804 protein-coding genes, 12 pseudogenes and 3 riboswitches (2 of these 819 only partly in view) are annotated in these 922746 nt (G+C 72.6%); of the genes and pseudogenes, 409 read left to right on the forward strand and 407 right to left on the reverse strand.

Annotated elements, in window-relative coordinates; all coding sequences use genetic code 11:
* On the reverse strand, window positions 1–44 hold the start of the coding sequence (locus ACN27G_RS10455; protein WP_421492588.1) for a TetR/AcrR family transcriptional regulator. The gene continues 721 nt to the left of window position 1, outside the view; the window shows 44 of its 765 coding nt (coding positions 1–44); the start codon lies at window positions 42–44; its stop codon lies beyond the left edge, outside the window.
* A 17-nt stretch (window positions 45–61) separates the two neighbouring features.
* On the opposite strand from ACN27G_RS10455, the gene ACN27G_RS10460 reads away from it, so the two are divergent.
* Window positions 62–1057: an aldo/keto reductase gene (locus ACN27G_RS10460; protein ID WP_421492589.1), complete on the forward strand. Its 996-nt coding sequence runs from the start codon at window positions 62–64 to the stop codon at window positions 1055–1057.
* Here the strand turns inward: ACN27G_RS10460 and ACN27G_RS10465 are convergent.
* Window positions 1011–2279, reverse strand: a complete 1269-nt coding sequence (locus tag ACN27G_RS10465; RefSeq protein WP_421492590.1) for an MFS transporter — start codon at window positions 2277–2279, stop codon at window positions 1011–1013. The genes ACN27G_RS10460 and ACN27G_RS10465 overlap by 47 nt on opposite strands.
* 157 nt (window positions 2280–2436) lie before the next feature.
* The gene (locus ACN27G_RS10470) at window positions 2437–3390 is read right to left on the reverse strand and encodes a lysophospholipid acyltransferase family protein (RefSeq protein ID WP_421492591.1); all 954 of its coding nucleotides are present in this window, start codon (window positions 3388–3390) and stop codon (window positions 2437–2439) included.
* A 167-nt stretch (window positions 3391–3557) separates the two neighbouring features.
* Here ACN27G_RS10470 and ACN27G_RS10475 point away from each other — a divergent pair, with 167 nt between their 5' ends.
* Window positions 3558–4268, forward strand: coding sequence for a hypothetical protein (locus ACN27G_RS10475; protein WP_421492592.1), 711 nt, complete (start codon window positions 3558–3560; stop codon window positions 4266–4268).
* 246 nt (window positions 4269–4514) lie between these two features.
* The gene (locus ACN27G_RS10480) at window positions 4515–6230 is read left to right on the forward strand and encodes an IlvD/Edd family dehydratase (RefSeq protein ID WP_421492593.1); all 1716 of its coding nucleotides are present in this window, start codon (window positions 4515–4517) and stop codon (window positions 6228–6230) included.
* Window positions 6231–6414: 184 nt separating this feature from the next.
* Here ACN27G_RS10480 and ACN27G_RS10485 read toward each other — a convergent pair whose 3' ends face one another.
* Entirely contained in the window at window positions 6415–7701 is a 1287-nt protein-coding gene (locus ACN27G_RS10485) for a pectate lyase (RefSeq protein WP_421492594.1), read from the reverse strand.
* A gap of 357 nt (window positions 7702–8058) precedes the next feature.
* On the opposite strand from ACN27G_RS10485, the gene ACN27G_RS10490 reads away from it, so the two are divergent.
* Window positions 8059–10902 carry an immune inhibitor A domain-containing protein gene (locus tag ACN27G_RS10490; RefSeq protein ID WP_421492595.1) on the forward strand — a complete coding sequence of 948 codons (2844 nt, stop codon included), beginning with the start codon at window positions 8059–8061 and terminating at the stop codon, window positions 10900–10902.
* Between the two features lie 175 nt (window positions 10903–11077).
* Window positions 11078–13243, forward strand: coding sequence for a glycogen debranching N-terminal domain-containing protein (locus ACN27G_RS10495; RefSeq protein WP_421492596.1), 2166 nt, complete (start codon window positions 11078–11080; stop codon window positions 13241–13243).
* A 13-nt stretch (window positions 13244–13256) separates the two neighbouring features.
* Here the strand turns inward: ACN27G_RS10495 and ACN27G_RS10500 are convergent, their stop codons facing one another.
* Window positions 13257–14705 (reverse strand): PLP-dependent aminotransferase family protein, encoded by a 1449-nt coding sequence (locus ACN27G_RS10500; RefSeq protein ID WP_421492597.1) that lies wholly within the window; start codon window positions 14703–14705, stop codon window positions 13257–13259.
* Window positions 14706–14752: 47 nt separating this feature from the next.
* On the opposite strand from ACN27G_RS10500, the gene ACN27G_RS10505 reads away from it, so the two are divergent.
* A complete protein-coding gene (locus tag ACN27G_RS10505) occupies window positions 14753–15694 on the forward strand; it encodes an aldo/keto reductase (protein WP_421492598.1) in 942 nt (313 codons plus the stop codon).
* Between the two features lie 236 nt (window positions 15695–15930).
* Here the strand turns inward: ACN27G_RS10505 and ACN27G_RS10510 are convergent, their stop codons facing one another.
* Both ACN27G_RS10510 and ACN27G_RS10515 read right to left on the reverse strand, forming a co-directional pair.
* A complete protein-coding gene (locus tag ACN27G_RS10510; RefSeq protein WP_421492599.1) occupies window positions 15931–17646 on the reverse strand; it encodes a hypothetical protein in 1716 nt (571 codons plus the stop codon).
* 112 nt (window positions 17647–17758) lie between these two features.
* A complete protein-coding gene (locus ACN27G_RS10515; RefSeq protein ID WP_421492600.1) occupies window positions 17759–18409 on the reverse strand; it encodes a M23 family metallopeptidase in 651 nt (216 codons plus the stop codon).
* A gap of 241 nt (window positions 18410–18650) precedes the next feature.
* Between ACN27G_RS10515 and ACN27G_RS10520 the strand changes: the two genes are divergently transcribed.
* From ACN27G_RS10520 to ACN27G_RS10535, 4 genes are all read left to right on the forward strand, one after another.
* Window positions 18651–19442, forward strand: coding sequence for a copper resistance CopC family protein (locus ACN27G_RS10520; RefSeq protein WP_421492601.1), 792 nt, complete (start codon window positions 18651–18653; stop codon window positions 19440–19442).
* Between the two features lie 20 nt (window positions 19443–19462).
* On the forward strand, window positions 19463–19837 hold the full coding sequence (locus ACN27G_RS10525; RefSeq protein ID WP_421492602.1) for a hypothetical protein: 375 nt from the start codon (window positions 19463–19465) through the stop codon (window positions 19835–19837).
* Window positions 19838–19843: 6 nt separating this feature from the next.
* On the forward strand, window positions 19844–21157 hold the full coding sequence (locus tag ACN27G_RS10530; RefSeq protein WP_421492603.1) for a hypothetical protein: 1314 nt from the start codon (window positions 19844–19846) through the stop codon (window positions 21155–21157).
* A 245-nt stretch (window positions 21158–21402) separates the two neighbouring features.
* Window positions 21403–23430, forward strand: coding sequence for a cellulase family glycosylhydrolase (locus ACN27G_RS10535; protein ID WP_421497290.1), 2028 nt, complete (start codon window positions 21403–21405; stop codon window positions 23428–23430).
* A gap of 80 nt (window positions 23431–23510) precedes the next feature.
* On the opposite strand, the gene ACN27G_RS10540 is transcribed toward ACN27G_RS10535, so the two are convergent.
* Window positions 23511–24641, reverse strand: a complete 1131-nt coding sequence (locus tag ACN27G_RS10540; protein WP_421492604.1) for a hypothetical protein — start codon at window positions 24639–24641, stop codon at window positions 23511–23513.
* Window positions 24642–24827: 186 nt separating this feature from the next.
* On the opposite strand from ACN27G_RS10540, the gene ACN27G_RS10545 reads away from it, so the two are divergent.
* On the forward strand, window positions 24828–25541 hold the full coding sequence (locus tag ACN27G_RS10545; RefSeq protein ID WP_421492605.1) for a DJ-1/PfpI family protein: 714 nt from the start codon (window positions 24828–24830) through the stop codon (window positions 25539–25541).
* A gap of 38 nt (window positions 25542–25579) precedes the next feature.
* Here the strand turns inward: ACN27G_RS10545 and ACN27G_RS10550 are convergent, their stop codons facing one another.
* The 7 genes from ACN27G_RS10550 to ACN27G_RS10580 form a co-directional block, all read right to left on the reverse strand.
* Complete coding sequence (locus ACN27G_RS10550) at window positions 25580–27670, reverse strand: cytochrome c oxidase assembly protein (protein WP_421492606.1); 2091 nt, start codon at window positions 27668–27670, stop codon at window positions 25580–25582.
* The gene (locus tag ACN27G_RS10555; RefSeq protein ID WP_421492607.1) at window positions 27667–28260 is read right to left on the reverse strand and encodes a copper resistance CopC family protein; all 594 of its coding nucleotides are present in this window, start codon (window positions 28258–28260) and stop codon (window positions 27667–27669) included. The genes ACN27G_RS10550 and ACN27G_RS10555 overlap by 4 nt, the downstream gene beginning before the upstream one ends.
* A 138-nt stretch (window positions 28261–28398) precedes the next feature.
* A complete protein-coding gene (locus ACN27G_RS10560) occupies window positions 28399–29643 on the reverse strand; it encodes a Dyp-type peroxidase (protein WP_421492608.1) in 1245 nt (414 codons plus the stop codon).
* On the reverse strand, window positions 29640–30221 hold the full coding sequence (locus ACN27G_RS10565; RefSeq protein ID WP_421492609.1) for a copper chaperone PCu(A)C: 582 nt from the start codon (window positions 30219–30221) through the stop codon (window positions 29640–29642). Before ACN27G_RS10565 ends, ACN27G_RS10560 begins: the two co-directional genes overlap by 4 nt.
* 240 nt (window positions 30222–30461) lie before the next feature.
* Window positions 30462–30902, reverse strand: a complete 441-nt coding sequence (locus tag ACN27G_RS10570; protein WP_421492610.1) for a hypothetical protein — start codon at window positions 30900–30902, stop codon at window positions 30462–30464.
* A 76-nt stretch (window positions 30903–30978) separates the two neighbouring features.
* Window positions 30979–31992 carry a helix-turn-helix transcriptional regulator gene (locus ACN27G_RS10575; RefSeq protein WP_421492611.1) on the reverse strand — a complete coding sequence of 338 codons (1014 nt, stop codon included), beginning with the start codon at window positions 31990–31992 and terminating at the stop codon, window positions 30979–30981.
* A gap of 97 nt (window positions 31993–32089) precedes the next feature.
* Entirely contained in the window at window positions 32090–32935 is an 846-nt protein-coding gene (locus ACN27G_RS10580) for a helix-turn-helix transcriptional regulator (protein ID WP_421492612.1), read from the reverse strand.
* A 102-nt stretch (window positions 32936–33037) separates the two neighbouring features.
* Here ACN27G_RS10580 and ACN27G_RS10585 point away from each other — a divergent pair, with 102 nt between their 5' ends.
* From ACN27G_RS10585 to ACN27G_RS10595, 3 genes are all read left to right on the forward strand, one after another.
* Window positions 33038–33796 (forward strand): SDR family oxidoreductase, encoded by a 759-nt coding sequence (locus tag ACN27G_RS10585; protein ID WP_421492613.1) that lies wholly within the window; start codon window positions 33038–33040, stop codon window positions 33794–33796.
* A 92-nt stretch (window positions 33797–33888) separates the two neighbouring features.
* Entirely contained in the window at window positions 33889–34701 is an 813-nt protein-coding gene (locus ACN27G_RS10590; RefSeq protein WP_421492614.1) for a class I SAM-dependent methyltransferase, read from the forward strand.
* Window positions 34702–34804: 103 nt separating this feature from the next.
* Complete coding sequence (locus ACN27G_RS10595) at window positions 34805–35959, forward strand: right-handed parallel beta-helix repeat-containing protein (RefSeq protein WP_421492615.1); 1155 nt, start codon at window positions 34805–34807, stop codon at window positions 35957–35959.
* A gap of 24 nt (window positions 35960–35983) precedes the next feature.
* On the opposite strand, the gene ACN27G_RS10600 is transcribed toward ACN27G_RS10595, so the two are convergent.
* Together ACN27G_RS10600 and ACN27G_RS10605 are read right to left on the reverse strand one after the other, a co-directional pair.
* Window positions 35984–36745: a PIG-L deacetylase family protein gene (locus ACN27G_RS10600; protein ID WP_421492616.1), complete on the reverse strand. Its 762-nt coding sequence runs from the start codon at window positions 36743–36745 to the stop codon at window positions 35984–35986.
* A gap of 46 nt (window positions 36746–36791) precedes the next feature.
* Window positions 36792–39089: an ATP-binding protein gene (locus tag ACN27G_RS10605; protein ID WP_421492617.1), complete on the reverse strand. Its 2298-nt coding sequence runs from the start codon at window positions 39087–39089 to the stop codon at window positions 36792–36794.
* 111 nt (window positions 39090–39200) lie between these two features.
* On the opposite strand from ACN27G_RS10605, the gene ACN27G_RS10610 reads away from it, so the two are divergent.
* Together ACN27G_RS10610 and ACN27G_RS10615 are read left to right on the forward strand one after the other, a co-directional pair.
* Window positions 39201–39443: a hypothetical protein gene (locus ACN27G_RS10610; protein ID WP_421492618.1), complete on the forward strand. Its 243-nt coding sequence runs from the start codon at window positions 39201–39203 to the stop codon at window positions 39441–39443.
* Window positions 39444–39455: 12 nt separating this feature from the next.
* Window positions 39456–39890: a hypothetical protein gene (locus ACN27G_RS10615; RefSeq protein WP_421492619.1), complete on the forward strand. Its 435-nt coding sequence runs from the start codon at window positions 39456–39458 to the stop codon at window positions 39888–39890.
* Between the two features lie 85 nt (window positions 39891–39975).
* Here ACN27G_RS10615 and ACN27G_RS10620 read toward each other — a convergent pair whose 3' ends face one another.
* Entirely contained in the window at window positions 39976–40356 is a 381-nt protein-coding gene (locus ACN27G_RS10620) for a DUF4267 domain-containing protein (RefSeq protein ID WP_421492620.1), read from the reverse strand.
* 100 nt (window positions 40357–40456) lie between these two features.
* Here ACN27G_RS10620 and ACN27G_RS10625 point away from each other — a divergent pair, with 100 nt between their 5' ends.
* The gene (locus tag ACN27G_RS10625; RefSeq protein ID WP_421492621.1) at window positions 40457–41032 is read left to right on the forward strand and encodes a TetR/AcrR family transcriptional regulator; all 576 of its coding nucleotides are present in this window, start codon (window positions 40457–40459) and stop codon (window positions 41030–41032) included.
* A 220-nt stretch (window positions 41033–41252) separates the two neighbouring features.
* On the forward strand, window positions 41253–42089 hold the full coding sequence (locus tag ACN27G_RS10630; protein ID WP_421497274.1) for an IS5 family transposase: 837 nt from the start codon (window positions 41253–41255) through the stop codon (window positions 42087–42089).
* Between the two features lie 476 nt (window positions 42090–42565).
* Here the strand turns inward: ACN27G_RS10630 and ACN27G_RS10635 are convergent, their stop codons facing one another.
* The 4 genes from ACN27G_RS10635 to ACN27G_RS10650 form a co-directional block, all read right to left on the reverse strand.
* Window positions 42566–43075: a DUF5954 family protein gene (locus tag ACN27G_RS10635; protein ID WP_421492622.1), complete on the reverse strand. Its 510-nt coding sequence runs from the start codon at window positions 43073–43075 to the stop codon at window positions 42566–42568.
* A 294-nt stretch (window positions 43076–43369) separates the two neighbouring features.
* Complete coding sequence (locus ACN27G_RS10640) at window positions 43370–43576, reverse strand: DUF397 domain-containing protein (protein ID WP_421492623.1); 207 nt, start codon at window positions 43574–43576, stop codon at window positions 43370–43372.
* A 204-nt stretch (window positions 43577–43780) separates the two neighbouring features.
* Window positions 43781–43987: a DUF397 domain-containing protein gene (locus tag ACN27G_RS10645; protein ID WP_421492624.1), complete on the reverse strand. Its 207-nt coding sequence runs from the start codon at window positions 43985–43987 to the stop codon at window positions 43781–43783.
* A complete protein-coding gene (locus ACN27G_RS10650) occupies window positions 43980–44864 on the reverse strand; it encodes a helix-turn-helix domain-containing protein (RefSeq protein ID WP_421492625.1) in 885 nt (294 codons plus the stop codon). The genes ACN27G_RS10645 and ACN27G_RS10650 overlap by 8 nt, the downstream gene beginning before the upstream one ends.
* A 320-nt stretch (window positions 44865–45184) precedes the next feature.
* Here ACN27G_RS10650 and ACN27G_RS10655 point away from each other — a divergent pair, with 320 nt between their 5' ends.
* The 3 genes from ACN27G_RS10655 to ACN27G_RS10665 all read left to right on the forward strand — a co-directional run bounded on the left by ACN27G_RS10655 (window position 45185) and on the right by ACN27G_RS10665 (window position 50491).
* Window positions 45185–47362: a hypothetical protein gene (locus ACN27G_RS10655; RefSeq protein ID WP_421492626.1), complete on the forward strand. Its 2178-nt coding sequence runs from the start codon at window positions 45185–45187 to the stop codon at window positions 47360–47362.
* A gap of 94 nt (window positions 47363–47456) precedes the next feature.
* Window positions 47457–49796, forward strand: a complete 2340-nt coding sequence (locus ACN27G_RS10660; RefSeq protein WP_421492627.1) for a DUF6351 family protein — start codon at window positions 47457–47459, stop codon at window positions 49794–49796.
* 230 nt (window positions 49797–50026) lie between these two features.
* The gene (locus ACN27G_RS10665) at window positions 50027–50491 is read left to right on the forward strand and encodes a hypothetical protein (protein WP_421492628.1); all 465 of its coding nucleotides are present in this window, start codon (window positions 50027–50029) and stop codon (window positions 50489–50491) included.
* Between the two features lie 10 nt (window positions 50492–50501).
* Here ACN27G_RS10665 and ACN27G_RS10670 read toward each other — a convergent pair whose 3' ends face one another.
* From ACN27G_RS10670 to ACN27G_RS10685, 4 genes are all read right to left on the reverse strand, one after another.
* Window positions 50502–51476 carry an NAD(P)-dependent alcohol dehydrogenase gene (locus ACN27G_RS10670; protein WP_421492629.1) on the reverse strand — a complete coding sequence of 325 codons (975 nt, stop codon included), beginning with the start codon at window positions 51474–51476 and terminating at the stop codon, window positions 50502–50504.
* Window positions 51473–51706, reverse strand: coding sequence for a helix-turn-helix transcriptional regulator (locus ACN27G_RS10675; RefSeq protein ID WP_421492630.1), 234 nt, complete (start codon window positions 51704–51706; stop codon window positions 51473–51475). The genes ACN27G_RS10670 and ACN27G_RS10675 overlap by 4 nt, the downstream gene beginning before the upstream one ends.
* A 3-nt stretch (window positions 51707–51709) precedes the next feature.
* Entirely contained in the window at window positions 51710–52129 is a 420-nt protein-coding gene (locus tag ACN27G_RS10680; protein WP_421492631.1) for a hypothetical protein, read from the reverse strand.
* Window positions 52130–52275: 146 nt separating this feature from the next.
* Window positions 52276–52875 carry a class I SAM-dependent methyltransferase gene (locus tag ACN27G_RS10685; protein WP_421492632.1) on the reverse strand — a complete coding sequence of 200 codons (600 nt, stop codon included), beginning with the start codon at window positions 52873–52875 and terminating at the stop codon, window positions 52276–52278.
* 269 nt (window positions 52876–53144) lie between these two features.
* Here ACN27G_RS10685 and ACN27G_RS10690 point away from each other — a divergent pair, with 269 nt between their 5' ends.
* The 4 genes from ACN27G_RS10690 (at window position 53145) to ACN27G_RS10705 (ending at window position 58258) form a co-directional block, all read left to right on the forward strand.
* Window positions 53145–54119, forward strand: a complete 975-nt coding sequence (locus ACN27G_RS10690) for a sugar phosphate isomerase/epimerase family protein (RefSeq protein WP_421492633.1) — start codon at window positions 53145–53147, stop codon at window positions 54117–54119.
* A gap of 137 nt (window positions 54120–54256) precedes the next feature.
* Window positions 54257–55564, forward strand: coding sequence for a Na+/H+ antiporter NhaA (gene nhaA / locus ACN27G_RS10695; protein ID WP_421497291.1), 1308 nt, complete (start codon window positions 54257–54259; stop codon window positions 55562–55564).
* A gap of 160 nt (window positions 55565–55724) precedes the next feature.
* On the forward strand, window positions 55725–56615 hold the full coding sequence (locus ACN27G_RS10700) for an ATP-binding cassette domain-containing protein (RefSeq protein ID WP_421492634.1): 891 nt from the start codon (window positions 55725–55727) through the stop codon (window positions 56613–56615).
* Entirely contained in the window at window positions 56612–58258 is a 1647-nt protein-coding gene (locus ACN27G_RS10705) for an ABC transporter permease (RefSeq protein WP_421492635.1), read from the forward strand. Before ACN27G_RS10700 ends, ACN27G_RS10705 begins: the two co-directional genes overlap by 4 nt.
* Before the next feature lie 133 nt (window positions 58259–58391).
* Here ACN27G_RS10705 and ACN27G_RS10710 read toward each other — a convergent pair whose 3' ends face one another.
* Both ACN27G_RS10710 and ACN27G_RS10715 read right to left on the reverse strand, forming a co-directional pair.
* Window positions 58392–58781: a DUF4180 domain-containing protein gene (locus ACN27G_RS10710; protein WP_421492636.1), complete on the reverse strand. Its 390-nt coding sequence runs from the start codon at window positions 58779–58781 to the stop codon at window positions 58392–58394.
* The gene (locus ACN27G_RS10715) at window positions 58774–59247 is read right to left on the reverse strand and encodes a helix-turn-helix domain-containing protein (RefSeq protein WP_421492637.1); all 474 of its coding nucleotides are present in this window, start codon (window positions 59245–59247) and stop codon (window positions 58774–58776) included. The genes ACN27G_RS10710 and ACN27G_RS10715 overlap by 8 nt, the downstream gene beginning before the upstream one ends.
* Before the next feature lie 139 nt (window positions 59248–59386).
* Window positions 59387–59504: riboswitch (guanidine-I (ykkC/yxkD leader) on the forward strand.
* Window positions 59505–59553: 49 nt separating this feature from the next.
* On the opposite strand from ACN27G_RS10715, the gene ACN27G_RS10720 reads away from it, so the two are divergent.
* From ACN27G_RS10720 to ACN27G_RS10740, 5 genes are all read left to right on the forward strand, one after another.
* A complete protein-coding gene (locus ACN27G_RS10720; protein ID WP_421492638.1) occupies window positions 59554–60699 on the forward strand; it encodes an agmatinase family protein in 1146 nt (381 codons plus the stop codon).
* Window positions 60696–61703: an ABC transporter substrate-binding protein gene (locus ACN27G_RS10725; protein WP_421492639.1), complete on the forward strand. Its 1008-nt coding sequence runs from the start codon at window positions 60696–60698 to the stop codon at window positions 61701–61703. Before ACN27G_RS10720 ends, ACN27G_RS10725 begins: the two co-directional genes overlap by 4 nt.
* Window positions 61703–62611 (forward strand): ABC transporter permease, encoded by a 909-nt coding sequence (locus ACN27G_RS10730; protein ID WP_421492640.1) that lies wholly within the window; start codon window positions 61703–61705, stop codon window positions 62609–62611. The genes ACN27G_RS10725 and ACN27G_RS10730 overlap by 1 nt, the downstream gene beginning before the upstream one ends.
* The gene (locus ACN27G_RS10735; protein WP_421492641.1) at window positions 62608–63381 is read left to right on the forward strand and encodes an ABC transporter ATP-binding protein; all 774 of its coding nucleotides are present in this window, start codon (window positions 62608–62610) and stop codon (window positions 63379–63381) included. The genes ACN27G_RS10730 and ACN27G_RS10735 overlap by 4 nt, the downstream gene beginning before the upstream one ends.
* Window positions 63382–63458: 77 nt before the next feature.
* Window positions 63459–63866: a VOC family protein gene (locus ACN27G_RS10740; RefSeq protein ID WP_421492642.1), complete on the forward strand. Its 408-nt coding sequence runs from the start codon at window positions 63459–63461 to the stop codon at window positions 63864–63866.
* 18 nt (window positions 63867–63884) lie between these two features.
* Here the strand turns inward: ACN27G_RS10740 and ACN27G_RS10745 are convergent, their stop codons facing one another.
* The 3 genes from ACN27G_RS10745 to ACN27G_RS10755 all read right to left on the reverse strand — a co-directional run bounded on the left by ACN27G_RS10745 (window position 63885) and on the right by ACN27G_RS10755 (window position 67534).
* The gene (locus ACN27G_RS10745; protein WP_421492643.1) at window positions 63885–65258 is read right to left on the reverse strand and encodes a TrpB-like pyridoxal phosphate-dependent enzyme; all 1374 of its coding nucleotides are present in this window, start codon (window positions 65256–65258) and stop codon (window positions 63885–63887) included.
* A gap of 159 nt (window positions 65259–65417) precedes the next feature.
* Window positions 65418–66719, reverse strand: a complete 1302-nt coding sequence (locus tag ACN27G_RS10750) for an asparaginase (RefSeq protein ID WP_421492644.1) — start codon at window positions 66717–66719, stop codon at window positions 65418–65420.
* 308 nt (window positions 66720–67027) lie between these two features.
* Complete coding sequence (locus ACN27G_RS10755; RefSeq protein WP_421492645.1) at window positions 67028–67534, reverse strand: hypothetical protein; 507 nt, start codon at window positions 67532–67534, stop codon at window positions 67028–67030.
* 114 nt (window positions 67535–67648) lie between these two features.
* Between ACN27G_RS10755 and ACN27G_RS10760 the strand changes: the two genes are divergently transcribed.
* A complete protein-coding gene (locus ACN27G_RS10760; protein ID WP_421492646.1) occupies window positions 67649–68212 on the forward strand; it encodes a hypothetical protein in 564 nt (187 codons plus the stop codon).
* A gap of 82 nt (window positions 68213–68294) precedes the next feature.
* On the opposite strand, the gene ACN27G_RS10765 is transcribed toward ACN27G_RS10760, so the two are convergent.
* Window positions 68295–68903: a GNAT family N-acetyltransferase gene (locus ACN27G_RS10765; RefSeq protein WP_421492647.1), complete on the reverse strand. Its 609-nt coding sequence runs from the start codon at window positions 68901–68903 to the stop codon at window positions 68295–68297.
* Window positions 68904–68917: 14 nt separating this feature from the next.
* Window positions 68918–69032: riboswitch (SAM riboswitch) on the reverse strand.
* Here ACN27G_RS10765 and ACN27G_RS10770 point away from each other — a divergent pair.
* The gene (locus tag ACN27G_RS10770; protein ID WP_421492648.1) at window positions 69012–69767 is read left to right on the forward strand and encodes a hypothetical protein; all 756 of its coding nucleotides are present in this window, start codon (window positions 69012–69014) and stop codon (window positions 69765–69767) included. Its footprint overlaps the riboswitch before it by 21 nt.
* Window positions 69768–69788: 21 nt before the next feature.
* Here ACN27G_RS10770 and ACN27G_RS10775 read toward each other — a convergent pair whose 3' ends face one another.
* Together ACN27G_RS10775 and ACN27G_RS10780 are read right to left on the reverse strand one after the other, a co-directional pair.
* Window positions 69789–70328, reverse strand: coding sequence for an NUDIX domain-containing protein (locus ACN27G_RS10775; protein WP_421492649.1), 540 nt, complete (start codon window positions 70326–70328; stop codon window positions 69789–69791).
* The gene (locus ACN27G_RS10780; protein ID WP_421492650.1) at window positions 70325–71428 is read right to left on the reverse strand and encodes a DNA-binding protein; all 1104 of its coding nucleotides are present in this window, start codon (window positions 71426–71428) and stop codon (window positions 70325–70327) included. The genes ACN27G_RS10775 and ACN27G_RS10780 overlap by 4 nt, the downstream gene beginning before the upstream one ends.
* 616 nt (window positions 71429–72044) lie before the next feature.
* Between ACN27G_RS10780 and ACN27G_RS10785 the strand changes: the two genes are divergently transcribed.
* Together ACN27G_RS10785 and ACN27G_RS10790 are read left to right on the forward strand one after the other, a co-directional pair.
* The gene (locus tag ACN27G_RS10785; protein WP_421492651.1) at window positions 72045–72305 is read left to right on the forward strand and encodes a hypothetical protein; all 261 of its coding nucleotides are present in this window, start codon (window positions 72045–72047) and stop codon (window positions 72303–72305) included.
* Window positions 72302–72736, forward strand: coding sequence for an Imm1 family immunity protein (locus tag ACN27G_RS10790; RefSeq protein ID WP_421492652.1), 435 nt, complete (start codon window positions 72302–72304; stop codon window positions 72734–72736). Before ACN27G_RS10785 ends, ACN27G_RS10790 begins: the two co-directional genes overlap by 4 nt.
* A 55-nt stretch (window positions 72737–72791) precedes the next feature.
* Here ACN27G_RS10790 and ACN27G_RS10795 read toward each other — a convergent pair whose 3' ends face one another.
* Window positions 72792–73361, reverse strand: a complete 570-nt coding sequence (locus ACN27G_RS10795; protein WP_421492653.1) for a GNAT family N-acetyltransferase — start codon at window positions 73359–73361, stop codon at window positions 72792–72794.
* Window positions 73362–73442: 81 nt separating this feature from the next.
* Between ACN27G_RS10795 and ACN27G_RS10800 the strand changes: the two genes are divergently transcribed.
* Window positions 73443–73658, forward strand: a complete 216-nt coding sequence (locus tag ACN27G_RS10800; RefSeq protein WP_421492654.1) for a hypothetical protein — start codon at window positions 73443–73445, stop codon at window positions 73656–73658.
* Here ACN27G_RS10800 and ACN27G_RS10805 read toward each other — a convergent pair.
* From ACN27G_RS10805 to ACN27G_RS10820, 4 genes are all read right to left on the reverse strand, one after another.
* Window positions 73646–75199: a pectate lyase family protein gene (locus ACN27G_RS10805; RefSeq protein WP_421492655.1), complete on the reverse strand. Its 1554-nt coding sequence runs from the start codon at window positions 75197–75199 to the stop codon at window positions 73646–73648. The two genes, ACN27G_RS10800 and ACN27G_RS10805, sit on opposite strands and share 13 nt — an antisense overlap.
* A gap of 357 nt (window positions 75200–75556) precedes the next feature.
* Entirely contained in the window at window positions 75557–76450 is an 894-nt protein-coding gene (locus tag ACN27G_RS10810; protein WP_421497292.1) for an alpha/beta fold hydrolase, read from the reverse strand.
* A 96-nt stretch (window positions 76451–76546) separates the two neighbouring features.
* Window positions 76547–77398 (reverse strand): ABC transporter permease, encoded by an 852-nt coding sequence (locus tag ACN27G_RS10815; protein ID WP_421492656.1) that lies wholly within the window; start codon window positions 77396–77398, stop codon window positions 76547–76549.
* Complete coding sequence (locus tag ACN27G_RS10820; protein ID WP_421492657.1) at window positions 77395–78312, reverse strand: ABC transporter ATP-binding protein; 918 nt, start codon at window positions 78310–78312, stop codon at window positions 77395–77397. The genes ACN27G_RS10815 and ACN27G_RS10820 overlap by 4 nt, the downstream gene beginning before the upstream one ends.
* 133 nt (window positions 78313–78445) lie before the next feature.
* Between ACN27G_RS10820 and ACN27G_RS10825 the strand changes: the two genes are divergently transcribed.
* Window positions 78446–79717 (forward strand): sensor histidine kinase, encoded by a 1272-nt coding sequence (locus ACN27G_RS10825; RefSeq protein WP_421492658.1) that lies wholly within the window; start codon window positions 78446–78448, stop codon window positions 79715–79717.
* Window positions 79714–80421, forward strand: coding sequence for a response regulator (locus ACN27G_RS10830; RefSeq protein WP_421492659.1), 708 nt, complete (start codon window positions 79714–79716; stop codon window positions 80419–80421). The genes ACN27G_RS10825 and ACN27G_RS10830 overlap by 4 nt, the downstream gene beginning before the upstream one ends.
* On the opposite strand, the gene ACN27G_RS10835 is transcribed toward ACN27G_RS10830, so the two are convergent.
* Window positions 80418–81386, reverse strand: coding sequence for a GlxA family transcriptional regulator (locus ACN27G_RS10835; RefSeq protein WP_421492660.1), 969 nt, complete (start codon window positions 81384–81386; stop codon window positions 80418–80420). The two genes, ACN27G_RS10830 and ACN27G_RS10835, sit on opposite strands and share 4 nt — an antisense overlap.
* Window positions 81387–81484: 98 nt before the next feature.
* Between ACN27G_RS10835 and ACN27G_RS10840 the strand changes: the two genes are divergently transcribed.
* The gene (locus tag ACN27G_RS10840) at window positions 81485–82141 is read left to right on the forward strand and encodes a DJ-1/PfpI family protein (RefSeq protein WP_421492661.1); all 657 of its coding nucleotides are present in this window, start codon (window positions 81485–81487) and stop codon (window positions 82139–82141) included.
* A 12-nt stretch (window positions 82142–82153) separates the two neighbouring features.
* On the forward strand, window positions 82154–82471 hold the full coding sequence (locus ACN27G_RS10845; protein ID WP_421492662.1) for a hypothetical protein: 318 nt from the start codon (window positions 82154–82156) through the stop codon (window positions 82469–82471).
* 135 nt (window positions 82472–82606) lie between these two features.
* Here the strand turns inward: ACN27G_RS10845 and ACN27G_RS10850 are convergent, their stop codons facing one another.
* Together ACN27G_RS10850 and ACN27G_RS10855 are read right to left on the reverse strand one after the other, a co-directional pair.
* Window positions 82607–83488 (reverse strand): sulfotransferase domain-containing protein, encoded by an 882-nt coding sequence (locus ACN27G_RS10850; RefSeq protein WP_421492663.1) that lies wholly within the window; start codon window positions 83486–83488, stop codon window positions 82607–82609.
* Window positions 83489–83889: 401 nt separating this feature from the next.
* Window positions 83890–85254, reverse strand: a complete 1365-nt coding sequence (locus ACN27G_RS10855; RefSeq protein WP_421492664.1) for a condensation domain-containing protein — start codon at window positions 85252–85254, stop codon at window positions 83890–83892.
* Window positions 85255–85873: 619 nt separating this feature from the next.
* Between ACN27G_RS10855 and ACN27G_RS10860 the strand changes: the two genes are divergently transcribed.
* From ACN27G_RS10860 to ACN27G_RS10890, 7 genes are all read left to right on the forward strand, one after another.
* Entirely contained in the window at window positions 85874–86986 is a 1113-nt protein-coding gene (locus tag ACN27G_RS10860) for a glycerophosphodiester phosphodiesterase (RefSeq protein ID WP_421492665.1), read from the forward strand.
* A gap of 184 nt (window positions 86987–87170) precedes the next feature.
* Window positions 87171–87617 carry a VOC family protein gene (locus ACN27G_RS10865; RefSeq protein WP_421492666.1) on the forward strand — a complete coding sequence of 149 codons (447 nt, stop codon included), beginning with the start codon at window positions 87171–87173 and terminating at the stop codon, window positions 87615–87617.
* An 87-nt stretch (window positions 87618–87704) separates the two neighbouring features.
* Window positions 87705–89132 (forward strand): AMP-binding protein, encoded by a 1428-nt coding sequence (locus ACN27G_RS10870; RefSeq protein ID WP_421492667.1) that lies wholly within the window; start codon window positions 87705–87707, stop codon window positions 89130–89132.
* Between the two features lie 218 nt (window positions 89133–89350).
* Window positions 89351–90655: a radical SAM protein gene (locus ACN27G_RS10875; RefSeq protein WP_421492668.1), complete on the forward strand. Its 1305-nt coding sequence runs from the start codon at window positions 89351–89353 to the stop codon at window positions 90653–90655.
* Between the two features lie 110 nt (window positions 90656–90765).
* The gene (locus ACN27G_RS10880; RefSeq protein WP_421492669.1) at window positions 90766–93054 is read left to right on the forward strand and encodes a BTAD domain-containing putative transcriptional regulator; all 2289 of its coding nucleotides are present in this window, start codon (window positions 90766–90768) and stop codon (window positions 93052–93054) included.
* A 114-nt stretch (window positions 93055–93168) separates the two neighbouring features.
* A complete protein-coding gene (locus tag ACN27G_RS10885) occupies window positions 93169–94725 on the forward strand; it encodes a hypothetical protein (RefSeq protein WP_421492670.1) in 1557 nt (518 codons plus the stop codon).
* A 12-nt stretch (window positions 94726–94737) separates the two neighbouring features.
* Complete coding sequence (locus ACN27G_RS10890; protein WP_421492671.1) at window positions 94738–95280, forward strand: hypothetical protein; 543 nt, start codon at window positions 94738–94740, stop codon at window positions 95278–95280.
* A gap of 106 nt (window positions 95281–95386) precedes the next feature.
* Here ACN27G_RS10890 and ACN27G_RS10895 read toward each other — a convergent pair whose 3' ends face one another.
* The gene (locus ACN27G_RS10895) at window positions 95387–96946 is read right to left on the reverse strand and encodes a serine/threonine-protein kinase (RefSeq protein WP_421492672.1); all 1560 of its coding nucleotides are present in this window, start codon (window positions 96944–96946) and stop codon (window positions 95387–95389) included.
* 572 nt (window positions 96947–97518) lie between these two features.
* On the opposite strand from ACN27G_RS10895, the gene ACN27G_RS10900 reads away from it, so the two are divergent.
* Window positions 97519–98595, forward strand: coding sequence for an LCP family protein (locus tag ACN27G_RS10900; RefSeq protein ID WP_421492673.1), 1077 nt, complete (start codon window positions 97519–97521; stop codon window positions 98593–98595).
* Window positions 98596–98939: 344 nt separating this feature from the next.
* Window positions 98940–100244: a sugar transferase gene (locus tag ACN27G_RS10905; RefSeq protein WP_421497293.1), complete on the forward strand. Its 1305-nt coding sequence runs from the start codon at window positions 98940–98942 to the stop codon at window positions 100242–100244.
* Window positions 100245–100274: 30 nt separating this feature from the next.
* Here the strand turns inward: ACN27G_RS10905 and ACN27G_RS10910 are convergent, their stop codons facing one another.
* Window positions 100275–101522 (reverse strand): DUF1501 domain-containing protein, encoded by a 1248-nt coding sequence (locus ACN27G_RS10910; RefSeq protein WP_421492674.1) that lies wholly within the window; start codon window positions 101520–101522, stop codon window positions 100275–100277.
* A complete protein-coding gene (locus tag ACN27G_RS10915) occupies window positions 101522–102790 on the reverse strand; it encodes a DUF1800 domain-containing protein (RefSeq protein WP_421492675.1) in 1269 nt (422 codons plus the stop codon). The genes ACN27G_RS10910 and ACN27G_RS10915 overlap by 1 nt, the downstream gene beginning before the upstream one ends.
* Before the next feature lie 212 nt (window positions 102791–103002).
* Here ACN27G_RS10915 and ACN27G_RS10920 point away from each other — a divergent pair, with 212 nt between their 5' ends.
* From ACN27G_RS10920 to ACN27G_RS10945, 6 genes are all read left to right on the forward strand, one after another.
* Window positions 103003–104274 (forward strand): glycosyl transferase family 1, encoded by a 1272-nt coding sequence (locus ACN27G_RS10920; protein ID WP_421492676.1) that lies wholly within the window; start codon window positions 103003–103005, stop codon window positions 104272–104274.
* Window positions 104267–105793, forward strand: coding sequence for an O-antigen ligase family protein (locus ACN27G_RS10925; RefSeq protein WP_421492677.1), 1527 nt, complete (start codon window positions 104267–104269; stop codon window positions 105791–105793). Before ACN27G_RS10920 ends, ACN27G_RS10925 begins: the two co-directional genes overlap by 8 nt.
* 10 nt (window positions 105794–105803) lie before the next feature.
* Window positions 105804–106817, forward strand: a complete 1014-nt coding sequence (locus ACN27G_RS10930) for a glycosyltransferase (RefSeq protein WP_421492678.1) — start codon at window positions 105804–105806, stop codon at window positions 106815–106817.
* A complete protein-coding gene (locus tag ACN27G_RS10935) occupies window positions 106814–108028 on the forward strand; it encodes a glycosyltransferase family 4 protein (protein WP_421492679.1) in 1215 nt (404 codons plus the stop codon). Before ACN27G_RS10930 ends, ACN27G_RS10935 begins: the two co-directional genes overlap by 4 nt.
* Entirely contained in the window at window positions 108025–109563 is a 1539-nt protein-coding gene (locus ACN27G_RS10940) for a lipid II flippase MurJ (RefSeq protein ID WP_421492680.1), read from the forward strand. The genes ACN27G_RS10935 and ACN27G_RS10940 overlap by 4 nt, the downstream gene beginning before the upstream one ends.
* 101 nt (window positions 109564–109664) lie before the next feature.
* Complete coding sequence (locus tag ACN27G_RS10945) at window positions 109665–110807, forward strand: glycosyltransferase (RefSeq protein ID WP_421492681.1); 1143 nt, start codon at window positions 109665–109667, stop codon at window positions 110805–110807.
* A gap of 68 nt (window positions 110808–110875) precedes the next feature.
* Here the strand turns inward: ACN27G_RS10945 and ACN27G_RS10950 are convergent, their stop codons facing one another.
* Window positions 110876–112483 carry a hypothetical protein gene (locus ACN27G_RS10950; RefSeq protein WP_421492682.1) on the reverse strand — a complete coding sequence of 536 codons (1608 nt, stop codon included), beginning with the start codon at window positions 112481–112483 and terminating at the stop codon, window positions 110876–110878.
* A gap of 165 nt (window positions 112484–112648) precedes the next feature.
* Window positions 112649–113224 (reverse strand): RBBP9/YdeN family alpha/beta hydrolase, encoded by a 576-nt coding sequence (locus tag ACN27G_RS10955; RefSeq protein ID WP_421492683.1) that lies wholly within the window; start codon window positions 113222–113224, stop codon window positions 112649–112651.
* A gap of 362 nt (window positions 113225–113586) precedes the next feature.
* Between ACN27G_RS10955 and araA the strand changes: the two genes are divergently transcribed.
* The 5 genes from araA to ACN27G_RS10980 all read left to right on the forward strand — a co-directional run bounded on the left by araA (window position 113587) and on the right by ACN27G_RS10980 (window position 121682).
* Window positions 113587–115104, forward strand: a complete 1518-nt coding sequence (araA, locus tag ACN27G_RS10960; protein WP_421492684.1) for an L-arabinose isomerase — start codon at window positions 113587–113589, stop codon at window positions 115102–115104.
* A 120-nt stretch (window positions 115105–115224) separates the two neighbouring features.
* Window positions 115225–116352: a multiple monosaccharide ABC transporter substrate-binding protein gene (gene chvE / locus ACN27G_RS10965; RefSeq protein WP_421492685.1), complete on the forward strand. Its 1128-nt coding sequence runs from the start codon at window positions 115225–115227 to the stop codon at window positions 116350–116352.
* Window positions 116353–116493: 141 nt separating this feature from the next.
* Complete coding sequence (gene mmsA / locus ACN27G_RS10970; RefSeq protein WP_421492686.1) at window positions 116494–118182, forward strand: multiple monosaccharide ABC transporter ATP-binding protein; 1689 nt, start codon at window positions 116494–116496, stop codon at window positions 118180–118182.
* Window positions 118179–119441 (forward strand): multiple monosaccharide ABC transporter permease, encoded by a 1263-nt coding sequence (gene mmsB, locus ACN27G_RS10975; RefSeq protein WP_421492687.1) that lies wholly within the window; start codon window positions 118179–118181, stop codon window positions 119439–119441. Before mmsA (ACN27G_RS10970) ends, mmsB (ACN27G_RS10975) begins: the two co-directional genes overlap by 4 nt.
* Window positions 119442–119732: 291 nt before the next feature.
* A complete protein-coding gene (locus ACN27G_RS10980) occupies window positions 119733–121682 on the forward strand; it encodes an Hsp70 family protein (RefSeq protein ID WP_421492688.1) in 1950 nt (649 codons plus the stop codon).
* Window positions 121683–121966: 284 nt separating this feature from the next.
* Here the strand turns inward: ACN27G_RS10980 and ACN27G_RS10985 are convergent, their stop codons facing one another.
* Window positions 121967–122842, reverse strand: a complete 876-nt coding sequence (locus ACN27G_RS10985) for an NAD(P)H-binding protein (RefSeq protein WP_421492689.1) — start codon at window positions 122840–122842, stop codon at window positions 121967–121969.
* Between the two features lie 113 nt (window positions 122843–122955).
* Between ACN27G_RS10985 and ACN27G_RS10990 the strand changes: the two genes are divergently transcribed.
* Window positions 122956–123252, forward strand: a complete 297-nt coding sequence (locus ACN27G_RS10990; RefSeq protein ID WP_421492690.1) for an ArsR/SmtB family transcription factor — start codon at window positions 122956–122958, stop codon at window positions 123250–123252.
* Between the two features lie 555 nt (window positions 123253–123807).
* Here ACN27G_RS10990 and ACN27G_RS10995 read toward each other — a convergent pair.
* On the reverse strand, window positions 123808–124584 hold the full coding sequence (locus ACN27G_RS10995; protein ID WP_421492691.1) for an alpha/beta fold hydrolase: 777 nt from the start codon (window positions 124582–124584) through the stop codon (window positions 123808–123810).
* Window positions 124585–124800: 216 nt separating this feature from the next.
* Between ACN27G_RS10995 and ACN27G_RS11000 the strand changes: the two genes are divergently transcribed.
* The gene (locus tag ACN27G_RS11000) at window positions 124801–125652 is read left to right on the forward strand and encodes an alpha/beta fold hydrolase (protein ID WP_421492692.1); all 852 of its coding nucleotides are present in this window, start codon (window positions 124801–124803) and stop codon (window positions 125650–125652) included.
* Between the two features lie 72 nt (window positions 125653–125724).
* Here ACN27G_RS11000 and ACN27G_RS11005 read toward each other — a convergent pair whose 3' ends face one another.
* The 8 genes from ACN27G_RS11005 to ACN27G_RS11040 all read right to left on the reverse strand — a co-directional run bounded on the left by ACN27G_RS11005 (window position 125725) and on the right by ACN27G_RS11040 (window position 133281).
* A complete protein-coding gene (locus ACN27G_RS11005; protein ID WP_421492693.1) occupies window positions 125725–125952 on the reverse strand; it encodes a ferredoxin in 228 nt (75 codons plus the stop codon).
* A 163-nt stretch (window positions 125953–126115) separates the two neighbouring features.
* Window positions 126116–126760 (reverse strand): LuxR C-terminal-related transcriptional regulator, encoded by a 645-nt coding sequence (locus ACN27G_RS11010; protein ID WP_421492694.1) that lies wholly within the window; start codon window positions 126758–126760, stop codon window positions 126116–126118.
* Entirely contained in the window at window positions 126712–128022 is a 1311-nt protein-coding gene (locus ACN27G_RS11015) for a sensor histidine kinase (protein WP_421492695.1), read from the reverse strand. The genes ACN27G_RS11010 and ACN27G_RS11015 overlap by 49 nt, the downstream gene beginning before the upstream one ends.
* An 80-nt stretch (window positions 128023–128102) precedes the next feature.
* Window positions 128103–128912, reverse strand: a complete 810-nt coding sequence (locus tag ACN27G_RS11020) for an RNA methyltransferase (RefSeq protein ID WP_421497294.1) — start codon at window positions 128910–128912, stop codon at window positions 128103–128105.
* A gap of 212 nt (window positions 128913–129124) precedes the next feature.
* A complete protein-coding gene (locus tag ACN27G_RS11025; RefSeq protein WP_421492696.1) occupies window positions 129125–130024 on the reverse strand; it encodes a carbohydrate ABC transporter permease in 900 nt (299 codons plus the stop codon).
* Window positions 130021–130986, reverse strand: coding sequence for a carbohydrate ABC transporter permease (locus ACN27G_RS11030; RefSeq protein ID WP_421492697.1), 966 nt, complete (start codon window positions 130984–130986; stop codon window positions 130021–130023). Before ACN27G_RS11030 ends, ACN27G_RS11025 begins: the two co-directional genes overlap by 4 nt.
* 141 nt (window positions 130987–131127) lie before the next feature.
* Window positions 131128–132420 (reverse strand): ABC transporter substrate-binding protein, encoded by a 1293-nt coding sequence (locus ACN27G_RS11035; protein ID WP_421492698.1) that lies wholly within the window; start codon window positions 132418–132420, stop codon window positions 131128–131130.
* A 459-nt stretch (window positions 132421–132879) separates the two neighbouring features.
* Window positions 132880–133281 (reverse strand): DUF1992 domain-containing protein, encoded by a 402-nt coding sequence (locus tag ACN27G_RS11040; RefSeq protein ID WP_421492699.1) that lies wholly within the window; start codon window positions 133279–133281, stop codon window positions 132880–132882.
* A 200-nt stretch (window positions 133282–133481) separates the two neighbouring features.
* Here ACN27G_RS11040 and ACN27G_RS11045 point away from each other — a divergent pair, with 200 nt between their 5' ends.
* The gene (locus tag ACN27G_RS11045; protein WP_421492700.1) at window positions 133482–134552 is read left to right on the forward strand and encodes a metallophosphoesterase; all 1071 of its coding nucleotides are present in this window, start codon (window positions 133482–133484) and stop codon (window positions 134550–134552) included.
* 25 nt (window positions 134553–134577) lie between these two features.
* Here ACN27G_RS11045 and ACN27G_RS11050 read toward each other — a convergent pair whose 3' ends face one another.
* Window positions 134578–134982, reverse strand: coding sequence for a DUF6766 family protein (locus tag ACN27G_RS11050; protein WP_421492701.1), 405 nt, complete (start codon window positions 134980–134982; stop codon window positions 134578–134580).
* Between the two features lie 118 nt (window positions 134983–135100).
* Between ACN27G_RS11050 and ACN27G_RS11055 the strand changes: the two genes are divergently transcribed.
* Window positions 135101–136666 carry a hypothetical protein gene (locus ACN27G_RS11055; protein WP_421492702.1) on the forward strand — a complete coding sequence of 522 codons (1566 nt, stop codon included), beginning with the start codon at window positions 135101–135103 and terminating at the stop codon, window positions 136664–136666.
* 47 nt (window positions 136667–136713) lie between these two features.
* Here the strand turns inward: ACN27G_RS11055 and ACN27G_RS11060 are convergent, their stop codons facing one another.
* Window positions 136714–137421 carry a GntR family transcriptional regulator gene (locus ACN27G_RS11060; protein ID WP_421492703.1) on the reverse strand — a complete coding sequence of 236 codons (708 nt, stop codon included), beginning with the start codon at window positions 137419–137421 and terminating at the stop codon, window positions 136714–136716.
* Window positions 137422–137558: 137 nt separating this feature from the next.
* Between ACN27G_RS11060 and ACN27G_RS11065 the strand changes: the two genes are divergently transcribed.
* The 5 genes from ACN27G_RS11065 to ACN27G_RS11085 all read left to right on the forward strand — a co-directional run bounded on the left by ACN27G_RS11065 (window position 137559) and on the right by ACN27G_RS11085 (window position 141409).
* On the forward strand, window positions 137559–138320 hold the full coding sequence (locus tag ACN27G_RS11065) for a LamB/YcsF family protein (RefSeq protein WP_421492704.1): 762 nt from the start codon (window positions 137559–137561) through the stop codon (window positions 138318–138320).
* Between the two features lie 55 nt (window positions 138321–138375).
* A complete protein-coding gene (gene pxpB / locus ACN27G_RS11070; RefSeq protein ID WP_421492705.1) occupies window positions 138376–139032 on the forward strand; it encodes a 5-oxoprolinase subunit PxpB in 657 nt (218 codons plus the stop codon).
* Entirely contained in the window at window positions 139029–139997 is a 969-nt protein-coding gene (locus ACN27G_RS11075) for a biotin-dependent carboxyltransferase family protein (protein WP_421492706.1), read from the forward strand. The genes pxpB and ACN27G_RS11075 overlap by 4 nt, the downstream gene beginning before the upstream one ends.
* 91 nt (window positions 139998–140088) lie before the next feature.
* Complete coding sequence (locus ACN27G_RS11080) at window positions 140089–140769, forward strand: lytic polysaccharide monooxygenase auxiliary activity family 9 protein (RefSeq protein ID WP_421492707.1); 681 nt, start codon at window positions 140089–140091, stop codon at window positions 140767–140769.
* A gap of 208 nt (window positions 140770–140977) precedes the next feature.
* The gene (locus ACN27G_RS11085) at window positions 140978–141409 is read left to right on the forward strand and encodes a VOC family protein (RefSeq protein WP_421492708.1); all 432 of its coding nucleotides are present in this window, start codon (window positions 140978–140980) and stop codon (window positions 141407–141409) included.
* Window positions 141410–141598: 189 nt separating this feature from the next.
* On the opposite strand, the gene ACN27G_RS11090 is transcribed toward ACN27G_RS11085, so the two are convergent.
* The 7 genes from ACN27G_RS11090 to ACN27G_RS11120 form a co-directional block, all read right to left on the reverse strand.
* Window positions 141599–142150, reverse strand: a complete 552-nt coding sequence (locus tag ACN27G_RS11090; RefSeq protein WP_421492709.1) for a GCN5 family acetyltransferase — start codon at window positions 142148–142150, stop codon at window positions 141599–141601.
* Window positions 142147–142731, reverse strand: a complete 585-nt coding sequence (locus ACN27G_RS11095) for a GntR family transcriptional regulator (RefSeq protein ID WP_421492710.1) — start codon at window positions 142729–142731, stop codon at window positions 142147–142149. The genes ACN27G_RS11090 and ACN27G_RS11095 overlap by 4 nt, the downstream gene beginning before the upstream one ends.
* Before the next feature lie 178 nt (window positions 142732–142909).
* Window positions 142910–143632, reverse strand: a complete 723-nt coding sequence (locus ACN27G_RS11100) for a sulfotransferase family protein (protein ID WP_421492711.1) — start codon at window positions 143630–143632, stop codon at window positions 142910–142912.
* A gap of 129 nt (window positions 143633–143761) precedes the next feature.
* Window positions 143762–144706, reverse strand: a complete 945-nt coding sequence (locus ACN27G_RS11105) for a PmoA family protein (RefSeq protein WP_421492712.1) — start codon at window positions 144704–144706, stop codon at window positions 143762–143764.
* Window positions 144697–145779 carry a Gfo/Idh/MocA family protein gene (locus tag ACN27G_RS11110; RefSeq protein ID WP_421492713.1) on the reverse strand — a complete coding sequence of 361 codons (1083 nt, stop codon included), beginning with the start codon at window positions 145777–145779 and terminating at the stop codon, window positions 144697–144699. Before ACN27G_RS11110 ends, ACN27G_RS11105 begins: the two co-directional genes overlap by 10 nt.
* 31 nt (window positions 145780–145810) lie before the next feature.
* Window positions 145811–146605 (reverse strand): cupin domain-containing protein, encoded by a 795-nt coding sequence (locus ACN27G_RS11115; protein WP_421492714.1) that lies wholly within the window; start codon window positions 146603–146605, stop codon window positions 145811–145813.
* Window positions 146602–147573 (reverse strand): PmoA family protein, encoded by a 972-nt coding sequence (locus ACN27G_RS11120; protein WP_421492715.1) that lies wholly within the window; start codon window positions 147571–147573, stop codon window positions 146602–146604. The genes ACN27G_RS11115 and ACN27G_RS11120 overlap by 4 nt, the downstream gene beginning before the upstream one ends.
* A 295-nt stretch (window positions 147574–147868) precedes the next feature.
* On the opposite strand from ACN27G_RS11120, the gene ACN27G_RS11125 reads away from it, so the two are divergent.
* Complete coding sequence (locus ACN27G_RS11125; protein WP_421492716.1) at window positions 147869–148906, forward strand: LacI family DNA-binding transcriptional regulator; 1038 nt, start codon at window positions 147869–147871, stop codon at window positions 148904–148906.
* Between the two features lie 92 nt (window positions 148907–148998).
* Here the strand turns inward: ACN27G_RS11125 and ACN27G_RS11130 are convergent, their stop codons facing one another.
* From ACN27G_RS11130 to ACN27G_RS11145, 4 genes are all read right to left on the reverse strand, one after another.
* Complete coding sequence (locus tag ACN27G_RS11130) at window positions 148999–149949, reverse strand: bifunctional helix-turn-helix transcriptional regulator/GNAT family N-acetyltransferase (RefSeq protein ID WP_421492717.1); 951 nt, start codon at window positions 149947–149949, stop codon at window positions 148999–149001.
* Window positions 149950–150084: 135 nt separating this feature from the next.
* Entirely contained in the window at window positions 150085–151434 is a 1350-nt protein-coding gene (locus ACN27G_RS11135) for an FAD-dependent oxidoreductase (RefSeq protein WP_421492718.1), read from the reverse strand.
* Window positions 151435–151443: 9 nt separating this feature from the next.
* Entirely contained in the window at window positions 151444–151812 is a 369-nt protein-coding gene (locus ACN27G_RS11140; RefSeq protein ID WP_421492719.1) for a TcmI family type II polyketide cyclase, read from the reverse strand.
* Between the two features lie 308 nt (window positions 151813–152120).
* On the reverse strand, window positions 152121–152912 hold the full coding sequence (locus ACN27G_RS11145; RefSeq protein ID WP_421497295.1) for an AfsR/SARP family transcriptional regulator: 792 nt from the start codon (window positions 152910–152912) through the stop codon (window positions 152121–152123).
* 601 nt (window positions 152913–153513) lie between these two features.
* Here ACN27G_RS11145 and ACN27G_RS11150 point away from each other — a divergent pair.
* The 11 genes and pseudogenes from ACN27G_RS11150 to ACN27G_RS11200 all read left to right on the forward strand — a co-directional run bounded on the left by ACN27G_RS11150 (window position 153514) and on the right by ACN27G_RS11200 (window position 165129).
* On the forward strand, window positions 153514–153858 hold the full coding sequence (locus ACN27G_RS11150; protein WP_421492720.1) for a TcmI family type II polyketide cyclase: 345 nt from the start codon (window positions 153514–153516) through the stop codon (window positions 153856–153858).
* Complete coding sequence (gene accA / locus ACN27G_RS11155) at window positions 153855–155687, forward strand: acetyl-CoA carboxylase carboxyl transferase subunit alpha (protein WP_421492721.1); 1833 nt, start codon at window positions 153855–153857, stop codon at window positions 155685–155687. The genes ACN27G_RS11150 and accA overlap by 4 nt, the downstream gene beginning before the upstream one ends.
* Window positions 155688–155917: 230 nt before the next feature.
* Complete coding sequence (locus tag ACN27G_RS11160; RefSeq protein ID WP_421492722.1) at window positions 155918–156331, forward strand: acetyl-CoA carboxylase biotin carboxyl carrier protein; 414 nt, start codon at window positions 155918–155920, stop codon at window positions 156329–156331.
* Between the two features lie 19 nt (window positions 156332–156350).
* The gene (locus ACN27G_RS11165) at window positions 156351–157895 is read left to right on the forward strand and encodes an acetyl-CoA carboxylase biotin carboxylase subunit (protein ID WP_421492723.1); all 1545 of its coding nucleotides are present in this window, start codon (window positions 156351–156353) and stop codon (window positions 157893–157895) included.
* Entirely contained in the window at window positions 157892–158722 is an 831-nt protein-coding gene (locus ACN27G_RS11170) for an SRPBCC family protein (protein ID WP_421492724.1), read from the forward strand. Before ACN27G_RS11165 ends, ACN27G_RS11170 begins: the two co-directional genes overlap by 4 nt.
* 70 nt (window positions 158723–158792) lie before the next feature.
* Window positions 158793–159191 (forward strand): annotated as a pseudogene (locus ACN27G_RS11175) (cupin domain-containing protein); the annotation flags it as partial.
* A 110-nt stretch (window positions 159192–159301) separates the two neighbouring features.
* Window positions 159302–160573: a beta-ketoacyl-[acyl-carrier-protein] synthase family protein gene (locus ACN27G_RS11180; protein WP_421492725.1), complete on the forward strand. Its 1272-nt coding sequence runs from the start codon at window positions 159302–159304 to the stop codon at window positions 160571–160573.
* A 56-nt stretch (window positions 160574–160629) separates the two neighbouring features.
* Window positions 160630–161862, forward strand: coding sequence for a beta-ketoacyl synthase N-terminal-like domain-containing protein (locus ACN27G_RS11185; RefSeq protein ID WP_421497296.1), 1233 nt, complete (start codon window positions 160630–160632; stop codon window positions 161860–161862).
* A gap of 123 nt (window positions 161863–161985) precedes the next feature.
* Window positions 161986–162303: an antibiotic biosynthesis monooxygenase family protein gene (locus ACN27G_RS11190; RefSeq protein ID WP_421492726.1), complete on the forward strand. Its 318-nt coding sequence runs from the start codon at window positions 161986–161988 to the stop codon at window positions 162301–162303.
* A gap of 116 nt (window positions 162304–162419) precedes the next feature.
* Window positions 162420–163841 carry a BNR repeat-containing protein gene (locus ACN27G_RS11195; protein ID WP_421492727.1) on the forward strand — a complete coding sequence of 474 codons (1422 nt, stop codon included), beginning with the start codon at window positions 162420–162422 and terminating at the stop codon, window positions 163839–163841.
* Between the two features lie 184 nt (window positions 163842–164025).
* Entirely contained in the window at window positions 164026–165129 is a 1104-nt protein-coding gene (locus ACN27G_RS11200; RefSeq protein WP_421492728.1) for a GDSL-type esterase/lipase family protein, read from the forward strand.
* 113 nt (window positions 165130–165242) lie between these two features.
* Here the strand turns inward: ACN27G_RS11200 and ACN27G_RS11205 are convergent, their stop codons facing one another.
* A complete protein-coding gene (locus ACN27G_RS11205) occupies window positions 165243–166580 on the reverse strand; it encodes a DUF2079 domain-containing protein (RefSeq protein WP_421492729.1) in 1338 nt (445 codons plus the stop codon).
* Window positions 166581–166755: 175 nt separating this feature from the next.
* Between ACN27G_RS11205 and ACN27G_RS11210 the strand changes: the two genes are divergently transcribed.
* Complete coding sequence (locus ACN27G_RS11210; protein ID WP_421492730.1) at window positions 166756–166953, forward strand: hypothetical protein; 198 nt, start codon at window positions 166756–166758, stop codon at window positions 166951–166953.
* Window positions 166954–167268: 315 nt separating this feature from the next.
* Here the strand turns inward: ACN27G_RS11210 and ACN27G_RS11215 are convergent, their stop codons facing one another.
* The gene (locus ACN27G_RS11215; RefSeq protein ID WP_421492731.1) at window positions 167269–168690 is read right to left on the reverse strand and encodes a glycosyl hydrolase family 18 protein; all 1422 of its coding nucleotides are present in this window, start codon (window positions 168688–168690) and stop codon (window positions 167269–167271) included.
* Window positions 168691–168994: 304 nt separating this feature from the next.
* Between ACN27G_RS11215 and ACN27G_RS11220 the strand changes: the two genes are divergently transcribed.
* Together ACN27G_RS11220 and ACN27G_RS11225 are read left to right on the forward strand one after the other, a co-directional pair.
* Window positions 168995–169312: a DUF6582 domain-containing protein gene (locus ACN27G_RS11220; RefSeq protein ID WP_421492732.1), complete on the forward strand. Its 318-nt coding sequence runs from the start codon at window positions 168995–168997 to the stop codon at window positions 169310–169312.
* A 110-nt stretch (window positions 169313–169422) separates the two neighbouring features.
* Entirely contained in the window at window positions 169423–170190 is a 768-nt protein-coding gene (locus tag ACN27G_RS11225) for a DUF899 family protein (protein WP_421492733.1), read from the forward strand.
* A gap of 32 nt (window positions 170191–170222) precedes the next feature.
* On the opposite strand, the gene ACN27G_RS11230 is transcribed toward ACN27G_RS11225, so the two are convergent.
* On the reverse strand, window positions 170223–170981 hold the full coding sequence (locus ACN27G_RS11230; protein ID WP_421492734.1) for a zf-HC2 domain-containing protein: 759 nt from the start codon (window positions 170979–170981) through the stop codon (window positions 170223–170225).
* 143 nt (window positions 170982–171124) lie between these two features.
* On the opposite strand from ACN27G_RS11230, the gene ACN27G_RS11235 reads away from it, so the two are divergent.
* On the forward strand, window positions 171125–171706 hold the full coding sequence (locus tag ACN27G_RS11235; protein WP_421492735.1) for a sigma-70 family RNA polymerase sigma factor: 582 nt from the start codon (window positions 171125–171127) through the stop codon (window positions 171704–171706).
* Between the two features lie 158 nt (window positions 171707–171864).
* Here ACN27G_RS11235 and ACN27G_RS11240 read toward each other — a convergent pair whose 3' ends face one another.
* The 3 genes from ACN27G_RS11240 to ACN27G_RS11250 all read right to left on the reverse strand — a co-directional run bounded on the left by ACN27G_RS11240 (window position 171865) and on the right by ACN27G_RS11250 (window position 177344).
* The gene (locus tag ACN27G_RS11240) at window positions 171865–173319 is read right to left on the reverse strand and encodes an ATP-binding protein (RefSeq protein ID WP_421492736.1); all 1455 of its coding nucleotides are present in this window, start codon (window positions 173317–173319) and stop codon (window positions 171865–171867) included.
* Between the two features lie 123 nt (window positions 173320–173442).
* Window positions 173443–175101 carry an FAD-dependent oxidoreductase gene (locus ACN27G_RS11245; RefSeq protein ID WP_421492737.1) on the reverse strand — a complete coding sequence of 553 codons (1659 nt, stop codon included), beginning with the start codon at window positions 175099–175101 and terminating at the stop codon, window positions 173443–173445.
* A 101-nt stretch (window positions 175102–175202) separates the two neighbouring features.
* Complete coding sequence (locus ACN27G_RS11250; protein WP_421492738.1) at window positions 175203–177344, reverse strand: M14 family zinc carboxypeptidase; 2142 nt, start codon at window positions 177342–177344, stop codon at window positions 175203–175205.
* A 591-nt stretch (window positions 177345–177935) separates the two neighbouring features.
* On the opposite strand from ACN27G_RS11250, the gene ACN27G_RS11255 reads away from it, so the two are divergent.
* The 16 genes from ACN27G_RS11255 to ACN27G_RS11330 all read left to right on the forward strand — a co-directional run bounded on the left by ACN27G_RS11255 (window position 177936) and on the right by ACN27G_RS11330 (window position 195653).
* Entirely contained in the window at window positions 177936–179228 is a 1293-nt protein-coding gene (locus ACN27G_RS11255; protein ID WP_421492739.1) for a cytochrome P450, read from the forward strand.
* 585 nt (window positions 179229–179813) lie between these two features.
* On the forward strand, window positions 179814–180461 hold the full coding sequence (locus ACN27G_RS11260; protein WP_421492740.1) for a helix-turn-helix transcriptional regulator: 648 nt from the start codon (window positions 179814–179816) through the stop codon (window positions 180459–180461).
* Between the two features lie 296 nt (window positions 180462–180757).
* Window positions 180758–183307, forward strand: a complete 2550-nt coding sequence (locus ACN27G_RS11265) for a nitrate- and nitrite sensing domain-containing protein (protein ID WP_421492741.1) — start codon at window positions 180758–180760, stop codon at window positions 183305–183307.
* A gap of 20 nt (window positions 183308–183327) precedes the next feature.
* Entirely contained in the window at window positions 183328–183705 is a 378-nt protein-coding gene (locus ACN27G_RS11270) for a roadblock/LC7 domain-containing protein (RefSeq protein WP_318396450.1), read from the forward strand.
* Between the two features lie 98 nt (window positions 183706–183803).
* Window positions 183804–185003 (forward strand): ABC transporter substrate-binding protein, encoded by a 1200-nt coding sequence (locus tag ACN27G_RS11275; protein ID WP_421492742.1) that lies wholly within the window; start codon window positions 183804–183806, stop codon window positions 185001–185003.
* Window positions 185000–185917 carry a branched-chain amino acid ABC transporter permease gene (locus ACN27G_RS11280; protein WP_421492743.1) on the forward strand — a complete coding sequence of 306 codons (918 nt, stop codon included), beginning with the start codon at window positions 185000–185002 and terminating at the stop codon, window positions 185915–185917. Before ACN27G_RS11275 ends, ACN27G_RS11280 begins: the two co-directional genes overlap by 4 nt.
* Window positions 185914–187005, forward strand: a complete 1092-nt coding sequence (locus ACN27G_RS11285; RefSeq protein WP_421492744.1) for a branched-chain amino acid ABC transporter permease — start codon at window positions 185914–185916, stop codon at window positions 187003–187005. The genes ACN27G_RS11280 and ACN27G_RS11285 overlap by 4 nt, the downstream gene beginning before the upstream one ends.
* Window positions 187002–187796, forward strand: a complete 795-nt coding sequence (locus tag ACN27G_RS11290) for an ABC transporter ATP-binding protein (RefSeq protein ID WP_421492745.1) — start codon at window positions 187002–187004, stop codon at window positions 187794–187796. The genes ACN27G_RS11285 and ACN27G_RS11290 overlap by 4 nt, the downstream gene beginning before the upstream one ends.
* Window positions 187796–188689, forward strand: coding sequence for an ABC transporter ATP-binding protein (locus ACN27G_RS11295; RefSeq protein ID WP_421492746.1), 894 nt, complete (start codon window positions 187796–187798; stop codon window positions 188687–188689). Before ACN27G_RS11290 ends, ACN27G_RS11295 begins: the two co-directional genes overlap by 1 nt.
* A 135-nt stretch (window positions 188690–188824) precedes the next feature.
* Window positions 188825–189634 carry a class I SAM-dependent methyltransferase gene (locus ACN27G_RS11300; RefSeq protein ID WP_421492747.1) on the forward strand — a complete coding sequence of 270 codons (810 nt, stop codon included), beginning with the start codon at window positions 188825–188827 and terminating at the stop codon, window positions 189632–189634.
* Window positions 189635–189882: 248 nt separating this feature from the next.
* Window positions 189883–190734, forward strand: a complete 852-nt coding sequence (locus ACN27G_RS11305; RefSeq protein WP_421492748.1) for a hypothetical protein — start codon at window positions 189883–189885, stop codon at window positions 190732–190734.
* 195 nt (window positions 190735–190929) lie between these two features.
* Complete coding sequence (locus tag ACN27G_RS11310) at window positions 190930–191751, forward strand: hypothetical protein (RefSeq protein ID WP_421492749.1); 822 nt, start codon at window positions 190930–190932, stop codon at window positions 191749–191751.
* 45 nt (window positions 191752–191796) lie between these two features.
* Complete coding sequence (locus ACN27G_RS11315) at window positions 191797–192135, forward strand: protease inhibitor I42 family protein (protein ID WP_421492750.1); 339 nt, start codon at window positions 191797–191799, stop codon at window positions 192133–192135.
* A 79-nt stretch (window positions 192136–192214) separates the two neighbouring features.
* Window positions 192215–192664: a DoxX family protein gene (locus ACN27G_RS11320; RefSeq protein WP_421492751.1), complete on the forward strand. Its 450-nt coding sequence runs from the start codon at window positions 192215–192217 to the stop codon at window positions 192662–192664.
* A gap of 130 nt (window positions 192665–192794) precedes the next feature.
* On the forward strand, window positions 192795–193976 hold the full coding sequence (locus ACN27G_RS11325; RefSeq protein ID WP_421492752.1) for a thiolase family protein: 1182 nt from the start codon (window positions 192795–192797) through the stop codon (window positions 193974–193976).
* Window positions 193977–194360: 384 nt separating this feature from the next.
* The gene (locus ACN27G_RS11330; RefSeq protein ID WP_421492753.1) at window positions 194361–195653 is read left to right on the forward strand and encodes an Ig-like domain-containing protein; all 1293 of its coding nucleotides are present in this window, start codon (window positions 194361–194363) and stop codon (window positions 195651–195653) included.
* A 124-nt stretch (window positions 195654–195777) separates the two neighbouring features.
* Here ACN27G_RS11330 and ACN27G_RS11335 read toward each other — a convergent pair whose 3' ends face one another.
* Both ACN27G_RS11335 and ACN27G_RS11340 read right to left on the reverse strand, forming a co-directional pair.
* The gene (locus ACN27G_RS11335; protein WP_421492754.1) at window positions 195778–196125 is read right to left on the reverse strand and encodes a histone-like nucleoid-structuring protein Lsr2; all 348 of its coding nucleotides are present in this window, start codon (window positions 196123–196125) and stop codon (window positions 195778–195780) included.
* 226 nt (window positions 196126–196351) lie between these two features.
* Entirely contained in the window at window positions 196352–197404 is a 1053-nt protein-coding gene (locus ACN27G_RS11340) for a LacI family DNA-binding transcriptional regulator (protein WP_421497297.1), read from the reverse strand.
* A gap of 367 nt (window positions 197405–197771) precedes the next feature.
* On the opposite strand from ACN27G_RS11340, the gene ACN27G_RS11345 reads away from it, so the two are divergent.
* The 7 genes from ACN27G_RS11345 to ACN27G_RS11375 all read left to right on the forward strand — a co-directional run bounded on the left by ACN27G_RS11345 (window position 197772) and on the right by ACN27G_RS11375 (window position 206166).
* Complete coding sequence (locus ACN27G_RS11345) at window positions 197772–198752, forward strand: ABC transporter substrate-binding protein (RefSeq protein WP_421492755.1); 981 nt, start codon at window positions 197772–197774, stop codon at window positions 198750–198752.
* Window positions 198753–198852: 100 nt separating this feature from the next.
* Window positions 198853–200466 carry a sugar ABC transporter ATP-binding protein gene (locus tag ACN27G_RS11350; protein ID WP_421492756.1) on the forward strand — a complete coding sequence of 538 codons (1614 nt, stop codon included), beginning with the start codon at window positions 198853–198855 and terminating at the stop codon, window positions 200464–200466.
* Complete coding sequence (locus tag ACN27G_RS11355; protein WP_421492757.1) at window positions 200466–201518, forward strand: ABC transporter permease; 1053 nt, start codon at window positions 200466–200468, stop codon at window positions 201516–201518. The genes ACN27G_RS11350 and ACN27G_RS11355 overlap by 1 nt, the downstream gene beginning before the upstream one ends.
* A 25-nt stretch (window positions 201519–201543) precedes the next feature.
* The gene (gene yjfF / locus ACN27G_RS11360; protein ID WP_421492758.1) at window positions 201544–202542 is read left to right on the forward strand and encodes a galactofuranose ABC transporter, permease protein YjfF; all 999 of its coding nucleotides are present in this window, start codon (window positions 201544–201546) and stop codon (window positions 202540–202542) included.
* 171 nt (window positions 202543–202713) lie between these two features.
* Window positions 202714–204381 carry a ribulokinase gene (gene araB / locus ACN27G_RS11365; RefSeq protein WP_421492759.1) on the forward strand — a complete coding sequence of 556 codons (1668 nt, stop codon included), beginning with the start codon at window positions 202714–202716 and terminating at the stop codon, window positions 204379–204381.
* The gene (locus tag ACN27G_RS11370) at window positions 204378–205064 is read left to right on the forward strand and encodes an L-ribulose-5-phosphate 4-epimerase (protein ID WP_421492760.1); all 687 of its coding nucleotides are present in this window, start codon (window positions 204378–204380) and stop codon (window positions 205062–205064) included. Before araB ends, ACN27G_RS11370 begins: the two co-directional genes overlap by 4 nt.
* Before the next feature lie 199 nt (window positions 205065–205263).
* Window positions 205264–206166 (forward strand): 4'-phosphopantetheinyl transferase family protein, encoded by a 903-nt coding sequence (locus ACN27G_RS11375; protein WP_421492761.1) that lies wholly within the window; start codon window positions 205264–205266, stop codon window positions 206164–206166.
* A 48-nt stretch (window positions 206167–206214) separates the two neighbouring features.
* Here ACN27G_RS11375 and ACN27G_RS11380 read toward each other — a convergent pair whose 3' ends face one another.
* From ACN27G_RS11380 to ACN27G_RS11390, 3 genes are all read right to left on the reverse strand, one after another.
* A complete protein-coding gene (locus tag ACN27G_RS11380; RefSeq protein WP_421492762.1) occupies window positions 206215–206526 on the reverse strand; it encodes a hypothetical protein in 312 nt (103 codons plus the stop codon).
* A 163-nt stretch (window positions 206527–206689) separates the two neighbouring features.
* Window positions 206690–207151, reverse strand: coding sequence for a hypothetical protein (locus ACN27G_RS11385; protein WP_421492763.1), 462 nt, complete (start codon window positions 207149–207151; stop codon window positions 206690–206692).
* Window positions 207152–207245: 94 nt separating this feature from the next.
* Window positions 207246–208298 (reverse strand): LacI family DNA-binding transcriptional regulator, encoded by a 1053-nt coding sequence (locus ACN27G_RS11390; RefSeq protein ID WP_421492764.1) that lies wholly within the window; start codon window positions 208296–208298, stop codon window positions 207246–207248.
* 429 nt (window positions 208299–208727) lie between these two features.
* Between ACN27G_RS11390 and ACN27G_RS11395 the strand changes: the two genes are divergently transcribed.
* The 5 genes from ACN27G_RS11395 (at window position 208728) to ACN27G_RS11415 (ending at window position 215670) form a co-directional block, all read left to right on the forward strand.
* Window positions 208728–210089, forward strand: a complete 1362-nt coding sequence (locus tag ACN27G_RS11395) for a hypothetical protein (protein WP_421492765.1) — start codon at window positions 208728–208730, stop codon at window positions 210087–210089.
* Window positions 210086–211078: a glutamate ABC transporter substrate-binding protein gene (locus ACN27G_RS11400; RefSeq protein ID WP_421492766.1), complete on the forward strand. Its 993-nt coding sequence runs from the start codon at window positions 210086–210088 to the stop codon at window positions 211076–211078. The genes ACN27G_RS11395 and ACN27G_RS11400 overlap by 4 nt, the downstream gene beginning before the upstream one ends.
* 20 nt (window positions 211079–211098) lie before the next feature.
* The gene (locus tag ACN27G_RS11405; RefSeq protein WP_421492767.1) at window positions 211099–211263 is read left to right on the forward strand and encodes a hypothetical protein; all 165 of its coding nucleotides are present in this window, start codon (window positions 211099–211101) and stop codon (window positions 211261–211263) included.
* Entirely contained in the window at window positions 211260–213566 is a 2307-nt protein-coding gene (locus ACN27G_RS11410) for a tetratricopeptide repeat protein (RefSeq protein WP_421492768.1), read from the forward strand. Before ACN27G_RS11405 ends, ACN27G_RS11410 begins: the two co-directional genes overlap by 4 nt.
* 229 nt (window positions 213567–213795) lie before the next feature.
* Window positions 213796–215670 (forward strand): Xaa-Pro dipeptidyl-peptidase, encoded by a 1875-nt coding sequence (locus ACN27G_RS11415; protein ID WP_421492769.1) that lies wholly within the window; start codon window positions 213796–213798, stop codon window positions 215668–215670.
* 116 nt (window positions 215671–215786) lie between these two features.
* Here the strand turns inward: ACN27G_RS11415 and ACN27G_RS11420 are convergent, their stop codons facing one another.
* Together ACN27G_RS11420 and ACN27G_RS11425 are read right to left on the reverse strand one after the other, a co-directional pair.
* A complete protein-coding gene (locus ACN27G_RS11420; RefSeq protein WP_421492770.1) occupies window positions 215787–216680 on the reverse strand; it encodes an SGNH/GDSL hydrolase family protein in 894 nt (297 codons plus the stop codon).
* Between the two features lie 293 nt (window positions 216681–216973).
* Entirely contained in the window at window positions 216974–217345 is a 372-nt protein-coding gene (locus ACN27G_RS11425) for an FKBP-type peptidyl-prolyl cis-trans isomerase (protein WP_421492771.1), read from the reverse strand.
* 776 nt (window positions 217346–218121) lie between these two features.
* On the opposite strand from ACN27G_RS11425, the gene erm reads away from it, so the two are divergent.
* Complete coding sequence (erm, locus tag ACN27G_RS11430; protein ID WP_421492772.1) at window positions 218122–218877, forward strand: ErmE/ErmH/ErmO/ErmR family 23S rRNA (adenine(2058)-N(6))-methyltransferase; 756 nt, start codon at window positions 218122–218124, stop codon at window positions 218875–218877.
* 129 nt (window positions 218878–219006) lie between these two features.
* Here the strand turns inward: erm and ACN27G_RS11435 are convergent, their stop codons facing one another.
* The 4 genes from ACN27G_RS11435 to ACN27G_RS11450 are packed head-to-tail and all read right to left on the reverse strand — an operon-like array spanning window position 219007 to window position 222626.
* Window positions 219007–219936, reverse strand: coding sequence for a hypothetical protein (locus ACN27G_RS11435; RefSeq protein ID WP_421492773.1), 930 nt, complete (start codon window positions 219934–219936; stop codon window positions 219007–219009).
* Complete coding sequence (gene dgoD, locus ACN27G_RS11440) at window positions 219930–221075, reverse strand: galactonate dehydratase (RefSeq protein WP_421492774.1); 1146 nt, start codon at window positions 221073–221075, stop codon at window positions 219930–219932. The genes ACN27G_RS11435 and dgoD overlap by 7 nt, the downstream gene beginning before the upstream one ends.
* A 22-nt stretch (window positions 221076–221097) precedes the next feature.
* Window positions 221098–221808, reverse strand: a complete 711-nt coding sequence (locus ACN27G_RS11445; protein ID WP_421492775.1) for a FadR/GntR family transcriptional regulator — start codon at window positions 221806–221808, stop codon at window positions 221098–221100.
* Window positions 221809–221864: 56 nt separating this feature from the next.
* Entirely contained in the window at window positions 221865–222626 is a 762-nt protein-coding gene (locus ACN27G_RS11450) for an SDR family NAD(P)-dependent oxidoreductase (RefSeq protein WP_421492776.1), read from the reverse strand.
* A gap of 147 nt (window positions 222627–222773) precedes the next feature.
* Between ACN27G_RS11450 and ACN27G_RS11455 the strand changes: the two genes are divergently transcribed.
* The 6 genes from ACN27G_RS11455 to ACN27G_RS11480 all read left to right on the forward strand — a co-directional run bounded on the left by ACN27G_RS11455 (window position 222774) and on the right by ACN27G_RS11480 (window position 232161).
* Entirely contained in the window at window positions 222774–224066 is a 1293-nt protein-coding gene (locus ACN27G_RS11455; RefSeq protein WP_421492777.1) for an ABC transporter substrate-binding protein, read from the forward strand.
* The gene (locus tag ACN27G_RS11460; RefSeq protein ID WP_421492778.1) at window positions 224066–225004 is read left to right on the forward strand and encodes a carbohydrate ABC transporter permease; all 939 of its coding nucleotides are present in this window, start codon (window positions 224066–224068) and stop codon (window positions 225002–225004) included. Before ACN27G_RS11455 ends, ACN27G_RS11460 begins: the two co-directional genes overlap by 1 nt.
* Window positions 225001–225825, forward strand: coding sequence for a carbohydrate ABC transporter permease (locus ACN27G_RS11465; protein WP_421492779.1), 825 nt, complete (start codon window positions 225001–225003; stop codon window positions 225823–225825). The genes ACN27G_RS11460 and ACN27G_RS11465 overlap by 4 nt, the downstream gene beginning before the upstream one ends.
* A complete protein-coding gene (locus ACN27G_RS11470; protein WP_421492780.1) occupies window positions 225822–227960 on the forward strand; it encodes an alpha-galactosidase in 2139 nt (712 codons plus the stop codon). The genes ACN27G_RS11465 and ACN27G_RS11470 overlap by 4 nt, the downstream gene beginning before the upstream one ends.
* A 40-nt stretch (window positions 227961–228000) precedes the next feature.
* Window positions 228001–230079 carry an NPCBM/NEW2 domain-containing protein gene (locus tag ACN27G_RS11475; protein ID WP_421492781.1) on the forward strand — a complete coding sequence of 693 codons (2079 nt, stop codon included), beginning with the start codon at window positions 228001–228003 and terminating at the stop codon, window positions 230077–230079.
* A 228-nt stretch (window positions 230080–230307) separates the two neighbouring features.
* Window positions 230308–232161, forward strand: coding sequence for a glycoside hydrolase domain-containing protein (locus ACN27G_RS11480; RefSeq protein WP_421492782.1), 1854 nt, complete (start codon window positions 230308–230310; stop codon window positions 232159–232161).
* 64 nt (window positions 232162–232225) lie between these two features.
* Here the strand turns inward: ACN27G_RS11480 and ACN27G_RS11485 are convergent, their stop codons facing one another.
* Window positions 232226–233392 carry an NAD-dependent epimerase/dehydratase family protein gene (locus tag ACN27G_RS11485; protein WP_421492783.1) on the reverse strand — a complete coding sequence of 389 codons (1167 nt, stop codon included), beginning with the start codon at window positions 233390–233392 and terminating at the stop codon, window positions 232226–232228.
* A gap of 451 nt (window positions 233393–233843) precedes the next feature.
* Here ACN27G_RS11485 and ACN27G_RS11490 point away from each other — a divergent pair, with 451 nt between their 5' ends.
* The 3 genes and pseudogenes from ACN27G_RS11490 to ACN27G_RS11500 form a co-directional block, all read left to right on the forward strand.
* Window positions 233844–235523 (forward strand): cellulose-binding domain-containing protein, encoded by a 1680-nt coding sequence (locus tag ACN27G_RS11490; protein ID WP_421492784.1) that lies wholly within the window; start codon window positions 233844–233846, stop codon window positions 235521–235523.
* A 95-nt stretch (window positions 235524–235618) separates the two neighbouring features.
* Window positions 235619–235663, forward strand: a pseudogene (locus ACN27G_RS11495) (hypothetical protein); the annotation flags it as partial.
* Between the two features lie 56 nt (window positions 235664–235719).
* Window positions 235720–236145, forward strand: a pseudogene (locus ACN27G_RS11500) (SAM-dependent methyltransferase); the annotation flags it as partial.
* Window positions 236146–236265: 120 nt separating this feature from the next.
* Here the strand turns inward: ACN27G_RS11500 and ACN27G_RS11505 are convergent.
* The 6 genes from ACN27G_RS11505 to ACN27G_RS11530 all read right to left on the reverse strand — a co-directional run bounded on the left by ACN27G_RS11505 (window position 236266) and on the right by ACN27G_RS11530 (window position 240785).
* Window positions 236266–237798 carry a M28 family peptidase gene (locus ACN27G_RS11505; protein WP_421497298.1) on the reverse strand — a complete coding sequence of 511 codons (1533 nt, stop codon included), beginning with the start codon at window positions 237796–237798 and terminating at the stop codon, window positions 236266–236268.
* A gap of 382 nt (window positions 237799–238180) precedes the next feature.
* Window positions 238181–238783, reverse strand: coding sequence for a hypothetical protein (locus ACN27G_RS11510; RefSeq protein WP_421492785.1), 603 nt, complete (start codon window positions 238781–238783; stop codon window positions 238181–238183).
* A gap of 130 nt (window positions 238784–238913) precedes the next feature.
* Window positions 238914–239465, reverse strand: a complete 552-nt coding sequence (locus ACN27G_RS11515; RefSeq protein ID WP_421492786.1) for a hypothetical protein — start codon at window positions 239463–239465, stop codon at window positions 238914–238916.
* A 2-nt stretch (window positions 239466–239467) separates the two neighbouring features.
* The gene (locus ACN27G_RS11520) at window positions 239468–239764 is read right to left on the reverse strand and encodes a hypothetical protein (RefSeq protein ID WP_421492787.1); all 297 of its coding nucleotides are present in this window, start codon (window positions 239762–239764) and stop codon (window positions 239468–239470) included.
* Window positions 239765–240015: 251 nt separating this feature from the next.
* Window positions 240016–240510: an Asp23/Gls24 family envelope stress response protein gene (locus tag ACN27G_RS11525; protein WP_421492788.1), complete on the reverse strand. Its 495-nt coding sequence runs from the start codon at window positions 240508–240510 to the stop codon at window positions 240016–240018.
* Between the two features lie 86 nt (window positions 240511–240596).
* Window positions 240597–240785: a hypothetical protein gene (locus ACN27G_RS11530; RefSeq protein WP_421492789.1), complete on the reverse strand. Its 189-nt coding sequence runs from the start codon at window positions 240783–240785 to the stop codon at window positions 240597–240599.
* A 149-nt stretch (window positions 240786–240934) separates the two neighbouring features.
* On the opposite strand from ACN27G_RS11530, the gene ACN27G_RS11535 reads away from it, so the two are divergent.
* Entirely contained in the window at window positions 240935–241531 is a 597-nt protein-coding gene (locus ACN27G_RS11535) for an MBL fold metallo-hydrolase (protein ID WP_421492790.1), read from the forward strand.
* A 73-nt stretch (window positions 241532–241604) separates the two neighbouring features.
* On the opposite strand, the gene ACN27G_RS11540 is transcribed toward ACN27G_RS11535, so the two are convergent.
* Together ACN27G_RS11540 and ACN27G_RS11545 are read right to left on the reverse strand one after the other, a co-directional pair.
* On the reverse strand, window positions 241605–243053 hold the full coding sequence (locus ACN27G_RS11540) for an MFS transporter (protein ID WP_421497299.1): 1449 nt from the start codon (window positions 243051–243053) through the stop codon (window positions 241605–241607).
* A 228-nt stretch (window positions 243054–243281) separates the two neighbouring features.
* Complete coding sequence (locus tag ACN27G_RS11545) at window positions 243282–243518, reverse strand: hypothetical protein (RefSeq protein ID WP_421492791.1); 237 nt, start codon at window positions 243516–243518, stop codon at window positions 243282–243284.
* Window positions 243519–243664: 146 nt separating this feature from the next.
* Between ACN27G_RS11545 and ACN27G_RS11550 the strand changes: the two genes are divergently transcribed.
* Window positions 243665–244777, forward strand: coding sequence for a geranylgeranyl reductase family protein (locus tag ACN27G_RS11550; RefSeq protein ID WP_421492792.1), 1113 nt, complete (start codon window positions 243665–243667; stop codon window positions 244775–244777).
* A gap of 453 nt (window positions 244778–245230) precedes the next feature.
* On the forward strand, window positions 245231–245869 hold the full coding sequence (locus ACN27G_RS11555) for a hypothetical protein (RefSeq protein WP_421497300.1): 639 nt from the start codon (window positions 245231–245233) through the stop codon (window positions 245867–245869).
* A gap of 86 nt (window positions 245870–245955) precedes the next feature.
* On the opposite strand, the gene ACN27G_RS11560 is transcribed toward ACN27G_RS11555, so the two are convergent.
* From ACN27G_RS11560 to ACN27G_RS11570, 3 genes and pseudogenes are all read right to left on the reverse strand, one after another.
* Window positions 245956–248250, reverse strand: a complete 2295-nt coding sequence (locus ACN27G_RS11560; RefSeq protein WP_421492793.1) for a heavy metal translocating P-type ATPase — start codon at window positions 248248–248250, stop codon at window positions 245956–245958.
* Window positions 248251–248274: 24 nt separating this feature from the next.
* Window positions 248275–248496 (reverse strand): annotated as a pseudogene (locus ACN27G_RS11565) (hypothetical protein); the annotation flags it as partial.
* Between the two features lie 69 nt (window positions 248497–248565).
* Window positions 248566–248775 (reverse strand): heavy-metal-associated domain-containing protein, encoded by a 210-nt coding sequence (locus tag ACN27G_RS11570; protein ID WP_421492794.1) that lies wholly within the window; start codon window positions 248773–248775, stop codon window positions 248566–248568.
* 127 nt (window positions 248776–248902) lie between these two features.
* Here ACN27G_RS11570 and ACN27G_RS11575 point away from each other — a divergent pair, with 127 nt between their 5' ends.
* Window positions 248903–249205, forward strand: coding sequence for a metal-sensitive transcriptional regulator (locus tag ACN27G_RS11575; RefSeq protein ID WP_421492795.1), 303 nt, complete (start codon window positions 248903–248905; stop codon window positions 249203–249205).
* Between the two features lie 22 nt (window positions 249206–249227).
* Here ACN27G_RS11575 and ACN27G_RS11580 read toward each other — a convergent pair whose 3' ends face one another.
* The 6 genes from ACN27G_RS11580 to ACN27G_RS11605 form a co-directional block, all read right to left on the reverse strand.
* Window positions 249228–249800, reverse strand: a complete 573-nt coding sequence (locus ACN27G_RS11580) for a hypothetical protein (RefSeq protein WP_421492796.1) — start codon at window positions 249798–249800, stop codon at window positions 249228–249230.
* Window positions 249715–250260 (reverse strand): hypothetical protein, encoded by a 546-nt coding sequence (locus ACN27G_RS11585; protein ID WP_421492797.1) that lies wholly within the window; start codon window positions 250258–250260, stop codon window positions 249715–249717. The genes ACN27G_RS11580 and ACN27G_RS11585 overlap by 86 nt, the downstream gene beginning before the upstream one ends.
* A complete protein-coding gene (locus ACN27G_RS11590) occupies window positions 250257–251384 on the reverse strand; it encodes a molybdopterin-dependent oxidoreductase (RefSeq protein ID WP_421492798.1) in 1128 nt (375 codons plus the stop codon). The genes ACN27G_RS11585 and ACN27G_RS11590 overlap by 4 nt, the downstream gene beginning before the upstream one ends.
* Window positions 251381–252013 (reverse strand): class I SAM-dependent methyltransferase, encoded by a 633-nt coding sequence (locus tag ACN27G_RS11595; protein WP_421492799.1) that lies wholly within the window; start codon window positions 252011–252013, stop codon window positions 251381–251383. Before ACN27G_RS11595 ends, ACN27G_RS11590 begins: the two co-directional genes overlap by 4 nt.
* A 161-nt stretch (window positions 252014–252174) precedes the next feature.
* Window positions 252175–252855 carry a TIGR04282 family arsenosugar biosynthesis glycosyltransferase gene (locus ACN27G_RS11600; RefSeq protein ID WP_421492800.1) on the reverse strand — a complete coding sequence of 227 codons (681 nt, stop codon included), beginning with the start codon at window positions 252853–252855 and terminating at the stop codon, window positions 252175–252177.
* On the reverse strand, window positions 252852–253529 hold the full coding sequence (locus ACN27G_RS11605) for a glycosyltransferase family 2 protein (protein WP_421492801.1): 678 nt from the start codon (window positions 253527–253529) through the stop codon (window positions 252852–252854). Before ACN27G_RS11605 ends, ACN27G_RS11600 begins: the two co-directional genes overlap by 4 nt.
* A 149-nt stretch (window positions 253530–253678) precedes the next feature.
* On the opposite strand from ACN27G_RS11605, the gene ACN27G_RS11610 reads away from it, so the two are divergent.
* Window positions 253679–255049, forward strand: a complete 1371-nt coding sequence (locus tag ACN27G_RS11610) for a hypothetical protein (RefSeq protein ID WP_421492802.1) — start codon at window positions 253679–253681, stop codon at window positions 255047–255049.
* Here ACN27G_RS11610 and ACN27G_RS11615 read toward each other — a convergent pair.
* The gene (locus tag ACN27G_RS11615) at window positions 255021–256100 is read right to left on the reverse strand and encodes an NAD-dependent epimerase/dehydratase family protein (protein WP_421492803.1); all 1080 of its coding nucleotides are present in this window, start codon (window positions 256098–256100) and stop codon (window positions 255021–255023) included. The genes ACN27G_RS11610 and ACN27G_RS11615 overlap by 29 nt on opposite strands.
* Window positions 256101–256237: 137 nt before the next feature.
* Here ACN27G_RS11615 and ACN27G_RS11620 point away from each other — a divergent pair, with 137 nt between their 5' ends.
* The 12 genes from ACN27G_RS11620 to ACN27G_RS11675 all read left to right on the forward strand — a co-directional run bounded on the left by ACN27G_RS11620 (window position 256238) and on the right by ACN27G_RS11675 (window position 267797).
* Entirely contained in the window at window positions 256238–256948 is a 711-nt protein-coding gene (locus tag ACN27G_RS11620; RefSeq protein WP_421492804.1) for a response regulator transcription factor, read from the forward strand.
* Window positions 256941–257972 carry a sensor histidine kinase gene (locus tag ACN27G_RS11625; protein ID WP_421492805.1) on the forward strand — a complete coding sequence of 344 codons (1032 nt, stop codon included), beginning with the start codon at window positions 256941–256943 and terminating at the stop codon, window positions 257970–257972. Before ACN27G_RS11620 ends, ACN27G_RS11625 begins: the two co-directional genes overlap by 8 nt.
* Before the next feature lie 412 nt (window positions 257973–258384).
* Entirely contained in the window at window positions 258385–259023 is a 639-nt protein-coding gene (locus ACN27G_RS11630) for a hypothetical protein (RefSeq protein ID WP_421497301.1), read from the forward strand.
* 151 nt (window positions 259024–259174) lie between these two features.
* Window positions 259175–259924: a GntR family transcriptional regulator gene (locus ACN27G_RS11635; RefSeq protein WP_421492806.1), complete on the forward strand. Its 750-nt coding sequence runs from the start codon at window positions 259175–259177 to the stop codon at window positions 259922–259924.
* 101 nt (window positions 259925–260025) lie between these two features.
* A complete protein-coding gene (gene atzF / locus ACN27G_RS11640) occupies window positions 260026–261891 on the forward strand; it encodes an allophanate hydrolase (protein ID WP_421492807.1) in 1866 nt (621 codons plus the stop codon).
* Window positions 261892–261918: 27 nt separating this feature from the next.
* Window positions 261919–262611 carry a cysteine hydrolase family protein gene (locus tag ACN27G_RS11645; RefSeq protein ID WP_421492808.1) on the forward strand — a complete coding sequence of 231 codons (693 nt, stop codon included), beginning with the start codon at window positions 261919–261921 and terminating at the stop codon, window positions 262609–262611.
* A gap of 23 nt (window positions 262612–262634) precedes the next feature.
* Window positions 262635–263330: a cysteine hydrolase family protein gene (locus ACN27G_RS11650; protein ID WP_421492809.1), complete on the forward strand. Its 696-nt coding sequence runs from the start codon at window positions 262635–262637 to the stop codon at window positions 263328–263330.
* A gap of 16 nt (window positions 263331–263346) precedes the next feature.
* Complete coding sequence (locus ACN27G_RS11655) at window positions 263347–264981, forward strand: regulator (protein WP_421492810.1); 1635 nt, start codon at window positions 263347–263349, stop codon at window positions 264979–264981.
* Entirely contained in the window at window positions 264971–265363 is a 393-nt protein-coding gene (locus ACN27G_RS11660) for an AtzH-like domain-containing protein (RefSeq protein ID WP_421492811.1), read from the forward strand. Before ACN27G_RS11655 ends, ACN27G_RS11660 begins: the two co-directional genes overlap by 11 nt.
* 82 nt (window positions 265364–265445) lie before the next feature.
* Window positions 265446–266042: a DUF2975 domain-containing protein gene (locus tag ACN27G_RS11665; RefSeq protein WP_421492812.1), complete on the forward strand. Its 597-nt coding sequence runs from the start codon at window positions 265446–265448 to the stop codon at window positions 266040–266042.
* A complete protein-coding gene (locus tag ACN27G_RS11670; RefSeq protein ID WP_421492813.1) occupies window positions 266042–266272 on the forward strand; it encodes a helix-turn-helix domain-containing protein in 231 nt (76 codons plus the stop codon). The genes ACN27G_RS11665 and ACN27G_RS11670 overlap by 1 nt, the downstream gene beginning before the upstream one ends.
* Before the next feature lie 175 nt (window positions 266273–266447).
* Complete coding sequence (locus ACN27G_RS11675) at window positions 266448–267797, forward strand: cellulase family glycosylhydrolase (RefSeq protein WP_421492814.1); 1350 nt, start codon at window positions 266448–266450, stop codon at window positions 267795–267797.
* Between the two features lie 84 nt (window positions 267798–267881).
* Here ACN27G_RS11675 and ACN27G_RS11680 read toward each other — a convergent pair whose 3' ends face one another.
* Window positions 267882–268760, reverse strand: a complete 879-nt coding sequence (locus tag ACN27G_RS11680) for an alpha/beta fold hydrolase (RefSeq protein ID WP_421492815.1) — start codon at window positions 268758–268760, stop codon at window positions 267882–267884.
* 148 nt (window positions 268761–268908) lie between these two features.
* Between ACN27G_RS11680 and ACN27G_RS11685 the strand changes: the two genes are divergently transcribed.
* Window positions 268909–270945 carry a BTAD domain-containing putative transcriptional regulator gene (locus tag ACN27G_RS11685; RefSeq protein WP_421492816.1) on the forward strand — a complete coding sequence of 679 codons (2037 nt, stop codon included), beginning with the start codon at window positions 268909–268911 and terminating at the stop codon, window positions 270943–270945.
* Here ACN27G_RS11685 and ACN27G_RS11690 read toward each other — a convergent pair.
* A complete protein-coding gene (locus ACN27G_RS11690) occupies window positions 270887–271921 on the reverse strand; it encodes an NlpC/P60 family protein (RefSeq protein ID WP_421492817.1) in 1035 nt (344 codons plus the stop codon). The two genes, ACN27G_RS11685 and ACN27G_RS11690, sit on opposite strands and share 59 nt — an antisense overlap.
* A gap of 112 nt (window positions 271922–272033) precedes the next feature.
* Between ACN27G_RS11690 and ACN27G_RS11695 the strand changes: the two genes are divergently transcribed.
* From ACN27G_RS11695 to ACN27G_RS11725, 7 genes are all read left to right on the forward strand, one after another.
* Window positions 272034–272486 (forward strand): hypothetical protein, encoded by a 453-nt coding sequence (locus ACN27G_RS11695; RefSeq protein WP_421492818.1) that lies wholly within the window; start codon window positions 272034–272036, stop codon window positions 272484–272486.
* A 288-nt stretch (window positions 272487–272774) separates the two neighbouring features.
* Window positions 272775–273959, forward strand: coding sequence for a M20 metallopeptidase family protein (locus ACN27G_RS11700; RefSeq protein WP_421492819.1), 1185 nt, complete (start codon window positions 272775–272777; stop codon window positions 273957–273959).
* A gap of 167 nt (window positions 273960–274126) precedes the next feature.
* On the forward strand, window positions 274127–275971 hold the full coding sequence (gene ggt / locus ACN27G_RS11705) for a gamma-glutamyltransferase (protein WP_421492820.1): 1845 nt from the start codon (window positions 274127–274129) through the stop codon (window positions 275969–275971).
* Between the two features lie 287 nt (window positions 275972–276258).
* On the forward strand, window positions 276259–276921 hold the full coding sequence (locus ACN27G_RS11710) for an SRPBCC domain-containing protein (protein ID WP_421492821.1): 663 nt from the start codon (window positions 276259–276261) through the stop codon (window positions 276919–276921).
* Complete coding sequence (locus ACN27G_RS11715; protein ID WP_421492822.1) at window positions 276914–277666, forward strand: DUF998 domain-containing protein; 753 nt, start codon at window positions 276914–276916, stop codon at window positions 277664–277666. Before ACN27G_RS11710 ends, ACN27G_RS11715 begins: the two co-directional genes overlap by 8 nt.
* 511 nt (window positions 277667–278177) lie before the next feature.
* Window positions 278178–278816, forward strand: coding sequence for a hypothetical protein (locus ACN27G_RS11720; protein ID WP_421497302.1), 639 nt, complete (start codon window positions 278178–278180; stop codon window positions 278814–278816).
* A 100-nt stretch (window positions 278817–278916) separates the two neighbouring features.
* Window positions 278917–279144: a hypothetical protein gene (locus ACN27G_RS11725; protein WP_421492823.1), complete on the forward strand. Its 228-nt coding sequence runs from the start codon at window positions 278917–278919 to the stop codon at window positions 279142–279144.
* 13 nt (window positions 279145–279157) lie between these two features.
* Here the strand turns inward: ACN27G_RS11725 and ACN27G_RS11730 are convergent, their stop codons facing one another.
* A complete protein-coding gene (locus tag ACN27G_RS11730) occupies window positions 279158–279817 on the reverse strand; it encodes a nucleotidyl transferase AbiEii/AbiGii toxin family protein (RefSeq protein WP_421492824.1) in 660 nt (219 codons plus the stop codon).
* Window positions 279814–280170, reverse strand: coding sequence for a hypothetical protein (locus ACN27G_RS11735; protein ID WP_421492825.1), 357 nt, complete (start codon window positions 280168–280170; stop codon window positions 279814–279816). Before ACN27G_RS11735 ends, ACN27G_RS11730 begins: the two co-directional genes overlap by 4 nt.
* 261 nt (window positions 280171–280431) lie before the next feature.
* Here ACN27G_RS11735 and ACN27G_RS11740 point away from each other — a divergent pair, with 261 nt between their 5' ends.
* Entirely contained in the window at window positions 280432–281217 is a 786-nt protein-coding gene (locus ACN27G_RS11740) for a hypothetical protein (RefSeq protein ID WP_421492826.1), read from the forward strand.
* 75 nt (window positions 281218–281292) lie between these two features.
* Here the strand turns inward: ACN27G_RS11740 and ACN27G_RS11745 are convergent, their stop codons facing one another.
* Window positions 281293–282303, reverse strand: a complete 1011-nt coding sequence (locus tag ACN27G_RS11745) for a magnesium transporter CorA family protein (RefSeq protein ID WP_421492827.1) — start codon at window positions 282301–282303, stop codon at window positions 281293–281295.
* A 24-nt stretch (window positions 282304–282327) separates the two neighbouring features.
* Window positions 282328–282519, reverse strand: coding sequence for a hypothetical protein (locus tag ACN27G_RS11750; protein WP_421492828.1), 192 nt, complete (start codon window positions 282517–282519; stop codon window positions 282328–282330).
* A 286-nt stretch (window positions 282520–282805) separates the two neighbouring features.
* Here ACN27G_RS11750 and mmsA (ACN27G_RS11755) point away from each other — a divergent pair, with 286 nt between their 5' ends.
* From mmsA (ACN27G_RS11755) to ACN27G_RS11770, 4 genes are all read left to right on the forward strand, one after another.
* Entirely contained in the window at window positions 282806–284353 is a 1548-nt protein-coding gene (gene mmsA, locus ACN27G_RS11755; RefSeq protein ID WP_421492829.1) for a multiple monosaccharide ABC transporter ATP-binding protein, read from the forward strand.
* Window positions 284350–285651, forward strand: a complete 1302-nt coding sequence (mmsB, locus tag ACN27G_RS11760; RefSeq protein WP_421492830.1) for a multiple monosaccharide ABC transporter permease — start codon at window positions 284350–284352, stop codon at window positions 285649–285651. Before mmsA (ACN27G_RS11755) ends, mmsB (ACN27G_RS11760) begins: the two co-directional genes overlap by 4 nt.
* Before the next feature lie 73 nt (window positions 285652–285724).
* Window positions 285725–286831, forward strand: a complete 1107-nt coding sequence (locus tag ACN27G_RS11765) for a substrate-binding domain-containing protein (RefSeq protein ID WP_421492831.1) — start codon at window positions 285725–285727, stop codon at window positions 286829–286831.
* 238 nt (window positions 286832–287069) lie between these two features.
* Window positions 287070–287498, forward strand: a complete 429-nt coding sequence (locus tag ACN27G_RS11770; RefSeq protein WP_421492832.1) for an HIT family protein — start codon at window positions 287070–287072, stop codon at window positions 287496–287498.
* Between the two features lie 196 nt (window positions 287499–287694).
* Here ACN27G_RS11770 and ACN27G_RS11775 read toward each other — a convergent pair whose 3' ends face one another.
* Window positions 287695–287868, reverse strand: coding sequence for a hypothetical protein (locus tag ACN27G_RS11775; RefSeq protein ID WP_421492833.1), 174 nt, complete (start codon window positions 287866–287868; stop codon window positions 287695–287697).
* 294 nt (window positions 287869–288162) lie between these two features.
* Between ACN27G_RS11775 and ACN27G_RS11780 the strand changes: the two genes are divergently transcribed.
* Window positions 288163–295098, forward strand: coding sequence for a glycoside hydrolase domain-containing protein (locus ACN27G_RS11780; protein ID WP_421492834.1), 6936 nt, complete (start codon window positions 288163–288165; stop codon window positions 295096–295098).
* A gap of 111 nt (window positions 295099–295209) precedes the next feature.
* Here the strand turns inward: ACN27G_RS11780 and ACN27G_RS11785 are convergent, their stop codons facing one another.
* The 3 genes from ACN27G_RS11785 to ACN27G_RS11795 form a co-directional block, all read right to left on the reverse strand.
* Window positions 295210–296397 (reverse strand): hypothetical protein, encoded by a 1188-nt coding sequence (locus ACN27G_RS11785; RefSeq protein WP_421492835.1) that lies wholly within the window; start codon window positions 296395–296397, stop codon window positions 295210–295212.
* Between the two features lie 255 nt (window positions 296398–296652).
* A complete protein-coding gene (locus ACN27G_RS11790) occupies window positions 296653–298200 on the reverse strand; it encodes a class I adenylate-forming enzyme family protein (RefSeq protein WP_421492836.1) in 1548 nt (515 codons plus the stop codon).
* Window positions 298184–299767, reverse strand: coding sequence for an NAD(P)-binding domain-containing protein (locus tag ACN27G_RS11795; protein WP_421492837.1), 1584 nt, complete (start codon window positions 299765–299767; stop codon window positions 298184–298186). Before ACN27G_RS11795 ends, ACN27G_RS11790 begins: the two co-directional genes overlap by 17 nt.
* 73 nt (window positions 299768–299840) lie before the next feature.
* Between ACN27G_RS11795 and ACN27G_RS11800 the strand changes: the two genes are divergently transcribed.
* The 11 genes from ACN27G_RS11800 (at window position 299841) to ACN27G_RS11850 (ending at window position 312979) form a co-directional block, all read left to right on the forward strand.
* A complete protein-coding gene (locus ACN27G_RS11800; RefSeq protein ID WP_421492838.1) occupies window positions 299841–301346 on the forward strand; it encodes an aromatic amino acid ammonia-lyase in 1506 nt (501 codons plus the stop codon).
* 125 nt (window positions 301347–301471) lie between these two features.
* A complete protein-coding gene (locus tag ACN27G_RS11805; protein WP_421492839.1) occupies window positions 301472–303040 on the forward strand; it encodes a TrkH family potassium uptake protein in 1569 nt (522 codons plus the stop codon).
* Window positions 303033–303695 carry a potassium channel family protein gene (locus ACN27G_RS11810; protein WP_421492840.1) on the forward strand — a complete coding sequence of 221 codons (663 nt, stop codon included), beginning with the start codon at window positions 303033–303035 and terminating at the stop codon, window positions 303693–303695. The genes ACN27G_RS11805 and ACN27G_RS11810 overlap by 8 nt, the downstream gene beginning before the upstream one ends.
* Before the next feature lie 54 nt (window positions 303696–303749).
* Entirely contained in the window at window positions 303750–305375 is a 1626-nt protein-coding gene (locus ACN27G_RS11815) for an NAD(P)-binding domain-containing protein (protein ID WP_421492841.1), read from the forward strand.
* A gap of 13 nt (window positions 305376–305388) precedes the next feature.
* Window positions 305389–306519, forward strand: coding sequence for an alpha-hydroxy acid oxidase (locus tag ACN27G_RS11820; protein ID WP_421492842.1), 1131 nt, complete (start codon window positions 305389–305391; stop codon window positions 306517–306519).
* The gene (locus tag ACN27G_RS11825) at window positions 306516–307889 is read left to right on the forward strand and encodes a cytochrome P450 (protein ID WP_421492843.1); all 1374 of its coding nucleotides are present in this window, start codon (window positions 306516–306518) and stop codon (window positions 307887–307889) included. Before ACN27G_RS11820 ends, ACN27G_RS11825 begins: the two co-directional genes overlap by 4 nt.
* Window positions 307890–307908: 19 nt before the next feature.
* Window positions 307909–309195, forward strand: coding sequence for a cation:proton antiporter (locus ACN27G_RS11830; protein WP_421492844.1), 1287 nt, complete (start codon window positions 307909–307911; stop codon window positions 309193–309195).
* Between the two features lie 80 nt (window positions 309196–309275).
* Window positions 309276–309932 carry a response regulator transcription factor gene (locus ACN27G_RS11835; protein WP_421492845.1) on the forward strand — a complete coding sequence of 219 codons (657 nt, stop codon included), beginning with the start codon at window positions 309276–309278 and terminating at the stop codon, window positions 309930–309932.
* A 41-nt stretch (window positions 309933–309973) separates the two neighbouring features.
* Window positions 309974–311242: a sensor histidine kinase gene (locus ACN27G_RS11840; RefSeq protein ID WP_421492846.1), complete on the forward strand. Its 1269-nt coding sequence runs from the start codon at window positions 309974–309976 to the stop codon at window positions 311240–311242.
* A 99-nt stretch (window positions 311243–311341) separates the two neighbouring features.
* Window positions 311342–311545 carry a hypothetical protein gene (locus ACN27G_RS11845; protein ID WP_421492847.1) on the forward strand — a complete coding sequence of 68 codons (204 nt, stop codon included), beginning with the start codon at window positions 311342–311344 and terminating at the stop codon, window positions 311543–311545.
* Between the two features lie 102 nt (window positions 311546–311647).
* Window positions 311648–312979 carry an exo-beta-N-acetylmuramidase NamZ family protein gene (locus tag ACN27G_RS11850; protein ID WP_421492848.1) on the forward strand — a complete coding sequence of 444 codons (1332 nt, stop codon included), beginning with the start codon at window positions 311648–311650 and terminating at the stop codon, window positions 312977–312979.
* A gap of 50 nt (window positions 312980–313029) precedes the next feature.
* Here ACN27G_RS11850 and ACN27G_RS11855 read toward each other — a convergent pair whose 3' ends face one another.
* The gene (locus ACN27G_RS11855) at window positions 313030–314127 is read right to left on the reverse strand and encodes an SRPBCC domain-containing protein (protein ID WP_421492849.1); all 1098 of its coding nucleotides are present in this window, start codon (window positions 314125–314127) and stop codon (window positions 313030–313032) included.
* Between the two features lie 133 nt (window positions 314128–314260).
* On the opposite strand from ACN27G_RS11855, the gene ACN27G_RS11860 reads away from it, so the two are divergent.
* Window positions 314261–314440 (forward strand): hypothetical protein, encoded by a 180-nt coding sequence (locus ACN27G_RS11860; protein WP_421492850.1) that lies wholly within the window; start codon window positions 314261–314263, stop codon window positions 314438–314440.
* A gap of 3 nt (window positions 314441–314443) precedes the next feature.
* On the opposite strand, the gene ACN27G_RS11865 is transcribed toward ACN27G_RS11860, so the two are convergent.
* Entirely contained in the window at window positions 314444–315097 is a 654-nt protein-coding gene (locus tag ACN27G_RS11865) for a hypothetical protein (RefSeq protein WP_421492851.1), read from the reverse strand.
* Window positions 315098–315294: 197 nt separating this feature from the next.
* Here ACN27G_RS11865 and ACN27G_RS11870 point away from each other — a divergent pair, with 197 nt between their 5' ends.
* On the forward strand, window positions 315295–315516 hold the full coding sequence (locus tag ACN27G_RS11870; protein WP_421492852.1) for a hypothetical protein: 222 nt from the start codon (window positions 315295–315297) through the stop codon (window positions 315514–315516).
* A 92-nt stretch (window positions 315517–315608) separates the two neighbouring features.
* Here ACN27G_RS11870 and ACN27G_RS11875 read toward each other — a convergent pair whose 3' ends face one another.
* Both ACN27G_RS11875 and ACN27G_RS11880 read right to left on the reverse strand, forming a co-directional pair.
* Entirely contained in the window at window positions 315609–316136 is a 528-nt protein-coding gene (locus tag ACN27G_RS11875; protein ID WP_421492853.1) for a hypothetical protein, read from the reverse strand.
* Window positions 316133–316345, reverse strand: a complete 213-nt coding sequence (locus ACN27G_RS11880) for a phosphatidylethanolamine-binding protein (protein WP_421492854.1) — start codon at window positions 316343–316345, stop codon at window positions 316133–316135. Before ACN27G_RS11880 ends, ACN27G_RS11875 begins: the two co-directional genes overlap by 4 nt.
* Window positions 316346–316661: 316 nt before the next feature.
* Here ACN27G_RS11880 and ACN27G_RS11885 point away from each other — a divergent pair, with 316 nt between their 5' ends.
* The 15 genes from ACN27G_RS11885 (at window position 316662) to ACN27G_RS11955 (ending at window position 329027) form a co-directional block, all read left to right on the forward strand.
* Complete coding sequence (locus ACN27G_RS11885; protein ID WP_421492855.1) at window positions 316662–317834, forward strand: XdhC family protein; 1173 nt, start codon at window positions 316662–316664, stop codon at window positions 317832–317834.
* A 91-nt stretch (window positions 317835–317925) separates the two neighbouring features.
* On the forward strand, window positions 317926–319038 hold the full coding sequence (locus ACN27G_RS11890; RefSeq protein WP_421492856.1) for an N-acetylmuramoyl-L-alanine amidase: 1113 nt from the start codon (window positions 317926–317928) through the stop codon (window positions 319036–319038).
* 84 nt (window positions 319039–319122) lie between these two features.
* A complete protein-coding gene (locus ACN27G_RS11895) occupies window positions 319123–319515 on the forward strand; it encodes a DUF2267 domain-containing protein (RefSeq protein ID WP_421492857.1) in 393 nt (130 codons plus the stop codon).
* A 357-nt stretch (window positions 319516–319872) separates the two neighbouring features.
* Window positions 319873–320520 carry a CDP-alcohol phosphatidyltransferase family protein gene (locus tag ACN27G_RS11900; protein WP_421492858.1) on the forward strand — a complete coding sequence of 216 codons (648 nt, stop codon included), beginning with the start codon at window positions 319873–319875 and terminating at the stop codon, window positions 320518–320520.
* Window positions 320517–321422 (forward strand): DUF881 domain-containing protein, encoded by a 906-nt coding sequence (locus ACN27G_RS11905; RefSeq protein ID WP_421492859.1) that lies wholly within the window; start codon window positions 320517–320519, stop codon window positions 321420–321422. The genes ACN27G_RS11900 and ACN27G_RS11905 overlap by 4 nt, the downstream gene beginning before the upstream one ends.
* Window positions 321419–321751 (forward strand): small basic family protein, encoded by a 333-nt coding sequence (locus tag ACN27G_RS11910; protein ID WP_421492860.1) that lies wholly within the window; start codon window positions 321419–321421, stop codon window positions 321749–321751. Before ACN27G_RS11905 ends, ACN27G_RS11910 begins: the two co-directional genes overlap by 4 nt.
* 10 nt (window positions 321752–321761) lie before the next feature.
* Window positions 321762–322793 carry a DUF881 domain-containing protein gene (locus tag ACN27G_RS11915; RefSeq protein WP_421492861.1) on the forward strand — a complete coding sequence of 344 codons (1032 nt, stop codon included), beginning with the start codon at window positions 321762–321764 and terminating at the stop codon, window positions 322791–322793.
* Window positions 322794–322863: 70 nt separating this feature from the next.
* Entirely contained in the window at window positions 322864–323244 is a 381-nt protein-coding gene (gene gcvH, locus ACN27G_RS11920) for a glycine cleavage system protein GcvH (protein WP_421492862.1), read from the forward strand.
* Window positions 323245–323458: 214 nt separating this feature from the next.
* Window positions 323459–323911 (forward strand): oxoglutarate dehydrogenase inhibitor Odhl, encoded by a 453-nt coding sequence (gene odhI / locus ACN27G_RS11925; protein WP_421492863.1) that lies wholly within the window; start codon window positions 323459–323461, stop codon window positions 323909–323911.
* Window positions 323908–324678: a MerR family transcriptional regulator gene (locus ACN27G_RS11930; RefSeq protein ID WP_421492864.1), complete on the forward strand. Its 771-nt coding sequence runs from the start codon at window positions 323908–323910 to the stop codon at window positions 324676–324678. Before odhI ends, ACN27G_RS11930 begins: the two co-directional genes overlap by 4 nt.
* 312 nt (window positions 324679–324990) lie before the next feature.
* Window positions 324991–325455: a bifunctional nuclease family protein gene (locus ACN27G_RS11935; RefSeq protein ID WP_421492865.1), complete on the forward strand. Its 465-nt coding sequence runs from the start codon at window positions 324991–324993 to the stop codon at window positions 325453–325455.
* A gap of 174 nt (window positions 325456–325629) precedes the next feature.
* Window positions 325630–326226, forward strand: coding sequence for a MerR family transcriptional regulator (locus ACN27G_RS11940; RefSeq protein ID WP_421492866.1), 597 nt, complete (start codon window positions 325630–325632; stop codon window positions 326224–326226).
* Between the two features lie 454 nt (window positions 326227–326680).
* Window positions 326681–327130 carry a group I truncated hemoglobin gene (locus ACN27G_RS11945; RefSeq protein WP_421492867.1) on the forward strand — a complete coding sequence of 150 codons (450 nt, stop codon included), beginning with the start codon at window positions 326681–326683 and terminating at the stop codon, window positions 327128–327130.
* Between the two features lie 2 nt (window positions 327131–327132).
* Window positions 327133–328311, forward strand: coding sequence for a globin domain-containing protein (locus ACN27G_RS11950; protein WP_421492868.1), 1179 nt, complete (start codon window positions 327133–327135; stop codon window positions 328309–328311).
* The gene (locus tag ACN27G_RS11955) at window positions 328308–329027 is read left to right on the forward strand and encodes a DivIVA domain-containing protein (protein ID WP_421492869.1); all 720 of its coding nucleotides are present in this window, start codon (window positions 328308–328310) and stop codon (window positions 329025–329027) included. The genes ACN27G_RS11950 and ACN27G_RS11955 overlap by 4 nt, the downstream gene beginning before the upstream one ends.
* Before the next feature lie 79 nt (window positions 329028–329106).
* Here the strand turns inward: ACN27G_RS11955 and mgrA are convergent, their stop codons facing one another.
* Entirely contained in the window at window positions 329107–330102 is a 996-nt protein-coding gene (mgrA, locus tag ACN27G_RS11960; RefSeq protein WP_421492870.1) for an L-glyceraldehyde 3-phosphate reductase, read from the reverse strand.
* Window positions 330103–330352: 250 nt separating this feature from the next.
* Between mgrA and ACN27G_RS11965 the strand changes: the two genes are divergently transcribed.
* Together ACN27G_RS11965 and gcvP are read left to right on the forward strand one after the other, a co-directional pair.
* On the forward strand, window positions 330353–331003 hold the full coding sequence (locus ACN27G_RS11965) for a carbonic anhydrase (protein WP_421492871.1): 651 nt from the start codon (window positions 330353–330355) through the stop codon (window positions 331001–331003).
* Between the two features lie 64 nt (window positions 331004–331067).
* A riboswitch (glycine riboswitch) is annotated at window positions 331068–331165 on the forward strand.
* An 80-nt stretch (window positions 331166–331245) separates the two neighbouring features.
* Entirely contained in the window at window positions 331246–334107 is a 2862-nt protein-coding gene (gcvP, locus tag ACN27G_RS11970; RefSeq protein ID WP_421492872.1) for an aminomethyl-transferring glycine dehydrogenase, read from the forward strand.
* Between the two features lie 89 nt (window positions 334108–334196).
* On the opposite strand, the gene ACN27G_RS11975 is transcribed toward gcvP, so the two are convergent.
* Window positions 334197–334397, reverse strand: a complete 201-nt coding sequence (locus ACN27G_RS11975) for a DUF5999 family protein (RefSeq protein WP_421492873.1) — start codon at window positions 334395–334397, stop codon at window positions 334197–334199.
* A 123-nt stretch (window positions 334398–334520) separates the two neighbouring features.
* Between ACN27G_RS11975 and ACN27G_RS11980 the strand changes: the two genes are divergently transcribed.
* From ACN27G_RS11980 to ACN27G_RS11990, 3 genes are all read left to right on the forward strand, one after another.
* Complete coding sequence (locus tag ACN27G_RS11980) at window positions 334521–335741, forward strand: chorismate-binding protein (RefSeq protein WP_421492874.1); 1221 nt, start codon at window positions 334521–334523, stop codon at window positions 335739–335741.
* A 94-nt stretch (window positions 335742–335835) separates the two neighbouring features.
* Window positions 335836–336339 carry a peptide deformylase gene (gene def / locus ACN27G_RS11985; RefSeq protein WP_421492875.1) on the forward strand — a complete coding sequence of 168 codons (504 nt, stop codon included), beginning with the start codon at window positions 335836–335838 and terminating at the stop codon, window positions 336337–336339.
* Window positions 336340–336500: 161 nt separating this feature from the next.
* Window positions 336501–337280 carry an endonuclease/exonuclease/phosphatase family protein gene (locus ACN27G_RS11990; protein WP_421492876.1) on the forward strand — a complete coding sequence of 260 codons (780 nt, stop codon included), beginning with the start codon at window positions 336501–336503 and terminating at the stop codon, window positions 337278–337280.
* Between the two features lie 30 nt (window positions 337281–337310).
* On the opposite strand, the gene ACN27G_RS11995 is transcribed toward ACN27G_RS11990, so the two are convergent.
* Entirely contained in the window at window positions 337311–338339 is a 1029-nt protein-coding gene (locus ACN27G_RS11995) for a tyrosine-type recombinase/integrase (protein ID WP_421492877.1), read from the reverse strand.
* A gap of 711 nt (window positions 338340–339050) precedes the next feature.
* Here ACN27G_RS11995 and ACN27G_RS12000 point away from each other — a divergent pair.
* Genes ACN27G_RS12000 through ACN27G_RS12010 form a run of 3 tightly spaced genes read left to right on the forward strand, consistent with a single transcriptional unit; the run spans window position 339051 to window position 340337 of the window.
* A complete protein-coding gene (locus ACN27G_RS12000) occupies window positions 339051–339518 on the forward strand; it encodes an SRPBCC domain-containing protein (RefSeq protein WP_421492878.1) in 468 nt (155 codons plus the stop codon).
* Entirely contained in the window at window positions 339515–339871 is a 357-nt protein-coding gene (locus ACN27G_RS12005; RefSeq protein ID WP_421492879.1) for an ArsR/SmtB family transcription factor, read from the forward strand. Before ACN27G_RS12000 ends, ACN27G_RS12005 begins: the two co-directional genes overlap by 4 nt.
* A 22-nt stretch (window positions 339872–339893) precedes the next feature.
* The gene (locus tag ACN27G_RS12010; RefSeq protein WP_421497303.1) at window positions 339894–340337 is read left to right on the forward strand and encodes an SRPBCC family protein; all 444 of its coding nucleotides are present in this window, start codon (window positions 339894–339896) and stop codon (window positions 340335–340337) included.
* A gap of 133 nt (window positions 340338–340470) precedes the next feature.
* On the opposite strand, the gene ACN27G_RS12015 is transcribed toward ACN27G_RS12010, so the two are convergent.
* The 5 genes from ACN27G_RS12015 to ACN27G_RS12035 form a co-directional block, all read right to left on the reverse strand.
* Window positions 340471–342864: an ATP-binding cassette domain-containing protein gene (locus ACN27G_RS12015; RefSeq protein ID WP_421492880.1), complete on the reverse strand. Its 2394-nt coding sequence runs from the start codon at window positions 342862–342864 to the stop codon at window positions 340471–340473.
* A gap of 44 nt (window positions 342865–342908) precedes the next feature.
* Window positions 342909–343319 carry a VOC family protein gene (locus ACN27G_RS12020; protein ID WP_421492881.1) on the reverse strand — a complete coding sequence of 137 codons (411 nt, stop codon included), beginning with the start codon at window positions 343317–343319 and terminating at the stop codon, window positions 342909–342911.
* A gap of 10 nt (window positions 343320–343329) precedes the next feature.
* Window positions 343330–343773, reverse strand: a complete 444-nt coding sequence (locus tag ACN27G_RS12025; RefSeq protein ID WP_421492882.1) for a helix-turn-helix transcriptional regulator — start codon at window positions 343771–343773, stop codon at window positions 343330–343332.
* A gap of 70 nt (window positions 343774–343843) precedes the next feature.
* Complete coding sequence (locus tag ACN27G_RS12030) at window positions 343844–345808, reverse strand: carboxypeptidase regulatory-like domain-containing protein (protein WP_421492883.1); 1965 nt, start codon at window positions 345806–345808, stop codon at window positions 343844–343846.
* Window positions 345809–346030: 222 nt separating this feature from the next.
* On the reverse strand, window positions 346031–346759 hold the full coding sequence (locus ACN27G_RS12035) for an SDR family oxidoreductase (RefSeq protein WP_421492884.1): 729 nt from the start codon (window positions 346757–346759) through the stop codon (window positions 346031–346033).
* 209 nt (window positions 346760–346968) lie between these two features.
* Here ACN27G_RS12035 and ACN27G_RS12040 point away from each other — a divergent pair, with 209 nt between their 5' ends.
* Both ACN27G_RS12040 and ACN27G_RS12045 read left to right on the forward strand, forming a co-directional pair.
* Window positions 346969–347691: a hypothetical protein gene (locus ACN27G_RS12040; RefSeq protein WP_421492885.1), complete on the forward strand. Its 723-nt coding sequence runs from the start codon at window positions 346969–346971 to the stop codon at window positions 347689–347691.
* 171 nt (window positions 347692–347862) lie between these two features.
* Entirely contained in the window at window positions 347863–348870 is a 1008-nt protein-coding gene (locus ACN27G_RS12045) for a 1-aminocyclopropane-1-carboxylate deaminase (RefSeq protein ID WP_421492886.1), read from the forward strand.
* Window positions 348871–348889: 19 nt separating this feature from the next.
* On the opposite strand, the gene ACN27G_RS12050 is transcribed toward ACN27G_RS12045, so the two are convergent.
* From ACN27G_RS12050 to ACN27G_RS12060, 3 genes are all read right to left on the reverse strand, one after another.
* Complete coding sequence (locus tag ACN27G_RS12050; RefSeq protein WP_421492887.1) at window positions 348890–349759, reverse strand: siderophore-interacting protein; 870 nt, start codon at window positions 349757–349759, stop codon at window positions 348890–348892.
* Window positions 349760–349930: 171 nt separating this feature from the next.
* Complete coding sequence (gene cydB, locus ACN27G_RS12055) at window positions 349931–350926, reverse strand: cytochrome d ubiquinol oxidase subunit II (RefSeq protein ID WP_421492888.1); 996 nt, start codon at window positions 350924–350926, stop codon at window positions 349931–349933.
* 30 nt (window positions 350927–350956) lie between these two features.
* Window positions 350957–352465: a cytochrome ubiquinol oxidase subunit I gene (locus tag ACN27G_RS12060; protein ID WP_421492889.1), complete on the reverse strand. Its 1509-nt coding sequence runs from the start codon at window positions 352463–352465 to the stop codon at window positions 350957–350959.
* A gap of 120 nt (window positions 352466–352585) precedes the next feature.
* Between ACN27G_RS12060 and ACN27G_RS12065 the strand changes: the two genes are divergently transcribed.
* The 5 genes from ACN27G_RS12065 (at window position 352586) to ACN27G_RS12085 (ending at window position 358360) form a co-directional block, all read left to right on the forward strand.
* A complete protein-coding gene (locus ACN27G_RS12065) occupies window positions 352586–353377 on the forward strand; it encodes a lysophospholipid acyltransferase family protein (RefSeq protein ID WP_421492890.1) in 792 nt (263 codons plus the stop codon).
* A gap of 108 nt (window positions 353378–353485) precedes the next feature.
* On the forward strand, window positions 353486–354367 hold the full coding sequence (locus ACN27G_RS12070; RefSeq protein ID WP_421492891.1) for an ABC transporter ATP-binding protein: 882 nt from the start codon (window positions 353486–353488) through the stop codon (window positions 354365–354367).
* Window positions 354364–355350 carry an ABC transporter substrate-binding protein gene (locus tag ACN27G_RS12075; RefSeq protein ID WP_421492892.1) on the forward strand — a complete coding sequence of 329 codons (987 nt, stop codon included), beginning with the start codon at window positions 354364–354366 and terminating at the stop codon, window positions 355348–355350. The genes ACN27G_RS12070 and ACN27G_RS12075 overlap by 4 nt, the downstream gene beginning before the upstream one ends.
* The gene (locus ACN27G_RS12080) at window positions 355347–357452 is read left to right on the forward strand and encodes an iron ABC transporter permease (RefSeq protein ID WP_421492893.1); all 2106 of its coding nucleotides are present in this window, start codon (window positions 355347–355349) and stop codon (window positions 357450–357452) included. Before ACN27G_RS12075 ends, ACN27G_RS12080 begins: the two co-directional genes overlap by 4 nt.
* Entirely contained in the window at window positions 357449–358360 is a 912-nt protein-coding gene (locus ACN27G_RS12085) for a siderophore-interacting protein (RefSeq protein ID WP_421492894.1), read from the forward strand. The genes ACN27G_RS12080 and ACN27G_RS12085 overlap by 4 nt, the downstream gene beginning before the upstream one ends.
* Window positions 358361–358445: 85 nt before the next feature.
* Here ACN27G_RS12085 and ACN27G_RS12090 read toward each other — a convergent pair whose 3' ends face one another.
* Window positions 358446–358994 carry a LuxR family transcriptional regulator gene (locus ACN27G_RS12090; RefSeq protein WP_421492895.1) on the reverse strand — a complete coding sequence of 183 codons (549 nt, stop codon included), beginning with the start codon at window positions 358992–358994 and terminating at the stop codon, window positions 358446–358448.
* Between the two features lie 19 nt (window positions 358995–359013).
* Window positions 359014–361722, reverse strand: coding sequence for a LuxR C-terminal-related transcriptional regulator (locus tag ACN27G_RS12095; protein WP_421492896.1), 2709 nt, complete (start codon window positions 361720–361722; stop codon window positions 359014–359016).
* A gap of 213 nt (window positions 361723–361935) precedes the next feature.
* Between ACN27G_RS12095 and ACN27G_RS12100 the strand changes: the two genes are divergently transcribed.
* The 4 genes from ACN27G_RS12100 to gndA all read left to right on the forward strand — a co-directional run bounded on the left by ACN27G_RS12100 (window position 361936) and on the right by gndA (window position 367650).
* Window positions 361936–363447 carry a dynamin family protein gene (locus ACN27G_RS12100; protein ID WP_421492897.1) on the forward strand — a complete coding sequence of 504 codons (1512 nt, stop codon included), beginning with the start codon at window positions 361936–361938 and terminating at the stop codon, window positions 363445–363447.
* A complete protein-coding gene (locus ACN27G_RS12105) occupies window positions 363444–365381 on the forward strand; it encodes a dynamin family protein (RefSeq protein WP_421492898.1) in 1938 nt (645 codons plus the stop codon). Before ACN27G_RS12100 ends, ACN27G_RS12105 begins: the two co-directional genes overlap by 4 nt.
* A complete protein-coding gene (locus ACN27G_RS12110; protein WP_421492899.1) occupies window positions 365374–366072 on the forward strand; it encodes a hypothetical protein in 699 nt (232 codons plus the stop codon). The genes ACN27G_RS12105 and ACN27G_RS12110 overlap by 8 nt, the downstream gene beginning before the upstream one ends.
* 114 nt (window positions 366073–366186) lie before the next feature.
* Entirely contained in the window at window positions 366187–367650 is a 1464-nt protein-coding gene (gndA, locus tag ACN27G_RS12115; protein ID WP_421492900.1) for an NADP-dependent phosphogluconate dehydrogenase, read from the forward strand.
* A gap of 86 nt (window positions 367651–367736) precedes the next feature.
* Here the strand turns inward: gndA and ACN27G_RS12120 are convergent, their stop codons facing one another.
* Window positions 367737–369110, reverse strand: coding sequence for an Hsp70 family protein (locus ACN27G_RS12120; RefSeq protein WP_421492901.1), 1374 nt, complete (start codon window positions 369108–369110; stop codon window positions 367737–367739).
* Between the two features lie 96 nt (window positions 369111–369206).
* Between ACN27G_RS12120 and ACN27G_RS12125 the strand changes: the two genes are divergently transcribed.
* The 5 genes from ACN27G_RS12125 to ACN27G_RS12145 all read left to right on the forward strand — a co-directional run bounded on the left by ACN27G_RS12125 (window position 369207) and on the right by ACN27G_RS12145 (window position 373571).
* Window positions 369207–369980 (forward strand): glycerophosphodiester phosphodiesterase, encoded by a 774-nt coding sequence (locus ACN27G_RS12125; RefSeq protein WP_421492902.1) that lies wholly within the window; start codon window positions 369207–369209, stop codon window positions 369978–369980.
* A gap of 44 nt (window positions 369981–370024) precedes the next feature.
* On the forward strand, window positions 370025–371401 hold the full coding sequence (locus tag ACN27G_RS12130; RefSeq protein WP_421492903.1) for an MFS transporter: 1377 nt from the start codon (window positions 370025–370027) through the stop codon (window positions 371399–371401).
* 180 nt (window positions 371402–371581) lie between these two features.
* The gene (locus ACN27G_RS12135) at window positions 371582–371965 is read left to right on the forward strand and encodes a hypothetical protein (protein WP_421492904.1); all 384 of its coding nucleotides are present in this window, start codon (window positions 371582–371584) and stop codon (window positions 371963–371965) included.
* A 204-nt stretch (window positions 371966–372169) separates the two neighbouring features.
* Window positions 372170–372703, forward strand: coding sequence for a GNAT family N-acetyltransferase (locus tag ACN27G_RS12140; RefSeq protein WP_421492905.1), 534 nt, complete (start codon window positions 372170–372172; stop codon window positions 372701–372703).
* Window positions 372704–372899: 196 nt separating this feature from the next.
* The gene (locus ACN27G_RS12145; protein WP_421497304.1) at window positions 372900–373571 is read left to right on the forward strand and encodes a thymidine kinase; all 672 of its coding nucleotides are present in this window, start codon (window positions 372900–372902) and stop codon (window positions 373569–373571) included.
* 41 nt (window positions 373572–373612) lie between these two features.
* On the opposite strand, the gene ACN27G_RS12150 is transcribed toward ACN27G_RS12145, so the two are convergent.
* On the reverse strand, window positions 373613–374071 hold the full coding sequence (locus ACN27G_RS12150) for a hypothetical protein (RefSeq protein ID WP_421492906.1): 459 nt from the start codon (window positions 374069–374071) through the stop codon (window positions 373613–373615).
* 177 nt (window positions 374072–374248) lie between these two features.
* Here ACN27G_RS12150 and ACN27G_RS12155 point away from each other — a divergent pair, with 177 nt between their 5' ends.
* Window positions 374249–375958 (forward strand): acyl-CoA dehydrogenase family protein, encoded by a 1710-nt coding sequence (locus ACN27G_RS12155; protein WP_421492907.1) that lies wholly within the window; start codon window positions 374249–374251, stop codon window positions 375956–375958.
* 25 nt (window positions 375959–375983) lie between these two features.
* Here ACN27G_RS12155 and ACN27G_RS12160 read toward each other — a convergent pair whose 3' ends face one another.
* From ACN27G_RS12160 to ACN27G_RS12175, 4 genes are all read right to left on the reverse strand, one after another.
* On the reverse strand, window positions 375984–376976 hold the full coding sequence (locus ACN27G_RS12160) for a tyrosine-type recombinase/integrase (RefSeq protein WP_421492908.1): 993 nt from the start codon (window positions 376974–376976) through the stop codon (window positions 375984–375986).
* A 145-nt stretch (window positions 376977–377121) separates the two neighbouring features.
* Entirely contained in the window at window positions 377122–377547 is a 426-nt protein-coding gene (locus ACN27G_RS12165) for an Hsp20/alpha crystallin family protein (protein WP_421492909.1), read from the reverse strand.
* Between the two features lie 54 nt (window positions 377548–377601).
* Entirely contained in the window at window positions 377602–377898 is a 297-nt protein-coding gene (locus ACN27G_RS12170) for a GNAT family N-acetyltransferase (protein WP_421492910.1), read from the reverse strand.
* Window positions 377895–379163 carry an MFS transporter gene (locus ACN27G_RS12175; RefSeq protein WP_421492911.1) on the reverse strand — a complete coding sequence of 423 codons (1269 nt, stop codon included), beginning with the start codon at window positions 379161–379163 and terminating at the stop codon, window positions 377895–377897. The genes ACN27G_RS12170 and ACN27G_RS12175 overlap by 4 nt, the downstream gene beginning before the upstream one ends.
* Before the next feature lie 68 nt (window positions 379164–379231).
* On the opposite strand from ACN27G_RS12175, the gene ACN27G_RS12180 reads away from it, so the two are divergent.
* Window positions 379232–379753: a MarR family winged helix-turn-helix transcriptional regulator gene (locus ACN27G_RS12180; protein WP_421492912.1), complete on the forward strand. Its 522-nt coding sequence runs from the start codon at window positions 379232–379234 to the stop codon at window positions 379751–379753.
* Between the two features lie 43 nt (window positions 379754–379796).
* Here ACN27G_RS12180 and ACN27G_RS12185 read toward each other — a convergent pair whose 3' ends face one another.
* Both ACN27G_RS12185 and ACN27G_RS12190 read right to left on the reverse strand, forming a co-directional pair.
* Window positions 379797–380114: a type II toxin-antitoxin system PemK/MazF family toxin gene (locus ACN27G_RS12185; protein ID WP_421492913.1), complete on the reverse strand. Its 318-nt coding sequence runs from the start codon at window positions 380112–380114 to the stop codon at window positions 379797–379799.
* Window positions 380111–380362, reverse strand: a complete 252-nt coding sequence (locus ACN27G_RS12190) for a hypothetical protein (RefSeq protein ID WP_421492914.1) — start codon at window positions 380360–380362, stop codon at window positions 380111–380113. The genes ACN27G_RS12185 and ACN27G_RS12190 overlap by 4 nt, the downstream gene beginning before the upstream one ends.
* A gap of 219 nt (window positions 380363–380581) precedes the next feature.
* Between ACN27G_RS12190 and ACN27G_RS12195 the strand changes: the two genes are divergently transcribed.
* The 8 genes from ACN27G_RS12195 to ACN27G_RS12230 all read left to right on the forward strand — a co-directional run bounded on the left by ACN27G_RS12195 (window position 380582) and on the right by ACN27G_RS12230 (window position 397668).
* Window positions 380582–381052: a dCMP deaminase gene (locus ACN27G_RS12195; RefSeq protein WP_421497305.1), complete on the forward strand. Its 471-nt coding sequence runs from the start codon at window positions 380582–380584 to the stop codon at window positions 381050–381052.
* Between the two features lie 259 nt (window positions 381053–381311).
* Window positions 381312–388250, forward strand: coding sequence for an SDR family oxidoreductase (locus ACN27G_RS12200; RefSeq protein WP_421492915.1), 6939 nt, complete (start codon window positions 381312–381314; stop codon window positions 388248–388250).
* 38 nt (window positions 388251–388288) lie between these two features.
* Window positions 388289–392926: a beta-ketoacyl synthase N-terminal-like domain-containing protein gene (locus tag ACN27G_RS12205; RefSeq protein ID WP_421492916.1), complete on the forward strand. Its 4638-nt coding sequence runs from the start codon at window positions 388289–388291 to the stop codon at window positions 392924–392926.
* A 40-nt stretch (window positions 392927–392966) separates the two neighbouring features.
* Window positions 392967–393269 carry an acyl carrier protein gene (locus tag ACN27G_RS12210; RefSeq protein WP_421492917.1) on the forward strand — a complete coding sequence of 101 codons (303 nt, stop codon included), beginning with the start codon at window positions 392967–392969 and terminating at the stop codon, window positions 393267–393269.
* Complete coding sequence (locus ACN27G_RS12215; RefSeq protein ID WP_421492918.1) at window positions 393266–394015, forward strand: alpha/beta fold hydrolase; 750 nt, start codon at window positions 393266–393268, stop codon at window positions 394013–394015. Before ACN27G_RS12210 ends, ACN27G_RS12215 begins: the two co-directional genes overlap by 4 nt.
* Window positions 394012–394953, forward strand: coding sequence for a hypothetical protein (locus ACN27G_RS12220; RefSeq protein ID WP_421492919.1), 942 nt, complete (start codon window positions 394012–394014; stop codon window positions 394951–394953). The genes ACN27G_RS12215 and ACN27G_RS12220 overlap by 4 nt, the downstream gene beginning before the upstream one ends.
* A gap of 85 nt (window positions 394954–395038) precedes the next feature.
* On the forward strand, window positions 395039–396724 hold the full coding sequence (locus tag ACN27G_RS12225) for a hypothetical protein (protein ID WP_421492920.1): 1686 nt from the start codon (window positions 395039–395041) through the stop codon (window positions 396722–396724).
* On the forward strand, window positions 396721–397668 hold the full coding sequence (locus ACN27G_RS12230) for an alpha/beta hydrolase family esterase (protein ID WP_421492921.1): 948 nt from the start codon (window positions 396721–396723) through the stop codon (window positions 397666–397668). Before ACN27G_RS12225 ends, ACN27G_RS12230 begins: the two co-directional genes overlap by 4 nt.
* 15 nt (window positions 397669–397683) lie before the next feature.
* On the opposite strand, the gene ACN27G_RS12235 is transcribed toward ACN27G_RS12230, so the two are convergent.
* On the reverse strand, window positions 397684–398427 hold the full coding sequence (locus ACN27G_RS12235) for a class I SAM-dependent DNA methyltransferase (protein WP_421492922.1): 744 nt from the start codon (window positions 398425–398427) through the stop codon (window positions 397684–397686).
* A gap of 152 nt (window positions 398428–398579) precedes the next feature.
* Here ACN27G_RS12235 and ACN27G_RS12240 point away from each other — a divergent pair, with 152 nt between their 5' ends.
* Window positions 398580–399152, forward strand: a complete 573-nt coding sequence (locus tag ACN27G_RS12240; RefSeq protein ID WP_421492923.1) for a hypothetical protein — start codon at window positions 398580–398582, stop codon at window positions 399150–399152.
* Here ACN27G_RS12240 and ACN27G_RS12245 read toward each other — a convergent pair.
* Together ACN27G_RS12245 and ACN27G_RS12250 are read right to left on the reverse strand one after the other, a co-directional pair.
* Window positions 399078–400178, reverse strand: a complete 1101-nt coding sequence (locus ACN27G_RS12245; RefSeq protein WP_421492924.1) for a GlxA family transcriptional regulator — start codon at window positions 400176–400178, stop codon at window positions 399078–399080. The two genes, ACN27G_RS12240 and ACN27G_RS12245, sit on opposite strands and share 75 nt — an antisense overlap.
* An 88-nt stretch (window positions 400179–400266) precedes the next feature.
* Window positions 400267–401022, reverse strand: coding sequence for a TioE family transcriptional regulator (locus ACN27G_RS12250; protein WP_421492925.1), 756 nt, complete (start codon window positions 401020–401022; stop codon window positions 400267–400269).
* 90 nt (window positions 401023–401112) lie between these two features.
* Between ACN27G_RS12250 and ACN27G_RS12255 the strand changes: the two genes are divergently transcribed.
* Window positions 401113–402288: an erythromycin esterase family protein gene (locus tag ACN27G_RS12255; RefSeq protein WP_421492926.1), complete on the forward strand. Its 1176-nt coding sequence runs from the start codon at window positions 401113–401115 to the stop codon at window positions 402286–402288.
* An 87-nt stretch (window positions 402289–402375) separates the two neighbouring features.
* Here the strand turns inward: ACN27G_RS12255 and ACN27G_RS12260 are convergent, their stop codons facing one another.
* On the reverse strand, window positions 402376–403371 hold the full coding sequence (locus ACN27G_RS12260) for a tyrosine-type recombinase/integrase (RefSeq protein ID WP_421492927.1): 996 nt from the start codon (window positions 403369–403371) through the stop codon (window positions 402376–402378).
* 74 nt (window positions 403372–403445) lie between these two features.
* Between ACN27G_RS12260 and ACN27G_RS12265 the strand changes: the two genes are divergently transcribed.
* The 4 genes from ACN27G_RS12265 to ACN27G_RS12280 all read left to right on the forward strand — a co-directional run bounded on the left by ACN27G_RS12265 (window position 403446) and on the right by ACN27G_RS12280 (window position 405041).
* On the forward strand, window positions 403446–403913 hold the full coding sequence (locus tag ACN27G_RS12265; RefSeq protein ID WP_421492928.1) for an HNH endonuclease: 468 nt from the start codon (window positions 403446–403448) through the stop codon (window positions 403911–403913).
* Between the two features lie 120 nt (window positions 403914–404033).
* Entirely contained in the window at window positions 404034–404360 is a 327-nt protein-coding gene (locus ACN27G_RS12270; RefSeq protein WP_421492929.1) for a PadR family transcriptional regulator, read from the forward strand.
* Entirely contained in the window at window positions 404357–404713 is a 357-nt protein-coding gene (locus ACN27G_RS12275; RefSeq protein ID WP_421492930.1) for a DUF1048 domain-containing protein, read from the forward strand. The genes ACN27G_RS12270 and ACN27G_RS12275 overlap by 4 nt, the downstream gene beginning before the upstream one ends.
* Before the next feature lies 1 nt (window position 404714).
* The gene (locus ACN27G_RS12280) at window positions 404715–405041 is read left to right on the forward strand and encodes a DUF1048 domain-containing protein (protein ID WP_421492931.1); all 327 of its coding nucleotides are present in this window, start codon (window positions 404715–404717) and stop codon (window positions 405039–405041) included.
* Window positions 405042–405691: 650 nt separating this feature from the next.
* Here the strand turns inward: ACN27G_RS12280 and ACN27G_RS12285 are convergent.
* The gene (locus ACN27G_RS12285) at window positions 405692–406663 is read right to left on the reverse strand and encodes an aldo/keto reductase (RefSeq protein ID WP_421492932.1); all 972 of its coding nucleotides are present in this window, start codon (window positions 406661–406663) and stop codon (window positions 405692–405694) included.
* Window positions 406664–406779: 116 nt separating this feature from the next.
* Here ACN27G_RS12285 and ACN27G_RS12290 point away from each other — a divergent pair, with 116 nt between their 5' ends.
* The 4 genes from ACN27G_RS12290 (at window position 406780) to ACN27G_RS12305 (ending at window position 410341) form a co-directional block, all read left to right on the forward strand.
* The gene (locus ACN27G_RS12290) at window positions 406780–407385 is read left to right on the forward strand and encodes a TetR/AcrR family transcriptional regulator (protein WP_421492933.1); all 606 of its coding nucleotides are present in this window, start codon (window positions 406780–406782) and stop codon (window positions 407383–407385) included.
* A gap of 139 nt (window positions 407386–407524) precedes the next feature.
* A complete protein-coding gene (locus ACN27G_RS12295; protein WP_421492934.1) occupies window positions 407525–408655 on the forward strand; it encodes a Gfo/Idh/MocA family protein in 1131 nt (376 codons plus the stop codon).
* A 94-nt stretch (window positions 408656–408749) separates the two neighbouring features.
* Window positions 408750–409142 (forward strand): ester cyclase, encoded by a 393-nt coding sequence (locus ACN27G_RS12300; RefSeq protein ID WP_421492935.1) that lies wholly within the window; start codon window positions 408750–408752, stop codon window positions 409140–409142.
* A gap of 458 nt (window positions 409143–409600) precedes the next feature.
* Entirely contained in the window at window positions 409601–410341 is a 741-nt protein-coding gene (locus ACN27G_RS12305) for a VOC family protein (protein ID WP_421492936.1), read from the forward strand.
* A gap of 34 nt (window positions 410342–410375) precedes the next feature.
* Here ACN27G_RS12305 and ACN27G_RS12310 read toward each other — a convergent pair whose 3' ends face one another.
* A complete protein-coding gene (locus ACN27G_RS12310) occupies window positions 410376–412799 on the reverse strand; it encodes a PEP/pyruvate-binding domain-containing protein (protein WP_421492937.1) in 2424 nt (807 codons plus the stop codon).
* A 116-nt stretch (window positions 412800–412915) separates the two neighbouring features.
* Here ACN27G_RS12310 and ACN27G_RS12315 point away from each other — a divergent pair, with 116 nt between their 5' ends.
* Window positions 412916–413527, forward strand: a complete 612-nt coding sequence (locus tag ACN27G_RS12315) for a TetR/AcrR family transcriptional regulator (protein WP_421492938.1) — start codon at window positions 412916–412918, stop codon at window positions 413525–413527.
* A gap of 54 nt (window positions 413528–413581) precedes the next feature.
* Here the strand turns inward: ACN27G_RS12315 and ACN27G_RS12320 are convergent, their stop codons facing one another.
* Window positions 413582–414292: a class I SAM-dependent methyltransferase gene (locus ACN27G_RS12320; RefSeq protein ID WP_421492939.1), complete on the reverse strand. Its 711-nt coding sequence runs from the start codon at window positions 414290–414292 to the stop codon at window positions 413582–413584.
* A 134-nt stretch (window positions 414293–414426) separates the two neighbouring features.
* Here ACN27G_RS12320 and ACN27G_RS12325 point away from each other — a divergent pair, with 134 nt between their 5' ends.
* Window positions 414427–415632, forward strand: coding sequence for a hypothetical protein (locus tag ACN27G_RS12325; RefSeq protein WP_421492940.1), 1206 nt, complete (start codon window positions 414427–414429; stop codon window positions 415630–415632).
* A 203-nt stretch (window positions 415633–415835) separates the two neighbouring features.
* On the forward strand, window positions 415836–416177 hold the full coding sequence (locus ACN27G_RS12330) for an RNA polymerase-binding protein RbpA (protein ID WP_421492941.1): 342 nt from the start codon (window positions 415836–415838) through the stop codon (window positions 416175–416177).
* Window positions 416178–416283: 106 nt separating this feature from the next.
* Here ACN27G_RS12330 and ACN27G_RS12335 read toward each other — a convergent pair whose 3' ends face one another.
* The 11 genes and pseudogenes from ACN27G_RS12335 to ACN27G_RS12385 all read right to left on the reverse strand — a co-directional run bounded on the left by ACN27G_RS12335 (window position 416284) and on the right by ACN27G_RS12385 (window position 428764).
* The gene (locus tag ACN27G_RS12335) at window positions 416284–416838 is read right to left on the reverse strand and encodes an FxsA family protein (protein WP_421492942.1); all 555 of its coding nucleotides are present in this window, start codon (window positions 416836–416838) and stop codon (window positions 416284–416286) included.
* Window positions 416839–416898: 60 nt separating this feature from the next.
* Window positions 416899–417732 carry a polyprenol monophosphomannose synthase gene (locus ACN27G_RS12340; protein ID WP_421492943.1) on the reverse strand — a complete coding sequence of 278 codons (834 nt, stop codon included), beginning with the start codon at window positions 417730–417732 and terminating at the stop codon, window positions 416899–416901.
* Window positions 417729–419387, reverse strand: a complete 1659-nt coding sequence (lnt, locus tag ACN27G_RS12345) for an apolipoprotein N-acyltransferase (RefSeq protein WP_421492944.1) — start codon at window positions 419385–419387, stop codon at window positions 417729–417731. Before lnt ends, ACN27G_RS12340 begins: the two co-directional genes overlap by 4 nt.
* A 556-nt stretch (window positions 419388–419943) precedes the next feature.
* Window positions 419944–421287 carry a glutamate mutase L gene (locus ACN27G_RS12350; protein ID WP_421492945.1) on the reverse strand — a complete coding sequence of 448 codons (1344 nt, stop codon included), beginning with the start codon at window positions 421285–421287 and terminating at the stop codon, window positions 419944–419946.
* Window positions 421288–421358: 71 nt separating this feature from the next.
* Window positions 421359–421757, reverse strand: a pseudogene (locus ACN27G_RS12355) (hotdog fold domain-containing protein); the annotation flags it as partial.
* Window positions 421758–421771: 14 nt separating this feature from the next.
* A complete protein-coding gene (locus ACN27G_RS12360) occupies window positions 421772–422569 on the reverse strand; it encodes an OAM dimerization domain-containing protein (protein ID WP_421492946.1) in 798 nt (265 codons plus the stop codon).
* Complete coding sequence (locus ACN27G_RS12365; protein WP_421492947.1) at window positions 422566–422976, reverse strand: RloB family protein; 411 nt, start codon at window positions 422974–422976, stop codon at window positions 422566–422568. Before ACN27G_RS12365 ends, ACN27G_RS12360 begins: the two co-directional genes overlap by 4 nt.
* Window positions 422973–424334, reverse strand: coding sequence for an AAA family ATPase (locus ACN27G_RS12370; RefSeq protein ID WP_421492948.1), 1362 nt, complete (start codon window positions 424332–424334; stop codon window positions 422973–422975). Before ACN27G_RS12370 ends, ACN27G_RS12365 begins: the two co-directional genes overlap by 4 nt.
* A 69-nt stretch (window positions 424335–424403) precedes the next feature.
* Window positions 424404–426074: a lysine 5,6-aminomutase subunit alpha gene (locus ACN27G_RS12375; RefSeq protein WP_421492949.1), complete on the reverse strand. Its 1671-nt coding sequence runs from the start codon at window positions 426072–426074 to the stop codon at window positions 424404–424406.
* 21 nt (window positions 426075–426095) lie between these two features.
* Window positions 426096–427727 carry an amidohydrolase gene (locus tag ACN27G_RS12380; RefSeq protein ID WP_421492950.1) on the reverse strand — a complete coding sequence of 544 codons (1632 nt, stop codon included), beginning with the start codon at window positions 427725–427727 and terminating at the stop codon, window positions 426096–426098.
* A 5-nt stretch (window positions 427728–427732) separates the two neighbouring features.
* Entirely contained in the window at window positions 427733–428764 is a 1032-nt protein-coding gene (locus ACN27G_RS12385; protein WP_421497306.1) for a zinc-binding alcohol dehydrogenase, read from the reverse strand.
* A gap of 208 nt (window positions 428765–428972) precedes the next feature.
* Here ACN27G_RS12385 and ACN27G_RS12390 point away from each other — a divergent pair, with 208 nt between their 5' ends.
* On the forward strand, window positions 428973–430418 hold the full coding sequence (locus tag ACN27G_RS12390; RefSeq protein ID WP_421492951.1) for a KamA family radical SAM protein: 1446 nt from the start codon (window positions 428973–428975) through the stop codon (window positions 430416–430418).
* A gap of 54 nt (window positions 430419–430472) precedes the next feature.
* Here the strand turns inward: ACN27G_RS12390 and ACN27G_RS12395 are convergent, their stop codons facing one another.
* Window positions 430473–430667: a CsbD family protein gene (locus ACN27G_RS12395; RefSeq protein WP_421492952.1), complete on the reverse strand. Its 195-nt coding sequence runs from the start codon at window positions 430665–430667 to the stop codon at window positions 430473–430475.
* 252 nt (window positions 430668–430919) lie between these two features.
* Here ACN27G_RS12395 and ACN27G_RS12400 point away from each other — a divergent pair, with 252 nt between their 5' ends.
* Window positions 430920–431531, forward strand: coding sequence for a histidine phosphatase family protein (locus ACN27G_RS12400; RefSeq protein WP_421492953.1), 612 nt, complete (start codon window positions 430920–430922; stop codon window positions 431529–431531).
* On the opposite strand, the gene ACN27G_RS12405 is transcribed toward ACN27G_RS12400, so the two are convergent.
* From ACN27G_RS12405 to ACN27G_RS12415, 3 genes are all read right to left on the reverse strand, one after another.
* On the reverse strand, window positions 431461–431985 hold the full coding sequence (locus ACN27G_RS12405) for an Lrp/AsnC family transcriptional regulator (RefSeq protein ID WP_421492954.1): 525 nt from the start codon (window positions 431983–431985) through the stop codon (window positions 431461–431463). The genes ACN27G_RS12400 and ACN27G_RS12405 overlap by 71 nt on opposite strands.
* 162 nt (window positions 431986–432147) lie before the next feature.
* The gene (locus tag ACN27G_RS12410; protein ID WP_421492955.1) at window positions 432148–433287 is read right to left on the reverse strand and encodes an acyl-CoA dehydrogenase family protein; all 1140 of its coding nucleotides are present in this window, start codon (window positions 433285–433287) and stop codon (window positions 432148–432150) included.
* Window positions 433284–434396: a M24 family metallopeptidase gene (locus ACN27G_RS12415; RefSeq protein WP_421492956.1), complete on the reverse strand. Its 1113-nt coding sequence runs from the start codon at window positions 434394–434396 to the stop codon at window positions 433284–433286. Before ACN27G_RS12415 ends, ACN27G_RS12410 begins: the two co-directional genes overlap by 4 nt.
* A gap of 83 nt (window positions 434397–434479) precedes the next feature.
* On the opposite strand from ACN27G_RS12415, the gene ACN27G_RS12420 reads away from it, so the two are divergent.
* Window positions 434480–435409, forward strand: coding sequence for a 5'-3' exonuclease (locus tag ACN27G_RS12420; RefSeq protein ID WP_421492957.1), 930 nt, complete (start codon window positions 434480–434482; stop codon window positions 435407–435409).
* Between the two features lie 35 nt (window positions 435410–435444).
* Here the strand turns inward: ACN27G_RS12420 and ACN27G_RS12425 are convergent, their stop codons facing one another.
* Window positions 435445–436323 (reverse strand): MHYT domain-containing protein, encoded by an 879-nt coding sequence (locus ACN27G_RS12425; RefSeq protein WP_421492958.1) that lies wholly within the window; start codon window positions 436321–436323, stop codon window positions 435445–435447.
* Between the two features lie 188 nt (window positions 436324–436511).
* Window positions 436512–439292: a DEAD/DEAH box helicase gene (locus ACN27G_RS12430; RefSeq protein WP_421492959.1), complete on the reverse strand. Its 2781-nt coding sequence runs from the start codon at window positions 439290–439292 to the stop codon at window positions 436512–436514.
* 131 nt (window positions 439293–439423) lie between these two features.
* Between ACN27G_RS12430 and ACN27G_RS12435 the strand changes: the two genes are divergently transcribed.
* Entirely contained in the window at window positions 439424–440155 is a 732-nt protein-coding gene (locus ACN27G_RS12435; RefSeq protein WP_421497307.1) for an HAD family hydrolase, read from the forward strand.
* A gap of 694 nt (window positions 440156–440849) precedes the next feature.
* Here ACN27G_RS12435 and ACN27G_RS12440 read toward each other — a convergent pair.
* The 6 genes from ACN27G_RS12440 to ACN27G_RS12465 form a co-directional block, all read right to left on the reverse strand.
* Window positions 440850–441794 (reverse strand): diacylglycerol kinase family protein, encoded by a 945-nt coding sequence (locus ACN27G_RS12440; RefSeq protein ID WP_421492960.1) that lies wholly within the window; start codon window positions 441792–441794, stop codon window positions 440850–440852.
* Between the two features lie 43 nt (window positions 441795–441837).
* Window positions 441838–442785: a twin-arginine translocase subunit TatC gene (gene tatC / locus ACN27G_RS12445; RefSeq protein WP_421492961.1), complete on the reverse strand. Its 948-nt coding sequence runs from the start codon at window positions 442783–442785 to the stop codon at window positions 441838–441840.
* 15 nt (window positions 442786–442800) lie between these two features.
* Entirely contained in the window at window positions 442801–443100 is a 300-nt protein-coding gene (tatA, locus tag ACN27G_RS12450; protein WP_421492962.1) for a Sec-independent protein translocase subunit TatA, read from the reverse strand.
* A 143-nt stretch (window positions 443101–443243) separates the two neighbouring features.
* Window positions 443244–443498 carry a hypothetical protein gene (locus ACN27G_RS12455; protein ID WP_421492963.1) on the reverse strand — a complete coding sequence of 85 codons (255 nt, stop codon included), beginning with the start codon at window positions 443496–443498 and terminating at the stop codon, window positions 443244–443246.
* A gap of 10 nt (window positions 443499–443508) precedes the next feature.
* A complete protein-coding gene (locus ACN27G_RS12460) occupies window positions 443509–444627 on the reverse strand; it encodes a helix-turn-helix transcriptional regulator (RefSeq protein WP_421492964.1) in 1119 nt (372 codons plus the stop codon).
* A gap of 54 nt (window positions 444628–444681) precedes the next feature.
* Window positions 444682–445683, reverse strand: a complete 1002-nt coding sequence (locus ACN27G_RS12465; RefSeq protein WP_421492965.1) for a helix-turn-helix transcriptional regulator — start codon at window positions 445681–445683, stop codon at window positions 444682–444684.
* A 103-nt stretch (window positions 445684–445786) separates the two neighbouring features.
* Here ACN27G_RS12465 and ACN27G_RS12470 point away from each other — a divergent pair, with 103 nt between their 5' ends.
* Both ACN27G_RS12470 and ACN27G_RS12475 read left to right on the forward strand, forming a co-directional pair.
* A complete protein-coding gene (locus tag ACN27G_RS12470) occupies window positions 445787–446719 on the forward strand; it encodes a cation diffusion facilitator family transporter (protein ID WP_421492966.1) in 933 nt (310 codons plus the stop codon).
* A gap of 18 nt (window positions 446720–446737) precedes the next feature.
* Complete coding sequence (locus ACN27G_RS12475; protein WP_421492967.1) at window positions 446738–447820, forward strand: DUF3866 family protein; 1083 nt, start codon at window positions 446738–446740, stop codon at window positions 447818–447820.
* A gap of 27 nt (window positions 447821–447847) precedes the next feature.
* Here ACN27G_RS12475 and ACN27G_RS12480 read toward each other — a convergent pair whose 3' ends face one another.
* From ACN27G_RS12480 to rfbA, 3 genes are all read right to left on the reverse strand, one after another.
* Complete coding sequence (locus tag ACN27G_RS12480; protein ID WP_421492968.1) at window positions 447848–448054, reverse strand: hypothetical protein; 207 nt, start codon at window positions 448052–448054, stop codon at window positions 447848–447850.
* A 58-nt stretch (window positions 448055–448112) separates the two neighbouring features.
* Entirely contained in the window at window positions 448113–449471 is a 1359-nt protein-coding gene (gene pafA / locus ACN27G_RS12485) for a Pup--protein ligase (RefSeq protein ID WP_421492969.1), read from the reverse strand.
* Between the two features lie 89 nt (window positions 449472–449560).
* Complete coding sequence (gene rfbA / locus ACN27G_RS12490; RefSeq protein WP_421492970.1) at window positions 449561–450433, reverse strand: glucose-1-phosphate thymidylyltransferase RfbA; 873 nt, start codon at window positions 450431–450433, stop codon at window positions 449561–449563.
* 97 nt (window positions 450434–450530) lie between these two features.
* Here rfbA and rfbB point away from each other — a divergent pair, with 97 nt between their 5' ends.
* A complete protein-coding gene (gene rfbB / locus ACN27G_RS12495; protein ID WP_421492971.1) occupies window positions 450531–451547 on the forward strand; it encodes a dTDP-glucose 4,6-dehydratase in 1017 nt (338 codons plus the stop codon).
* Between the two features lie 35 nt (window positions 451548–451582).
* Window positions 451583–452479 (forward strand): dTDP-4-dehydrorhamnose reductase, encoded by an 897-nt coding sequence (rfbD, locus tag ACN27G_RS12500; RefSeq protein ID WP_421497308.1) that lies wholly within the window; start codon window positions 451583–451585, stop codon window positions 452477–452479.
* A gap of 27 nt (window positions 452480–452506) precedes the next feature.
* On the opposite strand, the gene prcA is transcribed toward rfbD, so the two are convergent.
* The 8 genes from prcA to ACN27G_RS12540 all read right to left on the reverse strand — a co-directional run bounded on the left by prcA (window position 452507) and on the right by ACN27G_RS12540 (window position 461359).
* Entirely contained in the window at window positions 452507–453367 is an 861-nt protein-coding gene (gene prcA, locus ACN27G_RS12505) for a proteasome subunit alpha (protein WP_421492972.1), read from the reverse strand.
* 61 nt (window positions 453368–453428) lie between these two features.
* Complete coding sequence (gene prcB / locus ACN27G_RS12510; protein WP_421492973.1) at window positions 453429–454268, reverse strand: proteasome subunit beta; 840 nt, start codon at window positions 454266–454268, stop codon at window positions 453429–453431.
* Between the two features lie 218 nt (window positions 454269–454486).
* Window positions 454487–454702 (reverse strand): ubiquitin-like protein Pup, encoded by a 216-nt coding sequence (locus tag ACN27G_RS12515; RefSeq protein ID WP_421492974.1) that lies wholly within the window; start codon window positions 454700–454702, stop codon window positions 454487–454489.
* A 107-nt stretch (window positions 454703–454809) separates the two neighbouring features.
* Window positions 454810–456327, reverse strand: coding sequence for a depupylase/deamidase Dop (gene dop, locus ACN27G_RS12520; RefSeq protein ID WP_421492975.1), 1518 nt, complete (start codon window positions 456325–456327; stop codon window positions 454810–454812).
* A 223-nt stretch (window positions 456328–456550) separates the two neighbouring features.
* On the reverse strand, window positions 456551–458332 hold the full coding sequence (gene arc / locus ACN27G_RS12525) for a proteasome ATPase (protein ID WP_421492976.1): 1782 nt from the start codon (window positions 458330–458332) through the stop codon (window positions 456551–456553).
* 399 nt (window positions 458333–458731) lie between these two features.
* Window positions 458732–459304, reverse strand: coding sequence for a hypothetical protein (locus ACN27G_RS12530; protein WP_421492977.1), 573 nt, complete (start codon window positions 459302–459304; stop codon window positions 458732–458734).
* A 58-nt stretch (window positions 459305–459362) separates the two neighbouring features.
* The gene (locus tag ACN27G_RS12535) at window positions 459363–460304 is read right to left on the reverse strand and encodes a tRNA (adenine-N1)-methyltransferase (RefSeq protein WP_421492978.1); all 942 of its coding nucleotides are present in this window, start codon (window positions 460302–460304) and stop codon (window positions 459363–459365) included.
* Window positions 460301–461359: a M50 family metallopeptidase gene (locus tag ACN27G_RS12540; protein ID WP_421497309.1), complete on the reverse strand. Its 1059-nt coding sequence runs from the start codon at window positions 461357–461359 to the stop codon at window positions 460301–460303. Before ACN27G_RS12540 ends, ACN27G_RS12535 begins: the two co-directional genes overlap by 4 nt.
* Before the next feature lie 228 nt (window positions 461360–461587).
* Here ACN27G_RS12540 and ACN27G_RS12545 point away from each other — a divergent pair, with 228 nt between their 5' ends.
* The 5 genes from ACN27G_RS12545 (at window position 461588) to ACN27G_RS12565 (ending at window position 468317) form a co-directional block, all read left to right on the forward strand.
* Window positions 461588–462553, forward strand: coding sequence for a RecB family exonuclease (locus tag ACN27G_RS12545; RefSeq protein ID WP_421492979.1), 966 nt, complete (start codon window positions 461588–461590; stop codon window positions 462551–462553).
* A 65-nt stretch (window positions 462554–462618) separates the two neighbouring features.
* Window positions 462619–463881 (forward strand): sensor histidine kinase, encoded by a 1263-nt coding sequence (locus tag ACN27G_RS12550; protein ID WP_421492980.1) that lies wholly within the window; start codon window positions 462619–462621, stop codon window positions 463879–463881.
* Window positions 463882–463897: 16 nt separating this feature from the next.
* Window positions 463898–464602, forward strand: a complete 705-nt coding sequence (locus ACN27G_RS12555; protein WP_421492981.1) for a response regulator — start codon at window positions 463898–463900, stop codon at window positions 464600–464602.
* Between the two features lie 398 nt (window positions 464603–465000).
* Complete coding sequence (locus tag ACN27G_RS12560) at window positions 465001–465768, forward strand: ABC transporter ATP-binding protein (RefSeq protein ID WP_421492982.1); 768 nt, start codon at window positions 465001–465003, stop codon at window positions 465766–465768.
* Entirely contained in the window at window positions 465768–468317 is a 2550-nt protein-coding gene (locus ACN27G_RS12565) for an ABC transporter permease (RefSeq protein WP_421492983.1), read from the forward strand. The genes ACN27G_RS12560 and ACN27G_RS12565 overlap by 1 nt, the downstream gene beginning before the upstream one ends.
* Before the next feature lie 136 nt (window positions 468318–468453).
* On the opposite strand, the gene ACN27G_RS12570 is transcribed toward ACN27G_RS12565, so the two are convergent.
* The gene (locus tag ACN27G_RS12570; RefSeq protein ID WP_421497310.1) at window positions 468454–469095 is read right to left on the reverse strand and encodes an HAD family hydrolase; all 642 of its coding nucleotides are present in this window, start codon (window positions 469093–469095) and stop codon (window positions 468454–468456) included.
* Between the two features lie 188 nt (window positions 469096–469283).
* On the reverse strand, window positions 469284–470006 hold the full coding sequence (locus ACN27G_RS12575; RefSeq protein ID WP_421492984.1) for a neutral zinc metallopeptidase: 723 nt from the start codon (window positions 470004–470006) through the stop codon (window positions 469284–469286).
* Between the two features lie 779 nt (window positions 470007–470785).
* Between ACN27G_RS12575 and ACN27G_RS12580 the strand changes: the two genes are divergently transcribed.
* Window positions 470786–471655, forward strand: a complete 870-nt coding sequence (locus ACN27G_RS12580) for a PAC2 family protein (RefSeq protein ID WP_421492985.1) — start codon at window positions 470786–470788, stop codon at window positions 471653–471655.
* Between the two features lie 215 nt (window positions 471656–471870).
* On the forward strand, window positions 471871–472662 hold the full coding sequence (locus ACN27G_RS12585) for a GntR family transcriptional regulator (RefSeq protein WP_421497311.1): 792 nt from the start codon (window positions 471871–471873) through the stop codon (window positions 472660–472662).
* Window positions 472663–472728: 66 nt separating this feature from the next.
* Here ACN27G_RS12585 and mshC read toward each other — a convergent pair whose 3' ends face one another.
* From mshC to ACN27G_RS12615, 6 genes and pseudogenes are all read right to left on the reverse strand, one after another.
* On the reverse strand, window positions 472729–473967 hold the full coding sequence (gene mshC / locus ACN27G_RS12590; RefSeq protein ID WP_421492986.1) for a cysteine--1-D-myo-inosityl 2-amino-2-deoxy-alpha-D-glucopyranoside ligase: 1239 nt from the start codon (window positions 473965–473967) through the stop codon (window positions 472729–472731).
* Window positions 473968–474097: 130 nt separating this feature from the next.
* Entirely contained in the window at window positions 474098–474916 is an 819-nt protein-coding gene (locus ACN27G_RS12595; RefSeq protein WP_421492987.1) for an SCO1664 family protein, read from the reverse strand.
* A gap of 31 nt (window positions 474917–474947) precedes the next feature.
* Complete coding sequence (locus ACN27G_RS12600) at window positions 474948–475523, reverse strand: DUF3090 domain-containing protein (protein WP_421492988.1); 576 nt, start codon at window positions 475521–475523, stop codon at window positions 474948–474950.
* Between the two features lie 223 nt (window positions 475524–475746).
* Window positions 475747–476439, reverse strand: a pseudogene (locus tag ACN27G_RS12605) (MSMEG_4193 family putative phosphomutase); the annotation flags it as partial.
* Between the two features lie 50 nt (window positions 476440–476489).
* Complete coding sequence (locus tag ACN27G_RS12610; protein WP_421497312.1) at window positions 476490–477323, reverse strand: undecaprenyl-diphosphate phosphatase; 834 nt, start codon at window positions 477321–477323, stop codon at window positions 476490–476492.
* Window positions 477324–477352: 29 nt separating this feature from the next.
* Window positions 477353–478405 (reverse strand): LLM class F420-dependent oxidoreductase, encoded by a 1053-nt coding sequence (locus tag ACN27G_RS12615; protein ID WP_421492989.1) that lies wholly within the window; start codon window positions 478403–478405, stop codon window positions 477353–477355.
* A 181-nt stretch (window positions 478406–478586) separates the two neighbouring features.
* On the opposite strand from ACN27G_RS12615, the gene ACN27G_RS12620 reads away from it, so the two are divergent.
* Together ACN27G_RS12620 and ACN27G_RS12625 are read left to right on the forward strand one after the other, a co-directional pair.
* Complete coding sequence (locus ACN27G_RS12620) at window positions 478587–479558, forward strand: aldo/keto reductase (RefSeq protein ID WP_421492990.1); 972 nt, start codon at window positions 478587–478589, stop codon at window positions 479556–479558.
* 137 nt (window positions 479559–479695) lie between these two features.
* Window positions 479696–479887, forward strand: a complete 192-nt coding sequence (locus ACN27G_RS12625; protein ID WP_196203124.1) for a DUF5703 family protein — start codon at window positions 479696–479698, stop codon at window positions 479885–479887.
* 31 nt (window positions 479888–479918) lie between these two features.
* Here ACN27G_RS12625 and ACN27G_RS12630 read toward each other — a convergent pair whose 3' ends face one another.
* Complete coding sequence (locus ACN27G_RS12630; RefSeq protein WP_421492991.1) at window positions 479919–480587, reverse strand: hypothetical protein; 669 nt, start codon at window positions 480585–480587, stop codon at window positions 479919–479921.
* Between the two features lie 165 nt (window positions 480588–480752).
* Window positions 480753–482081, reverse strand: a complete 1329-nt coding sequence (locus ACN27G_RS12635; RefSeq protein WP_421492992.1) for a M20/M25/M40 family metallo-hydrolase — start codon at window positions 482079–482081, stop codon at window positions 480753–480755.
* A gap of 158 nt (window positions 482082–482239) precedes the next feature.
* On the opposite strand from ACN27G_RS12635, the gene ACN27G_RS12640 reads away from it, so the two are divergent.
* The 5 genes from ACN27G_RS12640 (at window position 482240) to ACN27G_RS12660 (ending at window position 487065) form a co-directional block, all read left to right on the forward strand.
* Window positions 482240–482878, forward strand: coding sequence for a hemerythrin domain-containing protein (locus tag ACN27G_RS12640; RefSeq protein ID WP_421492993.1), 639 nt, complete (start codon window positions 482240–482242; stop codon window positions 482876–482878).
* 112 nt (window positions 482879–482990) lie between these two features.
* Window positions 482991–483674: a ThuA domain-containing protein gene (locus ACN27G_RS12645; protein WP_421492994.1), complete on the forward strand. Its 684-nt coding sequence runs from the start codon at window positions 482991–482993 to the stop codon at window positions 483672–483674.
* Window positions 483675–483768: 94 nt separating this feature from the next.
* Window positions 483769–484740 (forward strand): LysR family transcriptional regulator, encoded by a 972-nt coding sequence (locus ACN27G_RS12650; RefSeq protein WP_421492995.1) that lies wholly within the window; start codon window positions 483769–483771, stop codon window positions 484738–484740.
* Window positions 484741–485221: 481 nt separating this feature from the next.
* On the forward strand, window positions 485222–486724 hold the full coding sequence (locus ACN27G_RS12655) for a S1 family peptidase (protein ID WP_421492996.1): 1503 nt from the start codon (window positions 485222–485224) through the stop codon (window positions 486722–486724).
* A 104-nt stretch (window positions 486725–486828) separates the two neighbouring features.
* Complete coding sequence (locus ACN27G_RS12660) at window positions 486829–487065, forward strand: hypothetical protein (protein WP_421492997.1); 237 nt, start codon at window positions 486829–486831, stop codon at window positions 487063–487065.
* A gap of 162 nt (window positions 487066–487227) precedes the next feature.
* Here ACN27G_RS12660 and ACN27G_RS12665 read toward each other — a convergent pair whose 3' ends face one another.
* From ACN27G_RS12665 to ACN27G_RS12675, 3 genes are read right to left on the reverse strand one after another with little or no spacing between them, the layout of a single operon-like run.
* Window positions 487228–487578 carry a DUF3140 domain-containing protein gene (locus ACN27G_RS12665; protein ID WP_421492998.1) on the reverse strand — a complete coding sequence of 117 codons (351 nt, stop codon included), beginning with the start codon at window positions 487576–487578 and terminating at the stop codon, window positions 487228–487230.
* Window positions 487578–487757, reverse strand: coding sequence for a hypothetical protein (locus tag ACN27G_RS12670; protein ID WP_421492999.1), 180 nt, complete (start codon window positions 487755–487757; stop codon window positions 487578–487580). Before ACN27G_RS12670 ends, ACN27G_RS12665 begins: the two co-directional genes overlap by 1 nt.
* 28 nt (window positions 487758–487785) lie before the next feature.
* Window positions 487786–490359, reverse strand: a complete 2574-nt coding sequence (locus ACN27G_RS12675) for an ATP-dependent Clp protease ATP-binding subunit (protein WP_421493000.1) — start codon at window positions 490357–490359, stop codon at window positions 487786–487788.
* A gap of 215 nt (window positions 490360–490574) precedes the next feature.
* Between ACN27G_RS12675 and ACN27G_RS12680 the strand changes: the two genes are divergently transcribed.
* The 6 genes and pseudogenes from ACN27G_RS12680 to ACN27G_RS12705 all read left to right on the forward strand — a co-directional run bounded on the left by ACN27G_RS12680 (window position 490575) and on the right by ACN27G_RS12705 (window position 495891).
* Window positions 490575–490979, forward strand: coding sequence for a hypothetical protein (locus ACN27G_RS12680; protein WP_421497313.1), 405 nt, complete (start codon window positions 490575–490577; stop codon window positions 490977–490979).
* Between the two features lie 239 nt (window positions 490980–491218).
* A complete protein-coding gene (locus tag ACN27G_RS12685) occupies window positions 491219–491479 on the forward strand; it encodes a hypothetical protein (RefSeq protein WP_421493001.1) in 261 nt (86 codons plus the stop codon).
* Window positions 491480–491487: 8 nt separating this feature from the next.
* Complete coding sequence (locus ACN27G_RS12690) at window positions 491488–492354, forward strand: hypothetical protein (protein WP_421493002.1); 867 nt, start codon at window positions 491488–491490, stop codon at window positions 492352–492354.
* Window positions 492347–494308 (forward strand): annotated as a pseudogene (locus ACN27G_RS12695) (FtsK/SpoIIIE domain-containing protein); the annotation flags it as partial. The gene ACN27G_RS12690 and the pseudogene ACN27G_RS12695, both read left to right, overlap by 8 nt.
* 213 nt (window positions 494309–494521) lie before the next feature.
* Window positions 494522–495229 (forward strand): annotated as a pseudogene (locus tag ACN27G_RS12700) (cell division protein FtsK); the annotation flags it as partial.
* Window positions 495226–495891, forward strand: a complete 666-nt coding sequence (locus ACN27G_RS12705) for a hypothetical protein (RefSeq protein ID WP_421493003.1) — start codon at window positions 495226–495228, stop codon at window positions 495889–495891. The pseudogene ACN27G_RS12700 and the gene ACN27G_RS12705, both read left to right, overlap by 4 nt.
* A gap of 55 nt (window positions 495892–495946) precedes the next feature.
* On the opposite strand, the gene ACN27G_RS12710 is transcribed toward ACN27G_RS12705, so the two are convergent.
* The 3 genes from ACN27G_RS12710 to ACN27G_RS12720 form a co-directional block, all read right to left on the reverse strand.
* Window positions 495947–497506: a cupin domain-containing protein gene (locus tag ACN27G_RS12710; RefSeq protein ID WP_421493004.1), complete on the reverse strand. Its 1560-nt coding sequence runs from the start codon at window positions 497504–497506 to the stop codon at window positions 495947–495949.
* Between the two features lie 10 nt (window positions 497507–497516).
* On the reverse strand, window positions 497517–497819 hold the full coding sequence (locus ACN27G_RS12715; protein ID WP_421493005.1) for a hypothetical protein: 303 nt from the start codon (window positions 497817–497819) through the stop codon (window positions 497517–497519).
* Between the two features lie 451 nt (window positions 497820–498270).
* Entirely contained in the window at window positions 498271–499293 is a 1023-nt protein-coding gene (locus tag ACN27G_RS12720) for a LacI family DNA-binding transcriptional regulator (RefSeq protein ID WP_421493006.1), read from the reverse strand.
* 187 nt (window positions 499294–499480) lie between these two features.
* Here ACN27G_RS12720 and ACN27G_RS12725 point away from each other — a divergent pair, with 187 nt between their 5' ends.
* Window positions 499481–501055 carry a glycoside hydrolase family 43 protein gene (locus tag ACN27G_RS12725; RefSeq protein WP_421493007.1) on the forward strand — a complete coding sequence of 525 codons (1575 nt, stop codon included), beginning with the start codon at window positions 499481–499483 and terminating at the stop codon, window positions 501053–501055.
* Window positions 501056–501092: 37 nt separating this feature from the next.
* Here the strand turns inward: ACN27G_RS12725 and ACN27G_RS12730 are convergent, their stop codons facing one another.
* The 5 genes from ACN27G_RS12730 to ACN27G_RS12750 all read right to left on the reverse strand — a co-directional run bounded on the left by ACN27G_RS12730 (window position 501093) and on the right by ACN27G_RS12750 (window position 504789).
* Window positions 501093–502064, reverse strand: a complete 972-nt coding sequence (locus tag ACN27G_RS12730; protein WP_421493008.1) for a GNAT family N-acetyltransferase — start codon at window positions 502062–502064, stop codon at window positions 501093–501095.
* A 52-nt stretch (window positions 502065–502116) separates the two neighbouring features.
* Window positions 502117–502554 (reverse strand): YbhB/YbcL family Raf kinase inhibitor-like protein, encoded by a 438-nt coding sequence (locus tag ACN27G_RS12735; protein ID WP_421493009.1) that lies wholly within the window; start codon window positions 502552–502554, stop codon window positions 502117–502119.
* Between the two features lie 69 nt (window positions 502555–502623).
* Window positions 502624–503094 carry a hypothetical protein gene (locus ACN27G_RS12740; RefSeq protein ID WP_421493010.1) on the reverse strand — a complete coding sequence of 157 codons (471 nt, stop codon included), beginning with the start codon at window positions 503092–503094 and terminating at the stop codon, window positions 502624–502626.
* Window positions 503095–503398: 304 nt separating this feature from the next.
* The gene (locus ACN27G_RS12745) at window positions 503399–503725 is read right to left on the reverse strand and encodes a dihydrofolate reductase family protein (protein ID WP_421493011.1); all 327 of its coding nucleotides are present in this window, start codon (window positions 503723–503725) and stop codon (window positions 503399–503401) included.
* A gap of 35 nt (window positions 503726–503760) precedes the next feature.
* On the reverse strand, window positions 503761–504789 hold the full coding sequence (locus ACN27G_RS12750) for an Acg family FMN-binding oxidoreductase (protein ID WP_421493012.1): 1029 nt from the start codon (window positions 504787–504789) through the stop codon (window positions 503761–503763).
* A gap of 190 nt (window positions 504790–504979) precedes the next feature.
* Between ACN27G_RS12750 and ACN27G_RS12755 the strand changes: the two genes are divergently transcribed.
* Window positions 504980–505618 carry a response regulator gene (locus ACN27G_RS12755; protein ID WP_421493013.1) on the forward strand — a complete coding sequence of 213 codons (639 nt, stop codon included), beginning with the start codon at window positions 504980–504982 and terminating at the stop codon, window positions 505616–505618.
* A 69-nt stretch (window positions 505619–505687) separates the two neighbouring features.
* On the opposite strand, the gene ACN27G_RS12760 is transcribed toward ACN27G_RS12755, so the two are convergent.
* From ACN27G_RS12760 to ACN27G_RS12770, 3 genes are all read right to left on the reverse strand, one after another.
* On the reverse strand, window positions 505688–507358 hold the full coding sequence (locus ACN27G_RS12760; RefSeq protein WP_421497314.1) for a GAF domain-containing protein: 1671 nt from the start codon (window positions 507356–507358) through the stop codon (window positions 505688–505690).
* A 66-nt stretch (window positions 507359–507424) separates the two neighbouring features.
* Complete coding sequence (locus ACN27G_RS12765) at window positions 507425–508018, reverse strand: universal stress protein (RefSeq protein WP_421493014.1); 594 nt, start codon at window positions 508016–508018, stop codon at window positions 507425–507427.
* 168 nt (window positions 508019–508186) lie between these two features.
* Window positions 508187–510895, reverse strand: coding sequence for a GNAT family N-acetyltransferase (locus ACN27G_RS12770; protein WP_421493015.1), 2709 nt, complete (start codon window positions 510893–510895; stop codon window positions 508187–508189).
* Between the two features lie 246 nt (window positions 510896–511141).
* Between ACN27G_RS12770 and ACN27G_RS12775 the strand changes: the two genes are divergently transcribed.
* On the forward strand, window positions 511142–511822 hold the full coding sequence (locus ACN27G_RS12775) for a CBS domain-containing protein (protein ID WP_421493016.1): 681 nt from the start codon (window positions 511142–511144) through the stop codon (window positions 511820–511822).
* 2 nt (window positions 511823–511824) lie between these two features.
* A complete protein-coding gene (locus tag ACN27G_RS12780) occupies window positions 511825–512970 on the forward strand; it encodes an acetate/propionate family kinase (RefSeq protein WP_421493017.1) in 1146 nt (381 codons plus the stop codon).
* Window positions 512971–513022: 52 nt separating this feature from the next.
* Here ACN27G_RS12780 and ACN27G_RS12785 read toward each other — a convergent pair whose 3' ends face one another.
* Window positions 513023–515407 (reverse strand): phosphoketolase family protein, encoded by a 2385-nt coding sequence (locus ACN27G_RS12785; RefSeq protein WP_421497315.1) that lies wholly within the window; start codon window positions 515405–515407, stop codon window positions 513023–513025.
* A 567-nt stretch (window positions 515408–515974) separates the two neighbouring features.
* On the opposite strand from ACN27G_RS12785, the gene ACN27G_RS12790 reads away from it, so the two are divergent.
* The 5 genes from ACN27G_RS12790 to ACN27G_RS12810 all read left to right on the forward strand — a co-directional run bounded on the left by ACN27G_RS12790 (window position 515975) and on the right by ACN27G_RS12810 (window position 522083).
* Window positions 515975–517480 carry an OFA family MFS transporter gene (locus ACN27G_RS12790; RefSeq protein WP_421497316.1) on the forward strand — a complete coding sequence of 502 codons (1506 nt, stop codon included), beginning with the start codon at window positions 515975–515977 and terminating at the stop codon, window positions 517478–517480.
* Entirely contained in the window at window positions 517477–517602 is a 126-nt protein-coding gene (locus ACN27G_RS12795; protein ID WP_421493018.1) for an MFS transporter small subunit, read from the forward strand. The genes ACN27G_RS12790 and ACN27G_RS12795 overlap by 4 nt, the downstream gene beginning before the upstream one ends.
* Window positions 517603–517783: 181 nt before the next feature.
* A complete protein-coding gene (locus ACN27G_RS12800) occupies window positions 517784–519655 on the forward strand; it encodes a hypothetical protein (RefSeq protein WP_421493019.1) in 1872 nt (623 codons plus the stop codon).
* Window positions 519652–521121: an NADH-ubiquinone oxidoreductase-F iron-sulfur binding region domain-containing protein gene (locus ACN27G_RS12805; RefSeq protein WP_421493020.1), complete on the forward strand. Its 1470-nt coding sequence runs from the start codon at window positions 519652–519654 to the stop codon at window positions 521119–521121. Before ACN27G_RS12800 ends, ACN27G_RS12805 begins: the two co-directional genes overlap by 4 nt.
* Window positions 521122–521261: 140 nt before the next feature.
* The gene (locus tag ACN27G_RS12810; protein ID WP_421493021.1) at window positions 521262–522083 is read left to right on the forward strand and encodes an inositol monophosphatase family protein; all 822 of its coding nucleotides are present in this window, start codon (window positions 521262–521264) and stop codon (window positions 522081–522083) included.
* A gap of 107 nt (window positions 522084–522190) precedes the next feature.
* On the opposite strand, the gene ACN27G_RS12815 is transcribed toward ACN27G_RS12810, so the two are convergent.
* From ACN27G_RS12815 to ACN27G_RS12825, 3 genes are all read right to left on the reverse strand, one after another.
* Window positions 522191–523891 (reverse strand): cholesterol oxidase substrate-binding domain-containing protein, encoded by a 1701-nt coding sequence (locus tag ACN27G_RS12815; protein WP_421493022.1) that lies wholly within the window; start codon window positions 523889–523891, stop codon window positions 522191–522193.
* Between the two features lie 216 nt (window positions 523892–524107).
* Entirely contained in the window at window positions 524108–525403 is a 1296-nt protein-coding gene (locus ACN27G_RS12820; protein WP_421497317.1) for an MFS transporter, read from the reverse strand.
* A 5-nt stretch (window positions 525404–525408) separates the two neighbouring features.
* Window positions 525409–526692 (reverse strand): GH1 family beta-glucosidase, encoded by a 1284-nt coding sequence (locus ACN27G_RS12825; protein WP_421493023.1) that lies wholly within the window; start codon window positions 526690–526692, stop codon window positions 525409–525411.
* Between the two features lie 121 nt (window positions 526693–526813).
* Here ACN27G_RS12825 and rnhA point away from each other — a divergent pair, with 121 nt between their 5' ends.
* The 3 genes from rnhA (at window position 526814) to ACN27G_RS12840 (ending at window position 529431) form a co-directional block, all read left to right on the forward strand.
* Window positions 526814–527287: a ribonuclease HI gene (rnhA, locus tag ACN27G_RS12830; RefSeq protein WP_421493024.1), complete on the forward strand. Its 474-nt coding sequence runs from the start codon at window positions 526814–526816 to the stop codon at window positions 527285–527287.
* A 123-nt stretch (window positions 527288–527410) separates the two neighbouring features.
* A complete protein-coding gene (locus ACN27G_RS12835; protein ID WP_421493025.1) occupies window positions 527411–528193 on the forward strand; it encodes a Clp protease N-terminal domain-containing protein in 783 nt (260 codons plus the stop codon).
* Window positions 528190–529431, forward strand: a complete 1242-nt coding sequence (locus ACN27G_RS12840) for an MFS transporter (RefSeq protein ID WP_421493026.1) — start codon at window positions 528190–528192, stop codon at window positions 529429–529431. The genes ACN27G_RS12835 and ACN27G_RS12840 overlap by 4 nt, the downstream gene beginning before the upstream one ends.
* A 56-nt stretch (window positions 529432–529487) precedes the next feature.
* Here ACN27G_RS12840 and ACN27G_RS12845 read toward each other — a convergent pair whose 3' ends face one another.
* Entirely contained in the window at window positions 529488–530990 is a 1503-nt protein-coding gene (locus ACN27G_RS12845) for a PQQ-dependent sugar dehydrogenase (protein ID WP_421493027.1), read from the reverse strand.
* A 622-nt stretch (window positions 530991–531612) separates the two neighbouring features.
* Here ACN27G_RS12845 and ACN27G_RS12850 point away from each other — a divergent pair.
* Both ACN27G_RS12850 and ACN27G_RS12855 read left to right on the forward strand, forming a co-directional pair.
* Complete coding sequence (locus ACN27G_RS12850) at window positions 531613–534141, forward strand: glycoside hydrolase family 3 N-terminal domain-containing protein (RefSeq protein ID WP_421493028.1); 2529 nt, start codon at window positions 531613–531615, stop codon at window positions 534139–534141.
* A 122-nt stretch (window positions 534142–534263) separates the two neighbouring features.
* Window positions 534264–535013 (forward strand): DUF72 domain-containing protein, encoded by a 750-nt coding sequence (locus ACN27G_RS12855; RefSeq protein WP_421493029.1) that lies wholly within the window; start codon window positions 534264–534266, stop codon window positions 535011–535013.
* 10 nt (window positions 535014–535023) lie between these two features.
* On the opposite strand, the gene ACN27G_RS12860 is transcribed toward ACN27G_RS12855, so the two are convergent.
* A complete protein-coding gene (locus ACN27G_RS12860; RefSeq protein WP_421497318.1) occupies window positions 535024–535416 on the reverse strand; it encodes a DUF2267 domain-containing protein in 393 nt (130 codons plus the stop codon).
* Between the two features lie 339 nt (window positions 535417–535755).
* Here ACN27G_RS12860 and ACN27G_RS12865 point away from each other — a divergent pair, with 339 nt between their 5' ends.
* From ACN27G_RS12865 to ACN27G_RS12875, 3 genes are all read left to right on the forward strand, one after another.
* A complete protein-coding gene (locus tag ACN27G_RS12865; protein WP_421493030.1) occupies window positions 535756–536952 on the forward strand; it encodes a helix-turn-helix domain-containing protein in 1197 nt (398 codons plus the stop codon).
* A 208-nt stretch (window positions 536953–537160) separates the two neighbouring features.
* Window positions 537161–537334, forward strand: a complete 174-nt coding sequence (locus ACN27G_RS12870) for a hypothetical protein (protein WP_421493031.1) — start codon at window positions 537161–537163, stop codon at window positions 537332–537334.
* Window positions 537331–537882 (forward strand): hypothetical protein, encoded by a 552-nt coding sequence (locus tag ACN27G_RS12875; RefSeq protein ID WP_421493032.1) that lies wholly within the window; start codon window positions 537331–537333, stop codon window positions 537880–537882. The genes ACN27G_RS12870 and ACN27G_RS12875 overlap by 4 nt, the downstream gene beginning before the upstream one ends.
* An 81-nt stretch (window positions 537883–537963) precedes the next feature.
* Here ACN27G_RS12875 and ACN27G_RS12880 read toward each other — a convergent pair whose 3' ends face one another.
* The 4 genes from ACN27G_RS12880 to ACN27G_RS12895 all read right to left on the reverse strand — a co-directional run bounded on the left by ACN27G_RS12880 (window position 537964) and on the right by ACN27G_RS12895 (window position 540860).
* On the reverse strand, window positions 537964–538845 hold the full coding sequence (locus ACN27G_RS12880; protein ID WP_421493033.1) for a DUF72 domain-containing protein: 882 nt from the start codon (window positions 538843–538845) through the stop codon (window positions 537964–537966).
* Between the two features lie 73 nt (window positions 538846–538918).
* Entirely contained in the window at window positions 538919–539317 is a 399-nt protein-coding gene (locus tag ACN27G_RS12885; RefSeq protein ID WP_421493034.1) for a TraR/DksA family transcriptional regulator, read from the reverse strand.
* A 175-nt stretch (window positions 539318–539492) separates the two neighbouring features.
* Complete coding sequence (locus tag ACN27G_RS12890) at window positions 539493–540134, reverse strand: uridine kinase (RefSeq protein ID WP_421493035.1); 642 nt, start codon at window positions 540132–540134, stop codon at window positions 539493–539495.
* Between the two features lie 108 nt (window positions 540135–540242).
* Window positions 540243–540860, reverse strand: a complete 618-nt coding sequence (locus ACN27G_RS12895) for a winged helix-turn-helix domain-containing protein (RefSeq protein WP_421493036.1) — start codon at window positions 540858–540860, stop codon at window positions 540243–540245.
* A 194-nt stretch (window positions 540861–541054) separates the two neighbouring features.
* Between ACN27G_RS12895 and ACN27G_RS12900 the strand changes: the two genes are divergently transcribed.
* A complete protein-coding gene (locus ACN27G_RS12900; RefSeq protein ID WP_421493037.1) occupies window positions 541055–541978 on the forward strand; it encodes an AEC family transporter in 924 nt (307 codons plus the stop codon).
* 53 nt (window positions 541979–542031) lie between these two features.
* Here ACN27G_RS12900 and ACN27G_RS12905 read toward each other — a convergent pair whose 3' ends face one another.
* Window positions 542032–542271: a GntR family transcriptional regulator gene (locus ACN27G_RS12905; protein ID WP_421493038.1), complete on the reverse strand. Its 240-nt coding sequence runs from the start codon at window positions 542269–542271 to the stop codon at window positions 542032–542034.
* 121 nt (window positions 542272–542392) lie between these two features.
* On the opposite strand from ACN27G_RS12905, the gene ACN27G_RS12910 reads away from it, so the two are divergent.
* Window positions 542393–542599 carry a hypothetical protein gene (locus tag ACN27G_RS12910; RefSeq protein ID WP_421493039.1) on the forward strand — a complete coding sequence of 69 codons (207 nt, stop codon included), beginning with the start codon at window positions 542393–542395 and terminating at the stop codon, window positions 542597–542599.
* 94 nt (window positions 542600–542693) lie between these two features.
* On the opposite strand, the gene ACN27G_RS12915 is transcribed toward ACN27G_RS12910, so the two are convergent.
* From ACN27G_RS12915 to ACN27G_RS12950, 8 genes are all read right to left on the reverse strand, one after another.
* Window positions 542694–543836 carry an ABC transporter substrate-binding protein gene (locus tag ACN27G_RS12915; RefSeq protein ID WP_421493040.1) on the reverse strand — a complete coding sequence of 381 codons (1143 nt, stop codon included), beginning with the start codon at window positions 543834–543836 and terminating at the stop codon, window positions 542694–542696.
* Between the two features lie 85 nt (window positions 543837–543921).
* Window positions 543922–544791: an ABC transporter permease gene (locus ACN27G_RS12920; protein WP_421493041.1), complete on the reverse strand. Its 870-nt coding sequence runs from the start codon at window positions 544789–544791 to the stop codon at window positions 543922–543924.
* Complete coding sequence (locus ACN27G_RS12925; RefSeq protein ID WP_421493042.1) at window positions 544788–545627, reverse strand: ABC transporter ATP-binding protein; 840 nt, start codon at window positions 545625–545627, stop codon at window positions 544788–544790. Before ACN27G_RS12925 ends, ACN27G_RS12920 begins: the two co-directional genes overlap by 4 nt.
* A complete protein-coding gene (locus ACN27G_RS12930) occupies window positions 545624–546508 on the reverse strand; it encodes an ABC transporter permease (protein ID WP_421493043.1) in 885 nt (294 codons plus the stop codon). The genes ACN27G_RS12925 and ACN27G_RS12930 overlap by 4 nt, the downstream gene beginning before the upstream one ends.
* 7 nt (window positions 546509–546515) lie before the next feature.
* Entirely contained in the window at window positions 546516–547634 is a 1119-nt protein-coding gene (locus tag ACN27G_RS12935) for a TIGR03842 family LLM class F420-dependent oxidoreductase (protein WP_421493044.1), read from the reverse strand.
* Window positions 547635–547641: 7 nt separating this feature from the next.
* A complete protein-coding gene (locus ACN27G_RS12940; RefSeq protein ID WP_421493045.1) occupies window positions 547642–549123 on the reverse strand; it encodes a CoA-acylating methylmalonate-semialdehyde dehydrogenase in 1482 nt (493 codons plus the stop codon).
* 13 nt (window positions 549124–549136) lie between these two features.
* Entirely contained in the window at window positions 549137–550540 is a 1404-nt protein-coding gene (gene hydA / locus ACN27G_RS12945) for a dihydropyrimidinase (protein ID WP_421493046.1), read from the reverse strand.
* Window positions 550541–550568: 28 nt separating this feature from the next.
* Window positions 550569–551408: a nitrilase-related carbon-nitrogen hydrolase gene (locus ACN27G_RS12950; protein WP_421493047.1), complete on the reverse strand. Its 840-nt coding sequence runs from the start codon at window positions 551406–551408 to the stop codon at window positions 550569–550571.
* Between the two features lie 170 nt (window positions 551409–551578).
* Here ACN27G_RS12950 and ACN27G_RS12955 point away from each other — a divergent pair, with 170 nt between their 5' ends.
* The 3 genes from ACN27G_RS12955 to ACN27G_RS12965 all read left to right on the forward strand — a co-directional run bounded on the left by ACN27G_RS12955 (window position 551579) and on the right by ACN27G_RS12965 (window position 554649).
* Window positions 551579–552961, forward strand: coding sequence for an aminotransferase class I/II-fold pyridoxal phosphate-dependent enzyme (locus ACN27G_RS12955; RefSeq protein WP_421493048.1), 1383 nt, complete (start codon window positions 551579–551581; stop codon window positions 552959–552961).
* Between the two features lie 65 nt (window positions 552962–553026).
* Window positions 553027–553977, forward strand: coding sequence for a hypothetical protein (locus tag ACN27G_RS12960; protein WP_421493049.1), 951 nt, complete (start codon window positions 553027–553029; stop codon window positions 553975–553977).
* A 129-nt stretch (window positions 553978–554106) separates the two neighbouring features.
* Entirely contained in the window at window positions 554107–554649 is a 543-nt protein-coding gene (locus ACN27G_RS12965; RefSeq protein ID WP_421493050.1) for an MOSC domain-containing protein, read from the forward strand.
* A 45-nt stretch (window positions 554650–554694) separates the two neighbouring features.
* Here the strand turns inward: ACN27G_RS12965 and ACN27G_RS12970 are convergent, their stop codons facing one another.
* The 3 genes from ACN27G_RS12970 to ACN27G_RS12980 form a co-directional block, all read right to left on the reverse strand.
* On the reverse strand, window positions 554695–555420 hold the full coding sequence (locus ACN27G_RS12970) for an SDR family oxidoreductase (RefSeq protein WP_421493051.1): 726 nt from the start codon (window positions 555418–555420) through the stop codon (window positions 554695–554697).
* Between the two features lie 11 nt (window positions 555421–555431).
* Window positions 555432–556259: a helix-turn-helix domain-containing protein gene (locus ACN27G_RS12975; protein WP_421493052.1), complete on the reverse strand. Its 828-nt coding sequence runs from the start codon at window positions 556257–556259 to the stop codon at window positions 555432–555434.
* A gap of 188 nt (window positions 556260–556447) precedes the next feature.
* Window positions 556448–557164: an MBL fold metallo-hydrolase gene (locus ACN27G_RS12980; RefSeq protein WP_421493053.1), complete on the reverse strand. Its 717-nt coding sequence runs from the start codon at window positions 557162–557164 to the stop codon at window positions 556448–556450.
* Window positions 557165–557292: 128 nt separating this feature from the next.
* Between ACN27G_RS12980 and ACN27G_RS12985 the strand changes: the two genes are divergently transcribed.
* Window positions 557293–558477: a cellulose binding domain-containing protein gene (locus ACN27G_RS12985; RefSeq protein ID WP_421493054.1), complete on the forward strand. Its 1185-nt coding sequence runs from the start codon at window positions 557293–557295 to the stop codon at window positions 558475–558477.
* Window positions 558478–558570: 93 nt separating this feature from the next.
* On the opposite strand, the gene ACN27G_RS12990 is transcribed toward ACN27G_RS12985, so the two are convergent.
* Window positions 558571–560034 carry an LVIVD repeat-containing protein gene (locus ACN27G_RS12990; protein WP_421493055.1) on the reverse strand — a complete coding sequence of 488 codons (1464 nt, stop codon included), beginning with the start codon at window positions 560032–560034 and terminating at the stop codon, window positions 558571–558573.
* Between the two features lie 218 nt (window positions 560035–560252).
* Between ACN27G_RS12990 and ACN27G_RS12995 the strand changes: the two genes are divergently transcribed.
* The gene (locus ACN27G_RS12995; protein ID WP_421493056.1) at window positions 560253–561212 is read left to right on the forward strand and encodes a DUF3500 domain-containing protein; all 960 of its coding nucleotides are present in this window, start codon (window positions 560253–560255) and stop codon (window positions 561210–561212) included.
* A 29-nt stretch (window positions 561213–561241) separates the two neighbouring features.
* Here ACN27G_RS12995 and ACN27G_RS13000 read toward each other — a convergent pair whose 3' ends face one another.
* The 3 genes from ACN27G_RS13000 to secA2 all read right to left on the reverse strand — a co-directional run bounded on the left by ACN27G_RS13000 (window position 561242) and on the right by secA2 (window position 565187).
* The gene (locus tag ACN27G_RS13000; RefSeq protein ID WP_421493057.1) at window positions 561242–561748 is read right to left on the reverse strand and encodes a DUF2231 domain-containing protein; all 507 of its coding nucleotides are present in this window, start codon (window positions 561746–561748) and stop codon (window positions 561242–561244) included.
* A 163-nt stretch (window positions 561749–561911) separates the two neighbouring features.
* The gene (locus ACN27G_RS13005) at window positions 561912–562649 is read right to left on the reverse strand and encodes a GAF and ANTAR domain-containing protein (protein ID WP_421497319.1); all 738 of its coding nucleotides are present in this window, start codon (window positions 562647–562649) and stop codon (window positions 561912–561914) included.
* A 243-nt stretch (window positions 562650–562892) separates the two neighbouring features.
* On the reverse strand, window positions 562893–565187 hold the full coding sequence (gene secA2, locus ACN27G_RS13010; RefSeq protein WP_421493058.1) for an accessory Sec system translocase SecA2: 2295 nt from the start codon (window positions 565185–565187) through the stop codon (window positions 562893–562895).
* A gap of 275 nt (window positions 565188–565462) precedes the next feature.
* Between secA2 and ACN27G_RS13015 the strand changes: the two genes are divergently transcribed.
* The 3 genes from ACN27G_RS13015 (at window position 565463) to ctaD (ending at window position 569953) form a co-directional block, all read left to right on the forward strand.
* Entirely contained in the window at window positions 565463–566467 is a 1005-nt protein-coding gene (locus ACN27G_RS13015; protein ID WP_421493059.1) for a glucosyl-3-phosphoglycerate synthase, read from the forward strand.
* Between the two features lie 34 nt (window positions 566468–566501).
* The gene (locus tag ACN27G_RS13020; RefSeq protein WP_421493060.1) at window positions 566502–567695 is read left to right on the forward strand and encodes a glycosyltransferase; all 1194 of its coding nucleotides are present in this window, start codon (window positions 566502–566504) and stop codon (window positions 567693–567695) included.
* 239 nt (window positions 567696–567934) lie between these two features.
* A complete protein-coding gene (gene ctaD / locus ACN27G_RS13025; protein ID WP_421493061.1) occupies window positions 567935–569953 on the forward strand; it encodes a cytochrome c oxidase subunit I in 2019 nt (672 codons plus the stop codon).
* A gap of 120 nt (window positions 569954–570073) precedes the next feature.
* On the opposite strand, the gene ACN27G_RS13030 is transcribed toward ctaD, so the two are convergent.
* The 4 genes from ACN27G_RS13030 to ACN27G_RS13045 form a co-directional block, all read right to left on the reverse strand.
* The gene (locus tag ACN27G_RS13030) at window positions 570074–571213 is read right to left on the reverse strand and encodes a SigB/SigF/SigG family RNA polymerase sigma factor (RefSeq protein ID WP_421493062.1); all 1140 of its coding nucleotides are present in this window, start codon (window positions 571211–571213) and stop codon (window positions 570074–570076) included.
* A 238-nt stretch (window positions 571214–571451) separates the two neighbouring features.
* Window positions 571452–572855 (reverse strand): hypothetical protein, encoded by a 1404-nt coding sequence (locus ACN27G_RS13035; protein ID WP_421497320.1) that lies wholly within the window; start codon window positions 572853–572855, stop codon window positions 571452–571454.
* Window positions 572856–572929: 74 nt separating this feature from the next.
* On the reverse strand, window positions 572930–574726 hold the full coding sequence (locus ACN27G_RS13040; protein WP_421493063.1) for a thiamine pyrophosphate-binding protein: 1797 nt from the start codon (window positions 574724–574726) through the stop codon (window positions 572930–572932).
* 16 nt (window positions 574727–574742) lie between these two features.
* Entirely contained in the window at window positions 574743–575867 is a 1125-nt protein-coding gene (locus ACN27G_RS13045; RefSeq protein ID WP_421493064.1) for a Vms1/Ankzf1 family peptidyl-tRNA hydrolase, read from the reverse strand.
* A gap of 218 nt (window positions 575868–576085) precedes the next feature.
* On the opposite strand from ACN27G_RS13045, the gene ACN27G_RS13050 reads away from it, so the two are divergent.
* Complete coding sequence (locus ACN27G_RS13050) at window positions 576086–576631, forward strand: hypothetical protein (protein WP_421493065.1); 546 nt, start codon at window positions 576086–576088, stop codon at window positions 576629–576631.
* A gap of 212 nt (window positions 576632–576843) precedes the next feature.
* A pseudogene (locus ACN27G_RS13055) lies at window positions 576844–577665 on the forward strand (DMT family transporter); the annotation flags it as partial.
* Window positions 577666–577738: 73 nt separating this feature from the next.
* Here ACN27G_RS13055 and ACN27G_RS13060 read toward each other — a convergent pair.
* The 8 genes from ACN27G_RS13060 to ACN27G_RS13095 form a co-directional block, all read right to left on the reverse strand.
* A complete protein-coding gene (locus ACN27G_RS13060) occupies window positions 577739–578698 on the reverse strand; it encodes a PrsW family intramembrane metalloprotease (RefSeq protein ID WP_421493066.1) in 960 nt (319 codons plus the stop codon).
* A gap of 34 nt (window positions 578699–578732) precedes the next feature.
* A complete protein-coding gene (locus ACN27G_RS13065; protein ID WP_421493067.1) occupies window positions 578733–579905 on the reverse strand; it encodes a zinc-dependent alcohol dehydrogenase in 1173 nt (390 codons plus the stop codon).
* Window positions 579906–579909: 4 nt separating this feature from the next.
* Window positions 579910–580887 carry an SRPBCC family protein gene (locus ACN27G_RS13070; RefSeq protein ID WP_421493068.1) on the reverse strand — a complete coding sequence of 326 codons (978 nt, stop codon included), beginning with the start codon at window positions 580885–580887 and terminating at the stop codon, window positions 579910–579912.
* A gap of 73 nt (window positions 580888–580960) precedes the next feature.
* Window positions 580961–581689, reverse strand: a complete 729-nt coding sequence (locus ACN27G_RS13075) for an acetate uptake transporter family protein (RefSeq protein WP_421493069.1) — start codon at window positions 581687–581689, stop codon at window positions 580961–580963.
* Between the two features lie 276 nt (window positions 581690–581965).
* The gene (locus ACN27G_RS13080) at window positions 581966–583249 is read right to left on the reverse strand and encodes a citrate synthase (protein WP_421493070.1); all 1284 of its coding nucleotides are present in this window, start codon (window positions 583247–583249) and stop codon (window positions 581966–581968) included.
* 216 nt (window positions 583250–583465) lie between these two features.
* On the reverse strand, window positions 583466–585652 hold the full coding sequence (locus ACN27G_RS13085; protein WP_421493071.1) for a sulfatase-like hydrolase/transferase: 2187 nt from the start codon (window positions 585650–585652) through the stop codon (window positions 583466–583468).
* Window positions 585645–587117 (reverse strand): class I SAM-dependent methyltransferase, encoded by a 1473-nt coding sequence (locus ACN27G_RS13090; protein ID WP_421493072.1) that lies wholly within the window; start codon window positions 587115–587117, stop codon window positions 585645–585647. Before ACN27G_RS13090 ends, ACN27G_RS13085 begins: the two co-directional genes overlap by 8 nt.
* A 16-nt stretch (window positions 587118–587133) precedes the next feature.
* On the reverse strand, window positions 587134–587298 hold the full coding sequence (locus ACN27G_RS13095; RefSeq protein WP_421497620.1) for a hypothetical protein: 165 nt from the start codon (window positions 587296–587298) through the stop codon (window positions 587134–587136).
* 269 nt (window positions 587299–587567) lie between these two features.
* Here ACN27G_RS13095 and ACN27G_RS13100 point away from each other — a divergent pair, with 269 nt between their 5' ends.
* Window positions 587568–587993 carry a VOC family protein gene (locus ACN27G_RS13100; protein WP_421493073.1) on the forward strand — a complete coding sequence of 142 codons (426 nt, stop codon included), beginning with the start codon at window positions 587568–587570 and terminating at the stop codon, window positions 587991–587993.
* A gap of 19 nt (window positions 587994–588012) precedes the next feature.
* Here the strand turns inward: ACN27G_RS13100 and ACN27G_RS13105 are convergent, their stop codons facing one another.
* Window positions 588013–588699: a helix-turn-helix domain-containing protein gene (locus ACN27G_RS13105; RefSeq protein ID WP_421493074.1), complete on the reverse strand. Its 687-nt coding sequence runs from the start codon at window positions 588697–588699 to the stop codon at window positions 588013–588015.
* A 200-nt stretch (window positions 588700–588899) separates the two neighbouring features.
* Here ACN27G_RS13105 and ACN27G_RS13110 point away from each other — a divergent pair, with 200 nt between their 5' ends.
* On the forward strand, window positions 588900–589331 hold the full coding sequence (locus ACN27G_RS13110) for a phospholipase D-like domain-containing protein (RefSeq protein ID WP_421493075.1): 432 nt from the start codon (window positions 588900–588902) through the stop codon (window positions 589329–589331).
* Window positions 589332–589427: 96 nt separating this feature from the next.
* On the opposite strand, the gene ACN27G_RS13115 is transcribed toward ACN27G_RS13110, so the two are convergent.
* Together ACN27G_RS13115 and ACN27G_RS13120 are read right to left on the reverse strand one after the other, a co-directional pair.
* A complete protein-coding gene (locus tag ACN27G_RS13115) occupies window positions 589428–590627 on the reverse strand; it encodes a serine hydrolase domain-containing protein (protein ID WP_421493076.1) in 1200 nt (399 codons plus the stop codon).
* Window positions 590628–590893: 266 nt separating this feature from the next.
* A complete protein-coding gene (locus tag ACN27G_RS13120; protein ID WP_421493077.1) occupies window positions 590894–591379 on the reverse strand; it encodes a PaaI family thioesterase in 486 nt (161 codons plus the stop codon).
* Between the two features lie 62 nt (window positions 591380–591441).
* Here ACN27G_RS13120 and ACN27G_RS13125 point away from each other — a divergent pair, with 62 nt between their 5' ends.
* Entirely contained in the window at window positions 591442–592770 is a 1329-nt protein-coding gene (locus ACN27G_RS13125) for a PLP-dependent aminotransferase family protein (protein ID WP_421493078.1), read from the forward strand.
* 91 nt (window positions 592771–592861) lie between these two features.
* Here ACN27G_RS13125 and ACN27G_RS13130 read toward each other — a convergent pair whose 3' ends face one another.
* Both ACN27G_RS13130 and ACN27G_RS13135 read right to left on the reverse strand, forming a co-directional pair.
* Window positions 592862–593704 (reverse strand): MOSC domain-containing protein, encoded by an 843-nt coding sequence (locus tag ACN27G_RS13130; RefSeq protein WP_421493079.1) that lies wholly within the window; start codon window positions 593702–593704, stop codon window positions 592862–592864.
* 88 nt (window positions 593705–593792) lie between these two features.
* Window positions 593793–594659, reverse strand: a complete 867-nt coding sequence (locus ACN27G_RS13135) for an aldo/keto reductase family oxidoreductase (protein ID WP_421493080.1) — start codon at window positions 594657–594659, stop codon at window positions 593793–593795.
* A 137-nt stretch (window positions 594660–594796) separates the two neighbouring features.
* Between ACN27G_RS13135 and ACN27G_RS13140 the strand changes: the two genes are divergently transcribed.
* Window positions 594797–595222: a winged helix-turn-helix transcriptional regulator gene (locus tag ACN27G_RS13140; protein WP_421493081.1), complete on the forward strand. Its 426-nt coding sequence runs from the start codon at window positions 594797–594799 to the stop codon at window positions 595220–595222.
* 28 nt (window positions 595223–595250) lie between these two features.
* Here ACN27G_RS13140 and ACN27G_RS13145 read toward each other — a convergent pair whose 3' ends face one another.
* From ACN27G_RS13145 to ACN27G_RS13170, 6 genes are all read right to left on the reverse strand, one after another.
* A complete protein-coding gene (locus tag ACN27G_RS13145) occupies window positions 595251–595652 on the reverse strand; it encodes a DUF805 domain-containing protein (RefSeq protein ID WP_421493082.1) in 402 nt (133 codons plus the stop codon).
* Between the two features lie 161 nt (window positions 595653–595813).
* Entirely contained in the window at window positions 595814–596422 is a 609-nt protein-coding gene (locus tag ACN27G_RS13150; protein WP_421493083.1) for a hypothetical protein, read from the reverse strand.
* Entirely contained in the window at window positions 596419–597411 is a 993-nt protein-coding gene (locus tag ACN27G_RS13155) for a LuxR C-terminal-related transcriptional regulator (protein ID WP_421493084.1), read from the reverse strand. Before ACN27G_RS13155 ends, ACN27G_RS13150 begins: the two co-directional genes overlap by 4 nt.
* Window positions 597412–597589: 178 nt before the next feature.
* Window positions 597590–598432, reverse strand: coding sequence for a hypothetical protein (locus ACN27G_RS13160; RefSeq protein ID WP_421493085.1), 843 nt, complete (start codon window positions 598430–598432; stop codon window positions 597590–597592).
* Window positions 598433–598456: 24 nt separating this feature from the next.
* Window positions 598457–599239: a hypothetical protein gene (locus tag ACN27G_RS13165; RefSeq protein ID WP_421493086.1), complete on the reverse strand. Its 783-nt coding sequence runs from the start codon at window positions 599237–599239 to the stop codon at window positions 598457–598459.
* 131 nt (window positions 599240–599370) lie between these two features.
* Complete coding sequence (locus tag ACN27G_RS13170; protein WP_421493087.1) at window positions 599371–600549, reverse strand: hypothetical protein; 1179 nt, start codon at window positions 600547–600549, stop codon at window positions 599371–599373.
* Window positions 600550–600919: 370 nt separating this feature from the next.
* Between ACN27G_RS13170 and ACN27G_RS13175 the strand changes: the two genes are divergently transcribed.
* Both ACN27G_RS13175 and ACN27G_RS13180 read left to right on the forward strand, forming a co-directional pair.
* Window positions 600920–601564, forward strand: coding sequence for an alpha/beta fold hydrolase (locus ACN27G_RS13175; RefSeq protein ID WP_421493088.1), 645 nt, complete (start codon window positions 600920–600922; stop codon window positions 601562–601564).
* Between the two features lie 137 nt (window positions 601565–601701).
* Window positions 601702–601929 (forward strand): hypothetical protein, encoded by a 228-nt coding sequence (locus ACN27G_RS13180; RefSeq protein ID WP_421493089.1) that lies wholly within the window; start codon window positions 601702–601704, stop codon window positions 601927–601929.
* Here the strand turns inward: ACN27G_RS13180 and ACN27G_RS13185 are convergent.
* Complete coding sequence (locus tag ACN27G_RS13185) at window positions 601926–602195, reverse strand: hypothetical protein (RefSeq protein ID WP_421493090.1); 270 nt, start codon at window positions 602193–602195, stop codon at window positions 601926–601928. The two genes, ACN27G_RS13180 and ACN27G_RS13185, sit on opposite strands and share 4 nt — an antisense overlap.
* 233 nt (window positions 602196–602428) lie before the next feature.
* Complete coding sequence (locus ACN27G_RS13190) at window positions 602429–603277, reverse strand: DUF429 domain-containing protein (RefSeq protein WP_421493091.1); 849 nt, start codon at window positions 603275–603277, stop codon at window positions 602429–602431.
* A gap of 197 nt (window positions 603278–603474) precedes the next feature.
* On the opposite strand from ACN27G_RS13190, the gene ACN27G_RS13195 reads away from it, so the two are divergent.
* Complete coding sequence (locus ACN27G_RS13195) at window positions 603475–604215, forward strand: phosphotransferase (protein WP_421493092.1); 741 nt, start codon at window positions 603475–603477, stop codon at window positions 604213–604215.
* Here ACN27G_RS13195 and ACN27G_RS13200 read toward each other — a convergent pair.
* The 3 genes from ACN27G_RS13200 to ACN27G_RS13210 form a co-directional block, all read right to left on the reverse strand.
* Window positions 604117–605145 (reverse strand): hypothetical protein, encoded by a 1029-nt coding sequence (locus ACN27G_RS13200; protein ID WP_421493093.1) that lies wholly within the window; start codon window positions 605143–605145, stop codon window positions 604117–604119. The genes ACN27G_RS13195 and ACN27G_RS13200 overlap by 99 nt on opposite strands.
* Window positions 605146–605225: 80 nt before the next feature.
* Window positions 605226–606188 (reverse strand): threonine ammonia-lyase, encoded by a 963-nt coding sequence (locus ACN27G_RS13205; protein WP_421493094.1) that lies wholly within the window; start codon window positions 606186–606188, stop codon window positions 605226–605228.
* 42 nt (window positions 606189–606230) lie between these two features.
* The gene (locus tag ACN27G_RS13210) at window positions 606231–606554 is read right to left on the reverse strand and encodes a hypothetical protein (RefSeq protein WP_421493095.1); all 324 of its coding nucleotides are present in this window, start codon (window positions 606552–606554) and stop codon (window positions 606231–606233) included.
* A gap of 78 nt (window positions 606555–606632) precedes the next feature.
* Between ACN27G_RS13210 and ACN27G_RS13215 the strand changes: the two are divergent.
* Window positions 606633–607867 (forward strand): annotated as a pseudogene (locus ACN27G_RS13215) (IS3 family transposase).
* Here the strand turns inward: ACN27G_RS13215 and ACN27G_RS13220 are convergent.
* Window positions 607820–608266, reverse strand: a complete 447-nt coding sequence (locus ACN27G_RS13220; protein ID WP_421493096.1) for a hypothetical protein — start codon at window positions 608264–608266, stop codon at window positions 607820–607822. The pseudogene ACN27G_RS13215 and the gene ACN27G_RS13220 overlap by 48 nt on opposite strands.
* 189 nt (window positions 608267–608455) lie before the next feature.
* Here ACN27G_RS13220 and ACN27G_RS13225 point away from each other — a divergent pair, with 189 nt between their 5' ends.
* Both ACN27G_RS13225 and ACN27G_RS13230 read left to right on the forward strand, forming a co-directional pair.
* Window positions 608456–609574, forward strand: a complete 1119-nt coding sequence (locus ACN27G_RS13225) for a helix-turn-helix domain-containing protein (RefSeq protein ID WP_421493097.1) — start codon at window positions 608456–608458, stop codon at window positions 609572–609574.
* Window positions 609575–609589: 15 nt separating this feature from the next.
* Window positions 609590–610147 (forward strand): HD domain-containing protein, encoded by a 558-nt coding sequence (locus ACN27G_RS13230; RefSeq protein ID WP_421493098.1) that lies wholly within the window; start codon window positions 609590–609592, stop codon window positions 610145–610147.
* Between the two features lie 31 nt (window positions 610148–610178).
* On the opposite strand, the gene ACN27G_RS13235 is transcribed toward ACN27G_RS13230, so the two are convergent.
* The 6 genes from ACN27G_RS13235 to kdpF are packed head-to-tail and all read right to left on the reverse strand — an operon-like array spanning window position 610179 to window position 618439.
* Window positions 610179–610859: a response regulator gene (locus tag ACN27G_RS13235; RefSeq protein ID WP_421493099.1), complete on the reverse strand. Its 681-nt coding sequence runs from the start codon at window positions 610857–610859 to the stop codon at window positions 610179–610181.
* On the reverse strand, window positions 610856–613396 hold the full coding sequence (locus ACN27G_RS13240) for a DUF4118 domain-containing protein (protein WP_421493100.1): 2541 nt from the start codon (window positions 613394–613396) through the stop codon (window positions 610856–610858). The genes ACN27G_RS13235 and ACN27G_RS13240 overlap by 4 nt, the downstream gene beginning before the upstream one ends.
* A 42-nt stretch (window positions 613397–613438) precedes the next feature.
* Window positions 613439–614374, reverse strand: a complete 936-nt coding sequence (locus tag ACN27G_RS13245; RefSeq protein ID WP_421493101.1) for a potassium-transporting ATPase subunit C — start codon at window positions 614372–614374, stop codon at window positions 613439–613441.
* The gene (gene kdpB / locus ACN27G_RS13250; RefSeq protein WP_421493102.1) at window positions 614374–616632 is read right to left on the reverse strand and encodes a potassium-transporting ATPase subunit KdpB; all 2259 of its coding nucleotides are present in this window, start codon (window positions 616630–616632) and stop codon (window positions 614374–614376) included. Before kdpB ends, ACN27G_RS13245 begins: the two co-directional genes overlap by 1 nt.
* Window positions 616633–616673: 41 nt before the next feature.
* Window positions 616674–618329: a potassium-transporting ATPase subunit KdpA gene (gene kdpA, locus ACN27G_RS13255; protein ID WP_421493103.1), complete on the reverse strand. Its 1656-nt coding sequence runs from the start codon at window positions 618327–618329 to the stop codon at window positions 616674–616676.
* A 20-nt stretch (window positions 618330–618349) separates the two neighbouring features.
* Window positions 618350–618439 (reverse strand): K(+)-transporting ATPase subunit F, encoded by a 90-nt coding sequence (gene kdpF / locus ACN27G_RS13260; protein WP_421493104.1) that lies wholly within the window; start codon window positions 618437–618439, stop codon window positions 618350–618352.
* A 289-nt stretch (window positions 618440–618728) separates the two neighbouring features.
* Here kdpF and ACN27G_RS13265 point away from each other — a divergent pair, with 289 nt between their 5' ends.
* Window positions 618729–619151 (forward strand): OsmC family protein, encoded by a 423-nt coding sequence (locus ACN27G_RS13265; RefSeq protein ID WP_421493105.1) that lies wholly within the window; start codon window positions 618729–618731, stop codon window positions 619149–619151.
* Window positions 619152–619234: 83 nt separating this feature from the next.
* On the opposite strand, the gene ACN27G_RS13270 is transcribed toward ACN27G_RS13265, so the two are convergent.
* Window positions 619235–620182, reverse strand: a complete 948-nt coding sequence (locus ACN27G_RS13270) for an endonuclease/exonuclease/phosphatase family protein (RefSeq protein WP_421493106.1) — start codon at window positions 620180–620182, stop codon at window positions 619235–619237.
* A gap of 403 nt (window positions 620183–620585) precedes the next feature.
* Between ACN27G_RS13270 and ACN27G_RS13275 the strand changes: the two genes are divergently transcribed.
* Window positions 620586–621458 carry a hypothetical protein gene (locus ACN27G_RS13275; RefSeq protein ID WP_421493107.1) on the forward strand — a complete coding sequence of 291 codons (873 nt, stop codon included), beginning with the start codon at window positions 620586–620588 and terminating at the stop codon, window positions 621456–621458.
* 64 nt (window positions 621459–621522) lie between these two features.
* On the opposite strand, the gene ACN27G_RS13280 is transcribed toward ACN27G_RS13275, so the two are convergent.
* Window positions 621523–621969 (reverse strand): response regulator, encoded by a 447-nt coding sequence (locus ACN27G_RS13280; protein WP_421493108.1) that lies wholly within the window; start codon window positions 621967–621969, stop codon window positions 621523–621525.
* Window positions 621970–622080: 111 nt separating this feature from the next.
* Window positions 622081–622425: an STAS domain-containing protein gene (locus tag ACN27G_RS13285; protein WP_421493109.1), complete on the reverse strand. Its 345-nt coding sequence runs from the start codon at window positions 622423–622425 to the stop codon at window positions 622081–622083.
* A gap of 241 nt (window positions 622426–622666) precedes the next feature.
* Between ACN27G_RS13285 and ACN27G_RS13290 the strand changes: the two genes are divergently transcribed.
* Window positions 622667–623515, forward strand: coding sequence for an aldo/keto reductase (locus ACN27G_RS13290; RefSeq protein ID WP_421493110.1), 849 nt, complete (start codon window positions 622667–622669; stop codon window positions 623513–623515).
* 21 nt (window positions 623516–623536) lie between these two features.
* On the opposite strand, the gene ACN27G_RS13295 is transcribed toward ACN27G_RS13290, so the two are convergent.
* Entirely contained in the window at window positions 623537–623992 is a 456-nt protein-coding gene (locus ACN27G_RS13295; protein WP_421493111.1) for a pyridoxamine 5'-phosphate oxidase family protein, read from the reverse strand.
* Between the two features lie 103 nt (window positions 623993–624095).
* Window positions 624096–624407, reverse strand: coding sequence for a hypothetical protein (locus ACN27G_RS13300; RefSeq protein ID WP_421493112.1), 312 nt, complete (start codon window positions 624405–624407; stop codon window positions 624096–624098).
* 293 nt (window positions 624408–624700) lie between these two features.
* Between ACN27G_RS13300 and ACN27G_RS13305 the strand changes: the two genes are divergently transcribed.
* Window positions 624701–625696, forward strand: a complete 996-nt coding sequence (locus ACN27G_RS13305) for a DUF2267 domain-containing protein (protein ID WP_421493113.1) — start codon at window positions 624701–624703, stop codon at window positions 625694–625696.
* Window positions 625697–625748: 52 nt separating this feature from the next.
* On the opposite strand, the gene ACN27G_RS13310 is transcribed toward ACN27G_RS13305, so the two are convergent.
* Window positions 625749–627047: an NAD(P)/FAD-dependent oxidoreductase gene (locus ACN27G_RS13310; RefSeq protein ID WP_421493114.1), complete on the reverse strand. Its 1299-nt coding sequence runs from the start codon at window positions 627045–627047 to the stop codon at window positions 625749–625751.
* Window positions 627048–627247: 200 nt separating this feature from the next.
* On the opposite strand from ACN27G_RS13310, the gene ACN27G_RS13315 reads away from it, so the two are divergent.
* Both ACN27G_RS13315 and ACN27G_RS13320 read left to right on the forward strand, forming a co-directional pair.
* On the forward strand, window positions 627248–628720 hold the full coding sequence (locus ACN27G_RS13315) for a M20/M25/M40 family metallo-hydrolase (RefSeq protein ID WP_421493115.1): 1473 nt from the start codon (window positions 627248–627250) through the stop codon (window positions 628718–628720).
* 122 nt (window positions 628721–628842) lie between these two features.
* Window positions 628843–629235, forward strand: coding sequence for a hypothetical protein (locus tag ACN27G_RS13320; RefSeq protein WP_421493116.1), 393 nt, complete (start codon window positions 628843–628845; stop codon window positions 629233–629235).
* Window positions 629236–629257: 22 nt separating this feature from the next.
* Here ACN27G_RS13320 and ACN27G_RS13325 read toward each other — a convergent pair whose 3' ends face one another.
* Window positions 629258–629737: a hypothetical protein gene (locus ACN27G_RS13325; protein ID WP_421493117.1), complete on the reverse strand. Its 480-nt coding sequence runs from the start codon at window positions 629735–629737 to the stop codon at window positions 629258–629260.
* 107 nt (window positions 629738–629844) lie between these two features.
* Window positions 629845–630306: a VOC family protein gene (locus ACN27G_RS13330; protein ID WP_421493118.1), complete on the reverse strand. Its 462-nt coding sequence runs from the start codon at window positions 630304–630306 to the stop codon at window positions 629845–629847.
* 254 nt (window positions 630307–630560) lie between these two features.
* On the opposite strand from ACN27G_RS13330, the gene ACN27G_RS13335 reads away from it, so the two are divergent.
* Window positions 630561–631661: a hypothetical protein gene (locus ACN27G_RS13335; RefSeq protein WP_421493119.1), complete on the forward strand. Its 1101-nt coding sequence runs from the start codon at window positions 630561–630563 to the stop codon at window positions 631659–631661.
* Window positions 631662–631786: 125 nt separating this feature from the next.
* On the opposite strand, the gene ACN27G_RS13340 is transcribed toward ACN27G_RS13335, so the two are convergent.
* From ACN27G_RS13340 to ACN27G_RS13360, 5 genes are all read right to left on the reverse strand, one after another.
* On the reverse strand, window positions 631787–632305 hold the full coding sequence (locus tag ACN27G_RS13340) for a TrmH family RNA methyltransferase (protein WP_421493120.1): 519 nt from the start codon (window positions 632303–632305) through the stop codon (window positions 631787–631789).
* 238 nt (window positions 632306–632543) lie between these two features.
* Entirely contained in the window at window positions 632544–632870 is a 327-nt protein-coding gene (locus ACN27G_RS13345; RefSeq protein WP_421493121.1) for a DUF6510 family protein, read from the reverse strand.
* 21 nt (window positions 632871–632891) lie between these two features.
* Window positions 632892–633626 (reverse strand): ferredoxin reductase, encoded by a 735-nt coding sequence (locus tag ACN27G_RS13350; protein ID WP_421493122.1) that lies wholly within the window; start codon window positions 633624–633626, stop codon window positions 632892–632894.
* Entirely contained in the window at window positions 633626–634225 is a 600-nt protein-coding gene (locus ACN27G_RS13355) for a molybdopterin-dependent oxidoreductase (protein WP_421493123.1), read from the reverse strand. The genes ACN27G_RS13350 and ACN27G_RS13355 overlap by 1 nt, the downstream gene beginning before the upstream one ends.
* A 36-nt stretch (window positions 634226–634261) precedes the next feature.
* Complete coding sequence (locus ACN27G_RS13360) at window positions 634262–636130, reverse strand: glycosyltransferase (protein ID WP_421493124.1); 1869 nt, start codon at window positions 636128–636130, stop codon at window positions 634262–634264.
* 73 nt (window positions 636131–636203) lie between these two features.
* On the opposite strand from ACN27G_RS13360, the gene ACN27G_RS13365 reads away from it, so the two are divergent.
* Window positions 636204–637385 (forward strand): CaiB/BaiF CoA transferase family protein, encoded by a 1182-nt coding sequence (locus tag ACN27G_RS13365; RefSeq protein ID WP_421493125.1) that lies wholly within the window; start codon window positions 636204–636206, stop codon window positions 637383–637385.
* Window positions 637386–637404: 19 nt separating this feature from the next.
* Here the strand turns inward: ACN27G_RS13365 and ACN27G_RS13370 are convergent, their stop codons facing one another.
* Window positions 637405–638307 carry a sulfotransferase domain-containing protein gene (locus tag ACN27G_RS13370; RefSeq protein WP_421493126.1) on the reverse strand — a complete coding sequence of 301 codons (903 nt, stop codon included), beginning with the start codon at window positions 638305–638307 and terminating at the stop codon, window positions 637405–637407.
* A 124-nt stretch (window positions 638308–638431) separates the two neighbouring features.
* On the opposite strand from ACN27G_RS13370, the gene ACN27G_RS13375 reads away from it, so the two are divergent.
* Complete coding sequence (locus tag ACN27G_RS13375) at window positions 638432–638704, forward strand: DUF2795 domain-containing protein (protein ID WP_421493127.1); 273 nt, start codon at window positions 638432–638434, stop codon at window positions 638702–638704.
* A 14-nt stretch (window positions 638705–638718) separates the two neighbouring features.
* Entirely contained in the window at window positions 638719–639369 is a 651-nt protein-coding gene (locus ACN27G_RS13380) for a DUF1345 domain-containing protein (protein WP_421493128.1), read from the forward strand.
* A gap of 364 nt (window positions 639370–639733) precedes the next feature.
* Here ACN27G_RS13380 and ACN27G_RS13385 read toward each other — a convergent pair whose 3' ends face one another.
* The gene (locus ACN27G_RS13385) at window positions 639734–640711 is read right to left on the reverse strand and encodes a pirin family protein (protein WP_421493129.1); all 978 of its coding nucleotides are present in this window, start codon (window positions 640709–640711) and stop codon (window positions 639734–639736) included.
* An 83-nt stretch (window positions 640712–640794) separates the two neighbouring features.
* On the opposite strand from ACN27G_RS13385, the gene ACN27G_RS13390 reads away from it, so the two are divergent.
* Together ACN27G_RS13390 and ACN27G_RS13395 are read left to right on the forward strand one after the other, a co-directional pair.
* A complete protein-coding gene (locus tag ACN27G_RS13390) occupies window positions 640795–641670 on the forward strand; it encodes an LLM class flavin-dependent oxidoreductase (RefSeq protein ID WP_421493130.1) in 876 nt (291 codons plus the stop codon).
* A 31-nt stretch (window positions 641671–641701) separates the two neighbouring features.
* Window positions 641702–642703: a zinc-binding dehydrogenase gene (locus ACN27G_RS13395; RefSeq protein ID WP_421493131.1), complete on the forward strand. Its 1002-nt coding sequence runs from the start codon at window positions 641702–641704 to the stop codon at window positions 642701–642703.
* Window positions 642704–642796: 93 nt separating this feature from the next.
* On the opposite strand, the gene ACN27G_RS13400 is transcribed toward ACN27G_RS13395, so the two are convergent.
* The 10 genes from ACN27G_RS13400 to egtA form a co-directional block, all read right to left on the reverse strand.
* Window positions 642797–643435 carry a hypothetical protein gene (locus tag ACN27G_RS13400; protein ID WP_421493132.1) on the reverse strand — a complete coding sequence of 213 codons (639 nt, stop codon included), beginning with the start codon at window positions 643433–643435 and terminating at the stop codon, window positions 642797–642799.
* A gap of 67 nt (window positions 643436–643502) precedes the next feature.
* Window positions 643503–645293 carry a DUF4012 domain-containing protein gene (locus ACN27G_RS13405; RefSeq protein WP_421493133.1) on the reverse strand — a complete coding sequence of 597 codons (1791 nt, stop codon included), beginning with the start codon at window positions 645291–645293 and terminating at the stop codon, window positions 643503–643505.
* Window positions 645294–645477: 184 nt separating this feature from the next.
* Window positions 645478–646716: a glycosyltransferase family 4 protein gene (locus tag ACN27G_RS13410; RefSeq protein WP_421493134.1), complete on the reverse strand. Its 1239-nt coding sequence runs from the start codon at window positions 646714–646716 to the stop codon at window positions 645478–645480.
* A 41-nt stretch (window positions 646717–646757) separates the two neighbouring features.
* Window positions 646758–648236, reverse strand: a complete 1479-nt coding sequence (locus tag ACN27G_RS13415; protein WP_421493135.1) for a polysaccharide biosynthesis tyrosine autokinase — start codon at window positions 648234–648236, stop codon at window positions 646758–646760.
* Window positions 648237–648514: 278 nt separating this feature from the next.
* Window positions 648515–648730 carry a hypothetical protein gene (locus tag ACN27G_RS13420; protein WP_421493136.1) on the reverse strand — a complete coding sequence of 72 codons (216 nt, stop codon included), beginning with the start codon at window positions 648728–648730 and terminating at the stop codon, window positions 648515–648517.
* Between the two features lie 96 nt (window positions 648731–648826).
* Window positions 648827–649414 (reverse strand): TMEM165/GDT1 family protein, encoded by a 588-nt coding sequence (locus tag ACN27G_RS13425; protein WP_421493137.1) that lies wholly within the window; start codon window positions 649412–649414, stop codon window positions 648827–648829.
* A gap of 240 nt (window positions 649415–649654) precedes the next feature.
* The gene (egtD, locus tag ACN27G_RS13430) at window positions 649655–650620 is read right to left on the reverse strand and encodes an L-histidine N(alpha)-methyltransferase (RefSeq protein WP_421493138.1); all 966 of its coding nucleotides are present in this window, start codon (window positions 650618–650620) and stop codon (window positions 649655–649657) included.
* Window positions 650621–650681: 61 nt separating this feature from the next.
* Window positions 650682–651428, reverse strand: a complete 747-nt coding sequence (egtC, locus tag ACN27G_RS13435) for an ergothioneine biosynthesis protein EgtC (protein WP_421493139.1) — start codon at window positions 651426–651428, stop codon at window positions 650682–650684.
* Window positions 651429–651471: 43 nt separating this feature from the next.
* Window positions 651472–652854 carry an ergothioneine biosynthesis protein EgtB gene (gene egtB / locus ACN27G_RS13440; protein WP_421493140.1) on the reverse strand — a complete coding sequence of 461 codons (1383 nt, stop codon included), beginning with the start codon at window positions 652852–652854 and terminating at the stop codon, window positions 651472–651474.
* A complete protein-coding gene (gene egtA, locus ACN27G_RS13445) occupies window positions 652851–654080 on the reverse strand; it encodes an ergothioneine biosynthesis glutamate--cysteine ligase EgtA (RefSeq protein ID WP_421493141.1) in 1230 nt (409 codons plus the stop codon). The genes egtB and egtA overlap by 4 nt, the downstream gene beginning before the upstream one ends.
* A 136-nt stretch (window positions 654081–654216) precedes the next feature.
* Between egtA and ACN27G_RS13450 the strand changes: the two genes are divergently transcribed.
* From ACN27G_RS13450 to ACN27G_RS13485, 8 genes are all read left to right on the forward strand, one after another.
* Window positions 654217–654636, forward strand: coding sequence for an ArsR/SmtB family transcription factor (locus ACN27G_RS13450; RefSeq protein ID WP_421493142.1), 420 nt, complete (start codon window positions 654217–654219; stop codon window positions 654634–654636).
* A 276-nt stretch (window positions 654637–654912) separates the two neighbouring features.
* Window positions 654913–655074: a hypothetical protein gene (locus ACN27G_RS13455; protein WP_421493143.1), complete on the forward strand. Its 162-nt coding sequence runs from the start codon at window positions 654913–654915 to the stop codon at window positions 655072–655074.
* 166 nt (window positions 655075–655240) lie between these two features.
* Window positions 655241–656593: an ABC transporter substrate-binding protein gene (locus tag ACN27G_RS13460; RefSeq protein ID WP_421493144.1), complete on the forward strand. Its 1353-nt coding sequence runs from the start codon at window positions 655241–655243 to the stop codon at window positions 656591–656593.
* Window positions 656590–657516, forward strand: a complete 927-nt coding sequence (locus ACN27G_RS13465) for a carbohydrate ABC transporter permease (protein ID WP_421493145.1) — start codon at window positions 656590–656592, stop codon at window positions 657514–657516. The genes ACN27G_RS13460 and ACN27G_RS13465 overlap by 4 nt, the downstream gene beginning before the upstream one ends.
* Entirely contained in the window at window positions 657513–658334 is an 822-nt protein-coding gene (locus tag ACN27G_RS13470; protein ID WP_421493146.1) for a carbohydrate ABC transporter permease, read from the forward strand. The genes ACN27G_RS13465 and ACN27G_RS13470 overlap by 4 nt, the downstream gene beginning before the upstream one ends.
* 11 nt (window positions 658335–658345) lie before the next feature.
* Complete coding sequence (locus tag ACN27G_RS13475) at window positions 658346–659437, forward strand: ABC transporter ATP-binding protein (protein WP_421493147.1); 1092 nt, start codon at window positions 658346–658348, stop codon at window positions 659435–659437.
* A 128-nt stretch (window positions 659438–659565) separates the two neighbouring features.
* Window positions 659566–661032: a serine/threonine-protein kinase gene (locus ACN27G_RS13480; RefSeq protein ID WP_421493148.1), complete on the forward strand. Its 1467-nt coding sequence runs from the start codon at window positions 659566–659568 to the stop codon at window positions 661030–661032.
* A 114-nt stretch (window positions 661033–661146) separates the two neighbouring features.
* Window positions 661147–662409, forward strand: a complete 1263-nt coding sequence (locus ACN27G_RS13485) for a nucleotide sugar dehydrogenase (RefSeq protein ID WP_421493149.1) — start codon at window positions 661147–661149, stop codon at window positions 662407–662409.
* A gap of 79 nt (window positions 662410–662488) precedes the next feature.
* Here ACN27G_RS13485 and ACN27G_RS13490 read toward each other — a convergent pair whose 3' ends face one another.
* The 4 genes from ACN27G_RS13490 to ACN27G_RS13505 all read right to left on the reverse strand — a co-directional run bounded on the left by ACN27G_RS13490 (window position 662489) and on the right by ACN27G_RS13505 (window position 666927).
* Window positions 662489–663718 (reverse strand): glycosyltransferase, encoded by a 1230-nt coding sequence (locus ACN27G_RS13490; RefSeq protein WP_421493150.1) that lies wholly within the window; start codon window positions 663716–663718, stop codon window positions 662489–662491.
* 333 nt (window positions 663719–664051) lie between these two features.
* Window positions 664052–664981 (reverse strand): universal stress protein, encoded by a 930-nt coding sequence (locus tag ACN27G_RS13495; RefSeq protein ID WP_421493151.1) that lies wholly within the window; start codon window positions 664979–664981, stop codon window positions 664052–664054.
* Window positions 664982–665216: 235 nt separating this feature from the next.
* Window positions 665217–665990, reverse strand: a complete 774-nt coding sequence (locus ACN27G_RS13500) for a potassium channel family protein (protein ID WP_421493152.1) — start codon at window positions 665988–665990, stop codon at window positions 665217–665219.
* A 49-nt stretch (window positions 665991–666039) separates the two neighbouring features.
* Window positions 666040–666927 (reverse strand): NAD(P)H-binding protein, encoded by an 888-nt coding sequence (locus tag ACN27G_RS13505; RefSeq protein WP_421493153.1) that lies wholly within the window; start codon window positions 666925–666927, stop codon window positions 666040–666042.
* 267 nt (window positions 666928–667194) lie between these two features.
* On the opposite strand from ACN27G_RS13505, the gene ACN27G_RS13510 reads away from it, so the two are divergent.
* From ACN27G_RS13510 to ACN27G_RS13540, 7 genes are all read left to right on the forward strand, one after another.
* Window positions 667195–667401: a hypothetical protein gene (locus tag ACN27G_RS13510; RefSeq protein WP_421493154.1), complete on the forward strand. Its 207-nt coding sequence runs from the start codon at window positions 667195–667197 to the stop codon at window positions 667399–667401.
* 184 nt (window positions 667402–667585) lie between these two features.
* Window positions 667586–668248 carry a histone deacetylase gene (locus ACN27G_RS13515; protein WP_421493155.1) on the forward strand — a complete coding sequence of 221 codons (663 nt, stop codon included), beginning with the start codon at window positions 667586–667588 and terminating at the stop codon, window positions 668246–668248.
* A gap of 188 nt (window positions 668249–668436) precedes the next feature.
* Entirely contained in the window at window positions 668437–671241 is a 2805-nt protein-coding gene (lanKC, locus tag ACN27G_RS13520) for a class III lanthionine synthetase LanKC (protein WP_421493156.1), read from the forward strand.
* A 44-nt stretch (window positions 671242–671285) separates the two neighbouring features.
* A complete protein-coding gene (locus tag ACN27G_RS13525) occupies window positions 671286–671414 on the forward strand; it encodes a SapB/AmfS family lanthipeptide (RefSeq protein WP_421493157.1) in 129 nt (42 codons plus the stop codon).
* Between the two features lie 76 nt (window positions 671415–671490).
* Entirely contained in the window at window positions 671491–673317 is a 1827-nt protein-coding gene (locus ACN27G_RS13530; RefSeq protein WP_421493158.1) for an ABC transporter ATP-binding protein, read from the forward strand.
* Window positions 673314–675098 (forward strand): ATP-binding cassette domain-containing protein, encoded by a 1785-nt coding sequence (locus ACN27G_RS13535; RefSeq protein ID WP_421493159.1) that lies wholly within the window; start codon window positions 673314–673316, stop codon window positions 675096–675098. Before ACN27G_RS13530 ends, ACN27G_RS13535 begins: the two co-directional genes overlap by 4 nt.
* Before the next feature lie 72 nt (window positions 675099–675170).
* Window positions 675171–676649, forward strand: a complete 1479-nt coding sequence (locus tag ACN27G_RS13540; RefSeq protein ID WP_421493160.1) for a carbamoyltransferase C-terminal domain-containing protein — start codon at window positions 675171–675173, stop codon at window positions 676647–676649.
* Window positions 676650–676732: 83 nt separating this feature from the next.
* On the opposite strand, the gene ACN27G_RS13545 is transcribed toward ACN27G_RS13540, so the two are convergent.
* From ACN27G_RS13545 to ACN27G_RS13555, 3 genes are all read right to left on the reverse strand, one after another.
* On the reverse strand, window positions 676733–677332 hold the full coding sequence (locus ACN27G_RS13545; protein WP_421493161.1) for a response regulator transcription factor: 600 nt from the start codon (window positions 677330–677332) through the stop codon (window positions 676733–676735).
* A gap of 180 nt (window positions 677333–677512) precedes the next feature.
* Window positions 677513–678142 (reverse strand): LuxR C-terminal-related transcriptional regulator, encoded by a 630-nt coding sequence (locus tag ACN27G_RS13550; protein ID WP_421493162.1) that lies wholly within the window; start codon window positions 678140–678142, stop codon window positions 677513–677515.
* A 210-nt stretch (window positions 678143–678352) separates the two neighbouring features.
* The gene (locus ACN27G_RS13555) at window positions 678353–678946 is read right to left on the reverse strand and encodes a hypothetical protein (RefSeq protein WP_421493163.1); all 594 of its coding nucleotides are present in this window, start codon (window positions 678944–678946) and stop codon (window positions 678353–678355) included.
* Between the two features lie 908 nt (window positions 678947–679854).
* Between ACN27G_RS13555 and ACN27G_RS13560 the strand changes: the two genes are divergently transcribed.
* Entirely contained in the window at window positions 679855–681072 is a 1218-nt protein-coding gene (locus tag ACN27G_RS13560; protein WP_421493164.1) for a PLP-dependent aminotransferase family protein, read from the forward strand.
* Between the two features lie 211 nt (window positions 681073–681283).
* On the opposite strand, the gene ACN27G_RS13565 is transcribed toward ACN27G_RS13560, so the two are convergent.
* Complete coding sequence (locus ACN27G_RS13565) at window positions 681284–682864, reverse strand: asparagine synthetase B family protein (RefSeq protein WP_421493165.1); 1581 nt, start codon at window positions 682862–682864, stop codon at window positions 681284–681286.
* 506 nt (window positions 682865–683370) lie between these two features.
* Here ACN27G_RS13565 and ACN27G_RS13570 point away from each other — a divergent pair.
* From ACN27G_RS13570 to ACN27G_RS13585, 4 genes are all read left to right on the forward strand, one after another.
* Window positions 683371–684630, forward strand: a complete 1260-nt coding sequence (locus tag ACN27G_RS13570; RefSeq protein WP_421493166.1) for an ABC transporter substrate-binding protein — start codon at window positions 683371–683373, stop codon at window positions 684628–684630.
* Window positions 684631–684673: 43 nt separating this feature from the next.
* A complete protein-coding gene (locus ACN27G_RS13575; protein WP_421493167.1) occupies window positions 684674–685651 on the forward strand; it encodes a carbohydrate ABC transporter permease in 978 nt (325 codons plus the stop codon).
* Window positions 685648–686559: a carbohydrate ABC transporter permease gene (locus ACN27G_RS13580; protein ID WP_421493168.1), complete on the forward strand. Its 912-nt coding sequence runs from the start codon at window positions 685648–685650 to the stop codon at window positions 686557–686559. The genes ACN27G_RS13575 and ACN27G_RS13580 overlap by 4 nt, the downstream gene beginning before the upstream one ends.
* 118 nt (window positions 686560–686677) lie before the next feature.
* Window positions 686678–687082 (forward strand): hypothetical protein, encoded by a 405-nt coding sequence (locus ACN27G_RS13585; RefSeq protein ID WP_421493169.1) that lies wholly within the window; start codon window positions 686678–686680, stop codon window positions 687080–687082.
* A 53-nt stretch (window positions 687083–687135) separates the two neighbouring features.
* On the opposite strand, the gene ACN27G_RS13590 is transcribed toward ACN27G_RS13585, so the two are convergent.
* Window positions 687136–687405, reverse strand: a complete 270-nt coding sequence (locus tag ACN27G_RS13590; RefSeq protein WP_421493170.1) for a hypothetical protein — start codon at window positions 687403–687405, stop codon at window positions 687136–687138.
* A 193-nt stretch (window positions 687406–687598) separates the two neighbouring features.
* Window positions 687599–688186: pseudogene (locus tag ACN27G_RS13595) on the reverse strand (GGDEF domain-containing protein); the annotation flags it as partial.
* Window positions 688187–688656: 470 nt separating this feature from the next.
* Between ACN27G_RS13595 and ACN27G_RS13600 the strand changes: the two are divergent.
* The 3 genes from ACN27G_RS13600 (at window position 688657) to ACN27G_RS13610 (ending at window position 691190) form a co-directional block, all read left to right on the forward strand.
* Window positions 688657–688896: a DUF397 domain-containing protein gene (locus ACN27G_RS13600; RefSeq protein ID WP_421493171.1), complete on the forward strand. Its 240-nt coding sequence runs from the start codon at window positions 688657–688659 to the stop codon at window positions 688894–688896.
* Between the two features lie 447 nt (window positions 688897–689343).
* Window positions 689344–690198 carry a helix-turn-helix domain-containing protein gene (locus tag ACN27G_RS13605; RefSeq protein WP_421497321.1) on the forward strand — a complete coding sequence of 285 codons (855 nt, stop codon included), beginning with the start codon at window positions 689344–689346 and terminating at the stop codon, window positions 690196–690198.
* Between the two features lie 230 nt (window positions 690199–690428).
* Window positions 690429–691190, forward strand: a complete 762-nt coding sequence (locus ACN27G_RS13610; RefSeq protein WP_421493172.1) for an SDR family NAD(P)-dependent oxidoreductase — start codon at window positions 690429–690431, stop codon at window positions 691188–691190.
* A 64-nt stretch (window positions 691191–691254) separates the two neighbouring features.
* Here the strand turns inward: ACN27G_RS13610 and hpnH are convergent, their stop codons facing one another.
* The 9 genes from hpnH to ACN27G_RS13655 form a co-directional block, all read right to left on the reverse strand.
* Window positions 691255–692253: an adenosyl-hopene transferase HpnH gene (gene hpnH, locus ACN27G_RS13615; protein ID WP_421493173.1), complete on the reverse strand. Its 999-nt coding sequence runs from the start codon at window positions 692251–692253 to the stop codon at window positions 691255–691257.
* A gap of 82 nt (window positions 692254–692335) precedes the next feature.
* A complete protein-coding gene (ispH, locus tag ACN27G_RS13620) occupies window positions 692336–693850 on the reverse strand; it encodes a 4-hydroxy-3-methylbut-2-enyl diphosphate reductase (protein WP_421493174.1) in 1515 nt (504 codons plus the stop codon).
* Window positions 693847–695952, reverse strand: coding sequence for a squalene--hopene cyclase (gene shc, locus ACN27G_RS13625; RefSeq protein ID WP_421493175.1), 2106 nt, complete (start codon window positions 695950–695952; stop codon window positions 693847–693849). The genes ispH and shc overlap by 4 nt, the downstream gene beginning before the upstream one ends.
* A complete protein-coding gene (locus tag ACN27G_RS13630) occupies window positions 695952–696986 on the reverse strand; it encodes a polyprenyl synthetase family protein (protein ID WP_421493176.1) in 1035 nt (344 codons plus the stop codon). Before ACN27G_RS13630 ends, shc begins: the two co-directional genes overlap by 1 nt.
* Window positions 696983–698410: a hydroxysqualene dehydroxylase HpnE gene (hpnE, locus tag ACN27G_RS13635; protein ID WP_421493177.1), complete on the reverse strand. Its 1428-nt coding sequence runs from the start codon at window positions 698408–698410 to the stop codon at window positions 696983–696985. Before hpnE ends, ACN27G_RS13630 begins: the two co-directional genes overlap by 4 nt.
* Window positions 698407–699285: a phytoene/squalene synthase family protein gene (locus ACN27G_RS13640; protein WP_421493178.1), complete on the reverse strand. Its 879-nt coding sequence runs from the start codon at window positions 699283–699285 to the stop codon at window positions 698407–698409. The genes hpnE and ACN27G_RS13640 overlap by 4 nt, the downstream gene beginning before the upstream one ends.
* Complete coding sequence (gene hpnC, locus ACN27G_RS13645) at window positions 699282–700211, reverse strand: squalene synthase HpnC (protein WP_421493179.1); 930 nt, start codon at window positions 700209–700211, stop codon at window positions 699282–699284. Before hpnC ends, ACN27G_RS13640 begins: the two co-directional genes overlap by 4 nt.
* 232 nt (window positions 700212–700443) lie before the next feature.
* Complete coding sequence (locus ACN27G_RS13650) at window positions 700444–701286, reverse strand: DMT family transporter (protein WP_421493180.1); 843 nt, start codon at window positions 701284–701286, stop codon at window positions 700444–700446.
* A 102-nt stretch (window positions 701287–701388) separates the two neighbouring features.
* A complete protein-coding gene (locus tag ACN27G_RS13655) occupies window positions 701389–702813 on the reverse strand; it encodes a glycosyltransferase (RefSeq protein ID WP_421493181.1) in 1425 nt (474 codons plus the stop codon).
* Between the two features lie 272 nt (window positions 702814–703085).
* Here ACN27G_RS13655 and ACN27G_RS13660 point away from each other — a divergent pair, with 272 nt between their 5' ends.
* Window positions 703086–704411 carry a glycosyltransferase gene (locus ACN27G_RS13660; RefSeq protein WP_421493182.1) on the forward strand — a complete coding sequence of 442 codons (1326 nt, stop codon included), beginning with the start codon at window positions 703086–703088 and terminating at the stop codon, window positions 704409–704411.
* Between the two features lie 241 nt (window positions 704412–704652).
* Here ACN27G_RS13660 and ACN27G_RS13665 read toward each other — a convergent pair whose 3' ends face one another.
* From ACN27G_RS13665 to ACN27G_RS13690, 6 genes are all read right to left on the reverse strand, one after another.
* Window positions 704653–705048: a hypothetical protein gene (locus tag ACN27G_RS13665; protein WP_421493183.1), complete on the reverse strand. Its 396-nt coding sequence runs from the start codon at window positions 705046–705048 to the stop codon at window positions 704653–704655.
* Window positions 705049–705196: 148 nt separating this feature from the next.
* A complete protein-coding gene (gene sthA / locus ACN27G_RS13670; protein WP_421493184.1) occupies window positions 705197–706600 on the reverse strand; it encodes a Si-specific NAD(P)(+) transhydrogenase in 1404 nt (467 codons plus the stop codon).
* Between the two features lie 72 nt (window positions 706601–706672).
* Window positions 706673–707512 (reverse strand): hypothetical protein, encoded by an 840-nt coding sequence (locus ACN27G_RS13675; protein WP_421493185.1) that lies wholly within the window; start codon window positions 707510–707512, stop codon window positions 706673–706675.
* 40 nt (window positions 707513–707552) lie between these two features.
* Entirely contained in the window at window positions 707553–708059 is a 507-nt protein-coding gene (locus ACN27G_RS13680; protein ID WP_421493186.1) for a metallophosphoesterase family protein, read from the reverse strand.
* Between the two features lie 297 nt (window positions 708060–708356).
* A complete protein-coding gene (locus tag ACN27G_RS13685) occupies window positions 708357–708671 on the reverse strand; it encodes a hypothetical protein (RefSeq protein ID WP_421493187.1) in 315 nt (104 codons plus the stop codon).
* Between the two features lie 131 nt (window positions 708672–708802).
* Window positions 708803–709261: an Hsp20/alpha crystallin family protein gene (locus ACN27G_RS13690; RefSeq protein WP_421493188.1), complete on the reverse strand. Its 459-nt coding sequence runs from the start codon at window positions 709259–709261 to the stop codon at window positions 708803–708805.
* Between the two features lie 162 nt (window positions 709262–709423).
* Between ACN27G_RS13690 and ACN27G_RS13695 the strand changes: the two genes are divergently transcribed.
* On the forward strand, window positions 709424–710113 hold the full coding sequence (locus ACN27G_RS13695; RefSeq protein WP_421493189.1) for a hypothetical protein: 690 nt from the start codon (window positions 709424–709426) through the stop codon (window positions 710111–710113).
* 178 nt (window positions 710114–710291) lie between these two features.
* A complete protein-coding gene (locus ACN27G_RS13700; RefSeq protein WP_421493190.1) occupies window positions 710292–711434 on the forward strand; it encodes a lytic polysaccharide monooxygenase auxiliary activity family 9 protein in 1143 nt (380 codons plus the stop codon).
* Between the two features lie 61 nt (window positions 711435–711495).
* Here the strand turns inward: ACN27G_RS13700 and ACN27G_RS13705 are convergent, their stop codons facing one another.
* Window positions 711496–712410, reverse strand: coding sequence for a DUF2726 domain-containing protein (locus ACN27G_RS13705; protein ID WP_421493191.1), 915 nt, complete (start codon window positions 712408–712410; stop codon window positions 711496–711498).
* Window positions 712411–712610: 200 nt separating this feature from the next.
* Between ACN27G_RS13705 and ACN27G_RS13710 the strand changes: the two genes are divergently transcribed.
* Entirely contained in the window at window positions 712611–714350 is a 1740-nt protein-coding gene (locus ACN27G_RS13710; protein WP_421493192.1) for an alpha/beta hydrolase, read from the forward strand.
* 83 nt (window positions 714351–714433) lie between these two features.
* Here ACN27G_RS13710 and ACN27G_RS13715 read toward each other — a convergent pair whose 3' ends face one another.
* Window positions 714434–715789: a ferric reductase-like transmembrane domain-containing protein gene (locus ACN27G_RS13715; protein WP_421493193.1), complete on the reverse strand. Its 1356-nt coding sequence runs from the start codon at window positions 715787–715789 to the stop codon at window positions 714434–714436.
* A gap of 292 nt (window positions 715790–716081) precedes the next feature.
* Between ACN27G_RS13715 and ACN27G_RS13720 the strand changes: the two genes are divergently transcribed.
* A complete protein-coding gene (locus ACN27G_RS13720; RefSeq protein ID WP_421493194.1) occupies window positions 716082–717968 on the forward strand; it encodes a LamG-like jellyroll fold domain-containing protein in 1887 nt (628 codons plus the stop codon).
* Between the two features lie 41 nt (window positions 717969–718009).
* Here the strand turns inward: ACN27G_RS13720 and ACN27G_RS13725 are convergent, their stop codons facing one another.
* Window positions 718010–718597, reverse strand: a complete 588-nt coding sequence (locus tag ACN27G_RS13725; protein WP_421493195.1) for a TetR family transcriptional regulator — start codon at window positions 718595–718597, stop codon at window positions 718010–718012.
* Window positions 718598–718659: 62 nt separating this feature from the next.
* Between ACN27G_RS13725 and ACN27G_RS13730 the strand changes: the two genes are divergently transcribed.
* Entirely contained in the window at window positions 718660–719490 is an 831-nt protein-coding gene (locus tag ACN27G_RS13730) for an SDR family NAD(P)-dependent oxidoreductase (protein ID WP_421493196.1), read from the forward strand.
* A 61-nt stretch (window positions 719491–719551) separates the two neighbouring features.
* Here the strand turns inward: ACN27G_RS13730 and ACN27G_RS13735 are convergent, their stop codons facing one another.
* Both ACN27G_RS13735 and ACN27G_RS13740 read right to left on the reverse strand, forming a co-directional pair.
* Window positions 719552–720685 carry an NAD(P)/FAD-dependent oxidoreductase gene (locus ACN27G_RS13735; RefSeq protein WP_421493197.1) on the reverse strand — a complete coding sequence of 378 codons (1134 nt, stop codon included), beginning with the start codon at window positions 720683–720685 and terminating at the stop codon, window positions 719552–719554.
* 142 nt (window positions 720686–720827) lie between these two features.
* Window positions 720828–721931: a branched-chain amino acid aminotransferase gene (locus ACN27G_RS13740; protein WP_421493198.1), complete on the reverse strand. Its 1104-nt coding sequence runs from the start codon at window positions 721929–721931 to the stop codon at window positions 720828–720830.
* Window positions 721932–722520: 589 nt separating this feature from the next.
* On the opposite strand from ACN27G_RS13740, the gene ACN27G_RS13745 reads away from it, so the two are divergent.
* From ACN27G_RS13745 to ACN27G_RS13755, 3 genes are read left to right on the forward strand one after another with little or no spacing between them, the layout of a single operon-like run.
* Window positions 722521–725388, forward strand: coding sequence for an AfsR/SARP family transcriptional regulator (locus tag ACN27G_RS13745; RefSeq protein ID WP_421493199.1), 2868 nt, complete (start codon window positions 722521–722523; stop codon window positions 725386–725388).
* A gap of 31 nt (window positions 725389–725419) precedes the next feature.
* Window positions 725420–725734, forward strand: coding sequence for a hypothetical protein (locus ACN27G_RS13750; protein ID WP_421493200.1), 315 nt, complete (start codon window positions 725420–725422; stop codon window positions 725732–725734).
* A 6-nt stretch (window positions 725735–725740) separates the two neighbouring features.
* Window positions 725741–727660 (forward strand): RiPP maturation radical SAM C-methyltransferase, encoded by a 1920-nt coding sequence (locus ACN27G_RS13755; protein WP_421493201.1) that lies wholly within the window; start codon window positions 725741–725743, stop codon window positions 727658–727660.
* On the opposite strand, the gene ACN27G_RS13760 is transcribed toward ACN27G_RS13755, so the two are convergent.
* Window positions 727637–728326: a response regulator gene (locus ACN27G_RS13760; protein WP_421493202.1), complete on the reverse strand. Its 690-nt coding sequence runs from the start codon at window positions 728324–728326 to the stop codon at window positions 727637–727639. The genes ACN27G_RS13755 and ACN27G_RS13760 overlap by 24 nt on opposite strands.
* A 424-nt stretch (window positions 728327–728750) precedes the next feature.
* Between ACN27G_RS13760 and ACN27G_RS13765 the strand changes: the two genes are divergently transcribed.
* Window positions 728751–729287: a GNAT family N-acetyltransferase gene (locus tag ACN27G_RS13765; RefSeq protein ID WP_421493203.1), complete on the forward strand. Its 537-nt coding sequence runs from the start codon at window positions 728751–728753 to the stop codon at window positions 729285–729287.
* Window positions 729288–729315: 28 nt separating this feature from the next.
* Window positions 729316–729930, forward strand: coding sequence for a response regulator transcription factor (locus ACN27G_RS13770; protein ID WP_421493204.1), 615 nt, complete (start codon window positions 729316–729318; stop codon window positions 729928–729930).
* Between the two features lie 42 nt (window positions 729931–729972).
* Here the strand turns inward: ACN27G_RS13770 and ACN27G_RS13775 are convergent, their stop codons facing one another.
* From ACN27G_RS13775 to ACN27G_RS13880, 22 genes are all read right to left on the reverse strand, one after another.
* Window positions 729973–730662, reverse strand: coding sequence for an FMN-binding negative transcriptional regulator (locus ACN27G_RS13775; protein WP_421493205.1), 690 nt, complete (start codon window positions 730660–730662; stop codon window positions 729973–729975).
* A 25-nt stretch (window positions 730663–730687) separates the two neighbouring features.
* Window positions 730688–732490 carry a gamma-glutamyltransferase family protein gene (locus tag ACN27G_RS13780; RefSeq protein WP_421493206.1) on the reverse strand — a complete coding sequence of 601 codons (1803 nt, stop codon included), beginning with the start codon at window positions 732488–732490 and terminating at the stop codon, window positions 730688–730690.
* Window positions 732491–732538: 48 nt separating this feature from the next.
* Window positions 732539–732949 (reverse strand): cupin domain-containing protein, encoded by a 411-nt coding sequence (locus ACN27G_RS13785; RefSeq protein WP_421493207.1) that lies wholly within the window; start codon window positions 732947–732949, stop codon window positions 732539–732541.
* A gap of 44 nt (window positions 732950–732993) precedes the next feature.
* On the reverse strand, window positions 732994–733998 hold the full coding sequence (locus ACN27G_RS13790; protein WP_421493208.1) for a class I SAM-dependent methyltransferase: 1005 nt from the start codon (window positions 733996–733998) through the stop codon (window positions 732994–732996).
* A complete protein-coding gene (locus tag ACN27G_RS13795) occupies window positions 733995–734990 on the reverse strand; it encodes a hypothetical protein (RefSeq protein WP_421493209.1) in 996 nt (331 codons plus the stop codon). Before ACN27G_RS13795 ends, ACN27G_RS13790 begins: the two co-directional genes overlap by 4 nt.
* Window positions 734977–735522, reverse strand: coding sequence for a VOC family protein (locus ACN27G_RS13800; protein WP_421493210.1), 546 nt, complete (start codon window positions 735520–735522; stop codon window positions 734977–734979). The genes ACN27G_RS13795 and ACN27G_RS13800 overlap by 14 nt, the downstream gene beginning before the upstream one ends.
* Before the next feature lie 93 nt (window positions 735523–735615).
* Window positions 735616–736464: an aspartyl/asparaginyl beta-hydroxylase domain-containing protein gene (locus tag ACN27G_RS13805; RefSeq protein ID WP_421493211.1), complete on the reverse strand. Its 849-nt coding sequence runs from the start codon at window positions 736462–736464 to the stop codon at window positions 735616–735618.
* 89 nt (window positions 736465–736553) lie between these two features.
* Complete coding sequence (locus tag ACN27G_RS13810; RefSeq protein WP_421493212.1) at window positions 736554–737465, reverse strand: LLM class flavin-dependent oxidoreductase; 912 nt, start codon at window positions 737463–737465, stop codon at window positions 736554–736556.
* Window positions 737441–738847: an FAD-binding oxidoreductase gene (locus ACN27G_RS13815; protein WP_421493213.1), complete on the reverse strand. Its 1407-nt coding sequence runs from the start codon at window positions 738845–738847 to the stop codon at window positions 737441–737443. Before ACN27G_RS13815 ends, ACN27G_RS13810 begins: the two co-directional genes overlap by 25 nt.
* Window positions 738807–741203 (reverse strand): non-ribosomal peptide synthetase, encoded by a 2397-nt coding sequence (locus ACN27G_RS13820; protein ID WP_421493214.1) that lies wholly within the window; start codon window positions 741201–741203, stop codon window positions 738807–738809. The genes ACN27G_RS13815 and ACN27G_RS13820 overlap by 41 nt, the downstream gene beginning before the upstream one ends.
* The gene (locus tag ACN27G_RS13825; protein ID WP_421493215.1) at window positions 741200–742132 is read right to left on the reverse strand and encodes a hypothetical protein; all 933 of its coding nucleotides are present in this window, start codon (window positions 742130–742132) and stop codon (window positions 741200–741202) included. Before ACN27G_RS13825 ends, ACN27G_RS13820 begins: the two co-directional genes overlap by 4 nt.
* 56 nt (window positions 742133–742188) lie before the next feature.
* Entirely contained in the window at window positions 742189–742470 is a 282-nt protein-coding gene (locus ACN27G_RS13830) for a hypothetical protein (protein ID WP_421493216.1), read from the reverse strand.
* Window positions 742460–743386, reverse strand: coding sequence for a phytanoyl-CoA dioxygenase family protein (locus tag ACN27G_RS13835; RefSeq protein WP_421493217.1), 927 nt, complete (start codon window positions 743384–743386; stop codon window positions 742460–742462). Before ACN27G_RS13835 ends, ACN27G_RS13830 begins: the two co-directional genes overlap by 11 nt.
* Window positions 743387–743536: 150 nt before the next feature.
* Window positions 743537–747334 carry a non-ribosomal peptide synthetase gene (locus ACN27G_RS13840; protein ID WP_421493218.1) on the reverse strand — a complete coding sequence of 1266 codons (3798 nt, stop codon included), beginning with the start codon at window positions 747332–747334 and terminating at the stop codon, window positions 743537–743539.
* Complete coding sequence (locus ACN27G_RS13845; RefSeq protein ID WP_421493219.1) at window positions 747331–752277, reverse strand: amino acid adenylation domain-containing protein; 4947 nt, start codon at window positions 752275–752277, stop codon at window positions 747331–747333. The genes ACN27G_RS13840 and ACN27G_RS13845 overlap by 4 nt, the downstream gene beginning before the upstream one ends.
* Window positions 752278–752337: 60 nt before the next feature.
* On the reverse strand, window positions 752338–754131 hold the full coding sequence (locus ACN27G_RS13850; protein WP_421493220.1) for an ABC transporter ATP-binding protein: 1794 nt from the start codon (window positions 754129–754131) through the stop codon (window positions 752338–752340).
* Window positions 754128–755954, reverse strand: coding sequence for an ABC transporter ATP-binding protein (locus ACN27G_RS13855; RefSeq protein WP_421493221.1), 1827 nt, complete (start codon window positions 755952–755954; stop codon window positions 754128–754130). The genes ACN27G_RS13850 and ACN27G_RS13855 overlap by 4 nt, the downstream gene beginning before the upstream one ends.
* An 82-nt stretch (window positions 755955–756036) precedes the next feature.
* Entirely contained in the window at window positions 756037–757119 is a 1083-nt protein-coding gene (locus tag ACN27G_RS13860) for an amidinotransferase (RefSeq protein WP_421493222.1), read from the reverse strand.
* 20 nt (window positions 757120–757139) lie between these two features.
* Window positions 757140–757343: an MbtH family protein gene (locus ACN27G_RS13865; RefSeq protein ID WP_421493223.1), complete on the reverse strand. Its 204-nt coding sequence runs from the start codon at window positions 757341–757343 to the stop codon at window positions 757140–757142.
* Window positions 757340–759100: a SidA/IucD/PvdA family monooxygenase gene (locus ACN27G_RS13870; protein WP_421493224.1), complete on the reverse strand. Its 1761-nt coding sequence runs from the start codon at window positions 759098–759100 to the stop codon at window positions 757340–757342. The genes ACN27G_RS13865 and ACN27G_RS13870 overlap by 4 nt, the downstream gene beginning before the upstream one ends.
* A 31-nt stretch (window positions 759101–759131) precedes the next feature.
* Window positions 759132–760097, reverse strand: coding sequence for a fatty acid desaturase family protein (locus ACN27G_RS13875; RefSeq protein ID WP_421493225.1), 966 nt, complete (start codon window positions 760095–760097; stop codon window positions 759132–759134).
* A gap of 262 nt (window positions 760098–760359) precedes the next feature.
* On the reverse strand, window positions 760360–760851 hold the full coding sequence (locus tag ACN27G_RS13880) for a GNAT family N-acetyltransferase (RefSeq protein WP_421493226.1): 492 nt from the start codon (window positions 760849–760851) through the stop codon (window positions 760360–760362).
* A 240-nt stretch (window positions 760852–761091) separates the two neighbouring features.
* On the opposite strand from ACN27G_RS13880, the gene ACN27G_RS13885 reads away from it, so the two are divergent.
* From ACN27G_RS13885 to ACN27G_RS13900, 4 genes are all read left to right on the forward strand, one after another.
* Window positions 761092–762147: an Inducer of phenazine A gene (locus ACN27G_RS13885; protein WP_421493227.1), complete on the forward strand. Its 1056-nt coding sequence runs from the start codon at window positions 761092–761094 to the stop codon at window positions 762145–762147.
* Window positions 762148–762250: 103 nt separating this feature from the next.
* Window positions 762251–764404, forward strand: coding sequence for an iron-containing redox enzyme family protein (locus tag ACN27G_RS13890; RefSeq protein ID WP_421493228.1), 2154 nt, complete (start codon window positions 762251–762253; stop codon window positions 764402–764404).
* Entirely contained in the window at window positions 764397–766232 is a 1836-nt protein-coding gene (locus ACN27G_RS13895; protein ID WP_421493229.1) for a carbamoyltransferase, read from the forward strand. The genes ACN27G_RS13890 and ACN27G_RS13895 overlap by 8 nt, the downstream gene beginning before the upstream one ends.
* A gap of 33 nt (window positions 766233–766265) precedes the next feature.
* A complete protein-coding gene (locus ACN27G_RS13900) occupies window positions 766266–766403 on the forward strand; it encodes a hypothetical protein (RefSeq protein ID WP_421493230.1) in 138 nt (45 codons plus the stop codon).
* 10 nt (window positions 766404–766413) lie between these two features.
* Here the strand turns inward: ACN27G_RS13900 and ACN27G_RS13905 are convergent, their stop codons facing one another.
* The 3 genes from ACN27G_RS13905 to ACN27G_RS13915 are packed head-to-tail and all read right to left on the reverse strand — an operon-like array spanning window position 766414 to window position 768607.
* Entirely contained in the window at window positions 766414–767646 is a 1233-nt protein-coding gene (locus tag ACN27G_RS13905) for an ATP-grasp domain-containing protein (protein WP_421493231.1), read from the reverse strand.
* The gene (locus ACN27G_RS13910; RefSeq protein ID WP_421493232.1) at window positions 767643–767798 is read right to left on the reverse strand and encodes a hypothetical protein; all 156 of its coding nucleotides are present in this window, start codon (window positions 767796–767798) and stop codon (window positions 767643–767645) included. The genes ACN27G_RS13905 and ACN27G_RS13910 overlap by 4 nt, the downstream gene beginning before the upstream one ends.
* A 44-nt stretch (window positions 767799–767842) precedes the next feature.
* Window positions 767843–768607, reverse strand: coding sequence for a thioesterase II family protein (locus ACN27G_RS13915; protein ID WP_421493233.1), 765 nt, complete (start codon window positions 768605–768607; stop codon window positions 767843–767845).
* A 43-nt stretch (window positions 768608–768650) separates the two neighbouring features.
* Here ACN27G_RS13915 and ACN27G_RS13920 point away from each other — a divergent pair, with 43 nt between their 5' ends.
* Together ACN27G_RS13920 and ACN27G_RS13925 are read left to right on the forward strand one after the other, a co-directional pair.
* Entirely contained in the window at window positions 768651–769445 is a 795-nt protein-coding gene (locus tag ACN27G_RS13920; RefSeq protein ID WP_421493234.1) for a leucyl/phenylalanyl-tRNA--protein transferase, read from the forward strand.
* A 122-nt stretch (window positions 769446–769567) separates the two neighbouring features.
* Window positions 769568–770536 carry a ParB/RepB/Spo0J family partition protein gene (locus ACN27G_RS13925; RefSeq protein ID WP_421493235.1) on the forward strand — a complete coding sequence of 323 codons (969 nt, stop codon included), beginning with the start codon at window positions 769568–769570 and terminating at the stop codon, window positions 770534–770536.
* Window positions 770537–770603: 67 nt separating this feature from the next.
* On the opposite strand, the gene ACN27G_RS13930 is transcribed toward ACN27G_RS13925, so the two are convergent.
* Genes ACN27G_RS13930 through ACN27G_RS13945 form a run of 4 tightly spaced genes read right to left on the reverse strand, consistent with a single transcriptional unit; the run spans window position 770604 to window position 775650 of the window.
* Window positions 770604–770780, reverse strand: coding sequence for a hypothetical protein (locus ACN27G_RS13930; protein ID WP_421493236.1), 177 nt, complete (start codon window positions 770778–770780; stop codon window positions 770604–770606).
* A complete protein-coding gene (locus ACN27G_RS13935) occupies window positions 770777–774100 on the reverse strand; it encodes an amino acid adenylation domain-containing protein (RefSeq protein WP_421493237.1) in 3324 nt (1107 codons plus the stop codon). Before ACN27G_RS13935 ends, ACN27G_RS13930 begins: the two co-directional genes overlap by 4 nt.
* A 48-nt stretch (window positions 774101–774148) precedes the next feature.
* Complete coding sequence (locus tag ACN27G_RS13940) at window positions 774149–774340, reverse strand: MbtH family protein (RefSeq protein ID WP_421493238.1); 192 nt, start codon at window positions 774338–774340, stop codon at window positions 774149–774151.
* Window positions 774337–775650, reverse strand: a complete 1314-nt coding sequence (locus tag ACN27G_RS13945; protein WP_421493239.1) for a cation:proton antiporter — start codon at window positions 775648–775650, stop codon at window positions 774337–774339. The genes ACN27G_RS13940 and ACN27G_RS13945 overlap by 4 nt, the downstream gene beginning before the upstream one ends.
* A gap of 244 nt (window positions 775651–775894) precedes the next feature.
* Here ACN27G_RS13945 and ACN27G_RS13950 point away from each other — a divergent pair, with 244 nt between their 5' ends.
* The 3 genes from ACN27G_RS13950 to ACN27G_RS13960 are packed head-to-tail and all read left to right on the forward strand — an operon-like array spanning window position 775895 to window position 778772.
* The gene (locus ACN27G_RS13950) at window positions 775895–776509 is read left to right on the forward strand and encodes a response regulator transcription factor (RefSeq protein WP_421493240.1); all 615 of its coding nucleotides are present in this window, start codon (window positions 775895–775897) and stop codon (window positions 776507–776509) included.
* 16 nt (window positions 776510–776525) lie between these two features.
* The gene (locus ACN27G_RS13955) at window positions 776526–776933 is read left to right on the forward strand and encodes a nuclear transport factor 2 family protein (RefSeq protein WP_421493241.1); all 408 of its coding nucleotides are present in this window, start codon (window positions 776526–776528) and stop codon (window positions 776931–776933) included.
* A 33-nt stretch (window positions 776934–776966) separates the two neighbouring features.
* A complete protein-coding gene (locus ACN27G_RS13960) occupies window positions 776967–778772 on the forward strand; it encodes a hypothetical protein (protein ID WP_421493242.1) in 1806 nt (601 codons plus the stop codon).
* Here the strand turns inward: ACN27G_RS13960 and ACN27G_RS13965 are convergent.
* From ACN27G_RS13965 to ACN27G_RS14000, 8 genes are all read right to left on the reverse strand, one after another.
* On the reverse strand, window positions 778754–780070 hold the full coding sequence (locus tag ACN27G_RS13965) for an MFS transporter (RefSeq protein WP_421493243.1): 1317 nt from the start codon (window positions 780068–780070) through the stop codon (window positions 778754–778756). The two genes, ACN27G_RS13960 and ACN27G_RS13965, sit on opposite strands and share 19 nt — an antisense overlap.
* Window positions 780067–781269, reverse strand: a complete 1203-nt coding sequence (locus ACN27G_RS13970) for a cytochrome P450 (protein WP_421493244.1) — start codon at window positions 781267–781269, stop codon at window positions 780067–780069. Before ACN27G_RS13970 ends, ACN27G_RS13965 begins: the two co-directional genes overlap by 4 nt.
* A 148-nt stretch (window positions 781270–781417) precedes the next feature.
* Window positions 781418–782494 carry a hypothetical protein gene (locus ACN27G_RS13975; RefSeq protein ID WP_421493245.1) on the reverse strand — a complete coding sequence of 359 codons (1077 nt, stop codon included), beginning with the start codon at window positions 782492–782494 and terminating at the stop codon, window positions 781418–781420.
* Window positions 782491–782853 carry a VOC family protein gene (locus ACN27G_RS13980; RefSeq protein ID WP_421493246.1) on the reverse strand — a complete coding sequence of 121 codons (363 nt, stop codon included), beginning with the start codon at window positions 782851–782853 and terminating at the stop codon, window positions 782491–782493. The genes ACN27G_RS13975 and ACN27G_RS13980 overlap by 4 nt, the downstream gene beginning before the upstream one ends.
* 278 nt (window positions 782854–783131) lie before the next feature.
* Complete coding sequence (locus ACN27G_RS13985; RefSeq protein WP_421493247.1) at window positions 783132–784022, reverse strand: SDR family oxidoreductase; 891 nt, start codon at window positions 784020–784022, stop codon at window positions 783132–783134.
* A complete protein-coding gene (locus tag ACN27G_RS13990) occupies window positions 784019–784756 on the reverse strand; it encodes an SDR family oxidoreductase (protein WP_421493248.1) in 738 nt (245 codons plus the stop codon). The genes ACN27G_RS13985 and ACN27G_RS13990 overlap by 4 nt, the downstream gene beginning before the upstream one ends.
* A 183-nt stretch (window positions 784757–784939) precedes the next feature.
* On the reverse strand, window positions 784940–785806 hold the full coding sequence (locus tag ACN27G_RS13995; protein WP_421493249.1) for a helix-turn-helix domain-containing protein: 867 nt from the start codon (window positions 785804–785806) through the stop codon (window positions 784940–784942).
* Between the two features lie 72 nt (window positions 785807–785878).
* Entirely contained in the window at window positions 785879–787084 is a 1206-nt protein-coding gene (locus ACN27G_RS14000) for a monooxygenase (protein WP_421493250.1), read from the reverse strand.
* A gap of 138 nt (window positions 787085–787222) precedes the next feature.
* Between ACN27G_RS14000 and ACN27G_RS14005 the strand changes: the two genes are divergently transcribed.
* Window positions 787223–788152 (forward strand): YcnI family protein, encoded by a 930-nt coding sequence (locus tag ACN27G_RS14005; protein ID WP_421493251.1) that lies wholly within the window; start codon window positions 787223–787225, stop codon window positions 788150–788152.
* A 46-nt stretch (window positions 788153–788198) separates the two neighbouring features.
* On the opposite strand, the gene ACN27G_RS14010 is transcribed toward ACN27G_RS14005, so the two are convergent.
* Window positions 788199–788708, reverse strand: a complete 510-nt coding sequence (locus tag ACN27G_RS14010) for a hypothetical protein (protein ID WP_421493252.1) — start codon at window positions 788706–788708, stop codon at window positions 788199–788201.
* 277 nt (window positions 788709–788985) lie between these two features.
* On the opposite strand from ACN27G_RS14010, the gene ACN27G_RS14015 reads away from it, so the two are divergent.
* A complete protein-coding gene (locus ACN27G_RS14015; RefSeq protein ID WP_421493253.1) occupies window positions 788986–790563 on the forward strand; it encodes a restriction endonuclease in 1578 nt (525 codons plus the stop codon).
* Window positions 790564–790609: 46 nt separating this feature from the next.
* Here ACN27G_RS14015 and ACN27G_RS14020 read toward each other — a convergent pair whose 3' ends face one another.
* The gene (locus ACN27G_RS14020) at window positions 790610–791098 is read right to left on the reverse strand and encodes a winged helix-turn-helix transcriptional regulator (protein ID WP_421493254.1); all 489 of its coding nucleotides are present in this window, start codon (window positions 791096–791098) and stop codon (window positions 790610–790612) included.
* A gap of 153 nt (window positions 791099–791251) precedes the next feature.
* On the opposite strand from ACN27G_RS14020, the gene ACN27G_RS14025 reads away from it, so the two are divergent.
* Window positions 791252–792379 (forward strand): acetate kinase, encoded by a 1128-nt coding sequence (locus ACN27G_RS14025; protein WP_421493255.1) that lies wholly within the window; start codon window positions 791252–791254, stop codon window positions 792377–792379.
* 26 nt (window positions 792380–792405) lie between these two features.
* Here ACN27G_RS14025 and ACN27G_RS14030 read toward each other — a convergent pair whose 3' ends face one another.
* Genes ACN27G_RS14030 through ACN27G_RS14045 form a run of 4 tightly spaced genes read right to left on the reverse strand, consistent with a single transcriptional unit; the run spans window position 792406 to window position 796573 of the window.
* Window positions 792406–793305: an NAD-dependent epimerase/dehydratase family protein gene (locus ACN27G_RS14030; RefSeq protein WP_421493256.1), complete on the reverse strand. Its 900-nt coding sequence runs from the start codon at window positions 793303–793305 to the stop codon at window positions 792406–792408.
* Between the two features lie 21 nt (window positions 793306–793326).
* Window positions 793327–794229 carry a carbohydrate ABC transporter permease gene (locus ACN27G_RS14035; protein WP_421493257.1) on the reverse strand — a complete coding sequence of 301 codons (903 nt, stop codon included), beginning with the start codon at window positions 794227–794229 and terminating at the stop codon, window positions 793327–793329.
* The gene (locus tag ACN27G_RS14040) at window positions 794229–795200 is read right to left on the reverse strand and encodes a carbohydrate ABC transporter permease (RefSeq protein WP_421493258.1); all 972 of its coding nucleotides are present in this window, start codon (window positions 795198–795200) and stop codon (window positions 794229–794231) included. The genes ACN27G_RS14035 and ACN27G_RS14040 overlap by 1 nt, the downstream gene beginning before the upstream one ends.
* Window positions 795197–796573 carry an ABC transporter substrate-binding protein gene (locus tag ACN27G_RS14045; RefSeq protein ID WP_421493259.1) on the reverse strand — a complete coding sequence of 459 codons (1377 nt, stop codon included), beginning with the start codon at window positions 796571–796573 and terminating at the stop codon, window positions 795197–795199. Before ACN27G_RS14045 ends, ACN27G_RS14040 begins: the two co-directional genes overlap by 4 nt.
* 129 nt (window positions 796574–796702) lie before the next feature.
* On the opposite strand from ACN27G_RS14045, the gene ACN27G_RS14050 reads away from it, so the two are divergent.
* Complete coding sequence (locus ACN27G_RS14050) at window positions 796703–798079, forward strand: enolase C-terminal domain-like protein (protein WP_421493260.1); 1377 nt, start codon at window positions 796703–796705, stop codon at window positions 798077–798079.
* Between the two features lie 152 nt (window positions 798080–798231).
* On the opposite strand, the gene ACN27G_RS14055 is transcribed toward ACN27G_RS14050, so the two are convergent.
* Window positions 798232–799428: an ROK family transcriptional regulator gene (locus ACN27G_RS14055; protein WP_421493261.1), complete on the reverse strand. Its 1197-nt coding sequence runs from the start codon at window positions 799426–799428 to the stop codon at window positions 798232–798234.
* A gap of 139 nt (window positions 799429–799567) precedes the next feature.
* Window positions 799568–799735, reverse strand: a complete 168-nt coding sequence (locus ACN27G_RS14060; RefSeq protein WP_318393919.1) for a hypothetical protein — start codon at window positions 799733–799735, stop codon at window positions 799568–799570.
* A 298-nt stretch (window positions 799736–800033) separates the two neighbouring features.
* On the opposite strand from ACN27G_RS14060, the gene ACN27G_RS14065 reads away from it, so the two are divergent.
* Window positions 800034–801209 (forward strand): low temperature requirement protein A, encoded by a 1176-nt coding sequence (locus tag ACN27G_RS14065; protein WP_421493262.1) that lies wholly within the window; start codon window positions 800034–800036, stop codon window positions 801207–801209.
* A gap of 222 nt (window positions 801210–801431) precedes the next feature.
* Complete coding sequence (locus ACN27G_RS14070) at window positions 801432–802850, forward strand: endo-1,4-beta-xylanase (protein WP_421493263.1); 1419 nt, start codon at window positions 801432–801434, stop codon at window positions 802848–802850.
* A gap of 101 nt (window positions 802851–802951) precedes the next feature.
* Here the strand turns inward: ACN27G_RS14070 and ACN27G_RS14075 are convergent, their stop codons facing one another.
* On the reverse strand, window positions 802952–803995 hold the full coding sequence (locus ACN27G_RS14075) for a LacI family DNA-binding transcriptional regulator (protein ID WP_421493264.1): 1044 nt from the start codon (window positions 803993–803995) through the stop codon (window positions 802952–802954).
* Between the two features lie 194 nt (window positions 803996–804189).
* On the opposite strand from ACN27G_RS14075, the gene ACN27G_RS14080 reads away from it, so the two are divergent.
* The 9 genes from ACN27G_RS14080 (at window position 804190) to ACN27G_RS14120 (ending at window position 816134) form a co-directional block, all read left to right on the forward strand.
* Complete coding sequence (locus ACN27G_RS14080; RefSeq protein WP_421493265.1) at window positions 804190–805173, forward strand: LLM class flavin-dependent oxidoreductase; 984 nt, start codon at window positions 804190–804192, stop codon at window positions 805171–805173.
* Between the two features lie 95 nt (window positions 805174–805268).
* Window positions 805269–805589: a hypothetical protein gene (locus ACN27G_RS14085; protein ID WP_421493266.1), complete on the forward strand. Its 321-nt coding sequence runs from the start codon at window positions 805269–805271 to the stop codon at window positions 805587–805589.
* Window positions 805590–805880: 291 nt separating this feature from the next.
* Entirely contained in the window at window positions 805881–807263 is a 1383-nt protein-coding gene (locus tag ACN27G_RS14090; protein WP_421493267.1) for a M28 family peptidase, read from the forward strand.
* A gap of 92 nt (window positions 807264–807355) precedes the next feature.
* Window positions 807356–809050, forward strand: a complete 1695-nt coding sequence (locus ACN27G_RS14095) for an ABC transporter ATP-binding protein (RefSeq protein WP_421493268.1) — start codon at window positions 807356–807358, stop codon at window positions 809048–809050.
* Window positions 809051–809279: 229 nt separating this feature from the next.
* On the forward strand, window positions 809280–811082 hold the full coding sequence (locus ACN27G_RS14100) for an ABC transporter ATP-binding protein (RefSeq protein WP_421493269.1): 1803 nt from the start codon (window positions 809280–809282) through the stop codon (window positions 811080–811082).
* A 193-nt stretch (window positions 811083–811275) separates the two neighbouring features.
* Window positions 811276–812703, forward strand: a complete 1428-nt coding sequence (locus ACN27G_RS14105; protein WP_421493270.1) for an extracellular solute-binding protein — start codon at window positions 811276–811278, stop codon at window positions 812701–812703.
* A 26-nt stretch (window positions 812704–812729) separates the two neighbouring features.
* Entirely contained in the window at window positions 812730–813674 is a 945-nt protein-coding gene (locus tag ACN27G_RS14110; protein WP_421493271.1) for a carbohydrate ABC transporter permease, read from the forward strand.
* 4 nt (window positions 813675–813678) lie between these two features.
* Window positions 813679–814581: a carbohydrate ABC transporter permease gene (locus ACN27G_RS14115; RefSeq protein WP_421493272.1), complete on the forward strand. Its 903-nt coding sequence runs from the start codon at window positions 813679–813681 to the stop codon at window positions 814579–814581.
* 32 nt (window positions 814582–814613) lie between these two features.
* On the forward strand, window positions 814614–816134 hold the full coding sequence (locus tag ACN27G_RS14120) for an alpha-N-arabinofuranosidase (RefSeq protein ID WP_421493273.1): 1521 nt from the start codon (window positions 814614–814616) through the stop codon (window positions 816132–816134).
* Window positions 816135–816255: 121 nt separating this feature from the next.
* On the opposite strand, the gene ACN27G_RS14125 is transcribed toward ACN27G_RS14120, so the two are convergent.
* The 3 genes from ACN27G_RS14125 to ACN27G_RS14135 all read right to left on the reverse strand — a co-directional run bounded on the left by ACN27G_RS14125 (window position 816256) and on the right by ACN27G_RS14135 (window position 835523).
* Window positions 816256–816501: an MbtH family protein gene (locus tag ACN27G_RS14125; protein WP_421493274.1), complete on the reverse strand. Its 246-nt coding sequence runs from the start codon at window positions 816499–816501 to the stop codon at window positions 816256–816258.
* Window positions 816498–834422, reverse strand: a complete 17925-nt coding sequence (locus ACN27G_RS14130) for an amino acid adenylation domain-containing protein (RefSeq protein ID WP_421493275.1) — start codon at window positions 834420–834422, stop codon at window positions 816498–816500. The genes ACN27G_RS14125 and ACN27G_RS14130 overlap by 4 nt, the downstream gene beginning before the upstream one ends.
* 75 nt (window positions 834423–834497) lie before the next feature.
* Complete coding sequence (locus ACN27G_RS14135) at window positions 834498–835523, reverse strand: iron-siderophore ABC transporter substrate-binding protein (RefSeq protein WP_421493276.1); 1026 nt, start codon at window positions 835521–835523, stop codon at window positions 834498–834500.
* A gap of 374 nt (window positions 835524–835897) precedes the next feature.
* Between ACN27G_RS14135 and ACN27G_RS14140 the strand changes: the two genes are divergently transcribed.
* The 3 genes from ACN27G_RS14140 to ACN27G_RS14150 are packed head-to-tail and all read left to right on the forward strand — an operon-like array spanning window position 835898 to window position 838930.
* The gene (locus ACN27G_RS14140) at window positions 835898–836962 is read left to right on the forward strand and encodes a FecCD family ABC transporter permease (protein WP_421493277.1); all 1065 of its coding nucleotides are present in this window, start codon (window positions 835898–835900) and stop codon (window positions 836960–836962) included.
* Between the two features lie 5 nt (window positions 836963–836967).
* Window positions 836968–838035, forward strand: a complete 1068-nt coding sequence (locus tag ACN27G_RS14145) for a FecCD family ABC transporter permease (RefSeq protein WP_421493278.1) — start codon at window positions 836968–836970, stop codon at window positions 838033–838035.
* 1 nt (window position 838036) lies between these two features.
* Window positions 838037–838930 (forward strand): ABC transporter ATP-binding protein, encoded by an 894-nt coding sequence (locus ACN27G_RS14150; protein ID WP_421493279.1) that lies wholly within the window; start codon window positions 838037–838039, stop codon window positions 838928–838930.
* A 9-nt stretch (window positions 838931–838939) separates the two neighbouring features.
* Here ACN27G_RS14150 and ACN27G_RS14155 read toward each other — a convergent pair whose 3' ends face one another.
* The 4 genes from ACN27G_RS14155 to ACN27G_RS14170 are packed head-to-tail and all read right to left on the reverse strand — an operon-like array spanning window position 838940 to window position 844305.
* Window positions 838940–841171, reverse strand: a complete 2232-nt coding sequence (locus ACN27G_RS14155) for a hypothetical protein (protein ID WP_421493280.1) — start codon at window positions 841169–841171, stop codon at window positions 838940–838942.
* Complete coding sequence (locus ACN27G_RS14160; protein ID WP_421493281.1) at window positions 841168–842487, reverse strand: ABC transporter substrate-binding protein; 1320 nt, start codon at window positions 842485–842487, stop codon at window positions 841168–841170. Before ACN27G_RS14160 ends, ACN27G_RS14155 begins: the two co-directional genes overlap by 4 nt.
* Window positions 842488–842522: 35 nt before the next feature.
* Window positions 842523–843404 carry a carbohydrate ABC transporter permease gene (locus tag ACN27G_RS14165; protein WP_421493282.1) on the reverse strand — a complete coding sequence of 294 codons (882 nt, stop codon included), beginning with the start codon at window positions 843402–843404 and terminating at the stop codon, window positions 842523–842525.
* Window positions 843397–844305: a carbohydrate ABC transporter permease gene (locus ACN27G_RS14170; protein WP_421493283.1), complete on the reverse strand. Its 909-nt coding sequence runs from the start codon at window positions 844303–844305 to the stop codon at window positions 843397–843399. The genes ACN27G_RS14165 and ACN27G_RS14170 overlap by 8 nt, the downstream gene beginning before the upstream one ends.
* Window positions 844306–844600: 295 nt before the next feature.
* Here ACN27G_RS14170 and ACN27G_RS14175 point away from each other — a divergent pair, with 295 nt between their 5' ends.
* A complete protein-coding gene (locus ACN27G_RS14175) occupies window positions 844601–845749 on the forward strand; it encodes a LacI family DNA-binding transcriptional regulator (protein WP_421493284.1) in 1149 nt (382 codons plus the stop codon).
* Window positions 845750–845801: 52 nt separating this feature from the next.
* Window positions 845802–847196: a glycoside hydrolase family 5 protein gene (locus ACN27G_RS14180; RefSeq protein ID WP_421493285.1), complete on the forward strand. Its 1395-nt coding sequence runs from the start codon at window positions 845802–845804 to the stop codon at window positions 847194–847196.
* 9 nt (window positions 847197–847205) lie between these two features.
* Here ACN27G_RS14180 and ACN27G_RS14185 read toward each other — a convergent pair whose 3' ends face one another.
* The 5 genes and pseudogenes from ACN27G_RS14185 to cpt all read right to left on the reverse strand — a co-directional run bounded on the left by ACN27G_RS14185 (window position 847206) and on the right by cpt (window position 849142).
* Window positions 847206–847556 carry a nuclear transport factor 2 family protein gene (locus tag ACN27G_RS14185; protein ID WP_421493286.1) on the reverse strand — a complete coding sequence of 117 codons (351 nt, stop codon included), beginning with the start codon at window positions 847554–847556 and terminating at the stop codon, window positions 847206–847208.
* Window positions 847553–848020: an SRPBCC family protein gene (locus ACN27G_RS14190; protein ID WP_421493287.1), complete on the reverse strand. Its 468-nt coding sequence runs from the start codon at window positions 848018–848020 to the stop codon at window positions 847553–847555. The genes ACN27G_RS14185 and ACN27G_RS14190 overlap by 4 nt, the downstream gene beginning before the upstream one ends.
* Window positions 848017–848361 (reverse strand): ArsR/SmtB family transcription factor, encoded by a 345-nt coding sequence (locus tag ACN27G_RS14195; protein WP_421493288.1) that lies wholly within the window; start codon window positions 848359–848361, stop codon window positions 848017–848019. Before ACN27G_RS14195 ends, ACN27G_RS14190 begins: the two co-directional genes overlap by 4 nt.
* Before the next feature lie 107 nt (window positions 848362–848468).
* A pseudogene (locus tag ACN27G_RS14200) lies at window positions 848469–848594 on the reverse strand (GntR family transcriptional regulator); the annotation flags it as partial.
* Between the two features lie 11 nt (window positions 848595–848605).
* The gene (gene cpt, locus ACN27G_RS14205; protein WP_421493289.1) at window positions 848606–849142 is read right to left on the reverse strand and encodes a chloramphenicol phosphotransferase CPT; all 537 of its coding nucleotides are present in this window, start codon (window positions 849140–849142) and stop codon (window positions 848606–848608) included.
* Window positions 849143–849337: 195 nt separating this feature from the next.
* Here cpt and ACN27G_RS14210 point away from each other — a divergent pair, with 195 nt between their 5' ends.
* Entirely contained in the window at window positions 849338–849757 is a 420-nt protein-coding gene (locus ACN27G_RS14210; protein ID WP_421493290.1) for a CU044_2847 family protein, read from the forward strand.
* Between the two features lie 5 nt (window positions 849758–849762).
* Here the strand turns inward: ACN27G_RS14210 and ACN27G_RS14215 are convergent, their stop codons facing one another.
* Window positions 849763–850449 (reverse strand): CPBP family intramembrane glutamic endopeptidase, encoded by a 687-nt coding sequence (locus ACN27G_RS14215; protein ID WP_421493291.1) that lies wholly within the window; start codon window positions 850447–850449, stop codon window positions 849763–849765.
* A gap of 22 nt (window positions 850450–850471) precedes the next feature.
* Here ACN27G_RS14215 and ACN27G_RS14220 point away from each other — a divergent pair, with 22 nt between their 5' ends.
* Window positions 850472–850648, forward strand: a complete 177-nt coding sequence (locus ACN27G_RS14220; RefSeq protein ID WP_421493292.1) for a hypothetical protein — start codon at window positions 850472–850474, stop codon at window positions 850646–850648.
* A 15-nt stretch (window positions 850649–850663) separates the two neighbouring features.
* Here the strand turns inward: ACN27G_RS14220 and mptB are convergent, their stop codons facing one another.
* Window positions 850664–852229, reverse strand: a complete 1566-nt coding sequence (gene mptB / locus ACN27G_RS14225) for a polyprenol phosphomannose-dependent alpha 1,6 mannosyltransferase MptB (RefSeq protein WP_421493293.1) — start codon at window positions 852227–852229, stop codon at window positions 850664–850666.
* 225 nt (window positions 852230–852454) lie between these two features.
* On the opposite strand from mptB, the gene ACN27G_RS14230 reads away from it, so the two are divergent.
* Window positions 852455–853693, forward strand: a complete 1239-nt coding sequence (locus ACN27G_RS14230; RefSeq protein ID WP_421493294.1) for a hypothetical protein — start codon at window positions 852455–852457, stop codon at window positions 853691–853693.
* Between the two features lie 21 nt (window positions 853694–853714).
* Here the strand turns inward: ACN27G_RS14230 and ACN27G_RS14235 are convergent, their stop codons facing one another.
* The gene (locus ACN27G_RS14235; RefSeq protein ID WP_421493295.1) at window positions 853715–855076 is read right to left on the reverse strand and encodes a lysine N(6)-hydroxylase/L-ornithine N(5)-oxygenase family protein; all 1362 of its coding nucleotides are present in this window, start codon (window positions 855074–855076) and stop codon (window positions 853715–853717) included.
* 192 nt (window positions 855077–855268) lie between these two features.
* On the opposite strand from ACN27G_RS14235, the gene ACN27G_RS14240 reads away from it, so the two are divergent.
* Complete coding sequence (locus ACN27G_RS14240) at window positions 855269–856228, forward strand: methionyl-tRNA formyltransferase (RefSeq protein WP_421493296.1); 960 nt, start codon at window positions 855269–855271, stop codon at window positions 856226–856228.
* A 130-nt stretch (window positions 856229–856358) separates the two neighbouring features.
* On the opposite strand, the gene ACN27G_RS14245 is transcribed toward ACN27G_RS14240, so the two are convergent.
* Window positions 856359–856802: a PPC domain-containing DNA-binding protein gene (locus tag ACN27G_RS14245; RefSeq protein ID WP_421493297.1), complete on the reverse strand. Its 444-nt coding sequence runs from the start codon at window positions 856800–856802 to the stop codon at window positions 856359–856361.
* Window positions 856803–857100: 298 nt separating this feature from the next.
* Between ACN27G_RS14245 and ACN27G_RS14250 the strand changes: the two genes are divergently transcribed.
* Window positions 857101–859272, forward strand: coding sequence for a glycogen debranching N-terminal domain-containing protein (locus ACN27G_RS14250; protein WP_421493298.1), 2172 nt, complete (start codon window positions 857101–857103; stop codon window positions 859270–859272).
* 76 nt (window positions 859273–859348) lie between these two features.
* Window positions 859349–860137 (forward strand): SDR family NAD(P)-dependent oxidoreductase, encoded by a 789-nt coding sequence (locus ACN27G_RS14255; RefSeq protein ID WP_421493299.1) that lies wholly within the window; start codon window positions 859349–859351, stop codon window positions 860135–860137.
* A gap of 26 nt (window positions 860138–860163) precedes the next feature.
* Here ACN27G_RS14255 and ACN27G_RS14260 read toward each other — a convergent pair whose 3' ends face one another.
* Entirely contained in the window at window positions 860164–860643 is a 480-nt protein-coding gene (locus ACN27G_RS14260) for a hypothetical protein (RefSeq protein WP_421493300.1), read from the reverse strand.
* 414 nt (window positions 860644–861057) lie between these two features.
* On the opposite strand from ACN27G_RS14260, the gene ACN27G_RS14265 reads away from it, so the two are divergent.
* The 4 genes from ACN27G_RS14265 (at window position 861058) to ACN27G_RS14280 (ending at window position 864868) form a co-directional block, all read left to right on the forward strand.
* On the forward strand, window positions 861058–862716 hold the full coding sequence (locus tag ACN27G_RS14265; protein WP_421493301.1) for a fibronectin type III domain-containing protein: 1659 nt from the start codon (window positions 861058–861060) through the stop codon (window positions 862714–862716).
* Window positions 862717–862793: 77 nt separating this feature from the next.
* Entirely contained in the window at window positions 862794–863498 is a 705-nt protein-coding gene (locus ACN27G_RS14270; protein ID WP_421493302.1) for a hypothetical protein, read from the forward strand.
* A complete protein-coding gene (locus ACN27G_RS14275; RefSeq protein ID WP_421493303.1) occupies window positions 863495–864406 on the forward strand; it encodes a nickel/cobalt transporter in 912 nt (303 codons plus the stop codon). The genes ACN27G_RS14270 and ACN27G_RS14275 overlap by 4 nt, the downstream gene beginning before the upstream one ends.
* Before the next feature lie 177 nt (window positions 864407–864583).
* Window positions 864584–864868: a hypothetical protein gene (locus tag ACN27G_RS14280; RefSeq protein WP_421493304.1), complete on the forward strand. Its 285-nt coding sequence runs from the start codon at window positions 864584–864586 to the stop codon at window positions 864866–864868.
* On the opposite strand, the gene ACN27G_RS14285 is transcribed toward ACN27G_RS14280, so the two are convergent.
* Both ACN27G_RS14285 and ACN27G_RS14290 read right to left on the reverse strand, forming a co-directional pair.
* Window positions 864869–865525, reverse strand: a complete 657-nt coding sequence (locus ACN27G_RS14285) for a response regulator transcription factor (protein WP_421493305.1) — start codon at window positions 865523–865525, stop codon at window positions 864869–864871.
* Entirely contained in the window at window positions 865522–866625 is a 1104-nt protein-coding gene (locus ACN27G_RS14290) for a sensor histidine kinase (RefSeq protein ID WP_421493306.1), read from the reverse strand. Before ACN27G_RS14290 ends, ACN27G_RS14285 begins: the two co-directional genes overlap by 4 nt.
* Window positions 866626–866757: 132 nt before the next feature.
* Here ACN27G_RS14290 and ACN27G_RS14295 point away from each other — a divergent pair, with 132 nt between their 5' ends.
* From ACN27G_RS14295 to ACN27G_RS14325, 7 genes are all read left to right on the forward strand, one after another.
* Entirely contained in the window at window positions 866758–868287 is a 1530-nt protein-coding gene (locus ACN27G_RS14295) for a hypothetical protein (RefSeq protein ID WP_421493307.1), read from the forward strand.
* Window positions 868288–868707: 420 nt separating this feature from the next.
* Window positions 868708–870369 (forward strand): extracellular solute-binding protein, encoded by a 1662-nt coding sequence (locus ACN27G_RS14300; RefSeq protein ID WP_421493308.1) that lies wholly within the window; start codon window positions 868708–868710, stop codon window positions 870367–870369.
* Window positions 870370–870609: 240 nt separating this feature from the next.
* The gene (locus ACN27G_RS14305; RefSeq protein WP_421493309.1) at window positions 870610–873768 is read left to right on the forward strand and encodes a glycosyl hydrolase 115 family protein; all 3159 of its coding nucleotides are present in this window, start codon (window positions 870610–870612) and stop codon (window positions 873766–873768) included.
* Between the two features lie 231 nt (window positions 873769–873999).
* On the forward strand, window positions 874000–875214 hold the full coding sequence (locus tag ACN27G_RS14310) for an extracellular solute-binding protein (RefSeq protein ID WP_421493310.1): 1215 nt from the start codon (window positions 874000–874002) through the stop codon (window positions 875212–875214).
* 179 nt (window positions 875215–875393) lie between these two features.
* Complete coding sequence (locus ACN27G_RS14315) at window positions 875394–876524, forward strand: ABC transporter ATP-binding protein (RefSeq protein WP_421493311.1); 1131 nt, start codon at window positions 875394–875396, stop codon at window positions 876522–876524.
* Window positions 876521–877477 carry an ABC transporter permease gene (locus ACN27G_RS14320; RefSeq protein ID WP_421493312.1) on the forward strand — a complete coding sequence of 319 codons (957 nt, stop codon included), beginning with the start codon at window positions 876521–876523 and terminating at the stop codon, window positions 877475–877477. Before ACN27G_RS14315 ends, ACN27G_RS14320 begins: the two co-directional genes overlap by 4 nt.
* A complete protein-coding gene (locus ACN27G_RS14325; RefSeq protein ID WP_421493313.1) occupies window positions 877477–878340 on the forward strand; it encodes an ABC transporter permease in 864 nt (287 codons plus the stop codon). Before ACN27G_RS14320 ends, ACN27G_RS14325 begins: the two co-directional genes overlap by 1 nt.
* A 12-nt stretch (window positions 878341–878352) precedes the next feature.
* On the opposite strand, the gene ACN27G_RS14330 is transcribed toward ACN27G_RS14325, so the two are convergent.
* The 5 genes from ACN27G_RS14330 to ACN27G_RS14350 form a co-directional block, all read right to left on the reverse strand.
* A complete protein-coding gene (locus ACN27G_RS14330; protein WP_421493314.1) occupies window positions 878353–880632 on the reverse strand; it encodes an AMP-binding protein in 2280 nt (759 codons plus the stop codon).
* Window positions 880554–881762: a beta-ketoacyl synthase N-terminal-like domain-containing protein gene (locus tag ACN27G_RS14335; protein WP_421493315.1), complete on the reverse strand. Its 1209-nt coding sequence runs from the start codon at window positions 881760–881762 to the stop codon at window positions 880554–880556. Before ACN27G_RS14335 ends, ACN27G_RS14330 begins: the two co-directional genes overlap by 79 nt.
* Window positions 881746–882942 carry a beta-ketoacyl synthase N-terminal-like domain-containing protein gene (locus ACN27G_RS14340; protein WP_421493316.1) on the reverse strand — a complete coding sequence of 399 codons (1197 nt, stop codon included), beginning with the start codon at window positions 882940–882942 and terminating at the stop codon, window positions 881746–881748. Before ACN27G_RS14340 ends, ACN27G_RS14335 begins: the two co-directional genes overlap by 17 nt.
* 154 nt (window positions 882943–883096) lie before the next feature.
* Window positions 883097–883357, reverse strand: coding sequence for an acyl carrier protein (locus tag ACN27G_RS14345; RefSeq protein WP_421493317.1), 261 nt, complete (start codon window positions 883355–883357; stop codon window positions 883097–883099).
* Window positions 883358–883670: 313 nt separating this feature from the next.
* The gene (locus tag ACN27G_RS14350; protein WP_421493318.1) at window positions 883671–884777 is read right to left on the reverse strand and encodes an L-dopachrome tautomerase-related protein; all 1107 of its coding nucleotides are present in this window, start codon (window positions 884775–884777) and stop codon (window positions 883671–883673) included.
* A gap of 252 nt (window positions 884778–885029) precedes the next feature.
* Between ACN27G_RS14350 and ACN27G_RS14355 the strand changes: the two genes are divergently transcribed.
* Window positions 885030–885971: a peptidoglycan DD-metalloendopeptidase family protein gene (locus ACN27G_RS14355; protein ID WP_421493319.1), complete on the forward strand. Its 942-nt coding sequence runs from the start codon at window positions 885030–885032 to the stop codon at window positions 885969–885971.
* A 62-nt stretch (window positions 885972–886033) separates the two neighbouring features.
* Here ACN27G_RS14355 and ACN27G_RS14360 read toward each other — a convergent pair whose 3' ends face one another.
* Window positions 886034–887068, reverse strand: a complete 1035-nt coding sequence (locus ACN27G_RS14360) for a TRM11 family SAM-dependent methyltransferase (protein WP_421493320.1) — start codon at window positions 887066–887068, stop codon at window positions 886034–886036.
* Between the two features lie 156 nt (window positions 887069–887224).
* On the opposite strand from ACN27G_RS14360, the gene ACN27G_RS14365 reads away from it, so the two are divergent.
* Window positions 887225–889654 carry a M64 family metallopeptidase gene (locus ACN27G_RS14365; protein WP_421493321.1) on the forward strand — a complete coding sequence of 810 codons (2430 nt, stop codon included), beginning with the start codon at window positions 887225–887227 and terminating at the stop codon, window positions 889652–889654.
* Window positions 889655–889705: 51 nt separating this feature from the next.
* Here ACN27G_RS14365 and ACN27G_RS14370 read toward each other — a convergent pair whose 3' ends face one another.
* Together ACN27G_RS14370 and ACN27G_RS14375 are read right to left on the reverse strand one after the other, a co-directional pair.
* The gene (locus tag ACN27G_RS14370; protein WP_421493322.1) at window positions 889706–890557 is read right to left on the reverse strand and encodes an SAM-dependent methyltransferase; all 852 of its coding nucleotides are present in this window, start codon (window positions 890555–890557) and stop codon (window positions 889706–889708) included.
* Between the two features lie 208 nt (window positions 890558–890765).
* A complete protein-coding gene (locus ACN27G_RS14375) occupies window positions 890766–891575 on the reverse strand; it encodes a hypothetical protein (protein WP_421493323.1) in 810 nt (269 codons plus the stop codon).
* A 428-nt stretch (window positions 891576–892003) separates the two neighbouring features.
* Between ACN27G_RS14375 and ACN27G_RS14380 the strand changes: the two genes are divergently transcribed.
* From ACN27G_RS14380 to ACN27G_RS14390, 3 genes are read left to right on the forward strand one after another with little or no spacing between them, the layout of a single operon-like run.
* Window positions 892004–892465: a (2Fe-2S)-binding protein gene (locus ACN27G_RS14380; RefSeq protein WP_421497322.1), complete on the forward strand. Its 462-nt coding sequence runs from the start codon at window positions 892004–892006 to the stop codon at window positions 892463–892465.
* Entirely contained in the window at window positions 892462–893433 is a 972-nt protein-coding gene (locus tag ACN27G_RS14385; RefSeq protein WP_421493324.1) for an FAD binding domain-containing protein, read from the forward strand. The genes ACN27G_RS14380 and ACN27G_RS14385 overlap by 4 nt, the downstream gene beginning before the upstream one ends.
* A 1-nt stretch (window position 893434) precedes the next feature.
* A complete protein-coding gene (locus tag ACN27G_RS14390; protein ID WP_421493325.1) occupies window positions 893435–895714 on the forward strand; it encodes a xanthine dehydrogenase family protein molybdopterin-binding subunit in 2280 nt (759 codons plus the stop codon).
* Here ACN27G_RS14390 and ACN27G_RS14395 read toward each other — a convergent pair.
* The 4 genes from ACN27G_RS14395 to fabG form a co-directional block, all read right to left on the reverse strand.
* Entirely contained in the window at window positions 895682–897016 is a 1335-nt protein-coding gene (locus ACN27G_RS14395; RefSeq protein WP_421493326.1) for a hypothetical protein, read from the reverse strand. The two genes, ACN27G_RS14390 and ACN27G_RS14395, sit on opposite strands and share 33 nt — an antisense overlap.
* 95 nt (window positions 897017–897111) lie before the next feature.
* The gene (locus tag ACN27G_RS14400) at window positions 897112–898314 is read right to left on the reverse strand and encodes a low temperature requirement protein A (protein WP_421493327.1); all 1203 of its coding nucleotides are present in this window, start codon (window positions 898312–898314) and stop codon (window positions 897112–897114) included.
* 49 nt (window positions 898315–898363) lie between these two features.
* On the reverse strand, window positions 898364–898825 hold the full coding sequence (locus tag ACN27G_RS14405) for a MaoC family dehydratase (protein ID WP_421493328.1): 462 nt from the start codon (window positions 898823–898825) through the stop codon (window positions 898364–898366).
* A gap of 50 nt (window positions 898826–898875) precedes the next feature.
* The gene (fabG, locus tag ACN27G_RS14410) at window positions 898876–899634 is read right to left on the reverse strand and encodes a 3-oxoacyl-ACP reductase FabG (RefSeq protein WP_421493329.1); all 759 of its coding nucleotides are present in this window, start codon (window positions 899632–899634) and stop codon (window positions 898876–898878) included.
* Between the two features lie 460 nt (window positions 899635–900094).
* Here fabG and ACN27G_RS14415 point away from each other — a divergent pair, with 460 nt between their 5' ends.
* Window positions 900095–900748: a TetR/AcrR family transcriptional regulator C-terminal domain-containing protein gene (locus ACN27G_RS14415; RefSeq protein WP_421493330.1), complete on the forward strand. Its 654-nt coding sequence runs from the start codon at window positions 900095–900097 to the stop codon at window positions 900746–900748.
* Between the two features lie 434 nt (window positions 900749–901182).
* Here ACN27G_RS14415 and ACN27G_RS14420 read toward each other — a convergent pair whose 3' ends face one another.
* The gene (locus ACN27G_RS14420) at window positions 901183–901944 is read right to left on the reverse strand and encodes a GH25 family lysozyme (protein ID WP_421493331.1); all 762 of its coding nucleotides are present in this window, start codon (window positions 901942–901944) and stop codon (window positions 901183–901185) included.
* Between the two features lie 93 nt (window positions 901945–902037).
* Window positions 902038–902412, reverse strand: coding sequence for a hypothetical protein (locus ACN27G_RS14425; RefSeq protein WP_421493332.1), 375 nt, complete (start codon window positions 902410–902412; stop codon window positions 902038–902040).
* Between the two features lie 358 nt (window positions 902413–902770).
* On the opposite strand from ACN27G_RS14425, the gene ACN27G_RS14430 reads away from it, so the two are divergent.
* From ACN27G_RS14430 to ACN27G_RS14440, 3 genes are all read left to right on the forward strand, one after another.
* Entirely contained in the window at window positions 902771–903637 is an 867-nt protein-coding gene (locus ACN27G_RS14430; protein ID WP_421493333.1) for a helix-turn-helix domain-containing protein, read from the forward strand.
* The gene (locus ACN27G_RS14435; RefSeq protein WP_421493334.1) at window positions 903637–903861 is read left to right on the forward strand and encodes a DUF397 domain-containing protein; all 225 of its coding nucleotides are present in this window, start codon (window positions 903637–903639) and stop codon (window positions 903859–903861) included. Before ACN27G_RS14430 ends, ACN27G_RS14435 begins: the two co-directional genes overlap by 1 nt.
* 133 nt (window positions 903862–903994) lie before the next feature.
* A complete protein-coding gene (locus ACN27G_RS14440) occupies window positions 903995–905575 on the forward strand; it encodes a PstS family phosphate ABC transporter substrate-binding protein (protein WP_421493335.1) in 1581 nt (526 codons plus the stop codon).
* A 177-nt stretch (window positions 905576–905752) separates the two neighbouring features.
* Here ACN27G_RS14440 and ACN27G_RS14445 read toward each other — a convergent pair whose 3' ends face one another.
* From ACN27G_RS14445 to shbA, 4 genes are all read right to left on the reverse strand, one after another.
* Window positions 905753–906418 (reverse strand): DsbA family oxidoreductase, encoded by a 666-nt coding sequence (locus tag ACN27G_RS14445; protein WP_421493336.1) that lies wholly within the window; start codon window positions 906416–906418, stop codon window positions 905753–905755.
* A gap of 16 nt (window positions 906419–906434) precedes the next feature.
* Window positions 906435–906617: a hypothetical protein gene (locus tag ACN27G_RS14450; RefSeq protein WP_421493337.1), complete on the reverse strand. Its 183-nt coding sequence runs from the start codon at window positions 906615–906617 to the stop codon at window positions 906435–906437.
* A gap of 189 nt (window positions 906618–906806) precedes the next feature.
* Complete coding sequence (locus tag ACN27G_RS14455; protein ID WP_421493338.1) at window positions 906807–907886, reverse strand: hypothetical protein; 1080 nt, start codon at window positions 907884–907886, stop codon at window positions 906807–906809.
* Entirely contained in the window at window positions 907883–908461 is a 579-nt protein-coding gene (gene shbA, locus ACN27G_RS14460) for an RNA polymerase sigma factor ShbA (RefSeq protein ID WP_421493339.1), read from the reverse strand. The genes ACN27G_RS14455 and shbA overlap by 4 nt, the downstream gene beginning before the upstream one ends.
* A 274-nt stretch (window positions 908462–908735) precedes the next feature.
* On the opposite strand from shbA, the gene ACN27G_RS14465 reads away from it, so the two are divergent.
* From ACN27G_RS14465 to ACN27G_RS14520, 12 genes are all read left to right on the forward strand, one after another.
* Entirely contained in the window at window positions 908736–909716 is a 981-nt protein-coding gene (locus ACN27G_RS14465) for an ABC transporter ATP-binding protein (protein ID WP_421493340.1), read from the forward strand.
* The gene (locus ACN27G_RS14470; protein WP_421493341.1) at window positions 909713–910507 is read left to right on the forward strand and encodes an MlaE family ABC transporter permease; all 795 of its coding nucleotides are present in this window, start codon (window positions 909713–909715) and stop codon (window positions 910505–910507) included. The genes ACN27G_RS14465 and ACN27G_RS14470 overlap by 4 nt, the downstream gene beginning before the upstream one ends.
* Window position 910508: 1 nt before the next feature.
* Entirely contained in the window at window positions 910509–911312 is an 804-nt protein-coding gene (locus ACN27G_RS14475; RefSeq protein ID WP_421493342.1) for an MlaE family ABC transporter permease, read from the forward strand.
* 4 nt (window positions 911313–911316) lie between these two features.
* On the forward strand, window positions 911317–912663 hold the full coding sequence (locus ACN27G_RS14480) for an MCE family protein (protein WP_421493343.1): 1347 nt from the start codon (window positions 911317–911319) through the stop codon (window positions 912661–912663).
* Window positions 912660–913724 carry an MCE family protein gene (locus ACN27G_RS14485; RefSeq protein WP_421493344.1) on the forward strand — a complete coding sequence of 355 codons (1065 nt, stop codon included), beginning with the start codon at window positions 912660–912662 and terminating at the stop codon, window positions 913722–913724. Before ACN27G_RS14480 ends, ACN27G_RS14485 begins: the two co-directional genes overlap by 4 nt.
* A gap of 46 nt (window positions 913725–913770) precedes the next feature.
* Window positions 913771–914754 (forward strand): MCE family protein, encoded by a 984-nt coding sequence (locus ACN27G_RS14490; protein ID WP_421493345.1) that lies wholly within the window; start codon window positions 913771–913773, stop codon window positions 914752–914754.
* Window positions 914754–916007: an MCE family protein gene (locus ACN27G_RS14495; RefSeq protein WP_421493346.1), complete on the forward strand. Its 1254-nt coding sequence runs from the start codon at window positions 914754–914756 to the stop codon at window positions 916005–916007. Before ACN27G_RS14490 ends, ACN27G_RS14495 begins: the two co-directional genes overlap by 1 nt.
* Window positions 916004–917464, forward strand: a complete 1461-nt coding sequence (locus ACN27G_RS14500) for an MCE family protein (RefSeq protein ID WP_421493347.1) — start codon at window positions 916004–916006, stop codon at window positions 917462–917464. The genes ACN27G_RS14495 and ACN27G_RS14500 overlap by 4 nt, the downstream gene beginning before the upstream one ends.
* The gene (locus tag ACN27G_RS14505; RefSeq protein ID WP_421493348.1) at window positions 917461–918756 is read left to right on the forward strand and encodes an MCE family protein; all 1296 of its coding nucleotides are present in this window, start codon (window positions 917461–917463) and stop codon (window positions 918754–918756) included. The genes ACN27G_RS14500 and ACN27G_RS14505 overlap by 4 nt, the downstream gene beginning before the upstream one ends.
* Window positions 918757–918835: 79 nt before the next feature.
* Window positions 918836–919690, forward strand: coding sequence for a hypothetical protein (locus tag ACN27G_RS14510; protein ID WP_421493349.1), 855 nt, complete (start codon window positions 918836–918838; stop codon window positions 919688–919690).
* A gap of 47 nt (window positions 919691–919737) precedes the next feature.
* Complete coding sequence (locus tag ACN27G_RS14515) at window positions 919738–920352, forward strand: hypothetical protein (protein WP_421493350.1); 615 nt, start codon at window positions 919738–919740, stop codon at window positions 920350–920352.
* A gap of 32 nt (window positions 920353–920384) precedes the next feature.
* On the forward strand, window positions 920385–922064 hold the full coding sequence (locus ACN27G_RS14520; protein ID WP_421493351.1) for a metallophosphoesterase family protein: 1680 nt from the start codon (window positions 920385–920387) through the stop codon (window positions 922062–922064).
* A 98-nt stretch (window positions 922065–922162) separates the two neighbouring features.
* Here ACN27G_RS14520 and ACN27G_RS14525 read toward each other — a convergent pair whose 3' ends face one another.
* Entirely contained in the window at window positions 922163–922510 is a 348-nt protein-coding gene (locus tag ACN27G_RS14525; protein ID WP_421493352.1) for a hypothetical protein, read from the reverse strand.
* Between the two features lie 53 nt (window positions 922511–922563).
* On the opposite strand from ACN27G_RS14525, the gene ACN27G_RS14530 reads away from it, so the two are divergent.
* On the forward strand, window positions 922564–922746 hold the beginning of the coding sequence (locus ACN27G_RS14530; protein ID WP_421493353.1) for a phosphotransferase. Its footprint extends 855 nt past the window's final position; the window shows 183 of its 1038 coding nt (coding positions 1–183); its start codon is at window positions 922564–922566; the stop codon falls past the right edge of the window.

The raw sequence follows: 922746 nt of genomic DNA on the forward strand, positions 1-922746 counted from the left end.
TAGGAGACACGGCGCTGGTCGTCGCGGACGAGCTGGCCGAGCACGTGACGGCGATGCTTACATGAGATACACGACCTTCGGGCGGACCGGTCTGCGGGTGTCCGAGCTGATGCTCGGCGCGATGACGTTCGGTGAACAGGGCAATGTCGGCGCACCCATCGACGAATGCCGCCGGATGCTCGACGTCTACGCCGAGGCCGGCGGAAACGTCGTCGACACCGCCATCAACTACCGCGGCGGTGCCAGCGAGGAGTTCCTTGGTGAACTGCTCGCCGGGCGGCGCGACCGGTTCGTCGTGGCCACGAAGTACACGGTGACCCGTGATCCGGCCGACCCGAACGGCGGCGGCAACCATCGCAAGAACCTCAGGCTGTCGCTGGAGACCAGCCTGCGCCGGCTGCGCACCGACCACGTCGACATCTACTGGGTTCATATCTGGGACCGGCGCACGCCGATCGAGGAGACCATGCGGGCGCTTGACGATGCGGTCACCGCCGGCAGGGTGCTCTACGTCGGCGTGTCGGACACACCGGCCTGGGTGGTCTCCCGTGCGAACACGTTGGCCGAATGGCGCGGCTGGACCCCGTTCGCCGGCCTCCAGGTGCCGTACAGCCTGATCAACCGCGACGCCGAGCGGGAACTGTTGCCGCTGGCCGAGGCGTACGGCCTGACCGTGACGGCCTGGAGCCCGCTCGGCGGCGGTGTGCTGTCCGGCAAGTACGGCGACGGCTCACCTGACAGGGTGACGCGACTGAGCCGGGAGGCGATCAGTGACCACGACCTCGGTGTGGTCCGCGTCGTGCAGGAGGTCGCCAACGAGCTGAGCGTCACCCCGGCCCAGGTGGCCCTCGCCTGGACCCGCCAACGTGACGGGGTAGTGCCGATCATCGGTGCGCGCACCGTCGACCAGCTCCGGGACAACCTCGGCTGCACCGCAGTCACACTGCCACCACAACTGGTGACGCGGCTCGAAATGGCGACCGGGTTCAGCCGCGGCTTCCCCGCCGACTTCATAGCCCAGACCAGGCCGTGGGTGCTCGGTGCCGCCGCGCTCTGACCCGCGACGGCGCCGCTCGTGTGTCGCCGACCGCACGACGGTGACCGGGCGTCACGGCCAGTAGGAGCGCCGACGTGGCGGCGAAGGTGGCCGCACCGACGAAGATCAGGCCCGGTGATCCGTACGCCAGCGACCACCCGAAGACCGCACCGGCCGCGACCGGTACCAGGGTCTCCGCGACGGACCCGATTCCGGTCACCGCCCCGTGCACGGTGCCCTGCTCGTCGGCCCGGACGGTGCGGGAGATCCACGACAGCACGGCCGCACCGCCGATCGAGCCGATCACGCCCACCGCCTGCAGGGTGTAGAGCATCCATGGCGCGGACACGAATGCGGTACCTCCGAGCGAGGCGACGCCGAGCAGGCTGCCGGCCACCGCGGCACGCTTGTCGCCGAGCAGGCGGACGACCGGGCCGACGGCCCGGGCCTGGAAGACGGCGCTGGCGAGCGCGCCCGTCGCCATCACCACGCCGATCTGCGCGGTACTCCAGGCGAACTGGGCCGTGAGAAAGAATGTCCAGACCGACTGGTGGGTCGTGCGGGCGATGTCGGAACAGAGACGGGCGCAGGCGAGCCGCCCGAGCACCGGCCGGCGCAGAAGGGCGGCGAGGGAGCCGACCGGGTTCGCCGCCCGCAGGGTCAGCGGGGTCATCCGGTCCCCGGGCCGTGACTCCGGCAGGACGAACCAGCCGTACGCGACGTTGGCGAGGGACAACACGGCTGCGGCGAAGAACGGTAGGCGTACGTCGACGGTGCCGAGCAGGCCGCCGACGGTCGGGCCGGCGACGAAGCCGAGCCCGAACGCCGCGCCGACCAGCCCGTACGCGTGAGCCCGCGACTCGGGTTCCGTGACGTCGGCGATGTACGCGTTGACCACGGTGTACGTGCCCGCGCCCGCGCCGGCGAGGGCATGGAACAGCAGGAGCGTCCACGGGCCGGGTGAGAGCGCGTGGGCCAGCCAGTCGACGCCGAGACAGCTCAGTGACACGAGCAGGACCGGACGTCGGCCGTACCGGTCGGAGAGCCGTCCGAGCAGCGGCGAGACGACGAACTGAAGCAGGCCGTAGATCGAGCCGAGCAGACCGGACCAGCGGACAGCAGCGGTGGCGTCCTCGGTGACGGCCGCCATCAGAGCCGGCATGATCGGCACGATCAGGCCGAGCCCGAGCATGTCGAGGAAGACGGTGACGAGGAGGAAGGAGAGGGCGGGCGCCCGTCGCATCGCGGCTCCTGAGTGTGGAGAGGGCAGGGCCCCCTCGGCACTCACGGTCTGCCGCAGGTACGGAGGATCAGACTATCGTCGCCGTCAAATCGTTTTCACGATCGCGCCACGGGCACGTCACGCCCTCGACCTGCCGGTCAACACCGTGCCGCGCATCTCAGGCGGCCACCGCACCGGTGACCGTCGCTTCGGGCGCCGGTGCGTCCGCTGCCGCCGCTCCCAGCGCCTCCCCGGCGGCGGGCCAGAACCGACGGAACATGAACCACTGGGTCGGACACTGCCGGATGACCTCTTCCTGGCAGGCGAACATGTACTGCGTCAGGCGCTGGATCTCCTGCGTCTTCTCGGCGCTGTTGCTGACCGGGCGCGGGAAGATCGGCGGGAACGCCCGGATGTAGTAGCCGTTGTGGGGCGCGTACCAGACGTAGCCCGGCATCACCGCCGCGCCCGACTTCACGGCGAGCGCGGCCGAGCCGACGGGCACGTAGGTCCGGTGGCCGAAGAACGTCACCTCGACGCCCCGTTCCCGGGTCACCGGCCGGTCTATGACGATCGCCACCGCTCTGCTCGCCATCAGTTCCTGCAGCACGCGGCGTACGGCGTGCGACACCGGGATGATGTCGACGCTCTTGTCCCGCCGATGCCCCTGGAGGAGGCTGTTCAGCCGAGGATCCTTGAAGGTGTCCGCGATGGCCGAGAGCGGTACGTACCGTGCCGCGATCGCGCCGGCAAGGTCCCAACTGCCGAAGTGTCCGGTGGTGATGATCGCACCCTTGCCGGGCGCCATCGCCTGCCGGACGCACTCCTGCCAGCTCATCCCCTGGGTCAGGTCCTCGGTGCGGGCGTCGACGTCCATCATGTCCACATAGGGCAGGCAGATCAACGAGGCCGCCGTCCGCCCGTAGTTGCTCCACGAACTCAGCGCGGCCCGCTTGACGCGGAGGTCGGAGACGGGCAGACCCAGCACCTTCGCCATGTTCTCCTGGGTGACGACGCGCTTGGAGCGCCACCCCAGATAGCTGGCCGAGGTGACCGTCGAGGCGAGCCCGTTCCGCACCCGGCGCGGCGTCCTGCCCGCCACGGCAATGCCGGAGCGTGCGAGCCAGTACACCGACGACACCCTGCGGTCTCCCTACCTCCGGGGAATTCCATCATCGAAGGCGGATACCGCAGCGGACAGTGCCGATTCCTGAAATCTGTGTTACCCGATGGTTAACCACGGTCGTAGTTGGCGCCGTCCGGGCCGCGGGCAGGGTGTGGTGGGCGGATGATGGGCCGATGGACGGGCGGGCATACCTGGAGAAGTACATCGCCGACCGGCTGCCGGACGGGCAGGGCCGGCCGCCGGTGGGCGGTCGGCCCGGCTTCGACGTGGCCGAGATCCGAGGGGTGGCGGTGGGACTGGTCGCGGCCGGTGCCCTCGGCCAGGAGGAGATGGACCGGATCGTCGCCGACCTGGAGCAGCGGCTGGAACGGCGCGGTCTGCTGACCCGGATTCAGGTCAGCGCCTCCGCCGACGTCTCGACGGTGTCGCCACCGCCGGTGGCGGTACGGCAGCAGATGGCGTTGCGACAGCACATGGCGGCGCGCAGCGCGGGGGAGCGCCCGCCGGGGCACGATCCGGCCGCCGGCCCTCCGACGCTGCGCGGCGTCATCCCCCTGGCCGGTCAAGTGATCCGCGTCGGTGGAGCCGCGGCCATGCCGCTGAGCCTGGAACGCTGGTCGACGATGTTCGTGCTCCGGCTGGCGTGGGCCGACCCCGGCCAGGGGTTGTTCCGCGACGGTCCGGGCACGGAGCGGGCGGGGTGGCGCGGCTGGGACGACGTGGGGACGCGGTACCGGCGCTGCGCCGGCACCGCCTCGGCCGGCGACGGGCTCTACGTCGAGGAGCTGCGCTTCGCACCCGGCGCTCCGGACGAGGCCCGGCTGCTGACCCTCTCCTCGGGTGACGACCGGGAGACGGGGCGGCTGACGATCGCACTCGGCTGACGCGGGCTGCGGATCTCCACCGCGTACAGCTCGATGGTGCCGGCGAGCCCGCCGCGTCCACCACCACCTCGCCCGGTCGGCGACCGGCGGCGGGACCTCGCGGACCTCGGCGACGCCCGGTCCGGTCGGCGCGAAGGCGCGCACGGTCAGCTCACCGCCCCGATGGTTGCGCGACGCTCCGGTTACGGCGGGTGGCGGAGGAGGTGGCGGAGGCCGTACCCGGCGTTGTTCTTGATAATGGAGGGTATGCCTGCACTCCGGAGCGATCAGTGGTACGCCGGCTCGGACCGCAACGCCTACCTGCACCGCGCGTGGATGCGGCGCGGGGCGCCGGACTCGGCGTTCGAGGGACGCCCGCAGATCGCGATCGCCAACACCGCCTCCGACCTCACCCCCTGCAACCGGCATCTGGACGAGGTCGCGGCGAGCGTCGCCAACGGTGTCTGGGAGGCCGGCGGGGTGCCGCTGAACCTGCCGGTCGTCTCGCTGGGGGAGACCCAGGTCAGGCCGACCGCGATGCTCTGGCGGAACATGGCGGCGATGGCGATCGAGGAGATGATCCGGGCCAACCCGGTCGACGGGGTGGTGCTGCTCGGCGGCTGTGACAAGACCATCCCGGCGCTGCTGATGGGTGCCGCCTCGGTCGACCTGCCGGCGGTGGTGGTGCCCGGTGGCCCGATGCTGACCGGCACCTTCCGGGGTGCGCCGCTCGGCTGCGGCACCGACGTGTGGCGGCTCTCCGAGGAGGTACGCGCCGGCACGCTCTCCCCGGAGGGCTTCCTCGACTCCGAGTCGTCGATGATCCGCAGCCGGGGCCACTGCAACACCATGGGTACCGCCTCGACGATGGGCCTGCTCGCCGAGGTGCTCGGGATGACCCTGCCGGGCACGGCCGGCCTGCCCGCCCCGGACAGCCGGCTACTGGCCCGCTCGCACGCCACCGGCAGGCTCATCGTGGAGATGGTGGCGGAGCAGCGCCGGCCGAGCCAGGTGCTGACCGGGGGGTCCTTCCGGAACGCCGTCGTAGCCCTGGCCGCGCTCGGCGGCTCGACGAACGCGGTCGTGCACCTGCTGGCGATCGCCGGCCGGGTCGGCGTGCCGATCACCCTGGACGACGTGGACCGGCTCGGCAGCGGCGTACCGCTCCTGGTCGACCTGCAACCGGCCGGCCGCTTCCTGATGGAGGACTTCCACCGGGCCGGTGGGCTGCCGGCCGTGCTCAACCAGGTCGCCGACCTGCTCGACGCGGCGGCGCCGACGGTGACCGGCCGGCCGATCGGCGACTACCTCGCCGGCCACGAGATCACCGATCCGGAGGTGATCCGGAGCCGGGCCGCGCCGCTGATGCCGGAGGCCGGCATCGCGGTGCTGCGTGGCAGCCTCGCTCCGGCCGGCGCCATCATCAAACCCGCCGCGGCCTCGCCGCGGTTGCTGCGTCACCGGGGTCGGGCGGTCGTCTTCGACTCGGTGGAGGACCTGCACGCCCGACTCGACGACCCTGAGCTGGACGTCGACGCCGACTCGGTGCTGGTGCTGCGCGGCTGCGGGCCGAAGGGCTATCCGGGGATGCCGGAGGTGGCGAACCTGCCGCTGCCGGAGAAGCTGCTCCGCCAGGGCGTACGCGACATGGTGCGGATCTGCGACGGACGGATGAGCGGCACCGCGTACGGGACGGTGGTGCTGCACGTGGCGCCGGAGGCGGCCGCCGGTGGTCCGCTCGGCCGGGTACGCACCGGCGACCCGATCGTGCTCGACGTGCCGGCGCGCCGGCTCGACGTGGACGTTCCCGCCGACGAGTTCGCGGCCCGCCCGCCCGGCGAGGCGATGGCGGGCGCGTTCGCCCAGCCGGCGCGGGGCTGGGAGCGGCTCTACGTCGACACGGTGCTCGGCGCCGACACCGGGGCGGACCTGGACTTCCTGGTCGGCGCCAGCGGTGACCAGGTGGCCCGCGAGTCGCACTGACCGGTCGCAACCGCGGCCGGCCCGTGATCGACTCCATCGGCCCGGCGGAGGAATCCGCCGGGCCGATGGGCCGCCCCGGTCGCGGCGGCCGGGCGCCGAACTGGGGATAGCTGCGCGGGCGCAGGACGTCCGTTCGCGTCCCGGGGCCCGGTCAGCGGGGCGGGCCCTCGCTGGGGTCCTGCTGCTAGCGGTAGGTGATGTCGGAGCTGGAGTAGATGCAGTTGGTGCCGTCGGCGCCGGTGCCGACCTGGGTCGGCTCGTCCCCGTCGTCGTTGCCGTTGTACTTGCGGCAGATCACCATCGACCGGCCGGAGTCGTTCACGACGGTGACGCCGGTGAACCGGGCGGTGTCGCCGTAGTTCACGTTGATCCCGGCGACGGTGTTGCCGGGGCGGGTCAGCGTGACGTTGCGGATGACGACGTTGCGCCGGTGCTGGGTCGAGCAGTTGCCGCAGGAGCGGTAGAAGGTGCCGAAGTTGCTGGCCTGGAAGTTCTGGATGGTCAGCGTGCCGGGTCCGTTGTGCTGGAAGACCTTGTCGCTGGCGCTGCGCGCGCCGCCGCCGTCGACCAGGAAGCTCGGCGAGCCGCTGCCCCGGAAGGTGGCGGCGTCCTCGCCGACGTCCTCCCACCAGACGTTGCGCAGGGTGCAGGGCCCGTCGCAGTGCACGCCGTCGCCGGCCGGCGCGCCGATGATGACGTTCTGCAGCGTGGCGCCGGAGGCCAGCCGGAACATCGGGTCCTGGCTCTCCTCCTGGCTGCCGTCGCCGATGCAGCAGTACCGACGCATCCCGCCGTCCAGGGTGCCGGAGACCGAGATGGTGCCGTTGACCCCGACCTGCCCGGTCGGGGTCGGCCAGGAGCCGCTGGGTGGCGGGTTCGTCGGTGGCGTACCGCCGCCGCCGACCGCGACGAGTCGCCACTGCTGGTTGTAGCCGTCCAGGTCCGCGAACTGGGCGATCCGTGCGCCGTCGGCGGTCGACCACTCCCAGACGTCCAGGGCCTTGCCGCTGTGCCGGTTGATGAACCGGACGTGCCCGCCCTCGGAGTCGGCAAGCCGGAAGTGCTGCCGGGTGTTGTTGTTGTCGGTCATCTGGACCAGCGCGGTGCCGTCGTTGGCGTTCGGCAGCTCCAGCACCTTGCCGCTGTGCACCGACCGGATCCGGTAGTAGCCGCTGCCGGCGTCGACGAACCGCCACTGCTGCACGGCGAGGTCGTTGCGGGCGAACTGGACGATCGGGGCACCGTCGTTGGTGGCCCACTCGTAGACGTCGAGCGCCTTGCCGCTGTGCCGCGAGACGATCACGTAGTTGGTGTTGGTGTCGACGGTCGCGGCCGAGGCGGTGTCGACGTCGACCACGCCGATCGTTGCCACGGTGGCGAGCGCGGTCGCACCGGCCAGGACCGTTGCCCGCCAGCGCCGGGCGGCGGGGCGGCGGGCGACGCCTGTCGCCGCCGCTGCGGAGCGTGTCATGGAAGAACCTCCGGGGAGCGTGGGGTGGTGGTGGGTGCTGGGAATGCGCTTTCCTGCTGCCGGACTGTAGTGGACGCATCGACGATCGTCCAGATAACGGAAATTGCCGTGGGCTTCGTCCCCCGGGCCGGGGCGGGGCGGCGTCGCCGGGAAGGTACCTGATGGACGGAGAAACGCGATCTGAGCAGTTGGAGCGGTCTGTGCTGCGGATTGGACAGTGGCGGTTGTCCCGTGGCGGTGCCGTCGCATAGCGTCCCTGTCGATGCCCGGGTCTCCGCGCGGATGCGCCGGGTGACGACATCGCGGTGGACGTGCGGAAGGGGAGGGGCCGTGCAAGGTCGAGCAGGCAACGGGGGGATGGGACGGGCAGGCGGGAGGCGGCGCGCGCTGGCGGCGTCGGTTCCGGTGCTGCTCGTCGCGGCAGCCGGGATGGCGGTGGTCGGCGGTGCCGAACCGGCGACCGCCGACAGGTCGGCCCGGTTCACGCCGAGCGAGCGGGACTACTACATCAACTACGTCGAGCCCAAGGCCGAGCGGCAGAGCGACGGCCGGGAGGTGACGGTCGACGGCGGCAAGCGCAAGGTCAAGCAGGCGACGCCGGACCCGGTCGCCGCGTACGGCCGCAAGTTCTCCGAGGGCAATCCGATGGCGGCCCGGGGCCTGGCCAGGACCGAGGCAGAGGCGATCCGGACCGGAAAGAACCCCCGGCACATCCGCTACAAGAAGGCGGACGAGACGCAGGTCGCCAAGCTGCTGACCATCCTGGTCGAGTTCAACCCCGACGCGGACGACGACTTCACCGGCGTGATGGTGCCGCAGGCGACCTTCGACGACGCCACCACGCCGGAGAACGAGCGCGAGTGCGTCCCCGGCAGCGTCCAGAACGGCCCGCTGCACAACAACATCCCGAACCCGGCCAGGGCCTCGCACCCGGACAACAACTCGATGTGGGTGCCGGACTTCTCCACCGATTTCTACAACAAGATGCTCTACAGCAAGCAGGGCATCACCGAGCGGGTGCGCACCGACCTGCGTGGGCCGGACGGCCGGCGCGGCATCGACCTTCGTGGCTACACGATGCGCAACATGTACCTGGAGATGTCGAAGGGCGCCTACACGGTGGACGGCCAGGCGACCCCGTGGGTCACCGTGCCGCACTCCGAGGCGTGGTACGGCGCCGACACCTGCACCCTGGTCGACGGCGTCTGGGTGGCCGGGGCCAGCCAGGACATGAACGGGCACCCCGACAACCCCACCGGCCCGAGTGCGCTCGGCGTCGACGCGGTCGACGTGCTGGCGGCGCAGGATCCGGACTTCCCCTGGGCCGACTACGACATCGAGGACGTCGCGGACTCCGACGGCGACGGCAACTTCAACGAGCCGGACGGGGTCGTCGACCACCTGGTGCTGGTGCACGCCGGTGAGGACAAGTCCGGTGGTGGCGGCGCCGAGGGGCCGTACGCGATCTGGGCGCACTCCTCGGCCATCGTGCCCGGGTACACCATCCCCGGCACCGACAAGATGATCAGCAACTACATCGTGCAGCCGGAGGACTCCGGCGTCGGGGTCTTCGCGCACGAGTACGGCCACGACCTCGGCCTGCCGGACCTCTACGACATCGCCTCCGGCGGCGACTCGGACGTCGACTTCTGGGACCTGATGTCCTCCGGCTCGCACACCGGTCCGATCTTCCAGGGCATCCCCACCCACATGGGTCTCTGGGACAAGTTCGTGCTCGGCTGGGCCGACCCGGCGATCCTCAACCCCGGCGACGACCCGGCCAGGCTGAGGGTCGGGCAGACCTCCCGTACGCCGGTCGGCACCGAGGACGGCGTGCGGGTGAACCTGCCGACCAAGCAGATCACCCTCTCCACCCCGCACAGCGGCGAGGGTCAGTGGTGGACCAACAACGACCAGTCCTGGGCCGACGTCCGGCTGAGCCTCACCCTCGACGTGCCGGCCGGCGGCGACGTGCGGTTCTGGCTGTGGAACAACTACTCCATCGAGGAGGACTGGGACTTCGGCTTCGTCGAGGTCTCCACCGACGGCGGCGCGAGCTGGGCGGAGCAGAAAATCTTCGACTCCGCCGGCAACCTCGTCTCCACCGACGACGGTTACCCGGACCCGAACGGCCGGATGCACGACTACGGCGACAAGAAATACGGGCTGACCGGCAGCACCGGCGGGCAGTGGCGGCACGACTACGTCGACCTGACCGGCTTCGCCGGCCAGACCGTCCAGGTGCGGCTGCGCTACGCCACCGACGCCGGCTTCGAGGACACCGGCTGGTTCACCGACGACTTCTCGGTGACCGCCGACGGCGCCACCGTCTGGTCCGACGACGTGGAGAGCGGCGCCAACGGCTGGACGGCCACCGTCGGCAGCTTCACCAACACCACCGGCACGGGCTGGTCCATCTCGCCGGGCGAGTTCAGCTACGCGCACTACTACCTCGCCGAGTGGCGCAACCACGACGGCTTCGACGAGGGCCTGAAGTACGCGTACCAGACCAACTACCTGCGTGACGGCGCGTGGAAGGTGACCCGGGTGCCGTACAACGCCCCGGGAATGCTGGTCTGGTACCGGGACACCAGTTACGGCAACCTCAACCTGGTCCTCAACAACCTCTTCGACCCACCGAGTATCGGCAGCAAGGGCGGTCTGCTGATCGTGGACTCGCACTTCGACCCGTACCGCCGGCAGGGCAGGGCGGCGGCCAAGGATCCGTCGGCGCTGGACAACCTGCCGTCGCGTCCGCAGTCGTCGAACGCGGCGTTCGGCTTCGGCCGGACCTATCCGTTCACCGAGTGCTACGAGGCGCCGAACGAGCCGTTCAGCGCCTACTGCACGAAGTTCGGGTCGCAGTCGGGGGTCAGGTCCTTCACCGACCGCAAGGGCTGGTACCCGGGCATCGAGTACCGGCCGGATCTCGACCCGGAGAGCCCGCTCTTCTTCCGCGACCCCGACGCCTCCGTCGTGGTGCCGTCGGAGGGGAACGCGCCGTACTCGGTCCGGATCGTCGACAAGAACGGCCGGCCGGCGCGGAGCCAGTACGGCATCGACCTGGGGGGCGGGGTCGTGACCGGCACCGGCAACCCGGGCGACGCCGGGGTGGCCTTCGGCGTCCGCTTCGACCTGCTCCAGCCCGGCCCCCGCAACCAGTGGGCGGTCGTGCAGGTGGTGCCGCCCGCGGCACCGTAGCCGACACCGGGCAGGTCGGGAGCACCGACTCGGGGCCGTCGCCAGCACCCGCTGGCGGCGGCCCCGCACCTTTCCGGCTGGAGGGGCATCCGCGTTCGTGCGATTGATCTTGATGTCGACAGCTAGCATTACGGGATAATTGCACGCAATCCGCTTCCCCTCCTCGGAGGTGCGCGTGACCACGACCGGCCGACGGCGCCCGACACCGGCGGACCCGAGCCCGGAGCCGCTGCCGGCCGCCCAGACCCCGAACGGGACGTACCGGGATCTGCCACCCGACCTCGGGCCGGACGCGGTCGGCGTGCTCGACGGGTTGTCGTTCATGCTCTCCGACGCGAACGGGGATGTGCCGCCCGGCTCGATCGGCGGGCTGGTCCACGAGGACACCCGCTTCCTGAGCCGCTGGCAGCTCTTCGTCAACGACACCCGGCCGCTGCTGCTCGGCTCCAGCGTGGTCGACCCCTACTCGGCGGCCTTCTTCCTGGCCAACGCGGACCAGCCCGACCTGCCCGCCAACCGGATCGGTATCCGCCGGCAGCGGTTCGTCGGCGAGGGCCTCTACGAGCGGATCGAGGTGCAGTCCTTTGCCAACGACCCGGTCCCGATCGAGCTGAGGCTGGCGGTCGGCGTCGACTTCGCCGACCTTTTCGAGATCAAGGAGAAGCTCAAGGACCGTTCCGGACAGATCGCCCGGAGGCACGCTCCCGATGGATCCCGGCTCGGCTTCGCCTACCGGAACGGGACCTTCACGGCCGGTGCGGAGGTCCGGGCGACACCGGCGGCGAGCCGGATCGACGGCGACGACCTGGTCTGGGAGCTCGTCCTCGGCCGGGGGGAGAGCTGGACGGTGGAGCTGCACGTGCCGCTGCGCTACAGGAAAATGCACGTGGTGCCGACCCGTCGGGACTTCGGCGAGGTGTTCCAGCCCGACGGCGGCACCGACGCGACGAGCCGGTGGCGGGCCGGCAAGCCCGACATACACGCCGACTCGGACGTCATCTGCGACGTCTACCACCAGTCCGTCGACGACCTGGTGTCGATGCGGGTGGAAAAGGAGATCGCGGGGCAGCGGATCGTCGTCACCGCCGCCGGGCTGCCCTGGTTTCTCACCCTCTTCGGGCGGGACGCGCTGGTCACCGCCTACCAGGTGCTTATTGTTGGTACGGAACTCGCCCGGGGCACGCTACTTGCCCTCGCCGCACACCAGGCGACCGATCTGGACGACTTCACCGACCGGGAACCGGGCAAGATGCTGCACGAATACCGTAGCGGCGAGTTGACCCGGCTCGGCATCAAGCCGCACCAGCCATACTATGGCGCCGCCGACACCACGCAGCTCTGGCTGGTGCTGCTCTCCGAGTACTGGCGCTGGACCGGTGACGACCAGCTTCTGCACGACGTGCGGGACAACGCGTACGCCGCGCTGCGCTGGATCGACGAGTACGGCGACCTCGACGGCGACGGCTACGTCGAGTACGCCACCCGCTCCAGCCAGGGGCTGGGCAACCAGTGCTGGCGGGACTCCTGGAACGGGGTGCAGTCCGCCGACGGGACGATCCCGGTGCTGCCGATCGCGACCTGCGAGATCCAGGGCTACACGTACGACGCGAAGTTGCGGCTGGCCGAACTGGCCGACGGCCCGTACGCGGACCCGGGTCTGGCCCGGCGGCTGCGCGCGGAGGCCGCCGCCCTCGCCGAACGGTTCGACCGGGACTTCTGGATCGAGGAGCGGGGCGGCTACTACGCCCTCGGGCTGGACGGCGACAAGCGGCCCATCGACTCGATCACCTCCAACATGGGGCATCTGCTCTGGAGCGGGATCGTGCCGGCGGAGCGGGCCGGTGCGGTGGCCCGGCAGCTCATGTCCGACCAGCTCTTCTCCGGCTGGGGCGTGCGCACCCTCTCCACAGGGGACCGTGGCTACAATCCGATCGGCTACCACCTGGGCACCGTCTGGCCGCACGACAACTCGCTTGTCGCGCACGGGCTGGCCCGGTACGGCTTCCGGGCCGAGGCGAACCGGATCATCGAGGCGATGCTGGAGGCGGCCCGGCACTCGGTCAACCGGCTGCCGGAGGCGTTCTCCGGATACGACCGCTCGTTCGGCCGCAAGCCGGTGCCGTACCCGACCGCCTGCAACCCGCAGGCCTGGGCCAGCGCCGCGCCGCTGCTCTTCCTGCGGACGATGTTCGGCCTGGAGGCCGGCGAGGGGCGGTTCGCACTGGACCCGGACGTTCCCGAGCGGTTGGGGCGGATCCAGCTCAGCCGGGTGCAGGGCTTCGGCCAGCGCTGGGAGATCGAGGTGAACGGCCGGCAGGGACACCTGCGACCGGTTCCCTGACCGGCACCTCCGCCTACCCGCCGCGACGGTGGTGCGGGTGGGGCGGTGCCGGGTCCCGGTCCAGCGCGGCGCGCAGCAGCGCGACCGCCGGCGGGATCTCGGCGTCGGCGATGTTGCCGTACCCGAGAACCAGGGCGGGCGCACCCTCCCGCCGTGCCCGGTAGGCGTCCAGTTCCGTCAGCCGGAGGCCGACCGCCGCCGCGGCGGTCACCACCGCGGCGGTGTCGGTGCCGACCGGCAGGTGCAGCAGGATGTGCAGGCCGGCGGCGGTGCCCGCCACCCGGCCCTCCGGCACCCGGGCGGCCAGCTCCCGGACGAGCAGGTCACGGCGGGCCCGGAAGCGCCGCCGGGCGGTGCGCAGGTGCGTGTCGTACCAGCCGCGCTCGATGAAGGTGGCCAGGGCGAGCTGGTCCAGCACCGGCGGCGGCGCCGCGACGGCGTTCGCCGAGCGGAGCACCGGGAGCAGGACGGGCGGCGCCACCATCCAGCCCAGACCCAGGGCGGGCGAGAGTGTCTTGCTGACCGAGCCGACGAGGAAGACCCGGCGCGGATCCAGACCCTGCATGGCCGCGATCGGCCGGCGGTCGTAGCGGAACTCGGAGTCGTAGTCGTCCTCGACGACGTACCCGTCGGCCGCCCGCGCCCAGTGCACCAGCTCCGCGCGCCGCTGTGCGGAGAGCATCGCCCCGGTCGGGAACTGGTGCGCCGCACCGACCACCACCGCCCGGACCGGGTCCCGGCGCCGCAGGTCGTCCGGGCGTACGCCGTCGGCGTCCACCCGGACCGGGTGGACCCGCAGGCCGGCACCGGTCACCGCCTCCCGCAACCGTCCCCACCCCGGATCCTCCACCGCCACGTCGGTGATCCCCTCGGCGCGCAGCGCCCGGCAGATCCGGAACAGCCCGTCGGTGATGCCGGCGCAGACCGCCACCGACCCGGGCTGCGTCTCGGCGCCGCGGGACCGGCGCAGGTACTCCGCGATCGTCCGGCGCAGCCCCGGGTGGCCGGCCGGATCGGGCAGGCCGAGGTCGTAGCGGGCCGCCGAACCGGTGACCGAGTGCACCGCCTCGGCCCAGCGGCGGCGGGGAAAGGCCCGCAGGTCCGGCAGGCCGGGAGCGAGGTCGTACCGGACCGGGGGTTGGGCCGTTGCCGCACCACCGGGCCGGCGCGGCGGCGGGCTCTGCGGCGACCACGAGACCCGGGTGGCCGAGCCGACCCGGGCGGCGAGGTAGCCCTCGGCGACCAGTTGCGCGTACGCCTCGGTCACCACCCACCGGGAGCAGCCCAGCTCCTCGGCGAGCGCCCGGCTCGGCGGCACGGCGGCACCGGCCGCGAGCCGGCCGTCCCGGATCGCGGCGCGCAGTGCCCGGGTCAGCCGGCCGTGCAGCGGACCCCGGCCCGGCGCGCCGGGATCGACCTCCAGCAGCGTCGCCCAGGCAGAATTGGTCTGGAAATCTGCCATGGAATTGGAGCGTACCGCCCATCCGATCGCGCCGTAACGTCGCGGTCATGACCCACGACATCGCGCTCGGCGCCATGAACTTCGGCACGGTCCAGGACGAGCGGCGCTCCTTCGAGATCCTGGACCACTTCGTCGACGCCGGCGGCACCTGGATCGACACGGCCAACTGCTACGCCTTCTGGGAGCATCCGAGCGGCTTCGGCGGGCAGAGCGAGGCGCTGCTCGGACGCTGGCTGGCCCGGCGGCCGGGCGTACGCGACCGGATCAGGATCAGCACCAAGGTGGGCTGCGAGCCGACCGTGGCCGGCCGGTTCCCGGAGAGTGCGGAGGGGCTCTCGGCGGCGGTGATCAAGAGCGGGATCGAGGGGAGCCTCCGCCGGCTCGGCACCGACCACGTCGAGCTCTACTGGGCACACAAGGAGGACCGCCGTACGCCGCTGGAGGAGACCGTCGGCGCCTTCGACGAACTCGTCTCGGCGGGCCTGGTGGGGGCACTCGGCTGCTCGAACTTCGCCGTCTGGCAGGTCGAGCGGGCCCGGCAGCTCGCCCACGCGGCCGGGCGGACCGGGTTCACGGCGGTGCAGCAGCACCTGACCTACCTGCGACCCCGCCCCGGCACCCGGCCGAGTGTCGTGCACCGGTTCGGCGCGGTCAGCGACGAGGTCGTCGACTACCTGGAGTGCCATCCCGAGATGAGGCTCTGGGCCTACACACCACTGCTGGCCGGCCGGTACACCCGGTCGGACAGGCCCCTGCCGGCGGAGTACGACCACCCCGGCACGCGGCGGCGGCTCGCGGTCCTGGACGAGATCGCCGCGGAGACCGGCACGACGCGCAACCACGTGGTCCTCGCCTGGCTTACCGGCGGGCATCCCGCCGCCACCCCGATCGTCGGGGTGAGCACGGTCGAGCAACTGGGGGAGGCGATGGCCGGGGCGGCGCTGGTGCTCACCGCCGAGCAGCGCGAGCGGCTCGACGCGGCGGCATGACCGGCCCGGCCATCGCCTCCGCCTCCGCTTCTGCCGCCCGCCGCCGGCCGGCCCGATGTCGTGGCCGAGGACCGCCGCACCCGCCCGCGCGGGGCCGCGCGGGGCCGCGCGGGGCCGCGCGGGGTGGACGTTGTTAGGAAGGGCCCCCGCTACAACAGAAAACGATATGCGGGGGCCCTTCCTTGCACTTCGCATGTCAGGCGTTGGCGTCGGGGTGTCGGTCGCGGGGGTGTGAGTCAGCCGAGCGACAGCACGGTGTAGTGGTCGAGCCGGTCGACCGTCGCCGACAGCCGGCCGTGCCGGCAGGAGGACGGCGGCGTCCGCGTACCCGGGAAGTCGGGGGAGACCATCGCGATCCGTCGGGGGCAGGAGGGCAGGTCGACGCCGACAGTGACGCCGGTCTGCGGGATGATGCCCCGGTCGTAGTTGTGGTTGACCAGGTGCAGTGTCCGCGCGCCGCTGCCGCGTTGCACGAGCAGGCTCGCCGAGACGTTCCCCGTGCCGACCCGTACGGCCGGTGATCCGAGGTCGTTGTCGCGGTAGAGCCGCTGGTGCTGCTTGTAGAACCCGGTGTAGGTCCGGAAGAAGTCGAGCAGCCCCAGCTCCTCGGCGGTCGGGCTGCCGACCGTGTCCCTGAGGTGGAACGCCGGGAAGATGCCGTTGGCGTACGCCTCGGCGCCGAAGATCTGCCAGTAGTCCTTCTGCTCGGCCAGCGGCAGGTTCAGGTAGTCGGTCATCATGTCGGTCGGCCAGTCGATGAAGACCGCCACCGGCACGTCACCGGCGATCGCCCGGCTCTGCTCCTTGAGATACCGGTAGTTGGCCTGCAACGACCTGGCGCCGTCGAGGTGGCCGTCGACCACCGGCACGTAGTCGGCGCCCCGGTGGTCCGGCGTCTGCTCGTCGGGGTTCCAGGGGTACATCCCCACGCTGTTGAAGTCCACGTACGGAAACAGCCCGTTGGAGCTGATCAGCAGGTGTCGGCCCGTGGTCCGCCGGGCGTACGCCCGCAGCTCGTCCACCATCTCCTTCCAGTACCGCCGCAGGTAGCTGACGGTGAAGGAGTGGTCGTCGGCGTACATCCGGTTGGCGGTCACCCGCCCCCACTCGCCGGCCAGCGGGTTGGCCGGGGTGAGCGGGTCGAGGTTCCACCCGTTGGCCCGCAGGTAGTGCCGGTAGTTGAAGTTGCGGCTCAGGTCGTCGGCGGGGACGTCGGACCGGACGAGGTTGTCGTCGGTCATGCCGAACCGGGACGTCCAGTCGGCCGTGGTGAAGCCCGGATACTTCGCCAGGAGGTAGCGGTTGAAGTCGGCCACGGCGTAGTCGTCGAAGCCCTCGTTGCCGTTGAAGCCGTACTTCTGCCCGCCACTGAACCCGGCGTTCACCTCGTCGAGGTTGATCCCGTCCACGCCGCCGTCGATCTGGATTCTGGCCCAGTCGAGCAGGTACGTCCGGTACGCCGGGTTGAAGATGTTGCCCCGGCGTGCCGGAATGGGAAACCCCAACTCGTCGTGCGGCACCGGGTTGTTGTCGGCGTCGCGCGTCGACATGTCGTCGAAGATCTCGGTGCTGGCGAAGTCGTGCGGAAAGATGACGCTCGCCGTCCCGCTGCCCATGAACGTGATGCCCCTGGCGTGGTAGCGCCGGATCTGGGCGAAGTTGTAGTCGGTCGCCTCGTCGCCGTTGGTGGACCACTTGCCGATGGCCCGGATGGTCACGTCCGGGGCCACCTCGTAGACCTGCGGATCCTCCTGGTCGACGTTGGACTGGCTGAACCCGTAGACCGTGAAGTCCGCCGGCCGTGCCCGGCCGGCGCTCTGCCCGGCGGGCGGGTCGAGCGGCACGTCGCGGGACCAGGGCGCGGCGGAGGCCGGTGCGGGCTGCACGGCCAGCGCGAGCGCCAGCACGACGGCGCCGGATGACCGGCGCGCCCATGTCGATCGTCGTGACATGTCGCTCCCTTGTGGGCCGGCCCGGCCGTCGGACCGGCAGGCAAGCACCGTGAGCATATGCCCGAGACATCGATACACAAAGATGTCGGGTGCCGGTGGGAGGTGATGTCGACTACGACCCGGCCGGGCAGTTCTGGCTCGTCCGGGCGACGGTGTATTCGGCGTCGTCGTGGGTGATGCCGGAGGGCGCGCCGTCGAAGTAGGTCTCGACCTTCTGCCAGCCCCGGCGCTGCTCGTAGTGCAGGTGCGGCGCGCCGGAGTTGCCGGTGCTGCCGACCCGCCCGATCTGCTGGCCCTGGGCCACCCGCTGACCGACCCGCACCAACGGCTCCTCCAGCAGGTGCAGGTACTGCGTCTCCCACCGGCCGCCGTGGTCGATCTTCACCCAGTAACCGCCGCCGCGTCCGCGCGGACCGTCCGGATTCTCCGGGGTGCGCCCGCCCAGCGACCCGTTGATCCCCGCCACCGTGACCCGGCCGGCGTAGGAGGCCAGCACCGGCCGCCCCCACGCCTCGCCCTCGGTCGGGAACAGGTCGACGTCGTAGTCGTCGTGACCGGGATAGGTGCCGAGTTGCCAGGTCTCGCCGCAGGCCACCGGCAGTTGGAAGAGCGGGCGCGGGCCCGGCGGCCGCAGTGCCAGGGCGACGACCACCGCCACGGCGAGGAGGACGACCGACGTGGTGACCGCGAGCAGGATCCAGAGGGGGCGGCGGCGCCGGGAACGGTGGCGGGTGCGGCTGCTGTACGGATGGCCGGTCGTCACCGTTCCGATCATGGCAGACGGCGGCAACACCGCGCCGACGAGATCGGCGAGACGGAGGTGCCGGTCGAGGAGATGCCCCGGCTGATGACGGCGAGGGTGTCAAGAGGGCCGATTTGACTCCACCGGCGTCGACTAGCCTGCATGTGACCACAAAGTTTCGTCGGAACAATCGAAAGTCTGTTCAGATTGAGCAGAAGCGGCTAGCCTCGCGGAAAGCCTCCACCGAGAGCCGAGGTACGCGATGGTCCGACGCACCGCACCGCGCCTGCTCGCCGCCGCCGTCCTGGCCCTCGTCACCGCTCTTCCCGGTCTCCTCGCCCCGCAGCCGGCGTATGCACACGGACAGCTCGCCGTCGCCACGCCGGCCGACGGCGGCACGCTTGCCGAACCCGTCGACGCGGTCTCGCTGGCCTTCACCGAGCAGCCGGTGCCGTTCGCCTACTTCACCGTGACGGCGCCGAGCGGAGCGCGGGTCGACCGGCGCTGGTCGACCGCTGGTTCGTTCCGGCTCGAGGAGCCGGTGCGCGAGTACCACCGGGTGGACGGCGTCTGGGAGCCCCGGCTCTACCACGTCGGTTACCCGGTGAAGGTTCCGGTGGCGTACTGGCCGGAGCGGGGACGGTACGTGGTGCGGTACCGGACCGTCGCCTCCGACGGTGAGGAGGTACGCGGCCAGGTCCGGTTCACCTACACCGGCACCGCCACGCCCGCGCCGGCCGGCTGGCAGGTCCCCACCGACCAGCCCAGCCCGGAACTGCTCGCCGCTGCCGCGCAGGAGCGGCCCGCCGTCGAGCCGTCGGCTCCGGCATCGGGGACGGCGACCACCGGGAGCGCTGCGGCGCCGCCGGACGAGGGAATCGACACCTCCGTGTGGCTGGTGCCGCTGCTGCTGATCGCCGCGGCGGCCGTGCTGATTCTCCGCGTCGCCCGCCGCCCGGCCCCGGCCCCCGCCGCGAAGCCCGCCCGCCGCCCGACCCCCGCCGCGAAGTCGGCCCGCCGCCCGGCCACTGCCAACCGCCGCAGGCAACGCTGAGCAAACCCGGAGACCCCACCATGATGCTGCTCCGTCCCGGTCGGCGCCGGTCGGCGTACGCCGTCGTCGCGCTGCTCGCCCTGCTCCTGATCGGACCGACGGCGTGCGGAAGCGATGCGCCGGCCGCGACCGGCACCCGGGAGATCGTCGTCTCCATCGCGGGCGGCACCGTCTCCCCGGCACCGGCCCGGATCGAGGTCTCCCGTGGCCAGAACGTCCGCATCACCACCACCAGCGACGTCGCCGACATGGTGCACGTGCACGGCTACGACCTGGCGGTGACCCTGCGGCCCGGGGTCGCGGGCACGATCGACTTCGTCGCCGACCGCGACGGGCTCTTCGAGGTCGAGACGCACGGCCAGGAACTGCAACTGTTCCAACTGGTCGTCCGGTAGCCGGCGTTGTGGCTCGCGCACGGCGTCGGCGGGCGCCAGGATCTGCCCATCCCGCTGGGTCTGGCGCTGGCCGGCGCCCTGGCCGCCCTCGCGGTGTCCTTCGTGGCGCTGGGGGCGCTCTGGCGCGCGCCACGGCTCGGCACGGATCTCCGCGGGGCCAGGGCGCTGCCGGCGCCGGTCCAGCGGCTGGTGACCGCGCGGGCGTGGCCCTGGACGTGGCGGCTGGTCGGGCTCGCCGCGACCGCCTACTTCGGGCTCGGCTTCGCCGGTCCGGACACGGCCGAGAATCCCACGGCCGGGGTGGTCTACGTGCTGTTCTGGGTCGGCCTGCTGGCGCTGTCGCTGCTGTTCGGCCCGGTCTGGCGGGGCCTCAACCCGCTGCGCACCCTGCACCTGTTGGGCTGCCTGGCGCTGCGCCGGGATCCACGGCGCGGGGTGCGTGACCTCCCGGCCGGGCTCGGCTACTGGCCGGCGGCGGGCGGGCTCTTCGCGTTCGTCTGGCTCGAACTGGTGGCGCCGCACCGGGTGAGCCTGCCGGTGATCGGCGGCTGGCTCGGGGCGTACGCCGCGGTCATGCTCGCCGGAGCGGCCGTCCACGGGTCCCGGTGGTTCGACCGCGCGGACGCGTTCGAGGTCTACAGCGCGGTCGCCGGCCGGCTGGCCGTGCTGGCGCGGCGCCGCGACGGCCTACTGGTCTGGCGCCACCCCTTCGACGGGATCGCCGGGCTGCGACCGGCACCGGGGCTGGTCGCGTTCGTGGTGGTGCTGCTCGGCTCCACCATGTACGACAGCCTCTCCAACGCCCCGCTCTGGGTGCGCCTGCTCCAGACCGGCTGGGCACCGGGGCCGCTGCTCGGCACGGCCGGGCTGGCACTGGTGATCGGTGTGGTGCTCGCCGCCTACCTGGGCGCGACCGGCCTGGCGGCCCGACTCGGCGGCCGGTCACCGGGCGACTGTGCCGGCGAGCTGGCCCATGCGGTGGTGCCGGTCGCCGTCGGCTATCTGGTCGCGCACTACCTCACGCTCTTCGTGCTGGAGGGGCAGCGCACCCTGGCGCTGCTCTCCGATCCGCTCGGGACCGGAGCGGACTGGCTGGGCACCGGCTCGTGGCAGGTCCGCGCGCTCGGGACCTCACCGGCCGGGACGGCGCTGCTCCAGGTGACGGTGATCGTGATCGGTCACGTTGTCGGCACGCTCCTCGCCCACGACCGGGCGCTGCGGCTCTTCGATCGCCGGAGTGCGGTTGTCGGCCAGCTCCCGCTGCTGGCGTTGATGCTCGCCTACACCTGCGCCGGGCTGCTGCTGCTCTTCGCCGCGTAGCCGGCCGTCCCGCCATCGCCACACATAGCCCTGCGCCGATTGACAAAGTTGTGGCTCCAAACTTAGTGTCGGCTTCCCGGGGGCGGTGTGCGCACGCCCGCGCCCGCCCTCCGCACCCCGCCGCCGTCCGGGCGGCCGAGACCCAGCCGAGGAGAGCCGTTGTGAGTGTGCAGAGCGCGTTGCGTAGGGCCCGGTGGCGGGTCGGCCTGGTGGCGGGCGCCGCGGCCGCCCTACTGGTCAGCGGGATGACCGTGGCGATGAGCGCGCAGGCCGCCGCCGGCTGCCGGGTGGCGTACGCGACGTCGGCGCAGTGGCCGGGCGGCTTCACCGCAAACGTCCAGGTCACCAACCTCGGCGACCCGATCAGCGGCTGGAGCCTGGTCTGGACCTTCCCCTCCGGGCAGCGGGTGACCCAGGCGTGGAACGCCGAGGTCACCTCCTCGGGCGGCCGGGTGACCGCGACCAACGTCAGCTACAACGGCGCGCTCGGCACCAACGCGACCGTGTCGTTCGGCTTCAACGGCTCCTGGACCGGCACCAACACCGCACCCACCTCGTTCGCGCTCAACGGTGTCACCTGCACCGGCAGCGTCGGCGGCCCGACGAGCGGCCCGCCGACCACACGTCCGCCGACGACCCCGCCGCCGACCACCCGGCCGCCGACCACGCCGCCCCCGGCCGGCAACGCGATGGCCGCGGTGGCCGCGATGCAGCCGGGCTGGAACCTGGGCAACTCGTTCGACGCGGTCGGCGCCGACGAGACCGCCTGGGGCAACCCCCGGGTGACCGAGGCGCTGCTGAACAACGTCCGGGCACAGGGCTTCAACAGCATCCGGATCCCGGTCACCTGGAGCAACCACCACGGCGCGGCGCCCAACTACACGATCGACGCCGCCTGGCTCAACCGGATCCGCGAGGTCGTCAACTGGGCGCTCGACGACGGCTTCTACGTGATGATCAACCTGCATCACGACTCGTGGCAGTGGATCAACACCATGCCGACCGACCGGGGAGGCGTGCTCAACCGCTACAACGCGCTCTGGACGCAGCTCGCCGCCGCGTTCCGCGACGCCCCGCCCCGGCTGACCTTCGAGAGCGTCAACGAGCCGCAGTTCACCGGCAGCTCCGGTGACGCCCAGAACGCGGAGCTGCTGCACGAGCTCAACACGTCGTTCCACCGGATCGTGCGCGGCTCCGGCGGCGGCAACGCCACCCGGCTGCTCGTACTCCCGACCCTGCACACCTCGGCCGACCAGGCCCGGGTCGACGAGCTGGTCAGCACCTTCAACGCCCTGAACGACCCCAACCTGATCGCCACCGTCCACTTCTACGGGTACTGGCCGTTCAGCGCGAACGTCGCCGGTGGCACCCGCTTCGACGCCACCGTCCAGCAGGACCTGGTCGACTCGTTCGACCGCGTGCACAACGCCTTCGTCGCGCGCGACATCCCGGTCATCATCGGCGAGTACGGGCTGCTCGGCTTCGATCGGCACACCGGCACCATCCAGCAGGGCGAGAAGCTGAAGTTCTTCGAGTACCTCGGCTACTACGCCCGGCAGCGGCGGATCACCACCCAGCTCTGGGACAACGGGCAACACTTCGGGCGCACGTCGTTCCAGTGGAGCGATCCGGAGCTCTTCGCCCAGATCAGGTCGAGCTGGACCACCCGCTCCGGCACCGCGTCGAGCGACCAGGTCTACGTGCCCCGGACCGGCGCGATCACCAGCAAGAGCCTGACGCTCAACCTGAACGGCACCACCTTCAGCGGGCTGCGCCAGGGCAGCACCGACCTCGCCAGGGGCACCGACTACACGGTCTCCGGCAACACCCTCACGCTCACCGCCGCCGCCGTGACCCGGCTGGTCGGCTCCCGGGCGTACGGGGTCAACGCCACCATCCAGGCCCGCTTCTCCCAGGGCGTGCCGTGGCGGATCAGCATCATCAGCCATGACCCGCCCGTGCTGTCGAACGCGACCGGGCAGACGGGTTCGTTCGGCGTACCGACGCAGTTCCGGGGCGACCAGCTCGCCACCATGGAGGCAAAGTACGCCGACGGCAGCAACGCCGGCCCGCACAACTGGACATCGTTCAAGGAGTTCGACGTCGCGTTCGCCCCGGACTACGACGGTAACTCGATCACCCTCAAGCCGGAGTTCTTCGCCGAGGTGAACGACGGGCAGCGGGTCACCCTCACCTTCCACTTCTGGAGCGGCACGACCGTCACCTACCAGGTCACCAGGTCGGGCAGCACCGTCACCGGCACGACGGCCTGAGAACCGGGCCGCCGGTGCCGTGGTCCGGCCCACGGCACCGGCGGTCGCACCGGCCCGTCGCGACGACCTCACCGCCGTTGTCAGGCCCCTTTGGCGCCACCGGCGATCGCGGCCCGCAGATCGGCACAGGACTGCTCCGTGATCCGGCCGAGACGTTCGACGGCGTCGACGGGCAGGCCGCGCTCGACGGCGGTCCAGGAGATCCACGCGCCGGCGACCTCCGGCAGCAGCCGGGCCACCTCGGGATCGGCGGCGGCATCGGTGGCCAGCGCCGGCAGGCCGAGGATGGCCTGAACGCGGCGCGGGCCGAGCTGGAGCGGGTGGCAGGCGGCCTGCTCGACGAATTGTGTGACCAGCAGGTCGAGCGCCCGGTCCGTCGCGTCGTCGCCGGGAAGCGCGGACGCGGCACCGGAGGCGAGGAAGCTCCGCTTCAGCAGTTCCAGCTCCACCGTGCCGGGAAAGGACTCCGCCGGCACCGGGGCGTCGGCCAGGGCGCGGGCCCGGGCCAGGGTCAGGGCCCGCATCTTCCGGTACGCCCTCGGCACCGGCCGGGGCTGGTACTCCCGATTCTCGATCAACTCGTCGGAGGTGGCGACGGCGTCCTCGAAGAGCCGGCGGGCGTACGCCGGGTCGAGCGGCTCGCCGACGAATCCCTCACTGACCGGGGTGAGCACGGTCTCCAGCCATTCGGCCGGGCGCGTGCCGAGGGTCAGCTCCCGGAAGAGTCCCCCGCCGAGGGTGCGATCGATCATGGCGAGGATGCCGTGCTCGTCGGCACCGTCGTAGGAGAACGCGCAGAGCACGATCGCGGTCTCGTCGAACGGGTCGTGCGCCCACCAGCAGCCGTCGACGCGTACCCGGCCGATCTGATCAACCCAGGGCGGCTCCGGCAGCCCTTCGGCGACGAGTTTGTCGGCGTAGGTGCGGGCGAGTTCGCGTTGGGTGTCGACCGTACTCATCGCGGCGAAGGCGCGCAGGGCCGCCACGGCGGTCGGCTTCCGCCGCCGGCCCAGCTCGTGGATGACCTCGCCGTCGCGCTGCATCGCGGTGGCCAGCGGCAGGGTGAACCCCTCCGCGTTCTCGTACGCGAGCAGTTGGGTCATTGCCTCTTCTATCGACCACGGCGTGCCGTTGGCCTGGATCGTGAAATTCCATTCCAGGAAGTCTGCGCTCGAGGAGGTACCACCGATGTTCTGGAAGGCGTCGCCCATTGCCGAATTGTCGCAGCCGACCGCTTGTCACGCACCGCCGAAACGCCCGGTCCGGCCGTCGGCATCCGTGAATCCGGGCCGGCGCTCCGGGCCGGAACTTTTCCGCATCGGCGGACGACTATCTCTGCGGGCCGGTGTGCGGTAGCCGCCGGCGCGTCGTAGCCACCACCGTCGAGGGAGCAGCTGATGGATCGTCGAGACGTCCTCCGCGCCACGGTCGTCGCCGGGGCGGCCGCGGGTGGAGCCGCGGCGCTGTCTTCGGGCGCCGCCGCGTCCCCGGCCGTCACCCCCGACCGGCCGCTGCGGGTCCAGGTCGTGATGTACGACGGTGTCGAGGAGATGGACGCCATCGGCCCGATCGAGGTCCTGGGCCTGGCGAAGGGGATGGGCGGGGCCATCACCACCAGCATGGTCACCGTCGACGGTGACCTGCCGATCACCGGCTTTCACGGCACCGAGCTGGGGCCGGTGGGGCGGTGGGCGCCGCGCGGGGCGGACGTGTTGCTGGTGCCGGGAGGCGGTTACCGGCGCGTGGACGCGCCGGGGGTGGCGTACGAGATCCAGCGGGGTGTCGTGCCCGCCGCGATCGCCGCCGCCCGGCGGCGCGGGTTGACCCTCGCCGCCGTCTGCACCGGGACCATGCTGCTCTCCGCGGCCGGGCTGACCGCCGGCCGGCCGTGCATCACCCACCACGGTGCCGTCGAGGACCTGCGTGCCCAGGGCGGTGTCATCACCGAGGCCCGGGTGGTCGACGACGGTGACCTGGTCACCGCCGGTGGCATCACCTCGGGGCTGGATCTCGGCCTCTGGCTCGTCGAGCGTTTCCTCGATGCCGATCTTGCAGTCCGCATCGAGAAGGTTCTGGAGTACCAGCGGCGCGGCACCGTGTGGCACCGCTGACCTGATCGCCGACGTTGCGGGGTAGGGCGCGATCCCGCTCACGTCGGTGACGCCGCTTCCCCGGTCCGGCCCGCCGGGGAAGCGGCGTCGTCCTGGGCCGCGGCGCGCAGGAACGCGTTGTAGCGGGCGAGGTCGTCCTCCTCTCCGGTGGCGTCGGCCCGGTCGGCGGCACGGTCGAGCCGGGCCTGTTCGCGCTGGTCGGCGCGGATCCACTGGCGGAGCAGGACCATCATCACGACGGCGGCGGGAATCTCGCCGAAGGCCCAGGCGATACCGGCGCCGAGGCGCTGGTCGTCCAGAAGGGACGACGCCCAGTCGGGATGGACGGCGGTGTACCAGTCGGGGGCGATGACGGTGGTGGACTGGAGCAGGATCAGGCCGAAGAAGCCGTGCGCCATCATGGCCGCGAAGTGGATGATCACCAGGAGTGGCGGTGCCGGTCGCGGTCGGCCGGGATCGACGCCGATGAGCACCCAGAAGAGCAGGTAACCGGCGACCACGAAGTGGGTGAGCATCGCCAGGTGGCCGAGGTGGTAGCGCATCAGGGTGCCGAGCAGGTCGCTGAAGTACAACCCGTACAGGCTGACCGTGTAGACGCCGAGGGCGACCAGCGGGTGGGTCAGCAGCCGGAGCGGACGGCTGTGGATCAGCAGCAGGAGCCACTCCCGGGCGCCGCGCACCTGCGGGTCGGTGGGTCGGCGTAGCGCGCGCAGCGCGAGGGTGACCGGGGCGCCGCCCACGAGCAGGATCGGCACCGCCATCGAGAGCACCATGTGCTGGATCATGTGCGCGCTGAACAGCACGTAGGCGTACCGGGCGATGCCGAGGTCGGTGATCGCGGCGAGCAGGACCATCCCGGCCAGCCAACTCGCCGTGCGGGACGGCGGCCAGCGGTGACCGGCGCGGCGCAGCCGCCACACACCGGTGAGGTAGCCGGCCACCCCGAGCAGACAGACGGTGAGGAAGAACATGTCCGGCAGCGGGTCGCCGAACAGCCGGGCCGGGGTGGGCGGGGCCGGTGGGGTGAAACCGAGCAGCTCGACCAGCGGGTCCGCCTCGACCGGATCGGTCGGGACCGGGGTGGGGCTGCGGGACAGCGCCACCGCCAGGCCGACGGTGCCGGCGAAGAGCACCAACTCGCCGGCGGCGAGCCGGGCGAAGACACCGGGCCGGCCGGCGCGCAGCGCGGGCAGCGTACGGCGGCGGTGCACGGCACCGAGTCCGCCGAGCAGCAGCAGCGCGCCGGCCTTGCCGAGGACCAGCCAGCCGTAGCGGGACTGCCAGAGCTGGTCCCACCCGCCGAGCCGCACCCAGGCGTTGGCCGCTCCGCTGACCGCCACCCCGACGCAGCAGGCCAGCGCCAGCCGGCTGTACCGGGCGGCGGCCTCGGCGAGCATGGCCGAACGGCGCAGCATCAGCAGCGCGGCCAGTCCACCGACCCAGACGGTGGCGGCGAGCACGTGCAGCGCCAGGCTGGTCACCGCGATCTGGTGGTTGCCGGCCCCGGCGGCGTGCCCGGTGAACGCCGGAGGCAGCACCGCGACCATGGCCAGCCCGGCGGTGGCCGCCGCGGCCGACCGGGACACCCCGACCCAGGAGAGCACCGCCACCGCCGCGGCCAGTCCGGCCTGGAGCAGCAGCGACTGCCCCTGGGAGATCGAGGTGGCGAAGCTGACCACGGCGGCGACGCCGAGTTGGGACGGTGCAGCGCCGAGCAGGTCCGAGACGGTCAACACGATCAGGACCAGGGCGGTTGCCGCCCAGCCGGCGGACAGCCCGGTGACCCGGCGCAGCAGCAGGTAACCCGGCGCGGAGACGCTGGGCCCGTCGCCGGGCAGCAGGAACGCCGCCGTCACCGCCAGCCCGATGGTGAGGGTGGCCAGCGCGTCGAGCAGGAGGCGGACCAGGGGCAGGCCGTACCTGGTGAGTGGTCCCGGGTCCGGCAGGCCGGTGATCGTGGTGGCGTTCAGCCCGTTTCCGACGAGGAGCGCGAGCAGCAGCACGCCGAGCCCGGCCAGCACGCCGAGTCCGATCAGCGTCCTGCCCCGGGGCAGCCACCGGAGCCGCTCCGCTCGGCGGAGAGCCGGCGAAGCGGGACGGGGCGGAGCCGGCCGGGGTGCCGTGCTCACCGGGCCGGGGTCCGGCGCCGGCGGCGTACGACGATCAACCCGGCCGCGACGAGCACGGCGCCGAGCCCGGCGGCACCAGCCCACCACAGTCCGGTTCCGGAGCCGGCGTTCTCGTCCGCTACCGCGACGGAGGTCGACTCCGCGGGGTCGGCGACGGGCGGCGACGTGCGGGCGGTTCCCGGAGCGGTGGTGGATTCCTCGGCCGGGGGGAGCGCGACGGTGAACCGGAACTGTCCCTGCACGGGATGGCCGTCGGCGGAGACCACCCGGTACGCGACGCGGTAGCCACCGGAGCGCAGCGGGGAGACGGGCAGGTGGACCTGTTTGTCTGCCGCTCGCGGCTCGCCGGCCTCGTGCCGGGAGCCGTCCGGGCCGGTCACCACGACGGTGCTGAAGTCGCCCCGGACCAGCTCGCTGAAGGTGAGAGTGATCTCGGTGAGCTGGGTGGTGACCGTCGAGTCGGCCCGGGGGTCACTGCTCAGCAGCTGGGCGTGCGCCGCCGCCGGGCGGGCGACCAGCAGCCCACCGGCCATGGCCGCGACGCCGAGCGCCGCCACTGCCACCGTCCTCGCGATGTGTCGACCGATCACGGCTGCCCTCTCTAGGTGCTCTACTTCCCATCCCCGCTGGTAGAGGTCGCGTGGCAGCGCCGGATGGTTCCCGTTCCCCGTGCCCGGATCGTGCCCGACCGGTCCGGACACGGGGAGGGGTGGTACGGATCACGTCGGTCACGCCAGTAGCCGCTCTCCGATCCAGCCGTCGGGCTCGCAGCCGGGTGGGATGGCGAAGACGGCGGAGCCGATCGGGGTGATCCAGTCGTTGAGCAGGTCGCGTTCGGCGAGCCGGCGCTGGATCGGCAGGTACTGCCGGTCGATGTCGGCCTGGTAGGCGGCGAAGATCAGTCCGCTGTCGGCCTCTCCGGCGGCGTCCGGCGGCAGGTCGTAGTTGTACGGCCGGCGCAGGATCTTGAGCCGGTCGTCGCTGACCCGGGCCCGGGTCACGTGCGCGAAGTCCGGCATGACCGGCAGCCCGGCCTCGTTGAGCGCCGAGAAGTCCGGCTCGTCGTGCTCCTGTTGCCCACTCAGCGGCGCGCCGGTGTCGAGCCGGCGGCCGACGGCGAGTTCCTTGTCGGTGCGGCCGAGCTTGTCCCAGGTTTCCAGCTCGGCCCGGATCCGCCGCAGCACCAGGGTGCTGCCGTCGCGTAGCCAGGCCGGGCCGTCGTTGATCCAGACGGACTGCTCGAAGGCGGCCGTGCCCGGCAGGGGGTTGGCGGTGCCGTCGAGCTGGCCCATGACGTTGCGTTGGGTGTGCCCGGGGGCCTGCGCTCCGCGGCTGCGCCGGAACCCGGTCTGTACCCACCGGACGGAGGCGAAGGGCCGGGAGTCCTTGACCAGCATCCGTTGGGCGTGGGTGACGGTGAGCGGGTCGTCGGCGCAGATCTGGATCAGCAGGTCGCCGCCGGACCAGGCCGGTTGCAGTTTGTCGATCGCGAACTTCGGTAGCGCGGCGACGGACGGCGGGCGCCGGTCGTCCCGGCCGGCCGCCGCGTAGAGCCCGGGACCGAAGCCGAAGGTGATGGTGAGTCGGGCGGGCAGCACGGCGAGTTCGGGCTCGGTGTCGGCCAGCGGCGCCCGGCCCTGGGTCAGCCGGACCGCGTCGTCGGTGAGCAGCCGCATCAGCCGGCCGAGGGCGGCCCGGTCGACTCCCTGGCGCAGGGTGAAGGCGACGAACGCGGCGTGCGCCTGCGGTTCGGTGGCGATTCCGGCCTGGTGGCGGCCGTGGAACGACTCCACGTCGGTGCCGGTGGCGGTGCTGGCGGTCGGAGCGGGAGCCGGCGGCGGTGCCGGTTGCCGGCCGGCGGCGGTCGCGGCTATGCCGCCGGCGGCCCCGGCGACGGCGCCACCGACCGTCAGGGCGCCGCCGGTGAGCAGGCGGCGCCTGCTCACCGCGCGGGTTTCGGAGCGTCCGGTCACGGTGCCGGGCTCATGGTCATACCCGGTGCAGGGCTCATCGGCATGCCCGAGTCGGGGTCGTAGCTCTCCTCGGCGCCGGTGAACGGCTTGGCCACCGCGGTGAACTCGGCGGTCTTCCCGTCGGCGAAGGTGAGCGTGAAGGTGAGCTCGTCGCCGGCCCGGACCGGCTTGCTCAGCTCCATCATCATCAGGTGGTCGCCGCCGGGCTCCAGCACGTGGGTGCCGCCGGCCTTGACGATGAGCCCGCCGGTCTTGGGCTGCATCACCATCTTGCCGTCCTTCATGGCCATCTCGTGGATCTCCATCGGCGAGACGGAGGTGCTGACGCTCACGATGGTGAGGTCGGAGTCGCCGCTGTTGACGAGGGTGCCGAACGCGGCGGTCATGCCCTTGTCGGCCGCCTTCACCCACGGATCGCGCACGGTGAACGGATTCGCGTCGGCGGTCGCCGACGGGCTCGGCGCGGCCTCCGGGGTCTCGCCGGATCCGCCGCATCCCGCGACGGCGAGCGCCGCCAGCAGGGCGACTGCCAGCATTGTTGCCCGGCGTCGCGCGCCGGAGGTTGCCGAATTCAGCATGTGCGTGTCCTTCGTCTTGTGGCTCCGTCTCTACTACTGGTCGTCGTGCGCGGGCGGACGGTTCCACGCGGTTCGGGACCGCGGTGACGGCGTCCCCGGCGCACCCCCGCAGAGCAGGGATGCGTCGGGGGACAGTCAACGGGAAAGGCGGCGCGGTCCTGCTGGCCGGGTGTCCCGGTCCGGCGGCCTCCCGCACCGAGCGGGGCCGCCGGCCCGCTGACCTCCGGCGCCCCGCGTCGATCAGCGCTCGTCGAGTTGGCCGCCGAACGGGTCGTGGCCGAGCAGTTCGAGGAACGCCTCCCGGATGTCGACCCGGATCGGCCCGCCGTGCGCGAGCTGCTCCCGCACGTGCTGGAAGAGCGGCATCAACCGGCGGATCTCCTCGGCACCGACGACCACCACCAGCGGGGCGAGGGCGCTGCCCCGGTCGATCTCGATCCCGGCGATCCCGGTCGCCGGGATCGCCGAGAACCGGAACGGGCCGAGTCGGTCCACCACGACCGCGGGCGTCCCGTGACCCGCATCCTGCCGCGCCGCGCGCAGCGCGGCGATTCGTTCGAGCTGGTACTGCGCCAGTTCCCGCAACGTCGTCGACTTCTCCGGATCGTCCCGGATCGCCCGCAGCCGGCGCGTGACGTCGTCGAGGTCGGCCGAGCCGTCATCTTCCCGGAAGCCTCGCATCACCGAACCCTATCGATCCGCCCGGCGCCTCCGTCGCACAGGTGGTGCGAAGGGACCGGTCGGGAAAGGGCTTGCCTCAGCAGTCGCCCACACCGGTGCCCACCTCGGTGGCCGTACCGGTGGCGGTGCCGGTGGCGGTGCCGCGGTGGAACCGGTCGGCCCAGTCCCGGAGGTGCCCCACGAGTTCGGGCGGGGAGACCACCTCGAACTCGGCGCCGAGCGTGCCGAGCGCCATCGCCGGCCAGTCCAGGCTGTCGGTGGCCATCACGAACCGGCAGCGGTGCTCGTCGACGTGCTCGACCGTGCCCCACCGGGCCAACCGCTTCTCGACGGCGGCCCGCGGCGCCTGCACCAGCACCTCCACCCGGTACGGTGCCGGCAGGTTCTCGATGCGGCTCCGGACGAAGGCGGCGGCGTCCTCGGCGGGCAGGTGCCGGGGATGGAACCGGGCACCGGTGCCGCGCGGGTCGGCCAGCCGGTCCAGCCGGAAGCTGCGCCAGTCGTGCCGGGACAGGTCGTAGCCGACCAGATACCACCGTCGACCGAGGGAGACCAGCCGATGCGGCTCGACGTGCCGCTGCGTCCGCTGCCCGTCCCGGGCGGTGTAGTCGAAGCGCAGCCGTTCGGTGTCCCGACAGACCTGGGCGACCGTGGTCAGGACCGCCGCCGCCACGGTCGGCCCGCCGCCGTCGCCCCAGAACGCCGGCACGGTCATCGCACGCAGCGCGTCGACCCGGCGCCGCAGCCGGGCCGGCATCACCTGTACGACCTTGGTGAACGCCCGGATCGACGACTCCTGGATGCCGGCGACCGCGCCGTACGCGGCAGCCTGCAACCCGACCGCGAGCGCGACCGCCTCCTCGTCGTCGACCACCAGCGGCGGCAGCGCGGCACCCGGGGCCAGCTGGTAGCCGCCGTCCACGCCACGGTGCGCCTCGACCGGATAGCCCAGCTCGCGCAGCCGGTCGACGTCGCGGCGGAGGGTGCGTACCGAGACGCCGAGCCGGTCGGCGAGTTCGGCGCCGGGCCAGTAGCGGTGGGTCTGCAACAGGGAGAGCAACCGGAGGGTACGCGAGCTGGTGTTCGCCATGCCGGAAAGTCTGCCCCAGATTGAGGACAGAAACTGGCCGCTAGCCGGGCGGCGCCTGGTCTGCCACGTCGAGGGCCGGCAGCCGACGGGACCGCGCTCACCGGCTGGCGGGGAAGCCCTGGTGGCCCAGGACCGCCAGCAGGCGGATCTTGTTCTCGGCCTCGCTTCCGGGCCTGGGGGTGAGAACCAGCAACGCCTGCGACTGGTCCTCGGTGAACAGCGCCTGGCAGTCGACCTCGATGTGGCCCACCTCGGGATGTACCAGTGTCTTGCGGTCCTCGAAGCGGCGGGTGACCTCGTGCCGCTCCCAGATGCCGCGGAACTCCGCCGACTCGGCGAGCAGCATCGCCAGCAGCTCACCGGCGCGTGAGCGCGGGCCCGAGGCGCCGTACGCCGCGCGCAGCGTGGCGACCAGGCTCCGCGCCTGCCATTCATGATCCTCCGGCGGGTAGACACCGCGCGCCGCCGGATCGGTGAACCACCGGTACACGTCGCTGCGCGCCCAACCCGTGAGTCGCGAGCGGTCACCGAAGATCACCGTGGCCAACCGGTTGGCAACCAGTACCTCCCCGAGCGGGGAGAGGATCAGCGCCGGGCTGTCCGCCAGGCGGTCCAGCACGCGCAGGAGTGCCGGCGCCACGTGCGCGTCCTGCGGCGTGCGCCGCGGCACGTTGTGCCCCGCGAGCCGGTAGAGGTGGTCGCGTTCGTCGGCGCCGAGCCGCAGGGCCCGGGCGAGCGCGGTGAGCATCTGCTCCGACGGCTGCGGGCCGCGCTGCTGCTCCAGGCGTATGTAGTAGTCCACCGACATCCCGGTCAACGCCGCCACCTCCTCGCGCCGCAGCCCGGGGGTCCGCCGGCGCGCCCCGGGCACCAGACCGACGTCGGAGGGGCGCAGCCCCTCCCGGCGACGGCGCAGGAAGTCGGCAAGAGCGGCACGGTCCATGTATCCCATGATGTGTCCCCGGCACCGGCCCAGCCAGGGATCGCCAGTCCTCCGATCCACAGGTCTCTGCCGCCCCCGCCGCCGGGCGGAGACCGTGAGGGCATGAACATCACCGGCAACACGATCTTTGTCCCCGGTGCCACCTCCGGGATCGGCCTCGCCCTCGCCCTGCGGCTACAGGATCGGGGCAACACCGTCGTCGTCGGCGGACGGCGCACCGAACTGCTGGAGAAGCTGGCCGCCGAACACGGACTCGGCACGGTCCAGATCGACACCGCCGACGCGCGGTCGGTCACCTCCGCCGTGCGGAACGTCCTGGACCGCTGTCCCGACCTGAACGTGCTCGTCGCCATGGCCGGCATCATGCGTGCCGAGGACTGGCGCACGGCGAGCTTCCTGGCCGACGCGGAGGAGGTCGTCACCACCAACCTGCTCGGTCCGATCCGGCTGGTCGCCGCGCTCACCGAACACCTGCAGACGCGGCCCGCCGCCACGATCGTCACGGTCTCGTCCGGCCTGGCACACGCCCCGCTGCGCATCACCCCCTCCTACAACGCCACCAAGGCCGCGATCCACATGCTCAGCGAGACGCTGCGGCTGCAACTGGCGGAGACCAGCGTCCGGGTGGTCGAACTGGTCCCGCCGTCGGTCCGCACGGCGCTCCTTCCGGGCCAGGAGGAGTCGGACACCGCCATGCCGCTGGACGAGTTCGCCGACGAGGTCATGGCGCTCCTGGAGGCCGACCCCGAGGCGCACGAGATCCTCGTCGAACGCGTGAAGTTCCTCAGGTTCGGCCAGGCGCGCGGCGACTACGAGCAGGTCGTCGCCGCGCTCAACGCACCCGACCCGCACACCCGCTGAGCACCCTGTGCCATCATCGTCGGCAACCAGCGACGAGAGTTGTCGCGGACGTCGTCGCTCCACTGGCCGCGCTACCGGACCTGGACGGTGTGATGCGAGCTCCGGACCCTCGTGAGCTGGGTCGGGTCTTCAACGAGGTGCCGGAGCTCTACGACCGGGTCCGGCCGGGATATCCCGACGAGCTCTTCTCGGACCTCGTCGCCGTCACCGGCGTGGCCGAGACGTCGTCGGTGCTCGAGGTGGGCTGCGGCACCGGCCAGGCGACCCGCGCGCTGGCGGCGCTCGGGTGCGCGGTGACCGCCGTCGAACCGGGCGCGGAGCTGGCCGCACTCGCTCGCCGACGACTCGCCGACCGGCCGAACGTGACGGTCGAGACGTCGAGCTTCGAGGACTGGGCCGACCGCGGCAGGCGCTTCGACCTTATCGTGGCCGCGTCGGCCTGGCACTGGGTGGACCCGTCGATCGGCTGGCGGCGGGCGTACGAGATCGTCAAACCCGGCGGCTGGACGGCGCTGCTCGGCCACGTCGTCGTCCGCCGGCCGGGAGAACCCGAGGTGTACGCCGAGACCGCCGACCTGCACCAACGCTTCTCACCCGGAAATCCCGGCTGGTGCCATCCGCCGTTGGAGTCCGAGGTGCCGGCCACGGACGGGGGCTGGGGGTCGGTGGACGACCCGGGCGACTTCTTCGGTCCGCCGGTCGTGCGCTGGTATCCCACCGTCCAGTGGTTCGACGGGAAGGGCTTTGCCGATCTGCTCCGCTCGACGTCGCTCTACCGGAGACTCGATCGCGCCGTCCGCGAGCCGCTGCTCGACGCCGTCGCCGAACGCGTCCGTACCCGGATGGGTGACCGGGCACCGCGCCGCTACCTGAGCGTCCTCCGCCTCGGACAGCGCACCGGGTGAGCCGTGAGGTGCCGGTGCGTGTGGCATCATGACAGCGCGACGAAGATCGACGTCTGTCGTCGGCCAGACGATCGACGCCGTCCGCCACGGGGAGGAATGTCCGATGAGGAGTCTCAGGCCGCTGCTCGCGGCGGTGCTGATCGGGCTGTCGGCGGTCGTGGTGGTCGCCCCGCCCGCCGCCGCCGAGGGCGTCCAGACGATCTACATGAACGCGGCCGGTGACGACACGCGCGACGGTGCGACGCCAGGCACCGCGGTCCGCAGCCTCGTACGGGTGCAGCAACTCGTCGCCGCCGGCCCGCTCGACATGGACGTCGAGGTACGCATCCACGCCGGCACCTACGTAGCCCAGGGCATCGTCTGGCAGACCTACCGGCCCGGCCACACGATCACGTTCATGCCTGACGACTACGAGTACGGCGAGGGCATCGGAGGGATCGCGGCGCTGCCGGTGTTCCAGAACAGGCGCGCCAGCGGGTCGGGACGATACATCACCGGAGCGTGGATCCACGCCTGTCCCGGCAACCCCGGCCGGCCACTCGCCGACGGCGGCGCGTCCGGGCTGCGCTTCTACTACCTGCGGGTCGAGTACTACGCCAGCGCGGCCCTTTCGCTGGACGGCTCGGCGGGCTCGTGCGGCGGCGGCTACCAGCGGTCCTCGGCGCCGGGGCTGCCCTCGGCCCGGGGCCTCGACGGCAACACCGTCTTCGGGATGCGGTTCACGAAGATCGGCAACACCTACACCGGCGGCTCCTGCGACAACCCCGACTTTCCGCGGTGCGGCTACGGCGGGATCGTGCTCACCGAGTCGTCGGACAACCGTATCGAGAACAACCACTTCGTGGACCTTCGCAACTCCGAGAACAGCTACATCCACGCCATCTACGTGACGCACAAGAGTTCGCGCAACCGGTTCGTGCACAACCAGGTGACCGGCGTGAGCAGCGAACCGGTCAAGGTACGCGACGGCAGCAACTTCAACAGTTTCGAGCAGAACGTCTTCGGCGCCAACGGATTCGTGCGGTCCTCGCCGTCGATGGTCCACTACCGGGAGGAGGTGAACGAGGCGGCGGAGGAGTGCTCGTCGTACCACAACCGGTTCGCCGGCAACGACCTCGGCACCTACCTGATCGGCAGCGGTGCCAACCTGCCGGTCTGGGTGATCACGCCGGCCGGCGCGACGTACAAGGGCGCCCCGGTCTGTCCCGCCCTGCCGGCCGGCGAGGTGCGCCTGATCACGGCGAACAACACCTACTGACCGGGCCTCCGCACCGCCTCGGAGTCAGAGCAGACCGAGGCGGAAAACCTCGAAGCCGGCCGCGTGTCTGACCCCCAGGCGGCTGCCGGTCTGCCGGGAGATGCCCTCGAGGAACTCCTCGGGGTCGAAGTCACCGGCGCCGAGGCCCCGCAGATAGGCGGCGTGCGCCTCGAGTGACCGGACGCCCAGGTCGAACGTTGCGGTGGTGTCGGCCGCGTGCTTCGACAGCGGCGAGCCGGCCGCCCACACCTCCCGGACCCCGTTCCACCGCTCCAGCCCTTCCGCGACCTGCTCCCGGAAGACCCAGCGGTTGGCCGCGTCACGTGCGGCGTCGAGGACGGCCCGACCGGTGACGATGTGGTCGGACATGTTCAGCGCGTCGCCCTCCGCGTCCCAGCTGTCGCGGAAGTTGTTCGTGATCACGATCTCCGGCCGGTACGTCCGGATCACCCGACTGAGGTCACGCCGCAACGCGACGCCGTACTCCAGGACGCCGTCGGGCAGTCCGAGGAAGTCGACCTGGGAGACACCGACGATTGCCGCGGAGGCGCGCTGTTCCTCTTCGCGGGTCGGTCCGGCCACGGCCGGCTCCATCCCGTCGATCCCGGCCTCGCCGCTGGTGAGCAGCACGTAGGTGATCTCTTTGCCCTGCCGCGTCCAGCGGGCGACGGCCGCGGCCGCGCCGAACTCCAGGTCGTCGGGATGGGCGACGACGGCGAGCCCGCGCTGCCAGCTCTCGTCGACAGGTTGGAGTGGGTTGGAAACGGCGGGTGCGTCAGCGGTCATGTAACCATCTTCCTCGACTGCCCGCTCCTCGTCGCCGGGGCTCGGATCAGCGGTCCCGCGCCGCCATCCAACCGGCGACCTGGGCTCGTGAGGTGAAGCCCAGCTTGGTCAGGATGTTGCGGACGTGACTTTCCACCGTGCGCTCGGAGATGAACAGCCGCGTCCCGATCTCCCGGTTGCCCAGACCGTCGGTGACGAGCCGCGCGACATCGGTTTCACGCCGGCTGAGGATGCCCTGGCCCGGTTCGACGCCGGGGTCCGGTCCGGGGGCCGGCTCGGCTGCGGCGAGCTCGCGCAGGGCGAGCCGTACGGCGGCGTCGCGACCCAGTTGCCGGCCGGCGTCGTGGGCCGCGGCGAACCTCGCGGCACCGAGCGCGGCGGTGGCGGTCCGGGTGGCCTGGGCCAGCGGTGTGGCCATGCTCGGGTGGACACTGGCGCCGATCTCGGTCCGGAGCTGCTCCATCGCGCCGAGGAGCTCCGCCGCCAGCCGCGGCTGCCGGTCGGCCGCCGCGCCGCAGCCGAGCGCGCCGACGAGGTAGCACTGCGCCACGCGGTCGTCGATCTGGTAGGCGATCCGCAGGCCCTCGGTGAGCCACCCGTCGGCATCGTGCAGGGCTCCCGAGCGCAGCGCGGCATAGCCCTGGTTCATCAACATCATGCCGAGGCTGTAGAGGTCGCCCGCCTCGCGGCTGACCCGGGCGCCCTCGGCGGCCGCCCGCGCGGCCGCGTCGAGGTCGCCGTCGGCGAGGCCGTTGAGCGCCTGCGCCTGATGGGTCATGAGCGTGGCGCCCAGGTCGTTCAGCCCTCCGGCGATGGCGCGGGCCTCGTCGAGCAGTCGTTGCGCGGAGGCCCGGTCGTCTCTCATGGCCGCCGCGATCGAGGCCATGGCAAGCGTCTGTGCCAGGGCCTCCGGCGGTCCGACCGCGCGGGCCAGGCCCACCCCACGATCGAGGGTGCGGGTGGCCGCCTCCGGATCGTTCTGCAGTACGGCCAGGAAGCCGCGCGCGAAGTAGGTCCAGGGGCTGGCGACGGGCCCGGCCAGGAGTTCGTCGAGCCAGCGCACGCCCTCGGCGGTGGCGCGGGTGACCCAGTACCAGATGAGTGCCGTTGCCATGCCGACCGCCCGCGGGCGGTCGCCGCGCGCGACGCACGCCCGCAGGACGCCCCGAATGTTGTCGATCTCCAGGTCCAGCCACGCCAACGACGGCACCAGCTGGTAGCGGCCGGTCGCGGCGAACTGTAGGCACCGGGACAGGTAGTAGTCGGCGCAGCGTAGCTGCACGGTCTCCGCGTCACCGGATTCGTGCAGCTTGAGCCGAGCGTACTCCCGCATCGTCTCGGGCAATCGGTAGCAGGTGACGCCGGCCACGTCCTCCCGGCCCAGCAACGACTTGTCGAGCAACGACGACAGCAGGTCCAGCGCCCGGGCCGGCGGCAGGTCGTCGGAGCAGCAGACGGCTTCGACGTCGTCGAGGGTGTACCGGCCGGCGAAGGCGGAGAGCCGGGTCAACATCGTCCGTTCGGCCGGCGTCAGAAGGTCGTAGCTCCACTCGATCGCGGTACGCAGCGTCTGGTGGCGCGGCAGCGCGGCCCGGCTGCCGCCGGTGAGCAGATCGAACCGGTCGCTAAGCCGGTCGCGGATCTGGTCCACGCTCAGTGTCCGGGTCCGGACCGCGGCCAGCTCGATCGCCAGCGGCAACCCGTCCAGCCGGCGGCACACGTCGACCACGACCGCCCGGTTCGCCTCGGTCAGCTGGAAGCTGCCCGACGCCGCCACGGCCCGTTCGACGAAGAGCCGGACCGCGTCGTTCCGGCTGGTGTCGGCGAGCGGCTCGGTGCGGTGTGGCGGCAACTCCAGCGGCGGTACGGGAAGGACATGCTCGCCCGCCACGGAGAGCGGCTCCCGGCTGGTCGCGAGCACGCGGACCCCGGACGCGGCTCGCAGCACGTCGTCGACCAGCCGCGCGGTCGCGTCGAGCAGGTGCTCGCAGTTGTCGAGCACCAGCAGGAGCTCGCGGTCGCGCAGGTAGGAGCGCAGCAGCGTCGCCGGCCCGGTCGCGGCCTGGTCCCGCAGGTCGAGTGCGGCCATCACTGCGTTGCCGACCAGTGCCGGGTCGTGCACGTCGGCGAGTTCCACCAGCCACGCGCCGTCGGTGAAGGCGCGCCTGCCCGCGGTGGCGATGCGGAGCGCCAGCCGGGTCTTGCCGACACCGCCCGGTCCGACCAGGCTGACCAGGCGCGCGGCGGCGAGCTTCGTCCTGGCCTCGGCCAGCTCGGACCGACGGCCCACGAAGCTTGTCGCCTCGGCAGGCAGGTTGTCAGATCGCTGGGCGGGCTTGGCCACGGCCCGAAGGTACTACGGTCGCCCGCCAGACAATCCCGCCGGGACCGACTCAGTACCGGCTCGGTGCTGCCACGGATGGCCCCGCCCGGCGCCGCGCCTACGGTGGCCGGCATGGCAGCCCAGTTCCCGGTCCATCGGGTCGAGATCAGCTTCGTCGGCGCACCACCGGTGGCGCGGATCGAGCGGGCGTCCGGCGTCAGCGCCGTCGAGCGGGAGGGTCCGATCGTGCGCTGCCTCGTCGCGGGCAGCTTCCAGTCGTTCATCGAGGCGATACGCGGTCACGAGGTCCTCACCCTGCGGGCGACGCCGACTGTCACCGAATCCTCACCACCACCCGACATCCCCACGACCTGACGGAGACAGACGATGAACACCACAACGGAACCAGACATCTCGCTCCGCACCGAGCTGCCGCTGTGGCGCCTGTACGCACTGCGGCTCGGCTACCTGATCCTCGGCGGCGGCCTGGTGGTGTACAAGTGGCCGCTGCTCATCGCGCACGACGACCCATGGCCGCTGCTGGACAGTGTGGTCGTCTGCATCCTGGTCGCGATGTCGGTCCTCGCCCTGCTCGGGCTGCGGTATCCGGTGCAGCTACTGCCGATCCTGCTCTTCGAGGTGGCCTGGAAGCTGACCTGGCTCGCCGCCGTCGCACTGCCGCGGTGGCTCGACCACGATATGGACCCGGAGACCCGCAGCACGACGGGCGAAATCCTCTGGGTCGTCGTCATCCTCGCCGTCATCCCATGGCGGTACGTCTATTCGCACTATCTGCTCCGCCGAGGCGACCGCTGGCGCTAGCCCAATGCTGGGTAGTCACGCGCGGGACTCCGGTAGGCAGGCACGTCCGCCAGGACATGCCTGCCGCCGGGGGTGATCCCGACGGTCACCCGATGAGCAGGAGCACGCTGATCACCAGCATCACCACGGCGGTGGCGCCGTGGATGCCGTATGCGGCTGCCTTGGGTCCGTTGCTGCGCAACACGATCAGTGCGTCGCCGACGGGTATGCCGGTGGCGGCCAGCATGAACCAACCCAACAGGTCGGGGGTCGCTCCAGCCAACAGGATGAAGATGAAGAGCCCCGAGGCTATGTCGCGTACGGCCTTGATGGAGAGCCATACCCGGAGGTTTGGCTCCCCGGTCGGCGTACCGGGGATGCCAAAGCTCGCTGCGGCGGCCTGCGGCGCCCAGAGCGCACGCACGCCGATGACGATGATGCCTGCGCCGATCAGTGCGGCGAGCACGTCGGCGACATTGACGATCATGGGTGTCCTTTCGGTGGCGACACGGGGCTAGCGATGCTAGAACCCGTAGCAACGATAGCCTATCAGCGAAAGTATGTCTAGCGCTGCTAGGATCCGAGTCATGTCCGCCATCCGTGAGCGCCGCGAACGTGAACGCGCCCACCGTCATCAGATGATCATCACGGCCGCACGTGAACTCGCGGAGGCCGAAGGCTGGGAGGCCGTGACGACACGACGACTCGCCGAACGGGTCGAGTACAGCCAGCCGGTGCTGTACAGCCATTTCAACGGCAGGGACGCCATCGTCGGCGCCGTCGCCCTGGACGGATTCGGCGAGCTCGCGCTGCATCTGCGCCGCGCGCGGCAGGCAGTTGCCAGACCCGGAGAGGCCCTGCGGGCTGTCTGCGGCGCCTACCTGGAGTTCGCGACCGAGCGACCTGCCCTCTACCAGGCCATGTTCATCCTGCCCACCGACCTGACATTCGCCGGCGCGGAGACGCCGGTTCCGCTGCGGGCTTGTTTCGACGAGTTCGTCAGCTGCTTCCGGCCGGACAACGAACGACGCGAACTGCTCGCCGAAGTCATCTGGAGCGCCCTGCACGGCATCGTCGTCCTGTCGGACGGCGGCCGCATCCCCCCTGCCGGACAGGAGGAACGAATTGACTGTCTCGTGACCCAGTTCGCGAACACCCCGTAACTGGACGTTTGTTTCGCGTTCGCGTCAGTAGTGCCCGATTCGCATCTCGGCCTCGGTGACACAAATGCCGGACCTGACCTGGAATGAACGCATCCGATCCAGCTCTGCTCTGGCCGGAATCGACGCGTTTCACCCTGCGATCCTGTCTGATTCGCTTACGCCCGCAATCAGCGGACATAACGTCCGCCGAGCCGGCCTCCAGACAGCGTACGACCGCACCATGACCGCACGGCGAGCCTACCCATCCGACCTGTCCGACGCCCGCTGGGCCCTGATCGCACCCCGCCTCACCGCCTGGCGCCAGGCCCGCACCGACGCCGGCATCGGCGGCCGCACGCCCACCCACGACCTACGCGAGATCTTCAACGCCATCCTGTACGTCAACCGCACCGGCATCGCCTGGCGCTACCTGCCCCACGACTTCCCGCCCCACGCCACCGTCTACGGCTACTTCGCCGCCTGGAGCAAGGAAGGCATCCTCACCGAACTGAACTACAACCTCACCGGCCTCGTACGCGACCACCACGGCCGCACCATCCACCCCACCGCATCCATCATGGACAGCCAGAGCGTAAAGACCTCCACCAACGTCCCACTGTCCACACAGGGCACCGACGCCGGAAAGAAGATCGTAGGCCGCAAACGCGGCATCATCACCGACACCCTCGGTCTCCTACTGGCGGTGGTCGTCACCGCCGCCAGCGCCAGCGACAACACCATCGGCATCGACCTACTCGACCAGGCCACCACCGCCTACCCCACCCTGACCAAGACCTGGGTCGACGCCGGCTTCAAGAACCGCGTCGTCGAACACGGCGCCCAACTCGGCATCGACGTCGAGACCGTCACCAAGGACCCACAGGCCAAAGGATTCAGCGTCGTCAAACGGCGTTGGGTCGTCGAACGCACCCTGGGATGGCTCATGCACCACCGCCGGCTCGCACGCGACTACGAAGCACGACCCGACAACTCCGCCAGCATGATCACCCTCGCCATGATCGACAACCTCGCCAAACGCCTCACCGCCGAAACCACCCCAACCTGGCGATACGGCTAAACCCACATAACCGACGAAGTACGTGAATCAGACGTCCTCTAAGACCGACCCCGCACCATGGATCTGCCCGCCGGCCCCGCGCCGCACTCGACACCACGCGACACCACGCGACAGTGGCATGGCGCGACATGCTGTCGGGGGCGGATCCGCGCACCCGATCATGACCTACCTGGTTGTAGAGATCACTGCCCGTCGTGCGGCTGCGGCCCACTGGTAGAAGGCCCGGACGGCAACGACGTTGGTCCAGGATGGCCGGACGGCGGCACGCCCCGGCCGTCTGGTTGCCGGTTCTGGGCACGGGTGGCCGGGGGAGCGCCCCGGCCACCCGTGGTACGTCCTTTGCCCTCCAGGTCCTGTCGTGCCGGCGATGATCGTCGCGTCGGGACTCGGCCGGGGATGGTCTTCGCCTGGTGGCTACGGCGTCGCGATCGCCAGTGAGTGGCCATGGCCGGCGGCGATTGCGGTGGTCTTGCCGGTCAGGGACGCCGGTACGGTCGCCTGTCCACTTTCGTTGTCGTGTCCCGCTCCGCCTGGCCCGGCGGATACGGGTCCGGATCGGTGGGCCGGGGCGGCTCAGGTCCGTCCGGGCCCATCCGGATGAACGGTTGGGCCCGGATGATCCGGTAGCGGCGGCCGTAAACGGTGAGTTCGTCGACCGGCTCCCAGTCGAGTAGCTCGTACACCGTTTCGTACTCGGTCCGCTCGGCCGTGTGTTCGGCGGTGTCCGGCGTATCGCTGAACAGTTTCCGGAAGTGGGACGCGAGACTGTCCCGGGCGTGTTGCGGCGCGTCGGCGTTGAGCCGGAGGATCCGCCACCGGCCGTCCACCTCCTCGGCGGAGCCGAAGATCGGGGCGCCCCACATGAGCGTCGGATAGGCGACCGAACGGCGCCGGGCGTCGTCCTCGGAGACCGCCGACACGGGGTCGTCCCGCTGCTCGATCTTGATCAGCAGGTGCTCCGGCACCCGCTTACCGTCATTGGCCATGTGCGCATTGTGTTCACTTGGCTGCCGAAACGGGGTCCCGCCACCACCACAGTTCGGCACAGATATCGGCGGCTCACCCACAAAGCGCCACCATCCGGGCATCGACCACCTGCCGCGACGGGTCCGATCCCGGTCGGACCGAGCGCTCTCTCCAGCGGCAGGCCGGAGTGGTCACCGCGGCGGGTCGGTACACCGTGGGACAGGTGTGGCCGGTCCGGCGCCGGTCGAACACCAGCGAAGATCATGTCGAGTAGGTTCGTCGACCCCGCCGTCACTCTTCCCGGTAACGACCCCTCAGGGGGTGGGGGGAGGCGAGCTCTTGACTCCTGCAAGGAAGGCGGACCAGGCGTACGGGGGGAAGGTCAGGACCGGTCCGGCGGGATCTCTGCTGTCGCGTACGGCGACGATGCCGACCAGGTGGTCGGCGACCTCGATGCACTCGCCTCCGTTGTCGCCGCTGCGCGTGCTCTTGCGCCACGTGGCGCCGGTCAGGTCAGCCATGATGGACCTCCGCAGCAGTCTTTTCGATCATGTACATCGATTGTCCCTCATCGAGAGCAAGAGCGGTCAGCCCGTGACTCGCAACAGATGGCGGGCGGTACACCGTGGGACAGGTGTGGCCGGTCCGGCGCCGGTCGAACACCAGCGAAGATCATGTCGAGTAGGTTCGTCGACCCCGCCGTCACTCTTCCCGGTAACGACCCCTCAGGGGGTGGGGGGAGGCGAGCTCTTGACTCCTGCAACGAAGGCGGACCAGGCGTACGGGGGGAAGGTCAGGACCGGTCCGGCGGGATCTCTGCTGTCGCGTACGGCGACGATGCCGACCAGGTGGTCGGCGACCTCGATGCACTCGCCTCCGTTGCCCCCGCTGCGGGTGCTCTTGCGCCAGCGCGCGCCGCGCAGCTCAGTCATGCTGCATCTCCCCGAGGATCTTATTGATCATGCTTCTCGATTGTCCCTCATCGAGGGCGAGCGCGTCCAGGCTCGCCCATACCTTCTCGTAGGCGGCGTATTCGACGGGCCGATCGAGATATAGCGCCCCGGTTAGCGACTCGCAGTAGACGATCGGCGGCTCGGGAGTGTTCCGGTTGCCGGGCGGAAAGTCGAGGATGATGAACGATCCGGCCAGGGAGCCCCGGTGATGTCCGGCTGCCAGTGGCAGGACCCGGATGACGACGTTGGGCAACTCGGCGAGGGTGAGCAGGTGTGCGAGCTGTCCCGCCATGACCTGACGGTCGGAGACGGGTCGTAGCAGGGCGGCCTCGGACAGCACGAGTTCGACGCTCGGTGCCGGGGGCAGGCGGCGGGTCAGCAGGCTTTGTCGTTGCAGGCGTGCCTCGACGGCCCGCGCCCGACCATCCTCGCTCATCTCCGGCTGGTCGGTGCGGTACATCCCGAGCGCATAGTCACGTGTCTGCACGATGCCGGGAAGCAGCGCATCTTTGAAATAGCGGAGGCGGGAGGCGGCGGATTCGAGGCCGACGTAGAGTTCGAACCACTCGGGGATGGCGTCGCCGTACGCGTGCCACCACCCCTTGGCCCTGGTCTGGCTGGCCAGCCCGACCAGCGCGGTGACCAGATCCGTCCGGACGTCGTAGAGCCCGCACATCGCCCTGACGTCCACCGCGCGGACGACCGCGAGTCCACTCTCGATCCGCCAGATCTTCTGCCGGCTGCACTCCAGGGCGTCGGCGGTCGCGTCCAGGGTCACCCCGGCCTCGGCGCGCAGTTGCTTGAGGGTGCGCCCGAGTTGGCGGCGGGGCACGGTCGAGCCCATGTCCTCGGTCATCTGATCACTCCTCACGATTGATTTTGCAACATCCTGCCGCCTCCGCTGAAACGTCTATCTGTTTCCCATAAATAAGTCAATGACTGGCGTCTGTTTCTCGCGGGAATTGGTTGCCAGCCCGCCGGTACAGGCTACAAGATGGCGTGCGGAAGGCGACCGTCCAAACGGTCTCGTGTCGGGCCTCCGGGTCGATCGTCAAATCATCGGCGAAAGGATGCTGCTGCCGTGTGCGCAATTGTCAGCCACTTCCACTCCGCCCGCCGCCACCGCGCCGATCGTCATCGCCGCGCGGACCACCGGCGGGCTCGGGGCGTACGACGATGACCCGGCCGAGGACCGACGGCCGTGCCCCGGTCACCACCTGCCCGAGCTGCGACGGCCTGGGCCTCACCCTCGCCGCCTGCACCTGCGTCGAGCACGGCGACCGGCGTCTGGTCACCGACGAGCCGGCGCCCCGACGGCCGTACCGGGACTGCCGGGTCTGTCGGGGCCTCGGTCGCGTCGGCGGCCCTTGCCAGCAGTGCGGCCAGCGGGGAGAGCGGCGGGCGCAGCTCGTGCTGACGGTGGCCAACCTGGACACCGGTGAGGTCTCCTCGGCGAGCGTCGTCCCGGGCGCGCTCACACCCCGACCGGCGTCCGACGGCGGCTGGCAACTGCCGCTGTCCCCCGTGGTCGACGAACTGGCCGAAGCCGTCGGCGCGGCGACCTGGACGAGCTGTTCCGCGCCGCCGGCCAGGGCCACGGCGGTGCGGCTGCCGGACGAGTGGAGCCCCGAGCTTTCCGACGGGCAGCGGTTGACGCTGGAGAGTCGCGCCATCGCCGGCCACCCCGGCGAAAGCTGGCAGGTGTTCCTCGGTCGCGGCGCCGCACCGCCACCGCTCACGCCGCAGCGGCGACTCGACCAGCTCTGCGCCCTCGCCGACCTGCTCTGTCTCGACATGGTCCTGGAGGCGCGCCGGCTGCGCCACGACGACCTGCTCTGGGATGTCCGGTTCGACCTGCCCGGGGCGGCGGTGCCGGGGAGGCTGCGCGGTACCGCCACCTGCCCGGCCGACGCGCTCGGCATCGTCACCGTGCCGTACGCGATCTCGGGGCTTGCCGCACGTGGCCTGGCCGCGCCCGCCCGCTATCTCGTCCCGACGGCCGACGCGGGGTCGGACCGGGCGCGGCCGGTCCGCGACCTGGCCCAGATCACACGCCGGGTCGTCGCCGACTGCACCGATCTGCGCACCGGCGAGCCGCTGCCCGGTGCCTGCGCCATCTGGCGGGACGGCCACTGGTGGCACAGCAGCCTGCGGGTCGCCGGGCATGCCGACCGGCTGGTCGAGCGGGAGACCGGGCAGCTCGTGCACCACCGCACGGAGCTGCTGCGGCGCGGCTGGGAGCCACCGGATCCGGCCTGGCTGGGCGACGCGATCCCGTCCACCCCGTGCCCGGACTGCGATCCGGCCGAGAGCCAGCGGCTCTGTCCCTGCGCCCTGGCCAACCCCGCCACCGACCCGGGCTGCGCCGGATGCGGTGGCACCGGGTTGAGCACCAGGGTGTCGAGCTGCCACACCTGCCGGGGGAGCCGCCGGAGCTATCAGGCACTCGTCGTCACCCTCACCGACCTGGCGGGCCGGGTCGTCCACCTGACCTGGCGGGCCGGGGACGCCGCGCCCGTGTCGCCGGTCGGGCTCGATGCCGACGGCACCCCGGTGGTCCAGCTTCCCGAGCGGTTCCGGCTGGGCGGCCACGCCGCCCCGTTCGGCGTACGGCCGGAGGAGCTCACCGAGGCCGACGGCGGCTGGCCGGTCGACCCCGACCTGCGCGACGGGTACGTCTCCGGCCGGGTGGAGGGGGTCGAGCCGTTGACCCGGTATCTTGCCGAGGCGGGCCGGGGCAGACCCGGCGGTCGGCTGATCGTGCTGGCCGCCCCGGCCGAGGCGCCGTCGCTACCGGAGCTGGTCCGGCTCGCACACGCCCTCGGCCTGGCGGTCGAGGTCTCGCTACGCGACGACTCGCTACGCGACGACTCGGCACGCGACAACTCGGCTCGCGACGACCCATCGCCCGCCCGGTCCCGACCGGCCGAGGCAGACCAGAGCCGGTGCCTCTCCTGGCGGGTCGAGGTCACCGTCGCCGATCCGGTGTGGACGGCAGCGGGGACGGAGTACGACTTCCCGGGCCGGCCGACCCTGGCCGGGGCGATCGCCTGTGCCCTCGACTACCTGCCGAGCGTGCTCGCCGAGGCGGTACCGGACGAACCGGCCCGACCGGTCCCGGCGCCGTGCTCCGGGATGTCGGAGCCGATCGCCGCCCCGGAACCGATGCTTCGCCGGCTCGGTGCGGACCATCCCGGGCAGTGGGTCACCGTCCGCTTCGCTCCGCCCGGCTCCCGGACCGGGGAGTCCCGGACCGGGGAGTCCCGGACCGGGGAGTCCCGGACCGGGGAGTCCCGGACCGGGGAGTCCCGGACCGGGGAGTCCCGGACCGGGGAGTGCCGGCCCGGGGAGTGAACGTGGCGCGGCCCGGCCTCGACAAGCGAACGATCGTCGTGACATCGTCGATGTCCGCCACCATCCGGGGCTCCGGGAGGAGACCGAGTTACCGATGTCCGTGCTCAGGTTCCTCGCTCACCGCCGGCATACGGCTTCCGGCACCGTCCACACCGTACGCACGAACCGGCCGAGCCGGCGGAGACACCGCGCCCACCGGAGCCTCACCGGCGGGCTCGGAGTCGCCCTGACCGCCGTGCTCACCCTCGGCGCGGCGACCCCGGCCGCCGCCTGGACCGGCCCTGCCGGGCAGCGGCTCGACATCGAGATCCTCTCCAGCCGGCCGGACCAGGTCAGCGGCGGCGACGCGCTGGTCCGGGTGACGCTCGCCGGCCGGATCGACCCGCGCGCCGTCCGGATCAGCCGGAACGGCACCGACGTGACCCGCGCGTTCCGGGTCGACGGGCGGTCGCTGCGTGGCGTGGTCGGCGGGCTACGTGACGGCACCAACCTGCTCCGGGCGAGCGCCCGGCAGGCCCGCGCCGCAACCCTCGTCCTCCGCAACCACCCCGTCTCGGGTCCGATCTTCTCCGGACCCCGGCAGTATCCGTTCCTCTGCCGCACCGAGCAGAACGGGCTCGGGCAGCCGCTGGTGGACAACCAGGAGGGGCAGGGGATGCGGGTCCTCGGGCCGGACGGCTCGGTGGTCGGCTGGAGCCGGGACTGTGCCGCCGCCACGATCACCGACCGGCTCTACCGGGCCGCCGACGGCAGCTTCAGGCCGATGCCGCCGGACGGCTCCCGACCCGCCGACCTGACCACCACCCGCACCCTGGACGGCCGGACGGTCGACTACGTCGTACGCCGGGAGCGCGGCACCATCAACCGCTTCGTCTACTCCATCGCGATGCTGGAGGGGAACTGGAACCGGCGGGCCGTCTACCGCTTCGACGGCGGGGTGGCGATCGGGCACGACCAGGGGCGGCTTCCCGGCGCCCACCTCTACCACGAGGGGCTCTCGCTCGGCTACGCCGTCCTCTACTCGACCGGCACCCGCACCGCCACCCACTACAACCTGGTGCTCGGTGGCGAGACCGCGCTGATGCTGAAGGAACACTTCGTCGAGGAGTACGGCGTCCCGCTCTACACCGTCGGGGTGGGCGGCTCCGGCGGCGGCATCCAGCAGTACATCTACGGCCAGAACCACGGCGACCGGGTGATCGACGCGGCCATCCCGCAGTACTCGTACCCGGACATGGCGACCCAGACGATCCACGTCGGCGACTGCGAGTTGCTCGAGTACTACATGGACGTCACCGACGCCGCCAACCCGAAGTGGCATGACTGGGAGAACCGGACCTGGCTGATCGGCATGAACGCCAGCGCCACCGTGCCGAACCCGTACCGTGGCGGCGCGCCCGGCTCGACCGAGTGCGTCGAGGGCTGGCGCGGCCTGACCCCGCTCGCGCTCAACCCGCGCTGGTTTCCGGGCGACCCGCTCTGGTCCCGGATGGACCCGCCCGGCGTGGAGCGCACGGTGCAGTGGTCGCACTGGGCCGACCTGGTGAACGTCTACGGCACCGACCCGGCCGGGTACGCCCGCTCCACCTGGGACAACGTCGGCGTCCAGTACGGCCTGTCGGCGCTGGCCTCGGGCCGGATCACCCCGGCCGAGTTCCTCGACCTGAACGCCCGGGTCGGCTCGTGGAAGCCGGCGTCGGAGATGGTGCAGGAGGGTTGCCCGTACACCCCGGAGGCGTGTGCCGATCCGGCCCAGTTCGACCCGTGGTCGTCCCGGAACATGCGGCTCTCCCCGGACGGCGGGCGGACGCCGGCACCGCGTACCACGGGGGACCGGGCGGCGATCCGGGCCGCCTACTCCTCGGGGGTCGTCTTCACCGGCGACATCGACATCCCGATCGTCGACTGGCGGCACTACCTCGAAGAGCAGTTGGACATGCACGACGTCCACCAGTCGTTCGCGTCCCGGCAGCGGATGCGCGAGCACGACGGGCACGCCGGCAACCAGGTCATCTGGTTCACCGACGCCCGGCCGGCCGAGGTCTTCGACCAGACCCCGGAGGCGCTGGCGGTGATCGACGAGTGGATGGCGAACATCCGGGCGCATCCGTGGCGGGGGGTGGCCGGCAACCGGCCGGCGCTCGCCGTCGACCGCTGCTTCACCACCACCGGTACGGAGATCGCCCGGGGCGAGCACGTCTGGGACGGCATTCTCGACAACCGCCCCGACGGCCCCTGCACGCGGCTCTTCCCGCTCTACGGCACCTCCCGGACCGTCGCCGGTGGCCCGATCGAGGGCGGCGTCTACGCCTGTGACCGGCAGCCCGTCCGGGTGGCGATCGCCCGCGGGCTCTATGGCTCGTGGCGCCCGACCGACGCCGACCGGCGGCGCCTGGAAGCGATCTTCCCGACCGGAGTCTGTGACTACCGCTGAGCGTCTGCGACTACCGCTGAAAGTCTGTAGCTACTGCTGACAGGCTGCGACCACCGCTGACAGCACGGGCACGACCCGGCGGCGGTTGCCGGTGGTGCCGGCGGCGAAGATTCCTCCCCGGTCGCCGGCATGTCTGGCCGCGTCCCGGGAACGGCACACCCGGGGCGGACAGGCGTGCCGGGCGCCGACCGGGGCCCGGCAGGGGCGACTCGTCAGCGGGGGGTGGTGGAATGGGCGCCAGGAAGCGGGCGGTGGACCAGGAGGCGGGCGACCAGCTCGGGCGGGGCGACGCCGGCGGCGGGTCGGCGGCTCCGAACGGCCGGGACCGGGGCCCGCAGTCGGTCGGGCCGTGGGGGACCACCGGGGGCACCGAGGACCGGGACGCGCCGTGGGGTGCGGCCGAGGACTCGCCGCTGGACGAGGGGAGCGAGGAGGCCGGCCTGCCGCCCGCGCGGCGCGGCGAGCGGCGCGCGGACGAGGAACAGGACCTGCCGTGGGCGCAGGGCGCCGGCAGGCACGGCTTCGGTCCGGTGGAGCCGACCCGCGCCCCGGAGGCGGGCCCGGGCGGTGCGCCGGCGGATCCCGGCCCGGGTCGCAGGCTCTTTCCCGACGACACCGCCCTCGACGACCTCCGCAACAATCCGCTGGAGGAGCAGACCGGCATGCACTCGGAAGGCGTCAGCCGGCACGAATAGCGGCTGTGCATCAGCCCTGCTCCGGCATGACGAGGATGACGTTGCCGTGCTTGCCGCCCTCGACGTGGCGATGCGCGTCGACGATGCGGTCCAGCGGATAGCGGGCCGCGATGACCGGGCGGAGCGCGCCCGCCTCCGCCAGTTCCTTCACGAAGAGCAGGTCCCGGGTCTTCTCCGCCGCCTTCCGCAACCCGGTGAAGGCGAGCACCGCCCTGCGCCGGCCGAACGCCGCCGTCCAGGGCATCTGGACCAGCAGCCCGGGTGACGGCACCGGGCTGAGGTAGCGCCCGGCCGGGCCGAGCACCCGGCGGCAGCGGCCGAACGAACTCGTGCCGGCCACGTCGAAGACGACGTCGTAGGTCTGCCCGCTGCGGGTGAAGTCCTCCCTGGTGTAGTCGAGGACGGCGTCGGCACCGAGCTCGCGCACGAGATCGAGGTGCGCCGTGCTGCACACCCCGGTGACCGTGGCGCCGTAGTGCTTGGCGAGCTGCACCGCCATGCTGCCGACGCTGCCGGAGGCGCCGTTGACCAGGATCGTCTGGCCGGCGCCGAGCCGGGCCCGGTCCCGCAGGAAGGCCAGCGCGGTCGTGTCGGCCAGGGCGACGGCCCCGGCGAAGTCGAGGTTCGCCGGCTTGGCGGCGAGGGCGCCGTCCTGGCGGACCCGGACGTACTCGGCATGCGCCCCGAAATCCGGCCCGGTGACGCCGACGACCTCGTCACCGACCCGCACCCGGTGCACCGCCGGCCCCACCGCCTCGACCACACCGGCGAACTCGGAGCCCAGCACCGTCCACTTCGGCCGGCGCAGCCCGAAGAAGAGCCGGGAGTAGCCCGGGGAGCCCCGCCGGGCGGTGCCGTCGGTCACGCTTACCGTCGCGGCGTGCACCCGGACGAGCACCTCCTCCCCGGCGGGCGTCGGCGTCGGCACCTCTTCGACCCGGACGGCGTCCGGGGGACCGTAGCTGCGGTACACGGCGGCTCTCATGGCTGCTCCCCTTCGGGGTCGGGATACTGGAACACCTCGTCGAGCGGGACCGCGAAGACGCGGGCGATCTGGAATGCCATCTCCAGCGAGGGGGAGTACCGCCCCTGCTCGATGGCGATGACGGTCTGCCGGGTCACCCCGATCCGCTCGGCGAGCTGCGCCTGCGTCATCTCGCCGGCGGCGAACCGCAGGGCGCGGATCGAGTTGGTGACCCGGGTCGGCTTGACCATCGCTCACATGCCCCTGCGGTAGGCGACGAGCTTGACGACGGAGCCGGTCACCGACGAGGCGACGAATCCGAGGTAGAGCGCGTTCGCGATCCAGAAGTGGTCGACGTCGAGCAGTGCCAGGCCGAGCGCCACCAGGGCGGCGGCGATCAGTGGTCCCTGCCCGACACGCTCGCCGTGCCGGTGGATCTCACGGTCCCGGACGTCGCTGGCGTGGCTGTCACTGGGGCGGGCGATCTCCACCGCGATGCGGGCGACGATGGAGACGACGATCGAGACGCCGATGGTGAGCAGCAGCGTCGACACGTACGGCACCTCGGTGGCCGGGGTGCCGGCGAGTCTGTTCAGGACGATCCCGAGATAGACCGCGTAGACCGCCACCGCGACCACCAGGCTGACCCAGGTGCCCTTCTCTTCGTACGACATCGCCGGACTCCCGAGAGGTAAAGAATTCTTGACACCCGAAGAGTAAAGAGCCATAGACATGGTGTCAAGTTTTCTAGACATGACGGAGCGACGTGTGGCGAGTCAGGTCGGATGACGGCGGCTGCCGTGGAGCCCGGGGACCCAGCTCAGCGCGACGGCGGGCGGTAGGCCCGGACCAGGGTGTCGATCGCCTCGCGTTCGGCGTCGGGGACGGGGCGGCGTACCCGCTCGGCCCGCTCCACCCGCAGACCCGGCAGCCGGGCCGCGATGCCCTCCGGGGTGTGCAGCACGGCCGGGTCCTGCGGCCCGCCGACGCCGTGCCGCAGGTTCTCCGCGTCGTGCCCGACCACCAGCAGCACCCCACCCGGAACGAGCGCCCGGGCGGCCCGGTCCAGCACGGTGTCGAGTTCGCCGGCCGGCAGGTGCAGGTACGCCACCAGCACCAGGTCGAACCCGCCCGGCTCCGGCTCGTACTCGAGCAGGTCCGCGACGACCCAGTCCAGCGCGACGCCGACCGCCTCGGCGAGCCGCCGTCCCTTCTCGACGGCGACGGCGGAGAAGTCGACGGCGGTGACCTCCCAGCCCTGTCCCGCCAGCCAGATCGCGTTGCGACCCTCTCCGGCGGCGAGGTCCACGGCCCGGCCCGGTGGCAGGTCGGCCAACTCGGCCTCGACGAACCGGTTGGGCACGGCGCTCCAGAGCAGCTCCGTCGAGGCGTAGCGGTCATCCCAGGTCGATGCGTCCACGATCCCGCAGCCTACCGTCCGGCTCCGGCGCAGGCAGATGACATTCATCTCGGTGAGCCGCGACATTTGGCGTTCCAGACGCGAAGAAGGTTTACACCCTCGAAAAGCTTCGATAGCTTTGGCCTAACTTTCGGTTCGGCGGCCAAAAGCTGACGAGCAACCGGCTCCGGGCCGCCACCACGATCGCCGACCGTCGCCGCACCGCGACGGCGATCCGGCTTGCGCCCCGCCGTCCGGCCCGCGCCTGCTGTTGAGAGGGGATCGAAACAATGGGTAAGCACAGCATCGACCGCCGCGCGTTCCTGCGCGGGCTCGCCGGGACCACGGTCGCGGTCGGGGCCGCGACGCTGGCCGAGACGCCGGCCCTGGCCAGCGGGGGCGGCCGGGGCAGGGGTGGACGGCTCATCCCGAAGGAACGGACCGGCATCCAGCTCTACAGCGTGCGGGACAAGGTCGCCGAGTACGGCTTCGCCCGGGTCTTCGAGGAGCTGTCCCGGATCGGCTACCGGGAGGTCGAGTTCGCCGGCTACACCCAGGGCAGCCTCGGCGCCATCACCCCGAAGCAGATCCGGCGCCTGCTGGACTGCAACGGCCTGCGCGCTTCCGGCAGCCACCGCGGGCTCGCCGACTTCCGGAACAACCTCGACGAGGAACTCGACATCGCCCGCACCCTCGGGATGCGCTACCTCGGCACCGCCCAGGCGCCGACGGAGGACCGGACCGTTGACGGCTACAAGGCGGCTGCGGCGGAGTTCAACGCCTGGGGCCAGCGGGCCGCCCGCCGGGGCATCACGATCTACCAGCACAACCACACGATCGAGTTCAGCTTCGCCGTCGACCAGCCGGCCGTGCGCCTCTACGACGTCTTCCTGGAGCACACCGATCCCCGGGTGGTGGCGCTGGAGATGGACATTCTCTGGGCGTACGGCGGGGCGCGGAAGTACCCCGGCTTCCGGCCGGTCGACTACGTCAACGCGCACCCGCACCGCTATCCGCTCTTCCACGTCAAGGACGGGGTGCCGCTGCCCGACCCGCAGCAGGGCAACTCCTACGCGGATGTGGAGTTCGGGCTCGGCGAGATCCCGTTCGACGAGTTCTTCGGCGCGCTGCGCGGCAACCCGTACCGCTACGGCTACCTCTGGGAGCAGGACACCGCGCCGAGCGCGCAGCCGAACCCGCCCGGCTCGCTCGGTGCGGCGGAACGCAGCTACCGGCGGATGCGGGCGCTACGCGGACACCGCTGAGGCGGTGGTGACCGGCGGAGGCGGCGGCCGGCTTCCACTCCTGGCTGGGCCGATGATCGTGGTTCGGATAGGGTAGATACCGGTGTGCCGGGAAGTCTGGTCGGCGATTGGATCGTCGACCCACCGGAGGCACCCAGATGGTCACCCCCGGCAGCCGCAAGCCGCGTCTGTTCGCCCGTGGTAGCTGGTCCGAGGTTCGCCGTGTCGGCGACATCCTCCGGACCGAGACCGTGGGCGGGGTGCTGCTGCTCATCGCCGCCGTGCTGGCCCTCGCCTGGGCGAACTCGCCGTGGTCCGAGTCCTACCGGACGCTCGGCGCCTTCGAGATCGGCCCCGCCGCCCTGCACCTGGACCTCAGCCTGGCGACCTGGGCGGCCGACGGACTGCTGGCGATCTTCTTCTTCGTCGCCGGGCTGGAGCTCAAGCGTGAGTTCGTCGCCGGTGACCTGCGCGAGCCGCGCCGGGCGATGCTGCCGGTCGCCGCCGCGGTCGGCGGCATGGCGGTGCCGGCCCTGATCTACACGGCCTTCAACGCGGGCGCCGGAGACGGTGCGCTGGCCGGCTGGGCGATCCCGACCGCCACCGACATCGCGTTCGCGCTCGCCGTGCTCGGGGTGATCAACACGCACCTGCCGGCGGCGATGCGCACCTTCCTGCTCACCCTCGCGGTCGTCGACGACCTCCTGGCGATCGTGATCATCGCCATCTTCTACACCGGCTCGCTGAGCTTCGGGCCGCTGCTGCTGGCGCTGATCCCACTGGCCCTCTTCGGCCTGCTGGTGCAGCGCCGGGTGCGCTCCTGGTGGCTGCTGCTGCCGCTGGCCGCGGTGACCTGGGTGCTGGTGCACGAGTCAGGCGTGCACGCCACGGTCGCCGGAGTGGCGCTCGCGTTCACCGTGCCGGTGCTGCGGCGCAAACCCGGCCCCGGGCCCGGGCTCGCGGAGCACTTCGAGCACCGCTTCCGACCCGTCTCCGCCGGGTTCGCGGTGCCGGTCTTCGCCTTCTTCGCCGCCGGGGTGTCGGTGGCCGGTGCCGGCGGCCTCGGCGCCTCCCTGACCGACTCGGTCGCGCTCGGCGTGGTGGTCGGGTTGGTCGCCGGCAAGGCCGCCGGGGTGCTCGGCGCGACCTGGCTGGTGCAGCGGCTCACCCGGGCCCGGCTCGCCGAGGGGCTCGGCTGGTGGGACGTGTTCGGGCTGGCGCTGCTGGCCGGGATCGGCTTCACCGTCTCCCTGCTGATCGGCGAGCTGGCGTTCGGCGCCGGCACCGAACGGGACGACCACACCAAGATCGGCGTACTGCTCGGGTCGCTGCTCTCGGCGGCGCTGGCCACCGTCGTCCTGCGGATGCGCAACCGGCACTACCAGCGCATCTGCTCGCTCGAGGAGCGCGACACCGACGCCGACGGCGTGCCGGACGTCTACCAGGAGCAGAGCCCCCGAACCTGAGCGGGCGAGGGGTGGCCCGACCGGATTGTGCGCCCAGCGCCGATCCGGACCGCCGCCCCGCCGGTCTCCTTCCGCCCGTCGATGCCGGCGGGTAGGCTCCGCCGTGGTGTGCCGGGAAGTCTGGTCGGCTGTCGTGTCCGTCGCCGACCGGGGAGAGCCCGTGACCGCTGCCGCCATCCGCACCACCGGGTTGACCAAACACTACGGCCCCGTCCGCGCCCTGGCGGCGTTGGACCTCACCGTGCCGGCCGGCCAGGTCTTCGGCTTCCTCGGGCCGAACGGCGCGGGCAAGTCCACCACGATCCGGCTGCTGCTCGGGCTCGCCCGCCCGACCGCCGGACGCGCCTGGGTCTTCGACACCGACGCCGCGGACGTGGCGGCGGCGCACCGCTTCATCGCGTACGTTCCGGCCGACGTCGCGCTCTGGCCCGACCTGACCGGCGCCGAGATCCTGGAGCTGCTCGGCCGGATCGGGCCGGGAGTCGACCCGGCCTACCGGGACGAGCTGGTGCGCCGGTTCGCCCTCGACCTCGGTACGCCCGGACGGGCGTACTCGACCGGTAACCGGCAGAAGGTGGCTCTGGTGGCCGCCTTCGCGACCCGGGCTCCGCTGCTGGTCCTCGACGAGCCGACCAGCGGGCTCGACCCGTTGATGGAGCGGGAGTTCCGCACCGCCGTCGCCGAGGCCCGCGAGCGCGGCCGGACGGTCTTCCTCAGCTCGCACCAGCTCGCCGAGGTCGAGGCGGTCTGCGACCAGGTGGCGATCCTGCGCGCCGGCCACCTGGTCGAGGTCGCCGGTGTGGCGGAGCTGCGCCGGCTGCACCGCAGCCGGGTCGAGGCCACCTTCACCGGACCGGTGCCGGAGCTGACCGGCCTGCCCGGGGTCGAGGGGATGCGGGAGACCGGCCCCGGGCGGCTGCGGTTCACCCTGACCGGCCCGCCCGGACCGGCCTTGCGGGCGCTCTCGGACGCCGGGGTGAGCGCGGTGCAGATCTCCGAGCCGACCCTGGAGGAGATCTTCCTCGACTACTACTCGCAGGCGTCCCGGTGACCGCCGTCGACCTCCGCGCCGCGCGCGACGACGGCGCCTTCGGACGGGATGTGGCAGGCTCCGCCGGGCGTGCGGTGATCGGGCTGGCCCTGCGTCAGGTCCGGCGCGGCGCGGCGATCGTGGTCGTGCTGGTCGCCGGGATGTCCGCCCTGGTCGCCGCCACCTACACCGGCACGGTCGGCGACGCGCTCGACGCCGCCGCGCTCGCCGCGCTGGCCGGGAATCCGGCGATCCGTACCCTTTTCGGCACCCCGGTGGCCCTGGACCAGGCGGGCGGGTTCACGGTCTGGCGCACCGGCACCGTGCTCGGCGTACTGCTCGGGATCTGGGGCCTGCTCGCCGCCACCCGGACGATGCGGGGCGAGGAGGACGCCGGCCGCTGGGACCTGCTGGCCGCCGGGCGGCTGCCGGTCGCCGCGATCGTGATCCGGCACGTCGCCGTGCTGGCCGCCGTGCCGCTCGTCGCGGGAGTCGCGGCCGCCGGTGCGCTCACCGCCGCCGGCACCCCGCCGCACGGGGCGCTGCTGCACGGGGCCGGCCTGGCCCTGCTCGGGGTCCACTTCGTCGCCGCGGGCGCCCTCGCCGCACAGCTCTTCCCGACCCGGGGCGCGGCAAGTGGTGCGGCGATGGCCCTGCTCGGCGCCGGGTTGCTGGCCCGGATGCTGGGCGACGGCGTCGACGCGCTCGGCTGGCTGCGCTGGCTGTCACCGTTCGGGCTGGTCGCGCTCGTCCAGCCGTACGCGGCGAACCGCCTGTTGCCGCTGGCCGTGCTGGCCGCTGTCGCCGCCGGCCTGCTCGGCGCGGCGCTGGTGGCGACCCGGCACCGCGACCTGCGCGGCGGTTGGTTCGCCGCCCCGGCCGGCCGGACGCCCCGGCTCTGGCTGCTCGGCTCGCTGTCCGGGTTCGCCGCCCGCCGGCTGGCCGGCCCGCTGCTCGGCTGGGCCGTCGGCATAGCCGGGTACGCGCTGCTCATCGGCGTGGTCGCGGTGTCGATCACCAGCTTTCTCGCCGACAACACCCGCTTCGCCGACCTCGCCGCCGGGGCCGGATTCGGCGGCCTCGGCTCGGTCGAGGGCTACGTGGCCACCATGTACGCGCTGCTGGCGATCCCGATCGGCGCCTTCGTCGCCGTCCGGATCGGTGCGCTCGCCGCCGACGAGACCGGCCGCCGGCTCGCGCTGCTCTACGCGCAGCCCGTCACCCGGAACCGGCTGCTCACCGCCGAGCTGGCCGTCACCGTGGCCGGTGCGGTGTTGCTCGCCCTCGTCGCCGGGCTGGCCTCCTGGGGCGGCGCGGCCCGGGTCGGCGCGCCGCTCGGCCTCGGCGCCGCTCTCGCCGGCACCGTCAACGTGCTGCCGGTGGCGCTGCTGAGCCTCGGCGCGGCCGTGCTGGCGCTCGGCTGGCTGCCCCGGGTGGTCACCCTCGTCGGTGCGCTGCCCACGGCCGGCGGGTTCCTCTGGCAGGTCCTCGCGGACAGCACCGGCGCGCCCGGCTGGGTCGGCCGGCTCTCCCCGTTCGCGCATCTCGCCCCGGTCCCCGCCCAGCCGCCGGACGGCGGCGCGGCCACGGCCATGCTGGCCGTGGCCACCGCACTCACCCTGCTGGGAGCACTCGGCTACCGCAGGCGCGACCTGCGGGGGTGACGGGTGACGGCGCGGTGACGGCGCCGGCCCGCGCTTCCGGGCGGCATGGTCACGGCGCCGGGCGGCGCGGTGACGGCGTCGGCCCGGGCCCCGGGCGGCGCGTCGCGCGGGCCGGTGCCGGTGCCGGGGCCGGTCAGGCGGGGCGGGTCGTCGGGTCGGCCGTGGCGCGCAGCCGGACCTCCAGCGCGTCGAGGTCGGCGACGAACCAGACGTGACCGGCCCGGTTCGACTCGTGGACGAGAGCGCGCAGCGCCGCACTGGCGGCGAGGTGCCGGGAGATGTCGCCGACGACGACCAGCCGCAGCCGGTAGTTGACGAACTTCTGCATGACCTCGCCGGCGAAGCGGCTGCCGAGGGAGAAGAAGTGCTCGACCAGCCGGTTTGCCGGCACCGCCACCACCTCGGCACCGAGGAAGGCCGCGCCGATCAGGTCCAGCGCGTCCTGCTCGGTGGCGACCGGCGGGCCGGCCGGGTCGCAGACCAGCACCGGGACGCCGGCCAGGTGCCGAAGTTCGTCAGGCATCCGCCACCTCCCCGCCGACCGCCCCGGTGCCCCCGCCGACCAGCCCGTTCCCGCCGTCGAGTACGCCCTCGACCAGCCGCAGCAGCTCGGCGGTGGCACCGGGGTCACCGATTATCACGATCTTCATTCGGGCCCGCTCCTCGTCGTGGATGGTCTGCACCCGCAGCGGCCGCGCGGGGTCGTGGTGGGTGTTCGCCCCGGCCAGCAGGAGGGTGCCCAGTCGATCGGCGCCGGACCGGTCGATGCCGTCGACCTGCACGATGCTCGACACCTCGACCGCCGCCGGGCCGTGCCGGACCGGCTCGGAGCGGCCGGTCAGCGCGTCGAGGTCGGCCCGGGCGATCCGGTACTGCTTGCCGATCCGCACCGCCCGGAGCCGGCCGCTGCGGATGTAGCCCCGGACCGTCCGCACGTGCAGGCCGAGCCGGGCGGCGACCTGCTCCACCGAGTACATCTCGTTACCCATCGCTCCCTAAACTAGCTTACTCAAGGGAGGAAACGGCAGTTTATCGCGTACGCGTGGCGGGCGTGGCCGATACCTTCCCGCAACCGGCGGGCAAAGCGAGGGAAACGCGCCGCCCTTACGTTTCGAGGCGACTCAGCTATTGAGGCGCGCCTAGGGTTCCGCCGCCCCACCGTGCGGGCGGGACTGGTCCGAGAGGCGCAGGCGGGGCCGGCGGCGCGGTCGGCGCCGCTCCACGGCGGGACAAAAGCCCGGGAGACAGCCACCACCCGGCTGTTCCCCGGCCGGGCGACCTTCCCGGAGGTGCCCATGGGTTTCGCACACGATCATCCCGGTCCGCCGGACCCGCTGCCGCACGACAACCACGGACCCGAGGCCCGCTACGCGGTGCGCCGGGAGGCGGAACTGCCGACCGCCGCCTGGGAGGCGGAGGTCGAGCGCGGCCTGCGGCTCGGGCTGCCCGGCGCGGACTCCATCGTGGACCGCCGCATCCCGACCTTCTCCCGTGGCGAGCTGCCGCACTTCGCCGGCATCAACACCTTTCTCAAGGCGCCGTACGTCGAGGACGTCACCACCTGCGGCGCGTACGACGTGGCGGTGCTCGGCGCACCCTTCGACGGCGGTACGACGTACCGGCCGGGGACCCGGTTCGGGCCGCAGGGCATCCGGAAGATCTCCGCACTGTACGGGCCGTACAGCTTCGAACTCGGCGTCGACCTGCGGGAGTCGATCACGATCGCCGACCTCGGTGACGTCTTCACCATCCCCGGCAACATCGAGAAGACCTTCGACCAGATCACCAGGGCGGTCAGCCACGTCTACGGCTCGGGCGCGTTTCCGGTGGTGCTCGGCGGCGACCACTCGATCGGCTACCCGACCGTACGCGGCGTCGCCGAGCACCTCGACGGCAACCTCGGCATCATCCACTTCGACCGGCACGTCGACACCCAGGAGACGGATCTCGACGAGCGGATGCACACCACCCCGTGGTTCCACGCCACCGACATCCCGAACGTGCCGCCGAAGAACCTCGTGCAGATCGGCATCGGCGGCTGGCAGGCTCCCCGGCCCGGTGTGAAGGTCGGCCGGGAGCGGGGTACCACGATCATGACCGTCACCGACTGCGTCGAGATGGGCATCGAGACCGCCGCCGAAAAGGCCCTGGAGGTGGCCTGGGACGGCGCCGAGGCGGTCTGGCTCTCCTTCGACGTCGACTGCCTCGACGCCGCCTTCGTCCCCGGCACCGGCTGGCCCGAACCGGGCGGCTTCCTGCCGCGCGAGGTGCTCAAGTTCATCCAACTGATCGCCGAACGGCCACTCGCCGGCATCGAGGTGGTCGAGTGCTCCCCGCCGTACGACAACGCGGAGATCACCTCGCTGATCGCCACCCGGGTCATCTGCGACACCCTGGGCTGCCTGGTGCGCGCCGGTCATCTTCCTGGGAGAAGCCAATGAGAAGACGCCCGTTCATCCGACTGCTCGCGGCGGCGGCCTGCGCCGCCCTGCTCGGCACCACGGCGGCCTGCGGCGACGGGACGGATTCCGGTGCGGAGGGCTCCGCCACGGTACGGCTCGGCTTCAGCGCCTGGCCCGGCTGGTTTCCCTGGCAGGTCGCGCAGGAGAAGGGACTCTTCGAGGCCAACGGTGTCGACGTCGAGCTGACCTGGTTCGACAGCTACACCGACAGCCTCCAGGCGCTGAGTACTGGCAACCTGGACGCCAACAGCCAGACCCTCAACGACACCCTCACCTCGGTCAGCGGCGGCGCGGAGCAGACCATCGTGCTGGTCAACGACAACTCGACCGGCAACGACCAGATCATCGCCGCCCCGGACGTCGCCGACGTCGCCGGGCTGCGCGGCAGGAAGGTCGCGGTGGAGCAGGGCACCGTCGACCACTACCTGCTGCTGCTCGCCCTCGAACGCGCCGGCCTCTCCGAAGAGGACGTCACGCTGACCCCGCTGCTGACCGACGCCGCGGCGGCCGCGTTCGTGGCCGGGCAGGTCGACGCGGTCGGCGCCTTCGCGCCCTTCACCACCACGGCGCTGGAGCGGCCCGGCAGCCGGGCCATCGCCACCTCGAAGGACTTCCCCGGGGCGATCCCGGACCACCTCGCCTTCGACGGCGCGTACGTGCGCGAGCATCCGGAGCAGGTGCAGCAGGTGGTGCAGACCTGGTTCGACACGCTGGAGTGGATCGCCGCCAACGAGGCGGAGGCAGTGGCGATCATGGCCCGTCGGGGTGGCGTGAGCGAGGCCGACTACCGGACCTACAACGCCGGCACGACGATCTTCACCCGGGAACAGAACCTCGCGGCGTTCTCCCCGGGCGGTGACGCCACCCACCTGGACTTCCAGGCCGACAGGATCGCCGAGTTCCTGGTCCGCACCGAACTGGCGCCGAGCAAGCCCTCGCTCGACGGCCTCTTCGACCCGACGTTCGTGCAAGCGGTGACCTGATGGAACGCCTGGCCAGCTCGGACGCGCCCGGTGCGCCCGACGCGCCCGAGCCGGCGCCGGTGCGGCGCCCGCCGACCGCCCGGCAGCTCTTCGGCCCGTTGCCCCGGCGCCGCCCGAACCGGCCACCGGGCCGGGTGCTGGCGCTGCGTACGCCGCTGCCCGGCCGGGCCCGCGCCGCCCTGGTGCTCACCTCGGTCGCCCTACCGCTGCTGGCCTGGCTGCTGCTCGGCGCGACCGGGGCGGTCGAACCCCGGTTCCTGCCGGCGCCGGGCGCGGTCTGGGCGGCCGGGCTGGAGATGGCCCGCAGCGGAGAGCTCCTCACCGACGCCTGGGCCACCGTCCGGCGGATCATCTACGGGTACGGGATCGGCGTGGCCGTGGCCGTCCCGCTCGGCGTGGCGATGGGCAGTTTCGCGGCGGCCCGCTCGGCACTGGAGCCGGCCAGCGGGCTGCTGCGCTACCTGCCGGCGGCCGCCTTCACCCCGCTGCTGCTGATCTGGCTCGGCATCGGCGAGGCGCCGAAGATCGCCCTGATCGTCATCGGCACGGTCTTCTTCAACATGCTGATGACCGCCGACGTGGTCCGGCAGGTGCCGATCGACCTGGTGAACGTCTCCTACACCCTCGGCGCCCGGCGCGGCGAGGTGCTGCGCAAGGTGATCCTGCCGTACGCACTGCCCGGCATCGTCGACACGGTACGGGTGAACTTCGCCGCCGCATGGGGACTGGTGGTCGTCGCCGAGCTGGTGAACAGCCAGGAGGGGCTCGGCAAGCGGATCCTGCTCGCCCAGCGTTTCACCCAGACCGACAAGATCTTCGCGATCCTGGTGGTGATCGGGCTGATCGGGGTGACCGCCGACGTCGTACTCCGGATCCTGCGGGACCGGCTCGGGCGGTGGGTGCCGTGACCACCGGGCTGCTCGAGCTCGTCGGTGTGCGGCGGGTGTTCCGCCGGCACGGCCGCGACGTGCCGGCGCTTGTCGACGTCGACCTGCGGATCGCCCGTAAATCCTTCGTCTGCGTCGTCGGAGCCAGCGGCTCCGGCAAGTCGACGCTGCTCTCCCTGGTCGCCGGCCTCGACCGCCCCTCCGGCGGGGAGATCCTGCTCGACGGCAACCCGGTGCTCGGGCCGGGCCCGGACCGGGGGCTGGTGTTGCAGAGCGGCGCGGTCTACCCGTGGCGGACGGTCGAGCGCAACGTCGGCTTCGGCCTGGAGCTGCTCCGCATCGACCGGGCGGAGCGGGCCCGCCGGGTCGCCTGGTATCTGGAGGAGACCGGGCTGACCGCGCTCCGGTCGGCGCTGCCGAAACAGCTCTCGGGTGGGCAGCGGCAGCGGGTGGCGATCGCCAGGGCGCTCGCCTGCGAGCCGGACGTCCTGCTGCTCGACGAGCCGTTCGGCGCGCTGGACGTGCAGACCAAGGAGGACATGCAGCTCTTCCTCCGCCGGGTGTGGCGGGACACCGGCACCACCGTCCTGATGGTCACCCACGACGTGGAGGAGGCGGTCTTCCTCGGGCAGCGGGTGGTGGTGCTGGCCAGCAACCCCGGGCGGGTCGCCGCCGATCTCACGCTGGAGCTGCCGGACGAGCGGGACCTCGACCTGAAGCGGGCGCCGGAGTTCCTGGCGGCGCGGGCCCGGGTCGAGGACCTGGTCCGGACCTTCCACCACGCCGGATAGCCGCAGCCGGATCGGTCGTACCCCGGCGCTATGGTCGGCCGGCGCACCGATGTCGAGAAGCAGGGAGGCGGTCACCCGTGCACTGGACCCTGGAGGTGGTGGTGGTCCCGGTCTCCGACGTGGACCGGGCCAAGACCTTCTACGCCGACCAGCTCGGCTTCGACGTCGACCACGACACCCGGATCGGCGACGGCATCCGGATCGTCCAGCTCACCCCGCCCGGCTCGGGCTGCTCGATCGTGATCGGCACCGGAGCCGTGCCGGAGATGCCGCCCGGCTCGCTGCGCGGGTTGCAGCTCGTCGTCAACGACCTGACCAGGGCGCGTGCCCAGCTCGTGGAGCGGGGTGTCGAGGTCAGCGAGATCCAGGTCCTCGGCGAGAATCCGAGGCCCGTCGCGGATCCGCTGGACAACGTGGGGTTCGTCTTCTTCAGCGACCCGGACGGCAACGGCTGGGCCGTGCAGCAGATCTCCTCCCGGGGATAGCGCCCGTCCCGGTCCGGGCTACGCCGAACCTGCCGGTACCGTCGGCAGCCCGGCGGTGGCGGCGCGCAACTGCGACTCGGAGAGTTCGTGGTCGGCGAGGTCGCCCGCGAGAAAGGCACCGTACGCGGCGAGGTCCAGATGCCCGTGCCCGCAGAGCGCGGTCAGGATGACCTTCTCCTCGCCGGTCTCCCGGCAGCGCAACGCCTCCTCGACGCAGGCGGCGAGCGCATGGGTGGGCTCGGGAGCCGGCACGATCCCCTCGGTACGGGCGAACCGCACCCCCGCCTCGAAGCACTCCCGCTGACCCTTCGCCGCCGCCTCGATCAGGCCCAGCTCGTAGATGTGCGAGATCAGCGGCGATATGCCGTGGTAGCGGAGCCCACCGGCGTGGATCGGGTCGGGGATGAAGTCGTGCCCGAGGGTGTGCATCTTCATCAGCGGGGTCATCCCGGCGGTGTCGCCGAAGTCGTACGCGTAGACGCCTCTGGTCAGCGACGGGCAGGAGGCCGGTTCGACGGCCCGGATCGTCACGTCCAGCGTGCCGGCCAGCTTCTCCCGGAGGAACGGGAACGCCAGCCCGCCGAAGTTGGAGCCGCCGCCGGTGCAGCCGACGATCAGGTCCGGGGTCAGCCCGACCTTGCCGAACTGCAGGAGCGCCTCCTCGCCGATCACCGTCTGGTGCAGGAGTACGTGGTTGAGCACGCTGCCCAGCGCATAGTTCGTGTCCGGGCTGCCGGCCGCCACCTCGACCGCCTCGGAGATGGCGATGCCCAGCGAGCCGGGCGAATCGGGGTGATCCGCCAGCACCGCCCGACCGGCCGAGGTGAGTTCGGACGGTGACGGGTGGACAACCCCGCCGAACGTCTCGATCATGATCTTCCGGTACGGCTTCTGGTCGTACGAGGCGCGCACCTGCCACACCTCGCAGTCCAGGCCGTACTGCGCGCAGGCGAAGGCGAGTGCGGTGCCCCACTGGCCGGCCCCGGTCTCGGTGGTCAGCCGGCGGATTCCGGCCGCCGCGTTGTAGTACGCCTGCGGCACCGCCGTGTTCGGCTTGTGCGATCCCGCCGGCGAGACGCCCTCGTACTTGTAGAAGATCTTGGCTGGGGTGTCGAGCGCCCGCTCCAGCCGGTGCGCCCGGTACAGCGGGGACGGTCGCCACAGCCGGTAGACGTCCCGCACCTCCTCCGGGATCTCCACGTAGCGTTCGGTGGTGACCTCCTGCCGGATGAGCTCCGCCGGAAAGAGCGGTGCCAGGTCGTCCGGGCCGACCGGCGCCAGCGTGCCCGGATGCAGCACCGGCGGCGGCGCGGCGGGCAGGTCGGCCAGGATGTTGTACCAGCGGCGCGGCAGCTCCGACTCGTCCAGCAGAATCTTGCTCGGCTCACCCATGGCCACGAATTGAACCCGCCGGACGCCCCGCTGTCCATGGCCCCGCTGTCCTTGGCCGTGCTGTCCATGGCCGTGCTGTCCCTACCCGGTCGGCGGCGGCCGACGGAGTGATCCGCCGGCCGCTCCCCGTCCACTCGGGCCGAGGCGCCGGTGCGCCGGTCAGTCCTTCGGCCTGCCCTTGGGCGCGGTGTCCCACTCCGGGTTGCCCAGCGTGCCCACCCAGGTCCGCACCTGGTCCACGTCGGCCGGCGCGAAGGCGAGGCTGAGCAGGAGCAGCAGCCGGGCCTTCTGCGGCAGCAGGTCGTCGCCGGCGATGATCGGCGAGGTGGTGCTGCCGCTGTAGCTCGCGCCGGAGCCGGTCCGGGTGGTGCTGACGAAGATGACTCCCTTCGCGGCGGCGGCGCTCCGGGCGCTGCTCTGCGCCGAGGAGATGCCACCGGCGCCGGTGCCGGCGGTGACGATGCCCTTGACCCCGGCGTCCGCGAAGGCGGTGATCGCCTCGCCGCCGGCCTGCTGGTAGCCGTAGACCACCTCGACCCGGGGCAGGTCGGTCGGGGCGACCCTGGACAGGTCGAACGGGGTCAGCCAGCGCTGCTTCGCGTCGCACTTCTCGACCCGGGCCGGCGCCCGGCCGACCTTGATGTTCGGCCCGTCGATCCAGCCCAGGACGCCGAACTCCCGGCTCTGGAAGGTGTCCATCCGGTATGAGCTGGTCTTGGTGACGTCCCGGGCGGCGTGGAACTCGTCGCCGAGCATCAGTACGGTGCCGTAGCAGTAGGTCGCCTGGCTGGCCGCCAGCACGATCGAGTTGTAGAGGTTGGCCGGTCCGTCGGCGCCGATCACCTGCGGCCCGTCCGGGGTCACCGCCGCCCAGGGCCGCATCGCCCCGGTCATCACCACAGGCTTGCGGCTCCGCACGGTCAGGTCCAGCCAGTACGCGAACTCCTCCATCGTGTCGGTGCCGCTGGTCACCACGACCGCGTCCGACTTCTTCAGCGCCGACTCGACGGCCAGGGTGAGCGCGTGGAACTCGGCGATGGTGTAGCCGCCGGAGCCCTTGTTGCCGAACTGCACCGTCGAGACGTCGGCGACCTGGCCGATCTCCGGCTGGAGCCGGGCCACCAGGTCACCGATGGCGATCTGGCCGGACCGGTATTCGGTGAAACTGCTGCGGGAGGTGGCGACGCCGGAGATGGTGCCGCCGGTGCCGATCACGGTGACCTTGGGCTTCTTCGCCTTCGCCGCGTTGACGGCCTGGGCGTACGCGACGCTGCGGATCTCGGTCGGTCCGGTGACCCCGGCGACGGTGCCGGTGACCGGTGGCAGCGCCATCGCCGCCGGTTCGGGGGAGCGGTCGATGACGGAGACGACGGTGGCGGTGAGTGCTGCGGTGAGGACGGGGACCAGGACGGCGGTCAGGCGCCGGGGTGTCGGCCGGAGCCGATCCGGAATGCTGGACAATGCGACCTCCAGTCGGATGGGGGTAAGGAGCATCGTCCGAGCTGCTGCTTTCTTCGGCGTTACAAGATCATTTCCGCTTCCTGCCTTCTGGAACGCGCCCGATCCATCGCCGGTATTCGATCTCTGGATGTGGGCGGTCAGGTGCCGGTTCGAGCGACTGCCGGCCGGCAGGCTTCGTGGTGGACGAGCCGACCGCCGGGCTCGACCCCGAGGAGCGGTACGCTTCCGCACCCGCCGGTGGTCGCCGAGGGCCGGCGCGCGCTCGGGCTCGGCCGGACACAGGTCGTGGCGGCAGGCGTGGGGGACGTTCACGCGGCGCCCTGTGCACGGAGCCGATGCTGCAGTGCCGTCTCGAGGTCGTCCGGAAGGCGAAACCATCCATTGACGGTGAAGAGCCGGTGTTTCGGGTTGTGCTGGTAGGACCCTGACACCGGCTTTCCGGCATTGACCTGGACGGCGCCGATGATGTCCTCCGAAGAAACCCGGCCTGCCGGGTCAGGTGTGCGGGCGTCCAGCAGATACACGTAGCCGCTGCCCTGGACATCGGCCTCCCGGCAGATGTCGCCGTTGTTCGTGACGTTTTCGAAGATCACCCTCGACAGCAGCCGAAGGAACGGACCGCTTTCCCGCACGTCGGCCGGCGTCAACTCGCCGCGGTCGGCGCCGCCGCCGACAACTGCCAGGACCGCCTCGGGGTGTAGCCCGTGTTGATATACCCAGTCAGGCTCCAGTAAGGACACGACATCCCGCTCGCCGCCGCCGAAGTCCATGAGGTACCGGAACACGAGGCGATCATGTGGCAGCACGCCGAACACCGTATCGGCAGGTTCGGACGCAGGTCAGCCGGGGCGGTCGGCGCGGCGGGCGTACCCGGGCCACCGCGCCGATCGCGGCAGTCGGGTGTGGTGGCGAGGTGGCAGGATGCCTGAATGGAGATTCGGTTCGACGTCGGTGACGAGCATGGTCGGGTGTTGGTGGAGGTCGTGCCGAACGTCGACCCGATGGCCGTCGGCAAGAGCGAGCGGGACCGGGGCATGCCGGTCTGTACCGCGTCTGTCGAGTTCAGCGCTCGTGGCTACCGGTCGCTGTTGGGCTGGGTGCAGTTGGTCCGCGATCCCGGCGCGGCAGCGGGGTTCGAGATCGACCCCTTCGATCTGTTTGCCGACTCCAGCGCGCCCTTCGCCTGGTACGGGTTTCGACCGACGCTCTTCGACGCTCCTTCCCGTTGGCGTTCCGGAGTGGTGCAGTGGCAGGCGCACAGCTTCCTGACCATCGGTCCGTGGGACGGTGACCGGCGGCTCGTCGTCCCTCTGGTCGGCTTCGCGTGGGGCTACAAACAGGACGCGGAGGACCGGACCGGACCGGACCGGTTGCGCGTGTCGCCGGTGCGGTTGCTCGGGCCGGCCGACTGGGACGGCCATCGCGGTTACCTGACGGAGCGGTATCCGACCTGGAGGTTCGGCGACGGAGGCCCTCTCGCCGCGCAGTCCTGACGCCCGCCCTTGCCGAGGACGCGGTTCGCCGAGCGGCGGCAATACGCCCGACACGAAGACCGGGACACCCCGGTGCGGCAGATCAGCGCGTTGCCGCTCCGCCGGATTCGGTTACGTCGGGCCACGCCAATCGGAAGCAGCGGGGAGCGTCGTTGAGCCGGGTCGGGTCACCGCCCGGCGGTGGCACCGTCGCCGCCGCCACGCAGGTGGCTCCGCGTGACCGGTAGAACTGCTGGGCGGCGGTGTTCTGCTGCAACACCCACAGATGCATCGCGTTGCCGGTCGCCCGCTCGGCGACGGCTCGGGCGGCACGGCCCAGAAGCTGGGTACCGATGCCGGTCCGGCGCTGGTCGTGGACGACGTGCAGGTTGTCCACGAGGCTGCCCCACGTCGGGTCGTCGTCGAACACGACGTGGACGAAGCCCACCAGCCGGCCGTCGTGCTCGGCGATGATGGTCTCGCTGTTGGTCGGTGCGGCCAGGCGCGCCGACCACACCGAGCGGCGGTCGGCCACGACGTCGCCGTCGAGGAACGAGTCGGCGTAGGCGCCCCGGTAGTGCCGGCGCCAGCTCTCCGCGTGCAGCACCGCGATCTGCTCGGCGTCGCTCGCATCAGCGGGTCGGAGTCGTACCGGGCCGAACCGTGCGGTCTGTCCATTGGGCACTGTGATGTCGCCGGAGGACGGGATCATCGGCAGGCAGCTCCTCTCGCGGCTTGCCCGGCACCGGTGTGCCGAGCCCGGTCCTCACCCGGGGCACCCCGCCCGCGAACGGAGGGTAGCCGGCCAGCGAGCCGGGGCTTGGCGCTGGCGCTCATGACCTCTGTCGGCGACCGTAGCACCATCGGTCCCGCCAGCGGAACGTCCTTCGGCGGGGGCGTGGCGGTCGTGGCGGGAGCCGGAGGGCCTCGCGGGGCCGGCGCCTTGATCGTGCGCCTTGGCGTGACAGGGTGGCAGGCCCTCCTCAACCGGGCGCGGCTGTTCGCCCTCTCCCACGAGGCACGCAGCCGGCTCAACACGGCGCTGGCGACCGGCAACTTCGTCGGTGCCGCCATCGGCTCCGCTGCCGCGACCACGCTCTGGTCGGCAGGTGGCTGGACCGCGGTCACGAGCACGGGAACGGCGCTCTGCTGCTTCGTGCTCGGCTGGGACGTCGCGGTCCGCTCGTGGTCAACCCCGCCGCGACGGAGGACGCTGCGCCGGACACTGGTCGAAGCCTTCGACCTGTGGACCGGCCGCTATATCGGCTCCATGGCGGCGGAGGTCGCGGTGCTCATCGAGACCAACCCGGCCCTGCTGGGGTCCAGCGTCACGGCCTATCCTCAGCGCTTCGTCGAGATGGTCGCGAACGCTCTGGCGGAGGTCCTTCCCGCCGGGTGCGAGGGAACGGCCGGGGACATGGCCCGAACGCTGCGGTCCACCGCCGCCGGCATAAAGTACGAGGTGGCCACCCGGTCGGAATTCGTCACACGGATGACGATCGCCATCGACCTTTTCCTGCCGGCGCTCAGCGGCTGTGCACGGGATATCGACGCGAGCGGCAGTCGAGAGAGCTGACGTCCACGTGAGCCACGGCACTCACAAATCACCGTCTGCGAGCACCGAAGTATGAAGATAACGCGCTGCGCCGTCGGTGGCGGCCGCCACTGCCCGGTCCAGCCGTCGCCACACGTACGGCCTGAGTACCGTTGTCGCATCTGCCAGGGAGAAGAACTGGAAGGCCTCGATCTCCGGGTCTGTCGGGCGTAGCGACGTGATGCGTCGGTCGTCGAGGACGCCGCCGTCGAAGACGAACATGAGGCTGTCGTCCCAGGGCCCATGGGGGGCCACCCAGTCGACCACCAGCATGATCCCGAGCGACAGTTCGAGGCCAAGCTCTTCGCGTAGCTCACGCTCGGCGGCCTGGCGCGGTGGTTCGTGGTGTTCGGCCATGCCGCCTGGAAGGTCCCAGTCGGGCTTGTAGCTCGGATCCACCAGCAGGATTTCGCCCCGATGGTTCCGGATGAGCGCATCCGCACCGACGCGCTTGCGCGCCTGCCTGGCGTTGCCTTCGGCGAGGTACGCGTCCCAGGCGTCGCCGTCGCGTTCGTAGAGTGGTCGCTGTTCCCGAGGTGTCATAGCGGCGGGTGTCCTGCTGGTGGCTCGTGCAGGGCGCCGCTGGTACCGATCCATGCCCGTTCAAGCAGAGCCTGTCGAAGTTGCTCGATCACCTCGGAAGCCTCGCCACATCGCTTCGAGTGGGATCGGAGTAGCAGCGCTACATGCGTGAGACGGGCGACGAGCACGGCGGAGCCGAGGTTCACGGTGGAGGCGAGTACCTCGCGGATCAGCGGGCACGCCTCTTCCGCCTGTCCCTGGCCGAGTAGCGCGGTTGCAAGCGCGACCTGGGCGAAGGCCCGGCTACGCACCTGGCCACCTTGACGGCCGGCGAGTGCCTGGTGCAACTGCCTGGCCGCCTCGGTGAAGTCGCCGACTCGGAGGAAACACCAGGCTGCCTCCGAGGCGAGCGATGCATCGTCGAACGGGCTCAACCACTGCGAGGAGGAGCTGCACTCGCGCTGATATGCCGTGTCGGCGGCGGTGATCGCCGCCACAGCCTCGACCGGCCGTCCGCTCGCGGCCAACCCGCATGCGCGCATCGCGTGCAACCGGGCCTCAAGTGGACCGTGCGAAGGACCTTTGCGAAGGTGCGCGAATCCGGCATCGGCGTGCGAGACAGCAGCGTGCGCGTCGCCGTCCTGGCGGGCGCAATGGCTGAGGCTTGCGTGGATCTGAGCAGCTAGTTGAGTATCGCCGCTTGCGGCGGCAGCCGCGCTGGCGCGCAACAGATGCCGAGAGGCCATTGCCTTCGCGCCACTTTCCAATGCCATCCAGCCGGCCATCTCGGCAAGGGACGCTATTGGTGCCCAGGCGGGGAGGGTTCGTAGGTTCGGGCCGGTCGATGGCGGCGCAGACGAGTACTGGGCGAGGCGAGTTGCGACCGTCGCATACAGATGGGCGCCGCCGACCTGTCGATCGGCCGCACGGAGCGCGTGCACGAAGGGGAGCGTGACGCGGTGCGATCCGGGTGGTTGCTGCGGAGACCCGCTGCTGGGTAGCGCGAACCAGAGCATTTCGGCGGGCATGCCGAGTAGGAGCGCCCAACCGACCAGCCGATCGAGGTTGCGTAGCCCTGGCCCGTTCTCCAGGCGGCTGAGCTGAGCCTGCGTCTGGTTCATCCACCCGGCAACGAGATCTTGGGACAGCGGTCGTGGCCCATGGTGGGGATGATGCCGGTACGCCCGGATGACGTGGCCGATGTGGCGCTCGGCGAAGGCCTCCCGTAGCTCTACGGCCCGCCAGAATTCGGACGGCAGTGGTGGTGGCGCGAAAAGGTAGCCGCTGGTCCGGCTGGCGCACCGCCGACAGGCTTTCGTGTGGTTGTCTCTCGCCAATGGCGTGCCGCACCGGCGGCAGGCAGGCGGGGATGCGCTGGACATGTCGGGACCCCCACGAGAATCGCCGGTCGGGCAGCCGATCGGATGCCCGACGAGGTTATCGAATCAATGAGCTTTGCGTATACGTCCCACCAACGTTGCGTCATTCTGGCACGGCGCGTTCCCGGACACGATCAACCTACGGCCCGGGGCGGGTGCTGCGGCCAACGGTTTCGCGTTGTACGACGTGCCGACCGACCCCGCCCGCCTCGGTGCCGATCCGGTCGACAGGGTCGTATGACGTCGGGAGGGCACAGGTGTCCTGGTCAGCGGTAGCCGCCCGGAGGGCGGAGTGGGGTGGTGTTGCGGGTGGAGGGCTGGTGGGCGTACCCGGATGGACCGCTGGTGGTGGTCGGCGGTGACGGGCCGACCGGCCTGGCGGCCGTCCGCGGCCGTCGAGGTCTCCGACGAGATGGCGGAGCACTTCCGGGACACGATGCGCGCCCATGCCAACGATCCCGAGACCGGGGCCTGTGTGCGGTGTGGACGGAGTCGGTGTGACGAGTGGCGGTGGGCGTACGAGCGGCTGGTCCTGGCAGGCCGTTTCGACGCCCTGCCGGGCCCCTCCCGGCGGGGTGACGGTGTCGGGTCTGCGGAGGATGCCGGAGCCGACGGGTGACCGTGGCGGTGGTGTGGGGGCAGGGCAGGTGGCGGGCGGTTGACGGGGTCGTCGAGCTGGATGGATTGCTCGCCGGGCTGGCGGTGAGCCCGGTCGGGCCGCAGGTGGTGGGATTGTATCCGCCGGCGTTCCTGGAACCGGGGTTCCGACCGTGCGGGGCGGCACCGCCGCCGCCGTCGTTGCAGCTCGGGCTCGGGCATCCGGTGCGGGGGTTCCTCTACTGGACGGGGCCGGCCGGCGGTCTCGGTTTCGAACCGGAGGTGCCGCCGTGGCCGACCGGCGTTCATGAGATCGAGTTCGATTACGGTGGCGATCCGATCGCCTGTGGTCCCGAGCTGGCCAGTGTGGGCCCGGACGCGGTCCGGGACGCCGCACTGGAGTACGCCGTCACCGGTGCCCGCCCACGCCGGGTGCTGTGGCGCGACTGTTAGCCCGGGGGACCTCTCCGCTCTCCTGGCCATCGAAGCCGAACGGCACGCGGGCGCCTCAGGAGGCGTGCCGGCCCGTCGCGCCGGACCGCCACTCCGGCGCGAGGATCGACCAGATCTCCATGTCGTGCCGCTTCCCGCGGTAGGAATAGCGCTGCCGTAGTACGCCGTCCCGGGTCATGCCGAGGCGTCGGGCCACCGCGATGCTGGGCTGGTTCTCCGCCGAGACCACCCACTCGACGCGGTGGATGCCCCGCTCCTCGAACGCCCAGTCGATGATCACGCGGGCCGCCCGGGTCACCAGCCCGCTGCCGACCGCCGACGGCTCCAGCCAGCAGCCGGCCTCGGCAACGCCCTGCTGGACGTCCATCGTCCGGAACAGGACACCGCCGACCAGCGTGCCGCCGAGCCAGATGCCGTGGATCCGTCCGGTGTCGGCGGCGGCCTTCTCCGCGTAGCTCCGGAGGAAGGCGCGGCTCGACTCCAGGTCGGTGACGGCGTCCGGGAGCGCGATGTGTTGCCCGATGAACTCCCGGCCGCGTTCGATGTGGGTCAGGAACTCCTCGGCCTGCCACGGTTCGAGCGGGCGGAGCAACGCGCCGTCGTCGCCGAGGGATACCGCGTACATCCTCGTCCGTCCTCCCCGGGTCGCCGGAGGATCATGCTACGGCGTCGGCCTGCCGGACGGAGTCGCCAGGCTGGCACCGCCGTGCGTGGGGATCCCCGGTGCGGGTGCGCGCTCGGCAGCGGAGCCGGGCACCCGGCGAGCCGTAGCGGGCTCGCCACCGCCGTCGAGGACCTGCTCGTCGCCATGGCCGGAAAGCTGACGGAGGCGGGGCCGTCGCGTCTGACGGCCCCGCCTCCGTTCCACGAAGACCGGTGGAAGATCGCCGGTACGTTCCAGCCCGGCTGCTATCCGGCGTAGGTCTCGAACTCGGCGACCCTCGGGGTGCCGCTCGATCCGGTGATCTCAAAGGTGACCTTGCGTAGCGAGGTCGCGGCGAAGGAGATCACGCCGGCCCCGCTGCCGGAGGCCAGGACGGCGCCGTTGTCGTGGTTGAGAACGCGCCAGGAACCGATGGCGCCGACCGCACCCGATGCCTCGCGGATGTTGATCCTGGAGACAGTGGTGGCGGAACCCCACTTGATCGAGATGGATCCGGTCGAGCCGGCCGGTGACCAGTAGGTGCTCATGTCGCCGTCCCGCACGTTGCCGTAGCTCGTCCCGCTGGCCTTGCTGGAGCCGTCCGAGCCCGCCCCGATGCTGAGGTTGGTCCCGCCCGGCTGGCCCGGAGTGGTCGTCGGGGTCGGGTTGCTCGGGGTCGGGGTCGGGTTGCTCGGCGTCGGCGCCGGGGTCTGCGGGGAGCACCGGCCGTCCGAGACCCGGATGCCCTTGTTGGCCCCGGCCGTCTGGCGGACGACGTCCGGTACGCAGCTCGCCCCGTCCATGCTGTACGAGTACGGGATGCTGACGCTGGTGTTCGACCGCGGGTTGGGGCCGGCGGGGTTGGTGTCGCCGCCCGGGCTGGACCAGGTCACGTTGTCGAAGATGTTGCCGTTGACCTGCCAGTAGCCGGCCTCGTCGGTGTAGAACGTGCCCAGGACGTCCTTGGAGTCCTCGAAGTAGTTGTTCTCCACCTTCGCCTGCCCACCGGCCCGGGAGTTGATCCCGGACTCGTGGAGGCTCAGGTAGTGGTTGTTGTAGATGTGCGCGATGCCGCCGCGGAGCAGGGGCGTGCGGGAGTCGATGTTCTGGTAGAGGTTGTGGTGGAACGTGACGTAGCCGTTCGACCTGTCGCTCTCGCTGGACCCGATCAGGCCACCCCGGCCGGAGTTGCGCAGGGTGCTGTAGGAGAGGGTCACGTACTGGGTGTTGTTCTTCATGTCGAAGAGGCCGTCGAAGCCCTCCGACTCGCCGCCCGACGCCTCCAGCGTCACGTGGTCGACCCAGACGTTGCGGACGTTGCTCTCCATGCCGATGGCGTCGCCACCGTTGGAGGTGGGAGAGCCGGACTTCTTGACGTTCCGGACCGTCACGTTCTGGATGATGATGTTGCTGGCCTCGCGGACGTGGATGCCGATCTGGTCGAAGACGGCTCCACCGCCGACACCGATGATCGTGATGTTGCTGATCTGCTTGAGCTCGATCACGTCGTCGGCGGTGTTGCAGCTGCCGCCGGACACCTTGCTGGTGTTGCCGTGGTTGATGGTTCCCTGGACCTCGATGACGATCGGGGTGCTGCTGCTGGCCCGGTTGCACAGGGCCGTGTGGATCGCGGTTCCCGTGCTGGCCCGCACCGTCTGCCCGCCCGCGCCGCCGGTGGTCCCGCCGTTGCGGGTCGCGTAGCCGGTGGCGCTGCCGACCGCCGCCGATGCCTGGGGGACCGGCAGGGCAACGGCGACCGCGGCGCCGAGGGCCGCCGTGGCGAGTGCCGCCTGGAGTCGCACTGCGACTGGTCGTCTCATCTCGTCTCACCTTCGTCTTCGAATGCGGTACGCCCGTCGTCGAATGCAGCACGCCGCTGGCCTGCCGTCGCTGCCACCGGCCCACCGGCGCAGCGCGGTGCCCCGGCTGGTTCCGGATGGAGTTGGCGGCGACCGGCGTCACCCGCACCGCGACGGCCGGGCAGGGGAGCAGTCGGCTGCCGGTGCGCTCTGCTCCACGAGCGGCGTCGCTGTCGAACCGCGATGGCTTTCCCATCGCGAAACATCTATGAAACGATCATAGGAAAGCGGTTTCCGGAAAAGCAAGAGCCGGCGTTTGCAGGTTTGTTGCAGGCCGGGCAGGCGCTGGTGGCGTACGGCGGGTCGCGACGGTTCGCCCTACCGGTCCTGGCGGGAGTCGACCGCCGTGGCCGGGGCGAGGAAGCGGTGCAGGGCCGCCGCCAGCCCCTCCGGGTTCTCCTCGGCCACGTGGTGGCCGGACTCGATCGGGGCGCCGCGCAGGTCCTCCGCCCACGGTCGCCAGACCGCGAGCGGATCACCGTACAGGTCGGCCATGTCGTCCCGGGTCGACCAGAGGAACAGGGTCGGGCACCGGACGGTACGCCCGGCGCGCCGGTCGGCCTCCTCGTGCACACGGTCGATGCCGAGGCCGGCCCGGTAGTCCTCCAGCATGGCCCGGACCGTCTCCGGGTCGTGGATCGCCTCCCGGAACTCCCGGTGGTTCTCCGCACCCATCGCCTCGGGTCGGGCCGCGTCGTACCAGGCGTCCGGGTCCGCCATGATGGCGCGCTCCGGCTTCTCCGGTTGGGCGAAGAAGAACCAGTGGTACCAGTCGTGCGCGAACCTGGCGTCGCACCTGGCCAGCGCCTCGCTGATCGGTACGCCGTCCAGCACCACCAGCCGGTCGACCGCGTCCGGATGGTCAAGCGCCAACCGCAACGCCACGTAACAGCCACGGTCGTGCCCCACGGCCGCGAACCTGGGAGAGCCCAGTGCGCGCATCAGCCGTACCATGTCCCGGGCCACCGCCCGCTTGGACTGCTGCGCGTGGTCCGGGACGATTCCGGCCTTGCCCGACCGCCCGTAGCCGCGCATGTCCGGACAGACGACCCGGTATCCCCCCTCCACCAGCCTCGGGGCGACCCGGTGCCAGGTCGCCCCGGTGCGCGGATGGCCGTGGATGAGCAGCACCGGGGGTCCCTCGCCCGCATGGCGGACGCGGAGGTCCACCTCACCCACGTCGATCCGCTCGTCCCGGAAACCCTCGAGCATGGTCAGCACATACCCGACCGTACCGAGGTCAATTCCTCGCCCCTACCGGGCGCTCGGGACGGCTGCCGGAGGGCGGGTCGGGTCACGACGCTCGAGTCAGGAGGCGTCGCGGCGGCGGAAGCTGCACGCGCCGGCGCCGAGCCCGACGACCACGTACCCGACCAGCACGGCGGCGGCGCCGGTCGGCGACAGCAGCCACGGGTGGTCACTGCCGGCGAGCTGTGGTGTCAGGTTCGGCAGCAGGATCGAGCCGAACCGCAACTGCCACGCCGTCGGCAGGAAGTGCGCGAAGATCGGCGACACCAGGACGAGTCCGCCCAGGCTCACCAGCGTCGACGCGGTCGAGCGCAGGACGGCGCCCAGACCGAGGCCCAGCACGCCGGTGACCAGCACGACGAGCGCCGCGCAGACCACCGTCGGGATCACGTCCGTCCAGGTCTGCCAGGGATTGAGCGGCGCCGGACGGTCGCCCAGCAACAGGATCGCGCCGACGTCGGCCAGCAGCGCGAAGAGCAACCCGCCGAGCAGCCCCACGGCGGCGGCCGTGACGGCCTTGGCGCCCAGCAGCACCAGACGCTGCGGCACGGCCAGCAGGCCGGGCCCGATGGAGCCGGTGGTGAACTCGCTCGCGATCGACATCGCGCCGATCGACCCGAGGAAGAAGGCCACCACCGGCATCACCACCACCGTCGGGTCGGCCGTCTCGAAGTTCGCCTGTTCGGCCGAGGTCGACCGGTCGTAGGCCCGGATCAGGAAGTAGAGGACGAGCATCCCGAACAGGGTTGCCGTCACGCAGCCGGCGAGGAACGCGTACGTCGAGCGGAGCGTTCCGAGCTTGCACCACTCGGCGGCCACCGCGTCCCGGAACACGCGTACGCCGGACACGGCGGCCGGGGCGGCATCCCTGCCGGGCCCTGCGGTGCCCGAATGGACCCGTTCCGCGGTCATGGCCGTGCCGTCCCTTCGGCGGCCCGGTACTCGACCGCCTCGCCGGTCAGGTCCAGGTAGACGTCCTCCAGGGTGGCGCTGCGCGCCGTCAGACCGTGCAGCGGAACCACCGCCGCCGCGGCGGCATCACCGATGGTGGGCGCGTCCAGGCCGGTCACGACGAGGCTGCCGTCCTCGCCGGCGGTGACCGACGCGCCGAGACCGGTCAGGACGGTGGCGAGCTCGGTCGCACGCGGCGACCGTACGAGCACGTCGCGGGCGAAGCGTTCCCGCATCCGGGGCACCGAGGTCTCGTCGAGCAGCCGGCCCCGGCCGACGATCAGCACGTGGTCGACGGTGAGCGCCATCTCGCTCATCAGGTGGCTGGAGAGCAGCACCGTGCGGCCCTCCGCGGCCAGGGAACGCAGGGTGGAGCGGATCCACCGGATGCCGGCCGCGTCGAGCCCGTTGACCGGCTCGTCGAGCACGATCACCGCCGGATCTCCGAGCAGGGCACCGGCGATCCCGAGCCGCTGGCGCATGCCGAGGGAGTACCCGCCCACCCGCCTGCGTGCCACGCTCGCCAGGCCGACCTGCTCCAGCACCGCCGTGACCCGGGACGATCCGATGCCGTTGCTGCGGGCCAGGCAGGCGAGATGCTGCTGGGCGGTGCGGCCGGGGTGGGCGGCATCGGCGTCGAGCACGGCGCCCACCTCGTGCAGCGGGCGGCGGATCCGGTCGTACCGGCGGTTGCCGATCAGCGCCTCGCCGGAGGTCGGTCGGTGCAGGCCGAGAATGATGCGCAGCGTCGTGGACTTGCCCGCGCCGTTCGGGCCGAGAAATCCGGTCACCACGCCCGGACGGACCGCGAACGACAGCCGGTCGACCGCTCTCGTCGGCCCGTACCGCTTGGTCAGCTCCCTTACCTCGATCATGCGGAAATGGTGTCAATGCGGGCGGTCACGCGCGTCCGACCACGGTCCGGAGTCCGACTGCCACCACGGTCGCAGCGCCACGTCCGACCACGGTCCCACGCGCCGCCCACGGCTGCCGCTATAGCGTTGGCGCATGCGTTCCGGGCAGGACCGGGGCCGGGCAGGTCCCGGCGTACGCGGTCACGTGCTGGACGCCGCGACCGCCGTCGGCCTGGCCTGGCTGGCAGCGTACGCGACGCTGGACCCGCCGGGTCCGGTCCTCACCGGCCCGGCCTGGGTGGCCTGGCTGGCCGGCGCGGCGGTAGGGCTGCCACTGGCGGTCCGCCGTCGCTGGCCGCTGCCGGTCCTGGGCATCGTGGCGGCGTCCGCCGCGACGGCCACCGCGCTCGGCGCCGTGGGGACCGGGGTCATCTGGGTGACGTACCTGCCCGTCGCGGTGGCGCTCTACTCGGCGGCGGCGGCCACCGGCCCCGTCGCCGCGGTGGCCGTCCTGGCCGGCGGCCTGGCCGGGCCGGCAGCCACGATCCCGTGGCTCTACCACAGGTTCGGAATCGATCCGGCGGACGCACCGGGCAGCGAGGCGCCGTTGTGGTGGCAGGTCGAGCTCGGCGTGGTCGCCGTGGCGGTCGCCGCGGCCTGGGCCGTCGGCCGCGTGGTCCGGTGGCGCCGGACGGTCCAGGCCGACCTCGCCGGCCAGTTCGCCCGGGACGCCGTCTCCGCCGAACGGCTGCGGATCGCCCGGGAGCTGCACGACATCGTCGGGCACAGCATGAGCCTGATCGCCGTCAAGGCCACCGTCGCCAACCACATCGCCGACGAGCGGCCGGCCGAGACCCGGGCCGCCCTGCTGACCATCGAGCAGACCAGCCGGGCCGCCCTGACCGAGATCCGGCGGCTGCTCGACGTACTGCGCTCGGACACCGATCCGGCCGCCGATCCGGCCGCCGACCTCAGCCCTTCACCCGGAACCGCCGACCTGCCCGACCTCGCCGAGCGGCTCCGCTCCGCCGGGCTGCGGGTGGAGTTGCGCATGGAGGGCACCGACAGCCTGCCACAGGCGGTCGACCTCACCGTGTTCCGGATCGTGCAGGAGTCCCTGACGAACGTGGTGCGGCACGCCGGGGTCAGCCGCTGCCAGGTGACGGTGCGGGCCGGGGACGGCGGGGTGCGGATCGAGGTCCTGGACGACGGTCGCGCGCCCCGGCCGTCGGCATCCGTCCGGCGACGGGCCGGGCAGGGCCTGATCGGCATGCGTGAGCGGGTGGCGACATACGGCGGCGCCCTGACGGTGGGTCCGAGGCCGGAGGGCGGCTTCCAGGTGGTCGCCGACATCCCCTACGCCGCGGCCGGCAGTCCGCACGCCACGGCCGGCGATCCGTGCGTCGGGATGGAGGGGACGGCGTGACGGCCGCGGCGTCCTCCTCGGACCGATCGTCCTCCCCGGATATCCGGGTGCTCCTCGTCGACGACCACGCGCTGCTGCGGGAGAGCTTCCGGGCCCTGCTCGAGGTGTCGCCGGGCTACACCGCGGTGGGCGAGGCCGCCACCGGCGCCGAGGCGGTGCGGTTGGCCCGGCAGCACCTGCCCGACGTGGTGCTGATGGACGTCCGGATGCCGGAGATGGACGGCATCGAGGCGGCGCGGCGGATCTGCGCCGATCCGGCGACCGCTCCGGTGCGGGTGCTCATCCTCACCACGTTCGATCTGGACGAGTACGTCTACGCCGCGTTGCAGGCCGGTGCCAGCGGCTTTCTCGTCAAGGACGTCACCGCCGCCGACCTGCTGGCCGGCATCAGGGTGGTCGCCGGCGGTGAGGGTCTGCTGGCACCCGGGATCACCCGGCGACTGATCGCGACCTTCGCCCGCCAGGCCCGCCCGGTCGCCGGGGCGCAGCCGCGCCTGGAGAGCCTCACCGAGCGCGAACGGGAGGTGCTGACGCTGATCGCCGGCGGGCTCTCCAACACCGAGATCGCGCAGCACCTGCACGTGACGCTCGGCACCGTGAAGACCCACATCGGACGCGTACTCAGCAAGCTCGGCGCCCGGGACCGGGCCCAGCTCGTCATCGCGGCGTACGAGAGCGGGCTCGTGACGCCGGGGCTGCGCTAACCGACGGCGCTCGCCGCGGGCCTCGGCCGGGCCCGGAAGGTGCTGCGGTAAGCCTGTGGCGCGACTCCGCTGAGCCGTTTGAACTGGACCCGGAAGTGCGCCGGCGAGGCGAAGCCGACGAGATGGGCGATCCGGTCGACGCCGTGGTCGGTGCTCTCCAGCAGCTCCTGCGCCCGGCGGACGCGCACGGCGGTGACCCACTGCATCGGGGTGCGCCCGGTCTCCTCGTGGAAACGGCGGTTGAGCGTACGCGCGCTGAGCCCGGCCCGGGCGGCCACGTCGGCCAGGGTCAGTCTCTCGGAGGCGTTGACCTGCAGCCACTGCAGGAGCGCGCCGAGGCCGATCCCGGCGGCGCCCGGGCCGGGACGGACGATGAACTGCGCCTGCCCACCCTCGCGGTGCAGCGGTGCCACGGCCTGCCGCGACGCGTCGGCGGCGATCGCGGCGCCGTGGTCGCGGCGCACCAGGTGCAGGCACATGTCCACGCCGGCGGTCGCCCCCGCCGAGGTGATGATCTGCCCGGTGTCGACGTACAGCACCTCGGCGTCCACCCGCACGGTCGGGAACGCCGTCCGCAACTGCTCGGCGGCGGCCCAGTGCGTGGTGGCCCGCCGGCCGTCGAGCAGCCCGGCGGCGGCGAGGGTGAAGGTGCCGACGCAGATCGACGCGATCCGGGTGCCGGCGGCCGCGGCGGCCCGCAGCGCCGCCAGCGCCTCGGTGGGCACGGGTGCGGCCGGGTCGTACCGGCCGGGAACGATGACGGTGTCGGCCTCCGCGAGCGCGTCGAGGCCGTGGTCGACGGCGAGACGCAGCGGGCCGGCGGTGACCGTCGGTGCGCTGCCGCAGACCACCACCCGGTAGCCGGCCCGCCCGCCCGGCAGCCGCACCCGGCCGAGCACCTCGATCGGCGTGGCCAGGTCGAACGCGATCGTGTCCGGCAGGGCCAGGACGGCGACGGTGTGCACCGCGACGCTCCCTGTGTCGAGATGGATGGCAAGAATAGGTCGGACGATGACAATCTTGCCACTCGTCGCGCCGCTCGCCGAGGCCGATGATCGGTGGCGTGCTGGTACAGATCGTGTTGTACGAGGGGTTCGACCCGCTCGATGTCATCGCGCCCTTCGAGGTGCTCGCGGCCGGCAGCGACGCGGCCGGCGGCGCCCTGGCGGTGGAACTCGTCTCCGCCGACGGCCCGCGGGAGGTGGTGGGCGGCACCCGGGGCCTGACGTTGCGGGCGACGGCGAGGCTCGACCCGGACCGACCGGGCTACGTCGTGGTACCCGGGGTCAGCGGGCCCACCGTCGGCGACCCCGACCAGGGCGTGGTGACCATCCCCGTGCTGCTGGCCAGGTTCGCCGAGTCGGCGGCGGCGCCGCTGGTGGCCGCCGCCCTACGCAACCCGGAGGTGACGGTCGCGGCCGTCTGCGGCGGATCCCTCGCCCTGGCAATGGCCGGCCTGATCGAGGGCCGTCACGCGGTGACGCACGTGCTCGGCATGGACGTGCTCGACGCGACGGGCGTCCACGCGGTGCCGGCCCGGGTGGTCGACGACGGCGACCTCGTCAGCGCGGGGGGCGTCACGTCCGGCCTGGACCTCGGGCTGCACATCCTGGAACGCGAGTTCGGCCCGAGGGTCGCGCACGCCGTCGAGACCCTGTTCGAGTACGAGCGGCGCGGCATCGTCTGGCGCGACGCCGGCCGTACTCCCGTCGTCGTCTGAAGGGACGTCACCGTGCACACCATCCTCGGCACCTGGGACGTCCGCCTGAAGACCCCGATCGGCACACTGGGTGCCGTCTACGTCTTCACCGACACCGGCGGCGTGCTCTCCGGGACCGCGTCGACGGCGGCGGAGACCGTGCCGCTGGCCGCGCTCGCCTGTGACGGTCCCCGGGTGACCTGGCGGCAGTCGGTGACCCGTCCGCTGCGCCTCAACCTCGACTTCGAGGTGGTCGTGGACGGTGCGACCCTCACCGGCTACTCCCGGGCGGGGCGCCTGCCGCGTACCACCGTCACCGGCACCCGCCGGGAGGACGACGCGTCGGCGTAGCCGGCGCGGGCGCCCGGTTCGTGCTGCGCCGCTGCCAGAACACCCGCGTCCAGTCCGGGAGGGGTGGGCGGCGGTCGGTCGGACCGCTGCCGGTCGGACCGCTGCCGGTCGGGCCGCTGCCGGTCGGGCCAGCGGTCAGGCGTCCTGGGCCCGCCCCGTGCGCGGAGACTCCTCGTATCCGAGGAGTTGGACGAGGTCACCCGTTGCCTTGAGGAATGCCTCCTGGACGTCGTCGTCGAAGTGGTTGCGCCAATCGCCGCCCTTTCCCTTCCGGTAGTGCGAGACCGTCCCGACGGCGTTGCCGCGCTGCATGTTGGAGAAGCTGTAACGGGAGAGCAGAGCCGCCAGCTCGGCGGGCGGGATGGGGATCCCGCAGTGCCGCATGAGTCGCTCCATCTCCTCCGCCTGACGCTCCCCGGTCAGGTCCTCATAGCGGAACAGCCGGATCGCGTCGGTGTCCGGAGCGGTCGCCCAGCCCCGGAGCGACTTGAAGGTGCCTCGTTTTGCGAGGTGGTCGATGATGTAGAGCAGGCCCTCCTTGAACGGCTTGTCGAGCAGGGCCTTCCGTACCTCGGAAACGTCGCCCATCTCCGTGTGTGAATTCCGGTTGGAGAAATAGCTCGAGACGACCGTGTCGCGCGGATCCCGGTAGATGAAGAACACCCGGTAGTTGTCGGGCTTGGGGACGCGCGTGAAGCCGTTGTAGGAGAGGAAGAGGGACGAGACGATGCGCTCGGTGGGAAAGGCGTCCGGGTAACGCCACTTGTAGGGGCGCGGATCGTAGGGCAGCAGTCCGGAGTAGCGGTAGATGATGGGATCGTTGAAGATCGCCTTGATCCATTGACTGGCCGTCTTGCGAATCGTGATGTGGAAGATGTTCTCGTAGTCACTGCGTGAATCCACCGGCACGGCGAGTCGCAGCCTGGCGTTGTGGGCATCGCACATCACTCGTCGCGCCACCACACGCACGGAATTGGGCGTGTGGTGCTTGGTGAACGTAACGGCGCGATTCATCATCGGGCTGGACTCTCTCCGCGTCTGTGTGCCGGGGGAAACACGTCAGGACAGTCGAGACGAGCATTCCGGGCCAGCTCGTCTCTCAGCCCCAGAAGGTTACCGCTGATGGCGCCACGTCCGACAGACCGACCGGATGTCGACCCGTTACACGCCACGGATGGTGATGGAGCACGCCGGACTCCGTCACGAGGCCCGCGCGGCAGGCGGAAGGCCGTCCCGGCCGCCGGTCGGAGGATCGGCCGTTCCGGCGGGTCGGTCATTGGGCGAGGGTACCCGCCCCGCACCCGCCGACGGAGGCGACCCGGCCTATCGGGAAGGACCCGACAGGCCGGGTCGAGAACCGGGTCGAGAAGAGGAAGCGCCGCCGCGATCGCGATGGCCGCCCCGCCGGCCGGTGGCGGCTAGTCGACCGGTGCCGGTTCGTCGTCCGGAGGGCGGAGTGCCGAGACCGGGCGGTCCGGATCCGTGGCAACCAGGCTCAGCAGGACCGCGAGGTCGGCGAGGAGGGCTTCGACCGTCTCCGGCGCGAGCCGGCGGAGGTCGTACCGGGCGTGCAGCCCGATCCGCTCGCCCGGCACCACGAGCAGGGTGAGCGGACGGTACGACGCGGACCAGCGGCCGTCGAAGCGCACGGAGAGGGTCGACGAGTCCGGCGTACCGCTGAACAGGTCGTTGTCCATCGGGTAGGTCTCGAAGTCGAGCGCCGTCTCGAAGATCGGCCCGTCGGCGGGTGGTCCTGCCCAGGACCGGATCAATGCCGGCGGCACGTGCTCGTACGGCCGGGCCAGCACCCGACGCGCCTGCAACCCCCGCAACCACACCCCGACCGGCTGGTCGGGGCGGATCCGGACCCGGACCGGCACGGTGCTGCCCAGCGGGCCGACCACGGACTCCGCCGCCGGCCAGCCCGCCCGCCCGGTGACCGTCGAGCCGATGACGATGTCGTCGACCCCGGCGCGGGCGGCGAGCAGCCGGGCCCAGCAGCCCTGGATCGCGGTGTTCAGGGTGATCCGCTGCTCTCCGACGGTCTCGCCCAGCAGGTGGGTGTCCTCGTTGGTCAGTTCGAGGGAGTATTCGTCGAACGCGTCCGCCGGGTCGCCCTGCCAGCCCGGCGTCCCGCTCTGCAACGGCCCGGGCACCGGACGCCCGGAGAGCTCGGAGCGCCAGAACTCCTCCGCCTCGGCGAGGTCGGCGGAGGTCGACCGGTCCAGGTGCTCCCGGAGCGGTGCCGGAGCCGGCAGCGTGGCGTCCCGGCCCTCGATCGCCGCCCGGTATTCGGCCAGCACCTCGCCCAGCAGGATCGGCAGGCTCCAGCCGTCGACGACCAGGTGGTGGGCGGTCCAGACCAGCAGGTGCTCGGTCTCGGAGACGCGGAGCAGGGCGAACCGCAACAGCGGCGGGGCGTCGAGGGCGAATCGCCGGCGCCGGTCGGTGGCGAGGAACTCGGCGAGGCCGCGACGGCGCTGGCAGGCGCGGATGGTCCGCAGGTCGTCGACGTGCCATTCGGGCGCCGGCACCTCCGCCGGCACGACCTGGGCGGCCTCCCCGCCGCCGGGCCTGTCGAATCCGGTGCGCAGCACCTCGTGCCGACCGATCACCCGGTGCCAGGCCTGCTGGAACTCCGGGACCCGAAGCCGGCCACGGATGACGAGTCGCACCTGTTCGAGATCGGTGGCCGGATCCACCTCGTCGGGATCCCGGTGGAGGATGCCACGTTGGACCGGTGAGAGCGGGTAGCGGACCCGTACGTCGACCGGACTGGTCATCCCGTCACCTCCGAAGGCCGGATCGCCGCGCCCGGCGCGCCGGGAATGGCCACCGGACGGCCCGGTGCGCTGCGCACCCGCGACGCGAGAAGAACTGAAAGGCTCATCTGAGCAGCGACAACTCCCTGTCTGGGCAACCATCGGTCGCACGACGGCGCCGGACGAAACATGGAGATCCTTAACTGGACGCCGAGTGTCGCCGACGTTACCAGGGGTGGTGTGCCGCTGTCTCCCCGCCACGCCTCCGGCTCGATCCCGTTCTCTTCGCCGGGATTCTGGTGGATCGCCGTTCTGCTCGGCGGAACGGTGGATGCGGCACGCCGGGTCGGCCGGACCGCGCGGCTGCGGTGCGCCGCATAACCTGTCCGGGCGGCGGTGCGGCGGGCGGCGGGCTGCGGCAGGCAGAACGGCACGGGCGGGCGAGGACGAGGTGCGGAGATGACGAGCTCACGGCGGGAGTCGGGATCGGCTGCCGGGTGCCGGAACCCCGGAGGTTCACCGGCCGGAAAGCCACCGCCCCACTTCCGGTCGCCCGGAGGGGGTTGGATTCCAGGTCGATCCGACGGCGGTGCCGCGTGCCCTGGCGGCACCGTCCCGCTCCGACCGACGGGAGACGACCTTGCCACGTACCCTTTCCGTGCTCGGCCTCGCCGGCGCGTTGCTGGCCACCGCGGTGGCGGTGCCGGCCAGCCAGGCCGCCGCGCACGACGACCGGTCACGCCCGGTGGCCGGTGACCGGCCGCTGGTGATCGCGCACCGCGGCGCCAGCGGATACCGCCCGGAGCACACCCTGGAGGCCTACCGGCTGGCGATCCGGATGGGTGCCGACTTCATCGAGCCCGACCTGGTATCCACCAGGGACGGCGTGCTGGTGGCCCGGCACGAGAACGAGATCTCCGGCACCACCGACGTCGCGGCCCGTCCCGAGTTCGCCGCCCGGCGGACCACCAGGACCATCGACGGGGTCACGGTGACCGGCTGGTTCACCGAGGACTTCACCCTCGCCGAGCTGAAGACGCTGCGGGCGAAGGAGCGGCTTCCGCAGGTGCGGGTGACCAACACCGTGTTCGACGGTCGGTTCCCGGTGCCGACCCTCCAGGAGGTCATCGACCTGGCCCGCAGCGAGAGCCGGCGGCTCGGCCGGACCATCGGCATCTATCCGGAGACCAAGCACCCGACGTACTTCCAGTCGATCGGGCTGGCGCTGGAGGAGCCGCTGGTGCGGGTGCTGGGGCGCAACGGTCTCACCGGCAAGCGGGACGGGGTGATCATCCAGTCCTTCGAGACCGCCAACCTGCGGAAGCTCAACAGGCTGACCGACGTCCGGCTGGTCCAGTTGCTGGACGCCGCCGGGCGGCCGTACGACTTCACGGTCTCCGGTGACCCGCGCAGCTACGTCGACCTGACCAGGCCGGAGAACCTGCGGTGGATCGACGGCTACGCCGACGGCATCGGAGTGAACAAGAACCTCGTGGTGCCCCGGGACCCGACCGGCAGGCTGCTCACGCCGACCACCGTGGTCCGGGACGCGCACCGGACCGGGCTGGTCGTGCACGCCTGGACCTTCCGGGCGGAGAACCAGTTCCTGCCGGCCGACTTCCGGATCGGGGCCGACCCGAACGCCCGGGGCGACATCATCGCCGAGTACGAGCTCTTCTACGGCCTCGGCCTGGACGGCGTCTTCAGCGACCACCCGGACACCGCCGTGGCGGCCCGGGCCGGGATGGCCTGACCGCTGTCCGCCACCTCCGGCGCCCGGTGGGCGACCGTCCGGGCCCCGGACGTGTCGCCCACCGGTCGGCACAGCCGGCGTTCCCGCCCTCCCGGGGCCACCGGCCGTGGTAGAAACCCGAGGTGAAGAACCATTCGGGGCAGGTCGGACCGCGCCTGGTGATGGTCCTCGTCAGGAGGAGCCGATGACCGGCGAGGCGCCCGACTACTTCCGGCCCGAGAACGGCGCGGTGCTCACCACCCTGCTGATCGTCCGGGACGTCGACAGGTCCCGGGAGTACTACCAGCGGGTGCTCGGTGCCAGCTGCGTCCGGGAACGCGAGCCCTGCATCCTGCGGTTCCACAACAGCTACCTGGTGCTCAACACCCAGGGCGGGCCGACGGACGACAAGCCGGCGGTCCAGGCCCGGGCCCCGGCCGACTCGGCGACCCTCGGCTGCGCGATGAACATCCGCGTGACGGACGTACGCCGGGTGCACGCCGAGTGGTCGGCCCGGGGCGGCGAGTTCCTCACCGAGCCGAAGGACCACGGCGTCGAGATCCGCTGTTACCTGCGTGACCCGGACGGCTACCTGATCGAGGTCGGTCAGGCCACCGGCATCCTGGCCGATCCGCTCCCCGGTAGCGGGTGAGCCGGCGCTGCCGCCCCGGGTGAGCCCGGTCCGGGCGGCCGGTCGGCTGCTGGCAGGATCGTCGGCAGCCGACGGACGGAGGAACCGATGCTGCTGCCGGCCCTCGACGGGATGCTGCCCGACCGTCCGGACGCGGTCCGGATCGACGGCGGGACCGCCTCCTGGGAGCAGCTCCGGGCGGCGGCCGCCGCGGTCGCCGCCCGGGTGGCCGGGGCACCGGCCGTCGCGGTCCACGCCACGGCCTCGCTTCCCGGGGTGGTCGGCCTGCTCGGCGGGCTGCTGGCCGGCGTACCGGTGGTGCCGGTGCCGGCCGACGCCGGCCCGGTGGAGCTGGCGCACATCCTCACCGACTCCGGTGCCGCGCTGCTGCTGGCGGAGACCCCTCCCGAGCACCCGGTGCCGGTGCCGGTCGAGCCGCTCCGCGGCTCCGTGTCCCCGTTCCCGCCGGGCGGCACCGCCCGCCCCGGCCCGACCGGGTCGCTCGCCGAGCCGCCCGGTACGGCCACCGCACTGGTCCTCTACACCAGCGGCACCACCGGGTCGCCCAAGGGTGTCCTGCTCACCCGGGACGCGATCGCGCACGACCTGGACGCCCTGGCCGAGGCGTGGGCGTGGACCCCGGACGACATCCTGGTGCACGGGCTGCCCCTCTACCACGTGCACGGGCTGGTCCTCGGCGTACTGGGTGCGCTGCGGGTCGGCTCCCGGCTGGTGCACACCGGTCGGCCCCACCCCGACCGGTACGCGGCGGCCGGCGGGACACTGCTCTTCGGCGTACCGACGGTCTGGTCGAGGGTCGCGGACGATCCCGCGTCGGCCCGGGCGCTGGCCGCGGCCCGCCTGCTGGTCTCCGGCAGCGCGGCGCTGCCGGAGCCGGTCTTCGGGCGGCTCGCCGAGCTGACCGGGCACCGGCCGGTCGAGCGGTACGGGATGACCGAGACCCTGATCACCGTCAGCACCCGCGCCGACGGCGAGCGCCGGCCCGGCCACGTCGGGCTGCCGCTGCGCGGCGTGCAGACCCGGCTGGTCGACGAGGCCGGTGCGGCCGTGCCGGCCGACGGGGAGAGCATCGGCGAGCTGCAGGTGCGGGGCGCGACCCTCTTCGCCGGCTACCTGGGGATGCCGGAGACGACCGCCGCCGCGTACGCCCCGGACGGGTGGTTCCGCACCGGGGACGTGGCGACGGTGGGGCCGGACGGGCAGCACCGGATCGTCGGCCGGGCCAGCACCGACCTGATCAAGAGCGGGGGATACCGGATCGGGGCCGGTGAGGTGGAGAACATGCTGCTCGCCCATCCGGGTGTCCGGGAGGCGGCGGTGGTGGGCGTCCCGCATCCCGACCTCGGCCAGGAGGTGGTGGCGTACGTCGTGGGTGACGGCGTGACCGGCGAGGCGCTGATCGACTTCGTCGCCACCGGGCTCTCCCGGCACAAGCGGCCCCGCCGGGTGCACCTGCTCGACGCGCTGCCCCGCAACGCCATGGGCAAGGTGCAGAAGCGGCAGCTGCCGGGCTGACCGTACGCCGGGACGTGCTCCCGCCCCGTCGCCTCGCCCTCCCGCCCCGTCGGCTCGCCGAGGCTTGATCCGTTCGGTTGGCCCGGAGAGGGCGCGGGTAGCGTGGTCGGGGGCACACCGCGCAGGAGGCGGTCGCCGGGCGGCCGGCCCGGGGTGCCATGGTGACGGCAGGCTCGCCGGGGAATCCGGCGGCGTCGTGGCGGAGGAGGAGAGCGCGCGTGCAGACCCGCACTGATCTCGTCGAGGACCTGATGGGGCGCTTTCCGCATATTCCTCGCGAGGCGGTCATCAAGGAGGACCTGCTGCGCGGCGGCATGGCCTTCGACGACTCCGCGCTTACCGACAACGAGGACGGCGAGGTCAAGCCGAAGTCCTACTTCATCTTCTCCTTCGACCACCGGACCCTGCCCGAGCTGGGCTCGGCGGCGCTGCGCCGGCCGCCGGAGGAGATCGTCCTGACCGGCGGCCCGTACGAACTGCGCCGCACCGTCGTCTCGGTGCGGGTCAACCCGGACTCGCCGTACCGGGTCAGGGACGGCGGTGACGGGATGCTCCGGCTCTACCTGGACGACCGGCCGATCGCCGACGTCGGCCTGCCGCCGATGCCGGAGTACTACCGGCACACCCTCGCGGGCGGCAAGTCGGTGATGGAGGTCGCCCCGACGATTCAGTGGGGCTACCTGATCTATCTGACCGTCTTCCGGGTCTGCCAGTACTTCGGCGCCAAGGAGGAGTGCCAGTACTGCGACATCAACCACAACTGGCGCCAGCACAAGGCGGCCGGCCGGCCGTACACCGGGGTGAAGCCGGTGGAGGAGGTGCTGGAGGCGATGGAGATCATCGACCGGCACGACACCCTCGGTGCGTCCAAGGCATACACCCTGACCGGCGGGAGCGTCACCTCCAAGGTCGACGGGCTGGCCGAGGCCGACTTCTACGGCCGGTACGCCAAAGCGATCGAGGAGCGCTTCCCGGGGCGGTGGATCGGCAAGGTCGTCGCGCAGGCCCTGCCAAAGGCGGACGTGCAGCGCTTCCACGACTACGGGATCCGGATCTACCACCCGAACTACGAGGTGTGGGACAAGCGGCTCTTCGAGCTCTACTGCCCGGGTAAGGAGCGGTACGTCGGCCGGGAGGAGTGGCACCGCCGGATCCTCGACTCCGCCGAGATCTTCGGGCCCCGCAACGTCATCCCGAACTTCGTCGCCGGGATCGAGATGGCGGAGCCGTTCGGCTTCGGCACCGTCGACGAGGCGATCGAGTCGACCACCGAGGGGTTGCAGTTCTTCATGTCCCGGGGCATCACCCCCCGGTTCACCACCTGGTGCCCGGAGCCGACCACGCCGCTCGGCCGGACCAACCCGCAGGGCGCGCCGCTGGAGTACCACATCCGGCTGCTGGAGGCGTACCGGGCGACGATGGAGGCGAACGGGCTGACCAGCCCGCCCGGCTACGGCCCGCCCGGCGCCGGCAACGCGGTCTTCTCGGTCAGCTCGTTCATGGACACCCTGCCGGCGGAGTAGCCTCCCCGGTCCGCCCGGTCGTCGCGGAACGGCACCGGCGCGGCGATTCCCGCGCTTGCCGGGTTGTTGGATCATGGCACCGGGCGGCTCCGGGGGAGTGAGGGAATCGCATGGCGCGACCGGAGGGTCGGGCGGACCTGGTGCGGGCCGAGTCGGCGGCCCGGGACGGGCGGTACGACGAGGCGCTGCGGCTCGTGGCCGCCGTGCCGGCCGGTACGCCGCTGCCGGCGGCGCTGGCCTGGCGGCTCGCCGCGCTCCTGCACCGGCGTGGCGAGTTCGACGAGGCGGAGGCGCTGCTGGACCGGGTGCCGGACACCGGCGCGCCACCCGCGCAGCCGTCCGACCCGGGCGAGCCGAAGGAGCCGTCCGGCCCGACCGGGCCGGGGCGGCCGTCCGGCCCGACCGACCCGGCCGAGGTGCTGGCGGACCCGGCCGAGGTGCTGGCGGACCGGGCCCAGGTGCTGGCCGACCGGGCCCAGGTGCTGGCGGGCCGGGCCGCGGTCCGGTGGGCCCGGGGCGATCGGGAACGGACCCGCGACCTCGCCGACGAGGCGGTCCGGACGGCCGAGGAGAGCCGGGACGACGCGGCGATCGCGGCGGCGTACGTCGCCCGGGCGCTCGCCGCGTTCAGCGAGGGGGACCGGGCCGGCAACGAGCACGCGTACGCCCGGGCGCTCGCCGCCGCCGCCCGGGCCGGTGACCTGATCCAGCAGCTGCGGATCCACTGCAACATCGGAAGTCGGCTCGTGGAGGAGGGGCGCTACCGGGCGGCGGCCGAGGAACTCGGCGCGGCGATCCGGCTCGGTGAGCAGACCGGGCAGCGGCTGCTGCTGGCGCTGGCCCTGCACAACCGGGCCGAGGCATGGCTGGGCCTCGGCGAGTTGGGCCGGGCCCGGGGCGACGCCGACGCGGCGCTCAGCCTCTGGCAGCGGGACGGCTCGCCGCTGGCCGCCTTCGGGCTGCTGCTCACCGCCCGGGTGCACCGGGTCTGCGGCTCGACCAGCCGGGCGGTGGCGGCGTACGAGGCGGCGTCGGCGATGGCGGAACCGGACGGCAACGCGCAGGTGCTGATGGAGGCGTGCGCCGGGCTGGCCCGGGCCCGGTACGCCGACGACCCGGCGGTCGCGGCCGGGTACGCCGAACGCGCACTGGCGATGCCGAGCGCGAACGGCCCCACCGTGGCCGAACTCGCGGCCGGCTGGGTCGCGCTCTGCGGCGGCGACAGCGGCACCGCCCGGCGGCACGCGGAGCGGGCGCGGACGGAGGCGGGGCGTCGGCGCGATCCGGCCGGGCTCGCCGAGGCGATCGAACTCGCGGCGCTCGCCGCCGCGCTGGCCGAGCCGGCCGACCGGGCGGCGGTGCGCCCGACCGTCGGGCTGGTCGAGGCGGCACAGATCTGGGCCGATGCCGGCAACGAGGTCTCGCTCGCCACGAACGCGCTGCTCCGGGCCCGGCTCGCGGCGGACCGCCCGGCCGAGGACGTCGCGTACGGGCGGCTGCACCGGCTCGGCGTACGCGAGGGTGCCTGGCACGTCGCCGGACCGCTGGCGGCGATCGGACCCGCGCCGGTCCCCGAGGTCGCGGTGCAGACTCTCGGACACTTCGTGGTCCGGCTGGCCGGTGTGCCGGTACCGGCGGCCGCCTGGCAGTCCCGCAAGGCGCGGGAACTGGTCAAGGTGCTGGCGGGCCAGCTCGGCCGGCCGCTGGCCCGGGAGAACCTGGCCGCCCTGCTCTGGCCGCAGACACCGCCGGAGGTGGCGCTGCGCCGGCTGTCGGTGCTGGTCTCCACCGTCCGGGCGGTGCTCGACCCGGACCGGCGGCACCCGGCGGACCGGTACCTGGGCACCGACCCGGCGACCGTGCGGATCAACCCGGCCCGGGTGTGGGTGGACGCGGTGCGTTTCCACGACGCGGCCAGGGCGGCGATCGCGGCGGACGGGGCCAGCCCGCCACGGGGGCGTCCGGGGCCGGAGGGCGGCACCGCACCGAGTGGGGAGCGGGCGGGTGACGTCGAGGTGCTGGGCCGGCTGGAGGCGGTCGCCGCGATGTACACCGGGGACTTCTGCGACGACGGCGAGGTGACCGGGGAGTGGGTGAACCGTCCGCGTACCGCCCTGGCGGAGCTGCACCGCGAACTCGTCCGCCGGCTGGCCCTGCGCTGCCTGCGTACCGGCCGGCCGGAGGCGGCGGTCGGCTGGTACCTGCGGCTGACCGTCGAGGACGGCTACGACGAGTCGGCGCACCTGGGCCTGGTCAGCGCGCTCTCGGCGGCCGGCCGGCACGGCGAGGCGGCCCGGCGCTATCGGGACTACCTCGGGCGGATGCGGGAGATCGAGGTGGAACCGGCGACCTTTCCGGTGGGTCGTGCGGAGCCTCCGGCGGGTCGTGCGGAGCCCTGAAGGATTCCTGAACCGCGTCTGAACATGGCCGGCCATCATGGCCTCCGGGCGGCAGGGTGCCGGGTCGCCGGCGGCTCGCGCCCCGACCCCGGCCGGGCGTGGCGGGAGCGGCGGATGTCGAGGTGGCGGCGGTACGGCTCGCTGGTGGTGGCGGCCGTCCTGGTGGTCGGCGTCGGGTCGTGCGGGATCCGGCCCGGCGGCGACTCCGGCCGGGGAGCCGGCGGCACGAGCGAGGCGGGACGCAGCTACGGGTACGGCCCGCCGCGGGACGGTTCCGTCCGCTACCAGCCGGACGTGGTCCTCGTCGAGGGTGGACCGGGGGCGATCCGGTCGGCCAGCGCGGACGGCACGACCTGGGTGCTGGCCGCCGGGACGCCGGGCGCCGGGGACCTGGAACCGGGTCGGATCATGTACGCCACCAGCCGGGCGGTCGGCCGGGTGGTGCAGGTACGGCGGGACGGGGGCGATCTGGCGGTCACGCTGGCCCCGGTGACGCTCACCGAGGTCTTCCGGGACGCCCACTTCCGTTCCGACCGTCGGCTCGACGACGCGGCCCTGGCGTACCAGGAGGTGCCGGAGTTGCCCGGGGCGGTCAGCGTGCCGGCCGGCACGCGATCCCCCGAGGACGCCGCCACCCCGATCGGCCGCACCACCGGTGCCGCCGCGATCCCGGTGCCGCGCGCCGTCGACGACCCCGCCATTCCGGTCTCCGCCTCCACCGTGGAAGCCGGCACACCGCTTCAGCACGCTGGCGGTGACGGCGCGACCACCCTCGTCGCGGTCCGTCCGGTCCGGCTCGCCCCGGCCGGCGGGGGACGGCTGCCACCGGCGCGGGAACGGAACTTCGCGGTCAGCGTCGGCGACTGGGAGGCACAGCCCTACCGGACGCAGGGCAAGCTCGGCCTGAAGATCGGGTACGCGGCAAACGAGAACCTCAAGGTCTACATCGACTTCGCGATGAACGTGGCGGACCTACGGGTGCGGACCGACGTGCCGATCAGCAACGGGCGGATCGGCAGCGCGGCCACCTTCGCCATCGACGGCATCCGCAGCATCTCGGTGGACGTCTCGGCCGGCGCCGCGAACGGCGCGGACGACAACCGGAAGGTACGGGTCGAGGTCCCGGTCGAGATCAACATACCGATTCCCGGTGAGCCGCTGGTCTACAGCAACACCTGGAAATTCATCGTCACCACGGGGCTGAGTGGCCGGAACACCACGGTCAAGGCGGCCGGGGAGTGGGCGGTCAACGGCACGGTCGGCATGATCGACGGCACCCTGCAGAAGCCGACCCTCTCGGTGGTCCGCAGCATCATGGACTCGATCACCGGCATCTCCATCGGCCCCAGCGGGCTCGCCTTCGCCGTGGAGACGAAGATCCAGTTCGGCATCGGCATGCCGGCCGCCTTCGCCGGCCCGTACGCCAAACTCGTGGTCGACCTCGGCGTCACCAACGGCTCGGCGCTGGGCGCCCCGCTGGCCCGATGCGTGTCGGCGAGCCTGAACGCCAAGGTCGGCGGCGGGTTCGGGGTGACCGCCTCGTCCGTGGCGATCGAGGAACTCCAGAAACTGCTGCCGACGAAGCTGAAGTTCGAACTCGAGAGCGAGAAGCTGTGGCCGATCCACCGGGCGGCCCAGACCCTGCCGAACGTGCCGCTCTGTGTGGGCTGAGAGGAACTCGTGATGATCGTCCGTACCCGCCGCCCGGTGCTGGTGACCCTGGCGGCGCTCGCGCTCGCCCTCTCCACCGGCTGCGGCCGATCCGACGGTGGTGATCCGCCGAGCCTCGCCGGCGGCGACCCGCCGGCCGTGGCCGGGACCGGGCCGGCGACCGGGTCGACGGCGGCGGCACCGCCGGCCGCGCCACCGGACGCCTGTGCCCTGGTCACCGAGGCGGATGCCGAGAAGCTGGCCGGCACCCCGCTCGACGACGCGGTGCCGATCAGGGAGACGTGCACCTACACCGGGCCGGTGACCGGTCCCACCGCCCAGGTGGAGATCTACGTCGGGGACGGGGCGAAGAAGTTTCTCGACATCGAGCGGGAACTCGGGCACGAGATCTGGCCGCTGCCGGGAGTCGGCGACGAGGCGTACGCCGAGGACGGGGCCTTCTTCGTCCAGAAGGGCGGCCAGTGGGTCGCGGTCAAGCTGGTGCTGTTGAACGATCCGAAGGAGAGCCGGAAGCCGCTGGAGGAACTGGCCGGCGTCGTGGCCGGCCGGATGTAGCGGTGCCCGGCGGCTCCAGCGTGCCCGGCCGCCTCCAGCGTGCCCCGGCCGGAGGTGGCGTGCCCGGCCGGAGGCGGGGCGGCGTGCCAGGTGCCGCGACCGGTCATCAGGTGGTGTTCGTGGTCGAGGGGACCCCGTCGATGCAGGTGATGGTCATCCGCACGTTGCGGTTGCCGTGCCGGAACCTGACCATCGTGGCCGGTGCCGGGCCCGGCTCGACCTCCTCGGTCCGGTAGGGCCGGTTCGGTTCCCAGGAGAGCAGCCGCGCCTCGTCACGGTCGCAGGAGGCCCGGACCGATCCGCCGTCCGACGACAGGGTCCGCTGCTCGGCGGGCGGCGTCGGGGTGGGCGGCGACTCCGGGGCCGACGGCGCCGGCTCGCCCGGCGTGTCCGGCTCTCCGCTGCCTGGTTCCCCGCTGCCCGGCCCGCCACTGCCGGGGATCCCGCCGGGCTGGCCGCCCGGTGGGAATCCGGTCACCGGGCCCGGCACCGAGTCGCCCGGCAGCATCCCCGGCCTGCCGATCAGCGGCGTCAGCGGCCCCGGTCGCGTCGACGGCGGACCGGACCCGTCGCCGGTCCCCTCCGACGGCCCGGGGCCCACGGCCGGCCGGCCGCTCGGACCCGGCGCCGCCACCCCGCCGCGCCGGTGCGACCCCGGGCCGAGGGGGTCGGCAAGCCAGAGCAGCAGCGCGGTGACCGCGACCGCCGCGCAGGTGGCCAGGACACCGGCGCGGCGCCGACCGCCCCGGCCGCCGGCGGCGGCGGGGGGCAGCAGCACCGTGGACGGCTCGCCGTCGACGGCGACCGGGGCCAACGAGTGGACCAGTCCGTCGTCCACGACCCGCACCCCGGCCGCCCGGGCGAGCACGGCGGCGACCTCCCGGGCCGCCGGGCGCCGTTCCGGTTCCTTTTCCAGGCAGCGCTGACACAGCTCGGCGACCGTCGCCGGTACGCCCGGCAGCGGTGGTAGCGGGGCCGGTTCGACGTAGACGTGGGCCCGCAACATCTGGGTCGCGGTCTCCGCGCTCCACGGTGCCCGCCCGGCCAGCAGGCGGTAGAGGAGAACCCCGACGCCGTACACGTCGGAGGCGGGCACCACGGCGCCGCCGCTGATCCGTTCCGGAGCGAGGTAGCCGGGGGTGCCGAGCAGTTCGTCGCCCCACTCGTCCGCGTCGTCCCGCCCCACCGCCGCGGCGATGCCGAAGTCGACGACCTTCGCCCCGGCGGGCGTCACCATCACGTTGCCGGGCTTGATGTCGCGGTGCACCAGGCCACGGTCGTGCGCGGCGGCCAGCGCGGCGGCCACCTCGGCACAGATCCGGAAGGAGACCTTCGGCGGCAGCGGGCCGGCGGTGATGCGCTGCTCGAGGGTGCCACCCTCGACGAGTTCCATCACCACGTACGGGACGCAGGACAGGCCCGTCACCGACTCGCCGAAGTCGTACACCTGGGCGATGTTGGGGTGGGAGAGCGCGGCGGCGGCCCGCGCCTCGTGGCGGATCCGGTGCCGCGAGACCGGGTCCCGGGCGTGCGGGCCGGCCAGCAGTTTGACCGCGACCGGTCGGCCGAGCACCTCGTCGTGGGCTCGCCACACCACCGCCATGCCACCCCGGCCGAGCTGGTCGGTCAGCCGGTAGCGGCCGCCGAGCACCTGCTGTTCCTCCACCGGCACAGTCTGTCGTGCCCGGCATCGCGCCCGGGGATCCACACGCCGTCGGCGTACCGGCAGTGTCGTCGATCGTGCAGCACCTCGGCCGAACGGTCGGGCGGCCGGACCGGGCGGCGGTTGACGGCCCTGCCCGGCCCTGCTCGGCTGCGTTCGGCCCTGCCCAGTTGTGCTCCGGCCTGCTCGGGCCTACGTGGAGGTGGACGGGCACGAACCGGCCCGCGACTGTCGCTGGCCACCCGGTCGGAGCCGGCGCCGTGCGGACAGCCGCGGACGGGCTGCCGGTACGACGCGCCGACCGTGATCATCAGTACCACCGGTGCGACGCGGATCGGCCGGGAGAGACCCGGCGCGCCGCTGCCGGCCAGCACCAGCAGCGCGAGCATCGCCTCCGACCCGTGGATCGGGTCGCGGTCAGCTGCCCGTGCCGCGCGGTCCGGAACATCGCTCAACCCGGCGCGCCCGACGTTCGGCGAGGTGCTGACCTGTGGGTCAGTGCGATTGACCACATTGGTGGAAACGGGCCGGAATCGGGGGACAGAAATAGTTGCGGACATCAGTAGCATCAAGCCATGCCACACCATCCCCAACTCGCGGAGTCCGACTCCACCGAGGTCATCACGGTGACTCCGGACGGGAGTTCCGGCAAGGCTCCGGCTCCCAAACGACGGCGACGCGGCCGGCGCATCGTTCTCATCACGCTGCTGGTGTTGGCATTGCTCGGCGGCGGTGGTGCGGTCGCGGCCGGCATCTACGTCAAGTCGCTCGAGTCGGGCATCGAGCGGGTCGAGGCGTTCGACGAGGTGCCCGAGGAGTCGCGTCCGGCCAAGGTGGCGAAGGATGCCAAGAACATCCTGATCCTGGGCAGCGACACCCGGGATCCGTCCAACACCGGTGGTTCGCGAAGCGACACCATCATCCTCGCCCACCTGCCGGCGGACCGGTCGAGCGCCCAGCTGGTCTCGATCCCCCGGGACACCTGGGTCAACGTGCCGAAGTCCAAGGACGGCCGGCACGGCGGCCGGGACGCGAAAATCAACGCCGCCTACGCCTGGGGCGGGATTCCGCTGATGGTGCAGACGGTGGAGAAGTTCACCGGGGTCCGCGTCGACCACGTCGCGATCGTCGACTTCGCCGGCTTCAAGGAGATCGTGGACGCGCTCGGCGGCGTGCAGCTCACCGTCGAGGAGAGCTTCACCTCCACGCACTCGCTGCTGCCGACCGGGCGCCGCGAGTTCAAGAAGGGGCCGCAGACGATGGACGGGGCGCAGGCGCTGGACTACGCCCGGGAGCGCTACGCCTTCAAGGACGGGGACTTCGCCCGCATCCAGCACCAGCAACAGGTGATCCGGGCCATCCTCGACAAGGCCGCCTCCGGTGGGACGCTGGCCAACCCGGCCAAGCTGAATTCCTTCGTCAGGGCCTCCGCGGACGCGGTCTCGGTGGACAAGACCCTCTCCCTTTTCGACATGGGAATGGAGCTGCGGCACCTGCGCAGCGGCAACCTGACCTTCATCACCAGCCCCACCAGGGGGACCGGCCGGGTCGGTGAGGAAAGCGTCGTGTTCGCCAAGACCGACGAGGCCAGGACCTTCTACGACGCGGTGCGCCGGGACGCCGTACCCGAAATCCTGAGTGGAGCGCAGTGACCGGTCGCATCTGACTGCGGGATGCGGCTGCGGCCGCATCCCGCAGCCGGCATCCCGACGGGAGGTCGTCGTCACGGGGGAGGTAGCAGATGTCGACGTGGCCGTTGGCACAGCACGACCCGGCGGTCGGGCTGCCCGACGCCGGCCCGCCGGAGCGGTCCGCGACCGCGCCCTCCACCGATGCTGTCGGGCTCGTCGACCCGGGGACGGAACTGCCGGCGGTGCCCCTTCCCCCCGCCGGGCTGCACCGGCCGCCGCCGCGCCGGGCGGGCAGCGACACGACGACGGTGCTGCCGTACGCCGGTTCCCGGGTCTCGGTGCGGACCCGCCGGCTGCGGGCCTGGATGCTGACCGCGCCGGTCGACCTCGCCGCGCTGCTCGCACCGCTGCTGATCAGCGACCGCTACTGGCGGGGGACCGTCTTCACCGCAGGGCTCACCGTCACCATCTTCGCCGCCGGCGGCCTCTACCGGGGACGCCGGCACATGAGCATCCTCGACGAGCTGCCGAGCCTCTGCGGGCGGCTGCTCGCCTCGTCGGCGATCGTGGCGATCATCGCGGCGATGCGGCACGGCTCGGTCGACTACATGACCGGGTTCATGCGCGGGGTGGCACTCTCCGCCGGGCTGGTCGTCGTCGGGCGTGCGATCACCAGGCAGGCGGTGCTGGTCGCCCGGAAGCGCCGATGGGTGGAGCACAACGCGATCATCGTGGGAAGTGGCGCGATCGCCACCGAACTCGCCCGGCTGCTCCGCCGCTACCCGCAGTACGGCCTGCGCTTCGCGGGATTCGTCGACGTCGAGGCAGAGCGGGCGCCGACGTCGCCACCGCTGCTCGGGACGCTGGACCGGCTCCCCGGCCTGCTCCGGCTGGTCGAGTGCGACGTGCTGGTCGTCGCCGAACCGGACCATCCGGAGCCGCGCCTGATGGAGCTACTGGCCCGACCGGAATACGCGAGCTGTGACATCTGGATCGTGCCCCGGCTCTGGGGCTCGCGGTCGCCGGGGGGACTGCCCGACCACATCGGCGCGATCCCGGTCGTGCAGATCCGGCACACCAGCCTCTCCGGCCTGCGGTGGATGGTCAAACGCACCTCCGACCTGCTCTTCGCCTCCGTCGCGCTGGTGGCGTCCAGCCCGATCCTGCTGCTCTGCGCGCTCGCGACCTGGCTGGAGGGCGGGCGCGGAATCTTCTTCCACCAGGAGCGGATCGGCCGGTACGGAAAGCCCTTCGAGGTCATCAAGTTCCGGACCATGCAGCCGGCCGACGAGATCGAGTCCCGGACCCACTGGTCGATCGCCGGCGACCGGCGGGTCGGCCCGGTCGGCCGCTTCATGCGGCGGACGTCGCTGGACGAGTTGCCCCAGCTCTGGAACATCCTGCGCGGCGACATGACCGTGGTCGGGCCCCGCCCCGAGCGGCCGTACTTCGTGGAGAAGTTCTCCGCCGAGCACCCGGACTACGCGATGCGGCACCGGGTGCCGGTCGGGCTGACCGGGCTCGCCCAGGTGAGCGGCTTGCGCGGCGACACGCCGATCTCCGACCGGGCCCGGTTCGACAACTACTACATCGAGAACTGGTCGCTCTGGCTGGACGTCAAGGTGCTGCTGCGTACGGTCGTGGAGGTGTTCCGGGGCGGCGGCCGGTGACCAGCGCCGACCGGCCGGCGCGACGGTGGGCTAGCCGGTGGGCAGAAACGGCAGCGGGGTCACCTGGTAACCCTCCAGATAGCGGGCCGGGTCGGCGCCGAGCACCGCACCGAGCACGGTGCCGAAGACCTGCCTGAAGTCGACAGTCGCCCTGAGATCGCCGTCGTCCAGGTCGGTCAGGCTGGGCTGCTCGCCGTAGAAGCCGCCGGACACCTGCCCACCGAGCACGAAGACCGGCCCGGCGGTGCCGTGGTCGGTGCCGTCGGACCCGTTCGCCCGGACCCGCCGGCCGAACTCGCTGTAGACCACGACCGTCACCTTGCGGCCCGCCGGCGTCCTGGCCATCCGCGCCACGAAGGCCGTGAGTGCGCCGTCCAACTGGCGGAGCAGCGCCTCGTGTCCGGGCCGCTCCTTGGCGTGCGTGTCGAACCCGCCCAGGCTCACCGAATAGACGCGGGTCGGCACCCCGGCCTCGATGCACTGGGCCACCAGCGACATCTGCGAGGCCAGCGCCCCGGAGCCGCCGGTGCCGGTCGCCTGGCCGGCCGGCCGCCTGCTGGCGTCGGCCCCGGCGGCGTCCTTCGACTCCCGGACGAGCCGCTCCACCCGGAGCAGGTCGGCGTAGGAAGCCGCTGCCCTGGCCAGCAGCGGGGGTTCGCCGACGACCGGCCTCCCCAGCCCGGCGATCGCCGCGGTGTCGATCCCGGACGGCAGCCGGAGCCCGCGGAGATTGACCCGCGCCCCGGCCCCGGACGCCCCGACCAGCAGCGGGGGCAGCACCGGTTCGAAGCTCACCGCGGCCTCCGCGGTGGCGTTCGTGCCGTCCAGCCAGCGGCCGACCCAACCGGTGTAGAGCGGGACGCCCGGTGACGCGGTCTGCCAGATGTCCATCGAACGGAAGTGGCTGCGATCCGGCTTCGGGTAACCGACGCCGAGGACCACGGCGAGGCGTTTGGCGTCCCAGAGTCGCTTCAGCCCGGCGAGGTTCGGGTTCAGGCCGAGCGTGTCGTCGAGGCGCAGGACCTGCTCGTCGGTGTACGCCAGCTCCGGGCGGGCCGAGTGGTACCTGCCGTCGGCGTACGGCACGACGGTGTTGAGCCCGTCGTTGCCGCCGTAGAGCGTGACCAGGACCAGTGTCTGTTCCGGGTCGACCACGGTGGCCCGTGAGGAGCGGCCGAGCAGCTCGGCGAGGCCGAGTGTCGTGGCACCGGCCGCCAGCCCTCCGGCTCCGACCACGCCGGAGGCCACCAGGAACCGGCGTCGGGTGAGCGCGTCCATCAGGTCACCAGATATTCCGGGCTGGCCAGGCCGAGAGTCAGCAACTGGCGCGGGTTCTTCGCGTCCCGCAGCACCGCATAGGTCCGGTCGCTCCACCCGTCGACGCAGAGCAGCCGGGCCACCTCCTCCGGGGTCAACCGGGTGGGCGCGACGAACCCCACGAGCTTGTCGGCAAGGCTCATCCGCACCTCGGCGGCGGCGGACGTCAGCCAGGCGGTGCCGGCCGGCCAGCCGCCGACGCTCGGCGGCGCGAACGGCAGCTGCCCGAGCGCCCGTACGTCGTGGAGGATCTCGGTGGCGGCTTCGGCCGGTAGTGACGCCATCCGTACGCCCAGTTGCCGCATTGCGCCGACCAGCCACTCCACGGGCTGCTTCGGCAGCGTGTGCGCGGTGTCGGGGAAGGCGGCGTCGGAGAACATCGCCCGCAGCATTCGACCCGGTACGGGAAACTCGGCGACCATCCGCTCTCTGGTCTCCTCCGGCAGTGGCTGGGTCGCCGAGGCGTACCGGAACCAGAGCCGCTTTGCGATGAAGCGCGGACACTGTGGCCGGTCCAGCAGCAGGTCGACCAGGCCGGCGGCGTCGAATCTCGCCGTCGTGCCGAGGATGGTCTTCCGACCACTGTCGTGGTGCGGCGGATCGTGCACCGGTGTCCGCCGGCTGAGCACCACCCGCCAGCCGGTCAGGGCCCGGGCGGCCTCCTGCACGTCCCGCTCGGTGTAGTTGCCGATGCCGAGCATGAAGAGTTCGAACAACTCCCGGGCCAGGTTCTCGTTGGGTGCGTCCTTCTTGTTGTAGTGCCCGTCCAGCCAGTAGATCAGCGCCTGGTCCACCACCATGCGGTGCGCCTGCTCCGCGAAGTCGCGTGCCTCCCGCAGCGTACGGTGCTGGGCCAGCATGAGCTGGGCACTCCGGACGTGGTCGGCCGAGGTGGCCCAGTGGCCGTGCCAGAAGAAGATCAGCTTCTCGGTCGCCTGGTGGCTCGCCGCGATCATCCGGTCCAGCCACCACCGCTGGATCAGCTCGACCTGCTCCTTGCGAGCGGCGTCGGCGTTGGCGTGCTGCTCCGGGGTGGGGTTCGGCAGGTAGGCGTGCGGGTCCGGACCGAGCTCCGGGATCGGCGCCCTGGTCGCGCCGACATCCGGACCGCGCGGCTCCAGCAGGTTGGAGAGTGTCGCAGGGTATCCCGACCGCTGGGCCGCGGCCAGCTCCTCGGTTGTCGGGCCGAAACCGGCGCGACGCAGGAGCAGCGCGACATGGTCGGACATGCCAGCACGATATGCGATGAGTCTGCGATATGCGATGGCGCGATGGGACGGCAATGCGACGTACCGCCAAGAACATAGGCCGAAGTGGATTTCAGAGCGCGTCGCCGGGCGACGACCCCGAGCGCGGCGAACCGGTCCCGGATGGACAGGTAGTCTGCTCCAGTCGTCGGGCGAGCCCGGCGCGCCATCCCGCACGGCGAAAGAGGCGGTACATGCTGCCCCACGAGGTCGGACGAGACGTGACGACGACCGGACCAGCCGACGAGGCCCGTCGGTCCGTCGGGACCCGCCACCCCGCCGTACTGGTGCTCGGCACCGCCGAGTGGAACGCGCAGATCGCGACGAACCAGCACTATGTGGTGCGAGAGTTCGCCCGGGCACATCCGACCTACTTCGTCGAGTCCCTGGGCCTGCGGCGGGTCCGCCCCGAGGCCCGGGACCTGCGCCGGATCGCCGCCCGGCTGCGCAACTCCGTCCGTCGACGCGGTCGGATCGGATACCGCCCGGTGCCGGAAGGGGCGAGCGTGATCTCACCGCTGGTGGTGCCGTACCACCGCCGACCCACCCGGCTGGTCAACGGGCTGCTGCTCGAGCGGGCGGTGGCCCGGTGGCGGCGGGCCCCGGACCCGCGGGTGCTCTGGACCTTCACTCCGGTGACGTACGGGCTGGAGCGGCATGCCGATCTCACCGTCTACCACTGCGTCGACCTGCTGAGCGCCTTCCCCGGCGTCGACGCGGTGGCCGTCGCGGCTGGGGAACGGGCCCTCGCCGACCGGGCCCGGCTCGCGATCGCCACAAGTCGCCTGGTCGCCGACCACCTCCGGACGGTGGGATTTCCCGAGGTGAGAACGCTGCCGAACGTCGCCGACATCGACGTCTTCGCGGCGCGCCGCCAGCCCGCCGCGCGGCGGCGCCCGGCCGCACTCTTCGCCGGCAACCTCTCCCCGCACAAGCTGGACGTCGCGCTGCTCCGGGCGCTGGCCCGGGGTCTGCGGGGCCGTGGCGAGCTGCTGCTGGCCGGACCGCTGGCCGCCGGCGGCGGCGGGTTCGGTCGCGAACTCGCCGAGTTGGAGCGGCTCGGCGCGACGTACCTCGGCGTGCTCACGGTCGACCGACTGGCCGAGGTCGCCGGCACCTGCACTGTGGGATTGATCCCGTACGCCCTCAACGACTACACGCTCGGGGTCAGCCCGTTGAAGTGCTACGAATACCTCTCCGCGGGGCTCCGGGTGGTCAGCACGCCGCTCCCGGACATGCTCCGGGCCGCCGCCGGCAGCGACGCCGTCGACGTCCGCGACTCGGTTCCCGGGTTCGTCGCGCGCGTCGTCGAGATGATCGGCCCGAGCAGCGACGCCGAGTTGGCGAGCAGAGGTCGGCAGGCCGAGGGCTTCGGTTGGCGGTCCAGGGGCGAGGTGCTCCGGGGCATCCTCGCCGGAAGCGTCGACCAGTACCCCTCGTTCGGGGCGGGGCGGTCCCGTGGCTGAGCTCAAGGTGGTCGGGCCGGTGCGCACCGGGGCGGCGGGCGGGGGAGGCCGGGCACGGTTCCGCAGCCTGGCCCGGCAGCTCATCGGCCCCCGCAACCTGCCGGTCAAGGTCGGCGTGCTGCTCGTCCTCGCCGTGCCGCAGCTCTACCTTCTTCCCGAGGGGCTGATCGACGTCCCGCTCAGCACCTTCTGGACGCTTTTCCTGGCGCCGGGGGTGCTGCTCTGCGTTCTCCGCGCACCGGACCGGGCACTGCTGCGGGACCGCCTGGTCCAGGTGGTCCTCGCCCTGCTCGGGATCCGGGTCGCGGCGCTGCTCTGGTCGCCGGAGCCCCGGGCCGGACTTCAGTCGATCATCGTATTGGGACAGTTCCTACTCAGCATCGCCCTCTTCGTGCGGTTGGCCCGCCTGGGCGCCGAGCCGCTGCGCCGGATCCAACGCTGGTACTGGCCGTGGGTGCTCGCCGAGGTCGCTCTCGTGCTCCTCTTCCGGTTCCAGCCCGGGATCGAGGACGCGTTCCTCCGGTCGGTCGGCGGCTTCTTCGCCGGCCAGAACACCGTTGCCGCGCTCTACGCCGACCGGCCGAACAACGTCTTCGACGACGCCAAGTCCGGCGGCGTCTTCGTCAACGCGAACGTCGCCGCGATGTTCCTCGGGGTCAACGGCCTGGCCGGGCTGGCCCTGGCGTCGATGACCGGGTCCCGCTGGGCACGGCTGGTCGGGGTCGCCGCGTTGGTGGCGGTGCCGTTCACCGGGTCGAAGTCTGCCACCGTGCTGGTCGTGGTACTGCCCGCGCTCGCCTTCGCGGCATACCGGTTGCGGCGCGGGGTGACCCCGGCGGTCCGGCGCACCCTGCTGGGAGCGGTAGCCGGGCTGGTCGCGCTCGGGATCGCCGTGTTGGCCGTCAACCGGAGCTTCCTCGACGCGCTCGTGGAGGCATTCGTCGTCCGTGCGGAGATCTGGCAGTACGGAGCGGAGGCGTTCGGTCGGACTCCCCTGCTCGGCCTCGGCTACGGCGGCTGGGACATCGGCTTCGGTCGGTACGCGCTCGAACACGACATCTACCGCGTCTTCCCGCCGCACAATCTGCTGCTTGCCGCCTGGGCGGTGACCGGGATCGTGGGACTCGCGCTGACCCTCGGGTACGTCGGGTTCGTCGCCCGGGCCGTCGTCCGGGGTGGCCGCCTCGGTGTGCACGACCGGTTCGTCGCCTTCGGGGGGGCGGCGCTGGCCTGGACCCTGATCCAGGGCATGGGGGAGAACACCGACATCTTCGGCGACATCCACTTCGTACCGATCGTCGCCCTACTGATCGCATACCTCATCCGGCCCGGGCTTCCGGACCGGCCCGACGGCGAGGAGTCGAGCGGAGATGATCCACCAGCCGACCGTGGGGATCCTGAGGCACCAGCAGTTCCAGCCGTCGGAGACCTTCATCGCGAACCAGGCCCGGGCGCTGCGGACCTTCCGGCCGCTGCTGGTGGCGAGGGATCCGGTACCCGGCAGCACGCCCCGGGGTGACGGTTCCGGCGTGCCGACGGGTCAGGGTTCCGACGCGCTCCGGGACGGCGCGGTCAGCGTCGCGGGATTCGGCCGGACCGGGCTGCTGTCGTACACCCTGACCCGCCGGTCGGCGCGGTTGCGGCGGCTCCTCGCCGAGCGGCACGTCGCGCTCCTGCACGCCCACTTCGGCGTCGAGGGGGCGTACGCGGCCCCGCTGGCGCGCGGACTGCGGATCCCGCTCGTCACCACGCTGCACGGTTTCGACGTCACGCTGAGCCGGGCCCGCCTGTTCCGCTCCGGCAGGATCTCCTGGGTGAACTACGCGATCTGGCGTGACGACCTCCTGGAGACCGGGGCCACCTTCGTCTGCGTCTCCGAGTACGTCCGGCGCTGCGCGCTGGAGTGGGGCTATCCGGACGACCGCCTCGTGGTGTTGCCGATCGGGGTGGACGTCGACCTGATCCGGCCCGCCCCGGTCGTCGAGCGGCCCCGGATCCTGCACGTGGCGCGGCTGGTGGAGGTGAAGGGGACGGCGGATCTGCTCCGGGCCTTCGCCGTGGTGCGCCGGGCGGTGCCCGATGCCGAACTGGTGCTGATCGGTACCGGGCCGCTCCGGGAGCGGCTCGGCTCCCTCGCCGCCGAGCTCGGCCTCGGCGACTCGGTCCGGTTTCTCGGCGCGCTGCCGTACGCCGAGACGCTGGACTGGATGGCTCGGTCCCGGCTGCTCTGCCTGCCCAGCGTGACCGCGGCCACGGGCGCCCGGGAAGGGCTCGGGATGGTGCTGCTGGAGGCGGCGGCGCTGGGCCGGCCCGTGGTGGGGACGGAGCACGGCGGGATCCCGGAGGCGGTGACCGACGGGGTCAACGGCTTCCTCGTCGCCGAGCACGATGTCGGTGGGCTGGCCGAGCGGCTGCTCGGATTGCTGCGCGACCAGGATCTCTCCGCGCGCCTCGGCCGGGCCGGGCGGGAGATGGTCGTCGAGCGCTTCGACCTGCGCCGGCAGACCGCGAAGCTGGAGGCGCTGTACCGGAGCCTGTTGTGATCGACTCGATCCTGGTCTTCTCCCGCTCGACCCCCCACCACGTCATCGGCGGGATGGAGACGCTGGCCTGGAACCTCGCCGTGCAGTTGGCCGGGCACGTCCGGCAGGTCCGGCTCGTCACCACGGCCCTACCCGGGACCGACGCTCCGTTCGGAGCGGAGGGCGTCGAGGTGGTGCCGCTGCCCGGCACCGCGCCGGGACGGTACTCGGCCGCGTGGTGGGCCGAGTCGCGCCGGTACTGGGACGCGCTGCCCGCACCGCCGGACGCGGTCCTGTCGGTGAGCGCAGGGGCGTACTCGGTGGCACGGACGAGGCGGCCGGCGCCGGGACGGGCACGGTCGGGGCGGCCCGGTACGCCCTTCGTGTTGCAGGCCCACGGCACCTCGGCGATGGAGTTCGGGTCGAAGCTGCGGGCCGGCAGCCTCCGGTCGCTGGCCACCTCGCCGAAGAACCTTCTCGCGCTGCCCCGGGACCTTGCCCGCTATCGGGACTTCGACCGGATCGTGGCGGTCGGGGAGCGGGTGGTGGAGTCGCTGACCGGCCGGCCGTTGCGCTGGTCGACGCCGCCGGAGCGGGTCAGCCTGATCCCGAACGGAGTGCGGCCGGCCGACTTCGGCTTCGACGCGGCGGCCCGGGCGGAGGTACGGGCCCGGTTCGGGATCGGCGATGAGGTGATCGCGGTCGGGTGCGTCGGTCGGCTGCACGTACAGAAGCGGCTGGACCGGGCGATCCGGGTAGCGGCGGCGCTGCGGGACGGGGGTCTCGGCGATCGGTTCCGGTTCCTGCTCGTCGGTGGCGGCCCGGACGGGCCCCGGCTCCGGCGGCTGGCCGGGCGACTCGGCGTGCGGGACATGGTCACCTTCGTCGGTCCGGTCGACCCGACGGAGGTGCGGAGATACCACTCCGGTGCCGACGTCGCTCTGCTCACCACGGCCCGGCTCGAAGGGCTGCCGATGACGGTCCTGGAATCCCTGGCCTGCGGGCTGCCCTGCGTGGTGCCGACGCGAGCGATCGGCGGTGCGCCGCTCGGACCGGTGCTGCACCAGGTGGACCCGGACGACCCGGAGGCGGTCGCGGAGGCGCTTCGGGCTGCCGTCCGGACGCCCGGCGGCCGGGCCAGCCTGCTGCCGGCCGAACTCACCCTCGACCACTGTGCCCGGAGCTACCTGGACCTCTTCGAGGAACTTCGAGGTCGGTCCGGGCCACCATGACCAGCATCTTCCTTCGGCTGGTCTTCGGCGGCCTGATCGGCAAGATCCTGGGCCTGGCCCGGGAGGTGCTGCTGGCGGCTCTCTTCGGAGCCGGCCGTGCGGTCGCCGCCAACCGGGTCGCGATGACGGCAACCCTGATACCGATCAACTTTTTCACCGCCGACGCGCTGACCGCGGGCTTCCTGCCGCTCTACGTCCGGTACCGGCGGGAACACCCGGCACTGGCCCTCGCGCTCTACCGGACGGTGCGGGCCCTGCTCGGGGCCTTCTCGCTGATCCTGGTGGCGGCACTGGTGCTCGGCCGTCGGCACTGGGTGGAGCTGCTGGCGCCCGGACTCGATGCGGCGACGGCGGAACTCGCCGCCACGATGTTGGGCATTGCGGCGCTCTCCGTACCCTGCTACGTGCAGTACAACCTGTACACGCTTGTCGGTCTGGCGCACGACGACGTACGGCTGATCAACCTGCGCCCCTCGGTGCAGAGTCTCGGTCTGATCGGCGCCACGGTCGCCGCGTACCTCTCCGGAGAGGTCGTCCTGCTGGCCTGGGGCTTCACGGTGCCGTATCTGCTGTTGAGCGGCTGGGGCGCGTTCTGGGTCCGGCGTCGAGGCTACCTGGCGCCGGCTTCCGCCGGAGCCTCGCCGGGCGCCCCGGACGGTACGGCGGCACCGCCGCCCCGGATCGCCTACCGGGTGGCGGTGGGCGAGTTCTGGCGCAGGCTGCGGCCGCTGCTGCTGATCCCGGTGATCCTGCAGGGGTCGATCGGTGTCGAGCGGGCGGTCGGCTCGCTGCTCGGCGTCGAGGTGGTGGCGGCGACCGAGTACGCCCGGTTCGTCGTCGACTCCGCCATGGCGCTGCTCGCCGCCCCGCTCGGCCTCGCCGGACTGGCGTCGTTCGCCAGGTTGGAGCCGGAGGAGGTGACCGGGGCACTGCGCCGGCTGCTGCCGCCGGTGCTCTTCGTGGCCGTGCCGCTCTCCCTGGTCCTCTGCCTGAACAGTCGGGGCATCGTCACCCTGCTCTATGCCCGCGGCGCCTTCGACGAGCGGGCGGTCGACGTCTCCGCCACGCTGCTCCTCGGCTTCGCGCTCGGGGTCTGGGCCCAGGTGATCGGCTACACCCTGGTCAAGGTGCTCAACGCCCGAGGGGCCAACCGCCAGGTCGCGCTCGTGATGGCGGTCTCCTGCGCGGCGGCGATCGTGACGAATCTGCTGCTGTTCCGGCACTGGGGTGCGATCACGCTGGGCGTCGCGGCATCGGTCGGCGGTCTGTTGACGTTCGTGCTGTCGGCCCGGCTGCTCGGGGTACTCGGCGACTGCCTGCGGTTGATCGTGGTGCTGTTGCCCGGCGCGGCCGGTGCCGCCGGGCTGGGCTACCTGCTGGCCGGGCCCGGCCTGCCCCGGCTGATCGCCTCGACGGCGGCGATCCTGCTGGTCTGGATCGGATACCCGGTGCTGGTTCCCGGGCTCCGGCGAACATTACTGTCGGCCTTCTGGAGCCGGGCACGGCAACTCGTCGCGGGGCGGAATCGCACCTGACACCCTGCGGTAGGGTCCGGGCGTTGGCGCGGGCACCGTCCCGCGTCCCGACCGCCGAATGTGGAATCGGCGTGGTTCGCCCGGACCGATGGAGCGACGGCATGCAACGACGACCATCCGCACCGCGGGACGGGGCCGCCGCTCCGTCGCCGGCCGGCACGCTCGCCGGCCGCCCCGTGGCGCTGGTACACGAGTGGTTCGGTGCCACCGGTGGCTCGGAGAACGTCTTCCGGCAGATCGCGGCGCAGGTGCCGCACGCCGAGCGGTTCGTGCTCTGGCAGGACCGGGACTCCGACGAGCCGGGTCTGCGCGAGTCGTGGCTGGCCCGCACCTGGCTGCGGCGTTCCAAGGCGGCGGCGTTGCCGGTGATGCCGCTGGTCTGGCGGACCCTCACCCGGCAGCACTTCGACGTGGTGATCTCATCCAGCCACGCCTTCGCGCACACGGTGCGGCTGGTTGGGGCGGGGCCGACCCGATATCTGAGCTACGTCCACTCACCGGCCCGGTACCTCTGGAGTCCGGCCTTCGACGGCAGGGGCAGCAACCCGCTGCTGGGGCTGCCCCGGAAGGCCCTGCGGACCGCCGACGTACGGCTCAGCCGGCACGTGCACAGCTATGCCGCCAACTCGCGGGAGGTCCGGGCGCGGATCCAGCGCTACTGGCGGCGCGACGCGACGGTCGTCAATCCACCGGTGGACGTGGAATTCTTCTCCGGTGCTCCCGCCGCCGACCGGGCCCAGTCCCGGGACTATCTGCTCGGAGTGGGACGGTGGATTCCGTACAAGAACTTCGATCTGGTCATCGCGATCGCCGAGGCCGCCGGGATGCCGCTGGTCATCGCCGGTTCGGGGCCGGAGGAGCAGAATCTGCGCCGCGCTGCGGCCCGGGCCGGGGTGCCGGTCGGGCTCGAGGTCCGGCCCGACCGGGAGCGGCTTCGCCGGCTCTACTGGGGAGCCCGGGCGCTGCTCTTCCCGGTACACGAGGACTTCGGCATCATTCCGGTGGAGGCCCAGGCATGCCGGACGCCGGTACTCGGACTCCGCCGGGGCGGTCTGCTCGAAACGGTGGTCGACGGAGAGTCCGGCTTCCTCGTGGATGCGCTTGCACCGCGTGACTACGTCCCGCTGCTCGGCCGCCTTGACGAGTTGGAGCCGACGCGGATCGCGGCCCAGGCCGCCAGGTTCTCCGAGCGCGAGTTCGCGACCCGGCTGGCCGACTGGATCGCGGAGAGCGTCCCCGGGTAGCCGAGCCGGGTCGTGATCGGCAGGGTCGTGAACGGCAGGTAGGAGCACCGGTCAAGCGGGGATTCCGATCAGAAGATCAGCGTCTCGCGCAGATAGGTGGCGACCCGACGTAGGTCGTTCGCCCCGCTCGTCGGCGCAGTCAACCGAAGCACGAGCTGACGGTCGATCACGCCATCGCTGCCGCCCCGGAAGTACGCGACCACGATCAGGCCGTGTCGTTCCGCGCCGTCCTGGACGAACGTGGCCTCCGCGTACGTGGCGAACTGGCTGCTGCGGGTCCAGCGCTTGCCCCATGCCTCCTCGGCCTGCCGCATGGCGATCTGCTGCGAATCGTCGCAGGGCTGCGGGCAGTCCCGGACGATCAGCTCACCACCGGCCTGCGGGGTCTGCCCTGCGGGCACACCACAGTTGTATTTGACGTACCCCTGGGCCCGGCCGCCGAGGGTGCACTCCCAGTCGATCGGCACCTTGACCTGGAACCCCACACCCTCCAGGCCGGAGAGGGTGCGGACGTTGTCCCGTTCGGTGAAGGTCGGCCACTGTGCCGGCCAGGAGCCGCCGGCAGGCGGCTCCAGCCCCGGTTGCAGCGGCGGGCTCGTGGCCGGCGGTAGCTCCGGGAGGGCGCTGGCGGTCGGGGTGGCGTCCGGCGGGGTGGGATCATCGCCGGAGGAGACGACAGCGTAGACGGTGCCGACACCGGCCAACAGGACCACCACGGCCACCCCGACCAGCAGCCAGAGCCGGCCGCGCCTCGGCGTGGGCTCCGAGGGCACGATGTGCCGGACCGGCGAGTAGAGCGGATCGTACGAGGAAGCATCCGTCGACGGCCCGGCCGAGTACGGCCGCGGCATCTCGGGCAGCGGCTGCGGCGACCCGGAGATCGGGCCCGGCGGCCCCGAGGTCTGGTACGGAGGCCCGGAGGTCTGGTACGGCGGTGCCGAGTTCTGGTACGGCGGTGCGGAACTCTGGTACGGCGGAGCCGAGTTCTGGTCCGGCGGCACGGAGACCTGGTAAGGCGGGGCGGAGCTGTGGTGCGGGGACGTCGCCCCCTGGTCCGGCGGGGCCGAGGTCTGGTGCGGCGGGGCGGAGCTCTGGTGCGGCGGGGCCGAGGTCTGATGTGTCGGTGTCGGTGTCGGTGTCGGTGTCGGTGTCGGTGTCGGTGTCGGTGTCGCGTTCGTCGACGGCGTTGGCTGCGGTGGCCCGGCCTGCCACGGGTTCGGTGGCGCCACGTCCTGGCCCAGTCGCGTGGTGGGAGTGGCCAGCCCTTCGTCGTCCGGTACCGGAGAGCCGTTGGCCGCCGCCTCGACCGGCGGGGTGACGGCGGTCTTCGTGGTCGGCGGTTCGCCGTCGCCGAGCCCGTCCTGGGCGGGGCGGCACTCCATGCCGAGCGCCGCGAAGAGCCGCTCCCCACCGCCGCTGTCGCCGGCGGAGTAGGCGACCCAGGGCGCGGCGGCGGCGAATTCGGCGTGTACGTACCGGGGCCCGCCCGAGCCAGGCTGGGCCAGCGCGTGCGCGGTGCCCACGAACGCGTCCCGCCAGCGCTGGTCACCCGCGACAGCGGCGTCGAGCACGGCCACCGTGTAGGAGTTGCCCTGTCCGTCGATGGCGGACCAGACGCTGCCGACCTGGCAGAGGCTGACCGCCTCGATGAACCGGTACGGACCCACTGGCTGCATCCCAACCCACTTCCGCTTCGCTCTGTGCGGATCCTAGCGAGGCGTGACCAGTGCACCCGAGGCCCCTGGCGGAGCCCGGTGGTCGTGTATTGCCCGCAGTCGTCCGGTGATAGTACCTGAGTACTGACACAGGGTGCCGGGCCCGACCGGGCGTCCCGTGCCTGGTCAGCCGGATCCCTTGTGGAGGCTGGCGAGCAACCGTTCACCGGCTGGCCATGGGCCGTAGCCGCTCGCGGTCTCGACGTGCCCGGCGTCGCCCGCGTCGAACAGCTCGGCCCCCCAGTCGGCGGCGTAGCGCTCGAACTGTGCGAACGTGGTGTACGGGTCGGTGCGGCTGGCCACCAGGATCGACCGGAACGGCAGCGGGGTGCGGGGTACCGGGGTGTGGACACCGTCGTCCGGCGGGCCGTCCGGCTCGGACGTCCACTTCGGGTCGACGTGCGGCGGGGTGACGAGCAGGGCCGCCCGGACCAGGGCGGTCGCTCCTGTCTGTTCGGCCGCCCAGGCCGCGACGCTGAGGCAACCCGCGCTGTGTGCCACCAGGACGGCGGGCTCGGTCACCGGCACCTCCCTGCCACCGGTCACGGCATGGTGCAGTGCGGCGACCCGCTCCGCCAGCGTGAAGGGAGGGCCGGGTGGGTAGGGCGCCCACCGGTAGTGCGGGTGGGCGTCGGCCCAGCGTCGCAACCAGTGTTCCGGTCTCGGACGGCCGCGCCCCGGCACGAGCAGGATCCGGCTCACCGGCCCAGCGTAGTGCCGCCCCGCAGCCGGACGGCAGCCGTCCCGGCGGGTCGACGAAACGGGCGGCCGGCGCCTCGACGGGGCGCCGAACGGGCGGCCCCCGCCTCGACGGGGCGCCGAACGGGTGACCGCCGCCTCGGCGGAGCGACCTCCGGGCGGTCGCCGCCGACCGCTCGACGTCCCAGGGCGACCGCTCGACGCCTGGGCCGGACCTGCGGATTTCCCGCTCTCCCGTTACTGAAGCGTTACGGTGTACGGTTTGACTGCCTTAATGTTAGCGGTAACACTCTGCTCGCGACCTGAGCACGCGAGCTACGGCATCGGGGCTGGCGGAAGCCGAGCCCGAAGTAGGAGAGGTGGACATGCCGCCGGCCAAACACCCACAGATCTGGTTCCTCACCGGGAGCCAGCACCTGTACGGTCCGGAGACCCTCGACCAGGTCGCGACGCAGTCGCAGCAGATCATGCGTACGCTCACCGGCTCCGGCCGGATCGTCGCGGACATCGTCTGGAAGCCCGTACTCACCGAGGCGTCGGCGATCCGCGCGGTCATGCTCGATGCCAACGCCGACCCCGACTGTCTCGGCGTGATCGCGTGGATGCACACCTTCTCACCCGCCAAGATGTGGATCAGCGGCCTGGACTCGCTCCGCAAACCGCTGCTGCACCTGCACACCCAGCTCAACGAGGCGCTGCCCTGGGAGTCCATCGACATGGACTTCATGAACCTCAACCAGGCCGCGCACGGCGACCGGGAGTTCGGCTTCATCCAGACCCGGCTCGGGCTGGCCCGCAAGACGATCGCCGGGCACGCCTCCGATCCCGCCGTGGTGGCCCGGATCGACGAGTGGGCCCGGGCCGCGCTCGGCTTCGACCACCTGCGCAACCTCCGGCTGGCCCGGTTCGGCGACAACATGCGCGACGTCGCGGTCACCGAGGGCGACAAGGTCGAGGCCGAGCTGCGGTTCGGTGTCTCGGTCAACACGTACGGGGTCAACGACCTGGTCGAGGTGGTCGACCGGGTCACCGAGGACGTGATCGACCGGCTGGTCGGCGAGTACGCCGACACGTACCAGCTCGCGCCCGCACTGGCCAAGGACGGTGACCGGCACGACTCGCTGCGGTACGCGGCCCGGATCGAGGCCGGCCTGCGGCAGTTCCTCACCGAGGGCGGGTTCGGGGCCTTCACCACGAACTTCCAGGATCTCGGCGGGCTGCGCCAGCTTCCCGGCCTGGCGGTGCAGCGGCTGATGGCCGACGGCTACGGCTTCGGCGGCGAGGGCGACTGGAAGACGTCGACGCTGCTCGCCGCCGTCAAGGCGATGGGCGCCGGCCTGCCCCGGGGCACCTCCTTCATGGAGGACTACACCTACCACTTCGGGCCGGGCGAGCCGAAGATCCTCGGCGCGCACATGCTGGAGGTCTGCCCGAGCATCGCCGGCGGACGCCCCTCCTGCGAGATCCATCCGCTCGGCATCGGCGACCGGGAGGACCCGGTCCGGCTGGTCTTCGACGCGACGACCGGGCCGGGCGTGGTGATCGGCATGGCCGACCTCGGCGACCGGTTCCGCCTCGTCGCCAACGAGATCGAGGTGGTGCCGCCGGACCAGCCGATGCCGAAGTTGCCGGTGGCGCGCGCGGTCTGGAAGCCGGCCCCGTCCCTGAGCACCTCCGCCGAGGCGTGGCTCACCGCCGGGGGGCCGCACCACACCGTACTCACCCAGGCGGTCGGGTCGGCGACGCTGCGCGACTTCGCCGACATGCTGCACACCGAGCTCGTCCTCATCGACGAGCGGACCACGCCGGCAGACTTCCGCGACCGGCTGCGCTGGAACCAGGCGTACTACCGACTCGCCCAGGGGCTGCCCGGCCGGGCCTGACCGCGCTTCCACTCCTACCCGCACCACCCACCCACCAGAGGTGTGTTAGGAAGGGGCCCTTCTTCTACAGAAAGCGATAAGTGGGGGCCCTTCCTTGCATCTCTACGAATGGAGGAAGGTATGAAACACGCCCGGCTCGCGGCGGCGGCCAGCGCGGCCGTGCTCGCCGTCGCGCTCACCGCGTGCGGATCGAGCACCAAGACCGTGGACCAGGAGGCCGGTTCCGGCGACAACGCCGGGGCGCTCGTCGGGGTCACCATGCCGACGAAGTCCTCCGAACGATGGATCCACGACGGCGACAACGTCAAGGCGGGCCTGGAGAAGCTCGGCTACACCGTCGACCTCCAGTACGCCGAGAACGACATCCCCGCCCAGGTGAACCAGATCGAGAACCAGATCACCAAGGGCGCCAAGGTGCTGATCATCGCCTCGATCGACGGCACCGCCATCACCACGCAGCTGCAGAACGCCGCGGACAACAAGATCCCGGTCATCGCGTACGACCGGCTGATCCGTAACAGCCCGAACGTCGACTACTACGCCACCTTCGACAACTTCAAGGTCGGGGTGCAGCAGGCGACCTCGCTGCTGGTCGGGTTGAAGGTGAAGAACCAGGACGGCACGGACGGCACCGCCAAGGGGCCGTTCAACATCGAGCTCTTCGCCGGCTCGCCGGACGACAACAACGCCACCTTCTTCTTCAACGGCGCGATGTCGGTGCTCCAGCCGTACATCGACAACGGCACGCTTGTGGTGAAGAGCGGGCAGACCGACTTCAAGACCGTCGCGATCCTGCGCTGGGATCCCGGCACGGCACAGCGCCGGATGGAGGACCTGCTCACCAAGACGTACGGCGGCGGCGCGAAGGTGAACGGGGTGCTCTCGCCGTACGACGGGCTCTCGATCGGCATCCTGTCGGCGCTGAAGAGCAACGGCTACGGCAGCGGCGGGCAGCCGTACCCGGTCGTGACCGGGCAGGACGCCGAGGTGGCGTCGGTGAAGTCCATCATCGCCGGCGAGCAGTACTCGACCATCTACAAGGACACCCGGCAGCTCGCCGAGGTGGCGGTCAGGATGGCCGACGCGGTGCTCAAGGGGGACAAGCCCGAGGTCAACAACGAGACGGACTACAACAACGGCAACAAGGTCGTACCCTCCTTCCTGCTCGACCCGGTGATCGTCAACAAGGAGAACTACCAGGCGGCGCTGATCGACACCGGCTACTACAAGCCGGAACAGCTCCAGTAGCACAGTGGTCGCCAACCAGTAGTCGTACCGTCGCGGCGGTCTCCCGGGGGCACGCACCGCGTACCCCGGGCGGCCGCCGCGGCACGCCGGCACGCCCGGCGAGACCAGCCCACCCACCAACGCTGGAGGCGATCCGTTGGCATGACCGACGACATTCTGCGGATGCGGGACATCACCAAGACCTTTCCCGGGGTACGCGCCCTCGAGCAGGTCGACCTCTCGGTACGCCGGGGCGAGATCCACGCGATCTGCGGCGAGAACGGCGCCGGAAAGTCGACGCTGATGAAGGTGCTCTCCGGGGTCTACCCGCACGGCTCCTACTCCGGGGAGATCTCCTTCGAGGGGCAGCGCTGCGCGTTCTCCGACATCCGGGACAGCGAGCGGCGCGGGATCGTCATCATCCACCAGGAGTTGGCGCTCTGCCCGCAGCTCTCCATCGCCGAGAACATCTTCCTCGGCAACGAGCGGGCCAGCCGGGGCCTGATCGACTGGAACCGGACCAACCACGAGGCCGCGGCGCTGCTCGCCCGGGTCGGCCTGCGCGAGAACCCGCTGACGCTGATCAGCGACATCGGCGTCGGCAAGCAGCAGCTCGTCGAGATCGCCAAGGCGCTGGCCAAGCGGGTCCGGCTGCTCATCCTCGACGAGCCGACCGCCGCCCTCAACGACCAGGACTCGGCGCACCTGCTCGGCCTGCTGCGCGGGCTGCGCGACGAGGGGATAACCTGCGTCATCATCTCGCACAAGCTGAACGAGGTCGCGGAGATCGCCGACCGGATCACGATCCTGCGGGACGGCCGGACCATCGAGACCCTGGACCTCGTCACCGACGAGGTGACCGAGGACCGGATCATCTCCGGGATGGTCGGCCGGGACCTCGACCACCGGTTTCCGCCGCGCGAGCCCCGGATCGGCTCGGAGGTGCTGCGGATCGAGGACTGGACGGTGCACAGCCCGACCCAGCACGGCCGGGTGGTGGTCTCGGGCGCCAACCTGACGCTGCGGCGCGGCGAGGTCGTCGGGCTGGCCGGGCTGATGGGCGCCGGCCGGACCGAGCTGGCGATGAGCGTCTTCGGACGCTCGTACGGGGCGAACATCTCCGGCCGGCTGGTCAAGGACGGCAGGGAGATCAGCGTACGGTCGGTGCGGGACGCGATCCGGCACGGCATCGCGTACGCGACCGAGGACCGCAAGCGGTACGGCCTGAACCTGATCGAGGACATCAAGCGGAACGTCTCCGCCGCCGGTCTGGGCAGGCTGGCCCGGCGCGGCTGGGTCGACGACAACCGGGAATACCAGGTCGCCGACGAGTTCCGGGCCAGCCTGGGCATCAAGGCGCCGAGCGTGCTGAGCGTGACCGGCAAGCTCAGCGGCGGCAACCAGCAGAAGGTCGTGCTGTCAAAGTGGATCTTCACCAACCCTGACGTGCTGATCCTGGACGAGCCGACCCGGGGCATCGACGTCGGTGCCAAGTACGAGATCTATTCGATCATCAACCGGCTCGCCGACGAGGGAAAGGCGATCCTGGTCATCTCCTCCGAGCTGCCCGAGCTGCTCGGCCTCTGCGACCGCATCTACACCCTCTCCGCCGGCCGGATCACCGCCGAGGTGCCGCGGGCCGAGGCGACCCAGGAGCACCTGATGCGGTTCATGACCAAGGGCCAGGCCGACCACGGTGACGCCCGCAACGGCGGTGACGCCCGCAACGGCGGTGACGCCCGCAACGGCGGTGACGCCCGCAACGGCGGTGACGCCCGCAACGGCGGTGACAAACCGGGTCGCACCGAGGACCGGAACGACCCGACGAACGGACAGGAGCAGCTTCGATGAGCACCACCGCACCCACCAACGCCGACATCGCGGTGAGTGGCCCCGGTCTCGCCGAACCGTCGCCCCCGAGCGGCGGGCCCGGCCGTCGGTTGTCGATGAACCTGCGGCAGAGCGGCATCTACGTCGCCTTCGCGCTGATCGTGCTGCTCTTCTCGGTGCTGACCGACGGGGCGTTGCTGCAACCGCAGAACATCTCGAACATCGTCGTGCAGAACTCGTACGTGCTTATCCTGGCGATCGGGATGATCCTGATCATCATCGCCGGGCACATCGACCTCTCCGTCGGCTCGGTGGTGGCGGTGACCGGGGCGGTGGCCGCAGTGCTGATGGTCGAACACGACGTGCCCTGGCCGCTGGCGCTGGTTGTCACCCTCGTCGTGGGCGGGCTGATCGGCGCCTGGCAGGGCTTCTGGGTCGCGTACTTCGGGATCCCGGCCTTCATCGTGACCCTGGCCGGCATGCTGCTGTTCCGGGCGCTCACCCTGACCGTGCTCGGCAACCAGGGCATCGGCCCGTTCCCGGACCCGGTCCGCACCCTGGCCAACGGCTTCACCGAGGGCTACCTCGGCAACGTCGGGCTCGGGGTGCTCGGCGGGGCCGACCTGTTCAGCCTGCTGGTCGGGATCGCGGCGGTGGTCGGCTTCGCGGTGGTGCAGTGGCGCGGCCGGATGGCGCGGCTCGCGTACCAGCAGGGGGTCGAGCCGTTCCCGCTCTTCGTATTCAAGATCGCCGCGGTGGCCGTGGTCGTGATGACCGTGGTGGTGCAGTTGGCCCGGTTCAGGAACCTGCCGTGGGTGCTGGTGCTGCTCGCCGGGCTGGTGCTGGCGTACACGCTGCTGACCAACCGGGCCGTCTTCGGCCGGCAGATCTACGCGGTCGGTGGCAACCTCCAGGCCGCGACCCTGAGCGGGGTCAAGGTCAGGTCCGTCGTCTTCTGGATCTTCGTCAACATGGGTGTGCTGGCCGCGCTCGCCGGGATCATCTTCGCCGGCCGGCTCAACCAGGCCGGACCGACCGCCGGCAACGCCTTCGAACTCGACGCCATCGCCGCCGCGTTCATCGGCGGGGCGGCGGTGCAGGGCGGCGTCGGGAGGGTGGTAGGGGCGATCACCGGCGGCCTGATCATGGGTGTCATCAACAACGGCATGTCCCTGATCGGTGCCCCGAGCGAGCGGGTCATGCTGGTCAAGGGCGCCGTACTGCTCGCGGCGGTGGCCTTCGACGTCTGGACCAAGCGTCGCGCCGGCGCGGCCCGGTAACGCCACACGGTCGGCGGCGGTACGGGCGCGCACCGTCGCCGGCCACGGGTCCGGCCGGGTCGGCGGGATGTCGGCCCGGGACGGTCGTCAACGTATCCGGGTGTAGGTCAGTGCGAAGTCGACGTGCCAGGGTCCCCGCGCATCCGGTGTCTCCGGACGTACCGCACGTCGGTGCCGCGACCGGGGTGGTGGTCGCCGAGATCGGCCGCGACCGGCGCCGTCTCCGGCTTGCCTCGACGCGCTCGGCGGCGTGGGCGCCAGATCCTGACGCCCATTGATACCGTCCGTTGCGTGATCGCCACGCCTGCCGCCCTCGGCGTCGACTTCGGCACCTCGCACACCGTGGCCGCGCTACGGATGCCGAGCGGCCGGATCGAGTCGCTGCTCTTCGACGCGTCGCCGCTGCTGCCGTCGGCGGTGTTCGCGCAGCCGGACGGTCGACTGCTGATCGGTCACGACGCGCTGCGCGGCGCCCGGGTCGATCCGGGCCGCCTGGAGCCGCATCCCAAGCGTCGCATCGACGACGGCACGTTGCTGCTGGGCCACGTCGAGATCGCGGTGGCGGAGGCGATCCGGGCGGTGCTCGCCCGGGTGGCCCAGACCGCCGCGCGGGCACTCGGCGCCGCGCCCCGGCCGGCGGTGCTGACCCACCCGGCGACGTGGGGTGCCCGGCGCCGTGCGGTACTGGCCGAAGCCGCGTCCGGGGCCGGGCTGGGCGAGGTCCGGCTGGTGGCCGAGCCGGTCGCCGCCGCGCTGTACTTCACGGAGGTGCTCGGTCACCGCGTGGAGGAAGGTAGCACGCTCGTGGTGTACGACCTCGGCGGCGGCACGTTCGACATCAGCGCGGTGCGGCGGGGGGTCGATGGTGGCTGGGAGGTGCTGGCCACCGCAGGGCTGGACGACGTGGGCGGGGTGGACATCGACGCCGCGATCGTCGACTGGATGGTTGCCCAGGTCGGCACCGAGCTCGTCGGGCGAGGCACCGGGCTTGCCGAGATGCGACGGCAGCACGTCGTGCAGGAGGAGGCGCGGGCCGCCAAGGAGCAGCTCAGCCGGGGCACGGCGGCACCGATCGTCCTGCCGGGACCGGATCGCGACCTCCACCTCACCCGCGACGAGTTCGAGCAGGTGGCCCGGCCCTTCCTGGACCGGACGGTGGCCCTGACCACCTCGACCCTCTTCGCCAACGGCGTCGCCGCGGACCGGCTGGCCGGGGTGTTCCTGGTCGGCGGGTCGAGCCGGATCCCGCTGGTTGCGACCATGCTGCACCGGGCGCTCGGAGTGGCGCCGACGGTCATCGACCAGCCGGAACTGGTCGTCGCGTATGGCAGCCTCCGTAGCCTGTCCGCTCCGGAGGGCGCCGCGACCGGCGCGCTGCCTCCGACGGAGGTCCGGCCGGCAACGGCCGGACGGGCAGTGGGCGTGTCACCGGCGGCAGCGGTGGTCTCTGGAGCGCCGGTGGTGATTCCTGCGGAGGCGGTGGTGCCACCCAGGTCGGCGGTGGCACCGCCCGGCATGGATGCGGCGCCACCCGGTACGGCTGGTGCGTCATCCGGTACGGCTGCCGTGGCGCATGCAGGGGCGGGTGCAGGGGCGGGTGCGCCGGCCGCCGGGCGGCGGACCGTAGCCGAGCCGGCATCCACGCCGCGTCGGCCGCTGCTCGCCCTCGCCGCCGTGCTGCTGCTCGGTACCCTGGTGGGCGCGGCCATGACCGCCTATCCGCTCGTCGCCGACTACGACGGTCCGATGCCGTACTGGACCGACCGCTACGCCTGGCAACTCCTGCCCCTGGCGGGACTGCTGGCCGGGCTCTGGACCCGTCGGCGCGGAACAGCGCTCGTCGCACAGGTGGTCTCCGGCGTCGTCGCCGGATTCGTCGGCCTCGCGGTGGTGCGGGCCGGTCAGAACATCTTCGACCTGCCCTGGGGCACCCCGGTCCACTTCTACTACTGGGAGCACAACCCCGACGTATGGTTCGTGGCGCTTGTCGGCGGCTGCCTCGTCGCCGGTTTGGCCGTCGAAGTGGCACTCGCCGCGACCGCGCGGCTGGGCAGTCGCGGCGCGGCGCTCGCCATCGTCGTCGCGGCCGGCGTTCTGCCGAGCCCGCTGCTGCTCTGGATCTTCGACTGGTACGCCCATCCGCCGCTGATCCGGGTGGCGGTCGACGCCCTCTTCGCGTATCCGTTTCTGCTGCTGCTGGCCTGGCCGGCGGCCCGGCTCGGCCGGCGGCCGTCGCGGTGACGCGGTACGTAGCGCGGTAGCGCGGTGGACCGAGCCGGAGGGGGCCATGCTCTGTCGCGCGTTGTCGGTGCCAACAGGACCAGCGCCAACGACTGATCAGACCGGATGATCGGTTGCGCAGGCCAGCTCCAACTTTCTCTTGCCCTCACCAGCCGCAGGCGTCTCGAACTGTCGTGATTCTCAAGACGTGGAGACTACCGGCCGAGCTGCGCCGCAGCCCGTTCCGGACGACCATTCTCCATCCGCATCGCTGCCGCGACGCAGTCGCTGCACACGGACGGAGGCTAGCCGGTCCGGCGGTGCCTGCCCTCGTCGTCGCGGTCGAGCCATGCGGCTCGGTTCCGCCGTGCGAAATCGTCGAAGGTGCGGGGAGGCCGGCCGGTGAGGTCGAGCACCGAGGTAGTGAGCCGGGCATCGGCGCCGGCTCTTGTGCCGCTCTCGATGGCGGCCAGGCTCGTGGCGAACGGCGCAGGCAGGCCCGCCGCTCGGTAGCCGGCCGCCACCTCGGCGACGTCGACGTGATAAACGCGGACCGGCCGGCCTGAAACGTCAGTGATGATCGAGGCCGCTTCGCGATAGCTCAGCGCCTGCGGGCCGGTGAGGTGGTAGTCATCGAAAGGGGAAAGATCCACAGTGCTCAGCAGCGCCGCCGCCACCTCGGCCACGTCATGTACGTCGATCCAGCCCACGCGGCCGTCACCGGCCGCCGTACGGATCTCGCCGCGCGACCAGATGCCCTGGCCGAGGAGGTGCGGGCGCAGAAAGTTCTGCATGAAGCCGGACGGGCGAATGACGACCCACCCTGGTTCCCGCCTGACCCGGACGGCGAGCTCGCGCCGGCCGGGCGCACCGGGGAAATCGATCCCGGAGCCGAGCAGGATCAGCCGCCGCACGCCGGCCCGCCGCGCCTCGGCCAGGAAGGGCTCGACCACGGTCAGCGGGCTTACCGTCGAGGGCGGTGGGACCAGATAGACCCGATCGATTCCGCGCAGCGCCGCCGCGTGGCTCGCGGGGTCGTTCCAGTCGAACCGGACCGCGTCGGGGTCCTCCGCAGCGGCGTTCCGGCTGCCGGCGCGGACCGGCACGCCACGCGAGCGCAGTACTTCCACCAGCGCGGTCCCGGTCTTTCCGGTGGCTGCGGTGACGAGCACGCCGCTCATCGGGTCACTCCGGGAAGGCCGGAGACGCACGAGTAGAATCGTTGGACGAACGTCATACCATTCACTGTACATAAGGTTTGACCATCATCCAACTATGAGATGGGAGGTCAGCGATGAAGGCAGCCGCACCCCCAGTGCAGGAGCTCGTCCGCGTCCTCCAGGCGATGAGCGACCCGCACCGGCTCAAGATGCTGAAGCTCCTCGCCGACGGTGAATGGCATCCGTGCGGGCCGGAGGTGTGGGCGACCGGCCTGCACAAATCGACGATCTCGCACCACATGCGGATCCTGCGGGAAGCCGGGCTGGTCGAAAACCAGCAGCACGGCCGCAGCAAGCACGCCAAACTCCGCCGGGATGCGATCGAGGAGCGGTTCCCGGGCCTTCTCGGCGGCATTCTACCCAACCTGTGAGCCGGGCCCGGGCAACCGCGACGCGGGCCGGCCTACCGGACATGGCCGTCTGTAGAGGTCGTCGGCGGTCACGGCGAGCAGACCGATCGCCTCCCGGACGTAGCGCCAGGGCGGGATCGCGGCAGGGTAGGACAGCGACGAGCCGGATCGGCAGGACCCCGCGGAGCGGTCGATCAGCGTACGGCGATGTCGCGGACGAAGCGGCGCCACGCGTCGCGGTCATACGCCGAAAAGGACGGGCGGGGGCGCGGGGGGATCGATGCGGGCTGCGCTGGCGGTGCCCGTATTCGGTGCCGCCACCGCCGCCCGGGGCCGGATGTCCCGTGACGGTCGCGTACCCGATCCGCCCCCGCTTCCGGCGGCGCCCGGTCCCGTGACGCGAACCGGCGGCAGGTCCGGACCGGGGCACACCAACGACCGCGCAACGATCGGATCCAGCCCATCGGCGGTCGCGCCGCGAATCCGGTCGGCGGTCGCGCTGCGGTTCCGGTCGGCGGTCGCGCCGACCAGCCGGACGCCGCGCCGCTCGCCGTGGCCACCCGGTTCCTGGGGTGGCTACCCGGCGCTCGCGAAACCTGACGGCCTGCGGAGAAAGTCGACGAGCAGCGCGGTGACCTCGGCGGGGCGTTCCAGGCTGGGCAGGTGACCGGCCCACGGCAGCTCGACGTGCCGGGCCGTCGGCAGCAGCTCGGGCAGCCGCGCGGCGATCTGTCGGAAATCCGGCAGGTCGTGGCGGCCGGAGACGGCGAGGCAGGGTGCGGTGATCTGTCCGAGGTCGGGCTCGCCGAGATCGAGCTGTGGCACGTCCTCGGCGGCGGCGAGCTGCACCTCGAAGGCGTGCCGCTGCATGTCGTGCACCCGGTCGCGGGTCGCGTCGTCGGCCTCCGGCCCCAGCCAGGTAGCCACGTTCAGCGCGACGGCGGCGGCGAGGTCGCCGGCCTCGATCAGCTCGTCCTCACGCCGGGCGAAGGCCCGCAGCTCCGGGCCGGGGCGATGGCCGGGCATGCCCGGACAGAGCAGCGCCATCGCGCTCACCCGGGCCGGCCACCGGGCCGCGACCTCCAGCGCGACCCTGCCGCCGTGTGAGGCGGCGACCACCGCGACCTGCTGGACACCGAGGTCGTCCAGCAGGTCGCGCACGTCCCGGGCCTCGGAGTACGGTCGATCCGGCATCGGCGTCTCGCCGAAGCCCCGGAAGTCGCAGCGGATCACCTGGTATCCGGCGTCGCGCAGGGTGAGCCACTGCGGATCCCACATCCGGCGGTCGCAGACGGAGGAGTGCAGCAGCAGGACGGCCGGGCCGGCACCGTCGACGTCGTGGAAAAGCGTCATCGCGGCACACCGTAGGCCGATCCGCATCCGGCACACCAGCGATTATCGCGATCCCACCGGTCCGGTCCGGACCGGCTCGCTACGCTGACCCGGGACGGCAGATCCGACAATGCACGCCAATCGCCGGCGAGGGTTCGCATGCCCTCGCCCGCTCGCGTGCCGGGTCGACGCGACCCGCCGTCGGCGGGGGCGAACACGGGGGAAGGGAAGAGACGGGTGCCCTATCTGACTGTCGGCGTGGAGAACTCCGCGCCCATCGACCTGCACTACGAGGACCATGGCGCCGGGCAGCCGGTGGTGCTCATCCACGGCTTTCCGCTCAGCGGATCGGCCTGGGAGAAGCAGATCAACCCGCTGCTCAACGCCGGTTACCGGACCATCACCTACGACCGGCGCGGGTACGGTTCGTCGAGCCAGCCGGCCGTGGGCTACGACTACGACACCTTCGCCGCCGATCTCAGCATCCTGATGAACGAGCTGGACCTCACCGACACGATCCTGGTCGGCCACTCGATGGGCACCGGCGAGGTGACCAGATACATCTCCAACTACGGCTCGGCCCGGGTGAACCGGGCGGTCTTCATCTCGCCGATCCCGCCGTTCCTGCTCAAGACCGACGACAACCCGGAGGGCATCGACCAGAGCCTATTCGACGGTTTCATGCAGAGCGTGATCACGGACCGGGCCAAGTACCAGACGTCGTTCCTGCACGACTTCTACAACCTGGACGAGAACCTCGGCAGCCGGGTCAGTGAAGAGGTCGTCCGGATGAGCTGGGACGTCGCGGTGAGCGCCTCGCCGATCGGCACCCTCGCCTCCATTCCCGCCTGGCTCACCGACTTCCGCCAGGATCTGCCCCGGATCGACGTACCGGCGCTGATCATCCAGGGTGACCAGGACCGGGTGCTGCCGTACGCGGTGTGCGGGCAGCGGATGCACGCGGCGATGGCCAACAGCCAGCTCATCACCCTCAAGGGCGCGCCGCACGGCATCCCGTGGACCCACGCCGACGAGGTCAACCAGGCGCTGCTCGACTTCATCCGGACCCCGGTAGACGCGCTCGTCTGACCCGGCGGCACGGCGGCACGGCAGAGGCACGGCGGCACGGCAGAACGGCGGCACGGCAGAACTTGGCACGCCTCAGGACCCGGGCGCGATGAGTCTCTGGTCGGTCGCGTCCCGGACCAGGATCGCCTCCACCGGGCAGGACTCGGCGGCCTCCACGACCAGGTCGGCCGGGGCGACCTGGTCGGCCAGCGGGGTGGAGAGGTCGTCGACGAGTTGGAAGTGCTCCGGCGCCATGCCGGCGCAGATCCCCGAGCCGATGCAGCGGTGCGGATCGACGCTGACCCGCCAGGCGGCACTCACCACGCCACCGGCAGGGCCAGCGGTCCGGGCACGGTCAGCGGCCGGTTCTCCGTCATCTCGGGTCCCTCCGTCGGGCGGGTGCGGTCGACGCCGGGTGGGTCACTGATGACGAATGGTAGTGAACGGTGTCGACGAGCTCCATTTCCCAGATTGCTGATCGCGGTCAGGCGTCCAGATATGCCAGTACCGCCAGCACCCGGCGGTTGTCGTCCTCCGAGGGTGGCATGCCGAGCTTGCTGAAGATGCTGTTGATGTGCTTGCTGACCGCCTTCTCGGTGACGAAGAGCCGGCCCGCGATCGCCGCGTTGGACCGGCCCTCCGCCATCAGGCCGAGCACCTCCCGCTCCCGGGCGGTAAGCGCGTCCAGCGGCTCGGCACCGGTACGGTTGGCCAGCAGTTCGGCGATGACCTCGGGGTCCATCACCGTGCCACCGTCAGCCACCCGCCGCACCGCGTCGAGGAACTGGCCGACGTGGGAGACCCGGTCCTTGAGCAGGTATCCGATCGCGCCACGGCGGTCGGCCAGCAACTCGCCGGCGTAGAGCCGCTCGACGTGCTGGGAGAGGACCAGGACCGGCAGGCCGGGGATCCGGCTCCGGGCCTCGATGGCGGCCTGGAGCCCCTCGTCGGTGAAGGTCGGTGGCAGCCGTACGTCGACCACGGCCACGTCGGGACGCTGGTCGAGCAGCGCCGGCAGCAGGGCCGGCCCGTTGTCGACCGCCGCGACGACGTCGAAGTCGAACGCCTGGAGCAGCCGGGTCAGCCCGTCCCGGAGGAGGGCGAGGTCCTCGGCGATGACAACTCGCACGGCAGCTCCATGGTCACACTGGTCGGCCCGCCGGCCGGGCTGGCCACGAACATCGTGCCATCAAAGGCGGCGACCCGTCGTTCGATCCCCCGCAGTCCGGTGCCGCCCGCCGGATCCGCCCCGCCGGCACCGTCGTCGCCGACCAGCAGCACCAGCCGGCCGTCGGCGTACCGGAGCCGTACCCAGGCATGCCGGGCCGAACTGTGCCGGGCGACGTTGGTCAGCAGTTCCGCCGCCGCGAAGTACGCCGCCGACTCGACCGGGGCCGGAGGCCGGCCCGGCAGCTCGGCCTCCACCTCGACCGGCAGCGGCAGCTTCAGTGCCAGCGCCCGGATCGCCCCGCCGAGACCGCGCTCGGCGAGCACCGGGGGATGGATCCCCCGGACCAGGTCCCGCAGCTCGGCGAGGGCCTGCACGCTCGCCTCCCGGGCCTCGGCCATCAACCGCCGCGCCGCGTCGGGATCCCGCTTCATCAGCTCCTCGGCGAGCCCGATGCTCATGCTCAGCGACACCAGCCGGGCCTGCGCCCCGTCGTGCAGGTCCCGTTCGATCCGGCGCAGCTCGGCGGCCTGCGCGTCCACGGCCTGGGACCGCGTCTCGGCGAGATGCCGGACCCGCTGCTGCAGCGCCGCCGACGCCGTCGGTGCCAGCAGCGCCCGGACGAAGCCGGCGTGTATCCGGCGGATCGACTCGCCGGCGACGGCGCCGAGCAGGATGATCAGAAGACCCTGCGGCGGCACCAGCAGAGCCCTGCCGAGGCTGTCGACCGGCCAGAGCGTGCCGTAGTTGTTCGGAGTGCCGAGCGCCCAGAGCAGCACCGGCAGCCCGAGCAGCCCCTCCAGCCCGTAGATCAGCAGGCCGACCGGGAGCACCCCGAGGACCAGGCCGACCGGTATCGACAGCAGTAGCCAGAGCAGGTCCCGCCAGGTGGCCGGGTCGGTGATCATCCAGCGGTAGCGTCGCCAGACCGTCATCTCGGCCGGCGGCGGCCGGTAGGGGACCGGAATCTCCCGGCCGCTCCACCGCCCGGCGACCTGCCGGTTGAGGGTGGCGAGATCGCGTACGGTGGCGGTCACCGCCGGAAAGACGAACAGGCCCGCACCCAGCACGCTGAGGACCAGGGCCAGCACCGAGAGCACCAGCAGGACGATGTTGGCGCTCACCGAGAGGACCGCCAGCAGCAGCCCCTGGCCGGTCTGGACCAGGCTGTGCCGGAGCCACTGTGCCGGCGGGCTCGTGAGCGGCTGGTGCGGGTGGTCCATCCGCCCATTCTTGCCGGCCGCCCGGCCCCGATCGGTGGTGCTACGACCACCGGCGTCCCGGGGCGTGCCACCCCGGCGGTTCAGGGCGTACGCCGCTGGCGGGCCGCCTCGTAGAGGGCGACCGTGCCGGCGGTCGCCGCGTTGAGCGAGCTCGCCGCACCGGCGATCGGGATGCGGAGCATCCGGTCGCAGGACTGCCGCCAGGCGGTGCTGAGTCCGGCGGTCTCGTTGCCGACCAGCAGCACCGTCGGGCCGGTGAGATCGTGCTCGGCGATCTCGACCTCGCCGGCCTCGTCGGTGCCGACGACCTGCACCGGCAGCCCGCCGTCCCGCAGTGTCGTCACCCAGTCGAGCACGTCACGGTGCGAACCGACCCGGACCACCGGGAGCGCGAAGAGCGAACCGGTGCTGGCCCGGACCGCCCTCGGGTCGTAAGGGTCGGCGGCGTGCCCGACCACGACGAGCCCGGCGGCGCCGAAGGCGTCGGCGGAGCGGACCAGCGTGCCGATGTTGCCCGGTGCCGTCGGCCGGTCGAAGACCACCACCAGCGCGTCCGGCCCGGTCGGGATCCGGTCCAGCCGGTCCGCCGGCAGCTCCAGCACGGCCAGGAGTTCGGGCAGGTCGTCGTCCTTGCCGCCGAGTTCGTGCAGCAGCTCCGGGGCGACCGCGTACCGGGTGCCGCCGCTGCCGTCGAGCAGGTCCCGGGCCCACCCGGAGAGCGGTACGCCGTCCGGGTGCAGCAGGGCGCGCACCGGCCAGCCCCGCTGCACCGCCACGGTGATGGGCCGGACGCCCTGCACGAGGAACTCGCCGGCCCGCTGCCGCTTCGACCGGTTGGTCAGCAGGGCCGACCACTGCTGGAAGCTGGCGTTGCGGCTGGTGACCCGCAGCGTCCTCGCGGGTGGTGTCCGACCACGCCGGTCGGGGGAGTCGGTCCGGGTGGAGGTTCCGGCGGAGGTCCGGGCGGGACCGCTCCGGCTCCGCCCGATGCCGTCTGGATGCACCGGCCGACGATACCGCCGACCGTCGCTTCCGTCGGCGATACCGCCGACCGTCGCTTCCGTCGGCGATACCGGCTTCCGCCGTGGCTACCGGCGTGGGCTCACTTCGTGGCGCCGCTGGTGAAGCCGTTGTAGATGAAGCGCTGGAGCAACAGGAAGATGATCAACGTCGGGATGATGACCAGGATGACCCCGGCCGAGATCACCTCCCACTGTGCCCCGAACGGCCCCTTGAAGCGGAACAGGGACGTGGAGATGACCCCGAGGTCCCGGTCCGGCATGTAGAGGAAGGGGATGTAGAACTCGTTGTAGATGGTGATCCCCTTGATGATCACGACGGTCGCGATGGCCGGCTTCAACAGGGGCAGGATGATCCGGAAATAGATGGTCAGGTGGTTGGCGCCCTCCAGGGCGGCAGACTCGTCCAGTTCCCGGGGTATCCCCCGGAGGAACTGCTGGAAGATGTAGATCGAGATGATGTCGGTGCCGAGGAAGAGCAGGATCGCCGACCACCGGGTGTTGAAGAGCCCGAGATTGTCCACCACCTGGAACGTGGCGACCTGGGTGGTCACCCCCGGCACCAGGGTGGCCAGCAGGAACGCCATGATGATCGTCCTGCGGAACCGGAACTCGAAGCGGTCCAGCGCGTACGCCGCCATCGAGCCGATCAGCACGGTGCCGGCGAGCGAGACGGCCAGGATGATCGAGGTGTTCACGAAGGCGCGCAGCATGCCGCCCCGGGTGAACGCGGTGACGTAGTTGTCGAGGTTGGCCCAGTCTCCGGGCGGGTCGAAGGGGGCACCGTTGATGAACTCGTCGTTGGTCTTGAACGAGGCCATCAGCAGGACCAGCAGCGGTAGCAGCACCACCAGGGAGGCGACCACCAGGGAGGCGTACTTGAGGGTCACGGCGGTCCGGGCGCCGAGGGTGCCGAGCGGGGTGGCGCCCCGGGCCCGTCGCCGGGGCGGCGCGCCGGGGGAGCGGAGGGCGGTCGGGCTCACGACAGGTTCACCTTCTCGTCGGGTACGACCCGGCGCTGGATCCAGGTAAGCAACAGGATGATCAGGAGCAGGACGACGGCCATCGCCGAGGCGAGCCCGACCTTGTAGTACTTGAACGCCATGTCGACGGTCTGGATCACGAAGGTCTCGCTGCCGTTGGCGCCGCCGGTCATGATGTAGGGGATCTCGAAGACCGACAGCGATCCGGAGATCGCCAGGATGAACGAGAGCCCGACGATCGGCCGGATGCCGGGCAGGATGAGGAAGCGGAACTGGTGCCACCGGTTGGCGCCGTCGATCTCGGCCGCCTCGTAGAGCTGGGCCGGGATCGATTGGATGGCGCCGAGGAAGAGCACGAAGTTGAGCCCCATGTAGCGCCAGATCGACGTACCGGCCAGGGAATAGTTGATCACCTCCGGGTCGCCGAGCCACTGCTGGGCGACGCCGCCGAGCCCGACGAGCCGCAGGGCGGAGTCGAGGGTGCCGCCGGGCTGGAAGAAGTAGAGGAAGACCATGGCGATGGCGACGCCGTTGATCAGGTACGGGAAGAAGATGATCCCCTTGAAGAGGTTGCGGAACCTCACGTTGAAGCTGAGCACGGTGGCGAAGTAGAGAGCCAGCGCGATCTGCACGACCGACGCGCCGATGTAGTAGAGGCTGACCCGGAGCACCCCGAAGAGCTCCGGGCGGGTCGCGATCTCGACGTAGTTGCCGGCGCCGATGAACTCCTTGCTCGGGCTCAGGCCGTTCCACGAGGTGACGCTGTAGCCGAACATGTTGGCTACCGGGACGTAGGTGAAGACCGCCAGCAGCGCGACGGGGACGAGCAGGAAGAGGTACGGGGTCGGGCTCCTCCGCCGTCGGGTCGCCGGCCGGCGCCGGCCGGCGGGTCCGAGGCGCTGCCGCAGGGCCGTCCCGGTCAGCCGGGGGAGCCGGGCCGCGGTGTTCGTCGGAGCTGCCATCTGGGAAACCCACACCTTCCGGGTCGGGCCGGGGCGCGCGTCGTCGTGCCGGCGGCCACCGGGGCGGCCGGGCGGCGACCGCCACCCACCCGCCCCGGTGAGCTGGTGACCGTTGCTGGCCCGGTGACCGAGGTCAGCCCGTCACCGGAGCTTGGACCCGGTCTCCGCCCACTTCCTGTTGAGGTCGGCGAAGATCTGGTCCCTGGTCTCGTCCGTCGCGCCGCGTGCCGCGTCCACGATCCGTTGCCGGTAGGTGCCGTCGTAGAGGGCGATCTCGGCGGCGTTGCCGATCTTCTCGGCCAGCCCCTCCTCGCCCTTCGGCGCCGGGTTGAACTCGATGAACTCGGTGCCCGCGGCGGTCAGGTCGGCCAGGGTGCTCGGCATCCCCTGGTCGATCACCGGTGAGATGCCGCCCTGGTCGACCGCGTAGTTCGACTCGTCGGCGAACCAGTCGACCCAGGCCCGTGCGGTCGCCTTGTTCTTCGAGTGGATGTTGACGGCGTTCTTGTAGTCGCCGCTGACGACGCTGTGGAAGGTGCCGCCGCTCTGGGTCGGGAAGGGCAGGTAGCCGATGTCCGCCCTGTCGGCGGCGGCGTCCTGCATCTGCACGATGGACCAGGAGCCGAGCATCATGGTGGCGATCTTGCCGCTTCCGAGCATCCCCTTGGACTGCTCCCAGTTGGTCGTCGTCGGGTCCGGCTCGGTCAGCCCGCGCTGTACGGCGTCGAAGAGCAGCGAGTCCATGATGTGGTGCTCCTTGCCGGCCGCCCACGGGGCGTCGTCCCGGCCCAGCTTGATCGCCGCGTCCGGGTCACCGCTGATCCCGCCCCGGTTGCCCTCCCACTGGCCGAGCGGCCACTTGTCCTTGTAGTTGGTGTAGAGCGGGATCGCCCCGGTCTTCTCCTTGATCGCGGCGAGGGCGCCGAGGAACTCCTCCGGCGTCTTCGGCGGTGCGGTGACGCCCGCCTGCTGCCACACCTTCTTGTTGTAGACGAAGCCCTGCGCGTTGCCGGTGATGGCGAGGCCGTAGACCCTGTCCTCGAAGCGCTGCTCGGTGCGGACGAAGCGGTACTTCTTCTCCAGCTCCGTCACGGTGCCGAGCGGTTCGAAGAAGGTCGGCAGGAGGTCGGCGGTGACCGAGTTGGGGATGAGGAGCACGTCGCCGTACTCGTCGGTGTTCATCCGGATCCGGACCTCGCCCTCGTAGTCCGTGATCGCCTCGAACTTCACCGTGGTGCCGGGATATTTCGCCTCGAACGTCTTCTTGTAGTCCTGGAAGACGGTGTCGACGATGTCGGTGCGCTGGGTCAGCACGGTGATCTCGCCGGTGACGGCACCGTCGGTGCCACCCTCGTCGTCGCCTCCGCCGCAGCCCGCCAGGGCCAGCGCGAGCGCGACTGCGAGTGCGCTGCCGGCGATCGCGTACCTTCTCATATGCGCGTCCCACCTTTCGGTGTCCACATTGGAATTGCACGATGCGTCGAGGCGCGCCTCGGGGAGGGTGGGATAGGCGTCGCGACTTGGAGGGAAGGTACACGCGGGTTACAGCCGTGTCAACGACGTGACAACGGCTTGCGGGAACTGAACTGTTAAGTCGGAAAACCGGTTCAGGCATGCCGTCCCACGTGGACCTCACGACCCGGGCGTCCGCCCCGAACTCCCGCCGGACGCGGGACGCGACCGACCTCATGAACCGGTTTAGGTCCCGGCCGGCCGGTCCCGGCCGCGACCGGCCGGAAGAGGTACGCGCGGATACCCGAAGCCAGCGACGACCGACACTATGTCTTTGCCTGTCGGGGGAAGGACGAGAAGCCGGCCCGCCGGGTAGGTAATGGTTGCCGTGGGCAGGCTTCGACACCCCGGCGGAAGTGGCGCCGAATAGTCGCTGAATCGTCAGGCGGTGCCCGGGTGGCGGGCACGCCGCTCGCGCCAGGCGGCGACGACCCGCTCGACGTCGAAGGTGGCCAGCACCACCGGCGGGCCGTCGACCAGCCCGCGTCGGGCCAGCACGATCCGTTCGTTGAGTGCGGTGACGAGGGCCCGGACCGCCGGCTCCGACGACTCCCGGGCCAGCCGCTCGGGCAACTCCTCGGCCTCCTTGCGGATCTTGAGCGAGGTCGGCCCGATGTCGGTCAGGTTCTCCCGGCGCACCCAGTCGCGGATCCACCAGTTCTCGTCGTACGTGCCGCCGTGCCCCGGCAGCGGCCGGCCGGCGCCCGGAAGATTGTCGAACTCGCCCCGCTCCTGAGCCTCGCGGATCTGGCGTTCGACCCGCGATTCGTGCCTGCTCGGCATCGGTCGTCCTCCTCGTCCTGCCCGTCTGGCCAGCGGATGGGTTCCGGTGTCGATTCTAGGCCGGCGCCGCTGGTGAGCGGCCCTGCCTGTGACCGGGCTGAGCGACGTGGTCGATCCACCGCGACGCGTGTCATGCTGCACGAACGCCGGCGGCGTATCCGGCGCGGCGACGGGAGAGCCGACCGGGCGGAGGAGCCTCTGTGTCAGCCAGCGAAGCGGCACCGGCCGTACCGGTCGCGCCCGCCCGGCGGTTCCTACGATCCTTGCTCTTCGGGCTCACCCTGACCGGCGTTCTGGCCCTGCTCTTCGGCGTGCCCTGGTGGACGCTGGTCGGCGCCGGGACGCACTGGCCCACCCCCGTCTTCGCCGCCGGCACCGCCCTGTTCATCCTGGCTCTCGCCGCGCTACCGGTGCTGATGTATGTCGGGCACGGCCGCCAGCGGGACTGGGCGGCCCGGACCGGCGACACCCTGCTCGGTGTGGTCTGGGTGCTCTTCGCCTGGGCGGCGCTCGGCAACGTGCTCCGGGCCGGGCTCGCCGTCGGGGGCGTCGCGGACCCGGCGCGGTCCCGGATCGCCGCCACGGCGGTCGCGGCGGTCTCGGTGGTGCTGCTCGCCTGGGGGTACGTCGAGGCGATGCGGCTGCCGAGGGTGAGGCGGCTCGACGTGCCGATCGGCCGGCTCGGGGCGGGCCTGGACGGGGTGCGGATAGTCCTGCTCACCGACACCCACTACGGGCCGATCGACCGGGCCGGCTGGTCGGCCCGGGTCGTCGCGGCCGTCAACGACCTCGACGCCGACATCGTCTGCCACACCGGCGACATCGCCGACGGCAGCGTCACGCAGCGCCGCGGCCAGACCGCTCCGCTCGGCGGGGTGCGCGCCCGACTCGCCCGGGCCTACGTGACGGGAAACCACGAGTACTTCGGCGAGGCGCAGGGCTGGCTCGACCACATGCGGGACCTCGGCTGGGAACCGCTGCACAACGGCACCTCGTGCTCGAACGGAACGGCTCCCGGCTCGTGCTGGCCGGTGTCGACGACGCCACGGCCGGTTCCTCGGGGCGCCCCGGGCACCGGCCCGACCATGCCGCGGCCCTCGCCGGCGCCGACCCCGAGCTGCCGGTCGTGCTCCTCGCCCATCAGCCGAAGCAGGTCGCCGGTGCCGTGGCGCACCGTGTCGACCTGCAACTCTCCGGGCACACCCACGGCGGGCAGATCTGGCCGTTCCACCTCCTGGTCCGGCTGGACCAGCCGACGGTGCGGGGGCTGACCCGGCACGGTGACCGGACCCAGCTCTACACCAGTCGCGGCACCGGGTTCTGGGGGCCACCGCTGCGGATCTTCGCGCCGAGCGAGATCACCCTGCTGACCCTGCGCCCGGCCTGACGGCCGCTCTCCAGCGCCTGCTTCTCGTTGTATTCGGCGGTGCCGCCGAGCAGGTGCAGCACGAAGGAGATCCCGAAGAGCAGCGGCAGTGCGATGGCGAGACTGTTGCGATAGAGCGCCAGGACGAGCCCGCCGACCCTGACCGGCCACGGTGAGCTCGGTGTGGTGTGGTCGGCATGGTCCGCCGGCGGGTCGGTCTCCGGTTCGGGCTTGGACTCGGACGACCCGCGCTGCACCAGGTACGCGGTGAGCAGCACGTACGCGCCCATCTGGAGGAACTCCGACTCCCAGTTCTCGAAGCCGCGGCGTGTCACCGCAGGTGAGCGTCCGGTTGCTGACCTGCGTCACCGGAACCCCGATTAATCGACGCTGGTATATTTCTGGCGGTTGATCCGCCCGAATGCGGGCGGAGCCGACGAAGGGAGCGCGCGCATGGGGACATCCGCCTCGTCCACCCTGCGACGAGGGCTGGGCGTGCTCGTGCTGGCGGCGCTCGGCGGCTGGGTACTCACACCGGGCGGGGCGGCCGCCGAGCCCTCGCGTTCCGGCCCGGCACGCTCCGCCGGCACCGGCGGCGTACTGCACGCGACGCTGCTGCCGGCCGCCGGAGGCGTCGACACCCCGCAGCTCGCGGTCAGCTGGCCGGGAGCGGCCGGGGTCGCGCTGGACGTCTCCCTGCCGGCGGCGCACCGGTCGACCGCCCTGACGGCCGACCGGGAGACTGCCCTGGTGGCCGATCGGCCGCTCGACGACGGCGTGAACCTCGTCCCGCTGCCGCTCCTGTCCGACGCGGCGGGAGACCTGCGGCTGCGGGTCCGGGACGCCGCCGGGCGGACCCTGCACGCCTCGACCCATGACCTTGGTGAGCTGCGGCGCGCGTCCGCGTTCGGCTGGAGGGCGGGCTCCCGCCCGACGGCCCGATCCGGATCGACGGTGGTCGCGCCCTCCGGGGCCGGCCCGGCGGCCGCCCCCGGGCTCTACGCGGGCGGCACCTTCACCCGGGCCGGCGGAGTCGGCGTCGACCACCTCGCCAGCTGGAACGGCACGACCTGGTCGAGGGTGGGCGGCGCCTCGACCGCGGGCCCGGACGGTTCGGTCACCGCGCTGGCCGTCTACCACGGTGACCTGATCGCCGGGGGCAGCTTCCGTACCGCGGGCGGGGTCAGGGTCAACGGCATAGCCCGCTGGGACGGGCTCGCCTGGCAGCCGTTGACCGGCTCCTCCGGCACCGGAGTGATGACGAACCCGCTCGACTTCGTCGACGCCCTGGCCGTCTACGACGGTGACCTGATCGTCGGCGGGCAGTTCCTCCGGGCCGGCGACGTGCCGGTCAACCACGTCGCCCGCTGGGACGGCGCCGAGTGGCGGCCGTTGGGCGGGCCGGGTGGCGCCGGGGTGGACGTACCGTCGGTCTGGGACCTGGCCGTGCACGACGGGGCGCTGATCGTCGGCGGCGGTTTCAGCCAGGCCGGCGGCACGGCGGCCAACCGGATCGCCCGGTGGGACGGCAACGCCTGGTCGACCCTGGGCACCGGCTTCAACGGTGACGTACTGGCGCTTACCGTCTTCGACGGCGCGCTGGTGGCGACCGGTGGCTTCACCCAGGCCGGCGGGACGGCTGCCGGCCATGTCGCCGAGTGGATCGGTGAGGCGTGGCGGCCCCTGGGCGGCGGGCTCGACGCCGAGGGCCGGGCCCTCGCCGTGCTCGGTGCGGCGCTGGTGGTCGGCGGCACGTTCACCGAGGCGGGTGGGGCGGCGGCGAACTACGTGGCCCGGTGGGACGGGACCCGGTGGTCCGCGCTGGGCGGTGGGACCGAGGACATCGTGCTGGCGCTCGCCGTCCGGAACGGGCAGCTCGTCGCCGGGGGATTCTTCACCCGGGCCGGCGGCGTGGCGGTGAACCACGTCGCCGCCTGGGACGGCGGCACCTGGTCCGCCCTGGGCGGCCCGGCCGGGACCGGCACCGACGCCGGGGTGTACGCACTGCACGCGGTCTGACGAGCGGAGATCCGGAATGCGCCGCGACCGTCGGCGTGCCCCGACCGTCAGCGCGCCGTGGCCGCACCCGCCGGCACCCGCTCGGCGTAGGCGTCGACGAGTTGCCGTTGCGCGGTCCGCAGGTAGTCGTCGAGCACCGCCTGCGCCCGCTCGAGATCACCGCCCAGGATCAGCTCCAGCAGCTCGCGGTGCCGGTCGAGGTAGGGCTGGTGGAAGGTCTGCGGCACCGCCATGACGTGGAACGCGAGGCGGATCTCGGCAAGCGCCTGGCGCATGATCTCCTCAATGCGAGGGCTGCCGGCCAGGCCCGCGATGGCCAGGTGGAACTGCAGGTCGGCGGTGCCCACGTCGGACCAGCGGCCCTCCGCCGCGGCCCGTTCGCCCGCGACCAGCGCGGCGTCGAGCGCCACCATCGCCTCGGCCGGGCTGTCCGGGGCATTGCGGACGGCGGCGCCCTCCAGCACCCGGCGGAGCCGGTAGATGTCGACGACGTCCTGCACGTCGAGCATGCGGACGAAGACGCCGCGGTTGAGTTCGTGCACGACCAGCCGTTCGTGCGTCAGCAGCCGGAACGCCTCCCGGAGGGTGTTACGGGAGACGCCGAGCGCCGCGCCGATCATCTCCTCGGAGAGCCGGGTCCCCGGCAGCAGGGCGCCCTCGGTGATCCGTGCCCGCAGTATCTCCGCGACCCTTTGCGCGGTGCTCGCCCGGCTGAGCAGCGATCGGTCGTCCTGGAGCTTCGCCAGCCACGTCACGCGGTCATTGTCCTGCATCCCGTCCGGCCCACAATCGAGAGAATGTCCAGTGCGGGGACACGTCAACACGACCATTGACGGATTGTTCAACAGTCTGCCAACCTCGACGGCGTACGCGGCGGCCCGCGGGAGGTGCGATGCCGGTCATCCTCGATCTGAACAGTGACCTCGGGGAGGGCTTCGGGGCCTGGGAGCTCGGCGACGACTCCGCCCTGCTCTCCGTCGTGACCAGTGCCAACGTCGCCTGCGGGTTCCATGCCGGCGATCCGACGATCATGCGCCGGGTCTGTGCCGAGGCGGTCGGCCGGGACGTGTCGATCGGTGCGCAGGTCGGCTACCGGGACCTGGCCGGCTTCGGGCGCCGGGCCATCGAGATGGAGCCGGAGCGGCTCGCCGACGACGTCCTCTACCAGATCGCCGCGCTGGACGGGATCGCCCGCAGCGAGGGCGGCCGGGTCCGCTACGTCAAGCCGCACGGCGCGCTCTACCACCGGACCGTGACCGACCGGGAGCAGGCCGCCGCGGTGGTGGCGGCGGTCTCCGCGTACGACCCGAGCCTGCCGATCCTCGGTCTGCCCAATTCCCACCTGTTGCGGCACGCCGCCGAGAAAGGGCTGACGGCCGTGCCGGAGGCGTTCGCCGACCGGGGCTACCTGAGCGACGGCACGTTGGCGAAGCGGGGCGGCACCGGGGCGCTGGTCACCGACCCGGAGGTGGTGGCCCGGCGCTGTGTCGCGCTGGCCCGCACCGGGCAGGTGACGGCCGTCGACGGCACGGCGGTCACGGTCCGGGCCCGCTCGCTCTGCCTGCACGGCGACACCCCGGGGGCGGTCGCGCTGGCCCGCCGGGTGCGCGCGGCGTTGTTGGATGCCGGCGTGCGACTCGCGCCGTTCGCCTGACCGGCCGGCAAACCGGCACCGGCGGGTGGCTCGGCTCCGTGGGGAGGGGTGCGACGTGCAGAACCCGACAGGCGGTGCGGGGGGCCGCACCGGGCCGCGCATCCTGCCGGTGGGGCTGCGTGCGCTGCTGGTCGAGTTGGCGGAGCCGGCGCACGTCGCCGCGCTGGTGGCGGAGCTGCACCGGTGGCGGGACCGGGGCGAGCTGCCGGGCGCCGAGGAGGTCGTACCCGGGGATGTCACCGTGCTGGTCGACGGGCTGGAGCGCCCGGCGGAGCTGGCCCGGCGGCTGGCCGGCTGGCGGCCGGAGACCGCCCGGTCGCCGGAGGGTCCGCTGGTCGAGGTACCGGTCCGGTACGACGGCGCCGACCTGGCCGAGGTCGCCCGGCACTGGCAGGTCACCGAGGAGGAGGTCGGGCGGGTCCACAGTGCCTGGGAATTCCGGGTGGCGTTCTGCGGCTTCGCGCCCGGCTTCGGCTACCTGACCGGTCTGCCGGAGCGCTACCACCTACCCCGGCGGGCGGAGCCCCGGACCCGGGTACCGGCCGGCTCGGTGGCGCTGGCCGGCGGCTACGCCGGGATCTATCCCCGGTCCTCGCCCGGCGGCTGGCAACTGATCGGCCGCACCGACCTGGTCCTCTTCGACCCGGACCGCGATCCGGTCGCCCTGCTCACCCCGGGCACCCGGGTCCGGTTCCGGGAGGTCGGCCGATGAATCCTGGGCAGTTCGGGCGGGGGGTCCGGACCGAGGCTCTCGTCGAGGTGCTCCGGCCCGGCGCGCTCAGCACCGTGCAGGATCTCGGCCGTCCCGGGCACGCCCATCTCGGGGTGCCCCGGTCGGGCGCGCTCGACCGGCCGGCGCACCTGCTGGCGAACCGGCTGGTCGGCAACCCGCCCTTCGCGGCGACGATCGAGACGACCGTCACCGGGATCTCGGTGCGGGTCGCCCGGGCCGGCACTGTCGCGGTCACCGGAGCCTGGGCGCCGGTGACCGTGGACGGTCGGCCGGCGGGCTGGTCCGCCCCGGTGGCGGTGCCGGCCGGAGCCCGGGTCGAGGTGGCCACCGCCCGGCGTGGGCTGCGCAGCTACCTCGCATTCTCCGGCGGGATCGCGGTGCCGACCGTGCTCGGCAGTCGCGCGACCGATCTGCTCTCCGGGCTCGGCCCGGCGCCACTCGCCGCCGGTGACCGGCTGCCGCTCGGCGAGGTGGTCGGTCCGCCCGCGCCGGTCGACGTCGCGCCGACCGCCGCGCTCGCCGAGGAGGTGACGCTGCGCCTGCTGCTCGGCCCCCGGGCCGACTGGTTCACCGACGACGCGGTCCGGTTGCTGGCGGCGGAGTGCTACCAGGTGTCGACCTCGAGCAACCGGATCGGCGTACGCCTGGAGGGACCGGCGCTGCCGAGGCGGATCGGCCGCGAACTGCGCAGCGAGGGCCTGGTGCTCGGCGCGGTGCAGGTGCCGACGGCCGGCCTGCCGGTGATCTTCCTGGCCGACCATCCGACCATGGGCGGCTATCCGGTGGTCGGCGTGCTGCACCCCGACGACCTGCCGCTGGTCGCCCAGGCCGCTCCGGGGCATCGGATACGGTTCCGGATGGTCGGCCCGCCCGGCGTCGATGCTCCGGCGAACGGCCGAGCCGATGGTGGTGACTCGGGCCAACTCGGGCCACACCAGCATTAATAGATCATTGTTGATATTTAAGTCTGTAGATGTAATACTGCTGGAAGCGCTCCCATTCCGACCTTCCGCGCCCAAGAACGGAGGATGTGCTATGCATTTCCGCAAGCCCGAGCAATCCGGCACGCGAGCCCGGTCAGCAGCCCGCCAGCCCCTGCGAGCGCTCACCGTGGTGCTCGCCATGGTGGTCGGCCTGCTGCCCTGGGTCGGTGCGGCCCAGGCACACGGCACCATCATCAACCCGGCGTCCCGGGCCTACCAGTGCTGGAAGGACTGGGGCAACAACCACACGAACCCGGCCATGCAGCAGCAGGACCCCATGTGCTACCGGGCGTTCCAGGCGAACCCCGACACCATGTGGAACTGGATGAGCGCGCTGCGGGACGGTCTCGGTGGGCAGTTCCAGGCGCGTACGCCCGACGGGCAGCTCTGCAGCAACGCCCTGTCCCGGAACAACACCCTGAACGAGCCTGGTCAGTGGAAGATGACCAACGTCGGCAGCAGCTTCACCGTCCAGCTGTACGACCAGGCCAGCCATGGTGCTGACTACTTCCGGGTCTACGTCAGCAAGAACGGGTTCAACCCCGCCAGCCAGCGCCTCGGTTGGGGGAACCTCGACTTCATCACGCAGACCGGGCGCTACGCCCCGGCACAGAACATCTCGTTCAACGTCTCGACCTCCGGTTACCGGGGGCACCACATCCTCTTCGTCATCTGGCAGGCGTCGCACCTCGACCAGGCCTACATGTGGTGTAGCGACGTGAACTTCGGCTGACCGGCGCGACCGACAGCCACCGCACCACTCCGGCCCAGGACCTCACCGTCCTGGGCCGGAGCGCGTGTCGGTGGAACGCCGTCCGGTGAGTCCGACGACGGCCCGGCCGGACGCCCCGCTTCCCACCCGGCCGGCGGCGGCCCGGAACGCAAGAACGTGCTTGGCTGGGGGAGTGGCCGGGGGATGCCCGGCCGGGGAGGAGCAGACCATGACCGCGGCCACCCGTCCCGCCTTCCACCTGGCGATTCCGGTCGACGACCTGGTGCAGGCCCGCGCCTTCTACGGCGGGGTGCTCGGGCTCGCCGAGGGACGGTCGGCGGAGAGCTGGGTCGACTGGGATCTCCACGGCCACCAGGTGGTGACGCACGTCGTGCCGGTGGCCCGGCAGGCCGACGCGGGGCGCAACCCGGTGGACGGGCACGACGTACCGGTGCCGCACTTCGGGCTCATCCTTCCCGTCGACGACTTCCACGCCCTCGCCGAGCGGATCCGCGCCGCCGGTGCCGAGTTCGTGATCGAGCCGTACCTGCGGTTCGCGGGCGAGCCGGGCGAGCAGTGGACCATGTTCCTCCGCGACCCGGCCGGCAACGCCCTGGAGTTCAAGGCGTTCCGGGACGAGTCGCAGATCTTCGCCAGCTGAGCCGGAAAACGGCGGACGGTCAGCGGCACCGTGTCCTCCGGATAGACCTCGACCGGCTCCCGCCGGTCCGGAATCGTGGCGAGCGCGATCAGGAAAGCGAGCAGAGGGAGTGTCGAGTGTAGTTTGTACAGTCCCGTCGCGAGGGCCGACGATCTTTAGGGGACATGTGGGGAGATCGACTACGGGTGCTCACCTGATCTCGGTCTTGAGCCGGCCGACGTACGGTTGAGCAGGCCGCTCGAAGCACGCCCCGGAGACCCGGGAGTCGATGGTGCGCACGTGCCGGAATCCCTGGCCAACATGGTAGGCGTGCAGGCGCGGGTTCGTCGTCCAGGCGTCCAGCCGTAGCCAGGTCAGTCCCGCGTCGTAGGCCCGGCCGCCGGCCCAGTCGAGCATTTCCCCACCGAGCCCGGCGCCGGAGTGCCGCAGCGGGATCATCATCTTGGCGGCGTAGAGGGCATCGGCTGGGTCGTCGTCGGCGTACCACAGCGCTTCCGGGTCGCGGTCCGGCTTCCACAGGCTGTCGACGTCCACGTAGGCGGTCAGGGTGACTGTCGCCAGCGGATCCGCGTCCTCCCACACCATCCACGTCTGCCCCGCCTGCACGGTGGCGGCGACCGCCGACCGGGGTAGCGGGATCGACCACTGGTCCTCGCCGCGGTCGTGGAGCCAGGCCACGCGTTCCCGCCGCCAGGCCATGATGACGTCGACGTCCGCGAGCGTCGCCGGGGTGATGATCACTGGTCTTCGGTGGCCCGGAACTTGGCGATCACGTCCCCGTTGCCGAGCGTGTACATGATCCGGTTCCGGTCGGCAGCGAACGTCGACACCGACACCCGCACCGCCCGCTCCGAGGTGAACCCGGTCCGAATGTAGGTCAGCACCGGCGTGCCGGCGGGTAACTCGAGAATCGCCGCTTCGGCCGGACCGGGCATCGCGGCCACCACCTCATCCTCGTAGGCGACCTGTACGTGACCGTGCTCGGCGAGGTGGCGGGTGGTGCCCTGCGGGATGTCGTGCGGCGACAGCAGTTCGGGTACCTCCTGGCACAGGTCCATCGGGTAGTAGGTGTCCTGTACCGAGGAGGCGTTGCCGTTGACCGACCGGATGCAGCGGCGGACCGCGGCCGGTGAGTCCGCCTCGACTCCGAGTCGCTGGGCGAGTTCGGCCGGCAGGGCCTCGATCCGCAGCTCGAACGTCTGCGACGGCTCGTAGCCCTGTTCCCGCACCTCGGAGAACCAGGCGTCGGATTCGGAGTACGGTCCGGGCATCTCGGCGCGGCCGGCGTGGAAGGTGAGCGTGACCCGCTGGCGGACGACCATGCCGCCGGCCCGGCCGGGTACGCTGGGACCGCTACGCCGCCGCGCAGTGGGACAACATTCGCCGCTGGCTCGACGAGAACCCCGACGAGATGTACGCGCAGCTCGCGCCGAGCTCGACACGGCCGTGGTGCGGCATGCCAGGCACCGACGGGAATATCTGGGCCGGGACGTCTTCGTCCTAACGGGCCGCTGAACCGTCCCGGCCCGTGCCCCGGTGCTCCGGCCCCGGGGCCGCCCCGGCCTGCAGAGCGGCCGGATCGGTGAGCCGCTCCCGGAACGACGCCGCGGTGTTGAGCAGCGGGAAGGGCTCGGCCGGCACGTCGACGCCGAGAAACTCGCAGAGCGGCCCCCAGCCCTGCGCCACGTCGAACTCGAGCAGCCGGCCGGCGGGCACCGTCGCGCGGACCTCGGCGACGTGGTCCCGATAGACCCGCAGCGCGTGCTCCCGGTCGTCGAACCGGTCGTCGAAGGTGCCCTGCCAGATCAGCGCCGCCGTCAGCCTCGGCTGGTCCAGCAGCTCCGGACGGGCTTCCAGGGCCTGCCGCAGCCCTTCGGGCGCGTTGGCCGGGTCGATGGTCCGGGACCGGTAGATGGTGCCGTGCACGCTGTCGTACCACTGCTGCGGGTCGCGCACGGTCAACAGCACCCTGGCGTCCGGATAGACCTCGACCAGCTCGCGCCAGAAGTAGACGCTCGGCCAGTCCACCGCGCTCCGGTAACCGCCGAGCAGCCCCGACCAGTCCACCGGCCCGCCCGCCGCGGCCCGCAGCCAGCCGCCGATCGTCTCCGGCTGCGTGAAGAGCTCGGCCATGTGGTGGCACGGGCCGAAGCCGAGCAGTTCCAACGCCTCCTTCGTCGACCTGGTGCCGGTACGCCCGAAGCCCACCCCGATGACGCGCAACCCGCCGCCTCCCTCCACAGCGTCGGCCCGTCCGGTCGAGAGTCGGCCCGTCCGATCGGGACGAGTCCGGACAGGGTCCAGTCCGGACAAGTCCACTCCATCGGCTGCCGGATGTCGAGTACCCGCGGCTCAGCCGTCCCCGGTCGCCTCGGCCAGCAGGTCGGTCGCGCCGGCCCGCTCGGCCAACCCGGCACAGCCGGCCGGATCACGCTCGCCGTCGGCGATCACGACGTCGTAACGGAGCCGCAGCTCGGCGCCGGGGACGAAGGCGTACTCCCGGTCGAAGAACGGGGCCGGCCCGAGACAGCCGTACGGTTCGGTGCGGACGAACCATCGGGTCGGTGCACCGGGGTTCGCCGGATGGTCCCGGAAGACCAGGGTCGACGCGAGGCTCTCCGGCGGGCCGAAGCCGTCGTGCCGGCCGGTGAAGCCGAGCCACGGGCCGCGCCAGCCCATCAGCTCGTCGGCGCCGGTCCCGGTCGCGGTGACCACCCGGCCGCCCCGGAACGAGCGGGGACCCTGCCAGAAGAGACCGCCGTAGCCGGCGTTCTCCCGGCCCTGGGTGGTGGGGCTGCCGATCGTGATCTCCGTGTCGCCGTCGTTGCGCAGCACCGTCTCGAACGCCAACCGCCACGCCCGCTGGTCGACCCAGACCGCCACACCCAGCCGGCGCCGCTCGGAGACCACCGGATCACCGCCGCGCCGGACCCAGCGCAGCCGCTCGACCACGCCGACGGCCCCGGCCCCGCAGCGCAGCACCGGAAAGTCGAGGTGCTCGATGATCCCGATGTTGTCGAGCGTGCGGTAGCCCTCGCCGCGCCGATAGCTGCCGCCGCCCCAGAAGTTGTCCGGGCCGAAGTTGGAGATGCCGAAGCAGAGGCCCTTGTGCCAGAGGTGGTCGTGCGGCCGGTAGAGGCTGACCACGGCCCCGGCCAGGGTTCGCAGCGGGTGGAGGTAGGGCCGGGGTGCCTCCGACCGGGGCTCGGCCGGAGCGTAGACGTAGTGGAAGAGATCGCCGCCGCGCCAGCCGACCCGCACCGCCCGGCCGACGTCGTGGCCGACGGTCAGCTCCATCGCGGCCCGTCCCCCTGCATCCGGCGGTGGAACGGCGACGCCTCGGTGAGGTCGGCCGGCCCGACGGGCCGGCGGGTGAAGGCGGAGGCGTAGACCCCGGCGACCAGTCGCATCGTCCGGCGGGCCTCGACGGAGCTGACCGGCGGCGGGGTGCCGGCGCGCAGGCTCCGGACCACCTCGGCGAACTGCGCCTGGTGGCTGCTGCGTACCCCGGCCGCGCCGGCCCGCCAGGCGGCCAGCACCTCGTCGGTGTACTCCGGTGCCGGCGTGATCCGCCAGTCGTCGTCGCCGTAGCCGTACAGGTGGGTCAGCTCGACCGTGGCGCGCTCGAAGTCGAAGCGGAGGTAGCTCTCCTCCCGGGTCGAGAGCAGGCTGTTCACCACGCTCGCCACGGCGCCGTTGGCGAAGCTGACGTGCGCCATGCTGAGGTCCTCGGTCTCCGAGCGCCGGGCCTGCTGCCGGGCCAGCGCGGAGACCTCGGTCCAGTCGCCGAGGATCGCGCAGAGCAGGTCCATCTGGTGGATGCCGTGCCCCATCGTCGGCCCACCGCCCTCGGTGTCCCAGCGCCCCCGCCACTCGACGTCGAAGTAGTCCTGGGTGCGCAGCCAGGTGGTGTGGCAGACCGCCACCAGCGGCCGGCCCAGCACACCCGCGTCGAGCATGGCGCGCAGCCGCAGCGCGCCGGTGCCGAACCGGTGCTGGAAGACGGTGGCCAGCGCCGCACCGTACCGCCGCTCGGCCGCGACCAGCTCCTCCAGCTCGGCGAGGTTCAGCGTCGGCGGCTTCTCGACCAGCACGTTGCTGCCGGCCCGCAGGCAGGCGAGGGCCAGCTCGTGGTGCGACCCGGGCGGGGTGCAGATGTGCACCAGCTCCGGCTGTTCCTTCTCCAGCAGGCCGGCCAGGTCGGGATGCCGGGCCGGCACGTCGTACCGGTCGCAGAACGCCGACAGCCGGGCACCGTCGACGTCGACGGCACCGACGAGCCGCACCTCGTCGCCGAGCCGCCCGAGAGCCTCGGCGTGCAGGCGGGCGATGTTGCCGGTACCGACCACGGCGACACGGACGGGTTCCACAGCTGCTCCTTCGGGGGTTTCCGGGCTGTGCTCAGTCGGTGCCGGGCCGCTCGGTCGTGCCCGGCACGGTGGGGGTCGCGGGGGAGGGGTGGCGGGGGTCGTACGGGGAGAGGAAGCCGCACATGCCCAACGTCGTCTGCTCCGGTTGGCTGATCCGGCTGACGCCCGCATCGAGGAGGTGGCGGTGGTCGCCGCGGCGCAGGGCGTCGAGCTGTGCCCCGGTCTGCCGGCTCACCGCCGCCGGCCCCTGCTCCCACCGGGCCCGCCAGGCGTCGAGCTGCGGGCGTACCAGGGCGGCGGCCGCCGTGTAGAAGTCGTCGAGCGCGCGGGTGTCGCCGGTCGCGCACCGGCGGCGGAGCTCGGTGAAGCCCTCGATGGCGAGGTCCCGGCGGGCCCGGGCCCGCTCGGCGGTCGGCGGGCCGGCGCCGTCCGGGCCGGTCAGCGCGACCGCCCGCCGGTACGTCGCCGGGTCGGCGAGCTGTTCCGGGGGCAGCGTGAGCACGGCGTCCCCGGCCTCCGGAAGACCGCTGTTCTGCATCACGACGACGACCTGGAGCGCGCCGTCGTCGTTCACCGCCCGGTGGATGGTGCCGGGGGTGAACCAGAGCACGTCGCCCGGGCCGAGCGGCGATTCCGCGAAGCCGCGCGCGGTCAGGGTCTGCAACCGTCCCCGGCCACCGACCACGATGTAGCACTCGGTGCAGCAGAGGTGCACGTGCGGCGTACCGCCGTGCAGCCCGTCGTCGGTCTGCCAGGGATAGACCCGCAGGTTGGTGATGCCGACGGCCCCGGGAAAGGGCGGCGGCCCGGCGGCGTCGGCGGTCACGGCGCGTGCTCCGCGGCGAAGGTCTCGATCTCCGCCCGCTCCCAGGCCCGGTCGGCGAAGACCACCCGGTGGGCGAGCTGGAGGGTCTTGTCGGGGGCGAGCACCACCTCCTCGTCGAAGGCGGGCGACGGGTTGACGGCGGGGAACGGGGTGTTGCGGACGAACCACTTCAGCGGGACCGGCGCGCTGGAGGTGCCGGCGAAGACCAGCACGGTGCCGCCGCCGTCCACCTCGTCGTGCTCGGCGGTGTACGCCAGCCAGGGCGACTGCCGGCCCATGCTCTCCGGGCCGCCGCCGCCGTCGGCGGTGACGATCTCGCCGCCGGTCCAGCCGCGCGGCCCCCGCCAGAAGAAGCCGGTGTAGCCGGCGTTCGGTCGGCCGTGCGTGGTCGGGCTGCCGACCCGCAGCTCCGCGCCCCTGACGTTGCGCAGCTCGGTGCGGAAGTCGAGCATCCAGGTGCCGCGCGCCGTGTCCACCCCGTGGAACCGCAGCTCCCGCCGCTCGGCGACCCAGTGCTCGCCGGTCGAGGTGATCCAGGTCAGCGACTCGGACAGGGTCAGCTCGGTCGGGGCGACGTCGACGAGCTCGAAGGCGTCGTGCCGCATCCGGCCGACGGTGTCGAGTCTGGTGTAGCCCCGGTCGCGCACGTACGAGTTGCCACCCCAGAAGTTCTGCCCCGACAGGTGCGAGATGGTCATTTGAAGCCCCTTGTGCCACCGGTGGTCGTTCGGCCGGTACGCCGAGACCAGGGCTCCGTCGAGCGTACGCAGCGGGTGCAGGTAGGGCTTGGGTGACTCGAAGGCCGGCGTGGCGGAGTCGTACACATAGGTGGCGATCTCCACCCCGCCGGTGCGTACGACGACGTGCCGGCCGTGCTCGTGGGTGACGGTGAGCGTACCGGCGGTCCCGTGCGGGGAGGTCGTGCTGCTGCTGTCCGCCGAGGTCGCGGTGCTGTTCGGGGAGGTCATGGGAGCGATGGTGCCTTTCGAGGGGCGTGAGCGGGCATGACGGGCCCGGACCGGTAACCGCTTTCCCGAGCTAACCGCCTCCACCTGGCCCCCGTCAAGATCCGGCAGCTCCCGAAAGGTTTTCGGCCCGGCCCGGCCCGGCCCGGCCCGGCCCGGCCCGGCCCGGCCCGGCCCGTCGCGCCGGGCCCGCCGTCGCGCCGGCCGGACGGGCGCGGGACGACCCGGCGGTAGGGTGCGGATGCCGGCAGGGTCGCCGGCCCGCACACCACCTCGACCAGTTTCCGGGGCCGCCGCCATGACCAAGCGCTCGTCCGGGACCATCACGCTGATGGACGTGGCCCACCGGGCCGGCGTCTCGGTGGCGACCGCGTCACGGGTGCTCAACGGCAGCGGTACCCGCCGGGTCCGGCCGGATCTGACCGACCGGGTGCTGGCCGCCGCGACCGCGCTCAACTACTCCGCCCACGCGCCGGCCCAGGCGATGGCCCGGGGGCGTAGCAATGTGGTCGGGCTGCTGGTGCACGACATCGCCGACCCGTTCTTGTCGTCCATCGCGGCCGGCGTGATGCGCGCCGCCGAGCACCACGGCAGCATCGTCACGATGTACAGCACGATGGGGCGGGCCGAGCGGGAACTCGACTACCTGGTGACCCTGCGCGGCCAGCGGCCCCGCGCCGTCATCCTGGCCGGCAGCCGGAGCACCGACCGGGCGCTGCGGGACCGGCTCGGCGACGAGCTGCGGGTCATCGAGGAGGCCGGCGCCCGGGTCGCGCTGATCAGCCAGCACGTCCTGCCGGTCGACACGGTGCTGCTGGAGAACCGGGAGGGGGCGCGGCTGCTTGCCCGGCGGCTGGTGGAGCTGGGACACCGCCGGTTCGCCGTACTCGCCGGGCCCCGGCACCTGCTCACCGCCCGGGACCGGCTCGCCGGGTTCCGGGCCGGGCTCGCCGACGCCGGGGTGGCGCTGTCGAGGACGCGGGTGGTGCACGGCGAATTCACCCGGGACGGCGGCTACGCCACGATGCGGGACCTGCTCGACGCCGGTCTGCGGGCCGGTTGTGTCTTCGCCGTCAACGACGTGATGGCGGTCGGGGCGATCTCCGCACTGCGCGACCACGGGGTACCGCTGCCGCACGGGGTGGCGGTGGCCGGCTTCGACGACATCGTCACGCTCCGGGACGTCACACCGTCGCTCACCACGGTGCGACTGCCGCTGGAGGAGGTCGGGGCCGCCGCGCTGGAACTCGTCATGCAGCCCCGGGCCGACCGCCCCCGGCTACGCCGGATCCGCGCCGAGGTGGTCGTCCGGGACAGCACACCCGCGCCGAGGTGACCCGCGTGCGCCGAGGCGATCCGCGTGCGCTGAGGTGACCCGCGTGCGCTGAGGTGACCCGCGTGCGTTGAGGCGATCCGCGCGTTCCGGTGTCAGAGCCGCCGCCACCAGGTCTGCTCCACCAGGTCGTGGCCGAAGCTGCGGTGCGGCGCCTGGTCGCGACGTTCGAAGCCGGCCTTCTCGTAGATCCGCCGGGCGTCGGTGAGCACGTCGTTGGTCCAGAGCATGATCTCGCGGTAGCCGGTCCGGCGGGCGAACCGCAGGCACTCGTCGACCAGGCGGCTGCCGATGCCCATGCCCCGGGCCTCCGGCTCCACCAGCAGCAGCCGGAGCTGGGCCACGTCGTCGTCGCGTCGGACGCAGAAGACGCAGCCGACCGGAGCGCCGTCGACCTCGGCGATCCAGCCCTCCTCGCGGCGGGGGTCGCGGTGCTCGGCGTACTCGGCGACGATCCGGGCGACCAGGGCCTCGAAGGTGACGTCCCAGCCGTACTCCTCGGCGTAGCGGACGCCGTGCCGGTGCACCACCCAGCCGAGGTCACCGGCCCGCAGCGGTCGCAACAGGTACGCCCGGGGCGGTGCCGCCCCGCCCAGCACCTGGCGGATCGTGTGCATCGCCTCGACCAGCCGTGCCCGGTCGGCTCCGGACACCCGGCCCAGCAGTGCCTCGATCCCGGCCTGGGTGCGCTCGTCCAGCAGGCGGTACGCGGCCAGCCCGGCCCCGGTCAGCGTGACCACCTGGCGGCGCCCGTCGTCCGGTGACTGGCTCCGCTCGACGAGGCCGTCGGCGGCGAACCGGGAGAGGATCCGGCTCAGGTAACCGGGGTCCAGCGCCAGTTCGCGGCGGAGCGTCGGCACCTCGGTGGCGGGACGCTGGGCCAGCTCGTAGATCACCCTGGCGTCGGTGAGCGAGAAGGGAGTCCGGACCAGCCCTTCGTCGAGCGCACCGATGATCCGGGTGTAGAAGCGGTTGAAGTCGCGTACGGCGGCGGCGTGCGGGGCCAGCGGCGCCTCGGGCGCCTCGGGCGCGATGGGAGAACTCATTTGACTATTTCAGCAAATCGATTGCCCATGTCAATGATTATTTCGCCCGTCCGCCTCGCCAACCTGTCCCCGTCCGTCCGTCCGTCCGCCCGTCCGTCCGGCTTCGGCTCAGGTCTTCGCACCCCGGTGGTCGGCTCAGGTCTCGGCACCCCGGTAGTCGTACAGCTGGTCGACGAAGCGACGGCGCAGCGGCGGGAGCCGGCTGGTCACGCTGAAATAGCCCCGCGCGCCCAGCATGGCGAGCCGGCCGATGACCGGCTTGTAGATCGGATCGTCGCCGTTGGTGCCGTTGGTCCGCAGCGAGTCGGCAACCCGGGCGAAGCCGTACCGGATCATCTCCGTCTCGTAGTCCGCCACCCCGGCCGGCAGCGGCTTGGCGCCGGCCGCGACCGCGACCAGTTGCCGGTGCAGCAGCGCGGCGTCCCGCAGCGCGGTGTTGGCGCCCACCCCGCGCCCCGGCGTCATGGTGTGGATCGCGTCGCCGAGCAGCGTCACGTTGCTGCTCGGCCAGGGCTCGACCGGGACCGACGTGGCGACCTTGATCGGAATGACGCTGCCCGGGTCGGCGTGCCGTAGCAGCTCGCGCAGGTGCGGATGCCAGTTCCGGGTCAACGCGCGGGCAACCTCGGCGAGGCGCTCGCCGCGCAACTGCAGCACGTCCGGCGGGAAGCGGTCGGCGGCGCTCCAGACGATCAGGTTGATGCAGTCCCGGGTGTTGTCGAAGAGCAGCCCCGGCCACTGCCCGATCAGCCGGGCCTCGGTGACCCCGACGCCGGGTTTGACCGAGCCGCGCTGGTCCCACTTGAACTCCATCACGTGCAGGACGCCCATCACCCCGCCCGCTCCGAAGATCAGCGAGATGCCCCGGTGCATCTCGTCGGTGAGCAGGCTCCGGGTCTGCTCGGTCAACGGGATCTTGCTGGCGATGTTGATGCTGCCGGCGTCCCGCACCTCGGCGTGCGGCAGGTACTGCCGGCGTACGGCGGAGTGCGTGCCGTCGGCGGCGATCAGCAGGTCCCCGGTGGCCGAGCTGCCGTCGGCGAAGTGTGCGGTGACCCGGCCGTCGTCGCAGGGCTCGTAGTGCGTGAAGGTCTTGCCGAAGTGCACCACGTCGTCCATCCCGGTCAGCAGGACCTGGCGCAGCGTCATCCGGGAGACCGACTGGTCGATGCTGGTCGGGTCGGCCTCGGGGCGCAACGCGAAGGACGCCGTCCGGTGCAACTGCCCGGTGAACACGTTGAAGTACCGGGGCGGCCGGGCGCAGGTGGCGAGAAACGTGGTGAACAACTCGGGGGGCAGGCACTCGCGCAGTGCCCGGCAGCCGGTCGGGTTGATCCCGACCCGGTAGCCGAGCAGACCGTCGCTGCGGTGGCGGTGCCGCTCGTAGACGGCGACGCCGATGCCGGCCCGCCGCAGGCCGTGCGCCAGGCACATGCCGCCGGTTCCGGCGCCGATGACGAGTACGTGGATCGGTCTGACGGGCATCGGCGGGGATCAGCTCGCAGTGCCGGCCGGGCTGGCCGGCGGCGTCGTGGCCGTCGTCTCCGGGCCGTCCCACCGGTAGAAGCAGCGCGCCATCGCGTCGCGCGGCGAGCGCCAGGTCGGCGAGTACGGCGAGATGAACTCGCCCAGCCGCTGGGTGACGCTGAGGAAGAGCGGATGCCGGTTCGCCTGCTCCAGCCGGGCCGGCCCGGAGTCGTCCGTCTCCATCAGGTGCAGGCAGAGATCGTCGAGGTGGTAGAGCGAGCGGTGCCGCACACCGGTGATGGTGTGCAGATCGGTCCCGTCGGCCTCGGCGAGAATCTTCGCGATCTCCTCCTCGGTTCCCGGGACGATCCTGCCCACGATCAGGACGCGATTCATCTGGACTCCCACTGCTGCTGCTAGGGCTCGGCCCACCGACCCCGGTGCGGCCGGACAACCTGCCGGCCGTCCGTCGAGCACCATCGCGCCCGTGACGTCAACCGGGCGTCACCGGGACCGGTCGTCGCCACCGTCCTGCGGTGACGCCGGGGTGACGCCGCCAAGGGCACGATGGGAACGCGGCTTCGTCCGACACGCGGCTTCGTCCGGCGCCGGGCGGGTGGTGCGGCGCGCGGGCGGGTGATGTGGCTGCGCGGGCGGGTGACGTGGCGGTGGCGGTACCGGCGGCTGGGCGCCGGCACCCGAGTTCAGGGCCGTCCCGGCACTGCCGGCAGAGCCGGCCGGTCGCGGTACGTCCCGGTGTGCGCGGGCGACGGCCTCGTGCCGGACGGGCGGGCGCCGGGAGGCCGGGAGATGGGCGCGAGCAGGTCGCTGAGCAGGGCGCACATCGTCTCGGACGGTTCCAGTTGGAGCTCGCGGAGCAGCAGGTCGCGGTAGACGTAGAAGGCCTGGAGCGCCTCGTAGGCGTTGCCCTCGTCGAGGTGGATCTCGACGACCAGGCGGTGCGGCGTCTCCCGCAGCGGCTCCGCGCGGACCGCCTCGAGGGCGGCCTGCAGCGCATCGCCGTGCTGGCCGGCGCGCAGATGGCTGCGTGCGATCTCCTCCAGCATGTGCAGCCGCAGCTGGCGCAGCCGTTCCCGCTCCAGCAGGACCCACTCGTCGTACCAGCCGGGGAGCAGGTCGTGCCGCCCCGCTCCACGGATCTTCGTCGCCCAGCGCGGGTCGCCGTCGTCGCGTACCCGGTCGGCGGCCCGGACCAGGTCGTCGATGTCCAGCCGCACCTGCGGGTCGAGCCGCACCGTGTCGCCGGCGGTCAGCACCGGGCAACTGCCCTCCTGTCGCAGCCGCCACAGGGCCGTACGCAGCGACGACATGGCGCGCTCCTCCGGGGTGTCCGGCCAGAGCAGGCCGGCCAGGTGCGCGCGGGTCGCTCCCGGCCGCAACCCGACCAGGGCGATGATCCGCTGCAGCCCTCGGGGTACGACCACCGGCACCCCGTCGTGCAGCAGGTTGAACCCGTCGAGCAGGAGAAGGTGGATCGTCCCGCCCGTCGGCGCCGGGGAGGGAGGAGGGTGTGCATGGTGACCTGCGCCGCTCGACGCGCTCTCCTCAGTCGTCACCGCCCACCCTCCCGCACCCTGACGTCGGGTCCCCCGGTCGCCCTGCCCGGGACCGGCCCGACCAGCATCTCCGGACATGCCAATGACGTTCCGGACGGCACGCCCGCGTTGCCGATCGTTGCCGAGTTGCCGACTTTAACCACGAAGCGTGACGAAGATTATCAATCGCCGTTACGCTCGGTCAATCGGCTGGTCGACAATCCGACCTACCCGTTCGGTCTCCGCTCATAGGGCCTGAGCTGCGAATAAGCCGTGATGTTCCGGTCGGGCCGACGCCTGTCCCGCCGCGTTCTCCCGGGCCGCGATCGGCATTGTGGCGGTCCGGCGTCACCGGAGCGTCACCGCCTCGGAGGGCGCTGGTAGGCGATCGAGTGACACTCCGTTGACACCCGATCGGCAGGGTGGTCATCAGTCGTGGGAACGAGGTCGCTGTCGGGGGACAGGTGGGGAGAGGTCCTTGTCGCGGCCCGGCACCGGTGCCATCCGTCCGGCACGCGGGAGACGCACAGGAGGCTGCGCCATGGATCGCTCACTGATCGTCGCGAAGGTCGTGCCGGCGGCCGAGGGGCAGGTCGCGCAGATCTTCGCCGACTCGGACCGTTCCGAGCTGCCCCGGCTGGTGGGCGTACGGCACCGCTCGCTGTACCGGCTGCACGACCTGTACGTCCACCTGATCGAGACCGAGAGTCCGGGCCCGGCCGCCGTGGAGAACGCGCGCCGTCACCCCGAGTTCGCCAGGGTCAGCGAGCGGCTCGCCCCGCACGTCACGCCCTACCTGGCGACCTGGCGGGCACCGGCCGACGCCATGGCCCGGTGCTTCTACCGATGGGACGCGCCGGCCGGAGCCGCCGGGGTGGCGCGATGACCGGCGCGGTGCCGACCGTCGCGCACCGCACCGGGCACGCCGGCCACGACCGGCAGCCGTGGATCCGCTGCCGCTCCTGCGCGACGCTGCTCTACCGCAAGCGGCTGCGCCGCAACCTCGACGTCTGTCCCGAGTGCGGGGACCACCGCCGGCTGGACGCGCCGGAGCGGATCGCCCAGCTCGTCGACACCGGCACGTTCCGGCAGTTGCCCGACCCGGCGATCCAGGTCGATCCGATCGGGTTCGTCGACTCGATGCCGTACCCGCAGCGGCTCGCCGTCGCCCGCGCCGAGACCGGGCTGGCCGAGGCGGTGCTCTGCGGCGCGGCCACCATCGGCGGGCACGGCCTGGTGCTCGCCGTGATGGACTTCCGGTTCCTCGGCGGCAGCCTGGGATCGGTCACCGGCGAGCTGATCACGCGGGCCGCCGAGCACGCCCTGGCCGAGCGCCGCCCGCTGCTCCTGGTCACCGCCTCCGGCGGCGCCCGGATGCAGGAGGGCGTGCTGGCGCTGATGCAGATGGCCACCATCAGCCAGGCGATCGCCGCGCTCCGCGAGGCGGGGCTGCTGACGGTCAGCCTGATCACCGATCCCACCTACGGCGGGGTGGCCGCCTCGTTCGCGACCTGCACCGACATCGTGCTGGCCGAGAGCGGCTCGCGGTTGGGTTTTGCCGGCCCCCGGGTGATCCGGGAGACCATCCGCCAGGCGCTGCCGGACGACTTCCAGACCACCGACTTCCTGCTCCGGCACGGCCAGGTCGACATGGTCGTGCAGCGGCGCGCGCTCCGCGCCCGGCTGCGGTGGCTGCTCGCCGCCGGATCGGCACCGGACGGTCCGGCCCGGTCGACGCCGCCACCGGCGGGTGGTCCGGCGGCGGAGTGGCCCGCTCCCGGGGGCAACACGGTGGCCGGTGGAACGCGGAGATCCGGCGGGGACGCGGCTCCGGCCCGGCGGAGTCCGGCCGGAGAGGTGGATCCGGGCGTGGCTCCGGACCCGGCCGGCGGGATCGGTGCCTGGCGGACGGTACGTTCCGCCCGGCACGCCGGGCGGCCGACCACGTTGGACTACCTGGCCACCGCCTTCGACGGGTTCGTGGAGCTGCACGGCGACCGGCTCGGCGTCGACTGTGCGGCGGTGGTCGCGGGACTGGCCCGGCTCGACGACCGTTACGTCGCGGTGGTCGGACACCAGAAGGGACATCATCCGCGAGAACTGCGGGCCCGCAACTTCGGGATGGCCGGCCCGGCCGGCTACCGCAAGGCGCTGCGGGTGATGCGGCTCGCCGCCGGGCTGGGGCTGCCGGTGGTCACCCTGGTCGACACGCCGGGGGCGTACCCGGGGGTGGAGGCCGAGCAGCAGGGGCAGGCGTCGGCGATCGCCGAGAGCATCCTCGGCATGACCGGCCTACCGACCCCGGTCGTAGCGGTGATCATCGGCGAGGGGGGCAGCGGCGGCGCACTGGCCCTGGCCGTGGCCGACCGGGTACTGATGCTGCGTAACGCGGTCTACTCGGTGATCAGTCCGGAGGGCTGCGCCGCGATCCTGTGGCAGGATCGGGCCGCCGTGGCGCGCGCCGCCGACGCTCTCCGGCTCACCGCACCGGACCTGCTCCGGCTCGGGGTCGCGGACGAGATCGTCGCCGAGCCGCCCGGGGGCGCACACCGGGATCCGCTCGGCGCGGCCGGGCTGCTCCGCCGGGCGGTGCGGGAGAACCTGGCGCCGCTGCTCGACGTACCCGCCGCAGAGCTGGTCCGGCGCCGGCGGTGGCGCTTCCGCCGGTACGGCGCGGCGGCCAGCGTACTGCCCACGGGAACGGGACCGGCGTGACCGCCGCGTCGATTCCCGGACCGCCGAGTCCGAACGGGCCGGCACAGCCGCCGTCACCGGGAGAGCAGCCCGCCGGGGCCGACGCCGGACCTGCCCCGCGGGTCCGGCCTTCCGGCTCGACGGCCGCCGGGCCGACTCCGGACGCGGCACCGGCGGGCAGTGTCGGCACCGGCGGCCGGGGAACCGGACCGACCGACCTTGTTGAGCTGTGCCGCGAGGCGGGCCGGCTGGTGGCCGAGACCGCCGGGCCGCTGCGCCGGGTCCACCTGCGCAGCGGCGACACGATGTTGGAGATCGAGTGGCACGGCGGGACCGGCTCGCCCGAACCGGTGGGTGCACCGGGCGGCCGTCCGGCGGCCACCGCCGTCCGTACCGTGCCGTCCACCGGCAGCGCTGCCGGGGGCGGGAGAGTCGTCGTCGCTCCGATGGTCGGCACGTACTACCGGGCCGGCGAGCCCGGCGGCACCCCGTACGTCGAGGTCGGCGACAAGGTGGAGCCGGGGCAGGTGGTCGGCATCGTCGAGGCGATGAAGCTGATGAACGAGGTCGTCGCCGCCGAGAGCGGCCGGGTCGCCGAGCTGCTCGTCCGGGACGGCGAGCCGGTCGAGTTCGGGCAACCCCTGATGGCGCTGATGCCGGCGTGAACCCCAGGACGGTGCGACGGTGTTCGAGAAGATCCTGATCGCCAACCGCGGCGAGATCGCGCTCCGGGTGGCCCGGGCCTGTCGTGAGCTGGGCGTGCGCACCGTCGCCGTCTACTCCGTCGCGGACCGGGACTCCGCCGTCGTCCGGCTGGCCGACGAGGCCGTCTGCATCGGGCCGCCCGAGGGCCGGCAGAGCTACCGCAACGCCGCCGCGATCGTGGAGGCGGCCCGCAGGACCGGCGCCGAGGCGGTGCACCCCGGTTACGGGTTCCTCTCCGAGGATGCCGACTTCGCCGAGATCTGCGCCGAGAACGGGCTGGTCTTCATCGGACCGCGGCCGGAGGTGATGCTGGCGCTCGGCGACAAGGCGCGGGCCCGGGCGCTGATGCGCGATGCCGACCTGCCGCTGCCACCGGGCAGCCTCGCGACGGTCGGCACGGCGGCGCGGGCCCGGGCGGTAGCCGACGAGATCGGCTATCCGGTGATCATCAAGTGTGCCGCCGGTGGCGGCGGGCGCGGCATGACCGTGGTCTGGCGGGCCGAGGAGTTCGGCCCGGCGTACGACCGGACCAGGAGCGCCGCCCAGGCCGTCTTCGGTGACGACCGGGTCTACGTCGAGCGCTATCTCGCGCACGCCCGGCACGTCGAGGTGCAGGTGCTCTGCGACGGCCACGGCCACGGCGTACACCTTGGCACCCGGGACTGCTCCGTGCAGCGACGGCACCAGAAGCTGATCGAGGAGGGGCCGGCGCCCGGGCTTTCCACCGGCACCCTCGACGCACTCGCCGGGGCCGCGCTGCGGGGCGCGCTGCACGCCGGCTACACCGGGGTCGGGACCTTCGAGTTCCTGGTCGACGAGGCCGAGGGCTTCTCCTTCATCGAGGTGAACTGCCGGATCCAGGTCGAGCATCCGGTCACCGAGATGATCACGGGGATCGACCTGGTCCACGAGCAGTTGCACATCGCCGCCGGCGTTCCGTTGCGGCTGCGCCAGGAGGATGTGCGGATCTCCGGTGTCGCGGTGGAGTGCCGGGTCAACGCCGAGGACCCGGACCGGGGTTTCGCGCCGGCGCCCGGCCGGCTGGCCAGGTTCGCGCCGCCGGGCGGCCCGTTCACCCGGGTCGACACGCACGGCTACCCCGGTTACCTGGTCGGGCCCTACTACGACTCGCTGCTCGCCAAGGTGGTGGTCTGGGCGCCGGACCGGGATCTGGCGCTCGGTCGGATGCGGCGGGCACTGCACGAGTTCGACGTTGACGGGCCCGGCGTGCGTACCACGATTCCGTTCCTGCGGCGGGTGCTCGACGACGCGGGTTTCCGCAGGGGCCGGTATTCCACCGGCCTGGTCGACCGGATGCTCGCCGTCGCCGATCCGCCGGCCGAACCGAGCCGTCGCCCCTCCGCCGTCCGGCCGGCGGCACCGGTTGCCGGGAAGGGCGTGCCCGCCGCCCCCCGCCAGGGCGGCCCCGCCGCCCGTCGGGGCGGGCCGGTGGTCGAGGGCGTCGCCGCCGTCCGCCGGGGGGTCCCGCCCGGCACCGCCAACCATCCGAGGAGGACGAGATGACCGTCAGGCACCAGGACCCGGCGTTGGCCGGGCAGACCCAGGAGCCGGCCGTGTCGCCGGTGACGGCGGCGGAGATCACCGCGATCCTGGTCCGGCACTGTGGACTGGACGCGACCGCCACGGCCACCACGCCGGACGCCTCCCTCGAGGAACTCGGCATGGATTCGCTGGCGCTGCTCGAACTGCAGGCGGTGGTGGCCGACCGCTACCGGGTGCAGCTGCCGGAGGAGGCCGGCCGGCTCAGTATCACGGCGGTTGCCGAGCTGGTGACCCGGCAGTGCGGCCCCGGGGTCGGGCCGCCCGCCGGACGGCCCGGTCACACCGAGAACAGTGTGCTGATCGCGGCCCTCCCGCACCTGGTCTGGGAGCTGACCAACGACGTCGCGGGATGGACCGGACTTTTCACCGAATACCAGTCGGTGGAGATCATCGAGCGGCGCGGCGACACCGTACGGTTCCGGTTGACCATGTATCCCGACGAGAACGGGGTCACCTGGAGCTGGGTCAGCGAGCGCACCGCCGATCCGGAGCGTCGGGAGGTGCACGCGCACCGGGTGGAGACCGGCCCTTTCGAGTTCATGCGCATCCACTGGCGTTACGCCGAGGTGCCGGGCGGCACCCGGATGACCTGGATCCAGGACTTCGAGATGCGTCCGGCGGCGCCGCTGACCACCGCCCAGATGACCGACCGGATCAACGCCAACAGCCGGATCCAGTTGGACACCATCCGGGACCGGATCGAGCGGATCGCCGCCGAACTGGAGTCCACCGCGCCGACATCGGCCGCCACCACCGCCGGAGCGACCGCCGGAGCCGGCGATGAGTGAGCCGGCGATGAGTGAGCCGGTGATGAGTGAGCCGGCGGTGACCGGGCCGGCGGTCGGGACCGGCCCGGTGGTGGCCGGGCCGGTGCGACGGCTGGTGGCCGCCCGGGATGTCGCACCGGATCGCCGGCGCGGCGGCGAGATCCGGGTGTTGCTCGGCCCGCGCACGGTGGGCAGTGGCTCCGGCTTCCTGGGCGTGGCGAACCTCGCGCCGGGCGAGCGGATCGCCGAGCACTACCACCCGTACAGCGAGGAGTTCCTCTACGTGGCCCGGGGGGCGATCGTCGTCGACCTCGACGACGAGCCGGTCCCGGTCGGCACCGGGGAGGCGTTGTACGTGGCGGTCAACGTGCGGCACCGGCTGCGCAACGTGGCCGCCGAGCCCGCCGAGGTGATCTTCCAGCTCGGACCGCTGGCGCCGCGCCCCGAACTCGGGCACGTTGACACCGAACCGGCCACTGCGCCGGGCGGAGGTCCGCCCGGCCGTACGGAGCACGGCGTGCCGGCCGGGCGTAGCGCGGCCGGTGGTCCGGCCGGTGGCGCGGCGGCCGGTGGTCCGGCCGGGTCGGCGGAGGCCGGACCGTGAACCGGCGCCGAAGCGTGGTGACCGGGATCGGCGTGGTCGCGCCCGGCGGGGCGACCCGGGACGAGTTCTGGGCGACGATCACCGCCGGCCGCACCGCGACCCGCCGGATCACATTCTTCGACCCGTCGCCGTTCCGGTCACAGGTGGCTGCCGAGTGCGACTTCGATCCGGTCCGCGCCGGGCTCGGCGTACCGGAGCGGCAGCGCGCCGACCGGTACGTCCAGTTCGCCCTGGCCGCCTCGATCGAGGCGGTGGCCGACAGCGGGCTGGAACCGTCCGACGCCATGCGGGAGTGCACCGGAGTGGTGCTCGGCTCGGCGGTGGGCGGCACCATGCTGCTGGAACGGGAATATCTCCAGGTCAGCGACTCGGGTGCCGACTGGCTGGTCGATCCGGACCGGGCCGGCCCGTTCCTCTACCAGGCACTCGTGCCGAGCAGCCTCGCCGCCGACGTCGCCTGCCGGCACGGGCTGCACGGTCCGGCCCAGGTCGTCTCCACCGGCTGCACCTCCGGCATCGACGCGATCGGGTACGCCCAGCAGCTCATCGCCGACGGCGAGGCGGACGTGATGCTGGCCGGCGCGTCGGACAGTCCGATCTCTCCGGTCACCGTCGCCTCGTTCGACGCGATCCGGGCGACCACCCCGGACAACGACGACCCGGCGCACGCCTCGCGGCCGTTCGACCGGGACCGGCACGGGTTCGTGCTGGCCGAGGGTGCCGCCGTGCTCGTGCTGGAGGAGGCGGAGCACGCCCGGCGGCGCGGGGCGCGGATCTATTGCGAGGCCGCCGGCTACGCCAACCGGAGCAACGGCTACCACATGACCGGCCTCCGTCCGGACGGTGTCGAGATGGCTCTCGCCATCGAGGACGCGATGCGGCAGGCGCGCTGCGATCCGGCGGACGTCTCCTACGTCAGCGCGCACGGCTCGGGGACCCGGCAGAACGACCGGCACGAGACGGCCGCCTTCAAGCGGGCGCTGGGTGCGGCGGCGTACCGGGTGCCGATCAGTTCGATCAAGTCGATGGTCGGGCACTCGCTCGGGGCGATCGGCGCGATCGAGATGGCGGCCTGCGCGCTCGCCATCGAGCACGGCGTGGTGCCGCCGACCGCCAACTGGGCCAACCGGGACGCCGAGTGCGACCTGGACTACACCCCGAACACCGCCCGGGAACTGCCGGTGCGGGTGGCGCTCTCGGTCGGCAGCGGCTTCGGCGGTTTCCAGTCGGCGATGGTCTTCACCCGCTTCGCCGGAGCCGACCGGTGACCGGGCGGGCGGGCGACGCCGGTCCGGTGGCCGGCCGGAGGGGCGACTCCGGTCCGTTGAGCGGCCGCGCCGTGATCACCGGTATCGGGGTGGTCGCGCCGAGCGGGATCGGCAGCGAGGCGCACTGGAAGTGCGTACTGGCCGGGCAGAACCGGATCGGCCGGATCACCCTCTTCGACCCGGAGCGCTACCCGAGCCGGCTGGCCGGCGAGGTGGCCGACTTCGACGCGCTGCACTACGCCGACAACCGGCAACTGGTGCAGACCGACCGGTGGACCCACCTCGGCTTCGCGGCGGCCCGGCTCGCACTCGCCGATGCCGGGCTGCCGGAGGTGGCCGGCGATCCCTACGGGTACGCGGTCACCCTGGCGAGTTCCTCCGGCGGCAACCTCTTCGGCCAGCGCGAGCTGCAACGGCTCTGGCGCGGGCCGGCCCGGACGGTCGGGGCGTACCAGTCGATCGCCTGGTTCTACGCGGCCAGCGTCGGGCAGCTCTCCATCCGCCACCAGTTCAAGGGGCCGTGCGGGGTGCTGGCCGCCGAGTCCGCCGGTGGGCTGGACAGCCTGGCGCACGCGGTACGGATGATCCGGCGCGGCACACCGGTGGTGCTGGCCGGTGGCACCGAGTGCCCGCTGAGCCCGTACGCGCTGACCTGCCAGATCCGCGGCGGCCTGGTGAGCAGCTGCCCGGAGCCGGGGCTGGCGTACCGGCCGTTCGACGTGGCGGCCAGCGGCTACGTGCCGGGCGAGGGTGGGGCGGTCTTCGTGGTGGAGGACCTCGAACATGCCCGGGCCCGAGGGGTGCGGACCGGCTATGCCGAGGTGGCCGGCTGGGGCGCCAGCCACGACGCCCGGCACACCGACCGGCGCGCGGCCGGGGACCCGGCGCAGTACGCCCGGGCGATGCGGCTGGCGCTGGACCGGGCCGGGGTGGACCCGGCCGAGGTCGACGTGGTCTTCCCGGACGCGCTGGGCGTGCCCCGCTACGACCGCAGCGAGGCCGAGGCGCTGCGGGCGGTCTTCGGGACGCGGCCGCCGCCGGTCACCACGCAGAAGCCGCTGGTCGGGCGGGCACACCAGGGCGGGTCGGCGCTGGACGTGGCGACCGCGCTGCTGAGCATCTGGCACGGCGTGCTGCCGCCGACGGCCGGGCTGGACCGGCCGGCGCCCGGTTGTGAGCTGGACTTCGTCCGGGGGTCCGGACCCCGTCGGGTGGACGTGGCACTCGTCGGCGCCCGCGGTTTCGACGGTTTCAACAGCGCCGTGCTGCTCCGGCGCGGCCCGGGGTAGCGGCGACCGTGCAGGCGGCGTCCTGCCCGGGAGAGCCCTCCGGCGTGGTGCCGGGGGAGCCCTCGGTGTGGTGCCGGGGGAGCCCTCCGGTGTGGCGCCGGGAGAGTGGAGAGGACGACCGGTATGCCCAAGGCCAGGGTGCTGTTTCTGATCAGGGTGCCGCACGAGCGCACCGAGGACTTCCTGAAGGCGTACGAGCAGATCCGTTACGAGGTCGCCGGGGGAGTGCCGGGGCACCTGGTGGACCAGGTCTGCCAGGCGTCGAGCGACGCCGAACAGTGGTTGATCACCAGTGAGTGGGCGTCGCTGGCCCACTTCGAGGCGTGGGAGCGCAGCCCGGAGCACCGCGAACTCGCCGCACCGCTGCGCGCCTGCATCATCGAGGCCAGGTCGGTACGGTTCGTGGTCCGGGAGGAGACCTCGGCCCGCCGCCCCTCCTGACGTCGGTCATTCCCGCGCTCCAACCGGGCCGGCCGCTTCCCGATCGATGTATATGGATGTAGGTTGAATCCATTCATCGACGAGCGCCAGATGGGCGCCGGTCCGAGGGAGCCGCCATGCCCGCTCCGTCCTCCCGTCGAGCCGCTCTGGCGGCGTCGGTCGTGCTCGGTATCCTCGTCGGGGTGGTGGCCCAGCCTGGTCCGGCCGCGGCGGCCCCGGGGGTGGCCCGGCTCGGCGACACCGAACTCGACCCCGCCGCGCTCTACTTCGTCTCCTACGACGGGCTGGTCAACAACGCCTCGTACGCCGACGGCATCGTCAGCCACGCCGGCTACCAGTACGCGGCCTGGTACACCGCCTCCCGGGCGGCGGTGGTGGCCCGCCGGCAACTGCCCTCCGGGGCGTGGCAGAGCGTCGCGCTGCCGCACCGGCTGAGCACGAACGACTCGCACAACTCGATCTCGCTCGGCATCTCGCCCGGCGACGGGCGGCTGCACGTGGCGATGGACACCCACGACAGCGAGGTCTACTACGTGAAGTCCGAGGCCGGACTCGTCTCCGCACCGGCCTCGCGCAGCTGGGAGGCCGGCCGGTTCGGGGCGGTGCAGCGCAGCCTGGACGGGGTCGGGCTCGGCGCGATCACCTATCCGCAGTTCCGGCTCGCACCCGGCAACCGGCTCCAGCTCAGCTACCGGACCGGGCGCTCCGGCAACGGCACCAACGAACTCGCCGAGTACGACGGCTCCGCCTGGCGCCGGCTCGGCCGATGGCAGTCCGCCACCGGGTCGTACGGCGCGAACGGCGCCACCAGCACCACCCGGAACATGTACCTGCACGGGCTGACCTACGGGCCGGGCGGCCGGCTGCACGCCGCGTTCACCTGGCGGGAGGGGAACTCGGCGGTCACCTGCAACAGCGGCGGGCTGACCAACCACGACACCGGCTACGTCTACAGCGACGACCAGGGCCGCACCTGGCGCAACAACGCCGGGAGCCTCGTCGGCACCACCAATTCGGGCAACCTGGTGTCGATCTCCAGTCCCGGTCTCGTGGTCGATCCGCTGCCGCCGAACCACGGGCTGATCAACCAGGAGAGCCAGGACGTCGACTCGGCCGGCAACCCGCACGTGGTGGTCAGTTACGTACCGGGCCGGTTCACCTCGTGCGTCACCTCGTACGCCTCGGCGCGCCGCGCCAACGGCCGGGCCTTCCACCTCTTCCGCAACTCGTCCGGGGTCTGGCGCAAGACGGAGATCCCGGTGCCGTTGAACGCGACGGGCCGCTCCCCACTCGTCCTCGACGCCGCCGACAACGCCTACGTCGTGCTGCCGTACGGCCGGATCGTCACCGCCAGCCGGGCCAGCGGCTACACCGACTGGACCGTACGCTTCGACGGCGCCCGGCTGAACGCCTTCGGCGAGGTGGTGGTGGACCGGACCCGGGTGGAGAGCGAGGGCGTCCTGTCGATCCTCTACCAGCGTGCCTCCGGGGGCGGTACGCCCTCCCCGATCCGGGTCGTGGACTTCCGGCTCGGCTGACGATCGGGGTCGGCCGTCACCCCGCCGGGGCTCGACCATCCCTCGCCGCAGCGACGGACGCACCGTCCGGCGCACCCGATGGTGCGTTCGTCGCTGCGGCGAGCTGCTGATCGCCGTTCCGCGGCGTCGGGGATTTCAATGGACTCAATCGAAGACCATGGATGCATTGGAAGGTGGAGAGCCTATGACCACGACCATTCGCCGGTGCGCGGGCGCACTGCTGGCGGTCGTGCTGGTGACGGTGGCGATCCTGCTGCAGGGCGGGCACCGGGTGGAGGCGGCCGCCGGTGTCCGGGTGCTGCCGCTCGGCGACTCGATCACCGACGGCTTCAACGTGCCCGGTGGGTACCGGATCGACCTCTGGCAGAAGGTGGTGGCCGGCGGCTACACAGTCGACTTCGTCGGCTCCCAGGCCAACGGGCCGGCGAGCCTCGGCGACCGGGACCACGAGGGGCATTCCGGCTGGCGGATCGACCAGATCGACGCCAACATCGTCAGCTGGCTCACCACCCACCAGCCGCAGACCATCCTGCTGCACATCGGCACCAACGACATCTTCCAGAACCGCGACCTGCCGAACGCGCCGAACCGGCTGGCCGCACTGATCGACCGGATCACCACCACGGCCCCGAACGCGAAGCTCTTCGTGGCGACGATCGTGCCGGCCGGCTCCGCGGGCACGGACGCGCAGGTACGCAGCTTCAATGCCGCCATACCGCAGATCGTGCAGACCCGGGCCAACGCCGGTCGCCAGGTCTACCTGGTCAACATGTACGCCGCGCTCACCACCGCCGACCTGGCCGATGGAATCCACCCGAACGCCACCGGCTACAGCAAGATGGCCACGACCTGGTACAACGCCCTGCTGGCCGTGCCGGGCAGCCTGACCGACGGCGGCACCACGCCGACCCCGACCCCGACCGCGAGCCCGACCCCCACCACCCCGCCGACCGGTGGTCCCACGAATCCGCCGACGAATCCGCCGACAACCCCGCCGGCCGGCTGCGCCGCCTCGGTCTCGCTCAACTCCTGGAACGGCGGTTTCGTCGCGACGGTACGCGTCACCGCCGGCTCGTCCGGCACCACCGGCTGGACCGTCGGCCTCACCCTGCCCGGCGGCGTGACCGTCACGAACGCCTGGAACGCCCAACGCAGCGGCAACAGCGGCGCCGTCGACTTCACGAACGTGAGCTACAACGGCCGGATCGCGCCCGGCCAGTCGACCGAGTTCGGTTTCCAGGGCACCGGCAGCGCGGCCGGGCTCACACCGAGCTGCGCGGCCCGCTGACCACCCGCACCGTCCCGCGCGACCCACCTGCCCGGAGAGCAGCGGATCCCGGGCAGGTGGGTCGCGGCCCTGCCGTCGGCGGGCGCTGGCGACGGGGGAGGAAGTGCCGGGGCCTACCGCGTCAGCCGGTAGAGACTCACCTGCTCTCTTCGGTCTGTCAGTTCGTAGCCGAGCGCTGGCAGTTGTCGTATCGCGGCCAGTTGCTGGTCGGCGGGTGCGAGTCCCCGCACGGGGGGATCAACGACTGCCACCCAGTCGGGGCGGAGCCGCTGGGTGGGATATTCGGGAAAGAGGTAGACCGTCGTACGGTTGGTGAGCTGTGGGGCCAGGGAGTTTTCGGCGGCGACCGTCGCTTGGTCCGGAATGGTCGCCAGCGTTCCCCGTTCCGTCGACGACAGTACGGGTCGCCAGGCCGCCGCACGGAAGAGTTCGCCGATGGGGGAGTGTGCGGACAGCAGGACGACGAACGTGACGCACCAGGCGCCGATCGCCAGATGGAACTGCCCGGAGTATCGCGGCAGCGCCGTCCGCAGCGTGGCGTGGACGCGCGGCACGGCTGTTGCGGCGGCGGCGAAGACGACCGGCATCAGCACGGCACTGTAGTGGAGGTCTGTTCCCCAGTAGGCCGGGTTGGTGGCCCAGAACCGCCAGGCGAGCGTGGGGAGCGCGATGATCAGTATCGGGGAGCGTAGGGCCAGAAAGGCAGTCGGGGCGAGCAGCATCAGGACGGTCTCGAGTTTCTGGACGGGCATGATGAGCCGGACCAGGGGGTTTCCGACGGTGCCGGAGGCGTGACCCAGGTAGGTGTTCTGGCCGTACACGTTGAGGTGTGGGATCAGGACCAGCATCGTCAGGCAGCAGGCGGCCACTCCCACGAGCGCGAGTAGCGCGCCCAGCTTCTTCGGCCCGCGTAGCACGATGTACATGCCGATCGCAGCCACGGTGAGTCCGAGGTCTTCCTTGACGAGGAGCAGGGGAAGGGCATAGGCGAATGCCGCCCACCACTCCTGCCGGTACAGCCGTTCCACGCAGAAGGCCACGAAGACCACTGCCAGGCAGGTCTCGTGGAAGTCGAAGACCACCGCGCTCTGTATCCCCCAGGACAGCGCGTAGGCCGCGCCAAGGATGCCGCCGAGGCGGGTGCCGCAGGTGCCGATGGCCAGCCGGGTGACCGGTACGACGGAGAGGGCGAATGCCGCGGCCTGGACCGTGAGCAGCGTGATCGGGCCTGGGAAGAGGAGATAGACCGGGCCCAGAGCCGCGAGGATCGGGCTGAAGTGGTCGCCCAGGATGTTGACGCCCGGTCCCTTGAGCTCGCTGACCGGGGTGTTGAGGTGTGCGTAGTTCCGGACCACCTGCTCGAAGATCCCAAGATCGAACCCGGTTGTACGTCCGGTGATATGGCGTACGACCGACAGCAGTTCGTAGAGGACGAACGCGATTCCCGCCAACAGGTACGGCAGAGCACGAGGGCCCGCCGACCGTGGCCTGCCAGGATCAGGCGGTTCCGGTGGGGTGGCGGGGCCGGGCTCTTCCGGCCTACCGGGTTCGTGCTGAGTCGGAGTGCTGCTGGGTGAATCCACTTCCTCGCGCCGCATCAATACATGTTGACTGGCGACGATCCGGGTGGCCGCGGGCCCCTGCGCGGTCGCCGTCTTCGCCGGCACCGGTGCCGCCGTCGTCCCCCGCGGGCAGGGCGGCGGCCCCTACACGGTCGGCACCGAGCCGGTCGGCAGGTGGCAGCGGATGGTGGCCTGGGGCAACGGCTGGTGGACTCGCCGCCCCGGGGTGCCGTCGGCCAGGACGCCGGGTTCGTCGCCGTGACGACGGCACTCACCGACGAGCAGGCCGCGGCGGCCGTCGCCGGCGCCCGCGGCACGGCGGACGGGGAGTGGGCACGCCGGGATCTCGGTATGGCGGTCGAGATCTTGGAAAGCCGCGTCGCCGCCCTGCCGAGCCTTGTCTGGGCCGGTCGCGTCCAGGGCAGTCCGTCCGGCCGACCCGGCCGATCCCCGGTCGCTGGTTGCCGTGCGGCTCGACGGAACCAGCACCCTGCTTCACGGTCAACGCCTGGGACCGGGAGTGAACAGCCGTCCGGCCCGGCCGCTCGTGGCGGCCGGGCCGGACGTGGTGCCGGGATCAGGCCGGCAGTCGCCAGACCTGGTTGGCGCCGCCGAAGCAGTCCCAGATCTGCAGCCGGGTGCCGTCGGCCGAACTGTTGTCGGTGGCGTCCAGACACTTGTTGGAGGCCGGGTTGCGGAGCGTGCCGTTGCTCTGCGCCTGCCACACCTGCGCGCCGGTGCCGTTGCAGTCGTAGAGCTGCACCTTGGCGCCGTTGGTGGTCGCGGCGGCGGTGATGTCGGCGCACTTGCCGAGCGCCCGCAGGGTGCCGTCGGTGCCGACCGTCCACTGCTGCGCGTTGGTGCCGTTGCAGGTGTAGAGCTGGATCGCCGCACCGTTCGCGCTGGACGCGGCGGCGACGTCGACGCACTTGCCGCCGATGCCGGTGATCTGGCCGGTCCGGCCGCCGGGCGGGGGAGTGCCGCCGCCCATCACCGTGTCGTAGATGGCGCTGACCAGTGAGGTGGAGTTGTTGGTGTCCTGGGACAGCTCCCAGTTCATCATCCCACCGGCGTTGGCCAGCGCCCACTGGGTCTTGCGCCTGACCGTCGGGATGCCGTTGTAGCACTGCTGGGCGCCGCCGGCCGTGGTGCAGTCCCGGTTGGCGTTGGCCGGGTCCATCGCGACCAGCGCCGAGTAGGTGTAGTAGCCGGGCCGGCTGTAGAAGGGTACGCCGAGCACCGCCTTGCCGGCCGGCAGGCCGCGCGCCTTCCAGCCGTTGACCGCGTTGATCGACCAGTCGTAGTTGGCGTGCGGGCTGCCGCCGTCGTACGCCATGATGTTGAGCCAGTCGACGTAGCCGAAGACGGCCGGTTGCACGCCGTTGACGGTGCCGCCCTCGGAGACCACGGCGGCGGTGAGCAGCTTGCCCCGGCTGCGGAGCTGGCTGCTGAGCTGCTGCATGAGGGCGGTGAAGTTGTTCGCCGAGCTGCCCGGGTCGGGATACTCCCAGTCCATGTCGACGCCGTCCAGGTTGTACTGGTTGACGAAGCTGATCACGCTGTTCACGAACGTGGTCCGGCTGCCGGAGTTGGCGGCCAGCGCCTCGAAGGCGGAGTCGTCGCCGTTGTTCCAGCCGCCGATCGCGATCGAGACCTTGACGTTGCTGCTGTGTGCCCGTGACACCAGCGAGGAGAGCTTGCTGGGGTTCTCCACCGCCCGCAGCGTGCCGTTCGCGTTCGGCAGCACGAACGCGTAGTTGATGTGGGTCAGCTTGTTGTACTGGATCGCGTTGATGTCGCCGGCCCAGCTCGGCATGTAGCCGACGCTCTTGAAGTTGTTGGGCAGCACGACGGCCTCGGCAGGGGAGAGCGGGGCGAGCGCGACCGCCGTTCCGGTCGCCGCGGTGGCGAGCGCGAGCACTCCGGTGAAGAACCTGGACCGGACGCGGGGGCGGCGTCCCGGCGGGTCCACCCGCTCGGCGCTCCTGGTAGGTGACATCGGCGTTCCCTTCTGTCGCAGGCGCCTCAGCGACTCGACCCGATCCGGTGTGGGGGGTACGCGCGGCTGCCGGGACGACGGCAGCGGGGGGTGCGGCGCCGTACCGGGCGGGTCGGGATCGGGATCGACGTGGCTGAGTTGCTGAAACATTAGGAAAGTTAACTAATAATGTCAATGCATCGCTGACGGGTAATACCTGCCGCCCCGGCGGCCGGTGAGGTCGGGGGTCGACCGGTTATCGGCGCTGCCCCTCGGGAAGGAGAAGGCGGTAGCCACCCGGTGGTGGACCGACCAGGAGGAAACCATGAAGATCACCTGGAAGCCCGTCGACCAGCACGGGGCGATCAGCAGCAAGCAGTCCCGGGAACTGCCGGACAGCGCGTTCGCGTTTCCCGGCAAGCGCAAGGAGCCGCTGACCGACGCGTCCCACGTCCGCAACGCCCTCGCCCGGTTCGACCAGACGCACGACGTCAGCGACGCCGAACGGGACCAGGCGTTCGCCAACATCATGGCGGCGGCCAGGCACTACGACATCGAGGTCGCCGAGTCCGACTGGCGGCAACTGGGCAAGCGCCCGCACACTCCGAACCCGGCCCAGGGCGGGCGCGGTTCGCGCTCCTGAGCCTCGGGCGGTCCGGCAGGACGGACCTGCGGGCACGTCGGTGTAGGTGTCCGATCATGATCGGTCGAAGGGCGTTGTCCCGTGCTCTCCGCTGGGATAGACAGGTTCGCATGACCGAGACGCCAGCGATGGAACGCCCTCTTCCGCAGATCGTCGACCGGCAGACCTGGCAGGCCGAGATCGACGTACTCCGGGTCAAGGAGAAGGCCCATACCAGGGCCGGGGACGCACTGGCCGCCGAACGCCGACGGCTGCCGATGGTCGAAGTCGATCCGCGGACCCCGCTGATCGGGGCCGACGGTCCGGTGCCGCTGATCGACATCTTCGACGGCCGGTCCCAACTGGTCGCCTACTTCCAGATGTGGCACACCGGCAGGCCCGCGGCGCAGCAGTGTGAGGGCTGCACCTTCTCCACGACCCACATCAACGAGCTGTCCTACCTGCACTCGCGGGACGTCAGCTACGCAACCCTCTGCCAGGGGCCGTACGACGAGAGCTCGCGCTACCGCGACTTCATGGGCTGGACGGTTCCCTGGTACTCCGTGCCGGAGGAAGCCGTGGACCGCTTGGTCGCGGATCGGCACTTCGGCATCCTGGTCAGCTATCTCCGCGACGATGACAGGGTCTACGAGACCTACTGGACCACCGGCCGCGGCAACGAGGTGATGGCACCGTCGTACGGACTGCTGGATCTGACCGTCCACGGCCGGCAGGAGTTCTGGGAGGACTCGCCGGGGGGATGGCCGCAACGTTGGGATGCCAGAGGCGGTCAGTTCCGGCTGGACGGCCGTCCGACCGCCCAGTGGTCACGGATCAGGGCCGGACGCGACGACGACCTCGGCGTCTCACCTGATCATGGCGCGCCGCACCGCCACTGACGACCGAACGGGCCCGAAGCGGTGACGCAGGGTCAGGCGGCCCGGTGATGGGTGCGGGCGTGCGCGGTGCCCGGTCGGCCACGCACCAGCCGCAGGCGCGGCGGCGCGGCCGGCGGCTCCTCCTCGAACCTGGCCCGCCACCCCGGCCCGGTCCGCTGCCCGTGCCGGGTCGGCGGATCGCCGGGCTCGAGTGCCGGGCGGGAGAGACCGAGAATGATCACGTAGCCGGCCAGGATCAGCCCGTGGCTGAAGATCCGGGCCGGGTCGACCCGGCCCGCGATCACGTCGTTGACGGAGAGCAGGGTCAGCACCGCGACGAACGCGGTCAGCGTGGGGACCAGTCCCAACGGCCGGGTCCGGCGCAGCGCGATCCAGGTGAAGCCGGCTCCGAGCGCGACGTTCCAGGCGGCGGATTCGTGCCAGAGATGGTCGGGGCCGCCGCCCAGCACGACCTCGAGACCGTGTACGTGGGTCGCGGAGCCGATCCCGGCGATCTGCGCCGCACCAAGCAGGAACTGGGCGACGCCGACCACACCGAGCGCGATCCGCAGCGTACCGGCCAGCCGGGCCCGGCCCGGCCCGGGAGCGGCGGCGAGGATCCGCTCGTCGATCTCCATCGGTGGCGTCACCAGGCTGGTCCGGGCCAGCCGGTTCAGCGCCGTCGCACTTTCCAACCAGCTCCGGCAGTCGGCGCATCCGGCGAGATGGCGGTCGACGCCGGCCCGCTCGGTCGGATGCTCCGCTCCGTCCAGCCGAGCCGACAGCGCTTCTCGAAACTGTTCGCACCCCACACTGTCATAGTCGGACCCCGGGTGATCCTGGTTCCCGCCGGGGGTCCATTTCCCCGATCGGACGTCGATCCGGCAAGGTGTACCACGATTGGATGCCCACCGGGGGTATTCGAGGTAGGTGCTGGTACGGGTAGCTTTGGGGCATGCCTCCCCCCGGCGTCGAGAACGACGACATCACCAAGCTGGCGCTGGCCGCCAAGGCCGGCGACCGTGCTGCGGCGGTGGCCTTCATCCAGGCGACCCAGCATGACGTGCACCGCTTCGTCGCCCACCTGGTCGGCGCCGGTGAGGCGGAGGACCTGGCCCAGGAGACCTATCTGCGGGCGATGCGGGCACTGCCCCGCTTCGCGGCCAGGTCGGCCGCGAAGACCTGGCTTCTCGCGATCGCCAGGCGGGCCTGCGTGGACCACATCCGCACGGCGATGCGACGGCCCCGGGTCGCCTCGCTGCCGGACTGGCAACTCGCCGCCGACACCGAGCTCGCCCGGGCGAGCACCGGCTTCGAGGGTGAGGTGGAGCTGGCCCGACTCCTGGCGGACCTGCCGGTGGATCGCCGGGAGGCCTTCGTCGCCACCCAGGTGGCCGGGCTGAGCTACAGCGAGGCCGCCGAGGTCTGCGGCTGTCCGGTCGGCACCATCCGGTCCCGGGTGGCGCGGGCCCGCGAGGACCTTGTCCAGGCGATGCGGGCCGACGGCTCCGAGCGGCGGCTCCGCTCGACCAGCTGACGCAGGCCCGGCTGACGCAGGTCCCCGAGGGCCACGCCGGGCCCCGCACCGGCGTCCGAGATCGATCGCCGCGCCCCGTGATCGACCGCGAGGTCCTGCGACCGACCACGAGGTCCGGTGGTCGACCACCGACGCCGGAGATCGACCGTCGGGCGGGATCAGGCGCCGTCCTCCTGCTCCGGCGCGGCATCCGGGCCGGAGATCGGCAGGCAGACGCGGATGACGGTGTGTCCCGGCTCGGATTCGACGCGGATGTCCCCGTGGTGCTTGTTCACCACGATCCGGTATGAGATGTCCAGACCCAACCCCGTGCCGTCGCCGATCGGCTTGGTGGTGAAGAAGGGTTCGAAGATCCGGGACCGCACCTCTGCCGGGATGCCGGGCCCGGTGTCCACGATATCGATCGTGATCGAGTCGGCGTCGCGCCCGGTGCGTACGGTCAACACACCCTCCTCGCCGATCGCATAGAGCGCGTTGTCGATCAGGTTGGTCCAGACCTGGTTGAGTTCGGCGGCGTAGACCGGGATCGGCGGCAGGCCCCGGTCGTACTCCCTCACCACCCGTACGCCGGACTTGATCTTGGTGTTGAACATCGCCAGCGTGGCGTCGAGCAGGTCGTGTACGTCGACCGTCCGGTGCGGCGCCCGATCCAGTTGCGAGTACTGCTTCGCCGCCCCGACCAGCCCGGTGATCCGGCCCAGCGCGTCGTCGATCTCGCCGAGCAGCAGCTCGGTCTCGACGGTGTAGGTCAGCCACCGGATCGCCGGCTCCAGGTCCTCCGGCCGTACCGCCGGGGTGACCTGCTCGAGCCAGCCGACGTCGATCCCGCCGGCCGTCAGCGTCGGGGCGAGGTCCCAACCGGCGGTGATGTCGTGCTCGTCCAGCCAGTCCGCCAGGGCGTCCTCGGCGTCGCTGGTCTCCAGCGGTGAGAGGGCCGGTGCCGACGCCGCCTGCTTGACGGCGGCCTCCTGGAGCTCGACCAGGCGCTGCAGTTTGGCCCCGTCCAGCCGGCCGTCGGCGATCATGGCCAGCTTGTGCCGCATCCCGGCGACCCGGTCGCGGAGCACCGAGGTGGCCCGGACGGCGGCGGCGGCCGGATTGTTCAGCTCGTGGGTCAGCCCGGCCGACAGCGAGCCGAGGGCGAGCAGCCGCTCCCGCTCGCCGACCACCGTCTGCGTGGTGCGCATGCCGAGGAAGAGCCCGTCGAGCAGGTGCATCGCCATCGGGAACCAGCGGCGCATCGCGGTGCTGATCACCTCGGCCGGCAGCACCAGGAGCGTGACGTCGGTGATCGCCCGCATCCCGTTCAGGTACGTCTGCACCCGCTGCTCGTTCAGGTACGACTGGGTCGCGCCGCCGTACGCGCCCCGCTGTGCCGTGCGGCTGATCTCGACCCGGTCGCCCTGCACCAGCCGGGTCAGCGACACGGTGCCGTCGAGGAGCACGTAGAAGCAGTTCGCCTCCTCGCCCTCGACGAAGATGTCGGCTCCGGCCGGCAGCCGCTGCACCCGGCCGTGCTCGTGGATGTAACCGAGCTTCTCGTCGTCCAGCGACTCGAAGAGGAAGAGCGTCCGCAGCTCCTCGATCGCCAGCCGCTCGCCCGAAACGGTCATCTCGTCACCCGACCCGTGTCGCTACGGTTCCCACATCTGCATAACGCCTGCCGAGCACTTTTATTGCCAGGACCGTTGCCTGCGGGGACCGGTCACTGCGCCGCGAGGTACCTGCGGGGACGGTCACTGCGCCGCGAGGTACTGGTGGGCCAGGGAGACCACCATCGCACCCTCGCCGACGGCCGAGGCGACCCGCTTGATCGAGTCGGCCCGGACGTCCCCGGCCGCGAAGACCCCCGGCAGGCTCGACTCCAGCGGATACGGGTCGCGCGGCAGCGACCAGCCCGCCGGCCGCCGCCCGTCGCTGGCCAGGTCCAGGCCGGTCAGCACGTAGCCGCGGGCGTCCCGGGCCACCACGCCGCCGAGCCAGTCCGTACGCGGCTCGGCGCCGATGAAGACGAAGAGCCAGGACGCCTTCACCGTGCGCCGCTGGCCGGCCCGGTTGTCGCAGATGGTGAGCTGCTCGAGGTGGTCCGTCCCCTCCCCGCCCACCACCTCGGAGTGCGGATGCACCTCGATGGTGTCGATCCGCTCGATCTGCTCGATCAGGTATTGCGACATCGACTGGCGCAGGTCGGCGCCGCGTACCAGCAGGTGCACCCGGCGGGCGTGCCGGGCGAAGTACACCGCCGCCTGCCCCGCCGAGTTGGCGCCGCCGACGATGTAGACGTCCTGTCCCGCGCAGTTCGGTGCCTCCGTCGCCGCCGAACCGTAGAAGACGCCCCGGCCGGCCAGCTCCGCCAGGCCGGGCGCGCCGAGCTGCCGGTACGAGACCCCGGTGGCCAGCACCACCGTGTGGGCGGCGATGGAGGTGCCGTCGCTGAACCGGAGCAGCCGGGTCGCGCCGGCCGCCTCCAGACCGACCACGTCCCGGGCGGTCAGCAGCTCGGCGCCGAACTTCAGGGCCTGCCGGCGCGCCCGGTCGGCGAGCTGTGCCCCCGAGACGCCGTCCGGGAAGCCGAGGTAGTTCTCGATCCGGCTGCTCTGCCCCGCCTGGCCGCCGGTCGCCTGCCGCTCGACCAGCACCGTGCGCAGCCCTTCCGAGGCGCCGTAGACGGCCGCGCCGAGGCCGGCCGGACCGGCACCGACCACCACCAGGTCGTAGAAGTCGGCGGCCGGCATGGTGGCGAGCCCGACCCGGGTCGCCAACTCGGCCTCGGAGGGACGCACCAGCGCGGTGCCGTCCGGGGTGATCACCACCGGCACGTCGGCCGGGTCGGCTCCGGCGGCGGCCAGCAGCCGCTTGCCCTCGGGCTCGTCGGCGAGCAGCCAGCGGTACGGCACGAGGTTGCGGGCGAGGAAGTCGCGGCAGGCGAAGGAGGGCGCCGACCACCGGTGCCCGACCACCCGGACCTCGTTCTCCGGTGTTTCCGGGGTCGCCGTCCACGCCTCCAGCAGGGTGTCGAGCACCGGATAGAGCTTCTCCTCCGGCGGGTGCCAGGGTTTGAGCAGGTAGTGGTCGAGGTCGACGACGTTGATCGCGTCGATCGCCGCGTTGGTGTCCGCGTAGGCGGTGAGCAGCACCCGCCGGGCCGTCGGGAAGATGTCCATCGCCGCTTCGAGGAACTCGATGCCGTTCATCTGCGGCATCCGGTAGTCGGCCAGCAGCACCGCGACCCGGTCGCCGCGAAGCTTGATCTCGCGCAGCGCGTCGAGCGCCTCCGCCCCGGACGTCGCGCGGACCACCCGGTACCGGTCGCCGTAGCGCCGCCGCACGTCCCGGGCCACCGCACGCGACACCGCCGGGTCGTCGTCGACCGTCAAGATCACCGGGTTCGCCATGGCACCAATGAAAGCATCCGGAGCCTGCCTTGACGAACCGAGCTGTTAGGAAGGGCCCCCGCTACAACAGAAAGCGATAAGTGGGGGCCCTTCCTTGCACGTTAGGCGGCGGCGTGGTCGCGGGCTACGCGGAGGAGTTCGACGAGGCCGGCGGCGTACTCCTGGGACTCGGCGTGGGCCTCGGCGAACGGCGGCTGGAAGCCGACGCCCTCCCACCGACCGGTCGTCTCGTTCCAGATGTCGTTGCCGACCTCGAAGTCCCAGGCGAAGATGCCCAGCTCGTAGTAGAGCTGGTCGGCGGAGTTGCCGGCGGCGGAGTAGAGCACGTCGGCGACCGGGCCGGTCTGGGACGGCCAGGTCACGGTGCCCCGCTCGCCGGCGATCGCCGAGACGATCCGCCGCGCGCTGTCCAGGAACATCTTCGACTCGTCGATCGACGGGCGCGGCAGCAGGATCCGCCCCTCCGCCTGGTACGCCCCGGGCGGCCACATGAAGTACCCGCCGTAGCTGTGCACGTTCATCGCGAACCTGATGTTCGGGTGCGCCTTCGCCAGGTCGACCACGTTGCGGCTCTCCGCCTCCGACAGCTCACCCGTGCCGGCGTAGGCGCCGGAGAGGCAGTTGGTGCTGGCTCCGGCGTAGCCGTCGAAGAGCGAACCGACCGTGTAGTTCCGGTTGACGTCGACGCCCCAGGAGTTGCGGTTGGCCGGGTCGCGCTGGGCGCCGGTGCAGTGGTTGACCAGGTTCTTGCGCTGGAAGCTGGCGTCGTGGAACGAGTAGTTCGCCCCGTCCGGGTTGACCGTCGGGATCACGAAGACGTCGACGGCCTCCAGCAGCTCCCGGGTGGCCGGGTCGGTGTTGGCGTTGGCCAGCAGCCGCTCGGCGAACTCCAGGGTGACCAGCGGGGTCGCCCACTCCCGGGCGTGCTCCTGCGAGTACGCCAGCACCCCGATCCGGGAACCGTCCCGGTGTACGCCGATCCGCAGCGCCTGCACGGTCCACGGCTTCGTCGGCACCTCGGCGCCGGACAGGCCGTCGTCGAGGCGTACCGGCCCGGCGACCGGCATCGGCAGCCCGGAGGAGCCGTTCTCCACGAACGCCGAGAACCGCTGCGGATAGCGGGCGGAGACGAACGCCGCCACCTGGTCGGTGGTGCTGATCGTCCGGCCGGTGCCGTCGGTGGCGAGCGAGATGGTCAGCACCCGGTCGCGGTAGGTCGCCGAGAGCGGCCGGTCGGCCCGGCCGGGGTCGACGGTGCGGACCTGCACCCCGTTCATCTTCTGGTCACCGAACTTCACCGACTCGACCACCACGGCGGCGGTGGCCGGGTCGCCGAGGTAGCCGGCGGCGGTGCGCCGGTAGCCCTGTGTCCGGTGTGGCAGGTCGATGACGTCGACCAGGTCGTCGTACTGGCGGGCCAGGCGCTTGATCCGGGCCCGGATGTCGACGGGTGTGACGTACGCGTCGATGAAGTCCTTCTGGTAGCCCTCCGGCAGTGGTGGCGGGGTGGCGTTCGGCCAGGGTGCCGGGGTGGTGGGCCGGGCGGTCCCGCCGAGGCTGGAGGTGGCGGTGACCTGCACCGGACGGGCCGGCAGCCGTTGCGGCACCGAGTAGTGGTACTGGTATTCGCCGGCGTCGGAGAAGCGGGAGAGCGCGATGGTGCCGGTCGTGCCGTCGGCGGTGCGCCAGGTGACGGTGATCTCGACGTCCGGGTCGTCGGCGGCGGTGGTCGCGACCTGGGTCTGCAGGAAGGTCCGGCCCGCGCTGGTCCACCAGTACGCCTGGAGGAAGTGCAGCGTGTCGACGGCGGCGACCGTGGCGCCCCGCTGCCGGTCCGGGGTGTCGCGCCCGCCGGCGTCGCGGGACTGTGCCGCGGCGCGCACGCTGTCGGCGTACCGGCGGGCGGCGTCGCTCTCGCGCTGGACGACCTGACGGGCCACCGCGCCCCGGGCGGTGAGCGCGGCGAGTTGCCGGCCGGTCAGCACCAGGTCGGCGAGGAGTTCTCCGTCCCGCTGTCGTGGCCGGTTGGCGATGTCGGTGCCCTCGGCGAGCAGCTGCCGGAACTGGGCCTCGTCGCGGAGCTGGACGCGCACCAGGGCGGTCTCGTCGGCGGCGAGGGTGACCGGGACGGTGCTGCCGGTGCCCCCGGCATCGGGCGCGGCCGTGCCCGGCTGCGGGTTACCGAGCACGGTGGCGGTCAGGACCAGGGTGACGGCGGTGGCCGTCCACCATTGTCTGGTCAACGTGGACCTCCTGACGGGTCGTCGAGGTGAGTGGGTTACACATCAGTCCGTTGATCGACATCTGTCAAGGGCCGGAGACGGCTCGACCGTGCCGGGCGGTCGGGTGGACGCGGGGTGACCACACTGGAACGTACGCGTTTCCTCCGAACGTCGAACACGCACCTCCGATGGCGTTTAATATTGGCGCTGATCTACCCAAACCATCGCTCAGGTGGGCCAATGTCGCCGCAATCCTCCGCTGCTTCCCGGAGTGCTGTCGCCGGCCCCGGACCAAGATGTCGCGGAACGTGGTCGGCGGGGCGGGCGGAATCCGGCGTGGCGAGGTGAGTTGATCTCGGGCCGCCGGCCCAGGCAGGGGCAACTGCAGGTCGCAACTTGCACCCGTGGTCGGCTGGTCCGTCTGCGGAGGTCGACGGGCCCGGGGCGGCACCGCAATACAATGGCACAAACCAATACCTTGACTTAGCCGTCCGTCACAGCGCATCGTGAGATTCCCAGTTGTCGTTGGAAGTTGCGGGGCGACTCATTCGCGGTGTGGCGGAGTATTGCCCCGGACCCGACGACAGCGCGCGAGTGGGCCAGGAGGCGGCCATGGAACTCAGCCCGTTCACTGGTACGTATCTCATCGACCCGGCCAGGGTGTGGCGGGAACTTCTCGCCCGTCCCGACGACGTGCACCACGCCGAGGATCTCGGCATGTGGCTGATCAGCCGGCACGAGCACGTGCGGCAGGCGTTCGGGGACGCGGACAGTTTCGGCAACGCGCTGACGCTGGCCCCGGTCTACGAGATGTGCCCGGAGGCGCTCGCCATCGTGATGCGGCTCGACGTGCCGGCGACGACGGCCGCCGCCGACTCCCCGGTGCACACCCGCACCCGGCGGGCGCTGCGGGCCACCTTCGCCAACACCGGCCCCCGGGTCGCCGCCCAGTACGGGCCGATCGTGCGGCGCCGGGTCGACGGGCTGGTCGAGGCCCTCGTCGCCCGTCGGGGCGAGGTGGTCGACCTGATCCCGGAGTTCACCGCCCTGCTGCCGCTGCTCGTGGTGCTGGACATCCTCGGCGTGCCGGAGCGGGACGTGGCCCGGATCCGGCAGTGGGCCGACGGTCAGATCGCGCTGGTCTGGGGTCGGCCGGAGCCGGCCGAGCAGGTCAGGCTGGCCCAGGGGCTGCTCGACTTCTGGCACTACTGCCAGGACCTGGTCGCCCGGCGGGCCGAGGGTGATCTCGACGGCGACGACTTCATCTCCCGGACCCTGCGCTACCGGGACGGCGACGACGAGGTGCTCACCGTCGCCGAGGTGGCCAGCATGGCGTTCAACCTGCTGGTCGCCGGGCACGAGACCACCGCCGGGCTGCTCGCGCACGGCCTCGAACAGGCGCTGTCGGTGCCGGGGCGGTGGCGGCGCGTCGCCGAGGACCCGGCGACCGTGCCGGCGTTCCTGGAGGAGGCGCTGCGGTTCGGCCCGGCCATCGACGGCTGGCTGCGGGTGACACTGCGGCCGGTGACGATCGGTGACGTCACCATCCCGGCCGGGCAGCGGTGCCTGCTGCTGATCGGCGCCGCCAACCGCGACCCGGCCGCGTTCTCCGCTCCGGACCGGTTCGATCCGGAGCGTGACGACGCCAAGGACCACCTCTCCTTCGGTTACGGCCCACATTTCTGTATCGGGGCGGCACTCGCCCGGCTCGAGGCCCAGATCGCGCTCCAGCGCCTGGCCGAGGCAATTCCCGGGCTCCGTCTGGCGCCGGGTCATGTAAGCGTCTACAAGCCCAATGTCGCGTTCCGGGCGCACCAGGCGTTGCCCGCGCTCATCGATATCACGGGCGCGCCGAGGGAACGGTACGAAGATCCACCCGAAGGGCTTAGCGGACGCGCCGCATAGTCGAGGATTCGCCGCCACCGACCAATCCGCCCGCGGTGGTTACGCGCCGCCGTGGTCGGCGCCGGCTGGAAACGGAGCGGCATCGATCCGGTGCGTCGCAGCCGGGCCGATCCGGTACTGCCGGTCCGGCCGATCCGGTACGCCGGCACCGGTCTATGCGGTACGCCGGCCCCGGTCCAACGCGGTGGACCGGCCTGGAGTCGCCCGGCGGCCGGGCGCCAATCGCGGACCACGCATCGATGCACGCCGTCATATGGACGGTGGGGCGGATCGCCCGCGGGGGGCCCGGCCGCCGGTCGGTGATTCCGGAGTGTCGCCATTCGCCGTTCACGGCGGAAGGGGTGAATCCGGGCAACCGGTGGCGTCGAGGTGCCTCGTAGATCATTTTCGTACCGTCAAGTAGGTCGGCCTGGTTTGTTTTTCACCTACCGACAACGACGGGTGGCGCGTACGTCTTCACACAGTGGAGCCGGAGGGTAAGAATTGGCCCCGGCAAATGCCGGGTCATGATCTTTTCCTGACCCGTGCTCTGCTGCGAGTGATCGCATCGCCGACCAACGATCGCTGACCAACGAAGGTGAGCAAATGGACGCTGCCTCGTCAGGCACCGCAGACTCGATGGCCACCCGGGAGTTCCAGCGCGAACTGCGCCGCTGGCGCACCCGCAGAGGGCTGACCCAGCGCGCCCTCGCCGACCGGGTGCGGTTCAGCCGGGAGACGGTGGCGGCGGTGGAGGCGGGGCGCCGGTACGGCAGCCAGGAGCTCGCCGTGCGCTGCGACGACGTGCTCGGCACCGGAGGTCTGTTGACCGAGCTCTGGCCGAAGGTGGCCGTCGAGCAGATCGCCGCCGACGGGCGGCGTGGGCCCCGGGGCTCCGACGCCGGGCCGTCGGAGCGGGTCGATCGGGATCCGGAGCGGGCGGTGGGTGAGCGGCAGTCCGTCGTGGACGCGATCGACGAACTGCGCGGCCTCATCGACCAGATGTTGCGGGTGCATTTCCCGGGCGAGTCCGAGGTGCGGCCCGAGGAGGCGCAGCGGCTCACCGAGGAGGCCGACCGCCTCGCGGTGGAGGTGCAGCGACGCGGCGGCCACCGTCCACCGGACGGCCCACAGCCGGCGGACGGACCCCTGGACCCGGCGGCCGAGTCGCACCTGCCGGCCGGCGAGTCCCGCCGACCGTTCGCGGAGGCGCACCGGCGGGGTCGGGTCGGCGCGCTGCGTCGCCGGCACTGAGTCGCGAAACAGGAGTACGAGCCCGGATGCGCGCCGCAGATCCGGCCGCACAGGCATCGCCACCTGCGAAAGTAACTGCCTGTTCAACTCTGGGTACAGATGGTGGTACGAGCTGTTTGTACCACGGTTAACCCTGTTGTCAGTCCCTCCCGTCCGGCGCAATGGGACTTGCCAACTGCAAGATGCATTTCCTCGATGACGAGCCGTGGGAGTCAGTTTTGGCCTCGACCACCCGATCCCACGCGGCCCGGCCCCAGCAGCCGGTACGGCGACGCGGTTGGAAGATCGCCTCTCGGATGCGCATCATCGTGGCCGCACCCCTGGTGGCGGTCGTCGGGTTCGCGGGGCTGGCACTGGCCGACAGTGCGCAGCAGGCAGAGCAGGCCAGCGACCTCGGTGCGCTGGCGCAACTGGGCGCCGAGGCCGGCCGCCTGGCCTACCAGCTCCAGCGGGAGCGGGCGGCCGCCGCCGACCTGCTGACCGCCGCCACGCCCAGACAGCAGGACACCTACGTCCGGCAGGCCGCCGAGACCGACGAGATCGTCGCCCGCTACCAGCGGCAGCGCTCGCTCGCTCCCGAGCCGGCCAGCGGGCCGGGCGCGGTGCTGGCCCGGATCGACAGCGCGCTGGCCGGCCTCGCACCGCTGCGCACCCAGGTCCGCACCGCCGCGCACGCGGCCGTCTCGGCCACCACGTTCAGCTACCGGATCATCATCGCCGACCTGCTGGCATACCGGGAGGCGATCTCCCAGGGGGTCGTCTCCGCCGACGTCGCGGACGGGATCCGGGCCGCCGCCGCGCTCTCCAAGACCGCGGAGGCGCTCGGCCAGCAACAGGTCGCGGTGCTCCGGTCGATCGCCACCGGCGAACTCACCCCGGCGATGCAGCAGGACATCACCGCCGCCCGCACCGGCTTCACCGAAGCCAGCCTGGCCTTCCTCGGTCTCGCCCCGTCCCAGTGGCAGGTGTGGTGGGAGCAGGCGGGCAGCGGCAAGGAGGCGCTCGCCCTGCAACGCCTCCAGGACCAGGTCTCCCGGGCCGACATCGGCGCTCCGCTGGAGGTCGACACCAACGCCTGGATCGGGGCCACCCAGGGCTGGGCCGCCCGGCTCTTCGAGGTGCAGCAGCGGGTCGACACGGCCGTCCTGGCCGAGGTGGACGCGGCCCGGGTCGAGCAGCGCTGGCGGGCGATTGCCGAGGGCGCGGCGATGGCGGTCGCGCTGCTGCTCACCGTGCTGGTGACCTGGGCGGTCGCCCGGCAGATCACCCGGCGGCTGCGGCGGCTGCGGGACGCGGCGCACTCCGTCGCCTTCACCGAACTGCCGGCGATGGTCGCCGAGTTGCGCAACCTCGACAGCGCCGGCATCCATCCGGAGGCCCTCGCCCGGGCCTCCGCCTCCACGCTGGAGGCGTCCGCCGGTGACGAGATCGGCGAGGTGGGTCAGGCGTTCAGCGCGGTACACCAGGCGGCCGTGCGCACCGCCGCCGAGCAGGCCGTGATGCGGGCCAACACCGCCGACATCTTCGTCCACCTCAGCCGGCGCGAGCAGCGGCTGGTGGACGCGGTACTGGCCCAGGTGGACAAGGTCGAGCAGGACGAGACCGACCCGGAGCGGCTGCAACAGCTCTACACCCTGGACAGCCTGGCGACCCGGATGGGACGGATCAACGCCAGCCTCCTCGTGCTCGGCGGTGTGGGCGTCGGGCGGGTACGCCACGAGGACGTGCCGATGCAGAAGGTCGTCCAGGCGGCACTGTCGCAGATCGAGCACTACACCCGGGTCCGGATCGGCGTCGTCGACCCGGACGTGGCGGTCGCCGCCGACAAGGTCGACGAGGTGGTGCACCTGCTCGCCGAGCTGATGGACAACGCGACCGCGTACTCGCCGCCGGAGACCGAGGCGTGGGTGACCGCGCGCAGCCTCGGCGACCGGGTGATCGTGCAGGTCAGCGACGAGGGGGTCGGCCTGTCGCTGCAACGGCTCGCCCAGCTCAACGACCTGCTGGCCCGGCCACCGGCCACCGACGTCGCGGCGGTCCGGGCGATGGGTCTGGTCGTGGTCGGCCAGCTCGCCGGCCGGCTCGGCGTGGCGGTAGAGCTGCGTCCCGGGCCCAAGCTCGGCACGATCGCGGAGGTGTCGCTGCCGGCCCCGCTGATCCGGGCCGTACCGCCGGAGACCCAGCTGCTGGCACCCGGGCGGCTGGCGGCGATGCCGGAGGGCCGGGCGCGCGGCACCGCCACGCTGGCCGGTGCGACCGCCGTCCCGAACGGCCCGGCCCGCCGCCTTGCGACGGAGCGGGCCCTGCCCGCCGGCTCGGTCTTCCGGCCACCGGCCCAGCGGACGGACCGGGGCGACGACCCGACCCAGGAACTGGTCATCTTCGAGCAGGTCAACAACTGGTTCCGCACCGACCGGGTCGGTGCCCGGGTCGCGGCGCCGACGGGCAACGGCGGCGGAGGTGCACCGGCGACGGTCGCACCGGCCCCGACCGTGCCGTCCGCCCGGACCGGCGGCTCCAGCGGCTCCAGCGGTGCCGGCGACTCCGGCGGTTACCCGGCCACGGGCTGGCAGACCCGGGGCGACGAGGGTTGGCGGGCCGCCACCGGGCTGGTCAACCCGGACATCGTCGGCACCACGACCTCCGGGCTTCCGATCCGCCAGCCGCAGCGGCACCTGGTGCCCGGCGGCGTCACCCCGGCACCGGAACAGCAGCCGGTCTCGGAGCACCGCGACCCGGCCGAGGTGGCCAACGCGATGGCCGCCTACGCCCGCGGCGTGGCTGCCCGCCGTCCCAAGCTCGTGAACGTCTCGGCGACAAGCGACGCGACAGGGAGTGCTACGTGAACCAACGAGATCTCGGCTGGATGTTGGACAGCTTCGTCGAGCGGGCCCCGGAGGTCAGCCACGCGATCGCCATCTCCAGCGACGGCCTGATGGTGGCCTCCACCCGGAACCTGCCACCGGACCGGGCCGACCAACTCGCGGCCACCGGCAGCGGCCTGGTCAGCCTGCTCCGGGGCGCGGCGGGATTCTTCGAGGCGGGTGCGGTGATCTCCAACGTCACCCAGCTCGAGGGCGGGTTCATGTTCTCGATGGCGTTCAACGACGGTGCCTCGCTGCTGGTGCTCGCCGCTCCCACCTGCGACGTCGGCAAGGTCTCCTACGAGATGACGGAACTGGCGAACCGGATTGGAGACGTACTGACGCCGGCGGCCCGCGCCGCGGTGGCGCAGGGCCGCTGACGGTCGCGGCACCCGGCGCCGCGTCCGGCCCGTCGTGCCGTCACACACCTTCCGCACATCTTCCCCACAACCTTCCTCACCCTTCGACTGGAGAAGTCATGCCTTTTCCCACCGGTACGAGCCGGCGTCGCGCCCTGCTCGGCGCAGTGCTGGCCCTCGGGCTGACCGCGTCCGGCAGCGCCTGCAACAGCGGCGACGGCGCGGGCGGCACACCGGGCACGATAAAGATCGGCCTGCTCGCCTCGCTCTCCGGGACGTACGAGGCGGTCGGCACCGAAATGCGCGACGGTTTCGAGCTCTACCTGCGGATGCACGACGGCAAGCTCGGCGGGCACAAGGTCGACCTGGTCGTCGCCGACGAGGGCAACGGGGCGCAGACCGCCGTACCGGCGGCGACCAAACTGATCAAACAGGACCGGGTGCAGGTGCTCACCGGCATCGTCGGCGGCGGCTCGGTGGCGGGGGTCGCGCCGGTGCTCGCCGAGGCGAAGATCCCGTTCGTCGGTTCCAACGGCAACCCCGGCCTGAAGGACATCTCCCGGTCCTGGTTCACCTCCTACCTCTCCGACGAGACCGGCGCGGCGATCGCCGAGTACGTCCGGGACAACGTCAAGGGCGAGGTCTTCGCGATCGGCCCGGACTACCAGGGCGGCCACGACCAGTTGCGTGGCTTCACCGACACCTTCACCAAGATCGGCGGCAAGCTCGCCAACGCGGACGGCAAGACGCTCTGGACGCCGTTCCCGGCGACCACCAACTTCCTGCCGTACTTCGCGCAGATCGAGGCCTCCGGCGCCGCGGCGGTCTACACCTTCTACGCCGGCAACGCCGCCGTCGACTTCGTCAAGCAGTACGCCCAGTCGGAGATCAAGGACCTGCCGCTCTACGCGGCCGGCTTCCTCACCGAGGGCGGCGTGCTCAACGCCCAGGGCGAGGCGGCCCGGAACATCTACTCCGTCCTCAACTACTCGCCCGACCTCGACAACGCCGAGAACCGCTCCTTCGTGGCGGCCTGGAAGGAGGACCACGACGGTTCCCCGACCACCTACGCGATGGCCTCCTACGACGCGGCGGCGGTACTGGACAAGGCGATCGGCGCGGCCGGCGACAACCCCACGCCGGAAGCGATCAACAACGCGCTCGCCGGGCTCGGCCAGATCGACAGCCCGCGCGGCACCTGGCAGTTCTCCAAGGAGACCCACTCGCCCGTGCAGAAGTGGTATCTGCGGCAGGTCCGGCAGGACGGGCGCGCCCTCTCCAACACCGTCGTCGGTGACCTGGCGACCGTGGGCGGATGATGGTCTCTGCGGCATCGGTCCTCGGCCCGGTCGACCCGTACGTGATCCCGGCTCTGGACGGAGTCGCCTACGGGTTGCTGCTCTTCGTCGCGGCCTCCGGGTTGGTGCTCTGCTTCGGGGTGGCCAACATCCTCAACCTGGCGCACGGGCTGCTGTACGCGATCGGCGCGTACCTGGCCGCCGCGCTGATGGACGGTGGCTGGGGCAGCCTGCTGCTCGCCCTCGGCGTGGGGACGCTGGCGGCGGCCGGTGCGGGAGGTCTGCTCGCGGGCCTGCTCGCCCCGGTCGCCCGGCGGGACCACCTGACCCAGGCGCTGCTCACCTTCGGGGTCGCGCTTGCCGGCGGGGCCCTGCTGGTGACCGCGTTCGGGCCGGACAGTCTTCCGGTGCGGATTCCGGCCGCGCTGGACCGTCCGGTGGAGGTGGCCGGCTACCGCTACGCGGCGTACCGGCTGGTCTTCATCGGGCTGGCGGCGCTGGTCGCGGTGCTGCTCTGGCTGGTGGTGGCCCGGACCCGGGCCGGCATGCTGGTCCGGGCGGCGGTCGACGACGCCGAGATGGTGGCGTGCCTCGGGGTGAACCCGGCCCGGATCCGGCTCGGGGTGCTCGGCGCGGCCGGCGCCCTGGCCGGTGCCGCCGGGGTGCTCGGCGCGCCGATCATCGGTCCGGCGCCGACCACCGGCGACACCGTGCTGCTGCTCTCGCTGGTCGTGGTGGTGCTGGGCGGTCTCGGCTCGGTCCAGGGGACCCTGCTGGCCGCACTCGCGGTCGGTGAGATCCAGAGCCTCGGCGTCGCGCTGGCGCCGACGGCCGCGCCGTTCCTGCTCTTCGCGGCGATGGCCGTGGTGCTCGCCGTCCGGGCCCGAGGGCTGCCCGGCCGGTGGGTCCGGCTCCGACCCGGGAGTACGGCGTGACGCCCGCCGCCCGGCGCTGGCTGCTCCGGGCCGGTGGTGCCGGGCTGCTCGCCGTGGCGGTCGCGGTGCCCTGGTCTACGGACCCCTACACCACCTCACTGCTCGCCCGCACCCTGGTGCTGGGGCTGGTCGGGGTGAGCGTGGCGCTGCTGACCGGGCTGGCCGGGCTGCCGACGCTCGGCCAGACCGGGCCGTACGCCGCCGGCGCCTACGCCGGTGCCCTGGTCGCGATGCACGTCTCGCCGGTCGGCGTGGTGCAGGTGCTCGCCGGTGCACTGGCCGGGGCCGTCTTCGCGCTGCTCACCGTGCCGCTGGTGGTGTACGCCCGGGCGGTGGTCGTCCTGATGATTACCCTGGCCATCGGTGAACTGACGGTGACCGCCGCCAGTCGGTGGAGTTCTGTCACCGGAGGGACCGACGGGCTCGCCGGAATCCCGGCGATCCGGCCCGTCTGGGGCATGGCCCCGCTGGCCAGCGACCGGGCACGCTATCTGTACACGCTGGTCGTGGTCGGGGTGGTGATAGCGGCCATGGTGATGGTGCTGCGTACGCCGGCGGGGCTGCTGCTCCGGGGGAGCCGGGACGACGAGGCGCGGATGCGGGCCTCCGGGCACCGCGTCACCGGCTACCTCGCGGTGACGTTCGTCGCCGCCGGGGCGGTGGCGGGGGTGGCCGGCGCGCTGCTGATCACCGCACAGCAGTACGTCTCACCTGCCGACTTCGGCTTCGACGTCTCCGCCCTGCTGCTGCTCGGCGTGGTGATCGGCGGTGCCACCTCGATCGGCGGCGCGATCGTCGGCACCGCCCTGGTGATCGCGGTGCGGGACTGGCTCTCCGGCCTGCTGCCCGGGTACGCGCCACTGCTGCTCGGTGGCCTCTTCGTGCTGACCGCCTATCTCTTCCCCCGGGGCGTGGCCGGTTTCTCGACCGAGCTCGCCAACCTGGTCAGGACCCGCTCGCGGGGCCGGGCCGGGCCGGGGGATCGCCCCGGGACGGGAATCCAGGGCCGCCCGTCCCGGGGCGACCCGCTCGACCCGGTGCCGGCAGGTGCCCCGGGCCGCGCGCCGACCGGCGAGGAGGCGCCATGACGGCGGGATCTCCGGCACGCCGGCCGGACGAGCCCTTGCTGACCGCCGAGCCGTTGCTGACCGCCGAGGCGGTGGTCCGCTGCTACGGCTCACTGGTCGCGGTGAACAGGGTGGACCTGCGGATCGCCGACGGCGAGCGGCACGCCCTGATCGGCCCGAACGGCGCCGGCAAGACCACCCTGCTCGACCTGATCGGCGGGGCGATCCGGGCCGACGGCGGGCGGATCGTCTTCGCCGGTCGGGACATCACCCGGCTCGGCCCGGCCAGCCGGGCCCGGATCGGGATCGGCCGGATCCACCAGCGGCCGGCCGTGTGGCCGTCGCTGACCGCACTGGAGAACGTGGTGGTCGCGGGCTGGCGGCAGGCCGGCGGCTTCCGTGGTGTCGGGACCCGGGGACGGTTCCGGCGCCGGCTGCGGGAGCCGGCGGCGGCGCTGCTCGACCGGGTCGGCCTGGCCGGCGTGGCGTCGACCACGGCCGCGCACCTGTCGCACGGTGAGCGGCGGCAGTTGGAGATCGCGATGGCGCTCGCCGGGCGCCCCCGGCTGCTGTTGCTCGACGAGCCGGCGGCCGGGCTCTCCGGTGTGGAGGTGCACCGGCTGGCCGAGCTGCTGGCGGAGCTGCCCCGGGAGGTGTCGGTGCTGCTGGTGGAGCATCGGTTGGATCTGGTGTATTCGCTGGCCGACACGGTCACGGTGCTGCACGACGGCCGGCTCGTCGCCAGCGGCGGGCCGGACGAGATCCGCAACGCCCCCGCCGTCCGTCGGGCGTACGCCGAGGCGGTGCGCTGATGCTGCGGATCCGCGACCTCTTCGCCGGGTACGACGGCGGCACGGTGCTGCACGGCATCGACCTCGACGTGCCGGCCGGTACGGTGCAGGCGCTCGTCGGCCGCAACGGCGCCGGCAAGAGCACCCTGGTGCACACCGTCGCCGGGCTGATGCGGCCGCACCGGGGCGCCGTCTCGGTGGACGGGGTCGACCTGACCGGCCGGCCGGCGCACCGGGTGGCCCGGGCCGGCGTCGGACTGGTGCCACAGGGGCGCCGGGTGTTTCCCCGGCTCACCGTCGCCGAGCACCTCGCGCTGGCCGCCGCCGTCCGCCGCCGGGGCGCGGCGCGATCGGGTCCGACCTGGACGGTCGACGGGGTGCTGGAGCTGCTGCCCCGGCTGACCGTGCGGTTGGACCATCGGGGTGACCAGCTCTCCGGCGGCGAGCAGCAGATGCTGGCGATCGCCCGGGCGCTGCTCACCCAGCCCCGGGTGCTCCTTCTCGACGAGCCGGGCGAAGGGCTCGCCCCGGACCTCGCGGCCCGGGTCCGTGAGCTCGTGCGCCGGCTCGCCGGGGCCGGGTTGTGCATCCTCCTCGTCGAACAGCAGCTTCAGCACGCGATCGAGGTCGCCGACCGGATCGCGGTGCTGGACTACGGCCGTCTGGTCTTCGCGGACTCGACGGCTGCCGTGCGCGCCGACCCCGCCCCGGTGGAGGCGGTACTCAGTGTGGCGGGCGCGGCCATCCCGGACCGGACCGGACCGGTCCCGTCCGGGCAGGAGTCGACGGCCCCGACCGGGCCCGACTCCGCCCGCTCCGGGCCAACGGGAGGCCCGGGCGGCGTGATCCGTACCGATTCCGACTCCTCGGCAGAGAGCACCTCGGCCGCGACCGCATCCCCTTCCGCACCCTGACGCCCGTCGGATCCCGACGTCCGTCGCACCGCTGACTCCGTGTCCGCACCGGTACCCCCGCCTTTTCCCGGTGCCGACGCGCGATGACGCGTGGCCGGATCGTCGTCACTGATCACTACAAGGAGGTAACCGATCGTGACTGCCACCCCTGTCAAGAGCAGCTACGCGTTCGACAACCGTTCCCCGGAGGCCGAGGCGCAGATGCGGGCGCTGGAGGCGTTCCTCGACCCGATAACGGCGGACCGGCTCGCCCCGGTCCTGTCACCCGGTGCGACGTGTTGGGAGCTGGGTGCCGGCGGCGGATCGATCGCCCGGCACATGGCCCGGGTCGTCGGACCCACCGGTCTGGTCATCGCGACCGACATCGAGCCCTCCCGGCTGGACCCGGCGGAGAATCTCGTCGTACGCCAGCACGACGTCCGGACCGGCGCCCCGGAGGGTGGTCCGTTCGACGTCATCCACGCCCGGTTGGTCCTGCTGCACCTGCCGGAGCGGCGGCGGGTGCTGGCGGAGTTGATCGGTGCGCTCGCCCCGGGCGGCTGGCTGGTGGTCGAGGAGTTCGACTGCACCGCCGGGCTGCGGGTGCTGGCGGCGCCGACCGACGATGCGGCGAAGCTCTTCCAGGAGGTGATGGAGGCGACCCTCGGTATCCTCCAGGACCGCGGTGCCGACCTGGCCTGGGCGCAGGACGTGCACACCGAGATGGTGCTGGCCGGACTGACCGACGTGGACACCATCACCCACTCGCAGAGCTGGTCGGGCGGGTCGACCGGGGCCTCGCTGCACGAGACGAACTCGCGCCAGCTGGAGCCCCGGCTGCTCGCGACCGGACTCTCCCCGGACCAGCTGCAGGGGTTCCGGGAGCTCGCCAAGGACCCCGCCTTCGCCTCGCTGTCGTACCAGTTCGTCTCGACCAGGGGTCAGCGGCCGGCCGGGACGCAGTGAACTGAACCATTCCCGCACCGGCCGGTACGCGGGCCGGGGCCGACGGCGGCCGCTTCCCTCCCCGGCGGCCGCCGCCGGGCCCGCCACCGGCCGGTCCGTCCGGCGGTCGACCGGAGCGCTCCGGTCGACCGCCGGAACCGGTGGCCCGCCCGTTGCCGCCCCGCTCCGCCGCGACGGACCCGGAACCGATCGAGGTGCCGGCCCGTCTGATTGGCATGAAAACGTGGCGAGGTGTCCGGATAACCTGTGTGGGTGCGCTGCTCCTGCTGGCCGCGGCATGTGCCCGGGAGGGCGAGGGCCCGGCCGGCGACGGCCCGGGCGGATCGGGCGGCGATCCGCTTCCCGCCGACCCCGACCGCGTGGTGCTCCGGGTCGAGCACGTCGGCGGGTTCGTGGCGCCGGCCGCCCGGCTGGTCCGGGTGCCGGTGGTGACGGTCTACGCGGACGGGCGGGTCATCACGGAGGGCCCGCAGATCGAGATCTATCCGCCACCGGCGCTGCCCAACCTCCAGCAGCAGGAGATTCCGGTCGAGGCGGTCGACGGGCTGCTCGAGCGGGCCATGGCCGCCGGTGTCGGCTCCGCCGCCGATCTCGGCCGGCCGAACGTCGCGGACCTTCCGTCCACCCGCTTCACCGTCTCCACCGCAGGCGGCACCGAGGTGCTGGAGGTGTACGCGCTGGCCGAGGAGGGGACCGGGCTGACGGAGGCGCAGCGGGCGGCCCGGGCGGAGCTGCGGGACCTGCTCGGGGCGCTCACCGACCTCTCCGGGACGCTGGGCGCGGAGGAGGTCGGCGACGCGCGGCCGTACCAGCCGGCGGCGGTGGCGGGGGTCGCCATGCCCTGGCGTCCGGACGAGAGCGGGGTGGCCGCCCCTCCCGAGATCACCTGGCCCGGTCCGGCGCTGCCCGGACAGCCGCCGTCGGCCGGCTTCGACGTGGGCTGCGTGGAGGTCCGTGGGGCCGACGCGACCGAGCTGCTCGCCCTGGCGAGCAAGGCGAACGCGCTGACCCCGTGGAAGTCCGGCGAGCAGCGGTGGAACGTCAGCCTCCGGCCGCTCCTGCCGGACGAGTCCGGCTGCGCCGACCTGGCCGGCGACTGACGGCCGACCGCCGTCCCGATGCCCGACCGCCGTCCCGATGCCCGGGCGCGCCGTTCCGCCGATCGGAACCACAGCATTGTCAGCGGGGCGCACAATGGGTGCCGCGGTGGCTACGGTCGGATCCTGCGGCAGCGAGTCGGACGGGGGCGCCGCCGGTGCACACCCGCCCGCCAGGGCCCGGCCGGAGGCGAGTCGATGGAGCAGGAGCGACGTTACGCGGTGGATCCGCCGGAGACGAGCGCGGGCAGCGTTCCCGGCCCCCAGCTGCTCGGCCGGGTCTACCGGCCGGATCCGCGGGACTGGGACATCCCCCGGCTGCTGGAGATCGCCGAGCCGGCCGAGTCGATCCGGCAGATGACGGTGGAGCAGGTGCTGACCGAGACTCCCTACTTCTCGGACTGGCGGGCGTACCTGGTCTTCTGGCGGTGGCTGCGCACCCAGCGGGAGCCCGTCGCGGTCCGCGACAAGGCGCCGGCCTGGGAGTTGACCATCCAGCTCGACCAGGGCCAGACCGGCCACTGCGTCGGCTTCGGGTGGGCGGGCTGGGTGGATGCGATGCCGGTCGCGGGCACGTACCAGAACACCGACGCCCACGCCCTCTACTACGAGGCGAAGGTGATCGACGGCGAGCCGCGCAAGGAGAACGGCTCCACCGTCCGCTCGGGGGCGCTCGCCGTCCGGGAGCGCGGTCGGCTCGCCGCCTTCGCGTTCGCGCGTACGACGGCGGAGATCGACGAGTGGATCGACAGTCAGGGGTCGATCGTGGTGGGTACCGCGTGGACCGCGGACATGTTCAACCCCGACGAGAAGGGCTTCGTCACGCCGACCGGTGCGGCATCCGGCGGACACTGCTATCTGCTGCTCGACCGCATCGAGTCCGAGGACGCCTATCTGTTCCAGAATGCCTGGGGGCCGGCCTGGGGATGGGGCGGCAGGTTCAAGATGAAGCGTGGCGACTTCGACGGACTGCTCCAGGATCAGGGGGAAGCGTGTTGCGCGGTGGAGCTGCCGCACTGACCGGTCGGCGCGCCCGGTCCGGTGGCGCGGAGCGCGGGGGCCGGCGTGCCACGACGTGACCTGACCGAGGCCGACGCCGGCCGGTCGTACCCGGTCGTTCTGGGAGATCTCGTGGTCGTCGAGCTGGACGAGACGCCCAGCTCAGGGTACAGGTGGCAGCTCGACGAGGTGGACGCCCACGTGCTCGCGCCGGCCGGCGACTCGTTCCGGCCGGCGCGGGCCGGGTTGGGTGGCACCGGCACCAGGCAGCTCCGGTTCACGGTCGTGGGGGCCGGCCGGACGTCGGTGCGGCTGGCACTGCGGCGTGACTGGGAGACACCCGGACAGCCGGTGCGGCGGTTCGAGGTGACGATCCAGGCCGGCGGCGAGCAGGAAACATATTGACAACTATCGATGCCAATGGTTAACGTGGCGATGCCGTGGGACCCCAGAGTTGTCACTGCCAGTCTGCAAGGAGTGTCCCATGCCCAATGCCCGGATCGTCGATGTCACGACCACCCTGTTCCGAGTCGTGCTCGGACTGCTCTTCACCCTGCACGGTGCGGCCTCCCTCTTCGGGATCTTCGGCGGCAACCGCGGTAGTGGCGAGGCGATCGCGGTCGGCACCTGGCCCGGCTGGTATGCCGCGCTCATCCAGTTCGTGGGTGGGGTCCTGGTGCTGGTCGGCCTGAGCACCCGGGTCGCCGCCGTCATCTGTTCCGGCTCGATGGCGTACGCGTACTTCATGGTGCACCAGCCCGAGGCGCTGCTGCCCCTCAACAACGGCGGCGAGCTCGCCGCGCTCTTCTGCTGGTCCTTCCTGCTGGTCGCCGCGCTCGGCGGCGGGCGCTGGTCGCTGGACGCCGGTCTCGCCCGGCGCCGGGGCCGGGGCCTGGCGGAGGAACCCGCCACGGTGGCCGCCACGGCGCGGTAGCCGCACCATACCGGTCAGACCTCGCCGGAGACCGACGTCGTTCTCCGCGGGTCTGGTCGCGTGGACCGGCCGCATCCCTGCTTCCCGACAGCGGTACCGTCGTGCCGACCGCCGGAAGTGGGGAGAGAGCGTGGCCAGCGACGTGTACGTCCTCGACGCCGTCCGGACCCCGATCGGGCGGTACGGCGGCGGCCTGGCCGGGGTCCGTCCCGACGATCTCGCCGCGCACGTGCTGCGGGAGGTGATCCGGCGCAGCCCGGACCTCGACCCGGCCCGGATCGACGACGTACACCTCGGCAACGCCAACGGTGCCGGCGAGGAGAACCGGGATGTGGCGCGGATGGCGGTGCTGCTCGCCGGTCTACCGCCGACCGTGCCCGGTGCGACGGTGAACCGGCTCTGTGGCTCCGGTCTGGAGGCGGTGATCGGGGCCTCCCGGGCGATCGCCGTCGGTGACGCCTCGATCTGCCTGGCGGGCGGCGTCGAGTCGATGACCCGGGCGCCGTGGGTGCTGTCCAAGCCGGAGGCGGGCCACCCGCGCGGGCACGAGACCCTGCACTCCACCACCCTCGGCTGGCGCATGGTCAACCCGGCGATGCCGGACGGGTGGACCGCCTCGCTCGGCGAGTGCACGGAGATCCTGGCCGAGCGGTACGGCATCTCCCGCGACGAGCAGGACACCTTCGCCGTACGCAGCCAGCGGCTGGCCGCCCGGGCCTGGGCCGACGGAGCGTACGCCGACGAGGTCAGCCCGGTCCCCGGCACCGAACTGGAACGTGACGAGAGCATGCGGCCGGAGACCACGGTCGAGGCGCTCGCCAGGTTGAAACCGGTGTTCCGGCCGGACGGCAGCGTGACCGCCGGCAACTCCTCGCCGCTCAACGACGGGGCGAGCGCCCTGCTGCTGGCCGACCGGGCCGGGGCCGAGGCGGCCGGTCGGACTCCGCTGGCCCGGATCGTCTCCCGGGCGGTCGCCGGCATCGAGCCGCAACTGTTCGGCATCGGCCCGGTGCACGCCGCCGAGGAGGCGTTGCGGCGGGCCGGCATCGGCTGGTCGGACCTGGCGGTGGTGGAGCTCAACGAGGCGTTCGCGGCCCAGTCGCTGGCCTGCCTCGGACTATGGAGGGACCTGGACCCGGCGATCGTCAATCCGCAGGGTGGGGCGATCGCCCTCGGCCACCCGCTCGGCTCGTCCGGATCGCGCATCCTCGGCTCGCTCGCCTGGCAGCTGCACCGTCGCGGTGGTGGGCTGGGCCTTGCCGCCATCTGCGTCGGCGTCGGCCAGGGGCTGGCCGTCGTCCTGGAAGCGTGACCGGCATTCCGCTCGCCGACGGTCCAGGTCCGCGCCGGCCGGGCGGTCTCGCGCCCGGGACCGGCGTGCAGGAGCAGACATCCGGCGTCGTAGGTGGCGGCGAAGCCGACCCTGACCCGGGCCGAGGACCGGACGTGGCCGTCGGGGGCGGTGCCGAGCAGCCGGGGAGCGGAGAGCATCGGCTCGCCACCGGCGGGGTCCGCGAAGAGATCGACCGGGCCCGGGCGCCGGTCGCCGTGTGCCGGAAGTGGCCGGCCCGGGGTTTACCCCTCGGCTGAGTGGCGATTCCCCGGTAATGCGGATCTCGCCGCAACGTGCGGCGGCTCGACCGTGGAGCGGGGAAAGCCTTTCTGACCAGGATCGGGGGAATGGGGTGGAGGGGGCATGGTACTGAGGCGTCGAGCGCTGTTGTTGGTGGTGCTGGTGATGGCCGCTATACCGCTGGTCCTGGCGGGTTGCACGGGCAATCCGCTCCGACGGGCCGAGCGGCCGGCACCGCCACCTCCCAAGCTGGCGATTACCCCGGCGTCCGATGGCAGGGATCTGCCGACCAGTGTCGAGATCGGTACGGCGGTGACGGACGGGAAGGTCACCGAGGTCGTCGTGACCGATGCCGGTGGCGCCCGCGTCGACGGCGCGATGCGTGCCGACGGTACGAGCTGGATGCCGAGCAGGGCGTTGGCGAACAAGCAGACCTATACCGCCCGGGTAACCGCGAAGAATGACGCCGGGAAGGCGATCACCCAGCAGACGACCTTCAGCACCATGGACAAACCGGCCAAGCGGACGGTGACCAACCTTAATCTGCAGAGTGACCAGACGTACGGCGTGGCAATGCCGATAACCGTCTCTTTCGACTCCGACATCCCGAAGGATGCCCGGGCGGGTATCCAGCGCCGGCTCCTGGTCACCACCGACCCGCAGCAGCCGGGCGCCTGGTCGTGGGACGAGAACGGCCGTCAGGTCTCCTACCGGGCGCCCGACTTCTGGCGACCGGGTACGACGATCGGCGTCCGGGCCGCGCTGGACGGTGTGCCGATGGGTGAGGGGAGCTTCGGCGACACCGATCGCGCCGGCACCGCGAAGATCGGGAACCGGGTCTTCCTGGAGATCGACAACGCGACCAAGCAGATGTCGGTGTTCAAGGACGACGTCCTGGCCAGGAGGATTCCGGTAAGCCTCGGGAAGAGCAGCACCCCGACGTCGAGCGGCAAGATGGTGATCATGGAGAAGCACGAGTCCACGGTCTTCGACACCACGGGTTCGCCGGACCCCTACGTGGTCACCGTCTCCAACGCGCAGCGGCTCACCTGGGGCGGCGAGTTCATCCACGCGGCGCCGTGGTCCGTCGGCGACCAGGGCGAGCGGAACGTCTCGCACGGCTGCACCAACGTGTCGGACGAGAACTCGGAGTGGTTGATGGAGACCACCAGGATCGGCGACCTGGTGACGATCACGGGCACCGAGGTCACCCTCGACCAGGGGAACGGCTGGACCGCCTGGAACGTGAGCTGGGACGAGTTCGCCAAGGGCAGCGCGCTGCCGGTGCCGGCCGACCTCAAGCCGGCTCCGCCGGCCCCGGCCGGCCCGGCGGCCGGCGGACCGGCGAGTGGCGGCCCGCCGGCCGCCGACAAGCCGGCGGCGCCGACACCGTCGCCGTCGGGTGCCGGTCGGTAGGTCTTCCCGAGCGCGTCAGCTCCACCGGCGACCGGTCGCCGGTGGAGCTGACGCGCCGGCTCGTGGCCGGTGCGCGGGTGTGCGGGCGGAAAATCGGGAACGGACATCGCCCGCACCCATCCGATCACCGGCTGTTGTACGCCTGCACCACGGACGACGGAATGCGACCCCGCTCCGAAACCTCGTAGCCGTTCTGCACGGCCCATTCCCGGATCGCGCGGTTCAGGTCGCGGTCACTTCGGGTCGGGCTCGTGGCGGTGCCGCGCCGACCCGGCCGACGGCTATCGACCGCGCCGCGTCCTACCCGGCTGCCCGCGTGGATGTAAACGTCGAGCGCCTTGCGGAGCTTGCCGGCGTTCTTATCCGAGAGGTCAATCGTGTAGTTGACGCCGTCCAGGCCGAACTCGACAGTGCGGTCGGCCTCGCCGCCGTCGAGGTCGTCGGTCAGAAGTGTGATTACCTGCTTCGCCATGGTCGATTACTCCTCGTGAACATTTATTGCTAGGAGTCGAGTTTGACTGATCGGATGCCAATTCTGCAAGCCATTGGACATTTCCGGTGCGTCGCGGAGGTCTCGGCGAGTTTCTCCGGCGCCGGTGCCGGCGCTATGCGGCCATAACGTGGCCCGCGCGGTATGCCGGTGGTGGTACCCGACAGCGGTCGCGTGGCGGTGATTGCCGACCGGCATGCTATCCCGGTTAATCCGGCGGGACGCATTCGGGTGGCGAACCGCCGGTCGCGCGGCTCGGGGCGACCGCGGTCGGCGAACTGCCCGGCGCCGGCCCGGAACTCGCCCGGGCGACGAAGCGTGGGGTCAACGAGATCCGGTGGTTGGTCCGGACACCGCTGTCGAGTTGTTCGATCAGCAGATCCAGACTGCGCCGGCCGAGTTCGACGAAGTCCTGGCGGACCGTGGTGAGCGGCGGCAGGAAGTAGCCGGATTCCGGTACGTCGTCGAAGCCCACCACGCTGACCTCGTCGGGCACCCGGCGGCCCGCCTCGTGCAGTGCCCGCAGGGCGCCGAGCGCGATCTGGTCGTTGCCGCAGAACACCGCGGTGACCGTGGGGTCGGCGGCGAGCAGCCGGCCCTGCTCGTAGCCGGACCTCGCGCTCCAGTTTCCCGGCCGGGGTGGCGGCACCGGGGCACCGGCGGCGTGCAGCGCCGCGCGCCAGCCGTCGACCCGGTCGCGTGCCTCGGGCCAGTCGGGCGGGCCGGCGATGTGCTGCACGGTGGTGTGGCCGAGGTCGAGCAGGTGCCGGGTGGCCAGCTCGGCGCCGGTGGCGTTGTCGATGCAGACCGTGGGCACGTGCTCGCCGCCGCCGCCCACCCCGACCACGGCCAGTCCGGCCGGTGCCTGGGTCAGCGCGGCACCCACGCTGCTCTGCGGTGCGATCGCCACGATGCCCTCGACCGACTGCTCGCAGAGCCGGTCGACCGCGTCCAACACCGACTCCCGGTCCAGCGTCCGGACGCTCGCCACGCTGACGAAGTAGCCGGCGGCACGGGCTGCCTGCTCCAGGCCGTACAGGGTGGAGGCGGGACCGAAGAGGGTGGTCTCGAAGGCGATCAGCCCCAGGGTCCGGGACCTCCGGGTGACCAGGGTGCGGGCCGCCGAGTTGCGCCGGTAGTTGAGCGCCCGCATCGCCGCGAGTACCCGTTCGCGGGTCTCCGGCCGTACGTTCGGATGGTTGTTGAGCACCCGGGAGACGGTCTGGTGGGAGACCCCGGCCAGCCGGGCGACGTCCCGCATCACCGAGCTGCGGCTGCGTGGCGGAGGGCCACTCGGCTGGTCACCGGCGTCGATACGGTCAGCTGTCAACGGCCGCTCCTTCGTCTCGGCCGGTCGTCTGGCGACGAGGTCCGACGAGATCCAGCATCACGGATCCATACCGTCGCCGGAAGTACCCCTTGACGGCCGGCATGAGAACGTTAACACTCACGAAACAGGAAGCCCTGCGGGTCGTCCGCCGTGTCCGGAGCGCCGGCGACCCAAGTGGGGGACTAGGCCGAATCCAGGAATCACGGATCGCGGGCCGGCTACGCCGGTGGATGCTGCTCGGTCCTGCTTGTGAACGGTAACTACGACAGACGACGATGTTCCAGGCGAGGAGGTAACGGTGCTGAAAAGAATCTCCGCCGTTGTACTCGGCGGACTGCTGGCAACCGCGTTGGCCGGCTGCGGAGGCGACGGCGGCGGGGCCGGCTCGGGTGACGACGACGGCACGATCACGCTGGGCTTCGCGCAGGTGGGCGCGGAGAGCGGCTGGCGTACCGCCAACACCAAGTCCATCCAGGACTCGGCCAAGGAGGCCGGCATCGAGCTGCAGTTCTCGGACGCGCAGCAGAAGCAGGAGAACCAGATCAGGGCGATCCGGTCGTACATCACCCAGAAGGTCGACGTGATCGCCTTCTCGCCGGTGGTGGAGTCCGGCTGGGACACGGTGCTGCGCGAGGCGAAGGACGCCAACATCCCCGTCATCCTGACCGACCGGGCGATCGACTCGCCGGACCAGACGCTGTACAAGACCTTCATCGGGTCGGACTTCGTGCTGGAGGGGAAGAAGGCCGGTGAGTGGCTGGTCGCCGAGTACCAGGGCACGACCGAGCCGGTGAACATCGTGGAGTTGCAGGGCACCACGGGATCGGCGCCGGCCAACGACCGCCGGGACGGCTTCGCCGAGGTCATCAAGGCCGATCCGAAGTTCAAGGTCATCGCCTCGCAGACCGGCGAGTTCACCCGGGCCAAGGGCAAGGAGGTGATGGACGCCTTCCTCAAGGCCCACAAGGACATCGACGTGCTGTACGCGCACAACGACGACATGGGCCTCGGTGCCATCGAGGCGATCGAGGGCGCCGGCCTCAAGCCCGGGGTGGACATCAAGATCATCACGGTCGACGCGGTGAAGGACGGGATGCAGGCGCTCGCCGACGGCAAGATCAACTTTATTGTCGAGTGCAGCCCGCTGCTCGGCCCACAGCTCATGGAGTTGGTGAAGAAGGTCGACGCGGGTGAGTCGGTCCCGGAGCGGGTGATCACCGAGGAGACCACGTTCACCCAGGAACAGGCCAAGGAGGCCCTGCCGAACCGGCAGTACTGACCGACCCGACGGAACGACACTGACCCCGACGGAACGACACTGACCGAGACGACGGAACGACGCGCCGACCCTGCCGGCACGGCTGAACGGAGGAGAGCGGATGGAGACGTCGGGGGAGCCCCGGGCGATCCTGACCATGGCCGGTATCGGCAAACGGTTCCCCGGCGTACGGGCACTCGACGGGGTCGACTTCCGGCTCTTTCCCGGCGAGGTCCATGCCCTGATGGGCGAGAACGGTGCCGGCAAGTCGACGCTGATCAAGGTGCTGACCGGGGTGTACGACGTGGACGAGGGCGAGATCGTGCTCGACGGCACCCCGGTCCGCTTCGCCGGCCCGCCACAGGCGCAGCAGGCCGGCGTGAGCACCGTCTACCAGGAGGTCAACCTCTGCGCCAACCTCTCCGTCGCGGAGAACATCCACATCGGCCGGGAGCCGCGCCGCTTCGGCGCCATCCACTGGAGCGAACTGCGGCGCCGCTCCCGGCACCTCCTGCACGGGCTGGGGCTGGAGGTCGACGTCTCGGCCCCGCTCGGCAGCCTCTCCCTCGCGGTGCAGCAGATGGTCGCGATCGCCCGGGCCATCGACATCTCCGCCAAGGTGCTCGTCCTGGACGAGCCGACCTCCAGCCTGGACGCCGGTGAGGTGGCCCAGCTCTTCCGGGTCATGCGCCAGCTCAAGGGGGAGGGGATGGCGATCCTCTTCGTCAGCCACTTCCTCGACCAGGTCTACGAGATCTCCGACCGGATGACCGTGCTCCGCAACGGCCGCCGGGTCGGTGAGTACGCCACCCGGGAACTGAGCCAACTCGACCTGGTCAGCGCGATGATCGGCAAGGATCTCGCCGCGCTGGAGGAGTTGGAGGAACAGCCCCGGCGCTCGCTGGCCACCCTGGAACGGGACCGTCCGGTGGTCGAGGCGACCGGGCTGGGTCGGAACGGGGCGGTGGCTCCGTTCAGCCTGACCATCCACCGGGGCGAGGTGGTCGGGCTGGCCGGTCTGCTCGGCTCCGGGCGTACCGAGGTGGCCCGGTTGCTCTTCGGCGCGGACCGGGCCGACCGCGGCCGGCTCGCGGTGGACGGCGCGCCGGTGACCATGCGTGGCCCACGCACCGCGATGGGACACGACATCGCCTTCTGCTCCGAGAACCGCCGCACCGAGGGGCTGGTCGCGGAGTTGACCGTCCGGGAGAACATCATCCTGGCGCTACAGGCCGCCCGGGGCTGGTCCCGGCCGCTGGCAAGGCGCCGGCAGGACGAACTCGTCGACAGGTACGTCAAGGCGCTGCGGATCGTGCCGGCCAACCCGGAGGCGCTGGTCGGCCAGCTCAGCGGCGGCAACCAGCAGAAGGTGCTGCTGGCCCGCTGGCTGATCACCGAACCGCGGCTGCTGATCCTGGACGAGCCGACCCGGGGCATCGACGTCGGCGCCAAGGCCGAGATCCAGCGCCTGGTGGTCACGCTCTCCGACGGCGGCATGGCGGTGCTCTTCATCTCCGCCGAGCTGGAGGAGGTGCTCCGGCTCAGCCACAAGATCGCCGTACTGCGGGACCGGCGGATGGTCGACGAGCTGGCCAACGACGACGCGGTGACCGCCGAGCGGATCATGGCGATCATCGCCAGCGGCAACGGTTCGGCGGTGGCGGCACCGCCACCGCCACCGGCCGACGGGGCGCCGCACGATCCGGGCGTGACCGTCGTCCGGGAGGAGGGATGATGACCGATCTCCTGCGGCACCGGTTCTTCTGGCCCCTGGTGGTCCTGGCGATCCTGCTGCTCAGCAACCTGTTCTTCACCCCGGACTTCTTCGCGATCGACGTACGCCAGGGGCACCTCTACGGCAGCCTTGTCGACATCGTGCGGTTCGGGGCGCCTCTGATCCTGGTCTCGCTCGGCATGACCCTGGTGATCGCCACCGGCGGCATCGACCTCTCGGTCGGCTCGGTCGTGGCCATCTCCGGCGCGCTGGCCTGCCTGCGGATCAGCGAGCTCGGCGACCAGAACAGCGTTCCCGGGGTGCTGATGGCGGTCGGGCTCGCTCTCGGGCTGGCCCTGCTGCTCGGCGCCTGGAACGGGCTGCTGGTCGCCCAGGTCGGCATCCAGCCGATCATCGCCACCCTGATCCTGATGGTCGCCGGCCGAGGACTGGCCCAGCTCATCACCGACGGGCAGATCATCACGATCAACAGCTCCCCGTACAAGCTGATCGGCGGCGGCTACTGGTTGACGGTGCCGTTCTCGATCCTGATCGCCCTGCTGGTCCTCGTCCTCGCCCTGCTGCTCACCCGGCGTACCGCGCTGGGCCTGCTGATCGAGTCGGTGGGCGGCAACGCCGAGGCGAGCCGGCTGGCCGGCATCCACGCCCGCCGGATCATCTTCACCGGGTACGTCTTCGCGGCCCTCTGCGCCGGGGTGGCCGGGCTGATGATCAGCTCGAACGTCTCCAGCGCGGACGGCAACAACGCCGGCCTCTGGATCGAGCTGGACGCCATCCTCGCGGTCGTGATCGGCGGTACGTCGCTGGCCGGTGGCCGCTTCTCGCTCGGCGGGACGGTGCTGGGCGCACTGATCATCCAGACCCTGACCACCACCATCTACACCATCGGCATCCCACCGGAGACCACGCTGCTGTTCAAGGCGCTGGTCGTCACGGTGGTCTGCCTGCTGCAGTCGCCGGCCTTCCGGGCCAAGGTGTTCCGCCGGCGCCGCAAACCGCCGCCGCTGCCGCAGTCCGACCGGGAGCGGCCGAAGGTGGAGGTGCCGGCATGAACGGCGAGCGAATCGAGGAGGAAGCATGACCGCGGCTGCGGGTCCGATGACCAACGGGCGGTCGCGGGTGCTGCGGCCCCAGCAGAAGTACCTTCCGCTGCTCGCCACCCTCGCCCTGCTGGTGCTGATGTACAGCGCCGGGGTGCTGCGCTACGACGGGTTCTCCGACACCCAGGTCGTGTTGAACGTCTTCGTCGACAACGCGTTTCTGCTGGTGGTCGCGGTCGGCATGACGTTCGTGATCCTGACCGGCGGCATCGACCTCTCGGTCGGCTCGGTGGTGGCACTGACCACCATGCTCTCCGCCTCGCTGCTGGAGGAGCGGGGCTGGTCACCGTACCTGGTGCTGCCGTTGGTGCTGCTTATCGGCGCCCTGCTCGGGTTCGGGATGGGCTGCATCATCCACTACTTCGAGATCCAGCCCTTCATCGTCACGCTGGCCGGGATGTTCCTGGCCCGGGGGCTCTGCTACACGATCGGCACCTCCTCGATCACGATCGACGATCCCTTCTGGACCTCGGTGGCGCAGCAGCGGATCCGGTTCGGTGGCTTCTTCATCTCGGTAAGCGTGGTCATCGCGCTGGTGGTGGTGGCGATCGGGATCTACGTGCTGGGCTACACGAGGCTCGGCCGCAACACGTACGCGATCGGTGGCAACCCGCAGTCGGCGCTGCTGATGGGCCTGCCGGTGGCGCGTACCCGGATCGGGGTCTACACGATCAGCGGGTTCTGCTCGGCGCTCGGCGGGGTGCTGCTCAGCTTCTACATGCTCTCCGGCAACAGCACGCACGCGATCGGCCTGGAACTCGACGCGATCGCCGCCGTGGTGATCGGTGGCACACTGCTGACCGGCGGCTCAGGTTATCTGCTCGGCACGGTCTTCGGTGTGCTGGTGCTCGGCCTCATCCAGACGATCATCACGTTCCAGGGCAACCTCAGCTCGTGGTGGACCAGGATCGTGATCGGAGTGCTGCTCTTCGCCTTCATCGTGCTGCAACGCACCGTCACCCGGCGGCAGAGCTGAGTGCGCGCCGACGGACGGTGGCGCTGCCCGGGCCCGACGCGGGCAGTGGTGGTAGCGCTAACACCGTGATTGGCTGAGGATAGCGGTGGCGCCGGTGGCGCCGGCCGCGCGCCGTCCGTCACATCCCGTGCGGGCGGCGAGCCGGAAAGGGAAGGGCCAGGAGGGACGCGAGTGAGCGCTGACGGTGCGGACCGGTACGTGGTGGGTGTCGACTTCGGCACGCTCTCCGGCCGGGCGGTGGTGGTCCGGGTCTCGGACGGCGCCGAACTCGGCTCGGGGGTGCACGAGTACCGGCACGGGGTGATCGACGACCGGCTGCCGGCCACCGGTGCCGCGCTGCCCGGCGGGTGGGCGCTGCAGATGCCGGAGGACTGGCGTTCGGTGCTGCGCGAGGCGGTGCCGAAGGCGCTCTCGGCGGCCTCGGTCGCTCCCGAGGCGGTGATCGGGATCGGTACGGACTTCACCGCCTGCACGGTGCTGCCGACCCTCGCCGACGGTACGCCGCTGAACGAGGTGCCCGGGCTCGCCGACCGGCCGCACGCCTATCCGAAGCTCTGGAAACACCATGCCGCACAGCGGCACGCCGACCGGATCAACGAGCTGGCCGAGGAGCGCGGGGAGTCCTGGCTGCCCCGGTACGGTGGGCGGATCTCGGCCGAGTGGCAGTTCGCCAAGGCGCTCCAGGTGCTGACCGAGGATCCGGAGGTCTACGCCCGGACCGAGCGGTGGATCGAGGCGGCCGACTGGATCATCTGGCAGCTCTGCGGCGAGGAGACCCGCAACGTCTGCACCGCCGGCTACAAGGGCATCCACCAGGACGGGCACTATCCGACCCGGGACTACCTGGCCGCGCTGCACCCCGACTTCGCCGACTTCGTCGAGACCCGGCTCGCCCACCCGCTCGCCCCGCTCGGCGGCCTGGCCGGGCGGCTGACCCCGGAGGCCGCGGCCCTGACCGGGCTGCCGGCCGGGATCGCCGTCGCGGTCGGCAACGTCGACGCGCACGTCACCGCCGCCGCCGCGAAGGCCGTCGAGCCCGGCCAGATGCTGGCCATCATGGGCACCTCGACCTGCCACGTGATGGTCGCCGACACCCTGGCCGAGGTGCCGGGGATGTGCGGGGTGGTCCGGGACGGCATCGTCCCCGGCCGGCTCGGCTACGAGGCCGGACAGAGCGGCGTCGGTGACATCTTCGGCTGGTTCGTCGAGCACTGCGTGCCGGCCTCCTACGCCGAGGAGGCCGCCCGGCGGGGCGTCGGCGTGCACGACCACCTGACCGAGCTGGCCGCCGCGCAGCGCCCCGGCCAGCACGGGCTGGTCGCCCTGGACTGGCACAACGGCAACCGGTCGGTGCTTGTCGACCACGACCTCTCCGGTGTGATCGTCGGGCAGACCCTGGCCACCCGCCCGGAGGACCAGTACCGGGCACTGATCGAGGCGACCGCCTTCGGCACCCGGACCATCGTCGCGGCCTTCGACGCCGCCGGGGTGCCGGTGACCGAGTTCATCGTGGCCGGCGGCCTGCTCAGGAACGCCTTCCTGATGCAGGTCTACGCCGACGTGCTGCGCCGGCCGCTCTCGGTGATCGACTCCGACCAGGGCCCGGCGCTCGGCTCGGCGATCCACGCGGCGGTGGCGGCCGGGGCGTACCAGGACATCACCGGCGCCGCCGCGGCGATGGGCAAGGTCCGCCGGGGGGTCTACCGGCCGGACCCGGCCGCCGCCGACGTCTACGACCGGCTCTACGCCGAGTACGAGCGGCTGCACGACTACTTCGGCCGGGGCGGCAACGACGTGCTGCACCGGTTGCACGCGCTACGCGAGGAGGTGCGCCGATGACCAGCGGTGCGATCACGGACAGCCTCAGCGACACCGTCGCCCGGGTCCGCGAGGAGGTGTGCCGGCTGCACGAACAGCTCACCCGCTGGGAGCTGGTCACCTGGACCAGCGGCAACGTCAGCGCCCGGGTGCCGGGGGCCGAGCTGATGGTGATCAAGCCCAGCGGCGTCTCGTACGACGATCTGACCCCCGAGTCGATGGTGGTGACCACCCTCGACGGGGACGTCGTCGACGGCACCCGGTCGCCGTCCAGCGACACCGACGCGCACGCGTACGTCTACCGGCACATGCCGCAGGTGAACGGGGTGGTGCACACGCACAGCCCGTACGCCACCGCCTGGGCGGCCCGGGACGAGGCGATCCCGTGCGTACTCACCGCGATGGCCGACGAGTTCGGCGGGGAGATCCCGGTCGGCCCGTTCGCGCTGATCGGCGGGGACGACATCGGCAGGGGCATCGTGGCCACCCTGGCGGGGCACCGTTCCCCGGCGGTGCTGATGCGCAACCACGGGGTCTTCACCGTGGGCGCCAGCGCCAGGGCGGCGGTCAAGGCGGCGGTGATGTGCGAGGACGTCGCCCGTACCGTGCACATCGCCCGCACCGGCGGACCGCTGGTGCCGATCGAGCAGCGGCACGTCGACGCCCTCTACGAGCGCTACCAGAACGCCTACGGCCAGCGCTGAGGGTCGCGGCCGGCGCCGAGGGTGGGGGCCGGCGTACCGGCTCGCGGCCGGCGTACCAGCGTGCGGTCGGCACACCCGGACGGTCGGCGTGCCGGGGTGTGCCGGGCTGGTGCGCCGGCCACGCGGCTGGCATGCTCGCGGCAGAGCCTGCCCCGGCCCTCCCCGGCCGCCGTCCACCCGCGACCTCTGGTGGTGTCCGTTGACCGCATCCCTCCGCCCGCCCGACGACCTGCCCGGCGATCCGGCCGGGGACCCGGCGGAGCCGATCGGGACGACCGTTACCACGACCGGGACCACCGGGAGCGAGGGCACCGGCACCTGGCGCGGAGTGGCCACTCCGGTGCCGCCGGTGCCGGGCGAGTGTCAGGTGTGGCGGCTGCCGGTCGGCCCGGAGCAGTGGGCCGGGCACGACGTGCTCGACGACGAGGAGCGGCGGCGGCACGGGCGGTTCCGGCTGGCCGCCGACCGTGACCGCTACCAGGCCGGTCACGTCGGGGTGCGGTTGCTGCTCGGGCACTATCTCGGCGTGCCGGCCGGCGCGCTCACCTTCTCCCGGCACTGCCGGCACTGCGGCGCCGGGCACGGCAAGCCCGTCATCGACCGCCCCGACACCAGGCTCGACTTCTCGCTCACCCACTCGGGAGACTGGGTCGCCTTCGCGGTGGCCGCCGACCCGGTCGGCCTGGACGTCCAGGAGTTGACCGACCGCACCGACGTGGCGGCGCTGAGCGGCGCCGTGCTCTCCGCCGCCGAGCTGCGCTGGTGGCAGGGCCAGCCGCCGGACTCCGCCCAGCGGGCCTTCTTCGGCTACTGGGCCCGGAAGGAGGCCCTGCTGAAGGCGACCGGGCACGGACTGGCCGTACCGATGAACAAGATCACGCTGACGCCGCCGGACCAGCCGGCCCGGCTGGTGGAGTGGGCCGCCGACCGCCCCCTCGACGGACCGGTGCAGCTACACGACCTCGACGTGGGTCCCGGCTACACCGGCGCCGTCGCGGTGCTCGCCAGCCAGCCGGTCAGGGTCGGCCGGGGAGACTTCCCGGCGTCGCTGCGCGCCCCCCGCCCGCCGACCCGCCGCGCCGACGCGCCCGGATCCGCCTGACGCTCGCCCCGTCGGCCGTGGCGGCCCCAGCCCCGGCAGCCGCGGGGATCAGAGCCCGAAGACGTCCTCCTCGGCGCCCTGCCGCGCACCGTCGACGAAGCCCCGGAACGCCGGGTCGTCCCGGTCGGCGGTCACGCTGGTCACCTGTTCCCCGGTCGCCTCGGCCACCGCGTCGACCAGCGGGGGATAGCCGAGGTCGACGTCGGCGAGTTCGTCCTCGTCGGCCTCGGCGAGATTGAGCACGTCCTGGAGCTGCTCGGCGTCGGTCTCCGGGTCACCGGCCCAGGCCGTGCCGAGGTCGTAGCACTCGTCGTAGAGCGCGCGCTGCTCCTCGGTCCAGTCGTCGTCGTAGTCCTTCACGCCGTGGTACCCCCTTCGCCGCCCATCACCTGAGCATGCCCGGAAGGGGCGCGGCAGGGTCGCCGGTTGCCGTTTTTGGCCGCTGGCCGCCGCGGCGGTGGAAGGTCGGCCTGGTGAAAAGGCCGGCCCGGCGGAGACGGACGGTTGCGCGGGCACGGGCGGTTCAGGAGGCGGCGGCCGCCGTAGCGGCCTGCTGGTCCCACATCGTGATCACCACGCCGAGTACGAAGATCTGCGCCGGCAGCGGCAGCCCGGGCAGGTCGGCGACGACGTCGCCGCGCCAGAGGCCGGTCCGCCGGATCGAGCCGACCCGCCCGCCGTCGGCGTGCAGCTCCTGCGCGTTGCCGAAGAACGAGGCGCGCTGGAAGTGGTAGGTCTGCCCACCGGCCTCGACCGTCCAGCGCTTGCGGCCGACCCGGTCCGCGGCTGCCACGCGCTGGCCCGCGGCGTCGGTCATGCCGTAGCGGTTGCCCCAGGCGTTGCCGCGTACCTGGTAGTGCTGGCCGTCCAGCGCGAATTCGCCGCCGCTGCGCCAGAAGGCGTCATCCCAGGTCGCCACCACCCGACCGCCGACGGTTATCTCGTAGCGGCTGCGCCAGAAGCTGGTCCTGTGGGCCTTCAACACACCGCCAGGCTAGTCGGTACGGGCAGACCGGCCGTCACGGAGGGGCGTGGTGGAGTCGAGGTCGACGCGGCGTCCGGTCAGCTCCGGTGCCCGGTCAGCCCCGGCCGGCCGGCGGTGCGGCGGTGCTCTGCCGGACCACCAGGGTCGGCTGGATCGGCGTGGTGCTGGGCAGCGCGACGGCAGGCTGGCCGTCCCGGCCGCCCGCGTCGAGCAGTTGCAGCAGGGTGGCCATGCCGCGCCTGCCCACCTCGTCGAAGTCCTGCCGCACGGTGGTGAGTGGCGGCAGCATGAACTCCGCCTCCGGTATGTCGTCGAAGGCCACCACGCTGATGTCCGCGGGCACCCGGACACCCCGTTCGTGCAGGGCGCGCAGCAGGCCGAGCGCCATCTGGTCGTTGGCGACGAAGACTGCGGTGACGTCCGGGTTGCCGGCCAGGGCGGTGCCGGCCGCGTACCCGGAACGGGCGCTCCAGTCCCCGGCGATGATCGGCGGTACGGCGGCGCCGGCCTCCTCCAGGGTCTGGCGCCAGCCGATGATCCGGTCACCGGCCTCCAGCCAGTCGCTGGGTCCGGAGACGTGCCAGACGGTGCGGTGCCCGAGCTCGAGCAGGTGCGCGACGGCGAGCCGGGCACCTGTCACCTGGTCCACCGCGACGGAGGGCAGCCCGCTGTCCTGGCCGGCCTCGACCGCGACCGCCGTCATGCCCCGGGGCAGGCTGTGCAGGGCGGCGGCGGCCGCCATCTGCGGTGCGATGATGATGACCCCGTCCACGCCCTGACCCTCCAGCGCCTCGACGGCGCTGAGCACCCCCCGGCGGTCGACCTTCTCCAGGGTGACGATGCTGACCCCGTAACCGGCGGCCCGGGCGGCGCGCTCGATGCCGAGCAGCGTCGAGGCCGGCCCGAACAGGATGGTGTCGAAGCTGACCACGCCGAGCACCCGGGAGCGGCGACTGGCCAGTGCCCGCGCCATCGCGTTCGGCCGGTAGCTCAGCTCCGCCATCGCCCGGACCACCCGGTCCCGGGTTTCCGGACGGACTCGCGGATGACCGTTGATCACCCGGGAGACCGTCTGGTGCGACACGCCGGCAAGCCGGGCAACGTCGGTCATCACCGCCGGCCGCCCGGTCCGCGAGGGCGTCGTCACGTGTTCTCCCCGCGACAGCACAATCCGCCTACCGCCTTCCACCCCGCCGGCGATGCCGGACGTCCGATCCAGGTTAGCCTCATCACCCTGGTCGACGGTCACGACCGCCCGTGTTCGGCCAGGTTACGTTTTCGGTCCGGTGCCGTCCTTCCCGCCCGCCCGCCCGCCCGTCCGTCCGTCCGGCCTGCCGGCCGGCCGGTTGCCTGGCGGCAGCGCCGCGCCGGACGTCGACGGCCGCCCGGCCGGGGCGAGAGTGGACGGTGGCGCGTGGCGGTGCCGCTGCCGACGCCCGTGGGGCGTCCGGTCGGCCGGTGCGGCGCCCCCCACCGGTTGAGCCGATTGGTTACCTTGAAGCCGGTCGTCCAGGATCTGACCGCCTTGGCCACCTCCGGCCGGCGGGTTCCCGACGCCGGGTTGGGGGAGATGCGGGTGGGTTCGCACGGGTCGGCGGTGGCTGTCCCGCCAGGCCGGTCGGCCGCCTCGCCCCGACCCCGCCCACCGGACCGGTGGCGTCGGCTGAGCACGTTTCTGCGCCGCACACCCGGCCGGCTCACCGCGATGCTGTCCGGGGTGGTCGTGCTGGGCCTGCTCGCCGGGGCGGTCGCGCTCGCCGGCGTCCGGCAGCGCGCGGAGCTGGTCCGGGACGTCACCGCACGCAGCGGCGAACTCGCGGTGGCGGCGCAGCGACTCTACCGGGCGCTCTCCGACGCCGACGCCACCGCCGCGAGCGCCTTCCTCTCCAACGGGCTCGAACCACCGGCGCTGCGTGAGCGCTACCAGCGCGACCTGGCCGACGCGGCCTCGGCGCTGACGGTCGTCTCGTCCGCCGTACCCGACGACAGCCGGGGTGCCGCGGCGGTCGGCCGGATCACGGCGCGGCTGCCGGTCTACGCCGGTCTGGTGGAGACCGCCCGCACCTACAACCGGCAGGGGCTGCCGCTCGGCGTCGCCTACCTGCAGGAAGCCTCCGGCCTGATGCGCGACGAGCTGCTGCCCGCGGCCCAGGAGCTCTATGCGGGGGCGTCGACCGAGCTCGACGAGGCGCGGGACCGGGCGGCCGGCTTTCCCTGGGTCGCCGTGCTGCTCGCGCTTCTCACCCTCGCCGGTGTGGTGTTGACGCAGATCCACCTGACCCGGCGCACCAACCGGCTGCTCAACGTGGGGCTGCTGGTCGCCACCGGCGGGGCGCTGCTGCTGGTCGGCTGGCTCACCGGGTCGGCGCTGGTGGCCGCCGGCAACCTCCGGGACAGCCGGGACTCCGGTTCCGCCCAGGTGAACCTGCTCGCCGAGGCGCGGATCGCCGGGTTGCAGGCCCGGGCCGACGAGGCGTTGACCCTGGTCGCCCGGGGCAACGGGGTGGCGTTCGAGGAGAACCACGCCGCCATGATGGAGCGGCTCACCGGCGCCGACGGCTCGGGCGGGCTGTTGGCCCGCGCCCGGCTGGCGGCCCCGGACGACACCACGCGGCAGGCGGTCGAGACCGCCATCGCCCGGAGCAGGGAGTGGTCGGCAGCGCACCGCACCGTACGGACCCTCGACGAGAGCGGCGAGTACGCCGAGGCGGTTGCCGCCACCGTCGGCACCGGCGAGCAGACCACGGCCGCGATCTTCAACCAGTTCGACGAGGCGCTCGCCTTCGCCATCGACCACAACGGGAAGCGCTTCGAACGTGAGGCGACCGGCGCCGGGCGGGCCCTCACCGGCGTCGACATCGGTATCGTCGGCCTCACCCTCGTCCTGCTGGTCGGTGCCGCTGTGGGCATGCAGCAGCGGATAGCGGAGTATCGATGACGCACCGGCGGATCGCCGTGCGGCTGCTCGCCGGCGTTGTCGCGGCCGTCGCCGCGGCGGGCCTCGCCGCGTGCGGCACCGCCGAGGAGGCGCTGCCCGACAACCAGGTGGTGGCGGAGCCGCCCCGGCCGATCGGCATGCAGGACCCGGCGATCGTGCCGACCGGGCCGGCGGCGTCGTCCGGCTCGTGCGACCCCCGGGCCAGCCTGCGGCCGTCCGGCTCGTTGCCCCGTCCCCGTCAGATGCCGGCCGGCACGGCGATGGCCACGATCGTCCAGCGTGGACGGCTGATCGTCGGCGTCGACCAGAACAACTACCAGTTCGGGTTCCGTGACCCGCTGACCGGCCAGCTCACCGGATTCGACGTCGACATCGCCCGGGAGATCGCCCGAGGGCTCTTCGGCGACCCGGGCCGGATCCAGTTCCGGGCGATCAGCTCCGCCGACCGGATCACGGCGGTCCAGGAGGGCACCGTCGACCTGGTGGTGCGGACCATGACGATGAACTGCGAACGCTGGCAGCAGGTCAGCTTCTCCACCGAGTACTTCACCGCCGGGCAGCGCGTCCTGGTCAACCGGGGCTCCGGGGTGCGGAGGATCGAGGATCTGCGCGACCGGAAGGTGTGCGCGGCGGCGGGCAGCACCTCCATCCGGAACATCGCCGCGAAGGGCACCCGGCCGGTCTCGGTGGTCAACTGGACCGACTGCCTCGTGCTGCTCCAGCAGAACCAGGTCGTCGCGGTCTCCACCGACGACAGCATCCTGGTCGGGCTCGCCGCCCAGGACCCGAACACCGAGGTGGTCGGTCCGCGGTTCAGTGACGAACCGTACGGGGTGGCGATCTCCCGGGAGTCGCCGGAACTCGTCCGGTTCGTCAACGGCGTCCTCGCCAGGATCCGATCCGACGGGACCTGGACCCAGCTCTACCGCCGATGGCTGACGTCGTTGGGCCCGGCGCCGGCTCCACCGGTCGCGCGTTACCGGGACTAGTGACCGTGCCGCCGCCGCAGATGAGCCGCGCCGCTCTCGATGCCGACGGGACCGTGCTGGACGACGCCGCCGGTGCCGGTGCGCAGCGGCTCGGGGTGGCCGAGTTCGCCCGCCGGGTCGAGGCTGGGGCGGTCAACGACATCGCCGAGCGTCGGGCGCCCGGCACGAAGGGAGCCGTACCATGAGCACCCGCTGCCTGCGGCCCGGCTGTCCAGGCTCCTACCTGCCCGACGGCCACTGCGACGAGTGCGGCCGGCGGGCGACGGCCGCACCGGCGGCCCTGCCCCACACCGCTGTTCCGTCGGGTGCCGGCGCGGTGGCGACATCGACCGGGGGCGGCACGGTGCCGAGCCGGGGCAGCTGGGGTTCCGGCTCGCGGGGCTCCGCCCGGTCCCGGAGCGCGGCCCGGGGTGGACTCGGCGCCGGTCTGGTGGAGATCGCCCGGGTGCCGCTGCGCGACCCGGCGGCGGCGGTGATGGCCGAGCCCAGGGTCGCGGAGTCGCGACGGTTCTGCGTGAGCTGCGAGAATCCGGTGGGCCGGGGACGGGACGACCGGCCCGGCTGGGCCGAGGGCTTCTGTCCGCACTGCGGCACGCCGTTTTCGTTCCTGCCCCGGCTCGGCGCCGGTGATGTGATCGACGGGCGGTACGAGATTCTCGGTGCGCTCGCCTACGGCGGGCTGGGCTGGATCTATCTCGCCCGGGACCGCAACGTCAGCGACACGGTCAGCGACCGCTGGGTGGTCCTCAAGGGACTGATCAACACCTCGGACACGGACGCCATGGCCTCCGCGGTCGCCGAGCGCCGCTTCCTGGTCGAGCTGGACCACCCCAACATCGTCAAGATCCACGACTTCGTCGAGCACCCCGATCCGCGTACCGGCACACCGGTCGGCTACATCGTCATGGAGTACGTCGGCGGCCACTCCCTGCGGGACATGCTGCTGACCCGACGGCGGGACACCGGCCAGCGGGCCCTACCGCTGCCGGAGGTGATCGCCTACGGTGTGGAGATCCTGCCGGCCCTCGACTACCTGCACGACCGCAACCTGCTCTTCTGCGACTTCAAGCCGGACAACGTCATCCACGCCGAGGAGCAGCTCAAGCTCATCGACCTCGGCGCCGTACGCCACGTCGACGACATGGCCAGCGCCATCTTCGGCACCCCCGGCTACCAGGCGCCGGAGGTCGGCACGCGCGGCCCCTCCGTCGCCTCCGACATCTACACCGTCGGCCGGGCACTGGCCGTGTTGAGCCTCGACTTCCGTGGCTTCACGACCACCTACGCCAACCGCCTGCCCGACCCGGCCGACGCACCACTGCTCGCCGCCGAGATGTCGTACCACCGGCTGCTGCGCCGGGCCACCCATCCCGATCCGGACCGGCGGTTCGCCAGCGCTGCCGAGATGAGCGAGCAGCTGCTCGGCGTACTGCGCGAGGTGCTCTCGGCCGCGGACGGCGTTCCCCGGCCGGTGGTGTCCCGCCAGTTCACGCCCGAACGACGCGCCTTCGGCACCGAGGCCGGCGAGGTCGCCCTGGCGGTGGCGGGCCAGCTCCGGAGCACCGGCGGGATCCGGCCCGGCGCGCTGGCCCCGGAACCGCCGGTGGTCGCCGCCGCGTTGCCGCTGCCGCAGGTCGACATCCTCGACCCGGGTGCGGGGTTCCTCGCCTCGCTCGGCACGACCGATCCGACGGAGCTGGTCCGGCAGCTCACCGCCGCACCGGTCCGGAGCGTGGAGGTGGCGCTCCGGCTGGCCCGTTCCCGGATCGAGGCGGGCGACCTGGCCGGGGCCGGCGCGGACCTGGACCGGCTGGCCGCCGCCGACCCGTTCGACTGGCGGGTGGACTGGTATCGGGGGCTGGCGGCGCTGACCGGGAACCGGCCGGCCGAGGCCCGGGTCGCCTTCGACACGGTGTACGACGCGCTGCCGGGCGAGCCGGCGGCCAGGTTGGCACTGGCGGTGAGCGCCGAGTGCACCGGTGACCGGGAACTGGCAACCCGGTTGTACGACCGGGTGTGGCGCGTCGACCACGGCTACCTGAGCGCGGCCTTCGGACTGGCCCGGATCCGCTTCCTGGTCGGCGACCGGGTCGGCGCGCTCGCCGTGCTGGACCAGGTGCCGGAGAGTTCGAGCCAACACGTGGCGGCACAGGTCGCCGCCGTCCGGGCGAGTCTGCCCGGACTGAGGGCGACCGGGGCGGCGGACGATCTGTTGCGGGCCTCCGCCCGGCTCGAACGACTCGGACTCGACGTCGAGCGGCAGACCCGGCTCACCATCGAGGTGTTGGAGGTGGCGCTCGCCTGGGTACGGAGCCGGCCGGGTGCCACCGGCGGGGGTCTGGTGCTGGGACACGAGCTCTCCGAGCGCGGCCTGCGCTTCGGGCTGGAGCGGGCCTACCGCACGCTGGCCCAGCTCTGCCGGGATCCGGAGCTGCGGATCGCGCTGGTCGACCACGCGAACGCCGTCCGGCCGAGGACGCTGGTATGACCGCCGCCGAAGCCGGCAGCCAACCGGCTCTTCGCCAGCCGCTCCACCGAGGGCCCGACGACACGGCAACCGACACGGCAACCGACACGGCAACCGACACGGCAATCGACGTTTCCAGATGGCCTATCTAGGATGAGCCGTCGAGATCCCGACCGTCGGTGATCCCGTTCCGTCGATGCCCGCCGTTCTCGCCGCCGGCCCACGAGGACTGGTCGAGAGGAGCAACCACATGCCATCAGCAGGTCCCGGAAGGATTCTCGGGGCGTACGTCGCCGGCCTGGCCCTGGTCGCGGCGCCGCTGCCCGCCCAGGCGTCCCCGGGAGCACCGCCGCCCGGCATCGTCGTGCGGGACGGGATGACCCAGCCCGTCTTCTCGCTGGCCGATGCGGTCGAGGAACGGGTGTGGGTGGAGACTCCGCTCGACACCGACCACGACGGCCGGCGTGACCGGGTCGTGGCGGACATCTCCCGGCCCCGTGAGACCGAGACCGCGGGGCTGCGGGTGCCGGTGATCCTGGAGCACTCGCCGTACCGGAAGGACACCTGGAGCGACGTGCCCTATCCCAGCGTGCTCGTCGACGAACTGCCGCAGGGCTCCTCCTCCGGGCACTCGTCCGCCCGGCGGGCCGACGGACCGGGGATCCTGCGGGCAAAGGCCAACCTGCCCGGCCAGCTCGACGACTACTACGTGCCCCGCGGCTACGCGGTGGTGCTGGGGCAGAGCGTCGGCACCGGCGACTCCGACGGCTGCCCGACCACCGGCGACTCCGCCGAGACGCTGGGCACCAGGGCGATCATCGACTGGCTGGGTGGCCGGGCCCGGGCCTACGACGCCAGCGGCACGCCGGTGCGAGCCGGCTGGACCACCGGAGCGGTCGGGATGACCGGCGTCTCCTACAACGGGACCCTGCCGAACATGGTGGCGACCACCGGGGTACCCGGGCTCCGGACCATCGTCCCGGTCTCGGCGATCAGCAACTGGTACGACTACTACCGCGCCAACGGTCTGGTGGTGGCGCCCGGCGGCTTCCAGGGCGAGGACGCCGACATCCTGACGATGTACACCGCCGGCCGTGGCCGCTCGACGGAGGACTGTGCCGACGAGATCGCCGAGATCGCCGAGGAGCAGGAGCGGGGCACCGGCGACTACACCGGGTTCTGGCGGGAGCGGGACTACCTGCCCGGGGTGCGGAAGGTCCGGGCCAGCGTCTTCGTCGTGCACGGGCTCAACGACTGGAACGTCAAGACCGGTCAGTTCGCCGACTGGTGGGACCAGCTCGACCGGTACGGCGTACCGTGCAAGCTCTGGCTGCACCAGGGGGGCCACGGCGGTCCGGGCAGCGCCGCCACGGTGACCCTGCCGGACGGGCGGAGCTGGACCTACAAGCAGACCGAGAACCGCTGGTTCGACTACTGGCTCTGGGGCGTCGACAACGACGTCATGGCCGAGCCGAGGGTGGTGCTGCAGCGGGAGGACCGTGCCTACACCACCTACCGGGACTGGCCGGATCCGGCCGCCCGGAAGGTGTCGCTGGGACTCTCCGCAACCGATCCGGCGGCACCGGGTGCCCTGGTCGGCTCCGGGTGGCGCGGCCGGGCGACCCAGAGCCTGGTCGACGCGGGTCGGGACTACACCCCCAACCAGCTCGTGGGCGAGCCGGAGACCGCCAGCCCGCACCGGCTGGTCTACACCTCCCCGACGTTGCGCCGGGACGTACGGATCTCGGGTCGGCCGGAGCTGCGGGTGCGACTCTCGATCGACAACCGGACGGCCGCGAACCTGACCGGCTACCTCGTCGACTATGGCCCGGCGGGTGCCACCGACGCCCCGGTCGTGGTGACCCGGGGGTGGCTGGACCCGCAGAACCGGACCAGCGAGGCGCACGGCCGGCCGGTCCGGCCGGGACGGATGTACGACTACCGCTGGAGCATGGAGCCGAAGGACTACATCTTCCGTGCCGGGCACCGGCTCGGCCTGGTGATCTTCTCCAGTGACCAGGACTACACCCTGCTGCCGCTGCCCGGCACCCGGCTGAGCGTGGCACCGGCGTCGAGCGCCCTGATCCTGCCCGTGGTGGGCGGCCGGACCGCGTTGGGCTTCTGACCCGGACCGCCCCGCCTCCTGGGCCGCGTTTTCGGAGCCGGGGCGGGCGGGCGCGGCTCGACGCGTCCTGCCCGCCCCGCCCCGGGGCCGGGACCCCGGTGTCGTACCGGTGCGGATCAGCCGTTCAGCCTGGCCAGCAGGGCGTTGGCCATGCCCTGCTCACCGGCGGCGTTCGGGTGGAACGGCGCGGCGGCGTTCTGCGGGACCAGCCCCTCGACCCACCGGGTGCTCCTGCTCTTGCAGGCGTCGCGACCGATCGACGGGGTGTAGACGTCGGCGTAGCTGGCGTTGTTGGCGGTCGCGACACCGGCGAGCATCGCGTTCAGCGACTTCTGGACGCCGCGCAGGTACGGCACGTCCTGGTACGCGATCGGGACCACCGGCCAGCAGCCGTTGCCGGTGTCGGGCAGGATCGCCGGGTACCCGAGCACCACGACCCGCGCGTTCGGGGCGGCCGCCCGGACCGCCTGCAGTACGGCGGTCACCTTCGGCGCGGTGGCGTCGATCCTCGCCCGCAGTTGGTCGCTGCCCCCGGCGGTGTACCTGTTCTTGCACGGTGAGCCGAGCGGGCTGCTCAGGCTGTCCTCCGCGCAGGTGGTCATGATGCCGGAGAAACCGATGTCGTTGCCACCGATCTGGACCGTGACCAGGGCGGTACCCGAGGTGACCGCGTTGAGCTGCGGTGGCACCGTGATGCCGAGCTGCCCGCTGCCGCTGTGGAGGATGTCGGTGGTGGTGGCACCGGAGCAGCTCACGTCGGCGAAGGACGAGGAGTTCGCGGAGCCGGCGACGAGGGACGGGTAGTTGCGGTTGGAGCGCAGGCAGTTCAGGTCGACCTGCGAGGGGATCAGCGGACCGGCGGTGTACGAGTCGCCCAGCGCGACGTAGCGCCCGGTGGGCACGGCGGCGCTGGCGGGTGGGGTGGTGGCGAGCAGCATGCCGGTGGCGGCCGTGAGGGTTGCGGCCACCCGGGTGGCTACCCGGAGGAACGGCAGGCGGGGACGGGTCATGGCGCCTCCCAGAGGGGATCATGGTGCCGCGATTCTGTCCGCGCCGAACCAGCTCCGTCAATATCTACGGCCATCTTTCAATGCTGGTGGTGATCTTTCGGTTCCGTTGGGTGATGGTTTTCGGTGCCGCGGCCGATGATCGAGGGCGTGCCGGGCGCACGAGTGCGGGTGTGGGCGGGCCGGATCGCCGATGGGCCCGGCCGCCTGTGGCGGCCGGGCCCATGGCTGGCACGGCGTCGGCCGGGCCGGGGAGTCAGAACGTGACGTCGGAAACCAGAGGTCGACGTCGGAGATCAGAACTTGACGTCCACCAGGTCCACGACGAAGACGAGTGTCGCGCCGGGCTTGATCACGTTGCCGGCGCCCTGGTTGCCGTAGCCGAGCTGCGGAGGGATCACGAGCTTGCGCCGGCCGCCGATCCGCATCCCGAGTACGCCGCGGTCCCAACCCTCGATGACCTTGCCGCCGCCGACGGGGAAGCTGAACGGTGAGCCGCGGTTCCACGACGAGTCGAACTCGTCGCCGGTGTCGAACGAGACTCCGACGTAGTGCACCACGGCCCATTGGCCCGGTTGGACCTCCTGGCCCGTCCCGATGGTTATGTCCTCGATGGCAAGGTCGGTCGGCGGCGGACCGTCGACCGGACCCACGGTGGGCTTTTCCATCCGGGTACCCTAACGCCGGCAGGGGATCGTGATCACTTGACCCTGGCGGAGTGTCGCGGCAGGTCGGCGGCCGGACGGTCGTCGGGGCGGCGGCCGCCGAGGGACCGGGGCCGGTTACGGCGGTGGCGCGTCTCGATGTCCGCGGGTACGCCAACGCTGCTCCGGTAGGTACGCTGTCGACTCTGGAAACCGCCTGGACCGGCGTCCGGCGGCCTCTGCTGCACCGGATGGTGGCAGGGCAGGGCCGAAAACCGGTTGATCCGGTCCCCACACACTGAGCTACAGTGGCCGGGTGTCCGGCACCTTCCACGCCCTGATCCGCGGGTCCCTGACCGGGACGTGCACCGCCGACTGGGCGATCCAGCTCCTGCTCCGCCACCGGACCGGGCATTCCGCCCTGGCCGGCTGAGCACGGGAGCCTTCACCGTTCGACCGCCGGCGCCCGCTGACGCGGTGCGCTGCCGAACGCCCGTCTCCTTCCGGCGGCGCCCCGCGCCGTGACCTCCACCCTGCCCGCACGACGCGTGCGTCGCGTCGTGCCCGCTGGTGGTGGTCGTCGGGTCCGTGTCGGCGCCGTCGCCCTCCCCGCACGCCCAGGGTCATCCGAGTCCTGACCGATCCGGGACAGGCCGTGCCCGACGCTGCCGCCTGTCCCCACCAACCGGCCCGGAGATCCCGGGCGGGAGGACACGGCCGTGCCACATCACCATTCGAGTCGAGAGAACCGTCCGCATGCCCGCACGGGGCCACGTACCGGGCAGGACCGGTCGCGCCGGGTGCTCGGGCAGAACTTCCTCCGCGACGAGCGGACGATCGCGCAGATCGTCACGTCCGCCCGCCCGGATCCGGCCGGGCTGCTCCTGGAGGTCGGGGCCGGTCAGGGAGCGCTGACCAGGGAGCTGGCCCGGCGCTGCCGGCGGGTCGTCGCGTACGAGATCGATCCGGAACTGGCCGCCCGGCTCGGCGAGGAGTTCCGGGCGGAGCCGGGCGTCCGGGTCGTGCAGGGCGACTTCGTCGCGTCCCGGCCCCCGGCCGAGCCGTTCGCGGTGATCGGCAACATCCCGTACGCCTCGACCAGCCGGATCGTGAACTGGTGCCTGGACGCGCCGCGAATCAGCACCGCGACCCTGGTCACCCAGCTCGAGTACGCCCGCAAGCGCTGCGGTGACTACGGCCGCTGGACGCTGCGGACGGTGCAGACCTGGCCGTGGCTGCACTGGCGCCTGGCCGGCCGGATCCCCCGGGAGCGGTTCCGCCCGGTGCCGCGGGTCGACTCCGGCATCCTGCGGCTGGAACGCCGGCAGGTGCCCCTGTTGCCGGCGTCGCAGCTCACCGCCTACCAGCGGTTCGTGGCGCTCGGCTTCGGCGGGGTCGGCGGGTCGCTGTGCGCCTCGTTGCAGCGCGGGTATCCGGCCCGCCGGGTCGATGCCGCGCTGCGGGCGAACCGGGTGCCGGCCGACACGACGGTCGGGTACGTCTGGCCGGAGCAGTGGATCGCGTTGTTCCGGGCGATCCACACGACCCGGTGGTGACCCAGGCTCTGATCATCGTCCGCGCTCCAGTTCACAAGATCGGCAGGTCGTTACCGATCCTGTTCAGGTCCGCCCGCCGGCAGCGCGGAACGTTCGTTCGGAGGCGGTAGCGCCGAGCTGGCCGACGGCTCAGCGGGCGCGCTCGGCGGTGATGGCGAGCTGCCACTCGACCTCGCCGCCGGCCGGCACCGTCGCCGCGCCATCGTCCCCGACACCGGTACCCTCCGCCTCGGCCAGGTCGAAGACCGCGCCGAGCATCGGTTCGACCCCGATGCTGCGATATGGTGCCGTCTCCGGCCAGCCACCCAGGTTGCGCCAGAGGGCGGTGGAGCGCGGCTGGCCCGGCGACTCCAGGCGCAGCCGCAGCACGTCGGGCCCGTCGACCACCCGGACGTCCGCACAGCCGACCAGGACGGCGCCGAGCGCGGTGCCGTCGTCCGGGCCGAGTCGGTGCAGTGCCAGTCCGGCCGGCTCGGGCCAGTCGGCCGTGTGCCACCGCGCACCCGGCGGCCAGGTGCCGGCGGGCAGCAGGGCGGCGGCCTCCGGGTAGAGCCGGGTGGGCGTGCCGGCCGGCGCGACCAGCCGGGCGGCGGGGGAGAGGTCGAGCAGCGCGTGCGCCGCCCAGACGAACCGGTGGCCCGGATCGGCCCGTAGCCGGTACCGGGCCACGACCGCACCGGCCTCCTCGGCGATCCGCCGTTCGAGACTGAAGTCGGGGCAGTCGACCACGGCGATTCGCTGCCGGAGCCCTCCGCAGGCCGTCGCGCTCGCCGGGCCGGTCGGTCGCCACGGGCGGGACCAGGCGTCGCCGTGGTCGGGTGTGCCCCGGACGGTGGGCACGCACTCCTCCAGGCCACCCGCGTCGACGAAGGCGTCACCCGGGCTCACGCGGTCGCGCCCGTCGGCGGTGCCGCGCCAGAGCCACTCCCGCCCACCGCCGCTGATGCTGGTCCACCGCCCGCCGTGCCGGTGGTCGACGGCCACCCGCAACGGCACCCCGACGGCCGTCCCGTCGACCGCCGGCTTCCCGGCACCCGGTTCGCCCGCCCCGCTCACCATTCGGCGAAGGAGCCGTCGGCGTGCTGCCAGACCGGGTTGCGCCAGGCGTGTCCGGTCCGGGCCGCCGCGCGTACGGCCGGCTCGTCGACGGTGATGCCGAGCCCGGGTGCCTCGGGACGGCGCAGGTGCCCGTCCACGAAACGGAACGGCTCCCGGTCCAGCACGTAGTCGAGCAGCTCGGAGCCGGAGTGGTAGTGGATGCCGATGCTCTGCTCCTGGATCAGGAAGTTGGGGGTGGCGAAGGCGACCTGGAGACTCGCGGCGAGCGAGATCGGCCCGAGCGGGCAGTGCGGGGCCAGCACCGCGCCGTACGTCTCGGCCTGGGCGGCGATCCGGCGTACCTCGGAGATGCCTCCGGCGTGCGACAGGTCGGGCTGCACCACCGCCACGCCCGCACGCAGCGGCGCCAGGAACTCGTGCCGGGCGAAGAGCCGCTCGCCGGTGGCGATCGGCACCGGCGAGGCGGCGACGATGCCGGCGAGCTGCTGCTGGTGCTCGGGCAGCACCGGCTCCTCGACGAAGAGCGGCCGCAGCGGGGCGAGCTCCGGCAGGATCCGGCGGGCCGCCGCCGCGCTCGCCCGGCCGTGGAAGTCGACCGCGACGTCCCGCTCGTCGCCGAGCACCTGCCGGACCGAGCCGACCCGGCGGACGACGGCGGACACCTCGGCGGCGCTCGGGATCGGGCCGAGCAGGCCGGAAGCGTTCATCTTGACCGCCGTCATCCCCGCCTCGACCTGTGCGGCGGCGGCGTCGGCGAGTTCGCCGGGTTCGTCGCCGCCGATCCAGGAGTAGACGCGCACCCGGTCCCGGACCGGGCCGCCGAGCAGGGCGTGCACCGGTGCGCCGTACGCCTGCCCGGCGATGTCCCAGAGCGCCTGGTCGATGCCGGCGACGGCGCTGGAGAGCACCGGGCCGCCCCGGTAGAAGCCGCCCTTGGAGAGCACCTGCCAGTGCTGCTCGATCCGGAGGGGATCCTCGCCGAGCAGGTATTCCGAGAGCACCTCGACGGCGGCGCGTACCACCTCGGCCCGGCCCTCCACGACCGGCTCGCCCCAGCCGACCAGCCCTTCGTCGGTCTCCACCCGGCAGAAGAGCCATCGGGGTGGGACGAGGAACGTCTCGATCCGGTCGATCTTCACTGGCCGCCTCTCTCCGTGCCGTTCACCGTTCGACGCCCGGCCGCTGCCGGCGTACCTTCTGGACGTCCCGGACGGCCTTCTCCAGCAGTTGCCGCATGGCGTGCTCCGCGCCCTCGGCGTCGCCCCGGCGGATCGCCTCCACCACCGCGCGGTGGCTCGGCACCGGATCGTCCTGGCCGGCACCGTGCACCAGGCGGTCCCGCTCGGCCAACCCGGTCTCCATCACCACCTCCATCCGCTCCAGCAGCTCGTTGTGGGTGGCGGCGAGCAGCGCGCGGTGGAACGCCAGGTCGGCCCGGACCGCCGTGACCGGATCGCTGGCCGCGGCCATCCCGGCCAGCGCCCGGTCGAGGTCGGCCAGGTCGGTCTCGGTGGCCCGCGCGGCGGCGAACCGGGCGGCGGCGGGCTCGACGATGGTCCGGACCTCGTGCAGCTGGTCGAGCAGGTGCTGCCCGGCGCCGCCGGCGAACTGCCAGCGGATCACGTCGCCGTCGAGCAGGTGCCAGTCCGTCCGGGGCCGGACGAAGGTGCCCCGCTTCTGCCGGGCGTCGACGATCCCCTTGGCGGTGAGGACCTTGAGCGCCTCGCGCAGCGCGGTGAGGCTGACGTCGAGCTCCTCCTGGAGCGCGGCCAGGTTCAGGGTGGCACCCTCGGCGATCTCGCCGGCGAGGATGCGCCGGGCGATGACCTCGACGGTCTGGCCGTGAACGCCGCGGCGTGCGTACTGTCCCAATGCTCTCCGTGCTTTCTTCGCTCGATGTCGATGGGTCGGGCCGAGGGTCCGCCCGGTCAGGCCGAGGCTTTCACCGCGGTCCAGCCGCCGTCCACCACCAGGGTGGTGCCGGTGACGTAGCTGGCGTCCGGCGAGGCGAGGAAGGCGATCGCCGCCGCCACCTCGTCCGGGGCGCCGAAGCGCCCGGCGACAGTCTCGGCGACGCTGCGCCGCCGGTCCACTTCGGAGACCCGGTCCCAGGCGGCGGTGCGGATCGGGCCCGGCAGGACGGTGTTGACCCGGACCTCGGGACCGTACTCGACGGCGAGCTGGCGGCCCAGCGCGACCAGGCCGCCCTTGGCCGCCGCGTAGGCCGGGTGCCCGGGGAGCCCGACCAGCGCGTGCACCGAGGAGACCAGCACGACCGCGCCGCCACCGGCCCGCAGGTCCGGCAGGCAGGCCCGGAGCCCGAGGAAGCCGCCGGTGAGGCTGACCGCGAGCTGCCGGTCCCAGGAGTGCCGGCTGGTCTCGTGTGCCGGGGCCACCTCGCTGAAGTAGGCGTTGCTGACCAGGATCTGCACCGGGCCGAAGCGCTCGCGCAGGGTCCGGGCCGCCCGCGCCCAGTCGGCCTCGTCGGAGACGTCGGCGACGATCGGGTACGCCCGCCCGCCGGCCGCCCGGATCTCCTCGGCGACCGCGTCCGGTGAGCGGACGTCGAGCAGCCCCACCGCCGCGCCCTCGGCGGCGAGCCGCCGGGCGGTGGCCGCGCCGATCCCGCCGAATGCCCCGGTGACCAGGGCGACCCTGCCGTCCAGTCGCCGTGCCTGCTGATCAGCCATCCGCCGGACTCCCGAGATCAAAACATTAATTACGAAGAAATCTTGACAGCCGCGACCCTCGGATGCAACCTTCTGGATCACAGCGTTAACCGGATTGACACACCGCGACCCGACCAGCGCCGGGTCGATCAGGAAGGGATAGACCGCGTGAGCGACTTCGACCCGGGGCGTCGCAGATTCCTCGGCCAGCTCGGGCTCGCCGGCCTCGGCGCGCTCGGCGTGAGCGGCCTGGTCGGCTGCGCCAGTTCCGCCGGCACCTCCGGCGGTGGCGGCAGCGACGGCCCGATCACCCTGCAGTCCAACCTCTCCTCGCCGCAGGCCAAGGCCGCGATGGAGAAGGTGATCGAGAGCTTCAACAAGCAGGGCAGGGGCACCGCGACGCTGAACACCATCGCCTCGGAGACCTACCGCACCCAGCTGCCGACCTACCTGACCTCGGCGAACCCGCCGGACCTCTACACCTGGTACGCCGGCTCGGTCGCCAACGACTACGCCAGCAAGGGCCTGCTGCTCGACGTCTCCGACGTCTGGTCGGGCCTGAGCGACTATCCCGAGGCGCTGCGCACAATCTCCACCGACCCCTCCGGCAAGCAGGTCTTCGTGCCGATGACCAACTACTGGTGGGGCTTCTTCTACCGCAAGTCCAACTTCGCCAAGTGGGGCGTGTCGGAGCCGAAGAATTGGACCGACTTCGTCGCGCTCTGCCGGACCCTGCAGGGCAGGGGCATCCCGCCGATCGGCATCGGGCTCGGCGACACCCCGTGGGTGGCGTCGGCCTGGTTCGACTACCTCAACATCCGGATCAACGGTGCCCCGTTCCACCGGGAACTCCTCGCCGGCAGACAGCGTTTCGACGACCCGAAGGTGAAGGCGGTCTTCGACCGGTGGCGCGAGGTGCTGCCGTACTTCGACCCGAAGGGCAAGGCGTACCCGTTCCAGGAGGCGACCACCGCGCTGCTCGGCGGCAAGACCGGCATGTTCCTGATCGGCACCTTCTTCGCCGACGCGGCGCCCAAGGACGCCCTCGGTGACCTCGACTTCTTCCAGTTCCCGATCATCGATCCGGCGGTGCCGGTGGCCGAGGAGGGCCCGACCGACGGCTTCTTCGCCAGCGCCAGGACGCGGAACCCGACCGCCACCAGGGCGCTGCTGGGCTACCTGGCCTCGGTCGAGGCGCAGGAGGCGTACATCGCGAGCAGCTCCGGCATCGTGCTGCCGGCCAACCCCGGAGCCAAGGCCGCCGACTCGCCGCTGGTCGCCAAGGGCAAGGCGATGCTGGAGAGCGCGGCGGAGCTGACCCAGTTCTTCAACCGCGACTCCAGCGACGCGCTCCAGCCGACCGCCGACACCGCGCTTACCAAGTTCATGGACAAACCCGACCAGGTCGACGCGATCCTGCGCGAGTGGCAGGCGAACGCCGAGAAGGTCTTCAGGTCCTGATGACCGCGATCGCACCGGCCGGGAGCCGCCAGCGGCGGCCACCGGTCCAGACCCGCCCGCGGCGGCGACCGGCCCGACGCCTGTCGCCGCTGCTGGCGGCCTTCGTCCTCGTGCCCTTCGCGATAGAGAGCATCTGGGTCTTCTGGCCGGCCCTACAGGGCTTCTACTTCTCGCTGACCCGCTGGGACGGGCTCGAACCACCCCGGTTCGTCGGTTTCGCCAACTACGCCGAGCTGGCCGGCGACTCGGTCTTCCGGGGAGCCCTGCTCAACACCGTGATCTGGCTGGTGCTCTTCGGCGGGCTCTCGGTGCTCGGCGGCTTCGGCATGGCGCTGCTGCTGCAGAAGGAGCGCCGGGGGATCGGCTTCTACCGCGCCGCCCTCTTCACCCCGGTGGTCTTCTCGCTTGTCGTCACCGGCCTGGTCTGGCGGGTCTTCTACCAGCCCGACGGCCTCGCCGACCAGCTCCTCCGGGCGGTCGGGCTGGGCGAGCTGGTCCGGCCCTGGCTGGCCGACCCGGAGACCGCGCTCTACGCGGTCATCCTCCCCGCCCTGTGGCGGCAGATCGGGTACGTCATGGTGCTCTACCTCGCCGGCCTCAAGGCGATCGACCCGGCGCTGCACGAGGCGGCCCGGACGGACGGCGCCAACGGCTGGCAGCGGCTGTGGCACGTGACGATCCCACAGCTGCGCGGGGTCAACGCGGTGGTGCTCTCGGTGATCGTGATCGACTCGCTGCGCTCGTTCGACATCGTCTGGGCCCTCACCCGGGGCGGGCCGTACCACTCCTCCGAACTGCTCAGCACCTACATGTACTCGACCGCGTTCCAGAGCCTCCGGCTGGGCTACGGCTCCGCGATCGCCGTCGTGATCTTCGTGCTGGCGCTGGCGGTCATCCTCGGCTATCTCGTCCGGGCCTTCCGCGAGGAGGAGACATGATCCGCAGACTCCGCACCGGCGGCTTCCACCTCGGGATGAGCCTGGTGGCACTCCTCTGGCTCGGCCCGATCGTCTGGGTCGTCAGCATGTCGCTACGCAGCTTCGACGACATCGCCGCCAACGGGGTGGGCAGCCTGCCCCGCTCGTTCACCCTGGAGACCTACCGGCAGGCGTGGACCGACGGCGGTGAGCTGCGGGCGTTGGTCAACAGCATGCTGGTCACCGTCCCGTCGGTGCTGTTCAGCCTGGCACTCGCCGCGGTGGCGGCCTTCGCGCTCGCCCGGTTCCGGATCCCCGGCCGGCGCACCATCCTGCTGCTGATGCTCGCCGGCAACCTGCTGCCGCCGCAGATCCTGCTCATCCCGGTGAGCAAGTTCAGCGAGCTGACCGGCCTCTACGACACCCTCTGGGCGCTCATCGCCGTCCAGGTCGGCTTCGGGCTCGGCTTCTACACCTTCGTGCTGCACGGGTTCATGCGGGACCTGCCGGGCGAGATCCAGGAGGCGGCGGTGATCGACGGCGCCGGGCCGGGGCAGATCTTCGCCCGGGTCATCCTGCCGCTGACCCGGCCGGCGCTCGCCGCGCTCGGGGCGCTCTCCTTCACCTGGATCTTCAACGACCTGCTCTGGGCGATCACGGTGCTCCGCACCGACGACCGGATGCCGGTCACCCCGGCGCTGCTCGCCCTGCAGGGCCAGTTCGTCTCCTCCTGGAACGTGATCGCCGCCGGCACGGTCATCGCGGCGGTGCCGACCGTGCTGGTCTTCCTCCGCTTCCAGCGACACTTCGTGTCCGGCCTCGCGATCGGAGCCGTCAAGTGACCGACCCGACCTCCGGCCCGACCGTTGGCGCGCCGCCGGACCCGGCCGCCGGGCCACGCCGCTGGACGTTGCGTGGTGCCCGGACCGAGTACGTGGTGGCCGTCCCCGCGCACGGCCGCTGGCTCGAACTCGTCGCCTGGGGACCGCACGGGGTCGGCGACGGCCCCTCCCCGGTCGAGTACGCCGGCCCGGTCCCGTTCCTCACCGCCGGTGACGCCGCGCCGGTCGAGTACGCCACCGACGCCGCCCGGCCCTTCACCGGCGCCGACCTGGTGGTGGAGACCGCCGGGGGAGACCGCCGGATCGGCCTCGAGTTCGCCGGGGCGGAGGCCGGACCGTCCCGGCTGGTGGTGACCTTCGCCGACCGGGTGACCGGGCTGCGCGCCGACATCGGCTACGAGATCCCGGCCGGCACCGACGTGGTGCGGCGGTGGGTCGAGCTGACCAACGCCGGGGCGGAGCCGCTGCGCCTGCACCGGGCCGGTTCCGCCGGATTCTGCGTACCGACGCCGCACGGGGCGACGGTCAGCTACCAGTGGGGCCAGTGGGCGCAGGAGTTCCAGCTCGACTCCGTCGACCTCGGGCACGGTGAGTTCACCGTCGGCAGCAGCCAGGGGGTGCCGGGGCACGCGTACCTGCCGTGGCTGGCGGTGCGGGACCGGGCCGAGCCGGCCGGTTCGACCTGGGGGATGGCGCTGGACTGGACCGGCTCCTGGGAGATCTCCGCCACCCGGGACACCGGCGGGCTGACCCGGGTACGCGCCGGACGGCGACTCGCCGACGGCCCCCTCGACCTGCCGCCCGGTGACCGGATCGCGCTGCCGGCGGTGACCGGTGCCTACAGCCCGGACGGGCTCGGCGGGCTGGCCCGGGTCTGGCACGACCACCAGCGCCGGCTCGCCGGGGAGCGGCTGGTGCCCCGCCCGGTGCTCTACAACTCCTGGGAGGCGACCTACTTCGCCGTCGACGCGGAGAACCAGCTCGCGCTGGCCAGGATCGCGGCGGAACTCGGCGTCGAGACGTTCGTCGTCGACGACGGCTGGTTCGTCGGCCGCGACGACGACACCGGCGGCCTCGGCGACTGGACCCCGGACCCGGCGAAGTTCCCGGCCGGCTTCGACACCTTCGTCCGGCAGGTACGCGAGCTCGGGCTGACCTTCGGGCTCTGGGTCGAGCCGGAGTGTGTCAACCCGCGCTCGGCGCTCTACGCCGCGCACCCGGACTGGGTCTACCAGGTGCGGGGGCGGCCGCTGACCCCGGTCCGCAACCAGTACCTGCTGGACCTCGGGCGGCCCGAGGTGGCCGAGTTCGTCCACTCCACGGTCGACGGGCTGCTGCGCCGCTACGACATCGGCTATCTGAAGTGGGACTTCAACCGGCCGCGTACCGAGGCGGGCCGGGACTGGCCGGCGGCGACCGGTGCGGCCGGCCGGGCCGACCTGGACGGCGCGCACGTGGCGAACCTGCACCGGGTCTACGAGACGCTGCGCCGTGACCATCCGCACGTGCTGATCGAGGCGTGTGCCGGTGGCGGGGCGCGGACCGACCTCGGCATGGCCGCTCGGGCCGACGTCTTCTGGCCCAGCGACAACACCGGCCCGCTGGACCGGCTCGCCATCCAGTACGGCTTCCTGCACGCCAACGCCCCGCACCTGCTCAGTTCCTGGGTGACCGACTCGCCGGGGTTCTTCGACCCGCGTCCCCGGTCGCTGGCGTTCCGGTTCGTCCTGGCCATGGCCGGCGTGCTCGGCATCGGGGCCGACATCCGGCACTGGACGCCGGAGCAGCGCGCCGAGGCGGCCGGCTGGGTCGCCAGGTACAAGGAGATCCGGGACGTCGTCACGCACGGCACCGTGCACCTGGTCGGCGGGCCGGACCGGTCCCGCTGCGCGGTCCAGTACACGGCGCCCGACGGCGACACCGTCGTGGTGCTCGCCTGGCACACCGGCCGGCTCGACGGACCCGGCGTGCTGCCGTCCCGCCCGGTCCGGCTCCCGCTGGCCGGCCTCGATCCGGCGGCCGGCTATCGACACGACACCCGGCGCTACTCCGGCAGCCACCTCACGACGGTCGGCCTGCCGGTCCGGTGGACCGCCGACCACGACGCGGAACTCGTCGTCCTCCGGCGCGCCTGATCCACCCGTCACCCCACCCCCGCACAGCGAAGGAAACGACGTGAGACGACACGCGTTCGTCGGCCTGTTCGCCCTCACCGCCGCCCTGCTGGCCGCACCGGCACCCGCCGCTGCCGCTGCCGCCGGCGAGCCGGTCAGCGCCACCGCCGCCGGGCAGCCGCTCGGCGCAACCCCCTACCAGGGTTGGAACACCTACTACGGGCTCGGCGGAGAGTTCTCCGAGGAGTCGGTGAAGCAGGTGGCCGACTCCCTGGTCGCGCGCGGCCTGGCCGAGGCGGGATACGACATCGTCTGGCTCGACGGCGGCTGGCAGGACCCGGAGCCGCGTACCGCCGCCGGTGACCTGCAGCCCGACCGGACCCGGTTCCCCAACGGGTTGACGCCGCTGGTGGACTACATCCACGGCAAGGGCCTGCGGGCCGGCATCTACACCGACGCCGGGCCGTACATCCCGGGCAGGTGCGGGCTGGGCAGCCACGGCTACTACCAGCGGGACGCCGACCAGTTCGCCGCCTGGAAGTTCGACGCGGTCAAGGTGGACTTCCTCTGCGGCATCGCCGCCGACCTGGACCCGAGGACCGTCTACACCGAGTTCGCCCGGGCGCTGCGGCAGAACGCGAGCGGGCGGCCGATGATTTTCAACCTCTGCAACCCGGTCACCTCCCCGGATTGGGGAAACTATCCGGAGGAGCAGCAGTCGACGTACTCCTGGAGCTACGCCCCGGCGATCGCGCAGTCCTGGCGGACCTACACCGACGTGGGCTTCGTCGGTGAGATCAAGTTCAAGGACGTGCTGCGGAACTACGACGCCAACGCCCGGCATCCCGAGGTCGCCGGGCCGGGGCACTTCAACGACCCGGACTATCTCGGCCCGGAGCTCGGGATGACCGACGAGGAGTTCCGCACCCAGATGACCCTCTGGTCGGTCGCGGCCGCGCCGCTGGTGATCGCCAGCGACGTCCGCAAGCTCCGCCAGTCCTCGGTCGACATCCTCACCGACCCCGAGGTGCTGGCGATCAACCAGGACCCGGCCGGGATCCAGGCCGTCCGGGTCGGTCCGGCCGGCGCGACCGAGACCTGGGTGAAGCGGCTGGCCGACGGCGACCGGGCGGTCATGCTGCTCAACCGGGGCGAGTCCGGGCGGATCCTGAGCACCACGGCCTCGTCGCTCGGCCTCTCCGGCCGCAGGTTCACGCTCGAGAACGCCTGGACCGACCGGGTCACCGAGAGCACCGGCACGATCAGCGCGGCGGTGCCCGCGCACGGGGCCGCGCTCTTCCGGGTCGGCCCGGCTCGTGGGCTGCCCGGGGCGCCGCACGTGACCGCCGGGCTTCCGGAGCTGACCGCCGTCGGCGGCACAGCGGTCCCGGACGGGTTCGCGCCGGTGGTGGCCGGCGGTGACGAGGCCCGGGTCGAGGTGGCCGTCCGCAACGACGGGCTGCTGCCGGTGCTGGCGCCCCGGGTCCGACTGGCCGCTCCCGCCGGCTGGCGGGTCCGGGCGCTGGACCGCTCGCCGCTGCTGCTCGCCGGGGGCCGGTCGGCCACCCTCGCCTTCACGGTGACGCTGCCGGCCGGAGCCGTCCCGGGCGGCGCGACGCTGACCGCCACCACCAGCTATGAGGCGCCCGGACACGGGCGGCAGCGGCTGGTGACCGCCTCGACGGTGACGGTCGCTCCGGCGCCACCCGAGGGCGAGGTGGTCCTCTCGCACCACGACTGGATCAGCGCCACCAGCGGCTGGATGAGCCCGACCGTCGACCTCAGCGTCGGCGGCGGATCGCCGATCAGCCTGCTCGGCCAGGTCTATCCGACGGGGATCGGTGTCGCCTCGCCGTCGGTGATCCGCTACTACGTCGGTGGTGGCTGCACCCGGCTGACCGGGGTCGTCGGGCTGGACGACGCGGTCCGCAACGTCGGGCCCGAGGGGGCGACGGCGACCTTCCAGGTGATCGGCGACGGCCAGCTCCGGTACGACAGCGGAGTGCTGACCCGCGACGACACCGGCCGGATCGACCTCGACCTGACCGGGGTACGGGTGCTCGATCTGGTGGTCGGGGACGCGGGCGACGGCGGCTACAACGACCGTGCCGACTGGGCCGCGCTGACCGTGACCTGCTGATCCACGCCGCGCGGCGTGCCGACGGCCGCCGAGCGCGTCCCGACGACGGTCCGGGGTCCGGTGCTCTGTCACCTGGCCCCGGACCCCTTCGGGCTCCTTGCCCCCGGCATCCGACCACGTCTGCCTTCACCGGTGCTCGTTCTACCGGTAGATGTCGATATCTGGTAGAAATCTTCCAGCGAAAGTCGTTGGCTGTAAATATTTCTCCACGAGGCAGCGGAGGCTGGGATGAGAAGGATCGTGGCGGGCCTGACCGGACTGGCGGCCGTGCTGGCCGGGACCGGCATGGCGGTCGCGCCCGCCGGTCCGGCCCGGGCCGCCACCGTGGCCACCGCGCCCACCGAAGCTGCCGTGGCCACCGTGCCGGACCCGACCGCGGTCGCGGGCGACATCGCGGAAACCACCCGTACGGTCGGCTACCGGGGCTACCAGGTGCGGGTTCCGGTGAGCTGGCGGGTCGTCGACCTGGCCGCCAGGCCGCATGCCTGCCTCCGGTTCGACCGGCCCACGGTTTACCTCGGACACCCCGGCGACCAGGCCGAATGCCCGGCCAGGCTGGTCGGGCGCACCGCGGGCCTGCTGGTCGAGCCCTTCGACGGCGCCTCGGCGTCCCGGCACACGCCGCCGGCCGCCGGCACGGCGACGGTCTCCGCTCCGGTCTCGCGCGACGACGCCATCCAGGTCGCGGTCCGGGACGCGGGCGTGCGTGTCACGGCGGTGCACACGCCGCTGACGGAGCCGCTCGTCCGGCGCATCCTCGACACCGCCACCCTCGGCCCGGACGCGTCGCCGGCGCCGTCGGACCTGCCGGCGGGACCCGGGGCCGCAGCCGGGACACCGTCGTCATCGGCCCTGTCCGAGGCCGCGGTCGGAGCACCGCCGCCAGCCCCGGCCGGGCCCGCACCGGGCGTACAGGGTCCTGCGGCGCCGCTGGCGGCGGCCGGCCCGCAGCCCGGCACGTACCTCGGCCGGGGCTTCGACACCTGCACCGCACCGTCCCAGTCGGCGATGGACGCCTGGCGGGCCAGCTCGCCGTACCGGGCGGTCGGGATCTACATCAGCGGTGCCAACCGATCGTGCGCCCAGCCCAACCTGACCGCCAGCTGGGTCGGCAACCAGACGGCGAACGGCTGGCGGCTGATCCCCATCGAGCTCGGCCGCCAGGCGCCCTGCTCCACCCGCTACACCCTGCTGATCTCCAGCGACCAGGCCACGGCGCGGGCCCAGGGCGCGACCGCCGCGACGAATGCGGTGGGTTCGGCGCAGGCGCTCGGCATCCCCGCCGGCAGCGCCATCTACAACGACATCGAGCACTATCCGTCGAACCCCACGTGCAGGGCGGCCGTGCTCTCGTTCCTCTCCGGCTGGACGGAGCGGCTGCACGCGCTCGGCTATCTCTCCGGCATGTACTCCAGCGGGTCGTCCGGAATCGCCGATGTCGCCAGCGCCTACCACGATCCCGCGTACACCCGGGTGGACCACCTCTGGTTCGCCTGGTGGAACGGGGCGGCGGACACCGACGCCGGGCCGTACGCCCCGGCCGGGTACTGGGCCGACCACCAGCGGCTGCACCAGTACGCCGGCGACGTCTACGAGACCTGGGGAGGCGTACAGATCCGGATCGACCGCAACTACCTCGACGTCGCCGCCGGAAGTGCCGGGCCGCCGCCGGTCTGGAGCAGCGTCGTGGACAACGACACCGCCGGCCGGTTCACCGCCAGCGCGAACTGGGGGACGTCGGCCTACTCGGCCCAGCGGCACGGTGCCGACTACCGCTTCGCGGATCCGGTCCTGGCCAGCGACGTCGCCTGGTGGCGGGTGAACATCCCGCAGACCGCCAGCTACGAGGTCTCGGTCTGGTACGCGGCCAACCCGGACTACAACGACTCCACCCCGTTCATCGTCGTCACCACCACCGGCAACCGGACCGTACGGGTGAACCAGCGCGCGGGCGGCGGCCGGTGGGTGTCACTGGGCGTCTTCACCCTGCCCGCCGGGGACGGCGACCGGATCGGAGTGAGCCGGTGGACCAGCGGCACCGGCTACGTCATCGCCGACGCGGTGCGGGTCACCCGGGTCTGACCGAGATGCCGACGACCGGGGCGCTCGCCGACGCGGTGCTCAGGGACGCTCGCCGACGCCGTGCTCAGGCGCGCTCGCCGACGCCGGTGCCGGCCTCGGCGAGCCGGCCACCGCTGAGCCGGGGTGTCAGGGGTGCGGTCGGCATCCCGCCGGTCATGCGCAGGCCCCGGAGGAAGTCCTCGATCGCCTTCCGGGCGCTGTGCCGGGGCGTCCAGCCCAGCTCGGCCCTGGCCCGGGTGGTATCCATGATCGGGAGCCGGAGCACCGCGTCGAAGAGCTGCGGCGAGGCCGGGACCAGGTGCAGGTGCCAGGCTGCGGCGAGCGCGGCCCGTACCGGGGCGGCGGGTAGCCGTACGGGGCGGGCCCGCAGGATGTCGGCGAGCAACCGGCCGTCGACGACCGGCTCGGCGGCCACGTTGAACGCGCCGCGCACGTCGCGGAGCACCGCCAGCCGGTACGCCTCGGCCGCGTCGGCGGAGTGCAGGGCCTGGAACCGCAGTCCCGGCAGGTCGGGCAGCACCGGCACGACCCCGGGCCGGACGAGGCGACCCGGCAGCAGTGGTCCGGTGAAGAGCCGCCGCTGCTGACTGGCCGACTCCTGCTTGAAGATGAAGCCGGGGCGCAGCCGCACCACCCGGGTCGTCGGATGCCGCCGCTCGAAGGCGTCGAGGGCCCGTTCCAGGTATGCCTTCTCCCGGGTGTACCCGGCGGTCGGCCAGCCGTCCGTCGGCCAGCTCTCGTCGACCGGGCGGTCCTTCGGCCCGGGCGAGTACGCCCCGACCGACGAGGCGTAGACCAGGGCCGGCACGCCGGCCCGGGCGGCGGCGGCGAAGACCCGCCGGCCGCCCACGGCGTTGACCCGCCAGGTGGTCAGCGGTCGGTGCGTGGGCTGGAAGAGCCAGGCGAGGTGCACCACGACGTCGGCGCCGTCGAAGATCTCGACGAGGTCCGAGGCGACGATGTCCGCCTCGACCCAGTCGGTCTTCGGAGGTCGCCACCGGGGTGGCCGCCGCGCCACACCGACGATCGTGCCGACCGCCGGTTCACGGCCCAGCGACTCGACGAGACTCGTGCCGACGTTGCCGGTCGCGCCGACCACCACCACCCGGAGCCCTGAGCCCGTGCCACCACGTGGAGTCACCGGTCCGCCGGTCGCCTGCGCGTCTCCGCCGGCCGCCTGCGGGCTTCCGCCGGTCGCCTGCGGGCTTCCGCCGGTGCCCTGAGCGTCCATGGCGGTCGACCTTCCCCGCGGTCGTCCGGGTAAACCCGTGCACCGCGGTGAACAGGAGCGCCACGGCGGCCCGGAGGCGGGCGACGGTCCGGAGTCCGGGTGGTCCGGACGCCGGAACTACTCTCCGAGGCCGGGAAGCACATCTGTACCTATCAATTTAATTGGGGCGAGAACAGGCGTTATGCGTTGACAGAATTGACGCCGGACGTAACATAGATGTAAATCGATCGATGGCGATCCGTCGCCACCACCGGACGTTCCGTCCGGCCGCTCCGGCGTCCGGTGCGGCACGCGCTCGAAACCTAGCAGAGACAGTCACGGTCCCGCTGTCCAGCCCGGGTCGACGGTCGGGGGCGGGTTCGACGTCGATTACCCACCATCGTTCGGAGGACCAGCAATGCACCTACATCGCCCCCGATCCCGGCTGTGGTCGGCCGTGACCGTGGCGGCCGTGGTAGCCGCCGGCGGGGCGGCCATCATCGCCGCCACACCCGCGGTGGCTGCTCCCGGTTGTGGCGTCACGTACACGGTCGGTTCCCAGTGGCAGGGTGGCTTCACCGCCACTGTCACCCTCACCAACGTCGGTGACCCGATCAGCTCCTGGACGATGACCTGGAGCTATGCGGGTGGCCAGCGGGTCACCCAGGCGTGGAACGCCACGGTTTCCCAGAGCGGCAGTGAGGTCAGCGCCCGCAACGCCAGTTACAACGGCAGCGTCGCCACCGGAGCCAGCGTGTCGTTCGGCTTCAACGGCTCCTGGAACGGCAGCAACCCGGCACCGACCAGCTTTACCGTGAACGGAACCGCCTGCACCGGGCAACCCGGCGGTCCCACCACCCCGCCCACCACCGGACCGACGACGCCACCGACCGGGTCGCCGACGACGCCGCCTCCGGGCAACCCCACCTGGGGTACGGCGCTGCCGCCGTCCGGCGCGCAGCTGAGCCGGGCGTACCAGCTGATCGCCACCGCCAACGAGAAGGGATACCTGCCGAGGTCGGGCGAGTGCTCCGTCGAGATCCACGCCCGTTACTGGACGTACGGCCCCGACGGCAAGGTCTATCCCACCTGGCACCCGACCCGGGACTCCAGCGGCTGCAACTTCGGCCACGAGCACGGTGACGACCCGCGCAACTCGGACCTGTACAGCACCGCCGGCTGGCCCGCCTTCGGCTACACCAGCGAGGTGATGCTGGACAGCATGCCCGAGAACAGCCACCGACACGAGGACCACGTCGGGCACAAGGTGCTCTCGGTCAACAACACCAACGTGATCCAGGGTGACAACGGGAGCAGCTTCTTCCCGCCGCAGGGCACCACGATCGCCGTCTGCGACACCCTGCTCAAGTTCCACCAGGGCACCCACTCGCCGGACGCGTTCAGCAACAACGTCCACGAGTTGCTCTTCAACCAGCGTTGCACCGCGAGCAACGGCGGCCAGGTCACCGAGGCCCGCTACAACGCGATGATCCCGCTCGGCCGGGCCGGTGGCTTCAGCCCCAGCGAATGCCCGGGCTTCGGCGGCGCGTTCATCAACGTCAAGCCCGCGGTGCCGGCGGACTCGCCGTCCGACACCCGGTCGCTGGGCCGGCTGATCACGGAGCCGGGCTGCGTACAGGCGATCCGTGAGGGTCGTACGCACTACGACCCGCTCTACCCGAACCCGGTGCCGTTCACCGTCTCCGACATGGACGACTTCTGGTTCTCCGACTTCTCGGTGACGGGCAGCGGGCTGAACTTCCGGCTCGGGCCCCTGTTCTACGTGGTCAACCCGTCGCGCTACTACGACCCGAGCAAGCCGGACAACATGGGCCGGATCGTCGACCTGTGCTACACGAATCTCGCGGGTGGTGACTACTGCAACCAGGCCCGCCAGGCCGGGCAGAACATCCAGTGGGACGACCCCCGCTCGCCGTTCAAGGGCACCCTGCGGGAGTTCCGGCCGGGCACGATCCAGGTGCAGAACAGCGGCCCGACCACGGTCTACACCGACGTGTACGGCCGCAACGTCTCGAGCACGCCGTTCAACGGCTCCATCAAGCAGTACTTCTCCGGTAACCAGTCGTCGACCATGTACGTCCGTGGCGCGACGAGGGACTGGAACGCCACCGGGGTGCACGCGCCGAACTGACGGCACACCCTTCCGGGCCCGCGGCGGAACCCATCCGCCGCGGGCCCGGCCCGTGCCCACCCACGCCCGGCGCCTTCCTTGCGCGGATTGTCGTCATGACCCGGCAGTCCCGGCGCTTCCTCATCCGCGCCGTGCGCCTCCTGGCCGCCGAGGCGGGCATCCGGCAGTTCCTCGACGTCGGCACCGGCCTGCCCCCATGCAGAACACTCACGCGGTCGCCCAAGAGGTCGCGCCGGAGTCCCGGATCGTCTACGTCGACACCGACCCGGTGGTGCTGGTGCACGCCAGCGCCCTGCTCGCCGGCACCTCGGCGGAGGGACTTACGACCTACGTGCACGCCGACCACCATGAGCCGGAGAAGATCCTCGACAAGGCCGCCGATGCGCTGGACTTCTCGAAGCCGGTGGCGGTCATGTTCATGGGCGTGCTGGGCTACGAGCCCGACCTCGATGCCGTACGCTCCATCGTCGGCCGGATGATGGCGCCCGCAGCCTCCGGCAGCCACCTGGTCCTCTGGGACGGCACCGACACCAGCCCGGCGGTGGTCGACGGCGCCGACAGGCTGGTGCAGAGCGGTGGGCTTCCCTACGTCCTGCGCAGCCCCGACCAACTCGCCGGCTGCTTCGCCGGCCTGACGATGATCGCACCGGGTCTGATGCCGACACGAAGTGGCGCCCCGACGATCCCGACGCCGAGCACATCGACGCCTACGGCGCCGTGGCCCGGAAGCCCTGACCGGTCGTCAGCTCCGGGTGATCCGTACGTCGTCCACGGCCGCCTCGACCAGGCTGGCGCCGCCGGCGTCGGCCGCCTCGACCAGGATCCGGACGCTCTGCCCCGCGTACGCCGAGATGTCGGCGCTCGCCGTCTGCCATGCCGCGGCCCGGTTGCTGGCGGCACCGACGACCTCGTGCACCGTGCCGGTGCTGGTGCTGACGACCCGGACCCGCAGGTAGTCGGCGCTGCTGGCGTTGCTGAGATGGGCAAGGTACCAGGCGAAGGAGAGCGTCAGGGTGCCGCCGGCCGGGAGGCTGATCGACGGTGACCGGATGCTGGTCACGCCACCGTCCACGTCGTGGTCGCCGGCACCGCTGCCGGCGAGCGGTCCGGTCACCAGGTCGAAGCTGCCACTGACGGTGCTGCCGAGCTGGGTGGCCACCCCTGAGCTGGTGGCCGCCGGATCGGCCCGCGCCCATAGCCCGGCGGTTGCCGTGTCGGTGCCGGCCGGGTCGACCGTCCACCCGGTCGCTGTCTCGAAGGTGTCGCTGTAGACCGTCTCGCCCGGCGGCGCCGGGGTGGCGGCCAACGCCCAGACGCTGTACGCGATCGCGTCGGCGTTCCGGCCCAGCGCGGTGTCGTCGATGTTCGCGGTGGTGTCGCAGGCACGGTGGTAGCAGGGGTCGAAGGCGCTGCCGGCCGTGCCGCCCCAGAGCGCGGCCTGGCTGCTCGACTTGACGCCCTCGGCGCCGGTGAAGGTGCCGCCGGCCGGGATGCCGACCCGGATGAACGGCCCGTAGTCGCTTCGGCCGTCGAAGTCGGTGCCCCGGGTCGGCACCCCGATCGAGCTGAAGTACGCCTGGATCGTCTGCTCGATCTGAGCGGAACCGGCGGGCCCGGGGCCGGACCCCACGCCGTCGGAGTTGTCCCCGTCGTAGACGAAGTAGCCGGCGTTCGGCGAACCCACCATGTCGAAGTTCAGGTATCCGCCGATCCTGGCCTGCTCGGCGGTCGAGAGGTTGTTGACGTAGTACTGCGAGCCGCGCAGCCCCAGCTCCTCCGCGCCCCACCAGGCGAACCGCAGGTGCTTCCCGGGTGCCAGGCCGGACCGGGCGACCGCCAGCGCCACTTCCAGGATGGCCGCGGAGCCGGAGCCGTTGTCGTTGATGCCGGGCCCGGCGGTCACGCTGTCCAGGTGCGCACCGATCATCAGCACGTCGTCGGGGTCGCCGCCGGGCCAGTCGGCGACCAGGTTGTAGCCGGTGGCGCCGCCGTAGCTGAACGACTGGACGGAGGTGGTGTAGCCGGCGCCGTCCAGTTGCGCCCTGACGTAGTTGACGGAGGCGAGGTAGCCGGGGCGGCCGTGTGCCCGGTTGCCGCCGTTGGCGGTGGCGATGGACTGGAACTGCGTCAGGTGCGCCTTCACGTTGGCCAGCGGCACGTCGGGGGCCGCGAGCGGCATGTCCGGGGCGGCGAGCGACCCGATCGCCACGGCGGCCGAGCGGGGTACGGCGGCGCTGGTCGGCGTGGCGGGAGCGAGTCCCACGGCGGCCGCCAGCACCAGGCCGGTGAGGCAGCGGAGCAGGCGTCGGTTCACGTGTCCTCCCGGGGTGGGGGATCCGGTCACCCGGTCGCCGCCGATCGGCCGACGCCGGGCGCGGCGTCGCCGTCGCCGTCCCGGTCGGGTCGGCCGTCGCATCGACGACTGTCATCCGCGATGAGCAGCGTGACGATCCGGTGGCGGGACGGCAACACTCGCGGGTGTGAATCACCACCTGATCCGAATTGGTGCGACTCGCCCAACCTGCCCACCGGCGCGTTCTACGGGTCGCGCTTCGGTGACGGAGTGTCGAACCCGCCCGGGGACGGTGGTACCCCGAGCTACCGCCGAAGGGACCGTGGAGGTGGCATCATGCCCCAGCCACCTGCGCGGCTGACGGTCAGTGCACGCGGGCCGGGCCGGCGGCGTCGATCCGCGCGGTCACCTCCAGCCGGCGCGGTGCCATCCCGGAGGTGGCCCGGAACCGCTCGACAGCCGCCGAGACGTGGTCCCGGACGACGGTCAGCGCGGCCCGGGAGTTGAGCTGCAACTCGATCCAGAGTTCCGGCTGGGGGGCCGTGCCGGCCAGCCGGACCGAGGCCCGCCGGACCTGCGGGTCCCGGGCGAGGTCCCGTTCCAGGCCACGGGCCAGCCGGGTGCCACGGACATGGGTGACGCCGGCCGGCGCCGGGCCGGGATCGGCGGTCCGCCGGGTGATGGACCGCAGGTCGAGGTCGCCGAGCACCGGATATCGGCGGACCCGGACCACCCAGCCGAGCATGCTCCACCCGAGCCAGGCGACGAGCAGCCCGAGCACGCCGAGGATCACCAGGCCCCACGGGTCGACGGCGCGCCAGGTGCGGAGCAGGCCCGACCAGAGCAGGGGTGCGCTGTTGTCGGTCCCGGCCAGGTGACCCAGGCTGGCGATCAGCCCCACCACGCCGATGGCGGTGAGCACGATGCCGACCACCGTCCAGAACACCCGGATAGCGCCGTTCGTCATGCCGCTCCTCCCCACCACCCCGTCACACGCCACAGCGTCACGTGCGACAGCGTCACGTGCGACAGAGTCGCGTGCGACCTGGCGCGTCGTCGTCCTGGATCGAGCCGTCCGGCCGTCGTATGCCGGCCCATCACGTCTCCACCCGCGGCACACCGGCCCGCGACGACCTCGACGGGCGCACGATCTGCACCCCCACGTCGTCGTCCGGCGAGGCGCCGAGACGTTCCAGTTCGCGCCGGATCGTGGACTCCACCTCCGGCCCGACCGGGGCCTCGCTCACCGCCCGGATCCGGGTCCGCCAGCCGTCGCCGTCGCGACGGACCCGGGCGCTGGCGCTCTCGACACCGGCGACACCGGTCGCCGCCGTCGCCAGTTGCCGTTCGACGGAGCGGCGTTGCAGGTGCCAGCCGTCGGCCAGCCGGGTGGACAACCGCTGCGGCTTCCAGCGGGTCAACTGGGCGACGAGGATCAGCAGGCCGAGCACGCCGACCGCGATGAAGCCGGTGCGTACCCAGGCGTCGCCCAGCCGGGTGCCGGTCAGCGTGCGGTACCAGCCCGTGTGGTCGGCGACCAGCCCTTCGCGGTTCAACGCCACGGCGAAGACCTCGGCGATCAGCAGCAGGCCGCCGCCGAGCAGTGCGACACCGAGCAGCAGGGTGGCGAAGCGGTTGACCAGGCGCATGCTCAGTCTCCGGCCGCCGTGTCGACCGGCGTCGGCAGGGCGATGTCTTCGACGATCACTTCCACCGACGCCTCCCGACCGAAGCTCTCCAGTACACCCCGGACCGCCGCCTGGATCTGCTCGGCCACCGGGACGATCGGCACCGGCCCCACCTCGACGTGCACCTCCACCGGGTCACCGAGGCGGACTCCGACGATCTTTCCGCCGGGGAACTGGGTGGCCGCCTCGATGCCGCTGCCGGCGGTCAACCCGGTCACGCCGGGCACCAGGAGCACGGCGTCCCTGATCCTGGTGGCCACCGCGGCCGGATCGGCACTCCGCGCGGGCCCGGCGCCGGCCGGTCCGCGGTCCGGTCTCGTGCCGGCACCGGCCCGTCCACCGTCCGGCCCCCCGCGTGCGGCCTCCGGTCCGGCCTCCGGCGTCCCTCCCGACCCGCTCCGGTCGATCTCCGGCCTCTCCGAGGCGGTCGTGCCGGTCCCCGTGCCGCTGCCCGGACCGGTGCTTTCGCCGCGGTCGATCCGGCTCGGCACGCTCTTCGTCGCCCGGCTGCTCATCGCGGCTGCTGCCTGCCGTCGTCGCCGTCCTGGTCACCCTGGACGTGGACGTCGTCGACGTTGATGTTCACCTCGACGACCTTGAGGCCGGTCATCGCCTGCACCCGGTCGATCACGTTGCGGCGTACGGCCTCGGAGACGTCGACGATGCTCTGGCCGTAGAAGGTGACGATGTCGACGTCGACAGTCGTCTCGCGCTCGCCGACCTGGACCGAGACGCCCTGCCCGGCCATCTCGCCGCCGCCCGGGACGAGGCTGCGCAGCTGTCCCATCCGCCGGGCGAGTCCGGCACCCATCGAGTGCACGCCCGGAATCTCGCGGGTCGCGAACCCGGCGATCTTGGCGATCACCCCGTCCGCGATGCGGGTCTGCCCGGTCTCGGTGGTCACCCGGGCCCGGGCCGGCCCGCCGCCGTCCGGCCGGATCGTGCGGCCCGGCGAGTCCGCCTTCGCCCGGTTGTCGTTCCTGGTGGCGGTGGTGCTGTCAGCCATGTCCTGTCCCATCTCCTACCGGTGGGTCTCTGCCGGAGATCAGGGCCCCGGTCGCTCCGCTGGGTCCGTCGGGGTGTCGGCGTCGGTCAGCGCCGGCGGGATGCGGCGGCCCGGTCGGCCAGACCGGCGACGTTCAGGTCGCCGTCGATCACCCGTACGGCGAGCCACCCGACCAGGCCGGCGAGGACCGCACCGGCCGCCGCTCCGAAGCCGACGATGGCCCAGGCTGCCGCGATGAGGAAGCCGATGATGAAACCGAACTGTTGACGGGACATTGGTTCCTCCCCATCCTGCGGCGGTAGGTCGGAGGTGGCTTACACCGTGGCGACGAAGTCGAACCCCGGTGGGTCGACAAGCTGTGTGATCTGCATCACTTCGGACTCTCTGGATCTTGGTCGGACGGCGGTTCGCTAGCGTGCCGGGGGTGCGAATCGTCAAATACACCCACGCCTGCGTACGTCTCGAGCACGCCGGCGCCGTCCTGGTCGTCGATCCGGGCAGCTGGAGCGAGCCGGCGGCACTGCGCGGCGCCGACGCCGTCCTGGTCACGCACGAGCACACCGACCACGTCGACGTGCTGCGGCTGGCCGGTCTCGGTGTCCCGGTCTACGCCCCGGCCGGGGCAGATATCCCCGATCTCGAGGTGCAACCGGTCGCAGCCGGGCAGGAGTTCACCGCCGCCGGCCTTCGGGTACGCGCCTTCGGGGGCCGGCACGCCACCATCTACGGCGGCCTGCCGGACTGCCCCAACCTGGGCTACCTCGTCGAGGGGCGGGTCTATCACCCCGGCGACTCGGTGCACCGGCCGGAGGTGCCGGTCGAGACGCTGCTGGTGCCGGTGCACGGGTCGTGGCTGAAGACCGACGAGGCGATCGACTTCGTCCGCGCGGTCGCGCCCGAGCGGGCGTACGGCATCCACGACGCGCAGCTCAACGACCGAGGGCTGCAGAGCGCGCACGGCTGGCTCACCGAGGAGGCCGGTGGCCGCTACCGCTGGCTCACCCCGGGTGAGGCAGCCTGAACGCCTCCGCGACCGTCACCCGGCCGCCGGTCCGGGCTGAGCGTCACCCGGCGCCGCCGGTCCGGGCTGACCGTCACCCGGCGCCGCCTGCCCTGGCCGGACTTCCCGGCCGCTCGGTCCAGCTGTCCACGATCGCCGCGACCAGCGCGATCACCACGAACCCCGTGGTGGCGAGCAGCGCGTCCCGGAACGCGCGCGACCAGCCGTTGCCGGTGGCGGCCAAGGTGCTGAAGAAAATCATTCCGACCCCGGCGATCCCGGTGGCGGCGCCGATCCGCTGGGCGGTCTGCAGCATCCCGGCCGCGCTGCCCGCCTGGGCGACCGGCACCTCGGAAAGCGTGAGGTTCTGGTTGGGGGTGATCACCAATCCGCTGCCGAGCCCGGCGACCAGCAGCGGCAGGGCGGTGACCAGCGGTGCACCCCGTCCGGGCACGAAGTGCAGCGCCACGATCACACCGACGAGCCCGATCGCGACGGTGGCCAGGCCGATCGCGACCAGTGGCCGGCCGAACCGGTAGATGATCCGACCGCCGAGCGCCGCCGTCACGGCGGAGCCGGCCGCGAAGGGCGTGACCGCCAGCCCGGCCTGCAGGGCGGTGTAGCGCAGGCCGGCCTGTAGGTAGAGGGTGAAGAGGAAGAAGATCGCCACGAAGCCGCCGAAGTAGAGCAACCCGATCAGGATGCCGAGGGAGTAGGAGCGGAGCCGGAACAGGGCCAGGTCGAACAGCGGCACCCGGTGGCGCCGGTAGCGTAGCTCCCAGCCGACGAAGCCGAGCAGCACCAGGAGTCCGGCCGGGATCAGCAGCCACTTGAGCGGCCCCTGCCACTGCCGCTGTTGCACAAGTGGCAGCAGCAGGAAGACGACGCCGACTCCGAGTAGCAGTACGCCGACCGGGTCGAGGTTGCGCCCGTCCGCGGCCCGCCGCCCGGGACCGGCCGGCAGCAGTCGCCAGGCGAGGAGGATCGTGACGATGCCGACCGGGACGTTGACGAAGAAGACCAGCCGCCAGCCGAGCTGCTGACCACCGAGTTCGATCAACCCGCCGCCGAGGAGTGGGCCGACGCCGGTGGAGACGCCGATGGTGGCGCCGAGCAGGCCGAACGGCCGGCCGCGCTCGGCGCCGTGGTAGAGCTGCTGGATCAGCCCGATCACCTGCGGATTGACCAGTCCGGCGGCGGCACCCTGCAACAGCCGGGCGATGATCAGCCAGGTCGGTGACCCGGCGATCCCGGCCGCCGCGCTGGTCAGTGTGAAGAGTCCGAGGCCGACGACGAAGACGGTACGCCGCCCGCGAGCGTCGCCGAACCGGCCGGCCGGCACCAGCAGCAGGCCGAAGGTCAGTGCGTAGCCGGAGACGATCCACTGCAGATCGCTCGGGTCGGCACCGATGGCCCGGTCGATCGAGGGGAGCGCGACGTTCACGATGCTGACGTCGAGCAGCGTCATGAACGCGGCGACCAGGCCGACCGCGAGTGCCTGGCTGCGCCGCCGGGCGGCGGTGCGCGGGTCGAGACCAGCCAGTGGGTCCGGCTCGGCCGCACCCGGGCCGTTGCCCGATCGTGGCTCGCCGCCCTGGCCACCCGGGGAGGTGCCTTCTGCCGCGCTCAATCGGGCCTCGCTGACTGTGCCGCGTCCGGATCGCGGGCCGCTAATCGGGATCGACGGGGTCAGAATACCCCAAACCCTCTCCGGCTCGGGTCAGCGACATGTCGACCCCTTCGGCCGGCAGCCCGCCCGCGGCGGCGATGTTCAGGCGAGCTGTTGCGAACACCATCGCGGACCGAAGTCCAGGCCCTCCAGCGGGGAGTCCTCGCGGTGCAGGAGGTTCTTCTCGCCGAGCACGTGCAGCGGCGTCACCAACTGCTCCGGCGGCAGCCCGACCTCCTCGGCGATGGCCTCCGGAAAGGGCACCTGTCCGCGGGCCTCGAGCGTGGTGACCGCCTGATACACCCGTTGTTCGATGTCGGTGAGATGTAGCTGTTGCATGGTGACCTCCTCGCCCGCGCACCCGCGCCAGGCAGTTCGCGAGGCCGCGATTACCCGCCGGCGAAGCGTTGATGCGCAGCCGGTGACATCTCCTGCCGACGAGTCCCGCCCGGGAACCGACCGGTGCGTCGCCTAGGCTGCTAGCCGTGATCTGGGACGTGGCCGTGATCGGGGCCGGACCCGCCGGACTCTCCGCCGCGTTCGCCGCCGCGCGGGCCGGCGCGCGCACCGTCGTACTCGAGAAGTCCGCGCATCCGAGGTACAAGACCTGCGGCGGCGGTCTGATCGGCACGTCGTTGGCGGTGGCCGCCGCGCGGATCGACGTGCCCGCCGACGACCGGGTCGAACGGGTCACCTTCACCCACGACGGGCGGCGGGAGTTCACCCGCCGCTACCGCCCGGGGCAGTTGGTCACGATGGTGCGGCGGGAGGAGTTCGACGACCGCCTCCGGGCCGCCGCGGTCGGCGCGGGCGCCGAGATCCGGCAACGGGTCGCGGTCCGCGGGCTCGAACAGGACCCCGACGGCGTACGCGTCAGGCTCGCCGACGGATCGGAACTGCGCGCCCGGTCGGCGGTCGGCGCCGACGGCTCGGCCGGGGTGACGGCACGTCGGGTGGGGGTGCGGTACGCGCAGGTCGACCTGGGGCTGGAGTTGGAGCTCCCGATCCCGCCCCCACTCCAGGACCACTGGCGGGGCCGGTTGCTGCTGGACTGGGGGCCGTTGCCCGGGTCGTACGCCTGGGTCTTCCCGAAGGGCGACCGGCTCACGGTCGGGGTGATCGCCGGTCGGGGCGAGGGGGAGCGGACCCGGCGGTACCTGCGGCAGTTCGTCGAGCGGCTGGGCCTGGCCGGCCTGGAGCCGGTGCACGACTCCGGACACCTGACCCGGTGCCGCAGCGCCGACTCGCCGCTGCGCCACGGCCGGGTGCTGGTCGCCGGCGACGCGGCCGGCCTGCTCGAACCCTGGACCAGGGAGGGGATCAGCTTCGCGTTGCGCTCGGGCACGCTCGCCGGCACGGCCGCGGCTGACGGCGACCTCGACGGCTACGTCCGCGCCGTGCATGAGCACCTCGTCCCGCCGATGCGGGCCGGCTTCCGGATCCTCGCCGCCTTCACCCGGCATCCCGGCGTCTTCCACGCCGCCGTGGCCACACCGCCCGGCTGGCGCGCCTTCACCGCCTTCTGTCGGGGCGAGACCAGCTTCGATCGCACCCTGGAGCGCCGCTCCGTGCGCGCGGCACTGGCCCTGCTCGGCTGAGCATCAGGAACCGCATCCGCCGTTCCGTCCCTCGCCGGGTCAGCCGGGCGATCCGGAGGAAGTGCCGGGCGATCGGGTCGAGTTGCCGGTTGCGTGTGATGTCCGGTTCGGTTTGGTGGTCGGCGTGCCGGTGGGGAATGCTGGGTGGGGGCCGGTCGTTACATCATGCGTACGGCCGAGTAGCACCCCTGGTCGGCCGGGGGCTTGCGGGTGGGTGGCGGGGAATGATCCCCACCCACCGGTCGTTACATGTGGTGTTCGCCCGAGTACGAGCCGTCCCCCCCGGCAGTATCCCGTGCTCGGGTGTTCTTGCTTCTGTCGTCTCTGGAGACCGCCGGTGTGCTGGTTTCGGGACGTGATGTTTCCTCCATTGACACCCCGGTCGGGTGTTCATCCCCGAATGGAAGGTGGACCGTCATGAACACGATGTTGTTCGGTCGGTGGCTTCCGGCCATGTCGCAGACTTCGTTCGTGCGTAGGTCCGTGTTGGGTGTGGCTGGTCTGGCGTTCGTCGGTGGTGCGGTCGCGGGCCCGTCGGTGGCGGCGCAGGCCGGCCCGGAGCATGCCGGTAGCCTGGTGGCCGCTTCGGTCATGGTCGACAATGGCGACCACAAGGGTGACAAGGGCGACAAGGGTGGTGGGCCGTCGCGGGACCGGTTGGTGCCGCACGGTGTGCAGGGTGTGCAGTCGCGGATCGACATCTCGCCGGAGCGGGCGGCGAGTGTGGAGGCGATCGTGGCGGCGACGAAGAAGGCGGGTCTGGACGAGCGGGCTGCGGTGATCGCGGTCGGCACGTCGCTGCAGGAGTCGAAGTTGGAGAACCTGGGTCATCTGGGTGACCGTAACGACCATGACTCGCAGGGGTTGTTCCAGCAGCGGCCGTCGTCGGGTTGGGGCACGGTGGAGCAGATCACCGACCCCGAGTACGCCACGACGGCGTTCCTGAAGGGTCTGCGGCAGGTCGACGGCTGGCATGAGCTGCCGCTGACCGTGGCCGCGCAGAAGGTGCAGGTGTCGGCGTACCCGGACGCGTACGCCAAGTGGGAGGACCAGGCCGCCGACCTCGTCGCCGACGCCTGGACCACCAGCTGACACACCAGCACAACAGAACAGAACAGACCAACCCCGTTGGCCGGGTCCCCACCCCAGGGGACCCGGCCAACGGCGTATCCGGACGGCTACGCCTCCGCCGCCGCGTCGACCGGGCCGGTCCGATGCGACGTGAAGCGGCGTAGCCGCAGCGAGTTGCCGACGACGAAGACCGACGAGAAGGCCATCGCGGCACCGGCGATCATCGGGTTGAGCATGCCGAGCGCGGCCAGCGGCAGGGCGGCGACGTTGTAGGCGAACGCCCAGAACAGGTTGCCGCGGATCACCCGCAGCGTGGCCCTGGAGAGGCGGATCGCATCGACGGCGGCGGTCAGATCACCGCGTACCAGGGTCAGGTCGGCGGCTTCGATGGCGACATCCGTACCGGTTCCCATGGCCAGCCCGAGATCGGCCTGGGCGAGCGCGGCGGCGTCGTTGACGCCGTCGCCGATCATCGCGACCACCCGGCCGTCGGCCTGGAGCCGCCGGACCACGTCGAGCTTCTCCGCCGGCAGCACCTCGGCGATCACCTCGGCTATGCCGACCTCGGTGGCGACCGTCCGGGCGGCGGCGTGGTTGTCGCCGGTGAGCAGGATCGGGGTGAGGCCGAGCCGGCGCAGTCCGGTGATCGCCTCGCGGCTGGTCGGTTTGATCGTGTCGGCCACCACCAGCACTCCGCGGACCTGGCCGTCCCAGCCGGCCAGCACCACCGTCCGGCCGGCCGCCTCGGCGGCGCTGACCGCGGGCCCGAGCTCGGCGGGCAGCTCGAGACCCCGTTCGGTCATCAGCCGAGCCCGGCCGACGGTGACGCTCCGGCCCTCGACGGTCCCGGTCACGCCGAGCCCTTCCACGTTGGCGAAGGCGTCGACCCTGGGAAGCGGTCCGGGCCGCTCCGCCGTGGCGGCGGCGACCGCGCGGGCGATCGGATGCTCGGAGGCGCCCTCCAGGGCGCCGGCCAGCCGGAGCAGTTCCGCGTCGTCCTGCCCCTCGGCGGGCACGATCTCGACCAGGCTCATCCGGCCGGTGGTGACGGTGCCGGTCTTGTCCAGCACGACCGTCTCCACCCGCCGGGTGGACTCCAGTATCTCCGGCCCCTTGATCAGAATGCCGAGCTGCGCACCCCGGCCCGTGCCCACGAGCAGCGCCGTCGGAGTGGCCAGCCCGAGGGCGCAGGGGCAGGCGATGATGAGCACCGCGACGGCGGCGGTGAATGCCGCCGTCACGCCGTCCCCCGAGCCGAGCCAGAAACCGAGGGTGCCGACCGCGAGAGCGATCACGACCGGGACGAAGACGCCGGAGATCCGGTCCGCCAGGCGTTGCACCTGCGCCTTGCCGCTCTGGGCCCGTTCGACCAGGGTCGCCATCTGCGCGAGTTGGGTTTCGCCGCCGACCCGGGCGGCGCGGACGACGAGCCGGCCCCCGGCGTTGACCGTCGCACCCACCACCTCGTCGCCGGGGCCGACCTCCACCGGCACCGACTCGCCGGTGAGCATGCTCGCGTCGACGGCGGACGAGCCCTCCTCGACGAGCCCGTCCGTGGCGATCTTCTCGCCGGGACGGACCACGAAACGGTCCCCGACGGCGAGTTGGTCGGCCGGGACCCGCGTCTCGACGCCGCCGCGCAGCAGCGTCACCTCCTTGGCCCCGAGCTCGAGCAGCGCCCGCAGCGCGGCACCGGCCCGGCGCTTGGCGCGGAGCTCGAAGTAGCGACCGGCGAGGATGAAGAGGGTGACCCCGGCCGCCGTCTCCAGGTAGATGTTGCCGGCCCCGTCGCCCCGGCCGATGTCGAGGCTGAACGAATGGGTCATGCCCGGCATGCCGGCGGTGCCGAGGAAGAGCGCCCACACCGACCAGCCGAACGCGGCGAGCGTGCCGAGCGAGATCAGCGTGTCCATGGTGGCGGCGCCGTGCCGCAGGTTGATCCAGGCGGCCCGGTGGAACGGCAGCCCGCCGTACGCGACGACCGGCGCGGCGAGGGTGAGCGAGAGCCACTGCCAGTGGTCGAACTGCCAGGCCGGCACCATTGCCAGGACGATCACCGGCACGGTCAGCACCAGCGACACCAGCAGCCGGGTCCGGAGCGTACGCAGCGCGTCGTCGGGCGCGGCGGCCCTTGCCTCCGGCGCGTCGGCGGGACGGGGTGGCGGGGGTAGCACCGCCGTGTAGCCGGTCTGCTCGACCGTGGCGATGAGGTCGGCCGGGGTACGGGTGTCGTCGTAGCTGACGCTGGCCTTCTCGGTGGCGTAGTTGACCGTCGCGGTCACCCCGTCGAGCCGGTTGAGCTTCTTCTCGATCCGGCTGGCGCAGGAGGCGCAGGTCATCCCGCCGATTGTCAGTTCGATCCGGTGCGGCGCCATCGGTGGGCGCCCGGCGGCCGTTGCCATTCCCGTCTCCCCTCGCTAGTCGTGTCCGTGGCCGGGCCCGCCGTCGGGATGCACGTGCAGGTACGCCAGGTCACCTTCCCGGAGCGCGACCAGGTGACCGTACGCACCGAGGTAGGGCTGCAGGTCGGGTGACCGGTTGTCCGGCGCCATCTCCGGGTGAACGTGGCGGAAGCCGGAGAGGTCCCGCCGGGCGACGATCAGGTGCATCCGCCTGTCGTGCGCCACCTCGTAGTCGGTCACCGGTTTGTCGCGGTGTGCATCGTGCTGCCTGGTTTCTTCTGGATCGAGCGCCTGCCCTGCGGTGGGCGCGGTGGGTCAGGGACCGACGAGCTCGTAGCCGGCCTCGTCGACGGCGGCGCGCAGCCGCTCGGGGTCCACCGCGGCGTCGCTGGTGACGGTGACCGAGCCGGAGGAGAGGTCGACGCTCACGTCCGTCACGCCCGGGATCGCGCCGACCTCTTTGCTGACCGCGTTGGCGCAGTGATTGCAGGTCATTCCCTTGACCTGGTAGTTCTCGATGATCATCCAAGCGCTCCCTTCCCCTGTCACATCCTATACCCGTGGGGGGTATTGGCTGCCCGCACTTACCCCTCGGGGGTATCGCTTCCCGAGTACCGTAGCATACCCCCAGGGGGTTAGATATGCTTAGGGTATGACGACACCTGCGGAGACCCCGACGCGCGGCTACACCGCCAGCAAGGATCAGTTGCTCGCGCGACTGCGCCGGGTCGAGGGGCAGGTCCGGGGGATCGAGCGGATGGTCGAGGACGACCGCTACTGCATCGACATCCTGACCCAGATCTCCGCCATCCAGGCGGCGCTGGACAAGGTGGCGCTCGGCCTGCTCGACGGGCACGCCAGGCACTGCATGCACGAGGGCGCGATGGCGGGGCGGGCCGACGAGATGGCCACCGAGATGATGGCCGCTGTCGGGCGCCTGATGAAGCGCGGCTGACGCCCCGCCTCCGCTCCAGCCGTCAGTCCCGCTCCAGGCTGTCAGTCCCGGACCGGCCGGTCCCCTCCGGGGTGGGAAACAGGTCGACCTGGTCGCCGAGATCCACGTCCCGGAGCAGGTGTGCCGGTGCCGGGCGGTCGCTTGCCGGCCGCCGCGAGTAACGCCGTCCGGCTTCACCGGGATCCGGCCGGGAGGTGACCCGGAACGGCACCATCGCGATGGGTGCCGGCGGAGGCTCGAACCTGCGTTCGCCCCAGCGGAGCCAGATGGCGATCCGCCCTGCCTCGGACTCCAGCCGGAGCTTGTCGACGGAGCGTCGCCGACCGGAGTGGTCGACCTCGATCACGACCGGCGCACCGTCCGCCCGGGCGCACCCGACATCCACTATGGAGTGCTGATGCTCGTAGGGTGGCGGCAGCGGCATCACGCTGGCGGCACGCCGGTAGGCCCGCCAGCCCTCTGCCCTCGCCCAGGCGACGACGGTGTCGATCAGCAGGGCGGTGACCTCGTCACTCGTCTGGTCGTGGAACGTCAGCCGGCCGAGCCAACCGGCCAGCGCGGCGCCGATCCGGGCGCCCTCCTCGGCCTGGTCCACGGTCCGACCGTACCGTCTGCGGCGTCGTCGTGGCCGGTCGCCACAGCCGGTACCCGGCGGCCAGCCCGGCCCAGAGGAGCACCGTCCAGACACCGATCTGGATCAGGTAGTCGCGGTCCTGTAGTCCCGGGTTGGTCGGTGCGGCCGACGGCCGCCAGATCAGCGGCACCGCGATCAGCAGCAGCGTCGCGGGCACCGCGAGCCCGGCGGTGATCCAGCTCCGGGCCGCCCGGTCCGGCACCAGCCGGCCGAGAAGCAGGCCCGCGAGCCCGACCAGCGGGGCGACCAGCACGTCGTGCAGCAGCGGGCCGGCCAGCAACCAGGGGAGCACGGTGTCGAGCGGAGGCAGCAGGACGATGCCGTACGCCGCCATCGCGACGCCCGACCCGACCAGGATGACCCTCGTCGCCCGCCCACCCGCCGCCCTCGGCACCCGGCGCCGTCCCGCCCCACCACTCATCCCGCGACCTCGAGCCGGGTCACCCACTTGGTCTGCAACACGCCGGGGCGGCTCGGCGCGATGATCCTGCACGGATAGCCGTGGTCCGGGTGCAGCACCTCCCCGTTGACCCGCAACGCGAGCAGCGTCAGCGGGTCGGTGACGTGCCACGCCGGCAGCACGCTGCGCGCATAGAGCCCCGCCTCCTCCAGCGACCCGACCCGGACCGGCCGGTCGGTGGGCGCGCCGGCGGCGGCGAGCAGGTCGGCCACCGGCACCCCGGTCCAGTCCGCCGTCGCGCTCCAGCCCTCCACGCAGGCGATCGGCAGTCGCCCGGTCCGCTGCGGCAGGGCCGCGAGTTCGGCAAGGCCGAAGCCGCGCCGGCCACCGGCCCAGACGACCTCCAGGCGCCAGTCGGCCGGTACGGCGATGCCGGCGGCGCTCGCGGTCCGGTTCACCGGCACCCCCTGCGGCCCGGTCGCCGACCGCCAGGCCAGCGCCGAGACGTGCCGCAACCACGGCACGGTCACCCCGGCGGCGGCCAGCACGGCGACCCCGGTGCTGCCGGCGGCGGTCCGCAGGAAGGCACGCCGTCCCGGCACCGGAGCCTGGCCGATCCGGGTGGCCAGTGCCGTCCGGATCAGCGGCAGCTTCACCCCGACGTGCACCAGCAGCGCACCGGCCGCCAGCCAGCCCACCGCGTGGTGTGCGGCGGGGAAGAAGAACCGCCAGGGGTACGCCTGCGCCACGTTGAAGACCCCGGTCACCAGCTCGAAGAAGGCCGCGCAGACCAGTACCAGGATCGAGACGCGTTCGAGTCCGTGCCCGACGAGCCGGCCGGGCCGGCGCAGCGGCGGCCGGGCGAAGAGCCGGGGATAGACGCTCCAGAGCTTCGCCAGCAGGAGCGGGATCGCCGCGATCCCGGAGAGCACGTGCACGCCCTGGGTGATCCGGTAGAGGTTCACCGGCCGGCTCGGCCAGCCGAACCAGCCGGGCGGATGCTGGATGGCGTGGCTGATCAGCCCGGTGAGGAAGCAGAGTCCGAACGCGACGCCGAGCCAGAGGCCGAGCCGGGCCGCCACCGGCGCCGAGTGCGCGGGCCCGGTGAAATCCTCGGGGCGCGGGATCGGCGGGCGGCGGATCATCGGCGTACCAACTCGGCGAACCAGCGGTCACCGGAGCAGAGCAGCGCGGTCACCCGCAGCCCGGCGTCGGCGGCGACGCGCCCCACCGCCTCCACCCCGACCCGGGCCCAGCGGAACACCGCGCTCCGTCCCGGTCCGCGACCCGGCCCGACCGGGTCGACGTGGGCCAGCCCCTGCCACAGCCCGGTCCCGGGCGGCTCCAGTTCGGTCAGGACGGTGCCGTCCGGGGCGAGCAGGGCGGCGCAGCGGCGCAGCAGCGCCACGGGGTCGCCGCCGATGCCGATGTTCCCGTCGATCAGCAGGGCGTGCGCCCACCGTCCCTCACCGGGCAGTGGGGCGAAGATGTCGCGCCGCAGCGCGGCGGCGCCACGGGCCCGGGTCAGGCGTACCGCGTGCGCCGAGATGTCCACACCGAGCGTGGCCAGGCCGCGCCGGGCCAGCGCGGCGGTCAACCGGCCCGGCCCGCAGCCGAGGTCGATGGTCGGGCCGAGGCAGCGGGCCACGACCGGTGCGACGGCCGGTTCCGGCGGGCCGTGCCAGCGGCGCACCGGCAGCGGGTACGCTGCCCCGCCGGCACGCAGCAGCCAGTGCTCGGTGCGGGCGTGCTCGGCGCGGACGGGCTCCGGCATGCCGTGGCGACCGCGCGGGCGCCGGGGCGCGGCCGACTCCGGGCCGCCCCCGGCACGCGATGCGAGCGGCCCGTCGAAGCCACCGGGACGGTCCGCCCTGCTCGTCGGGCCGCCGGCCGGCGCGGCGCGATTCGGCGGGCGGCCCGACGATCTGCCCGGCATCACCGTCGTGCCCCCTCGGTCACGACGGTCCCGGTCTCGTGGACCGCCCTCGCGAACCGGCTGCCCGGCAGATCGTCCGCGACCGCCCGGGCGGCGTCCCAGTCGTCCACGTCGCGCAGCACCGGCAGGACGGCCACCCGCAGCCCCCGGGCCCGCAGCGCGGCGAGGGTCTGCCGTCCGGTCTGCGGCGTGGACATCGGCACCGGCCGGAGTGCGGACGCCTGCCCGGGGTCGCGCAGGCCGAGGGCCCACCAGCCGCCGTCGACGGCCGGCCCGAGTACCGCGTCGGCGCCGGTGAGCCGGTCGAACGCGGCGGAGAGTGTGTCGGGGGACACCTGCGGGGTGTCCATCCCGACCTGTAGCACGGGCCGGCCGGGGAAGGCCGCGCCCGCCTCGGCGTGCGCGTGCGCGAGCCGGTCGGCGAAGGTGTCGCCGTGCTGCGGCAGCAGATGCCAGCCGGCCAGCGCCGCCGCCAGCTCGTCGGCGTACTCCGCGTCGGAGAACCGGCCGGTGTGCGCGAGTACCGGGATGGTGGCGGCGGTGGCGCGTACCGCCGCGAGCGTCGCCAGCAGGGCCGCCGCCGCGATCCGGGCCGCCTGCTCGGGGCTGGCCGGCGGGCAGAGCCGGGTCTTGGCCAGGCCGGGCACCGGCGCCTTGGCGACCACCAGCAGAATGTTCATCGGCCCGCCCCGGCACCGGAACGGAGCACCCCGGCGAAGTCCCGGGTGGCCCGGAGGGTGCCCCGCACCGAGCCGGAGACCTTCGACCTGGTGCCGGCGGCCCGTGGCGCGTACGCCGTCTCCAGCTCGACGATCCGCCACCCGGCCGCCGCCGCGCGCAGCAGCAGCTCCAGCGGATAGCCGAAGGCCCGGTCCGCGACGCCGAGCCGCAGCAGCGCCGCCCGGCGGGCCACCCGGATCGGGCTGATGTCGCGCACCGGTACGCCCCGGCGGCGCAGCAGCGCGGCGACCACCGCGTTGCCGGCCCGGGCGTGCCAGGGCCAGGCGGCCGCCGAGACCGGCCGGCGGCGCCCCACCGCGAGGTCCGCCCGGTCGGCGAGCACGGGCGCGGCGAGCCGGGGCAGCTCGCCGGGTTCGAACGACCCGTCGGCGTCGAGCACGCAGACCAGGTCCGTTCCGGCGGCGAGCAGGCCGGTGTGCACCGCCGCGCCGTACCCGCGCCGTGGCTCGGCGACCACCCGCGCCCCGTGCGCGGCAGCGACCTCCGCCGACCCGTCGGTGGAGCCGTTGTCCACCACGAGGGCCCGGTAGCCGGGTGGCAGCGCGGCGAGTACGGCGGGCAGGGCGGCGGCCTCGTTCAGGCACGGCAGCACCACGTCGATGGTTGTGCTCATGTCCGCCGACGCTAGGCGGGGTGGCCGCTGCCCGGGATGTTCCGGGTGCTTACGGATCGCTTACGCCGCACCGATTTCTTACGAGTTCCTGACGTGCGGCCCGACCCGCTTTCGGACCGCCCGGCGGGCTCGTATCGTCGGCGGTCGCCATGACCCTGCCGAACCTGTCGGCACCTCGCCGGCACGCCGACGCGGTCGTCGTCGCGGTCGAGGCGGCGCTGCTCGCCGCCGCGATCGGCGTCGGCGCACTGCTCAACGCCCGTGGCGGCGGGCTGCACGCCGACGCCGCCCCGCTCTACGCCACCTGGCGGCCGCACGCCGGCCCCGGTACGCCGGTGGCGCTGCTGCTCGCCGCCCTGGTCGTCGGGTACGGCGTGCGCTGGGCGCGGAGCGCGCCGTGGCACCGGCTGCTCGCCGCCGGCTACCTCGGTGCGCTGGCCTGGACGCTGTCGCTCGCGCTTGTCGACGGCTGGTCCGCCGGGCTGGCCGGCCGGCTGACGGTGCAGGCCGAATACCTGCACGAGGTGCCCCGGGTGACCGACGTCGGCGCGATGCTGGCCGGCTTCACCGGCCGGATCCTCGACTTCCAGCCCGACTCCTGGTCGACGCACACCGCCGGCCACCCGCCGGGGGCGTTGCTGGTCTTCGTCTGGCTGGACCGGATCGGCCTCGGCGGCGGTGCCGCCGCCGGCCTCGCCTGCGTGATCGTCGGGGCGACGGTGGCGGTCTCGGTCCCGGTGACGCTGCGGGCGCTCGGCGCCGAGGAGGCGGCCCGGGCGGTATGGCCGTTCCTCGTGCTCTTTCCCGGGGCGGTCTGGGTGGGCGCCTCGGCGGACGGGATCTTCGCCGGGGTGGTCGCCGCCGGGCTGGCCCTGCTGGCGGTGCGCGGCCGGTGGGCAGCGCTCCCCGGCGGGCTGCTGCTCGGCTTCGCCCTCCACCTGTCCTACGGCTTCGCGCTCGTCGGGCTGCTCGCGCTGACCGTTGTGGCGCTGCGCGCCCGGGACCGGCTCGGCGTGCTCGTCGTCGCGGCGGTCGCGGTGGCGGCCGTCGTCGCCGGGTTCACCGTCGCCGGCTTCTGGTGGTGGGACGGCTACGAGCTGGTGGTGCGCCGCTACTACCAGGGTTGGGCGGCGGAGCGCCCGTACGGCTACTGGGTCTGGGCGAACCTGGCCGCACTGCTGCTCTCCGCCGGCCCGGTGGTCGGACCGGCGCTGCGCCGCGCGGTCGCCGCCGCCGCGAGCGCGGTACGCCCGCTCCTGCGCCGACGCCGGGGCGCGGAGCGGTGCCCCCGGCCGGCCGGGGGCGCGACGGTGTGGCTGCCGGTCGCCGCCGCCGTGGTGGTGCTGCTCGCGGACCTCTCCGGGCTGAGCAAGGCCGAGGTGGAGCGGATCTGGCTACCGTTCGCGGTCTGGCTGCTGGTCGCCACCGCGCACCTGCCGGCACGGCAGCGGACCGGCTGGCTCGCCGTCCAGGCGGGCACCGCGCTGGCGATCAACCACCTACTGTGGACGGTGTCCTGACCGTTGCCGGGTCGCGCAGCGGTGCGGCGGCGAACTCGGCGACGCCCTCGGCGAACGTGGTCCGGGCGGTGAAGCCGAGCAGTCGCGCCGCCCGGGCGGGATCGGCGACCACGTGCCGGACGTCGGCCGCCCGGCCGCCGCCGACCACCACCGGCTCCGGGCCGCCGGTCGCGGCGGCCAGCTCCCGCGCCAGCTCCCCGACCGTGTGCGGCTCGCCGGAGCAGACGTTCACCGCCACGATCGGCTCCGGCGCCGGCGTGGTCAGTGCCAGCAGGTTGGCCCGGGCCACGTCGGCGACGGCGACGAAGTCGCGCCGCTGCCGGCCGTCCTCCAGCACCCGGGGTGGCCGGCCGGCGGCCAGCGCCGACCGGAAGATCGACGCCACCCCCGCGTACGGGGTCTCCCGGGGCATCCGGGGGCCGTAGACGTTGTGGTAGCGCAGCGCCCAGACCTCGCCGCCGGTCTGCCTCGCCCACGCTCCGGCCAGGTGTTCCTGGGCCAGCTTGGTCGCGGCGTACGTGCTGCGCGGCTCCAGGGGCGCCTCCTCGGGCACCAGACCCGGGACCAGGGGCACGCCGCAGCGGGGACAGCCCGGCTCGTAACGGCCGGCCGCCAGGTCGGCGGGGTGCCGCCCGGCCGGGCGCACCACCGCGTGCTCCGGGCAGTGGTAGCGCCCCTCGCCGTAGACCACCATCGAACTCGCCAGCACCAGCCGGCGTACGCCCGCGTCGTGCATCGCCGCCAGCAGGGTCGCGGTGCCGAGGTCGTTGTGGCTGGCGTACCGGGGGGCGTCGGAGGGGTCGAGTCCGTGCCCGACCATGGCCGCCTGATGGCAGACGGCGTCGACGCCGCGCAGCAGGCCGGCGAGCAGGTCGGGGTCGCGCACGTCGCCGACCACGGGCCGGTGCCGGTGCGTCCAGGGCGGCGCCGCCGGCCCGTGCGCCTCCGGCAGCAGGGCGTCCACGGCCACCACCTCGTGGCCGTGCGCCACGAGCAGGTCGGCGACGTGCGAACCGATGAATCCGGCCGCTCCGGTGACGAGTATCCGCATTCCGGTCACCATATGCGCCGGTCAGGGCGGCGGCGTGGGTGTCGGCGCAGCCGTAAGAATCCCGCAAGGTCTGGGGTTGCCCGGCCCGGTGCGGCGCGTGGCTACGCTGGCCGGATGGGATCAGCGGGAGGCCGGCGGTGACCCAGCGGGTGCTGGTGGTGGAGGACGACAAGACCATCGGCGACGTGGTCTGCCGCTATCTGCGGCACGCCGGCTATCAGGTCAGCCACGTCGGCGACGGTGCCGCCGCACTGGCCGCCGTCGCGCACCAGGCGCCGCATCTGGTCGTACTCGATCTGATGCTGCCGACGCTCAGCGGCCTGCAGGTCTGCCGCGAGCTGCGCAGCCGGCCGGACGGCATCCCGATCGTGATGCTGACCGCGCTCGGCGACGAGGCCGACCGGGTCCTCGGGCTGGAGCTGGGTGCCGACGACTACCTGACCAAGCCCTTCTCCCCACGCGAGCTGGTGTTGCGGGTCCGTTCGGTGCTCCGCCGCTCCGGTGGCGACGCGGTGGCGGCCGACCGGCCGGACCCGCTTCCGGAGCTGCTCGTCGACGGCGACCTGGAGGTGCGTACCGGCCCCCGGGTGGCCCTGCTGCGCGGGGCCGAACTCGCCCTGACCCTGCGGGAGTTCGACCTGCTCGTGCACCTGATGCGCCATCCCTCCCGGGCCTTCGGCCGGGCGGAACTGCTGGAACAGGTCTGGGGCTGGACCTTCGGCGACCACTCCACGGTGACCGTGCACGTACGCCGGCTGCGGGAGAAGATCGAGACCGATCCGGCCGCCCCACGGCGGATCGTGACGGTCTGGGGCGTGGGCTACCGGTACGAGCGGTCCCATGCGTGACCTGCTACTGATCTTCGCACTGGCGCTCGGCGCGGCGCTGGTCGTCGGGGCCGCCGGCGCGCTGCTGCTGCGGCGACTGCGTCGCGCCTCGATCACCGTGCACCTCTACGTGCTGCTCGCCACCACCGTGCTGGCCGTCGTCGGCGGCGTGGTCGTGGTCGCCGAGGAGATGTTCCTCTCGCGGCACGACCTGGAGGTGGTCCTGATCACCGTCGCGGCGGCGGCCGCGGTCAGCGTCGCGATCGGCGGGCACTCCGGACGGCGACTGGCGGCGGCGGCGGTCTGGGCCGACCAGGCCAGGCAGCGGGAGCGGCAGCTCGAAAAGGGCCGCCGCGACCTCGTCGCCTGGGTCTCCCACGACCTGCGTACGCCGCTGGCCGGGCTGCGGGCGATGGCGGAGGCGCTGGAGGACGGGGTGGTGCACGACCCGGAGACCGTGGGCGACTATCACCGGCGGATCCGGGTCGAGACCGATCGGATGACCCGGCTCGTCGACGACCTGTTCGAGTTGTCCCGGATCAACGCGGGGGCGCTGCGACTGTCGCTGACCGCCGTGCCCCTCGGCGAGGTGGTCTCGGACGCGCTGGCGAGTACGGCGCCGCTGGCGGCGGCCCGAGGCATCCGCCTGGTCGCGGCCGAGTCGGGCTGGCCCACGGTCGTCGCCAGTGAGCCGGAACTCGCCCGGGTGGTCGGCAACCTGCTGCTCAACGCCGTCCGCTACACCCCCGAGGACGGCACCGTACGCATCGAGGCGGGCCGGGAGCGGGACGCCGCCTGGCTGGCGGTGACGGACACCTGCGGCGGGATCCCCACCGCGGATCTGCCCAGGCTCTTCGACGTGGCCTTCCGGGGCGAGCCGGCGCGCACCCCCGGCCAGGCGGGTGGCGGCGGCAGCGCCTCCGGCGGGCTCGGCCTCGCCATCGTGCACGGGCTGGTCGAGGCGCACGGTGGGCGGGTCGACGTGGCCAACATCGGCGGGGGTTGCCGATTCGTGGTCCGGTTGACCGCCGCCGCACCGGCCTGACGGGATCGGGTGCGCCGCGATCACTGCGTCGGATGTCCGGTTCGGTTTGGTGGTCGGCGTGCCGGTGGGGAATGCTGGGTGGGGGCCGGTCGTTACATCATGCGTACGGCCGAGTAGCACCCCTGGTCGGCCGGGGGCTTGCGGGTGGGTGGCGGGGAATGATCCCCACCCACCGGTCGTTACATGTGGTGTTCGCCCGAGTACGAGCCGTCCCCCCCGGCAGTATCCCGTGCTCGGGTGTTCTTGCTTCTGTCGTCTCTGGAGACCGCCGGTGTGCTGGTTTCGGGACGTGATGTTCTCTTCCTACTTCCTGTGGCATCCCGGTCGTTTCCCCTGCGGCGGTGGGTGTTCATCCCCGATTGGAAGGTGGACCGTCATGAACACGATGTTGTTCGGTCGGTGGCTTCCGGCCATGTCGCAGACTTCGTTCGTGCGTAGGTCCGTGTTGGGTGTGGCTGGTCTGGCGTTCGTCGGTGGTGCGGTCGCGGGCCCGTCGGTGGCGGCGCAGGCCGGCCCGGAGCATGCCGGTAGCCTGGTGGCCGTCTCGGTCACCGCCGACAACGGCGACCACAAGGGTGACAAGGGCGACAAGGGTGGTGGGCCGTCGCGGGACCGGTTGGTGCCGCACGGTGTGCAGGGTGTGCAGTCGCGGATCGACATCTCGCCGGAGCGGGCGGCGAGTGTGAAGGCGATCGTGGCGGCGACGAAGAAGGCGGGTCTGGACGAGCGGGCTGCGGTGATCGCGGTCGGCACGTCGCTGCAGGAGTCGAAGTTGGAGAACCTGGGTCATCTGGGTGACCGTAACGACCATGACTCGCAGGGCCTGTTCCAGCAGCGGCCGTCGTCGGGTTGGGGCACGGTGGAGCAGATCACCGACCCCGAGTACGCCACGACGGCGTTCCTGAAGGGTCTGCGGCAGGTCGACGGCTGGCATGAGCTGCCGCTGACCGTGGCCGCGCAGAAGGTGCAGGTGTCGGCGTACCCGGACGCGTACGCCAAGTGGGAGGACCAGGCCGCCGACCTCGTCGCCGACGCCTGGACCACCAGCTGACACACCAGCACAACAGAACAGAACAGAACAACCCCGTTGGCCGGGTCCCCACACCAGGGGACCCGGCCAACGGCGTATCCGGGGCCGGCTTTCACCGCCCGGGGCCCCGCCCGGGACGGGACCGGTCGGGGCGGGTGGCAGACTCTTCGGCGTGACCGAGCCAACCGAGCGGACCGTCAGCCTCAGCGATGATGCCGCTCGTGGCCCGGCGGTCCGGGGTGGCCCGGCTTCGTCGTACCGGAGTGCTGCCGGACCGGGCGGAGACGGCGAGCTGGAGAGCGCGAGCCTCGTCGAGCTGGCCGTGCTCCGGCTGCGGCGCGAGATCCTGAGCGGTAAGACGCAGCCGGGGGAACGGTTGGTCGAGGAACAGCTCACCCGGCGGCTCGGGATCAGCCGTGCCCCGTTGCGGGAGGCGCTACGGCTCCTCGCCCAGCAGGGGCTGGTCGAGCATGTGCCACGGCGCGGCGCCCGGGTGGCGACGCTCTCGGACCGGGACGTCCAGGAGTTGTACGCGGTGCGGGACGTCCTGGAGCGGCACGCCGTGCGGGCTGCCCTGCCGGTGCGGTCGGCTGCCGAACTCGCCGGCCTCGAGGCGACGCTGAGCGGGATGCGCGAGGCGATCCAGGCCGGCGACCGGCTCGGGGTCGCCGAGGCGCACCGGGCCTTTCATGTCGAGTTGGTGGCCCTCGCCGGCAACCGGCAACTCTCCGCCGTCTACGAGGCCATCCTGCTGAAGCTCCAGCTCTACATGGCACTCAACCTGCGCCGGGAGGCGGAGCTGGCACAGCCCGGCGACGGGTTGGACCGGCACGAGCGGCTGCTCGCCGCCGTCGCGGACGGCGATCCGGAGGCGGTGATCGCCGTGCTGGCCTCGCACGGTGCCCGCTCCTACCTCGACTGACGGCGACCCGCCCGACAGGAACGGCCCTCTTCCGGGCCCACGACACATCGTCGTTACGTCGGCGGTGACGTGTCGAAACACGACGGTCGACAATCGTTTGTATGCCAGAGGCGATCGGGACGGTGACGGCGCTCCGGTCCGCGTACTCGGCCGGCGAGCTGAGCACGGTGGAGGTCGCGGACCAGGTTCTCGCCGCGCTCGCGGAGCGGGCCGGGGAGGCGGTCTGGATCAGCACCGTCCCGGCCGAGCAACTCCGGGCCAGGGCGGCCGAGCTGCACCGACGCCGGGGCGAGCTGGCCACGTTGCCGCTGTACGGGGTGCCGTTCGCGGTCAAGGACAACATCGATGCCGCCGGGCTGCCGACCACGGCAGGCTGCCCGGAGTTCGCCTACCGCCCGGAGCGCAGCGCCTCGGTGCTGGCTCGGCTCCTCGACGCCGGGGCGATGCTGGTCGGCAAGACCAATCTCGACCAGTTCGCCACCGGGCTCACCGGCGCCCGCTCGCCCTACGGCGCCTGCGAGAGCGTCTTCGGTGGCGGTCTGATCGCCGGCGGCTCCAGCTCGGGATCGGCGGTCGCGGTCGCCGCCGGTCTGGTGTCGTTCGCCCTGGGGACCGACACCGCCGGTTCCGGCCGGGTCCCGGCGGCCTGCAACGGCATCGTCGGCACGAAGCCGACCAGGGGACTCCTCAGCGTCGCCGGGGTGGTGCCGGCCTGCCGGTCGCTCGACTGCGTCTCGATCTTCGCCCGGACCGTCGACGACGCCACGGACGTGTTCCGGGTCGCCCGCGGCGTCGACCCGGAGGATCCGTGGAGCCGGGCGCTGCCGCCCGAGCTGGCCGAGGGGCGCGAGCCGTCGACACTACGCCTCGGCGTACCCCGGGCGGAGGACCTCGACTTCTTCGGCGACCTCGGCCAGCGCGACCGGTTCGCCGCCGGGCAGGAGCGGGTCGGCGCGTTGGTCCGCGAATCCGAACCGCTCGGACTCGGGCCGCTCCTCGAGGCCGGCGACCTGCTCTACCAGGGGCCGTGGGTGGCGGAGCGCCTCGCCGATCTGGACGACTTCCTCCGCCGTCGGCCGGACGCCGTACTGCCGGTGACCCGCAGCGTGCTGGAGAGCGGACGCCGGTACGCCGGAACCGACGTCTTCCGGGCCCGCCACCGGCTCCAGGAGTTGCGCGCCTGGGCGGAGCGGCTGTGGCGGCGCGTCGACGTGTTGGTGCTGCCGACCGTCGGCACCACCTTCACCCTGGCGGAGATCGACGAAGACCCGATCGGCCGCAACACCATGCTGGGCCGTTACACCCAGTTCGCCAACCTGCTCGACCTGGCGGCGGTGACCGTACCCAACGGGTTCACCGGGGCCGGGCGCCCGGCCAGTCTGACCCTGGTCGGGCCGGCGTTCAGCGACGCGACCCTGGCTCGGCTCGGCGCGGCACTGGAGGGTGCGGCACTGTGCACTGCCGCCCCTGACGAGACGGCACCGGACGACCCGGCGGTGGGTGCCGGCGGGCGCTCGGCGGCCTCCGGCACCTCCGGACCGGCCGAGCATGGCGACGGGCGGGTGCTGCTCGCGGTCGTCGGCCGCCATCTGCGCGGCGAGTCCCGCAACGCCGAACTCGTCGACCGGGGCGCGACGCTGGCCGGCGTCGCCCGGACCGCGCCGCTCTACCGGCTCTACCGGCTCCCCTCCGACGACGGCGTCGGGCTGCCGAGCCTGGTCCGGGTCGGCCCGGGGCAGGGCGCGGCGATCGAGATCGAGTTGTGGCGGCTGCCGGTCGGCACGATCGGCAGCCTGCTCACCGGAATACCCGCACCACTCACGCTCGGCCGGCTGCGCCTGCACGACGGCCGGGAGGTGCTCGGGTTCCTCACCGAGGCGTACGCGGCCGGTGCCGCCACGGCCGAGGACATCACCGCCGCCGGTGGCTGGCGCGCCTACCGGCAGGCCGCCGCGCGTACCGGTTGACCGTTCCGCCCGAAGGGAGCAGCCCTGATGCCCCGCATAGGCCCCGTCAAAGCCGACCCCTACCTCTGGCCGTACGACGGTTCGGCGCCCGCCGAACGCACCGCACTGCTCTGCATCGACTGGCAGACCGACTTCTGCGGCCCCGGCGGCTATGTCGACAGCATGGGCTACGACATCGGGCTGACCCGGGCCGGCCTGCCGGCCACCGCCCGGCTGCTGGCCCGGGCCCGGGAGATCGGCCTGCTGGTGGTGCACACCCGGGAGGGCCACGACCCCGACCTGACCGACCTGCCGGCCAACAAGCGCTGGCGGTCGGCCCGGATCGGTGCCGAGATCGGCGGCGCCGGCCCGTGCGGCCGGATCCTGGTCCGGGGCGAGCCCGGCTGGGAGATCGTGCCCGAGGTCGCCCCGGTGGCCGGCGAGGTGATCGTGGACAAGCCCGGCAAGGGCGCCTTCTACGCCACCAACCTGGACCTGGTCCTCCGGACCCGGGGCGTCACCCACCTGATCCTCACCGGCATCACCACCGACGTCTGCGTACACACCACGATGCGGGAGGCGAACGACCGGGGCTACGAGTGCCTCATCCTCTCCGACTGCACCGGCGCGACCGATCCGGACAACCACACCGCGGCCCTGCACATGGTGACCATGCAGGGCGGCGTCTTCGGCTGCGTCGCCACCTCCGACGACGTGCTCGCCGCGATCGGCGACGACTGACCCCGACACCCTGAGGACGACCCATGCCAACCGTCGACGCGCGTCCCCATCCGTACACCTTCGAGATCTCCCGCACGGCGCTGCTGGTCATCGACATGCAGCGCGACTTCCTCGAACCCGGCGGCTTCGGCGAGAGCCTCGGCAACGACGTCGCCGAACTGCGCCGGACCATCGCGCCGCTGGCGGCGCTGCTCGCCGCCGCCCGGGAGGCCGGGCTGCCGGTCGTGCACACCCGGGAGGGACACCTGCCGGACCTCTCCGACTGTCCGCCGGCCAAGCGGGACCGGGGTGCTCCCCGCAAGCGGATCGGCGATCCCGGCCCCAACGGCCGGATCCTGATCCGGGGGGAGTACGGCCACGACATCGTGGACGAACTGGCACCGGTCGTCGGCGAGCCGGTGGTCGACAAGCCCGGCAAGGGCGCCTTCTACGCCACCGGGCTCGACACCCTGCTCGCCGATCGCGGCGTCACCAGCCTGCTGGTCACCGGCGTGACCACCGAGGTGTGCGTGCACACCACGGTCCGGGAGGCGAACGACCGGGGCTACGAGTGTCTGGTACCGGCCGACTGCGTCGGCTCCTACTTCCCCGAGTTCCAGCGGGTCGGCCTCGACATGATCGCCGCCCAGGGCGGCATCTTCGGCTGGGTCGCCGACTCGGCCGCCCTGATCGCCGCGCTGCGCGGCGCGGCGGCCCCGTCCGTCCTGCAATCCTCCTGATCACGAGGTGCCAGTCATGGTGAAGACCACCGAGCGCGCCAGCGCGGGCCTGCCGCTGTGGGTGCGCGGCGACACCAACGCCTTCTTCGGCTTCGGCGTCAACGTCCTGGTCAACGTGTTGACCCTGACCGCTCTCTGCATCGGCGTCGTCCAGCTCTCCGCGGGCGACGTCTTCGGCACCATCCTCCCGGCGCTGGGCATCGCCCTGGTCGCCGGCAACATCTACTACACCGTGCTGGCCCGCCGGCTGGCCCGCCGGGAGAACCGGACCGACGTCACCGCGCTGCCGTACGGGCCGAGCGTGCCGCACATGTTCATCGTGATCTTCGTGATCATGCTGCCGATCTACCTGCGTACCCAGGACGCCCGGCAGGCCTGGCAGGCGGGGGTGGCCTGGGCGTTCATCATCGGCGTCATCGTGCTGATCGGGGCCTTCGTCGGCCCGTGGATCCGGCGGTACGCGCCCCGGGCGGCACTGCTCGGCACTCTCGCCGGGATCTCCATCACCTTCATCTCGATGAACCCGGCCGGGCAGATGTGGCGGGCGGCCTGGATCGCCCTGCCGGTCTTCGCGCTGCTGCTGATCGGGCTGCTCACCGACGTACGCCTCCCCGGTAACCTGCCGATCGGCCTGGCCGCCCTGCTGCTCGGCACGGCGATCGGCTGGCTCGGCGGCGCGATGTCGGTGCCGGACGTCTCGGCGGCGGCCGGGGAGATCGCGCTCGGGCTGCCGTCGTTCCAGTTCGGGCTCCTCTCCGACGGCCTCGCCGAGATGGCACCGCTGCTCGCCACCGCGATCCCGCTCGGCGTCTACAACTTCACCGAGGGCATGACCAACGTGGAGAGCGCGGCGACCGCCGGGGACAGCTACAACCTGCGCAGCGTCCTGCTGGCCGACGGGGCCGGCGCGGTGATCGGCGCGGCGCTCGGCTCGCCGTTCCCGCCGGCCGTCTACGTCGGGCATCCGGGTTGGAAGGCGGCCGGGGGCCGGAGCGGCTACTCGATGGCGACCGGCGTGGTCATCGCCGTCCTCTGCTTCCTCGGCATGTTCGGGCTGCTCGCCACGATCTTCCCGACCGCCGCGATCGTGCCGATCCTGCTCTACATCGGGCTGCTGATCGGCGCGCAGGCGTTCCAGGCCACGCCCCGGATCCACGGTGCGGCCGTGGTGGCCGCGCTGGTGCCGAACATCGCCGCCTGGGCGACCGGGCAGATGGACAACGCGCTCGCCGCCGCCGGCACCACGGCGGCCGAGGTCGGCGACTCGGCGTTGGCCGGCGCCGGTGTCGTCTACGACGGGCTGCTGGTGCTGGGCCAGGGGGCGATCCTGGCCGGCCTGGTGCTCGGCGCGGTGGTGGTCTTCATCATCGACAAGCGGTTCCTCCGGGCGGCCGTCTTCGCCGGTGTCGGTGCGGTGCTCTCCTTCGTCGGGCTCATCCACGGCGAGCGGATCGAGTGGAACGCCAACGGTCAGGTCGCGCTCGGCTACCTCTTCGTGGCGGTGGTCTGCGGGCTCTTCGCGCTGGCGAAGATCCCACCCCGGGTGCCGGACGCGGAGGAGTGGGAGCTGGACCGGCAGCACGGGGGCGGGGCGGAGTCCCCGGCGGTCGCGACCGCGCCCGGGGCGGAGGCACCCACCGGTGGACGTTGACCGGCCCGAGGTGGTCGCCGAGGTCGCGGCCGAGTTCGCCGGCTACGAGACGGCGCTGGTGGCCGGGAACGTGGACGCGGTCATCGGATACTTCTGGGCCTCGGCCCGGACGGTCCGGTTCGGCGTCGCCGACCACCAGATCGGGATCGAGGAGCAGCGGCGGTGGCGCTCGGCGCAGCCGCCGCTGCCACCCGGCCGGCGCCTGTACGGCACGCTGATCAGCACCTTCGGTGCCGACACGGCGGTCGTGAACACGTTCTTCGACTATCCCGGCGGCACTGCCACCGGCCGGCAGACCCAGACCTGGGTACGCCTGCCCGTCGGCTGGCGGATCGTCGGCGCGCACGTCTCGGAGTGCGCCAGGGTGCCGAGCCGGTCCTGACCGGGATCGCCTCGGGGGTTGACAGCCGCCTCCGTCTTATCGATTATCGAGATATCGGTAATCGATAAGACGGAGGTGTGGCGTGGGACTGCGCAAGCCGGACTGGCTCGCCGAACTACAGGGACTCGTGGCGCTCCTCCTGGTGGTGATGGCCGGGATCGTGGCGTTCCAATCCGTCGCCCTCCTCCGCGGCGGGCCGATGGTCGCCCGGGTGCCGGCGGAGGCGCTGCCGGGGGTCGCCGGTGCCACCGAGGGGCTGCGCTCCGGTGCGGTCGTCGACGGCGACGTCGAGGTACGGGTCGCCGACCCCACGCCCGGTGACCTGGTGGCGTACCACCTGACGGTGCTGCCGGCGTTCGCCGTCGGCGCGGCGGTGCTGGCGCTGCTCTGGTCCGCGCTGCGCCGGGCCCGCCGCGAGGATCCGTTCTCCGCCGGTACGGTCCGGCGGCTGAGGTCGATCGGCTGGACCGCGCTCGGCGGCGGCCTCCTGGCGCAACTCGTCCAGACGATCGCGTCGTTCGTGCTCAGCGGGCGGATCACCGCGGACGGCACGTTCGCCACCACGGTGGATCTGGCACAGACCGGGCTGTTCCTGCTGGTGGGATTCGGGTTCTTCGCGGTGGCCGAGATCGTGCGGCGTGGCGTCACGATGCGGACGGACTTGGAGACGGTCATCTGATGCCACCCGAGGACGAGCACCGGATCGAGGTCCACCTGGACAAGCTGCTGGCCGAACGGGGCCTGACCCTGACCGAGCTGGCCGACCGGGTGGGCCTGAGTCTCGCCAACCTCTCCGTGCTGAAGAACGGGCGGGCCCGGGCGATCCGGTTCAGCACCCTGACCGCGCTCTGCCGCGAGTTGACGTGCCAGCCCGGGGACCTGCTCACCGTCCGGCATCGAGATTCCTGAATTGCGTCGGGCGGTGGCGGGGCGTACGGTGCGGGACGAGCCGGACTTGCACTCGTCACGAGCCAACGGACTGCGCCCACCCCACCCCCCGAGAGCCGGGCAGCGATCGTCGGGGGCCATGCCCGTGGCCGGTCCGTCCTGCCCCGATCCCGGGGCACTCATTCCGAGGTAGGTCATGAGAAGACGACTCGCTGCCTGTGTCGCCGTCCTGCTCGCGGTCGCCGGTTCGGTGCTGATGTTCGTACGGCCGGCGGACGCCGCCGTGGGGCTGCACGTCAGCGGCCGGAACATCGTCGAGGCCAACGGCCAGACGTTCGTGATGCGCGGGGTGAACCATCCGCACGTCTGGTTCACCAACCAGACCCGTGCCTTCGCCGACATCAAGGCGCTCGGCGCCAACACCGTCCGGGTGGTGCTCGGCAGCGGAAAGCGCTGGGGCCCGTCCACCGACGTCGGCAACGTGATCTCGCTGTGCAAACAGCACCGGCTGATCTGCGTACTGGAGGTGCACGACACCACCGGCTACGGGGAGGAGGGAGCGGCGGCCAGCCTCGACGAGGCGGTCGACTACTGGATCAGCCAGCGGAGCGCCCTGGTCGGCGAGGAGAACCACGTCGTCATCAACATCGGCAACGAGCCGATCGGCAACACCGACGCCGGCCAGTGGACGGCGGCGACCACCGCGGCCATCGCGAGGATGCGCGCCAACGGCTTCCAGCACCTGCTGATGGTCGACGCGCCGAACTGGGGCCAGGACTGGCAGTACGTCATGCGGGACAACGCCCAGACGGTCCTGGACGCGGACAGCCGGCACAACACCGTGCTCTCCATCCACATGTACGGCGTCTTCAACACCGCCGCGAGCATCGTCGACTACCTCGACCGGTTCCGGTCCAACGGCTGGCCGCTGGTGATCGGCGAGTTCGGCTGGCGGACCAACGCCAACGACGTGGACCACGAGACGGTGCTCTCCGAGGCGGTGTCCCGGGGGCTCGGTTACCTCGCCTGGTCGTGGAGCGGCAACACCGATCCGATCCTGGACATGACCGTCGACTTCGACCCCGGCCGGCTCACCTCCTGGGGCGAGCGGATCTTCAACGGGCCGAACGGGATCCGGGCCACCGCCCGGGAGGCCACCGTCTTCGCCGGCGGCACGCCGACCACCCCGCCGGCCACGCCCACCACCGGGCCACCGGCGACCCCGACGACGCCGCCCGGCGGCACCCGGGCCTGCACCGCCACGTACGCGGTGGTCGGCCAGTGGTCCGGGGGCTTCCAGGCCGACGTACGGGTCACCGCCGGCGCCTCGGCGATCAGCGGGTGGGCGGTGAGCTGGACCTTCCCCCACGGCCAGCGCGTCTCGCAGTCCTGGAACGCGACCGTCTCCAGCAGCGGGTCGAGCGTGACCGCCCGTAACGTCAGCTACAACGGCACCCTCGCCGCCGGGGCGAGCACGACCTTCGGCTTCCTCGGGTCGTGGAACGGCACCAACGGCACCCCGGCGCTCACCTGCACCGCCAGCTGAACCGGTCGACCGGTAGGGCCGGGGCCGCCGCGTGGCCCGGCCCTACCGCGATCCGGCCGTACCCGCCGGCACGCCCGCGCAGGCTCACCTGGCGAGCAGCGACCGCAGCGCCGTGACGATCTCGTCGGGTGCCTCCTCGGCCATGAAGTGGCCGGCCGTCGTGGTGCGGTGCTCCAGGTCCGGAGCCCAGGCCCGCCACAGCGCGGCGGCGTCGTAGCCGAGCGCCGCTCCCCAGTCCTGCTGAACGACCGAGACCGGCATCTCCAGCCTGCGCCCGGCGGCCCGATCCGCCCGGTCGTGTTCGACGTCGACGCCGGCCGAGGCCCGATAGTCGGCGACGATGGAGGGGACCGCCTCCCGCGAGGCCCGCAGGTACTCCGCCCGCACCTCGGCCGGGATGGCGTGCGGATCCCGGCCCCACCCGTCCAGGAAGTAGCCGAAGAAGGCGTCCGGGCTGGCGCCGATCATCTGCTCCGGCAGCCCGGGTGGCTGGGCCATCAGGTAGAGGTGGAAGGCGACCCTGGCGTCGACGCCGTGCAGGATCTCCCACATGTCCAGCGTCGGCAGGACGTCGAGCGCGGCGAGGTGCGAGACGGCCTCCGGATGGTCCAGGCCGGCACGGACGGCCACCAGCGCACCCCGGTCGTGTCCGGCGAGCGCGAAGCGCCGATGGCCGAGCTCGCGGGCCAGGGTGACGATGTCGGCGGCCATGGTCCGCTTGGCGTACGTCCCGGCGTCGCGGGCGGCAGGCTTGTCGCTCGCGCCGTAGCCGCGTAGGTCGGGGCAGATCACGGTGTGTTCGGCGGCCAGGGTGGTGGCGACGTGCCGCCACATGAGGTGGGTCTGTGGGAAGCCGTGCAGCAGCACGACCGGACTGCCCGAACCTGCCACCGCCACGGTCAGCGTCACCTCCTCGTCGACCTGTACACGCCGGTAGTCGAAACCGGGAATAGCAGTAACCACGGTCCTGTCCTCTCCTGGTCGATCCCGATCAGGAGTTGTGTCGATCCTGATCAGGCGGGCCCGTCCAGCGTGCCGACAGCCGATGAGCAACCGATGAGCGCGCTACCGTGACCTCCGGGCGCGGTGCGGAGATACGGGGGACGCGGTGGTGCGGGTCAGGTTCGGCGTACTCGGTCCGGTCGGGGTCTGGGACGGCACCGGCGCACCGATCGACGTGAAAGGGCCGAAACACCGCGCGGTGCTGGCCCGGCTCGTCGCCGCCCGGGGCCGGGTCGTGCCGGTCGACCGCCTCGTCGACGATATCTGGACGGAGCCTCCGGCGGGCGCGGTCAGCGCACTCCGCACCTTCGTCGCGGCGCTGCGGCGCGCCCTTGAACCGGACCGGGCACCCCGCGAGCCGGCCCGGTTGCTGGTCACCGACGGCCCCGGCTATGCCCTCCGGACGGCCCCGGACACGGTCGACGCCTGGCGGTTCGAGCAGAGCGTCACGGCCGCCGCCACCATGCCGGCCCGGTCGGCCCTGGACAGCCTGGACCAGGCGCTCGGCTGGTGGCGGGGACCCGCCTACGCCGGCTTCGACGAGGAGCCGTGGGCCCGCCCGGAGCGCTCCCGGCTCGAACAGCTGCGGCTCCAGGCGATCGAGGCGCGGGCCGAGGCGCGGCTGGCGCTCGGGCGGGCCGGCGAAGCCGTGCCGGAACTCGACGCCCACGTCGCCGAGCACCCCTGGCGGGAGGAGGCGTGGCGGCTGCTGGCCCTGGCCCTGTACCGCACGGATCGCCAGGGGGAGGCGCTGACCGTCCTGGCCCGGGCCCGAGGGCTCCTCCTCGACCAGCTCGGCATCGATCCGGGCCCCCGGCTGCGCCGCCTGGAGGTCGACATCCTCCGGCAGACCGAGCAGGAGGAGACCGGCGGCCCCGCCACCCGGACGGCGGAGCGGGTCTGGGCGGACGCCACGGCCGCCTACGACCGGGCGGTGAGCTCCGGCACCCGGGCGCGCCTCGAGTCGACCGTCGGGCTGCTGCGGACCCTTGCCGTCACCGGCGCGGGCGGGCTGGAGGCCGCCCGCGAGCAGCGCTTCGCGACCATCGCCGCCGCCGAGCAGCTCGGTGACCCGGAACTCACCGCGCGGGTGATCGGCGGGTACGACGTACCCTCGATCTGGACCCGTTCGGACGATCCGGAGCAGGCGACCCGGATCGTGGCCGCGGCCGAACGCGCGCTGACCGCGCTGCGCCCCGGCTCGTCCGACGCGATCCGGGCCCGGCTACTGGCCACCATCGGCCTGGAGTCCCGGGGGACGGCCGGCACGCGCGCGCCCGACGCGGCCCGGGAGGCGGAGCGGATCGCCCGTCGGCTCGGCGACCCCACCCTGCTCGCCTTCGCCCTCAACGGCGTGTTCATGCAGACCTTCCACCGCACGGGACTCGCCCCGGAGCGCGACGAGATCGGTGCCGAACTCGTCACCCTCGCCACCGGGCACGGGCTGGCGACCTACGAACTCCTCGGCCACCTCGTCCGACTCCAGGCCCGGTGCGCGCTCGGGGACTTCGCCGGAGCCGACGGGCACGCCGCCGCCGTGGACCGGATCGCGCGGCGGCACGAACGGCCGCTGGCCGGCGTCTTCACCGCCTGGTACCGGGCACTGCGCCTGGCGGCGACCGGGGCCTCGCCGGAGGTCGCCGAGGAGGCGTACGGCGACGCGGCATCCCGGCTCGCCGGTGCCGGGATGCCCGGCGTCGAGCGAGGGCTCCTGCCGCTCGCCCTGCTCTGCCTGCGGGTCTGGCAGGGCCGGCCGGCCCGTTTCGCCGACCGCACGGACTGGGGCCCGTACGCGCCCTGGGCCCGGCCGCTCCTGCTGCTGGCTCGGGACCGGCGTGCGGAGGCGGTCGCGGCGCTGCACCGGGTCCCGGATCCGCCGCGCGACCTGCTCGCCGAGGCGCTCTGGTGCCTGACCGGCCAGGCCGCCATCATGCTGGACGAGCCGGCGGTGATGGCGCGCGCCGCCGCCGCACTCGCACCGGCGGCGGACGAGCTGGCCGGGGCCGGCAGCGGGATGCTCACCGCCGGGCCGGTCAGGGAGCACCTCGACCGGCTCGACACCGTCCTCGGCCGGGCGGGAGGGACCGCTACAGATACCGGCGCGCCCCGGCGTACTCGTGGGCGTACCGGTGCCCGTCGAGCGTGACGTACTCGACACCGCTCTCCTCGGTGTCGGTGTTGGTCGGCGCGTCGATCACGTAGCCGTTCCCGGCGTACATGCCGACGTGGTGCACCCGCCCGGTGCCGTTCTCCCGGGCGTAGAAGACGAGGTCGCCGGGGGCGAGCTGGTCACGGGCGACCGGTGTGCCGGCGTTCGCCTGGTCCTGCGCGTCCCGGGGGATGACGATGCCGTGCGCGGCGTAGACCGAATGGGTGAGGCCGGAACAGTCGTAGCCGAAGCCGGCGGTGCCGGCCCAGAGGTACGGCAGGCCGAGGAACATCATGCCGGTGCGTACCAGGTCGGCACCGGTCGGTCGGGGGATCTGCGCCGAGGAGGCGTACACCGAGACGTCGGAGGCGGCCAGCCACTTCGGGCCGTCGCTCGGGGTGGCGACCAGCACGGACCGGCCGAGCCGGGCCAGCACCGGCAGCCGGGTGTTGAAGCTCAGCTCCATCGCCGGGCGGGTGCGGCGCGGGTCGTCGTACAGCCAGGTGGTGGCCGTCTCGACCAGGGCGAACGGCCGCCCGGTGAGGTGGGCGTAGCGTCTTCCGTCGGTCAACTGCGCCCTGGGCAGCCACCCGGGGTAGCCCAGCTCGTGTCGTGGGGTCGGCTGGCCGGGCACGACCACCTGCGCCCAGTCGCCGGACTCCGCCAGCACGATCACCCGCTGGCCGTAGGTGGCCTGGGTCTCCAGGTCGCCGATCAACCACCGGCGCTCGGCCAGCGTCATCCCGCCGGTCCAGGCGCGCAGGTCGACGGGGTTGGTCGTGGACGGCAGGTCGACGGGGCGGTCGCGGCCGGGCCCCACCCAGAGGGTGGCGACCGCCACGTCGACGTACGCGGTGCGTGGCAGCTCGCCGGGATCGGCCGCGGCGGTGGCGCCGACGGCCGGGGACGCGGTGAGCAGCGAGCCGAGGACGAGCAGGGCGGCCGGGAGCGTTCTGCGCGACAGGCGGGTCACGGCGATATCTTCCGCCATGAGATGGCGGTGTGACAAGAACCTACATCGAGGTCAGTTCACGGCGCCGCCCGGTCACGGCTGGCCGGCGCGGACGCGACCCACCCGGGCGGGTGTGCGTGTCGCCGCACTCCTGCGGGCGCTCTTCGCCGTGGTGCTCCGCTTCCTCGCGGTGGTCTTCGGCGCCGCCGTGCTCTTCTTCGCCACGGTGCTCCTGCGCACCGCCGTGCTCTTCCGCGCCGCGGTGGTCTTCGGTGGCGTCGTGCTCTTCCGCGCCGCGGTGGTCTTCGGCGCCGCGGTGGTCTTCTTCGCGGGTGTCCGCTCCGACGGCGCCGTCCGTTTGGCCGGAGGGGACTTCTTCGCGGCCCTCGCCGCCGTGCCGACCCGCTTCCCCGCGCCCTTTGCCGCGGTCGCCCCGGTGGCCCGCCTCGTGGCGGTGGCCACCTTCTTCGCCGCCGCGGTCCGTGACCCGGGAGCCTTCTTGGCGCCGGTCGCCTTGCGCGCGGCGGCCGGTCTCGTCGCGGTACGCGTACGGCCGCCCCTGCCCTTCGCCTGCCGGCTCGGTTGACTGACCGTGGATCGGATCGGGCCTGCCCGTCGTGCGTCGGCCACGTCGGCTCCTCCTTCGTCCGGTTGTCCCCTCGACCGGGTTCGCTGTCTCCCCTCGACGCGGTCCGCCAAACGTTCGCGACCGTGCGGCCCGCCCACTGCCCTGTCGGCGACTGTTGACCGTCCGGGCCGGCTCCGTAGGATCGCGGATATCCCGGGGCCGGAAGCGTGCGCCAACTCCGGTGAGTTGGCCGGCCGGGACCTCGGTGGCAGCGGGGACGCCGGTACCACCAGACGGGGGCGACGGATGAGATTGCGTGAGGACGCGGCGGAGATCCGTGGCGAGTTGGTCGGCCTGCGCCGTGACCTGCACCGGATCCCGGAGGAGGGCCTGCACCTGCCACGCACCCAGGAACGCGTGTTGGCCGCCCTCGAACCGCTGCCGCTGGAGATCGACACGGGCTCGGCGCTCTCCTCGATCACCGCCGTGCTGCGCGGCGGCGCTCCGGGGCCGGCGGTGCTGCTCCGGGGCGACATGGACGCCCTTCCCATCACCGAGCGCAGCGGTGTCGACTACGGCTCGCGGCACGACGGGGTGATGCACGCCTGCGGGCACGACCTGCACACGGCCGGCCTGGTCGGGGCCGCCCGGCTGCTGGCCGCCCACCGGAACGAACTCGCCGGCGACGTCGTCTTCATGTTCCAGCCCGGGGAAGAGGGCTACGACGGCGCCGGCCAGATGATCGACGAGGGCGTGCTGACCGCCGCCGGCCGGCCGGTCGAGGCCGCGTACGGGCTGCACGTGCTCTCGTCCATCCTCGACCGTGGGGTCTTCGCCTCCCGTCCCGGCCCGCTGATGGCCGGCTCCGCCGGGCTCTTCGTCACCGTCGTCGGGGCGGGCGGGCACGGCTCCCGACCGCACGTGACCCTCGACCCGGTGCCGGTCGCCTGCGAGATGGTCACCGCACTGCAGACGATGGTCACCCGGCGGTTCGACGCGTTCGAGCCGGTGGTGCTCACCGTCGGCACCTTCCACGCCGGCACCCGACGCAACGTCATCCCGGACGAGGCGACCTTCGAGGCGACGGTACGTGCCTTCGACGCCTCAATCCATGCGGAGCTGGGCCGGCACGCGGTACGCCTGTGCGAGCAGATCGCGGCAGCACACGGCCTGCGCGCCGAGGTCCGGTACGAACCGGAGTACCCGGTCACGGTCAACGATCCCGCCGAGCACGACTACGCCGCCAGCACCGTCCGGGAGATCTTCGGCCCGGAACGGTTCGTCGAGATGCGCCATCCGTTGACCGGCTCGGAAGACTTCTCCCGGGTGCTGGGGCGGGTGCCCGGCGCCTTCGTCTTCCTCGGCGCCTGCGCCACAGGTGACCCGGACACGGCGCCCGGCAACCACTCGCCCCGGGCGGTGTACGACGACAGCGTGCTCGCCGACGGTGCCGCGCTCCTCGCCGAGCTGGCCGCCCGCCGGCTCCGCTGACGGAAGCTTCCGCGCGGAGGAAACCGCCCCGAACCAGCGGCAGCGCAACAACCTATTGTCCTAGGACGCCTTACGGATGGTGCGGCGGTCCACACTGCACACGCGCCCGGTTGCCTCGCCGGCCGCGAAGGCATATCAAGGACACAACCGACCGTGGAGGAGCGCTGATGCTTCCGGACAGGGCAAGGTTCCCGATGGTGCTCGTCGTCGCCGCCCTGGTCGCCGCCTCGGCGCCGGCCGCCGCCGTGCAGGGCGCGGCCGGCGACCACACCGCCGCCGGCCATCCCGGCGCACCGGCGAGGACGCCCACCGCCTACGGACACGGCGGGGCCGTCTCCACAGTCGACCCGACCGCGACGGCGGTCGGCCTCGACGTGCTGCGACGGGGCGGCAACGCGGTCGACGCGGCGGTTGCCGCAGCCGCCACGCTGGGCGTGACCGAGCCCTTCTCGGCCGGCATCGGGGGTGGCGGGTTCTTCGTCTACTACGACGCGCGCACCCGACTGGTGCAGACCATCGACGGCCGGGAGTCGGCACCCGCCGCGATGCGCGAGGACTCGTTCGTCGACCCGGCGACTGGCAGCCCGTACCCGTTCCAGGCGGCCCGGGTCAGCGGGCTCTCGGTCGGCGTACCCGGAACCCTGCTGACCTGGCACGAGGCGCTGCGCAGGTGGGGGAGCCGGCCACTGTCGGCGGTGCTCGCGCCTGCGGCGGAGGTGGCCGAGCGCGGGTTCGCGGTCGACGCGACGTTCCGGCAGCAGGTCGCGGACAATGCGGCGGCGTTCGCCCAGTTCGACGCGACCCGGGCGCTCTACCTGCCGGGCGGGGAGCCGCCGCTGGTCGGGTCGACGCAGCGCAACCGGGACCTGGCGGCGACCTACCGGCAGATCGCCCGGCACGGCGTGGACACCCTCTACGCCGGGCCGATCGGTGCCGACCTCGTCGCGGCAGTGCGCCGCCCGCCCGTCGCCGACGATCCGGCCGTGCCGTGGCAGTATCCGATCCGGCCCGGCGGGATGACCCGGGCCGACCTCGCCCGCTACGAGCTGCGGTTTCCCGCACCGACCCGGTCCGACTACCGTGGCTTCGAGGTGTACGGCATGTCGACCCCGTCCAGCGGCGGTGTCGCGGTCGGCGAGGCGCTCAACATCCTGGAGCGGTTCGACCTGTCGACGCTGACGGTCACCGAGGCGCTGCACCACTATCTGGAGGCGAGCGCCCTCGCCTACGCCGACCGGAACCGGTACGTCGCCGACGGCACCTCGCGGCGGGTCCTCGGCGAACTGCTCGGCGACCGGTACGCGGCCGAGCGGGCCTGCCGGCTGGATCCGACCCGGGCCGCGCCGAAGCCGGTGCCACCCGGCGACCCCGACGGCCGGTACGGCGGCTGCGCGACCGCCGCGTCCGGTGCCGAGGGCCACCCCGGGCAGAGCACCACGAATCTGACCGTGGCCGACCGGTGGGGCAACGTCGTGGAATACACGCTGACCATCGAGCAGACCGGCGGCAACGCGATGGTGGTGCCCGGGCGCGGATTCCTGCTCAACAACGAGCTGACCGACTTCAGCTTCGCCCAGACGCCCGGGGCGGCGCCGGACCCGAATCTGCCGGCTCCGGGCAAGCGCCCCCGCAGCTCGATGTCGCCGACGATCGTGCTCGACGACGGCCGGCCGTTCCTGGCGCTCGGCAGCCCCGGCGGGGCGACCATCATCACCACGGTGCTGCAGATGCTGGTCAACCGGATCGATCTGGGCATGTCGCTGCCGGAGGCGGTGGCGGCGCCCCGGGCGTCCCAGCGGAACAGCGCGACGCCGCAGGCGGAGCCGGCCTTCGCCGACCGGTACGGCGCCGAGCTCGCCGCCTTCGGCCATCCGCCGTTCGCCAATGCCGCCGAGCTGGGCGCGGCCACCGCGATCGAGTTCACCGGTCGGCGCGGCGTGGTGGCGGCGGCCGAACCGGTGCGGCGTGGTGGCGGGGCTGCTGCGGTCCTTCGGCCGGTCCGCCGGCTCTGAGTCGTCCGGCTGCCGGGTGGGGAGCGCCCGCGCCAAAATTATAGTTGACTTATATAAGGATCAGGTGACATTCTTCCTGTCGTGCAGGCGTTCGACGTGCCATCGACTCGGCCACTTCGGGAGGTCGACATCTGGCTCGAGCGCTTCCGCCGGTTCTGGGGCCGGCGCCTGGACGCGTTGGAGACAGAAGTTGCCCGCAGCAGGCGCGAGCGCCGCCCCCAGCGCCACAGCCCGGCCCGCGCTCTGCCGGCGGACCCGCAACCCCAGACCAGGAGCGAGGAAGAAACGTGATCGATATCGTCAACCAGATCAACGCGACCCACCGGGAGATCGGCGATCTGCCGGTCGCCACCGGGGCGGGCCGGTCGCTGCTGCTGCGCCGCAGCTACGACGCTCCGGTCGAGGAGGTCTGGAGCGCCTGCACCGAGCTCGACCGGATCAGCCGGTGGCTGGGCCCGATCGAGGGTGACCTGCGCCCCGGCGGCAAGTTCCAGCTCAGGGACAATGCCGGCGGGGAGATCCTGCGCTGCGAGAAGCACCGCCTGATCACGGTGACCTGGGTTCTCGGCGAGGGGATGGCCACCGAGGTCGAGGTTCGTCTGGCGCCCGGCGACGGCGCCGGCAGCACCGTACTGGAGCTGGAGCACAGCTCGCCGGCCGAGATCGTCGACGAGTTGGTGCGTACCTACGGTCCCGGCGGCACGATCGGGCTCGGCGGCGGTTGGGACCTCACCCTGCTCGGCCTCGACCTGCATCTGCGGGGCACGGAACTCGACCCCGAGACCTGGGAGGAGAGGCCGGAGGTCAGGGAGTTCGCCACCCGTAGCTGCCACGCCTGGGGGCCGGCGATCCAGGCCGCCTGGGGGACCAGCGACGAGGATCTCGCGGCGGCGATCGCGTTCGGCGTACAGCACTTCGCTTCCGACGCCGGTGGTGACGGCAATGGCTGACCGCCGGACGGCGGCGGCGCCCGCTCGGGTGCCGACCGAGCCGACCGGAGCCGCACCCCGGGCCGCCGACGCGGTGGTGGGCCGGCCGCACGGCGCCGCCACCGGGCCGACCCGCACCCTACTCGCCTGCGGCCTCGTCGCCGGCCCGCTCTACATCGTCGTGGTCGTCGCGCAGATGCTCGGCAGGGACGGGTTCGACATCAGCCGGCATCCGGCCAGCCTGCTGAGCAACGGCGACCGGGGCTGGATCCAGATCGCGAACTTCGCGGTCAGCGGTCTGCTGTTCGTGGCGTACGCGATCGGCCTGCGCCGGCTGCTGACGGCGGAGGGCGGCCGGGGTCGTGGCTGGGGGCCCCTGCTGGTCGGGGTCTTCGGCGCCGGGATGGTCGGCGCGGCAGTCTTCTCGGCGGATCCGGTCGACGGCTTTCCGCCCGGTACGCCGGGCGGCCCGCCGACGACGGTCAGTGTGTCCGGAATGCTGCACTTCCTCGTTGCCGGGCTCGCGTTCCTCGCCCTGGTCGCGGCATGCTTCGTCTTCGCCCGGCGGTTCGGCGAGGCCCGCCGCCGCGCCTGGGCGGCGTTCAGTACGACGACCGGCGCGCTCTTTCTCACGGGCTGGATGTCCATCTTTGCGTTTCCGGGCGCGCGGCCGGCCAATGTCGCCTTCGCCGTGGCGATCGGGCTGGTGCTGGTCTGGACATCGCTGCTCGCCGTGCGCCTGCTGAGTCCGCCCGGCCCGGGGTGACAGCCGGCCGGGGCGGAGCGGCCACCGCCGACCAGACCGGGTGATCCCGGACAACGGGGGATTCGGCGGTGGCCGCCGCTCCGGCCCGGGGAGCGGGTCGACCCCGGCCGGATCCCGGTGCCGGCCAATGTCCCGGTTGCGTGTGATGTCCGGTTCGGTTTGGTGGTCGGCGTGCCGGTGGGGAATGCTGGGTGGGGGCCGGTCGTTACATCATGCGTACGGCCGAGTAGCACCCCTGGTCGGCCGGGGGCTTGCGGGTGGGTGGCGGGGAATGATCCCCACCCACCGGTCGTTACATGTGGTGTTCGCCCGAGTACGAGCCGTCCCCCCCGGCAGCATCCCGTGCTCGGGTGTTCTTGCTTCTGTCGTCTCTGGAGACCGCCGGTGTGCTGGTTTCGGGACGTGATGTTTCCTCCATTGACACCCCGGTCGCTGTGGCGGTGGGTGTTCATCCCCGAATGGAAGGTGGACCGTCATGAACACGATGTTGTTCGGTCGGTGGCTTCCGGCCATGTCGCAGACTTCGTTCGTGCGTAGGTCCGTGTTGGGTGTGGCTGGTCTGGCGTTCGTCGGTGGTGCGGTCGCGGGCCCGTCGGTGGCCGCGCAGGCCGGCCCGGAGCATGCCGGTAGCCTGGTGGCCGCTTCGGTCATGGTCGACAACGGCGACCACAAGGGTGACAAGGGCGACAAGGGTGGTGGGCCGTCGCGGGACCGGTTGGTGCCGCACGGTGTGCAGGGTGTGCAGTCGCGGATCGACATCTCGCCGGAGCGGGCGGCGAGTGTGAAGGCGATCGTGGCGGCGACGAAGAAGGCGGGTCTGGACGAGCGGGCCGCGGTGATCGCGGTCGGCACGTCGCTGCAGGAGTCGAAGTTGGAGAACCTGGGTCATCTGGGTGACCGTAACGACCATGACTCGCAGGGCCTGTTCCAGCAGCGGCCGTCGTCGGGTTGGGGCACGGTGGAGCAGATCACCGACCCCGAGTACGCCACGACCGCGTTCCTGAAGGGTCTGCGGCAGGTCGACGGCTGGCATGAGCTGCCGCTGACCGTGGCCGCGCAGAAGGTACAGGTGTCGGCGTACCCGGACGCGTACGCCAAGTGGGAGGACCAGGCCGCCGACCTCGTCGCCGACGCCTGGACCACCAGCTGACACACCAGCACAACAGAACAGAACAGACCAACCCCGCTGGCCGGGTCCCCACCCCAGGGGACCCGGCCATGTCGTGGACGGGACCTGGCACACTACCGGCGTGGCTGAGGATCCCAACTTTTTGATCGTGCTGCGCGGCTACGACCGGGACGAGGTACGTGAGCTGACCCGGCGGGGAAACCAGGCGCTCGCCTCCGGCGATCCGGCGGAGCGTGCCGCCGTCGCGGAGCAGCTCCGCCGGCCGCAGCTGACGGTGCGGTTGCGCGGCTACGACCGGCAGCAGGTGGCGGAGCACTTCGGTCAGCTCGCCGCCCGGTTGGCGAGCTGACCGGAGTCCCTTCTCACCGGGGCCAGTCAGCCAGCCTGGCCCGGATCGCGCGGACCGCGTCGGCGTCGCGACCGTACCTGGCGAACCGCTGGTCGGGGAGCCGGTCCAGGTAGCGGCCGGCGGCGGCGATGTCGTCCGGCTCGATCGCCGGGTCGTACTCGGTGGCGAGCCGGATCAGGTCGGCCACGGCGTACCGGTCGAGGGCCGCCGCGACGTCGATGTAGTCCCGGACCTCACGGCGGGTGACCAGGGCGGCTGTCTTGCTGGCCACCAGGTCCTGGACGTGCATCACCGGCCCGAGGTCCATCACCACCGGGCTGCGGTGCCGGTCCAGCCGACCGAGGCTGAGCCGCAGACTGCGGCCGCCCCGGTCGACCAGGAAGTCCTTCATGTCCAGCGCGAACCCGCTGAAGAGTCCGGCCAGGTCACCCGAGGGATCCTCGTCCGCGACCGTGAAACCGGCCGCTTCCAGTGCCGCCCGCACCTCCGCCCCGGCGCTGGCCGCCGCACCGTCGGTGTCGGCGAAGAGGTCGATGTCCTCGGTCGGCCGGAAGACCAGGCCGTGTGCGGCCCAGGCCACCCCGCCGCCGAGGACGAAGCCGTGCTTGTCGGCCACGGAGAGGGCGACCCGGGCGACCTGGCGGTAGAAGTCGTCGAGGTGCGTGGTGGTCATGCCGCCCGGCGGCCGGCGGTGGCCAGCGACGGGTGCCGCCGTTCCCAGGCAGCCCGTACCCCGCGGGGCAGGTTCAGTGCCGACCAGATCCGGCGGAGGGTCCGGCCGTCGAGTAACCGGCGCAGGTCGTCGGAGCGGGTCGCCTCGCGCAGGACGTTCTCGTACATCCAGAGCAACTGGTCCGGATCGTCCAGGTCGAAGCTGCGGTCCGGCCCCCACATCAGGCGCAGCGGCAGGACCACCGTCCCGTGGGTGGGCCCGGTCAGCTCCGACACGGTCCGGGTCACCACGGCGGGCCGGCCCGGACGGGCCAGGTAGGCCACGCCGGCTCCGGTCGCGTCGGCGTACTGCATGGGCTCAGGGTAGCCCGACGCTGGCCGATCCGGTTCATCCGTACCCGATTTCGCTGGTCTGTCCGGGCTCCGTTGTCGCTACAAATCCGGAATGCCGGACCGGTCCCGCCGGTTGTATCTCCCGGTACGCCCGCGAGCTCAGCCCCCTGGATCGCGGGCGTACCTCTTCTGTTCCGTGCCGGGGCTCCTTCCGGCATGTCGGTAGCAGCACCTCGAGTACCTCGTACCTACCGGAATCAAGATCGAAAGGGCATCCATCACATGAATCCGATCTTCGGACGATGGTTCCCCGCCATCACGGAGACCGCTCGTACCCGGTGGCTTCCGGCCATCGCCGCACATCCGGCGGCGCGCCGGCTTCCCGCCGTCGCGGAAACGCCGCTCGCCCGCCGGTCCGCGCTCGCCGTGGCTGGTCTGACCTGCGCGGCCGCCTGCTCGGCGGTGGCCGGCCCGGCGGCTGTGGTCGCCGCCTCCGGCGACCCGGGCACCCGGCAGGCGGCCTACACCCAGTCGCTGCGGGCCGACGACCCCGACCTGGCGGACCGGTCCCGGCCGGCCGACGACGGGAACTCGGACGACGACGGGAACTCGGACGACAACACGTCCCGGGACAAGCTTGTCCCGCACGGCGTGCAGGGCGACCAGGCGCGGATCGCCCTCGACGACGACCAGCGGGACAACGCCCGCGAGATCGTCCGGGTGGCCCGGAAGCTCGACATGGGCCAGCGGGGTGCGGTGATCGGCGTGGCCACCTCGTTGCAGGAGTCGAAGCTGCGCAACCTCGGCCACCTGGGCCAGTGGAACGACCACGACTCGCTGGGGCTGTTCCAGCAGCGGCCGTCGTCGGGCTGGGGTTCGCCGGACCAGATCAGGGACCGGGAGTACTCGTCCGCCGCGTTCTTCAACGGGCTCAAGCGGGTCGACCGGTGGTGGGACCGGCCGCTGACCGACGCCGCCCAGGCGGTACAGGTGTCGGCGTACCCGTTCGCGTACGCCCAGTGGGAGGACCAGGCGGCCGACATCGTCGCGGACGTCTGGTCCCGGTAACCGGCAGGACGAACGGGAACGGACGGGTACCGGGACGGGACGGGGAGGTCGGCCGACGCCGGCCTCCCCGAGCCCTCAGATCCAGTTCTTCCTGTGGAACGCCACGTAGAGGGCGATCGCCAGCCCGAAGGTCACCACGAGGGAGACGACGAACTCCACCGAGGTGTGTCGCCACGGAAAGTCGATGTTCTGCCCGAAGAACCCCGTCACCGCCGCCGGTACGGCGATCACGGCCGCCCACGCCGTCACCTGCTTGACGATCAGGTTGAGCTGGTTGTTCTGCAACATCAGGTTCGTCTCGAGCATCGTGGTGTTGAGGTCGCGCAGCGAGTCGCTCCACTCGATGACCCGCAGCACGTGGTCGTAGAGGTCCTGGTAGTACGGCAGCATCTCCTCGTCGATGGTGTGCATGGTCGGGCGCATCAGGGCGTTCACCACCTCCCGCATCGGAAGGGTGACCTGACGCAGCCGGACCAGGTCGCGTCGGGCGACGAAGATCCGCTTCTGCACCTCGTTGCGGTTCAGGCCGTCGCCGGCGCCGGTGTCGCGCTCCGCCGCCCCGCCGCCGGCGGCGAACATGGCACCCTGCACCCGTTCGAGCGTCGCGTCGAGTTGCTGTACGACCGAGAAGTGACCGTCGATCAGGGTGTCCAGCAGCCCGTAGAGCAGGTACGCGACGCCGTGCCGGGCCAGGTCGACGGTCTCGTCCCAACGGGCCAGCACCTCCCGGATGTCGAACTGGTCGCCGTAGCGGACCGTGACCAGGGCCCGCGGTTTGACGAACGCCGAGACCTCGTTGTCGAGGAGTCCGCCGGCCGCGCCCACCCGTACCATGTAGGTGTTCAGGAACAGGTGGGTGTCGTACCGGTCGAGCTTCGCCCGCTGGTCCTGCTGGACGATGTCCTCCAGCGCCAGTGCGTGCATGCCGAGTTCCTCGGCGAGCAGTTTCAGGTCGTCCTCGGTCGGCAGGCAGAGGTCCAGCCAGATCACCACCCGGTCGTCGGCGGCGAGCCGGTCACCGATCTCGGTGGCCGGGAAGCCCTGGTCGACGAGGGCGCCGTCGCGGTACATCCGGGTGTTGCTCACCGGCCCGCCGTTTCGTCCCGCACGTCACCGACGGTAGGCGGGCGGTGGCGCGCGGCGGGCCGGTTCCTCGAAGGTGACCGGCGGCACGTCGGGGGGCGGGGTACGGGTCGCCGGATCGCCGGGGCGTATGGTGGTCCGGCTCAGCTGCCAGACCATGACGCTCCGGTCGAACCGGTCGTTGTCGTGCACCTGGTGCGTCGCGGGCGATCGATGCACAGGAGGGTCCGGGGCGTCGGCGAGTGAGCCGTAGCCATGTGAGTTTGTCAAGACCAGGTCACGAAATCTTGCGAAACTTCCTCGTCTTCGAATAAGTTCCTCCAGGCAACAAAAGTGTGTCAGTCGATCCTGACGACTGCCCGGAGGCAACAATGATGTTGGTGACGCGGCACGGCCATCGGCCGCCGGACGCGCGTGCTCTCCTCTGGCGCCCCGATGACGGGCGGCCGGTCCCGGCCGCCTCCCACCGGTCCGCCGTGCCGGTCCGACCCGGGGAGGGCCGGCGATGAGCGACGCTCCCGTCCTGCTGGAGATGCGCGGGATCACCAAGGAGTTCCCCGGGGTCAAGGCGCTCTCCGACGTCAACCTGGTCGTCCGGGCCGGCGAGATCCACGCGATCGCGGGGGAGAACGGCGCCGGCAAGTCCACCCTGATGAAGGTGCTCAGCGGGGTCTACCCGTACGGCAGCTACTCGGGCGAGATCCGCTACCGGGGAGCCGAGAGCCGCTTCTCCGACATCCGCGCCAGCGAGCATGCCGGCATCGTGATCATCCACCAGGAACTCGCCCTGGTGCCCGGAATGTCCATCACCGAGAACATCTTCCTCGGCAACGAGCCCGGGCGCGGTGGCGTGATCGACTGGAAGGTCGCCAACCGGCGCGCCCTGGAGCTGATGGCCCGGGTGGGGCTGCGGGAGGACCCGGACACGCTGGTCAAGGACATCGGCGTGGGCAAGCAGCAGCTCGTCGAGATCGCCAAGGCCTTCGCCAAGGACGTCAAGCTGCTCATCCTGGACGAGCCGACCGCCGCGCTCAACGAGGCCGACTCCCAGCACCTGCTCGACCTGCTGCGCGGCTTCAAGCAGCGCGGCATCACCTCGATCATCATCTCGCACAAGCTCAACGAGATCGCCGAGGTCGCCGACTCGATCACCATCCTGCGGGACGGCCGGACCATCGAAACCCTGGACGTCAGGGCGGACGGGGTGGACGAGGACCGGATCGTCCGGGGCATGGTCGGCCGGGAACTGCAGAGCCGCTTCCCCGACCACACGCCCACGATCGGCGAGGTCTTCTTCGAGGTGCGGGACTGGACCGTCCGGCATCCCGTCTCCGCCGACCGGATGGTGGCGAAGGGGTCCAGCTTCACCGTCCGGCGCGGCGAGATCGTCGGGTTCGCCGGGCTGATGGGCGCCGGCCGCACCGAACTGGCGATGAGCGTCTTCGGCCGGTCCTACGGCGTCTACCAGAGCGGGCAGATCTTCAAGGACGGCCGGGAGATCGTGCTGAGGTCGGTGGCGGACGCCATCGCGCACGGACTGGCGTACGTCAGCGAGGACCGCAAGTCGCTCGGCCTGAACCTGCTCGACGACATCAAGACCTCGGTGGTCTCCGCCAAGCTGTCCAAGATCGCCAAACTCGGCGTGGTCGACGCGGTACGCGAGTACGGGGCCGCCGAGAGCTATCGCAAGAGCCTGCGGGTCAAGGCCCCCTCGGTCGACGAGGGCGTCACCAAGCTCTCCGGCGGCAACCAGCAGAAGGTGGTGCTGGCCAAGTGGATGTTCACCGACCCGGACCTGCTCATCCTCGACGAGCCGACCCGGGGTATCGACGTCGGCGCCAAGTACGAGATCTACGGGATCATCCAGCAGCTCGCCGACCAGGGTAAGGGCGTCATCGTCATCTCCTCGGAGCTGCCAGAGCTGATCGGCCTCTGCGACCGCATCTACACGGTCTTCGAGGGCACGATCACCGGCGACATCGCCCGGGCCGACGCCGATCCCGAACTCCTCATGAAGCAGATGACCTCAGCGAAGAAGGCGCAGACGCGGTGAGCCGTTTAAAGGACCTCCAGAAGTCTCTGTTCGCGGGGACGACATCCAACACCCGGCAGTTCGGGATGATCTTCACGCTGGTGGCGATCGTCCTGCTCTTCCAGATCCTGACCGACGGGCTGACGCTGAACTCCGGCAACATGATCTCGCTGGTCAGCCAGTACTCGTACATCCTGATCCTGGCGATCGGGATGCTGATGGTGATCGTCGCCGGTCACATCGACCTGTCGGTCGGCTCGATCGCCGCCTTCGTCGGCATCGTGGTGGCCCGGGCCATGCAGGACTGGTCGCTGCCCTGGCCGGCGGCGATCCTCTTCGGCCTGGTCGTCGGCGCCGTGATCGGTGCCTGGCAGGGCTTCTGGGTCGCCTACATCGGGGTGCCGGCGTTCATCGTCACCCTGGCCGGCATGATGCTGTTCCGGGGCGGCAACCAGTTCATCGGCAGCGCCGACACCATCCCGGTGCCGGAGGGCTTCCGGCAGATCGGCGCCGGCTTCCTGCCGGAGGTCGGCCCGAACACCGGCTACAACAACCTCACGCTGCTGCTCGGGCTGCTCGTCGCGGCGGCCATCGTGCTGCGGGAGTGGAGGCTGCGACGCACCCGGCGCGAGATGGACGCCGACGTCGCGCCGATGTGGATCTCGTTCATCCGGGTCGCGCTCCCGGTCGCCGTCGTGATCTACGCGGCGTTCCGGTTCGCCGGTGGCCGGGTCGGCACCAGCTTCCCGATCTCCGGCATCATCCTCGGCGTCCTGGTGGTGATCTACTCCTTCGTCACCCGGAACACCGCCGGCGGCCGGCACATCTACGCGGTCGGCGGCAACTCGCGGGCCGCGGAGCTCTCCGGGGTCAAGCTCAAGCGGGTCAACTTCCTGGTCATGATGAACATGTCGGTCCTGGCCGCGCTGGCCGGCATGATCTTCGTCGCCCGTTCCGCCGCCTCCGGGCCGCAGGACGGAATCGGCTGGGAACTGGACGCCATCGCCGCGGTCTTCATCGGTGGCGCCGCCGTCTCCGGCGGCCTCGGCACCATCAGCGGCTCCATCGTCGGCGGTCTGGTGATGGCCGTGCTCAACAACGGCCTTCAGCTGATGGGCGTCGGCTCGGACCGGGTCCAGATCATCAAGGGTCTGGTCCTGCTGCTCGCCGTCGCCCTCGACGTATACAACAAGAACCGAGGGCGCTTCTCGATCATCGGATCGGTGACCCGCCCGTTCCGCCGGGAGGCGCCCCCCGGGCCGCCGCCCTCGACCGTCGAGGCGGGTCAGGAGCCCGCCAAGACTCCGGTGGCCGGCTGACGGCCACCACCGGCGGGGGCGGAAGACCTCCGTCCCCGCCTCCCCACCACCTTGCGAAGAAGGGCAACCTGCAATGCGAAAATTCCTAGCCAGGGGTGTCGCCGCCGGCGCCATCGCCCTGCTGGCCCTGACGGCCTGCTCCGAGCGGTCCGGCAGCGGCGGCGAGGAGGCCGGGGCCGAGAAGGGCTTCGCCGCCGACTCGCTGATCGGCGTGGCCCTGCCGGCGAAGACCTCCGAGAACTGGGTGCTCGCCGGTGACCTGTTCACCAACGGCCTCAAGGAGGCCGGGTTCCAGTCCGACGTGCAGTACGCCGGTGCCACCAGCACCGTCGCCGACCAGCAGGCACAGATCTCCGCCATGGTCACCAAGGGCGCCAAGGTGATCGTGATCGGCGCGACCGACGCCGCGCAGCTCACCACCCAGGTCAACGCCGCCAAGGCGGCCGGCGCGACCGTGATCGCCTACGACCGGCTGATCAAGAACACCGAGAACGTCGACTACTACGTGGCGTACGACAACTTCAAGGTCGGCCAGCTCCAGGGCCAGGCGCTGCTGGAGGGCATGAAGGCGAAGAAGCCGAACGGCCCGTACACCATCGAGCTCTTCTCCGGCTCGCCGGACGACAACAACTCGGGCGTCTTCTTCAACGGCGCGATGGACGTGCTGCAGAAGGAGATCGACGCCGGCAACGTGGTGGTCGGCTCGGGGCAGACCGACATCAAGCAGACCGCCACCGACGGCTGGAAGGCCGAGAACGCCCAGCGGCGGATGGACTCGCTGCTCACCTCCACCTACACCGGCAAGACGCTGGACGGCGTCCTCTCCCCGAACGACACCCTGGCCCGGGCCATCCTGACCTCGGTCAAGGGCGCCGGCAAGCCGCTGCCGGTGGTCACCGGGCAGGACTCCGAGGTGGAGTCGGTCAAGTCGATCGTGGCCGGCGAGCAGTACTCGACCATCAACAAGGACACCCGGGCCCTGGTCAAGGAGACCATCGAGATGGTCAAGGCCCTGCAGGCCGGTGACGACCCGAAGGTCAACGACACCGAGTCCTACGACAACGGCGTGAAGGTCGTTCCGGCCAACCTGCTGGAGCCGCTGATCGTCACCAAGAAGAACGTGGTCGAGGCGTACGCCAACGACCCGAAGCTGGCCCCGCTCACCACCGGCGCGCAGTAACGCCGACCGGCGGGTAGGACCATCCGGGTCCCCGGGATCGACGAGATCCCGGGGACCCGTTCCAGCTCTGCGTCACCCGGTCACCAGCAGGGCGGTCCGGCCGCCGTCGCGGGCCGACAGCAGCTCCTTGGGTGTCACGTCCGGTAGGAGCGAGCTGCCGGTAGAAAGCTGATGGTGTCTGTTCACGCCGCGACGCAGGGGCCGTCTTTGTTCGTCCGTCTCAGCAGAGGAGAGAACGATGCCGAGTGTCTTTTCCCGAATCATCGCCGGCGAGTTGCCGGGCCGCTTCGTCTGGAAGGACGACGAGGTGGTCTGTTTCCTGAGCATCGCACCGCTGCGGCCGGGGCACACCCTGGTCGTGCCTCGCCAGGAGATCGACAACTGGACGGATCTACCCGTTGATCTGCTGGGCAGAGTGATGAACGTGGCTCAGGTGATCGGGCGGGGAGTCGAGCGGGGATGGGACGCGCCGCGCTCAGGACTGGCCATCGCGGGTTTCGAGGTCCCGCACTGCCACGTGCACGTCAGCCCCATCTGGGACATGGACGATCTCGACTTCAAGAACATCAAGCCGGAGACCGACGAGGCGGCGCTCGACGAGGCCGCGAAGAGGCTACGGGGCGCTCTGCGGGAGCTGAACCACGGACAGTTCGTGCCGACCACCTGACCTCGATCGCTTCAGGGGGCTGGTTTGTGGCACGACCGGCACGCGCACCAGCTCGTGGAACTGGTCACGGGACGAGCGGGCCAGGATGACGGTGTACGCGGCGCCGATGCCCAGGATCCCCCGCCGAGCAGCGCGAGCCCGCCCGCCGTTGCCGAGGTGAGCGTTCGGCGGATGCACCTTGTCGCGCCGGTCGCGGTCAGCGTGCGCAGGTCGCCCGCCGCCCCGGCCCGCTCGCCGCCGTCCTACTCGCCACCGGAATCAGGTCGCAGATCGAGGACTTCCCGAGCCTGGCCCCCGCGTCCAGAGTGGTGAGCCGGTCCAGGTGAAACTGCGGGCCGGTCGGCCGGCCGTCCTCTACGTCAGTGTTCACGTGCGGCTGTGTGCCTGTTCGGCAGCGCGATACCTTCGGCGACCAAGATCGTGCCGTCAACCATGGCGTCACCCTGACGGCCAGCGGGCCTACCACCTACGGCACCGTGGCGCGGACGGAGACTGCCGGCCGCGTCGCTACGCGGGACGTCGCACTCGGCGGGCACGCCGAGCATTGGGGAGTTGTTCAGTGACATCGAGTTCATCGCGCCTTCGGGGCAGGATCTCAACCGTGCTGGCGTGGGGACGTGCAGCCGACCGCGGGCGCGACCGGTGGCGGACCACCGTGGTGACCGTGGTCGCCGCAGTGGTAGCTGCGGCGTCCACCGGAGTTGTCGGTACGCCCGCTACCGCCAAGCCGACCGAGGACAAGACCAAACCGGTTGACTACACATCATTCGTCAATCCGTTCGTCTCGACGGCGGGTGACGACGGCAACGACCTGCCCGGCGCCCAGGCACCGAACGGCATCGTGAAGGTCAATCCCCTCACCATGCCAGGTCGTAACCACACGGGCTACGACTACAACCAGACCCGTATCGCCGGATTCACGCAGACGAACCTTGACGGAGTCGGCGGCTCTGGCGGCGGCGGCGACATCCTCGTGGTGCCGACGGAGGTCGAGTACGGGGCCCGGCCGTCGACCGGTTCGTACTCGCATCCGTTCACGCACGACGACGAGACCGCGACCCCCGGGTACTACCAGGTGCGTCTGGGCGAGATCTCGGGCCATGACACTGCCGTGCGCAACGGCCCGGGCACGATCAACGCCGAGGTGACCGCGACAACCCGTACCGCACTGCACCGCTACGCCTTCCCCGACGGCGCCAGGCCCGAACTCGTCGTCGACCTGCACCACAACTTCACGAGCCGTACCGGCTCGTCGGTCGACGTCGAGCGTCTCGGTGACGGCCGGGTCGCGCTGTCGGGTGACATCAGCGGGAGCTTCAACGGAGCGTCCTACGCACTGCACTACTACGCCGAGACCGAGCAGCCGGTCGTGTCGTTCACGACGTGGGGATCGGGCGAGTTCGGCGGCGCGGCATCCCGGCGCGGCACCGACACCGGTGCCATTCTCACCTTCGCGCCGGAGGACGCGGGTGAGATCGGCCTGCGGATCACGGTCTCGCCGATCAGTGCGGACCAGGCGCGCATCGACCAGGGCGCCGAGGTGGGAGACCTCTCCTTCGACGACGTACGGGCGGGAACGAAGGCCGTCTGGAACAAGCGGCTCGGCCGCGTCGATGTCTCGGCCTCGGCAAAGGCCGACTCCGACGGTAGCCTGCGCCGCCTGTTCTACACCCACCTGTACCGAATGTTCGCGCTCCCGATGAACGCGACGAGCACGTCCGGTACGTACCGCGGTGTCGACGGCGTGGTGCACAAGGTCGACGCCTTCACCTACTACGACGCATGGTCGTCGTGGGACGACTTCCGCAAGTACTCCGTGTTCGCATACGTCGACCCCGAGATGTACCGCGACATGATCCAGTCGCTCATCTACCTCTTCGCCGACGTGCAGAGCACCGGCAAGGGCATCGGCGGGCTCACCCACTCCGTGCCCACCGTACGGTGGGAGCGCTCGGCGGTCATCGTTGCCGATGCGCTCTCCAAGGGCTTCACCGGCTTCGACCGCCTCGACCAGGCGTATCCCGCGCTGAAGAGCTACGTCGGCTTCTACAACGGCAACCAGCTCCGCCAGGGATACATCGAGAACCGCCCCGGCGACTCGGTGCAGCGTGGATACGACCAGTGGGCGCTGGCGATCGTCGCCGACGCGCTCGGCCGGGCCGACGACGCGAGGCAGTTGCGGGCGCAGGCCGCGCTGCCGATCGCGAACCTGTACAAGCCGGGCGCGTGGACGGCGGCCGACGGCACCAGGGTCGGGCTGCTCACCCCGCGCGACGCGGCCGGCAACTGGGGCGATGTCGATCACGCGCGCTTCGAGGCGGCAAACCTCTACCAGGGCACGCTCTGGCAGTACAACTGGTATCCGGCCTACGACATGGACGGCGTCGTCGCGGCGATGGGCGGCCCGGAGGCGGCGCGCCGTGCGGTCGTGCACTTCATGGGCGAGGACGATCCCGACAACGGCCTCGGCATGCTGCACTCGAACGCGAACGAGATCGACCTGCAGGCGCCCTACCTGTTCAACTACGTGGGGCTTCCGAGCCTGACCCAGAAATGGGTGCGCACGATCTACACGAAGGAGAGCTGGAACCGCTACATCGCCACGGGCAGCACCGACGAGTACCCGAGTGGTGGCGGCGAATTCCGCCCACCGGTCAAGACCAAGGTCTACCAGCTCGACCCGCGCGGCTTCTTGCCGACCATGGACAACGATGCCGGCACGATGTCGACGATGTTCGTCGCCGCGGCCATCGGCCTGTTCCCGGTGACCGCCGGCTCGGCGCAGTACCAGATCGGCTCGCCGTTCTTCGACCGCGCGACGATCTCGTACGCCGACGGGCGCACGTTCACCGTCTCGGCCGGCGGCGTCTCCGACGACTCGTACTACATCCAGTCGGCCTCGCTGAACGGTGCGGCATTCGGCAACACCTGGCTCGACTACCGCACGCTCGTCAACGGCGGCTCGCTGGACGTGCGGATGGGCGCCAGGCCGTCCGGCTGGGGTGCGCACAGCAAGCCGGCGTACTCGATGAGCACCGCGGGGCACGGCAACGGTGGCGGCACCCCGAGCGGCTACACCGTGCACGCCTCGCCCATGACGATCTCCGCTCGGGCCGATGGTCGCGTCAACGGCGCGATCGAACTCTCGTTGGGCGGCGGCGCCAGGTTCCGCGGCGCTCGCGGCAAGAGCTACATCGGGAGAGGCGCGGCCGCGATCCACGGCCTGCCGGCCGGCGTGTCGGGGGATGTCGTGGGCGTCAACGCGACGACGGTCCGCGTCGTGCTCTCGGGTTCGGCCACCACGGGCGCGCGCTTCCACGTCACCTTCGCCGACTCCGCGTTCGCCGGTCGCGTCCCGGCCTCGCGGGTGACCGGCGACGGCCTGTCGTCGCGGCGTGCGCTGTCGATCTCGGTCGCCGCGGCGGAGCGGGCGAAGCTGCAGAAGCTCGTCGACGAGGGCGTACTCGTGCGCCAGGGGAACTACTCCTTCGCCTCCTACCACGCGTTCCGCGGAGCGCTCGCGCGTGCCCAGACAGCGCTCGCCGACGACTCGTCGACCACGTCGACCCTGCGCAACGCGGCGGAGTCGTTGAACGGCGTGATCGCCGCGCTCACCCTCGACCAGGGCGGCTACCGCGTGCTGGAGGCCGAGCAGTCCGACGAGTGGTCGGGCGGCGACCTGAAGAACGAGGCGTACTCCTCGAACGGCAACCTCGGGGGAGTGCGTGACGGATCGTGGATCCGGTACAGGAACCTCGACTTCGCCGGTGTCGCGCCGAAGACGCTGACGATCCGGTACTCCAGCACGTATCCGCCCAGCGGCGCACCGAGCGCCGTCGAGGTGCACGCCGGGACGCAGGACGGTCCGATCGTCGGCAGGGCGGCGCTGCCCGGTACCGGCAACTGGGGCAACTACGTCACCGCCCAGGCGGAGATCACCGATCCTCAGGCGCTCCTGCGGGCCCGCGACGTGACGCTCGTCTTCCACGCCCCGGCAGAGCAGGACTGGGTGTCGAACTTCGACTGGTTCCAGTTCCTCTCGACCGCGCCCGGCGAGGAGCCCGAGAACCCGGGTGGCACGCTCACGCCGCTCACCGCGACGAACACCGCCCAGACGGGTAACGGCCGGCTGCCGCTCAACCTGTCGCGCGGGTTGTTCGAGAACGTGACCGAGGGTGCGTGGGCGCGGTGGAGCGACGTCGACCTCGGCGGGGACGGCGTGGCGAGCATCACCGTGTCGTACGACAAGCCGCGCTCCCGCGCGGCGTCGGACTCGCACATCGAACTGCACCTCGGCGCGGCCGAGGACGAGCGCATGATCGACATCCAGCTCCCCTACACCGGTGACGGCTGGGGCACCGAGGGCACGGTCACGGTGGGGGTCCCCGCGTCGGTGTTCGCGGGCGTGCAGGACGTCGTCGCGGTGTTCCGCTCCACCGACCACAGCGACGCGCAGCCGTACGTCGCGAACGTGACGTCGCTGACGTTCACGACGGCCGCACCCGCGCCGAGCAGCGTGGTGGTCGAGGCCGAGAACTGGGCCGGCAACAGCGGCAACGGTCTCAAGAGTGAGCAGAACACCTGGGACGACGGGACGCACGTCACGAACCTGGGCGCCACCTACAACGGTGCGTGGCTCGACTACGACACGATCGACTTCGGGCCCAGGGCGCTCGAGCGGGTTTCTGTGCACTACGTGAACAACTCCTCGCGGTGCGGCCAGAACTCGGCGATCGACGTCTACCTCGACCACTTCGATCCGGCCTCGCCCGGTGACCCGTACGTCAGCGTCCCGCTTCCGGTGACGGGCTCGGCGTGGCAGAACGCGGGGACCACGACGGTCTCGCTGCCTGCTGGCCTGACCGGATCACACCGGGTCTTCCTGCGGCTGCGGACCACCCCCGACGGCAACCATCCGTATGTGGCGAACATCGACAATCTGACGTTCGCGACGGCTCCGGTGGGCGAGGATCCGCCGGGCGGCGACGGGCCGGTGGACAAGTCGGCGATCAACGGCGCGATCACCGAGGCGGCGACGTACGTCGGTGACAGGCCGCGCTACGGAAGCATCGATTTCGGGGTGTTCGAGCGTGAGCTCGACAAGGCCCGCGCGGTCGCCGGATCCGGGACCGCGACACAGCCCGAGGTCGACGCCCAGGCGCGGGCCCTGCGACTGGCGTTCGGTCAGCTGATCCCGCGGGCACGGCTGTCGCTCGAGAACGCCGTCGAGCGGGCCGACTCGGTCACGATGCGTCGGTACACCGACGCGTCGTGGGCGGCGCTGGCCGGCGCGCGTACCGCGGCCAAGGCCAGGCTCGCGGATGCCGGGGCGAGTGATGCGGCGTTGAGCGACGCGGAGGCGGCGCTCACCAGGGCACTCTCCGGCCTGAAGGTCAAGTCGGACGAGGTCCCGGCGGCCCCGGCGGCCGTCTCGATCGAGAGTGACGCGAGCAGCGTCACGGTGCGCTGGTCGGCCCCTGAGGACGACGGCGGCTCGCCCGTGAAGGGGTTCGTGGTCGCGCTCAGGGACGGGCACGAACTCGTCGTCGACGATGCCGGGCAGACGTCGGCCGTCTTCACCTGGCTCAAGCGCGGCACCGTGGCACGTGCCCGGGTCCGCGCCGTGAATGCGGTCGGGGCATCCGCATGGTCGTCGTTCACCGAGCCCGTCAACGTCGGCGCGGGTGCGCCGTGCGCACCGACGGTCGCCGCCGTGACGGCCGTTGGCAAGGATGTCCGCGTCTCGTGGACGCCGGACGGTGATGGTGGCGCCAGGATCCTGGCCTACCGCGTGACCCTCGACCAGAAGCGCACGCAGATCGTCGCGGGCAGTGCCCGCGAGGTCGCGTTCCCCGGAGCTGGCGGCGGTTCCCACACGGCGCGGGTGGTGGCGATCAACGCCGTGGGTACCTCGGCCATGCCCGCTTCCGTGGCTGCCGCGGCGGAGACGTCGGGCGGCGCGTCGACGGCGGTGGCACCCGGACCGTTCCCGTCGGAGGTGTTGTCGGCGCGCTACGACTCGGACTCGTGGCCGGCCACGCCGGACGGCAGTCCGTACTTCATCCACCTGCTGCGCGGCTTCACGCAGCTCGGCGCCGACGTGCGTGGCGCGAACGAGAAGGTCGCGGACCTCGACACGGTGTCGGCGTACAACGACACCAGGGCACTGGAGATCAACCGTTCGGCATCGGGCGATCAGGTCAAGCGTGCCGAGAACGACGCGGACCACGGCGCGGACCTGACCATGGCGGACGGGCTCGGCTCGCGTCTGGGCGACCTGTACCTGCAGGCTCGCAGCGACGGCAAGCTGCCGAAGACCGACGCGATGTTCGGCCGGATCACGTCGGGGCTCGACGGTACCGGAGCGGCGAAGACCACCTACGGCTACAAGCGTCCGTACGTGCGCATGGGGCTCGTCGGCGAGGGCGGTCTGGTCCGCGACTCGAGCAACGGCTCCTACGGCGGGCTCATTGGCGACGGGTCGTTCCCGAGCGGCCACACCTACGGCGGCTACACCACAGGGACCTTCCTTGCCACGCTCCTGCCGGAACTCGCGCCGCAGATCCTCGCGCGGACCTCGGAGTACGGTGACAACCGGATCGTGCTCGGGTTCCACTACCCGCTCGACGTGATGGGCTCCCGGATGACCGGGCAGGCCACGGTCGCGCACCGCTGGGCGGACCCCGCGTTCAAGGACCTGCTGACGCAGACGCACCACGAGATCGAGTCCGTGTTGCTCGGGGCGTGCCGCGAGGAGGGCTTCGACTCCCTGCTCGCCTGCGCCGGGGAGCCGTACCGGGGGCTCGACGCCGACCGGGCAGAGTCGCTGTACACGGCGCGGCTGTCATACGGGTTCCCGCGGGTGGGGCAGCCGAGCGTTCCGGTGACCATCCCCGACGAGGCCGGCGCGCTGCTGACGACCGCGTTCCCCGACCTGACGAACGCGCAGCGGGTGCAGGTCCTGGAGCAGACGGCGCTCGACTCCGGCTATCCGCTCGACCTGACCGCTGCGGGCGACCCCGGTTGGCAGCGCATCAACCTCGCGAGGGCGATGACCGCGCGGGTCGAGGTGAACGACGACCGCACGGTCACCGTCACGAACCACCCCGACGACACGAAGGCGAGCGTGGCGACCGCCTCGTCGCTGATGGTCGACGGAATCGCCGTGGACGGGTTCGACGCAGGCACGCGGACGTATTCGGTCGACTGGCCCAAGAACCGGCGCCTGCCCACCGTTGTCGCGCGGCCGACCGAGCACGGTGCGACGGTGTCGGCTTCGACTGCGAGGGACGGGACGCGTGTGCTGATGGTGACCTCGCCGAACGGCCAGATCAGTCGCAGGTACACGGTGGCCTTCTTCCGCACGGCGGACGACCACCGGCCGGGCGCGGGCCATCCCGGCCACCCCGGCCATCCCGGCCATCCCGGCCATCCCGGCCACCCCGGCCATCCGGGGAAGCCCGGACCGTGGGCGGTGACGTCGTACCCGGGCGTTCTCGGAGCGCCGCTCCGGTGGCAGGTCGCACTGCTCCTGGCCGCGTTCGGAATTGCCGCGGGCACGACCAGGTGGCTGCGACGGCGCGCCGCGTCGAAGCGCTGAGTCTCAGGCCGACAGCAGCTCGCCGATCACCGGGTGGCCGGGCAGCGACCGACCCGGCCCCGAGGCGATGGAACCTCGGGGTCGGGTCGGCGTCCGGTGTCGTGGATCGGGCTAGTTCAGGGTGCCGCGGTAGCCGACGGGGCCTTCGCCGGGGAACTGGGCGGTGCCGGTGAAGCTGTCGGCGGTGTCGAAGACGATGTCGCCGTTGCCGTTCGGGCCGGTCCAGGTCACCGCGGTGCCCTCGGCCGCGCCGTCGAAGCCGGCCACCGAACGCCGGTTGTCGATCACCAGGCTCAGGACGGCGTCACCGTGCCACGCGCCGCCCCACCTGGCCTCGGTGGTGTAGCCGGCGTCTGCGCAGATGATGGCCTCGGAGCGCTCGAAGGTACCGCGGTAGCCGACGGGGCCCTCGCCGGGGAACTGGGCGGTGCCGGTGAAGCTGTCGGTGGTGTCGAAGACGATGTCGCCGTTGCCGTTCGGGCCGGTCCAGGCGACCGCAGTGCCCGTGGCGACACCGTCGGCGCCGACGACGGTGCGCCGGTTGTCGATCATCAGGCTCAGGACGGCGTCACCGTGCCACGCGCCGCCCCACCTGGCCTCGGTGCGGTAGTTGGCCACGGCGCAGACCTCCATCCCCGCGCCGCGGTAGCCGACGGGGCCTTCGCCGGGGAACCGGGCGGTGCCGGTGAAGCTGCCGGCGGTGTCGAAGACGATGTCACCGCTGCCGTTCGGGCCGGTCCAGGTCACCGCCGTGTCGGCCGCGACGGCGTCCGGGCCGACGACGGTGCGCCGGTTGTCGATCAGCATCGTCGTCCGGGCGTCGTTGTGCCACGTGCCGCCCCACTCCACATCGGAGTCGAAGACGGCGACCTCGTCGCAGCTCATCGGGTCGCTGGAGACCAGCGTGCCGCGGTAGCCGACGGGGCCTTCGCCGGGGAACTGGGCGGTGCCGGTGAAGCTGTCGGCGGTGTCGAAGACGATGTCGCCGTTGCCGTTCGGGCCGGTCCAGGTCACCTCGGTGCCCGCGGCCGCGCCGCCCTGGCCGGTCACGGTGTGCCGGTTGTCGATCTCCAGCCGCAGATTGGCGTCACGGTGCCACGTGCCGCCCCAGTTGGCCTCGGTGGTGAAGGTAGCGGTGACGCCACACTCGCCCGGCCCGATGCCGGCGTGCGCGGTGCCCGCGGTGGCGACACCGATCACCGTAGTGGCGAAGGCCGCGGCGATCAGGGCCGCCAGGCCCCGTCGGCGGGAGCGGTGTTCGGTCCCTGCGGCGCGGGGTCCGGATGTTGCTGTCTGCATGAGATCTCCTTGAAGATGGAAGCGGTCAGGCTCGTGGCCGACGTCCACCCGGTCGGTGGATGCCCCCTTGTGGGGCCCTCCGCTCGCGAATGCAAATCCATCGTCAAGGATCGAATCTATTGACACTTGGGGAAGACATGAGGAACTGCTGAGGGGTCGGTAATTGTTTCTGAGCCGAATCTGAGGATTTCGAGAAGGCGCGATAAATAGCATTCATCTCGGCGAATTGTTGTCGGCTACCCGGCACTTCTGATGTCAGTTGGCATACGTCGGTAGATCAGCGCACAGGCGTCGCTTGTCGGGCTTGCCGGCGGCCGAGACCGGCACCTCGGCGATGAAGGTGATCTCCCGGGGGGTGCCGGACCCGCCCAGCCGCTCCCGGACCAGCTTCCGCAGCACCTCCGGGTCCGGCTGTCTCCCCGGGGCGGGGACGACGAAGGCGTGCACCGCCTCGCCGGTCTCCTCGTCGGGCGCGGCCACCACGTACGCCTCGGCGACGTCGTCGGAGCTGGCCAGGACGCGTTCGATCGGGCCGGCGTACTGGAGGTCGGCGTTGACGATGACGACGTCCCGGGCCCGCCCCAGCAGGTGCAGGTAGCCGTCGGCGTCGAGCCGGCCGAGGTCGCGGGTGCGTACCCAGCCGTCGGTGAAGACCTCGGCGGTCTCGGTCGGGTCGGCCCAGTAGCCGCTCGCCTGGGCCGGCGTGCGGACGAAGAGTTCCCCCTCGACCCCGGCCGGCACCGGCCGGCCGTCGGCGTCACGGACCTGCACCTCGACCTGGGCCGGCGGGCGGCCCACCGAGCCGAGCCGGGCCGGTGCGGCGGCCATCTCCGCCGGGGTGAGCATGGAGATCATGCCGGTCTCGGTCTGGCCGTAGCCGTGGTAGACGACCGGCCCGAGCACGGCGAGCGCCTCGGCGAGCCGGGCCGGGTGCAGCGGTGAGCCGGAGACCAGCAGGGCGCGCAGCGCGCCGAGGTCGACCGGTGCGGCGCGCTGGGCGGCGACCAGCTTCGCCAGCCGGGGCACGGTGATCACGCTGGCGGTGGCGCGGTGCCGGACCAGCGCGCCGGGGAAGAACGGCGCACCGTCCCGGGGCGGCTCGGCGACCACCATGGTGCCGCCGGCGGCCAGGGTGAGGATGCCGTACTCCAGCATCACCTGGCTGCTCAGCGAGCCGAAGACCAGGTAGCGGTCGAGGTTCGCGGCGAGGTCGCGCACCGCCGGTGGCCACCGGTCCGGGTACGCGGCCCAGGCGGCGCCGAGTGCCGCGTACGTCTGGAGGCAGCCCTTCGGGTTGCCGGTGCTGCCGCTGGTGTAGATGACCCGGGCGACGTCGTCCGGCCGACCGGCGGGGACCGGCGGCAGCTCCCCGACCCGTGCGGCGGTCAGGTCGGGTGCCCCGTCGACCGGGCCGATCCCGAGCAGCGGAAGGCCGGCGGCGGCGGACCGCAGCTGCGGGGTGGCGGTCGACGGGTCGACAAGTACCGCCGTGATCCGGTGCCCGAGCAGGTGCCGGAGCTGGTCGGGGGTGAGTCCGGGGCGGACTCCGGCGACCCGGGCGCCGACCACCTGCGCCGCGACGATCGCGGCGAACGCCTCCGGCGACACCCCGAGCACCACCGCCAGCCCGGCACCGGGCCCGATCCCCGCCGCCCGGAGGCCGGTGGCGATCCGGGCGATCAGCTCGGAGAGCTCGTCGGCGCCGACGACGCGCGCACCGTGCTCGAAGACCGGGCGGTCGCGACCGCTGCCGAGCAGGTCGAGGACGGCCTGCGGATAGCCCGGGTCAGCTCCCGTCGTCACCGGCACGCCCCTGCGCGGCGTCGCCCTCGGCGAGGCACTCCTTGACGAAGACGGCCAGCGGCTGCTGGTGGACGGTGGGCAGGTTCCACTCGTTCTCCAGGTTCTCCGCCATGTGGTGCACGGCCACCACCTGCCCGTCCCGGTAGTGCCGGACGACCGGGTGCAGGTACGTGGCCCGGTGCGCGGCGTGCGCGTCGTTCTCCGCCACCCGGGGCACCGAGACGTCGAACGGGTCGACGGCGTCGTGGTCCGCCCCGTACTCGAGGGTGACGGCCAGTGCGGAGCCGCCGCCGAGCCCACCCTCGGCGAGGTACGCCACCGGAACCTCCTCGTGGTGGTACGCGGTGCCGCCGCGCACCGCCAGCACGTCGCCGAGCACCCCGAACTGCTGCCAGAGCGCCGAGGAGCGGTTGATCCGGGTGACGATCGCGTCGGTGATCGCCTCGGGGGTCGCCTCCAGTTCGGTGGCCGGCCAGCCGGCGCCGTGGTAGCGGGAGTTGAGGATGCGGTGCAGCGCCCGTACCCCGTACCGGAAGCCGTGGATGAAGCCGCTCGTCGACTTCTTGAAGTCGCGCTGCTGGGTGAGGGTGCCGGCGAAGTAGAGGTCGGGGACCGAGGTCGACTCGTAGGCCGGACTCTGCTCGGGGAAGCGGTCGTTGATCACCAGCCGTGGCCGGCAGCTCTCGTCGAAGATGCTGGCGTCGAAGCGGAATCCGGTGCAGGCGATCACCCGGTCGTACCGGATCTCCCGGATCGCCTCGACGGTGCGGGCGTAGCGGAAGCGGACCAGGTAGCCGCCCTCCGGCCGGCGCTTGATGCTCTCCACCGTGCCGTCGAGCACGGCGTTCTGCGACTTCAACTGGTAGGTGTCGAGGAAGTTGTTGTTCACCGCCCGCAGGTGGCCGACGTAGTGCGACTGCCAGGCGAACCGGACCGAGCGGGGACCGGCCACGTGCACCACGGCGGCGGTCTCCATCAGCGCGTCGGCGGTCTCGAAGCCGGAGTTGCCCTTTCCAATGATCATGACGCGTTGGTTGACGAAGTCGGCCGGGTCGACGCTGACCGTGTCGTAGCGTTCGGCGGTCTCGATCCCGTCGATCGCCGGCACGTACATCTGGGAGACGCCGGTCGCCACGACCAGCCGGCGCCCCCGCCAGGTGCGGCCGTCGGCGTCGAGGGCGTGGAAGCCGTCGCCGTCGCGGCCGATCCGGACCACCCGGGTCCGGTAGTGCACCCGCACCCCGGTCGCGGTGGCGAAGTCGGCGAGGTAGCGCAGCAGGTCGTCGGCGGCCGGGAAGTACCGCTGGCTGTACCGGCCGAAGAGCAGCCCCGGATCGTCGCTGAGCAGCGAGTTCCAGTCCATCCGCAGGTTGAACTCCGGATCCTCCGAGCCGGTGTAGACCTTGTTGATGGAGATCAGTTGGCGATGTCGCGGGTAGCTGCCGAAGAAGGTGCCGGGCGCCGTACCGGCCTCCAGGACGACGTAGTCATGACCGTCGCGTTCGAGCAGGGCGCCGAGTTGCAGTCCCGCCGGCCCGGCGCCGATGATCAGGTAGTCGTGCGTCATGCGCCGGACGGTAGCGCCCGGTAATCAGAGATAACTCAGACCGTTTTGAGAATCCGTGGCTACGGTCGGGGCGATGACGACCCAGACCGCGCCCCCCGCGGCCGCTCCCATCGACCTGGCCGCGCCGCTGCGGGTGCCGGACCTGCGCCGGGCCGCGGCCGAGGTCTCCATCGACATCACCGCCCCGGTACGCGACCGGGTGCAACGCTCCCGCGACCACCTGCGGACGGTCCTCGGCGACGACCGGCAGGTCTACGGCGCCACCACCGGGTTCGGTGCGCTCGTCGGGTTCGCCGGCCGGGACGACGACGCCGACCAGTGCGACAACACCCTCGCCCATCTCGGCGCCGGCCAGGGCCCGGACATCGATCCGGAGGTGATCCGGGCGGCGATGCTGGTCCGGGTCTGGTCGCTGGCCCAGGGCGCCTCCGGCGTCTCGGTCCGGGTCGTCGAGGGGCTCGCCGCGATGCTCGGCACGACGTTCGTGCCGGCGATGCCGCGCCTCGGCTCGGTCGGGGCCAGCGGCGACCTCATCCCGCTCGCCTACGCCACCCAGGCGCTGCGCGGCCGGGGCTGGGCCTACCTCGACGGCGCCCGGATGCCCGCCGCCGAGGCGCTGGCCACGGCCGGCCTGGCACCGCTGGTCCTCGACGGCCGGGACGCGCTGGCCCTGGTGAACGGCACCTCGCTGACCACCGCCGCCACCGCGCTCGCTTTGGACGGCATCCGCCGCGCGCACCGGGCCGCCCAACTGCTGAGCTGCCTCCTCGTCGACGTGCTCGGCTGCGACCCCGGCCAGTTCCTGCACCCCCGCCTGCTCGCCGCGTACGGGCACCCCGGCGCGGTCGACGTCGCCGCCCGGATGCGGGAGCACCTCGCCGGTGCGGTGCCCTCCGGGGGGCGCCCGCTCCAGGAGGCGTACAGCATCCGCTGCACCCCGCAGCTGCTCGGCGCGGCCGAGGACGCCCTGCGGTACGTCGACGGTGTGGTGGAGTCGGACCTGCGCAGCGTCAGCGACAACCCGCTCTTCATCCCCGACGACGATCTGGTGCTGCACGGCGGCAACTTCTTCGGCCAGCCGGCGGCCTTCGCCGCCGACGTGCTGGCGACGGTCGCCGCCCAGCTCGGCAATCTCGTCGAGCGCCAGCTCGACCTGCTGGTCGACCCGGTGCGCAACGGCGGGCTGCCGCCGATGCTGGCGGCCGGGCCGGGACGGCAGCACGGGCTGCAGGGCGCGCAGCTCGCCTCGACCGCGATCGTCGCGGAGATCCGCCGGCAGGCCACCCCGGCCGGCATGCAGAGCCTGCCGACGAACCTGCACAACCAGGATGTCGTCCCGTTCGGCACCCAGGCCGCGCTGCGCGCCGTGGACCAGGCCCGGCTGCTGCGGCTGCTCTGCGGCACGCTCGCGGTCGGGCTGCGCCAGGCGGTACACGTCGGTGCGCGTACCCCGACCGCGCCGGCCTGCGCCGACGTGCTGGAGCGGCTCGCGGAGATCGTCCCGGCGATCGACCCGGACCGGCCGCTCGACGCCGACGTCCGCCAGGCCGCCGACCTGCTCGACCTGCTGACCGGTTAGCCCCGCCGGTTGGCCCCGCCGGGCGAGAGAGTCGCCGTGGTGGGTCTCCCGCTGTCGGGTGACCGCTCGGGACGGTGCGGGACCCGGTCCCGACCTGTGCGGAGGTGGCCGGGAATGATGGGCCGGTGGATTCGACCTGGACGCAGCTCGTGCTGGGGCTGCTGCTGGTGGGCGGGTTCTTCCTGACCATCGTCCTGGGTGTGGCGGTGCTGGCCTGGACACCGATGCGGGGCCAGCCGCCTCGGTCGCGGCGGGCGGACGGGCGTGCCGGGTGGGTCCGGTCAAGGTGGCGGTGGCTGACCGAGGGGTTCCGGGTCGGGGTGCGGCGGGCGGCGCGTTCGTCGCGTCCGGTCGTCGGTCGGGCGGTGGCGGCCGTCCGGCATCCGGCCCGGTTGGTGGTGCTGGGCTTCGCGGGCGCGGTGCTGGTCGGCACGCTGTTGCTGCTGCTTCCGCCGGCGACCCGGAGCGGCGAGGGTGCCGGCGTGGTGACGGCGCTGTTCACCGCGACGTCGGCGGTCTGTGTCACCGGCCTCGTGCTGGTCGACACGGGTACCTACTGGTCGGGGTTCGGGCAGACGGTGATCCTGGTCCTGATCCAGGTGGGCGGGTTCGGGATCATGACTCTGGCGTCGTTGCTCGGTCTGCTGGTGGCTCGCCGGCTGCGGATCCGGCTCCAACTCGGCGCCCAGGCCGAGACGAGGAGTCTCGGTGTGGGAGACGTCCGTCAGGTCGTCTTCGGAGTGCTGCGGATCACCGTGCTCTTCGAGGTCGCGGTGGCGGTGCTGTTGACGTGGCGCTTCGCGGCGGGATACCAGCAACCGTGGGGGCAGGCGGTCTATCAGGGGTTCTTCCATGCCGTGTCGGCGTTCAACAACGCCGGGTTCAGCCTCTACCCGGACAGTCTGGTGCGCTTCGTCGACGATCCGTTGGTCTGCGGGCCGATCGCGCTCGCCGTCATCGTCGGCGGACTGGGCTTCCCGGTGCTGTTCGAGCTGCGTCGGCATCTCTGGGCCCCGCGGCGATGGTCCCTGCACACCAAGATCACAGTCGGCACCAGCCTGGTCCTGCTGGGAGCCGGCTGGCTGCTGATCACGGTGGCCGAGTGGACCAACTCCGGCACGCTGGGCCGGTTGGGGGTCAGCGGGAAGCTGTTCGCCGGCTTCTTCCACGCGGTGATGCCGCGCACCGCCGGGTTCAACAGCCTCGACGTGGCGCAGATGCGCGACCTCACGTTGCTGGTCAACGACGTGCTGATGTTCATCGGGGGCGGCAGCGCCGGCACCGCCGGAGGGATCAAGGTCACCACCTTCGCTCTGCTCGGCTTCGTGATCCTCGCGGAGGTCCGGGGCGAGCCGAGCGTGCACGCGCTGGGCCGGCGGCTACCGGCCGGCATCCACCGCCAGGCGCTGACCATCGTGCTGCTCAGCGTCGCCGCCGTCGGGTCCGGCACGCTGTTGCTGCTGGCACTGACCCCGTTCACCCTGGACCAGGTGCTGTTCGAGGTAACCTCGGCGTTCGCGACGGTCGGCCTCTCGACCGGGATCACCGCACAGGTCGGCACGGCGGGCCAGGTCATCCTCGTGCTGTTGATGTTCGTCGGCCGTCTCGGCCCGATCACCGCGGCCACCGCGCTGGCGCTGCGGGAACGGAGCCGCCGCTACGAGCTACCGGAGGAGCGACCCATCGTTGGCTAGGAAAATCGACAACCGCATCGTCGTGCTCGGCCTGGGCCGCTTCGGCGGCTCACTGGCGATGGAACTGATGCGCCAGGGCTGGGAGGTGCTCGGGGTCGACGCCACCCCCCGGGTGGTGCAGAGCTTCGCGGACAAGCTCACCCACGCGGTGGTGGCCGACACCACCGACGAGGAGGCGCTCCGGCAGCTCGGGGTGCCCGAGATGGTCCACGCCGTCGTCGGAATCGGCACCGAACGTGAGGCCAGCATCCTGACCGCCGCACTCCTCTCCGACTTCGGCATCCCGAACATCTGGGCCAAGGCCGTGAGCCGGCAACACGGCACGATCCTGCGGCGCGTCGGCGTCCACCACGTCGTGTTGCCCGAGCACGAGATGGGCGAACGCGTCGCGCACCTGGTGACCGGCCGGATCCTCAACTTCATCGAGTTCGAGGACGACTACGCGCTCGTCAAGACCCTCGCCCCGCAGCCGGTCGTCGACCAGAGCCTCGCCGACTCCGCCCTGCGCAGCCGCTACCACGTCACGGTGGTGTCGATCAAACGTCCGGGCGAGGACTTCACCTACGCCACCCCGGGCACCACCGTCTATCCCGGTGACGTCCTCATCGTGGCCGGCAGGACCCGGGACGTCGAACGCTTCGCCAACCTCACCTGATATCGCGGTGCAGAGCTGATTTTTCTCTGAGTTTGCCTTCGTACGTTCCTCCTCGTGACCGGAGAGATGCTCGATTATCTGATCATCGGGGCGGGACCGGCCGGGCTCCAGCTCGCGGCGCTCCTCGAACGCGACGGCCGGCGGGACTACCTCGTACTCGAGTCCGCCGACGCCCCCGGCGCCTTCTTCGCCCGGTTCCCCCGGCACCGCCAGCTCATCTCCATCAACAAGCCGCACACCGGATCCGACGACCCGGAGCTCAACCTGCGGCTGGACTGGAACTCGCTGCTCGACGACGACCCGGCGCTGCGTTTCACCCGCTACACCGAGCGCTACTTCCCGGACGCGGACGTGATGCTCCGCTACCTGGCCGACTTCGCGGCGGCCACCGGGGTCCGGGTCCGGTACGGCAGCCGGGTGGTCCGGGTCGCCCGGACCGGCGACGGCAGCGGGGGCGGCGACATCGGCGGCGACGGCGGGAACGGGGGCGACGGCTTCGAGGTCACCGACGCGGCGGGTACGACCCACCGGGCGCGCCGGGTCGTCGTGGCGACCGGGGTATCCCGGCCGTACGTCGCGCCGATCCCCGGCATCGAGCTGGCGGAGCGGTACGACGAGATGCCGGTCGACCCCCGCGACTTCCTCGACCAGCGGGTGTTGGTGATCGGGAAGGGCAACTCCGCCTTCGAGACGGCGGACAACCTGATGGAGACCACCACGCTGGTGCACCTGGCCGGGCCGGGTTCGGTCCGGATGGCGTGGCGGACCCACTACGTCGGGCACCTGCGGGCGGTGAACAACAACTTCCTCGACACCTACCAGCTCAAGTCGGCGAACGCGATCCTGGACGGGCACGTCCGCGGCATCGAGCGGGACGGCGACGGCTACCGGGTCACCTTCAGCTTCTCCCGGGCCAACGAGGTCACCAAGGAGCTGCGCTACGACCGCGTACTGGCCTGCACCGGCTTCCGCTTCGACCCGTCGATCTTCGCCGAGGGGTGCCGCCCGGCGCTGGTGATCAACGACCGTTTCCCGGCCCAGACCCCGGCGTTCGAGTCGGTGAACGTCCCGGGCCTCTACTTCGCCGGCACGCTGACCCAGGAGCGGGACTTCAAGAAGTCGACGAACGGGTTCATCCACGGCTTCCGGTATGCGGTCCGGGCGCTGCACCGCATCCTGGAACGCCGCCACCACGACAACCCCTGGCCGGCCGAGAAGCTCGACGCCACCGCCGGGTCGACGGCCGACGCGATCATCGAGCGGGTCAACCGATCCTCCGGGCTCTGGCAGCAGTTCGGGGTGCTCGCCGACGTGCTCACCGTGGCCGGGTCGGACGCCCGCTACCACGAGGAGGTGCCGGTCGACTACTTCGGGCAGGTCGGGCTCGCCACCGCCGACCATCCGGTCGAGCACGCCTTCGTCGTCACCCTCGAGTACGGGCCCGACCACGACCAGGTCGACCCCTTCGACATCTCGGTGAGCCGGATCGCCCAGGACACGGCCGGCCAGGCGCACGACGCGGCGTACCTGCACCCGGTGGTGCGCCATCACCGCGGTGGCCGGGTGGTGGCGGTCCACCACCTGGCGGAGAACCTGGAGAACCAGTGGGACAAGCCGGACGTGCACCGGGCGCCGCTGGTCGCCTTCCTGGACCGCTGCCTGACGACCACCGTGGGCTGACACCATGCCCTCGGTGACGGACCAGGTGGGCCCGCGCCGCACACCCACGGCCGGCGCGGGCCCCCTGCACCACCCGGATCCCCTGTTCAGCCCCGGCGATCTGGAGGCGGAGGCGGGACGCCGGCTCGATCCGGTGCACCGGGACTTCTTCGCCGGTGGTGCCGGGGACGAGCGGACGCTGCGGGCGAACGAGGCGGCCTTCGACGCGTACCGGGTCCTGCCCCGGGTGCTGCGCGGCGGCGGCGAGCGCGACCTGCGGACCGAGCTGCTCGGCGAGACGCTGCCGATGCCGGTGCTGGTCTCCCCGACCGCCTTCCACCGGCTGGCGCACCCGGAGGGGGAGGCGGCGACGGCTCGGGCGGTCGGGGCGGCCGGCACCGTGCTGGTGGTGAGCATGGCGGCCACCACGCCGATCGAGGCGGTGGCCGGGGCGACCGGCACCTCCGGCCGGCCGGCGCGGCTGTGGTTCCAGCTCTATCCCCAGCCGGATCTCGGCTTCACCACCTCGCTGATCAGGCGGGTGGAGGCGGCCGGCTGCCGCGCCCTGGTGGTCACGGTCGACTCGCCGGTCTTCGGTCGCCGCGAGCGTGACCTGCGCAACGGCTTCCTCGACCTGCCGCCGGGGCTCTGCTGCGAGAACATGCGGGATCCGGAGACCGGGCGGGTCCGGAAGATCGTCATGGACGCCACCCTCGACTGGGCCCGGATCGGCTGGCTGCGCGAGAGCACCCGGCTGCCGATCGTGCTGAAGGGGATCCTGCATCCCGCCGACGCCCGGCTCGCGGTCGCGCACGGCGTCGACGCCGTACTGGTCTCCAACCACGGCGGGCGGCAGCTCGACGGCGTACCGGCGAGCATCGACGCGCTGCCGGCGGTGGTCGAGGCGGTCGGGGGCCGGATCCCGGTGCTGCTCGACGGCGGGATCCGCCGGGGGACCGACATCCTCACCGCGCTGGCGCTCGGCGCGGTCGCGGTCGGGATCGGCCGGCCGGTCGTCTGGGGGCTGGCGGCCCGGGGCGAATCCGGCGTACGGCAGCTTCTCGACCTGCTCCGTGCCGACCTGGTCCGGGCGATGACGCTCGCCGGTGCGGTCCGCCCGGCCGACCTCACCCCCGACATGATCGTGACGCGGGTGCCCGGGTGACCGGCCCGCTCGTCCTGCTCTGCTGCGCAGCCGGCGTGGTGGCCGTGACGTGGCTGCTGCCGCGCCTGCTGCCACCGGCGGTGGTCCGGCTCCGGGAGTGGATCTTCCGGCAGGTGAACGGCGCCGAGGGGATCCCGGTGCCCGGCCCCCTGGTCGGGCCCGAACACTTCACCCGGGTCTACGCGCACCCGGCGGCCAGCGGGCGCAGCCGCGGCGCCGGCCTCTCCGACCTCTTCTGGTACTGGCTGGCGCCCGGCCCGCAGATGCACCAGGAGCATCTGGAGCCGGGGGAGCGCTACCGCGCCGTCGCCCGGACGACCCGGCGGGTGGTCGCGGTGTCGCACCGGCGCTCGACCGAGCTGGCCGGTGCGGCGACCCGCCGGGTCCTCGACGAGCTGCCGGCCGACCGGACGAGTCGGGTCCGGCTCCGGGACCTGACGATGCCGATCTGGGCCGAGGTCTACTACGAACTCGTCTTCGGCACGGCCTGCCCGCCGGACGTCCGCGCCATGATCGTGGCGAACGCCGACGACGTGGTCACCGCGCTCAAGTGCTGCGGGCTGCGGCACCTGGACCGGCGGGACCGGCTCACCCGCTATCTGCGGGCCCGGATCGAGGCCGGTACGGCACCGGTGACCCTGCCGGAGCCCTTCACCGCCGAGGAGACGGCCTGGTATCTCCAGGGCGCCTTCTTCAACACCGCCGTCGTGCAGATGTCGGAGGCGATGGCGCACCTGCTGCTCGCCGTCGCGCAGCACCCGGCGGTCCAACGCGACCTGCTCGCCACCCTCGACGACCCCGACGGCGAGGGGGACCGCGCCCTGGACCGGGTGATCGACGAGACGTTGCGGGTGCATCCGCTCTTCGGGGTGGCGCACCGGATCACGTCCGGCCCGATCGAGGTCGACGCGTCGGTCACCATCCCGGCCGGCTCGGTGCTGCTCTTCAACTACCTCGCCTACCAGCGGACCGGGCCTGCGGCCGACGACACCTTCGAGCCGGCCCGCTGGCTGACCCTGGAGCGCGGTGACGCGCACTTCGTGCCCTTCGGCGTCACCGCCAACCGGGCCTGTCCGGCGCGCGGCGTCGCCCCGGTGATGATGCGCGCGGTGACCCGGGAGGTGCTGCGCCGGTACACCCTGGTCTCCACCGTGCGGCACACCCGGTCGCTGCCGAACCGTGGACCCTGCTTCCTCGTCCCGGCCGGCGCCCGACCGCCCGCACGGGTCCGGCTCTCGGTGATGCGGTGGGGCGACCGCTGGGCCGACGTGTGGCGCAGCCTCGTCCAGCTCGTGTTCGGCACCTGGATGGTGCTCGACGCCCGGCGCCAGCGCCTCTGCGCGAGCTACTTCGACGAGGTTCGGCAGTGAGTACGAAAGGTGGGGCGGGATGAGCCCGGTCGACCTGGCGCCACGGTTCTTCATCGCCGTCGCGGTGATCCTGCTCTGCTGCCGTGCGGTGGCGTGGTTGCTCGGCATGGTCGGCCAGCCCCCGGTGGTGAGCGAGATGGTGGCCGGGGTCCTGCTCGGACCGTCGCTGCTCGGGCTGCTGGCCCCGGGCGTCCAGGAGGCGCTCTTTCCGCAGCAGCTCTATCCGGTGCTCTACGTGGTGGGCCAGGTCGGTCTGGTCATCTTCATGTTCCAGGCCGGGTACGCCTTCACCTCGCATCCGCTGACCGGGCTCGCCGGCACCGCCGGTGCGGTGTCGCTGGCCGGGGTCGTCGCGCCGCTGGCCCTCGGCACGCTGCTGGTGCTCCTCACGGCCGGGCGCGTGCCCGTGCTCGCCGATGGCGCGTCCCCGACCATCTCCGCCGCCTTCGTCGGGGTCGCCCTCGCCATCACCGCTTTTCCGATGCTGGCCCGGATCATCACCGAACGGGGGCAGGCCGGCACCCGGCACGGTTCGCTCGCCCTGGCCAGCGGCGCACTCGACGACGTGGTCGCCTGGATCCTGCTCGCCGTCGTCCTCGCCACCGCCTCGGGCCGCTCCGGGCCGGCGATCGTGACCGTCGGCGGGGCGCTCCTGTTCGGACTGCTGCTCTGGGCGGTCGGCCGGCCCCTGGTGGCCGCGCTGGTCGGCAGCGACCGGCTCGGCGACCAGTCCCGGCTGCTCGGCGTGGTCGCACTCCTCTTCGCGGTGGCCTGGTACACCGACGAGATCGGCCTGTACGCCGTCTTCGGTGCCTTCTCGGTCGGTGCCGTCATGCCGCACGTCGACCGTACCGACCGGATGGTGGCCACCGTCACTCCGGTCTGCCAGGTGGTCTTCCTGCCGCTCTTCTTCACCTATTCGGGCCTGCACACCCAGTTCGGGCTGCTCGGCCAGCCGTCGGTGCTGCTCTTCGCGCTCGGCTGCGTGGCGGTCGCCGTGGTCGGCAAGTTCGGTGCCTGCTGGGCGGCGGCCCGGCTGCGGGGTGAATCGCAGGGCGTCGCGGTGCGGGTCGGCGCGCTGATGAATGCCCGCGGCCTGATGCAGTTGATCGCGATCAACGTCGGCATGGCGGCGGGCATCGTCAACGCCACCCTCTTCACCGCCCTGGTGCTGGTCGCGCTCGTCACCACGTTGATGACCACCCCTCTGCTGACCTGGATCGAGTGGCGCGAGGCGAAGAGCCCCGCTCTGCTTCGCACGAAGGATCCGGTGGTGCCGGTTCAAACCTCGGCCGACACCGCATAGAGATATCGGTCACAGTCGATGTCGCTGGATTGGTGTGGGATTCTCGACGTGTGCTACAGGCAATCGAAGCGTCACCGGTCGTGCACCGTCTGCTCCTGGTCGAGGACGATGCGGAACTCGCGGACATGCTCACCGAGGTACTGGCCGACGAGGGATACCAGGTCGACGTGGCCCGGGACGGGCAGCGGGGCCTGCATCTCGGGCTCACCCGGACCTACGACGTGATGGTGATCGACCGGCTGCTGCCGGCGCTCGACGGGCTGAACCTGCTGACCCGGTTGCGCTCCCGCGCCATCGGTGCCCGCGCGTTGCTGCTCACCGCGCTCGGCACCGTCGACGACCGGGTCGCCGGCCTGGACGCGGGCGCCGACGACTACCTGATCAAGCCCTTCGACCTGGACGAGCTGAGTGCCAGGATCAGAGCCCTCTGCAGGCGTACCTCGGACGGCGCCGAGGCGCTGCCGATCGGTGCCGGCCGGCTCGACCTCGGCCTGCGTGACGTGGTGCTCCCGGACGGCTCCCGGGTGGCACTCTCCGCCCGGGAGTTCGAGCTGCTCCGCGTGCTCGCCGTACGCCCGCGGGCGGTGCACTCCCGGGCCGAGCTGCGCCGCCGGGTCTTCGACGCGGCCGCCGCCGCCTCCATCGTGGACACCTACGTGTACTACCTGCGCCGCAAGCTCGGCCGGGCGGCGGTCCGCACCGTGCACGGCCTCGGCTACCGGCTCGGTGAACTGTGAGGCCGTGGCGCACGGTGCCGACACCGGCGGGAGTCTCCTGGATGGCCGCCGAGCGGGTCGTGGTCGCCCGGGCCCGCCGCCGGGTCGGCCTGCTGGTCGGGCTCGCGGTGACCGTCCTGGTCTCGGTGGTCGGCGGCCTCTCCTACGGCATGCTGATACGCGGCCAGGAAAGCCAGATCACCCGGGAACTCGCCTACACGGCCGGCCGTGGCGACCCCTCCGGTCCGCCCGGCTGCACCTGGCTCTTCCTGCTCCACGAGGGCCAGATCACCGGCGGTGCCGTGCCGGCGCCGGCCGGATTCCCGCTGGCGGGGGCGATGACCGCGACGGCCGCCACCGGCCTCCCGGCGGAGACCACCATCGAGCGCGACGGCACAACCTACTTCGTCCTCACGCAGACCCGGGGCGAGGACGTGGTGCAGGCCATCTTCGACGCCCGCTACCAGCTCGCCGACCGCCGCCACCTGCTGCTCGCCCTCGCCGTCGCGGAACTGCTCGGGCTGATCGCCGCCGTCGCCAGTGGATCGGTGGTGGGCCGGCTCGCCGTCGCGCCGCTGGCCGAATCGCTCGCCCGGCAGCGCCGGTTCATCGCCGACGTCAGCCACGAACTGCGTACGCCGATCGCGCAGGTGCACACCCGGGCACAGGTGTTGGCCCGCCGAGCCGGTGCCGCCGGGTTACCCGCCGACTACCAGTCCGAGCTGAACCGCCTGATCGGCACCACCCGGCGGCTCGGCGAGGTCGTCAACGACCTGCTGCTCTCCGCCCGGCTGGCCGCCACCCCCGGTGACCGGCCGACCGCCCCGGTGGATCTGGCCGCGCTCGCCGAGGCCGCCGTGGTCGCCGAGACCGACCGCGCCGGTGAACAGGGCGTGACGCTCACCCTGAGCCGCCCGGACGTGCCGGTCCCGGTCTCCGGGGTGGAGTCGGCACTACGTCGCGTGATCAGTGAACTGCTGACCAACGCCCTGACGCACACGCCGGGCGGCGGGCGGATCGACGTGACCGTGCGCCGGCCCGCCACCGGTGTCGCCGAGCTGATCGTCGCCGACACCGGCAACGGGTTCGACCCGGCCGATCGCATCTTCGACCGGTTCTACAGCGGCGCCGGCCCGGAGAAGCGGCACACCGGGCTCGGCCTGGCGCTGCTGCGCGAGGTGGTGACCGGGCACGGTGGCACCATCGACGCCCGCAGCCATCCCGGCCGGGGCGCCCGGTTCGCCGTCCGGCTGCCGGTCGGCACGAGCCCGGGACCCACCCTGCCGCCGCTCGCCACGCCGACGACCGCCCCGGTCTCCGGCGACCCGTGACCGGCGGGCGTGGTGGATCGGCGGTCGCGCTCCCGGCGGCGTGCACCGGCCACGGCGGAATCCCGGGAGGGGACGCGGTGGGCACACTACCGTGGGGGCATGGACCCATCCGCCATCTGGCGGGACAAGAACCAGCGGTGGCGGATCGAGGCGATCCACGCTCCCGACCTGCGCTTCGCCATCTACGCGACCAACGGCACCACCGAGTCGGCCCCGCTGTGGCTCTACGGCATGCCCGCGCTGGCCCGGTGGCTGATGATCCAGAATCTCGAACTCGGCGACCTGGTGGCGGAGGATCTCTGACCCTGCCCTCCGGCCGCCTGTAGTTTTCCTTCTTGACCAACCATTGTGGCGTAGGTAACTTCCGAGAGAGCTTCCGCCCGCCCCGCCCCCCGGGAGGCCGCCATGCACCGCAGAACGTTCCTCGCCAGCACCGCCGCCGCCAGCGCCGTGGGCGCCACGGCCGGCACCCTCGGCGCGGCTCCCGCCTCCGCCGCCCCGGACGACGGCGCCGCCACCGGACACGGGTGGGCCGGGCCCGGCCGGCGGGTGCGTACCGGACTCGACGTGCTGGTCGACTCCAGGTTCGCCGCCCTCGCCGGGCAGCGGGTCGGGGTGTTGTCCAACCCGACCGGGGTGGACGCGCGCTACCGGCACCTGGTCGACCTGATGCACGGCTCCGGCCGGGTCCGGCTCACCGCGGCGTTCGGGCCGGAGCACGGCTTCCGGGGTTCCGCACAGGCCGGCGGCAGCGAGGGGACCGGGATCGACGCCCGCACCGGGATCACCGTCTACGACGCCTACGGCGCCTCGCAGGCGACGTGGGGCGAACTGATCACCGAGGCCGGCGTCGACACCGTCGTCTTCGACATCCAGGACGTCGGCGCCCGCTTCTACACCTACATCTGGACCCTCTACGACTCCATGGTCGCGGCCGCCCGGCTCGGGCGCCGGTACGTCGTCCTCGACCGGCCCAACCCGATCGGCGGGCGGGCGTACGGGCCGATGATGACCACCCCGTTCACCTCGGGCGTCGGCAAGAAGGAGATCGTGCAGCAGCACGGCATGACCGTCGGCGAACTGGCCCGGTTCTACAACGGGGAGTTCCTGCCGGCCGAGGCGGGCCGCCCGGTGGAGCTGGAGGTGATCCGGTGCCGGGGCTGGCGGCGCGGCGACTTCGCCGCCGACACCGGGGTGCCGTGGGTGCTGCCCAGCCCCAACATGCCGACCCCGGACACCGCGCTGGTCTATCCGGGCACCTGCATGTTCGAGGGGGTGGCCTCGATGACCGAGGGGCGCGGCACCACCCGGCCGTTCGAGCTGGTCGGCGGCCTGGCCACCGACTTCGACCACCACCTGGTGGACCGGCTCGCCGCCCGGGGACTGCCCGGGGTCGAGTTCCGGGAGGCGTACTTCTCACCGACCGCGGCGGGTCAGAAGCCGGACCTGCTCAACAAGCTCTGCGCCGGGGTGGAGGTGAAGGTCGTCGACCCGCCCCGGTTCGATCCGGTGCGCACCGGGGTGGCGATGCTGGTCGAGGCCCGGAGATATCCGGCGTTCGCCTGGCGGGCCGACAGCTGGGACGCGGCCCGGCCGTACTGGATCGACAAGCTCACCGGTTCCACCCGGCTGCGGACGATGATCGACGCCGGCGCCGAGGTGTCCGACGTGGTCGGGGCCTGGTCGGCCGAGCTGGCCGGGTTCGACCGCCGCCGGCGGCCGTATCTGCTCTACTGACGGTCGTCCACCCGCCGGGGCGGCCTGCTGGCGTCGCCGGCCGCACATCCTCACAGGCCGGCACAGGGCTCGGGGCCCACGACGCAGCTGGTCGGCCGCTTCTGGGTGAGGGTGGTGTCGCGCTCCACGTCGAACCGGATGGTCGCGGACCGGTCGGCCGCGAGCGGGGCGCCGGTGAAGGTGACCTGCTGCCCCTCCTGCCGGTAGCCCTCCGCGCCGCTGGCGGCGGCGACCTGGGCGCTGCCGGAGAGCGTGACCACCACCGTCCATCCCGTCGCGGCCGCGGTGCCCTCGTTGGTCACCACCACCTCGCCCTGATAGCCGAGGAGCCGGCTGCTGACGGTGCTGTACCGGGCGGTGAGCCTCGGCTGGCCGGTCTTCGGCGGGTTGGCCGCGGCGGCGGTGGTGGTGGTGGACGTGCTCCGGGCGGGCGTGCTGGGCCGGGTCTGCCGGCCCGGTGGGGTGGGGGTGGGCCCGGCGTCCGGGGCCGGGCCGGTCGGCGTGGCCGTGCCCGGCGGCGTGCCCGGCGCGGTGCTGGCGACCGGGGCCGGCGCGCCGGAGGGCGCGTCGCCGCTGCGGCCGCCGGCCAGGCCGGCGCCCACGACTCCGGCACCGAGGGCCAGGGCCAGCACGGCCAGCGCGGCGACGAGCCGGCGCCGGGAGCGCCGGCCCGATCCCGGGCGGCCGGCCGCAACGGCGCCGAGAACCGCGGTCTCCGCGGGCAGGTCCACCTCCTGGAACGCCAGCCAGTCGAGTACGGCGGGCAGCCGGCTCTCCAGCAGCCGCCGGTGGCACTCGGCCCGCCCGTCCGGGTCGTCCGGCAGCCAGGGCTCGGCGTCGCCGGCCTGCACCACGGTCAGCCGGCACCCCTCCGCGGTGGGCGCCAGCTCACACTCCAGCCGGGTCGACCGGCCCTCCTCCGGCCACCGGAGCACCATCCGATGTGGCGGGTCGAGCTCGACCAGCTCGATGACGATCAGCTCGGGCAGTTCTGCCAGGTCCACCGGACGCAGCTCGAACCGGCTGATCGACGAGGGGCGCGGTTCGACCGAGGCGAACCACTTCGGCAGCAGCTCACGGTCGGTCAGGGCCCGCCAGACCCGCTCCGGGGGGTGACGCAGCTCGACGGCGGTCCGGATTTCGGTCACGGCGGAACTGTACGACCATCCGCCGCAGCGCACGCTACGGCCCCGGCGCGAAGCAGCAGGCCAGGAACGTCCGGAGTGAGCTTGTCGGCCAAATCCCTGAATCGGAGCTTATATACGGATTAGCCTGTTGAACGTGAAGAACAAGGGACTACGGACCCTGCTCTCGGTCGGCGCCGCACTCGCCGTGATCTACTTCGGCAGCACCGGGCAGGAGGGAGACGGGGTCACCAACACCGTCCTGCTGCTGGCGGTCGCCGCGGGCCTGACCGTCTGGTACCTGACCAGACCCACCTCGGGCAAGCCGGTGAGCTGACCTTCACCGGGTTGCGGCGGCCCGGTTGAGCTCGGCGATCGACTGCTGCCCGAGCGAGACCCGGACCAGCGCGGAGACCAGGCGTGGAAAATCGGCCGCACCGGCCAGGCCGGCCAGCCTCTCCGGTGTGGACGGCAGGTCGAGTCGTCTGGCGGCGTCGGTCACCTTGCGGTCGGCGTAGGGGCGCAGCTCCGGCCAGGCCACCTGCACCTCCCGGAGGAAGATGTCCGCGCCGGTGGGTCCGACACCGGGGAAGCGGGTCAGTTCCCGGCGCAGCGCCGAAGGGTCGTTGCCGGCCTCCCGGTGCAACCGGCGCAGGTCGCCGTTCCAGCGTTCCAGGCAGAGTCGCGCCGCGTTACCCAACATCGTCGCGGTCCGTTCGTCGTAGCGCCGGTAGTGTCCCCGCCCCAGCGCGTCGACCAGGTCCTGCCAGCTCCGCGACGCCGTGCCCTGGGGAGTACGGCAGCCGGCGGCGAAGAGTTCCCGGGCGGCGGCCACCGCCACCCCGGCCCGGATCCGCGCGCTGAGCAGGGTGCTGAGGACCAGCAACTGGTAGAGCGGTCCGGGCCTGTCGGCCAGCCGGATGCCCGCCTCGTCGGCATACGTCCGGCCCTGCCGGTCCAGCAGCACCCGGGCCAGTGCGCGGTCACGCTCCATCTCCCCGCCTTACCCGGTCGCCCGGCCAGGTATCCGGGCTCGGGCGGAATGGCGCCACCCGCACGGGGTATGCCGATGGGGTGCCCGGGCGTGTGTGGCGCGTCCGGCGAACCGGACGGTCGCGGACCCCCGGGGCACGCGGCGGAGCACCGCCGGCCGGCGCCCATATCGCCCACGACGAACGGAAGGGAACGGTCATGCCCAACGTGCAGCAGCCGGAGATGCGCCGCAACGAGAACAACCCGCTGGTGCAGGACGCCAAGGGCCCTCGCCCGGGCGACCCGACCGGAAACCGGGGCGGCGGCGGCCGGCCGGTCCCGCCCGACCAGGTCTCCCCGTACGGCCCGTCGGCCCGCCCGGTCGCCGAGGATCCCGACGCTGGGGAAGCCGGCCGGAGCGAGGCGCGCCCGGTGGAGTGAGCGAGCGGTTCCGGCTCGCCCGCTGGCCCGGTCGCGTCGCCGCCTGGTCCCGGTGGGCCCGCGGCCCGGTGCGAGCCGGTGGGCCCGGCCGCTCAACGGCGGCGCCGGACCCGTTGCAGGTGTCCGAGCGTCTCCACCGCGGCCAGCCCGTAGGCGAGGTGCGGCACGACATCGGAGAGCCAGTCCTTCGGGCTCCACCGGCGCGGGTCGGTGACACCCAGCGCGGTCATCGCCCCATCGGAGGCGAGCATCGCGCCGGCGCCGAAGAGCCCGGCCGCCACCGGCTTCGGAAGGTGGCGTAGCCCGACGACGGTGAGCGCGGCACCGGAGAGTACGCCTGTCGCGTAGCCGAGCAGGGGCCCGAGGCCCGAGCGGCGGTTCGCCGCGCGGTCCTCGGGCCCCAGACCGATGTGCAGCTTCTCCACAAGCGCCTGGGCGCTCCGTTCCGGGCTACTGCTGGCCGGCCTGGCCCGCAGCGTGATGTCCAGGTAGGTGACCACGTTCAGCGCGACGCTGCCGACCGCGCCGGCGATCAGCCCGTCGACCGCCCTGCCGAGCTGGCCGCCGCGTCGTACCCCGCCGCTCCGTGACCCGTCGAGCAGGCCGGCGATCCCGGTCATTTCGGCTCTCCGGGGCCGCGTTCCCCCTTCGGGCCGAGCCCTCGTTCGCCCCGGACGAAGCCCGGTCGGCCGCGCTCCTCCCGCAGGTACCGGTTGGCGGCGTCGCCGGCCTTGTCGTCGTTGCCGCGGCGGCCCGAGTTGTCGATGCGTTTGCGCAGCCGCGCGCGTTCCACGTCGTACGCGTTGCTGCCCGGCCGTGGTCCTGGCATGGCGCTGTCTCCCGTCGTGTCGGCACCCGTCCCCGCCGGTCTACCCGCCCGGGTCCGAGCCATTCGCGGGCGTGACGACCCGGACCACCCCCGGCGTCGGCGTAATCTCGCAGTGCGAGCGGTGAGCGCGCCCCCACGAGTTCGGGCGCCCCGGGGTCTCGAACGGAGGGCGCCGGTGAGGTCGGCCGGTACAAGTGATCGGACATATGGGACGATCGACGGATGACGCCGGGCCGCCGGCAACGGGCCGCCGATCACCTCGAACGGGTCGTTGCCGGCTGACGGGGCAGGCGGGACGGATACGGGTGAAGCGGTCATGCGTGACGTGCTGGACGAGCTGGACCGGTGGTGGCGGGCCGGAGAACCGGTCGGGATGGCGACCGTGGTCGCGACCTGGCGTTCCGCTCCCCGGCAGGCCGGGGCCACCATGCTGGTCGGCCCGGACGGTGCGGCGGTGGGCAGCGTCTCGGGCGGGTGCGTCGAGGGCGCGGTCTACGACCTGGCCCGGCAGGTCACCGCGAGCGGGGAGCCGGCACTGCAGCGGTACGGCGTCTCCGACGACGACGCGTTCGCGATCGGTCTGACCTGCGGCGGTGTTCTCGACGTCTACGTCGAGCGGGTCGACCCGGCGGGCTTCGGCGAGTTCGCCGAGGTGGCGGCCTCGATCCGGGCCGGTGCGCCGGTGGCGGTGGTGACCTGCGTGTCTGCCGGGGAGCCGGACCCGGCCGGCCGGACCGGTCGCCGGCTGGTCGTCTGGCCGGACCGCACGGCCGGCAGCCTCGGATGCGCCCGGCTGGACGCCGCGGCCGCCGACGACGGCCGGGGCCTGCTCGCCGCCGGCCGCACCGGCACGCTCCGGTACGGCTACGACGGCCAGCGCCGCGGTGACGACCTGCTGCTCTTCGTCGCCACGTACGCCGCGCCGCCCCGCATGATCGTCTTCGGGGCGATCGACTTCGCCGCCGCGCTGGCCCGGGTCGGCGCCTTCCTCGGCTACCGCGTGACGGTCTGCGACGCCCGGCCGGTCTTCGCCACCCCGCGCCGGTTGCCGGACGCGCACGAGGTGGTGGTGGACTGGCCGCACCGCTATCTGCGGGCCGAGGCGGAGGCGGGACGCGTGGACGGGCGGACCGTGGTCTGTGTCCTGACCCACGATCCCAAGTTCGACGTGCCGGTCCTGGAGGTGGCGCTGCGGCTGCCGCTCGGCTACGTCGGTGCGATGGGCTCGCGGCGTACCACCGAGGACCGGTTCACGCGGCTGCGGGCGGCCGGCCTCACCGACGGGGAACTGGGCCGGCTCGCCGCCCCGCTCGGGCTCGACCTGGGGGCGCGGACCCCGGAGGAGACCGCGTTGAGCATCGGCGCGGAGATCGTCGCGGGCCGCTGGGGCGGCAGCGGCGTCCCGCTCGCGGCGGCGGCCGGCCGGATCCACCACGACATCCACCACGATGCCGTGGAGTTCGGCGGGGCGGCGAAGAACGGGATCTAGCGGTGGACGTCGATCCTCTGGTAAGAATTTCTTCAATCCGGATCGCCGTCATCAAAGAAACCTTCAACCCCCGCTTCCCTGGAGGTCCACCGTGACCGGCACCCCCCTCTCCCGCCGCGACGTGGTACGCGGCGCGGTCTTCCTCGGCGTCGGCGCCGCGACCGGCGGCCTGTCGATCGCCGGCTCACCGCCGGCCCTGGCCGCGCCGGACGACGCCGCGTTCGCCGTGCCCGTCCCCACCATCGCCAGCTGCGCCACCTGGGGAGCGCGATCCCCGGGCTCGCTCAGCGTGATCTCCTCCTCGCCCGACAAGATCGTGATCCACCACACCGCCGGTGCGAACAGCACGAACTACACCCAGGCGCACGCCTTCGCGATGGCCCGCAGCATCCAGAACTTCCACATGGACGGAAACGGCTGGTCCGACTCGGGCCAGCACTTCACCATCAGCCGGGGCGGCTACGTCATGGAGGGCCGGCACAACAGCCTGTCCCGGCTGCGCGCCGGCAGCGGCATGGTGGTCGGCGCGCACTGTCCCGGCCAGAACGACAAGGGCATCGGGATCGAGAACGAGGGCACCTACACCAGTGCCACCCCGCCGGCCGCGCTCTGGGACAGCCTGGTGCAGTTCTGCGCGTACGTCTGCGACCAGTACGGCATCGCCGCCTCCCGGATCTACGGGCACCGGGACTACGTCGCCACCGCCTGCCCGGGCAACGTGCTCTACGGCATGCTTCCGCAACTGCGCGCCGACGTGGCCGACGCGCTCACCGGTGGCGGCACCCCGCCACCGGCCTTCAGCGCCGTCGTCGACAACACCACCAGCGGTCGCTTCACCGCCAGCGCCAACTGGCTCACCTCGTCGTACGCGACGGAGCGGTACGGCGCCGACTACCGGTACGCCAACCCGGCCGCGATCAGCGACGTGGCCTACTACAAGGTGGCCATCCCGGCGGAGGGGAGTTACCGGATAGACGCCTGGTATCCGGGCATCGCCGGCTACAACACCGCCACCCCGTACATCGTGGTGGCCAAGGGCGGCAACCAGACCGTGGTGGTGGACCAGAGCAGCGGCGGGGGCGCGTGGCGCTCGCTGGGCACCTTCACGCTGACCGCCGGCGACAAGAACGTCGTCGGGGTGAGCCGGTGGAGTGGGGCCAGCGGATACGTGATCGCCGACGCGATCCGGGTCACCCGGGTCTGACCGGACCGCCGTTACCCGCGGGCACGCATCATCGCGGTGCCGGCGGGTAACGGCGGTCCGGAGTCTGTCGCGGGGGGTGGGGGAGTGCGGTACGACGAGTTCGTCGCCAGGGTGCGGGAGCGCGGCGAGTACGCCGATCCGGCGGAGGCGGAGCGGGTGACCCACCTGGTGCTCGGCATCCTGGCGCAGCGGCTGCATCCGGACGAGGCCGAGGACCTCGCCGCCCAGTTGCCGGGCCCGCTGGCCGCGACGCTGATCTCGGCCGGGCAGGGCGTCGCGGGCTCCTTCGGGGCACGGGAGTTCCTCGGTCGGGTCGCCACCGGGGCGGGGGCGACGGCGCGTACCGCCGAGTGGGACGCCAGCGCGGTGCTCTGCACCGTGGCCGAGGCGGTCTCCGGCGGTGAGCTCAACGACGTGCTGACCCAGTTGCCCTCCGGCTACGCCACACTGTTCGGCCGGGCCGGCCTGAGCGGCTGAGCCGCGCGGGGCACCACATCGACGCCTGCCGTTGAGCGGCACCACTCTCGGACCGGGCACCATCTTCGGACTAGCGTCCTAGGACGCAGTACGCGGAGTGGCCATCGCCACACATGCGCGAGAAGATCCCACCGACGCGCGCCACGACGAGCCACACGAAAAGCGAGCCCGATATAGTGGCACGGCAATTGAGCAGCCACGGGGGGCCAAACGCCGGGACCGGGGCTGGGGCAGTCGCCGGCTGCCGTCCGGAACGCCAACCGTCTCCGGGGGAGGAGCCGGCCCGAGCGCGCATCGGTTCCTGGACCGTCCCGCGCCGTCGTGCGGGCGCCGGGCCGTGGCGCGGAGGGAGGTTCGGTGTCGCGTCGGCCGGCGCGGGCGAGTGATGCCCAGCCAACCGGTGACGCCGCCGCCGAGCCCGTCGGCTCGCCGGGGCGGATCCTCACCGTCCCGAACCTGATCAGTTTCGTCCGGCTGCTCGGTGTGCCGCTGTTCCTCTATCTCCTCCTGGTCGCCGAGCAGGAGGTCACGGCGGTGGTCGTCCTGGCCGTGGGGAGCCTGAGTGACTGGGTGGACGGTTTCGTGGCCCGCCGGTTGGGTCAGGTCAGTCGGTTGGGCGAGCTGCTCGACCCGGTCGCGGACCGGCTCTACATCCTGGCCACGCTGGTCGCGCTGACCGTACGTGACGTGGTGCCGTGGCAGTTCACCGTCGCGTTGCTGGCCAGGGATGTCCTGATGACCGCGAACCTCGCGGTGCTGCGGCGCTACGGGTACCGTCCGCCGCCGGTGCACTATCTGGGCAAGACGGCGACGTTCGTGCTGCTGGCCGCGTTTCCGGTGCTGTTGCTGGCGGCCGCGGTGCCCGGGGCGGCGGCCGTGGCCGGGGCGGTCGGCTGGGGGCTGGCCCTGTGGGGCCTGGGACTCTACTGGCTGGCCGGCGGGCTCTACCTGATCCAGACGGCTCGGCTGGTCCGGGCCCGGTTCGCACGGGCGGAGGTGGGATGACCGAGCAGGGCAGGCGGACGTACACGCCGGATTTCCTCACCGAACTGTTCCGGAATCCGCTCGACGCCGGATATGTCGACGCTGCGGCGCGCCGGGCGGACAGCAGTCCGGCGACCGGCTGGCGGCGTTCGGTGCCGCGGGCGGTGAGCCTGTTGACCCTGGTCGTGCTCGGCCTGCTGCTGTCGGTGGCCTATCGCCAGACGATGGCGGCGGAGCCGAGTCGCAGCAATGCGCGGGCCGGCCTGGTGGAGCAGATCAAGCAGCGGGAGGCGGAGAACGCGGCGCTGACCGCCCGGGCGGACGGGTTGCGCGCGGAGGTGGCCCGGCAGCGCGACGCCGCGCTCTCCGGGAGCGCCGCGGCGAATCTGCGGAACCTGGAGGCGGCCACCGGGTTGGGTCGGGTACGCGGTGACGGGCTGGTGGTGCGGATCGCCGACGCGCCGGTCACGTCGGACGCGGTCACGGGTGCCGGTGGGACGAACCTGGGGCGGGTGCTCGACCGGGATCTGCAGGACATCGCGAACGCGCTGTGGAGTGCCGGGGCGGAGGCGATCGCCATCAACGGGCAGCGGTTGACCGCCATGTCGACGATCCGGGCGGCGGGTGGGGCGATCCTGGTCGACTTCAAGCCGGTGATCGGCCCGTACGAGGTCTCCGCGATCGGTCCGGGCCAGTTGGAGCGGCGGTTCCGGGACAGCGCGGCGGCCCGGTTGATGGGGAGCGTCTCCGAGGAGTACGGAACGTCGTTCGAGTTCCGTGGTGTCGACGACCTGACCCTGCCGGCCGCGACCGAGCCGCGGCTGCGCTATGCCACCCCCTCGCCCAGGCCCACCGCTCCGGCGTCGTCCGGGTCGTCGGCCGGTACCGGGGGATCCCCGAGTCCGCATGGAGGCGGCCGATGATCGCTGTGCTCGCGTTGCTCGCCGGGGTGCTGCTCGGCGTCTGGTTGGATCCGACGGTTCCGTCGGCGCTCCTGCCGTATCTGCCGATCGCCGTGGTGGCGGCGCTGGATGCGGTGTTCGGCGGGGTGCGGGCGAAGCTGGACGGCATCTTCGACGACAAGCAGTTCGTGATCTCGTTCATCTCGAACGTGCTGGTCGCCGGGATCATCGTCTATCTCGGTGACCAACTCGGCGTCGGTGGGCAGTTGTCCACCGGTGTGGTGGTGGTGCTCGGCGTGCGGATCTTCGGCAATGTGGCGGCTATTCGCCGGCACCTGTTCCGGGCGTAGGTTCGTAGCGATGGCGGACGCGGACGAGGAGAAGGCGCGGGGTGGGGCGGCCGGTGGCGCGCCGGTGGAGCCTGACCCGGTGGCGGGTGCTGCGACGGAGGGTGCGGACCGCGCCGGTGCCGGTGCGGCGGGTCCGGATGGGCCCGGCGGGGCGGAGGCACCGCCCGTGGAGCCGCCGCCGGTGACGGACGGGCCCGCGGTGCCGCTGACGGCCGACGACGGGCCGGAGGCGGTGGACGAGGGGCCGACCGTACGGCTGCCGGCCGGTGGGGCGGCGGTGGACGACCCGGCGGTGGACGGGGCGGCGGTGCCGGACGGCCGGCGGGTGTCGCCGTTCCGGCGGGCGCTGTCCCGGGTGACGGCGGCGAACGCGATGATCGCGGTGCTGTTGGCGCTGCTCGGCTTCACGCTTGTGGTGCAGGTGCGGACGAATTCCACGGACGCGTCGCTGGCGTCGGCGCGGCAGGAGGATCTGGTGCGGATCCTGTCGGACCTGGAGGCGCAGGAGGAGCGGGTCCGGCAGGACATCGCGGTGCTGGAGGAGAGTCAGCGGCAGTTGAACTCCGGTGCGGAGGGGCGGCAGGCGGCCCTGGAGGAGGCGGCCCGCCGGGCCGACGAGTTGGGGATCCTGGCGGGGACGTTGCCGGCCCGGGGGCCGGGGTTGGCGGTGACGTTCTCGGGTGCGACCAAGCCGGTGGCGGCGTCGCGGGTGCTGGACGCGGTGCAGGAGCTGCGCGGCGCGGGTGCGGAGGCGATGCAGATTTCCGGTGGCGACGGTGCGACGGTGCGGATCATCGCGTCGACGTACTTCCTCGACGCGGACGGCGGCATCTCGGTCGGTGGACGGCGGCTCACCGGGCCGTACCGGATCTCGGTGATCGGTGATCCGAAGACCATGCAAACCGCGCTGAACATCCCGGGCGGGGTGGTGGCATCGGTCAGTGGGGACGGCGGTAACGTGGCGATCGAGGAGCGGGAGGTGGTCGACGTGACGGCCCTCAGCCCGCCGAAGGAGCTGCAACATGCGCGTCCGGTCTCGTGACCGGGGGTGCGGTCGGGGTGGCGATCGGGCGTCCCGGCTTTGGCTGGTGTGACGGAGAAGGACGCGTCTGGTGATTCCTGAGGACCTGCGGTATACCGCCGAGCACGAGTGGGTGGCTGGCGACGGCAGCGGACCGGTGCGGGTGGGCATCACCCACTTCGCCCAGGACGCGCTTGGTGACATCGTGTATGTGCAGCTTCCCGACGAGGGTGCGACGGTGCGGGCCGGCGAGTCGTTCGGCGAGGTCGAGTCGACCAAGAGTGTCTCGGAGATCTACGCGCCGCTGTCCGGCACGGTGGTGGCGCGCAACGAGCAGCTCGTGGACACTCCCGAGGTGATCAACAACGACCCGTACGGTGCGGGGTGGCTGGTGGAGATCACGCCCGGTGACGCGTCGGCGGTGGCGGGCCTGCTCTCCGCGGACGCGTATCGGGAGCTGACCGAGAGCTGATTGTGGTGACGTCGGCGCGTGGTTGTGTCCGCGCGTCTGGTTGCCCTGTATTTCGGCGCTGGCTAGGCTCGCCCAGTCGACCGAGAACCAATAGTTGCGCGTTGCGGAAATGCCTTCCCGGGCACGGGGGAGCCAGCCGCTGGGCCTTGTGGGTGCCCGGCGGCCAGACCCGTAACACCCGACGCCGACCGAACAGATCCGTGAGGTGGTCCCAATGACGCGCCCAGACGACGAGTTTCCCCCGCTCGACGTCACTTCGACGCTGAACCTCGGTTCTCTCGACGAGATGTTGGAGGGGCCCGAGACCGATGTCGTGCCGAGCCGGATGTCAGGTTCGCTGCCTCCGGGGATGGCGTTGCTGGTGGTTCGGCGTGGTCCGAACGCCGGTGCCCGGTTCCTGTTGGATCACGACGTGACGACGAGCGGTCGGCATCCCGACAGTGACATTTTCCTCGACGACGTGACGGTCTCCCGTCGGCACGCCGAGTTCCACCGGGACAGTGGCACGTTCACGGTGCGGGACGTGGGAAGCCTGAACGGGACGTACGTGAACCGGGAGCGGGTCGAGGCGGCGACGCTGAGCAACGGTGACGAGGTCCAGGTCGGCAAGTTCCGGCTGGTCTTCATCGCCGGTCCGCGTGCGGAGGAGGGGGCCGGCCGGGGGTGAGTGAGCGTGCGGCGGCGGCTGTTCCCGGCCCGGGGGCGGTCGCTCGGGGCCAGCCACTGATGAGTATCGGTGAGGTGCTGGCGCAGCTACGGGTGGAGTTTCCCGACACGACAATTTCCAAGCTGCGCTTTCTTGAGTCCGAGGGTCTGGTCGAGCCGCAACGCACGCCGGCGGGTTACCGCAAGTACAGCTGGGACGATGTGGCGCGGTTGCGGTTCGTGTTGACCGCGCAGCGGGACCAGTATCTGCCGTTGCGGGTGATCCGGGAGCAGCTCGCGGCCGCGGACCGGGACGGGCTGACGGGGCTGGAGCGGTCGCGGCCGTCGCTGGTGGCGGTGGGGCCGGACGGCGCGGTGCCGGGGCGGGACGGTGCCGGCCCGGTGGGCGAGTCGTCGGATCTGCGGCTGGGGCGGGCGGAGCTGCTGTCCCGCAGCGGTCTCGGTGACTCGTTGTTGGCGGAGTTGGAGCGGATGGGGCTGGTGGTGCCCCAGCCGTCGGGCTGGTACGACGCGGACGCGCTGCTGGTCGCGGAGGCGGTGGCGGGGTTGGCGGCGTACGGGCTGGAGCCGCGGCATCTGCGTGGTTACCGGACGGCGGCGGATCGCGAGGTGGGGTTGTTCGCCCAGTTGCTGGCGCCGCTGGTGCGGCAGAGCGATCCGGCGGCCCGGGCGCGGGCGGCGGAGGCGGCGCGGGAGTTGGTGGGGCTGTCGCAGCGGCTGCACGCGGCGCTGGTCCGGGTGGGGCTGCGCGGGACGGTGGGGCGGTGACCGCCGTGTCGCCGGTGGTGCGGTGCGGGTTTCCGGTCCGGTGGGTGGCGGTTGGGGTTGGTGTGGTCGGGTGTGCCCGTCTGGCGGTGTGGCCTGGTGCACCGGTCCGGCGGGAAAGATCTGCGGCGCTGGGCGTGGCGTAGTCTTCCGGGGGTAACCCGTGCGGTGCGGGCGGGTGCGGGCGGCGCGCGTGGGGCGGTGGGATCCGGGCCCGTGTACCGTGCAGGGAAGGGGCATCCCGGCCCTGGCGGCGGGTAGCATCGGCCGCCGCAGGACGGTGGTGGGGACGACGACAACGACACGGAGGCGGCGGTGCGCGAGCTGAGCGTGGTCGGGGTTCGGGTGGAGCTACCCACCAACCAGCCGATCGTCCTGCTCAGAGAGGTCGAGGGCGACCGTTATCTGCCGATCTGGATCGGTGCGGTGGAGGCTACCGCGATCGCCTACGAGCAGCAGGGGGTGAAGCCGGCGCGGCCGCTCACCCACGACCTGCTCCGGGACGTCCTGGCCGCGTTGCAGGCCCCGCTGCGGGCGGTGGAGATCGTGGAGTTGAAGGAGAACGTCTTCTACGCCGATCTGCTGATCGGCGACGGTCTGCGGGTGTCGGCCCGGCCGTCGGATTCGATCGCGTTGGCGTTGCGGGTGGGTGCGCCGATCCGCTGTGCGGAGCAGGTCCTGACCGAGGCCGGGATCATCATTCCGGACGAGCAGGAGGACGAGGTGGAGAAGTTCCGGGAGTTCCTGGAGCAGGTCCGCCCGGAGGACTTCGCCGGCTGACCGCTACGGGTAACGATCGGCCCGGCCGCCGGGTAACCCTGCGGTGATCCCTGAGTGCGGCGTGTCGCGGCAGATGCTGCCGGGTAACCCTCCAGCCGGGCTATAGGGTTGGGCCTGTCGAGGGGTGCACGTCCCGGAAACGACGTGTCACCGCACGGGCGGGGAGGTTGTCCGATGCATGAGCCACGGGATCCTGATCCTGGTACGCCGCTTCCCCCCGTGGAGGAGGAGCAGCCTGGGGCGTCGGTGCAGGACGGTGCGGTCGGCTACCGGGGTGTGACGGCGTGCCACGCGGTCGGGATCAGCTACCGGCAGTTGGACTACTGGGCGCGTACCGGGCTGGTGGTGCCGAGCGTGCGGGACGCGTCGGGATCGGGAACGCAGCGGCTCTACTCGTTCCGTGACCTGGTGGTGCTGAAGGTGGTCAAGCGCCTGCTGGATGCGGGGGTTTCGCTGCAGAACATCCGGCGGGCGATCGAGACGCTGCGCTCCCGTGGGGTGGCGGATCTGGCCGGTATCACGCTGATCTCGGACGGGACGTCGGTCTACGAGTGCCGGTCGCCGGAGGAGGTCGTCGACCTGTTGCAGGGCGGGCAGGGCGTCTTCGGCATCGCCATCGGTGGGGCCTTCAAGGAGGTCCAGGGCTCGCTGTCGCATCTGCCGGCGGAGCCGGCCGGTGAGCCGTCGCCGGCCGGTGAGGCGGGGGAGGCGGTCGTGGTGGACGCGGGTGACGAGTTGGCGGCCCGCCGTGCCCGGCGGCGCGCGGGCTGAACCTCCGCTCGTCCGCGGGCCCGGATCGCTGCCGCCCGCCGTCACGATTCCTCATCCCGCCCGGGTGTGCGGGTCGTCGGGGTGGGTCGGGCCATTGTGGTCATCCGGAGTGTCCACATCGACCGGGCGGTGCCGGCGGGTCGGTTCGGTCCGGCGGAGCCGGGACGCGCTCCGGGGCTGAGGTGTCGCTCACGGTGACCGGGGTGGCCGGGACGGGTTCGGATGGGGATGATGGTCCGGTTCGGAATCGACGACCGCTGACATCGGCAATCGCTGAACCGGTCGGGTCGGTCCGGATGACACCGATTCGGGATGGATGACACGGTACGGCTGGGCGCGGTAGTGTCCCCACCCAGTGCCGCCCGTCGGCCGTCCGCCTGCCCACCGGGACGGCACCGTCGTTCCCACGCCCCAGAATGCCGCGCGAATCTCCCCTCGCGCCGGAAGGAAGACCGTGACGGATCCAGAAGACAGCGCCCTGTCGTCCTCCTCGGACGGTGTCGGCACCATCGGTGACGGTGCGTCGGCACCGCCCTCACACTACGAGCGGATCGGTGGTGCGGAGTCGGTCAAGGCGGCCGTGCGGCTGTTCTACGACCGGGTGCTCGCCGACCCCGAGCTGGCCGGCTACTTCACCGGGCTGAACATGGAGGAGCAGCGGCGGCACATGGTGCTGATGCTCACCGTGGTGCTCGGCGGGCCGAACAACTACGCCGGCCGTGGCCTGGCGGAGGCGCACCAGCCGCTGGAGATCCCGGCCGAGCACTACGTCCGGGTCGGTGCGCACCTGGTCGACACGCTGACCGGGCTCGGCGTGCCCGGCGACATCGTCGACGACGTGCGGGCGACGTTGGTCTCGGTGCGCGACCAGGTGGTGTCGAGCGGCACCTCGGCTGGCGTTTGACCGTGGACGTCGCTCGTCTCAAGCAGAGTTGGCACCTGGTCGCCGGGCACGGCGACCAGGTGCCGCTCTACTTCTACTCGACTCTCTTCCTCGCCCATCCCGAGGTCCGGCAGATGTTTCCGACGAACATGGCCGGCCAGCGGGATCGGCTGGTCACCGCGCTGGGCCACATCGTGTCCCATGTGGATCAGGCGGATCAGCTCGTCGGGTTCCTGCAGTCACTCGGCGCCGACCACCGCAAGTTCGCGGTCCGGGCGGAGCACTATCCGGCGGTCGGGGAGGCGCTGTTGGCGACCCTGGCGCACTTTCTCGGCGAGCACTGGACCGAGGAGCTGGCGCAGGACTGGACCGCGGCGTACGGGCTGGTCGCGAAGGTGATGGTCGACGGTGCGTCGGCGGCGGAGAACGTCAGCCCGCCGTGGTGGGTCGGCGAGGTCGTCGCGCACGAGCCGCGGACGTTCGACATCGCGGTGCTGACGCTGCGCCCGCAGTACCTGCTGCCGTTCGAGGCGGGCCAGTCGGTCGGGGTGTCGAGCCCGGCGACGCGGGCGTGGCGCTACTACTCGCCGGCGAACGCGGCCCGCACCGACGGCACGCTGGAGTTGCACGTGCGGGCGGCGCCGGGCGGTGCGGTGAGTTCCCGGCTGGTGTATGGCACGAGCGTCGGTGACCAGTTGCATCTGGCGGCTCCGGTGGGGGAGCGGTTGACGTTGCGCCGGGCCGGCGGCGGTGGCGATCTGCTGCTGTTGGCGGGCGGGACCGGCTGGGCGCCGTTGAAGGCGCTGGTGGAGCAGGTGGCGGCGTCCGGTGGGGGGCGGCGGGTCGACGTGTACGTCGGCGCCCGGTCCCGTACGGAGTTCTACGACGTCGAGGCGACCGAGAAGCTGGTGGCGTCGTATCCATGGCTGCGGGTGACGTACGTGGTCAACGGTGACCCGGCGCGGCCCGGAGAGTTCGTCCAGGTGGTGGATCGCGCCCTCGCCGACGGCGACTGGCGCAACCGGCACGTCTTCGTCTGCGGGTCCGACCCGATGGTGTCGGGCGCCGTCACCGGGTTGACGCAGGCGGGTTATCACGCCGGGCAGCTGCACTACGAGGCGTTGGGTGGGCAGTGGTATTCGCCCGGCCGGCGGACCGGTGAGGTGCAGGAGCAGAGGCCGGCAGACGGAGGTACGCAGTGAGCGCCAGCCCGATCAGCGAGTACGACCGCACCGCGGCGGTGTCCGGTCCGAGTCCGCGGGTCCGGATCACCGCGGACCGGGTCCGGCGGTGGGAGTTCGGTTCGTCGTCGTTCACCCGGCGTGGTTACGACGACCGGGACGTGGACCGGTTCCGGCACCAGGTCGCCGACGAGCTGGACCTGTTGGCGACCCAGCTGGCGGATCTGCGGGCGGAGAACGAGCGGCTGCACGACCATGTGGAGCTGCACCGGCACGGGGTGTTGCCGAGTGCCGGGGGCCGGCCGCAGTTGCCGGGGGCGAAGGAGGTGAACCTGCTGTCGGCGGCGCAGCGGGAGGCGGAGCAGATCATCGCCCAGGCGCACGACTACGCCCGCCGGGTCGCCGAGTACGCCCGGGTGCAGTACGAGAACTATCTGCGGGCGGCGGCCGAGGACGCCCGCAACGAGGCGGAGCGGGCGGTGCAGGACTACCGGGCGTCGGCCGGGTCGAGTTTCGACGACACGGTCGCGACCCGGGAGGCGTTGCGGATCTTCGGCGAGATGATGATCTCGCACATGCAGGCGGCGGCGCGGCATCTGGACGACGGCAGCGAGCATCTGGCCCGGACGATGGACCGGATCGCCCGGGAGGCGGGTGCGGGGGTCACCGCCGCGGCTGCGGGCGGCCCCGTCCGGCCGGCCCTGCCGCCGCATCCGGAGCATCAGCGCCACAGGTGAGCCGCTGGGCCGGCCCGTCGGTGTGACCGGCGGCTGATCACCATCCGGGGGGTGGTGGCCGGCCGCCGGCGGTCAACGGTCAGCGGCCGGCCAGGTGGCCGTCGATCTCGGCGAGTTCGGTGTCGGTGAGGACGAGGTTGTCCAGCGCGGCCACGTTCGCCTCCAGTTGGGCGACGCTGCTCGCGCCGATGATCAGGCTGGTCATCCGGGTGTCCCGCAGCGCCCAGGCGAGGGCGAGCTGGGCGAGGGACTGGCCGCGCCGTCCGGCGAGGGCGTGCAGCGCCCGTACGGTGGCCATGGTCGACCCGGTCAGGGCGCTCTCGTCGAGGAAGACGCTGGTGCGGACCCGGGAGTCGGCGGGGATGCCGTCGAGGTAGCGGTCGGTGAGCAGGCCCTGGGCGAGCGGGCTGTAGGCGATGCAGCCGGCGCCGACCTGTTCCAGGGTGTCGAGCAGCCCGTCCGGCTCGATCCAGCGGTTGAACATCGAGTACGACGGCTGGGAGATCAGCATCGGGGTGCCGAGCCGTTCCAGGATCGCCGCCGCCTGCCGGGTCTGCTCCGAGGTGTAGTTCGACAGCCCGACGTAGAGGGCCTTGCCGGCCCGGACGACCGCGTCCAGCGCCGCCATCGTCTCCTCCAGCGGGGTGTCCGGGTCGGGCCGGTGGTGGTAGAAGACGTCGACGTAGTCGAGGCCCAGCCGGCGCAGTGACTGGTCGAGGGAGGAGACCAGGTACTTCCGGGAGCCCCATTCGCCGTACGGGCCGGGCCACATGTAGTAGCCGGCCTTGGTGGAGATGACGAGCTCGTCGCGGTACGGGGCGAGGTCGGTGGCGAGGATCCGGCCGACGTTCGCCTCGGCGGAGCCGGGCGGCGGCCCGTAGTTGTTGGCCAGGTCGAAGTGGGTCACCCCGAGGTCGAACGCCCGCCGGCAGATGTCCCGCTGCGGCTGCCACGGCCGCCCGTCGCCGAAGTTCTGCCACAGGCCGAGCGAGATGGCGGGCAGCCGCAGGCCGCTGCGGCCGGCGCGCCGGTAGGTCATGGTGTCGTAGCGGTTCTCCGCGGCACGGTAGGTCACGTTGCCACCCTATTGATCGTGGCAGGGCCGTGTGGCACCGATCCGGCACGGTCCCGGCCGTAGCCCGCGCGGCAGGTCCGCGAGCGTGCGCGGTGCCCGCGGGCCACGTCCGGTGTTTCTTCGCTCACCCGCGGCCGGTCGGGCTGGGGATGGCGGCGGGTTTCGTGGTATCTGATCGGGTAGCGGGTCGCCGAAGGCGCCGACCGACCTCGCCCGCCACCGCACCGGTGGCGCCGTCGAAAGGGACGTCATGGCATACCTGGACCACCGGCCGGTGACCCCGGCCGAGGCGCTCGACGAGCTGCTCGCCGGCAACGAGCGGTTCGTCGCCGGCACCCGGATCCATCCGCACCAGGACGCCGAGCACCGGGCGGTGGTGGCCGCCGCGCAGCGGCCCTTCGCGGTGGTCTTCGGCTGTTCCGACTCCCGACTCGCCGCCGAGATCATCTTCGATCGAGGGCTCGGTGACCTGTTCGTGGTCCGCACCGCCGGGCACATCGTCGGCGCGGAGGTGACCGCCAGCATCGAGTACGGGGTGGTGGTGCTCGGCGCGCCGCTGGTCGTCGTCCTCGGCCACGACTCCTGCGGCGCGATCCAGGCGACCCGGGCGGTCCGGGACGGGGGCCGGCTGCCCGGCCGGGACCTGGGCGCGATCGTGCAGCGGGTCACCCCGAGCATCGAGGCGGCGGAGGCCCGCCGGATCAGCGGGGACGCCGAGGTCGCCGGGGTACATATCGGGCGTACGGTGGATCTGGTGACCCGGCCCGGGACGGCGCTCGCCGACGCGGTCACCGGCGGCCGCTGCGACGTCGTCGGCATGTTCTACCGACTCGCGGACGGCAAGGTCACCGTCACCGCGACCGCCACCACGGGCGGCGGAGATCACCGGCCGGGGGAGTGACCGGCCGGCCCACCGGCCGAAACGTGCGGGAAACCCGATCACTGGTACCGTTGCCAACGCCGACATCACCCGCGAGCGAGAGACCGCCCGGCACCCGCCGGTCGGCGCCGAAGGGGCAAATCCTCCCCGGAACCTCTCAGGCAAAAGGAGCTTGCGGGCAGGCGACTGTGGAGCGCCCGCGACGCCGCGGTGTGTGACAGAGGGGGAGGTTGCAGCGTCGACCTCGCCCGGGAGTTGTCCCCATGACCACAGCCCACCACCCCGCCCGTGACGTCGGGCGCTTCGCCGACCGGCACATCGGCCCGGACGCCGACGCCGAACGCCGGATGCTGGAGACCGTCGGCTACGCCTCGGTCGACGACCTGCTCGACGCGGCGATCCCGGAGGCGATCCGCTGGTCCGGCGGGCTCGACCTGCCGCCGGCCGGCACCGAGCCGGAGGTGATCGCCGAGCTGCGGGCGCTGGCCGCCCGGAACACCGTCGCCGTCTCCATGATCGGCCTCGGCTACTCCGGCACACACACCCCGGCGGTGATCCGCCGCAACGTGCTGGAGAACCCGGCCTGGTACACCGCCTACACCCCGTACCAGCCGGAGATCAGCCAGGGCCGCCTGGAGGCGCTGCTGAACTTCCAGACCATGGTCACCGACCTGACCGGGCTGGCCACCGCCAACGCCTCCCTGCTCGACGAGGGCACCGCCGCGGCCGAGGCGATGACCCTGGCCCGCCGCGCCGGGCGGAGCAGCAGCGGCGTGTACGTCGTCGACGCCGACACCCTGCCGCAGACCGTCGCCGTGCTCGCCACCCGGGCCGAGCCGCTCGGCATCGAGGTGCGGGTGCTCGACCTGGACGCCGAGCCGCTGCCGGCGGAGTTCTTCGGACTGCACCTGCAGTACCCGGGCGCCTCCGGCGCGGTCCGCGACCACGCCCCGCTGGTCGAGGCCGCGCACGCCGCCGGTGCCCTGGTCACCGTCGCCGCCGACCTGCTCGCGCTGACCCTGCTGCGCCCGCCCGGCGGAATCGGCGCCGACATCGCCGCCGGCACCACCCAGCGGTTCGGCGTACCGATGGGCTTCGGCGGCCCACACGCCGGCTACCTCGCCGTCCGGGCCGGCCTGGAGCGGATGCTGCCCGGCCGGCTCGTCGGGGTCTCCCGGGACGCGGCCGGCGACCCCGCCTACCGGCTGGCGCTGCAGACCCGGGAGCAGCACATCCGCCGGGAGAAGGCGACAAGCAACATCTGCACCGCCCAGGTGCTGCTCGCCGTGATGGCCGGCATGTACGCCGTCTACCACGGCCCGGCCGGGCTGCGGGCGATCGCCGAACGGACCGCCGGACACGCCGCCACCCTCGCCGCCGGGCTGCGCACCGTCGACGGGGTCGAGATCGTCCACGACGCGTTCTTCGACACCGTCCTCGCCCGGGTCCCCGGCCGGGCCGCCGAGCTGGTCGCCGAGGCGGAGCGGCGCGGCGTCAACCTGCGCCCCGTCGACGCCGACCAGGTCGGGATCGCCTGCGACGAGACCACCACCGAGGCGCACCTGCGCACCGTCTGGGACGCCGTCGCCGCCGTCACCGGCCGGCCGGTCACCGCGCCGACGACGCCGGCCGCACCGGCGCTGCCGGCGGCGCTGGACCGGACCGGCGACTACCTGACCCACCCGGTCTTCTCCGCGCACCACTCCGAGACGGCGATGCTGCGCTACCTGCGCCGGCTCGCCGACGCCGACTACGCCCTCGACCGGGGCATGATCCCGCTCGGGTCGTGCACGATGAAGCTGAACGCGACCACCGAGATGGAGCCGGTCAGCTGGCCGGAGTTCGCCGACGTGCACCCGTTCGCCCCGGCCGGCCAGACCGCCGGCTACCGCGACCTCGTCACCACCCTCGAAGGCTGGCTCGCCGAGGTCACCGGCTACGACGCCGTCAGCGTCCAGCCGAACGCCGGCTCGCAGGGCGAACTCGCCGGCCTGCTGGCGATCCGCGGCTACCACCGCGACCGGGGCGAGGCGCACCGCGACGTCTGCCTCATCCCGTCGTCGGCGCACGGCACCAACGCCGCCAGCGCGGTGATGGCCGGGATGCGGGTGGTGGTGGTCGGCTGCGACGCCGACGGCGACGTCGACCTCGCCGACCTCGACCGCAAGCTCGACACCCACCGGGACACCCTCGCCGCGATCATGGTCACCTACCCGTCCACGCACGGGGTGTACGAGGGCGGCATCGCCGCGCTCTGCGCCAAGGTGCACGACGCCGGCGGCCAGGTCTACGTCGACGGCGCCAACCTCAACGCGCTGCTCGGCTACGCCAAGCCGGGCCGGTTCGGCGCCGACGTGTCACACCTGAACCTGCACAAGACGTTCTGCATCCCGCACGGCGGCGGCGGGCCCGGGGTCGGGCCGGTCGCGGTCCGGGCACACCTGGCGGCGTACCTGCCCGGCGACCCGCTGGCGGCCGGGGGGCGGCCGGCGATCTCCGCCGCCCGGTACGGCTCGGCCGGGATCCTGCCGATCCCGTGGGCGTACCTGCGGCTGATGGGGCCGGACGGGCTGCGCCGGGCGACCGGGACGGCGGTGCTGGCCGCCAACTACGTCGCCGCCCGGCTGCGCGGCCACTACCCGGTGCTCTACGCCGGCAACAAGGGCCTGGTCGCCCACGAGTGCATCCTCGACCTGCGGCCGCTGACCAAGGCGACCGGGGTCAGCGTCGACGACGTGGCGAAGCGGCTGGTCGACTACGGGTTCCACGCCCCGACGATGTCGTTCCCGGTCGCCGGCACCCTGATGGTGGAGCCGACCGAGAGCGAGGACCTCGCCGAACTCGACCGGTTCTGCGCGGCGATGATCGCGATCCGGGCCGAGATCGACCGGGTCGGGTCCGGGGAGTGGCCGAAGGAGGACAACCCGCTGGCGAACGCCCCGCACACCGCGACGATGGTCAGCGGGGACGAGTGGAGCCACCCCTACCCGAGGTCGGTGGCGGCGTACCCGGCCGGGGTGGACCGGCGGGCGAAGTACTGGCCGCCGGTGCGCCGCATCGACGGCGCGTACGGGGACCGGAACCTGGTCTGCGCCTGCCCGCCCCCGGAGTCGTACGAGAACTGAGTGATCGTGCGGATCCGGTCCGGCGACGACGACGGACCGGAGTGGGACCGGCCGGGCGCCGACGCCGGCCGGTCACGCTCCGTGAGGAGTCAGCCGACCAGGGCGTGCCGGGCCGGGCCACGGTGCGGCGCTATGGTGCTGCCGTCGGGCAGCAGCTCGCCGGTGTCCTCGAAGAGGATGACGCCATTGCAGAGCAGGCTCCATCCCTGCTCCCGAAAGCAGGCGACGACGCGGGCCGCTTCCCGGTCGGTCGCTTCCGCGGAGGGGCAGATCGGTTCGTGCTGGCACATCGGGTTCTCCGGACTATGGGGGCGCTGTGGCATGGTTCACATGACCGATGACGGACGGTACTCCCTCACGCCCAGTGATGACGAGCGGGTATCCGTCTCTGACCGAGGAAATCCACTTTTCGGATGAGGCAGATCGAGCCGTACGTATTGGAAGCGCTCCCAAGCGCGCCGCCGGGAGCGCCCCCGAACTGCGTACCCCGACTCGTCGAGCACGACCGGCTGCAGTGGTGGGCCGACGCCGCCGACGACCCCGCCACCCTGCTGGAAGACTTCCTCACCCGACACGACCTCCCGGTACGCGACCTCACCCGCCCCGGCGCCCACCCCGCCCACCCGGCACCCGGCACCGTCTGCGGCGCCGCCGTCTTCGTCTCCGCCGCCGCCGGAGCCCGGATGGCCGGCGCACCCATCGGCCCCGCCAGCCCGGCACCCGCCGTCCCCGACCTGGTCGCCGTCGTCTACCGCCACCACGACCACCCCACCCGCCCCACCCCACCCGGCCGGCCCCACCCGTCCACCCCCGGATGGCAGCTCGGCCCCTGGACCGAAAGCTGGACGCCGCGCCAACACGCCGACGCCGTACGCCAGGCCCGGCACGCCATCGCCGCCGGCGACATCTACCAGGTCAACCTCGTCGGACACGGCAGCGCCGCATACACCGGAAACCCGCTGCCGGCACTGCGCCGGCTCACCCGGCTACCCGGCGCCCGGTACGGCGGCATCCTCACCGGCACCGACTGGGCCATCGGCTGCGCCTCCCCGGAAACCCTGATCGAGGTGACCGGCGGCGCCATCCACACCCGGCCGATCAAGGGCACCCGGCCCGCGACCGGCCCCGGCCGCCGCGAACTCCTCGAATCCGCCAAGGAACGCGCCGAACACATCATGATCGTCGACCTGGAACGCAACGACCTCGCCCGGATCGCCCACACCGGCACCGTACGCGTCGACCAGCTCTACACCATCCGCCGCTGGTCCGACCTCTGGCAGGCCGAGTCCACCATCTCCGCCACCCCCGCCGCCGGCCACGGCCTCGCCGACCTGCTCCGCGCCGTCTGCCCCGGCGGCTCCGTCACCGGCGCACCCAAACTCGCCGCCCTGACCCGCATCGCCGCCCTCGAACCCGTCGGACGCGGCGCCAGCATGGGCGGCCTCGGCTGGATCGGCCCCGACCGGCTCGACCTCGGCCTCACCATCCGGACCGCCGCCGCCGACCCCGACCGGATCCACGTCTGGGCCGGCGGCGGGATCACCTGGGGCAGCGACCCGGCCGCCGAAGTCGCCGAGGCGGCCGCCAAGACCCGTCCCGTGCGCGCCGCCCTCGCCGGCCAGCCGCGCCGCTGACACGTTGCCCGCACCGCCGGCCACCGGTGCCGACGCACCGCGACGCCGACGCACCGCCGCCACCGGAAGGTAACGAACCGGTAGGGTTCCGGTCATGACGATGCGGCCCATCCGGATCATCGGAGACCCGGTGCTCCGCACCTCCTGCGAGCCGGTCACCAGCTTCGACACCGAACTACGCGACCTGGTCACCGACCTGATGGACACCCTCCTCGGCGCACCCGGCCGAGCCGGAGTCGCCGCACCCCAGATCGGCATCAGCGCCCAGGTCTTCGTCTACGACGCCGACGGCCACCGCGGTCACCTGATCAACCCCACCCTCGAACTCTCCACCGAACAACAGGACGACGACGAGGGCTGCCTCTCCATCCCGGGCCTCCACTTCCCGACCCCCCGCGCCCGGCACGCCACCGCCCACGGCTTCGACCAGCACGGCGAACCCCTCACCATCACCGGCAGCGACTTCCTCGCCCGCGCCCTCCAGCACGAGACCGACCACCTCGCCGGACGGCTCTACGTCGACACCCTCCGCGGCGAGACCCGCCGCCGCGCCCTACGCGACATCCGCGCCGGCCGCCTCGCCACCCCCGACCGGTAACCCGGCCGCGGCACCCGCCGCACCGCCGACGGACTCAACGACCCCGCCGACGCCGCAACCACACACCCGCCGCACCCAACGCCACGAACAGCAACGCGGAACAACACAGCGCTTTGAAGATCACGCCAAAACTGTCGCACATCCCGCCGTAAGGTGTGCACGTGCGCCTGGCAACCTTCAACCTCCTGCACGGCCGATCCCCGCACGACGGCCTCGTCGACGAGACCCGGCTCGCCACCGCGGTCGCCACCCTCGACGCCGACATCCTCGCCCTGCAGGAAGTCGACCGGGACCAGTCCCGCAGCAACCACCTCGACCTCACCGCCATCGCCGCCCAGGCGATGAAGGCACCCGAACACCGCTTCGCCGCCGCCGTCGTCGGCACCCCCGGCGAACACTTCCGGCCCCTCACCCACGACGACGACGGACACGGCGAACCCCTCTACGGCATCGGCCTGGTCAGCCGCTACCCCGTCCGCTCCTGGCAGGTCACCCGCCTCGCCCCGGTACCGGTACGCTCCCCGGTCCTCGACCCCGGCCCCGGCGGCGGCATCATCCTGCTCCGCGACGAACCCCGGGTCGTCCTCGCCGCCATCCTCGACACCCCGTACGGACAGCTCACCGCCGCCGCCACCCACCTCTCCTTCGTCCCCGGCTGGAACATCCGGCAACTCCGCCAGGTCATCCGCGCCCTGCGCACCCTGCCCCCACCCCGGATCCTCCTCGGCGACCTCAACCTCCCCGCCGGGCTCGCCACCCTCGTCTCCGGCTGGCGCACCCTGGCCCGCCGCCCCACCTATCCGGCCAGACAACCCCGGGTCCAACTCGACCACATCCTCGCCGACCCCCGCGACGGACACCCGCTGCCCGCCGTCACCGCCACCGACGCCCCGATCGCCACCATCTCCGACCACCGGCCACTCGTCGTCGACCTCGCCTGATCCCGGAGCCTCCGACGAGCCCCGGGAACCTCACCAGCCACGCCCCTCGGACCCCTCCACCGACGGGCGCTGCGCCAGCAGCCGGCCCAACGAACGGTTCGTACGGTTCGCCCGCACCGCCGCCCGCTCCTGCGCCGCGGTCACCTCGATATAGCTCTGGCTCGTCGCCAGGCTCGCGTGTCCCAGCAACCGCATGATCTCCGGCGCACTCGCACCGTCCTCGGCCAACCGGGTCGCGAAGGTGTGCCGCAGCGCGTGCAACCGCGCCCCCGCCGGCACCCGATCGGTGATCCCCGCCCGGCGATAGCAGGACTCCACCAGATACTGCAGGCCACCCCGGCGCAACGGCGCACCCCGCCGGTCGACAAGCAGCGCCGAGTCCGGCCCGACCGTGCGGGACCCGAAACGCCGGCGCCGGCTCTCCAGATAGTCCCCGAGCACCCGGTCGAGCTCCGGCTCCACCGGAATCAACCGGGACCGGCTGCCCTTGCCGGTCACCTCGACCCGGCGCTCGCCTTCCCGGCCGACCAGCGACCCCGTACGCAGCGCCAGCAGCTCGGCCAGACGCAGACCGGCACAGAGCGCCAGGGCCAGCACGGCCAGGTCACGCTCCGGCCACGGATCCCGCTGCCGCTCGTCGGCCCGGGCGACCCCGGTCAGCAGCCGCTCCGGCGTCTCCTCACCCCGCAGCGGCTTCGGCGGTGCGGGCGGCACCCTGGGCTTGTCGACGGCGGGCATCGGATTGCCGGACACCACCCGCTCGGCGACGAGGAAGTCGAAGAAGCCGTTCCAGGTGGACCAGGCCCGGTAGATGGAGGCGGCGGCCCGGGGAGCGGCGTACCGGGCGAAGGCCGCGCGCAGCGACCGGGCGGTCAGGGCACGGATCGGCAGCCCGGCCAGGAGGAGGGGAGTGGCGGGATCGGCGGCGACCAGCCCGGCGATCGCCAGCAGGTCGCGCCGGTATGCCGCCAGGGTGTGCGGGGAGGGCTTGCGGGTGGCCCGGGCGGTCAGGAACTGCTCGATGAGGGGGAGTAGCAGAAAGTCCTCTTTGTCCTGCATAACGAGTATTATGCATGATTCCTGACGAATCAGCCAGTTCGGATGATCTTCGCCAGGGTCGGGGAGCGGCCCGGACCGCGATCGGCGACGGAGGCCGCAGCAGGATCCGAGCGGGGGTGGGACACCGCGATCAGGCCGTACGGTGGTTCTGTCACACCGGGGACGTGGCCGGATCTCACGAGTCGCGGCTCGAACTCCCGGCGCCGGTCGCTCCGGCGCTCGTGCGGCCGCACCGCGGCGCCGGGCATCGCCATCAGGCCGAGTCCGGCCGGACGTACCGGTGGGCGGGGAGAACGTCGGCGGCAAATCACCGGTATGTAGTTCTCGCCGACGGCGAAGGGCCGCCCGAGGACAACTAGTTGACATAATGTATCTTATCGACCTGACATTGCCGCTGCCGAGCGAGGCTCTTCGACCGCTCGGCGGGCAGCCACGGTCGCTTCGGATCACGCCCTCCGGCAGGCCGCCGAGCTGCCCGGTCGGCGATCCGCGTCGGTTCGCCCGCGTGAACCCCTCGGGGCTCGGTGGCCTCGTGCGGCCGGGCATCGCACCGTGGGCCCCGATCTGCACGACCTGTGCCGTCGAACGGGCGTACTCCCCCCTGTGGTCGGCGCACGCTTCCTGGCGCTCGTGATGCAACCTGCGGTTGCGCGTTGTCGGGGTGTCGGCTAGCGTTATACGCAACCAAACGTTGCGGAAAAGGTGGCAGGCATGGAGTTCGGAACGATCGAGCGGGAGATCCACATCGACGCCGCACCCGAGGTCGTCTTCGACGTGGTCAGCAGTCCCGAGCACCTGCGCGGGTGGTGGCCGGACGAGGCGGAGTATCCGGCGGTGCCCGGCGGTGCGGGCCGGATCGGCTTCGGGGATTTCTCGCCGGAGGGCACCTGGGTGCAGTTCGCGGTCGTCGACGCCGTACCTCCACGGCTCTTCTCCTTCCGGTGGACGCACGAGGAGGGGCAGCGTGCCGTACCGGGCAATTCGCTGCTGGTCGTCTTCGAGCTGGAGCCGGCGGGCGGCGGCACGCTGCTGCGGATGACCGAGAGCGGCTTCCGGGAGCGCGGCTGGGACGAGGCGAAGGCCGCCGCCGAGTACGCCGAACACGTCACCGGCTGGGACTTCTACCTGCCGCGACTGCCGGCGTACGCGGCGCGGGTCGGTGCGGGCGCACGACGGTGAGGGTCGACGACGACCTCTGGTCGGCGGTCGGCGACCCGATCCGGCGCCGGATGCTCGACCTGCTGCTCCACGAGGGCGGCGGGACGGCGACCAGCCTGAGTGAGCGGTTGCCGGTGACCCGGCAGGCGGTGGCGAAGCATCTGGTCGTGCTCGACCGGGTTGGTCTGGTGCGGGCCAGCACCGTCGGCCGGGAGCGGCGGTTCCGGGTCGACCAGGCGCAGCTCGCCCGGGCTGTCGCCCAGCTCGCCGAGGTGGGAGCGGCCTGGGATGCCCGGCTGCGGCGGATCAGGCGCATCGCGGAGGCGGTCCAGCGCGACCGGGACGCGGACGGGAAGGGAACGGCACAGCGGTGACGAGCGGAGAGGTATGCGACAGATGGTAGACATCCTGCACCGGGTCGGTGTGCGGCGGTCCTCGCCTGAGCGGGTGTACGACGCGTTGACGACCCTGGACGGCCTGGCCGGCTGGTGGACGGAGAAGACCTCGGGGAAGACCGGGGTCGGCGGCGTGCTGGAGTTCCGCTTCGGGCCGGGTGGCTTCGACATGTTGGTGGTCGAGCTCGATCCGGGTCGGCTGGTCCGCTGGGAGGTGGTGGAGGGGCCGCAGGAGTGGATCGGTACGACCGTGCGCTGGGAGCTGCGGCAGGACGGTGACTACACGATCGTGCTGTTCAGGCACGAGGGTTGGCGTGAGCCGGTCGAGTTCATGCACCACTGCAGCACGAAGTGGGCCACCTACCTGTTGAGTCTCAAGCGGCTGGTGGAGACCGGTGAGGGTGCCCCTGATCCGCGCGACGTGCAGATCAGCGACTGGCACTGATCCGCCGGTCCGCCGGCCCGGCCGGTCGCGGTTTCCCGTGTAGCCGGGCGACCGGGACCGGCCGGGCGACGGGGGCCGTCCGGGCACCGCGACAGGCGGTGCCCGGACGGGGGACGCGTGGAGTCGGTGCCGGTCAGCGGCCGACGTAGGCGGCCAGGTGCTGGCCGGTGAGGGTGGTGCGGGTGGCGACGAGGTCGGCGGGGGTGCCCTCGAAGACGATCCGGCCGCCGTCGTGGCCGGCGCCGGGGCCGAGGTCGATGATCCAGTCGGCGTGTGCCATGACCGCCTGGTGGTGCTCGATGACGATGACCGACCTGCCGGTGTCGACGAGCCGGTCGAGCAGGCCGAGCAGTTGTTCGACGTCGGCGAGGTGCAGGCCGGTGGTCGGCTCGTCGAGGATGTAGATGCCGCCGCTGGCGCCCATCTGGGTGGCGAGTTTGAGCCGTTGCCGCTCGCCGCCGGAGAGGGTGGTGAGCGGCTGGCCGAGGCTGAGGTAGCCGAGCCCCACGTCGGCGAGCCGGTCGAGGATGGTGTGTGCGGCCGGGGTTTTCGTCTCGCCGGAGCCGAAGAACTCTTCGGCTTCGGTCACCGACATGGCGAGCACCTCGGCGATGGTGCGGCCGCCGAGGGTGTATTCCAGCACCGCGGCCTGGAACCGTCGGCCTTCGCACTCCTCGCAGGTGGATTCGACGGTGGCCATGACGCCCAGGTCGGTGTAGATCACGCCGGCGCCGTTGCAGGTGGGGCAGGCGCCCTCGGAGTTGGCGCTGAACAGCGCCGGCTTGACGCCGTTGGCCTTGGCGAACGCCTTGCGGATCGGGTCGAGCAGTCCGGTGTAGGTGGCCGGGTTGCTGCGTCGTGAGCCGCGGATCCCGCCCTGGTCGATCGGGACGACGCCGTCGCGGCCGGCGACCGATCCGTGGATCAGCGAGCTCTTGCCGGAGCCGGCGACGCCGGTGACCACGCAGAGCACTCCGAGTGGGATGTCGACGTCGACGTTGCGGAGGTTGTGTGTCGCCGCGTCGCGGATCGGTAGGGTGCCGGCCGGTGGGCGTACCGTTTTCTTGAGGGTGGCGCGGTCGTCGAGGTGGCGGCCGGTGATGGTGTCGCTGGTGCGTAGTCCGGGTACGGTGCCCGCGAAGCAGACGGTGCCGCCGTTGGTGCCGGCGCCGGGGCCGAGGTCGATGACGTGGTCGGCGATCGCGATCGTCTCGGGCTTGTGCTCCACGACGAGTACGGTGTTGCCCTTGTCCCGCAGGCGCAGTAGTAGGTCGTTCATCCGTTGGATGTCGTGGGGGTGTAGTCCGATCGTCGGTTCGTCGAAGACGTAGGTGACGTCGGTGAGGGCGGAGCCGAGGTGGCGGATCATCTTCGTCCGCTGCGCCTCTCCCCCGGAGAGGGTGCCGGAGGGCCGGTCGAGGGAGAGATAGCCCAGCCCGATTTCGGCGAACGAGTCGAGGAGGTGCTGCAGGCCGGTGAGGAGCGGGGCGACCGACGGTTCGTCGAGGTCGCGGATCCAGTCGGCCAGGTCGCTGATCTGCATGGTGCAGAGGTCGGCGATGTTCTTTCCCTTGATCTTCGATGACCGGGCTCCTGCGCTGAGGCGGGTGCCGGCGCATTCGGGGCAGGTCGTGAAGGTGACCGCCCGTTCGACGAAGGCGCGGATGTGTGGTTGCAGCGCGTCGACGTCCTTGGACAGGAAGGACTTCTGGATCTTGGGGATCAGTCCCTCGTAGGTCAGGTTGATCCCGTCGACCTTGATCTTGGTGGGTTCCTTGTGGAGCAGGTCGTACAGTTCCTTCTTCGTGTACCTGCGGATCGGCTTGTCCGGGTCGAAGAAGCCGCAGCCGCGGTAGATGCGGCCGTACCAGCCGTCCATGCTGTAGCCGGGGATGGTGAGGGCACCCTCGTTGAGCGAGAGGCTGTCGTCGTAGAGGGCGGTCAGGTCGAAGTCGGTGACCGAGCCCATGCCCTCGCAGCGTGGGCACATGCCGCCGAGGCGGGTGAAGGTCGCCTTCTCGGTCTTCGTCCTGCCGGCGCCGCGTTCGACGGTGATCGCACCGCTGGCCCTCACCGAGGGGACGTTGAACGAGTACGCGTTGGGTGAGCCGATGTGCGGTTCGCCGAGCCGGCTGAAGAGGATCCGCAGCATGGCGTTGGCGTCGGTGGCGGTGCCGACGGTGGAGCGCGGGTTGGCGCCCATCCGCTCCTGGTCGACGATGATCGCGGTGGTCAGGCCGTCGAGCATGTCGACCTCGGGTCGGGACAGCGTCGGCATGAAACCCTGCACGAAGGCGCTGTAGGTTTCGTTGATCATCCGCTGGGATTCGGCCGCGATGGTGGCGAACACCAGTGAGCTCTTGCCCGAGCCGGAGACGCCGGTGAACACTGTCAGCCGGCGTTTCGGGATCTCGACGCTGACGTCCTTGAGGTTGTTCTCCCGGGCGCCCTGCACTCGGATCAGGTCGTGGCTGTCGGCGGGATGCGACGTGGGTGACCCGGTGTCCGTCCTCGTGGCCGTGCTCATCGTCTCTCCGTCCGTGTCGTCTGTGGGGTGAAGCGGGTGGTGGCTCAGCGCAGTTCCTGGATGCGGATCATGTTGCCGGCCGGGTCGCGGACGGCGCAGTCACGGACCCCGTACGGCTGCTCGGTCGGCTCCTGGACGACCTCGGCGCCGCTGGCCTCCAGCTTCGCGAAGGTGCCGTCGAGGTCGGCGGTGGCCAGGTTGACACCGAAGTAGCTGCCCTTGGCGATCAGTTCGAGGATGGTGCGGCGCTCGTCGTCGGTGAGTCCGGGGGTGGCGGTCGGCGGGTGCAGCACGATGGAGGTGTCGGGCTGGTCGGCGGGGCCGACCGTGAGCCAGCGCATCCCCTGGTAGCCGACGTCGTTGCGGATCTCGAAGCCGAGGGTGTCGCGGTAGAAGCTCAGGGCGGCCTCGGGGTCGGTGTGTGGCAGGAAGCTGGCGTGAATGGTGATGTCCATGTCAGTCACGCTAGGTGGGGTTGGCGGTGTGGGCTTCTCGATTCCTGATCGGTCTGGTCACCTGTTTCGCCACGCACGGCGGCATGCCGGCCGTCGCGCGCGTCGCCTGGTGCCGGTAGACGCTGGGCGGCACGCCGACCAACTCGGTGAAGCGGGTGCTGAAGGTGCCCAGCGAGGAGCAGCCGACGGTGAAACAGACGTCGGTGACGGTGAGGTCGCCTCGACGCAGCAGGGCCATCGCGCGTTCGACGCGGCGGGTCATCAGGTAGGCGTAGGGCGACTCTCCGTAGGCGTGCCGGAACTGCCGGCTGAGGTGTCCGGCGGACATGTTGACGCCGCGGGCGAGCGCCTCGACGTCGAGCGGCTGGGCGTACTCCCGGTCGATCCGGTCGCGGACGCGGCGCAGCCGCGCGAGGTCGCGCAGGTGTTGCGCCGTGGCGGGAGTGCTGGTCACGTGGGCGATCGTGCCACGGCGGTGCGGGGTTGCCCAAGCCGGAGACGTCTGTGGGCCGGTCGGGGTGGCGCTACGGGCGGTCGGGGCGGTGTGTCACCTGGATTCCGCTGACGACCGGTTTGGCGAAGCCGTATCGTTCCACGAACCTGAGGTTCAGCTGTCCGTCGGTGACGCGCACGTGGAAGACGCGTTGGTCGGCGGCGAGGTTGCCGACGGCCGCCACGATGTCGTACGCGGGGATCAGGAAGGCGTCCTCGGCGATCAGGTCGACCAGGCGGGTGTTGGGCGGCCGTCTGGTCATCTCGACGAAGCGCAGGTCGACCTCGTAGACGCCGTCCGGTAGGCCGTCGAACCGGTACTCGACCGGGTTGTACCGCAGGGTCTGGTAGAGCGGATCCTCGGTGGTCCTGTCGATGGGTCGGTCCGTCTGGCTGGTGGCGGAGCGCGGGTTGGTGTAGCCCCAGCTTCCCGGCGCGTACTGTCGGTCGGCCGACCAGAGATCATCCAGCGGATCGGTGTATTCGGGACCACCGGCGTTCACCGCCCGGTGGTAGTCGGTCACCACCACGCGGACGGGGATTTCCAGCCGTCGCCGACGAGCACCGTTCGTGTCGATGGTGATCGTCGTGTCGTGTACTCCGACCGGCAGGCCCGTGGCGTTCACCCTTATCTCGACGGCTTGGGTGGCGGTGGGTACGACGGCCCCGCCGGTCGGGGTTGCGGACAGCCACGGTACGGGGTCGGACGCGGTCCAGGCGAGGCCACTGCTGCCGGTGTTACTCACCTTGAGGGGCCTGGTCCGGGTCTGTCCGTACGGCACGACGAGATCGAGGGCGGTTGGTGTGGCCTCGGCCCGGGCAGTACGCAGGGAGAGGTCCCGGGTGACGATCTGGTCCTCTTCATCAAGCACGAATGGCATGGAGGTTTCGGTGCTGTAGCGGCTACGGTTCGGACCGTAGGGTGCCGGGAACGCCTGGATGGCGTAGGTGCCGAAGCCCAGGTGGAGGCGGTAGAAGCCGCCAGGGCCGACGGTCGCCGTGCGGACCGCCCGTCCGTCACGCAGGGCGCGCACCGCAGCGCCCGACACGCCGAGCCCGTCGTTGCGGTCGGTGATCCTGCCCTGGATGAATCCGCCGGGCGGCGGCCGGAAGAGCAGCGCGAATGTCGGGTCGTCGATCAACGCGTTGTTGTACGAGTACTGCAGTCCGCGAAATCCGTTCCAGTCCTCGATGCCGATCGTTGCCGAGCCGCCCTTCTCCAGTGCGCTGTCGGCGATGTCGCGGTACTGGAATTCAATCCGGCCGTTCTCGTGAAGCACAGCCTCGAAGTCCACTCGTCGTGACCGATCGCGTTGCATGGCGAGTGCGCGCCATTCTATTACAAACTTCCGGTATGGTGCCGAGCCGACCATTTTGGTGCGGATGCTGGCGGCGTCATCGACGCTGAGGTCGTCCCAGAAGGGATAGATGGCGTCGTTGGGTTCTATGGGGCTCGGAATCGGCATGTTCTGCGGTAACAGGCCCGCGCCCGTTAGTAACAGGTAGCCGTTGATGTCGACGGTGATCCTGTGGTAGGTCCGGTCATAGAAGGTGAACGGGAAAGGCAGCGCGATATTGGCCGTGAACTCGTCCCCCGTCAGTGGCAGGACGGTGTCGGTTTCGATGTAGTTCGGGGTGGCCACCTCGCAGGAATATCCGTAGCCGTCGGTAACCTGCGGAAGGACGAAGTCGAGTATCTCGTCCGAATCCACGACGAGGTTGAGCTGCTGCTGATCGTAGCAGCCGCCCGCGTCGGCCCGGATGTCGTACTCGCCCTCCGGGACCGCCTCGATGCGGTAGGCGCCATCGACGTCCGCCCTTGCGGCGGGGATCGGTGTGCCGAGTACGGTCACGGTGGCGTAGGGAACCGGGGCGCCCTCGCTATTGTGGATGTGTCCTGTCACGATGTGTGGTGATGCGATATCCCGGATCGTGGTCGCGGACGCGGCGGTGGCGCTGCTGCCGACGACCATGACGGCGACGAGGAAGAGCGCCATCAAGCTGCTTCCACAGCGTCGTTCATGCCGGGATCCGGACTCCGGTCGTCGTGACGTACGCATGTTCCACCTCTCTGGCGCGGCGACACCGGCTCGTGGCGGGTCTGCTCCGCTATCGGGGAGTCAGCGGGAGCACGGCCCTCGCGGGCTGTCCAACCTTGGCGGGGTTCACCGCGTGTCGGGTGGCAGGCGGGATTTGTGTCAGGTGCGGATTCCGGCTGGTCAGCGACCACCGGCGACGCGCAGCACGGTGCCGGTGGTGTAGCTGGCGCCGGGGCCGAGCAGCCAGGTGATGGCGGCGGCGACCTCGTCGGGTTCGCCGGGGCGGCCCAGCGGGATGGCGGCGGCGGCCCGGTCGGGTCGGTCCGGTTGGCCCGCGCTGGCGTGGATCTCGGTGCGGATGATGCCGGGGGCGACGGCGTTGACCCGGATGCCGCGGGGGCCGAGTTCCTTGGCCAGGCCGATGGTGAGGGTGTCGGTGGCGGCCTTGACGGCGGCGTAGTGCACGTACTCGCCGGGGCTGCCGAGGGTGGCGGCGCCCGAGGAGACGTTGACGATGGCGCCGCCGGGCGGCATGCGGCGGGCGGCCTGTTGGGCGCAGAGGACGTACCCGATGAGGTTGACGTCGACGACGTGGCGCAGGTCGGCGACGGTGAGGTCGGTGAACGGGCCGATCGGGCTGGTGACACCGGCGTTGTTGACCAGACCGGTCGGTCCGCCGAGTTCGCCGGCCGCGTCGAAGAGGCGTTCCACCTGGTCGGGGTTGGTGGTGTCGGCGCGGACGGCCAGGCATCGGCGTCCGGTGGCGGTGACGTCGCGGACCACCGTGTCGGCGGCGGCGGTGTCGCTGCGGTAGCAGAAGAGCACGTCGTGTCCAGCGGCGGCGAGCTGCCGTACGGTGGCGGCACCGATTCCCCGGCTGCCGCCGGTCACCACTGTCACGGGAGTCATGGTCTCGCCCCTCTCGGTTGTCGTCTTCCCCGGCGCGGATCCGGTAGCTCGCGATCCTGTCATCTGGCGTGGGCGTGGCGGCGGTGGCCCGGTACGGTCGTCGGCCGGGACCCGGTTTGTTGATCTCGCCTCGGTGTGTCCGTCTCGACGTTGTCGGGCCGGCCTGGTAGTAAGTCAGGAATCAGACAGGTGTACGGAAGAGGGGTTCGATGGCTGCCGCGCGTACCGCCGAGCAGGGCTTGTCCACCGAGGAGTTGCAGCAGATCCGGGACGCGTTGGCGGCTGGTCGCAAGCCGAGGGTGATGTTCACCGAGTCGGCGGGGCAGGTCGCCGGCCAGCTCGGCCAGGTGGTGGAGTTGACCGATCCGGAGGTCTCCGAGGAGTGGGTGGTGGTCCGGTTCGGCCGGGACGAGCTGCCGTTCTCCCCCACCGACCTGGTGATCGCGCCGAAGGGCGCGACGGGGCGGCGGGCCGCGGGTCGGGCGGAGCCGGAGGCCGAGCCGGTCGCCGCGCCAGAGTTCAAGATCGTCAGGGAGCCGGTTCCGGCGCCCCGCAAGGAGGCAGCAGTGACCGCAGTGGAGACTCCCCCGGCCGGCCCGGCGGACGGCGAGGGCGAGGCGAGGCCGGCCCGGCGGGCGACCAGGGCGACGAAGCCGAAGGGGCCGGCGGGGTTGACGGTCACCCTGACGTACGCCGACGGCGAGTGGATGCTGTCGGCGGCGCAGGGGGCGAAGTCGCTGGCGAAGCCGTATGTGGTCAAGCCGGCCGAGGCGTTGAAGATGGTCGCGTTGATCGACGTGCCGGGGGTGCACGAGGCGGTGGAGCAGATCATGGCGGCGGAGCGGCGGGAGGCCGAGCAGCAGGCGGAGAAGTTGCGGGCGGAGCTGGCGGAGATCGAGGCGCGGTTGGCGGAGTTGCGCGACGCGGGCTGACGCGGCGGCCGGCGGAGTCGCGCGACGCTGCTCCTACCGGCGCTGTGCCGGACCATCCGCTGGTGGAGCTGGGGTGAGGTTGCGGGTGTGATCGCTTGACAGCGGCCACGATGCGATGTGCAATATTTCGCACGTCGCCATTCGGGCTGACGGCGAAGGAGGACTCCCCTCGTGCCCCTCGACGCGTTCGCCCGCTTCCCGCTGCTCTTCGGGCCCAGCCCGATCCATCCGCTGGAGCGGCTCAGCCGCCACCTCGGCGGCGCCCGGATCTGGGCCAAGCGGGAGGACTGCAACAGCGGTCTGGCCTTCGGCGGGAACAAGACCCGCAAGCTGGAGTACCTGCTCCCCGACGCCCTCGCCCAGGGCGCGGACACCCTGGTCAGCATCGGCGGGGTGCAGTCCAACCACACCCGGCAGGTGGCGGCGGTCGCCGCCCGCGCCGGGCTGAAGGCCGTGCTGGTGCAGGAGAGCTGGGTGGACTGGCCCGACCCGGTCAACGACCGGGTCGGCAACATCCTGCTCTCCCGGATCATGGGCGCCGAGGTGCGGCTGGTGCCTGCGGAGTTCGGCATCGGCTTCAAGGAGAGCTGGCGGCAGGCCCTGGCGGACGTACGGGCGGCCGGCGGGGTGCCGTACCCGATACCCGCCGGCGCCTCCGACCACCCGCTGGGCGGTCTGGGCTTCGCCGCCTGGGCCCACGAGGTCCAGCAGCAGGAACGCGAACTCGGGGTCTTCTTCGACACCATCGTCGTCTGCAGTGTCACCGGTAGCACCCAGGCGGGGATGATCGCCGGGTTCGCCGGCCAGGAGCGGCCCCGCCGGGTGCTCGGCATCGACGCCTCCGCGACGATCGACCAGACGCGCGCCCAGGTGGAGAAGATCGCCCGCAACACCGCCGGACTCGTCGACCTCGGACGCGAGTTGCGCGACGACGAGATCACCGTCCTGCCGGGGTGGGCCGGCGAGCGGTACGGCATCCCGGTGCGGTCCACCCTGGACGCCATCCGGCTCGCCGGCAGCCTGGAGGGAATGATCGTCGACCCGGTGTACGAGGGCAAGTCGATGGCGGCGCTGATCGACCTCGTCCGCGACGGCGACATCCCCCGGGACTCGACGGTCCTCTACGCCCACCTGGGCGGCCAACCCGCGCTGAACGCCTACAGCGCCCTCTTCCGCTGAGCCGGGTGCCGGGTCGCGTTCAGCCGGCCCCGGCGCTGGACGCGGCGGCGGAGAGTCGTTCCCCGGCGTCGGCGAGGTCCTCCTCGGTCGGGGCGTCGTCCTGGCTGAGCCGGTGTCGCCAGTAGCCGGTGAAGTCGATCGACCGCTTCGGCAGGCCGCGCTCGTCGACGAGGTGGCGGCGCAGCGCGCGTACGGTGTTGGCCTCGCCGGCCAGCCAGGCGAAGCCGGCACCGGCGGGCAGCGCGGTGCCGCGGACGGCGTCGAGGAGTTGTCCGCCGGCTCCGGCCGGGGTGCTGCCGCGGTGCAGCCAGCGCAGGGTGAGGTCGGCGCGGGTGGCGAGCTGCTGCTCTTCGGCCCGGTCGCGGATCTCGACGAGGGCGAGGGCGCGGCTGCCGGGCGGCAGGGCCTCGACGATGGTGCCGAGGGCGGGCAGGGCGGACTCGTCACCGGCGAGCAGGAGCCAGTCGGTGGCGCCGATCGGCAGTGGGCGGGCGAAGGCCGGCGACGGGCCGAACATCGCGAGCGTGTCGCCGGGGGTGGCGGCCCGGGCCCATCGGGTGGCGGGGCCGGCGTGGTCGTGCAGGGCGAAGTCGACGTCGATCAGGTTGCCGTGCGGGTGGTGGGCCCGGATGGTGTAGCTGCGGGTCCAGGGGCGTTCGGCTTCGGTGATGGCCGCGAAGCCGGCGTGCCAGCGCCAGAGGTCGGGGTCGGGTGCCGGGAGTCGGGGCCGGTCCTGGCCGGGCTTCGGGAAGTAGAGCTTCACCTGCTGGTCGGGGCCGGCGAGGTGCAGGTCGGCGAGGTCGTCGCCGGTGAAGCTGACCCGGGCCATGCGCGGGGTGATCCGGGTGACGTCGGCGACCCGGATGGACCGGATCGGAAGCTCTGCCACGGGTGCCTCCGGAGGAGTGTGGACGGTCGATGCCCCGTACGGGCCGTTCGCCTCAATTGTTTCATTGACGTCCCCGTGGAGGCTTATGGTGCGAGGTGGCCTGGCGGGGAGGGCTGCGGCGGTCCGGAAGTCTCCACCGGTGGGTGAATCCGTGGGTTGGCCTGCGGCGGGTCAGTCCGGGATGTTGGCGACCCCGATCCGCCTGCGGAACACCCAGTAGGTCCAGCCCTGGTAGGCGAGGACGATCGGGGCGAAGACGACGGCCACCCAGGTCATCACCGTCAGGGTGTAAGGGCTGGAGGCGGCGTTGTCGACGGTGAGGGTGCCGGCCGGGTCGGCGGTGGAGGGCAGCACGGTCGGGAAGAGCGCGGCGAAAACGGTGGCGACGGTCAGCCCGATCGCGGCGGCGGTGCCGGCGAAGGCCCAGCCCTCCCGGCGTACCCGGGTGGCGGCCAGCGTGCCGGCGAGGGCGACGGCGGCACCGGCGGCGAGTCCGACGGCGGCCGGGGTGTTCCGGACGGCCAGGCCGGCGGCGAGGAAGGCGCCGGTGACGGCGGCGGTGGCCAGCGCGGTGCGGGCGGCGAGCCGGCCGGCCCGGACCCGGATCTCGCCGCTGGTCCTGAGGGCGAGGAAGACGGCGCCGTGGGTGACGAAGAGCGCCGTCGTGGTCACGCCGCCGAGCAGCGCGTACGGGTTGAGCAGGTCGAGCAGGCCGCCGGTGTAGTCGTGTGCGGCGTTCAGCGGTACGCCGCGCAGCAGGTTGCCGAGGACGATCCCCCACACGGCGGCCGGGAGCAGGGAGCCGAGGACGATGGCGGTGTCCCAGCGCGCCTTCCAGCCTGCCTCCGGACGCTTGTGCCGGTATTCGAAGGCGACGCCCCGGAAGATCAGTGCGACCAGGACGAGCAGCATCGGCAGGTAGAGGCCGGAGAAGAGGCTGGCATACCAGCCGGGGAAGGCGGCGAAGAGAGCGCCGGCGGCGGTGATCAGCCAGACCTCGTTGCCGTCCCAGACCGGGCCGATGGTGTTGATCAGGACCCGGCGTTCCCGGTCGTCGCGGCCGAGGAGGGGCAGCAGGATGCCGACGCCGAAGTCGAAGCCCTCCAGGATGAAGTAGCCGGTGAAGAGGACGGCGATGAGCAGGAACCAGAGGGTGGGCAGCTCCACGGCGGACTCCGGTCGGTCGGTGGGCGAGGGTCAGTAGGCGAAGGCGAGCGGGCGGTTCTCGTCGTCGGTGCCGGGCTCCGGCTCGGGCGGCGGGGTGGTGTCGGGCAGGCCGGCGCGGGCGTAGCGCAGCAGCAGCCGGACCTCGACGACGGCGAGGGTGGCGTAGACCAGGGTGAAGGCGGTGAACGAGGTGAGGACCTCGGCCAGCGAGACGCTGCGGGAGACGCCGTCGCGGGTGAGCATCTCGCCGAAGACGACCCACGGCTGCCGGCCCATCTCGGTGAAGATCCAGCCGAAGCAGTTGGCGGCGAGCGGCAGCAGCGGCATGACCAGGCCGGCGCGGATCAGCCAGCGGGAGCGTGGGGTACGGCCGCGCCGCTGCGTCCAGAGCACGAGCGCGGCGATGGCGGCGGCGGCCAACCCGAAGCCGATCATGAAGCGGAAGCTCCAGTAGGTGACCGGGATGACCGGGGTGTAGCTGCCGGGGCCGTACTCGGCGACGTACTGGGCCTGGAGGTCGTCGATGCCCCGCACCTCGCCGTTCGGGTCGCCGGTGCCGAGCACCGAGAGCAGGTACGGGATCTTGATGGCGAAGAGCTCCCGGCTGCCGTCCAGGCTGCCGACGGTGAGCACGGAGAACGAGGCGGGCTGTTCGGTGGTGTAGAGCGCCTCGGCGGCGGCCATCTTCATCGGCTGCACCTGCGTCATGATCTTGCCCTGGAGGTCGCCGGTCAGGACGACGGCGACGGCGGCGGCGAGGGTGACCCAGGCGCCGAACCGGGCCGCGAACCGGTAGGCGGAGCGGTTCTCCTCGGCGGTGCGCCGCTGCTCCGGGGTGGTCTCCTCCCCCGCGCCGGCACTCTCCTGCGCCGCCCCGGCGGCCGGCGGCGTTCCGGTGGCCGGCGGCGTCGCCGGGCGGCGCAGGTGCCAGAGGGCGACCGCGACCATCAGCGAGCCGGCGACCAGGAAGCAGCCGGCGAGGGTGTGCGGGAAGGTGACCAGGGTGACCTTGTTGGTGAGTACGGCGACGATGTCGGTGAGTTCGGCCCGGCCGGTGTCGGGGTTGATCCGGTAGCCGACCGGGTTCTGCATCCAGGAGTTCGCGGCCAGGATGAAGTACGCGCTCAGCGTGGAGCCGATCGCGGCGGCCCAGATGGTGGCGAGGTGGACGCGGCGGGGCAGCCGGTCCCAGCCGAAGATCCACAGGCCGAGGAAGGTGGACTCGAGGAAGAAGGCGAGCAGCGCCTCGATGGCCAGCGGGGCGCCGAAGACGTCGCCGACGAAGCGGGAGTAGTCGCTCCAGTTCATCCCGAACTGAAACTCCTGGACGATGCCGGTGACCACGCCCATGGCGAAGTTGATCAGGAATAGTTTGCCGTAGAACCTGGTCAGCCGCAGGTAGCGGGGGTCCCCCGTGCGGTGCCAGCGGGTCTGCAGGATCGCGACGAGCACGGAGAGCCCGATGGTCAGCGGCACGAAGAGGAAGTGGTAGACGGTGGTGACACCGAACTGCCACCGGGCGACGTCGAGCGCGTCCACGCGTACCCCCCAGGTATTTACTACTGGACGTAGTAAATACTACCTGCCGTCGTAGACGGTCGGGGTGGGAGGTCGGTCACCTCCGGCGGTGTCGGCGGGGCGTGCGACGATCGACCGCTGATGGAGACCACCACCCGACCCTGGCGGGCCCCCCGCTTCTGGCTCTTCCTCCAGGTGCTCGCCCGGGGCGTCGTCGGGACGCTCGCCCGGCTGCGGGTCACCGGGGACGTGCCCGAGGCGCTGCGGCACGGCCCGCTGATCCTGGCCGCCAACCACATCAACCCGTTCGACCCGATCGCGCTGACCGCCGCCTGCCGGGTGCGCCGGATCGCACCCCGGATCATGGCCACCGGCGGGGTGTTCCGGGCGCCGGTGGTCGGCGCCGCCATGCGGGCCAGCGGACACATCCGGGTCGACCGGCGTACCCCGGGCGTCGGGCTCGCCCTCGACCACGCCGCGGCCGCCGTCGCCGACGGCTCGGTGGTGCTGGTCTATCCGGAGGGCCGGATGGGGCTCGACCCCGGGATGTGGCCCGAGCGGGGCAAGACCGGCACCGCCCGGCTCGCCTTCGCCAGCGGCGCCACCGTGGTGCCGGTCGCCCAGTGGGGCGCGCACGAGGTGCTGCCCTACGCCGCACCGCGCGGGCTGCTTCCGGCGCTCGCCCGGGCCGCCGTGCGGCGGCCGGTGGTGCGGGTCCACTTCGGGCCGCCGGTGGACCTGACCGGGATCGACCCGGCCAGCCCCGGCGCGGCCGCCCGGGCCACCGAGGCCATCATCGACGCGCTCACCGACGCCCTCGTGCCGCTGCGCCCCGACGAACCGGAGCGACCCCGGCACGTCGACCCGACCCGGCCGACCGAGGACCGCCGGCGGCACCGGCGCACCCGGCCGGACGGACCAGCCCGCGGCTGACCGGAGATCCGTGGCCGGGCGCCATCCCTGTGACTGACCGGCCATCACGCGGCTGACCTGCGCGATGCCCCTTGATCAGGGATAGGGAGGGTAGGCTAACCTAACCGCGTGTCAGGTACCGCTACCCCTCCCGCCGGGCTTCAGGGCACCGGGCTGATCCTGGGCTACCACGGAACCGACGTCGTACGCGACGCGTCGATCACGCTGACCGCGGGTGCGGTCACCGTCCTCGCCGGGCCCAACGGCAGCGGCAAGTCCACGCTGCTGCGCGCCCTCGCCCGGCTGCACAGGCCGGTGGCCGGCGACATCGTGCTCGCCGACGGCGCGGCCGCGCCGGCGCTCCCGTCGAAGGAGTTCGCGCGGCGGGTGACGCTGCTGGCCCAGCACCGCCCCACGCCGAGCGGCGTCACCGTACGCGACGTCGTCGGCTACGGGCGCCACCCGTACCGGGGTGGCTGGCGCGGCGACGATCCGGACGGCCCGCGCGCGATCGGCTGGGCGATGTCGGTGACCGGCGTCGCGCCGATGGCGGCCCGGCCGGTCGACGAGCTCTCCGGCGGCGAACTGCAGCGGGTCTGGCTGGCCACCTGCCTGGCCCAGGACACCCGCGTGCTGATGCTGGACGAGCCGACGACCTTCCTCGACCTGCGGTACCAGGTGGAGATCCTGGACCTGGTGCGCGACCTGGCCGACGAGTACGGCGTCGCGGTCGGCGTCGTCCTGCACGACCTCAACCAGGCCGCCGCCGTCGCCGACCACGTGGTGCTGCTGCACGGCGGGACGGTCGTCGCCAGCGGCGCCCCGCTGGAGGTCTTCACGCCCGAACGGCTCACCGCCGTGTACGGCATCCCGGTCGAGGTGGTGGTCGAGCCGGAGAACGGCGTGGTCACCATCCGCCCGGTCGGACGGCACACCCGCCGTCCACGTCCCCGCACCATCACATCGAACGGACAACCAGCCATGACACGTCGAACGGACAACCAGCCATGAAGAGAATCACCGGCGCCCTCGCCGCCGCCACGGTGGCCGCGGCACTGCTGACCGGCTGCGGCACGACCGAGGAACCGTCCGGCGGCACCGCCAGCGGCGCGCCCGCCACCGGCGGTCCGGTGACGTACACCGACGCGCGCGGCAAGGCCGTCACCCTCGACACGCCCGCCACCCGGGTCGTCGGCCTGGAGTGGGGTGAGGTCGAGATGCTCGTGACGCTCGGCGTCCAGCCCGTCGGCGTCGCCGACATCAAGGGGTACGACACCTGGAACACCGCGGCGAAGCTCGACGGAACCGCCAGGGACGTCGGCACCCGTGGCGAGCCGAGCATCGACTCGATCGCCGCGCTCAAGCCCGACCTGGTGGTGATGGGCTCGGATCTGGCCGGCACGGCCGCGGCGCAGTTGGAGAAGTTCGCGCCGGTGCTGGTGACCAGGGGCAGCGACGCCAGCCGCAACCTCGACCGGATGAGGGACGACTTCAACCTCATCGCGACCGCGGTCGGCAGGACCGACACCGCCAAGCAGGTCCTCGCCGACTTCGACGCGGCCGTCGCCGCAGGCAGGCAGAAGATCGCCGACGCGGGTGCGGCCGGGAAGTACTTCGCCATCGCCGACGGCTGGATGGAGGGCAGCGCGGTCAACATCCGGATGTTCGGCGGCGGTGCGCTCGTCTCCCAGGTCGGCATCGCGCTCGGCCTGCAGAACGCCTGGACCGGCGAGGTCGACCCGGCGTGGGGCCTCGGCCAGACCGACGTCGAGGGCCTCAAGGTGCTCCAGGACAGGGACCTGCGCTTCTTCTACAACGCCTCCGACGGCACCGACGTCTTCGCGACCGGACTCAAGGACAACGCCATCTGGAAGTCGCTGCCCTTCGTGCGGCAGAACCGGCTGCACCGGATGCCCGACGGCATCTGGACCTTCGGCGGGCCGCTGTCGTGCCGGCAGTACCTCGACGAACTGGTGAAGGTCTACACCTTGTGAGCCACGTCGTCACGGCGGCGCCACCGATCCCCGGACCGGTGGCGCCCCCGCCGCCGCCACCGGTCCGGCCGGTCCGGCTGGCGCTGCTCGCCGCCGTCTCGCTCGCCGGCCTGGTCGTGCTCGCCGCGGTGCACCTGACCCAGGGCACCAGCGAGATCGGCGCCCTGCACCTGCTGGGGTTGCGCGCCGACGAGGACACCTGGCGGGTGCTGGTCGCCTCCCGGCTCCCCCGGTTGCTGGCCGGGGTGGCGGTCGGGGTGGCGCTCGGCGTCGCGGGTGCGGTCCTGCAGTCGCTGGCCCGCAACCCGCTCGCCTCACCGGACACGCTCGCGGTCAACGCCGGCGCGCACCTCGCGGTCGTCGCGGCGGCCGCGACCGGCCTGGCGCTGCCGATCGTCCCGTCCGGCGGGCTGGCGTTCCTCGGCGGGTTGGGCGCCGCCGCGTTCGTGCTGATGCTGTCGGCCGGCGGCACCGCCGGCCCGACCCGGCTGATCCTCGCCGGCACCGCCACCGCGTTCGCGCTGCACGCCTGCACCGTCCTGCTCATGCTGCTGTTCCAGCGTGAGACGGTCGGCTACTACTCGTGGGGCAACGGCACCCTCGTGCAGGGCGACCTCAGGGCGGTCACCCAGATGGCCCCGGTCATCGCGGTCGGCATCGTCGGCTGCCTCGCCCTCGGCCGCCGCCTCGACGTGCTGGCCCTCGGCGACGACACCGCGACCGTGCTCGGCCTGCACGTGCGCCGCACCCGGCTGACCGGCACGGTCCTGGCCGTGCTGCTCTCCACCGCCGCCGTCGTGATCGCCGGGCCGGTCGGCTTCGTCGGCCTCTGCGCCCCGGTCCTGGTGCGGCTGGTCGCACCGGCCGTACCCGGGCTCTACCGGCACGGGCTGCTCATGCCCTTCTCCGCCGTCGCCGGTGTCGTCGTGGTGCTCGGCTCGGACGTCCTGCTGCGGCTGGTCATGGGCGCCCAGGCCGGCGTCGACGTGCCGACCGGCGTGGTCACCTCCATCTTCGGCGCGGTCCTGCTGGTCTGGCTGGCCCGCCGCCACCGCGACGCCGGCCCGGCCCGCGGCGCGGGCAGCACCGCACTGGCCCGGGTGCGGGCGGCCGGGTTCGTCCGCGTCGTGGTGGCCGCCAGCGGCGTGCTGGTGGTCGCCGCCGCCGTGCTCGGCCTGCTCGCCGGGGACGCCTGGCTGCTCACCGGCGACGTGGCCAACTGGCTCGCCGGCCGGTCCGGCCCGGCCGTCACGTACGTGCTCGACCAGCGGTACCCGCGGGTCCTGGCCGCGCTGCTGGCCGGTGCCGCGCTCGCCGTCGCCGGCACGGCCGTGCAGGCGACCTGCCGCAACCCGCTCGCCGAGCCCGGCATCCTCGGGGTCACCGCCGGTGCCGGCGTCGGCGCCGTCACCCTGATCACGATGTTCCCCGCGACCGGGCTGGTGGCCATGTCGGCCGTTGCCGGCGGCGGCGCGCTACTGGCATTCGCCATCGTGTACGGCCTCGCCTGGCGCGGCGGGCTCGCCTCCGACCGGCTGATCCTGATCGGTCTCGGCGTCTTCACCGCCGGCACCGCCGTGATCACGTTCATCATCATCGCCACCGACCCGTGGAACACCGGCAAGGCGCTCACCTGGTTGTCCGGCTCCACCTACGGGCGCACCGCCGCCCAGGTCGTCCCGGTCGCCATCGCACTGCTCGTGCTCACACCGCTGGTGGCCGGGCAGACCCGCCGGCTCGACCTGCTCGCCCTCGACGACGACACCCCCCGGGTGCTCGGCGTGCGGCTGGAACGCACCCGCCTCGTCATCCTCGTCGCGGCGGCGCTGCTGACCTCCACGGCGGTCTCCGCCGTCGGCGTCATCGGCTTCGTCGGCCTGGTCGCCCCGCACGCCGCCCGCGCGCTCGTCGGCGGCCGGCACGCCAGGGTGCTGCCGGTGGCGGCGCTGCTCGGCGCGCTGCTGGTCAGCCTCGCCGACACCCTCGGCCGCACCGTGATCGCACCGGCGCAGATCCCCGCCGGCCTGGTGACGGCGATGGTCGGCGCCCCGTACTTCGTCTGGCTCCTGTGGCGCACCCGCGTCCGGACGAACGGTAGATGACACGATTGGCGGACGAGATGGAACACCCCTACCGGCACTTCGCGGTCGCCGTACGCGCCCTGACCCGGCTCAGCCCGTCGTTCCTGCGGGTCACGTTCACCGGCGACGACCTCGACGCCTTCGCCGACGGCGGCCGCGACCAACGCATCAAGCTGGTCCTGCCCGCCGCCGACGGCGGCCTCGACCACCTGCCGACCGGCCCGGACTGGTACGCCCGCTGGCGCGAGCTGCCCGAGCGGCAGCAGCCGCCGATCCGCACCTACACGGTCCGTGCCGTGCGGCAGCACCGCCGCGAGGTCGACGTCGACATGGTGCGGCACGGCGACGGCGGCCCCGCCACCCGCTGGGCCAACCGCGCCGCCGTCGGCGACCGGATCGCGCTCATCGGTCCGAACGCCCGCTACGCCGGTGACACCGGGGGCGTCGAGTTCCACCCGCACCACGGCGACGCGCCGCTGCTGCTGGCCGGCGACGAGACCGCGGTGCCCGCCGTCGCGTCGATCCTCGGTGGCCTGCCGGCCGGCGCCCGGGGCACCGCGCTGCTCGAGGTCCCGCAGGTCGAGGACGTCCTCGACCTGCCCGCGCCGCCCGGCGTGACGGTGACCTGGCTGGCCCGGGACGGCGGCGCCCCCGGCACCCGTCTCGTGCCCGCCGTGGTCGCCGCCGCCGGCGAGCTGGCCCCCACCGGGCGGCCGGCACCGCAGGCGCTGGAGGACGTCGACGTGGACGCCGCCATCCTCTGGGAGGTGCCGGACCCGTCGACGACGGCGACCGGCCCCTACGCCTGGCTCGCTGGCGAAGCCGGCGTCGTCAGGACCCTCCGCCGGCACCTCGTCGCCGACCGGGGCTGGGACCGCCACCTGGTCGCCTTCATGGGGTACTGGCGCATCGGCCGCGCCGAGACCTGAGCCCCTGGCACCGGTGCCAGGGGACGCGGCGGCGGGACGGCACGGACGCTACCGCGCCGTCCGCAGCCCGACCCCCGACCGGGGGTCAATGGTCGGGGTCCCCCCGTCCGGGACGGCGCTGGCGCACGTAGGCGAGGACCGCCTCCCGGGTGGTCCGCACCCCGAGCGCCTCCCGGGCCTGCGCGATCCGCCGGTTCGCGGTGCGCAGCGACAGGAACTCCGCCGCCGCCGCGGCGGCGATCGTCTCGCCGTCGGCGAGCCGTTCCAGCAGTGCCCGCTGCTCCGGGACGAGCCGGCTCACCGCCGACTCGGGCGCGGACTCCGGCATCTCGTCCGGGTCCCGGTGCACCGGCCCGAGCCGGCTCAGGTCGTCGACGAGGGCCCGGCCGAGGTCGCCGGCAGGGTCCACGATGGCCACCACCCCGGCGCCCCGGGCGGCGGCGAGCACCGCCAACCGGACCGTCTCGATGTCCGGCACCCGGCCGAAGAGCACCAGCCGGGTCGGGGTGAGGTCCCAGCCGGGTTCGGCGACCGCGAACCCCTCCCGGGTCGACCAGCCCTCCCTGGCGAGCCGGCGCAGCACCGTGGTCGCCTCCGTCGCCGACGGTACGACGTAGCGCGGCGGATCGGTCACGCTGCACCTCCAGCACCAGTCACAGCACCTCCAGGGCGAGGGCCGCGGCCTCGGTACGGGTGCGGGCGCCGAGCCTGCGCATCCCGGACCGGACGTGGGTCTCCACCGTCTCGGCTGATATACCCAGTTGGCCGGCGATGCGTCGGGTCGGTTCACCGGCCGCGACCAGCCGCAGCACCTCACGTTCCCGGTCGGTGAGGTCACCGCCGGCGCGGGCGCCCCGGATGTCGCGGCGCACCGCGTGCCGGCGCAGCCCCCGGCGGATCCGGCCGAGCAGCACGACCAGCCCGGCCCGTTCGGCGCGTTCCTCGGCGGCGAGCAGTGCCGCGACGCTACGGGCCGGGTCGGGCTCGTGCAGGCCGGCGGCGAGCAGGCAGCGGACCTCCTCGCGGGCCGCCAGGTCGTGCCAGCCCTCGGCAGCCCGGGTGAAGCCGGCCGGGTCGCCGCCGGGGCTGTCCCAGGCGGCGAGCGTCTGCCGCCAGACCGGCGCCGGGCCGGCCGGTGCGCCGGGCAGCGCAGGACCGGCAGGCGGCGCAGGGTCGGTGGGCGGCGCGGCGGGCGGTGGGGCCGCGGTGCTGTCGTGGGCCGCCCAGCGGGCGGTGATCTGCCGCAGCCCGTCGACCAGCGACGCGGCGCCGGAGTCCGGTCCGCCGGCGTGGTCGGGCTGGCCGTCGAGCCAGGCCGCCTCCCGGCTGACCCAGTCGAGCAGCGGGCCGGCGGCGGTGGAGGCGCCCGTGGCGGCGGCGAGCCGGTCCCGGGCCGGGCCGAGCAGGCCGCCGTCGGCCTCGACCAGGCTGGCGGCGGCCACCGCGTAGTGGCGGGCGAGCCGCGGCAGGGTCCGGTCGGTCAGGTCGGCCGCGCGGCGCAGCGCCTCGTCGGGGTCGAGGGTCCCGTCGGCGCCGGGTGCGGGCGGCCCGCCGCGCAGCGCCGCACACCACAGCCGGGCCGCCAGGAAGCGGGTCTGCCAGCTGTAGGCGAGATCGGCGGCGCAGGCCCGCTCGGCCGCCTCGGCCGCCCGCCCCGCCTCGGCCAGCCGGCCGTCGGCGAGCAACGTCTCGACCAGCAGCCAGGCGCTCCACCGGGCGGAGAGCGCGTCGCCGGCCGTACCCGCCACCGAGGCGGCCGAGGCCAGCGCCGCCTCCCAGCCCGGGGTGCGGTGCGCGGCGCGTACCGCCGCCAGTGCGGCCCGCAGCCCAGGGTGCGCCGGTTCCGGGCCGTGCCGGGCGGTGATCCGCGCCGCCGTGCGGGCCGCCTCGGCCGGGTCGGCACCGAGTCGGGCGAGGAGCACGATCCGGTCCCGGACGGCGAGCTGCTCCGGGGTGGCCGAGCCCGGTATCCGGGCCACCGCCGCCCGGGCCGCCGGCAGGTCGCCGAGCTGGAGCAGTGCCTCCGCCCGCAGCAGGTCCGGGTCGACGCCGAGCGGCGCGGTCGTGGTCAGCACCCGGACCGCCGCCCGGGGTCGGCCGCAGGCGAGCGCGGCCCGGGCGGCGTCGACCCGGACGGCCGGCTCCGGCTCGACACCGGGCAGCGCGCAGGCGAGCAGCAGCAGGTCGGCCCGGCCGCCGGTCGTGCCGGCGGCGGCCGCCACCTCCCGCGCCCGCCGGTACGCGACCGCGCCGTCACCGGCCTCGGCCAGGTGCCGGACCGCCTCCGCCGGCGGTACGAGGTCGGCGAGACGCCGGTGCAGCGCCCGCCGGCCGGCCTCGTCGAGCAGTCCGGCGGCGACCTCGGCGACGTACGGCGAGACCGGGGCGACCGGCCCGTCTCCGCCGGCCGCCGATCCGACCGGGCCGGCGGCGAGGTCGTCGACTCCGGCGGGCGCGGGCGTGACCAGGCCGGCGGCGACGAGTTCGTCGACCCCGGCACCGAGCACCCGCGCCGGGGCGGGGCGGCCCAGCAGCCCGAGCGCGGCCATCGTGGTGCGGGCCGGCCGGGTCAGGTCGGCCAGGGCCGCCGCCACCGCGTACCCGACCTGGTCGGCGTCGAAATTGACGGGCGGCGGCTCCGGGCGCCGGCCGACGGTGTCGGGGCGGGACGCGGCCGGCGGCCGGTGCTGCGCGCTCCGGCGGGCCAGGGCCACCACCGCCAGCGGCACCCCGCCGGAGCGGCGGGCCAGGTCGGCGACGGTCGCCGGGCCCAGGCCGGGAGCGATCCGCCCGGCGAGGGCGGCCACCGCCTCGGCGGTCAGCGGCGGCACCGCCAGCCAGCCCGCCGCCACCGACCGCAGCGCCGCGACCGCCGACGGCGGCAGCCGGTGCGGGGTACGCAGCGCCACCGCGACCCGGCAGTGCGCGGCGAGCGGCACCAGGGCGGCGAGGGTGGCCGGATCGACCCACTGGAGATCGTCCAGGAGCAGTAGGCCGGTGCGTACCCGGGACCGGACCGCCTCGGCGAGCAGCGCCGGATCGTGGCCGGGCAGCCGGACCCGGACCGCGCGGGCCAGCGCGAACGCCGGCTCGGCGGGCAGGCTCGCCAGGCCGCCGCCGGTGAAGACCGGCCCCCGGAAGGCGGCGCCGAGCCGGGCGAGCGCGGTGCTGCGGCCGCCGCCCGGTCCGCTGTGCAGCACCACCAGGCCGGGCGTGGCCAGCAGGGCGGAGCCGACCGCGACGACGTCCACCGGCGCGGCGCCGTGCGTGTCGGCCGGCGCGGTCTGCGGCGCCGGGCCGCCGGCCGGCGGGTCCGCGGGCCGGAACTGGTCGGGCAGATCGCCGACCGACGCGTGCCGCACTCGTCCTCCCCGCCCGGGTCGACGCCTCACCACCGTGGCAGACGGTGGCACGAACATGGGATCCTGCGCCGGCAGGATATTCGTAGTGTGGTGTCCGGCAGGGGTAAGCCCGCCCCCGCCGTCGTGCCGGAAGGACAGCGGACGAGATGAGCGTGCTCCACCACCACCGGGTTGCTCCCATTGTCACCGACCGCACCACCCGCTGACGAGCCCATGGGAGCAGGTCCGCTCAGCGCCCGGGTCGCCGGCCTCTGCGACGAGGTCGGCCCGCGACTCGGTGCCGCGACCGGAAACCAGGTGCTGGGGATCCGCCGCCGGCTCGACGAGCCGCTGCGGGTGGCGATCGCCGGCCGCCTCAAAGCCGGAAAGTCGACACTGGTCAACGCGCTGATCGGCCGGCGGGTGGCGCCGACCGAGGTGGGCGAGTGCACCCGGATCGTGACCCAGTTCCGCTACGGCACCGCCGACCGGGTCGACGTGGTACGCCGGGACGGCAGCCGGCTCAGCCTGCCGCTCGACGACGCCGGCATGATCCCGCAGCGGCTCGGCGTGCCCCGCGCCGAGGTCTCCTTCGTCGACGTCACCCTGACCAGCGACCACCTGCGCGACCTGACCGTGCTGGACACCCCCGGCCTGGCGTCGACGAACAGCGTGGTCAGCACGGGTGCCCGCCGGTTCCTCTTCGAGGCCGCGACCGCCCCGTTCGACGACAACATCGACGACGACTCGGCCGGCGCGGTCGCCGGGGCGGAGGCGATCGTCTACGTCTTCACCCAGTCGGTGCGCGACGACGACGTGGCGGCGCTGGAGGCGTTCCGGTCGGTCTCGGCCCGGCTGGCCAGCAATCCGATCAACTCGCTGGGCCTGTTCAACAAGGTCGACAAGCTGGTCGGCGGTGCGGCGGACCCGTGGCCGGTGGCGGGTCCGCTCGCCGCCGACCAGACCGCGGTGCTGCGCCGGGTGGTCTCCGAGGTGGTGCCGGTGGTCGGGCTGCTGGCCGAGACGACCGAGGCCGGCCGGCTCACCGCCGCCGACTGCGAGGCGCTGCGCACGATGGCCCGGCTGCCGGCCGGCGAGCGGGCGCTGCTGCTCGCCTCGGTCGACCTGTTCGCCTCCCGGGACTGCCCGGTGCCCCGGGAGCAGCGGGAGCGGCTGCTGCGGCTGCTCGACCTCTACGGCATCGGCTTCGCCATCGCCCAGTTCGCCGCGGAGCCGCAGTTGGCCAGCGGTGACCTGGTCCGGCTGCTCTTCGCCGCCTCCGGCTTTCCCCGGCTGCGCAACACCCTCGACCAGGCGTTCCGGTGGCGCACGGACGCGATCAAGGCGGGGTGGGCGCTCTCCAGCCTGGAGAAGCTCGCCAGCCACGCGGGCGGACCCGAGGAACGGGAACTGCTCCGGGACGCGATCGAGCAGGTGCTGCAACAGCCGGAGTACCACCGGCTGCGACTGCTGGAGGTGGTCCAGCTGGTCAGCTCCGGGTCGGTGGAGCTGCCGGAGCCGATGGAGCAGGAGCTGACCCGGCTGGCGCTCTCCACCGACCCGCGGTGGATCCTGAGCCTGCCGGCCGCCGCGCCGGAGCAGCTGGTCCGGGCCGCACTGGACGCCGCCACCCGGTGGCGGGTCTACGCGGTCGCCGGGGCGAGCCCGGCGCAGTCCCGGGTGGCGCAGGTCGCGCACCGCGGCTTCTTCCTGCTCTCCCAGCGGGTACGCGGGAGCCTGCGGTGACCGCCGGCAGGACGGCCACCGGCGCCGGTGCGGCGGCACCGGCCGCGCGTGGCGGCGCGAGCGATCCGGGACGGCAGGAGGCGGCGCTCGGTGCGGCGTTGACCGGTGCCGTCGACGGTGGGCTCGCGTTCCTGCGCACGGTCGCCCCCGACGCGGCGGCCGAGGTCGACACGCTGCGCCGGCAGGTGGTGACCCGCCCGTCGGTGGTGGTGGTCGGCGAAACGAAGCGGGGGAAGAGTTCGCTGGTCAACGCGCTGGTCGGGGTTCCCGGCCTGTCGCCGGTCGACGTCGCGGTCGCCACCGCCTGCTATCTGGAGCTGGTGCCCGGCGCTGAGGCCGCGGCCCGGGCCTGGGTGCCGGGCCGGGCCGACCCGCTGCCGCTGCGCCTGTCCGAGCTGCGGGACTGGGCCACCCCGCTGGGCCGGCTGCCGGACGACCAGCGGCCGCCGCGGCGGATCGAGGTGACCCATCCGGCGCCGTTGTTGCAGTACCTGAGCCTGGTCGACACGCCGGGCACCGGCGGACTCGACCCGACACACGCCCGGATCGCCCTGGACGCGGCGGCCCGGGCCACCGCCCTGCTCTTCGTGGTCGACGCCGCCGCCCCGTTCGCCCAACCGGAGCTCGACTTCCTGATCGAGGCGAGCAAACGGGTCAACCTGGTGGTCTTCGCGCTGACCAAGACGGACGCGTACCCGGGATGGCGGACGATCCTCGCCGACAACCGGGCACAGGTGCAGGCCCACGCCCCCCGGTTCGGATCCGCGCCGTGGTTCCCGGTCTCGGCCCGGCTGGCCGAGCTGGCCCGGACGATGCCGGCCGAGGCGGCCGGCGAGCTGGTCCGGCTGTCCCGGATCGCCGATCTGCAGCACGCCCTGGTCGGCCTGGCCGGCCGGGGACATCTGCTGCGGCAGGCGAACCTGCTGCGTACGGTCCGCAGCGAACTCGTCCGCCACGACCTGCACCTCCACGACCGGCTGCGGGCCACCGACCCCGACCCGGCCGACCTGGCCCGGATCAAGCAGGACCGGGCGGCGCTGGCGGCGCGCAAGCGGACCGAGTCGCGGCAGTGGTCGCTGGCGCTGAGCACCGAGACGCAGCGGGCCCGGGTCGAGGCGACCGGGCTGCTGCGGGGCTACGTCGGCGGGCTCCAGGAGGAGTTCCTCAACCGCATCGACCGGGCCCACGGCGACGACCTCAAGGGGCTGCCGCAGCAGGTCGACGAGGCGCTGCACGCCCTGTCGGTGCGGCTGTCGGACGATCTGGAGGCCCGGTTCCGGCAGGTCGGCGAGCGGGTGCTCGCCGAGGTGTTCCAGCCGACCGAGCTGCGGTTCGTGCTCGGCCGGCTCAACGCGACCCTGCGGCACGCGCTGGCCAGCAAGCCGCGCCGCGACGGCGGCGGGCCGGACAACATGATGATCGCGATGTCGGCCGGGTCGATGGCGTTCCTGGCCGGCCGCAGCGCGATGGCCGGCGCCTCCGCGCTCGGCGCGGGCGCGCTGGTCGGCGGCGGCCTGCTGATCCCGTTCGCCGGGCTCGGCCTCGGGCTGGCCGCCGGTGGCTTCATCCTGTACCGGCGGCGGGTGCAGACCGACCGGCAGCAGGCCCGGATCTGGCTGCGGGAGGTGGTCGCCGACGCCCGGGCCGCCCTCTCCGACGAGATCACCAACCGGTTCACCGACCTGCAGTACGCGCTGACCCTCGCCCTCGACGACGCGATCGAGCGCCGGCTGCGGCAGCTCGACGAGCAGATCGCCGAGATCGACGCGGCGGCGGCCGAGGACACCGCCGTGCGGGCCCGCCGCCGCGCCGCGACCCAGCAGGAACGGGAAACGGTCCGGGCCCGGGTCAAGCAGGTCGACGAGGTGCTGACCCGGGCCCGGGTGCTGGCGCCGGCACCGCCGACGGAGGCATCGAGGCGGGAAGATGACTGACTACTGGGGCGGCTGGTCCGCCGACGAGCCGGAATTCGGCGGCCCGGAGGACGAGGCCGAGCAGTCAGGTGAGCTCGCCGACCTCGGCGGCGACCCGGCCGGCGACGATGGTTACCCGGTCGAGGGGTCCGACGGCGGCTACCCCGTCGAGGGATTCGGCGCCGCCGACCCGGTCGAGGGATTCGGCAGCGCCGACCCGGACGGGCTTCCCGGGGGCCCGCCGATGCCGCTCGGCTACGACGACCTGCCGGCCGAGGAGACCCCGGACCCGTACCCGCACGCCGGACCGGAGGCGTCGGAAGGGCTGGGGTTCGGGGCGGACACCTATCCGGAGGTGCCCGCCGAGGTCGGCTTCGGCGCGGCGGACCCGCCCGTCGGCGCCGACCCGGACCTCGACCCGTACGCCGACACCGGGCCGGCCTGGACCGACCCGCCCGAGCTGCCGGAGCTCGGCGCGCCCCCGGAGCCGGTCGACGGCTTCCCGTGGACCGACCCGGCCCTGCTCGGCACCCCGGTCGACGCGTCGGCGGCGACGCTGCCCGGGCCGGACGGCACGGTCGGGCCGGAGGAACTGGCCGGGTACGCCGGCACCGAGCTGCCGACCGGCGGTGACCCGTGGGCGGCGCTGGCCGCCTCCGACGACCCGGCGACGAGTACGCTTGCCCGGTTCTGGTCACCTGAGGAGCGCTGACGAACGCCGGGCCGTCCGCCCTGCCCTGCTGCGGGGTTCCGAGGCGTTCTCCGGGTGTCGGGATGCGAACACTGGCAACCGGCCCACCTCCGGCCCGACGAGAGGAAGCAGCAGATGGCGGAGCAGACCGACCCCACCGGCGCCACGGCGCAGATCGGCGTGACCGGGCTGGCGGTGATGGGCCGCAACCTGGCCCGTAACCTGGCCCGGCACGGTCACCGGGTGGCGGTGCACAACCGGTCGCCGGAGCGGACCCGGAGCCTGGTCGCCGAGCACGGTGACGAGGGGACGTTCGTGCCGAGCGAGTCGCTGGCCGACTTCGTCGCCTCGCTGGAGCGCCCGCGCGCGGTGATCGTCATGGTCAAGGCGGGTAAGCCGACCGACGACGTCATCGACGAGCTGGTGCCGCTGCTCGAACCCGACGACATCGTCATCGACTGCGGCAACGCGCACTTCGCCGACACCCGGCGCCGGGAGGAGGCGCTGCGCGAGCACGGGCTGCACTTCGTCGGCACCGGTGTCTCCGGCGGTGAGGAGGGTGCGCTGCTCGGGCCGAGCATCATGCCCGGCGGCTCGGTCGAGGCGTACCGGAAGCTCGGGCCGATCTTCGAGTCGATCGCCGCCCAGGTCGACGGGGCGGCGTGCTGCGCGCACATCGGGCCGGACGGCGCCGGGCACTTCGTCAAGATGGTGCACAACGGCATCGAGTACGCCGACATGCAGCTCATCGCCGAGGCGTACGACCTGCTCCGGGAGCGGCTGGACACCACCCCGGCCGAGATCGGCAAGATCTTCGCCGGCTGGAACGAGGGCGACCTGGAGTCGTTCCTGATCGAGATCACCGCCGACGTGCTCGGGCACGTCGACGCCGGCACCGGGAAGGCGTTCGTCGACATCGTCCAGGACCGGGCCGAGCAGAAGGGCACCGGCCGGTGGACGGTGCAGAGCGCCCTCGACCTGGGCGTGCCGATCACCGGGATCGCCGAGGCGACGTTCGCCCGGTCGCTCTCCGGGCACGCCGACCAGCGGGGCGCCGCCGCGCGGGCGTACGCGGGCGCGGGCGGCGAGGCGCCGACCGGTGACGTGGACCGGGACGCCTTCGTCGAGGACGTCCGCAAGGCGCTCTACGCCTCCAAGATCGTCGCCTACGCGCAGGGCTTCGACCAGATCCGGGCCGGCAGCGACGAGTACGGCTGGGACATCGACCCGGCGGCGCTGGCCACCATCTGGCGCGGCGGCTGCATCATCCGGGCCCGGTTCCTCAACCGGATCCGGGAGGCGTACGACGCCGACCCGCAGCTGCCGACGCTGCTGGTGGCGCCGTACTTCGTGCAGGGTGTCGCCGACAGCGTCGCGAGCTGGCGCCGGGTCGTCGGCTACGCGGCGCGGTCCGGGGTGCCGGCCCCCGCCTTCGCCTCCTCGCTGGCCTACTTCGACGGGCTGCGCCGGGACCGGCTGCCGGCCGCGCTGATCCAGGGGCTGCGGGACAACTTCGGCGCGCACACCTACCAGCGGGTGGACGCCGAGGGCAGCTTCCACACCCAGTGGGCGGGCGACCGTACCGAGTCACCGGCCTGACCGGACCGCTGCCGGAGCGGCACATCCGGCCGGGCCCGACTCCCGGTGCCGGGCCCGGCCGGTCAGCCGGGCCCGGCGTTGACGACTCAGCCGGGCCCGGCGTTGACGACCGCGATCAGGACGGCGAACGCGACGAGTACCAGCAGGGCCAGCGTCCCGGTCCAGACCAGCCCGGCCGTGCCGGTCCAGAACCGGTCGGCCGGGACGGCGGCCCTCGTCGGCGCCGGGACACCTCGGCCGGCCGGGGACGGCGCGTCACCTCGACCAGCGGGACGTGGCGCCGGTCGCGGTGACGCCACCGACCGGCCCGGCGCGGATACGGCGGGCGGCGCGGAGCCGGGCCGATCGCCCCGGAAGCCGGCGCCGCCGTCGCCGGAGCCGGCACCGCTGCCGGCCGGGCCGCCGGGGTCGAGCCGGACGGCTCCCTCGGCGACCACCGTCTCGGGCTGTTCCAGGGTGGTCGGGGCGACACCGAGTTCGGTGTGGATCAGCCGGGCGGCCAGCGGGATCCGGCTGGAGCCGCCGACCAGGAAGATCCCGGCCAGGTCGGCCGGGTCCAGCCGGGCGGCGGCGATCGTCGCGGCCAGGCAGCTGACCGTCTGCAGCAGCGGCCGACGGATCAGCGCCTCCAACTCCTCCCGGGTCAGGTGTGCCCGCAGCTCCAGACCCGGCAGGTGCAGATCGGCGCTGGCGGCCCGGGAGAGCAGCTCCTTGGCCGCCCGGACGTCGTCGTAGAGGAGTTCCCGCGCCCGGCGCTGCCCCGGCCCGGCCGGGCTCAGCAGGACCTGCCAGGCACCGGTCCGGCCCGGGGCGTAGCCCTGGCCGAGGTGGTCGACCAGGGCCTGGTCGAAGTCGAGTCCGCCGAGGTCGGTCAGGCCCGACTCGGCCAGCACGTCGAAGCCGGCGGCGGTGCGGCGTACCACGGCGGCGTCGAAGGTGCCGCCGCCGAGGTCGTAGACGGCCAGCGCCCGGCCGGGCGGCAGGGCCGCGCCGAGCAGCGCCGGATAGTACGCCGCCGCCGCGACCGGCTCGGCGACCAGCCCGGGTCCGGGCAGCCCGGCGGCGCGGGCGGCGGCGACCAGCACCGCCCGGCGGCGCTCACCCCAGCGGGCCGGATGGGTCAGCCGGAGCTCGTCCACCCCGCCGAGCTGCCGGCCCGCCTCCGCCGCGACCCGTCGCAGCACCGCGCCGACCAGTTCGGTCACCGGCAGCTCCCGGTCACCGAGCAGCACCGTCCCGTCGTCGATGCGCCGCTTCGGATGCGGCTCGAACCGGGCCGGGTCGAGCCGGGCGGCCCGCTGCGCGTCCCGGCCCACCAGCGGCACGCCGTCCGGACCGAGGAAGACCGCCGACGGCAGCAGCGGCGTGCCGTCGAAGAGCAGCGGCCGGGCCCGGCCGTCGGCGCCGCGCGCCACGGCCACGGTGTGCGAGGTGCCGAAGTCGATGGCGAGCAGCCGCATGGCCAGCACCCTACTGTCGGCGGAGATCTCCCGTCCGACGGCAGGGCGCCGCCCACCGGTCACCGGGAGGTCAACCGGGGCGGGCATACTCGCGGCGTGCTCCGGGACTTCGCCTACCTCGACGCCCCGACCCCGCTGGCGTTCGCGCACCGGGGCGGCGCCGCCCGCGGTGACGAGAACACCGCCGAGGCGTTCGCCCGGGCGGTCCGGCTCGGCTACCGGTACGTCGAGACCGACGTGCACGCCACCGCCGACGCGGTACCGGTGATCTTCCACGACGCAACGCTGCACCGGATGACCGGAGAACACGGCCGGATCGCCGGGCTGCGCTGGGCGGACCTGCGGGCGATCCGGGTCGGCGGCGCGGCGGCGGTACCCCGGCTCGACGAGGTGCTCGGCGCCTGGCCGCAGGTGCGGTTCAACGTCGACGTGAAGGCCGACGGCGCGGTCGCCGCCACCGTCCGGACCGTCGACCGGTCCGGTGCCGGCGACCGGGTGCTGCTCGCCTCCTTCAGCGACGCCCGGCTGGCCCGGCTGCGGGTCCTGGCCGGCCCGCGGATCGCCACCTCGCTCGGGCTGCGCGGGGTGGCCCGGCTGCGGCTGGCGTCCCTGGCCAACCGCCGGCTGGTGCTGCCGCCGTCGGTGGTCGCCGCCCAGGTGCCGGTCCGCTACCGGGGGGTCCGGGTGGTCGACCGGCGGTTCGTCGACTACGTGCACCGGCTCGGCCTGCAGGTGCACGTCTGGACCATCGACGATGTCACCGAGATGAACGAGTTACTTGACCTCGGGGTGGATGGCATCATGACCGATCACGTCGACGTGCTGCGCGAGGCGTACCAGAGCCGCGGCCACTGGCCGTCCGACCGGTAGGTCGGCCGGAACCAGTCCGCCCGACCCCCGACCGAAGGACCGCCATGGCCGAGACCATTCCCGCGACGGCGCCGCCGGTGCCACCCAGTACCCGGCAGGAGCGGGTCGGCTGGTACTTCTACGACTGGGCGAACTCGGCCTTCCCGACCACCGTCATCACGGTCTTCCTCGGCCCGTACCTGACGTCGATCGCGAAGGCGGCCGCCGGCTGCGCCTCCGACGACCCGTGCCGGGGGCAGCGGATCAGCCTGCTCGGCCTCGACATCGCACCCGGCTCGCTCTTTCCGTACATGGTGTCGCTCTCGGTCTTCCTGACCGTCTTCGTGCTGCCGCTGGTCGGCGCCGTCGCCGACCGGTCGGCGCGGAAGAAGGAGATGCTGGCGCTCTACGCCTACGTCGGGTCGGCGGCCACCGTCGGGATGCTCTTCCTCACCGGAGACCGCTACCTGCTCGGTGCCGGGCTCTTCCTGGTCGCGAACATCTCCTACGGGGCCAGCATCGTCGTCTACCACTCCTTCCTGCCGCAGATCGCCGGCCCGGACCAGCGGGACAGCGTCTCCAGCATCGGCTGGGCGATCGGCTACATCGGCGGCGGCTCGCTGCTGGCGATCAACGTGGCGGCGGTGCTCTTCAAGGACTCGCTCGGGCTGGACACCGGCGACGTCGCCCGCTACAGCCTCGTCTCGGCGGGCGTCTGGTGGGCGGCGTTCACCACCATTCCGCTGGTGCGGCTGCGCAACCGGCCGCCGGTCGCCGGCCCGGCGCAGGGGCCGCTGCTGCTCGACGGGTTCCGGCAGCTCTGGCACACGCTGCGCAGCCTCAAGGCGTACCCGTTGACGCTCTTCTTCCTCGTCGCCTACCTGGTCTACAACGACGGCATCCAGACGGTGATCTCGCTGTCGGCGGTCTACGGCACCGAGGAGCTGAACCTCTCCGACGACGTGCTGGTGCCGACGATCCTGATGGTGCAGTTCCTCGCCTTCGCCGGGGCGCTCGGCATGGGTGCGCTGGCGAAGCGGATCGGCGCCTGGAAGACGGTGCTGATCAGCCTGGTCCTCTGGACGGTGGTGCTGGCGGTCGCGTTCCGGCTGCCGGCCAACCAGGCGCTGCCGTTCGTGCTGCTCGGCGGCGGGATCGGCATCGTGCTCGGCGGCAGCCAGGCGCTGAGCCGGTCGCTGTTCAGCCAGCTCATCCCGAAGGGCAGGGAGGCGGAGTACTTCGGCCTCTACGAGATCTCCGACAAGGGTACGAGCTGGCTCGGTCCGCTGCTCTTCGGCCTCGCGTACGGGATGACCGAGAGCTACCGGGTGGCGATCATCTCCCTGCTGGCGTTCTTCGTGCTCGGGTTCGTGCTGCTGGCCGCCGTGCCGATGCGCCGGGCGATCGTCGCCGCCGGGAACACCCCGCCGGAACGGCTCTGACGGGACGGCCGGCGGCGGCGATCTCGGGCCGGACGGTGCCGGCGGACCGGGCCGCCGCCGGCTGGGCTGGACGGTCGGCACTGGCTCGATGAGCGAAGCGAGCCCTGACCTCCCCGCAGCTCCGGTTGACTGTCTAGGGTGGGCCGGAGGCGCAGAGGATCTGGGCAGGAGGCGCGTGGGATGGCGGAGCCGATCGAGGCGGTGGCCGGTACGGCGCTGGTCGGTGCGATGGCCGGGCAGGGCTGGCCGGCGGCCCGGGCCGAGCTGGTCGCGTTCTGGCGGCGGGTCCGGCCGGCGGAGGCGGACGACGTGGCGACCGAGCTGGCCGAGGTGCGCGCCGAGGTGCTCGCCGCCCGCCAGGCCGACGACCCGGCCCTGGAGCGCACCCTGGCCGACACCTGGCGGCTGCGGCTGCGGGAGTTGACTGGCGACGCCCCGACCCTTACCGCCGAACTGCGCGACCTCGTCGACCGGCATCTTGTGCCGGCCCTCTCCACCGACGAGCGGGCGCGGGTGACGGGCCGGCTGCCGGCACCCGACCGGGACGGCGGCTCGGCGAGCTGAGAAGCCAGCCCTCCACGGCACGGCGGCTCGAACCCGGCCGTTGCCGCGACCGGTTGCACCCGACTTGCTGCCGCACTGCGGATCCGATCTGATGGTTCCGCACCACCCGCCGCGCATCGATCCCCGAGACCGAGCGGCGTCGGGTGGAGGCCGAGGATCTGCGGGACCGGTTGGTGGCCCTGCCGGGTCGGTAGGCTGCCGCGCATGCCCGACGTGGTGTACGACCTGCTCGACGCCGACCAGGCCCGCCCTGTCTCGACGGAGCTGGAGCGGCTCTACGCGGAGGTGTACGCGGAACCGCCGTACGAGGAGGGCCCGGAGCACGTGGCGCAGTTCCGGCGCTGGTTCCGTGATCACCGTCGGCAACCCGGGTTCAGCCTGGCCAGAGCGGTGGACGGTGGCCGGCTGGTCGGCGCCGTGTATGGATACACGATGCCGGCCGGTGAGTGGATGGAGCCGCGGGCCGGCGAACCGCCGGAGCACCTGCTCGGCGTGCCGAAGCTGACGATCCCGGAGTGGCTGGTCTGGCGGCCGTACCGGGGGCAGGGTGTCGGCCGGCGGCTGCTGGCGATGCTGCTGGACGGCCGGTCCGAGCCGTACGCGATCCTGGCGAGCAACCCGGCGGCGCCGGCACGCCGGCTCTACGACCGGCTGGGCTGGCAGCAGCACGGCACGATCCGGCCGAAGCTGATCCCGCCGATGGACGTGCTCGTGCTGCCGCTGCCGGAACGGCGGTGAGCAGGGCGCGCCGGGCAGGTCCGGACGCCTGGGCGCGGATGGTTGATCATCCGGCGTGGCACCCCTGTGCGCGTCGGGTTGACGACTGGTCAGGCTGGTGTCACGGCACGCGGAGGTTCTGAGCAGGATCTCCATGCTCGCGCCCGGTGGCCTAGGCTCCCCCACCGTGACCGACGAGAACCACCACAGCAGCCTCCTGTCCACCGGCGACGAGTCCGCCCTCGCCCAGGCGTGTTTCGCCGCCGGCGACGGGCGGCTCCGGCACGGTGCGGCCCTCAAGTTCTTCTGGGGACCGATGGACTGTGGCAAGTCGACGATGGCGCTGCAGATGAACTACAACCACGCCCGGCAGGGGCGGCGCGGGCTGGTGCTGACCCGGATCGACCGCTCGCTCGGCCCGCAGATCACCACCCGGATCGGCCTGGCGCACGAGGCCGTCGAGGTCACCGACGACCTCGACCTCTGTGCACTCGTCCGGTCCCGCTGGGCCGAGGGTGACCGGCTCGACTATCTGATCTGCGACGAGGCCTGCTTCTACACCGTGCGGCACGTCGAGCAGATGGCCGAACTGGTCGACTGCTACGACGTGGACGTCTTCGCGTTCGGCCTGGCCAGCGACTTCCGGTCGTGCCTCTTCCCGGCCGCCCAGCGGCTGTTCGAACTCGCCGACGAGGTGTGCCGGATCCAGGTCGAGGTGCTCTGCTGGTGCGGGCGGCCGGGGCAGTTGAACGCCCGGGTGGTCGGCGGTGCGGTCGCCCGGGAGGGTGAGCAGGTGGTCATCGGGGACACCGTCGAGGCGGCCGAGGTGCGCTACCAGGTGCTCTGCCGGCGGCACTTCCGCTCCGGCGACCTGGGCGACAACCGCTGACGACGCAGGGCGGGTCAGGTGGGCCGACGGTGCCGGGCGGGTCAGAACGGGTCGCCGCAGACCCGCCACTGGTCGCCGTCCCTGACCATCGGCATCTCCCGGCGGTCCGTCGCCCCGGAGCGGCGGGTCAGCGTCGCGGTGACGGTGCCCCGGAGCTGCCCTCGGTCGCTGGCGACCTCGACGTCGTCGACGGCGTACCGGCTGATCGTCGGCGGCACGGCCAACCGCCGTTCGAACTCCTCCCGGCTCCACCGCTCGCGGGTGTCCACGCAGAGGCGGTCGTAGGCGCCGGCCGCGTCGCCGCTCGTCACGTCGTGCAGGAACGCCTCCGCCGCCTCCCGGGCCGCACCGGAGGACTGCCGGACGTGCTGGTAGTTCCAGGCACCGAGCCCGGTCGCGCCGACGCAGCAGACGAAGAGGCCGGCCGCGACCACCGACAGCACGCCCCGGAACCGGCGCGGCGGCCGTCCGGTGCGCCGGCCGGGCAGCTCGTACCCCATGGCACCGACGGTAGATAACCGGCGGTGACCGGCGGCGCCGAACGGAGGTTCCGGCCGGCCGACGCGCACCGACGCCGGCCGTGGACGACACGTCGCCGGGCGTCGTCTACCGTCGGGATCATCCCCGTCCGCTCCGCCGACCCACCGGCCGGCCCCCGACCCCCCGAGGACCAGAGCATGCAGCGCTACGTCCAGGCGGTGCCCGTACCCGCCGACCCGTACTTCGGCGACCGGCTGCTGCGGTCGTGGCTGGACCGCCAGCTCGGCCGGGACGGGCACGGCGCGGCGGCGGAGCGGCTGGCCGCGCTCGCCACCGACGTCACCGGGCCGCTGCGGGCCGCGCACGTCGACGCCGAGGCGCATCCGCCGGCCCTGGTCCGGTACGGGCCGTGGGGAGCCAGGATCGACCGGATCGAGACCTCGGCCGGGTGGCGGGTCCAGCGGGCGGCGGCGGCCCGGCACGCCGTGGTCGCACTCCCCTACCTGCCGCAGGCCCGCGGCACCTGGGGGGCGGCGGCCCGGGTCGTCCAGCACGCCCTGCTGCACCTGTACGGCCCGGAGTCGGCCACCTTCTCCTGCCCGGTGGCGATGAGCGACGGCGCCGCCGCGCTGCTCGCCCGCCCGGAGGTCGATCCGGCGGTCCGGGACGCCTGGCTGCCCCGGCTCACCGCCACCGACCCGGCGGAGGTGGTCAACAGCGGGCAGTGGATGACGGAGTCGCAGGGCGGCTCCGACCTGGCCCGCTCGACCACCACCGCACGACCGGCCGGCGACGGGACGTGGCGGCTCACCGGGGAGAAGTGGTTCTGCTCGGCCGCCGACGCGGAGCTGGCGGTCGCGCTGGCCCGCCCGGAGGGTGCCGGGCCGGGCAGCCGGGTCCTGGTGCCGTTCCTCGTGCCCCGCTACGCCGCCGACTCGCCGCTGGCCGCGCCGGGTGCCGACCCGGCGGCCCCGGCTCCCGGGGTCACCGTGCACCGGCTCAAGGACAAGCTTGGCACCCGGGCGCTGCCGACCGCCGAGATCGGGCTGCGCGACGCGTACGGCTGGCCGCTGGGCGATCCGGCCGGGCCGGGGCTGAGCCGGGCGATGACCCTGGTCGTGGTGACCCGGTTGCACAACGCGGCGGCGGCCGCCGCCGGCATGCGCCGAGGGCTCGGGTACGCGCGGGCGTACGCCGACGCCCGGCAGGTGGCCGGCGGACGGCTGATCGCCGCGCCGCTGCACCGGGCCACCCTCGGCACCCTGGCGGTGGACGCGGCCGGCGCGTTCGTGCTCGCCGGGCACGCCTTCGCGCTGCTCGGCCGGGTCGAGGTCGGGGCGGATCCGGTCGCCGCCGCCGAGCTGCGGATCGTGGCGCCGCTGGCCAAGCTCGCCACCGGGCGGCTGGCGGTCTCGTCGGCCAGCGAGTACGTCGAGGCGTTCGGCGGAGCCGGGTACGTCGAGGACACCGGCGTGCCCCGGCTGCTGCGCGACGCCCAGGTGCTGCCGATCTGGGAGGGCACCACGAACGTGCTGGCCCTGGACGTGCTCCGGGCCGTGCTGCGGGAGGACGCCGCCGCGCCGCTGCTGGACCGGCTCGACGCGGCCACCGACACCGCCCGGCGCCTGCACCCGGCGCTGGCCGACGCGCTCGGCGCCGCGACGGCGCAGTTGCGTGACTCGCTCGCCGAGGTGGCCGCCGGACCGGAGTCGGACGCGGTGCTGGCCGGGGCGCGCGGGCTGGCACTGCGGATGGCGTACGCGCTGGCCACCGCCCTGCTGGTCGAGCAGGCGGCCGGCGGCGGCGACGAGACGGCGGAGGTGGCTGCCAGGCTCTGGGCGCGACGCTGGCTGCGTGGCGCCGACATCGCGGCGGATGCCCATCACGAGCTGGACGTGCTCTGCTGACCGGTGCCCCGAGGAGCCGTGGGAGTCAGCCGCGCCGACGGGTCCGGGCCGCCCAGATGGCGTACGCCGGGTCCCGGTCCAGGTTGTGCCGGTCCCGGTCGTAGCGCCGGGTGGTGCGCGGGTCGGCGTGCCCCATCGCGTCCTGCACGTCCTCCAGCGGCACTCCCTCGGCGCGGGCCGAGGTGGCGAAGGCGTGCCGCAGCGAGTGCGGGGAGAGCCGTTCCCAGGCCGGGATGCCGGCCGCCCGGGCCAGCCGCCGCACCAGCCGGAAGACCGCGTGCCGGTCGAGCCGGTTGCCGGTGGCGGTCACCAGCAGCGCGCCGGTCAACTGCGCCACCGGCCGCCCCGTCGCGGTCGCCCGGGCGGCGAGGTAGGCGTCCACCGCGTACGCCGAACCGGGGGTCAGTGCCCGGCGGCGGGCCCGGCCGCCCTTGCCGACGAAGCGCAGGCTGCGGTGCCCCCGCTCGTTGCCGAGGTCGGTCAGGTCCAGCGAGACGAGTTCGCCGACCCGCAGTCCCAGGTCGGCGAGGAGGGCCAGCACGACCCGGTTGCGCAGTGCGTTCGGTCCGGCGTCCGCCTCGGCGGCGACGAGCAGCGCGTCGACCTCTTCGGGGGTGAGGCCGACGGTGGCGGAGTGGTCGCGGTCGACCCGGGGCCGGTCCGCCCCGGAGACCGGGTTGGCGGACACCGCCCCGAGCCGGCCGAGAAAGGTGTACCAACTCGACAGCGCGGAGAGCCTCCGGGCCACCGTGGCCGGGGTCAGCGGGCGGCCGCTGCGTGGGTCGACGCTGGACTCCAGATCCCGGGCGTACGCGTTGACGTGCAGAAACGTGGCGTCGAACGGGTCGATCTCCCCGTCGGAGCACCAGGCCAGCCAGCCGGCGACGTCCCGCCGGTACGCGGCCCGGGTGTGCTCGGAGAGCCGGCGGTTACGCAGCCAGGCCTCGGTGAAGTCGGCCGGGGTGTGCGGCGGCACCGGTCGGGTCGCCGCCCGGCGAGCCAGGATGGATCGGGACACGCGAAAAAGGCTCTCAGACCGGACGCCCCAGATCGTGAAGACGCGCCCGGCGCCGGCCGAACGACGACACGTCGGCTGAACGACGGACGTGCCGGGGCGCGCTGGCGCCCCGGCACGGCGTGGTGTGACGGCGGGTTGTCGAGAGTCAGGACCTGATCTGGCGGGGGCCGCCGCCGGAGACGGTCACCTCGACCCGGCGCGGCTTGGCCCGCTCGGCGACCGGGATGCGCAGGGTCAGCACCCCGGCCTCGTAGCCGGCTTCGAGCTTGTCGGTGTCGAGGGTGTCGCCGAGGAACAGCTGCCGGGTGAAGACTCCCATCGGCCGCTCGGCGGCGACGAGTTCGATCTGGTCACCGGTGGGGCGGCGGCGCTCGGCGCGCACGGTGAGCACGTTGCGCTCCACGGTGCACTCGATGCTGTCCGGGTCGACGCCGGGCAGGTCGAAGGCGGCGTAGAAGTAGTCGCCGTCCCGGTAGGCGTCCAGGTGCATGACCGCCGGCCGGCTGGTGGTGCCGAAGAACTGCTCGGCGATCCGGTCAATCTCACGGAACGGGTCGGTGCGCATCAACATCGTCGATCCTCCTCGGTTCTCCTGGGCCGAAGACTCAAGTTGAGTCTGGGCGACTCAAGTCCTCCTCCTTATTACCCCCTGTCCGGCTCCGCCGTCAAGTCCGCCGAGGCGCTTCTCGAACCAGTGCTCGGCGTACGGGTCCACCGAGTAGGCGGGGACCTCCCGGTAGCCCTGTCGGGCGTAGAGCGCCCGCGCTTCCACCAGGTCGTGCCGGGTGTCCAGTCGCATGGTCGACATCCCGTACGCCGCCGCGGCCTCCTCGACCGCGCCCAGCAGCCGGACGCCGCCCCCGCGCCGCCGGCCGGGCGCGGTGAAGTCCCCCGGCGGAGACGGCGACGACCGCCGCCTCACCGGGTCACCGCGAGCGGCCCGGTGGCCGCCGTCGGGTCCGGAGGGTCTCCGGCGTCTCGGCCGGTAACGCCCGGGGGAACGGTGCCGATCCGACGTACACCGGGGACCGCCGCGGTGCCCAGGCAGGTGAGGGCGACCGCGACGGCGGAGACGGCCAGCGGCACCGCCGGTGACCAGGCGTCGGCGGCGAGTGGGGCGAGGGCGTACCCGACCGGCATCGCGGCGAGCGAGAGCAGCCAGTCGTAGGAACTGACCCGGGCCAACACGTGCGGCGGGACCTCCGTCTGCACCACGGTCTCCCAGACCGGGTTGAGGAAGCCGAGGGCGGCCAGCGCGACGCCGTACCCGAGCACCACGCTCCACCAGGGCGCGGCCACGGCGAAGAGGGTGAGCGGCAGCGCGTACGTGGCCAGGCCGAGGTTCGCCACCAGGATCGGCCAGCGGAGCCGGACCCGGCCGGCCAGCAGGGAGCCGACCAGCAGGCCGACGGCGCCGGCCTGGAGGACGAGCACCCAGACGTCCTCGCCGCCGAGCCGGTCGACCGCCACCACCGGGCCGAGGGTGGCCAGCACCGCCGCCACCCCGTTCCAGACCGCGTGCGCCACCAGACTCGTCCAGTACCAGTCGCGGGAGCGGACCTCGGTCCAGCCCTGCCGCAGGTCGGCCAGGAACGGACGTCGTCGCACCGGGACCCGGTGGATCCGGAGTGCGGCCAGCAGAGCGGCGCTGACCGCGAAGCTCGCGCCGTCGAGCACGAACGCCCAGCCGGGACCGGCGGCGAAGATCAACGCGCCGGCCAGGGCCGGGCCGGCCAGGTGGGTCGTGCTGCTGGCGGCCCCCAGCGCCGCGTTGGCCCGCTGTCGGCCGGCGCCGTCGACGACCCCGGCGACCAGTGGCGAGGCGGTGGGCATCGCGAAGGCCGACGCGACCCCACCGACCGCCGAGGCGGCGGCGATCGGCAGCAGTGTCGGGTCGCCGCCGAGCAGCTCGATGCCGACGACGAGCTGCGTCACGCAACGGACCAGGTCGGCACCGAGCGCGACGATCCGGGGGTCGAACCGGTCCGCCACCACCCCGCCGAGCGGCAACAGCAGCAGCCTCGGCACCATCGCGCAGCCGAGCACCAGGGCGAGCGCGGAACTGGATCCGGTGGCCCGCAGCACGGCGAGGGCGAGTGCCGCCGGCACGACTGCGTCGCCGAGCGCGGAGAGCGTACGGCCGAGGAAGAGCAGTTGGAAGGCACGGGTCCGGAGCGGGTGCGGCATGCCGGAAGATTATTTCGATGTCGAATCATTCGTCAACGAATTATTCCCTGTCGACGTAGGATCGTCGCGTGGAACAGCGCGAGCGGCCCGAGGGCGGACAGGACTGGACCGACGGTCACGTCGCGCGCTGGCTGCCCGTGCTGCCGAGCCTCGACCCCGACGTCGAGGGCGCGGTGACCCGGGCGAAGCTGCTGGCCAACCACCTACGCCGGGTACGGGAGAAGTCACTTGTCGACTTCGACCTGCAACGACCCGAGTTCGACACCCTGCACGCGCTCGCCGGGCGGCACGGCCGGGCGGTGCCGTCACAGCTCGCCGAAGACCTCAACCTGGCGCCCCCCTCGGTGACCGCCCGGATCGACGCCCTGGTCGCCCGCGGTTTCGTCCGGCGCACCCCCTCGACGGAGGACCGGCGACGGGTCGACATCGAGTTGACCGAGCAGGGCCGCGCCGCCTGGCTCGGCGCGATGGACGTCCTCGGTCACGAGGAATACCGGCTGCTCGGCGTGCTCAGCGTCGACGAGCGGCGCACCCTCGCCGACCTGCTGCGCCGGGTCATGATCGCCGCCGAGCGGCCGTCCACGCCCTGACACCACGTCCCGCGCCCGCAGGGCACCGGGGCCAGGCCGGCCGTCAGAGCTCGAAGAGGTCCGCCAGGGCGGCGCCGATCCGGGCCATGCTCGCCCCGGTCGCCATCCCGACCCGCTCCACCGCGACCGCCGCCGGCACCCGGCGCAGCCGGTTGACCACCACGACCCCGGTCACCGGATCGGTCTCGGCCAGCGGCACCACGAACGGCGGCAGTTCGGTGCTGCCGCGTTGCCGGACGATCGGCGCGCAGTACGGGGAGGCGGAGGGCCGATCGTTGTGCGCGTCGCCGGAGAGCACGACGACCCGGTGCCGGGCCTGCTGGGCGGGGTCGCCGACGGTCCAGATCTCGCCCCGGTTCACGCGGCGCCGGCCAGGTCCGACCAGTCCGCGTCGACCTGGTCGGCATAGCGGTCGAAGGCGTCGAGCTCGTCCCGGACCTCCGGGTTGGCGGCGAGCCACGCCTCGTGCTGGTGCGCCGCCGCGCGGAGGGCCTCCTTGCGGGCCGCCCGGTCGATCCAGGCGGAGAGGGAGAGACCGTCCTGCTTCGCCGCGGCCCGGGCCCGGGCGAGCGTGTCCGGGTTCAGGCTGAGGGTCACCTTGTCGGCCATAACCGCGATGGTACGCCCGGTGGTATGGACAGAGGTATCCGCAGCGCCGGCTCGCAGCGCCGCACCGGTCACCCGTCCAGCGGGGCGGCGACCGGCTGCGGCCGCAGGGGGTGCGGTCCCGGCCGGGTCCGTGGGCCGGCCCGCCGGGAGTACGGTCGTGGTGTGCCGTCGTCCCCGCTCCGGGTTGCCACACCGGCCGCCTGCCCGGCAGATCCGTCCGTGCACGACGGGACCGGTGAGGATCGGCGCTGGCTCAGGGCGGCCATCGAAGTGTCCCGGCTCTCACCGCCCTCGCCGAGCCACTACGCCGTCGGAGCGGTCGTCGTGGACCGGCACGGTGTGCCGCTGGCGACCGGCTACACGGGCGAGACCGACCCCTCCTACCACGCGGAGGAGGCCGCGCTGGCGAAGCTCGCCACCCGGGAGGATCTGGATCTGGTCGGGGCCACCCTCTACACGTCGATGGAACCCTGCACCGCCCGCAGGTCGCGGCCGGACCCGTGCACCGGCCTGCTGCTCGCGGCCGGTCTCACCCGGGTGGTGCTGGCCCTGCGCGAGCCGCTGCTCTTCGCCGACTGCGACGGCGTGGCGACCCTCCGGCAGGGCGGGGTCGACGTCGTCGAGATCGGCGACCTTGGGGATCTCGTCGTCGAGATCAACGCTCACCTCCTGAGCCGCTGCCGTAGCTGAGCCGTGGCGGCGGTGGACCCACCCTCGCGCCGACATCCCGGGTGGGTCATAGCGCCCGGACGCATTCGGCGGTGAACTGCGGAAACGTCCACTGCAGCATTCTTCGCCCCACTTATGTTCTTCGGTTCAAAAAGAGCACTTAACTGGCGGGTAACACCACGAACCTAGCGTGCCACTGGACGTGAAATCGACTCACGTAAGTCCGATCTGGACATCTCTTGGACCGCACGTCAGAGCCCCCACTACCCACGAGGTTCCGATGCCTGCTGCCCGGGTTCCGTTCGACCTTGTCATCGCAATCACCCCCTGTGGTGGCACCGAACCTAGTCCCCACCTCGTCACCGCAGCCCGTGCCGGCGGCGGTCGGGGAGTACTCGACCTGGCCGGCGGCGGCGACCGCGCGCTGGCGGCCCTCTCCGTAGCGGCGACCGGGCCGCTGGGGATCCGCGTCCCCGCCGGCTGCACGGCCACGCCGTCCGATATCGAGCATGCCGGCGCCGGCCGGGTCGACCTCGTCGTGCTTCCGGTGGACAGCCCGTGGACGGTGGCCGAAACCGCCGGGCGGTTCCGGGTACTCGTCGAGGTGACCAGCCACGACGAGGCACGCGCCGCCGCGGCCGCCGGAGCGCACGGCCTGATCGCCCGTGGCGCCGAGTCGGGCGGGCGGGTCGGCGAGCTGAGCGCCTTCGTGCTGACCCAGCAGTTGCTCGCCGACGAGACGCTGGGCCTGCCGGTCTGGGTCGCCGGCGGCATCGGCCCACAGAGCGCGGCGGCGTGCGTGGTCGGCGGCGCGGCCGGCGTCGTGCTGGACAGCCAGCTCGCCCTGATGCCCGAGTCCGAACTGCCCGACGAGGCACTCGCGGCGATCCGCCGGATGGACGGCTCGGAAACCGTCCTCGACGGCCGGCAGCGTGGCCTGCGAGTCGACGACATCCTGCTACCGGTGGGTCCCGACGGCTGGCTCGCCACCGCGTTCGCGCAACGGTGGCGGGACACCCGCGCCGCCGTACGCGGCGTCCGCGCGGCGATCCTCGCGGTGCTCGACGACGAGGCGGCCCCCCGCACGCTCGCCCCGGACGCGCCGCTGGCGCGGGCGCTCGGCCTCCGGATCCCGGTGGCCCAGGGGCCGATGACCCGGGTGAGCGACGAGGCGGCGTTCGCCGCGGCGGTCGCGGCGGACGGCGCCCTGCCGTTCGTCGCGCTGGCCCTGGCCGACGCCGCGCAGTCCCGCCGCATGCTCACCGAGACGGCCCGGGCGCTGGGCGACACCCCGTGGGGCGTGGGCGTGCTCGGCTTCGCCCCGGAGGAGTTGCGCGCCGCACAGGTCGAGGTGATCCGCGAGGTGCGGCCACACTGCGTCATCATCGCCGGCGGCCGACCGGCCCAGGCCAAGGCCCTGGAGGCCGAGGGCATCGCCGCGTTCCTGCACGTGCCGTCGCCCGTCCTGCTCAGGCAGTTCCTGCGGGCCGGCACGCGCCGGTTCGTCTTCGAGGGCGCCGAGTGCGGCGGGCACGTCGGGCCGCGTACCAGCTTTCCCCTCTGGGAGGCGCAGTCGGCGGTCCTGGCGGAGTTCCTCGACGAGCAGCCGGCCGAGGCCGCCGCCGAGGTGCAGGTCTTCTTCGCCGGAGGCATCCACGACGCGCGGTCGGCGGCGATGGTCGCCGCGCTGGCCGCGCCGCTGACCCGGCGCGGGGTGCGGGTCGGCGTGCTGATGGGCACGGCGTACCTCTTCACCCGGGAGGCGGTCGAGCACGGCGCGGTGCAGCCGCTGTTCCAGCGCGCGGCGCGGGACGCCACCCGCACCGCGCTGCTGGAGACCGCACCCGGGCACGCGACCCGCTGCCTGCCCAGCCCGTTCGTCGACGACTTCCACCAGCTGCGCACCGACCTGGAGGCGGCGGGCGTGGAGAGCCGGCAGATCTGGGAGCAGCTGGAGGTGCTCAACGTCGGCCGGCTCCGCATCGCCAGCAAGGGGCTGCGACGCGAGGGCGACCGGATCGTGGCCGTGGACGAGGCGGTGCAGCAGACCGAGGGCCTCTTCATGGCCGGCCAGGTGGCGGTGCTCCGCTCGGACCGGACCACCGTCGCCGACCTGCACCACGGCGTGACGACGGCGGCCACGGAGTTCCACGAGGCCAGGATGGCGTCCCTGCGCGACGAGCTGGCACCGGCAGGACCGGCCGCCGAGGCGCCGTCGCCGCTGGACGTCGCCATCGTCGGCATGTCCTGCGTCTTTCCCGGCTCGCCGGACCTGGCCGCGTTCTGGCGGACCGTCCTCGACGGCCGGGACGCGATCACCGAGGTGCCCGCCGACCGGTGGGACGTCGACCACTACTATGCGCCCGAGGTCGGCCCGGGACAGGCCGGCCGGATCAGCGTCTCCAAGTGGGGCGGCTTCCTCGACCCGGTGCCCTTCGACGCGATCCGGTACGGCATCCCACCCGCCGCACTGGCCAGCATCGACCCGACCCAACTGCTCGCCCTGGAGTTGTCGCACCGGGCGCTGGTCGACGCCGGCTACCCGTACGACGCGGCGGGCGCCGACCACTCGCGCACCGGGGTGATATTCGGCGCCGAGGCGGGCAGCGACATGGCGAACGCGCAGACGCTGCGGACGATGCTGCCCGCGTACGTCGGCGAGGTGCCGGCCGGGCTGGAGGAGCAACTGCCGAGGGTCACCGAGGACTCGTTCCCCGGCATCCTCGCCAACGTCATCGCCGGCCGGGTCGCCAACCGGCTCGATCTCGGCGGGCCCAACTTCACCGTCGACGCCGCCTGCGCCTCGTCACTGGCAGCCCTCGACGCGGCCTGCAAGGAGCTGGTCGCAGGCGGCAGCGACCTGATGATCTGCGGCGGTGCCGACCTGCACAACGGCATCAACGACTATCTGATGTTCACCTCGGCGCACGCGCTGTCGCCGACCGGGCGCTGCCGCACCTTCGACAGCACCGGCGACGGGATCGCGCTCGGCGAGGGCGTCGCCTGCCTCGTCCTCAAGCGGCTCGCCGACGCCGAGCGCGACGGCGACCGGATCTACGCGGTCGTCAAGGGCATCGGCGCCTCCAGCGACGGGCGCGCGCTCGGGCTGACCGCGCCGCGCCCCGCCGGGCAGCGCCGGGCGCTGGACCGGGCGTACCAGCGCAGCGGCGTCTCGCCCAGGGACGTGGAGCTGGTGGAGGCGCACGGCACCGGCACGGTGGTCGGCGACCGCACCGAGCTGGAGACCCTCACCACGAAGTTCACCGAGGCCGGGGCCGACCCCGGCGGCTGCGTGCTCGGGTCGGTGAAGTCGCAGATCGGGCACACCAAGTGTGCCGCCGGACTGGCCGGCGTCATCAAGGCGGTGCTGGCGCTGCAGACCGGAGTCAAGCCGCCCACCGGCAACCTGAGCCGCCCCAACCCGGCGTGGGATCCGGACCGGAGCCCCTTCGTCTTCCACACCGAACCCCGGCCCTGGCTCACCCCGCACGCCCGCCGGTATGCCGGGGTGAGCGCGTTCGGCTTCGGCGGCACGAACTACCACGTGGTGCTGGCCGCCCATCCGGGTGAGCCGGAGCCGCGCCACGCCCGCGACGAGTGGCCGGCCGAGCTCTTCTGCTTCCGCGGCGCCGACCGGGACGCGGCGCACCGCGCGGTCGAGCGGCTCGTCCAGCAGGCCGAGGGCCGGTCCCGGCGGCTGCGTGACCTGGCCGCGGCGCTCGCCCTGGAGTCGGACCGGCGCAGCGGGCCGGTGCGGGTGGCGGTCGTCGCCCGGGATGTCGACGAGTTGCTCCGGCTGCTGCGCCGGGCCCTGGCCGGCGAGCACGCGCCCGCGGACGGGCTGGTGCAGCCGGACGCGCCGACGGACGGCAAGGTGGCGTTCCTCTTTCCCGGGCAGGGCAGCCAGCGGCCGGGCGCGCTCGCCGAACTCTTCGTGGCCTTCCCCGAGCTGCGCCGCTACCTCCACCTCGGCGACCAGTGGGCCGGCGCGCTCTTCCCGCCCTCCGCGTTCGACCCGGAGGTGGCCCGCGCCCAGGACGACCGGGTACGCGACACCCGGGTCGCCCAGCCGGTGCTGGGCATCGGCGGCCTCGCCGTCGACCACCTGCTGGGCCGGCTCGGCGTCCGGCCGGACATGGCCGGCGGGCACAGCTACGGCGAGCTGGTGGCGCTCGCCGTAGCCGGGGCGTTCGACCCGGCGACCCTGCTCACGCTCAGCCGGGAGCGGGCCGCCTCGATCCTCGCCGCCGCCGGTGACGACCCGGGCACGATGGCCGCCGTCGCTGCCACGCCGGCCCAGGTGGCGGAGGTGCTCGCCGCCGCCGGGCTCGCCGACGAGGTGGTCCTGGCCAACCACAACGGGCCGGCGCAGGTGGTGATCTCCGGCCCCACTCCGGCGGTGCGGGCGGCGACCGCCGCGCTGAAGGCGGCCGGGCTGGCCGCCCGGCCGATCCCGGTCGCCTGCGCGTTCCACAGCCCGGTCGTGGCCGCCGGTGGGGAACGCTTCGCCGCCGCACTCGCCGGCCAGCCGGTGAACCCGCCCGGGATCCCGGTCTGGGCCAACCGGACCGCCGCACCGTACGCGCCGGACGCCGCCGCGGTCCGCGCCGGTCTGGCGGCCCAGATCGGGGCGCCGGTCCGCTTCGTCGACCAGATCGAGGCCATGTACGCCGACGGCGCGCGGGTCTTCGTCGAGGCGGGTCCGGGCACGGTGCTGACCAGGCTGGTCCGCGCGGTGCTCGGCGAGCGCCCGCACCTCGCGGTGGCCTGCGACGGGACGCCGCGCGAGCCCGGCCGGCAGGGGCCCGGTGAAGGGCTGCGCGCCTTCCTCACCGCCATCGCCGAGCTGGCCTGCGCCGGGGTGCCGGTGCGGCCCGGCTGGCTCTTCCACGGCCGCGACGCGGCGGCCGGCACGATCGCCGATCCGGTCGGGCGGCCGACGTGGACGGTCGACGGCCAGCTGGTCCGGGACAGCAACGGGGCGAGCCTGCGCGGTGGCATGGCACCCCCTCGACGCATCAAGGAGTTGCCGGTGAACGGGTCCGACAGAGTCGATGCATTCAACGGCGGCCGGGACAGCCGGGACGAGCTGCTCAGCGAGTTCCTGCGGACCAGCCGCGAGATGATCGCGTCCCAGCGCGACGTCCTGCTCGCGTACTTCGGTGCCGGGCAGGTCACCTGGCAACCCGCGCCGGCTCCGGCGCCGCCCGCGATCTCCATGGCGGTCACGACCGTGGCGGAGGAGCCGTCCGCACCACCCGTACCGGTCGCACCGCTGGCGGCGGCCGTCGCGGCGCCCGCACCGGCGTCGCCACCGCTGCCGGCGGTGGCGGCTGCCGGGATCGACTTCCAGGGATCCGTGCTGGCGGTGATCAGCGAACGGACCGGCTACCCGGTCGACCTGATCGACCTTGACCTCGACCTGGAGGCCGACCTGAGCGTCGACTCCATCAAGCGCGCCGAGGTGGCCGGCGAGGTCGCGTCCCGGCTCGGGCTCTCCGCCGACGGCGACGAGGCCGAACTGGAGGATCTGGTCCGGGCCCGCACGGTGCGGGCCATGGTGGCCTGGCTCACCGCGAAGGTGGACGGGGTCGGCGGTGCGGGCGTCGCGGCGTTATCGGCGGGGCCGGACTCGACCGGCCCGCCGTCCGGGTCCACCGGGGTCGCGCCCGAGCGCATGGTCAGCACGCTGGTCCCGCTCGACGAGACCCCGGCCCGGCCGGCGGCCCCGCTCGCCGGTGCGACGTTCGCCGTGGCCGGCGACCCGGCGGCGGTACGACGGATGGCCGAGCTGCTCGACGGGCACGGCGCCACGGTGCGGGAGGCCGGCGACGAGGCGTCCGCCGCCACCGCCGACGGCCTGATCCTGCTCGGCGAGGCGGCGGCGCTCCCGGGGGCGTTTCCGCTCGTCAGGAGCGCCCTCGCCGGTGGCGCCCGCTGGCTCGTCGCGGCCGTCGACACGGCAGCCGGCGCCACTGCCGCCGACGAGACCGCGCCCGCCGACGCGGTGTCGGATGACGCGGTGCCGGGTGACGCGGTGGCGGGTGACCCGGTGGCGGGTGACCCGGTGGTCGCCGGGATGACGGCCGGCGACGGCCTGCGCGGCTTCTTCCGCACGGCCGCCCGGGAGTACCCGGACCGCACGGTGCGGCTCGTGCTGACCGACGGCGCGGCGCCCGACGACGAACCCGCCGGCGCCGGGCTGGCGACCGCGGTCGTGGCCGAGCTGTGCGGCGGCGGGGACGCGCCGGTCGTCGTCCGGGCGGACGGCCGCCGGTACGCCTACGACCTGGTGCCGGAGGCGCTCGGCACGCTGGCGGTCGGTGGCGCCGGACCGGCCGGTGACGGCGTGGCGGAGGCACGGGCGATCGGGCTCGACCGGGACTCGGTCCTGGTCCTGGTCGGCGGCGCCCGGGGCATCACCCCGTGGTGCGCCCGCGCGCTCGCCGCCGCCACCGGCTGCCGCATCGAACTGGTCGGCCGCACCCCGCTGCCGGCCGGGGCGGAAAGTCCGGAGCTGGCGGGTCTGGACGGCGCCGAGCTGCGCGCCGCGCTGGCCCGTCGGGGCGTCGGCTCCCCGGCCGAGATCGAGCGGGCCGCGCGGGCCGTCCTGGCCGGCCGCGAGGTCGAGGCGACACTGCGCGAGCTTCGCGAGCTCGGCAGCGACGTGCGGTACCACGCGCTGGACGTCCGCGACGGGGCGGCGGTGGGCCGCCTGCTCGCCCGGGTGCACGGCGACCGTGGCCGGATCGACGGGCTCGTCTATGCCGCCGGTGTCATCGAGGACAAGCTGATCGCCGACAAGACCCCGGAGTCGTTCGCCCGGGTCTTCGGCACCAAGGTCGACGGCGCGCGGGCGGTGCTCGGCGCTCTCGCCGGCCTCTCCCCCGCCCCGCGGTTCGTCGCGCTCTTCGGCAGCATCGCGGCGGCGTACGGCAACCGAGGTCAGGGCGACTACGCCGCCGCCAACGACGCGCTCGACGCCCTCGGCGGGCGCTGGGCGACGGAGACCGGGAACCGGTGCCTCACCCTCCACTGGGGACCGTGGGCGCCCGGTGCCGGGCACGGCGGGATGGTCACCGCCGAGCTCGGCAAGGAGTACGCCCGGCGCGGCATCAAGCTCATCGACCCCGAGGAGGGCGCGCTCTGCCTGCTGCGGGAGCTGGCCTGGGGCGACCCGGCGACCACGTCGGTCGTCTACACGGCATCCGGCTGGTGAGTTCTGTTGACCGGGGCGAGGTTGTCGGAGGCGGGACTGTGACCGGACACCAGATCGCCATCGTGGGGATGGCGGCGCTGATGCCCTCGGCGGGCACGCTGGAGGCGTACTGGCGCAACCTCGTCGACGGCGTCGACGCGATCACCGACGTGCCGCCGCAGCGCTGGGATCCGTCGTTCTACGACCCGGACGAGGCACACCGGCCGGACCGGCTCTACTGCCGGCGCGGCGGCTTCGTCGACGAGCTGGCCACCTTCGACCCGCTCCGGTTCGGCATCATGCCGGCGTCGGTCGGCGACATCGAGCCGGATCAGCTCATCGCGCTGCGGGTCGCCGCCGCGGCCATCGACGACGCGGGCGGCCCGGACCGGATGCCGTCCGGCGACCGGGTGGGCGTCATCCTCGGCCGGGGCGGCACGCTCAGCCCGGCCCAGGCCCGGTACGCCACCCGGGTGCGGGTGCCCACCCAGCTCGTCCAGGTCCTCCGCGAGGTCCTGCCCGACGTCGAGCCGGACCGCATCGACCTGGTGCGGCGCCGGTTCGAGGAGCGGCTCGGCCGGCACCAGCCGGAGGGGACGATCGGCATCGTGCCGAACCTGGCCGCCTCCCGGGTCGCGAACCGGCTCAACCTGCGCGGCCCGGCCTACACCGTCGACGCCGCCTGCGCCTCGTCGCTGCTCGCCGTCGACCAGGCGATCGGCGAGCTGAACGGCGGGCGGCTGGACGCGGTCCTCGCCGGCGGCGTGCACCACACGCACGACATCAGCTTCTGGTCGGTCTTCAGCCAGCTCGGCGCGCTCTCCCGGCGCGGCCAGATCAGGCCCTTCGACGCCTCGGCCGACGGGCTGCTGATCGGCGAGGGGACCGGGATCGTCGTCCTCAAGCGGCTGGCGGACGCGGTGCGCGACGGCGACCGGATCTACGCGGTGGTGCGTGGCAGCGGCACCTCCAGCGACGGGCGCGCGGCGAGCATGTTCAACCCGGCCTCGGCCGGCCAGGTGCTGGCGATCCGACGGGCCTGGGCCGCGGCGGGCCTGGACCCGGCCGCGCCCGACGCGCTCGGGCTGCTGGAGGCGCACGGCACCGCGACACCCACCGGGGACGCCGCCGAGCTCGCCACCGTCGCCGAGGTCTTCGGACCCCACCGGGGCGGGCCCCGGCCGGTGATCGGCTCGGTCAAGTCGATGATCGGGCACGCCATGCCGGCCGCCGGCATCGCCGGGCTGATCAAGGCGGCGCTCGCGGTCCACCACGGCGTGCTGCTCCCGACCCTGCACTGTGCGGCGCCGCGCCCGGAGCTGGCACAGACCCGGTTCGCCCCGATCGCCGCCGCGCAGCCGTGGGAGTCTGCGGGTCCCCGGCGGGCCGGCGTCAACGCGTTCGGCTTCGGCGGGATCAACGCGCACGTCGTCCTCGAACAGGCACCGGAGGGCGCGAACGGCCGGGGCTCCGGGGCGGGCGTACCCGCCGGAGGGGTCGCCGTCGACGAGCCGGACCAGGTGCTCTGGCTGGCCGCGCCCGATCCGGCGGCGCTCGGCCGGCTGCTGGACGCCGACGACGCCGCGGTCCGCGCGGCCGGCCTGAGCCCGGGGGCGGCGGTCGCCGCCGGCGGGCGGTGCCGGCTCGGTGTGGTCGGGCCGGACGGACGACGGCTCGCCGTCGCCCGCCGCGCGGCGGCCACGGGCAGCGCGTGGCGGGGCGCCCGGGACGTCTGGTTCAGCCCGGAATCGCTGCTCGGCGGTTCCGGGCCGGGCCGGCTGGCGTTCGTCTTTCCCGGCCTGGAGGCCGAATTCGCGCCCCGGACCCGCGACGTCGCCGCCCACTTCGGGCTCGCCGACCGCGACTGGTCGGCACTGGACCTGGGCCGGCACGGCGCCGGCGTCATCGAGGTGGGCAGGTTCTTCGACCAGGCGCTCGGCCGCATCGGCGTACGGCCGGACACGGTCGCCGGCTACAGCATCGGCGAGTGGGCGGCGGCGGCCACCACCGGGCAGGTCAGCGCGTCGTCTATGGACGAGTTTCTGGCGCTCTTCGACGCGGCGTCGGTGGAGGTCTCCGGCTACGCGTTCGCGGTGGCCGGCGCACCGGCGGAACGGGTCGGGCCGCTGCTCGACCGGCATTCCGAGCTGGTGCTCTCGCACGACAACACGCCGTCGCAGTGCATCGTGAACGGCCCCGAGCCCGAGGTGGACCGCCTCGTGCAGGCGCTGCGCGCGGAGAACGTGCTCTGCCAGAAGCTGCCGTTCCGCTCGGCCTTCCACACCCCGAGGTTCGCCACCGGCCTGCGGGCGATCGGCGACGCGCTGCGCCGCAGCGACGTGCACCGGCCCCGGGTACCGGTCTGGTCGGCGACCGTCGCGGCGCCGTTCCCGCCCGAGCCGGAGCAGGTCCAGGAGATCTTCGTGCGGCACATGCTCGAACCGGTGCGGTTCCGCGCACTGGTCGCCGCCATGTACGACGCGGGCGTGCGGGTGTTCCTCCAGGTCGGCACCGGCCAGTTGGCCTCGCTGATCGCCGACAACCTGCGCGGGCGCGACCATCTCGCGATGCCGGTCAACGTGCCGCACCGCAGCGGCCTCAACCAGCTACGCCGGGTCGCGACCGCGCTCTGGGTCGAGGGCGCCGCCCCGGACCTGGCCGCCCTCGGCCCGGCACCGGCACCGACATCGGCACCGGCGCGTCCGGCGCGGACGGGTCCGGTGCTCAAGCTCGACCTCGGCGGCTCGCTGGTCAGCCTCGGCGAGGGTGCCGGCGGGCTGCTCGGCAGCGGTGCGCCGCCCGCGTCTCCCACCGGGCCGGCACCGGTGCCCACCGGCGTACCGGTGCCCGCGCGTTCCCCCGAGCCGGTCGCGGACGGGGCGCTCTCCACACTGGACCGGCTCGCCGGCCGGTCGAGTGCCGCCGCCGAGCTGGCCGCCCTGCTGCGCGACACGGCCGGCAGCGCCGTCACCGTACTGGAGGCCGCGGTGCGCCCTCCGGCCGTGCCGGTGCGCCCTCCGGCCCCGCCCGCGCCAGCGCCCGTGCCGACCCGGCGCGCACCCGCGCCGGAGACGGCACCGGCGGCACCGGCGGCACCGGCGGCACCGGCGGCACCGGCGGCACCGGCGGCACCGGCCCAGCCGTACCGCACCGTGCTGCGGGCCAGTGTGGAGACGATGCCGTACCTGCGGGACCACTGCTTCTTCGTGCAGCCCGACGACTGGCCGGATCTGGAGGACCGGTGGCCGGTGGTGCCCGCGACCACCGTCGTACAGCACATGATGGACGCCGCCGAGGCGGCCGCACCCGGTCAGCGGGCGGTCGCCGTGCGGGACGCCCGGTTCAACCGCTGGATCATCGCCGCGCCGCCGCAGGACATCACGATCACCGTGACGCCGACCGGACCGGGACGGATGTCGGTACAGCTCGGCCAGTACGCGCGCGCCACGGTCGAGGTCGCCCCCGACCACCCGGCCGTCCCACCCGAGGTCTGGGAGCACGACCCGGCCACCGAGCGGCCGACCCCGGTCAGCGCCGCCGAGATGTACGCCGACCGCCTCATGTTCCACGGTCCGCTCTTCCAGGCCGTCACCGCCGTGCACGCGCTCGGCGACCGGCACGTCCGCGGCCTGCTCACCACGCCCACACCGCCGGGGGCCCTGCTCGACAACGCCCTCCAGATGATCGGCAACTGGCTCGTCGCCACCCAGCACTCCCGCACGGTCGCACTGCCGGTCGGCCTCGGCCACGTACGCTTCTTCGGGCCGGCACCGGCGGCCGGCACCCCCGTCGAGTGCGTGGCGCGGATCGGGTCCATCGACGACGCCCAGATCGTCGCCGCCGCGCAGCTGATCGTCGGTGGACGGGTGTGGGCCCAGATCGACGGCATCCTCGACCGGCGGTTCGACAGCCACCACACCGCCAAGCCGGCCGAACGCTTCCCCGAGCGCTACCCCATGTCGCTGCGGCAGCCGGAGGGCTGGGCGATGGCGTTCGACTGCTGGACCGACCTGGTCACCCGGGGCATGGCGGCCCGTGCCGTCCTCGGCAACGCCCGGTACGCCGACTACGAGCGGCAGCCGCCCGGCGAGCGCAAGGGGTGGCTGCTGGGCCGGATCGCCGCCAAGGACGCGGTGCGGTTCCGGCTCTGGGAGGACGGCCACCGCACCGTCTATCCGATCGAGCTGACCGTGACCGACGAGCCGGACGGCCGGCCCCGGATGCGGACGTCGCCGATGCGTGACTACCGGGAATGCGACATCTCCCTGGCGTACACCGGCGAGATCGGGGTGGCGATCGCCAGGGCGCGCGAGCCCGGCACGCCGCCCGGGGCGCCGGGAGTGGGGATCGACGTCGCCGAGATCACCGAGCATCCCGCCGGTGCCGTCGACACCGCGCTCGCCGCGCTCTCCGCGCAGGAGAGGTCGTTGCTGGCCTCACTCGGCGGCGACGCGGCGGAGTGGTTCGCCCGGTTCCGGGCGGCCACCCGGGCCGCGGCCAGGGCCGAAGGCATCGCACCCGCCGGAGACCCGCCCCGGCCGCGGGTCGTGGCGGCGACGCCGCAGGCACTCACCGTCGAGGTGGCCGGACACACCTACCAGGTCGGACATCGCATCGTGCACAACCCCGACGACCTGCCGCCCCGGCGGTACGCCGTCGGGTGGACATGGGGACCCCTCCCCACCGGTCGCGGGTAGCAGACCCACCGGTCGCGAGTAGCAGAAGGGACGAGTGCAGATGGGCGCGGAGCAGGCCAGCATCCTCGCGGAGGTCGCCGACATGCTGCGAGCGGTCCTCGGCGACGCCGCCGAGGACGACATCACCATGGAGACCACCTTCCGGTACGACCTGGAGATGGAGAGCATCGACATCGTCGCACTCGCCGGACGTCTCCAGGCCCGCTACGGCAACGCCGTCAACCTCGCGCAGTTCGTCGCCGCCCTCGACATCGAGTCGGTACGCGACCTGCGGGTCGGTCAGCTCGTCGACGTCATCGCCGAGGCGCTGTCGGAAGCCGACCCGGACCGGGTGCCGGCATGAACTCCGTGCGCGTCAACGGGATCGACGTACACGTCGCGCAGCTTCCGCCGGCCGGCGACCGGCCCGCCCCTGCCACGGCCGTGATGATCCACGGAATGGCCGGCGACACGCTGGCGAGCTGGTACTTCACACTGGCCAAGCCGGTCGCCGACGCGGGGCTGCGGGTCGTGACATACGACCTGCGCGGGCACGGGCGCACCCAGCGGCCCCGCACCGGCTACACCCTGGACGACTTCGTCGACGACCTGGACGCGCTGCTGGTGGCGCTCGACGTCACCGGCCCGGTCCACCTGCTCGGCAACTCCTTCGGCGGCACGATCGCGTTCGGCTACGCGATCCGCCGGCCCGAGGCGGTCGCCACGATCACCACCATCGAGTCCGCACCGCCGACGCCGGCCTGGTTCCTCCGCATCGCGTACCGGCTGAGCCAGGCCGCCCAGCCCGGCCGCCGGCTGGCGGCCGCCCGCGACTTCGTCGGGACCACGAGCGTGGCCCGGGAGCTGCCGGCGAGCCGGCTGCCCGGCGACGCGCGGATCGCCGCGATCGACTGTCCGGTGCTCTGCGTCTACGGCGGTCACTCCCGGGTCGGCGAGCTGGCGCCGGACGTGCGGCGGCTGCTGCCGCACGCCGAGGTGGTGGTCGTACCCGGTGAACGGCACTCGCTCCTCGTCGACCGGCCGGAGACGGTACGCGAGGTGGTGCTGCCCTGGCTGCTCCGGCACAGCCCGCAGGAGGTTGTGCGATGACCACGGCGCCGGACCGCGCGATCATCATCAGCACCGGCCGGTGCGGGTCGACGCTCCTCTCCGACCTGCTGCACACCGATCAGGGCACGCTGTCGGTGCAGGAGTTCTTCATGACGGCCGCGCTGCTGGCGCCGGACGACGAGGAGGTCTCCGGCGCCGACTACTGGGCGCTGCTGAGCTGCGCCAAGCCCGACCTTGCCGCCCTGTTCCGGATCGGCATGCCGCCGAAGGAGGTGCACTACCCGAGCGGCGGCCGGTGGGGCGCCGACCTGACCCGGCTGCCGTGGATCCTCGCGATCACCCTCTCGAAGCTCACCCCCGATCCGGACGACCTCTTCGACACGCTCGCCGAGCGGGTGCCGGCGTTTCCCCGGCAACGGGTCTCGCGGCACCACCAGGCGTTCCTGGACCTGCTCAGCACGCTCGGCGGCCGGCGCCGGTGGGTGGAGCGCTCCGGCGGGTCCAGCTACGTGGCGCCGTACCTGCTCCGCAGCTACCCGAGCGCGAAGGTCGTCCACCTGACCCGGAACTGGGAGGAGACGGCCCGGTCGATGAGCCGGCACCCGTCGTTCCAGCTCATCCAGCTGCGCGTGGAGTCACTCGGCCGGTACGGGCTGGACCCGTTCCGGATCGCACCGGAGACCGCCGTGCCGGCGGCGCTGGAGCGCTACCTGCCCGAACGGCTGACCGCCGACGCACTGCGCGAGCGGGGCCGCGACGTGCGCCGCTACCTCGGCCTCTGCGCCTTCATGACCGCCCAGGCCGAGCAGGCGATCGGCGACGCCCGGCCGGAGCACCTGCTGACGATGCGCTACGAGGACCTCGTCGAGGCGCCCGTGGCCGAGCTGACCCGCCTGGGCCGGTTCCTGGATCTCGACGACCCCGACGGGTGGGCCGCGCAGGTGGCCGGCCGTGTCGGTGTCCCGGTACGCGCCTGACTCCGCGACCCACCCGATTCCGCGACCGTGCCCGGTGCTGCGACCGTGCCCGGTTCCGCGACATTGCCTGAGGAGAGGACACTCGTTGAAGAAACTGTTTGCCGCGGTTGTGACCGTGCTGGTGGTCACGCCGCTCGGCGCCACGCCGGTCGCCGCCGGCCGGCCGCCCGAGTTCCGCTACGAGCTGCTCGCGAAGGCCCAGCCGGACGAGTGTTTCGACGGCGTCGGCCAACCCTACCCGGCCGGGCCGCCCTGCGCCGAGGGCCAGCCGAAGGTGAACCAGGCGTACGTCTGGGGCATCACGCTGACCGGCAACCACCTGTGGTTCGGCACCGGGGCGAACCTGCACTGCCTGACCAGCGGACGGACCCTCGACGCCAAGAACCCCTCCCTCAACGACGACTGGGTCTGCGAGTACGGCGAGAGCCAGATCGCCAAGCGCAACCCGAACCTGCCGCCCTACCTCGGTGACCACCGCATGCCCCGGTTGTACCAGTACGACCTGCGCCACCGGAGGCTGACCGAGAAGACGTCGGCGGTGACCGCGTCCCCGACCGGCCTGCAACTCCTGCAGGGCACCGCCGGGATCCGGGCGGCCGGCAGCCACCGGGGCGTCGTCTTCTTCGCCGGCCCGGGGATCAACGCCACGATGAACATGTTCGCCTTCGACGCCGACACCGGCGCCTTCCTCGGGGCGAAGAACTTCCCCGAGTACGGCAACATCCGGCACTTCCTGGTCACCGGCGGCACGCTGTACGCCGGTGTCGGTGTCGGCGGCAACGGCGGCGAGGGTGGGCACGTGCTCCGGTGGACCGGCGGCAAGTCCGACCCGTTCGCGTTCGTCTCCGTGGCCGACCTTCCCGCACAGCCCGCCGACCTGGCCTTCCACGACGGTCGGGTCTTCGTCAGCACCTGGCCGGGCCCGGCCGCGTCCGGCGCCGCCGCCGACGACCCGGCGCCGAGCAGGCTCGCGAGCGTGTGGATGAGCCCGCCGCTCTCCGCCGGCCAGCCCGGCCTCAACCCGGCGGACGCCGACGGGTGGACGCAGGTATGGTCGGTGGCCGAGTACGAGCCCGACATCGTCACGGCGCACACCTACGCGCTGGGCGGGCTCGCCTCCTACGGCGGCTACCTCTACTGGGGCACCATGCACGTGCCGCTGAAGGCGACCACCACGCACCTGACCCTCTACCCCCCGAAGGACGAGGCGGGCACCCGCGCCGCCATCGAGAACACCCAGCGGGCGATCTCCATCTTCCGCGGCCGGGACCTCGGCGGCCGCAGGGAGAAGGTCGACCTGCTCTACGGCGCCGCGCAACTGCCCGCGTACGACGCGGCGGCCGCCGACGGCGCGGGCGCGTGGGCGGCCGCCCCGACCGGATACACCCCGACGTACGGACCGTCCGGCTTCGGCGAGCGGTTCCTCAACTACACCTGGAAGATGGTGGTGGCGCAGGGGAAGCTCTTCGTCGCCACGATGGACTGGAGCTACCTGGCCAAGGAGATGAACGAGGGCACCGGCGGCGGGGACGCGCCACCGCCCACCTACGGCGGTGACCTCTACGTCTTCGACTCGCCGCACCGGCCGGCCCGGGCCGTCGACAAGGCAGGGTTGGGCAACTATCTCAACTACGGCATCCGTAACATGGTGGCCTCCGGCTCCACGCTCTATCTCGGGATGGCCAACCCGATGAACCTGCGCACCGATCCGGACGACGACGTGCCGGAGGGCGGCTGGGAGCTGCTGAAGCTGACCATGGACTGTAGATGACCCGTCTCCGTCGGATGGTGGCGGCGGCCGCCGTGGTCCTGCTCGGCCCGGGGTGCGACCCCGGGCGGCCGGACCCCGCACCGCCGCCGCCCCTGCCGGAGGGCTCGTCGGCGCACACGATCACGGTGGACGGGCGGGAGCGGACGTTCCGGGTGTACCGGCCCGGCTCCCTGCCCTCCTCCGGAGCGGTCCCGCTCGTCGTGATGCTGCACGGTGCGCTCGGCGGTGGCAGGCAGGCGGAGTCCTCGTACGGCTGGAACGAGGTCGCCGACCGGGACGGTGTCGTGCTGGCCTACCCGGACGGCCTCAACCACGCGTGGGCGGTCAGCGACGGCTGTTGCGGCCCACCGGCCCGCGACGGCATCGACGACGTGGCGTTCGTCGCGCGGGTGGTCGACACCGTCTCGGCTCGGCTGCCGGTCGACCCCGCCCGCGTCTACGCGGCCGGCATCTCCAACGGCGGCATGCTCGCCTACCGGCTGGCCTGCGACACGAAGGCGTTCGCGGCGATCGGGGTGGTGTCGGCGACGATGCCCGGCCCCTGCGACGATCCGGCACCCACGTCCGTGATCCACGTCCACGGCACCGCGGACCGCACCTTCCCGTACGGCGGCGGCCCGGGCCGGCGCGACAACGACGGCACCGGCCCGAACCCGGCCCGGATCGACGGCCCACCGATCCCGGCCATGGTCGACACCTGGCGCCGCGTCGACGGGTGCACCGCACCGCAGCGCAGCACGTCCGGGCCGGTCACCCGCACGGCGTCGACCTGCCCGGACGGGCGGGCCGTGGAACTGGTCACCATCGCCGGGGCCGGGCACCAGTGGCCCGGTGCGCGGCCGCCGGGTCCGGTGGCCCGCCGGCTCGGCCTGGACGAGCCGTCCACCGCGCTGGACGCGACGGAGACGATCTGGCGCTTCCTGCACGCGCATCCCCGGCCGTAGCCGGTGGGCCTCCATTCAGGGCGCGGGTGGCCGGCGGTAGACGGAGACGTGGGACCGCGACTCGGCGGTGAACTCGGCGCCGCGCCAGTCGGCGTGCCTGCTCTCCAGTTCGAGCCCCGCCAGCTCGGCCATGAGGTCCAGTTCGGCCGGCCAGATGTAGCGGTGCGGGCTGCGGAACATTTGCGCCTGCCGGCTGTCGTCGAACCGGAAGTGGTGCGACACCACCTGCTGGCGCAGCGGGTCGTAGGTGTCCAGGCCGACGTAGCCGGGCTGGGCTGCGAAGACCACCGCCGACTGGCCGGGCGGAAGCTTGCGCAGCTCGGGCACCCAGAGCTCGACGACGAACCGGCCGCCGGGGAGCAGGTGACGGGCGGCGTTGCGGAAGCACGCGACCTGCTCGGCCTGGGTGAGCAGGTTGGAGATCGTGTTGTAGACCAGGTAGACGAGCGGGTACGCCCCCGGGGCGGTGGCGGTCGCCATGTCGCCGACGATCACGGGGATCGTCGACTCGTCGGCCTTCCTCCGCAGCTGCTCGACCATCGGCCGGGACAGTTCGATGCCGGTGACCGGCACGCCGCGTGCGGCGAGCGGGACGGCGACCCGGCCGGTCCCGATGGCGAACTCCAGTGCCGGCCCGCTGTCAGCGAGGCCGGCGAGGCGCTCCACCGCCGGCCCCAGCACCTCGGGGGCGAACATGCCGGTGCCCGGGGTGTCGTAGCGCTCGGCGGCCTCGGCGTCCCAGATCTCCTCCTGTCGCATGCCGCCCACGATCGCGAACCCAGGCCGGGGCGTCCAACGAATATCGGCGGGAACCACCACCTGACGCGCAACCGGACCGGCACCCCAGGATTCCGGACCAGCCGGGCGCCAGGCCCTCGACGCCGCCGGTCCGGCCGGGGACCGTCAGGCGCATGCATTCCTCGACATCCCCCGCTGCCCGCAGTGGCACGTCACACCGGTCGGTCATCCCGCACCGCTGGCCGGGCGCGCTCGGGCTGGCCGCCGCCGTCATCGTCCTCGCCACCGGGCCGGATCGGCAGACCGTGGCGATCACCGTCGGCGCGGCGACCCTCTGCTATCTCGGCGCCGCCGCGCTGGCCCGGCCCTGGGTCGCCTGGGCCGCCGTCCCCGGCTTCAGCGTGGTGATGGTCGCCAGCGCACTGTTCGAGCTGCCCTGGTGGGTCGTCACCGGAGTCGCCGCCGCCATCCTGGTGGTCGTGGGTCTGGCCGGCCGGGTGTCGTACCCGGTCCTCGGTGCGCAGACCGCGGCGGTGGCCGCCTACGGTGGGCTCGCGGTGACCGGTCTCCTCCTCGCCCCGCGCGTCGGTGCGGTGCTGGTCGGCCTGGTGCTCGCGGCGCACGCGATCTGGGACGCCGTCCACTACCGGCGGAACGCCGTGGTCCCCCGGTCACTGGCGGAGGCGTGCATGCTGCTGGACGTGCCGCTCGGCCTCGGCTTCCTGGCCCTCGCGGCGCTCGGATGACCGACGGCGGTCGGCGCGCCGTTCGCCCGTCCGGCTCGGGGATCGCCGCCGGTCGGGGCCGGTCGCGAAACTCGCCCGGTAGCGCGACGGGGTGACACCGTACCGGTCGGCGAAGGCCTGCCGGAGCGCCTCGGCCGAGGTGAAGCCGCAGCGGGCGGCGACCCGGGCGAGCGGCAGCCGGCTCGACACCAGCAACTGGGCCGCCGCTTCGAGGCGCACCGTCCGGACGTACCGGGCCGGGGTCTGCCCGAGGTGCGCGACGAAGAGCCGGGTGAGGTGCCGTTCGCTCACCGCCGCCCGGGCGGCCAGCGCGGCAAGGCCGAGGTCGGCGTCGGGCGCCCCGCGGATCAGCGCGACGAGGTCGCGGAGCAGATCGTCGTCGGGTGCCGGCGCCGCGAGGAACATGCTCATCTGGGCCTGGTTGCCCGGCCGTTGCAGGTACGTCACCAGCCCGCGCGCCACGTGCCGGGCCACCTCGCCGCCGAGGTCCTCCTCGACGAAGGCCAACGCCAGGTCGAGGGCGCTGGTGACCCCGGCGGCGGTGGAGACGTCTCCCTCGCGCAGGTAGATCGGCGCCGGATCGACCTCGACGGCGGGATACCGGGCGGCGAACAGGTCGGCGAACATCCAGTGCGTGGTGGCCCGGCGACCGTCCAGCAGTCCGGTCGCGGCGAGTATCCAGGCGCCGGTGCAGACCGAGGCGACCCGCCGGGTCTCCCGGGCCAGCCGTCGTACGTGCGCGACCAGCCGGTCGTCCTCGGCGGCGTCCACCGCTCCCTCACCACCGGCGACGACCATGGTGTCGATCGGGCCGCGCAGCCGCTCGATCGGCGCCTGCGCGTTCAGGACCAGCCCGGACTGGCAGGACATCGGCTGCCCGCCGGGCGACACGACCAGGATCCGGTAGTGCCGGCCGGCCCGGTTCGCGTAGTCGAAGGTGGTGGTCAGGCAGGCGATGTCGAGCAGTTCGGCGCCGGGATAGCCGACGACCACGATGGTCCTCGGCGTATCCGCCGGCAGGCTCACGACCGCCCCCGGTGGGCCGCCCGTCTGCGCCGGACGACTGTCGCCATCGACCGCTGCCGTACCTTCTCGCGTTTCCGGGCGTTCACGGTCACCAGCTTGCCGCATCGCCGCCCTCCGGAACATAGCCGGCGTGGCCGTCATCGACGGCCCGGCAGCGGAGGTAGGTGTCCAGCGCGGCGGCGCCGGTGAGCATGGCGCGGCCGCGGGCCGAGAGGCGGGCGTGCCAGTCGTGCAGCATCGACTCCAGGGGTGCGACGCCTCCGGCGGCGCGGACCTGGTCGATCAGCGGGGCGATCTGCTCCAGCAGGTAGCCGCCCCGCCTGAGCTGGTGGGCCAGCCGGACGTCCCGTACGTCGGCCGCGTCGTAGACCCGGTAGCCCGTCTGCGGATCGCGGCGCGGTCGGACCAGACCGGCGTTCTCCCACTTGCGCAGGGTGGCGGGGCGGATGCCGAGCCGTCGGGCCAGCGGGCCGATGAACGTGTCGCCGCCAGCGCGGGCCTGCTCGCCGCGTGCCTCGGGCACGCGCGCCAGGTCGCGGAGCGCGGCGTCGACGGCCTGGAGGGTGCTGCGGTCGTCGAGGAGCTGGCCGTGGCTGGCGTCGATGAGCCGCAGCGCCTCCTCGGTGGCGCCCCGGTTGACCGCCTGCATGATCGACGTGGCCGTCCGGTGCCCGTGTCCGGGCACGAGCGCCAGGAACGCGCGCAGCGCCTGCGCGTGCAGCGGCGTGTAGGTGCGGTAACCGTGGCGGGTGCGTGCGGCGGCGGGCAGGATGCCGGCGTCCTCGTAGTTCCTGACCGCCTGGGTGGAGAGACCGTGCTCGCGTGCCAGGTCCACCGGCCTCATGGATTCAACACCGTTTGAAGGTCCATCGCGCTCGCAGTAGGCATTGTCCGGAAAAGTTTACATCGATAGTTCAGCGATAGCGTTGAGGGCATGGATATCAAGGACACGGCCCGGCCGCTCGACGGCGCGGGCGTCTCGGCATTCCTGGAGTCGCTTCCCGCCCGCCCCCTGCTGCTCGGCCTGGGCGAGGCCCGGCACTTCGTCGGGGAACTGGGCGAGGTGCGCAACGAGACCTTCCGGCATCTGGTCGCGCACGAGGGCTTCCGGTCGTTCGCCATCGAGAGCGACTGCCTGCGGGGCCTCGTGGTGGACGACTACCTCACGACCGGCGCGGGCACGCTCGACGACGTCATGGACCGCGGCTTCAGCCACGGCTTCGGCACCGCACCGGCCAACCGTGAGCTCGTGCGCTGGATGCGGGCGTACAACGAGGACCATGACGAGAAGCTACGGTTCTTCGGGTTCGACGGCCCGCTGGAGTACTGGGCGGCGAGCCCGCGCCAGGCGCTCACCGGCCTCCACGCCCTCCTCGACGGCCCGCTCCCCCGGACCGTGGTGACCAGCGAGACCCTCGACGCGCTGCTGGGCCCGGACGACCGGTGGTCGCACGAGGCCACGGCGACGGATCCGTCCCGGTCGATCGGCCGCTCCGCCGACGCCCAGCGACTGCGACTCGTCGCCGACGATCTGGTGGCGCTGCTCGACACACAGGCGCCCCAGCTGAGCCCGGCCGACCGGGAGCGGGCGGCGCTGTACGGCCGCACCGCCACCGGCCTGCTCCGCTACCACTACTGGATGACCGACGCGTCCCCGGCGCGCTGGACCCGACTGTCGGCGCTGCGGGACGCGATGATGGCCGCCAACCTGTGTGCCGTCGCCGCGCACGGCCCGGCCCTGGTCTACGCCGCCAACCTGCACCTGCAACGGCACAGGAGCGTGATGTCCTTCGGCGCGCAGCGGCTGGAGTGGTGGAGCGCGGGAGCGATCGCCGCGACGCAGCTGGGCGACCGCTACGCCTTCCTGGCCTCCGCCCTCGGCACGACCGGCGACGACATCCCGTCCCCCGACACGGTCGAGGGCATCCTCTGCACGCTTCCGTGGGACCGTTCTCTCGTCGACGCCCGCCGCCTGGCCCGGGCCGTCACCACACCCGCCCTGCGCGTCTCCGACGACTTCGCCTATTTCCCCCTGGACCCGGCCCAGCTCGACATGATCGACGGCGTCGTCTTCCTCAAACAGGTCGACAGGCTGGGGCGACCGGGCTGACATCCGGGCGCGACGCCGAGGCGGGGCCGGCGGTCCGCCGGCAGGAGCGGAACGACTCCAGCCCGCGCAGGCGCCGATCCCGTGCCGTCAGCCGCGCCGCCGGGCCCGGGCCGACCAGATGACGTACGCGGGGTCGCGGTCGAGGTTGTGCCGGTCCCGGTCGTAGCGGCGGGTCGTGCGCGGGTCCGCGTGTCCCATCGCATCCTGGACGTCCTCCAGGGACACCCCTTCGGCGCGGGCGGTGGTGGCGAAGGCGTGCCGTAGCGAGTGCGGCGACAGCATCGCCCACGCCTGGATGCCGGCTGCCCGGGCGAGCCGGCGGACCAGCCGGAACACGGCGTTGCGGTCCAGTCGGGCACCGGTCGTGGTGACCAGCAGCGGACCGGTCAACTCCGGCACGCTCAGCCCCTGGGCGGCGGCCCGGGCGGCCAGATAGGCGTCCAGGGCGTACCCGGTGCCGGGGGTGAGGGCGCGGCGACGGACCTTGCCGCCCTTGCCGACGAAGCGGATGCTGCGATGCCCACGCTCGGTACCCAGGTCGGTCAGGTCGAGTGAGATCAGCTCGCCGACCCGCAGCCCCAGATCGGCCAGCAGGGTGATGGTGGCCCGGTGCCGGAGGGCGGTCGGACCGGTGTCGGCCTCGGCCGCGGCCACCAGCGCGTCGACCTCGTCGGCGGTCAACCCGATCGTGGCGGAGTGGTCGCGGTCGACCCGCGGGCGGTCGGCGGCGGCCACCGGATTGGCGTCGACGGCGCGCAGCCTGACCAGGAACTCGTACCAGCTGGACAGCGCGGAGAGCCGGCGGGCGACGGTGGTTGGGGTGAGTGGGCGGCCGCTGCGGGCTCCCAGCGTCGCCTCCAACTGCCGGGCGTACGCGTTGACGTCGACGAACGTGGCCCGCAGCGGATCGAGGTCCCGGCTCCCGCACCAGTTCAGCCAGCCGGCGACGTCCCGCCGGTAGGCGTCGCGGGTGTGTGCGGAGAGCCGCCGGTTGCCCAGCCAGGCTTCGGTGAAGTCGAGGAACCCGGCGGCCGCCAGCGCGGGGCTGCTCGAGTGGCGGGGCACGACCTCGGGAGACGGCATGCGAGAAAGGCTCTCAGTCGGTGTGCGGATTCGTGCCGAGGCGCGCCCGGGCAGGTGCCGGCTATCCTCCCGACGTGCTCTTCCAGATCAGAGGCTTGTCCCGCCATTTCACCGAGGAGACGCTCCGGGCATACCTGCTGGACCGCTCGACACGCAGGGCGGACGGCTGTCTCGTCGTACGCGGCTACGGTAGCCGGCGCGGCGTGCCGCAGAAGGTCGCGGGCCGGGCGTGGGCACACATCGCCGCCTATGTCGTCTTTGTCGGCAACTACGACCCCGAGCTGGACGTCGACCGCGCCTGCGGTGTGCCGGACTGCATCGAGCCGACCCACCTCCGTCAGGTCGGTCATGCCGAGAACCGCCGTGGCCGTAGGCAGCAACCTCGGTGCCGCAACGGACACGACCGGGAGATCGACGCCCGCACCGGTCGCTACCGCCGGGTCTGCCGGCGCTGCAACGCCGACGCACAGAAGCGGTGGCGCGAACGGCAGGCACGCCAGGTTGCCGAGGGCCGCGCCAGCTACGGCCGCGCAACGGATTGACGCCGACCGCCGATCCGGCGGGTCGGGTGGCAGGTGGGCTGTTCTCCACGCACTACTCGGTGATACCGTATAGCGGTACTCGGTGCTACGAGGTACCGGGTGGGTCGACGAGGAGCCGCGATGGAGGGCCTGACGGAAATGCTGAAGGGGACACTCGAGGGCTGCGTGCTCGAGATCATCGGCGGCGAGGAGACCTACGGGTACGCCATCACCCGCCGCCTGAACGAGCTCGGCTTCGCCGATGTCGTCGAGGGGACGGTCTACACCATCCTGCTGCGGCTGGAGAAGAACGGACTCGTCCAGGTGACGAAACGACCATCCGAGGTGGGCCCGCCGCGCAAGTTCTACGCGCTCAACGACGCGGGACGCGAGGAGCTCGGGACATTCTGGGCGAAATGGCAGTACGTTTCAGCACGCATCGACAGCCTCAGGGAGGGCAGGCGATGAACTTCTGGGAGCGGATCACGGGCAGTGATCTCACCAGGGAATGGAAGGCGTTCGAAGCCCGGGCGGCGGCACTGCCGGCCGACTACCAGGCGGCATGGGGGCAGATCGTCAGCCACCTCTTCCCGTACGGAGACTTCACCGGGCGCAGCCTGATGCCGATCCTCGACGCCGCCCTGGGGCTGCTCGAAGAGGCATCGGCGGACGGGCAGAGCATCCACGACGTGTTCGGCGACGACATCCCGGGCTTCTGCGCGGCGCTGGCCGGCGGAAAGGAGGCCCGGACCTACCGCGACCGGTGGCGCGAGCAGTTGAACCGGAACGTCGCAAGAAAACTGGGCCGGCTGGGAGGCTGACGTGGGTATCCAGGACATCATCGAGGGCAAGAAGCAGTGGCGGGCGCACGTGGCCCGGGTCAAGGCTCTTCCGCCGGACTACCAGATCGTCTACAAGGAGATGCAGAGGTACCTGTTCAAGGTCGGACCGGTCGACCTGGTTGACGGCGGCCTGCTCCCCGGGATCGTCGACTTCTTCGAGGAGGGCGTCGCGGCCGGCAAGGGAGTTCTGCAACTCGTCGGCACCGACGTCGCCGCCTTCTGCGACGACCTGGTCAAGGACTCGCGCACCTACGCGGACGTCTACCAGGAGTCCATCAGCGGAAGCTCCGGCACGGACGAGAAGTAGCGCCCGCGGTCACCACGCGAGCGGGCGTAACCGCAGAGATCCGGCAGATTGTCGGCCCTACGGCGGCGGCCCGAGTGGTCAGCCGTACGTGCTCGGCCTGGTGCAGCGCCGAGCGCCCGCGTGGGTCGAGCCGCCGACGGCTCGACCCACGCGGTACGGCAACGAGAATGAGCGGTACTACACCAGCCACAATCCTTACGCCAAAGAACTGTCATTATGATGTACTCCGCGCAAGGGGCTCCTCAGTCCGGCTTCTCCCTGCGTTTTGGCCGATTACCGGAATACCGGTATTAGTAATACGATAATTATTGCGCATGGCACGACGGCGCAGCCACCGGCAGACGCGACAGCGCAACGGCCTGGGGTAACCGATGGGTGATCGCGGCGGTTGTGCTCTCCCTGCCGTTCACCGACCGGCATCCCGAAGACGTCACTGCACCGCTACCTCGCCGATGCCGAGGCCACCGTGGCCGGGCCGCGATGAGCCGCCGCAAATGCTGTGCGGGGCCCACGAACAGGGCGCATCGCAATCACCTGGACCGGGACTGGTACCGACGTCGTTGACGCCATCGAGGTATCGCCGCAGCAGGATGGGACCACGAGTCCGCCGACCGCATCCGCGCGCCGCCTCTCGGGGTGGCGATCGGCACTCAGTGGTCGAGGGCGGCCATGTTGGCTTCGTCGTAGCGGTCGCCGGTGGCCGGCGTCAGGTTGTCCAGTCGGGCGATCTGCCCGTCGCTGAGGCTGAGGCGGTCGGCCGCGGCGTTCTCCTCCAGCCGGTCGATGCGCGTGGTGCCGGGGATGGGGGCGATGTCGTCGCCCTGAGCAAGCAGCCAGGCGAGGGCAACCTGCGCAGGTGTGGCCTCGGCTTCGGCGGCGACGGCGCGGACCTCGTCGACGATGCGCAGGTTGCGTTCGAGGTTGCCGCCGGCGAAACGTGGGTTGGTGCGGCGCCAGTCGTCGGCGTCGAGGTCGTCCAGCGTGCGGATGGTGCCGGTGAGGAACCCGCGGCCCAGCGGTGAATAGGGGACGAGGCCCACGCCCAACTCGCGCAGGACCGGCAGCACCTCGGCCTCGGGGTCGCGGACCCACAGCGAGTACTCGGACTGCACCGCGGCGATCGGATGAACAGCATGTGCCCGCCGGATCGTCGCCGGCCCCGCCTCCGACAGCCCGATGTGGCGGATCTTGCCCTCGGACACGAGCTCCGCCAGCGCCCCAACGGTCTCCTCGATCGGCGTATCCGGGTCGCCCCGATGCTGGTAGAAGAGGTCCAGGTGGTCGGTGCCGAGGCGGCGCAGCGATCCCTCTACTGCGAGCCGGACGTTGGCCGCGGTGCTGTCCGCGCCCGGGCGGCCGGTGTGCGAGACGAGACCGAACTTGGTCGCGAGAACGACCGCGTCCCGGCGTCCCTTGACGGCCTGGCCGACCAGTTCTTCGTTGACGTAGGGGCCGTACGCTTCGGCGGTGTCGATGTGGGTGACGCCGAGGTCCAAGGCCCGCTGGATGGTGCGGATGGACTGGTCGTCGCGCTGGCCGGCGCCGGTGTAGAAGGACGACATGCCCATGGCGCCCAAGCCGATGCGGGAGGTCGCCAACCCGCCGAGCGAGGTGATTCTCATCGTGGTACTCCTCTTCCTGTGGTCTGCGAGCTTTAAGTTCCGGTCGGTACAGAACACTAGCACATCTGGACCGACCGGTAGTAAAGTCTGCCGTAAGGATCGAGGAGGATGCCATCATGAGTGGATCCCCGAGCGCAGGGCTCGGCCGCCCCCGGGAGTTCGACACCGACGAGGCGCTGGAGCGCGCCATGCAGGTGTTCTGGGCACGGGGGTACGACGGCACCAGCCTCACGGACCTGACCGGCGCGATGGGGATCACCAGGTCCAGCATGTATGCCGCCTTCGGCAACAAAGAGCAGATCTTCCGAAAGGCCGTGCAACGCTACGCCGAAGGGCCGGCCTCCTACGCGACACGCGCCCTGCGGGAGCCCACCGCGCGTGCGGTGGCCGAGGCATTCCTGCGGGGAGCCGTCCGGACGACGACGTCGCCCGGACGCCCTGCGGGGTGCCTGTCGGTTCAGGGTGCGCTGGCGCTCAGCGAGCACAGCCGGCCGGCGCACGACACGCTGGCCGGCTGGCGCATCGACGCGGGCGAGCAACTCGAGGGCCGCTTCCGGCGCGCCGTCGAGGAGGGCGACCTCCCGCGTGACACCGACCCTGGACGCCTGGCCCGATACGTCATGACGACGGCGTTCGGCATCGCCGTCCAGGCCGCGAATGGCCTCGGGCCGGACACGCTCGACGAGATCGCCGAGACGGCACTGCTCGCCTGGCCGACGTGACCACCGTGCAACTCGCTCGATGGCTCCGCTCGTGAGCGTTCATCAAACCGTACCTAATTTTGTACCGATCAGACCGCAAATGGTGCATGCGGGCCCTCCATCGGCGCACGGCACGAGCAGGCGAAAGGCAAAACGCGGGATGGAAACACCAGGGAGCTCGACCGAGCGACCATGCGGGAGACGCCTGCTCGGCGTTGGGATCGTGGGGTTGAGCGCGTCGGGCGGATGGGCGGCCGGGGCGCACCTGCCCGCGTTGTCGGCAGTCGACGGCATGGAGCTCACCGCCTTGGCGACGAGTTCCCGCGCGTCGGCCGCCGCTGCCGGCGCCGCGTTCGGAGTGACCGGCTACGCCGCGGTCGAGCAGCTCGTGGAGGACGAGAACGTAGATCTCGTGGTCATCGCGGTCAAGGTCCCCCGGCACCGCGAGCTGGTGTTGCCTGCGCTACGGGTGAGAGTTCCGGTGCTCAGCGAATGGCCCTTCGCCGTCGACCTGGCCGAGGCCGAGGAGATGGAAGGCGCCGCCCGGGACACGCGTACCTTCATCGGGCTTCATGGGCGTTCCTCGCCCACCATCCGCTGGCTGGCCGACCTCGTCTCCGACGGGTACGTCGGGGACGTGCTGTCCGCGACGGTGCTGGCATCATCGATCGAGTGGGGCAACCCGGTCTCCGAGCGCATGCGATACACCCTCGATCACACGCTCGGCGCCACGATGCTCACCATTGCTTTCGGAAACGCCATCGACGTGGTGTCGATGGTCGTCGGCGAGTTGCAGGACGTGATCGCTTCGACGGCGACCCGGCGCCCGATCGTTCCGCTCGGCAGCACCGGACAGACGGTTCCGATGACCGCCGAGGACCAGATCGCCGTCTCCGGCACGCTGTCCAACGGAGCGATCCTCTCCGTCCATCACCGTGGCGCAACGGTGTCCGGGCCTGGATTCTCCCTCCTCATCGACGGTACGGAGGGAACTCTCGAGATAACTTCCGCGAGTGGGTATCCACACCTCGGGCCCGTTACGGTGCGCGGCGCACGAGGTCCCGCCCCTCTGTCTCGGCTGACACTGCCCGACGGCCACGACGGCTACCCTCACTTGGCCGGAACACCGATTCACAACCTGGCGCACACATATGCGGCGATCCGGAATGATCTCATCGACGGCACCGCGACCGTCCCGGATTTCGCCCACGCCGTCAGACGCCATCGGCTCCTCGACGCAATCATCCGATCGGCCGCCGAGGGGCGACGCGTGCATCTCGCGAAACCTTGATGAGGAACCTCCGCAATGCGCTGGACGGCTTCCCTCTCCGGCGCACTCGCGAATACCTCAACAAGCAAACTTCGTACGGAAGGATCAGTGTTTGATGATTGAGAACGGTCTGCGCGACTTATACCTGCGATACATCGCGGCACTCAACGCCCACGAATTCGGCAGCATGGATGAGTTCCTCTCTGAGGAGGTACTGCTCGGCGGCGAGCCAGGCACCCGGGACGCCGTCGTCGAAGTCCTCAAGGGGATCGTCCACGCCGTGCCGGACATCCACTGGGAGATCGAGGAGATGATATTCGACCGCGACGGCATCGCCGTCCGCCTCACCAACACCGGCACGCCGGCCAAGGAATGGCTCGGCGTCCGGCCGTCCGGGGCCTCATTCAAGATTGTCGAGTATGCGATCTACAGGGTCCGTGACGGCAGATTCATCCACATGACCAACCTCCACGACTCGGCCGAGATGCTCCGCCAGCTGACCACTTGACATCTCCGGAAGGCTCGGGCCGGACGGGCGACGACGCCGGCTGGGCGCGGGCCTGGACATCCTCGGCGGGCAGTGGACTGGCGAGGTGGTGGGTGAGGCAGAGCGGCGTGCGGGCCTTACGCCGACAGGCGGCCGCGACGGCCAACTGATCACCACCCGAACAGATCCGTTCCGACGGGGGTGCGCCGGTCCGGAGACCGGCGCACCCCCGTGTCGTCAGCGGGCCCGGGACAGAATCCGCTGGCCGAGCAGGGTCACGTGGATCAGGTCGGCGGCCTCGCAAGGTGTCTACCTGGGGAGCGCCGCCGACAGCAACGAACCGCCCGAGGCAGCCCAGGACCACGAACCGCCCGCAGGCCCTGTTCGGCAGAACGTCACCCAGAGCTTACGGATCTCTGACGGAGCACAGCAATTCGCGCTGATCCCCGCCCACCTCGCCACCGCCTAGGGTTGGCGGCATGGCGCTACGACTTGTTCAGGTGAACGTCAAGGCTCGGGACGACTCGGCCCTGGGCCGGTTCTGGGCGGAGGCGCTCGACTGGAACCTTTCCAGCTCGGGCGCCGGTGCGACAAGCGTTGCGCCGGTGGGCTTCGTCTGGACGGACCCCGACGCCGCCGTCTGCCTCGATGTCATCGCCGTCCCGGACCCCGAAACAGTGCAGACCCGCGTGCACATCGATCTCGCCACCACCTCTGCGGCCCATCAGGCGAATATGGTCGCACGCCTGAAGGAGCTCGGTGCGACACCCGCCGACGTGGGCCAGGGCGATGTCCCGTGGACGGTCCTGGCCGACCCGGAGGGCACCGTGTTCTGCGTGCTGGAGCCTCGGGAGATCTACCGGGACACCGGGCCGATCGCCGCGGTGGTGGTCGACTGCACCGATCCGCAGGCCATGGCCCGGTTCTGGGGCGACGCGCTGGGCTGGACTCCGCACGACGCGACCGACGACTACGCGCGGCTGCGTGCGGCCACGGGTGCCGGTCCCTATCTTGAGTTCCTCCGCACGCCTGACGTGCAGACCGTGCGGAAGCGCGCCCATCTCGACCTGGTGCCGTGCCCCGGTGACGATCAGTCGGCGGAGGTGGCCCGGTTGCGGACCCTCGGCGCGACGCCCGCCGACGTCGGCCAGGGCGACGTCCCGTGGATCGTCCTCGCCGACCCGGAGGGCAACGAGTTCTGCGTCCTCGCCCCGACCTGACGGGATCCTGCACCGAGACCGTCCGGGCCGGCTCCTACTCTCCCCGGTGCACCGTTACCGTCCCGGCGGTGCCGTCGACGGTGACGAGCTGACCGGAACTGATCGTCTCCGTGGCGCCGGGCACGCAGATGACGGCGGGGATGCCGTACTCGCGGGCCACGGTCGGGCCGTGCGCCATCGGCGCGCCGGTCTCGGTCACCAGTCCCGCGGCGGTCAGGAACAGCGGCGTCCAGCCGGGGTCGGTGGTCGGGGCGACCAGGATCTCGCCGGGCTCGACGTGCGCGGTAGCCGGGTCGCGTACGACCCGGGCCGGGCCGGTCGCCGTGCCGGGTGCCGCGCCGACGCCGCGCAGCGCACCGGCCGGCGTGGGCCGGCCCGGCGCGAGCAGGGCCTCGACGTCGGTGCCGTCGCAGAGCAGCGCGACCGGTACGTGCCGGCGGCGCCGCTCCCGCCGGTACTCGGCGCGGCGGGCGGCGACCAGGTCCCGCTGGTCGGTACCGGCCAGCGCGGCGCGCGCCTCGGCGAGGGTGAGGAACATGATGTCGTCGGCCTGCGCCAGCCGGCCGCCGTCGGCGAGTTCGGCCCCGACCAGCAGGAGCTGCCGGCGGCTCTCCCGCAGCGGGTACAGTCCGGCGAACTTGCCGGCCTCGCGCAGCCCGGCCAGCAGCCTCGCCCGGCGGAGCAGGAACCCGGCGATCCGGCCCCGGACGGGCCGCCGCCGGCGTGCCCGCCGGACCAGTTCGTCGAGTTGCGCCTCGGCCTGCGCGGCGGCCCTGGCGAAGCGCCGGTCGGGAGCCTGCTCGGGGTCGGTGACCCGCAGGTAGTTCGCGATGGCGGCGAAGACCGGCGCCGGATCCTCGGCCCAGCGGGGCATCCCGAGGTCGACCTCGGCGGCGGCCCGGTGCCCGTAGGTGTCGAGGAACGCCGCGAGGCCGATGTCCGGCAGGGCGCCGGCCCGGTAGCGTGCGGCGAGGTCGTCCGGGGGTGTGGTCAGCAGCAGGTCCCGGTGTGCGGCGGCCCGCGCGGCGACCCGCCACAGCGCCAGGTCCATCTCGATGGTGACGTTGTGCGGCATGCCGCCCAGCACGGTGTGGATCTCGGACTGGCTGGCGATCCCCCTGAGTAGCCCGGCCGGGAGCGCGGCGGTGAGCATGCCGGCGACGATCGGCCAGACGATCCGGTCGTAGCGGGTGGAGACGTCCTGCGCCTCGACGAAGTCCAGCCGCTGCCCGGCGGTACGCAGCCCGGCCGGCCCGGCGGCGGCCCGCTCCCGGAGCCGGTCGATCTCCTCGAAGAGCCGGATCCGGGCCGTCCCGGGCCGGACCAGCGCGGCCACGATCCCGGCGACCGCGCGCGGCGCGGTGCGCAGTGCGGGGCCGAGCGCGTGGGCGGCGCCGGCCCGGCCGCCGGGTACGGGTGCGAACCGGGGGTCGCTCAGGATGTGCTCCACCACCGCCTGGGCGCGGGGTCCGAAGTCGACCGCCATCAGCTTCACCAGCCGCTTGCGGGTGGTCGGGTGGCGCACCAGGTCGGTGAGGTCGCCGTAGAGCCGGCCGCCGACGTCGACGATCTCGGCCCGGATCCCGAACGAGGCGAGCATGCCGGCGATCATCGCCTTCAGCGTCGACATCCCCATCGGGGTGACCGGCGCGAGCATGCCCTGCACGTGGCCGAACTCCAGGTAGAGCCGCGGCTGCGGCCGGTCGGTCTCCGGCGGCAGCGGGAACAGCGTCGTGATGGGCCGGGACTGCAGCAGCCAGAGGACACCGTCGGCGTCGTACGCCCACTCGATGTCCTGCGGGTGGCCGAAGTGGGTCTGGATCCGGTGGCCGGCGGCGCGCAGCTCGGCCAGTTGGGTCGGGGTGAGGCAGCCCCGGTCGTCGTACCCGGCGCCGTCGAGCAGGTAGTGGTCGGCTGCCACGGTGCCGTCGACCACGGCGGTGCCGGGCCCGGGTGCGGCGTCGACGACCATCTCGGTACGGCAGCCGGTGAGCGGGTTGGCGGTGAACAGCACCCCGGCGACGGTGGCGTCGACCATGCGCTGCACCACCACCGCCATCCGGACGGCCCCCTGGTCGATCTCGTTGGCGTCCCGGTAGGCGACGGCCCGCACGCTGTGCAGCGAGCCCCAGCACTTGGCGACGGCGTCGAGCAGCTCCTCGGTGCCGGTGACGCCGAGGAAGCTCTCCTGCTGGCCGGCGAAGCTCGCCTGCGGCAGGTCCTCCGCCGTCGCGCTGGACCGGACCGCGACCGGCCCCCCACCCAGCGCCCGGTACGCCGCCACGACCTCGGCCTCGGGGACCTCTCCCAGGTCGTAGGCGGCGGTGGTCAGGCAGAAGCCGTCCGGCACCCGCTCGCCGATCCTGATCAGCTCGCCGAGCCCGGTGGCCTTGCCGCCGACGAGTTCCGTCATGCCGACCGATGTCGCGGCCAGCGGGATCACGTTCACCTCGGGCACCTCTCCACCTCGGGACGGCCTGACCGGCCGCCACCACCCAACCTTTTTCCAATACGACTGAAATGTAACTGGCGCGGCACTCCCATGTCAATACGACTGCAATGTAAAGTGGCGGGGTGCCCCGGAGAGCCGACCACCTCGCCCGCCGTCGACAGCTCGCCGACGCCCTGCTGCGGCTCGCCGCCAGCCAGGGCCTGGAGGCCGTCAGCCTCCGGCACGTGGCGGCCGAGGCCGGGGTCTCGACCGGCATGGTGCAGCACTACTTCCGCACCAAGGACGAGATGATGCTCTTCGCCCTCGACGTGGTGATGCGCAACGCCGAGGAGCGGATCGGGGCCGTGATCGCCGCCGCCGGCCGGACCCTGAGCCCCGCCGAGCTGGTCCGTACCCTGATGATCGAGATCCTGCCGCTGGACGAGACCCGGCGCCTGGAGGGCCACGTGATCCTCGCGTTCCTCGCCTACGCCGCCGTGAAGCCGCAGATCGCCGACGGGCTGCACCGCGACGCCGACCAGCTGCGGAGCTTCGTCGGCGACCAGATCCGTGCGGCCCAGGCCACGGCCGGCACCGCACCCCGGATCGATCCCGGGCACGCCGCCACCGCCCTGCTCGCCCTCGTCGACGGGCTCGGCATCCAGTTGCTCGGGCGGCACTTCTCCCCGGACGAGGCGGTGGCCGCCCTCGACGCCCACCTCGACCTGCTCTTCGGCGCACCCACCGGCAGGTGACCGCAGCCGGCCCCGGCCAGCGGGCGACAACGGCCGGCCGGTGACCGCTCCGGGTCAGCTCCGGACGCAGAGATAGCTGGCGTACGTGGCCGGATCCTGGCTCGCGGTCGCCGCCACGATCCGGAAGCCGGCCCTGGCCAGCATCGGTTCGAGCAGCCAGCTGAAGGTGCTGTGTTCCTCGCGGACGTGGGTGGCGAGCTCCGCCCGGGTCCAGCCGTCGGCGGTGGAGGCGGACGCCCCCGACAGCCAGGTCTCGACCTGCTCCCCCAGCTGCGCCGGGTCGAAGCTGTAGATCAGGTCGCGCAGCAGCAGGACCCCGCCGGGCCGCAGCATCCCGGCGACCCGGGTCAGCGCGACCGCCTTCCAGAGATCCGGCAACTGGTGCAGCGCGTGCCGGCTGTGGACGACGTCGGCCGGCGGCCCCTGGTGCGCGTAGCTGAGAAACCCGGCCCGGACGACCTCGACGTTGGCCAGTCCGGCCCGGTCGGCGCCGGCCCGCAGCCGGGCCAGCATCGCCGCCGAGACGTCCACCGCGACGACCCGCCGGCATCGTGGCGCGGCGGCCAGGGCGAACCGGCCGGTCCCGGCACCGAGGTCGACCAGGGTGGCGTCGGCGTCCAGCCCGTGCCGGCGGAGCAGGTCGAGGTCGGGCTGCGGATCGTGCCCGGCCTTGCGGTCGTAGCCGTCGACGTACGCCGGGTCGAGGTGTTCCGGCCCGGCGTGGACGAGTTCGTCGGGCCACCAGTCGGGTTGCTGCGCCGGCATCCGTCCTCCCTGTCTGGTCGCGCCCCGACCGGCCCTGCCTCGCGGCCGTCGTCGGGCGCGCGCCAGTATCACCCGCCCGGCCCGGGACCGGCACCGCATTTACCTCCGCCGGCCCGCACTAGACTTCCCCGGCGATGGACGCGCAGACCCCCACCCCGGCCTCGGAACCCTCGACGGAGAGCCGACCGTGTGCCCACTGTGGACGGCCAGTGCCGCAGCGGGCCGCCGCGGGACGGCCGTTCCGGTACTGCCGCGACAACGACGGCGCCTGCCAGCGGGCCTCCCGCAACCAGCGGATGCGACACCGCAACGCCCCCGGGCTGGCCGGCCAGGTGGCCCGCGCGTGGGAGGTGGTCGACCGGCTCGACCAGGTCACCGACTCGCTCGCCGAGGCGCTGCACGCCGAGCTGTCGCCGGCCGGGGTGGAACGCCGGCTCGCCGAGATCCGCGCCGAGGCCGCCACCCAGATCGCGGCGGCACAGACCGAACGCGACGAGGCGCGTCGGGAGACGGAGGCGGCGGCCGCCACGCTGCACCAGGCACAGCAGGCGGCGACCGCGGCCGTCGCCGACCGGGCCGCCGCCCGGGAGGAGTCCGCCCGGGCCGCCGGCACCGCCGAGCGGGCCCGCGCCGAGACCGCCGCCGCCGTGGCCGCCCGGGACGCGGCACAGCAGGCGGAGAGCGCGGCGGTCGCGCTGCGTACCCAGGCCGAGCAGGACCGCGACGCGGCCCGCACCGAGCTGCGGGCGCTGCGTGCCGAGGCGGACGCCGACCGGCGGCGACTGGCCGAGCTGACCCGGGAACACGCCGAGCTGGTCCGGGACCGGGACGCGGCCCGGACCGAGGCCGCCCGGGCCGCCCGGGCCGCCGCCGAGGCGGTCGGCCAGGCGGACCGGTTCCGCGCCGAGGCGACCCGGTCCCGGTCCGCCGCGGATGCCGCCGCGCAGCAGACCCTCCGGGCCCGCGCCGAGACCGAGCGGGCGACGGCCGACGCCGCCGAGGCCCGCGCCGCGACCGCCGCCGCCACCGCCGAGCTGGAGCGGGCCCGGGTCGAGCTGCGGGCCGCGCGGGACGCCTCGGCCGCCGCCGACGCCCGGCTCACCGAGTCGGCGGTACGCCTGGCCACCGCCGAAGCCGAGCGTGACGCGGCCCGGGAGCGGGCCGGTCAGCTCTCCGCCCAGGTCAGCGACCTCGCCGCCGCGCTGGCCGGCCTCGGCGCCCGGGCCGCCGCCGCGATCCCGCCGCCGCGGCCGAGCAACGCGCCCGGCCACGCCGACGGCGGCGGTCCAGAAGCCGGGCCGGGTGGAGCCGCTCCAGCAGACCGGAGCAACGCGATATAACCGGACGATTCACCGCCACCGCGAGTGACGCCGATCACGGGCGACGAGATCCGGCTACGCTCGGAGCGTTTGACCACTTGTAGGTTTGACCGCTTGTACGTTCGACCGCCTGTACGTTTTCTGCCGGCGGGCGGGAATCGCCCACCCGGCACCTGTCGTTACACCGATAAGAACCAGCATCACGACCGAGGGGAAAGCCGATCATGGGCGAGCGCATGCTGCGCGGGAGCCGTCTGGGAGCAGTCAGCTACGAGTCCGACCGCAACACCGAGCTTGCCCCGCGACAGACCCGGGAGTACCTCTGCGCCAAGGGCCACCAGTTCGAGGTGCCCTTCGCCGTCGATGCCGAAGTGCCGATCACCTGGGAATGCAAGTTCGACGGCAGCGTCGCCCGGCTGGTCGACGGCAGTGAGCCCGAGCAGAAGAAGGCCAAGCCGCCGCGTACCCACTGGGACATGCTGCTGGAGCGGCGCTCGATCGCCGAGCTGGAGAGCATCCTCGCCGAACGGCTCGAAGAGGTGCGGACCCGGCGCGGCCGGGCCTGACCCGACCGACCGGCGCAGCAGCTCAGCAACCCGCCCCCACGGCGTCGCCGTGGGGGCGGAGTCGTCCCGCCCCCACCCGTGCCGGCCCCACCCCGGGAGCCGGGGATCACTGCGATCGCGGCTCCACGATCTCGCCCTCGATCGCCGCCGCCGGTCCGCTGCCGTCGGCCGGCCCGGCGGTCGACCCGGTGGCCGGCGGCGCACCACCGGCCGGGCCGGCGTCGGGACGCGGCTCGCCCCGGCGCACCCGCACCCGGCGCGGACCGAAGAAGTCCCCGGCGACCTGGGCGGAGACCCGGCGCTCGGCCACCCGCTGCACCTGAACCCGGACCAGCCGCCGCACCAGCGGCACCGTCAGCAGCAGCCCGGCCGCCCCGGTGACCAGGCCGGGCACGGCGAGCAGCAGTCCGGCGAGCAGCCCGACCAGCCCGTCACTGACCTCACGGCCCGGCGGGCGGCCGCTCTCCACGGCGGCCCGCAGGCTCCGCCAGGCCCGCATCCCCTCCCGGCGCAGCAACGCCAGCCCCAGCAGCGAGGCCGCCAGCACCAGCAGCACCGTCCAGCCGAACCCGATCGCACGGCCGACCAGCACGAAGAGGGCAATCTCCACGATCCCGGTCAACAGCAGTGCCAGCGGCACGAATCTCAATCCTCGGCCCATGTCACCCCATCCGGACGTCGGGTCCACCAACCCCGCCCATCCAGCATGACACGCCACCGGTCACGGCCACCGGACCCGCTCGTCACCGACCCCGTCGCGCCGCCCCCGACCCGGCGCCACCCGCCGATCCGTCACCGACCAGAGCGTGACCCGCCACAACGCCTCACCGACGATCACCGGGCTCATCTTGCTGGTGCCACGCTCCCGCTCGGCGAACGTGATCGGCACCTCCACCGTCCGCAGCCCGGCCCGGTGCGCCCGCCAGGAGAGCTCCACCTGGAACGAGTACCCCTGCGAGGCGACCGAGTCCAGGTCCAGCCGGGCCAGCGCCGGCACCCGGTACACCCGGAACCCGCCGGTCGCGTCCGACAGCGGCATCCCCAACGCCACCCGGGTGTAGAGGTTGCCGCCCCGGGACAGCAGCTGCCGGTGCCACGGCCAGTTCACCACCTGACCGCCCGACGTCCAGCGGGAACCAATCACCACGTCGGCGTCCCGGGCCGCGTCCAGCAGCCGGGGCAGCTCCTCCGGCGCGTGCGAGCCGTCCGCGTCCATCTCCACCACGGCGTCGTAGCCGTGCTCGGCCGCCCAGCCGAACCCCGCCACGTACGCCGCGCCGAGCCCCTGCTTACCGGCCCGGTGCAGGACGTGCACCCGGGGATCCTCCCCGGCCAGCCGGTCCGCGACCTCGCCCGTGCCGTCCGGGCTGTTGTCGTCGACGACCAGGATCTCCACCGGCGGCACCGCCCGGCGGACCCGATCGGCGATCACCGGCAGGTTGTCGGCCTCGTTGTAGGTGGGCACCACCACCAGGACCCGGCCCACCCCCGGATAGCCGCCCCCGTGCTCCTCCGCTGCTGCGAACCGGTCCTCCGCCGCAGATCCTGCATTCACCGCTCCTCCGCATCCGCCGGGTCGCCGGCCGTCGCCGTACCGACCCCGGGAAGCGGACGCCGCCGGACCAGCGTCGCGGCGGCCAGCGCCGCCACGGCCATCGCCAGCAGCGCCAGCTCCGGCCACACACCGACCCGGGTGGCGACCGTACGGGTCTCCCCGAGGTGCATCTGCCGGGTCACCACCGCCCTGGTGTTGAACCCGGTCGCCCCGGTTACCCGCCCATCGGCCCCGACGAACCCGGAAACGCCGACGGTCGAGGCCATCAACGCCTCCCGGCCGTGCTCGACCGCCCGCAGCCGCACCATCGCCAACTGCTGCTCGGCCTCGGCCACGTCGAAGGTCGCGTTGTTGGTCTGCACCACCAGCACCTGCGCCCCACCGGTCACGGTGTCCCGGACCACCCCGTCGTAGGCGACCTCGAAACAGATCACGTCGCCGAGGGTCACCCCGCCGACCCGCAGCACCCCCGGTTCGGTGCCGGCGACGAAGTCGTTACGGATCCGGTCGACCTCCTTGCTGACCATCCGGGCGATCCCGCGCAGCGGCACGTACTCGGCGAACGGCACCGGATGCCGCTTGACGTACTGCTGCGACCCGTCCAGGCCGGTCCGCGGCAGCCACACCAGCCCCGCGTTGCGCACCTGCCCCTCGCCCGGCCCGAGCAGCACCGCGCCGACCAGGATCGGCGCCCCGATCGCGTCCGCCGCCGCCGAGATCGCCCGCCCCGCCGACGCACTGCGGGTCGGGTCGACGTCGCTGGAGTTCTCCGGCCAGACCACCAGGTCGGGCTGCTCCGCCTCGCCGGCCGCGACCTGGCGGGCCAGCGCGATCGTGGCGTCGACGTGGTTGTCCAGCACCGCCTGCCGCTGGGCGTTGAAGTCCAGCCCCATCCGGGGCACGTTGCCCTGCACGATCGCCACCTGCGCGGTGCCGGCGTCCGGGCCGGCGCCGCCCACCGGCACCAGCAGCCCCAGCAGCGCCAGCGCGACCGCACCGGCGACGAGCCCGACCCCGCGCAGCCGGCCGGCCACCGGCAGCCGCCGCCACGGCCGCCACACCGCCACCACCAGCAGCCCGCCGGCGACCGCCACCGCGAAGGTGACCAGCGGCGCACCCCCGTACGCGGCCAGCCGCAGCATCGGCGAGTCACCCTGGCTGAACGCCAACCGCCCCCACGGGAACCCGCCGAACGGCGTCCGGTCCCGCAGCGCCTCCTGCGCCACCCACAACACCCCGCTGACCAGCGGCCACGACCACCGCCAGCGGTCGACAAGCGGGCTGGTCGACGCCACCCCCAGCCCCAACAGCCCCAGATACGCCGCCTGCAAACCGGACAACAGCAGCCACGGCAGGTTCCCGGTGTAGAGGTTCGTCCAACTCAGCATCGGCAGGAACAGCACCAGCCCGGCGACCGTGCCGAGCCCGAACCCGGCGCGCAGCCGACGCCGGTGCACCGCCACCGCCAGCAGCGCCACCCCGACCGGCGCCAGCCACCACACCCCGTACGGCGGGAACGCCAGCAGCAGCGCCACCCCGGCGGCCGCCGCGGCCGGCAGCGCCAGCCGCAGCGGCACCGCCCGCCCGGCCGGCGCGGCGGGCCGGCCACCACCCTCGACGGCGCCCGTCGTCCCGGCCGTGTCCACCACTGTCACGCGCGCCTCACGTCTCCCTCGATGCCCACCGGCAGCGCCGGCGGCGGGCTGACCCGCCTGCGCCACGAAGGCTACCGGCCCGGGCCGCCGGGCCGGGACGGCCGGGAAACGAAAATCGGGGCGCGGCTTGTCGCCGCGCCCCGATGCTCCCAGGCCCTCCCCGGCCGGTGCGGTAGGGCACCACAGCACGACCTTCGGACCGACCGGACGCGAACTGGCTGTCCCGCGTCGAGCCGTTGTCTACTGGCCGCCTGCACCACCCTGCCCGAGCACCGGTAACCGCAGCCGGTTCGCGCCGCCCCGCCGACCCCCGCCCGCTGGACCTGGCCGTTGCGACGACACCAACACATGTCGCTCGGCCAGCGGACGAAGGGACGAAGCGAACAACAGCCGCTTCCCGTTGTAGGACTCAAAGACGGTACGTGGTACCCCCCGGGCACTGTCAACCGCCCTCCGGCCAGTCGTCCCGTTCGATACGGCGTGTCGGAGCCGGCGCGCCGCGCCACACCCCGTTCGCCTCCGGTTCGCCCACCCGACACCGTCCCAACCGGCCCGGTCAACCGGTGGAGAGGTGCCGGCGCAGCAGGCCGGCCGCCGCCGCCGGATGCGGCTCCGCGAGCAGGCCCGCGGCCGCCAGCACGTACCGGGCGTCGACCACCGGCCGGGCCGCCCGGGGCAGCGGCCAACCACCGGCATGATCGGTCAACACCCCGTCGAGCACCCCGGCCACCGCCGCCGCTCCGGCATGCCGGAGCACCCCGCCGGAGCCGACCAGCAGCCGCACGTCCCGCAGATCCCGGGCCGGCTGCCCGGCCGCACCGCCGCCCCGGGCGTGCCGGCGTACCGCCACCACCGCGGCGAGCGCGGCGATCCGCTGCTCCGCCGAACGCTCCGCGCCGCCGGGCACCAGCCGGCCCGGATCCGCCGCCAGCCCCGCCGCCACCGCCGCCAGCGACTCCCGCTCGCCCGGCGCCAGCAGCCGCTCCGCCGCCGCCGCGTCGACCACCCCCGGCGCGCTCCACCGCATCCCCAGATCACCCTCGACCGTCCGGGCCCGCCACAGCGTCCCGGCGGCCGGCCGCCCCGGACCACCGGCCCGCTCGTCCGGCACCAGCACCGAGTACACGTCGGTGGTGGCGCCGCCGACATCCACCACCAGCAGATCCCCGCCCGCCTCGTCGGCGAGCACCTCGACCCCGGCCAGCACCGCGTCCGGGGTCGCCGCCCGGACCAGCCCGGCGAACCGGGAACCCCGGGACAGCCGCTTGCCGCCGATCACGTGCCGCAGGAACACCTCCCGGATCGCCGCCCGGGCCGGCCGTGCCGCCAGCACGCCGATCCGGGGCAGCACGTTGCCGGCCACCGTCACCGGCACACCCCGCCCGGCCAGCAGCTCCCGCACCGCACCGGCGGCCTCCGCGTTGCCGGCCACCACCACCGGCACCCGCCAGCGGGCCCGGGCCAGCCGGCCAGCGTTGCCGGTCAGCACCTCCGCGTCCCCGCCGTCGGTCCCACCGACCAGCAGCACCACGTCCGGCCGGGCGGCCCGCAGCGCCGCCAGACCCGCCCCGTCCAGCCGGCCGGCGCCGACGTGCACCACCCGCGCCCCGGCCGACAACCCGACCTGGTGGCCGGCCCGGGCCGTGATCAGCTCCTCGTAGCCGAGCACCGCCAGCCGCAGCCCGCCACCGGCGGACGAGCAGACGTACCAGGGCGCCGACGCCGCCCCGGGAAGCCCGGCGGTCGCCGCCGCCACCGCCGCGTCCAGGCCGTGCAGCACGTCGGTGCCGGCGGTGGTCGCCGCGGCCGACGCGCCGAGCAGCGCACCGCCGTCCAGATCCACCACCGCCACCTTCGTCCAGGTGGAGCCGACGTCGGCGCAGACCGCGTACGAGGTCACGCCGGCCCGGCGTCGGAGGCCGGACCGGTGCCGGCCGGTGCCGCAGGGGCGGACCCGCCCGCGTCGGCGGCCGGCACCACGACGGTGCCGACGGCGGTCACCGCCACCAGCGGCGGATCGAGCACCTCCGCCGCCGAGTCGCCCCGATCCGGCCGCCCCCGGCACACCACCCGGCACTCGAACTCGCAGGTGCGGCTGCGGCTGCCGACCCGGACCACCGTCGCCGCCACCTCCAGCACGTCACCGGCACGCACCGGCGCCCGGAACCGCACCTCCGCATAGCCGGCGAACAGCCCCTCGTCACCGTCGGTCCGGATGCACACCTCGGTCGCCACGTCACCGAACAACCCCAGCACGTACGCCCCGTCGACGAGGTTGCCGGCGTAGTGCGCGTGCGAGTACGGCACATAGCGGCGGTGCCGCACCGTCAGCCCCAGCCGCGGATCCGACGCCCCGTCTCCGCCGGTCATCCCGTCCCCTCCGATCATGCCGGCACCTCCGTCGCCTTCCGGGCCGGTGACCGGTCCCGATCACCCCGGCCGGCCGCTGCGGCGCCGACCAGCCGGTGCACCAGATAACTCGCCACCTCGCCCGGCGTGGTCCCCCGACCGAAGATCCGATCCACCCCCAGCTCCCCGGCCATCAACTCGTCGAACCGGGGACCACCGACCACCAGCAGCGGACGCCGGCCCGCCGGCATCGCCTCCCGGAACGCCGCCGACATCTCCCGGACGTTGTGCAGGTGCGCGTCCCGCTGCGTCACCACCTGCGACACCAGCACCGCGTCCGCCCGCTCCGCCCGCGCCGCCGCCACCAGCTCCGGCACACTCACCTGAGCACCCAGGTTCGTCACCCGCAACTCCCGGTAGTACTCCAGGCCCTTCTCCCCGGCGATCCCCTTCACGTTCAGGATCGCGTCGATCCCGACCGTGTGCGCGTCCGTGCCGATGCACGCCCCCACCACCGACAGCTTGCGACGCAGCCGCCGCCGGATCAGCGCGTTGACCTCCTTCGCCGCCAGCAGCGGAAAGTCCCGCTCCACCACCCGCACCGCCGCCAGATCCACCAGATGGCTCACCCGGCCGTAGACGACGAAGAAGGTGAACCCGTCACCCATCTGCCGGGCGTGCACCAGCATCGCCGGATCCAGCCCCATCTTCGCCGCCAACTGCAGCGCCGCCCCCTCCGCCCGCTTGTCGTGCGGCACCGGCAGGGTGAACGACACCTGCACCATCCCGTCCCCGGTCGCGTCCCCGTACGGCCGCACCACCGACCCACTCATGTTCCCTCCATGATCAGCTCCGCCAGCCGCCACATGCCCGTCGACGGGTTCACATGGTGGGCCACACCGGTGGGGTCAAGACGTCGGCCGCGGTCCACCGCGTCACCGACACCGGCGGCGTAGTGTCGAAACTCCAGCCGCGCCTTGTCGTACGTCGGGAGTTGCCGCCTCAGCCGGCGTTCCAGATCCGGGTAACCAGCGCAGTGTGAGCGACATTCGGTGTGATGAAGCAGCAGCCACAGTTCGAAGCACGGATTGGACACCGCGAGCCGCACACCCAGGCGCCGGGCTTCGGAAGGTCGCCCGCAGCCCGTCGAAGTAGTCCGGCTCGGTGCGCGCCCCGCCGCAGAAGACCAGGAGCGTGCGACGAGCCGGCCGCGTTGCTCGCCGTCTTCCGCTGTTCTCACGCCGCATCATCGGTCGTCCGCCTCGAGCTCAGTGCGTCCCGGAACGCCCCTCGGGCAAGCACCGGAACGGCACCGTAGCTACCAGCCAGGTATCGGCCCCGGGTGTTCTCGTTCTTCCGCGGATGGAACTCGGCGAGCGGATAGAGGCGAGTGGCTCCGCTCCCAGCGTCCTTCTCCACGAACCATATTTCGTCGCGAGCCAGCACATCCTCATCGAGCAGGGTGGCATCATGCGTGGTGAACAAGAGCTGCGCGCCGGTCGTCTCGATGGCTGTCGACCGGAACAGGCTGACAAGCTCGGCGGTGAGATATGGATGAAGGCTGGCGTCCACCTCGTCGACGACCAACAGGCCGCCGCTGTCAAGCGTTCGCAGCGCCTGTGACGCCAGGCCCAACCAGCTCCTGGTGCCCGCAGATTGATCCTCGATACCGAGGGCGACCGCCGAGGCACCGTGCCGGAACATCAGACGTGGGCGTGCCCCGGGGTCACGCGATTCGATGAGGTCGCGGACACTGACCTTGAACTCCTCGCTGAGCACCTGGTCCAGGACATCTTTGTCTATGCGCTCGCCAGCGAGGAACCGTCGCTTCCGATGTGTTGTCTGGATGAGACCACGATCTATCAGTTCGTTCAACAGTCCGGCGGTGAGCCTGAGATCGATGTCCGCCTGCCCCACCGTGACGTCCACAATGCCGAGATCGGCGGCGCGGATCAACGCGACGGTCCGGTCCCGATCGTCGGTCCGCAAGCGCTGGATCAGGTCCTCCTCGGCGACCGACGTGGCATCCAGCGGACCGAACCCGACGGCGTTGCGGAACCACCGGTAGAGCGGTTGGACCTCGGCAAGATCGTGTAGCGCCGCGACGGTCAGGAATAGAGCGTTGTCGCGCGTCTGCCGCTGGAGCGACTCAGCGCGGGCGCGATGCTCCGGCACCGTCGAGCCGAGCCGGATGCCGACGTCGTTCCGCTCGAAGATGACCCGGCGGCGGCCATGGGGATAGCTGTAGAGCCATTCGTGCCGTACCCGACGGTCGTCCACCTCCATCCCGTAGCTGTAGCGCAGACCCCCGACCACGACCTCGACGCAGTAGCCGGACGGCGACGTCGCGGACTCGGGGTCGAGGCGGAACGGGCTACGCGACACGCCCGAGCCGGGCTGCCATCCGGCAAAGGAGGTCAACACCGCGTCCCGCATCCAGCTGAGGGCGTCGAGAAGATTGGACTTGCCGGAGGCGTTCGCCCCGAACACCGCCGCGACCGGAAGAACTCCCCCGGACTTGTCGTACACGGGCTCGAACGAAAGCTCCTGTTCATCGCGTATCGACCTGTGGTTCGCGACCCTGAAGCTACGCAGCATGTCTCCCGCCCCGGACAGTTCCAGCGCTCATCTCGCAAGTAAACCGCACGAAACGCCTTCTGTCTGCCGTCACAGGCGCGTTTCCAGCAGCTCCGTCGCCGGGTTGTGGTAGTCGGCGGCGTGCACCGCCACCCCGTCGAGCCCTCGACCCCGGTCCGCCGGCCGCTTCATGATCCCGAAGGTGCCGTCCGCGATCGCCGGCAACAACCCGCCGTCGACGATCCGCTCCAGCAGGACCACCGCCTCGCCGAGCACCGTCGCCGCCCGCCGCTGGATGAACCCGCCCGGCGCCGGCACGAAATCCTCGCGCAGCCCGCCCGCCGCACCCAACACGTACCGGACGTTCTGCAGCGCGATGTCCCGGTCCGACAGCCACGGCGTCACCACCGCCTCCGTCATCATCCCGACCAGCAGGATCCCCTGCCCCGTCATCGCCCCCGCCAGGTTGAAGAACCCGTCGAGCAGATTCCCCCGGAACACGTCCCCGGTCATGTGCCGGGTCGGCGGCATCCACTTCAACGGCGCGTCCGGAAACAACTCCCGGGCCAGCAGCGCGTGCGCCAACTCCAGCCGGAACGACTCCGGCAGATCCGGATCGATCTCGAAGGCGTGCCCCAGCCCCAACTGCGCGTCCGGCAACCCCGCCTCGTGCGCGAAATACTCGTTGAGCAACTGCGACACCGTCACCGTGTGCGCCTCGTCGACCGCGTCCGCCGTCGTCAGGTAGTTGTCCTCACCCGTGTTGATGACGATCCCGGCCCGCGCGTGCACCTGCCGCGAGAACCGCTGGTCCACGAAGGTCCGCACCGGATTGATGTCCCGGAACAGGATCCCGTACATCGAGTCGTTCAACATCATGTCCAGCCGCTCCAGGCCGGCCAGCACCGCCATCTCCGGCATGCACAACCCGGAGGCGTAGTTCGTCAACCGCACGTACCGGCCCAGCTCCCGCGACGAGTCGTCCAACGCCGCCCGCATCAGCCGGAAGTTCTCCTGCGTCGCGTAGGTGCCCGCGAACCCCTCCCGGGTCGCCCCCTCCGGCACGTAGTCCAGCAGCGACTGCCCCGTCGACCGGATCACCGCGATCACGTCCGCCCCGGCCCGCGCCGCCGCCTGCGCCTGCGGAATGTCCTCGTGGATGTCACCGGTCGCCACGATCAGATAGATCCACGGCCGCTGCGCGGGATCGCCGTGCCGGCGTACCATCCGGTCCCGCTCCGCCCGGCGGCGGTCGATCCGGCGCAGACCCGCGCCGACCGCCCGCCGCGCCGCCGCCCGGGCCGACCGCGCCCGCCGGCCCGCCGGCACCTCGAACCGGACCGACCCGGCCGCCGCCTTCTGCGCCAGCAGCGTCACCGCCGCACCGACATCGGCGGCGGCCGGCGCCGCACCCACCTCCCGCAGCAACGCGTCGAAGACCGGCACCGCCACCCCGTGCGACAGCCCCACCTCCGCGACCACCGCGTCGACCAGCCGGTTCACCCACGGAATCCCGTCCGGATCCGCACCCGACACCCCCGCCAGCCGCACCACCGCCCGCTCCACCGACACCGTCGTGTGGCTGCGGGCCAGCTCCACCACCGGCTGCCCGGCCCGGCCCGCCAACTCCCGCGCCCGCCGCACCAGCACCGGATCCAGCGCCAGCTTGCCGGCGGCACCGGCTCCTCCGGCGCTTCCTGCGCCGCCTCCGGCGCCTGTTCCGGACGGCGGACGACCCGACATCCCACTACCCTCCGTCATCGGCGGCCTCCCACTGCCCGGTCACGACGCACCCACCGCGCCGCCCTCGTCGTCGCCGTCCCCGTCCACGTCGTAGATCACCGACCCGCGCACCACCGTCCGCCGGCAGACCGGCAACGGCGTCGGATCGTCCGGCCCCCGCACCTCCGCGACCTCCGACACCAGCACCGGCAGGCCACCGTCGCCCACCCCGGCCGGCGTCGACCAGACCGCGAACGTCGCCGCCGCCCCCGGCACCAGCACCCCCTCCGGAAGCCGCGGATCCCGGCCACCCGCACCCGCCGGCACCGCCCGCCAGCCACCCCGGGTGTGCGCCGCGAACGCCGCCCGCACGCTCAGCCGCTGCGCCGGATTGAAGTGCGCCACCGCCGCCCGCACCGAACCCCACGGATCCAGCGGCGTCACCGGCGAGTCCGACCCGAACGCCAGCGTCACCCCCACCCCGTGCATCGCACCCATCGGATTCGACTCCAGCGACCGCCCGACCCCCAGCCGCGACGCGTACATCTGCCGATCGCCGCCCCACAACCGGTCGAACGCCGGCTGCATGCTCGCCACGATCCCGTACTCGACGAAGCCGGCGATCAACCGCTTCTCCATGATCTCGGCATGCTCGACCCGGTGCCCGGCCGCGCGCAGCCGCTCCACCCCCAGCACCCCCGCCGCACCGGCGAACCCGGCCAGCACCGTGCCGATCGCCGCGTCCCCGATCGCGTGGAACCCGCCCTGCACGTCGTGCGCCGCACAGTCCAGCAGATGGTCCCGGACCTGCTCCGCCGTCAGATAGCCGTGCCCGCAGCCACCCGGCTCACCGTCGGCGTACGGCACCGACAGATGCGCCGTACGCGCACCCAGCGCCCCGTCCGCGAACAGATCCCCACCCGCACCGACCGCACCCAGCTCCCGGGCCCGCCGCGCACCCGTCAACTCGCCCCAGTAGCCGTACACCTCCGGGGCGCCGGCACCGGAGAGCGCGAGCAGAGCGGTGAAATCCTCCTCGCTGGAGATCTCCGGCCCGCCGCACTCGTGCACCGCCGCGATCCCCAGCGACGCCGCCCGGCCCAACGCCACCCGCTGCGCCGCCCGCCGCTGCACCGGCGTCACCGAACCCATCGCCACCGCCCGCACCAGATGATGGGCGTCCCGGCGCAGCCACCCCGACGCGTCGTAGCCCGGCGCCCTGACCACCTCCGGCACCGCCGCCAGCAGCGCCACCGAACAGAGCGCCGAATGGATCGACGCCTGCGACAGATACACCCGCCGGCCCCCGGCCGCCCGGTCCAGCTCCGCCGCCACCGGCACCCGCCGGTCCGGCCACGCCGACTCGTCCCAGCCGTGCCCCAGCACCACCGCGTCGGCCGGCAGCCCCGCCGTGAACCCGGCCACCGCCGCCAGCACGTCGGCCGCCGACCGCGCCCCGGACAGATCCAGCCCGGCCAGCGCCAGACCGGTGTCGGTGACGTGCACGTGCGCGTCCACGAACGCCGGGGTCACCAGCGCGCCGTCCAACTCCACCACCCGGTCGGCGGACGGGGCGTCACCATCGCCGCCGAGCCAGTCGATCCGGCCGTCCCGGACCAGCAGCGCCGTCGCCCGCGGATCGGCCGGACAGAACAACCGGCCGCCACGGTAGAGAATCGAGGGGTTCGTCATGGCCTTCAGTCTGCCGCCAGCCGCTCGGCGAAGAGCGCGCGCACTCCCGGCACCGTACGCAGCAACGACAGCGCGTACGCGGCATGCCCCGGCAGGTAGCCGTTGCCGATCACCATCGTCACGTCCGCGGCCAGACCCTCCGCACCGAGCGCCGCCGCGGCGAAACTCGTCGCCATCGAGAAGAAGACCACCGTCCCGCCGTCGGCGGTGGCCAGGATCGCCCCGTGCTCGCAGCCGGGCACGTCGACGCAGACCACCGTCACGTCCGCCGGCCCGCCCAGCGCCCCGGCAACCGCCGCCGCCAGCCCCACCGGGTCCCGGGCGTCGGCGAGTACCACCTCGGTGGCGAGGCCGGCGGCGAGCAGCCGGTCCCGCTCCGCCGGCACCGGCACCACCCCGACCGTGCGGGCCGCACCCGCCTGCCGGGCGGCGGCCAGGGCCAGCGACCCGCTCTTGCCGGCACCGCCGAGCACCGCCACCGTCGGCGGCTCGGCATACCCGCGCACCGTGCGGGCGGTCAGCGCGGGCGCGCCGCAGACGTCCAGCACCGCCAGGCTCAGCCGGGGATCGAGATCGTCCGGCAGCACCGCCACCACCGACCGGGCGAAGAGGATCGCGTGCCCGGCGCACGGCACCTGCTCGCCGCGACCGTCCCAGCCGGCGAGCCCGTCGGTGACCGCCAGCGGCGTCAGGGTCAGCGAGACCAGCGTCGCCACCCGGTCGCCCGGCTTCACCGGCAGCGGTGACTCCGGGCCGACCTCGGCCACCGTGCCGATCAGCATCCCACCCGAGCCCGTGACCGGATTATGCATCTTGCCCCGGTCCTGGATGATCGACAGCACCTCCGCCCGCACCGCCGCACCGTCGCCGCCGTGCTTCTCCGCCAACTGCCGGAAGCTCGCCGCGTCCAGGTTCAGCCGCTCGACCCGGATCCGGACCTCGTCGGCGGCGATCTCACCCCGGGCGTCCAGCCGGTACGCCGCCTGCGGCAACACCCCGGCCGGCTCGACCACCCGGCGCAGCCCGACCGCCGACACCACCGTCGCACCGCTGGACGACCCCATCCCGCCTCCTCCGGACACCCCATGCACAGCGGCGCGCATTACCGCTCGCATCCGCTCCCGAACAGGAAAACTTACGGCAGGATATTTCCTCTGCGGGAAATCCTCCAGTAGCGTTCAAGGTCCAGAGGTACCACCGGCACCGCTGGCTGCCGCCACGGGCAACCGAACTGGAGGAGGCACCGTGACACAGGTCGACGCCACACAGGTCGGACCGGCCATCGCCGCGCTCGACCCGGCCGCGCCGGCCCACGCCGCCGGCACGCCGGAACAGCCCACGGCCGGGCAGCCCTACGAATACCGCCGCCGCCCCCTCGTCGAACCCGACTGGACCCGCTTCCCGGGCTGGCGGCAGGTGACCCGCGACCAGTGGGAATCGGCACAGTGGCAGCGCGCCAACTGCGTCAAGAACGTCCGGCAACTCCGCGCCGTCCTCGGCGACACCGTCGACGACGACTGCTACGCCGACCTCACCGCCGACCAGACCAACCTGGCCACCATGTCCATGCTCGTCCCGCCCCAGATGCTCAACACGATGGTGCCGGACGCCCCCGTCACCACCGACGCCTTCCGGGCCGACCCGATCCGCCGCTACATGCTGCCGCTCGCCGGCGACCGGCGCACCGACTGGCCCTCCCACCCCTACGCCAGCCGCGACTCGCTGCACGAGCACGACATGTGGGTCGCCGAAGGGCTCACCCACCGCTACCCCACCAAGGTCCTCGCCGAACTGCTCGCCACCTGCCCGCAGTACTGCGGGCACTGCACCCGGATGGACCTCGTCGGCAACTCCACCCCGACCGTCGACAAACTCCGGCTCAGCCTCAAACCCGTCGACCGGTACGACGCACACGTCAACTACCTGCGCGCCCACCCCGGCGTACGGGACGTGGTCGTCTCCGGCGGCGACGTCGCCAACGTGCCCTGGCGGCACCTCGAGTCGTACCTGATGCGACTGCTGGAGATCGAAACGATCCGGGACATCCGGCTCGCCACCAAGGCACTGGCCGGGCTCCCCCAGCACTGGCTACAGCCGGACGTCGTGGAGGGACTCGAACGGGTCGCCCGCACCGCCGCCCGGCGCGGCGTCAACCTCGCCATCCACACCCACGTCAACCACGCCCAGACGCTCACCCCGCTGGTCGCCCGGGCCGCGCAGACCGCGCTCGAGGTCGGCGTCCGCGACGTACGCAACCAGGGCGTGCTGATGCGCGGGGTCAACGCGACCGCCACCGACCTGCTCGACCTCTGTTTCGCGCTCCAGGGCGAGGCCGGCATTTTGCCGTACTACTTCTACATGTGCGACATGATCCCGAACGCCGAGCACTGGCGGGTCCCGGTCTGGCACGCCCAGCGGCTCCAGCATGACCTGATGGGCTACCTGCCCGGCTACGCCACCCCGCGGATCGTCTGTGACGTGCCCTTCGTCGGCAAGCGCTGGGTGCACATGGTCACCGAGTACGACCGCGAGCGCGGCATCTCCTACTGGACCAAGAACTACCGCACGTCGATCGAGTCGGCCGACGAGGCCGCCCTGGACCGGCGGTACGCCTACTACGACCCGATCGACAGCCTGCCGGACGCCGGCCGGGCCTGGTGGGCCCGGCACGGCACCCGGGCCGCCCGCTGAGGACGGAACAGCCGCCCTCCACCTGCGGCCCCCCAAGACGACAGGTTCTCACCGTCAACGGTCGAACGTCTCCCGGACGTTGCGACCCGCCTCCTTGACGTTCGAACCGGCCTGCTTCGCCTTGGCCTGCGTCCGCTCGCTGGCGCCCTCGCCGCGCATCTGCTCGTTGTCGGTGCGGTCGCCCATCCGCTCCTTGGCGGCGCCCTTCAGCTCCTCGGCCTTGTTGCGCATCTTGTCCATGGCACTCATGTCGCACCTCTCCTTCGCGCCCCCGCACGTGGCGGCGGCTGTCGCAGGTAGCTTGCCCGACCTGCCCGGCATGAAACCCGGCTAATCGCCGCGAAAGCACTCGAACAGGAAAAGCCTCCTCCGTGTCCGTCGGGGCTTTCCTCGATGTGCGGTCTGTGGTGGCGGGCACACCGCGTAAAGCATCCTAGGATGCTAGACCACGGCCGGAATGCCGGTTCGGGGTGCCGGAGGTGAGGTGGTTGACTGGGGGTTATGGCCGAGATCGTCCTCGTCCGGCATGGCGAGACCACCTGGAGCGCCAGCCACCGGCACACCTCGTACACCGATCTGGAGCTCACCCCGGAGGGCGAGCGGCAGGCCCGGGACATCACCGGGGAGCTCGGCGGGCGCCGCTTCGCCGCGGTGCTCTCCAGCCCTCGGCGGCGTGCCCTGCGCACCGCCGAACTCGCCGGCCTGGCCGTCACCGCCGTCGACGAGGACCTCGGCGAGTGGAACTACGGCGAGTACGAGGGACTGACCACCGCGCAGATCCGGCAGGAACGCCCGGACTGGCTGCTCTGGACGGACGGCTGCCCCGGCGGCGAGCAACCGGACCAGGTCGGCAGCCGGCTCGACCGGGTGCTGGCCCGGGCGACCGCGTTCCTCGACGACGGCGACGTGGCCCTGGTCGCCCACGGGCACAGCCTGCGGGTGGCCGGAGCGCGCTGGATCGGCCTACCGGCCGGCGTCGGTGGCCGGCTGCGCCTGGACACCGCCACCGTCTCCACGCTCGGTTACGAGCACGGCCGGCCGGTCATCCTGCGCTGGAACTCGCCGGGTCGGGCGGCAGCGCCCGCAGCCGGGCCGCCCCCGGCTCCGTCCTGAGCTTCGACCCGGGACGCAGCTTCGGCGGCCGGTTCTCGTACGGGATCGAGAGCACCACCGTCGTCCTGGTGGTGACGTTCGCGGTGGTACGGATCTCCTGGAGCACCCGCTCCAGGTCCAGCGGGCTGGCCACCCGGACCAGCAGCAGGTAGAAGTCCTCCCCCGCCACCGAGTAGCAGGAGTCGATCTCCGGCAGGTGTGCCAGCCGCTCCGGGGCGTCGTCCGGCTGCGACGGATCCAGCGGGCGGATCGCCACGAACGCGCTCAACGGCAGGTCGAGCGCCTCGAACGAGACCCGCGCGGCGTACCCCCTGATCACACCGCGCTGCTCCAGCCGGCGGACCCGCTGGTGCACCGCGGAGACCGACAGCCCCACCCGCTCGGCCAGATCCGTGTACGACAGCCGCCCGTCGACGGCCAGGGCCGCCACGATGGCCCGATCGGTCTCCTCCACGGCGTGCAACCTACCGGTAGATAGTGGGCGGGACGACGCCGAACCCGTCGCGTCGTCACCGCACGTTATCAGGTCGATAACTGGCGCCGGCCCGGCGACCGCCGGTGGACGCCGATGGCGGTGCCCCGGGCGGCGGGGCCGGTGACGCGGCGGGCGCGCCGGTCAGCGGGCCAGCGAGCGGGAGATCACCAGGCGCTGGATCTGGTTGGTTCCCTCGACGATCTGCAACACCTTCGCCTCCCGCATGTACCGCTCCACCGGGTGGTCCGCCACATATCCGGCGCCGCCGAGCACCTGCACCGCGTCGGTGGTGACCCGCATCGCGGTGTCGGTGGCGAAGAGCTTCGCCTTGGCCGCCTCGGTCGAGTACGGCCGGCCCGCGTCGCGCAGCCGGGCGGCGGCCAGCATCAGCGCCCGGGCCGCCGAGACCTGGGTGGCGAGGTCGGCCAGGAGGAAGCCGAGCCCCTGGAAGTCGATGATCGGCCGGCCGAACTGTTCCCGCTGCCGGGCGTAGTCGGTCGCGTGGTCGAGGGCGGCCTGGGCCAGCCCCACCGCACAGGCGGCGATGCCCAGCCGACCGCTGTCGAGTGCGGACAGCGCGATCCGGAACCCCTCCCCCTCGGCGCCGACCAGCCGGTCGGCCGGCACCCGCGCCTCGTCGAAGGCGATCTGCGCGACCGGTGAGGCGCGCAGCCCCATGGTGCGCTCCGCCGCCTGCGGCACGATCCCGGGCGTGCCGGCGTCGGCGAGCAGGCAGGAGATGCCCCGCGCGCCGGGGCCGCCGGTGCGGCAGAAGATGTTGTAGAAGTCGGCGTTGCCGGCGTGGGTGATCCAGGCCTTGGTGCCGGAGACGACGTAGTCGCCGCCGTCCGGGACCGCCCGGGTGGTCAGCGCGGACGCGTCCGAGCCGCCCTGCGGCTCCGAGAGGCAGTACGCCCCGAGCAGCTCGCCGCCGATCATGTCGGGGAGCAGCTTGCGGACCTGCTCCCCGCCGAAGGTGGCCACCGGGTGGCAGGAGAGGGTGTGCACGCTGACCGCCTCGGCCACCGCGAGCCAGCGGCTGGCGAGGATCTCCAGCACCTGGAGGTAGACCTCGTACGGTTGGGCCGCCCCGCCGTACTCCTCCGGGTAGGGCAGTCCGAGCAGCCCGGCCCGGCCGAGGGTGCGCACCAGCTCGCGGGGGAAGACGCCCCGCTGCTCGAAGTCGGCCGCCCGGGGCGCCAGTTCCCGGTCGGCGAGTTCGGTGACGAGGTCGAGCAGCTCGTACGCCTCGTCGCTGGGCAGGATCCGGTCGACCGTCATAGCAGCACCAGCTCTCGGTGGATGGTGTTGAGCCGCTCCACCCCGTCCGGGGTGCAGACCACGATGTCCTCGATCCGGGCGCCGTGCCGGCCGGCGAGATAGATCCCCGGCTCGATCGAGAAGGCCATCCCCGGCTCCAGCGGCAGCTCGTTGCCGGCGACCAGGTACGGGTCCTCGTGCCCGTCCAGCCCGATGCCGTGCCCGGTGCGGTGCAGGAAGGCGGCGCCGTAGCCGGCCTCACCGATCACCTCGCGGGCGACCCCGTCCACCGCCGCCGCGCTGACCCCGGGCCGGACCGCGCCGACCGCGGCCAGCTGCGCATCGAGGAGCACCTGGTAGTAGTCGGCGAACTCCGGCGGCGGCGTGCCGACCACGTAGCACCGGGTGGAGTCGGAGCGGTAGCCGGAGGGCATCGTCCCGCCGATGTCGACGACGACCGGCTCGCCGGCACCGATCACCCGGTCCGACGTCTCGTGGTGCGGGCTGGCCCCGTTCGGGCCGGCGGCGACGATGGCGAAGTCGGCGGTGGCGTGGCCGGCCTCCAGGATGGCGGCGGAGATGTCCGCGGCCACCTGCGCCTCGGTGCGGCCGGGGCGGAGCCAATCGGCCATCCGGGCGTGCACCGCGTCGATCGCGGCGCCGGCCTCGCGCAGCGCCGCCACCTCCGCCGCCGACTTGCGCAGCCGCAGCGGCCGCAGCACCTCCCCGGCCAGCCGCTGGCTGGCCCCGGGCAGCGCGGCCCGCAGCGCGAGGACCTGCTCGGCCCACATCCGGTCGCCGAGGCCGACCGCACCGACCGGCCCGCCGAGGGCCTGCACCACCAGCGGGTACGGGTCGGTGCCGTCCGGATGGTCGACGATGCGTACCCCCGTGCGCGGCGCCGGCGACGCCTCGGCGGCGGGGCGTTCCAGGGTCGGCACGACCAGGGTCGGTCGACCGGTCGCCGGCAGCACCAGGCAGGTGAGGCGTTCGAGCGCGTGCGCGTGGTAGCCGGTCAGGTAGCGCAGGTCGGAGCCGGGCGGCAGGAGCAGGGCGTCCAGCCCGGCCTCGACGGTGGCCTGCTGGGCCGCCGCCAGCCGCTCCGGGGGATAGAGGTCTTCGTCACCCACGCGAACAGCTTAACGGTCGTTCGGGTGGAATCGACGACGGAGGCCTGTGCCGGAACCGGCGGATGCTGTGCCAGGCTGTCCGGGTGAACGACGCCCGCCCCCTGCTCCTCGTCGACGCGCCGAGCCTCTACTTCCGGGCCTACTTCGGCATCCCGGAGTCGGCCGCCAGGGCGCCGGACGGCAGCCCGGTCAACGCCGTCCGGGGCTTCCTGGACATGCTCGCCACGCTGATCCGCACCCGCCGGCCGGACCGGCTGGTCTGCGCTCTGGACCACGACTGGCGCCCGGCCTGGCGGGTGGCGCTGCTGCCGTCGTACAAGGCGCACCGGGTGGCGCCGGAGGGTGGCGAGGTGGTGCCGGACACCCTCTCCCCGCAGGTGCCGCTGATCCTCGAGGTGCTCGCCGCGATCGGCATCCCGGCGATCGGCGCGGACGGCTACGAGGCCGACGATGTCCTGGGCACCCTGGCCGTGACCGAGCCCGCCCCGGTGGAGGTGGCCTCCGGCGACCGGGACCTGTTCCAGCTCGTCGACGACGCCCGACCGGTGCGGCTGCTCTACTGCGGGCGTGGCGTGGCGAAGCTGGAGGACTGCGACGACGCCGCCGTCCGCGCCAGGTACGGCGTGCCGGCCGCCCGGTACGCCGACTTCGCCGCCCTGCGCGGCGACCCCAGCGACGGCCTGCCCGGGGTGGCCGGCGTGGGCGACAAGACCGCGGCCCGGCTGGTCGAGCGGTACGGCAGCCTGGACGGCATCCTCGCCGCGCTCGACGACCCGGCCTCCGGCTTCGCCCCCGGGCTGCGGAGCAAGCTGGAGGCCGCCCGGGACTACCTGGCCGTGGCGCCGACGGTGGTCCGGGTCGCCCTGGACGTGCCGCTGCCGCCGCTGACCAGCACGCTGCCGGCGGCGCCGGTCGACGCCGACCGACTGCTCGCCCTGGCCGAGCGGTGGAACCTCGCGGGCCCGTGCCGCCGCCTGGTCGACGCCCTCGCCGGCAACACCGTCTCCGCCTGAGCACGCACCTCGGCAGGCTTCCCGCCCGGCCGGTGTCAGAAGGGTTGCCGGCGCTGGAAGCGCCGCCGCGGGCCGGCCGGCGGGGCGGGGCGGTCCGCAGCGGGATCGACCACCCGGTCGGCGGCGGCCCGGTCGGCGGCGAGCCGCTCGGCCGCCCGGTCCGCCAGGTACGCCGAGGCGGCGCGGTCGTCCTCGGTCGGGGTGGCGAGCAGGGCGTAGAAGAGCACGAACGCCACGAAGACGACGATCAACATGATCGGCAGCAGCAGGGTCGCCCCGCTGGCACCGGTCGGCGCCGGAGCCGAGGGCCGGGCCTGCACCGACATCGCGGCCATCCCGGTGTAGTGCATACCGCTGACCGCGAACCCCATCACGAACGCCGCACCGGTCACCGCCCGGGTGCCGCGTACGGTGACAGCCAGCCAGAGCGCGGCGGTCGCGGCGACCACCCCGATCAGTACCGACGCCGCCACCAGCGAACCCTCGTAGTCGATCCTGCCGCGCAGCTGCATCGCCGCCATGCCCATGTAGTGCATGGCGGCCACGCCGAACCCGGCGAAGACCCCGCCGAGCAGGATCCGCGCCCAGCCGGCCTGCCCGAACACCGCGACGACCAGCCCGACGCCGACGGTGAGGACGGCGATCAGGGCGCTCGCCACGGTCATCGGCACGTCGTAGCGGATCTGGCTGCCGGAGACGCTGAACCCGAGCATGGCGGTGAAGTGCATGGTCCAGATCGCCGTGCCGCCGATCGCCCAGGCGGCGAGGACGAGCCACCAGATCCGGCGTCCCAGCGACTGGGCCTCGCGGACCCGTACGGCGCAGAGCAGCCCGAGGAAGGAGCCGAGGACGGAGAGCCCGTAGCTCAGCGCGGGCGTGATCCAGCCGTACTGGAAGTGGTTGATGTGGGCCATGCTGACCGTCTCCTCGGGCCGTCGACACGGCGGGTTCCGCGCCCGGCACGATGATCACTTGAGGCCCGAACAGCCACAACGGTGCGTTCGGGCGCATCTGGCGACCGACGGACCGTGGTCAGGGTGACCGGAAAGATCATCACCGGAGGAGCGGCGGTTGGCCGAACAGCCGAGCCCCGATCGGCCCGTCAGATCGCGCCGTGGTACGCGAGCACGCCCCGGTTGATCGTCGCCATCGCCTGCCGTGCGGTGCCGCGTACCTCCACGGAGGCACCGGCGGAGTCGGCGACCTGCCCGAGCAGGTCCACCACCTGCCGGGCCCAGCGCACGAAGTCGCCGGCCGGCATGTCCCCGTCGAGGTTGTGGCCGCTGGCCAGTACCTTCGCCAGCGCCTCGCCCCGGGCCCACCGGTAGACCGGCCAGACGAAGCCGAGATCGGGCTCCCGGGTCGCCTCCAGCCCGCGCTCCGCCTCGTCGGCCTCCAGCTCGGCCCAGATCTTCAGCGTCTCGCCGACGGCGTCCGAGACCGGGCCCCGGGGCACCGAGGCCCGCTCGTCGGCGTCCCGGCGCGCCTCGTAGACCACCACCGAGACCGCCGCGGCCAGCTCGGCCGGGGAGAGCCCCGCCCAGACCCCCCGGCGCAGGCACTCCGCCACCAGCAGGTCGGCCTCGGTCCAGATCCGGCCCAGCATCCGGCCGGCGTCGGTCACCTCGCCCGCCTCCGTCAGATAGCCGCGGGCGGTGAGGATGCCGCAGACCCGGTCGAAGGTGCGGGTCAGCGATCCGGTACGCCCGGCCACCCGCTGGCGCAGCTCCGCCGTGTCCCGCTCGAGGCGGCGGCGTCGTTCGGCCCAGCGGGCGTGCTCCTCGCGGTCCGGGCAGGCGTCGCAGGGGTGCCGGCGCAGCTCGGCACGGAGCTGGGTGAGCCGCTCGTCCTCACCGCCCCCACCCCGGTTACGGCCGCGCCGCCCGCCGTGCCGGTCCAGCCCGGTGCCGCTGACCGCCGCCGCCAGGTCCCGCCGGGCGGCCGGCGACCGGTGGTTGAAGTGCTTCGGGACCCGGATCCGGGCCAGCACCTCCGCCGGGGTGGTGAAGTCGCCCGGCGTGATCCGGCCGGCCCAGCGGTCCTGGGTCAGCACCAGCGGCCGGGGCTCACCGAAGCCGCCGACACCGGGATCGAGCACCACCGCCAGCCCGGCCCGCCGGCCCGACGGCACCCGGATCACGTCGCCGACCCGCAGCCGCTCCAGCGCGGCCAGCGTCGCCGCCCGCCGCTGGCTCTGCCCCTGCCGGGCCAACGTCTGCTCCCGGTCGGCGATCGCCATCCGCAGCCCGAAGTACTCGTCGAAGTCCCCGAGGTGGCAGCGGATCTCCGCGCCGTACGCCTCGACCGTCTCGACGTTGCGCTGCACCTGCCGGGCCAGCCCGACCACCGACCGGTCCGCCTGGAACTGCGCGAACGACGACTCCAGCAGCTCCCGGGCGGGCGCCGCGCCGACCGACCCGACCAGGTTGACCGCCATGTTGTACGACGGCCGGAAGCTCGACCGCAGCGGATAGGTGCGCGTCGAGGCCAGCCCGGCCACGTGCCGGGGATCGACCTCCGGCGACCAGACCACGACGGCGTGCCCCTCCACGTCGATCCCCCGCCGGCCGGCCCTGCCGGTGAGCTGGGTGTACTCCCCCGGCGTCAGGTCGACGTGCGCCTCGCCGTTGAACTTCACCAGCCGTTCCAGCACCACACAGCGGGCCGGCATGTTGATCCCCAGCGACAGGGTCTCGGTGGCGAAGACCGCCTTCACCAGACCGCGTACGAAGAGCTCCTCGACCACCTCCTTGAACGCCGGCAACATCCCGGCGTGGTGGGCCGCCAGGCCGCGTTCGAGGCCGTCGAGCCACTCCCAGTAGCCGAGCACGGCGAGGTCCTCGGCGGGCACGCTGGTGATCCGGGCCTCCACCACCCGGCGGATCTCGGCCCGCTCCTCCGGACCGGTCAGCCGCAGACCGGCGGCGAGGCACTGCTGGACGGCCGCGTCGCAGCCGGCCCGGCTGAAGATGAAGAGGATCGCCGGCAGCAGCCCCTCCCGGTCCAGCCGCTCCACGATGTCGGCGCGCAGTGGGCCGCGCCAGCGTGGGCCCCGTGGGCCGCTGCGTCCCCAGCCCGGCCCGTGGGTGCGGCCGTCGCCGAGCTCGAGCCGGCGCATCATCTCGCGGGTGTAGCGGAGCAGCTCCGGATGCACGTCGTGCTTACGGGCCGCGTCGGCGTCGTGGAACAGGTCGAACATCCGCCGGTTGACAAGCATGTGCTGCCAGAGCGGCACCGGACGGTGCTCACTGACCACCACCTCGGTCTCGCCGCGCACGGTGACCAGCCAGTCGGCGAACTCCTCGGCGTTGGAGACGGTCGCGGAGAGCGAGACCAGGGTCACCGACTCCGGCAGGTGGATGATCACCTCTTCCCAGACGCCGCCCCGGAAGCGGTCGGCGAGGTAGTGCACCTCGTCCATGACGACGTAGGCGAGGCCGGCCAGGCTCGACGAGCCCGCGTAGAGCATGTTCCGCAGCACCTCGGTGGTCATCACCACCACCGGCGCGTCCCCGTTTATCGCGTTGTCCCCGGTGAGCAGCCCCACCTGCGCCGAGCCGTACCGCTCCACCAGGTCGTGGTACTTCTGGTTGGAGAGCGCCTTGATCGGGGTGGTGTAGAAGCACTTCCGGGTCGCTTCGCCCGGGTCGGCCCCGGTGCGCAGCGCCAGGTGCACGGCGAACTCGCCGACGGCCGTCTTGCCGGCGCCGGTCGGCGCGCAGACCAGGACGCCGCTGCCCCGCTCCAGCGCCTGGCAGGCGTCCCGCTGGAAGTCGTCGAGGTCGAACCCGAGCTGCTGGGCGAACTCGTCGAGTGCGGGGAACATGCTGGCCTGCGCGGCCCGGCGGCGCGCCGCGGCGTACCGCTCGGCGGGGCTCGACATGAATCCAAGGTTAGTGCGTGTCGGGTGGTCACACGGCGGCAGGCCGTAGAGCGGCCCCCCGGAAGCCGGTCGGTAGGGTGCACGACGTGCCGGACCATGCCGAACCGCCGACGCCCGCCACGCCGAGCGGCATCGCCGACTCCGCCCCCGGACAGCCGCGCCGGCGGCCGGTCGACGCGGTGCTCTTCGACTTCCACGGCACCCTCGCCCAGGTGGAGGACCCGGTCGCCTGGGTACTGGCCGCCGCCGAGACCTGCGGGACGCCCCTGGACCGCGTCCGGGCCACCGCGCTGGCCGACCGCCTGGTCATGGCGGGCCGGGCCGGTGGACCGCTGCCGTCCCGGGTCCCGCCGCACCTGGCCGAGGTGTGGGCGGAACGCGACCTCTACGCCCCCGCCCACCGCGCCGCCTACGTCGGGCTGGCCGCCACCGTCGACAGCGGCGTGGAGGGCCTGGCCGAGGCGCTCTACGAACGCCTCCTCGTGCCGGAGGGCTGGCTCCCGTACGCGGACGCGGCCGCGACACTGCACGCGCTGCGCGGGGCGAAGGTGCCGGTCGCGGTGGTGAGCAACGTCGGCTTCGACATCCGGCCGCTCTTCGCCGCCTGGGGTCTCGCCGAGCTGGTCGACGCCTTCGTCCTCTCCTACGAGGTCGGGCGCTGCAAGCCCGATCCGGCGATCTTCTACCGCGCCTGCGGCCTGCTCGCGGTGGACCCGGAGCGGGCCCTGATGGTCGGCGACACCCCCGCCGACGCCGGTGCGGTACGCGCCGGCTGCGCCGCCCTGGTGTTGCCGGCGGCCGAGGCGGGGCAGGCGAACGGCCTCGCCGCCGCCGTGGACCTGGCGACCCCGGACGGCCGCTGAACACACGGCGCCCACCCGCCGGGCACGGCACCGATTCGCGGAGCAGGGCGCCGATTCGCAAAGCACGGCGCCGGTTCGCGGAGCAGGGCGCCCGGCCGCTGAGCACGGGCCGGCATACGCCATCGCGGCACACCGGACTCTCCAGCACGGCGCCTGTCGAGCTGGGCGCACAAGCGGGGCGCGAGCCGCCCAACCAGCAGGGCCGCAGCGCCTCCCGCCGGCGAAGGGACCAGTCCCGGCGCCTGTCGAGCTGGGCGCACAACCGGGGCGGTGACGGTCGACGGCACGGCCACCCGGCCGGCTGCGGTATCCACCCGGTCCCGGCGCCGTTCTCGATCCCGCCGTAGCCGGCTGACGGCACCGACACCCAGGGCCCGCCGCCCCAACGCGCGGATGCACCGGCACACAAGCCCCAGGCACACAAGCCCCAGGCGTACCGCTCGGTGCCCCCAGGCGCACGGGTGGGTGCACACGGATGGACAGAGGTGGGTGCACACGGATGGACAGAGGTGGGTGCACAAGCGGGGCAGCTCGACAGTGTCGCGCTGAGGTATCCCCGCCCAGCGGTGCGCCAGGTCGATCAGGTCGTCGCAGCGCCGCCTCGCCTCGCCGATGTCGACGATTTGGCGGGGGCGCTCGGCGACGGCCGACCGGGGGACCGTTCCCGGGACGTGGCCACGGTGCGGCGAAGGGATCAGCGCAGCAGGCGTACGGCGCCGGGGACGGCGGTCACGGTGACCGGCAGCGGAAGGGCACGCTCGCCGTCGGCGTATCCGACGATGTCCTCGGCGACCAACTCGATCGTGCGCGCCCGCCGGGTGTGCAGCATCGGATGGTCGAGGTGGCTGCCCCGGTACACCCGGGGCTTGATCCGGACCAGCGTCGCCCGGCCGACCGGGCCGGCGTAGACCACGTCGAGCAGTCCGTCGGCCGGGTCGGCGGTCGGGCAGATCCGCATCCCGCCGCCGTAGCTGGGACAGTTGCCCACCGCCACCAGGACCCCGTCGACCTCGACCGGCTCGCCGTCGAGGCGGAGCAGATAGCGACGGGGCCGGAGCCGGGCCAGCTCGACCAGGATGGCGAGGTCGTAGCGGCGCGGACCGCGCGGCCAGGACATCCGGTTGGCCCGCTCGTTGACGAGCGCGTCGAAGCCGGCCGCCAGCACCGCGCCGTACCACCGCACGGTGCCGTCCGCCCCGGTCATCCGGGCCAGGTCCGCGGGCCGGGTCCGGCCGGCGACCAGCGCGGCGGCGATCACGTCGACCGCGCCGAGCGGATCGGCCGGGAAACCGGTGCCGGCCGCGAAGTCGTTGCCGGTGCCGGCCGGCACCGGGCCGAACGCGACCCCGCTGCCGGCGACGGCCTGCAACGCCAGGTGCACGGTGCCGTCGCCGCCGACCGTCACCAGCGCGGCCGCCCCCTCCGCCACGGCGGCGCGGCAGGCCGCGGCGGCCCGCGCGGCGTTCTCCGCGTCGAGCAGCCGCACCGGCCGTCCCGCCGAGCCGAGCCGCTCCAGGACGGCCGGCAGCAGCCCCCGGTAACGCCCCCGCCCGGCGGTGGGGTTGGCCAGCACCGCCACCTGCCCGTCGCGCGGCCGACCAGCGGGGACGGAACCGGAGAGCTGATCGTCGGCGGTCACGGCGAGCACCGTACCGCCGCCGGGCCGGCTCCGACAGGCCGGCTCAGGTCATGTCGTCGTAGCGCCGCTCGATCGGCTGCGGTGCCGCGACCGGTTCCGGGCCGGTGATCGGCTCGCTGGCGTCGACCCGCCCACCCGCGGTCACCGGCTCCGGCTCGGTCTCCAGCGGGGAGACCTCGTCGTCGTCCAGCCCGGCGTAGATCTCCTTGCCGCGTCCCCGCCGCCGGTCGTTGAGCATCGCCACCCCGACCGCCCCGAAGTAGAGCGCGCAGAGGCAGATGGCCAGCGCGGTCATCCCGAACGGGTCGGGCGTGGGCGTGACGATCGCGGCGAAGAGGAAGAAGACGAAGACGGCGATCCGCCACCAGCCGAGCATCTTCCGGCCGCTGACCAGGCCGACGAAGTTGAGCATCAGCACGATCAGCGGGAACTCGAACGCCACCCCGAACATCAGGATCATGTTCGTGACGAAGGAGATGTACCGGGTGATCTCCAGCGTGTTCGCCACGTCCTCGCCGGCGAGGCCCACCAGGAATTCGAGCCCCTTGGAGACCACGAAGAAGGCCAGCACGGCGCCAGCCGCGAAGAGCGGGGCGGCCAGCGCGGTGAAGACGTAGGCGTACTTCCGCTCGTGCCGGTGCAGGCCGGGAGCGATGAACGCCCAGAGCTGGTAGAGCCAGACCGGTGCGGCGATGATGAGCCCGACCCAGAGCGCGATCTTCAGGTCGAGCAGCAGGACGTCCGCCGGGCCGAGCTGGGTGAACTGGCACTTGCCGTCCACCACCGAACCGTCGAGCTGGCAGTACGGCTCCTGGAGCAGGCTGCGGACCGGGCGGGCCAGCCAGATGCCGAGCCCGAAGCCGACCACGATCCCGATGGAGGCCCGGAACAGACGGTCACGCAGCTCCCGGACGTGCTCGATGAGCGTCATCGAGCCGTCGGAGGCTCGCTCGAACTTGCTCGGACCACGCCGACGCAGGGCGAAGGCCACGGCGACCGGCCCCGGTCAGTTGTCGCGGACGCGCTGCACCGGGTCGTTGACCGGCGGCGCGGGCGGCTGGTAGCCGGGCTGGTGCACGCTGGTCGGGTGGACCGTGGAGTCACCCGGCAGCGGCTGCCGTCCCGACTGCGCGTCGGCCTTCTCGGCCAGGTCCTTGTCGTCCTCGGAGAGACTCTTGGTCTCGGCCTTGATGATCCGCAGCGAGCGGCCGAGCGAGCGGGCCGCGTCCGGAAGCCGCTTCGCGCCGAAGAGCAGGATCAGCACAGCCACGAGTACGAAGATGTGCCACGGCTTGAGGGCGCCCATGGAAGCTCCAGTTCGATGTTCGTCCGGCGATGGGGTGTCCTGGCCCATCGTACGTGCGTCGGGAGGGACTGCCACCTGCCGGGCTGGTGTCTTTCCGGCCGGCTGGTGAAGTCTTGACCAACGCCGGGCATCCGTCAACAGGGCTATTGCTCGCCCCCGCGCTTGGCCCGGATCAGCACGAGCCGCTGCTGGAGCACCTCGACCTGCTGCTGCATCGCCTCCGCCCGGTCCTGCACCGACAGGGCGACGCGCTGGAGATCCTCGGCCTGCTCCTGCCGGCGCTGCAACGCCAGGGCGGCCCGACGCAGCCGGGGCATCCGGACCAGCACCCGGCGGACCGCCAACCCGAGCACCACCAGCCCGGCCACCAGGGCCGCGAGCACGATCCACTTCACCACGTCGGCCAGCCTAGTGGCTGCCGGCCGATGCCGCCGGCTCGGCGCCGGGCGGCGCTCCGGCACCGGGGACCAGCTCGACGCCCGGCCCCGGGTCGCGCGCTGCCCCCTCCGGCGGCGGGCTGGCGTACGCGTCGAGGGCGGCGGCGGCCCGGTCGCGTACCTGGTCGGCGAGTTCCGGCGGGGCGACCACGGTGACGTCCGGTCCGAGCCCGAGCACGAAGCGGCGGGCCCAGGCCAGGTCCGTCACGCGGAGCGAGACCAGCCACTCCCGGCCGGCCCGGTCGACATCCCGCGACCCGTCGACGGAGCCGGGATCCGGCTCGACCCGCTCGCACGGGTAGTACTCGGTGATCCAGCGGCTGGCCCGGCCGACCCGCAGCGTCACCAGCGGCAGGTCCTGGTCGGGCCGGAAGATGCCGGCGCTCAGGTCGTGCAGCCTGGCCTGCGGGGGCGGTGCGGCCGGCTCGTCGAGCTCGACGAGCGCGTCGATCCGGTCGGCTCGGAACAGCCGCATCGACTCCGCCCGCCGGCACCACGCCTCCAGGTAGGCGAGGCCGCCGACCATCAGTACCCGGATCGGGTCGACGGTGCGGTCGGTGGTCTCGTCCCGGGTCGCGGCGTAGTAGGTGATCCGCAGCGCCCGGCCCCGCTGCACCGCGCCGCGCAGCGCCGCGACCCGGTCGCTGTCGCCCGGCATCCGCACCGCGACCGGCGCGTCGGCGAGTTCGCCGGCCGCGCTTTCGATCTTGGCGAGGGCCCGTTCGATCGCGTCCCGGTTCGCCATCCCCGGCGTCTCGGCGAGCATCCGCAGCGCCACCACCAGCGCCAGCGCCTCGTCCGGGGTGAGCCGCAGCGGCCGGTCGATCCCGGCGTCGTAGGTGATGGTGACCCGGTCGCCGTCGAAGGCCATGTCGATCAGGTCGCCGGGCCCGTATCCGGGCAGGCCGCAGACCCAGAGCAGCTCCAGGTCCTCGCGGAGCTGCCGCTCGGTCACCCCGAGGTCGGCCGCCGCCTCGGCCAGCTCGATCCCGGGCCGGGCCAGCAGGTACGGCACGAGGTTCAGCAGTCGGGCCAGCCGATCGGCCGAGGTCCGTGCGCCGCCGCCGGACCGTTGCGCCGGACGAGTCACGCCGGCTCCCCCCTCTGGTTCAGTCCCGGGGCGCCCGGCCCCGCTCTCCCCCGCCTACGTCGACGCCCGGGCGGTGGCCAGCTCGTCGTACCGGGCGGTGATCTCCTTGAGTCGCTGGATGACGGCGTCCCTGATCTCCGGTGGTTCGAGCACCCGGAGATCCGGGCCGTAGCCGACGAGCCTACCGGCCAGCGACTCGGCGTCGGCGTACGGCAGCACCAGCCGGTCGCCGTCCGGAGCACTGGTCACCTCCTGGGCCCACCGGCGCAGCCCGGCGGCCCGGCCCGGTCGGACCAGCACGGTGGCCCGGCCGGAGTGCTCCACCGGACCGGACCACTTTGCGACGTGGCTGATCAGGTCGACGCCGACCGGCGGCGCGAACGAGTCGGGGCCGTCGAGCATCCGGACGGCACCGCCGACGATCCGGGAGAGCCGGAAGCAGCGGGGCGCGTCGCGGTCGAGGTCGTGCCCGACCACGTACCACCGGGCGCGCCAGCAGACCACACCCCAGGGTTGCAGCCGGCGGCTGGTCGGGGCGTCGCCGTCGGGGACCCGGTAGTCGAAGCGGACCGTGCGCCGCTCCCGGGCGGCGGCGGTCAGCGGCGCGAACGCCGGGTCGACGGTGACCACCGGCTCCATCCCGAGGGTGGCCTGCGGGTCGACGTCGACGCCGGCGGCGCGGAGCTTGGCCAGCCCGGAGGAGGCCGCCGCGGCCAGCCCGGCGTGCCGCCAGAGCCGGGCGGCGATCCCCACCGCCGCCGCCTCGTCCGGCTCCAGCGGGATCTCCGGCAGCGCGTACTCCCGGTGCGCGATCCGGTAGCCCGGCTCGGCGTCGAAGGCGCTGGCCGTGCCGGTCTCCAGCGGCACGCCCAGCTCCCGCAGCTCGGCCTTGTCCCGCTCGAACTTGCGCTGGAATGCCTCGTGGTCACGTGGATCGTCCGGATCGTGCTCGTAGCCCGGCACGGTCGCGGCGATCTGCGCGGCGGTCAGGAACCGTCGCGTGGAGAGCAGACAGATCACCAGGTTGACCAGGCGTTCGGTACGGGTCCGCGACACGACACAGACGCTAGCAGTGTCGGATCACGAACCGGGTACCCGCGCGGCGGGTGACCGCCGGTCCACCGGCCCACCAGCGGTGCCGGGCTCCTAGGCTGACGCCATGGCCGAACGGAACGGCACCTCGGAGAGCGTCGGCACGGTCGTGGTGGCCGGGCTGGCCAACCTGGCGATCGCGCTGGCCAAGCTGGTCGCCGGGGTGATCTCCGGCTCGGCCGCGATGCTCTCCGAGGGCGCGCACTCGATCGCCGACACCACCACCGAGGTGCTGCTCTTCACCGCGCTGCGCCGGGGTGCCCGCCCCGCCGACCGGATACATCCGTTCGGCTACGGCAAGGAGAGCTACGTCTGGGCGTTCATCGCCGCGGTCTTCACCTTCGTGGTCGGCGCCGGGTTCTCGATCACGCACGGGGTCAACACGATCCGGTTCGGTGAGCACACCGGTGAGTTCCTGGTCGCGTACGTCGTACTGGTGATCTCGTTCCTGATCGAGACGGTGTCGCTGACCCGGGCGGTCCGGCAGATCCGCCGGGCCTCCCGGGAACGCGGGATCAGCGGGGCCCGCTACCTGCGCAACACCGCGGACACCACGGTCAAGGCGGTCTTCCTGGAGGACACCGCCGCGCTGATCGGGATCTCGGTGGCCGCGGCCGGGCTCGCCCTCTCCCAGGCCACCGGGAGCGAGCTCTGGGACGGGGTGGCCTCGATCGTGATCGGCCTGCTGCTGCTGGTGGTCGCCACCATCCTGGCCCGGAGCAACATCTCGCTGCTGGTCGGCCGGGCGGTCCCGCAGGCGATGTACGACCAGATCCACCGCGAGCTGTCGGCGCTGCCGACCGTGCAGCGGGTCGACACCCTGCTCACCATGCACCTGGGCCCGGACGACATCCTGGTCGCGGCAAAGGTCGACTTCCGGGACGAGGCGACCGGCGCCGACATCGAGGCCGGTGCCGAGGAGGCCGAACGGCGGCTGGTCGGGCGCTTCCCGCACATCCGGTACGTCTTCCTCGACCCGACCCGGACCGGCCAGCCGTAGCCGGCTACCCTGCCGGCCATGGTGCGATGGCGGTCCGGCACGGTCACGGCGCTGCGGCGGCGGTGGCGCGGCGCGGTCGAGCTGGAGGTCCGGCAGGCCGACGGCACCGCGGTGCGGGCGCTGGCCTATCCGGAGCTGGTCGGCGACCCGCAGCCCGGCGACCGGGTGCTGATGAACGTCGGCGCGCTGCTGATGGGGCTCGGCACCGGCGGGTACGCCATGGTGGTGGCGCTGCCGGACCGGCTGCCGCCCGACCCGCCCGAGACGGTCGAGACCCGGGACGCCGGGCACCTGGTCAAGGCCCGCTACACCCCGCTGCAACCGATCGTGCTCGGTGTCGACGAGGAGGCGTCCCCGCACCGGGCCGCGCTTGTCGACGCCGACGACCTCGCGGGGCTGCCGGTGGTCACCGCCGACCTGCACTCGGCGCTGCCGGCGATCGTGGCCGGGATCCGGGCCGACGCGCCGGACGCCCGGATCGGTTACCTGATGACCGACGGCGGCGCGCTGCCGGCCTGGTTCTCCCGCACCCTGGACGGGCTGCGCGGGCAGCTCGCCGGCACGGTCAGCGTCGGCCAGGCGTTCGGCGGCGACCTGGAGGCGACCAACCTGCACAGCGGGCTGCTCGCCGCCCGGCACGTGCTCGGGGCCGACGTGGCGATCGTCGCGCAAGGGCCGGGCAACCTGGGCACCGGCACCCGGTGGGGTTTCTCCGGGGTGGCCGTCGGCGAGGCGGTCAACGCGGTCGCCGCGCTCGGTGGCCGGCCGGTCGGCTCGCTGCGGATCTCCGGCGCCGATCCCCGGGAGCGGCATCGCGGGCTCTCGCACCACAGCGCCACCGCGTACGGCCGGGTGGCGCTCGCCGCCGCCGACCTGGTGCTGCCGGCGGAGCTGCCGCCGGAGCTGGCCACGCTGGTCGAGCCGGCCCTGGCCCCGCTCGCCGACCGGCACCGGATCGTCCGGGTGCCGGTGCACGGGCTCGACGAGGCGCTGCGGACGGCACCGGTCACCCTCTCGACGATGGGCCGAGGGCTCGCCGAGGAGCACGCCTATTTTCTGGCCGCGGCCGCCGCCGGCCGGCACGCCGCCAGCCTGCGCTGATCCGCCCGGACAGATCCCGACGGGCGGTCAGCTCAGGAAGACCAGCGCCAGCCAGCCGGCGACGACCAGCACGAGGATGAGCGTCAGCACCCAGGTGGGCACGGTGTACTCGCCCCGCCGGTTGCGCTCGATCTCCTCGCGGATCTTCGCGCGCCGCCGCTCGATCCGGTTCTGCCGGACCAGGTCGGGGCGGCGGTGCTCGTCGTCGTCGTTCGGGCCCGTCGGATGCGTCATGGCGGGGGTCAGCCTAACCAATCGCGCCGGGCACCGGCCGCGCGCCGGCCGAGCCGACTCACATGCTCGCGATCAGCCGCTCGACCCGCTCGTCGTACGCCCGGAACGGGTCCTTGCAGAGCACCGTGCGCTGGGCCTGGTCGTTGAGCTTGAGATGCACCCAGTCGACGGTGAAGTCCCGGCGCTTCTCCTGGGCGTGCCGGATGAACTCGCCGCGCAGCCGGGCCCGGGTGGTCTGCGGCGGGGTCTCCTTCGCCTCGAAGATCTCCGGGTCGGTGGCGATCCGGTCCACCTGCTTGCGCCGCTCCAGCAGCGCGTAGAGGCCGCGCCCCCGGCGCAGGTCGTGGTAGGCGAGGTCCATCTGGGCGATCCGCGGGTGCGAGAGCGGCAGGTCGTTCTTGCGCTGGTAGCGCTCGATGAGCTGGAGCTTGGTGACCCAGTCGATCTCCCGGGCCACCGGGTCCAGGTCGCCGGTCTCGACCGCGCGCAGCACCCGGCCCCAGAGCTCGACGACCCGCTTCGCGGTCTGGTCGCCGCCGCGCCGCTCGACGAACTCGGTCGCCTTGGCGAGGTATTCCTGCTGGATCTCCAGCGCGCTGATCTCCTTGTTGGAGGCGAGCCGGACCTTGCGCCGCCCGGTGATGTCGTGCGAAACCTCCCGGATCGCCCGGATCGGGTTCTCCAGCGACAGGTCCCGCATCACCACCCCGGCCTCGATCATCCGCAGCACGATGTCGGCGCTGCCGACCTTGAGCAGCGTGGTGACCTCGTTCATGTTCGAGTCACCGACGATGACGTGCAGCCGCCGGTAGCGCTCCGCGTCGGCGTGCGGCTCGTCCCGGGTGTTGATGATCGGCCGGCTGCGGGTGGTCGCCGAGGAGACGCCCTCCCAGATGTGCTCGGCGCGCTGCGAGAGGCAGTAGACGGCGCCGCGCGGGGTCTGCAGCACCTTGCCGGCACCGCAGATGAGCTGCCGGGTGACCAGGAACGGGATCAGCACGTCGGCCAGCCGGCCGAACTCGCCGTGCCGGGAGACGAGGTAGTTCTCGTGGCAGCCGTACGAGTTGCCGGCCGAGTCGGTGTTGTTCTTGAACAGGTAGATCTCGCCGGCGATGCCCTCGTCGTGCAGCCGCTTCTCGGCGTCGACAAGCAGGCCCTCCAGGATCCGCTCGCCGGCCCGGTCGTGGGCGACCAGGTCGGCTACCGAGTCGCACTCGGGGGTGGCGTACTCCGGGTGGGAGCCGACGTCGAGGTAGAGCCGGGCGCCGTTGCGCAGGAAGACGTTGCTCGAGCGCCCCCAGGAGACCACCCGGCGGAAGAGGTAACGGGCGACCTCGTCCGGGGACAGCCGCCGTTGGCCGCGGTAGGTGCAGGTGACACCGTACTCGGTTTCAAGGCCGAAGATTCGCCGCTCCATGCTTGGAGATTAGTCGCCCGGAGCCGGAGTTGGTCACTGTCGGGTCGCGGAGTTGCGCGGCAATTGCGCCACCCGCCGCGCCGGGGCGGTCACCGCCCGGGATCGTCGAGGATGCCGAAGAGGTACTCCCCGTAGCCACTGCGGCACAGCGGCCCGGCCAGCTCGCGGAGTTCGTCGTCGGAGATGAGTCCGCTACGCCAGGCCACCTCCTCGATACAACCCACCTTCAGGCCCTGCCGCTCCTCGAGCACCCGGACGAACTCGCCGGCCTGGACCAGCGAGGTGAAGGTGCCGGTGTCCAGCCAGGCGGTGCCCCGGTCCAGGGTGGTGACCTGGAGTCGCCCCGCCGACAGGTACGTCTGGTTCACCGCCGTGATCTCCAGCTCGCCCCGGTCGCTCGGGGTCAGCCCTCTGGCGATCTCCACCACGTCGTTGGCGTAGAAGTAGAGGCCGGGCACGGCATACCGCGACTTGGGCTTCTCCGGCTTCTCCTCGATCGACAGCGCGCGCCCGTCGGAGTCGAACTCGACAATCCCGTAACCCTCACAGTTCGCCACCGGATAGGCGAAGATCCGGCCACCCTCCGGATCGTCGTTGCGGGCCAGGCTCCGGCCCAGACCGGCGCCGTAGAAGATGTTGTCCCCGAGAATCAGCGCGACCGACTCCCCGGCCAGGAACTCCTCGCCGAGAAGAAACGCCTGGGCGATACCGTCCGGGCTCGGCTGGACGGCGTATTCCAGGCGCAGCCCCCACTGGGCTCCGTCCCGCAGCAGGCGCCGGAACTGTGCCTGGTCGTCGGGGGTGGTGATGATGAGTATTTCCCGTATTCCGGCCATCACCAGAGTCGAGAGCGGGTAGTAGACCATGGGTTTGTCGAAAATCGGCATGAGCTGTTTCGATACCGCCTGGGTGATCGGCCAGAGTCGTGATCCGGTGCCGCCCGCCAGCAGGATTCCGCGCATTTGCGCAGGTTACCGGGGACGGGCCCGCCCGAAAGTCAATTCGCCGACAGTGCCGCTACCGTCCTCGCCGACCCGCACCGCGTAGACTTTCCGAATCATGAGGATCCTCGTGACCGGTGGAGCCGGATTCATCGGTTCTGAATACGTACGAATGTTGCTGACCGGGACCGCTCCCCGGCTCGCGCCGGGCGCGGTCACCGTGCTGGACAAGCTCACCTACTCCGGCAACCTGGCCAACCTCGACCCGGTACGCGCCGACCCCCGGCTCCGGGTCGTGGTCGGCGACATCTGCGACCCGGCCCTGGTCGACGAGGTGACGGCCGGCCACGACGTCGTGGTGCACTTCGCGGCCGAGTCCCACGTCGACCGCTCCATCCACCGGGCCGCGCCCTTCGTCACCACCAACGTGCTCGGCACGCAGACCCTGCTGGAGGCCGCGCTGCGGCACCGGGTCGGCCGGTTCGTGCACGTCTCCACCGACGAGGTCTACGGCTCGATCGAGCGGGGCTCCTGGACCGAGACGACGCCACTGGCGCCGAACTCTCCCTACTCGGCGGCGAAGGCCGGCTCCGACCTGCTCGCCCTGGCCTATCACCGCACCTACGGGATGGACGTGGTGCTGACCCGCTGCTCCAACAACTACGGGCCGTACCAGTTCCCCGAGAAGGTCATCCCGCTCTTCGTCACCAACCTGCTCGACGGCGGCACCGTGCCGCTCTACGGCGACGGCGGCAACGTCCGGGACTGGCTGCACGTGCACGACCACTGCGTCGGCATCGCCCTGGTGCAGGACAAGGGGCGCCCCGGCGAGGTGTACCACATCGGCGGCGGCACCGAGCTGACCAACCGCGAGCTGACGGGGCGGTTGCTCGCCGCCTGCGGCGCCGGCGGGGACCGGGTCAGGCCGGTCGCCGACCGGATGGGGCACGACCGCCGCTACTCGCTGGACATCACCAAGATCAGTGAAGAGCTCGGGTACGCGCCCAGCATCGACCTCGACCGCGGCCTCGCCGGGACCGTCGCCTGGTACCGGGAGAACCGGGCCTGGTGGGAGCCGCTCAAGGCACCGCTCACCGGTGCGGAGACCGGCCGCCCCGGGCCGGCCGTGCCGTGACCGGGCGGCGGGGAGCGGAGCCGCCGCGCTGGCTGGTGACTGGTGCGGGCGGGATGCTGGGGCGGGACCTGGTGGCCGTGCTCGCCGACCGGCACGCGGGGCGGGTCACCGCCGCCACCCGGGCCCAGCTCGACGTGACCGACCGGGCCGCGGTCCGGGCCGCCGTCACCGGGCACCAGCTCGTGGTGAACGCGGCCGGCTGGACCGATGTGGACGGCGCGGAGCAGGGTGAGGCGGCCGCCACCGAGGTCAACGGCACCGGCGTCGCCAACCTGGCGGCGGCCTGTGCCGGGGCCGGCGCCCGGCTGCTGCACGTCTCGACCGACTACGTCTTCGCCGGTGACGCCGACCGGCCCTATCCGGAGGACGCCCCGACCGCTCCGGTCAACGCGTACGGGCGCAGCAAACTCGCCGGGGAACTCGCCGTGCGCCGGCTGCTTCCGGAGACCGGCTACCTGGTCCGGACCGCGTGGCTCTACGGGGCGCACGGCCCCAACTTCGTCACCACCATGCTCCGGCTGGCGGCGCGGCGTCAGCACCTCGACGTGGTGGACGACCAGATCGGACAACCGACCTGGTCGTACGCGCTCGCGGAGCGGCTGGCCGACCTCGGCGCGGCCGGTTGGCGGGGCACCGCCCCGGCCGGGACCTACCACGGCACGGCCACCGGCCAGACGAGCTGGTACGGGCTGGCCCGCGAGGTCTTCGCCCGCACCGGGCTCGATCCGGACCGGATCCGGCCAGTCGGCAGTGACCGCTTCCCCCGCCCGGCCCGCCGCCCCGGCTACAGCGTCCTCGGGCACGGCGGCTGGTCCCGGGCGGGCCTACCGCCGCTGGCGGAGTGGCGGTCGATGCTCGCCGAGGCGCTGCACCCCGGCGGCGCGCTCCGCGCCGCCACCCGGCCGGCGGAACCTGTCCCCGGCCACCGATGACCGGGACACGACGGTAGCCGCCAAGCCCTACTTCGGCTTCTCCTCGCCGGTGCCGCCGGGCGGCTTCTGCTTGCCCTTGCCCTTGCCCTCCAGGTCCGCCGAGCCGGCGGACTCGGCCGGCTTGTCCGGGCCGGGAGCCGGCGCCTTCGGCTCGGCCGCCGGCTCCTCGTCGCCGTCGGCCGTGGTCGGTGCGCCGCCGAGCAGCGAGTCCAGTGCGGCGCCGGTGATCCGGCGGAAGGTGCGGCCGACCCGCCGCCGGTCCAGGATCGCCACCTCGAGCTGGCTCGCCGCGATGGTCCGGGGGGCGCCGCCGTCGCCGCCGACGCTGCCCAGCGCCCGAATCGCCAACCGGACCGCCTCGTCGAGCGGCATGTCCGGCCGGTGCTCCTCGCGCAGCGCCCCGGTGACCGCCTCGGCCTGGCCGCCCATCGCCATCCGGCCCGGCTCGTCGTTGACCGAACCGTCGTAGGTGATCCGGTAGAGCTCGTCCGTCTCGGGCGTGCTGCCCACCTGCGCGACGCAGATCTCCACCTCGAAGGGCTTGGACTGCTCGGTGAAGATCGCGCCGAGCGTCTGGGCGTACGCGTTGGCCAGGGCCAGGCCGGTGACGTCCCGCCGGTCGAAGCTCAGCCCGGTGGCGTCGGCCATCCGGACCCCCGCCCGGCGCAGGTTCTCGAACTCGTTGTAGCGGCCGACGGCGGCGAAGGCGACCCGGTCGTAGATCTCGCTGACCTTGTGCAGGGCGCTGGAGAGGTTTTCCGCCACGAAGAGCACGCCGCCGGAGTAGCTGAGCGTCACGGCGCTCCGGCCGCGCGCGATGCCCTTGCGGGCCAGCTCCGAGCGGTCGCGCATGATCTGCTCGGGTGAGGCGTAGAACTGCATGGCCACGGCGGCGGTTCTCCTGTCCGGTTCTGCTGGCGACGGCGGTTTACGGGGGTGTGACGGCGGCTCAGCCGCCCGGGTTCTCCATCCGGGCGGCGACCACCGCTTCGGCGACCTCGGCCGCCTCGGCGTCGGAGAGCCGGTGGGTGCCCTCCGCGGTCGCCGTCATCACCACCGGATAGATGCGGCGGCTCAGGTCGGGGCCGCCGGTGGCGCTGTCGTCGTCGGCGGCGTCGTAGAGGGCCTCGACGGCGATCCGGGTGGCGTCGGCGGTGCTGAGGCCGGGACGGTAGCGCTTCTTCAGCGCCGCCTTGGCGAAGAGCGAGCCGGAGCCGATCCCGTCGTATCCGGTCTCCTCGTACGGCCCGCCGGCCACGTCGAAGCTGAAGATCCGGCCGGCCCTGGCCGGGTCGGTGGCGGCCAGGTCGAAGCCGGCGAAGAGCGGGATCACCGCCAGCCCCTGCATCGCCGCGCCGAGGTTGCCCCGGATCATCGCGGCGAGCCGGTTGGCCTTGCCGTCGAGGGAGAGCATCGCTCCCTCGATCTTCTCGTAGTGCTCCAGCTCCACCTGGAAGAGGCGCACCATCTCCAGGGCGATGCCCGCCGTGCCGGCGAAGCCGACCAGGGAGTATTCGTCGGCCGGGTGCACCTTGCGGATGTCCCGGCTGGAGATCAGGTTGCCCATGGTGCCGCGCCGGTCGCCGGCCATCAGCACGCCCTCGGCGGTGGTCAGCGCGACGATGGTGGTGGCGTGCGGGACGAGGTCGCTGGCGGATCCGGGCGGCAGCGGGCGGCGACCGGGCAGCAGGTCGGGGGCTGCCGCGCTCAGGAACTGGCTGAACGAGGACGTCCCGACGTTGAGGAACGCGTCGGGTAGACGCCCGCTTGGATCAAAAGCCGCTGCCACGTGCTCCCTCTCAACTCTCTCTCGTCACATCGCCCGGAACCCCACGTCGGCGCGGGAACGGGGCGAGGCCACCGTTGCGGTTGAAGCAGAGTATCCCCCGGATCTCCGCGGCGCGATGATCGCCACCATCGTGTTGTGCGAGCGTCGACGGGCCGGCCGAGGCACCCGGCTCGGGGCCGCCCGCCCGGCGCGGTGCGGCCGCACCCACCGGGGGAGGGCTACTCTCCGCCCTTCTGAACGTAGCCCCGGACGAACTCCTCCGCGTTCTCCTCGAGTACCGAGTCGATCTCGTCCAGCAGGTCGTCGACGTCCTCGGTGATCTCCGCGTGCCGCTCGGCGACCTCCGGGTTCGCCTCGGTAGTGGCCTCGTCGACCTCCTGGTCCCGGCGCGCCTTGCCGGACTGCGACTGACCGCCGGTGTCACGGGTAGCCATGCTGCTGCCTCCTCCACGATCGCCTGGGGAAAACTTACCTCGGATGGCCGACGAATCGGCCGGCACCGCCCCGGCGGGCGGCCGGCCGGCACCCCGGCCGGCCCGGCTCAGCCACCGGTGATGGTCTCCAGTAGGTCCTTGGCGCTCGCACACCGGTCGAAGAGCGCCCCGACGTGCTTGCGGGTGCCGCGCTCGGGCTCCATCATCGGCACCCGCACCAGCGACTCCCGGCCGACGTCGAAGATGACCGAGTCCCAGCTCGCCGCCACCACCTCGGAGGCGTACTGGGCCAGGCAGCGGCCCCGGAAGTAGGCCCGGGTGTCCTCCGGCGGCTCGGTCATCGCCGAGCGGGTCAGCTCGTCGGGCAACAGCGTCGCCATCGAGCCCCTGCTGACCAGCCGGTGGTAGAGGCCCTTCTCCGGGCGCACGTCGGAATATTGCAGGTCGACCAGTTGCAGCTTGTGCGAGGCCCAGCCGAGCTTCTCCCGCTCCCGGTAGCCCTCCAGCAGGCGCAGCTTCGCCACCCAGTCCAGCTCGCCGGCGCAGAGCATCGCGTCCCGGCCGAGCCGGTCCAGCACGCTCTCCCAGCGGTCGAGCACGTCCGCGGTGTCGTGGTCGAGGTCGTCGCCGTACCGGTCGTCCACAAAGGAACGGGCCCGCTCGAGGTACGCCCACTGCAGGTCGAGTGCGGTGAGCCGGCGGCCGTCGCGGAGCCGGAGCCGGTGCGACAGCGAGGGGTCGTGGCTGACCGCCTTGAGCTCGCCCACCGGGTCGGCGATCGCCAGGTCGGGGCTGAGCGCCTTCTCCTCGATCATGGTGAGGACCAGGGCGGTGGTGCCGACCTTGAGGTAGGTGGAGATCTCCGACAGGTTGGCGTCGCCGATGATGACGTGCAGCCGGCGGTACTTGTCGGCGTCCGCGTGCGGCTCGTCCCGGGTGTTGATGATCGGCCGCTTCAGCGTCGTCTCCAGGCCGACCTCGACCTCGAAGAAGTCGGCCCGCTGCGAGATCTGGAAGCCGGGCTGCGAACCGTCCTGGCCGATGCCGACCCGGCCGGCGCCGCAGACGATCTGCCGGGTCACGAAGAACGGCGTCAGGTACGCCACGATGTCGGCGAACGGTGTCTGCCGGCGCATCAGGTAGTTCTCGTGCGCGCCGTAGCTGGCGCCCTTGTTGTCGGTGTTGTTCTTGTAGAGGTGGATCGGGTGCGTGCCCGGGATGGTGGCGGCGCGCCGGGACGCCTCGGCCATCACCCGCTCGCCCGCCTTGTCCCAGCGGACCAGGTCGAGCGGGTTGGTCACCTCGGGGGTCGAGTATTCCGGGTGGGCGTGGTCGACGTAGAGCCGGGCGCCGTTGGTCAGTATCACGTTGGCCAGCCCGAGATCCTCGTCGGCCAACGCCTCCGCCGGGTCGTAGGCGGCACCGGAGTAGGTGAAGCCGCGGGCGTCCCGCAGCGGCGACTCCTCCTCGTAGTCCCACCGGGCCCGACCGCCCCGGGCCAGCTCGGGGCGGGCACCGTAGGCGTTCACCACCTGCGAGGAGGTCACCATCGGGTTCGCTCCGGCCTGGCCGGGCACGGAGATGCCGTACTCCACCTCGGTGCCCATGATCCGCCGTACGCTCATGCCGCCGCCTCGCTCCGCTCACCCATGCTGTCGAGCCTAGTCCGCACCGTCGCCGGGTTGTTCGCCCGGTGTGTCGACACGGCCACGGTACGCCCTCAACGCCCCTTTGCCCGTTCCGGTGCCGACATCCTCGGTCCGGTGTCGGGGATCCCGGCACCGGACAGGGGTCCCCGAACAGCACTGTGGGCGCCGCGATCGCGGCGCCCACAGTTGCCGTCGCACGTTACAGGTACTGGCCGGTGTTGCTGGCGGTCTCGATGGACCGGCCGGCCTCCGCGCCCTTGCCGCCGGAGACGAGGGTACGGATGTAGACGATCCGCTCCCCCTTCTTGCCGGAGATCCGGGCCCAGTCGTCCGGGTTGGTGGTGTTGGGCAGGTCCTCGTTCTCCCGGAACTCGTCGACGCAGGCGTCGAGGAGGTGCTGCAACCGCAGCCCCTTGCGGCCGGAGGAGAGGAACTCCTTGATCGCCATCTTCTTGCCCCGGTCGACGATGTTCTGGATCATCGCACCGGAGTTGAAGTCCTTGAAGTAGAGGACTTCCTTGTCGCCGTTGGCGTAGGTGACCTCGAGGAAGCGGTTCTCCTCGGTCTCCGAGTACATCCGCAGCACGACCGCCTCGATCATGGCGGCGACCGTGGACTGCGGGTCGTCGCCGTGCTCGGTCAGGTCGTCCGGGTGCAGCGGCAGCCCGGTGAGGATGTACTTGGAGAAGATGTCCTTCGCCGCCTCGGCGTCCGGCCGCTCGATCTTGATCTTCACGTCGAGCCGGCCGGGGCGGAGGATGGCGGGATCGATCATGTCCTCCCGGTTGGAGGCGCCGATCACGATCACGTTCTCCAGGCCCTCGACACCGTCGATCTCGCTGAGCAGCTGCGGGACGATGGTGTTCTCCACGTCGGAGGAGACGCCGGAGCCCCGGGTCCGGAAGACCGAGTCCATCTCGTCGAAGAAGACGATGACCGGAGTGCCCTCGCCGGCCTTCTCCCGAGCCCGCTGGAAGATCAGCCGGATGTGCCGCTCGGTCTCGCCGACGTACTTGTTGAGCAGCTCGGGGCCCTTGATGTTGAGGAAGAAGCTGGTGTGCTTCTCCTCGCCCCGCCGCTCGGCGATCTTCTTGGCCAGCGAGTTCGCCACCGCCTTGGCGATGAGCGTCTTGCCGCAGCCCGGCGGGCCGTAGAGGAGGATCCCCTTCGGCGGCCGGAGCTGGTGCTCCCGGAACAGGTCGGCGTGCAGGAAGGGCAGCTCGACCGCGTCCCGGATCTGCTCGATCTGGGCCTGCAGGCCGCCGATGTCGCCGTAGTCGACGTCCGGCACCTCCTCCAGGACCAGCTCCTCGACCTCGCTCTTCGGAATCCGCTCGTACGCGTACGCCGACCGGGGCTCGATCATGAGCGAGTCACCGGCCCGCAGCGGCGCACCGATGAGAGTCTCCGCGAGGTGGACGATCCGCTCCTCGTCGGCGTGGGAGATCACCAGCGCCCGGTCGCCGACGCCGCCGGAGGGGCTGTCCAGCACCTCCTTGAGCATGACGACCTCGCCGACCCGCTCGTAGCCGAACGCGTCGACGATGTTGAGTGCGTCGTTGAGCAGGACCTCCTGCCCACGCCGCAACTCCGCCACCTCGAGCGAGGGTGACACCGCCACCCGGAGCTTGCGACCACCCGTGAAGACGTCGACGGTGCCGTCGTCGTGCCGGGCCAGGAAGACACCGTAACCGCTCGGCGGCTGCGCCAGCCGGTCAATCTCTTCTTTGAGAGTGACGATCTGGGCGCGTGCTTCCTTGAGGGTGTTCACGAGCCGCTCGTTGTTCTCCGTGAGTCGAGCCAGCTGCGCCTGTGTCGCCGCCAGCCGTTCCTCAAGCTGCCGGACGTGTCGAGGGCTTTCGGTCAACTTGCGCCGCACCAGAGCGAGTTCCTCTTGAAGAAACGCGACCTGGGTGGAGAGATCGTGGGCCTCCTTCTCCCACCGTGCGGCGCGCGAGTCCGCGTCGTCGCTGCGTGCCACGTCCCACCTCCCCGGGGGCTTGAACGTTCTGCCCTAACACTAACCGCTATGACGCTGATTCGGTTCCACGCAACACCCTCGTCGCCGAAGCTTGATCACCGTGACAAGCTCCGGGCGGACCGGCGGCGGTGGCGTCGCGGCGCTCCCGGGGGTCCGGGACCGGCCCGCGCACGCCGCGCGAGGAGCGTGGCAGCCGCCCGGCGCCACCCCGGGATTCCCTTCCTGACCAGGCATTCCGCCCCGGACGCCCGGACCGCAGGGCGACCGGGGCAGGGTCACGCAACGGTGTCGCCAGGCTACTTTCGGTCGCCTTCGGGTGCCGGATCCGGGCCCGGGAAGCCGGAGCGGCAGGTGAAAACCGTAATGTAGGCCACTTTCCGGGCATCCCGGCACCGAGGGTCAGAGGGTGGGACGGCCGACCACCGAGGCGACCAGCCGGGCGAACTCCTCCAGCCGGGCGATCTGCCCCGCGCCGCCGTCGTCGAGCGTCTTGCCGAACCGCAGCGCGTCGTGCCGGGGCGGCAGCTGCGCCTCGTCGCCGGGCACGCCCTCGTCGAGGGAGCTGAGCAGCAGGTAGACGTCGATGCTGTCGACCCGGATCTGGCCGTTCTGCGTGCGGCTGAGCCGCCGCCGGCAGCCCACCTCGCTCACCGTCGAGACCGGCACCACCCGCAACGACGAGGTCATCGAGCCGGCCGGGCCGTCGTCGGGCGGCACGTCCTCGCCGTGCCAGAGGATCAGCCGGCTGCCGTCGCAGATCGCCACCTCCTGCCAGACCCCGTTCACCTCGTTGACGAAGCGCTCCAGGGTGAAACCGAGCACCGAGGCGCCCTTCAGCACGCCGTTCAGCGCCTCCATCGCGACGTCCGGATCGCGCAGGTACGCCCGGGCGGCCGACTCCAGATCCTGGTAGGGCGACCAGTCCGGGAAGACGGCCGGCAGATCTCCCCCGCCGAACGCCGGCCGGCTCATGCCGGCACCCCGCCGTGCTCGGCACGCCCGCAGATGCGTCGACTCCGGCGGGAAGGGGTCATTCCGCGGCCCGCCCGGAGGTCGCCTCGTCCCGCTGCGCCTGGCGGCGCAGCGCGTACGCCTCGGCGCCCTTGCTGGGCTTGCGCCGGCGCGGCGGCGCGGTTACCCCGGGCGCGAGCCGGCGGCTCGAGACGAGGAAGGCGGTGTGCGCGATCATGCGGTGGTCCGGGCGTACGGCGAGGCCGTCGGCGTGCCAGTCCCGCACCAGCGACTCCCAGGCGCGCGGCTCGGTGAACCCGCCACGCTCCCGCAGCGCCTCGACCAGCTCGGAGAGCTGGGGCGTGGTGGCGACGTAGCCGATGAAGACCCCGCCCGGGACCAGGGCGCGTTCGACCAGGTCGAGTGCCTCCCAGGGGGTGAGGAGGTCAAGGATGATCCGGTCGAAACCGGACTCCCGGCAGCTCGCCACGTCGCCCACCCGGAGTGTCCAGGCTGGATGCGGTCCACCGAAGAAGGATTCCACATTTCTGCGCGCGATCTCGGAGAAGTCCTCGCGCAGTTCGTAAGAATGCACCTCGCCGTCCGGACCGACGGCCCGCAGCAGCGAGCAGGTCAACGCGCCGGAGCCGGCGCCGGCCTCCAGCACCTTCGCGCCGGGGAAGATGTCCCCCATCGTCACGATCTGGGCGGCGTCCTTGGGATAGATCACCTGGGCGCCGCGCGGCATCGACAGGACGTAGTCGGCCAGCAGCGGCCGCAGCGCCAGGTACGCCGTACCGCCGGTCGAGGTGACCACGCTCCCGTCCGGCAACCCGATCAACGCGTCGTGCTCCAGGGCGCCGCGGTGGGTGTGGAACGCGCGCCCGGGCTCCAGCGTGACGGTGTGCATCCGGCCCTTCGGGTCGGTGAGCTGCACCCGGTCGCCGGGGCGGAACGGGCCCCGGCGGGCCGGCACCGGTGCGTGCGGGGCGGCGGGTACGGCGGTGGGCTGTGCGGTCACTGAGTCATCTTCCGTTTCGGCTCCAGGAGCTGCGCCAGGTCGGCGATGTGCAGAACGCCGACCACATCTTCGCCTGACGTCACCAGGTACTGCGCGCCCGGGTGGGCCTGCACGGCGTGCACCACCTGCTCCCCGCCGAGCCCGACGGCGAGACTCGGCACCGCGTCCACGCCCCGGGCGACCGCGTCCACCGCCACCCACGGCCGCCGTTCCACCGGCACGGCGTCGGCGGCGACCCGGTCGACAAGCGCCACCAGCCGGCCGGACGAGTCCGACACACCGAGCGCGGAGCCGCTCCGGCCGGCGTCCGCGCCCCGGCGCTGCGCCTCGGAAAGCGGCGTGCCGGTGGGCACCGAGAAGACCGGCCGGGCCAGCCGGGCCAGGTCGATCAGGGGGAACCGCCGGCTGATCCGGGCCGCCCGGATCGTCTGCCCGGCACCCTGCCAGAGGGTGAAGGCGACCAGCAGCACCAGCCCGAGTCCCAGCCACGGCAGCCCGCCCAGCCAGGTCAGCAGCGTGAAGAGCACCGCGGTGCCGATGGCCACGGCCCGGCCGAACCAGCCCGCCACCTCGGTGGCGAGGTGCCGGTCCCGGGTGAGTGCCCAGACCCCGGCCCGCAGCGCCCGGCCACCGTCCAGCGGCAGGCCGGGCAGGATGTTGAAGACCGCGACCAGCACGTTGCTCGCGGCGAGTTGGAAGGCGACCTGGTTGGCCAGGGTGCCGTCGGGCAGCGCGAGGGTGGCGGCGACACCGACCAGCCCGAGCACCAGCGAGACCGCCGGACCGGCGAGCGAGACGAGGAGGTCCACCCGGGGCGTCGGCGCGTCCCGCTCCATCTCGGTGTAGCCGCCGAGCAGTTCCAGGGTGATGCCCCGGACCCCGATGCCGAACCTGCGGGCGGTCAGCGCGTGCCCCAACTCGTGCAGCAGCACCGAGCCGAGCAGGAAGACCACGAAGCCGAAGCCGACCAGATAGCCGGCGAGCTGGGAGAGCTCGAGTTGCTGCCGGACGAACTCGCCGTACATGACGGTGATCAGGGCCACCAGCAGCAGCATGGAGGGGTTGAGATAGACCGGCACGCCGAAGACCCGGCCGATGGTGAGCCCGGGCCGGCGGGGCGGGTCGGGCCGTGGTCGTGAGTTTTCCTCCACCGGTCCGATGCTACGGAACTTTCCGCCGGACAGGTCCGCCGGTGCGGCCGGTGCGCTGGCCGACCCGGGCCGGTACGCATGGCGGGACGGGCGGGCCCGGTTCGGTCGTACCCGTGACATAGCCTTCCGGACATGGCGGCGGAGACGGTGACATCGCAGACAGCCTCGCACGGCCCGGTGGATCCGCCGGCCGACACTCCGCCCGTCCCGCAGGTCACCGCCTCGCTCTCGCCGTCCCGGGCGGCCGACTTCAAGACCTGCCCCCTGCTCTACCGGCTGCGCAGCATCGACCGGCTGCCGGAGCGGGCCAGCGTCGAGCAGGCCCGGGGCACGCTGGTGCACGCGGTGCTGGAGCGCCTCTTCGACCTGCCCGCCGAGCGGCGGACGCCGGCCGCCGCGGCCGAGCTGGTGGCGCCGCAGTGGGACCGGCTGGTGGCCGAGCAGGCGGAGCTGGCCGAGCTCTTCATTGGCGGTGACCGGGACCCGACCGGCTTCCTGGCCTCGGCCCGCGAGTTGCTCGACGGCTACTTCACCGTGGAGGATCCGCGCCGGCTGGAGCCGGCCGAGCGGGAGAGCCTCGTCTCCACCGTCGTCGACGACCAGCTGCTCATCCGGGGCTACATCGACCGGCTGGACGTCGCCCCCGACGGCGCGCTGCGGGTGGTCGACTACAAGACCGGCGGCGCGCCCCGCGAGGCGTTCGAGGCCCGGGCGCTGTTCCAGCTCAAGTTCTACGCCCTGGTGCTCTGGCGCACCCGGGGCGTGGTGCCCAGGGTGCTGCGGCTGCTCTATCTCAAGGACGCCGAGGTCTGCGACTACACCCCGGACGCCGAGGAGCTCGTCCGGTTCGAGCGCACCGTGCTGGCGCTCTGGCGCGCCATCGAGCAGGCGACCCGGGCCCGCGAGTTCCGGCCCAGGCCGAGCCGGCTCTGCGACTGGTGCAGTCACCAGGCGCACTGCCCCGCCTTCGGCGGGACGCCACCGCCGTTTCCGGAGCCGACCGAGCCGGCCGATCCCTCGGCACCGGCCCCACCGCCCGCCCGGCCCAGAGCCGCTCCGGCAGCAATCCCTGAGCCGGAGGAGGCAACCTCCTCCTGAAGGAGGAGTGCAGGGTCGCCGTCGGCGACGACCTGTCGCGCCGCAGAGCGGCTAGCGTCGCCAGCATGACCCGTACCGATGCACCCGCCCGCCCCACCGGCGGCCGGGACATCGGCGGCCGGCGCCGCTTCCGCCCCACGCCGGAACAGCGCCGGTGGCTGATCCGGGACGGGCTGCTGGCGGTGGCGGCCGTCGCGCTGGAGGTGACGTTCGTCGGCACCGCGCCGGCCGGGCTGGCGCCGCAGGGCTGGCCGGGGCTGCTCGTCTGGAGCGTCCTCTGCGCCGCCCCGATCGCGCTGCGCAGGGCCGCGCCCTGGCCGGCGGTGGGTCTGGCGGTCCCCGCCTTCGTCGCCTCGGTCCTGGTCGGCGCGCAGCCGGTCGCCGCCGGTGCCGCCTTCGTGCTGCTGACCTACAGCACCGCCGCGCTGCTCCCCCTCCGCGAGGCCGCACTCGCCGCCGCGACGATCTGGGCCCCTTCGATCACCGTCGCCCTGCTCGAACCGCCGCCGCCGGACCTCACCGAACCCTCCCCGGCCTACCTGGTCTTCACCCAGGTGCTGCTCGCGCTGGTCTGCTTCTTCGTCGGGCGTACCGTGCACGCGCGGCGGGCCACCATCCGGGCGCTGGAGGAGCGGGCCCGGGTCGCCGAGGAGAACCAGCGGTCCCTGGCCGACCAGGCGGTCGCCGACGAGCGCCGGCGGATCGCCCGGGAGCTGCACGACGTGGTCGCGCACCACGTCAGCGTGATGGGCGTACTGGCCACCGGTGCGCGCCGGGTGCTCTCCCGGGACCCGGCGGCCACCGACGGGGCGCTGGGCAGCATCGAGGAGACCAGCCGGACCACCCTGCGCGAGCTGCGCCGGCTGCTGGACGTGCTGCGCACCGACACCGAACCGGCCGCGGAACTCGCCCCGCAGCCCGGGCTCGCCGGCATCGAGGCCCTGGTCGAGCAGGTCCGGGAGGCGGGACTGCCGGTGACCCTGCGGGTCGACGGCACCCCGGGCCCGCTGGACCCGGGAGTGGCGCTGACCGTCTTCCGGATCGTCCAGGAGGCGCTGACCAACACCCTCAAGCACGCCGGCACGGCAACCGCGCAGGTGCGGCTCAGCTTCGGGATCTACTGGCTGATCGTCGAGATCTCCGACACCGGCCGGGGGCCGGCACCGGAGAGCGGACGGGTCGGGCACGGCCTGGTGGGAATGCGGGAGCGGATGGCCCTCTACGGTGGAACCCTGCGCACCGGCCCCCGCCCCGGCGGTGGCTACCGGGTCTACGCCAAGATGCCGATGGAGCAGCTGGGTGCGCCGATGGACAAGGGGGCGGCATGAGCGACGGCAGGGACACATGAGCGACGGCAGGGAGACCGGTGGCGGCAGGGAGTCGACCCGGCCGGTGCGCGTCCTCCTCGCCGACGACCAGCCGCTGCTGCGTACCGGCTTCCGGATGGTGCTGGGTGCCGAGGACGACCTCGACATCGTCGGCGAGGCCAGCGACGGCGTGGAGGCGGTGGACCTGGCCCGGCGGCTCCTTCCCGACGTGGTGCTGATGGACATCCGGATGCCCCGGATGGACGGCGTCGCCGCCACCCGGGCGATCATCGACGCCCGGCTGCCGGTACGCGTCCTCATCCTGACCACCTTCGACCTCGACGAGTACGTTGTCGGGGCGCTCCGGGCCGGGGCGAGCGGCTTCCTGGCCAAGGACGTGCCGGCGGAGGACCTGGTCACCGCCATCCGTACCGTCGCCGTCGGCGAGGCGGTGGTCGCGCCGCGCATCCTCAAGCGCCTGCTGGACCGGTTCGCGGAGTCGCTGCCGGACCCGGAGGCGGCGCCGCCGAAGGCGATCGGCGTGCTCACCGAGCGGGAGCGGGAGGTGCTGGTCCAGGTGGCCCGGGGGCTCTCCAACGCGGAGATCGCCCGGGTGCTGACGGTGAGCGAGACCACCATCAAGACCCACGTCGGGCACGTGCTGACCAAGCTCGGGCTCCGCGACCGGGTCCAGGCGGTGGTGCTGGCCTACGAGACCGGCCTCGTCCGCCCCGGCGCCTGAACCCGCCGCCGCCCCGCCCCGGCGCGGAGACCGTCCCGCCTACCCCTTCCGACGTACGCCGCAGGGCACCGTACGCCTACGACCGACAGCTCCCCGGGTCGTACCGCCGGAGGAGCGGGCCGGACGGGAGGCGTACCCGAAGACCATCCCGGCGCACGACGGCGCCACCGCTTTCCCGGCCTATCGTTCTCAGTGGTAGCCGGCGATGCAGTTAACGACGCCGACACATATCTGTCAGGGACAACCCTGATCCGTTGTCAGGGCCCACCCGCAGCGGATTGTCCGCGTCGAACTCCATCGCGGGTCGGACGCCGGAACCGCCCGCGTCACGGACCATGGATGCTGCCGGCCGGATCACGGGTCCGGCCGGACCACAATTTGTCTAGGGGGAGATGAAGGTGACCGCGACGGTAGCCCGAGGTGCGCGGATGGCGGCCCGAGCCAGCGACGTGTGGAAGGTGTACGGCAGCGGCGAGGCACAGGTCGTCGCCCTGCGCGGTATCAATGCGGAATTCGAACAGGCCCGGTTCACCGCCATCATGGGCCCATCCGGATCCGGCAAGTCCACCCTGATGCACTGCCTTGCCGGCCTCGACTCGGTAACCAGGGGAAGCATCCATATCGGCGACACCGCCGTCACCGGACTCGGTGACGCGGGTCTCACCAAACTGCGTCGGGACAAAGTCGGTTTCGTCTTTCAGCAGTTCAATCTGCTGCCCACGCTGACCGCACTGGAAAACATCCTGCTTCCGCTCTCGATCGCCGGCCGTAAACCCGATCGGGAATGGCTGGACACCGTCATCGACACCGTCGGGCTGCGGGACCGGCTGGGCCACCGCCCGGCACAGCTCTCCGGCGGGCAGCAGCAGCGGGTCGCCTGCGCCCGGGCGCTCGCCTCCCGCCCCGAGGTGATCTTCGCCGACGAGCCGACCGGGAACCTCGACTCCCGGTCCGGTGCCGAGGTGCTCGGCTTCCTGCGCCGCTCCGTCACCGAGTACGGGCAGACCATCGTCATGGTCACCCACGACCCCGTCGCCGCCTCCTACGCGGGACGGGTCATCTTCCTCGCCGACGGCCAGATCGTCTCCGAACTCGTCGAACCGACCCCGGAGACCGTGCTCGACACGATGAAGAAGCTCGACGGGCTCGCCGAGGCGGGACTCTGATGCTGCGCGCCACCCTGAAGAGCCTGCTCGCCCGCAAGGCCAGGCTGGTCGCCTCCGGCCTGGCCGTCGTGCTCGGCGTGATGTTCGTCTCCGGCGCCTTCGTCCTCACCGACACCCTGGGCCGCTCCTTCGACACCATCTTCAACGACGCGTACGCCGGAACCGACGTCGGCGTCAGCGCCAAGCCGAAGATCGAGGTGGCCGAGATGGAGGGCGAGCAGATCGCCGCCCCGTTCCCGGCCAGCACCCTGGAGCAGGTGCGCGCGGTGCCGGGGGTGGCCGGCGTCACCGGCGTGGCCGCCGCCGACGGCGCCCGGGTGATCGGCAGCAACGGCAAGGCGCTGACCTCGTTCGGTCCGCCCCAGCTCGGCTCGAACTGGACCGGCGAGAGCGACCTGGTGCGGTTGCGCGAGGGGCGCGGGCCGACCGCCGACGACGAGGTGGTGGTCAACGCGGCGGTGGCCACGGCCGGCAGGCTCGCCGTCGGCGACCGGGTCGGGATCCTGACCCGCCAGCCGAGGCGCGACTTCACCGTCGTCGGGATCTTCGGCTACAGCGGTGACCGGGACAGCCTCGGTGGCGCCCAGGAGGTGGCGTTCACCGAGCCGGTCGCCCAGGAACTGATGCTGGGCCAGCCCGGGGTCTACTCCGAGCTGAGCGTCGAGGCGGCCGACGGGGTGGCCCCGGCGACGCTGCGCGACGACATCGCGGCAACCCTCGGCGACGGCTACGTGGTCAAGACCGGCGAGCAGCTCTCCGCGGACGCCTCCGCCGGGCTGAAGGAGGGCCTCGGATTCTTCAACAACATCCTGCTCGGCTTCGCCGGGGTCGCCCTCTTCGTCGGCATCTTCCTGATCCTGAACACCTTCTCGATCATCGTCGCCCAGCGGACCCGGGAACTCGCGCTGCTGCGGGCGATCGGCGCGGGCCGCCGCCAGGTGATCGGTTCGGTGCTGGTCGAGGCCGTCGCGATCGGCCTGCTCGCCTCGGTACTCGGCCTCGGCGCCGGCATCGGGGTGGGCGCGCTGCTGGCGTACGTCTTCGGGCAGACCGCCGGTGGACTGCAACTCGCCGGGCTCGGCGTACCACCGGCCGCGGTGATCAGTGCCTTCGCCGTCGGCCTGATCGTCACGGTCGTCGCCGCGGTGCTCCCGGCGATGCGGGCCTCCCGGATCCCTCCGGTCGCCGCCATGCAGGACGTGGCGACCCCGGACCGGCCGCTGACGAAGATCTCCGCCGCCGGCGCGGTGGTGACCGCGGTCGGCGGCACCCTGATGGCGCTCGGCCTGAGCGGCAACACCGGGGACAACACCCTGCTGACCATCCTCGGCGGCGTCCTGCTCTCGTTCGTCGGGGTGGCGCTGCTGACGCCACTGATCAGCCGCCCGGTGGTCGGGCTGCTCGGCCGGATCTTCTCCTGGTCGGTGCCGGGCAAGCTGGGCCGGCTGAACTCGGGACGCAACCCGCGGCGGACCGCGATCACCGCCGCCGCGCTGATGGTCGGCATCGCCCTCGTCACCGGGGTGACGGTGATCCTCGACTCGGCCAAGAGCAGCATCACCGCGCTGGCCGAGGAGACCATCCAGGCCGAGCTGGTCATCTCCGGCGCGCAGTCCGGTCCCCGGCCGCCGAGCTTCGACCCGGCGGTGCTGGACCAGGCCGCCGCGTTGCCCGGGGTCGGCATGGTCGCCGGCATCTACGGCGACCGGGCGCTGGTCGACGGCGAGCAGTCCTGGATCACCGCGACCAGTGACGTGGCGGCGCTGCGGGAGATCTACCGGGCCACCCCGACCGCCGGCAGCATCGACACGCTCGGCCCGCACCAGATCCTGGTCGACTCCGGGACGGCGCAGGACCGCGGCCTGGCGGTCGGCGACACCGTCCCGGTGCAACTGTCCCGGGGTGACGCGCAGACCTACACGGTGACCGGGATCTACGCCGAGTCCGATCTGTTCGGCGGCTTCCTGCTGCCGGTCGGGGCGGCGAGCGACTTCGCGATGCCGCAGCCGACGCAGGCGTACCTGAAGCTGGCGCCGGGCGCCTCGGTCGACGACGTGCTGCCCAGGGTCGAGGCGCTGCTCGCGGCCAGCCCCGAGGTGTCGGTCGCCGACCGGGCGGACTTCATCGAGCAGCAGACCAGCCAGCTCGACGGGCTGCTGACAATGATCCAGATCCTGCTGGCGCTGGCGATCCTGATCGCCGTGCTCGGCATCGTGAACACGCTGGCCCTGTCGGTGCTGGAGCGGACCCGGGAGCTGGGCCTGTTGCGGGCCATCGGGCTGCGCCGGGCGCAGACCATGCGGATGATCACGGTCGAGGCGGTGGTGATCTCGGTCTTCGGTGCCCTGCTCGGGGTGGCGGTCGGCGCCGGCCTCGGCGCGGCCGTGGTCCGGGCGCTGCGGGACGAGGGGATCAGCGACCTGGTGCTGCCCTGGACCGAGATGGGGCTCTTCCTCGGCCTGGCGGCCGTTGTCGGGGTGGTCGCGGCGGTACTGCCGGCGATCCGGGCCGCCCGGCTGAACGTGCTCGGCGCGATCGCGCACGAGTGAGGCCCGCCCAGGGCCGTGGGGGTGGCCGTGGGCGACGGAGCCGGGGGTGGCGTCGGGACGGGCGCCACCCCCGGCGGTTCACGGGTGGCGGCCGGGGCACCGCCGGAGGGCGGGTCCCGGGCGAGCCGGCAGCCGGTCAGCGCGGCAGGTCGAGCGGGGCCAGCAGGTCCGCGAGCAGCTCCAGGTCCACCCCGGCCAGCGTCTGCAGCAGGCGTACGCCGTCGGCCGGGTCGACCGGCACCGCGTGCGGCACCGCGAGTACGGCGGCACCGGCGGCGAGCGCGCTGGCCACCCCGGCCGGCGAGTCCTCGATCGCCACGCAGCGGGCGATCGGCACGTCCAGCAGCCGGGCCGCGGTCAGGTACGGTTCCGGGTCCGGCTTGGTGGCGGCCACCTCGTCACCGCAGACCACCACCTCGAAGGTGTCCCGGCCGAGCGTCTCCAACGCGATCTCGACGACCGCGCGCCGGGTCGAGGTGACCAGCGCGGCCGGCACCGAAGCGGCGCGTACCGCCGTGACCAGGGCGAGTGCACCGGGCCGCCAGACCAGGTCGGTGAGGAACATCTCGCTGACCCGGCGGTCGAGCCAGGCGGCACTGGCCTCCGGATCCCGCCACGGCTGGGCCAGGTCGCTGTGCAGGATCTCCATCGAGACGCCCATGCTGGTGCCGACCATCGCCAGCCGGGCCTCCTCGGAGAGCGTCCCGCCGTAGTGCGTGGCGAGCTCCTGGAGCCCGACGTCCCACAACCGCTCGCTGTCGACGAGCGTGCCGTCCATGTCGAAGAGCACCGCGGCGGGATGCTGGCTGTTCAGGGGTTCCTCCCGGACTAGGACACGGCCCGACCGTAGCCGATGCGGCCCGGCCGTAGCCGATCATGCCAACGCCGCCCGGCACCGTCGCCGTGCCGGTGGGCGGGTGTGGCGGATGCCTCAGCACCGGCCCCTCCCCCGCCGGCGGTCACGGGTCAGCGGAGGTCGCAGGCGTCCAGCGAGCGCTCGTAGCCACCGAAGAAGGCATCGGTGCGCTGCTCGGCGCTGCCGTGCGCCCCCTCGGCGAACCACGGCTGGTCCGGATCGTCGGCGACCGCCCGCAGGCCGGCGACCAGCTCGTCGAGGTCGCCCTCCTCGATGGTGAGCGCTCCCGAACGCACCGAGTCGCCGAGGTAGGCACCGGCCATGCAGTCGGCCTGTAGCTCCTGCTGGATCGTGAAGTCGTAGCGGATGCCGAGCCGCACCTGCACGCCGTGCGCGTACTCGTGGCCCAGCAGGTAGTAGAGGAACGCGTCGCCGACCTGGCGGAAGGCGGCGACCGCCCAGTTGACGTCGTACGCGATGAAGTCGCCCGCCGAGCAGTAGACGGCGTTGTTGCGGGGAAGCCCCTGCCCGGCGCAGGCGACCTCGCCCTCCCGCTGGTACGCGACGATCCGGCGGATCGGCTGGAACCGCTCCCCCGACGCCTCGAACCGCTGGGTCCAGTACTCCTCGGCGACCTGCACGGCCCCGTCGATGTCGCTGCGGAACTCCTCGACCGTCATGGTGCCGTCGGCCCTGGTCGCGTCGTTCTCGCCGGAGGCACCCGGATCGTCCTGCGGATCCGGCCCGCCGAACGCGCAGGCGGCCGCGACGACCAGCACCGCCGTCAGCGCGATCAGCCGCCAGAGCCGGTCGGTACGGCGCAACGGGCGCATCGGGGGCCTCCCATTCGGTCGACGCAGCAGAACACTTGCCGCCCCGGATCCCGGCTAGACCCCTTTCCGAAGCGACCCGCGACCCCGCCGGCCAGCGATCGGGAGGATGCCTTTCCGATGATCGTGCCGCTGGGACGGATCCGGCGCAACCTCGGAGTTCTCATCCTGCCGACCATCGGTGTCGCGCTGGGGCGACGCACCACTGTGGACGCTGCTGGTGCTGGTCGTGACGTGTCTCGCCATCCCCGCCGCCGTCGGCCTGCACGGCGGGCCCGCGCTGGTCCGGAGGCTGCTGCTCGACGCCACCACGACCGGGGCCCGCCGGACCCGGCCCGACGCCGCCGGGCTCGGTGCCGCCCGGCGGCCCAGGACGGAGAAGTACCGCCGCCGACCGGCCGGGGAAGGATCCACCGCAGCGCGGCGGAGCCGGCCGGCGGCCCGTCCGCCGCCGGCCCGTCTTCGCCCGGAAACACCTCGGCCGGCCACACACTGGTGCCGCCCGCCCGGCGCCTCGCACCGGCGCCCACTTCGCGTTGGCCCGGTCCCCGACGATCGCCCGTTCCGACCGGGTTGTCCGGACCATCGGCGTGGTGGTCGTCCCGGCGGGTTCCGTCCCCGGCGGGCGGAGCCGGCGCGGCCGGCGGGCCGCATCCGGGTCAGGGACGTAGGCTGACGGACGTGAGGGACAACAGGGACGGCAGTACCAGGCAGATCGGGGACACCGCCGCACGGCACCGGGCCGCACGGCCCGGCCGCGGCACGCACGCTGGGGGTAGGGCGTGACCGAGTTCGACGGGCTGCCCATGCTGCGCTCGCCGGTCGCGATCGCGGCCTTCGAGGGATGGAACGACGCGGCGGACGCCTCCACGGCCGCGGTCGAGCACCTCGAACAGGTGTGGCAGGCACGCCAGATCACCGAACTGGACCCGGAGGACTTCTACGACTTCCAGGTGAGCCGACCGACGATCACGATGGCCGACGGCGAGACCCGCCGGGTCGAGTGGCCGACCACGCGGTTCATGCGGGCCAGCCCGGACGGTACCGACCGGGACGTGGTGCTGATCCGGGGCATCGAGCCGAGCATGCGCTGGCGCACCTTCTGCGAACAGGTGCTGGAGCTCTGCCACAGCCTGGAGATCAATCGGATCGTGCTGCTCGGTGCGCTGCTGGCCGACGTGCCGTACACCCGGCCGCTGCCGATCAGCGGCAGCGCCTCGGACAAGGGCGCCGCCGAGCGCTACCAGCTCACCCCGACCCGTTACGACGGCCCGACCGGCATCGTCGGGGTGCTGCACGACGCCGCGAGCCGGGCGGAGCTCGAAGCCGTGTCGTTCTGGGTGCACGTGCCGCACTACGCCAACAACCCGCCCTGCCCCAAGGCCACCCTGGCACTGCTGCACCGGGTCGAGGAGGTCCTCGACCTGCCGGTGCCGATGTCGGAGCTGGCCGAGGAGGCCGCCGAGTGGGAGCAGCGGGTCCGCACCGCCGCCGAGCAGGACGCGGAGCTCGGCGAGTACGTCCGCGAGTTGGAGGAACGGGTCGGCGACGCCGGCATCCAGCCGCTGACCGGCGACGAGATCGCCCAGGAGTTCGAGAAGTACCTCCGCCGTCGCGGCGGCTCGGCCGGTCCGACCGCCGGCTCCTGGTGAGTACCGTCGGCTCCTGGTGAATACCGTCGGCTCCTGGTGAATACCCGTCGGCTCCTGAGCGTCCCGACGTCCTGAGGAGCGGTACCCGGCGCTCGCGCGAGCGCCGGGTACCGCTCCTCAGCTTTTCGTTGTCAGCGGCGTGTCCCGGTTGTGTGGGGCACATCCCGTACAGCATCCTAGGAACCTAGCGCTGTTCCGTGGCTCAGGAGGTGTCGGTGCAGATCAACCCGGGAGCGGCCGAATTCCCCCACCGGCAGATCGCCACGCAGTTACGAGCGCGGATCCGCAACGGCGACTGGGCGGCCGGCGACCGCCTCCCCTCCATCCCGGCCATCGCCGAGATGTTCGGGGTGGCGAAGCAGACCGTCCAGCGCGCCATCGACCAGCTCCGGGTCGAGGGCGTCCTGATCACCAAGCCGGGCTCCGGGACGTACGTCCGGGGCACCCGCCGGCGCCTCAACCGGCTCTCCCGGGGCCGGTACGGCGGGCACCGCGGCTACCACGCCGACCTCGCCGCCCGGTACCGGCAACAGTTGGTGCAGGTCGGCAGGGCACCCGCACCGCCCGAGGTGGCCGACGCCTTCGGCGTGCCGGACGGCACCGAACTGGTCGTCCGCCGGCACCTGGTACGCACCGAGGACGTGCCGGTCGAGGTCGGCGCCTCCTGGTTCCGCACCGCCGACGCCGCCGGCACCAGCCTGGAACGGATGGAGGCGTACGGCCGGCCGCTCTACCAGGAGGCCGAGGAGGCGATCGGCCGGCGCTACGTCTCGGCGACCGACCAGATCAGCGCCCGCCAGCCGAGCCGGGAGGAGGCCGAGATCCTGCAGATCCGGCCGGACACCCCGGTGCTGCACCTGTTGCACGTCGCCTACGACGCCGCCCACCGGCCGGTCGAGGTGGCCCAGGCGACCTGGCCCGGTCCGATGACCACGCTCACCGAGCAGTACCAGGTCCCCGGCCCCGCGCCCGAGACCGACCCGGACCCCGGCCTCGTGCTCGGCTGACAGCCGTCGTGGCGGCGCGCCCCGCCACGGCGCCGTCCGGGGTCCGCCGCCGCTGTCCCCGGCGACTCAGAGCCTGATGCCGAGCAGGGCGTCGACGGTGGCGGCCATCAGGTCCGGCGCCGCCGGATCGCTCCCGGACCGGGCCAGCGTGGCGTCCACCCAGCGGTCCAGCAGGGCCAGCGCGCCCGGCGAGTCGAGGTCGTCGGCGAGCCGTTCGCGTACCCCGGCCAACAGCTCCGGGCCGGCGGGCCCGGCCGGCGCGGCGGCGGCCTCCCGCCAGCGGGCCAGCCGCTGCGTGCCCTCCTTGAGCAGGTCGTCGGTCCACTCGCGGTCGGCCCGGTAGTGGCCGGCGAGCAGCGCCAGCCGCACCGCCATCAGATCCACGTGGTCGGCCCGCAGCCGGGAGACGAAGACGAGGTTTCCCTTCGACTTCGACATCTTCTCGCCGTCCAGGCCGATCATCCCGGCGTGTACGTAGTGCCGGGCGAACGGCTCCGCACCGGTCAGCCGCTCGGCGTGCGCCGCCGAACACTCGTGGTGCGGGAAGAGCAGGTCGTTGCCGCCGCCCTGGACGTCGATGGTCTCCCCGAGCAGCGCCATCGCGATCACCGCACACTCGATGTGCCAGCCCGGCCGCCCGGGACCGAGCGGCCCGCCGTCCCAGGCCGGCTCGCCGTCCCGGGCACCGCGCCAGAGCAGCGCGTCGAGCCGGTCCCGCTTGCCGGCCCGGTCCGGGTCGCCGCCGCGCTCGGCGAAGTATCCGAGCATCTGGTCGCGGGAGAGGTTGGACTCGTAACCGAACCGGGGTGCGGTGGCGACGTCGAAGTAGACGTCCCCGGTGCCGTCGTCGAGCCGGTACGCGGCACCGTCGTCGAGCAGCTCCCGGACCTTCTCCGCGATGGCCGGGATCGACTCGACGGCGCCGACGTAGTGCGCGGGCGGGATCATCCGCAGCGCCTCCATGTCCTCGCGGAACAGCGCCGTCTCCCGCATCGCCAGGACCACCCAGTCCTCGCCGTCCCGCTCGGCCCGCTCCAGCAGGGGGTCGTCGATGTCGGTGACGTTCTGCACGTAGCTGACCGGATGGCCGCCGTCCCGCCAGACCCGCTGCACGAGGTCAAAGGTGATCATCGTGGCCGCGTGCCCCAGATGGGTCGCGTCGTACGGGGTGATGCCGCAGACGTACATCGTCGCCGGCCCGGAGGGCCGGGTCGGGTGCACCGCGCGGCGCGCCGAGTCGTACAGAGCGAGCCGCGGTCCCCTGCCCGGCAGCCGCGGAATCTCGTGACCCACCCAGGTTTCCATGGTCACCACCCTAGCCAGCCGGCGGATCCCCGTTGCCCGGCCAGCGGTCGGGGTGACCGGATCGACAGGTGGTCGAGGTGGTCGCGGGCGACGCCGTCGAGGCGATCGGATCGACCGGCGGCCGAGGTGATCAGATCGGTGGCCAGGGGATGGCCGGCCACTCCTCGGAGGGCTCCGGAAAGCGGGCCGTCCCCAGCAGCCTGTCGACCCGGCGTGCCGTCGCGGCGACCTCGCCGACGGTCAGGTGCTCGGCGAGGTCTTCGCCCAGCGGGCCGGCCAACCCCCGGGCCAGCTCGGCGAGCATCTCCAGCGCGTCCGGCGGCAGATCCCGCCGGGACCAGCCCCAGAGCACCGTCCGCAGCTTGTCCTCCACGTGGAAGGAGACCCCGTGGTCGACGCCGTAGATCCGGTCGTCCGCCCCGACCAGCACGTGTCCGCCCTTGCGGTCCGCGTTGTTGATCACGGCGTCGAGCACGGCGAGCCGGGCCAGCCGGGGGTCGTCGGCGTGCGCGAGAGCGTACGGGGCGCCCTCCTCGTCGCGGGCGGCGGCGACCCGGAACCACCGGGCCGGCAGGCGCCGGGCCGGCACGAAGCCCACCAGCGGCTCCGCCTGCTCCGGTTCGTCGATCCAGAGCTGGCAGGCGCCGGTGCCGAGCGGTCCGTCCCGGAGCACCGTGGGCGGGACCAGGTCCCATCCGGTGGCCCGGGACACCAGGTACGCCGAGACCTCCCGCCCGGCCAGGGTCCCGTCCGGAAAGTCCCAGAGCGGCCGTTCGCCCCGGACCGGCTTGTAGACGCAGCGGGCCGTGACCCCGTCCAGGGTCAGGAACCCGCGCAGGGTCGTGTTGGAGGCGTCCACCAGCCGGCCCTCCAGCTCGAACTCGCCTCCCCGCAGCAGCCTGAGGGCATCGCTCTCGTCCAACGCCGGTCGCAGGTCGGCGGAGGTCACCGGGGCGGTCCCGGACGGCGGACGGCGACGGTCACCGGTGGTAGCCGTTGTGCCGCGGACAGAGGTGGCCGGCGGGGTCGAGCGGCTGGCCGCAGAGCGGGCACGGCGGCCGGCCCGCCGCCACCACCCGCCGGGCCCGCTCGATGAACTCGCGGGCGGCCTGCGGGGTCAACCTGACCCGCAGCCGGTCGAGGTCGTCGTCGGGCTCCTCCTCCTCGTCGACCTCCTCCTCGCCGCCGGCGAGCTCGACCTCCGCCTCGGCTTCACCGGCGGCGATCGCCTCGATCACCACCGTGGCGGTGTCGACGTCGAAGGCCAGGCCGAGGGTGCCGACCCGGAACTCCTCGTCGACCGGCGTGTCCAGCGGCTCGTTGTCGGAGGTGACCGGGGGTGGCTCGGGCAGCTCGACGCCGAACCGCCGGTGCGCCTCGGTCAACAGCTCCTCGAGCTTCTCGGCCAGCAGCGACACCTGGACCTTTTCCAGGGCCACGCTGACCAGTCGGCCTCCGCCCCGCGCCTGGAGGAAGAACGTCCGCTCACCCGGCGGACCCACAGTTCCGGCGACGAACCGCTCGGGCGGCTCGAATGCGTGCACCTGGTGGGTCATACCCACGACCCTATCCGGCCGGATACCACAGCGCGCAGCCCACCGACCCGAATCACCATACGCCCCGATCCGCACGCCGGTCGTCCCTGCCGCCACCGTGCGCCGACCCGCTCCCGGTCGGGACGGACCCGGCCCCGCCGGCACCCGCCCCGACCTGGGCAGGGTCCGATCCGGCCTCGACCGGGTCCGCTTCGCCCCGGGGTGGGTCCGATCCGGCCTCCGCCGCGCCGACCCCACCGCCGACCGGGGCGTCCGAGGAGACCGCGCGGGAGCGGCGGCGCGGGTCCGGGGGCGGCGGGACGAGGCCGGTCAGATCGCCGCCGGTGTCGTTGAGCCGCAGGACGAACGGGCGGACCGGGGTGTAGCGGATCCCGGTCACCGAGCCCGGATCGGCCACGATCCGCTGGAACTGGTCCAGATGTACGCCCATCGCGTCGGCCACGATGGCCTTGATCACATCACCGTGGCTGCACGCCAGCCAGACCGCCTCCGGCCCGTGCTCGGCGGTGATCCGGGCGTCCCATCGGCGTACCGCCGCGACCGCGCGGGCCGCCATCCCGGCCATCGCCTCCCCGTCGGGAAAGATTGCGGCGCTCGGGTGCTGCTGCACCACCTGCCACAGTGGATCCTTGGCCAGCTCCTTCAGCGGCTGGCCCTGCCACGCCCCGTAGTCGCACTCGACGAGGTCCTCCTCGACCACCGGCGCGGCGTCCGGCAGCGCGAGCTCCAGGGTCTGCCGGCACCGGATCAGCGGGCTGGTGACCACCGCCGCCAGCTGCACCGCCCGGAGCCGGCCGCCCACCGCCGTCGCCTGGGCCCGGCCGGTCTCGTCGAGCTCGACGGGTTGCCGGCCGGCCAGGCCGCCGTCGGCGTTCGCCGTGGTCCGGCCGTGCCGGAGGAGCAGAAGGGTCGCCACGACCACACCCTACGGCCCGCCGGCCGGCCCGCTCGGCGGAGCCGCCCGGATCAGGTGGCGCTGATCGTCCCGGTCAGCAGCAGCGCCAGCACCAGGCTGCCCAGCGCCACCCGGTAGAGGACGAAGACGTAGAGGGTGTGATGCGCCACGAAGCGGAGCAGCCAGGCGATGGCGGCGTAGCCGACCCCGAAGGCGATGATCGTCGCCACCACCATCTGGGCCGGGGACGGGATCGAGCCGCCACCGCCGGTGTCGAAGACGTCCGGCAGGCTGAAGACGCCGGACATCACCACCGCCGGGATGGCCAGCAGGAAGGAGTAGCGGGCCGCCGCCTCGCGGGTCAGGTTGAGGAAGAGCCCCGCCGTCAGGGTGCCGCCGGACCGGGACACCCCGGGGATCAGCGCCATCGCCTGGGCGAAGCCCATCACGATGCCGTCCCGGAGGGTGAAGTTCTCCAGCCGGCGGGTCTGCCGGCCCCAGTACTCCGCGAAGGCGAGCACGAAGGCGAAGACGATCAGGGTGGTGGCGACCAGCCAGAGGTTCCGGGCGGCGGTGCGGATCTGGTCCTTGAAGAGGAAGCCGAAGACCCCGATCGGGATCGAGCCGATGATGACGTACCAGCCCATCCGGTAGTCGAGGCTCGACCGGACCGAGCTGTCCCAGATGCCGACGACCCAGACCCGGGTGATCCGCCAGATGTCCTTGGCGAAGTAGAGCAGCACCGCGGCCTCGGTGCCGAGCTGGGTGACGGCGGTGAAGGAGGCCCCGGCGTCGTGCTCGAAGAAGATCGCCGAGGTGATCCGCAGGTGACCGGAGGAGCTGATCGGCAGGAACTCGGTCAGCCCCTGCACCAGGCCGAGCACGATGGCCTCGATCCAGCTCATCGCCACGCTGCCGGCGGGTTCCGCCGGGATCACTCGCCCACCCCGGCGAGCTCCAGCGCCTCGGCGCAGGTGCGCAGGGTCTGGATGCCGCTGTCGGCGTCGGCCGCGAAGAGGGTCACCGAGAGCGTGGTGACGCCGGCCGCCGCGTACTCGCGCATCCGGTCGGCGATCCGCTCCTTCGGCCCGAGCAGGGAGGTCCGGTCGATGAACTCCAGCGGTACGGCCGCCGCGGCCTCACGCGGCCGTCTGGCCAGGTAGAGGTCCTGGACCTCCCGGGCGCCGTCGCCGTAGCCCATCCGGGTGGCGAGCTGGTTGTAGAAGTTCTGCTCCCGGCTGCCCATCCCGCCGACGTAGAGGGCGGCGTACCAGCGGACCAGCTCGGCGCAGCTGGCGACGTCGTCGCCGACCACCAGCGGCACGCTGGGCACCACGTCGAAGCCGGCGAGTTCCCTGCCGGCCCGGGCCCGGCCGGCGCGCACCGTGTCGAGCTGTTCGGCGGCGAAGTCGGGTGCGAAGAAGATCGCCAGCCAGCCGTCGGCGATCTCGCCGGCCAGCTCCAGATTCTTCGGGCCGACCGCGGCCAGGTAGATCGGGATCTCCTCGCGCGGCGGATGGAAGCCGAGCCGGAGCGGCTTGCCGGGGCCGTCCGGCAGGGGCAGGCGGTAGTGGGCGCCGTCGTACTCCACCTGCCTGCGGCCGATGGCGAGCCTGACGATGTCGACGTACTCCCGCGTCCGGGCCAGCGGCTTGGCGAACCGGACCCCGTGCCAGCCCTCGGAGACCTGCGGGCCGGAGACGCCCAGGCCGAGCCGGAAACGGCCGCCGGAGAGGGTGTCGATGGTGGCCGCCGTCATCGCGGTCGCCGCCGGGCTGCGGGCCGGGATCTGCATCACCGCCGAGCCGAGGTCGATCCGCTCGGTCTGGCCGGCCAGCCACGCCAGCATGCTGGGCGAGTCCGAGCCGTACGCCTCCGCGGCCCAGACCACCGAGTAGCCGAGCCGGTCCGCCTCCCGGGCGAGCGCCAAATGGTCCGCGGGGGTGCTCCACGCCGTCTGGTATCCGAGGCTGAGCCCGAGTCGCACTGGTCCCTCTCCCCCATCCGTCCGCAAGTCGCATCAGGGTACGCAATGACCCCTGGAAGCTCGCCGCTGACCCGCCGATGCCGGACCCGTGCCCCGACGTCTGCTTTGTGGCGATAAACCCGGACCGCCATGGCGGGAGCGAGGATATCGGCGGCGCGATGTTCTGAATAGAGTTCAAGCCATGCAGCAGCGACCGCTCGGCCGAAGCGGGCTGGCGGTTTCCCGGCTCGCCCTCGGCACCATGTCCTGGGGTCGGGACACGGACGCCGACGACGCTGCCGCGCAACTGAAGAGTTATCTGGACGCCGGGGGCAACCTGGTCGACACGGCCGACGTCTACGGCGACGGGGACGCCGAGGCGGTGATCGGCTCCCTGCTCGGCACGCTGGTCCCCCGCGACGACGTGCTGATCGCGACCAAGGCGGGGCTGCGACCCGGCACCGGCCGCCGCCGGGACACCTCCCGGGGGCACCTGCTGCGCACCCTCGACGCGTCGCTGCGCCGGCTCGGCACCGACCACGTCGACCTGTGGCAGGTGCACGGATACGACCCGGCGACCCCGATGGAGGAGACGCTCTCCGCGCTGGACCACGCCGTGCAGAGCGGCCGGGTCCGCTATGTCGGGGTCTCCAACTTCTCCGGCTGGCAGACCGCCCAGGCCGCCACCTGGCAGGCCGCGGTCCCCGGCCGGGCGCCGGTGGTCGCCGCCCAGGTGGAGTACTCGCTGCTGGAACGCGGCATCGAACGGGAGGTGCTGCCGGCCTGCGCGGGCCTCGGGCTCGGCGTGCTGCCCTGGTCGCCGCTGGGCCGCGGGGTGCTGACCGGCAAATACCGGCACGGCCGCCCCGCGGACTCCCGGGCGGCCTCGGCACACTTCGAGCCCTTCGTCGCCCGCTACCTGGAGCCGCGCTGCTCCAGCATCGTCGAGGCGGTGGCCACCGCAGCCGGCGGACTCGGCGTGTCACCGCTGGAGGTCGCCCTCGCCTGGGTACGGGACCGGCCCGGCGTGGTCGCCCCGATCCTCGGCGCCCGTACCGTCGGCCAACTGCTCGGCGCCCTCCAGGTGGAGCGGATGACGCTGCCGGAGGAGATCGCCCGGGCCCTCGACGACGTGTCGTCCGTGCCGGTCGGCTACCCGGAACGGGACGGCTGACCCGATCGGGCACGGTCGGCCCCGATCGGCCCGCGGACCGACGGCGGCCGGGTCGGCAGCGGGCCGGGTCCGGAAGCGGGCCGCTCACCGGGCAGAAGGACTGGTGTCGCCCCGGCGAGGTGGGCAGGATAGAGGACATGGACTACGAATACGCGCCATTGCGGTTACCGCCGAATGTCGACCGGACGACCGCAATGGCGCAGCTGGCGATCCAGGCCGAGTTCTCCGGCTGGGAGCTGGCCCGGGTGCGACTGTTCCGCGACGGTACGCGGCAGGTGATGCTGCGTCGCCGCGTGGTCAACCAGTCGCAACCGGGCCTCTCCTACTGAGGATCCGGCTCTCCCCCCGCCCGGCGCTCGGTTACCGGGCCTCCTCGGTCTCCTCGTCACCCTCGGAGAGGAACGGGTGCTCGTCGAGCCGGCCGACGAGCCGGTCGTCGGCACCGGGCGTGAACGGCCCGCTGCTGTCCTCGTCGTCGAAGGACTCGAGGTCGAGCGGGACCGAGACCTCGCTCACCATCACCACGCCGTCGAGCGGCTCCAGTTCCGGGATGTCCAGGGCCCCGAGCGACCCGTCCCCGGTCTGCAGGAGCTCCAGCACCGCCTCGCCGACACCCTCCACGGCCGGCGACTCCTCCTCGGCCGGCACGGCGGCCCGGCGGGCGGCCTGGGCCACCCGGAGCAGCGCGGCGACGCTCGGCACCCGGTAGTCCCGGCGGTGCCGCACGGAGAGGACCAGCGGATGCGGGTCGTCCGGCTCGGCGCCGTCGACGCCACCCAGCCCCACCCCGAAGCGCTCGTCCGCCTCGTCGGGGTCGATCGCCTCCACGTCCCAGGGCGTGACCTCGCCGAAGGCGTCGAGCAGTTGCTCGTCGTACGCGTACGACGCGTTGTTGAGCTCGACGTACGCCTGCCAGACGGCATCGTCGTCGATCCGGCCATCGGCGGCCCGGACCGCGGCGAGATGCGCCCGGGCGGTCTCGATGACCCGCTCCAGGGCGGCGTCCAGCTCGGCGTGCTGGTCGGTCATGGTGTGGCCTGTCCCTTCAGTGCGATTGTTACCAGCCCGCCGGCCGACAGCCGCGCGGGCGGTCTGGTCGACGCCCGCGCGGGCCGGGCTGGATGGACCGGAAGTAGATGGATCAACCGGGGAACCGTAGACGAGTGCCGGCCGGCCTGCCAGGCGGACGGGTGGTCAGCTCTGGCGGAGGAACCGGTCGAGCACCCGCACGCCGAACTGTAGTCCGTCGACCGGCACCCGCTCGTCAATGCCGTGGAAGAGCGCGGAAAAGTTCAGGTCGGCCGGCAGCCGCAGCGGCGCGAAGCCGAAGCAGCGGATGCCGAGCCTGGCGAACGCCTTGGCGTCGGTGCCGCCGGAGAGCATGTACGGCACCGCCCGTGCGCCCGGGTCCTCGGCACGCAGCGCCGCCGCCATCGCGTCCACCAGATCTCCGTCGAAAGTGGTCTCGAGCGCGGGCTGTCGCTGGATGTGCTCGATCTCGATGTCCGGCCCGATCACCTCGCGCAACTGCTCCATCAGCAGCTCGGACTGGCCCGGCAGGCTCCGGCAGTCGACGGTGGCGCTGGCCCGGCTCGGGATCACGTTGTCCTTGTAGCCGGCGGCCAACCGGGTGGGGTTGGCGGTGTTCCGGATCGTCGCGCCGATCAGGTTGGCGATCGGGCCCAGCTTGGCGATGGCCAGCTCCGGGTCGTCCGGGTCCAGCTCGATGCCGAGCGCCTCGGAGACCTGCTCCAGGAAGGCCCGCACGGTCGGGGTGACCACGACCGGGAAGCGGTGCCGGCCGACCCGGGCCACCGCCTCGGCGAGCGCGGTGACGGCGTTGTCGTCGTGCACCATCGAGCCGTGTCCCGGACGGCCCCGGGCGTGCAGCCGCAGCCATTCGAGGCCCTTCTCCGCCGTCTCGATCAGATAGAGCCGGAGATCCTGGCTGACGGTGTAGGAGAAGCCGCCGACCTCGCCGATCGCCTCGGTGCACCCCTCCAGCAGGTCGGGGTGCCGGTCGACCAGGAAGTGCGCGCCGTACCCGCCGCCGGCCTCCTCGTCGGCGGTGAAGGCCAGCACCAGGTCGCGCGGCGGGCGTACCCCGGTGCGCCGCCAGTGCCGGACCACCGCGAGCACCATGGCGTCGAAGTCCTTCATGTCGATGGCGCCCCGACCCCAGAGGTAGCCGTCGGCGATCTCACCGGAGAACGGCGGCACCGACCACTCGCCCGCGTCGGCCGGCACGACGTCCAGGTGCCCGTGCACGAGCAGGGCGCCCCGGCCCGGGTCGGTGCCGGGGATCCGGGCCACCACGCTGGCCCGGCCCGGTGCCGACTCCCGCAGCTGCGCCTCGACACCCACCTCGGCGAGCTTCTCCGCCACGTACTCGGCGGCGACCCGCTCGCCGGCGGTGGTCGCGGGGTCCCCGGTGTTACTGGTGTCGATCCGGAGCAGGTCCCGGCACAGCTCGACGACCTCGTCGGTGGCGCCCGGGAGCGGGGACGCGGACTGGCTACTCATGCGGTTCTTCATACCAGCCCGGCTCCGGGGCCGGCGCCTCCCCCGTCCGGTGGCGGGTTTCGCGATCCGGGCCGGAGGGTACCTGCGGATGTCCGCGAACGGTGCCGGTCGAGGATCCGGCTCCGCGGCGGCGGACCAGCCCAGTGAGGAGGCCAACCGTGAGCGTGCCACTGCCCCCGCTGCCCCCGACCGGTGAGGACGCGGACTACCGGCCCGGCGGGCGCAGCATGGTGGAGCTGCTCGCCGAGGAGCACGACCAGATCGCCGCGCTCTGCGGCGAGCTGGCCGACGGCGCCAGCCCGGAGCGGCGCAGCCAGGTCGCCGAGGTGCTGACCGCGACCGTCGCCCGTCACCTCTCCGGCGAGGAGCAGTACCTCTACCCGACCGTGCGCGACGCGCTCCCCGGCGGCGGCCCGCTGGCCGACCGGGAGATCGCGGCAGACACCGAGCTGCTGCGGACGCTGCGCGAACTCGAGCACGTCACGCCCGACGAGCCCCGCTTCGACCAGCTCGCCGACGAGGTCACCGGCCAACTCCGCCGGCACGCCTCGACGGCGTCGACGGAGATCTTCCCCGCGTTGCGGGCGGCGGCCAGCGACGCCGACCTGATCCGGCTGGGCAACCGGGTGGAGATCGCCGAGGAGGCGGCACCCACCCGGCCACACCCGGACGCGCCCGCCACGCCGCCGTGGAACCGGGTCGTCGAACCGGCGCTCGGCGTCGTCGACAAGGTGCGGGACGCGGTGAGCGGCCGGCGGACGTACGCCGACGACCTGACACCCCCGGCGGCGCCCTGACGCCGCCCCGCTCGCGCTCCGGGCACGTCACGGGCGTCCTCTCCCGCGGTGTGATGATTCTTGCCTGACGCGGGGCTGCCCTGCCCCGGGACACGGCGCTGGTGGACGGAGGATGGCGGTGCGCGACGCGTTGGTGGTCCGGGGTGGCTGGGAGGGCCACGTACCGGTGGCGGCGACCGAGTTGTTCCTGCCGTTCCTCCGGGACGCCGGTTTCCGGGTGGAGGTGCACGAGGACCTGGCGGTCTACGCCGACCCGGACCGGATGGCCGCCGCCGACCTGGTGGTGCAGTGCTGGTCGATGGGGAGCATCAGCGACGGGCAGGCGGCGGGTCTGGTCGCGGCGGTCCGCGCGGGCACCGGATTCGCGGGCTGGCACGGCGGGATCGTCGCCGCCTTCCACCACAACGCGTACGCGCAGCTCACCGGCGGGGTCTTCGTGCACCATCCACCGGGCTTCGTGGACCACGACCTGACGGTCTGCCCGGACCGGGCCGGCCATCCGATCGTCCGGGGCGTCGGGCAGGTACGCCTGCACACCGAGAAGTACTGGGTGTTGACCGATCCGCTCAACGACGTCCTCGCGACGGTGACCTTCGACCCGGGACCGGACGGTGCCGGCGCGGCGGATCCGACGCCGTGGGACCGGTCGGTCACCCTGCCCGCGGTCTGGACCAGAACCTGGGGCAGCGGCCGGGTTTTCGTCTCGACCGTCGGCCACCGGCTGGCGGACCTGACCCTTCCGCCGGTCCGGACGATCACCGAACGAGGGCTGCTCTGGGCTGCCCGTCAGAAATAGGTGTCCGTTCGGTCGCAGTTTGGGTTTCCTTTGGGGGATCTTTCACTGGCCAAAGGTCTTCCCGTGGATCCCTTTCGGGTCCTACCGTCACGCTATGAACCTGGAGCTGCGGCACCTCAAGGTGGTCTGCGCGATCGCGGAGACTGGCAGCGTGACGAAGGCGGCGTCGACCCTGGGCCTGGCACAGCCTGCGCTGACCGCACAGCTCCAGCGCATCGAACGCACGCTCGGCGGCCCGCTCTTCGAGCGGGACCGGCGCGGTGCCCGACCGACCGCGCTGGGCGAGCTGGTGTTGGCCCGGGCCCGCGTGCTGCTGCCCGCGATGAAGGGGCTGCAGGACGAGGCCGCCCGGCTCGCCGGAACGGGCTCGACGATGACCCGGTTCCGGTTCGGCGGGGTGAACAGCCCCATCCTCGGTGGACTGGTGCACCGGCTGGCGGCCGACCAGCCGCACGCGCAGATCAGCACCCACGCCTCCTGGTCGGTCGACGAGCTGGCCCAGATGGTGCTCAGCGGCCGTCTCGACTTCGTCCTCTCCGGAGTCTGCGGCGACGCCGTGCCGTCCGCGGAGTTCGGGCTGACCTGGCGGGCCGTGGCGGTGGACGCCGTCTTCGTGCTGCTGCCGGAGGCCCATCCACTGGCCGCGAACGACGAGGTGCACCTGGCCGCCCTCGCCGCGGAACGGTGGGCGGCGGCCCCGGGCGACGGCTGCTTCGCCGACTGCTTCGTCGCGGCCTGCTCCCGGGCCGGCTTCACTCCGGCGAAGATCTACGAGACCGACATCCGGAGCTGCATCGACCTGGTCGAGGCGGGCGAGGCGATCGCGCTCGCCCAGGCCACCTTCCGGCCGGTCTCCGGGCTGGTCACCCGCCCGCTGGCGAACGCGCCGCTGCGCTGGCGACTGCTGCTCGGCTGGCATCCGGAGGCCCCGGCCGCCGGCATCGCCGACCGGGTGCTCGGGCACGCCATCGCCGCCTACACCGACTCGCTCTCCCGCAACCCGACCTATCTGGCCTGGCTGGCCCGCAATCCCACCTTCGGGCCGCAGGACCTCGCCGCCGCCTGAGGCCGAGCCACGCCGCACCGGCAACGCCCGGCCCGCCAGCGCCCGCCAGTCGGCGGTGGCTGCCCGATCGGGCTGGTGGGCTGCCCGCCGGCCGTGACGCGGTATGAGCTAGGCGGGATATACCTGGGTCGATTATCGCCGGTTACCTTAACCATGCCCTGCCCGATCCAGAACCACCGGTACCGGCGGCGACCGTCGACATCGCCGCGGGCCGGCGGGACTGACCCCCGGTCGGCGGGGCAACGGCCACCGTGTGCCGTCCGGTTCCGGGCCGGGCGGCGCACGGGCCGCCCGGTTCTCCCGTCCCGCCCCCGTCTCCCGAGCCCGCCGAGCCGTCCCACGGTCCGGCCGGCGCGCGCCACGACAGCCGTACGTCCTGCCCCGCCCCCTGGGCAGGAGATCGGCGGCGAGGGCAGGCCGGCGGGCGGTCGCCGGCACTTCCCTACCCCCGTCGAACTCTGTTCCGCGAAGGAGACACCGGATGAAGCGAAGACTCGCCACACTGGCGGCAGTGACCCTGCTGCCGGTGGGGATCCTCGGCGCCGTGGCCCCACCTGCCGCCGCGGCGCCGGACCCCGGAACCCCGGGCGCGGCTCCGGCCACCGCCGACGCCGCATCCCCCGAGATGCTCGCCGCCATGCAGCGCGACCTCGGGCTCACCGCCGCCCAGGCCCGTGCCCGGATCAGCCGGGACGAGAAGGCCAGCCTCGTCGACGCCGGGCTGCGCAAGTCGCTCGGCCGGGCGTACGCCGGCGGCTGGATCTCCCAGGCGGACGGCACGCTGACGGTCGCGGTCACCGACCGGTCACAGGCGGCCCGGGTCACGGCGGCCGGCGCCGAGGCGAAGCTGGTCACCCGCGGCGCCGCCCAGCTCGACGGGGTCAAGTCCGGGCTCGACCGCGCCGCCGCCAAGGCACCGGCCCGGTCGGTTCCCGGCTGGTACGTCGACGTCGCCACCAACACCGTCGTGGTGCTCGCCAACGGCGGTACGGCCGCGGCGACCGCCTTCGTCAGGGCCAGTGGCGTGGACGCCGCCGCGGTACGGATCGTGGCCACCACCGAGGCGCCGCAGCTCTACTACGACGTCCGGGGCGGCGACGCCTACTACATGGGCGGCCGCTGCTCGGTCGGCTTCTCGGTCACCGGCGGCTTCGTCACCGCCGGCCACTGCGGCACGACCGGCACCGCGACGCAGGGCTACAACCAGGTCGCCCAGGGCACCTTCCGGGGCTCGTCCTTCCCGGGCAACGACTACGCCTGGGTGCAGACCAACAGCAACTGGACGCCGCAGCCGTGGGTCAACAACTACGCGGGCGGCAACGTGACGGTGGCCGGCTCCACCGAGTCCGCGGTCGGCGCCGCGATCTGCCGCTCCGGCTCGACCACCGGCTGGCACTGCGGCACCGTGCAGGCGAAGAACCAGACCGTCAACTACTCCCAGGGGTCGGTCAGCGGCCTGACCCGGACCAACGTCTGCGCCGAGCCGGGTGACTCGGGCGGCTCGTGGCTCTCCGGCCAGCAGGCCCAGGGCGTCACCTCCGGCGGCTCGGGCAACTGCTCGTCCGGTGGCACCACCTACTTCCAGCCGGTCAACGAGATCCTCTCGGTGTACGGGCTGACGCTGCGCACCGGCAGCGGCGGCGGTGATCCCGACCCGCCACCGCCGGGCGGTGCCTGCACCGGCTACGCCAGCACCTTCACCGGCTCGCTCTCCTCGGGCGCCGTGCAGTACCAGCCGAACGGCAGCTACTACCAGACGACCCGCTCCGGCACCCACCGTGGCTGCCTCGACGGGCCGTCCGGGGTGGACTTCGACCTCTACCTGCAGCGGTGGAGCGGCAGCAGCTGGGTGACCGTGGCCCAGGGCACCTCTCCGGGCCCGGACGAGACGGTGTCGTACAACGGTTCCGCCGGCTACTACCGGTACGCCGTGCACGCCTACAGCGGATCGGGCAGCTACAGCCTCGGCGCGTCGGCGCCCTGAGAAACCGGTCGACCGACCGCCCCGGGCTCCCCGCGTGCGCCACGCGGGGAGCCCGGTGGCGGTCCGCCGCGATATCCCGGCCGGAAGCGGGTACCGGTACCGGCATGACCGACCTGATCCCACCCGAGAACGACGGCGAGACCGTACGCCGGATCGCCGCCGCGCACACCGCCGCCTCCCGCGACGTGGAGGCGTTCCTGCGCCGGATTCCGGAGGTGCCGACGCCCGCGGACATCACCGAGTACGCGGCGCTGCTGGCCCGGGAGGAGGCGCTGCGCACCGAGCGGACCGACGCCGCCGAGGCGGCCGGCCTCGGCGTGCCGACCATCGGCGGCGCGTAGCCGCGTCCCGGCGGAGCCGCGCGGCCCCGGGCGGCCCTGCCGGAGGCAGGGGCAGCGCGTCCGGCGCCGCCCTGGGCGACCGGCGGCCACCGCTCGATCGGCAGCCCGGTGGCCACCGCTCGATCAGCGGGTCGTGGCTACCGCTCGATCAGCGGGTCGTGGCTACCGCTCGATCAGCGGGTCGTGGCCGAGGTCGAGCAGGGCGCGCCGCCAGTTCTCGTCGGTCGGGCCGCCGTCCGGGCGGGTGTCGATCAGATCCTGGATCTCGTCCACGGTCTCCCGCATGACCTGGATGTCGCCGCCGGTCAGGTCGACCTTGCGCTTGCCCAGGATGGCGAGGATCTGCCGGCCCGGCTCCGGCAGCCCGAGATCCGGGTCGGCGCCGAACGCCCGCTCTCCCGACCCCTGGGTGAGCAGCCAGCTACGGAGCTGCTCCGACGTGACGTTGACCCGGGCGTGGAACTCCTGCCACAACTGCTCCACCTCGGGCTCCACCCGTTGCTGTCGCGCCATCACGCCTCCTCCTCCTCCGCTGCCGACGGCGACGGCGATGCGGGTCGTGCCGGCTCGTCCGCACCGCGGTTCGGGCGCCCCGCGGGTGGCCGGGGCCGTGCCGGGCCGGAGGCGGCCGGTGGCCGCAGTACGGCGTCGGTCTTCGCGCTCTTCTCGCGGTTCTCCTCGGGCTGGCTCACGCCACTCTCCCCTTCTCGTTCCGGTGGTTCACCGGCCGTGGGTGGTGGTGGCCGGGCTGCGGCCGCCCGGCCGGTCTCCCGCCGACACGTCGAAGGTCAGCTCGCCGTCCCGGGCGCCGACCACGACGCGCTGTCCGGGCTGGACGGTCCCGTCGAGCAACATCCGGGAGAGCCGGTTGTCGACCTCCCGCTGGATCGTCCGGCGCAACGGGCGGGCACCGAACTGCGGCTCGTAGCCGTGCTCGGCGATCCAATCCACCCCTTCTGTGGTGAAGTCTACCCCGATGTCCTGAGCGTGCATCCGTCGCCGGGTCTCGCCCAGCAGGAGCTCGGTGATCTGCCGCAGCTGCTCGGTCTCCAGCCGGCGGAAAATGATCACCTCGTCGATCCGGTTCAGGAACTCCGGGCGGAACTGCTCCTGGAGCCGGCGCATCAGCCGGTCCCGCAGCTCGGTGTTCTCGTCGTCGCCGCCGCCGGCACCGCCGCCGAAGCCGACGCTGCGCCGGGCGCCGGTGATCAGCTCGGAGCCGAGGTTGCTGGTCATGATCAGCACGCTGTTCCGGAAGTTCACCGTCCGGCCCTGGCTGTCGGTGAGCCGCCCGTCGTCGAACACCTGCAACAGGATGTTGAAGACGTCCGGGTGCGCCTTCTCGATCTCGTCGAGCAGCACCACCGCGTACGGGCGGCGCCGGACCGCCTCGGTGAGCTGCCCCGCCTCCTCGTACCCGACGTAGCCGGGCGGGGCGCCGACGAGCCGGCTCACCGTGTGCCGCTCCTGGAACTCGCTCATGTCCAGCCGGACCATCCGGTCCTGCTCGCCGAAGAGCGCCTCGGCCAGCGCCCGGGCCAGCTCGGTCTTGCCCACCCCGGTCGGGCCGAGGAAGAGGAAGCTCCCCATCGGCCGGTCCGGGTCGGCCAGCCCGGTACGGGACCGCCGCACCGCCTCGGCGACCGCGCTCACGGCGTCGTCCTGCCCCACCACCCGCTCGTGCAGGTATCCCTCCAGCCGGAGCAGCCGGTCCCGCTCCTCCTCGGTGAGCTGGCTGACCGGGATGCCGGTGGACCGGGAGACCACCTCGGCGATCTCCTGCGTGCCGACCTCCGGCACCGCCGGCTGGTCGCCGTTGCCGTTCGCCGCCGAGAGCCGCTCGCGTACCCCCTGCAGCCGGTCACGCAGCTCCGAGGCGCGCTCGTACTGCTCGTCGGCGACCGCCTGGTCCTTCTCCCGCCGGACCTCCTCCAGCTGCCGTTCCAGCTCCCGCACGTCCCCGGCCGGCGTCCGGGTACGCAGCCGCACCCGGGCACCGGCCTGGTCGAGCACGTCGATCGCCTTGTCCGGCAGGAACCGGTCGGTGACATACCGGTCGGCGAGCTCGGCGGCGGCGACCAGCGCCTCGTCGGTGAAGCGGACCTGGTGGTGCGCCTCGTACCGGTCCCGCAGGCCGTGCAGGATGGCGACGGTGTCGTCCACGGTCGGCTCCGGCACCAGCACCGGCTGGAACCGCCGGGCCAGCGCCGCGTCCTTCTCGATGTTGCGGCGGTACTCGTTGAGCGTCGTCGCGCCGATCACCCGCATGTCGCCCCGGGCCAGCGCGGGCTTGAGCATGTTGCTGGCGTCCATCCCGCCCTCGGCGCCGGCCCCGCCCGCGCCGACCAGGGTGTGCAGTTCGTCCAGAAAGATGATCAGCTCGTCGCCGTGCGCCCGGATCTCGTCGATGACCTTCTTCAACCGCTCCTCGAAGTCACCCCGGTAGCGGGTGCCGGCGACCAGGCCGGCAAGGTCGAGCTGCACCACCCGCTTGCCGACAAGCGTCTGCGGCACGTCCCCGTCGCAGATCCGCTCGGCGAGCCCCTCGACGATCGCGGTCTTGCCCACCCCGGCCTCGCCGATCAGCACCGGGTTGTTCTTGGTCCGGCGGGAGAGGATCTCCACCGCCTGCTCGATCTCGTCCGTCCGGCCGATCACCGGGTCGATCTCGTCGGCCCGGGCCAGGTCGGTGAGGTCCTGGCCGTACTGGTCGAGGGTGGGGGTGCCCCGGTCCGGCCTGCCGGCACCGCCGTTCCCGCCACCGCCGCTGGCGCTGGCGGCCTGCAACGACTGCGGCTGGATCCGGCCCGCCGCCAGCATCCGGCCGGCCGGCGACTCGGGGTTGAGCGGCAGCGCCATCAGGATGTGCTCCGGCCCGATGTACGAGGCGCCCATCGCCCGGGAGAGCTGGTGCGCGTCGAGCAGCGCCCGCTTCGCCGCCGGGGTGAGGGACATGTTCGAGGGGACCTGGCCGTGCGTGGCCGGCCGCTCCACCCGCTGCTCGCCGCCGAGCGCACCGAGCAGCGCCTCCGGGTCGGCTCCGGCCCGGCTGAGCAGGTCCCGCAGCGGCTCCCGCTGCAACGCGGCCCAGAGCAGGTGGTCGGTGTCCAGGTCACTGCTGTTCGCCTGTGCCGCCCGGCGCGCCGCGTCGGCGAGCATCTCCCGGGCGTCCGCGGTCATCAGCCTGGTGATGTCCACCCGCTGCCCCTGCCGGCGGCTCTCCCCCCGGCCGAAGTACCGGGCCAGGAACTCGTCCCACGGGTCGGGGCCGAGGTCGCCGGGTCCCTGCGTCATCTTCTGTCCCCCTCACGGGCGCGGGCACTGGCATCGCCTCGGCTACCCGGCCGCAGCAGCGACAAACCCGGTGTAACCACAGCAGCCACACCCGGCGCGGCCCGCCCGCGCCGATCGCGGCGGAGTCACCCGCGCCGGTTCCGGCGGAGTCACCTACGCCGGTCGTGGCGGAGCCGCGGCCGGCGCGGCCGGGATGGCAGGCTGGGCGGATGCCCATGACCGAGGAACCGCTGCTCGTCGTCGACGCCGCCAACGTGGTGGGGTCCCGACCGGACGGCTGGTGGCGGGACCGGGCCGGCGCCACCGCCCGGCTGCGCGACCGGCTGGCGCCGATCCGCCGGCACGGCCTGCCCGGCCTGGTGCCGCCGGTCGAGGTGGTCCTGGTGGTGGAGGGTGCCGCCCGCCGGGTCGAGGCAGCCGAGGAGGTCCGGGTGGTCGCGGCGGAGGGCTCCGGCGACGACGCGATCGTCGGCCTGGTCCGGGCGGAGCGCGCCGCCGGCCGCACCTGCGTCGTGGTCACCGCCGACCGGGCCCTGCGGGACCGGGTCACCGCGCTGGGTGCGGGGGTACGCGGACCACGGTGGCTCGTCGCCCCGCCCGACCGGACGGCGGAGGGGTGAGAACCACGACTGAAAGTTTCACTCCTGAGCAGGGCTTCCGGGCAGTCGACCAGACAAGTGTCGGAGATCCGACTGAGTAATGTCACGGTGACGCAAAGTAGGAGGAAGGGTGGCCTCCGACCGGCACCGACCGGATCAACTGGGAACGGACAGCCGGGCAGCAAACACCCAGGGCGCTGCGGACCGCCCAACGGGATAAGCTCTAATTAGAGCCCTCCCCGCCCCCAGGAGGTTTCGCCGTGGCGAGTGTCGCCGAGCTGAAAGCGGCCATCGACGCCGCACTGCAGCAGATCGGCGAGAGCCAGGCCGCCGTGCAGGCCGCCGGCGACAAGCTTGCCGAGGCGCAGCAGACCCTGGCCGGCGCGCTGGAGGGGAGTGGACACTCCACGGTGGATGCCGCGCAGGCGTCGCTCTCCCAGGCAGCACAGGAGCTGGAGGAGTGCCTGGCCGCGACACTCGCCGCCGTCGAACACGCCCAGCTCTACGTCTCGACGCTGTAGAGCAGCGGATGTCCATCATCGAGGAGCTGGGGGCCCGGGTCCGGGCGGCCTGTGACGAACTGCCGGTCGAGCTGGTGATCAAGGGACTCGACTCACTCAAGACCGCCTCGGAGCGGCTCCGCTGGGTACGCCAGGAGTCCGCGGACCCGATGGGCGTACCGGAGCTGTCGGCCGCCACCGAGCACCTGGAGACCGCCGGGCACGCCCTGCGGCTGGCCCAGGACCAGTTCGCGGCCTATCTGACGGCGATCGGCCTGGGCCCCGCCGGCCCGCCGGCCGCCGGACCGCAGCGGCCACCCGGCGGGCCCGCCGCCCGGACCGCCGACGAGCCGACCGGGCCGGCCCGGCGGGTCGCGCCGGCGGCGACCGGCGGCTGGTGGTCGGTCCGGGTCGCCGAGCTCTTCGACTCGCGGGACACCCCGGCGCCACCGCCGGACCAGCAGGTCACCGACGCCGAGGAACTGCTCCGCCGGGTGACGACCGGCGTCCGCTCCGGCGACCGGAGCCGGCTGCACACCGAACTGCGCGCGGTGGAGGCGAACGTCGGGCTGGGGCTCGCCTCGGTGGCCCCGCCGATGCTGCGTGACCTGGCGACCAAGCTGCTCGGCCATCCACCCCGGGCGGCGGACCTGCCGAGGCTGCGCCGCGAGGTGACCGGGCAGGTCCGGGACCTGGTGCCCAACCTGCCGGCCGGGGTGCTCGACACGCTGCTCAGCCGGGTCTGCCGGATGCCGCCGCCGAAGGAGCCGGTGGAGCAGCCCCATCCCGCCGATCCGGCGGTCGCCGCAGGAGTCCTCACCGGCCTGCTGATGCGCCGGCTCGGCCTCGACCAGCGTCCCGTCACCGCACGCCGCCCCCGGGAAACCCATGCCTGATCTGAGGACCCAGCTCGTCACCCGGGTCCGCACCATGCTGTCGCACGCCCTGGGCGCCTCCCGGGCCCGGCTCGCGGCCGCCCGGAGCGAGCTCGGCGGCGCCGAGGACCGGCTGCGCCGGATCCGGGACGCGGCCTCCCGGGTGCCGGAGCGGGTCGGCGCGGAACGGGACCGCCGGGTCACCGAGCTGGCCGACCGGTACGGCGCGGAAATCGTCCGGCTCGCCTCCCGGGCCGCCGAGGCGGCCACCCGGGAGGCACCCGGCGCCGCCGGTGCCGGCTGGTCCGGCTGGCGCCCGACCCCGGTCGTCCGCAGCGAGGCACCGGGTCCGCTGCGGATCGGCACGGTACGACTGCCGGGCAGCCCGCCCGTACCGGCCCTGGTGCCGTTGCTCGACGCCGGTCACGTACACCTCTCCGGGACCGACCGGGGCGGCTGCGACGCGGTCGTCGCCGCGCTGCTGCTCCGGGCCGTCGGCCGGGGCGATCCCGGCTCGGTCCGGCTGGTCGGCTACGACCCCGAGCACCTGGGCGGCGGCCTGGCCGGCTTCGCCCCGCTCTCCACCGCCGGGCTGCTGACCTTCGTCGGGCCGGGCGGCCTGGCCCGGCTCCTCGACGACCTCGTCGACCAGATCCGCCGGATCAACGAGTCGGTGCTGGCCGGCGAGTACGCCTCGCTGCGCGAGCTGGCGGCGGCGACCGGCCGGCGCCCGGAGCCGTGGCGGGTGGCGGTGCTGCTCGGCGGCGACGAGCTCTCCCGGCACGAACGGGGCCAGCTCGACCGGGTGGTCCGGACCGGTGCGGCCTGCGGCGTCCACCTGGTGGTACGCGGCATCGAGCTGCCCGACGAGCCGCACGTGCACCGGGTGGTGGTCGACGCCGCCGCGACCCGGCTCTCCAGTTGCCCCGGGCTCGCCGTCGACCCCGACCCGGCGCCGCCGCCCGGACTGGTCACCGAGACCTGCCGGCGGATCGCCACCCTGGTCAACGCGGGCCCGCCGCCGACGCCCTTCACCGACCTGCTGCCGCCGGTCGACGAGATGTGGCGGGAGGACTCCGCCGCCGGCCTGGTGGCGCCGATCGGGGACGGCCCGCAGGGCCGGCCGGTGACGCTGGCCCTCGGCGACTACCCCCCGCACGCGCTGATCGGCGGCCCCTCCGGCACCGGCAAGACCAATCTGATCTTCGCCTGGATCGGCTCCCTCGCCGCCCGCTACTCCCCCAGCGAGCTGGAGTTCTATCTGCTCGACTTCAAGGAGGGGGTGTCGTTCGCCCGGTTCGCGCAGGGACGCCGCGACCCGAGCTGGCTGCCGCACATGCGACTGGTCGGGATCAACGTCAACACCGACCGCGAGTTCGGCCTCGCCCTGCTGCGCTTCCTCGCCGAGGAGTTGCGCCGCCGGGCGGACGCGGCCAAGCGGCACGAGGTGACCAAGCTCGCCGAGCTGCGCGCCGTGGACCCGGGCGGGCGCTGGCCCCGGATCGTCGCCGTGGTCGACGAGTTCCAGATGCTGCTGGCCGGCCGGGACGCGGTCGCCCGGGAGGCCGCCGACCTGCTGGAGGACCTGGCCCGGCGGGGGCGCTCCCAGGGCATCCACCTGGTGCTTGCCTCGCAGGACGTCCGGGGCATCGAGGCACTCTGGGGGCGACCGGCGCTGGTCGCCCAGTTCACCCTGCGTATCGCGCTGCCCAAGGCGTTGCGCATCCTCGCCGAGCGCAACGACGCCGCGCAGGTGCTGCCCCGGCACCACGCGATCGTCAACGCCGAGTCCGGGATGGTCGAGGGCAACCAGGTGGCCCGGATCCCGGCCGCCAGCGACTGGGGCACCTGGAGCGACCTGCAACACCGGCTGTGGCGGATGCGGCCGCCGGACGCGGCGCCGGCCCGGCTCTTCGACGGTGACGCGATCCCCCGGCTGGACGAGGCACCCGACTTCGTCGCGCTGCGCCCGCCGGGCGAGCCGATCCCCGTCGGCGTTTCCGCCGACCGCGCGTCCGGCGTGGCGATCTGGCCCGAGGGGGTCGGCCCGGAGCGGAGCGCCGTGTCGGCCGGCGGTGACCGGCCCGGTGCCGGCGCCGAGCGGACCGGCGGCGGTACGAAGCGGACCGGTGGCGACACCGCCACGGAGCGGACCGGTACCGCCACGGAGCGGACCGGTGCCGGCGCCCGGGGGCCGGTGGCGCTGCTCGGCGAGATCATCGACGTGCAGGCGCGGTCCGCCGGGATGCGGCTGCCCCGGGCACCGGGACGGAACCTGGCGGTGCTCGGCACCGGCGTCGACGAGGCCTGCGCGGTGCTGGACGCGGCGGCCCGGTCGCTGCGCCGCCAGCACCGGCCCGGCACCGCGCGCTTCTCGATCGCCTGTCTCGACCCGGACGCCGACTCCGCCGCCCGCGCCCTCTACGAGGCGCTCGGCCCGGACGCCGCCTGGTACTCCGAGGAGGACATCGGCGAGCTGATGGCCGAGACGGCGACCGGGCTCGGCACCGCCGGTGCTCCCGGCGAACCGCACTACCTCCTGCTGTACGCCGTGGACGCGGCGACCGGCCAGCTCGGCACCGCCATCGCCGGGCGTTCCGGGCTGGATCACCTGCGGCACATCCTGCACAACGGGCCGGAGCGACGTACCCACACCCTGGCCTGGTGGCGGGGGGTGGCCCGGATGCGGGCGGACCTCGGCGGCCCGGCGTCCCGGACCGACCAGATCGGTGCCTGGGTCGCCCTCGACGTGCAGGGCGGCGAGCTCACCTCCGCGCTCTACCCCGGCGCCGGCGGCGGTCCCGACTGGTACCCGCGGCCGTGGCGTGGACTCTTCTTCGACCGCTCGGTACACCGGACCGGTCAGGTGATCATTCCTTATGGACCCTCACGATGAGCGGTGACCTGGAACCCGACCTCACCTACGCCCGCGTCATCCGCCGGCTCGCCGAGCTGAACGGACGGGCGGAGAAGGAACGCGCCGAGGCGGAAGCCTGGTACGCCCGCCAGGTGGCCGCCGCCGACCGGGCGGTACGCGACGCGGAGCAGGGGGTACGCCGGGCCGAGGCGGAGGTGGCGGAGGCCCAGGAGGAGGTCGACCGCACCGAGGCGGAGTCGACCCACCTCTGGAGCATCCTGCGCGGGCAACTCGGCGCGGACCGCCGCATAGGTGAACCGCCGGTACCGCGCAACGGTGAACCGGCCGACGTCGAGGCACTGCTCGACGGGGTACGCGAGCTGCTGGAGCGGGCCCGCAGGCCCGGTGAGCTGGCCCCCGCGACCCGGCCGCTGCTGGCGCTCTTCGGCGTGCTCGGCGCCGCCGCCGCGTACGCCCTCGGGCTCGCCGCCCGCGCCGTCGGCGACCGCTACGGAGGTGACCTGGCGGTCGCCATGCCGGTGCTAGGGCTGCTGGTGACGCTCCTCGGTCCGGTCGTCGGGCTGGCACCGGCGCGGGTACTCGCCGACCGCCGGCACGCCGGCCTGGACGTGCGGGCCGTCCTGGTGGTCGTGGTCGCCGGCCTGGTCACCACCGTGGCCCTCTTCGGCCTACTCCGCTGAGACGTGTGAGGAGGGGGCCCTTCTTATACAAAAACCGATAAGAAGGGCCCCCTCCTCACGCCGGAACCGCGATCGCCTCGCGGAGGAGGCGGCAGGCCAGCACTATCCGGTCGGCGTCGTCGTCCAGGCCGGGCAGCTCGCCGACCCGCCGTACCCCGCCGGAGAGGAACGCCCGCAGCGCCAGGGCGCACTGGCCCGGGAAGGTGACGGTGCGGTCGAAGAGCGCGAGCGCGACCCGGCCGGCGCCGTCGACGCCATCGGCGCCGGGGGCGGGCGGCTCCGCGGTCAACTGCCAGCGCAGCCCGTCCCGTGGTGCGAGCCGGGTGTCGGCGTCCACCGAGGCGATCGCCGCCGCCTGGGCGAGGGGGCGGATCGGCGCGGGTCGGGCCGCCGGCCAGGCCCGGGCGCGCAGCCGGGCGGCGACCGCCGCCGGGTCGGCCCGCAGCAGCCAGTCCCGCAGCGCCTCGACGGTCTCGGTCAGCTCCGGTTCAACCTGGTCGACCTCGGCGACGTCCACCCCGAACGGGAGCGGGGCACGCAGTCGTGGGTCCTCGGCGGCGAGGTCCAGCAGCGCCTCGACCATCGCGTACCGGGTCACTGCCCGGACACCGACGGTCAGGTGCAGGCTGCTCTCGTCCTGCGCCCGGGCGCTGTGCAGCCAACCCCGGGGCAGGTAGAGCGCGTCGCCGGGGCCGAGCAGCACGTCAAGCGCGGCCGGCCCGTCGGCGACCGCGGCGACCTCGTCGGCCCGGCCGCCCCACGGCTGCCGCTCCAACGGGTCGGGCAGCACCGGCTCGTGCACCTGCCAGTGCTTGTGCCCGTCGACCTGGAGCACGAAGACGTCGTGCGTGTCGTAGTGGGTGGCGAAGCCCTGGTTTCCGGGCGGGGTCAGATAGGCGTTCACCTGGAGCGGCTGGCCGAGGAGCAGGCTCAGCTCGCGGGTGAAGTCGATAAGCGGTGGCCAGGTCCGGTGCAGACCCTGGAGCACCAGGGTGGCGCCGTCGGCGTAGAGCGCGAGGACCCGCTCGTCCAGGACCTGATCGGTGATCTCGGCTCCCGCACCGCCGCCGCCGGTGTACTGCCCGGCCGGCAGCACCTGCCCGTTCTGGGCGACCCGCAGGAACGGGGTACGCAGTCCACGCCGGCTCAGCAGTTCGTCGGCGTCCGCCGGGCTGAGCAGGTCGCGGAACCCGTCCGGGTTGCCGAGTTCGGCGGCCCGGGAGAGCAGGGGCGCCCGCCCCCAGTGGGTGGCGGCGAACTTCGCCGGTTCGACGGCGACGCAGCGGGCCAGGGCGGGCCGGTGGGCGGGGCCGGGACGGCTCTCCGACGCTCCGTCGCCGGGACGGCTCTCCGAGGCTCCGTCGCCGGGACGGCTCTCCGAGGCTCCGTCGCCGGGACGGCTCTCCGAGGCTCCGTCGCCGGGACGGGCCGGGCGGCCGGCGCCGCCCGACCCGGTCGTCGGACCCGTTCCCGGATCGGCCGGCACGCCGGGCGGAGCGGGATCGCCGGCCCCGGAATTACCGGTCACCGGGTTATCGGCAGCCGGATCACCGGCCGCCGGATCACCGGTCGTCTGATCCGGCACCGTGCCGGCCGATCCGTCGTACTCGGTCATGAGGCCGGGCTCACCGGGCGGCGCTGTCGGCGCCGCCGTCCTGCTGGCCGGGGGTCGCACCCGCATCGGCCGGACCCTCGGCCGCACCGTCGGCGCCACCGTCGTGCTGCCCCGGCGTCGCGCCGCCGTCGGCCGGACCCTCGGCCGCACCGTCGGCGCCACCGTCGTGCTGCCCCGGCGTCGCCCCGGCGTCGGCCGGACCCTCGGCGGCACCGTCGGCGCCGCCGTCCCGGCCCATCGGATCGGCTCCGCCGTCGGCCAGGCCCTCCCCACCGCCGCCGGTGGTCCGGATATCGTCGTCGTCGAGTCTCATTCGGTGCTCCCTCGGATCCAGCGCCCGAGTCTGGTCGTCTCGGGCGTCGCTACGCGGATGCTGGTACCCCGCGCCCGATCACCTCTAACCCGGCAAACCGGTCCGCTCCCGCCGTGCGGTGATGTGCGACCAGTGAGGTGACTCGGCGACCCGGCACGGTGCACCGGCGAGCCGCGTCCCCGGCGCGGTGGACGCGGGCTGTCGGCGCTGCGGGACGCGATGATGGGAACGCACCGACCCATCCGGCCCGGCCACGGGAACCGGCCACGGGAACCGGCCACGGGAACCGGCCACGGGAACCGGCCGGCGCGGCCGGGAGAAGCGTCTCGGGGGCGGAGACGGGACGGTGCCGGGCAGGGTCGGCGTCGTACCGGAAACCTCCCGGTAATTGGGTCGCCCGCACCGGGTGTCCGACCTGGTGGCGGCCGGGTCGGGTCGGGAAACCCGCAGCTCAGCGGCTGGTGTACGGCGCCGAGCTGTCCCGGACGACCAGGTCGGTGGAGAGCTCGACCCTGGGCGTGTCGACCGGTTCGCCCTGGGCCAGCCGGAGCATCGTCCGGGCGGCCAGCAGCCCCATCTCGGCGAGTGGCTGGCGCACGGTGGTGAGCGGCGGCGACGCCCAGCGCGCCTCCGGCAGGTCGTCGAAACCGACCACGCTGACGTCGTCCGGCACCCGGAGCCCGCGCCGCCGGACCGCCTCGTACGCCCCGAACGCCATCTGGTCACTGGAGGCGAAGATGGCCGTCGGCGGCTCGTCGAGGTCGAGCAGTGCGGCGCCGCCGGAGTATCCGGACTCGTGGTAGAAGTCGCCGGGGACGATCAGCTCGTCGCGCAGCGCGATGCCGGCGGCGTCCAACGCGGCGCGGTAACCGTCGAGGCGGGCCCGGCTGCAGAGCAGTCGCGGCGGACCGGCGATGAAGCCGATCCGGCGGTGCCCGAGCGAGAGCAGGTGCTCGGTGGCGCGCAACCCGCCGGCCCAGTTCGTCGCGCCGATCGTCGGGATGTCGAGGTTGGGCACTCCGGCGGGGTCGACCAGCACCATCGGCACGTTCAGCCGGCGCAGCTCGGCGTGCACCGGTGGGGCGAGGTCGCTGGCGACCAGGATCACCCCGTCGGTCGCCCGGGTGCGCAGGTTCTGCAACCACTGCCGGGTCGAGGTCGACCGGCGGTGGATCGCCGAGACCACGGTGCCGACCCCGGCGGCGTGCGCGACGTCCTCCACGCCGCGGATGATCTCGACGGCCCAGGGGCTGTCCAGGTCGTTGAAGATGAGGTCGATCAGGCTCGCCCCGGCTCGCGGCCGGGTCGCCCGGCGCCGGTAGCCGTGCCGGCGGAGGAGCTCCTCCACCCGCTCCCGGGTCTGCGGCGCCACGTCGTTGCGGCCGTTGAGCACCCGGGAGACCGTCGGCACCGACACGCCGGCCTCCTGGGCGATGGCGGTGATGGTGATCCTGCGTCCTTCGTCGACCGTCACGAGGCAGCTCCTTCGTTGTGGCCCCAGCCTACGACCGAAACACTTTCGAGGCTGTACCGGTGTCCGTCGCGCGCCCTCCCAGTATTTTGCCCCACGCTCGGGGTTGACTGACCGCACGGCGGGTCATAACGTTCCGATCGAGTTACGGAATAATTCCGGAAAGTTTACGCCGGAGAGGATCGTCAATGTGGGTGCCCCGTCCCGCCGCCACGACCCCGGCCTCACCACTCTGATGGAGATCTCCGGCGAACCGGTCATCCCGGGTTTCCATCCGGACCCAAGCGTCTGCCGGGCCGGCGACGACTACTACCTCGCCTGTTCGAGCTTCGAATACTTTCCCGGGGTGCCGATCTTCCACAGCCGCGACCTGGTGAGCTGGACCCAGATCGGCAACGTTCTCGACCGGCCGAGCCAGCTCGCCCTGCCACCCAGTACGCCCTCCTCCGGCGGGGTCTACGCGCCCACCCTCCGCTACCACGCCGGCCGATTCTGGTTGATCACTTCGAACGTTCCCCGCGGGGGCACCCTGCTGGTCACCACCGAGGATCCCGCCGGCTGCTGGTCGGAGCCGGTCCACCTGCCCGACGTGCCCGGCATCGATCCGGACCTCGCCTGGGACGACGACGGGACCTGCTGGTGCACCGTCGCCGGCATCGACCAGATGCGGATCGACCCGCTGCGCGGGACGACGCTGAGCCGGCCGCAACGGATCTGGTCCGGCACCCCGGGCACGCAGGCGCCCGAGGCCCCGCACCTCTACCAGATCGACGGCACGTGGTATCTGCTGATCGCCGAGGGCGGCACCGAGCGCGGTCACGGCATCTCGGTGGCCCGGGCCCCGGCCCCGGACGGGCCGTTCGAGCCCTGTCCGGCCAACCCGATCCTCAGCCACCGCAGCACCGACCACCCCGTGCAGAACACCGGGCACGGCGATCTCGTACAGGCCGCGGACGGTTCGTGGTGGCTGGTCTTCCTCGGGGTACGCACCCGGGGCGGCACGCCCGGCTGGCACGTGCTCGGCCGGGAGACCTTCCTCGCCCCGGTCACCTGGTCGGACGGCTGGCCGGTGATCGGGCCCACCGTCGCGGCGCCGCGTACCTCCACCATGTCCCCCGCGCCGGCAGGTGCCGCGCCGGCGCGGGACGACTTCGACGCCGCCGAACTGCATCCCCGGTGGATCTCCCTGCGGAGCCGCCCGCCGGAGGACGTCTCGCTCGTCGAGCGCCCCGGCTGGCTGACCCTGCGGGCCCGGGGCGGATCGCTCGACGACCCGGCCGTGACCTTCGTGGGGCGCCGCCAGGAGCGCCACGACGTCCGGGTACGCGCCATGGTCGACCCCGGTGCGGGCCGGGGCGGCCTGGCCGTACGCCTCGACGAGGCGCACCACTACGCGGTGGAGCTCGGCGGCGGTGAGGTCTGCGTACGGGCCCGGATCGGGCCGCTGGCCCAACGGCTCGGCAGCCGTCCGGTCACCGGCCCGGTCGTGCTGCGCATCGAGACGTGGTCCTCGGGGCCGGGCATGGACCATCCCCGGCAGGAGCCGGACATGGTGCGGCTCGGCTACGAGACCCCGCACGGCGAGTTCGTCCTGCTCGCCGAACTCGACGGGCGCTATCTCTCCACCGAGGTCGCCGGCGGCTTCACCGGCCGGGTGATCGGCTGCTACGTCACCGCCGACGCGATCGGGGTCGACTGGTACGACTGCCGCTTCCTCGGCTCCCTGGACCGGGCCGAGGTCGTCGACGACCTGGTCGACGCCTGACGGAGCCGGACGCCGCCGCCCCGGCACGCCCGCTGCGCTATCCGTCGGTGGCGGCGGCGATGCTCCGTTCGAGCACGATCGCCTCGTAGATCGGGCTCATCCCGACCGACCGGTAGAGCCGGACCGGCTCGACCGGGTTGCTCAGGTCCACGCCGAGCCCGGCGTACCTCCGGCCCTTTCCGGCGTAGCAGGCGAAGGCCCGGGCCAGCAGCGCCGCGCCCACGCCCCGGCGCCGGTACGCCCGCAGCACCGCGAGCTGTTTCACCCAGCCCTCCTCCTGGTCGAGGGTCTGGTCGGCGGATTGCAGGATGCCGACCGGCTCGCCGTCCACCTCCGCCACGAACCACTCGTCCCAGGCGACGCTCGGCAGCGCGGCCACCTGGGCACGCCACTGCTCGTAGCCGGCCGGCTGGTAGTCCGGGGTGTCCCGGAAGGCGGAGTCCAGGATCCGGTGGAAGGTGCGCAGCTCAGCGTCGTCGGTCGCCACCACCGGCCGGACCAGCACCCCCGGCGGCGGGGGCGGCGGCTCGGCGGGCACCCCGGCCAGCGACCGGCGCATCCGGGCGTAACGCTTGAGGAACGCGAAGCCGGCGTCACGCAGGACGCCGATCCAGCGTTCCTCGCCGGGCAGCGCGAGGGCGCGTACGGTCATCTCGGCGTGGCCGAACTCCGCGGCACGTTCGGCGGAGCGGGCCAGCTGCATCGTCAGCAGTGGCACCTGGGCCGGCAGTCCCCGCTCCGGGTGCACGTACACCTCGACGGTCTCCCGGGGACCCCGGTGGGAATCCTCCAGATAGGACCAGCCGCGCACCTCGCCGTCCGGCCCGAGCGCGAGCCAGCTGTCCCGGTCCGGGTCGAGGTCCGGCGAGGTGAGCGCCTCGCGTACGTCGTCGGCGCTGAAGTCGGGATGGCCGAGGGCGGCGATGTCGCTGGCCTGTACGACGGCGAGGATCGCCGGCACGTCGTCGAGGCAGGGCCGGCGCACCGACCAACCGGGAGGCATCCGCATGCCGAGCATCTAACCCGCCGACGGCGACCTCCGCCTCCGAGTTATTCGCCGGTCAGCGGGCGAAGGTGCCGACCATGTTGCCGCTGGCCAGCTCGAGCCTCCGCAGCGCGGCATGCACGTCGGGCGGCTGCGGGGCGCCGGGCAACTCCAGTGGACGGTTCACCGCGTAGAGCCGGAAGAAGTACCGGTGCGGGTCGTCGTCCGCCGGCGGATGCGGACCGCCCCAGCCCGCCGTGCCGAAGCCGTTCGGCCAGGCCCGGCCGCCGGGCGGGGTCCCGCCCTCGGCGACACCGCCGGAGGTCGCCTCGATACCGGTCACGAGCCAGTGCAGGAACGGCGTCGTCCCCGCATCCCGATCCTCGACGAGCAGGACCAACTCGGTCGCCTCCGCCGGGATGTCCGACCATTCCAGGGGTGGCGAGACGTTGCCGCCGTCCCGGGAGAACCGGGCCGGCAGCCGGTCGTGGTCGTTGAATGCCTGGCTGCGCATCAAAATTCCCGCCATGGCGTCGCCCTTCCTCGAGAGTCGCCGTCCCGTCCCACGCCCGTCGCGGCGCGGTCAGCCGCGGCGCCCGGCGCAGCGCCGCCCGCTCCGCCGCCCCGCCCCGCGGCCCTTGCCGGTCTTCCGCCCGAACAGGTCGTCGAGGAGCAGGGTGAGGCCGGCGCCGACCAGCCAGCTGTCCTTGGCGATCGGCACGCCCTGCTGGGTCGGCCGGACACTGCCGGGCTCGTGCATGCCGGGGGTCGCCCAGTACAACCGGAGCAGGCCACCGCCGAAACCGACCAGCCCGAGGCCGACCAGGGCGGACGGGATGAGCGGCAGCAGCAGGGCACTGCCGAGGGTGACCTCCGTTCCGGCCAGCAACCGGGCGAACTGCCCCGGCCCGACGCGCCGGAGCGGAGGGATCGCGTCGGCGGCCATCCCGTGCATGCCCTCCGCGGCCTCGCCCTCCAGGTTCCACTTCGAGAGCCCGGAATTCAGGACGAACGCGCCGATCGCGGCGCGCAGCGGAAGATGGGACACGTTCATCGGTCGCTCCGCTCTGCCGGTGCCCGCTGTCCCCGCCCGGCTACCCGGATAGTCGCGCCGCACACCGGACCGTCTCCCGCCGGCACCGGCCGCCGGCCGGTGCCGGCCGCGCCGGACCGGCGCGTCCACCGGGACCGGACCACCGACCCCTCGGCGCGCCGGGTCAGCCGGCGAGTTCCCGCTCCAGCGGGGTGCGGAACTGCGGCGTGACCCGGGCGTCACCGAACCGCCCGGCGCGTTCCGCCGCCGCCTCGACCGCGCCGACCGCCTCGGCGCCGACGGCCCGGCCGGTACCGCAGACGGGTCAGCCCTGGCCGAACGAGCCGAGGACGATCTCGCCGGCCGGCTCGTAGGTGCCGATCACCACGCCCTTGCGGGAGACCCGGCTGTCGGCGAGCCTCAGCCCGAGCGGGACGGTGCCGTCCGGGAAGAGGCGCTTGCCCTCGCCGAGGACGAGCGGAAAGACCAGTAGACGATACTGGTCGACGAGATTGTGCCGCAGCAGGGTCCGGATCAGGTTGCCGCTGCCGTGCACCTGCAGCTCCGGACCGTCGGCCCGCTTCAGCGCCGCGACGCCCTCGGCCACGTCCCCCTCGATCAGGACCGACTTCGCCCATTCCAGCCGCGACAAGAAAATCTGTCGGCGGCCGGGTCGATGCCGGCCCGCTAGTCCGCGAACTCGATCACCTCCGTCGCGTCGCGCCGGGGCACCTGTGGCAGCGGCCTCGGGTCGGCGACGAAACCCAGCCGGACCACCACGTACGGTTCACCGATGTCCGCGAGCAGGTTACGCAGCAGCCAGCGCGGCCATTCCAGTTCGATCGGGTCGGTCAGCGGGGCGGTGGCGAGGCCCTCCACGACGGCGTGCAACAGCAGCGCGGAGAGCGCCTCACCGCCGGCGAGCAGCTCACCGGGGCCGTCGCCACGACCGAACAGGATGGCGTAGGTGGCGCCGCGGTCCATGCCGTCGCCCGCCTCCAGCCCGGCCGTACCGTCGAGGGCGTGCTCGCGCAGCGGCACCCGACGCAGCGCCGGGCGCACCGCCGAGGCGGGCGGCACCCCGTCCCGGCTGCCGGGCGGGCGGTTGGTCCAGCGCCGGAGGTCGGCCCGATACGCCGGGTCGTCGAGCTCGGCGGCGGCGGCGTTGGCGGTCGCCACCGACAGCATCGGCATCTGGTCGTCGCGGACCAGGTGCAGGTAGGCCCCCTCGGCCTCGACCACCTCGCGCAGCCGGCGCAGGGTCGCCTCGGGGACGCTGCGCTCGTCGAAGGCGCGTCGGTCGGTGCGCCGCCGCTCCCCCGCACCGTGCTGCCGCCGCTGCTCCGGATCCGGCTCCTGCCGGCCGGTCACCGTGACGACGGCCAGCAGATCCGGGTCGGTGGCGTCCGGAAGGCGGACGACCTCGGTGCGGTATCCGGCCACGGCAAGGGCCAGTCGGGCGTGATGCAGGGCAGCCCCACAACTCACCAGCAGCAGCCGCCGGTCCGGGTCGACGCTCCTGACCTGCCGGGCGCGGTCGGCCCGCAGCGTCAGCACGGCACCGGGCCCGATCCGCCAGCGCCACGGCTGGGTGTTGAACACCGAGGGCGCCAGCAGCGCGTACGCGGCGGCGGCCTCGAACGCGGCGCGGGCCTCGGCAGCGGGCACGACGGACTCGTCGGCGACCGCCGGTACGGCGCTCGGCTTGATGATCATGAGACTCCTCCTCGTCCGCTCCCCTGCATGATCCCGCCCCTCCCCACATGAATACGGTGCACCGCCACCGGGGCACGGCGGCAGGGCCGCACGTCCCGGGGCACCGGGCCGCATTTCCCCTACCGGCGGACACGGCGTTAGGGACCTTCGGCCCTGTCACCGCGGGCCGTCGGCCGGATAGGAAGGAAGGGTGATTCGAGTTTTCCTGCTCGACGACCACGAGGTGGTCCGGCGCGGCCTGGCAGGCCTGCTGCAGAGCGACGGTGATATCGAGGTTGTCGGCGAGTCCAGCTCCGCGCAGGAGGCGGCCCGCCGCATCCCGGCACTCCGCCCGGACGTGGCGATCCTGGACGCCCGGCTACCGGACGGCAACGGCATCGACGTGTGCCGGGACGTGCGGGCGGTCGACTCCACGATCAAGGGACTGATCCTCACCTCGTACGAGGACGACGAGGCGCTCTTCGCGGCGATCATGGCCGGCGCCGCAGGTTACGTCCTCAAGCAGATCCGCGGCACCGACCTGGTCGACGCGGTCCGCCGGGTGGCCGCCGGCCAGTCGCTGCTGGACCCGGCGGTCACCGCACGGGTGCTGGACCGCATCCGCAGCGGTGTCGAGCAGCCCCGCGAGTTCCAGTCGCTGACCGAGCAGGAGCGCCGGATCCTGGAGTACGTGGCGGAAGGGCTCACCAACCGGGAGATCGCCGGCCGGATGTTCCTCGCCGAGAAGACGGTGAAGAACTACGTCTCCAGCCTGCTGGCGAAGCTCGGCCTCGAGCGGCGTACCCAGGCGGCGGTGCTGGCCACCCGGCTGCTCGGCGAACGCCACTGAGCGGCGCCTGCTCGGCGAACGCCACTGAGCGGCGCCCCGGGACGGCGGCACCGACCGCCACACGAGGGGTCAGTCGCGCAGCGGCACCCGCCAGACGAGCGTGGTGCCGGTCGGTTCGGTCCGGCCGATCTCGAACGTGCCGCCGTGCCGCTCCGCGCGTTCCCGCAGGTTGACCAGTCCGCTGCGGGCCTGCGCCGGATCGGTGCCGACGCCGTCGTCGGTCACCCGCACGCAGAGCCCGCCGTCGCGTACCTCGACGACGACCGTCACCCGGCCGGCCCGCGCGTGCCGGACGGCGTTCGACAGCGCCTCGCCCAGCACCGCGAGCAGATCGGGGCGGGTGCCGTCGGGCACCGCGCTGTCCACCGGCCCGGAGATCTCCAGCACCGGCCGGAACCCCAGCGCCCCGGCGGCACCGGCCACCAGGTCCCGGATCTCGGTACGCAGCGCCGCGGCCATCGGCGTACGCAACTCGAAGATCGCCTGCCGGATGTCGCGGATGGTGGAGTCGAGATCGTCGACGGTGGCGTTGAGCCGCTGCCGCACGTCCGGCCGGCCGGCCAGCGGCGCCACCGTCTGCAGCTGGAGCCCCATCGCGAAGAGCCGCTGGATCACCACGTCGTGCAGGTCGCGGGCGATACGCTCGCGGTCCTCCAGGACCACCAGCAGCTCCCGCTCCTCCTGCGCCCGTGCCCGCTCCAGGGCGAGTGCGGCCTGCCCGGCGAACGTGGCGAGCAGGGTGCCCTCGACGTCGGTACCCGCCTGCTGCCCGCTGGGATAGCCGACGACGAGTACGCCGTGCAGGGCGTCCCCCGTGGTCAGCGGGGAGAGCAACCCCGGGCCGGCGCCGACCGTCACCGGCCAGGGCGCCGCCTTGGCCAGGCTCTCCACCACGGCCTGCCGGCGGCGGGTCACCGGTTCGACGAACGCGGTGTCGTCGGCGGCCAGCACCACGCCGACCAGGTCGTCGACGGCGGCGTCGCTGTCGACGACCTCGACCGTGAACTGGCCGGCCTCCTCGTCGTAGAGCAGCACCATGGCGACGTCCGCCTCCGCGACCTCGCGGGCCCGCCGGGCGATCAGCCGCAGCGCGTCGGTGCGACGCACCTCACCGAGCAACACCCCGGTGATCTCGGCGGCGGCGGCGAGCCAGCGCTCACGCCGGTGCGCCACCGCGAAGAGTCGGGCGTTCTCGATGATCACCCCGGCGGCGGCCGCGAGCGCGACGACGATCTCCTCGTCGTCGTCGGTGAACTCCGCCGCACCCTGCTTCTCGGCCAGGTAGAGGTTGCCGAACACCTGGTCACGGATGCGGATGGGCACCCCGAGGAAGCTGTGCATCGGTGGGTGGTTGGGCGGGAATCCGTATGATTGCGGGTGTTTGGTGATGTCCGGCATCCGCACCGGGCGGGGGTCCGCGATGAGCAGGCCGAGGACGCCCCGGCCGTGCGGCAGGTCCCCGATCCGGGCGTGCGTCTCCGGATCGATGCCGTGGGTGATGAACTCGTTCAGTTGGCGGTCGGGCCCGATGACGCCGAGCGCGGCGTACCGGGCGTCGACGAGCCGGCAGGCCGCCGCCACGATCCGGTCCAGCGTGCTGTGCAGGTCCAGGTCGGTGCTGATCCCGACCACCGCCGTGAGGAGCGCACGCAGCCGCTCCCGGCTGGTCACCACCTCGCCGACCCGGTCCAGCACCTCGTGGAGCAGCTCGTCGAGCCGGACCCGGGACAGCGGCGTGATGCCCAGCGAGGGAGCCGCGAAGCCCGGCCCGGCGGATGGCGACTGCGGTTCGGTCACCCGGCGATGTTAACGCCGGGCCGGGGCTGCGCGGCAGGCCCGATCCCCCGCCGGCCGGAGGCCGCCGGTATTCGCCGACCGCCCGGTGGGATCCGGCCTCGACGGGAGCGCCGCGCCATGGTTACCCGGGCGGGCCAACCGGATACCGTCAGTTACCGCCCGCCCCGCGCCGATCACCAGTGACGGGACCGGTGCGCCGCGCGCGCTCCGCCGGGCCAGCCGGGACAGCACCCGGGGTCCGACGAGGTCGTCGTGCCGCCGTCCGCCGGAACCGGGCGCGCCGAGTACCACCAGGTCGGCGGTTGCCGCCGCGTGGCACAGCGCGGTCACCGGGTCGGCGAGCACGAGCATCCGCAGCACCCGCGGCGGGTGCCGCAGGCCGGCGAGGGCCACCGCGATCCGGGCCCGCTGCATCCGGGTCAGGGCGAGCCGCTCCGCCCGCAGGCCGCCGAGGCGCCGGCTGACCGCCCGCGCCGGATCCGGCCAGGCGGTCACCACCAGCACCGTGCCGGCGCGGCGTGCCGCCAGCCGCACCGCCCACTCCAGCGCCGCCCGGGCACCCGGCGAGCCGTCCAGCCCGACGACGATCCGGTACGTCCGCATGTCCGCCTCCGCCCCCTTTCCACCGACGGCCGACCGCTGCCGGCCACCTGCCGCCGGTCCCGCCACGCCCGACCGGCCACGCCCACCCCGGCCACGCCCACCCAGCCACGCCCGACCGGCCACGCCCGACCCCACGCCCGTGCCGGGCCGTGCCGGGCAGGGCGGCGGTCAACTCTCGCCGACCGCCGGCCCCGCGGCCCGCAGCTGCCGCAGGATGCCGTCGGGTTCGGCGCCCACCGGAGCGATCCGCAGCTTGGCGTCGACCACGGCCACGCCGTCCGGGCCGACCATCACCGGGTTGAGATCGAGTTCGGCCACCTCGGGCAGGTCCTCGGCAAGGTGCCCGAGCCGGCAGAGCAGTTCCTCCACGGCGCCGGTGTCGACCGGCGGTGCACCCCGGTATCCGGTCAGCAGCGGAGCCGCCCGCAGCGACCGCCACATCCGCCCGGCGCCCAGGTCGGTCACCGGGGTCAGCCGCAGCGCGCGGTCACCGAGCAGGTCGGTGTGTACGCCGCCGAGGCCCACCATGACCAGCGAGCCGAACTGCGTGTCGTGCACCACCCCGGCCACCAGTTCCAGCTGCCCCCGGCGCATCGGCTGCACCAGCACCGGTCCGCACGGACCGGCCGACGCGGCCACCGCCGGATACGCCCCCCGCACCTGCTCCGGGTCGGTCAGGTTGAGCGCCACACCGCCCACGTCGCTCTTGTGCACCAGGTCCGGGTCGGCGACCTTCAACGCGACCGGGTAGCCGAGCGAGTCGGCGGCGGCGACCGCCCCCTCGACGGTGTCGACCCGGACCGCCGGTACCACGGGTATGCCGTAGGCGCCGAGGATCTCCGCCGTCCGGTCGTACGGCTGCCACCCGGGACCCGCCGCGAGCGCCTCGCGCAGCAGTTCCCGCCCCCGTTCCACGCCCGCCACCCTCGGCGGCGTGCTGCCGACCGGCTGCCGCAGCCAGCCGGCGTACCAGGCCGCGTGACCGATCGACCGCACGGCGCGCTCCGGCAGGTCGAAGACCGGAACGCCACGGTTCCCCACCGTCGCCGGCGGCTCGGCCAGGCCGAGCACGACCACGGTGGCGGTCAGCTCGGGTGTCGCGTCCAGGACCGGGGCGACCGATGCCAGCATCGCCGGCACGTCGTTGGCCCGGGTCGCGGCGACCACCAGGAGCAGGGAGTCGACCTCACCGCTCGCCGCGACCGTGCGGACCGCCTCGGCGAACGCCGCCGGGCTGGCTCCCGCGCCGAGATCGAGCGGGTTGTCGTCCCCGGAGAGCGGCGGGAGCACGACGCGCAGCCGCTCCCGCAGCGCCGGGGTGAGCGGGGCGACCCGCAGGCCGGCCCCGTCCGCCGCGTCGGCGGCCAGCACGTTGACCCCACCGGCGTTGCCGATGACGCCGAGCCGGTCACCGGCCGGAAGCGGCTGGTCCGTGACGAGCCGGGCGGTGTCCATCAGGTCGCCGAGGGTCTCCAGCCGGATCACCCCGGCCTGGGCGAAGAGGGCACTGACGGTGCTGTCCGGGGCCGCCGCGGCGGCGGTGTGCGAGGCGCCCGCCCGCTGGCCGGCGATGGACCGGCCGCTCTTGACCGCCAGCACCGGCTTGCGCCGCGCCAGCCCGCGTACCAACCGGGCGAACCGGCGGGGGTTGCCGAACGACTCGAGATACAGGGCGACCGCGCGGGTCGCCGGGTCGTCGTACCAGTACGCGATCAGGTCGTTACCGCTGACGTCGGCCTTGTTGCCGAGCGAGACGAAGCTGGAGAGTCCGCAGCCGGCCCGCTCGGCGTGCTCCAGCAGCGCGATGCCGACCGCACCGGACTGCGAGGCGACGCCGAGCCCTCCGGCGGGGGGTAGCACGGGTGCGAACGCGGCGGCGAGCCGTACCTCCGGATCGGTGTTCACCACACCGATGCAGTTCGGCCCGACCAGTCGGATCCCGTGCGCCCGCGCGACCTCCACCAGCTCCCGCTGGGCGCTGCGGCCGGCGGCACCACCCTCGCCGAGGCCGGAGGTCAGCACCACGGCCGACCGGGCCCCGGCCGCCGCCGCGTCCCGGACCGTGTCGACCACCGCCGGCGCGGGCACCGCGATCACGGCCAGGTCCACCGGTTCCGGCAACGCCGACAGGCTCGGATGGGCGGGCAGCCCGCAGACCTCCGTGGCGTGCGGGTTGACCGGGTAGACCCGGCCGGTGAAGTTGTACCGGAGCAGGCTGCGCAGTGTCTCGTGACCGATGCCGCCCGGCTTGCGGCCCGCGCCGACCACCGCCACCGACCGGGGCGCGAGCAGCGGGCGCAGCGAGGCACGCTCCGCCACCCGGTCGCGGGCGTCGGCGGCACCGAGTTCGGCCTCGGTGACGTCGGTGGGCAGGCCGACGGCGAGCACCGCGTCCTCGATCCGGGAACCGGCCCGCCCGGTCAGGCCCGCCGCCACCCGGAGCATCGCGGCGTTCGCCGGCAGCACGTCACCGCGCAGTTCGGTCACGCCCGCCGTGCCGGCGACGGCCCGCAGGTGCTCCAGCAGCAGCGTGCCGATCCCCCGGTCGCGGTGCGCGTCCGCGACGAAGACGGCGAACTCGGCCCCGGCACCGCCGTCGCCGACCTCGTAGGAGGCGACCCCGGCGAGCTGGCCGGCGGTCTCCGCGAGCACGGCCCCGTGCTCCGTCGGTGACGGTGGCCGGCAGAGCCGGTCAACCTCGGCGGCGATCGTCTGCTCGCCGGGCACGACGAAGAACCGCATCCGCAGGCTCTCCGGCGAGCTGCTCCGGTAGAGCTCGACCAGCCGATCCCGGTCCTGTGGCATGACCGGGCGGATCCGTACGATTCCGCCGTCGATGGTGAGCGCGTCGGCGCCGGGTATGGCCTGCACGAACACGTCGAATACCCCCAGTCGCTCCGGTCGACCAGCGGGCGGCTGGTCCTTCTCCAGCAGACCCGATCTCCGCCCGCCCGGGCAGGGCCGGAGCGCCCGCCCCGGTGGGCCGGTCGGCCCTGCTCCGACCGGCCCGGGCGGCCTAGCGTGAGGTGTGCACGGGACGTCACCGGAGCCGGGCCGCGCCGTGGCGCCGCGCCACGCCCGGGACGTCACGGGAGCGGCCGAAGCCCTGCGGAGGAGGTTGTCATGAAACAGTGGCTGGTGGAAGACGTCATGACCACGGACGTGGCCACCGTCGGGGTGGAGACGCCGTACCGGGCGATCGTCGGCGTCCTCGCCGGGCGGGGCGTCAGCGGCGTACCGGTGGTGGACGAGTCCGGTCGGGTCGAGGGGGTGGTCTCCGAGTCGGACCTGCTGGCCAAGGTCGAGCTGACCGGCCAGCCCGAGCCCCGGCTCCTGGTGAGCCGCCGGCAGCGGGTGATCCGGGACCACGCGACCGCCTCGGTCGCCGGAGAGCTGATGACCGCGCCGGCGATCACCGTGCTGCGCGGCACGGCGCTGACCACGGCTGCCAAGCTGATGGACGACGAGCACGTGAAGCGACTGCCGGTGGTGGACATCCTCGGCCGGATCGAGGGCATCGTCACCCGCGGTGACGTCCTCAAGGTCTATCTGCGGCCGGACGACGACATCCGGGCGGAGATCTCCGGGGACATGGTGCGGCGGGTGCTCTCGATCGACGAGGGCGTGCTGCGGGTCGCCGTGCACGAGGGCGTGGTCGGCCTCACCGGGCGGGTGGATCGGCGCAGCACCGCGCAGAAGGCGGTCCGGCTCGCGTACGCGGTGCCGGGGGTGGTGCAGGTGACCGACCGGGTGGAGTACGACTACGACGACACCCAGGTCGCCGGGATGAGTATGATCGCGTAACCGTGCACGCACCGACCCCGCCGCCGATCCTGGCCCTCAACGCGGGCTCGTCGTCGTTGAAGTACGCGCTGCTGAGCGGCGGTGCGCGGCTCGCCGCCGGCACCGTGCCGCGCATCGGCGAGCCCGGCGCACCGGTCGCCGACCACGCCGGGGCGGTCGCCCGGGTCCTCGACGAGCTGGCCCGGCACCGCCCGCCGCCCGCCGCGGTCGGCCACCGCGTGGTGCACGGCGGCGCCCGGTTCCACCGCCCCACCCTGATCGACGACGCCGTGCTGGCCGCGATCGAGGAACTCTCCGCGCTGGCGCCGCTGCACAACCCGCCGGGGCTCGCCGTGATCCGGGCCGCCCGCCGGGCGCTTCCGGGCGTCCCCCAGGTGGCCGTCTTCGACACCGCGTTCCACGCCGGCATGCCGGCGGAGGCGAGCGGCTACGCGCTCGACCGGGAGACCGCCGCCCGTTACGGCATCCGCCGGTACGGCTTCCACGGCATCTCGGTCCGGTACGTGGCCGCCGCCACCGCCACGCTGCTGGGTCGCCCGCTGCCCGACCTCAACATGGTCGTGCTGCACCTCGGCAACGGGGCGAGCGCCACGGCGGTGGCCGGCGGGCGCGGCGTCGACACCTCGATGGGGATGACGCCGCTGGAGGGGCTGGTGATGGGCACCCGGACCGGCGACATCGACCCGGCGGTGGTCTTCCACCTGGCCCGGGCCGGCCTGCCGCTGGACCGCATCGAGGAGCTGTACCAGCACGGCAGCGGGCTGCTCGGACTCTGCGGGGAGAACGACATGCGGGATGTGCTCACCCGTGCCGGGCGTGGCGACGAGGCGGCGGAACACGCCGTGGCGAGCTACTGCTACCGGATCCGCAAGTACGTCGGCGCCTACCAGGCGGTGCTCGGCCGACTCGACGCGGTCGTCTTCACGGCCGGTGTCGGGGAGCACAGCCCGACCGTCCGGAGCCGGAGCCTGGCCGGCCTGGCCGCACTGGGCATCGCCGTCGACCCGTCCCGCAACGCCTCCGGCGACCCGGCCCGGGTCATCTCTCCGGACACCGGCCGGGTCGCCGTCTGCGTCGTGCCCACGGACGAGGAACGCGGCATCGCCGAGGAGACCGCCGCGACGATTCCGCGTCCGGGCCGGGGCTGACCGCCGGCTCAGCAACGTTGCGCCGCCGGTTCAGCCCTGTCGGGCCGCCGGTTCAGCCCTGTTGCGCCCAGTCGCCGAGGGACCAGTCGCGGACCTCCGGCATGTCCTCCAGGTGCTCCACCACGTACGCCTCGTGCCGGGCGAGCTGCTGCTCGCACCAGCGGCTCAGCTCCGCCGCGCCCCGGGGCAGCCGCCGGGCGTTGTTGATCGCGTCCATCACCAGGTGGTAACGGGACGCCCGGTTCCGTACGGTCATGTCGAACGGCGTCGTGGTGGTCCCCTGCTCGACGAAGCCGCGCACCCGGAACCGGTCGGCGTCGGGCCGGCCGTGCACGAGCTGGTGGATGGCGCCGGGATAGCCGTGGAAGGCGAAGACCACGTCGACGGTGTCGGTGAAGAGCTCGGTGAAGAGCGTCGGGCTCATCCCGTGCGGGTGGTCCCTCGGCCGGATCAGGGTCATCAGGTCGACGACGTTGACCACCCGGACCTTCAGCCCGGGCAGCCGCTCCCGGAGGATCTGCGCGGCGGCGACGGTCTCCATGGTGACGACGTCACCGGCGCAGGCGAGCACGATGTCCGGGTCGCTGCTGCCGTCGTCGGTGCCGGCCCACTCCCAGATCCCGGCGCCCTGGGCGCAGTGCGCGACCGCGTCGGCCATCGACAGCCACTGCAACTGGGGCTGCTTGTCGATCACGACGAGGTTGATGTAGGAACGCGACCGGAGACAGTGGTCGGCGACCGAGAGCAGGCAGTTGGCGTCCGGCGGCAGGTAGATCCGCGCGATGTCGCCGCGCTGGGTGAGCACCACCTGGATCAGCCCCGGGCCCTGGTGCGAGAAGCCGTTGTGGTCGTTGCGCCACGCCGTCGAGGTGAGCAGGATGTTCATGCTCGGTACCTTCGCCCGCCACGGCAGGTGCGTCGCCTCCTGGAGCCACTTGCCGTGCTGCACCGTCTGGGATGCGCTGACCATCGCGAACGCCTCGTAGGTGGCGAACATGCCGTGCCGGCCGGTCAGCGTGTAACCCTCCAGCCAGCCGTGACAGTTGTGCTCGGAGAGCACCTCCATCACCCGGCCGTCCCGGCCCAGCGCCACGTCGGAGTCGGTGACGCGCTCCATGAAGGCCCGGTCGGAGACCTCGAAGACGGCACCGAGCCGGTTGCTGTTCGTCTCGTCCGGGCAGAAGAGCCGGAAGGTGTCGGTGTTGCGCCGGTAGACGTCCCGGAGCAGCTCGCCGAGCCTGCGGGTCGACTCGGCGCGCAGCTTCGCCGGAGCCGGCACGTCCACCGCGTACTCGCGGAAGTCGGGCAGGTCCAGGTCGCGGGTGAGCAGGCCGCCGTTGGCGTGCGGGGATGCGCTCATCCGCAGGTCTCCGGCGGGCGGCAGCTCGCGGACGGCGGCGACCGGCGTGCCGGCATCGTCGAAGAGTTCCTCCGGCCGGTACGACCGCAGCCAGCGTTCCAGGATCGCCAGATGCTCGGGATTGTCCCGGACTCCGGAGAGCGGCACCTGGTGCGACCGCCAACTCCCGCTGACCTTCACCCCGTCGACCTCGTCCGGGCCGGTCCAGCCCTTGGGCGAGCGCAGGATGATCAGCGGCCACCGCGGCCGGCTGCCGTCCCAGCTTCCCTCCCGGGCGGCCCGCTGGATGGCCCGGATCCGGCTCCAGGCTCCGGCGAGCGCCGCCGCGAAACGGTGGTGCGAGCCGGGCAGGTCCTCGGCCTCGACCTCGATCACCTGGTAGCCGTGCCCCTCGAAGAGCGCCCGGACCTCGGCCGGGTCCTTGCGGGCCAGCACGGTCGGGCCGGCGATCTTCGCGCCGTTGAGGTGCAGGACCGGCAGCACGGCGCCGTCCCGGGCCGGGTTGATGAACGAGACGCCCTTCCAGGACCCCTCCAGGGGCCCGGTCTCCGCCTCGCCGTCACCGACCACCGCGACGGCGAGCAGGTCGGGGTTGTCCATGACGGCGCCGAAGGCGTGCACGAGGACGTAGCCGAGTTCGCCGCCCTCGTGGATCGAGCCGGGGGTCGTCACGGAGACGTGGCTGGGGATCCCGCCGGGGCTGGAGAACTGCCGGAAGAGCCGGAGCATCCCGGCGTCGTCCCGGGAGACGTCCGGGTAGATCTCGCTGTAGGTGCCTTCGAGATAGCCGGCCGCCACCAGCGCCGGCCCGCCGTGCCCCGGCCCGGTGAGATAGATCGCCTGCTGCCCGGTGAGCCGGATCAGCCGGGAGACGTGCGCGTAGATCAGCGACAGGCCCGGACTGGTCCCCCAGTGACCCAGCAGCCGCGGCTTGACGTGCTCGGCGGTGAGCGGCTCGCGCAGCAGCGGGTTGCCACGCAGGTAGATCTGCCCGACGGTCAGGTAGTTGCTCGCCCGCCACCACGCGTCCAGCCGGGCGAGTTCCGTCTCGTCCGGGTGTGCCAGGGCATGCGGGATCGCGACGTCGCCCGCCGTCCCGATCTGCTCTTTCGTCACCGTTGTCACGCTCGGCCCCTCCGCAGGAGTACATGGTCATGATTGCGCCATCGTCGACGGCGACGGGCCGGGGCGACGCCACGCGTCCCGGTCCGGGCGCAGAGCGCCGTCCACGGCGGCACACCGTTGTCCCCGGCCGCCTCCCCACCGTATGACCGCCCGCTCCCTCGTGCGACCGGTCCGAGGTCCATCCACCCCGGGACCTTCGACCCGGAGCAGCCGCCCGGCCCGGTCGCCGGGATCGGTGAGTGTCCGGCTCGCTCCGACGAGCCGGACGCTGCCAGGAACCGGCATGCCGGCACGGTGCCGACCGCGTACGGTATACCGGCGACCGCTCGGCTCAGAGGAGCGACCGCCGGGCGATCCGACGGGACATTGATGATCTACAGGAGCCGCTGCCGGGCGTAGGTTCCCGGCGGAAGTACAAAGCTCCGGCGGCACCCTCGGCGCGGACCGTGCCCGGCACCCTCCTGGTGCGCCTTCCGTGGCCGCGTACCGCCCTGCCCGGATGCGAGGTACGTCGTGCCGCTGCTCTCCGCCCTCGACCACCAGCACACCGTCGCGCCGCCCGGCTACAGTCGCTGGCTGATCCCGCCCGCCGCACTCTCCGTACACCTCTGCATCGGACAGGCGTACGCGACAAGCGTCTACAAGAACTCGCTGATCGCGCACTTCGACGCGAGCCAGACGGCGATCGGGATCATCTTCAGCATCGCGATCGTGATGCTCGGCCTCTCGGCGGCGCTCGGCGGGACCTGGGTCGAGTCGAACGGGCCCCGCAAGGCCATGTTCGTCTCGGCCTGCTTCTGGGCGTCCGGCTTTCTCGTCGGCGCGCTCGGCATCGCGACCGGGCAGCTCTGGCTGGTCTACCTCGGCTACGGCTTCCTCGGCGGCATCGGCCTCGGCATCGGGTACATCTCCCCGGTCTCCACGCTGATCAAGTGGTTCCCGGACCGTCCCGGGCTGGCCACCGGTCTGGCGATCATGGGCTTCGGCGGCGGCGCGATGCTGGCCAGCCCGATCTCGCGGCAGTTGCTCTCGCTCTACGACCCCAACTACGACCCCGGCAACTCCGGCTCGGTCGCCTCCGGCGGGGCACTGGTCGGGCTCTTCGTCACCCTCGGGCTCGGCTACTTCGCCATCATGATGTTCGGCGTGGTCAATGTCCGGGTGCCGGCGCCGGGCTGGCGTCCCGCCGGCTTCGACCCGCGTGCGGTGGCCGCCCGGCCGCTGGTGACCACGGCACACGTCTCGGCGTCGAACGCCATCCGCACCCGCTCGTTCTGGCTGCTCTGGATCGTGCTGTTCTGCAACGTCACCGCCGGGATCGGCATCCTCGAGCAGGCCAGCCCGATGATCCAGGACTTCTTCCGGGACGGCGCGACGTCGAGCGTCACCATCGCCGCGGCCGGTGGTTTCGTCGGACTGCTGTCCCTGTTCAACATGGTCGGCCGGTTCGTCTGGTCGTCCACCTCGGACGTCATCGGACGCAAGCCGATCTACCTGGTCTACCTCGGGGTCGGCATGGTGCTGTACGCGCTGCTCGCACTCGTCGGCTCCGCCGCGACCGCACTCTTCGTGGTGCTGGCCTGCGTCATCCTCTCCTTCTACGGCGGCGGCTTCGCCACCGTGCCGGCGTACCTGCGAGATCTGTTCGGCACCTTCCAGGTCGGTGCGATCCACGGCCGGTTGCTGACCGCCTGGTCAGCGGCGGGCATCGCCGGACCACTGATCATCAACGGCTTCCTGGACGCACAGGGCGAGCCGGGCACCCTGACCGCCTCCGCGTACCAGCCGGCGCTGTTCACCATGGTCGGGGTGCTCGCCATCGGGTTCGTGGCGAACCTGCTCATCCGCCCGGTGCCGGAACGCCTCCACGAGACCGCCGCAGCGGCGGCGGGCGACGCGACTCCGGATGCGACAGCCGGTGACCGGGCCGACACGACCGTCGTGACGAGCACCGGAACGACGCCCCGCACCGAGCCTGCCGACCGACCGGCGGATGCCGATGCCGAGAGGAGCACGTCCCGATGACCGGGCACCAACCGCGCGGCCAGTCCGGCCGCCTCTGGATCTCCTGGCTGCTGGTCGCGGCCCTGCTGGGCTACGGCGTCGTACAGACCGTCATCACCGCGGCACGGCTCTTCACCAATTGAACCCGGATTGCCCACCCCCCGGGGGGAGCCAACTCCACCGATCGTGAAACATAATCGGCACGGGACTCATCCCCCCGGCCTGTTTTCCCGTACCTGATGGGGGTCGGACCGCCGTCGATCGACGGGCGGCGGTATGACTCCGCCCGAGTGGCACGATCAGGACGGGGCACAATAGGCGGCCGTGCTCGTCGCGCGACGAGCACGCAGCGGGGTGTGGTGGTGGGCGCCGAGGCGGAAGATCGAGGAGCAGATGGCCCGGACGAGACAGATTCAGCGTGCCAGCATCCCCAAGAGCTTCACCAGCCGGGGAAGCACACCCAGGCCGAGGGGTGCGGTCGCCCTGCTCGTCATCTCGGCGGTGGCCGTGGTCTGGGCCGCGACGATGTTGAGCCCGATCGGCGGCCTGCTCAACTCCTACATGTTCGTGTTCACGACGTTCTTCGCCGGGCCGGCCACCCTGGTCGCGCTGAGCATCACCGTGATGGTCGGCCTGGTGGCGACCGACCGGATCGTCCTGCTGATCCGGCACCGGGTGCTGCTCCAGTCGGCACACCGGTCACTCGGCATCATCGCGGTCTTCTGCCTGGTCCTGCACGTGCTGACCAAGATTTCCGCCGGGCACGTCAGCCCCGACAAGGCATTCCTTCCGTTCGTCAACGGCGCCAACGTCTACGTCGGGCTCGGCACCGTCGCCGGGGCGATGATGGTGGGCGTGCTCTGGACCGGCCTGGTCCGGGCCCGCTTCGCCGGGGTCGGCAAGCCGTGGCTGTGGCGGACGCTGCACAGCCTCTCGTACGCCGCCTGGCCGATCGCGATCGTGCACGGCCTCCAGGCCGGTCGACCCGCGGCCACCTGGGTCACTCTCAGTTATCTCGGCTGCGTCGCCATCGTGGTGGCGTTGCTGGGTGTCCGGCTGTCGGTCACGCTCGGCCGCAAGCGCGACGAGCAGGGCCCGAGCATCCCCTCGCTCGCCCCGTCCGGCCGGTCGACCAAACCGGGCAGGGTGGGCAAGCCAGGTCGGCCGGGCGCCCCGGGCCGGACCTCCTCCACCGCCCCGGCCAAGCGCCGGACCGCCGACGAGATCCGGGCCAGCCGGGCGAACTCCCCCGGCCGGGAGGGCGGGCGGAGCAGCCGGCGCAGCCGGTGGGAGGAGGACACCTTCGCCGGGCGGCGCGGCAGCCGCCGGGACAGCCGTTGGGAGGACCGGGAAACCCTGGGCGGCCGGCGCGGCGAGTCGGAGACCCGGGCGGGCCGCGACGACCGTGACACCTTCGGCGGCCGCGCCGACGACACCCAGGGCGGTGGAAGGCGCCGCCGGGAGAACCTCAGCGACCTGCGCGGCGGTTCCGAGGCGGCCATCGACGCCTGGGCGCGGGCCGGGGAGCTGGACAGCACGTACGCGCCCCGGAGCCGGTCCGACCGGTTCGCCGTGCCCGAGGTGCCGCCACCCGGCAGCATGTCGGCGAGCGCGGACCGTGACGGCGACGATGCCGAGCTGCCGTGGGACAGCCCACGACGCTGGGCGGCCGAGACGTCGGAGGAGCCGCGGGAGCGTGCCCGGCACGCCTCGGACGACGCGATGTACCGCAGGCCGCGGGCCTGGGACGACGCGTCGGACGACCGCGGGGATACGGAGACCGGCGAGGGCCGGCGTTCCCGCCGGGAGACCGACGGAGCGGGGCGGCGGTCGTGGCGGGAGCCCGACGACGAGCCGACGACCGGCGCGACCCGGGTTGGCCGGCGACGGCGGGCCGACGACGAGGAGCCGTCGACGGAGCGGTCCACCGAACGCTCCGGACGGCACGGCCGTGGCCGCGACGACGCCGAGGAGAGCACCGGCGAGTGGGGCCGGGCCGCCCGCTACGAACCCGGGCTCGTCTCCCGGGCCGACGACGACGATGACGACGACGAGAAACCTGCCCTGATCGACCTCTCCGCCCGCCGGTCCCGCCGGTCCGACGAGTCGTCCAGCCGGTCCTCCCGGCGCAAGGACGCGGACGAGTCGGCCGAGGAGGGCGCGTACTGGACCAGTCTGAAAGGTGAAGTGCGGTGAGTCTGACCGCCGTACCCCCGGTGGCCTGCTTCGGCGAGCCCCGACTCACGGCCGGGTTCGACGAGTTCGGCCGGCTCGACCTGACCGCGCACGAGATGGTGCACGGTGCCGTCAACCCGCTCTCCCCCAAGGGTCTGCTCCGGCTGGTGGAGGGGATCGAGCTCAAGGGCAAGGGCGGCGCGGGCTTCCCGTTCGCGCGGAAGTTCCGGGCCGTGCTCGAGTCGGCCGACCGCCAGGACCTGCCGACGGTGGTGGTGGTGAACGCCACCGAGGGCGAGCCCGGCGCGTGGAAGGACAAGGCGCTGCTCACCCGCGCGCCGCACCTGATCCTCGACGGGGCCGCGATCGCCGCCTACGCGCTGGACGCCGACGAGATCGTCATCGGCGTCGCCGACGACGGCATCGGCGAGGCGTCGCTGACCGCCGCACTCGCCGAGCGCCGGATGCCGGTACGCACCGGCATCGTCACCGTCCCGCACCGGTTCATCTCCGGTGAGGGCGGTGCGCTGGTGCGCGGGATCAACGGCGAGGCGCACATCCCGCCGGGGCGCAAGGTCCGGGCCAGCGACACCGGGGTGGGCGGCCTGCCGACGCTGCTCTCCAACGCCGAGACGTACGCCCAACTCGCGCTGGCGGCCCGGCTCGGCCCGTACGAGTACGGCACCGTCGGCAGCCCCGACGAACCCGGGACGGTGCTGCTCACCGTGACCGGTGCCGCCGGCCGGCCCGCCGTGGTGGAGTGCCCGACCGGCATCCCGCTGCGGGACGTGCTCGAACTCTGCGAGACACCGGAGGGGCCGGGCGTGCTCACCGGCGGCTACCACGGTCAGTGGATCAGCGCGGAGAGCGCCGCCACCGCCGAGGTGTCCCGGGCCGGGTTCGCCAAGGTCGGCGGTTCGCTCGGTGCCGGCATCATCATGCCGCTCAGCGCCGAGGTCTGCCCGCTCGGCGAGGCCGCCCAGGTGGTGACGTACCTCGCGGGTGAGTCGGCCGGGCAGTGCGGGCCGTGCCGGCTCGGCCTGCCGGACCTGGCCCGGTCGCTGGATCTGATCGTCGGCGGCAGCGCCACCGCCGAGGTGGTCCGGGCGGCGGCCGGCGCGGTGAAGGGACGCGGCGCGTGCAGCCACCCCGACGGCACCGCCCGGTTCGCCGTCTCCGCCCTGGAGATCTTCACCGCCGACCTGGAGGTGCACGCCACCAAGGGCACCTGCGGCAGGAAGGTGAAGGGCGTCCTCGGCCTGCCCAGCGACGCCGACGCCCCCACCTCGAAGCTGCTCGTCGACTGGTCCCGGTGCGACGCGCACGGCCTCTGCGCCCACGTGGCGCCGGAGTTCATCCGGCTCGATTCCAACGGCTTCCCGTCGTTCCCCTCGACGCCGGTGCCGACCTGGCTGGAGGCGAGTGCGGGCAAGGCGGTGCGCATGTGCCCGAACCTGGCGCTGCGGATGACACCGGTCAACGGCTGAGCCGGACGGTACCCCCGACCGTTCGGCGTCGCCGGACGGTACGGCGACGCCTCCGGCGTTTGCCGGACGGCAAGCGGTCCTTCCGGTCGTTCTCGCCCCCCGGCGGCTTTCCGGACGGCGGCGCGGGTGAGGATGGAGCCGTGGAAGACGATCTTCATCTTGCCCGCCGCGCCACGCTGGCCGGCGCCGCCGTCGGGCTGCGGTACGCGGCGGACCTCGACCGGCTCGCCCGGGAGCAGAAGTCGGACGGCAGCCTGGTGACCGAGGCGGACCGGGCCGTCGAGGCCGCGATCCGCGAGGTCCTGGCCGGGGCGCGCCCCGACGACGCGATTCTCGGCGAGGAGGTGGGGCAGACCGGCGGCGGCGACCGGCGCTGGATCGTCGACCCGATCGACGGGACGGCGCAGTTCGTCGCCGGAGACGACCGGTGGCTGGTGCTGGTGGCGCTGGAGCAGGCCGGCGAGATCGTCGTCGGGGTCGCGGCGGTGCCGGCGCAGCGCCGGATCTGGTGGGCCCGGCGGGGCGGCGGAGCCTACGAGGCGGAGCTTCCCGCCGGCCCGGAGTTCTCCGACGACGGGGCCCGGCGCCTCCACTGCACCCTCGGACCGGTGCCGCCGCTCTCCGGTGGCCGGCTCGGCGTGGTGCCGCCGGACGAGCACGTCTACCCGGTCGAAGAGGAGATGATCGCCCCGCTGCGGGCGGTCACCACCTCGCTCCCGTGGCGCACCCACGCCGCGCTGCTGGTGGCCCGGGGCGAGCTGGACATCGCCGTGCAGACCCGGGGGCAGGTGTGGGACTTCGCCGCCACCTCGCTGATCGTGACCGAGGCCGGCGGTCGGTACACCGGCCTCGACGGCCGGACCCGGCCGGGGCCCGGACCGGCGCTCTTCGCCCGGACCCCCGCCCTGCACGACGCCGCACTGCGGGTGCTCACCGCCGGCGGGAACCCGGCACCGGACTGACGGCCCGGCACCGGCCAGCCGTGTTCGCGCAGGGCGCAGCGATCGGCCGATGGCCGGGCACGGTGAACCGTCGCCGCGACCCATCCGACCCTGCGCCCGCCGGCTGGTCACCGCCCGGCGGCGACCAGCAGCACGTCGAGGAAGGCGTTGCTGAACACCCGGTGCGGGTCGTGGTCGTCGAGCGTGCCGACGGCCCGGTCCCAGGTCGGGTCGGGCGCGTGCCGGTAGGAGTCCGGGACGGTCCGGGTCAGCATGGTCGGGTCGGCCCAGGCCGCCGAGTCGGTGTAGCCCCAGCCCTTCGACCACTCGACCCGGGTGCCCGCGTACGAGCCGGTGTAGTTGGTGAAGAAAAAGGTTTCCATCTCGCGGTAGAACGCGTGCGCCCGGGGTGCGGTGGGGAAGGTCAGCACGTCGAACCAGACCACCGTGTCCCACTCCGGACGGTCGGCCCGGGGCCGCGCGGCGGAGAGCGCCGGCGGCTCCGCCCCGGGTACGCCGACGTCGCCGGCCCGGTCCAGTCCGGCGACCCGGATCTCCACCTGGCCGGTGACCGGGAACTCGCCCCGGGCCTGGTACGCGGCGAGCTGCCGCTGGTAGAACCGGGAGAACTCGTGCACCACCCGTTGCAGCGAGGAACGGGCGGTGTGCACCGCGTACCCGTTGGCGGTCTCCCGCAGCGTCGTCGGCTTGACGTAGAGCAGCAGGTTCTTCGACGGCCCCCACAGGTCGGTGGCGAGCGTGCCGGTCAGCCCGGCCGCGGCGGTGGTGTACTGCACCCGCCCGAACGTCGGCGCCAGCTCCCAGGCGCCGCCGAGCAGCCGCTCGGCCAGCTCGGAGACCGGCTCCGGGACGTTGTCGGAGAACGGGTAGTTGTAGGGGGTCGTCACCGGTCGGGAGGTCAGCGGCCGGTCGGGGGCGACGCTCCAGACCTTCAGCCAGGGCCGGTCGGTGAAGGCGAACCAGATCGCCTCCACCCGACCCGCCGCCGCCACGTAGCTGGCCAGGGTGCGGCCGGTGCCGCCCGGCGGGGCGAAGAGCTCCGCGGCCGGGATGTCGACCCGGCTGACGCAACGGAGGTGCTGGTTGGCGCCGACCCGCAGCGTCACCTCGGTGACGAAGGCCCGGCCGACGTGCGTGAGCAGCGCCGCGCACTCCGGGTCGGCCCGCTCGACGGTACGCAGCAGGTAGCCGCCGGCCGCCGGGTCCCAGACGACGGCGGTGACGGAGAGGATGAGGTTGCTCAGCGAGCCGTAGGTGTGCCCGGGCTCCCGGGTCTCGCCGTCGGCCGGCACGGAGGTGCCGTGTCCGTTGATCGCCAGCACCCCGCCGACGCTCAGGTCCCCCGGGGCGGGCGTGTTTGTCACGCCGAGCCCGTGCTGCTCCAGGAGGGCGAGGAGGTCCTCCATGGCGGCACCGGTCTGCACGCGTACCGCCGCCGCGCCCGGTGCGGTGGAGAGCACCGACATCGCGGTCAGGTGCCGGGTGGTGTCCACCAGGATGGTCCGCCCGGCGGTGCCGTCGGCCGGGACGGTCAGCGGTGCCCAGGTGTGCCGGTAGCCCCGGGCCCGGACCGAGTAGCCGTGTCGGTACGCCCAGTTGACCACGGTCACCACGTCCTCCGGGGTCCGGGGCGTGCAGGTCCAGATTCCGTCGGCCTGGATCTCGCCGGCCCAGTTGCGGTACGCCTCGCGCGCGACCGGTACGCCTGCCGGGAAGTCCGGCGGCGCCTGCCGGCCACCCGGCGTCCAGAGTGTGCCGGCTGCCGTCACGGCGGACGCTTCCAGGAAGCCGCGTCGGGTGAGAGCCATCTCGATCCCCTCTGCTCGGGAAGAACCTGCTCGGGAAGAACCTGCTCGGCAAGAGACCTCTGCGCGGAACAGCCGCAGACCTCTGCGCGGAGTGACCGCGCCTTACCCCGGAGTCGTGCGACGGAACGCGATCCCGTACCCGATCGGGGTCACTGATCAAACCGACATCACCGGCAGACCGCCGCCAACCCGGCGGGCGGGCGCCGCCGCGTACGGTCAGCGGACCGAGCGGATCCGCACCACGAAGACGCTGCCGAGCAGGGTGACCACGGCGGTGAGGGCGTACAGGGTCGGGTAGCCGCCGAGGTGGACGACGGTCGGGGCGGAGATCGCCGGCCCGAGCACCTGGGGTGCCGAGTTCGCGATGTTGATGACGCCGAGGTCCTTCGCCCGGTCGGTGGCCCGGGGCAGCACCTGCGTGATCAGCGCGGCATCGACGGAGAGGTAGGCGCCGTACCCGGCGCCGAGCAGCACCGCGGCGAGCATGGCCATGGGCCAGAGCGGCCAGATCGCGAGCAGCAGCGCCGCCACGGCCATGATCACGCCGGACCAGATGACGAAGATCTTACGGCGGCCGGACCGGTCGGAGAGCCGGCCGGCGGTGACCGCCGTGGCCATCATGCCGGCCGTGTAGATCAGGATGAGCACGAGCAGGCCGCCCTCGGGGTCGGCGTACCGCACCCCGTCGGCGAGGAAGTAGAGCAGGTAGAGCGTGCCGAGCGCGTTGCCCACCTGGACGAGGAAGCGGGTGCCCCAGGCCCAGGCGAAGTCGGGATGCGCGCGAGGGCTGATCCACATGCTCCGGAGCAGGGCGACGGGCCGGAGCGGCGGCCGGTGCGTACGCGGAAGGACGTCGTCCGGGGTGAGCAGCGCGAACGGGAGCGCCAGCACCAGGACGACCGCCGCCAGCGCCAGGTAGCCGGCCGCGTTGCCGGTGACCACGGCGGTGACCAGGACCGCCCCGACGACGAGGCCGAGCGACTGCGGGATGCCGATCCATCCGGAAACCCGTCCGCGCTGCCCGACCGGCACCCGGTCGGGGACGGCCGCGGTCAGGGTGGCGAGCGCGGCGTTGAGGCAGGTCTGCGCGACCACCCAGCACACCGCGACGCCGGCGATCGTGCGCTGCTGGCCGAGGATCGCCAGCGACGCCGCGCCGAGGATCGCGCTGAGCAGGGTCCAGGCGTGCCGCCGGCCGTACTCCCGGTCGCCGACCCGCAGGCAGGTACGGTCGGAGAGGGCGCCGACCAGCGGGTTCGCCACCACCGCGGCGAGCGCGCCGAGGCCGGTCACGAGGCCGAACATCGTCTCCTTGCGGGCCGGGTCGATCAGCTCGACCTGGGTCGGCAGGAGGATCTGGATGGGCGTGAAGAACGCCATCCAGACTCCGAGGTTCGCGCTGAAGAAGAGGACGATCCAGCCGCGCCGGACGGGTACGGTGGGCTCGGCGAGCGCCGCCGGCAGCGCAGGGCCGACCCTCGTCGTCAGGCTCGGGCCGTCGTCGGGAGGCACGACCGTCACCGGGAGGCTCTGATGAGGTCCCGATACCAGGCGTACGAGGTCTTCGGGGTGCGCAGCTGCGTCTCGAAGTCGACGTGCACCAGGCCGAACCGCTTGGTGAAGCCCTCCGCCCACTCGAAGTTGTCGAGCAGGGACCAGACGAAGTAGCCGCGCACGTCGACGCCCGCCGCCATCGCGGCGCGTACCGCCCGGATGTGACCGTCCAGATAGGCCACCCGCTGCGGGTCGTCGATGCCGTCGTACGCGCAGCCGCTCTCCGTGACGTAGATCGGCGGGAGGGCGTCGCCGTACTCCCCGGCAAGCCCGACGAGCAGCTCCCGGAGCCCGTCCGGGACGACCGGCCAGCCGAAGTCGGTGGTCGGGTAGCCGGTCAGCGGCACGATCTCGAACGGCAGCGGGCTCTCCGGAGACGCCGGCGCGCGTACCCCGGTGGGGTTGTAGTAGTTGACGCCCCACGCGTCCAGCGGCGCGGCGACGAGGTCGAGGTCGCCGTCCCGGACGACGCGCGGGTCGAGCCCGACGTCGGGGTAGCCGCGCCCGAACAGCGGGTCGGTGCAGAAGCGGTTGTGCAGGGCGTCGTACGCCGCCGCGGCGGCCAGGTCCGCCTCGGTCTCCCCCTGCGGCCAGACCGGCGTGTAGTTGTTGGCGATGCCCACCGCCGCCACGCCCCGGTCCCGGAGTGCGGCCACGGCGAGGCCATGGCCCAGCAGTTGGTGGTGGGCGGCCGGCAGCGCGTCGAAGAGGTGCGCGTGACCGGGCGCGTGTTCACCGGTGGCGTGCCCGAGGGTCGTGTGGATGAACGGCTCGTTGAGCGTGATCCAGAGCCGGATCCGGTCGCCCAGCGCATCCGCCACGAGCCCGGCATAGTCGGCGAAGCGGTACGCGGTGTCCCGGACCAGCCACCCGCCGCCGGCCTGCAGGGCCTGCGGCAGGTCCCAGTGGAAGAGCGTCAGGACCGGATCGATGCCCTCTGCCAGCAGCGCGTCCACCAGCCGGTCGTAGAAGGCCAGGCCCGCCGGGTTGGCCGGGCCGGTCCCGTCCGGCTGGACGCGGGGCCAGCCCACCGAGAAGCGGTACGCCGACACGCCCAGTCCGGCCATCAGCGCGACGTCGTCGCCGTACCGGTGCAGGTGGTCACAGGCCACGTCGCCGGTGCTGCCGTCGCGGATCCGGCCGGGCTCGTGGCTGAACGTGTCCCAGATCGACGCCCCGCGACCGTCGGCGGTCACCCCGCCCTCGATCTGGTACGCCGACGTGGAGACGCCCCAGGCGAACGCCATATCCCACACCCCTAGGACATGAAAGTTCCTCGCACTGTAGACCGCCGCGCTTCCGCCGGGAAGCCCCGGACGGGTGCCGGGCGTGTGGCCGCGCCCGGAACCGGCCCGATATCGTGCCGGGGTGACAGACCAGGGAGCCGAGCAGGTCGTGAACATCTACACCGACGGCGCGTGCAGCGGAAACCCCGGCCCGGGTGGCTGGGGCGCGGTGCTGCGGTACGGCGCCCGGGAGAGGGAGCTCTACGGCGGCGAGGCGACCGCGACCACCAACAACCGGATGGAACTGATGGCGGCGATCCGCGCGCTGGAGAGCCTGACCCGGCCGGTGACGGTGGAGATCTACGTCGACAGCACCTACGTCCGCGACGGCATCACCAGGTGGCTGCCGAACTGGAAGCGTAACGGCTGGCAGACCGCCGGCAAGCAGCCGGTCAAGAACGCCGACCTGTGGCGGCGGCTGGAGGCGGCCGCCACCGGTCACCAGGTGCGGTGGCACTGGGTGAAGGGGCACGCCGGGCATCCCGAGAACGAGCGGGCGGACCAGCTCGCGGTCCGGGGGATGCGGGAGGCGTCCTCCGGCGCCGTACCGGCCTGACGCCGCGCACCGATCCCGCGCACCGATCCCCGCACACCGGCCGACCCGCCCCACTTCGCAGCGACGCCCGTCGGGGTCAACCAACGGTTGACGCGAACCCGCTCGTCAACCTACGGTTGACGCATGGAGCGACTTCCGGTACGCCTCGACGACCTCATCCAGTACGTCCACCGTCAGCACCCGGACAGTGACGCCCTGGAGCGGCTCTCGGACGCGGTGCTGGTCGGCGAGTACCTCGGCGACCTCGCCGACCACCTGATCGGGCACTTCGTCGACCAGGCCCGCCGCTCCGGCGCCTCCTGGACGGAGATCGGCCAGAGCATGGGCGTCACCAAGCAGGCCGTGCAGAAACGCTTCGTCACCCGGAGGTCCGAGCAGGACGAGCCGGTTCCGGCCAGCGCCTTCGCCCGGTTCACCGACCGGGCCCGGCACGTGGTGCGGCAGGCCCAGGCGGAGGCCCGGGAGGCCGGCAGCGCCGAGGTGGGCACCGCACACCTGCTCCTCGGCATCCTGCACGAACCCGAGGGTCTGGCCGGTCGGGCGATCACGGCGCTGGGAGTCTCCGCCGCGGCGATCCGGGCCGGGGCCGGCGCCACCGAGGACCGCCCGAGCGCCACCGAGGACCGCCCGAGCACGGCACCCCCCGACCCGCAGCCGGGTGCGGTGCCGGAGCACCTGCCGTTCTCCCCCGGCGCCAAACGGGTCCGGGACCGCACCTTCCAGGAAGCGCTGCGGCTCGGCCACAACTACGTCGGCACCGAGCACATCCTGCTCGGTCTGCTGGCCGCCGAGGACGAGCCGGGTGCCCGGATCCTGGTGGGGCTCGGCGTGACCCGGGACCGGGCCGAGGAGTGGATCGTCGACACGCTGCGGGGCCTGCCCCGCTCGGCCAGTTCCGGACGGTGACCGGCCTCCGGGCGACCCCGAAGGCACTCTGGCGCGACCGCGACTTCCCGCTCTTCTGGTCCGGGCAGGCGCTCTCCGCGCTGGGCGACTCGTTCTCGCTCCTCGCCATGCCGCTGCTGGTGCTGGAGGCCACGGGTTCGGTGGCCCGGATGGGGCTGCTGACCGCGCTGGTGGGCGCGGCCTCGGTCGGTGCCGGCATCGTCGCCGGCTTCCTCGTCGACCGGGTCGACCGGCGACTCCTGTTGATCGGCTGCGACCTGTTCCGGGCGGCGGGCTACGCCACCGTCCCGCTCGTCTGGCTCGGCACGCCGCACCTCTGGCTGCTCTACCTGGTCGCACCGGCCTGCGCCGCCGCCGGAATGGTCTTCCAGGTCGGCTACGTGGCAGCCATGCCGGCGCTGGTCGAGCCGGCCCGGATCACCCGGGCGAACGGCCAGCTCTACGCGACGTACGCGGCGGCCGGGGTCGTCGGCCCGGTGCTCGCCGGGCTGCTCTCCGGCGCGGTCGGGCCGGCCGCCGCGCTGGCGGTCGACGCCGGCACCTTCGCCCTCTCCGCGCTCGGCCTCTCCTTCGTCCGGCTCCGTGCCCCGGCGGGCTCCTCGCCGGCTCCGGTAACCCGGGCGGGACCCGCTCCCCGGTCCGACCTGCTGGTCGGGGTGCGGTTCCTCTGGCGGCACCCGGTGCTGCGGACGCTGACGATCCTGCTGTCGTTCCTAACCTTCCTCACCATCGGGCTGACCGACGTCTTCATCTATCACGTCAAGCACGAGCTGGGCCGTTCCGACAGCGCTGTCGGGCACGTCCTCGCCGCCGCGGCCGGCGGCACCGTCGCGGCGGCCCTGCTGGTCGCGCCGGCCCGCCGCCGGCTGGGTTTCGGCCCGTGCTGGATCGGGGCGTACGCACTCGGCGGGCTGGCCGTCGCCGGCGCGGGACTGACCCGGGACGTACCGGCGCTCGCCCTCCTGGTGGCCGGCTACGCGTTCGGCGCCGGCATGGCGGGGATCTGCTCGTTGTCGCTGCGCCAGCAGGTCACCCCGGCGCCGTTGCTCGGCCGGGTGACCTCGGCATTCTGGACGCTGCACTCCGCGCTCGGGCCGCTCGGTGCCGCCGTGCTCACCGGCGCGGTGGCCCGGTACGGCACCGCACCGGTCTGCCTCGCCGCCGGCCTCGGCTGCGTCGCCGTCGCCGCACGGGCGACCGCCACCCCGGTCCGCTCACCGCAGCCCGAACCCGGGTGAGAGAAGGACCCCCGCATGACCTTCCTGTCGCGGGGGCCCTTCCTGACGGGCGGCGCTCAGGGGCTGGTGCAGGTGAGGTCGGTGGGTGCGGTGTTCGTGCCGTTCCAGGAGCCGTTGAAGCCGAAGGTGGTGGAGCCGTTGGCGCCGATCGACCCGTTCCAGCTCACGTTCCGGACCGTTACCGACGACCCGCTGGTGGTCAGCGTGCCGCTCCAGAGCTGGCTGATCGTCTGCCCGTTGGCGAAGGTCCAGCGCACGGTCCAGCCGTTCAGCGTGGCGGTGCCGTTGTTGCGCACCGTGACCTCGGCCTGGAAGCCGCCCTGCCACTGGTTGACCAGGCGGTAGGTCGCCGTGCAGGCGCCGGTGCCCGGCGGCGGGGTGGTGGTCGGCGGGACCGTCGGCGTGCCTGGTGGCGTGCTGGGCGGTGTGGTCGGCGGCCCGGTGGTCGCGGTGGGGGGCGGGGTCGACCCGGTCGGCGGGAACCGGAGGATCCGGTCGTCGCTGGCGGCCGGTGAGCCCCGCCCGTCCCGGTTGCTCGTGGTGACCCAGAGCGAGCCGTCGGGGGCACGTTCGACGGTACGCAGCCGGCCGTACTGGCCGGTGAGCTGCGCGACCGGGTTGCCGGCCACCCCGCCGCTGCCGTTCAACGGGACCTGCCAGAGCCGGGTGCCGCGCAGGGCGGCGACGAAGAGCATGTTGCCGTCGATCGCGGCGCCGCTCGGCGACGCCTCGGCGGTCGTCCAGGTCACGATCGGGTCCCGGAACCGGGGGTCGTTGCCCCGGCCCTCCACGGTCGGCCACCCGTAGTTGCCGCCGGGCACGATGTAGTTGACCTCGTCCCAGCTGTTCTGGCCGAACTCGCTGGCGTAGAGGCGCCCCTGGGCGTCCCAGGCGAGCCCCTGCACGTTGCGGTGGCCGAGGCTGTAGACCAGCGAGCCGGCGGTCGGGTTGTCCGGCGGGGCGCTGCCGTCCGGTCGCATCCGGAGGATCTTGCCGTTGCGGCTGGACGGGTTCTGCGAGTTGGCGGTCTGGCCGGCGTCTCCGACACCCGCGTAGAGCATGCCGTCGGGGCCGAAGGCGATCCGGCCGCCGTCGTGGAAGTTCGCCCGGGCCAGACCCGTGAGGATCGGCGTCTGGGTCTGTGCCGCGTCGAGCCGGAACCGGACGATCCGGTTGTCGCTCGACGAGGTGAAGTACGCGTACACGTAGCGGTCGGTGGCGTAGGTCGGCGAGACCGCCAGCCCGAGCAGCCCGGCCTCGCCGCCGGGCGAGACGCCGGAGATGGTGGCGACCTGTTGCGGGCTCTGCCCCGGGCGCACCTGCAGGACCCGGGCGCTGTCCCGCTCGGCCACCAGTGCGCTGCCGTCGGGCAGGAAGGCCAGCCCCCAGGGTGTCTGGAGGTTGCTGGCCACGGTCTGCGGGCGACTGAAGTCGAATTCACCGGCGGCGAAGACCCCGACCCCGTCGTCCGGGGCCGATGCCGTGCCGGCCGCGGCGAACCCCGCTCCGCTCAACACGACCGCCAGGGCCGCGCCCGGAACGAGAAGCCGACTCCTCATGCCACACCTCCAGCAGGACAGGCGGGCACCGTCGCCCGCCAAGGCAGAGATCGGCATCAATATATCACCGGTATCGACGGAGGTCCACGAGCCGGGATCGGCTCCCCTCGCCCGGTCGGTGCGGCGGACCGGCGAGCGGGACGGGCGAGCCGGTCCCCGCCCGGCCGGCTCGCCCGCGTCCCCGACGCCCCCCGGCAGTTCATCCCCACCCGCCCGAAGGGGAGATGATCATCACGTCGCCGGGGCCGCCGAGGTGGGATACGGTGCCCGTTGTTGCCGGTCGCCGTATCGGTCTGTCCCCTCCGCACCACCCTCCGCCGGGTACCCGCGCGCCCGTCGGCGAGCGGGATCCCGGCACCGGACGGAATCGGACGGCCCGCAAAAATTTCGGAGCCGGTCCGATAATTCGCCCTGATGTGGCGCACGCTACGACTCGATGAACCGGCGGTCAAGGCCGACGCCGTCCGGAAACCTACGAGCTACTTCGGGCCGGGTACCCTCTCGACGCGGGCCGGACTTTCCGGAAACATGTCGGAAGTACGTACGCCCGCGTCCCAACCCCGCCGCACAGACGCGCGGCGGGCGTGCGAAGAGGCCAGTAACAAGCGACAGGAGGCTGCTCGTGAGCAGCAACCGCAACGCCGCCGACGGTCGTCGGACAACGACGACCGAGCGGCTCGAGGTCACCGGGGTGCGCGACGGGCATCCGTACGATGGCGAGCCCACCGGCGGGCCGGCCGACGGTGCGGCGCCCGGCGACAGCGCCCGGCATGATCCCGCTCCCGGCGACCCACCCCGCTGGCAGGACCCGACGCTCCCGGTCGAGCAGCGGGTCGACGACCTGCTCGGCCGGCTCTCCCTGGAGGAGAAGGCCGCGCAGCTGTACGGCGTCTGGGTCGGTGGCGACTCGACCGGTGACGACCTGGCCCCGCACCAGCACGAGATGACCAGCGAGGCGCCCGAGTGGCGGGGCATGATCAGCGCCGGGCTCGGCCAGCTCACCCGGCCGTTCGGCACCGCACCGATCGACCCCGCCCTCGGCGCACGGGCACTGGCCCGGATGCAGGAGGAGATCGTCGCCGCCAACCGGTTCGGCATCCCGGCCGTCGCCCACGAGGAGTGCCTGACCGGATTCATGACCTGGCAGGCGACCGTCTATCCCACGCCGCTGGCCTGGGGCGCGACCTTCGATCCCGGGCTCGTCGAGCGGATGGCCGCGCAGATCGGCTCGTCGTTGCGGATGGTCGGCGTACACCAGGGGTTGGCTCCGGTGCTCGACGTGATCCGGGACGCGCGCTGGGGACGTACCGAGGAGTCGATCGCCGAGGACCCCTACCTCGTCGCCACCATCGGCACCGCGTACGTCCGGGGCCTGGAGTCCGCCGGGATCGTCGCCACCCTCAAGCACTTCGTCGGATACTCCGCCTCCCGGGCCGGCCGCAACTTCGGCCCGGTCGCGGTCGGCGCGCGGGAACTCGCCGACGTGCTGCTTCCGCCGTTCGAGATGGCGCTGCGCGACGGTGGCGCCGGCTCGCTGATGCACGCCTACACCGAGATCGACGGAGTGCCGCCGGCCGCCGACCCGGACCTCCTCACCCACCTGCTCCGGGACCGCTGGGGCTTCACCGGCACCGTCGTCGCCGACTACTTCGGGATCAGCTTCCTGCAACGGCTGCACAGCGTCGCCGCCGACCTGACCGACGCGGCGGTGCTGGCCCTCACCGCCGGGGTGGACGTCGAGCTTCCGGCGGCGCACTGCTACGGCACCCCGCTGATCGAGGCCGTCCGGGCCGGCACCGTGCCCGAGGCGCTGGTCGACCGGGCCGTCACCCGGGTGCTCCGGCAGAAGTGCCGGCTCGGCCTCCTCGACCCCGACTGGTCGCCGCTGCCGCCCGCGTTCGCCGGCACCGCCGACGGATCCGCCGTCGCCGAGGGCTCCATCGACCTCGACCCGCCGGCCAGCCGGGCCCTCGCCCGGCAGCTCGCCGAGGAGTCGGTGGTGCTGCTGGCGAACACCGGCACGCTGCCGCTGCGCCCGAACGCGCGGATCGCCATGGTCGGGCCGCTGGCCGACAGCGTCGACGGGATGCTCGGCTGCTACACCTTCCCCAGCCACGTCGGCAGCCAGCACCCGGAGCTGCGGGACGGGGTGGAGATCCCCACCCTGCTGGCGGCGCTCCGGGCCGAGCTGCCGGACGCCCCGATCAAGTACGCGGCCGGCTGCACCGTCGACGGCTCCGCCGACCTCGAGGCCGAGACGATCCGCGCGGCGGCCGAGGCCGCCGCCGAGGCCGACCTCTGCGTCGCGGTACTCGGCGACCGGGCCGGACTCTTCGGCAAGGGCACCTCCGGCGAGGGCAGCGACGTCGCCGAGCTACGGCTGCCCGGCGCCCAACCCGCACTCCTGGAGGCGGTGCTGCGCACCGGGACACCGGTGGTGCTGGTGCTGCTCGCCGGCCGGCCGTACCCGCTCGGCGAGTCGATCGACCGGCTGGCGGCGGTGGTCCAGGGCTTCTTCCCCGGCGAGGAGGGCGGGCCCGCCGTGGCCCGGGTGCTCAGCGGCGCGGTCTGCCCCTCCGGTCGGCTGCCGGTGAGCGTCCCCCGCCAGCCGGGCGGCCAGCCGAGCACCTACCTCGCCCCGGCGCTGGGGCACCGCACCGAGGTGAGCAGCGTCGACCCGACCCCGCTCTTCCCGTTCGGCCACGGCCTGTCGTACACCGAGTTCAGCTGGCCCGAGGTGCTGGTGGACGGCGCGGATGTCGGCGGGCGCCCGGTGGAGGTGCCGACCGACGGCGAGGTCACCGTCTCCGTCGCCGTACGCAACGACGGCGATCGGCCGGGCACCGAGGTCGTGCAGCTCTACCTGCACGACCCGGTGGCCCAGGTGACCCGGCCGGTGGTCCGGCTGATCGGGTACGCCCGGGTGCCCCTGGAGCCGGGCCAGAGCCGGCAGGTGCGCTTCCGGGTGCACGCGGACCTCTCGTCGTTCACCGGCCGGCCCGGCCACCGGGTGGTCGAACCGGGCGACCTGGAGCTGCGGATCTCCGCTTCCAGCGCGGCCCACCGGCACACCGTCCCGGTCCGGCTGACCGGTCCGGAGCGCCGGGTCGACCGGCACCGCACGCTCGTCGCCGAGGTGACCCTGCACTGAGTCGCCGGTCCGGCGCCCCGGTCGGCGGGGGCGCCGGGCCGCACTCGCCACACTGAATGCACTCGCCGCGTCCGATGCGCTCGCCGGGCGGACGGGCGGGGTGAGCCGGCATACTGCCGGGGATGATTCTTCTCGGCACGTCCGGGTGGCAGTATCGCGACTGGCGCGACCGGTTCTATCCGGCCGGCCTGCCGCAGCGGCGCTGGCTCGAGCACTACGCCGAGCATTTCGGCACGGTCGAGCTGAACAACGCCTTCTACCGGCTGCCCGAGCGGGACGTCTTCGCCGGTTGGCGGGCCCGCACCCCGGACGACTTCTGCGTCGCCGTCAAGATGAGCCGCTACCTGACGCACATCAAGCGGCTGCGGGACCCCGCCGAACCGGTCGCCCGGTTCCTCGACCGGGCCAGCGCCCTCGGCGACCGGCTCGGCCCGGTGCTGGTGCAACTGCCACCGAACCTCCGGGCCGACCTGCCGGCGCTGTCGGAGGTGCTCGCCCGGTTTCCGTCCGGGGTACGGGTCACGGTCGAGCCGAGGCACCCGTCCTGGTGGACGGAGCAGACCCGGCGGGTGCTGGAGCGGCACGGTGCCGCGCTCTGCTGGGCGGACCGGGGCGGCCGGCCGGTCACCCCGCTGTGGCGCACCGCCGACTTCGGCTACCTCCGGTTGCACGAGGGCCGCGCCGAGCCGCGACCCCGGTACGGTCGGACCGCGCTGCGCTCCTGGCTGGACCGGATCGGCGCGGCCTTCTCCGGCGCCGAGCCGGTCTTCGTCTACTTCAACAACGACCCGGGCGGCGCCGCGCTCGCCGACGCGGCCGCGCTGGCCGGGCTCGCCCGCCACCGCGACGTCCCGATCGGCCGCGCGCCGTGAACCACCCCGCCTACGACATGATCGTGGCGAGGTCCTTCGGCATGCTCGACCTGACGTCGTCCCACTCGCCGTCGGTGACGTGCCGCCGCAGCGCGTTCAGCACCGTGTTCACCACGGTCGCCGGGCCACCCTCGACGTCGAAGGGGAAACCGGCACGCACCTCGTAGAGGAACTCCTCCCGGTTCAGCTTGATCGGGACGACGCTCGGATCCCAGCCCTCGAAGTAGACGCCCCGGACGATCAGCGGCAACTGGGCCGCGAAGTGCGCGCTCTCCTGCACCGGGAGCCGGTCCCGGAGCAGGTGCAGTACGGTCCGCAGGGCCGCGTACGACTGGTTGCGGCGCTCCTTCGGCCACCCGTACGCCTGCTCGATCTCCTTGAGGATGAGGTTGGTCTTGTCCATCGACGACTCGAAGACCGAGTACGAATTGTTCGGCACGACTGATCCCCCGTCCCGTCTCGGCTACTGCCCACCCTTGCCATGCTCGCCCTTGCGGGGGTGAGGCCCGCTCACCCCGACCGGGTGAATCCGGTGCCGGCCGAGCGGGAGCAGGGCGACCCCCGTACCTGCTCCCGCTGTCCGTCGACGGGCTTGTGGTCGGGTCAGCGTGTGCCTGGTCGAACTCGGCGGATCGAGGGCCGTCGCCAGTGATCCGTCGCACGCACGGGTGTACCGTCCAAGGTGGCGGCCTGCCGGGGTAGAGGCCGGGGCCGCCGCCCAGTCCTCTACCTGGGAGCCACGATGACCGAGCCCGCGACCTTCGGTGCCCGACTCCGTGCCCACCGCGAACGCGCCGGCAAGAGCCGAGCCGTTCTCGGCGGACTCGTCGGGCGATCCGCCGACTGGGTGAAGGCGGTAGAGAACGGCCGGCTGCTCACCCCGCGGCTTCCGATGCTGATCCGCCTCGCCGAGGTGCTCGACATCGGCGACCTGGCCGAGCTGACCGGCGAGCAGGCGGTGCCGGTCACTTCCGTGACCCGGGCCGGCCACCCCGCCATCGACAAGGTCGCCACGGCGATGCAGCGGACCACCCTGTCGGCCGGCGCCCCGACCCCGGCCGCTGCCCTGCGCGGCCGAGTGGATCAGGCGTGGAGCCTCTGGCACCGGTCGACCACCGAGCGGAGTGCGGTCGCCGCCGTGCTTCCCGATCTGCTCGACGAAGCACGGGTGTCGGTGCGCCGGCTCGACGGGACCGACCGGCGGGCCGCCCTGGTCGAGCTGGCCCGCGTCTACCACCTGGCGCAGCTCTACATGGCCAACCAGCCATACCCGGAACTGGTCTGGCTCGCCGCCGACCGGGCGATTCAGGCCGCGCAGGATGCCGACGCCCCGGGCGCGGTCGCGGTCGCTGCCTGGTACTACGCCCACGTCTACCGGTCCTCGGCGCAGGTCGACGCCGCCGAGCAGGTGCTGACCAATGCTGCGGCCCTGCTCGACCCGGCCACTGGCGGCGGGACGGCGGCCCGGTGGGGGCAGCTCCAGCTCGGGTTGGCGCTCGGGCACGCGAAGGCCGGACGCGCCGGGCAGGCGTGGCGGGCGTGGGACCTGGCCGACGAGACCGCCGGCCGGCTCGGCGCCGGTTACGCACACCCCTGGCTGATGTTCGGCCCGGCCGCCGTCGACGCGTACGGCGTCACGGTGGAGATCGACCTTGTGCGCCCGGGTGAGGCGGTCCGCCGGGCCGACCAGGTGGACTACTCGGCGCTGCCGTCCCGGACCCGCCGGGCCACGCACCTGGTCGACGCCGCGCGGGCGCACCTGCTCCGGCGGGAGGAGGTCGCCGCCGTTCATCTGCTCGGCCGGGCGCTGCGGGAGAGCGTCGACACCGTGCGGCACCGGCCGGACGCCCGGGTCGCCGTGATCGAGCTGTCCGGTCGTCGGGGCACCGTCGGCGAGGACGCCCGGGAACTCGCGCTGGCGATCGGCGTCGGCGGGTAGGTGTCCCACGGGGACGGTCTGTCCCCGTGGCTCGTGGTGATCTCTCCTACCGTCTCCGTGCAGGGACGCTGGTCGGGAGCCCGTACCGGCGTCCCGGCCGGCCCGGGGTCCCCTTCCCCCGGAGGTCTCCGGGTCGGCCCCCATTTGCCCACCGAGCGGCGTCCCGAGATCAGTGCTCCGGGGCGCCGTGGCGTAAGGAGGCTCCGACGTGGACACCGCCCTGACCCGCGATTCGCTCATCGAACGCCAGCACCGGGCCGGCCACCACTGCCCCGACTGCGCACCCCGAGGCGGCTGTCTCCAGCTCCTCGCCGCCGTCCACCGTCGGCTCGACCGGCTCACCACCACCGCCATCCCGACCGGCCTGCGGCGGCTGGTGTGAACCCCGCCGACGGACCACCCGGACTCGCGATCGACACCGCGCAGCGGATCGTCCTCGGCCACGCCACCGATCCGCCCGCACCCTGCACCCAGTGCCGGGAACGGCGCTGCTGGCTGCTGGAGACCGCCGTCAAGGTCGTCGCGTTCGCCGGTGAGCCGATCGACCCGACCCTGTACGCCGCGATCACCGCCGCCGCGCGGCGGATCGCCGACGTGCACGCACCGGGCGACGACCGGCTCTGCTCCCCGTGCCTGCTGGAGGAGTGCGAGCCGCTGGAGATCGCGACCGCGTGGCCGCACGTCGCCGGAGAGCGGACCGGCGGGCCCCGGACCGTCGTGGACGTCCTCGCGCCGGACCTGGCTGAGGCGCGGCGGGTGGTGCGGCAGCATCAGGGGTACGGCTGCCCACAGTGCACGCCGACCGGATGTCCGGCCGAGGACGCGGCGGTGCCGGTGGTCTTCGATGACGTGGTCGGCCGGTGGCCGGCCGGGCCGAAGGCGCTCGGCGAGGTGGACCGGATCGTCCGCGAGATTCGGGGCGACGAGTGAGCCGGGCCGGAAGCCGGACCACCGCTGGGCGACGTGGGTTGTCGGAATCAGGAGCGCTGCGCTACTCCGGGAGCTGGTCGGTCAGTCGGTATCTCCGCTGTTCAGCATCCCTTCCAGGGTCGATGCGTTCTGTTGGGCGTAGTCCCGGTAGCAGTTGTTGAACAGGACGTGCGTCTCGGTCGCCTGGTCGGCGAGTTCGCGCAGCCTGGGCGCCCAGTCCGCGAGTTCCCGTTGCGAGTAGCGGTAGCCGAACTTCTCGTAGATGTCCCTGCTGGTCCACTTGTCGCTGTGCCCGTGGAACCGCACCACCGCCAGGTCGGCGGTGGCCGCCAGCACCGGCGGCACCGACGAGCGGTGCCCCTGCGGCATGTCGACCGAGACGTACGCCAGCTCGTGCTCGCGGAGGAAGTCCAGGGTCTCGTCGCGGTTGCCCTCGGCGAACCAGGAGGCGTGCCGAAACTCGAAGACGGGCCGGAGCGGCCCGCAGCGCCGCCGCACCTCCAGCAGGTACTGCTTGTTGTCGCGCCGGATGGTGAACCAGGGCGGAAACTGGAACAGCAGCGCGCCCAGTTTCCCCGCCCCGGCCAGCGGTTCCAGCGCGGAGAGGAACCGGGTCCAGACCTCCTCGTACGCCTGCGCGCTCAGGTCACCCGGGTAGACGTTTCTCTTGTCGGTCTCCGGCCGCAGGTCCTTGTAGAGCGCGGAGACCCGGGTCGGGTGCCCGGTGAGCAGGCTGAACGCCTTGACGTTGAAGGTGAAGTCGTCCGGCGTACGCGCCACCCACAGCTCGGCGGTCCGCTCGGCGGGCGGCGAATAGTAGGTGGCGTCGACCTCGACCAGCGGGAACCGCCTCGCGTAGTGCGCCAGCCGGCGCTCCGGAGTGTCCGCGCTCGCCGGATACCAACCCGACTCCAGCAGGGTGCGGTCGGTCCACGACGCGGTGCCGACCCTGATCTCGCCCATGCCTCCAGTTCACCCGCCCCGGCCGGGGCCGGCAAGCCGGACGCGTTCCACCCTCGTCGCCGGTCGCCTGGGCTCAGGCGGCGCGGCGTTCCCGGGACTGCTTGCAGGTGACACAGGTGGTGGCGGAGGGGAAGATCTCCAGCCGCTCCACCGGGATCGAGTCGCCGCAGCCCTCGCACCAGCCGTACGTCCCCTCGTCCAGCCGGCTCAGCGCGTGTTCGAACTGGGCCCGGCGGTCGAGGATCGTCCGCAGCAGTGACTGCGCGGTGTCCCGTTCGGCCGTCTTCGTGCCGCTGTCCGCCTGGTCGTCGCCGGCCGTGTCGCCGACCTCCACCAGTCGGAGCACCTGGCTCTGCGTCAACGCCTCGTCGTACTCGACGGTCAGCTCGTCGTAGCGGGCCTGCAGGGCGCGGCGGATCTGGTCGCTGTCGGCTGCCGAGCGGCGGGTGCCGATTGCCTCGTTGACGAGCATGCGCTGCCTGCCTTTCCGTCGAAGGAACGGATCTGCGGTCCTGGACGGTATTGTCCGGGTCGCTCCGTCATGAGCAGCGCGATTACCCCACCGCCACGGGCGGCAAACCGCCAATTTCTCCGCCCCCGCACCGGCCGGCTCTCAGCAACCGGCACCGTCGGCGGACGCCACCGGGTCAGCGGACGGTTTCCGGCTCGACCAGCGCAGGGTGTCGCGGGTCGTCCAGCCGGATCACCACGTCGGCGAAGCTCGCCGGGACGACCTCGTCGGCGTAGCGGGCGAACGCCGGCAGGGTCCACCGTTCCGGTTCGGGCGTACGCCGGGCCAGCGCACCGGGCGAGAGCACGAGATGGATCGCCAGGTCGAACGGAAGGCCGCCGCCGAGCAGCAGCGGACCGCTCACCAGGACCACCCCGCCGGGCGGCAACCGGAGGTACTCCGCCCGGGTGGCCCGGTCGGTCTCGGCGTTCCAGAGCGACGGCAGGATCCGCCCCGTACCCGCCGGTCCGGCCGGGTCGAGCACCTCCCGGCGCAGCCCCGCCTCGTCGAGCCAGCCGAGGTAGTACGCCTCCGGATTGGTCCGCCCCTGCTCGTAGCGGAGCGACGCCGGCCGGAGGAAGTCGGCCGCGTCGATCCGGACCGCCGGACGGCCCCGCACCCGCAGCGGGTCGACCAGCGCCTCGGCGAGCCGCCCCGGCTCGGCGGCGGGCGGGCCGTCGACCGCCACCCGCAGCCGACCGGCGCCACCCTCCTCGGCGGCGAGCCGGTCGGCCAACTCCTCCACCAGCAGTTCCGGGCTGATCGGGCGGACCCTCATCCGACCATCCTGCCCCGGCCAGGAGCCGCACCGGCCGCCGGGGAGGTGGCAGCCGCGCGGGTCAGGCACTGCCCGGATCGGGCGTTGCCCGGGTCACCGCCGCCCGGGTCAGGCGTTGCGGTCGATGGTGACCACGGCGTCGTCGGCGAGCCGGTAGCCGACCCCGTAGACGGTGGTGATCAGCGGCACGTCGCCGACCTTGCCGCGCAGCCGCCGGATGTGCACGTCGACGGTGCGCACCCCGGTGTGCTCGTAGCCCCAGACCGCGGTCAGCAACTGCAACCGGGTGAAGACCCGCCGGGGGTGTGCGACCAGGTGCGTCAGCAGGTCGTACTCGAGGCGGGTCAGCGGCAGCGGCTCGCCACCGAGCAGCACGGTCCGGGAGGCGGCGAGGATCCGCAGCTCCGGCACGGCGACGGCGGTGCCGGTTGCCGACCGGGCCGGCGGTCGCGGGGCGGCCGGTTCGGCACGGCGGTCGGTCGGACCGAGCAGGCCGCCGGTGATGGTGGCCTCGCCCCGTTCGACCAGCTCGCGTGCCGCTTCGAGCAGGCGGCGGGCCGGCGGGGTCAACATCTCCTCGCTGCCGACCAGCGGGATGGAGAGCGTCACCGTCAATGTCGGCACCGGAGATGCGGCCGGGCGGCGCGACGCCACAGGCGGGCGGCCTGGTCCGGCCGGCTGGGCGCTGTGCCAACCGGTACGCGACGAGGCGGGGCTGACCGACATGCTTCTCCTTGGCTGCTGCTCCGGCGTCCCCTCGGCCAGAACCGCCGCTGGAATCGATGCTTCCGGCCGGCGGGGCGGGGGTCAAGGGGACACGACGATGCATGAATGTGATAAACGACAAACTGATTGGAATCACGTGCTCGCTCTTAGTACCAGATCACGACACCCTCCGCTGACCCGTCAGGATGGTCGGCATGCGGGGTGTGGTGACGGGGTTCGGGGTGATCTGGACCGTCACCCTGGTCGGCTACCTCGTCGGCCGCACCAACCTGCTCGGGCCGCACGGCACCGTGGTGATCGCCCGGCTGGTCTTCCTGATCGCCACCCCGGCGCTGCTGCTCGGCACGCTCGCCCGCTCCACAGTGGCCGATCTGGCCACCCCGGCGCTGGCAGTCTTCGTGCTGAGCACCCTGATCGTGGCGGCGCTCTATCTCCTCGTCGCCCGCCTCGGCTGGCACAGCCCGCCCGGCGAGGCGACCGTCGGCGCCCTCTGCGCCTCGTACGTCAACGCGGCCAACCTCGGGCTGCCGGTCGCGGCGTACGTGCTCGGCGACGTCTCCTTCGTCGTCCCGGTCCTGATCTTCCAGGTGTTGCTGGCCGCACCGCTGGCCCTCGGCGTGCTCGACGCCACCACCGCCGGCCGGGGCCTCTCGGTACGCCGGCTGGCCCTGCTGCCGGCCCGCAACCCGATCATGCTCGGCAGTGCGGCCGGGTTGCTGATCTCGGTCTCCGGCTGGGATCCGCCGGCCGAGTTGCTGCGCCCGTTCGACCTGGTCGGCTCGGCCGCCGTCCCGCTGGCGCTGCTCGCTCTCGGCATGTCACTGCCGGGCGCCCGGCCACTGGCGGGTGGCTCCGGCGCCGTCCAGCGGTTCGTCGTCGTCGGACTGAAGATCGTCGTGCAGCCCGTGCTGGCGTACGCGATCGCGCGGTTCGGGCTGGGCCTGACCGGTCCGGTCCTGCTGGCCGCCGTGGTCACCTCGGCGCTGCCGACCGCACAGAACGTCTTCGTCTTCGCCACCCACTACGGGCAGGCCCAGCCGCTCGCCCGGGACGCCGTGGTGCTCTCCACCGTCGCCGCCGCCGTCTCGCTCGCCGCGATCGCCGCCCTGCTCGGCTAGCGCGTCAACGGCTCCCGGTAGCCACCGACGTTCCGGCAATTGCCATTGGACCCTCAGGTCTCCGATCCGGGCGTGACGAACGTTCCGCGTCCGGTGAAGGTCACGACCCGGCCCTCCTCGCGCAGCAGGTCGAGCGCGGCCCGCACGGTGCCACGCGCCACACCGTAGGTCTGCGAGAGCGTCACCTCGCCGGGAAGCTTGTAGCCGGGTGACCATTCGCCATTGTCGATCTTCGCCCGCAGTGCGTCGGCCACCTGCTCGGCAAATGAGCGCGGTGACCATGGGTCGATCATGCCGTCAGGCTGTCACCTGTCCGTCCGAGTCATCCTGTCTATCCTGTCCTTTCTATGGACAGGATAGACAGGATGGGGCTAACGTCGGCGTACGGCCCGATGCGAGCCGAGGGAGGCCGAGGTGGTCGCGTTCAAGCCGACAGAGGTCATGGTCGTCGGGCCCCGTACGCTGCCGGCGGACGGACCGGTGAAGGTCTGGATCGATCTGGGCTCCGGGCCGGGACGCGAGCTCCTGGTCCGGTCGGAGCACCTTCGGCTCTCCGTCCAGGACTCCGGGGACGGACCCACCGCTCTCTATGACCTGCGGGTCTTCTTCTGCCGTGGATGACTCGACCACCGGCAGGCTCGCCCGGACGAGCCGATTCTGTTTACCCGTCCCGGGTGGCCCCGACTCGAGAGCCACCCGGGAGCAGGGCGTCCGGTCAGGCGCCGCCCTCGTTGAGGGTGACAGTGGTCGGCTGGTATCCGGCGCCGGTGACGTCGAGACCGGCGCCCCGGAGCTGGTCCAGCGCCGCCCGGACGTGGTCGTTGGTGTACGCCGCCGACTCCGGCCGCTTGGTCAGCACCGTCTGGCCGTCCTGGTTGCGGGTGGTCAGCGCCAGGTCGACGGTGGCGTTCCAGGCCGCCTCGTCGATCGTCCCGATGCCGTCCGGCGAGGGCCAGACCAGCTTGTTGACCTCGTTCGCCTGCCAGAGCTGGTGGCTGGCGCCCAGCTTGGAGCCCCGCTTCACCACCAGGTCACGACAGTGCGACACGTTGTCCCGGCAGTAGATCCACCCCTTCAGCGTGCCGGCCAGGAACTTCGTCGCCATCTCCCGGTACGCCTCGTCGTTCGCCAGCCGCTCGCCGTTGGCCCAGACCGCGTCCTGGAGCATCGCCGTGCCGACCGTGTTCCAGTCCAGCACCGTGAACGCCTCCGGCCGGTAGAGCTGCCCGGTGCTCGGATCCTTCGCCTCCAGCAGCTGGGCGTACTCGTTGTAGCTCATCGCCTGGGCGGCGTCGATGTCGCCGCGCAGCAGGGCCTGCATGTCGAACTGCTGCTGCACCAGCGTCACGTCCCGGCCGGGATCGAGCCCGGCCTTGGTCATCGCGGCGAAGAGCTCGAACTCGTTGCCGAAGCCCCAGTTCCCGACCTTCTTCCCCCGGAGGTCGGCCGGCGACCTGATCCCCCTGTCGGCGAAGCTGACCTGATAGGTCCCGGAGCGCTGGAAGATCTGCGCGATCTGGGTGATCGCGGCGCCCTGCTCCCGGGAGGCGAGCGCCTTCGGCACCCAGGCGACCGCGAAGTCCGCCTGGCCCTGCGCCAGCACGGTCTGCGGCACGATGTCGACGCCGCCCTCCAGGATCTGCACGTCCAGGCCCTGCTCGGCGTAGAAGCCCTGGTCGGCGGCTGCGATGAAGCCGGCGAACTGGGCCTGGACGAACCACTGCAACTGCAACCTGACCGGGGTGGTGCCGCCCGAACCCGTGCCCGGGGTGCCGGCGGGGTCCGCCGTCCCGCAGCCGGCCAGCAGGGCGACGCTCAGAATTCCGGCGACGAGGCCGCGACGTGCCGATGTTCGCATCGATCCTCCAGCGGTGAACTCCGTACGGGGCCGGTCGGCCCCGGGGTCGGGCTGCGCCGGGCGGGCGAGTGCCAGGCGGGTCGGCTCAGCCGGGCCGCCGCGCGCGCCAGGGCATCGCGAGGCGTTCCAGGCCGAGGGCGGCGAGATAGAAGACGAGACCGAGTACGCAGGCACCGAGCACGAACGCCCAGGCGCGCGGGTACGCGGTGTAGGAGGCGGCCGAGGTGATCCGGGATCCGAGCCCGTCCTGCCGCCCGCCGAAGTACTCGGCCACCACGGCGGCGATCACCGAGAGCGAGGCGGCCTGCCGTAGCCCGGTGAAGACGAACGGCAGTGCCCCGGGGAGCCGGACCAGCCGGGTGAAGGTCCAGCCGGCGGCCGCGTAGCTGTGCATCAGCTCCCGGTGCACCGGGTCGACCTCGGCCAGCCCGCGCAGGGTGTTGAGGAAGACCGGGAAGAAGACGACGATCGCCACCACCAGTCGGCGCGGGATGCTGCTGGTGGAGGAGAACATGGTGTTGAGGATCGGAGCCAGGGCGATGATCGGCAGCGCGTTCAGCGCCGCCGCGACCGGCAGCGAGACCTCGCCCAGATAGCCGAAGCGGCTGGCCAGCATGGCGGCGGCGAGTGCCACCAGGGTGCCGAGGAGCAGCCCGACCGCGGCGTTGCCGCCGCTGGCCAGCCCGACCTGCCAGATGGTGGCCCGGTTGTCCCAGAACTCCGCGCCGATCCGGGAGGGCGCCGGCAGGATGAACGGCGCCACCCGGCCCAGCGTCACCGCCAGTTCCCAGACCACCAGCCCGGCCAGCCCGACCAGCAACGGCGGCCACGCCGAGCGGAGCAGCGCGCCGGCACCCCGTCTCCGGCGTCGGCGCCGGGCCCCGACCGGGGCGGTCGGATCCACCGCCAGGGTCGGATCGACCCGGGTCGCCGATCCCCCACCCGCCGCCGTCATGTGGAGGCTCCGGGAGCCGTGCCGCGCAGCGCCTGCCGGACCCGGGTGATGCCGGCGAAGAAGGCCGCCGACTGCCGGGTCGCCTCGGTCCGCTCCCCCACCGCCACCTCGACGACCTCGACGATCCGGCCGGGACGGGCGGACATCACCACCACCCGGTCCGACAGGTAGACCGCCTCCGGGATCGAGTGGGTGACGAAGACGGTGCTGGTGCTCCTGCGGGCACAGATCCGCAGCAGCTCGTCCTGCAGACGCTCCCGGGTCATCTCGTCCAGCGCGCCGAACGGCTCGTCCATCAGCAGCAGCGGCGGGTCCACCGCCAGCGCACGGGCGATCGCCACCCGCTGCTGCATCCCGCCGGAGAGCTGGTCCGGATAGTGCCCGGCGAAGTCGGCCAGCCCGACCAGGTCGAGCATCTCGCGCGCCTTGGCGTGCCGGGCCCGCCGGGACAGGCCGCGCAGTTCCAGCGGCAGTTCGACGTTGCGGGCCACCGTCCGCCACTCCAGGAGCCCCGCCTGCTGGAACGCGATGCCGTAGGCCAGGTCGAGACGGGCCTGCCGGGCCGACCGGTCGGCGACCCGGACGGTGCCGGCGGTCGGCGGCACCAGATCGGCCACCAGCCGGAGCAGGGTGGACTTGCCGCATCCGGAGGGGCCGATCAGGCTGACGAACTCGCCCCGGCCGACGGTCAGGTCGACGCCGTCGAGCGCGGTCACCTCGTCCGGGCGGCCGGCGTTGAAGACCTTCGTCACCCCGCGCAGCTCGACCGCCGGCACCACACCGGCACTCGACTGTCCACTCTCGCCGGTCAGCGTGCCCTCCGTCGTACCCGTCACCGTGTCGAGACCCTTCGTCCGGGGGTCAGCAGCAGCTCCGCCAGGCCGACGGCGCCGGCCACGGCGAGCCCGAGCAGCGCCGCGCCGAGCAGCGCGGTGTAGACCTTGGCCGGGTCGGTGGTCGCCTCCCGGGAGTACTCGATGACCAGCCGGCCGATTCCGCCCCGGGTGCCGGTGGAGATCTCCCCGACCACCGCGCCGACCACCGCCGCCGCCGCGGCCAGCCGCAGGGCCGGGAAGAGGTACGGCCGGGCGGCCGGCAGCCGCAGCTTGACCAGGGTGCGCCACCAGCCGGCGGCGTAGCTGCGCATCAGTTCCTCGGCGATCGGGGCCGGAGACTGGAGCCCGCGCAGCAGCCCGACGGCGATCGGAAAGAACGCCAGGTAGCTCGCGATGGTCGCCACCGACATCCACGGCTCCCACGGCCGGGAGCCGATGGAGAGCCGCCCGCCCCAGCCGGCGATCACCGGGGCGAGCGCGATCAGCGGCACGGTCTGGGAGAGGATCACGTAGGGCAGCAGCCCCCGCTCGGCCACCCGGAACCGCTGCATCAGCACGGCCAGCGCCGCGCCCACCAGGACGGCGACGGCGAAGCCGACCGCCACGCCGCGCAGGGTGAACGCGGCGGCCCGGAGCACGACCAGCCCGACCGGCTCGCCGCCGGCCAGCTCCGGATCGGCGAACCGGCCGAGGATCTCGGCCACGTGCGGCATGGCCGCGTCGTCGGCCCGGGGCAGCAGCCGGACCCCGAACAGCATCGTGCCGTCCGGATCGCCGACCGCCTTGTAGCCCTCCCAGAGCAGCGCGCCGAGCAGCACCGCGCCGAGCGCGCCGGCCGACACCCGGACCCGGGCCCGCCAGCCGCGAGGCGAGCTGGGCATACCCGGCTCAGCCCGCCGTCGCCGGCACGTCGACGACCCCGGACCGGGGTGCGGGCGCTTCCGGCGCTCCGGCCGGCGGTGCGGTCCCGCCCAGCGCCGGGATGACCGACTCGCCGTACGCGGCCAGGGTGCCTGCCTTGTCGTCGTGCTGGAGATAGACGGCGAACTGGTCGACGCCGAGCTCGCGCAGCGCGGCGAGCTTCTCCAGGTGTGCCGAGACCGGCCCGAGCAGGCAGAACCGGTCGACGATCTCGTCCGGTACGAAGTCGGTGTGCGTGTTGCCGGCCCGGCCGTGCTCCGCGTAGTCGTAGCCGCGCCGCCCGGCGATGTAGTCGGTCAGCGCCCTCGGCACCGCACCGGAGCCGGCCCCGGAGCCGGCGGCACCCGAGCCGGACCCGGCGCCCGCGGTGCCGTACCGGGCGACGATGTCGGCGACGTGGTTGCCGACCATGCCGCCGAACCAGCGGCACTGGTCGCGCTGGTGGGCCAGGTCGTCGCCGACGTAGGCGGGGGCGGCGACGCAGAACCTGATCGCCGCCGGGTCCCGGCCGGCCCGCTCGGCGGCCCGCCGGACCGCGCCGATCATCCAGGCCGCGATGTCGGGGTCGGCGAGTTGCAGGATGTAGCCGTCGCCGACCTCGCCGGCCAGGGCGAGCGCCCGGGGCCCGTACGCGGCGACCCACATCTCCAGCGCGCCGCCGCTGACCCACGGGAAGCTGACCTCCCGCCCCCGGTAGCTGACGGTGCGCCCGTGCGCCAGCTCCCGAATGACGGTGACGCAGTCCCGCAGCTCCCCGATGGTGGTCGGCGGATAGCCGAGGGTACGCAGCGCCGAGTCCCCCCGGCCGATCCCGCAGACCGTACGGTTGCCGTACATCTCGTTGAGGGTGGCGAAGAGGGAGGCGGTGACGGTCCAGTCCCGGGTGCCGGGGTTGGTGACCATCGGCCCGACCATCACCCGCTCGGTCTCGGCGAGGATCTGCGAGTAGATCACGAACGGCTCCTGCCAGAGCAGGTGCGAGTCGAAGGTCCAGACGTGGCTGAAGCCGGCCGCCTCGGCCCGCTTCGCGAGTGACACCACCTCGCGGGCCGGCGGGTCGCACTGGAAGACCACTCCGATGTCCATCGGCCGCTCACCGCACCTTCGGGAAGCCGAGGTCGACCTCGCTGGTCGCCGGGTCTGGCCAGCGCGAGGTGACCACCTTTGTCCTGGTGTAGAAGGCCAGCCCCTCCGGGCCGTACATGTGCAGGTCGCCGAAGAGCGACGACTTCCAGCCGCCGAAGCTGTAGTAGGCGACCGGCACCGGGATCGGCACGTTGATCCCGACCATGCCGCAGACCACGTCGTACTGGAAGCGCCGGGCCGCGCCGCCGTCCCGGGTGAAGAGGGCGGTGCCGTTGCCGTACTCGTTGGCGTTGACCAGGGCGACGGCCTCGGCGTAGCTGTCGACCCGGACCACCGAGAGCACCGGCCCGAAGATCTCGTCGGTGTAGTAGCCGGAGTCGGTCGAGACGTCGTCGACCAGGGACGGGCCGAGGAAGAACCCGGGCCCGTCGGCGATTGGCAGCGTCCGCCCGTCCATCACCACCTTCCCGCCGGGCCGGTCGAGGTACGCCCGTACCCGGTCCCGGTGCTCGCCGCTGATCAGCGGTCCCATCTCGGCGTCGGGGTCGCTGGCCGGGCCGACCCGGATCCGTGCCATCCGCTCGGCGATCGCCGCGACGAGCGGATCGGCGACCGCGCCGACCGCGACCACCACCGAGACGGCCATGCAGCGCTCCCCCGCCGAGCCGAACCCGGCCGAGACGGCGGCGTCGGCGGCGGCCCCGACGTCGGCGTCCGGCAGCACCACCATGTGGTTCTTGGCCCCGCCGAGCGCCTGCACCCGCTTGCCGGCGGCGGTGCCGGCGGTGTAGATCGACCGGGCCACCGGGGTGGAGCCGACGAAGGAGATCGCGGCGATCCCCGGGTCGGCGAGCAGCGCCTCGACCGCCGACCGGTCGCCCTGGACGACGTTGAACGCGCCGTCCGGCAGCCCGGCCCGGCGCAGCAGCTCGGCCAGGAGCAGTGAGACGCTCGGGTCCTTCTCGCTCGGCTTGAGCACGAAGGTGTTGCCGGCGACGAGCGCGGTGCAGAACATCCACATCGGCACCATCGCCGGGAAGTTGAACGGGGTGATCCCGGCGACCACCCCGAGCGGCTGCCGGATCGAATAGACGTCCACCCCGGTCGCCGCCTGCTCGCTGTAGCCGCCCTTGAGCAGGTGCGGGGCGCCGGCGGCGAACTCGACGTTCTCCAAGCCCCGGGCGACCTCGCCGGCCGCGTCCGCCACCGTCTTGCCGTGCTCGGCGGAGAGCAGGGTGGCGATCTCGGTCCGGTTGGCGTCCACCAGGTCGCGGAACCGGAACATCACCTCGGCGCGCCGGGAGAGTGACGCCGCCCGCCAGCCGGGCTGCGCGGCGGCGGCGGAGCGGACCGCGGCGCGTACCTCGGCGTCGGTGGCGGCGACCAGCTCGGCCTGCCGCTGCCCGGTCGCCGGGTCGTGGACCGGCAGCCGCCGGTCCCCGGTGCCGGGCACCTCAACCCCGTCGATCCAGTGTGGAATCGTCCGCATCAGCTCACCCACCTCAGCTCAGGTACGTCGAGAGTCCGCGCCGCAGGTAGCGCCCGTGCCCCCGCCGCCCGTGGTAGGTGCCGTCGGCGACCAGCACGCTGCCCCGGCTGAGCACGGTGTCGACCCGGCCGGCGATCTCGTAGCCCTCGTACGCCGAGTGGTCCATGTTCATGTGGTGGGTCTGCACACCGATCGTGGTCCGCCCGGCCGGGTCGTAGACGACGATGTCGGCGTCGGAGCCGGGGGCCAGCACGCCCTTGCGGGGATAGAGCCCGAACATCCGGGCCGGGGTGGTGGCGATCGTCTCCACCCAGCGTTCCAGGGTCAGCCTGCCGTCGACCACGCCCTGGTAGAGCAGGTCGACCCGGTGCTCGACCCCGCCGATGCCGTTCGGGATCTTCGAGAAGTCGCCGAGCCCGAGCTCCTTCTGGTCCTTGAAGCAGAACGGGCAGTGGTCGGTGGAGACCACCGCCAGGTCGTTGCTGCGCAGCCCCTGCCAGAGGTCGCGGTGGTGCGACTCGTGCCGGCTGCGCAGCGGTGTGGAGCAGACCCACTTGGCGCCCTCGAAGCCGGGGGCGCCGAGCTGGTCCTCCAGGGTCAGGTAGAGGTACTGCGGGCAGGTCTCGGCGAAGACGTTCCGGCCGGCGTGCCGGGCCGCCGCCACCTGGGCGAGGGCCTGGCTGGCGCTGAGGTGCACGATGTAGAGCGGGCAGTCCTGCGCCACCTCGGCGAGCCGGATCGCCCGGTGCGTCGCCTCGGCCTCCAGGGCCTCCGGCCGGGTCAGGCCGTGGTGGATCGGCTCGGTCTCGCCCCGGGCCAGGGCCTGCTGCACGAGCACGTCGATGGCGATGCCGTTCTCGGCGTGCATCATGATCATGGCGCCGTTCTCCCGGGCCCGCTGCATCGCCCGGAGGATCTGGCCGTCGTCGGAGTAGAAGACTCCCGGGTACGCCATGAAGAGCTTGAAGCTGCTGATCCCCTCGTCGGCGACGAGCATGTCCATCGCCTTGAGCGCGTCGTCGTCGACCCCGCCGAGGATCATGTGGAAGGCGTAGTCGACGTGGCAGTTCCCGTCGGCCTTGGCGTGCCAGGCGGCCAGCCCGTCCTGCACCACCTCGCCGGTGCGCTGCACCGCGAAGTCGACGATGGTGGTGGTGCCGCCGTACGCCGCCGCCCGGGTGCCGGTGTCGAAGGTGTCGGAGGCGTTGGTGCCACCGAACGGCAACTCCATGTGGGTGTGCGCGTCGATCCCGCCCGGGATCACGTATTTCCCGGTGGCGTCGACGACCTGGTGGTCGCCGTCCGGGGCCCGGCCGGGTGCGTAGAGCGCGACGATCGTCTCGCCGTCGACGAGGACGTCGGCCGGGTGCGTCCCGGTCGCCCCGACGACGGTGCCGCCGCTGACCAGCAGTGTCATGAGCTGCCCCTTCCCCTGCCAGCGCCGGTTACGGCCGGACGAGGCTGTCGTAGGCGTCCGGGCGGCGGTCCCGGTAGAAGGCCCACCTGTCGCGTACCTCGGCGAGCAGGCCGAGGTCGAGGTCGCGGACGATCAGCTCCGGTGCGTGGCCGTCGCCGACCTCCCCGACGAACTTCCCCTCGGGGTCGACGAAGTAGGAGGTGCCGTAGAAGTCGTTGTCGCCGAGGTCCTCGACCCCGACCCGGTTGATCGCGCCGACGAAGTATTCGTTGGCCACCGCCGAGGCCGGCTGCTCCAGCTTCCAGAGGTAGGCCGAGAGCCCCCGGCTGGTCGCCGAGGGGTTGAAGACCACTGTCGCGCCGGCCAGCCCGAGCGCCCGCCAGCCCTCCGGGAAGTGCCGGTCGTAGCAGATGTAGACGCCGATCCGGCCGACGGCGGTGTCGAAGACCGGATAGCCGAGGTTGCCGGGACGGAAGTAGAACTTCTCCCAGAAGCCCTTCACCTGCGGGATGTGCGTCTTGCGGTATTTGCCGAGGTAGCTGCCGTCGGCGTCGACCACGGCGGCGGTGTTGTAGAGGACGCCGGGCTGCTCCTGCTCGTACATCGGCAGCACCATCACCATGCCGAGCTCGGCGGCGAGCGCGGCGAACCGCTCGGTGGTCGGTCCGGGGACGGTTTCCGCGTACGCGTAGAAGCCCTTGTCCTGCACCTGGCAGAAGTAGGGGCCGTAGAAGAGTTCCTGAAAACAGATGACTTTGGCACCCTGCGCGGCGGCCTGCCGGGCGTACTCCTCGTGCGCCTTGATCATCGATTCCTTGTCGCCGGTCCAGGTCGTCTGCACCAGGGCCGCGCGGATGATCTCTGCCATGGTCGGACCTCCTCGGCACCTGCCCGGGTGGTGGTGGCGCCCGTCGGGGAATGGAGTCTGCTTGACCTTGTCGTGACCTTTGCTTTTTCGACCGGATGGCGTAGGACTTTAGTGACACAAGTGGAGCCGGACAATGGCCAATTTGTTACTGATTTTTTCGGAGAAGTAACATGCTGCAGCTCATCGCCAGTGCGATCGACGACCGTACGGCCCGGGGCGTCGCCGCAGCGGTGAGCCGACTGGTCCGGACCGGCGAGCTGCCGCCCGGCAGCCGGCTGCCCACCGTCCGCTCCGTCGCCCGCGAACTCGGGATCAGCCCGACCACGGTCAGCGAGGCGTGGCGCTCACTGGCCAGCGCGGGCGCGATCCAGACCCGGGGCCGCTCCGGCACCTTCGTGCTGCCGCCCAACCGACTCCGGCAGAGCCTCCGGTACGCCCGGCTCAGTGCCAACCCGGCCACGCTGCCGCACGACTTCTCCACCGGCGTACCCGACCACGACCTGCTGCCGGACCTGGCGCCCGCGCTGCGCCGGATCGGCGACACCCGGCTCACCACCTCATACCTGGAGGAGCCGGTGCTGCCCCGGCTGGAGGTGGTGCTCCGGGAACGCTGGCCCTTTCCACCGCAGCAGCTCACCGTCGTCGACGGCGCGCTGGACGGGGTGGACCGGGTGGTCGGCGCCGCCGTCCGGCTCGGCGACCGGGTGCTGGTGGAGAACCCCACCTTCCCGCCCCTGCTCGACCTCCTCGACACCGTCGGCGCGGTGCCGGTGCCCGTCACCCTGGACAACTCCGGCATCGAGCCCGCCTCGCTCACCGCCGGCCTGGACCGGGCCCCGGTGGCGCTGCTGCTCCAGCCCCGGGCGCAGAACCCGACCGGGGTGTCGATGACGCCGCAGCGCGCCGCCGAGCTGGCGGCGGTGATCGCCCGGCATCCGCTCGGCCGCACCGTCGCGGTGGTCGAGGACGACCACGCCGGTGAGATCGCCTCCGCCGCGCCCGTCTCGCTCGGCGAATGGCTCCCCGACCAGGTGGTGCACATCCGCAGCTACTCCAAGAGCCACGGCCCGGACCTGCGACTCGCGGCCGTCGGCGGGCCGGCCGCCCTGGTCGCCTCGGTGGCCGACCGGCGCCTGCTCGGTCCCGGCTGGTCCAGCCGGGTGCTCCAGGCCGTCCTGCTCGACCTGCTCACCGACCCGGCGACGGTCCGGTTCGTCTCCGGCGCCCGGCGCGAGTACGCCCGCCGCCGCGGCGTGCTCACCGCCTCCCTCTCCCACCGGGGCGTCGACGCCCCGACCCCGGACGGGATCAACATGTGGATCCCGGTACGCGACCAGCAGCACGCGATGCTCTCGCTCGCCGCGCACGGCATCGCCGTCGCCCCCGGCACCCCGTTCGCGGTCTCGCCGCTCGGCGGCGACCACGTACGGTTGACCGTCGGTCTGGTCCGGGACGGCTTCGACGACCTGGCCGACCTGCTTGCCGACGCCGCCGGAGGGCCGCACCGGGCCAGCGGCCGCCGCCTCCGCACCCTGCGCCGCACCACCCGCTGAGTCACCCCGCCCGGTATTGCCCGGGATCGCTACTCTTCGGACAGTCGAGCGCGGAGGTCGGAGTCATGGCGAGCGAGCCGGAACAGACCCCGCCGGCCCGCCCCGACCGGGAAAGCCCCGCCGACGCCACCTCCCGACCGGAGCCGGAGCCGGAGCGGGGAAGCGGCCGAAGTGTCCGATCGGGGGCGACCGTGGTCGGCTCGGTCCTGATCACCCTGGCGACCCTGCTGGCCTGGTATTTTGACCACCAGTCGGCGAAGTTGGAGCAGGAGGCGGCGGAGCGGAACCGCATCGAGTTCCAGCGGATGTGCAACGACCCCGCGGCGGCCGCCGCAATGGTCGCCAACCTGCCTGCCATGGCCGGCCTCTGCCCCGGCGGGCTACGCCAGTTGCTCTCGATCCCGGCCGACGAGGTCGACGCCGGCCCCGACCTGGTCGACGCCTACCTGGACCGGCTGCGCGCCCTGCTCGCCGCCAAGGTGCCTGGTGACGACGTCTCGGCGTACGTCGGCGCCATCCACCGCGACGACCGTTACGCGGCGGCGTTGAGCACCATGCACCGCAGCGCCCGACACTGCGAAGCGGTCTTCCCGACCGGTGCGCCCGCGCCGACCAGCCGGGGACCGACCGGAACCTTCTGGGACGACTCGCCGCGCGTCGAGGTGGTCCCGCAGTCGTCGACGCTGCGGACGAGCGGCCGCGCCGACGGCGGCACGCTCATCGAGGTGCGGGTCGTCGACGCCGTGCCGAGCTGCCTGACCCGGGGGACGTTCGAGGTGGACCGGCCGCCCCGGTTCGTCGGGACCACCGCCCTCGCCCTGTCGTTCAGCGTCGGCACCGGCCCGACCGGTCAGCCGGTGTGGCTCCTCGACGAGCTGACCGCCTGCCCGGTACGCCCGGACCCACTCGCCGCCGGGCCGATCATCGGAACGTACGCGCTGACGAAGCGCCAGTCGATCCGCGACAGTGTCGCCGATTCCCTCTTCGCCTACGCCGGCAGCACCTGCCCCGGATAGCCGGCCCCGAGGTCGCCTGCTGCGTCGCCGACGGACGGCGTGGGTCCGGACGGGGCGGAGCTACGATCAACGCCTCGGGCCGCGATGTCGGCGGGCCGGCGGAGGCGGCACATCGGCGAGGAGGGTCCGGTGAGCGCGGTGGTGACGGCGGTGGCCCGGGACGAGGGACACCACTTCAGCAAGCCGACCCGGGGCAGCATCCGGCTGCTGGCCGGGCTGGGCGTGGAGGGTGACGCGCACCTCGGCGTCACGGTCAAGCACCGTTCCCGGGTGGCGCAGGATCCGACCCAGCCCAACCTCCGCCAGGTACACCTGATCCACTCGGAGCTGCACGACGCGCTGCGCGAGGCCGGCCACGAGGTGGCGCCCGGCGAGATGGGCGAGAACGTCACCACCCGGGGTGTGGACCTGCTCGGGCTGCCGGTCGGCACCCTGCTCCGGATCGGCGACAGGGCAGTGGTCGAGGTGACCGGGCTGCGCAACCCGTGCACACAGATCGACACCTTCCAGGCCGGCCTGCTCAGGCGGGTCGTTTGGCGCGACGATGCCGGCAACCTGGTCCGGCTGGCCGGCATCATGGGCGTGGTCCGGGAGGGCGGCGAGATCCGACCGGGCGACGGGATCGACGTCGTGCTGCCGTCCGAGCCGCACCGGGCGCTCGACCGCGTCTGACCCCGCCCGCCCGCGGTCGACTCCACCAGCCCACCGACACCGGTTTCAGACGATCGCGCCACCGGTCGCGCGGATGTTCTGCCCGGTGATCCAGTGTGCGTCCGGGCCGGCCAGGAAGGCGACGACGGCGGCGATGTCGGCCGGCTGGCCGAGCCGGCCCAGCGCGGTGAACGCGGGGATCTGCGCCAGCGCCTCGGCAGGGTTGACCGCCCGGAGCAGATCGGTGTCGGTGGCGCCGGGCGAGACGGTGTTGACGGTGATCCCCCGGGGCCCGAGTTCCCGGGCCGCGATCGCGGTGAACTGTTCGAGCGCGGCCTTGCTGGCGCTGTAGAGGGCGGCACCGGGCACCGGCAGCACCGTGTTGAGGGTGGAGATGTTGACGATCCGGCCACCGTCGCGCAGCAGCGTGGCCGCCTCACGCATGGCCAGCAGCGGAAACTTGGCGTTGACCGTCATCACCCGGTCGAACTCCTCGGCGGTGACCCCGGCGATCGGCGTCGGCGTGTTGACGGCGGCGTTGTTGACCAGGATGTCCAGGCCGTCGTCGCGGACCGGTGCGAACATCGGCCCGAGGCTCGCCGGATCCGCCTGGTCGGCGCGGACTGCGCACGTACCGTCGTAGCGGCTGACCAGGTCGTCGGCTGCCGCGCGGTCGCGGCGATAGGTGAAGACCACCCGGGCGCCGGCCTCGGCGAACCGCTCCACGACGGCCCGCCCGATCCCCCGGGAGCCGCCGGTCACCAGGGCCGTCCGGCCGGATAGCTGCGTCATGTCCGGAGACGCTATCCCCGGGCGGGCACGAGGTCTTGAAGGAATGCGCACAGCTCTGTCGGAGTGAGTCCGGACAGTGCCCGCACCTCGCGGGTGAAGTGCGGCTGGTCGGCGTAGCCGGTGTCGGTGGCCGTCCCGGCCAGCGCCCCGCCGCCGGCCAGCAGCCCGACCGCGCGCTGGAAGCGGGCGATCCGGGCCACGGTCCCCGGCGTCAGGCCGATCTGCCGGCGGAACCGGAGTTCGAGGCAGCGCCGGCTGACCCCGACCCGGTCGGCGAGAGCGCCGATCCGGAGACCCGCCGGTGCCCGTTGAAGCTGCCACCAGGCGGAACTGACCGTTCCGTCCGGCTGCGGGGCGGCCCCGGCCGTCGCGCCGCCAAGGATCTCAGCGGTGAGGATCCGGTCGAGCAGTGCGAACCGGGCGGCCCAGTCGGGCGCCGCGACCAGCCGCTCGGCAAGTGCGGTCGCGCGCCGGCCGAGCAGGTCCGGCAGCGGCACCGCCGTCCCGGCCAGCTCCGGCATCGGTACGCCGAGCAGCGCCGCGACCCCCTCGGGAGTGAGCCCGACACTGACGCCGTACGCCCACGTGCTCGGACCCGCCACCGTCGGCGTGCTCCGCGCCCCGGTGACCAGGGCGTACGGGGCGGCGAAGTCGATGACGAGGGTGGCGAGGTTCAACGGCAGGATGCGGTGCGGCAGCGCGGACCGCGCCCCGGCACGGAATCCGGCGTAGCCCAGCACGTGGCGCCGGAGCCGCACGTCCGGCAGCCGCGCGACCGTCTCACACGGCAGCGGCTGCGGTCGCACCGGTATCGAGTGAATCTGCGTCAGCGTGCGCATCACGCACCATCATGGACCGTCGGCACCCCGCGCCTCGCCCCGGACCGTCAAGCGTACGACCGGGGACGCCTGCCAGCAGTCGCTCCAGCACGCGGGGCGCCCCTTCCCGACGAGACGAGAGCGGGCCGGCGCGGCGCGCCGGCCGGAACGACGGGGCGCCCTGACCGCAGACGCCCGGAAGGGACGACCTACCGGGCGCCCGGCGTGGGCTCCCAGACGGCACCGTCGTGCGCGAAGAGCACCCGGGCGGGATCGAGGTCGAGCAGCCGGGGCAGCCACCGGGGCACCGGCGGCAGCGGTTCCGCCACCCCGTCCCGCGCGGCCCGCAGTGCCAACCGCGCCGAGCCGTACTCGAAGGCGAAGTCGTGGGCCTGTCCGGCCAGCACGACCGTGCCGTCGGGTGCCCGGAGCACCAGCGACTGGTGCCCGACGGTGTGCCCCGGGGTCGGGACGACCCAGACGTCCGGCCAGATCTCGGCCTCGCCGTCCAACTCCTCGTACCGGGCGCCGGTGAAGTCGACAAGCTCCGGGATGGTGTGGCCGGGCTCGCGGGCCACGGCCAGCTCCGATCGCTGCACCACGACGGGCCGGCCGGCGAGGGCCGGGTTGCCACCACAGTGGTCGAAGTGCAGGTGGCAGTTGACCACCAGGGAGATCTCGTCGAGGCCGATCCCGGCGGCGGCCAGCGCCGCCTCCACCGGCCGGCGGACCGGGCGGTAGTGCGCCCCGGTCTCCGGGTCGACCTCGCCGATGCCGGTGTCGAAGAGCAGCAGCCCCTCGGGTCGTCGAACCAGATAGCCGTACGCCGGCTCGACCCGGGGATGCGGCTCGCCCGCCTCCGCCGCCGGCCGGACGAAGTAGCCGAGGTCGAGTCGGCGTACCGCCGCCGCGTGGTGTCCGCTCACCGGCTCATCCTCGCGTCACCCGACCGCCGGTCGTCAAGACCGGTTCACCAGGGGCGTAACCGGCGTGCCGGGACCGCCAGCGACGCGCCCGCTTGACCGGTTGAGTCCCGCCGTAGTCACCTGCTTCAATGTCCCGGGAGCACCAGGGCCGGCACGACCACCTCATCGCCGTGACAGGAGATCAGATCATCATGCTCCGCAGGCCCCTGCTCAGCACCGTCTTCGCCATACTCGTCGTCGCGCTCGGCACGGTCGTCCTCGCGCGACCCGCGTTACCGGCGGCGGCACCGGCACCCGTCCGCATCATGCCGCTCGGCGACTCGATCACCGGTTCCCCGGGTTGCTGGCGCGCGATCCTCTGGAACCGCCTGCAGAACACCGGATACACCGACATCGACTTCGTCGGCACCCTCGGCCCGCAGGGCTGCGGGTCGCCGTACGACGGGGAGAACGAGGGTCACGGCGGTGCCCTCGTGACGACCGTGGCCGACCAGAACCAACTGCCACCGTGGCTCGCCGCCACCCGCCCGGACGTCGTCCTGATGCACTTCGGCACCAACGACGTCTGGAGCAACCGGGCCACCTCGACGATCCTGGCTGCGTACTCGAAGCTCGTGGACCAGATGCGGGCCAGCAACCCGACCATGACGATCCTGGTAGCGAAGATCATCCCGATGGCGCCGAGCACCTGCGCCGAGTGCGGCCAGCGGGTGGTGGCCCTCAACGATGCCATCCCGGGCTGGGCGGCGTCGAAGACCACCGGCCGGTCGCCGGTCGTGGTGGTCGACCAGTGGACCGGCTTCAGCACCGGCAGCGACACCTACGACGGCGTGCATCCGAACGCCGCCGGTGACCAGAAGATGTCCGACCGGTGGTACCCGGCACTGACCGCGGTGCTGGACGGGGTGACCCCGACGCCGCCACCGACCCGGACCCCGACGCTGCCACCGACCACCACCACACCACCGCCGCCCACCACCGCACCGCCCACCACCACTCCCCCGCCGGCCGGCGGCTGCGCGGCGACGTACCGGAGCGTCGGGCAGTGGCAGGGCGGCTTCCAGGGTGAGGTCACGGTACGCAACACCGGCACCACGACGAGCCGGTCCTGGACGGCGCGGTTGACGTTCGGCGCCGGTGAACGGATCAACCAGGCATGGAACGCCGAGGTGACCCAGAGCGGCAGCAGCGTCACCGCCCGGAACGTCGGCTGGAACGGCTCCCTCGGCCCCGCCGGCACCGCCACCTTCGGCTTCCTCGGCAGCTCGACCGGCGGCACCCCCGCTCCCTCGGTCACCTGCACGCTCGGCTGAGCCGGGCACGTCCACAGCGGACGGCGGCCCGGTCCCCGCATCGGGGACCGGGCCGCCAGGCTTCGGACGGACCGGACCGGCCCGCGGAGGCGACTACCAGTTGCTGCCCAGGTAGCTGGGCTGGCTCTGCACGTTGAGCTCGTTGAACCTGATCAGGTGCGCGGTCCAGATCCGCCAATCGCGCAGCTCCAGCACGTCGAGGCCCTTCTGGATGTCACTGGAGTAGATGTGGCCGTTGTACCAGTACGCCGACCACGAGCCGCCGATGATCCGGCGTTCCGCCGAGAGCGGGCCCCGCTCCCAGTAGGCGATCTCCACCGGCCGGGCGGAGTTGGTGAAGTCGAAGACCGAGATGCCGCCCTGGTACCACGCCTGGACCATGATGTCCCGCCCCAGCACGGGAATCAGCGAGCCGTTGTGCGCGACGCAGTTCTCCAGGCTGGTGTTCAGCCGGGGGATCTTGTAGTAGCTCTTGAAGCCCAGGCTGCGGCCGTCACCCCGACCGGTGATGTCGTAGATGGCGTTCGCACCCCGGGTCGGTGCCACCGTCTCGACGCAGGTCGCACCGGAACCGCCACCGAGCTCGTCGGTGAAGACCACCTTGTCGCCCGAGTTGTTGAAGGTCGCCGAGTGCCAGAAGGAGAAGTTCACGGTGTCGCGTACCCGGTCGATCACCCGGGGCGCCTCGCGGTCGGCGATGTTCATCAGGATGCCGTCGCCCATGCAGGCACCGGCGGCCAGGTCCTTGCTCGGGTAGACGGTGATGTCGTGGCAACCACTGGTGGTGGAGCTGCCGTTGCCGCCCGGGTTGCCGCCCTCGTCGTCGGCGAAGAGGTCGGGCACCGCCACCACGGCGGCCTGGGTCGGCTTCTTCAGCGGCACCTTGACGATCGAGATCGAGTCGTGCGGCCTGGCGCAGCCGAGGTAGGTGTCCGACGGCCCGTACGACGACACGTAGAGGTAGACCGACTTCTTGTCCTTGGCCGGCACCAGCGTGTGGGTGTGCGAGCCGCAGGCGGTCTGCACCGACTTGATGTACCTCGGGTGTGACTTGTTCCTGATGTCGAAGATCTTGATGCCCTCCCACACCGTCGCGCTGCTCGGCACGCCCGTGCTGGCGCAGGAGTCGTCGCTGCGCGGCGAGTCGGTGGAGAGGAACAGCAGGTCGCCGTAGACCGACAGGTCGTTCTGCGAGCCCGAGCACTGGACCTGGGCCACAATGGACGGTCGGCGCGGGTTCCCGATGTCGTAGACGACGAAGCCCTCGTAGTTGCCGGCGAAGGCGTACCGGCCCTGGAAGGCGAGATCCGAGCCGAGCGCTCCCTCGGGGGCGAAGGTCCCCTGCTTCGGGATGTTGGCGATCTGCCGGAGGTTCGGGCTGCTGGAGATCTCGTCCACGCCCGGCGGGGTGGCAACGTCCGTTGTGGTCGGAGTCGTTGCGGACACTGGATCGGCGTTGCTCGCCGGTGCAACGGCAACGGTCACCACCAGGAAGGAGAGTGCGGCGAGGCCGACGATCCGGAGTCGCCGCGGCCCTTGTGGGGAGAGTCTGAACATCTGGCGGCACCCTTCGAAAGGGGTTCGTGATTGTGCAGACCTTACCTGGCGATGGTGGCCATCGATGTGAGCTCGATCACAATAAGATCGATCAAGGAACCGTCGGCGGCCCCGGAGCGACCTGGCCTTCCGCCGTCGGAAGACCACCGGGGAGACCGTCGGGCCCGGCCCCGGCGACCGGGGCACCGTCCGCACGCGGCAGCCGGTATACAGGGAGGATGCGGAACACCACCCTGGCCGGAGAGATGCGCACCGCGGCCACCGGGCTGCTGGACGCACTACCGGGACCGGCCCGGGCGCTGGCGACCCACCCCTTCTCCGACGAGACCGGGCGACGCTGGATCGAATACCGCCCACGGCCCCGACCGGGCGCCTGCCTCGCCGACCTCGACCGGGTCGCCCGCAAGGCGACGCACCGGCTGCTCGCCACCGCGTTCAGTCCGCACGCCTACGCGCAGGCGGCCACCGTCATGGCCCTGGAGGAGGTCCTCGACCGCCGGGAGGAGTGGCGGCGGGGCCGGCACAGCGACGACTACCGCGTCGTGATCTTCGGTGACCCCGCCCGGGACGACCACTGGTCCTGGCGCTTCGAGGGGCACCACCTGTCGGTGACGATGACGGTCGCCGGTGACGGCGTCGCACCGGCCCCCCTCTTCCTGGGTGCCAACCCGGCGACCGTGAGCTACGCCGGCCGACCGGTGAGCCGGCCGCTCGGCCCCGAGGAGGACCTCGCCCGCGCCCTGCTGGACGCCCTCGGCCCGGACGGGCGCCGCATGGCGATCGTCGCCGACGAGGCACCCGCCGACATCCGCAGCGGCACCCGGTCGCGCTTCGACCGCCGGATCGAGCCTGCCGGCCTCCGCGCCGGAGGACTCGGACCTACCGGCCGGGCACTGCTCGACCAGCTCGTCGCGCTCTACCTCGACCGGCTGCCGCCGGAGCTGGCCCGACAGGAGGCGGCCCGGGTCGGCAGGGGTGACCTCTACTTCGCCTGGGAGGGCCCGACCAGGCCGGGCGGGCGGCACTACTACCGGATCCAGGGCGAGGACCTGTTGATCGAGTACGACAACACCAGCGACGACGGCAACCACGCGCACTCCGTGCTCCGCCGCCCGCACGGCGACTTCGGCGCCGACCTGCTCGCCGAGCACCACGCCAGGGCCCACTCCCACTCCTGAGGAAGCGCGGCTAGGAACCAGCCGCCGGGTCACCCGCCGCGGCGACGGCCGAAACCGCCGGCCACGGAGCTGGCCGGCGGGCCGAAGCCCTCGAAGCTGGTCGGCTCGCCCCGGCCCTGGTCGAACTGGCGGACCAGGCTACTGCCCAGTCGCACGCCGGCGGCACCGAGCAGCAGGCCGAGCAGTTCGACCAGGAGCAGCCCGCCGGTCGCCCCGTGTTCCGGCACCCGGGTCCTGATCAGGCAGGCGAAGACGAACAGCACCGCGACCCCGGCGTTCACCAGGTTGAAGGTGACCGCCGTGCGCCGGGTCGGATCGCCGGGTGCGTCCCAGAGGTCGACCATGCCGGCCACCGCCGCGAGTCCGGCCGCGACCAGCGCGGCGACCGCCGTCCAGTAGCCGACCAGCCCCAGGAACGCCGGACCGCCCAGCACGTCGGTCAGGTCGAAGACCGTGGCGCAGACGAAGAGCCCGAACGGAAACGTGACAAGCATCGGCTGGATCGGATGCCCGTGCACCCGCAGGCGGCTCTGCATCGTGGTGCCTCCCCGGCTCGCTTCTGGACCGACCCCAGCCTGCTCCGCGTGCTACCCCCGGGTGTCCGGGCCGAAACGACGCCGCGGCTCGCGGGCCACCGCGGAGGGTGCCTCGCGGGCCGCCGTGGAGGGCGCGCCGCGTCGCGCGGACCACGGTGGACGGTCAGGTGTCGCGGCGGCGGGCGACCGAGGTGACCAGCCGCTCGGCCACGTCCCGTAACGGGATGGCCAGCGTCGCCGAGGCGGACCGCAACACCCGCATCGCCTCCGTGGCCGGACAGCCACGTTGGGTCATGATAACCCCGACGGCCTGGTCGATGACCTGCCCGGCCGTCCGAACCTCGTCGGGATGATCGGCCGGTGCGGCCAGCCGGGACCGGTCCCGGACCGCGCCGAGCAGCAGCCCGGCGTGCTCGGCGAGCAGCATCGCGGTGAGCTGCTGGCTGGCGGTCAGCACGCCGGGCTCGCGGGCGTAGAGGTTGATCGAGCCGACGACGTGGTCGTCGACGTCCACCGGCACCGCGAGCACGCCGCGTACGCCCAGAGCGAGCGCCCGGTCCGTCCACGGACGCCAGCGGGTCTCGGTGCGCAGGTCCGCCGACCAGACCATCTCCCGGCTGCGGATCGCCACCATCGCCGGCCCGTCCGGGCCGTGCCGGACGTCGTCGAGGTCACCGAGCCGCGACTCGGAGGCGGCGACCGAGGGTGGTGCCCCGGCCCGGAGTACGGTGACGCCGCACCAGGTCACTCCCGGCATGGCGTCCCGGACGGTTCGTACCAGCCGGTCCAGCGCGGCGTCGAAATCGTCGCTCGCGATCAGCCCGGCAGTCACCTCGCGGAGCAGGGCGGCCGTCTCCAGCACGCCCGGGGCCTCGGTCGACGGCTCCGTCGTCGTCCTCAGCCTCAGCACCGCTCCGCAACCCCCACCACCACCGCGGCTGCCGCGGTACGCCCGGTTCGTGCCCTCGCCTGTCTCATGGTCGCCTTCCCCCCGCCTTCCCGATCCCATGCCGGTAGGGACCTGCGCTACTACCCGAGCGCCGGGTGGACAAACCACCCGTTACAGGGGAAGAACGATCCTGCACGTCCCGGGGTTGCCGTCGGTCATCCGACGACAACCCCGGAAATTCCGTTCCGACGGCGGTCAGCGCGGGGCAGAGCCGAGCCGACGGCCGACGGCGGCGATCAGCCGGTCGAGTTCCGAGCCGAACGGGTTGTCGTGCACCAGATAGGTCCAGGTGGCACTCGGTCGGACCAGCTCACCCTCGCCCGGCTGCCAGTCGTCGTCGAACTCGTTCTCCTCGAAGGTCTCCACCGTGCGGGTCTCGATCTCCGGCACAAGCGCGTTGAACGCCGGCACCGCCGAGCGGTGGAACTCGTCGAGCGGGTCGAGCCGGCCGAGCGCCCGCAGGTGCACGCCCTCGCGTACCTCGGATAGCTCGGCGAGGTGCTGCGCCCAGAGCCGGTCCAGATGGTAGAGGGCGATCGACCGACCGACCCGGGAGAGGAGTTCCTCGTCCATCTCCTTGGCCCGCTCCGGGAACCGCTCGGTCAGCATCTCCGCCGCCACCTCGGTGGTGAGCAGCCGCTCCCGGCGCTCGGCCAGCGCCTTGCGCTGCTGCTCGATCACCACGCTGTACCGCCAGGTGTTGCGGTGGATCTCGTGGTTGACGCCCTCCGCGATCCGCTGGGCGTGCTCGACGGCGAAGTCGACCTGCTCGTCGGTGACCAGACCGTCGGCGTTCATCCGGGGCGACGGCGGGATCGCGTCCGGCGCGTGCCGCATGACCAGGTTGTCTTCGAGGCTCACGAAGAAGACCGAGCGGCCGGGGTCACCCTGCCGGCCGGCCCGGCCGCGGAGCTGGTCGTCGACCCGCCGGCTGTCGTGCCGGCCGCTGCCGATCACGAAGAGGCCGCCCAGCTCGGCGACCCGGTCCCGGTCGGACTGGTCGCTGCCGCCCAGCCGGATGTCGACACCCCGGCCGGCCATCTGGGTGGAGACGGTCACCGCGCCGTACGCGCCGGCCTCGGCGATGATCGCCGCCTCCTCGGCGTCGTTCTTGGCGTTCAGCACGGTGCACGGCACCCCGGCCTCGCGCAGCGCCTCGGCGAGCCGCTCGGACTCCTTCACGTCCAGCGTGCCGATCAGCACCGGGCGGCCGGTCTCGTGCTGCTCCCGGATCTCCTCGATCAGCGCCTCTTCCTTCTCGGCACGGGTGGCGTAGATCCGGTCCGGGTCGTCGACCCGGATGCAGGGGGTGTTCGGCGGGATCACCGCGACCTCGAGGGAGAAGAACTCCCGCAGCTGGTCGCCGACGAGCACCGCCGTGGCGGTCATCCCGCAGACGGTCCGGTAGAGCGCGACGTACGCCTGCACGGTGATGGTGCCGAGCACCTCGCCCTCGGCGGTGGCGTCGAGCCCCTCCTTCGCCTCGACCGCCGCCTGGAGCCCGTCCGGCCAGCGCCGGCGCTGGGCGACCCGGCCGCGCATCTCGTCGATCAGCTCGACGCCGTCGTTGCGGACGATGTAGTCGACGTCCCGGTGCAGCAGGGCGTGCGCGTGCAGGGCGACGTTGACCGCGGAGAGCTGCTCGACGTGCTCGTCGTCGTAGAGGTCGACGCCGCCGAGCCGGGACTCGATCTCGGCCAGGCCAGCGTCGGTGAAGGCCACGCTGCGGCCGTCGTCGGCGACCGTGTAGTGCCGCCCGGCACGCAGCCCGCGGACCACCGAGGCGGCCTGGTGCACCGGGTCCTGCTCGCCGGGGACCGCGCCGGCCAGCACCATCGGCACTCGGGCCTCGTCGATCAGGATGGAGTCGGCCTCGTCGACGATCGCGGTGGTCAGCGGCGGCTGCACCCGGTCGTCGATGTCGGTGACGAGCTGGTCGCGGAGGAAGTCGAAGCCGGCCTCACTGACCGAGACGTAGGTGACGTCGCAGGCGTACGCCGCCTGGCGCTCCTCGCGGGTGGACGCCTCGGTGAGCCAGCCGACGCTGAGGCCGAGCAGCCGGTAGACCGGCTCCATCCACTCGGCGTCCCGGCGGGCCAGGTAGTCGTTGACCGTCAGCACGTGCACCGGTCCGTTGCCCCGCCGGACGTGCCCGTAGGCGGCGATGGCCGCCGTCAGCGTCTTGCCCTCACCGGTGGCCATCTCGGCGACCTTGCCGGCCAGCAGCGACATGGCGCCGAGGAGCTGGACGTCGTACGGCCGCTCGTCGAGGCCGCGCCGGGCGGCCTCGCGGCCCACCGCGCAGATCTCGACGAAGTCCTCGGCCCGGCCCGCCGCCTCGGTCAGCTCGGCGTCGTCGAGCTCGGTGAGCTCCTCCTCGCGTGCCTCGATCGTGGGCAGCAGCTTCTCCAGCGGCGCCAGATCAACTGTGGTGCCCGGACGCTGGAGGAAACGCCGGACCCTGGTCTTCAACCGTTGCGACACACCCATGACGGGCAACGGTACGCGAACTCTCCGGCAAAGTGCGGCCCGCCCGGCCGGGTGCGGTGTCCGGTGTCGTCCGGCCGGCGGCGCGATGTCCGTACCGTCCGAATGTGCCCGGGTGCGGCGGTATGCGAAACCGGCCGGCGAACGCCGCCGGACCGCCGTCCCGGGCCTCGGCGACCGGGCGCCGCGACGGTTGATCCGGTAACGGCGGGGAAGGCTGTAGGGCTGCACCGGAGCCCGGCCGGGCTCCGGTCGACGCACCTGGGGAGGTCGGTCCCATGCGGCGCTCGCGTACACCCGTGTCACCGGCGCTGGAGGCGTGGTCCACCCACCGTACCGGTGTGGCCGATCAGTGGACGCCCCGGCAGCTCGCGTACCTGAAGGAGGAGCGCACGGTCAGTGTCGTCATCCCGGCCCGCGACGAGGAGGCGACCGTCGGCGCGATCGTGGCGGCGATCCGGGCCTGCCTGGTCGAGCAGGTCGCACTCGTCGACGAGCTGGTGGTGGTCGACTCCCGGTCCCGGGACGGCACCGCCGCCGTCGCGGCGGCGGCCGGCGCCCGGGTGATCAGCCAGGACGAGATGACCCGGGGACTGCCGAGGCTCGACGGCAAGGGCGACGCGCTCTGGGCCGGGCTGGCCGCGTCAGAGGGCGACCTGGTCGCCTTCGTCGACGCCGACCTGCGGGAGTTCCAGCCGCACTTCGTCACCGGTCTGCTCGGCCCGCTGCTCACCGACCCGTCCGTCGCGTTCGTCAAGGGCTTCTACCACCGTCCGCTGGTCGGCACCAGCGGGGTGGAGGCGGAGGGGGGCGGCCGGGTGACCGAGCTGGTGGCCCGCCCGCTGTTCAACCTCTTCTGGCCGGAACTGGCCGGGTTCGTCCAACCGCTCGCCGGGGAGTACGCCGGCCGGCGGGACGTCCTGGAACGGGTCCCCTTCGTCTCCGGGTACGGCGTCGAGACGGCCATGCTGATCGACCTGCTGGAGATGTGCGGCCTGGACGCGCTCGCCCAGGTCGACCTCGGCGAGCGTCTGCACCGGCACCAGGACACCGAGGCGCTCGGCCGGATGTCCGGGCAGATCCTGCACACGGTCTGGCAGCGGCTCTGCCGGCGGGGCCTGGTCGAGGAGAGCGCGCCGCCGGCGAACCTGCTCGTGCAGTTCCGCCGGGACGGCAGTACCGCTCTGCCCAACCTCGACCGGGAGATCGTGGTCAGCGACATCTCCGTCCGGGAGCGGCCACCACTGGCCGAGCTGCGCCCGTCCCGGGGAGCCGCCGCATGAGCCCGGGGAGCCGCGGTACGAGCGGGGAGGACCGATGAGTCTGACGGTGCTGATGAACGCCGGGCCCTGGCTGCCGGTGCCGCCACCCGGCTACGGCGGGATCGAGAACGTGGTCGCCACGCTCGTGCCGGAGCTGCGCCGGCTCGGCGTGCGGGTGGTGCTCGCCTCGACGGCGGACGCCACGCTGCCGGTCGACGAGCTGCTGTCGGTCTTTCCGGACGGGCAGTTCGGGGCGTTGCAGCGGCCGTACAACCAGGTCTGCGGGATCTCGCACGCGCACCTGTCCGGGGTGGTCCGGGCGCTTCGGGAGCGGGACGACATCGACCTGGTGCACGACCACGTGGAGGCGGTCGGGCTGGCCGTGCTGGCCGCGATGGGGCCGGGCAGCGGGCCGGCGCTGCACACCCTGCACTGGGATCTCGGCAAGCACCCCGATCTCTACGGCTTCCTCGACGGCGGCGACCGGGTCCGGGTGAACGGGGTCTCGGCGGCCCAACTCGCCCGGGCGCCGCGGGCGCTGCGCGAGCACGCGATCGGGCACGTCCATCTGGCCACCCCGCTGGCCGTCGGCGCCGACCGCCGGCCGCCGGTCGAGAAGTCCGGGCACGTGGTCATCCTCGGCCGGGTCACGCCCGGCAAGGGGCAGCACCTCGGGGCGCGCCTGGCCCACCAGGCCGGCTTCGACCTGGTGCTGGCGGGACCGGTCGGGCCGTACCGGCGGCCGGAGGAACTGGCCGCCGCCGGCCCGGAGGCGGGGCAGAATCCGGACGTACGGTACTGGCGTGACCAGGTCGCACCACTGGTCGACGGCGACCGGGTGCGTTGGGTCGGGATGGTCGCCGGGGCCGCCCGGGACGACCTGCTCGCCTCGGCCCGGGCCAGCCTCTTCCCGCTCTGCTGGGAGGAGCCGGGCGGCACGGCGGTGATCGAGTCGCTGGCGCTGGGCACCCCGGTGCTGGCGATCGGCCGGGGCTGCCTGCCGGAGCTGGTCGAGCACGGCCGGACCGGGCTGCTCGCCGACGACGATGACGGCCTCGCCGACCTGGTGCGGCAGGTCGGCGGGCTCGACGAGCGGGAGTGCCGGGACGAGGCCGCCCGCCGGTTCACCCCGGCGATCATGGCCGAACGCTATCTGGAGCTGTACGACCGGGTACGCCGGATGGGCGGCGATCCGGCGGAGCCGGTGATCCCGGTGGACGGGGCGGTCGCGGAGGTCGCGGTACGGTGACATACCTCTGCACCGGGGTGGCCGGGCTGCTGCTGGCCCGGACCGTCGCCGGGGCGCGGACGTTCCTGGTCGGCGCCGCGACGGACGCTTATCCGTCTGCCGCAGGCACGCCCTGAGCTGCCCGGTTTCACCCGTTGGAGGCACGGAGCCCCGAATCTGGACGCCTGCCGGGTTTTGCCGTTGGAATACCGGGTAGCCACCCCTCGTCCCAGCGGCAGATCAGGTACGGGGTGAGCGGAATGCGCAAGCGGGTGGTGACCGATCCCGGCCAGGATCAGGGGCCGTTGATCCTGGCACCGGCCCGGTCCGGCGGCTATCCCGGCCCGGTGCGCCCGGCGCTGCGGGGCAACCACCTGATCCGGCTTCTCGGCACCACCGACGCGAAACAGATCGGCCTGCTCTACCTCACCACCGCGTTCGGCTTCTTCATCATCGGCGGCGTGATGGCGATGCTGATGCGTGCCGAGCTGGGCCGCCCCGGGCTCCAGTTCCTCTCGACCGAGCAGTACAACCAGCTCTTCACCGCGCACGGCACGATCATGCTGCTGCTCTTCGCCACCCCGCTGGCGTTCGCCTTCGGCAACTATGTGGTGCCGTTGCAGATCGGCGCGCCGGACGTGTCGTTTCCCCGGCTCAACGCGCTGGCGTACTGGCTCTACCTGCTCGGCGGCTCGCTGGTGCTGGCCGGCTTCCTCACCCCGAACGGTTCGGCGGACTTCGGCTGGACCGCGTACACGCCGCTGAGCCGGGACCAGCACTCGCCGGGCGTCGGCGCGGACATGTGGGTGATCGGCCTGGTCCTCTCCGGCCTCGGCACCATCCTCGGTGCGGTCAACCTGATCACCACCATCCTCACCCTGCGGGCGCCCGGGATGACCATGTTCCGGATGCCGATCTTCACCTGGAACATGCTCTTCACCGCCGTCCTGGTGATCCTCGTCTTCCCCTTGCTGGCCGCCGCGCTGCTGGCGCTCTACGCGGACCGGCGGCTCGGCGCGCACGTCTACGATCCGAGCAACGGCGGTCCGCTGCTCTGGCAACATCTCTTCTGGTTCTTCGGCCATCCCGAGGTCTATATCGTGGCGCTGCCGTTCTTCGGCATCATCACCGAGGTCATCCCGGTCTTCAGTCGGAAGCCGATCTTCGGGTACAAGGGGCTGGTGGCGGCGACCGTCGCGATCACGATCCTGTCGATGACCGTCTGGGCACACCACATGTTCGGCACCGGCCAGGTGCTGCTGCCCTTCTTCAGCCTGTTGAGCTATCTGATCGCGGTGCCGACCGGGGTGAAGTTCTTCAACTGGATCGGCACGATGTGGAAGGGCCAGATCACCTTCGAGACACCGATGCTCTTCTCGATCGGCTTCCTGGTCACCTTCCTCCTCGGTGGGCTGACCGGGGTGCTGCTGGCCAGCCCGCCGGTGGACTTCCACGTCACCGACACCTACTTCGTGGTCGCGCACTTCCACTACGTGCTCTTCGGCACCATCGTCTTCGCCGCCTTCGCCGGGGTGTACTTCTGGTTTCCGAAGATGACCGGGCGGCTCCTGGACGAGCGGCTGGGACGGGTCCACTTCTGGACGATGTTCCTCGGCTTCCACGGCACCTTCCTGGTGCAGCACTGGCTCGGCGCGGAGGGCTTCCCCCGGCGGTACGCCGACTACCTGCCCACCGACGGCTTCACCGCGCTGAACACCATCTCGACGATCAGCTCCTTCGTGCTCGGTGCCTCCACGCTCTTCTTCCTCTACAACGTCTGGAAGTCCTGGCGCTTCGGGCGCATGGTCGACGTGGACGACCCCTGGGGCTTCGGCAACTCGCTGGAGTGGTCGACGACCTGTCCACCACCGCTGCGCAACTTCGACCGGATTCCCCGGATCCGCTCCGAACGCCCCGCCTTCGACGAGAAGTACGGACCGCTCGTCGCGGACCTCGGCCGGGACCTGCCGCAGCGGTCGACCCGACCGCCACAGCTGATCCGCGACGAGTTGCGCCACGAGCCGCGCCACCCGGAGGCCGAGGTGGCAGCCCGGGAAGGGGCGCACGGCGCCGGGGCGGCGTACCACCCCCGGCCAGGGTCCGGCGCCCGTTCCGTCGAGGTGCCGGAGCCGGACGCCGTCCGCCGGCCCGCCTTCGAGCCGAGCCGACCCGACGAGCAGGTCGACGACGCCTCCCGGGGCGGCCCCGAGAGCCCGCGCTGGCGGACCGGGCGCCGCCGCGACGAGCAGCGGCAGGGCGAGGAGGAGGACGGACGATGATGACCCGACCACGGGCGGCCGGGGAACTGCCGGCGACGACCCGACGACCGGCGACCGGGGAACTGCCGCCGACGACCGGACGACCGGGCGGCGGCGGGGCGCCTGCGATCCGGTGGCCGGTCACTCCGCGGGCAGCGCGACCAGGCCGGCGGCGCTGAGCGAATGCTGGACCACGGGTTGCGCCCGCGCCAACCGCCACCGCACTCCGGCGCGGTGTGCGGCGTCGCGGCCGGCCACCAGGGCGGCCAGGGCCGGCCCGTCGAGCTTTGCCACGTCGGTCAGGTCGATCGCCACCTCGGAGGGCTGCCGGTCGGCGACGGCGTCGACCACCGCCTGGCGCAACTGGTCGGCGGTGTCCCGGTCGATCTCGCCGGTCACCTCGACCACCACCCGCGGTCCCACCTGACGCACCGAGAGCCGCCCCGGCGCACCGGCCGCCTCGACGCCGCCGGACTGCCAGGGTGCCGGCGAGTCGGCGAGCATCGCCTGCCGCAGCCAGGTCAACGCCCGGGAGAGCAGCCGGGACACGTGCATCTGCGAGATGCCGAACCGGGCGGCGATCTCGGCCTGGGTCTGGTTGCCGTAGAAGCGCATCGCGAGGATCCGCCGCTCCCGCCACGGCAGCCGGCCGAGCAGCCCACTCACCGTCACCCGGTCGTCCACCGACTCCAGGTCGGTGTCGGACTCGCCGACGAGGTCGCCGAACTCCGCCGAGCTCTCCCCGCCGACCGGTGCGTTGAGCGAGGCCGGGCTGTAGCCGGCCGCCGACTCCAGCGCCGCCAGGATCTCCTCCTCCGGCGTCTCCAACCGGGCGGCCAGCTCCGCCACGCTCGGCGAGCGGGACAGCTCGCTGGTCAGCGCGGCGGTCGCCTGGCCGACCTCCAGGATCAGGTCCCGCAGCCGCCGGGGCACGTGCACTCCCCAGGTGCGGTCCCGGAAGTGCCGCTTGATCTCCCCGACGATGGTGATCGCGGCGTACGCGGTGAAGGAGCCACGTTCCGGGTCGTACCGGTCGACCGCGTTGACCAGGCCCAGCCGGGCCACCTGTTCCAGGTCCTCCAGCGGCTCACCCCGGCCCCGGTAGCGCCGGGCCAACCGGCCGGCGAAGGGCATGGCGAACCGGACGAGGTCGTCCCGGGCCTCCTGCCGGCGTTCCGGTGGCAGCCCGGCGATCCGTGCCGCATACGCCAGCGCCGCCGCGTCCAGGTCCTCCAGCCCACGCTCGGCCGGTGGTGTGGTGGTGGTGATCTGTCCGAACATCCGCGCCTCCCTCAGGAAGGTCCCCCGCACGGGATGCGAATCCGGTCATCGGTTGCCGCACGTACGCGGACCGCGCCGGAAGCGAAGACGTAGCCGAAACTGCACGAGCGATGCCGTCTGCCGGCAGTGCGATGCCCACCGCCGCGACAGCCGGCGTGGTTCACCGGTAGCAACCAGCGTCGTTCCCGCTCTGTAGGTACTCAATCACGGGACGTGAGGTTTCCGAGGAGTTTTGCGGTCAGCAGACCAGCAGCCCCTGCGGGGTCCCGCTGGCACGCAGCCCGGCCAGCGCGTCACCCACCCGCAGTGGCGCGGGCGGCGGCAGGTCGTACGGCTGACCGCGGAGCACCTCGGTGGCGTGCCGGGTGGCCACGGAGGCCACCGGATAGCCCCGGGCCGCCACGCGGTCCACGGCGCGGCGGCGGCGCCCGAACGAGGCCACCGCGAGCCACTGCGGCAGGCCGGCCAGGGCCGGCGAGCGCACTCCGGGCGGCTCGGGCAGGACGTCCAGCGAGCTGAAGGGGGTGCTTCCGGCGAGCCACCACTCGGCACCTGTCACGCTGCGCTCGGTGGCGTTCTCGCACCAGTACGGGACCAGACCGGCCCGGACCACCTGCCACGGGTCGATCAACCGCCCGCACTCGACCACGCAGCGGTCACCGCTCTTGCCGGCCGCGCGCAGCCAGCCCCGGTACACGTCGGCGGCAGCCGCGCTCAGCGCGTCCGGCCCCGGGAACAGCACCCGGTGCAGCGGGCTGCCGACGGCACGGACCCCGTCCAGCAGGCTCGCCTCGAAGCCCGGCTCGACCCCCTGCTCGGCGTACTCGGCCCGGCCGCCGTCCGGAGCGTCCCAGCTCGCTCCGTCGCCGCCCGCACCGCGCAGTACCTGCCCGAGCAGCTCGCTTCCCGGCCGGAAGTCCGCCGGTTCGAGCCCGCTGCCGGGGGCGCCGAGCTGGAACCCGTGCCCGTCCCCCGAGTCGAGCACCGGCCACGTCCGCACGTCCCGCAGCAGCAGCACCGGTGCGCCCGGGGCCAGCCGGCCGCCCAGGAACTCCCGGTACGCCCCCGGCAGCCGGTGCCAGCGGACCACCAGCGAGACCGTCGAGCCGGCCAGGACTCCCCGGCCCGCCGGATCGTGCACCTGCCGTACCCGTACCCCCGGGTTGGCCCGGAGCAGCCGGTCGGCGATCCGGCGGCCGTGGCCCAGCGCGGCGGCCGGCCGGTCGACCCCGCCGCCCGGCCACTGCACCGCCACGTCGAAGCCGGCCGGCAGCCAGGGCACGCCCATCGCGGTGGCGAGGTGCACCGCCGCACCGTGCGGGGAGCCGAGCACCAGGCCGGGATACCGGCGCGGCGGGTAGTGCCCGACCATCCACCGGGCCACCTGCTCGGCGTCGACCGCACCGGCCTGCTCGGCGGGGAGCGCGGCCCGGATCGCGGCGCGGGCGAGCGCGGAGCGGCGCACCGCCTCCGGTGCGCCCCGGAACCGGGAGAGCAGCGGGTGGTATCCGAGGTCCGCGCAGTCCAGGCCGCGCACCGCCCGGGAGGCGACGGCCAGCAGTACCCGGCCGGGACTCTCCGGCGAGACCACCCGGTCCGGTCCCGGAAGCCCGGAACCGCCCGTGGCCAGCCACTTCTGCATCTCCCGCACCGGGCTCACCTTCCCTCGTCCGCGCTGCCCGGGCGTTCCCGTCCCAATGTGGTTCAAACGGGCGGTCAGGAACCTGCCAGGCGCAATTCCGGCAGGCCGCGCAGGTCCGCGAAGGGTCGCTCCGGCGCGTCCAGCGGGATCGACGGGTCGACGACCGCCTCGATCAGGGTGGGCCGGTCGGCGGCGATCGCCTCCTCCCAGGCCGGCCCGACCTGCTCCGGCCGCTCCACCGTGATGCCGTGCAGCCCGAGCAACCGGGCCCAGCCGGCGTACGGGATGTGCCCGGCCCGTACCGCCTCGGGCGGCGGCAGCCCCGGCGCGGCCGGGCGGTCCAGCTCGGCCCCGGCGGACCGGACGGGGCCGCCGTCCGGTCCCCGTTCCGGGTCGCCGACCCGGCCGGACCGGTCGGAGTTGTTCAGCACCAGCAGCACCAGCCGGGGATCCGGCCACTCCGGCCAGTGCCTGGCCACCGTGACCAGCTCGGCGAGCCCGCCGGACTGCATGGCGCCGTCGCCGAGCAGTGCGAAGACCGGCCGGTCCGGCCGGGCGAGCTTCGCGGCGATCGCGTACGGGACCGCCGAACCGACCGAGGCGAGGGTGCCGCAGAGCTGCGCCCGTACTCCCGGCGGGAGTTGCAGGTGCCGGGCGTACCAGTAGGTCACCGAGCCGACGTCGACCGCGACCGAGGCGTCCACCGGCAGCCGGGGCGAGAGTTCCCGGAGCACCAGCCGGGGGTTCAACCGCCCGGTCGGCTCCTCGGCCCGGGCGTCACACTCGGTCCGGGCCCGGTCCACCGCCGCCTCCACCATGTCGCGCCAGTCCCGGTTGCGCCGCCGCGGCACCCGGGCCAGCAGGGCGCGCAGGGTCTCCCGGGCGTCGCCGACCAGCGGGACGTCGATCGGATAGCGGCTGGCCACCCGGCTGCCGTCGATGTCGATCTGCACCGCCGTGGCCTGACCCGGGACCGGGTAGTAACCGGTCCACGGGTCGTTGGTGCCGATCATCAGCAGGGTGTCGCAGCCGGCCATCAACTGCGCGCCGGCGGCCGTGCCGACCTGGCCCAGCACGCCGGTGTGGTAGGGCAGCCGCTCGTCCAGCACCGGCTTGCCGAGCAGCGAGGTCGCCACCCCGGCGTCGAGCCGGTCGGCCAGCTCCATGATCTCCTCGGCGGCGCCGTCGGCACCCTGGCCGACCAGGATCGCCACCCGCTGCCCGGCGCCGAGCAACTGGGCGGCTGCGGCGAGTTCCTCCTCGTGCGGCAGCACCCGGGCCGGCGGCAGGCCGGGTGCCGCCGCGATGACGCCGCCGCCGTCGGGGTGCGGCATCCCGTCCGGTACGCCGTGGTCGAGCAGATCGTGCGGCACCACCAGGCAGGTCGGCCCCCGGGTCGCCACGGCGGTACGGATCGCCTGGTCGAGCAGGTAGGGCACCTGCTCCGGCAGCACGGCGGTACGCAGGAACCGGGCGCAGACGTCGCCGAAGAGCCGGGGCAGCTCGATCTCCTGGTACGCGCTGCCCAGCGGGCCCGGCCCCTGCTGCCCGACGATCGCCACCATCGGCCTGCCGTCCAGCTTGGCGTCGTAGAGCCCGCCGAGCAGGTGCAGCACCCCCGGTCCCTGGCTGGCCAGGCAGACCCCGACCCCGCCGGTGTACCTGGCGTGCCCGGCTGCCATGAATCCGGCCGCCTCCGGTTGCCGGGAGGGGACGAGGGCGGGGTCGCCGCCGGCCCGGTGCAGCGCCTCGACGACCCGCGCGATCCCCTCCCCCGGTTGCCCGAAGACCCGGGGCACCCGCCATGCGCGCAGCCGCTCGACCAGCAGGTCCGCGACGGTCCGCTCCGGCAGCATCGCACCGGTGCGCACCGCGCCCCGCCCCGGGTCAGCCACGGCCGCCGGCCGGGGTGCTGGCGTCGACGTAGCGGAGCACCGCGCCCACCCCGTCGGCGAGCTCCGGCGCCTGGTCGGAGTCGAGCACGGTGATCCCGGCGTCGGTGCCGACCAGCGCCCGGATCAGGGCGGCGTCGGCGCGTACCCGCTGCGGCTGCGCGACCGACATCGCCCGGAGCTCCTCGGCGCTGGTGGCGATCTCGGTCGGCTCGGGCCCGATCCAGAGCTCGTCGGTCGAGGAGGGATCGTCCACGATCAGCATGGTGTCGACCTGGCCGCGTTGCAGCGCCGTCACCACCGCGTCCAGGCCGGCGCCGACGTCCTGCTGCATGCCGAACCTGTCCAGCGCCACGTCGGTGTGCGCGGCGGCGACCTCCGCGATCGCCTGCACGGTCACGTCGTCGAGCTTGAACTGCTTGGCCCCGTCGGCCGGGAAGCCCGCGTCGGTCTGCACCACCCGGTCCTGCCAGAACTCCGGCAGCTGGGCGGCGAGCATCTGCCGGGCCTGCGTCTCGCCGGCGACCACGATCACCTCGGCGCCGACCCGCTCCGCCAGGGTCGCGGTGGCCGAGGCGGCGTCTCCGGCGTTGCGCCGCCACGACGTCAGCGCGTCGCGCTGGTACTGGGAGTGGTTCCAGCCGCCCTGCTGGACCCGGCGCAGCGGGAACTGGTTGCCGCCGGTGACGTGCGCGTGCCGGGGTACGCCGCCGGCGTCCACCGCGTCCACGTCCGCGCCGGTCCGGCTGGCCAGCACCCGGACCCAGGGCACCTGCTCGCCGCGCTGGGCGACCAGCGGCATGGTGTGCGGGACCGGCGCGTGCGCGGCGATGTCCTTCAGCGGCGGCGCGGAGAGATACTCGGTCAGCAGCACCTCGCCGCCGGTGGCGAACGCGGCGAGCCCGTAGTCGCCGGGCATCGGTTCGTGGCCCCGGACCACGGCGTCGAGGGCGGCGACGGTCTGCGGGTCGGCGCCCTGCTCCGCAAGCCGCTCCTGGAGGGCCCGCCAGCGGAGGTCGAGGGCGGGGTGGGCGTCGTGGGTGTCCCGGGAGGCGTCCAGATAGACCGACGTCCATGGGCCGGGACGGTCACAGATCGGACGCAGGAAGCTGAGCTGCATGGGTCGTCCCCTCTCCAGGCTTTTGTTCGGGGTACCCAGGCCGATCGGCTTGTCACCTGACCGGTCCGCCCGGATGCGTTGTCGCCTGTCCGTAAACGCGCCGGGCAGCCACGAGTGAGCGCGCCGTCACCGAACGGTGAATGGGTTCACTCACTCCCGGTTCATCAGCCATGATCGATACAATTGGTCACGGGGAGCGGACTCTCGGTGGTGAGCGCATGGACGGTGAACTGTTTCCCGAACGGGTCGCCTGGCGACCCGGACCGGTCATCACCGGTCACGTCGTACGGCTGATGGACGGCTACTCGCGCCAGATCCGGGTGCGGCAGCCCGTTCTCGTCGCCGTGCTCGGCACGGCGGGCGTGGTCCGGGTGGTGCTCCTGCTGCTCGCCTCGGTGCTCCGGGCCGGTGCCGCCGGCGGCGCGCGGCGGAAGTGGAAGGAACTGCGCAAGGGGCCGGAGTTCCTGGTGACACCCCTGCGACTGCGGGACGGCAGCGGGATGCTCTGCGAGATGGAGATCCACGGGCACCTGCCGCAGAGCGCCCTGGAACCGGCGGACCACGTCCAGGTGACGGTCCGCTCGCAGAAGGACGCCGGGCTCGCCCCCCGGGTCGAGCGGATCGTCAACCTCACCACGGGGCAGCTGCTCACCCCGCGTACCCCGACGCTCTGGTCGCACCTCGGTCCGACGCTGCTGTTCCAGGCCGGGCTGGGGCTGCTGCTGATCGGCGCCGTCGCCGCCTGGCTCCTCCTCGGCCGCTGACCCCCGCCCGGGGAGCGCCGGGGAAGGCCGTCGGACTGACGACCCCGACCACGGTTCCCGATCCGGCGGGAGCGTCTCCGCCTGGCGGGGGAAGGCGGCACCCCGCTTCTACGCCTCGCGACGTACGGGTGATGCCGACCACGGGGGGACGCCAGAGCGGCCGTTACCGAGGATCATGAGGTCATGACGATTCATGGTCCCGGGGGCCGACCGTGATCGCACTGGGGCTGGCGATCGTCCTGTCGGTGGCCTCGGCGGCGGCGTACGCGGCCGCGGCGGTGCTCCAGGAGCGCCTCGCCGCCCAGGCCGGACCGACGGGGGACGCAGGGCGGAGCTACCTCGGCACCGTCCTGCGCCGGTCCGGCTGGTGGCTCTCGGTGGCGGGCAACGGCGCGGGTGCCGCGCTGCACGTCGCCGCACTGGCCTACGGGCCGCTCTCCGTGGTGCAGCCGCTCGGCGTGCTCACCCTGGTCCTCGCGCTGCCGATCGCGGCGGCCACCATCGGGCGCCGGGCGTCGGGCCGGCAGTGGCGGGGCGCCGCCGTCACCGTGGCCGGCCTGGTGCTGCTGCTCGCCCTGACCCTGCCCGGCGCGGGCACCCACGACCTCCGGACCGGCCAGGGCTGGGCGCTGGCCGGAGTGGCGAGCGCCCTGGTGGCCGTACTGGTGCTGGCCGGCCGGGCGGGCCGGACCGCCCTGCCGCGCAGCCTGCTCACCGCGACCGCCGCCGGGATCGCCTTCGCGGTGGCCTCCGCGCTCACCCAACTCGTCTCCCGGCTCGTCGGTGAGGGTGAGCTGCTCGCCTCCGCCGGCCCGGCGATGGCACTGGCCGGGATGGCCGCGGCCGGGCTGCTCCTCTCCCAGGTGGCCTACCGGGGCGCGGGACTCGGCGCGCCGCTGGCCACCGTCACGCTGGCCAATCCGGTCGCCTCGGTCGTGATCGCCATGGTGCTGCTCGACGAGCGGACCGCAGGCGGATTCTGGGGCGCCGTCGCCGCGCTCGCCGGTGCCGCCCTCGCCTCCTGGGGCGTGCTGCAACTCGCCGCGGCCGAGCAGGGCGCACCGCGCGGCCGGCGCTTCCGCAACGGACGGCGAAGGGCGGCCCGACTCAGGGCCGCGATGCCGCTGGCCTGCCGAAACCGGTCGGCACCCGCCAGCCGGACTCCGGCCGTCCCGGGCCGCGTCGCGCGGACCGCCACAGCGCCGTCAACCAGACCAGCCCGAGCACGGCGACGAGCGCCAGGCCAAGCCCTTCCAGCACCGGCATCAACACCGCCTGCGCCGGGGTCGGGCGGCCCAGGGAACCATCCGGGTTGAGCAGGCCGCGCGACCCGGTGAAGAGCAGGGTCAGATAGAACGCGATGGCGTGCATGGCGTCCCAGAGCGCGTGCAGCACCGAGACGCCGAGATAGGCGTAGATCAGCCGGATACCGATCACGAAGTGGTCCCGCCCGCTCGGTGCGAAGAGCACACCGCCGAGGATGGCGGTCCAGAGCCCGTGCCCGACCGGCGCGACCAGGCCACGGAGAATCTCGGTCTGCACCACCTGCACCACCGAGAGCCCCTGCACGGTGAAGAGGGCGATGAAGGCGTAGCCGGCGGACTCCAGCGCCGAGAAGCCGAAGCCGACGGCGGCGCCGAGGATCATCCCGTCCCGGACGCTCTTGAGCCTCATCCGACGCGTCAGCAACGCCAGCGCGGCGAGCTTGGCGGCCTCCTCGATCAGCCCGACGCTGAGGAAGAGCAGCACCGACGGGCGCAGCAGATACGACTCCAGCACGGCCGAGGCGAGGATCCCGAGTACGCCACCGGCGAGGAAGGTGCCGAACACGCCGCTGACCGTGACCTCGCCGGTGTCCCGCCGCTGGAACGCCCAGGCCACGAAGGTCACCGGCACCAGGAAGCTGCCGAGCAGCACCAGCGTCGGCAGCAGGGTCGGATTTCCGGTGAGGAAGATGACCGCCACCGTGGCGAGCCAGAGTGCCAGGCCGACGACGAAGATCCGCAACCACTGCCGGCGCGGAGTGACCGGAACCGCCACCCTCCACTGCCGGTCGGCGCCGGCCATCACGCCCCCGCACGCCGCGGCGGCAGTCCCGGGCTCACGTCCTGAGCACCACCTTGACGCACTCGTCCTGCTTCTGCCGGAACATCTCGTAGCCGATCGGCGCGTCGTCGAGCCGCAGCCGGTGGGTGATGACGAAACTCGGGTCGATCTCGCCCCGGCGGATCCGGTCCAGCAGCATCCGCGAGTAGCGCTGGACGTGGCACTGCCCGGTACGCAGCGTCAACGACCGGTTCATCAGCGAACCGATCGGGAACTTGTCCACGTATCCGCCGTAGACGCCGATGACCGCGACCGTGCCACCGTTGCGGCAGCTCATGATCGCCTCGCGGAGGGCGTGCGGCCGATCCGTCTCCAGCCGGGCCGACTGCTTCGCCCGGTCGTAGCCGTGCAGCACCGCCGACGAGTGGTGCCCCTCCATGCCGACCGCGTCGATGCAGGCGTCCGGCCCCCGCCCGCCGGTCATCTCGCGCAGCGCCTCGACCACGTCGACGTCGTCGTAGTTCAGCGGCTCCGCGCCGGCCTGCTCCCGGGCCATCCGCAGCCGGTACGGGAACCGGTCGATCGCGATCACCCGCTCGGCGCCGAGCAGGTACGCGCTGCGCATCGCCAGCAGCCCGACCGCGCCCGCGCCCCAGACCGCGACGACCTCGCCACCGGTGAGCCCGCACAACTCGGCACCCATGTAGCCGGTCGGGAAGATGTCGGAGAGGAGCAGCACCTTCTCGTCGGGCAGCTCGTCGGGGACCTTGATCGGTCCCACGTCGGCGAAGGGCACCCTTGCGTACTCGGCCTGGCCGCCGGCGTACCCGCCGAGCATGTGCGAGTAGCCGAAGATGCCGCCGGGCGAGTGCCCGAGCAGCTTCTCGGCCAGCCCCGCGTTCGGGTTGGAGTTCTCGCAGAGCGAATAGAAACCGCTCTGGCAGGCCCGGCAGTTGCCGCAGGCGATCGGGAAGGGCACCACCACCCGGTCACCGATCCGCAGGGTCTCCACCTCCGGCCCGACCTCGACGACCTCGCCCATGAACTCGTGGCCGAGCACGTCGCCGTGCCTCATCGTCGGAATGTAGCCGTGATAGAGGTGCAGGTCGGAGCCGCAGATGGCGGTGCTGGTGATCCGGACGACGGCGTCCCGGGCGTTCATGATCTGCGGGTCCGGCACCTCCTCCACCCGGACGTTCTCCCGGCCCTGCCAGCAGGTCGCCCTCATCCCCCTACCTCCGCTTCCGGCCGTCACCCGATCCGGCGCGCGATCCGGCGCCCTGCGGCCGGGCCGGCCGCTGTAGCACCTGCTGCGGAGTGGCCAGCCCGGCCGGGCTGCCGTCCGACCGCACCACCTCACCGGTCTCGATGACCTGCTTGAACCGGCGCAGGTCGTCCCGGATCTGCTGCCCCGGTTCCGCACCGAGCAGCTTCGCGACGGCCCGGCCGACCGCGCCGCCGGGAGGCGCGTACGCCAGCTCGACCCGGACCTCGGTGCCCCGCCCGCCGGTCGCCCGGGTGAACCGGACCCGGCCGGCGTTCGGCACCCGGGCACCGCGCACCGAACGCCAGCTGATCATCTCGCTCAGGCTCTCCTCCACCAGCTCGGCGTCCCACTCGACCCGGCGGCCGCCGGGCGCCCGGGCGGTCCAGTGCGACCGCCCGTCGCCGTCCGAGCGGACCGACTCCAGGTGGTACATGAACCGGGGCAGGTTCTCGAAGTCCCGCCAGAACCGGTAGACCTCGTCCGCCGGCCGGTTGATGGTGACGGTCGCGCTGGCCCGCAGTGCCCGGCGGCGTACCCCGGCGGTCCGGCCGCTGTGCACGGCGGCCAGCAGGTCGACGGCGGTGATCCCGGCGACGGCGGCGAGAGTCGCCGCGACCCGGCCGCGCCGGACGCCGCGCCGCTGCCGCAGTGCCCGGACGAGCAGGGTCAGGTCCAGCACGTCACCGGCGACCCGGAGCCAGATCCAGCCGGCGGGCCGGCGGGCGGCCAGCGCGCCGGGGGCCGGCAGCAGCTCGCGGGCGCCGATCGCCCGGAGTACGACGGTCCGGGCCAGCACCGAGTCGTCCACGCCGATCAGCCGGCCGACCCGGGACGGCGCCGCGACCGCCGCACCGCCGAGGCCGAGGCTCAGCAGGCCGAGCGCACGCGGCAGGAGCCGACCCCGACCGTTCCCGTCCGGCATCTCCAGCGGTGCTCCCCGCATAGCTCCCCCTCCACGGTGTAAGGAAGGGCCCCCGCATATCGTTTTCTGTAGAAGAAGGGGCCCTTCCCAACAACTACTGGCCGACCTTGATGCCGGGCTCGCCCGCGGTGAACTGGATGACCTGGCGCGGCTCCCGGCCCGGCACGTCCGGGCCGCGCATCTTGCCGATCGGCAGGATCACCCGACGGAAGGTGCCCTCCAGCATCATCGCCGTGGCGGTGTACCAGGCGATCACCGAGGAGGCGATCAGCAGGTAGGCACCGATCGTCGGCCACACCGAGAAACCGCCGATGTTGCCGACGGCCAGGCAGGTGGCGCCGGCCGCCAGGGTCGCCAGCACCAGGGTGAGACCGATGTTCTCGGCCAGCGCCGCGAACGCCCCGGACCAGGTGATCGCGGCGAGTGCGGCGAACCAGAACCCGAGCGCGACGAATGGGGCCGGCTGGACCAGTACCCCGGTCGCGATCAGCAGGTAGAGCAGGCCGTAGGCGAGCCAGAAACTGCCCCAGATCCCGTGCATCGCGGTGGCCAGCCCGTCCCGGGCCCGGTACGCCCACATGCCGGCGAGGAACTGCGCGAGCCCCCCGAGCAGCGCGGCGAACGGGAAGAGGAACGTCGGGGTGCCGGTGGTGCCGTACCATCCGGCGAGGTTCGTGGCGACGACGAAGGTGGCCGCCGCGTAGCCGAAGAGTCCCAGGATCGACGGCGCGGCCACCGGTTGCAGGGAGATCTGCGCGTGGTTGCGCCAGAACTCGAACTCGCCGTCATGACTGGGTGATGCCGATCGTGACATATGTGTCATCACAGGCTCCTTCTACGCAGCGGTTCGCACCGCTTCGACGCGGTCGGGCACGTGTCCACCGCCGACTACCCAGCGCAATGACACTTACACGGAAGGGGATGTTCGTGCCCGGCCGGGCCGCCGGCCGGGCACGGAGTCCGAGTACCACCCATCACCCCGGGGCGCCGCCCCGGATCCGTCCCGCACCCGGCGCGCCGACGACGACGAAACCGGCCGCCGACGCGCGTTACGCGTCGGCGGCCGGTGGACGGCCAGGCCCGGGAGCCCGGAGTTGGCTCAGCGCTTCTCGATCGGGAGGTAGTCCCGCTCGGCCGCCCCGGTGTAGACCTGCCGGGGACGACCGATCTTGGTCTCCGGATCCGAGATCATCTCGCGCCACTGCGCGATCCAGCCGGGCAGCCGGCCGAGCGCGAAGAGCACCGTGAACATCTTGTTCGGGAAGCCCATCGCCTTGTAGATCAGACCGGTGTAGAAGTCGACGTTCGGGTAGAGCCGCCGGGACACGAAGTAGTCGTCGGCGAGGGCGATCTCCTCCAGCTGCAAGGCGAGGTCCAGCAGCGGGTCCGGCTTCTCCATCCGGCCCAGCACCTCCTGGGCCGCCTGCTTCACGATCGCGGCCCGGGGGTCGTAGTTCTTGTAGACCCGGTGCCCGAAGCCCATCAGCTTGACGCCGGGCTCCTTGTCCTTGACCCGCCGGACGAAGGCCGGCACGTCGCCGCCGCCGGCCCGGATCTGGTCCAGCATCTCCAGGACCGCCTGGTTGGCGCCGCCGTGCAGGGGCCCGAAGAGCGCGTTCACCCCGGCCGAGACCGAGGCGAAGAGGTTGGCCTGGCTCGAACCGACCAGCCGGACCGTCGAGGTGGAGCAGTTCTGCTCGTGGTCGGCGTGCAGCACCAGGAGCATGTCCAGCACCCGGGCCACCACCGGGTCGACCTCGTACGGCTCGGCCGGCACCCCGAAGGTCATCCGGAGGAGGTTCTCGACATAGCCGAGCGAGTTGTCCGGATACAGCATCGCCTGGCCGATGGACTTCTTGTACGCGTACGACGCGATCGTCGGCACCTTGGCCATCAGCCGCACGGTGGAGATCTCCACGTGCTCCCGGTCGAACGGGTCGAGGCTGTCCTGGTAGAAGGTGGAGATCGCGCTCACCGCGGAGGAGAGCACGGCCATCGGGTGCGCGTCCCGGGGGAAGCCGTCGAAGAAGCGCCGCATCTCCTCGTGCAGCAGCGAGTGCCGCCTGATCCACTCGTCGAAGTCGCGCAGCTGCTGCTCCGTCGGCAGCTCGCCGTAGATGAGCAGGTACGACACCTCCAGGAAGGAGGACTTGTCGGCCAACTGCTCGATGGGGTAGCCCCGGTAACGCAGGATGCCCGCGTCACCGTCGATGTAGGTGATCTCGGAGGAACAGGAGGCCGTGTTGACGAAACCGGGGTCGTAGGTGACGAACCCCGTCTCCTTCAACAGGTTGCCCGTGGCGATACCGGCTGGGCCGTCGACCGCGGGCTTGACCGGTATCGACAGCTGGCCGCCCGGGTGGTCGAGTTTGACATCCGTCATGTGATCCTCGCTTCGCCGGCAGAATCTACGCTGAATTGCCTTCATTTTTTACGGTAATCGTGCAGCGTAACGGAGAACCTTGCGTGGTCTGCCGGTGAGGGAAGGATCACCCTGGTCACGCGTTTGCCGTCGGGCCGAAACCTGCTAGGCGGGCGTCCGGTCACCGATGGCCGGACAGCTGCCGGCGGGTGCCGCGCGCCGTGCCGGGCGCCGGGATCAGTCGGCCAGCGGCCGCAGGACACCGTCCCCGGCGACCTGGAACGCCTGCACGGTGTTCCGGCCGGGCAGGAAGACCGACTCGTCCGGCAGCAGGGCGGCGAACCGCTGCCCGCCCGGGTCCGGCGACACCACCGTGGCGACCGCACCGACCCGGCCGTTGACCGCCACCGCGAGCAGGGTCCCGTCCGGCACGGAGTCGGGCACCGTGCCGTAGACCAGCGCCGGCAGCCGGCCACCGGCCTGGTCGATATGATCGAACTCGGACCGGTTGCGCACCGTGACCGAGCCGGCCGGCGGCCCGAGTGGAAGCTCGGCGACGGCCCGCCCGATCAGTTCCGGTCGGGGCTGCGCCGGGAGCACCGGCCCGGCCCGCCCGGCGGCCACCTCGGCGAAGGTGCCGGCCGGCACCGTGAGCGGCTGCCCCGGCTTGTCGTAGTAGTGCTTGTCGGCCGGTTCCCGGGTGGTGCGCAGCGCCGAGACCCCGTCGGTGCGCCACGGCACCTCGACCCCGGCCAGCTCGGCGACGGTCGGCAGCAGGTCGACGTGCTCCCAGTTCCGGTCGTCGACCACGCCGGCCCGCTGTCCCGGCCGCTTGACGAAGAGCGGCACCCAGAGCACCTCGCCGGGCGCCTGCCGCACCGCGCCGAGGCCGCGCCCCTGCACGCCCGGGGTGAAGCTGACCCCGTGGTCGGCGGTGAGCACCACCAGCGCGTCGTCGTAGAGGCCGGTGTCGTCCAGCCGGCGCAGCGTCTCGCCGAGCAGCCGGTCGGTGTACTCCAGTTGCAGCAGGTGACGCCGATAGGCCAGCTCGACCCAGCCGTCGCCGTCGTTCGGCATCCCGTCCGGCGAGCCGTAGCGGATCCCGGACGGCAGGTAGTTCCACGGCGAGTGCGGCAGCAACAGGTGCAGGAAGTGCAGCGTCGGGCGGTCGGCCGGCCGGAGGGTGCCGAGGAAGTCGGCGAACCGGGCCGGCTGGTTGTCGTCCAGCGCTCCCCACCGGAACTGCGGATCCGTCGGCGCCGCCGGGCCGGTGCCGTCCCCGGCCTCGCCGCGGGTGATCTCCCGGTAGGAGTCCTCGGGGTCACGCTGCCCGGAGTCCGTGGGCGAGACGATCTGCTCCAGCAGGACCGCGCTCTCCCGCAGCAGGGTCGGCAGCCCGCCCCGGGCCGAGCCGGCGGCCCGGTCCGGGCAGATGCGCGGCGGGCAGAGCTGGGTGATGCTCTCCTGTGCCTCGATCCGGTACGGGCCGGCGAAGGCCGTGAAGAGGTTCTCCGGATAGCGGGAATGGTGCGGTGCCTGCTCCTCGGCCGGGTACCGCCCGGTCAGCATCGCCGGCAGCGCATACGGGGTGTAGCCGCTGACCCCGGTCGCGTTCCGGTACCAGGTCGACTCCCCGGCCAGCCGGGCGAAGTTCGGGTAGCGCCCGGCGTCGATGGCGCCCTTGCCGTCCATCAGGGAGGTCAGCGGGAACTCGTCGAGGATCAGCATCACGACCGGCGGATGGTCCTGTGCGCCGGCGCTGGCCCCCGCCTCCGTCCCGGGCCGCTCCCCCGGCAACACCACCGCCGAGGCGGGTGAGGCGAAGACGAAGAGCAGCACGAAGACCAGCGGCCCGATCGCGGCGACCCGGAGCACCTGCCCGGTGACCTGCCAGCGCCGGTACGCGTACGCCCCGGCGGCGCCGGCCGCCACGGCGAGCACGACCAGCGGGGTGCCGCGTACCGGGGTGAGGTGCTTGCCCACCTGGACGGCGAACGCGGCGAGGAGCAGGCCGAGGGTCGCCGTGTGCAGCACGCTCCGGACCAGCCTGCCCCGGACCGCTCCGGCGAAGCGGCGGACCAGCAGCCCGGGCAGCGCGCCGGCGCCCCAGAGCAGCAGCGGCGGCAGCACCGTGTACGCCGCCACCAGCAGCAGGATGTCGACCGGGCCGGCACCGTGGAAGAGGAAGAAGTCCGGGCTCTTCCCGGTCACGTCCAGCAGTGGCTGCGCGATCACGAGCCCGCAGAGCGCCACGATCTCCGTCAGGTTCCGCAGCTCCGTCCGGCCGTCGGACCGCACCGCCGGACCGGCTCCCGCGCCGCCCGCCGGACCTGCCCCCACCCCGGCCTCCGCACCGTCCCACGCCCCGGCCGCCGCCGCGACCTCCGCGCCGGGCGGTGGCGGCCCGGCGGCGGAGTCAGCCACGCGGTGTCCCGAGGTAGAGGGTGCGGGTGCCGGAGGGCAGTTCCCGCCGCCGCACGATCTCGCAGCGCTGCCCGAGCAGCCGTTCGAACTCCTCCCGCCGGTAGTCCGAAAAGAGCCCGGCCGGCTTGTTGGCGAGCAGCCGGAGCGCCATCGGGTCGTCGGGGTGGACGAACTCGACCACCAGCCGGCCGCCGGCACCCGCCGCCGGCAGGAAGCCGACCAGCCAGTCGACGATCTCCGGCAGCGGCACGTTGCGGCCGATGGCCAGGTGGTGGACGACGGCGAGCGCGAGCACGGCGTCGGCCTCCGCCCGCGCGGCGAACGGGGCGCGTTCCACGCCGCGCCAGCCGCCGCCCGGTGACGGGTCGGCCAGGTCCATCACCAGCGGCAGCACCCGGCGCTCGCCGTCGGCGCGCAGCTTGCGGTAGAGCTGGTCGACCACGGCCGGGTCGCTCTCCACCGCCACCACGTAGTCGGCGTGCCGGGCGGCCAGCCGGGAGTAGGTGCCGTCGTTGGCCCCGAGGTCAAGGACCAGCCGGGACCGGTCCCCCTCGGCCAGCGCCTCGGCGACGAACCGCTCCTTCGCCTCCCGGTCGGCATCCGAGTAGGTGCAGGTCTCCCGGTAGCCGGACCAGTGGCTCGGCGGCGGCTGCCAGTCGAGCCGGCGGACCAGCTTGTCGAGCGCCCGCAGGGTGGCCAGCACGAGTTCCCGGGAGAAGCCGGCCTCCTTCAGCTGGGTCCGGACGGTGCCGGTGCTGGAGCCGGCGGACCGGGACTGGATCGCGTGGTGCAGGTGGACGTGCTTGAGCACGCCGGCCCGGAACCGGCGGGTGCCGCCGAAGAGCCTGCGGAGCTCGCCCGCCTCGATCCCGTCGATCCGGGACCGCAGCCAGGGCTGGAAGTCCAGCCCGAGGTGCGCCTGTAGCAGCAGCGGATAGAGCAGGGTCTGGCAGAACTGCCGGTAGCCGGCCCACGGTTCGCCGTCCCGGGCCGGCTCGAACGAGCCGATGTCGATGAAGGTCGGCTCGGCGCCCCGCCACTGGAGGTTGTACGCCGAGCCGTCCTTGGTGGTGAACCCGGCCGGTACGGCGGCACGGAGGATCTCCAGGTGCAGCAGGGCCGCGTCGCGCAGCATCGCGAACGACCACTCGTACGGGTAGGAGACGAACGGGATGCGCTCGTGGCGCAGCACCGTCGTCCACGGCCCGGCCTGCCCCGCCGGCAACGCCGCCGGGTCGTCGACCGCCTCGGTGCCGCAGACCTTGCCCTCGGCGAGCAGCCGGTCGAAGAACCCGGCCCCGGCGAGCGCCCGCCAGTCCTCGGCGGCCTGCGGGCCGAGCCCGCGCAGGACCTGCCGGCCGGCGTGGAAGACCCGGTTGGCCGGGTCGCGGAAGGAACCGGGATCGCTCCGGGGAGCGGAGTCGGGGGTGGTGGATCGGGTCGGGACGGGATGTCGTGCGACCATCGGCTGTGGACCGCCCTCAGTCCTGCTCTGCGGAGGTGGGCGTGGGCTGCTTGCGGAACCGGCTGGTCAGCCGCCGCCAGTAGAGCTTCGCCGCCACCGCCACCCCGGCGATGCCGCCGACCACGGCCTGCACGATGAGGCTCCCCGATCCCGCGTCCAGGTAGGCCAGATCCACCATCACCCGACTACCTCCCTCTGCTCTCTGCCCCGTACCGAAGATGCGCCGGCCGGCTTTCCCGACGACCGGCACGGACACGACGCGCCCGACGGGCCGTAACCCGGCGGCCAGCCGATGGCCACCTGGCGGACAACGGAGCGTCGGCTGCCGTTAAGCACACCGTACGCCGATGATCGGCCGAACGCATCGGCACCCGGAACCCTCGCCGGCCCGCCGCGCGACGCGTCCGATTCGTTCAAGACACGACCGGAACCCGTTCCTACGCTGGCCGGATGAGACCGACACTGGATCTGATCGGCCTGGCGGTGGCCGACATGGCCCGATCGCTCGCGTTCTACCGGAGGCTGGGGCTGGAGATCCCGGCCGGCGCCGACACCGAGCCGCACGTCGAGGTGACGCTCCCCGGCGGCCTGCGGCTGGCCTGGGACACCGTCGAGGTGGTGCGCTCGTTCGACCCGGGGTGGACGGCACCGGGCGGCTCCCAGATCGGCCTGGCCTTCCGCTGCGCCGACCCGGCCGAGGTCGACTCCTGGTACGTCGAGCTGACCGCCGCCGGCCACCACGGCCATCTCAAGCCATGGGACGCCGTCTGGGGTCAGCGGTACGCCGTCCTGCACGACCCGGACGGCAACACCGTGGACCTCTTCGCCCCACTCGACCCGACCGCCCAGCCGTCAACACCCGCGAGCCGGCCGTGAACACCCGCGGGGCCGGTGCCTAGAGCAGGTGCCCCAGCGGTACCCCGGCCAGGCTTCTGACCTCGCGGGACAGGTGCGCCTGGTCGGCGTACCCGGACCGGGCGGCCGCCTCGGCGGGTGGCGTACCGGCCCGGGCCAGCGCCAGGGCGCGGTGCATCCGCAGGATCCGGGCCAGCGTCTTCGGGCCGTAGCCGAAGAGCGCCAGGCTGCGCCGGTGCAGTTGCCGGGTGCCGAGCCCGAGTGCGCCGGCCGCGTCGGCGACGTCCCGGCCGGCGGCGAGCCCGGCGACCAGCGGCGCGGCCAGCGGGTCCGGGCCGCCCGCGGCGGCGAGCCGGGCGGCGGCGACCGACTCCAGCACCCGGCCGGGGCGGCGGTGCAGGGTCACCCGTTCCGCCACCTCGGCAACGTCTCCCGCCGGCCAGAGCGCGCCGAGCGGCACCCGCAGGTCCCGCAGTTCGTGCGCGGGCAGCCCGAAGACCGCCGGCCCGGCACCCGGCGGCAGGCGCAGCCCGACGTACCGCTCGCCGGCCGGGCCGGTGGTGACCTGCGCGACCGTGTCCGGCCCGGCCACCAGCAGACCTGTCCGGCTCGACCAGATCAGGTCCATGCAGCCGTCCGGCAGGACCCGCCCCGGCCCGGCGTCGGCGGTCCGGGTGACCGTCCAGACGACCGCGCCGGCCAGCCCGGAGCCCCGCTCCCGATACACGGCTCACAGCCTGCCACCCGAACGGGTACACGTGCTCCCGACCCGGGGGAGTTTGTAGCCGAGGCGACACCGGGACCCGACGCCGGGTGCCAGCGTGTCCGGCATGGCGACCTTCGCCGACAGAAAGATCGAGGCGTACGTCGGGCCGCGCGAACTCGGCGCCGCCGACGACCTCGAACAGGTGGTGGTCGACTTCGTCGGTGGCGCCCGGGAGAGCCTCGACATCGCCGTCCAGGAACTCGACTCGGAGCCGATCGCCCAGGCGATCCTGGACGCGCGGTTCCGGGGCGTGGACGTCCGGATGGTGCTGGAGCAGGACTACCTGCGCACGGCGAAACTGCCCCGGGTCGCCGCCCGGCCGGGCGCTCCGCTCGCCGGCCTTCGGCAAGCTGCACCACAAGCTGATGGTGGTAGACGACTCGGTGGTGATCGCCGGCTCGTTCAACTACACGGCCCCGGCCAACCAGTTCAACGACGAGAACATCTTCGTGCTCGGCAGCCCGTACCCGGATCTGCCCCGCCGGGAGGGCGGGCCGGCCGACCTGGACCGGTGCGCCGAACTCGCCGCCTTCTTCCGGGCCGAGATCGACCGGATCGAGGCCGCCGGCGAGCGCTTCATCGGGCGGCGGTAGCCGGGCCGCACCGGCTGGCCGGACCGGCTCCCGGCTGCCACCGCGTGCGCTGATCGCGGCAGGCGCTCCGCGCGCTGCCGCGATCAGCGTCGTGAATCAGCGCTTCGTACCGCAGAGCGCGGCATCGACGTTCTCGGAGACGGCGGCGGTCATCTCCAGGGAGGTGGGCAGCCCCGTGACGGCGACGACGGCGCCGCGCCCGTCCTCGGTGACGAGGTTGCGGGTCTCGAAGCCCTGGATGTCACCGCCGTGCCCCCAGGCGTAACCGCCGCAGGGCAGCGTGTGCCGGGCGATGCCGAGCCCGTACTCCCAGCCCCCACCGGGTTCGAAGTCGGGCGCGGCGACCGTCTTCGTCATGGCGGCCTGCTGCGCGGGCTTGAGCAGCTTCCCGGCGACGAGGGTCTCGAAGAAGCGGCGCAGGTCGTCCGGGCTGGAGACCAGTTGGCCCGCCGCCCAGCCGAGGGAGGGATCCATGCTGGTGACGTCGACCCAGGGTGCGCCGGGTGCCACGGCGACGTAGCCGTGTGGGTGGACGCCCCGGATGTCCTGTTCTCCGACACCGGGCCAGTAGGTGTCCCGCAGGTGCAACGGTTGCAGGATCCGACGGGTGATCTCCTCACCGACCGGGCGCTGGGTGACGCGTTCGACGACGAGCCCGGCCAGGATGTAGTTGGTGTTGCTGTACTCCCACCCGGTGCCGGGCGCGAACGCCGCCGGGCGGGTGAGGGCGGCGTCGAGGAGCCGACGCGGGTCGTAGTAGGCGTGACTGAGGTCGATCAGGTCCTGCGGCTCGGTGAAGAGCACGTCGTCGTAGTCGGGCAGGCCGCTGGTCTGCTGCAGCAGGTGGCGCACGGTGATCCGACGGCCGTCGATGCCGTCGCCGCGGACGATCCCGGGCAGGTAGTGGTCGACCGTTTCGTCGAGGTCGATCCGCCCCTCGCCCACGAGCTGGAGCACGACGACGGCGGTAAAGGTCTTGGTGTTGCTGCCGACGCGCACCTGGGCGTCGCGCGGGATGGTGCCACCTGTGCGCAGGTCCCGTACGCCGGCGGTGTAGTTCCGGACCCGTCCCTCGGCGTCGCGGACGGAGGCCAGTGCGCCGGGGAAGTCGTGGTCGGCCACCAGGCGGTCGAGCCGGTGCGCGACGGCGTCGTCGCGGCCGTGCTGGCGGGCGTCGGCGAGCGCGGACGGCACGGCGAGCGCCGCGGCCAGCACGGCCAGCACGGTGGCCAGCAGGGGGAATGTCCAACGACGGCGGCGCACCGTCGGGCTGGGGCCCGTCGGGGCTGTAGACATGTTTCCTCCACGGGTATTGACGAGCTTTGTCACTTCCCAGCCTCGATCAACTGAGCCGTGCCGGCAATCCGGCCCACTGGCCTTCCGGGGTACAGCAGGCACTACCGGCCGTCCCGCTCGCCGGTGGCGCCGGACGGTCAGCGCGCCGGCGGACGTACCTGTGCGAGCGCCTCCAGCACGGCGGCGATCGCCGGCATCACGCAGTGGCGTACCCAGGGCCTCGCGAACCCGACCCGCCTGGCCGGACCGGCGGTGATGAGCTCGCCTTACCGGCCGTGGGATTGGTCGCCGCGCAGGGTGGTGACGATGCTCGTGACCGTGGCGACGGGTTTGCCGTCGTTGCGGATCACCTCGCAGCTGTAGTGGGTGATGGTGCGGCCGGCGTGGGCGGGCCGGGCGGTGGCGCGCAGCGTGTCCTGCCAGACCGGGCGCAGGAACACCGCCCGCAGGTCGATGCTGGTGAACGTCTCATCCGGGCCGACGACGGTCGAGTGGGCGGTGCCGATGGCGGCGTCGGCGAGCTCGATGATCAGGCCGCCGTGCACGGTGCCCTGCTGGTTGCCGTGGACCGCCGGATCAGCGTCGATCTCCACCGTCGCCGATCCGAGGCCGACATCGACCAGCCGGATGCCGAGGGTAGACGAAATCGCTGTCGGGTAACGGAATCGGCACTGCTCGGTCCCGGTGGCGGTGCCGGCGATCTGCCGGCGCAGAAGTTCCAGAACCGGCAGTTGGCGACCTCTGACAATCATGAGATCACGCTACGGAGCGCAGGTAGGACAATCAAGAAATCGTCCTAGGTACAGTCAGCCGCATGCGGTCCTACCAGGAAGTCGCCAACGCACTCGCGGCACAGATCCGCAACGGGCATCTGGCACCGGGGCAGCGGCTGCCTACCCACCGGCAGCTCGCCGCGCATTGGGGCATCGCGGTGGCGACCGCCACCCGGGCGATGGCGGAACTGAAACGGATCGGTCTGGTCGTCGGTGAACCCGGGCGGGGCACCTTCGTCCGCGACCAGACGGTGAGGCTGGTGCCGGCCGAGTACGGTCCCGGCGCGGACACCGTCTGGGCGGACCTGTCACTGACCCAACCACTGTCGCCGCCTCGGGCGCGACTACTGCGCTCGGCGCTGCGACAGCTCGCCGCGGCCGGCGACCTGGACGCGGTGCTGCGGCAGCAGCCACCCGGCGGGCGGCCCCAAGATCGGGCGGTCACCGCCGCGTTCCTGGCCACCCACCGCATCGACGCCCACCCGGACCGGGTCTTCCTGACCGGCGGCGCCCAGCACGGACTCGACCTCGTCGCCCGCACGATGCTGGCACCCGGGGACGCGGTCGCGGTGGACGCGCTCACCTATCCCGGGTTCAAACTGATCGCCCAGACCCACCGGCTCAACCTGATACCCATCCCCACCGCCGGCCAAGGCCCCGACCTCACCGAACTGGCGCAGCTGTGCCGGCGACGGCGCATCCGCGCCGTCTACGCGATGCCGACACTGCACAACCCGCTCGGCTGGGTGCTCGACCACTCATCCCGCGAGCGGCTGGTCGCTGTCGCCCGCGACCACGACCTGGTTCTGATCGAGGACGCCGCATACGCCTTCCTCGCCCACCCGGCACCACCACCACTGGTCACGCTGGCCCCGGAACGCACCTTCTGGGTCTCCAGCCTGTCCAAGAGCGTGGCCGCCGGCCTGCGCTTCGGCATCCTCGTCACACCCGCCCCAGCCCGGCCCGTAATCGCGCACACGCTACGAGCGAACATGGCCAGCCTGCCCGGCCTCGTCACCACCCTCGCGGTGCGGTGGCTGGGCGACGGCACGGTAACCGCGCTGGAGGCGGCCAGCCGACGCGCTGCCGAACAGCATCAGAGCGTGCTACGCCGCCAGCTCGGTGACCTCCCGGTGACCGCCCACCCCAGGTCGTACTTCGCGTGGCTACCCATCGACCCAGAACAGCGGATGGACCGGGTCGCCGCCGAACTGTCCCGCCGCGGGATCCGCGTCAGCACCGCCGACATGTTCGCCACCACCACCCACGCCCCACACGCAATCCGGATCGCGCTGGGAACACCGACCCCGGAGCAGCTTCCAGCCGCACTCGCCGCCCTCCGCGAGGCACTGAACACCGTACAGATCTGACGCTTGCGACAAAGGGTTAGAGGGGTTCGGGCTGGCACCGGAACGCCGCTCCGGGGCGCCGGCACGGGCCGGGAGCGCGAGGCGCTCGCGGTCAGTCCAGCACCTCCACCGGGTCACCGACGCTGACCGTACGACCGTTGGCAGGTCCGCCCGGTGCTGTCCGCACCGTCAACTGGAGGCCGAAGCGGAGCTTCCGGTCGATGTTCCGCCGGGCGGCGAGCATCCGGAGCGGCTCCCGCCCCCGCTCCCCGGTCTCCTGGTCGATCGTCGCGATCAGACAGCGGCCACACTCGGCGGCGCCCTCGAACACGGCCCCGCCGATCCTGACCCGCCGGCCGATCCACTCCGCCTCGACCCACGGCGCGGCACCCGTGATCACCACGTTGGGCCGGAACTGGATCATCGGCAGCGGCCCCTCGACGCTGCCCGACTCCCGCAGCCAGCCGTTGAACGCGTCCAGCGACGCGGTGTTGGCCAGCAGCAGCGGGGTGCCGTCGGCGAAGCTCAGCTCGGCGCCGACGCCGGCCGGAACCTCCCAGGGAACGAGGTTGCGGGTGGGGTCACCGAGCCAGACCAGCCGGACGGGACGCCCCACCAGCCGCTTGAGCCAGTCGTCCGCCTCGGGGCCGGCGGCGCGTACCGGTGCGGGTGGCCGCCCCCGGTAGACCCGGACCTCGATCGCCTCGCCGCCGGTCGGTTCGGCCAGATCGAGCCGGGGCATCCCCGGCGCGTCCAGGGTCAGCCCTCCGGGCCGGGACACCGCCCGCATCGTCACCAGTTCCCGGTGCTGGCGCTGGGAGAGGCCGAGCCCGTCGTCGTCCACGATCAGCCAGCGCCGGTCACCGTCCAGGCCCCACGGCTCGACCCGCGCGGTGTCGCGGTCCATCCGGCGGCACCCCTTGACCGGGTACGTATAGATCGATGTCACTCGCACCCCGTCAGGATTACACGAAGCGGCGCCATGCCGGTATCCTCCGCTCCGGCCGGCCCTCGACCCATGGGCGGTCCACGACGGACGGCCGCTAGTGGCCGATCTTGTCCAGCTCGACGACGTCGTCGTCGGAGAGCGAGAGCCCCGCACCGGCGACATTTTCGCGCAGATGGGCGGCGGACGAGGTGCCGGGGATCAGCAGGATGTTCGGCGACCGCCGCAACAGCCAGGCCAGGGCGACCGACATCGGTGTCGCCGCCAGCCGGGCGGCCACCGCCGAGAGTGCCGACGACTGCAGCGGGCTGAAGCCGCCGAGCGGGAAGAACGGCACGTAGGCGATGCCCTCGTCGGCGAGCGCGTCGACCAGCTCGTCGTCCCGACGGTACGCGAGGTTGTACATGTTCTGCACGCACACGATCGGCGCGATCGCCCTGGCCTCGGCGACCTGTTCGGCCGTCGCGTTGCTCACTCCGAGGTGCCGGATCAGGCCCTGCCGCTGGAGTTCGACAAGCGTCCCGAACGCCTCGGCGACCGGGCCGGGCCGAGGTCCCTCCGCGTCACCGAGCCGCAGGTTGACCAGGTCCAGCACCTCGAGGCCGAGCGTCTCGAGGTTGTCGTGGACGGCCCGGCGCAGGCTCTCCGGATCGCGGGCCGGCGGCCAGCCGCCCTGCCCGTCGCGGGTCGCGCCGACCTTCGTCGCGATGCGCAGCGATCCCGCGTACGGGTGCAGCGCCTCCCGGATCAACTGGTTGGTGACCCGGGGCCCGTACGCCTCGGCGGTGTCGACATGGGTGATGCCGAGGTCGACGACCTCGCGGAGCACGGCGAGTGCGCCGTCGCGGTCGGCGGGCGGACCCATCACCCGGGGACCGGCGAGCTTCATGGCACCGTAGCCGAACCGGGTGACTCTCAGGTCACCCAACGTCCACGTACCGCCGGGAAGGAAGGTGGAAACCACGCTCGCACCTCTGACTCTCTCGTGTGTCGTGTGGATCTGGGCGTCAACGGATGCGTGATCCACTGTGCGGCGGTAACTTCCTGACGGAAAGTAGGCACCTGAAAGTGCGTAACCCACCCAGGGCAAAGGGGCGCCCGATGGCAACGACGACGGCAGTGCAGAAGCGGGCACAGGCGAAGGCGGAATATGACGCCTTCCTGGCGGTATGTCCCAGTCGCCACCTGCTCGAACGGATCTCCACCAAGTGGGTCACGCTGATCCTGTCCGCCCTCGGCAGCGGACCCGACTGCACCGCCGAGCCCCGGCCGATGCGCTACTCAGAACTGTCCCGCCTGCTCGCCGGGGTGAGCCAGAAGATGCTGACCCAGACGCTGCGCTCGCTGGAACGTGACGGGCTGGTCACCCGCACCGTGGTGCCGACCGTGCCCGTCACGGTCTCCTACGAGCTGACCGATCTCGGCCTATCCCTGCATCAGACGATTCGCCACCTCAAGGGGTGGGCCGAGACGCACATGGACGACGTGCTCGCCAACCGGCGGAGGCACGACTCCGCCGCCGCCTGACAGCAATGCCGAGACCCGGGCATCCTCGTCAGGCGGCCCAGCCGGGTTCGGGGGAGTACTTCGGGCTGGGACCGAAGCGGTTGGGACCGGGCGTCCCGTCCAGCACGAAGAAGACCAGCAGCACGATCGCACCGACGAGCGGGATCAACCCGATCAGGATCCACCAGCCGGAACGATCGGTGTCGTGCAGGCGTCGCACGCCGACCGCGAGCGACGGCAGCACAAGCGCCAGGGTGGCGATCAGGTTGAGGAGGCCACCGGAGCCACTCGCCCCTTCGAAGTCGGTGCCCAGCGCGCTGTCCAGGATCGACGTCACGATGCCGACGAGGAGCGAGAAGAGGAAGAACCACCAGTACTCGGCGCGGCGGGCCCGCCCGCTGAATCCGACGTACTGGGAGAGCACCGAGCGAACGGCGGCGGTGAAGGACATGGCGACTCCAGCGTCTGGGGGGTGAAGCGGTGCGCGGTGTCAGGGTATGCGGTGTCAGGGTATGCGGCGGCGGCAAGGAGCCCGCCATCCTCACATGGCGGCGGTCGCACCCGGGCCAGGTGCCCTGGCTCCTGCCCCACCGGCCCGGCAGCGCCGGTGGGTCATACGCAGTTGCCGCACGCCGGGTTACCGCCCGGGCCGCCCGAATTATCGAGGCGGACCGGCACCGAGGTGATCCGGGAGTCGTCGACCGGAATCGGGGAGAACCTTCGGGAGAAGTAGACATCCTCTGGCAGCTCGACGGCGACGCAGGCTACCGGTGCGTCGACGCTGCGCGCCACGCACAGTGCCCGCAAGAGCGCCCCCGAACTCCACACGAAGTCGAACGTGAACTGCGTCCGCAGGGTGACCGGGTCGTACGGGTAGCGGCGACCTGGCACGGGAACGTGGTACGGTCCGTCACTGGTGAAGAAGTACGGTGCGGCATACGTGGTGTAGTACAGCATGACGCTGAAGCCGGCGGGGCGTTCTGGCTCGACACAGGGCTCGATCCAGCCCTCCAGCGCCAGGTGTCTGTTGCCGGGCTGAAGGCCGCCGGCGGAATAGGTGATCTCGCCAGTCGCGCACGGTGCGGGGACCAGGGTCAGCGGCGGTGTGTCGACACGCTCCGGTGGCCGGGCAGCTACCGCCATCGGTGTCCAGGGGGCCATGGCCATGAGGCCAGCCAGCGCGGCGACCGCGGTTCGGGCGAGGATGAGATGGAAGCTCACTGCTCCTCCGGATTGTCGGTGCCCGTGGCGGAGAGCTCGGCGGCGCGAAGGCCGCCCAGGACCAGTCCCAGTTGGAATCGGTTCTCCACGTCGAACCGATCCATCAGCCTGCGAACGACATATCCGACCGTCCGTAGGCCGAGATGCATCCGCCGAGCGGCGCTTGCGTCGGTATGCCCCTGGGCGAGCAGCGTGATCAGCGTGTGCTCGCGAGGAGTGAGGGCAGCCTGCGGGATCGCCCACTCCCACCGGTCGCGTGCGGACTGCCAGTGCTGTTCGAAGAGGTCGACCAGGGCGGACACCACCGGTGGCTGGGCGATCTCCAGGTAACCGCGCTCCAGGTTGCCGGCATCGACCGGGAAGAAGGCGACCTTGCGGTCGATCACGATCAGCTTCATCGGCATCGACGGTGCGGTCCGGTACTCCGGCACCGGTTCGGCGGGTGGGCCCCGGTAGGCCGCGAGCGGGTCCGGCTCCGTCTGGCCGACGCCAAGGATCCGCATGTGAACTCCGCGGCTGAGTGCCATCCGGTCCATCGGTAGCGCCGAGCGCATCGATTCGGCGTCAAAGGCCGGCTCCGGGTGCATCGCCAGGTGTTCGTGGCTCACGACGGCGTTGAGTTCGGCCAGCCGGGCCCGCGCCTGGGCCCGGCTGGGCAGGTAGCCAACCTCGGTCCCGAGCGGGAGGAGGTGCTTGCGCAGCGGGCTGTCGGCCCGCGATCCCGGAACCGCTGCCTGCCGTTTCCGCTGTAGCGCAGCGACGACCTCCGCGGGTGGCGTGGCCGCCCAGGCCGCGGATCGTGGCGACGAACCGGGTCGCCTGCCGATGGCGTCGATCGAGGCAAGCTCGTCGAGGGCGGCGGCGACCCGACGTACCGGCATGCCCAGTGCGGTGCACAACTCGCCAGCGGTGGCCGGACCGAACGTGACGACGGTGCGGTAGACCAGATCGGCGTCGGGCGTGTATCCCCAGGGCACCAGCGATGGCACCGGCGCTCCCAACGGCACCGCGTCACGCGATCGATGCAACGCAACCTCCAGATGGAAGCTTTCTCCAGGACTCCGGTGGTAGTGGGCAAAGACCTTCCGCCCGTACGTTGGCCACACCATACACGAACAGGTCGGGTAGCCCTTGGCCAAGGGCTACCCGACCTGTTCGTGCGGGCCGCTATGGGCGCGGTTTGTTCAGCTCTTCGAGGGCCTTCTGGGCGAGGGCGTACGAGGTTTCGTGCATCAGAATGTTGTGCACGACCGTCGGGTTTATCGGTCCGGCGATGAATGGTCCGGAATTGACCCGGTAGCCACCTTCACCTGCCCAGAAATCCGCACGAACGGACCTTCCGTCGAACGTGCAGGTGTAGCTCTGGTAGCCGGCGCTGGGCAAGCCACCGTACGTGCACCGCGAGGCCGGGTTCATCTTGGCGACGAGGTTCTCCAGCCCTTGGCGGTACACGGTCAGGTGACTCGCGTCGAACGATCCGGTTCTTTTCGTGGCGACCTCGGCGGCGCTGAAGAGCGTGATCATTGCTCGTCCGGTGGTGTCGAGGGCACTGTCCGAGTCGCTGACCGTGTTCACGTGATTCTTGGCGTGCAACGCTCCCCGGACGACGTTGTCGGTGTACAGGTGCGGATACGGCGGCGGGAGGCTGAGAAAATTGCGGTAGTTGGTGGCGTACTCCACATTGGTTCGCACGTCGTTGAGGAGTTGTGAGTTGAGGCGGGACATCATGTCCGCTTGCGCACCGCTGATGGCGCCGCTCAGCTCCTGCACCAGCTCAACGAGCTCCGACGGGGAGTACGTGCCGTCGCTGCCCTTCGAGAGCAGACTCTTGAGGAGTTCGACATAGGGCCAGAAGTTCACGTTGTCGTCCGGGCCGTCGGGATAGTTGCAGGGATCTTCCGGACGGGAGTTGGGTTCGCAGACCGCGTACGCCGGGTCCGGGCTCGCCGGCACGACAACGGCTACGGCGGCCGCGACGAGCCCCAGACCGACCGCAAACGCCCGCAGCAACCTGCATCTCTTCACTCCGGTCTCCTAGCCCCTCAGCGCGCGCAGTCGCGGCAGCGCGTCGTTGGCAACGGCTCGGCTGGTGTTGCGGGTGGCGTTGTGTTCGACGGCGGCGCGGTCGAGCGGTCCGACGACCATCCGGCCGCGGTAGTAGATCTCATATCCGGTGGCGGTGTCACCGTTGTACGCGGTGCACGTGTACTCGACCGTCACCTGCACCGGACGCCCCTCGATGTCGGGCTCGGTGATCGTCGTGGTGCGGCAGTTGGGTTTGAGCTTGACCACGACGGCCTCGTAGCCGCGGATGAGTTGGCCGAGCAGATCGATGGCGGGTAGGCCGAGCTTGGCGAAGCCGACCATGGCGATGGAGTAGATCTGCCCCATGAGCTTGCCGATGTTGTCCGCCGACGGAAGGTGCTGGACGGCGTCGAAGTACGCGGTGGACAGGGTCGCGCAGTTGACGGCGCCATCGACGAACAGTGCCAGGCTGAACGGATCCATGGCATCGATCTGTGCGACCTGGATGGTTGCGGCTTCGGTGCATGCGCGCACATCGGCGTTGGCGATGTCGTCGATGTGATCGAGAATCTCCTGGCGGGCGGCGTTCACCGCCGCGATGATCTCCTGCTTGGCGCGTTCCAGGTCACTACCGCCACCGCCGCCGCCGAAGAGGCTCTGGGCGACCGCGACGGCCACATTCATCCAGGGAGACGAGGTGTCCGCGGCGCGAACCGGTTGGCCGCTACCCCCGATGGCGATCACCACGGCCGTACTCGTGGCGACGAGGGCGTTGAGCAGTCTGGCTTTCATCTGGTCGACCCTTCTCAGATCTGGTTTGCGAAGCGGTTCGGAGGCCCTGGGCAGGCCCCGGCGGTGCGGCCCGTGGACGCGCCGGCTTCCCGCCCACCGGGCCGCGCGGTCCCTCCCGTGCGTCGCGAAGGTCAGCGGGTGTCGCAGCCGGGGTAGGCGGTGGGGCAGGCCGTGGAGTACACGGCACCGTTGATGGACCTGATGAACGGCAGGATCCCGGTGTGCCAGCGCTGCTCCGGGCCGCTCTGCCAGGTGTTGCGGAACCAGAGTCCGTATCGCGGTTGCACGGCGCGGATGCCGGCTCCCGAGTTGCCGTTCATGGCGTGGTTCCACAACTGTGCCGGCGTCCAGTCGCCCTCGTGACCCCCGAGCGAGGGCGACTGGATCTCGGAGGCGAACGGCAACACACCGCGGTAGTCGGCCCCACCTGTTTCACCGGTGTAGATCCGGTTGGCCTGGATGTCCTCCGACGGGATGGTGTCCGGGCCACCGATGATGCAATACAGGCTCTCGCAGTGGTGGATGAGGTCGGCCATCAAGGCGTCGGATCCGAGCCAGTTGGCGGTGAGCCGGAGCCCGGTGTTGGGCCAGGCGGCGCGGAAGGCCGTGTAGCCACGCCTGTACTGGTCGGCCAGGCTCCGGGTGCTGTAGCCGTCGGTGCCGGACGGCACCGCGATCGAGGTCTCGTCGATCTGCACCGCCTCGACCCACGGGCTGCCGTTGTATGCCTGGCCGTACGCGGTGAGCTGTGCGATGACGCGGTCCATCGTGGCCGGCTGCCACAGCCGTGCGACGATGCCGTTGCTCATCCTGGTCGTGCCGTAGGCCGATCCGGTGACGATGTAGGCGGGAAAGTAGGCCGATGGATTGTTCGGGTCGTAGCCGCCGAACTGCACGTGCAAGAAAGAGATCCACAATCGTTTTCCGATCGCGGAAGTCCAGCGAATGTACTGGTCGACCATCGTTTTCCCGGCGTCGTAGCTGCCCGGTGTCGAGCCCTCGGCCGCCGACCACTGCACGAAGATCTTCACGCCCTTGATTGTGGGTTCGTTGCCGAGCTCGTTGATGTGCCGCCGATGCGACTCCATCAAGGTGTCTCGATTCTCGGCGCGCAGGATGCCGTCGAGGGAAACGTAATGGCCCGGGTGCCACTTCACGGGGCCTGCGGCCGCTGCGGCCGAGGCGACCGCGCCGGCCGGAATCGTCGCAACGGCAACGGCCGCCGCCAGCACCACCGTGACGAGAAGTCTGTTGGGGATCGCACCAGAGACCACGGCCAGGGCTCGGCCCGGTCGGCGCACGGTTTTCATCGTTCCTCCTGTCCGCTGAGAGAGATCCATCTCTTCGGGCAGGTGTGATGCTCCGGACAACGCTGCAATGGGGTCAAGCACGGCAAACGTACGTGGCAGGATTGCGCATCGTTTCGCCCGAACGTTGGCCGGATCACGCAAGGTCGGCGGCGGAGGGGTATCGCGTCGCGGGACCCGACGACCTCGATGCCCGCCACCTCATGGCAGCCTTCGACGGTCCTGCCGAGGCTCGGCCGGCGGCTGACCGCCGCCGGCCGAAGGATGATGATCGCCGCCGGCCGAAGGATGATCAGACCCGTGACGCTGTGTGGGCGGGCATTGGTGCCGGCCGCGTGACCGGCTGTCGTACCCGTGTGTGAGGCTTCGGGGCATGGCGACTTTCGTTCTCATCCACGGCGGCGGGGGCAGCGCCTGGGACTGGCATCTTCTGGTCCCCGAGCTGGCCGGTCGCGGCCACGACATGGTGGTGCCGGAGCTGCCGATCGAGGACAGCTCGGCGGGGTTCGCCGAGTTCTGCGAAACGGTCGTCGACGCGATCGGTGACCGGAGCGACCTCGTGGTCGTCGGGCACTCCTATGGTGCGTTCACCGCGCCGCTGATCGCCGACAAGCTGCCCGTGCGGCTGCTCGTCCTGCTCACGCCGATGGTCCCGGAGCCGGGCGAGAAGCCCGGCGACTGGTGGGACAACACCGGTTACCGGGGCGCGGACGGGCTCAGCGAGGAGCAGCAGTTCTACAACGGCGTGCCGGCCGAGATCGTCGCGGAGGCGGCGGCGCATGGCCGGCGGCAGGTCAGCGCGGAGTGGGACGAGCCGTGGCCGCTGGACGCCTGGCCGGACGTACCGACGAAGGTGCTCGTCGCCCGCGAGGACCGGTTCTTTCCCCCGGACTTCCTGCGCCGGGTGGCCGCCGACCGGCTCGGCACCACCCCGGACGAGGTCGACGGTTGTCACGCCGTGGCGCTCAGCCATCCGAAGCAGCTCGCCGACCGGCTGACCGGGTACCTGCTGCCCTGAAGCCGCCGGGAGCCCGTCCTACCGCGACTGACACCCTCATAGACGTTCTCCGCCATGTCGCGCGCGCAGCCGTCCGCATCTGCAGCGGTGCGGGTTTTCGGATGCGTTCGTGTAGTTCGGATTGCCACACTGTCGCAGTGGAGAGCTTCCGGTGCGCTGCATGCCGGAACGTGCTGAGCATCCCTGTCCGGCTGGTCGACCTGCCCGCTGAGCCGCACTGGTCGCTGCTCGATCACCACCGTGTGAACCCCCCGCTGCGCGACCCCGGCACCTACGCGATCGATGAGGCACCGTACGGCCACGACCACGTCACTGGCACCTTCGTGCTGTCGCCAGGCGACGTTCGCGGCGCACGGTTGGCCTAGTGAGCAGCATTGACGCTCACCTGATGCCTGCGCGGCCAGCGGTTGTTGTGTTCGACGTTGTCGATGTCCCAGAAGTGGATGTGGGCGTACGTGCCGGGCAGGTCTGCCGCGGCGGCGAAGTCGATCTGAAGCTCGCGCGTCCAGTGTCGTTCCTGCCCGCCCGCCAGCACCGGCGTGTTGAACGTCACCATGGTCGTCGGCGGGTCGAGCGTGCCGGTGTAGCGCACCCGCCGCACCGGGCAGGGGAACGTCCAGTGGATGCTCACACTGTCCACGGGGAGCCGGCCTGGGTTGTGGGCGGTGATCCGGAACTGCCAACGTGCCGTACCGTCGGCGTCAGGGTGGTGCGGCGCCGTGATCGGTTGCCAGGACACGGCCACGCCCTCGCGTGCCACCCGGCGTTCGTGCCGGGCGGCCCGGTTCAGCAGCAACAGTTACCAGCCGGCGAACAGCAGACCCACTCCGGCGATCAGTGCCGAGCCGACGGCGGTCCACTCACTCACCGCGGTGCTCCCGTCCGGACGGCTGTGGTGATGCGCTGGCCGGGACGGGTTGGGGCGATGACGGTGGCCGCCGCCGTTGCCGGATCGCCTGCCGCTCCGAGGACCTGGCAACGGGACTGGCCGTGCCGGTACCACAATGCCGCCGTCCAGGCACACAGCACGGCGTCGATGAGATCCTCCCGATGTTTGTACGCGGCATCGTCGATCGGCGCCGGCAGTGCGGCCAACCCGGCGGTGAGCGGGTGCGAGTCCAGGATCATCGGCGGATCAGCGGCGGCCAGCCGGCCCAACCGGCCGATCAGGTCGTCACAAGCCGCGGCCCGCTCGCCGCGCCACTGCGCCACCGGCATCCGGCGTGGCTTGCGTTTGTACCGTGGCCGCTGCACGTCGTAGCCCAACTCCTCGACACCGACCAGAGTGGTGTACGGATAGCACTCGCTGACCAGCCGGCCATCGACCGGGGGACCACCACGGCCGTCGTGGTAGGTCCAGCCGCACTCCTGCAGCCTGGCCAACAGGGTCACTCCGGCGCGTCGTGGCGAGGCCTGATTCGTGGTGTTCGCGCTGACCTTCCATCGGCCGTAGCACTGCCCGACCTGCTGTTCACATACCCGCTGCCCGGTGACGTTCTCCACCACCAGCGGCGCGTCAACGAACAGCAGTGCCGACCGATCGCCAGCCACCTCCTGAACCCAGTCGACTGTCGCGGCCACGCCACGAGTCCACCCCGCTTCCAGCACGATCCCGCGCCGGTCGAGGGCCGCCACACCGGTCTCGTTGGCCGGCGCCGAACCAGCTTCGTCCCGCCAGGCAAGATCGACACCGATGAACCGTTCGATGGACACCGAACCGGTATAGCGCCGCTACCACCGCACCAGAACCGGCCAACCAGACAGTCTTGTATTCGCCTCCGGGCACCACCACGCCAACGGTCCGACGAGCGCGGGTCGGCCAGGAACGCATGCCGTGCCCGATAACGCGCTCCGACGCACACGCGGCAAACCTGCGGCGATGTCGATGATCAACCCGCGACAATGGCGACGTGGAAGATCTCGAGGTCGTCGTCGCCCACAGCGAGCGTGCGACCCTGCGCGTCGGTGACGTGTTCCTGAAGATCGACGTCGACCAGACGCGCACCGATGTCGAGGTCGAGGCGATGGCCATGGCGCCGATCCCGACCCCGCAGGTCCTCTGGCGCAGACCACCCGTACTCGCGCTCGCTGCCCTGCCAGGCACGGCGCTCGGCCGCCTCGGCGAGCCGTCGCCCGCGTCGTCGGCGGCATGGGTCGCGGCGGGCGCGGCCGCACGGGCCCTGCACGACGCACCCCTACCGCCCTGGCCCGGTCGGCGCCTCGACGAACTCGCCGCGCGACTGGACGGCGAATGCGAATGGCTCGTCACCAGCGGTGCCCTCCCCCGCGATTTGGTCACCCGCAACCGCCGGGTTGCCGAGGCCGCCCTACGGCCGTGGAAACCGGTGTTCATCCACGGCGACCTGCAGATCACCCACGTGTTCGTCGACGAGGACAGGATCACCGGCGTGATCGACTGGTCGGAGGCCGCCCCGGGCGATGCCCTCTACGACCTCGCCGTCCTGACACTCGCGCACGAGGAGCACCTCGACGACGTGATCGCCGGATACGGCGCCGATGATGTGGACCTCGACGTCATCCACGGATGGTGGTCATGGCGGAGCCTGGTAGCGGTCCGCTGGCTGGTCGAGCACGGCTTCGACCCGTCCCTGCCGGGCTGCGAGTTCGACGTACTGAGATCCCGGATGTGAGACCGCACGAACCCCGGCGGCCACGACCGGTGACACGGGGCGCGGCCGGGGTGTGTACCACCGACCAACGGCGGATCTGCTGATCAAGGGAGATGAGCCAGGTGACGACCGAGAAGGCCACAGTAGGCGCCGACATCGCCGAGGTTTCCGGCCGATTCTGGGCCGTCGACGCGGCGCACTGGCTACCGGGGAGAGGTACGCCTTGATGCTTGTCGGGAAGCGCCCTACAGCGCCCGCCATGGCGGTCCGCGCCTCGCCGGTCACCGGCACCAGCGTGGTCTCCTTGGGCGGTACGACTATCAGGTCACCGACCGGTACGACCTGATCGGCCTGCTGACGCTGGTCACCCTCGGGCTCGGTCCAGATGATGTAGACCAGCCGGACGCTCATCTGCTCGCTGTCGTCATTGCGCAGGGACACGACGGTGAACCGGCTGTTGCGGTCGAGCACGCGCCCGGATTCGTCGACGGGGGTGACGACGGGATCGACATGGACAACTGGTGCCTCGACCGTCTCCGTGGTGCGCACGGACACGAGCACATCCTCGACCAGTTGGGCTCCCTCGCCTGTGAAGATCAGCACATCGAGGCCCGCACCTGGTGGAACGACGAGCTTGCCCTGGTCGCTGCCGTAGACCGTGCTGACCTCTACCATCGGTAGCGGGCCTCGGCTGGCGTCGAGCGCCGTGAATTCCAGTGTCGGGGCAAGCATTCGAGTGCTGTCGTTGTAGATGGTCAGCGTCTGGTTCATGTACCCCTCTCCGGTGGTGGCGGCGAACTCAAACTGCAGCTCGGCGGAGAAGAACGGGCGGGCGACGAGCCCGCAGCCGGCGACCAGCAGGGTGGTCAGGAAGCCGGCGATCGCCCTGAGGGGTACCGGTGTTGCGCGCAGCTGCCGACGGGCGCCGGTCGCAGTCGAGGTGGGGAGCACCGGAGCAGGATACGGACGGACCCATCGCTCTGTTGACCCGCGATGTGGGTCGACCTCGCCCACCTCGCGGTGCCGCTGGGTCAGGTGCGGATCCAGCGGTGGTACGCCTCCGGGTCGACGTTGCTGCCGCAGATGACGGTGGCCACGTGGCGACCGGCGAAGCGCTCGCGGTCCTCCAGGATGGCCGCGACGCCGAGCGCCGCCGACGGCTCGACGACCAGACCCGCGCGCTCCAGGAGCATCCGCATCCCGGTGACGATGGACGTCTCGTGAACCAGGACGGCGTCGTCGGCCACCGCGAGGAGGTCGTCCAGGACCTCGGGGATGGGGTACCGGCCGGCGACGCCGTCGGCGATGGTGTCGGTGGAGTCGGTGGTGACAACGTGTCGCCGGTGCCAGGAGTGGGTCATCGCGGGGGCGCCGAACGGCTGCACGCAGATCACCTCGGCATCCGGCGAAAGGGTCTTCAGCACATGGCCCACGCCGGTGGCCATCGCGCCGCCGCCCAGCGCGATCAGGACGGCGTCGTAGGATGCCGGTCCGCCCGCCAGTTCCAGGCCGATGGTCGCCGCGCCCTCGCAGGTCTCGATGTCGAGGCTGTCCTCGACCAGCCGGATGCCGCGCTCCCGTGCGATATCCACGGCCCGTTCGCGGGCCATCTCGAAGTCGCCGTCGACCAACTCCAACCGCGCACCCAGCGCCCGGATCCTCTCCAGCTTGGCAGCGGGCGCGCGGCGTGCCGCCACGACGGTCACGTCGAGGCCACGGCGGCGACCCGACCACGCGAGTGCCTGGCCGAGGTTGCCGGCACTGGCGCACACCGCCGCCGTCCGGCCCTGGTCGGTCAACATGCTGGCGACAAGTTCGGTGCCGCGGGCCTTGAAGCTGCGCACCGGGTTCGCCGTCTCCAGCTTGATGCTCACGGTGCAGCCGAGCTCGTTCCCGAGGGCGTCACACTGGTAGAGCGGAGTGTGCAGGAAGACCGGGTCGATGTTCCGGAGGGCCGCGCGAATCCGGGCAAGATCGAGGCGCGTGCTCAGCATGAGCGGGAACGTATCGCAGTACGACGCCGCCAGGCGCGGCAGTTATGGGCCCCGCCGTCCCGCCTGTGACCGCCGCTTGGTGGACGGCTGCCGACGGGTGCGCTCGTTGTGGCGCTCGACAGCGGCGACCGGCGTTCCCGGAGCCGCCAGGCGCAGCCCCGCGACCTGCACGAAGATCTCGCGCTTCCCCGTCGCCTGGCCGCTGGTGGCGTCGAGCACGTACCCGGTGCACCAGCACCACCCGTGGTATGTGGGTTTCCGGCTGACGCTGATGATCCGGAACCAGATGCCACGTCGGCCGGCGAACTGTACGCTCGCCGCGCCGTCCACCCGTACCACCTCGCCGGGTCGGGGTGGCTGCCGCATCAGGGCAGCGGGATCAGGAAGCCCGGTGTCCCGCACCGGGTTTGATGGAGACATCGAAACCTGGGAGGAACTCCAGCGATGCCCGCACCGAAGAAGTACAACGATGAGCTGCGTGAGCGTGCGACCCGGTTGGCGGTCGAGGCCCGTCGGGATCCCGCCAGTGCGGTAGGGGCGATCCGGCGGATCGCCGGCCAGCTCGGGGTGCATCCCGAGGCGTTGCGTGGGTGGGTGAAGAAGGCCGAGACCGACGCCGGTGACCGTCCGGGCGTCACCAGCAGCGACGCGGAACGCCTGGCCGCGTTGGAGCGGGAGAATCGTGAGCTGCGGCGGGCGAACCAGATCCTGCGCTCCGCGGCGTCTTTCTTCGCGGCCGAGTTGGACCGGCCGTCGCGATGAAGGTCGCGTTCGTCGACTCGCAGAAGGTCGAACACGGTGTCCAGCCGGTCCTGCGGGCGCTGCAAGGCACGCCAGCCGAGATCGCACCGTCGACCTACTACGCCGCCAGGACCCGCCCCGCCTCGGCCCGATCGAGGCGCGATGAGGAGTTGACCGCGCTGATCGAGCAGATTCACGCGGTCAACTACGGCGTCTACGGGGCTCGCAAGATCTGGCACGAGCTGCGCCGCCAAGGCGTCGAAGTGGCCCGGTGCACCGTCGAGCGGCTGATGCGCGAATCGGGACTGCGCGGGCTGTTGCGCGACAAGTCACCGCGTACGACCCGGCCCACCGCCGAGACCGGACGCCCTGCTGACCTGGTCAAACGTGACTTCACCGCCGTGCGGCCAAACCAGCTGTGGGTCGCCGACCTGACCTACGTGCGCACCAGCGTGGGCTGGGTGTACGCCGCGTTCGTCCTCGACGTGTACTCGCGCATGATCGTCGGCTGGCAGGTCTCCACCAGCCTCTACACGGATCTGGCGCTCGACGCGTTGAAGATGGCGATCTGGCGCCGCGAACACCAGGGCGCCGACCTGCGCAAACTGGTCCACCACTCGGACCGGGGAGTCCAGTATCGAGCGATTCGCTACAGCCAACGCCTCGCCGAGGCCGGCGCCGTCGCCTCGGTCGGGTCCAAGGGCGACTCCTACGACAACGCGATGGCCGAGGCGTTCAACTCCCTGTACAAGGCCGAACTCGTCCGCAACCGAGGTCCGTGGCGCGGACTCGACGACCTGGAGATGGCCACCGTCGAGTACATCGACTGGTACAACAACCGCCGGCTCCACGGCGAACTCGGACACGCCCCACCCGCCGAACACGAAACGCTACACGCAATGACCCAACCGGTCACCACACCCCTGAAAACCAGCTAACCAACTCTCCACCAAACCCGGGGCTTGACACGGCCCCGCTGGGTCTATCCGCACCCAGCAGCCCGCCAGGTCACCGCAGACGGGACATCTGCCATCGGCACCGGGGCTGTGGTCGTTGGCCAGCCGGTAGCCGTCGACCAGGATGTCGACGGAGGTGAACGGTGCAGGGTCACCGGCGTCGCTCGTCCAGCCGATGAACCGGTTGTGCAGCCAGCCGGCGGGTACGTGGCGCAGATCCTCGGCCGCCTCCATCAACAGGTGCGCCAGATAGAGGATCATGGCGGTGTAGCTGCCGGCAAACTCGTCGATCAGTTCCTTGCGTCGGGTCACGCACGGCCAGTCGGCGCGGCACTGGCGGCATGTCCAGTCAGGAACGGACGGTTCGTGGTCGCTCAGCACAGCTCCTCCCTTTCGTCGAGGCTGTCCCATCGCCGCAATCAGGACTACTGCGAAGCCGTCTCCGGCTTTCGCCTAATCATGGGCGTTCCCATCTGTCGATGACATGAGGCTACGATCGTGTGACGGATCGCGGAACTGACCGCCAGTACGGATAGGCGGTGGAGCAAGCGGGAGAAGCGGAGGGAGTCCATGGCACGCGGACTAACAACCCTGACCGGGAGTCACAGTTCTCGCGCAGTCGGCATCATATCAGGGTACGTACTGAAGATCGCCCGGCAATCTGCGGCGTTGACGCAGGAGAAGCTCGCCGAGAAATTGACGGTCGATGTCTCGACCGTTCAGGGATGGGAATCTGGTCGCCGTCCGCTTTCCGCAATCAACGCTGGCGACTTTCTCCGCTTGTGCGGTCGGTTATCTCGGCTCGGTGCACCGGCATCCACCGGGCGCCATCTGCGCGAGGCAATCGAGGCCGATCAGGTGCTTTCGACCGGCATTACAGCGGGCGCGACTTGGGTCGATCCGGACAGTCATCCATTGGCTACCAGCGTCCATCGTTGGACGACCACGAACCTAATAATATGGCCTATCACCGAAAAGATGCCGCAACACCTCCACGAGTTCAGATCTTATATGCCTCGCCGTGGACCCAATCCGTCGCAGCCCACATTGGACACGGAGGAACGCAGACGCTTCTTTGATCATTTGCTTTTCGTAGCAGAGCATGCCCGAAGGGCCAATGAGGCGCTGTTACACCGACAAGCTGTCTATCTGCTTGGGTTCGACGGCAGGTCGAGGGTGGCCGACTGGCTTCGTGCGGAATGGAACCGCGCCGGCCGCCGGAAGGTCGAACCGGGAGATGTCACCGGCCTCTTGGAGGCACGCTCTTCCTCAGTTGCGCTGGCAGTCGCCGGCGACAGTACCCACCTTTACGAATTCGTCGAACAGGTGGCAGACGGGCCCGGGGAGGTAGCGAATCTCAACTACTGGGCATACTGGATCGGCGAACTCAGCAATGATCAGATCAGCGATGCGTTCATGTTGGATACCGATACGCGCTCCTGGACCGGCGCCCGGTTGCTACACCATCTCATGAACCGCCTCCAACCCGACTCACCCCACCTGCCACTGAACTTGTGTACGCTGCACGCCCTTTTTACTTCCCGACCTTCGCTCCTTCATGGACGTCCTGCCGTCCGCGCGTCACTCAACGACGTACTCGCTAGGCTCGCCTCGACCGATGACCTCGGCCGAGCCGAGCGTGACCGACTTACAGGGCTTCAGTACGCCGTGCGTACAGCCAACTACTAGAAAAGGGGACAAACCGTGCGTGACGCCGAAGCGCTCGCCGCATTCGGGTACGAACTCGGGCTGTTGAAGCGCGTCCGGCGCTCCGGCTGGTGGCACGCGGGCGTACGCGATCCGGAGTCGGTCGCCGAGCACACCATGAGGACCGCCCAGTTGGCCGCACTTATCGCCGCCGAAGAGGGTGCCGACCCCACCCGCGCATCCTTCCTCGCGCTGTGGCACGACAGTCAGGAAACGCGGACCGGCGACCTACCGCACACCGCCACCGCATATCTGACCAAGCCTGACCCGCGCGACATCACCGCCGACCAGACCGACCGGCTACCCGAGCGCAGCCGTGCGGTGGTCCGTGAGGCCGTGGATGAGTACGAGTCGCGGGACAGCCTCGAAGCGGTGTGCGCCAACGACGCCGACAAGCTGGAGATGCTGCTCCAGGCTGTCGAGTACGGCGACATCGGCGTGCGACGCGTTGACGGCTGGATCGACTCAGCTCGTAAGAGCCTGAAGACGGAGACCGCACGGCGCATCGCCGGGGCGGCGGTCAACCTGTCTCCGCTCTCGTGGCGTGAGGGGTGAGGGTGGGCAACAGTGCCTCTGAGCGCTCCGGTCAGGGCTGGAAGCGGTAGCCCATTCCCGGCTCGGTCAGCAGGTGCCGGGGACGGGACGGGTCGTCCTCCAGCTTCCGGCGCAACTGCGCCAGATACTGCCGCAGGTAGTTCGTCTCCGACTGGTACTGCGGACCCCAGACGTCGTGCAGCAGTTGACGCTGGCTGACCAGCCGGCCCGGATTGCGTACCAGGATCTCCAGCAGGTGCCACTCGGTCGGGGTGAGCCGCACCTCGGCGCCGTCGGCGGTGCGGACGGCGCGCGCGGCCAGGTCCACGGTGTGCCGGCCGATCTCCACCGCCGGCACCTCCTCCCCCGCCCCGGCCGCCCGCCGGGTCACCGCCCGGACCCGGGCCAGCAACTCGTCCACCCCGAACGGCTTGGTGACGTAGTCGTCGGCGCCGGCGTCCAGCGCCACCACCTTGTCCTGGCTGCCGGCCCGGCCGGAGAGCACGATGATCGGCACGTTCGTCCAGCCGCGCAGCCCCCGGATCACCTGCACCCCGTCCATGTCCGGCAGGCCCAGGTCGAGCACCACGAGATCGGGCCGGTGACTGGCGGCGAGCCGCAGCGCCGTCGTGCCGTCCCCGGCGACGTCCACGTCGTACCGCCGGGCCCTCAGGTTGATCCGCAGCGCCCGGAGGATCTGCGGCTCGTCGTCCACCACCAGTACCCGGGTCACCCGGCACCCTCCTCCCCCGCCACCGGCAGCCGCAGCACCATGGTCAGCCCGCCGCCGGGGGTCTCCTCCGGCTCCAGGCTGCCACCCATCGCCTCGGCGAGCCCTCGGGACAGCGCCAGCCCGAGGCCGAGCCCGGCGTGGTTGTCCCGGTCCCCCTGCCGCTGGAACGGCAGGAAGGCCCGCTCCCACTGGTCCCGGGGCAGCCCCGGTCCCCGGTCCACCACCCGCAGCTCGACGAAGCCGCCGTGCTCGCTGGCGGTGATCGCCGGTGGCCGGTCCGGCGGGCTGAACCGCAGCGCGTTGGCGACCAGGTTGACCAGGACCCGTTCCAGCAGGCCGGGGTCGGAGCGGACCGCCGGCAGGTGGGCGGGGAGGTTGACCCGGACCCGCCGGGCCGGCTCGCCGAGCTCGTCCAGGGCCGGCGGCACCACCTCCTCCAGGCCGAGCGAGGCGGGCCGCAGGCCCAGCGCTCCGACCTGGAGGCGGCTCATGTCGAGCAGGTTGGCCACCAGCCGGGTCAGCCGGTCCAGCGACTCCTCGGCGGTGGCCAGCAACTCGTCCCGGTCGGCGGGGTCGAACTCGACGTCGGCGCTGCGCAGGCTGGTCACCGCCGCCTTCGCCGAGGCGAGCGGGGTACGCAGGTCGTGGCTGACCGCCGCCAGCAGCGCCGTGCGCAGCCGGTCCGCCTCGGCGATCGGCCGGGCGGCGGCGGCCTGGGCGGCGAGCCGCTCCTGCCGCAGCGCCACGGCGGCCTGGGCGGCGAACGCCTGCACGATGCGCCGGTCGGCGGCCGGCAACACCCGCCCGCGCAGCACCAGCCGCAGGTCGTCGTCGACGCCCACCTCGGCGTCCCCGGCCGCCGGGGTGCCGCAGGGCTCGGCGCCGACGTTCGCGGCCACCCGCCAGGCGCGCGGGTCGCGTTGGGGGTCGGGGCGCTCGGGCGCGTCCGGGGAGCGTTCCAGCAGGGTCACCGAGACGAGTCCGAACGTCTCCCGCAGCCGCTCCAGCAGCGCCGTCAACGGCCGGGCGCCGCGGACGACGCTGCCGGCGACCGCGCCGAGCAACTGGGCCTCCGCGCTGGCCCGGACCGCCTCCCGGGTACGCCGGGCGGCCAGGTCCACCACCCCGCTCACCGCCGCCGCGACGAGCACGAAGACCACCAGGGCGAGCACGTTCTCGGTGTCGGCGACGGTGAGCCCGTACAGCGGCGGGGTGAAGAAGTAGTTGATCAGCAGCGAGCTGAGCAGGGCGGCGAGCAGCGCCGGCCACCAGCCCCCGACCAGGGCGATCCCGACCACGGCGGCGAGGAAGAGCAGCAGGTCGCTGCCGAGCGAGAGCCCGTCGGCGAGGAGCCGGAGCAGGTAGGTCAGCAGCGGGATGCCGAGCACCGTCAGCCCGAACCCGATCAGCCGGCGCCGCCGGGAGAGCGCGGCCGGCGGCGCGGCCGGCCGGCCCCGGCCGGCCTGTTCGTGGGTGACCAGGTGTACGTCGATCGGCCCGGAGAGCGCCGTGGTGGTGGTCCCGACGCCTCGGGAGAGGATCTGGGCGAACCGGCCCCGCCGGCTGGCGCCGAGGACGATCTGGGTGGCGTTGACGCCCCGGGCGAAGTCGAGCAGCGCCGCCGGGACGTCGGCGCCGACCGCCTGGTGGTAGGTGCCGCCGAGCTGTTCCACCAGGATCCGCTGCCGGTCCAGGGCGGCCGGGTCGGCACCGCGCAGCCCGTCGCTGCGGGCCACGTGGATCGCCATCAGCTCGGCGCTCCTGCTCCGGGCCGCGATCCGGGCCGCCCGGCGGATCAGCGTCGCACCCTCCGGCCCTCCGGTGAGCCCGACCACCACCCGTTCCCGGGTCTCCCAGGGCACCGAGATGCCCTGGTCGGCCCGGTACCGGTCGAGCTGGTCCTCCACCTTGTCGGCGAGCCAGAGCAGGGCGAGTTCGCGCAGCGCGGTGAGGTTGCCGACCCGGAAGTAGTTGGCCAGCGCCGCATCGATCTTGTCCGGGTGGTAGATGTTGCCGTGCGCCATCCGCCGGCGCAGCGCCTCCGGGGTCATGTCGACCAGCTCGACCTGTTCGGCGCCGCGTACCACGCCGTCCGGCACGGTCTCCCGCTGTGCGATCCCGGTGATCTGCTCGACGACGTCGTTCAGCGACTCCAGGTGCTGAACGTTGACGGTGGAGAGCACGTCGATGCCGGCGTCGAGCAGCTCCTGGATGTCCTGCCAGCGCTTGCCGTTGCGCGTGCCGGGCACGTTGGTGTGGGCCAGCTCGTCCACCACCGCGACCTCCGGCCGACGGGCCAGCACCGCGTCGACGTCCAGCTCGGTGAAGTCGGTGTCCCGGTAGCGGATCGTCCGGCGGGGCAGCACCGGCAGGTCGCCGAGCATCGCCGCGGTCTGCGGGCGGCCGTGGGTCTCGACGAGACCCACCAGCACGTCCGTGCCGCGCGCCGCCCGGCGGTGCGCCTCCTCCAGCATCGCGTACGTCTTGCCGACGCCCGGGGCGGCCCCGAGATAGATGCGCAGTTGCCCGCGTGCCACCGTGCCGATCCTGCCTTATCTGTCGGGGCCACCCGTGGCCGATCAGCCGCCGACCGGGAAGGCGCGGTCCAGGGCGAGGTTGAGTTCCAGCACGTTGACCCGGGGCTCGCCGAGGAAGCCGAGCCCTCTCCCCTCGGTGTGCGCGGCGACCAGCCGCCGTACGTCGTCGGGGCTGGCCTGCCGCTCCCGGGCGACCCGGTGCACCTGGATCTCCGCGTACGCCGGGCTGATGTGCGGGTCGAGGCCGCTGGCGCTGGCGGTGACCGCGTCGGCCGGCACCGCCGGTGCGGCGGGCGTGTCGGCCGGCACCGCCGGTGCGGCGGGCGTGTCGCCCCGGACCGGGGTGACCACCCCGCCGGAGTAGTCCCCGCCCGGCACGGCGCACTCGACGGAGACCCCGCCGAAGGTGCCGACGAACGGGGTGGCCGGGCAGGCCTGGTTGACACTCACCGCCCGGGTCACCGGCCCGGTCAGGCCGTCGCGGTGGAAGACCCGCAGCACCGCACCGACCCCGTCCGGTGTGCAGTACGGTCGGCTGCCGTCCACCCCGTCCAGCTCACCGACAGCCCGGCTGCGGGCGCAGACCTGGGTGAGCAGGCTCTGCGTACCCTCGTCGGGGTTGCCCCCGGCGTCGACCGCGCCGGGCACCGGCAGGATGTCCTCGACGCTCTCCGGGCCGAGGTTGCTGGCCGAGGTCGAGGTGGGGTCGTAGCCGTCGCCGGCGGCGGAGGGGCGGGACTGGAAGTACCGCGGGACGGGGTTGCCGTCCGCGTCGGTGAAGGACTGGCCGATCAGCCGGCTGCCGACGACGGTGCCGTCGGCGGCGCGGACGAGCGAGCCCCCGGCCCGGTCGTGCAGGCCGGGCAGGTGCCCGACCCCGACCATGACCAGCGGGTAGGCCAGCCCGAGCAGCGCGGTGAGGACGAGTACGGCCCGGAACGCGGCCAGGTGTTGGGCGAGCCAGGTGGGTAGGCGCATCACGAGATCCCTGGAACGAGCGAGATGAGGAGATCGAGAATCTTGATCCCGGCGAAGGGCGCGACGACCCCGCCGAGGCCGTACACCCAGAGGTTGCGGGTGAGCAGCGTGCTGGCGCTGCCGGGCCGGTAGCGCACGCCGCGCAGGGCGAGCGGGATCAGTACCACGATGATGACCGCGTTGAAGACCACCGCGGCGAGGATCGCCGAGGCGGGACTGGAGAGCCGCATGACGTTGAGCGCGTCCAGGCCCGGGTAGATCCCGGCGAAGATCGCCGGGATGATCGCGAAGTACTTGGCGATGTCGTTGGCGATCGAGAAGGTCGTCAACGCACCCCGGGTGATCAGCAACTGCTTGCCGATCTCCACGATCTCGATCAGCTTGGTCGGGTCGGAGTCGAGGTCGACCATGTTGCCGGCCTCCTTGGCGGCGGTGGTGCCGGTGTTCATCGCCACCCCGACGTCCGCCTGGGCCAGTGCCGGCGCGTCGTTGGTGCCGTCGCCGGTCATCGCGACCAGCCGGCCGCCCTCCTGCTCCCGCCTGATCAGCGCGAGCTTCTCCTCCGGGGTGGCCTCGGCGAGGACGTCGTCCACCCCGGCCTCGTCCGCGATCGCCTTCGCGGTACGCGGGTTGTCGCCGGTGATCATCACGGTCCGGATCCCCATCCGGCGCATCTCGTCGAACCGCTCCCGCATGCCGGACTTGACCACGTCCTTGAGGTGGATCACCCCGAGGGCGCGGGCCGGCTCGCCGTCGACCTGCTCGGCGACGACCAGCGGGGTGCCCCCGCCGCCGCTGATCCCGTCGACGACCTCCCCGACCTGCCCGGTCGGGTGCCCGCCGTTGTCCCGTACCCACTTCATGACCGCTGCCGCGGCGCCCTTGCGGAGCCGCCGGGCCGGGCCGGCGGGACCGCCGTCCACGGTGGCCTGCGGGGCCAGGTCGACCCCGGACATCCGGGTCTGTGCGGTGAACGGGACGTGGCGATCCCCGCCGTGCCGGCCGGCGCCGAAGTCGCTGCCGGCCAGACCGGGGCGCTCGCGCAGGCCGTACGCCGTCTTGGCCAGCACCACGACCGAGCGGCCCTCCGGCGTCTCGTCGGCGAGGCTGGCGAGCTGGGCCGCGTCCGCGACCTGCTCGGCGGTGACCCCGGCCACCGGGACGAACTCCGCCGCCTGCCGGTTGCCGAGCGTGATGGTGCCGGTCTTGTCGAGCAGCAGCGTGGTGACGTCGCCGGCCGCCTCGACGGCGCGGCCGCTCATGGCCAGCACGTTGCGCTGCACGAGGCGGTCCATCCCGGCGATGCCGATCGCCGAGAGCAGCGCCCCGATGGTGGTCGGGATCAGGCAGACCAGCAGCGAGACCAGCACGATCCCGGTCACCCCGTCCGCGTCGACCGCCGTGGTGTCCGGCGCCGCGCCCTGGAAGTCCTTGGCGAAGATCGCCAGCGGCTGGAGCGTCACCACCGCGACCAGGAAGATGACGGTCAGCGCGGCGAGCAGGATGTTCAGCGCGATCTCGTTCGGGGTCTTCTGCCGGTTGGCCCCCTCCACCAGTGCGATCATCCGGTCGACGAAGCTCTGACCCGGCTGCTGGGTGACCCGCACGACGATGCGGTCGGAGAGCACCTTCGTGCCGCCGGTGACGGCGCTGCGGTCCCCGCCGGACTCCCGGATCACCGGGGCGGACTCGCCGGTGATGGCCGACTCGTCCACGCTGGCGATCCCCTCGACCACGTCGCCGTCGCCGGGAATGATCTGCCCCGCCTCGACCAGCACGATGTCGCCGTACCGCAGCTCGGTGGCGGCGACCGCCTCCGCCCGGCACCCGGTGGCGGCGACCGCCTCCTCGCGGTGGCCGCCCGGCCCGGCCCCCGGCGACCAGCCGGTGAGCCGGGTCGCGACGGTGTCGCGCTTCGCCTGACGCAGCGTCGCCGCCTGCGCCTTTCCCCGTCCCTCGGCGACCGCCTCGGCCAGGTTGGCGAAGAGGACGGTCAGCCAGAGCCACACGGTGATCGCCCAGGCGAGGCCGGTCGGCTCCGCGACGGCGAGCACGGTGGTGAAGACCGCGCCGACCTCCACGATCAGCATGACCGGGTTGCGCCACAGCGTCGCCGGGTTGAGCTTGCGGGCCGCCTCCGGCAGCGAGCGGAGCAGGTGCCGGGGATCCCACAGCCCGCCGCCGACCGGGCCACCGCGCCCGGGGCCGGCGGAGGGGAACCCGCCGGAGGGGGCGGGCACCGCCGGGCTGACAGTCATCGTGCTCGTCCTCACCATGTCGTAAAGAACTCTCACGGCGCTCACAACCCCTCGGCGAGTGGGCCGAGCGCCAGGGCGGGCAGGAAGGTGAGCGCCACCAGCACCACCGCCACGCCGGTGAGCATCCCGACGAAGAGCGGCCGGTGGGTCGGCAGCGTTCCCGCCGACGCGGGCACCGGATTCTGCCGGGCCAGCGCACCGGCCAGACCGAGCACCAGGATGATCGGCAGGAACCGGCCGAGCAGCATGCAGAGCCCGAGCGCCACGTCCCACCACGGGGTGTTCACGGTGATGCCGGCGAACGCCGACCCGTTGTTGTTGCTGGCCGAGGTGAAGGCGTAGAGCACCTCGGAGAGGGCGTGCGGGCCGACGTTGAGCGCCGTGGCGTTGTTGCCGGTGGCGAAGGCCGCCGCCGTGCCGACCAGGACCAGCAGCGGGGTGGTCAGGAAGTAGAGGGAGGCGAATTTGATCTCCCGTGCGCCGATTTTCTTGCCGACGTACTCCGGGGTCCGGCCGACCATCAGGCCGGCCACGAAGACCGTGATCACCGCGAGGACGAGCATGCCGTACAGGCCGGCGCCGACGCCGCCCGGCGCCACCTCGCCGAGCATCATGTTGACCATCGGCATCATCCCGCCCAGCGCCGTGTAGGAGTCGTGGAACGAGTTCACCGAGCCGGTCGAGGTGAGCGTGGTGATCGCGGCGAAGGAGGCCGACTGGGAGACCCCGAACCGGGTCTCCTTGCCCTCCATCGCCGCGCCGACCGCCTGCGGCACGGTGCCGGCGCCGGTCAACTCGAAGACGTTGGTCAGGGTGATGCCGGCGATCGCCAGGATCGCCATCACGGCGACGATCGCGTAGCCCTGCCGGTTCTGCCCGACCATCCGGCCGAAAACCCGGGGCAGGCTGAACGGGATCAGCAGGATCAGGAAGAGCTCGAACCAGTTGGTCCAGGTCGTCGGGTTCTCGAACGGGTGGGAGCTGTTGACGTTGTAGAAGCCGCCGCCGTTGGTGCCGAGTTCTTTGATCACTTCCTGCGAGGCGACCGGGCCACCGGTGATCGTCTGGGTGCCGCCGGTCACCGTGCCGACGTCGGTGCCGCCGGAGAGGTTCTGCACCACCCCGCCGATCATGAGCACGAGGGCGCCGAGCAGCGCGATCGGCAGCAGCACCCGCAGGATGATCCGGACCAGATCGACGAAGAAGTTGCCGAGCCGGTCGGTACGGCTACGGGCGAAGCCCCGGGCCAGGGCCACCGCGATCGCGATGCCGACCGAGGCGGAGGCGAAGTTCTGTACGGCGAGCCCGGCCATCTGCACCAGATGACCCATGGTCGACTCACCCGGGTACGCCTGCCAGTTCGTGTTCGTCACGAAGCTGACGGCGGTGTTCCAGGCGAGGTGGTCGGGCACCGCCTCGAAGCCCAGCGAGAGCCAGAGCCGGTCCTGCAGGCGCAGGAACGCGTAGAGGAAGAGGATCGAGACGAGGGAGAAGGCCAGTACGCTGCGCGCGTACGTGCCCCAGGACTGTTCGGCGTGCGGGTTCACGCCGACCAGCCGGTAGATGCCCCGCTCCACCCGGGAGTGCCGGGTGCCGGTCACCACCCGGTAGAGGTGGTCCCCGAAGGGCCTGTGCACCGCCACCAGCGCCACGGCGAGCGTGCCGAGCAGGACGATGCCCGCGGTAGTCGTACTCATTCAGAAACGCTCCGGCTCATCTAGAAACGCTCCGGAAAAAGCAGGGCGGCGAGCAGGAAGACGGCGAGCCCGGCCGAGAGCACCAGGCCGACGAGGTTGACCACGCTCACAGTCGCTCCACCGCCCGGGCGACCAGGGCCAGGGCCGCGAAGAGCCCCAGCGTCAGCAGCACCAACACGACGTCGATCACACCAACGTCCTCTCCAGCGCAGATGTCCGGGCGCCCGTTCTCGGCCGCCTGACCTATCGAAGCCCGCGGCGGGCACGGAAGTGGCCGGTTCTGACGGTCCGGCTACGCCCCGGGCCGGCTTCTTGACGTCCTCTTGACGCCTGACCAGCGGGTTTCCCGGCGGCCGTGCCGGGTAGCCCTCGCCGGGAGCCACACGGGGAGGGTGCGGGATGCCGGAATCGGACGCCTGGGTACACGAGGCCACCGCGACCGCCGAGGGGGGCCGGCTGCATACCGACGACGGCGAACTCTCCACCACGCTGGCATCACCGTTGGCGCCGCACTGCACCGGGCTCGCCCCCGAGCAGTTGCTCGCGGCGGCGTTCGCCTCCTGCCTGCACCACGCGGCGGTCGAGGCGGCGACCGGCATCACCGACGAGGCGCACACCGTCCAGGTGCGGGCCGAGGCCCGGCTGGCCCGGGACGCCGACGGGCTCTACCGGGCGGACGTACGGGCCAGCATCGCCTCGGCCGGCCTGAACCGGGACCAGCTCACGGACCTGGCCCGGTATGCCGACCGGCTCTGGCCGTTCTCCAGCGACGGCAGCCGGCACACCCTCACCGTCGGCCCGGCGGAGCCCCGCAGCCACTGACCGGATCCACGTCACCGACCGGAGCCCTGTCACCGAGCGGAGCCCTGCCCACCGGCCCGTCCGGAATCACGGCCGGTACGGAATCAGCGGAAGCCTGCCGTCACGGCCCGGTGGTCGCTGGCCGGGGTGTGCAGGACCCGGGCGTACGCCGCGGTGAGCCCGCGGTAGAGCACATGGTCGGGCCGGGTCACCGGCATCGCGGCGGGCCAGGTGAAGCCGGGGCCCCGCCCCGCGTCGGCCTGTGCGTCGCGCAGCAGCTCGGTCAGGGGCTCGAGCATGCGGTCGGTGGTGGCGGTGTTGAGGTCGCCGAGCACGATCAGCCGCTCGGCCCGGTCCTGCCGGATCTGGTCGGCGAGCGTGGCCACCGTGCGGTCCCGGGTGCCGGTGTCCCCGGCCCGGGCCGAGCCGAGATGGACGACGTAGACGACCACGTCCCCGCCGGGCGCCGCCACCACGGCCCGCAGGGCGCGGGTCCAGGCCAGCCCGGTGTCCACGCCGACGTCCTCCCTGATCGGAAACCTGCTCCAGAGCGCGACCGTGGAGACCGCGGCCCGGTGGGGATAGTGCTCGACCAGCGCCCCCGCGACCGGCTCCCGGGTGTCGCCGGAGATCTCCTGCAGGGCGATCAGGTCGGGCCCGGTCTCGGCCAGGCTGGCCACCGTCGCCGCCGGGTCCGGATTGCCGGCACGCAGGTTCTGGCTCGCCACCCGCAGCCGCACCGACCCGCCGCCGCCGTCGGGCAGCCACGCGGTGCCGAACAGCGCCACCCAGAGCAGGGCCGGCACCAGCACGGCGGCCAGCGCGATCCAGGACCGACGCAGCAGGGCCGCCAGCCCGAGCAGCGGCACGCCGAGGCCGAGGAAGGGTGCCGCGCTGTCCACCAGGCTGCCCAGGCCGCGCACGTTGGGGATCAGCCGGTGGCCGGCGATCAGCGCGGTCAGCAGGGCGACGGCGATCAGGAACGGCCAGCCACGGCGCCACGCCCACCCGGACGACCCGCCATCCGTAGCCTTGATCTTGCTTTCCGCCACCGGAAGAATCGTATCGGAGCGGGTGGCGCCGGGCGCCGACGATCAGCCCGCCAGGGCCCTCGATCATCCGGGGCCAGCTCCCCCGACCATTCGGGCCGGATCCCTCGATCATCCCGGCGCCAGCGCCCCCGACCATTCGGGCCAGGTCCGGATCGGTCCGACCGTCCGGGACGAACTGGACCGAACGACGGAACCGGACGATCTTCGGACCTAGGGCAATTGCCGGAGGCGAACTGTCCCCGCCCGGCACGTCCGGAGGAACAAGACGGACATGCCCGATCGGCCCGGTCCCGGCACGGTCGGCCGGAGCTGCCGGCGCCTGACCGGTTGACCAGGCAAAAGTGTGGCGTAGGCCACCAATCCGACCCGCCCCATTCAGCTCGGCGTTACCTAACCTCGGCGGGTGCATCACAGGGAACAAGCAGATCGCGGCCAGGACACCGGAGCGCAGGCTGACCGTTCGGCGGATACCAGCTCCACCGAGAAGGTAACCGGACGTCACCGGGCCCCCGAGCGACGCCGGCTGGCGCGCACCCGGGCACTGCTCTCCGGCACCCCGTTCCGGATCGGTTCGGTCGCGACGGTGGTCTGCTGCCTCGGCGCGGTGGCCTTCGTCGAGTCCCGGGCCGCGACCACCGCCCCGATCGAACCGACGCCGGCCAGCCTGCTCGCCGAACGCGCCGCCGAGGCCGAACGCCAGCCGGCGTCCCGGGCGACCGCACGGGCACCCGAGCCCACGCCGACCAGCACCCCCACCCCCACGGCCGTACCAGGCACGCCGGCCGCCGAGCCGACAACGGCCCGGACCACGGTCGCCCGGGCCAGCAGGACGCCGGCCCGGCCGACCCCGGTGGCCGGGCTCACCCAGGCGCAGATGGACAACGCCCACACGATCGTCCAGGTCGGGGTGCGGATGGAGATCCCACGCCGAGGGCTGGTGGTCGCCATCGCCACCGCCATGCAGGAGAGCAACCTCTACAACCTGGCCAGCGGCGTGCTGCCCGAGTCGCTCGACCAGCCGAACCAGGGCGTCGGTTACGACCACGACTCCGTCGGGCTCTTCCAGCAGCGCCCGAGTTCCGGCTGGGGCAGCGTCGCCGACCTGATGCGCCCGGCGTACGCGGCCGAGCAGTTCTACTCGGCGCTGCTCGAGATAGCCGGATGGCAGGAGATGGGCGTGACCGCCGCCGCCCAGTCGGTGCAGATCTCCGCCTTCCCCGACGCGTACGCCCAGCACGAGCAGCGGGCGACGACGGTGGTCGGCGCGCTCGTCTGAGCGGATCGGCGACCCGGAACGCGGCGCGGATGGTCGGCGACCGCCGCGGGTGGTCGGCGACCCCTCACCGCCGCTTGGGCAGCACCACGATCTGGCCGAAGAACTCGTCGATCCGCCGGACCACGTCGTTGAAGTCGTCGAGGTCGATGGGCTTCGTGACGTACGCGTTCGCCCGCAGGTTGTAGCTGCCCAGGACGTCGTTGTCGGCGTTGGATGTGGTGAGGACGACGATGGGGATGGTCCGCAGGTCGTCGTCGCTCTTGACCCTGTCGAGCACCTGCCGACCGTCCATCCGGGGCATGTTCAGGTCCAGCAGGATCATGTCCGGCCGGGAAGCCTTGCGGTGCCGCCCCTCGCGGTGGAGGAACTCCATCGCCTCCTCGCCGTCGCCGACCACGTCGATCGACTTGGGTATCCCCGAGCCGACCAGCGCCTCCTCGATCATCAGAACGTCACCCGGGTCGTCGTCGACGACCAGGATCCGTACGGGGTTCGGCTCGGCTGCGTCCACGGCATACCCGCCTCTGGTTGATGGGATGGTACGGAGCGTACCCGCGTCACCAGCGCTCCGAGGTCTCCGGCAGGTTGCCGACCGTCGACGCGGCGCGCGAACTTCAACGGGTCATCGGTCCTTCACGGGGGCGGGGTCGTGCCGCTCCCGGTCGAAGTGGAGCAGTTCGTCGAGGCCGCTGATCCGCAGCACCCGCTCGACCCGCCCCGTCGCACCGGTCAACCGGAGCCAGCCGCCCCGCGAGCCGGCCTGGTCGTCTCCGCGCACGAAGGCGGCCAGACCGCTGGAGTCGCAGAAGCTCAGCTCCGCGAGATCGACGAGCAGCCGCCGGTGCCCGGCGTCGAGCAACTTGTCGATCTCGGCGCTGAGCTCCGGGGCGGTAGTGATGTCGAGCTCACCGCCCAGGTGGAGGCGCACGAGTTCCGCGTGCACCACATGCCTGACGGTGAAGACCACGCCCGCCTCCGTGCGATTTACCAGCCGATACTTGCAGTCAGGCAAGTATACGCAGCGGCTTGATCGACATCGAGAGCCGGTGCGGTGGATCGCGACGGCGGTGGCGCGATCGTCTCGGTCGCCTCCCGGCCCTCCTCGCCGGCCGCGCCGGGATCGGCGACCGTTCGGTTTGCCCGGCACGGCCCGGGGAAGGTGCCCACCGGGGCCGGTCGGCGCGGACCGGTCGGGACGGGAGGCAGGCATGGCGCAGCGGCGGGTTCCCACGGTCACGCTGCCGTCCGGCGAGGCGATCCCCGCGCTCGGCCAGGGCACCTGGGGGATGGCGGAGGACCCCCGGCGGCGGGACGAGGAGATCGCCACGCTCCGCGCCGGGGTCGACGCCGGCCTCACGCTGATCGACACCGCCGAGGTGTACGCCGACGGCGCCGCCGAGGAACTGGTCCGGGATGCGCTCGGCGACCGACGCGAGGAGATCTTCCTGGTCAGCAAGGTCTCCTCGGAGCACGCGACCGTCACCGGGACCGCCGACGCCTGCGCCCGCAGCCTGGAGCGGCTCGGCACCGACCGGATCGACCTGTATCTGCTGCACCAGCGGGGCGACGCACCGCTGCCGGAGACCGTCGAGGCGTTCACCGGCCTGATGACCCAGGGGCTGATCCGGCACTGGGGGGTGAGCAACTTCGACGTACCGGAGGTGGTCGAGCTGGCCGGCATCCCGGGCGGGACCGCCGTCGAGACGGACCAGATCCCCTACAACCTCACCCGCCGGGGCATCGAATGGGACCTGCTCCCCCGCTGCCGCGCGGCCGGCCTGCCGATCATGGCGTACTCGCCGCTCGAGCGGGGCCGGATACTCGACCATCCGGTGCTGCGCCGGGTCGCCGACCGGCACGGCGGCACGCCCGGGCAGGTGGGGCTGGCCTGGCTGCTCTGCCAGGAAGGGGTGTGCGCGGTGACCGGGGCCAGCCGCCCCGACCACGTCAGGGAGAACCGGGCGGCCGTCGAGCTGGCCCTGACCGAGGAGGACCTGGCCGAACTCGACCGGACCTTTCCGGCGCCCAGCGGCCCCCGTCCGCTGGAACTACTCTGACGGCCCGGGCCGGACCGGGCGTCACTCGCGTTCGATCCTCCGCAGCCCGTTTCCGGGCGTCCACCACTCGACCACGAGCAGCGTGGCCTGCTCGTTCAGGTGTGTGTGCACGACCTCGGTGATGTCGGCGTGGAAGCGGTCGCCCTCCGGTCCCTCGGTGATCGGTCCGGCGGCGACCGCCCGACCGGCGACCTTCGCCTCGCCCGGCCATTGCGCCTCGGCCCCCTCGACCGGGTCGACCGTCGCGCTGTGCAGGGCGAACCGTGGATCCCGCCGCAGGTCGGTGCCCTTGCGCGCCTTCGGCATCGAGCCGAAGGCGAGTTCGCCGTCGGAGAAGACCACCTCGATTCCGGAGATCCGCGGCGACCCGTCGGCCCGCAGGGTGGCGATCGTCTTGTGTCTGTGCGCGTCGAAGAGCGCCCGCACCCGCGCGGCGAACTCCGGCACTGCCCGCTCGACGTCCCGCCATGCCGTCATGAGCCCATGATCGCACCGATCCGGCACGGAATGGAGACCCGGACGTGGGAAGGGCGGCTCGGCGGGCCGGACAGTGAAGTGGGCGGCTCGCCGGGCCGGCTCCTCAGACCGCCTTCAGCCGGGCCGGCCGACGGGTCGGCTCGACGTCCCACTCGTCCGGCCGGGCGACATCCTCGGGCGGGCCGCTCTCCGGCGGCTGGAACAGGTAGCGGACAAACTCGCCACTCGCCTCGTTCTCGTCCGATCCGGGCCACTGGCCGACCGCGTCGACCCCGATGACCTCCCGCCCTCCCTCGTCGGTCTCCTCCAGCAGCGCCCAGAGCGACACCGGGTAGCAGCGGGTCGTGTCCGGGGCGAGCCGCCAGCGGGCGTACCAACCGGGCCGGGCGGGGACGATCTCGACGATCCTCTTCATGCTGACCCTCCTCGGGCGGCACGGGACGGGACCTCCTCACCCCGATTCCCGGGGCGGTCACCGCGGTCGACCCGATCATCGACACCGGCGGGGTGAGCGCTCCTCACCCCACCGTGATGAGCTGGCCGTACACCGCGGGCGGACGCCCGGGGCCGGGGCCGGGGCGTTTTGCCGATGCGGGCCGGGGAAGGCAGTTGATCGTGCCGCGGTCGTGCGGCCGCCCCGTGCGGTGGTGGCCGGAGCAGGCACGGTTCGGATCCTCATGACGACGAGCAGCCCAGCGAGGAGACGGCATGAGCGGGAAGCAGATGGATGGCGACAACCAGCGGCGCCGTACCCTGGCCCGGCAGGCCCGCGAGCGGGGCCGGCGCCCGAGCGAGGTGGGCGCGACGCTCGGCGCCGACAAGCAGCTCACGAGCCTGGACCGGGGCCGCCGGGCCGGGCCCGCGCCGACCGGCAGCCACAAGCCGAACGCCGAGCGGGGCGGTCCGACCACCCCGCCGCCGACCCCGGCCGAGCGCCCCGGCCCGACCCCCGACGACCTGACCGGCACCGCCACCGAGGTCGCCGTGATCGGCTATCGGGATCTCGTCGCCGACATCGGGCGCCGGGCCGGCGTCGACTTCGAGCAGGCCCGCGCCGCCGCCGAAGCGACGGTGGCCGCGCTGGCCCGCGCGCTGGAGACCGACGACCGGCAGCGGCTACTCGACGCCGTACCGAACCAGTTGTACGACGACGCCGCGCTGGCCACCGGCAACCGGCGTCGCGACCTGGCCGGTTTCCTCGACGAGGTGGCCCGGCTGACCCACCGCAGCCCGGAGCAGGCGCGCTACCAGGCGCAGGCGACGCTGAGCGCGCTCGCCTCGGCGGACGACGGGCTGATCGGCTCGCTGGAGCTACCGACCGAGCTACGGGATTTGCTCGACCCGCCGCCGGCCGGCGGCGGGCTGGTCGACCCGGCCGGAGCCACTGCGCCGCTGACCGACGACGAACTCCGCGACGCGTTGGCGACGCTTCCCTACTGGTCCGGCGACCGGCAGCGGCTGACCCGCACCATCGAGCTTCCGCCGGAGAACCTCGACCGGGTGCTGGGCCGGCTGGCACGGTTGCGCCCGGAGACCGGCCGGGGCCCGACGATCGGCCGGGAGTCGCCGCGGACGGCGGTGCTGACCGTCCGGACCCGTTCGTTGGACGGGGTGACCGCGCTCGACGTCGGGCTCGCGCACCAGATCGACGACGCCATCGACGAGGTCGGCGCCGGCATGGCCACCCCACCACCCGAACGGTAAGGAAGGGCCCCCGCTTATCGTTTTCTGTTGTAGAAGGGCCCCTTCCTTGCAGCTATCGGTGGGCCGGGAGTTCGGGGGTGGCGCTCTCCAGCGGTACGGTGTGCGCCGGCACCAGCCCGAGGTGTACGGCCTGCCGGGTGAACGCCGCGTCCAGCAGCCAGTCGGCGCCGACCCGGGCCCGGTTCGCCGGCAACGCCAACAGGTGGTAGCCCCGGGTAACCGCCTTGGCCGGCAACCCGGCCAGCGGCACCCGCACCGGGTTCGCGGCCGCGTCGGTGCCGCCGAGGTCGACCACGAATCCGAGGTCGTGGTGGCGGTACGGCCGGCGCTTGCCCTGGCCGTATGAGGCGGCGACGTTGTGCGCGGCGAGTTTTCCCTGCCGCTGGGCGTGCTGCGCGGTCATCGCCGTCACCTGGCCGGGCCGGGTCAGGTCGGGTACGGCGGCCGCGTCGCCGCAGGCGTAGACGTCGGGGAAGCCGGGGACGTTGAGGAACTCGTCGACGACCAGCCGCCCCTTCTCGGTCGGCAGCCCGAGGTCGGCGACGAGCGGGTCGGGGCGGACACCGACGCACCAGATCAGCGACCGGGTCGGCACGTACTCGCCGTCGCTGAGCTTCACGCCGTCGGCCGTCGCCTCGGCGACGGTGGTGCCCATCCGGACGTCCACGCCCCGGGCGTCGAGCACCCGCCGGGCGGTATCCGACATCCGCTGGTCGAGCTCACTCAGCACCCGGTCGGCGAGGTCGAGCAGCATCCAGCGCGGCCGTACGCCGAGCCGGGGGTGCTGGGCGGCGAGTGCGTCGGTGAAGAGCTGGCCGTGCGCGGCCACCTCCGTACCGGTGTAGCCGGCGCCGACCACCACGAACGTGGTACGCGCGTCCCGCTCGGCCTCGTCGTCGGTCGCCTCGGCCTGCTCGATCTGCGAGACGACGTGATCGTGCAGGTAGAGCGCTTCGGGCAGTCCCCGGAACCCGTGCGCGTGCTCGGTGACGCCGGGGATGGGCAGCAGCTTGTTGACGCTGCCGACGGCGATGATCAGCCGGTCGTACCCGAGGTGCCCGGCATCGCCCTCGGCACCGGAGTAGTCGACCCGCTTCGCCCGCAGGTCGATGTGCTGGGCCTCGCCGATGACGACCCGGACCCCGTCCAGCGTGCCGGCGAGGGAGACCGAGACCCGGCTCGGCTCCAGGATTCCGGCCGCCACCTCCGGCAGCAGCGGGAGGTAGAGGAAGAAGTCGGTCGGGTTCAGCAGCGAGATCTCGGCCCGGCCGTTGGCGGTCCGGGAGAGGCTCTTCGCCGCGTGGTAGCCGGCGAAGCCGGCCCCGACGATGACAATGCGCGGTTTCGTCATGAGAACGCCGTTCCCGGACATCGGCCCGGCAAACCCGGGCGGGCGGGCGACCGTACCGGGCGAGACGGGGGAACGGAGGAACGGGGGAACGGGCGAGACGGAGGAACGGGGGAATGGGCGAGACGGAGGAACGGGGGAACGGAGGACGGAATCGATCACGTTCGTTGACAGTCGCAGTTCGCATTGATGACGATGCCTGCATGACATCTCAGGAGTTCCGGGGCGACGGGCCCACGAGGCCGAGCCGCCGCACCTTCCTCTCCGCCGCCACCGTCACCGCCGCCGCCGCGGGCGCCACGGTCGCCGCGCCCCTGGCCACTGCCGCGTCGGGTGCCGCATCCGGTACCGCCGCCGGCAGCGGCGGGCCGGTGGGACCCGGCCGGCCGGTCCGGCCGCAGGCACCCGACCGGGAGCTGCGGAGCCTGCTCCGCGAGATCGACAAGCGCCGGATCGAGGCGACCGTCCGGCGGCTCGCCGCCTTCGGCACCCGGCACACCCTCTCCAGCCAGGACGACCCGGTCCGTGGGATCGGCGCCGCCCGGGACTGGATCTACGGACAGATGCGCGGCTACGCCGCCCGGTCCGGTGGGCGGCTGACGGTGGAACTCCAGTCGTACGTCCAGGAGCCGGCGTCCCGGATCCCGGTGCCAACCGTGATCACCAACGTCGTCGCGACGCTGCGCGGCGAGAGCTCCCCGGAACGGATCTACGTCGTCACCGGCCACTACGACTCGCGGTGCACCGACGTCATGGACGCCACCAGCGACGCGCCGGGCGCCGACGACGACGCCTCCGGGGTGGCGGTCGCGATGGAACTGGCCCGGGTGATGTCCACCCGGGACAGCGGGGCCACCATCGTCTTCGCGGCGGTCGCCGGCGAGGAGCAGGGTCTCTACGGATCGGGATACCTGGCCCGGCAGTTCAGGGCGGCCGGCGCCGACGTGCAGGGGATGTTCAGCGACGACATCGTCGGCAGCAGCACCGCCGACGACGGCACCCGGGATCGGCGTACGCTGCGGCTCTTCGCCGAGGGCGTGCCGACGGCCGAGACGCCGGCCGAGGCGAACACCCGGCGCGCGGTCGGTGGCGAGAACGACTCGCCGAGCCGGCAGCTCGCCCGGTTCGCCAGCGAGGTGGCCGACAACGACAGCACCGGGATGCGGATCCGGGTGATCTACCGCCGGGACCGTTACCTGCGCGGCAGCGACCACATCCCGTTCCTGGAGCAGGGTTACCCGGCCGGCCGGTTCACCGAGCCGCACGAGGACTTCGCGCACCAGCACCAGGACGTCCGGGTCGTCGACGGCAGGCAGTACGGCGACCTGCCCGAATTCTGCGACTACGAGTACATCACCCGGGTGGCCAAGGTGAACGCGGCGGCCCTCTGGTCCCTCGCCCAGGCCCCTGGCACGCCGAAGGACGTCGTCATCGTCACCACGAACCTGACCAACGACACCGAGTTGCGCTGGACCCGGGGCAGCGAGCCGGACCTGGCCGGCTACGAGGTGGTGTGGCGGGAGACCACCGCGCCGGAGTGGACCCACGTGATCCCGGTCGGCGACGTCACGACGACCACCATCGACCTCTCCAAGGACAACGTCTTCTTCGGGGTCCGTGCCGTCGACACCGCCGGCCACCGCAGCCCGGTGGCGTTCCCCCGCCCGGGTAGCTGAACACGGGTCCGGCCGGTCCGTTGTGGGCCGGCCGTACCCTGCGGCTCGGCGGGACCTTCACTATGCTCGCGATCGACGTGCAACGACTTCGCGTCGTGAGAGCGGGTGGAGGACGCCGATTTATGATCATGGCCTTGCTGCTGGACCTCGCCAACATCGTCGGCGGTTTCCTGCTCGCCGTCGCGCTGCTGCGCCGGCTGCCCCGGGTCGGGGACGACCTCGGTCGCTTCGCCGCCCGGGTGGCGCCGTTCGGCTGGCTGGTCGGCATCGTCGCGCTGGTGGCCGGCGGCTACTACCTCCTCGTCCACCTGATCTCCGGGCCCCGGGTGTTCCACTTCGAGGTGGTCGGGATCGGCGTCGGGCTGGCGCTGCTCTGGGACCGGTTGACCGGGCGGCCGGCGCCGAGGCCGGAGGCAGTTCAGGGTGCCGCCACCGGCCTCGGCCTGCTGCTCGCGATCTTCGGCATCATCGCGATCGTCGTCGGCATCCAGGGTCTCTTCACCCCGGACGCCTGATCCTGGTGTCGGCGCCGCGCCATCACCACCAGGCGGTGCACCGTGCGGGTGTGGCGTACGGGAACGACTGGCCGCATGCCTGGAACCGGTAGCTGGCGTTGCTGCTGGTGTTCTTGGCCGCGGAGGTCTTGGTCCAGCCGGTGGCGTCGACCAGGAACGGCCCGCACTGCACGTGGATGCTGGCGCCGCCGTCGATGCTCCAGTTCATCCACACCCGGTCACGGGCGAAGGTGAGTCCGTCGATCATCGCCCAGCCCCGCTGCGCCCCGGCGACGGTGCCGTAGTAGAGCCGGACGACCGGTCCACCCGGCAGCGTCACCGGCGCGACGGCCTGGGTGCCGCGCAGCGTGTCGGGGATGTCGCGGAAACCGTTCGCGCCCCGCTCGCAATCCGCCGCGGTCAGCGGTGCGGGTGGAGCCGCGGCCGCCGACGCATGGGGTGCCGCGCCGATCACCGCGACGAGCGATGCCGCCAGTACAGCAACGATGGCTCGAATCTTCATCGCCGGATCCTCCTGGTCAGTAGGTCCACTGCGCAGAAGGTAGGTCGGGCCGGCTTCACCTCGGTTTCAACCGGTCGGCGTCGGATGGGTGCTGGTCGACGGCTCGGTCAGGAGAGAGTCAGGCAGAACGGCTTGTCGGCCGGGTCGGCGTAGACCCGGAACCTCGGACCACCGGCCGGCAGTCGCCGCGCGCCCAGCGCCAGCACCGCCGGCTCGGCAACGTCGAAGTCGTCGACGACCACGTCCAGATGCACCTGCTGAGGTCGGGTCGGATCCGGCCAGCGCGGCGGCGTGTAGTCGGTCACCTGCTGGAACAGCACCGGCTGCTCGCCGTCGTTGCCGATCATCGCCATGCCGTCGCCGTCGTACGTCACCGGCTTGCCCAGCAGTTCGGCGTAGAAGATGCTCAGCACCTTGGCGTCCGGACAGTCGAGCATCACGCCCATCACCGTCGTGTCGGGGTTGTCCGCCTTCAGGCACAGGTCGAACGGGTGCCCGGCCGGGTCGGCCAGCGTGTGCCAGCTCTCGTTCCTGCGCAGCAGGGTCGCGCCGAGGCCGAGTGCACGCATCCTGCCCGCCGGATCCGACAAGAATCGGCGACCGCGTAACCCGTAGCCCAGGGACCCTCTACCTCGGTGCATGCCCGGGGCAGGCGCTCGTGCCGACGAGCCCGTGCCGCGTTCCGGATACCGCTGCATATTCCGGCTACGCCCCACATGGGTGTTGACGCGGCCGTGCCGCGACTGCCCAGGAGCCGACAGCGGCCGGAGCGGGCGCGTCGCAGACTCCGGTAACACATCGAACCATCCCGATTGGAGGCCAGATGCGACTCCGTCCCCGCATCCTCGCCATCAGCCTGGTCGCCGCGCTGGCGGCCACCGTCGTCGGCCCGCCCGCACCGGGCCGGGCCGCCGCCGCCGACCGGTTCGGCTTCGCGTACGTCGACAACCCGCTGCTGCCGGCCGCCTGGACCGTGCTCGACCCGACCCGGCAGTGGGGCAGCTGGAAGACCGCCTTCCCGGCGCTGCAGGCCGAGGGGATGCGGCTCGCCCCGGGCCGCTACCACGTCAAGTTTCCGCAGGTCGGCGCCGGGTCCCGCGGCAACGTGCACGTCACGCCGGTGAACCGGACCGGGCACTACTGCGAGATCGTCCGCTGGGGGCAATCGGGGGCGGACGAGATCGTCGACGTGCAGTGCCACAAGCCGGGCGGCGACCGGGACGACACCCGGTTCACGGTGCTCTGGACCTACAGCTCCGGGCTGGTGCCGCCGGTCGAGGGCAGTCACGCCTGGCTCCAGTGGGGCGGGGCGGCGGTCGTGCAGTCGTACAACTCGACGGGTGGCGGGGTCAGCGTGCTGGCCGGCGGCGTCGGGATCTACCAGGTCCGGCTCGGCGGGGTCGGGGTGGCCGGGACGCTCGCCGGCAACCTCCAGGTGACGGCGGTGCAGCCGAACGCGGGACCGCGGCGCTGCAAGGTCGCCAGGTGGGGCAGCAGCGGGCTCGACATCATCGCGTACGTCACCTGCTTCGACCCGGCGGGGGCGCCGGTGGCCAGCGAGTTCACCCTCTCCTACCACCGTGAACGGGCCGTCTACGGGTCGTTCGCGCCGCCGAAGTACACCGGTTACTTCTCGTCGGCGCACGCCGGCCAGACCAACTGGAACTATCCGGCCGGTGGGTTCGGGTTCAACTCGTCGGTCCCGCTCGCCCCGGCCGGGCGCTACCTGGTGAGGTATCCGCTGCTGGTCGAACGGGAGACGCACGGCCAGGTCACCGGCTACGGCTCGGGCTCGAACTACTGCCACCTGACGCAGCCGTGGACACTGACCGCCACCACCGCCGAGGTCGACACGATCTGCTTCGACGACACCGGCAGCCCGGCACCGCACGACTTCCTCTCCACCTTCACCTCCCGGGTCTGAGTCGCGGACGCCCGGAGCTGACCGGGTGGCACGACGCCCGGATCACCGGCGCGGCCGCACCTGCGCCACGATCGACACGTCGGTGGTCCGGGCGTCGTCCGCGAGGGACCGCCCTCGGGATGCGGTCATATCAGGCCGGCGAGCTTGTAGAGCACCAGCGAACCGGCCACCGCGACGTTGAGGCTCAACCCGGTGCCGACCATCGGGATCTCCACCACCGCGTCGAGACACTCCACCGCCTCGGGCGGGATGCCGGTCGCCTCGTGCCCGAGCACCATGATGGTGCGGCGCCGGGCCGCCGGCAGGTCGGCCAGCCGGAGCGCCTCGTCCGCCAGCTCGACGCCGAGCACGTACGCACCGGCGGAGCGCTCCGCCGCCAGCCAGCGCGCCGGATCGCCGACTCGGTGTACGCAGCTCGGCCGGCGCAGCGTGTTGCCACGCGCCAGTGCCTCGTCGACCCACCGCCACGGCGGCACCGCCAGACACGCGCCGACCGCGTCGCAGGTGCGCAGCAGTGTGCCGATGTTGGCGTGGTGCAGCGGCCAGAGGGGCGCCGCGACAAGGTGGCCCCAGCAGCGGTGTGCCCGGCGACGGCGGGCGGCGGCCACTTCACGTCGGGGACGGACCCGGATCGCCGGGCTCATCGGGGGACGGCGACTCCGCCGCAGAAGATGTCGATCATTTGGGGTGTGCTTCTCGGCGCACACGGGCCATCGACGGGAACCGTTCGGCCCAGTGTAGCGGTCACCGGTCGGAACGTCGGGGCAGCCTGGCACCGCACCTCTCCGTGCCGTCTGCCCCGTCCATGCGCCCAGCGCGACAGCCTGCGCGCCGGTCGTCCCGGTGGGGCCGGCCGAGCCGGTCAGCGAGCCGGCCGCTCGGCTACATCGCGGTCGGGCCGGGCATCGTGGCCGGCTCGGCCGGCATCGGGATCTGGAGGAAGGTCGCGCCGCGCAGGTCCAGCCAGGCACTGGTCGGGGTCCGGACCAGCCGCAGCACCACCTCCTCGCAGGCCGGGCAGCGGGCCACCATCCCGGGCGCGTTCGAATAGACCCGCAGCGTGGCCATCGGCCCGGTACGGCCGCACGAGGCGCATCGGCCGGTCGCCGTGGTGAGGTCGACCGCGAACACCTCACGCAACGGGCCGGCCAGCACGTTTCCGTCGAGATGGTCCACCGGCGCCGGGTCCGGCCGGAGCTGCTCGGTCATGTCGCCCTCCAGGGTCGGTGCTCAGCCTCCGGTGGGGCCGAACCGTTCGGTCTTTATCCGCCGGGGCTCGTGCCCGAGCGCGACCAGGATGTCGGAGACCGCCTCGACGAAACCGGTCGGCCCGCAGACGAAGTTGACCGGTTCGAGCTGGGGCGGCCAGCCGTGGGTGTTCACGTCGGCGACGGCGACCCGGTGGGCCCGGCCGGGAAGGCCCTCCGGCACCTCCCGGGTGTAGACGTAGGCGACATCGAGCCCCTGGTCGTCCCGGATCCGCCGGCGCAGTTCGTCGGCGAAGTAGACGTCCCGGTCGGAGCGGACCGAGTAGATCAGCCGGAACGGCACCCGGCTGCCGGCCTCCCGCCGGGCCCGGATCATGGCCATCAGGGGTGCGATGCCGGAGCCGCCGCCGACCAGCAACACCGGCGCCGGGTCCGTCGCCCGCCAGACGAAGTAGCCGCCGACCGGTCCGCGTACCTCGATCTGGTCGCCGACCGACAGCCCGTCGAGCAGGTACGGCGACACCTCACCGTCCGGCACCCGCTGGACGGTGACCTCGATCCGGTTCCCGTCGGCCGGTGCGGAGATCGAGTAGCTGCGTGCCGCCTGGTAGCCGTCCTCGGCGGTCAGCCGCAGGTCGACGTGCTGGCCGGGCAGGTGACCGGGCCAGTCCGGCACCTCCAGCACCAGCGTGCCGGCGGTGGCGGTCTCGTCGCGGCGGTCCACCAGCCGGGCCACCCACCAGCCGGTCCGCTTCATCAGTCTCCCTGGTACCGCTGTTCGCGCCATGGGTCACCGTAATCGTGGTAGCCGGCGGTCTCCCAGAAACCGGGCTCGTCGGTCAGGCCGAGGCGGATGCCGCGCACCCACTTGGCGGATTTCCAGAAATACAGGTGCGGCACCAGCAGCCGGGCCGGGCCGCCGTGTTCGGCCGGCAGGTCCGCGCCGTCATACCGGTGTACCACCCAGGCCTGCCCGTCGCGCAGGTCGTCCAGCGGCAGGTTCGTCGTGTAGCCGCCGTACGAGTGCACCAGCGCGTAGTCGGCCGCCGTGTCGACGCCGTCGAGGAGGGTGTCCAGGGAGACCCCCTGCCAGTTGGTGCCGAGCTTGGACCAGTGGGTCACGCAGTGGATGTCGACGGTCGGCGTCTCGCTCGGCAGCGCCCACATCTCGTCCCAGGACCACCGGTGCTCGTCGCCCGTCTCGGTGGTGATCACGAACTCCCACTCCGCCGGCGGCACCCGGGGGGTCGGGCCGGCGGAGAGCACGGGAAAGTCCTCGGTCAGATACTGCCCGGGTGGCAGGTTCGGCCCGGACGGTCGACGCCGCCCCTGGAAGCCCGGTGACACGATGCCCACCCGCTAGTCCTACCACCTGAGGATGCACCGCAGGTTTCAACCCCCGAATCTCCGGCCCGCTCGGGGCCGACCACCGGACACCGGCCGCGGGACCGGCGGATCGGTGCCACTCCGCGCCTCGGCCCCGGTCTCGGCCAGCACCTCGGGAGGCAGGCTGGGCCAGCGGGCCTGGGCGTCGGCGAGAAAGTAGTCCTCGCCCGGGTCCCAGGTGTGCCCGGTGGCCCGCCGGTGGTAGACGTAGCCGAACGGATGGGTCCGGTAGAGGCCGCCGCCGTCCCGGCGTACCCGGTCGAGGAGTCCGAAGTCGACGGATCGCGGCACCGGCCGCCAGCCACCCACCGCTTCGAGGTCACCCCTGGCGATCAGGATCGTGCCGCCGGCCACCACCGTGCAGTCGGACTCGGCACTGCCGGAGGGCCGGCGCAGCGTCACGTCCCGCGCCTGGAGATGCACGAACTCCGAGCCCTTGCCCACCAGGGTCGCCCCGGAGTAGTGCCGGGCCAGCACCAGGTCCCAGAGGTGTTCGGTGGCGTAGCTGTCGTCGTCGTCGAACTTGCTGACCAGGCTGCCCCGGGCGCGCTCGGTCGCCGCGCCCAGCGCCTCGCCGAAGCTGGCGGTGCCGGATACCCGGACGATCTCGTACGGCCGGCCGGACCCGGCCAGCGCGACCCGGACCGTCTCCGGCAGCTCGACGCCGTGCAGGCAGAGCACGATCTCCATCTCCGGGTACGTCTGCGCGAGGAGCATCCGGACCGCCTCGGGTAGCCGTTCGGGGCGCCGGGTGGTCAGCAGCGCGCTCACCGACGGCAGCGGACCGAGCCGCGGGAAGACCGCCGAGGCGAGCCGGGGCAGGGCGAAGCCGGTGGCGTGCCCGCGCAGCGCCGCCCGCCGCTGCCGGACGCTGCGCGCCTCCAGCGCCAGCGTGCCGCGCTCCGGCACCGGGTCGGTGAGCAGGGCGCGCAACTCCGGCGCGACCAGCGCGGCGACCCGCTCCGGCAGCGCCGGGACGGAGAGCACCGCCCCGGTCATCGCGATCTGGACCAGCAGCGCCGCCACCGCCACCGGCTCGGCGTCCGGGACACGCGGGCACTCGACCACGCCGGTCCGGCGCAGCGCGGCGAGCACCGGTGCGGTCAACCCGGGCCCGTCCCACGGGTACGCCCCACCGGGGCGCGACCGGCGGGTGGCCGGGGCGAGGTCGAGGCGTACCCGGGGGGTGTCCGGACCGTAGCAGTCGGGCCGGCGGCCGCGCGGGTTGATCCGGAGGGCGTCGACCAGCACGGCCGGCGCGGCGTCCGACGCCCGGAGTCCGTGCCGGGTGCTGTCCCAGCCGACCGCGTACGGCGGCGTGTCCGGCGCGACGCCACCGCTCCCCGGCGCTTGCAGCAGTATGTCGTGCGCCCGGATCTCCGGACTGCCGACCGGCTCGCCGAGCAGCACGCTCCCGCCCGACGGCAGGTACGCCGGCGGCCTCCCCCGACTCGTCACGCTCGGCCTGGCGGGTGCCGGCAGCGGGCGATCCGGCGCCAGCGCCGTCAGCGCCGCCCGGAGCACCTCGCGGAGTTGCACCGCCCGGGCGAGCCGGACGCCGACGGTGGCGATTCCCCGCCCCCGGCCGGGCAGCGCCACCCGCTGCCGGCAGAGGTGCTCCAGCGGCCCGACCCGCCCCGACCAGCCACGCCGGGGCGCCCGCCAGTACGCCACGACCACTGTCACCCGGGTCGTGGCGGCCAGGGAGGCGGGCAGGAGCATCAGGTCGCGCAGCCGGTCGGTCGAGCCGGCGACGACAAGCGTCCGGCGTATCCCCGGGATGCGCAGCACGCGCAGACCGACCAGGCGACCGAGCCGTTCCGCCCGACCCGGTCGCGGCACGTTCACCAACCGCCAGTATCCGGGCAACTCCACTCCGCGACGATAGCCGCGGAGTGCCGGCTCGGGTCGCAGCGACGTGCCGGACCGGGTGTCCTATGGTGCGGGGATGACCGCACCCCGGCCGGCCGGGTCCGGCCCGCTCACCGGCGTCCGCATCGTCGAGCTGGCCGGCATCGGTCCCGGTCCGTTCGCCGCGATGGTCCTCGCCGACCTCGGCGCCGACGTGGTCCGGATCGACCGGGTTCCGCAGGTGCGGCCGGAGCGTTTCGGCACCCCCCATCCCGACCTGTTGGGCCGGGGCCGGCGGTCGCTGGCCGTCGACCTCAAGTCGCCGGCCGGCCGCCGACTGGTGCTCGACCTGGTCCGCGCCGCCGACGTACTGGTCGAGGGTTTCCGCCCGGGTGTCACCGAGCGGCTCGGGCTCGGGCCCGACGACTGCCTGGCGGTGAATCCCCGACTCGTCTACGGCCGGATGACGGGCTGGGGCCAGCACGGCCCGAACGCCGCGTCCGCCGGCCACGACATCGACTACCTGGCGCTGACCGGCGTACTGCACGGGATCGGCCGGCCCGGCGAGCGGCCGGTGCCGCCGATGAACCTGGTCGCCGACTTCGGCGGCGGCGGGATGCTGCTGGCCCTCGGCGTGGTCTGCGCGCTCTTCGACATCCGGGGCGGCGGGACCGGCCAGGTCGTGGACGCCGCCATGGTGGACGGGGTGTCGCTGCTCTCGACGATGATCCATGGCCTGCGCGGAATGGGCCGGTGGGGCGACGAGCGCGGGGTGAACATCTTCGACGGCGGCGCGCCGTTCTACGACACCTACGAGTGCGCCGACGGGAGGTACGTGGCGGTCGGTGCGGTGGAGCCGCAGTTCTACGCCGAACTGGTCCGGCTGACCGGCTTTCCGCTGCCGCCCGACGAGGGGCTTGCCGGGCTCGACCGGACCGACCCGGCGAACTGGCCGGCGCTGCACCGGGCCTGGGCCCGGCTGTTCCGCACCCGCACCCGGGACGACTGGGCCGCGCTGCTGGAACAGACCGACGCCTGCGTGGTGCCGGTGCTGGACTGGCGGGAGGCGCCCCGGCATCCGCACCTCGCCGCCCGGCAGGTCTTCGTCACGCACGCCGGGTCGGAGCAGCCGGCGCCGGCACCCCGTTTCAGCCGTACGCCGGGAGCGATCCGCCGCCCGCCTCCGCAGCCCGGGGAACACACCGACGAACTGCTGGCCGAACTCGGCCTGGACGCCGAGCGGATCGACCAACTCCGCGCCGACGGCACCGTCGCCTGAGGTACCCGGGGGCCCGTCCTCACCCCTCCCGGTGCAGCCAGCCCAGCAGGTCGGACGGGGCGAGGGTGGCGAGCCGGCGCCGGTAGTGCGCCAGTTCGGCGGCGTCGAGGAGCTCCCGTCCCGCGCCGGAGCTGCCGCGCCGGAAGAACTCCGCCCGGCTCTTCAGCACACCCGCCCGGTCGGGCGCCAGTGCGGAGGCACGCTCCCGCATCCGGCCGAAGGTGGCCGCCTCGACCAGGGCCGGCCAGCGCGGCTCCGGCACGTCGATGTCGAGCCACCGGGCGATCCGGCGCATCTGGCCCGGCAGGTCCGCCGAGAGGTCGGCGTAGTGCACCAGCAGGACGTTGCGGCGGTGCCGCCGGGCCCAGGCGTCGGAGAGGTGCCAGAGCACACCCGGCAGGGAGTCGAGGTCGTCGGCGGGGGCGACGTCCCGGTCGATCCAGGAGAGCAGCCACTCGCGCAGCGGCGGCCGTGCCCGGGGCGGCTCCTGCAGTGCCGGCCGGCCGGTGAGCCGCGCCATCCGGTGCCGGTCGAGGTTGCCGCTCTGGTGGTAGAGCGACACCGCCATGTCCAGCGGGTCCCGGGCGACCACGACATAGCTGGCGCGCGGATCGAGGGGAATCCCGTCCAGCGGGGTGTGGGTCTTGACGAACCGGCGATGCGGCTGGGCGGCGAGCGCCGCGACGACGACGTCCCGGGGCTCACCGAGCCAGTCCAGCCATGGCGAGAGCTCGGCCAGCGGCGCCGGCGGCTCCGGGTCCTGGAAGACCAGCAGCGCGCAGATCATCTGCATCCAGGTGGTGCCGCTCTTGGACCGGGTACTGATCACGATGTCGCCGGGTCGGAACGGAAAGCCCTCCCACCGGGCGCTGTCCTCGTCGCCGGACCGGTAGCGGACGGGAACCTCTGGAGCCTCGGGCATTCGTCCGAGGATAGCGACCGCTCCCGGGATGGTCCCGGCAATGGTCGCCGGCAGGCGTGAGGGTCCGCGCAACGGGTATCCGGCCGGCCGGTGATCCAGACAACCGGGCAAGGAGCGGTATCCCATGGTGACCAACGCGGACGTACTGAGGTACCTGGAGTCGATGGACTTTCCGGCCCCGAAGGAGGACATAGTCCGGGAGGCCGAGCGCGCGGGCGCACCGCGGGAGGTCCTCAGGGCGCTGCGCGGGATGCCGCCGGTGGACTACCAGAACACCGAGGAGGTGGCCCGGTCGGCCGCCACCGACCTGGCGCCGGAGGCCAGTCCGGCGGAGCTGGCCGCGAAGGCCCGCAACCGTACGCACCAACGGGTCGCCCGGCACATGCGGCAGATCTGACGCCCGCCCCGGGAATGCTGGGCAGACGCTGGCGCGACCCGCCCAGGGCCTCGGTGCAGACAGCCGTGATCGCCCTGGTCGGGTTCTGCGTCGGCGTGCCGGCGACGCTGGCGCTGTCGTCGCTGATGGGACCGTTGATCGGCTGGGACGCGGCGGCCGTGACCTATCTGGTCTGGGCGTGGCAGGCGCTGTGGTACCGCGACTCCCGGCAGACCGCCGAGCTCGCCGTACGGGAGGACCCGAGCCGCCCGGTGCGCGACGGCGTGCTGCTGGCGGCCGGACTGGCCAGCCTGCTGGCGATCGGGATCCTGCTCGCCACCGACGAAGAGGCCCACGGCATCGCCCGGGACGTCCACATCGGACTCGGCATCGTCAGCGTGCTGCTCTCCTGGGCGGTGGTGCACAGCGTCTACACCGCCCGCTACGCCCGGCTCTACTACACCGACCGGAAGGGCACGGTGGACTTCCACGAGGGGACGCCGCCCCGCTACACCGACTTCGCGTACCTGTCGTTCACCATCGGGATGACCTTCCAGGTCTCCGACACCGACCTCACCACGAAGGCCATGCGCTCCACGGTGCTCGGTCACGCGCTGTTGTCGTATCTCTTCGGGACGATCATCATTGCCGCGACCATCAACCTGCTGGCCGGGCTGGCCCGCTGACCGTACGTCCGGGCACCGGACGGGGCGCCCGGCCGTGCTCGCACACAGCCCGGGCGCCACGTCCGCCATTGCCCCGGTGAATCGGTCGTCCGAACCGGACCCGTCCACCGGGTCGCGGCGGCCAACCCGAACCGGGCTGGCTGGCACCGCGCACCCATCTTATGGGCCGGGTCGCGTCGTCCGGCCAGCGAACAGCGGAAACTGTGCGGCAGAGCACGTTGTTTGGCCGCTCAACGGGCGATTTCGTGGTAACTGTCCCGTGGACGCCCGCGAGCCGGCGGACGAGCCGACTGCCCCAGGTGCGGGACCTCGACGCGGTGCGCGCCCGGTCAGCCGACCGTACGGCCGTGCCGGTCGCGGCTCTTCAGCCGACCGTACGGCCGTGCCGGTCGCGGCTCTTCAGCCGGGTGCCGGGCATCGGCGGCGCCGGCAACGGATCCGAATCGTCGTCGTGCACCCGACCGAACCGGGGCGCCCCGGCCGCCCAGTCCGCCCGTGCCTCGGCGATCTCCTCGTGCGACCGCCCGACGAAGTTCCACCACATCACCAGCGCCTCGTCGAAGGGCTCGCCGCCGAGCAGCATCAGCCGGGTCGGGCCGGCGGCCTCCACCGCCAGGTCGGCACGGCCGGAGCCGAGGTGGAGCAGCGACCCGGGGGTCAACGCGACGCCGCCGACCTCGGCGGCACCCGACATCACCAGCAGGCCGTGCTCGAAACCGGCGGTCAGCGGCATCCGGGCCGGGCCACCGTCGGGAAGCCAGAGCTGCGCGCCGAGCAGCGGGGTATGCACCACGGCCGGCGACCGGAGCCCGCCGACCTCCCCGACGAGGACGGTGACCGAGAAGCCCTGCTCGCGGAGCACCGGCAGGTCGGCGTGGTGGGCGAACCCGGGAGGGCCGGACCGGGCCGCCTCGGGTAGTGCCACCCAGAGTTGCAGCCCGTGCAGGACCGGCGGATGTTCCGGCGGCGAGTACTCCGAGTGCGCGATGCCGAAGCCGGAGGTCATCACGTTCAACTGGCCGGGCCGGATGAGCTGGTCGTTACCGAGGCTGTCCAGGTGCCGGACCTCGCCGTGCACCAGCCAGGTGACCGTCTGCAACCCGGTGTGCGGATGCGGGCCGATCCCCATGCCGGGCCGGTTGGCCACGTCGTCCGGGCCGAAGTGGTCGACGAAGCACCATGCCCCGACGGTCCGGAGCTGGCGCTGCGGCAGCAGCCGGCGCACGGTGGTGTAGCGCCCCAGCGGCACGTCGTGGCCGGGCAGCAGCACGTTGGTCGGCTCGGCGCCCGGCCCGGTGGCCGGCGGCAGCGTCTCCCCGGGCATCGGCTCGGTGATGCTCACCGCCCGAGCGTACGCCGCCGACCGGGGCGCGCGCCCGGCACTTCGCCGCCGGGCGGGGCGGCGCGGGTGCCAGACTTGCGGGCATGGACCAGCCGGTGAGATTCGGACTCAACGTGGACCCCAACGTCGGTGGCCTGGCCATCGCCGAACGGATCGCCGCGATCGCCGACAGCAGTGGCATCGAGTACGTCGGCGTGCAGGACCACCCCTACAACGACGGCTTCCTCGACACCTTCTCGGTGCTGACCTGGCTTGCCGGGCGTACCAGCCGGGTGCATCTCTTTCCGAACGTGGCGAACCTGCCGCTGCGCCCGCCCGCCATGCTGGCCAAGCAGGCGGCGACCATCGACGTGCTCAGCGGCGGCCGGTTCGAGCTGGGGCTGGGCGCGGGCGGCTTCGTCGACGCGGTCGCCGGGATGGGCGGGCCACGCCGGGCCCCGGGTGCGGCCCGGGCGGCGCTGGCGGAGGCGATCGACGTCATCCGGGCCTCCTGGGCCGGCGAGCCGTACGCCTTCCAGGGCCGGCACTACGCGCTGGAGGGGGTCCGGCCCGGGCCACGACCCCGGCACGATCTCGGCCTGTGGCTGGGCGTGATCGGCCCGAAGGCGGTCCGGCTGGTCGGCGAGAAGGCCGACGGCTGGTCGGTGTCGGCGCCCTACGTCCCGCCCCGGCGGGTGGACGAGCTCAATCCCATCATCGACGAGGCGGCCCGGTCGGCCGGGCGGGATCCGGACCGGCTCGTCCGGCTCTACAACGTGATGGGACTGATCGGCCCCGAGGACCGGGACGACTTCCACGGTCCGGTCGGGCGCTGGGTCGAGACGTTGACCAGGCTCCACACCGAACAGCGGATGAACACCTTCGTCTACTGGCCCGGTGGCGACCGGGAACGGCAGTCCCGGATCTTCGCCGAGGAGGTGGTGCCGGCGGTGCGGGCGGCGCTGGGGCAGCCGGGTTGACCTCGACCGCGGTCGAGGTTGTTGACTGGCCGTGCCGACGGCGGTTCGGGAGGGTGCGGTGCGGGCGGTATGGCTGCGGGAGTTCGGCGGGCCGGACCGGCTCGTTTCGGCGGAGACGCCCGACCCGGTCGCCGGGCCCGGACAGGTGGTGGTCGCCGTCGCGTTCGCCAACATCACCTTCGTGGAGACACAGCTGCGGGCCGGCACCGGCCCGTTTCCGCTGCGGTTGCCGACGATTCCCGGCAACGGGGTCGGCGGGCGGGTCGCCGCCGTGGGTCCGGACGTCGACCCGGCGCTGCTGGGCCGGCGCGTGGTCACCGGCACCGGTGGTTCCGGCGGCTACGCCGAACGCGTAGCAGTGGACGCCGACGGGCTGATCGAGGTGCCGGAAGGGCTGCCGCTGGACGGCGCGGTGGCGCTGCTGGCCGACGGACGGACGGCGTTGCTGCTGGTCACCGCCGCCGGGATAGGTCCCGGTGAGCGGATCCTCGTCGAGGCCGCGGCCGGCGGGGTCGGCAGCCTGCTGGTGCAGCTCGGCCGGGCGGCCGGTGCCACCGTCGTCGCCGTGGCCGGGAGCGACCGCAAGCTCGAACTGGCCGGGAACCTCGGCGCGGAGGTGCTGATCGACTATTCGAGAGCGGATTGGCCGGATCGGGTCAGGGCGGCCGTCGGCGGGGTCGACGTCGTCTTCGACGGGGTGGGCGGCGAGGTCGGCCGGTCCGCGTTCGAGTTGCTCGGCCCGGGCGGCCGGCTGGTCAGTTTCGGTCTGGCCAGCGGTGGGTGGGCGGAGATTCCGGACGAGGTCGCAAAGGAACGGGGGGCGACAGTCGTCCGGGAGGCGCTGACCCGGTCACCGGCCGAGTTGCGGGACTTCAGCCGGCGCGCGCTGGCCGAGGCGGCGGCGGGCCGGCTGCGACCGGTGATCGGGCAGCGGTTTCCGCTCGACCGGGCGGCCGACGCGCACGCGGCCATCCAGTCCCGGCGCACGCTGGGCAAGACGCTGCTGGAGATCGCTCCGGAGACGATGCCGTGAACTAGGGCAAAACGGGCGCCTGCCGGACGAGTGGTCTCGTCCGGCAGGCGCCACTGCGGTGCGGGTTGGTGCCTACCGCCGGGTGGGCGGTGGTCAGCCGACCGGGGTCAGTTCCCGCGAGCGGCCACGGCGGCGGCTCTTGCTCCGCCAGGCGACCGCGACCAGGACCAGGAGCACACCGGCGATCAGCAGCATGGTGCCGAGCGCGATCTGCGGCCCGGTGCTGCTGCCGGTGACCGGCAGAGGTGGCTGGCCCCGGACGATGGTGACCGTGGTGGTCGCCACCCGCCCGGTGGTCAGCCCGGTGGCGGTGATGGTCAGGGTGCCGGGGTGGGTGAACTTGACCCGGACCGAGAACTCACCGGTCACGTTCGCCCGGACCGTGATGGTCCGCGGGTTCTTGTAGACCGTCGGCGCCTGCTTGGCGACCGGCAGCATCGCGCCGACGCCTCCCGAGTTCACCGTCGTCGCCTGGCTGCCCAGAACGCCGGCGGCGAGCGGGGCGAGCGTGAAGTCGAGCCGGACCAGCTCGTTACCGCCGAAGCCCGAGCCGAAGACGGTGAAGATTTGGCCCACCTCGACCGTCGGATCGCTGACCGTCAGCGCCGGCGGCTGTGGTGGGTACGGTGGCTGTGGTAGTGGTTGCGCCGTTGCGGGCGACCCCGCGATGGCGAACGCGCCCACCGTGGCGAGCGTCGCCACGGCCGAGCCGATGATGCGGGATAGCCGCATGATGGATCCTCTCTACTGATCGCATGACGTTCACTACGGATCGCATGACTTCTTCTGACGTGCTGGCCTACTGGCCACACGCGGGTGCGGAACTGACACGGGTGGTCCATGGCGTCGGGCCGGGGGTCAGCCACAACTCGACCTCGCCGCTGGCCTTCGGCGCGGTCAGCAGGTCGACTTCCAGCACGCGGCTGCGGCCGGGGCCGACGTCGACGGCGAGTACGCCGACCCGGCGACCGCGTTCGACGCCCCCGCCCATCGGCTTCGCCCGGCCGTCCAGCCGGGCGGCGACGGGTGAGCCACGCACCGGGCTGAAGACCGAGACCAGCACCCGGGCGGTGTACGGGTCACCGGAGAGCGCGAGTCCGCGAACCGACTCGCTCAGTCCGGAGGCGGGCGCGGTGGAGCGGAGGGTGAGCCGGAGCCGCAGTTCGCGGCTGCCGTCCGCCCGGCAGTCGCCGACGGTCACCTGTGCCGAGCGCTGCAGGTAGTAGCCGAGCTTGGCCCCGCTCCCGTCGTTGAGAAAGACGCCGACGTTGTTGACCGTCTCCCGCTCCGGGAGTACGCCGGCCAACCGGGTCGCGACGAGTTCCCGCTGCTCGGCCGGATGGGCGCTCCAGAAGAGGATCCGGCGTTCGCCGACCGCGGTGCCGAGGGCCTCGGCCACTGCCCGGGGGTTGACCGGGCGCTTCAACAGGGCGTCGAAGACCGCCCGGGCCGACACGGCGAAGTAGTTGTCCTGCTGCACCGGCTGGTCGAGCCGGCGGTAGGTCTCCGACAGGAGGGTGCGGACCACGGTCGGTGCGGTCAGCGTCGGATGTCCCGGCACCGACACCGGCCCGATGGCGCGGAGCAGGTAGGAGAGCGCGACCGGGTCGGTGGCGAGTACCCCGTCGACGGTGCCGCCGACGTTCCGCCGGAACATCTCCCGGTAGAGGGTGGCCGCGGTCGGGAAGTGCGGGGTGAGGTTGACGTCGGCCGGATAGACGCCGAGCAGGTCGGTGTAGAGGGCCCGTTGCTCCTTGCTCAGCGGCAGCACGGGCCGGGGAAAGGAATCCAGCTCGGTGGCGGAGCCCTGCTTGACCAGCTTCACCTCGCCGCCGTCGGCCCGGATGACCGCGTACGCGCCGAAGATCCCGCCGGTCGCCCGGGGCTCGGCGAGGTTCTGGAAGACCGCCAGGTAGGTCCGCGGGCCGTTCCCGCCGAGCAGGGCCGGCAGCAGGGCGCCGCTGCGCCGTACCGCCGAGGTGACGTCGGCCAGCCGGTCCAGCTCGGCGAGGAGCCGCCGCACGGCGTCCCGGACCACGGGGGCGAGCCCGGCCGTCGGTACGGCCGTCATCTGCTCCCGCACCTGGCGTACCGCCGTGTCCGCCTCGCTGATCGACGGCATCGCGCCGCGCAGGCCGGCCAGGTCGAGCCGCCCGGAGGTGGGCAGCAGGGTCTGCGGATTCAACTCGACAAGCGGCGGGAAGGCGCGTCGGGCGAGTTCGTCGACACCGATCGCGATTTCCCGGACCGCCGAGATGCTCCGGCCGCCGTACGGGACGGAGCCGGCCGCACGCCAGCCGAGGTCGCCGGTGCGGGATCGGGCGGCGGCGGTCTGCTGTTGCAGCGCCTCCAGGGTCCGCCGCGCCTGGGCGGTCTCGCCGTCGAGCACCTGCTCGCTCAGTTCCAGGGCCAGGTTGGCGGCGTTCTCCAGGTTGCCCCGGGCCTGCCAGCCGCGCAGCCCGACCCAGCCGGCGGCCAGCGTCAGCAGGCAGCCGACGACGAGTGCGGTGAGCAGGATCCGGCGTAGGTTCCGCCGGACCGCCCGACGGCGCCCTGTGCGCCGCCCCGGGGAGAGGTCCCCCACCGCCATCACCGCTCTCCACCCGCTACTCGGACTAACCAGACACAAAGTGTTTTGTGTCCTATATCTCTATAGCACGGTGAACAGTTCGCTGTCGGTATTTCAAGTGCTCTTACGATTCTTTTAGGGATTACCGTGAGAAAGCCTCATTAATTGGCCTAGACAGCACGGAACCGACGCTCGTACGGCCTGCTCAGCGCCGCCGCCGGGTGGCCGCCGCCTCGGCGAGCAACTGCTCCATCTGGTCGACCCCGGTGCGTAGCGACATCCGGGCCAGATAGCTGTCCCGGGCCCGTTGCGCCATTTCCGCCCGCGCGGTGCCCGGAATGACCGCGGCCAGGGCGAACCGGTCGGCGAGCGATTCCCAGTCCTCCGGCGGGCAGGAGAGTCCGGCCCGGGCCCGCTCGACCAGGTCGGCGGTGTCCCCACCGGCGGAGGCGACCACCGGTGCGCCGGCCGAGAGCGCGGCCTGCAACTTGGCCGGCACCGAGCCACGCAACGCCGGCAGGTCGCGCAGGAGGACGAGCTGGTATTCGGCGGCGGCGTAGAGATCGGCCATCTCGGTCGGTTCGCGCCAGCCGAGGAACCGCACGTTGGTCGCGCCGAGTTCGTCGGCGAGCTGCCGGGCCTGCCGCTCCTCCGGCCCCGACCCCACGAGTACGAGATCGAGGTCGACCTTGCCGTTGACCGCGGCAGCGGCCCGGACCGCCGTGTCGACACGCTGGAACGGGCCGATCGTGCCGGCGTGCATCACCGTGGTCCGCCCCCGGTGCCCGATCGCCCGCCGGGCCGCCGGAGTGGTGCCCATCGGCCGGAAGAGACGCTCGTCGGTCCAGTTGAGCACCACCCGCACCTTCGCCGGATCGGCGCCCCGCTCGACCACCACGTCCCGCATCGACGGTGAGATCACCGCGATCCCCGTCGCCGAGCGGTAGATGGCGCGCATCGCCCGGTCCAGCAGTCCGGAGGACCAGCCACCGGACGCCGCGGCGCCGGCATCCGCCGTCACCCCCTCCGGCCAGATGTCCTGGACGTGCACCACCGCCGGCACCCGGCGCACCATCCGGAGCAGGGCCGCCGCCGCGTACGCGCCGGCCGGAGGGAAGTAGACGTAGAGCGCGTCCACCCCGGCCAGGAAGCCCGGCGCGGCCAGCGTGCTGCTCATCGCGTACGTCAGTTGGCGTACCGCCCGCCGGGCGGCCGTGCCGTCGTGGCTGACGTACGTCGGCACCCGCCGGATGCTCACCCCGCCGTCGACGGTCTGGTGCCGCCACCGCTGCCGGTAGCCCGGATAGACCTGCCCGGTCGGATGGTTCGGAAACCCCGTCAGCACCCGCACCTCGTGCCCACGTTCCACCAGCTCCTCGGCCAGGCAACCCGGTATGAAGGCGGGTTCAGGCGGGAACCAGTACGAGATGACTCCGATCTTCATTTCTCATCCCCCGATCACCCCGCAACCGGGCGTGACCGCGGTCATCGCGGTACCCGGCTGAGCTCCTCCGTGTCGTCCGCGGGTGCGGCGGCCACGGCACCGTTCAGGGGGATGCGCAGCGGACCCGCCGAGGAGGGTTGGTCGCCGCGGGTGCCGGGAGCCTTCTCCGCCGGCGCGCCACGCCGGTACGCCCGGTACTGCTCGACGTCGATCTTGTTTTCCTTCGACATGTTCAGGACGCAGCCGAGCACCCGGGCCGAGACGGAGTGCAGCGCCCTGGCGGCGGCGGCGGTCTGCGCGCTCGGCGTCTTGCCCTGCCGGGCCACCAGCAGCGCGCCGTCCGCCTGCACCGACACCACGACACCGTCGGTGAACGCCAGCAGGGGCGGGGTGTCGATGATGACGATGTCGGTCAGCTCCCGCAGCGAGAGCAGCAGGTCGGCCATTGCCTTCGAACCGAGCAGCTCGCTCGGGTTCGGCGGGACCGAGCCGGCGGGCAGGACGAGCAGGGACTTGTCGCCCCACGGTTGCAGCACGTCCTCGACCGCGACCTCGCCGATCAGCACGTCGGTCAGGCCGGCGCCCGACCCGAGCCCGAGATAGCCCGCCACCCGGGGGTGGCGCAGGTCGGCGTCGACGAGCAGCACCTGCCAGCCCGCCTCGGCGAGCGTGATCGCCAGGTTGCAGGCGAGCGTGGACTTCCCCTCCGCCTGCACCGCACTGGTGACCGCGATCACCCGGGCCGGCTCCTGGGCGTCCACGAACCGCAGGTTCGTCCGGAGCTTACGCATCGCCTCGGCCCGGGCCGTCTGTGCGGCGTCGCCGACGATCAGCGGGCTCGACCGGGCCTGCCCGTCGTACGGGATGCTGCCGAGCAGCGGTGCCGCGGTCGCCTCCTGGAGGGCCTCACCATCCCGGAAGGTGGTGTCGGTCAGTCCGCGCAGCAGGGCGAGCCCGACGCCGACGAAGAGCCCGAAGACCCCGGCCAGGGCGAGGTTGCGGACCGGGCGCGGCGAGACCGGTTCCGCGTTCACCCGCGGGCCGCCGACCACCTCGATCTTGATCGGCGGGTCCTTGGCGCCCGGCGGGGTCTCGATGGAGTGCACGAGTTTCATGAACTGCGCCGCCAGCGCCTCGGTGAGCCGCAGCGCCCTGGTCTGGTCGGAGTCGGTGACCGTCGCGGAGAGCAGGACCGTGTCCGCCTCGACCCGCGCGCTGACCCGGGACCGCACCTCGTCCGCGGTGAGCCCGACCCGCTCCTCCGCCGCGACGGTCTGCGCCAACCGGTCGCTGCTGAGCAGGTCGACGTAGGACTTCACACGCTGCTGGAGGAAGAGGTTGCCCTGGTAGGCGTCGGCCATCCCCTGTCCCGAGGAGGTGACGAAGAAGGTCACCGAGGAGGCGTACTGCGGGGTCGCCCGTACCGTGACGAACCCGGCGACGCCCAGCGCGACCATGACCGTCGCGAGTACCACCCACCAGCGTTGGCGCAGCGCGCGCAGGTAAGCGTGCAGATCCATCAGGCCCGGCCTCCTGTCTCAGCACCCAACAACCGGGACCGGGGCGCTAAAGACCTCTAGTGATCACAAAAAATGCGACAGTATGAAAAGTTCCCACTTGTCGCTTCACGGTTCCTACCGAATGTAGATGATTGAGCGCCCTCGGTAGTCGCACTCCGACCAATACGGCCGACAAGTACCGACGGGCGCCCTCGGCAGGTGCCGACGGGAGGGCGGGCAGGAGGCAGGCAGGAACGGCGCCGGCCCGCAGTGGGCCGGCGCCGTCCACGATCTCGGAGCTACCGGGCCGCGGGACCGGGCCGGCCCTCGTCCTCGTCGTCCTCCTGGTCCGAGTCGGCGAGCGCCTCCCGGAACTCGCGTGACAGGTCCGAGCCCGGCACCGCGGCCTCCTCGGCCTCCTCGGCGACCGCGTCCCGCTTGTGCGGCCGTTCCGGCTCGGGCAGCGTCGCCCCGCCGGCGAACCCGTACTCGTTCGGCTCATCGTGCCTGGTCATGCAGAGATCCTCCGTTCGGGCCACGGCCGGCGCCGGCCGACCCCCTGGCCACCGAAACGCCTACCCGCATCCCGGCCGTCCCACACCCGCGAGCCGTCAGGTCAGGTGCCGTACCGCGTCCAGCAGCAACCAGAGGCCGCAGATCCCGAAGAGCGCGCTGGCGCCGTACCGGATGGCCCGCTCCGGAAGCCGGCGGCCGAGGATCCGGCCGACGCCGATGGCCAGGGCGTCGGCGGCGACCATCCCGACGGTGGAGCCGACCCAGGTGCCGAACCAGCCGTGCTGGGTCGCCAGCGTGATCGTCGCCAGCATCGTCTTGTCCCCGAGCTCGGCGAGGAAGAACGCGACCGAGACCGCGATGATCGCGGAGCGCCGGGTTCGTTCCGCCCTGCTCCGCTCCTCCTCGGTCAGCGAGTCGCCGCGCAGGGTCCAGATCCCGAAGCCGAGAAAGGCCAGCCCGGCGCCGAGCGCGATCCATCCGGTGGGCAGTGCGGCGCCGAGACCGACGCCGAGGGCGACCGAGGCGAGGTGTACGACGGCGGTCGCCACGGTGATCCCGATGATCACCGGCAGCGCCCTGAACCGGGTGGCGAAGGTCAACGCCATCAACTGCGACTTGTCGCCCAATTCGGCGACGAAGATGACGCCGAAACTGATCGCCAGGGCCGTGCTGAAGTCCGCCATGTCACCCTTCCCGGTCGGGGCCGGGCGGGGGCGATGGCGGCCTCGACCCGGCATTGCTGCCAGAGTCGAAGGTCTCGCCCGCCCCATCGGGTGAGGCCGCGTGGCCGGGTGCGTGACACGGACGCACCAGCATGTCGACCACGACGTTGGGAGCTACTCCCCTTCGCTGTCGACGAGCCTACCCGATCGGCCCGACCCCGTCGGTCGCGCCCGTGTCGTCCCGGCCGGCGCCGGATCGGCTCAGCCGGCCTGGGCGAGGGTCACCGCGAAGAGACCGTCCTCGTCGGTCCAGCGGGCCCGCACGGCGAAACCGGCGGCGGAAAGCTCCGCGTCGATGTCCGACGGGCGGAACTTCGCCGAGATCTCCGTCCGCACCTCCTCCCCCTCGGCAAGGGCGAGGTCGAGGTCGAGGACCCGGACCCGCATCGGCCGGCCGGCGCGCAGCCGCATCTCGATCCAGCGCTGCTCCGGATCCCAGAGGGCGACGTGTTCGAACGCGTCCACCTCGAAGTCCGCGCCCAGCTCGCGGTTGAGCACGTGGAGCACGTTGCGGTTGAACTCGGCGGTGACCCCGGCCGCGTCGTCGTACGCCGGCACCAGCACGCCCGGGTCCTTGACCAGGTCGGTGCCGAGCAGCAGCCAGTCGCCCCGCTCCAGTGCCGAGCGGAGCGCGGCCAGGAAGGTGGCGCGCTCGGCCGGCAGCAGGTTGCCGATGGTGCCGCCGAGGAAGGCGACCAGCCGCCGGCCGCCGGTCGGCAGCCGGTCCAGGTGCCGGGTGAAGTCGCCGACGATGCCCCGCACCCGCAGCCCCGGATAGGCGGCGGCGATGTCGGCGGTCGACTGCCGCAGGGCACTGACCGAGACGTCCAGCGGCACGAAGGTGCCGAGGTCACCCCGGGTGGTCAGCGCGTCGAGCAGCAGCCGGGTCTTCTCCGACGAGCCGGAGCCGAGCTCGATCAGGGTCTTCGCGTCGGCGATCCGGGCGATCTCGCCGGCCCTGGCCGCCAGCACGGCCCGCTCGGCCCGGGTCGGGTAGTACTCGGGCAGCCGGGTGATCTCCTCGAAGAGCTCGCTGCCCCGGGCGTCGTAGAACCACTTCGGCGGCAGCCACCGGGGCACCGCCGTGAGGCCGGTACGGACGTCCTCCCGCAGCGCCCGGGCCAGGTCCTGCTCCTCCAGGTGAATCTCCAACGGATCCGCGCTCACCCACACACTCCTCTCGATCGATGACACCGCCTCCGGCGGCGTCCGGGCTGCTGCCCGCCTCTCATGTCAGTCCGACCGGCGCCGTCTCGACCCGGTCGGCGGTGCCGTGGACCAGGTGTCCGTCCGGCACCGGTCGCCAGCCCGGTCCCTCGTCCAGCGGTTCCGAGCTGACCAGCACCGACCCCTCGGCAACCCGTACCGACAACGCGTGCCCGCAGGCGCTGGCCACCACCGCCCGGCCGTCGGTGAGCAGCAGGTTCAGCCGGGAACCGGGAGCCGCCGCGGCCACCTCGCGGACGGTTCCGGCCAGCGCGTCGACCGGTGCGGCGCCGGCCCGGAGCCGGTGCCGCACCAGCGCCCAGAGCAGGGCGGCGTCGGTCGGGGCGTCCAGGGTCAGCAGGTCCCTGGTCGGCAGCCGGCCGGCCAGCGCCGCGACCGAGTCCGGCCAGCCGCGTACCACGCCGTTCAGGCTGAACAGCCACGGACCCTCGGCGAACGGGGCGGCGGCCGTCTCCACCACCGGCATGCCGACGGTGGCCGAGCGCACCGCCGCCAGCACCGCGCCGGAGACCGTGGCGGCGGCGAGCGCCGGCAGGCTGCCGTCGCTCCAGATCGGGCCGGCCCGGCGGTAGCGCACCGGAGACCCGTCGGGCGGGTACCAGCCGACGCCGAAGCCGTCGGCGTTCACCGTGCCGCCTCCGCGCATGTCCCGGGGCGCCCAGGACTGCCGGAGCAGCGAGTGCGGCGGATCGACAAGCAGCGCGGCCAGCGGCAGGGGCGGGCCCAGATAGGCCAGGTGACGGCACATCAGCCTGCCCCGCCCCGCCGGCCGGCCACCCGGACCGGCCCCGTCACGCCACCTCGTCCGGCCGGGCGTCCCGGGCGCAGCGGAATCCGCTGAAGATCTGCCGACGGATCGGCAGGTCCCAGTTGCGGAAGGTGCCCCGGCAGGCCACCGGGTCGGTGCCGAAGGAGCCGCCCCGGAGCACCCGGTGGTCCGGGCCGAAGAAGACCTCGGAATACTCCCGGTAGGGAAAGGCGGCGAAGCCGGGGTAGCCGAGGAAGGGGCTGGAGGTCCACTCCCAGACGTCCCCGATCAACTGGTGGACGCCGAGCGGTGAGGCACCCGCCGGGTACGCCCCGACCGGTGCCGGCGCCAGGTGCCGCTGCCCGAGGTTGGCGTGCTCGGGCGTGGGATCCTCGTCGCCCCACGGATAGCGGCGCGAGCGGCCGCTGGCCGGGTCCCAGCGGGCGGCCTTCTCCCACTCCGCCTCGGTCGGCAGCCGCCTGCCGGCCCAGGCGGCGTACGCCTCCGCCTCGTGGAAGCCGACGTGCACCACCGGCTCGTCCGGCACCAGCGGAGCGAACCGGCCGAAACTCGTGCGGCCCCAGCCGGCGCCGTCGGGCCGCCAGTGCATCGGTGCGGTCAGGCCGGCCGACGACCGGTGCTGCCAGCCCCGCTCGCTCCACCAGCGTGGGTCGGCGTAACCGCCGTCGGCGACGAAGGCCAGGTATTCGGCGTTTGTCACCGGGGCGGCGTCGATGGCGTACGCCGGCAGCTCCACCCGGTGACCGGGGCGCTCGTTGTCCAGCGCCCACGGGTCGGTGGAGGTACCCATGGTGAACGGCCCGGCCGGCACCAGCACCTCGCCCCGGACCGGCGCGGCGGAGGCCGGCGGCGGAGGCGCGGAGAGCACCGGCGGGCCGGCCCGGAGCTGGTGGGTGGCGAGCATCGTCTCGTCGTGCTGCTGCTCGTGCTGGGCGATCATGCCGAACGCGAACCCGTCGGCGACCAGTCGGCTGCCGTCGAACCGGACGCCGTCGAGCAGGTCCAGGACCTTGTCCCGGACGGTCGACACGTACCGTCGGGCCTCGACCGGGCCGAGCAGCGGCAGGGCCGGGCGGTCCCGGCGGGGGTGCTTGAACGCGTCGTAGAGGTCGTCGATGTCCTGCCGCACGGGCTCCCGGCCGCCGACGTCGCGGACCAGCCAGAGCTCCTCCTGGTTGCCGACGTGGGCGAGGTCCCAGACCAGTGGGGACATGATCGGTGAGTGCTGCCGGACGAGGTCGTCGTCGTCGACCGCCTCGGTGAGTCGGACGCTGCGGTCCCGGGCCCGGGTCAGTTCGGCGGCGATGTGGTCGCGCAGCGCCCCGGTGGGCCGGTCACGGAGCGACTCGGCAGGCCGGTCGCGCAGCGCCCCGGTGGGAGGGTCGGCCGGGTGGAGGTCGGTCATCTCGGTCCCTTCCGCGCGGCGGCCAGCCGCCGCGCCACTATCCGGGTGATCTCCTCGCGGGTGGCCGGGGGCAGACCGGTGCGGTCCAGCGCCCGCAGCGCGAGGTCGAGCAGGGTGTCGGCGGCCCGGGCCAGCAGCGGGTCCCGCAGCCCGTGCCGGGCCGCCTCGGCCCAGCGGCCGACGACCGGCTCGCACGCCGACCGGGCCGCGTCGCGGGTCCGGTCGTCGCCGACCAGGGCGGCGAGCACCCCGACCGGGGCGATCCACTCGGCGCCCGGCTGTGCGTCGAGGTAGCGGATCTCCAGGTAGCCACGGGGGCGTACCGGTGGGAAGAGGGTGCTGAGGTGGTAGTCGAGGTCGTCGGTGGTCGGTGGTCCGGGGAGGGCACCGGCCAGCCAGTCGGCAAAGGTGATCCCGGGCGGTACGCTCCAGTCCTCGCCGTCCCGGCGTACGCAGAGCAGCGGCGCGGCGAGTGCGTACCGGACCCAGGACTGCACCGGATCAATCGATTCGGACGCCGGTGACCAGGCCGGACGGGTCCGGGCCGGATCGATGAACTGCCAGGCCGCCATCCGCGCCGACGCCCAGCCGGTGTCCCGGCCGGCGTGCCGGCGGGCGGTGGCGAAGGTGGCGAGCAGCGGCGGACCGACCGCGTGCGCCACCGCCCAGCGGTCGGCGAACTCGGTCCTCTCCCCCGCGTCCAGGCAGACCTGGAGCCCGGCGGTGCTGTACATCATGGTCCGACCGGCCGCGCCGAGCCGGTCGAAGGCGCACCGCATCGCGCGGTAGCGGGGGGTGTCGACCACCGGGGTCGGCGGCCGGTACGGATCGATGCCGGTGTCGCCGAGGACGAGGCCCGCGGCGCCGAGCAGATCGGTGAGATGGGCGAACTCCGAGGTGGTGGTCTCGTGCAGTTCGCCGAGGGAGCGGCGCGGTGCGGTGGAGAGTTCCACCTGACCACCGGGCTCGACGCTGACCGTGCCCGAGTGGGGCAACGGCGCGGCGGGGATGTCGGGGTCGAGGGTGCTCGGGGCGTGCGGCCCCAGTGCGGTGCGGAGCCGGGCCGGGTCGACCGGCCGCTCCGGGACGGCCGCGTCGTGGACCGTCCATTCCAGTTCTACGCCGCTGAGCCGGGGTGGCCCGGTCTTGAAACAGATCTTGGCGACATAACCTGCGGCGTCATCCACCGCGCGCAGGATCGTGCCGCTGTCGAGGTCCGATGGCATCGGCGCGTTCCTCCTCCCTCGGTAAGAATCGATCTCCCTTACCCGGCTCTTCGAAGCCCAATCTCCGCAGATCCGCCCGGGAGCAGCTGGGCATATAACTTGACCGGCATATTACTGAGTTGGTATGTTACCGGTCATGGCCACGCCGTTCGAGGTCCTCGCCGAGCCGATCCGGCGCCAGATCCTGGACCTGCTCCGGGAACACCCACGCTCCGTCGGCGAGCTGACCGAACAGCTCGGGCTGACCCAGCCGGGCACCTCCAAACACCTCCGGGTGCTGCGCGACGCCGGACTGGTCCGGGTGCGCCCGGAGGCGCAGCGTCGCTGGTATGAACTCTGCCCCGAACCCCTCGCCGAGCTCGACGCCTGGCTGGCACCGTACCGATGGATGTGGTCCGGCCGGCTTGATGCTCTTGAACGGCATCTGGACACCATGCCACCGGCGTCCGACATTTCCGCCGACCCGGCCCCTGTCGCAGCCGTCCCCGAACGACGGACCGATCCGACAACGGAGGATCCGACGAGCGCGGATCCGGCAACCGAGGAGCTGCCGTGAACGAGAGCCTGGAGACCGCCGACGGACGACCCGCCCCGGCTGATCGCGTTCTCCTGGGCGGACGAGCTGTTCCGGATCGAGCTGCACCCGGACGGCCCGGGGTGCCGGCTGCTGTTCAGCCATGTCTTCGACGACCGGGCCGGGGCGGCGAGCTTCGCCTCCGGCTGGCGCATCTGCCTGGACGTCCTGGAAGGGCTGCTCGAGTACGCCTGGCCATCCCCCGGGACAGCCGCCGGCCCGGACGGATCGACCGGCGGGCGGATCCGGTGGGAACTCGTGCCGGGCACCGGGCACGGCGCCCGGCTCGTACTGGAGCAGACCGGGCCGGCCGGCGCGACCGCAGAAGCCGAGCAGGCCACGGCACTGACCACCTGGCGGGAGCGCATCGAACCGCTCGCCCGCCGACTCGCCGAGGAGGCGGACCGGCTCGGCACGTGACGGTGCCGTCGGCGACGGATGGATAACGGGACGGACGGTAACGGTGCTGCCGGCTTGACACGAAGCTTGCGAATATGTGCACTTGTGGCACTCCGCTCCCGCCGGCACCGGTGCCCGCTCAGGCAGCCAACCCCGGGCCGGCCCGCCACCGTCACGGGGAGGCACGATGCCACCACACGCAGCCGCGCGCGTCATGGCACACCGGATCGACCGGCGCCGGCTACTCGGCCTGGGGCTCGCCGCCGGGGCCGCTCCGCTCCTCGGCGCGTGCGGCGGGGCCTCGACCACCGGTTCCGACGAGGAGGGTGCGATCACCTTCCTCTCCACCCAGTTCACCCCGGTCGAGGAACGCCAGCGGTTCGAGCAGATCCTCCGGGAGCGGGTCAAGGGCGGTGCGGTCGCCTACAACACCGTGGAGCCGAACGTCTTCTCGTCGACCATCACCTCGCAGGTCGGCGCCGGGCGGGTCGAGGTCAGCCTCGCCGGTGGGCTGCACGGCGACTTCGCCCCGCACGCCGACAAGTTCGAAGACCTCGCCGACCTGGCCGGCAGGCTCGCCGACCGGAAGATCCCGGCCGACCTCGCCGACCTCGGCAGGCTGGCCGGCGGCGCCACCACCTATCTGCCGTGGATGCAGGCGTCGTACGTGCTCGCGGTCAACAAGCGGGCGCTGGAGTGGCTGCCCAGCGGCGCCGACGTGCAGGACCTGAGCTACGACCAGTTGCTGGCCTGGGCCGGCAACGCCCGGCGGGCCAACGGGAACAAGCCGGTCTTCGGCCTGCCCTGCGGGCCGAAGGGCCTCTACCACCGGTTCTTCCAGGGATACCTGCTGCCGAGCTTCACCGGCGGCCAGATCGCCACCTTCCGCAGCCCGGAGGCGGTGCGGGCCTGGCAGTACATGCTCGAGCTGTGGGCGCAGACCGCACCGGCGTCGACCAACTACGACAACATGCAGGAACCGCTGCAACGCGGCGAGGTGCTCTTCGCCTGGGACCACGTCGCCCGACTGGTCAACGCGCCCGCCGACCGGCCGGACGACTGGGTGATGGCGCCGGCGCCACGCGGCCCGAAGGGGCTCGGCTACATGCTCGTCGTCGCCGGGCTGGCGATCCCGAAGGGCGCGCCGGAGCCGGAGCGGGCCCGCCAGGTGATCGAGACGCTGACCACGCCGGACGTCCAGCTCGAGGTGCTGCGCCGCAACGCCTTCTTCCCGGTGGTCGAGGCGCCACTCCCGACCGACCTGCCGCCCGCCGTGGCGCTGGAGGCCGAGGCGGTACGCCGGCAGCAGGAGGCACCGGACGCCGTCCTCGCCCTGCCACCGGTCGGACTCGGCGCCAAGGACGGCGAGGTCTCGCAGATCTTCAAGAACTGTTTCAAGGAGATCTGCCTGGACCGGCGGCCGGTGCAGCAGGTGCTGGACGCCCAGGCCGGGCAGCTCAACGCCATCCTGGACGAGGTGAAGGTGCCGTGCTGGCGCCCTGACCCGGTCGCGGCGGGACAGACGTGCCGGGTGCAGTGAGCACCGCGCCCGATCCGGCGCCGACCGAACCCTCCCCGCCCGTACCGTCCCGCCCGGACCGCCCCCGGCGGCGGCGCTCCCGGGTGCCGACGGCGGCCCTGCTGGTCGCCCCCTCGGTGGTCTTCCTGGCCGCGCTCTTCCTCTGGCCGATCGTGGTCGGCGTCGGGCAGGCGGTCACCGGCACCGACGGGCCCACCCTGGCCCACCTGCGCCGGATGGTCGACGACCCCTACTTCTGGACGGCGGCCCGGAACACCGCGCTGCTGATCGTGGTGCTGATCCCGCTGCAGTTCGCGTTCGCGCTGACCATGGCGCTGTTACTGCGGGAGCGGCCGAGGCTGTCGTCCTTCTACTTCTACGTCTGGTGCGTGCCACTGGCCATCAGCGACCTCGCCGCCGGGCTGGTCTGGTTGTCGATCTTCGCCGACCGGGGCTACCTCAACTCCCTCCTCGCCCACCTCGGGCTCGGCGACGGCAACGCCTGGCTGGCGTACGACAACGAGGTCGGCATGTTCGTCGCGGTGCTCCTGGCCGAGCTGTGGCGGGCCACCTCCCTGGTGCTGGTGATCGTGGTCGCCGGCCTGCAGAACATCCCGCGCGACTACGACGAGGCGGCGGCGGTCTTCGGCGCGACCTACCGGCAGCGGCTGCGCCACGTCATCCTGCCCCAGCTCCGACCGAGCCTGCAGGTGGCGCTGATCCTGCGGACCATCCTCGGGTTGCAGACCTTCGCGGTCGCCCAGGCGCTGACCGGCCGGAGCTTCCCGCTGCTGGTCGGCGAGACCTACCACTGGTACGTGACGCTGCAGAACGAGCGGGTCTCGGCGGCGATCGCCCTGGTGATCCTGCTGATGTCGCTCGGCACCGCCCTGGTCTACCTGCGGGTGCTGCGCGATCCGGCGGCCGTCGGCGACCGCCGGTGAGCCGCATCCGGGCGGCCCGGCGCCGCAGCGTCGCGATCCACGCCGCCTGCGTCGCCGTCACCCTCTTCATGGGACTGCCGATCTATCTGATCGCGCTGGCCGCGCTCTCCAGCCGGGAGTCGCTGAACCACTTCCCGCTCGCCCTGCTCCCCACCGACGTCTCCACCGAGACGATGCGGGTCTTCCTGGACAGCACCGGTGTGGTCGCCGGGTTCCAGAACTCCGTCGAGGTGGGCCTGCTCAGCCTGGCCCTGTCGCTGGCCCTCGGGGTGCCGGCCGGCTACGCCGTGGCCCGGTACGCCTTCCGGGGCCGCGAGCCGTACCAGCTCTTCCTGCTGCTCACCCGGGCGCTGCCGATCGTGGTGCTCTCGGTGCCGCTGGCCCGGGTCTTCCTGGCCACCGGTCTCTACGACACCACGTACGCGGTGGCGCTGCTGCACACCGCGCTGGCCCTGCCCACCACCGTGCTGATCACGTCGGCGATCTTCGTGGCGGTGCCGGTCGAGCACGAGGAGGCGGCGATGGTCTTCGGGGCCAGCGCACCGAGGGCGTTCGTCCGGGTGGTGCTGCCGCAGGCGCTGCCCGGGATCGCCGCCGCCGCCATCTTCACCTTCGTCACCTCCTGGAACGAGGTGCTCGGCGCGGCCGTGCTCACCCTCAACCGGCGTACCCTGCCGGCGCAGGTGCTCTCGACGCTCGCCGACTCGCCGCTGGCGTTCCGGTTCGCCGGCGGGCTGGCGCTCGTCGTGCCGGCGCTGGTCTTCATCGCGTTCATGCGCCGCTACCTGTTGAACATGTGGGGAACCACGATCCGCTGAGGGGGACGACGTTGGCCGAGATCGTGTTGCGGAACCTGGTGAAGACCTATCCGGGGACCCGCAGCCCCGCCACCGACGACATCAGCCTGGAGGTGCGCGACGGCGAGTTCCTGGTGCTGGTCGGACCGAGCGGCTGCGGCAAGACGACCCTGCTGCGCATGATCGCCGGGCTGGAGTCGCCGGACTCGGGCACCGTCCGGATCGGCGGCCGGGACGTGACCGATCTGCCGGCCCGGCAGCGCGGCCTGTCGATGGTCTTCCAGTCGTACGCCATCTGGCCGCACATGCGGGTCCGGCAGAACATCGCCTTCGGGCTGACCATGCGGAAGACGCCGAAGGCGGAGATCGACCGGCGGGTCGGTGAGGCGGCCGAGCTGCTGCACCTGACCGAATACCTCGACCGCTATCCGGCGCAGCTCTCCGGCGGGCAGCGGCAGCGGGTCGCGGTGGCGCGGGCGATCGTCACCGACGCCGACGTCCTGCTGATGGACGAGCCGCTCTCCAACCTGGACGCCCTGCTGCGGATGGAGTTCCGCACCGAGCTGAAGCGGATCGTCGGCAAGCTCGGCACCACGACGGTCTACGTCACGCACGACCAGGCGGAGGCGCTCTCCCTGGGTGACCGGATCGCGGTGCTCCGGGAGGGCCGGGTCGCCCAGGTCGGCCCGCCGCTCGAGGTGTACGACAGCCCCGCCGACGAGTTCGTCGGCGGCTTCCTCGGCGCCCCGCCGATGAACTTCATCCGGGCCCGGGTCGACCGGAGCGGTGACCGGCCCAGGCTGCGCCTCGGTGACCAGTCGACCGCCGCCCCGGCGGCGCTGCGGGACTATCGGGGCGAGGAGGTGACGGTCGGCGTGCGGGCGGAGAGCGTCGAGGTCTTCGACGCCGACGGGCCGGACCGGCTGGCCGCCGGGGTCGAGGTGGTCGAGCCGACCGGGGCGGCTGTCCTGCTCACCGTCGAGCTGGCCGGCCGGCAGGTCAAGGTGCAGGCGCCGCCGACCGTCCGGATCAGCCCCGGCAGCCGGGTCTGGCTCGCCGTCGACCCGGACCGGATGCGCTGTTACGATCCTGCCGACTCGACCGCGATCAGCCTTCCCGGCTGAGCCCGCGACCGACCCTCGGGGCTGCGACCGACCCTCCAGGCTGAGTCCGCGATCAGCCCTCCGGTTGGGGTCGGCCGGGCCGGCGCTGCGATTGCGTACCCGGCCCGCCGGCTGGGTACGGTGTGCACGTGCTGGAATCCGGAGTCCTGCTGAGCGGGCGTTACCGCCTGGACGAGCGCGTCGCCACCGGCGGGATGGGCGACGTGTGGCGCGGCACCGACGTGGTGCTCGGGCGCCGGGTAGCGGTCAAGGTGCTGCTCCCCTCGCTGCTGGCCGACCCGGACTTCATCGCCCGGTTCCGGGCCGAGGCCCGGATGCTGGCCACCCTGCACCACCCGGGGATCGTGCAGGTCTTCGACTACGGCGAGGACGAGCTGCCCACCGGCCGGACCGACTACCTCGTGATGGAGTACGTCGACGGCGAGCCGCTGTCGACGCGGATCCGGGAGACCGGCCGGCTCGGCGTGGTCGACACCATGCACGTGGTGGCCCAGGTCGGCCAGGCGCTGCACGCCGCGCACCAGGGCGGGATCGTGCACCGCGACGTCAAGCCGAGCAACCTGCTGGTGCAGGTCGACGGCGCCGTGCGGCTGCTCGATTTCGGGGTCGCCCGCTCGGTGGACATCACGAGCATCACCAGCTCGAACGCGGTGCCGGGCACCGCGCTCTACATGGCGCCGGAGCAGGCGGCCGGCAAGCCCGTCTCGGCCGCCACCGACATCTACGCGCTGGGCGCCGTGGCGTACCAGTGCGTTTCCGGTGAGCCGCCGTTCACCGCGGAGAATCCGCTGCAGGTCGCGGTGAAGCACCTGCACGAGGAGCCGGGCCCGCTGCCGGCCGAGGTGCCGGGACGGGTCGCCGAGCTGATCCTGCGTACCCTGGCCAAGGATCCGGCCGACCGGTATCCGGACGCGGCGGCGCTGGCGACCGCGGCCCGGGCCGCCGCGAACGACCCGGAGGTCGTGGCGGCGGACGGCGCCGCCGGGGCCGGCGGTGGCGGCATCGCCCCGGCGGAGTCGACGGCGGTCACCGGCCTCGGCCTCCGGACGACCACGGCCGGTGCCGGTGTGGCCGGAGCGGGCGCCGCGGTGGTGGCGGGCGCCGCCGACGCGGCGGGAGCGGCGAAGGGGCCGAGCACCCTCGCCGACAATCCGGTGGTCGATCCCGGCGGGCGGGACCGCGAGCCGGGTCTGGGCATCCTCACCCTTGCCGGGATCGCCGCCGTGATCGGGCTGGGCGCGGCGGTGGTGACCGCGATAATCGCCTTCAACCTCTCCGACGAGGCACCGGCGACGAACGGGCCGGTCTCGCCGACGCCCAGTGGCAGCGTGACGGTCGACCCACTCGTCCCGGAGCAGCCCTCGGCCGGCTCGCCGGGTGACGATGCCGAGGCGCCGTCGCGGCCCCGGGACACCGGCCGGCCGACCCCGTCGGCCTCGCCGACGTCCAGCCCGACAGAGGACCCCGAGCCGACCGGCGAACCGACCGATCCCGCGCCCCCGCCGCCGACCGATCCCGCGCCGACCAATCCGCCGCCCACCGGTCCGGACGAGCCGCCGGCGAGCGGCGGTCCGGTCGGGCCGGGCGGGGGCTGAACACCACCCGACCGGGCTTGTCCGGGAAAACCTCGCGTTACCGGATTACAAGGTGATCAACGACAAATCGCTCTAGGGTGTGCACCACGTCGTCGGAGTACGGTGGGAGCCCACATGAGCAGGGAAAAGCTGGTTGTCGTCGGTCAGGGGTACGTCGGTCTGCCCCTCGCAATGGCCGCGGTGGAGTCGGGACTGGACGTCGTCGGCCTCGACCTCGACACCGACCGGATCAAACGACTCGGCAGTGGAGAGTCCTATGTCGAGGACATCACCGACCTCCGGCTCTGCACGGCGCTGGCCAGCGGCCGCTACCTGCCCAGCAGCGACTACGCCGACGCCCGCGACTTCGACGTCTGCGTGATCAGCGTCCCCACGCCGCTACGCGACGGCACACCGGATCTCAGCTACGTCGAACAGGCCGGCACGGCACTGGCCCCGTACCTCCGCCCCGGCTGCACGGTGATCCTGGAGTCGACGACCTATCCCGGCACCACCGAGGAGTTGCTCCGCCCGCTGCTGGAGCAGGGCAGCGGGCTACGCAGCCCGGACGACTTCCACCTCGGCTACAGTCCGGAGCGGATCGACCCCGGAAACCCGGACTGGCGGCTGGAGAACACCCCGAAGGTGGTCTCCGGGATGGGTCCGGCCGCGCTGGAGCGGGTGGACGCGTTCTACCGCACGATCGTGGGGCGGACCGTGCCGGTCGACTCGACCCGGGTCGCCGAGCTCACCAAGCTGATCGAGAACACGTTCCGCCAGGTCAACATCGCGCTCGTGAACGAGCTGGCCACCTTCGGCAACCAGCTCGGCATCGACGTCTGGCAGGCCATCGACGCGGCGGCGACCAAGCCCTTCGGGTTCATGTCGTTCCGGCCGGGGCCCGGGATCGGTGGGCACTGCCTGCCGATCGACCCCTGCTACCTCTCCTGGCAGGTGAAACGCCGGCTCGGCCGGCAGTTCCGCTTCGTCGAACTCGCCAGCGACATCAACCACGCCATGCCGGAGTACGTGGCCCAGCGGGTGATGGCCGGGTTGAGTACCCGGGGACGTCCGCTGCGGGACGCCCGGATCCTGATGATCGGTCTTGCGTACAAGAAGAACACCGGTGACCTGCGCGACTCTCCCGCGATCGACCTGGCGGCCCGGCTGCACGCACTCGGCGCACGCGTCAGGGCGGTCGAGCCGTACGCCGATCCCCGGCACGTCCCGACCGAGGTGGCGATGGTCGAGCTGACCGAGGAGGAGGTCCGGGCAGCCGACGCGGTCGTGGTGGTCACCGACCACGACGGGCTGGACTACGACATGATCGTCAGAACCGCCCGGTACGTCTTCGACAGCCGTGCGCGCTGCCGGGGGCCGGTCGTGGAGCGCCTGTAGCCGGGGGCGTACCCGCGGATCAACCGGCTCGGCGGGCGGACGTCCGCCGGGACAGGCGGCGGCCAGCGGGACCGCCGGCTCAGCCGGCGGCGGCCAGCGGGGCGGCGGGCTCGGGGTACCGGGTCGGCCAGCAGCCCCGGGCCATCGCGAGCCGGTGGTAGAGGTCCCGGGTGGCGGCCAGCAGCCGGGGCGTGCCGAACGCCTCCCTCGTCTCGGCAAGCGCCGTCCGCCCCATCTCGCGTCGCAACCCGTCGTCCGCCAGCAGCCGCAGCACCGCCCGGCTCAGCCCGTCGACGTCCCGACGGTCGCAGAGGAGTCCGGTCCGGCCGTGCCGGACCACCTCGGCGGTGCCGCCGACGTCGGTGGCGACCACCGGTCGGCCGGCGTGTCCGGCCTCGATCAGCGTCAGCGGGGTTCCCTCGTGGTCCGAGGTCTGCACCACCAGGTCGGCCGCGGCGTAGACCGCCTCCAGCTCCGTCCGCCAGGGCAGGAAGGTCACGTCGAGCCGGATCGTGGCGGCCAGCGACACCGCCTCGGCCAGCCGGTCGCCCTCGCCGCAGATCACGAACCGGGTCTCCGGCCTGGCGCGCCGGACCGCCCGGGCGACCGAGAGAAAACGGTCGGGCCGCTTCACCGCGTCGAGCGCACCCACGTACGCCACCACCGGTCCGGCCTCGGGCAGCCCGAGCGCCCGCCGTGCCTCGTCCGGCGCGGGCAGCGGTGACAGGCTCGCCCCCGGTGGCATCACCGTGTACTGGTCGGGACGGCCGACCGAGGCGGCCAGCAGGTCGTCGCGTACCCGGGCACCGACCGCGACCAGGGCGTGGCTGCTCCGGGCGAGCAGTCGCTCGGCGCCGGCAGCCAGCCCGCCCTCGACGGCCGGCCCGCCCTCGTCCGCCAGCCCGCCCTCGACGGCCGATGCCGGGCCGGAGAGCGGAGAGCTGTGGAAGGTGTGCACCCGGATCGGCACCCGGCAGGTCGCCGCCGCGATCCGGCCGAGCACGCCGGACCGCAGGTCGTGGGTGTGCACCAGCTCCGGCCGGAACTGACGGATCTCCGCGATCAGCACGGCCAGCGCCCGCAGGTTGTCGGCCGGCCGGACCGGGCGCCGGAGCGCGGGCAGCACCCGGACCGGTACGTCGGCACCGCGCAACCGGCGGTAGTCGGCCATCCCCGCCTCGACGGGGCCCGCATAGAGACGCTGCTCGAACCGGTCCGGGTCCAGCCCACGCATCAGCGCGCCGACCTGCGGCGCGGCCTCCCCCACGGCCATTCGGGAGATGATCCGCAGCACCCGGAGCGGTCGCATGACCAGACCCTTTCGCGTTCGTCGCGGCACGGCCGGCGACGAGGCGCGTGCGACAAGACCTTGATCCTGTTATACGCCGCGAGTCGCGAATCAACCTGGGTTCAGGGAAATTGGCGCCGACACCCGATGCTGCCCTGACCCCGTCCCGGAGTCCGTAGACGGGAGTCGAATTCACCGGACCGGTGACGGCCCCCGGGACGACGCCGAGACGTCCATTCCGGAGCCGAACGGTGCCCTCGCCGACGAGCGGGCCGTCACCGGCCTGGCCGGCTACGACGTCGAAGCCGTCGACGGGGGCATCGGCTCGGTGGACGATGCCTCCACCGACACCTGTCAGAACGATCCGCTCCGGGGCTGAGTCGACGTCTCCTGGCCCTGCCGGGTGATCGCGACCGGGCAGCCGGCGTGGTGCAGCAGCGCCTGACTGGTCGAGCCGAGCAGCAGGCCGGCGAAGCCGCCGTGCCCGCGCGAGCCGACGACGGCCAGCGCGGCCCCCTCGGCGACGGCGTCGAGGAGCGCGGGCGCGGCGCTCGCCTCCACCAGCCGCTCCTGCACCGGCACGTCGGGAAAGCGGCCGCGGTGCGGTGCGAGCGCGTCCGTCAGCAACTGCCGGGACGCGTCCAGGTGGGCCTGGCGCTGCTCCTCCGGCACCAGGGCGAGCGCCGCCGCCTCACCGGGGCCGGTCGGCAGCGGTGTCCCCCAGGCGTGCACCGCCAACACCCCCGTACCGAGGCGGTCCGCCTCGGCGAACCCGAAGGCCAGGGCCGCGTCGGACGCCTCGGACCCGTCGACGCCGACCACCACCGGACCCTCCGATGCCTCGGTCCGGACCACCACGGTGGGGCAGCGGGCGTGACTCGACACCTGGACGCCGACGGATCCGAGGAGCAGCCCGCTGAACCCGCCGAGACCCCGGGAGCCGACGACCACGAGCCCGCCGACCGGCGCGGCGTCGATGAGAGCCTGGGCGGCGCCACCGACCCGGAGCTCCGTGCGTACCTCGACTCCGTCGGCGTAGCGGCCCGCGCGCTCCGCCGCCGCCCCGAGGATCGCCTCACCCGCCCGCACGTAGTCGTCCGGGCTGATGCTGGCCGCCGTCACCGCGGCAACCGGCATCGCGGGCACCGGCAGCGGCACGGCGTACGCGTGCACCAGGCGGAGCGTCGCTCCGGTGTGTCTCGCACGGGCGGCTGCCCACCGTAGGGCCAGGTCGGCCTCGGGCGACCCGTCGACTCCTACCACGATCTGCTCGGTCGCACCCATTCCGGCCCTTCCTCCATCGCCCGGCCCGTCCTCCGTCGCGCCGGTAGCTGCCGCGACGGTGTGGACCGTCGCACCGTACCGGGCACGGCTGCCCGGCCGGCCCGTCCGGGTACCAGCCTCCCGGATTCTGCCACCGCGGGCACGGGGCGACGGTCGGGCGGACCGCGCCGCGCCGCCGACCTGCAGACGGCCGGCCTGGTCGGGGCCGCCCGGCGACGCGACTCCCGGCCGGCCGTCACCCCGGATCCGCCGAGCGGACGGGTTCCTGCCGTTCGTCGGCGATCCGGCGCAGCGTCGTCACCTCGGCCCGCAGGTCCTGCAGCTCGGTCAGCAACCGTTCGACGTCGCCCTTGGTCGCCTCGGTCGAGCGCTCGCTCGTGGAGATCCGGTCGACGATCCAGGTCGCGAGGGATCCGGTGACGAAACCGATCAGCCCGATGCCGCCGATCATGAGACCGAGCGCGACCAGCCGTCCCGCCGTCGTGGTCGGATAGAAGTCGCCGTAGCCGACGGTCGTGATCGTGACGACGCCCCACCAGAGCGCCTCCGGATAGCTCTGGATGTTGCCGTCGGGGCTGCCCCGCTCGACATCGAGAATCGCCAGCGCGCCGACGGCGACCAGCAGCACGGTGGTGGCACCGACGTAGACGGCGAGCCGGCCCCGGGTCCATGCCTCCGCACGGCGGTTGAGGACCATGAGGGCTGTCACGAGGCGCAGCATCCGCAGCGGACGCAGCACGGGCAACGCCAGGACGGCCAGGTCGAAGAGGTGGGACCGGAAGAACCGCCAGCGGTCGGTGCTCAACACGAGGCGGACCAGATAGTCGATGCCGAAGAGTGCCCAGATGACCAGGTTGGTGATCTCACAGACGGCTGCCAGGGTCGGTGAGAGACCGGGCCGCAGGATCGGAACGGCGTACACCCCGATGAAGAGCACGGCCAGCACGGTCAGCGCTCCGGCCGTCCGCCGTTCCCACCGGTCGAGCTTGCTGTCGGAAGCAGAGGACATGACGGCCAGCATGCCCGATCGGCGCGACCCGGACCACGCCCGCCGGGCACTACGGGCGTCGCCGCCGTGCCGCCGGGACGGGACGGGCGTCGAAGTCGGCCCTGTGGTCGGCCGCCCACTCCCGGAAGCCGCGTGCCGGCGTCCCGGTCACCTCCTGCACGGTCCCGGTCACCGGCTCCGGCTCGGTGACCAGACCCGACCAGTACGCGAGCGACCCGTCGACGAGGCCGGCGTCTCCCCAGGCGGCGACGAGCTCCCGGCGGGCCTGCTCCACCGGGATCTCCACCCAGCGCACCGGCCGGCCCACCGCCTCGCCGATCAGGCGAACCTGTTCGGCCTGGGTCACCGTCGCCGGGCCGGTGAGCACGTATTTCCGTCCGGCATGTCCGTCCCCGGTGAGTGCCCGGACCGCCACCGCCGCGATGTCCCGCTCGTGGATCAGCGAGCGGGCGGCGTCGCCGTACACCCAGCGGACCGTTCCGGTGGTGCGGATCTGCTCCGCCCACTCCAGCGTGTTCGTGGCGAAGCCGCCGGCACGTAGGAAGGTCCAGGTGGACCCCGACCCCTCGACGAGTCGCTCGACCGCGCCCCAGACGCCGTTGCGGGACGCTTCCTGGTCGTCCCGGACGTTCATCGCGGAGAGGTAGACGACGTGTGCGCCGCCCGCGGTGAGGGCGTCGACCGCCGCCGGCGCCCCCTGCGGGTCGAAGGAGGGCCAGAGCAGGAACACGCCGTCGACTCCGGCCACGGCGCCGGTGAGACTCTCCGGGTTGCCGAGGTCGCCGCGTACCGCGAGCACGCCCTCGGGCAGATTGGCGTGGTCGGGATCCCGGACCAGTGCCCGGACTCCGGCGCCCGCCGCCAGGAGCCCGGCGACCACCTCCCGCCCCACCTTTCCGGTCGCTCCGGCGACCAGGATCGTCCGCCGCTCGCCCATCCCGGGTCTCCTCTCGTGACAACGGGGCCGACCGTCGGCCCGGCGGTCCCGGTCGGTACCGCCACCCCCAGGCTCGTACCTGGAGATGGCTTCAGGTCAAGACGCGTTCCGGAGAGTGACGCCGGTGCCCCGCGACCGGTCGCGTTTGCACGTGATCGGGCTGTGGGTATGAGGTGCGGCAACAGCCTGGCGGGCCCGGGCGGCATCGCTCGCGTCGACCGCCGGGCACCGCCGGGTCGGTCCGTCCACACCCCCGAGGAGGCTCTCATGCGTTACGGATCGGTAGGCGGCGTCATCGTGCTTCTCTGGCTGATCATCGGCGCCATCGCGGCCGGCCAGCGCGGCTATTTCGACCGGAGCAACGACAACTGCGCCGAGGTCGGCACCACGATCGTGACGGTGGTCGCCGGCCCGCTCAACTACGTCGGGCTGAACCCCGAGATCGAGTGTGACATCCCCGAGCCCTCGCAGTGACCCCTGCCGGTCCAGACCCGCACCCGGCGTAGTCCGAACAGACGCCCGGTACCTCTTGACCAGATGGTGTGACGGCTCCGGCGGCGCGGCCGCTCGCCGCGCCGCCGGAGCCCGCCACGGGCCAGGCCGGTCAGACGGCGGGGCCGGATCGGGCCGGCGGGTCGACACCGACGCAGGATGGTTCATGGCCCGACCCGAACCGACTCCGATCAGGCGCGGCCCCGGTGATCCGCGCACAGCCCTCGACCCGCTCCCCGGCCCGGTCTGGTACGCCGCGTACGGCTCCAACCTCGATGCCGCGCGGTTCGCCTGCTATCTCGGCGGCGGACGCCCGGTGGGCGGCTTCCGTGATCACCCCGGCTGCCGGGACAGCACCCCGCCCCGCACGGACCGGCCGGTCCTGCTGCCCGGCGGCCTCTACTTCGCCCTCGAGTCCCGGACCTGGTCCGGCGGCATGGCGTTCTACGATCCGGAGCTGCCCGGCAGCGTCGCGGCGCGGGCGTACCTCCTCTCCGCCGACCAGTTCGCCGACGTCGCGGCCCAGGAGATGCACCGGGTGCCGGGCGGCCCGCCGGACCTGATCGCCACGGCGGTAGCCAGCGGCCGGGCCAGCGCCGGCCCGGGGCGGTACGAAACGGTGGTCTGCGCCGGCATCCTGGACGGGCGACCCGTGCTCACCCTCACCGCACCGTGGCGGGCCGGCGACGTGCCTCCGAACCCGCCGGCGCCGGCGTATGTCGCGACCATCACCCGTGGCCTGCGCGACAGCCACGGCTGGACCGACGATCAGATTGCCCGCTACCTGGCCCGTTGCCACGGCGTCCCGCAGGCTCCGCCACCGGCGTGACGCCATGTCCGGGGCAAATGGCATAGATGACAGTCACTTGACTGCGGGTCCTGACATTTGTCATAGGTACCCGTGCGTGACGCACCACGAGGGATGACTTAACACACTAGTAACAGCCCGGACCCGACCAGGAGACTCGGATGCATCGATGAAAGCGCCACCCAGGGATCGCCCGAGGAGCCGCGACGATGGACGAGAGATACGACGCCTACTGCGCCGTCGACCCGCTCTTCTACGACGCTCTCGGCACCACCTCCGCCGCCGCCTCCGGATTCGCGATCGCCGACCGACCGGTGCCGGCCGGCTGGCAGCGTGAGCCGAGCGACGACTGGCTGGTCTACGGCCCCGAGGACGGCACGCTTCCCCAGCAGGGCTGGAAGATCCATGTCTCGGCCTGCCTGGACAACGCCGACCGGGTCCTGGAGGGCGTCTGGGACTACTGCGTGCCGCGCGGGATGTCCTTCAAGTTCCTGCGCGGCCCGCGGATGCTGCTCATGCGCAACTCGAAGTACGCCCGGCGCGGCTCCAGCGGCAAGTTCGTCACCGTCTACCCCCGGGACGAGGCCGAGCTCGAACTGGCCTGCAAGGAGCTCGCCGAACGGCTGAGCGGGGAGGCCGGGCCGTACATCCTCAGCGACCTGCGCTACGGCGCCGGCCCGGTCTACGTCCGGTACGGCGGCTTCGCGGCCCGGTACTGCGTCGGCGCGGACGGCCAGGTGGTGCCCGCCATCGAGGACGGCACCGGAACCCTGGTGCCGGACCGGCGGGACCCGGTCTTCCACGTGCCGGACTGGGTGGCACTGCCGGAGTTCCTCGGCCCGCATCTGGCCGCCCGGAACGCGACCACCACCACCGACCTGCCGTACCGGATCGAGCAGGTGATCCACTTCTCCAACGGCGGCGGCCTCTACCTCGGCCGGGACACCCGGACGGACGCCCGGGTCGTGTTGAAGGAGGCCCGCCCGCACGCCGGGCTCGACGCCACCGGCACGGACGCGATCAGCCGACTGCACCGCGAGGCCGAGATGCTCCGTCGGCTCGCCGACGTCCCGGGGGTCACCCGGGTGCACGACGAGTTCACCCTCGGTGACCATCACTTCCTCGCGCTGGAGTTCGTCGAGGGCAGGGCGCTCAACAAGGTACTCGTCGAGCGGTATCCGCTGGTCGACGCGGACGCGACCCCGGCCGAACTGGCCGACTACACGGACTGGGCGCTGCGCGTCCACGCACAGGTGCGGCGGACCGTCGAGGCGATCACCGCGCGCGGCATCGTCTACGGCGACCTCCACCTCTTCAACGTCATGGTCGGTCCCGACGACCGGGTCACCCTGATCGACTTCGAGGTCGCCGCCCCGGTCGCCGAGGCGACCCGGCCCGCACTGCGCAACCAGGCGTTCGCGGCGCCCCGCGACCGGACCGGTCCGGCCGTCGACCGCTACGCCCTGGCCTGTCTCCGGCTCGCCCTGTTCCTGCCGCTGACCCAGATTGTCCGGCTCGTCCCTGCCAAGGCCGGACACCTCGCCGACGTGATAGCGGGACACTTCCCGGTGCCGCGCGACTTCCTGGACGCGGCCGTCGCCGAGATCACCGGCGCGCCCGGAGCCGCCGGCACCGGCCACACCGTCGCACCCGGCACCGGCCACACCGTCGCTCCCGGCACCGGACAGCGCGTCGCCGGCACCGGCGACCGGCGACGCAGCGGCGTGGCCGAGGCGCTGCGCGGAGCCGACGACTTCGGCGCCGACACCTCCGCCGACCCCTCGGCCTGGCCGCGGCTGCGCGACCGCATCGCCGGCGCGATCGTCGCCAGTGCGACACCCGAGCGCGACGACCGGCTCTTTCCCGGCGACATCGAACAGTTCCGCACCGGGGGCCTCAACCTCGGGTACGGCGCGGCCGGCGTGTTGCACGCGCTGCGGACGACCGGAGCGGGCCGCTTCCCGGAGTACGAGGACTGGCTGGTCAAGCGGGCACTGCATGCCGAGTCCGGCACCCGCTGCGGCTTCTACGACGGGTTGCACGGAGTGGCGTACGCCCTCGAGCACCTCGGCCGGCGGCAGGACGCCCTCGACGTACTCGACATCTGCCTCGGAGAGCCCTGGGAAGAACTCGGCGAGGATCTGGTGAGTGGGCTCTCCGGCATAGCGCTCAACCTCGCCGAGATGGCCGGCCGGACCGGTGAACCGACGTTGCGGCAGGCTGCCTGGCGCGCCGCCGCACTGGTCGCCGACCGGTTGGCCGACGGCGCCGGTGCGCCGGCCGGAGGCGACACCGCCGGCCGCACCGGCGCCGGGCCGCAGGTCAGCGGCGGGTCGGAGATCAGCGGCGGGCGGCACCCCTACGCGGGACTGACCCGGGGGCGTACCGGCCCGGCCCTGATGTTCCTCCGGCTCTACGAGCAGAGTGGCGACACCGCGCTGCTGGACGGGGCCGAGCGGGCCCTCCGGCACGACCTGCGCCGGTGCGTCCTCCGACCGGACGGTGCGCTGGAGGTCAACGAGGGCTGGCGGACCATGCCGTACCTGGCGCACGGCAGTGTCGGCATCGGACTCGTGCTCGACCAGTACCTGCGGCACCGGCCGGACCCGGAACTCACCGAGTCGGCGAGGGCCGTCCGGCGGGCCGCGCGGGCCCCGTTCTATGCGCAGTCCGGCCTCTTCGCCGGACGGGCCGGCATCATCGCCTATCTCGCCACCCGCGCGGCCGACGGCGGCGGGGCGGGCGGGGCGGTCGGTGGCGGTGGTGCGGGGACCGACCGCGCCGACGACCGGGCCGAGCTGGACCGCCAGGTACGGCGGCTGGCCTGGCACGCGCTGCCGTACCGGGGCTTCCTCGCCTTTCCCGGCGAGCAACTGCTGCGGCTCTCCACGGACCTGGCCACCGGTAGCGCGGGCGTGCTGCTCGCCACCGGGATGGCCCGGCACGACGAGCCGGTGACGCTGCCCTTCCTCGCGCCGCTGACCGGCGCGACCAGACTCCCCTCGCTGCCGTGAGGGGCACACCGAACGACCGACAGATAGGAGGAGGTGAACGAACCATGGCGCTTCTGGACCTTCAGGGAATGGAGCTGACCGACCGCACCGGCGGCGGTGGCGGCACCGGCGGTAGCCGGGCGAGCCTGCTGCTCTGCGGCGACAGCTCGCTGTCCGTGACGACCTGCGACTGATCAGGTCGGCATCGGGGCCCTGGGTGGGCAGACGTCCCCACCCAGGGCAACCCGTGTCGGCAGGAGGGTGGGACCCGTGACCGCCGACGGCGACCGGCTGCTCCGGCAGGCGATCACGTACGGCGGCGGCTGGACCGCCGCCCTCGGCGCCGCCGCGCTGCTCGGCGCGGCGGCCGAACTGCTGTTACCGGCCGCCCTCGGACTCGCGGTGGACGCCGCGCTCGGCGAGGCGGACCGGCGGTGGCCGCTCGCCGCCTGCGGGCTGGTCGTGCTGATCGTCGCCACCGACACGGTGAGCAACCTGGCCAGCGGTGCCGGCACCGCCCGGACGACCGCCCGGCTGCGGCACCGGCTGCTGCGGCACTTCCTCGCGCTGGACCCGCGCCGCGCCGCGCACTACCCGGTGGGTGACCTGGTGGGCCGGCTGGCCGGTCAGGCCGCCGACTCCGGGCAGGCCGGCAGCACCGCCGTGATCGGGCTGACCGCCGTGCTCCCCCCGCTGGGCAGCGTGGTCGCACTCCTGCTGCTCGACTGGCGCCTCGCCGTCACCTTCGGCGCCGGACTGCTGCTGCTCGCCGCCGGACTGCGGGCCTTCCTCACCGACGCCTCCGCCGCGGCCGCCGGCTACCTCGGCGTACAGGGCCGGATCGCCGGGCGGCTGTCCGAGGCGTTGCACGGTGCGCGCACCATCGCCGCCGCCGGCACGGCTCGCGCCGAGATCGGCCGGGTACTGGCACCGCTGCCGCTGCTGCGGGCGCACGGCACCCGCACCTGGACCGCCCTGGCCAGCGCGTCGGGCCGGACCGCCGCCGTCGCACCGCTGCTGCAACTGGCGGTCGTCGCCGTCGGCGGCTGGTCGGTGGCCGAGGGCCGGCTCACTCCCGGGCAGCTCTTCGCCGCCGTGCAGTACGCCGCGCTCGGCGCCGGCCTCGGCAGCATCGTGGCCACCCTGAACCGGCTGGTCCGGACCCGGGCCGGGGCGCATCGGGTCGCCGCGGTGCTGGCCGAACCGCCCCGGGCGTACGGGACCGCGACCCTGCCCGCCGGTGCCGGCCGGCTGGTGCTCGCCGGGGTCACGGTGCACGGCGCCGACGGCCGGCCCGTGCTGGACCGCATCGACCTGCGGGTGCCGCCCGGTGCCACGGTCGCGGTGGTCGGCCCGTCCGGGTCCGGAAAGTCGACCCTGGCCGCGGTCGCCGGACGGCTCCGTGATCCCGACGCCGGTGACGTGTTCATGGACGGGATGCCGCTGCGCCGGCTGAGCCCCACCGCCCTTCGGCACGCCGTCGGATACGGCTTCGAGCGGCCGGTGCTGGTCGGCGAGACGATCGCGGAGGCGATCACGCTGGGCTCGGCGGAGGACGCCGGGGAGATCGACACCTCCGACGGACGGTCCGATGCCGAGCGGTCCGATGCCGAGCGGCCCGGTAGGGGGCGGCTTGCCGGGCTGACCCGGGCGGCCGCGATCGACGATTTCGTGGAGCGGCTGCCGGACGGCTACCGCAGCCGGCTCGACGAGACGCCGATGTCCGGCGGCGAGGCGCAACGGCTGGGGCTGGCCCGGGCCCTGCGCGCCCACCGGTTGCTGATCCTCGACGACGCCACGTCCAGCCTGGACACCGCCACCGAGCACCGGATCGCGGAGGCGGTCGCCGCACACCCGGACGCACGTACCCGGCTGGTGGTGACGCACCGGGTGCGGACCGCCGCCGGAGCCGACCTGGTCGCCTGGCTGGAGGCCGGCCGGCTGCGCGGCTTCGGCCCGCACCGGGAGCTGTGGCGGGACCCGGACTACCGAGCCGTCTTCTCCGGCTCGGCAGCGTCCCACCCCGAGTCGGCAGACCTGCCGGCAGCATCCCACCCCGAGCCGGCAGAATCCCACCCCGAGCCTGCGGCCCGATGAAGAACGTCGTCCGGTTCACCGCCGCCGCGCTGCGTCGCCGGCACCGCCCGCTCGGCCGGCTCGCCGGCTGGTCGGCCGCCGAGGCGCTGCCGGCGCTGCTCGCCGGTCACCTGACCGCCCGCGCCGTGGACGAGGGGTTCCTGGCCGGGCGACCGGGCGTCGGGCTGGCCTGGCTGGGCGTACTGGCCGGCGCGGTCGGGATCGGCGCATTCGGCACCCGCCGGGCGTACGCCTGCCTCGGCGACGTCGTCGAGCCGTTCCGGGATGAGCTGGCGGAGCGCGTCGTCACCGGGGCGCTGCTCCGGTCGACCGGCGCCGGGGCCCGGCCGGAGACCTCGGCGGTGGCCCGGCTGACCCATCAGGTGGAGATCGTCCGGGACACCTTCGCCGGACTGGTGATGGTGGTACGCGGGTTCCTGTTCACGGCCGGAGCGGCTCTGCTCGGGCTCTCCTCGCTGACCCCGGTCGTCGCGGCAGTGGTCGCCGTACCGCTGCTCGCCGGGCTGGTGCTCTTCGCCGCCGCACTGCCGACGATGGCCGGCCGGCAGCGCGACTACGTACGCGCCGACGAAAGGCTCGGCGAGGCGGCCGGCGCCGCGTTCGCCGGCCACCGCGACGTGGTGGCCTGCGGAGCGCAGGAGTTCGTCGCCGAGCGGGTGGGCCGGCAGGTGGACCGGCAGGCCGGCGCCGAACGTGCGCTGGCCCGGATGGCGGCGCTACGCAGCCTGAGTCTCGCGGTCGGTGGCTGGCTGCCGCTCGCCGTCCTGCTGCTGGCCGCACCGTGGCTGGTCCGGCGCGGGCTCACCGCCGGTGCGGTGCTCGGCGCCCTGGTCTACGTCGCCACCGGGCTCCAGCCCGCGCTGCACGCGCTGGTGCAGGGCGTGGCCAGCGGCGGGCTCCGGTTTGCCGTGACCCTGGACCGCATCCTCACCGCCACGGCACCGCCGGGCGCCGGGACGGCAGCACCGGCCGCTCCGGGCGCCGGAACGGCACGGCGCGGTGTCGAGCCGGTGCCGCTCGGCGCCGTCCCGGTCACGGGCGACGGAACGGCAGAGCCGGTGCCCCGGGCCGAGGTGCGCGGCCTCACCTTCCGGTACGGTGCCCGGGCCCGCCCGGTCCTCGACGGCTTCGACCTCACCCTGACCGAGGGAGCTCACCTGGCGGTGGTGGGGCCGAGCGGCGCCGGCAAGTCCACCCTGGCCGGACTCCTGGCCGGGCTGCTCCGACCGGAGGCCGGCACGGTGCGGCTCGGCGGGGTGCCGGTCGCCGGGGCAGACCCGGCGGTCCTGGCCCGGCACCGGGTACTCATCCCCCAGGAGGCGTACGTCTTCGCCGGCACGCTCCTGGACAACCTGCGTTACCTCCGCCCCGACGCGCCACACGGTCAGGTGGAGGCCGCGGTGGACGTCCTCGGCCTGCGACCACTGGTACGCCGGCTCGGCGGGCTGGCGGCGACCGTGGACCCGCCGACGCTCTCCGCCGGTGAACGGCAGCTCGTCGCGGCGGTGCGGGCGTACCTCTCCCCCGCGCCGCTGGCGATCCTGGACGAGGCGACCTGTCATCTGGACCCGGTGGCCGAGGAGACGGTCGAACGGGCCTTCGCCGCCCGCCCCGGCGCGCTGGTGGTGATCGCCCACCGGATCAGCTCGGCGCTGCGCGCCCGGCACGTCCTGATCCTCGACGGCGGACGCCCGATGCGCGGCCGGCACGACGAGGTGCTGGCCCGCTCGGCGACCTACCGGGAGCTGGTCGGGCACTGGCAGGGCCAGCCGGCGGCCTGAAACGCCACCGGGGGCGGCGTCTCCGGGTTTCCGGCATGTCCGCCACGGTCACGTCGATATAGAGTTTTCTCGATGCGATCCATGCACGTCCTCGGCCTCAGCGCGCTGTCGCACGACGCGTCGGCATGCGTGGTACGGGGCGACGAGATCCTCTTCGCCGGCCACGCGGAACGCTACTCACGCCGGAAGAACGATCCCGACCTCTCCCCCGGCCTGATCGCCGAGGCGCTCGCCTTCGGCCGCCCGGACCTGATCGCCTGGTACGAGCGCCCGCTGCGGAAGAAGCTGCGGCACGTCCGGGCCGGCCAGTTCCGGCACGCCGTGACAACCTCCGACCTACCCCACCGCTACCTGGCCCGGCTCGGCCTGCCGGAGCTGCGCGGCGTGCCGATCCGGTACGTCGGTCACCACCATTCGCACGCCGCCGCAGGGCACCTCACCAGCGGCGAGCGGCACACCGCCGTCCTCACCGCCGACGCGATCGGCGAGTTCGAGACACTGACCCTGGGCGAGTTCCGGGACGGGGCCTACCGGATCTTCACCCGCTGCCGCTACCCGCACAGCCTCGGGCTGCTCTACAGCGCCTTCACCCGGCGCTGCGGATTCAAGCCGAACGAGGAGGAGTTCATCGTGATGGGGCTGGCCGCCCTCGGCCGCCCCCGGTACGTCGCACAGATCAGGGCCGACCTGATCGAGCCCACCCCGCCCACCTTCCGGCTCCGCCGCAACGTGCACCGGGGCATCGGCGACTGGCAGCCCCGGGCCGATCCGGCGGACCTGGCCGCGAGCATCCAGGTGGTGACCGAGGAGATCCTGCTCGGGGCGGCGCGCTGGCTGCGTGACCGGGTCGACGCGGCGACACTGACCGTGATGGGCGGATTGGGCCTCAACTGCGTCGCCAACGAGTTGCTGGCCCGCCACAGCGGCTTCGACCGGATAACCCTGCTACCGAACCCGGGCGACGCCGGGTCGAGCCTCGGCGCGGCGGCTGCCGTCCTCGGTCACCAGCTCACCTGGACCGGGCCGTACCTGGGCACCCCGATCGAGGGTGCCTACCCGGTCGCCGAGCTGGCCGAGGCGCTGGCCGCCGGCGCGGTGGTCGGGGTGGCCCGGGGACGCGCCGAGTTCGGTCCCCGGGCGCTGGGCAACCGCTCGCTGCTGGCCGATCCCCGCGGCCCGGAGAGCCGGGACCGGGTCAACCGGGTGAAGGGACGGGAGCCGTTCCGCCCCTTCGCCCCGGTGGTCCGACAGGAGGTCGCCGGCCGCTATTTCGACATGCCGGTGGAGGCGTCGCCGTACATGCAGTTCACCGCCAGGTGCCGGGATCCGCGGGCGTTTCCCGGCGTCGTCCACGTGGACGGGACGTCCCGGGTACAGACCGTGACCCGGCGGCAGCATCCGGGCCTGTACGACCTGCTCGGCGAGTACGAGCGGAGGACCGGCTGCCCGGTCCTGCTCAACACGAGCCTCAACCTCAAGGGTGAGCCCCTGGTCAACGACGCCACCGACGCCCGCCGGTTCAGCAGCCGCACCGGCGTGCCGGTGCTGTGACCCGCGCCGGTCAGGGCCGGGCGGCCGGCGGACGGACCCTCCGCACACGGACCCTCCGCACCACCCGTGAAATCCGACCCCCGTCAGATCCAACCCCTCTCCCGGGCGATCCGGATCGCCTCGATCCGGGTACGGGCGCCGGTCTTGCCGGCGATCCGGGACAGGTGGTTGCGCACGGTGCCGGCGGACAACGACAGCTTGCTGGCGATCTCCACCACCGGCCATCCCTCGGCGGCGATCTCCAACACCTCCACCTCCCGCTCGGTGAGCGGGTTCTCCCTACTGAGCGCCGCAGCCACCAGATCCGCGTCGACCACGGAGCCACCGCGGGCGAGCCGACGGACCGCGTCGACCACCCGTTCCGGGGCGACGTCACTGCCGAGGAACCCGAGGCGTTGGCAGTGGGCACGCAGTGCGTTTCCGAGCATCCGGGGTCGGCGCGGATCGACCAGTACCAGGACCGGTGGTGGTTCGGACGGCGCGATCCCCCCGGAAAGCGCCGCCGCCCCGAAGAGCTTGACGTCCGTGACGGCCACGTCGGGGCGCTGCATCCGCAGCGCCGCGCCGATGTCCTCGGCCCGGTCCACCTCCGCGACGACCTCGATGTCCTTCTGGGTGGTGAGCACGAAGGCCAGGGCCCCGCGGATGAGGGCACCGTTCAGCGCGAGCAGCGTTCGGATCACGTTCCCCCCTGCTACATGTCATCACTAGATCACCCCGCGTAAACATTCAAACATGGGCACGTCGAGTACGCCCGTTGGAGCGACCGGGACGCCGGCGCGGGTCGCGCGCCGACCCCTCCCGCACCGGCCGCCGGGTCCACATCTGCCGCGGGCTGCGGAAGCGCGGACCCGGGACGGTTCTCAGATCCATCCCGCCCGCTGGGCCTCGCGGACCGCCTCCAGCCGGTTGCGCGTCCCGGTCTTGCGCATGATCGCCGAGAGATGGTTACGCACCGTTCCGTGTGCCAGGAAGAGCCGGCGGGCGATCTCCTTCAGCGGCAGGCCCTCGGCGGCGACCCGCAGCACCTCCAACTCCCGACTGGTGAGCGGGCTCTCCGGCGGCTTCAGCGCGGCGACGGCGGCGCCCGGATCGAAGACCCGCTCGCCGAACGCCACGGCCCGGACCAGGCGGGCCAGTTCCGCGGGTGGCAGGTTCTTGTCGACGAAGCCCCGGGCACCGGCCCGGATCGCCCCTTGCAGCGCCTCCGGCGTGAGCTGCGTGCTCAGCGCCAGGACCAAGCTGTCCGGTGCCTCCACCCCCAACCGCGTCACCACGTCCAGCATGTCGGCGCCGGGAAGCTCCATGTCGACCACGACCACGTCCGGACGTCGTCGCCGGGAGACCGCCACCAGCTCTCCGGGGTCGTGGAGGTCCGCCACCACGTCCAGGTCCTCCTCACTCGACAACACAGCTCGCAACGCTCCCCGTAACAAACCCATCTCCTCCACGATCACAATGCGGATCACGAGGTCACTCCGATCTCGGTACACAGACTCAGCGACTGCCTCGGCGTCCGGACGGACCTGCCGTCCGGTTCCGATCACGAGCACGACTGGCTAGGGCACGCCGGCCAGGCCCGGGTACCTCGACGGGTACGGTGGGCCGTCATGCGCCGACGGGAGGTGCCACCGGGCAGACCCGGACCGGGCCTACCAGGGTGGTGACGGAGTGCGACCTTCAGATGCGGCCGCCGGAGGCGGTCAGCCGGGCAAGGCTGGTACGCCGGGCGTCCGGCCCGCAGGGGCGACGTCCTCGTACGGGGCGAGCGACGGGGCTCGGGTGGGCGGCTGCCAGCCGACCGTGACCGGCAGCGCGACGGCCTGTCCGCCGCCGGACGCCGCCGGACCGGCCCGGTTGGTGCCGGCTCCGGTGTCGAAGGGCGGGTGGGGAGCGGACGTCGGCCCCGACGGCTCGCTCCGGAGGGTCACGCGGGCCGCGGCCCGACCACCGCCCACAGGGCTGACGGCATCCGGTGCGAACGACTGCGCTGACGACGCGGAGAGCCCGGGTGGCGGCCCGGCGGAGACGGACGGTGGCGCCGCGGTCTGGCCGAGTGGTGGCGACGGCGCCATCGGTGGCCCCGTGGCGGCGGGTCTGACGGCCGCTACGACCGGCGGCGACACGAGCACTCGCAGCGAGGGCTCGTCGCCGTGCGGTGCGTCGGCGACCTCGCCGACCTCGCCGACGACGTCCGGCACGGCCCTCACCAGACCCGGCACCCCGTCGACCAGCGGTGGGCCGGTCCCGACGACCGCGGGGACCGCTCCGACGACCGCCGGCACAGCGCCCACCACCGCCGGCACGGTGCCCACCAGGTCTGGTAGTCCGCCCCGATGCGGTGCCGGCGCGGAAGCGCGCTGCTCGGACCCGGACCCGGGCGCCGGACGGCCCCCTGCCGGATGCGAGGAGTCGTCGCCCTCGGAACCGGCCCTCCCGCGGGCAGGCTCAGGACGATCCGCCGCGCGGGCACGCTCGGGACGCTCCGCGACACGGGCACGCTCGGGACGCTCCGCGACACGGGCACGCTCGGAGTGAGCCGCCGTACGGGCGCGCTCGGAGTCACCCGCCGCACCGGCACGTGCCGGACCGGACGTCGCCCGCCGCCGCTCCGGCGTCGCTTTCCGAGCCGGCGGTGTCGCCTTTTGAGCCGCCGGTGTCGCCTTTTGAGCCGCCGGTGTCGCCTTTTGAGCCGCCGGTGTCGCCTTTTGAGCCGCCGGTGTCGCTTTTTGAGTCAACTGAACGTGACCGTCGACCACTTCGGACAAGTCCGGCACATCCGACTTCAGCAACGAGCCGAGCGGTGGCCGGCTCGCAGGTGCGGTACCGCGGTCGGCGAGTGCCGGGCCGTCCAACGTCGCGAGCAGAAGGTAACCGAGCAGCGCACCGCCACCGAGCAGGACCAGTCTGGCCAGCAGCCGGGCGACTCGCGGCCCGGCGGCTCGCGGTCGGATCGCGGCCGGCACGCGGCGGACCGCTGGCAGCACGACCATGTCCCGACGGCACTCCTCAGTAGGCGGACAGAGACGAAAGCGTAACGCAGTGTCTATCACGGCGCACCCTCGCACAGCGGCGCCGGCTCGCGGGCCACACCCGGAGTGCGGGTTCATTCACGCCGCCGTGCGGGCGGAGCGTCACCGGGCGGTCCGGTCCGGGCGCCGACGGACCGTCGTGGAGGGGCCGGAGCGTGACTATCGTGGGGCGCATGGTCGTACCCCGCCCGTCCGGACTGCCGATCGTGCAGTTCCGGAGCCGGACCGGGAGCATCGATCTCGGCTGGGGCCATCCACATCCGGCTGCCCTCCCCGTCGAGGGCTGGGCGGACGCGAGCCATGCGGCACTCCGCCGCTACGGCGGTGCCGCACTGACCTACGGCCACGCCACCGGCCCGGGGCCGCTGATCGAGTGGCTGTGCGAGCGGCTGGGCGAGGTCGACGGCGCGGCACCCGAACCCGGTCAGGTCTTCGTCACCGCGGGCGCGTCGCACGCGCTCGACCTGGTCTCCGCCGTCCTCTGCCGGCCGGGCGACGTCGTACTGGTCGACGCCCCCACCTACCATCTCGCGCTGCGGATCATCGCCGACCACCGCGTCGACACCGTCGCCGCCCCCGCAGACGAGGAGGGGATCGATCCGGACGCCACCGCGGAGCTGCTCGCCCGCCTCGCCCGGCAGGGGCGCCGGGTGGCGATGCTCTACCTGGTGCCGACGTTCAACAACCCGACCGGGCGCTCCCTGCCCGCCGGGCGCCGGGCCGCGCTGCTGGCGGTGGCCGCCAGGGCCGGCGTACCGGTGGTGGAGGACGACACCTACCGGGAACTCGCCTACCCGGCTCCGGCGCCGGCCTCGCTTTTCAGCGCCGCCGAGCCGGGCACGGTGGTCCGGATCGGATCGTTCGCCAAGAGCGTCGCGCCCGGACTGCGGCTCGGCTGGCTCACCGCCGCCCTGCCGATCGTCGATGCGGTGGCCGCCCGCGGCTATGTGGACAGCGGTGGCGGGGTCAACCATGCCAACGCGCTGATCCTGGCCGAGTTCGCGGCGCTCGGCTGGTACCGGCGGCACGTCGAGGCGATCCGGAGCCGCTACCGCCGGCAGCGCGACGCCCTGGTCGCCGCGGTGCGCGACGAACTGCCCCAGGCCCGGTTCGCCGTGCCGGACGGCGGCTGGTTCCTCTGGCTGCGGCTGCCGCACCCGTACGCCGGCACCGAACTCCTGCCGCACGCGGAGGCCGCCGGCGTCTGCTACGTACCCGGCCGGCAATTCTTCGTGACCGACACCGGGCACCGCTATCTGCGGCTGTCGTACTCGATGTGCGATCCGGAGACGCTTACCGAAGGGGTACGCCGGCTGGCCGGGGCGTACCGGGCGGCGGGCCTGCCGGTCGGGTCGACCACCGGGCCGGTGGGCGATCCGGCGCCCGGCTGACGGCGGACGCACCGCCCGGGCGGACGCACCGCCCGGCAACGGACCGACCAACCGGCAACGACCGACCGGCGGGCAACGGACCGACCGGGCAACGGGCAGATCGACCGACCGGCGGGCGGATCGACCGGCGGGCAACGGACCGAGCAACGGACCGACCGACTGGCGGGCAGATCGACCGACCGGCGGGCGGATCGACCGGCGGGCGGTGGGGTCAGGGCCGGCGGCTGGTCCCGGTCAGGCGACGCAGCGCGGGTCCCACCGTCCATCTCGCCATCCCGGCCAGGTCACGGGCGTGTTCGAGAACGTCGGGCCGGGCCGCACCCCTGGCGACGGCGCGGTCCAGGTCGTGGCCGCAGCGCACCAGCACGGTGTCGAAGTCCCGCCGCACCGGTTCGAGCGACTCGTAGCCGAACGCCCGGTACTGGCGGGCGAAGAGTGCCCGGTACGCCCGCACCGCCCCGCCCAGCCCGGACGCCTGGGCCATCGGATCCCGGTGCCGGTCGCGGACGTACGCCGGCAGTTGGTCGGCGTGGGCGTGCCGGAGGATCCAGCTCCGCCGGTCGCCCCGCAGCTTCAGCCCGGCCGGCAGCCGCATCGCCAGCTCGACGAGGGCGAGGTCCAGGAACGGCAGCCGGGCCTCCACCCCGTGGCCCAGGCCGGTCCGGTCCAGCCGCTGGAGGCTGGTCCGGCACAGGTTGCGGATCCGGTGCCGGAAGAGCCGGTCGACGGCCTCCCGGCCGACCTGCGCCGACTCCGGCCCACCGCCGAAGAGGTCGTCGGCGCCGTCACCGGTGAGCACGACCCGGACTCCCAGGTCACGGACCCGCCGGAACAGCGGCACCGAGACCACCGCGTCGATCAGGTCGGCGTACTCGGTGAGCTCGGAGATCCGGATGGCCGCCCGGACGTCGTCGAGCCGGACGTCCCGGGGTTGCACCTCGATCACCTCGTGGTGGATCCCGAGGTCGGCGGCGAGCCGGCGGGCGTACCTCGTGTCCTCGCTCTCCGGGGTGCCGATGGTGAACGCCACGCAGTCGTGGTGCAGCTCCCGCACGTGCAGCAGGGTGAGGGTGCTGGCCAGCCCGCCGGAGAGCAGCACCCCGACGCTGAGGTCGGTGTCGACCCGGACCCGGATGCTGTCCCGGAGCGCCTCGCGGACCAGCGTCGCCGCCTCCTCGGGGTCGCGGATCGGCACCTGCCCGCTGCCGAGCCGGGCCAGGTCCAGGTACGGCACCAGGTCGGGACCCGTGGTGGCGTCGGCCCAGCCGTGCTGCCCGGGCGGCAGCTCCGTGATCGGCGCACCGACCGGCACCAACGCCTTGACCTCGGAGGCGATGTGCAGCCGGCGCAGGTGGCGCGACCAGTAGAGCGGCCGCACCCCGAGTGGGTCGCGGGCGAGGTAGAGCCGGTCGGTGAAGGTGTCGACGATGGCGAAGGCGAACTCGCCGCGCAGCCGGGTGACCGCCTCCGGTCCCCAGGCCAGGAATGCCTCCAGCACCACCTCGGTGTCGCTCTCGGTGCGCAGCGGCCGGCCGAGCCGGTCGAGTTCGGCGGCGAGTTCCCGGTGGTTGAAGATCTCGCCGTTGTAGCAGAGCAGCCAGCGCCCGTCGGCGGAGCACCACGGCTGCACCGCACGCTCCCGGTCGACGATCCGCAGCCGCTGCACGCCGGCGAGCAGGTCGGGGCCGATCCGGGTCTCCGCCAGGTCGCCGCGCGGGGTGAGCTCCGCCATCATCCGGTGGAACGTGCGGCGGTCGGCGCCGGAACCGAGGACAAGGACGATGCCGGACATGCCACTCAGCCTCCCAGTGCGGTCAGGAAGTCACGGCGCAGCCGGTTGGCGGCGCGCGGACTGACGCAGACGTGCCAGCGCCGGCCCTTGTCGATCACGTTCACGTCGCCCCGGCCCTGCCGCTCGACACCGTGGGACGGGGGTGCTGACCGGTCGGCCGGCTCGTCGAGCCGACGTTTCCGGCGACATCCTGGCTGGGCATCTGCGGCCTTCCGGCTCGGGCGTGATCCCGTTCAACGCCGCCGGTTTTGACCGTAACACCCGCTAAGAGCGGGAGATGGGGATTGCCGCCGAGCGCGCCGACCGGGTGGCTGGAGTGCCGACCCCCGGTGGCCCGTGACGTGATCCGAACATCGATCGATGTCTTGTAACGTTTTAGGCCACCCATTGACGAACATAGATCAAACTCTTAACGTACTCGACAAGCTTCTCGCACTCACCAACCGCTCACTCCGATCCGCGTACGGGCGCGGGCGCGCTGGCCCCGGGAGGTTTCGCGCATTATGATGAAACGTTTCAGGATGCTGGTCGCCGGCACCACCGTGCTCGCCTGCCTCGGCGTACTGCTCGCCGGCTGCGGCGACGACTCCGAGTCCGGCCCGGCCACCCTCCGGTACTCCTGGTGGGGCAATGCCGAACGGGCCGACCTGATGAAACAGGCGATCGCGCTCTTCGAGTCGAAGCACCCGGACGTCACGGTCACGCCGAGCTTCCAGGAGTACGAGGCGTACTGGCAGAAGATGGCGACCGAGACGGCCGGCGGCAACGCCCCGGACGTCCTCCAGATGGACTTCTCCTACCTGCGCGAGTACGCCGACCGGGGTGTCCTCTACGACCTGAAGAAGCAGACCGGGGCGAACCTGATCCTCGACGACCTCCTCGCCGGCTTCCAGGGCGCGGGCGAGGTCGACGGCGCGCTGTACGGCGTACCGGTCGGCGGAAACACCTGGAGCATGTACTACAACCCGGCGATCTTCGCGAGGGCCGGCGTGCCGACCCCGGCCGCCGGCTGGTCCTGGCAGGACTACCGGGACACCATGGCCAGGATCACCGAGGCGACCGAGAGCTACGGCGGCGGCAACTACACCGGCATCATCTACAACCTGGAGGTACGGCTGCGCCAGCAGGGCGGGCAGCTCTTCACCCCGGACGGCAGGCTCGGCTTCACCAGGGAGCAACTGCACGCCTTCTGGACCGAGGGCCAGGAGCTGATCAGGGCCGGCGTGGTGCTGCCGGTCGACAAGGCGGTGCAGATCAAGCCCCGGTCCGGCTTCGCCGACGACCTGATCGCCTCCGAACTCGGCTGGGACAACTTCCTCGTCCGGTACGCGGCAGAGGTCACCACCCCGTTGAAGCTGGCCCCGGTGCCGACCGACAACCCGGGGCAGCTCGGCCAGTACCTCAAGCCCGCCATGCTGCTCAGCGCGTCGAGCCGGACGGAGCACCCCGAGGAGGCGGCGAAACTCATCTCGTTCCTGATCAACGATCCGGAGGCGGGCCGGATCTTCGGCGCCAACCGGGGCCTGCCGGCGACCAACGCCCAGCGCGCCGCCGCGCACCTCGAGGGCCCGCTGGCCGAGGTCGCCGCCTACGAGCAGAGCATCGCCGACCAGTTGACCAAGGCTCCGCCGGCACCGCCGAAGGGTGCCGGCAGCGTGGAGGCGACCTTCATCCGGATCAGCGAGGAGCTCCACTACGGCCGGATCTCCGTCGACCGGGCGGTGGACCAGTTCTTCGCCGACGCGGAACAGAAGCTCGGGTCCTGACCGGCCCGCGCCGGCAGCAGCCCGGGAGGAGCACCAGCAACGCATGACGAGCAGCCGGACAGCCGTACGCCGGAGCGGGCCGGCGGGCCCGGAGCCGCGCACCCGCCCGAGCGGCGCCGGGTCGGGTCGCCGCCCCCGGCGCCCCAGCGACGCCCCCGCCGGCTATCTCTTCCTGTCGCCGTGGATCCTCGGCATGCTGCTGCTGACCATCGGACCGATGGCCGCCTCGCTCTACCTCTCGTTCACCGACTACAACCTCTTCACCACGCCGGAGTGGGTGGGGCTGGAGAACTACCGGCGGATGTTCGACGACCCGCGCTGGCTCCAGTCGGTGCGGGTCACCGGCGGCTACGTGCTGATCGCCGTACCGGTCAAGCTGGCCGCCGCGCTCGCGGTCGCCCTGCTGCTGCACCAGCGCCGCCGTGGCCAGGGCTTCTACCGGGCGGCCTTCTACGGGCCGTCGCTGATCGGGGCCAGCGTCAGCGTGGCGATCGTCTGGCGGGCGCTCTTCAGCGACGACGCGGTGGTGGACCGGTTGCTCCGGGCGATCGGCGTCGAGGTCGGCGGCTGGCTGGGCAATCCCGACTTCTCACTGCTGATGCTGGTGCTCCTCGCCGCCTGGCAGTTCGGCGCCCCGATGGTGATCTTCCTGGCCGGGCTGAAACAGGTGCCGGTCGAGCTCTACGAGGCGGCCCAGGTGGACGGGGCCGGGGCGTGGCGCCGCTTCTGGTCCGTCACGATCCCGATGATCTCGCCGGTGCTCTTCTTCAACCTGCTCCTGGAGACCATCAACTCCTTCCAGATCTTCACCTCCGCGTACGTCATCGGCGGCCGCAACGGCTCACCGGCCGGCTCCACGCTCTTCTACACCGTCTATCTCTACGACCGCGGCTTCACCGACTTCCAGATGGGGTACGCCTCGGCGCTGGCCTGGATGCTGCTGCTCGGCGTCGGGCTGGTGACCGCGTTCCTGTTCCGGACCACCCGGAGCTGGGTGCACTACGCCGGAGACCACCGATGACCACCACCGACGTACGCCCGAGCGGGGCGCCGGACCGGACGGAGGCCGGACGGGCCGCGACCCGCCGCCGGTGGGGCGGCCGGTGGGGCAGCCTGGGATGGCACCTCGGCGCGCTGGCGATCCTGGCCGTGCTGCTCTATCCGGTCGGCTGGCTGGTCGCCGCCTCCTTCAAGCCATCCCAGTCCATCCTCGGCAGCCTGCACCTGCTGCCGACCGAGCCGACCGTGGCGAACTACCGGCGGGCGGCCGACGGGCTGGCCGGGATCAGCGTGCTGCGCTTCTTCTGGAACTCGGCGATCCTCGCCGGGCTCTCGGTGGCCGGCACGGTCGCCTCGTCGGCCCTGGCCGGCTACGCCTTCGCCCGGCTGCGCTTCCGGGGCCGGCGGATCATGTTCGTGCTGATGATCTCGACACTGCTGCTACCGTTCCACGTCCTGATCATCCCGCAGTACGCCGTCTTCCAGCGGCTCGGCCTCGTCGACACCTACCTGCCGCTGCTGGTCGGCAAGTTTCTCGCCGGGGAGGCGTTCTTCGTCTTCCTGATGGTGCAGTTCATGCGCACCCTGCCGGCCGAGCTGGACGAGTCGGCCCGGATCGACGGCGCGGGCCACTGGGCGACCTTCTGGCACATCGTCCTGCCGCTGTCCCGGCCCGCCCTCGTCACCACGGCCATCTTCACCTTCATCTGGACCTGGAACGACTTCTTCGGCCCGCTGATCTACGTCAGCAGCCCGCAGAAGTATCCGCTGCCGCTGGCGTTGCAGCTCTACATCGACCAGACCACCCTCTCCGACTACGGGGCGCTGATGGCGATGTCGATGCTGGCTCTGGTGCCGGTCATCCTCTTCTTCCTGTTCTTCCAGCGCTTCCTGGTGCAGGGCGTGGCCACCTCCGGCCTCAAGGGCTGAGCCGCCGGGTCCGGCGTGACCGGACGGCTGAGCCGCCGCCGGGTCCGGCGTGACCGGGCGCCGGGGCTGAGTAGGGGTACTCGGGCGCCGCCGGCCCGGATGGGGCAGAGTCGGGGCCATGACCGCAGCGCAGTCGACCCGGACCCGGCAGACTCCCCTCTGGATCGCCGGCCTCGCCGGCCTCACCGCGCTCGCCTACTGGGCGTTCCTCGGCTGGGACCGGCAGAAGGAGACCGATCCGGTGACGGGCGCGGAGACCGGCCCGTACCAGGCCTGGCAGCTGATCGGCCTCGGCGTGGTGCTGGCCCTGCTCGTCTTCGAGGCCGGCCGCCGGGGCCGACCGTGGCTCGCCGGCGTCGTGGTGCCGGTGGTGCTCACCGTCGCCTTCTCGCTGGACGCCGCCACTTCTCCGGACGGCGACGGGCTGTGGGTGATCGGCGCCGTACTGGTGCTGCTCGGCTCGGCACTCGGCACCGGAGTGGTCGCCGGGCTCGGCGCCGCGCTGGGCCGGCGTACCCGATGAGGGTGCCGGCCGGGCCGGCGTGGCCGATGCGGTGACGACTGCTACCGGTCGAGCTAGCGCCGGCCGGCCGGTTCGCCGTCGAGCAGCGGGTCCGGCTCGACCCGCCGGATCATGTACGGCGCGGTCAGGGTGTCCACGCCGGTCCCCCGGGCGCTGTTGGGCCGGTAGGTGACCGTCGCGGCGAGCGCCGAGGCGGCCTCGACCACGCCGGCCCGCCAGGTGCCGGACCGGTAGACCCAGACAGGATCGGTGGGCCGGTAACTGGCGGTGGGGTCGATCTCGGCCGGGTCGCGTCGGTGCGGATCCACGTTGGGTACTGGCATCTTGTCACTGCCCTCCTGAGTCGGCACCGGGTGTCGTCTCGATCAGTTCACGGGGCACGGCCGGTGTTCCGGCGGCGTGGCAGGCCGCGCCGGTCGGGAGGCCGAAGCGCCCCTCGCCCGGGACGTACCCCTCGGCCGGGCCGGTAAAGCCGGCGGCCTCGACATCGGCCGGGCCGATGCCGGCCGCCCGCCGGGTCTTGACCCGGTACATCGCGGCGTCGGCCACGTCCAGCACCTCGTCCAGCTGCACCCGGCCGTGCACGGGCGCCACTCCGATCGATGCCGTGACCCTCAGGTCGCGCCCGGCGAGCTGGATCGGCGCGGAGAGCAGCTCGGCGAGCCGCCGGGCGGAGTGGTGCAGCCAGCGTCCGTCGCCGCGGTTGCCCGCGAGCAGGCCGGCGAACTCGTCGCCGCCGAGCCGGGCCACCAGGTTGTTCCCCGCGTACGCCGCCAGCCGCCACGCCACCGCGATCAGGACCTGGTCTCCGGCGGCGTGCCCGAACCGGTCGTTGACCTGCTTGAAGTTGTCGAGGTCGAGGACGACCGCGAGGAGCGGCGGCCGACCGGGATCGGCGACCAGTGCGGCACCGATCTGATAGAAGGCCCGCCGGTTGAGCAGTCCGGTCAGCGGGTCGTGGGTGGCCGCGTGCCGCTCCAGCTGCAACTCCTCGCGGAGCCGGACCACCTCCGCCTGGGCGGCCCGCGCCCGGCCGTGCATCCGCCAGGCGGCACCGAGACCCGCCACAGCTGCCGCGCCGGCCGCGAGGGTGAGGGGATCCACGCTCCGGTGTCCCTTCAGGAGACCCGGCTCGGGAGCGGGTCGTGGGCCGGACCGACACCCTGTCCGATGGCCGGCAGCCGGGCGCCGTCCGTGACTGTCCGTGATCCAAGTTCGCGCCTGCCAGCACGGGCCGGAACCAAGCCGTTGCGATCCGTTGGCGACCATCTGCCCAGGCAGACGGCCATGGCGGCGATCTTGGCTGCTCCCCGATGCTTCGGCTGCGACGGCAATGGTTCCCCGCCCCCCATCACGAAAAGTGAACAAACGGACACACCCTTACCGCGCTATCATGCTCGCTGTCAGGTGCAGGCGCAAGAGCGAATGCACGTGCAGATGGTCATGCAAAGACGACCTGCGCGGTGCCACGCACCGTCACGGCTGAGGACGCGTCCACGGGAGGAAAACAACGCAGCCGGGCCTACGCGACGCCCACCGCCCCCAGCCCACCGGGACCTCCAGAAAGACTGGCGATGATTCACACGTACAACGGCATGTCCACCGGTCAGCTGCCGGCACTCGCCTGGCAGAAGAGCCGCCGCAGCAACCCCAGCGGTAACTGCGTCGAGGTGGCCGAACTGCCCGGCGGCGCGGGCGTCGCCGTCCGCAACTCCCGGGACCCCGAGGGTCCGGCACTGATCTACACGGTCGACGAGATCGCCGCCTTCATCCTCGGTGCCCAGGACGGAGACTTCGACCACCTCATCCGCTAAGCGAAGAACCTCCGACATTCATCGTCAGGACTCCTCCGACATCCACCGTCGGGGTCCCTCCGGCATACGGACGCCGACACCTCCAGCACCGCCCTCCCGGTCCGCTCTCACGATCCCGACTGGACGACGGTCGAGAAAATTAGCGCGTTGGGTCTACCCTCCTCACCGTCAAGGCATGGCATGCTTACCGACGGATTTGGCCCGGCCCTCCTCGGTGGGCTGTGTCGAGCATGTGGAGGCAAGCACGTGACGAGGGCTCCATCCGGCCGTGGTTCGGTCCCGGACGGCGATGTCGCCGACGGTGCACCGGTCGTCGATGGTGCACCGGTCGTCGATGGTGCATCGGCCGCCGACGACGGACCTGCCGTCGACGGTGGACCGGCCGACGACGAGCCGGTCGCCGACGACGGGACGGCTGTCGCGGGCGGAGCCGCCGACCCTCAGCTGGTGGGCGGCCCCACAGTGCTGCGCATCCTGCTCGGGAGCCAGTTGCGCAAGTTGCGTGAGGCCAAGGGCGTCAGCCGCGAAGACGCGGGGTGGGAGATCAGGTCGTCCGGGTCCAAAATCAGCCGGATGGAGCTGGGCCGGGTGGGATTCAAGGAACGTGATGTCGCAGACCTGTTGACCCTCTACCAGGTGACCGACGAGACGGAACGGGCCGCCCTGCTGGCCCTGGCCCGGCAGGCCAACAACCCCGGCTGGTGGCACCGCTACGGCGACGTGCTGCCCAACTGGTTCCAGTCCTATCTGGGGCTGGAGGCGGCGGCGGCGCTGATCCGTGCGTACGAGGTGCAGTACATTCCCGGCCTGCTGCAGACCCGGGACTACGCCCGGGCCGTCGTGCTGCTCGCCCACGACGGTGCGCCACCCGACGAGATCGAGCGGCGGGTGGAGCTCCGGATGGACCGCCAGAAGGTGCTGACCCGGCCCGGCGCACCTCAACTGTGGGCCGTGGTGGACGAGGCGGCCCTGCGCCGGCCGATCGGCGGGACCGACGTGATGTGCGGCCAGATCGAGCACCTGATCGAGGCCGGCAAGCTGCCCAACGTCACGGTCCAGGTGATCCCGTTCCACGCCGGTGGGCACGCCGCCGCCGGTGGCGCGTTCAGCCTGCTCCGCTTCCCCGACCAGGAGCTTCCGGACGTGGTCTACATGGAGCAGCTCACCAGCGCGCTCTATCTGGACAAGCGCGACGACGTGGACTACTACGCCGCGGCGATGGAGCGGCTCTGCGTCGAAGCCGTCTCGCCGACCGACACTCCGGCGTTTCTCCGGGCGATCCTGACCGAGCTCGGCTCCTGACCCGGGCCCGCAGCCCCGCACCGCCTCCGGCGCTCCGCCCTGCTCTCCCGCACCGCCTCCGGCGCTCCGCCCGGTCTTCCGCACCGGGTTCGGCGCTCCGCCCGGTCCCCCGCATCGGGTTCGGCGCTCCGCCCGGTCCCCCGCATCGGGTTCGGCGCTCCGCCCGGTCCCCCGCATCGGGTTCGGCGCTCCGCCCGGTCCTCCAGGGCAGGATGGGCCACACTACCGGTATGACCTCCCGCCGCCTCGTCGGCGCCGTGGCCCTGGTCACCGGGGCATCGTCCGGGATCGGCGCGGCCGCCGCCCGGCGACTGGCCGCCGCCGGTGCGCGAGTCTTCCTCAGCGGCCGCGACCGGGAAAGGCTCGCCGCGGTCGCCGCCGAATCCGGCGGTACGGCGTTCCCGTGCGACCTCACCGACCCGGACCGGACGGCGCAGCTGGCCGGCGACGTGCTGGAGCGCGCCGGCCGGATCGACATCCTGGTCAACAACGCCGGCCAGGGCTGGGCCGGGCCGCTGACCGGGATGACCGACGCCCGGATCCAGGCGCTGGTGGCGGCGAACCTGACCGCCCCGATGCTCCTCGCCCGGGCCGTCCTCCCCGGGATGCTCGCCCGGGGCAGTGGCCGGCTCGGCTTCGTCGGCTCCATCGCCGGCCGGCTCGGCGTACGCGAGGAGGCGGTCTACGCCGGCACCAAGGCCGGGCTGAGCGTCTTCGCCGACAGCCTGCGCAAGGAGACGACGGGCCGGGGCATCGTGGTCACCGAGCTCGTTCCCGCGGTGGTGGACACCCCGTTCTTCACCCGCCGGGGCCGGCCGTACCCGCGCCGCCGTCCCCGGCCCGTGGCGGCGGACCGCGCCGCCGAGGCCCTGCTCACCGGCATGCTCACCGGCCGGCACGAGGTCTGCCTGCCGCGCTGGATGTATCTGCCGATCGCGGTCAGGGCGACCCTGCCGGCCACCTACCGCCGCCTCGCCGACCGCTTCGGCTGAGGTGCAAGGAGGGGGCCCTTCTACAACAGAAAACGATAAGCGGGGGCCCTTCCTTGCACCCAGGTCAGTTGGCGCGGACCGCGCGGATGGACTCGCGCAGCGACGACATGGTGGCGAGTACGGCGGTGGGCTCGTACCCGCAGTGCGCCATGCAGTTGGCGCAGCGGGCGTCCCGCCCCCGCCCGTACGCGGACCAGTCGGTCGTCTCGATCAGCTCCCGGTAGGTCTTCACGTAGCCGTCCCCGAGCAGGTAACAGGGGCGCTGCCAGCCGAAGAGCGAATACGACGGGATGGCCCAGGCGGTGCAGGCGAAGTCGACCCGGCCCTCCAGGAAGTCCAGGAAGAGCGGCGAGTGGTTGAGCCGCCACTTCTTGCGCCGGCCCTCCGCGAACGCCTTCCGGAACATCGTCCGGGTCTCCGCGACGCCGAGGAAGTGCTCCTGGTCCGGCGCCTTGTCGTAGGCGTACGCCGGAGAGAGCATCATCTGGTCGACGCCGAGGTCGTCGTTGAGGTAGTCGAGCACCTCGATCACCGTCTGCGGCGTGTCCGTGGAGAAGAAGGTCGTGTTGCTGGTGACCCGGAAGCCGCGTCGCTTCGCCTCCTTCACCGCCGCCACCGCCTCGTCGAAGACCCCCTCCTTGCAGACCGAGGCGTCGTGCCGCTCGCGCAGCCCGTCGATGTGCACGGCGAACGAGAAATACCGGGACGGGGTGAACTTGTCCAGCTTCTTGCGCAGCAGCGCCGCGTTGGTGCAGAGGAAGACGTACTTGCGGCGCCGGACCAGCTCGTCGACGATCTTGTCGATCTCCGGATGCATCAGCGGCTCGCCACCGGCGATCGAGACCATCGGCGCGCCGCACTCCTCGATCGCCCCGATGGCCTGCTCGACCGGCATCCGGCGCTTCAGCACGTCCGCCGGATGCTGGATCTTGCCGCAGCCGGCGCAGGCCAGGTTGCAGGCGAAGAGCGGCTCCAACTCGACGAGCAGCGGAAAGTGGGTCCGCCGGCGCAGCTTCTGACCCATCAGATAGCGGCCGACCCGCAGGCTCTGGCGCAGTGGCATACCCATCCTCAGCACCCCCTTCCGGTCGGGTGGACGATCGGCGCGCGGCGGTTCCGCGCGGCGCTTCGCGAACTGGTCCCCGTCATGGTGTCCGGATCTCCTTGGGAAGCGTGAAGTGCACGTCCTCGGTACGGGTGGTGTGCTCCCGTACCGCGTCGGCGCCGAGCCCGACCAGCGCCGCCACGGTCTGGTCGACCAGCCAGGGCGGCGCCGAGGCACCGGCCGTGACGCCGATCGTCCGCACCCCGGCGAGCCAGCGGAGGTCCACCTGGCCGACGTCGTCGACCAGGTGCGCCGGGGTCCCCCCGCGCTCGGTCACCTCCACCAGCCGCCGGGAGTTCGAGGAGTTGGCCGAGCCGAGCACCAGCACCGCGTCGGCGAGCGCGGCCACCTCGCGCAACGCCGCCTGCCGGTTGGTGGTGGCGTAGCAGATGTCGTCGGAGGCCGGTCCGGTCAGCGCGGGGAACCGCCGCCGGAGCACGTCGAGGACGCCGGCCACCTCGTCCACGGCCAGCGTGGTCTGCACCAGGTAGGAGACCCGGTCCGGATCGGCGACCTCGATCCGTTCCGCGTCGTGCACGGACTCCACCAGGGCGATCCGGCCGGGCGCCTCGCCGAGGGTGCCCTCGGTCTCCTCGTGCCCGGCGTGCCCGATGAAGAACACGGTGTTGCCCCGACCGGCGAAGCGGCGGGCCTCGCTGTGCACCTTCGTCACCAGCGGGCAGGTCGCGTCGATCACCGGCAGTCCCCGGTCGGCGGCGACGGCCCGGACCGCGGGCGACACACCGTGCGCGGAGAAGACGGTCGGCGCGCCGTCCGGGATCTCGGTCAACTCGTCCACGAAGACCGCGCCCCGACGTTGCAGGTCGGCGATGACATGCATGTTGTGCACGATCTGCTTGCGGACGTAGACCGGCGGGCCGTGCCGGTCCAGCGCCTGTTCCACCGCGCTGATCGCCCGTTCCACCCCGGCGCAGAACGACCGCGGCGCGGCCAGCGTCACCTGCCGGACGCCTGTCGCCGCCGCCCACTCCAGCAGGGCCGGGCCGAGCCGGGGCAGCACCCGGAGGGCGGCGATCACCCGGCCCAGGGTCGCCGGGCGGTACAGCGGATGCGGCGGCACGTCGGCGACCACCCGCACGCAGGCGATCGGCCGGCCGGCGGCACCGGCGAGCAGTGCCGCCGACTCGGTGTCCACCGCGATCGCCCCGGTGGCGGCGAGCCGGGTCCGGTCGGCACCGTCGACGATCCGGCGGCTGGTCACCACCGGTCCGAGGTGGACGGTCAGGCCCCGCCGGCGCAGCGCCGCCGCGATCATCGGGGCCGCCGGGCAGGGCACCGGGGCACCGCCGACGACGCCGGCCCGGCGTACCTCGGTGGCCACCACCACGTCGCCGGTGCGCAGGGTCGGCACCAGGCCACCGGCGATCCCGGCCACCGCCAACGCGCGGGTGTCGCGGTAGCCGGCGGCGATCCGGGTGGCCCGGGCCGGCCCCCGACCGGTACGCCGCAGCGGCGCTCCGGCCGGCAGGCCACGCCGCAGCGCGTGCGCCTCCGCCCGCATCGGTGCGAAGAGCACCCAGGAACCGCCGCTCAACTCGACTCACCCGGAGCGCCCACGCGCTCCACCGCACCCTCGACCGACCCACCCGGCACGTCCACAGACCCCGCCGCACGGTCGACCGACCCACCCGGAACGCCCGCAGACTCCACCGCACCGTTGGCGGACCCGGCCGGAGGGGGCACGGAGCCGTCCCGGTCGCGCAGCAGGCGGCCGAGGGCGCTGACCGGGAAGACCAGCCGGTAGAGGTGGTAGTTGATGTAGAAGTCCCCGGGGAAGCCGGTGCCGGTGTAGTAGGGCTCGTCCCAGCCGCCGTCCGGACGCTGGGTGCGTACCAGCCAGTCGAGGCCGCGCCGGATCGACGCCGAGTCGTCGGAGCGGGCCGCGTGCAGGGCCAGTAGCGCCCACGCCGTCTGCGAGGCGGTGGACTCGCCCCTGCCCCGCCAGGCCGGGTCGCGGTAGGAGCGCATGTCCTCGCCCCAGCCCCCGTCGGCGTTCTGCCGGCGGTGCAGCCAGCAGACCGCCCGGACGATCGCCGGGTCGTCCGGGCGTACCCCGGCGGCGATCAGCGCCGGCACGGCCGCGCCGGTGCCGTAGACGTGGTTGGCGCCCCACCGGCCGAACCAGGAGCCGTCCGCCTCCTGGTGGCGCAGCAGCCACGCCACGCCCCGGCGCACCGGGATCGAGTTCGCCAGTCCTTCGGCGCAGAGCGCCTCCAGCACGTGCGCGGTGACGTCGGCGCTCGGCGGATCGATCACCTCGCCGAAGTCGCAGAAGGGCAGGTCGCGGGCGATCGCCCGGGTGTTGTCGGCGTCGAAGGCCGCCCAGCCGCCGTCGGCGGACTGCATCCCGACCAGCCAGCCGACGCCGCGCTCCATCGCCGGCCGCACCGCCGGGCCGGCACCGGTACGCCGCAGCGCGAGCAGCACCTCGGCGGTGTCGTCGGTGTCCGGGTAGCCGTCGTTGTCGAACTCGAAGGCCCAGCCGCCCGGCGCGAGCCGGGGCCGGCGCACCGACCAGTCGCCGGGAACCCGGATCTCCTCCTCCAACAGCCAGCCGGCGGCTGTGGTCAGCGCCGGATGGTCGGCCGGCAGGCCGGCGTCGGCGAGCGCGACCATCGCCAGCGCGGTGTCCCAGACCGGTGACTGACACGCCTCCAGCCGGCGCACCGGGCCCTCCGGCGTCTCCTCCCGGACGGTGAACCGCTCCAGCCCGGCCAGGCCGCTGCGCAGCACCGGATGGGAGAGCGGGTAGCCGAGCAGGTGCAGCGCGATGAGCGAGTAGACCCACGGCGGCTGGATGCCGCCCCAGGAGCCGTCGGACTCCTGCCGGGCGACGATCCACTCCGCCGCCCGGCGCAGCGCGTTGCGGCGGACCGGGCCGAGCGGGTGGCGCTCGTAGCCGCGCAGCACCGCGTCGAGCCGGTGCATCCAGCGTCCCCTGCCGGAGGGCGACGCGGTTGTCCCCGCCGGCTCGGCCACCAACCCGGTACGCAGCTCGCCGAGGGAGAAGCCGAGCGGGCGTACCGGCCGCAGCGAGCGGACGACCGACAGCGGCACGATCGTCTGCCGGGCCCAGCAGGCGAAGTCGTAGACGTTGAGCGGGAACCACGAGGGCAGCAGCACCACCTCGGGCGGGATCGCCGGCAGCCGCTGCCACGGCCACTCGCCGAAGAGCGCCAGCCAGAGCCGGGTGAAGACCCGGCTCCGCTCGATGCCACCCTGGGCGAGGACGAACTCCCGGGCCCGGCCCATGTGCTCCGCGTCCGGCGGGTCGCCGGCCAGCCGGAGCGCCGCGTACGCCTCGATGGTGGTGGAGAGGTCGCCCGGCCCGCCGTGGAAGGTCGCCCAGGCGCCGTCGGCGCGCTGCTTCGACCGGATCCACCGCGCCGTCGGCTCGGTCTCCACCTCGGTACGGATGCCCAGGAACTCCCGCAGCAGCAGGTCCTCGGCCTCCATGGTGACGTTGGTCTCCAGCTCGCCCTGCCACCAGCCGCCCGGCTGCTGCCGGGACAGCAACAGGTCCCGCGCCCGCCCCAACGCCGCCTCAGGCGAAAGGAAGGGCCCCCGCTTATCGTTTTCTGTTGTAGAAGGGCCCCGCCCTAACACCTCGTCCGGGCCGCTGGTGGAGATGGCCATCAGTGGTCCCGTCCTGTCATGAAGTGCGCGATCGCCACCAGGTCGGCGTGCACGTCCGCGTGGTCGGCGGCGGGCGTGCCGAGGTCGCCGATCTGGTCCAGTGCGGCCAGTGCCTCGGTGAGCAGGCGGTCGGCCTGCTTCTCGGTCCAGTCCCGGGCGCCGGTCTCCTCGATCAGGGTGGCGGCCAGGCTCAGGTCGGTGGCGGAGAGCTCGCCCGGCCGGGCGTAGAGCTCGGCGAGCTGCCCGCAGGCCGGCCCACCGGAGGTGAGCGCCCGGACCACCGGCACCGACTTCTTCCGGGCCCGCAGGTCGGACAGGACGGGCTTGCCGGTGACCGCCGGCTCACCCCAGATGCCGAGCAGGTCGTCGACGAGTTGGAAGGCCAGGCCGAGCCGCTCGCCGTAGCGCGCAAGGCCGTCGACCAGCGCCGGTGGGGCGCCGCAGAGCACCGCGCCGAGCGTGGCGGCGCAGGAGAGCAGCGCCGCCGTCTTGTCCCGGGCCATCGCCAGGCACTCGTCTAGGCCGACGTCCGGCCGGGACTCGAACGCCACGTCCGCCGCCTGGCCGGCGATCAGCCGCCGGATCGCCCCGTGCATGGTGGCCAGGGCCCGGAGTACGTCCCGTTCGGGGTCGTCCGCCAGCACCTCGTCGGCGAGGCTGAGCATGGCGTCCCCGGCCAGGATCGCCGGCCCGACGCCGAACGCCGCCCAGGCCGTCGGCCGGTGCCGGCGCTCCAGGTCGCCGTCGATCACGTCGTCGTGCAGCAGCGAGAAGTTGTGCACCAACTCCACCGCCACCGCCGCCGGCAGGCCCCGGTCCAGCGGCTGGCCGGCGGCCTGGGCGGAGAGCAGCGCCAGCGCGGGACGGAGTCCCTTGCCGCCCCGGCCCGAGGGGTTCCCGGCCGCGTCCCAGTACCCCAACTGGTAGCCGGCGACCAGCCGGGTACGCTCGTCGATCCGTTCCAGCGCCGCCCGGATCTCCGGCTGGACGACCTCGTCCACCTGGGCGAGGACGCTGGGCAGCATCACCGTCATCTCATCTCCTCGCTGCGCTCGTCGTCGCCAGGGCCAGGCCGACCGAGCCTGCTGATGCCCTCGCTCCACTCGGTCGTGCCGGTGCCTGGCGGAGGATTCGATGTCGAGCCGAGGTGGGCGAGCACCACGTCGGCGGCGCGCTGACCGCTGCGTACCGCGCCCTCCATCGTGTCCGGCCACCCGGTGTCGGTCCACGCGCCGGCCAGGGCCAGCCCGGGCGTGCGGGTCCGGGCCGGTGGCCGGGCGGTACGGGATCCCGGCTCCTGCCGGAAGGTGGCCCGCGGTTCCCGGGTCACGAAGGCGTCCCGGACCCGGGCCCGCCGGGCCGCCGGGAAGAGCTCCGCCAGTGCCGCCAGATAGGTCCGGACCAGCTCGTTGGCCCGGACGCTCAACACCTGCTCGGCGGCGGAGATGGAGACCACCAGGTACTGCCCGGAGCCGCCGGCCGGGGTCCGGTCGAAGACCCACTGCACGGGCGTGTCCAGCCCGGCCGCGAACTCCAGCTCGGTGACCCGCTGCTCGTAGTGCACGTGCACGTTGACGATCGGCGCGGCGCCCAGCCGGGCCCAGCGGGCCCGGTCCGGAGCCGCCTGCGCCGGCACCAGCCGGGCCGCCTGCGGGTGCGGCACCGCCAGCACCACCCCGTCGGCGGTCAGCTCGACGCCGTCGCCCGAGACCTGGAACCGGCCCCCTTCGGGGCTGATCGCCTGCACCCGTACGCCGGTGCGGACCGTCGCGCCGCGCTGCCGGAGCAGTGCGGTGGCCGGGGCGCCGTGCAGTTCGGCCAGCGGTGCCGTGGGCCGGCCGATGTCGGCGGCGTCGGCCCGGTCGAGCAGCCCGGTCCGGAAGACCCGGGCGGCCAGCGCCAGCGACGCCCGCTCCGGCGGGGCGTTCAGCGCGGCCACGCAGATCAGCTCCCAGAGCCGCGCCACGGTCGGCGCGTCCTGCCCGTGCGCGGCTAGCCAGGCGCCGAAGCTGACCCGGTCGGCGGCCGGGTCGTCCGGCTCGATCCGGCGCAGCGCGGCCGCGGCCCGGACCGCCGCCAGCCGCTGCCCGACCCGCAGCGGGCGGTAGCCGAGCAGCGCCGGCAGCAGGTGGGCCGGGGCCGGCAGCCGGCGGTTGCTCGCCAGGACGTGCGGCGGCACACCGATCCGGACGATCGGCACCGCGAAGCCGTCCTGCACGGCCGCCCGGTCCGCGCTGCCGAGCCGGTCGAGCAGTTCGCGGTACTGCTGGTAGCAGCGGAGGAAGACGTGCTGCCCGGTGTCCACCATCAGGTCGCCGCGCCGGAACGAGTAGGTGGCGCCGCCGAGCGCCGGACGGGCCTCCACCAGCGTCACCCGGTGGCCGGCGTCGAGCAGCCGCACCGCCGAGGCGATGCCGGCCAGTCCACCGCCGACCACGCAGACCTGCTCGGCGGTCACGGTGCGCTCCGGGTCATCGCCCGCGCCGCGACGTACGCCTTCTCCCAGCCGGGCAGCGAGACGCGCCGCCGGGTCACCGCCAGCGGGTCGGCCACGATCCGGGCCAGCAGCCGGCGGTAGATCCCGGCCATCGCCGCCACGCATGCCGCGCTGCGCCGGTCCAGCAGCGGCAGCAGCCGCAGCCCGCTCTGGTAGTAGCGTTCGGCCCGGTGCGCCTGCCAGCGCACCAGCGAGGCGAGCCGGTCCGGTGGGTCGGTCAGCCCGCCGTCCGGCCCGAGGTCCAGGGTGCAGCCGAACCGCTCCAGGTCCCGCCGGGGCAGGTAGATCCGCCCGGCGGCCCGGTCCTCCACGATGTCCCGCAGGATGTTGGTCAGTTGCAGCGCGATGCCGAGGGTGTCGGCGAGTTCGGCCGCCGCCGCCCGGTCGGCCGGCCGGCGGAGCACGAAGACGCCGAGCGAGAGCCGGCCGATCGACCCGGCCACGCAGCGGCAGTAGCCGACCAGCTCCTCGAAGGTCTCGTAGCGGGCGCCCCGGACGTCGGCCACGCAGCCGTCGACGAGCTCGTCGAAGGCGGCCACCGGGATCGGCAGCCGGGCGGCGGCGTCGGCGAGCGCGATCAGCACCGGATCGCCGCCGGCCTCCGGCAGCCGGTGCAGCGCCGCCCGGATCTGGTCGAGCCGGGCGAGCTTGGTCGCGGCCGGCAGGTCACCGTCGCCGATGTCGTCGATGCGGCGGGCGACGGCGTAGACGGCGCAGAGGGCGTCGCGCCGGTCGGGGCGGAGCAGCCGGATACCGTACGAGAAGTTGCGGGCCTGGCTGCGGGTCACCCGGGCGCACTCCCGGTAGGCGCGCTCCAGCCCGGCGTCGGCGGTCATCCCCACACCCCGCTCGGGCGGGGTGCGCCCCGTGGCGTCCAGTAGGACCGGAGCCAGGCGGCGGCGACACCGGCCCGGGTCGGTTTGGGCGGCCCGGGCAGCGGATCGTAGCCGGCCCGGGAGAGCGCGGCGAGCGCGGCGCGGCCACCGGCGACGTAGCCGCCGACCGCCAGCCGGGCCCAGCCGCGCAGGTCGGCGAGGAGCGGTGCGCCCGCGTCGAGCAGCTCCGCCGCCCGGGTCGCCTGGCGCCGCACCACCCTGCGCAACGGTTCGCCGGCACGCGGCGCGTCGAGATCCGTCTCGGCCACCCCGGCCGCCGTCAGCTCCTCCGTCGGCAGGTAGATCCGCCCCCGCCGCCGGTCCTCGGCGACGTCCTGAAGGTGCTCCACGACCTGCAACGCCGTGCAGATCCGGTCGGAGAGCCGGATGCGCTCCGGTGACGCGACGCCGAAGACGTGCAGCACCAGCTCGCCGACCGGGTCGGCGGAGAGGTGGCAGTAGTCGACGAGGGCGCCGAAGGTGCGGTAGCGCGGCACCGTCTGGTCGCGCCGGTTCGCCTCGATCAGCCGGAGCAGCGGGTCGATCGGCAGCCGGCAGTCGACCACGGTCGGCGCCAGCCGGACCAGCACCGGGTGCCGGGGCGGCCGTCCGTCGTAGAGCGCGCGGACCTCGCGGTCGAACCGGTCCAGCCCGGCGAGCCGGGCGGCCGGAGTCTCGTCCCGGCCGGTCGCGTCGGGTTCGTCGCCGAGGTCGTCGACATACCGGGCGTACGTGTAGAGGGCGAGCAGGTGCCGGCGGGTCCGTGCCGGCAGGACGCGCAGCGCGACCGGGAAGTTCTCTCCGGCCAGTACGCTCTCCGGCTCCCGGCGCCCGCCCGGCCGATCCGAGGACGGATGGTCGGGAGCATCGTCGGTCAGATCAAGCACGCTGCCGCCTCTCGCGGGGTCAGGCCGGCTCAGCGGAACCGAGCCAGACCGCCGCGCCGGATTGTTCGTAACCCATCGCTCGCGCTAAGTAATCTTCACCGAGCGTACCCAACTTCCCACCCTCGACGGTGCGGGCTGCCGAATTCCTCTCGGCGTGTTTGATCGCCCGTCGCACCGCACCGTCCGGACGGGCAGCGCGACCGGACGGGTCGACCGAGGCGGATCCGGCGTGTCAGCTTGACCGGGTACGCCGGGCCATCCAGATGCCGATGCTCATCGCCGCGACGGCGACTAGGCCGAGGAAGAGCCGGGGCCCCTGCAGCGACAGCTTCTCCTCGAAGGCGAAGACCCCGATCAGCACGCTGGTGAACGGATCGAGCAACGCGATGGCGGTGAGCGGTGCCGCGATCGGGCCGCCCTGGAAGGCGTTCTGGTTCAGGGTGAGGGCGGCCCCGCCGACCACGACCAGGGCGTACAGATGCCAGTCCGTGAAGACCTGGCCCGGATGGTCGGGCAGCTTCTCGATGACGCTCTTCACCAGGGCGGCAGCCATCGCGTAGAGCAGGCCGGTGGCGATGCCGAGCATCAGTCCCCGGGTCGCGTCCTGGGTCCGCCAGGCGACCAGCAGGCAGATCGTGACAAGCGTGCCGATGGCGGCGCCGACCGCGATCCAGGCCCACACCTCCGGCTCGGCCACCCCGCCGCGCGGGTTCGCGGCGAACAGAAAGCCGGTCAGCCCGGCGACCCCGACCACCACCACCAGCATGTCCCGGCGGTGCGGTCGGCGCCGCTCGATCGCCGCCTCCAGCGGGATCGCCATGAAGAGACCGCTCACCAGGAGCGGTTCGACCAGGGCGAGCGCGCCGAAGCGCAGCGCCAGCGCCTGCAGGAAGGTGCCGAATGCATCCGGCACCCAGCCGAGCAGCCACAGCCGTCGGTGCAGCAGCCGGATCAGCAGTCGCGGGTCGATGGTCCGGGTCGGTCTCTCCTGCTTGGCGGCATGCTGCTCCAGTACGGAGCTCACCGCGAAGCAGGCGGCCGAGGCGAGTCCGAGCAGGATGGCGATGCCGTTCACCGGCTCGCACCTCCGGGATCGACCGGTCGGACGTGACGGTTGGAGCGCGGCCCGAGCGGCTGCCCCGCCACGGTCCGGGCGGGGCGATGTCCGACGTACACCTCAGCCTTGCCGGTCCGGGCGGTTCGCCGGACGCGTCGCGTCGGGCCGTGGCTGGTCCGCGCCGGCCCGCAACCTCGCCATGCCGGCACGCAGCCCCACCCACCGGGTGAGTGTCCGCCGGGACGACACGGCCGCCAGCCCGGCCGGCACGGTCTCTAGCGGTGCCACGCCAGCCGCGTTGGAGCCGGTCTCGGCCGGTGCCACGGCAGCCGGGCCGGGGCCGCCGGCGAGGACCGGGCCGTCGGATACCTCCGGTACCGCCACCGTCGCGCCGCCCAGGGTGATGTCGGCGACCACCGCCGCCGGATCGGCCTCGAAGAGCGCCAGCCCGGCGGCCCGCTGCCGCTGCCCGGGCGTGCCGTCGATGAGCCGGACCAGGGTCGGGCCGAGGTCGGCGGAGCGGCGTACCCAGGCGGCGACCCCGGCCCGGGCCATCGTCGCGGCGTTGGCCCGGCCGTGCCCGGGGATCGGCCGGTAGGTGACGACCGGCAGGCCGCAGGCCATCGCCTCCAGCGCGGTGAGCCCGCCGGCGTTCTCCACCAGGACATCGGCGGCGCGCAGCAGTTCGGGCATGTCGTCGACCCAGCCGAAGACGTGTCCGGTGTGCCGCCGCCGCAGCCGCCGGAGCAGCGCCCTGTTCCGGCCGCAGACCACCACCGGGACCGCCACGCCGGTACGCGCGATCTCGGCCGCCGTCCGCGCCACCGCGCCGACTCCCCAGGAGCCCGCCACCAGCAGCGCGAGCCGGGCGTCGACGGGCAGCCCCAGGCGCTCCCGGGCGCGGCGCTTCTCCTCGGGTGATCCCGGCCGGAAGCCGGCCGAGACGAGCCGGCCGGCCACCCTGACCTCGCCGGCACCGAGCGCCCGGGCCTCGGCCCGGGTGGTGCGGTGCGCGGCGCAGTGCACGTCGATGCCGGGCGAGACCCAGATCGGGTTCACCGCGAAGTCGGTGAGATAGGTGATCACCGGTACGGCGAGCCGCCCCTCCCGACGCAGCGGCCCGACGATCTGGCTGACCACCGGGTACGTCGACACCACGGCCCTGGTGTCCGGCGGCAGCATCCGGAGCACCCGTGGCCACACCGGTCTCAGCAGCGCCCGGGTGATCGGTGCCGCCCGGCTGAAGTTGCCGCCGATGGCGAAGAGCAGCCCGTAGATCCACGGCAACCGGCTCAGCATCCCGTGGTACGTGCCGCGCAGCAGCCGGCCGAGGCCCCACGGGAAGATGTCGGCCAGGTCCACGCACTCCGCGAGCAGGCCGCGTTCGCGCAGCCTGCCGGCGAGTTCCCGGCTCGCACCGTCGTGCCCGGCCCCCGCGCTGGCGTAGATGATCATCACGCGCGGACGCCGACCGCCGACACCGCTGGTCGGCGGCTCGGACGCCTCCCTGCGGTCTGCCTGGTACCGCCCGGAACTGAACGTCATCCGGCCATCTACCCGCAGGAGGTGCGAAGAATCCTCGGCGCGTCCCAAACTCCTCCGGGAACGTGCGGAACGCCGCCGTCCGCCCTCCGTTTTCCGGCGATCCTCCCTCCCCCGGGCCGCCCCGGCCGTAGACTCCGGCCGTAACCGCCGGACATCCTGCGGGCCCGTCCGGCGACCCGGAGCAGCACGCCTGCGCAGGTATCCACCACGATCGGGCCCATACCCGGCTCCGGGCGATCCGCCGCACTGTCCCGACCCACCGGGAGGTCGGTATGCGGGTCCTGATCGTCACCGCCGGCTCGCTCGGTGACGTCGTGCCGTACACCGGTCTCGGCGCCCGGTTGCGGGCCGCCGGCCACCAGGTGGCGGTCGCCGCCCCGGCGCCCTACGCCGACCCGGTCACCGGGGCCGGGCTGGAGTTCCGGCCGATCTCCGGCGACCTCACCGCGCTGCGGGACGCCACCGCCGGACGCCGACGCTCCTGGCCCGTGCCGGGTGCGCCGGGCCTGGTCGACTTCGTCCGGCTCGGCGGCCGGTTCGTCGGCGACCTGGGCACCGGCATCGTGACCGCCGCCGGGGCCGGCAGCGACGTGCTTCTCCTCTCCAGCACGACCGCGCCGCTGGGCTATTCGGTGGCGCAGTACCACGGCATTCCGAGCCTCGGCGTCTTTCTCCAGCCGACCGCACCCACCGGCGCGTTCCCACCCGTCGTGCTCGGCGTACGGTCGCTGGGCGGCTGGGGTAACCGGATCGCCGGGCGGCTGGGCCGCCACCTCGCCAACCGGGTGTACGCCGACGCCTCCCGGCGGCTGCGTGCCCGGCTCGACCTGCCACCGGTCGGCCTCGCCCGCCTCGAGCGCCGGGCCGCCGTCGACGGGTGGCGGGTCATGCACGGGTTCAGCCCGACCGTCCTGCCCCGGCCGGCGGACTGGCCGCCCGGGCTGGAGGTCGTCGGCTACTGGTGGCCGCCGGCCGCTCCCGGTTGGCAGCCGCCGGCCGCCCTGGTCGACTTCCTCGCCGCCGGCCCACCGCCGGTCTACGTCGGCTTCGGCAGCCTGGCCGAGACCGGCGGCGCGCTGCGGACACTGGTCGGCCGGGCACTGCGCCGGGCCGGGGTGCGCGGCGTACTCCACGGGCTGGAAGCTGCCGGGCCGGAGGCAGCCGGCCCGGACGCCGGGCGGGCGGGGCCGATCCGGCGGGGCCCGGCCGGGAACATCCGGGACCCTCGGCGTACGGGCTGCGCGGATCTGCTCACCGTCGGAGACGTACCGCACGATTGGCTCTTTCCCCGGATGGCCGCGCTGGTCCATCACGCGGGCTGCGGCACGACGGCCGCCGGTCTCCGTGCCGGGGTGCCGGCGGTGCCGGTGCCATTCCTCGCCGACCAGCCGTTCTGGGCCGCCCGGCTGGTCTCGCTCGGAGTCGCCCCGGCGGTGCTGCCGTTCCGGCGGCTCGACGAGGCCCGGCTGGCCGGCGCGATCCGGGCCGCGGTGGTCGAGCCGGGCTACCGGCACCGGGCCCGGCTGCTCGCCGACCGGCTGGCGGACGAGGACGGTGCCGGCGCGGTGGTGGCCGCGGTCGACCGGCTGGCCCGTTGACCGGCCGACCGCGGCCCGCTCGGCGCCGCCGGACCGGGTCCCGTCCGTTGTGGCGCTGATCACAAGGTGACCGGACACTAACCATGCCACGACGGTCCGTCAAGTGCACCGGCGGTCACCCGGCAATCCCGCCGATCGACGGAGCGGGGGGCCAGTGCGGGCAGGCCGCCGGCCGAGCAGGTCAGTGCGGGCAGGCCGCCGGCCGAGCAGGTCAGTGCGGGCAGGCCGCCGGCCGAGCAGGTCAGGGTCGGTGCCACCGGACACGACTGGGGCCCGCCGGCCCGTTGCCGAGGTTGCTGCAAGGGAAGGGGCTGACCCCACCGCCGCGACGCCAGACGTCGACGTGGAGATGCGCCCGGGTGACCTTCCCCTGCCGCCGCCCGTAGCCGGGCCGATAGGTCAACTCCCGGTCCCTCTCGTCGATCCCGAGGACGAACCAGCCGGTGCCGGTGGTGGAGAGCGCGAGCGGCTCCTGCTGGACGTCGGTGAACCGCTCGCGGACGACGACGCCGTTCCGCCGCTCCCGCTCGTCGTCGTTGCGGTCGGCGTTGCCGTACGCGATCCGGGCCGTTCCCGCCCCGGCGGTCGCCAGGGCCACCACGGAGGCCACCGCGCCGTACCATCGTCGGATCCTCATCGTCTCGCCTCCCCGGTCCGCTCCGGCCTGCCAGTACCCGTCACCCGGTCCAACTGCCCCGACGCCCGCCCGGAGACGACATTCCTGTGACGGATCGTGGACACCCGGTCGGGAGGGCGGCCGGGTGTGGTCGTGCGGGCGGCCGGGTCTAGTCGCGCAGTCGGGCGAGGTGCCGCATCTTGTTCATCGCGTCGAGGGCGGCGACCTTGTACGCCTCGGCGAGCGTCGGATAGTTGAAGACCGCGTCGACCAGATAGTCCACGGTGCCGAGACAGGCCATCACGGCCTGCCCGATGTGCACGAGCTCGGTGGCCCCGGTGCCGAAGATGTGCACCCCGAGCAGGCGGCCGGTGTCCGGCGAGACCAGCAGTTTCAGCATCCCGTAGGAGTCGCCGCTGATCGCGCCCCGGGCGAGTTCCCGGTAGCGGGAGATGCCGACCTCGAACGGGACCTTGTCCCGGGTGAGTTCGTCCTCGGTCCGGCCGATGAAGCTGATCTCCGGGATCGTGTAGATGCCGATCGGCTGGAACTCCGACAGGGCCCGGGCCGGTTCACCACAGGCGTGATGCGCCGCCAGCCGGCCCTGCTCCATCGAGGTGGAGGCGAGCGCGGGAAAGCCGATCACGTCACCGACCGCGTAGACGTGCGGCACCGCGGTCCGGAAGTCGTCGTCGACCTCGATCCGCCCCCGGCTGTCGGCGGCCAGGCCGGCGTTCTCGAGGTCGAGTTCGCTGCCGAGGCCCTGGCGGCCGGCCGAGTACATCACGGTGTCGGCGGCGATCCGTTTGCCGCTCTCCAGCACCGCGATGGCACCTCGGGCGTGCCGCTCCACCGCGGCCACCGCCTCGCTGAACCGGAAGGTCACCGCCAGGTCCCGGAGGTGGTATTTCAGCGCCTCCACGATCTCCAGATCGCAGAACTCGAGCATCCGGTCGCGCCGCTCGACCACGGTGACCTTGGTGCCGAGGGCGGCGAACATCGAGGCGTACTCGATGCCGATCACCCCGGCCCCGACGACGACCATCGAGTTCGGCACCCGCTCCAGGTTGATGATGCCGTCCGAGTCGATGATCGTACGCTCGTCGAAGTCCACACTGGCCGGTCGCGCCGGGCGGGTGCCCACGGCAATAATGATCTTGTCGGCGGTCACCTTCGACTCCCGCCCCACCGGGTCGGTCACCGTGATCGTGTGCGGGTCGGCGAAGCGACCGGTGCCGGTGATCAGCCGGACCCGGTTGCGCGCCAACTGGCTGCGGATCACGTCGATCTCACGGCCTATCACGTGCTGGGTCCGCGCGGTCAGATCGGCGACCGTGATGTCGTCCTTGAGCCGGTAGCTCTGGCCGTACACCTCCCGCTGGCTCAACCCGGTGAGGTAGAGCACCGCCTCACGCAACGTCTTGGACGGCACCGTGCCGGTGTTGATGCACACCCCACCGACCATGTGCTGCCGTTCCACCACCGCCACCCGGCTACCGAGTTTGGCCGCCGCGATCGCGGCCTTCTGACCGCCCGGTCCCGAACCCAGCACGAGCACGTCGAAGTCATGCACCCCTACAGTCTGGCAGCCGGCTGATCGCGGCGCTCCGGTCCGATCGGTCGGTTACCGCCGAGGAGACGGATCTCACCACCGCCCGGCCATCAGCCGGTGCAGGTTCCGCCGCCACGCGTCGGCAAAGCCCGCATCGCCACGTCCGGACGCCCAGACCACGATGAAGACCGCGGTGAGCGCTCCGCAGGCGTGCAGCACCGCCCGGTCGGCGGCGTCGACGGTACGCCCGTAGCCGGCCAGGAAGGCGTCCCGCAGGTCGGGCCGGTCCCGCCAGGGGCCGAAGTAGAGCCGGTTGAGGTCGTTGACCCAGACCTCGGGTCCGGTCCATTCGAAGTCGATAACGTGCGGCCTGCCATCCTCGACCAGCCAGTTGCGCGGGCCGTAGTCGAGATGGCAGGGCACCCGGGCCGGCGCCGGCAGGCCGGAGAGGTTGCGCAGCTCCGCCCGGACGAAGTCGAGTTCCCGGGCCTCGAACAGCCGGCTCCCGCCCCGGGCCGAGAGCCGGGCCAGGTCGTCGAGCTTCTCGGCGACCAGGTCGGTCCAGGGCGGTAGCGTCTCGGCGTCGTGCAGCCGGCGCAGGAGGACGCCCGCCTCGTACTGCACTCCGGGATCCCCGACGTGGTCGAGTCCGCTCCCGCCGGGCACCGCCGAGAGCACCAGCGCGAGCCGTTCGTCGTCGTACGCCCGCAGTCGCGGCGCCCGCTCGCCCAGGCCGGGCACCCAGCGCCGGTACGCGGTCAACTCCCGTCGGTAGTGCTCCGGGTCGCCGTGCCCCTTGACGAACCAGGTCGCTCCGGCGCCGTCGCGCAGTTCGAGGACGCCCGTGCCGCCGTGTCCCCAGGACCGGTCGGCGACCAGGCGTCCGGAGCCGAGCACCCGACGCGCGTATCCGGCCAGATCTCGCATGCTCACCTCGCGGGTGGTCGGGACCGGCCGGATCGGTTCGGTGCGGTCAGGTCCGGCGCGGCAGGGTGTGCAGCGCGACGTCGTGCAGCCGGCCGTCGGATATCCGCGCGGTCAGGTAGGTCGCGTAGGGCTGGCGGCGCCGGTCCGTCGGCGAGCCGGGATTGAGCAGCCGCAACCCGCCCGGCGCCACGCTGTCCCACGGGATGTGGGAGTGCCCGAAGACCAGGATGTCGACATCGTCGCCGAAGCGGGCGGCGCAGCGGCGCTCCCGCCCACCGGCCGGCCCGGTCTCGTGCACCACCGCGACCCGCAGGCCGGCCAGCTCGACCCGGGCGACCTCCGGCAGCCGGGCCCGCAGCTCCGGCCCGTCGTTGTTGCCGTGCACCGCCACCAGCCGGGCGGCGCGGGCCACCAGCGCGTCCAGCAGCGGTTCCTCCACCCAGTCCCCGGCGTGGACGACCACGTCCGCCTCGTCGACCGCCGCCCAGAGTTGTGGGGGCAGATCGCGGGCCCGCTTGGGGACGTGGGTGTCCGCCATCAGCACCAGGCGCACGTCTCCACCCTAACGTTCATGAACAGTCGTCGGCCCGGCAGGACGGGCATCGGCCCGACAGGGCAACCGAACGGGCATCGGCCCGACAGGGCAACCGAACGGGCATCGGCCCGACAGGGCAACCGAACGGGCATCGGCCCGACAGGGCAACCGAACGGGCATCGGCCCGACAGGGCAACCGAACGGGCATCGGCCCGGCCGCCATGGGCCGGACCGACGCCTGGGCGGACGCGGCGTGTCCGGAAGGTCGCGCCGCGCCCACGTACGAGGAATCGACGAGAGCTCCGGAAAGAGTCATCACCTGCCTTCCTGTGCAGGGGCGTGCGTGCCGCCGCCGGCCGGAGGGCCGCGCTGCCGCCGCCACCGGCACCCCGTCAACGTGCTCTGGACGGCGACGAATCGCTCGCCGTCGGGCGGCCCGACCGGCCACAGCGGGGGCCGGGGCGCCGGCTGTGGCCTGGCCGGCGGAGGGGGTGGCGGTTCGTGCCAGCAGGCGTCGATGAGCGCCTCGAACTCGGCCCGCATCAGATCGTCGTCATGCTGCACCAGCTCGACGAAGGCCTCGTGCACCGATCGGGATGTCGAGGCTGCCTGCCGCACGTCGCTGTTCATCTCCCTCACCCCCACCGCCGGTGGCGCCGGGACCGGCGAACCGCCGGACCGGTCAGGCCACACCGCCGTGGCGCCGGACCAACTCCGCGCCGACCCGGCCGGTCGGCTCGGCGCCGGCCGGGCCCGCCCCGTCAGGCCGCTGTGGCGCTGATGACCTTCTGCGACGGGTTGTCGGCGCCGGAGGCGACCGCCACCCGGCGCGGCTTGGCCTGCTCCTTCACCGGGATGCGGATCGCCAGCACGCCGTTGTCATGGCTCGCCTCGATCCGGTCGGTGTCCAGGCCGTCGCCGAGGAAGAGTTGCCGGGAGAAGACCCCGAGCGAGCGCTCCGAGACCTGGACCCGGGTGCCGTCGGCGAGGTGCGGCGGCCGGCGCTCGGCCCGCACGCTCAGCAGGTTGCGCTCCACGTTGATCTCGATCGCCTCCGGGGCGACCCCGGGCAGGTCGAACGCGACGACGAACTCGTCGTCGTTGCGGTAGCAGTCCATCGGGATGGCCGTCGGCCGGGACCAGGTGCCCGGGTGCAGCGTGCCGAGGGCCTGCTGCGCGAGTCGATCGAACTCGTGGAAGGTGTCGGTGCGCATCAACATCTCGACTCCACCTCCTGTTACCGGTCAACACGTGGGGTCAATGCGCGACACCTCGGTTGTATCATGTCATCGTAACGATGACAAGCAGCTCGTCATCAGACTGATGACGAGAGCTTCGTGAGCGCCACGCCACGTCGATGGCGTCGATCAGCGGAGGGTCGGATGGACGGGCGGGAGCAGCAATCCGGGGTGACCCGCACGTCCGGAGCCGGCGAGCCGGCGGCCGGTGCCGCGTTCGACCGTGTGCAGGCGGTCACCAGCCGGATCGGCGGCGCGACCCGGCCTCCCCGTGATGCCGACCAGAAGGTGACCGTCGACGACGCGCTCGCGGCGCTCGCCCTGCTCCGGCAGCTCCGCACCGAGCTGGAGTCGTGGGAGCCGCGCCTGATCGCCGCCGCCCGGGAGCGCGGAGCAAGTTGGGCGGAGTTGGCGCCGGCACTCGGGGTGGCGAGCCGGCAGGCCGCCGAACGGCGCTACCTGCGGTTGCGTCCGGCCACCGAAGAGGTGCCGCGGCAGACGCGCGACGATCGGGTGCTCGCCGAACGGGACCGGCGGGCCGGCGACCGCGCCGCGGCCGGCTGGGCTCGGGACAACGGCGCCGACCTGCGTCAGCTGGCCGGGCAGATCACCGCGCTGACCGACCTCGGACCGGCCGCTCGGACCAGCCTGGACCGGCTGCACGACGCCCTCGGCAACACCGACCCGAACGCCCTGGTCCGGCCGCTCTCCGATGCGCGGCAACACCTCCGGACCGACCATCCCGGTCTCGCGGCCCGGGTCGACGCGATGCACGAGCACCTGCACGACATCCGCCGGCGCACCCAGGAGCGGCGCACCAGCTCCCGAGAATGACCGCCCATCCCACCCACCGCCGGCTCCCCTTTTTGTTGACATCCCAAACTATTGACAAGCACCACCGGGCGATGTGAACCTCTGTCCAGGGACACCACCGCCGGAGCCGGACGGATGGTGCGGGGGCGCCGGGCAGCCTCCCGCGTACTCGCTCGTGCAATCGACGTCTGGGGATCCCATGTCTTCACTCGCCCAACCTCCGACCCCGGCCCGGCGCCGTACCGCGATGGTCCTGCGGATCCTCGCCGTCGCGGTGGCCGCGGTCGTCCTCCTCGCCACCGCCTTCGCGGTCACCCGGGACACCGCGAGCGCACACGGCTCGACGATCGACCCGGCCTCGCGCAACTACGGCTGCTGGAAGCGCTGGGGCAACGACTTCCAGAACCCGGCCATGGCCACCCAGGACCCGATGTGCTGGCAGGCGTGGCAGGCCGACCCGAACGCCATGTGGAACTGGAACGGCCTCTACCGGGAGGGCGTGAACGGTAACCACCAGGCCGCCGTGCCGAGCGGCCAGCTCTGCAGCGCCGGCGAGACCGGCGGCCCCCGGTACGCCGCACTGGACAATCCCGGCAACTGGCAGGCCACGAACGTCAGCACCAACTTCAACGTCAAGGTCCACGACCAGGCACTGCACGGAGCGGACTACTTCCTGGTCTACGTCACCCGGCAGGGGTTCAACCCGCTCACCCAGCGGCTGGGCTGGAACAATCTCGAACTCGTCCGGGAGACCGGCCGGTACGCCCCGGGCGAGGGCACCCGGGAGAACGGCGACCCGGTGCTGAACGGCGTCTCCATCACGATCCCGGTCAGCGCGCCGGGACGCTCCGGCCGGCACATCGTCTACGTGATCTGGAAGGCCAGCCACTCCGACCAGAACTACTACTGGTGCAGCGACGTCAACTTCGGCGGCAGCGGCGGCAACCCCCAGCCGACCGCCACACCGACCCGGACGCCGACCCCCACGCCGACCCGGACCACCCCGCCCCCGACCACCCCGCCGGGAAACCCGGGCGGCCCGGGTGGCTGCTCGGCGACGTACGCGGTCACCGGCACCTGGTCGGGCGGCTTCCAGGCCGAGGTACGGGTCACCGCCGGCAGCGCCGCGATCAGCGGATGGACGGTGAGCTGGACGTTCGCCAACGGCCAACAGGTGAGCAACTCCTGGGGTGCGACGATCACCAGCAGCGGATCCAGCGTCACCGCCCGCAACGCCGGCTACAACGGCGCGCTCGGCGCCGGCGCCAGCACCACCTTCGGGTTCCTCGGATCGCAGACCGGCAGCAACGCCGTACCGACCCTCAGCTGCACCGCCGCCTGACAGGTGCAAGGAAGGGCCCCCGCTTATCGTTTTCTGTTGTAGCGGGGGCCCTTCCTTGCAGCTAATCGAAGGAGATGTGCTCGAAGGCGTACGGGTTCGCCAGCTCGTCCCGGCGTTGCCGTAGCGCGTCGAGCGCACCGGTCAGCCGCGCCCGCCCGGCGAGTGGCAGTGCGATGGCGTCGCGCCGTCGCAGCCGCTCCCCCACCGCCATCGTGGCCAGGTCCTCGGCCAGCCGGCCCGGCTCGACGCCGTAGGAGAAGCGGTGCTGCCAGAGCCTGACCTGCTCGAACAGGTACTCCCCCGGCCGCACCTGGAGCCAGGCCCAGCCCTGGGCCGGGCCGCCCCGCCATTCCACGTGCAGGCTGCGCAGGATCGGGTCGACCAACTCCCGGTCGACGTACGCCTCGACGGCCACGGTCCGGGCAACCGCGCCGAGGTCGTTTACGTGGCCACGGCTGCCGTCCGGCAGCCGACCGACGATGTCGCGGTAGCTCAGTGGCCCGTCCGGGACCAGCTCGGCGTACTCGGCCGGGTCGCCCACCGCCTCCCGGAAGGCCCGCGCGTCGAGGACGTACTCGACGATCCGGCGCCCGTGTGTGACCGGCTGCAACGTGCCCGACTCGATCCGCAGCAGTCCCAGCCCGACCGCGTCGCAGACCGCCTGCTTCATCCGGTCGCCGCGCTGCGACCGGGCGGTGCGGGTACTGGCGTCGACGAACTCGACGGCGAAGGTGGCCGCCCGCCCGTCCGGATCGGAGACCACGAAGTCCAGGATGGCCCGAGCGGCCGCGTTCCACTGGTTGCCGGTGATCCCCTCCGGCCGGCGCGGCACGAGCTGGCCGAGCCGCTCGCGCGGCCGGACGACCCGACCGGCCCGCTCGAAGACCTCCAGCGCCGACACCGGGTCGACGGGGTCGACCGGTAGCCGGGTGGACCGCGCCGACGGATCCGCGCCGCCGCTGCCGGGCTCTGCCATTCCTCTGGTCCGTAACATCCGCTCGCCGCCCTTCGCCTTCCGGCCGGCGGAAGGTGCCCACCATGCTAGGAACCCTGTCGGGGTCACCCGCCGCCGGTCCGGCTTCTGCATAGCTCGTGCCGTAGCGTGCCGATCGTGGCTGCTGGTCCTGAAACGACGGTCTATGCTCGCTTCATCCGATTCCTTCTGGAGGGAGTACCGTGCGCCGACTCGTCCGAGGCGTGGTGGCACCGGTCGCCGTGATACTCGCGCTGGCCGCGACTCCGGTGGTGGCCCGCGCCGCCGCCGGCCCGTTCGACCGCTATCTCGACCAGGAACTCAGCTGGGGCGCCTGCCTCTTCACCCCGCCGGAGCAGGCGGCAGCCACCGAATGTGCCCTGGTCACCGTCCCGCGCGACTGGGCGGCGCCCGATGCCGGCGTGGATCTGCGGGTCTCGATCAGCCGGGCCAGGGCCACCGGCGAACGCCTCGGCGCAATCCTGGTCAACCCGGGCGGGCCCGGCGGCCAGGGCAGCTCGCTGGCCGGGATCCTGGCCGCGCTCCAGCCGGCCGTGCACGAACGGTACGACTTCGTCGGCATGGACCCGCGCGGCACCGGTCACGAGGGCGGCACCGCCCCGGACCAGCTCGGACTGATCTGTGAGATCCCGGTGGGCCGGCTCTCGACCCGGACCGACCTCGACGCCCGGGACCGGTCCGCCGAGAGCATCGCCGAGCACCAGAAGGCACCCCGGGCCGTCGCCGAGGCCTGCCAGAGCAGGGCGCTGACCCCGTTCATCACCACCTGGCAGACCGCGTACGACATGGAGCTGATCCGGCAACTGCTCGGCGACTCCACCCTGAACTACCTCGGCTACTCCTACGGCACCTGGCTGGGTGCGAAGTACGCGTCGCTCTTTCCGGACAGCGCCGGCAAGATGATCCTCGACTCCAGCGTCAACTGGCAGGGCCGGCTACAGGCCGCCTTCGAGGCGTTCCCGATGATCGGGCAGCGCCAGCGCGACGACGTCTACCTGCCGTGGACGGTGCGGCAGTTCCCCGAGATCGTCGGCACCACCCCGGCGGAGGCGGCGCGGACCTGGGAGCAGGCCCGCGAGTACGTCCAGACGCTCGGCATCTCCGGCGACACCTACGACAGCCTCTTCGTGGGCATGGGCAACGAGCTGCGCTGGCTTCTCGCCACCCTGGTCTTCACGTTGGCGGCACAGGAGATGCGGGGCGAGACCCCGGAGACGGGTATGCCGGACACCCTGCGCACCGAGCTGGCGGCGCTGGCCCGGTCGGAGTACGGCGTACCGCTCGCGGAGCTGACGGTGCGGAGGATCGCGGCCGAGGTCCCCGAGGACTACACGCTGTTCCCCGGCACCCGGGTCGCCGTCGCCTGCGGTGACCAGCCCACCCGTTCCGCCGCCTGGTACCGGCGGCTCAGCGACCGGCAGGGCCCGCGCTACCCGCTCTTCGGTTGGGCGTACGGGCTCTCCGAGCCGTGCGGTTTCTGGTCCGACGCGCCCCGGCAGACCCTGCCGAACCTTCCGGCGGAGGTCGCCTCGAAGGTGCTGGTCGTGCAGGCCGAGTTCGACCCGCAGACCGGCTACGAGCAGGCGCGGGCGGCGGTCCGGGCGGCGCCCGGGGTCAGCATGGTCTCGATCGACGACGCCACCTTCCACGCCCAGTACGCGATCGACGGCAACCCGTGCGTCGACGGGATGGTGAACGTCTTCCTGCTGCACAACTCGCGCCCGTCCGACACCACCTGCCCCGGCCGGCCGCTGCCGGGCGAGACCGGGGTCTTCCCGGTCGCCGGCCCGGTGAAGCGGGACAACCGCGCGCTCGACCCGGCGGCACGGCGGTCGGCCGAGAGCCTGCCCGAGCTGCGCCAGCGGGTGCGGGAGCGGATCGCCCTGGTGGACCCGGAGCAGCTCACCCTGGTCAACCGGTAACGGATCGCTCTGCTCGGGCCGGCCTGGCCGGCTGGCGGATCGCTCTGCTCGGTTCGGCCTGGCCGGTCGGCGGGTCGCCCCCGTCAGCCGGCCAGGCCGAACCGCTCGGAGTGGATCTGGCGCCGCGGCACGCGCAGTTGCCGGAGGCTACGCAGCACGGCGGCGGTCATCCCGGCCGGGCCACAGACGAAGATGTCCCGCTCGCGGATGTCGGGCACCAGCTCCCGCAGGTGGTCCGGGCCGAGGATCGGGCCCGTCGGCGGCGCCGGCCGGGATGGACCTGTGACCAGCCGCAGGTCGGCGCCGCGCGCCTCGGCCAGCGCCCGCAACTCGTCGACGAGGACGGCGTCGGCCGTGGAGCGGACCCGGTACAGCACGACGATGTGGCCGCCGAGGCCCTCCAGGAGCGACCGGATCGGTGTCACCCCGACGCCGCCCGCCACCAGCAGGGTCGCCGTCCGGGTCCGGTGCATGCCGGTGAAGGCGCCGTACGGTCCCTCGGCGAAGACCCGGGTGCCGACCGGGATCCGGCGCAGTCCGGCGCTGCCCGTGCCGACGGCCTTGGCGGTCAGCCGCAGCGAGCAGCCGTCGGGTGCGGTGGAGAGCGAGAAGGGGTTCGCCTGCCACCAGCGGCCCCGGGTGAGGAAGCGCCACAGGAAGAACTGGCCGGCCTGCGCCGGCAGCCGGTCGAGGCGGCGCCCGGTGACGTAGACCGACACGACGTTCTCCGACTCGGATACGACCCGCTCCACCCGGAACCGGTGGCGGAGGTTGCGCCACAGCGGCAGGAGTACCCGACCGGCCAGCACGGCGCCGAGCGCCACGCCCCAGAGCGTCCACCAGTACGCCGTGGCGAACGCCGACGCCGTGAAGGTGGTGCCGACGGCGATCTGGTGGGTGAGGGCGAGGAGCACCGCGACGTAGGTGCCGAGGTGCAGCAGATGCCAGGTCTCGTAGGGCAGCCGGCGGCGGGCGAACCGGGCCGAGACGAGTCCGATCGTCAGGAGCAGACCGCCGGCGATCATCGCCCACGCCACCCCCTCCCAGGTCGTCGCCAGGTCGACCACCTGCCCGGAGAACGACGTCCCGGACATCATGGCCAGCCCGAACACGATGCAGGTGGCGTGCGCGACGACGGTCCAGAGCAGGGTGTAGCCGGTCCACCGGTGCCAGGCGGTGAGCCGGTCCATCCCGATCCGGCGGTCGAGCCAGGGCAGCCGCGCGATCAGCAGCAGTTGCAGGGCCATGATCAGGGCGGCGTGCAGGCCGAAGAACCGGCCCAGCACGAAGTAGACGTTCGACCCGGGGTACGGAGAGACGACGAGCAGCCAGTTCACCACGGCGACGTTCGCGGCGACGCCGAGCCACAGTGCGAGGCGACCCAGCGTGCCGGGGGGTACCCGGGGGATGGCGATCTGCAGGACAGCGGGGGTGGTCACTCGGGCGATCCCTTCTGAGAGGCCGGCCGCCGGACGGACCGGACGGACCGCCGGACCGGTGGTGGCACCGTACGCGGCGGCGTACCACCACGCGGTGGCGTACAACCGCCGACACGGATCCGGGGCGCCGAGCGGACGGCAACTGTCGGAAAGGCGACGGAGATCACGTGCCGGCGCAGCGGCGTCGAGGTTCACCCGGAGTTCGGTCACCGTTGGCGACAGAAATGATCTCTGTTCGACGGCTCCCGTCGTACTGATCAGCGGTTTCTTCCGCGATCCGAGGAGCACGATCATGCAGCAGACGCCGAACCGGCGCAGATTCCTCCAGGGCGCCGGGCTGGTCGGGGCCGGACTGGTGGGCGCGGGTACGGCCGGGACCGCCGTCCCGGGCGCCGCACTCGCCAACCAGCAGACCGGTAGCGCCGCCGAACGCCACGGGGGCGCCGGAGGCCACGGCCGCCGTACCGATCCCGGGTCGCCCCGGTTCACCGTGGCCGTCATCCCCGACACCCAGTATCTCTTCGACGCCGACCGGGGCGACCCGGCGCCGCTCACCGCCACACTGCGCTGGATCCAGGAGCACCAGGCGGAGCAGAACATCCTCTTCACCGCCCACCTCGGCGACATCGTGGAGAACGCGGCCGCCGCCGAACTGCGCCAGGCCGGAAAGGTCTTCGAGCTCTTCGACCGGCGGCGCACCCCGTACAGCGTGCTGGCCGGCAACCACGACATCGACCCGTCCACCACCGACCAGCGCGGGCCGAGTCCGTACCTCGACGTCTTCGGGCCGCGCCGGTTCCGCACCTCGCCCGCGTACCGGGGCGCCACCCCTGACGGCTACAACACCTACCACGTCTTCACCGGGGCCGGCCGGGAGTGGCTGGTGCTCGCCCTCGACTGGCGGCCCTCCGACGCCACGCTCGGCTGGGCGAAGTCGGTGCTGGCGACGCATCCGCGTACCCCGGTCATCCTGACCACCCACGACCTCGCGCACGCCGACGAGAGTGGCGTCGCGGAGCTCTCCGGCCACGGCCAGCGGCTCTGGGACGGGCTGGTCCGGGAGAGCGATCAGATCTTCCTGTCCCTCAACGGGCACTTCTGGCCGCCGGGACGCACCGTGCTGCGCAACGACGCCGGGCGGGACGTGCACGTACACATCACCAACTACCAGGACCGCTACTACGGCGGCGGGGCGATGCTCCGGCTCTACCACTTCGACCTGGCGCGCGACACCATCGACGTGGAGACCGTCTCGCCGTGGATCCTCGGGCAGTCCCCGGAGCGGCGCAACGCCCTGGAGCGGCGGGAGGTCGAGCTGACCGACCCGGCCAACCGGTTCAGCCTCGCCGTCGACTTCGCCGACCGGTTCGCCGGCTTCGCCCCGGTGCCGCCCCGCCCACCGCGCACCCCGGCCGCCGTCCTGGTCGACGGCACGGTCGCGTACTGGCGCTTCGACCAGGGCCGGGCGGACGGCGCCGCCGTACCGGACGGCTTCCGGATCGCGGACCTCTCCGGCCGGGGCAACCACCTGACCCGGGTCATCCTTCCCGGCGGCGGTCCGGAGACGCTGCGCTGGTCCGCCGAACACCACGACGACCAGCCGGCGCACGCCAGCCTCTTCTTCGACGGCGGCAAGCGGCCCGCGCGCGGTGGCTACCTGCGTACGGTGGACGGGGCCCCGGTGAACGCGGCGACGTTCGGCAAGGGCTACACCATCGAGGCGTTCGTGAAGCTGCCGGCGGACGTGCGGAGCACCGACCACGCCTGGATGAGCATCCTGAGCCGGTTCGGCTCCGGCCGGGACGCGGGCAAGACCGGCGGTGACCCGGCGGAGCCGATCGCCACGCTGAGCATGTCGGACGGCATGGCGTTGCAGTGGGCCGTCTTCCCGGTCAACCAGGACGGCATCTCGACCAACTGGGGCCACGAGATGCGCGCCGACGAGTGGTTCCACGTCGCGATCGTCAACGACGGCCGGCACACCACCCTCTACGTCGACGGCGCCGAACTGCTCCGCAACCCGTCGACCCCGGCCCGGGGGCTCGCCACCTCGCACGAGCCGTGGCTCGTCGGCGCCTACCACTACGACCGCGTCGTCGAGCAGGGCTTCTACGGCTGGATCGGCGACCTGCGCATCGTCGACCGGCCGCTGCCGGTCGGCCGGTTCCTCCGGGCCTGACCCGGCGGACGAGGCGCCTCCCCGCCCGGGTCCGGCCGGATCTAGCGGCGGGGGGCTCTGATCGTGGCGACGGCTCGGTCGTAGAGGTCGAGCATGTCGGCGTCGCCGTTGGCGGCGATCCAGGCGTCGGAGGCGGTGTCGACACAGGACAGCACCGCAGAGACGATCACCGACGCGGCGAACTCGGCGTCGGGGCCCCCGACACGCCGGGCGACGAGCGGCACGAGCGCATCGCGCCAGTGCTGGCGCTTCTCGAAGAGGCGGGCGCGCAGCGAGGGGGTCTCGTGCATCATCCGGGCGACGGCGAGGTCGGCCACGGGATCGTTGAAGGTCTCGGGTTGCGCGTCGATCATGGCGCCGCGTAGCGCGTCCCAGGGATCCTCGGCGTCGGGGCGCTCGCGGAGAGCGCGCGCCACGGCGTCGCCCCGGGCGGCCAGGTCGCCGAGGAGCACATCTTCCTTGCTGCCGAAGTAGCGGAAGAACGACCGCCGCGATATCCCGACCGTCTCGACGATCTGGTCGACGGTCGTCGCGTCGAAGCCGTGTCTGACGAAGAGCGCACACGCCGCAGTGGAGATCTCCGCACGGAGCGCCGCGCGCTGGCGGTCCCATGCGGTTGTCTTCGCCACCACCCCAGCCTACACCGAATGTCCATCTGGCACTTGGTGCCAGGTTGGCGTACGGTGTCTGCATGGCCATCGCCTACCACACCCAGACGGTCCTGATCACGGGCGCGAGCTCCGGCATCGGCCGCAGCTTCGCCGCCGCCCTCGCCGCCCGTGGGGCGGATCTTGTCCTGGTCGCCCGGCGTGCCGACCGGCTCGAAAGCCTTGCGGCCGAGCTGCGCGACCGGCACAGCGTCGTTGCGCACCCGATCCCGTTCGACCTGTCGACGCCGTCGGCCGGCGCGAAGCTGCGCGATGCGACAGCGGAGCGGGGCATCCACGTCACGAGCCTCGTCAACAATGCCGGCTTCGGCTCCTTCGGCCCGTTCACGGGCGAGGACCCCGAGCGGCTCGCCGGGGAGATCGCTGTCGACGTCTCCGCGCCGGTCCAGCTCACGGCGGCGTTCCTGCCACAGATCCTGGCCACCGGCGGCGGCGGTTTCGTGATCAATGTCGCCAGCATGGCCGCCTACGCCCCGACGCCTCGGATGGCCGTCTACGGCGCCGCCAAAGCGTTCGTGCTCAGTTTCACCGAGGCGCTCTGGGCGGAACTCCGGGGCACCGGGGTCGCCGTCTTCGCCCTCTCTCCCGGCGCGACGAGCACCGAGTTCAACCAGGTCGTCGGCACCGACGACGCGACCGCCGGAGCACGGATGCGCCCGCCCGAGGCCGTCGTGGCAACCGCACTGGCCCACCTCGACCGGCACTGCCCGGGCCCCAGTGTCATCGACGGCCGTCGCAACCGGCTCGGCGTGAACGCCGTCCGGCTGCTCCCCCGCCGTGCGGTCGCCAGGCTGGCGGAACGCATCAGCGACCCGAGCCGCCGCCACCGCGGGCGCACCCGGGCCACAACATAGCTGCGATCCTCCTTCCCGGCACCGGTCGATACTCCGGTCGGTTGCGCCGGCCCGGGTTCCGTCACGCGTAGTCGATCCTCGGCTTCGAAAGACGGGGGTCGAGATCGGGAAACGAGTTGTCACCGAAGAGGATCCGTGCGGCCAGCAGACGGCCGGCACGGTGGCGCAGCACGGCCACCGCCGCCTCCGCCACGGCGGGAGACCGGATGCCGGCGAGGATCCGGCGCAGCGCCAGCCGGCCCCGGAACCGGCTCCGCAACGCGTTTCCGTCGTAGCGGTGCAGTATGCGGCGGTCACCGATACGCAGGTATTCGGCGGTGACCACCGCCGCCAGTTCCGACATCCGCAGGCACGGGTCCAGACCGCCGGCGGTCAGCGGCGACACCGCCCCGGCCGCGTCACCGACGAGCAACCCGGCCGGGCACGCGAGCCGGCGCAGCACGCCACCGACCGGGATCGGACCGCCCCGACGCTCGATTGGGCCGGTCGGCGCGGTACTGCCGGGTGCGTCGGCGGCGAAGCTCTCCAGCAGGTGGCGGATGCCGCTGCGCATCGCGTCCGGATATCCGGCGACCCCGAGGTGCGCGTGCCGGCCGTCGTCGATGAGCCAGCCCAGGTAACCGGGAGCGACGCGTGGGTCCAGCACGCAGTGGAACGTCGGAGTGGTGCTGCCGGACGCGATCGGATGGACCAGTTCGGCGCCGACGATGAAGCGCCGGTTGACGTCGAGGCCGAGATCGCGGGCCACCCGGGAGCGTGCACCGTCCGCGCCCACGACGAACCGGGCCACCAGCGGCTCCGCTCCCGCGAACCGCACGGTTCCGGCCGACGCGCCGACATACCGTACGCCCAACCGGACCTGCGCCCCGGCCAACTCCGCCGCCCGGAGCGCGTGTGCGTAGACGCCCGCCATGTCGGCCACCCGGTATTCGTCGCGGTCACTGGTGAGCCGGATCGGCGCCCGCCGCGACGGCGGATACAGGAGCACGTCCCGGACGCCGGGCCCAAGGAGGTGGTCCGGCAGGTCGAAGTCGTCGAGGGTACGGCGGACGAAGATCCCCGTCGTCCGGATGCCCGTCGACAGCGACCGGCGGCGGTCCACCACCATCACCGTGAGGTCCCGTTCGGCGAGCAGTCGGGCCGTGTGCAGGCCGGCGAGGCCCGCACCCACGACCAGGACGTCTACTGTCTGCACACCCTGCGACGGTAGGGGGCCGTCCCCGCGTGGGCGACCGTTTGCACGCTATCCGTCGGGTACCTCCACACCGCCGCCACACTCGGAGCCACCGACGACGACGGAACGAGCGCCACGAACCTGTCCGGCTCTCTCGCGCCGGTCAGGGGACGGCCCGGACCCAGTTCCGGACGTCGGCGGCGCGTCCGTACTGAAGGTCGAGCAGTTGGGTCCGCAGGCGTGCGGTGATGGGGCCGGCCCCACCGTCGCCGACGGTGAACTCCGCGTCACGGTGCCGGACGCGGTCGATCCCCACGATCGTCGCGGCGGTCCCGCAGGCGAACACCTCGCTCAGCCGGCCGTTGGTTGCGTCCGCTCGCCATTGCTCGATCGTGTACGGGGCCTCGACAACCGGATGACCGGCCGCGCCGGCCAACGCGATGACCGAGTCTCTGGTGACGCCGGCGAGAACCGTGTCGCGCAGCGGCGGGGTCGTGATCCGGCCGTCGCGGAAGACGAAGAAGATGTTCATGCCGCCCAGCTCTTCGACGTCGGCCTGCCGCGCGGCGTCCAGGAACACCACCTGGTCGTACCCCGACGAGAGGGCGCGGTGGAGTGCGGGCAGCGACGCCGCGTAGTTGCCGGCACACTTGGCCGAGCCGGTGCCGCCCGCCGCCGCCCGGGAGTAGTCGTGGCAGACGTCGACGGAGATGGCGCCCGACCCACCGGAGAAGACCCCGCCGGCCGGAGAGGCGATGACACAGAAGAGGTACTCCTCGGCGGGGCGCATGCCGAGAAAAGGCTCGGTGGCGACCATGAAAGGACGCAGGTAGAGGCTGCCCCGGTCGGTGGGTGGTACCCAGCCACGATCGGCGGCAACCAGTTCCTCCACCGCGCGGACGAAAAGCTCGCTCGGCATCTCGGGCATGGCCAGGCGACGGGCCGACCGCTGGAACCGCGCGGCGTTCGCGTCCGGCCGGAAAAGCAGGACCCGGTCGTCCGGCGCCCGGTACGCCTTGAGCCCCTCGAAGATCGCCTGGCCGTAGTGCAGCACCGCCGCTGCCGGCGATACCGTCACCGACCCGAACCGCTCCACCCGCGCGCCGTGCCAGCCTTCGCCGGCCCGGTAGCCGATCCTGACCATGTGATCGGTGAAGACGCTGCCAAATCCCTTTCCGCTCGGAATCGGCTCGCCGGAATTTCTTGAAACTGCCGAACCGGCCTGCCGTTCGAAAATGACGTCTGGGCCGTAGCTCGTGGTTGTCACGATTCACCTCCAGGAACGTGATACGAGTGCATGATCCGACCCAGTACCGAGAAGCGGCGAGGCCGCGTGGATTCCGTTGAGGCAGGTGGAGGTCGGGCCGCCGAGTGAAGCGTTCACCCGCAGGATCTTGATGAAATCGTCGCCGGCATCGCGCACCATCGGCGTCCGCGGACCGCCGGACCCGGCTCCGGATGTCGGCAATGGCTCGTCCTTCACCAGGAGCAGTCCATCCCTTCCCGGACCGGTGCTCCAGTCCCTGGAAGTGGGGGCGTTCCCGCACCCCCGATGGTGACCGTCACTGGAATGGTTCAGGAACAGGCGACCATCGTGGCTTGAGCGAGACCGCTGACGTGCGTGCGGGACGCCCGTCCCGCAACCGCGGCCCCCACCACCTGCGGAACGCGATAGAGGATGCCCTATGCCCGGTGACTGAGCCCGACTATGATCCCCTCAGGCACCGCCGCGGTGGGGTGGAGAATCGGTGGATTCCGCCCGCCGTCGAGCGGGAGCGACCGTCCGCCGAGCGTGAGGGTCGCAGCTTGACCGCCGAGCGATCGGCGGCGGACGAGTGCGTAGGGGGTGGGCCGACGTGGCGGCCTTGCGAGTCCAGGTACTCGGTCCGATCCGCGCGTGGCGTGACGAAGAGCCGGTCGAGCTGGGCCGGGAGGGCCAGCGAGCGGTCCTCGGTCTGCTCGCCCTGAGCTGCGGCGAGCCGCTGTCGCGGGCCCAGCTGATCGATTCGCTGTGGGGCGACACGCCGCCGCCGAGCGCGGCGAACGTGATCCAGACATCCATCAAGCACCTGCGCCACCTCCTGGAGCCCGGCCGGCCACCTCGTACCCTGAGCGAGTTCCTGCCCAGCATGGGCGACGGGTACGCGCTGCGCCTGCCGGCCGACGACGTGGACCTGCTGCGCTTCCGCCGCCTGGCCGGCACCGCTGCCGGGGCCGGACGCGCCGGTGACCAGCACATGGCCGCTCAGCTGTTCGGCGAGGCGCTGAGCCTGTGGCACGGCGGTCCGCTGGCCGGCATCGCCGTCCTCGCCAGCCACCCGAAAGTGCTCGCGTTGGCCGAGGAGCGGCGCGCCGCCGTGGCCCGATACGGCGAAACGATGATCGCCATCAGCGCCGCCGCCGAGGCCCTGCCCTCGCTGGAGGCGGCCGTGGCGGAGCAGCCGCTGGACGAGGCCGCCCTGGCCCGCCTGATCCGCGGGTACCAGGCGGCTGGGAGGCGCGCGCAAGCCTTCGCCACCTACTACGAGGCACGCCGCCTGCTCGCCGACGAACTCGGCGTCGGCCCCGGACCTGAGCTGATGGCCGCCCACGCGGCACTGCTCGACGAAGGACCGCGCGGCGACACCGCGGGCAGTTGTTCCGTGCCGGTCACTGGTCCGCGCGCCCCGTCGGCACCGGCCGAGCGGCGGCTTCCCGAGCACCCGGTGCCCTCGCAGCTCCCCGCCGACATCGCGTCCTTCACCAGCCGGGACGGTCACCTACGACAGCTTGACGGCCTGCTGGCCGAGACAGCCGGCGGCCGGCGCACCGCCATGGTCATATCGACCGTGTCGGGCACCGCCGGCGTGGGCAAGACCGCGTTGGCGGTGCACTTCGCGCACCGGGTTCGGCACCGGTTTCCCGACGGGCAGTTGTTTGTCAACCTGCGTGGCTTCGACCCGAGCGGTTCGATCGGCGCGGCGGAGGCCGTCCGTGGCTTCCTCGACGCGTTCGGCGTGCCGGCCGAACGCATCCCGGGCAGCCTTCCCGCGCAGGCCGCCCTGTACCGGAGCCTGCTCGCGGACCGGCGGGTGCTGGTCCTGCTCGACAACGCCCGCGACGCCGACCACGTCCGCCCGCTGCTGCCCGGTTCGCCGGGCTGCCTCGTGCTCGTCACCAGTCGCAACCAGCTCACCAGCCTGGTGGCGACCGACGGGGCGCACCCGGTCACGCTCGACCTGCTGGCGTCCGCGGAGGCGCGGGCCCTGCTCGCCCGCCGGCTCGGCCCGGGTCGCGTGGCCGCCGAGCCCGACGCTGTGGACGAGATCATCAACTTCTGCGCGCGGCTGCCGCTCGCCCTCGCCATCGCGGCCGCGCGTGCGGCCACCTGCCCCGGCATCCCCCTCGCCGCGCTCGCCGACCAACTGCGTGCGGTCGGCGGCCTGGACGCGCTGATCGGCGACGATCCGACAAGTGATGTACGGACGGTCCTCTCCTGGTCGTACCGCGCCCTCACCCCGTCCGCGGCCCGACTGTTCCGGTTGCTCGGCCTGCACCCGGGTCCGGACATCACCGCACCGGCGGCGGCGAGCCTCGCCGGCGTCCCGGTGGCCCGGTTGCGACTCCCGTTGACCGAGCTGGCCCGGGCGCACCTGATCACCGAGCGCCGCCCGGGCCGGTACGCCTGCCACGACCTGTTGCTCAGCTATGCGACCGAACTCGTGCACTCCGAGGAGTCTGAGGAGTGCAGGAACGCGGCACTGCACCGGCTGCTCGACCACTGGGTGCACACCGCCTACGCCGCGGACCGCCTGCTGGACCCGCATCGGGAGCCGATAGCGCTGGCGCCGCCCCGACCGGGCGTCGCGGTGGAGGACCTCGCCGACCACGACCAGGCGCGTGCCTGGTCGGTCAGCGAGCACCCACAACTGCTCGGCGCCGTCGAGACCGCCCTGGCCGCCGGCTTCGATACGCACACCTGGCAGCTCGCCTGGGCCATGACGACATTTCTCGAACGCAGTGGCCACTGGCACCATCTGGCCGCCGTCCACAGTGCGGCTCTGCGCGCCGGTGAGCGCCTGGGAGACGCACGGGTCCGGGCCCGCGCACACCGGCGGATCGCCCATTTCCGCATCTGGTTCGACCGCGACGACGCCGAGGATCACCTGCGGCGGGCGCTGGCGCTGTACCGCGATCTCGGCGACGGGTACGGCCAGGCCCGGGTCCATCTCAACCTCGCGGTGGTGTACGAGCGGCGCGGGCAGCACCGTGCGGCGCTCGACCACGCTGAGCAGGCCCGCGGCCTGTGTGAAGACGCCGGTGAACGGGCCGGGCAGGCGGACGCCTGTAACGCTGTCGGCTGGTACAACGCTCATCTCGGCAGCCATCAGGACGCCCTAGCCCACTGTGAGGAGGCGCTGCGGCTGTACCGGGAAGTCGGGGACGAGAAGGGCGAGTCACACGCGTGGGACAGCCTCGGGTACATCAACAATCTGCTCGGCCGCCCCGAGGAGGCCATCGCGCGCTACCGGCGCGCGCTCGCCCTGCGACGCAAGCTCGGGCACCGCTACTTCGAGGCCCGCGCGCTCGAACGTCTCGGCGACATCCACGCAGACGTCGGCGAGGTGGTCTCCGCCCGTGACGCTTGGCAGGAAGCCCTGGTCACCCTCGAAGAACTCGAGCATCCGGACGCCAGTCAAGTCAGAGCCAAGCTGTATCTGGCCGATACCATGCGCGCTCTGTAGGTCAAGCACACAAGTCGACTTGGGAGGTTTCGTGTCTGAAGACGAGTACGGCCACGACGATGTCGAAGGGCTGGCGCGTAAGCTCCGTGACCTGGAGTCCCAGCTCACGGCAGCGGAGCGACGGCTCCTCAAGCGCATTGTCGCGGCCGCGATGCTGTCGGGGGTCGTCGTCGGAGCAGCCACCCCGGCCGGCGGCGTCGCCCACGGCGCAGATCTGGCCGGAGCGGACGCGTCCGCGACTCAGGCGACGGCAGAACTGGACGGGATCCGGGCGCAGTTCGCCGCCGCGTTCACCCCCGGCAAGGAGTGGACCACCACCATGTCGGACATCGGCCTGGTCGTCTAGGCCGCGGTGCGCGCCTCCCTTCCCATGGCCGGGCCGCTCTACGTCTCGCGGCCGGACAGCGCCACCCGTGGTCGGCAACCCGCCTGGCCGGTCATCCTCGTCTCCATGCCGTTCATGGGCGTCTACCGTCCGTCCATCCAACTCGGACTGCTCAAGGCGCTGGCCGAGGAGTACGGCTTTCCGGTCCGGACGCTGCACGCGAACCTCGACTTCGCCGCGCGGCTTGGCGTCGACTACTACGGCGCGCTCTCCGAACACCGCGGCCGGCTGGTCGGCGAGTGGCTGTTCTCCGCGGCGGCCTTCGGCGACGACGCCCCGGACCGGGAGGGCAAACTACTCGACGAGTTCGCCGCCGAGCTTTCGTACCTTGGCGATTCGCCCGGCCGGGTGCGGGATCGATTGCTGCGCACCCGCGAGCAGGACGTGCCGGCCTACCTGGAGGCACTTGTCGACACGGTCCCGTGGGATGAGGCACGGGTCGTCGGGTTCAGCTCCACGTTCCAGCAGAACGTCGCGTCGTTCGCCCTGGCCCGGCGGTTGAAGGAGCGCTGGCCGCAGTTGATCACCGTGTTCGGCGGGGCCAACTTCGACGGCGAGATGGGGCTGGAGTGGGTGCGCTCGATCGACTGCGTCGACTACGCGGTGATCGGCGAGGGTGACGTCGCCTTTCCCGGGCTGCTGTCCGCCCTCGCCGCCGGCACCGATCCCTCCGCGGTGCCTGGGGTCGCACGCCGGACCGGCGGGACCGTGGTGTCCACCGCCGCCGCGCCACCACTACCCACGCTCGACGATCTGCCCGCGCCCGACTACGCCGAGTACTTCACCCGGGCGGAGCGGCTCGCGCTGCTGCCGAAGGCCGGAAAGCGGCAGCTCTGGATCCCGTTCGAGTCAGCCCGGGGCTGCTGGTGGGGGGCCAAACACCACTGCACGTTCTGTGGCCTCAACGGGACGACGATGGAGTTCCGTGCCAAGTCCCCGGCCCGGGTGCTCGACGAACTCGGCCAGCAGGTGCGGCGGTACGGCAGCTTCCGCTTCGAGGCTGTCGACAACATCGTCAGCCCGGCCTATCTCAAGCGGCTCTTTCCGGCACTCATCGAGATGGAGGCCGGTTACGAGTTCTTCTACGAGGTGAAGGCAAACCTCACCCGGGAGCAGCTGAAGCTGATGGCGCTGGCCGGGCTCCGCCGCATCCAGCCGGGCCTGGAGTCGTTGAGTTCGGAGGTGCTGCGCCTGATGCGGAAGGGCGTCACCGCCGCCCAGAACGTCAACCTGCTCCGCTGGTGCCGGTACTACGACATAGATGTCGGGTGGAACATCATCTGGGGTTTTCCCGGTGAGACCGCAGAGCAGTACGCCGAGCAGGCCGCCATCGTGCCGCACCTGCGGCATCTCCAGCCACCTCGGGGCGCCGGCCGGCTCTGGCTGGAGCGATTCAGCCCGCTCTACGCCGACGAGGCGACCTTTCCGCTGCGCTCCCGTGCCCCGGAGCAGAGTTACCGCTACGTCTATCCCGACGATGTGAACCTGGGCCGCGCCGCCTACTTCTTCGAGTACGACCCCGTGGACCCGTTGCCGGATGCCGCGTACGAGGATCTCGGTCGGGAGGTCCGCGCGTGGCAGGCGGCCTGGAGTGACGACCACCGGCCATCCCTGACCTACCGGTCGACGCCGGGCTTCCTGCAGATCTACGACGTCCGGGAGCCGGGGCGGGAGGGCACGTACACCTTCCACGGCACGGTGGCCGACATCTACCTGGCCTGCGGCGACCGTCCCACGACCGCGTCGGCGGTGCGCGAGAAGGTCCACGGCAAACCGCCCCTGGAACTCATCCACGAGGTGTTCGACGAGTTTCGGCGGCGCGGGCTGATGCTTGTGGACGGTTCGCTCGCGTTGGCACTGGCGCTACCGGCGATCGCTGGACGGTGAGGTCGGGGCCGGCCGCATCAGCCCCGCCCGGTACGCGAAGGAGACCAACTGGGCGCGATCCCTGAGATCGAGCTTGCCGCGCAACCGGTAGATGTGGGTGCGGACCGTGGTCACTCCGATGTAGAGCTTGCCGGCGATGTCGTCCGGCTGCATCCCCTCGGCGAGGAGCAGCAACACTTCCCGCTCACGCGGCGTCAGCGTCTCCACGACCGCGCTCAGCGTCGCCTCGGGGTGGGTGTCCCGCCGCCGGAACCAGTTCACCAGGCGCCGCGCCACCACGGGAGCCAGCATCGCCTCCCCCGCCGCCACCGCGCGGATGGCGTATGCCAACTCCTCCCGGTCGGCGTCCTTGACCAGTACGCCGCTCGCTCCGGCGTGCAGCACCTCGCCGACGACGTCGTCGACATCACTCACCGAGTAGACGATCACCCTGGGCGCCGGCCCGTGGTCCGGGCTGGTCAGCTGACGGATCATGTCGGCGCCGTTGAGGCCGAGCAGCTCGAGGCCGGTGACCACCACGTCCGGCCGCGTACGACGGGCCAGCGCGATCGCGTGGGGGCCGCTGCCGGTGGTGTCGACCACCTCCACGTCGGGCTCGTGCTCGAGCCACGCGCGTAGGCCGCTACGAATGACGGGAAGCTTGTCACAGATCAGGACGCGTACCATCTCCCACCACACTTCCCGCTGCGCCGCGGTACAGGTTTCCTCTTGTGGTCAACCACATCGTGGTCGCCCGCGATGGACATCTGTTGAACAACGACTGGACGGCGTTGAATTCGAGCCGGCGACGCTGGTGCGTCGAGGAGACCACGCCGACCGGGGTAATCGGAGCGTTGAGGCGGGGTAATCCAGCCAGGGACTCTACGGAACGCGCGGTTCAAACACAGGTGGAAGACGTTGACGGCCGCCGAATTGTATCGTTCGGCAAGCACGACGATCGACCTGGGGTATCGCGATCGCCGCACCCGCTCCGTCAGACCTTCCACCCCCACTCGCTGGGCCGCACCGCAGGTCGAGGAGGGTACGCGCGGTCCGCGTGCTTCAGGTCGAGTGGTTACTGGGGTCCCGGCAAAGCCGCTAAGGAGATCTCGTGGACGACAAACTCGTGCTGCGCGCCTTCCGGGAAGAGGATCTCGAATTTCTGGACCGCTTGTGCACCGATCCGGACGCGCTGGGGCAGTTCGGGTGGACCGGTTTCATCGATCCACTCGCGCGGCGCCGGCGCTGGGAGAAGGACGGTTACGTCGGCCCGGAGACGACGGCGCTCGCCGTGGTCGCCGGTGACGGAGTCCTGGTCGGCGTGGTCAGCTACCGCGCGGCGCTACGTAGCCGAACCGCCGGAGCCTGTTTCGAAATCGGCGTCGCGCTCCTGCCGGGCCACCGCGGCCGCGGACTGGGCACCGCGGCGCAGCGGCTCCTGGTGGATTACCTGTTCGACTACACCACCGTGAACAGGCTGGAAGCGCTGACCGACAAACAGAACTACGCCGAGCAGAAAGCCCTGGAACGCGTGGGATTCCAGCGGGAGGGAGTGCTGCGCGGTTCGTACTTTCATCGTGGTGCCTGGCGCGATCAGGTGATTTACGCGGTGGTTCGCCGTGACGCGCGCCCGACGATCCAGGAATGATTCGGATACGACGCTTGTGGGGGTTGCGATGCTGCGCGTCGACGTACTGGTCAGCTGTCCCGTCTACCTCGTCGGGCTCTACCAGGTCATACACAACACCGGCATAACCATCATCTCCGTCCGCACCACACCCACCGAAGAACCCTCATGGCTCGCCGACATCGCCATCCTCGACGCCGACGCCCTACCCCCCACCGACACCCTCCACACCATCACCCACACCGCCCGCACCACCCCCGTCCTCATCCTCCTCAGCGACTGGTCCCTACCCACCCACCAATACCTACAAGCCGGCGCCACCCACGCCATCAACAAACGCGAAACAGCCGACAACCTCATCAACACCATCCGCACCCTCACCACCGGCAACCCCACCACCCCCCACACCCACACCACACCCACCCCCCACCAACCACACCACCCCAACCCCAACCTCTCCGAACGCGAAGAACAAGTCCTCCACCACATCTCCCACGGCCTCACCCACGGACAAATCGCCACCCGACTCGGCATCAGCCCCCACACCGTCGACACCTACGTCAAACGCATCCGCGCCAAACTCGGCGCCGGCAACAAAGCCGAACTCACCCGCGCCGCACTCCTCAGCCGACCCACCACACCCATCACCGACAAGGTCGGCTGAACAGTCGCGCGGGCCACGGTCAGAAAGGGCAGGACGAGACGGTCAGGAGGGGCGGGACGAGACGGTGTCGTCCGGCGAACCAGCGGCGGCGGAGTGCCCCATGCCGGCGTCCCGCATCAGCCGGGCGATCGGCCAGCCGGCGCCGGTGGGATCGGCCTCGTAGCGCCGGATCAACGACTCCTGTACGTCGGCGGGCTTCTCCTGGCTGAGCTTGAACAGCGCCTCCACCGACTCGATCGACAGCCGGAACGCGCCCACCCCGTGCACGATCCTGCGGAAATAGTCGATGGAGGAGGTCTGGTCCCAGCCCGCGCCGAAGCGATCCTCCAGGCGCTGGGCCGTCCACCGGACGACCTCCAGCGTCTCCTCCTCCCCCTCGATCAACCGGATGCGACCGCACACGTGCACCGCCGCGAAGTTCCAGGTCGGCGCGGAGGGGTCGCACGGGTAGACGGCGGGTGTGACGAACCCACCCGGCCCGTCGAACATCAGCCGGGCGCACGTACCATCCGCCAGCGACCTCCAGTGCGGATTGGCACGGTTGAGGTGGCCGACCATCTCGGTTCCGACGAGCGGACCCGACTCGGGCTCACCCGGAGCGACCAGAGCCGGCAGGCGGGTGGCCCACGGGGCGGCGCTGCCGTTGGTGGCGAGCGTCGCCAGGGGATGGCCGTCGATGAGCCGGCGGTGCCACCTGTGATCCTCGATCCGGTAGTGGCTGGGCACGAACATGGTTTACCGCCTCAACGTCGAGTGGCTACCAACACACCGCGTACGCCTGACGACCGCGCGGGCCGGCCGCGGCCCGCAGGAATCCCGTGCCCGGGTCGACGCCGGCGGCGCAGACCTTGCCGAGGGTGGATTCCGGCACCACATCGAGCCGGTGGCCTCTGCGGTCGAGACCGGCGAGAACCTCGGGGCCGAACGAGCGCTCCACGACCAGGACACCCGGCCGGGACAGGCGCGGCGCGAACGACTGCGCGAAGTGGTCGATGTTGAAGGCGGGAAGCTCGGTCGCCGCCTGCGGTTCGAGACCGAACTCCGCGATGGCGAGGAACGCCTGGAGCGTCCACTGGTCCTGCTGGTCACCGCCGGGTGTGCCGAAGGCCAGGAACGGCTCGCCGTCGCGCAGCACGATGCTGGGGCTCAACGTCGTACGCGGGCGCCGGCCGGGCGCCAGCGAGTTCGGGTGTCCCACGGTCAGCCACGCCGTCTGGCCGCGGGTGCCGAGCGCGAAGCCGAGGTCGGGGATCACCGGAGAACTCTTGAGCCAACCGCCGCTCGGCACGGCGACCGCCAGGTTCCCCCACCGGTCCGCGACCGCGACGGTGCAGGTGTTTCCGGCGCCGGCGCGGGGCCCGGCCGGGGTCACGGTGGGCAGGCCGCTGCGCAGCTGGGTCATCCAGTCCGGCTCGTCGGCGCCCGGATGCTCGGGCTTGGCCTGCGGGATCCAGGGCTCGGCGCCATCCACCCGCCCGGGTTCGGGGTCGAGGGACGCGTCGTCGCCGATCAGCGCGCGCCGCCGCGCGGTGTACTCCGGCGCCAGGAGCTCGGCGATCGGCACCGGCGTGTGTGCCGGATCGCCGTACCGGGCCTCGCGGTCGGCGAACGCGAGCTTGGCCGCCTCGGCAAGGGTGTGGACGTACTCGACGGTGCCCAGCCCCAACCCGCGCAGGTCGCAGCCGGAGAGTATCGCCAGTTGCTGGAGGAATACCGGCCCCTGCGACCATGGCCCCGCCTTGTGGACGGTGAAGTCGCGGTACGGCAGCGTGTACGGTTCCTCGACGGCCGGCTGCCAGGCCGCCAGGTCCTCGCCGGTCAGCATGCCGCGGTGCCGGCCGCCGGTCGAGTCGAGCACCTCGGTTCGCGCGAAGCGGTCGATCGCGTCAGCGATGAAGCCCTCGTAGAAGGCGGAGCGGGCCGCCTCGATCTGAGCGTCGCGGTCGCTCGATGCGGCCCGCGCCTCGCGGGCCAGCCGCTCATAGGTGCCGGCCAGCGTCACGTTGCGCATCCGCGAGCCGGCTGCCGGGACAGCGCCGCCGGGCAGGTACGTGTGACCCGAGGCGGTCCACTCGGTCCGGAACAGCGGAGCCATCGCCGCGATCGTCGACGCGGCGGCGGGCAGCAGCGGGTAGCCGCGGGAGGCGTAGCCTATCGCCGGCTCGAGGATGGTGGCCAGCGGCATCGTGCCGAACTCGCCGAGCAGCCGCATCCAGGCCCCGAACGCGCCCGGCACCGTCGCGGGCAGCAGGCCCGACGCGGGCATCTGTTCGATGCCGAGCGCGGCGAACCTGTCGATACTCGCCGCCTGCGGCATCGGTCCCTGGCCGCAGATGACGCGTACCGCGCCGGTCGACCGCGGATAGATGGATATCACCACGTCGCCGCCGGGGCCGTTCGAGTGCGGCTCGACCACCTGCAGGGCGAAACCGGCCGCCGCGGCCGCGTCGAAGGCGTTGCCGCCCCGGTCGAGGATGCTCATGCCGACGGCGGCCGGGAGCCAGTGCGTCGAGGCCACGGCGCCGGATGTTCCGGTCAGTTGGGGTCGCATGACGCCCATCGGCTCACCCCTTCGTCGCGGGCCGTCGCGGCAGTCCGCCCGCCGCGGTCATCGCGGGGTCGCCCCGGTGAGCAGCAGGCCCAGGCAGTAGGTGCCGGGCTCGGCCTTGCGGGTGACGAAGTGGTGCACCGTCCCGGTCGGGATGAAGAAGGTCGCCGGCGAGGTCAGCATGTGCTGCTGGCCGTCGGCGACCACCTCGATCACGGCACCGCCTGGATTCGGCGACAGCAGCAGGTAGATCTCGGGACACTCGTGGGTGTGCGGATCGGCCACCGGCTTGCCGATCTTGTCGCTGATCTCGCCACCGGCAAGTTCGAAGCAGAGCCCGCCGTACATGTCGTCGGTCAGGTAGAACGGCGTGGGCTGGTGATGCCCGGGGATCTCGCGGAACAGCGGCAGGTCCATCCGCGCGGCCGGTTCACCGGTCGCGACGGCGGTGCTCGGGGCAGCGGTGTCCATGTGGCGTCCTCCAGTAACGGCCGCTGTGCGGCGCAGATGACGGATCAGTCTTGGGTCAGCCGGAAGATGAAGCTGAAGGCGGGAAGGTCGATGAGCCGCTCGTCGGCCAGGCGCCAGCCGCTGTCCTCGATGACCGAGTACCACTCGTCGAGCGTGGGCAGGTACTGGTCCATGACCGCGTGCACGGTCTCGAAGCCGAGCGTGAACATGGGCAGGTCCGGGCCCTCGACGCCGACGGATCGGCAGGTGTCGCCGAGGACGAGGCTGCGCAGGTTGGGGAAGGTCTCGCGCAGTTGCTGCAGTGTCTTCACGCAGTTGTCCCGCGGCCAGAAGTCGTGCCCCATGAGGAAGCAGGTGACCAGATCGACGTCGGCGTACTCCGGCCGCGGCGACATGCTGAGCACGTCGTCGCGGGTCAGCGTGATCCGCGCCTCCAGGTTCGCCGCCTGGACGGCCTCTCGCGCGACCGCCAACGCGCCCTGGGCGATGTCGACACCGATGGCCCGCAGATCGGGCCGCTGCCCGGCCAGCATGATGATCCGGTCACCGCTGCCGCAGCCGAGATCGGCGACGGTGGTGAAGTCGAGACCGTCCAGGAGGTCGCGCAGCGGCGGATCGAAGAAGTTGCGGGCGATGCTCCGGCAGGCCACGCTGATGGCCCGGGAGTCGCGGCGCATCTGGCGGTCGGCGTCGGCGGTGACCAGGTCGGTGAGGTCGGTGAAGAGTTCCCCGCAGCCCCGGGTCAGCCAGTAGAAGAATCCCCTGGTCCGGAACGCCTGCTCGAATCCCGGTCCGCGCTGGGCCAGGTTCGGTCCGGCGTCGACGACGATCCGGCGGCTGGACAACGCGGCGAGGATCCTGCGAACCGGCTCCGGGCGGGTGCCGGTGCGGGCGGTGAACTCGGGAACGTCGACGGTGTCCCGCTCGGCAAGCTCGTCCAACAGGCCGATGTCCCAGGCGGCGCTGAGAGCTGCCGCCGCCACGGCACCGTTGAACGTGTCCGCGCAGTATCGGGCTTCCTCGATCGCGTGGGACGGCGCGGCGGTCATGTGATCCTCAACTCTCGCATCGGGGAGCTAGCCTGGACGGTTGTCGTCGGGTGGGCCTGGATGACGGGCGCGCCCACGAAGCTCAGGATTCCCAGGAGGCAGTCCGTCAGTGCCGCCTTGCGTCGCATCACCTCTGGCGTCCGCAGGCGGGGCGGTTCCTCGTGCGCGCTCGGCGCGAAGGAGGGGTACAGGTCGTTCGCGGTGACGTCGAGAAAGATGGCGTGCAGCCGGCGCGCCAGCTGGCCCGCCACATCGTGGTGGGAGACGGCCGCCCGGCTGGTCAGGAAGATGCCGTCGTACAGCCACATCAGGGTGTCCCGGGGGATCTGCCGGCGGAACTTCGGCTTGGGACTCTGCAGCAGCGACACCTCACCCTCGGACAGGACCTTCTCCGCGATCCCCTCGTGGACCTCCTCGTTGAGTTCGCACTCGCGGCGCAGGGCCTCGGCCGCAGCACCGGATCCGAGCGTCACCTTGCCGCGGATCAGCGGCCGCACCGGTGCATAGTCGCGGGCCCACGCGCCGGTGAGGTTGACGTGCTGGCGGGCCATCGGCATCCGGATGACCGGCCCGTAGATGACTCGGGGAGCGGAGCTTCCATACATCAGCATCAGCGAATATCCGCACACCAGTGCCCGCGCCCTCGCGGCGAGCTGGTCGTCGTCGGCCTGCCCGGCCTCGCCCTGGTGCAGGATCGCCCCGAGCATCTGCCACATCAGGAAGGTGGTCTGGTGGGCGGTGATCCACCGGAACCAGAACAGACGGTCGATGTCCTCGGCGCTGTCCGGGCGCAGGTCGCGGACCGACGCGGGCGAGACCTGCGCCAGCCGCAGGCACAGTTGCTCGATCCACGACGGGTCGGCGGCCACGGTCCGCGGCAGCCACTGGGCGGGCAGGGCGAGCGGCTCGAGCCCGTACGGATGGCCGCCGAACTCCCATTCCGGGCCGGACGGGACGGTCGCGACGATGGCCGGTGTCTCAAGGGGATGCATCGGCGGCGTCCGTTCCCTCGACGGTCTCGGGCAGGTAGGTGAACTCGATCTCCAAGCCGTTGACGTCGTACGCGTAGAAGCTCTGCATGCCCTGCCCGTCGATGTCGATCTCGGTGGCCGGCTCGGCGCGGGCGAAGGTGTAGCGGCCGGACTCGAACAGCTCCAGGTACCGGCGGCGCCACAGCCGCAACTGATGCGGCGTGTCGACCTGGATGCACAGGTGCTGGAACTGGTTCACCTCACCGGCCGGCGGCCCGTGCGTACCGTGGTCGCGGGTGAACAGGTGCAGCCGGATGTCGCTCACCACCACCTCGACCAGCCGGGCCAGCCCGGGCAGCCGCCGCAGGCTCAGGTCGGAAAAGCCGGCGTCCATCTCCCAGGAGACCGTGCAGCCCAGAAAGTCCTGGTACCAGCTGACGGCGTTGTCCAGGTCCATGGTCTGGATGCCCACGTGGTTGATTGCCCCGATCAGCGGCGCCGGGCGAGCCGAAGGCTTGTCCGGCACGGCCACGTCGGGTGTGGTTGGGGACAAGGGTTCTCTCCTGTCTTTGCGTCCGTAGGACAGGAACGGTCGGTCCTCCCGCAGAGCTTCGTTCCTCAGCGGGCGACCAGCGGCTCGCGTGGCTTATTCGTAGGGGGATCGTTCGATGGTGAAGTAACGGTGCAGCTCCTTGATGTGCGGGAGGACGGCCGGGTCCGTGGCCGCCCGCGCGATACCAAGCATCGTGTTCCAGACGAAATCGTCGCCGCCGTCGTACCGGTAGTATTTTTTGATGACGATACTGAATATGTCGTCGACCGTTTCCATCGTGGCGACGTCGGCGAGCCGCAGCAGGGCGACGCGGTCGGCATCGGTGAGCGGGGGCCGTTTCACCGTCCGGTCCTGTGGGATACCGGCCTCGACGCCGCGGCCCGGTATCGTGATCAGGGGTTTCTCCGGCGGCGCGTTCACGAAGTCGAGCATCAGGTGGATCCGCTCCTCGGCGGAGAGCACCGCCACCGAGTGGATCACCGAGGCGTCGAGGAACCAGATCTCACCCTTGCGCATCCGGTAGACGGTGTTTCCTTCGCTGAAGAAGCAGTCTTCGTTGGTGACGAGAGGGATGTGCATCCGGTGGGCGTTGCGGGTGTCGTCCGGCAGGTCGCCCAGCTCAAGCAGGTCCCGGTGCGGGATGATCACGCTGTTCTGTACCTTCGCCAGCCGCACGAAGTTCAGCCGATCCAGATCGACGACCGTGCTGATCAGCTCGCGCAGGTACGGAAGCTGGTTGCCGTACTGCGTGAACGCGCCGGGCTGACGGTGATCGTACTTGGTGACCACCCCGTCACCGGCGTCGCCGCCCAGTGTCCAGATCATGCAGCTCTTGTATGCCCCGCCGGAAACGTAGTCGCTGTGCGCTTCGGACCACGGAAACGAATTGGCCAGATCCAGGTCCTTGGCCAGGCGAGCGTCATCGATCGGAGTGTCCGCCACATAATGAGTTCGCATCGGATCACGCAGTCCCTCTCAGTCACCTCAGCATTCTTCCTGAGACGGTATGCGACCCTCATTTCGTCGCGCAGTCACTGGTTTCGGTGACGATCCAGATCCTCGGCCACCTTCTCCAATATATCCACCTTTCCCAAATACGGCTCGGACGGCCGCGGCCAATGCACGACGAAATCCGTGATTCCGGCCTCGGCGAACCGGCCCGCCGCGTCGAAGAAGGCCGCCGACGACGCGAGGACACCGCCCACGGACGGGCCGCAGACCAGCAGCCGGGCCACCGTCGCCGGGTCGCGGCCGACTTCCACACAGGCTTTCTCCAGCGCTTCGACCTGCTGGCGGACGACGGGCAGCGCCTGTTCGTACGGCGCGCTATCCAGCGAGTTGGGCACGCCCGTGGTCACCCAGTACGAGCCGTGGTCGGCCGCCAGGCGCATGCCGCGGGTACCCGCGGCGGCGATGGCGAACGGGACGCGGGGCTGCTGCTGGCACGGCGGATACGAGTGCACCTCGCTGGCGACGTAGTAGCGGCCGTCGAACGTGGTGACCGGCTGGCGCAGGAGCAGGTCGGTGAGGCGCACGTACTCTATGAACCGCTCGGTCCGCTCACGCCGGCTCCACACGGTCCGGCGGGTCATGGTGGCGTCGAAGCCCCCGGCACCGGCGCCGAGGCCGAGGATGAGCCGGCCGCCGCTGATGTCGTCGAGTGCGGCGACCTCCTTGGCCAGGTACACCGGGTGCCGCAGGTTGGGCGAGGCGACCAGAACGCCCAGCCCGATGCGTTCGGTCTCCACCGCCGCGGCCGTCAGTGTCGGGACGAAGGTGAACCAGTCCTTGGCGCGGAACGACCGCCAGTTCAGGTGGTCGTAGGTCCAGGCGTGGTCGAACCCCATCTGTTCGGCCCGGCGCCACTTCTCCCGCGCTGTCCGCCACCGGTCCTCCGGGACGATCTGGATGCCGAATCTCACGTGTCTCCCTCGTCCGTCCACCCCGGATCGACGTTGAAGTTGTACCGGAAGAGGTTGTGCGGGTCGACGCGCCGCTTGAGCGCGACGAGGCGCCGCCATCGCCGGCCGTACGCCGCACGCACACCGTCGGCACCCTCGTCGTTGAGGAAGTTGACGTACTGCCCGACGCCGTGGGGTGCCATGGCTTCGCTGAAGTCCCGGACCCAGCCGATGTGGCGGTCCCGATCGGTGCGGTCGGGCTCCCACGCGCCGAAGATGTTGATGTCGTGGCTGGCGCCACGCGAGCCGAAGGCGGTGTCCTCGGCCGGTACCCGGCCGACCGCCCCGCCCATGTGGTAGATCGGCGAGGAGGAGAGCGGCGAGGTGATCCGGGACGCGTGCGTGACGACGGTCGCGATGACCTCGTCGGTGAGCGGCCCGGTGTCCACCGACCGCCAGTAGTAGCGCTTGCCGGGCGGCGACGTGGCGTTGAACATCCGCTGCAGGTCCACGTACGGCATCGGCGCCACCGTGTCGAGCACCGGCCGCCCGAACTCCCGCAGCGGGCGCAGGAAGGACTCTCCCTGGGCGATGCCGCCCGACCAGCACACGACGACGGCCACGATCGGCAGCCCGTGCAGATGCGCGGAGACGGCCGCGATCGGTGGGCAGAGCCGGAGGTTGACGATCGTGCCGAGGAGGTCCGGGGCATCGACGATCAGGTCGCGGTAGTTGGCCAGCACGGACGGCGCGTCGTCCAGCGGGTAGGCGAGCATCCCGGCCAGGACGGTCGGGCCCACCTCGTGCAGGCGCAGACCGAAGCGTACGACGGCTCCGAAGTTGCCGCCGCCACCGCGCAGGCCCCACAACAGCTCGGGGTCGGTGCTCGCGTTCACCGTGACGAGGCGGCCGTCGGCGGTCACCAGCTCCGCCTCGACCAGGTTGTCCACGGTGAGGCCGCAACGGCGCATCAGGTGACCGATCCCGCCGCCGAGGGTGAGCCCGCCGACGCCGGTCTCGCTGTGGATGCCGCCGGTCGTGGCCAGGCCGTGGGCCTGGGTGACCGGGTCGACGTCCTGCCACAACGCCCCGCCCTGGACGTACACCATTCGACGGCCCGGGTCCACCGTGACCGCGCGCATGCGGGACAGGTCGACGACCAGGCCGTCGTCGCAGAGCCCTTGGCCGGCGACGCTGTGGCCGCCGCCGCGCACCGCGATGGGCAGTCCCCGGTCGGCGGCGAACGTGACGGCCGCCGACACGTCCGCCGCGTCCGCGCAGCGCGCGATCATCGGGGGACGCCGGTCGATGTCCGCGTTCCAGACCGCGCGGACCTGGTCGTAATGCGGGTCCGCCGGGGTGATCAGGTCGCCGCGCAGCGCGTCAGCGAGCTTCTCCGTTTCGCCGATCGTCCGCGTGTCCAAAGCGGTCCTCCGGTTGTTGTCCTACGGTAACGGGAATCCTGGTCTGCGGTGCAGGGCCGGCTCCTTCGCGGCGGATCGTCGCGGCCACGTCGCGCAGCGTCCCGTCCAGCAGCTTGGTCAGGTCGGGCGCGACCCGCAGGGTCGCCTGGCACTCGTCGCGCAGCCGCAGCGTGAGCAGCGAATGGCCGCCGAGCTGCGCAAACGTGTCCAGCATGCTGATCGACGACCGGCCCAGGACCCGCCGGTAGATCTCGACCAGGGCCGCTTCCAGCTCGTCGGCGGGGGGCACGCCCGTACGCTCGCGCTCGGTCACGTCCTGCCAGAGCTTGATCAGCTGGTCCTGGTCCAGCTTGCCGTTCACGGTCGACGGGATGCGATCCACGGGCACCACCCGCTCGGGCCGCATCTGGCGGGGCAGCCCGGCGGCGAGGTCGAGGATCGCCGCGGTGTCCAGGTCTGCGGTGCAGATCCCGCTGGCCGGAGTGACGAAGGCCAGCAGGCGCAGCGGCTGCCCGTGTGCGATCACCACGCAGTCGCCGACGGAGGGGTGGGCGGCCAGCACCGACTCGACCTCACCGGGCTCGATCCGCAGTCCACGGATCTTGACTTGCCGGTCGATCCGGCCCAGGTGATCCAGCGTGCCGTCCTCGCGAAGCCGGCAGAGGTCACCGGTGCGGTACATCCGAGATCCCGGCGGCCCGTAGGGATCGGCGACGAACCGCTCCGCGGTCCTGCCCGGCTGCCGCCAGTAGCCGTCCGCCAAGCCGACGGCGCCGCTGATGTACGCCTCCCCGGGCGTGCCGACCGGGACGAGATCGAGGTTGGAGTCCAGCACGGTCACCCGGAAATTGTCGGCGGGACGGCCGACCGGGACGAACGAGCCGTCCCAGTCCGGCGCGATGACGTTGTCGGTGACCGGGCCGGCCTCGGTCGGCCCGAAGGCGTTGACGAGGTGGCTGCCGGGCAGCGCGGCGTAGAAGGTCTTCGGGATCCGCGGGCTCATCGACTCGCCGCCGCACACCACCCACCGCAGCGCGTCGGCCCCGCCCCCGGACATCTCGTCCAGGAAGGCCGGCATCAGCGTCGTCACCACGAAGATCATCGACACGTCGTACCCGCGGACGAGCCGGGCGAGGTGCCGCGGATCGCGCTCGCCGCCGGGGCGGCAGATCACCACGCGGGCCCCGTGGTAGAGGGGCCAGAAGATCTCCCAGATGTGCACGTCGAAGCCGGCGTAGGTCTTGTACAGGGCCGTGTCGCCGAGGTGAAACGGGTACTCGCGCTGCATCCAGAAGACGTTGGCCAGGGTGCCGGGCGTGCGGGAGACCACGCCCTTGGGGCGGCCGGTGGTCCCCGACGTGTAGAGGATGTGGATCGGCTCGGCGGTGGCGCCGTCGTCGAGCGGGTCCGTCGCGGGACGGTCGGACCAGACCCGCTCGGCGTGGACGTTGTGAATCTGCCAGAGACCGTCCGGTAGGCGGCCGCGACAGGCCGGGTCGGTCAGCACGTGGCGAGGAGCCGAGTCCGCCAGCATCAGGGCGATGCGCTGGTCCGGCAGGTCGGCGTCGAGGGGAACATAGGTGGCGCCGGTCTTGACCGCTGCGTAGAACGCGACAACCTGGTGGATGCCGCGCTGCAGGAGGATGGCCAGCCGGGTGCCGGGACCGGCGCCCCGCTCGCGCAGGTGGTGGGCCAACCGGTTCGCGCGCTCGTTCAACTGCCGGTAGGTGACGGTGTTTCCGTCCTCGTCCTGCAGAGCGACCGCGTCCGGGGTCCGTTCCACCTGCTCCTGGAACGGTTCGGCCATGGTGCGGTACCGGAAGATCGGGTCGCGCTGCGGGTTGAGGCCGTGCAGGATCCGTTCGCGTTCCTCGGCGCCGACCAGGGGATGCTCGCGCATCTGAAGGTCGGGGTCGTTGGCCACGCCGGCCAACAGCTGCAGGAAGGCGTGCGCCCACGCCTGCGCGGACGGGAGGTCGGATGAGTCCGTCATGGCCTCGACATACAGGTGCCGGCCGGCGCGGGAGATCAGGATCGTCACCGCGACCGCAGGGTCGCCGGCGTCCGGCGCGGTGGTGCCGCCGGCCCCTCGGGCCTGCCGGAGCGCCTCGTTGAAGCTCAGGGACGGATCGGGGGCGCCCGCCGAGACGATCGCTTCGAGCGCCCCCCGGGTGATCCGGACGCGGCACCCGCTGCCCGGGCGCGGCAGCCGTCGGGCCAGCACACCGACGCAGACGGACAGGGTGACGAAGTCGTCCACCCCGGCCGCCGTGGCCAGGGAGTGCAGCCTGCCCATCATGCCGTCCGGCACGGTGACCGGCCCGATGCAGTCCGATGCGGACAGATATCCGGTCATCGCGCGCTGCCTTCGAGAAGCCCGCAGGCGTAGAACCCCGGTGCCAGCGACTGCGCCAGGTACACCTCGCCGGGCCGGATGCCGAACCGGTCGTGGTAGTCGACCAGGTTGATCATCCAGTCGGCGTTGCCACAGTGCCCGTAGGTGGCGAGCGTGTCGGCGAAGTGCAGCGTGTCCGGGTGCAGGCCGACCGACGTCGCGTTGAACAACATCAGCGGCTTGTGCAGGTTGGCCGCGAACACCTTGACTATCTGCGCCTGCTGCCGGCCACCGGCGCGGAGCACCGCCGACAGCGTCCGGTCGGCCACCTCCTTCCGCGAGATGAACGAGTCGCGGCCGCGCAACCCGTCCGGGTCCACCTTGACCGCGGACGAGACCAGCCGCAGCAGCCCCGGATCGTTCCGGGTCAGCAGGCAGCTGACCGCGGCGTCACCGAAGATGGCGTACGAGCGCACCCGATCGCGGTCGTCCGGCATGAAATCCACGGCGACCACCACCACGTGCGTCACCTCCGGATCGACGAACAGCCGTTCGCCGTGCCGCAGGGCGGTCAGCGAGCTGCAACACCGCTGGTAGGACACGACGTGTGGAACGCAGTGCTCCATTCCCATGTCGAGCAGCACGCGGCTGGCGAAGTCCGACGGCAACAGGGCGAGCGTGGGGTCGCTGGTGGCGAACACCAGATGGTCGATGTCCGCCGCGGTGGCGCCGGCATCGCGCAGCGTCTGGCGCACGGCGTCCGCGACGTAGCCCTCCACCGGGCCAGACATCCGCCGGTACGTCCTACATCCCATCTCGGTGAAGTCGGTGCCGAAGCACTCGGTCTCCCACAGGGCCTCGAAGTCGGGGATGTTCTCCGGCTTGCATTCCACATCGCCGAAGGCGCACGCGAACGAGCCGATGCCGATGTTTTCGTGATCCGGGATCATGGTTCCTTCGATCGGCAGAGGGACGAGGACTATGCCGGCCTTCGCAGGATGGAGCGTCAGGGCCGAGCGGGTTCGACAGCGCTCTCGTCGATCTCGCGAAGCACGGAGAGGATGCCGTCGACGTCGTTGAGCCGCGGGACCCATTCCGGGCGGAGCGTGACGGTGCCGTTCGTGTACTTCTTGATGTAGTTCAACAGCACCGTGATCATGTTGAGCGAGCTGATGCCCAACTCCTGCCGCGTCGTCGCGCCCGCGACCTGCTCGTACGTGAGGCCGGCGCCCACGGGTTGAGTCGCGAGAAACTCGGCGAACCTGTGGCGGTAGTCGTCAGTGCCCATTGTTCTCGACCTTCGGGAAGGGAAAGCCGTTGAGGTTGTTCTCGTAGATCCGGTTGTGCCCGTACGCGTCCTCGCCGGACACCATCACGCAGCCGTGCTTGTCGAGGCTGATCGAGTCGCCGAAACCGGAGAGGCGGTCGATGTGCTCGTAGACCCGCACGGACGGCGAGACGTAGCGGGACGCCATGCCCACCCGCTTGCTGGTGCTGGTGTTGGGGTACGAGCCGTGGATGCACTTGGCCAGGAAGATGACGAACTGGCCGGGCCTGAGTTCCATGTCGACGATCTCGTGCGAGTTCGGGTCCCAGTCCTTGTCGAGCTTGAGCTCGGAGTAGTCGTAGCCGAAGAAGTCGTGGGACTTGCTCTCCACGTTGCGGGTCATCGGCCTGGTCTCGTCGTAGTACCACTGCTTGTGGGTGCCCGGCAGGAAGCGCAGGCATCCGTGCGCCTTGTCCGCCTCGGAAAAGGCCGTCCAGACGGTCAGCTCCTGCGTGGCCTCCTTGGACTCCTCCGTGTACCGCAGCGAGGGGTACGAAACGGTCTCCGACTCGAACACGGTGAACGCCTCAACCTGGTGGAAGCCCGTCCCCGTGTCGCCTGGCTCCTTTTCGAAGATGTGCGTCTTCCAGCACATGATGTCGTTGCCCATGAGGCTGCGGAGCTTGTGGACGATCGCCGGTTGAGCGATGTGCCGGGACAGCGCGTTGCAGTCGAGGTGGCGGTCGTAGTTGATGATCGTTGACTCGTGCGGCTTGTTCTCCGAGGTAACCATTTCGATCATGGCCTGGCTCCAGATCAGCGGAGCCTCTTCCTCCGTGTAGAGGTCGAACGGCCCCAGGAACCCGTTTTCCTTGAAGAACTCCACCTGCTCAGTCGTCAGCCCTTGGGACGCCGTCTTGATACCGCTTTCAGCCACCTTGATTTCCTTCCTCATGATGCCTGTACTGGCCGGACTGAGAGCCTCGGGTCGGTCCGCGCCGGCGAAGACCACTCGGACGCCAGTTGAGCCAACCGTAGGCGGCGTAGACGGCGCGGTCCTGTCACAGGAACCGGGGTCCCCCGCAGCTCAGATTTCCTCGTACCGCATCCGCCGGGCGATCGCGGTGCTCATCGCCGCGGCCAGCTGGTCGGCGTGCTCCTCGTCGAACAGGCTCAGGTGGTTTCCCTTGATCTCCACGGTGTCCACCTCGGCGGCAAAGGCCGACCAGCCGCGGTCGCCGTCCAGGTACCCGGCCGGGAACGGCGGCGCGTCGGCAGGCAGCGGGTCGCTCGCGCGCAGCAGGTCCACCTCGGCCGGGTAGTACTCAGGCCGGTAGTCCAGGAACGCCGCCCGGTTGCGCTCGACCGTCGCGGTCAGGTCGGCCACCGCCGTTGCGGCAGCGCCAGCGCCCTCCAGACGCAGCACGTCAAGCTCCAGGACCGAACGACGGACCTGGGCGGCGTCCTCCGCGGAGGACATGAACGAGGGCGGTGCCCAGGTGTCCAGCAGCAGGGTCGCGGCGACCCGGTCGCCGCGACGCAGCCAGTGGCGGGCCATCTCCAGCGCCACGCCGCCGCCCATCGACCAGCCGGCGACCACGACCGGGGCGACGCCGCGGACCGCGTCGACCGCCTCCACGTATCGGGCCGCGATCTGTTCTACCGACGCCGGTGGGTCGCCCGGCAGCGACTGCAGCGCGTACACCGCGAACTCCCGCCCCAGCCGCTTGGCCACCTCGTAGAACGGCAGAACCGAACCGCTCGCGGCGTGCACGAGGACCACCAGCGGCGCGCCCGGGCTCTCGGCCAGGCTCACCAACGGGCCCGCCTCCACCGGCGAGGCCGGCATCGCGCCCAGCGTCGCCGCCAACGCCCGGACCGTCGGACCGGTGAACACGTCCTGGACGGTCGGTCGCAGCCCGAGCTCGCTCGCGCACTCCTCGATCAGCTTGAAGACCAGCAGCGAGTGGCCCCCCATGTTGAAGAAGCTCTCGGTGACACGGACCGAGTCCCGGCGCAGGATCCGGCTGAATATCGTGGCCAGCCGCGCCTCCAGGGCGGTCTCGGGTACGCCCGCGTCATCGGCCTCGTCGGCGTCCGCGTCGCGGACCCGGAGGTCGAGCAGCGCGGCCATGTCGATCTCGCCAGGACCGGTCCGGGGGAGGTCGTCCACCACCGAGACGGTCGCCGGCACCAGGTAGTCGGGCAGCCGCTTCGCGGCACCGTCGTGCAGCGTCCTGCCGGACAGCTCCCGATCGTCGTCCGGCACCACGAAGGCGGCGAGGCCACCCTCCGGCGCCGCGGTCACGACAGCCCGCCACACGCCGTCCTGGTCGGTGAAGGCCGCCTCGATGTCGGCCGGATCGACGCGCAGGCCGTGGATCCGGATCTGCCGGTCGATCGGCCCGAGGTGCTCCAGCACGCCGTCGTCGCGGTACCGGCACAGTTCGCCGGTGCGGAACATGCGGGCGCCGGGCGCGCCGAACGGATCGGCCACGAACCCGGCCGCGGTCAGCGCCGGCCGCCGGTGGTACCCGCGGGCCAGACCGGTCCCGCCGACGTAGAGCTCGCCGGCCACACCGACGGGTACCGGCGACAGCGCCTCGTCCAGGACCCGCAGGGTGTGGCCGGCGGCGGGGCGGCCCTTCTCGGTGACCCGGCCGGTTTCGGCCAGCCCGTAACCGGTGACGACCTCGCCCGGGAAGCCGGCCACGTCTGGCGCCATCGACGGCACGACCGACAGCGTCGTGACGCCGTGCTCGTCGACGAACTCCGGCAGACGCCGCAGGTCGCTGCGCACCGCCGGCGGGCAGATCGCGACCGTCGCGCCCTGGGACAGCGGCCAGAAGCAGCGCTCGGGCGTCTCCAGGAGCACGACGTCGCCCGGACCGAGCGGATGGTCGCGCCGCAGCTGCTCCAGCTCGGCCAGCGCGCCCTCGACCGGGTAGGCGACCGCCACCACCTGGCCGGCGGCGCCCGCCAGGTAGCGCAGGTGCACCAGGTCGGCCGCGGCCGCTTCGGCCGGCAGGTCGTCCGCGGGCGCGCCGGCCCACCGCCCGGAACGCGCGAACGAGAGCACCTGCCACGATCCGGCCGGCACCCGGCCCGCCGTCGCCGCGTCGGTGATCACCACCGCCGGCGCGGCGTCATCCAGCATCGCCTCGCACCGGTCGTCGTCCGGGTCGAGTGACACGTACGGGACGCCGGCCTTGACCGCGGCGAGCAACGCGACGATCTCGTCGTTCCCCGGGGAAAGGTACAGTGCCACGACGGTGCGCGGCCCGGCTCCGGTCTCGCGCAGCGTCCACGCCAGCCGGTTGGCCCGGGCGTTCAACTCGGCATAGCTGACCTGGCCCTGGTCACCACGCAACGCGATCGCGTCCGGAGCGCGGCGGACCTGCTCCTCGAACGGGTGCGCCAGTGTGCGGTAGGCGACCTCCGGCCGCGCGTCCCGGTCGCGCCCGTGCAGGATCCGGTGCTGTTCGGCCTGCGTCAGCAGCGGCAGCTCGAACGCGCGCGCGTCCGGCCGCTCGGCGGCCGCGCCCACCAGGCCGACGAGGACGTCCGCGAACCGGAGCGCGGTCCGCCGCTCGAACAGGTCGGCCGAGTACACGATGAGGCCGCTGAGGCCGTCGCCCTCCGTGGCCAGGCTCAGGGCCAGATCCCACATCGCGGAGTTCGTGTCCAGCTCCACGCCGAGATCGGCCGTCCCGCCCGCGCCGGCACCCGACTGCTGAAGGTTGACCATGGTCTGGAACACCTGGTGCACCCCGGAGAGCCGGGGCAGTCCCAGCTCGGCCACCACCCGGTCGTACGGCACGGCCTGATGGTCGTGGGCCTCCAGGAGGGTGTCGTGCACCTGCCGGACGACATCGCGGAACGTCGGGTCGCCGGACAGGTCGGTGCGCAGCGGCACCGACCTCACGAAGCAGCCCACGATCGACTCGGCGACCTCCTGGTCCCGGCCGGCCAGCGGCGCGCCGACGAGAATGTCCCGCTGCCCCGACATCCGGGCCAGAAACAGCTTGTACGCGGCCAGGACCACGACGAACAGGGTGACGCCCTCGTCCGCCGCCAGCCGCTGCAACCGCGCCAGCAGGGGGCCGGGGACGGTGACCGGCACGGTGTGTCCGCCGCGGCTGGATGCGGCCGGCCGGGGGTGATCCCTCGGCAGGTCGAGCACCGGTAGCTCACCGGCCAGCTTGTCGGTCCAGTAGGACAGGTCGCGCTGGATCGCCGCCTCGTCGGTGTGCTCGCGTTCCCAGGCCACGTAGTCGAGGAAGCCGACCGGCGGGGGCGGATCGAGCGGCCGGCCCGCCAGCAGCGTGTCCAGCTCCTGGACGACGCGCAGCCGGGACAGCCCGTCGGCGACCAGGTGGTGGAAGTTGGTCGTCAGCATGATGCGGTCGCCGGGCAACGCGAATCCGATGATCTGGAAGAAGCACGGCTCGTCGAGCGGGAACGGTCGCTGGACGGCCCGGTTGCTGATCTCGGTGGCCCGTGCCGCCGCCTCGTCCGCCGGAAGGTGCCGCAGGTCGTGCCAGGTCACCGGTGGCTCGATCGGACCGCAGTCCTGCTGCATCGGCACACCGTCGCGCTCGAACATCCGCACCCGCAGGCTGTCGTGCCGGGCCATCAGCTGCGCAGTGGCGGCGCGCAACGTCGCGAAGTCCAGCGCCTGCTCCATGATCCGCACGTCCGGGATGCTGTACTCCGTGCTGTCCGGATAGCGCCGGCAGGAGAACCAGATCCGCGCCTGCGGCGGGTTGAGCGGCACGGCGGTACCCGGCGGCACCGGGGCGATGCGCTGGGCTTCGACCGCGGTGGCCCGCTCGCGCAGCAACCTCATGAGCAGTCGCTGCTTGTCCCCGTCCAGCGTGGTCATCGGGTCACCCCTCCCGGGTCGCCGAGCCGATCGGCGACGTCGTCGTCGGACAGCACAGCCAGCTCGGCGAGCAGCGACTTCTCCAGGTACGCGGCGACGCCGGCGATCGTTGGCGCGTCGAAGAACTGCCGGACGGTGATCGAGACCCCGAACCGGGTCTTGATCCGGTGCAGCATCTGCACGGCCGAGAGCGAGGTGCCGCCAGCGGCGAAGAAGTTCCGGTCGCGACCGATCTGCTTGACCTGCAGCAGCTCGCGCCACACCTCGGCGATCTCCGCCTCGATCAGTGAGGTGACCTCCGAGACACCGCTGCGGGCCTCCCGGTCCCGGGGGGTCGGAGCGGGCAGCGCCTGCCGGTCCACCTTGCCGGAGGGCGTCAGGGGCAGGGCGTCGAGCTTCACGTACACCCCCGGCAGCAGGTACTGGGACAGGTACCCGGCGGCGTACCCGGCCACCTCGGAGATGTCCGCGTCCGGGCCGACCAGGTAGGCCACGATCTCCTTGACGCCGGGCTGGTCCTCCCGGATCGCCACGACCGTCCGCTCGACCGCCGGGTGGCTGCCCACCACGGCCTCGATCTCGCCGGGCTCCACCCGTACGCCCCGGACCTTGGCCTGGCCGTCCGCCCGGCCGGCGTAGTGCAGCAGGCCGTCCCCGTCGCGGCTGGCGAGGTCGCCGGTGCGGTACAGCCGCTCCCCCGGTACCACCGGACGAGGATGTGGCAGGAACCGTTGCGCCGTCAGCTCCGGCTGGCCCAGGTAGCCGCGGGCCAGGCCGTCCACGCCGGCGACGTACAGTTCGCCGACCACACCCGGGGGCACCGGCCGCAGCGCCTCGTCCAGCACGTACAGCCGGTAGCCGTTGACCGCCCGTCCCATCGGCACACCGCCGCCGGTCGGCCAGGACCGCCCGGTCCAGAGCGCGACCTCGGAGGTCTCGGTCTGGCCGTAGGCATTGTGCAGGTCGACGCCGAAGTGGGTGGCGAACCGCTCCAGCAGCACTGCGGGCACCGCCTCACCGGAGGTCTGCACGCAGCCCAGGTCCGGGTACCCGGTGGGTGGCACGGTGGCCAGATACGTGTCCAGCATGGACGGTACGAAGTGGGCCAGTACCGTGCCCGGCTCGGCGAGCAGCTCGGCCAGGTACGGCACGTCCGTCTCCGACTTCGCCTCGGCCAGCCGCACCGTGGCACCGGCGGCGAGCGTCGCGAAGATCTCCCAGATCGCGACGTCGAAGATCAGTGGTGTCTTGTGCACCACCTGCTGGCCGGGGCGGAGCGCGTACCGCCTGGCGATCCACTCCACTCTGGACGCCGCGCAGCCGTGATCGATGACCACGCCCTTGGGGCGGCCGGTGGACCCGGACGTGTAGTAGACGAAGGCCGTGTTCCGCGGGTGGATCGGGACGCCGCCGTGGTCCGCCGGGCCGGGCGGCGCCGCGGGATCGACGACCGGCAGGCCCTCCAGCCCGGCCGGCGGCGGCCCGGCGCTGATCACCGCGGCCATCGCGCAGTCGTCGGCGATCCAGCGCAGGCGCTCGGCCGGGTAGCCGACGTCCAGCGGCACGAAGCCGGCACCGGCCCGGAGCACCCCGAGCAGCGCCGCGACCGACTCCACCGAGCGTGGGACGCAGACGCCGACCAGGGACTCCGGCCCGACGCCGGCAGCCGCGAGCGCGGCCGCCACCGCCTCGGCCCGGGCGTCCAGCTCGGCGTAGCTGACGGCGGTGCTCCCGGCCCGCACGGCGACCGCGGCCGGATCACGGGCCAGTGCCGCGTGGTAGCCGTCGTGCAGCAGCGTGCCGGCGGCGCGACGGTCCTCGTGGCCGGCGTCGATCGCGGCCAGTTGGGCGTCGGCCGCGTCGGCCGGGAGCAGCGGCAGCTCGGCCAGCCGGGCCGACGGGTCGGCAAGCGTGGACCGCAGGAGTGTGGTCAGGGCGTCCTGCCAGTGCTGGGCGGAGGTGCGGTCGAAGCGGCGGGTGGCGTACTCGACCTCGCCGGCGATCGTCCCGCCGTCCAGCCGCAGCGTGCAGGTGAGCGCGACCTTGGCGGTACCGGAGTGGACAAGCTGCTCGGTGATTCGCAGGCCGTCGATCTCGCCGCCGCCGTCGACGGGGGTGGACTGCAGCACGAACATGGTCTGGAAGACCGGGTTCTGGGCGGCGTCCCCGCCCCGGGAGAGGTTGCCGACCATCTCGGTGAACGGCAGGTCCTGCCGGGACAGCGCCTCGGCCAGCGCGGCGTCGGTCCGCTCGACCAGTTCCCGGAAGCGCATCCCGGGGGTGAACCGCATCCGCAGCGGGACGGTGTTGACCAGGTAGCCGACCAGGTCCTCGGTCCCCGGGCGGGCCCGACCGGCAACCGGCACGCCGACGACCACGTCGTCGACACCACCGCTCATCCGGTGCAGGGTGCCGAGAAAGCCGGCGAGCAGCACACCGAAGGGCGTCGAGCCGCAGGCGCGGGCGACCCGTTCCACCTCAGCCACGCCGACACCGGCGAATGTGAGCGGCAGCGAGAAGCCGGCGTGGCCGTGCGCCCCGGTCGGCCGGCCAGGTTCGGCCACCGGCGCCTGGCCGTCGAGCCGTTCGGCCCAGTACCGGCGCTGCTCGGCCGCCTCCGGCGAGCCCAGCCAGCGCTCCTGCCAGGCCACGTGGTCGGCGTACCGCACGGTCGGCGCCGGTAGCCGGCGGCCCTGGTAAAGCGCGGCGAACTCCCGCCAGAACACCCCGAGCGACCAGGCGTCGAAGGCGCTGTGGTGCACGTCGAGCAGCCACAGATGCTCCTGGTCACCCACCCGGTAGCAGGACGAGTGCAGCAGAGGGCCTTCGCAGAGGTCGAAGGGGCGGGCCGCGTCGACCTCGGCACGGCGGGTGGCGGCGGCGCGGTCGGCGACGGTGGTGACCTCGGTGCGGACCGGTGCCGGCGGCCGGAGCCGGGACCAGACCTCGCCGTCGCGTTCGGCGAGGGTGGTCCGCAGCGTCTCGTGCCGCTCGACCAGTGCGGTGAGTGCCGCGTCCATCCGCTCGAGGTCGAGCGGACCCGTGATCCAGTACCCGAGGGGTACCGCGTATGACGCGGCGCCGTGGTGCAGTTGGTCCAGATACCAGAGCGCGGCCTGGCCCCGCGAGGCCGGACGCCATTCGCCGTGCTCGCCGGCCGGGACGACTCCGGCGGCGTCGTCACGCCGGTGGGTGCCCGCCGTGACCAGGTCGGCGAGGCCGGTGACGGTCGGCGCGGCGCGCAGCTGGTTGAACGTCAGTGCCACCCCGGTGACCTGGGCGACCCGGCTCAGCAGTTGCAGCCCGCGCAGGGAGTCGCCGCCGGCCGCGAAGAAGTCCTCGTCGGCGCCGGCCGGCCGGCCGAGCACGTCGGCGACGAGCCGCGCGACGGTTTCTTCCACAGTGGACGATGTCGGTTCGGCGGCGTGGTCGGCGACGGGCGGTGCCGGTGGCGGCGGCAGCTCTGCGGGCAGCACCTTTCCATTGAGCGCGGACCGCGGGATCCGGTCCAGCCAGACGACGGCCTGCGGGACCATGACGGCGGGCAGTCGGTCGGCCAGTTCGGCACTGAGCGCGACGTCCGCCGCCGGGGTGTGCTCCCCTTCGACGTACGCGATCAGGCGGGCGCCGGAGACCGGGTCCTCGGCGGCGACCACGACAGCGTCTCGCACGCCGGAGCAGGCCCGCACCGCGTTCTCCACCTGGCCGGGCTCGACCCTGAACCCCCGGATCTTGACCTGGCGGTCGGATCGGCCGAGGAACTGGAGATTTCCGTCCGGCAGCAGGCTGGCCCGGTCCCCGGTGTGGTACATCCGCGCGCCGGGCGGCCCGAACGGGTCCGGCCGGAACCGGTCGGCGGTCCTGTCCGGCGCACCCAGGTAGCCGCGGGCCAGCCCGGAGCCGGCGATCCACACGTCCCCCGGTTCGCCGTCGGCCACCGGCGCCAACGTCTCGTCGAGCAGCCGCACGGCCGTTTCCGGCAGTGGACGTCCGATCGGGACGAGTCCGACGTCGGGCAGGTTGGCCGGGTCCGGGTGGTAGGTCGTACAGCTGATCGTGGTCTCGGTGGGCCCGTAGTCGGCGACGAAGTCCACCGGCCGCGGACCGACGACATTCAGCCAGGCCGCGAGCTTGTCCATCCGCAACTTGTCACCGCCGATGAACGCCAGACGCAGGCGCTCGGGTAGTGACACGATCCCGGCGGCCAGGTCGTCGACCCACTGGTGCCAGTAGTTGCTGGGCAGGCTCACCATCGTCGCCTCGCGGGCCGTCATCAGTTCGGTCAGCTCGACGCTGGTGGGACGGGGGGTGTCCGGCAGGACGACCGCCGCGCCGGCCAGCCACGCCGGCAGCACCTCCTCCAGCGAGGCGTCGACATGCATCGAGGTGAACTGCATGAACCGGTCGGTCGGCCGGAGGTCCAGCTCCGCCCGGATCGCCGTGGCGTGCCCGACGAGGCTGGCATGCGAGACCCCGACGGGCTTGGGCCGGCCGGTGGAGCCGGAGGTGAAGATGCAGTACGCGAGATTGTCGGGCCACATCGCCGGCGTCGGGCGGCTGGCCGGGACCCCGCCGGCCAGGTCGTCCAGGTCGATCACGGAGAATCCGGAGCCGTCGAATTGCCGCTCCGGCCCGCCGCGCAGCACGAACCGCACCTCGGCGTCGGCCAGCATCCCGGCCACCAGCCTGGCGGGCAGCGCGGCGTCGAGCGGGACGTAGACGCCGCCGGCCTTCCACACGGCCAGCAGCGTCACCAGCCAGCGGTCGGACTGCTCGACGGCCACCCCGACGCGGACCTCGGGCCGTACGCCGCGCGCGGCGAGTCGCCCGGCCAGCGCGTCGGCCCGATCGTCGAGCTGGCGGAAGCTCAGCACGCCGGTGCCGGTGACGACCGCCGCCGCGTCGGGCGTACGCACCGCCTGAGCCTCGATCAAGTGGTGCACGCAAAGATCGGACATCGATCGCCTACCTCCGCATATGTGTCGGGAATGGGGCGCACGGGATCAGGCGACCGCGCTGTCGACGGTGGCGCGGCGCCAGCTCTGGTACAGGCCGGCGTAGACGCCGTCCGCGGCGACCAGCTCGTCGTGCCGGCCGCGTTCGACCAGCCGGCCGCCGTCGAGCACGATCACCTCGTCGGCCTGGACGGCGACGGCCAGCCGGTGGGCGACGGTCAGCGACGTTCGCCCCGCCGTCAGCCGGCGCAACGCCTCGATGAGGGTCAGCTCGATCCGCGGGTCCACGGCCGAGGTCGCCTCGTCGAGGATCAGGCAGGCCGGGTCGGCCAGGTGCGCCCGGGCCAGTGCGACCAGCTGCCGCTCGCCGGCGGACAGGCTCTCCCCGCGCTGCCCGACCGGGGTGTCGAGGCCCTGCGGCAGGCCGGCGAGGAAATCCGCCGCACCCAACTCGTGGAAGGTCTGCGCGACCTCGTCGCGGGTGGCGGACGGCCGTCCGTACCGGACGTTATCCTCCACGGTGGTGTCGAACAGGAACGGCTCCTGCGGCACGACCACCAGGCGGGAGCGCAGCGACTCGGTCGCGATCCGCCGCACGTCGATGCCGCCGATCAGGATGCTGCCCCGGTCCGGATCGGCCAGCCGGGCGATCAGCTTGGCCAGCGTCGTCTTGCCCGATCCGGTGGCGCCGACGAGCACGACCTGACGGCCGGCCGGCACCTCGAACGACACGTCGGTCAGAGCCACGCCGGCGCCCGGGTAGCCGAAGGTGACGTTCTTTACGACCACCGCCGGTGGGCTGGCCGGCAGCTGCCGGCCGTCGACCGGCTCCGGGACGTCCTCGGCGATGTCCAGCAGGGCCAGCACCCGGCGCCAGCCGGCGACCGCGTTCTGCGTGAAGTCGAGGATCTGGGTGAACTCGGTGATCGGCGCCAGGAACAGGGTGACGAGCAGGATGAACGCGACCAGCTCGCCCGCGCTGTGCCCGCTCGACGGGCCGATCGCCAGTCCGACCGCGACGACGCCGACCACGATGATCACGGCGAACAGGTCGGCGAGGGAGAACAGTACGCTGCCGAGGTTTCCGGCACGGATCTTCGCGTCCCGCCACCGGTGGATGGCCCTCGTGGTGCGTCGGAGACTGGGCGCCGTGATGCCGTATGCGCGGATGACGGGCGCGCCCTGGATCGCCTCCGAGGTCACCGTGAGCAGGTCGGCGACCCGGACCCGGACCGCGGAGTGGGCGGCGCCGAGGCGGCCGGCGATCACCCTGATCAGCAGGATCAGCGGCACGGTCAGCGCCACCGTGACAAGTGTCAGCCACAAGTCGTAGTAGGCCATGCCGGCGAGGGCCGCCAGCATGATGGCGCCGTTGACCACCCAGGCGATCCCGCCCCACTGCAGGAAGACGCTGAGGGTCTCCACGTCGGAGGTGACCCGGGAGACCAGCTTCCCCCTCGTCTCGGCCGAGTGGTATGCCACGCTGAGCCGGTGCACGTGGGTGAAGGCGCGCACCCGCAGGCCGAACAGTGCGCGTTCGCTGGCGATCGCGAGGCGCAGCAGGCTGGCCCAGTTGGCCAGGCCGGTGGCCGCCACCGCCACCGCCGCCAGCGCACCCAGGCCGAGCAGGTGGCCGGTGTCGAGATGCCCGATGCTCAGCCCCTGGTCGATGAGCTGCTGGATGAGGATCGGTACGGCCAGCCGCCCGATCCCGCCCAGCAGCGCGAGGGCGATCGTCACGGCCAGGCCGGCTCTGATCTCCGGGATGGTGGCGAGCCCGCGACGTACCACCGCGAACGTCGACCCGGTCACGCTCTCGGCCGCTGCCGGAACCGCGGTCATCGTGAGCCCACCTTTCGCATGCCCTCGTCGCCGGGCACACCCTGCTCTCGCTCGTAGGCCCGGATCAGCCGGTCGTAGCTGTCGATCCGCAGCAGGTCCGGGTGGGCGCCGACGCCGGCCACCCGGCCGCGGTCGAGGTAGATGACCGCGTCGGCGAGGGCCAGCGTCGCCGCGCTGCTGGTGACCACGATCGTGGTGGTGGACGGCAGGCCGGTGGCGAGGCCGCTCATGATCTCCTGCCGGGTGGTGGCGTCGACGGCGGACGTCGCCTCGTCCAGCAGCAGCACCCGCGGCCGGCGCACCAGCGCCCGGGCCAGCGCGATACGTTGCCGCTCACCCCCGGACAGCGTCACGCCGCGCTCGCCGACCCGGGTCGCCAGGCCCTCCGGCTGGCCTTCCACCAGAGCGGTGGCCCGGGCCAGGCGCAACGCGTCGTCCAGCCGCACCCGGTCGCGGTCCGCGAGGGTGGACTCGAAGTCCAGCAGGACGTTCTCGGCCAGCGTGCCGGCGAACAGGAACGGTTCCTGAAAGACCGCCGCGCACGTCGCCGCCCGGTCGGCCGCGGCGACCCGGTACAGGTCGACCCCGTTCAGCAGCACGGTGCCGCTGGTGGGTGGCAGCAGGCCGGCCAGGGTGAGCAGGAGCGTGCTCTTGCCCGAGCCGGTGCTTCCGGTGATCGCGACCGTCGCTCCGGCGGGGACGTCGAAGCTCACCTCGGAAAGGACCGCCGGGCCGTCCCCGTAGGCGAACCCGAGATCGCGTACGTGCAGCCCGAGCGGGCCGTCCGGCAGCGGCAGCGGCTCGTCTGGCGCCGACGGCGGTGTCTCGCGCAGGACCTTCTGGACCCGGTCGTACCCGGCCAGCGAGCGCGGCACCGCGCCGAGCACGTTGCCGATCGTGCGCACCGGCACGACCAGCAGCGCGAACAGGTTGACGAAGCTGACCAGAGTGCCGACCGTGATCGCGCCGCTGCTCACCCGCCATGCCCCGACCAGCACGATGACCAGCGACGTCGCCATCGGTACCAGCTCGAAGAGCGTGTCCAGCATCGTCTCACGGACGGCCAGGGCGATCTTGGCGTCGCGCAGCCGGCCGGACTCGGCGGCGAACCGGTCCCGCTCGGCGCGGCCCAGGCCGAGCGTCTTGACCAGGAACGCGCCGTCGACGCTCTCGTGGGCGACCGCGGTCACCCGGCCCAGCCGCTCCTGGGCCTCGGTGGCGGGCGCCTCCACGCGCTTCTGGTAGATGGAGTTGACCAGCAGCAGCGCCGGGATCATGGCGCCGCCGACCAGGGCCAGGATCGGGTCCACCGCCAGCGTCCAGCCGGCCGCGATCACAAACAGCAGGGACATGCCGAGCACCAGCGGCATCCGGGCCGGCAGCTCCGCGGCCGCCTCCGGATCGGTGGTGACGTGCGCCAGCTTCTCGCCGGTCGGGTGGGCCTGGTGGTACGCCATCGGCAGCGCGTCGTATCGCGCGACCACCGCCCTGCGCAAGGTGGCGTCGAAGCGGGCCCGGGTCGCGGTGGTGGCCCATCGCTGGACCAGCAGCGCCGCGCCCTGCGCCACGCCGATCGCGAGCACCACCAGGACCACCGCGAGCGCGGTGCCGGTGGCCACCCGGCCGTCCTCGAACCTGGGTATCACCACCCGGTTGACCAGTTCGCCGAGCGCGACGGACCAGGCGACCAGCCCTCCGCCGTACAGCAGCGCACCGGCCAGCCCCGCGCTCATCGGCCCCGGATGGGCCCGGAAGGCGGCGAGCAGCAGCACCCGCGATCGGCGGACGAGGTCGGGCCGCGCGGCTGTTCTCTGCTCCGCCATGGCACCTTCCTAGGTTCTCGTTCGTCGGCGTGCCGCTCGGAAACGCGCGGCACGCCGACAATGTCCGGACAGGACGTCCCGCTCAGAAGTATGAGCGCAGCACGCCCCGGCGGCGGACATCCGTCGTGGCACAGTGGAACGAGCCGCCGAAACTGTTGAAGTGCCGGAACGGGCACAGGATCGGTGTGATGCCCCAGCTCTCGGCCAACCGCTGCATCGGCAGATCCTCCGCCTCGACGAGCATGTGGGTCTCGTCCAGCATGACGACGTTCATGTTGATCCACTTACTGGTCATGTACATCGGATGGCCGTCCGGGATGACCGGATCCGGCGCCCGACGCACCTCCCAGTCCTTGAACTGGCTCGGCACCTCGACCACCCGGTACGGATGGATCAGCAGCTTGCCGGGCGCGAGCGGCATCAGACTCGCGTCGATGTGCATGGGATGGTCGTCGGCCAGCTCGACCACGTGCACCTGGTACTCGTCGCCGATCTCCCGGCGCAACCACTCGATGCCCATCATGTTCGTCACGTGGCTGCGCTGCACGAAAATGTCCTGGCCGCACCGGATGAGGTCGGCCGCGTCGAAGGTCGGCTCGAACTCGGTGATCACCGACCGGAACGGCTCGCCGTCCGGCTGGTCGGTCCACCCCTGGACGTACAGCTCGTCGCTGAGTTCCGGGCGCGGGCCGGCGCTCCACCGGGCGCCGGCCCGGAAGTACTCCTTCAGCAGGGGCCGGAAGGCGGAGCTGGCAAAGTACCGGGACCGCCACGCCATCGGCGCCTCGATGATCCGGTCACCGACCACCAGGAGCAGGTCGCGGGGCATCGCGTCGTACAGACCCGTGCTGGTCCAGCCCGGTGCGCCGTACGGGCGGCCGTGGTCGCGTGGCTCGGGCCGGCGGACCCGCACGCCCTCGTTCTCCAGGATCTCGACGAGTTGGTCCAACTCGTCGCGTGCGGCGGCGATCTCGTCGGCGGGGAACGGTTGTCCGGCCCGTTCCCGGAACACCGCGCGCTGGGCCGGCGACAGCGGCGCGGCGGTCGCGACGTCGTACGGCGGGAAGTGCGCGCCGTCGACAATGCCGACGATCACCTCCTCCAGCGGATCCCACTCGTTGTAGCAGCTGACCGGGGATCCGGTCGGCTCCTCTGACTCAGCCACTGTGTCCTCCGGTCGTGTCGTCAGCGGTGGTCGCTCATGGCAGCCCGCAGGCTGGCCGGCCGCATGTCGGTCCACAGCTCGCTGATGCGCGCGAGGCAGCCCTCCCGGGCCGCCGGCTCGCCGACCGGCTCCCATCCGGCCGGTACCGGCTGGCCCGCCCGCCAGATCGAGTACTGCTCCTCGTCGTTTCGCACGATCACGTACAGCTCGTCGGTGTCGGTCATGACTGCCTCTCGCTCTCGGTCCGGGCCACGCGCGGCTCCGGGGACGGGGAGTACCGGCCGTGCAGCGACTCGATCTCCAGCTCCACACCGACGGCAGGCCCGCTGGCCGCGGGATCGAGCCGCGCCAGGTGCGCCGCGATCCGGTCCCGGTCGGTCACCAGCCGCGCGCACCCGCGGACGTCGACGAACATCGGGTTTCCGGCGGGTGCCGTCTGCGGCTGGAACATCACCAGCGCCCTGCCGCCGTCCAGCAGCGGCAGCTGCGGGTCGGCCGGACCGAGCACGCCGAACAGCACCCCGTGGCGGCCACGGCCACGATCCAGCACCAGCGGCAGCCGGGTGGCGACCGGAAACTGGCCCGGGCCGGCACTGACCAGCGTGCCGGTCCCGCACCCGTCGATCAGCGCCACCAGCGTCGCGGCGTCCGACACGGCCTCGGGCCGCGCCGACGCTACCGCGCGGGCCAGCGACCCACCGTCCTTGGTGATGGCGGTGATGATCTGCTTGGACCGGAACGGCAGCAGCGACAGCAGCGTGTCACCGAGCCCGTGTGTCGCCTCGGCGAAGCCCTGCACGTACAGGCCGCAGGTCAGCTCACCGGTGGTACGCACGCGGTGGTCTCGGGACACCACCGGCCGGCCCGCCCCGTCGGTGTCCACATAGGGCAGCAGCTCGCGGTACATCACCGGATCCAGCTCACGCCGGTAGCCGGTGGCCAGCACCAGGATGTCGGCGCGCAACGTGCGCGTCCCGCCGCCGAAACGGTCTTCGACCCCGATCCGCACGCCCGTGTCGTCGGCCGCCGCCCGGGTCAGGCGGGAGCCGTCGTGCACCACGAGCCGGGTGCGACCACGGACCTCGTCGGCGTAGACCAGGCGGTACAGGTCGTCCAGGAAACCGGCCTCCACCACGCCGTAGTTGGTGGACCGCAGGCTTGCGGCGTAGTCGCGCCGGTTCGCCTCGTTGCGGTAGTAGAACTCGTCGGCGTTGGCTTCGAAGAACTGCTCGTTCGCGAACGGGTTGTTGTCGGTGGCACGCAGCGAGTACCCGGGCAGGATCAGGTGGACGCGGGCGTTGCGGTACCGGTCCAGCAGGTAGTGGGTTATCTCGCCGGCGCTCTGCCCGTCGCCGGTGACCGCGAACTCCCACTGCCGGTCGTGGTCGGTCAAACTACCGGGGACCGTGGACAGGAACGCGCTGGAGTGCACCACGGTCGGGCCGAGTGTCACCGCGTCCGGCACGCGGGGCACGCCGCCGAGCGCGTGCACCAGGTTCCGGGCGTGGTATTCGACGGCGTCACCGGTCGCGAGGTCGGTCACGGTCACCCGGAACAGCGACAGCCCACCGTCCTCGCCGCGTGCCGGTGCCACCGCGCGCACGTCCGAGCGGTAGCGCACCACGCCGGCGAACTGCCCGGCGACCCACCGCAGGTAGTCCTGGAACTCCAGCCGGGTCGGCCGGAACTCGGCCAGGTTCACGAACTTCTCCAGCCGCCCCTTGGCCTTCTCGTACTGCAGGAAGGTGAACGGGCTGGCGAGGTTGCGCAGGGACACCAGATCCTTGAGGAAGGAGATCTGCATCCGCGCGCCGTCGATGAGCATGCCCTCGTGCCAGCGCGTGTCCGGGTTGCGCTCCAGAAACAGGCAGCTGCGATCCGGCGCGATCTCCTGAGCGGCGATCGCGAGCGCGATGTTCGACGGTCCGAAGCCCAGTCCGATCACGTCGTACGGGTCGTCCGGCGTGCCGAGTTTCCTCACGTACCGCTCCCTCCTCGGCCGCCAGCCCGCCTCATCCGACGGCCTGCGGCGCTGACGAGCGGGCGACGACCCGACCGGTGTCCAGGAAGCCGACCATCGCCGGCACCGGGGATACCACGCGGCCGGCCTCGTCGAGCCGCTGCTGATACTGCGCCGCGACCGCGGGGAGTCGGCTCCAGTGCGTCGCGGGGCGCAGATGGTGCTCCTGGTGGTACCCGTCGTTGAAGGTCAGCCGGTTGTACAGCCGGCCGTAGTGACTCACCGAGTTGGCGTACCGGCTGTCCGGCTCGGCGCCGAAGTGCCGGTAGTAGTTCTGGATGTTGACCAGGGTGAAGGCGACCGCCACCGCCGGCAGGTAGCAGATCAGCAGCCACTGCCAGGACAGCACGGCGAGGAGCCCGGTGACGGCCACCTGCGCGAGCCGGTCGTAGCGGACCCGGGCCAGCTCGGCCGCGCGTCGGCCCGGATGCCGGGTGGCCAGTCCGCGCAGCGTGGTCTCCCGCGGGCCGACCGCGCACAGCCGGCGCAGGGACGCCCAGGTTCCGGCGTAGTCCTGGATCGACGCGGCGAGGCTGAAGACCAGGTACCGCCACAGTGGCGCGTGCTCCTCGTCCCGGCTGTACCGGTAGGTGGAGCTGAGGTCCTCGGTGGTCCCCGCACGCTTGCGGTCGTTGTTGTACCGGTGGTGGTTGCGCACGTGGCTGAGGTGGTACGCCTGCACCGACTGCGCGATGTTCGCCGAGCTGATCATCGACACGACCGTGTTCAACCGGTCGTTGGTGAACCAGGGCTGGTGCACGAACAGGTGCGTCACCACGATCAGCGAGTACGTCATCATGGCGGTGACCAGAAGCGCTGATCCGAGGCGCCACCACAGCCCGTCCGGCGTCAGTGCGGCGAGCGCCATCGTGCCGGCGAACTGCGCGAGACAGATCCCGAGCAGAATGGCGTCCGCCGGGCTGTTCCGCCACAGTCGCCGAGGCTTGCCGTCGACCATTTCACTGCACCTCTCCTGGGTACTCATCGACGAGGCCCGGGGCACACCCGCGGGGCTGCCGTCGGCGGGCATGATCCGTCGGGCGGTTCTACCCGGGAGGATGCCGCTCGTCGCTCGTGACCGTCCGATCGACCGTATTCAGCGCGGGACCCACCGGCGCAGTCACGTGAACCGGCGACGCGGCCGCCGGTGCGGTCGACCGGTTCGCGGGCAGCGTCGATCGCGGGTCACCCCGGCCGGGCACCCGGTGATCGCCGCCCGGTCAGGACCGCTTGTAGATCAACTCGGTGATGGTCGCCCGGCGCGCGCTGGCGAACGACTCCTCGCTGCCGATGAGGACGAACCCGTTGCGTTCCAGCACCCGGACGGAGGCGAGGTTGTCCTCGGCGACCCGGCCGTAGACCGGACGCACGGTCACCTCCTCCAGCAGGCCCGCGAGGGCCGCGGTGGCCACGCCCCGGCCCCACCAGTCCTTGCGGATCCAGTAGGTGACCTCGGTGTCCCCCTCGATCGGAAAGGCGGCGGCGCTGCCGACGATCTCACCGCCGATCTCGACGACCTTCGTGACGATCGCGTCGTCGGCCAGGATCTTCTGAAACTTCCGCACGTAGGCGTCACGATCGAGGGCGGTCTTGTCGTCGATGAAGGCCGCCAGGTACCGCGCGGTGTCGTCGAGCTGGATCTCGAACATCGTCGGCAGATCGTCTTCGCGAAGATCCCGCAACGCGACCGCTCCGCCCGCGTTCTCCGCCACCGCGGCCCCCCAAGATCGACAGAACAACCGATCGTGCCAGTCAAAAGAACATGTGACGGTACCACGCCAGCGATCCCGCGGAAGGGATGCGCCTCGCCTGCGCCGACACGACGCGGAACCGTTTTACGGGACGCGGCGCCGCGACGGCGCGGCGCTAGTTTCGGGGCAGGAATTCGGGCCGGTCAGCCTTACCGCCGTGCACCGCGACCCGCCGTGCGAAGCCGACGTCACATGGAAACGGTGACGAGCGAAGGAGGGCCCACCGTGGTGCGGCACAGCGAGTTGTTGACGCCCCAGACGGCCGACTATCTCGCTTTCCTGGATCGCGCGGAAATGATCTATCTCCCCTACCTGATGTATTTCAACCGGCCGAACTTCCGGTCCACCGCCATCAACACCGACCAGTTCGGGTTCCGGATGTCGCACGGTCCGGACGGGCGGGCCTCCGTTGGCGACCACCGGCTCGACGGACCGGTCCGGCTGCTCGTGGGCGGGTCGGGGGTGCTGGGCTACGGCGCCACAAGCGACGCCGCCACGCTGCCGTCCCGGCTCTGGACGAAGCACGCGCCGTCGCGGCCGTGGCTCAACTTCGGCGCCCCGTACTTCAACTCCACCCAGGAACTCATCCTGTTCATGCTCTACCGGCACCTGCTTCCGCCGGTGGACGAGATCGTCGTCTTCAGCGGCTTCAACAACCTCGTCATGGCGCAGCTGAACCACCTGCCACTGCACGGCCAGGGCGCGTTCTTCTTCTGCAACGAGTACTTCGAGAAGATGCAGGAACTGCGTAAGCGGTACGCCAAGCCGGTCAAGGGTCCGCGGTGGCGGACCGGGCCGAAGTCGACGCCGGAGCCGGCTCCACCGTCTCAGCCGACGCCGGCGACCATGATCGAGGCCGCGGTCGAGCTCACGATGCGGCACCTGGACAGCTGGCTGGTGATGGCCGGCGCGACCAACGCCCGGGTCAGTTTCGTCCTGCAACCGCTGGCGTCCTGGGTCCGGCAGGAGCCGGCCGACCAGGAGAAGCTGCTGTTCGACGAGTTCGACCGGTTCTCCGAGTACGGGACCTGGGAGGAGCGCTACGGCCTCGTCGGAAGCCGCGCCACCGGAGCCGCCTACGCGGCGGCGCTCGCCACGGCCTGCGCAGGGCGGGGCGTGCCGTTCGTCGACATGAACTCCCGGCTCGCGGCGGCGGTGACTGCCGGGGACTGGCTCTTCGTCGATCGCGGGCACTTCACCGACGACGGAAACGAGATCATGGCGGGACTGCTCGCCGAGAGTCTCGCGCTGTCGTGAGGCGAGGCACGTCGGCCAGCCGGCGAGGGGAGGTGATTCGCCGTGGCGTTTCTGCGCAGAGCGATAGCCAGGCTCTTTCGACGGAAGAGGAAGAAGAAGTCCGATGCGTCCATCTACCCGATGTTCTGACGAGGCGGTAGACGACCCGGCGGCGCTGTCGGCCCGGACGGTGTTCGCGCGTGCCCTGGACCCGGAAAGTACGCCGCTGCCCGACGCACTGCGTTCGGCGATCGTGGCGGAGCTGGACGGCGCCGCCGCCCACGACACCGGTACGCGGGTCCGGACGGCCGACCTCGGCGCGTCGGTCACCGCGTGGGCCGACGCCCAACGGGCACGCTTCGCGGCACTGTTCGCCACCGCCGAGCGCGCGGGCTGTGTCGACGTGCTCGTCCGCCGGGCGTCACTGGCCTGCGCGCCATTGGGCCTGCTGTCCGGCGCGTGGCTGCAGTGGCTGAGCGAGCCGGGCAACGCCGAGGAAGCGGTCACCATGCGGGTGCTGGCGCTCTTCGCCGGCGACGTCGGCGCCGGGCATCCGCGGGCCTCGCGGGGCGCCGCGTACCTGGCCCTCCTGCAGCACCTGCGGGTGGCGGTGCACGCGCAACCGGCCGGCCGGCTCGCGGGGGACCGCCGGATCTCTGACCGCTCGTTCTACCTCCCGGCGGTGGCGTTGACGATGAGCCGGCGGCCCGACGCGTACCGGGGGGAGATCATCGGTCTTGATCTCTGCCTGCGTCAGGTCGGCACTCTCCCGCCGCTGGACGGTGTCCATGACCGTATCCGGCACGCGATCGACTGGGTGGCGCTGGATCCGAGCCGGGCACGCACGCCAGGCCGACCGGCGGCGGTGGGAGAGGCCCGAGCCGTCGCGACCGCGTTCATCCAGTCCGCCGGTACGGGCGGCGCGGCCGCGGTCGAGCGCGGCTTCACCTGGGCCTTCGTCGCGCTTCGCACCTGGTGCGAGCAGGTGTACCAGGAGCTCGACGCCGCGCGCGACCCGGCCTTCGAGATGGCGGAGCTGGTGCGGTCCCGGGCCCGGGAGGCGTCGGCCTATCACGACCGGTTCCTCGTGCAGGGCCGGCCGTTGCAGCAGTGGCTCGCCGAGGCGCGCACCGACCCGATCCCGTTGATGACCGCGCTGGCCAGCAGTCGCCTCGTCCGGCCCGGCAGGTCCGGGGCAAGCCGCCTGACCGGCTCTCTGGTCTCGGACAACGGCCCGATGTTCCGGGTGTTCCCGGACGACGACCTGGCGACGATCAGGCGGTGGATCGACGCGCTGCCGGCCGGCCCGGCGCAGCGCGCCCGGCCGTCCCTGCCGACCTGTCAGCCCGTCGTGCTCCGGTCGGAGCAGGACACTGCCCCCGACGACGGCGACGGGCCGGCGAACATCCGGCAGGCGTACACGTACCTGCTGCGGCGCACCGTCACACCGGCCACCCGCCGGTACGCGCTGCGGTACGTCGGCAAGTGGCTCGCCCGCTCGCGGCACGGCATGAACCGGTCCGCCCGGTCGCTGCCGGCGCGGCCGCCGGCGGACGGTCTGCGGCCGTGGCTGCTCGACCAGCACGACCTGCACAACGACGAGTTCCATCACGGCCTGAGCGATCCGTTGCCGGAGCGCGCCGACCTGATCGACTCGACCCTGCAACTGGCGCCGCTCACCCTCATCGACGGCGCCTGGCTGGCCGGCTACACCGACTATCAGCTCGCCTCCTCCGAGCCCGGGCACTTCCTGTTCGAGACCTACTGGGACGAGTTGGGAAACGGTGACCTGGCCCTGAACCATCCGCTGATCTACCGCACCGTGTTGCGGCAGATGGGTATCGACCTGCCGCCGACCCGGTCGCCGGAGTTCGCGGCCTGGCCCGGGTTCCGGGACCAGTCGTTCGAACTGCCGGTCTACTGGCTGGCGATCGGTCGGTTCCCGCGCACGTTCGAGGCGGAGATCCTCGGCCTGAACCTGGCGATGGAGCTGTCCGGTGTCGGCGGCAGCTACCGCCGGGCCCGGCAGGCGCTCAAGGAGTACGGCTACAGCACCGTGTTCGTCGACATCCACAACACCATCGACAACGTCGCGACCGGACACTCCGCGTGGGCGGCCGACGCCATCGACGGGTACCTGGCGCAGCAGGCGCCGACAGCCCGCGCCCGCGTCTGGGACCGGATCCGGGCCGGATACCGCTCGCTGAACCCACCGTCGGGATTCTGGGCACGCAACGCGGCTCGGCGCGCACGAATTGAGGTGCCATCGCATGTCTGACCTGGTCATCGGCATCTCCGCCTACTACCACGACAGCGCGGCGGCACTCGTCGCCGACGGCCGGCCGGTCGCGGCCGCGCAGGAGGAGCGGTTCACCCGCCGCCGCCACGACCCGGCGTTCCCCGCCCGGGCGGTCTCGTACACGCTCGGCGAGGTCGGTGCCACGCTCGCGGACGTGTCGGCGATCGCCTACTACGAGGACCCGGCGCTGAAGTTCCGCCGCGTCCTGGCCACCTACCTGGGCGCGGTCCCGTTCGGTCTGGCCTCGTTCCGGGACACCCTGCCCGAATGGTGGACGTCGAAACGGCGGATCGTCGATGTCGTACGCCGCGAGTTGGAGGCACTGGCGCTGGGACCGGTACCGCGGATCGTCTGCCGGCGCCATCACGAGTCACACGCGGCGTCGGCATTCCTGGCCAGCCCGTACGAGTCGGCCGCTGTGCTGTGCATCGACGGTGTCGGCGAGTGGGCGACCACGTCGATCTGGCACGGGCAGGGCACCCGGCTCAGGCCGTTGGCCGAAATCCGGTTCCCGCACTCGCTCGGCCTGCTCTACTCGGCCTTCACCTACTTCTGCGGTTTCAAGGTTGATTCGGGTGAGTACAAGCTGATGGGCCTCGCCCCCTACGGCGAGCCGCGGTACGCCGACCTGATCCGCGAGCGGCTGATCCACGTCAAGCCGGACGGCTCCTTCCGCCTCAACATGCGGTACTTCGAGTTCCTGCGCGGCCAGGTGATGACCGGTCGCGGCTTCGAGAAACTGTTCGGCGGTCCGCGCCGGGAGCGGGAGAGCACGCTGACCCAGCGCGAGTTCGACCTGGCCGCATCCGTGCAACTGGTCACCGAGGAGGTCGTGCTCAAGCTGGCCCGGACCGCGCGGGCGCTGACCGGCGAGTCACGGTTGTGCATGGCCGGTGGTGTCGCGCTGAACTGCGTCGCCAACGGAAAGATCCTCGCCAACTCCATCGTCGACGAGATCTGGATCCAACCCGCGGCCGGTGACGCCGGCGGTGCGCTGGGCGCGGCGCTCGCGGTCGCGGTCGACCGGGGCGCCGGGCGCGTGCACGCCGGCACCGGACTCGACGCGATGGCCGGATCACTACTGGGACCCCGGTACAGCGACGACGAGATCGCCGCCTACCTGACGGCGGGCGGGATTCCGCACCGCCGGCTCGAGCCGGCGGAGTTGGCCGCCGAGGTCGCGAAGGCGATCGCGGCGGGAAAGGTCGTGGGCTGGTTCCAGGGCCGGATGGAGTTCGGCCCACGGGCGCTGGGCGCGCGGTCGATCCTCGGCGACCCGCGCGATCCGGCGACCCAGTCGGTGATGAACCTGAAGATCAAGTTCCGGGAGTCGTTCCGCCCGTTCGCGCCGTCCGTGCTCGCCGACGACGCGAAGGACTTCTTCGACCTTCCGCAGGACAGCCCGTACATGCTCCTGGTCGCGCCGGTCGCCGAGGCGGCCCGCCTCGCCGTCGAGGCGGACTCCGGCCGCACCGGTCTCGATCTGCTCAACGTGCCCCGGTCGGTGATCCCGGCGGTAACGCACCTGGATTACTCCGCGCGCGTGCAGACCGTCCGCCGGCGGGACAACCCCCCGTACCACCAGCTGCTTCTCGCGCTGAAGCGGGAGATCGGCAGCAGCGTCGTGGTGAACACGTCGTTCAACGTCCGCGGCGAACCGATCGTGAACACTCCGCACGAGGCATACAGGTGCTTCATGCGGACCGACATCGACATGCTCGCGCTCGGCGGATTCCTGTTGCAGAAGTCCGACCAGCCCGAGTGGAAGGAAGACGTGGACTGGCGCGCCGAAGTGCCCCTCGACTGACCGCACCCGCCTGCCGCACCGATTGGACCCCTCATGCGCAGAGTCCTGCTCACGATCGCCTACGTCCTGCTCGTGATCCCGGCCGGCCTGGTGACCCGGGTCGTGCGCGATCCCATGCGCCGGTCCTGGTCGCGGGGACGCCGCAGCTACTGGCAGAACCCGGCCGGTTGACGCGGGCCGGTCACGCCGGGCTGAAGACCAGCTCGTCGGCGATCGTCCGCTCGATCGCGCGGACCGCGGCGAGCACCGCCTCCGGCCGCTCGGCCACGCCCTCCACCACGCCGATCGTGCCCTGCGTGCCCTGTCGCCAGTCGACCCGGTCGCCGGGTGCGGCGATGCGGACGACCGAGAGGATGTCCGAGCGGTCCTCGAGGCCGGCCACGCGCCCCCAGGAGGTGAGCCGCCAGTCGCCGACCGGGGGCAGGATCTGGTAGCAGAACGCGACCGCGGCGGGCTCGCCGGCCGGCATCACCGGCCGGCGGCCGACGGCCACCTCGAACGCGATCCGGACCGCTTCCACGCCGTAGGACCGATAGAGCATCGTCGCCACGTAGCCGCCCAGGCGGGCGTTCACCTCGATCACGACGGGCCCGTCGGCGGTCAGCTTCAACTCGACGTGCATCCAGCCGTCCGCCAGGCCGAGCGCCCGGCAGGCCGCCTCGGCGACCCGGTAGGCCTCCTCCTTGACCGCCGCGGGCAGCAGGCCGGGCAGGATGAAGCCACTTTCCCGGAACGGCTCCCGCAGCGGCAGCCGCGAATTGAGCATCTGGTAGGCGACCGTGCCGCGCCACAGCAGCGTCTCGACCGACACGTAGTCGCCGAGGTCGGGACCGGCGACCGAGGGGCAGCCGACCAGCATCTCCTCGACGACGAACTGGTCGACCTCACCGGCGGCGAACGCCTCGGCGGCGAGCCGCAGCGCGTCCTGCGGACCGTCCAGGCGGTACACGTGCTGGCTGGCGGCGCCGCGGACCGGCTTGAGCACGGCCGGCGTGCCCACCGCGGCGAGTGCGTCCACCACCTGGTCGGGCCGGTCGAGCCGGCGGAACCGCGGCACCCGCAGCCCCGCATCGCGCAACAGTCGCCGCTGGACGTACTTGTCGGTGGCGGCCAGTGCCGCGCTCTCCGAGTGGTAGCGCAGGCCGAGCCGGGCCGCCAGCCGCGCGGCGAGCGGCAGGTCGCGATCGGAGAACGCCACGATGCCGGCCGGCCGGCGGGCCGCGAGCACCGCGGCTCCGGCCGCCTCGTCGGTCACGTCGACGACCTCACCGACCGCCGCCAGCAGCTCGGCCAGTCCGTTCGGCACGGCGTCGAGCGGCGCGGCGAACACCAGGTCGAAGCCGTCGGAGTCGGCGGCCAGCTCGATCGGCGTGGCGGCACCGGCGGTGTAGACCACGACCACGGTGGCTGTCATGCGCGCACCAGCGCGGCACCGCCGCGGTCCCAGGTCCAGCACCCGACGGCCTCGCGCGGGCCGTGCCGGTTGTCCGGCCGGGACGCGGCCGGTACCGCGGCGAGGATGTCCGGGGCGAAGCGGTACCGCTCGGCGAAGTCCGAACCGGCCACAGTCCACTCCCTCCACTCACGAGGCGCCCAACCGCCGACTCTGCTCAGTTAGACATCCGGGCGACGATGTCGGCAACCAACTCGGCCTCCTGGGACCGCAGGTAGAAGTGGTCGCCGTCGAACCGCCGCCAGGCGGCCGGTCCGGAGGTCAGCTCACCCCAGGCGGACAGCTCGGCCGGCACGTCGCCGGGGTCGCCGCTGCCCCCGTAGGCGACGATCGGGCAGCGCAGCCGCACCGGATCGCCGCGGTGGTAGGACAGCACCGCCCGGACGTCGGCCAGCAGCGCCGGCAGCACCAGCTCGCGCAGTTCCGGGTGGTCGAACACCGCCGGATCGCTCCAGCCGGACGCACGGGCCTCCGCCTCGACGGTGGCGTCGTCGAGCGCCTCCGGAACCGGCCTGGAGCGGTGCGGGGCGAACTGGCCAGATACGAAGAGGCCCGCCGGCCCCGGTCCGGCGCCGGACTCCAGCCGGACGGCGACCTCGTAGCCGACGAGGCCGCCCATGCTGTGCCCGAACAGGTACAGCGGCCGGTCGGCGTACGGCGCGAGCGCCGGGACGAGCGCGTCGGCGATCGCCGGGACGGACGGCGAGCAGGGCTCGGCCAGCCGGTCCTGCCGGCCGGGGTACTGCACGGCGATCAGCTCCAGCCGGGCCGGCAGCCGGGCGGCCCAGGAGGTGTAGGCGCTGGCCGTGCCGCCGGCGTGTGGCAGGCACACGAGGCGGGCTCCCGGATCGTGGCAGGGGCGGGGCCGCCGCAGCCATCGCGCCGAGGCGCCGAGGGTGCCGGTTGTCGTGGGTACGGTCATCGAGGACTCCCGTCATCGGCTGTTCCGGGGTCAGAATGCCCAGGTGTCTGTTTGCCAGGGATGCGTCTGGGACGAACTCGAGTTGGATGGTGCCCCGGCCGACGTGCCGGTCGCGATCGGTGGCCGGCTCGAGCCGGCCACGGTTCTGTGTGGTTACCGGCACGCCACCTACCCGATGCCGTCGGCATCAGCGGCCCAGACCGAGGCCAATCACTTCCTCTACGAGGAGTCGGTGGCGGCTGGTACGACCGTCGTGCTCGACTCGCCGCTGCCCGACCCGTACGCGTTGACCTGGTGGTCCCCGGACCCGCGACCGGTCATCCCGTACGGGCGGATGTACAAGTCGCGTGAAACCAGGAGGCTGGTGCGCTCCAAGCTGCCCTGGACCACCACCGCGAACCAGGCCTTCGACCAGGTGCTCGCCGAGTGCCGCCGGGACCGCAGTCCCGAGTGGCTGACCGTCGAGTTGTGCGAGTGCATGGTGGAGCTTCACAGGCAGGGCTGGGCCCACAGCGCCGAGGTGTGGGAACACGGCGAGCTGGTGGGCGGCACCGTCGGTATCGGCGCCGGCATAGTGTTCGGCCTGGACAGTTGCTTCCGGCGGCGATCCAACGCGTCGAAGGTCGCGATGCTCGACATGGAGCACCGGCTGGCCGGCACCGGCGTGACGCTGCTGGACGCCGAGTGGGACAGCGAGGTGAACCGGCGGCTGGGTGCCAGACCGATACCGCGGAGGGAGTTTCTCACCGCCCTGGCCCACAGCGGCGATCCGGTCCGCCCGGCCGGCGGTGAGGAGGACGTACAGCGGCTGGCGTTCCCGCGCACGCCTCCCGAGTGAGCCGCTGACCCATAAACACGTGAGTCCCGCCCGTCCGGCCGCGTGGTCAGGATGGTCGAAGGCCGTGTGTCTTCGAAGGAACGGGGCTGATCCCAGTGCCGGTCGACATCTCTGAATCTCCAGTGGAACGCGGCACCTCCACCTGTGCGGAGCCGGACCCGGCCCGGAGCAGCGCCGTCGTACGGCTGCCGATCTCCGCGATCCGCGGGACCGACTCCCCGCGGTCGGCGGGCGTGGACGTGGCGCACGCGCTGTCGCTGGCGCAGACGGAGGCGGACCTGCCACCGATCGTCGTCCACCGCACCACGATGCGCGTCATCGACGGCATGCACCGGCTCACCGCCGCCCAGCTCCGCGGCGAACGGGCGATCCGCGCGGAGCTGTTCGACGGCGACGACGACGAGGCGTTTCTGCTCGCCGTCCGGCTCAACGTGTCGCACGGCATGCCCCTCACGATCGCCGACCGGCGAGCCGCGGCGGTACGCATCATCCGCACCCGCCCGCAGCTGTCCGACCGGGCCATCGCCGTCGCCGCCGGCCTGGCCGCGAAGACCGTCGGATCACTGCGCCGCGAGCTCGACGACCCGCCGGTGCGGGCGCGGGTCGGCCGGGACGGCCGGGTCCGGCCGGTCGACGGGGCGGCCGGGCGGCGGGCCGCGGCCGAGCTGATCGCCCTTCACCCGGACGCGCCGCTGCGCCGGATCGCGCGGGACGCCGGCGTCTCGGTGGAGACCGCGCGGAGTGTCCGTGCGCGTCTGCGGGCCGGCGAGGACCCGGTGCTGGACCGGCGGACCCGACCACAACGCGACGACCGGGCGGTGGACCGGCAGATGACCGTGAAGCTGCCGGAGGCCGATCCCTCCGACGAGTTGAGGTCGCTGCTGGAGACCATTCAGCGGGATCCGTCGCTGCGCTACACCGAGTCGGGCCGGACGCTGCTGCGCTGGCTCGGTCCGCGGGTGCTGCTGCCCGACGAGATCCCGCTCTCGTTGCGCCGCATCCCGCCGCACTCCCGGCTCAACCTCGGCTCGCTGGCGAGGTCGTGCGCGGCGGCCTGGATCCAGCTCGCCATGGGGCTCGAGGCCGACTGAGAAACGCTGGCCGGCGGCCCATTCCGGCAGGCCGCACGTACCGGAGCCATCCGTCGTGGGCCGGCGTTCAGCGGGGCCGCGTCCGCGCGCCGCCGGGAACGGCCAGCCGGACCGTCAGCCAGATCCGGCGCAGGTACGGCAGCGGTGTGCCGGCGCTCGCGTACGCCCCCGGCCGCAACCCGATCCGGTCCGGGTGCACGCAGACCGGGATGCCCGACTCCGGAATGGTGCGAGAGCCCGTCATCTCGGTTCGGCACCGCTCATCCGGCCGGCGAGGTCGGCCACGGTCGGCGCCTCGAAGAGGGTACGCAGGGTGACCGGGCGTGCGGCGGTCTCGCTGAGCCGGTTGACGACGGCGACCGCCAGCAGCGAGTGGCCGCCCAGTTCGAAGAAGTTGTCCCGCCGCCCGACCCGGGGCACAGCCAGCACCTCGGCCCAGACCGCCGCGATGGTCTCCTCCAGCGGTGTCCCCGGCGGCTCGTACTCGGCCGCGCCGGCCCACTCGGTCTCGTCGTCCGGTCGGGGCAGCAGCCGCCGGCTCAGCTTCCCGCTCGGCGTGCGCGGCAGTTGCGTCACCGTCTGGTAGGCGGCCGGCACCATGTAGTCCGGCAGGCGCTCGGCCAGGAAGGCGCGCAGTTGGCCGGCCGGTGGGGCGTCCGCGTCCGGCACCACGTAGGCGACCAGGCGTCGATCGGCGACGCCGTACCGGTGGGCGGCTACGGCGCACTCGCGCACTCCCGGGCAGCCGGTGAGGACCGCCTCGATCTCGGCGACTTCCACCCGGAACCCACGGATCTTCACCTGGTCGTCGCCGCGGCCGAGGAACTCCAGCCGCCCGGCTGCGTTCCAGCGGACCCGGTCGCCGGTGTGGTACATCCGGGCGCCCGTGACGAACGGGTCGGGCAGGAACCGCTCCGCGGTCAGCCGCGGCCGCCCCAGGTAGCCGCGGGCCAGCGCGATGCCGCCGACGAACAGCTCGCCGGCCACTCCGGGCGCCACCGGCCGCAGGTCGGCGTCGAGCACGTACGTGCGCACGTTGTCGAAGGGCCGGCCGATCGGCGGCAGCGCCGGCCAATGCGCGGGTTCGTGGTCCAGTTGGTGGGAGGTGGCCAGGTGCACCTCGATCGGTCCGTACTGGTTGTAGAGGGTGCAGCCCGGCAGCTGCGCGAAGAAGGCCCGGATCGCCGCCGTGGCCTGCAACTGCTCTCCCGCGGTGAGCACCGCGCGCAGCGAGCGCGGGATCCGGTCGAGGCGGACGGCCAGTTCGGCGAGCCCGCGCAGGGCCACGAACGGCATGAAGATCCGCTCGATCCGCTGGTGCTCGATGACGTCGAGCAGCCGTTCGAAGTCGTGCCGGACGTCCTCGCCGACCAGCACGAGCGGGTCGCCGACCGACAGGGTGGTCACCATCTCCTGGTAGAAGATGTCGAAGCTGAGCGCGGCCCACTGCAGGGTGCGTCCCCGGCCGGCCGGCCCCTGCCGCCGCTGCCACTGCACCTGGTTGTGCAGGGCCCGGTGTGACATGGCCACGCCCTTGGGCCGGCCGGTGGACCCGGAGGTGTAGAGCACCCAGGCGATGTTGGCCGGGTCGGCCAGGTTCGGCGGGCTGGTGGCGCTGGTCGGCGTGCCGAACGTGTCGAGCGCCAGCACCGGCGCCGGGTCGGTGGCCCGGTCCGGTTCGCGCCGGGCGCGGATCAGCAGCCGCAGGGCCGCGTCCTCGGCGATCAACTGCTGGCGGGCGATCGGGTACGTCGGGTCGATCGGGACGCAGGCCCCGCCGGCCTTGAGCACCGCCAGGTTGGCGACCACCACGTCGAGCGAGCGGTGCAGCGCGATGCCGACCCGTTCGTCAGGGCCGACGCCCAGCTCACGCAGGTGCCAGGCGAGAGCGTTCGCCCGCTGGTCCAGCTCGCGGTAGGTCAGCGCCCGGCCGTCGAACACCGCCGCGGTGGCCTCCGGTGTCGCGGCGACCTGCCGCTCGATCAGCTGATGCAGGCAGAGGCCGTCGTCGAACGGGTGGGACGTGTCGTTCCAGACCTCGATCACCTCGTGTCGCTGCGCGGCGGTCATCAGAGGCAGATCGTCGATCGGTACGTCCGGGTCGGTGGCCACCCCGCAGAGCAGGGTGACCAGGTAGCCGGCGAGGCGCCGGATGGTGGCCCGCTCGAACAACGCGGTCTGGTACTCCATGCCGACCTGCAGGTCCCCGGCCGCGTTCTCCCAGGTGCTCAGCGTGAGGTCGAACATCGCCTTGCGTTCGTCCGACTCGATCGGGGTGACGCGCAGCCCGTCGAGCAGGTCGAACTCCTCGGCCACCAGGTGGGTGAACAGCACCTGGAACAGCGGCTGTACGGCCAGGTCCCGTTGCGGGCGCAGTTCGGCCACCAGCCGGTCGAACGGCACGTGCCGGTGCTCCAGGGCCTCGAGCAGCCGGGGCCGCAGCTGGTCGAGCAGGCCGGTGAAGGTCGGGCGCCCCGCCAGGTCGGCCCGTAGCACCACCGGGTTGACGAAGTGGCCGATGTTGGCGGCGACGTCCGGGTGCGCCCGCCCGTCGGTGATCATTCCGACGCTCACGTCGGTCTGCCCGCTCCACCGGTACAGCAGCGTGTGGAACGCCGCGAGCAGCACGGTGAACATCGTGGTGCCCTCGCGCCGGGCCAGCCGGCGCAGCCCGTCGGTCAGCTCGGTCGGTACCGGCACCTGGACCAGTTCGCCGGCAAGTTCGGCGACCGCCGGCCGGGGCCGGTCGGTCGGCAGGTCGAAGACGTGCGGCGCGCCGGCCAGCCGCTGCTTCCAGTAGTCCAGGTGACGCTTGGCCTCGGCGCCGCCCCGCCGCTGCTGCCACAGGACGTAGTCGGCGTACTGCATGGCCAGCTCGGGCAGCGGTGACGGCGCCCCGCTGCGGTACGCCGCGTAGAGGGTGCGGAGCTCGTGGAAGAGGATGGCGTACGAGGCCCCGTCGATCACCAGGTGGTAGGAACGGAGAACCAGCACGTGGTCGGCCGGGCCGAAACGGATCAGCTCGGTGCGGAAGTTGCCCGCCTTGGAGATGTCGAACCGGTACCCGGCGTACATCCGCTTCCGCTCGGCCAACCACCGGTCCTGCTCGGCGGCGGAGAGGTCGGACACGTCCAGGACGGTGAAGCGGGGATCGCCGGCCGGCTCCACCACCTGGACGCCGATTCCGTCGCGCGCCGGGAACGCGGTCCGCAGGATCTCGTGCCGCCGCACGATCTCCGCGAGCGCCGACCGCAGCGCCGCCACGTCCAGGTCGCCGGTGATGCGGTACAGGGCCGTCTGGTTGTACGCCGGCCCCAGCAGGCCCATCTGGTCCAGGAACCACATGCCCCGCTGGTGTTCGGACAGCGGGATGGTGTCCGGTCGGGTCACCGGTGCCGGGTCGGCGCGCATCGCGGCGATCACCTCGTCGCGCCGTTCGCGGAGCACGGCCAGCCGCTCGCCGTCGAGCGCGCCGGCCGGCCGGTATCGCAGCTTGCCGTCCTGCAGCCAGAGCTGGATACCGGCCAGGCGCAGTTCCGCCATGAAATCGGAGATCGCGAGCACGGGCTGGGCCCCCCTTTCTCGGCGGTGTGCTGATCCGGCGGCGCCCGCTCAGCGGGCGCTGCGCGGGCGCAGGTCGGTCCAGTGGTCCTCGACGTAGTCCAGGCACGCCTGCCGGCTGTCCTCGGCACGCGCGATCCGCCAGCCGGCCGGTACCGCCCGGTGACTCGGCCACAGCGAGTGCTGGTCCTCGTCGTTGACGAGCACCAGGAACCGGCCCTGCGGGTTGTCGAACGGGTTCACAGCATCGACTCCTTTTCCAGCAGTGGTGCGGACGCGGCAGCCGCCCGCGGCCGACGGTCCCGGGACGCCCGGGACCGTGGGTAGACCAGGGGCAGCAGCAGGCCGGGCATCAACGTGGTCACCAGCGCCATCAGGACCATCAGCGAGTACAGCCGCTGATCGAGCAATCCGATCTGGAAACCGACCGACAGGACGATCAGCTCGGTGAGCCCGCGGGTGTTGACCAGCAGCGCCAGTGCGGCACTGTGCCGGCTGGTCACCCCGGCCAGCCGGGCGGCCCCGAAGACGCCGGACATCTTGCCACCGACCGCGACCAGCAAAATCAGCAGCAGCAGACCGACGCCCTGACCATCCATTGCGGACAGATTGACGGCGAAGCCGGCCACCACGAAGAAGGGGGGTAGCAGTACCCTGCGGTCGACTCGTTCGATCCACGGCAGTACCCGCGCGCGCAGGGTCGGTGCGCCCGCCCGGGGCATCACCGCGCCGAGCAGGAACGCCCCGAAGATGTGGTGCAGTCCCATCCACGAGGTCGCGGTGGACGACAGCACCAGGGCGGCGACGATCGTGAGCAGCAGGCCGGCACGCAGGCTCATCCGGGTGACCGGTCCGGGGACCCGGGTGACCGGCGGACGGGCCGCCAGCCTGGCCAGCAGCGGCCGCACCAGCCCGACGAGGATCGCCACGAACGGCAACACCAGCAGGACCCGCCACGGTGGTGTGTCCCCGCGCGAGAGCGCCACCAGGACCGCCAGCATCGACCAGGCCAGGACGTCACCGACCGCCGCCGTGGCGAGCGCCAGGCCGCCGATGGGGGTGTCGACCAGCTCGCGGTCGGTCAGGATCCGGGCCAGGACCGGAAATGCGGTTATCGACATCGCGGTGCCCACGAAGAGGCAGAACAGCACCGCGGACCGGCCGGACCGGTCACCGACCAGACCGACCGCGAACAGGGTACCGAGGACGAACGGCACGACCGTCGAGCCCAGCGACAGCATGACGGCGATCCGGCCGTGGCCGCCCAGGCTGCCGTCGGCCAGGTGCAGTCCCACGAGGAACATGAACACGCAGATTCCGACGGTGGACAGTGCCGCGAGCGCCGGGCGGATGTCGGCGGGAAACAGCTCCCGTGTGATCGCGCCGTGAAACAGGGTCGGGCCGAGCAGGATGCCGCCGATGATCTCGCCGATCACCTCCGGTTGGCCGAACCGCCGGCACAGCAGGCCCAGGAGGCGGGCGACCACGACGATCACGACGAGTGCGCGGAGGAGCGCCGCGACCGTGTCGATGTCCACCCGCCTCTCCCCCATTCGCCCAGGATGGGTCGACGGTAGGCAACGCGGCACGCGGTGGCGCAGTCACGTGAACCGGCGACGCTCCGATGTCGAGGGATGCTACGAGCAACGTCGTTTCGGATTCACGTCCCTGATTGACGCGACCGGCAGTTGCCCTGGACATGTCAGAGGATGACCGGGGTTTGCATCATCCAGCGCACGGTCGTGGCAAGGCCCGACGATGCGACGACCTTCCGATGCAGATGCCTGCGGAGGTGCCGTGATTCGGATAGACGTACTGGTCAGCTGTCCCGTCTACCTCGTCGGGCTCTACCAGGTCATACACAACACCGGCATAACCATCGTCTCCGTCCGCACCACACCCACCGAAGAACCCTCATGGCTCGCCGACATCGCCATCCTCGACGCCGACGCCCTACCCCCCACCGACACCCTCCACACCATCACCCACACCGCCCGCACCACCCCCGTCCTCATCCTCCTCAGCGACTGGTCCCTACCCACCCACCAATACCTACAAGCCGGCGCCACCCACGCCATCAACAAACGCGAAACAGCCGACAACCTCATCACCGCCATCCGCACCCTCACCACCGGCAACCACACCACCCCCCACACCCACACCACACCCACCCCCCCACAACCACACCACCCCAACCCCAACCTCTCCGAACGCGAAGAACAAGTCCTCCACCACATCTCCCACGGCCTCACCCACGGACAAATCGCCACCCGACTCGGCATCAGCCCCCACACCGTCGACACCTACGTCAAACGCATCCGCGCCAAACTCGGCGCCGGCAACAAAGCCGAACTCACCCGCGCCGCACTCCTCAGCCGGCCCACCACACCCATCACCGACAAGGTCGCCTGACCGCTGGGAGCCCTGCATGAGCAGCACCGCTCGACCAACCGACGAGCAGGTCGTGGCTGAACTGCACGCCGTGGAGCAGCGGCGGCAGCGTGCGTTCGTGGAGGCGGACCTGGACACCCTCGCCGACATCTTCGACGACACGCTGGTGTACACCCACGCACACGGCGTCACACACACCAAGGCGCAGCTGCTGGAGCACACCGCCAACCGCCGCCCCTACCTCGACATCACCCGGGGCGAGTTGCTGATCCGGCTGTTCGGCGACGTCGCGGTCATCACCGGGCCGCTGACCAACCTCGTACGCACACCCGACGGCGGGGCACGCACCCTCGCGGGCGTGGCCACCCAGGTCCTGCGCCGCGACGAGCATCACCGCTGGCGGTTCGTCAGCTCCCAGACGACCCCGTACGGCGAGCAGAGGTAACCCGATCCCGGTACGAACAGTACGGAGGTAGGCATGAGCGTCACGAATGGGGTCCACGGCGACCGGCAGGGGCTCGACGAGGCATCGCTCGGGCCCGTCTCGTACGGGGTCACGTTGGTGGGCAGAGCGCAGGTCACCAACCCGTCCGGGGCAGGGCTCGCACGGCACATCGCGGACGTGGCCGCGTACGGCGACCACGCGTTCCTGACGGTGTACCGGGAGCCGACGTGTGAGCGCACGGGCGCGTACGTCATCGACATCAGCGATCCGAAGGCTCCCTTCGAGGTTCGGAGCGCGTTCATCGAGAGCGTGCGGGGCAACTACGCCGGCGAGGGTCCGTGCGTGATCGAGATGGACAACGAGCATTTCCGTGGTGTGCTCCTCATTCACCCCAACGAGATCTATGCCAAGGCTGACGCGCCCGACCCGACCGGGCCGCGCCAGCGCGGCGGCATCAACATCTGGGACGTCACCGACGCCGAGCACGCCCAGTTGCTCGCCGCGCACGCCGGCGACTACACCGGTCCGGATGGCGAGCCGGTGGACCAGGCCCTGGCCGCGTACTACACCTGCGCATGGACGGACGACACCACCGGCCGCACCTACGTCGGGTTCGTCACCGACAAGCCCACCAGCGACATCTGCATCATGGAGATCACCGATCCGCGTAACCCGGTGATGGTCCACGCCCTCGACCTCAGGATGGCGCCGTTCAATCTCGCCCCGGACCATTCGCGGGGCCTCACCTCGCTGTTCGGGCACGCCGTCGAGGTGCGCCGGATCGGTGACCGGTTCGTCATGTCCGCCACCTACTGGGACGGCGGGTACGTGCTGCTCGACGTGACCGACCCGACGCCCGGCAACATCTCGCTGATCGCCCGCACCGAGTACCCCGAGTTCGACGAGGAGCGGGCCAGGCACGGGCAGCGGATCTCGCCGGAGGGCAACGCCGAGCACTGCGACCTGTCCCCCGACGGCGGGTACCTGGTGGGTGTCGACGAGAACTACGAGTCGTACCGCCTGCTCGGCAGGATCACCTCGGGTCCCTACGCCGGCACGGAGTACACCGCGGCCTGGAGCCCGGACACGGCGCCGGTCGATGCCGACAATCCGATCTCCGGCATGCCGGTCTTCGTCGGTCTGGGCTGGCCGGGGAGCGTGCCGCCCGGTCGTGGGATCGCGCTGTTCGAGCGGGACGCCTCGATCCTCACCGGCGGGTCGGCGGCCGGGTACACGTTCCAGGAGAAGCTGGACGCGATCGTCGAGGCCGGCTACAGCGCGGGCATCGTCTTCAACCATCAGGGGCCGGACGCCCTGCAGCAGTTTCCCACGGCCGCCAAGGGCACCATTCCGTTGATGTTCGTCAACCGCCTGACGGGTCTGCGGCTGCTCGGCGTGCCCGGCGTGACCGAGGAGACCGCCGGCACGACCCCGACGCCGGAAACGCCGGACGTCTGCGCCACCGACGTCGAGTCGGTGTTCGTCGGTTGGGGCTACCTCCGGCTGTTCCGGAGCGACATCCCGGCCAGCGGCGCCGGCTCGATCACCCAGATCGACACGTACGCGATCCCCGAGTCGCAGGATCCGAGGTTCGCGACCGGTGCCGGCGACCTGTCGGCGTCCCACGTGGCGATCGACCCGGACCGCCACCTCGTGTACGCCACCTTCTACGCGGGCGGGCTGCGGGTGCTGAGCTACGGCGACGACGGCCTGCGGGAGGTCGGCGCCTTCCGCGAGCCCGGCGTCGACCTCCTGGGAGTCAAGGTCCACAAGATCGGCGGGAAGAACTACCTCCTGGTCACCGACCGGAACTTCGGCCTCTACATCTTCGACGTCTGATTCCGCGCCCGGTGCGCGCCGGTGGCGGGTCCGGCAGGGGACGCGTCACCGGCGCGGTGTGTGGCACGCGAGCCGCCGGATCGATCGGCGGCGGTGCGTGGCAGCGGCGACAGCGTCAGCCACGACGTCGAGGCGACGAGCCCCGCGGCGGCCACGAGCAGCGCGCCGCGCGGCCCGAGCCAGCCGCCGAGGGTGCCGCCGAGCAGGCCACCGAGCGGCAGGGTGCCCCAGGCGAGGAAGCGGTTGCACGCCTGGACCCGGCCCAGCAGGCGGTCGGGGCAGGTGGCCTGGCGGTAGCTCACCTGAAGGACGTTGTAGAGGGCGCCGCCGTAGCCGACGACCAGCCAGCCGAGCAGGAACAGCAGCAGCCGCGCCCCGTCCCGACCGCTCAGTGGCAGCAGCAGCGCGAACGGTTGGGTCACCAGCAGCGACAGCCAGATCGCACGTGGCTGGCCGAGGAGAGCGACCCAGCGTCGGGCGGTGGCCGCGCCGAGCACGCCGCCCACGCCGGAGGCCGCCAGGAGGATCCCGACCACGAACGGCGACAGGCCGACCACCCGCACCAGGAAGATGACGAGCTGGCTGGCCGCCGCGGCCATGAAGAGGTTGGCGCTCGACGTACACAGCGCGATGGCGCGCAGGATCGGGTCGGTGAGGACCAACCGCATGCCCTCGCCGATCTCGGCCAGCAGGTGCCGCCGGGGTGTGGCCGGCGCGGGCGGCTCGCGGTGGCGCATCCGGAGCAGGGCCGCCAGCGACGCCACGAACGTGGTCGCGGTGACCAGCATCGCGCCGGCCGCCCCGAGCAGGCCGACCAGACCGCCGGCGAGACCGGGACCCGTGGCGGCCGCGGCGGCGTTGCTGGTCTGAAGCCGCGAGTTCGCCTCGACGACGTGGCCGGTGCCGACCAGCCTCGGCAGGAACGCCTGCTGCGCCAGCTCGGCGCAGGCGGTGGCGATACCGACACCGAGCACGACGGCGAACAGCGCGGCCAGGTTGAGCAGACCGGTCCACGCACCGATCGCCGCGCCGGCCAGCAGCAGGGCGCGCGCGATGTCCGCGCCGACCATCAGCCGCCGGCGCCGGATTCGGTCCACGAACGCGCCGACCGGCAGGCCGACGAGAAGGATGCCGGCGCTCTGCACGGCGGCGAGCAGCCCCAGCTCCCACGGCGAGGCGGCCAGCACGCTGATCGCCAGCATCGGCAGCGCCACCGAACCGATCCGGGTGCCGAACTGGCCGGCCGTGTTGGCAATCCACAGCAGACCGAGATCGGTTCGGGCGCGCCCGGCGATCACCACACGACAGGCACCTGCGTGGGGGCGCGCGCGAGCAGTCCCTTCTTCCACCCCAGTTCGGCGGCCGGCTTGGTCAGGCTCAGCCGCGGCCAGCGCCGGCTCATCGCGCCGAGGACCACCTGCAACTCGGCCCGCGCCAACGACGACCCCACACAGTGGTGGATGCCGGGTCCGAAGGCGAGGTGCGGGTTGGGGGAACGGGACAGGTCGACCGACTCCGGGTCGGCGAACACCCGGGGGTCGCGGTTGGCGGCGGGTAACGACACCACGACCGGCGCCCCAACGGGTACACGCACCCCGGACAGCGTCACGTCGCCGGTGGCGATACGCGCGAAGCTGACCCCGGTCCCCTGCGCGAGGTACCGCAGCAGCTCCTCGACCGCGCTGGCGACGATGTGCGGTTCGGCGGACAGGCGCGCCCAGTGCGAAGGCGTTTCCAGCAGCGTCACCACGGCGTTGCCGATCATGTTGGCGGTGTTTTCGTGACCCGCGATCAACAGGGTGCCGGCGAAGGTGACCAGCTCCAGCTCGGTGAGCCGGCCCTCGGCGTCGTGCGCGTGAATCAACGCCGAGAGAAGGTCGCCGGACGGACGGGTGCGGCGCTCCTCGATCAGGTCGCACACGTAGTCGGAGAAGTCGTCGAGGGCCTGCCGGACCTGCTCGGGCCGGTAGGCGGTACTGGACATGATCGGGTCGACCCACTGCCGGAACGTGCTGCGGTCCTCGACCGGTACGCCCAGCAGCTCGCAGATGACCAGCAGCGGCAGCGGCAGGGCGAGCAGCGGCACGAGGTCCGCCGGTGGCCCGGTGGCTTCGACGTCGTCGAGCAGCCGCTCGGTGAGCGCCGCGATGCGCGGGCGAAGGTCGTTGACCCGGCGCGTGGTGAACGCGGAGGTGACGATCCGGCGGAGCCGGTCGTGCTCGGGCCGATCCGTCATCAGGATCGACGCACTGCTGCCGGGCTCCGGGGTCATCCGCGGCACCCGTGCACCGCACGCGGCGGCGCGGCTGAACAGCGGGTCGGACAGCACGCGACGTACGTCTTCGTAGCGGGTCACCAGCCATGCGGCGTCGTCGCCGTAGGGCAGCCTGATCGGGCAGACCGGCGTCGACTCCCGTAGTTGCCCCAGGCGCGCGTCGAGGTCGTTGCCGGCTGCCGGGCTGAACGGATACGCCGCCGGCGAACCGTCACCGGTCATCGGATCTCCTCAGATCGGGGTGGTGTTCGTAGCGGGGCGGCTCGCCGGCTGGGAGCCGCCCCTGTGACTACTCGGCCTCGGCCGGCGGCCTCGGCCTCGGCTTGACGCGGAAGTTGCCCGCGGCGAGATGACGCATCGTGCCCTCCTTTCAGCTCGGGGGTTTCACAAGCGACCGAGCGAACTCGATCGCCGTGGCCAGCTGTTGGTCCTCGACGACCAGACGTTCCGTCAGCAGGCACGGCCCCACCGGCGTCGATGCGACGTCGCCACCGGGCCGCGGATGGACGCGCACGGTGCCGCCGCCGCCGGCTCCGGGGTCCAGCGGGTAGCCGTAACGGAGGCGGTGCACGCCGGGCCGGCCGGGGCGACGCCGGGCCTTCTCCTCGCGCGCCAACGGTCCCAGGACCTCGAAGATCCGCTGCCAGCGAGCGGAGACCGGCACCCACTCGCGGGTCCCACCGATGAGCCGGCGCAGTTCCGGTGCCAGGGCGTAGGTCGCCGCGGCATCGCTGACCACCTCGATGACGTCGTCGCCCAGACGCCGCTCCAGGACGGCGGCAAGGGTGAGCAGGTCGAGACGGTCCTTGACCCGGAATCTGCGTTGGAACCGCTCCTCGGTCACCGCCAGCACGTTGGCCAGGTCCTCGTCGCCGGGGGCGGTGACGCGCAGCGGCACCTCGCGAAAGTCGCCGCCGAACGCGAAGGTGGTGACGTCGACGCCCATCGGCTTGTCCAGGAACGGTTCGCTGGCCGGCCACTTGACCGCCACCATGATCTGGAGCGGACCGGTTCCACGGTCGAGGACGCTGACACCTTGGACCGCGGCGTCGAACCTGGACCGCAGGTCCCGCACGCACTCCCACAGCGGCGCTTCGCCGGGCGCGACGAGGTCGACGTCGCCGGACTGTCGCAGCAGCGGCGCCGGTAGGTGTCGAGCGATCCGCTCACCCTTGAGCACCCCGAGGCCATGAGCGGCGGACAGATCGGCGCCGAGCGCGTGCAGGTCCGCCGTGCGCTGCCGCACGCGCGCCAGGTACGCCCGGGCCTGCGCCCCCAACCGGACCCCGCGAGCCTCCATCGTGGACAGCCAGGTCGCCAGGATCCCGCCGCGGTTGGCCAGCTCGGCGACGCGCCAGGCCGGCAGGTCGCACGTCGCGCCGAGCAGGCGATCGACCACCTCGAGGTCGGTCGGTGCCGGTGTCCGGACCTCGTGGAGAGCCGTCATTCCCAGGAGAGGCAGAAGGGGTGGCCGGCCGGATCGGTGTAGACCCGGAACCCGGTGCGCGCGGCCGGATCGTCGACCGCCCTGACCAACCGCCCGCCGAGCGCGACCACCTTGTCGTGCGCGGCCTTGAGGTCGTCGAGGTAGAAGTCGAGATGGACCTGCTGCGACCAGCCGTCCTCCGGCCACGTGGGCGGCACGTGGTCCGGCGCGAGCTGGACGGCCAGGTGCCACTCCCCGTCGACCCAGATGTTGTGCCACGTGTCCTTCGCCTCGACGGTGCCGTCCAGGAACCCGGCCCAGAACGCGCTTTCCGCATCGATATCCGTCGCCTCGAAGACGATCGTCCGGCGCTTGAACATCACAAGGCCAACCCTCCCCGACCGGTATACCTGACTCGCAAACTCATTCTGGCCCCTACCGTGGTGCGCGGAAGGCCGCGCGATGCCCCACGTTCTGGGGAGTCGCGGCCCGCGACGACGACAACCCGCGACCGACGTGGAACGCGCCCACGCCCGTACCGGGTTCCCCGGCGTCGCTGGCCTGCCCCGTCACCCGAGCGGCCCGCCCCGGGTCGCCGCGCCTTCCCTTCGGCGCCCCGGGGCGGGCTCCCGCGGCCATCGCCGCGACCGTGCCGCCCTCACGCCCGTGGCGTCAGCAGGTCCTCGTAGCCGACGGTCCGGTAGAACTCCCGGCGGATGCGGTCGCCGATCCGGAACACCTCCTCGGCGCCGTCCTGGGCCGGGTCGACGTAGACCCGGAACGGGCGTTGACCCGCTGGCAGCTCCACCACCCGGGCGATCTGCCGGGCCACCTCGGTCGGGTCGGCGTCCGGCGGGGTCAGCGCCGCCAGCCGCGCGAGCAGGTCGTCCATCACCCCCGCATAGACCTCCTCGTACTCCTTGACCACCGCCGCATCGTCGGGGCGCCCGGCATGCGCGAAGTGGTTGGTGCCGGTGGTGAAGGCGCCGGGCACGATGATCGAGGTGTCGATGCCGAAGCGGGACACCTCGGCGGCGACGCTCACCGCCAGCGCGTCCTCGGCGGCCTTCGCCGCGAAGTACGGTCCCAGGTAGGGCGGGGTGCCGCCCCGGGAGCTGCTGGAGCCCACCCAGACCAGCAGCCCTTCGCGCTGCCGGCGCAGGTGTGGCAGTGCCGCCCGGTTCACCCGCTGGGTGGAGAGCACGTTGGTGTCGTAGATGCTGGCGACCTGCTCTGGGGTGAACGCCTCCACCGGGCCCAGGGTCATGTGCCCCGCGTTGTGCACGACGACATCGAGCCGGCCGGTCTCGGCAACGATCCGGTCGATCGCGGCGTCGACCGAGACCTGGTCCGAGACGTCCATCTCGATGGCCTGCGCGCGGACGCCGTGGTCGCGCGCGTGCTCGGCGAGGTCGGCCGCGGCCCGTGCGTTGCGGCCGGCGATGTCGCGCATTCCGGCGTAGACGGTGTGGCCGGCCTCGGCCAGGGCCCGGGCGGTCATGGCGCCGAAACCGCTGGAGGCGCCGGTGATCACAACGGTCCTGGTCATGCGACACCGCCGTTGGCGTACACCGTCTGGCCGTTGATCCACCGCGCCGGCCCGGCGAGGAAGGCGACGGTCTCGGCGATGTCCTCCGGCCGTCCCAGCCGCTCCAGCGGCGGCAGGGTCGCGAGGTGATCGATCGTCTGCTGGTCCTTGCCCTCCAGGAAGAGCGGGGTGGCGGTGGGCCCCGGTGCCACGGCGTTGACGGTGATGTCGCGGCCACGCAGTTCCTTCGCCAGGATCAACGTCATCGCGTCCACCGCGCCCTTGGTGGCCGCGTACGCGGTGTAGCTGGGCAGTGCCAGCTTCACGACGGTGGACGAAAAGTTGATCAGTGCGCCGCCCGGCCGCAGCCGCCGGGCCGCCTCCTGGCTGAGCACGAAGGTGCCACGCACATTGGTGCGGTGCATCCGGTCGAAGTCGGCCAGGTCCAGCTCGACGAGGGGGGAGAGCAGCATGATCCCGGCGGTGTTGACCACGACGTCGACGCCGCCGAAGTGCCGCTCGGTCTCGTCGAACAGCTGCCGCACCTGGTCGGGATCGGCGATGTCGGCCGAGGCTACGGTAGCCGAGCCACCACGCTCAGTGATGGCCTTGACCGCCTCGTCGGCGCGGCCGGCGTTGCCCGCGTAGTGCACGACCACGCTCATGTCGTCGGCCGCCAGCCGCTCCGCGACGGCACGACCGATCCCGCCGGACCCTCCGGTGACGACTGCAACGCGTGAGTGCGTGCCAGTCATTTGGTACCTCCTCGAATGTCGGTGACACCGGCATCGCGTCCTGTGGTGATGCCGGTACCGCCGACGTACCCGGGCCGCCGGGGCGCGAAGATCCCGTTGTTGCGCGATCAGCGCCACCGATTGCGCAAGGTCAGCAAGCTCAGTGCCCCAGATCGGCGAGCTCAGTGCCCCAGATCGGCGAGCTCAGCGCCGCAACTGCGCCGGCGGGACGCCGTACTCGGCCCGGAAGGCGCGGGCGAACTGACCGGGGCTGCGGTATCCGCACCGCAGCGCGATCCGGGCCACGCTCTCCGGGGTGTTCCGCAACAGCTCCACCGCCGTCTCCAGCCGCATCCGCCGGAGGTAGCGGTGCGGGGTGAGCCCGGTCGCCAGCGCGAACGCCCGGATGAAGTGGAACTTGCTGATCCGGGCCACCCGGGCCAGGTCGTCGACGGTGAGGTTCTCGCCCAGGTTCGCCCGCATGTGGTCGGCTACCCGCCGTACCTCCGCGTCGCCCAGCGGCACGGCCGGACGGCCGGCCGGCCGGCGCAGCGGCTGTCCGGCCCGGTGGGCGAGGTGCGCGGCCAGGGCGAGGGCCAGGGAGTCGGCGTACAGGGCGGGTGCGGCGGAGGTCAGGGCCTGGCCGAGGGTGCGCGCTGCCGCGGTGACGTACGGGTCGTGCAGGCTCAACGCGTCCGGAAAGGCCACGGCGCCCGCCGCGGCCGGGTCCAGATGCAGGTGCAGCGACTCCATCGGCTCGGCGGTGGCGCTGTGCCACCGGAGCACGCTGGCGTTGCCCGGAGCGGTCACGCCGACCGATCCGGGCCGGTAGGAGGCCCCACGCCAGGCGGCCCCGCGCCGACTCTCGATGCGGTACCGCCCGCTGGCGACCAGCACGACCAGCAGGCTCTCCGAACCGTGGGCGAACGGACCGGTCTCGACCGGGTCGGCATAGGCCAGGGCCCGGACCATGCGCCACCCGAGCGCGTCACTGGCCCGCATCAGCCGCGCCGGCAGCTCACCGGTGACGGAGACGTCGGCACCGGGTCCAGGGCGGCCGGAACTGGTCATGCTCCCCATGATCCGGCGCGCGGGCCGGAACGCCAAGCGGCAACCGCCCAGCGGACGGGAGCCGGAGGGGGATCAGTCGGGCCGGGACATGACGATCAGCCCCAGGCACATCTCGTCGCTGGTGCCCTCGCCCCAGACGACGTACCGGGGCGGCAGGTTGCGCAACTGGGGGACGCGCTTACGGAGAGTGACGTCATGGGTGCAGGTGACCCGGTAGACGTCGCCGGGTTCGACCGCGACCGGCTGCGGCAGCGGCCGGTTGGCCTGCTCGTCGAAGTCGTACGCCGGAATGTCGAGCAGGGTCCGCGCCTCCGGCGTGCCGGGGTTGAGTTCGACCTTGATCGCGCTGCCGAGCAGGTGCATGTGGCCGGCGGCCGCGTGCACCAGACCCGCCGCGGTGACCGGATGGTCGCAGTGCTGGATGTTGCCGGGGACCGGGGCACGACCCCGGTTGCAGTACGCGTTGAGCTGCTCCGCCTCCTCACCGGCCTCGGCACCGAACCGGCGCCGCACGTCCCGCACCGCGGCCCCGCGGTCGCAGAGCTCGCCGCGCTCGTCGGCCGCGCAGGGTAGCTCGACCGGGGCCGGCAGCAGCTCGGTGACCAGTGGCTCCACCGCGCCGGAGCCGTCGACCAGGCGCAACCGGATCCCGGACCGGTCGGTGTCGTCCACGCCGGCCCGGACGTCGATGAGGTTGTAGTGCACCTGCATCACGAGTTGGCTGCCCGGCGGCATCGGATAGCCGAGACCCGGCGAGAGCAGCGTCTCGTCCGCCCCCGGTGCCCAGTGCGCCACCCAGGAGGCGTCGCCGATCCCGGCGTTGCCGAAGCAGGTCCAGCCGTCACCCGGAGTCTCGGCGTCGAGCCTGCGGGCCGGGGCCGCGTCGGCCGGATCGAGCCGGAAGAAGATGGCATGGTGCACCATGCCGGCGTTCTGCGGCAGGAACTGGCTGCCGGTCAGGTACGCCTGCTCGGTCAACCCGGGGTCGACCAGGAAACAGCGGTATTCGTCGGTGCCGCCGTTCGGCGCCGACGGGCGGTAGGGCCGCGCCATCTCGAGGTGCACGAAGCGCTCGCCGGTGCGGAGCGGTGCCGCCGGCGGAATGTCGAGCCGGCCGTGCGCGCCGACGGAGGAACCCGCCGGCTCCGGCGGCGGCCCGCCGCCGGGATCGGCCCCGCAGGAGGTGACGAGGAGCGTGGCGGCCAGTGCGGCGGCCACGGTGACGAGCGGGCGGTGGTGGTGGTGGTGTCGGCGCACGTTCTGCATAACGTCGGGCACCCCTCCAGGATCCGGGTCGGGTGGCAACTCCTCCGGGGGACCCGGGGCGGGCGGCGTAACATACCGGCCCGTTGGTTGAACCTTTCTCGCTCGACAGCCGAACTACCAGGAGTATCGGCCGGACGAAGGGACTTCGCTGTGCGTCACAGGGCATTGTGCTGGTTCGCCACCCTGGTCACCGCCGCGGTCGCGGGTACGACCCTCGGTGCCGGAGCCGCGAGCGCCGACGCGACCCTGACACCGCAACAGGCCGTACAGGGTGAGGGGGCGAAACTGACCTTCCGGTTGACCGAGGACCGGGCACCGGCGTACACCACCCGGATCGAGTTGCAGATGCCGGAGTCGGCGCCGGTCGCCGAGACGTACCCGATGTCGGACCCGACCTGGGCGCCCCGGATGACGATGCGCAAGCTCGACGAGCCCCTCGGCGGGATCCACCACGGCGGGCAGGTCACCGAGGTGGTCTCGACCATCGTCTGGACCCGCGCCGCCGCGCCCGCGCCGGGCGGTGGTCCGGCCGAACTGGTCATCTCGCTCGGCCCGATGCCGCAGACCGACCAGATGACGTTCAACCTGGTGCAGACCTACTCCGACGGCCACGTGACGAACTGGAACCAGCCGCCCTCGGCCGAGGTGCCCCGGCCGCCCTTCCCGGCACCTGTGCTGACCCTGGTCGCGCCGCCCGCCGCCGCCGCCGACCCGGCCGGTCCGGGCGCGCCCGACGACGCCGCGGCGCCCGACGAGGAGACCGGCGACGGCTCCAACTCGCTCGCCATCGGCCTGGTCTTCGGCCTGCTCCTCGGGCTCGCCGTCGCCGCCTGGCTCTATCTGCGCCGCCCCCGCCCCGAGCCGGGCGAGACCGGCCCTGCCGGCGAGCGGTCCGGACCCGGCGGACAGCAGACCGCAGGATCCGACGGGCAGCCGGCGGCGGGACCGGAGACCGGCACGCCCGCCGAGACGACCGGCACGACGGCCCGGCCGACCGGCACGACGGCCGAAACGGAAACGACCGGCACGCAGGCGCCTCCCGGCGACCGCGCGGCGAGCGGGTGGCGGCTGCGGGAGTGATCCTCTGGACGGCCGCCGAGCGGTTGCCACGCTCGGCGGTCGCCGCTCACCCGGCGGAGTCCGACTCCTCGGACTCCGCGTCGGGCTGCGGGGTCTCGCCGCGCCGCAGTACCGCCTCGGGGGCGCAGAGCACGGTGACCCGGTAGCTGAGGCCGAGGTTGGAGAAGATCTGCCCGCGCAGGCCGAGGCAGAGCCCGACTCCCGGCAGCCCCTCCGGATGCTCGAAGAACTCGGCGACCGGCTCGGTGACGGTGCCGACCAGGCCCTGCGTACGCAGCGCGGTGCCGGCCACCTGGAGCAGTCCCACGCTGACCTGCACCTCGACGTCGTCGAGCCGGTCGAGGTCGTACCAGTGGGTGTCGGGGAGGAAGAGCTGCGACTCCACGTTCCGCTGCCGGTAGTCGGGCCCGAGCTGGCCGCTCTCGGCATCGGGGCGGTCGCCGATCCAGGCCATCCCCGCGTAGTCGCTGCGCAGCCGCCGCGCGTCGATGTAGAAATCGGTCACGACGGTGTCGAGGCGTGGCTGGGCGACGAGGTGCACATCTGCGTCGGTCACCCGGGGGACCCTAGCATCGCCGGCCCCGGCCGAGACCCCGACCACCCGCGCCGCCACCTGGGGGGTTTCCGCCCGTCACCGGCGGGCGTTTCCGCCGGGACCGGGGAGTTCGCCCCGCACGTTACCCTGGGGTCCCCGCTGGACGGGTCCGTCGCACTGGGACCAAAATGTGCGTGGACCGGGCGCCGGCGGTCGACCGCGGGAACGGATGCCACCGGTCGCCACGGTGAACGGTGCTGGACGCTGATCGGGGACGCACATGGGCAACATGGGGCAGATGCAGCGGGCGCACGCGCAGCAGGTGCACGCCCGGCAGCGCGCATCGACCACCCCCTACCAGCAGCACCAGCAGATGCTCTGGGAGGCCGAGCACGCCCGCCGGGCCGCCGAGCGGGCGGCGGAGGCGGACGAGCGCGAGCGCAGGCGCCTCTACGTCGAGGCGCGGACCGCCAGGGTCAAGGCGGCCAACGCCAACCTCCAGTCCCAGATGGACGAGCTCGACAACCTGCTCCGGACGACCCTCGCCATCGACGACCACATCGAACTCGGGCGACTCAAGCGGCAGCCCAGCCATCCCGAGTTCACACCGGGCGAGCTCGGGATGCCGCTGCGGGCACCGGACTGGCGGCGGTTCGCGCCGCCCGCACCGAACGCGCTCGGCAAGATGTTCGGTGGCGAGGCGCGTTACCAGCAGATGCTGGCCGAGGCGGAGCAGGCCTTCGAGAAGGCCAGGGCCAAGCACGCGGCCGGCGAGGCGGCCCGGCAGCAGCGGCTCGCCCAGGCCCGACGCAAGTACGACCAGCACTGCCGGCACCTCGACGCGGAGGTCGCCGACCACAATGCCGAGATCGACAAGTTCGGCGCGGAGTTGGCCGCCGCCGAGCCGAACGCCGTGGTGAAATACTTCGGCCTGGTCCTCGGCAACTCCGTCTATCCGGAGGACTTTCCGCAGCGCTACCGGCTCGCCTACGTGCCCGACTCCAAGCTGATCGTCGTGGAATACCTCCTCCCCACCGTCGCGGCCGTGCCGAAGATCCGGGAATACCGCTACGTCAAGGCCAGTGACGAGGTGCAGACGGTGGCCCGCACCGCGGAGGAGATCCACCACCGGTACACGGACGTGATCACCCAGGTCGCGCTCCGTACCGTGCACGAGCTCTTCGAGGCCGACCGTGGCCGGCTCGTGGAGACGATCGTCTTCAACGGCATCGTCGAGACCACCCATCCCGGCACCGGGCAGGCGGTCCGGCCCTGCCTGGTGACCCTGCGGACCAGCCGCGACGCCTTCACCGCGATCAACCTGGCCAAGGTCGACCCGGCGGCCTGCCTGCGCCACCTCCGCGCCACGATGTCACCGCGCCCGGAGGAGCTGGTCGAGGTACGCCCGGTGCTGGAGTTCGACGTGGTCGACCGGCGCTACGTCGACGAGGTGGACGTGCTGGCCGACCTCGACCACCGGCCCAACCTGCACAAGCTGACCCGGACCGAGTTCGAGGATCTGATCCGGATTCTCTTCGGCAAGCTCGGGCTGGAGATCAGGACGACCCGGGCGGCGCCGGACGGTGCCGTCGACTGCGTGGCGTTCGACCCCCGCCCGATCTTCGGCGGCAAGGTGGTGATCCAGGCCCGGCGGCACCGGACCACCATGGACGTCTCGGCGGTCCGGGACCTCTTCGGCACGGTGCTGGGCGAGGGGGCCACCAAGGGGATCCTTGTCACGACCAGCGGTTACGGCCCGGACTCCTTCGAGTTCGCCTCCGGCAAGCCGCTGGAGCTGATCGACGGCTCCAACCTGCTGCACCTGCTCGCCGAGCACGCCGAGATCCGCGCCCGGATCGACCCCAACGAACGCTGACGCCTCCACCGCGGGACGGCATCCGGTCGGTGCCGGCTGGTACAGGTCAGTGCGGGCTGGTGCCGTCGATGCCGGATGGGGCGTGGCGGCGGTCGTAGGCGGCACGGGCGGCGGCGATCGCCGGCCGGTGCCGTTCCGCCCACCTCGTCAGCACCACCAGCGACCCGTAGAGCTCCCGGGCCATCTCGGTGGCGACGTACTCCACCCGGGGCGGGACGGTGGGATAGGTGGTCCGGACCAGCAGGCCGTCGCGTTCGAGGTTGCGCAGGGTGAGGGTGAGCATCCGCCGGCTGATCCCCTCGACCGAGCGCTCCAGCTCGGTGAAGCGGATCGGACCCCGACTCGCCGCGATGATGATCCCGATGCTCCACTTACCGCCCACCCGGTCCAGGACGTCCCGGACGGTACAGGCGCGGAGGTGATCTGCGGCGCAGGACTCCTCCCCCGACTCCTCCCCCGCCCCGGCCGCCGCAACCGCTTCCGGTCCCGGGCCTGGAGCCGGAGCGGGGCCCGGAGCCGGGTTCCGCTCGATCATGGTGCGCCTCCTCGCCGTCCGGCGGCAATGGTCACATGCTGCGCAACCCGCCACAACACACGGACCCGTTGTTCCACTACCGGGCGTGGATCCGGAGAGGCCGGGTAACGGGGTCACCAGCACACCGAGGACGGAAACGGACGGAGGGGGCCGATGCCGACCCGGACGAACGGACCCGAAGCGGACCCGCCGGTCGTACTGACCGTCAACGCGGGTTCCTCCAGCCTGCGGCTCGACTACGTCCGGGAGGGCGAGGTCACCGACTCGCTGCGCCGGTCCGAGCCGCCCGGGTCGGCCGCCTCGGACCGGGCGGTACGCGACTTCGTCGCCGCGCACGACCAGCCGGACGCCGTCGGCCACCGGCTGGTGCACGGCGGTGACCTGGTACGCACCCCGACCGTGCTGGACGAGGCCCTGCGCCGCTCGCTCGACCGGCTGACCACGCTGGCCCCGCTGCACCTGCCGCCCGCCCTGCACCTGCTGGACCAGCTCCGGGCCGAGCTGGAGGTGCCGCAGGTGCTCTGCCCGGACACCGCCTTCCACGCGCACCTGCCGGTGGCCGCCGCCACCTATCCGCTGCCCGCACAGTGGCGCCGCCAGTGGGGGCTGCGCCGGTACGGCTTCCACGGCCTCTCCTACGCGTACGCGCTGCGGCGCGCCGCCGAGTTGCTCGGCCGGCCGGCCGACGGGCTGCACCTCCTGCTGGCCCACCTCGGCGGCGGCGCCTCGGTCTGTGCCGTCCGGGACGGGCGCAGCGTCGACACCTCGATGGGGTTCACCCCGCTGGACGGCATCCCGATGTCGAAGCGCTCCGGGGCGGTCGATCCCGGGATGCTGCTCTGGCTGCTCGAGGACGACCGGCTCAGCCTCGCCGAGCTGGCCGACGGCCTCAACCACCGGGCCGGGCTGCTCGGCCTCTCCGGCGGGCTCTCCGACGACACCCGCGACCTGGTCGCGGCCGCGCCGGACGACCCCACCGCCGCGCTGGCGCTCGCCGTCTACGCCCACCGGGTACGCCGGGAGCTGGCCGCCGCCGCGACCAGCCTGGACCGGCTGGACGCGCTGGTCTTCACCGGCGAGATCGGCTGGGACCAGCCCGAGGTGCGCCACGACGTCTGCGCCGGGCTCCGGCTGCTCGGCGTCGCGCCGCCGGAGGGCGGCAACGTGCCGGCCGACGCGGTGGTCTCACCGCCCGGCGTGGGCGTGCCGGTGCTGGTCGTCGAGCCCCGGGAGGACCTGGAGGTGGCCGCCGAGACCCTCGCCGCGCTCCGCCGCCCGTGAGAGCACGGGATGGCGGCGGACGGTGGTCAGTCGGCGCCGCGCCGCCAGGCGTGGCTGGTCTCGAAGCCGAGGAGCCGGCGCGCGGCCGAGGTGTCGAGCAGCGAGTCGAAGGCGCCCAGCGGCCTCCGCACCGCCGTGCCGGGGTGGAACCGGGCCAGCAGGTCGGTGGTTGGCACGTCCGCCGTGGTGTCCGGCGCGGCGATATTGAAGACGTGGTGGCCGGGCAGCTCCGAGGTGAGGGCGGCGTGCACGGCGCGGGCCGCGTCCCTGGTGTCGAGCCAGGCCCAGAGCTCGCGCCGGCTGCCGGCGACGTCCCGGTGCACCTCGGCGAGGCGGGAACTCAACCGGTCGCCGTCACCGACGAACGGGAAGCGCAGCAGGGTCGTCGGCATCCCCCAGCGCCGGGTGACGAACGCGCCGACCTGCTCGGTCACCGTCTTCGACAGCCCGTACGAGTCGATCACCACCGACGCCTGCTCCTCGTCGACCGGCACGTACGGCGGTGACAGGTCCCGCCCGGCCCAGGCGTAGCCGTACGCGGCGATGCTGGAGGCGGCGACGGCACGGCGTACCCCTGCCCGCCCGGCACCGTCCAGGACGAGGTAGGCGCCCTGGATGTTCTGGGCGAGCGTCTCGTCCTCCGGCACCTGGCCGGGTGCGGCGATCGCGGCGAGGTGCACGACGGCATCGACCGGCCGGCCGAACGGGCGCAGGCTCTCCTCGACGAACCCCCGGTCCCGGATGTCGCCGACCAGCACCAGTTCGGCCTTTGGGCTGCTGAACGGCGACCGGTCCACGGCGACGACCCGCTCCCCCGCCCCGGCCAGGTACGGCACGACGACCGAGCCGATCACCCCGGCCGCGCCGGTGACCAGCACGGCGGCACCGGCACCCGGCACCGGGTGCCGGGTCCCCTCCTGGGACATGTTCTCTCCCTACTTCCCCGGTCAGCCCTTGATCGCCCCGGTGAGACCGTTCACGAAATACCGCTGCGCGGCGAGGAACCCGATGACGACCGGGATGACCACGATCAGCGCACCGGCCATCAGCGAGTGGTACTGCACCACCTGCGACGACCTCAGCGCCTGCAACGCGATCGGCAGGGTGTAGTCGGCCGGGTCGTGCAGCGAGACCCGGGTCAGCAGGTACTCGTTCCAGGTCGGGATCGCGGTGAGCAGCGCGATGGTGACCAGGGCTGGTCGGGCCAGCGGCAGGTGGATCCGGAGGAAGATCCGCAGTTCCCCGGCGCCGTCGACCCGGGCCGAGTCGCGCAGCTCGGTCGGCACCGCCCGGAACGCGTTGGTCAGCAGCAGGACCGCGAACGGCGCGGTGCCGTTGACGAACGGCAGGACCAGGCCGAGATGGGTGCCGAGGATCCCGAGCCGGTTCTCCAGCAGGACGACCGGGAGCAGGGTGACGACGGCCGGCACGAAGAGCAGCGCGACGAAGAGCCGGTAGAGCGCGCGACGGCCGGGGAAGTGCAGCGCGGCGAAGGCGTACGAGGCCGCCGAGTAGATCACCAGCACGCCGAGGGTGGTGGCCACGGTCACCCGGAGGCTGTTGACGAAGTAGTCGAAGAAGTGCAGCCGGTTCCAGGTGTCGACCAGGGTGCCGAGGGTGGGTTCGCGCGGGATCAGATGGCCACCGGCGATCACCTCCCGCTGGGTCTTGAAGGCGGCCGACACCATCCAGAGGAAGGGGTAGAGGCTCACCACGGCGTACCCGGCGAGCAGCAGCCCGACGACCGTCCGGGCGACGACGGTCCGGTGCGACAAGCGGCGGGGCCGGCGGGCGGGCCGGGCCGGCGTGGCGGTGGCCCGGGTGGCGGCCGGCACGGTGTCGATCGCCATCACCGCTCCCGGGTGACGCGCAGGTGGACGAGGGCGACCACGACGGCGGCGACGAAGAGCATCCAGCCCAGGGCGCTGGCCAGCCCGAGGGTCGGGGCGAGTTCCGACTGGAAGGCGAGCCGGTAGGTCTGCAGGCCGAGCACGTTGGTGTGGTCGCCGGGACCACCGTCGGTCATGATCAGGAAGATCTGGAAGCCCTGGAGCGCGTCGCGGAGGTTGAGCAGCAGGATCACCGCGGTGATCCCGCGCAGCAGCGGCCAGACGACGCGGAGGTTCACCCGCCACCAGCCCGCGCCGTCGATCTGGGCGGCCTCGGTCAGGGCCGGGTCGATCGTCTGCAACCCGGTCAGGTAGAGCAGCGTCGCGACCGGCACGGCGGACCAGACCATGATCACGATGAGCGTCGGCAGGGCGGTGTCGGGGTTGCCGAGCCAGCCCTGCGGCTGGGCGAGCGAGCCGAGGCCGAGCGCGCCGAGCAGGGTGTTGATCGCGCCGTTCGGTTCCAGCACGTACTGCCAGGCCAGGTAGACCGCGATCCCGGTGGTGATGTAGGGGACGAAGTAGACCGAGCGGAGCAGCCCGACGAACCGGCGGGCCCGGTTGAGCGCCAGGGCCAGCGGGAAGGAGACCGCGACGGTGAGCAGCGGTGCCGCGATCATGACCCAGACGGTGTTCAGCGCCGCCGCGCGTACCGGCGGGGCGAAGACCGGGCTGGCCCAGAGCAGGTCGGTGTAGTTGCGCAGGCCGACCCAGAGCCAGCTCGGGCTGAGCCCGTTCCACTGCACGAAGGAGAGTTGCAGGCCCCAGACGAGCGTGTAGACGCCCATCACGGCGAAGAGGACGATGGCCGGCGCGACGAAGGCGTACGCCCAGGCCACCTCCCGGCCGTGGTATCGCTGCCGGCGCCGGCGCCACCGGCCGGTGCGACCACGGGCCGTGGCCGCACCGAGCGTGGCGGGGACGTTCGTCATCTGCCGGCCCAGTACCCGTCGATGATCTTCTGGAGGCCGGCCGCGGCGGTCGGCACGTCGGCCTTGCGCAGCGGGGTGAGCTCCATCAGCGACCGGGCGACCACCGCGGCGTCGTACGAGGGCGGCTGGTGCGTGGTGTCACCCGGGTTGTACGCGTCGGCGCCGGAACCGAACGAGGAGATCATCGCGCCGAGCACCGGTCCGAGGGTGCCGGCCGGGTCGTCGCCGAGGTTGACCGGCGGGATGTCCAGGGCGTCCTTGGCGAACCGGGCGGCGACGTCGGGCTGCGCCAGGTGCTCCAGCCAGCTGACGGCTCCCTCCTTGTTCTTCGTGGTCGCCGAGACCGAGAGGCCGGTCAGCGCGAACGGCGCGAGGCTCAGCTCGGGCACCGCCCCGTCCCGGGGCGCCGGCACCGGGAAGGTCACGATGTTCGCCGGGTCCATCCCGTTCTGGGAGAGGAACGCCAGCGTGAAGGTGCCGCCGACGACGAACGAGGATCTGCCCTGCGCGAAGGCGAGGTCGGCGTCGTCGATGGTCAGCGTCTGGGTGCCGGGCATCCAGTAGGGCGTCACCTGGTGGTAGGTCTCCAGCACCGCCCGGCCGTTCGGCGAGGTCCAGTTCAGTGCCGGGTCGCGGGAGAAGAGCCCGGTGAAGCCGGCCCGGCCGAGCTTGCCGTACGCCATCGGCTGCATCAGCCACTCCATGCCGGTGGTCGGCGCCTGGAAGCCGATGCTCAGCCCGCCGTCCCGGGGGCGTGCCTTCTGCACCGCGCCCAGGACGCCGACGAAGTCCTCCCAGGTCTTCGGCGCCTCGGTGACGCCCGCCGCCGCCAGCCGCTCCTTGTTGGCGTAGACGATGCCGAAGGTCCCGATGGTCAGCGGCACGCTGAACCGCTGGTCGAGCTTGATCCCCGCGGTCTTGGCGCCCTTCTCCAGCGACTGCCTGTAGTAGCGCTCGGTGACGGTTCCCTCGACGGCGACGGCCGGCAGGTAGCGGTCGGTCCAGGTCGCCTCGTCGGCGAGGTCCTCGAGCAGACCGGCACCGCCGAAGGTGAAGTCGTCGCCGTTGGTATGCACCTCGAAGATGTCGGGGAGATTCCGGGTCTGCGCGGCGGCCTGGACCCGGGCGATGAAGGCGTCGTCCGGGGTGATCGCCTCGACGGTCACCCCGATGCCGGTTTTCTGCTTGAAACTCTCGGCGGCCTGCTGTAGCGCTGCCACATGGGACTGCTTGAAGGTCCACATCGTCAGGTTGTCGCCGCTCGACGAGTCGCCGCCCCCGCCCGGGCCGCAGGCGGTGACCGCGCCGGCGAGCGCGAGGATCGTGGCGAGTGCGAGGTGGGTGCGGGCTGATCGCCGTAGGTATCGGTTCACGCTGCGCCTCTTCCGTCCCTGGGGGGTGGGGCTTGCTGGTCGCGCCGACGAAACAAAACGTAAATCAATTTGATATATAGTGTCAACATCGACGGCCGACCCTGCCGGAAGTCCGGAAAGGACAGTGCGATGCCACCACCCCCGCCGGCGGAACCACCCGCCCGGCAGGCCGTGTCGACTCGGCCGCCCCTGGCCCGGGAGACGGCGTCGGCGGAGCCGACCCCGGCCCGGGACGCGGCGCAGGTGCTGGCTCCCGCGCCGTGGAGCACTGCCGGCGGCGGGACCGGCGTCCGGGTCACCCGGGTACGCACCTTTCTCTCCGCCCCGCAGGGCTGTCCGTACGTCATCACCCGGGTCGAGACGGACCAACCCGGCCTCTACGGTCTCGGCTGCGCCAGCGATCCGCAGCGCACCCTCCCGATCCGGTCCGTCGTGGACGACTACCTGGGACCGATGCTGCTCGGCCGGGACCCGGCGGACATCGAGGACCTGCACCGGCTCCTGCTCAACAGCGGTTACTGGCGCGGCGGCTCGATCGCGAACAACGCCCTCGCCTCGATCGACGTCGCCCTCTGGGACATCAAGGGCAAGATGGCCGCCCTCCCCCTGCACCAGCTCCTCGGCGGCCGTGCCCGGGAGTACGCGGAGGCGTACACCCACGTCGACGGGGTGGACGTCGGGAAGGTGGCGGAGCTGGTCCTCTCCGCCCGGGAACGGGGCTACCGGCACGTGCGGGTACAGCTCGCGGTGCCCGGCACCGACACCTACGGCACCGCTCCGGCCGACGAGCGGCAGGCCGCGGACCGGCGGTCGCGCCGGGAGTCCTGGGACAGCCTCGGCTACCTGCGGCACGTGCCGCCGGCACTGGTCCGGGTCCGCGAACGGGTCGGCGCGGGCGTCGAACTGCTGCACGACGTGCACGAGCGACTGACCCCGGCCCAGGCCCGCAGCTTCCTCCGGGCGGTCGAGGAGGCCGGGCTGTACTTCCTGGAGGACCCGCTCGCGCCCGAGGACGCCGCGCACTTCCCCGGGCTGCGCACGGCCGGCAGCACCCCGCTCGCCGTGGGTGAACTCTACGCCGACGTCACCGCGTACCTGCCGCTGCTGGAGCAACGCGCCATCGACTATGCCCGGATCAGGATCCCCACGCTCGGGGGACTCACCCCGACCCGCAAGCTGGTGGCCGCGGCCGAGCTGTTCGGGGTGCGTATCGCACCGCACGGGCCGGGCGACGTGAGCCCGGTCGGGCAGGCGGCCAACGTCGCCCTGGACATCTCCTCGCCCGCCTTCGGGGTGCAGGAGGCCGCGACCTTCCGGGACGCGACCCTGGAGGTCTTCCCCGGCGCCCCGGTGCCGGTCGCCGGCCGGTTCCACCCGTCCGGAGCGCCCGGACTCGGCGTCGACTTCGACGAGGTGGCCGCCCGCCGGTATCCCGTCACCGCGCCGCTGGAGCACGACCGCTGGGCCCTGCTGCGCGCCACCGACGGCAGCGCACACCGCCCCTGATCCCGGCGGCGGCAGTCCGCCGACCGCCCCGGGAGGCGGGCACCCGGCCCGGCTTCCGCGGCAGAGGCCAGGTGAGCGGCCTCGGGTGGTGGGTGCCTGGGTGAGCAGCCTCGGGTGGTGGTGCCTGGGTGAGCAGCCTCGGATGGTGGCGCCTAGGTGAGCAGCAGCGACTGGGGCCGCGCCGAGAGGGTCTGGTCGAGGACGAGGCAGGCGGCGCCGACCGCGCCCACGTCGTCGCCGAGCGCCGTGCCGGTGACCGTGGTCTCGTGCATCTTCCCGACGAACGGCGACGACGCCACGATGGGGTTGATCACCGGCAGGAAGAGCCGGGCCAGATGCGGCCAGATCGGGCCGCCGAAGACGATCAGTTCCGAGTCGACCAGGGTGGCCGCCGCGCTGACCCCGAGGCCGACCCGCCGGGCCCAGCCGTCGACGATGCTCCGCGCGCCGGCGTGCCCGGCGTCGACGAGCGCCACCAGGTCGAGCAGGCGGCGTTCCGCCTCGCCGGGACCGACCGGTGCCTTCTCCAGACCCAGCACTCCCCGCTCGATCGCCTCGTCGACCAGGGCGTAGGTGGTGCAGTTGGCGTCCAGGCCGCCGATCTCGCCCGCGTTGCCGGAGACGCCGCGCAGCACGACATCGTTGACCACCACGCCCATCCCGGAACCGGTGCCGAGATAGAAGAAGAGAAAATTTCCGGAGTGGACGGCCGCACCTGCCCACCGCTCGGCGATGGCCGCGGCGATCACGTCCTTGTCCATCACCACCGGCCACCCGGTGGCCCGGGAGAGCTGGTCCCGCAGCGGCACCCGCTCCCAGCCCGCGAGTTGCGGCGGCTCGACCACCGCGCCGGCCACCGCGTCGATCGGCCCCGGCACGGCGACGCCCAGCCCGAGGATGCGCTCGCGGGCGATGCCCGACTCCCCGACCAGCCGTTCGACCGCCGTACTCATGTCGGCCAGCGTCCCGGCCTGGTCGACGACCTGCGGCGTCGGCAGCCGCATGCTGTGTACGATCCCGCCGACCAGGTCGAGCACCACGTAGGTCACCACAGCCGGATCGAGGTGTACGCCGATCGCGAAGCTCCCGCCCGGACTCACCTGCAGGACGGTGCGGGGCTTGCCGACCCGCCCCCCCTTCTTGCCCGCCTCGACCACGAGCCCCCGGTCGAGCAGCCGCCGGCAGATGTTGGAGACGGTCTGCGCCGAGAGACCTGTCGCGGCGGCGAGCTCGACCCGACTCAGCCCGTCGGGCGCCCGCCGGATCGCGTCGAGCACGACCGACTCGTTGAAGTCGCCCACCCGGGGAAGGTTGGTCCCCCGCCGAACAGTCGGTTGGTCGATCGTCACGCCCGTTCTCCCGGCTCGGATCTGGGGTGCATCGAGCGTAGCCGGACGTCGATCGTTCCCGGCGGCGCGCCCGGCCCGGCGGCCGGCCAGGTCAGTTTAAATCAAACTGATGGACTTATCAGTGATCATGACGCGGGGGTCAGGCCATCAGGCGGGTCAGGAAGTCGCCGATCCCCTGGGCGATCGCCATCAGCACCGCTCCGATCGTCTCCACCAGTTCGGCGGCACCATCCGGTCGAAACGCGACGAAGAAGATCAGGAATCCCACGAACAGCCAGGTCAAGACCTTCTTGGCAAGTACCGGCATCTCTCCTCCGCTGGGGGCGGTCCCCCGTCTCGTACGACCTCGGTGGTCGTCGGTGTCACGAGAACTGGCGCGCCTTCCGGCGATCGGGTGCTCGCATCCCCCTCCTGACCGACCCGCAAACGGTCCCGGCGCCGCGACCCGGCGCCACCGGCCGCCCCGATCCGACGTACTCGTCCGGATCAGGCCATGCGTCGATGCACGAGCACTTCAGGTGTTAGGTCCGGATAGTACCTCTATTATCCGTTCTAGTCCTGTAGCAGGTGAATGGAACGGATGGGCGATCCCGGGTGGAGGCAGGTTGACCGGCGAGGGTGGCCGGCCGGACGTCATGCGCGGACCGGAAAACGAGCGGGTGACCACCATCGAACTCTTCTTCGACGTGGTCTACGTGCTGGCCGTGACCCAGGTGACCGAGTTGCTGCTCCACGGGTTGCACCCGGTCGGCGTCGCCAGGGCCGCGCTGATCCTGCTCGCCGTCTGGTGGGCCTGGGTGGACACCGCCTGGATCACCAACTGGTTCGACCCCGACCAGCCGCGGGTCCGGGTGCTGCTGCTCGCCCTGATGGGCGTCAGCCTGGTGATGTCATCGGCGCTACCCCACGCGTACGGCGAACGGGGGCTCTGGTTCGCCGGTGCGTACGTGGCACTGGGGGTCGGCCGTTCGCTCTTCGTCGCCGCCGCCCTCGCCCGGCGCTCCGCGCTGCGCCGCAACTTCCAGCGCCTGCTGGTCTGGCGGACGGTCGCCGCCCCGCTCTGGCTGGCCGGTGGCTTCACCCACGGCTCCCTCCGGCTGGGCCTCTGGGCGGTGGCGGTAGCGATCGACAGCACCGCGGCGGCCTACGGCTTCTGGGTGCCGAGGTGGGGTCGGTCCACCCCGGCGGAGTGGTCGATCAGCGGCGCACACCTCGCCGAGCGGGCCCGGCTCTTCGTGATCATCGCGCTGGGCGAGTCCATCCTGGTCAGCGGCATGGACTTCGGCGAACTCCGCAACGATCCGGCCGCCCTCGGGGCGGTCGCCAGCGCCTTCCTGGGCAGCGTGGCGCTCTGGTGGATCTACTTCGACCGGAGCGCCGACGCGACCCGAGCGGTGATCATCGAGGCGGAGGAGCCGGGGCGGCTGGGCCGGTCGGCGTACACCTATCTGCACATCCCGATGGTTGCCGGGATCATCGTCACGGCGGTCGGGGACGACCTCACGCTGCACCACCCGACCGGCACGAGCGGTCCGGCCGTGGTCGGTAGCGTGCTGGGCGGCCCGGTGCTCTTCCTGATCGGGTTCCTGTCGTTCGAGCGAGCGGTCCTCGGCGTCCACTCCCGGACCCACCTCGGCGCCGTCGTCGTGCTGGTCGCGCTCGCTCCGCTGGGCCTGGTGCTGAGTCCACTACCCCTCTCCGGCCTCGCGACCATGGTGGTGGCGGTGGCGGCGGTCCGGAGCACGGTGCTCGCCGCCAGGCCCAGACACGGCTCCGAGTGACCGGGCGGGCCGGTCGGCGACGCGCCACTCCGCTTCCGAAGATGTCAAAGGTTGACCCTCGACGACCGACGGTGTCACACTCGACATCCACCATAGTCGATGCGCCACGCCGCTCGTCGGTGCACGCCCGCGTGGCATCCATGGCACCTCGACCGGTCCGCACACCGTGACACCCGGGCGGCCACCACCAAGCCCGTCCGGCCTTCCACCAGAGGGGCAAGGATGATCAGAAACTCCACCGACGGCGCCAGGGGCTTGAACCCGCGCGCCCGTACGCGGTTCGCGCTGGTCGTGGGCGCGGTCGGCATGCTCGCGGCGGCCGGGGCCGTCGTGCTGCCCACCACCGCCAGCGCGGCGAGCACGCTTGGCGCATCGGCCGCCGAGCGGGGCCGCTACTTCGGCACCGCCGTGGCGGCGAGCAGGCTCAACGACAGCGCGTACACCACGATCCTGAACCGCGAGTTCAACCAGGTGACGCCCGAGAACGAGATGAAGATCGACGCGACCGAGCCGCAGCGGGGCCAGTTCACCTACACCAACGCGGACCGGATCGTGCAGCACGCCCGCGGCCAGGGCATGCAGGTCCGCGGCCACACCCTCGCCTGGCACTCCCAGCAGCCCGGTTGGATGCAGGGCCTCTCCGGCAGCACGCTGCGGCAGGCGATGCTCAACCACGTCACCCAGGTCGCCACCCACTTCCGTGGCCAGGTCACCTGGTGGGACGTTGTCAACGAGGCGTACGCCGACGGCAGCAGCGGCGCCCGCCGCGACTCCAACCTGCAACGCACCGGCAACGACTGGATCGAGGCCGCCTTCCGGGCCGCCGAGGCCGCCGACCCGAACGCGCAGCTCTGCTACAACGACTACAACATCGACAACTGGAGCGCCGCCAAGACCCAGGCGGTCTACCGGATGGTCCAGGACTTCAAACAGCGCGGCGTGCCGATCGACTGCGTCGGCCTCCAGTCGCACTTCACCGGCGGCTCGAACTACCCGAGCAACTACCGCACCACGCTGAGCAGCTTCGCCGCCCTCGGCGTCGACGTGCACATCACCGAGCTGGACATCCGCAACGCGCCGTCCGACGCGTACCGCAACGTCGTCAACGACTGCCTCGCGGTCTCCCGTTGCAGGGGCATCACCGTGTGGGGCATCCGCGACTCCGACTCCTGGCGCTCCGGGGAGAGCCCGCTGCTCTTCACCGGCGGCGGCCAGAAGAAACCGGCGTACGACGCCGTACTCACCGCGCTCAACAGCGGCAACCCGACCACGCCACCCGGCAACCCGACCACACCGCCCGGCAACCCGACCACACCGCCCGGCAACCCGACCACGCCACCCGGCAACCCGACCACGCCGCCGGCCGGGGGGAGCTGCACCACGTCGGTGACCGCGGGCACGGTCTGGGGTGACCGGTACAACACCTCGGTGACGGTCAGCGGCGCCAGCAGCTGGACGGTGGTGGTCGCGATCACCCCACCGCAGCGGGTCTCCACGACCTGGAGCGGCAGCTTCAGCTGGGACAGCAGCGGCAACATCATGACCGTCCGTTCCAACGGCAGCAACACCTTCGGCTTCACCACGATGATGAACGGCAACTCCGGCGCACGACCACAGATCCGATCCTGCACCGCCGGATGACGCCGGCCCAAGGTGTTAGGAAGGGCCCCCGCTACAACAGAAAACGATAAGCGGGGGCCCTTCCTTGCGGGCATGGGCGGCCGGGGCGGCCGGCTCCGGGGTCAGGCCGACCTCCGGCGGACCAGGTGGGTGTCCAGGAAGATGGCGGGTGACGGGATCTCCTCGCCCCGGATCTGCGCGACGAGCAGCCGGGCCATCTCCCGGCCCATCGTGATCACCGGCTGGTGTACGGAGGTCAGCGGCGGATTGGCGTGCAGCGCCAGGGAGGAATCCTCGTAGCCGACCACCGCCACGTCCTCCGGGATGCGCCGGCCGGCCTCGTGCAGCGCCTGCAGCGCACCGAGGGCCATCAGGTCCGAGGCGGCGAAGACGCCGTCCAGGTCGGCGCGGCGCGCCAGCAGCCGGCGCATCGCCTCCAGGCCGCTGGTGGCGCTGAAGTCGCCGTACTCGATCAGATCCTCCCGGACGGGCCGGCCGTGCGCGGCGAGCGCGTCGTGGTAGCCGGCCAGCCGGGTGACCCCGGCGCCCATGTCCTGCGGCCCGGCGACAGTGCCGACCGCCCGCCGGCCGATCCCGATCAGGTATTCGGTCGCCTGCCGGGCGCCGCCGGTGTTGTCGACGTCGACGAAATACTCCGGCTGGGAGTCGGGGCCGAGCATCCGCGCCGGGCGCCCGCCGAGGACGGTCGGCAGTCCCCGCTCCTTCAGCAGCGCCGGCAGCGGGTCCGCGTCGTGCAGGGAGATCAGCATCACCCCGTCGACGTGCTGGTCGGTGAGCTGGTGCTCCATCTTCTCCCGGCCGCCCGGTGACTGGATCCAGGAGAGCCACAGTTGCAGTGGGGTGTCGGCCAGGCCGGCGCTGACCCCGCGGGCGATGCCGGCGAAGAACGGCTCGCCGAACGCCCGCTCGCCGGACTCGGAGATGACCAGCGCGACCGAGTCGGTCCGCTGGGTCACCAGGGCCCGGGCGGCGCGGTTCGGGACGTATCCCAACTCCCGGACGGCGGCCCACACGGCGGCCCGGACGGTCGGACTGACCTGGGAGGAGTTGTTGACGACCCGCGAGGCCGTGCCCCGCCCGACGCCGGCCCGCGCCGCGACCTCGCTCAGCGTGGGTCTTCCGGGGACGCGGCGCCGGGATCTCATCGTGTGCTCCCACGTGCGTTGATCAATAGTGGCTCCAGGGTAGGCGGCGGTCGAGCCGATCCCGGGCCGGCGCCGGTGTGCCGCGCCGAGGCGCCGCGCACCGACGTGTTACACATCGATGATGATATGGTTTCCGCCTCGCTTTCGGCCCCGGCCGTCCGGACCATCCTGCGGCCGGTTCGAGAGGAGCCCCGGTGACCCGGTTCGGTTGGTTTCTCGGCCTTGAGGAGTGGCAGCCCGAGCTGCTTGTGGCCCGGGCCCGCCGCGCCGAGGAGGCCGGCTTCGACGCGATCCTCGTCTCCGACCACCTCCAGCCCTGGGTGGACGACGCCGGTGCGGCCGGGCACGGCTGGGCCACGTGGGGCGCGGTCGCCTCGGCGACCCGGGTGGCCACGCTGGTCTCCGCGGTGGCCTGCCCGCTGTTCCGCCAGCATCCGGTACTTGTCGCACAGGCCGCCGCCACGCTCGACCGGCTCTCCGGCGGCCGCTTCGAGCTCGGGGTCGGCACCGGGGAGGGGATCAACGAGGCACCGCTGGGCCCGTTTCCCCCGTACGCCGAGCGGCTGGCCCGGATGACCGAGGCGCTGGAGCTGCTCCGGCCGCTGCTGGCCGGGGAGACGGTGCGGCGGCCGGCGGGGACGTTCTATCCCGTCTCGTCGATCCGGCTGCACAGTCCACCGTCCAGCAGGGTGCCGGTGCACCTGGCGGCAGCCGGTCCCCGCTCGGCGGCGACCGCCGGCCGCCTCGCCGACGGGGTGGTCAGCTCGGTCAAGGACCCCGAGCGGACCGGCCGGGAGGTGGTCGACGTGGCGCGGGCGGCGGCCGCGGCGGCGGGACGCCCACCCCCGAGGGTCGTGCTGACCAGTTTCGTCGTGCTGGCCGGCAGCGACGACGAGGCGATGCGGGCGCTGCGCCCGTGGCGTGGCCTGCGCACGCCCGGCCGGCTGGTCGCGTCGAGCCCGACCCGGCTGCGGCAGCGGGCCGACCGGCTCGGCCGGGACCGCATCCTGGCCCGCTATCGCCGGGTCGGCGAGCCCCGGGAACTTCTCGGCTTCTGCACGGCGCTGCTCGACCGGCTCCGCCCGGACGTCTTCGCCCTCCAGGTGGCCGCGTCGGACGGCAGCGCCGCCGTCGAACGCTTCGCCGGCCTGGTCGACCGGCTGCGTCAACGCCGCTGACCTGCGGGTCCACCTCGGCGGGACACGGTGGACGTACGTTCGCCACGCCTCACCCCGGGGCAGTTGTTCGAACACATGTACGATAGAATATCGAGGTGTACGACAGCCGAGACGCCGCCGGCGGGCGAGCCCGCCTCGCCGCCCACCAGCCCACCGACCGCCGCCTCGCGCTCGACCGGGCACACCGCATCGCGACGGACTATGCCGGCGGCTATCGCGAGGGTTTCGGCCGGGCCGCCGCCCTCGCCCAGCTCGCCGACCTGGGCGCTGACCCCGACCTGCTCGCCGAGGCCGCGGCCATGCACGCCGTCGCCGACAACTGGTTCGCGATCACCGCCGTCGACCTGCTCCTCGACGCCGGTGCCCCGGCAGAGCTCGTGGCGTCCTACGTGGACATCGAGGAAAGACGATCTTGAGTTCGGTTCCACGCCGGGCTACATTCACTGCACCCCTGACGCATCGCACGCGGACGCAACCGCACCGTCGCCGGTGATCTCCGTGCCGCCGTCGCCACGCCGTGCCGGACCGCCGCTCGCAGGCCCGACTGCCCGCGCCCCGACCGGGAGGACCCGTTGCAGAGCCGCCCCGACAACCACAGCGTCGACGACCGTGCGGAGGCCACCGGCGACTGTGCCGCGCCGCCTGGAAACCGTGCCGCGACCGCTGGAAACCGTGCCGCGACCACCGGAGGTGCGGCGAGACCGCCGGTGAGCCGCCGCCGGGCGCTGGCGCTCGGCCTGGGCGGCGCGGCCGTCCTCGCCACCGCCGCACCGGCCTGGGCAGTGGCCGACCAGCGCCCCGGAGCCCTCCGCCCGCCGGGCCTCACCCCGCACGACCGGCTGGTCGCCGGCCGGGTCTCGGCCCGGCGGGCGCTGGAGCAACTGCGGCATCTCTCCGGGCGGATCGGCCCCCGCATCGGCGGCACCGCCTCGGAGCGGGCCGCCGCGAGCTACCTGGCGGCCGAGCTGGACGACCTCGGCTACCGCACGAGCCTGCAACCGTTTCCCGTGGCCGACAAGTTCCTCGGCCGGCTCAGCTCCCGGCCCGGCCTGCCCGACGACCTGCACTGGCAGGTCGGGGCGTCTCCGCACGCGGCGCACGACACCAGGGTCACCGGCCGGGTGGTGGACGTCGGCGCCGGGGCGCCGGAAGACTATCCGGAGGACGCGGCCGGCAGCATCGTCCTCGTCGACCACGTCGCGGCGCAGCGCGAGCAGTTGGTCGCCACCGCCGTGGCCCGGCGGGCGGCGGCGGTGGTCCTCCTGCCGGCCGACCTCGCGGAACCCCGCCGGGCGCAGGCATTCTCCCCGACCCTGCCCGGCTCGGCCGGCTCCCCGGTGCCGATTCCGGTGGTCGGCGTCGCCCAGGCGCAGAAGCACCGGCTGCGACAGCTGCTCGGGCACCGCCCGCTGACCCTGACCGTCACCACCTCGGCGCACCAGGGGCTCACCTCGCACAACGTGCTCGCCGAACGCACACCTCGGCGAGGCGGGCAGCACGGTCCGGTGGTCATGGTGAGTGCGCACTACGACACGGTGATCGGCGCACCGGGCGCCAACGACGACGGCTCCGGCACCGTCCTCTGCCTGGAGCTGGCGCGGGTGCTGCACGGCCTGCCGGTCGAGGCGACCCTGCGGTTCGCGCTATGGGGCTCGGAGGAGCAGGGGCTGATCGGCTCCCGGTACCACGTCGCCCAGCTTCCACAGGACGAGCGGGACCGGATCGTCGCCGTCTACCAGAACGACATGGTGGCGACGAGCTGGGATCCGGCGACCCGATACTGGCTGCTCTCCTTCGACGGGCTCGCCAACCGGGCCACCGACGAGGTGACCGCCGCCGCGATCCGGCTCGGCTACCAGCCCCGGATCTCGCCGGTGACCCAGCGGGGCGCCAGCGACCACCAGTCGTTCCAGGAGGTCGGCATCCCCAGCGCCAATTTCTCCTGGCGGGGTGAGGAGTCGCCGGCGCTGCTGGAGCCGCCGTACCACAGCCCGGAGGACACCATCGAGAAGAACATCAGCCTTTCCCGGCTCCAGGTGTCGCTGGAGCTGATCGGCTCCGCCGCCTACGCCACCGCCCGGCGCCCCTGACCGGGCACGCGCCGGCCCACACGGGGCGGGATCGCCATCCGGCAACGGTTTAGGCTAGCCTAACCTCCAGTTTCTAGCGGAGGAGCCAGAACGTGCGGACCGGCAGTCCCACGGCACGCACGGTGCTGAGCGGTGCGATCACCGGCCAGCTCCGGCACGTGCTGGTCAGCGCGGGCCTCAGCGCCAGCCACCAGGCCGGCGAGGCGCTCGTACCGGTGGTGATCGGAGTGGTCATCGACCGGGCCGTCGGCCGGGGCGGCCTGACCGACCTGATCGGCTGGATCGGCGTACTGGGCGTGGTCTTCGCGGTGCTGTCGAGCAGCTTCCGGCTCAGCGCCCGGACCGGCGAACGCGCGGTCGAGCAGGCGGCGCACCAGCTCCGGCTCTCGCTGACCCGCCGGATCCTGGACCATCGGGGCGGGGCGGAGCAGGGCCGCCTCCCCGGAGACCTGGTCGCCACCGCCACCGGCGACGCCGACCGGGTCGGCGCGGTGAACCGGGCCCTCGCCACCGGGATCGGGGCGTTCACCGGGCTGCTCGTCGGCGGTGTCGCCCTGCTGGTGGTCTCGGTGCCGCTCGGGCTGCTGGTGCTGGTCGGCGCGCCGCTGCTGCTCTGGCTGGCCCACCTGCTCGGCCGGCCACTGGAGCGGCGCAGCCACGCCGAGCAGGAGCGGGCCGCGTACGCGTCGGGGGTGGCCGCGGACCTCGTCGCCGGCCTGCGCGTCCTCAAGGGTCTCGGCGCGGCACCGGCGGCGGCCGAGCGCTACCGGCGGACCAGCCGGGAGTCGCTGGCCGCCACGGTCCGGGCCGCCCGGGCCCAGGCCTGGTACGACGGCACCCTGGTCGTCGTCACCGGACTCTTCGTGGCCGGCGTTGGCCTGCTCGGCGGCCGCCTGGCGGCGCAGGGCGACCTCAGCGTCGGGCAACTTGTCGCGGCGGTCGGCCTGGCACTCTTTCTGCTCGGGCCGCTCTCCGTCTTCGGCTGGGTCAACGCCGAGATCGCCCAGGGCCGCGCCTCCGCCGCGCGGATCGCCTCGGTGCTCGGCGCACCGTCGGCCACACCGCGGGGCACCGGCTCCCCGGCCGGTCCGGTGCGGGGCCGCATCGACGTACGGGACGTCCGGCACGGCACGCTGCGCGGGGTGAGCCTGCACGTCGCACCGGGTGAGCTGGTCGGGATCGTGACGACCGATCCGGCCACCGCCGACGATCTGCTGCGCTGCCTGGCCCGCGACGCCGACCCGGAGACCGGCACCGTCGAGTTGGACGGCGTCGGGCTGGACACTCTGGACCCCGCCGGGCTGCGGGCCGCGATCCTGGTCGCGCCGCACGACGCCGACCTGTTCGAGGGCACCCTGCGGGAGAACGTCGGCGCGGCGGCCATCGCCGAGGCCGAGTTGCGCCCGGCGCTCGCCGCCGCCGACGTGCACGAGGTGGCCCGGGCCCTGCCGCAGGGGCTCGACACGCTGCTGACCGAACGCGGGCAGTCGCTCTCCGGCGGCCAGCGCCAGCGGGTGGCGCTGGCCCGGGCGCTCGCCGCCGACGCGGCGGTGCTGGTCCTGCACGACCCGACCACCGCCGTCGACGCGGCCACCGAGGCGCGGATCGCGGCCGGGCTCCGGGAGCTGCGGCAGGGCCGGACGACGCTGCTGGTGACCGCCAGCCCCGCGCTGCTCGCGGTCACCGACCGGGTGCTGCTGCTCGACGAGGGGACGGTCCGGGCCGAGGGCGTCCATCCGGAGCTGGTCCGGCACGACGCCGGCTACCGGGCGTCGGTGCTGCGGTGACCGCCGGGCGGCGGCGCGCCGGACAGGACACCGGAAGGTGGCGCGCTGGAAAGGACACCGGAAGGCGGCGCGCTGGAAAGGACACCGGAAGGCGGCGCGCTGGAAAGGACACCGGAAGGCGGGGCGCCGGAAAGGACACCGGAAGGCGGGGCGCCGGACAGGGCGGCGGAAGGCGGGGCGGCGGAAAGGACACCGGGAGGGGCGACGGCGCGATGCGAGGAGGTTCCCGATGAGCGAGCCCGCCGGGGCCGACCGGCCCGACCGGGAGCTGCTGCCGACCGCGACCGGGGCACAGGTCCGGGCCACCCTGGCCGAGCTGCTGCGCCCGCGACGGTGGTTGGGCCTGCGTGCCCTCGGCCTGCTCGTCGGCTCGACGGCGGTCGGGCTGCTCACCGCCCCGCTGCTCGGGCGCATCGTCGACCTGGTCGTCGAGGGACGCCCGCCCGCCGCGGTCACCCTCCCGGCGCTGCTGCTCGGACTCGTCGCGGTGGTGCAGGGAATCTCGCTGGCGCTCGGGTTGTCGCAGGTCGCGAGGCTCGGCGAGGGGATGCTGGCCGACCTGCGGGAACGCTTCGTCGACCGGGTGCTCGAGCTGCCGCTGGAGCAGGTCGAGCGGGCCGGCTCCGGTGACCTGACCTCGCGGGTGACCGGCGACGTCACGATGATCGCCGAGGCGGTCCGGACCGCGCTGCCGCAGCTCGCCCGCTCCGGGCTGACCATCGTGCTGACCCTGGTCGGGCTCGCCGTGCTCGACTGGCGGTTCCTGCTCGCCGCCCTGCTCGCGGTGCCGGTCCAGGTGCACACCGCCCGCTGGTACGCCCGCCGGGCCCAACCGCTCTACGCCAGCCAGCGGGTGGCGCACGGCGCCCAGCAGCAGCGACTGCTGGAGACGATCGGCGGTGCCCGGACCGTACGCGCCTTCCGGCTCACCGAACCGCACCTGGCCCGGGTCTCCGGCAGTTCCGTCGCCGCGGTCGACCTCACGCTGCGCGGCATCCGGCTGATGACCCGGTTCTTCGGCCGGCTCAACGTCGCCGAGTTCATCGGGTTGACCGCCGTGCTGGTGACCGGCTTCCTGCTGGTCCGCGCGGACGCGGTCTCCGTCGGTACGGCCTCCGCCGCCGCCCTCTACTTCCACAACCTCTTCGGCCCGCTCAACGCCGCACTCAGCCTGGTCGACGACGCGCAGTCGGCCGCCGCCAGCCTGGTCCGGCTGGTCGGCGTCACCCGGTTGCCGGCGCAGCGGCGGCCGGCGGGCCGGCCCGGGCCGGTGGACGGTGCCGTCGAGGCGAAGGAGCTGCGGTACGCGTACACGCCCGGGCACGACGTGCTGCACGAGGTGAGTTTCGGCGTCGCGCCGCACGAGCGGGTGGCCCTGGTCGGGGCGAGCGGCGCCGGCAAGACCACGCTGGCCCGGTTGATCGCCGGCATCCACCGGCCGAGCGGCGGCAGCATCCGGCTCGGCGGCGTGCCGATCGAGGAGCTCGGTGCGGCGGTCGCCGGAGGGACCGTGGCCCTGGTCAGCCAGGAGGTGCACGTCTTCGCCGGGCCGCTCGCCGAGGATCTGCGGCTGGCCCGGCCGGACGCCACCGACGAGGAGCTGCGGGCCGCGCTGGACACGGTGGGCGCGTCGGGCTGGGTGCGGGCGCTTCCCGACGATCTCGGCACGGTGGTGGGCGACGGCGGGCACCGGCTGACGGCGGCGCAGGCCCAGCAGCTCGCCCTGGCCCGGCTGGTCCTCGCCGCGCCGCCGGTGGCGATCCTGGACGAGGCGACCGCCGAGGCCGGCAGTGCGGGTGCGCGCTCCCTCGAGACGGCGGCCGGCCGGGCGCTGGACGGGCGTACCGGGCTGGTGGTGGCACACCGGCTGACCCAGGCGGCCGCCGCGGACCGGATCATCCTGCTGGACGGCGGACGGGTGTCGGAGGTCGGCACGCACGACCAGCTAGTCGCCGCCGGAGGCCGGTACGCGGCGCTCTGGTCGGCCTGGACGGGGACCCAGCTCCCGCCGCCGACCGGCCGCATCGATTGACGGCTCTGGGATCACCGGCAACAATCTGCTGTGTGTGATCGCTCACATCGGGCAACTCCGGTAGCGACGACCACCGGCGGCGCCGCTCGGCGCCGCGCCGCACCACCACGCCGGAGCCCCGGTACCGTCGATTGAAACGGTTCATCAGCTCTCCCGCAACGGTTCATCAGCTCTCCCCGCTCAGGAGGGAACAATGAACGGTCCGCCACCCGTCCCCCGGCTTCCCGGTCAGCCACCGGGCAGCCGGCCTTTCGGGCAGGGAGTCGCCGGCCGGCCTCCCGGCCCGGCGCTGAGCGGCCCTGCGCTGAGCCGCCGCGGCGTGCTGCTCGGCGCGCTCGCCAGTGCCGGCGCCGTGACCCTGCCCGGCTGCGCCACCCCGCTCGGCGCCGGCCTGCTGAACACGGAGTCGGCACCCGGCGCCATCGACTACTGGAACCTCTTCGGCGGCGGTGACGGCGTCCGGATGCAGCAGATCCAGGACGCCTTCCGCCGGGCGAACCCGGACACCCCGCTCAACGCCATCATCCTGGCCTGGGGCGACCCGTACTACACCAAGCTCTCGCTCGCCACCGTCGGCGAGCAGCCGCCGGACGTCGCGATCTCCCACCTCACCCGGATGAAGACCCTGGTCGACGCCGGCCTGCTCCAGGAACTGCACCCCGAGGACCTGGCCCGGCACGGCATGGCCCCGGAGAACTTCAACCAGCGGGCCTGGCAGGCGGGGCTGGTCGACGGCCGGGCGTACGCCGTCCCGCTGGACACCCACCCCTTCGTCCTCTTCTACAACACCGACATCTGCGGGCAGGCCGGCCTGCTCGACTCCGACGGCCAGCTCAAACCCATCGTCGGCGAGGCGGCGTTCGTCGACGCGCTGACCCGGGCCAAGCAGGTGACCGGCCAGTACGGCGCCACGCACGGCATCAACGCCGACCCGGCTTCGCCGTGGCGGCTCTTCCAGACCTTCTACTCCCAACTGGAGGGGGAGATCCTCGCCGACAACGGCACCCGGATCGTGCTCGACGACGCCAAGGCCGCCCGGGTGCTCGACCACCTCCGGGCCCTCACCGTCGAGCAGCGGCTCATGCCTGGCGGCGCCGACTACCCGGGTGCGATCGCGATGTTCGCCACCGGACAGGCCGGCTTCCACCTCAACGGCGAGTGGGAGATCACCACCTTCCAGACCGCCGGGATGTCCTTCGGGATGACGCTGGTGCCGAACGTCTTCGGCGGGCCGCACGCCGTGCAGGCCGACTCGCACACCCTGGTCCTGCCGGTCCACCCCGACCGGAGCCGGGCCAGGCTGGACCGGTCGCTGTACTTCGTCCGCTCGGTGCTCGACCAGAGTCTCACCTGGGCGGAGGGTGGGCACGTCCCGACCTGGCTGCCCTTCGCGACCAGTGACGCGTACCGGCGGCTGCATCCGCAGTCGAACTACGCCGCCGCCGCGGACACCGCGGTCTACGACCCACCGGCCTGGTACTCCGGCTCCGGTTCCACCTTCGAGACCGTGATCGGCTCCGCCGTCGGTGCCGTGGAGGGCGGCGAACTCACCGTCCCGGCCGCGATCGCGCAGATCCGGTCTCAGTTGACCGTCCTCGCCCAGACCCCGTCGCCGGTCTGACCCGACCTCAGCAGAGGAGGTTGGCAGTGGCCACCACCACCGAGGCCCCCGACCAGATCCGTACCGAATCCCCGCCGCCGTCCGGCGGCGCCGACCGCCGGGCGCGGCACGGCCGGCCCGCGCTGCTCTTCCTGGCCCCGTTCCTCGCGCTCTACCTGCTCTTCATCATCGGACCCGCGCTGTACGGGCTGGTGATGAGCTTCTTCCAGACCAGTCTGGTCCGTCCCGGGCTCGGCACCTTCGCCGGCCTGGACAACTACGCCGAGGCACTGGGCAGCTCCGACTTCTGGTGGGCGCTCTGGCACACCGTCTGGTTCACCATCCTGACCACCCCGCCGCTGGTGGTGCTGGCGCTGCTCTTCGCGCTGCTGGCCGAGCGGGTCCGCCGGGGTCGCTGGTTCTTCCGGCTGGCCTTCTTCCTGCCGTACGTGCTGCCCTCCGCAGTGGTGGCGCTGATCTGGATGTGGATCTACACCCCGGAGCTCGGCCTGCTCAGCCGGACCTTCGAGACGATGGGGCTCACCGCCCCCAACTGGCTCGGCGACCCGAGGTGGGCGATGGTGTCGCTGGCGCTCACGACGGTCTGGTGGACGCTCGGCTTCAACTTCGTGCTCTACCTCGCCGGGCTCCAGGACATCCCCCGGGACCTCTACGACGCCTCCGCCATCGACGGCGCCGGCCCCTGGCAGCAGATCCGCCGGATCACCCTGCCGTTGCTGGCCCGCACCACCACGCTGGTGGTGGTGCTCCAGGTCATCGCCTCGCTGAAGGTCTTCGACCAGATGTACATCATGACCAGCGGCGGCCCGAACTTCAGCACCCGCTCGGCACTCCAGTACGTCTACGACGTCGGCTTCACCAACTACCGCGTCGGCTACGCCTCGGCGGCGTCCACGCTCTTCTTCGTGCTGGTGCTCGCCGTCTCCACGGTGTGGCTGGTCATGACCCGACGCCAGGAAAAGGAGGTGTGAGGCGATGGCCCTCCGCGAATCGACCGACCGCACCGACCGGGACCGCCGCCGCGCCGGGACCGGAAGCCCCGCGCTGGCCGCCTCGGTGGACCGCCGGGTACGGCTCTTCAACCGCTGCTGCGTCGGGGTCCTGATCGCCTTCTCGCTGCTCTGGCTGGTGCCGCTGGCCTGGGCGCTGGACACCTCGCTCAAGCCGAACGCGGAGACCACCGATCCGACCTGGCTGATCGAGAACCCGACGCTCGCCTCCTACCGGACCGTGCTGGCGCAGAGCGACATCCTCAACTGGTACGTCGCCAGCTTCGTCACCTCGACGCTGGCCACCGTCGGCACGGTGCTCACCGCGAGCATGGCCGCGTACGCCCTCTCCCGGCTGCGGTTCCGCTGGCGCTGGCTGGTCTTCTGGTTCATCCTCTGCGGCATCATGATCCCGAACCAGGTGCTGATGGTGCCGCAGTTCCGGGAGTTCGACAGCGTGCACCTGCTGAACACCTGGTGGGCGGTGTTCCTGCCACAGGTCCCGACCGCGATCGCCGTCTTCGTCTTCAAGCAGTTCTTCGACGGGATCCCCCGGGACCTCGACGAGGCCGCCCGGATGGACGGCGCGGGCTTCTTCCGGACGTACCGTCAGGTGGTGATGCCGCTCTCCCGGCCGGCGGTCTCGGCCGTGGCGATCTTCAGCTTCGTCTGGTGCTGGAACAACCTGCTCTGGCCGCTGCTCGCCGTCACCGATCCGGAGCTGATGACCATCCCGGTCGGGCTCGCCGCCATCCAGGGCACCTACGGTATCCGTTACGCCGACACGATGGCCTCGGCGATCCTCGGCGCGCTGCCGCTGGTCCTGGTCTTCCTGCTCTTCCAGCGACGGATCGTGGAGGGCATCGCCGGCACCGGACTCAAAGGCTGACACCGCACCAGATATCTACCGTTGGAGGTTCCGTGCATCACGCCGCGCTCACCATCGACCCCGCGTTCCGGATCGGCGAGGTCGACCCGAGGCTCTACAGCTCGTTCGTGGAGCACCTCGGGCGCTGCGTCTACACCGGGATATACGAACCGGGACATCCGAGCGCCGACGAGCACGGGTTCCGCCGGGACGTGGCGGAGCTGGTCCGCCGGCTCGGCGTACCCGTGCTGCGCTATCCCGGCGGCAACTTCGTCTCCGGCTACAACTGGGAGGACGGGATCGGGCCGCGCGCGGAACGGCCCCGCCGGCTCGACCTGGCCTGGCGGTCGATCGAGAGCAACGAGGTGGGCGTCGACGAGTTCGTCGGCTGGTGCCGCCGGGTCGGCAGCGAACCCATGATGGCGGTCAACCTCGGCACCCGGGGCGTGGACGCCGCCCGCAGCCTGCTCGAATACACCAACCACCCGTCCGGGACGTACTGGTCCGACCTGCGCCGCAAGCACGGCAGCCCGGACCCGTACGGGATCAAGCTCTGGTGTCTCGGCAACGAGATGGACGGCCCGTGGCAGACCGGCTTCACGACCGCCCGGGAGTACGGCCGGCTCGCCGCGCAGACCGCGCAGGCGATGCGCCAGGTGGACCCGTCGATCGAGCTCGTCGCCTGCGGCAGCTCGGGCAGCGGGATGCCGACCTTCGGCACCTGGGAGGCGACGATGCTGGCCGAGACCTACGACCTGGTCGACTACGTCTCGCTGCACAGCTACTACCAGGAGCACGACGGCGACCGGGACAGCTTCCTGGCCAGCGCGGTCGACCTGGACCGGTTCATCGAGTCGGTGGTGGCGACCTGCGACCATGTCCGGGCGGCCGGCAAGCACCGCAAGCGGATCAACCTCTCGGTGGACGAGTGGAACGTCTGGTACCAGAGCCGGTTCGTCGGGCAGGAGCGGCTCGACTGGGCCGAGGCGCCCCGGCTGATCGAGGACACCTACTCGGTGGTCGACGCCGTCGTCGTCGGCGACCTGCTGATCTCGCTGCTCCGGCACGCCGACCGGGTCAAGGTCGGCTGTCTGGCGCAGCTCGTCAACGTGATCGCCCCGATCCGCAGCGAGCCGGGCGGGCCGGCCTGGGTGCAGCCGACGTACCACCCGTTCGCGCTGACCTCCCGGCACGGTCGCGGCACGGTGCTGCGGGTCGAGCCGACCGGCCCGGTCCAGGAGACCGCCCGGCACGGTGAGGTGCCGACGCTCACCGCGACCGCCGTCCGGGACGACGAGTCCGGTGCGGTCACCCTCTTCGCGGTCAACCGGGACCAGCGGGAGCCGCTCGCCCTCGACGTCGATCTGCGGGCCTGCGGCGACCTGGTCGGCGGCGAGGTCACCGGTGAGCACGTCGTGCTGCACGACGACGCCGACCCGGAGGCGACGAACAGTGCGGAGGCACCCGAGCGGGTGACCCCGAGCCGGCTCGGCGGCGTCACGGTCGACGGCGGACGGGCCAGCCTGGTCCTGCCGCCCCTCTCCTGGAACATGATCCGGCTGACGACCGGATAACCGGAATCCCTCCGCCCCCTCGCACCGCCCAAGACGTGTTTCCGGTAGATCTTGACGACTTCTTGCGCCTGGAACGACAACAAGTCGTCAAGATCCGACCATTTTTCCGGGCGCCGACCGATCAGCCAGCCGGTTCGGCGGTCGCGGCTGCCATCCGCTCCCGGAGGGTGCGCGGGCGGAGGTCGGTCCAGTTCTCCTCGACGTACGCCAGGCAGTCGTCCCGGGACTGCGGGCCGTCCGCGCCGAACGCGACCGTCCAGCCGGCCGGCACGTCGACGAAGGACGGCCAGAGCGAATGCTGCCCTTCGTCGTTGACGAGCACGAGGTAGCGGCCGTCGGGGTCGTCGAACGGATTGGTGGTGGTCATGAGTCGATCCTCTCCGGATGGTCGGCGGCGGCGCCGCCCGAGTGGGTGGGCAGCACCGTCGCCTGCCCAGCGCTGTCGGTGCCGGCGGTGCCGGTGCCGGTGCCGGCGGTGCCGGCGGTGTCGGTGCCGGCGGTGTCGGTGCCGGCGGTGTCGGTGCCGGCGGTGTCGGTGCCGGCCTCGACGGTCGACAGGCGCTGCGCGGGTCGGGCGACCGCGGCGGCCAGCAGCCCGAGCAGGTCATCGGTGAGCCGGCGGGCCGTCGCCGGGTCGAAGAGCTCGACCGCGTACCCCAGCTCGCCGTGCACCGGGCCGTCGCCGAGCGGCTCGTAGAAGCTGACCGTCAGTTCGGCCCGGGTCGTGCCGGTCGGCACCGGTTCGACGCGTAGCGCCGCCGGACCGTCCGGGCCGGTCAGTCCGGCCTCCTCGTGGTGCACCAGCATCACCTGCGGCAGCGTCCCACCGCCCGGCGGCAGCTCGCGGCGTACCGCGTCGAACGGCACGTCCTGGCGGTCGAAGGCGCTCAGGTCCGCCTCCCGGACCCGGGCGAGCAGCTCGGTGAAGGTCGGGTCGCCGCCGGTGTCGGTGCGCAGCAGCACCGGGTTGACGAAACAGCCGACCAGGTCACCGAGGGCCGCCTCGGTCCGACCGGCGACCAGGGTGCCGACCGGGACGTCCGGGCCGGCGCCGAGCCTCTGCAGCAGCGCCGCCAGCGCCGCCTGGAACACCATGAACATACTGGTGCCGGTCGTCCGGGCCAGCTCGTCGATCGCCCGGTGCGTCGCCGGGTCGAGCACGAACTCGACCCGGCCACCGCGCCCGGACAGCACCGCCGGTCGCGGTCGGTCGGTCGGCAGCGCCAGCCGATCCGGTACGCCGGCCAGCGCCTCCCGCCACCAGTCGAGCTGCCGGGCGTGCCGGCTACCGGGGTCGGCCGGGTCCCCGAGCAGCGTCCCCGCCCAGCGGGCGTAGTCCGGATAGTCCACCGGCAGTGGCGACCACTCCGGTGCCCGGCCCGCCAGCCGGGCCGCGTACGCGGTGCCGAGGTCGCGGGCGAGCGGCACCACCGACCACTCGTCGACGCCGAGATAGTGCATCGCCAGCAGCAGCGCCTCGGCCTCACCCGCGTGCTCCCCGGTGGAGGGCGCCAGCAGCCGGGCCCGCAGCGGCGGCTCCCGGGTCGGGTCGAAGCCGGTGCCGACCAGTTCGGCGATCCGGTCGTCGAGGGGGCGGCCGTTCGCCGGCAGCAGCTCCACGACCGGCCGGGCCGGCACCGGCACCGGCTCGCCGTCGGCGCCGACCGCCAGCGCGGTGCGCAGCGGCTCGTGCCGTTCCACGAGATCGGCCACGGCCGCTGTCATCGCCGGCACGTCCAACGCCGCCGACCCCCCGACCGGCCGGACGACCAGCGCCAGGTCCCAGCCGGACCGGCCCGCCGGGGAGCGGTCCGGTCCCGACCGGCCCGCCGAGGAGTCCACCGCGCCGGACCCGCTCGCCGAAGAGTCCGCCGAAGCTGACCCGCCCGTCGAAGAGTCCGCCGAAGCTGACCCGCCCGCCAAGGAGTCCAGCGAGCCGGACCCGTCCGTCGAAGAGTCCGCCGAACCTGACCCGCCCGAGGACACCGACGACGACGGGTGCGTCTCCCACCAGGTCCGCTGCACCGGAGCCACGGCCGGTGCCGCCGCCTCCGCGGCCGTGCGGCGCAGCACCGGACGGTCCGCGCCCGCCCCGGCGACCCGCTCGGCCAGGCCGGCCACGGTCGGCGCCTCGAAGACGTCCCGGACCGCGAGGTCGACGCCGAGCGCGGCCCGGATCCGGCCGAGCAGCCGCATCGCCGCCATCGAGTGCCCGCCGAGGGCGAAGAAGTCGTCCGAGATCCCCACCGTCGGCAGCCGCAGCACCTCCGCCACCAGGCCCGCCAGGGTCTGCTGGGTCGGGGTGACCGGCCGCTCGTCGCCGGCCAGCGCCGCCCAGTCCGGCGCCGGCAGGGCCCGCCGGTCCAGTTTGCCGTTCGGAGTCAGCGGCAGCGGGCCGGGCAGCACCAGCACGGCGGTCGGGACCATGTAGTCGGGCAGTTGCTCCGCCACGTGCGCGCGTACCTCGGCGGGGTCGACCGGGTCGCCGGCCGGTACGACGTAGCCGGCCAGCCGGGTCACGTCGGCGCTGCGGTGCACCACCACCGCCGCCTGGCGTACCCCGGGGTGCCGGGCGAGCACCGCCTCGACCTCGCCCAGCTCGATCCGGAAGCCCCGGATCTTGACCTGGTCGTCGACCCGGCCGAGGAAGTCGATGATGCCGTCGGGCCGCCAGCGGGCCCGGTCACCGGTGCGGTACATCCGGGAGCCGGCCGGGCCGTACGGGTCGGCGACGAAGCGCCCCGCCGTCAGCCCGGGGCGTCCCAGGTAGCCCCGGGCCAGGCCGCGCCCGCCGACGTACAGCTCGCCGGCCACCCCGGGCGGGACCGGGCGGAGCCGCTCGTCCAGCACGTACGCCCGGGTGTTCGGGTCGGGTCGCCCGATCGGCACCGGACCGGACCAGTCCGGCTCGGCCCGCCAGAGCGTGGAGTTCACCGTCGCCTCGGTCAGCCCGTACGCGGCGTGCAGCCGCAGCCGCTCCGCCCAGCGCCCGATCAGGTCCGGCGGGACCGTCTCGGTGCCGACCAGCACCGTCAGTCCGGCCGGCAGCTCGCAGTCGGGCGGCAGCGCCGAGACCAGGGACGGCGGCAGGATCGCGTGGCTGACCCGCTCGCGTTCCAGCAGGTCGACCAAGGGCCGGCCGGGAGCGCGGGTCTCGTCCGGGGCCAGCACCAGGCTGCCACCGGCGCAGAGCGCCATCGCCAACTCGAAGACGAAGACGTCGAAGCCGATCGAGGCGAACTGGAGCACCCGGGAGGTGTCCTCCAGCCCCATCCGGTCCACGGCGGTCGCCACCAGGCTGGCGATCCCCTCGTGCGACACCACCGTCCCCTTCGGCCGGCCGGTGCTGCCGGAGGTGTAGATGACGTACGCGGCGTGGTCCAGCCCGGCGGGCACGGCCCGGCCCTCGTCGGCCGGGATGCCCGGCACGGGTTCCGGGCGGATCGGCTCGACCAGCAGGCGGGACACCCCGGGGCGCTCCGGCAGCCGGCCGGCCACCTCCGCCGTGGTCACCACGGTCCGGGCACCGGAGTCGTCGACCATGAAGGCCAGCCGGTCGGCCGGGTGGCTGAGGTCCAGCGGGAGGAAGGCGGCGCCGAGGCGCAGCACGCCGAGTACCACGGCGATGGTCTCCCGCGAGCGCGGCACCGCCACCCCGACCACCGTCTCCGGGCCGACGCCGTGCCCGGCGAGGAGCCGGGCCATCCGGGCCGCCTCGGCGTCCAGTTGGGCGTAGGAGAGGGTCCGCTGCCGGTCGACCACGGCGACCGCCTCCGGCGTCTCGGCCACCCGGCGGGCGAAGAGGGCCGGCAGGGTCTCCTCCGGCACCCGGCGTCCGGTGTCGTTGAAGTCGCGCAGCACCCGGTCCCGCTCGTCGCCGACGAAGACGTCGACCCGGCTCAGCGGCGTTCCGGGGTCGGCGGCGACGGTCCGGGCCAGCCGGAGCAGCCGCTTCCCGAGCAGTGCCACCGTCTCGCCGTCGAAGAGGTCGGTCCGGTACTTCAGCAGGCAGCTCAGCGCGTCGTCCCCGCCGCCGGCCGGCTGGTCCACCGCCGCGTCCTCGCCCTCGGCGAAGTCGAAGACCAGGTCGAACTTTGCCGCCGGGGTCCCGACCGGCTCGTCGGTGACGGTCAGGCCGGCGAGTCCGCTCCACTCGGCGGTCCGGTTGCGGTGCACCACCATCACCTGGAAGAGCGGGTTGCGGGAGACCGAGCGGGCCGGGTTGACCGCCTCGACCACCGCCTCGAACGGCACCTCCTGGTGGGAGAAGGCGGCCAGGTCGGTCTGGCGGACCCGCGCCAGCAGCTCGGCGAAGGTCGGGTCGCCGGAGAGGTCGGTCCGGAGCACCAGCGTGTTGACGAAGAAGCCGACCAGGTCGTCGAGGGCCGCGTCGCCCCGTCCGGCGATCGGTGCGCCGAGCGGGATGTCGGTGCCGGCGCCGAGCCGGTGCAGCAGCGCCGCCACCAGCGCGTGCGCCACCATGAAGAGGCTGGTCCCGGTCTGCCGGGCGAGCCGGCGCAGCCCGGCGCCGACCTCGGCCGGCAGCGCGACGGCGAGTTCGGCACCGGCCGGGTCGGGCCGGCCCGAGCGGGCCCGGTCGGTCGGCAGCACCAGCTCCTCGGGCGCGCCGGCCAGCGCGTCCCGCCAGTAGTCGAGCTGCCGCGCCGCCAGGCTGCCCGGATCGGTCGGGTCGCCGAGCAGCCGGCGCTGCCAGAGGGTGTAGTCGGCGTACTGCACCGGCAGGGGTGCCCAGTCCGGCTCCCGTCCGGCCCGCCGGGCCGCGTACGCGGTGCTCAGGTCGCGCAGGAACGGCCGGTCCGACCACTCGTCGGTGGCGATGTGGTGCAGCACCAGCACGAGCACGTGCTCCTCGGCGGCCACCTCGACCAGGGTGGCGCGCAGCGGCGGCTCGCCGGTCAGGTCGAAGGGGCGGCGCACCGCGTCGCGGACGACCGCGGGCACCTCGTCCGGGGCGGCGGCGAGGGTCGCCAGCACCGGTCGGGCCTCGGCCGCCGCCAGCACCCGCTGGTACGGCCGGCCGTCCCGCTCGCCGAGCAGGGTACGCAGCGTCTCGTGCCGGGCGGTCAGGTCGGCCAGTGCGGCGCGGAGCGCGGCGACGTCCAGCGCCCCGCGCAGGCGTACGGCGATCGGGAAGTTGTAGGCGGCCGACTCCGGTGCGAGCTGCTGGATCATCCAGAGCCGCTGCTGGGCGGAGGAGAGCGGCAGCTCGGCGGGGCGCTCGACCGGGACGAGTGCGGCCCGACCGCCGCCGGCCAGACCGCCGCCGCCGGCCAGACCGTCACCGGTCCGACCGCCGCCGTCGGCGGATCCGTCGAGGGTGCCGGGTCGGGCGGGTCCGCCGGCCGCGTCGGGGAGCCGGGCGGCCAGTTCGGCGACGGTCGGCGCCTCGAAGAGGTCCCGGATCGCCAGCTCGGCGCCGAGCGCCACCCGGGCCCGGCTGACCAGCCGGATCGCCAGCAGGGAGTGGCCGCCGAGGTCGAAGAAGTTGTCGTCGACGCCGATCTCCGGCACGCCGAGCAGCTCGGCGAAGAGGGCGCAGAGCACCTCCTCGCCGGGCGAGGAGGGCGGGCGGGACGCCGTGCCGCCCCGGACGGTCGGCGCCGGCAGCGCCGCCACGTCGAGCTTGCCGTTCACGGTCAGCGGCAGCCGGTCCAGCGGCACCAGCGCGGCCGGCACCATGTAGTCCGGCAGCCGCCGCTTCAGCTCCGCCCGGATCTCCGCCAGCACGGCGTCGTCCGGCTCCGTCCACTGTGCACCGCGTACGACGTAGCCGGCGAGCCGGCGCAGCCCGGGGTCGGTGGTCGAGTCGACCACCACGGCGGCGTGCGCCACCGTCGGGTGCTCGGCGAGCGCGGTCTCGACCTCGCCCAGCTCGACCCGGTAGCCGCGGATCTTCACCTGGTCGTCGGTGCGGCCGAGGAAGTCGAGGTTTCCGTCCGGGCGGCGCCGGACCAGGTCACCGGTGCGGTACATCCGCTCCCCCGGCGCGCCGTACGGGTCGGCGACGAACCTCTCCGCGGTCAACCCGAGCCGCCGGTGGTAGCCGCGGGCCAGCCCGACGCCGCCGATGTAGAGCTCGCCGGGGGCACCGGGCGGGACGAGCCGCAGGTGGGCGTCGAGCACGTACGCCCGGGTGTTCCAGATCGCCCGCCCCACGGTCGGGGTGGCGCTCTCCAGCGTGCCGCCGCCGAGGGTGTTGATGGTGTACTCGGTCGGCCCGTAGAGGTTGTAGCCCGCCGTCTCGTCGGTGTCGCGCAGCCGGTTCCAGACCGCCTCGGAGACCGCCTCCCCGCCGAGCAGCACCAACACCGGCCGGTGCCGCCCCGACCCTTCGCCGTCGTGCCGCCCGGTGCCGTCGTGCCGCCCGGTGCCGTCGTGCCGCCCGGTGCCGTCGTCCAGCCCGGTGCCGTCGTTCGGCCCGGACTGGTCGAGCAGGCCCTCCTCGATCAGGTGGTGCGCGTAGCTCGGGGTGACGTTGACGACGTCGATCCGGTGCCGGTCACAGTAGGCGACCAGCGCCTGCGCGTCCCGGCGCAGCTCCTCGTCGCAGACGTGCACCTCGTGCCCCTCGACCAGCCAGAGCAGCTCCTCCCAGGACATGTCGAAGGCGAACGAGACGGTGTGCGCGATCCGCAGCCGCCGCCCGCCGGCCGCCGCCACGGTCGGGTCGAAGATCGCCTCCCGGTGGTTGAGCTGCATGTTCGTCAGCCCCCGGTACGGCGTCACCACCCCCTTCGGCCGTCCCGTCGAGCCGGAGGTGTAGATCAGGTACGCCGGGTGTTCGAGCCGGTCCGGGTCGGTCCGGGCGAACCCGGCCGGCAGTTCGGTGTCGCCGAGCGGCCCGCCCGGCAGCCCGGCCAGCTCGGCGGTGACCGCCGGGTCGTCGAGCAGTACCGTCGGCACCTCCGTCTCCGGCAGCGCGGACCGGACACCGTTCACCGAGAGCAGGCACATCGGCCCGGTGTCGGCGAGCACGAAGCCGAGCCGTTCCGCCGGGTGGTCGAGTTCCAGCGGCAGGTACGCGGCACCGGTGCGCAGCACCGCGAAGAGCGCCACCACCATCTCGATCGAGCGGGGCAGCGCCAGCGCGACCACCCGCTCCGGCCCGGCACCCCGGCCGACCAGGAGCCGGGCCAGCCGGTTGATCCGGGCGTCGAACTCGGCGTACGTCAGGGTGCGGCCGGCGAAGACCAGCGCGACCTCGTCCGGGGTCCGGGCCGCCTGCTCGGCCAGCAGGTCGGCGACGGACCCGGTGCCGAGCGGGTGCCGGGTGGCGGCCCACTCCGCGACCAGTTCGGCGCGTTCGGCGGCGGCGAGCAGGTCGAGCCGGCCAACCGGGGTCTCCGGCTCGGCGACCAGCCGGCTCAGCACGGCGACCAGCCGGTCCAGCAGGGTCCGGGCCACCGCCTCCGGTACGACGTCGGGACGGTGGTCCAGGGCGAGCCGGATCCGCCGGGCCGGGGTGACCACCAGGGTCAGCGGGTAGTGGGTGGCGTCCACCCCGTCGACGGCGGCGATCCCGTGCCGGTCCCGCAGCAGGGCCGACTCCCCCTCGTCGACGAAGTTCTGCAACACGTAGAGCGTGTCGAAGAGCCGGGCGTGCCCGCTGGCCCGCTGCACCTCGCCGAGGCCGAGGTGGTCGTGCGGCATCAGCTCGATCCGCCGCTCCTGCAACCGGCGCAGCAGGCCGAGCAGCGGCTCGGCGGGGTCGGCGGTGACGCGTACCGGCACGGTGTTGAGGAAGAGCCCGATGATGTTCTCCACGTGCGGGATGTCGCCGTGCCGGCCGGCGACGGTCATCCCGAAGACCACGTCGGTGCGGCCGAGGTGGCCGCCGAGCACCAGTCCCCAGGCGGCGGTCAGCACGCTGTTGAGGGTGAGCCCGTGCCGGCGGGTCAGCCCGCGCAGCCGGTCGCCGAGCGCGGCCGGCAGCTCGGTCCGGACCCGGTCCGGGACGACCGGCGCCAGGGTCGCCTCCGGGGCGACCAGGGTCGGCTCGGCGAGCCCGTCGAGCGCGTCCCGCCAGGCCCGGCCGGCCAGCTCGATGTCCTGCCCGGCCAGCCACTCCAGATGGTCCCGGTAGGAGCCGGCCGGCGGCAGGTCCCGGTCGTCACCGTCCCGCTCGTAGAGGGTGAAGAGCTGCTCGACGAAGAGTTCCTCGGACCAGCCGTCCCAGAGCACCAGGTGGTGGCTGACGACCAGCCGGTCCCGATCCTCGCCGAGCCGGAGCAGCAGCAGCCGGCAGAGCGGCGGCCGGGTCAGGTCGAACCGGGTACGCCGGTCCTCGGCCATCAGCTCGACCATCCGGGCCTGCTGGACCTGCGGGTCGAGGCCGGTCAGGTCGACCTCGGTCACCGGCAGCTCGGGGGCGACGGCGACGAACTGCACCGGCTGGCGCAGCCCGACGCTGGCGAACCCCGCGCGCATGCCGGGGTTGCGGGCCAGCAGCGCGGCGCCGGCCCGGCGCAGCCGGTCCAGGTCGAGCCGGTAGCCGAGGTCGAAGGCGTCCTGCGCGGTGTAGACGTCAAGCGCCGAGGTGTCGTAGCTGGCGTGGAAGTAGAGCCCCTCCTGCAACGGCGAGAGCGGCCAGATCTCCGCCACCGGCACCGGGCTGGTCCGGGCGACCAGGTCGAGCTCGTCCGGGCTCAACGTCAGCCCGGCCGCGACCGGCGGTGCGCCCGGCCCGCTCTCGCCGGCCGCCCCGACCTCGCCGGCCGCCCCGACCTCGCCGGCCGCCCCGCTCTCGCCGGCCGCCCCGACCTCGCCGGCCGCCCCGACCTCGTCAGCCGCCGCGGTGGTGCGGGCGGCGGTGCCGAGGACGGCGGTGAGCTGGCGCAGCGCGTCGCGCCACTCGGCGGCCAGCCCGGTCACCTCCGGCTCGCCGAGGGTCCCGTCCGGCCACGTCCAGGTGGCGGTGAGCACCGGCCCGTCCGGGGTCTCGGTGGCGACCGCGTCGACCTGGACCAGGTGGGTCAGGCCGACCCCGCCGTTGACGGCGGCGATCGCGTCGGACTCGGCCGCGGGCGCCCAGTCCCGCTCGGCGCCGCCACCGGGGAAGCGGCCGTAGTAGTGGAAGAGCACCTGGGCCGAGGAGAGGCCGGCCAGCACCGGCGCCGCCTGGGCGTTCAGGTATCGCAGCAGCCCGTAGCCGAGGCCGCCGTCCGGGACGGCCCGGATCCGCTCGCCGACGGTACGCAGCACCTCGACCGGATCGGTGCCGGCGGGCAGGCGTACCGGCTGCACGCTGGTGAACCAGCCGACGGTGCGGGACAGGTCGAGGCCGGCGTCGACTTCCTCCCGGCCGTGCCGTTCCAGCTCGACGAGGAGGTCGGCCGCACCGTCCCGGCCGTGCCGCTGCTGCCACCGGGTCACGGCGAGCCGGAGCGCGGCGAGCAGCACCCCGGTGACCTCGCCACCGACCGCCGCCGGTACGGCGGTGAGCAGCGGCAGCGTGTCGGCCGGGTCGAGGCGTACGACGTGCTGGCGGGCGGGTTCCGCCGCCGGGCGGGGCCGCCCCGGCAGCAGCTCCGCGCCGGGGGCGAGGGTGTCGGCCCAGTGCGCCAACTCGGCCAGCCGCTCGGGGCGGTGTGCCTGCGCGGTGAGCGCCTGCGCGTACCGCCGCAGCGAGGTGCCGGCCGGGGCGAGCAGCGGCGCCCGGCCGGCCCGGACCGCATCCCAGGCGGTGCCGAGGTCCTCCAGGAGGATCCGCCAGGAGACGCCGTCGACGGCGAGGTGGTGGACGGCGAGCAGCAGCCGGCCCGGCCGGTCGGCACGGTCGAGCCAGACCGCCTGGAGCATCGAGCCCTCGTCCGGCGCCAGCCGGTCGGTCGCGGCGGCGGACTCGGCGGCGAGCAGGGCGCGCAGGCCGGCCTCGTCGGCCCCGGTCGCGTCGACCCGGCGGAGCAGGTCGGTGGCCTGCACCGCGCCGGCCGGCGCCGACTCCAGGGTCCAGAGCACCGAGGCGATCCGGCGCAGCCGCAGTCGCAGCCCGGCGTGCCGGTCCAGCACCGCCTGGAGCACGGCGGCCAGCGAGCCGAGATCCGCGTCCGCGGGTACGACCAGCAGGCTGCTCAGGGTGAAGCGGTCGATCGGCAGCCCGGTCTCCCGCAGCCAGTGCACGATCGGCAGCAGCGGCACGTCACCCGCCTCGTCGGGATCCGCGCCCGGCCCGTCGGGATCCGCGCCCGGCCCGGAGGAGGCGCCGGTGGCCCGTGCCGGCGCTGCCGCCGGCACCGCCGCAGCCGCGGAACCGTTCGGGGCCGCCGCCGGGACGGCCGGGCCCGCCGCCGAACCGGCCGCACCCGCCGGGGCGACCGGGGCCGCCACCGAACCCGCCGCACCCGCAGCACCCGCCGGGGCGACCGGGGCCGCCACCGTGCCTGCCGAGTCGACCGGGATCAGCGCCTTGTCACCACCCGCGGCGCCGGCCAAAGCCCGTGGAGTGCGATGGCGGAAGACGTCGCGCGGGGCGAGCGCGAGCCCGTGCCGGCGGGCCCGGCTGGAGACCGCGATGGAGAGGATGCTGTCGCCGCCGAGGGCGAAGAAGTCGTCGTCGGCACCGGCCTCGGGCAGCCCGAGTACCTCGGCGAAGATCTCCCGGAGCAGCTGCCCGGCCGCGCCGCCCCCGCCCGACCGCACCGCTCCGTCCACAGCGGACTCGCCGGTCGGGGCGGACGGACCGACCCGGCCCGCACCCGACCCGCCCGCACCGGTCGAACCGGCATCGGGTGCCGGCGCGGCGCCGACCTGCGGTGCCGGCAGGGCGGCCCGGTCGACCTTGCCGCTCGCGGTCAGCGGCAGCGCGTCGAGCAGCACGAACCGGCCCGGCACCATCGACTCCGGCAGTCCGGACCGGACGGCGGCCCGGACCGCCTCCGGGTCGAGCCGGACGCCGGCCGCCGGCACCAGGTAACCGACCAGGCCGGTCCGGCCCCGGCCGTCGGTGTGCGCGGCGGCGACCGCCTGCCCGACACCGGGAGCGGACCGGAGCGCCGCCTCGACCTCACCCAGGTCGATCCGGTGCCCCCGGATCTTGACCTGCTCGTCGGTCCGGCCGACATACTCGAGTACGCCGTCCGCACGCCACCGCACCAGGTCACCGGTGCGGTACATCCGCTGGCCCGCCGGGCCGTACGGGTCGGCGACGAAGCGTTGTGCGGTCAGCCCGAACCGGGCGTGGTAGCCGTACCCGAGCTGGGCTCCGGCGACGTAGAGCTCGCCGGGCACCCCGGGCGGGACCGGCCGGAGGCAGTCGTCGAGGACGTGCAGCCGGGTGTTCGCCACCGGCCGGCCGATCGGCACCGTGCGCTCGGCACGGCCGTCATTCGCCCACCAGCTGACCTGCACCGCCGTCTCGGTCGGCCCGTAGAAGTTGTCCAGCGCGGTGCCGGTGCGGGCGTGCCAGCGCCGGGCCAGCTCCGGCGGGAGCGCCTCGCCGCCGCAGGAGACCCAGCGCAGGCTGGCCGCCCAGCCCGGGTCGGCGGTCACCTCGTCGTCGAGCAGGAACGCCTCGACCAGCGACGGCACGAAGGTGACCGCGCTGACCCGGTGCCGGCGGATCAGCCCGGCGAGCCGGGCCGGGTCGCCGGCCTCCTCCTCGGCGGGCAGCACCACGGCGGCACCCGCACAGAGCGGCCAGAAGATCTCCCAGACCGAGGTGTCGAAGCTGGCCGGGGCGAGCTGCAGCATCCGGTCGTCGGTGCCGAGCCCGAACCGCCGCTGCGACCAGTCGAGCTGGTTGACGATCGCCCGGTGCCCGACGAGTACCCCCTTGGGCCGCCCGGTCGAGCCCGACGTGTAGATCAGGTAGGCGGGCCGGTCGGGATCGTCCCGCACCGCCGGCCCGGCCAGCTCGGCATCCACCGCGTCGACCTCCGGCGCCGCCGTGTCCACCGCGTCGACCTCCGGCGTCTCCGTCGCGGTGACGAGGAGGTGTGCCACCCCGGCCGGCCGGGGCAGCCGGCCCACACCGTCCACGGTGGTGACCATGGCGCGGGCGCCGGCGTCGTCGAGGACGGCGGCGAGCCGCTCCCGGGGATGCCCGACGTCGAGCGGCAGGTACGCCGCCCCCGCCCTGAGCGCGCCGAGCAGCGCCACCACCAGCTCCGCCGACCGGGGCACCGCCACCGCGACCACGTCACCGGGGCGGACTCCCCGGGCGGCCAGTCGCCGGGCCAGCGCGCCGGCCCGCCGCTCCAGCTCGGCGTAGGAGATCCGCCGCTCGCCGTCGAGCAGCGCGGCCGCCTCCGGTGTCCGGGCCGCCTGCGCGGCGACCATTCCGTGCAGGGTCTGCGGCGGGACCGGTGCGGTCGGACCGGTGAGCCGGGCCAGCGCGGTGACCCGCTCGGCCGCCGGCAGCAGGTCGATCCGCCCCACCGGGCGCTCCGGCTCGGCGGCGAAGGTGCCGAGCAGCTCGGCCAGCCCGGTCCGGAGCTGACGCACGGTCGCCGGGTCGATCCGCTCCGGGTCGTACTCCAGGGTCAGGTCGAGCCGCTCGCCGGAGGGCGTCACCAGCAGGGTCACCGGATAGTGGGTGGCCTCCCGGAACTCGACCCCGGCCAGCTCCAGGCCGCCGGCCGCCCCACCCGGCGCCGCGTCGACCGGATAGTTCTCCATCACCACGAGGGTGTCGAAGAGCTCACCGACGCCGGCCAGCCGCTGGATCGCCGGCAGCCCGAGGTGCTGGACGTCGAGCAGTTCCGCCTGCTCCCGCTGGAGTCGGCCGGCCAGCTCGACCAGCGGCTCGGCCGGGCTCCAGCGCAGCCGGACCGGCAGGGTGTTGATGAAGAGCCCGACCATCCCCTCGACGCCGTCCAGCTCGGCCGGCCGGCCGGAGACCGTGCTACCGAAGACGACGTCCCGGCGGCCGAGGCGGCGACCCAGCAGCACCGCCCAGGCGGCGTGCAGCACGCTGCCGACGGTGAGCCCGGCGGCGCGGGCGCGCCCCGCCAGCCCGGCGGCGACCCCGGCCGGCAGCGGCACGTCGGCCCGTTCGGGGTGGAAGATCCCGTCGAAGCCCTCCTCGGCCTCGGCGGCGAGCCGGGTCGGGCCGTCCAGGCCGGCGAGCGCGGCCCGCCAGGCGTCACCGGCAGCCGCCCGGTCCCGCCCGGCGAGCCAGTCGAGATAGCGCCGGTAGGGGGTGACCGGGGGCAGCCGGTCCGGCTCGGCGTCCGGGGCGTACCGGGCGAGCAGGTCCCGCAGGGTCACCCCGGCCGACCAGCCGTCGGTGACGATGTGGTGGTGGGTGAGGAGCAGGCTGTGCCGCTCCGGCTCCCGGCGGACCAGGACGCAGCGCAGCAGCGGCGGCCGGCTCAGGTCGAACGGTGCCGCCCGTTCCGCCTCGGCCAGCGCCTCGAACTCGGCCGTCCGCTCCGGTTCGGCGTATCCGGTCAGGTCGATCTCGCGCCAGGGCAGTTCGATCCGGTCGGCGACGAGCTGCACCACCCGCCCGTCGGCGAGTTGCGGGAAGCCGGCCCGCAGCGGGGCGTGCCGGTCCAGCACGTCCTGCCCGGCGCGGCGCAGCGCGGCGGTGTCCAGCGGGCCGCGCAGCTCGATCACCTGCTGCACCCGGTACGGGTCCCGCTCCGCCCCGGCCGCGACCGCGTGGAAGTGGAACCCCTCCTGCAACGGGGTCAGCGGCAGCACGTCCGCGACCGCCGGCACGGTGGCCGCCAACCCGTCCACGTCGTCCTGGCACAGCGGCAGCAGTGGGAAGTCCGACGGGCTGGGCCCGCCGGCCCCCGGCCGGGCGGCGTGCCGGACCAGCGCCTCCAGCGCGGCGAACCAGCCCCGGGCCAGCTCCGCCACGTCCGCCTCGGCGAGCAGCGCCGCCGGCCAGGCCCAGGTCACGCCGAGCCCGGGGCCGTCCGGCCGGTCCTCGGTGAAGGCGTTCACCTCCAGCGTGTACGGCGCCACCGGCATCGCCGCGTCGAAGCCCCCGGCGAGCAGGCCGATCCCGGGCAGCGCCGTCCAGCAGCTCTCCGCCGACGCCTCCACCCCGAACCGGCCGAGGTAGTTGAAGCTGATCTGCGGCTGCGGCAGCCCGGCGAGCACGGCGGCGGTCTCCGGGTTGAGGTGCCGCAGCAGCCCGTACCCGATCCCGTGGTCGGGGATGGCGCGCAGCCCCTCCTTGATCCGCTTCAGTGCCCGGCCGGCGTCCTCGCCGCCGGCCAGCGCCGCGTCGAGGTCGATCGGCCCGACGTCGAGCCGGACCGGGAAGATGCTGGTGAACCAGCCGAGGGTGCGGGAGAGGTCGACGCCGTCGGCGAGCTGCTCCTCCCGGCCGTGCCCCTCCAGCGCCACCAGCGCGGGCGCCGGCGCCCCGGTCCCCCGGCGGCGACGCCAGTCGGCCAGCGCCAGCGCCAGCGCGGTGAGCAGCACGTCGTTCACCCCGGCGGAGAAGGCCGCCGGGATGCTGGTGAGCAGCGGTGCGGTCCGGTCGGCCGGCAGCCGCAGGGTGAGCCGGCGGACGGTGGCCAGGTCGCCGACCGGGTCCAGCGGGCGGTCCGCCAGCGGCGGGTCCTCGCCGCGCAGCTGCCCGGTCCAGAGCGGCAGCTCGGCGGTCCGGTCGGCGGACTCGGCGTCGGCGTGCACCAGCTCGGCCCAGCGCCGCAGCGGGGTGCCGACCGGCTCCAGCCGGGGCGCCCGGCCGGCGAGCACGTCCGCCCAGGCCGCCGCGAGGTCGGGCAGCAGGATCCGCCAGGAGACGCCGTCGACCACGACGTGGTGCACCACCACGACCAGCCGGCCGGGCCGGTCCCGCCCGGCGTCGAGCCAGACCGCCTGGAGCAGCACGCCGGCCTCCGGCGCCAGCCGCGCCCCGGCGGCGTCGGCGGCGGCCTCGATCCGGTCCCGCAGCGCCTCGTCGGTCAGCCCGGCGACGTCGACCCGGTGCAGCAGGTCGGCGGCGGGCACCGTGCCGGGCGCCGGCACCACCAGCGCGCCCGGCCGCCGCGCGGTGGCCCGGACCAGCCGGGACCGGAGGACGTCGTGCCGGTCGACCGCCGCCTGAAGCACGGCGGCGAGCCGTGCGGTGGTCGCCTCGGCCGGCACCCGGACCGCGAGCCACTGCGCGAACGCGTCGATCCGGCCGCCGCAGCCGTCCAGCCAGCGCATGATCGGGGTGAGCGGAAATTCACCGACCCCGGCCCGGGGGTCGTCGGCGACGCCGCGCGGCAGCGACTCGGCCACCGGCGCCAGCTCGGCCACGGTACGCCGCTGGAAGACCTGACGCGGCGTGATCACCAGCCCGGACTGCCGGGCCCGGATGACGAGCTGGATCGAGACGATGCTGTCCCCGCCGAGGGCGAAGAAGTCGTCCTCGACCCCGACCTCGGGCAGCCCCAGCACCTCGGCGTAGAGAGCACAGAGCACCTCCTCGCGGGCGTCCCGGGGGCGGGCGCCGGTGGTCAGCGCCGCGAAGTCCGGCACCGGCAGGGCGGCCCGGTCCAGCTTGCCGCTGGGCAGCACCGGCAGCCGGTGCAGCGGCACGAAGGCGGCCGGCACCATGTGGTCCGGCAGCCAGCTGCGGGCGTACCCGCGCAGCTCCGCCATGAGCGCGGCGACGTCCCGGAACGGGGCCGGCCGGTTGGCGTACCGGGCCGGCTCGGCGGCCGGTCTGCCGGGGCGGTACGCCGGTTCGGCGGGGTGCGCGTCGGGGCGGGAGAGGAGCAGGTCGAGGCGGCCGTCGTCGGCCGTGCCGGACCAGGTGACCTCGACGGCGTAGCCGAGCCGCTCGGCCAGCTCGTACACCTCCTCGGGGTCGACGGCCGGCTCCCGGCCGGCGGCACCCGTCCCGGGTGCGGCGGGGTCGTCCGCAAGTTCCCGGCAGGCGGCGAGGTCGGCGTCGAGGCGGGCGTTGCGCACCCCGGTCACCCGCAGGGCCGCCGGGCGCCGCGACTCCAGCCGGTCGGCGAGCCCGGCCAGCCCGGACGGCAGCCCGGCCCAGGGCAGCTCGACCACCTGGTCGAGAGTGGACGGAGCACCGGTGGCGGCGGTGCGCAGCACCACGTCGTACCGGTAGCGGGTGAGTTCGTTGCGCGCCCGGCCGCGCCTGACCGCCAGCTCGACCCCGACGATCGCCGGCACCCGCCCGGCCAGCGCGGGGAAGAAGTCGGGGTCGAGCAGCAGCTCACCCTCCCAGTGCAGACCCTGCTCGACGGCGGCCAGCGCGGCCGCCCGCCCCTCCTCGCCGGGCCGGCGCCGGCCCGCCTCGATCGCCCCGCGCAGCGTGCGGTGCAGCCGCAGGTTGCGCACGTCGCCGACGAAGACGCTGCCGCCGGGCGCGAGCAGACCGGCGGCCCGACCCAGCACCTCGACCAGGTAGTCGGCGCTCGGGAAGTACTGGAGCACCGAGTTGAGCACGATGGTGTCGAAGTAGCCGGTGGGCAACCCGTCGGTCACGTCGGCCGGCTGGGCCCGCAGCTCGACCCGGCCGGCCAGCTCCGGCACCGCCGCCACCTGCTCGCGCAGCGCCTCGACCGCCGCCGGGGAGAGGTCGGTTCCCCAGTACGACTCCACCTCCGGCGCCACCTTCGCCAGCAGCAGCCCGCTGCCGACCCCGAGCTCCAGCACCCGGCGCGGGCGCAGCGCGAGGATCCGCCGCACGGTCCCGTCCCGCCACTCGCGCATCTCCGGCAGCGGGATCGGCAGCCCGTCGTAGCTGCTGTTCCAGCCGGTGAAGTTCTCCCCGAACCGCTCGGCACGGCCGGCGGTGTAGAGCAGTTCGTGCAGCCGCTGCCAGTCCTCCACCCGGGCCGACTCCACCTCGGCGTCCCGCTCGGCGGCCCGCCCCGGCGCCGGTACGACGTACGCGGCGAGCCGCTGCTGGCCGTCCCGCCCCGGCCGGGCCAGCACGGCGACCTGGCCGACCGCCGGATGCTGCGCCAGCACCGACTCGATCTCGCCCGGCTCGATCCGGTAGCCACGGATCTTCACCTGGTCGTCGGCGCGGCCGAGGAACTCCAGCCGCCCGTCCGGCAGCCACCGCACCAGGTCACCGGTGCGGTAGAGCCGCCCGCCGGCCGGCCCGTACGGGTCGGCGACGAAGCGCTGCGCGGTCAGCCCCGGCTGGCCGAGATAGCCCCGGGCCAGCCCCGAACCGCCGAGGTAGAGCTCGCCGGCCACGCCGACCGGCACCGGCTGGAGGGCGGCGTCCAGCACGTAGCACCGGGTGCCCGGGTCGGGGCGGCCGATCGGCACCACGCCGCCGGGCGGGGTGGCCGGGTCGCACTCCCCCAGCGTCGAGTTGACGGTCGCCTCGGTCGGCCCGTAGGCGTTGAACATCGGCCGGCCCGGCGCCCAGCGGGCGACCAGTTCCGGTGAGACCCGCTCGGTGCCGGCCAGCAGGGTGGCCCCGGCCGGCAGGGTCAGCTCGGGCGGCATCGCGGCGAGCAGGGCCGGTGGCAGGATCATGAAGGTCACGCCGTGCCGGTGGGCGTACTCGGTCAGCGCCGGGCCGGGCACCCGACGCTCGGCCGGCACCACCACCAGCCGGCCGCCGGAGAGCAGCCCGAGGCAGAGGTCCCAGAACGCCACGTCGAAGCTGGGCGAGGCGAACTGGAGGACCCGGCTCTGCGGGCCGACGCCGAGCCGGGCGCTCTGGGTGGCGACCAGCTTGGCCACCCCGGCGTGCGTGACCAGCACGCCCTTGGGCCGCCCGGTCGACCCGGAGGTGTAGATGACGTATGCGGCGTTCTCCGGGCTCAGCGCCGAATCGGTCCCGGGCAGCTCGGCCAGCCCAACCGGTTCGGGCAGCTCGGCCAGCTCAACCGGTTCGGTCAGCTCGGGCAGCTCGTCGAGGAGCAGTCGGGGCAGGCCCGGGGTCTCCGGCAGCTCGTCGGCCAGCTCGGCCGTGCTGACCAGGCAGACCGGCCGGGCGTCGGCGAACATGAAGCCGATCCGCTCGGCCGGGTAGTCCCGGTCCACCGGCAGGTAGGCGCCGCCGGCCTTGAGCACCGCCACCTCGGCCACGATCATCTCCACCGAGCGGGGCAGGCAGAGCGCGACCACCCGCTCCGGCCCGACGCCCCGGGCGACGAGCGCGGCGGCGAGCCGCCCGGCCCGGGCGTCCAGCTCGGCGTAGGTCAGCTCGACGTCCTCGCAGACCACCGCGACCGCCCCGGGCGCGCGGCGGACCTGTTCGGCGAAGAGCGCCGGCCAGGTCGCCGGGGGCCCGGGGCGGGCCGCCTCGTTCCACTCGACGAGGATCCGGTGCCGGTCCATGCTGGACAGTCCGTCGTCCGTGCGGTTCAGGTCACTCGTGGGCACGACGAAGTACCGCCTCTCGCCAGCGGGTGGAAACGGTGCGTTGCGGGGTGGTGGTGGTCGGGGCGGGGTCGCCGGTCAGGCGTCGCCGAGCAGCGGCAGGATCTGGTCCAGCGCGTACGGGACGCTCAGCACGGTGCTGAAGGAGAGGGCGGCACCGAGCGGCGGGTCCTCGTACGGCAGGAAGACCGCCCGGTTCTGCTTGGCCACCTCCAGGGTGGTGTAGACCTTGTCCGCCCTCACCCGGGGCTCGGCGCTGGCGTCCGAGGTCAGGAAGAGCAGCTTGTCGACGTCGACCAGGTCGAGCCGTTCGGAGCCGATCTCGGCGGCGTACTCCTTGCCGGCCGCCTGCACGATCGCGTCCGGCACGGTGAAGCCGAGCTGGGTCATGAAGACCACCTTCGGGTCGCTCGGCGCGAAGACCGCGTACTTGCCGGCCTCGTAGGGGTCGACCACCGCGACGGTCCTGCCGGCGAAGCCGGGGTGCTCCTGCCGGGCCCTGGCGAACCGGGCGTCGACGTCGGCGATGAGCTTCTCGGCCTGGTCGAGCTTGCCGAGGGCGCGGGCGGCCTGCCGGGTCATCTCCTGCCAGGGCGCGGCGTAGTCGTCGAAGCCCTTCGGCTGGGCGACGGTCGGGGCGAGCTGGGAGAGCTTCTGGTACTGCTCCTGGGTCATCCCGGAGTAGAGCCCGATGATCAGGTCCGGCCGGAGCGCCGCGATCTTCTCCAGGTTGTAGTCGTCCCGCTCACCGACGATCTCCGGCGGGGTGCTGCCCCAGAGCGGCTGCGCCCACGGCCACTTGCCGTAGGGCCGCTCCAGGAACCAGTCGATGGCGCCGACCGGCACGACACCGAGGGCGAGCATCGGGTCCTGGTCGCTGAGGCCGAGCGTCACCACCCGGGTGGGAGCCTTGGTGATCTCCGTACTGCCGTACTTGTGCTCGACCTGGACCGGGAAGGTGCCGCCGCCGGCGCTCGCCGACGGTGCCGGGTCGGCACCGTCGTCGCCGCCGCAGCCGGCCAGTCCGAGGGCGAGGACCACCAGGGCCGCGGCCAGTCTGGCGACCGGCCGGAAGCGGGTGGTGCGGGCAGGTGTGCTGGACATCGGCTCCTCTTCGGGTCATCGGTGTCCCGTCACGCGGGTCGCGGCCGGGCGGGAATCGGTCTCGGCGGGGCCGCGACGGTCGGCATGCGTCGCGCGACGTCGGGACGACGATGGCTCCACGCCGGGCTACGGCAACCGACGTCCGGTTCCGCTGGTGGTGATAGTAAGGTAATCCTTACCTAACCTCAACCGTTCCGCCCGAACCGACTCCGGGAGCCGGCCGGACTCCCCAACCATCGAGGACGTGAACTAAGGTATACCTACCCTAAGGCACCAGGGGCGCCACCGGTTCACCTGCGAGAACCCGCGGCAGAGAACCCCACCAGAGAACCGCGGCAGAGAACCCGAGCCGGCGGAAGGAACATGAGGACCGCGTGACAACGGACCAGGCAACACTGAGCCGGCCCGCGCCCGACCGGGCGCCCGGTCGCCGGCCCCGCCCGATCGGGCTCTTCCTGGTCGCCGCGACCGTCCTGATCGTCCTCTCCCTGCTCTCCATCGCGGTGGGCAGCCGGCAGATCCCGCTCGACCAGGTGCTGCAGACCCTTCTGGACCGTTCCGGCGCCCGCGCCGTCGACCCGCAGATCGAGGCGATCGTCTGGGGGGTACGCCTGCCGCGTACCGTTCTCGGCCTGCTGGTCGGGATGGCGCTGGGGCTGGCCGGCGCGCTGATGCAGGGGCTGACCCGCAACCCACTCGCCGACCCCGGGCTGCTCGGGGTGACCGCCGGAGCCGCCTTCGGCATCGTCGTCGCGATCGCCTGGCTCGGCGTCGCCGGCCTCTATGGCTACATCTGGTTCGCCTTTGCCGGCGCCCTGCTCGCCAGCGTCGTCGTCTACCTGCTCGGCGGGCTCGGCCGGGGCGGCTCCACCCCGGTCAAGGTGGCGCTGGCCGGCGTGGCGATGACCTTCCTGCTCAACTCGTTGACCAGCGCGCTGGTGCTGCGCGACCCGGTGGCGCTGAACCGCTACCGGTTCTGGGCGGCCGGCTCCCTCAGCAGTGCCGACTTCGGCACCATCCGCCAACTGCTGCCGTTCCTCGCCGCCGGTGCCCTGCTGGCCCTGGCCACCGCGCCGGCCCTGAACAGCCTCGCCCTCGGCGACGACGTGGCGAGCGCGCTCGGCCGCCGGGTCGGGCTGGTACGCCTGCAGGGCACCCTGGCGGTGACCCTGCTCGCCGGGGCGGCGGTCTCGGTCGCCGGGTCGATCGTCTTCGTCGGCCTGGTCGTGCCGCACGTCGCCCGGCTGATCACCGGCCCGAACCACCGCTGGCTGCTGCCCTTCACCATGCTGCTCGCGCCGAGCCTGCTGCTGCTCGCCGACATCGTCGGCCGGGTGATCGCCCGGCCGAGCGAGGTGGGTGTGGGCATCATCGCCGCGTTCATCGGCGGTCCGTTCTTCATCATGCTGGTCCGGCGCCGCCGGCTCGCGGAGCTCTGATCCGGGTGTCCCTGCTCGAACTGCACCGAAGCCGCGGACGTACCGCCTTCCGGGTCAACCGGCCGCCGGTCTCCGGCGTACTCCGGGGGCGGATGCTGATCTGCTGCCTCGGGCTGGTGGCACTGGTCTTCGTGGTCTTCTGCGTCGGCATCGCCACCGGGGACTACCCGGTCAGCCCGCTGCGGGTGGTGCCCGCGCTCTGGGGCTCCGGTGACCCCGGCCAGGTCTTCATCGTGCGGGAGCTGCGGCTGCCCCGGGCGCTCACCGCCGTCCTCGCCGGTGCCGCGTTCGCGGTCTCCGGGGCGGTCTTCCAGACCATCACCCGCAACCCGCTGGCCAGCCCCGACATGATCGGCATCAACGCCGGTGCCACCACGGCCGTGGTCACCGGCATCGTCCTCCTCAACGGCGCCGGACTGAGCCTGCCGACGCTGGGCCTGGTCGGCGGGCTGGCCACCGCCGCCGTCATCTACCTGCTGGCCTGGCGGCGCGGCGCCACCGGTTACCGGATCGTGCTGGTCGGCATCGCCGTCTCCTGGATGTGTGCCAGCGCCACCGACTACCTGCTGACCCGGGCCCAGCTCGCCGAGGCGCAGGCGGCGCTCGGCTGGCTGGTCGGCAACCTCAGCGGTCGCGGCTGGGAGACGGTCGGCCCGCTCGGCGCCGCCGTGCTGGTGCTGCTGCCGGCCGGGATGCTGCTCGGGCGCTGGACCCGCACCCTGCAGCTCGGCGACGAGGTGGCGCGGGGCCTAGGCACCCCGGTGCAACTGGCCCGGCTCCTCCTGGTCGTCGTCGGCGTCGCGATGGTCGCGTTCGCCACCGCCGCCACCGGCCCGATCCTCTTCGTGGCCCTGGCGGCACCACAGATCGCCCAGCGGCTGGTGGGGCTCTCCGCGCCACCGCTGGTGGCGTCCGCGCTGACCGGGGCGTTGATGGTCTCGGCCAGCGACCTGGTGGCCCGATTCCTCATCCCGGACGTCGACCTGCCGGTCGGGGTGGTCACCGGGGCGCTCGGCGCCGCGTTCCTGCTCTGGCTGCTCGTCCGCACCAACCGCGCCGGTTCCGGAGGCTGACATGACCGCGAAGCTGACCCTTGCCGACACCCTGCCCGGCACCGTGCCGGACGCGCCGCCGCCGGGGCCGGCCGGTCACCCCGAGCTGCGGGCCGAGCGGCTGCGGCTGGCCTACGGCGACCGGGTCGTCGTCGACGACCTCGACCTGGTGGTGCCGGCGGGCCGGATCAGTGTGATCGTCGGCGCCAACGCCTGCGGCAAGTCGACCCTGCTCCGGGCGCTGGCCCGGCTGCTCAACCCGGCGGCCGGCAGCGTCCAGCTCGACGGCCGGGCGATCGGATCGGTGCCGACCCGGCAGGTGGCCCGGCAGATCGGCATCCTGCCGCAGGCTCCGGTAGCCCCGGAGGGGCTGACCGTGCTCGACCTGGTCGGCCGGGGCCGCTCGCCACACCAGACGTGGTGGCGGCAGTGGTCGCCGGAGGACGAGCGGGCGGTCCGGGACGCACTCGCCGCGACCGGCGTCACCGAGCTGGCGGACCGCCCGGTGGACGAGCTCTCCGGCGGGCAGCGGCAGCGGGCCTGGATCGCCATGGCGGTCGCCCAGCAGACCCCGGTGCTGCTGCTCGACGAGCCGACCACCTTCCTCGACCTGTCGCACCAGATCGACGTGCTGGACCTGGTGGTGGACCTCAACCGGCGGGACGGCCGGACCGTGGTGATGGTGCTGCACGACCTCAACCAGGCGTGCCGGTACGCCGACCACGTGATCGCGATGAAGGGCGGCCGGATCGTCGCGCAGGGCGAACCGTCGAAGGTGATCAGCGCCGAACTGGTCGAGGAGGTCTTCGACGTCCGCTGCGAGGTGCGCGTCGACCCGCTCACCGGCACCCCGATGATCATCCCCACCAGCCGGCACCACGCCCGTCCCCCGGTGCCGGTCGCCGCCGGGAGGTGATCGGACCGGTCAGGGCATCGGGTGCAGGCCCTCGTGCCGTATTGTCCACTGCCCGTCGTCGGGGAAGCCCGGCGTCGGCCGGCCCGCGTCCGCGTCCGCACCCCGGGCCATCAGCGCGACGGCGGCCAGCAGCCCGCCGTTGCCGGGCAGGTAGACCGGGAGCGCCGCGGTCTGCCGGTTGTGCCCGTTGGGCAGGTGGCCGTTCTTCGGTACGGGCATCAGCAGCGCGTCGACGGCGGTCTGCGGCTCGCCCAGCCGGGTCGCGGTCATCGCGATCGCCGGATAGTCCCAACCCCAGGTCGACGCCCAGTCCCAGTCGGCCAGCACCCCGTGCAGGGTGGCCCGCATGATCTCCGGGTCGACCAGCCCGGTGGGCGGGACGAGGCCGAGCGCGTACAGCATCGACGGATGGTCGTCCCGCACCGTGTACGGCGGCACGTCGACGGCGGTGTAGACACCGTCCCGGACGTACGGCCGGACCAGGCCGGCGGCGACCCGCTCCCAGGACGGCTCCGGGGCCAGGCCGAGCCGCTCCCGCCAGCGCTGCGCGGTCCGCAGCCCCCACGACCAGTACGCCAGCTCGAAGGTCGGGTTGCTGAGCTGGTGCCGGAGCTCGGCGTACGACTCCTGTGCGGGCACCAGTGGCGGCCCGAGCTGGTAGCCACGGTCGGCCCGGACCGGGTGGTCGGCCATGAACGCCGCCGACTCGAAGACGACGTCGGCGTAGCGGTGCAGCACGGTCTCCGGCTCGGCGCTGCTCCGGTGCACGAGCTCGGCGAGGAAGATCGGGTGCGGCTGCTGCCAGAGCAGGAACGGCCCGATCGGGCTGGGACTCTCCCGGCCGTCCGGTCCGACCTGCTTGGGCCAGCGGGCACCGGCACAGCCCTGCCGGCGGGCGGTCTCCCGGGCCCGGGGCAGGATGCCTGCGTACCAGCCGAGACTGCGTTCCAGCAGGTGGGGCCGGCCCCAGAGCGGGAAGTGCGCGCCGTGCCACCAGTGCATCTCCAGGTGGAACCGGCCGCGCCAGCTGTTCACCATCAGGCCGGTCTCCTGCGGCGGCAGCGACCCGGCACAGTGCACGGCGGTCAGGTACTGCGAGAGCACCACCCGCCGTTCCAGCTCGACCGCCCGCTCGTCGCGACTGCCGGCCAGCTCCACGGCGCCGCCAGCGCCCCAGAACCCGGCCCAGTGCCGGCCGGAGGCCGCCACCACCTCGGCGTACGAGGGCAACGCGGTGACCGCCGCCGGGCCGGGGCCGGGGGTGAACGCCACCACCAGCTCCAGCACCGGTGACCCGGCGGTGACCAGGAACTCGTGCGCTCCGACGTGCAGGAGCCGGGCGCCGTCGGGCAACCCGACCGCGACCGAGTACGCCGTGTCGTCGAGGGTCCGGCACAGCACCGCCCCGTCCGGGGCGGGGCGGAGTGTGGACGAGTGCGCCGACGGCCGGCTCCAGTCGGCGGCGTTGCTCCACTCCTGCGACCCGTACGGGAAGGCGATCCGGACCGCGAGCCCTTCGGCGAGCAGCGCCGACTCGACGCGTACGGCGACAAGGTCGCGCTCCGGATGGCAGACCGTGCCGACCCGCACGGGTGTGCCGGCGAGCCGGAACCGGCTGTCGATCGTCCCGGTCCAGAGGTCGAGCCGCTGGTGCGGGTCGGTCAGCTCGGCCGGCCCGGGTGCCCGGGTGCTGACCCCACCGGTGGAGCGGGCCGACCAGACCAGCCCGATCCGGCCCAGGTCGAGCCGGTGCGGGTTGTTCCGCAGCCACGCCTCGGCCGGTGACTCCGGCGCCTCGGCGACGCCGGAGAGCGCGCCGCGCATGTCGACGTACTCGACCGGGCCGCGTGGCGTCGGGTATGCCCGCCGGGTCTCGGCGAGGTCGTACGCCTGGCCGCCCGGCACGCTGTGCCAGCCCCACTGTGCCTGGGTGCCGAGCAGCGTGCCGGGCGTGCCGGTGCCGCCGGGGTTGGCGACCGGATAGCTCTCCGGAAAGGTCTGCAACCCGGTGACGTCGACGGTGTAGCAGAACTCGCCGTTGCCGACCGAGAGTGGGGACTCCGGCACGATCCCGGTCAGCTCGACCGCGTGCCGGTCGACCAGAGCCCGGCGGTCGATCCCGGAGCCGCCGGACCCGGCCCGGCGGTCGATCCCCGACCCGCCGCGCTCGGCCCGCTGGCCGCCGTCGCCGGCCGGAGCCGGCCGCAGGCCCGCGTCCCCCTCCCGGTCGGCGGCTGTCACTTGCCGATCGCCGCCTCGACCTGCTTGACGAACTCGTCGGCGGCGGCGGACGGCGACTTCCGGTCGAAGAGCACCTCGGCGTTGAGCCGCTGCAGGATGAGCCGGGTGTCGGTCGAGCCGGTCGGGCCGATCACCAGCGGCGGGCCCGCCTGCGGGGTGACCCGCTCGATGAACTTCGCCTGCGCGGCCTGGTCCGGGTTGAGCGCCGGCAGCACGGCGGTGAGCACCTCGGAGTTCGCCGGGATGCCCCGGTCGGTCAGGATGAGTTTCCCGGCCTCCGGGCTGTTCACCAGGAAGTCGACGAACTTCGCCGCCTCCTCGGGATGCTCGGTGCGGGCGTTGATGGTGTAGAGCTGGGACGCCTGCAACCACATCCCGGGCCGGCCGCTCTCCCCCGGCGCCCGCAGCAGCTCCAGCGGCTGCCCGGACGCCTTGCGCAGCGAGCCGAGCTGGTTGCTCCAGTCGAACTGCATCCCGGCCAGGCCCCGGCCCATCAGCGTCTGCTCCGGTGCCGGCTGGCCCGCGAGCTCGGTGGTGACCGAGGCCGGCGGGGTGGCGCCGGAGTTCCGCAGGCCGACGGTCATCGTCCACCACTGCGTGACGGTCTCCCGGCTGATCGCCACCTTGCCGTCCGGGGTGTAGAGCCCTTCGCCGCGCTGCCGGGAGTAGAGGTCGAGCACGTCGGCGCTGGTCGGGTCGGCCACCCCGTAGGTGCCCTTGGGTGATTTGGCGGAGATCTCCCCGGCGATCCGGACGAAGTCGTCCCACGTCCAGGCGCTGTCGTCGGGCATCGGCACGCCCGCCCTGGAGAAGACCGCCGGGTTGACCACGATCGCGAAGGTGTTCACCCCGGTCGGCACGCCGTACTGCTTGTCGTCGAAGCGCCCGTTGCCGAGCGCGGCAGCATCGATCTTGTCGGTCGTCAGCTCGCCCTTCACCCGGGCCAGGTCGAGCAGCGCGCCCCGGTCACCGTACTCCCGGGGGTAGGCGCCGCCGAGCGTGATGACGTCGGGCGCGTCGCCGGCCGCGACCTCGGTGGCCAGCTTGTCGAAGTACGCGTTGAAGTCCGACGACGTGCCGCTGACCTTGATGTCGGGATTCTGCGCCTGGAAGGCGTCGATCACCTTCTGGGTGGCCTGGGCCCGGTCGTTGTTCCCCCACCAGGAGAACCGCAACTCCACGGGCCCGCCCTCGCCGCCGGAGTCACCGCAGGCGGCGACCCCCAGCAGCATGCCGGCGGAGACGGCGACGGCGCCGATACGGGTACGGAGGGATCTGGCTCTGGTGGCTCTGGCACTCATGAATCTGGCTCTCATCGGGAATCCTTCCGAGGCGGTGGGATTGGAACGGTTCACTTGAGGCCCGTCGTGGCCAGCCCCTGCGTCAGATAACGCTGGCCGGCAAGGAAAAAACCGAAGATCGGCACAAGTCCGACGATGGACATCGCGAAGAGCTGGCCCCAGGCGGTCTCGCCCTGCCCGTCCATGAAGGACCGCAGCGCGACCGGGACGGTGTAGAGGTCGGGGTTGGTCAGGAAGATGAGCTGGCTGAAGAAGTCGTTCCAGGTCCAGATGAAGGTGAACAGCGCCGAGGTGGCCAGCGCCGGTACGGAGAGCGGCATGATGATCTGCCAGTAGATCCGCAGGTGCCCGCAACCGTCCATCCGGGCCGCCTCGTCCAGCTCCCTCGGCAGGGAGCGGATGAACTGGACCATCAGGAAGATGAAGAAGGCGTCCGTGGCGAGGAACTTCGGCACGATCAGCGGCAGGCTGGTGTTGATCCAGCCGAGCTGCGAGAAGAGCACGTACTGCGGCACGATCAGGACGTGGATCGGCAACATCATCGTGGCGAGCATCGCCGCGAAGAGGATCCGCCGGCCCCGGAACTCCAGCCGGGCGAAGGCGTACGCCGCAAGCGAGCAGGAGAGCAGGTTGCCGACGATCGCGGCGACCGCGATCACCGCCGAGTTCCAGAGGTAGTGCTGGAACGGGTGCTCCAGTGCCGTCCAGCCCCCGACGTAGTTGCCGAGGTCGAACTCGCGCGGCCAGATGGACGGGTCCCGGAAGATGACCTCGGTCGGCTTGACCGAGCTGGAGACCATCCAGAGCAGCGGATAGATCATCACCACGCCGAAGACGATCAGCAGGGTGTGTCGGGAGATCCGCCGCACCGGCGGATCGGCGCGGGCCGCCGGCGGTGCGCCGGAACCCGTGGTGGTCGTCAGGTCAGTCACCGTAGAAGACCCATCGCTTGGCGAAGATGAAGTTGATGCCGGTCAGCACCGCGATGACGACCAGCAGGGTCCAGGCCAGCGCGGACGCGTAGCCCATCTCGAACGAGCCGAAGCCGCGCTCGTAGAGGTAGAGCGTGTAGAGCAGGGTCGAGTCGGCCGGGCCGCCCGTGCCGCCGCTGACCACGAACGCCTGGGTGAAGCTCTGGAAGGCGCCGATCATCTGGAGGATCAGGTTGAAGAAGATGATCGGGGTGAGCAGCGGGATGGTGATCCGGAAGAACTGCGAGACCGCTCCGGCGCCGTCGACCGAGGCGGCCTCGTAGTACATGCTCGGGATCTGGCGCAGCCCGGCCAGGAAGATCACCATCGGGGCGCCGAACGTCCAGGCGTTCAGCACGATCAGCGTGCCGAGCGCGTAGTCGGGGTGGGCCACCCAGCTCACGCCCTCGACACCGATCCGGGCGAGCAACTGGTTGACCAGGCCCTCGCTGCCGAAGATCTGCCGCCAGAGGATCGCGATGGAGACGCTTCCGGCCAGCAGCGACGGCAGGTAGTAGACCGAGCGGTAGATGGCGAGGCCGCGTACGCCCCGGTTGAGCAGCATGGCCAGGCCGAGCGCCAGGGCCAGTTGCACGGGCACCGAGACGAAGACGTACTGGAAGGTGACCAGGATGGACTTGTGTAGCCGGCTGTCCTCCAGCATCCGCCGGTAGTTTTCCAGCCCGAGCCACTCGGGCGGACTCAGCAGGGTGTAGTCGGTGAAGGAGAGATAGAGCGAGGCCAGGATCGGCCCGATGGTGAAGACCACCATCCCGACGATCCACGGCGCCAGGAAGCCGTACGCCACCTGGTTTTCCCGGCGGCGCAGTCCTCGGATACGCCTGCCCGTGCGATCGCTCATCGGAGCACCCTTCGGGAGAGATCCCCCGCCCACCTTGTCCGCGGGACCCCACGGTCGGGCTGAGTAACCAGTTTCTAACAAAGCCAACATCAACTGTCAACGGATCGGTCACCGATGGGCCAGCGGCAGAAGTCTGCGCAGGCAGACCGCGTGTGGTGGTGGAGAAACCGGTTGCTTCCAAGATCGGGTAAACGGTATCCTCGATCCCACGACGTGGACACCGGACGTCAACGGACGATCGCGCGGGTGTTCATCTGGACGGCCCGCCCGGCGGGCCGCACCTGGGAGATTCGAGATGAGCCTGATCGGAGACCGGCGCGCCGGGCAGCAGCCGGAAGGCGGACCGGCCGGCGAACCGACGGGCGAGCCGGCCCACGGATCGGCCGGCGAACCGGCCGGTCGTGAGGCGCGGTCGGGGCGGCGCGGCGGCGGCCGGCGGGAGCGCTCCGCCGCCACCATCGGCCGGGTCGCCGAGGCGGCCGGGGTCTCCCGGGCGACCGTCTCCCGGGTGATGAACGGCAGCCCGACCGTGGCGGCCGAGCTCGCCGCCCGGGTCCGGGCCGCGGCCGAGGCGTTGAACTACGAACCCAGCCTGGTCGCCCGCAGCCTGGCGCTGGGGCGTACCAGCACGGTGTCGCTGATCGTGCCGGACCTGTCCAACCCGATGTTCCAGGACGTGCTGCGCGGGCTCAGCCACGCCGCCGCCAACCAGGGGCACCGGCTGCTGGTCGCCGAGTCCAACGAGAACGTCGCCGAGGAGGCGATCCTGGCGGTCGAGGCGCGGCGCCGCTCCGACGGGCTCGTCCTCGCCTCGCCCCGGGTGCCCGAGGCCGAGCTGCGCGCCCTCAGCGACCGGCTCGCCCCGCTCGTCCTGCTCAACCGGGACCTGCCGGGGAGCATCATCCCGTCACTCTCGGTCGACTACGCGGCCGGCATCGCCGCGATCGTGGCGCACCTGCGCTCCCTCGGCCACCGCCACCTGGTCTACCTGGCCGGCCCGGCGGCCAGCACGTCGAACCGGGAACGCCAGGCCGCGCTGTACGCGGGCTGCGCCACCGAGCCGGTCTGCGCCCTCACCGAGCTGCCCTGCGGAGCCACCTTCGACGACGGGTACGCGGCAGCCCGGGCGATCCTGCGGACCGGTGCGACCGCCGTGGTGGCCTTCAACGACATGGTGGCGTTCGGCGCGCTCAGCGGCCTGCACGAGCTGGGCATCGGGGTGCCACGAGACCTCTCCGTGGCCGGATTCGACGACATCCCGTTCGCCCGCTACACCACCCCGCCGCTGACCACCGCGTCGATCCCCCGCAACGAGCTGGGCCGGCAGGCGTGGGAACGGCTCTGGGCGCTGATGAACGGCGGGCCGGCCGGGCACAACGTGCACTTCCAGCCCCGGCTGCTGGTCCGGGAGAGCACCGGCCCGGTGCCGGCCGGACGAGGCTAGTCGGCGAATGCGGCCGGACGAATCGGAAGAGACGTCGGAAGAGGCGGTGGAGATGACCGGACCGGAATGGATCAGGGTCGACGGGGACCGGCTCGCCGGTGCCGACGGGCGGACCGTCCGGCTCGCCGGGGTCGGGCTCGGCGGCTGGCTCAACATGGAAAACTTCATCACCGGCTATCCCGGCACCGAGTCGCAGCAGCGCCGGGCCCTGCGCCGGGCGCTCGGCCCGGAGGGGTACGAGCGGTTCTTCACGCGCTTCCTGACCGACTTCTTCACCGCCGCCGACGCCGACTATCTCGCCTCGCTCGGCCTCAACTCGGTACGGGTCCCGTTCAGCTACCGGCACTTCGAGGACGACGACCGGCCGTTCACGCTCAAGCCGGACGGGTTCCGGTGGCTGGACCGGATCGTCGGGCTCTGCGCCGACGCCGGACTGCACGCCATCCTCGACCTGCACGCGGTGCCCGGCCACCAGAACCAGAACTGGCACAGCGACAACCCCACCCACTGGGCGCACTTCTGGACCCACCGGCACTTCCAGGACCGGGTGGTGCACCTCTGGCAGGCGATCGCGCAGCGCTACCGGGACAACCCCGCCGTCGCCGGATACAACCCGGTCAACGAGCCGGCGGACGCCAGCGGCGAGGTGATCGGCCCCTTCTACGACCGGCTGGTGCGGGCCGTCCGCGAGGTCGACGACCGGCACGTCCTCTTCCTCGACGGCAACCGCTACTCCACCGACTTCTCGATGTTCGCCGAGCCGTACCCGAACACGGTCTACACGGCGCACGACTACGCGTTGCCCGGCATCGCCGCCGGCAGCGTCTATCCGGGCACCACCCGGGGCGAGTACTTCGACCGGGCGGCCGTGCAGCGGACCTTCCTGCGCCGCACCGAGTTCATGCGCCGCACCGGCACGCCGATCTGGATCGGCGAGTTCGGCCCGGTCTACACCGGCGAGCCGGAACGGGACGCCTCCCGGCTGCTCCTGCTCCGCGACCAACTCGACATCTATAGGGAGCACGGGGCGAGCTGGGCACTCTGGACCTACAAGGACATCGGCCTGCAGGGCCTGGTGTACGCGGACGAGCAGAGCCCGTACCGGCGGCGGATCGCGCCGGTGGTGGCGAAGAAGGCCCGGCTCGGCTCGGACTCGTGGGGCGGATCCGACCGGCAGGTCCGGCACATTCTCGGCCCGATCGAGGAGCTCTTCGAGCGGGAGTTTCCGGACTTCGACCCGTACCCGTGGGGGCGCCGGGCCTGGATCAACCTGCTGGTCCGCAACATCCTGCTCGCCGAGCCGCTGGTCGGCGAGTTCGGCCGCTGCTTCGAGGGGGTGGACCCGGACGAGGCGGAGCGGTTGGCGGCCTCGTTCGCCTTCGACGCCTGCGTACGCCGGGAGCCGCTGGCCGGGACGCTCCGCACCCACCTGGCCGCCGGAGGGTGACGGCGCCGCTCAGGAGAGCGGGACCACGTAGGAGTCGACCTGCGCGATCAGGCCGTCCCGGAAGGTGAAGAGATCGCTGTAGGCGAACCTGAAACGGCCGTTCTCCCGGTGGTGCCCGACGCCCGTGCCGGTGACCACGACGACCTCGCCGGCCTCGACGGTCCGGTCGACGGTGAGTTCGGGGCTACCTTCGAAGGCCGGGTTCTCGATCTCGTCGTCGAACTCCGCCCTGCCATGCGTGGTGCGGAACCCGTGGATCGTCCAGACGACGTCGTCGGCGAGGCAGCCGAGGATGGTCTCGTGGTCGCTGTGCCGGAAGCCGTCCATGTAACGGTGCACGAGGTGGGTCTGCGGGGTCACTGTCTCTCCCGATCGGTGGCGCTGGTCAGTTCGTGGAGCACGGTGTCGAGCCGGTCGAGGATGCCGGCCAGCCCGGTCCGGGCCTGCGCGGACCGTAGTTCGGGCGGCAACCGCCGCTGGTGGACCAGGAGCGTCGTGCCGCGCCCGCTCGGTCGCAGCCGGATCTCCGTGGTGATCCCGGTACGCGCCTCGGCGAGCACCAGGCGTGCCGGCGGCTCGACGACCTCGTACCGGAAGCGCAGCGGACGCCGGCCGCCGTCGGCACCCTCGGTCTCCAGCGCGAAGGTGCCGCCGACCCGGAGGTCGACGACCACCGAGTCGGGTGGGACGGTGGCGTGGTGGCCGCCCCAGAACGCGGCCAGGTGCTCAGGGGTGGTGAAGACCTCCCACACCAGCGCGGGCTCGGCGTCGAGATAGCGGCGGGCGATCAGTTGGTCGCCGTCGAGGTCGACGTCGCCCGTCACCGCTGCCGCCTCGTCCGCACGGCCGCCAGGTGCTCTTCGAGGCGGTCGAGGCGCGACTCCCACTCCCGCTGCTGCTCGGCGATCCACCCGCCCAGCTCCCGCATGCGCTCGACGTTCAGCCGGCACGGTCGGCGCTGGCCGTCGACCCACTGCTGGACGAGGCCGGAGCGCCGGAGGATGCCGACGTGCCGGGAGACGGCCTGGTGGGTGAGGTCGAACGGCTCGGCGAGCTCGCCGACGGTCGCGTCGCCCCGGGCGAGCCGCGCGACGATCGCCCGCCGGGTCCGGTGGCCGAGAGCGGCGAAGACGGCGTCCAGGTCGGCGTCGGCAGTGGTTGTCACGCTCCGGACGCTATCTGCAACACTCCCGTTGCGCAAGCTGTTCGTTGAACATCGGGGCGCACTGGACGTCGTCAGGTTCTACGGTGGGTCACGCCAGGCCCGGGCGGTCAGGGCTGCCGCATCCACGTCTTCGGATCGGTAATGAAGATCCCCTTGCCCTGGTGGCGGCGGATCACGCGTAGCGCCTCCAGGCGCACGTAGCCAAGCTGGATGGTCGACGGGTCGACACGATGATCCGCCGCCATCACCTCAGCCGTGCCGCGATGCTCCGCGCACACGCCAGGGAGTCGGTGTGCGTGGTGTCCACCTCGACGTCGTAGGCGACACCCTCGTGGACCACCTCCGCCTGGGACACGGCCATGCCCGGGACCCGATCTCCCCGGGCGGCCTCGCGGCTCGCCGCGACCGCGCTCTCGCACCGGACGCCGACCCACAGCACCTCCAGCCCGGCAAGGACCCTCTGCCACCGTTGCTGGGAACCGGCGCCACCGAGGAAGACATCGTCGATGATGACCCCCGCGCCGCTCCGGGCCATCGCGGCGACTCCCGCCATCCACGCCGCCTGGAGCCGCATGAACTGCGGCCCGACGCTCACCCGACCGTCCGGAGCGAACGCGACCCCGGCCTCGGTTGCCCGCATGGACGCCGGCATCATCTCGATCAGCGCGTCGACCCCCGTGCCAAGCCAGGGATCCGGCAGTACCGCCTGTAGAGCTCGGACGATCTCGGACTTACCCGAACTCGACCCACCATTCACCACAACCACCCGCACCCCCACCACCCCCCAACCCCAATTCCGCGCCCTCCGGCATCCGACTCTGGCAGATCTTGACGACTTGTTGCGCCTCCGACGACAACAGATCGTCAAGATCTACTCGCCTTTGGGTGTCTGGGGGTGGGGGTGCTGGCGTTGCAGGGTGCGTGGGCGCCACTACACTGGGTCGGCCGTATTCGTCGACCGGTGAGGTTTTCGGGGATGACCTACTACGTCGAGGTTCCGGTGGACGACGGGGCCGCCGTACTCGTCGAGGTGACCAACCAGGTCGACGGCGTCGTACCGGCCGGCCGCAGCCAGGAGGTGATCGCCCGGCTGTCGGAGACCTTCGACGACGCGTTCGACCGGTTCTCCCGGCTGGCCAGGGGCGCGGCGGCGCGGGCCCGCGATGCCGGCGGGGCCGACCGGGTGACCGTCGAGTTCGGTCTCAAGGTCGCCGCCAAGGGCGGTTTCGTGGTGGCCGAAACCACCGGCGAGGCACACCTCAAGCTCACCTTCGAGTGGAACCGCCGCGCCGACAGGACACCCGCAACCGCCCCGGCGTCCGAGCCGGACGGAAACCGGCCGGACGAGATGTCGGCGGAGCCAACCCCGGAGACGACAGCCGGCAGCCTCGACTGAGGTCGCTATCCTGCCGCGCCGTGGTAGAAGAAGTCGCCGAGCCCGACGGTGAAGACCAGTAGTCCGTACAGGGCGTGTTCGGCCGAGGCGACAAGCAGCGAGCCGCTGCGCCGGTACCGGCGGGCGAAGAGCCAGCCACCGGCAAGGGTCAGCAGCACCGACAGCAGGTTGCCGAAGATGAGGTGGACGAATCCGAACGCCAGCGCGCTGGCGGCCACCAGCCACCACCCGGTGCCGAAGACCGGGGCGTAGCGGCGCATCAGGAAGGCCCGGAAGATCACCTCCTGGGGATAGACCGAGAAGAGCGGGTAGAGCAGCACGACCGCGACCCAGAGCAACGGCGCCTCCCGGGGCAGCCCGAAGAGCCGCTCCGGCGCGAGGACGGCGAGTGCCACCACGGCCACCCCGGCGGCGACCGCCCAGAGCCGGAGCATCGGGACCCACTCGGTGCGCAGCGCGGCCCACCCCCACCAGGTCCGCCGGTCGACGTCCGGGCGCCGCCGGAGGTAGAGCGCGGCGAGCCCGGCGAGCAGCAGCAGCGGCGGGATCGGGCTCCCCGGGCTGCCGGCGAGCACATATCCGAGGACGGCGCCGAAGAAGAGCAGCGCGTACTCGACGGCGAGGTAGCCGCGACGCGCGACGGTGGGCGGTGTGGCGGGCGGGCGTGCCGCCGGAGACACGTCGGTGGTCACCCCGCGAGGGTGCCCCGTCCAGGTGAACGGCGGACGTCGGGTACGCCGGCCGCCCCGGCGACGGCGGCGCTGGCAGCGACGGCAGCGCTGGCAGCGACGGCAGCGCTGGCAGGAACGGCAGCGCTGGCAGGAACGGCAGCGCTGGCAGGAACGGCAGCGCTGGCAGGAACGGCTCGTGCAGGTGCCCCACCACGCTTGACAGGGAGCCGCTGCGCTACCTCGATCCCCGATACTCGGCGGAGACACGAACGCGACGGCGACGCCGGGCGTCGGTCCGGCCGACCAGCACCCGCGAACGCCGCACCAGGTCGGCCGGCAGCCGCCCCGCGCGGCGACCGAGCAGCCAGCCGACCAGGGCCACGTCCAGCAGTGCGCCCGGCACCTTGGTCCTGGTGACCAGGCCGAGGCTGTCCGGCAGGGTGAGGAGGACCAGTCCGGCGGAGCCGGCGTCGAGCAGGGTGGTCACCCGGCCCCGGGGTGCGGCGGCGGCGAGCACGGCGACGCCGGCAAGGGCGTACCAGGGATAGAAGACCGGCCCGAGCAGCGCGGTGGCGAGCAACGCCACCCCGGCGGCCGGGACGGCGGTGGCGACGCCGCCGCGCAGCGCACGCCGCCAGGCGACGAGCAGGATGGCGGCGAGCGCCGCCAGGCCCAGCGACCGGGCCACCCCGACCGCCTCGTCGAACGCCTCCGGCCGGCCCGCCACCCGCAGCCCGTAGCCGACGGCCATGCCGACCCCGGTCGGGATGGAGGACCACTGGACATTCCCGGCGGTCGCCTGCCAGGCGCGCACGAAGCCGAGGCCGAAGCCGGTCAGGGTGGCGAGCAGCAGCACGGTGCCGAGCGCCGCTCCGGCCAGGACCGCCCCGGCCGCGATCCGGCGCCGGGCGGTCCGGGCCCAGGGTACGGCGGCGAGGGCGAACGGCACCACCACCAGCGCGGTGGCCTTGACCGAGGCTGCCGCCCCGAACGCGACACCGGCGACCGCCAGCCGGCCGACCCCGGCAGCCAGCCGAGAGGAGCCCGACACGGCAGCCAACCCGGACGAGCCCGACACGGCAGGAGGCGAGCCGTGTGCGGCGGGCGACCCGGTCGGGGCTGACGAGGCGGCCGCGACGAGCAGGCCGAGGACGACCAGCCCGGCGAGGAGTGCGTCGTTGTGCGCGCCGGAGACGACGTGTACCAGCGGCAGCGGCCCGATCGCGCCCAGCCAGACCACCCTGGCCGGATTCCCGCCGCAGTGCCGGGCCAGCCGGGCACCGGCGGCGGCGCCCAGCAGCAGGCCGGCGACCGCGACCAGGCGGAGCAGCGTCACGGCCAGTGGCAGGTTGCCGCCCGACAGCTTCGCCACGAGCCCCGCGACGAGCAGCCAGAGCGGCCCGTACGGCGCGGGCGCGTCCCGCCACATCGGCGGGACCGACTCCAGCCACCGGCACGGCAGCGCGTCCGGCCCCACGGCGTACGGGTCCAGTCCGGCGGCGACGGTCTGGCCCTGGCAGGCGTACGCGTAGACGTCGGTGCTGCCCAGCGGTGGTGCGAGCAGCAGCGGCAGGGCCCAGAGCGCACCGGTGACGAGCAGCCAGCCCGGTGCGGCGACCGCCCGCAGCCGCCACCAGACGGCGATCAGTCCCCCGGCGCCGAGCAGCCAGAGCCCGACTCCGACCACCCAGCCGGTCCCGCGCTCGGTGGCCGGGCCGGCGAGGTGGGCGCTGGCGGCCATCAGCACACTCCCCGCCAGGCCGAACCAGCGCAGCCGAGCCGGTGGAAGGGGCTGCCGCATCCGGGCAGGGTTGCCAGGAGAGGTTAACCTCCGCCCCGCTGCGGTCTACCGGGCGGCGAACTTTCGCCGACGACCGCGCGCGGGTCCGGCCCCGGGAAATACGACCCTGTAAATATGGCGACACCGCGCCGCGCCTCCGACGGTCAGGATGGTCGCACCGATCGGGATGATCCCTCGTACCGGCCCAGGGCCGGTTCCGTTCGCGCCCGAAAGAGGCTGATGCCCATGTCGAGGGCTGTGCGACGCGCCAGAGTGCTCACCGTGACCGTGGTCGGGATCCTGCTGGCCGCCGGCACCGCGACAGCGGCGGCAGGCCCGGCCGCCGGGCGTTGGCACCTCGACGACTACGGCAGTCCGGTGAGCGAGGCGACCTACATCCAGCCGGTGGGGGCGGTCTCGGTGCGCCAGAGCATCGACGGTGAGGAGCGACCGTGGGTGTTCACCGTCATCGCCGGCCAGCTCTACGCGGTCTGGTCCGACCCGGGTGGACCGCACTGGTTGCCGCTCGGGGCGCCGTCGAAGAGCGAGATCTTCGCCCCGGTCGGGGTGGTCACGGTGCAGGACAACCTCTACGCGCCGCAGCGGCCGTACGTCTTCGTGCAGACCGTCGACGGCCACCTCTGGCTCAACTGGTTCGACGGCGTGCGGTGGCCCTGGCTCGACCTCGGCACCCCGCCACCGACCAAGGTCGCGGACGGCATCGGCGTGGTCTCGGTACGCAACGGCTACGGCCTGCCGCAGCGACCGTACGTCTTCGTGCTCGGCGTCGACGGACACCTCTGGCTCAACTGGTGGGACGGCGGTGGCTGGCAGTGGGCCGATCGGGGCACGCCGAGCGATGGGACCCTGCTGCCCTACGGCACCCGGGTCGGCGTGCTCAACCTACGGCTGGGCCCGGAGGACGCCGACTGGCCGCAGGCGTTCGTGCTGGACAACCAGCGGCGGGTGTGGCGCAACGGCTGGGACGGCAGCCGCTGGACCTGGACCAACCATGGCACACCGCACGGCATGAGCCTGCCGGAGTCCCGGGGCCTCGGCGCGCTGGCCGTACGGGACGCGCCCGATGGTGCCGCGTGGCCGCACGCCTTCGTCGGCGCGTACGGCTACGTATTCGAACTCTCCGGAGCTGGTGGCGAGTGGCAGTGGGTCTACCATCCCGACGCGGTCGGGTTCGAGTTTCTCAACCCGGTCGGGGCGGTCGCCGTGCAGGACAAGCCGAGCGTCGGCGACCGCCCCTACCTGTTCGTCGTCGACCGCTACGGGGGCCCGGTCTGGTCCAACTGGTGGTCGGGCCGCGGTTGGGAGTGGACCGAGCAGGTCGACACCGATGCCGAGATGCTCGGTTACCTGGACTCCGGGGCGGCGGTCACGATCCAGGACACCCCGGAGAGCCCGCAGCGGCCGTACGTCTTCTACTGGTCGTCGAGTTGGCCGAGGCAACTGATGGTCAACTGGTGGGGCTGACCCCGGCGGAGCTTCGCCTCCTCACACACCCGGGGCGGCGTACTCGGGCTGGCGTTCCATGGGCGTGACGGCGCCGGCCGTGGCCGCATGGGCGGCGATCGAGTCGAGGATCTCGGCGGCCCGGACGGCGGTGTTGGAGAGCAGCGAGGAGGAGATGCCGTGGCTGTGCTCGGTGCCGCCACCCTGGAGATAGATGCCGGCCCGCACCTCGGGTCGGGTCCGCAGCCGGTAGTCGCGGTCGACAAGCGCCCGCCCGGCATCGTCGCGCAGGCAGACCTGGGCCGCCTCGCCGAGCAGGTCGAAGGGGTCGACCGGCCGGTATCCGGTGGCGAAGACCGCCACGTCGGCGTCGAGCACCATCTTCTCGTTGGTGACCAGCGACTCCACCACCATCCGCACCCCGTCCGGGGTCCGGACGGTCTCCATCGGGCGGGACAGGTTGAGGATCCGGAGCCGCTCGATGCCGCGTACCTTCTCCTGGTAGACGCGGCGGTAGAGTTCGTCGATGAGCTCCTGGTCGACCACGGAATAGTTGGTGTTGCCGTGGTAGGCGAGCATCATCGCCTTGACCTGCGGCGGGGCGGTGAAGAACTCCTCCACCGCCGCCGGGTCGAAGATCCGGTTGGCGAAGGAGCTGTCGTCGGCCGGGCTGTAGCCGTACCGGGAGAAGACGGCGCAGACCTCGGCGGTGGGAAACTCGCGGTGCAGGTGGTCGACGGCCTCGGCCGCGCTCTGCCCGGCGCCGACCACGACGAACCGGGACGGTGTCGACGGCACCAGGCCGCGCAGGTTGGGCAGCAGGTCGCGGCTGTGCCAGACCCGGGTGTCGAGGGCGATGCCCTCCGGGAGGTAGGGCCGCAGCCCCACGCCGAGCACCAGGTTGCGGGCCCGGTAGCTGACCGGGGCGGTCGAGCAGGGGCCGGTCTGGGCCAGCACCTCGAAGTGGTCCAGCTCGCCGTCCTGCCACACCGGGCGTACGTCCACCACGTCGTGCCCGTATCGGACCATGTCGTCGACCTGCGCCGCCGCCCACTCCAGATAATCGTGGAACTCGACGCGGGACGGGAAGAGGTTCTTGTGGTTGATGAAGTCGATCAGTCGACCACGGCTCTGCAGATAGCAGAGGAAGCTGAACCGGCTGGTCGGGTTGCGAAGCGTCACCAGGTCCTTCAGGAACGACACCTGCATCGTGGCGTCGTCGAGCAGCATCCCCCGGTGCCAACCGAAGGACGGTTGCCGCTCCAGGAAGACCGCGCTGTCGGTCCGGCCGGGCCCGGCGGTGGCCTCGCGGATCGCGATGGCCAGGGCGAGGTTCGACGGACCGAAGCCGATGCCGAGGAGATCGTGGACCTGGGGATCGTCGCTTCGATTGGTTCGTGACATACCTGTCCCATCAGTCTGCCCGCCGGTCGGGCGGCTTGGTGGAGGACTGGATCCGTACGGACCCGGTGCGCTGGCGCGGACGGTCGACCATCCGCGATGTTTAGGTTAGGCTAACCTACACCAAGGTCAAGAACAATATGGACCACTTGGCCAGTCGGACCAGGGCGGAAACGAGTGCAGAGGAGACCGCCGATGCGGGTTGTCATGTTCGGATATCAGACCTGGGGACACCGCACCCTCCAGGCACTGCTGGACTCCGAGCACGAGGTGACCCTGGTGGTCACGCATCCGCGCAGCGAGCACGCGTACGAGAAGATCTGGGACGACTCGGTCGCCGAGCTCGCGGAAAAGCACGACGTGCCGGTGCTGCTCCGCCAGCGCCCCGGAGACCCCGAGCTGATGGAACGGCTCCGGCAGGCCGCACCGGACGTGATCGTGGCGACGAACTGGCGCACCTGGATCCCGCCGGAGATCTTCACCCTGCCGCCGTACGGGACGCTCAACGTGCACGACTCGCTGCTGCCCGCGTACGCCGGGTTCAGCCCGCTGATCTGGGCGCTGCTCAACGGCGAGCGCGAGGTCGGGGTCACCGCACACCTGATGGACGAGACCCTGGACGCCGGTGACATCGTGCTGCAACGGGCCGTGCCGGTCGGCCCGACCGACACCGCCACCGACCTGTTCCACCGCACCCTGGAGCTCTTCGGTCCGATCACCGTGGACGGGCTGGCGCTGATCGCCTCCGGCCGGACCGACTGGGTCAGGCAGGATCGCAGCAGGGCGAGCTTCTTCCACAAACGCTCGATCGAGGAGAGCCGGATCGACTGGAACTGGCCCGCCGACGAGATCGAGCGGCTGGTGCGGGCCCAGTCCGACCCGTACCCGAACGCCTTCACCCACCACGACGGCGCGCGGCTGCGGATCCTCTCCGCGCGGGTCTCGGAGGGCCGCTACGGCGGCACGCCCGGCCGGATCTTCTACCGGGAGGGCGACGGAGTGGTGATCGTGGCCGGCGCCGACGCGCGCCGGGGCCACCGCCCCGGCCTGGCCATCACCCGGGTACGCACCGACGACGGCCGGGACCACGCGGCCACCGACTACTTCCGGACCATGGGCGGTTACCTGACCCGTTATCCGGACGACCGACTGTAGGCGCGGCCGGTCGGTTCTCCGCCGTGCCGGTCAGTTCTCCGCCGTGCCGGTCGGTTCTCCGCCGTGCCGGTCAGTTCTCCGCCGTGCCGGTCAGTTCTCCGCCGTGCCGGTCAGTTCTCCGCCGTGCCGGTCAGTTCTCCGCCGTGCCGGTCAGCAGGGCCACCCCGGTCTCCGGGTCGACCCGCTTGGCCAGGCTCGCCGCCACCTCGGTGACCACCACCTCAAGGGTGGGCCACACCTCGCCGCGCAGCAGGTGGCCACCGACCGTGCTGCCGTCCCGCCGGCCCAGCACCGCGTGCACGTGCAACGCCGGCTCGCCGCGCACCTCGGCGATGTCGCCGACCAGGGAGAGCACCTCGACCTGCTCCGAGACCGGTATCCGCAGGTAGTCGCGGTCCTGCCGGTCGAAGTAGCCGACCTCGGCGCCGGAGAACCCACCGACCGCGGTGACCTGCGCGGCGGAGATCCCCCGGCGCCGGGCCACCTCGTTGACCGCGGCTACCGCCTCCTCGCCCCGCTCGACCGCGATCACCACCACCCGCCGGCCGCTGTCGGCCAGTTCGACGTCGCGCATCCTCCGCCTCCTCGTCTCGGTTACTCCCCTCCTGCCCGCCCCGACCGGTCGGCATGCCTGCCCGCCCGCCCCGACCGGTCGGCATGCCTGCCCGCCCGCCCCGACCGGTCGGCATGCCTGCCGGCTCGACCCGGCCGTCGACCCGGCCGGCGCGCGCGGGGCGAAATCATCGCGTCCGGGGCGGGACCGGGCAGCCGGGCGAGCCCGTTCCCCCGTTCGGCACCGGGGCCGGGGCGCCGCTGCCTACGCTGACGGATGACAGGAAGCCCAGGATTCTCGTCGGGTGAAGGGGGCTGCCGTGACGAATGTTGTCCGGCGTCCCACCCCGGCCGATCCGACGCCGGGGCTGGTGACCGGGGTCCAGGTCCCGAGTTCGGTCGTGCGCACCCAGCCGCCCGAGTTGGGTCCGGACGCGGTCGCGGTCGTGGAGGGGCGGTCGTTCATGGTGAGCAACGCCGCCGGCGACGTCCCGGTCGGCACCATCGGCGGCCTGGTGCACGACGACACCCGGCTGCTCAGCCAGTGGCAGCTCACCCTCGGCGGCGCACCGCTGCTGATCCTCAGCTCGGGACTCATCGACGACAGCTCGGCGGCGTTCTTCCTCACCAACTCGGACCTGCCGCACGTCCCCACCAACAGCGTCGGCATCCGCCGGCAGCGCTTCATCAGCGACGCGATGCAGGAGCGGATCGAGTTGGAGTGCTTTGCCACCGCCGTACGGTCGGTGCAGCTCCGGCTCCGGGTCGGCACCGACTTCGCGGACCTGTTCGAGATCAAGCAGCGGGTGCGGGACCGCTCGGCGAACGTCTCCCGCCAGCACTCGGCCGACGGCTCCGGGCTCTGCTTCACCTACCGCAACAACGACTTCTCGGCGGTCACCGACATCCGGGTCTCCCCGCCGGCCGACCGGGTGGAGGAGAACGACCTGATCTGGGACCTGTGCCTCGAGCCGGGGACCAAGTGGCGGGGCGAGCTGACCGTCGACCTGCCGCGCCGGCCGACCGAGCTGCCCACGCTGCACCGCCGCTTCGGGCAGGGGTTCGACCTGGTCGGCGAGGATCCGACCCGGAGCTGGGAGTTCCACTGTCCGATCCAGGACTTCGACTCCGAGCTGCTGCACAGGGTTCTGGAGAAGTCCAAGATGGATCTGGTGGCGCTGCGGATCGAGCAGATGATCGGCACCGAGACGGTCACCCTGCCGGCCGCCGGGCTGCCCTGGTTTCTCACCATCTTCGGCCGCGACTCCCTGGTCACGGCCTATCAGACGGTCTCCTTCGGGACCCGGCTCGCCCGGGGCACGCTCCGGTCGCTCGCCAACTGCCAGGGCCGGCACCTGGACGACTTCCGGGACGAGGAACCGGGGAAGATCCTGCACGAGGTACGCAGCGGTGAGCTGACCCGCACCGGCGAGAAGCCGCACAACCCCTACTACGGCACCGCCGACGCCACTCAGCTCTGGCTGATCCTGCTCTCCGAGTACTGGCGCTGGACGCTCGACGACGAGCACGTGCGCCAGTTCCGGGCCAACGTGCACGCCGCGCTGCGCTGGATCGACCACTACGGCGACGTGGACCGGGACGGGTACGTCGAGTACGCCACCCGCTCCCCGCAGGGGCTCGGCAACCACTGCTGGCGGGACTCGCCGGACGGTATCGCGTACTCGGACGGCACCATCCCGGTGCTGCCGATCGCGACCTGCGAGATCCAGGGTTACACCTACGACGCGAAACTCCGGGTAGCCGAACTCTGCGACGGCCCGCTGCGGGATCCGGAGCTGGCCGAGCGGCTGCGCACCGAGGCCCACGAGCTCCGGGAACGGTTCAACCGGGACTTCTGGCTCGAACAGCGGGGCGGCTACTACGCGGTCGGCCTGGACGGGGACAAGCGCCCGATCGACTCGATGACCTCCAACATGGGGCAGCTGCTCTGGAGCGGCATCGTGCCGCCGGACCGGGCCCGGGTGGTGGCCGGCCACCTCCTCTCGGAGCACATGTTCTCCGGCTGGGGCATCCGGACCACCTCCACCGAGAACCTCTGTTACAACCCGATCGGCTACCACAGCGGCACCGTCTGGCCGCACGACAACGCCCTGATCGCGCACGGCCTGGCCCGCTACGGCTTCCGGGAGGAGGCGACCCGGGTCATCGTGGCGATGCTGGAGGCCGCCGACGCCTCCGGGCATCGACTGCCGGAGGCCTTCGCCGGGTACGACCGCTCGTACGGGCGCAAGCCGGTGCCGTACCCGACCGCGTGCACCCCGCAGGCGTGGGCGAGCGCGGCGCCGCTGCTCTTCCTGCGTACGCTGCTCGGCCTGGAGGCGCGCGACGGCCGGCTCCGGCTCGATCCGAGGCTGCCGGCGGACTTCGGCCGGGTCACGTTGGGCAGGTTGCCGGCCTTCGGCAAGCACTGGGACGTGGAAGCGATCGGCGACCAGGGACATGTCCGACTGACTGACCGACCGACCGACTGACAGGGATGACCCGACCCGGACGAGGAGATGCGGAGCGTACCTGCGGATCACCGTTCCGTGATGAGAGAGTGACCTCATGACCGGAACGAACGCACCGGGCGGCGGAGCCGGCCTGCTCGTCGACAAGGTCGCGTTCCTGATGGGTGCGGGTCGCGGGATCGGGGCGGCCGCCGCCCGGCTCTTCGCCCGGGAGGGCGCCACCGTGGTGCTGGCCGCCCGGACCGAGGCCGAACTCGCCGGCGTGGTCGGGGAGATCCGCGACGCCGGCGGGACCGCCGACTACGTGCTCGCCGACCTGACGCAGGGCGGCAGCATCCAGGCGGCCGTGGAGGGGGTGATCCGGCGGCACAGCCGGCTCGACGTGGCGCTCAACAACGGCGGAGTCTCGATACCGCACACCCCGATGGTGAACGCGACCGAGCAGAACTTCGACCTGGTCACCACGGTCAACTACCGAGGGCTCTTCCTCTCGATGACCGCCGAGATCCGGGCGATCCGGGCGACCGCCGGATCCGGGGCGATCGTCAACGTCAGCAGCGTCGGCAGCCTGCGCGGCGCGCCGGGACTGGGGCCGTACGCCGCCGCCAAGCGGGCGGTGAACAGCCTCACCGAGACCGCCGCCGCCGAGTACGGGCCGGAGGGCATCCGGGTGAACGCCATCGCCCCGGGCACCACGATGACCGGGGTGATCCGGCAGTGGGCCGACGACGAGCCGGGGGCCGTCGACCGCCTCAACGCGCTCACCCCGCTGCGCCGGGCGGCCGAGCCGGCGGAGATCGCCGAGGCGGCCGCCTGGCTGCTCAGCGACCGCGCCTCCTTCGTCACCGGCGTCTGCCTGCCGGTCGACGGCGGCCTGCGCGCCTGAACCCGAACCACGCACCCGAAGCCGACTCAGCGCAGCGGCAGCACCGAGTCGGTGAGCCGGCCGCGCGGCCGGTAGACCGCACACATCACCGTACGGTCGCCGTCCGCCCAGGTCTGTTCGGTGGGCAGCACGGGATAGAAGTCGAGGGTGCCGTCGGCCCCGTCCGGCCAGCGCCGCTCGAAGTAGGTCCGGCAGCCCTGCCAGCCGAAGCCGGCGAGCCGGGCGCGGTCCCACGGCCCGTCGGCGGCCCGGAGGAAGCCGTACGACTGGTTGTCTGCGCCGGACTCGCAGGGCTCGTACCGGACGACCACCTCGCCGGCCTCCGGGGAGTACGCCGGGTCGGAGAAGCACTCGCCACCCTCGATGGTCAGCACGCCGGTGGTCTGCGCCGTGATGAACGCGTCCCCCTTGGCGACGGGCGGCGAGACCGTGGGGTCGATCGCGGCGACCGCGGCGAGGGTGCCGACGGTGGCGGCCACCGCCCAGCGGCGGGACGGCAGTTTCATCGGGCTCCGTACACGGTCGGTGGTCACGGGTCGGTGGTCACGGGTCGGTGGTCACGGGTCGGTGGTCACGGGTCGGTGGTCACGGGTCGGTGGTTCGGCGGCCGGGGCGGGAGACCTGGGCGGGCCAGGGACGCAGGCGGTGCGACCGAGGCACGGAGACATCCGTGCCGCCGGCATGGTAGGTGCGCCAGGGTGAACGGACGGTGCCCCCGCGGTGGCCTGCCGGCGCCCGGCGAGTGAAGCCGAGCCCCGTCCGCAGCCTGTTGATCATGAATTAACCCGCTGCTCAGACGCGTTAACCGGGCGTCCAGTCGACGGCCGACCCCCGGTCGTCCACCTCTGCGTGAATGCGCTTTGGCCACCGGCTGCGGGCCGGCGGCACCATCCACTTTCACCGGAAAGGTGAGCTCTGTAGTGAGTGACGTCAAGAAACCCTGGATCACGGGTTCCCGGCGGGCCAGGCTGGCGGCGGTCGGCGCCGCCGCCATGCTCGTCGGCGGTTTCGCGCTGAGCCCGGTGGCGTTCGGTGACGCCGCGCCGGGCAAGTACCCGGCGGCGGAGATCCACCGGCCGTCCCCGATGCCCGACCGCATCATCCTCATCCCGACCACCACCCCGGCCACCTCGCAGCGGGTGAGCTGGCGGGCCGAGGCCACCCCCGAGTGGGCCCAAGCGGAGATCCTGGAGGCACCCGCCGCGCTCGGCCAGGTGGCGCCGCCCCCCGGCGCCGTCTCGGTGGTCAAGGCGACCTCGACGCAGTCGGTCAACACCTCCCTCGGGTACGCCTCGACCTACCACGCCGTGGAGTTCGTCGGCCTCAAGCCCGGCACCCGCTACACCTACCGGGTCGGCGACGGCACCAACTGGAGCCCTTGGACCGACTTCACCACGGCCAGCGCCGACGCACAGCCCTTCTCGTTCATCTACTACGGCGACGCGCAGAACTACCTGGACTCGGCGCTGCCCCGGGTCTTCCGGCAGGCGTTCGCGGACCGCCCGCAGGCCAAGATGATCGTCAACGCCGGTGACCTCATCGACTCCGCCAACAGCGAGGAGCAGTGGGGGCAGTGGTACCAGGCCGGCGGCTTCATCGACGGCCAGATCAACAACCTCTCGATCCCCGGTAACCACGAGTACAGCGGCGGCGCGCTGTCGTCGTTCTGGGCGCCGCAGTTCCCGTACCCGGACAACGGGCCGGCGGGCTGGCCGGCGGAGCTGGCCAAGACCGCATACACCCTCGACTACCAGGGCGTACGCTTCATCGGCCTGAACACCAACGTGCAGGGCATCCCGGACATCATGGCGGCGCAGACCGCCTGGCTGGAGGGGCTGCTCAAGGAGAACCCCAACAAGTGGACCGTGGTGACCTTCCACCACCCGGTCTACTCGACGGCGGAGGGCCGGAACAACCCGGTCGTCCGGGACCAGTGGGGTCCGCTCTTCGAGAAGTACGGCGTGGACCTGGTGCTCCAGGGGCACGACCACACGTACGGTCGGGGCAGCGTCAGCTCCTCCCGCCGGTCGCTCTCGGTGCACGACAGCACCGTCTACGCGGTGTCGGTCTCCGGCGGCAAGATGTACGACGTCGACGGTTCGGTCTGGACCGGCAACGACGCCGACATCATGAGCCAGGCCGAGGACAAGCAGCTCTACCAGCTCGTCGACGTCACCGCCGACAGCATCCGGTACGAGGCCCGCTACGCCAACGGCCAGCGCCACGACGGCGTGATCATCCGGAAGAACGCGGCCGGTGAGCGTACCGTCAACGAGCTGCGTACCCGGGAGAACACCACCGGCGAGCAGGTCGCGGTCAACAAGACCATCGTCGAGGCCAAGGGCAGGGTGAAGGTCTCCGCGTTCGGCTACGACCCGGGCGAGGAGGTCACCGTCTACCTGCGCAACACCAGGAGCGGTGCGCCGGTCTTCATCGGCTACCGGAAGGCAGACGAGTTGGGTCGGCTGACCTACTCCTTCGCGCTGCCGCCGTCGGCCAGGAAGAACAGCACCCACGTGGTCTTCCTGGACAGCGAGAACCAGCAGATCACCAGCCCGGTCATCACCGTGACCAAGTAGGTCCCGCCGTCCCCGGACCACCGCCGGCAGCGGTGGTCCGGGCGCGGTCCGTAGCCGTACGTCAGGAGATCCCGTCCTTGATCGCCCGCATCCCGTCGCCGGTCGCCGCGCTCCGCCCGGCCGGCCTCGCCGGTCTCGCCGGTCTCGCCGCGCTGGCCCTGCTCGCCGTGCCGGCACCACCGGCCGCCGCGCACCCGTTCGGCCCGCCCTCGATCGCCCGGGTCAGTGTGCACGGCCCGAGGGTCGAGATCTCCTGGCTCGCCGCCGAGGACGACTGGGTGGCGCTCGGCCAGTCCCTCGGCGCCTTCGAGGACCCGGCGCTCGGCCCGGTGGCGACCGACCTCACCGGGGAGCAGAAGCTCCAGCGCTCCGCCCTGGTCCACGACTATCTGCTGGCCCGGATCACGGTGCGGCAGGCCGGCGCCCCGTGCCCGGGCCGGCTCGAAACCCTGGACCGGCTGCTCAGCCAGGGTGCCCGGCTCAGCTTCGACTGCCCGGCCGACGTGGTCGACCTCGACGTCACCGTCGGCGCGCTGACCGACCTCGACGAGGCGTACCGGACGATGCTGACCAGCCAGACCCCGGCCTCCCCGGAACGGGCCCTCTTCACCGCCGCCGAGCAGACCCACCGGGTACGCTTCACGCCCGGCGCGGGTGGCCTGCCGGCGAGCAGCGTCCGCACCCTGGCCGGCGTTGGTGCGGCCCTGCTGGTCGCGGTGGCGGCCCTGGTCGTGGTACGACTGCGTCGGCGTGCCCGGAGCAGTGCCCGGAGCAGCTCGTGACCGGCTTCGACGCCCGGCTGGTCGCCCTCTTCGACGGCCGGGAGGTCTTCTGGATCGCCCTCGTCGTGGCGCTCGGCGTCGGCGCCGCACACGCGGTCGCCCCCGGCCACGGCAAGAGTGTCACCGCCGCCTACCTGATCGGCACCCGGGGACGCTACCGGGACGCGATCCGGCTCGGCGTGATCGTGGCGGCGATGCACACCCTTTCCGTCCTGGTTCTGGCGCTCGCCTGGGTCGGGCTCAGCGGTGCCGCGAGCCTCGGCACCAGGACGGTGACGGCGTGGATGCAGGTCGCGGCCGGGCTGCTGGTGATCGGCGTCGGCGCCCAGCTGACCTGGCGCCACCTGCGCGGCCGGCACCACGACCACGACCACGATCACCACCACGCCCACGATCACCACCCCGACCACAGTCACGCCCACGAGCACAGTCACGCCCACGAGCACAGCCGCGCCCACGAGCACGTCCTCGTCGGTCACGGACCCGAGCCCGGCCACACACACGACCCCGGCCACACACACGAGAACGGGCACGGGCACGAGAACGGGCACGGGCACGGCGTACCCGGGCCGACGGATCCGTGGTCGCGGCGCGGGCTGACCCTGCTGGCGCTCTCCGGTGGGCTGCTGCCCTCGCCCTCCGCCTTCCTGGTGCTGGTCAGCGGCCTGCTCACCGGACGCGCCCTGGATGCGCTGGTCCTGGTGCTCGCCTTCGGCGTCGGGATGGCCGGCACGCTGACCGGGGTCGGCGTGGCCACCATCCGTGGCGCCGCGATGCTGGGCGGGAGCCTCCGGCGGTGGCCGGTGGCGGCGACCGCCGGCGCCTGGTTGCCCGCGGTCGCCGGTGCGGCGGTGAGCCTCGGCGGCTGCCTCTACCTGGTCGCCGCCGTCTCGGTGCTGACCAGCTGATTCCGGGCCGGCGGGGGCGCACCCTGGCCCAGGCTGCCGGGAAGGGGCACCACCAACCGGGGGAAGGCAGATGGCGGGACCGCGGCGGGTGGCCGTACTCGGGCTGGGCGGCATGGGCCGGCCGATGACGGCGAGACCGAACGGATCGCCGGGCTGGTCCGCGAGCAGCGCCCCGACGTGGTCCTGCTCGACGCGCCCGTGGCGGGGACCCGGGGCCCGGCGGAGGAGCGTCGACTGGTCGTCCTCGCCTCCGGCCCGGAGCAGGCCCGGGAGCGGATCGGCCGGGACGAGTACGCGGCGCAGTACCCCCTCTCGCTCGCGCTCAAGGACGTCAACCTGGCGCTCTACGAGGTCGACATCGACCGGTTCGGGGTCGCCAGCAGCCTGGCCGCGCAGTGGCAGCGGGCGGTGGAACACGGCCTCGGCGACGAGGACCTCACCGTGCTGGCCCGCGCACTCTAGCTAGGCGATCCGGTAACCGATTCCGGGTGTCGTCTCGATGACGGGCGGCTCGCCGAGTTTGCGTCGCAGTCGTCCCACTGTCACCGTGGCAGTGTTGGTGAAGGGGTCGGCGTTTTCGTCCCAGACCTGTTCGAGCAGGGTTTCGGTGCTCAGGAAGCCGGGGCTTGTCCGCAGTAGTGCTTCCAGTACTGCGAACTCCTTCACGGAGAGATCGAGTTGCCGTCCGTCACGAACGGCGGTGCGGCGTACCGGGTCGAGTTCGATTCCGGCCGCATGTAGCGTTCGGGGCCGCGCGTGCGGCTTGCGGCGGGCCAGCGCGTGGATGCGCAGGATCAGTTCCGGGAAGTGGAAGGGTTTGGCGAGGTAGTCGTCCGCGCCCAGGGTCAACCCGCTGACCCGGTCGCCGGGCGCACTCGCCGCGGTCAGCATCAGTACCATCGGCCGGTCCGCCTGTTTGGTGATCATCTGGCACAGTGTGTCGCCGTGCAGGCCGGGTAGATCCCGGTCCAGGACCACCACGTCGTGCGTGGTGAGGTCGAGCTTGGCAGCGGCGGCCAGCCCGTCGTGGGCGAGGTCGACGGCCATCCCCTGGTCGCGTAGCCCTTCGGCGACGACCTCGGCGAGGGCGTGGTCGTCTTCGACGACGAGGATCCTCATGCCGGCACCGGCACCTTCGCAGCCGGAAGCGTGATCGACACGCGCAGGCCGCCCTGTGGCCGGGCGAGCAGGGTGAGCTGGCCTCGGTGGGCGGCGGCGACGGCGGCCACGATGGACAGGCCGAGCCCCGAGGAGCCGGTGCGCGCACCAGCGAGCCGCTCGAAGGGTTGTGTCAGCCGGTCGACCTGTCGCTGGTCGAGGACCTGCCCGCCGGTCTCGACGACGAGTACCGTCTCCTCCTCGCTCGTGGACCCGGTGATCCGGATCCATCCGTCGTTCTCGTTGTGCGTCACGGCGTTGTCGACGACGTTGCCCACCAGCCGTGCCAGCAGTGCCGGGCTGCCCCGGGTCGCCGTTTTCGGTGGCACGTCCACCGTTACGCTCAGTCCCTTTGTCTGCACGTCGGCGGACCTTTCGCGCACCGCCGCGCCGATGAGGTCGCCGAGGTCGACCGGGGCGGCGTCGGCCAGTGCGCCGTGTTGCGTCCGGGCCAGCACGAGGAACCCGTCGAGCAGGTGATCGACCCGGTCCAGCTGTGTGCGTAGCCGGTCCGCGAGCGCCACCGTCGAGGCGGGCGGATCGGCCTTGGCGGCCGCGACGTCCAGCGACGCCCGCATCGTCGCCAGCGGCGTACGCAGTTCGTGGGAGGCATTGGCTACGAAGCGGCGCTGCGCGGTGAACGACGCCTCAAGTCGTTCGAGCAGTTCGTCGACGGTGTCAGCGAGGTCTTTCACCTCGTCGGCCGGTCCGGTGACGGCGAGCCGCTGATCCAGACTGTCGGCGGAGATGCGTCGCGTGGTGCCGGTGATGAGCCGCAGCGGCCGCAGGACGCGTTTGGCCAGCACCCGGCCAAGCACCAGGGAGACGACCGCCATCACGATCAGCGCCACCAGCGAGCCGGCCAGGAGCTGGCGGGCCTGCTGGGCGTGCACTGCGGCCAGTTGGTTGTCCAACTCCCGGATGCGCTGCTGCATCGCGTCAAGGCCGCCCTCGGTGGGCGGATTCCCGGCCGGGGCAACGTCGCTCAAGCTGCCGCCGGAGAGCAGAAGGGTCAGGCCGAGCAGCCCGATACCGGACAGCAGGAACACGACGGCATACAAGATCGTAAATCGTGCCCCCACGGTACCGCCGCGCAGCCTGGTCATGCCTCCCAGCATGCGCCGCGGGACCTAACACCGGCATGACGAGACCGGTTCGGGCCGTGTTAGACGCCGATCCGTAGAACGATCGGCATGTCGACCACCGAACTCCTGCGGCGCGAGTGGACCACGTTCCGTCGCCCGGGCCGCCTGATCGCCCTTGGCGCGGCGGCCCTCACCGTCGTCGCGCTGGGCCTGCTGTTCACCTCCGGCACACGCTCGTCCTGCGATGGCCCCTGCCCGACCGTTCCCATCACCGGCGACGGCTCCCTCGTCAGCGACCGGTTCTGGTTCCTGCACAGCGACCTCGGCCGCGAGGGCGGCATCACGGTCCGGATGACGTCGATGACCGGGACGATCACCTACCCACCGCCGAGCCACGACCGGATCGTGCCCGGGCTGGTGCCGTGGGCCAAGGCGGGAATCATCGTCAAGGACGGCGTGCGGCCAGGATCGCAGTACGCGGCGCTCATGACTACCGGCAGCCACGGCGTTCGCTTCCAGTACGACTACAAGCACGACGTCGCCGGCAGCACAGGCAGCGTCTCGCAGCAATCCCCGCGCTGGCTCCGCCTGACCCGCTCGGGCGACACCATCAGCGGCGCAGAGTCGGCCGACGGCCATCAGTGGCACACCGTCGCAACGGCGACGCTCGAAGGGCTGCCGGACACCGTGCAGGTCGGCCTCTTCGCCGCCTCCCCCGGCGACCTCACGCTCCGCAAGGTCGGCCTCGGCGGCGCGATCGAAGAGGTCCGGTTCACCCAGGCTGTCGGCGTCTTCGACAACGTCGTCCTCACGGGTGGGGCGAGCGTCACGGGTGGGGCGAGCGGCACGTGGCGCAGCGACTCGGTCGGCCAGATGAACCACACCGACTGGGAGAAGTACCACAACGCCTCGGGAGCCGTGGACAAGGACGGCACCATCACGGTCAGCGGCACCGGCGACATAGGGCCGGTCAGCGAGGAGGGCGCGCGTACCATCGAGAACACCCTGCCGGGCCTGGCCGTCGCGCTGATCATCGTCCTTGTCGTCGCGGCCCGCTACGGGACCCGTACGGCTGGCCAGACGGACGACCGGCGGACGATTGTCGCCCGGGCGACAATCGTCGGAGCAGCCAGCTCCGTCACCGGTCTGATCGCCATCGGCGTCGTCCTCCCGGTGGGCATGGCGATCCTGAACCGCAACGGCATTCCGGTGCCGCCGGTGCCAGTACTGACCGGCGCCCGGGTGATCGTCGGCCTCGCGGCAGTGCTCGCCCTCTGCGCGGTCCTCGCGTACGGGCTCGGCGTGTGGCTACGCCGCAGCTGGGCGGCGAACCTCGTCGCACTGTCGCTGGTCGCCCTGCCCTACATCGTCACGGGGTTCCCGCTGCTCCCTGACGTGGTCTCCGAATGGCTGCTGCGACTCACCCCGGCCGCGGGCTTCGCCGTCAAGCAGACCACGGTGGAATATCCACAGGTGACCGCGCACTACGCGCCGTCGGCCGGGTACTTCCCGCTCCCTTGGTGGGCCGGACTCACCCTGCTTTGCGCATACATGATGATCGTGGTGTGTATCGCCCTCAGCCGCAGTCCGGCTGCGGTGATCGCGGCCGATGCGAGCAGCAGGTGGACCAGCGGGTGACGGAACCGGCTCATGACTTTCAGCATCAGTCTGCCGCCCTGGCCGGCGGGCGAGCTGTTGGCTCGAACCGCGCCTGCCGCTCCGCGACCTGCCGGTCAGGCAGGTCGAGGCGGAGCTGCTCGGGGCGGGCTGAGCCGACACCTGGGCGGCGGGCGGGGGCCGCCCATCGCCTCATCGGTTTTCGTCGATCATGCTGCCGTCGGCCGTCCGGTCCTTGACCAGGGGGGTGGCAGCGGTGGGGTCGTTCAGGATCGGGGCTGGCACGCCGCGCAGGAAGTGCGCGAAGAAGGCTGAGGTGAGCCGGCGGCAGGGCGGGAGATCGGGCGTCGGTCTGGCGTGTTCCGGTCAGGACGGTCGCGCCACTGGCATCATGGTCGGCGGCATCGATCCCGACCCTCCCCCGCCCCCATGGAGATGACGATGACCAGTCAGCCGTCCATCGGCCGCCGACAGTTTCTCACCGGCGCGCTCGCCACCGCCGCCGCGGTCGCCGCCCCGGGATTGATCGCCGGATGCGACGGCGGCGGCCGGGCCGACGGCGACGACCCGAACGAGGCGAGCGGCTCGGCGCCGCTGCCCAGCTATTTCCCGTACACCGGGGTCACCCCGGACCTGCGTGGAAACCCGCAGGGCCTGTTGGACGCCTTCCTGAAATATCCGGACCCTCCGGTACGGGCAACCGACGGCCCGCCCGGCGACGGCGGCCAGATCTCCGCCTTCGTCCTCACCAACTCCCCGCTGCCGCCGCCCGCCTCCGAGAACCCGTTCTGGCAGGAGCTGAACCGGCGGCTCGGCGTCGACCTGCGGTTGACCGTGGTGCCGAACGCCGAGATGGCGGACCGGTTCTCCAGCCTGATCGCCGGTGCCGAGCTGCCAGACGTCATCGTGCCGGCGCTCTACACCCCCAACGGCCTGCCCGCCGGCGTGTCGAACCTGCCGGCCTGGCTCGCCGCCGAGTGCCAGGACCTGACGCCGTACCTCTCCGGCAGCGCGGTGCAGGAATATCCGTTCCTGGCCAACCTGCCGACCGACGCCTGGCGGGACTGCCGCTACAACGGCGGCATCTACGGGCTGCCGGTGCCCCGGGGCGTCGGTGGCACCCTGATGATGCGCCGGGACGACCTGTTCCGGGAGCTCGAGGTCGATCCGCAGCCGGGGAGCTTCGCCGAGTTCCGGGCGACCTGCCGGGAGATCACCGACGCGAGGGCGGAGCGCTGGGCGCTGGCCACCATGCCGATGGACTTCGTCCGGCAGATGCTCGGCAACCCGTGGCGGTGGGCGTTGGAGGGCGGCAAGCTGGTCAGCGCGTACGAGCGGGAGGAGTTCAGCCAGGCGCTCGCCGACACCGCCCGGCTGGTCAGGGACGGCGTGATCCACCCGGAGAGCTTCGGCGCCAATCCCGCCACGAAGAAGTGGTTCAACGACGGCAACGCGATGCTGATCGCTGACCGCTACACCGCCTGGCCGCAGTTCTATGCCGAGAACACCGCCGGTCCCGACTTCGACATCGGCGGGATGCGCCCGCCACAGCACTCCGGTGGCGGGTTCGCCGCCACCTGGCAGGCGCAGGCGACCAACAACTTCACGGTGCTCAAGAAGGCCGACGAGCGCCGGATCCGGGCACTGCTGCGGGTCTGCGACTGGCTTGCCGCGCCCTTCGGCACCGAGGAGTGGCTGTTCCGCCGCTACGGCGTCGCCGGGGTGCACTACCAGATGACCGGCGGCGGACCGGAGCTGACCCGGGACGGGGTGAACCAGACGGCGCTCGGCATCCGGTACATCGTGGACGCCCCCGATGTGATCTTCGTGCCGGGCGAGCCGGAGGCGACCCGGAAGTCGTACGAGTACCAGGCATCGATCATCCCCACCGCGCTCCGGGACCCCACCCTCGGGCTCTTCTCCGACGCCTGGTCGCGGCGCTCCGGTCAGCTCGGCACCCTGATCGGGGACGCGCAGCGGGAGATCCTCGCCGGCAACCGGCCGGTCTCCGAATGGGCCGACGTCGTCCGGCAGTGGCGGGAGGCCGGCGGCGACCAGGTCCGGGTCGAGTTCGAGGAGGCGCTGGCGAACAGCGTCGACTGAGGGGCCGACACAAGGGTCCCGGAACATTCCGAACAGGATCCCGAAATGTTCCGGCCACTCCCCGGCGGTCTCGCTGCTCCGCTGCCCAGGGCGCCGGGTGCTCTGCTCGTCCGACACGCGCCGGGACCATTGCCCTTGACCCGACGACAGCGACTTCCTTAGATTCCTGTTCCGGAACGTCTCCGATAAGTTCCGCAGCCCACATTGCGGAGCTACCCACCTCACGGCCCGGAGCACGGCATGCCCAGACCCACCACCACTCCTGCCGGTCCGCCGGCGCCGCCCTTCCGTCGACCCGTCGGCCCGCGAGCCTGCCGGGTCCTGCTCTCCCTGGTCCTCGCCGTCACCGCGGCACCCACCGTCGCCGCCTCCCCCGCCGCGGCCAGCGGCGACCGGGGCGGAGACGCCGCGCCCACCCGCGGCTTCGTCTCCACCCGGTCGAAGCCCGGCAGCCTGCCGCTGGTCGACCGCGGCCGGGCCGCGACCCTGGTGGTGAGCGCCGACGACCACCCCGGCGTGGTCCGGGTCGTCGGCGACCTGCGGTCCGATGTCGAGCGGGTCACCGGGGTGCGACCGGCGGTCGCCACCGACCGGGTGCCGGCACACGGCGAGGTGGTGCTGGTCGGCACGATCGGCAGGAGTCCGCTGATCGACCGGCTGATCGCCACCCGCAGGCTCGACGTGCGTGGCATCGCCAACCGCTGGGAGACCTCGCTCCAGCAGATCGTCACGAACCCGTTCCCCGGCGTCCGGCGCGCCTTCGTGATCGCCGGCAGCGACCAGCGCGGCACGATCTTCGGGGCGTACGAGGTGTCGAAACAGATCGGCGTCTCGCCCTGGTACTGGTGGGACGACGTGCCCGCCCGGCACAGCGACGAGCTGCACCTGCTGCCCGGCCGGCACAGCCAGGGCACCCCGGCAGTGCAGTACCGGGGCTTCTTCATCAACGACGAGAACCCGGCGCTCGGCACCTGGGCGCCGAACTTCTTCGGCCCCGGCCTGGCCCCCGGCTATCCCGGCGGCTTCAACCGGCACTTCTACGCCAGGGTCTTCGAGACCATGCTCCGGCTCAGGGCCAACTATCTCTGGCCGGCCGTCTGGGGACGTGCCTTCGCCGAGGACGACCCGGCCAACCACGCCACCGCCAAGGAGTACGGCGTGGTGATGGGCACCTCGCACGAGGCGCCGATGATGCGTGGCATCGAGGAGTGGAACCGGCACGCCGGTGGCGGCACCGACCCGTACGGCGGTAACGGCGAGTGGAGCTTCCGGCGCAACGCCGAGGCCCTGCAGGGCTACTGGCGGGACGGCATCGAGCGGATGGCGGAGCAGGACTTCGAGGGCGTGGTCACGCTCGGCATGCGCGGCAACGGTGACGTCAGCCTCCCCGACGGCGACGGCATCGAGCTGATGGAGAGCATCATCGCCACCCAGCGGGAGATCCTCGCCGACGTCGGCGACCGCGAGCTGGCCGACATCCCGCAGGTCTTCACGCTCTACAAGGAGGTCCAGCGCTACTGGGACCGGGGCATGCGCCCGCCGGACGACGTCACTGTGGTCTTCTGCGACGACAACTGGGGCAACATGCGGAAGCTGCCGGACCAGAGCCTGCCGGCCCGTCCCGGCGGCTACGGCATGTACTACCACTTCGACTACGTCGGCGGCGGCCGGAACTACAAGTGGGTCGACACCATCAACCTGGCCAGCACCTGGGAGCAGCTCCACCTGACCTACACCTACGGGGTGGACCGGCTCTGGGTGGTCAACGTCGGCGACATGAAGAACGAGGAGCTGCCGCTGCAGCTCTTCCTCGACTACGCCTGGGACCCGTCGAGCATCCCGATCGAAAAGCTCGACGACTGGCAGCGGGCGTACGCGGCGCAGAACTTCCCCGACCGGTACGCCGCCGAGATCGGTGACATCCTGCACGAGTACGGCCGGCTCCAGGCCCGGCGCAAGCCGGAGCTGCTGAACCGCCGGATCACCGTGGACCCGGCGAAGGACCCGGCCACCGACTCCTCGGCGGTGGTCTACACCGACGACAACCCCTACAGCCTCAGCGCCTACCAGGAGATGCGCGGGGTGGTGCGGGAGTGGGCGGAGCTGGCCGAGCGGGCCGAGCGGATCCGGGCGCGGCTGCCGGAGGGCTACGACGACGCCTACCACCAGCTCGTCCACTACCAGGTGACGGCGACGGCGAACCTCTACGCGCTGCGGGAGGCGCAGTTCACCAACCTGCTCTACGCCGCACAGGGGCGGGCCGCCACCAACGCCATGGCCGACCTCGCGCAGCAACGCTTCGACGCCGACCAGGCGATGTCCGACTACTACAACAACACGCTGGCCGGCGGAAAGTGGCAGGGCTTCCAGACCCAACCCAAGATCGGGTACGGCGACATCGCGCGCTACGGCCCGAACGCGCCGTGGCAGCAGCCGGAACTCGACAACCAGGCGCTGCCGGACGCCTTCTATCCGCACCTGCGCCGGATCGAGGTGCCGGCAACCGCCGAGCTGGGTGTCGCGATCGACGGTTCGGAGAAGTACTGGCCGGCCGAGCCGGGACCGGCGGTGCTGCCGACGTTCAGCCCCTACCAGAGCCAGCCGGGGCAGTACCTCGAGGTCTTCAACCGGGGCTCCGTGCCGTTCGACTACACCGTGCGGGCGGCGGCGCCCTGGCTGAAGCTGAGCCGGACCGGCGGTCGGGTCACCGACCAGGTCCGGATCGAGGTCCGGGTCGACTGGCGGCACGCGCCGGCCGGCCACACGACCGTGCCGATCACGGTCACCGGCCCCGACGGCGCCAGCGTGGTCGTGCGGGCCGAGGTGGAGAACCCGCGCGGCCTGCGCCCGAGGGGGCACGTCGAGGCGAACGGCTACGTCTCGATCCCGGCCGCGCACTACAGCCGGGCGGTGCACACCGGCGGGGTGTACTGGAAGCGGATCCCGGACCTCGGCCGGACCGGTGACGGCCTGACGCCGTTTCCGGTCACCGCCGCCAGCCGGACCCCGGGCGGGCAGAGCCCGCGCCTGGAGTACGACCTGACGCTCACCTCGGCCGGACCGGTGAAGGTCACGGCGTATCTGTCGCCGCGCAACAACGTGCTGCCGACCGAGGGGCTGCGCTACGCCGTCTCGATCGACGGCGCCGCGCCGCAGACCGTCAACGTCACCACCGCCACCGGGGCGAACGACACCTCGATGAACCGGCAGTGGGAGCGGAACACCTCGCAGAACGTCAACGTCACGACGACCACGCACACCGTCGACGGGCCGGGCGTACACACCCTGAAGTTCTGGATGGTCGACCCGACCGTCGTGGTGCAGCAGCTCGTGGTGGAGACCGCCGAGTTGCCGTACAGCTATCTCGGTCCGCCGGAGAGTCGGCGGACCGGCCGCTGAGGGCCGGGGCCCGTCCCAGCTGCTCCATCGGCGGTCCGCCCGGTCCGGACGGGTCGGGCGACCGCCGCCAGCAAATTGAAACTTTTCAATCAAGACAACGCGGCGCCCGAGTCCCGACCGCCGCCTGCGGCCCCGACGACGGGCACGGCGGGGTTGAAAAGGTTCATCCAGCGGCCTCGGCGACACCCCGCGACATCATAGGATCGCCGAACCGAAGAGAGAGGAATGCCCATGCGTCGAAGCCCACGCCGGCTGTTCGCCGCCGCGGCCCTGACCGCGCTGAGCCTGGTCGCCACCGCCTGCGGTGCGCCGGAGAGCGCCGCACCGGGACCGACCGGCGGCGCGGTGCCCGACAAGCCCGGCTCGCCGGTCCAACTGAACATCCTCGACGTCGCCGGCAACCTGCAACTCACCCAGTCCATGATCGACGATTTCGTCGCCGGCAACTCCGACACGGTGTCGAAGGTGACGTACTCCAAGTCGCCCTCGCCGGAGCTGGTCGGCAAGGTCAAGGCGCAGCAGGACGCGGGTCGGGTCGAGATCGACCTCGTGCTGACCGGTGTGGACGGGCTCGCCGCCGGCATCGACCAGGAGCTCTGGCTGCCGCTGCTGCCCACCCACGCCGACCGGCTGCCCGGGATGGCGAACTACCTGCCGGGCGCGGCCGCGATGCAGGAACTGGCCCGCGACCACGGGGTGACCATCACCTACTACCCCTCCGGGCCGCTGATCGAATATCTGCCGTCGAAGGTGCCGAACCCGCCGACCAGCGCGCAGGCGCTGCTCGACTACGCCAGGGCCAACCCCGGCGCCGTGCAGTACGCCCGCCCGTCGAACTCCGGCCCCGGCCGCACCTTCCTGATGGGCCTGCCCTACCTGCTCGGTGACTCGAACCCGAAGGACCCGGTGAACGGGTGGGACAAGACCTGGGCGTACCTGGCCGAACTCAACAGGTACATCACGCTCTATCCGTCCGGCACCGGCGAGACGATGAAGAACCTGGCCAACGGATCGGCCAAGATCATCGTTTCCACCACCGGCTGGGACATCAACCCGCGGGTGCTGGGCACCGTGCCCGAGGAGGCGAAGGTCGGCACCCTGGAAGGCTTCCACTGGGTCACCGACGCGCACTACGCGGTGATCCCCAAGGGAGTCTCGACGGACAAGCAGGCCGCCATCCTCGCCCTGCTGGCCCACATCCTGACCCCGGAACAGCAGGCCAAGGCGTACGACCAGGGTTACTTCTACCCCGGGCCGGCGATCCGGGACGTGCCGCTCGCCATGGCGCCGGAGGCCAGCCGCCAGGCGATCGAGCGGTACGGCCGGCCGGAATACGAGCAGCTGATCGCCAACAACCCGCTCGAGGTGCCGCTCGACGCCAAGGCGCTGGTCGAGGCGTTCAGCCGGTGGGACCGGGAGATCGGCGGCGCAAAGGTGAAGAAGTGAGTGCGAGGAGTGAGCCGGGCCTGCGAGCCCCGCAGTCACGAACAGAAGGTGGGGACACGTGAGTGCGAGGAGTGAGCCGGGCCTGCGAGCCCCGCAGTCACGAACAGAAGGTGGGGACACGTGAGTGCGAGGAGTGAGCCGGGTCTGCGAGCCCCGCAGTCACGAACAGAGGTGAAGACGTGACGTTCGCCGAGCTGCGACTGGAGGGCGTCGGCCGGAGCTTCGCCGGGCACGACGCGCTGACCGATCTCAGCCTGACGGTCCGGCGCGGGGAGTTCATCGCCCTGCTCGGGCCGTCCGGCTGCGGCAAGTCGACCGCGCTCAACTGCCTCGCCGGTCTCCTTCCGCTGACCCGGGGCAGCATCTGGGCCGACGAGACCCGGCTCGACACCGTGCCGGCCGAGAAGCGCGGCTTCGGCATGGTCTTCCAGAACTACGCGCTCTTCCCGCACATGTCGGTACGCCGCAACGTCGCCTTCGGTCTCCAGATGCGCCGCCTGTCCCGGGCCGAGGTCCGGCGGCGCACCGAGGAGGCGATCCGGCTGGTCCGACTGGAGGAACACGCCGGCAAGCTTCCCGGGCAGCTCTCCGGCGGCCAGCAGCAGCGGGTCGCCATCGCCCGGGCCGTGGTGCTGGAGCCGGCGCTGGTGCTGATGGACGAGCCGCTCTCCAACCTGGACGCCAAGCTGCGGCTGGAGATGCGGACGGAGATCCGCCGGCTGCACCAGTCACTCGGGCTGACCACGGTCTACGTCACCCACGACCAGGAGGAGGCGCTCTCCCTGGCCGACCGGCTGGTGGTGCTCCGCGAGGGCCGGGTGCAGCAGATCGGCAATCCGGAGGAATTGCACACCAGGCCGGCGAACTGGCACGTCGCCGACTTCATGGGCTACCGCAACCTGCTGCGGTTGCGGGCCGGGGAGGTTACCGGTGCGCAGGTGACCGTGACCGGCGAGGGGATGCGGCTGGTCGGCACCCCGGTCGGGCCGGTCGCCGCCGGCGCCGAGGTGATCGCCGGGGTCCGCCCGGAGGACCTGCGGATCACCGGGCCGGCCGAGGGCGTGCCGGCCACCGTCGACGTGGTCGAGTACCAGGGCCGGGAGGTGGCGGTCGAGGCCCGTACCGCCGAGGGGGTGCAGGTGCACCTCCGTACCGACCGGCGGCCGGCGCTCGGTGACCGGATCGGGCTCGCCGTCGCTCCGGACCGGCTGCTGGTCTTCCCCCTGACGGAGCCGACGGGCGCCACCCCGGCCGGCGAGCCTGCGGAAGCCGCCCGGGTCGACGAGCCGGCCGCTGGCGGTTCGCGGTGAGCGGCACCGCGACGCCGCCCCGGGCCGGCGGGCCGACCGGCGACCGGGCACCGGAGCGGCGGGCGTCCGGCGGCACCCGGGTGGCGTTGCGGCACCGGCTGGCCGAGCACGGCATCGACCGGCAACTCCTGCTGCTCGCCCCGGCCGCGCTCTTCGTCCTGGTGCTCTTCATCTACCCCTTCGGGTACGGTGTCGGGCTGTCGTTCCAGCCGACCGAGGGCGGGCCGTTCGCCGCGTACCAGGAGTTCTTCTCCGACCCGTACCAGCGGGACACCATCTGGACGACGCTGAAGCTGTCGCTGCCGGCGGCGCTGCTCAACGTCGCCGCCTCGGTGCCGATCGCCTACCGGATGCGGGGGCGGTTCCGGGGCAAGCGGCTGCTCACCACCGTGCTGGTGGTGCCGATCACCCTCGGCACGGTGCTCACCGCGCAGGGCCTGCTCAACTTCCTCGGCCCCACCGGCTGGTTCAACCGGATCCTGCTGGACGTGGGGCTGGTCGACGAGCCGGTCCGGCTCACCTACAACTACTGGGGAGTCTTCTTCTCGATCGTGATCACCGGCTTCCCCTTCGCCTTCCTGCTGGTGCTCTCCTACCTGTCCGGGATCGACCCGACCCTGGAACGGGCCGCCGCCACCCTCGGCGCCGGCTGGTGGCAGCGGTTCCGCCGGATCACCCTGCCGCTGCTGGCACCCGGGCTGGCCACCACCTTCTGCCTGACCTTCGTGCTGGCGTTCAGCGTCTTCCCGTCGGCGATCCTGGTCGGCGACCCGGCCGGCACCACCAGGGTGATCTCGATCGCCGCGTACGAGGCCGCCTACGTCCGGTACGACTATCCGATGGCCGCCACGGTGGCGGTGCTGATGGGGCTCGTCGAGCTGCTGGTGATCGCGGCGGTGCTCGGCTGGCGGGCGCTGCTCTACACCGGATCGACGGCGGGAGGGAAGGGCTGATGACAACCTCGGTGACGGCTCCGGCGCCCCGCCGCCGGCGCCTGGTCGCCCGGCCGGCCGCCTGGCTGGTCTGGGGCGTGGTGGCGTTCTTCTTCGTCAACCTGGCCGGGGTGATCGGCTCGGTCGTGGTCAGCTCCTTCGGCGACCGGTGGTACGACACCTGGCTGCCGCAGGGCTACACCACCCGGTGGTACGGGCAGTCCTGGCAGGAGTTCGGGCTCTTCCAGGTGCTGCTGGTGACGTTGCAGGTGTCGCTGCTGGTGGTCGGCATCTCGGTGCTGGTCGGGGTGCCGGCCGCGTACGTGCTGGCCCGTCGCTCCTTCCCCGGCCGGCGGCTGCTCTACCTGCTCTTCCTGCTGCCGATCCTGATGCCGCCGATCACCTACGGCATCCCGCTCGCCACGGTGCTCTACAAGTACGGCTTCGCCGGTCACCTCTCCGGGGTGGTGCTGGCCAACCTGGTGCCGTCGGTGCCGTTCGTCATCCTCACCATGACGCCGTTCATCGAGCAGATCGACCCGGCGGTGGAGCGGGCCGCCCGGATGTGCGGGGCCGGGACGCGGCAGATCTTCGTGCGGATCCTCGCCCCGCTGCTGACCCCGGGGATCCTGGCCGCCTCGATCCTGGTGCTGGTGCGCACGGTCGGGATGTTCGAGTTGACCTTCCTCACCGCCGGGCCGGACTCGCAGACCCTGGTGGTGGCGCTCTACTACTCGATGTCGGCGGCGGGCATCCGGGCGCAGCAGTCCATCGACGCGATGGCGGTCATCTACACCACGATGATGCTGGTGCTGCTGGTGATCGCGCTGCGCTTCGTCAACCCGACCCAGTTGGTGGCGCGGGTCCGGGAGGACGCGGACTGACCTGATCTCCGATCACGATCCCGGTCCGGGGCCGCTCGTGCCGTCGAACATCCCGGCGAGCACCCGGGCGGTCCCGGCCGGGTTGGTGGTGACGAAGTAGTGGTCACCGGGGACCAGGTGCAGGCTGGCGATCCGGTCCCCGGGGATCCGGGCGGCCAGCGCCTCCCGGGTGCAGAGCCCGTCGTCGGTGCCGAGCAGCACGTGCACGGCTCGGGACCGTACCCCCTGGAAGCCGGTCGGGGCGAGCGCGATGTCCCGGCGGAACCGGGGCAGCAGCAGCCGGGTGATCTCCTCGGAGGTGAGTGAGCCGGACGGTAGCAGCCCGGTGCTGCGCAGCCCCGCGAGCAGGGTCTCGTCGTCGTCGGAGACGAGCGCCGGGCGTTCGCCGCCGGGCAGCAGCGGCGGGGCGGAGAGCACCACCTGGGTGTCGGCCAGCCCGTCACCGGCGGCGTCGGCCACCGCGGCGGCCAGCACCGCGCCGAGGCTGTGCCCGAAGAGCACCCCGCCGCCGGCCAGGTAGGGCGTGCCCGCCCGCCACCAAGCGCTGGCAGCGTCGGCGATGGTGGCGCCGTCCCGGTAGGTCGCCTCGCCGGCCACCACCCGCCAGCCGCCGGGCAGGTGCCGGGCCAGCCGGGTGAACGCTCCGGAGGAGCCGCCCGCGTACGGGATGCAGACCAGGGTCCGGCCTGGACCGTCACGCAGTACCCGCATCCGGACCAGCACCGGCTCGACGGCGCGGTTGCGGAGCTGGTAGCGGGCCAACTTGCCGGTGGAGGTGGTCGGCAACTGCTCGACCACCTCGATCGCGGCGGGCCGCTTGTGCGGTGGCAGCCCGGACCGGAAGGCCACCCGGGCCGCCCGGTGCAGCGCGTCCGGATCGGCCCCCTGAGCCGGGACCAGGTAGGCGACCGCCTCCTCCAGCCCGGCCGCGTCCCGCGCACCGACCACCGCGCACTGGGCCAGCCCGTCGAGGTCCCGGACCGCCGCCTCGACGTCGAGCGGCGAGACCTTGTAGCCGCCGATGTTGATCAGATCGTCGTGCCGGCAGAGGTACCGCAGCTCCCCGTCCGGATCCTGCCGGACGATGTCACCGGTGTACGCGCCGCCGTCGGCGAAGGTACGCGCCGCCGACTCGGGACGGTCCAGGTATCCGGCGGCGACCGACGGTCCCGTGACGTGCAGCCGCCCCTCGGTCCCGGAGGGCAGGAGCCGGCCGGCGTCGTCCCGGACGCTGACCGTCACGCCCGGCACGGGCCGGCCGGTCGAGCCGGGCTGGCTGCCCCGGGTCGCCAGCACGATGTGCAGCACCTCGGTCGCGCCCAGTCCGTTGACGAGCGGCGCCCCGAAGGCGCGGGTGAAGTCGGCACAGAGCGCGGCCGGCAGGTGCTCCCCCGCCGAGACGGCGAGGCGTACCGAGCCGAGGTCGGGCGGCGCGCTCCGCTGCGCCGGGGCGGGCGGCGCGTGCCCGTCCGCCGGGGCGGGCGGCGCGCCGTGCTGCGCCGGGGTGTCCTGGCCGCCGGCCCGGTCGAGCAGCGCGGCGTAGATCCGGGGCACCGCGCAGAGCACGGTCGGGCGGTGCCGGGCGATCGTCGCGACCAGCCGGTAGACGTCCGGCGGGCCCTGGTTGAGCAGTACCCCTGCCCCGGCGGCGAGCGGAAAGAGCAGCGAGTTGCCGAAGCCGTAACCGAAGGAGAGCTTGGCGGTGGAGAGCACCAGATCCTCGGGCTGCAGGTCGAGGATCCGGCCGAAGCCGTCCAGCACCCCCTGCACACCGGCGCCGGTGTGCAGCACGCCCTTCGGCCTGCCGGTGCTGCCCGAGGTGTACTGGATGAGCAGCACCTCGGCCGGCGGCTGGCTGACCGGTGGCGGCGACGGCGGCGCACCCGGGGCGAGCCACTCCGCCCCGCCCCGGGGCAGCCCGGCCAGGCCGGCCTGGTCCGCCCGCGCGCCGCCCCGCTCGTCGGCGTGCAGGAAGCCCGCCCGGCAGTCGGCGGCGATGAAGGCGAGTTCCGCCTCGGTCAGCATCGGACTCACCGGCACCGCGACGGCGCCGCGCCACCAGAGCGCCAGGACCGCCACCACGGTCGGCAGGTCGTCGTCGGCCACCACCAGGCCCGGGGTGCCGGGGCCGATCCCGGCTTCGGCGAGCCGGGCCGCATAGCCGCGCACCGCGCGGTACAGCTCCGCGTAGCTCAGCCGCCCGCCCGTGCCGGTCAGATAGGCGACCCGCTCACCCCGACCCGATGCGAGTGCTCGCCCCACCAGCCGCTCGACGAGGTTGGTGCTCCCCATGCGAAGACCTCCAGGATGGCTGCGTTACCGGATGGTTCGATCGCCAGTACGAGTACGCTCGCCGGCTCTCCGGCACTGGCGCAGTACGCCACGGCGGAGGCCGCCGCCAGCAGGCCACCGGCGGCGCCGAAGTCGCCGAGTGAGCGTTCCAGGTGCCAGACCGGCCCGGCGACACCCTCGGCGACCGCCCCGACCAGGCCACTGTCGACGGTGGAGACGATCGCCGCCACCGGCCCGCGCTCCGCCGCCACCGGCCCGCGCCCCGGCGTCGCGGGTCCGGCAGCCCCCGGTTTCGCCGCCCCCGGTGCGGCCGCCGTGCTCTGGCCCTCGGCGGAGGCACTGTGTGCCAGCGCCCGGCACTGTGCCGCCAGGTCGGCGCGGTCGAGGGTCAGCCGGCGGAACCGCCCGAGCCGGATGCCCGGCTCGTCCTCGTCCCGGCAGGGCGAGACCGCGAGGCAGGCCGCGCCCTCCCCCGCCACGAACTCCTCGGCGAGTCCGGTCAGGCTCCACCTGCTCACCGTCGCCGAGCCGCCGACCAGGGCCCGCGCCGCCTCGCCGCCGGCCACCAGCCGGGCCGCCTCGACCAGGGCGCTCACCCCGGCCGTCGTGCCGCCGGTCAGCGTCTCGTTCGGACCGTCGAGCCCGAGCCGGATGGAGACGGTCGCCGCCGGCCCGTTGAACGCCGAGGCGGGACCGATGATCGGGCTGCTCAGCCCGGGGTCCAGGGTGGCCGCCTCGACGCAGATCGTGGCGTACTCGGCCAACCCCGCGCTCGAGCTCGCCCAGAGTACCGCCGCCGGGGCGGCGTCCGCCGGGGCGGCCACCGCCACCGGGTCGGGCGGGTCGCCGGTCCCGGCGGCGACGGCCGACGCGGCCAGCGCGAGCAGCGACTCGGCCGGCAGGGCCCGCAGTCCGCGGCCGGCGACGGCGGCCGGGATCCGCGGCTCGACCGGGCCGGCCGCCCGGCGGTCGACGGGTTCGAGGTCGGTCTCCGGGGCGACGAAGCGCCGTGCCGACGGCGGCGGCAGATCCGCGCCGCCGACCAGCCGGGCCAGGTCCGCCGCGCCGGCCAGCCCTGGCAGTCGCAGTCCCAGTCCACGTACGGCGAGACGGTCACCGGCCGACGGCACGATCGTCCCTCCCCAGCAGGACGGTCGAGACCCCACCGCCGAAGCCGAAGGCCTGGCTCAGCACCACCCGCACCGGCGCCCGCCGCCCGGCCGGCTCGACCAGGTCGATGCCGCCACAGGCCGGATCCGGCTCGATCAGCGTCACGTTGCCCGGCACCACGCCGTCGGTGAGCGCGCCGACCGCGACGATCGCCTCCAGGGCGGCGGCGGCCCCCTCGGCGTGCCCGAACTGTCCCTTGACGGACGAGACCACCGGCCGGCGCCGGCCGGCGAGCGCCTTGGCCACCGCCCGGGCCTCGATCCCGTCGCTGGCCGGGGTGCCCGTGCCGTGCGCGCAGACCCAGTCGACGTCGTCGCTGGTCAGGCCGGCCCGGTCGAGGCAGCCGGCGATGGTCGAGACCAGACCGTTGCCGTCCGGGTGCGGCTGGGTCGGGTTGTGCGCGTCGGCGGCGGCGGCGCAGGCCAGCACCTGGGCCAGCGGTCGCCCGCCCCGGGCGACGATCCGGTCGACCGACTCCAGGACCAGCACTCCGGCACCCTCCCCGGGAATGGTGCCGCGGCGGTTGACGTCGAACGGCCGGACGGTGTCGACCGCGAGGGCGCGCAGCGAGGTGAACATGGCGAGGATCTCCAGCGAGAGTTCGGAGACGCCGCCGCAGACCGCGACGTCGACCTCGCCGGCCGCGATCGCCCGGGCGCCGGCCGCGATCGCGCTGTTTCCGGCGGCGCAGCCGGGCGCGAGCAGCACGGTCGGCCCGGTGACCGTGACGACCTCACGGAGCGTGTCCAGCAGGGTGTCCGGCCGGGCCCATCCCCGCCAGGGCACGGTGAGCCGGCCGGCACCGATCCCCCGGTCCAGCACCGGTCGGGTGGCCATCACCGTGCCGACGAAGACACCGAGCCGGTGTGCCCGGCTCTGCTCCGGCACGCCGGCGTGCCGGAGCGCCTCCAGGGCGCCGACGGCGAGGAACCGTGCGGCGAGGGACTCGTGGCCGGGCACCATCGCGTCGAGGTCGGCCACGGCGCCGGCCGGCACCTCCGCGCCGCACCGGGCCGGATAGCGGGACATGTCGAACCGGGTCACCGGCCCCGTCAGCACCCGCCGCTCGGTGACCGCGGTCCAGAGCGCGTCGGCGCCGAGACCGGCTCCGGAGACCGCACCGACACCGGAGATCGCCACCGCCGGCTGGCGGCGGGCACCGTCCCCGCGGCCGGCACCGCTTCCAGCAGCGGCACCACTCCAACGGCCGGCGCCGTTCCCCGAACCGGCACCGGCCCAGTGGCCGGCGGCGTTCCCGGGACCGGCGCCACTCCAGCGGCCGACGCCGGGCCGGTCACGGTCCAACGGAGATGCCCCGGTCCCGGAGTACGGCGAGCGTGTCGCCGAAGTCCTGCAACCCCGCCGCCTCCTCGTCGGTCAGCCGCACGCCCAGCTGTCGCTCGATCCGGACGACGAATTCGACCTTCTGCACGGAGTCGATCCCGAGGTCCTCGTAGAAGGCCGCCGCCTCCGTGATGTCGTCCGGGTTGACCTCGAAAATCTCGGCCGCCAGGTCCCGCAGGACGGCGGTCGACACCATGTCTCGCTGTGCCACGTCCGGCTCCCTTCCCGATCACCGCTCGCCACGTTCCGTGGAACCTGCACGCCACGTTCCGTGGAACTTGCGGGTGGGCTCCCAGTGAAGTTTTCCAGGAAGGAAACGACGCGGGAATCGCTCCAGATGCGATCGAAGAGCTCGATCACGCCGGCCGAACAGCTCGTTACCATGACCCGTTCAGGTCTATCCAGACCGGAAGATCCTATATCGCCGCCGGACGATGTGTCGATGTCGGAGGATGGTTGGTTCCGATGCAGTTCGCGATCATGGAATTGTCGTTGATCACTTTGTGACCGGATTCCGCCCCGGATCAGGGCAGCAGGGCCACCGGGCCGGCGCCGACACCGACCCGGAACAGGGCGTACGGGCGCCGACGGCGGTCCACGCCGCCGGAGTACTCGGGCTGCCGGTGGAGCTGGTTGGCGGTCACGTAGAGGTATCCGTCGGCGCCGATCGACATGGTGTCGGGCCAGAGCAGCCGTGGGTCGCGTACCAGGGTCTCGTAGCGGCCGTCCGGATGCCGGCGCAGGACGGCGTTCTGCTCGTACGCGGTCAGATAGAGCCGGCCCGCGTCGTCGCTCTCCAGTCCGTCGGAGCCGGAGCCCTTGTCGCCCTCGTCGCGGACGGTCGCGGCCACCTCGGCGTCGTCCATCGACCGGTCGACAAGCGCGTCGACCGAGACGCTGTAGAGCCGGCGGGAGGCGAGCGGGCAGTAGTAGAGGCGGCTGCCGTCGGCCGAGATCGCGATCCCGTCCGCGCCCATCGTGACCGGGCTCGGCGGCCCGTCCGGCGGGCAGACCAGGAACGGCCGCCCCTCGACCAGGGGTCGGAACGTGGCCGGCGTCTCGGCCTTGGTGGAGGGATGGTCGTGCAGCCGCCGCCAGGCGCTCCCGCTGGCCAGGTCCACCACGACGATCCCGTTGGGACCGGAGTGGGACGAGTCGGTCAGGAACGCCACCCCGGCCGACCGGCGCCGCAGGTCGAACCGGACGTCGTTGAGGTACGAGGTGGGCAGCGCCACGTCGGCGGGGAAGAGGACGGTCCGGGTGACCAGGTCGGTGTCGAGGTCGACACAGACCAGCTTGGGGCCGCCGGGGCGGGTCGGCTGGAAACCCGGACTGCCGGTGTCGAGCGCCCAGAGCCGGTCGGTCGGATCCACCACCACGCTCTGCACCGAGACGAAGGCCCCGTTGTCGTCGTTTCCGGCGGGAGTGTTCCAGTCCTGGTCCGGATAGGGCCGGCAGGCGCCGTCCACGAGCTCGGCGACGGTGGCCTCGACCCGGTCGCCCCAGCGGGGAAAGTTGACGAAGATCCGGCCCTGCCGGGAGACGGTGACCCCGGTCGGCATCGCGTCGGGGAAGGTGTGCACCGTCTCCAGCCGGCCGCACGGCTCGTCAGTGGTCAGTTCGTCGCTCATCCGGCCCCCCGAGGCAGCCCGCCCGCACCGCGCGGCCGAGCCGTCGCCGGCCCGGCCACCCCGCAACTGTAAGCCGGATGACTGCGCCGAAAACGCCAATAGCTAGATTTAGCCGCATATCACGGCCCGACACGCCGCGGTGCCGGCCGGATCTGCCACAGTCGGCGATCAATGAAGAAGTCTTTCCAAAGACGTCTGCTGTTGGTTAAATACCTTCAATTTCCGCGTCGCCTGCGCCGAAGGGCACTCCCGATGAAGAAGACCGGATTCCTACGTAGCCTGGCCATCCTCACCGCGGCAGTCGCCGCCGCACCGATCCTGCTGGCCGCGACTCCCGCCAGCGCCGCCACGGTGACCGTGGACAACGCCACCGCCGGCCGCTTCACCGCCAGCGCCAACTGGGGCACGTCGAGCTGGTCCGCCGACCGGCAGGGGCCCGACTACCGCTTCGCCACTCCGGACACCACCGCCAGCGACGTGGCCTGGTTCAAGGTCGCCGTGCCGAGCGCCGGCAGCTACCTGGTCGAGGTCTTCTACCCCGCCGACCCCGGCTACAACAGCGCCACGCCGTTCATCGTCGCCACCACCGGCGGCAACCAGAGCGTCCCGGTCGACCAGCGCGGCAACGGTGGCCGGTGGGTCAGCCTGGGCACCTTCCCGCTCGCCGCCGGCGACTACCACGCGGTCGGCGTCAGCCGGTGGACCGGCGGCACCGGCTACGTCGTCGCCGACGCGGTCCGGATCACCACCGCCACCGGTGGCGGCACCAGCTTCTCGCTGCCGCTGCCCCGCACCGCCCTGCCCCGCAGCGAGTACGACGACCCGCACCACGACTACCCGGCGATCGACCTGCCCGTGCCGACCGGCACCGCCGCGTACGCCGTGCGGGCCGGGACCGTGGTCCGGATCGACGACACCAGTTGCGGCCGGGGCATCAACCTGACCGGCGCCGACGGGGCGATCTACACCTACTGCCACTTCTCCGCCTGGTCGGTGGCGTCCGGCGCGACCGTGACGGCCGGGCAGCGGATCGGCTCGACCGGCAACACCGGCAACTCGACCGGCCCGCACCTGCACTTCGGCATCCGTACCGGCAGCACCCGCCGCTGCCCGCAGAACTTCCTGCTCGCCCTCTACGACGGCGTCACCCCACCCGCCGCCACCAGCCTCCCCACCACCGGCTGCAGCTACTGACATGTAAGGAAGGGCCCCCGCTTATCGTTTTCTGTTGTAGCGGGGGCCCTTCCTAACGCTTGTCAGGGTTTGCGGGCGATCAGGATGTCGCGGACGATGGCCTGGTCGACCCGGTGGCCGAACTCGAGGTACGGGCCGTCGGCCAGCACCTGGAGGCCGGCGTCGGCGAGGACGGTCGCCGCCTCCTCCCGGCGGGCCACGTTCGTGTTCCAGGCGATGCCGAGCGCCCCGCCCGACCGGAGCAGCTCCGCCCAGACCGGCACCGCCTCGGTGAGCAGGGCGAGCGGGCTGCGCGCCAGCCCCCGACCCGCGCTGCGGCTGCCGTGCTGTACGCCGTACGGGGCGTCCGCCACCAGCAGGTCCTGGCTGCCGGGCCGGAAGAACTCCCCACTGCGCACGGTGTCGACCTGCACCACGTCCAGCCGCTGGGTCCGGCCCGCCCGGTAGGACTCCTTGTCGGCGGCGAGGTCCACCTGCAACCGCCGGGCCACCACCTGCCGGTTGCGCCGCACCGGCCCGGACTCGACCCGGTGCTTGAGCCGCTTGCGTTTCAGCCACGTCTGGACATACGTCGCGTACGCCTCGAAGTCCGCCCGGTCGTGCTCCACCCCGGCGGCGTCGTAGCCGTACATGAGTGCCTGGTTCAGGGTGGTCCCCCGGCCGCAGAGCGGGTCGAGCACCCGGAGCTGCCGGTCGCGCATCTCCGGGGCGAACCGTGAGGAGAGCAGGGTGACGTTGAGCAGCAGCTTGGTGAAGTGCTCGTTGGTCTTGCCCGGATACTTCGGGATGGTCAGCAGGTCGTCGTCGTAGCGGGCCAGCGGGCGCAGCTCGACCGGCCGGAGCAGCCCCTCGACGACCTCGAAGAGCACGTAGATCGACGAGAGGTTCGCCAGATACCCGATCTCGCGCTCGCCGAGCCCGTCGGCGGTGAAGGTGACGTAGCGGACCCCGCCGAGCAGCGTCTCGGTGATGCCGGAGAGCCGCCCGCCGAGCGCGGCCCGGTCGACGACCGCCAGCTCGGCCCGGGTCAGCCGGACGGAGGCGTCCGCGTAGACGCGGTTCGCCGACGGCGAGATCAACAAGGCGTACTGGCTCATCTGTCCTTCCGGCGGCCGGCACCTGCGCGACCGGTCGATGGTAGACGGCCGCCCGCCACCGCTCCGGCCGAGGTCAGCCACGGTGTCGGGGCGGCACCGGATACTTGCGTCAGTTGATGGATGACCGGCCGTCGCCGGCCGGGTTAGCCTGCCCCGATGATCTATGGAAGCCGGACGATCCGTGGAAGCCGGACGATCCGTGGAGGGTCGTCGAGGCCGACGGCGTGGCGCAGGACGAGCCTCGGCACCCTCGCCTCCCTGGCCCTGGTGGCCGGGATGCTGACCATCTCGCCGCCCGGCCGGGCCGCCGCCGACCCCGAGGTGGGCAGCGCCCGGCTCGTCCCGCTCCAGGTCACCGGCCCGGCCAGCGAGCGGCTCAACCTGATCCTGCTCGGCGACGGCTACACCGCGGCCGAGCTGCCGACGTTCCACGCCGACGTGGACCGGCACCTGAACGTGCAGTGGAGCATCGAGCCGTACCGCAGCTACCGGAACTACTTCAACGTCTACGTGATCGAGATCGTCTCCGGTGAGTCCGGCATCCGCTGCGACCCGGACGACGATCCGCCGGACCCGGACCGGATCACCCCGCTCGGGCTGCACTATGCGGACGGCTGCACCAACCCGCTGGCCCGGGGCATCACCTTCCAGCCGTACGGGACGCAGGCGCTGAACCGCTATCTCCAGCAGCTCGTCGCCCCGCTCGGGGTGACCGCGAGCAACCGGCAGGTGCTGGCGATCGCCAACACCGACACGTACGGCGGGATCGGCGGCACCAACGCGACCACCTCGGGCGGCGCCCCGCAGGGGCCGCTGATCAGCCCGCACGAGCTCGGCCACTCGCTCGGGCAGCTCCAGGACGAGTATCCGTACTGGGACCGGCCCACCCCGGGCGGGCCGTACTGCACCGACGACTGCGCCGAGCCGGGCTCGCGGCACCACACCCGGCTGACCGAGCGGCAGATGGTCGACCAGCAGGCGAAGTGGTGGCGCTGGCTCGGCGAGGAGAGCGAGTCCGGCGGCACGATCGGCCGCCACGAGAGCGGCATGTACGCCAGCTCCGGCGTCTGGCGACCCAGCGAGCACTCCATCATGCGCTGGCTCGGTTTCCACTACGACCAGGTCAGCCGGGAGATCATGACGCAGCGGATCTCCGGGCGCCGGGACACGAACGCGATGGCGCTCTCCTCGACCCCGACGGACCGGCCGGTCGGCCCCACCGACGTGCTCTGGGTGGAGACCCAGCATCCGGTCCACCACGAGCTGGAGGTGCGCTGGACGGTCAACGGCGTACCGGTGCCGGTGACGGGGAACAGCCGCAACCTGGCGCTGGCCGGCCGGGGCGTGCGCCCCGGCGACGTCGTCGGGGTGACGGTGCAGGATCCCACCGGGTTCGTCCGGGATCCGGCGATCCGCACCGGGCCGGCGCTGACCCAGCGCCGGCAGTGGACCGTGGGTGCCGAGCCGAGCCCGCCGGCCGAGGTGCCGGTGGCGTTCACCGCCTCGACCCAGACCGACGGCCGCGCGGTCGGCGGCGGGGACGTGGTCTACGTGGAGACGACGCACCCGGTCGACCGGGTGCTGGAGGTGACCTGGCGGCTCGACGGCAGGGTCCTGCCGAACCCGTGGAACAGCCGCAACCTCGACCTGGGGGCGCGGGAGCTGGCCCCGGGCAGCTATCGGCTGACCGCGACGGTGACCGACCCGGCCGATCCGGGCGGCGCCTCGGAGACCCGTGCCTGGACGGTCGACAACGTCGAGGCGGGCACCACGGCGACGCTCTCGGCGCCGGTCGCCACGCTTGCCGGGGACGTCCCGCACCACGTCTATTTCGAGCGGTTCACCATGGGGCTGGATCCGGCCGACGACCGGCCCGGCTTCACCGTCGGGGAGTTCCGGTTGGACCGGGACGGCTGGTTCAACTACTTCGGCTGGCCGGACGCGCCGGCCGGCACGCCGTTCCTCTTCACTCCCACCGGCACGGTGGTGAAGTCGCTGGTCTACGGCAACCTGGGGTCGGGCGGGCTCTCCAGGGCGGTCTTCGAGGAGACCGAGCCCGGTTACGGCACCCACACGGTCGAGCACCGGGCGATCGACGCGGCCGGCAACGTCGGCTCCCCCGACGAGTTCCGGGCCACCGTACTGCCGGGTTCGTCGCCGGCCTGCACCCGGACGATCTCCGGCCCCCGGGCCGGCAACCTGACCGTCCCGGCCGGGGTGACCTGCCTCGACGACGCCCGGGTGGCCGGCCGGATCACGGTACGCCCCGGCGCCTCGCTGGTCGTCTCCGGCGGCGCGGTGGCCGGCGGGATCAGCACCGACCGCGCCGCCGTGGTGCAGGTGCTCGGCGCGACGGTGAGCGGTTCGGTGCAGGTCGCCGGCAGCACCGGAGCCGTGACGGTCGCCGGGAGCACCCTCAGCGGCGCGGTCCGGCTGACCGGCAACGCCACCGGCGAGTACGGGTTGGCGCTGGTCGGCAACCGGATCACCGGCTCGCTCTCCTGCGGCGGCAACGGCGAGGTCACCGACTTCGGTGCCCGCAACCAGATCCGGGGGCAGCGGTCGGGCGACTGCGCCCGCCTCTGATCCGCGTGCCCGCGACGCCCGGGGTGGGAGTCCGCACCCCGGGCGTCGCGGTCAGGGCCGGCGGAAGACGCCGCCGTACTCGTAGAACCGGGTCTCCTCGGCGCCCCTGCCGAGGAAGGGGCGGAGCGCCTCGTCGACCGGGGCCAGCGGCGGCTGGGTCGGGTCCGGCCGCCACGTCTTGACGTCGACCATCCCCGGCTCGACCGGCTCGAAGTCGCGGACGAACTCCGCCACCTCCGCGACGGTGCGGTTCCGCCACTGGAGGTTCATCTTCCGCACCATCTCGTTGCCCGCGTCCACCCCCGCCTGGTCGGTCCCGGCGAGCTGGGAGTAGCCGAGGTAGCTGCCCGGGGACATCGCCTCGCGCAGCACCGCGAGCAGGTGCCGGATCTTGTCGTCGTCGACGATGGAGTGGGTCACGGAGAAGAGCAGCACCGCGACCGGCTCCGAAAAGTCGATCAGCTTGCGGACGTCCTCGTCGGCCAGGATCCGCTCCGGCTCGGTGACGTCGGCGGCGATCACCCGGGTCGTCTCGTCGTCGGCCAGCAGCGCCCGCCCGTGCGCCAGCACGATCGGGTCGACGTCGACGTAGACCACCCGGGCAGCCGGCTGGAACCGCTGCGCCACCTGGTGCACGTTGGCCTGGGTCGGCAGCCCGCTGCCGAGGTCGAGAAACTGCCGGATGCCCACGTCGCGGGCGAGGAACCGGACCGCCCGGTAGAGGAAGAGCCGGTTCTCCCGGGTGACGTCCAGACTGGCCGGATACTGCGAGTTGACGAAGAGGACGGCCGCCCGGTCCACCGGGAAGTTGTCCTTGCCGCCCAGCGAGTAGTCGTACATCCGGGCCGAGGTCGGGACGTCGATCGGAAAGGCGGGGTAGCCTCCGTCGTTGGGCGCGGTCACGAGATCAGCTCCGTGCGGTTCGGGGGACGGAGTACCAGGGTAACCCCTCCGTCGACCCTCCCTTTGCGAGCGTCATGGGTGCCCGGTCGGGCGTGGTGCCGGCCGTGCGGCGGGACAGCCGGGCATCAGGCGTCGCCGGTCGGGCGTGGGCCGGTCGGGCGTGGCCGGTCGGGCGTGGGCCGGTCGGTTCGTCGGCCGGCGGGGCGGATCAGCGGGCGCAGCCGACCCGGTCGGGGCCGAGGGCGATGTCGTCGAGCCAGAGGTCGAAGTGGTCGGGGGTCGGGCCGCCCTGGTAGAGCTGCCAGCCGATCTTGACCGTCTCGGCGCGGGGCAGCACGAAGTCGACCGGGTTGCCGCCGTGCTCGGTGGTGGTGACCGTCATCTCCGGCTGGGCGACGCCGTCGATCCAGACCGCGATCCGGTTGTCGGTCGCGTCCCACTGCCACTCGAAGCACTGCCAGCGGTCCTCGACGGTGGGCGCGGACTCGCGCCAGTCGGTCCAGTCGCCGGTCGGTCCGCCGTCGGCGCCGACCCCCCAGTACGACCCGCCCAGCGGTGGTGCCCACTGGCCGCCGATCGGCCGGACGATCTCGGCGCTGCCCGGGCCGGTCGCCTCGACCAGGGTGAAGTGTGCCCAGTCGGGGGCGGTCGGGAAGGCGTCCACCCGCAACCGCATCCGGCCGTAGAAGCTGTTGCCCGGTGCGGCGAAGTCGTCCACCTTGAGGAAGGCCCGGCCGTTCCCCTCGGTGTGCACCCGCAGCACCTTGTCGTGCCGGTGCCGCTCGACGGTCAGGGTCCCGTGCTCGGTGTCGATGCCCCAGGCCAGCGAGGCGGCACCGCCGGTGGGCAGCCGCTCGAAGTCCTCGCAGAACAGCAGGGTGCGCGGCCCGCACGCGCCGCCGTGTCCCGCGCCGCCGTGCCCGGCCGGGCCGGCGCCGGCCTGCGCGGCACCGCCGCTCGCGAGCACCGCAGCGGCGGTGAGCAGGATCAGGGGGTACCGCTTCGTCAGGCGAGCCATGGCGCAAGAGCATGACAGATATCGATGGATGGCGCCAGTGGACCCGACCCGTGACGCATTCGGCACCAGAACGACACCGACAGTCGACATCGAAGATCTTCTTTGGTTTACTGGGGAACCCGGCCGCGCCCCGGTGCCCCACCCGCACCACGCGTACCCGTACGCCGCACCACGCGTACCCGTACGCGCCCGCAGCCGCCGGCGGCACCTGGCGGAGGTCTGTCATGAGTAGTGGATCCGGATCGGACGCGCCCCCCGTCGACCATCCACCGCCCGGGGTGTCCCGGCGCGGGGTGCTGCGCGGGAGCGCGGCCGCCTCCGCCGGACTCGCCGTCGGCACGGTGGCCGGCACGGCGACCGACACCGGAGTGGCCGGGCCGGCGACAGCGGCACCGGCACCCGAGGCGCTCGGCGCGGGACACGTCGAGATCGGGCTGGTGGTCAACGGCCGCACCGAACGGCTGCTGGTCGACTCCCGGGTGACCCTGCTGGACGCCCTGCGCGAGCGGCTCGGCCTGACCGGCACCAAGAAGGGCTGCGACCGGGGACAGTGCGGCGCCTGCACCGTGCACGTGGACGGGCGGCGGGTGCTCTCCTGCCTGACCCTGGTGGCATCCGCCGCCGGTCGCCGGGTCGGCACCGTGGAGGGGCTCGCCGACGGCGACCGGCTGCACCCGGTGCAGCAGGCATTCCTCGACTGCGACGCCTTCCAGTGCGGATTCTGCACCTCCGGCCAGATCATGTCGGCGGTGGCGCTCCTCCAGGAGGGGCGCACCGGCTCGGACGACGAGATCCGGGAGCAGATGTCCGGCAACATCTGCCGCTGCGGGGCGTACGAGAACATCGTGGCCGCCGTCCGGACGGCCCGGCGCGGCGGGGCCGCGCGATGAGGCCCTTCGACTACGCCGCCCCGCAGAGCGTGTCGCAGGCCCTGGCCGGCGGCGGCGCCGGCACGGCGTACCTGGCCGGCGGGACGACGCTGGTGGACCTGATGAAGCTGGAGGTGATGACGCCGCGCCGGGTGCTGGACATCAACCGGCTGCCGTTGCGCGGCGTCTCCGCCGACCGGACCGGGCTGCAGATCGGGGCGCTGGAGCGGATGAGCGACGTCGCCCGGCACCCGCTGGTCGCCACGGGCTATCCGGTGATCGCCGAGGCCCTGCTGCGCAGCGCGTCGCCGCAACTGCGCAACATGGCGAGCATCGGCGGCAACCTGCTGCAACGGGTCCGCTGCGGATACTTCCGGGACACCGGCACCGGCTGCAACAAGCGTGAGCCCGGCTCCGGCTGCCCGGCGGTGCACGGCGAGAACCGGGGCCACGCCATCCTCGGCACCAGCGACGCCTGCGTCGCCACCCACCCCAGCGACCTGGCGGTGGCCCTGGTCGCGCTGGACGCCCGGGTCGGGCTGACCGGCCGGGGCGGGAGCCGGGAGGTCCGGCTCGCCGACTTCTACCTGCTGCCCGGCGACACCCCGGAACGCGAGCACGACCTGCGCCCGGGTGAACTGGTCACCCGGGTCACTGTGCCGGCGCTGCCCTGGGCGGCCCGGTCGGCGTACCTGAAGATCCGGGACCGGCAGTCATACGAGTTCGCCCTCGCCTCGGCGGCGGTCGCGCTCGACCTGCGCGACGGCACGATCCGGGACGTACGGGTGGCGGTCGGCGGCGTCGGCACCCGGCCCTGGCGGCTACCGGCGGTGGAGGAGGCGCTGCGCGGCCGGCCGGCCCGGCCGGAGGTCTTCGAGGCGGCGGCCGAACGGGCGGTCGACGGCGCCCGGCCGCTGACGCACAACCTGTTCAAGACGACGCTGGTCCGGCGCACCATCGTGCGCGCCCTGACGAACCTGGCGGGTTGAGATGGACGCCACCACACGGACGGTCGACGCCACCACACGGACGGTCGACGCCACCACACGGACGGTCGACGCCACCGCACGCACGGTCTCGGTCAACCGGGTCGACGGCCGGCTCAAGGTCACCGGCGCCGCCCGGTACGCCGCCGACCAGCCGGTCGAGGGGCTCGCGCACGGCTACCTACTGCTCAGCACGATCGCCCGGGGCACCCTCCGGGCGCTCGACGTCACCGCCGCCGAGGCCAGCCCCGGCGTGCTCGCCGTCTACACGCCGTTCCGCCCGCTGGAACTGCTCGGCTCCGGCACCCCGTTCAGCATCGGGCACAGCTGGCTGCCGTTGCAGGACGCGGAGGTGCACCACCACGGCCAGGCGATCGGGCTGGTCGTGGCGGAGACGTTCGAGCAGGCCCGGGACGCCGCCGCGCGGGTCCGGGCCGACTACGAGGTACGCCCGGCGGCGGTCTCCTTCCCGGACGGCATCCCCGGGGCCACCGACCCGGGCCCGATCATCGGCGAGCCGGCGCGGCTGGAGTTCCTGGCCGACGGGGTCGGCTCGATCGACGAGGCGTTGGCGGCGAGCGAGGTGACCGTCTCCGGCAGCTACGGGCAGCCGGGCAAGCACCACAGCGCCATGGAGCCGCACGCCTGCGTGGCCGCCTGGCGGGACGGGGCGCTCACGCTGCACACCGGCACGCAGAGCGCGTCGCTGACGGTGGGCGCGATGGCGGCGGCGCTCGGGGTCGACGCGGCGCAGGTCCGGGTGGTCAGCCCGCACGTCGGCGGCGGCTTCGGCAACAAGGTCGCCACCTGGGCGCATCCGCTGCTCGCCGCGGCGGCGGCGCGGGCGCTGGGCCGGCCGGTCAAGGTGGTGCTGACCCGCGAGCAGACCTTCACGGTCACCGGCAACCGCTCGGCGGTACGCCAGACGGTCACCCTCGGCGCCCGCCGGGACGGCACCCTGGTCGCGGTCAAGCACCAGGTCTGGTCGAGCCAGTCCGCCTCGGGCGGCATCTTCGAGAGCTCGGCGCACACGACCTCGCGGTATCTCTACCGGACCGAGAACCTGCACCTCGACCAGAAGATCGTCACGCTGGACGTGCCGCCGCCGACCTGGATGCGGGCACCCGGCCAGGAGTCCGGGTCGTTCGCCCTGGAGAGCGCGCTCGACGAACTCGCCACCGAGCTGCGGATGGACCCGGTCGAGCTGCGGATGCGCAACGACGCCACGGTCTATCCGGGCCGGAACGTGCCGTGGTCGAGCAAGCACCTGGACCGGTGCTACCGGGTCGGCGCGGAGCGGTTCGGCTGGGCCCGCCGCAACCCGGTGCCCGGTGCCGTCGTACGCGGCGAGTGGCTGGTCGGGATGGGGATGGCGACCGCCAACTATCCCGGCGAACGCTTCCCGGCCTCGGTGCAGGTGCGGTTCCGGGCCGACGGCGACGTCACCGTCTCCAGCGCCACCGCCGACCTCGGCACCGGGATGTGGACCGTGCTGGCGGTGCTCGGCGCGGAGGCGCTGGGCCTGCCGGTCGGCCGGATCCGCAGCGACCTCGGCGACTCCACCCTGGCCGCCAACATCGGCTCCTTCGGCTCGGCCTCCACCGCGAGCACCGGGCCGGCGGTGACGGCCGCCGCCGAGGCCGCGACCACCGAGCTGATCACGCTGGCGGTGACGGACGAGCGCTCACCGCTGTACGGCGTACCGGCCGCCGACGTCCGCTACGAGCGCGGTGAGCTGGTCACCCCCGACCGGCGGGTCGCCTTCCCCGACCTGCTCCGCGCGGTCGGCACGGAGGGCGTCGAGGCGACCGGCAGCGCCGCGCCCGGCCCGGAGCACGGGCAGCACGCCTTCACCTCGTTCGGCGCCCACTTCTGCGAGGTACGGGTCAACCGCTGGACCGGGGAGCCCCGGCTCTCCCGGATCACCACCGTCGTCGACGGCGGCACGATCATCAACGCCAAGACCGCCCGCAGCCAGATCATCGGCGCCGTCGTCTTCGGCATCGGCCACGCGCTGCTGGAGGGCGCCGTGGTCGAGCCGGAGAGCGGGCGGATCGCCAACGGCACCTTCGCCGACTACCTGCTGCCGGTCAACGCCGACGTCCCCCCGGTCGACGTGCACTTCCTCAACGAGCCCGACCTGCTGTTCAACCCGCTCGGTGCCCGGGGAATCGGCGAGCTCGGCACGGTCGGCGTCGCGGCGGCGATCGGCAACGCCGTCTACAACGCCACCGGGCGGCGCGTCCGCGAGCTACCGATCACCCTGGAGAAGCTGCTCGGCTGAGGGCGGAACCGGATCGGCGCCCGGCACCGGCCCCGCGCCCGGCCGGTGCCGGCGCCGGGCGCGCAGGGCAGGCAGCCAGGGGGCGGCGCCGAGCAGCGCCAACAGGCAGAGCAGCGGCATCCGCCACCACCGGGAGATGGACGGCGACTGCTCGGCTACCTGTTCCGCCACCCACGGACGGGCCGCCTTCGACCACGCGAGGAAAGCGTCGCCGATCGGCATGGCGCCGAAGGCGTACCGCTTGCTCCACGGGGTTGTCACCGGCACACCGGCCAGCTCGCCGTAGTTCGCCAGCGCTCCGGCGAGTGCGGCATCCCCCTGCACCTGGGCCGCGCCGAGCGTCACCACGGTCGCCGAGAGGCTGATCCCGAGCAGCAGCGGGCCGGAGTCGACATCCCCCTGGCCGGACGTGCCGGCCGGGTATTCCCGGACGGCGGGACCGAGCCCGAGCGGTGTGGCCACGAACCGCTCCCGGAAGCCGAGATACTGCGCGCGGGCGAAGGCCGGATCGATGTCGACCAGAAACCGCAGGATCATGCTCTGCGAGCTGCCCCGCGCCCCTTCGGCCGGTGCTCCGCTCGCCGGGTCGACCCGGTGCGGCAGCAGCCCGGTCTCCGGGTCGAGCCGCTGGCGTACCCCGGACAGCCACCGCTCGACCGTGCCGCCGAAGCGGGCGGGCAGCAGCGTGTCGTGCAGCCGCAGCGACGCGATCGCCACGGTCGAGTCCACCGGCCACGCCTGGCCGGGGTACGCCGGCAGGTAGGGCGATTCGGCCGCGTCGAACGCGGCAGCCAGGGCGGCGGCGTCCTCGGCGAACCGGGTCAGCTCGACCGGATCCCGTGACCGGGCCGTCTGCAGGCTGAGCACGCCGCCGCGCAACCAGTTCGTCCAGCCCCGGTAGAAGACGCCGTATGACGGGGCGAGCTCGGGACTGAACGGTTCCCGGCCAACCGGGGAGTCGAGCCGGTCGAGCGCCCAACGGGCCTCCCGCAGGGCGGTCCCCCGGTCCTCCTCGGCTGCTCGCCGGCCGAGATCGACCCAGCTCAGGCCGTAGAGAGCGTGCAGGAAGAAGTAACCTTCGGGGAAGAGCTGCTGCGCGGCCGTGCCGGCGCCGTCGTCGAGCTGCGCACGGAGGAAGGCGAGCTGGCGGCGTACCCCCGGCGGGTCGGCCGTCGGACCGGCGACGGCGGGCACGATCAGCCGGACACCGCCGGAGACCCCGGCGGCGGTAACCACGACGGCGAGAAAGGCGTACGACCAACGCAGCACCGTCCGGCTCGCCGTGGTGCCCTCTCCGCACACCCTGCCGAGGTTAGATCGTCTGTCAACATGGGACCGTCGACTGCCCGACCGGGCCGGCCGCGTTGCCCGACCCTCCCCGTTCCGGGTGGCGGCCGCTACACGCCCTGACGGTTACCGTCGGCGTCGGCGTCGGCGGCCGGGACCGGCCGGCGAAGGCGGGTGAGTTCCACAGCCACCACCAGCACGACGCAGCCGGCCGCGAAGAGGATCACCATCGCCCGGGGCGGGAAACCACCCAGGGCGATCAGGAGTCCCGACGCCACCAGGGCAACCTGGGCGACGACGGCGGGGAGGGTGGGCCTGCGCCCGATCCCGCGGGACACGAGAAGAAAGCCGACGCCCAGAGCGATCTGGCTTCCACCCAGGAGAGGGTCGGCGGCCGCCTGCGGCTGCCCGGCCGACTCCCGCGCCGCCAGCTCGACACCGACCCCGGCGACCACGATCGCCGTGTGCAGCGGCAGATGGCCATATGAGTACAGAAAGCTCGTGAGTAGCCGCCGCCGGTCGGCTCGCAGCACCCGGTTGGCCGCCTCACGATCGAATATGAGGAGAAAATACAGCCACCAGATGCCACCGGCGACGACGAAGCCGGCGAGGCCGATCGTGACCGCGCCCGGGTTCCAGCCGGTGGTGGCGATCCCATTGGCGACCGCCAGGATCGCGTCGCCGAGCACCACGATGGTGAAGAACCCGAACCGCTCCGGCAGGTGCGACTGCTGGGCCGGCACCTGCGGCGCCCGGACGTACGCCAGCGGCGCGGCGGCGGCGTTCAGCACCAACGCCGCCGCCCAGAACAGGTATCGGACCGGGTCCGGCACCAGGAGCGAGCCGAACCAGAGAAGGGCGCCGGCCAGGAAGCCGCAACTGAACCACCAGCAGAAGACCCGGATGTCGGTGTCGATCCACCCCGCCGCGGCATAGAGCAGGGCGAGCATCGTCAACAACAGTCCGTAGATCAGCGCGAACCTGTCCGGGTGTCCCAGGCCGCCTTCCAGGATGGCCGAGAGGGACAGCACGCCGAGCATCGCGAGCAACTGGACGAGGCGGCTCGGTGGACGGTCGTTGTCGAACAGATCGCCGAGGTAGGTGAAGGACAACCACAGCCACCACATGACGGCCATCAGCCCGGCGAAGACCAGCACACCGTGCATCGAGGAGTCGTCGAGCAGCACCTGACCGAGTCGAAAGACAACGACGATGAACACCAGGTCGAAGAAGAATTCGAGCCACGTGGTGCGCCGGGTCTCTTCGTAGCTCTGGGTCACCACGAGACGTCGGCGAGTGCTCCTGTCCGGCACCGACGTAGGCTACCGGCAGTGCCGGCGATTGGACCGCCGTTCGCCGGAACTACCCGACAGGCGCGTAGAGCCGGCTGACGGTCTCGGCGACGCAGCACGGCTTGCCGCCCCGTTCCGGTTCGACGGTGCCCCGGATCACGACCTGCGCGCCGCCGGGCACCGGCTCCACCTGGAGGAGTTCGGCGCTGAGCCGGACCGCGTCCCCGGTGTGCAGCGGTGCGGGAAACCGGACCCGGTTCAGCCCATAGTTGATCACCATCCGGATCCCCTCGACCCGGTAGAGATCGCGCATCAACACCGGCAACAGCGAGACGGTGAGGAAGCCGTGCGCCACGGTGCCGCCGTACGGTCCGGTGGCGGCGCGCTCCGGGTCGACGTGTATCCACTGGTGGTCACCTGTCGCGTCGGCGAACGCGTCGACCCGGTCCTGCTCGATCCGGTGCCACGGGCCTGGGCCCAGCCGCTCGCCGACCGCCCCGGCAAGCTCGGTGAGCGAGGCGTAGGCCCTCATGCCGTGACCCGCCAGAAATCCTGGGCGGCGCCGGCAGGCGGAGTGCTCATCTAGCGTGCCCCGCCGTTGACGTAGAGCGTCTGGCCGCTGACGTAGGAGGCGTCGTCGCTGGCCAGGAAGGCGATCACCGCGGCGATCTCCTCGGGCTGGCCGACCCGGCGCAGCGGCGTCTGCTCGGCGACGTGTCTCTGGTGCTCCTCGGGGCTGGCGCCGACCCGCTCGGCGGTGGCGGCGGTCATCGCGGTGGCGATGTAGCCGGGCGCGACCGCGTTGACGGTGATGTTGAACGGGCCGAGCTCGATCGCCAGGGTGGCGGTCAGCCCCTGCACCCCGGCCTTTGCCGCCGCGTAGTTGACCTGCCCCCGGTTACCCAGAGCCGAACGGCTGCTCAGGTTGACGATCCTGCCGTACCTCGCCGGGACCATGTGCCGCTGCGCCGCCTGGCAGCAGTGGAACATACTGGTCAAATTGGTGGTGATGACCGCGTCCCACTCGTCGGCCGGCATCTTGAACAGCAGGTTGTCCCGGGTGATCCCGGCGTTGTTCACCAGCACGTCGAGCCGCCCGTGTGCGCCGACGACCTCCTCGAAGGTGGCCGACACCGCCGCCCCGTCGGTGACGTCGCAGCCGTACCCGGTGGCCCGCCCACCGGCCCCGACGATCTCCTCGGCGGCCTGCCGCGCCCGCTCCACCGCCAGGTCGACGACGGCCACCGTCGCCCCCTCCGCGGCCAGCCGCCGCGCGGTCGCCGCCCCGATCCCCTGGGCCGCCCCGGTGACGACGGCGACCCGGTCGGCGAATCTCCCCACGTCCCACTCCTCGCTCTCGATGAAAGGAAGGGCCCCCGCTTATCGCTTTTTGTAGAGGAAGGGCCCCCGCTTAACAAACTCCGGCTGGCAGCCTGGGCTGGCCGGTGCCCGCTAAACTAGCGCCGGAAGTTTTTGCGCGCCACTCTGCGGCCGGGGATGGGGACGGCATCCGGCCGCCCGTCGCGCAAACCACAGCGGGGCGAAGACGGGTGGCAGCCGAAGGGGTCGCAGCGAGGCGGAGACAGACGGCAGCCGAGGGGTCGCGGCGAGGCAGGGCTGCAGCGACACTGAGCCAACGCAGCGTCGACGCGACGCTGATGGCGACGCGACGCTGACACGACCGACGCGACGCGACGCGACACTGACACGACGCGACGCTGACACGACGCGACGCTGAGGCGGCGTCGACGCCGAGGCGGAAGCGGCAGCGGTAGCCGGGAGGGAGGGCGAGCGGAGGAGCATGCCTCGACCTCGCCAGCCACTGCTGAACCGGCAGCGGATCATCGACGCCGCCACCGCGCTCGTCGACGCCGAAGGGCTGGCGGCGCTCTCCACGCGCCGGCTGGCGACCGTGCTCGGGGTGCGCGGCCCGTCGCTCTACAACCACTTCGCCACCAAGGACGAGATCCTCGACGCGGTGGCCGACGCCATCACGGCCGAGGTCGACGTCTCGTACTTCGCCAGCCACGACTGGCGGGACGCGCTGCGGCTCTGGGGGCACTCCTACCGGCAGGCCCTGGCCGCGCACGCGAACATCGTGCCGTACCTCGCCCAGGGGCCGGGGCGCCGGCCGGCGGCACTGGCGATGGCGGACGCCGTCTACGGCGGTCTGGTGAAGGCCGGCTGGCCGCCGGCCCGAGCAACCCACATCGGAGCGCTGATGCGCTATTTCGTGACCGGTTCCGCGCTCGGCTCGTTCGCCCGGGGGTTCGTCGAGGACCCGCAGGTGTACGCCGACGGCTATCCCCACCTCGACCAGGCGCACCGGCTCGCCGAGCATCGGCGCAGCGTCGACGAGGGTGCCTTCGCGCTCGGCCTGGACGCCCTGATCGACGGGCTGGCCGGCACCTACGAGCGGATCGTCGGCCCGCTGCCGCCACTGCAAGATCCCTGACCGGGATCCCCGTGCGGGTGGCCGGCCCGCTGCCGCCACTGCCGGATGGCTGACCGGGATCCCCGTGCGGGTGGCCGGCCCGCTGCCGCCACTGCAAGATCCCTGACCGGGATCCCCGTGCGGGTGGCCGGCCCGCTGCCGCCACTGCCGGATGGCTGACCGGGATCCCCGTGCGGGTGGTCGGCCCGCTGCCGCCACTGCAAGATCCCTGACCGGGATCCCCGTGCGGGTGGCCAGCCCGCTGCCGCCACTGCCGGATGGCTGACCGGGATCCCCGTGCGGGTGGCCGGCCCGCTGCCGCCACTGCAAGATCCCTGACCGGGATCCCCGTGCGGGTGGCCGGCCCGCTGCCGCCACTGCCGGATGGCTGACCGGGGTCCCCGTGCGGGTGGCCGGCGCGCTGCCGCCGCCGGGGACCCCGGTCGTCCGCCTCCTCAGGCGGTGTTGTTGGCCAGTGCCAGCAGCCGGGCCCGGGTGCCGTTGAACCAGTCCCGGTCCACCGCGCCGGAGATCCCCGACACGCTGCCGGTCGAGGTGTACTGCCACATCGTGTAGACACCCCAGCCGGCGGGGAGGGCGCCCGGCGCGCTCGCCCAGCGGGCGATCCAGAGCGGACTGGTGCTGGCGAAGCCGGAGTAGTTGCCGGTGCAGCTGGTCCACCAGCTCGTCGTGGTGTAGATGACGGCGTGCCGGCCGGTGCGCGACCGGTAGGTGTTGAGGAAGTCGCGGATCCAGGCGACCATGCCGCTCTGGGAGAGGCCGTGGCAGCCCGCCTCCAGGTCGAGCGCGCCGGGCAGGGTCAGGTTGTCGGCCGACCAGGCGCCGCCGTTGCTGGCGAAGTAGTTGGCCTGGGCGGCGCCGCTGGAGGCGGCCGGGCGGGCGAAGTGGTAGGCGCCGCGGATCACCCCGGCACCGTGCGCGGCCGGGTAGTTGGTGTTGAACCGCGAGTCCTTGAAGGTCGTCCCCTCGGTGGCCTTGATGTAGGCCCACTGGATGCCGGCGTTGCGCACGCTGGTCCAGTTGATCGCGCCCTGGTAGTGCGACACGTCGATGCCGGGGGTGGTGGCCGCCTGGGCGGGACCGGCGGTGGCCGCGAGCGCGGCCCCGACCAGGGTGGCGACGGCGAGCATGGAGCTGAGCAGGCGCCGCGGAGAGCGCCAGGTCCGGACCCGGGTCCGGGATGCGGTGGTACGCATCGATCCTCCCGATGGGGGGTTGGAGGGTATCGACACACATGGTTGGAGATTTTTACCTATGATCACAAGGGTCTGTGTAGTTAATTTCCGGGATCAGTCGGATGGCTCGGCGGTGCAGGGCTCGGCATGACCGGCCCGCAGGCGACAGCGACCCGCACCGGGGAGCAACCGGTCGCAGCAGACCCGGTGCCGCACCTGCGGAGCGTCCTCCAGGGAGACCGTCGTCTGGCCGCCGTCGATCTCGGACAGGAAGCCGAGCGACCGGACCAGCGCGTACGCCAGATCGACCGCCCCGGCCAGATCGGCGCTGGTCGCCGGGAGATGGATGACGTACCGGGGAGCCGGCGCGTCCCGCCCGACCGGCGCCGCCACGGCCGCACCGGGAAGTGGGGCGAAGACCCGCGCCGCGATCTGGTTCGGCGGCGTCCGCCGCCACCGGGGGACGGGATTTCCTATTGTGGTTCGCAATCGGCGTACTCGGCTCACGTCACATTCCTCTCGTGGAAGACTCGCGGAGATCGGCCCGGTGGTGGATGCGCGAACGAGCGCGTGCTGGAAGGGGCGACCCGGCCCGTTTGCCGAGTCGGGCCGGATCGCCCCGCCCTGGCACCGCAGCCTCGTTCGGCGGGTACGGCACCAGGGCTGTCCGGAGTGGGGCGGACGATCGGTTGAGTAATGTGCGGGGTCGCGGCAGCACACCCTTCCGTGATAGGTATTTCGGCACGTCAGTTCGGAGCCGGTGTCGAGTCACGTTTCCAGCGGCTCCGGGCTTGGTGCAAGAGACACCAATTCCCGGCTGCGGCCGACCGCGTCCGAAAGGTGGATCATGCCGGCGAAAAGCGAGTCCTTCGTGCAGACCCTGCGCGCCCAGTGGCTCGGGCAGCAGATGCGCCAGTTGCGTGAGCGGCGCGGCTTCACGTTGAAGCGGGCCGCCGAGTTCCTCGAACGGGACTTCTCCTCGGTGGCCCGCTGGGAACGGGCCGAGTGGCCGTTCCGGCGCGACGTCGTCGTCTCGCTGCTCGACCTCTACGGCGAGCACGATCCGCGTACCCGGGCGCATTTTCTCCGGCTCGCCGAGGACGCCTGGCGGACCGACCGGTGGGACGACGACTACGCCGAGATCGTCGACTCGTCCTTCATCGACTTTCCGTGGCTGGAGACCCGGGCCGAGCAGATCTGCTCGTTCGACGCGATGTTGATGCCGGGTCTGATGCAGACCCCGGAGTACGCCGAGGCGGTGATCCGCAACGCCGAGGGAGCCCGTGCCACCCCCTTTTCCGTGGGCAAGTGGATGCAGTTGCGGTTGGACCGGCAGCGGGTCCTGGAGCCGGAGTTCGGGGTGACCGTCTCGGCGGTGCTGGACGAGAGCGTGCTGCGCCGCCCGGTCGGCGGCCCGGCGCTGATGCGCGGCCAGCTGAAGCATCTCGGCGAGTTGCTCCGCCGGCCCAACGTGACCGTCCGGGTGCTGCCCGCCACCGTCGGCCTGCACCCCGGCCTCGACGGCTCGTTCTGGCTCTTCAAGATGCCGAAGCCCTATCCCGAGGTGGCCTACGCCGAAACGCTCGGCGGCCGGCTCTTCATGGAAGCGCCGAAGTCGAAGCGCTACGCGGAGGCGTACGCTCGATTGCAGCAGATGGCGGTCGACCCGGCCGGGTCGGCGAGGCTGATCACGACGATCACGGAGGAGCTGTGATGCACGAGTCCCTGCCGGCGGTTGCCTGGCACATCAGCACGAAGAGCGCGAGCAACGGCGGAAGCTGTGTGGAGGCCGGCCCGGTGCTGGACGGCTCCGGCCGGATCGCCGTCCGGCACAGCAAGGCCCCGCAGGCGGCGGTGATCGTCTACACCCGCGAGGAGTGGGACGCCTTCCTGGCCGGCGCCAGGGACGGCGAGTTCGACTTCCCGCCGACCGCCTGACGAGGGCCCGCGTCACCTCGAATTCAGCAGACATCCCCGCTCCGTTCACAGTGGACGTGCACGCATAGCCTGACAATGGCCTGCTCGACCAGTGTGGATTCGCCACCAGGCCGGCGGAAAGGGTCCTGCACGGATGACCGGGGTCAGGGATGCGGCGCTGGAAGCCCTGCTGGGCCAGGGCTCGGCGCTGAGTCTGATATTGCTTCTGGCGGCCAGTGTCGGTTGGGGCCTCTACAAGGAGGCACGCGACCGCCGGGCGAGACGGAAGGCGGTGTCCTACAACGTCCTGTTCAATTCCCCGCTCGGCCCGCCGGAGACCGGACGCCTGATCGAGCTGCGCGACCGGGAGGACGGCACGGTCATCGAGGAGCCCTCGATGGCCGTCATCCGGATCACCAACGCCGGTAGCCGGGACATCAGGGAATTCGACTACCAGCGTCCGATACACATCAGCTTCGGCCGCCGCAGGGTCCAGCTCATCGACGTCACGGACGGGCACCCGGCGGACCTGGAGGAGGTCTTCGTCCCCGAGGTCGGCCCGGAGGGGACGAGTCTGCTCCTCCCCCGCGCCCACTTCAACGCGAAATACCGCTTCAAGCTGCTGGTCCTGCTCTCCGGCCACCCGGACGACGGCACCGTCAAGGTCGGTGGCCTGCTCCGGGGCGGCGACATCGTCAACGCCCGGGTGCAGGACCAGCGGAGCCGGATCTGGCGGTGGCGGATCGGCACCGCCGGGGTCGCCTCGCTGGCCGCCGGGGCACTGATCATGGTGATCCTGGCCCAGACCGCCGACCTGCGCCCGACCAGGCCGGGGGACCCGACCTGCGTCGAGGGCACCGCCGAGGTGGTCGGGTCGAGCGCCTTCCGCAGCGCCGCGATCCCGGCGATCGACGCGTACAACACCTTCTGCGCGGAGGCCGGTGCGCGGCTGAAGGCGGACTTCGTGGACAGCGGCGACGGGATACGGCGGGTCGGCCGGCCCGGCTCGCCGGACGTCGCCCTGCACGACGGGCGGCTCGGCGAGGAACAGCGGAACGGACTCCGCGAGCGGGCGGTGGCGATCGTGCCGTTCAGCGTCGTGGTCAACGCGGCGGTGCGGGGCGGTGCGACCGGGCCGGTCACGCTCTCCCGGGACCAGATCCGGAGCATCTTCGCCGGTGAACACCGCAACTGGCGGGAGATCGACCCCGACTACGCCGACACCGCGATCGTCCTCGTCACCCGGACCAGCCGGTCCGGCAGCCGGGGCGCCTTCGAGCGGTACGTGCTGGGCGACGGTGACGTCCCACGACCGCAGCCCGCACTGACCGCGCCGAACTGCGTCCCGCCGGCCGGCGCCGCGCACCCGTACCTCTGCGAGATGACCACCACCGGCGACCTGCTGAAGCGGGTCGCCGAGGTCGAGGGAGCGATCGGGTACGCCGACACCCCGCAGGCCCGTAACGCGGACGACAACGTCCTCGAGGTGCGGCTGGACGGGCTCAGCCCGAGCGCCGACCCGGAGGTCCTGCGACGGTATCCGTTCTGGACCGTCGAGTACGCCTACTACCGCAGTGTCCCCGCCGAGGCGCGGTCGTTGGCGGCGCAGTTCGTCACGTACCTCAGCGACGACGTCCCGGCCGCCGGCACCACGCCGGCCAGGCTCCTCGACCAGGCCGGATATCCGCCGTGCGACTCCGCCACCTACCGGGAGCTGTGCCGGGAGCGGAGCTGAGCCGAGCCCTCGCCCGGTCGGTCAGCGGCGCCGCATCGCATACCAGAGCGCGCCGGCCACCACGACGGCCAGCGGCACGAGGCAACAGAACAGGGTCAGCAGCAGGTGCCACGGTTTGATCGCGCCCATGCCGGATGACCCTAGTCGACGCGGTGCGCGACCCGCGCGACCGGCGGCTCAGCGTGCGGCGGCGGTGCCCGCGCCGCTCGCCGAGTCCTGGTGGGCCTGCTTCAGGGCGGCCAGGAACGCCTCGGTCGGCTGCGCGCCGGAGATGCCGTACCGGCGGTCCAGGACGAAGAACGGGACGCCGTTCGCGCCGAACGCCCGCGCCTGGCGGATGTCCGCCTCGACGTCCCCGGCGTACTCGTCGCCGGCCAGCACCCGACGGGCCGCCTCGGCCGGCACCCCGACCTCACCGGCGAGCCGGACCAGGGTGTCGGCGTCGTCGACGTTCTCGGCCTCGACCAGGTTGGCCCGCATCAGCCGCTCGTGCAGCTCGGCGCCGAGCCCGTACTCCCGGGCCAGGTGGGTGAGCCGGTGCGCGTCGAAGGTGTTCGCCATGATCGACTTGTCGAGGTGGTAGTCGAGCCCCACCTCGGCGGCGAGCGCGGTCACGTGCCCCTGCATGGCCGCGACCCGGGCCGGCGAGGCGCCCAGCTTCTCCGCCAGATCCTCGGGCACCGGCCGGGGCTGCCCCTTGGGGTACGACGGGTCGAGCTGGAAGCTCCGCCAGACCACCTCCACCTCGTCGGCGTGCTCGAACTGCCCGAGCGCCTCCTCCAACCGCCGCTTGCCCAGATAGCACCACGGGCAGACGATGTCGGACCAGACTTCGAGTTGCACTGACTCTCTCCTCGCGCTAAAGGCAGGTGCCGTCCGAGCAGACCGGGGCGTCCTCGGCCGTGACGAGCATCACGAGTCCCGGCACCGCCGGCAGTGGCGCCGGCTCCGCCGGCTCTTCACCCGATGCGTCCGCTCCGGTGCCCCGCTCGGCGATCGGCGACTCCGGCTCCGACCTGGGCTCCGACCTGCTCAGACTCATGAAGGCTCCTTCGGTTTCTCCCCGTCAGTGTCAGCAACCCCGCCGCGCGTTCCAGAATTCCGCCGACCTCCGGGAGGTGCCGGTCACACTCCGTCACCGAGAGCCGGCGCCACACGACCAGGGGCACACCCGCCGGCCGGTCGGGCGCGGGGCCGCCGAACAGAATCGAGGCTTCCGACGAGGCGGCGGTCAGTCGGGTGGGCAGAGCAGGACACAGCCGCCGCTGGGCAGCAGCGGCAGGCCGGACGGCAGCAGTGAAGGCAACACGGGTACCGGCAGCGGAAGCACCTGCCGGGCGGTCGGGCTGGCCGGCGGTGGCTGCGCCGCCCCGGACCGTGCGGTCGGTGGCGGCGCCTCGCCGGCGGTGCGTCGCGGTGGCGGAGTGTGCTCGGGCGCGGGTGTCGGCGGCCCGGGCCGGGCCGGACCGGACCGCTCGCCGGTCGGCGTCTCCGGTCGCTCGGCGGGTTCGGGCAGGCCGAGCCGGATCCGCGCGATCTCGCTGAACAGCCGCGCGGCCACCCCCGGATCGTGGATCCCGGCCACCTGGCCAGCGGCCCGATCCAGCTCCTGGCGCGCCTCGTCGAAGCGGCGGGCCTCCGCCGCTTCCCGGGCGAGTTGGATGGTGTGCTCGGCGGCGCGGATCGTGGACCGGTCCGGATAGACCGCCGCCGCGACCGGCCAGAGCGGACTCGTCGGCCCCGCGTGGTTGACGCCGAGCCCGAACAGGGCCGTCGTGACCACGGCGGCCGCGGTGGAGAGGACAAGCCGGCGGACCGCCGCTCCCGGCCGGGTCCGTGGGGCCCTCGGCCCGCCGTCCGGTCGACGCAGGTCGACGGGTACGCCAGGTCGGAGTCCGTCCGGTCGACGCAGGTCCGCGGGTACGCCAGGTCGGAGTCGACCGCCGACGCCGCCGTTTCGGGACCGGCCGGCGGATGCACGGGGCCGGGGATGCCCGGTGCGGGAAGGGCCGGGCCGGGGCCCCGCCGCCAGATCCGCGCGGGGCGCGGGGGGCAGCCCGGCGTCCGGCCCGGCCTCGCGGAGCACCGGGGCGTCGGCGTGCTCGTGCCGGTCGGCGTCCAGGTCCGCGCGCCAGGCGGAGAGGAGCCTCGCCAGTGGATCGCCGGCAGGAGCCGGGTCGCCTCGGCCGAGGGCGTCGAGCAGCCGGTCGTCCGCGACCAGCACGACGGGATCGAGATCGGCCCGGTCCGGCACGCCGTCGGTCCGCTCGCCCATGCCGTCGTCGTCCACTCCGCCTCGCAGCGTACTCATGCGGCGACCTCGTCCAGGGCGGTGCCGGCGAGCGTGCGGAGCCGGGCCAGGGCACGGGACTGGGTCACCCGGACGGCGGCGGCCGACATCCCCACGATGAACCCGACCTCCTCGGCGGTGAGGCCGACCGCGACCCGGAGCAGGACGATCTCCCGGTGCAGCTCGGGCAGCCGGGCCAGCAGCGCGGAGAGCCGCCGGGCGAGGTCGGTCGCCACCGCCCGCTGCTCGGGGCCGGGCTCGGCGTCCGGCTCGTCCGGCAGCGGACCGTCGGCGGTGACGGCCGAGTTCCGGATGGCGGCGCGCTGCGCGTCGGCGACCTTGTGCGCCGCGATGCCGTAGAGGAACGCGGAGAACGGCCGGCCCTGGTCCCGATAGCGGGGCAGCGCCCGGAGGACCGCCAGGCAGACCTCCTGGGCCACGTCGTCGGCGGTGGCGTACGCGCCGCCGATCCGGCCCAGCCGGGCCCGGCAGTAGCGGACCAGGCCGGGACGGACCTCGGTGAGCAGTTCCGCCGTCGCCTCGGGGTCGCGTCGAGCCGCCCGTGCGACGAGATCTGTCTCGGGTGCTGCGGTCATCTATGGGGTCGCACCTTCGTCGGGGCCACGCCTTCGTCCGGCACCGCGCTGGGGTTACCGGCGGGTTACCGCACCGTATCGGCAGTCCCGTCATCGCACCACCGGCGGGGGACGATCAATGCCGTAACGAGTGGTCCTGATGTGCGGTCAACCGGAAAGTAGTCGGAAAATTACCGGTGATCCCTGTTACGCCCGGCGCCCCGGCCGCGATGTCCACCAGAGACGGCGGCGGACGGAGCGGTCCGGCGGGAGCTGCGGGCGGGCAGGTGTGCGGATGGGCGTCGAGGTACGCGTCGAAGGGCTGACCAAGTCCTTCGGCGGTCAGCCGGTCTGGTCCGACGTGAGTCTGACCCTGCCGGCGGGCGAGATCTCGGTGCTGCTCGGCCCCTCCGGCACCGGCAAGTCGGTCTTCCTCAAGACGCTGGTCGGGCTGCTCAAGCCGGACCGGGGGTCGATCTGGATCGAGGGCCGGGACCTCCCCCGGCTCTCCGAGCGCGCGCTCTACGAGGTCCGCAAGCTCTTCGGGGTGCTCTTCCAGGACGGCGCGCTCTTCGGCTCGATGACCATCTACGACAACGTCGCGTTTCCGCTGCGCGAGCACACCCGCCGACCGGAGGCGGAGATCCGGCAGATCGTGCAGGAGAAGCTGGAGATGGTCGGGCTGCTCGGCGCGGAGCGGAAGCTGCCGGGCCAGATCTCCGGCGGGATGCGCAAGCGGGCCGGGCTGGCCCGGGCCCTGGTGCTGGATCCGCAGATCATCCTCTTCGACGAGCCCGACTCCGGGCTCGACCCGGTCCGCACCGCCTACCTCAACCAGCTCATCATCGACCTCAACCAGCAGACCGGTGCGACCTTCCTGATCGTCACGCACGACATCAACACCGCCCGGACGGTGCCGGACCACATCGGGCTGATCTACCACGGTCACCTCGCCATGTTCGGGCCGCGCGAGATGCTGCTCTCCAGCACCGAGCCGGTGGTGCGGCAGTTCCTCAACGCGCAGCGGATCGGCCCGATCGGGATGGCCGAGGAGAAGGACACCGACGAGTTGCGGGCCGAGGCCGAAGCCGGGGTCGAGCTGCCGCCGCTGCCGCCGATACCGCTCCAGCTCGCCCCCTCCGACGGGCAGCCGCGCCGGGCGGAGCAGCCGCCGGGCCGGTGGTGCGAGGAGAACGGCGTCGTGCCGCCGCCCGGCTCCTTCGACGGCGCGCGGACCAGCGCCTGGCAGCGGCCTCCCGAGGAGGTGCTCCGGTGAGCGGGCCGGGCAGCACCCGGGGCGGGCCGGTGACGGCGGGGCTGCGCGGCTCCGGGCACTTCTTCGCGTTCTGCCTCGACGCGCTGCGCGGGCTGGGCCGGCGGCCGTTCCAGGTCCGCGAGTTCGTACAGCAGGCGTGGTTTCTCAGCTCGGTCTCGATCCTGCCGGCCGCGCTGGTCGCGATCCCGTTCGGCGCGGTGATCGCGCTGCAGCTCGGTTCCCTGGTACGCCAGCTCGGCGCCCAGTCCTTCACCGGCGCCACAAGCGTGCTGGCCGTGGTACGCGAGGCGAGCCCGATCGTCACCGCCCTGATCATCGCCGGGGCGGGCGGCTCGGCGATCTGCGCCGACCTCGGCGCCCGGAGGATCCGCGAGGAGCTGGACGCGATGGAGGTGCTCGGGATCGACCCGCTGCACCGGCTGGTCGCGCCCCGGATCGTCGCCGCCGCCCTGGTCGCCGCGCTGCTCAACGGGCTGGTCAGCGTCGTCGGGGTGGCCGGCGGCTACTTCTTCAACGTGGTGATGCAGGGCGGGACGCCGGGGGCGTACCTGGCGAGTTTCCAGGCCCTCGGGCAGCTCTCCGACCTGGTGGTCGGCGAGGTCAAGGCGGTGCTCTTCGGTGGAGTCGCCGCGCTTGTCGCGTCGTACCAGGGGATGACGGCGCGGGGCGGGCCGAAGGGGGTCGGCGACGCGGTCAACCGCAGCGTCGTGCTGACCTTCATGCTGCTCTTCGCGCTCAACTTCGTCATCACCGCCGTCTACTTCCAGCTCGTGCCGCAGCGGGGGATGTGAGATGCCGGTGCTGCGTACCCTGGACAACCTCGGCGGGCAACTCGCGTTCTACCTGCGGGTCTTCGCCTCGACCCCACGGGCGCTGCGCCGCTACCGCCGCGAGGTGGTGCGCCTGCTCGCCGAGATCAGCTTCGGCCGGGGCGCGCTGGCGGTGGCCGGCGGCACGGTCGGGGTGATCTGCTTCCTCACCTTCTTCACCGGCACCGAGGTGGGGCTCCAGGGCTACCAGGCGCTGGACCAGCTCGGCAGCAGCGCCTTCACCGGCTTCATCTCGGCCTACTTCAACACCCGGGAGATCGCGCCGCTGGTCGCCGGGCTGGCGCTCTCGGCGACCGTCGGCTCCGGCTTCACCGCCCAGCTCGGCGCGATGCGGATCTCCGAGGAGGTCGACGCGCTGGAGGTGATGGGTGTCCCCTCGCTGCCGTTCCTGGTCACCACCCGCATGATCGCCGGCTTCGTCGCGGTGATCCCGCTCTACGTGGTCGGGCTGCTCTCCAGCTATCTCGCCACCCGGGCCATCGCGGTCCACTACTTCGGGCAGTCGGCCGGCACCTACGACTACTACTTCCACCTCTTCCTCCCCCCGGAGGACGTGCTCTGGTCCTTCGGCAAGGTGCTGGTCTTCAGCGTGATCGTCGTGCTGGTGCACTGCCACTACGGCTACACCGCCAGCGGCGGGCCGGCCGGCGTCGGGGTGGCGGTGGGCCGGGCGGTGCGTACCGCCATCGTCGCGATCAACATCGTCGACTTCTTCCTGTCGCTCGCCATCTGGGGCGCGACCACGACCGTACGGATCGCGGGGTGAACGGATGATCGGCGCCCAGCACGGCACGCCACTGGGCCGGCGCGTCCTCGGCATCGTCTTCGTGGCGGTGCTCGGCGCGGCGCTCTGCCTGGCCGTGTTGCAGTACCGCAAGGTCTTCACCCCGGTCGCCTGGGTGACCCTGCACACGGCGCAGACCGGGATGCAGCTCAGCCCCGGCGCCGAGGTGAAGCTGCGCGGCGTGCCGGTCGGCGAGGTACGCGAGATCGGCAGCGACGGCAGCCGGGCCCGGCTGCGGCTCGCCCTCGACCCGGAGCTGATCGGCCACGTCCCCGCCGACGTGACCGCGCGGCTGCTGCCGAAGACCCTCTTCGGCGAGCGGTACGTGGCGCTGGTCCCCCCGCCGACCGGCTCGACCGCCGGGCCGCTGCGCGACGGCGCGGTGATCGGCCAGGACCGCAGCCGCAACGGGGTCGAGCTGGAACGGGTGCTGGACGAGGCGCTGCCGCTGCTCCGGTCGATCCGGCCGGAAAAGCTGGCCAGCACCCTGGCCGCGCTCGCCACCGCGCTGGACGGGCGCGGTGAGCAGCTCGGGGAGACCCTGGAGACGCTGGACCGCTACCTCGGCGAGCTCAACCCCGAGCTGCCGGCGCTGACCGAGGACGTCCGGCGCCTCGCGGCCGTGCTGGACTCCTACGACGCCGCCCTGCCCGACCTGCTCGCCATCCTCCGCGACGTCACCCCCACCGCGCGGACCGTGGCGGACCAGCAGGCCCAGCTCGCCGCCTTCCTCGCCGAGACCACCGACGCCGCCGACGTCACCCGGCTCTTCCTGGACCGGCACGGCGACCAGGTGATCCGGCTCGGTCAGCTCGGCCGGCCGGTGCTGGAGCTGCTGGCCGCGTACGCCCCGGAATATCCCTGCCTGATGCAGGGGCTGGTCGGGGTGCAGCCGGCGGTCGAGGAGGTGTTCCGGAACGGTCGGATGCACGTCACCCTGGAGATCACCCGGGACAACGGCGCCTACCAGCCGGGCCGGGACGACCCGGTCTACGGCGCCCGGACCGGGCCGCAGTGCCGGGAGCTGCCGGACCCGACGCCGCCGGCCCCGGAGGTGCGGGTCGAGGACGGCTACGACCACGGCGGCTCCCGCCCCGGCCCGGTCCGGCTCCCGGTCGGCAGGCCACCGGCCGGCACGCCGGCCGCCGCCGGCTCCGGCCCGCCCGCCGCCGGCAACCCGCCGTCGATGGGCTCGGCCGGCACCGAGGAGGAGCGGAACCTGCTCGAACCGATCATCGGGGCGGCCACCGGCACCCTGCCGGTGGAGGTGCCGGACATCGCCGTCCTGCTCTGGGGCCCGCTGCTGCGCGGAGCGGTGGTGAACGTCCGATGAGCCGGTGGGGACAGCGCGGCGGGAGCATGACCCGGGTTCCGGTCGGGCCGCTGGTCAAGCTGGTGGTGTTCGCCGTGGTGACGCTGCTGCTCACCGGGATGCTCGGCCAGGCGCTCGGGTCGTTCTCGTTCGGCGGCACCAGCTATCGGGCCCGGTTCACCGACGTGACCGGCCTGCTGCCCGGCGACGACGTCCGGATCGCCGGGGTGCGGGTCGGCCAGGTCGACACGATCCGGGTGGTGCGGGACAGCGTCGCCGAGGTCCGGTTGACGCTGACCGGGGAGGTGCCGCTGCGCAGCAGCGTGCGGGCCACGATCCGCTACCGCAACCTGATCGGCCAGCGCTACGTCGCGCTCGCCGAGGGCCCCGGCAGCGGAGCGCCGCTGCCGCCGGACGGGCTGATCCCGCTCGCCCAGACCACTCCGGCCCTCGACCTGACCACGCTCTTCAACGGGTTCCGGCCGCTCTTCACCGCGCTGAGTCCGGCGGACGTGAACACGCTGGCGTACGAGATCATCCAGGTGCTACAGGGCGAGGGCGGTACGGTCTCCAGCCTGCTCGCGCACACCGCCTCGCTGACCAACACCCTCGCCGACCGGGACGCGGTGATCGGCCGGGTGGTGACCAACCTCAACTCGGTGCTGGCCACCCTGGAGTCCCGGGACGCCGAACTCGACCGGACGGTCCGGTCGTTGCAGCAGTTCGTCTCCGGGCTCGCCGCCGACCGCGAGGCGATCGGGGCCGCCCTGGCCAACCTCGGCACGCTCACCGGCAGCACCGCCGCGCTGCTCGCCGACGCCCGGCCGGCGCTCGCCGCCGACGTGACCGAGCTCGGCGAACTTGCCGACACCCTCAACCGGAACGCGGCGGTCATCGACGGCACCCTCGGCCGGCTCCCCGACCGCTACGAGGCGCTGACCCGGGTCGCCTCGGACGGCTCGTGGCTCAACCTCTTCGTCTGCGACTTCGACGGCACGCTGACCCTCGGCGGGCAGGACGTCAACCCGGCGACGTTCAGCGCCACCGCCGCCCGCTGCGCCGGCTCCGGAGGTGCCCGGTGAACAGTGCACCCCGCAGGTCCCGGCCGATGCGCCCGGGAGGTGCCCGGTGAAGCCGTTCCGGGAGCGGAATCTCGTCGCCGTCGGCGCGTTCGGGCTGGTGGTGCTGACCGGCCTGCTGCTGGTGGCGTTCCGCCTCGACGACCTCGGCGCGCTCGGCGACCGTCGGTACGCGGCGGCGTTCCGGGACGCCAGCGGCCTGGCCGAGGGAAACGAGGTCCGGGTCGCCGGGGTACGCGTCGGCGAGGTGACCGAGGTGGCGCTGGCCCGCGACGGCAGCGTCCCGTACGTCCGGGTGCGGTTCCGGGTCGACGACGACGAGCTGCGGCTCGGCGGCGAGACCGGCGCGACCATCCGGATCAAGACGGTGCTCGGCCAGAAGTACCTGGCGCTGGCCCCGGCCGGGCCGGGACGGCTGTCCGAGGATGCGGAGATCCCGCTCGACCGGACCGCGTCGCCGTTCGACGTGATGCAGGCGGTCACCGGGCTCGCCGGCACGCTCGACGAGATCGACAGCGCGCAGCTGGCGAAGGCGTTCGGCACGCTGGCGGAGACCTTCGCCGACACGCCCGGCAGCGTGCGCGCCTCGCTGGACGGGCTCTCCCGGCTCTCCCGCACCGTCGCCGGCCGGGACGCCGAGCTGCGCGAGCTGCTGGAGCGGGCCCGGAACGTCACCGGGGTGCTCGCCGACCGGGACGAGGAGTTCCGGCTGCTCGTCGCCGACGGCGCCGCGCTGCTGGCGGAGGTGAGCCGGCGGCGGGACGCCATCCACGAGCTGCTGGTGGGCACCCGGGACCTCGCGGCGCAGCTCTCCGGGCTGGTCGCCGACAACCGCAGCACGCTGGAGCCGACGCTGCGCCGGTTGCGCGGGGTGGTGTCGATCCTGCAACGCAACCGCGACGACCTGGAGCGGACCCTGCAGACCATGGGCCCGTTCCTGGACGCCTTCACCAACCTGCTGGGCAACGGCCGGTGGTTCGACTCGTACCTGCGCGGGCTGCTCCAGCCGTACGTGCCGACGGGAGGTCGCTGATGCGCCGGTTCCTCGCCGCCCCGAGCCGCCGCCGGGCGCTGCTCGCCGCCGGGGTGACCGTGCTGGTCGCCGCCGCGGCGGCGTTCGTGGTGCTCCGCCCGGGTACGCCGCAGCACCGCCTCGTCGCGCACTTCACCCGGGCGGTCGGCATCCACCCCGGCTCCGACGTACGGGTGCTGGGGGTGCGGGTCGGCGAGGTCGTCTCGATCGAGCCGGCCGGGCGTACCGTGCGGATGGAGCTGCGCTACGACGCCCGGCACGAGATTCCGGCCGACGCCTCGGCGGTGATCGTGCCGCCCAGCCTGGTCAGCGACAGGTACGTCCAGCTCACCCCCGCCTACACCGGCGGCGCCCGGCTCGCCGACGGCGCGGAGCTGCCGGTGCGGCGGACGATGGCGCCGATGGAGATCGACGACATCTACCGGGCGCTCGACGAGTTCAACCGGGCGCTCGGGCCGGACGGCGCCAACGCGGACGGTGCGCTGGACGACCTGCTCGGCACCGCGCGGGCGAACCTGGCCGGCAACGGCGACGAGCTGCACGACACCCTGGACGGGCTCTCCCGGGCGCTGGAGACCCTCGCCGACGGCCGGCAGGACCTCTTCGGCACGGTGGCGAACCTGCAACGGTTCACCACCGCGCTGGCCCGCAGCGACCAGCAGGTGCGGGCGTTCAACGCGCAGCTCGCCGACGTGGCCGAGCAGCTCGCCGCCGAACGGGACGACCTGGCGGCGGCGCTGCGCAACCTCGGAACCGCGCTGGGCGAGGTCACCCGCTTCGTCCGGGACAACCGGGCCCTGCTGACGTCCAACGTGGAGGCGCTGGCCGACGTGACGAACGTGCTGGTCCGGCAGCAGGAGGCACTGATCAGGATCCTGGACGTGGCGCCGCTGACCCTCTCCAACCTGCACCTGGCCTACAACGCCCGGTCCGGCACCCTGGACACCCGGGCCAACCTGCTCGGCCCGTACGACCCGGCCGCCTACGCCTGCGCGGCGCTGGCCGACGCCCTGCCGGCACCGAAGGTGCCGAAGCGCTGCTTCGAGCTGGCCGAGACCCTGCAGCTCAAGCGGCTTCCGCTCCCCGAGGAGCTGCGCGGGCTGCTCAACCTGCCACCCGCCGCCGACGCGGAGCCGGCCCCGCCGCGGTCGGCGGACGGCGACGCCCCGGCCGCCGGCACGCCGCCAGGGGCGCCGGGCCCGGGGATCTCGCTCGACCGCACCCTCGGCGGCATCCTGCGAGGTGCCCGATGAGCCGGGCCCGCCGGTACGGACCGGCGCTGGTGGCGGTGTCGGTCGTGACGGCGGTCGGGGTTACCGGCTGCACGGTGCCGGACCTGGCCGACCTGCCGCTGCCCGGCGGCGCGCCGAACGGCCCGGCATACCGGGTCACCGCGGAGTTCACCGACGTGCTCGACCTGGTGCCGCAGGCGGCCGTCAAGGTCAACGACGTCACGGTGGGCAGCGTCGAGAAGATCTCGCTGCGCGGCTGGACCGCCCGGGTCCGGCTCCGGATCGACCGCGCGGTGACGCTGCCCGGCAACGCCACCGCCGCCGTACGGCAGACCAGCCTGCTCGGCGAGAAGTACGTCGCACTGGCCGCCCCGGTCACCGAGCCGCCCGCCGGGCAACTCCGCGACGACGCCGTCATCCCGCTGGCCCGGACGAAGCGGTCGGCCGAGGTGGAGGAGGTGCTCGCCGCGCTCGGGCTGCTGCTCAACGGCGGCGGGCTGGCCCAGCTCAAGACGATCAACCAGGAGCTCGCGGCGGCGCTGGAGGGACGGGAGCCGGCCGCCCGGGACGCGCTGCGCCAGTTGGACACCTTCGTGGCCGGGCTCGACCGGCAGAAGTCCGACCTGGTGCGGGCGGTCGACGCGCTCGACCGGCTGACCGACCGGCTGGCCCGGCAGCGGGCCGTGATCGGTGACGCGCTCACCGCGCTCGATCCCGGGCTCAGCGTCCTGGCCGAGCAGCGCGAGCAGCTCAGCGACGCGGTGACCGCCCTGGGCGAACTGGGCCGGGTCGGCACCCGGGTGGTCACCGAGAGCGGCGACGACCTGGTGGCGAGCGTACGCGCCCTGCAGCCGATCCTCGACCAGCTCGTCCGGGCGGGCGACGCGCTGCCGAAGTCGCTGGACTTCATGCTCTCGTACCCGTTCCCGCCGAACGTGACCGGGGCGATCGTCGGCGACTACATCAACCTCTCGGTCACCGCCGACCTGGACGCCGCCGCCATCCTGGCGAACCTCTTCTCCGCCAAGCCGGTGGCGAAGCCGCCGCAGCAGCGCGGCACCGCGCCCTCGGGAGGCAGCACCGGCGGCAACCGGCCGGGTGCGACCGGCGGCGGGCAGCGGCCGGGCGGCTCCGGCGACGACCGGCCGGGCGGGGTCGGCCCGCTGCTGCCCGGCGTGCTCCCCCCGATCTGCCTGCCGGTCGGCGGGCTGCTGCCGATCGACTGGCTGCCCCCGCTGCTGCCGGAGTGCAAGCTGCCGCCGGAGTGCGAACTGCTCCGCCCCGGGACGCTGCTGCCGCCGGGCGGGCTCCTGCCGCCGGGCGGCGTGGTGCCGCCGGGCACCATCTTCCCGCCCGGCACCAAGCTGCCGGTGGGCACCATCCTCTCCCCCGGCTGCCTGCTGCCGCCGCCGGACGGGTCGACCAACGGCCGCACGGGTGGGCTGCTCGACATCCTGGGCGGAGGGCTGGGCAGATGATCGGACGTACGGCACGACTCCAGGTGCTCGCCTTCCTCGTCGTCAGCGTGCTCGGGATCAGCTACGTCGCGGTCCGCTACGTCGGGCTCGGTGACCGGCTGCTCGGGCGCGGCTATCTGGTGCTGGCGGACTTCACCGAGGCCGGCGGCATCTTCCCGAACGCGCCGGTCAGCTACCGGGGCGTGCCGGTCGGCCAGGTCGAGTCGGTCGACCTGCACGCCGGGGCGGTCCGGGTCGGGCTCCGGCTGGACCGGGGGGTACGGGTCCCGGCCGCTCTCCGCGCGGTGGTGTCGCAGCGCTCCGCCGTCGGCGAGCAGTACGTCGACCTGCGCCCCGACCGGGACACCGGCCCCTACCTGCGGGACGGCTCGGTGATCCCCCGGGACCGGACCGGCGTCCCGCTGGCCCCGGAGACCCTGCTGGCCAACCTCGACGCGCTGGTCCGGTCGGTCGACCCGGACGACCTGGCGGTGGTGATCGACGAGCTGGGCGTCGCCTTCGAGGGCAACGAGGACGCGCTGCGCCGGATCCTCGACGCGAGTGGCGCGCTGCTGGCGGAGGCGACCGTACGGCTGCCGGAGACGGTGACGCTGATCCGGGACGGGCGGACGGTGCTGCGTACCCAGCAGGAGTCCGCGGCCGCGCTGCGCCGCTGGGCGGACGGGCTGGCCCGGCTCGCCGAGACGGTCCGGGCCGCCGACCCGGACCTGCGGCGGATCCTCGCCGACGGCCCGCCCGCGGCGACCGAGCTCGTCGGGCTGCTGCACGACCTGGACCCGTCGATCGGCACCCTGCTGGGCAACCTGGTCGCGGTGAACGGGGTGGCCGCGCGGCGGCTGCCCGGCATCGAGCACCTGCTCGTCGTCTATCCGCTGGTGGTCGACGGCGCCTACACCGTCACACCCGGCGACGGCACCGTGCACTTCGGACTCGTGCTGAACGTCGCCGACCCGCCGGCCTGTGTCTACCACGGCTCGACCCGGTGCACGGCGGGAGAGACCGGGCGCGGATCCGGCGTGCGGGGCAACGCCGCGGCACCCCGCCCCGGCGGTACGGACCCGCCGCCGCCCTCACCCGGACCGGCACCGCCGGCCGAGCCGGACGATCCGGAGGACCCTGGTGCGGACGCCGAGCCGGTTTCCCCGGCCTCGGTCGCCGGCTACGACCCCGGGACCGGGATCGCGCTCGGCCCCGGCGGCACGCCGCTCACCTTCGGCTCGACCGGCGGGCAGTACCGGCTCGCCGGCGACCAGTCCTGGAAGCAACTCCTACTCGCCGGCCTCGCGCCGTGACCGAATCCCGAGGAGCCGCCCCATGCGCAGCGGTGAGGAACGAAGCGTGAAAAGCGGTGAGGAACGAAGGTTGAAACTGGTGAAGGAGACGCCCGAGGCCGATCCGAGCCGCGCCGCCGCGCCCCGGCAGCCCTCCGCCGAGGAGCCGTCGCCGGACTCTGCCGCGCGCCGGTCGCCCACCGGCCTGCGGCGGCCGGGCCGGGGCGGGCGGGCGACGCCGGCCCGCCGTGCGGTCACGCGACGGCTGCCGGCCGAGCGGGACCCGGTGGAGACGATCCTGAAGCAACTCGACCGGGAGCCAATCGACACGAACCCGGACGACACGAAGCCGGACGGCACGGCACCGGACGACGGCACCGACGACGCCGAGCGGCCGGACGCCCGCACCGACGACGCCGAGGGAGCGGCTGCCGACGGTGAGCCGGGACCGGAGGAGCGCACGGGGCCGGGCCGGCGGCGCGGCACCACGATCGCGCTCGCCGCCGCTCTCACGGTCGCGCTCGCCCTGGCCGGTGTCGTCGGATCCCAGTGGTGGCAGGACCGGGCGGTCGAGCGGGCCCACGCGCAGGCCCTGGCCGCCGCCCGGCAGACGACCGTCAACTTCGTCTCGATCAGCGCGTCGAGCGTGGACGGCGACCTCCAGCGGATCACCGCCGGCGCCACCGGGGAGTTCAGGGAGGAGTTCCTCCGGGGTCAGGCGAAGGTACGGTCCGCGGTGCTGGAGAACAAGGTCGAGTCGACCGGTACGGTGCTGCGCGCCGCCCTGCTCTCCGGGGACCGGCGGCACGCGGTGGTGCTGGTGGCGATGGACGCGACGGTGAAGAACGTGAACGCCCCGGAGGGGCGGCCCGCGCACTACCGGATCCAGGTCGACCTGACCCGGGACGGTGACTCCGACACCTGGCTGGTCTCCCGGCTCCAGTTCGTCGGCTGAGCGGGCACCCCGGGAGGCGGAGCGGAGACCGGAGAAGAGGAGCTTCCATGCGATCGTCCATCGCCGCATTCACCCGGCGGCTGCGCCGACTCGGGCGCCGTACCGCCGAAACGTCGCCCGTCGACGACGCACCCGTCGACGACGCGCCGCGACCGTCCAGAAACGTCCCCGCGGCACGGCGCCGGTACGCCGGCAGCCGCCTGCACCTCGCCCTCGCGGTCGCCACCCTGCTCGCCGCCGCCACGGCCGGCAGCGCCTGGTACGCCCACCACCGGGCCGAGCAGCGCGACACTGCGGTCCGCCAGGCGCTGGACACGGCCGGCCCGGCCGCGAAGGCCATCTTCTCCTACGACTACCGCAGCTTCGACGCCAGCGTGGCGAACGGCCGGGCCTTCGTGACCGGCCCGTTCGCCGACGAGTACGCCGAGACCACCTCGGCGCTGAAGGCGACGGCAGTCTCGGAACAGGCGGTGGTGCTCGCCGAGGTCTCCGCCACCGGGGTGATCCGGGCCGGCTCGGCAGAGGTCGAACTGCTGCTCTATCTCAACCAGTACCGGCGCAACGCCAACACCGACGGCGAGAAGGTCGACCAGAACCGGGTGGTCCTCGAGATGCGCCGGGTCGGCGACGGGTGGAAGGTGGCCCGGGCCACCGCCATCTGATCCGGTGCGGGGCGGATGGTTGACTGTCTGCGATGACGGAAGATCAACGCCCCCTGCCGGAGACCGCACCGGCGCTGCTCTGCGAGCCCTACCTGCTCGATCCGGACCAGGGCGGTGTCCACGTCGCCTGGCACACCGAGGAGCCCGGCACCGGCCAGTTCGTGCTGGTCGGCGCCGGGGTCACCGCCATGTCACCCCGGCAGGCCCGGGACGCCGCGACCGGCGGGCCGTCGTCCGGGGCGGCGAACGGGCCGTCGTCCGGGCCGGATTGGCGCCGGTTCGCCGCAGACACCCGTGCCCTCTCCCGGACCAGGGAGGACGCCGACTCCCGGGTGCCGGGCCAAAGCTACCCGACGGTGACCCGCCGGCCGGTGTACCGGCATCTCGCCCGGGTCACCGGGCTGGCGCCGGGGCGTACCCCGTACCGGGTGGTGGCGCTGGACGGTCGGGGCCGGGCCACCGTCTCGGCGGCGTACTCGCTCGCCCCGGCGGCACCGGCCGGAGCCGGGGTACGGCTGCTGCTCACCAGCGACCACCAGCTCAAGGCGATGGCCGCGGCCAACCTGGAGCTGGTGGCCGAGACCGTCGGGACACGCCTGGACGGGGTGCTGATGGCCGGCGACATGGTCAACGTCGCGGATCGGGCCAGCGACTGGTTCGACGCCGGCACCGGTCCCGCCTTCTTCGCCGCCATGACCGGGCGGGCGCGGACGCCGATCGCCGGGCGGACCTACCGGGGCGCGCCGCTGGCGCAGCACACCCCGATCTTCCCGACGATCGGCAACCACGAGGTGATGGGCCGATGGTCGGGGACCGCCAGCCTGGAGAGCCAGTTCCACGACCCGCAGCCGCGGTCCTGGGACGTCACGACGTACGAGGAACTGTTCCCGCACCCGCGCAGCGCGTCGGGTGGCCCGCGCTGGTGGTCCCGGACGATCGGGAACGTGCACCTGGTGTCGCTCTTCGTCACGTCGATCTGGCGGCCGCACGTGCCGGTCGGGCGGGGCAAGTTCCAGGAGGACGTGGCCGACCTCGACCACCCGGAGCGGTGGGGCCACGGCCAGTTCCTCTTCGAGCCGGTGCACCGGGACTCCGCCCAGTACCGCTGGTTGGCGGGTGAGTTGACCTCCGCCGAGGCCCGGGCGGCCCGGTTCCGGGTGGTGATGTTCCACCATCCCAGCCACGGGCTCGGGGACAACTCCGCCCCCGCCTACACCGACCCGGTGCAGACCGTCGAGCGCGATCCGGCCACCGGAAAGATCACGGCGGTCCGGTACGCCTACCCGCTCGCCGACGACCACATCCTGCGCGACCTCGAACCGCTCTTCTCCGCCACCGGAGTGCATCTGGTGCACAACGGTCACGCGCACCTCTGGAACCGGTTCCGGAACCCGGCCGGAGTCAACTGGCTGGAGACCTCGAACGTCGGCAACAGCTACGGGGCGTACGACGTGTCGTCCGGCGCCGCGCGCCTCCTGCCGGAGGGGCCGGAGAGCGTCCGGCAGGGTGATCCGGGCGGGCTGACCCCGGTCGTACCGACGATCGCACCGCTGACCGGGCCGACGGGTGCCCCGCTGCCGTACGTGGCGAGCAACGACATCACGGTCTTCTCGATCCTCGACTCGGCGGCCGGGGTGGTCCGCTCCTACCGGTTCGACACCCGGGAGCCGGACTCGGCCGCGCTGCTCTTCGACGAGTTCCCGCTGGCCTGAGGAGCTGGCCCGAGGAGCTGGCCCGAGGAGCTGGCCTGCGGACCTGCCCGAGGAGCTGCCCGAGGAGCTGGCCGGGGAGCGATCGGGCGCTCCACCGGTCAGTCCGGCGGCTCGGGGCTGTCGGCCTGGTCCGGGTCGCCGGTCCCGTCCGGGGTCACGGTCTGCTCCGACGTACGCCGCTCCAGGAACGAGTCGGGGGCCGCCGCCGCCTCGGCGACCCGGCGTTCCGACTCCGTCGTCCGGGGATCGGACTCGGCGAGCGCCACCGCACCCGCCTCCCGCCGGTCCGACTCGGCCAGCACGGCCTCGGCCTGCGCCTCCGGGTCGTCGCTGCCCGCCGACCGTTCCTCCGGCAGCAGGTGGGCGGCCCGGTTCTCGACCCGGTCACCGGTCCCGTCGCTCATGCCGCTCTCGTCGCCCATGCCGCTGCCGCTCTCGTCGCTCATGCGGCGGTCCATACCCGGAGGCGTCGTGGTCCATGCCGCACTACCGTGGCGGCGTGACGGTGGAGACGACGGCGGAGGATGATCGAGTCGGGGCGGCCTGGCGGGCCGAGACCGACGCCTGGATCATGGACCGACTGGCCGAGCGGGGCATCGCCGGGACCGGGCCGGTGCGGACCGTCCGGGTCCGGGCCTGGTCGATCGTGCGCCGGCTGGAGACCAGCGCCGGCCGGATGTGG

This window comes from Plantactinospora sp. WMMB334, assembly GCF_049179095.1.
Taxonomy (GTDB): domain Bacteria; phylum Actinomycetota; class Actinomycetes; order Mycobacteriales; family Micromonosporaceae; genus Plantactinospora.

Coding starts and splice junctions, on each gene's coding strand:
- ACN27G_RS10460 (WP_421492589.1), top strand. CDS start 62: ATGAGATACACGACCTTCGGGCGGACCGGTCTGCGGGTGTCCGAGCTG.
- ACN27G_RS10465 (WP_421492590.1), bottom strand. CDS start 2,279: ATGCGACGGGCGCCCGCCCTCTCCTTCCTCCTCGTCACCGTCTTCCTC.
- ACN27G_RS10475 (WP_421492592.1), top strand. CDS start 3,558: ATGGACGGGCGGGCATACCTGGAGAAGTACATCGCCGACCGGCTGCCG.
- ACN27G_RS10480 (WP_421492593.1), top strand. CDS start 4,515: ATGCCTGCACTCCGGAGCGATCAGTGGTACGCCGGCTCGGACCGCAAC.
- ACN27G_RS10485 (WP_421492594.1), bottom strand. CDS start 7,701: ATGACACGCTCCGCAGCGGCGGCGACAGGCGTCGCCCGCCGCCCCGCC.
- ACN27G_RS10490 (WP_421492595.1), top strand. CDS start 8,059: ATGGGACGGGCAGGCGGGAGGCGGCGCGCGCTGGCGGCGTCGGTTCCG.
- ACN27G_RS10500 (WP_421492597.1), bottom strand. CDS start 14,705: ATGGCAGATTTCCAGACCAATTCTGCCTGGGCGACGCTGCTGGAGGTC.
- ACN27G_RS10505 (WP_421492598.1), top strand. CDS start 14,753: ATGACCCACGACATCGCGCTCGGCGCCATGAACTTCGGCACGGTCCAG.
- ACN27G_RS10510 (WP_421492599.1), bottom strand. CDS start 17,646: ATGTCACGACGATCGACATGGGCGCGCCGGTCATCCGGCGCCGTCGTG.
- ACN27G_RS10520 (WP_421492601.1), top strand. CDS start 18,651: ATGGTCCGACGCACCGCACCGCGCCTGCTCGCCGCCGCCGTCCTGGCC.
- ACN27G_RS10525 (WP_421492602.1), top strand. CDS start 19,463: ATGATGCTGCTCCGTCCCGGTCGGCGCCGGTCGGCGTACGCCGTCGTC.
- ACN27G_RS10535 (WP_421497290.1), top strand. CDS start 21,403: ATGACCGTGGCGATGAGCGCGCAGGCCGCCGCCGGCTGCCGGGTGGCG.
- ACN27G_RS10540 (WP_421492604.1), bottom strand. CDS start 24,641: ATGGGCGACGCCTTCCAGAACATCGGTGGTACCTCCTCGAGCGCAGAC.
- ACN27G_RS10545 (WP_421492605.1), top strand. CDS start 24,828: ATGGATCGTCGAGACGTCCTCCGCGCCACGGTCGTCGCCGGGGCGGCC.
- ACN27G_RS10565 (WP_421492609.1), bottom strand. CDS start 30,221: ATGCTGAATTCGGCAACCTCCGGCGCGCGACGCCGGGCAACAATGCTG.
- ACN27G_RS10570 (WP_421492610.1), bottom strand. CDS start 30,902: ATGCGAGGCTTCCGGGAAGATGACGGCTCGGCCGACCTCGACGACGTC.
- ACN27G_RS10575 (WP_421492611.1), bottom strand. CDS start 31,992: ATGGCGAACACCAGCTCGCGTACCCTCCGGTTGCTCTCCCTGTTGCAG.
- ACN27G_RS10580 (WP_421492612.1), bottom strand. CDS start 32,935: ATGGACCGTGCCGCTCTTGCCGACTTCCTGCGCCGTCGCCGGGAGGGG.
- ACN27G_RS10585 (WP_421492613.1), top strand. CDS start 33,038: ATGAACATCACCGGCAACACGATCTTTGTCCCCGGTGCCACCTCCGGG.
- ACN27G_RS10590 (WP_421492614.1), top strand. CDS start 33,889: ATGCGAGCTCCGGACCCTCGTGAGCTGGGTCGGGTCTTCAACGAGGTG.
- ACN27G_RS10595 (WP_421492615.1), top strand. CDS start 34,805: ATGAGGAGTCTCAGGCCGCTGCTCGCGGCGGTGCTGATCGGGCTGTCG.
- ACN27G_RS10600 (WP_421492616.1), bottom strand. CDS start 36,745: ATGACCGCTGACGCACCCGCCGTTTCCAACCCACTCCAACCTGTCGAC.
- ACN27G_RS10610 (WP_421492618.1), top strand. CDS start 39,201: ATGGCAGCCCAGTTCCCGGTCCATCGGGTCGAGATCAGCTTCGTCGGC.
- ACN27G_RS10615 (WP_421492619.1), top strand. CDS start 39,456: ATGAACACCACAACGGAACCAGACATCTCGCTCCGCACCGAGCTGCCG.
- ACN27G_RS10620 (WP_421492620.1), bottom strand. CDS start 40,356: ATGATCGTCAATGTCGCCGACGTGCTCGCCGCACTGATCGGCGCAGGC.
- ACN27G_RS10625 (WP_421492621.1), top strand. CDS start 40,457: ATGTCCGCCATCCGTGAGCGCCGCGAACGTGAACGCGCCCACCGTCAT.
- ACN27G_RS10630 (WP_421497274.1), top strand. CDS start 41,253: ATGACCGCACGGCGAGCCTACCCATCCGACCTGTCCGACGCCCGCTGG.
- ACN27G_RS10635 (WP_421492622.1), bottom strand. CDS start 43,075: ATGGCCAATGACGGTAAGCGGGTGCCGGAGCACCTGCTGATCAAGATC.
- ACN27G_RS10640 (WP_421492623.1), bottom strand. CDS start 43,576: ATGGCTGACCTGACCGGCGCCACGTGGCGCAAGAGCACGCGCAGCGGC.
- ACN27G_RS10645 (WP_421492624.1), bottom strand. CDS start 43,987: ATGACTGAGCTGCGCGGCGCGCGCTGGCGCAAGAGCACCCGCAGCGGG.
- ACN27G_RS10650 (WP_421492625.1), bottom strand. CDS start 44,864: ATGACCGAGGACATGGGCTCGACCGTGCCCCGCCGCCAACTCGGGCGC.
- ACN27G_RS10655 (WP_421492626.1), top strand. CDS start 45,185: ATGACCCGGCCGAGGACCGACGGCCGTGCCCCGGTCACCACCTGCCCG.
- ACN27G_RS10660 (WP_421492627.1), top strand. CDS start 47,457: ATGTCCGTGCTCAGGTTCCTCGCTCACCGCCGGCATACGGCTTCCGGC.
- ACN27G_RS10665 (WP_421492628.1), top strand. CDS start 50,027: ATGGGCGCCAGGAAGCGGGCGGTGGACCAGGAGGCGGGCGACCAGCTC.
- ACN27G_RS10670 (WP_421492629.1), bottom strand. CDS start 51,476: ATGAGAGCCGCCGTGTACCGCAGCTACGGTCCCCCGGACGCCGTCCGG.
- ACN27G_RS10675 (WP_421492630.1), bottom strand. CDS start 51,706: ATGGTCAAGCCGACCCGGGTCACCAACTCGATCCGCGCCCTGCGGTTC.
- ACN27G_RS10680 (WP_421492631.1), bottom strand. CDS start 52,129: ATGTCGTACGAAGAGAAGGGCACCTGGGTCAGCCTGGTGGTCGCGGTG.
- ACN27G_RS10690 (WP_421492633.1), top strand. CDS start 53,145: ATGGGTAAGCACAGCATCGACCGCCGCGCGTTCCTGCGCGGGCTCGCC.
- nhaA (WP_421497291.1), top strand. CDS start 54,257: ATGGTCACCCCCGGCAGCCGCAAGCCGCGTCTGTTCGCCCGTGGTAGC.
- ACN27G_RS10710 (WP_421492636.1), bottom strand. CDS start 58,781: ATGCCTGACGAACTTCGGCACCTGGCCGGCGTCCCGGTGCTGGTCTGC.
- ACN27G_RS10715 (WP_421492637.1), bottom strand. CDS start 59,247: ATGGGTAACGAGATGTACTCGGTGGAGCAGGTCGCCGCCCGGCTCGGC.
- ACN27G_RS10720 (WP_421492638.1), top strand. CDS start 59,554: ATGGGTTTCGCACACGATCATCCCGGTCCGCCGGACCCGCTGCCGCAC.
- ACN27G_RS10725 (WP_421492639.1), top strand. CDS start 60,696: ATGAGAAGACGCCCGTTCATCCGACTGCTCGCGGCGGCGGCCTGCGCC.
- ACN27G_RS10730 (WP_421492640.1), top strand. CDS start 61,703: ATGGAACGCCTGGCCAGCTCGGACGCGCCCGGTGCGCCCGACGCGCCC.
- ACN27G_RS10745 (WP_421492643.1), bottom strand. CDS start 65,258: ATGGGTGAGCCGAGCAAGATTCTGCTGGACGAGTCGGAGCTGCCGCGC.
- ACN27G_RS10760 (WP_421492646.1), top strand. CDS start 67,649: ATGGAGATTCGGTTCGACGTCGGTGACGAGCATGGTCGGGTGTTGGTG.
- ACN27G_RS10765 (WP_421492647.1), bottom strand. CDS start 68,903: ATGATCCCGTCCTCCGGCGACATCACAGTGCCCAATGGACAGACCGCA.
- ACN27G_RS10775 (WP_421492649.1), bottom strand. CDS start 70,328: ATGACACCTCGGGAACAGCGACCACTCTACGAACGCGACGGCGACGCC.
- ACN27G_RS10780 (WP_421492650.1), bottom strand. CDS start 71,428: ATGAACCAGACGCAGGCTCAGCTCAGCCGCCTGGAGAACGGGCCAGGG.
- ACN27G_RS10795 (WP_421492653.1), bottom strand. CDS start 73,361: ATGTACGCGGTATCCCTCGGCGACGACGGCGCGTTGCTCCGCCCGCTC.
- ACN27G_RS10805 (WP_421492655.1), bottom strand. CDS start 75,199: ATGAGACGACCAGTCGCAGTGCGACTCCAGGCGGCACTCGCCACGGCG.
- ACN27G_RS10810 (WP_421497292.1), bottom strand. CDS start 76,450: ATGCTCGAGGGTTTCCGGGACGAGCGGATCGACGTGGGTGAGGTGGAC.
- ACN27G_RS10815 (WP_421492656.1), bottom strand. CDS start 77,398: ATGACCGCGGAACGGGTCCATTCGGGCACCGCAGGGCCCGGCAGGGAT.
- ACN27G_RS10820 (WP_421492657.1), bottom strand. CDS start 78,312: ATGATCGAGGTAAGGGAGCTGACCAAGCGGTACGGGCCGACGAGAGCG.
- ACN27G_RS10825 (WP_421492658.1), top strand. CDS start 78,446: ATGCGTTCCGGGCAGGACCGGGGCCGGGCAGGTCCCGGCGTACGCGGT.
- ACN27G_RS10850 (WP_421492663.1), bottom strand. CDS start 83,488: ATGATGAATCGCGCCGTTACGTTCACCAAGCACCACACGCCCAATTCC.
- ACN27G_RS10855 (WP_421492664.1), bottom strand. CDS start 85,254: ATGACCAGTCCGGTCGACGTACGGGTCCGCTACCCGCTCTCACCGGTC.
- ACN27G_RS10865 (WP_421492666.1), top strand. CDS start 87,171: ATGACCGGCGAGGCGCCCGACTACTTCCGGCCCGAGAACGGCGCGGTG.
- ACN27G_RS10870 (WP_421492667.1), top strand. CDS start 87,705: ATGCTGCTGCCGGCCCTCGACGGGATGCTGCCCGACCGTCCGGACGCG.
- ACN27G_RS10880 (WP_421492669.1), top strand. CDS start 90,766: ATGGCGCGACCGGAGGGTCGGGCGGACCTGGTGCGGGCCGAGTCGGCG.
- ACN27G_RS10885 (WP_421492670.1), top strand. CDS start 93,169: ATGTCGAGGTGGCGGCGGTACGGCTCGCTGGTGGTGGCGGCCGTCCTG.
- ACN27G_RS10890 (WP_421492671.1), top strand. CDS start 94,738: ATGATCGTCCGTACCCGCCGCCCGGTGCTGGTGACCCTGGCGGCGCTC.
- ACN27G_RS10900 (WP_421492673.1), top strand. CDS start 97,519: ATGCCACACCATCCCCAACTCGCGGAGTCCGACTCCACCGAGGTCATC.
- ACN27G_RS10905 (WP_421497293.1), top strand. CDS start 98,940: ATGCTGACCGCGCCGGTCGACCTCGCCGCGCTGCTCGCACCGCTGCTG.
- ACN27G_RS10910 (WP_421492674.1), bottom strand. CDS start 101,522: ATGGACGCGCTCACCCGACGCCGGTTCCTGGTGGCCTCCGGCGTGGTC.
- ACN27G_RS10915 (WP_421492675.1), bottom strand. CDS start 102,790: ATGTCCGACCATGTCGCGCTGCTCCTGCGTCGCGCCGGTTTCGGCCCG.
- ACN27G_RS10920 (WP_421492676.1), top strand. CDS start 103,003: ATGCTGCCCCACGAGGTCGGACGAGACGTGACGACGACCGGACCAGCC.
- ACN27G_RS10940 (WP_421492680.1), top strand. CDS start 108,025: ATGACCAGCATCTTCCTTCGGCTGGTCTTCGGCGGCCTGATCGGCAAG.
- ACN27G_RS10945 (WP_421492681.1), top strand. CDS start 109,665: ATGCAACGACGACCATCCGCACCGCGGGACGGGGCCGCCGCTCCGTCG.
- ACN27G_RS10950 (WP_421492682.1), bottom strand. CDS start 112,483: ATGCAGCCAGTGGGTCCGTACCGGTTCATCGAGGCGGTCAGCCTCTGC.
- araA (WP_421492684.1), top strand. CDS start 113,587: ATGCCGCCGGCCAAACACCCACAGATCTGGTTCCTCACCGGGAGCCAG.
- chvE (WP_421492685.1), top strand. CDS start 115,225: ATGAAACACGCCCGGCTCGCGGCGGCGGCCAGCGCGGCCGTGCTCGCC.
- mmsA (WP_421492686.1), top strand. CDS start 116,494: ATGACCGACGACATTCTGCGGATGCGGGACATCACCAAGACCTTTCCC.
- mmsB (WP_421492687.1), top strand. CDS start 118,179: ATGAGCACCACCGCACCCACCAACGCCGACATCGCGGTGAGTGGCCCC.
- ACN27G_RS10985 (WP_421492689.1), bottom strand. CDS start 122,842: ATGAGCGGCGTGCTCGTCACCGCAGCCACCGGAAAGACCGGGACCGCG.
- ACN27G_RS10990 (WP_421492690.1), top strand. CDS start 122,956: ATGAAGGCAGCCGCACCCCCAGTGCAGGAGCTCGTCCGCGTCCTCCAG.
- ACN27G_RS10995 (WP_421492691.1), bottom strand. CDS start 124,584: ATGACGCTTTTCCACGACGTCGACGGTGCCGGCCCGGCCGTCCTGCTG.
- ACN27G_RS11015 (WP_421492695.1), bottom strand. CDS start 128,022: ATGGACCACCCGCACCAGCCGCTCACGAGCCCGCCGGCACAGTGGCTC.
- ACN27G_RS11030 (WP_421492697.1), bottom strand. CDS start 130,986: ATGGCAGCTCCGACGAACACCGCGGCCCGGCTCCCCCGGCTGACCGGG.
- ACN27G_RS11035 (WP_421492698.1), bottom strand. CDS start 132,420: ATGAGAAGGTACGCGATCGCCGGCAGCGCACTCGCAGTCGCGCTCGCG.
- ACN27G_RS11040 (WP_421492699.1), bottom strand. CDS start 133,281: ATGCCGAGCAGGCACGAATCGCGGGTCGAACGCCAGATCCGCGAGGCT.
- ACN27G_RS11055 (WP_421492702.1), top strand. CDS start 135,101: ATGGGGACATCCGCCTCGTCCACCCTGCGACGAGGGCTGGGCGTGCTC.
- ACN27G_RS11065 (WP_421492704.1), top strand. CDS start 137,559: ATGCCGGTCATCCTCGATCTGAACAGTGACCTCGGGGAGGGCTTCGGG.
- ACN27G_RS11075 (WP_421492706.1), top strand. CDS start 139,029: ATGAATCCTGGGCAGTTCGGGCGGGGGGTCCGGACCGAGGCTCTCGTC.
- ACN27G_RS11080 (WP_421492707.1), top strand. CDS start 140,089: ATGCATTTCCGCAAGCCCGAGCAATCCGGCACGCGAGCCCGGTCAGCA.
- ACN27G_RS11085 (WP_421492708.1), top strand. CDS start 140,978: ATGACCGCGGCCACCCGTCCCGCCTTCCACCTGGCGATTCCGGTCGAC.
- ACN27G_RS11095 (WP_421492710.1), bottom strand. CDS start 142,731: ATGGTCGTCCGCCAGCGGGTCACGCTCACCTTCCACGCCGGCCGCGCC.
- ACN27G_RS11105 (WP_421492712.1), bottom strand. CDS start 144,706: ATGGAGCTGACCGTCGGCCACGACGTCGGCCGGGCGGTGCGGGTCGGC.
- ACN27G_RS11120 (WP_421492715.1), bottom strand. CDS start 147,573: ATGACCTCCCCGAACAGCACCGCGACCTCGGCGGACAGCAGCAGCACG.
- ACN27G_RS11125 (WP_421492716.1), top strand. CDS start 147,869: ATGACCAAGCGCTCGTCCGGGACCATCACGCTGATGGACGTGGCCCAC.
- ACN27G_RS11130 (WP_421492717.1), bottom strand. CDS start 149,949: ATGAGTTCTCCCATCGCGCCCGAGGCGCCCGAGGCGCCGCTGGCCCCG.
- ACN27G_RS11135 (WP_421492718.1), bottom strand. CDS start 151,434: ATGCCCGTCAGACCGATCCACGTACTCGTCATCGGCGCCGGAACCGGC.
- ACN27G_RS11140 (WP_421492719.1), bottom strand. CDS start 151,812: ATGAATCGCGTCCTGATCGTGGGCAGGATCGTCCCGGGAACCGAGGAG.
- ACN27G_RS11150 (WP_421492720.1), top strand. CDS start 153,514: ATGGATCGCTCACTGATCGTCGCGAAGGTCGTGCCGGCGGCCGAGGGG.
- accA (WP_421492721.1), top strand. CDS start 153,855: ATGACCGGCGCGGTGCCGACCGTCGCGCACCGCACCGGGCACGCCGGC.
- ACN27G_RS11170 (WP_421492724.1), top strand. CDS start 157,892: ATGACCGTCAGGCACCAGGACCCGGCGTTGGCCGGGCAGACCCAGGAG.
- ACN27G_RS11190 (WP_421492726.1), top strand. CDS start 161,986: ATGCCCAAGGCCAGGGTGCTGTTTCTGATCAGGGTGCCGCACGAGCGC.
- ACN27G_RS11195 (WP_421492727.1), top strand. CDS start 162,420: ATGCCCGCTCCGTCCTCCCGTCGAGCCGCTCTGGCGGCGTCGGTCGTG.
- ACN27G_RS11200 (WP_421492728.1), top strand. CDS start 164,026: ATGACCACGACCATTCGCCGGTGCGCGGGCGCACTGCTGGCGGTCGTG.
- ACN27G_RS11215 (WP_421492731.1), bottom strand. CDS start 168,690: ATGTCACCTACCAGGAGCGCCGAGCGGGTGGACCCGCCGGGACGCCGC.
- ACN27G_RS11220 (WP_421492732.1), top strand. CDS start 168,995: ATGAAGATCACCTGGAAGCCCGTCGACCAGCACGGGGCGATCAGCAGC.
- ACN27G_RS11225 (WP_421492733.1), top strand. CDS start 169,423: ATGACCGAGACGCCAGCGATGGAACGCCCTCTTCCGCAGATCGTCGAC.
- ACN27G_RS11235 (WP_421492735.1), top strand. CDS start 171,125: ATGCCTCCCCCCGGCGTCGAGAACGACGACATCACCAAGCTGGCGCTG.
- ACN27G_RS11240 (WP_421492736.1), bottom strand. CDS start 173,319: ATGACCGTTTCGGGCGAGCGGCTGGCGATCGAGGAGCTGCGGACGCTC.
- ACN27G_RS11245 (WP_421492737.1), bottom strand. CDS start 175,101: ATGGCGAACCCGGTGATCTTGACGGTCGACGACGACCCGGCGGTGTCG.
- ACN27G_RS11255 (WP_421492739.1), top strand. CDS start 177,936: ATGGAACTCAGCCCGTTCACTGGTACGTATCTCATCGACCCGGCCAGG.
- ACN27G_RS11260 (WP_421492740.1), top strand. CDS start 179,814: ATGGACGCTGCCTCGTCAGGCACCGCAGACTCGATGGCCACCCGGGAG.
- ACN27G_RS11265 (WP_421492741.1), top strand. CDS start 180,758: ATGCGCATCATCGTGGCCGCACCCCTGGTGGCGGTCGTCGGGTTCGCG.
- ACN27G_RS11270 (WP_318396450.1), top strand. CDS start 183,328: ATGTTGGACAGCTTCGTCGAGCGGGCCCCGGAGGTCAGCCACGCGATC.
- ACN27G_RS11275 (WP_421492742.1), top strand. CDS start 183,804: ATGCCTTTTCCCACCGGTACGAGCCGGCGTCGCGCCCTGCTCGGCGCA.
- ACN27G_RS11280 (WP_421492743.1), top strand. CDS start 185,000: ATGATGGTCTCTGCGGCATCGGTCCTCGGCCCGGTCGACCCGTACGTG.
- ACN27G_RS11290 (WP_421492745.1), top strand. CDS start 187,002: ATGACGGCGGGATCTCCGGCACGCCGGCCGGACGAGCCCTTGCTGACC.
- ACN27G_RS11295 (WP_421492746.1), top strand. CDS start 187,796: ATGCTGCGGATCCGCGACCTCTTCGCCGGGTACGACGGCGGCACGGTG.
- ACN27G_RS11310 (WP_421492749.1), top strand. CDS start 190,930: ATGGAGCAGGAGCGACGTTACGCGGTGGATCCGCCGGAGACGAGCGCG.
- ACN27G_RS11320 (WP_421492751.1), top strand. CDS start 192,215: ATGCCCAATGCCCGGATCGTCGATGTCACGACCACCCTGTTCCGAGTC.
- ACN27G_RS11330 (WP_421492753.1), top strand. CDS start 194,361: ATGGTACTGAGGCGTCGAGCGCTGTTGTTGGTGGTGCTGGTGATGGCC.
- ACN27G_RS11335 (WP_421492754.1), bottom strand. CDS start 196,125: ATGGCGAAGCAGGTAATCACACTTCTGACCGACGACCTCGACGGCGGC.
- ACN27G_RS11340 (WP_421497297.1), bottom strand. CDS start 197,404: ATGCGGGACGTCGCCCGGCTGGCCGGGGTCTCCCACCAGACCGTCTCC.
- ACN27G_RS11350 (WP_421492756.1), top strand. CDS start 198,853: ATGGAGACGTCGGGGGAGCCCCGGGCGATCCTGACCATGGCCGGTATC.
- ACN27G_RS11355 (WP_421492757.1), top strand. CDS start 200,466: ATGACCGATCTCCTGCGGCACCGGTTCTTCTGGCCCCTGGTGGTCCTG.
- yjfF (WP_421492758.1), top strand. CDS start 201,544: ATGACCGCGGCTGCGGGTCCGATGACCAACGGGCGGTCGCGGGTGCTG.
- ACN27G_RS11370 (WP_421492760.1), top strand. CDS start 204,378: ATGACCAGCGGTGCGATCACGGACAGCCTCAGCGACACCGTCGCCCGG.
- ACN27G_RS11400 (WP_421492766.1), top strand. CDS start 210,086: ATGACGCACCGGCGGATCGCCGTGCGGCTGCTCGCCGGCGTTGTCGCG.
- ACN27G_RS11405 (WP_421492767.1), top strand. CDS start 211,099: ATGAGCCGCGCCGCTCTCGATGCCGACGGGACCGTGCTGGACGACGCC.
- ACN27G_RS11410 (WP_421492768.1), top strand. CDS start 211,260: ATGAGCACCCGCTGCCTGCGGCCCGGCTGTCCAGGCTCCTACCTGCCC.
- ACN27G_RS11415 (WP_421492769.1), top strand. CDS start 213,796: ATGCCATCAGCAGGTCCCGGAAGGATTCTCGGGGCGTACGTCGCCGGC.
- ACN27G_RS11420 (WP_421492770.1), bottom strand. CDS start 216,680: ATGACCCGTCCCCGCCTGCCGTTCCTCCGGGTAGCCACCCGGGTGGCC.
- ACN27G_RS11425 (WP_421492771.1), bottom strand. CDS start 217,345: ATGGAAAAGCCCACCGTGGGTCCGGTCGACGGTCCGCCGCCGACCGAC.
- ACN27G_RS11435 (WP_421492773.1), bottom strand. CDS start 219,936: ATGGTGAGCGGGGCGGGCGAACCGGGTGCCGGGAAGCCGGCGGTCGAC.
- ACN27G_RS11450 (WP_421492776.1), bottom strand. CDS start 222,626: ATGGCTGATCAGCAGGCACGGCGACTGGACGGCAGGGTCGCCCTGGTC.
- ACN27G_RS11460 (WP_421492778.1), top strand. CDS start 224,066: ATGACCGCGATCGCACCGGCCGGGAGCCGCCAGCGGCGGCCACCGGTC.
- ACN27G_RS11465 (WP_421492779.1), top strand. CDS start 225,001: ATGATCCGCAGACTCCGCACCGGCGGCTTCCACCTCGGGATGAGCCTG.
- ACN27G_RS11480 (WP_421492782.1), top strand. CDS start 230,308: ATGAGAAGGATCGTGGCGGGCCTGACCGGACTGGCGGCCGTGCTGGCC.
- ACN27G_RS11485 (WP_421492783.1), bottom strand. CDS start 233,392: ATGGACGCTCAGGGCACCGGCGGAAGCCCGCAGGCGACCGGCGGAAGC.
- ACN27G_RS11510 (WP_421492785.1), bottom strand. CDS start 238,783: ATGACGAACGGCGCTATCCGGGTGTTCTGGACGGTGGTCGGCATCGTG.
- ACN27G_RS11515 (WP_421492786.1), bottom strand. CDS start 239,465: ATGCGCCTGGTCAACCGCTTCGCCACCCTGCTGCTCGGTGTCGCACTG.
- ACN27G_RS11525 (WP_421492788.1), bottom strand. CDS start 240,510: ATGGCTGACAGCACCACCGCCACCAGGAACGACAACCGGGCGAAGGCG.
- ACN27G_RS11530 (WP_421492789.1), bottom strand. CDS start 240,785: ATGTCCCGTCAACAGTTCGGTTTCATCATCGGCTTCCTCATCGCGGCA.
- ACN27G_RS11545 (WP_421492791.1), bottom strand. CDS start 243,518: ATGCAACAGCTACATCTCACCGACATCGAACAACGGGTGTATCAGGCG.
- ACN27G_RS11555 (WP_421497300.1), top strand. CDS start 245,231: ATGTCGCAGACTTCGTTCGTGCGTAGGTCCGTGTTGGGTGTGGCTGGT.
- ACN27G_RS11560 (WP_421492793.1), bottom strand. CDS start 248,250: ATGGCAACGGCCGCCGGGCGCCCACCGATGGCGCCGCACCGGATCGAA.
- ACN27G_RS11570 (WP_421492794.1), bottom strand. CDS start 248,775: ATGATCATCGAGAACTACCAGGTCAAGGGAATGACCTGCAATCACTGC.
- ACN27G_RS11575 (WP_421492795.1), top strand. CDS start 248,903: ATGACGACACCTGCGGAGACCCCGACGCGCGGCTACACCGCCAGCAAG.
- ACN27G_RS11585 (WP_421492797.1), bottom strand. CDS start 250,260: ATGAGTGGTGGGGCGGGACGGCGCCGGGTGCCGAGGGCGGCGGGTGGG.
- ACN27G_RS11590 (WP_421492798.1), bottom strand. CDS start 251,384: ATGATCCGCCGCCCGCCGATCCCGCGCCCCGAGGATTTCACCGGGCCC.
- ACN27G_RS11595 (WP_421492799.1), bottom strand. CDS start 252,013: ATGCCGGAGCCCGTCCGCGCCGAGCACGCCCGCACCGAGCACTGGCTG.
- ACN27G_RS11600 (WP_421492800.1), bottom strand. CDS start 252,855: ATGAACATTCTGCTGGTGGTCGCCAAGGCGCCGGTGCCCGGCCTGGCC.
- ACN27G_RS11605 (WP_421492801.1), bottom strand. CDS start 253,529: ATGAGCACAACCATCGACGTGGTGCTGCCGTGCCTGAACGAGGCCGCC.
- ACN27G_RS11610 (WP_421492802.1), top strand. CDS start 253,679: ATGACCCTGCCGAACCTGTCGGCACCTCGCCGGCACGCCGACGCGGTC.
- ACN27G_RS11615 (WP_421492803.1), bottom strand. CDS start 256,100: ATGCGGATACTCGTCACCGGAGCGGCCGGATTCATCGGTTCGCACGTC.
- ACN27G_RS11625 (WP_421492805.1), top strand. CDS start 256,941: ATGCGTGACCTGCTACTGATCTTCGCACTGGCGCTCGGCGCGGCGCTG.
- ACN27G_RS11630 (WP_421497301.1), top strand. CDS start 258,385: ATGTCGCAGACTTCGTTCGTGCGTAGGTCCGTGTTGGGTGTGGCTGGT.
- atzF (WP_421492807.1), top strand. CDS start 260,026: ATGCCAGAGGCGATCGGGACGGTGACGGCGCTCCGGTCCGCGTACTCG.
- ACN27G_RS11645 (WP_421492808.1), top strand. CDS start 261,919: ATGCCCCGCATAGGCCCCGTCAAAGCCGACCCCTACCTCTGGCCGTAC.
- ACN27G_RS11650 (WP_421492809.1), top strand. CDS start 262,635: ATGCCAACCGTCGACGCGCGTCCCCATCCGTACACCTTCGAGATCTCC.
- ACN27G_RS11655 (WP_421492810.1), top strand. CDS start 263,347: ATGGTGAAGACCACCGAGCGCGCCAGCGCGGGCCTGCCGCTGTGGGTG.
- ACN27G_RS11670 (WP_421492813.1), top strand. CDS start 266,042: ATGCCACCCGAGGACGAGCACCGGATCGAGGTCCACCTGGACAAGCTG.
- ACN27G_RS11675 (WP_421492814.1), top strand. CDS start 266,448: ATGAGAAGACGACTCGCTGCCTGTGTCGCCGTCCTGCTCGCGGTCGCC.
- ACN27G_RS11700 (WP_421492819.1), top strand. CDS start 272,775: ATGAGATTGCGTGAGGACGCGGCGGAGATCCGTGGCGAGTTGGTCGGC.
- ggt (WP_421492820.1), top strand. CDS start 274,127: ATGCTTCCGGACAGGGCAAGGTTCCCGATGGTGCTCGTCGTCGCCGCC.
- ACN27G_RS11715 (WP_421492822.1), top strand. CDS start 276,914: ATGGCTGACCGCCGGACGGCGGCGGCGCCCGCTCGGGTGCCGACCGAG.
- ACN27G_RS11720 (WP_421497302.1), top strand. CDS start 278,178: ATGTCGCAGACTTCGTTCGTGCGTAGGTCCGTGTTGGGTGTGGCTGGT.
- ACN27G_RS11730 (WP_421492824.1), bottom strand. CDS start 279,817: ATGACCACCACGCACCTCGACGACTTCTACCGCCAGGTCGCCCGGGTC.
- ACN27G_RS11735 (WP_421492825.1), bottom strand. CDS start 280,170: ATGCAGTACGCCGACGCGACCGGAGCCGGCGTGGCCTACCTGGCCCGT.
- ACN27G_RS11740 (WP_421492826.1), top strand. CDS start 280,432: ATGAATCCGATCTTCGGACGATGGTTCCCCGCCATCACGGAGACCGCT.
- mmsA (WP_421492829.1), top strand. CDS start 282,806: ATGAGCGACGCTCCCGTCCTGCTGGAGATGCGCGGGATCACCAAGGAG.
- ACN27G_RS11765 (WP_421492831.1), top strand. CDS start 285,725: ATGCGAAAATTCCTAGCCAGGGGTGTCGCCGCCGGCGCCATCGCCCTG.
- ACN27G_RS11770 (WP_421492832.1), top strand. CDS start 287,070: ATGCCGAGTGTCTTTTCCCGAATCATCGCCGGCGAGTTGCCGGGCCGC.
- ACN27G_RS11785 (WP_421492835.1), bottom strand. CDS start 296,397: ATGCAGACAGCAACATCCGGACCCCGCGCCGCAGGGACCGAACACCGC.
- ACN27G_RS11795 (WP_421492837.1), bottom strand. CDS start 299,767: ATGACGCACGACTACCTGATCATCGGCGCCGGGCCGGCGGGACTGCAA.
- ACN27G_RS11800 (WP_421492838.1), top strand. CDS start 299,841: ATGACGACCCAGACCGCGCCCCCCGCGGCCGCTCCCATCGACCTGGCC.
- ACN27G_RS11830 (WP_421492844.1), top strand. CDS start 307,909: ATGAGCCCGGTCGACCTGGCGCCACGGTTCTTCATCGCCGTCGCGGTG.
- ACN27G_RS11840 (WP_421492846.1), top strand. CDS start 309,974: ATGGCCGCCGAGCGGGTCGTGGTCGCCCGGGCCCGCCGCCGGGTCGGC.
- ACN27G_RS11845 (WP_421492847.1), top strand. CDS start 311,342: ATGGACCCATCCGCCATCTGGCGGGACAAGAACCAGCGGTGGCGGATC.
- ACN27G_RS11850 (WP_421492848.1), top strand. CDS start 311,648: ATGCACCGCAGAACGTTCCTCGCCAGCACCGCCGCCGCCAGCGCCGTG.
- ACN27G_RS11865 (WP_421492851.1), bottom strand. CDS start 315,097: ATGGAGCGTGACCGCGCACTGGCCCGGGTGCTGCTGGACCGGCAGGGC.
- ACN27G_RS11870 (WP_421492852.1), top strand. CDS start 315,295: ATGCCCAACGTGCAGCAGCCGGAGATGCGCCGCAACGAGAACAACCCG.
- ACN27G_RS11875 (WP_421492853.1), bottom strand. CDS start 316,136: ATGACCGGGATCGCCGGCCTGCTCGACGGGTCACGGAGCGGCGGGGTA.
- ACN27G_RS11880 (WP_421492854.1), bottom strand. CDS start 316,345: ATGCCAGGACCACGGCCGGGCAGCAACGCGTACGACGTGGAACGCGCG.
- ACN27G_RS11885 (WP_421492855.1), top strand. CDS start 316,662: ATGCGTGACGTGCTGGACGAGCTGGACCGGTGGTGGCGGGCCGGAGAA.
- ACN27G_RS11905 (WP_421492859.1), top strand. CDS start 320,517: ATGACCGAGCAGGGCAGGCGGACGTACACGCCGGATTTCCTCACCGAA.
- ACN27G_RS11910 (WP_421492860.1), top strand. CDS start 321,419: ATGATCGCTGTGCTCGCGTTGCTCGCCGGGGTGCTGCTCGGCGTCTGG.
- ACN27G_RS11915 (WP_421492861.1), top strand. CDS start 321,762: ATGGCGGACGCGGACGAGGAGAAGGCGCGGGGTGGGGCGGCCGGTGGC.
- odhI (WP_421492863.1), top strand. CDS start 323,459: ATGACGCGCCCAGACGACGAGTTTCCCCCGCTCGACGTCACTTCGACG.
- ACN27G_RS11940 (WP_421492866.1), top strand. CDS start 325,630: ATGCATGAGCCACGGGATCCTGATCCTGGTACGCCGCTTCCCCCCGTG.
- ACN27G_RS11965 (WP_421492871.1), top strand. CDS start 330,353: ATGGCATACCTGGACCACCGGCCGGTGACCCCGGCCGAGGCGCTCGAC.
- gcvP (WP_421492872.1), top strand. CDS start 331,246: ATGACCACAGCCCACCACCCCGCCCGTGACGTCGGGCGCTTCGCCGAC.
- ACN27G_RS11975 (WP_421492873.1), bottom strand. CDS start 334,397: ATGTGCCAGCACGAACCGATCTGCCCCTCCGCGGAAGCGACCGACCGG.
- ACN27G_RS11980 (WP_421492874.1), top strand. CDS start 334,521: ATGAGGCAGATCGAGCCGTACGTATTGGAAGCGCTCCCAAGCGCGCCG.
- def (WP_421492875.1), top strand. CDS start 335,836: ATGACGATGCGGCCCATCCGGATCATCGGAGACCCGGTGCTCCGCACC.
- ACN27G_RS11995 (WP_421492877.1), bottom strand. CDS start 338,339: ATGCAGGACAAAGAGGACTTTCTGCTACTCCCCCTCATCGAGCAGTTC.
- ACN27G_RS12000 (WP_421492878.1), top strand. CDS start 339,051: ATGGAGTTCGGAACGATCGAGCGGGAGATCCACATCGACGCCGCACCC.
- ACN27G_RS12010 (WP_421497303.1), top strand. CDS start 339,894: ATGGTAGACATCCTGCACCGGGTCGGTGTGCGGCGGTCCTCGCCTGAG.
- ACN27G_RS12015 (WP_421492880.1), bottom strand. CDS start 342,864: ATGAGCACGGCCACGAGGACGGACACCGGGTCACCCACGTCGCATCCC.
- ACN27G_RS12020 (WP_421492881.1), bottom strand. CDS start 343,319: ATGGACATCACCATTCACGCCAGCTTCCTGCCACACACCGACCCCGAG.
- ACN27G_RS12030 (WP_421492883.1), bottom strand. CDS start 345,808: ATGGCGCTCTTCCTCGTCGCCGTCATGGTCGTCGGCAGCAGCGCCACC.
- ACN27G_RS12035 (WP_421492884.1), bottom strand. CDS start 346,759: ATGACTCCCGTGACAGTGGTGACCGGCGGCAGCCGGGGAATCGGTGCC.
- ACN27G_RS12040 (WP_421492885.1), top strand. CDS start 346,969: ATGGCTGCCGCGCGTACCGCCGAGCAGGGCTTGTCCACCGAGGAGTTG.
- ACN27G_RS12065 (WP_421492890.1), top strand. CDS start 352,586: ATGGAGACCACCACCCGACCCTGGCGGGCCCCCCGCTTCTGGCTCTTC.
- ACN27G_RS12075 (WP_421492892.1), top strand. CDS start 354,364: ATGAAGAGAATCACCGGCGCCCTCGCCGCCGCCACGGTGGCCGCGGCA.
- ACN27G_RS12085 (WP_421492894.1), top strand. CDS start 357,449: ATGACACGATTGGCGGACGAGATGGAACACCCCTACCGGCACTTCGCG.
- ACN27G_RS12100 (WP_421492897.1), top strand. CDS start 361,936: ATGGGAGCAGGTCCGCTCAGCGCCCGGGTCGCCGGCCTCTGCGACGAG.
- ACN27G_RS12110 (WP_421492899.1), top strand. CDS start 365,374: ATGACTGACTACTGGGGCGGCTGGTCCGCCGACGAGCCGGAATTCGGC.
- gndA (WP_421492900.1), top strand. CDS start 366,187: ATGGCGGAGCAGACCGACCCCACCGGCGCCACGGCGCAGATCGGCGTG.
- ACN27G_RS12120 (WP_421492901.1), bottom strand. CDS start 369,110: ATGCGGCTGCTCGCCATCGACTTCGGCACCTCGCACACCGTGGCCGTG.
- ACN27G_RS12130 (WP_421492903.1), top strand. CDS start 370,025: ATGGCCGAGACCATTCCCGCGACGGCGCCGCCGGTGCCACCCAGTACC.
- ACN27G_RS12135 (WP_421492904.1), top strand. CDS start 371,582: ATGGCGGAGCCGATCGAGGCGGTGGCCGGTACGGCGCTGGTCGGTGCG.
- ACN27G_RS12140 (WP_421492905.1), top strand. CDS start 372,170: ATGCCCGACGTGGTGTACGACCTGCTCGACGCCGACCAGGCCCGCCCT.
- ACN27G_RS12150 (WP_421492906.1), bottom strand. CDS start 374,071: ATGGGGTACGAGCTGCCCGGCCGGCGCACCGGACGGCCGCCGCGCCGG.
- ACN27G_RS12155 (WP_421492907.1), top strand. CDS start 374,249: ATGCAGCGCTACGTCCAGGCGGTGCCCGTACCCGCCGACCCGTACTTC.
- ACN27G_RS12165 (WP_421492909.1), bottom strand. CDS start 377,547: ATGTTGATGCGCACCGACCCGTTCCGTGAGATTGACCGGATCGCCGAG.
- ACN27G_RS12175 (WP_421492911.1), bottom strand. CDS start 379,163: ATGCCGCACCCGCTCCGGACCCGTGCCTTCCAACTGCTCTTCCTCGGC.
- ACN27G_RS12190 (WP_421492914.1), bottom strand. CDS start 380,362: ATGGCCGACAAGGTGACCCTCAGCCTGAACCCGGACACGCTCGCCCGG.
- ACN27G_RS12200 (WP_421492915.1), top strand. CDS start 381,312: ATGCCTGCTGCCCGGGTTCCGTTCGACCTTGTCATCGCAATCACCCCC.
- ACN27G_RS12210 (WP_421492917.1), top strand. CDS start 392,967: ATGGGCGCGGAGCAGGCCAGCATCCTCGCGGAGGTCGCCGACATGCTG.
- ACN27G_RS12215 (WP_421492918.1), top strand. CDS start 393,266: ATGAACTCCGTGCGCGTCAACGGGATCGACGTACACGTCGCGCAGCTT.
- ACN27G_RS12220 (WP_421492919.1), top strand. CDS start 394,012: ATGACCACGGCGCCGGACCGCGCGATCATCATCAGCACCGGCCGGTGC.
- ACN27G_RS12230 (WP_421492921.1), top strand. CDS start 396,721: ATGACCCGTCTCCGTCGGATGGTGGCGGCGGCCGCCGTGGTCCTGCTC.
- ACN27G_RS12235 (WP_421492922.1), bottom strand. CDS start 398,427: ATGCGACAGGAGGAGATCTGGGACGCCGAGGCCGCCGAGCGCTACGAC.
- ACN27G_RS12240 (WP_421492923.1), top strand. CDS start 398,580: ATGCATTCCTCGACATCCCCCGCTGCCCGCAGTGGCACGTCACACCGG.
- ACN27G_RS12250 (WP_421492925.1), bottom strand. CDS start 401,022: ATGAGGCCGGTGGACCTGGCACGCGAGCACGGTCTCTCCACCCAGGCG.
- ACN27G_RS12255 (WP_421492926.1), top strand. CDS start 401,113: ATGGATATCAAGGACACGGCCCGGCCGCTCGACGGCGCGGGCGTCTCG.
- ACN27G_RS12260 (WP_421492927.1), bottom strand. CDS start 403,371: ATGCCGTCTCCCGAGGTCGTGCCCCGCCACTCGAGCAGCCCCGCGCTG.
- ACN27G_RS12270 (WP_421492929.1), top strand. CDS start 404,034: ATGGAGGGCCTGACGGAAATGCTGAAGGGGACACTCGAGGGCTGCGTG.
- ACN27G_RS12275 (WP_421492930.1), top strand. CDS start 404,357: ATGAACTTCTGGGAGCGGATCACGGGCAGTGATCTCACCAGGGAATGG.
- ACN27G_RS12285 (WP_421492932.1), bottom strand. CDS start 406,663: ATGAGAATCACCTCGCTCGGCGGGTTGGCGACCTCCCGCATCGGCTTG.
- ACN27G_RS12290 (WP_421492933.1), top strand. CDS start 406,780: ATGAGTGGATCCCCGAGCGCAGGGCTCGGCCGCCCCCGGGAGTTCGAC.
- ACN27G_RS12295 (WP_421492934.1), top strand. CDS start 407,525: ATGGAAACACCAGGGAGCTCGACCGAGCGACCATGCGGGAGACGCCTG.
- ACN27G_RS12300 (WP_421492935.1), top strand. CDS start 408,750: ATGATTGAGAACGGTCTGCGCGACTTATACCTGCGATACATCGCGGCA.
- ACN27G_RS12305 (WP_421492936.1), top strand. CDS start 409,601: ATGGCGCTACGACTTGTTCAGGTGAACGTCAAGGCTCGGGACGACTCG.
- ACN27G_RS12320 (WP_421492939.1), bottom strand. CDS start 414,292: ATGCCGGCGCAGCAACCCGACTGGTGGCCCGACGAACTCGTCCACGCC.
- ACN27G_RS12325 (WP_421492940.1), top strand. CDS start 414,427: ATGGACGCGCAGACCCCCACCCCGGCCTCGGAACCCTCGACGGAGAGC.
- ACN27G_RS12330 (WP_421492941.1), top strand. CDS start 415,836: ATGGGCGAGCGCATGCTGCGCGGGAGCCGTCTGGGAGCAGTCAGCTAC.
- ACN27G_RS12335 (WP_421492942.1), bottom strand. CDS start 416,838: ATGGGCCGAGGATTGAGATTCGTGCCGCTGGCACTGCTGTTGACCGGG.
- ACN27G_RS12360 (WP_421492946.1), bottom strand. CDS start 422,569: ATGAGTGGGTCGGTGGTGCGGCCGTACGGGGACGCGACCGGGGACGGG.
- ACN27G_RS12370 (WP_421492948.1), bottom strand. CDS start 424,334: ATGCTGCGTAGCTTCAGGGTCGCGAACCACAGGTCGATACGCGATGAA.
- ACN27G_RS12375 (WP_421492949.1), bottom strand. CDS start 426,074: ATGACGGAGGGTAGTGGGATGTCGGGTCGTCCGCCGTCCGGAACAGGC.
- ACN27G_RS12380 (WP_421492950.1), bottom strand. CDS start 427,727: ATGACGAACCCCTCGATTCTCTACCGTGGCGGCCGGTTGTTCTGTCCG.
- ACN27G_RS12395 (WP_421492952.1), bottom strand. CDS start 430,667: ATGAGTGCCATGGACAAGATGCGCAACAAGGCCGAGGAGCTGAAGGGC.
- ACN27G_RS12400 (WP_421492953.1), top strand. CDS start 430,920: ATGGCCGAGATCGTCCTCGTCCGGCATGGCGAGACCACCTGGAGCGCC.
- ACN27G_RS12410 (WP_421492955.1), bottom strand. CDS start 433,287: ATGACGGTCGACCGGATCCTGCCCAGCGACGAGGCGTACGAGCTGCTC.
- ACN27G_RS12425 (WP_421492958.1), bottom strand. CDS start 436,323: ATGGCCCACATCAACCACTTCCAGTACGGCTGGATCACGCCCGCGCTG.
- ACN27G_RS12430 (WP_421492959.1), bottom strand. CDS start 439,292: ATGTCGAGCCCCGCCGAGCGGTACGCCGCGGCGCGCCGCCGGGCCGCG.
- tatA (WP_421492962.1), bottom strand. CDS start 443,100: ATGGGCGCCCTCAAGCCGTGGCACATCTTCGTACTCGTGGCTGTGCTG.
- ACN27G_RS12470 (WP_421492966.1), top strand. CDS start 445,787: ATGGCCGAACGGAACGGCACCTCGGAGAGCGTCGGCACGGTCGTGGTG.
- ACN27G_RS12475 (WP_421492967.1), top strand. CDS start 446,738: ATGGTGCGATGGCGGTCCGGCACGGTCACGGCGCTGCGGCGGCGGTGG.
- ACN27G_RS12480 (WP_421492968.1), bottom strand. CDS start 448,054: ATGACGCATCCGACGGGCCCGAACGACGACGACGAGCACCGCCGCCCC.
- pafA (WP_421492969.1), bottom strand. CDS start 449,471: ATGGAGCGGCGAATCTTCGGCCTTGAAACCGAGTACGGTGTCACCTGC.
- rfbA (WP_421492970.1), bottom strand. CDS start 450,433: ATGCGCGGAATCCTGCTGGCGGGCGGCACCGGATCACGACTCTGGCCG.
- rfbB (WP_421492971.1), top strand. CDS start 450,531: ATGAGGATCCTCGTGACCGGTGGAGCCGGATTCATCGGTTCTGAATAC.
- ACN27G_RS12515 (WP_421492974.1), bottom strand. CDS start 454,702: ATGGCTACCCGTGACACCGGCGGTCAGTCGCAGTCCGGCAAGGCGCGC.
- dop (WP_421492975.1), bottom strand. CDS start 456,327: ATGAGCGTACGGCGGATCATGGGCACCGAGGTGGAGTACGGCATCTCC.
- ACN27G_RS12530 (WP_421492977.1), bottom strand. CDS start 459,304: ATGAGCCGGCCGGCGTTCGGCGGGGGAGATCTGCCGGCCGTCTTCCCG.
- ACN27G_RS12540 (WP_421497309.1), bottom strand. CDS start 461,359: ATGCTGCTGCTGGTGGCCCTGATCACCGTCATGTACGGCGAGTTCGTC.
- ACN27G_RS12545 (WP_421492979.1), top strand. CDS start 461,588: ATGGCGGCGGAGACGGTGACATCGCAGACAGCCTCGCACGGCCCGGTG.
- ACN27G_RS12550 (WP_421492980.1), top strand. CDS start 462,619: ATGACCCGTACCGATGCACCCGCCCGCCCCACCGGCGGCCGGGACATC.
- ACN27G_RS12555 (WP_421492981.1), top strand. CDS start 463,898: ATGAGCGACGGCAGGGAGACCGGTGGCGGCAGGGAGTCGACCCGGCCG.
- ACN27G_RS12565 (WP_421492983.1), top strand. CDS start 465,768: ATGCTGCGCGCCACCCTGAAGAGCCTGCTCGCCCGCAAGGCCAGGCTG.
- ACN27G_RS12570 (WP_421497310.1), bottom strand. CDS start 469,095: ATGGACGGCACGCTCGTCGACAGCGAGCGGTTGTGGGACGTCGGGCTC.
- ACN27G_RS12575 (WP_421492984.1), bottom strand. CDS start 470,006: ATGCGCCCGTTGCGCCGTACCGACCGGCTCTGGCGGCTGATCGCGCTG.
- mshC (WP_421492986.1), bottom strand. CDS start 473,967: ATGGAAACCTGGGTGGGTCACGAGATTCCGCGGCTGCCGGGCAGGGGA.
- ACN27G_RS12600 (WP_421492988.1), bottom strand. CDS start 475,523: ATGACCCACCAGGTGCACGCATTCGAGCCGCCCGAGCGGTTCGTCGCC.
- ACN27G_RS12610 (WP_421497312.1), bottom strand. CDS start 477,323: ATGAGCTGGATCGAGGCCATCGTGCTCGGCCTGGTGCAGGGGCTGACC.
- ACN27G_RS12620 (WP_421492990.1), top strand. CDS start 478,587: ATGCAGCAGCGACCGCTCGGCCGAAGCGGGCTGGCGGTTTCCCGGCTC.
- ACN27G_RS12625 (WP_196203124.1), top strand. CDS start 479,696: ATGGACTACGAATACGCGCCATTGCGGTTACCGCCGAATGTCGACCGG.
- ACN27G_RS12630 (WP_421492991.1), bottom strand. CDS start 480,587: ATGACCGACCAGCACGCCGAGCTGGACGCCGCCCTGGAGCGGGTCATC.
- ACN27G_RS12635 (WP_421492992.1), bottom strand. CDS start 482,081: ATGAGTAGCCAGTCCGCGTCCCCGCTCCCGGGCGCCACCGACGAGGTC.
- ACN27G_RS12645 (WP_421492994.1), top strand. CDS start 482,991: ATGGCGGTGCGCGACGCGTTGGTGGTCCGGGGTGGCTGGGAGGGCCAC.
- ACN27G_RS12650 (WP_421492995.1), top strand. CDS start 483,769: ATGAACCTGGAGCTGCGGCACCTCAAGGTGGTCTGCGCGATCGCGGAG.
- ACN27G_RS12655 (WP_421492996.1), top strand. CDS start 485,222: ATGAAGCGAAGACTCGCCACACTGGCGGCAGTGACCCTGCTGCCGGTG.
- ACN27G_RS12660 (WP_421492997.1), top strand. CDS start 486,829: ATGACCGACCTGATCCCACCCGAGAACGACGGCGAGACCGTACGCCGG.
- ACN27G_RS12665 (WP_421492998.1), bottom strand. CDS start 487,578: ATGGCGCGACAGCAACGGGTGGAGCCCGAGGTGGAGCAGTTGTGGCAG.
- ACN27G_RS12675 (WP_421493000.1), bottom strand. CDS start 490,359: ATGACGCAGGGACCCGGCGACCTCGGCCCCGACCCGTGGGACGAGTTC.
- ACN27G_RS12680 (WP_421497313.1), top strand. CDS start 490,575: ATGACCGAGGAACCGCTGCTCGTCGTCGACGCCGCCAACGTGGTGGGG.
- ACN27G_RS12690 (WP_421493002.1), top strand. CDS start 491,488: ATGTCCATCATCGAGGAGCTGGGGGCCCGGGTCCGGGCGGCCTGTGAC.
- ACN27G_RS12705 (WP_421493003.1), top strand. CDS start 495,226: ATGAGCGGTGACCTGGAACCCGACCTCACCTACGCCCGCGTCATCCGC.
- ACN27G_RS12710 (WP_421493004.1), bottom strand. CDS start 497,506: ATGACCGAGTACGACGGATCGGCCGGCACGGTGCCGGATCAGACGACC.
- ACN27G_RS12715 (WP_421493005.1), bottom strand. CDS start 497,819: ATGAGACTCGACGACGACGATATCCGGACCACCGGCGGCGGTGGGGAG.
- ACN27G_RS12730 (WP_421493008.1), bottom strand. CDS start 502,064: ATGCGGATGCCTCCCGGTTGGTCGGTGCGCCGGCCCTGCCTCGACGAC.
- ACN27G_RS12735 (WP_421493009.1), bottom strand. CDS start 502,554: ATGCGCAGCCAGGCATTCAACGACCACGACCGGCTGCCGGCCCGGTTC.
- ACN27G_RS12740 (WP_421493010.1), bottom strand. CDS start 503,094: ATGAACGTGTCCCATCTTCCGCTGCGCGCCGCGATCGGCGCGTTCGTC.
- ACN27G_RS12750 (WP_421493012.1), bottom strand. CDS start 504,789: ATGATCATCAAGCCGAGCGCCGTACCGGCGGTCGCCGACGAGTCCGTC.
- ACN27G_RS12765 (WP_421493014.1), bottom strand. CDS start 508,018: ATGCGGACGTACCGGATCGTCGTCGGGCTGGACGGCTCGCCGGGTGCC.
- ACN27G_RS12775 (WP_421493016.1), top strand. CDS start 511,142: ATGAAACAGTGGCTGGTGGAAGACGTCATGACCACGGACGTGGCCACC.
- ACN27G_RS12795 (WP_421493018.1), top strand. CDS start 517,477: ATGACCGGGCACCAACCGCGCGGCCAGTCCGGCCGCCTCTGGATCTCC.
- ACN27G_RS12815 (WP_421493022.1), bottom strand. CDS start 523,891: ATGGCTCTCACCCGACGCGGCTTCCTGGAAGCGTCCGCCGTGACGGCA.
- ACN27G_RS12825 (WP_421493023.1), bottom strand. CDS start 526,692: ATGGCGTTCGCCTGGGGCGTCTCCACGTCGGCGTACCAGATCGAGGGC.
- ACN27G_RS12835 (WP_421493025.1), top strand. CDS start 527,411: ATGGAGCGACTTCCGGTACGCCTCGACGACCTCATCCAGTACGTCCAC.
- ACN27G_RS12845 (WP_421493027.1), bottom strand. CDS start 530,990: ATGAGGAGTCGGCTTCTCGTTCCGGGCGCGGCCCTGGCGGTCGTGTTG.
- ACN27G_RS12855 (WP_421493029.1), top strand. CDS start 534,264: ATGATTCTTCTCGGCACGTCCGGGTGGCAGTATCGCGACTGGCGCGAC.
- ACN27G_RS12860 (WP_421497318.1), bottom strand. CDS start 535,416: ATGGACAAGACCAACCTCATCCTCAAGGAGATCGAGCAGGCGTACGGG.
- ACN27G_RS12865 (WP_421493030.1), top strand. CDS start 535,756: ATGACCGAGCCCGCGACCTTCGGTGCCCGACTCCGTGCCCACCGCGAA.
- ACN27G_RS12880 (WP_421493033.1), bottom strand. CDS start 538,845: ATGGGCGAGATCAGGGTCGGCACCGCGTCGTGGACCGACCGCACCCTG.
- ACN27G_RS12885 (WP_421493034.1), bottom strand. CDS start 539,317: ATGCTCGTCAACGAGGCAATCGGCACCCGCCGCTCGGCAGCCGACAGC.
- ACN27G_RS12890 (WP_421493035.1), bottom strand. CDS start 540,134: ATGAGGGTCCGCCCGATCAGCCCGGAACTGCTGGTGGAGGAGTTGGCC.
- ACN27G_RS12895 (WP_421493036.1), bottom strand. CDS start 540,860: ATGTCGGTCAGCCCCGCCTCGTCGCGTACCGGTTGGCACAGCGCCCAG.
- ACN27G_RS12900 (WP_421493037.1), top strand. CDS start 541,055: ATGCGGGGTGTGGTGACGGGGTTCGGGGTGATCTGGACCGTCACCCTG.
- ACN27G_RS12905 (WP_421493038.1), bottom strand. CDS start 542,271: ATGATCGACCCATGGTCACCGCGCTCATTTGCCGAGCAGGTGGCCGAC.
- ACN27G_RS12915 (WP_421493040.1), bottom strand. CDS start 543,836: ATGCGAACATCGGCACGTCGCGGCCTCGTCGCCGGAATTCTGAGCGTC.
- ACN27G_RS12920 (WP_421493041.1), bottom strand. CDS start 544,791: ATGACGGCGGCGGGTGGGGGATCGGCGACCCGGGTCGATCCGACCCTG.
- ACN27G_RS12930 (WP_421493043.1), bottom strand. CDS start 546,508: ATGCCCAGCTCGCCTCGCGGCTGGCGGGCCCGGGTCCGGGTGTCGGCC.
- ACN27G_RS12935 (WP_421493044.1), bottom strand. CDS start 547,634: ATGGACATCGGAGTGGTCTTCCAGTGCGACCCGCCGGCCCGCGAGGTG.
- ACN27G_RS12940 (WP_421493045.1), bottom strand. CDS start 549,123: ATGCGGACGATTCCACACTGGATCGACGGGGTTGAGGTGCCCGGCACC.
- hydA (WP_421493046.1), bottom strand. CDS start 550,540: ATGACACTGCTGGTCAGCGGCGGCACCGTCGTCGGGGCGACCGGGACG.
- ACN27G_RS12950 (WP_421493047.1), bottom strand. CDS start 551,408: ATGGCAGAGATCATCCGCGCGGCCCTGGTGCAGACGACCTGGACCGGC.
- ACN27G_RS12955 (WP_421493048.1), top strand. CDS start 551,579: ATGCTGCAGCTCATCGCCAGTGCGATCGACGACCGTACGGCCCGGGGC.
- ACN27G_RS12960 (WP_421493049.1), top strand. CDS start 553,027: ATGGCGAGCGAGCCGGAACAGACCCCGCCGGCCCGCCCCGACCGGGAA.
- ACN27G_RS12970 (WP_421493051.1), bottom strand. CDS start 555,420: ATGACGCAGCTATCCGGCCGGACGGCCCTGGTGACCGGCGGCTCCCGG.
- ACN27G_RS12975 (WP_421493052.1), bottom strand. CDS start 556,259: ATGCGCACGCTGACGCAGATTCACTCGATACCGGTGCGACCGCAGCCG.
- ACN27G_RS12985 (WP_421493054.1), top strand. CDS start 557,293: ATGTCCCGGGAGCACCAGGGCCGGCACGACCACCTCATCGCCGTGACA.
- ACN27G_RS12990 (WP_421493055.1), bottom strand. CDS start 560,034: ATGTTCAGACTCTCCCCACAAGGGCCGCGGCGACTCCGGATCGTCGGC.
- ACN27G_RS12995 (WP_421493056.1), top strand. CDS start 560,253: ATGCGGAACACCACCCTGGCCGGAGAGATGCGCACCGCGGCCACCGGG.
- ACN27G_RS13000 (WP_421493057.1), bottom strand. CDS start 561,748: ATGCAGAGCCGCCTGCGGGTGCACGGGCATCCGATCCAGCCGATGCTT.
- secA2 (WP_421493058.1), bottom strand. CDS start 565,187: ATGGGTGTGTCGCAACGGTTGAAGACCAGGGTCCGGCGTTTCCTCCAG.
- ACN27G_RS13015 (WP_421493059.1), top strand. CDS start 565,463: ATGCGGCGCTCGCGTACACCCGTGTCACCGGCGCTGGAGGCGTGGTCC.
- ACN27G_RS13020 (WP_421493060.1), top strand. CDS start 566,502: ATGAGTCTGACGGTGCTGATGAACGCCGGGCCCTGGCTGCCGGTGCCG.
- ctaD (WP_421493061.1), top strand. CDS start 567,935: ATGCGCAAGCGGGTGGTGACCGATCCCGGCCAGGATCAGGGGCCGTTG.
- ACN27G_RS13030 (WP_421493062.1), bottom strand. CDS start 571,213: ATGTTCGGACAGATCACCACCACCACACCACCGGCCGAGCGTGGGCTG.
- ACN27G_RS13035 (WP_421497320.1), bottom strand. CDS start 572,855: ATGCAGAAGTGGCTGGCCACGGGCGGTTCCGGGCTTCCGGGACCGGAC.
- ACN27G_RS13045 (WP_421493064.1), bottom strand. CDS start 575,867: ATGCAGCTCAGCTTCCTGCGTCCGATCTGTGACCGTCCCGGCCCATGG.
- ACN27G_RS13050 (WP_421493065.1), top strand. CDS start 576,086: ATGGACGGTGAACTGTTTCCCGAACGGGTCGCCTGGCGACCCGGACCG.
- ACN27G_RS13060 (WP_421493066.1), bottom strand. CDS start 578,698: ATGGCCGGCGCCGACCGGCAGTGGAGGGTGGCGGTTCCGGTCACTCCG.
- ACN27G_RS13065 (WP_421493067.1), bottom strand. CDS start 579,905: ATGAGGGCGACCTGCTGGCAGGGCCGGGAGAACGTCCGGGTGGAGGAG.
- ACN27G_RS13070 (WP_421493068.1), bottom strand. CDS start 580,887: ATGCGGGGAGCACCGCTGGAGATGCCGGACGGGAACGGTCGGGGTCGG.
- ACN27G_RS13075 (WP_421493069.1), bottom strand. CDS start 581,689: ATGACACATATGTCACGATCGGCATCACCCAGTCATGACGGCGAGTTC.
- ACN27G_RS13080 (WP_421493070.1), bottom strand. CDS start 583,249: ATGACGGATGTCAAACTCGACCACCCGGGCGGCCAGCTGTCGATACCG.
- ACN27G_RS13090 (WP_421493072.1), bottom strand. CDS start 587,117: ATGGTCGCACGACATCCCGTCCCGACCCGATCCACCACCCCCGACTCC.
- ACN27G_RS13100 (WP_421493073.1), top strand. CDS start 587,568: ATGAGACCGACACTGGATCTGATCGGCCTGGCGGTGGCCGACATGGCC.
- ACN27G_RS13115 (WP_421493076.1), bottom strand. CDS start 590,627: ATGTCTACAGCCCCGACGGGCCCCAGCCCGACGGTGCGCCGCCGTCGT.
- ACN27G_RS13120 (WP_421493077.1), bottom strand. CDS start 591,379: ATGATTGTCAGAGGTCGCCAACTGCCGGTTCTGGAACTTCTGCGCCGG.
- ACN27G_RS13125 (WP_421493078.1), top strand. CDS start 591,442: ATGCGGTCCTACCAGGAAGTCGCCAACGCACTCGCGGCACAGATCCGC.
- ACN27G_RS13140 (WP_421493081.1), top strand. CDS start 594,797: ATGGCAACGACGACGGCAGTGCAGAAGCGGGCACAGGCGAAGGCGGAA.
- ACN27G_RS13145 (WP_421493082.1), bottom strand. CDS start 595,652: ATGTCCTTCACCGCCGCCGTTCGCTCGGTGCTCTCCCAGTACGTCGGA.
- ACN27G_RS13165 (WP_421493086.1), bottom strand. CDS start 599,239: ATGAAAGCCAGACTGCTCAACGCCCTCGTCGCCACGAGTACGGCCGTG.
- ACN27G_RS13170 (WP_421493087.1), bottom strand. CDS start 600,549: ATGAAAACCGTGCGCCGACCGGGCCGAGCCCTGGCCGTGGTCTCTGGT.
- ACN27G_RS13175 (WP_421493088.1), top strand. CDS start 600,920: ATGGCGACTTTCGTTCTCATCCACGGCGGCGGGGGCAGCGCCTGGGAC.
- ACN27G_RS13205 (WP_421493094.1), bottom strand. CDS start 606,188: ATGCTGAGCACGCGCCTCGATCTTGCCCGGATTCGCGCGGCCCTCCGG.
- ACN27G_RS13210 (WP_421493095.1), bottom strand. CDS start 606,554: ATGCGGCAGCCACCCCGACCCGGCGAGGTGGTACGGGTGGACGGCGCG.
- ACN27G_RS13225 (WP_421493097.1), top strand. CDS start 608,456: ATGGCACGCGGACTAACAACCCTGACCGGGAGTCACAGTTCTCGCGCA.
- ACN27G_RS13245 (WP_421493101.1), bottom strand. CDS start 614,374: ATGCGCCTACCCACCTGGCTCGCCCAACACCTGGCCGCGTTCCGGGCC.
- kdpB (WP_421493102.1), bottom strand. CDS start 616,632: ATGACTGTCAGCCCGGCGGTGCCCGCCCCCTCCGGCGGGTTCCCCTCC.
- kdpA (WP_421493103.1), bottom strand. CDS start 618,329: ATGAGTACGACTACCGCGGGCATCGTCCTGCTCGGCACGCTCGCCGTG.
- ACN27G_RS13265 (WP_421493105.1), top strand. CDS start 618,729: ATGCCGGAATCGGACGCCTGGGTACACGAGGCCACCGCGACCGCCGAG.
- ACN27G_RS13290 (WP_421493110.1), top strand. CDS start 622,667: ATGGCGCAGCGGCGGGTTCCCACGGTCACGCTGCCGTCCGGCGAGGCG.
- ACN27G_RS13295 (WP_421493111.1), bottom strand. CDS start 623,992: ATGACGGCATGGCGGGACGTCGAGCGGGCAGTGCCGGAGTTCGCCGCG.
- ACN27G_RS13300 (WP_421493112.1), bottom strand. CDS start 624,407: ATGAAGAGGATCGTCGAGATCGTCCCCGCCCGGCCCGGTTGGTACGCC.
- ACN27G_RS13305 (WP_421493113.1), top strand. CDS start 624,701: ATGAGCGGGAAGCAGATGGATGGCGACAACCAGCGGCGCCGTACCCTG.
- ACN27G_RS13310 (WP_421493114.1), bottom strand. CDS start 627,047: ATGACGAAACCGCGCATTGTCATCGTCGGGGCCGGCTTCGCCGGCTAC.
- ACN27G_RS13315 (WP_421493115.1), top strand. CDS start 627,248: ATGACATCTCAGGAGTTCCGGGGCGACGGGCCCACGAGGCCGAGCCGC.
- ACN27G_RS13320 (WP_421493116.1), top strand. CDS start 628,843: ATGATCATGGCCTTGCTGCTGGACCTCGCCAACATCGTCGGCGGTTTC.
- ACN27G_RS13325 (WP_421493117.1), bottom strand. CDS start 629,737: ATGAAGATTCGAGCCATCGTTGCTGTACTGGCGGCATCGCTCGTCGCG.
- ACN27G_RS13330 (WP_421493118.1), bottom strand. CDS start 630,306: ATGCGTGCACTCGGCCTCGGCGCGACCCTGCTGCGCAGGAACGAGAGC.
- ACN27G_RS13335 (WP_421493119.1), top strand. CDS start 630,561: ATGCGACTCCGTCCCCGCATCCTCGCCATCAGCCTGGTCGCCGCGCTG.
- ACN27G_RS13340 (WP_421493120.1), bottom strand. CDS start 632,305: ATGAGCCCGGCGATCCGGGTCCGTCCCCGACGTGAAGTGGCCGCCGCC.
- ACN27G_RS13345 (WP_421493121.1), bottom strand. CDS start 632,870: ATGACCGAGCAGCTCCGGCCGGACCCGGCGCCGGTGGACCATCTCGAC.
- ACN27G_RS13350 (WP_421493122.1), bottom strand. CDS start 633,626: ATGAAGCGGACCGGCTGGTGGGTGGCCCGGCTGGTGGACCGCCGCGAC.
- ACN27G_RS13365 (WP_421493125.1), top strand. CDS start 636,204: ATGACCGCACCCCGGCCGGCCGGGTCCGGCCCGCTCACCGGCGTCCGC.
- ACN27G_RS13370 (WP_421493126.1), bottom strand. CDS start 638,307: ATGCCCGAGGCTCCAGAGGTTCCCGTCCGCTACCGGTCCGGCGACGAG.
- ACN27G_RS13375 (WP_421493127.1), top strand. CDS start 638,432: ATGGTGACCAACGCGGACGTACTGAGGTACCTGGAGTCGATGGACTTT.
- ACN27G_RS13380 (WP_421493128.1), top strand. CDS start 638,719: ATGCTGGGCAGACGCTGGCGCGACCCGCCCAGGGCCTCGGTGCAGACA.
- ACN27G_RS13390 (WP_421493130.1), top strand. CDS start 640,795: ATGGACCAGCCGGTGAGATTCGGACTCAACGTGGACCCCAACGTCGGT.
- ACN27G_RS13400 (WP_421493132.1), bottom strand. CDS start 643,435: ATGCGGCTATCCCGCATCATCGGCTCGGCCGTGGCGACGCTCGCCACG.
- ACN27G_RS13405 (WP_421493133.1), bottom strand. CDS start 645,293: ATGGCGGTGGGGGACCTCTCCCCGGGGCGGCGCACAGGGCGCCGTCGG.
- ACN27G_RS13410 (WP_421493134.1), bottom strand. CDS start 646,716: ATGAAGATCGGAGTCATCTCGTACTGGTTCCCGCCTGAACCCGCCTTC.
- ACN27G_RS13415 (WP_421493135.1), bottom strand. CDS start 648,236: ATGGATCTGCACGCTTACCTGCGCGCGCTGCGCCAACGCTGGTGGGTG.
- ACN27G_RS13420 (WP_421493136.1), bottom strand. CDS start 648,730: ATGACCAGGCACGATGAGCCGAACGAGTACGGGTTCGCCGGCGGGGCG.
- ACN27G_RS13425 (WP_421493137.1), bottom strand. CDS start 649,414: ATGGCGGACTTCAGCACGGCCCTGGCGATCAGTTTCGGCGTCATCTTC.
- egtC (WP_421493139.1), bottom strand. CDS start 651,428: ATGTGCCGTCACCTGGCCTATCTGGGCCCGCCCCTGCCGCTGGCCGCG.
- egtB (WP_421493140.1), bottom strand. CDS start 652,854: ATGACCGACCTCCACCCGGCCGACCCTCCCACCGGGGCGCTGCGCGAC.
- egtA (WP_421493141.1), bottom strand. CDS start 654,080: ATGCCATCGGACCTCGACAGCGGCACGATCCTGCGCGCGGTGGATGAC.
- ACN27G_RS13450 (WP_421493142.1), top strand. CDS start 654,217: ATGGCCACGCCGTTCGAGGTCCTCGCCGAGCCGATCCGGCGCCAGATC.
- ACN27G_RS13460 (WP_421493144.1), top strand. CDS start 655,241: ATGCCACCACACGCAGCCGCGCGCGTCATGGCACACCGGATCGACCGG.
- ACN27G_RS13485 (WP_421493149.1), top strand. CDS start 661,147: ATGAGCAGGGAAAAGCTGGTTGTCGTCGGTCAGGGGTACGTCGGTCTG.
- ACN27G_RS13490 (WP_421493150.1), bottom strand. CDS start 663,718: ATGCGACCGCTCCGGGTGCTGCGGATCATCTCCCGAATGGCCGTGGGG.
- ACN27G_RS13495 (WP_421493151.1), bottom strand. CDS start 664,981: ATGGGTGCGACCGAGCAGATCGTGGTAGGAGTCGACGGGTCGCCCGAG.
- ACN27G_RS13500 (WP_421493152.1), bottom strand. CDS start 665,990: ATGTCCTCTGCTTCCGACAGCAAGCTCGACCGGTGGGAACGGCGGACG.
- ACN27G_RS13505 (WP_421493153.1), bottom strand. CDS start 666,927: ATGGGCGAGCGGCGGACGATCCTGGTCGCCGGAGCGACCGGAAAGGTG.
- ACN27G_RS13510 (WP_421493154.1), top strand. CDS start 667,195: ATGCGTTACGGATCGGTAGGCGGCGTCATCGTGCTTCTCTGGCTGATC.
- ACN27G_RS13515 (WP_421493155.1), top strand. CDS start 667,586: ATGGCCCGACCCGAACCGACTCCGATCAGGCGCGGCCCCGGTGATCCG.
- lanKC (WP_421493156.1), top strand. CDS start 668,437: ATGGACGAGAGATACGACGCCTACTGCGCCGTCGACCCGCTCTTCTAC.
- ACN27G_RS13525 (WP_421493157.1), top strand. CDS start 671,286: ATGGCGCTTCTGGACCTTCAGGGAATGGAGCTGACCGACCGCACCGGC.
- ACN27G_RS13535 (WP_421493159.1), top strand. CDS start 673,314: ATGAAGAACGTCGTCCGGTTCACCGCCGCCGCGCTGCGTCGCCGGCAC.
- ACN27G_RS13540 (WP_421493160.1), top strand. CDS start 675,171: ATGCGATCCATGCACGTCCTCGGCCTCAGCGCGCTGTCGCACGACGCG.
- ACN27G_RS13560 (WP_421493164.1), top strand. CDS start 679,855: ATGGTCGTACCCCGCCCGTCCGGACTGCCGATCGTGCAGTTCCGGAGC.
- ACN27G_RS13565 (WP_421493165.1), bottom strand. CDS start 682,864: ATGTCCGGCATCGTCCTTGTCCTCGGTTCCGGCGCCGACCGCCGCACG.
- ACN27G_RS13570 (WP_421493166.1), top strand. CDS start 683,371: ATGAAACGTTTCAGGATGCTGGTCGCCGGCACCACCGTGCTCGCCTGC.
- ACN27G_RS13575 (WP_421493167.1), top strand. CDS start 684,674: ATGACGAGCAGCCGGACAGCCGTACGCCGGAGCGGGCCGGCGGGCCCG.
- ACN27G_RS13580 (WP_421493168.1), top strand. CDS start 685,648: ATGACCACCACCGACGTACGCCCGAGCGGGGCGCCGGACCGGACGGAG.
- ACN27G_RS13585 (WP_421493169.1), top strand. CDS start 686,678: ATGACCGCAGCGCAGTCGACCCGGACCCGGCAGACTCCCCTCTGGATC.
- ACN27G_RS13590 (WP_421493170.1), bottom strand. CDS start 687,405: ATGCCAGTACCCAACGTGGATCCGCACCGACGCGACCCGGCCGAGATC.
- ACN27G_RS13600 (WP_421493171.1), top strand. CDS start 688,657: ATGATTCACACGTACAACGGCATGTCCACCGGTCAGCTGCCGGCACTC.
- ACN27G_RS13610 (WP_421493172.1), top strand. CDS start 690,429: ATGACCTCCCGCCGCCTCGTCGGCGCCGTGGCCCTGGTCACCGGGGCA.
- hpnH (WP_421493173.1), bottom strand. CDS start 692,253: ATGCCACTGCGCCAGAGCCTGCGGGTCGGCCGCTATCTGATGGGTCAG.
- shc (WP_421493175.1), bottom strand. CDS start 695,952: ATGGCCATCTCCACCAGCGGCCCGGACGAGGTGTTAGGGCGGGGCCCT.
- ACN27G_RS13630 (WP_421493176.1), bottom strand. CDS start 696,986: ATGACGGTGATGCTGCCCAGCGTCCTCGCCCAGGTGGACGAGGTCGTC.
- ACN27G_RS13640 (WP_421493178.1), bottom strand. CDS start 699,285: ATGACCGCCGACGCCGGGCTGGAGCGCGCCTACCGGGAGTGCGCCCGG.
- ACN27G_RS13655 (WP_421493181.1), bottom strand. CDS start 702,813: ATGACGTTCAGTTCCGGGCGGTACCAGGCAGACCGCAGGGAGGCGTCC.
- ACN27G_RS13660 (WP_421493182.1), top strand. CDS start 703,086: ATGCGGGTCCTGATCGTCACCGCCGGCTCGCTCGGTGACGTCGTGCCG.
- ACN27G_RS13665 (WP_421493183.1), bottom strand. CDS start 705,048: ATGAGGATCCGACGATGGTACGGCGCGGTGGCCTCCGTGGTGGCCCTG.
- ACN27G_RS13685 (WP_421493187.1), bottom strand. CDS start 708,671: ATGAACAGCGACGTGCGGCAGGCAGCCTCGACATCCCGATCGGTGCAC.
- ACN27G_RS13690 (WP_421493188.1), bottom strand. CDS start 709,261: ATGTTGATGCGCACCGACACCTTCCACGAGTTCGATCGACTCGCGCAG.
- ACN27G_RS13695 (WP_421493189.1), top strand. CDS start 709,424: ATGGACGGGCGGGAGCAGCAATCCGGGGTGACCCGCACGTCCGGAGCC.
- ACN27G_RS13700 (WP_421493190.1), top strand. CDS start 710,292: ATGTCTTCACTCGCCCAACCTCCGACCCCGGCCCGGCGCCGTACCGCG.
- ACN27G_RS13705 (WP_421493191.1), bottom strand. CDS start 712,410: ATGGCAGAGCCCGGCAGCGGCGGCGCGGATCCGTCGGCGCGGTCCACC.
- ACN27G_RS13720 (WP_421493194.1), top strand. CDS start 716,082: ATGCAGCAGACGCCGAACCGGCGCAGATTCCTCCAGGGCGCCGGGCTG.
- ACN27G_RS13730 (WP_421493196.1), top strand. CDS start 718,660: ATGGCCATCGCCTACCACACCCAGACGGTCCTGATCACGGGCGCGAGC.
- ACN27G_RS13760 (WP_421493202.1), bottom strand. CDS start 728,326: ATGGTACGCGTCCTGATCTGTGACAAGCTTCCCGTCATTCGTAGCGGC.
- ACN27G_RS13770 (WP_421493204.1), top strand. CDS start 729,316: ATGCTGCGCGTCGACGTACTGGTCAGCTGTCCCGTCTACCTCGTCGGG.
- ACN27G_RS13775 (WP_421493205.1), bottom strand. CDS start 730,662: ATGTTCGTGCCCAGCCACTACCGGATCGAGGATCACAGGTGGCACCGC.
- ACN27G_RS13780 (WP_421493206.1), bottom strand. CDS start 732,490: ATGGGCGTCATGCGACCCCAACTGACCGGAACATCCGGCGCCGTGGCC.
- ACN27G_RS13785 (WP_421493207.1), bottom strand. CDS start 732,949: ATGGACACCGCTGCCCCGAGCACCGCCGTCGCGACCGGTGAACCGGCC.
- ACN27G_RS13790 (WP_421493208.1), bottom strand. CDS start 733,998: ATGACCGCCGCGCCGTCCCACGCGATCGAGGAAGCCCGATACTGCGCG.
- ACN27G_RS13795 (WP_421493209.1), bottom strand. CDS start 734,990: ATGCATCCCCTTGAGACACCGGCCATCGTCGCGACCGTCCCGTCCGGC.
- ACN27G_RS13820 (WP_421493214.1), bottom strand. CDS start 741,203: ATGACCGGATATCTGTCCGCATCGGACTGCATCGGGCCGGTCACCGTG.
- ACN27G_RS13825 (WP_421493215.1), bottom strand. CDS start 742,132: ATGATCCCGGATCACGAAAACATCGGCATCGGCTCGTTCGCGTGCGCC.
- ACN27G_RS13830 (WP_421493216.1), bottom strand. CDS start 742,470: ATGGGCACTGACGACTACCGCCACAGGTTCGCCGAGTTTCTCGCGACT.
- ACN27G_RS13840 (WP_421493218.1), bottom strand. CDS start 747,334: ATGACCACGCTGGACGGGGACAAGCAGCGACTGCTCATGAGGTTGCTG.
- ACN27G_RS13850 (WP_421493220.1), bottom strand. CDS start 754,131: ATGACCGCGGTTCCGGCAGCGGCCGAGAGCGTGACCGGGTCGACGTTC.
- ACN27G_RS13855 (WP_421493221.1), bottom strand. CDS start 755,954: ATGGCGGAGCAGAGAACAGCCGCGCGGCCCGACCTCGTCCGCCGATCG.
- ACN27G_RS13865 (WP_421493223.1), bottom strand. CDS start 757,343: ATGACCGACACCGACGAGCTGTACGTGATCGTGCGAAACGACGAGGAG.
- ACN27G_RS13875 (WP_421493225.1), bottom strand. CDS start 760,097: ATGGTCGACGGCAAGCCTCGGCGACTGTGGCGGAACAGCCCGGCGGAC.
- ACN27G_RS13890 (WP_421493228.1), top strand. CDS start 762,251: ATGCGTCCATCTACCCGATGTTCTGACGAGGCGGTAGACGACCCGGCG.
- ACN27G_RS13895 (WP_421493229.1), top strand. CDS start 764,397: ATGTCTGACCTGGTCATCGGCATCTCCGCCTACTACCACGACAGCGCG.
- ACN27G_RS13900 (WP_421493230.1), top strand. CDS start 766,266: ATGCGCAGAGTCCTGCTCACGATCGCCTACGTCCTGCTCGTGATCCCG.
- ACN27G_RS13905 (WP_421493231.1), bottom strand. CDS start 767,646: ATGACAGCCACCGTGGTCGTGGTCTACACCGCCGGTGCCGCCACGCCG.
- ACN27G_RS13915 (WP_421493233.1), bottom strand. CDS start 768,607: ATGACCGTACCCACGACAACCGGCACCCTCGGCGCCTCGGCGCGATGG.
- ACN27G_RS13930 (WP_421493236.1), bottom strand. CDS start 770,780: ATGACGGGCTCTCGCACCATTCCGGAGTCGGGCATCCCGGTCTGCGTG.
- ACN27G_RS13945 (WP_421493239.1), bottom strand. CDS start 775,650: ATGGGGGAGAGGCGGGTGGACATCGACACGGTCGCGGCGCTCCTCCGC.
- ACN27G_RS13955 (WP_421493241.1), top strand. CDS start 776,526: ATGAGCAGCACCGCTCGACCAACCGACGAGCAGGTCGTGGCTGAACTG.
- ACN27G_RS13960 (WP_421493242.1), top strand. CDS start 776,967: ATGAGCGTCACGAATGGGGTCCACGGCGACCGGCAGGGGCTCGACGAG.
- ACN27G_RS13970 (WP_421493244.1), bottom strand. CDS start 781,269: ATGACCGGTGACGGTTCGCCGGCGGCGTATCCGTTCAGCCCGGCAGCC.
- ACN27G_RS13975 (WP_421493245.1), bottom strand. CDS start 782,494: ATGACGGCTCTCCACGAGGTCCGGACACCGGCACCGACCGACCTCGAG.
- ACN27G_RS13980 (WP_421493246.1), bottom strand. CDS start 782,853: ATGTTCAAGCGCCGGACGATCGTCTTCGAGGCGACGGATATCGATGCG.
- ACN27G_RS13985 (WP_421493247.1), bottom strand. CDS start 784,022: ATGACCAGGACCGTTGTGATCACCGGCGCCTCCAGCGGTTTCGGCGCC.
- ACN27G_RS13990 (WP_421493248.1), bottom strand. CDS start 784,756: ATGACTGGCACGCACTCACGCGTTGCAGTCGTCACCGGAGGGTCCGGC.
- ACN27G_RS13995 (WP_421493249.1), bottom strand. CDS start 785,806: ATGACCAGTTCCGGCCGCCCTGGACCCGGTGCCGACGTCTCCGTCACC.
- ACN27G_RS14015 (WP_421493253.1), top strand. CDS start 788,986: ATGCAGCGGGCGCACGCGCAGCAGGTGCACGCCCGGCAGCGCGCATCG.
- ACN27G_RS14020 (WP_421493254.1), bottom strand. CDS start 791,098: ATGATCGAGCGGAACCCGGCTCCGGGCCCCGCTCCGGCTCCAGGCCCG.
- ACN27G_RS14025 (WP_421493255.1), top strand. CDS start 791,252: ATGCCGACCCGGACGAACGGACCCGAAGCGGACCCGCCGGTCGTACTG.
- ACN27G_RS14030 (WP_421493256.1), bottom strand. CDS start 793,305: ATGTCCCAGGAGGGGACCCGGCACCCGGTGCCGGGTGCCGGTGCCGCC.
- ACN27G_RS14035 (WP_421493257.1), bottom strand. CDS start 794,229: ATGGCGATCGACACCGTGCCGGCCGCCACCCGGGCCACCGCCACGCCG.
- ACN27G_RS14040 (WP_421493258.1), bottom strand. CDS start 795,200: ATGACGAACGTCCCCGCCACGCTCGGTGCGGCCACGGCCCGTGGTCGC.
- ACN27G_RS14050 (WP_421493260.1), top strand. CDS start 796,703: ATGCCACCACCCCCGCCGGCGGAACCACCCGCCCGGCAGGCCGTGTCG.
- ACN27G_RS14060 (WP_318393919.1), bottom strand. CDS start 799,735: ATGCCGGTACTTGCCAAGAAGGTCTTGACCTGGCTGTTCGTGGGATTC.
- ACN27G_RS14070 (WP_421493263.1), top strand. CDS start 801,432: ATGATCAGAAACTCCACCGACGGCGCCAGGGGCTTGAACCCGCGCGCC.
- ACN27G_RS14075 (WP_421493264.1), bottom strand. CDS start 803,995: ATGAGATCCCGGCGCCGCGTCCCCGGAAGACCCACGCTGAGCGAGGTC.
- ACN27G_RS14100 (WP_421493269.1), top strand. CDS start 809,280: ATGAGCGAGCCCGCCGGGGCCGACCGGCCCGACCGGGAGCTGCTGCCG.
- ACN27G_RS14105 (WP_421493270.1), top strand. CDS start 811,276: ATGAACGGTCCGCCACCCGTCCCCCGGCTTCCCGGTCAGCCACCGGGC.
- ACN27G_RS14115 (WP_421493272.1), top strand. CDS start 813,679: ATGGCCCTCCGCGAATCGACCGACCGCACCGACCGGGACCGCCGCCGC.
- ACN27G_RS14125 (WP_421493274.1), bottom strand. CDS start 816,501: ATGACCACCACCAATCCGTTCGACGACCCCGACGGCCGCTACCTCGTG.
- ACN27G_RS14135 (WP_421493276.1), bottom strand. CDS start 835,523: ATGTCCAGCACACCTGCCCGCACCACCCGCTTCCGGCCGGTCGCCAGA.
- ACN27G_RS14150 (WP_421493279.1), top strand. CDS start 838,037: ATGACCGCGAAGCTGACCCTTGCCGACACCCTGCCCGGCACCGTGCCG.
- ACN27G_RS14160 (WP_421493281.1), bottom strand. CDS start 842,487: ATGAGAGCCAGATTCATGAGTGCCAGAGCCACCAGAGCCAGATCCCTC.
- ACN27G_RS14170 (WP_421493283.1), bottom strand. CDS start 844,305: ATGAGCGATCGCACGGGCAGGCGTATCCGAGGACTGCGCCGCCGGGAA.
- ACN27G_RS14175 (WP_421493284.1), top strand. CDS start 844,601: ATGAGCCTGATCGGAGACCGGCGCGCCGGGCAGCAGCCGGAAGGCGGA.
- ACN27G_RS14180 (WP_421493285.1), top strand. CDS start 845,802: ATGACCGGACCGGAATGGATCAGGGTCGACGGGGACCGGCTCGCCGGT.
- ACN27G_RS14210 (WP_421493290.1), top strand. CDS start 849,338: ATGACCTACTACGTCGAGGTTCCGGTGGACGACGGGGCCGCCGTACTC.
- mptB (WP_421493293.1), bottom strand. CDS start 852,229: ATGCGGCAGCCCCTTCCACCGGCTCGGCTGCGCTGGTTCGGCCTGGCG.
- ACN27G_RS14230 (WP_421493294.1), top strand. CDS start 852,455: ATGTCGAGGGCTGTGCGACGCGCCAGAGTGCTCACCGTGACCGTGGTC.
- ACN27G_RS14235 (WP_421493295.1), bottom strand. CDS start 855,076: ATGTCACGAACCAATCGAAGCGACGATCCCCAGGTCCACGATCTCCTC.
- ACN27G_RS14240 (WP_421493296.1), top strand. CDS start 855,269: ATGCGGGTTGTCATGTTCGGATATCAGACCTGGGGACACCGCACCCTC.
- ACN27G_RS14245 (WP_421493297.1), bottom strand. CDS start 856,802: ATGCGCGACGTCGAACTGGCCGACAGCGGCCGGCGGGTGGTGGTGATC.
- ACN27G_RS14255 (WP_421493299.1), top strand. CDS start 859,349: ATGACCGGAACGAACGCACCGGGCGGCGGAGCCGGCCTGCTCGTCGAC.
- ACN27G_RS14260 (WP_421493300.1), bottom strand. CDS start 860,643: ATGAAACTGCCGTCCCGCCGCTGGGCGGTGGCCGCCACCGTCGGCACC.
- ACN27G_RS14285 (WP_421493305.1), bottom strand. CDS start 865,525: ATGAGGATCCTCGTCGTCGAAGACGACCACGCCCTCGCCGAGGTCGTC.
- ACN27G_RS14295 (WP_421493307.1), top strand. CDS start 866,758: ATGTCGACCACCGAACTCCTGCGGCGCGAGTGGACCACGTTCCGTCGC.
- ACN27G_RS14300 (WP_421493308.1), top strand. CDS start 868,708: ATGACCAGTCAGCCGTCCATCGGCCGCCGACAGTTTCTCACCGGCGCG.
- ACN27G_RS14305 (WP_421493309.1), top strand. CDS start 870,610: ATGCCCAGACCCACCACCACTCCTGCCGGTCCGCCGGCGCCGCCCTTC.
- ACN27G_RS14310 (WP_421493310.1), top strand. CDS start 874,000: ATGCGTCGAAGCCCACGCCGGCTGTTCGCCGCCGCGGCCCTGACCGCG.
- ACN27G_RS14325 (WP_421493313.1), top strand. CDS start 877,477: ATGACAACCTCGGTGACGGCTCCGGCGCCCCGCCGCCGGCGCCTGGTC.
- ACN27G_RS14330 (WP_421493314.1), bottom strand. CDS start 880,632: ATGGGGAGCACCAACCTCGTCGAGCGGCTGGTGGGGCGAGCACTCGCA.
- ACN27G_RS14350 (WP_421493318.1), bottom strand. CDS start 884,777: ATGAGCGACGAACTGACCACTGACGAGCCGTGCGGCCGGCTGGAGACG.
- ACN27G_RS14355 (WP_421493319.1), top strand. CDS start 885,030: ATGAAGAAGACCGGATTCCTACGTAGCCTGGCCATCCTCACCGCGGCA.
- ACN27G_RS14360 (WP_421493320.1), bottom strand. CDS start 887,068: ATGAGCCAGTACGCCTTGTTGATCTCGCCGTCGGCGAACCGCGTCTAC.
- ACN27G_RS14365 (WP_421493321.1), top strand. CDS start 887,225: ATGATCTATGGAAGCCGGACGATCCGTGGAAGCCGGACGATCCGTGGA.
- ACN27G_RS14375 (WP_421493323.1), bottom strand. CDS start 891,575: ATGGCTCGCCTGACGAAGCGGTACCCCCTGATCCTGCTCACCGCCGCT.
- ACN27G_RS14385 (WP_421493324.1), top strand. CDS start 892,462: ATGAGGCCCTTCGACTACGCCGCCCCGCAGAGCGTGTCGCAGGCCCTG.
- ACN27G_RS14390 (WP_421493325.1), top strand. CDS start 893,435: ATGGACGCCACCACACGGACGGTCGACGCCACCACACGGACGGTCGAC.
- ACN27G_RS14405 (WP_421493328.1), bottom strand. CDS start 898,825: ATGAGGGCCTACGCCTCGCTCACCGAGCTTGCCGGGGCGGTCGGCGAG.
- ACN27G_RS14415 (WP_421493330.1), top strand. CDS start 900,095: ATGCCTCGACCTCGCCAGCCACTGCTGAACCGGCAGCGGATCATCGAC.
- ACN27G_RS14420 (WP_421493331.1), bottom strand. CDS start 901,944: ATGCGTACCACCGCATCCCGGACCCGGGTCCGGACCTGGCGCTCTCCG.
- ACN27G_RS14430 (WP_421493333.1), top strand. CDS start 902,771: ATGCCGGCGAAAAGCGAGTCCTTCGTGCAGACCCTGCGCGCCCAGTGG.
- ACN27G_RS14435 (WP_421493334.1), top strand. CDS start 903,637: ATGCACGAGTCCCTGCCGGCGGTTGCCTGGCACATCAGCACGAAGAGC.
- ACN27G_RS14440 (WP_421493335.1), top strand. CDS start 903,995: ATGACCGGGGTCAGGGATGCGGCGCTGGAAGCCCTGCTGGGCCAGGGC.
- ACN27G_RS14450 (WP_421493337.1), bottom strand. CDS start 906,617: ATGAGTCTGAGCAGGTCGGAGCCCAGGTCGGAGCCGGAGTCGCCGATC.
- ACN27G_RS14455 (WP_421493338.1), bottom strand. CDS start 907,886: ATGAGTACGCTGCGAGGCGGAGTGGACGACGACGGCATGGGCGAGCGG.
- shbA (WP_421493339.1), bottom strand. CDS start 908,461: ATGACCGCAGCACCCGAGACAGATCTCGTCGCACGGGCGGCTCGACGC.
- ACN27G_RS14465 (WP_421493340.1), top strand. CDS start 908,736: ATGGGCGTCGAGGTACGCGTCGAAGGGCTGACCAAGTCCTTCGGCGGT.
- ACN27G_RS14475 (WP_421493342.1), top strand. CDS start 910,509: ATGCCGGTGCTGCGTACCCTGGACAACCTCGGCGGGCAACTCGCGTTC.
- ACN27G_RS14480 (WP_421493343.1), top strand. CDS start 911,317: ATGATCGGCGCCCAGCACGGCACGCCACTGGGCCGGCGCGTCCTCGGC.
- ACN27G_RS14485 (WP_421493344.1), top strand. CDS start 912,660: ATGAGCCGGTGGGGACAGCGCGGCGGGAGCATGACCCGGGTTCCGGTC.
- ACN27G_RS14495 (WP_421493346.1), top strand. CDS start 914,754: ATGCGCCGGTTCCTCGCCGCCCCGAGCCGCCGCCGGGCGCTGCTCGCC.
- ACN27G_RS14500 (WP_421493347.1), top strand. CDS start 916,004: ATGAGCCGGGCCCGCCGGTACGGACCGGCGCTGGTGGCGGTGTCGGTC.
- ACN27G_RS14505 (WP_421493348.1), top strand. CDS start 917,461: ATGATCGGACGTACGGCACGACTCCAGGTGCTCGCCTTCCTCGTCGTC.
- ACN27G_RS14515 (WP_421493350.1), top strand. CDS start 919,738: ATGCGATCGTCCATCGCCGCATTCACCCGGCGGCTGCGCCGACTCGGG.
- ACN27G_RS14520 (WP_421493351.1), top strand. CDS start 920,385: ATGACGGAAGATCAACGCCCCCTGCCGGAGACCGCACCGGCGCTGCTC.
- ACN27G_RS14525 (WP_421493352.1), bottom strand. CDS start 922,510: ATGAGCGACGAGAGCGGCAGCGGCATGGGCGACGAGAGCGGCATGAGC.